General features: G+C 71.9%; 793 protein-coding genes, 7 tRNA genes, 3 rRNA genes, 1 other RNA gene, 17 pseudogenes and 4 riboswitches (2 of these 825 cut by a window edge). Of the genes and pseudogenes, 360 read left to right on the plus strand and 461 right to left on the minus strand.

Annotated elements, in window-relative coordinates:
• From B7C62_05635 to B7C62_05645, 3 genes are all read right to left on the minus strand, one after another.
• On the minus strand, nt 1–1001 hold the start of the coding sequence (locus tag B7C62_05635) for a hypothetical protein (GenBank protein ARF71794.1). It extends 1144 nt beyond the left edge of the window; only the first 1001 of its 2145 coding nucleotides appear in the window; it begins with the start codon at nt 999–1001; its stop codon lies beyond the left edge, outside the window.
• A 203-nt stretch (nt 1002–1204) separates the two neighbouring features.
• The gene (locus B7C62_05640) at nt 1205–1831 is read right to left on the minus strand and encodes an ADP-ribose pyrophosphatase (GenBank protein ID ARF71795.1); all 627 of its coding nucleotides are present in this window, start codon (nt 1829–1831) and stop codon (nt 1205–1207) included.
• 85 nt (nt 1832–1916) lie between these two features.
• Nucleotides 1917–3572, minus strand: coding sequence for a CTP synthetase (locus B7C62_05645; GenBank protein ARF71796.1), 1656 nt, complete (start codon nt 3570–3572; stop codon nt 1917–1919).
• A 451-nt stretch (nt 3573–4023) separates the two neighbouring features.
• Between B7C62_05645 and B7C62_05650 the strand changes: the two genes are divergently transcribed.
• Nucleotides 4024–5826, plus strand: coding sequence for a glucoamylase (locus B7C62_05650; GenBank protein ARF71797.1), 1803 nt, complete (start codon nt 4024–4026; stop codon nt 5824–5826).
• A gap of 63 nt (nt 5827–5889) precedes the next feature.
• Here B7C62_05650 and B7C62_05655 read toward each other — a convergent pair whose 3' ends face one another.
• Nucleotides 5890–6696 (minus strand): branched-chain amino acid aminotransferase, encoded by an 807-nt coding sequence (locus B7C62_05655; GenBank protein ARF71798.1) that lies wholly within the window; start codon nt 6694–6696, stop codon nt 5890–5892.
• 59 nt (nt 6697–6755) lie between these two features.
• On the opposite strand from B7C62_05655, the gene B7C62_05660 reads away from it, so the two are divergent.
• Nucleotides 6756–7103, plus strand: coding sequence for a MerR family transcriptional regulator (locus tag B7C62_05660; GenBank protein ID ARF71799.1), 348 nt, complete (start codon nt 6756–6758; stop codon nt 7101–7103).
• A gap of 45 nt (nt 7104–7148) precedes the next feature.
• Here B7C62_05660 and B7C62_05665 read toward each other — a convergent pair whose 3' ends face one another.
• From B7C62_05665 to B7C62_05700, 8 genes are all read right to left on the minus strand, one after another.
• Nucleotides 7149–9467 (minus strand): arylsulfatase, encoded by a 2319-nt coding sequence (locus B7C62_05665; protein ARF71800.1) that lies wholly within the window; start codon nt 9465–9467, stop codon nt 7149–7151.
• Complete coding sequence (locus B7C62_05670; protein ID ARF71801.1) at nt 9464–11296, minus strand: sulfatase; 1833 nt, start codon at nt 11294–11296, stop codon at nt 9464–9466. Before B7C62_05670 ends, B7C62_05665 begins: the two co-directional genes overlap by 4 nt.
• Nucleotides 11293–12126 (minus strand): serine/threonine protein phosphatase, encoded by an 834-nt coding sequence (locus B7C62_05675; protein ARF71802.1) that lies wholly within the window; start codon nt 12124–12126, stop codon nt 11293–11295. The genes B7C62_05670 and B7C62_05675 overlap by 4 nt, the downstream gene beginning before the upstream one ends.
• 101 nt (nt 12127–12227) lie before the next feature.
• The gene (locus B7C62_05680) at nt 12228–14078 is read right to left on the minus strand and encodes a peptide ABC transporter ATP-binding protein (protein ARF77009.1); all 1851 of its coding nucleotides are present in this window, start codon (nt 14076–14078) and stop codon (nt 12228–12230) included.
• Nucleotides 14079–14182: 104 nt separating this feature from the next.
• Nucleotides 14183–15136, minus strand: a complete 954-nt coding sequence (locus B7C62_05685; protein ID ARF71803.1) for a peptide ABC transporter permease — start codon at nt 15134–15136, stop codon at nt 14183–14185.
• A 7-nt stretch (nt 15137–15143) separates the two neighbouring features.
• On the minus strand, nt 15144–16088 hold the full coding sequence (locus B7C62_05690; protein ARF71804.1) for a peptide ABC transporter permease: 945 nt from the start codon (nt 16086–16088) through the stop codon (nt 15144–15146).
• 1 nt (nt 16089) lies between these two features.
• On the minus strand, nt 16090–17694 hold the full coding sequence (locus B7C62_05695; protein ARF71805.1) for a peptide ABC transporter substrate-binding protein: 1605 nt from the start codon (nt 17692–17694) through the stop codon (nt 16090–16092).
• Nucleotides 17695–18170: 476 nt separating this feature from the next.
• The gene (locus tag B7C62_05700; protein ID ARF71806.1) at nt 18171–19481 is read right to left on the minus strand and encodes a NagC family transcriptional regulator; all 1311 of its coding nucleotides are present in this window, start codon (nt 19479–19481) and stop codon (nt 18171–18173) included.
• Nucleotides 19482–20065: 584 nt separating this feature from the next.
• On the opposite strand from B7C62_05700, the gene B7C62_05705 reads away from it, so the two are divergent.
• Together B7C62_05705 and B7C62_05710 are read left to right on the plus strand one after the other, a co-directional pair.
• On the plus strand, nt 20066–21019 hold the full coding sequence (locus tag B7C62_05705; GenBank protein ID ARF71807.1) for a taurine dioxygenase: 954 nt from the start codon (nt 20066–20068) through the stop codon (nt 21017–21019).
• Between the two features lie 119 nt (nt 21020–21138).
• Entirely contained in the window at nt 21139–22764 is a 1626-nt protein-coding gene (locus B7C62_05710) for a transcriptional regulator (protein ID ARF71808.1), read from the plus strand.
• 68 nt (nt 22765–22832) lie between these two features.
• Here the strand turns inward: B7C62_05710 and B7C62_05715 are convergent, their stop codons facing one another.
• From B7C62_05715 to B7C62_05735, 5 genes are all read right to left on the minus strand, one after another.
• Nucleotides 22833–23924, minus strand: a complete 1092-nt coding sequence (locus B7C62_05715) for a glycosyltransferase (GenBank protein ID ARF71809.1) — start codon at nt 23922–23924, stop codon at nt 22833–22835.
• Nucleotides 23925–24266: 342 nt separating this feature from the next.
• Nucleotides 24267–26012, minus strand: coding sequence for a DNA repair protein RecN (locus B7C62_05720; protein ID ARF71810.1), 1746 nt, complete (start codon nt 26010–26012; stop codon nt 24267–24269).
• A gap of 95 nt (nt 26013–26107) precedes the next feature.
• The gene (locus B7C62_05725) at nt 26108–27013 is read right to left on the minus strand and encodes an NAD kinase (GenBank protein ARF77010.1); all 906 of its coding nucleotides are present in this window, start codon (nt 27011–27013) and stop codon (nt 26108–26110) included.
• Nucleotides 27014–27045: 32 nt separating this feature from the next.
• Nucleotides 27046–27861, minus strand: a complete 816-nt coding sequence (locus B7C62_05730; protein ARF71811.1) for a 16S/23S rRNA (cytidine-2'-O)-methyltransferase — start codon at nt 27859–27861, stop codon at nt 27046–27048.
• 77 nt (nt 27862–27938) lie between these two features.
• On the minus strand, nt 27939–28268 hold the full coding sequence (locus tag B7C62_05735; protein ID ARF71812.1) for a hypothetical protein: 330 nt from the start codon (nt 28266–28268) through the stop codon (nt 27939–27941).
• Between the two features lie 42 nt (nt 28269–28310).
• Between B7C62_05735 and B7C62_05740 the strand changes: the two genes are divergently transcribed.
• Entirely contained in the window at nt 28311–28658 is a 348-nt protein-coding gene (locus B7C62_05740) for a sterol-binding protein (GenBank protein ARF71813.1), read from the plus strand.
• 72 nt (nt 28659–28730) lie between these two features.
• Here B7C62_05740 and B7C62_05745 read toward each other — a convergent pair whose 3' ends face one another.
• Together B7C62_05745 and B7C62_05750 are read right to left on the minus strand one after the other, a co-directional pair.
• On the minus strand, nt 28731–29531 hold the full coding sequence (locus B7C62_05745; GenBank protein ID ARF71814.1) for an ABC transporter: 801 nt from the start codon (nt 29529–29531) through the stop codon (nt 28731–28733).
• Between the two features lie 120 nt (nt 29532–29651).
• A complete protein-coding gene (locus B7C62_05750) occupies nt 29652–30686 on the minus strand; it encodes an HAD family hydrolase (GenBank protein ID ARF71815.1) in 1035 nt (344 codons plus the stop codon).
• A gap of 71 nt (nt 30687–30757) precedes the next feature.
• On the opposite strand from B7C62_05750, the gene B7C62_05755 reads away from it, so the two are divergent.
• Nucleotides 30758–32035 carry a chromosome partitioning protein ParA gene (locus B7C62_05755; GenBank protein ARF71816.1) on the plus strand — a complete coding sequence of 426 codons (1278 nt, stop codon included), beginning with the start codon at nt 30758–30760 and terminating at the stop codon, nt 32033–32035.
• 273 nt (nt 32036–32308) lie between these two features.
• Here B7C62_05755 and B7C62_05760 read toward each other — a convergent pair whose 3' ends face one another.
• The 4 genes from B7C62_05760 to B7C62_05775 form a co-directional block, all read right to left on the minus strand.
• Entirely contained in the window at nt 32309–34351 is a 2043-nt protein-coding gene (locus B7C62_05760; protein ARF71817.1) for a hypothetical protein, read from the minus strand.
• Nucleotides 34352–34479: 128 nt separating this feature from the next.
• Nucleotides 34480–34596: ribosomal RNA gene (gene rrf / locus B7C62_05765) — 5S ribosomal RNA — on the minus strand.
• 106 nt (nt 34597–34702) lie between these two features.
• Nucleotides 34703–37852, minus strand: a 23S ribosomal RNA gene (locus B7C62_05770).
• A gap of 278 nt (nt 37853–38130) precedes the next feature.
• Nucleotides 38131–39664: ribosomal RNA gene (locus B7C62_05775) — 16S ribosomal RNA — on the minus strand.
• The 16S, 23S and 5S rRNA genes sit together here, the layout of an rRNA operon.
• 151 nt (nt 39665–39815) lie before the next feature.
• Here B7C62_05775 and B7C62_05780 point away from each other — a divergent pair.
• Nucleotides 39816–40155, plus strand: a pseudogene (locus tag B7C62_05780) (hypothetical protein).
• 212 nt (nt 40156–40367) lie between these two features.
• Here the strand turns inward: B7C62_05780 and B7C62_05785 are convergent.
• The gene (locus tag B7C62_05785; protein ARF71818.1) at nt 40368–41012 is read right to left on the minus strand and encodes a 3-methyladenine DNA glycosylase; all 645 of its coding nucleotides are present in this window, start codon (nt 41010–41012) and stop codon (nt 40368–40370) included.
• 97 nt (nt 41013–41109) lie between these two features.
• Between B7C62_05785 and B7C62_05790 the strand changes: the two genes are divergently transcribed.
• The 3 genes from B7C62_05790 (at nt 41110) to B7C62_05800 (ending at nt 43197) form a co-directional block, all read left to right on the plus strand.
• Nucleotides 41110–41892, plus strand: a complete 783-nt coding sequence (locus B7C62_05790) for a sporulation protein (protein ID ARF71819.1) — start codon at nt 41110–41112, stop codon at nt 41890–41892.
• Between the two features lie 108 nt (nt 41893–42000).
• Nucleotides 42001–42546, plus strand: coding sequence for a hypothetical protein (locus B7C62_05795; protein ID ARF71820.1), 546 nt, complete (start codon nt 42001–42003; stop codon nt 42544–42546).
• A gap of 138 nt (nt 42547–42684) precedes the next feature.
• Complete coding sequence (locus B7C62_05800) at nt 42685–43197, plus strand: HNH endonuclease (GenBank protein ID ARF71821.1); 513 nt, start codon at nt 42685–42687, stop codon at nt 43195–43197.
• Between the two features lie 132 nt (nt 43198–43329).
• On the opposite strand, the gene B7C62_05805 is transcribed toward B7C62_05800, so the two are convergent.
• From B7C62_05805 to B7C62_05820, 4 genes are all read right to left on the minus strand, one after another.
• A complete protein-coding gene (locus B7C62_05805; GenBank protein ARF71822.1) occupies nt 43330–44097 on the minus strand; it encodes a hypothetical protein in 768 nt (255 codons plus the stop codon).
• Between the two features lie 84 nt (nt 44098–44181).
• The gene (locus tag B7C62_05810; GenBank protein ID ARF71823.1) at nt 44182–45210 is read right to left on the minus strand and encodes a hypothetical protein; all 1029 of its coding nucleotides are present in this window, start codon (nt 45208–45210) and stop codon (nt 44182–44184) included.
• Nucleotides 45211–45325: 115 nt separating this feature from the next.
• Nucleotides 45326–45754, minus strand: coding sequence for a hypothetical protein (locus B7C62_05815; protein ARF71824.1), 429 nt, complete (start codon nt 45752–45754; stop codon nt 45326–45328).
• A 160-nt stretch (nt 45755–45914) separates the two neighbouring features.
• Nucleotides 45915–46712: an iron ABC transporter ATP-binding protein gene (locus B7C62_05820; protein ARF71825.1), complete on the minus strand. Its 798-nt coding sequence runs from the start codon at nt 46710–46712 to the stop codon at nt 45915–45917.
• A 159-nt stretch (nt 46713–46871) separates the two neighbouring features.
• On the opposite strand from B7C62_05820, the gene B7C62_05825 reads away from it, so the two are divergent.
• Entirely contained in the window at nt 46872–47663 is a 792-nt protein-coding gene (locus tag B7C62_05825; protein ID ARF71826.1) for a hypothetical protein, read from the plus strand.
• A 405-nt stretch (nt 47664–48068) separates the two neighbouring features.
• Here B7C62_05825 and B7C62_05830 read toward each other — a convergent pair whose 3' ends face one another.
• The 3 genes from B7C62_05830 to B7C62_05840 form a co-directional block, all read right to left on the minus strand.
• Complete coding sequence (locus tag B7C62_05830; GenBank protein ID ARF71827.1) at nt 48069–48320, minus strand: chaplin; 252 nt, start codon at nt 48318–48320, stop codon at nt 48069–48071.
• 134 nt (nt 48321–48454) lie between these two features.
• Nucleotides 48455–49099: a DNA-binding response regulator gene (locus B7C62_05835; GenBank protein ID ARF71828.1), complete on the minus strand. Its 645-nt coding sequence runs from the start codon at nt 49097–49099 to the stop codon at nt 48455–48457.
• Nucleotides 49092–50237: a diguanylate cyclase gene (locus B7C62_05840; protein ID ARF71829.1), complete on the minus strand. Its 1146-nt coding sequence runs from the start codon at nt 50235–50237 to the stop codon at nt 49092–49094. Before B7C62_05840 ends, B7C62_05835 begins: the two co-directional genes overlap by 8 nt.
• 242 nt (nt 50238–50479) lie before the next feature.
• Between B7C62_05840 and B7C62_05845 the strand changes: the two genes are divergently transcribed.
• The 3 genes from B7C62_05845 to B7C62_05855 all read left to right on the plus strand — a co-directional run bounded on the left by B7C62_05845 (nt 50480) and on the right by B7C62_05855 (nt 53564).
• Nucleotides 50480–51202 carry a short-chain dehydrogenase gene (locus B7C62_05845; protein ARF71830.1) on the plus strand — a complete coding sequence of 241 codons (723 nt, stop codon included), beginning with the start codon at nt 50480–50482 and terminating at the stop codon, nt 51200–51202.
• Between the two features lie 263 nt (nt 51203–51465).
• A complete protein-coding gene (locus B7C62_05850; protein ID ARF71831.1) occupies nt 51466–52527 on the plus strand; it encodes a queuosine biosynthesis protein in 1062 nt (353 codons plus the stop codon).
• 272 nt (nt 52528–52799) lie between these two features.
• Nucleotides 52800–53564: a lytic transglycosylase gene (locus B7C62_05855; protein ID ARF71832.1), complete on the plus strand. Its 765-nt coding sequence runs from the start codon at nt 52800–52802 to the stop codon at nt 53562–53564.
• Between the two features lie 131 nt (nt 53565–53695).
• On the opposite strand, the gene B7C62_05860 is transcribed toward B7C62_05855, so the two are convergent.
• Nucleotides 53696–56344 carry an ABC transporter ATP-binding protein gene (locus tag B7C62_05860; protein ARF71833.1) on the minus strand — a complete coding sequence of 883 codons (2649 nt, stop codon included), beginning with the start codon at nt 56342–56344 and terminating at the stop codon, nt 53696–53698.
• A 277-nt stretch (nt 56345–56621) separates the two neighbouring features.
• Here B7C62_05860 and B7C62_05865 point away from each other — a divergent pair, with 277 nt between their 5' ends.
• Complete coding sequence (locus tag B7C62_05865) at nt 56622–57908, plus strand: phosphoserine phosphatase SerB (protein ARF71834.1); 1287 nt, start codon at nt 56622–56624, stop codon at nt 57906–57908.
• 246 nt (nt 57909–58154) lie between these two features.
• On the opposite strand, the gene B7C62_05870 is transcribed toward B7C62_05865, so the two are convergent.
• The 3 genes from B7C62_05870 to B7C62_05880 all read right to left on the minus strand — a co-directional run bounded on the left by B7C62_05870 (nt 58155) and on the right by B7C62_05880 (nt 60763).
• Nucleotides 58155–58673 carry a phosphohistidine phosphatase gene (locus tag B7C62_05870; protein ARF71835.1) on the minus strand — a complete coding sequence of 173 codons (519 nt, stop codon included), beginning with the start codon at nt 58671–58673 and terminating at the stop codon, nt 58155–58157.
• Between the two features lie 116 nt (nt 58674–58789).
• Nucleotides 58790–59011, minus strand: a complete 222-nt coding sequence (locus B7C62_05875; protein ARF71836.1) for a hypothetical protein — start codon at nt 59009–59011, stop codon at nt 58790–58792.
• A 294-nt stretch (nt 59012–59305) separates the two neighbouring features.
• Entirely contained in the window at nt 59306–60763 is a 1458-nt protein-coding gene (locus B7C62_05880) for an MFS transporter (protein ARF71837.1), read from the minus strand.
• A 131-nt stretch (nt 60764–60894) separates the two neighbouring features.
• On the opposite strand from B7C62_05880, the gene B7C62_05885 reads away from it, so the two are divergent.
• Nucleotides 60895–61569 (plus strand): GntR family transcriptional regulator, encoded by a 675-nt coding sequence (locus B7C62_05885; protein ARF71838.1) that lies wholly within the window; start codon nt 60895–60897, stop codon nt 61567–61569.
• Between the two features lie 37 nt (nt 61570–61606).
• Here the strand turns inward: B7C62_05885 and B7C62_05890 are convergent, their stop codons facing one another.
• From B7C62_05890 to B7C62_05900, 3 genes are all read right to left on the minus strand, one after another.
• Nucleotides 61607–61978, minus strand: coding sequence for a hypothetical protein (locus B7C62_05890; protein ARF71839.1), 372 nt, complete (start codon nt 61976–61978; stop codon nt 61607–61609).
• A gap of 169 nt (nt 61979–62147) precedes the next feature.
• Nucleotides 62148–62915: an enoyl-[acyl-carrier-protein] reductase gene (locus tag B7C62_05895; protein ARF71840.1), complete on the minus strand. Its 768-nt coding sequence runs from the start codon at nt 62913–62915 to the stop codon at nt 62148–62150.
• A gap of 5 nt (nt 62916–62920) precedes the next feature.
• On the minus strand, nt 62921–63640 hold the full coding sequence (locus B7C62_05900; GenBank protein ARF71841.1) for a 3-oxoacyl-[acyl-carrier-protein] reductase: 720 nt from the start codon (nt 63638–63640) through the stop codon (nt 62921–62923).
• Nucleotides 63641–63877: 237 nt separating this feature from the next.
• On the opposite strand from B7C62_05900, the gene B7C62_05905 reads away from it, so the two are divergent.
• The 3 genes from B7C62_05905 to B7C62_05915 all read left to right on the plus strand — a co-directional run bounded on the left by B7C62_05905 (nt 63878) and on the right by B7C62_05915 (nt 68226).
• Nucleotides 63878–65401 (plus strand): peptidase C69, encoded by a 1524-nt coding sequence (locus tag B7C62_05905; GenBank protein ID ARF71842.1) that lies wholly within the window; start codon nt 63878–63880, stop codon nt 65399–65401.
• Nucleotides 65402–65507: 106 nt separating this feature from the next.
• Nucleotides 65508–66902, plus strand: coding sequence for a peptidase (locus B7C62_05910; GenBank protein ARF71843.1), 1395 nt, complete (start codon nt 65508–65510; stop codon nt 66900–66902).
• Between the two features lie 52 nt (nt 66903–66954).
• On the plus strand, nt 66955–68226 hold the full coding sequence (locus B7C62_05915) for a tyrosine--tRNA ligase (GenBank protein ARF71844.1): 1272 nt from the start codon (nt 66955–66957) through the stop codon (nt 68224–68226).
• A gap of 98 nt (nt 68227–68324) precedes the next feature.
• Here the strand turns inward: B7C62_05915 and B7C62_05920 are convergent, their stop codons facing one another.
• Nucleotides 68325–68600 (minus strand): signal peptidase, encoded by a 276-nt coding sequence (locus tag B7C62_05920; protein ARF71845.1) that lies wholly within the window; start codon nt 68598–68600, stop codon nt 68325–68327.
• 212 nt (nt 68601–68812) lie between these two features.
• Between B7C62_05920 and B7C62_05925 the strand changes: the two genes are divergently transcribed.
• Nucleotides 68813–69181: a hypothetical protein gene (locus B7C62_05925; GenBank protein ID ARF77011.1), complete on the plus strand. Its 369-nt coding sequence runs from the start codon at nt 68813–68815 to the stop codon at nt 69179–69181.
• 196 nt (nt 69182–69377) lie between these two features.
• Nucleotides 69378–69623, plus strand: a complete 246-nt coding sequence (locus tag B7C62_05930; GenBank protein ID ARF77012.1) for a hypothetical protein — start codon at nt 69378–69380, stop codon at nt 69621–69623.
• Between the two features lie 44 nt (nt 69624–69667).
• On the opposite strand, the gene B7C62_05935 is transcribed toward B7C62_05930, so the two are convergent.
• The 3 genes from B7C62_05935 to B7C62_05945 all read right to left on the minus strand — a co-directional run bounded on the left by B7C62_05935 (nt 69668) and on the right by B7C62_05945 (nt 72860).
• Complete coding sequence (locus tag B7C62_05935; GenBank protein ID ARF71846.1) at nt 69668–70657, minus strand: GTP 3',8-cyclase MoaA; 990 nt, start codon at nt 70655–70657, stop codon at nt 69668–69670.
• Nucleotides 70658–70857: 200 nt separating this feature from the next.
• Complete coding sequence (locus B7C62_05940; GenBank protein ARF71847.1) at nt 70858–72498, minus strand: cation acetate symporter; 1641 nt, start codon at nt 72496–72498, stop codon at nt 70858–70860.
• Nucleotides 72495–72860: a hypothetical protein gene (locus tag B7C62_05945; GenBank protein ID ARF71848.1), complete on the minus strand. Its 366-nt coding sequence runs from the start codon at nt 72858–72860 to the stop codon at nt 72495–72497. Before B7C62_05945 ends, B7C62_05940 begins: the two co-directional genes overlap by 4 nt.
• Before the next feature lie 344 nt (nt 72861–73204).
• Between B7C62_05945 and B7C62_05950 the strand changes: the two genes are divergently transcribed.
• Both B7C62_05950 and B7C62_05955 read left to right on the plus strand, forming a co-directional pair.
• Nucleotides 73205–74773, plus strand: a complete 1569-nt coding sequence (locus tag B7C62_05950) for a peptidase S8 (protein ID ARF71849.1) — start codon at nt 73205–73207, stop codon at nt 74771–74773.
• A 170-nt stretch (nt 74774–74943) separates the two neighbouring features.
• Nucleotides 74944–76392 carry a hypothetical protein gene (locus B7C62_05955; GenBank protein ARF71850.1) on the plus strand — a complete coding sequence of 483 codons (1449 nt, stop codon included), beginning with the start codon at nt 74944–74946 and terminating at the stop codon, nt 76390–76392.
• On the opposite strand, the gene B7C62_05960 is transcribed toward B7C62_05955, so the two are convergent.
• Nucleotides 76382–77104 carry a lysoplasmalogenase gene (locus B7C62_05960; GenBank protein ID ARF71851.1) on the minus strand — a complete coding sequence of 241 codons (723 nt, stop codon included), beginning with the start codon at nt 77102–77104 and terminating at the stop codon, nt 76382–76384. The two genes, B7C62_05955 and B7C62_05960, sit on opposite strands and share 11 nt — an antisense overlap.
• Nucleotides 77101–78063, minus strand: coding sequence for a C-5 sterol desaturase (locus B7C62_05965; GenBank protein ID ARF71852.1), 963 nt, complete (start codon nt 78061–78063; stop codon nt 77101–77103). Before B7C62_05965 ends, B7C62_05960 begins: the two co-directional genes overlap by 4 nt.
• Nucleotides 78064–78213: 150 nt before the next feature.
• Here B7C62_05965 and B7C62_05970 point away from each other — a divergent pair, with 150 nt between their 5' ends.
• The 6 genes from B7C62_05970 (at nt 78214) to B7C62_05995 (ending at nt 86228) form a co-directional block, all read left to right on the plus strand.
• Nucleotides 78214–81291 (plus strand): ATP-binding protein, encoded by a 3078-nt coding sequence (locus tag B7C62_05970; protein ARF71853.1) that lies wholly within the window; start codon nt 78214–78216, stop codon nt 81289–81291.
• A 53-nt stretch (nt 81292–81344) separates the two neighbouring features.
• Nucleotides 81345–82376: a DNA polymerase III subunit epsilon gene (locus B7C62_05975; protein ID ARF71854.1), complete on the plus strand. Its 1032-nt coding sequence runs from the start codon at nt 81345–81347 to the stop codon at nt 82374–82376.
• A 78-nt stretch (nt 82377–82454) separates the two neighbouring features.
• Entirely contained in the window at nt 82455–82688 is a 234-nt protein-coding gene (locus tag B7C62_05980; protein ARF71855.1) for a hypothetical protein, read from the plus strand.
• Nucleotides 82689–82769: 81 nt separating this feature from the next.
• A complete protein-coding gene (locus B7C62_05985; protein ID ARF71856.1) occupies nt 82770–83576 on the plus strand; it encodes a hypothetical protein in 807 nt (268 codons plus the stop codon).
• Nucleotides 83577–83668: 92 nt separating this feature from the next.
• Nucleotides 83669–85468: a glucoamylase gene (locus B7C62_05990; protein ARF71857.1), complete on the plus strand. Its 1800-nt coding sequence runs from the start codon at nt 83669–83671 to the stop codon at nt 85466–85468.
• A 4-nt stretch (nt 85469–85472) separates the two neighbouring features.
• The gene (locus B7C62_05995; GenBank protein ARF71858.1) at nt 85473–86228 is read left to right on the plus strand and encodes an oxidoreductase; all 756 of its coding nucleotides are present in this window, start codon (nt 85473–85475) and stop codon (nt 86226–86228) included.
• A 36-nt stretch (nt 86229–86264) separates the two neighbouring features.
• Here B7C62_05995 and B7C62_06000 read toward each other — a convergent pair whose 3' ends face one another.
• The 5 genes from B7C62_06000 to B7C62_06020 are packed head-to-tail and all read right to left on the minus strand — an operon-like array spanning nt 86265 to nt 88598.
• Nucleotides 86265–86852 (minus strand): hypothetical protein, encoded by a 588-nt coding sequence (locus B7C62_06000; GenBank protein ID ARF71859.1) that lies wholly within the window; start codon nt 86850–86852, stop codon nt 86265–86267.
• Nucleotides 86849–87541 carry a hypothetical protein gene (locus tag B7C62_06005; GenBank protein ARF71860.1) on the minus strand — a complete coding sequence of 231 codons (693 nt, stop codon included), beginning with the start codon at nt 87539–87541 and terminating at the stop codon, nt 86849–86851. The genes B7C62_06000 and B7C62_06005 overlap by 4 nt, the downstream gene beginning before the upstream one ends.
• Nucleotides 87538–87885, minus strand: a complete 348-nt coding sequence (locus B7C62_06010; protein ID ARF71861.1) for a hypothetical protein — start codon at nt 87883–87885, stop codon at nt 87538–87540. The genes B7C62_06005 and B7C62_06010 overlap by 4 nt, the downstream gene beginning before the upstream one ends.
• The gene (locus B7C62_06015; GenBank protein ID ARF71862.1) at nt 87882–88073 is read right to left on the minus strand and encodes a hypothetical protein; all 192 of its coding nucleotides are present in this window, start codon (nt 88071–88073) and stop codon (nt 87882–87884) included. Before B7C62_06015 ends, B7C62_06010 begins: the two co-directional genes overlap by 4 nt.
• Nucleotides 88074–88115: 42 nt before the next feature.
• Nucleotides 88116–88598 carry a stress protein gene (locus B7C62_06020; protein ID ARF71863.1) on the minus strand — a complete coding sequence of 161 codons (483 nt, stop codon included), beginning with the start codon at nt 88596–88598 and terminating at the stop codon, nt 88116–88118.
• Between the two features lie 94 nt (nt 88599–88692).
• On the opposite strand from B7C62_06020, the gene B7C62_06025 reads away from it, so the two are divergent.
• Nucleotides 88693–89688, plus strand: coding sequence for a hypothetical protein (locus B7C62_06025; GenBank protein ARF71864.1), 996 nt, complete (start codon nt 88693–88695; stop codon nt 89686–89688).
• Between the two features lie 85 nt (nt 89689–89773).
• On the opposite strand, the gene B7C62_06030 is transcribed toward B7C62_06025, so the two are convergent.
• From B7C62_06030 to B7C62_06040, 3 genes are all read right to left on the minus strand, one after another.
• A complete protein-coding gene (locus B7C62_06030; protein ID ARF71865.1) occupies nt 89774–90565 on the minus strand; it encodes an enoyl-CoA hydratase in 792 nt (263 codons plus the stop codon).
• A gap of 139 nt (nt 90566–90704) precedes the next feature.
• The gene (locus tag B7C62_06035) at nt 90705–90965 is read right to left on the minus strand and encodes a hypothetical protein (protein ID ARF77013.1); all 261 of its coding nucleotides are present in this window, start codon (nt 90963–90965) and stop codon (nt 90705–90707) included.
• 343 nt (nt 90966–91308) lie between these two features.
• On the minus strand, nt 91309–92907 hold the full coding sequence (locus tag B7C62_06040; GenBank protein ID ARF71866.1) for an ABC transporter: 1599 nt from the start codon (nt 92905–92907) through the stop codon (nt 91309–91311).
• A 203-nt stretch (nt 92908–93110) separates the two neighbouring features.
• Between B7C62_06040 and B7C62_06045 the strand changes: the two genes are divergently transcribed.
• On the plus strand, nt 93111–94001 hold the full coding sequence (locus tag B7C62_06045; protein ID ARF71867.1) for a hypothetical protein: 891 nt from the start codon (nt 93111–93113) through the stop codon (nt 93999–94001).
• A gap of 105 nt (nt 94002–94106) precedes the next feature.
• Here the strand turns inward: B7C62_06045 and B7C62_06050 are convergent, their stop codons facing one another.
• The 3 genes from B7C62_06050 to B7C62_06060 form a co-directional block, all read right to left on the minus strand.
• On the minus strand, nt 94107–95432 hold the full coding sequence (locus B7C62_06050) for a hypothetical protein (GenBank protein ID ARF71868.1): 1326 nt from the start codon (nt 95430–95432) through the stop codon (nt 94107–94109).
• Nucleotides 95433–95617: 185 nt separating this feature from the next.
• Nucleotides 95618–96745, minus strand: coding sequence for a hypothetical protein (locus tag B7C62_06055; protein ARF71869.1), 1128 nt, complete (start codon nt 96743–96745; stop codon nt 95618–95620).
• Between the two features lie 172 nt (nt 96746–96917).
• Nucleotides 96918–97577: a fuculose phosphate aldolase gene (locus tag B7C62_06060; protein ID ARF71870.1), complete on the minus strand. Its 660-nt coding sequence runs from the start codon at nt 97575–97577 to the stop codon at nt 96918–96920.
• A gap of 277 nt (nt 97578–97854) precedes the next feature.
• On the opposite strand from B7C62_06060, the gene B7C62_06065 reads away from it, so the two are divergent.
• The 7 genes from B7C62_06065 to B7C62_06095 all read left to right on the plus strand — a co-directional run bounded on the left by B7C62_06065 (nt 97855) and on the right by B7C62_06095 (nt 106494).
• On the plus strand, nt 97855–99123 hold the full coding sequence (locus B7C62_06065; GenBank protein ID ARF71871.1) for a phosphate transporter: 1269 nt from the start codon (nt 97855–97857) through the stop codon (nt 99121–99123).
• A gap of 12 nt (nt 99124–99135) precedes the next feature.
• The gene (locus B7C62_06070; GenBank protein ID ARF71872.1) at nt 99136–99369 is read left to right on the plus strand and encodes a hypothetical protein; all 234 of its coding nucleotides are present in this window, start codon (nt 99136–99138) and stop codon (nt 99367–99369) included.
• A 160-nt stretch (nt 99370–99529) separates the two neighbouring features.
• Nucleotides 99530–99662, plus strand: a riboswitch (cobalamin riboswitch).
• 168 nt (nt 99663–99830) lie between these two features.
• Nucleotides 99831–100796: a cobalamin biosynthesis protein gene (locus B7C62_06075; protein ARF77014.1), complete on the plus strand. Its 966-nt coding sequence runs from the start codon at nt 99831–99833 to the stop codon at nt 100794–100796.
• A gap of 58 nt (nt 100797–100854) precedes the next feature.
• The gene (locus B7C62_06080; GenBank protein ID ARF71873.1) at nt 100855–102522 is read left to right on the plus strand and encodes a cobyric acid synthase CobQ; all 1668 of its coding nucleotides are present in this window, start codon (nt 100855–100857) and stop codon (nt 102520–102522) included.
• On the plus strand, nt 102519–104552 hold the full coding sequence (locus B7C62_06085) for a magnesium chelatase (protein ARF71874.1): 2034 nt from the start codon (nt 102519–102521) through the stop codon (nt 104550–104552). Before B7C62_06080 ends, B7C62_06085 begins: the two co-directional genes overlap by 4 nt.
• A complete protein-coding gene (locus tag B7C62_06090; GenBank protein ID ARF71875.1) occupies nt 104552–105151 on the plus strand; it encodes a cob(I)yrinic acid a,c-diamide adenosyltransferase in 600 nt (199 codons plus the stop codon). Before B7C62_06085 ends, B7C62_06090 begins: the two co-directional genes overlap by 1 nt.
• On the plus strand, nt 105145–106494 hold the full coding sequence (locus B7C62_06095; GenBank protein ID ARF71876.1) for a cobyrinic acid a,c-diamide synthase: 1350 nt from the start codon (nt 105145–105147) through the stop codon (nt 106492–106494). The genes B7C62_06090 and B7C62_06095 overlap by 7 nt, the downstream gene beginning before the upstream one ends.
• A 34-nt stretch (nt 106495–106528) precedes the next feature.
• Here the strand turns inward: B7C62_06095 and B7C62_06100 are convergent, their stop codons facing one another.
• Nucleotides 106529–107251, minus strand: coding sequence for a permease (locus tag B7C62_06100; GenBank protein ARF71877.1), 723 nt, complete (start codon nt 107249–107251; stop codon nt 106529–106531).
• 202 nt (nt 107252–107453) lie between these two features.
• On the opposite strand from B7C62_06100, the gene B7C62_06105 reads away from it, so the two are divergent.
• Nucleotides 107454–109055, plus strand: coding sequence for an L-threonine-O-3-phosphate decarboxylase (locus B7C62_06105; protein ID ARF71878.1), 1602 nt, complete (start codon nt 107454–107456; stop codon nt 109053–109055).
• A gap of 187 nt (nt 109056–109242) precedes the next feature.
• On the opposite strand, the gene B7C62_06110 is transcribed toward B7C62_06105, so the two are convergent.
• Nucleotides 109243–110295 carry a hypothetical protein gene (locus B7C62_06110; protein ID ARF71879.1) on the minus strand — a complete coding sequence of 351 codons (1053 nt, stop codon included), beginning with the start codon at nt 110293–110295 and terminating at the stop codon, nt 109243–109245.
• A gap of 312 nt (nt 110296–110607) precedes the next feature.
• The gene (locus B7C62_06115) at nt 110608–111720 is read right to left on the minus strand and encodes an amidohydrolase (GenBank protein ID ARF71880.1); all 1113 of its coding nucleotides are present in this window, start codon (nt 111718–111720) and stop codon (nt 110608–110610) included.
• A 111-nt stretch (nt 111721–111831) separates the two neighbouring features.
• Here B7C62_06115 and B7C62_06120 point away from each other — a divergent pair, with 111 nt between their 5' ends.
• The 6 genes from B7C62_06120 (at nt 111832) to B7C62_06145 (ending at nt 117797) form a co-directional block, all read left to right on the plus strand.
• Nucleotides 111832–112938, plus strand: a complete 1107-nt coding sequence (locus B7C62_06120) for an aspartate aminotransferase (GenBank protein ID ARF71881.1) — start codon at nt 111832–111834, stop codon at nt 112936–112938.
• A 308-nt stretch (nt 112939–113246) separates the two neighbouring features.
• A complete protein-coding gene (locus tag B7C62_06125) occupies nt 113247–113780 on the plus strand; it encodes a diaminobutyrate acetyltransferase (GenBank protein ID ARF71882.1) in 534 nt (177 codons plus the stop codon).
• 227 nt (nt 113781–114007) lie between these two features.
• Nucleotides 114008–115273, plus strand: coding sequence for a diaminobutyrate--2-oxoglutarate transaminase (locus B7C62_06130; GenBank protein ARF71883.1), 1266 nt, complete (start codon nt 114008–114010; stop codon nt 115271–115273).
• 88 nt (nt 115274–115361) lie between these two features.
• On the plus strand, nt 115362–115760 hold the full coding sequence (ectC, locus tag B7C62_06135) for an L-ectoine synthase (protein ID ARF71884.1): 399 nt from the start codon (nt 115362–115364) through the stop codon (nt 115758–115760).
• 5 nt (nt 115761–115765) lie between these two features.
• The gene (locus B7C62_06140) at nt 115766–116659 is read left to right on the plus strand and encodes an ectoine hydroxylase (GenBank protein ARF71885.1); all 894 of its coding nucleotides are present in this window, start codon (nt 115766–115768) and stop codon (nt 116657–116659) included.
• 103 nt (nt 116660–116762) lie between these two features.
• The gene (locus tag B7C62_06145) at nt 116763–117797 is read left to right on the plus strand and encodes a glyoxalase (GenBank protein ARF71886.1); all 1035 of its coding nucleotides are present in this window, start codon (nt 116763–116765) and stop codon (nt 117795–117797) included.
• Here the strand turns inward: B7C62_06145 and B7C62_06150 are convergent.
• The gene (locus tag B7C62_06150; GenBank protein ARF71887.1) at nt 117773–118843 is read right to left on the minus strand and encodes an alkene reductase; all 1071 of its coding nucleotides are present in this window, start codon (nt 118841–118843) and stop codon (nt 117773–117775) included. The two genes, B7C62_06145 and B7C62_06150, sit on opposite strands and share 25 nt — an antisense overlap.
• Nucleotides 118844–119144: 301 nt before the next feature.
• Here B7C62_06150 and B7C62_06155 point away from each other — a divergent pair, with 301 nt between their 5' ends.
• Nucleotides 119145–119603: a MarR family transcriptional regulator gene (locus B7C62_06155; GenBank protein ID ARF77015.1), complete on the plus strand. Its 459-nt coding sequence runs from the start codon at nt 119145–119147 to the stop codon at nt 119601–119603.
• 8 nt (nt 119604–119611) lie between these two features.
• On the opposite strand, the gene B7C62_06160 is transcribed toward B7C62_06155, so the two are convergent.
• Together B7C62_06160 and B7C62_06165 are read right to left on the minus strand one after the other, a co-directional pair.
• Nucleotides 119612–120670: a class V aminotransferase gene (locus B7C62_06160; protein ID ARF71888.1), complete on the minus strand. Its 1059-nt coding sequence runs from the start codon at nt 120668–120670 to the stop codon at nt 119612–119614.
• Between the two features lie 86 nt (nt 120671–120756).
• Nucleotides 120757–121473, minus strand: a complete 717-nt coding sequence (locus tag B7C62_06165; protein ID ARF71889.1) for a protein-disulfide isomerase — start codon at nt 121471–121473, stop codon at nt 120757–120759.
• Nucleotides 121474–121706: 233 nt separating this feature from the next.
• Between B7C62_06165 and B7C62_06170 the strand changes: the two genes are divergently transcribed.
• The 7 genes from B7C62_06170 (at nt 121707) to B7C62_06200 (ending at nt 129782) form a co-directional block, all read left to right on the plus strand.
• Nucleotides 121707–122960, plus strand: coding sequence for a cytochrome (locus tag B7C62_06170; GenBank protein ARF71890.1), 1254 nt, complete (start codon nt 121707–121709; stop codon nt 122958–122960).
• A 132-nt stretch (nt 122961–123092) separates the two neighbouring features.
• Nucleotides 123093–123485, plus strand: coding sequence for a hypothetical protein (locus tag B7C62_06175; protein ARF71891.1), 393 nt, complete (start codon nt 123093–123095; stop codon nt 123483–123485).
• 37 nt (nt 123486–123522) lie between these two features.
• Complete coding sequence (locus B7C62_06180; GenBank protein ID ARF71892.1) at nt 123523–125526, plus strand: ATP-binding protein; 2004 nt, start codon at nt 123523–123525, stop codon at nt 125524–125526.
• A 75-nt stretch (nt 125527–125601) separates the two neighbouring features.
• The gene (locus B7C62_06185) at nt 125602–127254 is read left to right on the plus strand and encodes an MFS transporter (GenBank protein ID ARF71893.1); all 1653 of its coding nucleotides are present in this window, start codon (nt 125602–125604) and stop codon (nt 127252–127254) included.
• Nucleotides 127203–127643 (plus strand): hypothetical protein, encoded by a 441-nt coding sequence (locus B7C62_06190; GenBank protein ID ARF71894.1) that lies wholly within the window; start codon nt 127203–127205, stop codon nt 127641–127643. Before B7C62_06185 ends, B7C62_06190 begins: the two co-directional genes overlap by 52 nt.
• Before the next feature lie 73 nt (nt 127644–127716).
• Nucleotides 127717–129078, plus strand: a complete 1362-nt coding sequence (locus tag B7C62_06195) for a dioxygenase (GenBank protein ID ARF71895.1) — start codon at nt 127717–127719, stop codon at nt 129076–129078.
• An 86-nt stretch (nt 129079–129164) separates the two neighbouring features.
• On the plus strand, nt 129165–129782 hold the full coding sequence (locus B7C62_06200; GenBank protein ARF71896.1) for an ABC transporter permease: 618 nt from the start codon (nt 129165–129167) through the stop codon (nt 129780–129782).
• A gap of 10 nt (nt 129783–129792) precedes the next feature.
• Here B7C62_06200 and B7C62_06205 read toward each other — a convergent pair whose 3' ends face one another.
• Entirely contained in the window at nt 129793–131301 is a 1509-nt protein-coding gene (locus B7C62_06205; GenBank protein ID ARF71897.1) for an aldehyde dehydrogenase (NADP(+)), read from the minus strand.
• A gap of 431 nt (nt 131302–131732) precedes the next feature.
• Here B7C62_06205 and B7C62_06210 point away from each other — a divergent pair, with 431 nt between their 5' ends.
• From B7C62_06210 to B7C62_06220, 3 genes are all read left to right on the plus strand, one after another.
• On the plus strand, nt 131733–132338 hold the full coding sequence (locus B7C62_06210; GenBank protein ARF71898.1) for a type I restriction endonuclease subunit M: 606 nt from the start codon (nt 131733–131735) through the stop codon (nt 132336–132338).
• Nucleotides 132339–132416: 78 nt separating this feature from the next.
• Entirely contained in the window at nt 132417–133868 is a 1452-nt protein-coding gene (locus B7C62_06215; GenBank protein ID ARF71899.1) for a penicillin-binding protein, read from the plus strand.
• 101 nt (nt 133869–133969) lie between these two features.
• Complete coding sequence (locus B7C62_06220; protein ID ARF71900.1) at nt 133970–134872, plus strand: alpha/beta hydrolase; 903 nt, start codon at nt 133970–133972, stop codon at nt 134870–134872.
• 229 nt (nt 134873–135101) lie between these two features.
• Here B7C62_06220 and B7C62_06225 read toward each other — a convergent pair whose 3' ends face one another.
• The 5 genes from B7C62_06225 to B7C62_06245 all read right to left on the minus strand — a co-directional run bounded on the left by B7C62_06225 (nt 135102) and on the right by B7C62_06245 (nt 140546).
• Nucleotides 135102–136256, minus strand: a complete 1155-nt coding sequence (locus B7C62_06225) for an alkanesulfonate monooxygenase (protein ID ARF71901.1) — start codon at nt 136254–136256, stop codon at nt 135102–135104.
• 24 nt (nt 136257–136280) lie between these two features.
• Nucleotides 136281–137456 carry an SfnB family sulfur acquisition oxidoreductase gene (locus tag B7C62_06230; GenBank protein ARF71902.1) on the minus strand — a complete coding sequence of 392 codons (1176 nt, stop codon included), beginning with the start codon at nt 137454–137456 and terminating at the stop codon, nt 136281–136283.
• An 85-nt stretch (nt 137457–137541) separates the two neighbouring features.
• Complete coding sequence (locus B7C62_06235) at nt 137542–138147, minus strand: FMN reductase (NADPH) (GenBank protein ID ARF71903.1); 606 nt, start codon at nt 138145–138147, stop codon at nt 137542–137544.
• A gap of 60 nt (nt 138148–138207) precedes the next feature.
• Nucleotides 138208–139425, minus strand: a complete 1218-nt coding sequence (locus B7C62_06240; protein ID ARF71904.1) for a monooxygenase — start codon at nt 139423–139425, stop codon at nt 138208–138210.
• Nucleotides 139422–140546, minus strand: a complete 1125-nt coding sequence (locus tag B7C62_06245) for a dimethyl sulfone monooxygenase SfnG (protein ID ARF71905.1) — start codon at nt 140544–140546, stop codon at nt 139422–139424. Before B7C62_06245 ends, B7C62_06240 begins: the two co-directional genes overlap by 4 nt.
• A 498-nt stretch (nt 140547–141044) precedes the next feature.
• Here B7C62_06245 and B7C62_06250 point away from each other — a divergent pair, with 498 nt between their 5' ends.
• From B7C62_06250 to B7C62_06270, 5 genes are all read left to right on the plus strand, one after another.
• Nucleotides 141045–141956, plus strand: coding sequence for a LysR family transcriptional regulator (locus B7C62_06250; protein ID ARF71906.1), 912 nt, complete (start codon nt 141045–141047; stop codon nt 141954–141956).
• 120 nt (nt 141957–142076) lie between these two features.
• Nucleotides 142077–143030 carry an IS481 family transposase gene (locus B7C62_06255; protein ID ARF71907.1) on the plus strand — a complete coding sequence of 318 codons (954 nt, stop codon included), beginning with the start codon at nt 142077–142079 and terminating at the stop codon, nt 143028–143030.
• A 96-nt stretch (nt 143031–143126) separates the two neighbouring features.
• Nucleotides 143127–144341 carry a hypothetical protein gene (locus B7C62_06260; GenBank protein ID ARF71908.1) on the plus strand — a complete coding sequence of 405 codons (1215 nt, stop codon included), beginning with the start codon at nt 143127–143129 and terminating at the stop codon, nt 144339–144341.
• Nucleotides 144342–144383: 42 nt separating this feature from the next.
• The gene (locus B7C62_06265) at nt 144384–144605 is read left to right on the plus strand and encodes a hypothetical protein (GenBank protein ARF71909.1); all 222 of its coding nucleotides are present in this window, start codon (nt 144384–144386) and stop codon (nt 144603–144605) included.
• 143 nt (nt 144606–144748) lie between these two features.
• Nucleotides 144749–145951, plus strand: a complete 1203-nt coding sequence (locus B7C62_06270; GenBank protein ARF71910.1) for a stress-induced protein — start codon at nt 144749–144751, stop codon at nt 145949–145951.
• Nucleotides 145952–146397: 446 nt separating this feature from the next.
• Here the strand turns inward: B7C62_06270 and B7C62_06275 are convergent, their stop codons facing one another.
• From B7C62_06275 to B7C62_06285, 3 genes are all read right to left on the minus strand, one after another.
• On the minus strand, nt 146398–147987 hold the full coding sequence (locus B7C62_06275; protein ID ARF71911.1) for an RNA-binding protein: 1590 nt from the start codon (nt 147985–147987) through the stop codon (nt 146398–146400).
• A gap of 486 nt (nt 147988–148473) precedes the next feature.
• Complete coding sequence (locus tag B7C62_06280) at nt 148474–149973, minus strand: hypothetical protein (GenBank protein ARF71912.1); 1500 nt, start codon at nt 149971–149973, stop codon at nt 148474–148476.
• Nucleotides 149974–150154: 181 nt separating this feature from the next.
• Entirely contained in the window at nt 150155–150859 is a 705-nt protein-coding gene (locus B7C62_06285; GenBank protein ID ARF71913.1) for an antibiotic biosynthesis monooxygenase, read from the minus strand.
• A gap of 216 nt (nt 150860–151075) precedes the next feature.
• On the opposite strand from B7C62_06285, the gene B7C62_06290 reads away from it, so the two are divergent.
• On the plus strand, nt 151076–151957 hold the full coding sequence (locus B7C62_06290) for a 4-hydroxy-tetrahydrodipicolinate synthase (GenBank protein ID ARF71914.1): 882 nt from the start codon (nt 151076–151078) through the stop codon (nt 151955–151957).
• A gap of 3 nt (nt 151958–151960) precedes the next feature.
• Here the strand turns inward: B7C62_06290 and B7C62_06295 are convergent, their stop codons facing one another.
• The 3 genes from B7C62_06295 to B7C62_06305 form a co-directional block, all read right to left on the minus strand.
• A complete protein-coding gene (locus B7C62_06295; GenBank protein ARF71915.1) occupies nt 151961–152959 on the minus strand; it encodes a 2,3,4,5-tetrahydropyridine-2,6-dicarboxylate N-succinyltransferase in 999 nt (332 codons plus the stop codon).
• Nucleotides 152960–153061: 102 nt separating this feature from the next.
• Nucleotides 153062–153634, minus strand: a complete 573-nt coding sequence (locus B7C62_06300; GenBank protein ID ARF71916.1) for a TetR family transcriptional regulator — start codon at nt 153632–153634, stop codon at nt 153062–153064.
• Nucleotides 153634–153960, minus strand: a complete 327-nt coding sequence (locus tag B7C62_06305) for a QacE family quaternary ammonium compound efflux SMR transporter (protein ID ARF71917.1) — start codon at nt 153958–153960, stop codon at nt 153634–153636. Before B7C62_06305 ends, B7C62_06300 begins: the two co-directional genes overlap by 1 nt.
• A gap of 288 nt (nt 153961–154248) precedes the next feature.
• Between B7C62_06305 and B7C62_06310 the strand changes: the two genes are divergently transcribed.
• A complete protein-coding gene (locus tag B7C62_06310; protein ARF77016.1) occupies nt 154249–155235 on the plus strand; it encodes a hypothetical protein in 987 nt (328 codons plus the stop codon).
• Between the two features lie 89 nt (nt 155236–155324).
• Here the strand turns inward: B7C62_06310 and B7C62_06315 are convergent, their stop codons facing one another.
• The 8 genes from B7C62_06315 to B7C62_06350 all read right to left on the minus strand — a co-directional run bounded on the left by B7C62_06315 (nt 155325) and on the right by B7C62_06350 (nt 161925).
• Nucleotides 155325–155663, minus strand: a complete 339-nt coding sequence (locus tag B7C62_06315; GenBank protein ARF71918.1) for a metal-sulfur cluster biosynthetic enzyme — start codon at nt 155661–155663, stop codon at nt 155325–155327.
• The gene (locus B7C62_06320; protein ARF71919.1) at nt 155660–156115 is read right to left on the minus strand and encodes an SUF system NifU family Fe-S cluster assembly protein; all 456 of its coding nucleotides are present in this window, start codon (nt 156113–156115) and stop codon (nt 155660–155662) included. Before B7C62_06320 ends, B7C62_06315 begins: the two co-directional genes overlap by 4 nt.
• Before the next feature lie 10 nt (nt 156116–156125).
• Entirely contained in the window at nt 156126–157394 is a 1269-nt protein-coding gene (locus B7C62_06325) for a cysteine desulfurase (protein ID ARF71920.1), read from the minus strand.
• Nucleotides 157391–158155, minus strand: a complete 765-nt coding sequence (locus B7C62_06330) for a Fe-S cluster assembly ATPase SufC (protein ARF71921.1) — start codon at nt 158153–158155, stop codon at nt 157391–157393. Before B7C62_06330 ends, B7C62_06325 begins: the two co-directional genes overlap by 4 nt.
• A 7-nt stretch (nt 158156–158162) precedes the next feature.
• Nucleotides 158163–158480, minus strand: coding sequence for a bifunctional 3-phenylpropionate/cinnamic acid dioxygenase ferredoxin subunit (locus B7C62_06335; GenBank protein ARF71922.1), 318 nt, complete (start codon nt 158478–158480; stop codon nt 158163–158165).
• Nucleotides 158480–159661: a Fe-S cluster assembly protein SufD gene (locus B7C62_06340; GenBank protein ARF71923.1), complete on the minus strand. Its 1182-nt coding sequence runs from the start codon at nt 159659–159661 to the stop codon at nt 158480–158482. The genes B7C62_06335 and B7C62_06340 overlap by 1 nt, the downstream gene beginning before the upstream one ends.
• Nucleotides 159662–159763: 102 nt before the next feature.
• A complete protein-coding gene (locus B7C62_06345) occupies nt 159764–161185 on the minus strand; it encodes a Fe-S cluster assembly protein SufB (GenBank protein ID ARF71924.1) in 1422 nt (473 codons plus the stop codon).
• A complete protein-coding gene (locus B7C62_06350) occupies nt 161182–161925 on the minus strand; it encodes a transcriptional regulator (protein ARF71925.1) in 744 nt (247 codons plus the stop codon). The genes B7C62_06345 and B7C62_06350 overlap by 4 nt, the downstream gene beginning before the upstream one ends.
• 136 nt (nt 161926–162061) lie before the next feature.
• On the opposite strand from B7C62_06350, the gene B7C62_06355 reads away from it, so the two are divergent.
• The 3 genes from B7C62_06355 (at nt 162062) to B7C62_06365 (ending at nt 164826) form a co-directional block, all read left to right on the plus strand.
• On the plus strand, nt 162062–162988 hold the full coding sequence (locus B7C62_06355; GenBank protein ARF71926.1) for an ABC transporter: 927 nt from the start codon (nt 162062–162064) through the stop codon (nt 162986–162988).
• On the plus strand, nt 162985–163752 hold the full coding sequence (locus tag B7C62_06360) for an ABC transporter (GenBank protein ARF71927.1): 768 nt from the start codon (nt 162985–162987) through the stop codon (nt 163750–163752). The genes B7C62_06355 and B7C62_06360 overlap by 4 nt, the downstream gene beginning before the upstream one ends.
• Before the next feature lie 87 nt (nt 163753–163839).
• On the plus strand, nt 163840–164826 hold the full coding sequence (locus tag B7C62_06365; GenBank protein ARF71928.1) for a cytochrome B: 987 nt from the start codon (nt 163840–163842) through the stop codon (nt 164824–164826).
• Between the two features lie 60 nt (nt 164827–164886).
• On the opposite strand, the gene B7C62_06370 is transcribed toward B7C62_06365, so the two are convergent.
• Together B7C62_06370 and B7C62_06375 are read right to left on the minus strand one after the other, a co-directional pair.
• Nucleotides 164887–165267 carry a hypothetical protein gene (locus B7C62_06370; GenBank protein ID ARF77017.1) on the minus strand — a complete coding sequence of 127 codons (381 nt, stop codon included), beginning with the start codon at nt 165265–165267 and terminating at the stop codon, nt 164887–164889.
• Nucleotides 165268–165362: 95 nt separating this feature from the next.
• The gene (locus B7C62_06375; GenBank protein ARF71929.1) at nt 165363–166316 is read right to left on the minus strand and encodes a protoheme IX farnesyltransferase; all 954 of its coding nucleotides are present in this window, start codon (nt 166314–166316) and stop codon (nt 165363–165365) included.
• Nucleotides 166317–166605: 289 nt separating this feature from the next.
• Between B7C62_06375 and B7C62_06380 the strand changes: the two genes are divergently transcribed.
• From B7C62_06380 to B7C62_06405, 6 genes are all read left to right on the plus strand, one after another.
• Nucleotides 166606–168693, plus strand: a complete 2088-nt coding sequence (locus B7C62_06380) for a transketolase (GenBank protein ARF71930.1) — start codon at nt 166606–166608, stop codon at nt 168691–168693.
• Nucleotides 168694–168727: 34 nt separating this feature from the next.
• On the plus strand, nt 168728–169846 hold the full coding sequence (locus tag B7C62_06385; protein ARF71931.1) for a transaldolase: 1119 nt from the start codon (nt 168728–168730) through the stop codon (nt 169844–169846).
• A gap of 5 nt (nt 169847–169851) precedes the next feature.
• Nucleotides 169852–171384: a glucose-6-phosphate dehydrogenase gene (locus tag B7C62_06390; GenBank protein ID ARF71932.1), complete on the plus strand. Its 1533-nt coding sequence runs from the start codon at nt 169852–169854 to the stop codon at nt 171382–171384.
• Nucleotides 171381–172421 carry a glucose-6-phosphate dehydrogenase assembly protein OpcA gene (locus B7C62_06395; GenBank protein ARF71933.1) on the plus strand — a complete coding sequence of 347 codons (1041 nt, stop codon included), beginning with the start codon at nt 171381–171383 and terminating at the stop codon, nt 172419–172421. Before B7C62_06390 ends, B7C62_06395 begins: the two co-directional genes overlap by 4 nt.
• Nucleotides 172418–173200, plus strand: a complete 783-nt coding sequence (locus B7C62_06400) for a 6-phosphogluconolactonase (GenBank protein ID ARF71934.1) — start codon at nt 172418–172420, stop codon at nt 173198–173200. Before B7C62_06395 ends, B7C62_06400 begins: the two co-directional genes overlap by 4 nt.
• Nucleotides 173201–173271: 71 nt before the next feature.
• Nucleotides 173272–173634, plus strand: a complete 363-nt coding sequence (locus B7C62_06405; GenBank protein ID ARF71935.1) for a glyoxalase — start codon at nt 173272–173274, stop codon at nt 173632–173634.
• A 12-nt stretch (nt 173635–173646) separates the two neighbouring features.
• On the opposite strand, the gene B7C62_06410 is transcribed toward B7C62_06405, so the two are convergent.
• The 15 genes from B7C62_06410 to B7C62_06480 all read right to left on the minus strand — a co-directional run bounded on the left by B7C62_06410 (nt 173647) and on the right by B7C62_06480 (nt 189597).
• Nucleotides 173647–174486 carry a phage replication protein gene (locus B7C62_06410; GenBank protein ID ARF71936.1) on the minus strand — a complete coding sequence of 280 codons (840 nt, stop codon included), beginning with the start codon at nt 174484–174486 and terminating at the stop codon, nt 173647–173649.
• 57 nt (nt 174487–174543) lie between these two features.
• Entirely contained in the window at nt 174544–176100 is a 1557-nt protein-coding gene (locus B7C62_06415; GenBank protein ARF71937.1) for a hypothetical protein, read from the minus strand.
• A complete protein-coding gene (locus B7C62_06420; GenBank protein ARF71938.1) occupies nt 176097–176603 on the minus strand; it encodes a hypothetical protein in 507 nt (168 codons plus the stop codon). The genes B7C62_06415 and B7C62_06420 overlap by 4 nt, the downstream gene beginning before the upstream one ends.
• Before the next feature lie 3 nt (nt 176604–176606).
• Nucleotides 176607–178259 (minus strand): glucose-6-phosphate isomerase, encoded by a 1653-nt coding sequence (locus tag B7C62_06425; GenBank protein ARF71939.1) that lies wholly within the window; start codon nt 178257–178259, stop codon nt 176607–176609.
• Nucleotides 178260–178443: 184 nt separating this feature from the next.
• Entirely contained in the window at nt 178444–178779 is a 336-nt protein-coding gene (locus B7C62_06430) for an electron transporter (protein ID ARF71940.1), read from the minus strand.
• 108 nt (nt 178780–178887) lie between these two features.
• On the minus strand, nt 178888–179124 hold the full coding sequence (locus tag B7C62_06435) for a preprotein translocase subunit SecG (protein ARF71941.1): 237 nt from the start codon (nt 179122–179124) through the stop codon (nt 178888–178890).
• A gap of 116 nt (nt 179125–179240) precedes the next feature.
• Nucleotides 179241–180017, minus strand: coding sequence for a triose-phosphate isomerase (locus B7C62_06440; GenBank protein ARF71942.1), 777 nt, complete (start codon nt 180015–180017; stop codon nt 179241–179243).
• Nucleotides 180018–180023: 6 nt separating this feature from the next.
• On the minus strand, nt 180024–181235 hold the full coding sequence (locus B7C62_06445) for a phosphoglycerate kinase (GenBank protein ID ARF71943.1): 1212 nt from the start codon (nt 181233–181235) through the stop codon (nt 180024–180026).
• A gap of 112 nt (nt 181236–181347) precedes the next feature.
• Nucleotides 181348–182358: a type I glyceraldehyde-3-phosphate dehydrogenase gene (locus B7C62_06450; GenBank protein ARF71944.1), complete on the minus strand. Its 1011-nt coding sequence runs from the start codon at nt 182356–182358 to the stop codon at nt 181348–181350.
• A gap of 447 nt (nt 182359–182805) precedes the next feature.
• Nucleotides 182806–183795 (minus strand): DNA-binding protein WhiA, encoded by a 990-nt coding sequence (locus B7C62_06455; GenBank protein ID ARF71945.1) that lies wholly within the window; start codon nt 183793–183795, stop codon nt 182806–182808.
• Complete coding sequence (locus B7C62_06460) at nt 183786–184820, minus strand: hypothetical protein (protein ARF71946.1); 1035 nt, start codon at nt 184818–184820, stop codon at nt 183786–183788. The genes B7C62_06455 and B7C62_06460 overlap by 10 nt, the downstream gene beginning before the upstream one ends.
• A complete protein-coding gene (locus tag B7C62_06465) occupies nt 184817–185722 on the minus strand; it encodes an RNase adaptor protein RapZ (protein ARF77018.1) in 906 nt (301 codons plus the stop codon). Before B7C62_06465 ends, B7C62_06460 begins: the two co-directional genes overlap by 4 nt.
• A gap of 101 nt (nt 185723–185823) precedes the next feature.
• Complete coding sequence (locus B7C62_06470; GenBank protein ID ARF71947.1) at nt 185824–187950, minus strand: excinuclease ABC subunit C; 2127 nt, start codon at nt 187948–187950, stop codon at nt 185824–185826.
• Nucleotides 187951–188081: 131 nt separating this feature from the next.
• Complete coding sequence (locus B7C62_06475) at nt 188082–188975, minus strand: hypothetical protein (protein ARF71948.1); 894 nt, start codon at nt 188973–188975, stop codon at nt 188082–188084.
• Between the two features lie 4 nt (nt 188976–188979).
• A complete protein-coding gene (locus B7C62_06480) occupies nt 188980–189597 on the minus strand; it encodes a hypothetical protein (protein ARF71949.1) in 618 nt (205 codons plus the stop codon).
• Between the two features lie 227 nt (nt 189598–189824).
• Here B7C62_06480 and B7C62_06485 point away from each other — a divergent pair, with 227 nt between their 5' ends.
• A complete protein-coding gene (locus tag B7C62_06485; protein ARF71950.1) occupies nt 189825–190751 on the plus strand; it encodes a hypothetical protein in 927 nt (308 codons plus the stop codon).
• Nucleotides 190752–190809: 58 nt separating this feature from the next.
• Here B7C62_06485 and B7C62_06490 read toward each other — a convergent pair whose 3' ends face one another.
• Both B7C62_06490 and B7C62_06495 read right to left on the minus strand, forming a co-directional pair.
• Nucleotides 190810–191238, minus strand: a complete 429-nt coding sequence (locus B7C62_06490; GenBank protein ID ARF71951.1) for a FeS-binding protein — start codon at nt 191236–191238, stop codon at nt 190810–190812.
• A gap of 220 nt (nt 191239–191458) precedes the next feature.
• Nucleotides 191459–194536: an excinuclease ABC subunit A gene (locus B7C62_06495; GenBank protein ID ARF77019.1), complete on the minus strand. Its 3078-nt coding sequence runs from the start codon at nt 194534–194536 to the stop codon at nt 191459–191461.
• Between the two features lie 177 nt (nt 194537–194713).
• On the opposite strand from B7C62_06495, the gene B7C62_06500 reads away from it, so the two are divergent.
• From B7C62_06500 to B7C62_06510, 3 genes are all read left to right on the plus strand, one after another.
• Nucleotides 194714–195403, plus strand: coding sequence for a mycothiol maleylpyruvate isomerase (locus B7C62_06500; GenBank protein ID ARF71952.1), 690 nt, complete (start codon nt 194714–194716; stop codon nt 195401–195403).
• Between the two features lie 54 nt (nt 195404–195457).
• Nucleotides 195458–196114, plus strand: coding sequence for a Zn-dependent hydrolase (locus tag B7C62_06505; protein ID ARF71953.1), 657 nt, complete (start codon nt 195458–195460; stop codon nt 196112–196114).
• 103 nt (nt 196115–196217) lie between these two features.
• The gene (locus tag B7C62_06510; protein ID ARF71954.1) at nt 196218–197000 is read left to right on the plus strand and encodes an alpha/beta hydrolase; all 783 of its coding nucleotides are present in this window, start codon (nt 196218–196220) and stop codon (nt 196998–197000) included.
• A 129-nt stretch (nt 197001–197129) separates the two neighbouring features.
• On the opposite strand, the gene B7C62_06515 is transcribed toward B7C62_06510, so the two are convergent.
• From B7C62_06515 to B7C62_06535, 5 genes are all read right to left on the minus strand, one after another.
• Nucleotides 197130–198149 (minus strand): tellurium resistance protein TerC, encoded by a 1020-nt coding sequence (locus B7C62_06515; GenBank protein ARF71955.1) that lies wholly within the window; start codon nt 198147–198149, stop codon nt 197130–197132.
• Nucleotides 198150–198391: 242 nt separating this feature from the next.
• Nucleotides 198392–200545: an export associated protein gene (locus B7C62_06520; protein ID ARF71956.1), complete on the minus strand. Its 2154-nt coding sequence runs from the start codon at nt 200543–200545 to the stop codon at nt 198392–198394.
• Between the two features lie 116 nt (nt 200546–200661).
• Entirely contained in the window at nt 200662–201240 is a 579-nt protein-coding gene (locus tag B7C62_06525) for a Tellurium resistance protein terZ (protein ARF71957.1), read from the minus strand.
• Between the two features lie 156 nt (nt 201241–201396).
• On the minus strand, nt 201397–203526 hold the full coding sequence (locus B7C62_06530; GenBank protein ID ARF71958.1) for an excinuclease ABC subunit B: 2130 nt from the start codon (nt 203524–203526) through the stop codon (nt 201397–201399).
• A gap of 139 nt (nt 203527–203665) precedes the next feature.
• Complete coding sequence (locus B7C62_06535; GenBank protein ID ARF71959.1) at nt 203666–204313, minus strand: hypothetical protein; 648 nt, start codon at nt 204311–204313, stop codon at nt 203666–203668.
• Between the two features lie 247 nt (nt 204314–204560).
• Between B7C62_06535 and B7C62_06540 the strand changes: the two genes are divergently transcribed.
• From B7C62_06540 to B7C62_06550, 3 genes are all read left to right on the plus strand, one after another.
• Nucleotides 204561–205451, plus strand: coding sequence for a glycerophosphodiester phosphodiesterase (locus B7C62_06540; GenBank protein ARF71960.1), 891 nt, complete (start codon nt 204561–204563; stop codon nt 205449–205451).
• Between the two features lie 122 nt (nt 205452–205573).
• Nucleotides 205574–206131: a cysteine methyltransferase gene (locus tag B7C62_06545; GenBank protein ARF71961.1), complete on the plus strand. Its 558-nt coding sequence runs from the start codon at nt 205574–205576 to the stop codon at nt 206129–206131.
• A gap of 338 nt (nt 206132–206469) precedes the next feature.
• A complete protein-coding gene (locus tag B7C62_06550; GenBank protein ARF77020.1) occupies nt 206470–207672 on the plus strand; it encodes an MFS transporter in 1203 nt (400 codons plus the stop codon).
• Nucleotides 207673–207821: 149 nt separating this feature from the next.
• Here B7C62_06550 and B7C62_06555 read toward each other — a convergent pair whose 3' ends face one another.
• On the minus strand, nt 207822–208184 hold the full coding sequence (locus B7C62_06555; protein ID ARF71962.1) for a hypothetical protein: 363 nt from the start codon (nt 208182–208184) through the stop codon (nt 207822–207824).
• Nucleotides 208185–208313: 129 nt separating this feature from the next.
• Between B7C62_06555 and B7C62_06560 the strand changes: the two genes are divergently transcribed.
• Together B7C62_06560 and B7C62_06565 are read left to right on the plus strand one after the other, a co-directional pair.
• Nucleotides 208314–209246: a pseudouridine-5-phosphate glycosidase gene (locus B7C62_06560; protein ID ARF71963.1), complete on the plus strand. Its 933-nt coding sequence runs from the start codon at nt 208314–208316 to the stop codon at nt 209244–209246.
• A 68-nt stretch (nt 209247–209314) separates the two neighbouring features.
• The gene (locus B7C62_06565) at nt 209315–210223 is read left to right on the plus strand and encodes a sugar kinase (protein ID ARF77021.1); all 909 of its coding nucleotides are present in this window, start codon (nt 209315–209317) and stop codon (nt 210221–210223) included.
• A gap of 69 nt (nt 210224–210292) precedes the next feature.
• Here B7C62_06565 and B7C62_06570 read toward each other — a convergent pair whose 3' ends face one another.
• Together B7C62_06570 and B7C62_06575 are read right to left on the minus strand one after the other, a co-directional pair.
• Entirely contained in the window at nt 210293–210931 is a 639-nt protein-coding gene (locus B7C62_06570; GenBank protein ARF71964.1) for a uridine kinase, read from the minus strand.
• 47 nt (nt 210932–210978) lie between these two features.
• A complete protein-coding gene (locus tag B7C62_06575) occupies nt 210979–211674 on the minus strand; it encodes a transcriptional regulator (GenBank protein ARF71965.1) in 696 nt (231 codons plus the stop codon).
• A gap of 68 nt (nt 211675–211742) precedes the next feature.
• On the opposite strand from B7C62_06575, the gene B7C62_06580 reads away from it, so the two are divergent.
• On the plus strand, nt 211743–212954 hold the full coding sequence (locus B7C62_06580; protein ID ARF71966.1) for an aminotransferase: 1212 nt from the start codon (nt 211743–211745) through the stop codon (nt 212952–212954).
• Nucleotides 212951–213559 carry a peptidase gene (locus tag B7C62_06585; protein ID ARF71967.1) on the plus strand — a complete coding sequence of 203 codons (609 nt, stop codon included), beginning with the start codon at nt 212951–212953 and terminating at the stop codon, nt 213557–213559. Before B7C62_06580 ends, B7C62_06585 begins: the two co-directional genes overlap by 4 nt.
• 478 nt (nt 213560–214037) lie before the next feature.
• Here B7C62_06585 and B7C62_06590 read toward each other — a convergent pair whose 3' ends face one another.
• From B7C62_06590 to B7C62_06605, 4 genes and pseudogenes are all read right to left on the minus strand, one after another.
• On the minus strand, nt 214038–214769 hold the full coding sequence (locus B7C62_06590; GenBank protein ID ARF71968.1) for a hypothetical protein: 732 nt from the start codon (nt 214767–214769) through the stop codon (nt 214038–214040).
• A gap of 60 nt (nt 214770–214829) precedes the next feature.
• On the minus strand, nt 214830–216236 hold the full coding sequence (locus tag B7C62_06595) for a hypothetical protein (protein ARF71969.1): 1407 nt from the start codon (nt 216234–216236) through the stop codon (nt 214830–214832).
• On the minus strand, nt 216233–219259 hold the full coding sequence (locus B7C62_06600) for an ATP-dependent helicase (GenBank protein ARF71970.1): 3027 nt from the start codon (nt 219257–219259) through the stop codon (nt 216233–216235). The genes B7C62_06595 and B7C62_06600 overlap by 4 nt, the downstream gene beginning before the upstream one ends.
• Before the next feature lie 334 nt (nt 219260–219593).
• A pseudogene (locus B7C62_06605) lies at nt 219594–220352 on the minus strand (hypothetical protein).
• 262 nt (nt 220353–220614) lie between these two features.
• Between B7C62_06605 and B7C62_06610 the strand changes: the two are divergent.
• Complete coding sequence (locus B7C62_06610; GenBank protein ARF71971.1) at nt 220615–220971, plus strand: hypothetical protein; 357 nt, start codon at nt 220615–220617, stop codon at nt 220969–220971.
• Between the two features lie 100 nt (nt 220972–221071).
• A complete protein-coding gene (locus B7C62_06615; protein ID ARF71972.1) occupies nt 221072–221401 on the plus strand; it encodes a hypothetical protein in 330 nt (109 codons plus the stop codon).
• Between the two features lie 25 nt (nt 221402–221426).
• Here B7C62_06615 and B7C62_06620 read toward each other — a convergent pair whose 3' ends face one another.
• From B7C62_06620 to B7C62_06630, 3 genes are all read right to left on the minus strand, one after another.
• Nucleotides 221427–221795, minus strand: a complete 369-nt coding sequence (locus tag B7C62_06620) for a hypothetical protein (protein ARF71973.1) — start codon at nt 221793–221795, stop codon at nt 221427–221429.
• 66 nt (nt 221796–221861) lie between these two features.
• Nucleotides 221862–222470: a dephospho-CoA kinase gene (locus B7C62_06625; protein ARF71974.1), complete on the minus strand. Its 609-nt coding sequence runs from the start codon at nt 222468–222470 to the stop codon at nt 221862–221864.
• A 100-nt stretch (nt 222471–222570) separates the two neighbouring features.
• Nucleotides 222571–223509 carry a proteasome protein gene (locus B7C62_06630; protein ARF71975.1) on the minus strand — a complete coding sequence of 313 codons (939 nt, stop codon included), beginning with the start codon at nt 223507–223509 and terminating at the stop codon, nt 222571–222573.
• Between the two features lie 296 nt (nt 223510–223805).
• Here B7C62_06630 and B7C62_06635 point away from each other — a divergent pair, with 296 nt between their 5' ends.
• Nucleotides 223806–224771, plus strand: a complete 966-nt coding sequence (locus B7C62_06635) for a sheath polysaccharide-degrading enzyme (protein ID ARF71976.1) — start codon at nt 223806–223808, stop codon at nt 224769–224771.
• Nucleotides 224772–224883: 112 nt separating this feature from the next.
• On the opposite strand, the gene B7C62_06640 is transcribed toward B7C62_06635, so the two are convergent.
• Entirely contained in the window at nt 224884–226395 is a 1512-nt protein-coding gene (locus B7C62_06640; GenBank protein ARF71977.1) for a 30S ribosomal protein S1, read from the minus strand.
• Between the two features lie 435 nt (nt 226396–226830).
• Between B7C62_06640 and B7C62_06645 the strand changes: the two genes are divergently transcribed.
• Nucleotides 226831–227661 carry an SAM-dependent methyltransferase gene (locus B7C62_06645; GenBank protein ID ARF71978.1) on the plus strand — a complete coding sequence of 277 codons (831 nt, stop codon included), beginning with the start codon at nt 226831–226833 and terminating at the stop codon, nt 227659–227661.
• A gap of 38 nt (nt 227662–227699) precedes the next feature.
• Nucleotides 227700–230255 carry an ATP-dependent helicase HrpB gene (locus tag B7C62_06650; protein ID ARF71979.1) on the plus strand — a complete coding sequence of 852 codons (2556 nt, stop codon included), beginning with the start codon at nt 227700–227702 and terminating at the stop codon, nt 230253–230255.
• On the opposite strand, the gene B7C62_06655 is transcribed toward B7C62_06650, so the two are convergent.
• Both B7C62_06655 and B7C62_06660 read right to left on the minus strand, forming a co-directional pair.
• Entirely contained in the window at nt 230242–231207 is a 966-nt protein-coding gene (locus tag B7C62_06655) for a hypothetical protein (GenBank protein ARF71980.1), read from the minus strand. The two genes, B7C62_06650 and B7C62_06655, sit on opposite strands and share 14 nt — an antisense overlap.
• A gap of 414 nt (nt 231208–231621) precedes the next feature.
• Complete coding sequence (locus tag B7C62_06660) at nt 231622–233361, minus strand: lytic transglycosylase (protein ARF71981.1); 1740 nt, start codon at nt 233359–233361, stop codon at nt 231622–231624.
• Between the two features lie 212 nt (nt 233362–233573).
• Between B7C62_06660 and B7C62_06665 the strand changes: the two genes are divergently transcribed.
• Nucleotides 233574–234446 carry a hypothetical protein gene (locus B7C62_06665; GenBank protein ID ARF71982.1) on the plus strand — a complete coding sequence of 291 codons (873 nt, stop codon included), beginning with the start codon at nt 233574–233576 and terminating at the stop codon, nt 234444–234446.
• A 58-nt stretch (nt 234447–234504) separates the two neighbouring features.
• Here B7C62_06665 and B7C62_06670 read toward each other — a convergent pair whose 3' ends face one another.
• Entirely contained in the window at nt 234505–237216 is a 2712-nt protein-coding gene (locus B7C62_06670; GenBank protein ID ARF71983.1) for a DNA polymerase I, read from the minus strand.
• A 168-nt stretch (nt 237217–237384) separates the two neighbouring features.
• Here B7C62_06670 and B7C62_06675 point away from each other — a divergent pair, with 168 nt between their 5' ends.
• The 7 genes from B7C62_06675 to B7C62_06705 all read left to right on the plus strand — a co-directional run bounded on the left by B7C62_06675 (nt 237385) and on the right by B7C62_06705 (nt 246724).
• On the plus strand, nt 237385–239703 hold the full coding sequence (locus tag B7C62_06675; GenBank protein ID ARF71984.1) for a hypothetical protein: 2319 nt from the start codon (nt 237385–237387) through the stop codon (nt 239701–239703).
• An 89-nt stretch (nt 239704–239792) separates the two neighbouring features.
• A complete protein-coding gene (locus B7C62_06680; GenBank protein ARF71985.1) occupies nt 239793–240263 on the plus strand; it encodes a thioesterase in 471 nt (156 codons plus the stop codon).
• A gap of 655 nt (nt 240264–240918) precedes the next feature.
• Complete coding sequence (locus B7C62_06685) at nt 240919–242151, plus strand: branched chain amino acid ABC transporter substrate-binding protein (protein ID ARF71986.1); 1233 nt, start codon at nt 240919–240921, stop codon at nt 242149–242151.
• Nucleotides 242152–242245: 94 nt separating this feature from the next.
• A complete protein-coding gene (locus B7C62_06690; protein ARF71987.1) occupies nt 242246–243175 on the plus strand; it encodes a branched-chain amino acid ABC transporter permease in 930 nt (309 codons plus the stop codon).
• Between the two features lie 5 nt (nt 243176–243180).
• Nucleotides 243181–245010, plus strand: a complete 1830-nt coding sequence (locus tag B7C62_06695) for a branched-chain amino acid ABC transporter permease (GenBank protein ARF77022.1) — start codon at nt 243181–243183, stop codon at nt 245008–245010.
• Between the two features lie 2 nt (nt 245011–245012).
• The gene (locus B7C62_06700; protein ARF71988.1) at nt 245013–246011 is read left to right on the plus strand and encodes an ABC transporter ATP-binding protein; all 999 of its coding nucleotides are present in this window, start codon (nt 245013–245015) and stop codon (nt 246009–246011) included.
• Nucleotides 246008–246724: an ABC transporter ATP-binding protein gene (locus tag B7C62_06705; GenBank protein ARF71989.1), complete on the plus strand. Its 717-nt coding sequence runs from the start codon at nt 246008–246010 to the stop codon at nt 246722–246724. Before B7C62_06700 ends, B7C62_06705 begins: the two co-directional genes overlap by 4 nt.
• Before the next feature lie 87 nt (nt 246725–246811).
• Here B7C62_06705 and B7C62_06710 read toward each other — a convergent pair whose 3' ends face one another.
• Nucleotides 246812–247468, minus strand: a complete 657-nt coding sequence (locus B7C62_06710) for a response regulator (protein ID ARF71990.1) — start codon at nt 247466–247468, stop codon at nt 246812–246814.
• Nucleotides 247469–247566: 98 nt separating this feature from the next.
• Here B7C62_06710 and B7C62_06715 point away from each other — a divergent pair.
• Nucleotides 247567–247641: transfer RNA gene (locus B7C62_06715), tRNA-Leu, on the plus strand.
• 108 nt (nt 247642–247749) lie between these two features.
• Nucleotides 247750–248526, plus strand: coding sequence for a transcriptional regulator (locus B7C62_06720; protein ARF71991.1), 777 nt, complete (start codon nt 247750–247752; stop codon nt 248524–248526).
• A 6-nt stretch (nt 248527–248532) separates the two neighbouring features.
• On the opposite strand, the gene B7C62_06725 is transcribed toward B7C62_06720, so the two are convergent.
• From B7C62_06725 to B7C62_06740, 4 genes are all read right to left on the minus strand, one after another.
• The gene (locus tag B7C62_06725) at nt 248533–249972 is read right to left on the minus strand and encodes a pyruvate kinase (protein ARF71992.1); all 1440 of its coding nucleotides are present in this window, start codon (nt 249970–249972) and stop codon (nt 248533–248535) included.
• A gap of 120 nt (nt 249973–250092) precedes the next feature.
• A complete protein-coding gene (locus tag B7C62_06730; GenBank protein ARF71993.1) occupies nt 250093–250815 on the minus strand; it encodes a hypothetical protein in 723 nt (240 codons plus the stop codon).
• Between the two features lie 123 nt (nt 250816–250938).
• On the minus strand, nt 250939–252438 hold the full coding sequence (locus tag B7C62_06735) for a lysine 6-monooxygenase (protein ARF71994.1): 1500 nt from the start codon (nt 252436–252438) through the stop codon (nt 250939–250941).
• Nucleotides 252435–253862 carry an aspartate aminotransferase family protein gene (locus B7C62_06740; GenBank protein ARF71995.1) on the minus strand — a complete coding sequence of 476 codons (1428 nt, stop codon included), beginning with the start codon at nt 253860–253862 and terminating at the stop codon, nt 252435–252437. Before B7C62_06740 ends, B7C62_06735 begins: the two co-directional genes overlap by 4 nt.
• Before the next feature lie 393 nt (nt 253863–254255).
• Between B7C62_06740 and B7C62_06745 the strand changes: the two genes are divergently transcribed.
• From B7C62_06745 to B7C62_06760, 4 genes are all read left to right on the plus strand, one after another.
• Nucleotides 254256–256046, plus strand: a complete 1791-nt coding sequence (locus tag B7C62_06745; protein ARF71996.1) for a sodium-independent anion transporter — start codon at nt 254256–254258, stop codon at nt 256044–256046.
• Nucleotides 256043–256516, plus strand: a complete 474-nt coding sequence (locus B7C62_06750) for an ATP-binding protein (protein ID ARF71997.1) — start codon at nt 256043–256045, stop codon at nt 256514–256516. Before B7C62_06745 ends, B7C62_06750 begins: the two co-directional genes overlap by 4 nt.
• A gap of 55 nt (nt 256517–256571) precedes the next feature.
• Entirely contained in the window at nt 256572–256793 is a 222-nt protein-coding gene (locus B7C62_06755; protein ID ARF71998.1) for a PhnA protein, read from the plus strand.
• A gap of 116 nt (nt 256794–256909) precedes the next feature.
• The gene (locus B7C62_06760; GenBank protein ARF71999.1) at nt 256910–257263 is read left to right on the plus strand and encodes a transcriptional regulator; all 354 of its coding nucleotides are present in this window, start codon (nt 256910–256912) and stop codon (nt 257261–257263) included.
• A gap of 108 nt (nt 257264–257371) precedes the next feature.
• Here the strand turns inward: B7C62_06760 and B7C62_06765 are convergent, their stop codons facing one another.
• The gene (locus tag B7C62_06765; GenBank protein ARF72000.1) at nt 257372–259936 is read right to left on the minus strand and encodes an aminopeptidase N; all 2565 of its coding nucleotides are present in this window, start codon (nt 259934–259936) and stop codon (nt 257372–257374) included.
• Nucleotides 259937–260215: 279 nt separating this feature from the next.
• On the opposite strand from B7C62_06765, the gene B7C62_06770 reads away from it, so the two are divergent.
• Nucleotides 260216–261211: a hypothetical protein gene (locus B7C62_06770; GenBank protein ARF72001.1), complete on the plus strand. Its 996-nt coding sequence runs from the start codon at nt 260216–260218 to the stop codon at nt 261209–261211.
• 20 nt (nt 261212–261231) lie between these two features.
• Here B7C62_06770 and B7C62_06775 read toward each other — a convergent pair whose 3' ends face one another.
• Complete coding sequence (locus B7C62_06775) at nt 261232–261630, minus strand: chorismate mutase (protein ID ARF72002.1); 399 nt, start codon at nt 261628–261630, stop codon at nt 261232–261234.
• A gap of 89 nt (nt 261631–261719) precedes the next feature.
• Nucleotides 261720–262604, minus strand: a complete 885-nt coding sequence (locus B7C62_06780) for an AraC family transcriptional regulator (GenBank protein ID ARF72003.1) — start codon at nt 262602–262604, stop codon at nt 261720–261722.
• A 150-nt stretch (nt 262605–262754) separates the two neighbouring features.
• Here B7C62_06780 and B7C62_06785 point away from each other — a divergent pair, with 150 nt between their 5' ends.
• Entirely contained in the window at nt 262755–264545 is a 1791-nt protein-coding gene (locus B7C62_06785; GenBank protein ID ARF72004.1) for a beta-galactosidase, read from the plus strand.
• 136 nt (nt 264546–264681) lie between these two features.
• Here the strand turns inward: B7C62_06785 and B7C62_06790 are convergent, their stop codons facing one another.
• The gene (locus B7C62_06790; protein ID ARF72005.1) at nt 264682–265461 is read right to left on the minus strand and encodes a trypsin; all 780 of its coding nucleotides are present in this window, start codon (nt 265459–265461) and stop codon (nt 264682–264684) included.
• 308 nt (nt 265462–265769) lie between these two features.
• Between B7C62_06790 and B7C62_06795 the strand changes: the two genes are divergently transcribed.
• A complete protein-coding gene (locus B7C62_06795; protein ARF72006.1) occupies nt 265770–266672 on the plus strand; it encodes a hypothetical protein in 903 nt (300 codons plus the stop codon).
• Between the two features lie 30 nt (nt 266673–266702).
• Nucleotides 266703–267491 (plus strand): hypothetical protein, encoded by a 789-nt coding sequence (locus B7C62_06800; protein ID ARF72007.1) that lies wholly within the window; start codon nt 266703–266705, stop codon nt 267489–267491.
• Here the strand turns inward: B7C62_06800 and B7C62_06805 are convergent.
• The 3 genes from B7C62_06805 to B7C62_06815 all read right to left on the minus strand — a co-directional run bounded on the left by B7C62_06805 (nt 267457) and on the right by B7C62_06815 (nt 269944).
• Nucleotides 267457–268020: a GNAT family N-acetyltransferase gene (locus B7C62_06805; GenBank protein ID ARF72008.1), complete on the minus strand. Its 564-nt coding sequence runs from the start codon at nt 268018–268020 to the stop codon at nt 267457–267459. The two genes, B7C62_06800 and B7C62_06805, sit on opposite strands and share 35 nt — an antisense overlap.
• Before the next feature lie 53 nt (nt 268021–268073).
• A complete protein-coding gene (locus B7C62_06810; protein ARF72009.1) occupies nt 268074–268811 on the minus strand; it encodes a glyoxalase in 738 nt (245 codons plus the stop codon).
• Nucleotides 268812–269017: 206 nt separating this feature from the next.
• Nucleotides 269018–269944 (minus strand): short-chain dehydrogenase, encoded by a 927-nt coding sequence (locus B7C62_06815; protein ID ARF72010.1) that lies wholly within the window; start codon nt 269942–269944, stop codon nt 269018–269020.
• A 96-nt stretch (nt 269945–270040) separates the two neighbouring features.
• Here B7C62_06815 and B7C62_06820 point away from each other — a divergent pair, with 96 nt between their 5' ends.
• The 4 genes and pseudogenes from B7C62_06820 (at nt 270041) to B7C62_06835 (ending at nt 273440) form a co-directional block, all read left to right on the plus strand.
• A complete protein-coding gene (locus B7C62_06820; GenBank protein ID ARF72011.1) occupies nt 270041–270784 on the plus strand; it encodes an enoyl-CoA hydratase in 744 nt (247 codons plus the stop codon).
• Nucleotides 270785–270787: 3 nt separating this feature from the next.
• Nucleotides 270788–271678 carry an acyl CoA--acetate/3-ketoacid CoA transferase subunit alpha gene (locus B7C62_06825; protein ID ARF72012.1) on the plus strand — a complete coding sequence of 297 codons (891 nt, stop codon included), beginning with the start codon at nt 270788–270790 and terminating at the stop codon, nt 271676–271678.
• Nucleotides 271675–272424 (plus strand): CoA-transferase, encoded by a 750-nt coding sequence (locus B7C62_06830; GenBank protein ARF72013.1) that lies wholly within the window; start codon nt 271675–271677, stop codon nt 272422–272424. Before B7C62_06825 ends, B7C62_06830 begins: the two co-directional genes overlap by 4 nt.
• Nucleotides 272424–273440 (plus strand): annotated as a pseudogene (locus tag B7C62_06835) (2-nitropropane dioxygenase). Before B7C62_06830 ends, B7C62_06835 begins: the two are co-directional and overlap by 1 nt.
• A gap of 370 nt (nt 273441–273810) precedes the next feature.
• On the opposite strand, the gene B7C62_06840 reads toward B7C62_06835, so the two are convergent.
• From B7C62_06840 to B7C62_06860, 5 genes are all read right to left on the minus strand, one after another.
• Entirely contained in the window at nt 273811–275433 is a 1623-nt protein-coding gene (locus tag B7C62_06840; GenBank protein ID ARF72014.1) for a DEAD/DEAH box helicase, read from the minus strand.
• A 196-nt stretch (nt 275434–275629) separates the two neighbouring features.
• On the minus strand, nt 275630–275833 hold the full coding sequence (locus B7C62_06845; GenBank protein ARF72015.1) for a cold shock domain protein CspD: 204 nt from the start codon (nt 275831–275833) through the stop codon (nt 275630–275632).
• A 306-nt stretch (nt 275834–276139) separates the two neighbouring features.
• Nucleotides 276140–277297, minus strand: a complete 1158-nt coding sequence (locus B7C62_06850) for an acetyl-CoA acetyltransferase (protein ID ARF72016.1) — start codon at nt 277295–277297, stop codon at nt 276140–276142.
• A gap of 19 nt (nt 277298–277316) precedes the next feature.
• Nucleotides 277317–277940: a TetR family transcriptional regulator gene (locus tag B7C62_06855; protein ARF72017.1), complete on the minus strand. Its 624-nt coding sequence runs from the start codon at nt 277938–277940 to the stop codon at nt 277317–277319.
• A gap of 30 nt (nt 277941–277970) precedes the next feature.
• The gene (locus tag B7C62_06860; GenBank protein ARF72018.1) at nt 277971–278753 is read right to left on the minus strand and encodes a short chain dehydrogenase; all 783 of its coding nucleotides are present in this window, start codon (nt 278751–278753) and stop codon (nt 277971–277973) included.
• A 122-nt stretch (nt 278754–278875) separates the two neighbouring features.
• On the opposite strand from B7C62_06860, the gene B7C62_06865 reads away from it, so the two are divergent.
• Both B7C62_06865 and B7C62_06870 read left to right on the plus strand, forming a co-directional pair.
• On the plus strand, nt 278876–280021 hold the full coding sequence (locus tag B7C62_06865; protein ID ARF72019.1) for an acyl-CoA dehydrogenase: 1146 nt from the start codon (nt 278876–278878) through the stop codon (nt 280019–280021).
• A complete protein-coding gene (locus B7C62_06870) occupies nt 280021–281007 on the plus strand; it encodes an acyl-CoA dehydrogenase (GenBank protein ARF72020.1) in 987 nt (328 codons plus the stop codon). The genes B7C62_06865 and B7C62_06870 overlap by 1 nt, the downstream gene beginning before the upstream one ends.
• Nucleotides 281008–281049: 42 nt before the next feature.
• On the opposite strand, the gene B7C62_06875 is transcribed toward B7C62_06870, so the two are convergent.
• From B7C62_06875 to B7C62_06885, 3 genes are all read right to left on the minus strand, one after another.
• A complete protein-coding gene (locus B7C62_06875) occupies nt 281050–281541 on the minus strand; it encodes a pyridoxamine 5'-phosphate oxidase (GenBank protein ARF72021.1) in 492 nt (163 codons plus the stop codon).
• Between the two features lie 64 nt (nt 281542–281605).
• A complete protein-coding gene (locus B7C62_06880; protein ARF72022.1) occupies nt 281606–282163 on the minus strand; it encodes a HutD-family protein in 558 nt (185 codons plus the stop codon).
• On the minus strand, nt 282160–282909 hold the full coding sequence (locus B7C62_06885; protein ARF72023.1) for a toxic cation resistance protein: 750 nt from the start codon (nt 282907–282909) through the stop codon (nt 282160–282162). The genes B7C62_06880 and B7C62_06885 overlap by 4 nt, the downstream gene beginning before the upstream one ends.
• 152 nt (nt 282910–283061) lie before the next feature.
• On the opposite strand from B7C62_06885, the gene B7C62_06890 reads away from it, so the two are divergent.
• On the plus strand, nt 283062–283973 hold the full coding sequence (locus B7C62_06890; protein ARF72024.1) for a rhomboid family intramembrane serine protease: 912 nt from the start codon (nt 283062–283064) through the stop codon (nt 283971–283973).
• Between the two features lie 165 nt (nt 283974–284138).
• Here B7C62_06890 and gltD read toward each other — a convergent pair whose 3' ends face one another.
• From gltD to B7C62_06905, 3 genes are all read right to left on the minus strand, one after another.
• Nucleotides 284139–285599, minus strand: coding sequence for a glutamate synthase (gltD, locus tag B7C62_06895; GenBank protein ARF72025.1), 1461 nt, complete (start codon nt 285597–285599; stop codon nt 284139–284141).
• On the minus strand, nt 285592–290151 hold the full coding sequence (locus B7C62_06900) for a glutamate synthase large subunit (protein ARF72026.1): 4560 nt from the start codon (nt 290149–290151) through the stop codon (nt 285592–285594). Before B7C62_06900 ends, gltD begins: the two co-directional genes overlap by 8 nt.
• 449 nt (nt 290152–290600) lie before the next feature.
• On the minus strand, nt 290601–291332 hold the full coding sequence (locus B7C62_06905) for a hypothetical protein (GenBank protein ARF72027.1): 732 nt from the start codon (nt 291330–291332) through the stop codon (nt 290601–290603).
• A gap of 288 nt (nt 291333–291620) precedes the next feature.
• Here B7C62_06905 and B7C62_06910 point away from each other — a divergent pair, with 288 nt between their 5' ends.
• The 7 genes from B7C62_06910 to B7C62_06940 all read left to right on the plus strand — a co-directional run bounded on the left by B7C62_06910 (nt 291621) and on the right by B7C62_06940 (nt 300204).
• Nucleotides 291621–292706, plus strand: a complete 1086-nt coding sequence (locus B7C62_06910; GenBank protein ARF72028.1) for a hypothetical protein — start codon at nt 291621–291623, stop codon at nt 292704–292706.
• A gap of 400 nt (nt 292707–293106) precedes the next feature.
• The gene (locus B7C62_06915) at nt 293107–294384 is read left to right on the plus strand and encodes a hypothetical protein (GenBank protein ARF72029.1); all 1278 of its coding nucleotides are present in this window, start codon (nt 293107–293109) and stop codon (nt 294382–294384) included.
• Nucleotides 294311–295504 (plus strand): hypothetical protein, encoded by a 1194-nt coding sequence (locus tag B7C62_06920; GenBank protein ARF72030.1) that lies wholly within the window; start codon nt 294311–294313, stop codon nt 295502–295504. The genes B7C62_06915 and B7C62_06920 overlap by 74 nt, the downstream gene beginning before the upstream one ends.
• A 146-nt stretch (nt 295505–295650) precedes the next feature.
• Entirely contained in the window at nt 295651–297270 is a 1620-nt protein-coding gene (locus B7C62_06925) for a hypothetical protein (GenBank protein ARF77023.1), read from the plus strand.
• Nucleotides 297267–298157, plus strand: coding sequence for a ribokinase (locus B7C62_06930; GenBank protein ARF72031.1), 891 nt, complete (start codon nt 297267–297269; stop codon nt 298155–298157). The genes B7C62_06925 and B7C62_06930 overlap by 4 nt, the downstream gene beginning before the upstream one ends.
• Entirely contained in the window at nt 298154–299353 is a 1200-nt protein-coding gene (locus B7C62_06935) for an acyl-CoA transferase (GenBank protein ID ARF72032.1), read from the plus strand. Before B7C62_06930 ends, B7C62_06935 begins: the two co-directional genes overlap by 4 nt.
• The gene (locus B7C62_06940; GenBank protein ARF72033.1) at nt 299350–300204 is read left to right on the plus strand and encodes a CoA ester lyase; all 855 of its coding nucleotides are present in this window, start codon (nt 299350–299352) and stop codon (nt 300202–300204) included. The genes B7C62_06935 and B7C62_06940 overlap by 4 nt, the downstream gene beginning before the upstream one ends.
• A 49-nt stretch (nt 300205–300253) precedes the next feature.
• On the opposite strand, the gene B7C62_06945 is transcribed toward B7C62_06940, so the two are convergent.
• From B7C62_06945 to B7C62_06995, 11 genes are all read right to left on the minus strand, one after another.
• The gene (locus B7C62_06945; GenBank protein ID ARF72034.1) at nt 300254–301240 is read right to left on the minus strand and encodes a prolipoprotein diacylglyceryl transferase; all 987 of its coding nucleotides are present in this window, start codon (nt 301238–301240) and stop codon (nt 300254–300256) included.
• A gap of 108 nt (nt 301241–301348) precedes the next feature.
• Nucleotides 301349–302176, minus strand: a complete 828-nt coding sequence (locus tag B7C62_06950) for a hypothetical protein (protein ARF72035.1) — start codon at nt 302174–302176, stop codon at nt 301349–301351.
• Nucleotides 302177–302294: 118 nt separating this feature from the next.
• Nucleotides 302295–303107 (minus strand): tryptophan synthase subunit alpha, encoded by an 813-nt coding sequence (locus B7C62_06955; protein ID ARF72036.1) that lies wholly within the window; start codon nt 303105–303107, stop codon nt 302295–302297.
• Nucleotides 303104–304390: a tryptophan synthase subunit beta gene (locus tag B7C62_06960; GenBank protein ID ARF72037.1), complete on the minus strand. Its 1287-nt coding sequence runs from the start codon at nt 304388–304390 to the stop codon at nt 303104–303106. Before B7C62_06960 ends, B7C62_06955 begins: the two co-directional genes overlap by 4 nt.
• A 147-nt stretch (nt 304391–304537) precedes the next feature.
• Nucleotides 304538–304753 (minus strand): tryptophan synthase subunit(beta), encoded by a 216-nt coding sequence (locus B7C62_06965; protein ID ARF72038.1) that lies wholly within the window; start codon nt 304751–304753, stop codon nt 304538–304540.
• A gap of 18 nt (nt 304754–304771) precedes the next feature.
• Nucleotides 304772–305581 (minus strand): indole-3-glycerol phosphate synthase, encoded by an 810-nt coding sequence (locus B7C62_06970; protein ID ARF72039.1) that lies wholly within the window; start codon nt 305579–305581, stop codon nt 304772–304774.
• A 115-nt stretch (nt 305582–305696) separates the two neighbouring features.
• Nucleotides 305697–306254 (minus strand): hypothetical protein, encoded by a 558-nt coding sequence (locus B7C62_06975; protein ID ARF72040.1) that lies wholly within the window; start codon nt 306252–306254, stop codon nt 305697–305699.
• Nucleotides 306255–306774: 520 nt separating this feature from the next.
• Complete coding sequence (locus tag B7C62_06980) at nt 306775–307026, minus strand: hypothetical protein (protein ID ARF72041.1); 252 nt, start codon at nt 307024–307026, stop codon at nt 306775–306777.
• A 118-nt stretch (nt 307027–307144) separates the two neighbouring features.
• Nucleotides 307145–307777, minus strand: coding sequence for a hypothetical protein (locus B7C62_06985; protein ID ARF77024.1), 633 nt, complete (start codon nt 307775–307777; stop codon nt 307145–307147).
• Nucleotides 307778–307980: 203 nt separating this feature from the next.
• Entirely contained in the window at nt 307981–309474 is a 1494-nt protein-coding gene (locus B7C62_06990; GenBank protein ID ARF72042.1) for an anthranilate synthase component I, read from the minus strand.
• Nucleotides 309475–309483: 9 nt separating this feature from the next.
• Nucleotides 309484–309864 carry a phosphoribosyl-AMP cyclohydrolase gene (locus B7C62_06995; protein ID ARF72043.1) on the minus strand — a complete coding sequence of 127 codons (381 nt, stop codon included), beginning with the start codon at nt 309862–309864 and terminating at the stop codon, nt 309484–309486.
• Between the two features lie 84 nt (nt 309865–309948).
• Here B7C62_06995 and B7C62_07000 point away from each other — a divergent pair, with 84 nt between their 5' ends.
• The gene (locus B7C62_07000; GenBank protein ID ARF72044.1) at nt 309949–310581 is read left to right on the plus strand and encodes a TIGR03085 family protein; all 633 of its coding nucleotides are present in this window, start codon (nt 309949–309951) and stop codon (nt 310579–310581) included.
• An 18-nt stretch (nt 310582–310599) separates the two neighbouring features.
• Here B7C62_07000 and B7C62_07005 read toward each other — a convergent pair.
• The 9 genes and pseudogenes from B7C62_07005 to B7C62_07045 all read right to left on the minus strand — a co-directional run bounded on the left by B7C62_07005 (nt 310600) and on the right by B7C62_07045 (nt 318392).
• Nucleotides 310600–311139: pseudogene (locus tag B7C62_07005) on the minus strand (PucR family transcriptional regulator).
• Between the two features lie 378 nt (nt 311140–311517).
• Nucleotides 311518–312258, minus strand: a pseudogene (locus B7C62_07010) (PucR family transcriptional regulator).
• Nucleotides 312259–312625: 367 nt separating this feature from the next.
• The gene (locus tag B7C62_07015; GenBank protein ARF72045.1) at nt 312626–313381 is read right to left on the minus strand and encodes an imidazole glycerol phosphate synthase subunit HisF; all 756 of its coding nucleotides are present in this window, start codon (nt 313379–313381) and stop codon (nt 312626–312628) included.
• A complete protein-coding gene (locus B7C62_07020) occupies nt 313378–313785 on the minus strand; it encodes a hypothetical protein (protein ID ARF72046.1) in 408 nt (135 codons plus the stop codon). The genes B7C62_07015 and B7C62_07020 overlap by 4 nt, the downstream gene beginning before the upstream one ends.
• Nucleotides 313782–314507 (minus strand): bifunctional 1-(5-phosphoribosyl)-5-((5-phosphoribosylamino)methylideneamino)imidazole-4-carboxamide isomerase/phosphoribosylanthranilate isomerase PriA, encoded by a 726-nt coding sequence (locus B7C62_07025; protein ARF72047.1) that lies wholly within the window; start codon nt 314505–314507, stop codon nt 313782–313784. Before B7C62_07025 ends, B7C62_07020 begins: the two co-directional genes overlap by 4 nt.
• Nucleotides 314507–315148: an imidazole glycerol phosphate synthase subunit HisH gene (locus B7C62_07030; GenBank protein ARF72048.1), complete on the minus strand. Its 642-nt coding sequence runs from the start codon at nt 315146–315148 to the stop codon at nt 314507–314509. Before B7C62_07030 ends, B7C62_07025 begins: the two co-directional genes overlap by 1 nt.
• Nucleotides 315149–315322: 174 nt before the next feature.
• Nucleotides 315323–315919, minus strand: a complete 597-nt coding sequence (locus tag B7C62_07035) for an imidazoleglycerol-phosphate dehydratase (protein ID ARF72049.1) — start codon at nt 315917–315919, stop codon at nt 315323–315325.
• Complete coding sequence (locus tag B7C62_07040; GenBank protein ARF72050.1) at nt 315916–317073, minus strand: histidinol-phosphate transaminase; 1158 nt, start codon at nt 317071–317073, stop codon at nt 315916–315918. Before B7C62_07040 ends, B7C62_07035 begins: the two co-directional genes overlap by 4 nt.
• Nucleotides 317070–318392, minus strand: a complete 1323-nt coding sequence (locus B7C62_07045; GenBank protein ID ARF72051.1) for a histidinol dehydrogenase — start codon at nt 318390–318392, stop codon at nt 317070–317072. Before B7C62_07045 ends, B7C62_07040 begins: the two co-directional genes overlap by 4 nt.
• Before the next feature lie 196 nt (nt 318393–318588).
• Between B7C62_07045 and B7C62_07050 the strand changes: the two genes are divergently transcribed.
• The 4 genes from B7C62_07050 (at nt 318589) to B7C62_07065 (ending at nt 322733) form a co-directional block, all read left to right on the plus strand.
• The gene (locus B7C62_07050) at nt 318589–320190 is read left to right on the plus strand and encodes an oxidoreductase (protein ARF72052.1); all 1602 of its coding nucleotides are present in this window, start codon (nt 318589–318591) and stop codon (nt 320188–320190) included.
• A 221-nt stretch (nt 320191–320411) separates the two neighbouring features.
• Nucleotides 320412–321452, plus strand: a complete 1041-nt coding sequence (locus B7C62_07055; GenBank protein ARF72053.1) for a hypothetical protein — start codon at nt 320412–320414, stop codon at nt 321450–321452.
• Between the two features lie 5 nt (nt 321453–321457).
• Nucleotides 321458–322222, plus strand: coding sequence for an ATP-dependent protease (locus B7C62_07060; protein ID ARF72054.1), 765 nt, complete (start codon nt 321458–321460; stop codon nt 322220–322222).
• Between the two features lie 13 nt (nt 322223–322235).
• On the plus strand, nt 322236–322733 hold the full coding sequence (locus B7C62_07065; protein ARF72055.1) for an aminoacyl-tRNA deacylase: 498 nt from the start codon (nt 322236–322238) through the stop codon (nt 322731–322733).
• Between the two features lie 212 nt (nt 322734–322945).
• Here the strand turns inward: B7C62_07065 and B7C62_07070 are convergent, their stop codons facing one another.
• From B7C62_07070 to B7C62_07085, 4 genes are all read right to left on the minus strand, one after another.
• Nucleotides 322946–323716 carry an ABC transporter permease gene (locus B7C62_07070; protein ID ARF72056.1) on the minus strand — a complete coding sequence of 257 codons (771 nt, stop codon included), beginning with the start codon at nt 323714–323716 and terminating at the stop codon, nt 322946–322948.
• Between the two features lie 79 nt (nt 323717–323795).
• Nucleotides 323796–324641, minus strand: a complete 846-nt coding sequence (locus B7C62_07075) for a transporter (protein ID ARF72057.1) — start codon at nt 324639–324641, stop codon at nt 323796–323798.
• A 169-nt stretch (nt 324642–324810) separates the two neighbouring features.
• Nucleotides 324811–325794, minus strand: coding sequence for an export ABC transporter ATP-binding protein (locus tag B7C62_07080; GenBank protein ID ARF77025.1), 984 nt, complete (start codon nt 325792–325794; stop codon nt 324811–324813).
• 154 nt (nt 325795–325948) lie between these two features.
• The gene (locus tag B7C62_07085; protein ARF77026.1) at nt 325949–327217 is read right to left on the minus strand and encodes an NYN domain-containing protein; all 1269 of its coding nucleotides are present in this window, start codon (nt 327215–327217) and stop codon (nt 325949–325951) included.
• 300 nt (nt 327218–327517) lie between these two features.
• Between B7C62_07085 and B7C62_07090 the strand changes: the two genes are divergently transcribed.
• Nucleotides 327518–327697, plus strand: coding sequence for a hypothetical protein (locus tag B7C62_07090; protein ARF72058.1), 180 nt, complete (start codon nt 327518–327520; stop codon nt 327695–327697).
• Between the two features lie 126 nt (nt 327698–327823).
• Here B7C62_07090 and B7C62_07095 read toward each other — a convergent pair whose 3' ends face one another.
• Nucleotides 327824–331363 carry a DNA polymerase III subunit alpha gene (locus B7C62_07095; protein ID ARF72059.1) on the minus strand — a complete coding sequence of 1180 codons (3540 nt, stop codon included), beginning with the start codon at nt 331361–331363 and terminating at the stop codon, nt 327824–327826.
• 214 nt (nt 331364–331577) lie between these two features.
• Here B7C62_07095 and B7C62_07100 point away from each other — a divergent pair, with 214 nt between their 5' ends.
• The 4 genes from B7C62_07100 to B7C62_07115 all read left to right on the plus strand — a co-directional run bounded on the left by B7C62_07100 (nt 331578) and on the right by B7C62_07115 (nt 336482).
• Entirely contained in the window at nt 331578–332903 is a 1326-nt protein-coding gene (locus B7C62_07100; protein ARF77027.1) for a hypothetical protein, read from the plus strand.
• A 93-nt stretch (nt 332904–332996) separates the two neighbouring features.
• Complete coding sequence (locus B7C62_07105; GenBank protein ID ARF72060.1) at nt 332997–333692, plus strand: hypothetical protein; 696 nt, start codon at nt 332997–332999, stop codon at nt 333690–333692.
• A gap of 64 nt (nt 333693–333756) precedes the next feature.
• Nucleotides 333757–334572, plus strand: a complete 816-nt coding sequence (locus B7C62_07110; protein ARF72061.1) for a disulfide bond formation protein DsbA — start codon at nt 333757–333759, stop codon at nt 334570–334572.
• Between the two features lie 209 nt (nt 334573–334781).
• Nucleotides 334782–336482 carry an alkaline phosphatase gene (locus B7C62_07115; GenBank protein ARF72062.1) on the plus strand — a complete coding sequence of 567 codons (1701 nt, stop codon included), beginning with the start codon at nt 334782–334784 and terminating at the stop codon, nt 336480–336482.
• Nucleotides 336483–336489: 7 nt separating this feature from the next.
• On the opposite strand, the gene B7C62_07120 is transcribed toward B7C62_07115, so the two are convergent.
• Entirely contained in the window at nt 336490–337068 is a 579-nt protein-coding gene (locus tag B7C62_07120) for a dienelactone hydrolase (protein ARF77028.1), read from the minus strand.
• A gap of 37 nt (nt 337069–337105) precedes the next feature.
• Here B7C62_07120 and B7C62_07125 point away from each other — a divergent pair, with 37 nt between their 5' ends.
• Nucleotides 337106–338257 carry a mechanosensitive ion channel protein gene (locus B7C62_07125; GenBank protein ID ARF72063.1) on the plus strand — a complete coding sequence of 384 codons (1152 nt, stop codon included), beginning with the start codon at nt 337106–337108 and terminating at the stop codon, nt 338255–338257.
• Nucleotides 338258–338288: 31 nt separating this feature from the next.
• Here B7C62_07125 and B7C62_07130 read toward each other — a convergent pair whose 3' ends face one another.
• The 5 genes from B7C62_07130 to B7C62_07150 form a co-directional block, all read right to left on the minus strand.
• Nucleotides 338289–339875 carry a Na+/H+ antiporter gene (locus B7C62_07130; protein ARF72064.1) on the minus strand — a complete coding sequence of 529 codons (1587 nt, stop codon included), beginning with the start codon at nt 339873–339875 and terminating at the stop codon, nt 338289–338291.
• Between the two features lie 191 nt (nt 339876–340066).
• A complete protein-coding gene (locus tag B7C62_07135) occupies nt 340067–340552 on the minus strand; it encodes a GNAT family N-acetyltransferase (protein ARF72065.1) in 486 nt (161 codons plus the stop codon).
• Nucleotides 340549–341490: an RNA pseudouridine synthase gene (locus tag B7C62_07140; protein ID ARF72066.1), complete on the minus strand. Its 942-nt coding sequence runs from the start codon at nt 341488–341490 to the stop codon at nt 340549–340551. Before B7C62_07140 ends, B7C62_07135 begins: the two co-directional genes overlap by 4 nt.
• A 94-nt stretch (nt 341491–341584) precedes the next feature.
• Entirely contained in the window at nt 341585–342175 is a 591-nt protein-coding gene (locus B7C62_07145) for a signal peptidase II (protein ID ARF72067.1), read from the minus strand.
• Between the two features lie 57 nt (nt 342176–342232).
• Complete coding sequence (locus tag B7C62_07150; protein ID ARF72068.1) at nt 342233–343060, minus strand: DNA-binding protein; 828 nt, start codon at nt 343058–343060, stop codon at nt 342233–342235.
• Nucleotides 343061–343636: 576 nt separating this feature from the next.
• Here B7C62_07150 and B7C62_07155 point away from each other — a divergent pair.
• Nucleotides 343637–346780: an isoleucine--tRNA ligase gene (locus B7C62_07155; GenBank protein ARF72069.1), complete on the plus strand. Its 3144-nt coding sequence runs from the start codon at nt 343637–343639 to the stop codon at nt 346778–346780.
• Nucleotides 346781–347235: 455 nt separating this feature from the next.
• Here the strand turns inward: B7C62_07155 and B7C62_07160 are convergent, their stop codons facing one another.
• The 6 genes from B7C62_07160 to B7C62_07185 form a co-directional block, all read right to left on the minus strand.
• Nucleotides 347236–348378 carry a cell division protein DivIVA gene (locus B7C62_07160; protein ID ARF72070.1) on the minus strand — a complete coding sequence of 381 codons (1143 nt, stop codon included), beginning with the start codon at nt 348376–348378 and terminating at the stop codon, nt 347236–347238.
• Nucleotides 348379–348427: 49 nt separating this feature from the next.
• Nucleotides 348428–348712 carry a YggT family protein gene (locus B7C62_07165; GenBank protein ID ARF72071.1) on the minus strand — a complete coding sequence of 95 codons (285 nt, stop codon included), beginning with the start codon at nt 348710–348712 and terminating at the stop codon, nt 348428–348430.
• 90 nt (nt 348713–348802) lie between these two features.
• Complete coding sequence (locus tag B7C62_07170) at nt 348803–349426, minus strand: cell division protein SepF (GenBank protein ID ARF72072.1); 624 nt, start codon at nt 349424–349426, stop codon at nt 348803–348805.
• Between the two features lie 125 nt (nt 349427–349551).
• The gene (locus B7C62_07175) at nt 349552–350271 is read right to left on the minus strand and encodes a YggS family pyridoxal phosphate enzyme (GenBank protein ID ARF72073.1); all 720 of its coding nucleotides are present in this window, start codon (nt 350269–350271) and stop codon (nt 349552–349554) included.
• A 6-nt stretch (nt 350272–350277) separates the two neighbouring features.
• A complete protein-coding gene (locus B7C62_07180; GenBank protein ID ARF72074.1) occupies nt 350278–351018 on the minus strand; it encodes a laccase in 741 nt (246 codons plus the stop codon).
• The gene (locus B7C62_07185; protein ARF72075.1) at nt 351015–352235 is read right to left on the minus strand and encodes a cell division protein FtsZ; all 1221 of its coding nucleotides are present in this window, start codon (nt 352233–352235) and stop codon (nt 351015–351017) included. Before B7C62_07185 ends, B7C62_07180 begins: the two co-directional genes overlap by 4 nt.
• A gap of 137 nt (nt 352236–352372) precedes the next feature.
• On the opposite strand from B7C62_07185, the pseudogene B7C62_07190 reads away from it, so the two are divergent.
• Nucleotides 352373–352594, plus strand: a pseudogene (locus tag B7C62_07190) (hypothetical protein).
• On the opposite strand, the gene B7C62_07195 reads toward B7C62_07190, so the two are convergent.
• The 10 genes from B7C62_07195 to B7C62_07240 all read right to left on the minus strand — a co-directional run bounded on the left by B7C62_07195 (nt 352512) and on the right by B7C62_07240 (nt 365102).
• Entirely contained in the window at nt 352512–353306 is a 795-nt protein-coding gene (locus B7C62_07195; GenBank protein ARF72076.1) for a cell division protein FtsQ, read from the minus strand. The pseudogene B7C62_07190 and the gene B7C62_07195 overlap by 83 nt on opposite strands.
• A gap of 49 nt (nt 353307–353355) precedes the next feature.
• A complete protein-coding gene (locus tag B7C62_07200) occupies nt 353356–354450 on the minus strand; it encodes an undecaprenyldiphospho-muramoylpentapeptide beta-N- acetylglucosaminyltransferase (protein ID ARF72077.1) in 1095 nt (364 codons plus the stop codon).
• Between the two features lie 6 nt (nt 354451–354456).
• Entirely contained in the window at nt 354457–355788 is a 1332-nt protein-coding gene (locus B7C62_07205) for a putative lipid II flippase FtsW (GenBank protein ARF72078.1), read from the minus strand.
• A gap of 61 nt (nt 355789–355849) precedes the next feature.
• On the minus strand, nt 355850–357277 hold the full coding sequence (locus tag B7C62_07210) for a UDP-N-acetylmuramoyl-L-alanine--D-glutamate ligase (GenBank protein ID ARF72079.1): 1428 nt from the start codon (nt 357275–357277) through the stop codon (nt 355850–355852).
• Nucleotides 357274–358344, minus strand: a complete 1071-nt coding sequence (locus B7C62_07215; GenBank protein ID ARF72080.1) for a phospho-N-acetylmuramoyl-pentapeptide-transferase — start codon at nt 358342–358344, stop codon at nt 357274–357276. The genes B7C62_07210 and B7C62_07215 overlap by 4 nt, the downstream gene beginning before the upstream one ends.
• Nucleotides 358341–359762 (minus strand): UDP-N-acetylmuramoyl-tripeptide--D-alanyl-D-alanine ligase, encoded by a 1422-nt coding sequence (locus B7C62_07220; GenBank protein ARF72081.1) that lies wholly within the window; start codon nt 359760–359762, stop codon nt 358341–358343. The genes B7C62_07215 and B7C62_07220 overlap by 4 nt, the downstream gene beginning before the upstream one ends.
• Before the next feature lie 4 nt (nt 359763–359766).
• Nucleotides 359767–361470 (minus strand): UDP-N-acetylmuramoyl-L-alanyl-D-glutamate--2,6-diaminopimelate ligase, encoded by a 1704-nt coding sequence (locus B7C62_07225; GenBank protein ID ARF72082.1) that lies wholly within the window; start codon nt 361468–361470, stop codon nt 359767–359769.
• A 39-nt stretch (nt 361471–361509) separates the two neighbouring features.
• On the minus strand, nt 361510–363492 hold the full coding sequence (locus B7C62_07230) for a cell division protein (protein ARF72083.1): 1983 nt from the start codon (nt 363490–363492) through the stop codon (nt 361510–361512).
• 4 nt (nt 363493–363496) lie between these two features.
• Complete coding sequence (locus B7C62_07235) at nt 363497–364117, minus strand: septum formation initiator (GenBank protein ARF72084.1); 621 nt, start codon at nt 364115–364117, stop codon at nt 363497–363499.
• 19 nt (nt 364118–364136) lie between these two features.
• Nucleotides 364137–365102 carry a 16S rRNA (cytosine(1402)-N(4))-methyltransferase gene (locus tag B7C62_07240; GenBank protein ARF72085.1) on the minus strand — a complete coding sequence of 322 codons (966 nt, stop codon included), beginning with the start codon at nt 365100–365102 and terminating at the stop codon, nt 364137–364139.
• 491 nt (nt 365103–365593) lie between these two features.
• Here B7C62_07240 and B7C62_07245 point away from each other — a divergent pair, with 491 nt between their 5' ends.
• The 4 genes from B7C62_07245 (at nt 365594) to B7C62_07260 (ending at nt 371258) form a co-directional block, all read left to right on the plus strand.
• Complete coding sequence (locus B7C62_07245) at nt 365594–366157, plus strand: carbonic anhydrase (protein ID ARF72086.1); 564 nt, start codon at nt 365594–365596, stop codon at nt 366155–366157.
• Between the two features lie 255 nt (nt 366158–366412).
• Nucleotides 366413–367474, plus strand: coding sequence for an ATPase (locus tag B7C62_07250; protein ARF72087.1), 1062 nt, complete (start codon nt 366413–366415; stop codon nt 367472–367474).
• Entirely contained in the window at nt 367474–368844 is a 1371-nt protein-coding gene (locus B7C62_07255; GenBank protein ARF72088.1) for a DUF58 domain-containing protein, read from the plus strand. The genes B7C62_07250 and B7C62_07255 overlap by 1 nt, the downstream gene beginning before the upstream one ends.
• On the plus strand, nt 368841–371258 hold the full coding sequence (locus B7C62_07260) for a transglutaminase (protein ID ARF77029.1): 2418 nt from the start codon (nt 368841–368843) through the stop codon (nt 371256–371258). Before B7C62_07255 ends, B7C62_07260 begins: the two co-directional genes overlap by 4 nt.
• A 291-nt stretch (nt 371259–371549) precedes the next feature.
• On the opposite strand, the gene B7C62_07265 is transcribed toward B7C62_07260, so the two are convergent.
• From B7C62_07265 to B7C62_07275, 3 genes are all read right to left on the minus strand, one after another.
• Nucleotides 371550–371954, minus strand: a complete 405-nt coding sequence (locus tag B7C62_07265; protein ID ARF72089.1) for a hypothetical protein — start codon at nt 371952–371954, stop codon at nt 371550–371552.
• Nucleotides 371955–372256: 302 nt separating this feature from the next.
• Nucleotides 372257–373015: an SAM-dependent methyltransferase gene (locus B7C62_07270; protein ID ARF72090.1), complete on the minus strand. Its 759-nt coding sequence runs from the start codon at nt 373013–373015 to the stop codon at nt 372257–372259.
• Between the two features lie 125 nt (nt 373016–373140).
• Nucleotides 373141–373668 carry a hypothetical protein gene (locus B7C62_07275; protein ID ARF72091.1) on the minus strand — a complete coding sequence of 176 codons (528 nt, stop codon included), beginning with the start codon at nt 373666–373668 and terminating at the stop codon, nt 373141–373143.
• A gap of 196 nt (nt 373669–373864) precedes the next feature.
• Here B7C62_07275 and B7C62_07280 point away from each other — a divergent pair, with 196 nt between their 5' ends.
• From B7C62_07280 to B7C62_07300, 5 genes are all read left to right on the plus strand, one after another.
• A complete protein-coding gene (locus tag B7C62_07280; protein ARF72092.1) occupies nt 373865–374662 on the plus strand; it encodes an ABC transporter ATP-binding protein in 798 nt (265 codons plus the stop codon).
• Nucleotides 374634–376730, plus strand: coding sequence for a hypothetical protein (locus B7C62_07285; GenBank protein ARF72093.1), 2097 nt, complete (start codon nt 374634–374636; stop codon nt 376728–376730). The genes B7C62_07280 and B7C62_07285 overlap by 29 nt, the downstream gene beginning before the upstream one ends.
• 29 nt (nt 376731–376759) lie before the next feature.
• Complete coding sequence (locus tag B7C62_07290) at nt 376760–377371, plus strand: TetR family transcriptional regulator (protein ID ARF72094.1); 612 nt, start codon at nt 376760–376762, stop codon at nt 377369–377371.
• Between the two features lie 467 nt (nt 377372–377838).
• On the plus strand, nt 377839–378456 hold the full coding sequence (locus tag B7C62_07295; GenBank protein ID ARF72095.1) for a hypothetical protein: 618 nt from the start codon (nt 377839–377841) through the stop codon (nt 378454–378456).
• 31 nt (nt 378457–378487) lie between these two features.
• Nucleotides 378488–379990, plus strand: a complete 1503-nt coding sequence (locus B7C62_07300) for a phytoene dehydrogenase (GenBank protein ID ARF72096.1) — start codon at nt 378488–378490, stop codon at nt 379988–379990.
• Nucleotides 379991–380272: 282 nt separating this feature from the next.
• On the opposite strand, the gene B7C62_07305 is transcribed toward B7C62_07300, so the two are convergent.
• The 6 genes from B7C62_07305 to B7C62_07330 all read right to left on the minus strand — a co-directional run bounded on the left by B7C62_07305 (nt 380273) and on the right by B7C62_07330 (nt 385163).
• Complete coding sequence (locus B7C62_07305; GenBank protein ID ARF72097.1) at nt 380273–381289, minus strand: hypothetical protein; 1017 nt, start codon at nt 381287–381289, stop codon at nt 380273–380275.
• Between the two features lie 48 nt (nt 381290–381337).
• Nucleotides 381338–382255, minus strand: a complete 918-nt coding sequence (locus B7C62_07310) for a methylenetetrahydrofolate reductase [NAD(P)H] (GenBank protein ARF72098.1) — start codon at nt 382253–382255, stop codon at nt 381338–381340.
• A gap of 125 nt (nt 382256–382380) precedes the next feature.
• Nucleotides 382381–383031, minus strand: a complete 651-nt coding sequence (locus B7C62_07315; GenBank protein ID ARF72099.1) for a thiamine-phosphate diphosphorylase — start codon at nt 383029–383031, stop codon at nt 382381–382383.
• An 82-nt stretch (nt 383032–383113) separates the two neighbouring features.
• On the minus strand, nt 383114–383479 hold the full coding sequence (locus B7C62_07320; protein ARF72100.1) for a DNA-binding protein: 366 nt from the start codon (nt 383477–383479) through the stop codon (nt 383114–383116).
• A 70-nt stretch (nt 383480–383549) separates the two neighbouring features.
• Nucleotides 383550–384794, minus strand: coding sequence for an oxidoreductase (locus B7C62_07325; protein ARF77030.1), 1245 nt, complete (start codon nt 384792–384794; stop codon nt 383550–383552).
• Between the two features lie 9 nt (nt 384795–384803).
• Nucleotides 384804–385163 carry a hypothetical protein gene (locus B7C62_07330; protein ID ARF72101.1) on the minus strand — a complete coding sequence of 120 codons (360 nt, stop codon included), beginning with the start codon at nt 385161–385163 and terminating at the stop codon, nt 384804–384806.
• A gap of 51 nt (nt 385164–385214) precedes the next feature.
• A riboswitch (TPP riboswitch) is annotated at nt 385215–385327 on the plus strand.
• Between B7C62_07330 and B7C62_07335 the strand changes: the two genes are divergently transcribed.
• The 5 genes from B7C62_07335 to B7C62_07355 all read left to right on the plus strand — a co-directional run bounded on the left by B7C62_07335 (nt 385325) and on the right by B7C62_07355 (nt 390502).
• Nucleotides 385325–386545, plus strand: a complete 1221-nt coding sequence (locus tag B7C62_07335; GenBank protein ID ARF72102.1) for a glycine oxidase ThiO — start codon at nt 385325–385327, stop codon at nt 386543–386545. (Overlaps the previous riboswitch by 3 nt.)
• Nucleotides 386542–386754: a thiamine biosynthesis protein ThiS gene (locus B7C62_07340; GenBank protein ARF72103.1), complete on the plus strand. Its 213-nt coding sequence runs from the start codon at nt 386542–386544 to the stop codon at nt 386752–386754. The genes B7C62_07335 and B7C62_07340 overlap by 4 nt, the downstream gene beginning before the upstream one ends.
• 2 nt (nt 386755–386756) lie before the next feature.
• Nucleotides 386757–387551, plus strand: coding sequence for a thiazole synthase (locus B7C62_07345; GenBank protein ARF72104.1), 795 nt, complete (start codon nt 386757–386759; stop codon nt 387549–387551).
• Between the two features lie 142 nt (nt 387552–387693).
• On the plus strand, nt 387694–389622 hold the full coding sequence (locus B7C62_07350; protein ARF72105.1) for a serine/threonine protein kinase: 1929 nt from the start codon (nt 387694–387696) through the stop codon (nt 389620–389622).
• A gap of 28 nt (nt 389623–389650) precedes the next feature.
• A complete protein-coding gene (locus B7C62_07355; GenBank protein ARF72106.1) occupies nt 389651–390502 on the plus strand; it encodes an endonuclease IV in 852 nt (283 codons plus the stop codon).
• A 164-nt stretch (nt 390503–390666) separates the two neighbouring features.
• On the opposite strand, the gene B7C62_07360 is transcribed toward B7C62_07355, so the two are convergent.
• Nucleotides 390667–391299 (minus strand): sulfite oxidase-like oxidoreductase, encoded by a 633-nt coding sequence (locus B7C62_07360; GenBank protein ID ARF72107.1) that lies wholly within the window; start codon nt 391297–391299, stop codon nt 390667–390669.
• A 164-nt stretch (nt 391300–391463) separates the two neighbouring features.
• On the opposite strand from B7C62_07360, the gene B7C62_07365 reads away from it, so the two are divergent.
• Nucleotides 391464–391943 (plus strand): bacterioferritin, encoded by a 480-nt coding sequence (locus tag B7C62_07365; protein ID ARF72108.1) that lies wholly within the window; start codon nt 391464–391466, stop codon nt 391941–391943.
• Between the two features lie 55 nt (nt 391944–391998).
• On the opposite strand, the gene B7C62_07370 is transcribed toward B7C62_07365, so the two are convergent.
• Together B7C62_07370 and B7C62_07375 are read right to left on the minus strand one after the other, a co-directional pair.
• On the minus strand, nt 391999–392268 hold the full coding sequence (locus tag B7C62_07370) for a (2Fe-2S)-binding protein (GenBank protein ARF72109.1): 270 nt from the start codon (nt 392266–392268) through the stop codon (nt 391999–392001).
• A 163-nt stretch (nt 392269–392431) separates the two neighbouring features.
• Complete coding sequence (locus tag B7C62_07375) at nt 392432–393778, minus strand: 3-deoxy-7-phosphoheptulonate synthase class II (GenBank protein ARF77031.1); 1347 nt, start codon at nt 393776–393778, stop codon at nt 392432–392434.
• 301 nt (nt 393779–394079) lie between these two features.
• Between B7C62_07375 and B7C62_07380 the strand changes: the two genes are divergently transcribed.
• Nucleotides 394080–395978: a phenazine-specific anthranilate synthase component I gene (locus B7C62_07380; protein ARF72110.1), complete on the plus strand. Its 1899-nt coding sequence runs from the start codon at nt 394080–394082 to the stop codon at nt 395976–395978.
• 10 nt (nt 395979–395988) lie between these two features.
• Here B7C62_07380 and B7C62_07385 read toward each other — a convergent pair whose 3' ends face one another.
• From B7C62_07385 to B7C62_07400, 4 genes are all read right to left on the minus strand, one after another.
• Complete coding sequence (locus B7C62_07385; GenBank protein ARF72111.1) at nt 395989–396984, minus strand: hydroxyacid dehydrogenase; 996 nt, start codon at nt 396982–396984, stop codon at nt 395989–395991.
• A 165-nt stretch (nt 396985–397149) separates the two neighbouring features.
• The gene (locus B7C62_07390) at nt 397150–397869 is read right to left on the minus strand and encodes a DNA-binding response regulator (protein ID ARF72112.1); all 720 of its coding nucleotides are present in this window, start codon (nt 397867–397869) and stop codon (nt 397150–397152) included.
• Complete coding sequence (locus tag B7C62_07395; protein ID ARF72113.1) at nt 397866–399104, minus strand: sensor histidine kinase; 1239 nt, start codon at nt 399102–399104, stop codon at nt 397866–397868. Before B7C62_07395 ends, B7C62_07390 begins: the two co-directional genes overlap by 4 nt.
• A 29-nt stretch (nt 399105–399133) precedes the next feature.
• Nucleotides 399134–399907 (minus strand): 1-acyl-sn-glycerol-3-phosphate acyltransferase, encoded by a 774-nt coding sequence (locus tag B7C62_07400; GenBank protein ARF72114.1) that lies wholly within the window; start codon nt 399905–399907, stop codon nt 399134–399136.
• A 227-nt stretch (nt 399908–400134) separates the two neighbouring features.
• Between B7C62_07400 and B7C62_07405 the strand changes: the two genes are divergently transcribed.
• Nucleotides 400135–400914, plus strand: a complete 780-nt coding sequence (locus tag B7C62_07405; GenBank protein ID ARF72115.1) for an esterase — start codon at nt 400135–400137, stop codon at nt 400912–400914.
• Nucleotides 400907–401644 (plus strand): hypothetical protein, encoded by a 738-nt coding sequence (locus B7C62_07410; protein ARF72116.1) that lies wholly within the window; start codon nt 400907–400909, stop codon nt 401642–401644. Before B7C62_07405 ends, B7C62_07410 begins: the two co-directional genes overlap by 8 nt.
• Before the next feature lie 69 nt (nt 401645–401713).
• Here B7C62_07410 and B7C62_07415 read toward each other — a convergent pair whose 3' ends face one another.
• From B7C62_07415 to B7C62_07440, 6 genes are all read right to left on the minus strand, one after another.
• A complete protein-coding gene (locus B7C62_07415) occupies nt 401714–402466 on the minus strand; it encodes an endonuclease (GenBank protein ARF72117.1) in 753 nt (250 codons plus the stop codon).
• Between the two features lie 79 nt (nt 402467–402545).
• Nucleotides 402546–403487: a glucokinase gene (locus tag B7C62_07420; GenBank protein ARF72118.1), complete on the minus strand. Its 942-nt coding sequence runs from the start codon at nt 403485–403487 to the stop codon at nt 402546–402548.
• A gap of 75 nt (nt 403488–403562) precedes the next feature.
• Nucleotides 403563–404039: a hypothetical protein gene (locus B7C62_07425; protein ARF72119.1), complete on the minus strand. Its 477-nt coding sequence runs from the start codon at nt 404037–404039 to the stop codon at nt 403563–403565.
• 91 nt (nt 404040–404130) lie between these two features.
• Entirely contained in the window at nt 404131–405324 is a 1194-nt protein-coding gene (locus B7C62_07430) for a hypothetical protein (protein ARF72120.1), read from the minus strand.
• A gap of 5 nt (nt 405325–405329) precedes the next feature.
• The gene (locus B7C62_07435; protein ID ARF72121.1) at nt 405330–405779 is read right to left on the minus strand and encodes a cyclase; all 450 of its coding nucleotides are present in this window, start codon (nt 405777–405779) and stop codon (nt 405330–405332) included.
• A gap of 109 nt (nt 405780–405888) precedes the next feature.
• Complete coding sequence (locus tag B7C62_07440) at nt 405889–406698, minus strand: metallophosphoesterase (protein ID ARF72122.1); 810 nt, start codon at nt 406696–406698, stop codon at nt 405889–405891.
• 279 nt (nt 406699–406977) lie between these two features.
• On the opposite strand from B7C62_07440, the gene B7C62_07445 reads away from it, so the two are divergent.
• Nucleotides 406978–408774 (plus strand): long-chain fatty acid--CoA ligase, encoded by a 1797-nt coding sequence (locus B7C62_07445; protein ARF72123.1) that lies wholly within the window; start codon nt 406978–406980, stop codon nt 408772–408774.
• 82 nt (nt 408775–408856) lie between these two features.
• Here B7C62_07445 and B7C62_07450 read toward each other — a convergent pair whose 3' ends face one another.
• Nucleotides 408857–409999 carry an alpha-(1-2)-phosphatidylinositol mannosyltransferase gene (locus B7C62_07450; protein ID ARF72124.1) on the minus strand — a complete coding sequence of 381 codons (1143 nt, stop codon included), beginning with the start codon at nt 409997–409999 and terminating at the stop codon, nt 408857–408859.
• Between the two features lie 151 nt (nt 410000–410150).
• Between B7C62_07450 and B7C62_07455 the strand changes: the two genes are divergently transcribed.
• The gene (locus tag B7C62_07455; protein ID ARF77032.1) at nt 410151–411389 is read left to right on the plus strand and encodes a hypothetical protein; all 1239 of its coding nucleotides are present in this window, start codon (nt 410151–410153) and stop codon (nt 411387–411389) included.
• Here B7C62_07455 and B7C62_07460 read toward each other — a convergent pair.
• The 5 genes from B7C62_07460 to B7C62_07480 form a co-directional block, all read right to left on the minus strand.
• Nucleotides 411365–412630 carry a hypothetical protein gene (locus B7C62_07460; protein ARF72125.1) on the minus strand — a complete coding sequence of 422 codons (1266 nt, stop codon included), beginning with the start codon at nt 412628–412630 and terminating at the stop codon, nt 411365–411367. The genes B7C62_07455 and B7C62_07460 overlap by 25 nt on opposite strands.
• Before the next feature lie 56 nt (nt 412631–412686).
• Nucleotides 412687–413715 (minus strand): hypothetical protein, encoded by a 1029-nt coding sequence (locus B7C62_07465; GenBank protein ARF72126.1) that lies wholly within the window; start codon nt 413713–413715, stop codon nt 412687–412689.
• 320 nt (nt 413716–414035) lie between these two features.
• Nucleotides 414036–415070: a hypothetical protein gene (locus B7C62_07470; protein ARF72127.1), complete on the minus strand. Its 1035-nt coding sequence runs from the start codon at nt 415068–415070 to the stop codon at nt 414036–414038.
• Nucleotides 415071–415361: 291 nt separating this feature from the next.
• Entirely contained in the window at nt 415362–416723 is a 1362-nt protein-coding gene (locus B7C62_07475; protein ARF72128.1) for an RNA-binding protein, read from the minus strand.
• 39 nt (nt 416724–416762) lie between these two features.
• On the minus strand, nt 416763–417005 hold the full coding sequence (locus tag B7C62_07480) for a hypothetical protein (GenBank protein ARF72129.1): 243 nt from the start codon (nt 417003–417005) through the stop codon (nt 416763–416765).
• A gap of 194 nt (nt 417006–417199) precedes the next feature.
• Between B7C62_07480 and B7C62_07485 the strand changes: the two genes are divergently transcribed.
• Nucleotides 417200–417949 (plus strand): rhomboid family intramembrane serine protease, encoded by a 750-nt coding sequence (locus tag B7C62_07485; GenBank protein ID ARF72130.1) that lies wholly within the window; start codon nt 417200–417202, stop codon nt 417947–417949.
• Nucleotides 417946–418227: an AsnC family transcriptional regulator gene (locus tag B7C62_07490; GenBank protein ID ARF72131.1), complete on the plus strand. Its 282-nt coding sequence runs from the start codon at nt 417946–417948 to the stop codon at nt 418225–418227. The genes B7C62_07485 and B7C62_07490 overlap by 4 nt, the downstream gene beginning before the upstream one ends.
• A gap of 56 nt (nt 418228–418283) precedes the next feature.
• On the opposite strand, the gene B7C62_07495 is transcribed toward B7C62_07490, so the two are convergent.
• The 6 genes from B7C62_07495 to B7C62_07520 form a co-directional block, all read right to left on the minus strand.
• A complete protein-coding gene (locus B7C62_07495) occupies nt 418284–419666 on the minus strand; it encodes a cysteine desulfurase (GenBank protein ARF72132.1) in 1383 nt (460 codons plus the stop codon).
• 208 nt (nt 419667–419874) lie between these two features.
• Nucleotides 419875–419992, minus strand: a riboswitch (SAM riboswitch).
• 75 nt (nt 419993–420067) lie between these two features.
• The gene (locus tag B7C62_07500) at nt 420068–421132 is read right to left on the minus strand and encodes an anthranilate phosphoribosyltransferase (GenBank protein ID ARF77033.1); all 1065 of its coding nucleotides are present in this window, start codon (nt 421130–421132) and stop codon (nt 420068–420070) included.
• Between the two features lie 123 nt (nt 421133–421255).
• Nucleotides 421256–422902, minus strand: coding sequence for a ubiquinol-cytochrome c reductase cytochrome b subunit (locus tag B7C62_07505; protein ARF72133.1), 1647 nt, complete (start codon nt 422900–422902; stop codon nt 421256–421258).
• Nucleotides 422899–423951 carry a ubiquinol-cytochrome C reductase gene (locus B7C62_07510; protein ID ARF72134.1) on the minus strand — a complete coding sequence of 351 codons (1053 nt, stop codon included), beginning with the start codon at nt 423949–423951 and terminating at the stop codon, nt 422899–422901. Before B7C62_07510 ends, B7C62_07505 begins: the two co-directional genes overlap by 4 nt.
• On the minus strand, nt 423948–424757 hold the full coding sequence (locus B7C62_07515) for a cystathionine beta-lyase (protein ID ARF72135.1): 810 nt from the start codon (nt 424755–424757) through the stop codon (nt 423948–423950). Before B7C62_07515 ends, B7C62_07510 begins: the two co-directional genes overlap by 4 nt.
• Before the next feature lie 55 nt (nt 424758–424812).
• Nucleotides 424813–425433 carry a cytochrome B gene (locus B7C62_07520; protein ARF72136.1) on the minus strand — a complete coding sequence of 207 codons (621 nt, stop codon included), beginning with the start codon at nt 425431–425433 and terminating at the stop codon, nt 424813–424815.
• Between the two features lie 187 nt (nt 425434–425620).
• Between B7C62_07520 and B7C62_07525 the strand changes: the two genes are divergently transcribed.
• On the plus strand, nt 425621–426022 hold the full coding sequence (locus B7C62_07525; protein ARF72137.1) for a hypothetical protein: 402 nt from the start codon (nt 425621–425623) through the stop codon (nt 426020–426022).
• A gap of 60 nt (nt 426023–426082) precedes the next feature.
• Here B7C62_07525 and B7C62_07530 read toward each other — a convergent pair whose 3' ends face one another.
• From B7C62_07530 to B7C62_07545, 4 genes are all read right to left on the minus strand, one after another.
• Complete coding sequence (locus B7C62_07530; protein ARF72138.1) at nt 426083–427336, minus strand: hypothetical protein; 1254 nt, start codon at nt 427334–427336, stop codon at nt 426083–426085.
• Nucleotides 427337–427462: 126 nt separating this feature from the next.
• A complete protein-coding gene (locus B7C62_07535; protein ARF72139.1) occupies nt 427463–427861 on the minus strand; it encodes a cytochrome C oxidase subunit IV in 399 nt (132 codons plus the stop codon).
• Nucleotides 427858–429594 (minus strand): cytochrome c oxidase subunit I, encoded by a 1737-nt coding sequence (locus tag B7C62_07540; GenBank protein ARF72140.1) that lies wholly within the window; start codon nt 429592–429594, stop codon nt 427858–427860. Before B7C62_07540 ends, B7C62_07535 begins: the two co-directional genes overlap by 4 nt.
• Nucleotides 429591–430562: a cytochrome c oxidase subunit II gene (locus B7C62_07545; protein ARF72141.1), complete on the minus strand. Its 972-nt coding sequence runs from the start codon at nt 430560–430562 to the stop codon at nt 429591–429593. The genes B7C62_07540 and B7C62_07545 overlap by 4 nt, the downstream gene beginning before the upstream one ends.
• 274 nt (nt 430563–430836) lie before the next feature.
• Here B7C62_07545 and B7C62_07550 point away from each other — a divergent pair, with 274 nt between their 5' ends.
• On the plus strand, nt 430837–432219 hold the full coding sequence (locus tag B7C62_07550) for a cysteine desulfurase (protein ARF72142.1): 1383 nt from the start codon (nt 430837–430839) through the stop codon (nt 432217–432219).
• Here the strand turns inward: B7C62_07550 and B7C62_07555 are convergent, their stop codons facing one another.
• The gene (locus B7C62_07555) at nt 432220–433194 is read right to left on the minus strand and encodes a carbohydrate kinase family protein (GenBank protein ARF72143.1); all 975 of its coding nucleotides are present in this window, start codon (nt 433192–433194) and stop codon (nt 432220–432222) included.
• A 156-nt stretch (nt 433195–433350) separates the two neighbouring features.
• On the opposite strand from B7C62_07555, the gene B7C62_07560 reads away from it, so the two are divergent.
• Both B7C62_07560 and B7C62_07565 read left to right on the plus strand, forming a co-directional pair.
• Complete coding sequence (locus tag B7C62_07560; GenBank protein ID ARF72144.1) at nt 433351–433548, plus strand: hypothetical protein; 198 nt, start codon at nt 433351–433353, stop codon at nt 433546–433548.
• 168 nt (nt 433549–433716) lie between these two features.
• Nucleotides 433717–435153 carry a hypothetical protein gene (locus B7C62_07565; protein ID ARF72145.1) on the plus strand — a complete coding sequence of 479 codons (1437 nt, stop codon included), beginning with the start codon at nt 433717–433719 and terminating at the stop codon, nt 435151–435153.
• Nucleotides 435154–435233: 80 nt separating this feature from the next.
• Here the strand turns inward: B7C62_07565 and B7C62_07570 are convergent, their stop codons facing one another.
• Nucleotides 435234–435590 carry an iron-sulfur cluster assembly accessory protein gene (locus tag B7C62_07570; GenBank protein ARF72146.1) on the minus strand — a complete coding sequence of 119 codons (357 nt, stop codon included), beginning with the start codon at nt 435588–435590 and terminating at the stop codon, nt 435234–435236.
• Nucleotides 435591–435841: 251 nt separating this feature from the next.
• On the opposite strand from B7C62_07570, the gene B7C62_07575 reads away from it, so the two are divergent.
• The 3 genes from B7C62_07575 to B7C62_07585 all read left to right on the plus strand — a co-directional run bounded on the left by B7C62_07575 (nt 435842) and on the right by B7C62_07585 (nt 440130).
• Nucleotides 435842–437020, plus strand: a complete 1179-nt coding sequence (locus B7C62_07575; protein ARF72147.1) for a quinolinate synthetase — start codon at nt 435842–435844, stop codon at nt 437018–437020.
• Nucleotides 437021–437285: 265 nt separating this feature from the next.
• The gene (locus tag B7C62_07580) at nt 437286–439676 is read left to right on the plus strand and encodes a hypothetical protein (protein ID ARF77034.1); all 2391 of its coding nucleotides are present in this window, start codon (nt 437286–437288) and stop codon (nt 439674–439676) included.
• Nucleotides 439677–439737: 61 nt separating this feature from the next.
• On the plus strand, nt 439738–440130 hold the full coding sequence (locus tag B7C62_07585; GenBank protein ARF72148.1) for a hypothetical protein: 393 nt from the start codon (nt 439738–439740) through the stop codon (nt 440128–440130).
• 93 nt (nt 440131–440223) lie between these two features.
• Here the strand turns inward: B7C62_07585 and B7C62_07590 are convergent, their stop codons facing one another.
• From B7C62_07590 to B7C62_07605, 4 genes are all read right to left on the minus strand, one after another.
• Nucleotides 440224–440952, minus strand: a complete 729-nt coding sequence (locus B7C62_07590) for a DNA-binding response regulator (protein ID ARF72149.1) — start codon at nt 440950–440952, stop codon at nt 440224–440226.
• Nucleotides 440949–442226: a two-component sensor histidine kinase gene (locus B7C62_07595; GenBank protein ARF77035.1), complete on the minus strand. Its 1278-nt coding sequence runs from the start codon at nt 442224–442226 to the stop codon at nt 440949–440951. Before B7C62_07595 ends, B7C62_07590 begins: the two co-directional genes overlap by 4 nt.
• Before the next feature lie 208 nt (nt 442227–442434).
• Nucleotides 442435–442713 carry a hypothetical protein gene (locus B7C62_07600; protein ARF72150.1) on the minus strand — a complete coding sequence of 93 codons (279 nt, stop codon included), beginning with the start codon at nt 442711–442713 and terminating at the stop codon, nt 442435–442437.
• 10 nt (nt 442714–442723) lie between these two features.
• Complete coding sequence (locus B7C62_07605; protein ARF72151.1) at nt 442724–443506, minus strand: phage shock protein A; 783 nt, start codon at nt 443504–443506, stop codon at nt 442724–442726.
• A gap of 297 nt (nt 443507–443803) precedes the next feature.
• Here B7C62_07605 and B7C62_07610 point away from each other — a divergent pair, with 297 nt between their 5' ends.
• The 3 genes from B7C62_07610 (at nt 443804) to B7C62_07620 (ending at nt 446445) form a co-directional block, all read left to right on the plus strand.
• Nucleotides 443804–444403, plus strand: coding sequence for a hypothetical protein (locus B7C62_07610; GenBank protein ID ARF72152.1), 600 nt, complete (start codon nt 443804–443806; stop codon nt 444401–444403).
• A gap of 143 nt (nt 444404–444546) precedes the next feature.
• Nucleotides 444547–445239 carry an SAM-dependent methyltransferase gene (locus tag B7C62_07615; protein ID ARF77036.1) on the plus strand — a complete coding sequence of 231 codons (693 nt, stop codon included), beginning with the start codon at nt 444547–444549 and terminating at the stop codon, nt 445237–445239.
• Between the two features lie 108 nt (nt 445240–445347).
• Entirely contained in the window at nt 445348–446445 is a 1098-nt protein-coding gene (locus B7C62_07620; GenBank protein ARF72153.1) for a signal protein PDZ, read from the plus strand.
• Nucleotides 446446–446520: 75 nt separating this feature from the next.
• Here B7C62_07620 and B7C62_07625 read toward each other — a convergent pair whose 3' ends face one another.
• A complete protein-coding gene (locus B7C62_07625) occupies nt 446521–446730 on the minus strand; it encodes a hypothetical protein (protein ID ARF72154.1) in 210 nt (69 codons plus the stop codon).
• Between the two features lie 78 nt (nt 446731–446808).
• On the opposite strand from B7C62_07625, the gene B7C62_07630 reads away from it, so the two are divergent.
• The 3 genes from B7C62_07630 (at nt 446809) to B7C62_07640 (ending at nt 451217) form a co-directional block, all read left to right on the plus strand.
• On the plus strand, nt 446809–448011 hold the full coding sequence (locus tag B7C62_07630) for an adenosylcobinamide kinase/adenosylcobinamide phosphate guanyltransferase (GenBank protein ID ARF72155.1): 1203 nt from the start codon (nt 446809–446811) through the stop codon (nt 448009–448011).
• Between the two features lie 191 nt (nt 448012–448202).
• The gene (locus B7C62_07635; protein ID ARF72156.1) at nt 448203–449321 is read left to right on the plus strand and encodes a nicotinate-nucleotide--dimethylbenzimidazole phosphoribosyltransferase; all 1119 of its coding nucleotides are present in this window, start codon (nt 448203–448205) and stop codon (nt 449319–449321) included.
• A gap of 111 nt (nt 449322–449432) precedes the next feature.
• Nucleotides 449433–451217 (plus strand): hypothetical protein, encoded by a 1785-nt coding sequence (locus B7C62_07640; GenBank protein ID ARF72157.1) that lies wholly within the window; start codon nt 449433–449435, stop codon nt 451215–451217.
• Nucleotides 451218–451425: 208 nt separating this feature from the next.
• On the opposite strand, the gene B7C62_07645 is transcribed toward B7C62_07640, so the two are convergent.
• Together B7C62_07645 and B7C62_07650 are read right to left on the minus strand one after the other, a co-directional pair.
• Nucleotides 451426–451866: a hypothetical protein gene (locus B7C62_07645; GenBank protein ARF72158.1), complete on the minus strand. Its 441-nt coding sequence runs from the start codon at nt 451864–451866 to the stop codon at nt 451426–451428.
• Between the two features lie 57 nt (nt 451867–451923).
• Nucleotides 451924–452688: a hypothetical protein gene (locus B7C62_07650; protein ARF72159.1), complete on the minus strand. Its 765-nt coding sequence runs from the start codon at nt 452686–452688 to the stop codon at nt 451924–451926.
• An 88-nt stretch (nt 452689–452776) separates the two neighbouring features.
• On the opposite strand from B7C62_07650, the gene B7C62_07655 reads away from it, so the two are divergent.
• The 8 genes from B7C62_07655 to B7C62_07690 all read left to right on the plus strand — a co-directional run bounded on the left by B7C62_07655 (nt 452777) and on the right by B7C62_07690 (nt 464466).
• A complete protein-coding gene (locus B7C62_07655) occupies nt 452777–453562 on the plus strand; it encodes an adenosylcobinamide-GDP ribazoletransferase (GenBank protein ARF72160.1) in 786 nt (261 codons plus the stop codon).
• Nucleotides 453563–453848: 286 nt separating this feature from the next.
• Entirely contained in the window at nt 453849–455408 is a 1560-nt protein-coding gene (locus B7C62_07660) for a leucyl aminopeptidase (protein ID ARF72161.1), read from the plus strand.
• Nucleotides 455409–455789: 381 nt separating this feature from the next.
• Nucleotides 455790–457178, plus strand: coding sequence for a dihydrolipoyl dehydrogenase (locus B7C62_07665; protein ARF72162.1), 1389 nt, complete (start codon nt 455790–455792; stop codon nt 457176–457178).
• A gap of 60 nt (nt 457179–457238) precedes the next feature.
• A complete protein-coding gene (locus B7C62_07670) occupies nt 457239–459041 on the plus strand; it encodes a 2-oxoglutarate dehydrogenase, E2 component, dihydrolipoamide succinyltransferase (protein ID ARF72163.1) in 1803 nt (600 codons plus the stop codon).
• 151 nt (nt 459042–459192) lie between these two features.
• A complete protein-coding gene (locus tag B7C62_07675) occupies nt 459193–459816 on the plus strand; it encodes a GntR family transcriptional regulator (GenBank protein ARF72164.1) in 624 nt (207 codons plus the stop codon).
• 267 nt (nt 459817–460083) lie between these two features.
• Nucleotides 460084–462756: a pyruvate dehydrogenase (acetyl-transferring), homodimeric type gene (locus B7C62_07680; protein ARF72165.1), complete on the plus strand. Its 2673-nt coding sequence runs from the start codon at nt 460084–460086 to the stop codon at nt 462754–462756.
• A gap of 136 nt (nt 462757–462892) precedes the next feature.
• Nucleotides 462893–463882: a transcriptional regulator gene (locus B7C62_07685; GenBank protein ARF72166.1), complete on the plus strand. Its 990-nt coding sequence runs from the start codon at nt 462893–462895 to the stop codon at nt 463880–463882.
• Between the two features lie 62 nt (nt 463883–463944).
• Nucleotides 463945–464466 (plus strand): polymerase, encoded by a 522-nt coding sequence (locus tag B7C62_07690; GenBank protein ARF72167.1) that lies wholly within the window; start codon nt 463945–463947, stop codon nt 464464–464466.
• 129 nt (nt 464467–464595) lie between these two features.
• Here B7C62_07690 and B7C62_07695 read toward each other — a convergent pair whose 3' ends face one another.
• Nucleotides 464596–465216: a GNAT family N-acetyltransferase gene (locus B7C62_07695; GenBank protein ARF72168.1), complete on the minus strand. Its 621-nt coding sequence runs from the start codon at nt 465214–465216 to the stop codon at nt 464596–464598.
• 96 nt (nt 465217–465312) lie between these two features.
• Between B7C62_07695 and B7C62_07700 the strand changes: the two genes are divergently transcribed.
• Together B7C62_07700 and B7C62_07705 are read left to right on the plus strand one after the other, a co-directional pair.
• Nucleotides 465313–466212: a TIGR01777 family protein gene (locus tag B7C62_07700; protein ID ARF72169.1), complete on the plus strand. Its 900-nt coding sequence runs from the start codon at nt 465313–465315 to the stop codon at nt 466210–466212.
• Nucleotides 466213–466430: 218 nt separating this feature from the next.
• Entirely contained in the window at nt 466431–467882 is a 1452-nt protein-coding gene (locus tag B7C62_07705) for an oxidoreductase (GenBank protein ARF72170.1), read from the plus strand.
• 154 nt (nt 467883–468036) lie between these two features.
• On the opposite strand, the gene B7C62_07710 is transcribed toward B7C62_07705, so the two are convergent.
• Nucleotides 468037–469782 carry a regulator gene (locus B7C62_07710; GenBank protein ID ARF72171.1) on the minus strand — a complete coding sequence of 582 codons (1746 nt, stop codon included), beginning with the start codon at nt 469780–469782 and terminating at the stop codon, nt 468037–468039.
• 288 nt (nt 469783–470070) lie between these two features.
• Between B7C62_07710 and B7C62_07715 the strand changes: the two genes are divergently transcribed.
• From B7C62_07715 to B7C62_07730, 4 genes are all read left to right on the plus strand, one after another.
• Nucleotides 470071–470952 carry a lipoate-protein ligase B gene (locus B7C62_07715; GenBank protein ARF72172.1) on the plus strand — a complete coding sequence of 294 codons (882 nt, stop codon included), beginning with the start codon at nt 470071–470073 and terminating at the stop codon, nt 470950–470952.
• A 201-nt stretch (nt 470953–471153) separates the two neighbouring features.
• The gene (locus B7C62_07720; protein ARF72173.1) at nt 471154–472131 is read left to right on the plus strand and encodes a lipoyl synthase; all 978 of its coding nucleotides are present in this window, start codon (nt 471154–471156) and stop codon (nt 472129–472131) included.
• Nucleotides 472132–472478: 347 nt separating this feature from the next.
• Nucleotides 472479–472679, plus strand: a complete 201-nt coding sequence (locus tag B7C62_07725; GenBank protein ARF72174.1) for a hypothetical protein — start codon at nt 472479–472481, stop codon at nt 472677–472679.
• A gap of 30 nt (nt 472680–472709) precedes the next feature.
• On the plus strand, nt 472710–473417 hold the full coding sequence (locus tag B7C62_07730) for a hypothetical protein (GenBank protein ARF72175.1): 708 nt from the start codon (nt 472710–472712) through the stop codon (nt 473415–473417).
• 137 nt (nt 473418–473554) lie between these two features.
• Here the strand turns inward: B7C62_07730 and B7C62_07735 are convergent, their stop codons facing one another.
• A complete protein-coding gene (locus B7C62_07735) occupies nt 473555–473962 on the minus strand; it encodes an RDD family protein (GenBank protein ID ARF72176.1) in 408 nt (135 codons plus the stop codon).
• Nucleotides 473963–474257: 295 nt separating this feature from the next.
• Between B7C62_07735 and B7C62_07740 the strand changes: the two genes are divergently transcribed.
• Nucleotides 474258–475667: a type I glutamate--ammonia ligase gene (locus tag B7C62_07740; GenBank protein ID ARF72177.1), complete on the plus strand. Its 1410-nt coding sequence runs from the start codon at nt 474258–474260 to the stop codon at nt 475665–475667.
• Between the two features lie 88 nt (nt 475668–475755).
• Here the strand turns inward: B7C62_07740 and B7C62_07745 are convergent, their stop codons facing one another.
• The 3 genes from B7C62_07745 to B7C62_07755 all read right to left on the minus strand — a co-directional run bounded on the left by B7C62_07745 (nt 475756) and on the right by B7C62_07755 (nt 477689).
• Nucleotides 475756–476367 carry a DNA-binding protein gene (locus tag B7C62_07745; GenBank protein ARF72178.1) on the minus strand — a complete coding sequence of 204 codons (612 nt, stop codon included), beginning with the start codon at nt 476365–476367 and terminating at the stop codon, nt 475756–475758.
• A gap of 328 nt (nt 476368–476695) precedes the next feature.
• Nucleotides 476696–477262: a GNAT family N-acetyltransferase gene (locus B7C62_07750; GenBank protein ID ARF72179.1), complete on the minus strand. Its 567-nt coding sequence runs from the start codon at nt 477260–477262 to the stop codon at nt 476696–476698.
• A gap of 67 nt (nt 477263–477329) precedes the next feature.
• Nucleotides 477330–477689: a hypothetical protein gene (locus tag B7C62_07755; GenBank protein ID ARF72180.1), complete on the minus strand. Its 360-nt coding sequence runs from the start codon at nt 477687–477689 to the stop codon at nt 477330–477332.
• Between the two features lie 94 nt (nt 477690–477783).
• On the opposite strand from B7C62_07755, the gene B7C62_07760 reads away from it, so the two are divergent.
• Nucleotides 477784–478278, plus strand: coding sequence for a MarR family transcriptional regulator (locus tag B7C62_07760; protein ARF72181.1), 495 nt, complete (start codon nt 477784–477786; stop codon nt 478276–478278).
• A 165-nt stretch (nt 478279–478443) separates the two neighbouring features.
• Here B7C62_07760 and B7C62_07765 read toward each other — a convergent pair whose 3' ends face one another.
• Nucleotides 478444–478749 carry a hypothetical protein gene (locus tag B7C62_07765; GenBank protein ID ARF72182.1) on the minus strand — a complete coding sequence of 102 codons (306 nt, stop codon included), beginning with the start codon at nt 478747–478749 and terminating at the stop codon, nt 478444–478446.
• A gap of 120 nt (nt 478750–478869) precedes the next feature.
• On the opposite strand from B7C62_07765, the gene B7C62_07770 reads away from it, so the two are divergent.
• A complete protein-coding gene (locus tag B7C62_07770; GenBank protein ARF72183.1) occupies nt 478870–479235 on the plus strand; it encodes an arsenate reductase in 366 nt (121 codons plus the stop codon).
• Between the two features lie 114 nt (nt 479236–479349).
• Here the strand turns inward: B7C62_07770 and B7C62_07775 are convergent, their stop codons facing one another.
• A complete protein-coding gene (locus B7C62_07775; GenBank protein ID ARF72184.1) occupies nt 479350–479874 on the minus strand; it encodes a 4-carboxymuconolactone decarboxylase in 525 nt (174 codons plus the stop codon).
• Nucleotides 479875–479921: 47 nt separating this feature from the next.
• Here B7C62_07775 and B7C62_07780 point away from each other — a divergent pair.
• A pseudogene (locus tag B7C62_07780) lies at nt 479922–481214 on the plus strand (GntR family transcriptional regulator).
• Nucleotides 481215–481734: 520 nt separating this feature from the next.
• On the opposite strand, the gene B7C62_07785 reads toward B7C62_07780, so the two are convergent.
• Complete coding sequence (locus tag B7C62_07785; protein ID ARF72185.1) at nt 481735–482661, minus strand: oxidoreductase; 927 nt, start codon at nt 482659–482661, stop codon at nt 481735–481737.
• A gap of 413 nt (nt 482662–483074) precedes the next feature.
• Here B7C62_07785 and B7C62_07790 point away from each other — a divergent pair, with 413 nt between their 5' ends.
• The 7 genes from B7C62_07790 to B7C62_07820 all read left to right on the plus strand — a co-directional run bounded on the left by B7C62_07790 (nt 483075) and on the right by B7C62_07820 (nt 491856).
• The gene (locus tag B7C62_07790; GenBank protein ARF72186.1) at nt 483075–484616 is read left to right on the plus strand and encodes a hypothetical protein; all 1542 of its coding nucleotides are present in this window, start codon (nt 483075–483077) and stop codon (nt 484614–484616) included.
• The gene (locus tag B7C62_07795) at nt 484613–485752 is read left to right on the plus strand and encodes a hypothetical protein (protein ARF72187.1); all 1140 of its coding nucleotides are present in this window, start codon (nt 484613–484615) and stop codon (nt 485750–485752) included. The genes B7C62_07790 and B7C62_07795 overlap by 4 nt, the downstream gene beginning before the upstream one ends.
• A gap of 160 nt (nt 485753–485912) precedes the next feature.
• Nucleotides 485913–486947, plus strand: a complete 1035-nt coding sequence (locus tag B7C62_07800) for a glutamine synthetase (GenBank protein ID ARF72188.1) — start codon at nt 485913–485915, stop codon at nt 486945–486947.
• A 402-nt stretch (nt 486948–487349) separates the two neighbouring features.
• Complete coding sequence (locus B7C62_07805; protein ID ARF72189.1) at nt 487350–488012, plus strand: transcriptional regulator; 663 nt, start codon at nt 487350–487352, stop codon at nt 488010–488012.
• A gap of 238 nt (nt 488013–488250) precedes the next feature.
• Nucleotides 488251–489522, plus strand: coding sequence for a sensor histidine kinase (locus B7C62_07810; protein ARF72190.1), 1272 nt, complete (start codon nt 488251–488253; stop codon nt 489520–489522).
• Entirely contained in the window at nt 489507–490154 is a 648-nt protein-coding gene (locus B7C62_07815) for a DNA-binding response regulator (GenBank protein ARF72191.1), read from the plus strand. Before B7C62_07810 ends, B7C62_07815 begins: the two co-directional genes overlap by 16 nt.
• A 154-nt stretch (nt 490155–490308) precedes the next feature.
• A complete protein-coding gene (locus tag B7C62_07820; protein ARF72192.1) occupies nt 490309–491856 on the plus strand; it encodes a hypothetical protein in 1548 nt (515 codons plus the stop codon).
• A 93-nt stretch (nt 491857–491949) separates the two neighbouring features.
• On the opposite strand, the gene B7C62_07825 is transcribed toward B7C62_07820, so the two are convergent.
• Both B7C62_07825 and B7C62_07830 read right to left on the minus strand, forming a co-directional pair.
• Nucleotides 491950–492447, minus strand: coding sequence for a hypothetical protein (locus B7C62_07825; protein ARF72193.1), 498 nt, complete (start codon nt 492445–492447; stop codon nt 491950–491952).
• Nucleotides 492448–492474: 27 nt separating this feature from the next.
• Nucleotides 492475–493227 (minus strand): SAM-dependent methyltransferase, encoded by a 753-nt coding sequence (locus tag B7C62_07830; GenBank protein ARF72194.1) that lies wholly within the window; start codon nt 493225–493227, stop codon nt 492475–492477.
• Between the two features lie 93 nt (nt 493228–493320).
• On the opposite strand from B7C62_07830, the gene B7C62_07835 reads away from it, so the two are divergent.
• From B7C62_07835 to B7C62_07845, 3 genes are read left to right on the plus strand one after another with little or no spacing between them, the layout of a single operon-like run.
• Nucleotides 493321–494226, plus strand: coding sequence for a metal-dependent hydrolase (locus B7C62_07835; protein ID ARF77037.1), 906 nt, complete (start codon nt 493321–493323; stop codon nt 494224–494226).
• A gap of 3 nt (nt 494227–494229) precedes the next feature.
• Nucleotides 494230–495306, plus strand: coding sequence for an oxidoreductase (locus B7C62_07840; GenBank protein ARF72195.1), 1077 nt, complete (start codon nt 494230–494232; stop codon nt 495304–495306).
• 60 nt (nt 495307–495366) lie between these two features.
• On the plus strand, nt 495367–496101 hold the full coding sequence (locus tag B7C62_07845; GenBank protein ID ARF72196.1) for a TetR family transcriptional regulator: 735 nt from the start codon (nt 495367–495369) through the stop codon (nt 496099–496101).
• Here B7C62_07845 and B7C62_07850 read toward each other — a convergent pair.
• The 9 genes and pseudogenes from B7C62_07850 to B7C62_07890 form a co-directional block, all read right to left on the minus strand.
• Complete coding sequence (locus B7C62_07850; GenBank protein ID ARF72197.1) at nt 496098–496802, minus strand: DUF2470 domain-containing protein; 705 nt, start codon at nt 496800–496802, stop codon at nt 496098–496100. The two genes, B7C62_07845 and B7C62_07850, sit on opposite strands and share 4 nt — an antisense overlap.
• 105 nt (nt 496803–496907) lie before the next feature.
• Nucleotides 496908–499306: pseudogene (locus B7C62_07855) on the minus strand (regulator).
• Nucleotides 499307–499495: 189 nt separating this feature from the next.
• Entirely contained in the window at nt 499496–504814 is a 5319-nt protein-coding gene (locus B7C62_07860; GenBank protein ID ARF72198.1) for a sulfonate ABC transporter ATP-binding protein, read from the minus strand.
• Nucleotides 504815–504899: 85 nt separating this feature from the next.
• Nucleotides 504900–506633 (minus strand): glycosidase, encoded by a 1734-nt coding sequence (locus tag B7C62_07865; protein ARF72199.1) that lies wholly within the window; start codon nt 506631–506633, stop codon nt 504900–504902.
• Between the two features lie 447 nt (nt 506634–507080).
• Nucleotides 507081–508130 (minus strand): LacI family transcriptional regulator, encoded by a 1050-nt coding sequence (locus B7C62_07870; GenBank protein ID ARF77038.1) that lies wholly within the window; start codon nt 508128–508130, stop codon nt 507081–507083.
• Entirely contained in the window at nt 508127–509803 is a 1677-nt protein-coding gene (locus B7C62_07875) for an alpha-glucosidase (protein ARF72200.1), read from the minus strand. The genes B7C62_07870 and B7C62_07875 overlap by 4 nt, the downstream gene beginning before the upstream one ends.
• 112 nt (nt 509804–509915) lie before the next feature.
• Nucleotides 509916–510794 carry an ABC transporter permease gene (locus tag B7C62_07880; GenBank protein ID ARF72201.1) on the minus strand — a complete coding sequence of 293 codons (879 nt, stop codon included), beginning with the start codon at nt 510792–510794 and terminating at the stop codon, nt 509916–509918.
• Nucleotides 510791–511810 carry an ABC transporter permease gene (locus tag B7C62_07885; protein ID ARF72202.1) on the minus strand — a complete coding sequence of 340 codons (1020 nt, stop codon included), beginning with the start codon at nt 511808–511810 and terminating at the stop codon, nt 510791–510793. Before B7C62_07885 ends, B7C62_07880 begins: the two co-directional genes overlap by 4 nt.
• Nucleotides 511811–511829: 19 nt before the next feature.
• Nucleotides 511830–513101 (minus strand): sugar ABC transporter substrate-binding protein, encoded by a 1272-nt coding sequence (locus tag B7C62_07890; GenBank protein ID ARF72203.1) that lies wholly within the window; start codon nt 513099–513101, stop codon nt 511830–511832.
• Nucleotides 513102–513472: 371 nt separating this feature from the next.
• Between B7C62_07890 and B7C62_07895 the strand changes: the two genes are divergently transcribed.
• Complete coding sequence (locus tag B7C62_07895) at nt 513473–514516, plus strand: LacI family transcriptional regulator (protein ARF72204.1); 1044 nt, start codon at nt 513473–513475, stop codon at nt 514514–514516.
• Between the two features lie 58 nt (nt 514517–514574).
• Nucleotides 514575–515561 (plus strand): hypothetical protein, encoded by a 987-nt coding sequence (locus tag B7C62_07900; GenBank protein ID ARF72205.1) that lies wholly within the window; start codon nt 514575–514577, stop codon nt 515559–515561.
• A 154-nt stretch (nt 515562–515715) separates the two neighbouring features.
• On the opposite strand, the gene B7C62_07905 is transcribed toward B7C62_07900, so the two are convergent.
• Nucleotides 515716–518709 carry a bifunctional glutamine-synthetase adenylyltransferase/deadenyltransferase gene (locus B7C62_07905; protein ARF72206.1) on the minus strand — a complete coding sequence of 998 codons (2994 nt, stop codon included), beginning with the start codon at nt 518707–518709 and terminating at the stop codon, nt 515716–515718.
• A 39-nt stretch (nt 518710–518748) separates the two neighbouring features.
• Nucleotides 518749–519574 (minus strand): annotated as a pseudogene (locus B7C62_07910) (SAM-dependent methyltransferase).
• 450 nt (nt 519575–520024) lie between these two features.
• On the opposite strand from B7C62_07910, the pseudogene B7C62_07915 reads away from it, so the two are divergent.
• From B7C62_07915 to B7C62_07935, 5 genes and pseudogenes are all read left to right on the plus strand, one after another.
• A pseudogene (locus B7C62_07915) lies at nt 520025–520432 on the plus strand (transposase).
• A gap of 1167 nt (nt 520433–521599) precedes the next feature.
• Nucleotides 521600–522172, plus strand: coding sequence for a hypothetical protein (locus tag B7C62_07920; GenBank protein ID ARF72207.1), 573 nt, complete (start codon nt 521600–521602; stop codon nt 522170–522172).
• Nucleotides 522153–522497, plus strand: a complete 345-nt coding sequence (locus B7C62_07925) for a hypothetical protein (GenBank protein ARF72208.1) — start codon at nt 522153–522155, stop codon at nt 522495–522497. The genes B7C62_07920 and B7C62_07925 overlap by 20 nt, the downstream gene beginning before the upstream one ends.
• Nucleotides 522494–522943, plus strand: a complete 450-nt coding sequence (locus B7C62_07930) for a DNA mismatch repair protein MutT (GenBank protein ID ARF72209.1) — start codon at nt 522494–522496, stop codon at nt 522941–522943. Before B7C62_07925 ends, B7C62_07930 begins: the two co-directional genes overlap by 4 nt.
• A gap of 279 nt (nt 522944–523222) precedes the next feature.
• Entirely contained in the window at nt 523223–525211 is a 1989-nt protein-coding gene (locus B7C62_07935) for an ABC transporter (protein ARF72210.1), read from the plus strand.
• Nucleotides 525212–525791: 580 nt separating this feature from the next.
• Here B7C62_07935 and B7C62_07940 read toward each other — a convergent pair.
• Nucleotides 525792–526547, minus strand: a complete 756-nt coding sequence (locus B7C62_07940; GenBank protein ID ARF72211.1) for a GntR family transcriptional regulator — start codon at nt 526545–526547, stop codon at nt 525792–525794.
• Nucleotides 526548–526703: 156 nt separating this feature from the next.
• Here B7C62_07940 and B7C62_07945 point away from each other — a divergent pair, with 156 nt between their 5' ends.
• Complete coding sequence (locus B7C62_07945) at nt 526704–527042, plus strand: hypothetical protein (GenBank protein ARF72212.1); 339 nt, start codon at nt 526704–526706, stop codon at nt 527040–527042.
• A 105-nt stretch (nt 527043–527147) separates the two neighbouring features.
• A complete protein-coding gene (locus tag B7C62_07950; protein ARF72213.1) occupies nt 527148–527444 on the plus strand; it encodes a hypothetical protein in 297 nt (98 codons plus the stop codon).
• A 132-nt stretch (nt 527445–527576) separates the two neighbouring features.
• Here B7C62_07950 and B7C62_07955 read toward each other — a convergent pair whose 3' ends face one another.
• From B7C62_07955 to B7C62_07975, 5 genes are all read right to left on the minus strand, one after another.
• The gene (locus B7C62_07955) at nt 527577–528554 is read right to left on the minus strand and encodes a hypothetical protein (protein ID ARF72214.1); all 978 of its coding nucleotides are present in this window, start codon (nt 528552–528554) and stop codon (nt 527577–527579) included.
• Nucleotides 528551–529840 carry a hypothetical protein gene (locus B7C62_07960; protein ID ARF72215.1) on the minus strand — a complete coding sequence of 430 codons (1290 nt, stop codon included), beginning with the start codon at nt 529838–529840 and terminating at the stop codon, nt 528551–528553. Before B7C62_07960 ends, B7C62_07955 begins: the two co-directional genes overlap by 4 nt.
• A gap of 901 nt (nt 529841–530741) precedes the next feature.
• Nucleotides 530742–531131, minus strand: coding sequence for a hypothetical protein (locus B7C62_07965; GenBank protein ID ARF72216.1), 390 nt, complete (start codon nt 531129–531131; stop codon nt 530742–530744).
• A 620-nt stretch (nt 531132–531751) separates the two neighbouring features.
• Nucleotides 531752–532987, minus strand: coding sequence for a transcriptional regulator (locus tag B7C62_07970; protein ID ARF72217.1), 1236 nt, complete (start codon nt 532985–532987; stop codon nt 531752–531754).
• Complete coding sequence (locus B7C62_07975) at nt 532984–533301, minus strand: antibiotic biosynthesis monooxygenase (GenBank protein ARF72218.1); 318 nt, start codon at nt 533299–533301, stop codon at nt 532984–532986. Before B7C62_07975 ends, B7C62_07970 begins: the two co-directional genes overlap by 4 nt.
• 152 nt (nt 533302–533453) lie before the next feature.
• Here B7C62_07975 and B7C62_07980 point away from each other — a divergent pair.
• The 5 genes and pseudogenes from B7C62_07980 to B7C62_08000 all read left to right on the plus strand — a co-directional run bounded on the left by B7C62_07980 (nt 533454) and on the right by B7C62_08000 (nt 536496).
• Nucleotides 533454–533663, plus strand: a pseudogene (locus tag B7C62_07980) (hypothetical protein).
• 77 nt (nt 533664–533740) lie between these two features.
• On the plus strand, nt 533741–534070 hold the full coding sequence (locus B7C62_07985; GenBank protein ID ARF72219.1) for a hypothetical protein: 330 nt from the start codon (nt 533741–533743) through the stop codon (nt 534068–534070).
• Complete coding sequence (locus B7C62_07990; protein ARF72220.1) at nt 534058–534270, plus strand: hypothetical protein; 213 nt, start codon at nt 534058–534060, stop codon at nt 534268–534270. Before B7C62_07985 ends, B7C62_07990 begins: the two co-directional genes overlap by 13 nt.
• Nucleotides 534255–535379, plus strand: a complete 1125-nt coding sequence (locus B7C62_07995; protein ARF72221.1) for a radical SAM protein — start codon at nt 534255–534257, stop codon at nt 535377–535379. The genes B7C62_07990 and B7C62_07995 overlap by 16 nt, the downstream gene beginning before the upstream one ends.
• 250 nt (nt 535380–535629) lie before the next feature.
• Nucleotides 535630–536496, plus strand: a complete 867-nt coding sequence (locus tag B7C62_08000) for a GNAT family N-acetyltransferase (protein ARF72222.1) — start codon at nt 535630–535632, stop codon at nt 536494–536496.
• 225 nt (nt 536497–536721) lie between these two features.
• Here B7C62_08000 and B7C62_08005 read toward each other — a convergent pair whose 3' ends face one another.
• The gene (locus tag B7C62_08005; GenBank protein ID ARF72223.1) at nt 536722–538083 is read right to left on the minus strand and encodes a type I glutamate--ammonia ligase; all 1362 of its coding nucleotides are present in this window, start codon (nt 538081–538083) and stop codon (nt 536722–536724) included.
• A 301-nt stretch (nt 538084–538384) separates the two neighbouring features.
• Between B7C62_08005 and B7C62_08010 the strand changes: the two genes are divergently transcribed.
• The 4 genes from B7C62_08010 (at nt 538385) to B7C62_08025 (ending at nt 542854) form a co-directional block, all read left to right on the plus strand.
• Nucleotides 538385–538810, plus strand: coding sequence for a CBS domain-containing protein (locus B7C62_08010; protein ARF72224.1), 426 nt, complete (start codon nt 538385–538387; stop codon nt 538808–538810).
• Between the two features lie 96 nt (nt 538811–538906).
• The gene (locus B7C62_08015; protein ID ARF72225.1) at nt 538907–539338 is read left to right on the plus strand and encodes a hypothetical protein; all 432 of its coding nucleotides are present in this window, start codon (nt 538907–538909) and stop codon (nt 539336–539338) included.
• Nucleotides 539339–539404: 66 nt separating this feature from the next.
• Nucleotides 539405–540988 (plus strand): copper oxidase, encoded by a 1584-nt coding sequence (locus B7C62_08020; protein ID ARF72226.1) that lies wholly within the window; start codon nt 539405–539407, stop codon nt 540986–540988.
• 111 nt (nt 540989–541099) lie between these two features.
• Entirely contained in the window at nt 541100–542854 is a 1755-nt protein-coding gene (locus B7C62_08025) for an NAD+ synthase (protein ID ARF72227.1), read from the plus strand.
• Between the two features lie 165 nt (nt 542855–543019).
• Here B7C62_08025 and B7C62_08030 read toward each other — a convergent pair.
• The 4 genes and pseudogenes from B7C62_08030 to B7C62_08045 all read right to left on the minus strand — a co-directional run bounded on the left by B7C62_08030 (nt 543020) and on the right by B7C62_08045 (nt 548153).
• Nucleotides 543020–544156: pseudogene (locus tag B7C62_08030) on the minus strand (MFS transporter).
• 203 nt (nt 544157–544359) lie between these two features.
• Complete coding sequence (locus B7C62_08035; GenBank protein ARF72228.1) at nt 544360–545385, minus strand: hypothetical protein; 1026 nt, start codon at nt 545383–545385, stop codon at nt 544360–544362.
• Nucleotides 545386–545667: 282 nt separating this feature from the next.
• On the minus strand, nt 545668–546369 hold the full coding sequence (locus B7C62_08040; GenBank protein ARF72229.1) for a TetR family transcriptional regulator: 702 nt from the start codon (nt 546367–546369) through the stop codon (nt 545668–545670).
• 128 nt (nt 546370–546497) lie between these two features.
• On the minus strand, nt 546498–548153 hold the full coding sequence (locus B7C62_08045; GenBank protein ID ARF72230.1) for an MFS transporter: 1656 nt from the start codon (nt 548151–548153) through the stop codon (nt 546498–546500).
• 203 nt (nt 548154–548356) lie between these two features.
• Between B7C62_08045 and B7C62_08050 the strand changes: the two genes are divergently transcribed.
• The 3 genes from B7C62_08050 (at nt 548357) to B7C62_08060 (ending at nt 551319) form a co-directional block, all read left to right on the plus strand.
• Nucleotides 548357–549238, plus strand: coding sequence for a 3-methyl-2-oxobutanoate hydroxymethyltransferase (locus B7C62_08050; GenBank protein ID ARF72231.1), 882 nt, complete (start codon nt 548357–548359; stop codon nt 549236–549238).
• 195 nt (nt 549239–549433) lie between these two features.
• Nucleotides 549434–550456 (plus strand): daunorubicin/doxorubicin resistance ABC transporter ATP-binding protein DrrA, encoded by a 1023-nt coding sequence (locus tag B7C62_08055; protein ARF72232.1) that lies wholly within the window; start codon nt 549434–549436, stop codon nt 550454–550456.
• Nucleotides 550453–551319, plus strand: a complete 867-nt coding sequence (locus B7C62_08060) for an ABC transporter (protein ARF72233.1) — start codon at nt 550453–550455, stop codon at nt 551317–551319. Before B7C62_08055 ends, B7C62_08060 begins: the two co-directional genes overlap by 4 nt.
• Before the next feature lie 11 nt (nt 551320–551330).
• Here the strand turns inward: B7C62_08060 and B7C62_08065 are convergent, their stop codons facing one another.
• Nucleotides 551331–554813, minus strand: a complete 3483-nt coding sequence (locus B7C62_08065) for an AfsR family transcriptional regulator (protein ARF72234.1) — start codon at nt 554811–554813, stop codon at nt 551331–551333.
• 164 nt (nt 554814–554977) lie between these two features.
• On the opposite strand from B7C62_08065, the gene B7C62_08070 reads away from it, so the two are divergent.
• The gene (locus B7C62_08070) at nt 554978–555787 is read left to right on the plus strand and encodes a hypothetical protein (protein ARF72235.1); all 810 of its coding nucleotides are present in this window, start codon (nt 554978–554980) and stop codon (nt 555785–555787) included.
• A gap of 19 nt (nt 555788–555806) precedes the next feature.
• On the opposite strand, the gene B7C62_08075 is transcribed toward B7C62_08070, so the two are convergent.
• The 3 genes from B7C62_08075 to B7C62_08085 form a co-directional block, all read right to left on the minus strand.
• Nucleotides 555807–556826 (minus strand): DUF3533 domain-containing protein, encoded by a 1020-nt coding sequence (locus tag B7C62_08075; protein ID ARF77039.1) that lies wholly within the window; start codon nt 556824–556826, stop codon nt 555807–555809.
• Nucleotides 556827–557115: 289 nt separating this feature from the next.
• Nucleotides 557116–557301: a hypothetical protein gene (locus tag B7C62_08080; protein ID ARF72236.1), complete on the minus strand. Its 186-nt coding sequence runs from the start codon at nt 557299–557301 to the stop codon at nt 557116–557118.
• 116 nt (nt 557302–557417) lie between these two features.
• Complete coding sequence (locus B7C62_08085) at nt 557418–558134, minus strand: NADPH-dependent F420 reductase (GenBank protein ID ARF72237.1); 717 nt, start codon at nt 558132–558134, stop codon at nt 557418–557420.
• Nucleotides 558135–558295: 161 nt separating this feature from the next.
• Between B7C62_08085 and B7C62_08090 the strand changes: the two genes are divergently transcribed.
• Complete coding sequence (locus B7C62_08090; protein ID ARF72238.1) at nt 558296–558916, plus strand: hypothetical protein; 621 nt, start codon at nt 558296–558298, stop codon at nt 558914–558916.
• Between the two features lie 107 nt (nt 558917–559023).
• Entirely contained in the window at nt 559024–560322 is a 1299-nt protein-coding gene (locus tag B7C62_08095; protein ID ARF72239.1) for an MFS transporter, read from the plus strand.
• 145 nt (nt 560323–560467) lie between these two features.
• On the opposite strand, the gene B7C62_08100 is transcribed toward B7C62_08095, so the two are convergent.
• Nucleotides 560468–560704: a hypothetical protein gene (locus tag B7C62_08100; GenBank protein ARF72240.1), complete on the minus strand. Its 237-nt coding sequence runs from the start codon at nt 560702–560704 to the stop codon at nt 560468–560470.
• A gap of 58 nt (nt 560705–560762) precedes the next feature.
• On the opposite strand from B7C62_08100, the gene B7C62_08105 reads away from it, so the two are divergent.
• Together B7C62_08105 and B7C62_08110 are read left to right on the plus strand one after the other, a co-directional pair.
• On the plus strand, nt 560763–561620 hold the full coding sequence (locus tag B7C62_08105; protein ARF72241.1) for a type I methionyl aminopeptidase: 858 nt from the start codon (nt 560763–560765) through the stop codon (nt 561618–561620).
• Between the two features lie 207 nt (nt 561621–561827).
• Nucleotides 561828–562499, plus strand: a complete 672-nt coding sequence (locus tag B7C62_08110) for a biliverdin-producing heme oxygenase (GenBank protein ARF72242.1) — start codon at nt 561828–561830, stop codon at nt 562497–562499.
• A 12-nt stretch (nt 562500–562511) separates the two neighbouring features.
• Here B7C62_08110 and B7C62_08115 read toward each other — a convergent pair whose 3' ends face one another.
• The 3 genes from B7C62_08115 to B7C62_08125 form a co-directional block, all read right to left on the minus strand.
• Nucleotides 562512–563210, minus strand: coding sequence for a phenazine biosynthesis protein PhzC/PhzF (locus B7C62_08115; GenBank protein ID ARF77040.1), 699 nt, complete (start codon nt 563208–563210; stop codon nt 562512–562514).
• A 181-nt stretch (nt 563211–563391) separates the two neighbouring features.
• Nucleotides 563392–565032, minus strand: a complete 1641-nt coding sequence (locus B7C62_08120) for a hypothetical protein (GenBank protein ARF72243.1) — start codon at nt 565030–565032, stop codon at nt 563392–563394.
• Nucleotides 565033–565120: 88 nt separating this feature from the next.
• Nucleotides 565121–566608 (minus strand): Htaa domain protein, encoded by a 1488-nt coding sequence (locus B7C62_08125; protein ARF72244.1) that lies wholly within the window; start codon nt 566606–566608, stop codon nt 565121–565123.
• A 163-nt stretch (nt 566609–566771) separates the two neighbouring features.
• On the opposite strand from B7C62_08125, the gene B7C62_08130 reads away from it, so the two are divergent.
• The 4 genes from B7C62_08130 to B7C62_08145 all read left to right on the plus strand — a co-directional run bounded on the left by B7C62_08130 (nt 566772) and on the right by B7C62_08145 (nt 571068).
• Nucleotides 566772–567857 (plus strand): ABC transporter substrate-binding protein, encoded by a 1086-nt coding sequence (locus tag B7C62_08130; protein ARF72245.1) that lies wholly within the window; start codon nt 566772–566774, stop codon nt 567855–567857.
• Nucleotides 567854–569062, plus strand: coding sequence for a heme ABC transporter permease (locus B7C62_08135; protein ARF72246.1), 1209 nt, complete (start codon nt 567854–567856; stop codon nt 569060–569062). Before B7C62_08130 ends, B7C62_08135 begins: the two co-directional genes overlap by 4 nt.
• Complete coding sequence (locus tag B7C62_08140) at nt 569059–569901, plus strand: heme ABC transporter ATP-binding protein (protein ID ARF72247.1); 843 nt, start codon at nt 569059–569061, stop codon at nt 569899–569901. Before B7C62_08135 ends, B7C62_08140 begins: the two co-directional genes overlap by 4 nt.
• 162 nt (nt 569902–570063) lie before the next feature.
• The gene (locus B7C62_08145) at nt 570064–571068 is read left to right on the plus strand and encodes a hypothetical protein (protein ID ARF77041.1); all 1005 of its coding nucleotides are present in this window, start codon (nt 570064–570066) and stop codon (nt 571066–571068) included.
• Nucleotides 571069–571131: 63 nt separating this feature from the next.
• Here B7C62_08145 and B7C62_08150 read toward each other — a convergent pair whose 3' ends face one another.
• The gene (locus tag B7C62_08150) at nt 571132–571878 is read right to left on the minus strand and encodes a DNA primase (GenBank protein ARF72248.1); all 747 of its coding nucleotides are present in this window, start codon (nt 571876–571878) and stop codon (nt 571132–571134) included.
• Between the two features lie 176 nt (nt 571879–572054).
• A complete protein-coding gene (locus tag B7C62_08155; GenBank protein ARF72249.1) occupies nt 572055–572684 on the minus strand; it encodes a TetR family transcriptional regulator in 630 nt (209 codons plus the stop codon).
• 299 nt (nt 572685–572983) lie between these two features.
• Here B7C62_08155 and B7C62_08160 point away from each other — a divergent pair, with 299 nt between their 5' ends.
• Both B7C62_08160 and B7C62_08165 read left to right on the plus strand, forming a co-directional pair.
• Entirely contained in the window at nt 572984–573766 is a 783-nt protein-coding gene (locus tag B7C62_08160; protein ID ARF72250.1) for an amidinotransferase, read from the plus strand.
• Nucleotides 573767–573932: 166 nt separating this feature from the next.
• Nucleotides 573933–574577, plus strand: coding sequence for a hypothetical protein (locus tag B7C62_08165; protein ID ARF72251.1), 645 nt, complete (start codon nt 573933–573935; stop codon nt 574575–574577).
• Nucleotides 574578–574592: 15 nt separating this feature from the next.
• Here the strand turns inward: B7C62_08165 and B7C62_08170 are convergent, their stop codons facing one another.
• A complete protein-coding gene (locus tag B7C62_08170; protein ID ARF77042.1) occupies nt 574593–575588 on the minus strand; it encodes an rRNA methyltransferase in 996 nt (331 codons plus the stop codon).
• A gap of 188 nt (nt 575589–575776) precedes the next feature.
• Here B7C62_08170 and B7C62_08175 point away from each other — a divergent pair, with 188 nt between their 5' ends.
• A complete protein-coding gene (locus tag B7C62_08175; GenBank protein ARF72252.1) occupies nt 575777–577111 on the plus strand; it encodes a hypothetical protein in 1335 nt (444 codons plus the stop codon).
• A 253-nt stretch (nt 577112–577364) separates the two neighbouring features.
• Here the strand turns inward: B7C62_08175 and B7C62_08180 are convergent, their stop codons facing one another.
• On the minus strand, nt 577365–578885 hold the full coding sequence (locus tag B7C62_08180) for a Bcr/CflA family drug resistance efflux transporter (protein ARF72253.1): 1521 nt from the start codon (nt 578883–578885) through the stop codon (nt 577365–577367).
• 90 nt (nt 578886–578975) lie between these two features.
• Between B7C62_08180 and B7C62_08185 the strand changes: the two genes are divergently transcribed.
• On the plus strand, nt 578976–579992 hold the full coding sequence (locus tag B7C62_08185) for an oxidoreductase (protein ARF72254.1): 1017 nt from the start codon (nt 578976–578978) through the stop codon (nt 579990–579992).
• A 6-nt stretch (nt 579993–579998) separates the two neighbouring features.
• Here B7C62_08185 and B7C62_08190 read toward each other — a convergent pair whose 3' ends face one another.
• Entirely contained in the window at nt 579999–581690 is a 1692-nt protein-coding gene (locus B7C62_08190) for an alkaline phosphatase (protein ID ARF72255.1), read from the minus strand.
• Nucleotides 581691–581967: 277 nt separating this feature from the next.
• On the opposite strand from B7C62_08190, the gene B7C62_08195 reads away from it, so the two are divergent.
• The 3 genes from B7C62_08195 to B7C62_08205 all read left to right on the plus strand — a co-directional run bounded on the left by B7C62_08195 (nt 581968) and on the right by B7C62_08205 (nt 584344).
• On the plus strand, nt 581968–582723 hold the full coding sequence (locus B7C62_08195) for a 3-oxoacyl-ACP reductase (GenBank protein ARF72256.1): 756 nt from the start codon (nt 581968–581970) through the stop codon (nt 582721–582723).
• A 163-nt stretch (nt 582724–582886) separates the two neighbouring features.
• Nucleotides 582887–583366, plus strand: a complete 480-nt coding sequence (locus tag B7C62_08200) for a hypothetical protein (protein ID ARF72257.1) — start codon at nt 582887–582889, stop codon at nt 583364–583366.
• A 123-nt stretch (nt 583367–583489) separates the two neighbouring features.
• A complete protein-coding gene (locus tag B7C62_08205; protein ID ARF72258.1) occupies nt 583490–584344 on the plus strand; it encodes a phenazine biosynthesis protein PhzF in 855 nt (284 codons plus the stop codon).
• A 67-nt stretch (nt 584345–584411) separates the two neighbouring features.
• On the opposite strand, the gene B7C62_08210 is transcribed toward B7C62_08205, so the two are convergent.
• Nucleotides 584412–585437: a hypothetical protein gene (locus tag B7C62_08210; GenBank protein ARF72259.1), complete on the minus strand. Its 1026-nt coding sequence runs from the start codon at nt 585435–585437 to the stop codon at nt 584412–584414.
• A gap of 358 nt (nt 585438–585795) precedes the next feature.
• On the opposite strand from B7C62_08210, the gene B7C62_08215 reads away from it, so the two are divergent.
• The 3 genes from B7C62_08215 to B7C62_08225 all read left to right on the plus strand — a co-directional run bounded on the left by B7C62_08215 (nt 585796) and on the right by B7C62_08225 (nt 588284).
• A complete protein-coding gene (locus B7C62_08215) occupies nt 585796–586350 on the plus strand; it encodes a GNAT family N-acetyltransferase (GenBank protein ID ARF77043.1) in 555 nt (184 codons plus the stop codon).
• A gap of 76 nt (nt 586351–586426) precedes the next feature.
• A complete protein-coding gene (locus tag B7C62_08220; protein ARF72260.1) occupies nt 586427–587329 on the plus strand; it encodes a glycosyl transferase in 903 nt (300 codons plus the stop codon).
• A 262-nt stretch (nt 587330–587591) separates the two neighbouring features.
• Nucleotides 587592–588284 carry a hypothetical protein gene (locus B7C62_08225; protein ARF72261.1) on the plus strand — a complete coding sequence of 231 codons (693 nt, stop codon included), beginning with the start codon at nt 587592–587594 and terminating at the stop codon, nt 588282–588284.
• A gap of 4 nt (nt 588285–588288) precedes the next feature.
• Here B7C62_08225 and rnpB read toward each other — a convergent pair.
• Nucleotides 588289–588698: RNase P RNA component class A (gene rnpB / locus B7C62_08230), an RNA gene on the minus strand.
• Between the two features lie 50 nt (nt 588699–588748).
• On the minus strand, nt 588749–589318 hold the full coding sequence (locus B7C62_08235) for a hypothetical protein (protein ARF72262.1): 570 nt from the start codon (nt 589316–589318) through the stop codon (nt 588749–588751).
• Between the two features lie 187 nt (nt 589319–589505).
• On the opposite strand from B7C62_08235, the gene B7C62_08240 reads away from it, so the two are divergent.
• Nucleotides 589506–590261 carry a MerR family transcriptional regulator gene (locus B7C62_08240; protein ID ARF72263.1) on the plus strand — a complete coding sequence of 252 codons (756 nt, stop codon included), beginning with the start codon at nt 589506–589508 and terminating at the stop codon, nt 590259–590261.
• Nucleotides 590249–590953, plus strand: coding sequence for a hypothetical protein (locus B7C62_08245; GenBank protein ID ARF72264.1), 705 nt, complete (start codon nt 590249–590251; stop codon nt 590951–590953). The genes B7C62_08240 and B7C62_08245 overlap by 13 nt, the downstream gene beginning before the upstream one ends.
• On the opposite strand, the gene B7C62_08250 is transcribed toward B7C62_08245, so the two are convergent.
• The gene (locus B7C62_08250) at nt 590904–592331 is read right to left on the minus strand and encodes a ribonuclease II (GenBank protein ID ARF77044.1); all 1428 of its coding nucleotides are present in this window, start codon (nt 592329–592331) and stop codon (nt 590904–590906) included. The genes B7C62_08245 and B7C62_08250 overlap by 50 nt on opposite strands.
• 342 nt (nt 592332–592673) lie before the next feature.
• On the opposite strand from B7C62_08250, the gene B7C62_08255 reads away from it, so the two are divergent.
• A complete protein-coding gene (locus B7C62_08255) occupies nt 592674–593474 on the plus strand; it encodes a hypothetical protein (protein ARF72265.1) in 801 nt (266 codons plus the stop codon).
• A gap of 63 nt (nt 593475–593537) precedes the next feature.
• A complete protein-coding gene (locus tag B7C62_08260; protein ARF72266.1) occupies nt 593538–594188 on the plus strand; it encodes a keto-deoxy-phosphogluconate aldolase in 651 nt (216 codons plus the stop codon).
• Between the two features lie 22 nt (nt 594189–594210).
• Here the strand turns inward: B7C62_08260 and B7C62_08265 are convergent, their stop codons facing one another.
• The 5 genes from B7C62_08265 to B7C62_08285 all read right to left on the minus strand — a co-directional run bounded on the left by B7C62_08265 (nt 594211) and on the right by B7C62_08285 (nt 599093).
• Nucleotides 594211–594999 (minus strand): hypothetical protein, encoded by a 789-nt coding sequence (locus B7C62_08265; protein ID ARF72267.1) that lies wholly within the window; start codon nt 594997–594999, stop codon nt 594211–594213.
• Between the two features lie 16 nt (nt 595000–595015).
• Nucleotides 595016–596329, minus strand: a complete 1314-nt coding sequence (locus tag B7C62_08270; GenBank protein ID ARF72268.1) for a bifunctional RNase H/acid phosphatase — start codon at nt 596327–596329, stop codon at nt 595016–595018.
• Entirely contained in the window at nt 596329–597147 is an 819-nt protein-coding gene (locus B7C62_08275) for a hypothetical protein (GenBank protein ARF72269.1), read from the minus strand. Before B7C62_08275 ends, B7C62_08270 begins: the two co-directional genes overlap by 1 nt.
• Nucleotides 597069–597905, minus strand: a complete 837-nt coding sequence (locus B7C62_08280; GenBank protein ARF72270.1) for a Nif3-like dinuclear metal center hexameric protein — start codon at nt 597903–597905, stop codon at nt 597069–597071. Before B7C62_08280 ends, B7C62_08275 begins: the two co-directional genes overlap by 79 nt.
• Before the next feature lie 159 nt (nt 597906–598064).
• Entirely contained in the window at nt 598065–599093 is a 1029-nt protein-coding gene (locus tag B7C62_08285) for an ABC transporter substrate-binding protein (GenBank protein ARF72271.1), read from the minus strand.
• A gap of 260 nt (nt 599094–599353) precedes the next feature.
• Here B7C62_08285 and B7C62_08290 point away from each other — a divergent pair, with 260 nt between their 5' ends.
• Both B7C62_08290 and B7C62_08295 read left to right on the plus strand, forming a co-directional pair.
• Nucleotides 599354–600706, plus strand: a complete 1353-nt coding sequence (locus B7C62_08290; protein ARF72272.1) for a hypothetical protein — start codon at nt 599354–599356, stop codon at nt 600704–600706.
• Between the two features lie 126 nt (nt 600707–600832).
• Nucleotides 600833–601015 carry a hypothetical protein gene (locus B7C62_08295; protein ID ARF72273.1) on the plus strand — a complete coding sequence of 61 codons (183 nt, stop codon included), beginning with the start codon at nt 600833–600835 and terminating at the stop codon, nt 601013–601015.
• 72 nt (nt 601016–601087) lie between these two features.
• On the opposite strand, the gene B7C62_08300 is transcribed toward B7C62_08295, so the two are convergent.
• From B7C62_08300 to B7C62_08335, 8 genes are all read right to left on the minus strand, one after another.
• Entirely contained in the window at nt 601088–602035 is a 948-nt protein-coding gene (locus B7C62_08300; protein ARF72274.1) for a 3-oxoacyl-ACP reductase, read from the minus strand.
• 34 nt (nt 602036–602069) lie between these two features.
• Nucleotides 602070–603146 carry a Zn-dependent alcohol dehydrogenase gene (locus B7C62_08305; protein ARF72275.1) on the minus strand — a complete coding sequence of 359 codons (1077 nt, stop codon included), beginning with the start codon at nt 603144–603146 and terminating at the stop codon, nt 602070–602072.
• 48 nt (nt 603147–603194) lie between these two features.
• A complete protein-coding gene (locus B7C62_08310; GenBank protein ARF72276.1) occupies nt 603195–604052 on the minus strand; it encodes a 3-alpha,7-alpha,12-alpha-trihydroxy-5-beta-cholest-24-enoyl-CoA hydratase in 858 nt (285 codons plus the stop codon).
• A 188-nt stretch (nt 604053–604240) separates the two neighbouring features.
• A complete protein-coding gene (locus B7C62_08315) occupies nt 604241–605746 on the minus strand; it encodes an MFS transporter (protein ARF72277.1) in 1506 nt (501 codons plus the stop codon).
• Between the two features lie 127 nt (nt 605747–605873).
• Nucleotides 605874–607070: a Nonspecific lipid-transfer protein gene (locus tag B7C62_08320; protein ARF72278.1), complete on the minus strand. Its 1197-nt coding sequence runs from the start codon at nt 607068–607070 to the stop codon at nt 605874–605876.
• Nucleotides 607071–607097: 27 nt separating this feature from the next.
• A complete protein-coding gene (locus B7C62_08325; protein ID ARF77045.1) occupies nt 607098–609356 on the minus strand; it encodes an acyl-CoA dehydrogenase in 2259 nt (752 codons plus the stop codon).
• Between the two features lie 95 nt (nt 609357–609451).
• Complete coding sequence (locus tag B7C62_08330) at nt 609452–610654, minus strand: MFS transporter (GenBank protein ID ARF72279.1); 1203 nt, start codon at nt 610652–610654, stop codon at nt 609452–609454.
• 136 nt (nt 610655–610790) lie between these two features.
• Nucleotides 610791–611216, minus strand: coding sequence for a 4-carboxymuconolactone decarboxylase (locus B7C62_08335; protein ARF72280.1), 426 nt, complete (start codon nt 611214–611216; stop codon nt 610791–610793).
• Between the two features lie 220 nt (nt 611217–611436).
• On the opposite strand from B7C62_08335, the gene B7C62_08340 reads away from it, so the two are divergent.
• The 4 genes from B7C62_08340 (at nt 611437) to B7C62_08355 (ending at nt 615333) form a co-directional block, all read left to right on the plus strand.
• Nucleotides 611437–612090, plus strand: a complete 654-nt coding sequence (locus tag B7C62_08340) for a hypothetical protein (protein ARF72281.1) — start codon at nt 611437–611439, stop codon at nt 612088–612090.
• Nucleotides 612091–612160: 70 nt separating this feature from the next.
• The gene (locus B7C62_08345) at nt 612161–613093 is read left to right on the plus strand and encodes an N-acetylmuramoyl-L-alanine amidase (GenBank protein ARF72282.1); all 933 of its coding nucleotides are present in this window, start codon (nt 612161–612163) and stop codon (nt 613091–613093) included.
• Nucleotides 613094–613353: 260 nt separating this feature from the next.
• Nucleotides 613354–614205, plus strand: coding sequence for a hypothetical protein (locus B7C62_08350; protein ID ARF72283.1), 852 nt, complete (start codon nt 613354–613356; stop codon nt 614203–614205).
• 117 nt (nt 614206–614322) lie between these two features.
• A complete protein-coding gene (locus B7C62_08355) occupies nt 614323–615333 on the plus strand; it encodes an LLM class F420-dependent oxidoreductase (protein ID ARF72284.1) in 1011 nt (336 codons plus the stop codon).
• 5 nt (nt 615334–615338) lie between these two features.
• Here B7C62_08355 and B7C62_08360 read toward each other — a convergent pair whose 3' ends face one another.
• Complete coding sequence (locus B7C62_08360) at nt 615339–616121, minus strand: hypothetical protein (protein ARF72285.1); 783 nt, start codon at nt 616119–616121, stop codon at nt 615339–615341.
• A gap of 110 nt (nt 616122–616231) precedes the next feature.
• Here B7C62_08360 and B7C62_08365 point away from each other — a divergent pair, with 110 nt between their 5' ends.
• Nucleotides 616232–616525, plus strand: coding sequence for a hypothetical protein (locus tag B7C62_08365; protein ID ARF72286.1), 294 nt, complete (start codon nt 616232–616234; stop codon nt 616523–616525).
• Between the two features lie 31 nt (nt 616526–616556).
• Here B7C62_08365 and B7C62_08370 read toward each other — a convergent pair whose 3' ends face one another.
• From B7C62_08370 to B7C62_08380, 3 genes are all read right to left on the minus strand, one after another.
• Nucleotides 616557–617630: a prenyltransferase gene (locus B7C62_08370; GenBank protein ID ARF72287.1), complete on the minus strand. Its 1074-nt coding sequence runs from the start codon at nt 617628–617630 to the stop codon at nt 616557–616559.
• Nucleotides 617627–618358: an SAM-dependent methyltransferase gene (locus B7C62_08375; protein ARF72288.1), complete on the minus strand. Its 732-nt coding sequence runs from the start codon at nt 618356–618358 to the stop codon at nt 617627–617629. Before B7C62_08375 ends, B7C62_08370 begins: the two co-directional genes overlap by 4 nt.
• A gap of 139 nt (nt 618359–618497) precedes the next feature.
• Nucleotides 618498–619820 carry a glycosyl transferase family 1 gene (locus B7C62_08380; protein ARF72289.1) on the minus strand — a complete coding sequence of 441 codons (1323 nt, stop codon included), beginning with the start codon at nt 619818–619820 and terminating at the stop codon, nt 618498–618500.
• 329 nt (nt 619821–620149) lie between these two features.
• On the opposite strand from B7C62_08380, the gene B7C62_08385 reads away from it, so the two are divergent.
• Nucleotides 620150–620791 carry a TetR family transcriptional regulator gene (locus B7C62_08385; protein ARF72290.1) on the plus strand — a complete coding sequence of 214 codons (642 nt, stop codon included), beginning with the start codon at nt 620150–620152 and terminating at the stop codon, nt 620789–620791.
• A 77-nt stretch (nt 620792–620868) separates the two neighbouring features.
• Here B7C62_08385 and B7C62_08390 read toward each other — a convergent pair whose 3' ends face one another.
• From B7C62_08390 to B7C62_08400, 3 genes are all read right to left on the minus strand, one after another.
• Nucleotides 620869–621420: a 4-phosphopantetheinyl transferase gene (locus tag B7C62_08390; protein ID ARF77046.1), complete on the minus strand. Its 552-nt coding sequence runs from the start codon at nt 621418–621420 to the stop codon at nt 620869–620871.
• Between the two features lie 116 nt (nt 621421–621536).
• Nucleotides 621537–621788 (minus strand): acetyl xylan esterase, encoded by a 252-nt coding sequence (locus B7C62_08395; GenBank protein ID ARF72291.1) that lies wholly within the window; start codon nt 621786–621788, stop codon nt 621537–621539.
• Between the two features lie 78 nt (nt 621789–621866).
• Entirely contained in the window at nt 621867–622733 is an 867-nt protein-coding gene (locus B7C62_08400) for a hypothetical protein (GenBank protein ID ARF72292.1), read from the minus strand.
• Between the two features lie 434 nt (nt 622734–623167).
• Here B7C62_08400 and B7C62_08405 point away from each other — a divergent pair, with 434 nt between their 5' ends.
• Genes B7C62_08405 through B7C62_08420 form a run of 4 tightly spaced genes read left to right on the plus strand, consistent with a single transcriptional unit; the run spans nt 623168 to nt 628717 of the window.
• Complete coding sequence (locus B7C62_08405) at nt 623168–624256, plus strand: phytanoyl-CoA dioxygenase (GenBank protein ARF72293.1); 1089 nt, start codon at nt 623168–623170, stop codon at nt 624254–624256.
• Nucleotides 624238–625548 carry a hypothetical protein gene (locus tag B7C62_08410; protein ID ARF72294.1) on the plus strand — a complete coding sequence of 437 codons (1311 nt, stop codon included), beginning with the start codon at nt 624238–624240 and terminating at the stop codon, nt 625546–625548. The genes B7C62_08405 and B7C62_08410 overlap by 19 nt, the downstream gene beginning before the upstream one ends.
• 42 nt (nt 625549–625590) lie before the next feature.
• The gene (locus B7C62_08415) at nt 625591–627438 is read left to right on the plus strand and encodes a condensation protein (GenBank protein ID ARF77047.1); all 1848 of its coding nucleotides are present in this window, start codon (nt 625591–625593) and stop codon (nt 627436–627438) included.
• Nucleotide 627439: 1 nt separating this feature from the next.
• The gene (locus B7C62_08420; protein ID ARF72295.1) at nt 627440–628717 is read left to right on the plus strand and encodes an MFS transporter; all 1278 of its coding nucleotides are present in this window, start codon (nt 627440–627442) and stop codon (nt 628715–628717) included.
• A 19-nt stretch (nt 628718–628736) separates the two neighbouring features.
• Here the strand turns inward: B7C62_08420 and B7C62_08425 are convergent, their stop codons facing one another.
• Both B7C62_08425 and B7C62_08430 read right to left on the minus strand, forming a co-directional pair.
• A complete protein-coding gene (locus B7C62_08425) occupies nt 628737–629660 on the minus strand; it encodes a hypothetical protein (GenBank protein ARF72296.1) in 924 nt (307 codons plus the stop codon).
• A complete protein-coding gene (locus tag B7C62_08430; GenBank protein ARF72297.1) occupies nt 629639–630601 on the minus strand; it encodes a hypothetical protein in 963 nt (320 codons plus the stop codon). Before B7C62_08430 ends, B7C62_08425 begins: the two co-directional genes overlap by 22 nt.
• Before the next feature lie 412 nt (nt 630602–631013).
• On the opposite strand from B7C62_08430, the gene B7C62_08435 reads away from it, so the two are divergent.
• From B7C62_08435 to B7C62_08460, 6 genes are all read left to right on the plus strand, one after another.
• Nucleotides 631014–631631, plus strand: a complete 618-nt coding sequence (locus B7C62_08435; GenBank protein ARF72298.1) for a hypothetical protein — start codon at nt 631014–631016, stop codon at nt 631629–631631.
• 359 nt (nt 631632–631990) lie between these two features.
• A complete protein-coding gene (locus tag B7C62_08440; GenBank protein ID ARF77048.1) occupies nt 631991–632350 on the plus strand; it encodes a hypothetical protein in 360 nt (119 codons plus the stop codon).
• A complete protein-coding gene (locus tag B7C62_08445) occupies nt 632347–632994 on the plus strand; it encodes a hypothetical protein (protein ID ARF72299.1) in 648 nt (215 codons plus the stop codon). Before B7C62_08440 ends, B7C62_08445 begins: the two co-directional genes overlap by 4 nt.
• The gene (locus tag B7C62_08450) at nt 632994–637646 is read left to right on the plus strand and encodes a type IV secretion protein Rhs (protein ARF72300.1); all 4653 of its coding nucleotides are present in this window, start codon (nt 632994–632996) and stop codon (nt 637644–637646) included. Before B7C62_08445 ends, B7C62_08450 begins: the two co-directional genes overlap by 1 nt.
• Nucleotides 637627–638130 (plus strand): hypothetical protein, encoded by a 504-nt coding sequence (locus B7C62_08455; GenBank protein ARF72301.1) that lies wholly within the window; start codon nt 637627–637629, stop codon nt 638128–638130. The genes B7C62_08450 and B7C62_08455 overlap by 20 nt, the downstream gene beginning before the upstream one ends.
• The gene (locus tag B7C62_08460; protein ID ARF72302.1) at nt 638117–638524 is read left to right on the plus strand and encodes a hypothetical protein; all 408 of its coding nucleotides are present in this window, start codon (nt 638117–638119) and stop codon (nt 638522–638524) included. Before B7C62_08455 ends, B7C62_08460 begins: the two co-directional genes overlap by 14 nt.
• Before the next feature lie 8 nt (nt 638525–638532).
• Here the strand turns inward: B7C62_08460 and B7C62_08465 are convergent, their stop codons facing one another.
• Together B7C62_08465 and B7C62_08470 are read right to left on the minus strand one after the other, a co-directional pair.
• Entirely contained in the window at nt 638533–638766 is a 234-nt protein-coding gene (locus B7C62_08465; GenBank protein ARF72303.1) for a ferredoxin, read from the minus strand.
• Entirely contained in the window at nt 638766–640226 is a 1461-nt protein-coding gene (locus B7C62_08470; protein ARF72304.1) for an aldehyde dehydrogenase, read from the minus strand. The genes B7C62_08465 and B7C62_08470 overlap by 1 nt, the downstream gene beginning before the upstream one ends.
• 190 nt (nt 640227–640416) lie before the next feature.
• Between B7C62_08470 and B7C62_08475 the strand changes: the two genes are divergently transcribed.
• The 6 genes from B7C62_08475 (at nt 640417) to B7C62_08500 (ending at nt 647636) form a co-directional block, all read left to right on the plus strand.
• Nucleotides 640417–641454: a hydrolase gene (locus tag B7C62_08475; protein ARF72305.1), complete on the plus strand. Its 1038-nt coding sequence runs from the start codon at nt 640417–640419 to the stop codon at nt 641452–641454.
• Between the two features lie 160 nt (nt 641455–641614).
• Nucleotides 641615–641687, plus strand: a riboswitch (cobalamin riboswitch).
• 160 nt (nt 641688–641847) lie between these two features.
• On the plus strand, nt 641848–643113 hold the full coding sequence (locus B7C62_08480; protein ID ARF72306.1) for a hypothetical protein: 1266 nt from the start codon (nt 641848–641850) through the stop codon (nt 643111–643113).
• 47 nt (nt 643114–643160) lie between these two features.
• Nucleotides 643161–643889, plus strand: coding sequence for a hypothetical protein (locus B7C62_08485; GenBank protein ID ARF77049.1), 729 nt, complete (start codon nt 643161–643163; stop codon nt 643887–643889).
• Nucleotides 643886–645091 (plus strand): cobalt ABC transporter permease, encoded by a 1206-nt coding sequence (locus B7C62_08490; protein ARF72307.1) that lies wholly within the window; start codon nt 643886–643888, stop codon nt 645089–645091. The genes B7C62_08485 and B7C62_08490 overlap by 4 nt, the downstream gene beginning before the upstream one ends.
• Nucleotides 645088–646797, plus strand: a complete 1710-nt coding sequence (locus tag B7C62_08495) for a cobalt ABC transporter ATP-binding protein (protein ID ARF72308.1) — start codon at nt 645088–645090, stop codon at nt 646795–646797. Before B7C62_08490 ends, B7C62_08495 begins: the two co-directional genes overlap by 4 nt.
• Nucleotides 646794–647636: an ECF transporter S component gene (locus tag B7C62_08500; protein ID ARF72309.1), complete on the plus strand. Its 843-nt coding sequence runs from the start codon at nt 646794–646796 to the stop codon at nt 647634–647636. Before B7C62_08495 ends, B7C62_08500 begins: the two co-directional genes overlap by 4 nt.
• A gap of 90 nt (nt 647637–647726) precedes the next feature.
• On the opposite strand, the gene B7C62_08505 is transcribed toward B7C62_08500, so the two are convergent.
• The gene (locus tag B7C62_08505; GenBank protein ID ARF72310.1) at nt 647727–648905 is read right to left on the minus strand and encodes an acetyl-CoA acetyltransferase; all 1179 of its coding nucleotides are present in this window, start codon (nt 648903–648905) and stop codon (nt 647727–647729) included.
• Between the two features lie 327 nt (nt 648906–649232).
• Between B7C62_08505 and B7C62_08510 the strand changes: the two genes are divergently transcribed.
• Complete coding sequence (locus B7C62_08510; protein ID ARF72311.1) at nt 649233–650489, plus strand: steroid C27-monooxygenase; 1257 nt, start codon at nt 649233–649235, stop codon at nt 650487–650489.
• A gap of 182 nt (nt 650490–650671) precedes the next feature.
• Here B7C62_08510 and B7C62_08515 read toward each other — a convergent pair whose 3' ends face one another.
• Complete coding sequence (locus B7C62_08515) at nt 650672–652813, minus strand: hypothetical protein (GenBank protein ARF77050.1); 2142 nt, start codon at nt 652811–652813, stop codon at nt 650672–650674.
• Nucleotides 652814–653037: 224 nt separating this feature from the next.
• The gene (locus B7C62_08520; GenBank protein ARF77051.1) at nt 653038–654144 is read right to left on the minus strand and encodes a serine protease; all 1107 of its coding nucleotides are present in this window, start codon (nt 654142–654144) and stop codon (nt 653038–653040) included.
• A 106-nt stretch (nt 654145–654250) separates the two neighbouring features.
• Between B7C62_08520 and B7C62_08525 the strand changes: the two genes are divergently transcribed.
• Entirely contained in the window at nt 654251–654739 is a 489-nt protein-coding gene (locus B7C62_08525) for a GNAT family N-acetyltransferase (GenBank protein ARF72312.1), read from the plus strand.
• Nucleotides 654740–654754: 15 nt separating this feature from the next.
• Here B7C62_08525 and B7C62_08530 read toward each other — a convergent pair whose 3' ends face one another.
• The gene (locus tag B7C62_08530; GenBank protein ID ARF72313.1) at nt 654755–656893 is read right to left on the minus strand and encodes an EmrB/QacA family drug resistance transporter; all 2139 of its coding nucleotides are present in this window, start codon (nt 656891–656893) and stop codon (nt 654755–654757) included.
• A gap of 165 nt (nt 656894–657058) precedes the next feature.
• On the opposite strand from B7C62_08530, the gene B7C62_08535 reads away from it, so the two are divergent.
• Together B7C62_08535 and B7C62_08540 are read left to right on the plus strand one after the other, a co-directional pair.
• Nucleotides 657059–658267 carry a peptidoglycan-binding protein gene (locus tag B7C62_08535; GenBank protein ID ARF72314.1) on the plus strand — a complete coding sequence of 403 codons (1209 nt, stop codon included), beginning with the start codon at nt 657059–657061 and terminating at the stop codon, nt 658265–658267.
• A 265-nt stretch (nt 658268–658532) separates the two neighbouring features.
• A complete protein-coding gene (locus tag B7C62_08540) occupies nt 658533–659195 on the plus strand; it encodes an HAD family hydrolase (protein ID ARF72315.1) in 663 nt (220 codons plus the stop codon).
• 93 nt (nt 659196–659288) lie between these two features.
• On the opposite strand, the gene B7C62_08545 is transcribed toward B7C62_08540, so the two are convergent.
• Nucleotides 659289–660023: an ABC transporter permease gene (locus B7C62_08545; protein ARF77052.1), complete on the minus strand. Its 735-nt coding sequence runs from the start codon at nt 660021–660023 to the stop codon at nt 659289–659291.
• 297 nt (nt 660024–660320) lie between these two features.
• Between B7C62_08545 and B7C62_08550 the strand changes: the two genes are divergently transcribed.
• The 3 genes from B7C62_08550 (at nt 660321) to B7C62_08560 (ending at nt 663344) form a co-directional block, all read left to right on the plus strand.
• Nucleotides 660321–660965 (plus strand): hypothetical protein, encoded by a 645-nt coding sequence (locus B7C62_08550; GenBank protein ID ARF72316.1) that lies wholly within the window; start codon nt 660321–660323, stop codon nt 660963–660965.
• Nucleotides 660966–661109: 144 nt separating this feature from the next.
• On the plus strand, nt 661110–662780 hold the full coding sequence (locus tag B7C62_08555) for an alkaline phosphatase (protein ARF72317.1): 1671 nt from the start codon (nt 661110–661112) through the stop codon (nt 662778–662780).
• 114 nt (nt 662781–662894) lie between these two features.
• Nucleotides 662895–663344: a DoxX family protein gene (locus B7C62_08560; GenBank protein ARF72318.1), complete on the plus strand. Its 450-nt coding sequence runs from the start codon at nt 662895–662897 to the stop codon at nt 663342–663344.
• 126 nt (nt 663345–663470) lie between these two features.
• Here B7C62_08560 and B7C62_08565 read toward each other — a convergent pair whose 3' ends face one another.
• Entirely contained in the window at nt 663471–664160 is a 690-nt protein-coding gene (locus tag B7C62_08565; GenBank protein ARF77053.1) for a superoxide dismutase, read from the minus strand.
• A 350-nt stretch (nt 664161–664510) separates the two neighbouring features.
• On the opposite strand from B7C62_08565, the gene B7C62_08570 reads away from it, so the two are divergent.
• Nucleotides 664511–665302 carry a hypothetical protein gene (locus tag B7C62_08570; GenBank protein ARF72319.1) on the plus strand — a complete coding sequence of 264 codons (792 nt, stop codon included), beginning with the start codon at nt 664511–664513 and terminating at the stop codon, nt 665300–665302.
• Nucleotides 665303–665339: 37 nt separating this feature from the next.
• Here B7C62_08570 and B7C62_08575 read toward each other — a convergent pair whose 3' ends face one another.
• The 5 genes from B7C62_08575 to B7C62_08595 all read right to left on the minus strand — a co-directional run bounded on the left by B7C62_08575 (nt 665340) and on the right by B7C62_08595 (nt 667379).
• Complete coding sequence (locus B7C62_08575; protein ARF72320.1) at nt 665340–665585, minus strand: hypothetical protein; 246 nt, start codon at nt 665583–665585, stop codon at nt 665340–665342.
• Nucleotides 665586–665745: 160 nt separating this feature from the next.
• On the minus strand, nt 665746–666198 hold the full coding sequence (locus B7C62_08580; GenBank protein ID ARF72321.1) for a hypothetical protein: 453 nt from the start codon (nt 666196–666198) through the stop codon (nt 665746–665748).
• Between the two features lie 276 nt (nt 666199–666474).
• Nucleotides 666475–666708, minus strand: a complete 234-nt coding sequence (locus B7C62_08585) for a hypothetical protein (protein ID ARF72322.1) — start codon at nt 666706–666708, stop codon at nt 666475–666477.
• An 83-nt stretch (nt 666709–666791) separates the two neighbouring features.
• Nucleotides 666792–667337 carry a TraR/DksA family transcriptional regulator gene (locus B7C62_08590; GenBank protein ID ARF72323.1) on the minus strand — a complete coding sequence of 182 codons (546 nt, stop codon included), beginning with the start codon at nt 667335–667337 and terminating at the stop codon, nt 666792–666794.
• Nucleotides 667305–667379, minus strand: a tRNA-Val gene (locus B7C62_08595). The genes B7C62_08590 and B7C62_08595 overlap by 33 nt, the downstream gene beginning before the upstream one ends.
• 260 nt (nt 667380–667639) lie before the next feature.
• Here B7C62_08595 and B7C62_08600 point away from each other — a divergent pair.
• The 3 genes from B7C62_08600 to B7C62_08610 all read left to right on the plus strand — a co-directional run bounded on the left by B7C62_08600 (nt 667640) and on the right by B7C62_08610 (nt 670339).
• Nucleotides 667640–668440 carry a hypothetical protein gene (locus tag B7C62_08600; protein ID ARF72324.1) on the plus strand — a complete coding sequence of 267 codons (801 nt, stop codon included), beginning with the start codon at nt 667640–667642 and terminating at the stop codon, nt 668438–668440.
• 327 nt (nt 668441–668767) lie between these two features.
• Nucleotides 668768–670063 carry a hypothetical protein gene (locus B7C62_08605; protein ID ARF72325.1) on the plus strand — a complete coding sequence of 432 codons (1296 nt, stop codon included), beginning with the start codon at nt 668768–668770 and terminating at the stop codon, nt 670061–670063.
• A 57-nt stretch (nt 670064–670120) separates the two neighbouring features.
• Nucleotides 670121–670339, plus strand: coding sequence for an FmdB family transcriptional regulator (locus B7C62_08610; GenBank protein ID ARF72326.1), 219 nt, complete (start codon nt 670121–670123; stop codon nt 670337–670339).
• A gap of 74 nt (nt 670340–670413) precedes the next feature.
• Here B7C62_08610 and B7C62_08615 read toward each other — a convergent pair whose 3' ends face one another.
• Genes B7C62_08615 through B7C62_08630 form a run of 4 tightly spaced genes read right to left on the minus strand, consistent with a single transcriptional unit; the run spans nt 670414 to nt 675686 of the window.
• Nucleotides 670414–671073, minus strand: coding sequence for an SAM-dependent methyltransferase (locus B7C62_08615; protein ID ARF72327.1), 660 nt, complete (start codon nt 671071–671073; stop codon nt 670414–670416).
• Nucleotides 671074–671129: 56 nt separating this feature from the next.
• Complete coding sequence (locus tag B7C62_08620) at nt 671130–671954, minus strand: HAD family hydrolase (protein ARF72328.1); 825 nt, start codon at nt 671952–671954, stop codon at nt 671130–671132.
• The gene (locus B7C62_08625; GenBank protein ID ARF72329.1) at nt 671951–674503 is read right to left on the minus strand and encodes a phosphoribosyltransferase; all 2553 of its coding nucleotides are present in this window, start codon (nt 674501–674503) and stop codon (nt 671951–671953) included. Before B7C62_08625 ends, B7C62_08620 begins: the two co-directional genes overlap by 4 nt.
• A gap of 10 nt (nt 674504–674513) precedes the next feature.
• Nucleotides 674514–675686, minus strand: coding sequence for an ATP/GTP-binding protein (locus B7C62_08630; protein ID ARF72330.1), 1173 nt, complete (start codon nt 675684–675686; stop codon nt 674514–674516).
• Nucleotides 675687–675962: 276 nt separating this feature from the next.
• Here B7C62_08630 and B7C62_08635 point away from each other — a divergent pair, with 276 nt between their 5' ends.
• Nucleotides 675963–676859 (plus strand): TetR family transcriptional regulator, encoded by an 897-nt coding sequence (locus tag B7C62_08635; protein ID ARF72331.1) that lies wholly within the window; start codon nt 675963–675965, stop codon nt 676857–676859.
• 55 nt (nt 676860–676914) lie between these two features.
• On the opposite strand, the gene B7C62_08640 is transcribed toward B7C62_08635, so the two are convergent.
• The 6 genes from B7C62_08640 to B7C62_08665 all read right to left on the minus strand — a co-directional run bounded on the left by B7C62_08640 (nt 676915) and on the right by B7C62_08665 (nt 681626).
• Entirely contained in the window at nt 676915–677649 is a 735-nt protein-coding gene (locus B7C62_08640; protein ARF72332.1) for a Tellurium resistance, read from the minus strand.
• Nucleotides 677650–677823: 174 nt separating this feature from the next.
• Complete coding sequence (locus B7C62_08645) at nt 677824–678984, minus strand: hypothetical protein (protein ARF72333.1); 1161 nt, start codon at nt 678982–678984, stop codon at nt 677824–677826.
• A gap of 97 nt (nt 678985–679081) precedes the next feature.
• Complete coding sequence (locus B7C62_08650) at nt 679082–679657, minus strand: chemical-damaging agent resistance protein C (GenBank protein ID ARF72334.1); 576 nt, start codon at nt 679655–679657, stop codon at nt 679082–679084.
• Between the two features lie 176 nt (nt 679658–679833).
• Nucleotides 679834–680409: a chemical-damaging agent resistance protein C gene (locus B7C62_08655; GenBank protein ARF72335.1), complete on the minus strand. Its 576-nt coding sequence runs from the start codon at nt 680407–680409 to the stop codon at nt 679834–679836.
• 138 nt (nt 680410–680547) lie between these two features.
• Complete coding sequence (locus B7C62_08660; GenBank protein ID ARF72336.1) at nt 680548–681006, minus strand: peroxiredoxin; 459 nt, start codon at nt 681004–681006, stop codon at nt 680548–680550.
• Between the two features lie 182 nt (nt 681007–681188).
• Nucleotides 681189–681626: a hypothetical protein gene (locus B7C62_08665; protein ARF72337.1), complete on the minus strand. Its 438-nt coding sequence runs from the start codon at nt 681624–681626 to the stop codon at nt 681189–681191.
• Between the two features lie 503 nt (nt 681627–682129).
• On the opposite strand from B7C62_08665, the gene B7C62_08670 reads away from it, so the two are divergent.
• Entirely contained in the window at nt 682130–684862 is a 2733-nt protein-coding gene (locus B7C62_08670; protein ARF72338.1) for a pyruvate dehydrogenase (acetyl-transferring), homodimeric type, read from the plus strand.
• A 116-nt stretch (nt 684863–684978) separates the two neighbouring features.
• On the opposite strand, the gene B7C62_08675 is transcribed toward B7C62_08670, so the two are convergent.
• Both B7C62_08675 and B7C62_08680 read right to left on the minus strand, forming a co-directional pair.
• Nucleotides 684979–685377 carry a proteinase inhibitor I36 SMPI gene (locus B7C62_08675; protein ARF72339.1) on the minus strand — a complete coding sequence of 133 codons (399 nt, stop codon included), beginning with the start codon at nt 685375–685377 and terminating at the stop codon, nt 684979–684981.
• Nucleotides 685378–685607: 230 nt separating this feature from the next.
• The gene (locus B7C62_08680) at nt 685608–687227 is read right to left on the minus strand and encodes an MFS transporter (GenBank protein ARF72340.1); all 1620 of its coding nucleotides are present in this window, start codon (nt 687225–687227) and stop codon (nt 685608–685610) included.
• Nucleotides 687228–687341: 114 nt separating this feature from the next.
• On the opposite strand from B7C62_08680, the gene B7C62_08685 reads away from it, so the two are divergent.
• The 7 genes from B7C62_08685 to B7C62_08715 all read left to right on the plus strand — a co-directional run bounded on the left by B7C62_08685 (nt 687342) and on the right by B7C62_08715 (nt 694968).
• On the plus strand, nt 687342–688034 hold the full coding sequence (locus B7C62_08685; GenBank protein ARF72341.1) for a TetR family transcriptional regulator: 693 nt from the start codon (nt 687342–687344) through the stop codon (nt 688032–688034).
• Nucleotides 688035–688156: 122 nt separating this feature from the next.
• Nucleotides 688157–689374 (plus strand): hypothetical protein, encoded by a 1218-nt coding sequence (locus B7C62_08690; protein ID ARF72342.1) that lies wholly within the window; start codon nt 688157–688159, stop codon nt 689372–689374.
• A 77-nt stretch (nt 689375–689451) separates the two neighbouring features.
• The gene (locus B7C62_08695; protein ARF72343.1) at nt 689452–690318 is read left to right on the plus strand and encodes a hypothetical protein; all 867 of its coding nucleotides are present in this window, start codon (nt 689452–689454) and stop codon (nt 690316–690318) included.
• Nucleotides 690319–690495: 177 nt separating this feature from the next.
• Nucleotides 690496–691830 carry a two-component sensor histidine kinase gene (locus B7C62_08700; protein ID ARF72344.1) on the plus strand — a complete coding sequence of 445 codons (1335 nt, stop codon included), beginning with the start codon at nt 690496–690498 and terminating at the stop codon, nt 691828–691830.
• The gene (locus B7C62_08705) at nt 691827–692516 is read left to right on the plus strand and encodes a DNA-binding response regulator (GenBank protein ARF72345.1); all 690 of its coding nucleotides are present in this window, start codon (nt 691827–691829) and stop codon (nt 692514–692516) included. Before B7C62_08700 ends, B7C62_08705 begins: the two co-directional genes overlap by 4 nt.
• Nucleotides 692517–692653: 137 nt before the next feature.
• Nucleotides 692654–693718: a hypothetical protein gene (locus B7C62_08710; protein ID ARF72346.1), complete on the plus strand. Its 1065-nt coding sequence runs from the start codon at nt 692654–692656 to the stop codon at nt 693716–693718.
• Between the two features lie 38 nt (nt 693719–693756).
• Entirely contained in the window at nt 693757–694968 is a 1212-nt protein-coding gene (locus tag B7C62_08715) for a hypothetical protein (protein ID ARF72347.1), read from the plus strand.
• 32 nt (nt 694969–695000) lie between these two features.
• Here B7C62_08715 and B7C62_08720 read toward each other — a convergent pair whose 3' ends face one another.
• The 3 genes from B7C62_08720 to B7C62_08730 form a co-directional block, all read right to left on the minus strand.
• A complete protein-coding gene (locus B7C62_08720; GenBank protein ID ARF72348.1) occupies nt 695001–696068 on the minus strand; it encodes an aldo/keto reductase in 1068 nt (355 codons plus the stop codon).
• Nucleotides 696068–696571: a MerR family transcriptional regulator gene (locus B7C62_08725; protein ARF77054.1), complete on the minus strand. Its 504-nt coding sequence runs from the start codon at nt 696569–696571 to the stop codon at nt 696068–696070. The genes B7C62_08720 and B7C62_08725 overlap by 1 nt, the downstream gene beginning before the upstream one ends.
• Before the next feature lie 113 nt (nt 696572–696684).
• Nucleotides 696685–696900, minus strand: a complete 216-nt coding sequence (locus tag B7C62_08730) for a hypothetical protein (protein ID ARF72349.1) — start codon at nt 696898–696900, stop codon at nt 696685–696687.
• Between the two features lie 167 nt (nt 696901–697067).
• On the opposite strand from B7C62_08730, the gene B7C62_08735 reads away from it, so the two are divergent.
• Both B7C62_08735 and B7C62_08740 read left to right on the plus strand, forming a co-directional pair.
• Nucleotides 697068–697472, plus strand: a complete 405-nt coding sequence (locus B7C62_08735; protein ID ARF72350.1) for a hypothetical protein — start codon at nt 697068–697070, stop codon at nt 697470–697472.
• A gap of 130 nt (nt 697473–697602) precedes the next feature.
• Nucleotides 697603–698418: a serine hydrolase gene (locus B7C62_08740; GenBank protein ARF72351.1), complete on the plus strand. Its 816-nt coding sequence runs from the start codon at nt 697603–697605 to the stop codon at nt 698416–698418.
• On the opposite strand, the gene B7C62_08745 is transcribed toward B7C62_08740, so the two are convergent.
• On the minus strand, nt 698384–698866 hold the full coding sequence (locus tag B7C62_08745; protein ID ARF72352.1) for a hypothetical protein: 483 nt from the start codon (nt 698864–698866) through the stop codon (nt 698384–698386). The genes B7C62_08740 and B7C62_08745 overlap by 35 nt on opposite strands.
• An 82-nt stretch (nt 698867–698948) precedes the next feature.
• On the opposite strand from B7C62_08745, the gene B7C62_08750 reads away from it, so the two are divergent.
• Together B7C62_08750 and B7C62_08755 are read left to right on the plus strand one after the other, a co-directional pair.
• Complete coding sequence (locus B7C62_08750; protein ARF72353.1) at nt 698949–699773, plus strand: transcriptional regulator; 825 nt, start codon at nt 698949–698951, stop codon at nt 699771–699773.
• Nucleotides 699757–700023 (plus strand): DUF397 domain-containing protein, encoded by a 267-nt coding sequence (locus B7C62_08755; GenBank protein ARF72354.1) that lies wholly within the window; start codon nt 699757–699759, stop codon nt 700021–700023. The genes B7C62_08750 and B7C62_08755 overlap by 17 nt, the downstream gene beginning before the upstream one ends.
• A gap of 82 nt (nt 700024–700105) precedes the next feature.
• Here the strand turns inward: B7C62_08755 and B7C62_08760 are convergent, their stop codons facing one another.
• Nucleotides 700106–700303, minus strand: coding sequence for a hypothetical protein (locus tag B7C62_08760; protein ARF72355.1), 198 nt, complete (start codon nt 700301–700303; stop codon nt 700106–700108).
• 147 nt (nt 700304–700450) lie between these two features.
• On the opposite strand from B7C62_08760, the gene B7C62_08765 reads away from it, so the two are divergent.
• Entirely contained in the window at nt 700451–701863 is a 1413-nt protein-coding gene (locus B7C62_08765) for an MFS transporter (GenBank protein ID ARF72356.1), read from the plus strand.
• Between the two features lie 27 nt (nt 701864–701890).
• Here the strand turns inward: B7C62_08765 and B7C62_08770 are convergent, their stop codons facing one another.
• Nucleotides 701891–702079 carry a hypothetical protein gene (locus B7C62_08770; protein ID ARF72357.1) on the minus strand — a complete coding sequence of 63 codons (189 nt, stop codon included), beginning with the start codon at nt 702077–702079 and terminating at the stop codon, nt 701891–701893.
• A 142-nt stretch (nt 702080–702221) separates the two neighbouring features.
• Here B7C62_08770 and B7C62_08775 point away from each other — a divergent pair, with 142 nt between their 5' ends.
• Nucleotides 702222–702632 (plus strand): hypothetical protein, encoded by a 411-nt coding sequence (locus B7C62_08775; GenBank protein ID ARF72358.1) that lies wholly within the window; start codon nt 702222–702224, stop codon nt 702630–702632.
• Nucleotides 702633–702698: 66 nt separating this feature from the next.
• Here the strand turns inward: B7C62_08775 and B7C62_08780 are convergent, their stop codons facing one another.
• Nucleotides 702699–703967, minus strand: coding sequence for an aminotransferase (locus B7C62_08780; protein ARF77055.1), 1269 nt, complete (start codon nt 703965–703967; stop codon nt 702699–702701).
• A gap of 183 nt (nt 703968–704150) precedes the next feature.
• On the minus strand, nt 704151–704819 hold the full coding sequence (locus B7C62_08785) for a pirin family protein (protein ID ARF72359.1): 669 nt from the start codon (nt 704817–704819) through the stop codon (nt 704151–704153).
• Between the two features lie 259 nt (nt 704820–705078).
• Here B7C62_08785 and B7C62_08790 point away from each other — a divergent pair, with 259 nt between their 5' ends.
• From B7C62_08790 to B7C62_08820, 7 genes are all read left to right on the plus strand, one after another.
• Nucleotides 705079–711312 carry a sugar-binding protein gene (locus tag B7C62_08790; protein ARF77056.1) on the plus strand — a complete coding sequence of 2078 codons (6234 nt, stop codon included), beginning with the start codon at nt 705079–705081 and terminating at the stop codon, nt 711310–711312.
• Complete coding sequence (locus B7C62_08795; protein ID ARF72360.1) at nt 711300–711848, plus strand: hypothetical protein; 549 nt, start codon at nt 711300–711302, stop codon at nt 711846–711848. The genes B7C62_08790 and B7C62_08795 overlap by 13 nt, the downstream gene beginning before the upstream one ends.
• A gap of 210 nt (nt 711849–712058) precedes the next feature.
• On the plus strand, nt 712059–713258 hold the full coding sequence (locus B7C62_08800) for a PucR family transcriptional regulator (GenBank protein ID ARF72361.1): 1200 nt from the start codon (nt 712059–712061) through the stop codon (nt 713256–713258).
• An 89-nt stretch (nt 713259–713347) separates the two neighbouring features.
• A complete protein-coding gene (locus B7C62_08805; protein ID ARF72362.1) occupies nt 713348–714265 on the plus strand; it encodes an ACP S-malonyltransferase in 918 nt (305 codons plus the stop codon).
• Between the two features lie 13 nt (nt 714266–714278).
• Nucleotides 714279–715310: a 3-oxoacyl-ACP synthase gene (locus B7C62_08810; GenBank protein ARF72363.1), complete on the plus strand. Its 1032-nt coding sequence runs from the start codon at nt 714279–714281 to the stop codon at nt 715308–715310.
• A 65-nt stretch (nt 715311–715375) separates the two neighbouring features.
• Nucleotides 715376–715624, plus strand: coding sequence for an acyl carrier protein (locus B7C62_08815; GenBank protein ARF72364.1), 249 nt, complete (start codon nt 715376–715378; stop codon nt 715622–715624).
• A gap of 76 nt (nt 715625–715700) precedes the next feature.
• Nucleotides 715701–716963, plus strand: a complete 1263-nt coding sequence (locus tag B7C62_08820; GenBank protein ID ARF72365.1) for a beta-ketoacyl-[acyl-carrier-protein] synthase II — start codon at nt 715701–715703, stop codon at nt 716961–716963.
• 79 nt (nt 716964–717042) lie between these two features.
• Here the strand turns inward: B7C62_08820 and B7C62_08825 are convergent, their stop codons facing one another.
• On the minus strand, nt 717043–717537 hold the full coding sequence (locus B7C62_08825) for a hypothetical protein (protein ARF72366.1): 495 nt from the start codon (nt 717535–717537) through the stop codon (nt 717043–717045).
• 403 nt (nt 717538–717940) lie between these two features.
• Between B7C62_08825 and B7C62_08830 the strand changes: the two genes are divergently transcribed.
• Nucleotides 717941–718888 (plus strand): hypothetical protein, encoded by a 948-nt coding sequence (locus B7C62_08830; protein ARF72367.1) that lies wholly within the window; start codon nt 717941–717943, stop codon nt 718886–718888.
• A gap of 112 nt (nt 718889–719000) precedes the next feature.
• Nucleotides 719001–720134: an amidinotransferase gene (locus tag B7C62_08835; protein ARF72368.1), complete on the plus strand. Its 1134-nt coding sequence runs from the start codon at nt 719001–719003 to the stop codon at nt 720132–720134.
• Here the strand turns inward: B7C62_08835 and B7C62_08840 are convergent.
• Complete coding sequence (locus tag B7C62_08840) at nt 720122–722662, minus strand: glycosyl hydrolase (protein ID ARF72369.1); 2541 nt, start codon at nt 722660–722662, stop codon at nt 720122–720124. The genes B7C62_08835 and B7C62_08840 overlap by 13 nt on opposite strands.
• A gap of 185 nt (nt 722663–722847) precedes the next feature.
• Between B7C62_08840 and B7C62_08845 the strand changes: the two genes are divergently transcribed.
• The 4 genes from B7C62_08845 (at nt 722848) to B7C62_08860 (ending at nt 725247) form a co-directional block, all read left to right on the plus strand.
• A complete protein-coding gene (locus B7C62_08845; protein ARF72370.1) occupies nt 722848–723438 on the plus strand; it encodes a TetR family transcriptional regulator in 591 nt (196 codons plus the stop codon).
• 93 nt (nt 723439–723531) lie between these two features.
• Complete coding sequence (locus B7C62_08850; GenBank protein ARF72371.1) at nt 723532–724008, plus strand: hypothetical protein; 477 nt, start codon at nt 723532–723534, stop codon at nt 724006–724008.
• Between the two features lie 124 nt (nt 724009–724132).
• A complete protein-coding gene (locus B7C62_08855; protein ID ARF72372.1) occupies nt 724133–725002 on the plus strand; it encodes a hypothetical protein in 870 nt (289 codons plus the stop codon).
• Nucleotides 724993–725247: a hypothetical protein gene (locus B7C62_08860; protein ID ARF77057.1), complete on the plus strand. Its 255-nt coding sequence runs from the start codon at nt 724993–724995 to the stop codon at nt 725245–725247. Before B7C62_08855 ends, B7C62_08860 begins: the two co-directional genes overlap by 10 nt.
• A gap of 90 nt (nt 725248–725337) precedes the next feature.
• On the opposite strand, the gene B7C62_08865 is transcribed toward B7C62_08860, so the two are convergent.
• From B7C62_08865 to B7C62_08875, 3 genes are all read right to left on the minus strand, one after another.
• Nucleotides 725338–726150 (minus strand): hypothetical protein, encoded by an 813-nt coding sequence (locus B7C62_08865; protein ARF77058.1) that lies wholly within the window; start codon nt 726148–726150, stop codon nt 725338–725340.
• A gap of 81 nt (nt 726151–726231) precedes the next feature.
• Nucleotides 726232–726660, minus strand: coding sequence for an organic hydroperoxide resistance protein (locus B7C62_08870; GenBank protein ID ARF72373.1), 429 nt, complete (start codon nt 726658–726660; stop codon nt 726232–726234).
• Nucleotides 726661–726792: 132 nt separating this feature from the next.
• Nucleotides 726793–727812, minus strand: coding sequence for an NADP-dependent oxidoreductase (locus tag B7C62_08875; protein ID ARF72374.1), 1020 nt, complete (start codon nt 727810–727812; stop codon nt 726793–726795).
• Between the two features lie 120 nt (nt 727813–727932).
• Between B7C62_08875 and B7C62_08880 the strand changes: the two genes are divergently transcribed.
• Nucleotides 727933–728358, plus strand: coding sequence for a MarR family transcriptional regulator (locus B7C62_08880; GenBank protein ARF72375.1), 426 nt, complete (start codon nt 727933–727935; stop codon nt 728356–728358).
• 36 nt (nt 728359–728394) lie between these two features.
• On the opposite strand, the gene B7C62_08885 is transcribed toward B7C62_08880, so the two are convergent.
• Nucleotides 728395–729129: a hypothetical protein gene (locus B7C62_08885; GenBank protein ID ARF72376.1), complete on the minus strand. Its 735-nt coding sequence runs from the start codon at nt 729127–729129 to the stop codon at nt 728395–728397.
• A gap of 115 nt (nt 729130–729244) precedes the next feature.
• On the opposite strand from B7C62_08885, the gene B7C62_08890 reads away from it, so the two are divergent.
• From B7C62_08890 to B7C62_08900, 3 genes are all read left to right on the plus strand, one after another.
• Entirely contained in the window at nt 729245–729820 is a 576-nt protein-coding gene (locus tag B7C62_08890) for a hypothetical protein (GenBank protein ID ARF72377.1), read from the plus strand.
• 213 nt (nt 729821–730033) lie between these two features.
• Nucleotides 730034–731071: a rod shape-determining protein gene (locus B7C62_08895; GenBank protein ID ARF72378.1), complete on the plus strand. Its 1038-nt coding sequence runs from the start codon at nt 730034–730036 to the stop codon at nt 731069–731071.
• A gap of 40 nt (nt 731072–731111) precedes the next feature.
• Nucleotides 731112–732728, plus strand: a complete 1617-nt coding sequence (locus B7C62_08900; GenBank protein ID ARF72379.1) for a histidine kinase — start codon at nt 731112–731114, stop codon at nt 732726–732728.
• A 68-nt stretch (nt 732729–732796) separates the two neighbouring features.
• Here the strand turns inward: B7C62_08900 and B7C62_08905 are convergent, their stop codons facing one another.
• Nucleotides 732797–733228, minus strand: a complete 432-nt coding sequence (locus tag B7C62_08905; GenBank protein ID ARF72380.1) for an AsnC family transcriptional regulator — start codon at nt 733226–733228, stop codon at nt 732797–732799.
• A 127-nt stretch (nt 733229–733355) separates the two neighbouring features.
• Here B7C62_08905 and B7C62_08910 point away from each other — a divergent pair, with 127 nt between their 5' ends.
• Nucleotides 733356–734588 carry an MFS transporter gene (locus B7C62_08910; GenBank protein ARF72381.1) on the plus strand — a complete coding sequence of 411 codons (1233 nt, stop codon included), beginning with the start codon at nt 733356–733358 and terminating at the stop codon, nt 734586–734588.
• Nucleotides 734589–734623: 35 nt separating this feature from the next.
• Here B7C62_08910 and B7C62_08915 read toward each other — a convergent pair whose 3' ends face one another.
• A complete protein-coding gene (locus tag B7C62_08915) occupies nt 734624–735499 on the minus strand; it encodes a 6-phosphogluconate dehydrogenase (protein ID ARF72382.1) in 876 nt (291 codons plus the stop codon).
• Between the two features lie 147 nt (nt 735500–735646).
• On the opposite strand from B7C62_08915, the gene B7C62_08920 reads away from it, so the two are divergent.
• The 3 genes from B7C62_08920 to B7C62_08930 all read left to right on the plus strand — a co-directional run bounded on the left by B7C62_08920 (nt 735647) and on the right by B7C62_08930 (nt 739196).
• Nucleotides 735647–736018, plus strand: coding sequence for a transcriptional regulator (locus B7C62_08920; protein ARF72383.1), 372 nt, complete (start codon nt 735647–735649; stop codon nt 736016–736018).
• A gap of 183 nt (nt 736019–736201) precedes the next feature.
• Nucleotides 736202–737713: an acyl-CoA synthetase gene (locus B7C62_08925; GenBank protein ID ARF72384.1), complete on the plus strand. Its 1512-nt coding sequence runs from the start codon at nt 736202–736204 to the stop codon at nt 737711–737713.
• A gap of 22 nt (nt 737714–737735) precedes the next feature.
• Nucleotides 737736–739196, plus strand: coding sequence for an acetyl-CoA carboxylase (locus B7C62_08930; GenBank protein ARF72385.1), 1461 nt, complete (start codon nt 737736–737738; stop codon nt 739194–739196).
• A gap of 4 nt (nt 739197–739200) precedes the next feature.
• Here the strand turns inward: B7C62_08930 and B7C62_08935 are convergent, their stop codons facing one another.
• The 5 genes and pseudogenes from B7C62_08935 to B7C62_08955 form a co-directional block, all read right to left on the minus strand.
• The gene (locus B7C62_08935) at nt 739201–740409 is read right to left on the minus strand and encodes an MFS transporter (GenBank protein ARF77059.1); all 1209 of its coding nucleotides are present in this window, start codon (nt 740407–740409) and stop codon (nt 739201–739203) included.
• Between the two features lie 235 nt (nt 740410–740644).
• Complete coding sequence (locus tag B7C62_08940; GenBank protein ID ARF77060.1) at nt 740645–741847, minus strand: alpha-(1-2)-phosphatidylinositol mannosyltransferase; 1203 nt, start codon at nt 741845–741847, stop codon at nt 740645–740647.
• Nucleotides 741847–743424 (minus strand): annotated as a pseudogene (locus tag B7C62_08945) (hypothetical protein). The gene B7C62_08940 and the pseudogene B7C62_08945 overlap by 1 nt, the downstream one beginning before the upstream one ends.
• Before the next feature lie 531 nt (nt 743425–743955).
• Nucleotides 743956–746007 carry an ABC transporter permease gene (locus B7C62_08950; GenBank protein ID ARF72386.1) on the minus strand — a complete coding sequence of 684 codons (2052 nt, stop codon included), beginning with the start codon at nt 746005–746007 and terminating at the stop codon, nt 743956–743958.
• A complete protein-coding gene (locus B7C62_08955; protein ID ARF72387.1) occupies nt 746007–746747 on the minus strand; it encodes an ABC transporter in 741 nt (246 codons plus the stop codon). The genes B7C62_08950 and B7C62_08955 overlap by 1 nt, the downstream gene beginning before the upstream one ends.
• Nucleotides 746748–746984: 237 nt before the next feature.
• On the opposite strand from B7C62_08955, the gene B7C62_08960 reads away from it, so the two are divergent.
• Both B7C62_08960 and B7C62_08965 read left to right on the plus strand, forming a co-directional pair.
• The gene (locus B7C62_08960; GenBank protein ARF72388.1) at nt 746985–748334 is read left to right on the plus strand and encodes a sensor histidine kinase; all 1350 of its coding nucleotides are present in this window, start codon (nt 746985–746987) and stop codon (nt 748332–748334) included.
• Complete coding sequence (locus tag B7C62_08965; protein ARF72389.1) at nt 748322–748984, plus strand: DNA-binding response regulator; 663 nt, start codon at nt 748322–748324, stop codon at nt 748982–748984. Before B7C62_08960 ends, B7C62_08965 begins: the two co-directional genes overlap by 13 nt.
• Before the next feature lie 72 nt (nt 748985–749056).
• Here the strand turns inward: B7C62_08965 and B7C62_08970 are convergent, their stop codons facing one another.
• Complete coding sequence (locus B7C62_08970) at nt 749057–750262, minus strand: MFS transporter (GenBank protein ARF72390.1); 1206 nt, start codon at nt 750260–750262, stop codon at nt 749057–749059.
• Between the two features lie 109 nt (nt 750263–750371).
• Here B7C62_08970 and B7C62_08975 point away from each other — a divergent pair, with 109 nt between their 5' ends.
• Nucleotides 750372–751301: a LysR family transcriptional regulator gene (locus B7C62_08975; protein ID ARF72391.1), complete on the plus strand. Its 930-nt coding sequence runs from the start codon at nt 750372–750374 to the stop codon at nt 751299–751301.
• 106 nt (nt 751302–751407) lie between these two features.
• Here B7C62_08975 and B7C62_08980 read toward each other — a convergent pair.
• The 3 genes from B7C62_08980 to B7C62_08990 all read right to left on the minus strand — a co-directional run bounded on the left by B7C62_08980 (nt 751408) and on the right by B7C62_08990 (nt 751870).
• Nucleotides 751408–751484 (minus strand) — tRNA-Met (locus B7C62_08980).
• 235 nt (nt 751485–751719) lie between these two features.
• Nucleotides 751720–751792: transfer RNA gene (locus tag B7C62_08985), tRNA-Asn, on the minus strand.
• A 5-nt stretch (nt 751793–751797) separates the two neighbouring features.
• Nucleotides 751798–751870: transfer RNA gene (locus tag B7C62_08990), tRNA-Asn, on the minus strand.
• Between the two features lie 181 nt (nt 751871–752051).
• Here B7C62_08990 and B7C62_08995 point away from each other — a divergent pair.
• The 4 genes from B7C62_08995 to B7C62_09010 all read left to right on the plus strand — a co-directional run bounded on the left by B7C62_08995 (nt 752052) and on the right by B7C62_09010 (nt 757652).
• Complete coding sequence (locus tag B7C62_08995) at nt 752052–752360, plus strand: hypothetical protein (protein ID ARF72392.1); 309 nt, start codon at nt 752052–752054, stop codon at nt 752358–752360.
• Between the two features lie 46 nt (nt 752361–752406).
• Nucleotides 752407–753852 carry a sugar kinase gene (locus B7C62_09000; protein ID ARF72393.1) on the plus strand — a complete coding sequence of 482 codons (1446 nt, stop codon included), beginning with the start codon at nt 752407–752409 and terminating at the stop codon, nt 753850–753852.
• A gap of 138 nt (nt 753853–753990) precedes the next feature.
• Nucleotides 753991–755724 carry a multidrug ABC transporter ATP-binding protein gene (locus B7C62_09005; protein ID ARF72394.1) on the plus strand — a complete coding sequence of 578 codons (1734 nt, stop codon included), beginning with the start codon at nt 753991–753993 and terminating at the stop codon, nt 755722–755724.
• Complete coding sequence (locus B7C62_09010; GenBank protein ID ARF72395.1) at nt 755724–757652, plus strand: multidrug ABC transporter ATP-binding protein; 1929 nt, start codon at nt 755724–755726, stop codon at nt 757650–757652. Before B7C62_09005 ends, B7C62_09010 begins: the two co-directional genes overlap by 1 nt.
• A 21-nt stretch (nt 757653–757673) precedes the next feature.
• Here the strand turns inward: B7C62_09010 and B7C62_09015 are convergent, their stop codons facing one another.
• On the minus strand, nt 757674–758927 hold the full coding sequence (locus B7C62_09015) for an RNA polymerase subunit sigma-70 (GenBank protein ARF72396.1): 1254 nt from the start codon (nt 758925–758927) through the stop codon (nt 757674–757676).
• Nucleotides 758928–759149: 222 nt separating this feature from the next.
• On the opposite strand from B7C62_09015, the gene B7C62_09020 reads away from it, so the two are divergent.
• Nucleotides 759150–759821, plus strand: a complete 672-nt coding sequence (locus tag B7C62_09020) for a transcriptional regulator (protein ID ARF72397.1) — start codon at nt 759150–759152, stop codon at nt 759819–759821.
• Nucleotides 759822–759841: 20 nt separating this feature from the next.
• On the opposite strand, the gene B7C62_09025 is transcribed toward B7C62_09020, so the two are convergent.
• From B7C62_09025 to B7C62_09035, 3 genes are all read right to left on the minus strand, one after another.
• Entirely contained in the window at nt 759842–761758 is a 1917-nt protein-coding gene (locus B7C62_09025) for a DNA primase (GenBank protein ARF72398.1), read from the minus strand.
• Between the two features lie 69 nt (nt 761759–761827).
• Nucleotides 761828–762715, minus strand: a complete 888-nt coding sequence (locus B7C62_09030) for an SAM-dependent methyltransferase (GenBank protein ID ARF72399.1) — start codon at nt 762713–762715, stop codon at nt 761828–761830.
• A gap of 114 nt (nt 762716–762829) precedes the next feature.
• The gene (locus tag B7C62_09035) at nt 762830–763447 is read right to left on the minus strand and encodes an XRE family transcriptional regulator (GenBank protein ARF72400.1); all 618 of its coding nucleotides are present in this window, start codon (nt 763445–763447) and stop codon (nt 762830–762832) included.
• Nucleotides 763448–763529: 82 nt separating this feature from the next.
• Here B7C62_09035 and B7C62_09040 point away from each other — a divergent pair, with 82 nt between their 5' ends.
• On the plus strand, nt 763530–765227 hold the full coding sequence (locus B7C62_09040) for an MFS transporter (GenBank protein ID ARF72401.1): 1698 nt from the start codon (nt 763530–763532) through the stop codon (nt 765225–765227).
• Here the strand turns inward: B7C62_09040 and B7C62_09045 are convergent.
• From B7C62_09045 to B7C62_09055, 3 genes are all read right to left on the minus strand, one after another.
• Entirely contained in the window at nt 765118–766377 is a 1260-nt protein-coding gene (locus tag B7C62_09045; GenBank protein ARF72402.1) for an FAD-dependent oxidoreductase, read from the minus strand. The two genes, B7C62_09040 and B7C62_09045, sit on opposite strands and share 110 nt — an antisense overlap.
• A 125-nt stretch (nt 766378–766502) precedes the next feature.
• Entirely contained in the window at nt 766503–767879 is a 1377-nt protein-coding gene (locus B7C62_09050) for a deoxyguanosinetriphosphate triphosphohydrolase (protein ARF72403.1), read from the minus strand.
• A 53-nt stretch (nt 767880–767932) separates the two neighbouring features.
• Entirely contained in the window at nt 767933–768745 is an 813-nt protein-coding gene (locus B7C62_09055; GenBank protein ID ARF72404.1) for a hypothetical protein, read from the minus strand.
• A gap of 154 nt (nt 768746–768899) precedes the next feature.
• On the opposite strand from B7C62_09055, the gene B7C62_09060 reads away from it, so the two are divergent.
• Together B7C62_09060 and B7C62_09065 are read left to right on the plus strand one after the other, a co-directional pair.
• On the plus strand, nt 768900–769709 hold the full coding sequence (locus tag B7C62_09060) for a hypothetical protein (GenBank protein ARF77061.1): 810 nt from the start codon (nt 768900–768902) through the stop codon (nt 769707–769709).
• A 205-nt stretch (nt 769710–769914) separates the two neighbouring features.
• Nucleotides 769915–772005, plus strand: coding sequence for a nitrite reductase (locus B7C62_09065; protein ARF72405.1), 2091 nt, complete (start codon nt 769915–769917; stop codon nt 772003–772005).
• Here B7C62_09065 and B7C62_09070 read toward each other — a convergent pair.
• The 3 genes from B7C62_09070 to B7C62_09080 form a co-directional block, all read right to left on the minus strand.
• Nucleotides 771968–772468: a hypothetical protein gene (locus tag B7C62_09070; protein ID ARF72406.1), complete on the minus strand. Its 501-nt coding sequence runs from the start codon at nt 772466–772468 to the stop codon at nt 771968–771970. The two genes, B7C62_09065 and B7C62_09070, sit on opposite strands and share 38 nt — an antisense overlap.
• On the minus strand, nt 772465–772806 hold the full coding sequence (locus tag B7C62_09075; protein ID ARF72407.1) for a divalent-cation tolerance protein CutA: 342 nt from the start codon (nt 772804–772806) through the stop codon (nt 772465–772467). Before B7C62_09075 ends, B7C62_09070 begins: the two co-directional genes overlap by 4 nt.
• Nucleotides 772807–772868: 62 nt before the next feature.
• On the minus strand, nt 772869–773477 hold the full coding sequence (locus B7C62_09080) for an NADPH-dependent FMN reductase (GenBank protein ID ARF77062.1): 609 nt from the start codon (nt 773475–773477) through the stop codon (nt 772869–772871).
• Nucleotides 773478–773639: 162 nt separating this feature from the next.
• Between B7C62_09080 and B7C62_09085 the strand changes: the two genes are divergently transcribed.
• The 5 genes from B7C62_09085 to B7C62_09105 all read left to right on the plus strand — a co-directional run bounded on the left by B7C62_09085 (nt 773640) and on the right by B7C62_09105 (nt 777278).
• A complete protein-coding gene (locus B7C62_09085) occupies nt 773640–774185 on the plus strand; it encodes a hypothetical protein (protein ID ARF72408.1) in 546 nt (181 codons plus the stop codon).
• Between the two features lie 109 nt (nt 774186–774294).
• A complete protein-coding gene (locus B7C62_09090) occupies nt 774295–775104 on the plus strand; it encodes a class IV aminotransferase (GenBank protein ARF72409.1) in 810 nt (269 codons plus the stop codon).
• Nucleotides 775105–775156: 52 nt separating this feature from the next.
• Nucleotides 775157–775618 carry a monooxygenase gene (locus B7C62_09095; GenBank protein ARF72410.1) on the plus strand — a complete coding sequence of 154 codons (462 nt, stop codon included), beginning with the start codon at nt 775157–775159 and terminating at the stop codon, nt 775616–775618.
• A gap of 366 nt (nt 775619–775984) precedes the next feature.
• A complete protein-coding gene (locus B7C62_09100; protein ARF72411.1) occupies nt 775985–776524 on the plus strand; it encodes a hypothetical protein in 540 nt (179 codons plus the stop codon).
• 121 nt (nt 776525–776645) lie between these two features.
• Nucleotides 776646–777278, plus strand: coding sequence for a class F sortase (locus B7C62_09105; GenBank protein ID ARF72412.1), 633 nt, complete (start codon nt 776646–776648; stop codon nt 777276–777278).
• A gap of 15 nt (nt 777279–777293) precedes the next feature.
• Here B7C62_09105 and B7C62_09110 read toward each other — a convergent pair whose 3' ends face one another.
• Nucleotides 777294–778085: a hypothetical protein gene (locus tag B7C62_09110; protein ARF72413.1), complete on the minus strand. Its 792-nt coding sequence runs from the start codon at nt 778083–778085 to the stop codon at nt 777294–777296.
• A gap of 129 nt (nt 778086–778214) precedes the next feature.
• Here B7C62_09110 and B7C62_09115 point away from each other — a divergent pair, with 129 nt between their 5' ends.
• The 4 genes from B7C62_09115 (at nt 778215) to B7C62_09130 (ending at nt 783780) form a co-directional block, all read left to right on the plus strand.
• A complete protein-coding gene (locus tag B7C62_09115; GenBank protein ARF72414.1) occupies nt 778215–779471 on the plus strand; it encodes an FAD-dependent oxidoreductase in 1257 nt (418 codons plus the stop codon).
• A gap of 1 nt (nt 779472) precedes the next feature.
• Entirely contained in the window at nt 779473–782088 is a 2616-nt protein-coding gene (locus tag B7C62_09120; GenBank protein ID ARF72415.1) for a nitrite reductase (NAD(P)H), read from the plus strand.
• A complete protein-coding gene (locus tag B7C62_09125) occupies nt 782088–782453 on the plus strand; it encodes a nitrite reductase (NAD(P)H) small subunit (protein ID ARF72416.1) in 366 nt (121 codons plus the stop codon). Before B7C62_09120 ends, B7C62_09125 begins: the two co-directional genes overlap by 1 nt.
• A 160-nt stretch (nt 782454–782613) precedes the next feature.
• Nucleotides 782614–783780, plus strand: a complete 1167-nt coding sequence (locus B7C62_09130; GenBank protein ID ARF72417.1) for a translocation protein TolB — start codon at nt 782614–782616, stop codon at nt 783778–783780.
• A 94-nt stretch (nt 783781–783874) separates the two neighbouring features.
• Here the strand turns inward: B7C62_09130 and B7C62_09135 are convergent, their stop codons facing one another.
• The 8 genes from B7C62_09135 to B7C62_09170 form a co-directional block, all read right to left on the minus strand.
• The gene (locus B7C62_09135) at nt 783875–784285 is read right to left on the minus strand and encodes a glyoxalase (GenBank protein ARF72418.1); all 411 of its coding nucleotides are present in this window, start codon (nt 784283–784285) and stop codon (nt 783875–783877) included.
• 155 nt (nt 784286–784440) lie between these two features.
• Complete coding sequence (locus tag B7C62_09140) at nt 784441–785478, minus strand: transcriptional regulator (GenBank protein ARF72419.1); 1038 nt, start codon at nt 785476–785478, stop codon at nt 784441–784443.
• Nucleotides 785479–786103: 625 nt separating this feature from the next.
• On the minus strand, nt 786104–788815 hold the full coding sequence (locus tag B7C62_09145; GenBank protein ARF72420.1) for a pyruvate, phosphate dikinase: 2712 nt from the start codon (nt 788813–788815) through the stop codon (nt 786104–786106).
• 340 nt (nt 788816–789155) lie between these two features.
• Nucleotides 789156–789854 carry a hydrolase gene (locus B7C62_09150; protein ARF77063.1) on the minus strand — a complete coding sequence of 233 codons (699 nt, stop codon included), beginning with the start codon at nt 789852–789854 and terminating at the stop codon, nt 789156–789158.
• Between the two features lie 35 nt (nt 789855–789889).
• Nucleotides 789890–790969: a spermidine/putrescine ABC transporter ATP-binding protein gene (locus B7C62_09155; GenBank protein ARF77064.1), complete on the minus strand. Its 1080-nt coding sequence runs from the start codon at nt 790967–790969 to the stop codon at nt 789890–789892.
• 90 nt (nt 790970–791059) lie between these two features.
• Nucleotides 791060–792022: an ABC transporter permease gene (locus B7C62_09160; GenBank protein ID ARF77065.1), complete on the minus strand. Its 963-nt coding sequence runs from the start codon at nt 792020–792022 to the stop codon at nt 791060–791062.
• 32 nt (nt 792023–792054) lie between these two features.
• Nucleotides 792055–792924 (minus strand): ABC transporter permease, encoded by an 870-nt coding sequence (locus tag B7C62_09165; GenBank protein ID ARF72421.1) that lies wholly within the window; start codon nt 792922–792924, stop codon nt 792055–792057.
• A 47-nt stretch (nt 792925–792971) separates the two neighbouring features.
• Nucleotides 792972–794150, minus strand: coding sequence for an ABC transporter substrate-binding protein (locus tag B7C62_09170; GenBank protein ARF72422.1), 1179 nt, complete (start codon nt 794148–794150; stop codon nt 792972–792974).
• A gap of 310 nt (nt 794151–794460) precedes the next feature.
• On the opposite strand from B7C62_09170, the gene B7C62_09175 reads away from it, so the two are divergent.
• A complete protein-coding gene (locus B7C62_09175) occupies nt 794461–795216 on the plus strand; it encodes a GntR family transcriptional regulator (GenBank protein ID ARF72423.1) in 756 nt (251 codons plus the stop codon).
• Nucleotides 795217–795320: 104 nt separating this feature from the next.
• Here B7C62_09175 and B7C62_09180 read toward each other — a convergent pair whose 3' ends face one another.
• Together B7C62_09180 and B7C62_09185 are read right to left on the minus strand one after the other, a co-directional pair.
• Complete coding sequence (locus B7C62_09180; protein ID ARF72424.1) at nt 795321–796469, minus strand: tRNA dihydrouridine synthase DusB; 1149 nt, start codon at nt 796467–796469, stop codon at nt 795321–795323.
• A gap of 138 nt (nt 796470–796607) precedes the next feature.
• Nucleotides 796608–796970 (minus strand): hypothetical protein, encoded by a 363-nt coding sequence (locus B7C62_09185; GenBank protein ID ARF72425.1) that lies wholly within the window; start codon nt 796968–796970, stop codon nt 796608–796610.
• A 514-nt stretch (nt 796971–797484) separates the two neighbouring features.
• Between B7C62_09185 and B7C62_09190 the strand changes: the two genes are divergently transcribed.
• The 3 genes from B7C62_09190 (at nt 797485) to B7C62_09200 (ending at nt 800143) form a co-directional block, all read left to right on the plus strand.
• Entirely contained in the window at nt 797485–798273 is a 789-nt protein-coding gene (locus B7C62_09190; GenBank protein ARF72426.1) for a serine protease, read from the plus strand.
• 147 nt (nt 798274–798420) lie between these two features.
• Entirely contained in the window at nt 798421–799332 is a 912-nt protein-coding gene (locus tag B7C62_09195) for a LysR family transcriptional regulator (GenBank protein ARF72427.1), read from the plus strand.
• Between the two features lie 229 nt (nt 799333–799561).
• Nucleotides 799562–800143, plus strand: a complete 582-nt coding sequence (locus tag B7C62_09200) for a metalloprotease (protein ARF72428.1) — start codon at nt 799562–799564, stop codon at nt 800141–800143.
• A 132-nt stretch (nt 800144–800275) separates the two neighbouring features.
• Here the strand turns inward: B7C62_09200 and B7C62_09205 are convergent, their stop codons facing one another.
• The 3 genes from B7C62_09205 to B7C62_09215 form a co-directional block, all read right to left on the minus strand.
• Nucleotides 800276–801244, minus strand: a complete 969-nt coding sequence (locus B7C62_09205; protein ID ARF72429.1) for a glutaminase — start codon at nt 801242–801244, stop codon at nt 800276–800278.
• 146 nt (nt 801245–801390) lie between these two features.
• Nucleotides 801391–801600, minus strand: coding sequence for a DUF397 domain-containing protein (locus tag B7C62_09210; GenBank protein ID ARF72430.1), 210 nt, complete (start codon nt 801598–801600; stop codon nt 801391–801393).
• On the minus strand, nt 801597–802424 hold the full coding sequence (locus tag B7C62_09215; protein ARF72431.1) for a transcriptional regulator: 828 nt from the start codon (nt 802422–802424) through the stop codon (nt 801597–801599). The genes B7C62_09210 and B7C62_09215 overlap by 4 nt, the downstream gene beginning before the upstream one ends.
• A 107-nt stretch (nt 802425–802531) precedes the next feature.
• On the opposite strand from B7C62_09215, the gene B7C62_09220 reads away from it, so the two are divergent.
• The 3 genes from B7C62_09220 to B7C62_09230 are packed head-to-tail and all read left to right on the plus strand — an operon-like array spanning nt 802532 to nt 803678.
• On the plus strand, nt 802532–802795 hold the full coding sequence (locus B7C62_09220) for a hypothetical protein (GenBank protein ID ARF72432.1): 264 nt from the start codon (nt 802532–802534) through the stop codon (nt 802793–802795).
• A 28-nt stretch (nt 802796–802823) separates the two neighbouring features.
• Entirely contained in the window at nt 802824–803198 is a 375-nt protein-coding gene (locus B7C62_09225) for a hypothetical protein (protein ID ARF72433.1), read from the plus strand.
• Nucleotides 803199–803228: 30 nt separating this feature from the next.
• Nucleotides 803229–803678, plus strand: coding sequence for a hypothetical protein (locus B7C62_09230; GenBank protein ARF72434.1), 450 nt, complete (start codon nt 803229–803231; stop codon nt 803676–803678).
• 43 nt (nt 803679–803721) lie between these two features.
• On the opposite strand, the gene B7C62_09235 is transcribed toward B7C62_09230, so the two are convergent.
• From B7C62_09235 to B7C62_09245, 3 genes and pseudogenes are all read right to left on the minus strand, one after another.
• Nucleotides 803722–803958 carry a hypothetical protein gene (locus B7C62_09235; GenBank protein ARF72435.1) on the minus strand — a complete coding sequence of 79 codons (237 nt, stop codon included), beginning with the start codon at nt 803956–803958 and terminating at the stop codon, nt 803722–803724.
• Nucleotides 803959–804261: 303 nt separating this feature from the next.
• Nucleotides 804262–804741: pseudogene (locus B7C62_09240) on the minus strand (hypothetical protein).
• Between the two features lie 485 nt (nt 804742–805226).
• Nucleotides 805227–806252 carry a DNA-binding transcriptional regulator gene (locus B7C62_09245; protein ARF72436.1) on the minus strand — a complete coding sequence of 342 codons (1026 nt, stop codon included), beginning with the start codon at nt 806250–806252 and terminating at the stop codon, nt 805227–805229.
• Between the two features lie 120 nt (nt 806253–806372).
• On the opposite strand from B7C62_09245, the gene B7C62_09250 reads away from it, so the two are divergent.
• Together B7C62_09250 and B7C62_09255 are read left to right on the plus strand one after the other, a co-directional pair.
• Nucleotides 806373–806783, plus strand: coding sequence for a hypothetical protein (locus tag B7C62_09250; GenBank protein ARF72437.1), 411 nt, complete (start codon nt 806373–806375; stop codon nt 806781–806783).
• Nucleotides 806784–806905: 122 nt separating this feature from the next.
• Nucleotides 806906–807154, plus strand: a pseudogene (locus tag B7C62_09255) (alpha/beta hydrolase).
• A gap of 76 nt (nt 807155–807230) precedes the next feature.
• On the opposite strand, the gene B7C62_09260 reads toward B7C62_09255, so the two are convergent.
• The 3 genes from B7C62_09260 to B7C62_09270 form a co-directional block, all read right to left on the minus strand.
• Nucleotides 807231–807449, minus strand: a complete 219-nt coding sequence (locus B7C62_09260; protein ID ARF72438.1) for a hypothetical protein — start codon at nt 807447–807449, stop codon at nt 807231–807233.
• A gap of 210 nt (nt 807450–807659) precedes the next feature.
• The gene (locus B7C62_09265) at nt 807660–807863 is read right to left on the minus strand and encodes a hypothetical protein (protein ARF72439.1); all 204 of its coding nucleotides are present in this window, start codon (nt 807861–807863) and stop codon (nt 807660–807662) included.
• Nucleotides 807864–807975: 112 nt separating this feature from the next.
• On the minus strand, nt 807976–809358 hold the full coding sequence (locus B7C62_09270) for a glycine--tRNA ligase (protein ARF72440.1): 1383 nt from the start codon (nt 809356–809358) through the stop codon (nt 807976–807978).
• 177 nt (nt 809359–809535) lie between these two features.
• Here B7C62_09270 and B7C62_09275 point away from each other — a divergent pair, with 177 nt between their 5' ends.
• The 4 genes from B7C62_09275 (at nt 809536) to B7C62_09290 (ending at nt 812823) form a co-directional block, all read left to right on the plus strand.
• Nucleotides 809536–810585, plus strand: coding sequence for a zinc ABC transporter substrate-binding protein (locus B7C62_09275; GenBank protein ID ARF72441.1), 1050 nt, complete (start codon nt 809536–809538; stop codon nt 810583–810585).
• 36 nt (nt 810586–810621) lie between these two features.
• The gene (locus B7C62_09280; GenBank protein ID ARF77066.1) at nt 810622–811407 is read left to right on the plus strand and encodes an ABC transporter; all 786 of its coding nucleotides are present in this window, start codon (nt 810622–810624) and stop codon (nt 811405–811407) included.
• Entirely contained in the window at nt 811407–812306 is a 900-nt protein-coding gene (locus B7C62_09285) for an ABC transporter (GenBank protein ARF72442.1), read from the plus strand. Before B7C62_09280 ends, B7C62_09285 begins: the two co-directional genes overlap by 1 nt.
• Nucleotides 812307–812388: 82 nt before the next feature.
• Nucleotides 812389–812823: a transcriptional repressor gene (locus B7C62_09290; protein ID ARF72443.1), complete on the plus strand. Its 435-nt coding sequence runs from the start codon at nt 812389–812391 to the stop codon at nt 812821–812823.
• Between the two features lie 133 nt (nt 812824–812956).
• Here B7C62_09290 and B7C62_09295 read toward each other — a convergent pair whose 3' ends face one another.
• From B7C62_09295 to B7C62_09310, 4 genes are all read right to left on the minus strand, one after another.
• Nucleotides 812957–813802 (minus strand): isoprenyl transferase, encoded by an 846-nt coding sequence (locus tag B7C62_09295; GenBank protein ID ARF72444.1) that lies wholly within the window; start codon nt 813800–813802, stop codon nt 812957–812959.
• A gap of 89 nt (nt 813803–813891) precedes the next feature.
• A complete protein-coding gene (locus tag B7C62_09300; GenBank protein ID ARF72445.1) occupies nt 813892–814638 on the minus strand; it encodes a DNA repair protein RecO in 747 nt (248 codons plus the stop codon).
• A gap of 59 nt (nt 814639–814697) precedes the next feature.
• Nucleotides 814698–815375 (minus strand): hypothetical protein, encoded by a 678-nt coding sequence (locus B7C62_09305; protein ARF77067.1) that lies wholly within the window; start codon nt 815373–815375, stop codon nt 814698–814700.
• Between the two features lie 256 nt (nt 815376–815631).
• On the minus strand, nt 815632–817428 hold the full coding sequence (locus B7C62_09310; GenBank protein ID ARF77068.1) for a 2-isopropylmalate synthase: 1797 nt from the start codon (nt 817426–817428) through the stop codon (nt 815632–815634).
• Between the two features lie 291 nt (nt 817429–817719).
• On the opposite strand from B7C62_09310, the gene B7C62_09315 reads away from it, so the two are divergent.
• A complete protein-coding gene (locus B7C62_09315; GenBank protein ARF72446.1) occupies nt 817720–818802 on the plus strand; it encodes a peptidase M4 family protein in 1083 nt (360 codons plus the stop codon).
• Nucleotides 818803–818908: 106 nt separating this feature from the next.
• Entirely contained in the window at nt 818909–819175 is a 267-nt protein-coding gene (locus B7C62_09320; GenBank protein ID ARF72447.1) for a hypothetical protein, read from the plus strand.
• A 153-nt stretch (nt 819176–819328) separates the two neighbouring features.
• Here B7C62_09320 and B7C62_09325 read toward each other — a convergent pair whose 3' ends face one another.
• From B7C62_09325 to B7C62_09360, 8 genes are all read right to left on the minus strand, one after another.
• Nucleotides 819329–820294, minus strand: coding sequence for a GTPase Era (locus B7C62_09325; GenBank protein ARF77069.1), 966 nt, complete (start codon nt 820292–820294; stop codon nt 819329–819331).
• A 94-nt stretch (nt 820295–820388) separates the two neighbouring features.
• Nucleotides 820389–820751: a cytidine deaminase gene (locus B7C62_09330; GenBank protein ID ARF72448.1), complete on the minus strand. Its 363-nt coding sequence runs from the start codon at nt 820749–820751 to the stop codon at nt 820389–820391.
• Nucleotides 820752–820812: 61 nt separating this feature from the next.
• A complete protein-coding gene (locus B7C62_09335; GenBank protein ID ARF77070.1) occupies nt 820813–821604 on the minus strand; it encodes a nucleotidyltransferase in 792 nt (263 codons plus the stop codon).
• 167 nt (nt 821605–821771) lie between these two features.
• On the minus strand, nt 821772–822128 hold the full coding sequence (locus tag B7C62_09340; protein ID ARF72449.1) for a DNA-binding protein: 357 nt from the start codon (nt 822126–822128) through the stop codon (nt 821772–821774).
• Nucleotides 822125–823420 (minus strand): hypothetical protein, encoded by a 1296-nt coding sequence (locus tag B7C62_09345; protein ARF72450.1) that lies wholly within the window; start codon nt 823418–823420, stop codon nt 822125–822127. The genes B7C62_09340 and B7C62_09345 overlap by 4 nt, the downstream gene beginning before the upstream one ends.
• Nucleotides 823417–823914 (minus strand): rRNA maturation RNase YbeY, encoded by a 498-nt coding sequence (locus tag B7C62_09350; protein ARF72451.1) that lies wholly within the window; start codon nt 823912–823914, stop codon nt 823417–823419. Before B7C62_09350 ends, B7C62_09345 begins: the two co-directional genes overlap by 4 nt.
• Before the next feature lie 12 nt (nt 823915–823926).
• Entirely contained in the window at nt 823927–826071 is a 2145-nt protein-coding gene (locus B7C62_09355; protein ID ARF72452.1) for a phosphate starvation-inducible protein PhoH, read from the minus strand.
• 153 nt (nt 826072–826224) lie between these two features.
• On the minus strand, nt 826225–827412 hold the full coding sequence (locus B7C62_09360; GenBank protein ARF72453.1) for a sugar kinase: 1188 nt from the start codon (nt 827410–827412) through the stop codon (nt 826225–826227).
• A gap of 430 nt (nt 827413–827842) precedes the next feature.
• Here B7C62_09360 and B7C62_09365 point away from each other — a divergent pair, with 430 nt between their 5' ends.
• Nucleotides 827843–829195 carry an MFS transporter gene (locus B7C62_09365; protein ID ARF72454.1) on the plus strand — a complete coding sequence of 451 codons (1353 nt, stop codon included), beginning with the start codon at nt 827843–827845 and terminating at the stop codon, nt 829193–829195.
• Here the strand turns inward: B7C62_09365 and B7C62_09370 are convergent.
• From B7C62_09370 to B7C62_09400, 7 genes are all read right to left on the minus strand, one after another.
• Complete coding sequence (locus B7C62_09370) at nt 829159–830151, minus strand: adenosine deaminase (GenBank protein ARF72455.1); 993 nt, start codon at nt 830149–830151, stop codon at nt 829159–829161. The genes B7C62_09365 and B7C62_09370 overlap by 37 nt on opposite strands.
• 30 nt (nt 830152–830181) lie before the next feature.
• Nucleotides 830182–831093: a ribonuclease Z gene (locus B7C62_09375; protein ID ARF72456.1), complete on the minus strand. Its 912-nt coding sequence runs from the start codon at nt 831091–831093 to the stop codon at nt 830182–830184.
• Nucleotides 831094–831119: 26 nt separating this feature from the next.
• Complete coding sequence (locus B7C62_09380) at nt 831120–831479, minus strand: histidine triad nucleotide-binding protein (GenBank protein ID ARF72457.1); 360 nt, start codon at nt 831477–831479, stop codon at nt 831120–831122.
• A 134-nt stretch (nt 831480–831613) separates the two neighbouring features.
• Nucleotides 831614–832357 (minus strand): 16S rRNA (uracil(1498)-N(3))-methyltransferase, encoded by a 744-nt coding sequence (locus B7C62_09385; GenBank protein ARF72458.1) that lies wholly within the window; start codon nt 832355–832357, stop codon nt 831614–831616.
• Nucleotides 832354–833427, minus strand: coding sequence for a 2-nitropropane dioxygenase (locus B7C62_09390; GenBank protein ID ARF72459.1), 1074 nt, complete (start codon nt 833425–833427; stop codon nt 832354–832356). The genes B7C62_09385 and B7C62_09390 overlap by 4 nt, the downstream gene beginning before the upstream one ends.
• Before the next feature lie 154 nt (nt 833428–833581).
• Nucleotides 833582–834721: a molecular chaperone DnaJ gene (locus B7C62_09395; protein ARF72460.1), complete on the minus strand. Its 1140-nt coding sequence runs from the start codon at nt 834719–834721 to the stop codon at nt 833582–833584.
• Complete coding sequence (locus B7C62_09400; protein ARF72461.1) at nt 834722–835738, minus strand: heat-inducible transcriptional repressor HrcA; 1017 nt, start codon at nt 835736–835738, stop codon at nt 834722–834724.
• A gap of 163 nt (nt 835739–835901) precedes the next feature.
• Here B7C62_09400 and B7C62_09405 point away from each other — a divergent pair, with 163 nt between their 5' ends.
• On the plus strand, nt 835902–836633 hold the full coding sequence (locus B7C62_09405; GenBank protein ARF72462.1) for an MBL fold metallo-hydrolase: 732 nt from the start codon (nt 835902–835904) through the stop codon (nt 836631–836633).
• Nucleotides 836634–836796: 163 nt separating this feature from the next.
• The gene (locus B7C62_09410; protein ARF72463.1) at nt 836797–837618 is read left to right on the plus strand and encodes a hypothetical protein; all 822 of its coding nucleotides are present in this window, start codon (nt 836797–836799) and stop codon (nt 837616–837618) included.
• Nucleotides 837619–837636: 18 nt separating this feature from the next.
• Here the strand turns inward: B7C62_09410 and B7C62_09415 are convergent, their stop codons facing one another.
• The 4 genes from B7C62_09415 to B7C62_09430 all read right to left on the minus strand — a co-directional run bounded on the left by B7C62_09415 (nt 837637) and on the right by B7C62_09430 (nt 845386).
• A complete protein-coding gene (locus B7C62_09415; protein ARF72464.1) occupies nt 837637–838878 on the minus strand; it encodes a coproporphyrinogen III oxidase in 1242 nt (413 codons plus the stop codon).
• A gap of 58 nt (nt 838879–838936) precedes the next feature.
• Complete coding sequence (locus B7C62_09420) at nt 838937–840901, minus strand: protein phosphatase (GenBank protein ARF72465.1); 1965 nt, start codon at nt 840899–840901, stop codon at nt 838937–838939.
• A 414-nt stretch (nt 840902–841315) separates the two neighbouring features.
• Nucleotides 841316–843205, minus strand: a complete 1890-nt coding sequence (locus tag B7C62_09425; protein ARF72466.1) for a long-chain fatty acid--CoA ligase — start codon at nt 843203–843205, stop codon at nt 841316–841318.
• A 306-nt stretch (nt 843206–843511) separates the two neighbouring features.
• Nucleotides 843512–845386, minus strand: coding sequence for an elongation factor 4 (locus tag B7C62_09430; GenBank protein ID ARF72467.1), 1875 nt, complete (start codon nt 845384–845386; stop codon nt 843512–843514).
• A gap of 228 nt (nt 845387–845614) precedes the next feature.
• Between B7C62_09430 and B7C62_09435 the strand changes: the two genes are divergently transcribed.
• Entirely contained in the window at nt 845615–845881 is a 267-nt protein-coding gene (locus tag B7C62_09435; GenBank protein ID ARF72468.1) for a 30S ribosomal protein S20, read from the plus strand.
• Between the two features lie 414 nt (nt 845882–846295).
• Here the strand turns inward: B7C62_09435 and B7C62_09440 are convergent, their stop codons facing one another.
• Complete coding sequence (locus B7C62_09440; GenBank protein ARF77071.1) at nt 846296–847285, minus strand: DNA polymerase III subunit delta; 990 nt, start codon at nt 847283–847285, stop codon at nt 846296–846298.
• Between the two features lie 157 nt (nt 847286–847442).
• Here B7C62_09440 and B7C62_09445 point away from each other — a divergent pair, with 157 nt between their 5' ends.
• Nucleotides 847443–847664, plus strand: coding sequence for a hypothetical protein (locus tag B7C62_09445; GenBank protein ID ARF77072.1), 222 nt, complete (start codon nt 847443–847445; stop codon nt 847662–847664).
• A 14-nt stretch (nt 847665–847678) separates the two neighbouring features.
• Here the strand turns inward: B7C62_09445 and B7C62_09450 are convergent, their stop codons facing one another.
• From B7C62_09450 to B7C62_09465, 4 genes and pseudogenes are all read right to left on the minus strand, one after another.
• Nucleotides 847679–848563, minus strand: a complete 885-nt coding sequence (locus tag B7C62_09450; protein ARF72469.1) for a hypothetical protein — start codon at nt 848561–848563, stop codon at nt 847679–847681.
• Nucleotides 848564–848917: 354 nt separating this feature from the next.
• On the minus strand, nt 848918–849232 hold the full coding sequence (locus B7C62_09455; GenBank protein ARF72470.1) for a hypothetical protein: 315 nt from the start codon (nt 849230–849232) through the stop codon (nt 848918–848920).
• Nucleotides 849229–849695, minus strand: a pseudogene (locus B7C62_09460) (transposase). Before B7C62_09460 ends, B7C62_09455 begins: the two are co-directional and overlap by 4 nt.
• 236 nt (nt 849696–849931) lie before the next feature.
• Nucleotides 849932–851449, minus strand: coding sequence for an MFS transporter (locus B7C62_09465; protein ARF72471.1), 1518 nt, complete (start codon nt 851447–851449; stop codon nt 849932–849934).
• Here B7C62_09465 and B7C62_09470 point away from each other — a divergent pair.
• The gene (locus B7C62_09470) at nt 851444–851908 is read left to right on the plus strand and encodes a hypothetical protein (GenBank protein ID ARF72472.1); all 465 of its coding nucleotides are present in this window, start codon (nt 851444–851446) and stop codon (nt 851906–851908) included. The genes B7C62_09465 and B7C62_09470 overlap by 6 nt on opposite strands.
• Before the next feature lie 18 nt (nt 851909–851926).
• A pseudogene (locus B7C62_09475) lies at nt 851927–852136 on the plus strand (hypothetical protein).
• Between the two features lie 43 nt (nt 852137–852179).
• Here B7C62_09475 and B7C62_09480 read toward each other — a convergent pair.
• The 5 genes from B7C62_09480 to B7C62_09500 form a co-directional block, all read right to left on the minus strand.
• The gene (locus B7C62_09480) at nt 852180–854441 is read right to left on the minus strand and encodes a hypothetical protein (GenBank protein ARF72473.1); all 2262 of its coding nucleotides are present in this window, start codon (nt 854439–854441) and stop codon (nt 852180–852182) included.
• Nucleotides 854442–854923: 482 nt separating this feature from the next.
• Nucleotides 854924–855616: a DNA-binding protein gene (locus tag B7C62_09485; GenBank protein ARF77073.1), complete on the minus strand. Its 693-nt coding sequence runs from the start codon at nt 855614–855616 to the stop codon at nt 854924–854926.
• A 767-nt stretch (nt 855617–856383) separates the two neighbouring features.
• Nucleotides 856384–857229, minus strand: coding sequence for a fatty acid-binding protein DegV (locus B7C62_09490; GenBank protein ID ARF72474.1), 846 nt, complete (start codon nt 857227–857229; stop codon nt 856384–856386).
• A 211-nt stretch (nt 857230–857440) separates the two neighbouring features.
• Nucleotides 857441–858241 (minus strand): hypothetical protein, encoded by an 801-nt coding sequence (locus B7C62_09495; protein ID ARF72475.1) that lies wholly within the window; start codon nt 858239–858241, stop codon nt 857441–857443.
• A gap of 163 nt (nt 858242–858404) precedes the next feature.
• Nucleotides 858405–861278, minus strand: a complete 2874-nt coding sequence (locus B7C62_09500; protein ARF72476.1) for a leucine--tRNA ligase — start codon at nt 861276–861278, stop codon at nt 858405–858407.
• A 554-nt stretch (nt 861279–861832) separates the two neighbouring features.
• Between B7C62_09500 and B7C62_09505 the strand changes: the two genes are divergently transcribed.
• Both B7C62_09505 and B7C62_09510 read left to right on the plus strand, forming a co-directional pair.
• On the plus strand, nt 861833–863401 hold the full coding sequence (locus tag B7C62_09505; protein ARF72477.1) for a hypothetical protein: 1569 nt from the start codon (nt 861833–861835) through the stop codon (nt 863399–863401).
• On the plus strand, nt 863398–864975 hold the full coding sequence (locus B7C62_09510) for an oxidoreductase (protein ARF72478.1): 1578 nt from the start codon (nt 863398–863400) through the stop codon (nt 864973–864975). Before B7C62_09505 ends, B7C62_09510 begins: the two co-directional genes overlap by 4 nt.
• Before the next feature lie 97 nt (nt 864976–865072).
• On the opposite strand, the gene B7C62_09515 is transcribed toward B7C62_09510, so the two are convergent.
• The 8 genes from B7C62_09515 to B7C62_09550 all read right to left on the minus strand — a co-directional run bounded on the left by B7C62_09515 (nt 865073) and on the right by B7C62_09550 (nt 869794).
• Nucleotides 865073–865148 (minus strand) — tRNA-Ala (locus tag B7C62_09515).
• Nucleotides 865149–865313: 165 nt separating this feature from the next.
• Entirely contained in the window at nt 865314–865547 is a 234-nt protein-coding gene (locus B7C62_09520; GenBank protein ID ARF72479.1) for a hypothetical protein, read from the minus strand.
• A 3-nt stretch (nt 865548–865550) separates the two neighbouring features.
• Entirely contained in the window at nt 865551–865754 is a 204-nt protein-coding gene (locus B7C62_09525; GenBank protein ARF72480.1) for a hypothetical protein, read from the minus strand.
• Between the two features lie 129 nt (nt 865755–865883).
• Nucleotides 865884–865959: transfer RNA gene (locus B7C62_09530), tRNA-Ala, on the minus strand.
• Between the two features lie 130 nt (nt 865960–866089).
• Nucleotides 866090–866740: a histidine phosphatase family protein gene (locus tag B7C62_09535; protein ID ARF72481.1), complete on the minus strand. Its 651-nt coding sequence runs from the start codon at nt 866738–866740 to the stop codon at nt 866090–866092.
• Nucleotides 866737–867168 (minus strand): ribosome silencing factor, encoded by a 432-nt coding sequence (locus B7C62_09540; protein ID ARF72482.1) that lies wholly within the window; start codon nt 867166–867168, stop codon nt 866737–866739. Before B7C62_09540 ends, B7C62_09535 begins: the two co-directional genes overlap by 4 nt.
• 171 nt (nt 867169–867339) lie before the next feature.
• On the minus strand, nt 867340–869157 hold the full coding sequence (locus B7C62_09545; protein ARF72483.1) for a hypothetical protein: 1818 nt from the start codon (nt 869155–869157) through the stop codon (nt 867340–867342).
• Between the two features lie 19 nt (nt 869158–869176).
• Entirely contained in the window at nt 869177–869794 is a 618-nt protein-coding gene (locus B7C62_09550; protein ARF72484.1) for a nicotinic acid mononucleotide adenylyltransferase, read from the minus strand.
• A gap of 548 nt (nt 869795–870342) precedes the next feature.
• Here B7C62_09550 and B7C62_09555 point away from each other — a divergent pair.
• The gene (locus B7C62_09555) at nt 870343–871473 is read left to right on the plus strand and encodes a peptidase M48 (protein ARF72485.1); all 1131 of its coding nucleotides are present in this window, start codon (nt 870343–870345) and stop codon (nt 871471–871473) included.
• On the opposite strand, the gene B7C62_09560 is transcribed toward B7C62_09555, so the two are convergent.
• The 12 genes from B7C62_09560 to B7C62_09615 form a co-directional block, all read right to left on the minus strand.
• The gene (locus tag B7C62_09560; protein ARF72486.1) at nt 871400–872536 is read right to left on the minus strand and encodes a hypothetical protein; all 1137 of its coding nucleotides are present in this window, start codon (nt 872534–872536) and stop codon (nt 871400–871402) included. The genes B7C62_09555 and B7C62_09560 overlap by 74 nt on opposite strands.
• A 245-nt stretch (nt 872537–872781) precedes the next feature.
• A complete protein-coding gene (locus B7C62_09565) occupies nt 872782–873357 on the minus strand; it encodes a hypothetical protein (GenBank protein ARF72487.1) in 576 nt (191 codons plus the stop codon).
• Between the two features lie 254 nt (nt 873358–873611).
• Complete coding sequence (locus B7C62_09570) at nt 873612–874895, minus strand: glutamate-5-semialdehyde dehydrogenase (GenBank protein ARF72488.1); 1284 nt, start codon at nt 874893–874895, stop codon at nt 873612–873614.
• Between the two features lie 89 nt (nt 874896–874984).
• Complete coding sequence (locus B7C62_09575) at nt 874985–875476, minus strand: hypothetical protein (protein ARF72489.1); 492 nt, start codon at nt 875474–875476, stop codon at nt 874985–874987.
• A 127-nt stretch (nt 875477–875603) separates the two neighbouring features.
• Nucleotides 875604–876722, minus strand: a complete 1119-nt coding sequence (locus B7C62_09580; GenBank protein ID ARF72490.1) for a glutamate 5-kinase — start codon at nt 876720–876722, stop codon at nt 875604–875606.
• Nucleotides 876723–876958: 236 nt separating this feature from the next.
• Nucleotides 876959–879727: a glycosyl transferase gene (locus B7C62_09585; GenBank protein ID ARF72491.1), complete on the minus strand. Its 2769-nt coding sequence runs from the start codon at nt 879725–879727 to the stop codon at nt 876959–876961.
• Nucleotides 879728–880035: 308 nt separating this feature from the next.
• On the minus strand, nt 880036–881271 hold the full coding sequence (locus tag B7C62_09590; protein ARF72492.1) for a glycosyl transferase: 1236 nt from the start codon (nt 881269–881271) through the stop codon (nt 880036–880038).
• A gap of 262 nt (nt 881272–881533) precedes the next feature.
• Nucleotides 881534–883720, minus strand: coding sequence for a hypothetical protein (locus B7C62_09595; GenBank protein ARF72493.1), 2187 nt, complete (start codon nt 883718–883720; stop codon nt 881534–881536).
• A gap of 136 nt (nt 883721–883856) precedes the next feature.
• Nucleotides 883857–885353 (minus strand): 2-C-methyl-D-erythritol 4-phosphate cytidylyltransferase, encoded by a 1497-nt coding sequence (locus tag B7C62_09600; protein ID ARF72494.1) that lies wholly within the window; start codon nt 885351–885353, stop codon nt 883857–883859.
• Nucleotides 885354–885663: 310 nt separating this feature from the next.
• Nucleotides 885664–887100, minus strand: coding sequence for a GTPase ObgE (gene obgE / locus B7C62_09605; GenBank protein ID ARF72495.1), 1437 nt, complete (start codon nt 887098–887100; stop codon nt 885664–885666).
• A 159-nt stretch (nt 887101–887259) separates the two neighbouring features.
• Complete coding sequence (locus B7C62_09610) at nt 887260–887517, minus strand: 50S ribosomal protein L27 (GenBank protein ID ARF72496.1); 258 nt, start codon at nt 887515–887517, stop codon at nt 887260–887262.
• 14 nt (nt 887518–887531) lie between these two features.
• Nucleotides 887532–887852, minus strand: coding sequence for a 50S ribosomal protein L21 (locus tag B7C62_09615; GenBank protein ID ARF72497.1), 321 nt, complete (start codon nt 887850–887852; stop codon nt 887532–887534).
• A 1102-nt stretch (nt 887853–888954) separates the two neighbouring features.
• Here B7C62_09615 and B7C62_09620 point away from each other — a divergent pair.
• The 3 genes from B7C62_09620 to B7C62_09630 all read left to right on the plus strand — a co-directional run bounded on the left by B7C62_09620 (nt 888955) and on the right by B7C62_09630 (nt 891980).
• Entirely contained in the window at nt 888955–889557 is a 603-nt protein-coding gene (locus tag B7C62_09620; protein ARF72498.1) for an N-acetyltransferase, read from the plus strand.
• Nucleotides 889558–889662: 105 nt separating this feature from the next.
• Nucleotides 889663–890889 (plus strand): acyltransferase, encoded by a 1227-nt coding sequence (locus B7C62_09625; GenBank protein ID ARF72499.1) that lies wholly within the window; start codon nt 889663–889665, stop codon nt 890887–890889.
• A complete protein-coding gene (locus B7C62_09630; protein ARF72500.1) occupies nt 890886–891980 on the plus strand; it encodes a UDP-N-acetylglucosamine 2-epimerase (non-hydrolyzing) in 1095 nt (364 codons plus the stop codon). The genes B7C62_09625 and B7C62_09630 overlap by 4 nt, the downstream gene beginning before the upstream one ends.
• A 100-nt stretch (nt 891981–892080) precedes the next feature.
• Here the strand turns inward: B7C62_09630 and B7C62_09635 are convergent, their stop codons facing one another.
• The 19 genes from B7C62_09635 to B7C62_09725 form a co-directional block, all read right to left on the minus strand.
• Entirely contained in the window at nt 892081–893637 is a 1557-nt protein-coding gene (locus B7C62_09635) for a hypothetical protein (protein ID ARF72501.1), read from the minus strand.
• 28 nt (nt 893638–893665) lie between these two features.
• The gene (locus B7C62_09640; GenBank protein ID ARF72502.1) at nt 893666–894949 is read right to left on the minus strand and encodes a nucleotide sugar dehydrogenase; all 1284 of its coding nucleotides are present in this window, start codon (nt 894947–894949) and stop codon (nt 893666–893668) included.
• Nucleotides 894950–894958: 9 nt separating this feature from the next.
• Nucleotides 894959–896575 carry a glycosyl transferase gene (locus B7C62_09645; GenBank protein ID ARF72503.1) on the minus strand — a complete coding sequence of 539 codons (1617 nt, stop codon included), beginning with the start codon at nt 896573–896575 and terminating at the stop codon, nt 894959–894961.
• Nucleotides 896572–897597, minus strand: coding sequence for a dehydrogenase (locus B7C62_09650; GenBank protein ARF72504.1), 1026 nt, complete (start codon nt 897595–897597; stop codon nt 896572–896574). The genes B7C62_09645 and B7C62_09650 overlap by 4 nt, the downstream gene beginning before the upstream one ends.
• Complete coding sequence (locus B7C62_09655; protein ARF72505.1) at nt 897594–898712, minus strand: aminotransferase DegT; 1119 nt, start codon at nt 898710–898712, stop codon at nt 897594–897596. The genes B7C62_09650 and B7C62_09655 overlap by 4 nt, the downstream gene beginning before the upstream one ends.
• Nucleotides 898713–899044: 332 nt before the next feature.
• Nucleotides 899045–903274 (minus strand): ribonuclease E/G, encoded by a 4230-nt coding sequence (locus B7C62_09660; protein ARF72506.1) that lies wholly within the window; start codon nt 903272–903274, stop codon nt 899045–899047.
• A gap of 232 nt (nt 903275–903506) precedes the next feature.
• A complete protein-coding gene (locus B7C62_09665) occupies nt 903507–904286 on the minus strand; it encodes a radical SAM protein (protein ID ARF72507.1) in 780 nt (259 codons plus the stop codon).
• 124 nt (nt 904287–904410) lie between these two features.
• Entirely contained in the window at nt 904411–905472 is a 1062-nt protein-coding gene (locus tag B7C62_09670) for a hypothetical protein (GenBank protein ID ARF72508.1), read from the minus strand.
• Between the two features lie 74 nt (nt 905473–905546).
• Nucleotides 905547–907475 carry a B12-binding domain-containing radical SAM protein gene (locus B7C62_09675; GenBank protein ID ARF72509.1) on the minus strand — a complete coding sequence of 643 codons (1929 nt, stop codon included), beginning with the start codon at nt 907473–907475 and terminating at the stop codon, nt 905547–905549.
• Nucleotides 907476–907527: 52 nt separating this feature from the next.
• Nucleotides 907528–909054 carry a metal-binding protein gene (locus tag B7C62_09680; protein ARF72510.1) on the minus strand — a complete coding sequence of 509 codons (1527 nt, stop codon included), beginning with the start codon at nt 909052–909054 and terminating at the stop codon, nt 907528–907530.
• 51 nt (nt 909055–909105) lie between these two features.
• Nucleotides 909106–910299: a rod shape-determining protein RodA gene (locus B7C62_09685; GenBank protein ARF72511.1), complete on the minus strand. Its 1194-nt coding sequence runs from the start codon at nt 910297–910299 to the stop codon at nt 909106–909108.
• On the minus strand, nt 910299–912518 hold the full coding sequence (locus tag B7C62_09690) for a penicillin-binding protein 2 (GenBank protein ID ARF72512.1): 2220 nt from the start codon (nt 912516–912518) through the stop codon (nt 910299–910301). Before B7C62_09690 ends, B7C62_09685 begins: the two co-directional genes overlap by 1 nt.
• A 37-nt stretch (nt 912519–912555) precedes the next feature.
• A complete protein-coding gene (locus B7C62_09695) occupies nt 912556–913221 on the minus strand; it encodes a rod shape-determining protein MreD (protein ARF72513.1) in 666 nt (221 codons plus the stop codon).
• A gap of 11 nt (nt 913222–913232) precedes the next feature.
• On the minus strand, nt 913233–914291 hold the full coding sequence (locus B7C62_09700) for a rod shape-determining protein MreC (protein ARF72514.1): 1059 nt from the start codon (nt 914289–914291) through the stop codon (nt 913233–913235).
• A 152-nt stretch (nt 914292–914443) separates the two neighbouring features.
• Nucleotides 914444–915463 carry a rod shape-determining protein gene (locus B7C62_09705; protein ARF72515.1) on the minus strand — a complete coding sequence of 340 codons (1020 nt, stop codon included), beginning with the start codon at nt 915461–915463 and terminating at the stop codon, nt 914444–914446.
• A 288-nt stretch (nt 915464–915751) separates the two neighbouring features.
• A complete protein-coding gene (locus B7C62_09710) occupies nt 915752–916165 on the minus strand; it encodes a nucleoside-diphosphate kinase (GenBank protein ARF72516.1) in 414 nt (137 codons plus the stop codon).
• A gap of 116 nt (nt 916166–916281) precedes the next feature.
• Nucleotides 916282–916653, minus strand: a complete 372-nt coding sequence (locus B7C62_09715; protein ID ARF72517.1) for a hypothetical protein — start codon at nt 916651–916653, stop codon at nt 916282–916284.
• Between the two features lie 8 nt (nt 916654–916661).
• Nucleotides 916662–918185, minus strand: coding sequence for a dihydrofolate synthase (locus B7C62_09720; protein ARF72518.1), 1524 nt, complete (start codon nt 918183–918185; stop codon nt 916662–916664).
• A gap of 125 nt (nt 918186–918310) precedes the next feature.
• Complete coding sequence (locus B7C62_09725) at nt 918311–920932, minus strand: valine--tRNA ligase (GenBank protein ID ARF72519.1); 2622 nt, start codon at nt 920930–920932, stop codon at nt 918311–918313.
• A 138-nt stretch (nt 920933–921070) separates the two neighbouring features.
• Here B7C62_09725 and B7C62_09730 point away from each other — a divergent pair, with 138 nt between their 5' ends.
• Nucleotides 921071–922054, plus strand: coding sequence for a hypothetical protein (locus B7C62_09730; protein ARF72520.1), 984 nt, complete (start codon nt 921071–921073; stop codon nt 922052–922054).
• An 85-nt stretch (nt 922055–922139) separates the two neighbouring features.
• On the opposite strand, the gene B7C62_09735 is transcribed toward B7C62_09730, so the two are convergent.
• Nucleotides 922140–922746 carry the 3' end of an ATP-dependent Clp protease ATP-binding subunit ClpX gene (locus tag B7C62_09735; GenBank protein ARF72521.1) on the minus strand. It continues 692 nt past the right edge of the window, so 607 of the gene's 1299 nt are visible here — the last part of the coding sequence; the start codon falls outside the window, past its right edge; it ends in the stop codon at nt 922140–922142.

The following is a 922746-nucleotide window of genomic DNA, read 5'->3' on the forward strand; positions in this document are numbered from 1 at the left end:
GCCAGCGCGGAGGCCGTGTGGGCGTCGGCGAGCCCGGCGGGGGCGAGGGCGAGCAGGCGCAGTATCCGGGCGGCGGTCTGCGGCAGCGAGTCGTGGACGAGGCGGAAGGCGCGGGCGAGCGGACGGGCGCCGGTGGGCTGGGGGTCGCCGGAGTCGGGGAGGTCGTGGAGCTGCTTGGTGACGTCGGCGACGGAGGCCATGGGGCGGGTGGCCAGCCAGCCGCCGATCAGGGCGAGCGCGGCGGGCTGCCCCCCGCACTCCTCGGCCAGGCTCTCGGCGGTGCGCGGGTCGACGGTGATACGGACCTGGCCGATGAGGCGGGCGAGGAGCCGGACGGCCGCGCCCGCCTCCAGGCCGCCGATGGTGCAGGGCCGGACGTCGGGGATGCCGGTCAGCGGGCCGGTGGCGACGGCGACGACCAGGCAGTCCGGGTTCTCCGGGAGCAGCGGGTCGACCTGTTCGGCGTCGGCCGCGTCGTCGAGGACCAGGACGAGACGGCGTACGGCGAGGGCCTCGCGGACCATCTCGGAGAGCTCGTCCTGATCGGCGCCGGGCGGGACGTCGAGGCCGAGCAGGGAGAGGATCTCGGCCGCGGTGCGTTCGGTGGGGACCCGTTCGCCGCCGGGTTCGGTGAGGCCGACCCGGAGCACCCCGTCGGGGTAGTCGCCGGAGCCCGTACCGGCAACGGCCCACGGCAGCGCGCCCGTTCCGGTCTCCGGTCCGCAGGCGTCGGCCGGGGCCGTGCCCGTACCGGTGAGGTCGCCCGCGAGGGCGGCGGCGAGGGCGCTGCGGCCGGAGCCGGGGCGGCCCGCGATGAGCAGGACCCGGGCGCGGGGGGTCTTGCGCCCGGCCAGGGTGTCCAGACCGGCGCGTTCGATGTCCGCCCGCAGGGCCTTCAACTCGCGCTCCCGGCCGAAGAACCGGGGCGGGGCGGCGCCGGGCGGCTCCTGCATCCCCGCAGCTTCGGCCGGGCCGCTGGTGTCCACCGCCTGATCGGTCACGAGCCACGCTCCACTTCGCTGCACGCGGTGCCCGCCGGAGCTCCGGTCGGGACCTTTCGAGCGTAGTTCAGCGGCGGAGTGGATCACCGCGGTGCGGGGCGCAGCGGAGCAGAACATCCCCCGATCGGATCAGCATTTCTTACGATCGTCCGACCGGGGAACGGCGGAAGGAGCGGGAGGAACCGGGAGGACCGGACGGGCCGTCAGGACGCGAACGGCCGGGCGGGCCAGGGCGCCTCGGCGGGCCGCAGCGATGCGACGCCGTCGCCCGCGAGGACGGCGGTGAGGGCGAGGACCCCGACGACCAGGCAGTTGTTGTGCAGGTCCCCCGCGAGCACCGAGCGCACCAGCTCGGGCAGCGGGACGCGGGCCTGCTCCATGTCGGCCTCCTCCTCGGAGACCGCGAACCGCTCGCCCTCCACGTCGGAGAGGCCCCGGGCGAGGAAGATCCGTACGGCCTCGTCGCAGCCGCCGGGCGTGGTGTAGACGTCGGTCAGCACCCGCCACTCCTCGGCCTTGACGTGCGCCTCCTCGTACAGCTCGCGCTGGGCGGCGTGCAGGGGGTTCTCGCCGGGCACGTCGAGCAGCCCGGCGGGGATCTCCCAGAGCCGCTGGCGGACCGGGTGGCGGTACTGGCGTACGACGATGACCCGGCCGTCCTCGTCGACCGCGAGGATCGCGACGGAGCCGGGGTGGACCTGGTAGTCACGGCCGTGGACCGAGCCGTCGGGCATCACCACCTGGTCGGTGCGGACGCTGGTCTTGTTGCCGGTGAAGGGGGTGACGGTCGCCGTGACCTGCCACTCCTCGGGCGTGTCCTGGATACCCATGTGCGTCCTCCCACGTACAAAAACGAGAAACCGGGGTGCGCGCCCGTGCGGGACGCGTACCCCGGTCAACCGTAGTGCCTCGGCGTTACCCGGCCGCACCGACCTTGCGCGCGACGGCCGCCTTCACCAGGCCCGCGAAGAGCGGGTGCGGGCGGGTCGGGCGGGAGCGGAGCTCGGGGTGGGCCTGGGTGGCGACCAGGTAGGGGTGGACCTCGCGCGGGTACTCGACGTACTCGACGAGCTTGTTGTCCGGGGAGGTGCCGGAGAAGACGAGTCCGGCCTTCTTCTCCAGCTCGCCGCGGTAGGCGTTGTTGACCTCGTAGCGGTGGCGGTGGCGCTCCTCGACGTAGGGCTCACCGGCGTACGCCTCGCGGACCACGGAGCCCTCGGCGAGCTTGGCCGGGTAGAGGCCGAGCCGCATGGTGCCGCCCAGGTCGCCCGCGCCCTCGACGTAGGCGAGCTGCTCCTCCATGGTCGAGATGACCGGGTGGGAGGTGGCGGCGTCGAACTCGGTGGAGTTGGCGTCGGGGATCTCGGCCAGGTTCCGCGCGGCCTCGATCACGATGCACTGGAGGCCCAGGCAGAGGCCGAGGAGCGGGACCTTGTTCTCGCGGGCGTAGCGGATGGCGCCGACCTTGCCGTCGACACCGCGCTCGCCGAAGCCGCCGGGGATGAGGATGCCGTCCACGTCGCCGAGGTGCTCGGCGGCACCGGCCGCGGTGCGGCAGTCGTCGGAGGTGACCCACTTGACCTTGACCCGGGCCTTGTTGGCGAAGCCGCCGGCGCGGATGGCCTCGGTGACCGAGAGGTAGGCGTCGGGCAGGTCGATGTACTTGCCGACCAGGGCGACGGTGACCTCGTGGTCGGGGTTGTGGACCCGGTCCAGCAGGTCGTCCCAGGTGGTCCAGTCGACGTCCCGGAAGGGCAGGTCGAGCTTGCGGACGACATAGGCGTCCAGGCCCTCGGTGTGGAGCACCTTGGGGATGTCGTAGATCGACTTGGCGTCGATCGCGGCGACCACCGCGGCCTCGTCCACGTCGCACATCAGCGAGATCTTGCGCTTGATGGAGGTCGGGACCTCGCGGTCGGCGCGGAGCACGATGGCGTCCGGCTGGATACCGATGTTGCGCAGGGCGGCGACCGAGTGCTGGGTCGGCTTGGTCTTCAGCTCGCCGGAGGGGCCGATGTAGGGCAGCAGCGAGATGTGCACGACGAAGACGTTGTCGCGGCCGACCTCGTGGCGGACCTGGCGGACGGTCTCCAGGAAGGGCAGCGACTCGATGTCGCCGACCGTGCCGCCGACCTCGGTGATGACGACGTCCACGTCGTCGGTGGCCATGCGGCGGATGCGGTGCTTGATCTCGTTGGTGATGTGCGGGATGACCTGGACGGTGTCGCCCAGATACTCGCCGCGCCGCTCCTTGGCGATGACCTGGGAGTAGACCTGGCCGGTCGTCACGTTGGCGGAGCCGTCGAGGTCGACGTCGAGGAAGCGCTCGTAGTGGCCGATGTCCAGGTCGGTCTCGGCGCCGTCGTTGGTGACGAACACCTCACCGTGCTGGAAGGGGTTCATCGTGCCGGGGTCGACGTTGAGGTAGGGGTCGAGCTTCTGCATGGTGACCCGCAGGCCACGTGCCTTGAGCAGGGCACCCAGGCTGGAGGCAGTCAGACCCTTGCCGAGGGAGGAGGCGACACCCCCGGTGACGAAGATGTGCTTGGTCGTCGTGGATGTGGGCTGCATAGCCAAAGGGGGCTCCCGTGGTCGCGGTTGTGAGGTGCGTACCGGCCGCCCGACCGGGGATTCCGGGGGCGCCGTCGCTGCGGTTCGGGGGCCTCGTCCGCTGTCGGGGACGACCACCGGTCCACGGGCTACCAGGGTAACAGCGACGGGGGGAGGCTGCTTCCGGCCACACCCTGCACAGGGGCGTCACACCATCACCCCAGCCGTTTCACGTCCCACCCGATCAGCTCAGTAATCTTGTCAAGACCGTCGCGCGGATCTTCGTACCGCGTCGTATCCTGCTCGGACACTCGCTGCCGAGACGGCCGGACGGCGGCACCACCGAGGCCCGCTGCCGGTACACAGGAACTCGTCGGTTCCTCCAGGGTGAAGACCCTACGACCCCTTGACCCCTGAACCCCCAGCAAGAGCCCCGGTACGGGGCGACATGGCCGTTCGACTGGAGACGCACGTGGCCGGGCGCATCGAGGATTACGCACTCATCGGAGACATGCAGACCGCCGCCCTGGTCTGCCGGGACGGCACAGCGGACTGGCTGTGCCTGCCCCGCTTCGATTCGCACGCCGTCTTCGCGGGACTGCTGGGCACCGAGGAGCACGGCTTCTGGCGTCTGAGTCCCGCGAGGCCGGAAGGGACCGAGCCGCTGCCCGCGGACCGGCGCCGCTACCGCGGTGACTCCCTCGTCCTGGAATCGGAGTGGGACACGCCCCGCGGCACCGTACGGGTGACCGATTTCATGCCCCCGCGCGACGGGGCGCCGCAGCTCATCCGGATCGTGGAGGGCGTCAGCGGCCGGGTGCCGATGCGCTCGGAGCTGCGCATGCGGTTCAGCTACGGCCGGGTGACGCCGTGGGTGCACAAGGTCGACGGCCGTACGGTCGCGGTCGCCGGGCCGGACTCGGTCTGGCTGGACACCCAGGCCGACACCTACGGCGAGAACCTGACCACCTACTCCGACTTCACCGTGGCCCCCGGCGACCGGGTGGCCTTCACGATCAGCTGGCAGCCCTCGCACCACGAGCCGCCCGCGCTTCCCGACCCGGAGGGGTCGCTGGAGGCGACGGAGCTGTTCTGGCGCGAATGGGTCGAGCAGTGCACGTACCACGGGCCCTACCGGGAGGCGGTCGTCCGCTCCCTGATCACCCTGAAGGCCCTGACGTACGCCCCCACCGGCGGCATCGTCGCCGCGCCGACCACCTCGCTCCCCGAGGAGATCGGGGGCGTACGGAACTGGGACTACCGCTACACCTGGCTGCGGGACGCCGCGATCACCCTCTCCTCCCTGCTGCGCACCGGCTACCGGGAAGAGGCCCGGGCGTGGCGCGAGTGGCTGCTGCGGGCGGTGGCGGGCGACCCGGAGAACCTCCAGATCATGTACGGCATCGCCGGTGAGCGCGAGCTCGGCGAGGCGGAGCTCGACTGGCTGCCCGGCTACGAGAACTCCGCCCCGGTCCGCGTCGGCAACGGCGCCGCCAACCAGCTCCAGCTGGACGTCTACGGCGAGGTCACCGAGGCGCTCCACCTGGCGCACATGACCGGGCTGACCCGCAACGACTACGCGATGGGCCTCCAGCTCCGGCTGATCGAGTACCTGGAGAAGCACTGGGAGGAGCCCGACGAGGGCATCTGGGAGGTGCGCGGCCCGCGCCGCCACTTCGTGCACTCCAAGGTGATGGCGTGGGTCGCCGTCGACCGGACGATCAAACTGATCGAGGCGGGGGACGTCCAGGGCCCGCTGGAGCGGTGGTACGAGCTCCGCGACGACATCCACCGGGACGTCTGCGAGCGGGGCTACGACAAGGAGCGCAACACCTTCACCCAGTCCTACGGGTCGAAGGAGCTGGACGCCTCCCTGCTGCTCATCCCGCAGATGGGCTTCCTGCCGCCGGACGACAAGCGGGTCATCGGCACGATCGAGGCGATCCAGCGGGAGCTGTCCACGGAGGACGGCTTCATCCTGCGCTACCCCACCGAGGGCGAGGACGCGGGCGTCGACGGTCTGGAGGGCGACGAGGGCGCGTTCCTGGCCTGCTCGTTCTGGATGGCGGACGACCTCGCGATGATCGGCCGGGTCGACGAGGCGCGCCAGCTGTTCGAGAGGCTGCTGTCGCTCCGCAACGACCTGGGCCTGCTGGCCGAGGAGTGGGACTCGAACCTCCAGCGCCAGGTGGGCAACTTCCCGCAGGCGTTCAGCCACGTTCCCCTCATCGACACCGCCCTGCGGCTGACGGCGAGCGGGGCGTACGTGGGCTGAGGCCGCGCTCCGTCCGGTCGGTGGCCGCCCCCGTTCTCCTCGGGGGCGGCCACCGCACGTTCCTCACGGCGCGGTGAGCGGCTCGGCCTCGTACGCCCGGTGCAGCGCCTCCAGGAAGCGGGGCGCGGCGGGCAGTTCGGTGGCGCCGATCCGGTGGACGGGGATGCCGGGGGTCCAGGAGTTCATGACGGCCGCGCCGGAGAGGGCGGGCAGGTCGGCGGGGGTGACCGGGGCGACCCGCTGGCCGATGCCGAGCGCGTCCAGCTGTCGGCGGACGATGCCCAGCGTCGTACCGGTCAGGACCCGGGCCTCGGGCCACACCACCGACGCGCCGTCCCAGAACACCAGGTTCCAGATCGTCGCCTCGCTGAACCGGCCCTCCCGGTCCAGGAAGGCGGCGTCGTCGAAGCCCTCGGCGACGGCCCGGCGGAGCAGATGGGTTTTTGCCACCTCGCCGACGTGCTTGACGTGCGGCAGGAACCGTTCGTGTTCCACGGCCGCCAGGGCGAGCGGGCCACCGGGTCCGGAGGACGGCGGTCCGGTCCGGATCAGGAGACCGAGGTCGGCGTCGGCCGCGGTGAACTCTCCGGCCGGGGAGTACACCGTGGCCGTCAGCGAGAGGTCGGCCGGTCCGTCGCGCAGTGCCGTACGGAGGTGGGTGCGGACCACGTCGTCGGGCAGGGCCCGGCCGAACAGCTCCACCGACGCGGACCGCAGCCGCTCCAGGTGGAGGTCCAGGCCGCGGGCCCGGCCGCCGCGGATCTGCATCGCGGTGAAGTGGGCGTGGCCCGCGAAGGCGAGGGGTATGAGGTCGCCGGAGGTCGCCGGGCGGCCGTTCACGTGGACGAGGTTCGGGGAATCTTCGCTCATGGGTGGGACGTTAAGGCTTGACACCGGTGACAAGGTCAAGCGCGGAGGGACGGGGAACATTGCTGATCGGGGAGTTGTCCCGGCGGACGGGCGTCAGCGCGCGGTCGTTGCGGTACTACGAGGCGCAGGGGCTGCTGGAGGCGCGGCGCGGGACGAACGGGTACCGCGCCTACGACGAGGACGTGGTCTCCACGGTGCGGAAGATCCGCGCGCTGCTGCGGGCCGGGCTCTCCACCGAGGTGATCCGTCAGGTGCTGCCGTGCGCCCGCGGCGAGCAGCCGGGGTTCGACTGGTGTGCGGATCTGCGGGCGATCCTGGACGGGGAGCTGACGGACCTGGACGAGCAGATCGAGGCGCTGCGGCGGAGCCGGGGGGCGCTGGTGGGTCTGCTGGAGGCGCGGGGGTGAGGGTACGGCCCCGGGGGCGGCTGCCCCGGGGCCGTACGGGCCGGTCTATTCGAAGGCCGCTGCCGCCTGCTTGAGTGCGGCGGCCACCGCTTCCGGTGCGTCGGGGCCGGGTGCGCCGGGGGTGTAGGTGACCGAGCGCAGGACGCCGCCGTAGCGGAACGAGCGGTGGCGTTCGAACAGCGGCCAGGAGACCGGGGACTTGCGGTCGATGCCGACGCTGATCCCCTGGAACGGGGCCATCCCGATGAGCTGGTGGACGCTGGGCGGGGTGGCCCGTACCTCGCCGTCCACGCTGACCGTGAACGACCAGCGCAGCCCCTTCTCCGCCTCGGCGGCGAGCACGATGACATGTTCCCCGGGGGCGAGGGGGCCCGCGTCGGTCTCGTGCAGGACGCCGTACTCGTTGTACGCGAGGTGGAGCCGCCCGTCCTCCACGTACAGGCTGTAGCCGCCGCCCTGGTCGCCGTGGGAGACGAGCACCCCCTCCCCCGTCGCGTCGATGACGACGGTGATCTCGAAGGAGCGCAGGGAGACCAGCCGGGAGGAGCGGTAGCGCTCCAGCTCCGGGGTGCCGGGCAGCAGGGTGAGGGGGCGGGCGAGGCGCTGTTCGGCGGGGTTGCGGCGGGCGAGGGCGCCGGTGCCGTCGGGGAGCGGGAAGACGCCGTTGCGCCAGGCGGCGGCCTCCCACGCCTCGGACAACTCCTTGACCAGATCCGGGCGTTCGGCGGCGAGGTCGTGGATCTCGGTGGGGTCGGTGCGGATGTCGTACAGCGCCCACTCGGAGTCGTCGTAGGGGGTGCCGGGGCGGTGGAGGGTGACGAGTTTGTGGCCGTCGCGGTAGTAGCTGCGGTTGCCGGTCATCTCGCAGTACTGCTCGGGGTGGGTGGAGGCGTGGTCCGGGTCGGCCAGGACGGGGGTGAAGCTGATGCCGTCCGGTTCCTGGAGGGTGGTCCCGCGCCGCTGGGCCGGGCGCTCCAGACCGGCGAGGCGGAGGAGGGTGGGGGCGATGTCGGTGACGTACTGGTACTGGGTCCGGACGCCCGGGGCGAGCAGGCCCTCGCGGGCGCCCCGGGGCCAGGAGAGGACGAAGGGGACGCGGACCCCACCGGCGTAGGTGTGGCCCTTGTAGAGCCGGAAAGGGGTGTTGGAGGCCATGCCCCAGCCGCGCGGGTAGTGCACCAGACTGCGCGGCCCGCCGATGAGCTCGGGGTCGCGGTCGACGTCGGGGGTCCAGTCGCCGGGCAGGGCCGGGTGGTGGACGAAGCGGCTGAAGTAGGAGCGGGTGCCTTCGAGGCCGCCTTCGCCGGTGCCGCCGTTGTCGGAGGTGAAGACGATGATGGTGTTGTCGAGTTCGCCGAGCGCTTCGAGGGTGTCGGTGAGCCGGGCCAGGTTCTGGTCGATGTTGTCGACGAGCGCCGCGTACACCTCCATGTACCGGGCGTAGAGCCGCTGTTGCTCCTCGGTGAGGCTGTCCCAGGCGGGGACGTCGAACCCGGCCTCGCTGTTGCGGTCGGGCAGCTCGGTGCCGGGCGGGAGGAGTCCGGCGGCGAGCTGGGCGGCGAAGCGGCGTGTCCGCAGGACGTCCCAGCCCTCGTCGTACCGGCCCCGGTGGCGGGCGATGTCCTCGGCCTTGGCCTGCAACGGGCCGTGGACGGCGTTGTGGGCGAGGTAGAGGAAGAACGGCTTGTCGGGGTCGTGGGCGCGGAGCGACTTCACCATGGAGATCGCCTGGTCGGTGATGTCGTCGGTGTAGTAGTAGTCGTCCGGGAACTCGTCGATGTCCAAGGGGCTGTTGTCCCGGACCAGTTGGTGCGGGTGGAAGAGGCTGGTGAGCCCTTCGAGGACGCCGTAGTACTGGTCGAAGCCCTTGTTCAGCGGCCAGTTCTCCCGGTCGTCGGCCGCGTTGGAGGCCGAGTCCCGGACCAGGTGCCACTTGCCGACCGCATAGGTGGCGTAGCCGGTGTCGTGGAGCAGTTCGGCGAGGGTGGGGATGTCGTCGGCGATCTCCATACCGTAACCGGGGAAGCCCGGGTCGGAGTTGGCGACCATGGAGTAGCCGACGCGGTGCGGGTTGAGGCCGGTGAGCAGGGCGGCGCGGGCCGGGGAGCAGAGCGGCATGGTGTGGTAGTTGGAGAGCCGGACGCCCTCCTCGGCCAGGGTGTCGAGCGTGGGCGTGGCGATCTCGGAGCCGAACGGGCCGATGTCGCTGTACCCCATGTCGTCGACGAGGACGACCACGATGTTGGGGGCCTTCTCCCCGGGTGCCGTGCGCGGCGGCCAGGACGGCTCGGAGTCGGCGAAGGTGCGGCCGATCCGGCCGGGGAAGCCCGCGTAGGGGTCGCGGCGGGTGGGGTCGGTGGTCATCGGCGGGGCTCTCCGTCGTGGCTGGGGTGGTGGTCGGGTATGTCTGGTACGGGGAAGAGGCGGGCCAGTTCGTCGGCCACCGCGGCGAGTTGCGCGCGTCCGGGGTGGCCGGTGAAGGCGGCGATCTGGAGCAGGGTGGAGCCGCCCCGGACGGTGAGCAGCTCGGTGTCGAGCAGGCCGGGGACGATCCGGCGGACGGCGTCGGCGGCCGCGGGTTCGGCCAGGAGTTCGGCGAGCGGCGTACGGAGGTTGAGCGCGCCCTCGGTGAACTCGTCGGACCGTGCGGCCGGTTGGCGTCCCGCCTCGGCCCGCTCGCGCTGGGCGTGGACCAGCAGGTGGGCCTCCGTGACGTCCTCGGGGTCGTACGGGAGGCCGAGGCGGGTGTACTGGTCGGCGGGGGCGTCGTTGGCGCGGAGCCGTTCCACCAGCAGCCGGGCCAGCCGTAGTTCGGCGGCCGCGTCGCTGATCGGCTTCTCCTGGAGCGGGTCGGCCGCCAGGTCGAAGAGGAGGGTGCCGAAGCGCTGCGGGCCGAGGAGCGGTGAGGGGTGGGCGGGGATACGGAGGGTGGGGACGCCCTTGGTGAAGGGGAACGGGTCGGCCAGGGTGAGCCCGGTCAGCTCCTCGGGGGTGAAGCGGCCCCGGATGCGGGTGGGCATCAGCGTGTGCTCGTACAGCGGCTGGTTGGTGTCGTCGTGGCAGGCCCGCATGTAGACGTACCGGCCGTCGGTGATGTTGACGTGCCCGCCGAACATGCCGAACAAGGCAGATTCGCGGGGTTGTTGTGCCTCGTCCGTCTCCCGTAGCGGGCGGCCCTGCATGTCCGGTGGGAGCGGGGCGCCGAAGAAGTCCAGCAGGGTCGGGGCGAGGTCTATGGTCTGGACGAGGGCCGTGTCCCGGGTCCCGGCGCGGTCGGGGCGGCGTGGGTCGTGGACGAAGAGGGGGGTGTGGACCAGCTCGTTGTACCAGGGCGTGACGACCTTGGCCCACCATCCCTTCTCCCCCAGCAGATAGCCGTGGTCGGTGCAGACGATGAGCAGCGTGTCGTCCCAGAGCCCGAGTTCGTCCATGGCGTCCAGGACCCGGCCGAGCGAGTGGTCGCACATGGAGAGCAGCGCCGCGTACTCGTAACGGGCGTGCTGCTCCTGCGCCTTGGTCTCGGTGACCCGGTTGTAGTCGGGCCAGTCGAAGTGCGGTCCGTCGTAGTCGTGCGGGTAGAGGTCCTTGTAGTGGTCCTGGGTGAAGAAGGGTTCGTGAGGGTCGAACGTCTCGATCTGGACGAACCAGTTGTCCTCGGTGTGGTTCGTCCGCAGGAACTCCAGACCCGCGTCGAAGGTGAGGGTCTGCGGCTGCTTCGCCTCGGTGTCCAGGTACTGCCGGTTGACCCAGTCCTGGCGCCAGAGGTCGTTGCGGGTGGCGCGCGGCGACTCGGGGATCTCCGGGTCCGCGACCTGCCCCTTCCAGGCGTCGCCCTCCTGCCCCCGGAAGAACTCCCAGGAGTTGTACCGCCCGTGGTAGGTCGCCCCGCCGTCCTCCCAGTAGTGCTGGTGGTCGCTGACGAGGTGGGTGTAGACGCCCTGCCGTTTCAGGATCTCGGGCATCGAGTCGTCGAAGGGCTCCAGCGGGCCCCAGCCCCGGTGCAGGAAGTTGTGGCGCCCGGTGTGGAGTTCGCGGCGGGCAGGCATGCAGGGCATGGAGCCCGCATAGCAGGTGTCGTAGGTGACCGTACGGTCCGCGAGGCGGCGGAAGTTGGGGGCGTGCGTCCAGTCGGCGCCGTACGGGGGCAGCAGGTGCCGGTTGAGGCTGTCGAACATCACCATGACGGCCTTCACGCGGTGTTCCGTCCTTCCGCAGGGTCAAGGGGGGTCAGGTCGCGGGCGCGGCGGAAGCCGCCGTGGCCGGTCGAGGAGTCGGGGGTGTTGTGGGAGCGGGCGGCGACCCGGTAGCGGTTGCAGTACGAGGCGTGGCAGAGGTAGGAGCCGCCCCGGATGACGCGTTCACCGAGCCCGAAGGCGTCGGCGCACCACTCCCAGACGTTGCCGGAGGTGTTGTGGAGGCCGTGGCCGTTGGGTTCGTACGCGGTCACGGGCACGGTGCCCGTACGGCCGCCGGGCCGGTCCGAACGGTGCGGGAAGCGGCCGAGCCAGATGTTGCACATCTCCCGTCCGCCGGGGGTGAGTTCGTCGCCCCACGGGTAGCGGGCGCCGTCCAGGCCGCCGCGTGCCGCGTACTCCCACTCGGCCTCGGTGGGCAGCCGGGTGCCGGTCCAGTCGCAGTAGGCGAGGGCGTCACCGTACGAGATGTGGACGACCGGGTGGTCCGCGCGGTCCGCCAGGTCCGAGCCCGGCCCTTCCGGCGCGGCCCAGGACGCCCCGGTGACGCCGAGCCACCAGGGCGCGCCGGGCACCCGTCCGATGACGTGGCGCTCGGCGGCCTTGGGGTGGAGGAGCAGGTGGAAGACGTAACTGCTGCCGTAGCGTTCGGCGTCGGTGCGGTAGCCGGTGGCCTCCGCGAAGGCGGCCCACTCCGCATTGGTGACGGCGGTGGTGTCGATGGCGAAGGGCGCCACGGTGACCTCGCGCACCGGCCCCTCCCGGTCGGCGAGGTAGCCCTCGCCGAAGGCGTCGCCCATCCGGAAGGTGCCGCCGGGGAGTTCGGCCATCCGCCCGGCTTCCCCGGTGACCGGTCGGCGTACCGCCGGAAGCGGCAGGACGGCCGCGGACGCTCCTCCCGTACAGGCACGTCCCGGGGTGCAGCACGCGCTCATGCGAGCACCTCCGTCTTCCGGAGTACGGGAGTTACGGGTACGGGCTCGGGGGCCGCCGCCAACAGGGCCCGGGTGTACGGGTCCTGGGGGTTCTCGCACACGTCGTCGGCGCTGCCGGTCTCCACGATCCGGCCCCGGTGCATGACGGCGATGCGGTGGCTGACCTGCCGGACCACGGCGAGGTCATGGGCGATGAAGACCAGGGCCAGGCCCAGATCGCGCTGGAGGTCGGTGAGCAGGCCGACGATCTGGGCCTGGACCGAGACGTCGAGCGCGGAGACGGGTTCGTCGCAGATCAGGACGGACGGGCCGGGGGCGAGCGCGCGGGCGATCCCGATGCGCTGGCGCTGGCCGCCGGAGAAGGAGCGCGGGTGCCGGTCCGCCACGGCCGGGTCGAGCCCGGCGAGGGTGAGCAGCTCCGCGACCCGGGCCTCCCGCTCCTCCCGGTCGCCCAGCCCGAAGGCGGTGAGCGGTTCCGCGACGATCTGGCCGACGGTCATCCGGGGGTTGAGCGAGGCGTAGGGGTCCTGGAACACCATCTGGATCTGCCGGCGCACCGCGTGCAGCTCGCGCCGGGCGGGCCGGGTGATGTCCTGGCCGCGCAGCGTCACCGTGCCGCCGTCGGAGGGGTGGGCGTGGGCCAGGACCCGGGCGAGGGTGGACTTGCCCGAGCCGGACTCCCCCACGATGCCCAGGGTCTCGCCCTCGGCCAGCGTCAGGGAGACCCCGTCGAGGGCGGTGAAGCCGCGCCCGCGCACCCCACGCCGCCTGTACGTCTTGCGCAGCCCGTCCGCCGCCAGGACCACGGCCCCGGGTGCGGGCCGGTCGATCCGGGCGGGCGGGGCGGGTGCGGGCAGGGGTTCGGTGCGCCCGGCGGCGGGGAGGCAGGCCGCCCGTACGCCGTCGGTGAGCCCGACCAGCGGGGGCACCCCCGTACGGCAGCGGTCCTCCACCAGGGTGCAGCGGGCGGCGAAGGCGCAGCCGTCCCCGAGGAGGGTGAGGTCGGGCGGGGAGCCGGGGATGCCGGTGAGGCGGGTGCCGGAGGGGGCGGAGAGGCGCGGGACGGCGGCCAGGAGTCCGGCGGTGTACGGGTGGCGGGGGCGGGTGAGGACTTCGGCGGTCGGGCCGTCCTCGACGACCGTGCCGCCGTACATGACGAGGACGCGAGCGCAGGAGCGGGCGACGACGCCCATGTTGTGGGTGATGAGGACGAGTGCGGTGCCGGTCTCGCGGTTGAGGTCGGCGAGGAGGGTGAGGATCTGCTCCTGGACGGTGGCGTCGAGCGCGGTCGTCGGTTCGTCGGCGAGCAGGATGTCGGGCTCCCCGGCGAGGGCCATGGCGATCAGGATGCGCTGGCGCTGGCCGCCGGAGAACTGGTGCGGGTGGTCGTCGATACGGCGGTGGGGCTCGGGGATGCCGACCCGGTCGAGGAGTTCGACGGCGCGGGCCCGGCGTGCGGCCCGGTCGCGTCGGCCGTGCTCTTCCCGGGGTCCGTTGGCTCTCAGCACCTCGTCCAGGTGGCGGCCGACGGTGAGGACCGGGTTCAGGGCCGTCATCGGGTCCTGGAAGATCATGCCGATCCGGGCGCCGCGCACCGCCCGCAGCTCCTGGTCGCTCGCGGTGGCGAGGTCCTGGCCGTCCAGCAGCACCGAGCCGGTGGTCACGCGCCCGGTGCCGGGCAGCATCCGGGTCAGCGCGAGGGCGGTGGTGGACTTGCCGGAGCCGGACTCGCCGACGACGGCGAGCGTCTCGCCCCGGCGCAGGGTGAAGGAGACCCCGCGCACGGCACGCAGGGCCGAGCCGTCGGGGGCGGTGAACTCGACGCCCAGGTCCCGGACTTCGAGCAGGGCGCGGGTGGTCTCCCCCGGTGTGGCGTCCTGGGGCTGGGCGGCAGGCGGCGGGGCGGCGTGCGGCCGGGGGACGTGCGGCGGGGCGTCCTGGGGCTGGGCGGTCATCGGCGTACCTCCCGGTTGAGCGCCTCGGCGATGAGCGAGAGCCCGAGGACGAGCGCGGTCACGGTGATCAGCGGCCCGGCGGCGAAGTGCGGGGCCTGGGCGAGATAGGGCATGGACTGGCTCAGGACCGAGCCGAGCGTGGGTTCCGGCGGGCGGACGCCGACGCCGAGGAAGCTCATCGCGCCCTCGATGAAGACGGCGACGGTCAGCGAGACGGCGACCTGCACGATGAGCGGGTCGGCGGCGTTGGGCAGGATGTGCCGGACCAGCACCCGGGGGCCCGAACTGCCCCCGACCCGGGCGGCGGTGACGTACTCCCGCTCCCGCTGGACGAGGATGCCGCCGCGCAGCAGCCGCCCGAAGGCGGGGATCTCCGCGAGCGCGATGACCAGGACGACGGGGAGCCGGCCGGGGCCGAGGATCGCGGTCACGGCGAGCGCCAGGATCAGCCCGGGGAAGGCCAGGATGAGGTCGAAGATCCGCTGGACGATCGTGTCGGCCACCGGGTGCGTGGCCGCCGCGAGGGCGAACAGGCAGCCGAGGGCCGCGCCGACGGGGACGGCGATCGCGATGATCCCGAGGTCGGCGCGGATGCCGTACAGCACCCGGCTGAGCAGGTCGCGGCCGAGGTCGTCGGTGCCGAGCGGGTGCCCGGGGGTGCCGACGGCCGCGAGGCTCAGGGCGCTCTGGTCGGTGGGACCGTGCCCGGCGAGGAGCGGGGCCAGCAGCCCGGCGAGGACAACCGCGCCGACCAGGACGAGACCGGTGCGGGCGCGGGCGGTGGAGAGGGCGGTGAGGTAGGGGTGGCGGGAGGTCTTCCCGGGGGTCTTCCGGGGGCTGCCGCCGGGGAGCTTGCCCGGGGTCTTCTGCGGGCCGGTGCCGCGCGGGGCCCGTACGGGTTTCCGCAGGGCCGCCGGGGAGGCCGGGCCGAGGTCGGGGGTCGAGGTCATGGCGGTGTCACTCCCACCTGATCCGGGGGTCGAGCCAGGCGTAGACGAGGTCGGTGAGCAGCTGGACGACGACGAAGACGGCGACCAGGAGGAGCAGCAGGTCCTGGACCACCGGGTAGTCGCGGCGGCTGAGGCCCTGTTCGGCGAGCTGGCCGAGGCCCGGCCAGGCGAAGATCGCCTCGACCAGGACGGCCCCGCCGAGCAGGTGGCCGGTCTGCATGCCGAGCAGGGTGACGACGGGCGGGAGGGCGTTGGGCAGGGCGTGCCGCCACAGCAGCCGGCGGGGTGCGACTCCGGCGGCGGTGGCGGTACGGATGTAGTCCTCGGCCAGCGCGCGTTCGATGCCGTCCTTGAGGTAGCGGCCGAGGACGGCGGCGCTCGGGAGGGCGAGGCAGAGCGCGGGCAGCAGCAGGTACTGCGCGGCGAGGTCGGGGGCGCCGAGGAACGGCACCCGTCCGCCCGGCGGCAGCACCCCGAGGAGCACGGCGAACAGCATCACGAGCAGGACGCCGCTGACGAAGGGCGGTACGGCGAGGGCGGCGGTCGTCGTCACCCGGATCGCGCTGCGGACCCAGCCGCTGCGGGAGGTGGCGCCGAGGATGCCGAAGGCGCCGCCGAGCACGATGACGAACAGCAGGGCGGCCGCGGTGAGTTCGGCGGTGGCGCCGAGCCCGTCCCCGATCAGGTCGGCGACCTGGCCGCCGATCGCGTACGAGGGTCCGAGGTCGCCGGTGACCAGGGAGCCGATCCAGTGTGCGTACTGGGAGAGCAACGGCGCGTCCAGGCCGAGCCGTTCACGGATCGCGGCGACGGTCGCCGCGTCCGCGTCGGGCCCGGCCAGCGAGGTCGCCGGGTCGCCGGGGACGAGCCGGAGGATGGTGAAGATGAGGAAGGAGGCCCCGAGCAGGACGAGGAGGGCGGAGGGCAGCCGCCTCAGCAGGTAGCCGCGCATGTCACGCCAAGTAGGCGTTGTCGAGGTTGAGATACGAGAACTTGTTCAGGGCGACGCCGTGCAGCCGGTCGGCGTTGACCTGGACCTGGCCGCGTACGACGAGGTCGATGATGAACGCCTCGTCGAGGAGGATGCCGGAGATCTTCTCGTGCAGGGCGTTGGCCCCGGCCGCGCTCGTCCCGGGCTTCGTCCACGCCTCCTGGACGACCTTCGTGTACGCGGCGGAGCGGTACTTGGAGGTGTTCTTGGCCTCGTTGAACGGGTACGCGCTCACCGCGAGCGTGGAGGGCTGGACCTGGGCGAAGCCGTGCCCCATGGTCCACAGCGCGGGCATCTCCTGCGAGATCAGCTTCTTCTGCGCGGTGGCCCCGTCGGTCGGCTCCAGGGTGACATGGACGCCGATCTGCTTGAGGTCGTACTGGATGGACTCGGCGATGGCCGTGTCACCGGGCAACGCGATGTGCAGCAGCGGGAGTTCGAGCTTGCTGTGCCCGGCGGACCGCAGCAGCTCGCGGGCCTTGCCGGGGTTGTGGGTGTAGTGGGTGCGGTGGGCCTCGCTGAAGGCGGGCGAGGACTTGGGCCACGGAGCGGCGGAGGCGAGACCGTAACCGCCGAGGGTCTGGGCGAGGAGCCGGTCGCGGTCGATGGCCCAGGCGAGGGCCTGCCGGACGGTCTTGTCGTTCAGCGGGGCGACGGTGGTGTTGACGCCGAGGTAGATGGCGCCCGCGCCCGTGTCGTAGTTGGTGATCTTCAGCTTGGGGTCGCTCTTGATGACGCTCAGGCTCTTGCCCGGTACGCCGAAGGAGAGCTGGGACTGGCCGGAGCGCAGGGACGAGATCAGCGCGTCGGCCTGGGGTATCACCCGCAGTTCGACACCGTCGAGGTAGGGGCGGTCCGGCAGCCAGTAGCTGTCGTTGCGGGTCAGGCTCAGCCCGGAGCCGGGGCTCCACTTCTTCAGCCTGAACGGTCCGGTGCCGATGAGCTTCTTGCCGGTGACGGCGTCCTCGACGGTCTTCTCATCCGTGATGATCATGAACTCGAAGAGGTCGAAGAGGTTGTTCACCGGGTGGGCGAGCTTGAGCACCAGCTCGTGGTCGCCGCGCTTCTCGAACCCGTTGATTGTGGCGGCCGTACTGCGCAACTGGGCGGCGCGGACCGGGTTCTGGAGGTTCTTCACCGCGAAGATCACGTCGTCCGCGGTGAAGGGGCGGCCGTCGTGGAAGGTGACGTCGTCGCGCAGCTTCAGCGTGATGCTGCGCCCGTCCTTCGCGTACGTCCAGGAGGTGGCCAGCTCCGGCTTGGGCGTGAGGCTGTCGTCGTACCGGGTCAGGGTGTTGTAGATCAGCCGCTGCTGGAGGGACTGGCCGCTCTGCGCGAAGAGCAGGGCGGGGGTGAAGTCGGCGTTGATGGCGAGGTTGAGGATGCCGCCGCGCTTGGGTGCGGCGCCGGTCTCCTGCGGAGCGGAGGCGCTCTCGGAGACCGCCGAGCGGCAGCCCGTCAGGCCCAGTCCGAGCAGCAGGGCGCTGCCGCCACCGGCGAGCAGGGTGGAGCGCCGGGAGAGTCCCGAGGAGGGGGACGGGGACGGGGAGGGATACAGCTCGGTCATCGAAGCCTGCCTGTGACAGTGAGGGAGGGACGGTGGGTGGGGCGGGGGGTGACACTTATTCGTTCCGCAATTGATTCCGCTGCGGGAGCAATTGAACGGAGACGCGTGTACAGGTGTCACCGACGTGCGGAACGCGGTGGAGTTGAGGAGTCAGCCCGTACGGGTCGGGGGCGGTCGGCCGGGAAAAGGTCCGGGCCCACCGGCGTACGGGAAGGAAGGGGCGCTCAGGGCGCCGGATCAGCGCAGGACCGGGTCCGGGGAAGGGCTCCGCGGAGGGAACCCGTGGAACGCGGAGGGGTCCGGGTCAGCCGCGGACGGCACAGACCGCGCTGGCCTGTCGACAGAGGTCGACGTGCCTGCGGGAGATGAGGCGCATGTCCGGGTTCACGGGAGCAATATGACAGTGGCTTCGCCGGACGGTCAACCTGGTCTGTCCGGATCTTGGTACGAATTCACCTCCTGCCCCATACGCGCGGCTACCGCTGGGTGGCCGCCAGAGGGCTCCTGAACAGGGGATTCAGCGCGATCGTGCCGCCCGCGACGGGCAGTACGGTCATTCCGGCATGTGGACTGACGATGCGTTCGGGGTCCCCGCAGACATGCGAGAGGTCGACCGCGGCCCCCCTGATCTCCTCCAGGTACTCCGGATTGAGCAGGCTGGAGTGCTCGGTGACCACGACCAGGTCGGGGTTGAGGACGTCGAGCAGGAGCGCCGTCGCCCGGCCGACCGCGCGGGCCCGCTCGCGCAGCAGCCGGTCCGCCCGCCGGTCCCCGGCCGCCGCCGCGTCCACCAGCAGGAACACATCGGCATCGGGCACGATCCCGCGCCGCACGGCGGTCCGGGCGACCGCCATGTTGGAGGCCGTCGCCTCCAGGCAGCCGGTCCGCCCGCACGGGCAGGTGACCGTGGAGTCCGGTACGGGCAGGTGGGCGACGTCCCCCGCGCCGGAGCCCGGCCCCTGGTGGACCACCCCGGCGATGCCGAGGGCCGCGTCGACCACGTTGCCGATGAAGAGGTGGACCAGGCTGCGGCGGGCGGCGGGCCTGCCGAAGAGGATCTCGGACTGGGCGATGGCGCGGGCGTGGTTGTCGATGCGTACGTCGATCCCGCCGAGGCCCCGGGAGAGTTCGGCGGCGAGGGGCCGCTGGTGCCAGCCGAGGGTGTCGTGCCGTACGGCCGTCCCGAGCGCGGGGTCCACCCACCCGCCGAGCGCGGCGCCGACCCCGAGGAGGCGGTGGTCCCCGGTGGTCTCGGCGAGGAAGGCTCGGAGCCCGGCGACGACCTCGCGCGAGAGGTCGTCGGGGGCGATGCCGTCGTGCGGGAAGGTGCGGCGGGCCAGCAGCCGGCCCCGTAGGTCCAGCAGGCCGAACGTCGAACCGGGCACCCCGATGTGGACCCCGCCCGCCACCGGGCCGTCGCTCTCCCCGGTGTGCAGGTCGACCGGGATCTGGGGCCTGCCGACCCCGCTGCTCTCCACCCGTTCGGGCAGCTCACGGACGAGGCCGAGGCGGACGAGGTCGACGCACTGGCGCGATACGGCGGCGGGGCTGAGGCCGGAGAGCTGGGCGATCGACCTGCGGGCGACGGGCCCGTGGTCGAGCACCGCGCGCAGGACCGTGGCGGCGTTGGCCTCACGCCGGCCGTCACCGGTCGCCCGGGGGAGCCGGTCGGCGGGCCGGGGGGACGGGGCGGCAGGCGGGGCGGGCTGTCCGGCGGACGGGGCGGGCTGTCCGGTGGTCCTGGCAGGTTGTCCGGTCGTCCGGGGGAGCTGGGGGGCGGCAGTCATGGGGCCTTCCTTCGGTCCTGCGCCACGGGGGCACGCGCAACGTTACGGCGGCATGAAATTGCGCCGGGCCCCCTGCCCCGATGCCGGGCGAGGTGGCCGACCTGTCCAGGATCGCCGGGATAACCGCTGCTCAGAGGCGGTTTGACGGTACGTTGCCGGACAGCGGCCGGGCCGTGCGCAAGCGCCGATTCAACCACCGTCGGAGACCTGCCGGGGCCCGGACCGGTGCTTGACGTACGCCGAGGGGCGCTGGAATTCTCCGGGGCATGTTCGCGACGGCCGATTCCGACGCGCGGCCCGCCCACACCGGCCGCACCGCGACAGCGCCCGGGTGTCCCCGGCGCTGTACCGCCGCCTGACCGGCCGCTTCTCCGGGCCGGACGGGCTCGTTTCCTCCTCCTCACCGGATTCCTCTCTCCGGTCCTCCCATCGGTTTCCTCCTCTCCGGCTCCCGCTTCACCCCTGGCTCTCCAGCGGGGGCCGTTCTCCGCCCGAATTAATTTCTCTCCAAGATTAATCAATGGAGTGGGCTGCTGCCCGGACGTTCCGGACCCGCCCCGCACCTCCCCGAAAGGAACCACGCCATGTCCTCCGCAACCACCACCGCTCCCGCCGACACCTCCGCCCTCACCGTCCAGAAGGTCGGCGGCCGCATCGGCGCCGTCATCTCCGGCGTACGGCTCGGCGGGGACCTCTCCCCCGAGACCGTCGCGCAGATCCGCGCCGCGCTCCTCGCCAACAAGGTCGTCTTCTTCCGCGGCCAGGACCACCTGGACGAGGACAGCCACGAGGCGTTCGGCAAGCTGCTCGGCACCCCCGTCGCCCACCCCACCGTGCCGTCCGCCGACGGCCGTTACTCCCTGGGCATCGACTCCGACCACGGCGCCCGGGCCAACCAGTGGCACACCGACGTCACCTTCGTCCCCGCCTACCCGGCCTTCTCCGTCCTGCGCGCGGTCGTCATCCCCCCGTACGGCGGCAACACCCTGTGGGCCAACACCGCCACCGCGTACGAGGGGCTGCCCGAGCCGCTCCGGGTCCTGGCCGACTCGCTGCGCGCGGTCCACTCCAACGACTACGACTACGCGGCGCTGCGCCCGCAGGCCGTGCCGGAGGCGCTGAAGCAGTACAAGGAGGTGTTCACCTCGACCAAGTTCCTCACCGAGCACCCGGTGGTGCGCGTCCACCCGGAGACCGGTGAGCGCACCCTGCTGCTGGGCAACTTCGTGCAGCGGATCGCCGGGCTGACCGGCAGGGACTCCCGTACGCTCCTGGACCTCTTCCAGTCGCACATCGAGCGCCCGGAGAACACCGTGCGCTGGCAGTGGCAGGTCGGCGACGTGGCGATCTGGGACAACCGGGCCACCCAGCACTACGGGGTGGACGACTCCGACGCCCATGAGCGCAAGCTCCGCCGCGTCACCATCGACGGGGACGTTCCGGTGGGCGTGGACGGCCGCTCCTCGACCCTGATCTCGCCGGAGGAGGTGCCGGACCCGTCCTTCGGCATCGCGTCCGGGGCCTCCACCGCCGCCTGATCCCGCGCTCCGCACGCCTCCCCTGCCATGCGCGCCCCGTACCCCGGGCGGTAGCGTCCTGAACAGGACGGACGCCCGGGGTACGGGCGGCGGGAACAAGGGGAAAGCGGGCCGGGTACGTGGAGAGCCACAGCGGAATCACCGTGCAGCGGGCCCTGGAGCTGCCGGGGCTGCGCGCCGGGCTCCCGGAGGTGGTGGCCGGCGCCGACCGGCTGAACCGTACGGTGCGCTGGGTGCACGCGGGCGAGGTCCCGAACATCGCCTCCCTCCTCAAGGGCGGCGAGCTGCTCCTCACCACCGGTCTGGGCCTCGGCACCCGCCCCGCCGAGCAGCGCGCGTTCGTCCGCCGCCTCGCCGACCGGGGGATCGCCGCCCTGGTGGTGGAGCTGGGCCCGCGCTTCAGCAGGCTGCCCGCCTCCATCGTGGACGCGGCCCGGGCGGCGGGTCTTCCGCTGGTGCAGCTCCACCGCGAGGTGCCGTTCGTCGCGGTGACCGAGGAGGTGCACACCGAGATCGTCAACGGGCACTACGCCCTGCTCCAGCAGGCGGAGGAGGTGCACCGGCGTGCCACCCGGGCGCTGCTCGACGGGGGCGGGGTACCGCAGGTGCTCGGCATCCTGGCCGACTTCACCGCCAACCCGGTCTTCCTGGAGACGCCGGACGGCCAGCTCCTGTACGCGGCGTCCACGGGCACGGGTCCGGTGGGCGCGGACCCGCTCCAGGTCTGGGAGGGGATGCGCGGGGACCGGGCGGCCCGGGAGTCCCCTCCGGCGGGTGCGCTCCTGGTGGACGTGCCGGGCGGCGGTCCGGACACCGGTGCCGTACGGGCCCGGCTGGTGCTGCTCGCCGTCGCGGGCCCGTTGGCCACCGTGCACCGGATGGCGGCCGAGCGGGCGGCGGGGCTGCTCGCGGTGGTCCTGATGCAGGCCCGGCAGGAGGAGGAGCTGGCGGCCCGGGGCCGGGGCGACTTCCTCACCGACCTCGCGGAGGGCCGGATCACCCCGGAGGACGCCCCCGCCCAGGCCCGGGTGCTCGGCTTCCGCCCCGGGGACACCCCGCTGCTCCCGGTCGTGATGCGGCTGGCGCCCGAGCTGTCCCCCTCGGGCAACTGGGCGCTGCTGGCCCGCGCGGTCCTGGAGGAGCTGGCCTCGGTCGGCGTCCCCGTACTCCTGGGCGTACGGCCGGTGGAGGGGCGGGTTCCGCTGCTGCTCGGGCTGCGCTCGGAGGGTGAGCGGACGGCGGTCGCGGACCGGGTGGCGGCGGCGCTGCGGGCGGGCGTGGCGCGTGCGGGGCTGGACCGCGCCGGATCGCAGCCCCCGGTGGTCGTGGTCGGCGTGGCGGGGAGCTGGGCCGGGGCGGGCGCCGGGCTGCGGCACGCCTCGGAGACGGCGACGGCGGCGCAGGGGCTGGACGACCGGCCCTGGTACGACGCCCGGCGGCTCGACATCGACCTGCTGCTGTGGCGGCTGCGGGACCACCCGGACCTGGCCGCGTTCGTGAACCGGGCGATCGGTCCGCTGCGCGAGCACGACCGCACCTCGCGCCCGCCGCTGCTGCCGACGCTCCAGGCGTATCTGGCGCACGCGGGCCGCAAGGCGGAGACCGCGCGCGAACTGCACCTCAACCGCCAGACGCTCTACAACCGGCTCGCCCGGATCGGTGAGCTGCTGGGCACGGACCTGGACGACCCGCAGACGGTGCTGGCCCTCAGCCTGGCACTACGGGCCCGCCGCCACACGACGTAGGTCTCTCTTCAGCGCCCGTACGCGAGTCCAGCGGCCGTACGCGAGCCCATCGGCCCCCACCCCACAGGTCAGCGACCGCGCGGGGACGGCTGCGCCAACTCGTCGTACACGCTGAGGACATGGGCGATGGTGTCGTCCTCGGTGGGCCACCCCGCCGCCTGCTCCCGCCCCGCCTCGGCCAGCCACGCGCGCCGCTCCGGGTCCCCCAGCAGCCGGACCACCGTGCGGGCGAGCGCCTCCGCGTTGCCGTACGGCACCAGTTCGGCGGCCTCGCCCACGAGTTCGGCCACACCTCCGACGTCGCTCGCGACCAGCGGCACGCCCAGCCGCAGCGCCTCCTGCGCCAGCAGGGAGCGCCCTTCCCAGCGGCTGGGCAGCACGGCCAGGTCGGCGGCGGCGATCAGCTCGCCGACATCGTCCCGGCACCCGAGCAGCCGTACGGGCAACTCCTCGTCCCTGATGCGCTGTTGCAGGGCGTTCCGGTCGCGCCCCTCCCCCGCGATGACGAGCAGGGGTACGGGGTCGAGCTCGCGCCACACGCGGGCGGCGTCCAGCAGGGTCCCGAAGCCGTGGTGCGGGACGAGGCTGCCGACCGCCATCAGCAACGGCCGTTCCACCGCGCCCAGTTCGGCCCGGGCCTTGCCGTCGTGCAGGCTGCCCGCCCGGCGCGGGGCCGGGGCGGCGGCCGGGGCGAGCCGCGCGTCCCGGGCCCCCCGGACCCGCGCCCGGTCCACCAGGTCGGAGGAGGGGGCGAGGACAACGGCCGCCGCCCGTACGGCCCTTCGCTCCAGCAGGTGCAGGATCTGGCGGCGGGCCCCTTCGGCGTACCGGCGGGTGTGCCAGGTCATCACCAGCGGCACGGTGCGCCCGCTGAGGGCGAGCGCGGTGCGGGCGGCGGCGTGCAGCCCGTGGGCGTGGACCACGTCGGCCCCCGTACAGGCGGCGCGCAGCGCGGCGACGGCGGCCGGGTCGCTGCGCCGGGGCACCGGCAGGAACCGGGCCCCGGTCGCCGTGAAGTCGTAGGCGTGGTCCACCGCGGGCGGAGCGCAGACGGTGACCTGCACCCCGCGCGCCACCAGTCCGGCGGCCAGCGAACTGACGTGCGCGCTGCTGCCCGCACTGCCGCCGCCCAGGACTTGGACCGTACGCAGTTGTGACACGTTGATTGGCTCCCCGGGGTCCCCGAGTCGGCGGTAGATACAGCGCCAAGGATGCCAGTCCGTACGCGCGTTCCGGGACTGCCTGAACGTTGCTGCCCGCCCCGCAGCGACAACCGGCCACACGGCACCACTCTCACGGGTGAATCCATAGGCGCAAAGTTGCCACCGCTTCCCGCGCGGGAAGCGAGGACACCCACCAGAAGCGGCGACACTCGCAGGAAACGGGAACACCCGCAGGCAGCGGGGACACCCACAGGCAGGCATGGAGAGCCGCACGCACACCCCCACACCTGCGGGGCCGGACAGGAAGCCCCCGTCCGGCCCCGCGGAGCTCCCGCCCTCCTACCCGTCCTTGCGCGCCGAGGCGAGCAGCTCCTCCGCATGGGCGCGGGCCGTCTCGGAGTCCTCCTGGCCCGCCAGCATCCGGGACAGCTCCCGGACCCGGTCCTCGCCCTCCAGGACTGTGACGCCACTGCGGGTCACCGAGCCGTCCACGGTCTTCTCGACCAGCAGCTGCCGGTCGGCGAAGGCCGCCACCTGCGGCAGGTGCGTCACGACGACGACCTGCGCGGACCGGGCGAGCTTGGCCAGCCGCCGCCCGACCTCCACCGCGGCCTTGCCGCCGACCCCCGCGTCGACCTCGTCGAAGAGGTACGTGGGCACCGGGTCGGAGCCCGCGAAGACGACCTCCACCGCGAGCATCACCCGGGACAGCTCACCGCCCGAGGCGCCCTTGGCGATCGGCCGGGGCTGGGCACCCGGGTGCGGGGCGAGCAGCAGTTCGACCTCGTCGGCGCCCGAAGGGCCGTAGACGACGCTCCGCCCGCCGATGTCGATGCCGGACGCCTCGTCCGCCGCCTCGGTCTGCCGGATGGCGAACGAGACCCGGGCGTGCGGCATGGCGAGCGAGGCCAGCTCCTCGGTCACCGCCTCCGCGAACCGGGCGGCGGCCTCCGTACGCGCATCGGTCAACGCCTGGCCCAGCACGGAGAGTTCGGCGCGCAACGTGTCCCGCTCGGCCGTCAGCTCGCCGATCCGCTCGTCGTCGCCCTCCAGCTCGGTGAGTCGGCCCGCGCCCTCCTGCGCCCAGGCGAGCACGGCCGCGATGTCCTCGCCGTACTTCCGGGTCAGGGTGGTGAGGGCGGCCCGGCGCTCCTCCACGGCGGCCAGCCGCAGCGGGTCGGCCTCCAGCTGGTCGGCGTACCCGGCCAGTTCGCCGGAGACGTCCGCGATCAGGATGGAGATCTCCCCGATCCGGTCCGCCAGCGCGGCCAGCGCCGGGTCATGGGCCCGGACCCCGTCCAGCGCCTGCCCGGCGGCGGCGACCACGGTCGTGGCGTCGACGCTCTCCGGGTCCTCCGGGTTCCCCGCCAGCGCGGTGTGCGCGAGGGAGGCGGCGGAGGCGAGGGCCTCGGCGTGCCCGAGCCGCTCTGCCTCGGCGGCCAGTTCGGCGTCCTCCCCCGGCAACGGCTCCACGGCGGCGACCTCGCCCAGCCCGAACCGCAGCAGATCCGCCTCCTGGGCCCGCTCCCGGGCCCGGGTGGTCAGCTCCTCCAGCTCGGCGGCGACGGCCCGCAGCCGCCGGTAGGCCGCCGCGTACTTCGCGTGCGGGACCTCCACGCCGTCCCCGGCGTACCGGTCCAGCGCCTGCCGCTGCCGCGCGGGCTTCAGCAGCCCCTGCTGGTCGGTCTGGCCGTGCACGGCGACCAGCTCGTCCGCCAGCTCGGTGAGGACCCCGACCGGCACGGATCTGCCGCCGAGATGGGCCCGGGAGCGTCCCTCCGCCGAAACGGTACGGCTGATGAGCAGCGCACCGTCGTCCAGCTCCGCCCCGGCCTCCTCGGCCCGCGCCACCGCCGCGTCGCCCTCGGACACCGTGATCCTGCCCTCGACGACGGCGGCCTTGGCCCCGACCCGTACGAGGGCGGGGTCCGCGCGCCCGCCGAGCAGCAGCCCGAGGCTCGTGACGACCATCGTCTTGCCCGCGCCGGTCTCACCCGTCACCGCGGTGAAACCGGGTGACAGCTCCACCACCGCGTCGTCGATGACTCCGAGCGACCGTATCCGCATCTCCTCCAACACGGACATGACCTTACGAGGTTCCGAGGCGGACGCGCGACGGCCCCCGCTCCCGGATTCACTCTCCCGGGTAGGCCGGGGGCCGTCGGGCCCCTCGGCGGCCGTCAGTGCGGGGCGCCGCGCCACCCCGACACCGGCAGCGCGAACTTCGCCACCAGCCGGTCCGTGAACGAAGCCTGGTGCAGCCGCGCCAGCCGTACGGGCACCGCCCCGCGCCGCACCTCGACCCGGGCCCCGGCGGGCAGCTCCACGGTCCGCCGCCCGTCGCACCAGAGCACCCCGTGCGGGGTGTGCGGCTGGACCTCGACGGCGAGCACCGAGGTCGGGGCGGTCACCAGCGGCTTGGCGAACAGGGCGTGGGCGCTGATCGGGACCATCAGCAGCGCCTCCACCTCGGGCCAGACGACGGGCCCGCCCGCCGAGAAGGCGTACGCGGTGGAACCGGTCGGGGTCGCGCAGACGATCCCGTCGCAGCCGAACCCGGTGACCGGACGGCCGTCGATCTCCAGGACCACTTCGAGCATCCGCTCGGGCGAGACCTTCTGCACGGCCGCCTCGTTGAGCGCCCAGTCGGTGTGGACGATGTCACCGTTGCTGTGCACGAGGACGTCGATCGTCATGCGCTCCTCGACGTCGTAGTCACGGGTGACGACCCGCGAGACCACCTTGTCGAGGTCGTCGCGCTCGGCCTCCGCGAGGAAGCCGACCCGCCCGAGGTTGACGCCGAGCATCGGCACCCCGGAGGCGCGGGAGAACTCCGCGCCGCGCAGCAGGGTCCCGTCACCGCCCAGCACGATCAGCAGCTCGCAGCCGTCCACGGCGGCGGGGCTGGTGTCGGTCACCGTCTCCACGGCGTCCGGGAGCGGCAGATCGGCCGCCTCGGTCGCCAGGACCCGTACGCCGAGCCCGTTGCGCAGCAGCCCCTGCACGACGAGCTCCGCGCTGCGGATCGCCGCCGGGCGGCCGGTGTGCGCCAGGAGAAAGACTGTTCGTGCCGCATTCGTCGTCACGTTCGCCGCCACATTCGTCGCCACATTCGTCGTCAACGAGGCCCCTCCGCCACTGCACGGTCGACATCCGCGGGAACCAGCTCGGGTGCGCCGGCCCGCAGCCACAGAAAGTACTCGACGTTCCCCGAAGGACCGGGCAGCGGACTGGCCGTCACCCCGCGCACCCCGAGCCCGAGTTCCCAGGCCCGGCGCGCCACTTCGCGTACCGCCTCGGCGCGCAGCTCCGTACTCCGCACCACCCCGCCGCTGCCGAGCCGCTCCTTGCCCACCTCGAACTGCGGCTTGACCATGAGAACCAGGTCGGCGTCGGGCGCCGCGCACCGGGCGAGGGCGGGCAGCACGAGCCCGAGCGGAATGAAGGACAGATCCCCCACCACCAGGTCGACCGCCTCCCCGTCGATGTCCTCCAACGTCAACTCCCGTACGTTGGTACGGTCCTTGACGACGACGCGTTCATCCGACTGGAGCGACCAGGCGAGCTGCCCGTACCCGACGTCGACGGCGACGACCTGCCGGGCCCCGGCCCGCAGCAGGACATCGGTGAACCCTCCGGTCGACGCCCCCGCGTCCAGCGCCCGCCGCCCCTCGACGGCAAGACCCAGCGGTACGAAGGCGGCGAGCGCCCCGGCCAGCTTGTGGCCGCCGCGCGAGACGTAGTCGGGGTCGTCGTCGTCCTGGGTCACGACGATCGCGGCGGCCGTCTCGACCTGGGTGGCGGGTTTGGTCGCGGTGGTCCGGCCGACGGTGACCCGCCCCGCGGCGATCAGCTGGCTCGCGTGCTCGCGCGAGCGGGCGAGCTTGCGGCGTACCAGCTCGGCGTCGAGGCGGCGACGTGCCACTCCTGCCACGTTCGGTTCAGCTCCTGTGGTCGTGCGTGTTGTCGTACGCGGATGGGGTTGACGGGTGTTGTCGTACGCGGACGGGTTTACGGGTGCGGTGCGGGCCGGGGCGGTCCGGGTGCGGCGGCCGGACGGGCGTCCAGCGAGGTCAGCGCGTCCTTCAGTCCCCGGTGTACATCCTCGTACACCTCGGTGTGCCCGTCCGCCGGGAGGTGGTCCGCGTCCGCCAGCCGCTCCAGCAGGGCGTCGACCTCGGCCCGGCCGGTGGGGGTGCGCCCGACGCCCAGGGGCGCGGGCCCGGCGGGTTCGTGGGAGGGCGCCACGGCCCCGGGCCCGGCTCCGGGCCCCGTCGGGCCGTCCGGCTCCCCGGGCGGGCTCACGGGCGGTGTCCCCGCCTCCGGCATCCAGTCGCTCATGCCGAAACGCTACCGCGACGGGCCGGTGTACCGTCGAGCACGATGGCGACCATGGCGGAGTGCCGCAGCGCACTGAGAAGACTTTCCGACAACCTCGCGACGGCCGACGGCGACGTACGCAGCGCCGCCGCGCTCGACCGCTCGCTGAGCTGTCACATCAAGGATCTCGACATCACGTTCACCGGCCGGCTGGCCGATGGCCGGATCACGGTGCGGGACACGGTCGAGGGCCCGCCCCGCGAGAAGGCGGAGATCCGGCTCGCGATGACGGGCGACGACCTGGTCTCCCTGGTGGACGGCGACCTGAACTTCGCGAAGGCGTGGGCATCGGGGCGCGTACGGCTGGAGGCGGGGTTCAGGGACCTGCTGAAGCTGAGATCACTGCTGTAGCACCCCGAGCCCGTCCGGCAAGGGAGGACGAAGCGCCCGGCAAGGGCTCCACCCGCACCCTCTCGACCGCCCTCAGGCGGCGACCTTCCGCGCCTTCCGCGCCGCCGGCACCACCAACGGAGTCCCGGTCTCCGGATCGTCGATCACCTGGCACCGCATCCCGAACACCCGCTCCACCAGCTCCGCGTCGACCACGTCCGACGGCGCCCCCTCCGCGATGATCTCGCCGTCCCGCATCGCGATGAGGTGGGTGGCGTACCGCGCGGCATGGTTCAGATCGTGGAGTACGGCGACGAGCGTGCGCCCCTGCGTCTCGTGCAGCTCCGCGCACAGGTCGAGGACGTCGATCTGGTGCTGGATGTCGAGGTACGTCGTCGGCTCGTCCAGCAGGAGCAGCGGGGTCTGCTGGGCCAGGGCCATGGCGATCCAGACCCGCTGCCGCTGGCCGCCGGAGAGCTCGTCGACATAGCGGTCGGCCAGCGCGTCCACCCCGGTCGACTCCATGGACTCCTGGACCACCCGCTCGTCCTCCGGCGACCACTGCCGCAGCAGCCCCTGGTGGGGGTAGCGGCCACGGGCGACGAGGTCGGCGACGGTGATGCCGTCGGGGGCGATGGAGGACTGCGGCAGCAGCCCCAGGGTCCGGGCCACCTTCTTCGCGGGCAGCTGGTGGATGATCTGCCCGTCGAGCAGCACCTGCCCCCGGCTGGGCTTCAGCATCCGGGCGAGCGAGCGCAGCAGGGTGGACTTGCCGCAGGCGTTGGGCCCGACGATCACGGTGAAGGAGTTGTCGGGTATCTCGACCGAGAGATCCTCGGCGATGATCCGCTGGTCGTAGCCGAGGGTCACCGATTCCGCGGTGAGGCGCTGCATGGTCGTACTCCCGGAGTCAGAGGGTGTCCGGCGGATCAGGGCCGGGCAGACCTCCGACCAACACCAAGTTAGGTTAGCCTATCTTCCTTCTGGCGCCCCTGGCCCCGACTCCTTGGGCAGCTACAGCCCGAGCGCGGCGACGGCCTTCCGCGGGTCCGGCGCGAACGCCCCGTCCCCGGCGAAGGTCCACGCGGCACCGCAGAGCGCCCGCAGCCCGTCGAGCGGATCGCCTTCGCCCTCCAGGACCAGCTCCTCCCCGTCCCGTACGAGCGCGGTCCACCCCCCGCACCGGAAGACGCCGCCCGTCTCCGTCACCTCGGGCTGCCCGGTCAGCAGCCCCCGCAGGTCCCGGTCCACATAGGTCGGCCGGTGCCGCGGCGGGGCGGCGAGCAGCTGGGCCGCGTCCGTCACCCCGGTCAGCACGAGCAGCGAGTCCACGCCTCCGTTGAACGCGCCCTCGATGTCCGTGTCCAGCCGGTCCCCGACGACCAGCGGCCGCTTCGCCCCGGTCCGCAGCACGGTCTCGCGGTGCATCGGCGGCAACGGCTTCCCGGCGACCTGCGGCTCGGCCCCGGTGGCGATCCGTACGACCTCCACGGCGGCGCCGTTGCCGGGCGCGATGCCCCGGGCGCCCGGAATGGTCAGGTCGGTGTTGGACGCGTACCACGGCAGCCCGCGCGCGACGGCGTAACTCGCCTCGGCGAACCGCCCCCACGCCAGATCCGGCCCCCCGTACCCCTGGACCACGGCCACCGGCCCGTCGTCCGCCGACTCCACCGGCACGAGACCGCGCTCCCGCAGGGCGACCCGCAGCCCCTCGCCGCCGACGACCAGCACCCGGGACCCGGCGGGCAGCTGATCCGCCATCAGCCGGGCGACCGCCTGGGCCGAGGTGATCACATCGGCGGCCTCGGCGGGCACGCCCAGCTCGGTCAGGTGCTCCGCGACCGCGTCCGGTGTGCGCAGGGCGTTGTTGGTGACGTACGCGAGGTGCATCCCGCCGTCCCGCGCGGCGCCCAGGGACGCCACGGCGTGCACGATCGCCTCGCCGCCCGCGTACACCACCCCGTCCAGGTCGAGGAGAGCCGTGTCGTAGGCCGCACTCAGCGCCGTGCTGCTCCCCGAGGGACGGTACCTGTCCTGCTGCTGGCTCATTGACCTCTGCTCCTCATCCGTGGATCTCCCCCGATCATCGCGCATGCCCGGTGCACACATACGATGCTCAAATGAACACTTCAGGTCCCGACGAGCAGGGGCTGCGGCTGATCCCGTTCCGCGGACTGCGTTACGTCCCCGAGCGGGTCGGCAGTCTCGCCGCCGTGACCTCGCCCCCGTACGACGTGGTCGTCCGGCCCGACGGCCTGCACCACCTGGAATCGGCGGACCCGCACAACATCGTGCGCCTCATCCTCCCCCAGGCGGACACCGCGGGGGACCGGCACCGGCAGGCGGCGAGGACGCTGGAGCGCTGGCTGGCCGAAGGCGTCATCGCCCCGGACCCGGAGCCCGCGCTCTACGTCTACGAGCAGCGCAACGACGAGATCCTCCAGCGCGGCCTGATCGGCGCCCTGGCCCTCTCGCCCGCCGCCGACGGGATCGTCCTGCCGCACGAGGACGTCATGGACGACGTCGTGGCGGACCGCGCGGAGCTGATGCGCACCATGCAGGCCCACCTGGAGCCGCTGCTGCTGACCTACCGCGGCGACGGCTCCCCCACGGGCGCCGCGGCGGTCATCGAGCGGACGGCCGAGCGGCCCCCGCTGCTCTCCACGACGACGGAGGACGGGTTCCACCACCGCCTCTGGGCGGTGACGGACCCGGCCGAGCGGGGCGAGATCGAGACGGATCTCGCCCACCACCAGGCCCTGATCGCCGACGGCCACCACCGCTGGGCCACCTACCTCCGGCTCCAGCGGGAGCAGACCGCCCCCGGCCCCTGGGACTTCGGCCTGGTCCTGCTCGTCGACACCACCCGCCACCCGCTCCAGGTCCGCGCGATCCACCGGCTCCTGCGCGGCCTGCCGGTGGCCCGGGCGCTCGAAGGACTCGCGGGCCTCTTCCGGGTCCGTACGGTGGAGGGTCCGCTCCCCCGCGCGCTGGACGCCCTGGCCGGTGCGGCGGCGGAGGGCAACGCGTTCCTCCTCACCGGCGACGGCCGCTTCCACCTGGTGGACCGCCCGGACCCGGCCCTGCTGGCCCGTACGATCCGGACGGACCGCCCCGAGGCATGGCGCACCCTGGACGCGACGGTGCTCCACTCCGCGCTGCTCGATGAGGTCTGGCGCATCCCCGACGGCCCCGAGCACATCGGCTACATCCACGACACCGGGGCGGCGGTCGAACAGGCCGAACGGCTCGGCGCCACGGCGGTGCTCATGCACCCGGCACGCGAAGAGGTCGTCCGGGACCTGGCCCGGCAGGGCGTCACCATGCCCCGCAAGTCGACGTCGTTCGGCCCGAAACCGGCGACGGGGCTGGTCATGCGGAGCCTGACGCTGGACTGAGGGCAGGGGAAAGGGGCGGTACTCCTTCGGGGAGTACCGCCCCTTTCCCACGTCGGCTGTCAGCTGCGACTAGGGCGTGTCCGGCGGGTCAGGACCGGACAGGCCGCGGCGTCTGGTGCGGTGCATCGCAAGGCGCTGGAACGTCCTCATCGCGGAGCGATTCGGGCGTTTCGGCAACGCCGCGAGGGATGGGGCCTCCCCTGCTCGAGCGAAGCCGAGAGCTTGGGGAAGTGCCAGGCGTCGCGGACCCGGTCAAGATCCGCCGGACACACCCTAGCCCTTGGCGGCCCCGTCGCCGCGCTCGTCATCGCCCTCGGGGGCGTTGTCGGAGACGTCGTCGGCGGAGAGGCCGGATGATCCGTCGACCTCGGTGATCTCCACGCCCTCGTCGTCACCCAGGGCGTCGACGAACTCCACCCCGTCCAGCTCGGCGAGCCGGTCCGACGCATCGGTCGAGCCGTCCTTGTCGGCCTCCAGAGCCTTGCCGAACCACTCACGGGCCTCGTCCTCACGCCCCGCCTCCAGCAGCGCGTCCGCGTACGCGTAGCGGAGACGCGGCGTCCACGGCTGCACGGAGTTGGAGGCGAGCTCGGGGCCCTGGAGCGTGACGATGGCGGCGTCGATCTGCCCCATGTCCCGACGGGCCCCGGCGGCCACCAGCCGCATCTCGACCTGGCCGGCCTTGTCCAGCTTCCGCACCTCGGGCTCACCGGCCATGGCCATCGCCCGCTCGGGCCGGCCGAGACCGCGCTCGCAGTCCGCCATGACGGGCCACAGCTCCACGGACCCGGTCATCCGCCGGGAGGCCCGGAACTCGGCGAGCGCCTCCGCGTACTTCTGCGTCGCGTAGGCCGCGAACCCGGCCGCTTCCCGCACGGCGGCGACCCGCGAGGCGAGCCGCAGAGCGATACGGGAGTACGCGTACGCCTCCTCCGGGTCCTCGTCGATCAGCCGGGCCACCATGACGAGGTTGCGCGCGACATCCTCGGCAAGGGTCTTCGGCAGGCTCATGAGCTCCTGGCGTACGTCCTTGTCGATCTCGTCCCCGGTGACGTCCTCGGGGATCGGCAGCCGCTTGATCGGCTCACGGTCCCGGTCCCGGTCGTCCCGCCCACGGAACCCGCCACGGTCGCGGTCGTCGCGCTGGCCGCCTCGGTAGCCGCCACGGTCGCGGTCGTCGCGGCGGAAGCCGCCGCCACGGTTGTCATCGCGACGGAAACCGCCACCGCTGTTGGGGCGGTCGTCGTCGCGACGCGGCCCACGCGGCCGGTCATCACGCCGGTCGAACCCACCACCGCTGGGACGGCCACCGCGGTCGCGGTCCCGGTCGTCGCGCTGCGGACCACCGCGGTAACCACCACGGTCGTCATCACGACGAGGCCCACGGTCCCGGTCCCGGTCGTCACGGCGGAACCCGCCGCCGGAGCCACCACGGTCCCGGTCGCGGTCGTCGCGACGGAAGCCGCCACCCCGGTTGTCGTCACGGCGGAACCCACCACCGCTGTTGGCGCGGTCGTCGTCGCGACGCGGCCCACGCGGCCGATCGTCACGCCGGTCGAACCCACCACGGTCCCGGTCCCGGTCGTCACGGCGGAAGCCACCGCCGGAGCCGCCGCCCCGGTTGTCGTCCCGACGGAAACCGCCACCGTTGCTGGGGCGGTCGTCGTCGCGACGCGGCCCACGCGGCCGGTCATCACGCCGGTCGAACCCACCACCGCTCGGACGAGCACCACGGTCCCGGTCGTCACGGCGGAAGCCACCACCGGAGCCGCCGCCACGGCTGTCATCGCGACGGAACCCACCACCGGCTTTGCCCCCACGGTCGTCACGGGGGAAGGTGCCACCGCCGCCACGCGGCCGATCGTCGCGGCGCTCGAACCCACCGCCAGCGGGTCGGCCACCACGGTCGCGGTCGCGGTCCCGGTCGTCCCGCCGGAAGCCACCGCCGGAGCCGCCACCCCGGTTGTCGTCCCTGCGGAAGCCACCACCCCGGTTGTCATCGCGGCGGAAGCCACCCCCGGAGTTACCTCCACGGTTGTCGTCGCGACGGAAACCGCCGCCGAAACCACCGCCACGGTTGTCGTCACGACGAGGCCCACGGTCCCGATCGCGGTCCCGGTCGTCACGGCGGAAACCGCCGCCGGTGCCACCACCGGCCGGCCGGCTGTCGTCACGACGGGGGCCACGGTCGTTGTCGCGGCGCGGTGCTGCGGAACCGGACCGGTCGTCACGACCACCGCGGTAACCGCCCCGGTCACCACCGTCCCGGCGACGCGGCTCGCGCTCCGGACGATCGTCGGGAGAGTTGGTGGACATGGGTGTGACTCCTGTCTTCGGGTACCACAGACATTCTCGCGCAGCCGACCCTCGGACGCGCTTCGACAAAACAAAAAGGACCCCTGGTCCCAGCGTTGAACGCTGGGACCAGGGGTCCTTGAAAGATTGTTCGGCGGCGTCCTACTCTCCCACAGGGTCCCCCCTGCAGTACCATCGGCGCTGAAAGGCTTAGCTTCCGGGTTCGGAATGTAACCGGGCGTTTCCCTAACGCAATGACCACCGAAACCCTATCGGGTTCTAGCGAACAAGCACACTCTTCAATTAAGTAGTGAAGCTGTTCAACCGGCGCGATAACTGTTCGCAACCCGGGAACAACACAGTGGACGCGAGCAACTGAGGACAAGCCCTCGGCCTATTAGTACCAGTCAGCTCCACCCGTTACCGGGCTTCCACATCTGGCCTATCAACCCAGTCGTCTACTGGGAGCCTTAACCAATCTAGTTGGTGGGAATACTCATCTCGAAGCAGGCTTCCCGCTTAGATGCTTTCAGCGGTTATCCTTTCCGAACGTAGCCAACCAGCCATGCCCTTGGCAGAACAACTGGCACACCAGAGGTTCGTCCGTCCCGGTCCTCTCGTACTAGGGACAGCCCTTCTCAATATTCCTACGCGCACAGCGGATAGGGACCGAACTGTCTCACGACGTTCTAAACCCAGCTCGCGTACCGCTTTAATGGGCGAACAGCCCAACCCTTGGGACCGACTCCAGCCCCAGGATGCGACGAGCCGACATCGAGGTGCCAAACCATCCCGTCGATATGGACTCTTGGGGAAGATCAGCCTGTTATCCCCGGGGTACCTTTTATCCGTTGAGCGACAGCGCTTCCACAAGCCACTGCCGGATCACTAGTCCCGACTTTCGTCCCTGCTCGACCCGTCGGTCTCACAGTCAAGCTCCCTTGTGCACTTACACTCAACACCTGATTGCCAACCAGGCTGAGGGAACCTTTGGGCGCCTCCGTTACTCTTTAGGAGGCAACCGCCCCAGTTAAACTACCCATCAGACACTGTCCCTGATCCGGATCACGGACCCAGGTTAGACATCCAGCACGACCAGAGTGGTATTTCAACGACGACTCCACAACCACTGGCGTGGCCGCTTCACAGTCTCCCACCTATCCTACACAAGCCGAACCGAACACCAATATCAAACTATAGTAAAGGTCCCGGGGTCTTTCCGTCCTGCTGCGCGAAACGAGCATCTTTACTCGTAGTGCAATTTCACCGGGCCTATGGTTGAGACAGTCGAGAAGTCGTTACGCCATTCGTGCAGGTCGGAACTTACCCGACAAGGAATTTCGCTACCTTAGGATGGTTATAGTTACCACCGCCGTTTACTGGCGCTTAAGTTCTCAGCTTCGCCACCCCGAAGAGCAGCTAACCGGTCCCCTTAACGTTCCAGCACCGGGCAGGCGTCAGTCCGTATACATCGCCTTACGGCTTCGCACGGACCTGTGTTTTTAGTAAACAGTCGCTTCTCGCTGGTCTCTGCGGCCACCCCCAGCTCACGGAGCAAGTCCGATCACCGGTGATGGCCCCCCTTCTCCCGAAGTTACGGGGGCATTTTGCCGAGTTCCTTAACCATAGTTCACCCGAACGCCTCGGTATTCTCTACCTGACCACCTGAGTCGGTTTAGGGTACGGGCCGCCATGAAACTCGCTAGAGGCTTTTCTCGACAGCATAGGATCATCCACTTCACCACAATCGGCTCGGCATCAGGTCTCAGACTTCATGTTGTGCGGATTTGCCTACACAACGTCCTACACCCTTACCCCGGGACAACCACCGCCCGGGCTGGACTACCTTCCTGCGTCACCCCATCGCTTACCTACTACAAGTCTGGTTCATCGGCTCCACCACTACCCTCAACTCCGAAGAGATCGGGCCGGCTTCACGGACTTAGCATCGCCTGATTCAGTACTGGGCGTTTCAAAGCGGGTACCGGAATATCAACCGGTTGTCCATCGACTACGCCTGTCGGCCTCGCCTTAGGTCCCGACTTACCCTGGGCAGATCAGCTTGACCCAGGAACCCTTAGTCAATCGGCGCACACGTTTCTCACGTGTGTATCGCTACTCATGCCTGCATTCTCACTCGTGAACCGTCCACAACTCGCTTCCACGGCTGCTTCACCCGGCACACGACGCTCCCCTACCCAACCCAACAGGCGTTGGCCCTATTGTTGGATTGACACGACTTCGGCGGTACGCTTGAGCCCCGCTACATTGTCGGCGCGGAATCACTTGACCAGTGAGCTATTACGCACTCTTTCAAGGGTGGCTGCTTCTAAGCCAACCTCCTGGTTGTCTCTGCGACTCCACATCCTTTCCCACTTAGCGTACGCTTAGGGGCCTTAGTCGATGCTCTGGGCTGTTTCCCTCTCGACCATGGAGCTTATCCCCCACAGTCTCACTGCCGCGCTCTCACTTACCGGCATTCGGAGTTTGGCTAAGGTCAGTAACCCGGTAGGGCCCATCGCCTATCCAGTGCTCTACCTCCGGCAAGAAACACACGACGCTGCACCTAAATGCATTTCGGGGAGAACCAGCTATCACGGAGTTTGATTGGCCTTTCACCCCTAACCACAGGTCATCCCCCAGGTTTTCAACCCTGGTGGGTTCGGTCCTCCACGAAGTCTTACCTCCGCTTCAACCTGCCCATGGCTAGATCACTCCGCTTCGGGTCTAGAGCGTGCAACTCAAACGCCCTGTTCGGACTCGCTTTCGCTACGGCTTCCCCACACGGGTTAACCTCGCTACACACCGCTAACTCGCAGGCTCATTCTTCAAAAGGCACGCAGTCACGACACACCGAGCAAGCTCGATGTGCGACGCTCCCACGGCTTGTAGGCACACGGTTTCAGGTACTATTTCACTCCGCTCCCGCGGTACTTTTCACCATTCCCTCACGGTACTATCCGCTATCGGTCACCAGGGAATATTTAGGCTTAGCGGGTGGTCCCGCCAGATTCACACGGGATTTCTCGGGCCCCGTGCTACTTGGGTGGTTCTCAAACGAGCCGTCAATGTTTCAGCTACGGGGGTCTTACCCTCTACGCCGGACCTTTCGCATGTCCTTCGCCTACATCAACGGTTTCTGACTCGCCTCACAGCCGGCAGACTGTGAAAGAGAACTCCCACAACCCCGCATACGCAACCCCTGCCGGGTATCACACGCATACGGTTTGGCCTCATCCAGTTTCGCTCGCCACTACTCCCGGAATCACGGTTGTTTTCTCTTCCTGAGGGTACTGAGATGTTTCACTTCCCCTCGTTCCCTCCACACTGCCTATGTGTTCAGCAGCGGGTGACAGCCCATGACGACTGCCGGGTTTCCCCATTCGGAAACCCCCGGATCAAAGCTTGGTTGACAGCTCCCCGGGGACTATCGTGGCCTCCCACGTCCTTCATCGGTTCCTGGTGCCAAGGCATCCACCGTGCGCCCTTAAAAACTTGGCCACAGATGCTCGCGTCCACTGTGCAGTTCTCAAACAACGACCAGCCACCCACCACCCCACCCCATTACGGGACGAGTTCACTGGGGCCGGAACGAAGGAACAACCTTACGGCCGCACCCTCAGACACCCAACAACGTGCCCGACACGATCCCTCTTCTCCTGTGTTCCACGCCGAAGCAGTACTAGCAGAAACCGATTGATCGTGCCGAATAGTCAACGTTCCACCCATGAGCAACCAGCACCGGACATTCGCCGGTGTTCTGGCCTCTGACCAAACCGAAGCCTGGTAAGAAGTGCTCCTTAGAAAGGAGGTGATCCAGCCGCACCTTCCGGTACGGCTACCTTGTTACGACTTCGTCCCAATCGCCAGTCCCACCTTCGACAGCTCCCTCCCCACAAGGGGGTTGGGCCACCGGCTTCGGGTGTTACCGACTTTCGTGACGTGACGGGCGGTGTGTACAAGGCCCGGGAACGTATTCACCGCAGCAATGCTGATCTGCGATTACTAGCAACTCCGACTTCATGGGGTCGAGTTGCAGACCCCAATCCGAACTGAGACCGGCTTTTTGAGATTCGCTCCGCCTTACGACATCGCAGCTCATTGTACCGGCCATTGTAGCACGTGTGCAGCCCAAGACATAAGGGGCATGATGACTTGACGTCGTCCCCACCTTCCTCCGAGTTGACCCCGGCAGTCTCCTGTGAGTCCCCATCACCCCGAAGGGCATGCTGGCAACACAGAACAAGGGTTGCGCTCGTTGCGGGACTTAACCCAACATCTCACGACACGAGCTGACGACAGCCATGCACCACCTGTATACCGACCACAAGGGGGGCACCATCTCTGATGCTTTCCGGTATATGTCAAGCCTTGGTAAGGTTCTTCGCGTTGCGTCGAATTAAGCCACATGCTCCGCTGCTTGTGCGGGCCCCCGTCAATTCCTTTGAGTTTTAGCCTTGCGGCCGTACTCCCCAGGCGGGGAACTTAATGCGTTAGCTGCGGCACCGACGACGTGGAATGTCGCCAACACCTAGTTCCCAACGTTTACGGCGTGGACTACCAGGGTATCTAATCCTGTTCGCTCCCCACGCTTTCGCTCCTCAGCGTCAGTAATGGCCCAGAGATCCGCCTTCGCCACCGGTGTTCCTCCTGATATCTGCGCATTTCACCGCTACACCAGGAATTCCGATCTCCCCTACCACACTCTAGCTAGCCCGTATCGAATGCAGACCCGGGGTTAAGCCCCGGGCTTTCACATCCGACGTGACAAGCCGCCTACGAGCTCTTTACGCCCAATAATTCCGGACAACGCTTGCGCCCTACGTATTACCGCGGCTGCTGGCACGTAGTTAGCCGGCGCTTCTTCTGCAGGTACCGTCACTTGCGCTTCTTCCCTGCTGAAAGAGGTTTACAACCCGAAGGCCGTCATCCCTCACGCGGCGTCGCTGCATCAGGCTTTCGCCCATTGTGCAATATTCCCCACTGCTGCCTCCCGTAGGAGTCTGGGCCGTGTCTCAGTCCCAGTGTGGCCGGTCGCCCTCTCAGGCCGGCTACCCGTCGTCGCCTTGGTAGGCCATTACCCCACCAACAAGCTGATAGGCCGCGGGCTCATCCTTCACCGCCGGAGCTTTCAACCCCCACCCATGCAGGCAGGAGTATTATCCGGTATTAGACCCCGTTTCCAGGGCTTGTCCCAGAGTGAAGGGCAGATTGCCCACGTGTTACTCACCCGTTCGCCACTAATCCACCCCGAAAGGCTTCATCGTTCGACTTGCATGTGTTAAGCACGCCGCCAGCGTTCGTCCTGAGCCAGGATCAAACTCTCCGTGAATGTTTACCCGTAATCGGGTGCACACACACGAGAGCGGAACAACCGGTCGGAATAAGACCCGTTGTTCACAGCGTCCTCGCTGTGTTCATTGCCTACCGTCACCGTGAACCGGGCCGGTAGGACTTTTCAAAGGAACCACCAACCCCCACGAGTGTGGAGGCCGGGGTATCAACATATCTGGCGTTGACTTTTGGCACGCTGTTGAGTTCTCAAGGAACGGACGCTTCCTTCGGTCCCGTATCACCGGGCCCCTCCGGGCGCTTCCCTTCAGTTTTTTCTTTGTCCTGCTGTCTTGCGTTTCCGACTCTATCAGACCCTTTTCAGTGCCTGACCCCCGGTCGAAGCGGGGCGCTTTCCAGGTTCTTCGCTTTCGCGTTTTCCCTTTCCGGCGGTTCCAACTTTACCAGACTCTTTTTCGTTCCGTTTCCGGTCCGAATTCGATTTCCGGTGGCCTGTGGAGTGGCCTTGCCTTTCGGCGTGTTCACTACGGTAGCCCATTCCCTTGGCAGCTCATAATCGAGCCTGTCGAGCGAATTACGGGCATACCGAATTCGCACCCGCCAGGGTGAGTCGTAGGTAGTGGTTTGGCCTCTTCGGGCTTTGCCGGGGCCGGTCCGATGGACCGTACCGACAGCTGTACCCGTGTCAAGTGGCTCGGACTACATTAGGCGTCCGCCCAAGGCTCGTCAAGTCGCTCATGGTCCGTCACTTCGGCCTGCGGCGGCGGGGAGCGTGGGCGCGGTACGGGCTCACCGTGGGGTCGTTCTCGATCCAGAAGCGCCAGGGCTGGTGTGCGCCGTCGCCGCCGACTCCGGTGCGGGGGCCGCTGCGTACCTGGTCACGCGGGGGCGGGGTGCCGTGGAGTACGGACAGTGCGGGGGTCGGGCCGGTGAAGAGGTCGCTGCCGTTCAGTGTCCGGTCGACGTCGAGGGCGGTGGCCAGGCGGGCGGGGCCTTTGGCCAGTTCCTTGTCATTGCGGGCCGAGACACGTCGGTCGCGGGCCAGGGCTGCGCCGACGTTGATCTCACCGGCCCGGAGCAGTACCCCGCTCGCATGGCCTTCCGGGCCGCAGACCAGGTTGAGGCAGTGCCACATCCCGTACGTGAAGTAGACGTACGTGTGACCGGGCGGGCCGAACATCACGCTGTTGCGGGCGGTGCGGCCCCGGAAGGCGTGGGAGCCGGGGTCGGCCTCGCCCGCATACGCCTCCACCTCCGTGAGGCGCATCTCGATCGTGCCCTCGTCACTGCGGCGGACGAGCGTGCGGCCCAGGAGGTCGGGGGCGACCTCCAGTACGGATCGGTCGAAGAAGTCGCGGGTGAGCGGTGTGCGGTCGGGGCCCTTGGTCATGGCGTCCGAGGGTACTGGGAGGGGACGGAAGGACGGGAGCGGGAACCGGCTACGGTCATGGCGCGTATCTAGGGGTCAGGACCAAGAAGGAGTGAACATGGGCTTCAAGCGGCTGCTCGCGAGTCTGGGTGCCGGGGGTGCCTCGGTGGAGACCGAGCTCACCGAGGTGAACGTCGTCCCCGGTGGGGTCGTGCAGGGTGAGGTGCGGATCGAGGGCGGGTCGGTGCCCCAGCAGATCGAGGGGCTCTCCGTCGGTCTGCGGGCGCGGGTCGAGGTCGAGAGCGGTGACCAGGAGACCAAGCAGAACATCGAGTTCGCCAAGGTGCGGCTCGGCGGGGCCTTCGAGGTGCAGGCGGGGGCGGTGCACGTGGTGCCGTTCGGTCTGGAGATCCCCTGGGAGACGCCGGTCACGATGTTCGCCGGTCAGCACCTGCGCGGTATGGACATCGGGGTGACCACCGAGCTGGAGATCGCCCGCGCGCTGGACTCCGGGGACCTGGACCCGATCAACGTGCACCCGCTGCCGGCGCAGCAGGCCATCCTCGACGCGTTCGGGCAGCTGGGCTTCCGCTTCCGCAGCGCGGACATGGAGCGCGGTCACATCCGGGGCTCGCGTCAGCGTCTGCCCTTCTACCAGGAGATCGAGTTCGTACCGCCGTCGCAGTACCGCGGTCTCCACCAGGTGGAGCTGACGTTCGTCGCGGACGACCGCGAGATGGACGTCGTCCTGGAGATGGACAAGAAGCCGGGGCTGTTCAGCGAGGGCAGCGACTCGTACCGCGCGTTCAAGGTCGGTCTGAACGACTTCCAGCAGACCGACTGGGCCGCGTACCTCAACCAGTGGCTCGCCCAGGTCGGCGGGCAGCGCAACTGGCTCTAGGGGCCGGGTCGGCGGAGGCTTCCCGGGGCAGGTATCGAAATGCGTCCATGATCTGTTGAGGTCTGTGGAAGACCTGGCCAAGAGCTGTCGATCAGGAAAGGTGCTGACGTGACCGAGCCGAAGAGGGCCCCTCTCCCGCACGACTTCCATCCGGAGGTGCCCGCGTTCACCGTGACGAGCAAGGATCTCGCCCCGGGGGCAGTGCTGGGGGACGCCCAGGTGCTTGCGTCCGGGAACACTTCGCCGCATCTGCGGTGGGAGGGGTTCCCGGCGGAGGCCAAGAGCTTCGCCGTGACGTGTTTCGACCCGGACGCCCCGACGGGGAGCGGGTTCTGGCACTGGGTGGTCTTCGACATCCCGGCGTCGGTGACCGAGCTGCCGGCCGGTGCGGGCAGCGGTTCGTTCGAGGGGCTGCCCGAGGGTGCCGTCCAGGCCCGTAACGACTACGGGTCGAAGGACTTCGGCGGGGCCGCGCCGCCCGCCGGGGAGAACCACCGCTATGTGTTCACCGTGTACGCGGTGGACACCGACACGCTCGGTATCGACAGTGACTCCTCGCCCGCGGTGGTCGGTTTCAACCTCCGGTTCCACACGCTGGGGCGTGCTCAGCTGATCGGTGAGTACGAGGCTCCCGCCGCCGGTTCCGCCGATTAGTTCGCCTGTTGTTTGCCCTGCTCTGGTCTTGGAGAGACCAGAGCAGGGCATTTTTTATTGCGTTGTCCATCGCGGCCTGCCCAGCCAGAGTTGATCCGGGCCTGCCAGGGGGCGGGCGGCACACGGGAGGTGGGCAGGATGCGTGACACGCTGGTTCTCAACGCGAGCTTCGAGCCGCTGTCGACAGTGACGCTCAACCGTGCGGTGGTCCTGATCCTGACGGACAAGGCCGTCGTCGAGCAGTCGCATCCCGAGCTCCGTATGCGTGGTGCCGCCGTGGACATTCCGGTGCCCCGGGTGATCAGGCTCTGCCGGTATGTACGGGTGCCGTTCCGAAGACAGGCTCCGTGGTCACGGAGGGGTGTGCTCGTACGGGACCAGTACCGGTGCGTGTACTGCGGGAAGCGGGCGTCCACCGTCGACCATGTGGTGCCGCGTGCCCAGGGCGGTCAGGACACCTGGCTGAATACGGTGGCCTCCTGCGCCGAGGACAACCACCGCAAGGCGGCCCGGACGCCGGAGCAGGCGGGGATGCCGCTGCTGAAGCAGCCGTTCGTCCCCTCCCCCGCCGAGGCGATGCTGCTGGCGATGGGGGCCGGTGACCGGGCGGAGCTGCCCGAGTGGCTGGACCGGGCGGCGGCTGCCGCGTAGGGGCGATTGCCGCTAAAGGCGCGTTGCCCTGTAGGGGCGGGGTGCCCTGTAGGGGTGGGGGGCCTCGTCGGCGTACGTACGTCTGTTGCTGTAGGCGTGGGCCCGTCCCTCTGCGGGGCGGGCCCACGTGTGTCAGCGGAGCACCAGTTGGACGATGGCCGCCGTGCCGACGGCGACGATCAGGGCGCGCAGGAAGGTGGGGCTGAGGCGGCGGCCGACCTTGGCGCCTATCTGGCCGCCGATGGCCGAGCCGACCGCGATGAGGACGACCGCCGTCCAGTCGAAGTCCGCGACGAAGAGGAAGAACAGCGCGGCGATGGTGTTGACCACGGCGGCGAGGACGTTCTTGACGGCGTTGAGGCGCTGGATCGTGTCGTCGACCAGCATGCCCATCAGGGAGAGGTAGATGATCCCCTGTGCGGCGGTGAAGTAGCCCCCGTAGACGCTGGCGAGGGTCAGTCCGGTGAAGAGGAGCGGGCCGCCGTCGGGGCGGGCGGGGGCGCCGGTGCGCTCGCGGCGGCGCCGGACGGCTTTGCTGATGCGTGGTTGCAGGATCACCAGGACGAGGGCCATGGCGACCAGGACCGGGACGATCGTCTCGAACGCCGTGGAGGGCAGGGCGAGGAGGAGGGTGGCTCCGGCGAGGCCGCCGACGGCGGCTCCGGCGCTCAGTCTGAGGATGCGGCGGCGCTGGCCTGCCAGTTCCTTGCGGTAGCCGATGGCTCCGCTGATGGAGCCGGGGATGAGTCCCAGGGCGTTGGAGACGGTGGCAGTGACCGGGGGGAGGCCGGTGGCGAGCAGGACGGGGAAGGTGATCAGGGTGCCCGAGCCGACGATGGTGTTGATCGTGCCCGCGCCGACGCCCGCCGCGAAGACGGCGAGTATTTCCCAGATGGACAAGGCCATCTCCTTCGATGGTCAGTGATGCCTCCCCGCCATGAAGGTCGAGGGGCCTCACTGATCATGCACGAAGGGGGTGAGGGGTCAGTAGACCGGGGGTTCCTCGCGTCGTTCGACGGCCTGGCCACGGGGGTTGACCACACCGGCGCCGCCTCCGTTGCCGCCGTTGCCCCCATTTCCGCCGTTCCCACCGTTCCCGCCGTTGCCCCCGTTGCCGCTGGTGTCGAAGCCGGGGACTCCGCCGCCGAGGTTGCCGAAGGCTCCGCTGAGGCCCTTGAGGGCGTCGCCGATCTCGCTGGGCACGATCCAGAGCTTGTTGGCGTCGCCCTCGGCGATCTTCGGGAGCATCTGGAGGTACTGGTACGACAGCAGCTTCTGGTCCGGGTCCCCGGCGTGGATGGACTCGAACACCGTACGGATGGCCTGGGCTTCACCTTCGGCGCGCAGGGCGGACGCCTTGGCCTCGCCCTCGGCACGCAGGATCGCGGACTGCTTCTCGCCCTCGGCGGTGAGGATCTGGGACTGCCGGATGCCTTCGGCGGTGAGGATCGCGGCGCGCTTGTCGCGGTCGGCGCGCATCTGCTTCTCCATCGAGTCCTGGATGGAGGTGGGCGGTTCGATCGCCTTGAGCTCGACGCGGTTGACGCGGATGCCCCACTTGCCGGTGGCCTCGTCGAGGACGCCGCGCAGGGCCGCGTTGATCTCCTCGCGGGAGGTGAGGGTGCGCTCCAGGTCCATGCCGCCGATGATGTTGCGGAGGGTGGTGACGGTGAGCTGTTCGATCGCCTGGATGTAGGAGGCGACTTCGTAGGTCGCGGCGCGGGCGTCGGTCACCTGGTAGTAGATGACGGTGTCGATGTTGACGACCAGGTTGTCCTGGGTGATGACCGGCTGCGGGGGGAAGGGCACGACCTGTTCACGGAGGTCGATCCGGTTGCGGATCGAGTCGATGAACGGGACGACGATGTTCAGGCCCGCGTTCAGGGTGCGCGTGTAGCGGCCGAAGCGCTCCACGATGGCGGCGCTGGCCTGCGGGATGACCTGGATCGTCTTGATCAGGGCGATGAAGACGAGCACCACCAGAATGATCAGGACGATGATGATCGGTTGCATCGTGTCTCTCGTGCCCTTCGGTTGCCGACGGATCTCATGGTGATCGACTCACACGGTGATCGACATGATCGACTTCGAGTCTCGCAGAACTGCGGCCGCGTCGTGCGCCGTTCGCTCACATGACGACGGCCGTCGCTCCGTCGATGTCCACGACATCGACCTGTCGGCCGGGTTCGAAGACCTGGTCGTCGTCGAGCGAGCGGGCCGACCAGACCTCCCCGGCCAGCTTGATGCGGCCGCCGGCGGCGCTGACCCGTTCCAGGACGACCGCCTGACGGCCTTTCAGGGCATCGATGCCGCTGGCGTGCCCCGTCTGTCCGGCCCGGTGTCTGGCGGCGATCGGGCGGACGACGGCGAGCAGCGCCACCGACACCACCACGAAGACCAGCACTTGGGCGACGATGCCGCCGCCGAGCGCGGCGGTGACGGACCCGGCCAGCGCCCCGACCGCGAACATTGCCAACTCGGGCATCGCCGTCAGGACGAGGGGGATGCCCAGCCCCGCCGCGACGATCAGCCACCACACCCACGCGTCGATGTCCACATGGTCATCGTAGGACTGTCGGTGCGTCACCGACAGGGCGCAGGGGTGGGCAACTGCGGACAACTGCGGTACGTGCCCCGTGGATTGGCCCCGTGGATCGCGCCAGGGCTGTTGAGGCTGTTGCCCCGTGGGGGGGGGCGGCGGCCGGTGGGCCTGCCGCTCAGGAGAGCGGCAGGCCGTGGGCGGTGTAGCGCTCCCCGGTGTGCTCGACGATCAGCGGCAGGCCGAAGCAGAGCGAGAGGTTACGGGAGGTGAGCTCGGTCTCCATGGGCCCGGCCGCGAGGATCTTGCCCTGCCGGATCATCAGGACGTGGGTGAAGCCGGGCGGGATCTCCTCGACATGGTGGGTGACCATGATCATGGAGGGGGCGTACGGGTCGCGGGCGAGCCGGCCGAGGCGGCGGACCAGGTCCTCACGGCCGCCGAGGTCGAGCCCGGCGGCGGGCTCGTCGAGGAGCAGCAGCTCGGGGTCGGTCATCATCGCGCGGGCGATCAGGGTGCGCTTGCGCTCTCCCTCGGAGAGCGTGCCGAACTTGCGGTCCAGGTACTCGGTCATGCCGAGGCGGTCCAGGAAGGCGCGGGCGCGCTCCTCGTCGACGGCCTCGTAGTTCTCGTTCCAGGTGGCGGTCATGCCGTACGCGGCGGTGAGCACCGTCTGGAGCACGGTCTGCCGCTTGGGCAGCTTGTCGGCCATCGCCACACCGGCCATGCCGATGCGGGGGCGCAGTTCGAAGACGTCGGTGCCGACGCCGCCGAGCTTCTCGCCGAGGACGGCGGCCGTTCCCCTGCTCGGGAAGAGGTAGCTGGACGCCAGGTTGAGGAGCGTCGTCTTGCCTGCGCCGTTGGGGCCCAGGATGACCCAGCGCTCCCCCTCCTTGACCGACCAGGAGACGTCGTCCACCAGAGCGCGTCCGTCGCGGACCACGGATACGTCCACCAGCTCCAGTACATCGCTCATGAGCGCGTTGTCTCCCCATGCAGTCTCGTCGAGATCGTCGCGTGCCTGTGGGCACAGTCCCAGGAGAAAACCTACGCCACCGCGCGAGCGCTCCGGCCGTGAGGTCCGTTCCCGGTCCGTTCCCGGTGACGTTCCCGGTCCGTTCCCTAGGCTGTCCCCATGCTTGAGGAACCACGTTCAGGGTTGTTGGCCGCCTGGGGGAACGCGCTTCTGGCGGGACTTGTCTCGCCGGACGACGCGGCTCTCGCGATTGTCGGGGAGGACGCGGTGCACCGCGTCGAGGGGCTGCCGGGTGAGGCGGGGCCGGTCGGGCTCACGCTGGCGCTCGGCCGGCTGCGGGGGCTGGGGGCGACGGGTTTCCGGGTCGCGCTGCCGGTGCCGGGGCATCCGCTGGGGCTGAGCGGTCCGGCCGACTTCAACGCGCGGGCGCTGGAGGCGGAGGAGGCCGTGATCGCGTACGGGGTGCCGTACGGGCTGGTGCCGGAGGTGAGCGAGGTGGGGCCCGAGGGGGATCTGCACGTCGAGGTGGTGTGGCGGGTGCTTCCGGTACGGGAGGCTCCGCCTGCGGACGTGCCGTCGCTGGGCGAGGCGGAACGGGAGCTGGCGGAGGCGTTGCGCGATGCGACGGCGGCGCTGTCCCGGCTGGATGTGGCCGGTTCGGGTCCGGTGGCGGAGGCGGCGGTGGACGCGTACCGGGCGCGGGCGGAGGGGGGCCGGGGGCGGGATGTGCTGGCGCCCGGGTATCCGCCGCGGGCGGTGCGGGTGCTGGAGCTGGCGCAGCGGGTGGGGCTGCTGATCTCGGTGGCGTACGAGAACGGGCACGGGGGTGCGGTGAGCGCGTCGGAGATCGCGGCGCGGGGGGCCGCGTTGCGGCCGGTGGAGCGGGTGGCCCGGCGGGCGTTGGTGGCGGCGTACAACGCGTATGTGGAGGGCGGGGAGGTTCGGCGGTAGGCCCGCGGGCCTTTGTCCTCAGGCGCCGGACGGGCTGTTGGGGGTGCCCCCCTGGGCGGGGGCCTGTTTCTGCCCGGGGTTCCCGTGGCGGGGGTTCCGTCCTCAAGCGCCGGACGGGCTGGGGGTGGCCGGGTCCGCCGAGTGTGGGTCCTCCCTCGCCAGGGTTCCGTCCTCAAACGCCGGACGGGCTGGGGTGGGGCGGACGGGGTGGGATTCGCCGGGGTGGGAGGTCTGTTGGTCCCGGGAGCACCGGCCGCGGGGGTCCGTCCTCAAACGCCGGACAGGCGGGGGTGGGGCGGACGGGCTCGGGTGGGGGTGGCCTTGGGCTGGGGGACGAGAGGGGGAACGGGAAAGCCGGACGCGCCCGCGAACATGGGGGGGCGTCCGGCTTCGTGGAGCCTGGGGTCAGTGGTTCAGGCCGAGGTTGCCGAAGGCCGGGTTGAGCAGGCCGATCACGTTGACCGTGTTGCCGACCGCGTTCACCGGGACGTGGACCGGGACCTGGGCCAGGTTGCCGCTGGCGACGCCCGGGGAGCCGACGGCCACGCCGTGGGCGTCGGCGCCGCTGTGGCCGGTGGCGGAGGCGGCACCGGCACCGGCGGCGATGAGCCCACCCGCGATCATCGTGACGGCGGCGGCCTTCTTCAGGTTCTTCACTTCAGGTTCCTCCTAGAGAGGCTGCGGCAAGCCGCCGCAGCATGCTCTGGAGAACGCCGTACAGCCCGGAAAGATGCGCCGTTCGGGTGACATCCACCCGACAGTATGAATCTCAGCCCGCGTCGGTGGGGGCCTCAGCCCGCAGCCCCGTTCCGTACCGCCCACAGCGCCGCCTGCGTACGGTCCGCCAGGTCGAGCTTCATCAGGATGTTCGACACATGGGTCTTGACCGTCTTCTCGGAGAGGACGAGGGCGCGGGCGATCTCCCGGTTCGACCGTCCGTCGGCGATCAGGCCGAGCACCTCGCGCTCGCGCTCGGTCAGGGTGCTCCCCCGGCCCGTACCGCCGCCCCCGTCGTCGTGGGCGAGGAGCGCCCCGGCCACCTCCGGCTGGAGCAGGACGTGTCCGGCGTGGACGGAGCGGATGGCTCCGGCCAGGGCGTCCGGGTCGACGTCCTTGTAGACGTAACCGGAGGCTCCGGCACGCAGGGCCGGGACCACCGTGCGCTGTTCGGTGAAGCTGGTGACGATGAGGACCTTCGCCGGGTTGTCCAGCTGGCGGAGCCTGCGCAGGGCCTCGATGCCGTCGGTGCCGGGCATCTTGACGTCCATGAGTACGACGTCGGGCCGGAGCTCCTCGGTGCGGGCCACGCCCTCCGCGCCGTCGGACGCCTCGCCGACGACCTCTATGTCCTCCTGGATCTCCAGGAACGTACGGAGCCCCCGGCGGACCACCTGGTGGTCGTCGACCAGCAGCACCCTGATGATCTTGTCAGCCACCGGGGACCTCCATCTCGATCGTGGCGCCCTTTCCGGGCTCCGAATCAACGCTGAGTCTGCCGCCGACACTCTTGGCCCGGTGGCGCATGGAGACGAGTCCCAGATGGCGGCCCGCCCGCCGGACGGCGGTGGGGTCGAAGCCGGTGCCGTCGTCGGTGATGCGCAGGAGGGTCGCGCTCGCGCGCCGGACCAGGGCGACATGCACATGCTCCGCGCCGGAGTGGCGCAGGGCGTTGTGCAGGGCCTCCTGGGCGACCCGGAGCAGCGCCTCCTCCTGGGCGGCGGGCAGCGCGCGCACCCCGCTGCTCTCGAAGGTGACCGCGGCTCCGTGGGCCCGGTCCAGGACCTGGATCTGGGTGCGGAGGGTGGCGATCAGACCGTCCTCGTCGAGCGCGGCCGGGCGCAGCTCCACGACGGCGGCCCGCAGTTCGTCGACCGCTTCGGCCGCGAGGACGGCGACCTGCTGGAGCTCCCCCTTGGCACGGGCCGGGTCGCGGTCGACCAGGGCGGCGGCGGCCTGGGCGGTGAGCCGGAGCGAGAACAGCTTCTGGCTGACCGCGTCGTGCAGCTCGTGGGCGAGGCGGGAGCGTTCCTCGGCGATGGTCAGCTCGCGGCTGCGCTCGTAGAGGCGGGCGTTGGTGAGGGCGATCGCCGCGTGCTGGCCGAGGATCGAGAGCAGTTCCTCGTCCTCGGCGGTGAAGCCGCAGCCGCCCTCGGGCTTGGGGCACATCTTGTTGGCGAGGAAGAGCGCGCCGATGATCTCGTCGCCGTCCGTGATGGGCAGGCCGAGGAAGTCGGACATGTCGGGGTGCGCTTCGGGCCAGCCGCCGAAGCGGGGGTCCGCGCGGACGTCCGCGAGCCGTTCGGGCTTCGCCTGGTGCAGCATCGCGGCGAGGATGCCGTGCTGCCGGGGCAGCGGGCCGATGGCCTTCCACTGTTCGTCGCTGACGCCGTCGACCACGAACTGGGCGAAGCCGCCGTGGTCGTCCGGGACGCCGAGGGCCGCGTACTGGGCGTCGAGCAGCTCACGGGCGGAGGCGACGATCGTCTTGAGGACGTCCCCTACTTCCAGGTGCCGGCTCATGGCGAGGAGCGCGGCACTCACCGCGGCGAGGCCCGACGGGGGGCGATGACTCATGGGATCACCGTACCGGCGGGGGTACGGGGCCGTATCGGGCCGAGGACCGCGGTCGGGCGGCCCTGGGCCTAGGCCGGGCGCGGTCTCTCCTCGGTCCCCGGACCTAGGTCCTTCCCGGTCCTAGGACGAAGTGCCGGGTACGGGTTGCGGCTCCTGGGCGAGGCGCGGTGCGAGCGGGGCTTCCTACGTTGGAGGCGCCGGGGTCGCCCGGTGGACGCCGAGGGTGCGAGGAGACGGTCACGATGCCGGTTGCGTTGATCACGGGTGGTTCGAAGGGGCTGGGGCGCGCGCTCGCCGAGGCGCTGGCCCGGCAGGGGTGGGATCTGGTGCTGGACGCCCGGACCTCCGGGGTGCTGGAGGCGACGGCGGAGGCGGTACGGGGGCGGTACGGGACGCGGGTGGTGGCCGTGCCGGGGGATGTCACGGACGCGGCGCACCGGGCGGAGCTGGTCGCGGCGGCCGGGGAGCTGGGCGGGCTCGACCTGCTGGTGAGCAATGCGAGCGTGCTGGGCGCCGAGCCGCTGGTCCGGCTGGAGGCGCAACCGCTGGAGGGGCTGCGGCGGGCGCTGGAGACCAACGTGGTGGCCGCGCTCGGCCTCGTACAGGAAGCACTGCCGCTGTTGCGTGGGTCCGCCGAGGGGGCGGTGGTGCTGGTCAGCTCGGACGCGGCGGCGGAGCCGTACGAGACGTGGGGCGGTTACGGGGCGTCCAAGGCGGCGCTGGACCAGCTGGCGGCGGTGCTGGGCGTGGAGGAGCCGGGGCTGCGGGTGTGGGCGGTCGATCCGGGGGACATGGCGACGGATCTGTACGCCGCCGCGGTCCCGGACGACGGGGACGCCCGGCCGTCGCCGCGGAGCGTGGCCCCCGCGTTCCTGCGGCTGGTGCGGGAGCGGCCGGCCAGTGGACGGTTCGCCGCTCCGGCCCTGCTGGAGGAGTCGGCGGGGGCGGCCGGGGGTGCGCGGTGAGCGGCAGGGTGGGGACGACGCGGCGGGGTGGGGGCGGTGGGGCTCCGGCGGAGGGGTGTGAGGTTCCGGCCGGAGGTGGTGGGGTCCTGGAGGAGGGGCGGGGAGCGCCGGAGGAAGGCCGGGAAGCCCCGGAGGAAGGCCGTAACACCCCGCTGGACGGCCATGGCGCTTCAGCAGAGGGCGACAACGGCGCCCCGGCGCGGAGCCGTGGGGTCCGGGAGCCGGACGGCGGCGCAGGGGCGTCGCCTCTGGAGGTTCTGCGCGTGCCTCCCGAGCTCTCGGCTCGGGTGCCCGCCGAGCAGCGGGGGGCCGGGCGTGATGACGTACGGCTGCTGGTGACCAGGGGGACAGCCGTCTCGCACCATGCGTTCCGGGAGCTGGCCGGGCAGCTGCGGGCCGGGGACGTGCTGGTGGTGAACACGTCCGCGACCCTGGCTGCGGCGGTGAACGGGCGGCTGGGCGGTGAGCGGGTCGTCGTGCACTTCTCCACGCGGGGCGACGACGGGCGGTGGGCCGTGGAGCTGCGGGCTCCCGGCGCGTCGGGGGCCACCGTGCCGCGTCCCGGTGGGCCCGCCGGTGGGCTGGTGCGGCTGCCGGGCGGGCGGGAGCTGGTGCTGGAGGAGCCGCTGGGTCCCGTGGTGGGGGCGCGGCTGTGGTGGGCGCGGGTGGGCCGGGACGTGCCGGAGCTGCTGCGGCGGTACGGGCGGCCGATCCGGTACGGGTACACGGAGCGGGACCAGCCGCTCTCCGCCTATCAGACCGTGTTCGCGGTCCAGGCACCGGACGGGGGCGGTTCGGCGGAGATGCCGAGTGCGGCGCGCCCCTTCACGGCCGCGCTGGTGGCGGAGCTGGTCAGCCGCGGGGTGCAGTTCGCCCCGCTGTCGCTGGATACGGGGGTGGCGTCGGCGGAGGCGCACGAGCCGCCGTACCCGGAGCGGTTCGCGGTACCGGCCACCACGGCGTGGCTGGTGAACGCGGCGCGGGCGGCGGGCGGCCGGGTGGTCGCGGTCGGTACGACGGCGGTGCGGGCGCTGGAGTCGGCGGTGGACGCGGACGGGGCGGTGCGGCCGGTCGCGGGCTGGACGGACCTGGTGGTGACGCCGCGCCGGGGGGTGCGGGTGGTGGACGGGCTGCTGACCGGGCTGCACGAGCCCGCGGCCTCGCATCTGCTGATGCTGGAGGCGGTGGCGGGCCGTGAGGCGCTGCGCCGGGGGTACGAGGCGGCGGTGGAGCGGCGCTACCTCTGGCACGAGTTCGGGGACGTCCACCTCATCCTGCCGGATGAGGAACGTAACACTCCGGATTGCTCAAGCAACGAACGGTGAGCCTGTTACGTCACCGATGTGAGCCCGGGCATAGGGCCCACATCACTTACGAACGCACCTAGTGGACCCAAAAGGGCGATTTGGGCAGGCATGACCAGGGCTCATTTCGGACGAACAGGACCCTGTTCCACTACCCGGCTTCGTACGTCACACCTTTGCCACGGCATTTTGCTGCCGCTAAGAATTGCTCTCGTCCCCGACGGAGGTGCGTATCGCCGCCTCCGGTCTCGTCCTCCGTGAGGACACCTGAGCATTCGAAGAGGTAGCCCTACATGTCTGCGATTCGCATTCCCAGCCGTCTCCGTCGTCTGAACAAGGTCCAGAAGATCTCCGTGGCCGGTGTGTCGGCCCTGGCCGTCGCCTCCCTGACCTTCTCGCTCGTCCCGTCGAACGACAAGGCCGAGGTCTCCCCGCAGGCAGCGGGCGCGGCCGCACCCGTGGCGTTCACCGGAGCGGGCGCGGCGCAGGCCAAGACCGCGCAGACCAAGGCCGTGCAGGACAGCCTCATCGAGAAGCACTCCACCGCCGAGCAGCTGGTGAAGGCCGCCGACGCCGCCAAGGCGAAGGCAGCCGCCGAGGCGAAGGCGAAGGCCGCGAAGGCCAAGGCCGCCGCCGACGCGAAGGACAAGGCCGAGAAGGCCGCCAAGGCCAAGGCCGACGCGAAGAAGCGCGAGTCCGAGGCCGCCAGCCGCTCCACCGCGCGCAAGCCCGTCTACGCCAACAACCTGGACGGCTGGATTCGCGAGGCGATGTCGATCATGAAGAAGGAAGGCATCCCCGGCTCCTACGAGGGCATCCACCGCAACATCATCCGGGAGTCCAGCGGCAACCGCTGGGCGATCAACAACTGGGACATCAACGCCCGCAACGGCGTCCCCTCCAAGGGCCTGCTCCAGGTGATCCAGCCGACCTTCGACCGGTACCACGTCAAGGGCACCAAGAAGGACCTGTACGACCCGGTCGCCAACATCGTCGCCGCCTGCAACTACGCGGCCGACCGCTACGGCTCGATGGACAACGTCAACAGCGCGTACTGAGCCCAGCCGTACCGGGGCCGATCCCAGCCGTACGCATGCCGGAGGCCGGCACCCCGCGGGGTGCCGGCCTCGGCGTCGTTCCGTACGCGATCCCCGTGCGTGACCGTTCCGTATGTGCTTCCCGTACGGCCCTACTTGCGCATGACCTCGGGCTCGTGGCGGCGCAGCAGCCGGGCGACCACGAACGCGCAGGCCAGGCCGAGCGCCAGCAGGACGAAGATGTTGATCCCCCACTGGGTCGCCGTGGCCTCCCAGAGCGGGTCCAGGTCGGTCGGGTTCTTCGGGTCCCACGGCGGCATCAGGTTGGCCAGGTCCAGCGTGGTGCCGGCCGCGGCCACGCCCCAGCGCGACGGCATCAGCCAGGTGAACTGTTCCAGGCCGGGCGTCCCGTACACCTGGAAGAGGACTCCGGTGAACACCAGCTGAACGATCGCGAACATGACCAGGAGGGGCATGGTCATCTCGGAGGTCTTGACCAGCGCGGAGATCATCAGGCCGAACATCATCGAGGTCAGGCCGAGCGCCACGATGGAGATGCAGATCTCGACGGCCGGAGGCAGGAACAGGCCCTCGGCCGGCAGGTCACGGGCGGCGAAGCAGATCCCGCAGAGGATGACACTCTGGAAGGCGGTGATCACGCCGAGCACGATCACCTTGGAGACCAGATAGGCCGAGCGGGAGAGGCCGGTGGCCCGTTCCCGTTCGTAGATGACGCGTTCCTTGATCAGTTCTCGTACGGAGCTGGCCGAGCCCGCCAGGCAGATGCCGACCGCGAGGATCAGCAGGATCATTCCGGCTTTCCCGTTGAACTGGACCGGCGGGGTGGGCGCGGCCAGTCCGAAGTCCGCCGGGATGACCGCGGCCAGCACACCGATCACCGCGGGCAGCGCCACCATCAGGCCGAGGAACGCCTTGTCGGAGGCGATGACGGAGGTGTACCTGCGCACCAGCGTCCACAGCTGCGTGCCCCAGCTCTGCTGCTTGGGCGGCCGCATCTGCTGGGGCGGCGGCATGTGGACGGACTGCGCGGCGACGGCGTCGATGTCGGCGGCGTACATCTGGTAGTGCTGCGAACCGCGCCAGCGGCCCGCCCAGTCGTAGTCGCGGTAGTTCTCGAAGGCGGAGAAGACGTCGGCCCAGGTGCTGTAGCCGAAGAAGTTCAGCGCCTCCTCCGGCGGACCGAAGTACGCGACGGCGCCGCCGGGCGCCATCACGAGCAGTTTGTCGCAGATGGCCAGCTCGGCCACGGAGTGCGTGACGACGAGCACGGTACGGCCGTCGTCGGCGAGGTCGCGCAGCAGCTTCATGACATCGCGGTCCATGCCCGGGTCGAGGCCGGAGGTCGGCTCGTCCAGGAAGATCAGCGACGGCTTGGTCAGCAGCTCCAGGGCGACCGAGACCCGCTTGCGCTGGCCGCCGGAGAGCGAGGTGATCCTCTTGTCCTTGTGGATGTCGAGCTTGAGCTCGGCGAGGACCTCGGTGATCCGGGCCTGGCGCTCGGCCTCGGTGGTGTCGGCGGGGAAGCGGAGCCTGGCCGCGTACTTGAGCGCCTTGGTGATGGTCAGTTCCTTGTGCAGGATGTCGTCCTGCGGGACCAGACCGATGCGCTGGCGCAGCTCGGCGAACTGCTTGTACAGGTTCCGGTTGTCGTAGAGGACGTCACCCTCGTCGGCGGGCCGGTAGCCGGTGAGCGCCTTGAGGAGGGTGGACTTTCCGGAGCCGGAGGGGCCGATGACCGCGACCAGCGACTTCTCCGGGACGCCGAAGGAGACGTCCTTGAGGATCTGCTTCCCGCCGTCGACCGTGACCGTGAGGTGGCGGGCCGAGAAGGAGACCTGGCCGGTGTCGACGAACTCTTCCAGCCGGTCGCCGACCAGGCGGAACGTGGAGTGGCCGACGCCGACGATGTCGTTCGGGCCGATGAGCGCCGTACCGGACTTCTGGAGCGGCAGACCGTTGACGTACGTGCCGTTGTGCGAGCCGAGGTCACGGATCTCGAACCGGCCGTCGGGCGTCGCGTGGAACTCGGCGTGGTTGCGGGAGACCTGGAGGTCGGAGACGACCAGCTCGTTCTCCAGCGCACGGCCGATGCGCATGACCCGGCCGAGCGAGAGCTGGTGGAACGTGGTCGGGCTGCGGTCGCCGTAGACCGGCGGCGCCCCCGCCGCGCCGCCGTGGACCGGGGCGGCGGGCTGTGCCGGACCCTGCTGATGCGGAACCTGCTGGTACGGGGCCTGCTGCTGGGGCTCCTGTGCCTGCTGCGGCCACGCCTGCTGGGGCGGGGCCTGGTGCTGCTGGGCCTGGTGCTGGTGCTGGGGCGGGGCCTGGTGCGCGAGCGGCTGGTGCTGGGCGGGCGCCTGCTGTCCGGGCCAGGCGCCACCGGCCTGCGCGTGCTGCTGGTGCGGCTGCGGCTGGTGGTGCGGCTGCGCGGGGGCCTGGTGGGCGGCGGGCTGGCCGCCGTGGGCGCCCGCACCGGCAGCAGCGACGAAATTCAGCCGCGGTCCGTCGGTGGCGTTGCCCAGGTGCACGGCGGCGCCGGGCCCGACCTCCACCCGCTGAATCCGACGGCCCTGGACATAGGTGCCGTTGGTGGAGCCGTGGTCCTCGATGGACCAACTCCGGCCGTCCCAGCTGATCGTGGCGTGCCGCCACGAGACCCTGGCGTCGTCGATCGTCAGGTCCCCCTGCGGATCACGTCCGAGGGTGTACGGCCTGGACGGATCGAGCGTCCAGGTGCTGCCATTCAATTCCAGTACGAGTTCCGGCACTCCGCGCCCCACTAGTTGTCCCCCGAGTTACCCCCGTCGCAGGGAGTCTAGGGATGCTGAACATCGTGGGGAACTATTCCAGGACCAGTCCCTTATCCGAAAGTCGGGCCGGTGAAGACGGGCCCCGAAGCGGACAAGGAGACAGGAAGAGAACTTAGCGCTCCTGACCCGGTCAATCCGGGTGATCCCGTTGCAGAGAGGACTCCTGGCGGAAAGCCCCGTACCTTTCCGTCCGGCACTCGGGACGGACGGCCGGAGCGGGGCCGGTGACCGATACGGTGGGAACACCATGAGCGCATCTCAGCCACCTCGGCCTCCCTCCTCCCCCGAGCTCCAGGGGAACCCCGTGGACCTTCCCGTGAACCCTCCCCCGGACCTTGTGGACAGCACCCCCACCCTGCTCGTCAAGATCTTCGGCAAGGACCGCCCCGGTATCACCGCCGGGCTGTTCGACACCCTCGCCGCGTACTCCGTCGACGTCGTGGACATCGAGCAGGTCGTCACGCGGGGGCGCATCGTGCTGTGCGCCCTGGTCACCTCGCCCACGGCGGGCGGGACGACCGAGGGCGACCTGCGGGCGACCGTGCACAGCTGGGCCGACTCCCTGAAGCTCCAGGCCGAGATCATCTCGGGTACCGGTGACAACCGGCCCCGGGGCGACGGCCGTTCCCATGTGACCGTGCTGGGGCACCCGCTCACCGCGGAGTCGACCGCCGCCATAGCGGCCAGGATCACCTCGACCGGCGGGAACATCGACCGGATCTTCCGGCTGGCGAAGTACCCGGTCACCGCCGTCGAGTTCGCGGTGTCGGGGACCGGGACCGAGGAGCTGCGGACCGCGCTGGCGACCGGGGCCGCGGAGATCGGCGTGGACGTCGCGGTGGTCTCGGCCGGGCTGAGCCGCCGGGCCCAGCGCCTGGTCGTCATGGACGTGGACTCCACGCTCATCCAGGACGAGGTGATCGAGCTCTTCGCGGCCCACGCGGGCTGTGAGGACAAGGTCGCCGAGGTCACCGAGCAGGCGATGCGCGGCGAGCTGGACTTCGAGCAGTCGCTGCACGCCCGGGTCGCGCTGCTGGCGGGGCTGGACGCCTCGGTGGTGGACAAGGTCCGCACCGAGGTGCGGCTCACGCCGGGTGCCCGCACCCTGATCCGTACGCTGAAGCGCCTCGGGTACCAGGTGGGCGTCGTCTCGGGCGGCTTCACCCAGGTCACGGACGATCTGAAGGAGCGCCTCGGCCTCGATTTCGCCTCCGCCAACACGCTGGAGGTGGTGGACGGCAAGTTCACCGGACGGGTCGTCGGCGATGTCGTGGACCGGGCGGGGAAGGCTCGGCTGCTGCGGAGCTTCGCCGAACAGGCGGGGGTGCCGCTCGCGCAGACGGTGGCCATCGGGGACGGGGCGAACGACCTCGACATGCTGAACACGGCGGGACTCGGCGTCGCCTTCAACGCCAAGCCCGTGGTCCGCGAGGCGGCGCACACGGCGGTGAACGTGCCGTTCCTGGACACCGTGCTCTATCTGCTCGGCATCACCCGTGAAGAGGTCGAGGCGGCGGACGGCCTCGTCGACTGACGGCGGGGCGCGAGTCGCCGCCGTCAGCCCCGGGAGCGTACGGGCTCGGGGTTCGGGAGCGTACGGAAGCGGCGGCCCTGGAGCGTACGGAGCCGTCGGTCCCGGGAACGTACGGGGAAGCGGCGGTTCCGTGGAGCGTACGGAGCCATCGGTCCCGGGAGCGTACGGAGTCGTACGGAAGCGGGCCCCGGCACGGGTGATGTGCCGGGGCCCTGCGCGTTCATGGGTTCAGCGGGAGCTGGGCGCTCAGTCGTTCGGCGTCCAGTACTCGACGAGTCGGCCCGCTCCGTGCTCCACGCTCTTCCAGGAGCCGGGGAACTCCACCACGGCGTACGAGGCCGTCGGGAAGCCGTCCCGGGTCATCCTGGCCAGGGTGTCGCCCTCGGCCGAGCCGGAGAGGGCGTCGGCGGCCCCGTGCATCCCCGGATTGTGGCCGATGACCAGAAGGTTGCGGACCTCGTCCGGGGTCTCGTTGAAGAGGGCGATCAGTTCGCCGAGGGATGCCTCGTACAGCCTCTCCTCGTAGACGGTCCTGGGGCGCTGGGCGAATTCGTGGACCGCCAGCTTCCAGGTCTCCCGCGTCCTGACGGCGCTGGAGCACAGGGCCAGGTCGAAGTCGATGCCGGAGTCGGCGAGCCTGCGGCCGGCCACGGGCGCGTCCTTGCGACCGCGCTCGGCCAGCGGGCGCTCATGGTCGGAGGACTGCGACCATTCCGCCTTGGCATGCCTGAGAAGGACGATCCTGCGAGGTGTCTCGACGCTCATACACCTCAGCTTCGCATGAAACGCGGCCTCTGGCGCAGGGTGTTGACGGGCTCATCCGGAAGGTTGACGTGCTGGTCCGGGGTGTGTTCGGCGGTCTGTTCGGCGCGGTGCGGGCCTCAGCGGGCGAGCAGGTGGAGCGTGTGCTCGATCAGGCGTCCGAGCGCGGGGTCGGCGGTGGCCGCCTGCGCCTGCCCCGGACTCATGACCATGAGCAGCAGGGCGGCGAACGCGACCGCCGGGAGCGTCACGGCCCACCAGGACAGCCGTATCTCCGCACGGTCGGCGGCGGGCCGGGAGGCGGCCTTGACCTGGGGCCTGGGGTGCGCGGGGACCGGCATGTCCGCCTCCGTGGGATGTTCGGTTCGTTACCGAAGAACCTACGGAAGGAGCCGGGCCGGGCCCATCCGGTGATCCACCCACTTCACCCTGACGCCTGCCCCCTAGGGGACGGTGGGGCAAACCCCAGCACGGGCGGCGGAGGGGCGGAGTCGCCGGGCGTCAGGGTGAGGCGATCGAGGCGATCACCCCGATGACCACCGTGACGAGAAGCATCCCCCCGAAGACGAGGAGGAGCTTCTTCTGACCGTTCTTGGGCTGCGGATCGAGCACTGGCATGGGTCCAGTCTCGCATCTCAGCACTCGTCCTCGATCGTCCGGTCCCGCCCGGCCAGCACCCCGGCCACCATCTGCGGGATCATCAGCCCCGCCATCAGGGCGATCGGCAGCCCCCAGCCGCCGCTGTGCTGGTAGAGCACGCCGACGAGCAGCGGGCCCGGGATCGAGAGCAGATAGCCGGTGGACTGGGCGAAGGCGGAGAGCCGGACCACGCCCGCCCCGGTCCGCGAGCGCATCCCGATCATGGTGAGGGCGAGCGGGAAGGCGCAGTTGGCGATGCCGAGCAGCAGCGCCCAGGCCCACGCACCGGCGGCCGGGGCCAGGTAGAGGCCCCCGTAACCGATCAGGCCGCAGAGGCCGAGGACGACGACGATGGGGCCCTGCTGCTTGAGCCGGCCGGCGACCCGGGGGATGACGAAGGCGAGCGGTACACCCATCGCCATGGTGACCGCGAGCAGGACGCCCGCCGTACCTGCCGGGACCCCCGCGTCCCGGAAGATCTGCGGCATCCAGCCCATGGTGATGTACGCGGCGGTCGCCTGGAGCCCGAAGAAGCAGGCGAGCCCCCACGCGGTCCGGCTGCGGGTGATCCGGAGCCCCGGCGCGTCGGCGGGACGGGCAGCAGCGGCGACCGTACCGGAAGCGGTCCGGCCGGAGTCCGTGCCCTTACCGGTCGCGGCTGACTGCCCGGGGCCTGCCTGTCCGGAGGCCGACTGCCCGGAGCTCGCCCGTCCGGAGGCCGACTGTCCGGAGGCCGCCTGCCCGGGCGCCGGGGTCCGGTCCCGTACGAGGATGATCCAGGGCAGCACCGCGAGCGCGGCCAGTCCGGCCCAGATCGCCAGCCCGGACTGCCAGTTCCCGCCCATCGCGCCGGTCAGCGGGACGGTGACGGCGGCGGCGAGGGCGGTGCCGAGGGCCAGGGCCATGGAGTAGAGGCCGGTCATGGTGCCGACGCGGTCGGGGAACCAGCGCTTGACGATCACCGGCATCAGGATGTTGCTGACGGCGATGCCCATCAGGGCCAGGGCGCTGGCGGCCAGGAACCCGGCGGTGGAGCCGATGTACGGGCGGATCACCAGGCCGACCGCGATGGCCGCCATGCCCGCGCAGACGACGGAGCCCGCGCCGAAGCGGCGGGCGAGGCGGGGCGCCATGACCCCGAAGAGCGCGAAGCAGAGCGGCGGTACGGAGGTCAGTACGCCCGCCACGCTCCCGCTCATGTGCAGCCCCTCGCGAACCTCTTCGAGGAGGGCGCCGAGGCTGGTGATGGCGGGGCGGAGGTTGAGGGCGGCCAGGACGAGCCCGACGGCGATCAGACGCAGCAGCCAGGGGGCCGGGGCCTCGGCGGCTCCGGGGAGCAGCGGGGCCGCCGAACGGGCGGCGGGGGTGCGCACGGTGGCGCCACGGCTCGCTGCGCCACGGTCCAAGGTCTGAATCTGGGCTTGGGTCTGGGTCTGGGTTTCGTCGTCCGGCATGATGCCATCATAGAATCATGGGATGATTGATTGTCCAATCGTCCGGAGCCGCCGGAACCACCGGTTCCCCTGAGAGAATTCGCCCGGACACTTTTCCCGCTTCACAGCCCCGCTCACGAGCAAGGAGCACCATGGCGCTGACGTCTCCACGGCGTTCGGCACTCGCCGACCAGGTGATCGCACAGCTGCGCAACCAGATCACCTCGGGCGAGTGGCCGGTCGGCTCACGGATTCCGACCGAGCCGGAGCTGGTCGAGCAGCTCGGCGTGGCCCGTAACACCGTGCGCGAGGCGGTGCGGGCCCTGGCGCACAACGGGCTGCTGGACATCCGGCAGGGCTCGGGCACCTATGTGATCGCCACGAGCGAGCTGGCCGGGGTGATGCACCGCCGCTTCGCCGCCGCCGATCCGCGCCATATCGCGGAGCTGCGCTCGACGCTGGAGTCGTCGGCCGCGCGGCTCGCCGCCGTACGCCGTACCGAGCGTGATCTGCGGCAGCTCGACACGCTGATGGCGCGCCGGGAGGAGGCGTGGGCCTCGGGGGACGCGGAGGCGTTCGTCGCGGCCGACGCGACGCTGCACCTGGCGGTCGTCGCGGCCTCGCACAACGACGTCCTGACCGAGCTCTACGCGGACCTGGGGGATCTGCTGCGCGAGTATCTGCGCGGTGACGTGGGTCCCGAGCTGCGCCCCGAGAACCATATGGATCACGCGCGGCTGGTGGAGGCGATCCGGGCGGGGGACGCGGAGACGGCGGCGGCCGAGGCGGCGAGCCATGCGCTGAACTGCCTGGTGGACCAGGTGTAGCCCTCAGGCCGCTCACAGCAGGGCTCCTCGATGTCACTCACACCGGCGCCGGGCGGTGGCTGACCCAGGCGGTCGCGATCTCCTTCCAGCAGCGGTCCTCCAGCCGTACGGTCCGCCCCGGCGCCACCTCGACGGCCGCGCCGTCCGCGTCCACGTCCCACCAGCGGACGCACTCGGTGTGGAGCTGGACCAGGTCGGTGGAGGGGTAGGGGTTGTGGCAGTACGCGACGACCCGGGAGCCCTCGATCGTCGTACGGCACTCGGAGCCGGCCGGTTCAGGTCTCGGCGGCTCCGCCCGCGTACCGGAGTCGGCGCCGCTGGCGACATGGACTCCCAGGGGTACGGCGAGTGCGGCGACGACCACCGACGCGGCCAGCAGGAGACGGGTCCGGCGACGCGTGGGGCGCACAGCGATCTCCCTCCCGCAGCCTGACAAGAAGTCCGGTTCCTCCACATTCTGCGGTGGATCGGCCGACTTTTCGACCGGAGCGACCACGCACGGCGACGGCCCCCGGTCACGCCACCTCCGGAACGGGGGTGACGCGGCCGGGGGCCGTTCAGCGGGGGGCGGTGCGCGGTCAGGCGCCCATCATGTGCACGCCGCTGTCGACGTGGATGATCTCGCCCGTCGTCCGCGGGAAGAAGTCGGAGAGCAGGGCGACGATGCTGCGGCCGGCCGGCTCCGGGTCGTTCATGTCCCAGGCCAGCGGGGCGCGGGTGTTCCAGACGTCGGCCAGTTCCTCGAAGCCCGGGATGGACTTGGCGGCCATGGAGCGGAGCGGACCGGCGGAGATGAGGTTGCAGCGCAGCCCGTCCTTGCCCAGGTCACGGGCGAGGTAGCGGGAGGTGGCCTCCAGGGCGGCCTTGGCCGGGCCCATCCAGTCGTACTGCGGCCAGGCGTACTGGGCGTCGAAGGTGAGGCCGACGATCGAGCCGCCCTCGCTCATGAGCGGCTTGCACGCCATGGCCAGCGACTTCAGCGAGAACGCGGAGACGTGCATCGCGGTGGCGACGGACTCGAACGGCGTGTTCAGGAAGTTGCCGCCGAGCGCGTCCTGCGGCGCGAAGCCGATGGAGTGGACGACACCGTCGAGCGAGCCGAGCTCCTCGCGGACCAGGCCCTCCAGCCGGTCCAGGTGCTCCTGGTTGGTCACGTCCAGCTCGATGACCTTGGCCGGCTTCGGCAGCTTCTTGGCGATGCGCTCGGTCAGGGTGGGGCGGGGGAAGGCCGTGAGGATGACCTCGGCCCCCTGCTCCTGGGCCACCTTCGCGGCGTGGAACGCGATGGACGACTCCATCAGCACCCCGGTGATGAGGATGCGCTTGCCGTCGAGAATTCCGCTCATGGTGATCAGTGACCCATGCCCAATCCGCCGTCAACGGGGATGACGGCTCCAGTGATGTACGACGCGTCGTCGGAGGCGAGGAAACGCACGGCGGCGGCGATCTCCTCGGGCCGCGCGTAGCGGCCCAGCGGCACCTTGGACACGATGCTCTCGCGCTGCTCCTCGGTGAGCACCTGGGTCATGTCGGTGTCGACAAAACCGGGGGCGACGACGTTGAAGGTGATGTTCCGCGAGCCGAGCTCACGGGCCAGCGACCGGGCGAACCCGACGAGTCCGGCCTTGGAGGCGGCGTAGTTCGCCTGGCCCGCCGAGCCGAGGAGGCCGACGACGGAGGAGATCAGGACGACGCGGCCCTTCTTGGCGCGCAGCATGCCGCGGTTGGCGCGCTTGACGACCCGGAAGGTGCCGTTGAGGTTGGTGTCGACGACGGAGGTGAAGTCCTCCTCGGACATCCGCATCAGCAACTGGTCCTTGGTGATACCGGCGTTGGCGACCAGCACCTCCACGGGACCGTGCTTCTCCTCGATCTCCTTGTAGCCCTGCTCCACCTGCTCGGCGTCGGTGATGTCGCAGCGGACCGCGAGGACACCCGCGTCGGTGAGCTCCCGGGGAGGCTCGCCGGAGCGGTAGGTGATCGCGACCTGGTCGCCGTTGTCGGCGAAGGCGCGGGCGATGGCGAGGCCGATGCCCCGGTTTCCTCCGGTGACGAGAACCGAGCGGCTCAACGGATCACTCTTTCCTTGGCGATGTGGGGCACGGTGCCTGGCGGTCTGGTACGTCGAAAACCTATCGGTACCGTGCGCCGATCGGGGAATCGGGCCCTGACAGTGGCTTGTCCGGGGTGCTGTGGGGTTCCTACAGTCCGCACGGTTGCGTGCCGGGCACACGTGCCCGCGATATCCCCGGCTGTCCGCACCTTCCGCATGGTTCACTGCCGTCGTGTATCGAGAAGGGAACTCCCTGTGCCCCACGAGGTAGATCAGTCATTCCTGGCCCTGCCCCTGCGCGCGCTGGCCGACGCGGCGCTCGCCCGGGCCCGGGCGCTCGGCGCCACGCACGCCGACTTCCGGCTGGAGCGGGTGCGCAGCGCGTCCTGGCGGCTGCGGGACGCGCGGCCCGCCGGTGCGTCGGACAGTACGGACCTGGGGTACGCGGTGCGGGTGGTGCACGGCGGGGCCTGGGGGTTCGCCTCGGGTGTCGACCTGACGATGGACGCGGCGGCGAAGGTGGCCTCGCAGGCCGTGGCGATGGCCAAGCTGTCGGCGAAGGTGATCGCGGCGGCGGGCTCCGACGAGCGGGTGGAGCTGGCGGACGAGCCGGTGCACGGTGAGCGGACCTGGGTCTCGGCGTACGACGTCGACCCGTTCTCTGTACCGGACGAGGAGAAGGCGGCGCTGCTCGCGGAGTGGAGCGGGCGGCTGCTGGGCGCGGACGGGGTGGCGCATGTGGACGCGTCCCTGATGACCGTGCACGAGAACAAGTTCTACGCGGACACGGCGGGCACGGTCACCACGCAGCAGCGGGTGCGTATCCAGCCGCAGTTCACGGCCGTGGCGGTGGACGGCGCGACCGGCGAGTTCGACTCGATGCGCACGATCGCACCGCCGGTCGGGCGCGGCTGGGAGTACCTGACCGGCACCGGCTGGGACTGGGACGCCGAGCTGGAGCAGATCCCCGTGCTGCTCGCGGAGAAAATGCGGGCGCCGAGCGTCGAGGCGGGGACGTACGACCTGGTGGTCGACCCCTCCAACCTCTGGCTGACCATCCACGAGTCGATCGGCCACGCCACCGAGCTGGACCGGGCGCTCGGTTACGAGGCGGCGTACGCGGGCACGTCGTTCGCCACCTTCGACCAGCTCGGCAAGCTGACGTACGGCTCCCCCGTCATGAACGTGACCGGTGACCGCACCGCCGAACACGGCCTCGCGACCATCGGGTACGACGACGAGGGCGTCGAGGCGCAGTCCTGGGACCTGATCAAGGACGGCACCCTCGTCGGCTACCAGCTGGACCGCCGGATCGCGAAGCTCACGGGTCTGGGCCGCTCCAACGGGTGCGCGTTCGCGGACTCGCCGGGCCATGTCCCCGTCCAGCGCATGGCGAACGTGTCGTTGCGGCCGGACCCGGGCGGGCTGTCGACGGAGGACCTGATCGGCGGGGTCGAGCGCGGGATCTACGTGGTCGGTGACCGGTCCTGGTCGATCGACATGCAGCGGTACAACTTCCAGTTCACCGGGCAGCGGTTCTTCCGCATCGAGAACGGCCGCCTGGCCGGGCAGCTGCGCGATGTGGCGTACCAGGCGACGACGACGGACTTCTGGGGCTCGATGGAGAAGGTCGGCGGCCCGCAGACGTACGTGCTCGGCGGCGCGTTCAACTGCGGCAAGGCCCAGCCGGGCCAGGTCGCGGCGGTCTCCCACGGCTGCCCCTCCGCCCTCTTCCGGGGCGTGAACATCCTCAACACGACGCAGGAGGCCGGACGATGAGCGGCGACCACGGAATCTGCTGGGGGTCCGGCCCGCGGCGCAGCCGCAATCGGACGCAGTGGCACCCGGGCAGGCACAGTCTCAACACGACGCAGGAGGCCGGACGATGAGCCGCGTCAGCAAGCCGTACGAGATCGTCGAGCGGGCTCTGGAGCTGTCCACCACGGACGGTCTGGTGGTCATCGCCGACGAGCACTCCTCCGCCAACCTGCGCTGGGCGGGCAACGCGCTCACCACGAACGGGGTGACCCGGGGGCGGACCCTCACCGTCATCGCGACCGTGGACGGGGCGAAGGGCACGGCGTCCGGTGTCGTGTCCCGGTCCGCCGTGACCGCCGACGACCTGGAGCCGCTGGTGCGGGCCGCCGAGGCCGCCGCCCGGGGTGCCGGTCCCGCCGAGGACGCGCAGCCCCTGGTGAGCGGGGTGCCCGCCTCCCCCGACTTCACGGACGCGCCCGCCGAGACCGGCTCGGAGGTCTTCGCCGACTTCGCCCCGGCCCTCGGTGACGCCTTCGCCCGGGCCCGCTCCGGCGGCCGTGAGCTGTACGGGTTCGCCAACCACGAGCTGACCTCCACCTACCTGGGTACGTCGACGGGGCTGCGGCTGCGCCACGACCAGCCGACCGGGACGCTGGAGCTGAACGCCAAGTCGCCGGACCGGACCCGTTCCGCGTGGGCGGGGAGGGCGACCCGGGACTTCAAGGACGTCGACCCGGCGGCGCTGGACGCGGAGCTGGCGCGGCGGCTGGGATGGGCGGAGCGGCGGATCGAGCTGCCCGCCGGGCGGTACGAGACGCTGCTGCCGCCGACCGCCGTCGCGGACCTGCTGATCTACCAGCTGTGGTCGTCCGCCGCGCGGGACGCCGTGGAGGGCCGGACGGTCTTCTCCGAGCCGGGCGGCGGAACCCGGCTGGGCGAGACGCTGGCGCCGCTGCCGCTGACCCTGCGCAGCGACCCGCACGCGCCGGGTCTGGAGTCGGCGCCGTTCGTGATCGCCCACGCCTCCGACGACAGCGCTTCGGTCTTCGACAACGGGCTGCCGCTGGCCCCGACGGACTGGGTGCGGGACGGAAAGCTGGAGCGGCTGACGACGACCCGGCACACGGCCGCCCTCACCGGGCTGCCCCTCGCCCCGTCCATCGACAACCTGGTGCTGGACGGGGGCGGTGAGCGGTCGCTGGAGGAGATGGTGGCCGCGACGACCGGGCGGGCGCTGCTGCTGACCTGCCTCTGGTACATCCGGGAGGTGGACCCGGCGACGCTGCTGCTGACCGGGCTGACCCGGGACGGCGTCTATCTGGTGGAGGACGGCGAGGTGGTCGGTGAGGTGAACAACTTCCGGTTCAACGAATCGCCGGTGGACCTGCTGTCCCGGGCCTCGGAGGCGGGGCGTACGGAGAAGACGCTGCCGCGCGAGTGGGGCGACTGGTTCACCCGGGCCGCGATGCCCGCGCTGCGCGTCCCAGACTTCAACATGAGCTCGGTGAGCCAGGGCGTGTGACCCGCCTAGACTGACCCGTACATCCCTACGTAACGCAAGGAGCACCGGAACCGTGACGGACATCGTCGACGAGCTGAAGTGGCGCGGGCTGTTCGCCCAGTCCACTGACGAGGACGCATTGCGCAAGGCTCTCGCGGACGGTCCCGTCACCTTCTATTGCGGCTTCGACCCGACGGCGGCGAGCCTGCACGTGGGGCACCTGGTGCAGGTCCTCACCGTGCGGCGGCTCCAGCTGGCGGGGCACCGCCCGCTCGCCCTGGTCGGCGGGGCCACCGGTCAGATCGGTGACCCGCGCCCGACCGCCGAGCGCACGCTGAACGACCCGGAGACCGTTGCCGCCTGGGTGCAGCGGCTGCGGCAGCAGATCGAGCCGTTCCTCACCTTCGAGGGGCCGAACGCGGCGACGATGGTCAACAACCTGGACTGGACCGCGGGCATGTCCGCGATCGAGTTCCTGCGGGACATCGGGAAGCACTTCCGGGTCAACAAGATGCTGACCAAGGACTCGGTCGCGCGCCGGCTGGAGTCGCAGGAGGGCATCAGCTACACGGAGTTCAGCTACCAGCTGCTCCAGGGGATGGACTTCCTGGAGCTGTACCGCCGCTACGGCTGTGTCCTCCAGCAGGGCGGCAGCGACCAGTGGGGCAATCTCACCGCGGGCATCGACCTGATCCACCGGCTGGAGCCGGGTGCCACCGTGCACGCGCTGGCGACGCCGCTGATGGTGAAGGCGGACGGGACCAAGTTCGGCAAGTCCGAGAGCGGTGCCGTCTGGCTGGACCCGGAGATGACCACGCCGTACGCGTTCTACCAGTTCTGGCTGAACGTGGACGACCGGGACATCTCGCGGTACATGCGCATCCTCAGCTTCAGGAGCCGTGCCGAGCTGGAGGAGCTGGAGCGGCTGACCGAGGAGCGGCCGCAGGCCCGTTCGGCGCAGCGCGCGCTGGCCGAGGAGCTGACCACGCTGGTGCACGGCGGGGAGCAGTGCGCGGCGGTCATCGCGGCGTCGAAGGCGCTGTTCGGCCAGGGTGATCTGGCCGAGCTGGACGAGGCGACGCTGAGCGCGGCCCTCTCCGAGGTGCCGCACGCCCGGGTTCCCGAGCTGGGTCCGCTGGTGGACCTCCTGGTCGAGGTCGGTCTCGCGCCGAGCAAGTCGGGGGCCCGGCGCACGGTCAAGGAGGGCGGCGCGTACGTGAACAACGTGAAGGTCGCCGACGGCGAGGCCGCGCCGGACGCCGGGGAGCTGCTGCACGGGCGCTGGCTGGTGCTGCGCCGGGGCAAGAAGAACCTGGCGGCCGTGGAGGTCGTCCCGGCGGGCTGATCCGCGCCGCCGTATCCCGTACGGCATGACAGCGCCGCGGCCGGAACACACTCTTCCTCGTGTGTTCCGGCCGCGGCGCTGTTCCGTGCTGTCCGGGGTCAGGTTCTGCGTTTGTTGCCCCGGACGGACTGCCAGACCATGTCTCCGACACCGACGACGGCCACGGCACCGATCAGCTGGAGCAGATGGCGAATCCAGTCGATGCCCTTGGTGTCCTCGACGCCGATCCAGCCGGCCACGGCGTTACCGAGGATGGAGCCGAGAATGCCGAACACGACGGTCAGCCAGAGCGGGATGTCCTGCTTGCCCGGCAGGATCGCCCGCGCGAGCACACCGAGCACCAGGCCCACGATGATTGCCCACAACCAGCCCATTTTTCGCCTCCTCGTACGGCGCGGAGTGCGCGTCAGCCCAGTGTCGGGCGGCGGCCGGCGGGCCGCACTCCGGACGGGGCCGTACGGGTGGGGGCCCGCTCCGGCGGCGGGTGGGGCCCGCCCCGGTCTTCGGTCCGGCGCGGGCCCGGCGTACCGTGGATGCGGCCCGGTCCCGGAGCGTCCGGCACAGAGATCTGGTGGTGGAACACATGCTGCGGAAGAACGACGAGGTCTTCCGGATCACGGGGGCCCGGCAGGGGCTGGCCGATGACGTGCGGGGCAGACAGCGGCGCTATGTGATCTCGATGTCCGTGCGTACGGTGTCGGTGGTGCTGGCCGCGGTGCTGTGGAACGTGGAGCGGCACGTCGCGATCGTGGCGCTCGTGCTGGGGGTGCTGCTGCCGTACGTGGCGGTGGTCATCGCCAACGCGGGCCGGGAGAACGTCCCTTCGCTGCCGTCGACGTATCTCACGACGCCGATGCGGCCCGCCGTGGAGGCGGCTCCGGCCGCCGGTCCGGCGGAACCGGCGGGGGCCGAGGGGCGGTCCGGGCGGACGCCACCGCCCCAGCAGCACACCTGAGCCCGGGTGTCCCGCACGGCCCGGGAAAAGCTCAGGAAAAGCTCAGATCAATCATGACGTTCCGGTGCACCGCACCCCGGTGCCCATGACATACTTCGAGTGCGCTCCGCATCCCCCGTCGGAGCGACGGACCGACGCCGGGCAGCTCCCCCCGTGGCTGCTCGGCGTCGCCTTTTTCTGGCTTAGGCTGGGTGCCGTGATCTTCCCCGAGACATCCGCCGAGAGTCCCGCCGGTGCCCCCCTCTGTTCCGCCAAGGGCTGCCGGGCCGACGCGGTGTGGGTGCTCGCCTGGAACAACCCCAAGCTGCACACGCCCGAGCGCCGCAAGACGTGGCTCGCCTGTGAGGAACACCGGGAGCACCTGTCGCAGTTCCTGGGCGTACGGGGGTTCCTCAAGGATGTCGTGGCGCTCAAGGACTGGGAGTCCGGGAGCGGCGCCTAGGGTGTGTCCGGTCCTGATCCGCCGGACACACCCTAGGCCCTGCCTCAGCCGCCGATCGCCGACATCGGGCGGTCGGGCTGGAGGAAGGACGGGTCGTCCAGTCCGGAGCCCGCCTTCTTGCCCCACATGGCGGCCTTCCAGAGCCGGGCGATCTCGGCGTCCGGCGCGTCCGAGCGCAGGGCGGAGCGCAGATCGGTCTCCTCGCGGGCGAAGAGGCAGGTGCGGACCTGGCCGTCGGCGGTGAGCCGGGTGCGGTCGCAGGCGCGGCAGAACGGGCGGGTGACCGAGGCGATCACGCCGACGCGGTGCGGGCCGCCGTCGACGGTCCAGCACTCGGCGGGGGCGGAGCCGCGGGCCTCGTCGTCCTCGGGGGTGAGGGTGAAGCGGGTGCGCAGCGAGGCGAGGATGTCGCCCGCGGTGATCATGCCGTCGCGCTTCCAGCCGTGCTGGGCGTCCAGGGGCATCTGCTCGATGAAGCGGAGCTCGTACGCGTTGGCGACGGCCCAGGCCAGCAGCTCGGGGGCCTCGTCGTCGTTGAGTCCCGGCATCAGGACGGAGTTGACCTTCACCGGGGTGAGGCCGGCCTCGCGGGCGGCTTCGAGCCCTTCCAGCACGTCCCGGTGGCGGTCGCGGCGGGTGAGGGTCTTGAAGACGTCGGGGCGCAGGGTGTCCAGCGAGACGTTGACCCGGTCGAGCCCCGCGGCCTTGAGGGCGGTGGCGGTCCGCTTGAGGCCGATGCCGTTGGTCGTGAGGGACATGCGGGGGCGCGGGGTGAGCGCCGCGCACTGCTCGACGATGGAGACGAGGCCGGGGCGGAGCAGGGGCTCACCGCCGGTGAAGCGGACCTCGGTGATACCGAGGGAGGTGACCGCGATACGGATCAGGCGCACGATCTCGTCGTCGGAGAGGAGCTCGCTCTTGCCGAGCCACTGGAGACCCTCTTCCGGCATGCAGTAGGTGCACCGCAGATTGCACTTGTCGGTCAGTGACACGCGCAGGTCGGTGGCGACCCTGTCAAAGGTGTCGATGAGCACGGTGGCTCTCCTCCCCCGGTGGTGTCGGTGCGGTCGGTGTGGTGTCGGTACGGTCGATCTCTTCCGAGCCTACGTGAGACCTGTGACATCGCAGGGGCCCGTTTGCCACGAGGTGCGGCCGGGCCGCGTCGTAGGACTCTACGACGCGGCCCGGCCGCGGGGGTGGGTGATGAACCGAACGGCTCCGTGAATTCCTTCTCTCAGTGCGCTCCGGTGCCGGTGAGGGACTTGACCTCCAGCTCGGCGTACTTGTCCGTGTCGGCCTTCTCCTTGCCGATGACCGAGCCGAGCCAGCCGAGCAGGAAGCCCAGGGGGATCGAGATCAGGCCGGGGTTCTCCAGCGGGAACCAGGCGAAGTCGACGCCCGGGAACATCGACGTCGGCTTGGAGGAGACGACCGGCGAGAAGAGCACCAGCAGGACGGAGGAGGAGAGACCGCCGTAGATGGACCAGAGGGCCCCCTGGGTGGTGAACCGCTTCCAGAAGAGGCTGTAGAGGATCGTCGGCAGGTTGGCGGAGGCCGCGACCGCGAAGGCGAGGGCCACCAGACCGGCCACGTTCAGGTCGCGGGCGAGGGCTCCCAGCGCGATGGAGACGACGCCGATGGCGACGGTGGCCCACCGTGCGGCGCGGACCTCCTCCTTCTCGGTGGCCTGTCCCTTGCGGATCACGTTGGCGTAGATGTCGTGCGCGAAGGACGAGGAGGAGGCGAGGGTGAGTCCGGCGACGACGGCCAGGATGGTGGCGAAGGCGACGGCGGAGATCACCGCGAGGAGGATGGCGCCTCCGGCCGATCCGGAGCCGCCGCCGATCTCCAGGGCGGCGAGGGGCGCCGCCGTGTTGCCCGCCTTGTTCGAGGCGATGATGTCGTCGGGGTTGAGGATCGCCGCGGCACCGAAGCCGAGCACGATCGTCATCAGGTAGAAGGCGCCGATGATGCCGATCGCCCAGTTCACGGACTTACGGGCGGCCTTGGCGGTGGGCACGGTGTAGAAGCGGATCAGGATGTGCGGCAGGCCCGCGGTGCCGAGGACCAGGGCGAGGCCGAGCGAGATGAAGTCCAGCTTCGAGATGCCGGAGACGCCGTACTTCAGGCCGGGCTCCAGGAAGGCGGCGCCCTTGCCGCTGTTGCTGGCGGCGGTGCCGAGCAGGTCGGAGATGTTGAAGTTGAACTTCAGCAGGATGAGGAAGGTGATGAGCAGGGTGCCCGCGATGAGCAGGACGGCCTTGACCATCTGCACCCAGGTGGTGCCCTTCATGCCGCCGATGGTGACGTACAGGATCATCAGCACGCCGACCAGGGCGACGATGACGATCTTCCCGAAGTCGCTGGTGATGCCGAGCAGCAGCGAGACGAGGACACCGGCACCGGCCATCTGGGCCAGCAGGTAGAAGATCGAGACGACGATGGTGGACGTACCGGCGGCGGTGCGCACGGGGCGCTGGCGCATCCGGTAGGCGAGGACGTCGCCCATCGTGTAGCGGCCGGAGTTGCGCAGCGGTTCGGCGACCAGGAGCAGGGCGACGAGCCAGGCGACGAGGAAGCCGATGGAGTAGAGGAAGCCGTCGTAGCCGAAGAGGGCGATGGCGCCCGCGATGCCGAGGAAGGACGCGGCGGACATGTAGTCGCCGGAGACCGCCAGCCCGTTCTGGAAGCCGGTGAACTGACGGCCGCCCGCGTAGAAGTCGGCGGCGCTCTTGGTCTGGCGGCCCGCCCACACGGTGATGAAGAGGGTCGCCACGACGAAGGCGGCGAACAGGGTGATGATCAGCGGCCGGTGCTCGCCCGCGCTGTCGGCGGCCAGCTGGACGGTCGGGTAGAGGGTGTGGGCGGCGCTCATGCGTCGGCCTCCATACGGGACTTGATCGCTTCAGCCTTCGGGTCGAGCTTGGTGGCGGCGTGCCGGGAGTAGAGCCAGGCGATGAGGAAGGTGGTGGCGAACTGGGCGAGGCCGAGGACGAGCGCCATGTTGATGTTGCCGAGGATCTTGGTGCTCATGAAGTCGCCCGCGTAACTGCAGAGCAGGACGTAGAGCAGGTACCAGGCGACGAAGGCGACGGTGAGCGGGAAGGCGAAGGAGCGGAACGAGCGGCGCAGGTCGGCGAACTCGGCACTCGCCTGCACCGCGTTGTACGCCTCGGTGGTGGGCTGGGCAGGGCTGGTGCCGACCGGGCCCTCGGGCGGCGGTGCATCGGTAGCCACGGAATCTCCTCGCAACGCGGGTGCGGTGGTCTGGGGGACGGGGGGTGTCATGGGAGACCTCGTTACCGGGGGGACGGTGTTGTGCCTCCTGGACAACGGCACGGAGGGCGCGACGAAGCGGTTCACGCGATCTTTCGCCTTCTCGGCCGCATCCCCGGTGACCGGAAGCCGGTGCCGGTGGCCTGAAGTCACCCGTATGCATTCGGCCGCACAGGTGCACTCTTCGAACTCACTTGCCCCAAATCGTTGATGCGCCGGGAAGATCGGCGATAGCTTCACTCGTCATGTACGCGACCGAACACGCCAGGTGTCCGGTCGACCGGCACGGATGATGTGGAGACCCCATGGCTCATCTGGCACCGAGGCGGACCCGCGAGGCCCATCCGGTATCGAGACGGACCCGCGCGCTCGCGCTGCCCGTCGGACTCGCGCTCGTCGCCTCGCTCGGCTTCCTGCCCGCGGCGACGGCCACGGCCGCGCCCACCGGCGCCCCGGCCGCCGCGACCCCGCGGACCGACGGCCCGAAGCTGAGTTACGTCGTCAACACCGGCACCGGCCGCGCGGCCGTCCAGCGGGTGGAGAAGGCCGTCGAGCAGGCCGGTGGCACGGTCGTCATCTCGTACGACCGGATCGGCGTGATCGTCGCCCACTCGCAGAACCCGGCCTTCGCGGAGACGATCCGGGGCGTACGGGGTGTGGCGTCGGCCGGTGCGACCCGGACCAACCCGATCGTGCCGCAGGCCACCAAGGACGTCGGTGCCATAGCGCAGCCGTTGACCGAGGCCCAGGCAGCCGCGGCGGCGGCAGCGGCCACGGCGGACGAGGACCCGCTGGAGCCGCTCCAGTGGTCGCTGCCCGCGATCAAGGCGGACAAGGCGCACCAGAAGTCGCTGGGCTCGAAGAAGGTGACGGTCGCCGTCATCGACACGGGCGTCGACGACACCCACCCGGACCTGGCGCCCAACTTCGACCGCCAGGCGTCCGCCAACTGCGTCTCGGGCGCTCCGGACACCACCGCCGGTTCCTGGCGCCCGGCGGCGGGCGAGAGCGACCACGGCACCCATGTGGCGGGCACCATCGCCGCCGCGAAGAACGACTTCGGGGTCACCGGTGTGGCGCCGGGCGTGAAGGTCTCCGGCATCAAGGTCTCCACGCCGGACGGCTACTTCTACACCGAGGCCGTCGTCTGCGGCTTCCTCTGGGCGGCCGAGAACGGCGTCGACGTGACGAACAACAGCTACTACACCGACCCGTGGCTGTTCGCCTGCAAGAACGACCCGGACCAGGGCGCCCTGGTCGAGTCGCTCACCCGCGCCGTCACGTACGCCGAGCGCAGGGGCACGGTCAACGTGGCCGCCGCGGGCAACGCGCGCCACGACCTGTCGTCCCGCTCGATCGTGGACCGGACCAGCCCGAACGACTCCGAGACGGTCACCCGGACCATCGACCCGCGCGTCTGCCCCGACATCCCGACCATGCTGCCGGGCGTCGTGACGGTCTCCGCGACGGGCGCCAAGGGCCTGAAGTCCTCGTACTCCAACTACGGCAAGGGCGTCATCGACGTGGCCGCCCCGGGCGGTGACTCGACGGTCTACCAGACCCCCGAGCCCCCAGCCGTCAACGGGCTGATCCTCTCGACGCTGCCCGGCGGCCGGTTCGGCTACAAGGCCGGTACGTCGATGGCCTCCCCGCACGTCGCGGGCGTCGTGGCCCTGATCAAGTCCCGCCACCCCTACGCCTCACCGGCCGCGGTGAAGGTGCTGCTGGGCCTCCAGGCGGACGCGAAGGCGTGCGGTGCGCCGTACGACATCGACGGCGACGGGACCGTCGATGCGGTCTGCGAGGGCACCAAGGTCTACAACGGCTTCTACGGGGCCGGAGTGGTGGACGCGCTGGACGCGGTCCGCTGGTAGGCGTAGGCATAGGCGTCTGAGCGAGCAGAGGGTGAGGGCCCGGGGAGTCTGTTCTCCCCGGGCCCTCACCATGAGCACTCCCCGGGCCCTCACCATGAACAGCCCCCGGGCCCTCCCTGAGCGGCCGGGCCCTCGCCGCGAACCCGGGTTCCGGATGCCATAGTTCCTCGATGACCCACGCACCGAATCCGGACCCGGCGACTCCCTGGGCGGCGCTCGGCGGCGATCCGGCCCTGCTGGAACGTGTGGCCCCGCCGGGGCAGGCGGAGAGCGCGGGCGCGGACAGGGCCGACGGACCGACAGGGCTGCTGGGCGCGCGGCTGCCCGTCCTGGAGCTGGCCCGTTCCACCGTCGCGGTCTGCGCGCTGGCGGCGGCGGAGCTGGCCGCGCTGCGGACCGGCGGCCCGGTCCCCCGGGTCCGCGTGGACAACGGTGCGGTGGCAACGGCCTTCGTCAGCGAGCGGCACCTGCGGATCGACGGGCGGCCCCCGGTCTCCTTCGCCCCGCTCTCCCGCTTCTGGCGCACGTCCGACGGCTGGGTGCGCACCCACGCCAACTACCCGCACCACCGCGCGCGCCTGCTCACCGCCCTGGGGCTGCCCGGGGACACCGGGCCGGAGGCCGTGGCGGAGGCGTTCGCGCGGTGGCGGGCGGTGGAGGCCGAGGAGGCGGTGTACGCGGCGGGCGGTCTCGCTGTCGCGCTCAGGTCCCCGGCGGAGTGGGCCGCGCACCCCCAGGGCGCCGCTGTCGCCGCCCGCCCGCTGCTGACCCTGGACCGGACGGGCGCCCCCCGCGCACCGCGCCGGTTCACCGCACCGGACGCCCCGCCCGGTGCACCCGCCGCCGGTCTGCGGGTCCTGGACCTCACCCGGGTCATCGCCGGTCCGGTCGCCACGCGCACCCTCGCGCTGCTGGGCGCGGACGTGCTGCGGGTGGACGCGCCGCAGCTGCCGGAGAGCCAGGACGCGCACAGCGACACGGGGTTCGGCAAGCGGTCGGCCCTGCTGGACCTGCGGGCACGGGCGGACCGGGCGGCCTTCGAGGAGCTGCTCGGCTCGGCCGACGTCCTGGTCACCGGCTACCGCCCGGGGGCGCTGGACGCGTACGGGCTGGGTGCCGACGCGCTGGCCGGGCGCCACCCCGGTCTGGTGGTCGCCCAGCTGTCGGCCTGGGGCACCGGGGGGCCGTGGCGGGGGCGGCGCGGCTTCGACAGCCTCGTCCAGGTGGCCACCGGCATCGCGGCGGTGGAGGGCGGCCAGCGGGAGCCCGGCGCCCTGCCCGCCCAGGCGCTCGACCACGGAACCGGCTACCTGCTGGCGGCGGGGGTCCTGCGGGCGGTGACGGAACAGACCCGGGAAGGCGGTGCCCGGCTGCTGCGGGCCTCGCTCGCCGGAACCGCTCACTGGCTGCTGAGCGGCCCCCGCAGAGCCGTAGCGCCCGCCGCCCCCGCCTCGTACGACCCTGCCGTCCACCTCACCACCTCGGACAGCCCGCTGGGCGAACTCCGCCACGCCCGGTGCCCCGTGACACCCCCGGGCGGCGGCCCCGCCGACTGGCCGAGCCCGCCGGGACGCCTCGGCACGGACGCTCCCCGGTGGCGTACGGCCGCTACGGCGTGAGGGCCGGGGAGGCGGCCCGTGCCCTCGCCCCCGCCCCGAGCACACCGAGGGCCAGCAGGAGCTGGGCGGCGATGTAGGTGAGCATCACCCAGAAGTCGGGGGCGGGCAGCCGGGGCCACTCGGCGATACCGGTGGCGATGAGGGCGTCGGAGAGCAGGAAGAGCGCCCCGCCGGCCGCCGCGTACCGGCCGAGGACACCGGCCCGCCACGCCATCGCGGTGAGCAGCACGCTGTATCCGGCCACCGGAACGCGCAGCTCCGCCGGGAGGTCGGACCAGATCAGCACGAGGAAGACGGCGAGCACGAGGACGTATCCGATCGCCGTCACCAGGGACGCGCGCGCCCGGCCCCCGTCCCGGTCCCGGTCTCGGCCGAAGAGCGTCAGATAGCAGACATGGCCGAGGGCGAAGGAGCCCATCCCGAGGAGGAACGCCAGGTCGTTGTCGGCGAGCAGGAACACATCCCCGCCCCACCCGAACAACAGGGCGACGACCAGCAGCCGGGGCCCGCCCCGGACGGCGGCGTACCCGGCGAGCAGCGGCATCAGCAGCGGTTTGGCGACCAGATGGACGGTGTCGAGCCCGGCGAGGAGCCCGGCCAGGTCGACGGCGGCGGCGAGGAGGAAGGCGAGGAGCAGGGGCCGGGCGAACCGCTCGGCCCCCCGTGCGGTGGCGCCCTCCGAACGGCCGGGACGGGACGCCGTGGCGCTCATCGGGTGTGCTCCGGGGCGGGGACGGTGGTGGAGGCGACGGCGGGTACGGGGGTGGGCGCGGGTGCCTCGACAGGTACGGCAGCGGATGCGGGAGCTTCGCCGGACACAGGCGCGGCCTCCGGTTTCGGCGCGGGCTGCCACCCCGGCCCCCGGAAGACCCGCCCGGCGCGCTCGCTCCAGCTCCGCGCGGCCCGGACGTCCCGGGCGATGGCCGCGTACTCATGGGTGGCGACGCGCAGTGGGTTGTGGGTGGAGATGTTCTTGGTGAGCCCGTAGACGGGCCGCTCGGTCTCGGCCGCGAAGGAGCCGAACATCCGGTCCCAGATGATCAGGATGCCGCCGTAGTTGCGGTCCAGGTAGCTGCCCTGCGAGGCGTGGTGGACGCGGTGGTGGGAGGGCGTGTTGAGGACGTACTCGAAGGGGCGCGGGAGCTTGCCGACCCGCTCGGTGTGGACCCAGAACTGGTAGACGAGGTTGGCCGACTGGCAGAACGCGAGCGCCGCCGGGTGCACCCCGCAGGCGATCAGCGGCAGGTAGAAGGGCCAGACGGTGGCGGAGGTCCAGGGCTGGCGGAGCGCGGTGGTGAGGTTGAACTTGCGGCTGGAGTGGTGGACCACATGGCAGGCCCACAGGATGCGGATGACGTGGTGGCCGCGGTGGGACCAGTAGTAGAAGAAGTCCTGGGCGAGGAGCATCAGCAGGACGGTCCACCACAGCACGGGCACCCGCAGCGGCGTCAGCTCGTAGACGCCCATGTAGATGGCGAGGACGGGGATCTTCCACAGCAGGTCGAACCCGAGGCTGCCGAGCCCCATGGTGACGCTGGTGGCGGCGTCCTTGGTGTCGTATCCGGCGGCGTCCTCGTCCGGATGGAAGCGGTAGCTGACCATCTCGATCACGGTGAGCAGCACGAAGGCCGGTATTGACCACAGCACGACATCGGGCAGGTTCGGCTCCATGCGAGCACCGTAGGGCCGCCGGTCGGTGAGGGCTAGAGGTTGTTACCCACAAGTATGCGAGACCTGCTGTCAGCAGTCTTTGGCACCTTCTGCCAAGGCGCCGGGCCGTAGGATTTCCGGAACGCGTGTCGCCGAGGGGGAGGAACGCACGTGTCCGGTACGGAAGTTGCGCTGATTCGGCTGGCCACGACGGTGGCCGGAGCGGCGGCGAAGGCCCTGCTGACCCCGAGGCCGGGCGCGGGCCTGGTGACGGACCCGGTCCGTCCGCTCCCCCGCCCGCCGAAGCCGGACCGGCTGGCGAAGGTGCTGGCGGCCCGTATGGCGGAGTCGTACGCGGACCTCCCCGAGCACGAACGGCTGGCCGCGCTCACCTCCGTACAGGACACGTTCGCGGCCGACGTCCTGGATACCGACCGGCTGTTCGCGGCGGAGCTGGCCCCGGGGAGGCTGCGCGCCGAGCTGTCGTCCCCCGCCTCCGGACTCTCGGCCCGCGCCTGCGACCTGTACGAGGACCTCCTCGGCCGCTGCTGTACGCACCTGGTGGAGCAGCTGACCGCCCACCCGTCGTTCGCGGCGCGGGCGGCGGTGGAGCAGGTCCGGGCGGAGGGGCGGACGCGGGAGCTGGTGGAGGACGTACGGGACCGGGTCGGCCCGCGCCCGGACGCGGCGGACCTGGAGTTCGAGGAGCGGTACGCGGAGTTCGTGGCGACGGCCAACAGCCGGGTGGAGCTGTTCGGGCTGACACTGGGGCGGTCGGCGGGCGGGTGGCCGCTGGAGACGGCGTACATCGGTCTGGAGGTCAGCGGGGAGTACGGGACTGCGGATTTGCTGGGTCTGGATCACCCGGTCCGGACCACGGTCAGGGTCGAACAGGCCCTCGGTGAGCGGAACCGGCTCCTGCTGCGCGGACCGGCCGGTTCCGGCAAGAGCACGCTGGTGCAGTGGCTGGCGCTGAACGCGGCCCGGCAGTCGTTCGGGGACGAGCTGGCGGGCTGGAACCGGTGCGTCCCCTTCGTCCTGCGGCTCCGCGCCTTCACGGCCCTCGATGTGCTGCCCGCCCCGGCGGACTTCCTGCGCGCCACCGGTGTACCGCTGCACGGATCGGCCCCGGCGGGCTGGGCGGACCGGCTGATGCGGCAGGGCCGGGCGCTGGTGCTGGTGGACGGGGTCGACGAGGTGCCGGACCGGCTGCGCAAGCGCACGGAACGCTGGCTGAAGGACCTGCTCGCCGCCTACCCCCGGCCCAAGTACGTGGTGACGACCCGCCCCTCCGCCGTCCCCGAGACCTGGCTCTCCGCCTCCGGCTTCGAGCCGCACACCCTGCTGGCGATGCGCCAGGAGGACGTACGCGCGTTCATCGGCCACTGGCACCGGGCGGCGAGGTCGGAGTGCGGGTCCGAGGAGGAGCGCGCCGAGCTGGACCGTTACGAGAACGCGCTCCGCCGGGCCGTCGGCACCCGCCGGGACCTGGGCCTCCTGGCGACGAACCCGCTGATGTGCGCCCTGCTCTGCGCGCTGAACCGGGACCGCCGGATGCAGCTGCCCCGGGCCCGTAAGGAGCTGTACGACGCGGCGCTGGACATGCTGCTGGTGCGGCGCGACACGGAGCGCGAGATCGCCGGGGTGGAGGGCGTCGACCTGACCCGCGAGGAGCAGACGGCGCTGCTCCAGCGGCTGGCGTACTGGCTGATCCGCAACGGTCTGGTCGAGGCGCGGCAGGACGAGGCGGTGGGCCTGCTCACCGACTGGCTGCGGTCCATGTCCCAGGTGCGGGGCACGCCTGACCAGGTCTTCGCCCATCTCCTCAACCGCAGCGGCCTCCTCCGCGAACCGGCCCCGGGCTCGGTGGGGTTCGTCCACCGGACGTTCCAGGACTACCTGGGCGCGAAGGCCGCGGTGGAGGCCCGCGACTTCGGCGTCCTGGTCCGCCACGCCCATGAGGACCAGTGGGACGACGTGGTCCAGATGGCGGTGGGGCACGCCCGGCCGGACGAACGGGCGGTGCTGTTGCGGGGGCTGCTGGAGCGGGCGGACCGGGAGCCGGAGCACGGGCACCGGCTGGTGCTGCTGGCGGCGGGGAGCCTGGCCCATGCGCCGGAGCTCGATCCTGGGGTGCGGGAGGAGGTGGAGGAGCGGACGGCGGGGCTGTTGCCGCCGGATGGGGAGGAGAGCATTCGCGAACTGGCCAAGGTGGGCGATCTGGCGGTGGAGCTGCTGGCGTCGATGGTGGACGGCTTGACCCAGCGAGAATCGGTCGCGGTCCTACGGACAGCCTCAGCGGTGGGCAACGAATCGGCGTACGAACTCGTCAAGCAGTTCCGGGACGACACCCGCTATCAGGTTGCTCAGGAAATCTCCGTCTCGTGGCAGCACTTCGACGCGGACCTCTTCGCGCGGGAGGTCATGGTCGCCCAGAGATGGGACAACGCCTACGTCATGGTCACGACGTCCGCACAGCTCTCCGCACTCCGGTACATCCCGTATGCCCAGAACGTGCAGGTGCTGGGCGACCACCCCGATCTCTCCGCGCTGTGGTCCCGGACGGAGACGAAACGGGTGTCCGTCTTCCGTAACGATGAACTCATCGACCTCCAGCCGTTGTCCCGGATGCCTCAGGTCACCCACATCTACCTGTATCGCTGCGCGACAGTTCAGGACATCGCTCCCCTGGTGCGGCCAGGGCTGAAGCGGCTCTCCTTCGTCGGCCTTCACGCGGCACTCGATCTCGCGCCGCTGAGCGATATGCCAGACCTCGATTGGCTGACGCTCGGCCATGCCACGGAGGAGCTACCTGTCTGCGAGCAGGTGACCTACCTCTGTCTGCTGCGCGAATCCGCATGCCTGCCGCTGACAGACCTCGGCAGTCGCTGCCCGCGCCTCGAACGCGTGGAGCTCTACGCCCCGGCCCACATGGAACAGCTCGACTCCGCAGCATCACTGTTCGGACTGGCCCAGCTGAACCTCAGCGCCATGAACCGCGTCGACCTGCTCCGACTGGCACCCCTCAGTCGGCTGAACAGGCTGGTCCTGAACAACTGCGACCCGACCGATCTCGCTCCGCTGGCCGTCCTCCCCGCTCTCACCACCCTTGCCATCCACGGAAACCAGGGCACTCACGACCTCACCCCCCTCGCCGCCTGCGAGAACCTGACGATCCGCCTGGCCCACGACACCCACGCCACCGGCACCCACCTCTTCCCGCCCGAGCGCATCATCCGCCTCCCCTGACCCACCCCAGGGCGCACCGAATAGGGGACTGTCAGTCATGGCCCGTATTCTCTGTGACCATGCTCGACGACCGCCAGACAGCCGCACCGTGGCCGACCGCCTACCCCCAGGGGTACGCGGTCGTCGACGTGGAGACCACCGGCCTCGCCCGGGACGACCGGATCGTGTCCGCCGCCGTCTACCGGCTGGACGCCCTGGGCAATGTCGAGGACCACTGGTACACGCTGGTGAATCCGCAGCGGGACCCCGGTCCCGTCTGGATTCACGGGCTGACGACCGACGTGCTGGAAGGCGCGCCGCTCTTCCCCGACGTGGCCGCCGAGCTGTCGGCGCGGCTCTCCGACCGGGTGCTCGTCGCGCACAACGCGGCGTTCGACTGGTCGATGATCGCCCGGGAGTACGCGCGCGCCTCGGTGATCGCCCCCGTCGAGCAGCGGCTCTGCACGATCGCGCTCGCCAAGGAGCTGCGGCTGCCGCTGCCCAACCACAAGCTGGCCTCGCTCGCCGCCCACTTCGGCGTCGTCCAGCAGAACGCCCACCACGCCCTGGACGACGCCCGGGTGCTGGCCGAGGCGTTCCGGCCGAGTCTGCACGCGGCGGCCCGGGACGGGGTGCGGCTGCCGTTGCTGGAGTGCCGGCCGCTGACCGAGTGGTCCGACTCCCCCGTCACCCCGCGCGTCGGGTATCAGCCCGCGCGGCAGCCGAACAGCTGGCGGCCCTCGCGGAAGCGGCCGGCCTGCCCGTATCCCAATCCGGGGCGGTACGAGAAGGAGAAGCCGCTCAAGCAGGGGATGCGGGTGGCGTTCTCCGGGGACACCTCGGTCGACCGGGAGCTGCTGGAGGACCGGGCGGTGGAGGCGGGTCTGCATGTGGCGACCAGCGTGTCGCGGCTGACCAGTCTGCTGGTGACCAACGACCCGGACTCGGCGACGTCCAAGACGCAGAAGGCGAAGTCGTTCGGGACGCCGATCGTGGACGAGAGCGCCTTCACCCATCTGCTGCGCGATGTGGCCCCCGCCGACGGGGCCGCGCTGCCCCGGCAGGCCACCCCGCCGCCGTCGGAGGCCACCCCGTCATCGGAGTGAACCGGCCGCGACTCGCCCGCCGCCCGCTCGCCCGCCGCCCGCTCGCCCGCCGTCGCCGGGCGTCCCACCCTGTGGCGCATGGCACGTTGTGAGGTTTGCGGAAACGACTACGGCATGTCCTTCGAGGTGCACGCACAGGGTGCGGTGCACGTCTTCGACTGCTTCTCCTGCGCCATCCACCGCATGGCGCCGATCTGCGAGCACTGCCGGGTCCAGGTGATCGGGCAGGGCGTCGAGGCCGACGGGCACTGGTACTGCGGCGCCCACTGCGCCCGCGCCGAGGGGAAGGCGGGCATCGTGGACAAAGTGTGACGCAACCTCTCGCCGCCGGGCGGCAGCCCCGGCGCCACCCCTGAGTGCCGCACCCCATGGCCCCGGTTGTACGGTCATGGGGTGTACCGCTTCCTGTTGACCCGGCAGTGGGTTCTCCTCACCCTCCTGGCTTTCGTCCTGATGCCGACGATGGTCGAGCTGGGTTTCTGGCAGTTCCACCGGCATCAGCACCGGGTCGCGCAGAACGAGCTGATCTCACGGAACCTCAAGGCCGATCCGGCCCCGGTCACCGATCTGACCTCCCCGGGGCACACCGTCCCGCGGTCCGACTACTGGCGTGCGGTGACCGCGACGGGCACGTTCGACACCGAGCACGAGGTGGTGGTCCGGCGGCGGACGTCGGCGGACGACAAGATCGGCGTGCATGTGCTGACCCCGCTGGACCTCAAGGACGGCGGTACCGTCCTCGTCAACCGGGGCTGGGTCCCCGCCGCGCCCCACCAGACAGCGTTCCCGGATGTACCGCCCGCTCCCCGGGGCGAAGTGACCGTCACCGGGCGGCTCAAGGCGGACGAGACGACCGGCAGCAGCGGGATCAAGGATCTGGCGGGGCTGCCGGACCGGCAGGTGATGCTGATCAACAGCGAGCAGCAGGCGCATCTGCTCTCCCGCGAGGTCCTCGGCGGGTACATCGAGCAGACCGCCCCGGAGCCCTCGGGGGGCCTGCCCGAGCAGATCCCCTCCCCCGACGACAGCTCGATCGGCGCGCACATGGCGTACGCCGTCCAGTGGTGGCTGTTCGTCGCCGCCGTTCCGGTCGGCTGGATCATCCTCGTACGGCGGGAGAAGCGCGACCGCGAGGAGGCCGCCGCCAAGGGTGAGCCGGCCGCCGGTGCCGCCGAGCAGCCGGAACCCGCGAGCGCCTGAAAGCCCCCCGGCCCTGGAAGTCCCCGGCCCTGAGAGTTCCGGCACACCGGTTGGCTGGTTGACGAGGGTCCGGTTCGGGAAAACGCCAGAGCGTGACCCCACGTATCGAGGACTACGCTCTGATCGGCGATCTCCAGACCGCCGCGCTCGTCGGCAGGAACGGTTCGATCGACTGGCTCTGCCTGCCCCGCTTCGACTCCGGCGCCTGCTTCGCCGCCCTGCTCGGCGACGAGGAGAACGGCCACTGGCGCATCGCCCCGCAGGGCACCGGGCCCGCGGACACCTGCACCCGGCGCGGCTACGCGGGTGATTCGCTGGTGCTGGAGACGTACTGGGAGACCCGGACCGGCACGGTCAAGGTCATCGACTTCATGCCGCAGCGCGACAAGTCGCCCGATGTGATGCGGATCGTGGAGGGCGTCAGCGGCAGCGTCGCCATGAGCTCCGTGCTGCGGCTGCGCTTCGACTTCGGCTCCGTCGTGCCCTGGGTGCGCAAGGCGCACGGCCACCGGGTCGCGGTCGCGGGCCCCGACTCCGTATGGCTGCGCAGCGAACCGCCGGTCAAGACGTGGGGCCAGCAGTTCAGCACCTGCTCGTCGTTCACCGTCGCCGAGGGCGAGAGCGTGGCGTTCGTGCTGACCTGGCACCCCTCGCACTCCCCGCGCCCGAAGCTGATCGACCCGCACAAGGCGCTCAAGCACACGCTGCACGACTGGGCGAAGTGGACCGGGCGGTGTACGTACGAGGGGCCGTACCGCGAGGCCGTGCTGCGTTCGCTGATCACGCTGAAGGCGCTGACGTACGCCCCGACCGGGGGCATCGTGGCGGCCCCGACCACCTCGTTGCCGGAGGAGATCGGCGGCGTACGGAACTGGGACTACCGCTTCTGCTGGCTGCGGGACGCCACGCTGACCCTCGGGGCGATGGTCTCGGCCGGGTATCTGGAAGAGGCGGAGGCGTGGCGGGACTGGCTGCTGCGGGCCGTCGCCGGGGACCCGGCGGACCTCCAGATCATGTACGGGCTCGCGGGCGAGCGCCGGCTCCCCGAGACGGAGCTGCCCTGGCTCGGCGGGTACGAGAACTCCCGCCCGGTACGGATCGGCAACGCGGCGGTCCGCCAGCGTCAGCTCGATGTGTACGGGGAGGTCATCGACGCGCTCCGGCTCGCCAAGGTCGCCGGGCTGGACGACAAACCGCACGCCTGGAACCTCCAGCTCAGCCTGCTCGGCTTCCTGGAGTCGTCGTGGCGCGAGCCGGACGAGGGGCTGTGGGAGATCCGCGGCGCGCGGCGCCACTTCGTGCACTCCAAGGTGATGGCCTGGGTCGCCGCCGACCGGGCGGTGCGCTCGCTGGAGGAGAACCCGGAGCTGCCCGGGGACGCGGACCGCTGGCGGGCGATGCGGGACGCCGTGCACGCCGAGGTCTGCGAGAAGGGGTACGACCCCGAGCGGAACACCTTCACCCAGTCGTACGGGTCGCGGGAGCTGGACGCCTCGACGCTGCTGATCGTGCGGACCGGGTTCCTGCCGCCGGACGACCCCCGGGTCATCGGCACGGTCGACGCGGTCCGCGCCGAGCTGGGCAGCGACGGGCTGGTCCGCCGCTACAGCACCGAGGGCGCCTCCGTCGACGGACTGCCCGGCGACGAGGGGGCGTTCCTGGCCTGCTCGTTCTGGCTGGTGGACGCGTTGCAGCGGATCGGCAGGCCGGAGGAGGCGCGGGAGCTGTTCGAGCATCTGCTGGAGCTCCGCAACGACCTGGGGCTGCTGGCCGAGGAGTACGACGTCACGGCCGGGCGGCAGCTGGGCAACTACCCCCAGGCGTTCAGCCACATCGGCCTGGTCAACTCCGCGGTCGACCTGGCCGGTGGGCAGGCGGAGACGGCAGGATAGGGCCATGGATCTTGGACTGAAGGACCGCGTGTACATCGTCACGGGCGCGACCCGGGGCCTCGGCAACGCCACGGCTCGGGCGCTGGCCGCCGACGGGGCGAAGGTGATCGTCACCGGCCGGGACGCGAAGGGTGCCGAGGAGGCCGCCGCCGAGCTGGGCCCGGACGCGGTCGGTGTCGCCGCCGACAACGCCGACCCGAGCGCCGCCCAGCGGCTGGTGGACACGGCACGGGAGCGGTTCGGGCGGCTCGACGGCGTCCTCATCAGCGTCGGCGGTCCCGCGCCCGGCTTTGTCGCCGACAACACCGACGACCAGTGGCAGACGGCCTTCGAGACGGTGTTCCTCGGCGCGGTCCGGCTGGCCAGGACGGCGGCCGCCGCGCTGGGCGAGGGCGGGGTCATCGGCTTCGTGCTCTCCGGGTCGGTGCACGAGCCGATCGCCGGACTGACCATCTCCAACGGGCTGCGCCCCGGTCTCGCCGGTTTCGCCAAGTCGCTCGCGGACGAGCTGGGGCCGCGCGGCATCCGGGTCGTCGGGGTGCTGCCCGCCCGGATCGACACGGACCGGGTCCGCGAACTGGACGCGCTCTCGGGCGACGCGGAGGCCGCCCGTACGGCCAACGAGGCCCGCATCCCGCTGCGGCGCTACGGGACGCCGGAGGAGTTCGGGAAGACCGCGGCCTTCCTGCTCTCCCCCGCCGCCTCGTATCTGACGGGGATCATGGTGCCGGTCGACGGCGGGTCACGGCGCGGGTTCTGAACCGCTGCCCTCCGGCCCGTACACGCCCACCGGCCGTCAGGACACCCGCTCCGCGCGGTGCTTGACGGCCCGCAGCCGCACCTCGGCGGGGAGCTCGTCCAGACCGGCCGACTCGCGGGCGTGGGCCAGCGCTCCGTCGGCCACCGCGTTCAGGGCCTGCTCGGGGGCCGCGTGCGGCTCCATCAGCAGCCGGATACGGGCCTGCGGGGCGGTCCGGCGGCCGGTCAGGGCCGCCTGGGCGCGGGCCACTCCGGACACCTGGCCCGCCTCGTCGGCGAGGACGCCCTCCAGCGCCCGGCCGCGCACCTGGGCGCCCTCGCCGTCACCGCTGTCGACCAGCACCTCGGCCAGACGGCCGCGCCGGAGCTGGGCGAGGAGCCACCACAGGGCGAGGACGACGAGCACGGCGAGGACCGCGATCACGGTCGGCCACCACCAGCCCTCGTCGCGCCAGCGGCCCCGGTCGGCGGCGCTGAGCAGCACATCGCCCTTGCCGTCCCAGGGCCACCAGGACGGCACGGAGGCGCCGAGACCGACGGCGAGCACCGCTCCGCCCACGGCGATCAGCACGAGTCCGGCCAGGGCCAGCAGGACCCGGTTGACGGTGGAGCGCATACCGCTCATCCCTTCTTCGCGGGTCGGTGCACCTGGACGGAGAGGCCGGGCGGCTTCGCGAGGCCCAGTTCCCGGACGGCGGTGGCCAGCACGGTGTCCAGGTCGTTCCGTACGTCGTCGAGCTCCCGGAAATGGGAGACCGCGCGCACCTTCGCCCGGTTCCGGCCCATCCGGACCCGGACGGACTGCACTCCGGGCACCTCCACGGCCCGGTCCCGCAGGACCAGCGCGGCGGCGGTGCGGTCGAGCCCGGCGCGTACACCGGCGCGGTCGCGGCGCATCGGCAGGAGGTCGCGGAGGCCCGGGGTGAGGGCGAGCAGGAGCAGCCAGAGGCCGATCGCCGCCGCGACCCCCGCCCCGACGAGCACCCAGACGTCGTCGAGCCGCCGCTCCGCGAGGCCGTCGGCGAGGGAGCGCCGCCACTGCATGGCCGACTGCCCGGTCCGTACGGCCGCGATGTCGTAGAGCAGCAGCCCCGCCGCGCCCAGGAGCACCAGGGCCAGCAGGGCGGCCGGGACCCGGCGGGCGGACCAGAAGCGGCCCGCCCGGCCGCCGCCCTGCTCCAGGGTGGGGACCGGTGTGTGGGCGGCCGGGCCCGCGCCGGGGCCCGGGGGGTGCGGGGCGCCGTCGGCCGGGTCCACCGTGGGCATGCGGCGGGTCGAGCCGTTGGGCCCGTCGGGTCCGTCGGGTGCGGTCATCGAATCCTCCCCTGTGCTCCGCTCGTCGCCGGGTGCAGCCGCTCGACCTGGACGGCCACCTCGGGCACCTCCATGCCCGCCAGGGTCTTCACCCGTTGGGCGACCCGGCTCCGTACGGCACCGCACTGGCGGCCGATGTCACAGGGGTAGCCGAGCTCCAGGCTGACCCGCACGCGGGCGGCGTCGTTGTGCACGGTGACCGTGGCGCGCGGGGAGGCCCCGTTCTCGGGCGGATCGTCGACGGCTTCCTTCGCCGCCTGCGCGGCGATCTTGGCGACGACCCGGTCGGCGATCCGGGTCTCGCCCCGTTCGGCGGCGGCGACCCGCCCGGTCACCGCGGTCACCGTCGTCGGTCGCCGCGCTCGCGACTCCGGAAGAAGTCGCCGGGTTCCAGGTCACCGTCCAGGAAGCGGCCGGCGATGAAGCCGACCGCGCCCAGCGCGGCCACCAGTACGAATGCTCCGAACCCGCCGAAATACCCGGCGAAGCCGAGCGCCATGCCGGCCAGCAGACCGACCGCAGCCATGCTCATCGTCTCTCTCCTCCAACTGCCTTTCGGCGGGGAACCCGGGACCTACTGGACGCGCTGCTGGTCATCGTCGTCATCGTCGTCGTCCTCGTCGGGCAGCTTGACGTCGCTGACCGCGATGTTGACCTCGACGACCTCGAGGCCGGTCATGCGCTCGACCGCCGTGACGACGTTCTCGCGTACGTCGCGGGCGACGTCGGAGATGGCCACGCCGTAGTCGACGACGATCTCCAGGTCGAGGGCCGCCTGGGACTCGCCGACCTCGGCCTTCACCCCCCGGGTGACGGACTTGCCGCCGCCGGGGACCCGGTCGCGGACCGCGCCGAAGGTCCGGGACAGGCCGCTGCCCATCGCGTGGACGCCGACCACGTCGCGTGCGGCCATTCCGGCGATCTTCTCGACGACGCCGTCGGCGATGGTGGTGCGGCCCCGGGTACCGGGATCGCCGCCGCCTCGCTTGTTCAGGGACTTGCCCCGGCCGTCGCCGGAACCACTGTCGGGGCTGTTGCGCTGGGAGTTCTCAGTCATCGCCGCTCTTCCCTTCGGGACAGGGTTGGGACTTCCTTGCCCACGTTAAGTGCGCTTGCCCGGTACCGCGCCGTGGATACGGCAGGCTGGGGTGATGACGACGGAGCGGGGCCCGCGGAGGGCCGACGGATGGACAGCTGCGGTACGGCAACGGCTGGGCCTCGGCAGGCTGCTCCCCATGGGCGGTCCCGGGGAAGGCACCTGGATCGCGGAGACGGCGGCGGCCTCGGTGCTGCGCGGGGCGGCGACCGGGCCGGGCGCGGTGGTGGGGACGCTGCGGATCGGCCCGGCGCGGGAGGCCACGGGGACATGGCCGCAGGAAGCGGCGGGGGCGGGGCATGCGGTGGGCGTGGATGCGGGTTCCGCCGGGGGCCGTACGACGGGCCCTGCGGCGGGCGTGGCCGCGGAATCTGCCGGGGGCCGTACGGCGGGCTCCGCCGGGGAGCGCGTGACGGGCCCCGCCGTGTCTCCGGAGCCCTCGGAGTCTCCGGGGGCGTCGGTGTCTGCGGGGGCGTCGGTGTCTCGGGAGGCTCCGGTTTCGTCGCAGCCCCTGGTGTCGTCGCAGCCGCCGGGGGCCTCCGTGGCTCCGGTGCCGCCGAGCGCCCTGCCGCCCGGGCCGCTGCGGATCGAGGCGGAGTTCCGGGCCGCCGGTGACCGCCCGCTGCCCGACGCGGCGGCGGCCCTGCGGACGGTGCTCGTCACGGCGGCGGCCGCCCGGCTCGGCCTGGAGGTCGCCGAGGTGGACCTGCGGGTGACGGCATTGCTCGACGCCGATGCGCCCGAACAGGTGACGGCCCCGCCCGCACCGGCCGCCCCGGTCCCGGCCGCGCAGGCCGACGGACCCGCGGGAGAGGCGGCCGCGGCGGTCCCGGGGGTCGTCTCGCTGACCCGGGTCCTCGGCAGCGCCGTACACACCGCCGAGGACCATATCCGGGTCGAGGTGGCGACGGCCGGGGACCGCCGGGCGCTCGATGTGGCCCGGTCGGTACGCACGGCGGTGTCGGCGGCGACGGCTGACCGGCTGCCGGTGTCGGTGCTGGTCACCGAGGTCGTGGAGCGGGACGGGGGCGGCCGGTCCGACAGCCGGTGAGAGCCCGCGACCGGCCCGGCCCCCGCAGCCGCCAGCCGGTGACGGCCCGGCCCCGGTCCGGCAGCCGACCGGCCCCCGTGGAGCGTCAGTCGGTGATGCCCGCCAGGTCCCGCAGCCTGCGGCCCTGGGCGGCGCGCTCGGCGGTGCGCTGTTCCTCGTACGTACGGGAGACCGCGCCGCTCAGCAGGGCCTTGGTCTCCACGACGGCGTCGCGCGGGGCGGCGAGGAGTGCGGCGGCCAGGTCGCGGGCGGCGCCGTCGAGCTGGTCGGCGGGGACCACGAGGTTGGCGAGGCCCGTGCGCTCGGCCTCCTCGGCGTGCACGAAGCGGCCGGTGGCGCAGATCTCGAGCGCGCGGGCGTACCCCACGAGGTTCACCAGGGGGTGGGTGCCCGTGAGGTCGGGGACGAGACCGAGGCTGGTCTCGCGCATGGCGAACTGCACGTCCTCGGCGACGATCCGCAGGTCGCAGGCGAGGGCGAGCTGGAAACCGGCGCCGATGGCGTGGCCCTGGACGGTCGCGATCGACACGAGGTCGTTGCGGCGCCACCAGGTGAACGCCTCCTGGTACTCCGCGATGGTCGCGTCGAGCTCGGCCTCCGGGCCGCGCGCCATGTCGAGGAAGGACGGCTCGCCGTCGAAGCCCTCGGGGGTGAACGCCTGCCGGTCCAGACCCGCGGAGAAGGACTTGCCCTCGCCGCGGAGCACCACGACCCGGACATCGCCGGGCAGCACCCGTCCGGCCTCGGTCAACGCCCGCCAGAGAGCGGGAGACTGGGCGTTGCGCTTGGCCGGGTTGGTGAGCGTCACCGTGGCGACCGCGTCTTCGACGGTGAGCCGTACGCCGTCCTGGTCGAGCACAGGGTCGAGCGAGGTCATGGGGCGCCTCCGGATCGGGTGCAGTCAGCACTCAGAAACTAAGTGACTGAACAGTAACCACCCGGACGACCTCACGGTCAGCCGGGTGGCCACCCCGAATTCCGATGAGTCCCTGGGCCCCGTCCCAGTAGTGAGGCACTCAGGCCGAAGCGGCCTTCTTGCCTCGCGTGGCTCCGCCGCGTCCCCGCAGCGTCACTCCGGACTCGCTGAGCATCCGGTGGACGAACCCGTAGGAGCGGCCGGTTTCCTCGGCCAGCGCCCTGATGCTCGCACCGGAGTCGTACTTCTTCTTCAGGTCTGCCGCGAGCTTGTCACGCGCGGCGCCGGTCACCCGGCTGCCCTTCTTCAGAGTCTCGGCCACCCGTGCCTCCTCAATGGGAAGTGCGCTCTGGACTCTCATGATCACCCCTCCCGCGCTTCCTGGCCACCCATTCGGCAAGGTCGATGCGACCGGTTTCCGTACCGGGAAGCGCTTCGACACGAACGGAATCCCGTATTCCGAGGGGTTGTGAGGGCATACGGCGCCGACCGGCGAAAGAACCGGCAGGTCAGGGCCGTACGAGGAAGGGGGCGTCCGGAAGGGGTGCGGGGCGGGTGAGCGCCCGGCGCACCACCGGGGTACGAGACGCCCTCACACAGATGATGGATCACGCGTAGGCCGAATGATCTATCCGGAGCCGAATCGATCTGTTCGGAGGGGGGCCGGGCCCGCCCGGAGGGGCCGGGACACCCTCCGGGACGGCTCAGGCGAGCGCGACGAGGTCCCGGTAGTCGGCACCCCAGAGGTCCTCGACACCGTCCGGGAGCAGGATGATCCGCTCCGGCTGGAGCGCGTCGACCGCGCCCTCGTCGTGGGTGACGAGGACGACCGCGCCCTTGTAGGTACGCAGCGCGCCGAGGATCTCCTCGCGGCTGGCGGGGTCGAGGTTGTTCGTCGGCTCGTCGAGCAGGAGCACGTTGGCCGAGGAGACGACCAGGGTCGCGAGCGCGAGCCGGGTCTTCTCGCCGCCGGAGAGCACCCCGGCGGGCTTGTCGACATCGTCGCCGGAGAAGAGGAACGAGCCCAGCGTCTTGCGGACCTCGACCAGATCGAGGTCGGGGGCGGCGGAGCGCATGTTCTCCAGGACCGTGCGGTCCGGGTCCAGGGTCTCGTGCTCCTGGGCGTAGTAACCGAGCTTGAGGCCGTGGCCCTGGATGACCTGGCCGGTGTCGGGCTTCTCCGCGCCGCCGAGCAGCCGCAGGAGCGTCGTCTTGCCCGCGCCGTTGAGCCCGAGGATGACGACGCGGGAGCCCTTGTCGATGGCCAGGTCGACGTCGGTGAAGATCTCCAGCGACCCGTACGACTTGGAGAGGCCCTCCGCCATCAGCGGGGTCTTGCCGCACGGCGAGGGGTCGGGGAAGCGCAGCTTGGCGACCTTGTCGGAGACCCGTACGGCCTCCAGGCCCGAGAGCAGCCGGTCGGCGCGCTTGGCCATGTTCTGCGCGGCGACGGTCTTGGTGGCCTTGGCCCGCATCTTGTCGGCCTGCGCGTTGAGGGTCGCGGCCTTCTTCTCGGCGTTCTGCCGCTCGCGCTTGCGGCGCTTCTCGTCGGCCTCGCGCTGCTGCTGGTAGAGCTTCCAGCCCATGTTGTAGACGTCGATCTGCGAACGGTTGGCGTCCAGGTAGAAGACCTTGTTGACGACGGTCTCGACGAGGTCGACATCGTGGGAGATCACGACGAAGCCGCCGCGGTAGGTCTTGAGGTACTCGCGCAGCCAGACGATCGAGTCCGCGTCCAGGTGGTTCGTGGGCTCGTCGAGGAGCAGGGTGTCGGCGTCCGAGAAGAGGATGCGGGCCAGCTCGACGCGGCGGCGCTGACCGCCGGAGAGCGTATGGAGGGGCTGGCCGAGCACCCGGTCGGGCAGGCTGAGCGCGGCGGCGATGGTGGCGGCCTCGGCCTCGGCGGCGTACCCGCCCTTGGTGAGGAACTCCGTCTCCAGGCGCTCGTACTTCTTCATCGCCTTCTCGCGGGTGGCGCCCTTGCCGTTCGCCATCCGCTCCTCGTTCTCCCGCATCCTGCGCAGGATCTCGTCGAGGCCCCGGGCGGAGAGGATGCGGTCGCGGGCGAGGATCTCGAGGTCGCCGGTGCGCGGGTCCTGCGGGAGGTAGCCGACCTCGCCCGAGCGGGTGATGGTGCCGCCCGCGGGGGTGCCCTCGCCCGCGAGGCACTTGGTGAGGGTGGTCTTGCCCGCGCCGTTGCGGCCGACCAGGCCGATGCGGTCGCCCTTGGCGATACGGAAGGAGGCGGACTCGATGAGGATGCGGGCGCCGGCGCGCAGCTCGATGCCGGTGGCGGTGATCACGGAAAAACTCCAGGGCAGTGTGGACGGCGGAGGGACGAGGGCGGAGGTCTCTCGACGCCGCTAATGCACAAGGAGAAGGGCCATGGGCCCCATTCTACTGGCGGTGTGCAACTGCTTTTCCGCGTGCCCACCGGGACGAACCGTCCGATACTCGGCGCAGGGCGGCACGGCGCCGCCCGCCCCGAGCCGAGGGTGGTGCGCCCGTGCAGTTCGACGACGACGCCGGTCTGGACACGTCCGAGGTCCAGGACGTGCGCGGCAGCCGCATCCCCGGCGGGCGGGCCACGGTGGGGGGCGGCGTCGTGGGGGTGATCGCCCTGATCCTGGGGCTGCTGTTCGGCGTCGGCCCCGACCAGCTGGGCCTCTCATCGGACGATACGGAGCCCGAGGCGGTCTCCTCGTCGGCGGCGCAGGTGCAGGAGAGCTGCCGGACGGGCCGGGACGCCAACAGCCGGGACGACTGCCGGACGGTGGCGGTGGTCAACAGCGTCCAGGACTTCTGGCGCCAGGAGTTCCGGCGGCGGGGCGGCGGTTACGGGGCCGCGCCGACGGTCCTGTTCAGCCAGCGGGTCTCCACCGCGTGCGGGGCGGCGACCTCGGCGGTGGGGCCGTTCTACTGCCCCGGTGACCGGAAGGTCTATCTGGACCTGGGTTTCTTCGACGAGCTGCGGACGAAGTTCGGCTCCAGCGGCGGGCCGTTCGCGCAGGCGTACGTGGTGGCCCATGAGTACGGCCACCATGTGCAGAACCAGCTGGGCACGCTGGGCCGCTCGCAGGACGGGCGGCAGGGCGCCGACAGCAACGCGGTGAAGGTGGAGCTCCAGGCCGACTGCTACGCCGGGGTCTGGGCGCACCACGCGACGACGACACCGGACGGGTCGACGGGCCGCCCGCTGATCACGGAGCTGACCCGGGCGGACATCCGGGACGGGCTGGACGCGACGGCGGCGGTCGGGGACGACCGCATCCAGGAGCGGTTCCAGGGCCGGGTCACCCCGGAGTCCTGGACGCACGGTTCGTCGGCGCAGCGGCAGCAGTGGTTCTCCACCGGGTTCCGCAGCGGCGACATGGGGCAGTGCGACACCTTCGCCTGAGCCGGGCCGTGCCGACGCCGCTCTGCGGGGACGCGTTCCAGGAGGGCGTACGCCCCGGGGGCCGCCCGTCGGCCGAGCGGCGGGCGGGCCCCGGGGCGTACGGTCTCAGGCTCCGCCGGTGTGGACCTGGAACGCGGCCCGGCGGACCGCCTTGGCCAGGGCCGGGTCGGGGTGGGCGGCGGCCAGCGCGACCAGAACCTGCACGGTGCGCGGGTGGCCGACGGCCCGGACCTCGTCGAGCAGGGCCGGGACGGTGCCCTGGACGGCGGAGTCGAGATGGCGGACCAGGAGCCCGGTCTCCCCGTGGTCGGCGACGGCGGCGGCGGTGTCGACCCAGAGCCAGGTGGCCTCCTCACGGCTGAGGATCTCCTGCGCGTCGTCCGGGTCGGCGCCCTCGTACTCGGCGAGCCACAGCAGGGCGTAGGGGCGCAGCGAGGGGTGGGTGACCACGGCGCGGACCTCGGGCTCGGCGGGGGCGCCGACGACCCGCAGCGCCTCGAAGGCCAGTCCCCGCAGCAGCGCGTCCTCGCCCCGGGCGACGGCGAGCAGTTCGGTGACGGCGCTGCCGACCGTACGGGCGGCGAGCCAGGCCCGGTACTCGTCGCGGGCCGGTCCGGGGGTGAGCCGGGCGCAGCCGAGGAGCATGTCGGCGGCGGACTGCTCGATGTTCCCGGCCGGGCTCTGGGCGGCTACGCAGATCTGTTCCAGCTTGACCCAGACCGCCCAGTTGCCGAGGGGGGTGAGGGTGGCGTGTCCGTTGCCGAGGGTCAGCGCGCCGACGGCGGCGAGGCCCTCCAGGGCCCAGTCGAGCAGCAGCGCGTCGAGGTCGGCGCTGCGGACCGGGGCCGGGCATCCGGTGGCCGGCGCGTTCTCACCGGCTGCCCGGCCCGCCCCGTACGGGACCTCGCACCGCTCCTCCTGGAGTTCGGCGATGCGCTGGGCGAGGAGGTCGAGGAGGGCGGGTACGGGAACGGGGCCCGCGGAGAGCTGGAGGAGGGAGAGCACCTGGGGCACGGCCTCGACGGCTTCGGCCACCGCACCGGCCTCGATGTCCTCGGGCGCCGCGTGGACGAGCGACCAGGCGTCGAAGAGCGCCACCCAGCCGCGCAGCACGGCCGAGTCGTCCCGGTCCCAGGCCCGCAGCCGCCAGCCGGGGCGGGCGGTGTCGCCGTGCAGCTCGATCAGACCGGCCAGCCTGGCCCGGTCCCAGCCCGCCCGCACCTGGGCCGGGGAGAGCTCCAGGGCCGTCGCGGCCCGTTCCAGGGCCTGGGCGGCGAGCGGGGCGGAGCTGCCGGGGGCGGGGGCACCGGCCGCCCAGTGGGCGATGCGCACGGCGTCGGCGAGGACCGCCCTGGCCTGGCGGGCCAGTTCGGGGCGGGGCGGGGTGCCCTCGGGGGGCCTGGGGGCCGGCCTGGTGCGCCGGGTGGACACGGCCCTGCGGGCGGTGGCGAGGGGTCGCGGGCGGACAAGTCGCAGCCTGGAGTCGCGCGGGGTACGGGACGTCACGGGAGCAGTCTTGCCTCTGACGGCCCGAAAGCCCAAACGGAAGGCGTTTCACCGGTACGCGGGGGGTTACCGGTGGTGCGGCGACCAAAGGGACCGATCCCCGCAACACCTCACATCAGGGGCGTGAGGAAGCGCCGGAGGGTCTCTTCGTAGCGGCCGGGAGCGGCGTTCCACATCGACGCATGCGGAGCCCGCGGTACGGCGTGGAGGCTGACCAGGTCCGGTCGGCGGGCGGCGAGCTCCCGGGAGGGGCCCCAGGGGGCGATCGTGTCGTCCGGCCCGTGCAGGATCAGGGCGGGGGCGGGCAGCGCGTCGGGCAGGGAGGGGTCCAGGAGCGGGGCCCCGGCCATCCCGGTCCTGCCCTGGGCGGCGCGGACGGCGAGCGGCAGCAGGGCGGCGGGGACGCCCCGGGCGGCGGCCAGGGCGCGCAGGGTCGTCTGCCAGTCCAGGACCGGGGAGTCCAGGACGAGGCCGCCGACGCGCTCGCGGAGCGGGGAGTTGACGGCGGCGTACAGGGCCATGGAGGCGCCGGTGGACCAGCCGTACAGGACGATTCTCCGGGCGCCGTAGCGGACGGCGAAGCGCATCGCGGCGTCCAGGTCGCGCCACTCGGACGCGCCGAGGTGGCCGAGGCCGTCGGCGGGGCGGGGGGCTCCGGCGTCACCCCGGTAGGCGATGTCCAGCACGGGGAGCTGCTGGCCGTGCAGGAAGCCCATCAGGTTCATGGGGTGTTCCCGGGTGGTGCCGAGGCCGTGGGCAGTGATGACCCAGGTGTCGCGCTTGCCGGGCACCCACCAGGCGGGCAGTCCGCCGAGCTCGCCGGGGATCTCGACCTCCCGGTACTCCAGGCCGAGGGCGCCGCCCGGGTCGCCGCGGTGGACCTCGGGGGTGAGGCGGACCTTGACGCCGGGTTCGAGGGTGCCTCGGGTGACCCGCTCCAGCCTGCGGACGACGGTGTCGGCGGTGGCCCCGGCCCCTTCGACGACGGGCCCGACCACGGCGTGGATGCCGTGGCCCTCGATCCCGTACGTACCGGGGCGGAGCACGGTGAGGGAGCGGGTCAGGGTGATCCGCCCGATCGCCGTGGCGTGCACGGTGAGTCTGCGGTCGGCGGGCAGGGGCCGCCCGGGAGCCGCCCTGAGGGCGGCGTCGCTGGCGTACCGGCCGGCCGCGACCGCTGCCGCACCGGCGCCGAGGATCGTGGTGACGGCCGTTGCCGTCGCAGTTGCCGGGCGCACCGTTTCAGTCTCGTGGGCCGGGCGGCGCGGTGCCAGCGGGCGGGGGCCGTCCGGTGCGGCGCCCGCTCCCCCGGTCGGCCGGGGCTGGGCGGGCCGGGACGCGGAGGGCCGGGGGCACGGACGGCCGGGGACCCGCACGGCCAGGCCCCCAGGCGGCCGGGAAGCCCTCGGGTCACCCCTTCTGTCCGTACCCCTTCAGCGCTTCCGTCACCTCGTCCAGCTGGGCGTGGCTGAGCAGGGACGGGTTCAGGCCCGGTACGGAGCTCGCGGTGAGCCAGAGGCGGCAGAGCCACTCCAGCTGGGCGGTGCGCTCGTAGGCCCGGTCGAGGGTGGAGCCGTAGGTGACGGTTCCGTGGTTGGCGAGCAGGCAGCCGGTGCGGTCGCGGAGGGCGGTGAGCATGGCGTCGGCCAGCTCCGGGGTGCCGTAGCGGGCGTAGGCGGCGGTGCGGACGGGGCCGCCGAGGAGGGCGGCGGCGTAGTGGACGAGCGGCACCTCGGCGACGAGGGTGGAGACGGCCGTCGCGTGCACCGCGTGGGTGTGGACCACGGCGGCGGCCCCGGTCTCCCGGTAGACCGCGAGGTGGAGGGGGAGTTCGCTGGTCGGCTTCAGCTCCCCGATGACCTGCCGCCCGGTGAGGTCGACCCCGACCGCGTCCCCCGGTCCGAGCCGGTCGTAGGGCACCCCGCTGGGGGTCACCAGGACCAGGTCCCCGACCCGGGCGGAGACGTTGCCGGAGGTGCCGACGACCAGCCCGTCGGCGGCGCTGCGGCGGGCGGTGGCGACCACCTCCCGCCAGGTCCGGACGATGGGTTCCGGCTGCTGCTCGCTCATGGGGCGAGCGTAGGGGTGACGGCCCGGAAGCGGAACGTGATCCCCCACGTGACGGGGATCTCTTCCGGGCCCCGAACCGCCCGTCAAAGTCTTCGCCAATGAGGGGTAAAGGGCAGCCCAGCCGGTGCCCCACCGGCCTTCCGCAGCCCCTCCTGCACACAAGCGGAACCATCCGACTCCAGTTGGGGTCACCACAGCGACCCGCCCAGTTCATCTTCCGTTCACCCAGGTTGCCTACGGTCCACGAGCCACTGACGTCGAACGATTGCCTGGGTAAATGGAACACATCACGCTGCTGCTTGCGATTGTGGTCGTAACAGCTCTCGTGTTCGATTTCACGAACGGTTTCCACGACACCGCCAACGCGATGGCGACCACCATCTCGACCGGCGCGATGAAGCCCAAGACAGCGGTGGCCATGTCCGCCGTTCTCAACCTGATCGGCGCGTTCCTGTCGGTGGAGGTCGCCAAGACGATCTCCGGCGGGATCGTCAACGAAGACGGCATCAGAACAGAGGTCATCTTCGCGGCGCTCGTCGGCGCCATCCTGTGGAATCTCTTCACCTGGCTGCTGGGGCTCCCCTCCAGCTCCTCCCACGCCCTGTTCGGCGGTCTGATCGGCGCCGCCGTGATGTCGGCCGGCTGGTCCTCGATCAACGGCGGCACCGTCGTCACCAAGGTGCTGCTGCCCGCGATCGCCGCCCCGCTGGTCGCCGGTATCGCCGCGATGCTGGCCACCCGGCTGACGTACCGGATCAACCGGAACGTCACCGACCCGAACCAGCAGAAGTCGACCGCCAAGGGCTACCGGGCCGGGCAGATCGCCTCCGCCGGTCTCGTCTCGCTCGCCCACGGCACCAACGACGCCCAGAAGACGATGGGCATCATCACCCTGGCCCTGGTCACCAGCGGTGTCCTGGCCCCCGGCTCCAACCCGCCCATGTGGGTCATCGTCTCCGCCGGTGTCGCCATCGCGCTCGGCACCTACCTCGGCGGCTGGCGCATCATCCGCACCATGGGCAAGGGCCTGACCGACCTCCAGCCGCCGCAGGGCTTCGCCGCCCAGACCAGCGCGGCCACGGTCATCCTGGCCTCCTCGCACCTCGGCTTCTCGCTCTCCACCACCCAGTCCTGCTCGGGTGCCGTGATGGGCGCGGGCCTCGGCCGCAAGGGCGGCGTGGTCCGCTGGTCCACCGCCACCCGGATGTTCGTCGCCTGGGGCCTCACGCTCCCGGCCGCCGCCCTGGTCGGCGCGGGCGCCGAGTTCCTCACCAAGCAGGGCCCCTGGGGCATCGCCGTCACCGCGGTCATCCTGGTCGGTGGCTCCTTCGCCATCTGGCTGGCCTCGCGCCGCGAGCCGGTCGACCACACCAACGTCAACGACACGGACGGTACGACGGCCGACGAGCCGCAGGGCGTCGTCACCACCGCCATGGCCGCGGTCGCGCCGCCGCCCACCGCCGGTGCGGTCCCCGAGCTCTCGACCACCATCCCGGCCCCGTCCGCGGCGCCCGACGACACGCCCCGCTCCACGGCCACGGTGTAAGGACAGATCCGTATGAAAATCGACTGGGCAGCTCTCGCCTCCGTCTTCGGTGTCAGTCTCGTGGTCACCGTCGCTCTGGTCGGCGTCTTCACCCTGGGCATCGTCGCCCTCTCCAAGCTGTCGGCCCCGGCCGGCGGCACCGGAGCCTCCGGCGGTGCGGCCGTGCTGGCGCGCACCGGCGCGTACGCCGCCTTCGCGGCGTGCGTGGCGGCGGTCGCGTACGGCATCTATCTGATCGTCGCCTGACACGCCCCCACCGCGCTCCCGCGCACTCCTTCGGGCCGGACACACCACCGTGTGTCCGGCCCGATGTGCGTCTGCGCACACTGGAGCTCCGCAGGTCAACAGCAAGTTGACGGCCGTTCTCGCAGCGTGGTGGACTGCCGGGGCCATGTACGGCGACAGCAGAGGAAGCCGGTGCGAATCCGGCGCGGTCCCGCCACTGTCACCGGGGAGCACTCCCCCACAACGGATGTCACGGCCCTCGATCCACGGGCTGGAAGGCCGGGGGAACTGCCGATCCGGAAGCCAGGAGACTCTCGTCGCCGGTCACGTCGAACCAGGGCGCGGACCCTGAGTTAAGGACTTAACGCCATGCCTGGCCGCCGAGCGCCGCATCCCGTGCCCCCTCACGCCGGAACGCCCCGACCCACGACGGCCTGAGCCCCGTGCGTGTCGATGCGCGCGCCGACGCGCGCGCCGGCGGAGTGGGTGCCGGTCGCGTCTTCGCGTACGGCGCCACCGCCGGACTGATCGCCGACGCCCTGCTGGGCGACCCGCGCCGGGGGCACCCCGTCGCCGGTTTCGGGCGGGTGGCCGCGCGGGTGGAGTCGCTGCTGTGGCGGGACGACCGGGGCCGGGGCGCGCTGCACACCCTGCTCTGCGCCGGAGGCGCCGTGGGGGCCGCCGCGCTGACCGCCCGTGCCGTACGGGACCGTCCCGCGCTCGCCGTCGCGCTGACCGCCGCCACCACCTGGTCGGTCGTCGGCGGTACGTCGCTGGGCCGGGAGGCCCGCGCCATCGGGGGCGCGCTGGCCGCCGGGGACCTGGAGGTGGCCCGGGAGCGGCTGCCGCACCTGTGCGGGCGCGATCCGCACGCCCTGGACGGGCCGGGAATCGCCCGCGCGGTCGTGGAGTCGGTCGCGGAGAACACCTCGGACGCCGTCGTCGGCGCGCTGGTGTGGGGCGCGATCGGCGGGGTGCCGGGGCTCGTCGGGTTCCGGGCCGTGAACACGCTGGACGCGATGGTCGGCCACAAGTCGCCCCGTTACCGCCGCTACGGCTGGGCCTCGGCCCGGCTGGACGACGCGGTGGGGTGGCCGGGCGCCCGGCTGACCGCCGCGCTGGCCGTGGTGGGCGGCGGACGGCCCTCGGAGGCCGTACGCGCCTGGAAGGCGGACGCGCACCGCCACCCGAGCCCGAACGCCGGACCGGTGGAGGCCGCGTTCGCGGGGGCGCTCGGCGTACGGCTGGGCGGGACGCTGGCGTACGCGGGGCGCGTGGAGCACCGGCCGGTCCTGAACGGGGAGTCCGGGCGGGAGGTCCGGTCCGCCGACATCGAACGGGCCGTGCGGCTGTCGCGCCGGGTGGGAACGCTGGCCCTCGGGGTGTGCGTGGCGGGCCGGCTGGTGGCGGGGCACCTCGTCGCGGGGCGGAATCAGGGGCGGGCATGACAGGCGTAGGTGTGAGCGGTACGGCACCGAGCGGTGCGGTACGGGAACGGGGGCGGGCATGAGCGGCGGCGGGCTGCTGGTCGCGGGGACGACCTCCGACGCGGGCAAGAGCGTCGTCACGGCGGGCATCTGCCGCTGGCTGGTGCGCCGGGGCGTGAAGGTCGCGCCGTTCAAGGCGCAGAACATGTCCCTCAACTCCTTCGTCACCCGCGAGGGCGCGGAGATCGGCCGCGCCCAGGCCATGCAGGCGCAGGCCGCCCGGGTCGAGCCGACGGCGCTCATGAACCCGGTGCTGCTCAAGCCCGGCAGCGACCGCTCCAGCCAGGTCGTCCTGATGGGCAAGCCGGTCGGCGAGATGAGCGCCCGGGGGTACCACGGGGGCCGCCAGGAGGCGCTGCTCGGGACGGTCACGGACTGCCTGGAGCAGCTGCGGTCGACGTACGACGCGGTGATCTGCGAGGGCGCCGGGTCACCGGCCGAGATCAACCTCCGCCGCACCGACATCGTGAACATGGGCATCGCACGGGCGGCCCGCTTCCCCGTGCTGGTGGTCGGGGACATCGACCGGGGCGGGGTCTTCGCCTCGTTCTTCGGCACCACGGCCCTGCTGAGCGCGGAGGACCAGTCGCTGGTCGCGGGGTACCTGGTGAACAAGTTCCGGGGTGATGTCTCGCTGCTGGAGCCGGGGCTCGACATGCTGTACGGGCTGACCGGGCGGCGGACGTACGGAGTCCTGCCGTACGCCCACGGGCTCGGCATCGACGAGGAGGACGGCCTGCGGGTCTCGCTGCGGGGTGCGGTGCGCGAGTCGGTCGTGGCGCCGCCCCATGGGGAGGACGTGCTGCGGGTGGCGGTCTGCGCGGTGCCGTTGATGTCCAACTTCACGGATGTGGACGCGCTGGCCGCCGAACCGGGTGTCGTCGTGCGGTTCGTGGACCGGGCGGAGGAGCTGGCCGACGCGGATCTCGTCATCGTGCCGGGGACGCGCGGCACGGTGAAGGCGCTCGCCTGGCTGCGGGAGCGGGGGCTCGCGGACGCCCTGGTGCGGCGGGCGGCCGAGGGGCGGCCGGTGCTGGGGATCTGCGGCGGTTTCCAGGTGCTCGGTGAGCGCATCGAGGACGAGGTGGAGTCGCGGGCGGGGGTCGTGGACGGGCTCGGGGTTCTTCCCGTACGCGTCCGCTTCGACCGGGCCAAGACGCTGGCGCGGCCGGTGGGTTCGGCGCTGGGCGAGGTGGTGGAGGGGTACGAGATCCATCACGGGGTGGCCGATGTACGGGGCGGGGAACCGTTCCTGGACGGCTGCCGGGTCGGGGCGGTGTGGGGGACGCACTGGCACGGGTCGCTGGAGAGCGACGCGTTCCGGCGGCGGTTCCTGGTGGAGGTGGCCCGGGCCGCCGGGCGGCGGTTCGTGCCCGCGCCGGACACGCGTTTCGGGGTGCTGCGGGAGGAGCAGCTCGACCGGCTGGGGGATCTGGTGGAGGAGCACGCGGACACGGAGGCGTTGTGGCGGCTGATCGAGGGGGGTGCGCCGAAGGGGCTGCCGTTCGTGCCGCCCGGGGCCCCTTCGGTGCCGGGTGACGTGGGTGCGGATGCTCCGGAGAGCCGGGGCGCTGCCCCGGACCCCGCTCCTCAATCGCCGGAGGGGCTTGATTTTGCCGGGTCCGCTGGGTCAAGGGGCCAGGGGCTTGATGGTGCTGATGTTGACGTCGACGAGGAGGCCACGTGAATACGCCCTATCCCTTCACCGCGATCGTCGGGCAGGACGACCTGCGGCTCGGGCTGTTGCTGAACGCGGTCAGTCCGGCCGTCGGCGGAGTGCTCGTGCGGGGCGAGAAGGGGACCGCCAAGTCCACCGCCGTACGGGCGCTGGCCGCGCTGATGCCCGAGGTCTCCGTCGTACCGGGGTGCCGGTTCTCCTGTGACCCGGCCTCCCCCGATCCGGCGTGTCCCGACGGGCCGCACGGGGAGGCGGCCGGTGTGTCGCGGGCCGCGCGGACCGTGGAGCTGCCCGTGGGCGCGTCCGAGGACCGGCTCGTGGGGGCGCTGGACATCGAGCGGGCGCTCTCGGAGGGCGTGAAGGCGTTCGAGCCGGGGCTGCTGGCGGACGCGCACCGCGGGATTCTGTACGTCGACGAGGTCAACCTCCTCCATGACCACCTGGTGGACCTGCTGCTGGACGCGGCGGCCATGGGTGCCTCGTACGTCGAGCGCGAAGGCGTCTCCGTACGGCATGCGGCACGGTTCCTGCTGGTCGGGACCATGAATCCGGAAGAGGGCGAGCTGCGACCGCAGTTGCTGGACCGGTTCGGGCTGACCGTGGAGGTCTCCGCGTCCCGGGACACCGACGAGCGGGTGGAGGTCGTACGGCGCCGGCTCGCGTACGACGACGACCCCGCCGGGTTCGCCGCGCGCTGGGCCGGGGAGGAGACGGCTCTGCGGGAGCGCATCGCCTCCGCGCGCGCCCTGCTGCCCCGGGTCGTGCTCGGTGACGGCGTGCTGCGGCAGATTGCCGCGACCTGCGCCGCGTTCGAGGTCGACGGGATGCGGGCCGACATCGTGATGGCCCGGACCGCGACCGCGCTCGCCGCCTGGGCCGGGCGCGAGGAGGTGACCGCCGACGACGTGCGGCAGGCCGCCCTGCTGGCCCTCCCCCACCGGCGGCGCCGCAACCCGTTCGACGCTCCGGGACTCGACGAGGACAAGCTCGATCAGACCCTGGACGAGGCCGGCCCGCCGGAGAACGGCGACGACGATCCCGATCCCGGGCCCGATGGCGGCGGTGACGGCGGCGGTGGAGGCGGAGGCGTGCCGCCTCAGGCCGACGGGGACCGTACGCCGCCTCGAGCGGACGGCGACGACACGCCGTCGCAGACCCCCGAAGGCACCCCCGACGCGCCCGGACGGTCCTCCTCCGGCGCCGAGCAGCAGCCCGTGGCGGCCGCCGAGCCCTTCCGTACGAAGATGCTCAGCGTTCCGGGGCTCGGGGAAGGCGCTGCGGGGCGGCGCTCCCGGGCCCGTACCGAGCACGGGCGTACGACCGGCGCACACCGTCCCCAGGGGGCGCTGACCAAGCTTCATCTCGCCGCCACCGTGCAGGCGGCCGCCCCGCACCAGCGTGCGCGCGGGCGTGCGGGGCGCGGGCTCGTGGTGCGGCGGGACGATCTGCGGCAGGCGACCCGGGAGGGGCGGGAGGGCAACCTCGTGCTGTTCGTCGTGGACGCGTCCGGGTCGATGGCGGCCCGGCAGCGGATGAGCGCGGTCAAGGGGGCCGTGCTGTCGCTGCTGCTGGACGCCTACCAGCGGCGGGACAAGGTCGGTCTGGTGACCTTCCGGGGCAAGGAGGCCGAGGTGGCGCTGCCGCCGACCTCGTCCGTGGACGCGGCCGCCGCCCGGCTGGAGTCGCTGCCGACCGGGGGGCGCACTCCGCTGGCCGCCGGGCTGCTGAAGGCCCATGACGTGCTGCGGGTGGAGCGGCTGCGCGATCCGTCGCGGCGGCCCCTGCTCGTCGTCGTCACGGACGGCCGGGCGACCGGCGGTCCGGAGCCGGTGGCGCTCGCCGGGCGGGCGGCGCGGCTGCACCGCGCCGAGGGGGCGGCCTCGGTCGTCGTGGACTGCGAGTCGGGGTACGTACGCCTCGGTCTCGCCGGGGAGCTGGCCCGGGAGCTGGGAGGCACCGCCGTCACGCTGGACGAGCTGCGGGCCGACTCGATCGCCGGGCTCGTCAAGGACGTCACCGCAGCCGGGAGGGCCGCTTAATGCCGCAGGGACAGCCGATATCGGTGCCGGACGACGGGCTCACCACCCGTCAGCGCCGCAACCGCCCGCTCCTGTTCGTCCACACGGGCATCGGGAAGGGCAAGTCGACCGCCGCCTTCGGGCTCGCGCTGCGGGCCTGGAACCAGGGGTGGCCGATCGGGGTGTTCCAGTTCGTGAAGTCGGCGAAGTGGAAGGTCGGCGAGGAGAACGCGCTGAAGGTGCTCGGCGCGAGCGGCGAGGGCGGCACGGTCGACTGGCACAAGATGGGCGAGGGCTGGTCCTGGGTCCAGCGGGACGGCCAGCTCGACAACGAGGAGAAGGCCCGCGAGGGCTGGGAGCAGGTCAAGCGGGACCTGGCGGCGGAGACGTACAAGCTGTACGTGCTCGACGAGTTCGCCTATCCGCTGCACTGGGGCTGGATCGACACCGACGAGGTCGTCGAGGTGATGCGGAACCGGCCCGGCACCCAGCATGTGGTGATCACCGGCCGCAACGCGCCGGACGCGCTGATCGAGGCCGCCGACCTGGTGACCGACATGTCGAAGGTCAAGCACCCGATGGACGCGGGGCAGAAGGGCCAGAGGGGCATCGAGTGGTGAGTGTCCCCCGTCTGGTCATCGCCGCTCCGGCCTCCAACAGCGGCAAGACCACCGTCGCCACCGGTCTGATGGCCGCCTTCGCCGCGCGCGGGCTCGCCGTCTCGCCGCACAAGGTGGGCCCGGACTACATCGATCCGGGCTACCACTCCCTGGCGACGGGCCGCCCCGGCCGGAATCTCGACGCGTACATGTGCGGGCCGGAGCTGGTCGCCCCGCTCTTCGCGCACGGGTCGGCGGGGTGCGACCTCGCCGTGGTCGAGGGCGTGATGGGGCTGTACGACGGTGCCTCGGGCCAGGGGGAGCTGGCGTCGACCGCGCAGGTGGCGAAGCTGCTGAAGGCACCGGTGGTGCTGGTGGTGGACGCCTCCTCGCAGTCGCGGTCGGTGGCGGCCCTGGTGCACGGGTTCGCCTCCTGGGACCCGGAGGTGCGGATCGGCGGGGTGATCCTGAACAAGGTGGCCTCGGACCGGCACGAGGCGCTGTTGCGGGACGCGTTGGACGAGTCCGGCCTGCCGGTGCTGGGCGTGATCCGGCGGGCCCCGCAGGTCGCGACGCCCTCGCGCCATCTGGGTCTGGTCCCGGTGGCCGAGCGGCAGGGCGATGCGGTGGACGCCGTACGGGCCATGGGTGAGCGGGTGCGCGCCGGGTGCGACCTGGACGCACTGATGGCGCTGGCGCGGACGGCGCCCGCGCTGCCGGACGAGCCGTGGACACCGGCGTACGCCCCTGCGGAAGGTCCCCGGCCCGTCGTCGCCGTGGCGGGCGGGGCCGCGTTCACCTTCGCGTACGCGGAACACGCCGAGCTGCTGACGGCGGCCGGTGCGGAGGTCGTGGTCTTCGACCCGCTGCGGGACGAGAAGCTCCCGGCGGGAACGGCGGGGCTCGTGATCGGCGGCGGGTTCCCGGAGGTGTACGCCCCCGAGCTGTCCGCCAACGAGCCGCTGCGGCGGGCGGTGACCGAGCTGGCCCTGAGCGGCGCCCCGGTGGCGGCCGAGTGCGCGGGGCTGCTGTATCTGGCGCGGGAGCTGGACGGGAAGCCGATGTGCGGGGTGCTGGACGCGGAGGCCCGGATGTCGGAGCGGCTCACGCTCGGCTACCGGCAGGCGGTGGCGGTCTCGGACAGCCCGCTGGCGGCGGCCGGGACCCGGCTGCGGGGGCACGAGTTCCACCGGACGGTGCTGGAGCCCGGGGCGGGTCCGGTGCCCGCCTGGGGGATGCACCAGCCGGAGCGGCGGGTCGAGGGGTACGTCCAGCGGGGCGTGCACGCGAGCTATCTGCACACCCACTGGGCGGCGTCGCCGGAGGTGGCCCGCCGGTTCCTGGAGCACTGCCGGGCGCGGTGAGGCGTACAAGGGCGTGCAGAGGCGCACGTGCGGCTCACTCCGCGATGCCGACCACCAGCCAGATGAAGCCCACGCCCCCGATGGTGCAGAGAAGGGTGGAGCGGGCGGGATGGGTGTGGTGTGCCTCGGGAAGAATCTCGGCGGCGGCCAGGTAGAGCAGCGCTCCGCCGAAGAAACCGAGATAGCCGCCGAGCAGTTCCTCCGGAAGGGTGAACAGCAGGGTGGACGCGGCGCCCACGACCGGTGCCAGGGCGGCCGCGAACAGCATCAGGAGCGCCTTGCGGCGGGCGTTCCCGTAAAGACTGGTGAGGGTGTACGTGTTGAATCCGTCGGCGAAGTCATGACTGATCACCGCCAGCGCGACGGCCACGCCCATGGAGCCGCTGATCTGGAAGGCGGCGCCGAGCGCGATGCCGTCCATCAGGCTGTGGCCGACCATCGCGGCGGCCGCCGCCAGCCCCACCTGCGGCACCCGCTGCCCGTCCGCCCCGTGTGCCACCTGGCGGGCGGCGAGCAGCCGCTCGACCAGATGGGCCACCAGGAAGCCGCCGACGAACAGCAGCAGCGCCGCGGGCACCCCGAACACCGGGGTCCCCGCCGCCTCCAGGGCCTCCGGCAGGAGGTCCAGGCCGACCACTCCGAGCATCAGCCCGCCCGCGAGGCCGAGCACCAGATGGCGGCGGTCGGTGACGCGTTGCGCGACCCAGCCGCCGGCCAGAGTCATCAGGAACGCGCCGAGCGCGACGAACACCGCCATGGGGTCTTGCTAGTCGATCGACCCCGTCGGCCGCATCTCAGGGTGTCCTTACCGGGGTCGCCCGCACCCACCCGTACGCCCGGGTCCGTGAGCCGTACGGCCGCCGGGTCCGTGACCGTATACGGCACAGCTCCACCCCCCACCGCTTGATGTGAAAGGCAGGCTCCGCCATGACGAGCACCCCGCCCCCAGGAACCCGCCCATGACCGGAGCCGCCGACCGCCCCGCCCCGGCCGCCCCCGGGCCCGGTGCGCGGAACCTGGTCGTCGGGGTCGGCGCCCGCCGGGGCGCGCCGCCCGACGAGGTGTTCGGCCTGATCGAGGAGACCCTGCGCGGGGCGGGGCTGCGTACCGCCGATGTGGCGGAGGTGGCGACGGTCGACGCGAAGGCGGACGAGCCGGGGATCGTGGGGGCCGCCGCCCGGCTCGGGGTGCCGGTGCGGACGTATCCGGCGGCCGCGCTGGCGGAGGTGCGGGTGCCGAATCCGTCGGGTGCGCCGGGCGGGGCGGTGGGCACGCCGTCGGTGGCGGAGGCGGCGGCGCTGATCGGCGCGGACGAGCTGGTGGTGGAGAAGTCCGTCGGAGCGGGGCGCGCGACCTGCGCGGTGGCACGCCGGTTTCCGGCCGTCCTTGCGCCTTTCCCTGTTTCCGGCGAGAAAACTTCCACCCCACCCGTGACGGAAGGCCCCCGGCCGTTCACCATGACAGCCATGAATCCCCCCACACATCCCCCCACGCGGGACATCGAGAGCGCCGGGCCCGACCTGCGCCACCACGGAGACGCGGAGGTGCGCGGCGAGAATCTGACCGATCTCGCGGTGAACGTCCGCACCCACACACCACCGGAGTGGCTGCGCCAGCGGATAGCCGCGTCCCTGGTCTCGCTGGCCGCCTACCCCGACGGCACGGCGGCCCGGGAGGCGGTCGCCGAGCGGCACGGACTGCCGGTGGAGCGCGTTCTGCTGACGGCGGGCGCGGCCGAGGCGTTCGTCCTGATCGCCCGGGCGCTGCCGGCCCGCTGTCCGGTGGTCGTGCATCCGCAGTTCACCGAGCCGGAGGCGGCGCTGCGGGCGGCCGGGCACCGGGTGGGGCGGGTGCTGCTGCGGGCGGAGGACGGTTTCCGGCTCGATCCGGCGGCGGTGCCGGAGGAGGCGGACCTGGTGGTGGTCGGCAACCCGACCAACCCGACGTCGGTGCTGCACTCGGCGGCCCTGCTGGAGCGGCTGGCCAGACCGGGGCGGACGCTGGTGGTCGACGAGGCGTTCATGGACGTCGTGCCGGGCGAGCGTGAGGCGCTGTGCGGGCGTACGGACATCCCGGGGCTCGTGGTGCTGCGCAGCCTCACCAAGACCTGGGGGCTGGCCGGGCTGCGGATCGGTTACGTCCTGGCCGCCCCGGAGACGGTAGCGCTGCTCGCCGACGCGCAGCCGCTGTGGCCGGTGTCGTCCCCGGCGCTGGCGGCGGCCCAGGCGTGCATGGAGCCGAGGGCGCTGGTGGAGGCTGCGGAGGCGGCGGACCGGATCACGGTGGACCGGGCCCATCTGCTGGCCGGGCTCGCGGAGTTCAGCGAGGTGCGGGTGGTGGAGGCGGCCCGGGGGCCGTTCGTCCTGGTCCGGCTGGAGCGGGCGGCGGAGATCCGGGAGCGGCTGCGGCTGCTGGGCTTCGCGGCCCGGCGCGGGGACACGTTCCCGGGGCTGGGGCCGCAGTGGCTGCGGCTCGCCGTCCGTGACCGGGCGACGACGAACCGCTTCCTCCAGGCCCTGGACCAGGCGGTGCAGGCGCTGCCCGCACGGACGGGGCGCTGAGGGAGGGACCGGAGGGGCGGCGTCCCGTCGTACGGACGCCGCTCCCGGTCCCGTCCGGGAGTCGGGGTCAGGCGGGCCGCCGCCCCGGTTCCGTACGGGAGTCGGGTCCAACCCGACCGCCGCCCCCGGTTCCGTACAGGATCAGGGGCGGCCGGACCGCCGCCCCCGCCCCGTGCGAGGCTCCGGATCAGCTCTGGGCGCCGCCGCTGCGCCTGCGGGCGATCACCGTGGCGCCCGCGCCGACCGCCAGCAGCAGGGCCGCGCCGCCCGCGAGGTACGGGGTGGTGGAGCTGCCGCCGGTCTCGGCGAGGTTGGCCGTGGTGGGGGCGGTGCCCGCGTCGGAGCCGGTCTGCGGCTTCACGTCGCCGCCACCGCTCTTGCCGTCGTCGCCCTTGTCGCCGGTGGCGCCACCGTCCGTGGAACCACCTGTCGTACCGCCGTCCGTGGAACCGCCCGTGTCGCCGCCCGTGGAGCCGCCGTCCGTTGCACCGCCGTCGCTCCCGCCCGGCTTCTCGGGCGTCTTGGGCTCCTTCGGCGTCTCGCAGGTCGCCCCGGCGAGGGTGACCTCTCCGTTCACCTCGGCCACGTTGAGGTTGAGCGGGTTGACCGCGACCTTGAGCTGGAGCGCCGTCGCGGCGGCCGTACGGGAGGTGGTCTCCGTCTTCGACAGGTCGAGGCTGACCTCGCCGACGCCCGGCACCGCCACCCGGGTCGGGCCGCCCGCGCTGAGCGTCACCTTCTTGCCGAGCACCTTCACATGACCGAGCACGTTCGACTCGGCGACGGGCTCCTTGCCGACCTCGCAGAGCGCCTTGGAGGTCACCTTCTCGACCTCGATGAGCGAGAGAGCCGGCAGACCGGGGACATGGACCCGGGCCTTCGCGAGGTTGGTGTACCCCTTGGCCCGGTGCTCGTCGGCCGTGGCCTCCGCCGTGGCCACGTCGGCGCGCAGGATGCTGACCGGCTCCCCGCCCTCCACGCCGTCCAGGTTCACGGTGAGCGCGGTCTTCTCGGCGCTGGCCGGGGCCTGCACCTCGTTGAGCGTGACCTTCAGGGGCACCTGGACGGACTTGTTGAGGAGCGAGACGTCGAGCCCGGTACGGAGCACGACCGCGCTCGCCCTGCCCTCGCCGCCGGTCGCGGGCGTCGCCGGGGCCGCCTGCGCGGGGACGGCGGCGGACAGGGCGACGGCGGCGGTGGTGACCGCCAGGGCGGCGAGACGGAAGGTGTTGCTGTTCAAGATGGTGGAACCCCCACAAGAGACATGGAGCCACCGGCACAGCCCAATGGGGGACATCGCCCGTGCCGGTGGCCTCGACTCCGTGAATCTTTACGCACTGTGGGTGAACTGGCGGACACCTGGCGTGAGTTCACCCCAAAGGGGGGTTTCCGCGCGCATATTCGAATCTTTCGGCACGTGCGTTCCCTCCCGCCCCTCCCCGTCACCCGTTTCACACCGTGTCGGCCGGGGCGCATCCGCGAGCGGAGAGAGCTCAACGAGCCGGAGCCCGTATCCGTCACTGCCCGTCAACCCGGCGCACCATCCGGCCTGTCAGCCGACCACACGCCCGTTCAGCACGATGTGGCGCGGGGCGGCCAGCACCCGGACATCGGCGCGCGGGTCCTCGTCGTACACGACCAGGTCCGCCGGAGCGCCCTCCTCCAGCGCCGGCCGCCCCAGCCACCGCCTCGCCCCCCACGCGGTGGCGGAGAGGGCCTCCAGGGGCGGGATGCCCGCCTTCACCAGCTCGGCGACCTCCCCCGCGACCAGGCCGTGCGCCAGCGAGCCGCCCGCGTCGGTGCCGACGTAGACCGGGATGCCCGCGTCGTACGCGGCCCGGACGGTGTCGTACCGCCGCTCGTACAGCTGCCGCATATGCGCCGACCAGCGCGGGAACTTGGCCTCGCCGCCCGCCGCGAGGTCGGGGAACGTGGCGATGTTGACCAGCGTCGGGACGATCGCGACCCCGCGCTCCGCGAAGAGCGGGATGGTCTCCTCGGTGAGGCCGGTGGCGTGCTCGACGCAGTCGATGCCCGCCTCCACCAGATCGCGCAGCGCGGCCTCGGCGAAGCAGTGCGCGGTGACGCGGGCGCCCAGCCGGTGCGCCTCGGCGATGGCCGCCTCGACCTCGCCGCGCGGCCAGCAGGCGGTCAGGTCGCCCGCGTCCCGGTCGATCCAGTCCCCCACCAGCTTGACCCAGCCGTCGCCGCGCCGGGCCTCCCGGGCGACGTACGCGACGAGGTCGCCGGGCTCGATCTCATGGGCGTAGTTACGGATGTAGCGGCGGGTCCTGGCGATATGGCGGCCCGCCCGGATGATCTTCGGCAGGTCCTCGCGGTCGTCGGTCCACCGGGTGTCGGAGGGCGATCCGGCGTCCCGGATGAGCAGGGTCCCGGCGCCCCGGTCGGTGAGCGCCTGCTTCTCCGCCGTGGCCGCGTCGACCGGGCCGTGCGCGTCCAGCCCCACATGGCAGTGCGCGTCGACGAGTCCGGGCAGCGCCCAGCCCGTCACGGTCTGCGCGTCCTCCGCGCCCGGGGGCCGCTCGTAGGTGATCCGCCCGCCGACGGCCCACAGTTCGTCGCGCACCTCGTCCGGGCCGACGAGGACCCGACCCTTCACCCGCAGCACCGGCAGCCGCTCCCGATCCCTCACCTGATCACTCATAGGCGGCACTGTACGAGGCCGTCGGTAGGCTGCTGGAGCCTTTCGACCACCGAGCCGACCGCCCGACCAACGCCGCTTCGGCCGCCGAACGAATCCGGAGAGAGCCTCACCGTGACGCACCCCTTCCTCGACCTTCCCCCGCTGACCGCCGCGCGCTTCGCGGCCATCGAGCGCCGGGTGGCCGCCCTCCTCGCCACCGGGCAGGACGTCGTCATCACGCAAGGGGAGGCGCTGCTGCCCCTGGAGGGGTGCATCCGCAGCGGTGCCCGGCCCGGCTCGACCGCGCTGAACGTGGTCACCGGACCGTACGGGCAGACCTTCGGCAACTGGCTGCGCGACTGCGGCGCCCAGGTCGTCGACCTCACCGTGCCCTTCCACACGGCGGTCACCGCCGACCAGGTCGCCGAGGCGCTCGCCGAGCACCCGGAGATCGACTTCGTCTCGCTGGTGCACGCGGAGGCGGCCACCGGCAACACCAACCCGGTCGCGGAGATCGGTGAGGTGGTCCGGGCGCACGGGGCGCTGTTCATGCTGGACGCGGTCGCCTCGGTGGGCGCCGAGCCGCTGCTGCCGGACGCCTGGGGCGTGGACCTGTGCGTGATCGGCGCGCAGAAGGCGATGGGCGGTCCGGCCGGGGTGTCGGCGGTCTCGGTGAGCGGGCGGGCCTGGGAGCGGTTCGCCGCCAACCCGGCCGCCCCGCGCCGCTCGTACCTCTCGTTGCTGGACTGGAAGGAGCGCTGGATCGACGCGGGCCGCACGGCGCTGCCGCACGCCCCGGCGCAGCTGGAGATGCTGGGGCTCGAAGCGTGCCTGGAGCGGATCGAGGAGGACGGCGCGGACACCGTGATGGCCCGCCACGCGGCGGCCGCCGCGGCGACCCGGGCGGGTGCGGTGGCGCTCGGCGGCGGTCTGGAGCCGTACGTCCACGAGGCCCGGGACGCCGCTCCGGTGGCCACGACGCTGCGCGCCCCGGCGGGGACCGACGCAGCCGCGCTGGTCGCGCGGGCGCTGGAGATCGAGCCCTCGCTGCCGCTCGTCGCAGGCGGCGGGGCGCTGGCCAAGGAGATGATCCGGGTCAATCACTACGGGGCGGACGCGACGCGGCACGCGGTGCTGACCTCGCTCGCGGCTGTGGGGGCGGCGCTGAACGGTGCGGGCCGACGGGTCGACTTCGATGCTGCCCGTCACGCGGTGGCGGAAACCTCGCCGGGCCTCTGATACGCATAATGCGGGGAGCTGCTTTATCGAAAGCAGCTCCCCGCATTCTTTTGCCCGCTTTCCCACCGTGTAAACACAGAAGTTTTCGCGGGGCTCGAACTTCATGATTCGGACACGTTCCACAGGAGTTACCAGCTTGTGACCGACTCCACAAGCAGGACGTTATGCCCGAAAAATTCTGGACAAAGAGCGGGAAACCACCCCTGGCTTCAGGGCGATCTCACGCACGCCTGATAACACATACCGACGCCCAGCCCAACCCTTTGCCTCGATGCAATTTAGAAATTTGCTGGGTAAATTCAATTCACATGACCGCCGCACCAGCAGATTTTGCCCGTGCCCGAAGCGAATTCCTCAGTATCGACACACCACGAGTGGAGGACGGAGCCGCGATCTGGCGCATCGCCCGCGACTCCGAGGTCCTGGACCTGAACTCCTCGTACAGCTACCTGCTGTGGTGCCGCGACTTCGCCGCGACGTCCGCCGTCGCCCGTGGCGAGGACGGCGAGCCGATCGCCTTCGTCACCGGCTACATCAGGCCCGACCGCCCCGAGACCCTCGTCGTCTGGCAGGTGGCCGTCGACCGGGCCCATCGCGGCAAGGGACTGGCCGCCACTCTGCTGGACGCGCTGACCGCCCGGGTCGCCGCCGAGCGGGGGCTCTCCTGCGTCGAGACGACGATCACCCCGGACAACACCGCTTCCGACCGGCTGTTCACGTCCTACGCCCAGCGGCACGATGTCGCGCTGGAGCAGGAGGTGCTCTTCGACGGCGGGCTGTTCCCCGAGGGGACGACGCACCTGCCGGAGGTCCTCTACCGGATCGGCCCGTTCGCCACCTGAGCAGGACAAGCACTCCGCCCGAGCAGGACAGGGCCTCCGCCCGAGCAGTGCCGGTTCCCGTCCGCGCGGGACCGGTCCCGTTCACGGGCCGGCGTACCCGACCCGTACGCCCGGTCCCCCACGACTTTTCGCGCCGGCCGACCATCCGGCGCGGTCCCGGCCGTCCCCGTACGGCAGGGAGCACCGACCACACCGCCCGTCACACCCCCTCACGCAGGAGATCCGCTGTGACCATCACCCCGCCCGCACTGAGCGTCTTCGAGACCCTGGAGTCGGAGGTCCGGAGCTACTGCCGCGGCTGGCCCGCCGTGTTCGACCGCGCGCAGGGCGCCCGGCTGACCGACGAGGACGGCCACTCCTACCTGGACTTCTTCGCCGGGGCCGGCTCGCTCAACTACGGCCACAACAACCCCGTGCTGAAACGAGCGCTGATCGACTACATCGAGCGCGACGGCATCACCCACGGCCTGGACATGGCGACCACCGCCAAGCGCGCCTTCCTGGAGACGTTCCAGAACGTGATCCTGCGCCCGCGCGACCTTCCTTACAAGGTGATGTTCCCCGGCCCGACCGGCACCAACGCCGTCGAGTCCGCGCTGAAGCTGGCCCGCAAGGTCAAGGGCCGCGAGTCCGTCGTCTCGTTCACCAACGCCTTCCACGGCATGTCGCTGGGCTCGCTCGCCGTCACCGGCAACGCGTTCAAGCGGGCGGGCGCGGGCATCCCGCTGGTGCACGGCACCCCGATGCCGTTCGACAACTACTTCGACGGTACGGTCCCCGACTTCCTCTGGTTCGAGCGGCTGCTCGAGGACCAGGGCTCCGGGCTCAACAAGCCCGCCGCCGTGATCGTGGAGACCGTCCAGGGCGAGGGCGGCATCAACGTGGCCCGCGCCGAGTGGCTGCGCGCGCTCCAGGGGCTGTGCGAGCGCCAGGACATGCTGCTGATCGTCGACGACATCCAGATGGGCTGCGGCCGGACCGGCGGCTTCTTCTCCTTCGAGGAGGCCGGGATCGTCCCGGACATCGTCACGCTGTCGAAGTCCATCAGCGGTTACGGCCTGCCGATGTCGCTCTGCCTGTTCAAGCCGGAGCTGGACATCTGGGAGCCGGGCGAGCACAACGGCACCTTCCGCGGCAACAACCCGGCCTTCGTCACGGCCGCCGCCGCGCTGGACGCCTACTGGGCCGACGGCCGGGTGGAACAGCAGACCAAGGAGCGCGGCCTCCAGGTCGAGCAGGCGCTGCTGGCGATCTGCGCCGAGGAGCCGACCGCGCAGTTCCGCGGCCGGGGCCTGGTCTGGGGCATGGAGTTCGAGGACCCGGCGCGCGCCTCGGCGGTCTGCGCCCGCGCCTTCGAGCTGGGGCTCCTGCTGGAGACCTCCGGCCCGCAGAGCGAGGTCGTCAAGCTGCTGCCGCCGCTGACCATCACCACCGAGGAGCTGGACGAGGGCCTGCGCACGCTGGCCCGCTGCGTCCGCGAGACGGCCGCCTGACCCGGCACGACCGGGGAAGGCGGAGAGAAGAGAAGCCCCGGGCCCCCGGCGGCCCGGGGCGGAGCACGAGAGAAAGGCACCGCTCACCGTGATCGTCCGATCGTTCAAGGACATCGAGAACACCGACCGGCATGTGAAGGCCGCGTCCGGCACCTGGGAGAGCAAGCGCATCGTGCTCGCCAAGGAGAAGGTCGGCTTCTCCCTCCACGAGACCGTGCTCTACGCGGGTACGGAGACCTCCATGTGGTACGCGAACCACATCGAGGCGGTCCTGTGCACCGAGGGCGAGGCCGAGCTCACCAACGACGAGACCGGCGAGACCCACTGGATCTCCCCCGGCACGATGTACCTGCTGGACGGGCATGAGCGGCACACCCTGCGGCCCAAGACCGACTTCCGCTGCGTGTGCGTCTTCAACCCTCCCGTCACCGGACGGGAGGACCACGACGAGAACGGTGTCTACCCACTGCTGACCGAGGAGGCATGAACCGTATGACCACCGAAGTACGCGCCGATCTCTACCCTTCGCGCGGCGCCGCCGAGATGACCACTCCCCGCCAGGACCCGGTCATCTGGTCCGCGCCGGGCGCACCGGGCCCGATCTCCGCCAAGGACCTCCAGGGGTACGAGCACGACGGCTTCCTCACCGTCGACCAGCTCATCACCCCGGACGAGGTCGCCGTCTACCGGGCGGAGCTGGACCGGCTGGTCGCCGACCCGCTGATCCGTGCCGACGAGCGCTCGATCGTGGAGAAGCAGTCGCAGAACGTACGGTCCGTCTTCGAGGTCCACCGGATCAGCGAGGTCTTCGCCGGGCTGGTCCGCGACGAGCGGGTGGTGGGCCGGGCCCGCCAGATCCTCGGCTCGGACGTGTACGTCCACCAGTCCCGGATCAACGTGAAGCCGGGCTTCGGGGCCTCGGGCTTCTACTGGCACTCGGACTTCGAGACCTGGCACGCGGAGGACGGTCTGCCGAACATGCGGACCGTGTCCGTGTCGATCGCGCTGACGGAGAACTTCGACACCAACGGCGGGCTGATGATCATGCCCGGTTCGCACAAGTCGTTCCTCGGCTGTGCGGGCGAGACGCCGAAGGACAACTACAAGAAGTCGCTCCAGATGCAGGACGCGGGCACCCCGTCCGACGAGGCGCTGACGAAGATGGCCGACCGGCACGGCATCAGGCTCTTCACGGGCAAGGCCGGTTCGGCGACCTGGTTCGACTGCAACGCCATGCACGGCTCGGGCGACAACATCACCCCGTACGCCCGCTCCAACGTCTTCATCGTCTTCAACAGCGTGGAGAACACGGCACAGGAGCCCTTCGCGGCTCCGATCCGCCGCCCGGAGTTCATCGGGGCCCGGGACTTCACCCCGGTGAAGTAGCGGGAGACGCGGGCGCACGGGGGCCCGGGACGGTACGCCGTCCCGGGCCCCCGCCGCGTGAACCCGCTGGACCCGCCGCCGGTCACCGGAGAGGGTGGCGGCCATGACTTCTCACGTACGGCACATCACGATCGACTGCGCCGATCCCTACGCGCTCGGCACCTTCTGGTCCCGGGTGCTCGGCGCGCCGCTCGCCGACGACGACTTCCCCGGCGATCCGGAGGCCCTGCTCGAGACCCCCGGCGCGGCAATCCTCTTCGTCCGGAACGACGACCCGAAGGCCGTCAAGAACCGCGTCCACCTGGATGTCCAGCCGCAGGACCGCAGCCGGGACGAGGAGGTCGAGCGGCTGCTCGCGCTCGGCGCCACGCTCGTGGGCGACCATCGCAGGCCGAACGGGCGGGGGTGGGCGACCCTGGCGGACCCCGAGGGCAACGAGTTCTGCGTGGAGTGCTCGGCCGCCGAGCGGGCCGCGCTGACCGGGACCCGGCTGCCGGTCACCGCCGACGATGTGACGACAGCCGTCCGGCTCGCGGTGGATGCGCTGGCCGGGGCCCCGGCGGACCGCTGGGAGGCCCCCGCCGGAGGGCTCACGTGGACCTGCTGGGAGACGGCGGAGCACCTGAGCGACGACCTCTTCGCGTACGCCGTCCAGCTGGGCCCGCGCACGCCCCCGCTCGACGGTGAGGTGCCCTACCGGTGGGCGCCCGAGCGGCAGGGCGGGCCGTACAACGCCGTCTTCGCGGACCGGGCGGCCGGGCCCGCCGGTCTGCTGGCGACCCTGGAGGCGAGCGGGGCGCTGCTGGCCTCGATGGTGCGGACGACCCCGCCGGAGGTGCGCTCGTACCACGGGTTCGGGATCTCCGACCCGGAGGGCTTCGCCGCGATGGGGGTGGTGGAGACCCTGGTGCACACGCATGACCTGGCCGAGGGCCTCGGGCTCGCCTGGGCGCCGCCCGCCGCGCTCTGCGACCGGGTGCTGGCCCGGCTCTTCCCCGGGGCCCCGGCGGGCGGCGACCGGTGGACCGTCCTGCTGTGGGCCACCGGTCGCGCCGGACTGCCGGACCACCCGCGCCGCACCGTGTGGCGGTGGGACGGGCGGCCCCTGGCGGATCAGACGGCGTCGAGCGCCGGGTAGTCGGTGTAGCCCTTGGCGTCGCCGCCGAAGAAGGTCGACGGGTCGGGGGTGTTGAAGGGGCCACCGGCCTTGAGCCGGGCGGGCAGGTCCGGGTTGGCGAGGAAGAGCGCGCCGTACGAGATGAGGTCGGCGATCCCGTCCTCGATCACGGTGAGGTGGTCCGGCCCGGTCGGCCCGTCGGAGTGCACGTTGATCAGGACGGGGCCAGTGAACACCTTGCGCAGGGCGAGGGTCAGTTCGCGGATCGGGGCGCCTTCCAGGATGTGCAGGTAGGCGAGGCCGAGGGGTTCGATCTCCTGGGCCAGGGCGGTGTAGACGGCGTCCGGGGCGGGCTCGTCGATGTCGTTGTAGCCGTTCGAGGGCGAGATGCGCAGAGCGGTGCGGGCGGCGCCGATCTCGGCCGCGACCGCCTTGACGACCTCCACGGCGAACCGGATGCGCGCGGTCTCCGAGCCGCCCCACTCATCGGTGCGCAGGTTGGTGTTGGGCGCGAGGAACTGGTGGATGAGGTAGCCGTTGGCGCCGTGCAGCTCCACACCGTCGAACCCGGCTTCGACGGCGTTGCGGGAGGCGGTGACGAAGTCGGCGACGGTCTGCCGGATCTCGGCGTCGGTCAGCTCGTGCGGCTCGACGAAGTCCTTGGCGCCCTCGGCGGTGTAGACCTGACCGGCGGCCTTGACCGGGGAGGGGCCGACCGGGACGAGGCCGTCGGGGAGCAGGCTGGGGTGGCCGATGCGGCCGGAGTGCATGATCTGGGCGAAGATCCGGCCGCCCTCGGCGTGCACGGCGTCGGTGACCTTGCGCCAGGAGGCGACCTGCTCGGCGCTGTGGAGCCCCGGGGTGAAGGGGTAGCCCTGGCCGACGGCGGAGGGCTGGATGCCCTCGGTGATGACGAGGCCGGCCGAGGCGCGCTGGGCGTAGTAGGCGGCGGTCAGCTCGGTGGCCGTACCGCCCTCGCCTGCCCGGCTCCGGGTCATCGGGGCCATCACGATGCGGTTGGCCAGCGGGGTGCCGGACAGGTCGATCGGGTCGAAAGCGGTGGTCATCAAGGCTCCCAGAAGAGTATGTGGTCGGCCGGTCGATGAATTAGGTGGTCGGCCAACCATCGGCACTGGGGTCACTGTAGCTCATTAATTGGCCGACCAAGGTAAAGTGTGGGGAAGAGCCGCCGGGCATCATCGAAGCCCCACCGGAGCAGCACCGAGGAGCCCCGCCATGAACACCGGCCACGCCCCCGCCGAGGAAGCCGCCTGTACCGACGCGTCACCGGAAGCGGGCTGTACCGGCGCGCCGCCGGAAACGGCCCGCGCCGATGACGCGCCGACGGAGTCCGCCTGCACCGGCACGCTGCCCGGAGCGGCGCTCGGCGGGCCCGTGAGCCACGCCGTCTCCCGGGTGGCCCGGCTGCACCGGATCGCGGCGGGGAAGCTGCTCAAGGGGCTCGGGCTCTACCCCGGGCAGGAGCTCCTGATGATGCACCTGTGGGACGCGGGCCCGGTCCGCCAGGCCGAGCTGATCAGGGCCCTGGAGCTGGACCCGTCCACGATCACCAAGATGCTCCAGCGCCTCGAACAGACCGGGCACGTGCGCCGCCGCCCCGACCCGGACGACCGGCGGGCCGTGCTGGTGGAGGCGACGGACGAGAGCTGCGCGCTGCACGCGGCGGTGCGGGACGCCTGGGGCAGCCTGGAGGAGCACACGCTCGCGGGCCTGGAGAGCGCCGAGCGTACGGAGCTGACGCGGCTGCTGGCGAAGGTGGAGGCGAACCTCTGCCAGGAGACGGCGGGGTGCCCGGAGCGGGGCTGACGGCCCGGTCAGCCCAGCACCTCCAGCACCCGGTCCACATCGGCCTCCGTGTTGTAGAGGTGGCAGGAGATCCGCAGGTTCCCGGCGGGCGTCGAGACCGCGATCCCGGCCTTCGCGAGCTCCGGCTCGCGGTGGTCGAGCCCCGGCACGGAGACGATCGCGGACTCCCCCGGGACCACCTCGTGCCCCCGCTCCACCAGCCCCGCGCGCAGCCGGGCGGCGAGCCCGGTGGCGTGCGCGTACAGCGCCTCGGTCCCGATCTCCGCGAGCAGCGCGAGGGAGTGCTCGGCCCCGTGGTAGGAGAGGAAGGCGGGCGGCTCGTCGAACCCCCGGGCCCCGGGCGCGACCCGCTCCAGCGGACCGTAGTTGCCGGTCCAGGGCGCCCCGGCGGCGACCCAGCCCGCGAAGAGGTTCGGCAGGGTGGCCTGCGCCTCCTCGGTGACGGTGAGGAACGACGTACCGCGTGGGCAGAGCAGGTACTTGAAGCCGCCGGTGACGGTGTAGTCGTACGCCCCCGCATCCAGCGGGAACCAGCCCGCCGACTGGGTGGCGTCCAGCAGGGTTCGGGCCCCGTGGGCGGCGGCGGCAGCGCGGACGGCGGCGAGGCCGGCGACCCGGCCGTCGGCGGACTGGACCGAGGAGAAGGCGACGAGCGCGGTGGTGGGCCGTACGGCGTCGGCGAGGTCCGCGAGGGGCACGTACCGCATCCGCAGATCGCCCCGGAGCGCGAACGGGCTGACGACGGAGGTGAACTCCCCCTCGGGCGCCAGGACTTCCGCCCCCGCCGGGAGCGAGGCGGCGATCAGCCCGACATGGACGGTGACCGAGCTGCCGGTGGCGACCCGGTCCGGGTGCACCCCGGCGAGCCGGGCGAAGCCGACGCGGGCCGCCTCCACCGCGTCGAAGCTGCCCGCGCCGGTCCGGCGGCCGACGGCGTTCTCGTCGGCGAGGGCCTTGACGGCGGCGATGGTCCGGCGGGGCAGCAGCCCCCAGCTGGAGGTGTTGAGGTACGTGACCTCGGGCGCGAACTCGGCGGCGGCCACCCGGCTGAGCGGAGAGATCGTCATGGGCCCAGCCTGGAGCCCCCGCACCTCCTGGTCAATTGCCGAAATGTACGGGGCGAACCCAAGGCATCCTTATGGCCGGGCGGGTCTCACCCCTTCGGGACCTCACAGGCCCCGTCCGTGTCGCAGGCCGCCGCTTCGCCGCCGACGGTGGTCAGCGCGGTGGCCGGGCGGTCCTTCCACGCCTGCTCCAGCGCCTGGACGAAGACCTCCGACGGCTGGCCGCCGGAGATCCCGTACCGCCGGTCGAGCACGAAGAACGGCACCGCGTTGGCGCCCAGTTCGGACGCCTCGCGCTCATCGGCCCGGACATCGTCCGCGTACGCCTCGGGGTCGGCGAGCACCGCCCGCGCCTCGTCGGCGTCGAGCCCGGCCTCCACGGCGAGGGCGAGCAGCACGTCGTCGTCGAAGACGGACCGCTCCTCGGCGAAGTTGGCCCGGTAGGCGAGGGTCAGCAGCTCGTCCTGGAGCCCGCGGGCCTTGGCCAGGTGCAGCAGCCGGTGGATGTCGAAGGTGGAGCCGTGGTCCCGGCCCTCGGTCCGGTAACCGAGCCCCTCGGCCCGCGCGTTGGCCGCGACGTTGGCCTCCATACCGGCGGCCTCCTCCCGGGTCCGCCCGTACTTGGCGGCCAGCATGTCGACGACCTGCTCCCGCTCGCCCCTGGCCCGGCCGGGGTCGAGCTCGAAGGAGCGGTGCACGATCTCGACCTCGTCCCGGTGGGCGAACCCGGCGAGGGCCTTCTCGAAGCGGGCCTTGCCGATGTAGCACCAGGGACAGGCGATGTCGGACCAGATCTCGACGCGCATGACTCTTCTTCTCTCCAGGGGTCGGGGGCGGGTGCGGAGCTCTCTCCGCGGCTCGGGGCCTCCGGTGCGAACACCGCGGCGGACCAGGTCATTCCCGGGACGGCCGCCCCGGGGCGGGGCACCTCCCGGGGCCGGGCCGCCTCCGGCGCGTACCGCACGGTTGTTACCCTGTGGCCGGTCCGGCGCGGGGGCGGAGCGGCCCGGCTGCCGTGCACTGTGGAGAGGCCCCGCCCATGCCCCTGGTACGTCCCGGCTTCAGCGTTCTGTCGGACGCGTTCGCCGCCGATCCCTACCGCCACTTCGCCCGGCTGCGGGAGCAGGCTCCGGTGCACTACGAGCCCGCCGTCGACAGCTACTTCCTCTCCCGCCACCAGGACGTCGGACGGGTGCTGACCGACCACCGGGCGTTCACCACCGAGACGCTGCAAGCACGCGCCGAACCGGTGATGCGCGGGCCGGTCCTCGCCCAGATGACCGGGGCGGAGCACACCGCCAAGCGCGGGATCGTCGTCCGTGGGCTGACCGGCGAGGCCCTGCGCGAGCAGACGCGGGGCGTGCGCGCCCGGGCCGCCGAGTTGCTCGCGCCCCTGCTCGCCCGGGGGCGGATGGACCTGGTCGGCGACTTCGGCAAGCCCTTCGCCGTACAGGTGACGCTGGACCTCCTCGGGCTGGACCGCGGGGACTGGCGGCGGGTGGCCGCCTGGCACAGCGGGGTCGCCGAGTTCATCACCGGCCTGACCCTCACCCCCGAGCGCCGCCGGCACTGCATGGAGTGCGCCGAGCAGCTGGAGAGCTACCTCGTCCCCGTCATCGAGCGACGCCGCCGCGAACCGGGCCCGGACCTGATATCGAAGCTGTGCGCCGCGGAGTTCGAGGGCACCGCCCTGAGCGTCCGGGACATCACAGCGCTGATCATCAATGTGCTCGCCGCCGCCACCGAGCCCGCCGACAAGACCCTCGCCCTGCTCGTCAGGCATCTGATCGACCGTCCCGGGCAGCTGGCGCGGGTGCGCCGGGACCCGGCCCTGCTGCCCGCCGCGATCGCCGAGACCCTGCGGTACACCCCGCCGGTCCAGCTGGTCCCCCGCCGGGCGGAGCGGGCGGCGGTGATCGCCGGGACCACCGTCCCGGCCGGTGCCACGGTGTTCTGCATGATCGGCGCGGCCAACCGCGACCCCGCCGTCTTCGCCGACCCGGACACCTTCGACATCGACCGCGCCGACCTCGGCACCGCCCGCTCCTTCACGGCGGCGGCCCAGCACCTGGCCTTCGGCACCGGGCTCCACCAGTGCGTGGGCGCGGCCTTCGCCCGGGCCGAGATCGAGACCGTCGCCGCGATGCTCCTGCCGCTGCTCGACGAGGTCCGCTACCGCCCCGGCTTCCGCTACCGGGAGACCGGCCTCTACACCCGGGGCCCCGTCTCGCTGCCGCTGGTCTTCACTCCCGTACGCACTCCGCTCCCCGAGGACGCAACCCCGGGCGGCTGACCGGCGTCTTGCACGACGGCTCCGGCCGGGCGCCCCTGCCCTGCCGGAGCGAGCCGGAGCCCGTATCCGTATCCCCGTACCCACGCCCGTACCCAGCAGTTCCCCCGACTCCCCCAGGCGACCGAGACGACGATGACGACGACCGACATCACCAGAGCCCTCAACGACCTGCTGTTCACGCCGGGCGGCGACCTCGCCGCAGCCGTCGAACGGCACTTCGCCCCCGACTACCGCCAGCGCACCAACGGCGTGTGGAGCGACCGGGAAGGGTTCGTCCAGCACATGACGCGTCTGCGTTCCCTGATCAGCGACGGGCGGGTGGAGGTCCACGACGAGCTCCGCGACGGGCCGCGCTACGCCGACCGGCACACCGTCACCCTCACCCACCACGACGGCCGCGTCTCCGTCACCGAGGTCTACCTCTTCGCCGAGCTGGCCGCCGACGGGCGCTTCCTGCGGGTCGAGGAGACCACCCTGCTGGTCTCCGGCCACACCGACCACCGCGACCTCGGAAGCGTCAAGTAGAAGAGGACACAGGGTAGTTCGGGATTCGGGAGTCGGGATGGCATCGGTCGGGGAGCGGCTGAGCAGAGCGCGCGTACAGGCGTTCGTCGGGCGGGGCGGGGAGCTGGAGCGCTTCGCGGAGGCTCTGGCCGGGGGGCCGCACACCCCGTTCGCGTTCTTCGTGTGCGGGCCGGGAGGCATCGGGAAGTCGACGCTGCTGCGGCGCATGGCGGACCACGCCCGTACGGCGGACCGGCACCTCGTCGAGCTCGACGGGCGGTTCGTCAGCCGGGACCCGGCCGACTTCGAGCGGGCCGCCGGAGCCTTCCTGGACGTGCCGGGGACCGTCCTGCTGGTGGACTCCTTCGAGCACTGCCAGTGGCTGGAGAGCTGGCTGCGGCACCGCTTCCTGCCCCGCGCCGCCGACGACACCCTGATCGTGCTGGCAGGCCGGCGCCCGCCGGAGCCGGAGTGGACCGCCGACCCCGCCTGGTCCCGGCTTCTGCACGTCACCGAACTGGGGCCGTTCACCGAGGAACAGGCCCGCTCCCTGCTGGCCTCGGCGCACATCCGGCCCGAACTGCGCGACCGGGTCCTGCGGTTCGCCGGGGGCAACCCGCTGGCCCTGTCCCTCGCGGCGGCGGCGGGATCGAAGGGCTGCGGCCACGAGGAGATCTGGACCCCGTCGGCGGACGTCCTGCGCACCCTGCTGGCGGGGCTGATCGGCGAGGTGCCCACGGCCGCCCACCGCCGTGCCCTGGAAGTGGCGGCGCAGGCGCACTCGACGTCCGAGGAGCTGCTCGCCTCGGTGCTCCCCGAGGAGGACGCCCATCCGCTCTTCTCCTGGCTGCGGGACCTGCCCTTCATGGAGTCCACCCACCGGGGTCTCCACCCGCACGACGCGGCCCGCGAGACGCTCGCCGCCGATCTGCGCTGGCGGGCGCCCAACGCCTACGAGGCGATGCGCCGACGGCTGGCGGACGAGTATCTGCGTCTCCTGCGCGAGGCTCCGGAGGAACGGGTCTGGACCGTCACCGACGACCTCTTCCACCTCTTCCGGGAGAGCAGGATTCTCGCCCGGCTGCGCACCTGGTCCCGTGAGGACGAGGTGCACGACCGCCCCCTCCACCCGGGCGACCTCGACGCGGTGCTCGCCATGGCCGAGGAGACCGAGGGCCCGGCTTCGGCGGCGCTGGTCCGCCACTGGGCCGGGCGCCAGCCGCAGGCGTTCAGCGTCTACCGGCTGGTGAGCACGGGCCGGATGGTGGCGTTCACCGCCCGCCTGGCGCTGTCCGCCCCGCCCGGTCCCGAGGACCTGGCCGCCGATCCCGTGGTCGCCGCCGCCTGGCGGTACGCGGAGGCCACCGCGCCCGTGAGCCCGGGCGAGCACATCGGCGTCAGCCGTTTCTCGGTCTACCCCGAGCGGTACCAGGTGCCCTCGCGCGTCATCGACCTGAGCAGCTCCCGGGCCCAGGCGGAGGCCGCCCGCGCCCGGGGACGCGCCTACGGGTTCGCCGTCTACCGGGACGCCGAAGCCTGGGCCGAGCGGGTGCGGGGCACGCTCGCCGACACCGGGGAGCGCCCGCGGGTCGGTGAGCACACCTACGGGCTGTTCGCCGTCGACTGGCGCCGCACCCCGGTGGAGACCTGGCTCGGCCGCTTCATCTCCGCCACCACCGACGAGCCGCTCTCGCCGGGGCCCTCGCCCCTTCCCCGTACGGCGTTCGACCAGGCGGTACGGGAGGCGCTGACGCACTGGGGCGACGCCTCGGCCTTCGCCGCCTGCGCGCTGCTGCGCAGCCGCCTCGCGGCCGACTCCGCGGAACCCGTCCCGCACCTGCGCGAGCTGCTGCGCCGGGCCGTCGACGAGCTGGCCCGGGACCCGCGCGGGGTGCGCGCCCGGGAGGCGCTGACGGCGGGCTACTTCTCCCGCGTACCGACCCAGGAGGCCGCCGCCCGTCGGCTCGGCCTGCCGTACGGCACCTACCGGCGCCATGTGCGCCAGGGCCTCGACCTGCTCTGCGACGCCCTGTGGCAGCGGGAGTTGCACGGCGAGCGGTAGCCGGGCCCCACCCGGTCCCGCCGGGTGGACAGGCGCGGACAGCGGTGGACAGTCCCGGCCCCCGGCGGCCATGGAATGTGGACAGCGGCCAGCCCGAGGCTGTGCGTCATGAACCTTGGACGTACGAAGGACGGGCCGGCCGCCGCGCCCCGCCCGGGAGCCGCGCTCGCGGCGCTGGCCGCGGCGCAGTTCACCGTCATGCTCGCCACCTCGATCGTGAACGTGGCCCTCCCGCAGATCCGCCTCGGGGCGGGCCTGTCGGACGGGGGCATGACGTGGGTGGTCAACGCCTACAGCCTGGCGTTCGGGGCGCTGCTCCTGGCCGGGGGCCGGGCGGGCGACCTGCTCGGCCGCCGCCGGGTGCTGGTCGCGGGGCTCGTGCTCTTCGCGGGGGCCTCGGCGGCGGCGGGCCTGACGGCCTCGCCGGGCGTGCTGATCGCCGCCCGTACCGTGCAGGGCCTCGGCGCCGCCGCCATCGCCCCCGCCGCCCTGGCCCTGACGATCGGACTGTTCCCGCCGGGCCCCGGCCGGGCCCGGGCCCTGGGGGTGTGGGGTGCCGTCTCGGGCGCGGGAGGGGCGGCCGGGGTGCTCCTGGGCGGCATCCTCACGCAGGCGTGGGGCTGGCCGTGGATCTTCCACGCCGTCGCGATCGGAACGGTGCTGGTGCTCGTCGCCGTGGTGGCGCTGGTGCCCCGGGGCGGCGGGCGTGTGCCCGGCCGGTTCGACCTGCCGGGTACGGTCACCGTCACCCTGGCCCTGACCGGTCTGGTGTGGGCGCTGACCCGGGCGCGGGAGGCGGGCTGGACGGACCCCGGGGTGGTCGGCGGGCTGCTCGGCTCCCTGGTGCTGTTCGCGGCCTTCGCGGTCATCGAGCGGCGACGGCCGGACGCCCTGGTGCCGCCCCGGCTGTTCGCCACCGGCCGCGTCGCCCCGGGCAACCTGCTGATGGCGCTGCTGGGTTCCGTGTGGATCGCGCTGTTCTTCTTCCTGCCGCTCTCCATGCAGCAGGTGCTGGGCATGAGCGCCCTGGCCACCGGCGTGGGCCAACTCCCGCTCGCCGCCGCCAACATGCTGGGCGCACTGGCGGCACCGCGGCTGGCCCGCCGTACCGGCGCCACCGCGACACTCACCGCCGGTCTGCTCCTCGAAGGGGCGGGGCTGCTCTGGCTGTCCCGTATCGACTCCGGCGGAAGCTACGCCGCCGATGTCCTCGGCCCGACCGTCCTCATCGGCCTGGGCCTGGGCCTCGCCTTCGTCCAGCTCACCGCGCTCGCCGTGGACGGCGTCCCGGGGCGGGACGCGGGGCTGGCCGGCGGGCTGGTGAACACCACCCGCCAGATCGGCGGGGTGATCGGCCTGGCCTGCCTCGCCACGCTGGCCGGGTCCGTGACGGCCGGGGTCTCGGTCCACACGCCGGGCCCGGAGGCCCTGACCGCCGGGTACCGGGCCGCCTTCGCGGTCTCCGCCGGAGTCCTGGCTGCCACGGCGCTGCTCGCTCCGCTGCTGACCTGCCGGAGCCGCCGTACGGGCACGGCCGACGGGACCGCTGACACCGGAACCCCGCCTCACGCGCCGAGTGCCACGGCACCGCACCGCACCTCCCGGGACAGGAACCGCGCATCTGCCGCCCGGCCTTTCCCCTCTCCGCCCTCACCACCGACCGACAGGGACACCGCATGCACACCGTCGACTCCACCGCTCCCGTCGTCGTCAGCCTGGCCGCGCTGATCGACGCCCCCACCGCCGCCGTCTGGGCGCTGCACACCGGCATCGACAACTGGCCCGCCTGGAACACCGGGATCGACCGGGCGCGGCTCGACGGTCCGTTGAAGGCGGGCACCGGCTTCCGCTGGCTCACCCACGGGATGGACATCACCTCCACGGTCGTCGAGCTGGTCCCCGGGCGGCGGATCGTCTGGGAGGGGACCGTCCAGGGGATCACCGGCATCCATGTGTGGACGTTCGACCAGGCCGACGCCGGGACCGTCGTCCACACCGAGGAGTCCTGGAGCGGCGAGCCCGTCGACGCGGCCGCCGACGACCTCACGACGGCCCTCAGGACCTCCTTGCAGAGCTGGCTCGACTGCCTCAAGGCCCGCGCCGAGCGGCCCGCCTGACCTCAGGCCCCGTACCACCGCCCTCTACCACTCCCGCACGACACCACGACAGACAGGAACCGAGGAACCGACCATGACGACTCCGCCCTACCTGACCGGCCACTACACCCCCGTCGCCGACGAGATCACCGCCACCGGCCTCACCGTCGAGGGCAGCCTGCCCCCCGAGCTGACCGGGCGGCTGATCCGCAACAGCCACAACCCCAAGCCCGGCGTCACCCCCGCCCACTGGTTCAAGGGCAGCGGCATGGTGCACGGCATCCGGCTGCGCGAGGGCCGCGCCGAGTGGTACCGCAACCGCTGGGTCCACACCCCCGCCCTGGACGGCGCCCCCTACATGACCGACCGGGGCCCCGACCTCACCGCCAGCACCGCCGGTACCCATGTCATCGAGCACGCCGGACGCCTCCTCGCCCTCTGCGAGGCCAACCTCCCCTTCGAGCTCACCCCCGACCTGGAGACCGTGGGCGCCCACGACTTCGACGGCAAGCTGCGCACCGCCATGACCGCCCACCCCAAGGAGGACCCGGTCACCGGAGAGCTCCACTTCTTCGGCTCCTCCCCGTTCCCGCCCTTCCTGACCCACCACGTCTGCGACGCCAAGGGCGAGCTGATCCACAGCGCCGAGATTCCCGGGGCGACCGCCTCCCTCAAGCACGACTTCGCCCTGACCCGCCGTCATGTCGTCTTCGTCGAGGGCAACGTCACCTTCGACCCGGCCGAGCACTCCGGCATTCCGTACGGCTGGAGCGACGCCCAGCCCTCCCGCATCGGTGTCATGCCGCGCGGGGAGGGCGGGGCCCGGCACGTCCGGTGGTTCTCCATCGAACCCGGCAACATGCTGCACGTCGGCAACGCCTACGAGGACGGCCAGGGCCGGATCGTCCTGGAGGGGCCGACCGTCGACCGCGAGGGGTTCCGGCTCTCCTGGAACTGGTGGATCGGCGCGCCGGGGCGCGGCGCCGAGCCCAACGCCCGCTCCTACACCCGCCGCTGGGTGATCGACCTGGCGGCCGGTTCGGTGGACGAGCAGATCATCGACGACCTCGCGGTGGAGTTCCCCACCCTCAACGAGGAGTACCTGGGCGCCGAGCACCGCTACCAGTACGCGGTGTCCTTCCCCGACCAGGAGGGGTTCGGCGGCTACGGCGTGGTCAAGTACGACCGTGTCACGGGCGCCCGCCGCATCCACCGGGTCGGTGACGCCCGGCTGCCCAGCGAGGCCGTCTTCGTCCCGGCGGCCGGTGCGGTGAACGAGGACGACGGCTACCTCCTGACGGTCGTCTCCGACCTCAAGCAGGACGCCTCGCAGCTCCTGGTGCTGGACGCCTCGGGGCTCGACCGGGTCGCCGCCGTCCATCTGCCCCGCCGTGTCACCGCGGGCATCCACGGCTCCTGGGTCCCCGACGAGGCCCTGGACGGTGTCCGGCCCTGACGCACCCGGGTCCGGGTGGGCGGCGGGACCGGGTCCCGCCGCCCGCCCCCTCCACACCTCCAACTCCAACCCCGAAGGAACCCGCCATGACCAGTACCGTCATCGCCCCGCCGCCCCTCGCCCCGGCCCTTGCGGCACCCCGGGCCCGGGCCCACGAGGTCGACAACCGCGCGGCCTACGTGAGTTTCGGGCTCGCCTACCTGCTCGGCCACGGCGCCGCCGCGGTCTCCGGGGGCGACTCCCCCTGGATCGCCCTGCCCGGCTGGCTGCCCGTGACCCTGCTCGGTACGGGGCTGGTGACCGGCATCGTCCTGGCCACCCGCGCCGCCCTGCGGGCCCAGCGCGGGGCCGCCGCCCCGGACGTGCTGTCCGGCAAACTGCTCGGCGCCGCCTGGGTCGTCGCGTTCACGGCCCTGTTCCTCGCCATCACGGGCCTCACGTCCGTCCTCGGCGATCCAGAACTCCGGAGCGTCCTCTGGCCCGCGGGGTCCGGCCTGGTCGTCGGGCTGCTCTACCTCGCCGAGGGCTCCGTACGCCGCAATCTGCTGCACTACGGTCTCGGCGGCTGGCTCGCCCTGGTCTCCACGGCGGCGCTGCTGTTCGCGTCCCCCGGCCTCTTCTGGGTGCTCGCCGTGGCGGGCGGCGGTGCCTACGCCCTCGCCGCGCCGCTCGAACACCGCCGCCTCCGCGCCCTGGCGCCGTAGACGGGAACCATCAGCCCACGCGGCGGGGCAGGCCCAGCGGGTTGGCCTCGCGCAGCTCCGGCGGGAGGAGCGCGTCGGGGGTGTTCTGGTACGTCACCGGGCGCAGCCAGCGCTCGATGGCCGTCGCGCCGACCGAGGTGGTGGGCGAGGTGGTGGCCGGATACGGGCCGCCGTGGTGCTGGGCGGGGGCGACGGCGACGCCGGTCGGCCAGCCGTTGACCAGGATGCGCCCGGCGAGCGGGGTGAGGGCGGCGAGGAGCCCGGCGGCCTCCGGGTCCTCGCCCTCCGTCGCGGTCTGGACGGTGGCGGTGAGGTTGCCGGGGAGCCGGGCGAGGACGGCGGCGGCCTCGTCCCCGGAGCCGTACCGGGCGATCACGGTGACCGGGCCGAAGCACTCCTCCAGGAGCGCGTCGTGCGGGCCGTCGGCGGTCAGCCGGCTCGCCGGGACGGTCAGGAATCCGGCGGAGACGGTGTGGTCGCTGCCCGCGCCGGGAGTGACCGGGGCCTCGACGTCCGGGAGTTCGGCCCGTTCCCGTACGCCGGTGAGGAACGCGTCCCGCATCCGGTGGTCCAGCATCACGCCGGAGCCGGTGGAACTGACCGTCTCGGTGAGGGCCTTGACCAGCCGGTCGCCCGCGTCGCCGACCGGGGCGAGGACGAACCCCGGCTTCGTGCAGAACTGGCCGACGCCCAGGGTCATCGAGGCGCCGAGCCCCGCGCCGATCTCGCCCGCGCGCCCGGCCGCGGCGGCCCGGGTGACCACGACCGGGTTGAGCGAGCCGAGTTCGCCGTGGAAGGGGATGGGCACGGGGCGGGCCGCCGCCGCGTCGAACAGGGCGCGTCCGCCGCGTACCGAGCCGGTGAATCCCGCCGCGCTCACCAGCGGATGGCGGATCAGCCCGACGCCCGCGTCGAACCCGTGGACCAGGGTGACCACGTCCTCGGGCAGCCCGGTGCGGGCGGCGGCGCGGCGGAGGACCGAGGCGCAGAGTTCGGAGGTGGCGGGGTGGCCGGGGTGGGCCTTGACGACGACCGGGCAGCCCGCGGCCAGCGCGCTGGCGGTGTCGCCGCCGGGGACGGAGAAGGCGAGCGGGAAGTTGCTCGCCGCGTAGACGGCGACGGTCCCGAGCGGGATCTTCCAGCGGCGCAGATCGGGCCGGGGCGGGGTGCGGGAGCCGTCCTCGTGGTCGATGCGGATGTCGAGGTAGGCGCCCTCCTCGACGGCCTCCGCGAAGTCCCGCAACTGGGCGGCCGTGCGCGCGAGTTCCCCGGTGAGCCGGGCCGGTCCGAGGGCGGTCTCCGCGTCGGCGGCCTCGATGATGTGCGGCCCGGACTCCTCCAGCAGCTCCGCCGCCGTACGCAGGAACGCGGCGCGCGCCGTCCGGTCGGCCAGCGCCCCGCGTACGGAGTGGGCCGCCCGGACCGCCCGGTCGACCTCCTCGGCGGTGGCCTCCACCGCGACCTGCTCGCGAGGGTTCCCGCTGCGGGGGTCGACGCTCCAGACGGGTGCTGCGCTCACCGTGGGTTCCCCTCGGGTCCTGGAACACCGGCCAGAAACATCGTCATTCTGAACAGAGTTCCCGATCGTGCATGTGTCCGGACTCTATTTCCGGGCCTTCCGTGTTGGCAATGGCCCCGGAGTGGGCCAGTCGCGCAGCGGTGCCCGCACGAATCGCCTGATCAGGTCCAGTGCTCTGACCGGGAAGGTTCGCCGGGTTGCAGGCCCGGCAGACGAGACGCCTCCGTGCGAAGAGGCCCTGGCCGTGAACCCCGGACGGGTCCGGTGCCGTACCGACGTCCGGTGCCGTACCGACGTCCGGTGCCGTACCGACGTCCGGTGCCGTACCGACGTCCGGTGCCGTACCGACGTCCGGTGCCGTACCGACGTACGCGGTCCTTCCGCAGGGACCGGTATGCAAGCCACGTGCCCGAGTGGCAGGCTCGTGCGGCATGATCGATGAGTTCGCGAAGGACAACCTGCACAAGAGGCTGCGGCGGGACCGTGAGGCGCTGCTCTGGAAGCTGGACGGCCTGTCCCCGTACGACGCGCGCCGGCCTCTGACGGCGACCGGGACCAACCTCCTCGGCCTGGTCAAACACGTGGCCACGGTCGAGGCCCGATACTTCGGCGAGGTCTTCGGCCGCCCTTCCCCGGAGCCGCTGTGCCGGTGGCAGGACTCCGACGGCAGCGATCACTGGGCGGCCGGGGACGAGACGCACGATCAGATCGTCGGGTTCTACCGGCGTACGTGGGAGCACGCGGACGCGACGATCGACGAGCTTGCCCTCGATGCCCCCGGCCATGTGCCCTGGTGGCCGGAGCCTTATGCGGACACGAACCTGTTCGCCGTCCTGGTCCATGTCATCGGCGAGACCAACCGGCATGCCGGGCAGTCCGACATCCTGCGCGAGGGCGTCGACGGCCGGACCGGGATGCGCGCCGAGAACGAGCAGCCGGTGGACGAGGAAGCCCGTGCGGCCCGCTTCGCGACGATCGAGCAGGCCGCCGGGGCAGCCGCGTCGGCCGGGGCTCGAGAAGGCCGGTCCACCATGTGACATCGGGCCGGGTGAGAAATCGGTGAGAAGCGGCACAACCGGGAACGCCCCCGGCTCCCCCGCTCGTCCTCCAGCGGGATGAACAAGACAATCAGGCGCGCTTCGGCCTTCTGTCTGCTCATGGTGCTCGCCCTGCTGGTGCGGGCGACCTGGGTGCAGGGCTACGAGGCCAAGGCGCTCGCGGACAACGAGCACAACCGGCGGAACACCATCGCGCAGTACGCGCATCCGCTCGGGGACATCATCGTGGCCGGTTCACCGGTCACCGGATCGAAGGGGACCAGTGGCGGCGACCTCCGGTACAAGAGGACCTACACACAGGGCGAGCTCTACGCGGCCGTCACGGGCTACAGCTCGCAGGCGTACGGGGCGACCCAGCTCGAAGGCATCTACAGCGGCGTCCTGGACGGCACGGACGACCGCCTGAAGAACCCGGCCGACCTGATCACCGGCAGGCAGGCCGTCCCGGGCAACGTCCTGACCACCATCGACCCCGGCGTCCAGAAGGCGGCGTACGAGGCGCTCGGCGGTGACAAGGGCGCGGCGGTGGCCATCGACCCGAAGACCGGCCGCATCCTCGGCATGGTCTCCACACCTTCGTACGACCCGTCGGAGATCAGCGGTACGGGGGACGGCGACGCCTGGCGGAAGCTGCTGGACGACAAGGACAAGCCGCTGGTGAACCGGGCGCTGCGGCAGCCGCTGGCGCCGGGCTCCACGTTCAAGCTGGTGGTCGCGGCGGCGGCGCTGGAAAACGGTCTGTACGGGTCGGTCGACGAGGCCACCGACAGCCCCGACCCGTACACCCTGCCCGGCACCCGCACGATCCTCCGCAACGAGAACGCCTCCGCCCCCTGCGAGAACGCGACCCTGCGCACCGCCCTCCAGTACTCCTGCAACAACGTCTTCGCCAAGGCGGCGGCCGACCTCGGCCAGGACAAGGTGAAGGAGATGGCGGACGCGTTCGGGTTCGACACCGAGAAGCTGGACGTCCCGGTGCGGGCCTCGAAGAGCGTCTACCCGACCGGTATGGACAAGGCGCAGACGGCGCTGACGGGTATCGGCCAGTTCGAGGTCACCGCGACCCCGCTCCAGATGGCGATGGTCACCGCGGCCCTCGCCAACGGCGGTGAGCTGGCCGCGCCGCACATGGTGTCGTCGGTGACGGACGGGGACGGGTCGGCACTGGAGAAGACCGAGGACGGCGACACGAAGCGGGTGGTGGACGAGAAGACCGCCGAGCAGCTGCGGAGCGCGATGGTGACCGTGGTCGAGGAGGGCACCGGCACCAACGCGAGGATCGCCGGGGCCGAGGTCGGCGGGAAGACGGGGACCGCGCAGAACGGCGTGGACAACAGCAACACCCCGTACGCCTGGTTCACCTCGTACGCGAAGGACGACAGCAGCGGCAAGGAGGTCGCCGTCGCGGTGATCGTCGAGGACTCCGGCTCGGCCCGCTCCGAGGTCAGCGGCAACGGCCTGGCGGCGCCGATCGCGCAGAAGATGATGAAGGCGGCGCTGGAGCGGTGAGCCGCACACCCAGGAGCCTCCGGCTTAGGTTACCCTTGCCTTACTTGGCGCCCCGGACGGTCCCGGGGCGCCAACGTGACGATGCGCGGGAGGCGTGGGGGATGGGTCCGGCTGAGCACGGTACGGGTCCCGGCGCCGATGCCCCCGTACACAGCCAGGGCGAGCCGGGCCGGGCCCGCACCCGCGACGGGCGGGAGCTGTACTACCAGCGGCGGGCAGGCCCCGAGGGCCGCCCCACCGTGGTCTTCGAGGGCGGGCTCGCCGCGGGCCGCTCGTACTGGGCGGGGGTCCAGACCGCGCTGGCCGATGTCGCGCCGACCGTGGTGTACGACCGCAGCGGGCTGGGCCGCAGCCCCGCCGCCCCGCCCGGGGCCTCCCGTCGGCTCCACGCGCTCGCCGACGACCTGGGCGATCTGCTGGACCACCTGGGCCCAGGCGGCCCCTTCCTCCTGGTGGGCCACAGCTGGGGCGGGCCCCTGGTGCGGCTGGCCGCCGCAGCCCGGCCCGCGCGGGTGGCCGGGCTGGTGCTCGTCGACCCCTCCGACGAGGCGTGCGACCTGCTGTTCGAGCCCTCGATGCGGCGGGCCGAGCGGGCCGGACAGCTGGCGACGGTGTGGCTGGCCCGGCTGGGGCTCCTGGGCCGTGTCTACCGCTCGCTCACCGCCGCCCTGCCGCCCGACGCCGCCGCCGACCTGCGGGCCGAGGGGTTCACGGTCGCCATGACCCGCGCCCGGGGCCGCGAACTGGAGGACGCGGCGGGCGATCTGCGGGCCCTGCTGAAGAACCCGCCGGGGCTCGCGGGGCTGCCGGTGACCGTGGTGTCCGCGGGGCGGACATCGGCGGGCATGCCGGAGTCCGTACGCCGACGGGCGACGGTCTCGCACGCGTACCGGGCCCGGCAGTCGCCGCACGGCCGGCACGTGGTGCTGCCGGAGGCGGACCACATGGTGGTCACCACCTCGGCGGCGGAACTGGCGGAGGAGATACGGCGGCTGGCGACCTGAGCCGTGGGGCCGGGACGCACGGGTGACCGCGCGCCCCGCCCTCGTACGCCGATGGTTTCGGGGCCTGCGGCCTCGGGCGCGGGCCTGCGGCCGACCGCGCGCCCGCCCTCGTACGCCGATGGCCTCGGAGCCCGCGACCACGGGCCCGGGCCTGCGGCCGACCGCACACCCACCCCCGTACGACCGACCCCGCCCCCTCCGCTCTCCGCCCCGCCCCGCCCCGCCCCGCCTACCGTGCCCCGCCCGCGAACGGGATCTCCGTGGCGGGTGCCGGGCGGAGCGGGCCCGCCGGGTGTGTCCAGAGGCCCGCGTCCGCCAGCCGGGGCAGGACGCCCTCGCCGAACCAGTACGCCTCCTCCAGGTGCGGGTAGCCGGAGAGCACGAACTCGTCGATGCCCAGGGCGTGGTACTCTCTGATCCGGTCCGCGACCTCCGCGTGGCTGCCGACCAGGGCCGTACCCGCGCCGCCCCGGACCAGGCCGATGCCCGCCCACAGGTTCGGGTGGATCTCCAGACCGTCCCGGCCGCCGCCGTGCAGATCCAGCATCCGCCGCTGGCCCTCCGACTCGCTGCGCCGCAGCCCCTCCTGGACCGAGCGGACGGTCTCCGGGTCGAAGCCTGCCAGCAGCCGGTCCGCCTCGGCCCAGGCCGCCTCGGACGTGTCCCGGGTGATCACGTGCAGCCGGATGCCGAACCGTACGGTACGGCCCTGTTCGGCGGCGAGCTTCCGTATCCAGGCGATCTTCTCCGCGACCTGGGCGGGCGGTTCGCCCCAGGTGAGGTAGACGTCCGCGTGGCGGGCGGCGACGCGTCCGGCGGCCGGGGAGGAGCCGCCGAAGTAGACCTCGGGGACGGGGTCGGGGAGCTGGGTGAGCCGGGCCTGCTCGACGTGCAGGTGGTCGCCGTCCAGGTCGACGGTCTTGCCGTCCCACAACTGCCGGACGATCTCCAGGAATTCGCCGGTGCGGGCGTAGCGGGCGTCCTTGTCGAGGAAGTCCCCGTAGGCGCGCTGCTCATGGCTCTCGCCGCCCGTGACGACGTTGAGCAGCAGCCGGCCGCCGGTCTGCCGCTGGTAGGTGGAGGCCATCTGGGCGGCCAGCGTCGGTGAGACGAAGCCGGGGCGGAAGGCGACCAGGAACTTCAGCCGCTCGGTGTGCTGGCTGACCATCGCGGTGGTGAGCCAGGCGTCCTCGCACCAGGCCCCGGTGGGGGTGAGCACCCCGGTGAAGCCGACGTCCTCGGCGGCGCGGGCGATCTGGGCGAGGTAGCGGACGGTCGGCGGGCGGTCGCCGCCCGCCGCCGTGACCGGGGTTCCGTGGCCGCCGCCGACGACATGGCGGCTGTCGCCGTTGGTGGGCAGGAACCAGTGGAAGGTCAGGGACATCGTCTCTCCGAAGGGGGTGGTGAGTCAGAGCAGGCCGTGGCGGGGCGGGCGGGTGCCGTTGAGGACGTACCGGCCGATGTGCTGGATCTTCCAGCGCGCGGGGTCGTGCAGGGTGTGGGTGCGGGCGTCGCGCCAGTGCCGGTGCAGGTTGAGGCTGTCGAGCGCGGCCCGGGTGCCGGACACCTCGAAGAGCGCGTCCGCGATCTCCAGGGCCGCGCTCCCGGCGTACGCCTTCGCCGCCGCGACCGCGACCGACGCCTCGGCCGCGCTGTCGTCGTCCAGGTCGGCGCGGGCCGCGTCCACGGCGTGCGCGGCGGTGGCGAGCAGGGCGTCGGCGGCCCTGCGGCGGAGGTCGAGTTCACCGAAGCGCTGGATGAGGAGGGGGTCCTCGGCGGCGGTGTCGTACCCGCTCTCGAACCAGGGCCGACTCCGCGTCCGCACGAAATCCACCGCCTCGGCCAGCGCGCCCGCCGCGATCCCGGCGTCGATGGCCGTGTGCAGCAACTGGGCGATGGCGCCGTGAAGTTGGGGGCCGGTGAAGGTGAGGTGGTGGGGGACGACGTGGGCTTCCGGGACCCGGACGGACTCCAGGCGCACCGTGCCGCTCGCCGTCGTCCGCTGGCCCATGCCGTCCCAGTCGTCGGTGACGGTGAGGCCGGGGGCATCGGCGGGGACGTACGCGACATGGAGCAGGTCGTCGTCCCCGGTGCGGGCGAGGACGGGAATCCAGTCGGCGAAGAGGGCCCCGGTGGAGTAGTTCTTCACGCCGGTCAGGAGGTACGAGCCGTCCCCGGCCGCGGTGAGCCGGGTGCGGATGTCCTGGAGGTGCCTGGTCCCGGCCTCGGACTGGGCGTTGCCGAAGCGGCGGCCGGCCAGCACCTCGCCGAAGAAGAAGGCCCGCTGCTCGTCACTGCCCTGCTGACGGAGGACGTTGACGTACGCGAAGTGGCTCTGCGGGATCTGCGCCAGGCTGGCGTCGGCGGAGGCGAGCAGCCGGAAGACCTCCGCGAGGGTGGCGGCCGGGACATCGGCCCCGCCGTACTCGGCCGGGACAGTGATGGCGAGGAGGCCGGTGGCGGTGAGCCGGTCCAGCTCGGCGCGGGGCAGCTCGCGCCGGGCGTCCCGGCCGGAGGCGCCCGGGCGGAACTCCTCGGCGAGTCCGGCGGCGGTGCGCAGCGCCTCGGCGTCGTCGCGGATCACCCGCGCGGTGAGGGGTGGTCGTCGTCGGGTCGGCGCGGTCACGGGCCTGCCTCCAGAAGGGGTGCGTACGGGGCGGGGGTCGGGGTCAACGGGTGGCGGGGACGGGCACGGTGGCGGTGGCGGTCCCCGTGCCCGTGGTGGGCGCGGTGGCGGTGGGCACGGTCCGGTCCAGGGCGGCAGCGAACTGGGCGACCACCTGGTCGAGCGGGGCGGCGGATGCGGGGTCGAGCACCACTCCCCCGTCGTCGCCCGTCGTGATGTGCCGGTCCAGGACGAACCAGCCCGGGACAATGTGCGCGGCGCCCATCGACGAGAGCACCGGTCGCAGGGCGTAGTCGAGCGCCAGGACGTGGGCGGTGGTGCCGCCGGTCGCCAGCGGGAGGACGGTCTTCCCGGTCAGGGCGTACTGGGGCAGCAGGTCCAGGAGCGTCTTGAGGAGCCCGGAGTAGGCGGCCTTGTAGACGGGGGTGCCGATGACGATGCCGTCGGCGCGGGCGAACAGCTCGGTGGCGCGGACTATCTCGGGGTGCGCGAAATCGGCGCCGAGGAGGGCCTCGGCGGGCAGCGTACGGACATCAAGGGGTATCACCTCGTGGCCCTGGGCGATCAGGTCGGCGTCGAGGTGGCGCAGCAGCCGGGCGGTGCGGGAGGTGGCGGAGGGGCTGCCGGAGACCGACAGGACGGTGGCCATGGGATCTCGTTTCTGGGCCGGGGGCGGTGGGAGGACCGCCCCCGGCCCGGCGGGGGCGGGTCAGGAGTACCAGGTGGGTTCGGGGAGTTCGCCGGTCAGGACGTGGCGGCCGACCTCGCGGCGCTTGTAGGCGACCGGGTCGTGCAGGGTGTGGGTGCGGACGTTGCGCCAGAAGCGGTCGAGCCCCTCGGCGGAGGCGGTGGAGCGGGCTCCGGTCACCTCGAAGATGCGGCTGGTGACCTCCAGGGCCACCTCGGTGGCGCGGGCCTTGGCCGCGGCGACCCGGACCTCGAACGCGGCGCGGGACTGCTCGGTCACCTCGTCGGGGGCGTCGTGCAGTTTCTGCCCCTCGGCGGCCACGGCGTCGGCCAGGGCCTCGACGGCCCAGAGCTTGGCGGTGAGATCGCCGTACGTGTCGATGACGTACGGCTCGTCGACGGCCCGGTCGTACCCGCCGTGCAGCCAGGAGCGGGTCTTGGTGCGGGTGTAGGTGGCGGCGGTCTCCAGGGCCCCGGCGGCGATGCCGAGGTAGAAGCTGATGAACACCAGCTGGATCGTGGGCACGTTGAGGGTGTTGTAGACGCGCGGCCGGAACTCCTTGTCCACGTAACCGGCGGCCGAGGCCCACGGGGTGCGGACGCCGTCGATGGTGACGCCGCCGCTCTCGGTGAGGCGCTGGCCGATGTTGTCCCAGTCGTCGTGGAAGACCAGCCCCTCGCTGTCGGAGGGCACGATGGCGAAGATGTGCTGGTCGGTGCCTTCCAGGACGCCTTCGAGGACGGTGACGTCGGAGACCTTGCTGCCGGTGGAGAAGGTCTTGGCCCCGGTGAAGACGAGGTCGTCGCCGTCCTCCGTGACCACCACGTCGGTGTCGCGCGGGTTGACGGCACCGCCGAAGAACCAGGTCTGCCGGACCGCCTCGGCCTCGACGTGCTCCCACTGCTCGCGGGTGCCGACGAGGCGGGCGGCCCAGTTCCAGAGGTAGTGGTAGCCGAGGAGCTGCCCGATGGAGCCGTCGGCCTTGGCGACCTCGCGGATCACCCGGTACGCGGTCGTCCAGTCCTGGCCCCCGCCGCCGTGTTCGGCCGGGCCGAGCAGGGTGACGAGCCCGGAGTCCTTGAGCAGCTGGACCTCGGTGTACGGGGTGGCGCCCGCCTTGTCACGGGCGGCGGCGTCGGTGGCGAGGATCGCGGCGACCTCGGCCGCGCGCTCGATCCAGCTCCGGGGGCTGTCGGGGGCCGGGAGGGTCTTCCACTGGGTGGGCGCTGCGGTGCTCATGAGAGACCTTTCGGGGAGAGGGGGGCGGGGTGTTCTTCCAACTCCCGTACGAGGGGGAGGACGTTCTTGCCGAAGTACTCGACCTCCTCGTGGTAGTGGAGGAAGCCGAGGAGGAGCAGGTCCACGCCGAGGCGCTTGTAGGCGACGATGCGCTCCGCGATCTGTTCCGGGGTGCCGATCAGCCCCGTACGGAATCCGTCGTTGTACTGGACGAGGTCCTCGAAGGAGGAGTCCTGCCACATGCCCTTGCCGTCGGCGGTGGAGCGTCCTGCCTGCTTGACGGCCGAACCGAAGCCGTGGACGGCCTCCGTGTCGGCCTTGGCGACGATCTCGCGGAGGGTGTCGCGGGCCTCGGCCTCGGTGTCGCGGGCGATGAGGAAGCCGTTGAGGCCGAAGCGGGGCGGGGTGCGTCCGGCGCTGTCGGCGGAGGCGCGGACGTCCCTGATCTGTTCGGTGACGCCGTCGAAGTCCTTGCCGTTGGAGAAGTACCAGTCGGAGACACGTCCGGCCATCTTCCGGGCGGCGGTGGAGTTGCCGCCCTGGAAGATCTCCGGGTGCGGGCGCTCCGGTGAGACGAGCGGCTTGGGCTTCAGGGTGAAGTCCCGGACGCGGTAGAAGTCCCCGGCGAGTTCGGCGTGGTCCTCGGTCCAGATGGCGCGCAGGGCCCGGATGAACTCCTCGGAGCGGCGGTAGCGTTCGTCGTGCTCCAGCCAGGGTTCGCCGAGCGCGGTGAACTCGTCCTTGAACCAGCCGCTGACCACGTTGACGGCGAACCGCCCGTTGCTCAGGTGGTCGGCGGTGGCGCCCAGTTTGGCGAGCACGCCGGGGTGCCAGAGGCCCGGGTGGACGGCGGCGATGACCTTCAGCCGCTGGGTGGCGAGCAGCAGGGCGAGGCTGAAGGAGGTGGACTCGTGCTGGTACTCGGCGCCGTAGCTGGCCATGTAGCGGACCTGGCTGAGCGCGTAGTCGAAGCCGTTGTTCTCGGCGAGGACGGCGAGTTCGCGGTTGTAGTCGTACCCCCAGTCGGTGCGCTGCTCGATGGTGGAGGTGACGAGACCGCCGCTGACGTTGGGCACCCAGTACGCGAAGCGGACCGGGTCGGCGGAGGGCGGAGTGGGCATGCGGTTCTCCCGTGGACAGGACAGGAAGGCGGGGCGCGCGCCGGGTGACCGGGCGCGGCGGACCGGCCCCGGTGATCGAGAAACCCGATCAGGGGCGAGGGCAAGGGCGAGGGGCGCGGGAAGAGAGCGCGAGGACGTACGCGGACGTCCTGGGCAGGCGCGGACACGCACAGCCGTACGCCGCCGCAGACAGCCGTACGTCGCCGCACACAGTCGTACGCGGTCGTACGCGGGAGAGCGAAGGAGGAGTCAGCCCCTCGGACTTCGCGTCAGCGGTGACAACAGAAGGCGCTGGAAACGCGGCCGAGGTCGATGTGGCGGCGACGGGTCAAGCGGCGCACATCCCTCTCCTTTCGCGTTCCGCGGCGGGCACCCGGGGGACCCCGGGGTGCCTTCGGGTTCCAGAGTAGGGCGCCGGAACGCTCCAGGTCGAGAAGGCATCGGCGAGGGAGCGATAGGGTTCCCCTTCCACCGCCTCCGGGTCGAGAGGGAAAGACGATGCGGATCGAACAGCTGGAGTACATCGAGGCCGTCACCCGGCTCGGGTCCCTGCGCCGGGCGGCGGAGGAACTGCACCTGTCCCAGCCCGCGTTGAGCGAGACCGTACGGAACCTGGAGCGCGAGCTCGGGGTGACCGTGCTGGACCGCAAACGGTCGGGGGCGACGATCAGCGACGCCGGGCGCGAGCTGCTGCCGCACATCATCGGGGTGCTGGACGCGGTCGACCGGCTGCGCCGGGCCGCCGACGAGCAGCACCGCACGAGCCGTACGGTCCGGCTCGGCACGGTGTTCGCGGCGACGGTCCCCCTGCTCGTACCGGCGATCCGGGAGTTCCACGCGCTGCACTCGGCCACCGAGGTGGAGGTGATCGCGGCCCAGCAGTCGGTGATCCACCGCTCGCTGCTGGAGGGCGGTGTGGACCTCGGCCTGGTCAACTACCTGGAGGGCGACGACCTGGCCCCCGACCTGCACACCACGGAGCTGCTCCGCGGCCGCCCGGTCGTCTGCCTGCGCCCCGACAGCCCGCTGGCGGCGCTGGAGTCGGTCGGGGTGGACGACCTGCTGAGCGAGCCGCTGATCGTGATGCGCTCCGGCTATCTGATGCACCGCTTCACCCACCGGCTGCTGAAGGGCCGGGTGCCCTCGTTCTCGTACTCCGCCGACGGCGCGGAGATGGGCAAGCTGATGGTGGCGGAGGGGCTGGGGGTGACTGTGCTCCCGGACTACAGCGTCCTCGGGGACCCGCTGGAGCGCACGGGCGCGATCACCGCACGCCCGCTGCGGGACGACACGACCACGGTGCTCCTGGTGGTGCAGCGCAGCCGCTCGGGCTCGGTCACCCGGGCGGCCCGCGATCTGCACCGGATCTTCGTGGAGCGCGCGGAGGCGCACCGTACGCAGGACTCCTAGGTGTTCTGTCCCGGGAGGTTGTGGACGGTGAGGTACATCTCGGCTGAGGGATCTTGAAATGGGTGAGGGCCTGCCGGTTCGGTGTGGATTGCGACGTCTACACCTGACCGAAAGGCCCTCGTGCCCCACCGTAATGCACCTCTGACCGAGACCGGCCGCCTGCGTCTGGCCCGCTGCGTGGTCGAGGATGGCTGGCCTCTTCGACGCGCGGCAGAACGCTTCCAGGTCTCGCCCACCACGGCCCAGCGGTGGGCCACCCGCTACCGGGCCACGGGCGAGGCCGGCATGAGCGACCGCTCCTCCCGCCCGCACCACAGCCCGCGCCGGACCGCGACCCGAACCGAACGCCGGATCATCAAGGTCAGAGTCCTGCGGCGCTGGGGACCAGCCCGCATCGCGCACCTGCTGAACCTGGCCCCCTCGACCGTGCACCGGGTCCTGACCCGCTTCGGCCTGGCCCGCCTGAAGCATCTGGACCGGGCCACCGGCCGCGTCATACGCCGCTACGAACACGACCGCCCCGGCGAGCTGGTACACGTGGACATCAAGAAACTCGGGAACATCCCCGACGGCGGCGGCCACAAAGTCCTGGGCCGCCCGGCGGGCCGCAGGACCAGGTCCGGTGTCGGCTACCAGTACATCCACACCGCCGTCGACGACCACTCCCGCCTGGCCTACAGCGAGATACTCACCGACGAGAAGAAGGAAACCGCCACCGCCTTCTGGCAGCGGGCCCACGCCTACTTCACCGGCGTCGGAATCACCGTCGAACGCGTCCTGACCGACAACGGCGCCTGCTACAAGTCCCACACCTGGCGCGACACCCTGGCAGCAGCCGGGATCGCCCACAAGCGAACCCGGCCCTACCGGCCCCAGACCAACGGCAAGGTCGAACGCCTCAACCGCACCCTGCTGGACGAATGGGCCTACGCCCGTCCCTACCGCTCAGAACAGGAACGACGCGACGCCTTCCCCGCCTGGCTGCACACCTACAATCACCACCGCGGACACACCGCGCTCGCAGGCAAACCACCCGCCACCCGCGTCCCCAACCTCACAGGGCAATACACCTAGGGCATCCGCCCGATGCCGCCGGACGGCCTTACTCCTCACCATGAACCGCACACCGCACAGGTGCGGAGCGCGAGGCGGAGGGGGGACGGCGGCGGCATGAACGGGTCCGCGGTGGTACGGGTCCTGCGGGACCGGACGGCCGGGCGGTGTCTGGCGGGGGTGGTCGTCTCCGGGTTCGGTACGTCGGCGATGTGGCTGACGGCCGGGATCTGGGTCAAGTCACTGACCGGCTCGAACAGTCTGGCGGCGCTGACCGTGTTCGCGATGTGGGCCCCGGTGCTGGCAGGCCCCGCGCTCGGCGCCCTCGCGGACCGGCTCCCCCGCAAGGCCCTGCTGGTCCGGGTCAACCTGGCGCTGGCCTGCCTGCTGGCCGCGCTGGTGCTGGTGGACTCGGAGCGCACGGTCTGGCTGCTCTTCGTGGTGCTGGTGCTCTACGGGACGGCCGGCGTCCTGCTCGACGCGGCGGAGTCGGCGCTCGTGGCGCGGGCGGTGGAGCCGCGGCTGCTGGCCGACTTCAACGGTCTGCGGATGACGGCGAACGAGGGCATGAAGCTGGTCGCCCCGCTGGCGGGCGCGGGGCTGTACGCCCGGTTCGGCGGCCCGGCGGTGGCCCTGCTGGACGCGGCGACGTGCGCGCTGGCCGCCCTGCTCTTCGCCCGGCTGCCGGTACGCGAACCTCCCCGCGCCCCGGCGGGTCCGTGGCGCGGTGAACTCGGCGCCGGGCTGCGGCGGATCGGCGGATCGGCGGTGCTGCGCCCGCTGGTGACGGCCGGTGCGGTGACGATGCTGGTGGCGGGGGTGAACGGGGCGGTGACGTACGCGTACGTGGACGATGTGCTCGGGCGGGCGCCGGCGTACGCGGGGGTGCTGTACGCGGTGCAGGGCGCCGGTTCGGTGGCGGTGGGGCTGCTGGCGGGGCCGCTGCTGCGCCGGGTTCCGGGGCGGGTGTTCGCGGCGGGCGGGATGGCGTTGTTCGGGCTGGCGGTGGGGGCGCGCGTGGTGCCGCAGGACGCGGTGGCCCTGGCGGCGAGCGCGGCGATCGGGTTCGGGCTGCCGTGTGTGCTGGTGGCGGCGGTGACGGCGGTGCAGCGGGAGACCCCGGACGCGGTGCTGGGCCGGACGGCGGCGACGGCGGGCTCCCTGATGACGGCCCCCAACGCGGTGGCCCTGGCGCTGGGGGCGGGGCTCGTGGCGGTGGTGGACGTGCGGGTGCTGTCGGCGGTGGGCGGGGCGGTGGGGGTGGTGGCCGCGGGGGTGCTGCTGGTGGGGGCGGCGGGGTGGCGGCGCGCCGGGGGCGGCGGACGGTCGTAAATCCAGGCGACAGGGGGGCGGCCGGGCAGGCAGGATGCGGGCATGCCGAGACCTTCAGGATTCCAGTACGAACAGCATGGCGACCAGAGCGTCACCATCACCCACCACAACCGCCCGGCGGGCACCCTGCGCGGCGGCCGGGCGGAGAAGTTCCTGGCCGAGGTGGTGTCGGGCGATGCCCAGCTGGTGATGGCGCGCTGGACCGGCGCGTACAAGCACGGCAACGAGCGCGCCGCCCGCAACCACCCGCGCAACCGCCGCTGAGAGCCGGGCCGGACGGCACGGGACGGCCCGCGGTCCGGCCGCGAGACTCCGCCGACCGGCCGCGAGGACGGCTGTGAAGGTGGCCGCGAAGGTGGCCGCGAAGGTAAGGGAACGGCAAAGCGGGGTCGTTCGTTACTCCGTGCATGACCGCAATGACCCCCGGCTCGAACATTCCTCTCTCCGCCGTCCGTGTGGCGGTGGACGTCGCCGCTCCGGTGCGGCTCGACGTCTCGGGCCTGCTGCTCACCGCCGACGGCAAGGTGCGCTCCGACGACGACTTCATCTTCTACAACCAGCCCTCGGGCCCCGGTGTGGCCTACCGCTCCGGCGGCGGCTCCGCGCCCGACGCCATCGTGGTGGACACCGGCGCGGTCCCGCCGGGCATCGAGAAGATCGTCGTCACCGCGAGCCCGGACGCGGCGGGCCAGACCTTCCAGGGCATCGAGCCCACCGCCACCGTGCGCAACGCCGACGACGGCAGCGCGCTCGCCACGTTCACCCCGCCCCGGCTGGGCGGCGAGACGGCGCTCGTGGTCATCGAGATCTACCGGCGCAACGGCGCCTGGAAGGCCCGCGCGGTCGGCCAGGGGTATGCGAACGGGCTGGCCGGGATCGCCACGGACTTCGGTGTCTCGGTGGAGGAGCCCGCCGCCCCGCCGGTCCCGGCGGCCGCCCCCGTGGCCCCCGCAGCCCCCGTGGACCCGCGGATCGCGCCGCCGGCGCCCGCCGCGCCCCCGGCACCGCCCGCCGCCCCGCCCGCAGGCGCCGGGAAGATCAACCTCGACAAGGGCCGGGTCAGCCTCCAGAAGAACCAGACCGTGTCCCTGGTCAAGGGCGGCGCCCCGCTGCTCTCACAGGTCAAGATGGGCCTCGGCTGGGAGCCCGCGTTCCGGGGCAAGGACATCGACCTGGACGCCTCGGTCATCGCGTACGGCCCCAACCGCAACCACCTGGACAGCTGCTACTTCGGCAAGCTCACCATCCTGAACGGGGCGATCAAGCACTCCGGCGACAACCTCACGGGGGAGGGCGCGGGGGACGACGAGGTGATCGTCGTGGACCTGGGCCGCATCCCGGCCGAGGCGACGGGCCTGGTCTTCACGGTGAACTCGTTCACCGGCCAGAAGTTCAACGAGGTCGCCAAGGCTTACTGCCGGCTGATCGACGCGCGCACCGACGAGGAGCTGGTCCGGTTCGACCTGACCGGCGCGGAGCCGCAGACCGGCGTCATCATGGCCAAGCTCATCAAGCAGTTCAGCGGTGAGTGGGAGATGACGGCCATGGGCGAGTTCGTGAAGTCACGCACCGTACGGGGCATGGTGAAGCCCGCCGCCCAGGCCCTCTGACCCCGCTGCCCCGGTCTCCGGGCCCGGAGGCCGGGCCGCCCGTGGCCCGGAACGGCATCCGGGGCACCCGAATCACTTCGGGTGCCCCGGATACGAGAAGGCTGGTCGCCGCTCGTGCTCGTGCGGTGTCTCAGAGCTTGGTCAGCTTGGAGTACGGGCTCAGGATTCTCCCCTGGCGCCCCGAGAAGTCGATGAGGACCGCGTCGTTGTCGCCCTCGACAGCAAGGATTCTGCCGAGCCCGAACTGGTCGTGCGACACCCTGTCGCCCACATCGAAGCATTCGACCGGTGGGGCCTCCTGGGCCGGGCGGTTGAAGGGACTGGAAGGCAGGTGACGCCGGGAACCGGCTGACTGTTTCATTAAGTCGAGTATGCGCCCTGTGAAGGCCCGGCGCCATGCCCGTCTGCCGCCCGGGCCCCAGAAGTACCGGATTCGTGACCCGCGCTCACCAGGGCCAGTCAGCGCTTGCTCCCGCCTCCAGCAGCGGAATCATGCGGAACGCGGCGTCGGAAAGCCCCCCGAACGTGTGGCGGTTTCCCCGGCCGGACGGGGCGTGGCCGAGCCGGTATCCGGCCAGGTTCCAGGTGTAGACGGGCACCGTGTCCGGGACGCTCCGGGTGACATCGCCACGGTGGGTGTACGCGGCCTGCTCGTCGGTGACGACGATGACCCGGTCGTGGCCCCGGTAGTGGCGCTCCACGGCCCGCGCGGTCGCGGTGCCGCCCAGGTTGCCGAAGCGCTCCAGGACCCTGAGCACCGATTCACCCGTGCGGTACGGGACCGGCGCGCTGGTCGTGCCGAACTCCACCAGGTCCGCGTCGGCGGCGCGCAGCGCGAGGGCGGCGCCGAAGACGGCGGCGGCGTCCGCCCGGTTCAGCTGGGAGCGTGCGGAGAGCGGCGACCACATGGAGCCCGAGCGGTCGACCAGGACCAGGGTGCGCCCGGGCAGCGCCGGAACCTGGCGCAGCGAGTGGCCGAGCGCCCGCTCCAGCGGGTGGGCCCAGCGCAGCGAGGGCGCGTGGCGGTAGGCGGCGAGGTAGCGGAAGGGGAACTGCCGGGACGCGGCGACGGCCTCCGGGTCGCTGATGCGTGCTGCGGCCCGGGCCGCCGCCTCGTCGCTCACCCCGGCCTCGTCGAAGTTCCGGAGGTTGCGGACGAGCGCCATCGTCCCCATGGCCGGGATGACCGCCTCCCAGGCCGCCGCGTCCATCGGCCCCTGCAACCAGCCGGCCAGCGCTTCCCAGGTCATCCCGGCCTCGGCCAGCCGCTCGGCGCCGCCGTCCCCGGTGACGACCGCGCGCCGCTCGGCGACCGGCAGCTCCATGAGCGCCCGGTGAGCGGTCAGGGTGCGGTCCCCGGCGGGCGGCACGGCGCTGTCCGGCCGGTGCCTGCGGTCCAGCGCGTACCGGAACAGCTCGCCCTGCCCGGGCTTGCCCGGGTCGGGCGCGGCGTGCACCAGATTGAGGACGTCCCCGAAGCGGAAGCCCTTGGACGCGGTGTCGTACTTCAGCAATGCCCGCCCGGTGTAGAGACGCCGTACGGCATCGGCGACGCCCCGCTTGACGGGCTGGGGCAGGGCACGGCCGTACCGGGACGTCCAGTAGCCGAGCAGCTCGCCCGGCTCGTCGGCACGCAGCAGTACGGAGCCGATGACCTGCCGGTTCGCGGGCCCCTCGGCGCACCCCGCGTCCAGCCGCGCCTTCACGTACTCCGCACCGCCGACCAGCGAGGCGGTCCGTAGCTGCCCGTCCCGCCGCAGCCAGTGCAGGAGCCCCGCGGTCCAGACCGGGTCCTCGACGGCGAGGCGCCGCACGAGGGCGGCGAACCGCATGTCGCGCTCCTGGCCACCTTCGTAAAAGGTCTCCTGCGCCACGAAGTTGGCGACGGCGAGAAGAAAGAGCTCGGACCGGGCATCACGCAGATACCCGGTCCCGCCCTGGCGGTTGACCGCGAGCGCCCCGGTCGTGGCGACGGGCGAGGCGGGCAGGGAGCGGGCCGGACGGAGCCGGATGCCGCGCCGGTTGAAGCGAGCCATGGAAATTCCCCCGAACTCCTGATTCCTGAGGGAGGCGCGCGACGGCGCAACGGGGTGCCCGAGATCCGGGCAGCGAATGCCCTGGGTCGACGACGGAGGACAGTCCGATGCTCTACCCACTTGAGCTACCGGCCGAAGCCGGGCGGGACTCGAACCCGCAACCGTCAGATCCAGAAGTATCCGTCATCTGCGCACCGGACACCCCGGCGCTCGCGCCTCCCGAGATCACCCGTGGCTGCGGCATATTTCAGGGAAAGAAGGAGCCGCCGCCCTCGCACCGGGAGGTGCATGTCCATGACCTTAGGGAACAACCTCCGCGAGCGCGAAGGGATTTCGGGGCACAGCCGTACGGCGGCACGCGGGGCACCGCCCGGAGGGGCCGGGTGGAATCGCCCCCTCCGAACCGCCGACGTCTGCTTGGTAAGAGCAGCGCTCCCCTCAAGAGCTACGCTCGCCCCTCAAGAGCTACGCTCGCCCCCCCAACAGCTACGCCCGCTCCTCCTCGGCCCCCGCGCGCGACCGGGCCTTGAACGCGGCCTTGCGGGCGTCCTTCGCGGCCTTCTTGTCGCTGTGCAGGCGGCCCATGGCCTCCAGGACGTCGGCGGTGGCCGGGTGGTCGACGCGCCAGACCTCATCGAAGAAGCCGCTGTGCTGGGCGGAGAGGCCCTCGATGAGGCCCTGGAGCTCGTCGAGTTCGCCGTCCGCGTCCAGTTGGGCGGCGATGGTGTCGATGGCCAGCCAGAAGATCATCGTCTCCGTCGGGGCCGGGACGTCGGACGCGCCGTGCTCCGCGAGCCAGACGCGGGCCAGGCCGCCGAGTTCCTGGTCGCCGAGGACGGCGCGTACGGCAGGTTCGGCCTCCGCACCGGCCAGCGCGAGCGCCTGCTGGCAGTGGAGGCGGCGCAGCGGTGCGCCCTCGTCCGTGCCGCGGGCGGCGGCCAGCAGTTCGGCGGCGGCCGGGACCGTGCCTTCGGCGCCGCGCCCGGCGAGCCAGAGCTGGATCTCGGCGCGGGCGGCGGCCTCCGGGTAGTGCGCGATGCCGTCGAGGAGGGCGTCGGCGCCCTTGCCTGCCAGATCGCCGACGGCGGGAGCGTCCACCCCGGCCTCCAGCATCCGGGCCCGGACGCCGTACAGGCCGAGGGGGGTCAGCCTGACCATCCCGTAGCGGGTGACGTCCTCCTCGTCGGCCCCGGCGGAGGCGTCCGCCGTCTCGCCCTCCTCCACCATCAACGCCTCGTCCACCGGCTGGTACTCGACGATCCCGATGGGTTCGAGGAGCCGGAACTGGTCGTCGAGGCGCATCATCGCCTCCGACACCTGCTCCAGGATGTCGTCGGTCGGCTCGCCCATGTCGTCGGGGACGATCATCGACGCGGCGAGGGCGGGCAGCGGCACCGGGCCGTCGCCCGCGCCGTTGTCCGCGAGGGTGAGCAGGTAGAGGTTGCCGAGCACTCCGTCGAGGAACTCCGCCTCGGCCTCCGGGTCCCAGTCCAGGGCGTCGAAGTCGATGGAGCCGTCCTCACCGACGAGGTCGGCGAAGTCGTCCAGGACGGGTGCGGTGGCGTCGGCGTGCACGGCGTCCAGGCCGTCGAGCCAGATGGAGAGGACGTCCTGCGGGGAGCCGGAGGTGAGCAGCGCCAGGTTCTCGCCCGCGGTGACGGTGCCCTCGGCCTCGTCCTCCGTACCGTCCGGGTGCTCGCCGTCCTCCGGGTCGGTGACGTCGAGGAGCCCGGTGTCCACGGCGAGCCGCCATGCCTCGCTGGCGTACGCCGCGCCGTCCTCGTCGGCGGAGAGGCCGAGGTGCTCGGCCGCTGCCGGGAGTTGCGCCTCCACCAGCTCGCCGCCGGCACCGACCCGCGCGTCGGGCCCCGCCCAGCGGGCGAGCTTCACGGCCCGCACGAACAGCGGTGCGGCGAGCGCCTCCCGCGCCAGTTCGGCCTCGGCGGGCAGCCGCACCGGCGGCAGGATGGGGCGCTCTGCGGACATCGGGGGTTCTCCTCGGTGCGTGCTCGGGGGCGTACGGGGTGCGGACGCGGTTCAGCCGCCCAAGCCTAGACGCAATTCGCCGCCCGCCGTCCGGGGCGGGCAACCCACCGTCACCGTTCACCCCGGGTAGCGGGCAATCCCCCTGCGCAGGAGACGCGTTGCCGCAGACCGCCCCCTGCCGTCACCCCGCCCGCATGCTGAGGGCGGGCGTGTAGCGGTTCACGCCCCCGCCGGTCATCCCCGGGTACTTCTGGACGCGTTCCCACAGCGGCGACGGGGAGCCGATCCCCTCACCGGGTCCGGCGAGGGCCGCGATGTGGTGCTCGGCGCTCTCCCACTCGGCGTAGTTGAGGACCCGGGTGCCGTCGGTGCTGGTGTGGAAGTGCGCGGAGATGCCTCCCTCGGGTGTCCGGATGTCGTTGCCGAGGGCCTCGAACACGGCGTCGATCCAGTCCCGTTGCCGGGCCGGGTCGGGCCCGTCGAACTCCGCGTCGACGATCACGACGCATCCGGGCTCACGGGTGTCGCCCTCGGTCCGGAGCCCGGAGCGGTACAGCTCGTACGTGTGGAGCCCGCGGCGTTCGATACCGGGCACGGCGGCGTCGATGTCGGCGTTGCGGGCGTCCCGGCCCTCCCGGACGAAGTCCTGGTGGGCCCGCTCGCCGGACCACTGGGAGTAGTGGAGCAGGGTCGCGCCGTCCTCACCCGCGTAGACGCTGTACGAGAGGAGCCCGGGGTGCGGCCACGCCCGGCTCCCCCATGCCTTCCGGATGGCCTCGACGGCGTCCCGCTGCCGGTCCGGCGTACCGACGTGCCAGGTACTGGCCCTGACGATCCCCGCGTCGGTACGGGCCGGGTCCGGGCGGTCGGTGAAGTGCACGGTCATGGCGGTGTCCCCTCCTCACGCGCGCCGCTCGGCGCGCCGTGACCATCACCCTCACACCTCAAGTCAACTTGAGGTCAAGCCTGATCGACGGCCTTCCCTCTCACCACTCCGGCGGGCACCCTCAGTGGCCGGGCCGCATATCGTTCAGCAGTCCTTCGCGGTCCGCGCAAGCAGATCTAAGTGGACCTTCACAGTTCCGGAGCCGAGACTGCGACCATGACTCCCACCGCGCCCCGCCCTTTCGGCCGCACGCTCTGCGCCATGATCACCCCGTTCACCGCCACCGGCGCCCTGGACCTCGGCGCCGCCCGCGCCCATGCCGCACACCTGGTGGCCGAGGGCTGCGACGGGCTGGTGCTCAGCGGGACCACCGGCGAGTCGCCGACCACCTCGGACGCGGAGAAGGCGGAGCTGCTGCGGGCCGTGCGGGCGGAGGTCGGGGACGGGGTGCCGCTGCTCTCCGGCGTCGGCAGCGCGGACACCGCACACGCGGTGCGCCTCGCGCGGGAGGCGGAGGAGGCGGGCGCGGACGGGCTGCTGGTGGTCTCCCCGTACTACAGCCGCCCGCAGCAGACCGCCGTCGAGGCGTACTTCCTGCGGATCGCGGAGGCCACCGCCATACCCCTGATGCTGTACGACATCCCCGGCCGCACCGGCACCCGTATCGAGCCGGAGACCCTGCTGCGGCTGGCGGACCACCCGCGGATCGTGGCGGTCAAGGACTGCGCGTACGACCTGCTCGGCTCGACGAAGGTGCTGGCGCGGACCTCGCTGGCGTACTACTCGGGGTGCGAGGAGCTGAACCTCCCGCTGTACGCGGTCGGCGGCGCGGGCTATGTGAGCACCGTCGCCAACGTGACCCCGCGCCGGATGCGGGCGCCGCTGGACGCGTTCGACGCGGGGCGCACCGACGAGGCGGCCCGGCTCAACGGGCTGACCGTCCGCCTCACCGAGCTGATGATGGCGGGCGGGCTGCCCGGCGCCGTCACCGTGAAGGCCCTGCTGGACGCGGGCCCGGTCCGGGAACCGCTGCAGCCCGCCGGCCGCGAGGCGGTCGACGGGCTGCGTGCGGCGTACGAGGAGCTCCTCGCGAGCTGAGGGTCAGTTGTGGGCGTGCAGGACCTCGTTCAGGCCGCCCCACACCGCGTTGTTCGGGCGGGCCTCGACGGTGCCGGTGACCGAGTTGCGGCGGAAGAGGATGTTGGAGGCGCCGGAGAGCTCGCGGGCCTTGACGACCTGACCGTCCGGCAGCGTGACGCGGGTGCCGGCCGTGACGTACAGCCCGGCCTCCACCACGCACTCGTCGCCCAGGGCGATCCCGACACCGGCCTCGGCGCCGACGAGGCAGCGCTCGCCGATGACGATACGGACGTTGCCGCCGCCGGAGAGCGTGCCCATGGTGGAGGCGCCGCCGCCGATGTCGGAGCCGTCACCGACGACGACACCCGCCGAGATACGGCCCTCGACCATGGAGGTGCCGAGCGTGCCCGCGTTGAAGTTGACGAAGCCCTCGTGCATGACGGTGGTCCCGGCGGCGAGGTGCGCGCCGAGGCGGACCCGGTCGGCGTCCGCGATGCGTACGCCCTTGGGTGCCACGTAGTCCGTCATACGCGGGAACTTGTCGACCGAGGTCACCTGGAGGTGCAGCCCCTCGGCACGGGCGTTGAGGCGGACCCGCTCCAGGTCGTCGACGGCGACCGGGCCGAGCGAGGTCCAGGCGACGTTGGCGAGGAGGCCGAAGAGACCGTCGAGGTTCTGGCCGTGCGGCTGGACGAGCCGGTGCGAGAGGAGGTGCAGGCGCAGGTACGCGTCGTGCGCGTCGAGCGGCTTGTCCTCCAGCGAGGAGATGACCGTGGAGACGGCGACGACCTCGACCCCGCGCCGGGCGTCCACGCCGATGGCCTTGGCGGCGCCCTCACCGAGGCGGTTGACGGCCTCGTCCGGGGTGAGCCGCGTCGTACCGGCCGGGCCGGGCTCGGGCGTGAGCTCGGGAGCGGGGAACCAGGTGTCGAGGACGGTGCCGTCACCGGCGACGGTGGCGAGGCCGGCGGCGACGGCGCCGGTGGTACGGGAAGGGGCCTGGGAAGTCGTGTCGGTCATGGACAGAAACCTAACCGGCCGGGGCCCGCTCGGGCGAACCGGTCTCAGCCTCCGGCCCGTTCCCCCTGGGCCGCGCCCGTCCACCCCCTCGGACACGCCCCCTCATCCCCGCCCCTCCACCACCCGCGCCAGCATCTCGCGGGTGTAGTCGGCGTCGAAGGCGGAGCCGGTCAGCAGCACCTGGAGACAGACGCCGTCCAGCAGCGCGACGAGGGCCCGCGCGGTGGCCGGATCGGTGCGGGTGGACAGCAGCTCGACCGCCGCCTCGGTCCACTCGGCGGCGACGGGGCGCAGGGCCGGGCGGCGCAGGGCCGCGAGGTAGAGCTCGTACTCCAGCTCGATCGCGCCCCGCTCGCCCGCGAACCACTCCTCCAGCACCCGGGTCAGCTCATCGGCGAGCCCGGCGCCTGAGGACGCGCCCTTGGCCTCCGGCGCGCCCCCGGCGCACACCTCACTGTCCCGCAGCGCCCGGGCGAAGTTCTCGTTGGACCGGCGCAGGGCGGCCGTCAGCAGCTCGTCCAGCGAGCCGAAGTGGTACGTGGTCGAGCCCAGCGGCACATCGGCCTCGGCGGCCACCGTGCGGTGGCTCAGCCCGGCTATCCCGTCGGCCACGATCACCCGCAGCGCCGCGTCGATGATCCGCGTACGCCGTTCGGGGTCGTACCGGCGGGCCATCAGTGCGCCCCTCCCAGGTTGAGCACGACGACCCCGACGACGATCAGACCGACCCCCACGATCTTGACCAGGCTGCTGGACTCCCCCATGAACAGGATGCCGATGAGGGCGACGGCCGCGGTGCCGACACCGGCCCAGATCGCGTACGCGGTGCCCACGGACAGGGTCTTGAGGGTCTGCGCGAGCAGGGTGAAGGCGATCAGGTAGCCCACCGCCGTGCCGATCGAGGGCCAGAGCCGGGTGAAGCCCTCGCTGTACTTCATGGCCGTCGTCCCGGCCACCTCCGCCGCGATCGCCGCGGCCAGCAGTCCGTATGCGTATCCCATGTGTACGAGTGTACGCATCGTTGCGTACAGCCGTACATATCATCGGCCCACGTCAAGGGCGCTACGGTGTCCCGACCGACGACGGAACGGCCCGGCAGCACGGGCGGACGACAGACCGGAGAGACAGTGGCGCAGGATGCAGGGTGGGGCGGTGGCCCGCACGGAGGCGCTCCCCACGGCGGGGGGCCTTTTCCCGGGGGCGCGCAGTGGCCCGGTGGCGGCTGGCACGGCGGCTGGGCGCCGCCGAAGCCGGGGGTGATACCCCTGGCGCCGCTGGGGCTCTCGGAGATACTCGGCGGCGCCTTCTCGACGATCGGGCGCTACTGGAAACCGCTGGTCGGGCTGGCCCTGGCGCTCTTCGGCGCGGTGACGGCCCTGATGGTCGCCGGGCTGGCCGTCGTCCTCTCCGCCCTCGCGGCCGGCTGGGACGAACTGACGGCGCCCGGCACCCCGGACGCTGAGGAACTGGTGCCGCTGGCCGTCGCGTTCGGCGCCCTGGTGATCATCGGCGGCATCGCCTACCTGCTGGCCTGGGCCGTCGTCCAGGCGGCGGTCCCGGTGGTGCTCCAGGAGGCCGTCCTGGGCCGCCCGATCCGCTTCGGCGCCCTCTGGCGCCGGGCCTGGTCACGGGTCTGGTCCATGGTCGGCACGACGATCCTGCTGGGGCTGATCTTCGCCGTCCCCTTCCTGCTCTTCATGGTCACCCTCCTCGCGACGCTGGTCACCGCCGCCCCGGGCGGCGACTCGGACGGCGTCGTACCGCTGATCTGGCTGAGCGCCCTCGGCTGGCTGGCCGCCGTCCCGGTGGCGATCTGGCTCTGGGTGAAGTTCTCCCTGGCCCCGACGGTCGTGGTCTTCGAGAAGCAGGGCCCGGTCGCGGCCCTGCGCCGCTCGGCCCAGCTGGTGCGCACCGACTGGTGGCGGGTCTTCGGCATCTCGCTGCTCGCCTATGTGATGGCGACCGTGGCGGGCTACCTCATCCAGATGCCGTTCCAGATACTCGGCCTGTTCCCGAGCATGATGAGCACCCCCAGCACGGGCTCCGAGCCCAGCGGCGCGGAGATCCTCGCCCTGGTCGGCAGCTTCATCGGCCTGTCGCTGATCAGCCAGCTGGTGGCCCAGCTGTTCTCGGCGGTCTTCCCGCCGCTGGTGGTCGGCCTGCTGTACGTGGACCGCCGGATGCGCACGGAGAACCTGGGCCCGGTCCTGGCCGCCGCCGCGGCGGAACAGCCCCTGCCCGAGCAGTACGGGCCACCACCGGGCGCGCCCGCGTAAGGCGTACGGAAACGCAAATGGGCTGTGCCCGCCACCGGTCGGACCGGTGGCGGGCACAGCCCGTTCGGCACACTGCTCGGGGCAGCGGATCAGACGTTGAACCCCAGCGCGCGCAGCTGCTCGCGGCCGTCGTCCGTGATCTTGTCCGGGCCCCACGGCGGCATCCAGACCCAGTTGATCCGGAGCTCGTTGACGATGCCGTCCGTGGCGGACTTCGCCTGGTCCTCGATCACGTCGGTCAGCGGGCAGGCCGCGGACGTGAGGGTCATGTCGAGGGTGGCGATGTTGGCGTCGTCGACGTGGATGCCGTAGATCAGGCCCAGGTTGACGACGTCGATGCCCAGCTCGGGGTCGACGACGTCGTACAGCGCCTCGCGGACCTCCTCCTCGGAGGCCGGCTTCATGGTCGCGGTCTCGTTCTCGCTCATGCGGTCTTCCCTTCGGACAGCGCCTTGGCCGTCGCGTCCTTCCACGCCATCCAGCTCAGCAGCGCGCACTTGACCCGGGCGGGGTACTTGGAGACCCCGGCGAACGCGACCGCGTCCTCCAGGATCTCCTCCATCGCGTCGTCCGGCTCCAGCTGGCCCTTGGACTGCATCAGCTCCAGGAAGGCGTCCTGGATCTTCTGCGCCTGGGACAGCTCCTTGCCGACGAGCAGCTCGTTCAGCACGGAGGCGCTGGCCTGGCTGATGGAGCAGCCCTGGCCCTCGTAGCTGACGTCGGCAACGGTCTGGCCGTCGTACTTCACCCGGAGGGTGATCTCGTCGCCGCACGTCGGGTTGACGTGGTGCACCTCGGCGTCGCCGTCCCGCAGGCCGCGCCCGTGGGGGTGCTTGTAGTGGTCCAGGATCACTTCCTGGTACATGGAATCAAGCTTCACCAGTCAGCCCTCAGCCGAAGAAGTTCCGGACGTGCTCCAGCCCGTCCACCAGGGCGTCGACCTCGGAGGGCGTGGAGTACAGATAGAACGACGCTCGCGTCGTCGCGGGAATTCCGTACCGCAGGCAGACCGGGCGCGCGCAGTGGTGGCCGACCCGGACGCAGATGCCCATCTCGTCGAGGACCTGGCCCACGTCGTGCGGGTGGATGTCCCCGAGCGTGAAGGAGATCGTGGCGCCCCGGTCCTCGGCCGTCGCCGGGCCGATGATCCGCAGGTCCGGGACCTCCAGGAGGCGCTTCACCGCGTACTCGGTGATCGCCTTCTCGTGCTGGTGGATCTTCTCCATGCCGATCGAGGAGAGGTAGTCCACGGCCGCGCCGAGGCCGACGGCCTGGGCGATCGGGGGCGTACCGGCCTCGAACTTGTGCGGCGCCGGGGCGTAGGTGGAGGAGTGCATCGAGACGGTCTCGATCATCTCGCCGCCGCCGAGGAACGGCGGCAGGTCCTCCAGGAGCTCCTGCCGTCCCCAGAGCACGCCGATGCCGGTCGGGCCGACCATCTTGTGGCCGGTGAAGGCCACGAAGTCGGCCTGGAGCGCCTGCACGTCCAGCACCATGTGCGGGGCCGCCTGCGAGGCGTCGATGCAGACCAGGGCGCCGACCTGCTGGGCGCGGCGGATGATCTGCTCGACCGGGTTGACGGTGCCCAGGATGTTGGAGACCAGCGTGAAGGAGACGATCTTCGTCTTCTCGGTGATGATCTCGTCGATGTTCGACAGGTCGAGCCGGCCGTCGTCGGTGATGCCGAACCACTTCAGCTTCGCGCCCGTGCGCTGCGAGAGCAGCTGCCACGGCACGATGTTGGAGTGGTGCTCCATCTCCGTGGTGACGATCTCGGTGTCGCGGTCCACCCGGTAGGGCTCGTCCGCCCAGCCGAGCATGTTGGCCACGAGGTTGAGCGACTCCGAGGCGTTCTTGGTGAAGATCACCTCGTCGCGGCTGGGTGCGTTGATGAAGGCCGCGACCTTGTCACGGGCGCCCTCGTACAGCGCGGTGGCCTCCTCGGCGATCGTGTAGACGCCTCGGTGCACGTTCGCGTTGTGGCGCTCGTAGTACGTGTTGAGCGCGTCGAGGACCTGGCGCGGCTTCTGCGAGGTCGCCGCGGAGTCCAGGTAAAGGATCTTCTTGCCGTCGTGGACCGTGCGGTCCAGGATCGGGAAGTCCTTGCGGATCGCCTCGGTGTCGAGGAGGCCGGTGAGCCCCTGTCGGGCGTCAGTCACGCGGAAGCGCCACCCTTCGTGTATGCCTCGTAGCCCTCGTTCTCCAGCTGGTCGGCCAGCTCGGCACCGCCGGAGGCGGCGATCCGGCCGTTGGCGAACACGTGCACGAAGTCGGGCTGGATGTACTTCAGGATGCGGGTGTAGTGCGTGATCAGCAGGGTGCCGACCTCGCCGGTCGCCCGGACCCGGTTGACGCCCTCGGAGACGGTCTTGAGCGCGTCGACGTCCAGGCCGGAGTCGGTCTCGTCCAGGACGGCGATCTTCGGCTTGAGCAGCTCCAGCTGGAGGATCTCGTGGCGCTTCTTCTCACCGCCGGAGAAGCCCTCGTTGACGTTGCGCTCGGCGAAGGACGGGTCCATCTGGAGCCCGGCCATCGTCTCCTTGACCTCCTTGACCCATGTACGCAGCTTGGGGGCCTCGCCGCGGACGGCGGTGGCGGAAGTGCGCAGGAAGTTGGAGACGGAGACACCGGGGATCTCGACCGGGTACTGCATGGCCAGGAAGAGACCGGCGCGGGCGCGCTCGTCGACGGACATCTCCAGGACGTCCTCGCCGTCCAGGGTGACCGTACCGCCGGTGATCGTGTACTTGGGGTGGCCCGCGAGCGAGTACGCGAGGGTGGACTTGCCGGACCCGTTGGGGCCCATGATGGCGTGGGTCTCGCCCTGCTTCACGGTCAGGTCGACGCCCTTGAGGATCGCCTTCGTGGCGTTGTCGGCCTCGACGGAGACGTGCAGGTCGCGGATTTCAAGCGTTGCCATGGGTGACTCAGGACTCCTGGGTGACGGAGACGAGCACATCGTCCCCTTCGATCTTGACGGGGTATACGGGGACGGGGCGCGTCGCGGGAAGACCGGACGGCTTTCCGGTGCGGAGGTCGAACGCCGATCCGTGCAGCCAGCACTCGATCGCGCAGTCCTCCACCTCGCCCTCCGAGAGGGACACGTTCGCGTGCGAGCAGATGTCGTTGATCGCGAACACCTCGCCCTCGGTGCGGACGACGGAGACCGGTGTGCCGTCGAGCTCGACCCGTTTCGGGGTGTCGTCCTCCAGCTCACTCAGCGCACACGCCTTGACGAAGGACATCAGACGGACGCCTTCAGCTCGGCCTCGATCTTGTCGATGAGCCGCTCCTCGACGTCCGGCAGGCCGATCTGCTGGACCAGCTCGGCGAAGAAGCCGCGCACGACCAGGCGGCGGGCCTCCTCGGCCGGGATACCGCGGGACTGGAGGTAGAAGAGCTGCTCGTCGTCGAAGCGGCCGGTCGCCGAGGCGTGGCCGGCGCCGACGATCTCGCCGGTCTCGATCTCCAGGTTGGGTACGGAGTCGACCCGGGCGCCGTCGGTGAGGACGAGGTTCCGGTTCATCTCGTAGGTGTCGGTGCCCTCGGCCGCGGCCTGGATGAGGACGTCCCCGATCCAGACGGCGTGGGCGCCGTCGCCCTGGAGCGCGCCCTTGTACACCGCGTTGGACTTGCAGTGCGGGGTGTTGTGGTCGACCAGGAGGCGGTGCTCCTGGTGCTGGCCCTGGTCGGTGAAGTACAGGCCGAACAGCTCGGCCTCGCCGCCGGGCGCCGCGTAGGCGACCCGCGGGTGGAGGCGGACCAGGTCGCCGCCGAAGGTGACGACGATCGACTTGAAGGAGGCGTCCCGGCCGACCAGCGCGTTGTGCTGGCCGACGTGGACGGCGGTGTCGTCCCAGTCCTGGACGGAGACGACGGTCAGCTTGGCGCCGTCGCCCAGTACGTAGTCGACGTTGGCGGCGAGCACCGCGTCACCGGTGTGGTCGATGACGACGACGGCCTCGGCGAAGGCGCCCAGCTCGATGAGCTGGTGGCCGAAGGCGACCCCGCCCTCGCCGTGCACGGCGATCCGGATCGGCTCGGAGAGCACGGCCTCCTTGGCGACGGTGACGACCGATGCCTGCTCGAAGGAGCTGTACGCCTGGGCGGCGACCCGGTCCACCGGCGTACCGGCCCTGCCGAGCCGGGCGTCGTCACGGCCGACGGTCTCGACGGTGACGCCCTCGGGCGCCTCGATCGCGACCTTCACACCGCTGCCCGTGGCGACGGCGGTGCCGTCGTGCAGCCCGCGCAGCCGCTCCAGCGGGGTGAAGCGCCACTCCTCCTCGCGACCGTGCGGGACGGGGAAGTCCGCGACGTCGAAGGACGGGGGTGCGCTCATGCGCGTGGCGACGGTCGACTCGGCGGCCACCGCGATGGAGCCGGCGGTGGTGGAGCCCACCGGAGTGTTCTGAGCCTCAGCCATGGCTGTCGTAGTGCTCGCTTTCTCAGTCAAGAAGGGGGGTGGTTCGGTGGGGGCGGGGGACGGCCGGGGAGCGGCCGTCCCACAGGGTCCTCGGGTGAGGACCTAGCCGACCGAACCCTCCATCTGCAGCTCGATCAGCCGGTTGAGCTCCAGGGCGTACTCCATGGGCAGCTCCTTCGCGATCGGCTCGACGAAGCCGCGCACGATCATCGCCATGGCCTCGAACTCGGTGAGTCCGCGGCTCATCAGGTAGAAGAGCTGGTCCTCGGAGACCTTGGAGACGGTCGCCTCGTGGCCCATCGACACGTCGTCCTCGCGGACGTCCACGTACGGGTAGGTGTCGGAGCGCGAGATCGTGTCGACGAGCAGAGCGTCGCAGAGGACGTTGGACTTCGCGCCCGGCGCGCCCTCGCCGATCTCGATCAGACCGCGGTAGGAGGTACGGCCGCCGCCTCGCGCCACCGACTTGGAGACGATGTTCGAGGAGGTGTTCGGCGCCATGTGGACCATCTTGGCGCCGGCGTCCTGGTGCTGGCCCTCGCCCGCGAAGGCAATGGAGAGGGTCTCGCCCTTGGCGTGCTCGCCCATCAGGTAGATGGCCGGGTACTTCATGGTCACCTTGGAGCCGATGTTGCCGTCGACCCACTCCATGGTCGCGCCCTCGTAGGCCACGGCCCGCTTGGTGACCAGGTTGTAGACGTTGTTCGACCAGTTCTGGATGGTCGTGTAGCGGCAGCGGCCGCCCTTCTTCACGATGATCTCGACCACGGCGCTGTGCAGCGAGTCCGAGGAGTAGATCGGGGCGGTGCAGCCCTCGACGTAGTGGACGTAGGCGTCCTCGTCGACGATGATCAGCGTCCGCTCGAACTGGCCCATGTTCTCCGTGTTGATACGGAAGTACGCCTGGAGCGGGATGTCCACGTGGACGCCCTTGGGCACGTAGATGAACGAGCCGCCGGACCACACGGCCGTGTTCAGCGAGGCGAACTTGTTGTCACCGACGGGGATGACGGTGCCGAAGTACTCCTTGAAGAGCTCCGGGTGCTCCTTCAGCGCGGTGTCGGTGTCCAGGAAGATGACGCCCTGCTCCTCCAGGTCCTCGCGGATCTGGTGGTAGACGACCTCGGACTCGTACTGCGCGGCGACACCGGCGACCAGGCGCTGCTTCTCCGCCTCCGGGATGCCCAGCTTGTCGTACGTGTTCTTGATGTCCTCGGGCAGCTCCTCCCAGGAGGCCGCCTGCTTCTCCGTGGAGCGCACGAAGTACTTGATGTTGTCGAAGTCGATGCCCGACAGGTCCGAGCCCCAGCTGGGCATGGGCTTCTTGTCGAAGAGCCTGAGGCCCTTGAGCCGCAGCTTCAGCATCCACTCGGGCTCGTTCTTCTTCTCCGAGATGTCGCGGACGACAGCCTCGGAGAGGCCGCGCTTCGCCGCCGCGCCTGCCGCGTCGGAGTCGGCCCAGCCGAATTCGTACGTACCCAGACCCTCGAGCTCAGGGTGGGCAGTCTCCGTGGGGAGCGTCATGCGGGGTTCCTCCCGGCCGTGCTTGCAGATGCTGATGGGGTGGTCTGTGGGGGTGCTGCGTGGCCGCTGCGCGGCACGTATGTCGTGCACACGCCGTCGCCGTGGGCGAGGGTGGCCAGACGCTGCACATGGGTCCCGAGGAGGCTGGAGAAGAATTCCGTCTCCGCCTCGCACAGCTGTGGGAACTGCTCGGCGACATGCGCCACCGGGCAGTGGTGCTGGCACAGCTGCTCTCCCTGCTGCGGGCCCGGCGCGCTTCGCGCCGTAGCAGCGTACCCGTCGGCGCTCAGGGCCCTGGCGAGGGCCTCCGTGCGCCGCTCGGGCTCCGCGGCCTCGACCGCCGCGCGGTACGCCTCGCCCATCGCGGCCATCCGGGCGCGGGCGAAGGCGGTGACCGCCTCGTCCCCGCCGGATGCGGCGATGAAGCGCAGGGCGTCGGCGGCCAGCTTGTCGTAGGACTGGTCGAAGGCGTCCCGGCCGCAGTCCGTCAGGGCGAACACCTTGGCGGGCCTGCCCCGGGTCCGCGCCCCGTAGACCCGCTGTTCACGGGCTTCGACCACATCGTCGGAGACGAGGGCGTCCAGGTGGCGGCGGACGGCGGCCTGAGTGAGGCCGAGGCGCCCCGCGAGGTCTGCGACGGTGGAGGGCCCGTGGTCCAGGATGGAGCGCGCGACCCGGTTGCGCGTCGAGCGCTCACCGGTCGCGAGTTCCTCCTGAGGAGCCCCTCCGTCGTATTTCACAACACCATTGTTGCGTAATTCATTCGGCCCTGACAACCACGGTCCGGAACGATCTACGGTGTGGTTCGTCACTTAGGGTTACCTAATCTGGCCCCGGGACGGGGCCTCCGGAAGCCCCTGCCTAGACTTCCCTGCCATGGAGAACGAGCCCGTCGTACAGGTCACCGGCCTGGTGAAGCGGTACGGCACGAAGACCGCGGTGGACGGCCTCGATCTGGCGGTCCCGGCGGGCGCGGTGACGGCCGTCCTCGGCCCGAACGGCGCCGGGAAGACCACCACCGTCGAGACCTGCGAGGGCTACCGCCGCCCCGACGCCGGAACCGTACGTGTCCTCGGACTCGACCCGGTCGCCGACGCGGAGCGGCTGCGCCCCCGGATCGGGGTCATGCTCCAGTCCGGCGGTGTCTACTCCGGCGCCCGCGCCGAGGAGATGCTCCGCCACATGGCGAAGCTCCACGCCCACCCGCTGGACGTGGACGCCCTGATCGAGCGCCTCGGCCTCGGCTCCTGCGGGCGCACCACCTACCGGCGGCTCTCCGGCGGCCAGCAGCAGCGGCTCGCCCTGGCCCTCGCGGTCGTGGGGCGGCCCGAGCTGGTCTTCCTGGACGAGCCGACCGCCGGGCTCGACCCGCAGGCCCGCCGCTCCACCTGGGACCTGGTCCGCGAGCTCCGCGCCGACGGGGTCTCCGTGGTGCTGACCACCCACTTCATGGACGAGGCCGAGGCGCTCGCCGACCACGTGGCGATCATCGACGCGGGCCGGGTCATCGCCCAGGGCTCCCCCGAGCAGCTCTGCCGGGGCGGCGCCGAGAACACCCTGCGCTTCACCGGACGGCCCGGGCTCGACCTCGGCTCCCTGGTCAAGGCGCTGCCCGACGGCTCCGGGGCCGCCGAGCCGCTCCCGGGCACGTACCGCATCACCGGGAGCGTCGGCCCGCAGCTGCTCGCCACCGTCACCTCCTGGTGCGCCCAGCACGGTGTGATGCCCGAGGGCATCTCCGTGGAGCGGCACACCCTGGAGGACGTCTTCCTCGAACTGACCGGCAAGGAGCTGCGCGCATGAGCGCCGGTACGTACACCCCGCGCCCCGGCGCCGCCCCGCTCCCCCGGATGATCGCCGCGCAGACCGCGCTGGAGACCCGGATGCTGCTGCGCAACGGCGAGCAGCTGCTGCTGACGGTGATCATCCCGACGCTGCTGCTGGTGCTGTTCAGCGCGGTCGACATCGTGGACACCGGCCCGGGCGCGTCGGTCGACTTCCTGGCGCCGGGCGTCCTCGCGCTCGCCGTGATGTCCACCGCGTTCACCGGCCAGGCCATCGCCACCGGCTTCGAACGGCGTTACGGAGTCCTCAAGCGGCTCGGGGCCTCCCCGCTGCCGCGCTGGGCGCTGATGACGGCGAAGACCCTGTCGGTGCTGGTCACCGAGGTGCTCCAGATCCTCCTGCTGACGGCGATCGCCCTCGGGCTCGGCTGGTCGCCGCAGGGCAGCCCGCTCTCCGTGCTGCTGCTCCTGGTGCTGGGTACCGCCGCGTTCTCCGGGCTCGGGCTGCTGATGGCCGGGACGCTGAAGGCCGAGGCGACGCTCGCCGCCGCCAACCTGGTCTTCCTGCTGCTGCTGGTCGGCGGCGGGGTCATCGTGCCGCTGGACAAGTTCCCGGACGCGGTGCAGTCGGTGCTGGGGCTGCTGCCCGTCTCGGCGCTCTCGGAGGGGCTGCGGGACGTCCTCCAGCACGGCGCGTCGATGCCGTGGGCCCAGGCCGGAATCCTGGCCGTCTGGGCGGTGCTGGGGCTGGGCGCGGCGGCGAAGTTCTTCCGCTGGGAGTAGCGGGGGGGTAGCGGGGAGCAGCGGACCACTCGGGGCGATCCCGTACGAACACCCCCTCGTGAAAACGTGCACAAGCCACCTCCTACGATGGTCCGCGTGGAAACCCCCATCTCTGCCATCGCCAAGCGCTGGACGCCGTCCACCAAGGTGGTGAAGCGTGCCGCGCTCTCCGCCGTCATGATGAGCGTCTTCATCATCGTGACCGGCGGTGCCGTCCGGCTGACCGGTTCGGGCCTCGGCTGCGACACCTGGCCCAAGTGCACCGACGACAGCCTCTTCGCGACGCCCGCGCAGGGCATGCACGGTGCGATCGAGTTCGGCAACCGGCTGCTGACGTACGTCCTGTCGGCCGCCGTGGGCTGGGCGATCATCGCGACCCGCTCGATGAAGCCGCGCCGCCGCAAGGTGACCCGGCTGGCCTGGTCGCAGTTCTGGATCGTGCTGGGCAACGCCGTCCTCGGCGGCATCACCGTCTGGGCCGGGCTCAACCCGTGGACGGTGGCCGGGCATTTCCTGCTCGCCAACGCGCTGCTCGCGGTCACCGTGATCACCTGGGTCCGGATCGGCGAGGGCGACGGCCCCGCGCGCCCCCGCGCGCCCCTTCCGGTGCGCCGACTCGCCTGGGCGATCCTGGCGACCACCGTGGTCCTCATCGTGCTCGGCACCTCGGTGACCGGTTCCGGCAAGCACGCGGGCGACAGCAGCGACGTACCGCGCATGCCGTGGGACTGGGCCGCCGCCGCCCATGTGCACGCCATCTCGGCCTGGGTGGTCTGCGCGCTGGCCATCGCGATGTGGCTGGCCCTGCGGGTGGTCGACGCCCCCGCCGACACCCGGGCCCGCGCCCGTGACCTGCTGGTCGTGCTGCTGGCCCAGGGCGCCATCGGGTACGTGCAGTACTTCACCGGCGTCCCGGAGATCCTCGTCGGCGTCCACATGTTCGGCTCGGCCATCATGTGGATCGCCGTGATCCGCCTCGTGATGAGCATGCGCGAGCGCGGCGACGCCGAGCCGGCGCCGCTGCCGGGCCCGTCCGCCTCGGCCGACCGGCGGGAGTCGGCGCAGGCCGTCTGAGCACACGTACGGCGAAGGGGGCGGCGGGCAGATGCCCGCCGCCCCCTTCGCCGTAGGCGCTCAGCTGTCGTTGGAGGGGCCGCCGACCTGGATGCCCGCCATCCGCGACCACTCGTACGGGCCCGTACGGACCTTGAGGGCGAAGTCGCCGTCGAACTCCTCGTGCACCGTGATCCCGGCCTTCTCCACCGCGTTCTCGGCCACGGCGTACGTCGGGGCCACCAGGTCGCCCCAGGCGCCGTCCTGGCCGACCAGGACGATGCGGGCGCCCGCCTCACCGATGTAGGCGAGCTGCCCCTCGGCGCCGCCGTGCTCCTTGGCGAAGGCCCCGATCTCGCGGGCCAGCTTCGCCGCCCTGCGCTCCGCGCGGGCCGCCTTCCTGGCGTCCGTCCGCGAGGTCTGCGCGGTGTCTGCTGCGTCTGCTGCTGCCGTCTCTCCCATGAACAGGATGCTACCGACGAGTAGTTCGAACGGCGACGGGCGGGTCACGTGGCTTGTGCCACGTGACCCGCCCGTGAAGAGCCGAACGAGAGGCCCTAGCGGAGGAAGGGGTCCACCGCGACGGCCAGGAAAAGCAGGGAGACGTAGGTGATGGACCAGTGGAAGAGCCGCATCTCCTTGAGCTTGGCGCCGCTCACCCCGGCCCTGGCCCGGTTCTGGAGCCCGTGGGCCTCCCAGAGCCAGAAGCCGCCCGCGAGCAGCGCCACCGCCGTGTAGAACCAGCCGGTGTAGCCCAGCGGAGTGAGGAGGAGCGAGACGCCGACCATCACCCAGCTGTAGATGACGATCTGCCGGGCGACCACCCGGTTGGAGGCGATGACCGGGAGCATCGGGACGCCGACCCGGGCGTAGTCGTCCTTCACCTTCATGGAGAGCGGCCAGTAGTGCGGCGGCGTCCAGAAGAAGATGACGGCGAAGAGGATGACGGCGGCCCAGGAGAGGGAGTTCGTCACGGAGGACCAGCCGATGAGCACCGGCAGGCAGCCGGCGATGCCGCCCCAGATGATGTTCTGCGAGGTGCGGCGCTTCAGCAGCATCGTGTAGACGACGACGTAGAAGAGGAGCGCGCCGAGCGCGAGGGCGGCGGACAGCCAGTTGACGAGCAGTCCGAACCAGAGGGTGGACACCACCCCGAGGGAGATGCCGAAGACCAGGCACTCGCGGGGGCTGACCATGCCGGTGACCAGCGGGCGCTGCGACGTGCGGTCCATCAGCGCGTCGATGTCCCGGTCGATGTACATGTTCAGCGCGTTGGCACCACCGGCCGAGAGGTATCCCCCGAAGGTGGTGGCGAACACGAGCCACAGGTCGGGTACGCCCTGGGCCGCGAGGAACATCACCGGAATCGTGGTGATGAGCAACAGCTCGATGATCCGTGGCTTGGTAAGCGCCACGAATGCCTTGACACGGGCCCCGTACGGGCGATGGCCCCCTGGGCTGGGAGTCAAGGCGACCCCGGCGGGTCGGGACTCGACGGCCGTCACGCACACCCCTGACAGAGAAATCCCAGCAAGCTCCGGGCCGAAGGGCCCTTGTGAAGACTTGCGCGAACCCGACCACTGTAGACGTTGGGCACACACCGTCCTTCGCGGGGGTGGGGTCGTGTTGGGGGTGACTGTGGGACGGACGGGGGCGGTCCGCCGGGAGGCGAAGCGCGCGGGTCGCCCGCACCCTGGAAAGTGGCCGGGAAGTGTGCCCCGCGGCGGGGGTAGGCTCGGCAGCGCCCGGTGCGGCAACAGTCACCGGTTTACGAACAGTGGAGAGGAGCCCTGACTCAGGGTGAGCAACAAGCCGACCACCACAGACCTCCAGTGGACCGATGTGGACCAGCGGGCCGTGGACACCGCCCGCGTCCTCGCCGCGGACGCCGTACAGAAAGTCGGAAACGGCCACCCGGGTACGGCCATGAGCCTGGCTCCCGCCGCGTACACCCTGTTCCAGAAAGTCATGCGGCACGACCCGGCCGACGCGGAGTGGACCGGCCGTGACCGGTTCGTCCTCTCGGCGGGCCACTCCAGCCTGACCCTGTACATCCAGCTCTACCTGGCCGGTTACGGACTGGAGCTGGACGACCTGAAGGCGTTCCGGACCTGGGGCTCCAAGACGCCGGGCCACCCGGAGTACGGGCACACCACGGGTGTCGAGACGACGACGGGCCCGCTGGGCCAGGGTGTCGCCAACGCGGTGGGCATGGCGATGGCCGCCCGCTACGAGCGCGGCCTCTTCGACCCCGAGGCGGCCCCCGGCACCTCCCCGTTCGACCACACGGTCTGGGTCATCGCCGGTGACGGCTGCCTCCAGGAGGGCATCGCGGCCGAGGCGTCCTCGCTGGCCGGGCACCAGAAGCTGGGCAACCTGGTCCTGCTCTGGGACGACAACCACATCTCCATCGAGGGCGACACGGAGACCGCGGTCTCCGAGGACACCCTCAAGCGGTACGAGGCGTACGGCTGGCACGTCCAGCGCGTCGAGCAGCTCCCGAACGGCGACCTGGACCCGGCGGGTCTGTACGCGGCGCTCCAGGCGGCCAAGGCCGAGACCGGGCGCCCCTCGTTCATCGCGGCCCGCTCGATCATCGCCTGGCCCGCCCCGAACGCCCAGAACACCGAGGCCGCGCACGGCTCGGCGCTCGGCGACGAGGAGATCGCGGCCACCAAGCGGGTCCTCGGCTTCGACCCGGAGCAGACCTTCGAGGTCTCCGACGAGGTCATCGGCCACACCCGCCAGGCCCTGGACCGCGGCCGTGAGGCCCGTGCCGAGTGGGACAAGGCGTTCGCCGCGTGGCGCACCGCCAACCCGGAGCGCGCCGCCGACTTCGACCGGATCGCGGCGGGCGAGCTGCCCGCGGGCTGGGAGGAGAAGCTCCCGGTCTTCGAGCCCGGCACGTCCCTGGCCACCCGGGCCGCCTCCGGCAAGGTGCTCCAGGCGCTGGGCGAGATCGTGCCCGAGCTGTGGGGCGGCTCCGCCGACCTCGCGGGCTCGAACAACACCACGATCGACAAGACGTCGTCGTTCCTCCCGGTGGGCAACCCGCTGCCGGAGGCCGACCCGTACGGCCGCACGATCCACTTCGGCATCCGCGAGCACGCGATGGCCGCCGCGATGAACGGCATCGCGCTGCACGGCAACACCCGCATCTACGGCGGCACCTTCCTGGTGTTCTCCGACTACATGCGCAACGCGGTGCGGCTCTCGGCGCTGATGCACCTGCCGGTGACGTACGTGTGGACGCACGACTCGATCGGTCTCGGCGAGGACGGCCCGACCCACCAGCCGGTGGAGCACCTGGCCTCGCTGCGCGCCATCCCGGGCCTGAACATCGTCCGTCCGGCCGACGCCAACGAGACCGCCATCGCCTGGCGCGAGATCCTGCGCCGCTACACCAAGGTGTTCGGCGAGGGCACCCCGCACGGCCTGGCGCTGACCCGCCAGGGCGTGCCGACGTACGAGCCCAACGAGGACGCGGCCAAGGGCGGTTACGTCCTGTTCGAGGCCGAAGGTGGCAAGCCGCAGGTGCTGCTCATCGCGACCGGCTCCGAGGTCCACGTGGCGGTCGAGGCGCGCGAGCAGCTCCAGGCGGCCGGGGTGCCGACCCGGGTCGTCTCGATGCCGTCCGTCGAGTGGTTCGAGGAGCAGGATCAGGGTTACAAGGAGAGCGTGCTTCCGCCGTCGGTGAAGGCGCGGGTCGCCGTGGAGGCGGGCATCGGCTTGACCTGGCACCGGTACGTGGGCGACGCGGGCCGGATCGTCTCGCTGGAGCACTTCGGCGCCTCGGCCGACGCGAAGGTCCTCTTCCGCGAGTTCGGCTTCACCGCCGAGAACGTGGCCGCCGTCGCGCGGGAATCCCTCGAAGCCGCAGCGCGCTGACGCCGGTAGACACCACTAGTAGGAGATGCAACTCATGACAGACGCACTCAAGCGCCTCTCCGACGAGGGCGTGGCGATCTGGCTCGACGACCTGTCGCGCAAGCGGATCACCTCGGGCAACCTCGCCGAGCTGATCGACCAGAGCCATGTCGTCGGCGTCACCACCAACCCGTCGATCTTCCAGAAGGCGATCTCCTCGGGCGACGGTTACGAGCAGCAGCTCACCGACCTCGCCGCCCGCAAGGTCACCGTCGAGGAAGCCCTGCGCATGATCACGACGGCGGACGTCCGCGACGCCGCCGACATCCTGCGCCCGGTCTTCGACGCGACCGGCGGCCAGGACGGCCGGGTCTCCATCGAGGTCGACCCGCGCCTGGCGCACAACACCGTGGCCACCGTCGCCGAGGCCAAGCAGCTGGCGTGGCTGGTCGACCGGCCGAACACGCTCATCAAGATCCCGGCGACCAAGGCCGGTCTCCCGGCGATCACCGAGGTCATCGGCCGGGGCATCAGCGTCAATGTGACGCTGATCTTCTCGCTGGAGCGCTACCGCGCGGTCATGGACGCCTACCTGGCGGGTCTGGAGAAGGCGAAGGCCGCGGGCCTGGACCTCTCCAAGATCCACTCGGTGGCGTCCTTCTTCGTGTCCCGCGTGGACACCGAGATCGACAAGCGCCTGGACGCCATCGGCTCCGACGAGGCGAAGGCCGCCAAGGGCAAGTCCGCCCTGGCCAACGCGCGGCTGGCCTACGAGGCGTACGAGGAGGTCTTCTCCTCCGACCGCTGGGCCGCGCTGGACAAGGAGCGGGCCAACAAGCAGCGTCCGCTCTGGGCCTCGACCGGCGTCAAGGACCCGGCGCTGAAGGACACCCTGTACGTGGACGAGCTGGTCGCCCCCAACACGGTCAACACCATGCCGGAGGCGACCCTGGACGCCGTGGCCGACCACGGCGAGATCACCGGCGACACCGTCACCGGCGGCTACGACCGGGCCCGCGCCGACCTCGACGCGGTCAAGAAGCTCGGCATCTCGTACGACGACGTCGTGCAGGTGCTGGAGGACGAGGGCGTCGAGAAGTTCGAGGCGTCCTGGAACGACCTGCTCAAGTCGACCGAGGCGGAGCTCTCGCGCCTCGCCCCCTCGGAGGGCTGACCACTTTGTCTGCTGTTCCCGGAGCCAACCCGCTCCGTGACGCACAGGACCGACGGCTCCCGCGTATCGCGGGGCCGTCGGGCCTGGTCATCTTTGGCGTCACGGGCGATTTGTCCCGTAAAAAGCTGATGCCTGCTGTCTACGACCTGGCCAACCGCGGCCTGCTGCCACCGGGCTTCTCGCTCATCGGCTTCGCGCGCCGCGACTGGGAGGACGAGGACTTCGCGCAGGTCGTCCACGACGCCGTCAAGGAGCACGCCCGTACGCCGTTCCGCGAGGAGGTCTGGCAGCAGCTCATCCAGGGGATGCGCTTCGTCCAGGGCAACTTCGACGACGACGAGGCGTTCGAGACGCTGAAGGCGACCATCCAGGAGCTCGACAAGGCGCAGGGCACCGGAGGCAACTTCGCCTTCTACCTCTCCGTGCCGCCGAAGTTCTTCCCCAAGGTCGTCCAGCAGCTCAAGAAGCACGGGCTGGCCGACCAGACCGAGGGCTCCTGGCGACGGGCCGTCATCGAGAAGCCGTTCGGCCACGACCTGGCCAGCGCGCAGGAGCTCAACCAGCTCGTGCACGACGTCTTCCCGCCCAACGAGGTCTTCCGGATCGACCACTACCTGGGCAAGGAGACGGTCCAGAACATCCTGGCGCTGCGGTTCGCCAACACGATGTGGGAGCCGATCTGGAACCGGTCCTACGTCGACCACGTACAGATCACGATGGCCGAGGACATCGGCATCGGCGGCCGCGCCGGGTACTACGACGGCATCGGCGCCGCCCGTGACGTCATCCAGAACCACCTGCTCCAGCTGCTGGCGCTGACCGCGATGGAGGAGCCCGGCTCCTTCCACCCCAAGGCCCTGGTCGCCGAGAAGCTCAAGGTGCTCACCGCCGTCGAGCTGCCCGAGGACCTCGGTCTGCACACCGTGCGCGCCCAGTACGAGCACGCCTGGCAGGGCGGTCAGGAGGTCCTCGGCTACTGCGAGGAGGAGGGCATCGACCCGAAGTCGACGACCGACACCTATGCGGCGATCAAGCTGACGATCAACAACCGCCGCTGGGCGGGCGTGCCGTTCTACCTCCGGACCGGAAAGCGGCTCGGCCGCCGGGTCACGGAGATCGCGGTCGTCTTCAAGCGCGCTCCCTATCTGCCGTTCGAGTCCGGCGCCACGGAGGAGCTCGGCGGCAACGCCCTGGTCATCCGGGTGCAGCCGGACGAGGGCGTCACCGTGCGCTTCGGCTCCAAGGTGCCCGGCACCTCGATGGAGGTCCGGGACGTCACGATGGACTTCGCGTACGGCGAGTCCTTCACGGAGTCCAGCCCGGAGGCGTACGAGCGGCTCCTGCTGGACGTGCTGCTCGGCGACGCCAACCTCTTCCCGCGCCACCAGGAGGTCGAGCTCTCCTGGACCATCCTCGACCCGATCGAGGAGTACTGGGACAAGCACGGCAAGCCCGCGAAGTACGAGGCAGGCACCTGGGGGCCGGTCGAGGCCGACGAGATGCTCGCACGGGACGGACGGAGCTGGAGGCGGCCATGAAGATCGATCTCACGGAGACCACATCCAGCAAGATCAACCAGGCGCTGGTCTCGGCCCGCCGGGCGATCGGCACCCCCGCCATCGGCATGGTGCTCACCCTGGTCGTCGTCACCGACGAGGAGAACGCGTACGACGCGCTCAAGTCGGCCGGTGACGCCTCCCGCGAGCACCCCTCGCGGATCATCGCGGTGATCAAGCGGGTCAGCCGCTCGCCGCGCGCCCGGCGCGACGCCCGCCTCGACGCCGAGGTCCGGGTCGGCTCCGACGCCGGGACCGGCGAGACGGTCGTCCTGCGCCTCCACGGCGAGCTGGCCAACCACGCCCAGTCGGTGGTGCTCCCGCTGCTGCTGCCGGACGCCCCGGTCGTGGTGTGGTGGCCCGAGGGCGCCCCCGCCGACCCGGCGAAGGACCCGCTGGGCGCGCTGGCCCAGCGCCGGATCACCGACACCTATGCCGCCGAGCTCCCGCTCGACGAGCTGGCGGTGCGCGCGGCGACGTACAGCCCGGGCGACACCGATCTGGCGTGGACCCGGATCACGCCGTGGCGCTCCATGCTGGCCGCCGCGCTGGACCAGCAGCCCGCGCAGGTCATCGGCGCCACCGTCGAGGGCGAGAGCGACAACCCGAGCTGCGAGCTGCTCGCGATGTGGCTCGCGGACCGGCTCGGCGTCCCGGTGGAGCGCACGCTCTCCGAGGGCCCGGGGCTGACCGCCGTCCGGATGGAGACGAAGAACGGCGTCATCGTCCTGGACCGGGCCGACGGCTCGCTGGCCACGCTCTCCATGCAGGGCCAGCCCGACCGCGCGGTGGCGCTCAAGCGCCGTGACACCGCCGAGCTGCTCGCGGAGGAGCTGCGGCGGCTCGACCCGGACAACACCTACGAGTCCGCGGTGAAGTTCGGGGTGGAGAAGCTGCACTCCGGCGGTGCGGTCAAGGCCGCCCCGGTGGCGGAGAGGGCGGCGGAGAAGAGCGCCGGGGACGAGCCGAAGGCGCCCGCCGCGAAGAAGGCCCCGGCCAAGAAGGCGGCCGCCAAGTGACGCCTCCCCAGCTGGTCGTGCACCGGGACAAGGAGCTGATGGCGCAGGCCGCGGCGGCCCGGCTGATCACGCGGATCGTGGACGCCCAGGCCGCCCGGGGCCACGCCTCGGTGGTGCTGACCGGCGGGCGCAACGGCAACGGCCTGCTGGCCGCGCTCGCCGCCGCGCCCGCCCGGGACGCCGTCGACTGGGCGCGCCTCGACCTGTGGTGGGGCGACGAGCGGTTCCTGCCCGAGGGCGACCCCGAGCGGAACGTCACCCAGGCCCGGGAGGCGCTGCTCGACGCGGTGGAGCTGGACCCGGCCCGGGTGCACGCGATGCCCGCGTCCGACGGCCCGTACGGCAAGGACGTGGACGACGCGGCGGCGGCGTACGCGGCCGAACTCGCCGCGGCGGCGGGGCCGGAGGACCACGGCCGGGTGCCCTCGTTCGACGTGCTGATGCTGGGCGTCGGCCCGGACACCCATGTGGCCTCGCTCTTCCCGGAGCTGCCCGCGGTACGGGAGACCGAGCGGACCGTCGTCGGTGTGCACGGGGCCCCCAAGCCGCCGCCGGTCCGGATCTCGCTCACGCTCCCCGCGATCCGCGCGGCGCGTGAGGTGTGGCTGCTGGCGGCGGGCGAGGACAAGGCGGAGGCGGCGGCCATCGCGCTGTCGGGCGCCGGGGAGATCCAGGCCCCGGCGGCGGGCGCGTACGGGCGCAGCCGGACGCTCTGGCTGCTGGACGCGGCGGCGGCCTCGCAGCTGCCGCGCGCGCTGTATCCACCGGCGTCCGCCTGACCGTACGAACGTCCAGGCCCGGCCCGCTTTTTGTCAGCGGGCCGGGCCTGCGGCGTGAAAGGCTCGGCTCCATGGTGCATATCGGAACCGTGGTGATGGGCGCGAGCGACGTACAACGGGCCGCCGCCTTCTGGAAGGCGGCGCTCACGTACACCGAGCGCGAGCCGGGGACGGACGACTGGGTGGTCCTGGTCCCGGTCGAGGGGCCCGGTGTCGGCGTGGCGCTGGGCCGTTCCACCTCCCCCGTGCAGGAGGTCCCCCGGGTCCACCTGGACCTCTACTCGGACGAGCAGGAGGCCGAGGTGGCGCGGCTGATCGGTCTCGGCGCCGAGCGGGTGGCCTGGGAGCTCTACCCGCCGGACCCGGACTTCGTGGTCCTCGCCGACCCCGAGGGCAACCGCTTCTGCGTCATCGACACGACGCACCACGCCTGAGGTCTCCGTACCTCAGAGGATGACCTGGTCGGCGCCCTGCTCCAGCTTGGTGATCGCGGCCCGGCAGGCGCCGACGAAGCGGTCGAAGACCGGGGTCGTGGAGCCGGCCCGGCCCGCGCGGGTGTTGTTGGTGAACATGGCGGCGCGCAGCTCGGTGGTGAGCTCCAGCTGACCGCCCTTGGACAGCATGGTGCGGTTCACCGGGTTGTCGGGGTTGACCCCGGCCAGGTCGGGCGTCTCGTTCCCGTCCCGCCAGGCGATGCCCACCGCGTCGAACTCCGCCTTGAGCAGCGTCTTGAACCGGGTGTTGAGGCCGCCGACCACCACGGCCTGCGGGACGGTGCCCGCCTGCGCCGACGTACAGCCGTGCAGGCTCAGGACGTTGAGGCTGCTCGCCGCCATGGAGATCGCCACGTGGTCGTCGCAGTTCTTGGACGTGACGTGCAGATCGCGGTTGCCCGAGGTGCGCAGCCCCTCGAACATCCAGTAGTCGTGCGCCCCGTGGCCGTCCTGGAGCGGGGCGAGCGTGGCGGGGTGGTAACCGGCTATGGCGAGGCAGAGTTCGGAGGTGCCGGTCTCGATGCCGCCGCCGTGCAGGGCCATGACGGTGGTCCGGTTGTACGGGTACTTCTGCGGGAGCGAGTGGTCGGCGTACTCGTGTCTCTTGTAGCGGCGGGCGAACTCGACGCCCTCCTTTCCCGCGAGCTTCCTGTAGAGGTCGGTGTTGGAGGTGTAGATGTCCAGGTCGCCGGTGGCGTGGGCGGGGGCCGCGGTGAGCGAGCCGAGCAGCGGGCCGCTGACGGCGGCGGTGGCCAGGGCGGTGAGAACCGTACGGCGGTGGGTGAAGGTCATGATCGATATCGTCGCCGACAGCGGTCCCGCTGCCCAGCGGGCCGGTTGTGCCGTCGGTCACGGGCCGGAGGGTTCGTCCGCCGCGTGGGCCGAGGGGCGCTCGTCACGCTCCAGGAAGGGGTCCAGCAGCCCGGGGACGGCCTCGGCGGCGAAGGTGAGGCCCTCGGCCGCGTCGGTGTCGTACGCGGTGTAGGCGCCCCCTCCGGCGGCCGTGGTGGCCGTGACGCTGAGCAGCCCGGACCGCCGCTGGAAGTACGACTGCTTGACGGTCCAGCCGATCACTCCCGCCCGCTCCAGCGCGGCGGTGGAGCGGCGGAGCGAGCCGGAGCGGGTGACCAGGTAGCGGCCGGAGAGCGTGTGGCCGAGCCCCCGGTACGCGTCCAGCGCGAGCGCCACCGCGAGCGGCAGGAACACCGCCGCGCAGCCGAGCGCGATCCACAGGAGTACGGGGGTGAGCAGCGTCCCGAGGAGGGTGAGGAGCAGGAGCGGGGCGAGGGCGGTGGCCAGCGACCAGCGCAGCCTGCGGCCCCGGGCGGCGCGCGGGTGGCGGGTCAGCGTCGCGCCGGTCGGGGTGACGGCCTCGCGGAGCACGTCGGCGGCGACGGCATCGGCCCGCTCGCGCGGGGCGGCGGGGAGGACCGTGTTGTGGTCGGCGTTCCTGGATGCGTGGTCCTGGGCCAGCCCGGTGGTGATGGCGTCCAGCCGGGCGGCGCCGACCAGCCGTACGCCGAGGGGTTCGACCAGGTCGACACCGCGCAGCCGGGCCTCCTCGACGGAGATGGAGCGGGAGGTGAGCAGCCCGCGCCGGACCCTGAGGGTGCCGCCCGGTTCACGCTCCAGGCGGTAGTTCCACCACATCTCGATCCAGAGGCCGAGCGCCCCGACGACCCCCGCGACCAGGGCGGCCACGACCAGGACGATGACCGTCCACAGGAGCGGGGTCTCCCGGAAGCGTTCGCCGACCCAGGCGATGACCTGGCCCTGGGCCCCCACCCAGTCGCTGATCTGCATCACGGCCCCGACCGCGGCGCCGCCGAGCATGGGGGCGACGAAGGAGACCGGTGCGTACCGTATCCAGCGGGGGTCGAGGACGGCCAGTTCGCCGTCGCGGTGGACGCCGGGCGGTGCGGTGGCGGCCCGTTCCAGCAGCAGGCGGCGGAGCCGCTCGCCCTCGGCGCGGGTGACCGGGTCCAGGGTGAGGGTGGAGTCGGAGCCCTGTTCCCCGGTGCCGATCCTGACGGTGACCAGGCCCAGGAGGCGGCGCAGCAGGTTGGCGGTGAGGTCGACCGTGCGGATGCGCTCGCGGGCCAGGGAGCGGCGCTTGACGAGGAGGAGGCCGGTGTGGAGGTCGACGCGCTCCTCGCCGATGCGGTAGCGGGTGCGGTGCCAGCGGACGCGGTCGGTGCCGGCCGCCGCCGCGATGACCAGGACGGCTCCGGTGAACGCCCAGAGCACGGCGGCCGGGAGCCCGAGCCAGCGGGCGAGCCCGAGGGTGGCGGGCAGGGCGACACCCGCGACGACGCCCGCCACGACGAGGGCGGTGACCACGACCGTACGGGGGTCGAGCCGGCGCCAGCCGTCCTCGGGGGCGTACGGGGTGGCGGTGGTGCTCATGTGGCGTCGCCGGGGGTGCCGCGGGTGATGCGGGTCAGCCGCTCGGCCAGTTCGGCGGCGACCTCGTGGTCGAGGCCCGCGATGCGCACCGCGCCCTTGGCGGATGCGGTGGTGACGGTGACGGTGGCGAGCCGGTGGAGCTGTTCCAGCGGGCCGCGCACGGTGTCCACGGTCTGGATGCGGGACATCGGCGCGATCCGCCACTCCTGCCAGAAGTACCCCGTGCGGACGTACACCGCGTCCTCGGTCACCTCCCAGCGATGGGTACGGAACCACCAGAGGGGGAAGAGGACGGCGGCGGCCACGCCCGCCGCGGCGAGGACCGCGGCGGACAGCAGCAGCCAGAAGCGGGCGGGCCCGATCAGCGCGCCCAGCACGGCCAGTGGCACGACGTGCAGGGCGGTCAGCAGCAGCCACTGGACCCGCCACCAGCCGACGGCCCGCTCGTTCAGCGTGTTGCGCGGCGGTCTCAGCCGTACCGCCGTCCCCTCCCCCGGTGGCACGGTTCAGCGCCCCCGCAGCGTGCGGTAGGCGGTGACGAGGGCGGCGGTGGAGCTGTCGAGCTCCCCGGTACCGGCGTCGCCGGTCAGGACGGGTTCGATCCTCTTGGCGAGGACCTTGCCGAGTTCGACGCCCCACTGGTCGAAGGAATCGATGTCCCAGACGGCGCCCTGGACGAAGACCTTGTGCTCGTAGAGCGCGATGAGCTGGCCGAGGACCGAGGGGGTCAGCCGGTCGGCGAGGATCGTGGTCGTCGGGTGGTTGCCCCGGAACGTCTTGTGCGGGACGAGCTCCTCGGGCACGCCCTCCGCGCGGACCTCGTCGGGCGTCTTGCCGAAGGCCAGCGCCTGGGTCTGGGCGAAGAAGTTGGCCATCAGCAGGTCGTGCTGGGCGATCAGTCCGGGCAGCAGGTCGTGGACGGGGGCGGCGAAGCCGATGAAGTCCGCCGGGATCATCTTCGTGCCCTGGTGGATCAACTGGTAGTACGCGTGCTGCCCGTTGGTGCCGGGGGTGCCCCAGACGACGGGTCCGGTCTGCCAGTCCACCGGGTCGCCCTGGCGGTCCACGGACTTGCCGTTGGACTCCATGTCGAGCTGCTGGAGGTAGGCGGTGAACTTGGACAGGTAGTGGCTGTAGGGCAGCACCGCGTGCGACTGGGCGTCGAAGAAGTTGCCGTACCAGACGCCGAGGAGGCCGAGCAGGAGCGGGGCGTTCTCCTCGGCGGGGGCGGTGCGGAAGTGCTCGTCGACGAGGTGGAAGCCGTCGAGCATCTCGCGGAACCGGTCCGGGCCGATGGCGATCATCAGCGAGAGGCCGATCGCGGAGTCGTAGGAGTACCGGCCGCCGACCCAGTCCCAGAACTCGAACATGTTGGCCGTGTCGATGCCGAACTCCTCGACCTTCTCCGCGTTGGTCGAGAGCGCCACGAAGTGCTTCGCGACGGCGTCCTGACCGGCCCGCAGCTCGGTGAGGAGCCAGTCGCGGGCGGAGGTGGCGTTGGTGATCGTCTCGATGGTGGTGAACGTCTTCGAGGCGACGATGAACAGCGTCTCGGCGGGGTCCAGGTCGCGGACGGCCTCGTGAAGGTCGGCGCCGTCGACGTTGGAGACGAACCGGACGGTGAGCGAGCGGTCCGTGAAGGAGCGCAGCACCTCGTACGCCATGGCAGGACCGAGGTCCGAGCCGCCGATGCCGATGTTGACGACGTTCTTGATGGGCTTGCCGGTGTGGCCGGTCCACTCCCCCGCCCGGACCTTGTCGGCGAAGGCGGCCATCCTGTCCAGGACAGCGTGGACGGCGGGCACGACGTTCTCGCCGTCGACCTCGATCACCGCTCCGCGCGGGGCCCGGAGCGCGGTGTGCAGGACGGCCCGGTCCTCGGTGGTGTTGATCTTCTCGCCGCGGAACATGGCGTCCCGCAGCTCCGCGACCCCGGTGGCGGCGGCGAGTTCGCGCAGCAGGCGCAGCGTCTCGTCGGTGACCAGGTGCTTGGAGTAGTCGAGGTGGAGGTCGCCGACCCTGAGGGTGTAGTCGGTGCCCCGGTCCGGCGTCCGCGCGAACAGCTCGCGCAGCCGGGTGGCGCCGAACTCCTCACGGTGCTTGGCGAGAGCCGTCCACTCGGGGGTCTGGTTGAGCTTGGCTCGGCTTGCTGCGTTCATCCCGGATATCAGCCCACTTCTTCTTGTCCGTCAGCTTCCCCGCTGCCCCTCCAACCTAATTGATCGAGGAGGCGGGTGGCGCGGACGCGGGCCGCGGCGCGGGAAGCGGTCCGGCCGGACACCCGTGGGGTGCCCGGCCGGTGAACGACAGAGGTGGTACGTGGAGCTGTGTGCCCCGGAGGGGCTAGATCTCGCCGCGGAGTTTGGCCAGCGCCTCGGCGAGGATCGCCTCGCCGTCCTCGTCGCTGCGCCGCTCGCGTACGTACGCGAGGTGCGTCTTGTACGGCTCGGTGCGGGGCGGGTCCGGGGGGCTGTCCTTGTCCTGGCCGGCCGGGAAGCCGCAGCGCGGGCAGTCCCAGGTGTCCGGCACCTGCGCGTCATGGGCGAAGCTCGGCTGCGTCTCGTGCCCGTTCGAGCACCAGAAGGAGATGCGCAGGCGCGGCGCGGACTCGCCGCGCTCGGCCTCGCCCATCGGCCCCGCTCCGACCCGGCTTCCCCGGATCGCGTTGCCACTTGCCACGGTCGTAACTCCCTGCCTGACGGTGCTCGACGAAGCCTCAGTCTACGTAAGGCCCAACGCACGTCCAGTGAAAGGAGTTACACCCTCACCGGGAATCTCCGGGCGGGGTCAGTCGCCCAGCTTGATGAGCAGGCCGAGGACGACAACCAGCGCGAACCAAATCAGACCGACCACGACGGTGATGCGGTCGAGGTTGCGCTCGGCGACGGAGGAACCGCCGACGGACGACTGCATTCCGCCACCGAACATGTCGGAGAGGCCGCCGCCCTTGCCCTTGTGCATGAGCACCAGCAGCATCAGCAGCAGGCTGAAGACGATCAGGGCGATCTCGAACGCCAAAACCACGGCTGGTCCCTACTTTCCGGAATTCTTGACTACTGCCTGTGCGTACAGCGGGGGCCGGAGGGTGGCAGACCCTCTCGGCCCCCGCAAGGGTACGACGGATCGCCGCTACCGCATACTCACTGGTCGCGGAAGCGGACGATCTTGACGAACTCGTCGGCGTCCAGCGCAGCACCGCCGATGAGGGCGCCGTCCACGTCGGGCTGCGCCATGATGGCCGCCACATTGCCGGACTTCACCGAGCCGCCGTACTGGATGCGGACGGCGTCGGCCAGCTCCTGCGAGTACAGCTCGGCCAGCCTGCGGCGGATCGCCCCGCAGACCTCCTGGGCGTCCTCGGGGGTGGCGACCTCGCCGGTCCCGATGGCCCAGACCGGCTCGTAGGCGATGACGATGGACTCGGCCTGCTCGGCCGGGAGGTCCTTCAGGGCGCCGTCGAGCTGAGCGAGCGTGTAGGAGACCTGGTCACCGGCCTTGCGGATGTCCAGGCCCTCGCCGACGCAGAGGATCGGGGTGAGGCCGTGCTGGTAGGCGGCCTTGACCTTGGCGTTGCAGATCTCGTCGGTCTCGCCGTGGTACTGGCGGCGCTCGCTGTGGCCGACGGCCACGTACGTGCAGCGCAGCTTGGCGAGCATCGCGCCGGAGATCTCACCGGTGTACGCGCCGGAGTCGTGCGCCGAGATGTCCTGGGCGCCGTACTTGATCTTCAGCTTGTCGCCGTCGACCAGGGTCTGCACGGAGCGCAGGTCGGTGAAGGGCGGCAGGACGGCGACCTCTACGGCCTCGTAGTCCTTGTCGGCCAGGGCGAAGGAGAGCTTCTGGACGTGGGCGATGGCCTCGAGGTGGTTGAGGTTCATCTTCCAGTTGCCCGCCATCAGCGGGGTACGGGTGGTCATGAGGGGTCAGTCCTCCAGTGCGGCGAGGCCGGGAAGCGTCTTGCCCTCGAGGTACTCGAGGCTGGCGCCGCCACCGGTCGAAATGTGTCCGAAAGCGTTCTCGTCGAAGCCCAGGATGCGCACGGCCGCGGCGGAGTCTCCGCCGCCGACGACGGTGAACGCCGGGGAGTCGATGAGCGCCTGGGCGACCGCGCGGGTGCCCTCGGCGTAGTCGGGGTGCTCGAAGACGCCCATGGGGCCGTTCCAGAAGACGGTGGCCGTGTCGGCGAGCTTCGAGGCGTAGAGCTTGCGGGACTCGGGGCCGATGTCCAGGCCCATCTGTCCGGCGGGGATGGCGTCGGCGGCCACCGTCGCGGGGTTGGCCGGGGCCTTGGTCTTCATGTCCGGGAACTCACCGGCGACCAGCACGTCGACGGGGAGCACGAACTCCACGCCGCGCTCCTTCGCCCGCTCGATGTACTCCTTGACGACCGGGATCTGGTCCTCCTGGAGCAGCGAGGAGCCGACCTCGTGGCCCTGGGCGGCGAGGAAGGTGAAGACCATGCCGCCGCCGATCAGGATGCGGTCGGCCCTCTCCAGCAGGTGGTCGATGACGCCGAGCTTGTCGGAGACCTTGGCCCCGCCGAGGACGACGGCGTAGGGCCGCTGAACGTCGGTGGTGAGCTTCTTCAGGACGCCGACCTCGGTGGCGATGAGGTAGCCCGCGTAGTGCGGCAGCCGGGCCGGGAGGTCGAAGACGGAGGCGTGCTTGCGGTGTACGGCCCCGAAGCCGTCGCCCACGTACACGTCCGCGAGCTCGGCCAGCCGGTCGGCGAAGGCGCCGCGCTCGGCGTCGTCCTTGGAGGTCTCACCGGCGTTGAAGCGGAGGTTCTCGATGACGGCGACCTGGCCGTCGGTGAGGCCCGCGACGGTGGCGCGGGCGGAGTCGCCGACGGTGTCGGTCGCGAAGGCGACGTCGGCACCGAGGAGTTCACCGAGGCGCGCGGCGGCGGGCGCCAGCGAGAACGCCGGGTCCGGGGCGCCCTTGGGGCGGCCCAGGTGCGAGGCGACGACGACGCGCGCGCCGGCCTCGGCGAGCTTGGCGACCGTCGGGACGACGGCGCGGATACGGCCGTCGTCGGTGATGGTGGTGCCGTCCAGCGGCACGTTGAGGTCGGCGCGGACGAATACCCGCCTGCCGGCGACCCCTTCGGTGAGAAGTTCGTCGATCGTCTTCATCTGTTCCGTTTACTCCTTGGAGGGACCGATGAGCATGCTAAGGGGCCCGACCGGCGCGTCGTTGCGCCGGTCGGGCCCCTTGCTCACATCGATGTACCTGCTGACCCGAGGATCAGAGCTGGTTGCCGACGAAGACCGTGAGGTCGACGAGGCGGTTGGAGTAGCCCCACTCGTTGTCGTACCAGCCGAGGATCTTCACCGTGTTCCCCTCCTGGACCATGGTCAGGGAGGAGTCGAAGGTGCAGGACGAGGGGTCGCCGACGATGTCCGAGGAGACGATCGGGTCCTCGGTGTACGTCAGGAAGCCCTTGAGGGCGCCGTCGTCGGACGCCTTCTTGAACGCGGCGTTGACCTCGTCCTTGGTGACCTCGCGGTCCAGGGTGACGACGAGGTCGGTGGCGGAGCCGGTCGGGACCGGGACGCGCATCGCGATGCCGTCGAGCTTGCCCTTGAGCTGCGGGAGGACCAGGGCGGTGGCCTTGGCGGCACCGGTCGTGGTCGGGATGATGTTCTCGGCGGCGGCGCGGGCGCGGCGCAGGTCCGAGTGCGGGAAGTCCAGGATGCGCTGGTCGTTGGTGTACGCGTGGACCGTCGTCATCAGGCCCTTGACGATGCCGAAGTTCTCGTCGAGGACCTTGGCCATCGGCGCCACACAGTTGGTGGTGCAGGAGGCGTTGGAGATGACGTGGTGGCTGGCCGCGTCGTACTTGTCCTGGTTGACGCCCATCACGATGGTGATGTCCTCGTCCTTGGCCGGAGCCGAGATGAGGACCTTCTTGGCGCCGCCGGCGATGTGCTTCTCGGCGTCGGCCTTCTTGGTGAAGATGCCGGTCGACTCGATGACGATGTCGACGCCCAGCTCACCCCAGGGGATGTCGGCCGGGTTGCGCTCGGAGAGCACCTTGATCGTGTGACCATCGACGGTGATGGTGTCGGCGGTGTGGCTGACCTCTGCCTTGAGACGACCCAGGATGGTGTCGTACTTCAGCAGGTGGGCCGTGGTCGCAGTGTCACCCAGGTCGTTGACAGCCACGATCTCGATGTCCGCACCCTGCTCGAGCAGCGCGCGGAAGTAGTTGCGACCGATGCGGCCGAAGCCGTTGATGCCTACGCGGATCGTCACGAACCGATCTCCTCGTATAAGTACGCCGGTTTCTGAAGCCGACGAGGTGTATAGGGATGTCCCCGACCGCTATCGACCCTACCTCTCCGAGGGCCCCGGGGTGACATCGACAGGGGCCGTACGCGCCACCGGAATACGGCGGGAGGCCCGTACTCCCCAGTAGGGGTCACGGGCCTCCGTTGACGCTCCGGGACGTTGGTCCCGAGGGCCGGGGACCAACGTCCCGGGTCCGCGGCCGAGTCGGCCGGGCAACCGTGGCCGGGCCCGGCCTGGGCGGTCGCGGTCGAGGCAGCGGGCCCGGCCGGGGCGGTCGTGATCGAGCCGGGCGGGCCGGTCGTGGTCACGTCGGCCGGGCCGTTCGCGGTCACGTCGGCCGGGCCGTTCGTGTCGCGCCGACCGGACTGCGGGCCGCTCGCGGTCGGCCGGGCTGTCCTGTCCCCGGTCGTGTCAGCCGACCAGTCCGTCCGCCAGCTCCTCGCTGAGGGTGGCCTCCGTGCCGGGGATGCCGAGATCCTGGGCGCGTTTGTCGGCCATGGCCAGCAGACGGCGGATGCGTCCGGCGACCGCGTCCTTGGTCAGCGGCGGGTCGGCGAGCGCGCCCAGCTCCTCCAGGGATGCCTGCTTGTGCTCCATGCGCAGCCGGCCGGCCGCCGCGAGGTGCTCGGGGACCTCCTCGCCGAGGATCTCCAGCGCGCGCCCCACCCGGGCCCCGGCGGCGACGGCCGCGCGGGCCGAGCGGCGCAGGTTGGCGTCGTCGAAGTTGGCGAGCCGGTTGGCCGTGGCGCGGACCTCGCGCCGCATCCGGCGCTCCTCCCAGGCCAGCACCGACTCATGGGCGCCGAGCCGGGTGAGCAGGGCGCCGATCGCGTCGCCGTCGCGGACGACGACCCGGTCCACCCCGCGCACCTCACGGGCCTTGGCGGCGATGGAGAGCCTGCGGGCCGCGCCGACCAGGGCGAGGGCCGCCTCCGGGCCGGGGCAGGTGACCTCCAGCGAGGAGGAGCGGCCGGGCTCGGTGAGGGAGCCGTGCGCGAGGAACGCCCCGCGCCAGGCGGCCTCGGCGTCGCAGGTGGCCCCCGAGACCACCTGCGGGGGCAGCCCGCGGATGGGGCGGCCGCGGCCGTCCACCAGACCGGTCTGCCGGGCCAGCTGGTCGCCGCCCGCCACCACTCGTACGACATAGCGCGAGCCGCGCCGCAGCCCGCCGGGGGCCATCACGATCAGCTCCGAGCTGTGCCCGAAGATTTCGAGGATGTCGCGCTTGAGCCGGCGCGCCGCCATCGCGGTGTCCAGCTCCGCCTCGATCACAATGCGGCCGCTCACCAGGTGCAGCCCGCCCGCGAACCGAAGAATCGCCGAGACCTCTGCCTTCCTGCAGCAGGTCCGGGTGACGGGAAGCCGAGAGATTTCGTCCTTCACCGCTGGCGTCATCGCCATGGGCCGATCCTTCCATGCATCCGAAAAATACGGTCGTACGCGGCGGCCAACAGCTCCTGATCATGGACCGGAACGCCGTCGGGCGATGCCACCGGCGCCAGCTCGACCGCGGCTCCGAGCCGCCTGGCGGCGTCGTCGAGCGCTTCGCGGTCGGGCACGGCTGCCTCGTCGGCCAGCACCACGTCCAAGGCGAGTTTAGGGGCGTGTCGTCCCAAAACCTCCAAATGACGCTGCGGTGAGAACCCCTCGGTTTCACCGGGCTGTGGTGCGAGATTCAACGACAGGACCTTGCGGGCCTTCGTGGTGACCAGTGCGTCGAGCAGCTCCGGCACCAGCAGGTGCGGGATCACCGAGGAGAACCAGGAGCCGGGACCGAGCACCACCCAGTCCGCGTCGAGGACCGCCTCGACGGCCTCCGGGACGGCCGGCGGGTCGGGCGGGACGACATGCACGGACTGCACCTCGCCCGGGGTGAGCGCGACGGTGGCCTGGCCGCGCACAGTGACGATCGCGTCGGGCAGCTCGGGGTCGTGGCCCTTGACCAGCGCCTGGAGCTCCAGCGGCACGGCGGACATGGGCAGCACCCGGCCGTGCGCGCCCAGCAGCTTGCCGACCAGGTCGAGGGCCTGGACATGGTCGCCGAGCTGCTCCCACAGGGCCACGATCAGCAGGTTGCCGACGGCGTGCTCGTGAAGGTCCCCCTTGGACTCGAAGCGGTGCTGGATGACCCGGGACCAGGTGCGGCCCCAGTCGTCGTCGCCGCAGAGCGCGGCGAGCGCCTTGCGCAGGTCCCCGGGCGGCAGGACGCCCAGCTCCTCGCGCAGCCGGCCACTGGAGCCGCCGTCGTCGGCGACGGTGACCACGGCCGTGAGGTCGCCGGTGATCCGGCGCAGCGCCGCCAGGGACGCCGAGAGGCCCATGCCGCCGCCGAGTGCGACGACCTTGGGCTGTCCACCGCGTTTGCGGCCGGGGAGCGCCGCGCCGGCCCGGCTCAGCCGGCGCATCCGCAGATTGCGACCGGTCACTCTCGCCCCATGTCCCGGTGGACGAGGACGGTCTCGATGCCTTCGGCGGCGAGGCGGGCCGAGAGCTTCTCCGACATGGCGACGGAGCGGTGCTTGCCGCCCGTGCAGCCGACGGCGATGGTCACGTACCGCTTGCCTTCGCGGCGGTAGCCGGTGGCGATCAGCTGGAGCAGCTCCGTGTACTGGTTGAGGAACTCCTTGGCGCCCGGCTGGTTGAAGACGTAGTCGGACACCTCCTCGTTGACTCCGGTGAAGGGGCGCAGCTCCGGGACCCAGTGCGGGTTGGGCAGGAAGCGGCAGTCCACGACGAGGTCGGCGTCGACGGGCAGGCCGTACTTGTAGCCGAAGGACATCACCGTGGCCCGCAGCTCCGGCTCGGACTCGCCCGCGAACTGGGCGTCCATCTTGGCCCGCAGCTCGTGCACGTTGAGGCTGGAGGTGTCGATGACCAGGTCGGCGTCGCCGCGCAGCTCGCGCAGCAGGTCGCGCTCGGCCGCGATGCCGTCGACGATGCGGCCGTCGCCCTGGAGGGGGTGCGGGCGGCGGACGGACTCGAAGCGGCGCACCAGGGCGTCGTCGGAGGACTCCAGGAAAACGATCCGCCGGGTGACGTGCTTGGCCTCCAGGTCCGCGAGGGATTCGCGGAGGTTGTCGAAGAAGCGGCGGCCTCGTACGTCGACGACGACGGCGATGCGCGCCACGTTGCCCTGCGAGCGGGCGCCGAGCTCCACCATGGTGGGGATCAGCGCGGGCGGCAGGTTGTCGACGACGAACCAGCCGAGGTCCTCCAGACACTTGGCGGCGGTGCTGCGGCCGGCGCCGGACATGCCGGAGATGATCACCAGCTCGGGGATGGCCGGCACCACTGCCTCGCCCGTCTCGTTCGTGGTGTTCGTACTCACGTCTGCTGCTCCGTCTGCTCGGTCTGTTCGTTCGTCCTGCTGGTCGCCGGGGCGCTCGCCGCCGTCGCCCGCCCGGTCGGCGGCCCGGCGGGTGGGCTCGGTCATGACGTGCCCCCGTCGTCGTCTTCCATGATCTCTCCTGTGGCCGTGTTCACGGCAGGGGCCGCCGGAGCGGCCGAGGCGAGGGCGGCGGCCACCGATTCGGCTGTCCTGCGCCCTATGCCGGGGACCTCGCAGATCTCTTCGATTGTCGCCTGCCGGAGCTTCTTCACGGAGCCGAAATGCTTGATCAGCGCCTGCTTGCGGGTCTCGCCGAGGCCCGCCACGTCGTCCAGGGGGCTGGAGCGGACGCGCTTGGCGCGTTTGGAGCGCTGGTAGGTGATGGCGAAGCGGTGGGCCTCGTCGCGGATGCGCTGAAGGAGGTAGAGGCCCTCGCTGGAGCGGGGCAGGACGACGGGGTCGTCGTCATCGGGCAGCCAGACCTCCTCCAGGCGCTTGGCCAGCCCGCAGACGGCGATGTCATCGATGCCCAGCTCGTCCAGGGCGCGCCGGGCGGCGGCGACCTGGGGCCGGCCGCCGTCGACCACGACGAGCTGCGGCGGGTAGGCGAACCGCTTGGGGCGGCCGTCGTCGTCCCGGGGCCCGGTCCCGTCGGCCGGGGAGGCTGCGGTGAGGGCGGGGGCCGGGACGGGGCCGGTGGGGGCGGGGGCGCCGGGGAGCGCCCCGGGGACGGTGGGGGCAGGGGCCCTGGGCGCGAAGTCCCCGGGCGCGGCGGGTGCCGTGCCCCCGGGTGCCGCCTCCGGTGTCTGCTCCCACTCCCCCGTGCGCTCCTTGTCCTGGAGGTAGCGCCGGAAGCGGCGGCCGATCACCTCGTGCATCGAGCGGACGTCGTCCTGCCCCTCGAAGCCCTTGATCTGGAAGCGGCGGTACTCGCTCTTGCGGGCGAGGCCGTCCTCGAAGACCACCATGGAGGCCACCACGTCGTCGCCCTGGAGGTGGGAGATGTCGTAGCACTCGATGCGCAGCGGGGCGGTGTCCAGACCGAGCGCCTCCGCGATCTCCTCCAGGGCGCGGGAGCGGGTGGTCAGGTCGGAGGCGCGCTTGGTCTTGTGCAGGCCGAGCGCCTGCTGGGCGTTGCGCTGGACCGTCGCCATGAGGTCCTTCTTGTCGCCGCGCTGCGGGATGCGCAGGCTGACCTGGGAGCCCCGGCGCTCGGCGAGCCACTGGGAGACCGCTTCGGTGTCCTCGGGCAGGGCGGGGACGAGGACCTCCTTGGGGACAGCGTCGCCGCGCTCCTCCCCGTACAGCTGCTGGAGGGCGTGTTCGACGAGGCCGGAGGTGTCGACCGCCTCGACCTTGTCGGTGACCCAGCCGCGCTGGCCGCGCACCCGGCCGCCGCGCACGTGGAAGATCTGGAGAGCGGCCTCCAGCTCGTCCTCGGCAACGGCGATCAGGTCGGCGTCGGTGGCGTCGGCGAGGACGACGGCGCTCTTCTCCATGGCCCGCCGGAGGGCCCCGGCGTCGTCCCGGAGGCGGGCGGCGCGCTCGTACTCCATCTCCTCGGCCGCCTGCGCCATGTCCTTCTCCAGGCGGCGGATGTAGGTGCCGGTGCGCCCGGCCATGAAGTCGCAGAAGTCCTCGGCCAGCTCCCGGTGTTCCTCGGGGGTGACCCGGCCGACGCAGGGGGCCGAGCACTTGTCGATGTAGCCGAGGAGGCAGGGGCGGCCGGTGCGGGCGGCGTTCTTGAAGACCCCGGCGGAGCAGGTGCGGACGGGGAAGACGCGGAGCATCAGGTCGACGGTCTCGCGGATCGCCCACGCGTGCCCGTACGGACCGAAGTAGCGCACGCCCTTCTTCTTGGCGCCGCGCATCACCTGGACGCGGGGGAACTCCTCGTTCAGCGTGACGGCGAGATAGGGATAGCTCTTGTCGTCCCGGTACTTGACGTTGAACCGGGGGTCGAACTCCTTGATCCAGGTGTACTCCAGCTGGAGCGCTTCGACCTCGGTGGAGACGACCGTCCACTCGACGGAGGCGGCGGTCGTGACCATCGTGCGCGTACGCGGGTGGAGATGGGCCAGGTCCTGGAAGTAGTTGGCGACGCGCTGGCGGAGGTTCTTGGCCTTCCCGACGTAGATCACCCGGCGGTGCTCGTCGCGGAACTTGTAGACCCCCGGGGAGTCGGGGATCTGCCCCGGGCTGGGGCGGTAGCTGGAGGGGTCTGCCATGTCTCACACCCTACTTGCGGGGTGTGACAGTGCGTCGTCGTCAGGGTGACCGGTGCGCTCCGGGGTGCCGGACCCCGGAGCGCGGCTTCACGGGCGGCCGCTCCGGGGTGTACGGCCCCGGAGCGCCCCGCTCAGGCGTCCGGCGCGGCGCCCTGCCGGGTGCGGTTCCGGTGGCGTACGGCGGCGGCGCCGCAGAGGGCGAGGGCGAGCAGAGCCCCGGCACCGGCCACCGCGGAAACGGCGGTCAGGGCGGTGTCGGGGGTGCCCGTGCCCGTACCCGCCGCGTTCGCGAGGGCGGGGGCGTTCTCCGGGGCCGGGGCGGGTGCCCCGGCCGTGTCCGCCGCCGCCCCGGGGCCGTAGCCTCCCGCCTTGCCGGACTTCGCGTATCCGGAGCCGGGCAGCTTGTCGCCGTACGCCTCCTGAACCCGGGCCCGGTAGGCGGTCAGGGTCGTGCCCTTCGCGCCCACGGCGGCTCTCGCGTCCTCGTCCAGCGGGAGCACCCGGGAGGCGTCGTGGACGTACCAGGCGTCGATCTGCGGTTCGCGGAAGACCGTGCCGCCGGGGAGCGCGCGGGCCCCCTGCGCGGTGTAGCGGGCCTCGTCGTCGCCGGTGGCGATGTTCACGACCTGCCACTCCCCGCTCCCGGCGGCCCCGGGGACGGTCCACAGGGACGCCTTCTGTCCGTCCGGGGAGACGGCGGTGGCGGCGAGGTAGTCCAGGGTGCTGGGGGCCGCTCCCGGCTTCCCGGCGACGAACGCGGCGGAGAGGGTCCGTACGGGGACGGTCCTCGCCTCGATGCGCGGTGCGGCGGCCGTACGCGCGACCGCTCCCTCCCGGGCGAAGAACCGGGACAGGGTGTCCAGGGTCGCCGGTGCGGAGGCGGCCTCGTGGGCGGCTTCGAGCGTGGCGGCGGTCAGCTTCGGCGGGGCGGGCGTCCCGTCGGCGGAGGCCACGGGTGCGGCGGCGAGCAGGGCGGTGGCGGCGAGTGCGGTGGCGACGGCGAGGCGCCGGGTGGTCGCGGTCATGTCCTCACGCCCCGATCCGGTAGAGCGAGTGGGTCCAGGAGAACTGGTTGTTGTTGACGTACCAGGAGTGGGAGGCCCAGTTGTAGCGGTCGCTGGAGGGCCACGGGTCGCCCCAGTAGACCCAGCTGTTGGCGTCGTCGTACCCGTAGATGACGTGCATGTGCCCGCCGCCGGAGGACCACTGGATACGGGTCTCGATGGGCCGCCGGGCCGATATCTCGCTCTGCACGGTCGGGTAGCGGAGCCAGCCGGTGACGTAACTGCCGGGCCGGACGCCGGTCCAGGACAGTCCGGTCTGGACGTTGCCGAGGGTGGCCTGCGAGTTGGGGCACTCGGTGTTCTGGTTCCGGTTGAAGGAGGCGTTGCAGAACTGGTTCTGGGAGTAGTTGCGGCCGAACCAGGCGGCGATGGTGTTGCCGCCGGCCGCCCAGCACCAGTTGCTCTTCTGCTGGGCCTGCATGGTGATGTTGAGGCGCTGGGCGGCGGCGATGGCGACCCCGCCGTCCCGGGCGGCGGGCTCTGCCGCCGTGGCGGTGGCGGTGGCCGCGGGGACGGCGAGGAGGGCAGCGGCGAGAAGGGCGGTGAACGACAGCCTTCGGGGGCGGATTCTTCGGTTGCGCATGGCGTTCCTCCCAAGGCGGGGGGCGGGGATCGGAGGAGCGCGTCCGGACGCTGACGATCAGGATCGATCGTTGTCCGGAACAGGTCAACACGCTTCAATACGGAGTGACATCACGGTGTGAACGGCGCGACGCCCGTGTGAACGGCGCAGCCCGGTCACCTGCTCCCCCGCATCCCCCGGGGGCGGTGTCGCCCCTCCCCCACGTGAACGTTCACCGGAGGCCCGCCATGCGGCAGACCGAGACCGAACTGACGCACATCCTGCACACCGGCCCCTTCCATCTCGCCCTGCGCACCGCCCTCTCGGTGCGCGGGCTGCCGCTCCACCGGGTGCAGCACCATCTGGCGCACCGGGGCGTCAAGCTCGGGGTGACCAGCCTGAGTTACTGGCAGCAGGGCGTACGCCGCCCCCGCCGCCCCGAGTCGCTGCGGGCCGTCCGGGCCCTGGAGGACGTGCTCGCGCTGCCGGACGACTCGCTGCTGCGGCTGCTGCGGGAGGACGGGGCCGGTGCGGACGGGGAGCGCCCGGCCGCCCGCTCGTACCGCTCGCTGCTGGAGTCCTCGGGGGCGGTGGAACGGCTGCTGGCGGCGATGGAGTCACCGGTGGACGGCGGGCTCCACACGGTGGACCACCAGGAGCGGGTACGGATCGGGGCGCGGCGCGAGCTGGCGGCCCGCACCTCGCTCCAGGTCGTCCGCGCGCACCGGGACGGGGTCGACCGCTATCTGGCCATCCACCGCGGCGACGCGGGGTGCGACCCGTCGCGGATCTCCGTACGGGCCGGGGAGAACTGCCGGACCGGGCGGGTCCGCTGGGACGCGGAGGCGGGGGTGCTGGTGGCGGAGCTGCTCTTCGACACCCGGCTGCGGTCGGGCGAGACGTACCTCTTCGGCTACGGCTTCGAGGACGGTACGGGCGGGGCCGGAGGCGAGTACGTGCGCGGCTTCACCTTCGGCGGCGGGCACTACGTGCTCCAGGTCGGCTTCGACGAGGCCGCGCTGCCGGTCCGCTGCCGCCGCTTCGAGCAGTCCTCGGCGGGGGCGGCGCGCGCGGCCCGCCGGGACCTCACCCTGACCGGCCGCCACCGGACGGTGCATGTGGTGGAGGAGGGGGTGCGGCCGGGGCTCGTGGGCATCGACTGGGACTGGGAGTGACCGCCCCGGGGGTGGAGTGGGGTGGCGTGGGCCAGGGATGGGCCGGGGTGGGCCGGGCTCAGGCTCCCGGGCCCGCGACGAGCTTTCCGCCCTCGGCCGTGACCGGGACGGCGGGCAGCGGCACGGTGGCCGGGCCCTGGACGACCTTGCCGGTGGTCGTGTCGAAGCGGCTGCCGTGGCAGGCGCAGTGGCCCTCGGTGCCCTCGATCTTGGTCAGGACGCAGCCGCCATGGGTGCACTGGGCGCTGAACGCCTTGTACTCGCCCTTCGCCGGGCAGCTGACGACGAGACGCTGCTCACGGTAGAGCTTGGCGCCGCCGACGGGCACCTCGGAGGCTTCGCCGAGGTCGACGGGGGCGGTGGGGGTGGGCTGCTTGGCGTGGCCGAGCTTGGACTCGGTCGAGCAGGCGGCCGCTCCCAGCCCGGCGGCACCGGCGAGCGCGGCGCCCTTCAGCACGGTACGGCGGGCGGCGGGCAGGCCGGACATGCGGACTCCACGGGTCGTTGTTCGGGGTGGTTCGGGCGTCGCCGGGCAGGCGGGGAGAAGGGACGAGGGCCGTGGCCGCTCGTTTCCCCACTCGTTCCCCCCGGTGACGGAACCGACGATACCGGCGGGGAACGGACGGCCCGCGGGCGGGCCCGTCACCGCCGACGGCTGCCTCTCCCGTGCGGGGAGGGGCAGCCGTCGGCGGCTCTGGGCCGTCGGCTCACGCCTTGCGGGCGCGGGTCGCCTTCTTCGCGGCGGCGGCCTTGGTGGCGGTCGCCTTGGTGGTGCTCGCCTTCTTGGCCGTGGCCTTGGTGGCCGTGGCCTTCTTGGCAGCCGCCGCCGTGGCCTTCTTCGGTGCCGCCGTCTTCTTCGCCGCGGTGGTCTTCCGGGCGGCGGTGCTCTTACGGGCCGTCCCCGTCCCCCGCCCCGACGGCACCGCGGCCTCGCTGATCCGGTCCGCGTCCAGGATGCCCTGGAGGAACTTCCCGGTGTGGCTGGCGGGGACCGAGGCGACCTGCTCCGGGGTGCCTTCCGCCACGACCAGACCGCCGCCGTTGCCGCCCTCGGGGCCCATGTCGATGACCCAGTCGGCGGTCTTGATGACGTCCAGGTTGTGCTCGATGACGATCACCGAGTTGCCCTTGTCGACCAGGCCGGAGAGGACCGTGATCAGCTTGCTGATGTCCTCGAAGTGGAGACCGGTGGTCGGCTCGTCCAGGACGTAGACCGTGCGGCCGGTGGAGCGCTTCTGGAGCTCGCTGGCCAGCTTGACGCGCTGCGCCTCACCGCCGGAGAGGGTCGGCGCGGACTGCCCGAGCCGGACGTACCCGAGGCCCACGTCGTTGAGCGTACGGAGGTGGCGGGCGATGGCCGGGACGGCCTCGAAGAACTCCAGGCCCTCCTCGATCGGCATGTCCAGCACCTCGGCGATGGACTTGCCCTTGTAGTGGACCTCCAGGGTCTCCCGGTTGTAGCGCGCACCGTGGCAGACCTCGCACGGGACGTACACGTCGGGCAGGAAGTTCATCTCGATCTTGATCGTGCCGTCGCCGGAGCAGTTCTCGCAGCGGCCGCCCTTGACGTTGAAGGAGAAGCGGCCCGGCAGATAGCCGCGCACCTTCGCCTCCATCGTCTCCGCGAAGAGCCTGCGGACGTGGTCGAAGACCCCGGTGTACGTCGCCGGGTTGGACCGGGGCGTCCGGCCGATCGGCGACTGGTCGACATGGACCACCTTGTCGACCAGGTCGTCGCCGTCGACCCGGGTGTGGCGGCCGGGGACCGACTTGGCGCCGTTGAGCTCGCGGGCCAGGTGGGTGTAGAGGATGTCGTTGACCAGGGTCGACTTCCCGGAGCCGGAGACTCCGGTGACGGCGGTGAGCACGCCGAGCGGGAAGGAGACGTCGATGTCGTGGAGGTTGTTCTCCCGGGCACCGTGCACGGTGAGGCTGCGGGCCGGGTCGACCGGGCGGCGGACGTCCGGCGTCGGGATGGACCGCTTGCCGGACAGATACTGCCCGGTGACCGACTCCTTGTTGGAGAGCAGCTCCTTGAGCGAGCCGGAGTGGACGACCTTGCCGCCGTGCTCACCGGCGCCGGGGCCGATGTCGACGACCCAGTCCGCGACCTTGATGGTGTCCTCGTCGTGCTCGACGACGATGAGCGTGTTGCCCATGTCCCGGAGCCGGACCAGTGTCTCGATCAGCCGGTGGTTGTCGCGCTGGTGCAGCCCGATGGACGGCTCGTCCAGGACGTACAGCACGCCGACCAGACCGGAGCCGATCTGCGTGGCCAGCCGGATGCGCTGGGCCTCGCCGCCGGAGAGCGTACCGGCCGCCCGGTTGAGCGAGAGGTAGTCCAGGCCGACGTCGACCAGGAACCTCAGCCGCTCGTTGACCTCCTTGAGGACCCGTTCGGCGATCTTCTTGTCACGGGCGTTCAGCTTGAGGCGGCCGAGGAACTCGGCGCACTCGCTGATCGACATCGCGGAGACCTCGGCGATGGACTTCTCCATCACCGTCACCGCGAGGACGATCGGCTTGAGCCGGGTGCCCTCACAGGTGGGGCAGGGCACCTCGCGCATATAGCCCTCGAAGCGCTCCCGGCTGGAGTCGCTCTCGGCCTCGGTGTGGCGCCGCTTGACGAACTGGACCGCGCCTTCGAAGGCGGGGGTGGTGTAGGCGCGCTCGCGCCCGTAACGGTTGCGGTAGCGGACCTCGGTCTGGATCTTGTGGCCGTACAGCAGGGCCTTCTTGGCGCGCTGCGGCAGTCCGGCCCAGGGGATGTCCGTACGGAAGCCGAGGGCCTTGGAGAGCGCGCCGATCAGCCGACCGAAGTACTCCTTGGTGTGGCCGTGCGACCAGGGGTGGATGGCTCCCTCGTCGAGCGACTTCTCCTCGTCCGGAACGATCAGCTCCGGGTCGACCTCCATCCGCGTACCGATGCCCGTGCAGTCCGGGCAGGCGCCGAAGGGCGAGTTGAAGGAGAAGGAGCGCGGCTCCAGCTCCTCGAAGGAGAGGTCGTCGTACGCGCAGTAGAGGTGCTCGGAGTACATCCGCTCGCGCTCGGGGTCGTCCTCGGGGAGGTCGACGAAGTCCAGGACGACCATGCCGCCGGAGAGGCCGAGCGCGGTCTCGACCGAGTCGGTGAGCCGGCGCTTGGCGCTGTCCTTGACGGTGAGGCGGTCGATGACCACCTCGATGGTGTGCTTCTCCTGCTTCTTGAGCGTGGGCGGCTCGGAGAGCTGGATGGTGGTGCCGTCGACCCTGGCTCGGCTGTACCCCTTGATCTGGAGGTCGGCGAAGAGGTCGACGAACTCGCCCTTGCGCTCGCGCACCAGCGGCGAGAGCACCTGGAAGCGGCTGCCCTCGGGCAGGCCGAGGACCTTGTCCACGATGGCCTGCGGCGACTGGCGGGCGATGGGCCGCCCGCACTCGGGGCAGTGCGGCTTGCCGATCCGGGCGAAGAGCAGCCGGAGGTAGTCGTAGACCTCCGTGATGGTGCCGACCGTCGAGCGCGGGTTGCGCGAGGTCGACTTCTGGTCGATGGAGACGGCAGGGGAGAGACCCTCGATGAAATCGACGTCCGGCTTGTCCATCTGGCCGAGGAACTGCCGGGCGTACGAGGAGAGGGACTCCACATAGCGCCGCTGGCCCTCGGCGAAGATCGTGTCGAACGCGAGGGACGACTTGCCCGACCCGGAGAGCCCGGTGAAGACGATGAGGGAGTCACGGGGGAGATCGAGCGAGACGTTCTTCAGGTTGTGCTCGCGCGCGCCACGGACGATGAGACGGTCGGCCACGCCGGTCCGCACCTTTCTGGAGAGAGACGGGGGAACTGAGCCCCCGTTCCAGGTTATGGGGGGCGCCACAGCGATGGGGGAAGCTTTGTCTCCTCCGAGCGTATAGCACGCACATTCGATTAACGGTCGCCCTCGGACACCTTCACCCGAACGAGTGGCGGAGCTAGGCTCGGCCGCATGATGGATCATGCGCATGACCTGCAAGCCGTACGCGAAGCGACCGATCGACTGCTCAGTGCAGCGGGTAAGTGGGACAACGCCGCACTGGCCGAGCCGTCACGGCTGCCCGGATGGAGCCGGGGCCATGTCCTGACCCACTTGTCACGTAACGCCGACGCGCTCGGAAATGTTCTCCGGGGGCTGCCGATGTACGCGAGCAGCGAAACCCGGGAGGTCGACATCGAGGCGGGTGCCCCGCGCCCCCTGGCCGAGCAGCTGGCCGACTTCGAGGAGAGCACGGGGCGCCTCGCGGCGGTGGCGGCGGAACCGGCCGACTGGTCCCGTACCGTCGCCCTCCGCAACGGAGTGACGGACTCCGCGTCCCGGGTCCCCTTCCGCCGGCTGATCGAGCTGGAGATCCACCACGTGGACCTGGACGTCGGCTACGAGCTGGAGGACCTCTCGGCCGACTTCACCGAGCGGGAGATCGCCTTCCTCGCCGACCGCTTCACCGGCCACCCGGCCGTCCCCGCCACCACCGTGACCGCCGAGGACGGCCGGACCTGGACCACGGGCGGTGGGGCGGACGGCCCGGCCGTGTCGGTACGGGGCACGGCGGCCGATCTCCTCGGCTGGCTGGCCGGCCGCCGCGACGGCTCCGCCCTGACCGTGACCGGGGGCGCGCTGCCTTCCCTGCCTCCGCTGTAGGCACTGGCCTGATCCCGTCCCCGCCCCGGCGGGGACGGGATTAGGCTGAGCCGTATGACGTACAGCGGAGCGGTGAAGGTCGGCGGACCGGCGAGCGTGCACGAACTGGCGGATCTGATGATCTCCAAGGTCGCCGTCGGCGCGATGGACAACAACGCCTATCTGCTGCGCTGCCGGGCCACCGGAGAGCAGCTCCTGATCGACGCGGCGGCCGAGACCGCGACCCTGCTCTCCCTGATCGGTGACGACGGGATCGCGTCCGTCGTCACCACCCACCGCCACGGCGACCACTGGCAGGCCCTGGCCGAGGTGGTGGCGGCCACCGGCGCCCGTACGTACGCGGGCCGGTACGACGCCGAGGGCATCCCGGTCGCCACGGACGTGCTCGTGGAGGACGGCGACACGATCACCGTCGGCCGGGTGGAGCTGACCGCCCGCCATCTGACCGGCCACACGCCCGGCTCCATCGCCCTGGTCTACGACGACCCGCACGGGGCCCCGCACCTGTTCACCGGGGACTGCCTCTTCCCCGGCGGGGTCGGCAACACGCACGACGACCCCGAGGCGTTCGCAAGCCTTCTCCACGACGTGGAGACGAAGCTGTTCGACCGGCTGCCCGACGAGACCTGGGTCTACCCGGGCCACGGCGACGACACGACCCTCGGCGCCGAGCGCCCGCACCTGCCCGAGTGGCGGGCGCGGGGCTGGTAGCGGGACGGTCGGCCCAGGGGGTGTCAGACCCGGGCACTCCCGGGAGGGTGTCAGACCCGGGCACTCCCGGGAGGGTGTCAGACCCGGGCACTAGGGTCGCGGCATGACCTTCACCGTGCCGGAGGCGACCCGCGTCGATCTCGATCTCGACGGGCGCCGGCTGTCCTGCCTCGACTTCGGCGGGCCCGGCAGGCCCCTGCTGGCTCTGCACGGCCACTTCTCGGAAGGCCGGACCTTCGCCCCGCTGGCCCGGGCGCTGGCCCCCGACTGGCGAGTCATCGCCCCGGACCAGCGGGGGCACGGGGAGTCGGACCGCCCGGCGGACTACCACCGCCGGGGCTATCTCGCGGACGCCGTCGCCGTCCTCGACCGCCTCGGCCCCGGCCCGGTCGTCGTCCTCGGCCATTCGCTGGGCGGCGTCAACGCCTATCAGCTCGCCGCACGCCATCCGGACCGGGTCCGCGCCCTGGTCGTCGAGGACGTCGGGGCCGTCGTCGAGGGCGATCTGTCCTTCTGCCTCTCCTGGCCCCAACGGGCACCGGACCGCGCGGCCCTGATCGAGGGGCTGGGCGGGTCCGCCCCCTATCTGGCCGAGGCGATACGCGCGTACGACGACGGCTGGGGGCTGGCCTTCCACCCGGAGGACATGGTCGCCTCGCAGCGCCTGCTCCGGGGCGATCACTGGGACGACTGGCTGGCCACGGACTGTCCGGCCCTGCTCGTCCACGGGGCCCGCAGCGGCACTCTCTCCACCGGGCACGCCGAGGCCATGGCGGAGCGCCGCCCGCACACCCGCCTGGTGCACCTGCCCACCGGGCACACGGTCCACGAGACCGATCCCGAGGGCTTCGCCACCGCTGTCCGCGCGTTCCTCGCCGACCTTTGACGGTTCCCCCCTCGCGGGGCTCTGGCGGGAGCACGTACGCCTATACGCACAGCGGCCGGGACGGGCGGCTCTCGCCGTTCCGTCCCGGCCGCTGCCGGTGGGTCCCTGTGCCGCCCGGGCGGCCCGGGATCAGCTGCTGACGCTCTCCGGCTGCTCGTCGGCCGCGTCGACGCTCTTGGCCTTCGCCGCCGCCTCGGCCTCGGCCGCCTCCTGCTTCTTGTTGGCGATCAGGCTGGTGATCGTGGTGACCACCAGGACGCCGCAGATGACGGTGAGGGAGAACGGGATGGAGATCTCCGGGACGTGCACCCCGGACTCGTGCAGGGCGTGCAGCACGAGCTTGACGCCGATGAAGCCGAGGATCACCGACAGGCCGTAGCTGAGGTGGACCAGCTTCTTCAGCAGACCGCCGATGAGGAAGTACAGCTGGCGCAGGCCCATCAGCGCGAACGCGTTGGCGGTGAAGACGATGTACGGGTCCTGGGTCAGGCCGAAGATCGCCGGGATCGAGTCCAGCGCGAACAGCACGTCGGTGGTGCCGATGGCGAGCATGACCACCATCAGCGGGGTCATGACGCGCTTGCCGTGCTTCTGGATGAAGAGCTTCGTGCCGTGGTACTGGTCGGCGACCCCGAAGCGCTTCTCGATCGACTTGAGGAGACGGTTCTCCTCGAACTCCTCTTCCTCCTCACCGGCCCGCGCCTCCTGGATGAGCTTCCAGGCGGTGTAGATCAGGAACGCGCCGAAGATGTAGAACACCCACGAGAAGTTCGCGATCACGGCGGCACCGGCGGCAATGAAGACCGCCCGGAGCACCAGGGCGATCAGCACACCGATGAGCAGCACCCGCTGCTGGAGGTGCGAGGGCACCGAGAACTTCGCCATGATGAGGACGAAGACGAAGAGGTTGTCGACGCTCAGCGACTTCTCGGTGATGAAGCCCGCGAAGAACTCTCCGGACGCCTGGCTGTTGCCGAACACCAGCAGGCCGAGGCCGAAGATGATGGCCAGCGCGATCCAGACGACCGTCCAGATACCGGCTTCCTTGGTCGACACGTCATGGGGCTTGCGCCCGATGAAGAAGTCGACGGCGATCAGGGCTGACAGACCAATGATGGTCACAGCCCAAAGGGTCCATGAAACGTCCACTGCGCCTCCGGCAGTTCGCTACGGCTACTGATCAGCGTCGTCGCTGCCGGAGGTCTCTTCCACCCTGGCACGCGGGGTGCGCGCCGGGCCGACGCCCCGGGACCGGTCACGGTCCGTACTGACGGGAACGTCGCGTAAGGAGTACTCCCCTCCGTGGACCGAACAGTACAGGCCCCGCCAAGCCCCGGTAAAGAAAATAGTAAACAGATGGCAAAATCGGCAGGTCAGGCTGGTAATTCCGGTCAGCGTCCGGCAGCCCGGCGGGCGGCCACGACCGCCGCGAGGACCTGTTCCAGGACACGGCTGCCCGAGGGGACCGTGAGCGGCTCATATGTCCAGGCGTGACCGACCCAGGGGTCGGCGAGGTGGTTGTCGGCGACGGGGGTGATCCGCAGCAGCGAACGCCACAGCGGGTCGAGCACCGGCCCGTACGCACGTGCGTCCTCCCGGTCCGCGACCATCAGCAGATGCACGCCGACCGAGGGCCCCTCGTCGGCGAGGTAGCGGAGCTGGGTGACGGCCCGGTCGTCGAAGCCGTGCGGGAAGTCGTTGACCACGAGGAGCTGTTCGCCGGTGTCCAGGTCGGGCGGGAGCGAGTCGGCCGCCCGGGCCCTCACCGCCATCTGCACCAGGTCCACGCGCCGGGTGAGGCGGTCGAGGACCTGGGCCACTCCCCCGGGTCCGGCGGCGGGCGGACCGGCGAGGACGCCCGCGTCGACCAGCGGCGCCAGCGGTCCGGCCGCCGCGCCCGCGGGGTCGATGACGTGCACCGAGAACTCGCCGGGCGGATACACCGCGAGCAGCCGGGCCGCGTGCAGGACGGCGGTCTCCATCGCGAGGCGGCGCAGCCGGTCGGTGTCCAGGAGGGCGGCGGCCTCGGAGGCCGTACGCCCGCTGTCCACCCACATGCCCCGCTCCAGCGGCAGCCGGACCAGCAGCGGGATGCGCAGGTCGGTGCGTTCGGGCAGATGGAGGTCACCGATGCGCAGGGCCATCGGCATCTCCATGGGGATGCGGTGGGCGTGCCAGACGGGGTTGTCCCAGCCCGCGTACGCGGCGGGGAGCGCGGGCTCGACGACGGCCGCTTCGGCAGCCAGCTGGGCGAGCTCGCGGTCGAGGACCTCCCGGGCCCGGGCGGTCAGCTCGTCGCACTTGGCGCGGGCCTCCTCGCGGGCGCGGTCGCCCGCGCCGCCGATCCGGTTGCGCGGGTCGGAGAGGGCCCGGTCGAGCTCCTGGCCCATCCGGGACTCGGCGAAGTCCACGGCGCTGCGGTAGGCCGCCGCGGCGCGTGCCAGGTCCTCGAACATGCCCCAGATCTGGTTGTAGAGCCGCTCGTCCATCGACCAGCCGGTCGCGTCCCCGGCGACCGGCTGCGCGGGCTCTCCGGGCTGGGCGGGGGGCGCGGCGGGCGGGGGCGAGGGCGGGGCGGCGTGCTGTCTGCGGGGGTGCGCGTAGTTGATGGGGCCGCCGGTCGCGGGGGCGGAGGCCGCGGCGGGGTCGGCCGACGGGGGCGCGGGGGCGGAGGCCGGGTTGGACAGCGGCTCGGAGGGAGCCCCGGGACCGGTCGGTGCGGGTTCAGAGGGGCCCCTGCCACCGGTCGGCGGCTCGGAGGAACGGCCGGCCTGGGGCGAGGCGGCCTGGGGTGTGGCGGGCTGGGGCGCGGCGGGCGAAGGCGCGGCGGGCTGGGGCGCGACCGGCGGGTGTGTGGTCGGCGGGTGCGTGGCTGCCGACGGCTGTGTGGTCGACGGGTGTGTGGTCGGCGCGTGGTGGCCGGGCGGGGCGGAGGCGTGCCGTACGCGGTCGCCTTCGGGGGTGCGGGGCGGTGGCGGGGCCACCGAGCGGGCCAGGGACCGGGCGACGGCCTCCTGGATGGACGCGGCCAGCTCGGCCGCCCCGGCGAAGCCCTGGTCGGCGAGCATCCCGGCCAGTCCGGTCGCGTACCCCTGGCCGACGGCCCGGACCTTCCAGGCGCCCTGGCGGCGGTAGAGCTCCAGGGCGTTGACCGCCGACTCGGCGTCGAGGCCGGTGAGGGTGAAGGTGGCTATCTCGGTGCCGTCGAGGCCGGTGACGGCGACGAAGGGCGCGGCGGTCGCGCCGAACCGGGCCGGGCCGCCGACACCCACCGGGAGGGCGAGGAGCACGGTGACCCGGTGCACCTCCTCGGGGAGGGCTTCCAGGTCGACGGCGAGGCGGTGGGCGGCCGCGGCCTGCCGGGAGACCTCCAGGCCGGGGAGCCGGTGCGAGCCGGGGTGGGCGATCCACTCGGCGCGGCGCACCGTGCCGTGCTCATCGCCGAGGGTCGCCCCGGCCACGACGGGCGAGCCCGCCGACACCCGGATCTCCAGACGGGTCCGGGGCAGGGTGTGGTTCTGCCCCCGGACCAGTTCGGCCGTCATTGCGCTGTCCCCCTCGACGATGTGTGCTGCGGTCGGCCCCGCGCGGTGCGGCTCCCGGGAGCGGGTGCCCCCGGGAGCCGCACGTGCCGGTGCCGGCCTGATCCGGTCCGGTCCGCCTACAGGTGGGGCAGGATGGACGGCATCAGGTCCTGGAACGTGCGGCCGTTGGCCGGGTTTCCGAGGGCGGTCATCTTCCATCCGCTCCCCGCGCGGTGGACCTTCGCCATGATCTGGGCGGTGTACTGGCCGCCGCCGTCCAGCGTGTACCGGGCGAGCTCCTGGCCGTTGGTCTCGTCGACGATGCGGCAGAAGGCGTTCTGGACCTCCTGGAACGTCTGCCCGGTGAAGGAGTTCACCGTGAAGACGATCTGGTCGATGTGGACCGGGACGCGCTGGAGGTCCACGAGGATCGCCTCGTCGTCGCCGCCGGAGCCCGCGCCGCCGACCAGGTTGTCCCCGGTGTGCTTGACCGAGCCGTCGTCACTGACGAGGTGGCGGAAGAAGACGACGTCGACCGGCTGCTTGTCGGCGAAGAGCACCGCCGAGGCGTCCAGGTCGATCTCCCGGGTGCGCGAGCCGAACAGACCGCGGCGCGGAGCCGCCTGCCAGCCGAGCCCCATCCGTACCGCCGTCAGGGTCCCCCCGTCGCTCTTCTGCAGGTTGATGGCCTGACCCTTGGTCATATTGACCGTCACGCGCTGTCCCCTCTCGGCATTGCCCCGCAACCGTCCGTGTGCGGTTTACCCGAACCCTACGCATTCCCCCCGGGACGGCAGGAGGTTCGGTCCGTTTTTGTGTCGGTCTTGCAACACACCGGGCGGCGGTCGCCCCGCCGCCCGGTGGGCCGGGCCTCAGGCGAGGCCCGCCTCCTTCATCTGGCGCAGCTCCTTCTTCAGCTCGCCGACCTCGTCGCGGAGCCGGGCGGCCACCTCGAACTGCAGGTCGGCGGCGGCGGCCCGCATCCGGTCGGTCATCTCCTCGATGATTCCGGCCAGTTCGGCCGCGGGACGGTCGCCGACCACGGCACCGGCCGACGCGCCCTTGGTCTTCGCGCCGCCCTTGGCCGCCTTGGCGCCGAGCGTCGGCACCGGGGTCTTGGCCTCCTTGCCCTGCCGGTAGCCGGTGCCGAGGAGCTGCTCGGTGTCGACCTCCTCGCGGTGGATGGTCGCGACGATGTCGTTGATCTTCTTGCGCAGCGGCTGCGGGTCGATGCCGCGCTCGGTGTTGTACGCGATCTGCTTCTCGCGGCGGCGGTTGGTCTCGTCGATGGCCTGCTCCATCGCCGGGGTGACCTTGTCCGCGTACATATGGACCTGGCCGGACACGTTACGGGCGGCGCGTCCGATGGTCTGGATGAGCGAGGTGCCGGAGCGCAGGAAGCCCTGTTTGTCGGCGTCGAGGATGGCCACGAGGGAGACCTCGGGCAGGTCGAGACCCTCACGCAGCAGGTTGATGCCGACCAGGACGTCGTACTCGCCGGAGCGCAGCTCGCGCAGCAGCTCGATACGGCGCAGGGTGTCGACGTCGCTGTGCAGATACCTGACCTGGATGCCGAGCTCCAGGAAGTAGTCGGTGAGGTCCTCCGCCATCTTCTTGGTGAGGGTGGTGACCAGGACCCGCTCGTCGCGCTCGGTGCGGGTGCGGATCTCGTGCACCAGGTCGTCGATCTGCCCCTCGGTGGGCTTGACGACGATCTCGGGGTCGACGAGGCCGGTGGGACGGATGATCTGCTCCACGAAGCCGTCGCCGCGCGAGAGCTCGTACTTCCCCGGGGTGGCGGAGAGGTACACCGTCTGGCCGATCCGCTTCAGGAACTCCTCCCATTTCAGCGGGCGGTTGTCCATCGCGGACGGCAGCCGGAAGCCGTGGTCGACCAGCGTGCGCTTGCGGGAGGCGTCGCCCTCGTACATCGCGCCGATCTGCGGCACCGTGACGTGCGACTCGTCGAGGACGAGCAGGAAGTCCTCGGGGAAGTAGTCGAGGAGGGTGTTGGGGGCGGTGCCCGGGGCCCGCTCGTCGAAGTGCATCGAGTAGTTCTCGATGCCGGAGCAGCTGCCGATCTGGTGGAGCATCTCGATGTCGTACGTGGTGCGCATGCGCAGCCGCTGGGCCTCCAGCATCTTGCCCTGCTTCTCCAGCTCGGCCAGGCGCTCCTGGAGCTCCTCCTCGATGCCCCGGACGGCCTTCTGCAGCCGCTCGGGTCCGGCCACGTAGTGGCTGGCGGGGAAGACGTGGACCACGGGGTCCTCGCTGATGACCTCGCCGGTCAGCGGGTGCAGGGTGGAGAGGGCCTCGATCTCGTCCCCGAACATCTCGATGCGGACGGCGAGCTCCTCGTAGACCGGGAAGATCTCGATGGTGTCGCCCCGGACCCGGAAGGTGCCGCGGGTGAACGCGAGGTCGTTGCGCGCGTACTGCATCTCGACGAAGCGGCGTAGCAGCTGGTCGCGGTCGATCTCCTCGCCGACCGTGAGCTGGACCATGCGGTCCACGTACTCCTGGGGCGTACCGAGGCCGTAGATGCAGGAGACGGAGGCGACCACGACGACGTCGCGCCGGGTGAGCAGCGAGTTCGTCGCCGAGTGGCGCAGCCGCTCGACCTCCTCGTTGATGGAGGAGTCCTTCTCGATGTAGGTGTCCGACTGCGGGACGTACGCCTCGGGCTGGTAGTAGTCGTAGTACGAGACGAAATACTCCACCGCGTTGTTCGGCAGGAGCTCGCGGAACTCGTTGGCCAGCTGGGCGGCGAGCGTCTTGTTCGGCGCCATCACGAGCGTGGGGCGCTGCAGCTTCTCGATCATCCAGGCGGTGGTCGCCGACTTTCCGGTGCCGGTCGCGCCGAGCAGGACGACATCCTTCTCACCTGCGCGGATGCGCCGCTCCAGCTCGGCGATGGCCGCCGGCTGGTCGCCGCTGGGCTGGTAGGGACTGACGACCTCGAAGGGCGCCACCGTACGTTCGATCTTGGAAACGGGCCGCATGCAACCACCGTACGGCCCCCCACTGACAACGGCCTCGGATCTACGCCGCCGGACCGCCCGGCGCCCCTCGCGCGGGTGCGCGGAAGCGGCGGGAGGCAGCCCGTGGAAGCAGTGCGTGGGAGCAGTGCGGCGGAAGCGGTCAGTCCGGTGGGAGACCGGCGGTGGCGGCACCGGGCGCGGCGGGGTGCAGGTGCACGTCGAGCGCGGCCATGCCGGTGTAGTGCATCCCGGTCACCGCGACGGCCATCATGACGCCCGCGCCCAGCCCGGAGAGGAGGACCCGGGCGGAGAGGGCCGCCCGGAGCGCGGCCGTGGCGGCGGTCGTGGCGATCAGGACCGAGAGGACGACGAGGGGCGTCTCGTACGTGAAGTGCCCCGGGAAGCGGATGCCCGCCATGCCGAGGTAGTGCGTGGAGGCGATGCCGAGGCCGGTGAGGGTGCCGCCCGTGATCAACGCCATGCGGGTCACGCCCCGGTACCCGACAATGAAGAGGCCGATGCCGGCCATCACGACGGCCACGGCGAGACCACCGAGGATGAAGGGCTTGTCGTGGGAGAGCGGTGCCTCCGCGACGGTGAAGCCCGTCATCGCCACGTAATGCATGGTCCAGATGCCGGAGCCGATGGACAGCGCACCGAGTGCCAGGGGGCCGGCCCTGAAGGAGCGTGCCGTGCGCAGGGACCTGATGGAGCAGCGGAGTCCGAGAGCGGCCCCCAGACCGGCCGCGAGGAACGCCAGGACCGGGATCGCCGGGCCATGGGTGAATCCGTCGACCGTTCCCTGCACGCTGGCACGCCCTTCATGGAAGCCCGGGTTCGAGGGGGGTCCCCAAGGGGCGGGTCCCGGCAGGCGGATGGAGATGTAGGAAGCACATTTTATCGGCACGGGACCGTGGCACGGTCCCGTGGCACCTTCCTTCTGCCGCTCCGGTAGCGAAGATTCCGTTCATTCCGCGGCCACCGCGCTCCCGTCCCGCGTTGGTGGGCCGCTGCCAGTCTCGTCGTGTCCGCACACTCCGATACGAGGAGTCCACGTGTTCGTACGCACCGCAACCGCCTCCACCACCGCGGCGGCCGTACTCGGCGCCGGCGCCCTGCTGCTGCCCGCCGCCCAGCCGCAGGACGCGGACGCCCGCACCCCGGACCGGCAGGCGAGCCCCGTCGTCGTGGCCCACCGGGGCGCCTCGGGCTACGCACCGGAGAACACGCTCGCCGCGGCGGACGCCGCGAAGGCGCTCGGCATCGACTGGGTGGAGAACGATGTCCACCGCACCAAGGACGGTGTGCTGGTCGTGCTGCACGACAGCAGCCTGAAGCGCACGACGAACGTCGAGGAGGTCTTCCCCGGCCGTGCCCCGTGGGCGGTCAAGGACTTCACCGCCGCGGAGATCGCGAAGCTGGACGCGGGGAGCTGGTTCGGGTCCCAGTTCGCGGGGGTGCGGGTGCCGACGCTGACCCAGTTCGTGAACCGCCTGGAGCGCAACCGCCAGAAGCTGCTCCTGGAGATCAAGAGCCCGGCGTCCTACCCGGGCATCGAGCGGGACATCCTGAAGGTGCTGCGCAAGGAGGGGTGGCTGAACCCCTTGCACGTACGGGACCGGCTGGTCATCCAGAGCTTCGGCGCCGCCAGCATCAAGGAGGTGCACACCCTGCGCCCCGACATCACCACCGGCTTCCTGGGCACCCCGGCGGTGGCCGACCTCCCCGCGTACGCGGCGTTCACCGACCAGATCAACCCCTCGCACACGACGATCGGCGCCGACTACGTGGCAGCCGTGCAGCGGCTCAAGGGCCCGCACGGCAAGCGGCTGAGGGTGAACACCTGGACGGTCAACGACGCGGCGAACGCGGTGAAGGTCCGTGCGTACGGTGTCGACGGCATCATCACCAACTACCCCGACGTGGTGCGCGACGCCACGCGCTGACCCGGCCCCGGCCGTGCGGGGCGGGCGCTGTCATGGACGCCGTGCGGGGCGGGCGCTGTCACGGACGTGGTCCCGGCGGCAGCGGGCGGCCGTTGTCAGTGGCCGGTCGTACGGTGGTCGGCATGAACAGTCACGGGCTCGATGGGGAGCCGGTCGTCGAATGGTCCGTCGTGGGCAGCGCCATCGGGCCGCTGCTGCTCGCCGCGACCTCCACCGGTCTGGTGAGCGTGGTCTTCCACGCCCGCCCCGGCGTACGGGACGCGGCGCTCGCGCAGCTGCGGACCCGGCTGGGCGCGGAGCCGGTGGAGGCCCCCGGCTCCGCACGGCTGGCCGAGCCGATACGTCGGCTCGCGGCGTACTTCGCGGGCGAGCGGCAGGACTTCGGCCTCGGTCTGGACTGGTCGCTGACGTCCGGGTTCCACCGCGAGGTGCTCCGCGAGCTGGAGTCCACGGTGCCCTACGGGACGGTCGTCGGGTACGGGGAGCTGGCCGCGCGGGTCGGCCGGCCGGAGGGCGCGCAGGCGGTGGGGGCCGCCATGGGGTCCAACCCGCTGCCGGTGGTGGTGCCCTGCCACCGGGTGGTGGAGAGCGACGGCGGACTTGGAGGGTTCGGGGGCGGGCTGGAGACGAAGCGGCAGCTGCTGGCGTTGGAGGGGGTGCTTCCGCAGCCGCTGTTCTAGGGCGGGCGCGGGGGCGGCGACCGGCGGGGAGGCAGGCGACGGGCGCCGCGTGGCGGGAACGAGAGGCAGGCGCCGGGTGGCTGGTGGCTGGTGGCTGGTGGCTGGTGGCAGTTTGGCTACGGGGCCTGGGGCACGGGGAGGGCGCTTGCTCCCGGGCGCGAGGGCGGAGGTGCGTTCCCGCAGCCCCGCAGCCGGGGTCGGAGGTTGGCCGAAGAATCCGGTGCGCCTCCGGGGGCCTCTGATGGCACACTGCGCCGGTGACGCCACCCCTCCCGCTCTCCGCCGCCCCCACGGTCACCGCCGCCGGGCTGCCCGCTCTCCAGCGCCGGATATCGGCCGTGCTCGTCGTCAGCCAGATACTCGGCGGCCTCGGCGTGGCCATCGGTATCGCCCTGGCGCCGATGCTGGCCACCGAGGTGACCGGCTCCGAGGCGCTGTCCGGGCTGGCCCCGACCGCGTCCGTCGCCGGTACGGCGCTGCTGTCGCTGCCGCTGGCCGCCCTGATGACCTCGCGCGGCCGACGCCCCGGCCTGGTGCTCGCCTATCTGGTCGGTGCCCTCGGCGGCGGCCTGGTGGTCCTCGGCACGGTGGTGCGCAGCTTCCCGTTGCTGCTGCTCGGGATGGCCGCGTTCGGCGCCGGGTCCTCCGCCAATCTCCAGGCCCGGTTCGCGGCGGCCGACCTGGTCGGGCCGGAGCGGCGGGGCCGGGCGATCTCCACCGTCATCTGGGCCACCACGATCGGCTCGGTGCTGGGCCCCAACATCGCCGCCCCGGCGGGCCGCCTGTTCCACGGGACGCCGGTGCCCGAGACCGCGGGCCCCTACCTCTGGTCCGCCGCCGCCTTCCTCCTCGCCGGAGCGGTCGTGGCCGTCCTGCTGCGCCCGGACCCGCTGCTCACGGCGCGCGCCCTGGCCCCGCGGAGCACCCAGGGCGAGCAGAAGCGGTCCCTGCGCGCCGGGATCGCGGCCGTCCGGGAGTCACCGATGGCCAAGCTGGCCATGGTGACCGTCGCCGTGTCGCACACCGCGATGGTGTCGATCATGGTGATGACCCCGGTCCATCTGGGTCGGCACGGGGCGGACCTCCAGCTGATCGGGCTGGTCATCAGCGGGCACATCGCGGGCATGTACGCGTTCTCGCCGGTAATGGGGTGGCTGGCCGACCGGTTCGGCCGACTCTCCGTGATCGGCCTGACGGTCGGCCTGCTGAGCGGCGCGGCGCTGCTCGCGGGCACGGCGGGGCCCCGGCACGGGCAGACCGCCCTGGGCCTGTTCGTGCTCGGCCTCGGCTGGTCGGCGGGGATGATCGCCGGTTCGGCGCTGCTCACCGACTCCGTACCGCAGGCCGCCCGGGCGGCCGTGCAGGGCCTGTCCGACCTGACCATGAACGCGGCGGCGGGCATCGGCGGAGCGGCGGCCGGACTGATCGTCGCCCAGTGGGGGTACGGCCCGCTGAACGCCATCGGGGCCGCGCTGCTGCTGCCGGTGGCCGCGCTCGCGCTGCGCCGGAGCCTGAAGGGGGCGGGCGGCGCCGGGGCATGAAACCGTACGGCGCTGGGGCCGCCGGACCCCGGTGACCCCGGCCCCCGCTGGCCCGGAACCCGACGCCCTCAGCCAGGAGCCCTCAGCCCCACACCCGACGCCCCGTCGGCCCCCGGCGCCCGACGCCGGGCGTCCGGCGTCCGGCGTCCTCAGAGGCTGATGTGGTACGCCTTGCGGAGCGTCTCGTGCACCGTCCAGGTCGTCCGGTCGCCCTCGCGCAGTACGCAGGCGTCCCCCGGCCCGATCTCCAGCGTCGCGCCGCCCTCGACCGCCACGGTCGCCCGCCCGCTGACCACCACGAACAGCTCGTTCACCTCGGTGTCGGTGACCACGCCCGGGGTGATCTGCCAGATCCCGCGCACCTGCTTGCCGTCGGCGGACTCCCACAGCACCTTGCCCGTCACCACGGGCTCGCCCGAGACGATCTGGGCCGGATCGAGGGGCTCCGGTTCCAGCTCGGCGTCCGGGATGTGTACGGCGAAGGAGGCGGGGGCCTGGTCGTTTGTCGTCATGGCCGGTCACCTTAGCGACCACTTCCGGCCGGGCCGCCACCAGGACCGGCCGGAACCCGTCTCCCGGGGTTCGGCCGGAACTCGTCCCCCGTGGTTTGCGCCCCTTCCGCCCGCGACAGGGATGGGGACATGCCACAGAACACCGACACCTCCTACGAGCCGGTCCTCTCCGCCGAAGTACGCGCGGCCCTGGCCGACGGGCTGCCCGTCGTGGCCCTGGAGTCGACGATCATCGCGCATGGGCTGCCGCGCCCCCGCAACCTCCGGGTGGCACGCGAACTGGAAGGGACCGTCCGGTCCGCCGGGGCGGTCCCGGCCACCATCGCCGTCCTGGACGGGCGGGCCCATGTGGGTCTGGAGAAGGACCAGTTGGAGCGGGTCGCCGCGGACCCGGCGGTCCGGAAGCTGGGCCACCGCGATCTCGCCCCCGCACTGGCGCTCGGGGCGAGCGGGGCGACGACGGTCTCCGCGACAGCGTTCCTGGCGGCGCGGGCGGGGCTGCGCGTCTTCGCGACCGGAGGGCTCGGGGGCGTCCACCGGGAATGGGCCGAGAACCAGGACGAGTCGGCCGATCTGCGGCTGCTCGCCCGTACCGGAATCACCGTGGTCTGCGCGGGCGTGAAGTCGATCCTCGACGTCCCGGCGACGCTCCAGCGGCTGGAGACCCTCGGGGTGGGCATCGTCGGTTACGGCACCGGGCACTTCCCCGGCTTCTATCTGAGCAGCTGCGGCCTGCCGGTCGACTGGACCGTGCACAGCCCCGAGGAGGTGGTGGAGGTGATCCGGGCGAAGGAGGCGCTGGGCGGCCCGGAGGCCGCGCTGATCGTCGCCAACCCCGTACCGGAACAGGACCAGTTGGACCCCGCCCTGCACGACCGGGTGCTCGCGGAGGCGCTCGACGCGTGCCGGGAGCGCGGGATCACGGGGCAGGGCGTGACCCCGTTCCTGCTGGACCAGCTGATGCGGCGGACCGAGGGCGCGTCGCTGGAGGCGAACCTGGCGGCGGTACGCGGGAACGTGCGGCTCGCGGCGGAGATCGCCGCAGCGGCAGCCGTACAGTGAGCCCCGGCGACGGCCGTACGGTGAGCCACGGCGGCGCCCGTACGGTGAGCCCCGGCGACGCCCGTACGGTGAGCCCTGCCGGGGCGGGCCGGGGGCTCCTGGTGGTGGGGGACGTGGTGACGGACGTGGTGGCGCTCCACGGCTCCGGGCTCGTCCACGGTACGGACAACGCGGCCCGCATCCGGTCCCTGCCGGGCGGCGCGGGGGCCAACGTCGCCTGCTGGGCGGTGCGTTCGGGATGCCGGGACGTGGCGCTGCTGGCCAGGGCCGGGGCGGAGTCCGCCGACTGGCACCGGGAGGCGCTGGAGCGGGCGGGGGTGCGGGCGCTGCTGGCGGTGGACGCGGAGGTGGCGACCGCGACCGTCATCGCGCTGGTGGACGCCGCCGCCGAGCGGACGTTCCTCACCGACAGCGGGGCCGTACTGAGGCTCGCCACCGAAGACTTCGCGCCCTCGATGCTCGACGGCACGGGGTGGCTGCACCTCTCCGGCTACCTCCTGTTCGTCGCCACCAGCCGCGCCGCCGCCCGGCTCGCCCTGCGGACCGCCCTGGAACGTGGGATTCCGGTGAGCGTGGACCCGGCGTCGGCGGGGTTCCTGGCGGAGCTGGGCCCGAAGCGGTTCCTGGAGTACGCCGAGGGGGCCGAGCTGCTGCTGCCGAACGCGGACGAGGCCCGGCTGCTCACCGGCCTGCCCGAACCGGCCGACGCGGCGGCCGAGTTGAGCCGTACGTTCCCCCGGGTCGCCGTCACCCTGGGCGCCGGGGGCGCGGTCCTGGCCGCCGGGGGCGCGGTGACGGGACGGGTCCGCGCCGGGCCGGTCCGCGAACCGGTCGACTCGACGGGCGCGGGTGACGCGTTCACCGGCGGGTTCCTCGCGGCGCTGCTGGCCGGGGCGGACGACAGGGCTGCGGCGGAGGCGGGCTGCCGGGCCGGGGCCGAGGCGGTCGCCACGGTGGGCGGCCGCCCCTCCACGTAAAGCCGTCACGTGAACGCCCACCCGCGCACGCAACGCCCGCCTGTGAACGCCCACCCACGCAACGCCCGCCTAGGCCAACCCCGACCACGCCGGATGGAGCGGGTCGTCCGCCCGCACCACCACGTCCGCGCGTTCGGCGGGCGCCACCTCCTCCTCGTACCGGGCGAAAGCAGGAAGCGTCCACCGCTCCGCCTCCCGCGTGCGCCGCCGCAACGCGCCCTCCGAGAGCCGCACATGAACGCTCAGCGCGAACGGGAACCAGTGGCCGAGCAGCAGCGGCCCGTGCACGATCACCACCCCGCCCTCCGGCACCTCCCGGTACGGCGCCCGCGTGGCCCGGTCCGTCACCGGGTCCCACAGGTCGGGCAGCACCCGCCCGGAGCCGCCCGCCTCCAGCGGCCCGAACACCTCGCGCCAGAGCGCGCCCGTGTCGAACCAGCTGTCCGCGTACGCGTCCGGGTCCTCCTTCCCGTACTCGAACCGCAGGCTCGCCGGGCGCAGAAACCCCTCGGTGGGGACCACGAGCACCGACCGGCCGCGCAGCCGCAGCTCATCGGCGAGGCGTTCGGCCAGGTCAGCGGTGCGGGCGGCCGGGGCGCCGTCGATGCCGAGGGCGAGCCGGGGTGATCCGTCGGCGGCGGTCAGGCCGTCCGCGTGCCGGGCCAGCCCACCGGCCAGCCGTTCCCAGGTGATCGCTTCGAGTCGCACGCCTCCATCATCCATCCCCGGCGCCGGGGCACACGGCCCCGCACGCCTCACCCGCCCCGCAGCTCGGCGGCGAGCGGCCCCTCCCCCATCACCTCGATCCGGCCGTCCTTGACCGCCGCCGCGAGGGTGACCTCGCCGCGCCCCAGCTCCAGGCAGAGTTCGGCGGCGAGGGTGATACGGGCGTCGGGCCGGGGCGCCGGGCCGAACCCGTACAGCTCGCTCCCGGGCTCGATCGCCGCGCCCCTCCCCGTACGGACATGGAACTCGCCCTCGTCCAGCCGGACTTCGAGGACGCCCTCCTGGGCGAGACCGGTCAGCGCGCGCAGCAGGGGCAGGGCGAACCAGTGGGCGCGCACGGCGTCGGTGGGGCGGCGTTCGGTGAGGGCGGGGGCGCCCCACTCGGCGAGGGCGGTGAGAACGGGGAGGAGGCCGTGGCCGCGCTCGGTCAGTTCGTAGACCGAGGCCGCGGCGGGCGGCGGGAGCTTGCGGCGGACGGCGAGGCCGCCCTGCTCCATGTCCTTGAGGCGGGAGGCCAGCACGTCGGTGGAGACGCCGGGCAGATCGGCGTGGAGGTCGGTGTAGCGGCGGGGTCCGGCGAGCAGTTCGCGGACGATCAGCAGCGTCCACCGGTCGCCCACGGAGTCGAGGGCGCGGGCGGTGGCGCAGAACTGGTCGTAGCTCCGGCGTCTGACGGGGCGTTGGGCGGCGGGCTGCTGACGTGGCATACGACGCAGTCTAGACATGTTGTTGGACTTTCCAAGCTCTCACTTGGTAAAACCAAGTATCGCAGTTCGGCTCGGGGAGGCACCGCATGGAGTTCCGGCAGTCCAGCAAGCTCAACGAGGTCTGTTACGAGATCCGGGGCCCGGTCATCGAGCATGCCAACGCCCTGGAGGAGGCGGGCCACAGCGTGCTCCGGCTCAACACGGGCAACCCGGCGCTCTTCGGCTTCGAGGCGCCGGAGGAGATCGTCCAGGACATGATCCGGATGCTGCCCCAGGCCCACGGCTACACCGATTCGCGCGGCATCCTCTCCGCGCGGCGGGCGGTGGCCCAGCGCTACCAGGCCATGGGGCTCACCGAGGTCGGCGTGGACGACATCTTCCTCGGCAACGGGGTCTCCGAGCTGATCTCGATGGCCGTGCAGGCGCTGCTGGAGGACGGCGACGAAGTGCTGATCCCGGCCCCGGACTTCCCGCTCTGGACGGCGGTGACCACGCTCGCGGGCGGCAAGGCCGTGCACTACATCTGCGACGAGGGCTCCGACTGGAACCCGGACCTCGCCGACATGGCGTCGAAGATCACCGACCGGACCAAGGCCGTCGTGATCATCAACCCGAACAACCCGACGGGCGCGGTCTATCCGCGCGAGATCCTGGAAGGCATCCTGGATCTGGCCCGTCGGCACCACCTGATGGTCTTCGCGGACGAGATCTACGACCAGATCCTGTACGACGGGGCCGAGCACCACAGCGCGGCCGTCCTCGCCCCGGACCTGGTCTGCCTCACCTTCAGCGGGCTCTCGAAGACGTACCGGGTGGCCGGGTTCCGCTCCGGCTGGATGGTGGTCTCCGGTCCGCAGCAGCACGCCCGCAACTATCTGGAGGGCCTGACCATGCTGGCCTCCATGCGGCTGTGCCCCAACGCGCCCGCGCAGTACGCCATTCAGGCCGCGCTCGGCGGTCGGCAGTCCATCCGGGAGCTGGTCGCGCCGGGCGGCAGACTGCACGAGCAGCGCGACCGGGCCTGGGAGCGGCTGAACGAGATCCCCGGCGTCTCGTGCGTGAAGCCGAAGGGCGCGCTGTACGCGTTCCCGCGCATCGATCCGAAGGTCCACCCCATCGTCGACGACGAGAAGTTCGTCCTGGACCTGCTGCTGCGCGAGAAGATCCAGGTGGTGCAGGGCACGGGCTTCAGCTGGCCGCGCCCGGACCACTTCCGCATCCTGACCCTCCCGTACGCCGACGACCTCGACGCGGCCATCAGCCGCATCGGCCGCTTCCTGAACGGATACCGCCAGTGACCTGTGCCCTCTGCCCCGTCCCCGTCCACACCCAGTTCGCCACGGCCGCGCTGGTGGGGGCGATCGTGGAGGGCGGGCTCGACCCGGCCGAGGACCCGGGCTGGGCGGAGTCGGGAGCGTCGTCGCCCGCCGAGTACGCGCGCTGGGCAGGTCATCTGTGCGGTATGACCTGCCTGCGCATGGCGCTCGGCGCCGACGCCCCCTCGCTGTTCGAACTGCGGGACGGGGCGCTGAAGTACGGGGCGTACACGGAGGACGCGGACGGAACGATCCGGGGCCTGGTCTACGCCCCCTTCGCGGAGTACGTCAGTGAGGTGTACGGGCGCGAGGCCACGGTCCACCGGCACCTGGAGGTGACCGAGATCGCCGCGCTGCTGGACGCGGGCCGGACCGTGCTGGCCTCGGTCCACTACGGCATCCGGCATCCGGAGCGGCCGGCTCCGGGGCGGGGCGGGCATCTGGTGCTGGTGACCGCACGGACGGCCGACGGGTCCGGTCTGCACTTCCACAACCCGTCGGGGACGGATGCCGGGACGCGGGCGGCCGTGCTGCCGGTGGCGGAGTTCGAGCGGTTCTTCGCGGGGCGGGGTGTGTCACTGGCGTGAGGGGCCGCCCTCGGAATCGGAGCCACCGGACGCAGCAGGCCGGAAACAGGAAACAGGAGCGGCCCCGGCGGACCGGAAACGGGAGCGGGCCCGGAGGCGTAGCCGGCCTCCGGGCCCTGAGTGTGCCGCCCATCGGGCACGCCGGCACGTTTAAGGGCCCGGGTCAGTCATGATGTCGTCGCGTCCTGCCTTTGGACCACCGCAGATCGGAGCTCTGCGGGCCGGACTTGAACCGGCATCTCGACGCGCGCGGGCCCGGGCCCGTTCGATCCGGCGATCGGCGGCGAATGCTGAGTCTGGAGCAAGAGTCTGAGATTGACGGCGGTCTGCCTCTGCCTGCTTGGGCTACTCCGGCCCGTGCCGGAGGGAGGAGTCGAACCTCCACTGGAACCGCGCCTTCACGACAAGCTTCAGTTTCAGCTTGCGCTCCTCGCGCACCCCGGTCACCGTCATCGGCGGCCGGGGAATCCATGGTCGGTCACCCGAAGAGGTAACCGAATACCGCATCACCCACCCGCTGGTCGGTGACCTCGACGCCGTTGGCCTCCTCGCGGGCGAACTTCACGGCCTGCTGGAGCTTCTCGACCCGGTCCAGCAGTTCGTTGACGCGCCGCGCGGGCAGTGCGCCGGAGAACTTGACGGTGGTCCAGTACCCGATCGGGATGTCCTCGTAGTACACCTCGACCTGCGCCGGGTGCTTCTCGGTGGCCTCCGCCTTGACGTGGTTGCGGGGCACCTTCTTCGTACGGACCGTGCGGACCGGCTCGGTCTTCCAGGAGTCGGTCGAGGGGTCCTGCACCCATGCCTCGGCGGCGTCCAGCACGGGCAGCTTGCGGATGAAGGTGTTGAGGTCGGTCAGCTGCTTCTCCAGGAAGAGCAGATACGACACCGGCACCTCGGCCACCAGCACCCGGCCGTCGACCTTCACGTCCGCCCTGGCCGAGCAGTTCGCCCAGTCCTTCGTGGCGGTCACATCGAAGAGCCGGGTCAGGGTCGTCGCGGTGTCCCGCAGCACGTCCTCGGCCCTGACCTGGACCAGCGTCGACTCGGGCGGAAGCTGCTCGCCCTCCTCGTCCTTGGGCTGGTAGGTCCGGGAGATCCCGGCCAGCAGTCCGGCCTTCTGGAGGCCGTGATGTGCCGCCGTCAGGTCCTGGTGTGCCTTGGACTTGACGCCCTTCTCCACTGCGATGATCTGATTGAGTTTCGCCACGCCGAGGACGCTAACAGTGCCAACTCCGCCGTGGCCAGCAGTTTTTGCCGCACGCACGCCCTACCGCACATACGGAGGGTCGTCCTCCGGGTCCGGCACCGGGTCACCGGTCAGCAGGGCTTCGAGGACGGTGACCGGGTCGGGGTCCGGGGCGGCGCGGGGCCACCAGTCGTCGGCGCCGGGGTCGGACTCGTAGCCGTACCAGCGGGCGTCGTGGCCGAAGCGGAGCTGGAGCGAACCGTCCGGGTGGGTGAGGTGGTTGCGCCAGGGCGTCAGGCGCGGGAACTCGGCCGCCGCCAGCAGGGGCCGCGCCCGGTCGAAGGGGCCGGCCGGGGGGTCCCAGGGCGTCTCCAGGACCGTGAGGCCCTCGGCCCCGCCCTGCCGCCAGGCGGCCACGGCGCGGGCCAGGTCGGTGGTGTTGCGGCCGGTGGCATGGGCGAGCTCCCGGTAGAGCGCGCGGGTGGTGGCGGTGAGCCCGGCGGTCGGGCGGGAGGCGGCGATCCGGACCGCGTCCTGCCAGGGGGTGAGCCCGGCGAGCGGGTCGCGGCCCGTCGTCAGGAGGGCGTGGGCGCGGGCGGCGGCGTCGGTGGCGAGGTGGTCCAGGCCCAACGGGTCGCGCGCGCCGGGCAGGTCCGGGTAGGACGGCGGCCGGCCCGGATACGGGGATACGGGCAGGGGCGCCGGGAGCGGCGGCAGGAAACGGTCCGCGAGGGCTTCCGCCGCCGCGACCGACGGGACGGCCGGAACGGCGGGGCGCTCGCGGGCGGAGTGCTCGGCGTTGCGGCGGCCCAGCTCGTCCAGCAGCTCGCGCTCGCCCCGGCCCCGCATCAGCAGCAGGACGAACGGGTCGCTGTCGAGCAGCCGTGCGGCCTGGTAGCAGAGGGCGGCGACATGCTTGCAGGGGCGGCCGTGGTCGGGGCACGTACAGCTGGGGTCCAGGTCGTTGCCGCCGGGGAGCAGCCGGACGTCGGCCTCCCGCGCGGTGTCGGCCAGGGAGTGCGGCATCTCCTTCGCCAGCAGCGCGGAGAGGTGGCCGGGGTGGGCGGCGACCGCGTCGAGCAGGGTGTCCCAGCCGGTGTCGGTGAAGGTGCGCAGGCGGAGCTCCGCGCGGTAGGGACGGGCGCGGCTGCCGTGCACATAGGCGACGACGCGGCCGGGGGTGACGGTGATCGCGGCGACCTTGCCCTCGTCGGCGTAGGCCCGGCCCCGGGCGAGGCGGGCCGCGTCCATCGACAGCGCCTCCAGCGCGGCCACCCAGGCGCGGCCCCACCAGCTGTCCGCGAAGGGCCCGTCCTCCGGGGAGGTCCGGGCGGGCACCGCCTCGAAGGTGCGCCGCAGATCGTCGGGGCCGGGGCGGGAGCGGGGCGCCGAGCGAGGAGCGGGGCCGGAAGCGGGGCGCGATGCCGTACGCGGGGTGGGGCCGGGTGTCGTACGGGATGCCGGGCCGGACGCCGGGCGCGGGCTCATGCGGGCCTCCGCAGCGAGACGAGGTCGGCGAGATCGCGGTCGCTGAGCTCGGTGAGGGCGCTCTCGCCGGTGGAGAGGACCGCGTCCGCGAGGGCCCGCTTGGACTCCAGCAGCTCGGCGATCCGGTCCTCCACCGTGCCCTCCGCGATGAGGCGGTGGACCTGCACGGGCTGGGTCTGCCCGATGCGGTACGCCCGGTCGGTGGCCTGCTCCTCCACGGCCGGGTTCCACCAGCGGTCGTAGTGGATGACATGGGCGGCGCGGGTCAGGTTCAGCCCGGTCCCGGCGGCCTTGAGGGAGAGCAGGAAGACGGGGACCTCGGCGGACTGGAAGCGGTCCACCATCCGTTCCCGCGCGGGCACCGGCGTACCGCCGTGCAGGAGCTGGGACGGGATCGCCCGGGAGGCGAGGTGCGCGGAGAGGAGCTCGGCCATCGTCACGTACTGGGTGAAGATCAGGACCGAGCCGCCCTCGGAGAGGATCGTGTCGAGCAGTTCGTCGAGCAGGGCGAGCTTGCCGGAGCGGCCGGTGAGCCGGGTGGGCTCCTCCTTCAGATACTGCGCCGGGTGGTTGCAGACCTGCTTGAGCGAGGTCAGCAGCTTCATGACGAGACCGCGGCGGGCGATGCCCTCGGCGCCCTCGATCTGCGCCATCGTCTCGCGCACCGCCGCCTCGTAGAGCGTGGCCTGCTCCCGGGTGAGGGAGACGGGGTGGTCGGTCTCCGTCTTGGGCGGCAGCTCGGGGGCGATGCCGGGGTCGGACTTCTTGCGGCGGAGCAGGAAGGGGCGGACCAGCCGGGCGAGCCGTTCGACCGCCTCCTCGTTGCCGAGGCCCGCGGCCGTGTCCGTGCTCTCCACGATCCGGGCGTGCCGGGCCCGGAACGCCTTGAGCGGGCCGAGCAGTCCGGGGGTCGTCCAGTCGAGCAGGGCCCAGAGCTCGGAGAGGTTGTTCTCCACGGGGGTGCCGGTGAGGGCGACCCTGGCCGGGGCGGGGATGGTGCGCAGGGCCTTCGCGGTGGAGGAGTGCGGGTTCTTGACGTGCTGGGCCTCGTCGGCGACGACCAGGCCCCAGGTGTGCGCGGCGAGCTGGGGTGCGCTGGAGCGCATCGTGCCGTACGTGGTGAGGACGAAGCCGCCGTCCTGCCCGCCCAGGGTCCGGTCGGTGCCGTGGAAGCGGCGGACCGGGACACCGGGGGCGAAGCGGTGGATCTCCCGGTGCCAGTTGCCGAGGAGGGAGGCGGGGCAGACGACCAGGGTGGGGGCCCGGCGCGCGCGGTGCAGATGGAGGGCGATGAGGGTGATCGTCTTGCCGAGGCCCATGTCGTCGGCGAGGCAGCCGCCGAGCCCGAGCGAGGTCATCCGGTCCAGCCAGGCCAGTCCGCGCAGCTGGTAGTCGCGCAGGGTCGCGTCGAGTCCGGGCGGCGGGGCGATCGCCGTGTCGTCGGCGAGGATGCGCGTACGGAGCGCGGCGAGGGCGCCGGTCGGCACGGCCTCGACCTGCTCCCCGTCCACCTCGGCGCTCCCGGTGAGGGCGACGGCCAGCGCCTCCACCGGGTCCAGCAGGCCGAGCTCCCGCTTGCGTGCCTTGCGTACGAGCGCGGGGTCGACGATCACCCACTGGTCGCGCAGCCGCACCACCGGGCGGTGGGCCTCGGCGAGGGTGTCCATCTCCGCCTCGGTCAGCCGCTCGTCCCCCAGGGAGAGCTGCCAGTCGAAGGCGAAGAGCTGCTCGGCGTCGAAGAAGGAGGTGCCGTCGGTGGCCGATCCGGGCGCGGGCCGCACGACGGCGGCGGCCGTGAGCGAACGGGCCAGCTCGCGCGGCCAGTGGACATGGACCCCCGCCGCCGCCAGCCGGGCGCCCGCGTCGCTCAGCAGCTCGTACAGCTCGTCCTCGGTGATCGCGAGGACATCGGGGACGGGCTGGTCCAGCAGCCGTTCCAGCGGTCCCCAGACCCGGGCGGCCCGGCGCAGCGCCAGCACCGCGTCGACCCGGGCGCGCGGCCCGAACGGCTCGCCCGCCGTGCCGTTCCACAGGGCCGCCGCGTCGACCACGTACGTCGGGTCGGCGAGGCTGTGCACCTGGACGACGGCCGCAGCGGCATGGCGGACCGCCGGGTCGTCGGGACGCACCACGTGCTCCGCGTACTCCGGGGCGGCCTCCCCGGAGGCCGTGACGGCGTAGGTGTCGGCGGTGTCGAACAGCTCGTACGCGGAGAGGTCCAGCCGGAGCGAGACCCGTACGCCCGCGTCCAGGCCGGAGGCCACCTCGACGGCCCAGGCGGTGGCGTGGGGCAGGTGCTGGGGCTCACGCGCGGCGAAGGGGGCGCCCATCGCGGAGGCGGCGGCCGGGGTGCGCGGGAGCGTGTCGGCGACGGCGTCCAGGAAGGAGCCGAGCAGCGCCTCCGGATCGGGGAGCCGGGGCGGATCGAGGTCCGGGAGCGGCACCGCGTACCCCTCGGGCGGCAGCGCCGCGGTGACCGCCCGCAGGTGCGCGATGTCCTCGGCGTCCCTCGGCCCGGCCCGCCAGGCGTCGTGGCCGTCCGTCGTGAGGCCGGGCAGCAGTCTGCCGCGCGCGACCAGGTGGAGGGCGTGCAGCGCGGCGGCGCCCCAGCAGCGGGTGGCGGGGTGGGCGGACGCCTGGTGCCGGGCGCGGACGAGCACGGGCAGCGCGTCGGCCACGGAGAGCAGCGCGGCGGGCACGTCGGCGCTCCGGACACCAGGGGGTGGTGTGGTCCCGTCCCGCCGGACGACCGTGAGCTCACCCGCGCGGTACGGCACGGAGTCGGCCGGGGTCCGGCCGTCCGCGTAACCGTCGTCCGGGTAGGCGAAGGAGGACCCGTCACGCGCGGGCGGATCGCCGGGGGCCCGGGGGTCCCAGAAAGCGATCAGCCCGTCTCTCGGGACGGGGGCGGGCAGAAAGACCGCCGCACAGCGCAGCAGGCGGCCGACGTCCGCGCTCAGCGGCTCGCCGCCGCCCGGGTCGCGCGCTTCCCGCACCGCGTCACGTGCCCCGTGTGCCGCCATTCCGGCCCCCCTCCCATCTGATCCGCCGAGTCCGCCAGCACGGTCCGTACTGACTCTCCGCGAGTCTAGGCGGGAGGTCTGACAACGCCGCCCACGGCCGCATCACCGCAGCTCGGGGCAGGACTGAACCGGGCGGGGCCGCTCGCCGTCGGCTCGGTGCCGGTACAGCGGCGACCACGCCCAGTGATGCTCGGCCCCCTCGGGAGCCGACTCCTCAGGGCGTCGACTCCTCGGGAATCCGCACGTCCGGCGCCGCCGCCGTCGGCCCCGACGGCAGACCGTTCGGCGACGGCGCCTCCCGTACGGAACGGTCGCCCGCCGCCTCCGGCACGCTCTGCTGCGCCCGCTCCAGGAACCGGAGGAGCTCCACCGGGAAGGGCAGCACCAGCGTGGAGTTCTTCTCCGCCGCGACGGCCACCACGGTCTGCAACAGCCGCAGCTGCAACGCCGCGGGCTGCGCGGACATCTCGCCCGCCGCCTGCGCCAGCTTCTTCGAAGCCTGGAGCTCCGCGTCGGCGTTGATCACCCGGGCGCGGCGCTCCCGGTCCGCCTCGGCCTGACGGGCCATGGAACGTTTCATCGTCTCCGGCAGCGAGACGTCCTTGATCTCGACCCGGTCGATCTGGACGCCCCAGTCGACCGCCGGGCTGTCGATCATCAACTCGAGCCCCTGGTTGAGCTTCTCCCGGTTGGAGAGCAGGTCGTCCAGGTCGCTCTTGCCGATGATCGACCGGAGCGAGGTCTGGGCCATCTGCGAGACGGCGAACCGGTAGTCCTCCACCGCGATGACGGCCGTGGTCGGGTCGACCACCTTGAAGTAGATGACGGCGTCCACCCGGACCGTGACGTTGTCCCGGGTGATGCCGTCCTGGGCGGGCACGGGCATGGTCACGATCTGCAGGTTGACCTTACGGAGGCGGTCGACCACCGGCACGACCAGGGTGAAGCCCGGCGGCCGTGTCCCCTCGCGCAGTCTGCCGAGCCGGAGCACGACGCCCCGCTCGTACTGCCGGACCACCCGCGCCGCAGCGGCCACGTACAGGGCACCGGCGCAGACCAGTGCCACCGCCGCGATGACCAGCTCCTGGACCATGACAGCCCCCTGACAGACATCGAAGACGACCCCTTTACACCGTTTATCCCCCATATGGGTGCACGGTGAACCTCCGGCGTCCCCTCCTCGCCCGGTCGGCCGCGCACCGGATGCCGGGGCGGTGGGGAGCGGGCAGGGTGGCCAGCGCCGGTATGTCTCCGCCGCACACCGAACCCGCGTACCGAACCCGCCGACCCCCTGCCGATGAACCCGCGTACCGATGATCCGGACGAACACCGGACGAGCAGACGAGGACCCGCCCATGTCCGTGACCGCGCCCGACCCCCGCCGCCGACGCCGTCTCGGCGCCGTCGCCGCAGCCTCGCTCCTCACCCTCACCGTCGCGGGCTGCTCCGGCCTCGGCCGTACAGCGGTCGGCCCGGTGACGTACACCACCGACCGCGAGGCGGTCGTCGAGGTGAACAGCCCTTCGGTACGCGGCTGCCACCGGCTGGCGCCCACCGGGGCCCGTGAGGTCGAGAACGGCACGCTGGTCGACATCGTCCTCTACCCGACCCGTGACTGCACCGGGGGCGGAACGACCTACCTGGCCACCACGTTCACCGATGTGGCGGCCGAGAGCGGTCCGCCGTGGCACAGCTACACCTTCGTGCACTGAGCGGATCGGCGCACTGAGCGGAGCCCGGCGATCCGGGCGCCGAGCCGCCCCCGTGCGATCCCGTCCGGCTCCTCACCCCCGCCGCGCACCTCACGGGTCCATGCTGGAGGGTGAGGTGATCGTCATGCGTACCGGCAGTGAGCCCGCGACCGCCCGCAGTCCGCTGCGGATGCGGCTCTGGCTGAGCCTGTGGGGGACGTTCTGGGCGCTCTTCGGCCTGCTGGCCTTCTCCCTGACCGGGCGGCCGGGCTGGGCCGTCGCCTGTGCGGTGCTCCTGGCCCTCACGCTCCTGGACCTCTGCGTGGTCACGTACCGCATGCGCCAGGGGGCGCACTTCCAGCCGGGCAGGGATGTGCCGCCGTACGAACCCGACCGGGGCGGACGCCCCCGGTGGCGGCCGGACCCGCGCGACGGGACGAAACCGCCGTGACACCGGCCCGGCAGCCCCCGGCCGCTCACTCCCCGGCGTCGAACCTGGCCGCCCGCAGGTACTCCGGCTTCGGGTCGAGCGCCGCCGCGAGCCGGAAGTGCCGCATCGCCTGCTCCGGGCGGCCCGCCCGCTCGAAGGTGCGGGCCAGCGCGTAGTGGGCGAAGGCGTTGTCCGGTTCGCGCTCCAGCACCAGCTCGAACTCCAGCTCGGCCGGGCGGAGTTGGGCGGCGGCGAAGAAGGCGCGGGCCCGCAGCAGCCGGGCGGCGGTGTTCTCCGGGTGGGCGGCGATCACCGAGTCGAGGAGTTTGACCGCGCCCCGGGGGTCCCGGGCGTCGAGCAGTTGCTCGGCCGCGCGGAAGTCGATGACATGGGTTTCCGGGTTGCTCTCGGGCACGGTCGCATCCTTCCCTTCGCTCCCGCGTTTGCAACATCCGTCCCGGTACGGCTATTCCGGTACGGGTCAGCGGGCGGTGGCGGCGGCCCTGCGCAGCAGTTCCTCCCAGACCCCGCGCACCTGCGGTTCCAGCGCCTCCAGCGGCCCGTCGTTGTCCACGGTCAGATCGGCGACGGCGAGGCGTTCCTCACGGGTCGCCTGGGCGGCCATCCTGGCGCGGGCGTCGGACTCGGTCATTCCGCGTACGTTCACCAGCCGGTCGAGCTGGGTCTCCGGGGACGCGTCCACCACGATGACCAGGTCGTAGAGGGGGGCGAGGCCGTTCTCCGCCAGCAGCGGTACGTCATGGACGACGACGGCGTCCGCCGCCGCCTCCCGTTCCAGCTCGGCCGCGCGGGCGCCGACCAGGGGGTGCACGATCGCGTTCAGCGCGGCGCGGCGGTCCGGGTCGGCGAAGACCAGCGCACCGAGCGCCGGGCGGTCCAGGGTGCCGTCGGCGGCCAGGATGTCCGGCCCGAACTCCTCGACCACGGCCGCGAGCCCGGGGGTTCCGGGCTCGACGACCTCACGCGCGATGCGGTCGGAGTCGATCAGGACGGCACCGTACTCGACGAGTCGCCGCGACACTTCGCTCTTGCCGGCGCCGATCCCGCCGGTCAGGCCCACTTTCAGCATGGGCCGCAGCCTACGGGGCCGACCGGCCCGCCCGGCCGCCGCCCTCCCCGGGCCGCTGCTCTCCCCCGGCCGTCGGCCTCGCGGTCGGCGGCTCCGCCGCTCAGCCGTCGCCCTCCCGCTCGGCGAGGAAGCGCTCGAACTCGCGGCCGATCTCGTCGGCGGACGGCAGGTCGACGGGTTCGGCGACGAGGTTGCCGCGGGTCTCGGACCCGGCGACCGCGTCGTACTGGTGCTCCAGGCCCTCGACCAGGGAGACGAGCTCCTCGTCGCCCTGGCCGATCTGCCGGTCGATCTCGGTCTGGGTGCGGTGCGCCTCGGTGCGCAGGGAGTGCGCGAGAGCGGGCAGGACCAGGCCGGTCGCGGCGGTGATCGCCTCCAGCGCGGTCAGGGCCGCGTCCGGGTAGGCGGACCGGGCCACGTAGTGCGGGACGTGGGTGGCGACCCCGAGGACGTCGTGGCCGGACTCCATCAGCCGGTACTCGACAAGGGACTCCGCCGAGCCGGGGACCTGGGCCTCGTCGAAGGGGCTGCGGTGGCCGGGCATCAGGTCGGTGCGGTTGCCGTGCGGGGTGATGCCGACGGGCCGGGTGTGCGGGACGCCCATGGGGATGCCGTGGAAGTTCACCGTGAGACGGACGCCGAGGCGCTCGACGATCTGCTCGACGGCGGCGGCGAACCGCTCCCACTCGACGTCCGGCTCGGGGCCCGACAGCAGCAGGAAGGGCGCTCCGGTGGCGTCCTGGACGACCCGGACCTCCAGGGTCGGGGCCTCGAAGGAGGTCCAGCGGTCGCGCCGGAAGGTCAGCAGGGGACGCCGTGCGCGGTAGTCCACGAGCCGGTCGTGGTCGAACCGGGCCACGACCTGGTGGGGCAGCGTTTCGAGCAGGCCGTCGACGATCTGCTCGCCGGTCTCGCCCGCGTCGATGTATCCGTCGAAGTGGTAGAGCATGACCAGGCCGGCCGACTCCTGGGCCAGCGCCATGTCGACGACGGCCAGGCCCTTCGGCTCCCATTCGTACAAACTCTGCGGATCAGGCACGGTTACCGCTCCTCCTCGTGTTCCCTGGGAAGAACGCGGCCGGCTCCATGAGCATTCCCCGCGGCCGCACTTTCCGGCAACGGAGCTTCACGGCCCGTCAGTTGATGACCCAGTCGGCTAATGGTCCAGACCTTGACGGACCCCGGGGCCCGTCCCTACCGTCACCGGGCGACCTATTCAGGGACGCGCTCCCCTTTCACGTACAGGAATGTGCGGGAATGTACGGGGACGCCCCTGTCCCCTGTCCCCCACTGCCCCCACGCCCCCTCCACCCCCTCCGACGGGAAGGCTCCCCCATGCGCCCCCGCACCCCCCTCACCGCCCTGCTCGCCGCCGCCGGTCTGGCCCTGACCGCCGCCGGGCCCACGACCGCCGCCCCCGTGAACGCGGCGGCCGTGATCGACGTGTCCACCGCGTCCCAGCTCAAGGCCGCGCTCACCGCCGTCTCCCCCGGCGACACGATCCGCCTCGCCGACGGCACGTACACGGGCAACTTCAAGGCCACCCGCCCCGGCACCCCCGGCGCCCGCATCACCCTCACCGGCTCCAGCAGGGCCGTCCTGACGGCGGGCGGCGGCTACGGGCTCCATCTGAACGGCGCCTCGTACTGGACGGTCCACGGGGTCACGATCCGGGGCGGGCAGAAGGGGATCATGGCCGACGCGGCGAACGGCGTCGTCATCGACTCTGTCACCGTCCATGACCTCGCCATGGAGGGCGTCCACTTCCGCAAGTCCAGCCGCGACGGCGTACTGAAGAACTCCCGCATCCACGACACCGGGAAAAACGGGCGTGGCATGGGCGAGGGCGTGTACGTCGGGACGGCGAACGACCTCACCGACCGGAGCGACAACGCGCAGATCCTGAACAACACCATCGGGCCGGGCGTCGGCGGCGAGAACATCGACATCAAGGAAGGCACCACCGGCGCCCGGATCATCGGCAACACCTTCGACGGCAGCGGACTCACCGGGGCCAACTACGACGACTCCTGGGTCGACGTGAAGGGCAACGACGTCCTGGTGGAGGGCAACCGGGGCACCCGTACCACCAACAACGGCTACGAGACCCACACCCAGCGGCCTGGCTGGGGCTGCGGCACCGTCTTCCGGGGCAACATCTCGGACCTGACCGGCGCCACCGGGGACCGGCAGCTCGCCGTCAACGTCACCAACAACAGCGCCACCTGCCGCACCACGGTCCACGCGAGCAACACGGTCACCGGCGGCAAGGGGCTGACCAACATCACTGTCACCCCGTGACGACCGCCTGAATACCTCAATACGCGAGTGAGGCCCGCCCCCCGAAGGGAACGGGCCTCACTCAGTGCTCCACAGCTTTACCGCAGCCGATGAGCCACCGGGGGTCGGAGCGTCAGCTCTGGCCGCCCGCCAGCTTCTCGCGCAGGGCGGCAAGGGCCTCGTCCGACGCCAGGGCGCCGGAGTTGTCCGCCGACTCCGAGGAGTACGAACCGCCACCGGAGCCGCCCGAGGCGGCCGGAGCGGCGCCGGCCGGGGCGGCAGCGCCCTCGGCAGCGGCGGCCTCGTCGGCCTCGCGGCTCTTGATGACCTGGGCCTGGTGCTGCTCGAAGCGCTGCTGCGCCTCGGCGTACTGGGTCTCCCAGACCTCGCGCTGCGCCTCGAAGCCCTCGAGCCAGTCGTTGGTCTCGGGGTCGAAGCCCTCGGGGTAGATGTAGTTGCCCTGGTCGTCGTACGACGCGGCCATGCCGTACAGCGTCGGGTCGAACTCGACCGAGGCCGGGTCGCCACCGAAGGACTCGTTGGCCTGCTTCAGCGAGAGGCTGATGCGGCGGCGCTCGAGGTCGATGTCGATGACCTTGACGAAGATCTCGTCGTTGACCTGGACGACCTGCTCCGGGATCTCCACGTGACGCTCGGCCAGCTCGGAGATGTGGACCAGACCCTCGATGCCCTCGTCGACGCGGACGAACGCACCGAACGGAACGAGCTTGGTGACCTTACCCGGGACGACCTGACCGATCTGGTGCGTCCGGGCGAACTGCTGCCACGGGTCTTCCTGCGTCGCCTTGAGCGACAGGGAGACGCGCTCGCGGTCCATGTCGACGTCGAGGACCTCGACGGTGACTTCCTGACCGACCTCGACAACCTCGGAGGGGTGGTCGATGTGCTTCCAGGAGAGCTCGGAGACGTGCACGAGACCGTCGACGCCGCCCAGGTCCACGAAGGCACCGAAGTTGACGATCGAGGAGACGACGCCGGAGCGGACCTGACCCTTCTGGAGGGTGGTGAGGAACGTCTGGCGCACCTCGGACTGGGTCTGCTCGAGCCAGGCGCGGCGGGACAGGACCACGTTGTTGCGGTTCTTGTCCAGCTCGATGATCTTCGCCTCGAGCTCCTTGCCCACGTAGGGCTGGAGGTCGCGGACACGACGCATCTCGACGAGCGACGCCGGGAGGAAGCCGCGGAGGCCGATGTCGAGGATGAGACCACCCTTGACGACCTCGATGACGGTACCGGTGACGATGCCGTCCTCTTCCTTGATCTTCTCGATGGTGCCCCAGGCACGCTCGTACTGAGCGCGCTTCTTCGAGAGGATCAGGCGGCCTTCCTTGTCCTCCTTCTGGAGAACCAGGGCCTCGATCTCGTCGCCGACCTTGACGACCTCGTTCGGGTCGACGTCGTGCTTGATCGAGAGCTCGCGGCTCGGGATGACACCTTCGGTCTTGTAACCGATGTCGAGGAGAACCTCGTCCCGGTCAACCTTGACGATGACACCGTCAACGATGTCGCCGTCGTTGAAGTACTTGATCGTCTCGTCGATCGCCGCGAGGAACGCGTCCGCGTCGCCGATGTCGTTGACCGCAACCTGCGGAGTGGTGGCGGTGGTCTCGGTGCTGCTCGTCATGTGGGAAAGGGCTCCGGTACGGACAGAGAGTCGTAGGTACTGCTACGCCGAAAGCCCGTATCGCCTCTGCAGAAGCCGGACAGCCTGGAAAGCGCGCAATCCGTTTCCGGAGAGACGCCTCGACAACCGAGGGGACATGCAACAGACGCGAGCGCGGCCTGCTAGGTCTGAGGCGCGCAGGCTCGCAGCGCAACTTGTAGCATACGGGGGCAGCCGGACAGGGTCAATGCGCGCAGGCGCGAACCGAGGGGCACCACGGCCCCGTACCGGCCCTGTACCGGAGCAACTCCTGTTCTCCGAGGCGTGTTCGGGCCGATCGACCCGTACACAATACGGCAGTGCGGCAAGGCGTCGCGCACACGCGTCTCTCTCCCGGTACCACCTCTGGTCCGTACCGCGTGCGGCGAGTGAAGGCAAACTACAACGACGGGCACGATGAGCCAAGAGATCCACGGGACCTACACAGAGGAACCCGACGAACCCGAAGCGACCCGGCGGGTGGCGGACGAGGCCGAGAGCAGCCGGGCCAGCCGGGGGTGGTGGGACCGCAACGCCGACGAATACCAGAGCGATCACGGCTCCTTCCTCGGGGACGACCGCTTCGTCTGGGGCCCGGAAGGGCTGGACGAGGCCGAGGCCGGCCTCCTGGGGCCCGCCGCTTCCCTCAAGGGCCTCGACGTCCTGGAGATCGGCGCCGGGGCCGCCCAGTGCTCGCGCTGGCTGGCCGGGCAGGGCGCCCGCCCGGTGGCGCTCGACCTCTCCCACCGCCAGCTCCAGCACGCCCTGCGCATCGGCGGGGACCTCCCGCTGGTGGAGGCGGACGCGGGCCGGCTCCCCTTCCGGGACGGCTCCTTCGACCTGGCCTGTTCCGCGTACGGGGCGGTGCCCTTCGTCGCCGACCCCGTCCAGGTCTTCCGCGAGGTCCACCGCGTGCTGCGGCCCGGCGGGCGCTGGGTCTTCTCCGTGACGCACCCGATCCGCTGGGCGTTCCCCGACGAACCGGGACCCGAGGGCCTCTCCGTCGCCGCCTCCTACTTCGACCGCGTCCCCTACGTCGAGCAGGACGAGGACGGCAACGCGGTCTATGTGGAACACCACCGCACGCTCGGTGACCGGGTGCGGGACGTGGTGGCGGGCGGGTTCCGGCTGGTCGACCTCGTCGAACCGGAATGGCCGGAATGGAACAACCAGGAGTGGGGAGGCTGGTCCCCGCTGCGGGGCAACCTGATCCCGGGCACGGCGATCTTCGTGTGCGAGCGGGACTGACGTCTCTCCGAGGAACGACCGCGTACGACACTGGGACCGTGATCCGCACCGAAGCCCTGGACCGCCTCCCCGTCCGCACCGCCGTCCCCGCCCTCCGGCGCGCGCTCGACGAGCGGGGCGTCGCCGTCCTGTGCGCCCCGCCCGGCACCGGCAAGACGACCCTCGTGCCGCTGGTCCTGGCCGGGCTGACCGGGGACGGACCGGTGCGCCGGGTCGTGGTCGCCGAGCCGCGCCGGATCGCCGCGCGGGCGGCGGCGCGGCGGATGGCCTGGCTGCTCGGGGAGCGGCCCGGCGGCCGGGTCGGCTTCACCGTGCGCGGCGAGCGCGTGGTGGGCCCGGACACCGTGGTGGAGGTCGTGACCACCGGGGTGCTGCTCCAGCGGCTCCAGCGCGACCAGGAGCTGGCCGGGGTGGACGCGGTGATCATCGACGAGTGCCACGAACGCCATCTGGACGCGGACACGGTGGCCGCCTTCCTCCTGGACGTACGGGAGGCGATCCGGCCCGATCTGCGGCTGGTGGCGGCATCGGCGACGACGGACGCGGAGGGGTGGGCGCGGCTGCTGGGCGACGCCCCGGTGGTCGAGGCCGAGGGGGTCTCGTACCCGGTGGAGGTGGTCTGGGCGCCGCCCGCGCGGCCGGTGAAGCCTCCGCACGGGATGCGGGTCGATCCGGCGCTGCTGACGCATGTGGCCGCCACCGTGCGCCGGGCGCTCGCGGAGCGGGACGGGGACGTGCTCTGCTTCCTGCCGGGTGTCGGGGAGATCGCGCGGGTGGCCGGGCAGCTGGCCGGGGTGGACGCGGAGGTGCTCCAGGTGCACGGGCGCGCCCCGGCCGCCGTGCAGGACGCGGTGCTGGCCGGGTCGTCCGGCGTACGGCGGGTGGTGCTGGCGACCTCGGTGGCGGAGTCGTCGCTGACGGTTCCCGGTGTGCGGGTCGTCGTCGACTCGGGGCTGGCCCGGGAGCCCCGTACCGACCATGCCCGGGGGCTGAGCGCCCTGACCACCGTACGGGCCTCGCGGGCGGCCGGTCGGCAGCGTGCGGGGCGGGCCGGGCGGGAGGCGGCCGGGGCGGTGTACCGGTGCTGGGAGCAGGCCGAGGACGGGCGGCTCGCGCGCTTCCCCTCCCCCGAGATCAAGGTGGCCGACCTCGCCGCGTTCGCGCTCCAGGCGGCGTGCTGGGGCGATCCGGAGGCTTCCTCGCTGGCCCTGCTGGACCCGCCGCCCGCCGGGGCGATGGCCGCCGCCCGCGAGGTGCTGGGCGCGATCGGGGCGGTCGACGGGACGGGCCGGGTCACGGAACGCGGCGTACGGATGTCCCGGCTCGGGCTGCACCCCCGGCTGGCGCGTGCGCTGCTGGACGGGGCGGCGGAGGTCGGGGCGCGGCGGGCCGCCGAGGTGGTGGCGCTGCTGAGCGAGGAGCCGCCGAGGGAGTACGGGGACGATCTCGCGGCGGCGCTGCGGACCGCCCGCCGGGGCCAGGACGGGTACGCGGGGCGCTGGAAGCAGGAGGTGCGGCGGCTGTCGAACCAGGTGGACGGCGCGGGGTCCGGATCTGGCTCCGGGTCCGGGTCCGGGTCCGGGTCCGGGTCCGGGTCCGGGTCCGGCGGACATCGTTCCGATGACGCCGTCGTCGGGCTCGTCGCCGCCCTGGCCTTCCCCGAGCGGGTGGCGCGGGCCCGGGGCGAGGGGGCGTTCCTCATGGTGTCGGGGACGGGCGCGGAGCTGCGGGAGGGGTCGCGGCTGCGCAGCGCGCCCTGGCTGGCCGTCGCGGTCGCGGACCGGCCCGCCCACGCGGCCTCGGCGCGCGTACGGCTGGCGGCGGTGGTCGACGAGGGGACCGCGCTCCTGGCCGCCGGGCAGCTGCGGGTGCGGGGCGAGGAGGTCCGCTGGGCGGACGGTGACATGGTGGCCCGGTCGGTGGACCGGGTGGGGGCGGTGGAGCTGGCGGTACGGCCGCTGAAGCAGCCCGGTCCGGAGCTGGTGCGCGGCGCCCTGGTGGAGGGGCTGGAGCGGGAAGGGCTCGGGCTGCTGCGGTGGAGCCGGGACAGTGAGCAGTTGCGGCTGCGGCTGGCGTTCCTGCACCGGGTGGCGGGGGCGCCCTGGCCGGACGTGTCGGACGCGGCGCTCCTCGCGAACCCGGGTGCGTGGCTGGAGCCGGAGCTGTCGCGGGCCCGCCGCCGGGCGGACCTGGGGCGGATCGACGCGGGGCAGGCGCTGCGCCGGCTGCTGCCGTGGGCGACGGGCGAGGCGGTACGGCTGGACGAGCTGGCGCCGGAGCGGATCGAGGTGCCGAGCGGCTCCCGTATCCGTATCGAGTACGGCGGCGAGCAGCCCGTACTGGCGGTGAAGCTCCAGGAGTTGTTCGGGCTGGCCGAGACGCCCCGGGTGGCGGGGGTGCCGGTCCTGGTGCACCTGCTCTCTCCCGCCGGGCGGCCCGCGGCCGTGACGGCGGACCTGGCGTCGTTCTGGCGGGACGGCTACAAGGCCGTACGGGCGGAGCTGCGCGGCCGGTACCCGAAGCATCCGTGGCCGGAGGACCCCGCGACCGTACCGGCGACGCGGTACACCTCCGCGCGCCTCAAGCGGTCGTAGCACCGTCGGGCCGCCGCGAGCGCGCCTCCAGCCACAGCGCGAGCGCGAGCAGTCCGATGCCCAGGCCGAGGAAGCCCCAGGGCAGGTACGAGGTGAGGAGGAGGACCAGGACGCGCTGGGACTTCACCAGCTCGACGGTGTCGGCGATGTAGTCCTCGCGCATCTTCACATGGCCGTCGAACGCGGTGACGGTGTCCTCGGACATGCCCATCTTCCTGGCGTCGCGCAGCTCCTCGGTGTGGATCTCCTCGCCGTTGACCGGGGCTCCGGTCACGGGTTCGACCCAGAACATGCGCTTGGTGGTGTACCAGCGGGTCATGCCGGTCTGCGCGATCTGCTCGGCGGTGACGCCTTCGATGGGCATCTTCTTCGGCATCGGGACCTTCGTCCACGGGATGGTCTGCTCGAAGTAGTAGACCTCCAGGCCCCGGAAGGTGCGGGTGCCCTTGTAGTGGATGGGGGCGGTCGTACGGGTCTGGGCGTCGAAGTACGCGTAGTCCCGTTTCTCGGTGAGGAAGGGCCACTTGAACTCGATGCCCTCGCGGCGGACGGGGTCGCCGTCGACCATCTCACCCGTGGCGTTGACGGGGGCCTGGGTGTGGGCGTCGAAGATGTAGCGCTCGGGGATGGCGGAGACCATTTTCCCGTCGGGGCCCTCGATGTAGGAGAGCGCGTCCCAGACGACGACGTCCCGCCCGGCGCTGCGTTCGATCTTCTCGGACTCCTCCACATTGCCCTTGAGCGTCTGGACGATGGTGACCTTCTCGACCTCCTTCGCCTGGAGGGTCGTGTAGTCGAGGAGGGTGGCGGGCTTCGCCTCCAGGACGACTTCCTGGTACTGGTTCGGCGGGACCTTGGCCAGGCGGGGGAAGGCGTACCAGCGCAGCAGCGGCGACAGGGCGGCGAAGAACACGGCGAGGGCCAGGAGTACGAGACCGGCTCGGCGGCGCATGGGGTGACCTCTTCCTCCGGGTGTTACCTCTTGGGCCCGGGGACCGTGGTGAGCAGGGGCTTCGGCGAGGTCTCACCGGTCGGGGAGCCGACGGCGGAGATGGCGGACACGAGCGCGAGGGCGGCGGCCAGTCCGATGGCGGCGGCGATGAGGGCACGCATGCCCGACCTCCCGGGACGGTGGTCCGAGAACGGCTGACGGTTACCTGACGGTTCGTCAGGGTGGGGCACCGTAGCAACCGGGGCGCGAGATGAGAACAGCCGGGAGCGACCCGGGCGCCCGGGGAAAACCTCGGGAGCGACCCGGGCGCCGCGGGAACAGCCGGGACGGGAACAACGGGGACAGCCGGGCCGAGAACGACGGGGACAGCCCCCGCGCCGGGTGGGCGCGGGGGCTGTCGGGAGAGCGGGTGGGTCAGCCCTCGGGGGTCTCCGTCTCCTCGGCCGCTTCGACGGTGAGCTCGATGACGGCCGTGGCGCCGCCCTCGGTGGTGAGGAGCAGCTGGTACGTGCCCGGGTTCGCGTCGGCGAAGAGGGCCGGGAGCCGGAGCAGCCCGTCGGCGTCCGTCGTGAGGGCCAGGGTGCGCAGCGGCTTGCCCGCGGCGTCCTTGAAGTACGGGCCCTTGTCGTTCTCGGCGGGCCGGTCGGCGTCCGCGACCAGGGTGGCGGTGACGGCCACCCCGGCGGCGGCAGCGCCCTTGTACGTGGCCTTGAGGGTGACGGCCTCCGCGAACTGCTGCTCCGGCGCGGCGACGAGCGCCTTGCCGTCGGTCCGTACGATCGCGTCGGCCTGGCGGGCGGTGACGCTCGCCGCGTAGGTCAGGGTGCGCGGCCTGCCGGTTCCGGCGGTGGCGGTCACGGTGAACTCGCCGGCCTTCTCGCCCGCGTGGAGCGCGGGCGCGGTGGCGGTGCCGTCGGCCCGGCTGACCACCATGACCGTCTTCTTGCCGCCCTCGAAGGCCGTGCCGGTGGTCCCGGTGACGGTGAAGGTGACCGCCACCTTGGCCATCGGGGCGCCGAGGGCGTTCCTGGCACGCACGGAGACCCGCTCGTCGAACGTCCCGCCCGCGGGGGCGGTGAGGGGGCCGGTGCCCGCGTTCTCCAGGGAGGCGAAGGTCTCGGCCGGGGACGGGGTCGGCTTCGGGGGCTTCGGCGTGGGAGGCGGCGTCGGCGTGGGGGACGGGGGCGGTGTGGGCGTGGGGCTGGTGGAGCCGTCGCCGGGCTCGGTGGGGCTCGGGCTCGGCTTGGTGGTGCCGGGCTTCGAGGGGGACGGCGTCGGGCTCGGCGTACCGGCCGGGGTGGGGGTGGGGCTCGGCGTGGGAGTGCTGGGCGCGGTGGGGAGGACTCCGCTGCCGTCGGGCACCTCGTGCGTGCCGCGCTGGTAGTACGCGAACCAGGACCGGACCGTACGCAGGTACTCCGTCGACTGGTTGTAGCTCAGCACCGCCCGGTCGAGATCGGCGGCGACGGCGAGGTTCCGGCCGCCCGCGCAGAGGTAGCGCCCGGCGGCGAGCGCCGCGTCGTAGATGTTGTTGGGGTCCTTGCGGCCGTCACCGTTCGCGTCCTGGCCCCAGATCGCCCAGGTCGACGGGATGAACTGCATCGGGCCGACCGCGCGGTCGTGGACGGCGTCGCCGTCGTACGCCCCGCCGTCGGTGTCCTTGATCAGCGCGAAGCCCTGGCCGTTGAGGGCCGGGCCGAGGATCGGGGTGGGGGTGGTGCCGTTCGCGTCGACCTGGCCGCCGCGGGCCTGGCCCGACTCGACCTTGCCGATCGCCGCGAGGAGCTGCCAGGGCAGCCGACAGGCCGGGTCGGTGGTCGCGACGGACCGCTCGGCCTGCTTGTACGCGGCCAGGACCGTCGCCGGAATGCCCGCTTCCGCGGTGCCGGTGGCGACCGGGAGGTTACTGGACGAACCGGGCCTGTCGGGCGTGACGAGCGGCGGAAGGTCCGTGTAGTACGGGGAGTTGCCGGTGGCCGCACCGCCATCGGAGCCGCCCGCCTCACCGCCGGCCGTCTGCTGGTCCCCGCCCGCCGATCCCTCGGCCAGTGGAGCCGCGGGCGCCTGGGAAGCCGCCAGCGCCGCCACGGCGGCCGCCGCCACCGCGGTGGTCGTGGCTCCCTTGCGCAGACGTCGGCGAATGTGCGCTGCCATACGTTCCGGTCCCTCCCCCTCGACGGCTGCTCGCGCTCCCCAGCACGAGGACTCCAGCGACCCTACGGCAACTTGTGACGCCCGGGCACCGCACCCTGACCGCTTCTTACTGTTTTTTCACGTTCCCGTAGGCACGTTGTCGGCATGTTGTCCGGGAGGGCAGCCGAGGGTGCCCCGGCGTGCGGTGGGCGGGTTCCCGCATACTTGCCGCCATGCCGTTCACGCTCAGCCATGCCGCCGCCGTGCTCCCGGCGATCCGCCGCGACGGGAGCGCCCGTGCGGGACTGATCCCCTCCGCGCTAGTCGCCGGTTCGTTCGCCCCCGACATCACCTACTTCGTGGACTCGGTGCTCCCCGGGGCGATGAGGTTCGGCGGCTTCACCCACACCTTCCTCGGCGTGGTCACCGTGAACGTGCTGATCGCCGCCGGGCTCGTGGCGGTCTGGGCGGCGCTGCGCGAACCGCTGGTGGCGCTGCTGCCGGTACGGGTCCGGGGCCGCGTCCACTCCTATGTACGGGGGCAGCGGTGGACCCGGGAGACCTTCGGGCCGACCGGTCTGCTCCGGTTCGCGGGGTGCGCCGCACTCGGCGCGGCCACGCATGTGGTGTGGGACGCGTTCACCCACCACAGCCGGTGGGGGACGGAGTTGCTGCCGTTCCTGAACCGGAGCGTCGGCGGTTTCCCGCTCTACCAGTTCGCGCAGTACGGCAGCTCGGCGGTGGCGCTCGTGGTGCTCGGCTGGTTCGTCGTCACCGGGCTGCGGCGGACGGCCGCGGTGCCGGTGCCGGAAGCGCTCCCGGAGCTCGGCCGGGGCGAACGGCGGGGCGCGCTCGGCCTGCTGGCCCTGTGCGTGCTGCTCGGCGCCGTCCACCGGTGCGTGCGCTGGTACGCCCACTTCGGCCAGGCGGAGAACCTGCTCGATCTGATCCCGACCGCCTGCTTCGGCGCGGGCGCCGGGCTGGCGGCGGGGCTGCTGCTGTACGGGGTGTGGATGCGGCTGCCGCGCCGACGCCTCCCGGAGGACCCGGAGCAGGCGCCCATGGCGGAGGGGTCCCGCGCGGAGGCGTCCGCGGGCCGGAAGTAGCCGCACGGGGAAGGGCCCGGAACCATGGCGCGGTTCCGGGCCCCTCGTGTCCGTGGCCTCAGTGCGCGGCCGACTCCCAGTCCTTGCCCACGCCGACCGAGACGTCCAGCGGGGCGCGCAGCTCGACCGCGCCCGCCATCTCGTGGCGCAGGATCTCCTCGACCTGCTTCCGCTCCCCCTTCGCGATCTCCAGCACGATTTCGTCGTGGACCTGGAGCAGCATCCGTGAGGTCAGCTCCGCCTCGCGCAGCGCCTTGTCGACCCGCAGCATGGCCACCTTCACGATGTCGGCGGCGGTGCCCTGGATCGGGGCGTTGAGCGCCATGCGCTCGGCGGCCTCGCGGCGCTGGCGGTTGTCGCTGTTCAGGTCGGGGAGATAGCGGCGGCGGCCGAGGATCGTCTCCGTGTACCCCGTGGCCCTGGCCTCCTCGACGACCCGGTGGAGATAGTCCCGTACGCCGCCGAACCGCTCGAAGTAGGTGTCCATCAGCACCCGCGCCTCGGCCGGGTCGATGTTCAGCTGCTGGGAGAGGCCGAACGCGGAGAGACCGTAGGCAAGGCCGTAGGACATGGCCTTGATCTTGCGGCGCATCTCCGGGTCGACGGCGCTCTTGTCGACGCCGAAGACCTGCGAGGCGACCGTGGTGTGCAGGTCCTCGCCGGAGGCGAACGCCTCGATGAGACCGGCGTCCTCGGAGAGGTGCGCCATGACCCGCAGCTCGATCTGGCTGTAGTCCGCCGTCATGAGCGTCTCGAAGCCCTCGCCGACGACGAAGCCCCGGCGGATCGCCCGCCCCTCGTCCGTGCGGACGGGGATGTTCTGGAGGTTGGGGTCGGTGGAGGAGAGCCGGCCGGTCGCCGCGACCGTCTGGTTGAACGTGGTGTGGATACGGCCGTCGGCGGCGATCGTCTTGATCAGGCCCTCGACGGTGACCCGCAGCTTCGCCTGCTCGCGGTGGCGCAGCATCAGGACCGGCAGCTCGTGCTCGGTCTGCGCGGCCAGCCACGCCAGCGCGTCCGCGTCCGTCGTGTACCCCGTCTTGGTCTTCTTCGTCTTCGGCAGGCCCAGCTCGCCGAAGAGGATCTCCTGGAGCTGCTTGGGCGAACCGAGGTTGAACTCCCGGCCGACCGCCGCGTGCGCCTCCTTCACCGCCTGCTGCACGGTCCCGGCGAACTGCTGCTCCATGGACTCCAGATGCGCCCGGTCGGCGGCGATGCCGTGCCGCTCCAGGCGGGCCAGGAGGATCGAGGTCGGCAGCTCCATGTCGTACAGCAGCCCGGTGGCGTTGACCTCCTCCAGGCGGGTCGTGAACGCCTCGCCCAGGTCCAGCACCGCACGGGCCTGCGCCATCAGGGCGTCCTGCTCGGCCCGGTCGTCCGCGCCGAAGGCCAGCTGCCCGTCGGAGGAGGCGGCCGGGGCCAGCTCACGGCCCAGATACTCCACGGCCAGCGCGTCCAGGGCGAACGAGCGGCGGCCCGGCTTCACCAGATACGCGGCCAGCGCGGTGTCCATGGTGACGCCTTCGAGCTGCCAGCCGTGCTCGGGGAAGACCCGCATCACGTTCTTCGCGTTGTGCAGGACCTTGGGGCGGGCCGGGTCCGCGACCCAGGCGGCGAACGCCTTCTCGTCGGCCTCGTCGAGCTGGGTCGGGTCCAGCCAGGCGGCGGCCCCGTCGGCGGCGGCGAGCGCGACCTCGGTGACCGTACCGGCGCCCAGGGACCAGGTGTCGACCGTCATCACGCCGAGCGGCTGCGCGCCGTGCGCCTCCAGCCACGGGCCGACCTCGCCCGAGCCGAGCACCGCCCCGTCCAGCTCGATCCCGGCGGCGGGCGCGGGCGGCTCGGCCTCCGCCGCACCCGGGTCGACGGCGAGGAGCCGCTCGCGCAGGCTCGGGTTGCGGATCTCCAGTATGTCCAGGATGCCCGTGACCGCCGAGCGGTCGTACGGGGCGCGCTCCAGCTCGGCCGGGGACTTCGGCAGCTCCACGTCCCGGACCATCTCGGTCAGGACCCGGTTCATCTTCACCGCGTCCAGGTGGTCCCTCAGGTTCTGCCCGGCCACGCCCTTGACCTCGTCGGCCCGCGCGATCAGCTCGTCGAACGAACCGAACTGGTTGATCCACTTCGCGGCCGTCTTCTCCCCGACCTTGGGGATGCTCGGGAGGTTGTCCGACGGGTCGCCGCGCAGGGCCGCGAAGTCCGGATACTGCCGGGGGGTCAGCCCGTACTTCTCGAAGACCTTCTCCGGGGTGAACCGGGTCAGCTCGGAGACCCCCTTGGTGGGGTACAGCACGGTCACGTTCTCCGTGATCAGCTGGAAGGAGTCCCGGTCGCCCGTGACGATCAGCACCTCGAACCCGGCCGCCTCGGCCTGGGTCGCCAGCGTCGCGATGACGTCGTCCGCCTCGAACCCGTCCACCGCGAACCGGTCCGCGTGCATCGCGTCCAGCAGCTCGCCGATCAGCTCGACCTGCCCCTTGAACTCGTCGGGGGTCTTGGAGCGGTTCGCCTTGTACTCCGGGAACTCCTGCGCACGCCAGGTCTTGCGGGACACGTCGAACGCCACCGCGAAGTGCGTGGGCGCCTCATCACGCAGGGTGTTCGCCAGCATCGACATGAAGCCGTACACGGCGTTCGTCGGCTGCCCCACCGCCGTCGTGAAATTCTCCGCGGGCAGGGCGAAGAACGCCCGGTACGCCAGGGAGTGCCCGTCCATGAGGAGCAGGCGCGGTCGGTTGTCTGCCGTCTTCTTCGATGCCGTCTCAGCCACGTCCCCGATCCTGCCACGGCCCACTGACAATCCGGACCGGCACCGGCCGGAAAGCCCCCCACGCGCCGTGCCGCGACGGCCCGGCCGGGTGCGATGTCAGTGAGCCGTGACAGGATCGATACCGAGGCAGAACGCCCGCGGAAGCAGCGCTCGAAGGGGAGCAGCATCATGGCCAGCAAGCCGCCCACCGGTGACCCGGTCCAGGACGCCCCGCAGGTCGGGCCCGCCCCGCACGCCGCCGCCGGGCTGCCCGCCGTCGCCCACTCCCTGCGCATCGCCCAGCAGCAGATGGGCGTGCGCCGCACCGCGCAGACCCTCCTCAAGGTCAACCAGAAGGACGGCTTCGACTGCCCCGGCTGCGCCTGGCCCGAGGGCGAGAAGCGGCACACCGCCGAATTCTGCGAGAACGGGGCGAAGGCCGTCGCCGAAGAGGCGACACTGCGCCGCGTCACCCCCGGCTTCTTCGCCGCCCACCCCGTCGCCGACCTCGCCGGGCGCAGCGGGTACTGGCTGGGCCAGCAGGGCCGGATCACCCAGCCGGTATACCTCTCCGAGGGCGCCGACCGGTACGAGGCGATCACCTGGGAACGCGCCTTCGCGATCATCGCCGAGGAGCTGACCGCACTCGGCTCGCCCGACGAGGCCCTCTTCTACACCTCGGGCCGCACGAGCAACGAGGCCGCGTTCCTCCTCCAGCTCTTCGCCCGCGAGTTCGGCACCAACAACCTCCCCGACTGCTCCAACATGTGCCACGAGTCGTCCGGCTCGGCGCTCAACGAGACGATCGGCATCGGCAAGGGCAGCGTCTCCCTGGAGGACATCCACCAGGCCGACCTGATCATCGTCGCCGGACAGAACCCCGGCACCAACCACCCCCGGATGCTCTCCGCCCTGGAGAAGGCCAAGACCTCCGGAGCGAGGATCATCTCGGTGAACCCGCTGCCCGAAGCGGGCATGGAGCGGTTCAAGAACCCCCAGACCCCGCACGGCATGCTCAAGGGCACAGCACTCAACGACCTCTTCCTCCAGATCCGCATCGGCGGCGACCAGGCCCTCTTCCGCCTCCTCAACAAGCTGATCCTCGCCACCGAGGGCGCCGTCGACACCGCCTTCGTCACCGAACACACCCACGGTTACGAAGCGTTCGCCAAGGCCGCCGAAGACGCCGACTGGGACGAGACCCTGAAGGCCACCGGCCTCACCCGCGCCGAGATCGAACAGGCCCTCGCCCTGGTCCTCGCCTCAAAGCGCACCATCGTCTGCTGGGCCATGGGCCTCACCCAGCACAAGCACTCCGTTCCCACGATCCGCGAAGTCGTCAACTTCCTCCTCCTGCGCGGAAACATCGGCCGCCCCGGCGCCGGGGTCTGCCCCGTGCGCGGCCACTCCAACGTCCAGGGCGACCGCACCATGGGCATCTTCGAACGGCCCGCACCGGCCTTCCTCGACGCCCTCGACAAGGAGTTCGGCATCACCTCGCCCCGCCACCACGGCTACGACGTGGTGCGCTCCATCCAGGCCCTGCGCGACGGCGAGGCCAAGGTCTTCTTCGCCATGGGCGGCAACTTCGTCGCCGCCACCCCCGACACCGCCGTCACCGAGGCCGCCATGCGCCGCGCCCGCCTCACCGTCCACGTGTCGACCAAGCTCAACCGCTCCCACGCCGTCACCGGCACCCGCGCGCTGATCCTGCCGACCCTCGGCCGCACCGACAAGGACGTCCAGGCGAGCGGAAAACAGTTCGTCACCGTCGAGGACTCCATGGGCATGGTCCACGCCTCCCGCGGCAACCTCACCCCCGCGAGCCCCCACCTGCTCTCCGAGCCGGCCATCGTCGCCCGCCTCGCCCGCGCGGTCCTCGGCGCCGATTCCCGTACGCCGTGGGAGGAGTTCGAGCGGGACTACGCCGCCATCCGCGACCGCATCGCCCGCGTCGTCCCCGGCTTCGAGGACTTCAACACCCGTATCGCCCGCCCCGGCGGCTTCACCCTCCCCCACGCCCCCCGCGACGAACGCCGCTTCCCCACCGCCACCGGCCGAGCCAACTTCACCGCCGCCCCCGTCGAGTTCCCCGAACTCCCCGAAGGCCGCCTCCTGTTGCAGACCCTGCGCTCCCACGACCAGTACAACACCACCATCTACGGCCTGGACGACCGCTACCGGGGCATCAGGAACGGCCGCCGCATCGTCATGGTCAACCCCGAGGACGCGGAAACCCTCGGCCTCCCCGACGGCTCCTACACCGACCTCGTCAGCGAGTGGAAGGACGGCGTCGAGCGCCGCGCGGAGGGCTTCCGCGTCGTCCACTACCCCACCGCCCGGGGCTGCGCCGCCGCCTACTACCCGGAGACCAACGTCCTGGTCCCGCTCGGCTCCACCGCCGACACCAGCAACACCCCGGCCAGCAAGTCCGTCGTCGTCCGGTTCGAGACCCCCCGGGCCGACGGGAGCCCCCGGGCCACGGAGACCCCTGGGGCCGCCGACTGAAAACCGCCACTCCCTAAGCGTTTGCTCAGCCGTCTGATAAGAACAGTGCAGACAGCAATGAACCAGCGCAGACGATCGGAGCCGGACCCATGGGCGAGCACACCGCACCCCTCTTCCCCCAGGAAGTCATCGACGAGTACGCGGCCCTCGGCGTCGACCTCCCCGCCCTCTTCTCCGCCGGCCACCTCGGCGAGCGCATGGGCGTGACCATCGTCGAGGCCGCCGCCGACCGCGTCGTCGGCACCATGCCCGTCGAGGGCAACACCCAGCCCTACGGCCTCCTGCACGGCGGCGCCTCCGCCGTCCTCGCCGAGACCCTCGGCTCCGTCGGCTCCATGCTCCACGGCGGCGCGGGCAAGATCGCCGTCGGCGTCGACCTGAACTGCACCCACCACCGGGGCGCCCGCAGCGGCCTCGTCACCGGCGTCGCCACCCCCGTGCACCGGGGCCGCTCGACCGCCACGTACGAGATCGTCATCACCGACGAACAGGACAAGCGGGTCTGCACCGCCCGCCTCACCTGCCTCCTCCGCGACGCCCCCCGCCCCGACGCCGGCTGACACCCGCAACCCCCGGCGGCACCCCGCGTCACCCCCGTACCACCCCGTAAAGACCCCCCACCACCCCCGCACCACCACCCCTGCCCGGCCGGAATCGCACCGCGCATTCCGGCCGGGCAGCGTCATATCCCCACCAAACCCAAGGTCGTTGATCGGCACACTCGGTCAACACCCTTGACGCCGAGCGACGTTCCGTGAGCCACTCAGCAGCCACATTGGCCTCAGCGAACCCGAACGCACCCTCACCGTTGTAACACTCCGTAACAACCACGAAATGCGAAAACCAGCCGCCCACCCCGGCCCGAGGCCCCCGGGGCACTCCGGCGCGCCCGACGCCGCCCCCACCCCGCGTCAGCACCATGATCACCCCAAGCCCCTTAGCAGAGCTGCGCGTTCTCAGCATGTGGTCACTCCGCACTCCGTGCCAAAGCCACCCATCTACGCCCAGGAACCTCAAGCCTTGCTCAAGGGCATAACAAGAGAGTCACATCCGTCGCCGACCCATCCCGGACGCCCCCAGCTGCGCTTAGAGTCACCGCCAGTCACCGCGCCGCCGGGCGTGTCTGCTGCACGGCCCCCTGTACCACCCCAGTACGGCCCGGCGATCGACACGGCACCTCATGCAGAGGAGGCCGCGCCAGGGAAAGGACCCATCGTGCGACACCGTTCTTTGCTCATACTCACCGCCGTGCTCACCACAGGAGCACTCACCCTCACCGCCTGCGGTTCGCGCGACGACAGCAACAACAGCAGCGGCGACAGCGGCACCACCACCGTCGTCATCGGCCTCGACGCCCCGCTCACCGGCGACCTCTCCGCCCTCGGCCTCGGCATCAAGAACTCCGCCGACCTCGCCGTCAAGCAGGCCAACGAGAAGAAGTACGTCGAAGGCGTCACCTTCAAGATCCAGGCCCTCGACGACCAGGCCCAGCCGTCCTCCGGCCAGCAGAACGCCAGCAAGCTCGTCGCCAACAAGGACGTCCTCGGCGTCGTCGGCCCCCTGAACTCCTCCGTCGGCGAATCCATGCAGAAGGTCCTCGCCGACGCCAAGCTCGTCCAGGTCTCCCCCGCCAACACCTCGCCCTCCCTCACCCAGGGCCAGAAGTGGAACGAGGGCACCAAGGAGCGCCCCTTCGCCTCCTACTTCCGCACCTCCACCACCGACGCGGTCCAGGGCCCCTTCGCGGCGCAGTACCTCTTCAACGACGCCAAGAAGAAGAACGTCTTCGTCATCGACGACAAGAAGACCTACGGCGCCGGCCTCGCCGGCACCTTCAAGGCCGAGTTCCAGAAGCTCGGCGGCAAGATCGCCGGCACCCAGCACATCGACCCCGAGACCAAGGACTTCTCCTCGGTCGCCACCCAGGTCAAGAGCTCCGGCGCCGACGTCGTCTACTACGGCGGCGAGTACCCCGCGGCCGGCCCGCTCAGCAAGCAGATCAAGAAGGCCGGAGCCAAGATCCCCGTCGTCGGCGGCGACGGCATCTACAGCGGCGAGTACATCAAGCTCTCCGGCGCCGAAGGCGTCGGCGACCTCGCCACCTCCGTCGGCGCACCGATCGACACCCTGCCGTCCGCCAAGGAGTTCGTCGCGAACTACGAGAAGGCCGGCTACAAGGAGCCCTTCGAGGCGTACGGCGGCTACTCCTACGACGCCGCCTGGTCGATCATCGAGGCCGTGAAGGCGGTCGTCGAGGGCAACGACGGCAAGCTCCCGAGCGACGCCCGCGCCCAGGTCGCCGAGGCCGTCGGCAAGGTCGACTTCGAGGGCGTCACCGGCAAGGTCTCCTTCGACGAGTTCGGCGACACCACCAACAAGCAGCTCACTGTCTACGAGTACAAGGACGGCGACTGGGTGGCGGTCAAGTCCGGCGAACTCACCAGCTGACCCACCAGCCCGACCCACCACCGGCAGCGCGGGGCACCGCACACCAGGCGCCCCGCGCTGCGCTATATCCGGCGAAAGACACGGAGGACCCGCGGTGAACGAACTGCCGCAACAGCTGGTCAACGGCCTGCTACTCGGATCGATGTACGGGCTCGTCGCCATTGGCTACACGATGGTCTACGGCATTGTCCAGCTCATCAACTTCGCCCACGGCGAGATCTTCATGACCGGTGGCTTCGGGGCCCTCACGGTCTGGCTCATACTCCCCAGCGGCACCGGCGTGCTGCTCGCACTCCCCCTCATGCTCATCGGCGCGATCATCGTCGCCACCACCATCGCCATCGGGGCGGAACGATTCGCCTACCGGCCGCTCCGCGGCGGCCCACGCCTGGCACCCCTCATCACCGCCATCGGCCTCTCGCTCGCACTCCAGCAAGCCGTATGGGCCTGGTACCCCGGCGCCAAGTCCGCCCGCACCTTCCCCGAGATCCCCGGCGGCCCCTTCGAGCTCGGACCCGTCACCATCCAGACCGGTGACGTCTTCCTCCTCATCGCCGCCCCCGTCTCCATGGGCATCCTCGGCTACTTCGTCATGAAGACCCGCACCGGCCGCGGCATGCAGGCCACCGCCCAGGACCCCGACACCGCCAAGCTCATGGGCATCAACACCGACCGCATCATCGTGGTCGCCTTCGCCCTCGGCGCCACCTTCGCCGCCATCGGAGCCGTCGCCTACGGCCTCAAGTACGGCGAAGTCCAGTTCCGCATGGGCTTCCTCCTCGGCCTCAAAGCCTTCACCGCAGCCGTCCTCGGCGGCATCGGCAACATCTACGGCGCCATGATCGGCGGCCTCACCCTCGGCGTCGCCGAAACCATGGCCGCCGCCTACGTCTCCGAAATCCCCGGCCTCGAACAGCTCGGCGGCCAGTCCTGGGCCAACGCCTGGGCCTTCGTACTCCTCATCCTCGTGCTCCTCTTCCGGCCCCAAGGCATCATGGGCGAGCGCGTCACGGACAGGGCGTGAGCACCATGACCACCACACAGACCACCACCAAGGTCACCGCACCCGCACCGGCCGAACCCGCCACCAGCGGCATCCTCGCCCTCCCCCCGCACATCGCACGGGCGACCGCCACCGCAGGCGGCGCGCTCACCGTCATATCCGCCTTCCTCGCCTGGACCTGGACCTCCGCCTTCCCCGGCGACCTCACGGTCTACGGCTACCCCGGCGGCCTCCAGTGGCTCGTCCTCGTCAGCGGCGCCCTCCTCGCCCTCTTCGGCCTCTCCTCCTACGGGATCAAGGGCCTCACCTGGCTCACCCCCCAGGGCGCCGACCCCGCGATCCGGCTCGCCGCCTACGCCGCCCTCGCCACCGCCTGGTTCTCCATGGGCGCCATCGCCACCACCCTCGGCGGCGTCGTCAACCTCGAACCCGGCGCCTACGTCGCCCTCGCCGGCACCCTCATCGGCTGGATCGGCGCCCGCTCCCTCCCCTACGAGCGGCCCGAAACCACCCCCGCCGACCCCGAGGACACCGGCTTCGGCCAGTTCAAGCACAACCTCGGCAACCGCTGGGAGACCTACAAGGGCGCCTTCGCCACCGGCACCGCCGCCCCTGCCAAGACCCTCCCCTCGTACATCGAGATCCTCATCGTCGCCGTCGTCCTCGCCCTCGGCCTGGTCGTCTTCACCTACGGCATCACCACCGAGTACGACGAACTCTTCATCGGCTTCCTCATCACCGCGGGCTTCGGCTTCGCGGCGATCCAGAAAGCCGGCCTCATCCAGCGCGTCTCCGCCCTCACGGCACGCCACCGCAACGTAACCCTCGTCGGCGCCTTCGCCGCCGCCGCGGCCTTCCCGTTCACCCAGTCCGACGACCAGTACGCGACCATCGGCGTCAACATCCTGATCTTCGCCACCGTCGCCCTCGGCCTCAACATCGTCGTCGGCCTCGCCGGACTCCTCGACCTCGGCTACGTCGCCTTCCTCGGCGTCGGCGCCTACGCCGCGGCCCTCGTCTCCGGCTCCCCCACCTCGCCCTTCGGCATCCACCTGCCCTTCTGGCAGGCGATCCTCGTCGGCGCCGTCGCCTCCATGATCTTCGGCGTCCTCATCGGCGCCCCCACCCTGCGACTGCGCGGCGACTACCTCGCCATCGTCACCCTCGGCTTCGGAGAGATCTTCCGCATCGCCGTCCTCAACCTCGACGGCACCTCCGGACCCGACGTCACCAACGGCTCCAACGGCATCTCCTCGATCCCGAACCTCAACCTGTTCGGCTTCGACTTCGGCGCCACCCACACCATCGCCGGATTCACCATCGGCCGCTTCGCCAACTACTTCTTCCTCATGCTGCTGGTCACCCTCATCGTGGTCGTGGTCTTCCGCCGCAGCGCGGAATCCCGCATCGGCCGAGCCTGGGTCGCCATCCGCGAGGACGAGACCGCCGCCGAAGCCATGGGCATCAACGGTTTCCGCACCAAGCTCATCGCCTTCGCCCTCGGCGCCACCCTCGCCGGCCTCGCCGGAGCCGTACAGGCACACGTCACCTACACCGTGACCCCCGAGCAGTACCAGTTCGCCCACGCCGTCCCGCCCAACTCGGCCTTCCTCCTCGCGGCGGTCGTCCTCGGCGGCATGGGCACCATCAGCGGACCCCTCGTCGGCGGCGCCCTCCTCTTCCTCATCCCGGCCAAGCTCCAGTTCATGAGCGACTACCAGCTCTTCGCCTTCGGGCTCGCCCTGGTCCTCCTCATGCGCTTCCGCCCCGAGGGCCTCATCGCCAACCGCCGCCAGCAACTCGAGTTCCACGAGAAGGACGAAGCGCCCGCCACCCTCACCAAGGCAGGGGCCTGACGATGACCACCGACACCACCACCGCCGAGACGACAGCCGTCACCACCGGCGAAACCGTCCTCGACGCCCGCGGCGTCACGATGCGATTCGGCGGCCTCACCGCCGTCCGCTCCGTCGACCTCACCGTCAACTCCGGAGAGATCGTCGGACTCATCGGCCCCAACGGCGCCGGCAAAACCACCTTCTTCAACTGCCTCACCGGCCTCTACGTCCCCACCGAGGGCGAAGTCCGCTACAAGGGCACCGTCCTCCCGCCCAAGTCCTTCAAGGTCACCGCGGCAGGCATCGCCCGCACCTTCCAGAACATCCGCCTCTTCTCCAACATGACCGTCCTGGAGAACGTCCTCGTCGGACGCCACACCCGCACCCGGGAAGGGCTCTGGTCCGCCCTCCTCCGCGGCCCCGGCTTCCACCGCGCCGAAGCCGAATCCAAGGCCCGCGCCATGGAACTGCTGGAGTTCATCGGCCTCGACCACAAGGCCGAACACCTCTCCCGCAACCTCCCCTACGGCGAACAGCGCAAGCTCGAGATCGCCCGCGCACTCGCCAGCGAGCCCGGCCTCCTCCTGCTCGACGAGCCCACCGCGGGCATGAACCCGCAGGAGACCCGCGCGGCCGAAGAACTCATCTTCGCCATCCGCGACAAGGGCATCGCCATCCTCGTCATCGAGCACGACATGCGGTTCATCTTCAACCTCTGCGACCGCGTCGCCTGCCTCGTCCAGGGCGAGAAGCTCGTCGAAGGCACCGCCGCCGAGGTCCAGGGCGACGAACGCGTCGTCGCCGCCTACCTCGGCGAACCCTTCGAAGGCGACCCGGGCGCCGCCGAAGTCGCCGAAGTCGAAGCCGCCGAGGCCCACGCCGCCGCGGCATCGGAAATCACCGAGGCCACCGACCCGGCACCCACCGCCCCGGAGCCCACCGCCCCGGAGACGGAGGCCACGCCCGAAGCCGCCCCCAAGGCAACCGGCGAGAGCACCAGCAAGGAGAACGACCGATGACCGCACTACTCGAAGTCGAGGACCTGCGCGTCGCCTACGGCAAGATCGAGGCCGTCAAGGGAATCTCGTTCAAGGTCGAGGAAGGCGAAGTCGTCACCCTCATCGGCACCAACGGCGCCGGCAAGACGACAACGCTGCGCACCCTCTCCGGACTGATCAAGCCGCTCGCCGGCCAGATCAAGTTCAACGGCAAGTCCCTCCGCAAGATCCCGGCCCACCAGGTCGTCTCGCTCGGACTCGCCCACTCCCCCGAGGGCCGCCACATCTTCCCCCGCATGTCCATCGAGGACAACCTGCGCCTCGGCGCCTTCCTCCGCAAGGACAGCGACGGGATCGCCAAGGACATCCAGCGCGCCTACGACCTCTTCCCCATCCTGGGAGAGCGCCGCAAGCAGGCCGCCGGAACCCTGTCCGGCGGCGAGCAGCAGATGCTCGCCATGGGCCGGGCACTGATGTCCCAGCCGAAGCTGCTCATGCTCGACGAGCCCTCCATGGGCCTCTCCCCGATCATGATGCAGAAGATCATGGCGACCATCACCGAACTGCGCGAGCAGGGCACCACCATCCTGCTCGTCGAGCAGAACGCCCAGGCGGCGCTCTCGCTCGCCAACCACGCGCACGTGATGGAGGTCGGCAGCATCGTCCTCTCCGGCACCGGAGAGAACCTGCTGCACGACGACTCGGTCCGCAAGGCGTACCTCGGCGAGGACTGAGGTCCCCTCCCGTACGCGAAGAGGCCCACACCCGGTTCACCCCGGGTGCGGGCCTCTTTCCTTTACGCGTACGTCGGCGGTACGGGGCTACTCGGCCGCCTTCTTCTTCTCCTCGGCGTCCGCGATCAGCGCCTCCGCCAGCTGCTGCATCGACATCCGGCGGTCCATCGACGTCTTCTGAATCCACCGGAACGCGGCCGGCTCGGAGAGCCCGTAATCCGTCTGAAGAATGCTCTTCGCCCGGTCCACCAGCTTCCGGGTCTCCAGCCGCTGCGACAGGTCCGCGATCTCGCTCTCCAGCGCCTTCAGCTCCGCGAACCGGGAGACGGCCATCTCGATGGCCGGCACCACGTCGCTCTTGCTGAACGGCTTCACCAGGTACGCCATCGCCCCGGCGTCCCGGGCCCGCTCGACGAGGTCGCGCTGCGAGAAGGCGGTGAGCATGAGGACGGGCGCGATGGACTCCTCGGCGATCTTCTCGGCGGCGGAGATCCCGTCGAGGACCGGCATCTTCACGTCCAGGATGACGAGGTCCGGCTTGTGCTCCCGGGCCAGCTCGACGGCCTGCTGCCCGTCGCCCGCCTCCCCGACGACGGAGTAGCCCTCCTCCTCCAGCATCTCCTTGAGGTCGAGGCGGATGAGGGCCTCGTCCTCGGCGATGACGACGCGGGTCGTCAGCGGCGGGACGTGCGACTTGTCGTCGTCGACGGCGTCTACGGGCTGGGGCGACTCGGGGGTGGTCACGGGGCTCCTCGGTAAGGACAGGGATGCAGCTCCCAAGAGCCTACCTAGCTCCTGTAAGGTAGTGACGCGCAGGGCAGCAATAGCCCTTCCTTTCTAAGGCCCCAGTACTCCAACTGGTTAGAGAGGCCGCTCTCAAACAGCGGACAGTGTGGGTTCGAATCCCACCTGGGGCACTTTTCCTTGGATTCCAAGGCGCGGGGCGAATAGCCGAAGTTCACTTGATCTGAGTATGGCGGCCCATTTCACTCCGGCCCGCTGCCCACGCGACAAGACTCGTCCGTATGTACGACGTGAAAACGCGCGAGCGGGCCCTGGCGCTCGTCTCACAAGGGCGCAGCCTCAACTCCGTCAGCAAGCAGACCGGCATATCGCGCGCCGCGATCCGTTCCTGGCAGACACGCCTGGAACCGCTCGACCGCAACCGGGGCGCTCCCTGCCCGAGGTGCGCCGACGTCCCCACGGCGATCGAGAACCCCTCCTCGTACGCGTACCTGCTGGGGCTCTACCTCGGAGACGGCTGCATCAGTGCGGCGAAACGAGGTGTGTACTCGTTACGCATCGCGTGCGCCGACGCATGGCCGGGGCTCATCGACGCCTGCGCCGAGGCTGTGAGCATCGCGCGGCCGCACAACAAGGTGTGCCGGGTGGCCAGTGTCGGCTGCCAGTACGTCACCAGTTTCAGCAAGCACTGGCCATGCCTTTTCCCTCAGCACGGCCCCGGCAAGAAGCACGACCGCCGGATCGCTCTCGAACCCTGGCAGCAGGAGATCGTCGACGCCCACCCCTGGGAATTCATCCGCGGTCTTATCCACTCCGACGGCTGTCGCATCATCAACTGGGCCACGCGCATGGTCCGTGGCGAACGCAAGCGCTACGAATACCCCCGGTACTTCTTCACCAACAAGTCCGACGACATCCGCAAGCTCTTCAGCGACGCCCTCACCGCCGTAGGTGTCGAATGGACGACTCTCGCACGCGGCAGCAAGCCGCTCAACATCTCCGTAGCCCGACGGGCATCCGTCGCCCTCATGGATGCGCACGTCGGGCCGAAATACTGAGCCGCCCTACTTCGGGCTGTCGTCCTCGCCGATGTGGTGGACGCGGACCAGGTTGGTGGAGCCTGCCACGCCGGGCGGGGAGCCGGCGGTGATGACCACGATGTCGCCCTTCGCGCAGCGGCCGATGCGGAGGAGTTCCTCGTCGACCTGGGCCACCATCGCGTCCGTGGAGTCGACCTTCGGGCCGAGGAAGGTCTCGACGCCCCAGGTGAGGTTGAGCTGGGCGCGGGTCGCTTCGTCGGGGGTGAAGGCGAGGAGCGGGATGGGTGAGCGGTAGCGGGAGAGGCGCTTCACCGTGTCGCCGCTCTGGGTGAAGGCGACGAGGAACTTGGCGCCGAGGAAGTCGCCCATCTCGGCGGCGGCCCTCGCGACCGCTCCGCCCTGGGTGCGGGGCTTGTTGCGTTCGGTGAGGGGCGGGAGGCCCTTGGCGAGGATGTCCTCTTCGGCCGCTTCGACGATGCGGGACATGGTGCGGACGGTTTCGACGGGGTATTTGCCGACGCTGGTCTCGCCGGAGAGCATCACCGCGTCGGTGCCGTCGATGATCGCGTTGGCGACGTCGGAGGCTTCGGCGCGGGTGGGGCGGGAGTTGTCGATCATCGAGTCGAGCATCTGGGTGGCGACGATGACCGGTTTGGCGTTGCGCTTGGCGAGTTTGATGGCGCGCTTCTGGACGATGGGGACTTGTTCGAGGGGCATTTCGACGCCGAGGTCGCCGCGGGCGACCATGATGCCGTCGAAGGCGGCGACGATGTCGTCGATGTTCTCGACGGCTTGGGGTTTTTCGACTTTGGCGATGACGGGGAGGCGGCGGCCTTCTTCGTCCATGATGCGGTGGACGTCGTGGATGTCGTGTCCGGTGCGGACGAAGGAGAGGGCGATGAGGTCGGCGCCGGTGCGCAGGGCCCAGCGGAGGTCGTCGATGTCCTTTTCGGAGAGGGCGGGGACGGAGACGGCGACGCCGGGGAGGTTGAGTCCTTTGTTGTCGGAGACCATGCCTCCTTCGATGACGGTGGTGTGGACGCGGGGGCCGTCGACGTCGGTGACTTCGAGGGTGACGCGGCCGTCGTCGACGAGGATGCGTTCGCCGGTGGTGACGTCGGCGGCGAGTCCGTCGTAGGTGGTGGAGCAGATGTCGCCGTTGCCTTCGTTCTCGAGGGGCTCGACGGTGATGGTGAAGGTGTCGCCGCGTTCAAGGAGTACGGGGCCTTCGCGGAAGCGTCCGAGGCGGATCTTCGGGCCTTGAAGGTCGGCGAGGATGCCGACGCTGCGGCCGGTCTCTTCGGACGCTTTGCGTACGTGGTGGTATCGCTCTTCGTGTTCGGCGTAGGAGCCGTGGCTGAGGTTGAAGCGGGCGATGTCCATTCCCGCTTCGACCAAGGCTTTGATCTGGTCGTATGTGTCGGTTGCCGGTCCCAGGGTGCAAACGATTTTCGCTCGGCGCATGGTTCGAGCCTAGACCTTACCTACGGGTAGGTATTTGGCTCCTCATGACACCTCAACAACCTTTGGGTGAAGGGTTATTGACAAGTGTTGAATTGTGCGGCGGTCCGCTCCGATGAGCGTTTATCCGAGGGCCGGTGGGATGAGGGTGAAGGACGCTTCGACCTGGGCGTCGATGGTCTGGCGTACGGGTTCGAGGTTGATCGGGGCGACGTCGGCGGTGTCGGCTCCTCTGGCTGCTGCGGCGTAGGGCATGGATTCGGCGAAGGCGGCGCGGCCGAGGGGGGTGTGGTGGGTGCCGGTGTCGTTGAGTTCGAGGAGGGCGCCGAGTCGGGTGTCGAGGGCTTCGGCGTATTCGCGGGCGCGTTGGAGGGCTTCGCGGACGGCTTGGCGGCGGGCGGCGGCGTGGTGGGGTGAGGTGGGGCGGAGGGCCCACCAGGGGCCGTCGACGCGGGTGAGGTCGTGGTCGGCGAGGCGGGTGACGAGGTCGCCGAGGGTGGTGAAGTCGTTGATGGTGGCGGTGAGTTGGATGCGTCCGTGGTAGGCGCGGATGCGTTCGGCGCGGCCGTGGCGGGTGAGTTCGGGGTTGATGGTGAGGGTGCCGGTTTCGAGTTTCTCGATGGCGTCGCCGTAGCTCTTGATGAGGTCGAGGGTGGTGGTGTTGCGGTGGGTGAGGCCGTCGAGGGTGGTGCGGCGGTCGGTGCCTCGTGCGGTGAGGGTGATGGTGATGTGGGCGATTTCGGGGTCGACTTCGAGGTGGGCTTCGCCGCGGACGGTGACGTGGGGGGTGTCGGGGGTGCCGTAGGGGTGGTGGGTGGCGGTGGTGGGCGTGGGGGTTTCGGTCATGCGTTCACTGTGGCATGGCGTGGGGGTGGTGTGGGGTGGTGCGGGTGGCCCGGGTCTCTGTCGGTGGGAGTCCCGGGCCGTTGGGTGTGTCGTGGGGGGCGCTGTGGTGGGGGGGTGTTCGGGTCAGACGGACTGGCTGAGGGGGATGAGGGCGGGGGCCTGGGCGGGGACTCTCGGGGGGTGGGGGGTGAGGCCGAAGGTGGTGAAGGCGGTGCGTTCGGGGAGGGGGTAGGGGGTGGTGCCAGTGAGGTTGTTGAGGATGGTGGCGCTGCGCCAGGCGGCGAGGCCGAGGTCGGGGGCGCCGACTCCGTGGGTGTGGCGTTCGGCGTTCTGTACGTAGACGTGTCCGGTGACCGCGCGGTCGAGGATCAGGCGGTACTGGTCGTCGATGCGGGGGCGGTGGGAGGCGTCGCGGCTGAGGTAGGGGTCGAGGCCGCCGAGGACTGCGTCGAGGGGGCGTTCGCGGTAGCCGGTGGCGAGGATGACGGCGTCGGTGGTGAGGCGGGAGCGGGTGCCTTGCTGGGTGTGTTCGAGGTGGAGTTCGACGCGGGTGTTGGCGAGGCGGCCAGCGGTGCGGACGTGGACGCCGGGGGTGAGGGTGGTGTCGGGCCAGCCGCCGTGGAGGGTGCGGCGGTAGAGCTCGTCGTGGATGGCGGCGATGGTGTCGGCGTCGATGCCTTTGTGGAGTTGCCATTGGCGGGGGACGAGTTCGTCGCGGGCGGTTTCGGGGAGGGCGTGGAAGTAGCGGCTGTAGTCGGGGGTGAAGTGTTCGAGGCCGAGTTTGGAATATTCCATGGGGGCGAACGCCTGGGTGCGGGCGAGCCAGTGGATCTTCTCGGCGCCTTCGGGGCGGGCGCGGAGGAGGTCGAGGAAGATCTCGGCGCCGGACTGGCCCGATCCGATGACGGTGATGTGGTCGGCGGCGAGGAGGCGTTCGCGGTGGCGGAGGTAGTCGGCGGAGTGGAGTACGGGGACGGATTCGGCTTCGGCGAGGGGGCGCAGGGGTTCGGGGACGAAGGGTTCGGTGCCGATGCCGAGGGCGATGTGGCGGGTGTAGGCGCGGCCGAGGGCTTCGGCTTCGCCGTCGGGGTCGAGTTGGGTGAAGTCGACTTCGAAGAGGGCGCGTTCGGTGTTCCAGCGGACGGCGTCGACCTGGTGTCCGAAGTGGAGTCCGGGGAGTTGTTCGCTGACCCAGCGGCAGTAGGCGTCGTATTCGGCGCGTTGGATGTGGAAGCGCTCGGCGAAGTAGAAGGGGAAGAGGCGGTCGCGGGTGCGGAGGTAGTTGAGGAAGCTCCAGGGGCTGGCGGGGTCGGCGAGGGTGACGAGGTCGGCGAGGAAGGGGACTTGGAGGCTGGCGCCGTCGAGGAGGAGGCCGGGGTGCCAGTGGAAGGCGGGGCGTTGTTCGTAGAAGGTGGCGGCGAGGGGGCGGGGGTCGTCGGGGGCGGCGGGGATGTTGTGGGCGAGGGCGGCGAGGGAGAGGTTGAAGGGGCCGATGCCGATGCCGACGAGGTCGTGGGGCCGGTCGGGGGCGGGGTGGCCGGGTTCGGTGGCGGGGCGGCCGGTGGTGGGGTGGCCGGTGGCCGGGGTGGGGGTGGGCCGGTCGGGGGCGGGCCGGTCGGTCATCGCGGGGTGTCGCCTTCCGTGCGGGGGGTGGTGGGGGTGGTGGTGCGGGCCAGGTCTTCGGTGGTGGTGGTGACGAGGTCGATGAGGGCCTGGAGGTCTTCGGGGGTGGTGTGGGGGTTGAGGAGGGTGGCCTTGAGCCAGAGGCGGCCTTCGGCGTGGGCGCGGCCGAGGACGGCGTGACCCCGGTTGAGGAGGGTGCGGCGGAGGGTGGCGACGGTGTGGTCGTCGGCGCCGGTGGGCCGGAAGAGGACGGTGCTGATGGTGGGGCGGTCGTGGAGGTCGAGGGTGGGGGTTTTGGTGATGAGGTCGGCGAGGTGGTGGGCGGTGGCGAGGGTGCGGTCGATGAGGTCGGCGAGTCCGGTGCGGCCGAGGGCCTGGAGGGTGACGGCGATCTTGAGTGCGTCGGGGCGGCGGGTGGTGCGCAGGGAGCGGCCGAGGAGGTCGGGGAGGCCGGCTTCGGTGTCGTCGTCGGCGTTGAGGTAGGGGGCGTGGTGGTGGAGGGGGGTGAGGTGGTGGCGTTCGGGGACGGCGAAGAGGCCGGCGGATGCGGGTTGCCAGCCGAGTTTGTGGAGGTCGAGGGTGACGCTGTGGGCGCGGTGGAGGCCGTGGAGGAGGGTGCGGTGGGTGGGGCTGAAGAGGAGGGGTCCGCCGTAGGCGGCGTCGATGTGGAGTTCGGCGCCGTGGGTGGTGCAGAGGTCGGCGATGGCGTCGAGGGGGTCGATGGCGCCGGTGTCGGTGGTGCCCGCGGTGGCGATGACGAGGTGGGGGCGGTGGAGGGTGGTGAGGGCTTCGTCGAGGGCAGCGAGGTCCATGGTGCCGCCCGGGGCGGGTACGGCGACGGGTTCGGGGAGGCCGAGGAGCCAGGCGGCGCGGGCGATGCTGTGGTGGGTGGTGGTGGCGCAGACGGTTTGGACGGGGCCGTGGCGTTCGCGGGCGAGGAGGAGGGCGAGTTGGTTGGCTTCGGTGCCGCCGGTGGTGATGACGGCGTCGGGTGAGGGGGCGTGGGGGTAGATCTCGGTGGCGAGTGCGGTGGTGAGGTCGGCTTCGAGGGCGGTGGCGGCGGGGGCCTGGTCCCAGGAGTCCATGGAGGGGTTGAGGGCGCTGGCGGCGAGGTCGGCGGCGGCCGCGAGGGCGAGGGGCGGGGTGTGGAGGTGGGCGGCGCAGTGGGGGTGGGCGGGGTCGGCGGCGCCTTCGGTGAGGGCGGTGACGAGGGCGCGGAGGGCGTGGTGGGGGCCGGTGCCGTGGCCGGGGATGAGGGGGTGGGTGGCGGTGCGGGTGCGGGGGGTGACGGTGTCGGGTCCGCCGGCGGGGAGGGGGCCGTCCCGGAGGGCCGCGCCGTCGTGGAGTGCGGTGAGCACGGTGTCGATGAGGGGGCGCAGTGCGGCGGGCCCTGCGGTGCCTCCGGCGAGGGGTGGGGTGGGCATGGGTGGGGTGGTCCTTCGGGAGGGCGGGGGTGGACATGCCAGCTTGTCCCGGGTTTCGGGCGGCGCGGCCGAAGAGGTCAACGATCTGAACTCGAAAGGGGTACTGGTGGCCGGTGTGGGGTGTTTGCCGGGGGTTCGGGTGGTATAGGCGTGCGATCACGGGACGGGTGTGCGGGGCCTGTTCTCGCGGGGTGCGGGGGGCCGCCTCCGGCGGGGTCGACCGATCCCGGTGGAGTTGACTGATCCCGGTGGAGTTAACTGATCAATGAATTGCATAATTCTGCAATTCGCTACATGCTGTGGGGGCCGTTCCGCCGTCACCCCCGCGGCACGGCCCCCGCCCGGCTCCCCCGTCGGCGGTGGTGGCGCACTGCTGAGGAGAGGCCCGGAGCGATGGCGGTCCCCCTGTACCAGGCGAAGGCCGGCCGGGTGCGGGCGCTGCTGCCCGTACGTGCGGACTTCGTGGCCATGACCCGTAACCCCCGGCGGGATCTGCTCGCCGGGCTCACCGTGGCGGTCGTGGCGCTGCCGCTCGCGCTGGGCTTCGGGGTCTCCTCGGGGCTGGGCGCGGAGGCGGGGCTCGCGACGGCGGTGGTGGCGGGGGCGCTGGCCGCGGTGTTCGGCGGGTCGAACCTCCAGGTGTCGGGGCCGACCGGGGCGATGACGGTGGTCCTCGTGCCGATCGTCGCCGCGCACGGTCCGGGCGGGGTGCTGACCGTGGGGCTGATGGCGGGGGTCCTGCTGATCGGGCTGGCGCTGCTGCGGGCGGGGCGGGCCATGCGCTATGTGCCCGCTCCGGTGGTGGAGGGGTTCACGTTCGGTATCGCGGGGGTCATCGCCCTTCAGCAGGTTCCGAGCACGCTGGGCGTGGCCGTGCCCGAGGGCGACAAGGTGCTGGTGGTGGCGTGGCGGGCGGTACGGGGGTTCGCCGCGCACCCGGATCTGACGGCCGTGTCGATCGCCGCCGGGGTGGCCGGGCTGATGCTGCTGGGGGCGCGGCGCTTCCCGGCCGTGCCGTTCTCCGTGGTCGGGGTGGTGCTGGCGACGGTGGCGGTGGGGGTGTTCGGTCTGGATGCCGAGCCGATCGGGGCGCTGCCCGCCGGGCTGCCCGCGCCTTCGCTGGGGTTCGTGGAGGTGTCGGCGCTGGGTTCGCTGGTGGCCCCGGCGGTCGCGGTGGCGGCCCTGGCGGCGCTGGAGTCGTTGCTGTCGGCGACGGTGGCGGACGGGATGACCGTGGGCCAGAAGCACGACCCGGACCGGGAGTTGTTCGGTCAGGGGGTGGCGAATCTGGCGGCGCCGCTGTTCGGCGGCGTGCCCGCCACGGCGGCCATCGCCCGTACGGCGGTCAATGTCCGTACGGGCGCCTCGTCCCGGCTGGCGGCGTTGACGCATGCGGCGGTGCTGGCGGTGATCGTGTTCGCGGCGGCCCCGCTGGTCTCCCGTATCCCGCTCGCCGCGCTGGCCGGGGTGCTGCTGGCGACGGCGGTGCGGATGGTGGAGGTGGGGGCGTTGCGGGCGATGGCCCGGGCGACGCGTTCGGACGCGGTGGTGCTGGTGCTGACGGCCGTGGCGACCCTGGTGCTGGATCTGGTGCTGGCGGTGGTGATCGGGCTGGTGGTGGCGGGGGCGCTGGCGTTGCGGGCGGTGGCGGGCGAGGCGCGGATCGACCGGGTGGATCTGCGGGAGGGTGAGGGTACGGAGGCGGGGCCGCCGGGTGCGCACAGCGAGGAGGAGCACGCGCTGCTGGCCGAGCACATCGTGGCGTACCGGATCGAGGGCCCGCTGTTCTTCGCGGGGGCGCACCGTTTCCTGCTGACGCTCTCGGAGGTCGCGGACGTGCGGGTGGTAATCCTGCGGATGTCGCGGGTGACGACGGTGGACGCCTCGGGGGCGCTGGTGCTGAAGGACGCGGTGCACCGGCTGAACCGGCGGGGCATCACGGTGCTGGCCTCGGGCATCCGCCCCGGTCAGCGGCGCGCGCTGGAGTCGGTGGGGGTGCTGGAGCTGTTGGGGCGGGAGGGCCGGGAGTACGCGACCACGCCGGAGGCGATCGCGGGGGCGCGGGAGCGGTTGCGGGAGGCGGGGGTGCTGGTGCCGGGGGCGGCGGAGGCCGGGGCCGAGGCGTCCGTTCCGGTGCCGGGGGTCGCCGGGCGTGGTGCCGGGGCCGAGGAGGCCGGCGCGTGATCAAGCCCCATGATGCGTTGCCGTACCGCCATGTGCTGACGCTGCCCGCGACGGGCCCGGCGGTGCGGGTGGCGCGGGAGACGACGGAACAGGTGCTGGCGGAGTGGGGCGTGGGCCCGCAGGAGCCGTGCGCGGGGCCCGCGCTGCTGATCCTGAGCGAGCTGGTGGCCAACAGCGTGCGGCACGCCGCCGTGCTCTCCCCGCAGGTGACGGTCCTCTTCGCGGGCGGCCCGGACACGTTCGCGTTCGGTGTCCACGACCGCCACCCCTACCGTCCGGCGCTCTACACCTCGGCGGTGGCCGGGTCGGGGCGGGGTCTGGCCACGGTGGTGGAACTGACCCTGGAGCTGGGCGGCAGCGCGGTGGTGCGGGGCGACGCGGACGAGGGCGGGAAGAGCATCTGGATCACGCTGCCGCTCCGGCGGACCGCGGGGCCCCATGACCGGTCGTGGGCGGCCGGCCGCCCGTGAGATCAGGATTCCCGCTGCAAAAGCTGCGCGGGTGTGGGAAAGGCAGGAACGCACCATGAGCGACATCGTCGTGAAGGACAGCAACGGGAACGTACTGGCGGACGGTGACTCCGTGACCACGGTCAAGGACCTGAAGGTGAAGGGCACGTCGGAGACGCTCAAGCGCGGCACGCTCGTGAAGAACATCCGGCTCACCGGGCGGGCGGGTGAGGTCGAGTGCAACACGAAGAAGGTGAAGGGGCTCGTGCTGAGGACCGAGTTCCTCAAGAAGGCATGAACCGGCGGGCCCCGGTTCATCCTCGCGCCGTGAAGACGCGAGGATGAACCCATGGAGAAGAGAGTTCGCACAGCGCGCCACCGCGGCCTTCCGGTGTACGGAACGGGGACCCGTCGGTGAGTACACCGCTGTACCGGCTGAAGGCCGAGTTCTTCAAGACGCTGGGGCATCCGGTCAGGATCAGGGTGCTCGAACTGCTCAGTGAGCGTGAGCACGCGGTCTCGGAGATGCTGGCCGAGGTGGGGGTCGAGGCCGCCCATCTCTCGCAGCAGTTGGCGGTGTTGCGCCGCGCGGGTCTGGTCACGGCGCGGCGGGAGGGGTCCGCCGTGTACTACACGCTGGCCAACCCGGAGGTGGCGGAGCTGCTGAGGGTGGCGCGGACCATCCTGACCGAGGTGCTGACGGGCCAGGCCGAGCTGCTGGCGGACCTGCGGGCGACGGCCCCGGGGAGCGAGAGCCCGGGGAAGTAGGGGGCCCGGGAGGTAGAGGGGCCGGGGAGCGGAAGGCCGGGAAGCGGGAGGACCGGGGAAGGGGAGGGGCCGTGTGCCGGGCGGCCCCTCCCCTGTCGGCCCGGCGGTCTACTCGTTCGCCGTCCGTACGGCCAGGGCCCGGCGCAGGTCGTCGAGCTGGTCGACCAGTTTGCGGCGCAGGGCCGGGGTGAGGGCCGGGTCCTTGAGGGCCCGGGTGCCGGTGGCGAGGCTCTCGGTGTCGATGGCGTACGCGGGGAAGGCGTACCGTCCCGCCGCCTCGGCGATGGCCGGGCCCCGGCGGGCGGCGAGTGCGGTGGCGTCCGGGTAGAAGCGGTCCACGTACGGGGCGAGCAGCTCCTCCTGGCCGGGCTGCCAGAAGCCCTGGGCGGTGGCGCTGAACAGGTAGTTGGACAGGGTGTCGTCGCTGAACATCGCCTGCCAGGCGGTGGCCTTGGCTTCGGCGGTGGGCAGCGCGGCCCGGCAGCGGGCGGCGCCCTCGCGGCCGGTGGCGCTGGGGTCGGCGGCGAGTTCGGCGTCGATGGCGGCCCCGTCGATGGCGCCGAGGACGGCGAGGCGGGTGAGGATGCGCCAGCGCAGCTCGGGGTCGAGTTCGGGGCCGCCGTGGACGGTGCCTTCGGTGAGCCAGCTCTGGAGGGTGTCGGGCTGGGTGGCGGCGTCGATGAAGTGGCGTACGGCGATGAGGCGCAGGCCCGGCTGGGAGCCGTCCTCCGTACGGCGGATCAGGTCGCGGCAGAGGCTGGTGAGGGTGGCGAGGGCGGCGGGGCGGGCGGCGGGGGTGGTGTACCGGTCGGCGATCTGGCCGCCGGCGAAGGCCAGGACGCCCTGGACGAGGGCGAGGTCGCTCTCGTACGGGAGGTGGGTGCGGGCGGCGGTGAGGTGGCGCGCGGGGTCCAGCTCGCCGTCGCGGACCATGTCCCGGGCGGCGTTCCAGACGACGGCCCGGGTCAGGGCGTCGGGGATCGCGGAGAGGTGGCCGAGGGCGGTCTCCCAGGAGGCGGGGTCGAGCCGGATCTTGGCGTAGGTGAGGTCGCCGTCGTTGAGGACGACGAGGGCGGGGCGGCGGCCGGGGCGGACGAGGGGGGTGCCGTCGCCGGGGATGTCGGTCTCGAAGCGGTCGCGGGGGGCGAGGTGGCCGGGGCCCGCCTGGGTGTTGAGGGCGTGGTCGAAGGCGGAGACGGTGACGCGGTGGGGGCGGGTGCCGTCGCGGTCGACGGCCAGGGCCCAGGACTGCGCGGCTCCGGTGGGCGCGGTGGGTTCGTGGACGTGGGCGGTGAGGGTGTCGACGCCGGTGGTGCGGAGCCACTGTGCGGCCCAGGCGTGGACGTCGCGGTCGGTGGCGGAGGCGAGGTTGTCGAGGAAGTCGGCGAGGGTCGCGTTGCCGAACCTGTGGCGGGCGAAGTGGGTGTTGATCCCGGCGAGGAAGTCCTTCTCGCCGAGCCAGGCGACGAGCTGGCGGAGCGCGGAGGCGCCCTTGGCGTAGCTGATGCCGTCGAAGTTGAGGAGGGCGGAGGCGGTGTCGGGTACGGCGTCGGGGTCGGGGGCGACCGGGTGGGTGGAGGGGCGCTGGTCGGCGTCGTAGCCCCAGCCCTTGCGGGCGACGCCGAAGTCGACCCAGGTGTCGGGGAAGGGGGTCTCCCCTGCCCGGACGGAGTTGAGAGCTCGGGGAACGGTGGCTTCGGCGAGGGTCTGGTAGCCCATGTACTCGGCGAAGGACTCGTTGAGCCAGATGTCGTCCCACCAGCTGAGGGTGACGAGGTCGCCGAACCACATGTGGGCCATCTCGTGGGCGATGGTGACGGCGCGGCTCTGGCGTTCGGTGTCGGTGACGGCGGAGCGGAAGACGTATTCGTCGCGGAAGGTGACGAGTCCGGGGTTCTCCATGGCGCCCGCGTTGAACTCGGGGACGAACGCCTGGTCGTAGGAGTCGAACGGGTAGGGCTCGTCGAACTTTTCGTGGAAGCGGTCGTAGCAGGCGCGGGTGACGGAGAGGATCTCGTCGGCGTCGGCGTCGAGGTGGGGGGCGAGGGAGCGCCGGCAGTGGAGGCCGAAGGGGAGTCCGGCGTGCCGGGTGGTGACCGAGTGCCAGGGGCCGGCGGCGACGGCGGTGAGGTAGGTGGAGATGAGGGGGGTGGGGGCGATGGTCCAGCGCCCGTCCCCGGTGCGTGAGGCGATGCCGTTGCCGAGGACGGTCCAGCCTTCGGGGGCGGTGACGTCGATGGCGAAGACGGACTTGAGGTCGGGCTGGTCGAAGGCGGCGAAGACGCGCTGGACGTCGTCCAGGAACATCTGGGTGTAGACGTAGGTCTCGCCGTCGGCGGGGTCGGTGAAGCGGTGCATGCCCTCGCCGGTGCGCGAGTAGCTCATGGCGGCGTCCACGTGGAGTTCGTGGGTGCCGGGGGTGAGGCCGGTGAGGGGGTAGCGGTTCCCGTCCAGGAGGGCGGGGTCCAGGGGCTGTCCGTCCAGGGTGACCGAGCGCAGGGTGGCGGGCTTGACCTCGACGAAGGTGTCACCGGCGGTGCGGGCGGTGAACCGGACGGTGGTCCGGGAGTCGAAGGTCTCCTCGCCGGTGGTGAGGTCGAGGGCGATCGTGTACCGCTCCACGTCGAGGAACTGGGCTCGGGTCTGCGCTTCGTCGCGCGTCAGTACGGACATGGGGCCATGCTGCCGTACGGCTCCGGGGCTGTGCAGGGGCGTTCTCACAGGGCTGAGAGGTGCCGGGCCCGGGGGTCCGGGGCGGCCGAACCCAGGCCCGGACGTCTCGATCTTGATGCCTGTCAGCCCGAAATGCACCTAACGAACCATCACTTGGGGCACTTTCATCCATTTTTGGATGGTTCTCGCCAGCGAAATTTGGACACGAGGTAGGACGACCTTAAAGTCACATCGCACACTCCTCCTTCACACCTTCCACACGCCAGGAGCGGCCGGCTCATGCAAGGCACCATCGACGGTTTCAACTACGGTGCGGTGACCCCCGTGGTGGCGTACGTGATGGCCTGCCTGGGCAGCGCGCTGGGGCTGCGCTGCACCATCCGTTCGCTGCGCAACGACAGCTCCTGGAAGCCCGGCTGGCTCGCGCTCGGCGCGGCCGCCATCGGCTCGGGCATCTGGACGATGCACTTCATCGCCATGATGGGCTTCCGGGTGGCGGAGACGCCGGTCACCTACGACCTCCAGCAGACGGTCCTGAGCCTCGTGGTCGCGATCGTGGTGGTCGGCGTGGGGGTCTTCATCGTGGGGTACCGGGGGGCGACCCGTACGGCGCTGCTGTCGGCGGGCCTGGTCACCGGCCTCGGTGTCGCGGCGATGCACTACATCGGCATGGCGAGCATGCGGATGAACGGCCGGCTGGAGTACGACCCGGTGGCCGTCACCCTCTCCGTGGTGATCGCCGTCGCCGCCGCGACCGCCGCCCTGTGGGCCGCCGTGTCGGTCAAGGGCTTCCTGCCGAGCCTGGGCGCCAGCCTGGTGATGGGGGTCGCCGTCACCGGCATGCACTACACGGGGATGAGCGGCCTCTCCGTGCGGCTGCACGAGATCCACAACTCCCAGGCGCTGACCGGTGACCCGGCGGTCTCGATCGTGCTGCCGATGATGATCGGCCCTCTGACGTTCCTGCTGCTGGCGGGCGTGGTCGTGATGTTCGACCCGCTCCTCGTGCTCGGCGAGGGCGAATGGTCCGCCCCGGCCTCCGGGGGCGCCGGACAGCAGCCCTCGGGCGGGAGCCGGACCGCTCCGGCGGCCCCGGTCGCCCCGACGCCTCCCGACGTACCGGCCTACGACCGCCCGGAGGCCGCCCCGGCCTACGGCCGCCCGGAGGGATACGGGTCGGCGTACCCGCAGTCCTACGACCGGCCCGCCGACCCCGGGCCGGGGTACCCGCCGCAGTCCGGTCCGCGTCCCCCGTCCACCCCGCCGTCCTGGTGACACGGGCGGGGGCGCCTGCCTCAGGCCCCTGTCAAAGCCCCGTTCCCGGAGCCCGAGCCGGAGCCTGAACCGGTCCCGGAGCCTGCCCCGTTCCCCGCTTCCTCCGCGATCCGCTCGTGGTGGCGGATGACCTCCGCGATAATGAAGTTCAGCAGCTTCTCCGCGAACGCCGGGTCCAGGTTGGCGCTCTGCGCCAGCTGCCGCAGCCGGGCGATCTGACGGTTCTCGCGGGCCGGGTCGGCGGGCGGCAGCTGGTGGTCGGCCTTGAGCCGGCCGACCTGCTGCGTGGCTTTGAACCGCTCGGCGAGCATATGGACGACCGCGGCGTCGATGTTGTCGATGGACTCGCGCAGCCGGTCCAGTTCCGCCCGGACGGACGCGTCGATGTGCCGGGCCGCGTCGTTCTCGCTCGTACTCATGGTCAGCGAGCTTAGACGTCCGCCGCCACGGCCCGGTCATCGGCGGGTCGTCCGCCGCCACCGCCCGGTCATCGGCGGGTAGTCCGCCCTCAGGGCCCGATCATCGGCGGGTCGTCCGGGTCCGGCACCCGGTCGCTCCAGCCGCCGGGCACCGTACGCCCCTGCTGTTCCCGGAAGCGTACGGGGGCGGTGCCCACGCGGCGGGCGAAGAGGCGGGAGAAGTAGGCGGGGTCGTCGTAGCCGACGCGGCGGGCGACGGCGGCCACCGGGAGGTCGGTGGCGGCGAGGAGTTCCTTGGCCCGGCCGAGGCGGATGGTGAGCAGGTAGTCCTTGGGGCTGCACCCGGCGCCGCGCCGTACGGCGGTGCGCAGTTCGGCGGGGGTCATGCCGTGCTTCGCGGCGTGCTCGGCGACGGAGAGCGGCTGGTAGGCGTCGCGGGCCAGCGCCTGGAGGACCGGGTCCCCGTCGGGCCCGAGGTCGGCGCGGGCGCGGCGCAGCGAGACCAGGAGCTCGTGGACGGCGGCCCCGGTCTCCACCTCCAGGAGGGGGTTGCCCCGGCGGGCGGCGCGCACGATGCGGCCGACGGCGGCGCGGGGGGCGGCGGTGTCGGAGAGCGGGACCAGGGGGCGGTCGGGCTCGATGCAGCCGAGCTCGGTGTACGTGGCGGTGGCGGGGCCGGTGAAGTCGACGAAGCTCTCGTCCCAGCCGGTGCCGGGGTCGGCGCCGTAGTGGTGCGGGGTGCCGGGGGTCAGCCAGATGAGGGCGGGTGCGGTGACGGGGGTGCGGCGCCCGTCGGGGCCGCTGAACCAGCCGGTGCCGGAGTGGACGATCACGGCCACGTGGTGGTCCAGGGTGCGGGGGCCGACGGTGGGCAGCGCGCCGTGCTGGAGGCCGACGCCGAGGCAGACGAGGCCCAGGCGGTGGTGGAGCGGGCTGGGGGTGAAGAAGCGCATCCAGGTGTGGTACGTCGGCATGGCGCCGCTCCTCCCCAGGTCCCGCGTCCGTTGCGTCCAATCAGCAGCGATCTTTGTCCATGGACCGGGCGTGCGCCAGGGGTGAAAGTGGTCGGACCAATCCGCCCGGGGGCCGCCGGGCGGGGCCGAGCTCAGGAGCGTACGTACACGATGTCCGACTTCACCGTGGGGACCGACCACTTCCGGCTCGACGGGAGGCCCGTACGGCTGCTGTCGGGTGCCCTGCACTACTTCCGGGTGCACGAGGAGCAGTGGGAGCACCGGCTGTCGATGCTGGCGGCGATGGGGCTGAACTGCGTCGAGACGTACGTGCCGTGGAATCTGCACGAGCCGCGGGAGGGGACCTACCGGGAGGTGGGGGCGCTCGGCCGGTTCCTGGACGCGGTGGAGCGGGCCGGGCTGTGGGCGATCGTGCGCCCGGGTCCGTACATCTGTGCCGAGTGGGAGAACGGGGGGCTGCCGGTCTGGGTGACGGGCCGGTTCGGGCGGCGGGTGCGGACGCGGGACACGGGGTACCGGGCGGCGGTGGAGCGGTGGTTCCGGGTGCTGCTGCCGCAGGTGGTGGAGCGGGAGATCGGCCGGGGCGGTCCGGTGGTCCTGGTCCAGGCGGAGAACGAGTACGGGAGTTACGGCTCGGACGCGGTGTATCTGGAGTGGCTGGCGGGGCTGTTGCGGGAGTGCGGGGTGGGCGTTCCGCTGTTCACGTCGGACGGGCCGGAGGACCACATGCTGACGGGCGGGTCCGTGCCCGGTCTGCCTGCGACGGCGAACTTCGGGTCCGGTGCCCGGGAGGGGTTCGAGGTGCTGCGCCGCCATCAGCCGGAGGGGCCGCTGATGTGCATGGAGTTCTGGTGCGGCTGGTTCGACCACTGGGGGTCCGAGCCGGTCGTACGCGACGCGGAGCAGGCGGCCGGGGCGCTGCGGGAGATCCTGGAGTGCGGGGCGTCGGTGAACATCTACATGGCGCACGGCGGGACGAACTTCGCCGGGTGGGCGGGGGCGAACCGTTCCGGCCCGGTGCAGGACGGGGAGCTCCGGCCGACGGTGACGTCGTACGACTATGACGCGCCGGTCGACGAGTACGGGCGGGCCACGGAGAAGTTCCACCTGTTCCGGAAGGTGCTGGCGGAGTACGCGGAGGGCCCGCTGCCCGCGCTGCCGCCGGAGCCGAGGGGCCTGGCCGGGCCGGTGCGGGTGGAGCTGGACGGGTGGGCCGGGCTCGACGGCGTACTGGAGGCGCTGGGTGATCCGGAGGGGCCGGAGCAGGGGGTGGCGCCGACCTTCGAGGAGCTGGGCGTGGACCGGGGGCTGGTGCGCTACCGGGTGGCGGTGCCGGGGCCGCGCATCCCGTATCCGCTGCGTGCGGCGGGGTTGCGGGACCGGGCGGTGGTGTACGTGGACGGGGTGCGGGCGGGGGTGCTGACCGAGGAGGACGCCACGCTGCCGGAGCCGGTGGCGGGTCCGGCGGAGGTGGAGCTGTGGGTGGAGTCGCTGGGCCGGGTCAACTACGGGCCGCGGCTGGGTGAGCCGAAGGGGATCACGGGCGGGGTGCTGCACGAGCGGCAGTATCTGCACGGGGTACGGGCCCGGGGGCTGCGGCTGGACGCCTTCGAGGAGGCGGGCGCGGTGGCGGCGGTTCCGTTCGGGCCGGTGCCCTCGCCGGTGGGGGCGGCCGGGGTGACGGGGCTGTTCCGGGGGACGGTCAGCGTCGCGGGGACGGAGGGCCTCGGCCACGCGGGGCTGCGGCTGCCCGGCTGGACGCGGGGCTTCGTCTGGGTGAACGGTTTCTGCCTGGGCCGGTACTGGTCGGCGGGCCCGCAGGAGACCTTGTACGTGCCGGGTCCCGTGCTCCGTGAGGGCGTCAACGAGGTGTGGGTGCTGGAGCTGGAGGGCGCGGGCGGGGCGGGGGTGGAGCTGGGACCGGGAGCACCCGTCCGGTGATCGGGCGCTCCCGGGTGGTTCAGCCGTGATCATCCACGGGGTGGTTCAGCCGTGATCATCCGCCGGGTGGTTCAGCGGTGACCGTCCCTCACGGGTGGCGGCACAGGGGCCGTCCGGCCGTGACGGATCGCGGGTGTCAGAGCGTGCGGGCCGCCGAGGCGATGGCGGAGGCGAAGGTGGAGACCTCGGCGTAGACACCCGGGTAGCCGGGCCGGGCGCAGCCGTAACCCCAGCTGACGATGCCGACCTGGACCCACTCGCCCGCGTTGTCCCTGCGGAACATCGGGCCGCCGGAGTCGCCCTGGCAGGTGTCGATGCCGCCGGTGTCGGGGTACCCGGCGCAGATCTCCTCGGACGGGACGAAGCTGCTGCCGTAGGCGGAGCGGCAGGCCGCGTCGGAGACGAACGGGACGTTGGCCTTGAGCAGGTAGCGCTGCTGGCTGCCACCCTCGCGGTTGGCGCCCCAGCCGGCGACGGTGAAGGTGCCCTGGTTGTACGCGGTGGTGGTGGCGATCTTGAGGGTGGGCTGGTTGATGGGCTGGGCGAGCTTGATCAGCGCCCAGTCCTTGCCGGTGCCGTTGTAGCCGGGGGCGCGCAGGACCTTGGTGGACCGGACCTTGACGGCGTTCGGCGACTGGAGGTCGACGACGCCTCCGGTGACGGTGATCGAGGTGTTGTTGCCCGATCCGTTCACGCAGTGGGCGGCGGTGAGGACGATGTCCTGGGCGTAGAGGGCGCCGCCGCAGCCCATGGAGAGCCGGACCATGAAGGGGAACTCGCCCTGGGCGGCGCGGGTTCCGCCGACGACGGGGTTGGGGGCGGCGGTGGCGGTGAGGGGCTGGAGGCCGACGGCCGCGACGGCGACGGTGGCGACGACGACGGAACATCTCTTCAGCGCACGCAGGAGCTGCTTCACGGATGTGCCTTCTTTCGTGGGGGGTTGCGGTGGGAACCGTGACGGACACACCAAAGTTCGTCATGCACCCGTCAAGGCGATCCGATTATCGGGAGCCGGTGACCGCCGCCACAAGGCACACTTTTCGGCCAGACCCACGGGCGGCCGCCTCCCCCTCCGCGCGGCGCCCCGGCCTACAGTGGAGGTCCGTCGAGGGCGGGGGGCTCCTCCGCCGGACGGATCTGGAACGGGTCTGGAGCTGGTCCGGACGGATCTGGGGCGGATCTGGAGCGGGCCTGTACGGGTCTGGAACGGATGGGGGTACGGGCGTGAGCAACGGCAGTCCGGGCGCACCGGTCGTCCACGGCTTTCCGCATCTGGACACGGTCCGGTCCGCGATCACCGCGCTGTACCGGCGGCTCTCCCCGGACGGCGTCCACTCCTACGGCGCCAGCCTGGTCCCCGCCGACGCGGCCTTCTCCGACGCCGACGACCTCCATCTCGGCGCCCAGCGGGTGGCCCGCGCCCTGGTCCAGCACCTGCGGCTGCCCGACGCCCGCATGATCGTCGGCTTCCGCGCGATGGAGCACGCGGCGAGCGTGGAACTGGCCGCCGGACCCGAGTACTTCATCGAGCTCAACGACCGCTTCCGCACCCACCGCAGGGACATCGGCGCGGCGCTCGCCCACGAGGTCACCCATGTCCTGCTGCACCGGCTCGGCCTGGAGTTCCCCGGCACGCGGAGCAACGAGATCCTCACCGACACGGTGACCACCTATCTCGGTGCGGGCTGGCTGCTGCTGGACGCCTTCCGGGAGGACGCCACCTCCCGGCAGAAGCTCGGCTATCTGACGCCGGAGGAGTTCGGATACGTCCTGGCCAAGCGGGCGCTGGTGTTCGACGAGGACCCCTCGCCGTGGTTCACCAGCCCGCAGGCGTACACGGCGTACACCAAGGGGCGGGCCCAGGCCCTGCACGATCTGCGCAGGCCCCCGCTGACGGCGGCCGGCTGGGCGGGGCGGCGGCGCTACGCCAAGGACCGGCGGTACGCCCGGGACCACCCCGGCACGGGCGCGGACCCGGGCGTTCCGTACACCTTCGAGTCCGGCGCCGAGGGGCTGCGGGTCTCCTTCCCCTGCCCCACCTGCCACCAGCGCATCCGGCTCCCGGTCCGGGGCCGGGTCGCCGCCCGGTGCGGACTGTGTCGTACACGACTGGAGTGCGACACGTAGGCATGGTTTCGGCCACCGTAGGGTCGAAGCATGATGAACGAGCCGATCAGGGACGAACCAAGCCTGTTCGATGCGCTGTACGAGGACGAGGACGAGAACGCTGTCGTGCAGGCACTGCGCGCGGGTGCGCAGGCCGAGTCGACCGACGAGGAAGGCACGACGGCGCTCTATCTGGCGGCGGTCCACGACCGGCCGGAAGCGGTGAGGCTGCTGCTCACGGCGGGCGCCGACCCGAACCGGGCGAGCGGCCCCGAGGCGGGTGACCTGCCGCTGTGCGGGGCCGCGTGCGGCGGGCACACCGAGGTGGTGGCGGCGCTGCTGGCCGCCGGGGCGCGGCCGGATCTGCGTGAGGAGTTCGGGTTCACGGCGCTGCGCTGGGCGGTGGGTCTCGGCCACGCCTCCACGGTGGAGGTGCTGCTCGCCGGGGGCGCGGACCCGTTGCTGCCCGGTCCGCAAGGGGAGGCGATGCTGGTCCTGGCGGCGCGGCGCGGCTCACCTCGGACGGTGCGGGCGCTGCTGGAGTACGGGGCCGGGGCGGCGGGTCAGGAAGCGGTGGTGGACGCGGCCCTGGCCGAGGCCCGGCGGCTGGCCGGGGTGGACCTGGAGCGGGAGCTGCTGGGGCGGTTGGAGGAGACGGGCGTCTCCGGGCTCGACGCGATGGTCCGGCGGGATCTGGTCGAGGGCGAGGAGAGGGTGACCGTGGAGCTGCTGCGGGACGGGGTGGCGGAGGCGGGGACGGACCTGCACACGGGGCACGCGGAGATCGCGGCGCTGCTGGAGGCGGTCAGGGCCGGGGCGCCTTCCACTCCGCCCGGGTGAGGACGTACTCCACCTCGCCGTGCTCCGAGCCCTCGATGGCGTCCGGCCACTCCTCGGTGTAGGCGCGGAGGAAGGTCAGCCCCGCCTTCTCCATCACCCGCCGGGACCCCGTGTTGACGGCCATGGTGTTGGCGGTGACGCGCTCCGCCCCGAGGTCGGTGAACCCCTTGTCGATCAGGGCCCTGGCCCCCTCGGTGGCGTAACCCCGGCCCCAGGCGGCCCGGTTGAGCCGGTAGCCGAGCTCGACGGCGGTGGGGTCGTGGTCGGTGAGGGGCCGCAGCTCGAACCAGCCGAGGAAGGCGCCGGTGGTCTTCTCCTCCGCCGCCCAGAACCCCCGGGTCCCGGTGCACGGGTGGTCGTGGAGGAGCCGGGGCAGGGTCCGCTCCCGGATGGTGTCGGCGCTGACGGGCCGGCCGCCGTTGATGTACCGCATGACCTCGGGGTCGTTGTCGAGGGCGAGCAGGTGGGGGGCGTCGGCGGCCGTGAACGGGCGCAGCACGAGCCGGGCGGTCTCCAGGAAGACGGGCATGCGGTGATCCTCTCCGTACGCGGCCGGGTCCCGCCACCGGACGGGCGCGGGACTCACGGACCCAGCGGGTGGATGCGGAAGGTCAGCCCCTCCGGGCTCCTCAGCCGGGCGCGGGGCCTGCCGCACTCCCGGGACAGGGTGACGAGCTCGCACGCGTGCTCGCAGGCCCGGGTGACGACGCCTTCCACGTCGCGCACGCCGATGGCCAGCTCCCACTGCGGTGCGGAGGCTGCTCCGTAGGGGCCCTGGCGGAAGGTGACGCGGGCGAGAGGGGCGCCCGCCACCTCGGTGTAGAAGTCCCGGGCCCGCTGCGGGTCTTCGTGGACCAGGACCATATGGTGAGGGGCGGCCTCGATACGGGACGCGCCCTCGTCGTCCTCCGGGGGTTGCGGCGGCCACCCCGCGTACCCGGACGGCCGCCACAGGGAGAAGGCCGCGCCCATCGGGTCGATGAGGGTGGCGATCCGGCCCTGGTCGCCCGCGTCGAAGGGCGGTACGAGGATCTGCGCCCCGGTCTCCGCCGCCACGGCCGTACGGTGGTCCACGTCGTCGACCGCCAGGTAGAAGGCGATATGGGCGGGGGTCCCCGGCGGGTAGACCGGTTGCGCGAGGTCGCTGACCCCGCCGATGCGGTGGCCTCCGGCGGAGAACTTCACGGCCCGGCGCCAGTCCTCCTCGTCCACGGCGAAGTCCCACCCCAGCACCGAGGAGAAGAAGGCGGCGGTGCCGGAGGGGTCGTGGGTCTTGAGGTCCATCCAGCAGAACTCGTTCAGGGGGCCGTGCCGGGTCATCGTGCGCTCCTCGCTGTCCCCCACTGGGTACCGGGCGCGCGCACGCCTCCGCAAACGAATAACTTCCCCGCGCTGTACGGGATCGAGCGGTACGGGATCGCGCGGTACGAGATCGGCGTACGGGTTGGGCTTACGGGATCAGCGTACGAGACGGCCGTACGGGATCGCCGTACGGGACGGCCGTACCGGATCACGTACGGAATCGCCTACGACGCCCCGTACACCCCCTGCGGCACCTCCGCGTCCGCCAGCAGCCTGCGTACCGTCTCCCCCGCCTCGGCCGGGGATCTGCGGGCGCCCCGGTCGTCGGTGGGGCCGGGGCGCCAGCCCTCCATGACGGTGATGCGGCCCGCCTCGGCCTCGAAGACGCGGCCGGTCACCCCGTCGCTGGCCGCCGAGCCGAGCCAGACGACGAGGGGCGAGACGTTCTCGGGGGCCATCGCGTCGAACTCCCCCTCCCCCGGGGCCGCCATCGCCTCGGCGAAGGTCCGCTCGGTCATCCGGGTCCGGGCGGCCGGGGCGAGGGCGTTGACGTGGACTCCGTACCGGCCCAGTTCGGCCGCCGCGACCAGGGTGAGGGCGACGATCCCGGCCTTGGCCGCCGCGTAGTTGCCCTGGCCGACGCTGCCGAGGAGTCCGGCGCCGGAGCTGGTGTTGATCACCCGGGCGACGGGCGTGCGGCCCGCCTTGGCCTCGGCCCGCCAGTGGGCCGCCGCATGCTTCAACGGCAGGAAGTGGCCCTTGAGATGGACGCGCATCACCGCGTCCCAGTCGTCCTCGTCCAGGTTGACCAGCATCCGGTCGCGGAGGAAGCCCGCGTTGTTGACCAGGGTGTCGAGGCGGCCGAAGGCGTCCAGGGCGGTGGTGACGAGGGAGGCGGAGCCCTCGGCGGTGGCGATGTCGCCGTCGTGGCCGACCGCTTCGCCGCCCGCCGCCGCGATCTCCTCGACGACCCGGCGGGCGGGGCCGCCCGAACCGCCGTCGCCGCCGGGTCCGACGCCGAGATCGTTGACGACGACCCGGGCGCCTTCGGCGGCGAAGGCGAGGGCGTGGGCCCGGCCGAGGCCGCGCCCGGCGCCCGTGACGGCGACGACCCGGCCCGCGCAGAGCCGTCCGGTGAGGGGTGTGGTCATCGCATCTCCCGTTCGTGTGGGCCCGGTTGGCGGGCGGGGGTGTGACTGCTACCGTCCACCTAACAAATGTTTGGTGGAAAGGTAGCTGATCCTCCGATGACTGTCTCCACCGCGTCTCCCGCCGACGGCGTCCGCGTCGTCACCGTCGACCATCCGCCCGTCAACGCGCTTCCCGTGCGGGGCTGGTACGAGCTGGCCGACGCCGTCCGGGCGGCGGGCCGCGACCCGGAGGCGCGCTGCGTCGTCCTGGCCGCCGCCGGGCGCGGTTTCAACGCGGGGGTCGACATCAAGGAGTTGCAGCGCGATCCGGGGAACGCGGCGCTGATCGGCGTCAACCGGGGCTGCGCGGAGGCGTTCGAGGCGGTGTACGCGTGCGAGGTCCCGGTCGTCGCCGCCGTGCACGGGTTCTGTCTCGGCGGCGGCATCGGCCTCGCCGGGAACGCGGACGCGATCGTGGCGGGCGAGGACGCGGTCTTCGGCCTGCCGGAGCTGGACCGGGGCGCGCTCGGGGCGGCGACCCATCTGGCCCGGCTGGTCCCGCAGCATCTGATGCGGACGCTGTACTACACCGCGCGCACGGTGACGGCGGCGGAACTGCTCGCCCACGGGTCGGTCTGGCGGGTCGTCCCGGTGGATGAACTGCTGGACGCGGCGGTGGAGTTGGCGGCGGAGATCGCCCGTAAGGACGGAGGGCTGCTGCGGCTGGCGAAGGCCGCGCTCAACGGCATCGACCCCGTCGACGTACGGCGCAGCTACCGCTTCGAGCAGGGGTTCACCTTCGAGGCGGGCCTGTCCGGGACCGCCGGCCGGGTCCGTGACACCTTCGGCAAGGAGGCGTGAGCGATGACCGACCGGCCCGCCGCCCGCGACAAGACCATGACGCCGGAGGAGGTCGTCGCCCGGCTGGAGAGCGGCATGACGATCGGCATCGGCGGCTGGGGATCGCGCCGCAAACCGATGGCGCTGGTCAGGGCGTTGCTCCGGTCGCCCGTCACCGATCTGACGGTGATCTCCTACGGCGGCCCGGACATCGGCCTGCTCGCCGCCGGGGGCCGGATCGCCCGCCTGGTCACGGCGTTCGTGACGCTGGACTCCATCCCGCTGGAGCCGCACTACCGGGCCGCCCGGCAGCGGGGGGCGTTCACGCTGACGGAGATCGACGAGGCGATGTTCATGTGGGGGCTGCACGCGGCGGCGAACCGGCTGCCGTTCCTGCCGGTGCGGGCGGGGCTCGGCTCCGATGTGATGCGGGTCAACCCCGGCCTGCGCACGGTGACTTCGCCGTACGAGGACGGTGAGGAGCTCGTCGCGATGCCGGCCCTGCGGATGGACGCGGCGCTGGTCCACCTGAACCGGGCGGACCGGCTGGGCAACGGGCAGTACCTGGGCCCCGACCCGTACTTCGACGATCTGTTCTGCGAGGCGGCGGAGACGGCGTACGTCTCCTGCGAACGCCTGGTGGAGACAGCGGAGTTGACGAAGGGCGGTACGGCCCCGCAGACCCTCCTGGTCCAGCGGCACTCCGTCACCGGGGTCGTGGAGACGCCCGGCGGGGCGCACTTCACCTCGTGCGTGCCCGACCACCCCCGCGACGAGCCGTTCCAGAAGGCGTACGCGGCAGCGGCGGCGGACCCGGCGGCCTGGGCGGAGTTCAGCGCGCGCTTCCTGCCCCCGGACGGCGACGAGAAGAGCTACCGGCAGGCCGTCCGCACCTGGCACGAGGAGCAGAAGTGACCGCGTCCGCCACGGGGAGCGCCACCCGCGCCGAGTACTGCGTGATCGCCTGCGCGGAGGTCTGGCGCGGGAACGGAGAGGTGCTGGCCGCCCCGATGGGCGCGGTCCCGTCCGTCGGCGCGCGGCTGGCCCGGCTGACCTTCGCCCCCGAACTGCTGCTCACCGACGGCGAGGCGACGATCGTCGGCCCGGACGGCGAGGCGGAGGGCTGGCTCCCCTACCGCAGACACCTCACCCTGGTCACCGGCGGGCGGCGGCACGTGATGATGGGCGCGAGCCAGCTCGACCGGTTCGGCAACCAGAACATCTCCTGCATCGGTGACTGGGAGCAGCCCGCCCGCCAGCTGCTGGGCGTCCGGGGCGCACCCGTCAACACCCTGAACAACGCGGTGAGTTACTGGGTCCCCCGGCACTCGCCCCGGGTCTTCGTGGAGCGGGTCGACATGGTCTGCGGGGTCGGTCACGACAACGCGCGGGCGGCGGGCCCGTCCGCGACCCGCTTCCACCGCATCCCCCAAGTCGTCAGTGATCTGGGGGTGTTCGACTTCGGCACCCCGGACCGTTCGATGCGGCTGGTCTCGGTCCACCCCGGCGTCACGGTGGACCGGGTCCGCGAGGCGACGGGCTTCGCCCTCACCGTACCGGCCGACATCCCGTACACCCGGACCCCGACCCCGGCCGAACTGCGCCTGATCCGCGAGGTCATCGACCCCTCGGCCACCCGCGACCGCGAGGTGCGGCCCTGATGCGTACGGCGCTGACCGACCTCGTCGGCGTCCGCCACCCGATCGTGCAGACGGGCATGGGCTGGGTCTCCGGCCCCCGCCTGGTCACCGCGACGGCACGCGCGGGCGCGCTCGGCATCCTGGCCTCCGCGACCATGGCCCCGGACCAACTGCGGTCCGCCGTACGGGAGGTGAGGTCGCGGACGGACGCCCCGTTCGGCGTGAACCTCCGCGCGGACGCCGGGGACGCTCGGGAGCGGGTGCGGATCATCGTCGAGGAGGGCGTCCGGGTGGCGTCGTTCGCGCTCGCCCCGTCGAAGGAGCTCATCGCGGAGCTGAAGGACGCGGGGGTGGTGGTCGTCCCGTCGGTGGGGGCCCGGCGCCATGCGGAGAAGGTCGCGGCGTGGGGCGCGGACGCGGTGATCGTGCAGGGCGGCGAGGGCGGCGGCCACACGGGGAGCGTGGCGACGACGGTGCTGCTGCCCCAGGTGGTCGACGCGGTGGACATCCCGGTGGTCGCGGCGGGCGGCTTCCATGACGGGCGGGGGCTGGTGGCGGCGCTGGCGTACGGGGCGGCGGGCGTCGCGATGGGCACCCGGTTCCTGCTGACCTCGGACTCGACGGTGCCGGACGCGGTGAAGGCCCGTTATCTAGCGGCCACGGTCGAGGACATCACCCTGACGAGGGCCGTGGACGGGCTCCCGCACCGGATGCTCCGTACGGAGATGGTGGCGGAGCTGGAGGGTGCGGGGCGGGTGCGCGCCCTGTCCCGGGCGGTGCGGCACGCCGCCCGCTTCCGCCGGATCGCCGGGCTGACCTGGCCGCGCATGGTGCGGGACGGGCTGGCACTGCGGCACGGCAAGTCCCTGACCTGGAGCCAGGTGCTGCTGGCGGCGAACACCCCGATGCTGCTGAGGGCAGCCATGGTGGACGGCCGCACGGACCTGGGCATCATGGCGTCGGGCCAGGTGGCGGCCCTGATCGAGGACCTGCCGAGCGTGGCGGAGCTGGTGGCCCGGATCATGACGGAGGCGGACGGGACCTGCGCGGCCCTGCCCCCACCCGAGCACCACGGCCCGCCCGCGCGTCCGGCGGTTGAGGGCACCCCCGTCGGCCCCTCGCCGGACGACCGGGGCACCCTTTCGAGCCCACCCGGCGCTTGAGGACACCCGCGCCGAACGACCGGGCCACTGCTTCAAGCCTGTCCGGCGCTTGAGGACACCCCCGTCGCCCCCACGCGCCGGACGACCGGGGCCGCCTTTCAAGCCCGTCCGGCTTGAGGACACCCCCGTCGCCCCCGCGCCGGACGACCGGAACACCCTTTCTAGCCCGTCCGGCGATTGAGGACCGGGGTCCGGGGCGGAGCCCCGAAAGGCCCCGCCCCGGAACGCCTACGGCCGGATGAACCTACGCGGCCCGGCGCCGCCGCGCCGGAGCGCCGGAGCGGCCCGTGCTCCGGGGCTCGGCGCCGGACCGCGCCCCGCCGGAGCGGCCCGCGCCACCACCGGCCCCGGCGCCGCCCCCGGCACCCGCACCGGACCCGCGCCGCCCGCGCCCTCGGCTCCCGGAGCGCACCGCGCCCCCGCCGGAGCCGGCCGGGCCCGAACCGCCCGAGCGCGTCCGCTGCTTCGGCGGAGTCGGCTGCGGCACCTCGATGACGACCGCGATCCCGGAGGGCTCACGGGCCCCCGTGATCCGGCTGAGCTCCTCGTCGCCGGAGGTGACCCGCGTGGTGCGGGGCGCGATGCCCGCGTCCTGCATCAGCCGGGTCATCTCGCGCTTCTCGTCGGGCAGGACGAGCGTGACGACGCTGCCGGACTCCCCGGCGCGGGCCGTACGGCCGCCCCGGTGGAGGTAGTCCTTGTGGTCGGTGGGCGGGTCCACGTTGACGACCAGGTCCAGGTCGTCGACGTGGATGCCACGGGCCGCCACGTTCGTCGCGACGAGCGCGGTGACCTGGCCGTTCTTGAACTGGTCCAGGGTCCGGTTGCGCTGCGGCTGGGAGCGCCCGCCGTGCAGGGCGGCGGCCCGTACCCCGCTGGCCAGCAGCCGCTTGGCGAACCGGTCCGCGGCGCGCTTGGTGTCCACGAACATGATCACGCGGCCGTCGCGGGCGGCGATCTTCGTGGCGACGGCCTTCTTGTCCGTCTCGTCCAGGACGTGGAGCACGTGGTGCTCCATGGTGGTGACCGCACCGGCGGAGGGGTCGACGGAGTGGACGACCGGGTCGGTGAGGAACATCTTGACGAGGCGGTCGATGTTCTTGTCCAGGGTCGCGGAGAACAGCATCCGCTGCCCGTCCGCCTCGACCTGCTTGAGCAGGGCGACGACCTGCGGCATGAAGCCCATGTCGGCCATCTGGTCGGCCTCGTCGAGGACGGTGATGGCGACCTCGTCCAGGCGGCAGTCGCCGCGCTCGATGAGGTCCTTGAGCCGGCCCGGGGTGGCGACGAGGACTTCGGCGCCGCGCCGCAGGGTGGCGGACTGCTTGGTGATGGACATGCCGCCGACGACGGTGGCGAGCCGCAGGTTCACGGCGGTGGCGTACGGGGTGAGCGCGTCGGTGACCTGCTGGGCCAGCTCACGGGTGGGCACGAGGACCATGGCGAGCGGGGCACGCGGCTCGCTGCGGCGCCCGGCGGTGCGGGCGAGCAGGGCCAGACCGAAGGCGAGGGTCTTGCCGGAGCCGGTGCGGCCCCGGCCGAGGATGTCCCGGCCCGCCAGCGAGTTCGGCAGGGTCGCGCCCTGGATCGGGAACGGCTCGGTGACGCCCTGCGCGGCGAGGGTCTTCAGCAGCGCGGCAGGCATGTCCAGGTCGGCGAAGGCGCCGACGGAGGGCAGTGCGGGGGTCACCGTCTCCGGCAGGGTGAACTCCGCGGGCGGTGCGGCGGCGGGCTTGCGGCGGGCCGGGCCCTTGGAGCGGGCGGCGCCGCCCCGGGGGTTCGACGGGCTCTGCGCGCCCGCGCCCTGGCCACGGCCACGGGCCGGACGGGAGCGGGGGGTGCGGTCCTGGCGTTCGAAGCGAGTCATACGGAATTGCCCTTCCGAGGATTCCTGGGGGATTCCTGGGCAACTGCGGATGCGGATGACTGCGATGTGCTTGTCCTACCGCTGATCGTGCGCCCCCAGGATGTGCGCACAAAGCGGGTTGCTGCTCGGACAGCACAAACCGGGGCCCGCACCGTCACGGTGCGGGCCCCGGTCAGAGAGGTACGCGTCGCGGCAATCAGGCCGGGACGATGTTCTCCGCCTGCGGGCCCTTCTGGCCCTGCGTGACGTCGAAGGAGACCTTCTGGCCCTCCTGGAGCTCACGGAAGCCCGAGGTGGCGATGTTGGAGTAGTGGGCGAAGACGTCGGCGCCGCCGCCGTCCTGCTCGATGAAGCCGAAGCCCTTTTCCGAGTTGAACCACTTCACGGTACCGGTGGCCATGTCATTCTCCTAAAACAGGTGCAGTGCCGAGAATCCGCACTTTACGGATTCCAAGTCGCCGCATTGAGCCCCATCCGGAGAAAGCCGGAAAACAATAAAGCGCCTGAGGAAGCATTCCCGTCAGGCGCACATAAAGTTCATGGGTACCAAAACTGCAACGGGAACACCGTAGCACGTCCTCTCCTCGCACGGCGTGACGCGCCACACCACGGGAGGGAAAACTTGGCTGACCAGAAGGGGTACGGCCGGTGTCGCCCGAGTGGTCCGCCCCAGGCGCCCGTGGCCCGCCCCAGGCGCCCGCACGGCTCAGAGGCGTTCGACGATGGTCACATTGGCCTGTCCGCCGCCCTCGCACATGGTCTGGAGCCCGTAGCGGCCCCCGGTGCGTTCCAGTTCGTGCAGGAGTGTCGTCATCAGCTTGGCGCCGGTCGCGCCGAGCGGGTGGCCGAGCGCGATGGCTCCGCCGTTGACGTTGACGCGTTCGGGGTCCGCGCCGGTCTCCTTCAGCCAGGCGAGGACGACCGGTGCGAAAGCCTCGTTGATCTCGACGAGGTCGACGGCGTCGATGGTGAGCCCGGTCTTCTTCAGGGCGTGCGCGGTGGCGGGGATCGGGGCGGAGAGCATCCGGATCGGGTCCTCGCCGCGTACGGAGAGGTGGTGGACGCGGGCGCGCGGGGTGAGGCCGTGGTCGGCGACGGCCCGCTCCGAGGCGATGAGCAGGGCGGCGGCCCCGTCGGAGACCTGGGAGGAGCAGGCGGCGGTGATCGTGCCGCCGGGCAGGACGGGGGCGAGGGCGGCCATCTTCTCCAGGGTGGTGTCCCGGCGCGGCCCCTCGTCGGCGGTGACGTCCCCGTACGCGACGGTCTCGCGGGCGAAGCGGCCCTCGTCGATGGCGCGGACGGCCCGGCGGTGGGAGGTGAGGGCGAACTCCTCCATGTCCCGGCGGCCGATCCCCCACTTCTCGGCGATGAGCTGGGCGCCGTGGAACTGGTTGACGGGCGCGTCGCCGTACCGGGCGCGCCAGCCCTCGCTGCCCGCGTACGGGCCCTCGGTGAGGCCGAGGGGTTCGGCGGCCTGCCGGGAGGCGAAGGCGATCGGGATCTGGGTCATGCTCTGGACCCCGCCCGCCACCACCAGGTCCTGGGTGCCGGACAGCACGCCCTGGGCGGCGAAGTGCAGGGCCTGCTGGGAGGAGCCGCACTGCCGGTCGACGGTGACGCCGGGGACCTCCTCGGGGAGCCCGGCCGCCAGCCATGCCGTACGGGCGATGTCCCCGGCCTGCGGCCCCACGGTGTCCAGGCAGCCGAAGACCACGTCCTCCACGGCCGCCGGGTCGACGCCCGCGCGGGCGATGAGCTCCTTCAGGACGTGGGCGCCGAGGTCGGCGGGGTGGACGGCCCCGAGGCCGCCCTTGCGCCGTCCGACGGGGGTCCGTACCGCTTCGACAATGTAGGCATCGGCCATGGCTGCTGCTCCTCGGTCCTCAGGAGGGGGGCTGGGTACTCAGGGCGATCCCGTCCAGCACCATCGAGAGGTACTGGCGGGCGATCTCCTCGGGGCTGTGGTACCCGCCGGGCCGGTACCAGGAGGCCGCGACCCAGACGGTGTCGCGGACGAAGCGGTAGGTGAGGCGGATGTCCAGGTCGTCGCGGAAGGTGCCCTCGGCGACGCCGCGTTCCAGGGTGGAGAGCCACGCCTTCTCGAACTTCACCTGTGAGTCGGCGAGGTAGGCGAAGCGCGGCTGGGTGGCGAGGTGCCGGGACTCCTTCTGGTAGATCGCGACGGCGGGGCGGTGCCGGTCGATCTCCCGGAAGGACTCGGTGACCAGTGCCTCGATGGTCTCGCGGGGGCCGAGCCCGGCCGCCAGGACGGCGTCGTACCCCCGCCAGAGCTCGTCGAGGAAGGCGGAGAGGATCTCGTCGACCATCGATTCCTTGGAATCGAAGTGGTAGTAGAGGCTGCCGGCGAGCATCCCCGCCTCGTCCGCGATACGGCGGACGGTGGTGGCGTTGTATCCCTGGGCGGCGAAGACCTCGGCGGCGGTGGCGAGGAGTTCGCGGCGCCGTTCGGGGGTGGGGGTCACCTGGGGCTTCTTCTTGGTAGGCACCCCGCCATTGTCCGCCCACGGCCTGTGCGTTCACGCATGCTGGCTGCTGACGGCGACGACCTCGCCGGTCATGTAGGAGGAGTAGCCGCTCGCCAGGAAGACGATCACGTTGGCGATCTCCCAGGGTTCGGCGTACCGGCCGAACGCCTCCCTCTCCGTGAGTTCGGCGAGGAGTTCGGCGGAGGTGACCTTGGCCAGGTGGGGGTGCATGGCGAGGCTGGGGGCGACGGCGTTGACACGTACGCCGTAGTCGGCGGCCTCGAGCGCGGCGCAGCGGGTGAGGGCCATGACGCCCGCCTTGGCGGCGGCGTAGTGGGCCTGGCCGCGCTGGGCGCGCCAGCCGACGACGGAGGCGTTGTTGACGAGCACGCCTCCGGTGCCGGTGGCCCTGAAGGAGCGCAGGGCGGCGCGGGTGCAGCGGAAGGTGCCGTTCAGGGTGACATCGAGGACCCTGGTCCACTGCTCGTCGGTCATCCCGGTGAGCTCGGCGGTGCCGCCGAGGCCCGCGTTGTTGACGACGATGTCCAGGCGGCCGTGGGTGCGTTCGGCGTGGGCGAAGAGGGCCCGTACCTGCTCCTCGTCGGTGACATCGCAGGTCAGGCCGGTGACACGGTCGGCACCGAACTCCTCGGCGAGGGCGTGGGCGCTCTCCTTCAGCCGCCGGGCATGGGCGTCGCCGATCACGACGCGCGCGCCCTCCTCCAGGAAGCGGCGGGCGGTGGCGCCGCCGATCCCGGCTCCGGCGGCGGCGGTGACGACGGCGGTGCGACCGGCCAGCAGCCCGTGCCCCGGCAGGTAGTTCGGTGCGCTCATCGGCCCATCCCCACTGCTCCTCGACGGTGCTTGGGCCGTACGTTAACCTACCAAACACTTGTTAGGGAACAGCCTCACCGGACGACAGCCTCGCGGAAGACAGCCCACGGAAGGCAGGCCCCATGGATCTGGCGCGGACAGCACGGACCGAGGCACTGCGCGCCGAGGCGAGGGAGTGGCTGCGCGCCCATGTGCCCGCCCGGCCGCTCCCGTCCCTGGAGACGGCGGAGGGGTTCGCCGCGCACCGGGAGTGGGAGGCGGAGCTGTACGGGGGCGGGTGGTCGGCGGTCTCCTGGCCGGAGGAGTACGGGGGCCGGGGCGCGGATCTCTTCGGGTGGCTGGCGTTCGAGGAGGAGTACTGGGCGGCGGGCGCCCCCGGCCGGGTCTCCCAGAACGGGATCAGCCTCCTCGCCCCGACCCTCTTCGACCACGGCACCGCCGGGCAGCGGGCCCGGCTGCTGCCGCCGATGGCGGGCGGCGAGGTGATCTGGGCGCAGGCGTGGTCGGAGCCGGAGGCCGGTTCGGACCTGGCGGCGCTGCGGTCCCGGGCGGTGCGCACGGAGGGCGGCTGGCTGCTGTCGGGGCAGAAGACGTGGTCCTCGCGGGCGGCGTTCGCGGACCGGGCGTTCGGGATCTTCCGTACGGACCCGGGGGCGGCCAGACCCCACCAGGGGCTCACGTACCTGATGTTCGGCCTGCGCGACCCCAGGGTCACGGTCCGGCCGGTCGGGCGGCTGGACGGGAAGCCCGCGTTCGCCGAGGTCTTCCTCGACGAGGTCTTCGTACCGGACGAGGACGTCATCGGGGAGCCGGGGCAGGGCTGGCGCATCGCCATGTCGGCCACCGGTGCCGAGCGCGGCCTCACCCTCCGCTCCCCCGGCCGCTTCCTGGCCGCCGCCGACCGGCTGACGGAGCTGTGGCGGGAGGCGGGCGACCCGGCGGACACGGCGCTGCGGGACCGGGTGGCGGACGCGGTGATCGGGGCACGGGCCTACCAGCTGTTCACGGCCGCCTCCGCCTCCCGGTTCGCGGCGGGGGCGGCGCTCGGCGCGGAGTCCAGCCTGAACAAGGTGTTCTGGTCGCAGTACGACATCGCGCTGCACGAGACCGCGCTCGACCTGCTCGGCCCGGACGCGGAGGCGGCGGACGGGCCGTGGGCGGAGGGGTACGTCTTCGCGCTGGCGGGTCCGGTCTACGCGGGGACGAACGAGATCCAGCGCGACATCATCGCCGAGCGGCTGCTCGGCCTGCCGAAGGGACGGCGCTGATGCGTTTCCTGCTCACCGACGAGCAGCGGGAGTTCGCCCGCTCCCTGGACGCGCTGCTGACGGCGGCGGACACCCCCGCCGCCGTACGGGCGTGGGCCGCCGGAGACCGCGCGCCCGGGCTGGCCCTATGGCGGCGGCTCGCGGAGGCGGGGGTGTTCGCGCTGGCGGTCCCGGAGGCGTACGGGGGTGTGGGCCCGCTCCCGGTGGAGACGGCCGTCGCCTGCGGGGAGCTGGGCCGCCACGGGGTGCCGGGGCCGGTGGTGGAGAGCGTGGCGGCGGGGGTGCTGCTGGCGGAGGCGGGCGGTCAGGCGGCCCGGGAGTGGCTGCCGGGGATCGCGGACGGTACGGCGGTGGTGTCGCTGGCCCTGGAGGCGTACGGGCCGTACGCGCTGGACGCGGACGCGGCGGACGCGGTGCTGGTCGTGGCCGGGGACGAGCTGCGGCTCACGGCGGGGGCCGGGGAGCCGACGCGTTCGATGGACCCGGCGCGGCGGCTCTTCCGGCCCGGGGCGGGCGGCGAGGTGCTGGCCGCCGGTCCACGGGTGCGCGAGGCGGCGCGGGCGGCGGGCACCTGGGCCACCTTCGCGACGGCGGCCCAGGCACTCGGCTGCGGCGAGGAGTTGCTGCGGGCGACGGTGGCGTACGTGAAGCAGCGCACCCAGTTCGGTGTGCCCGTCGGCTCCTTCCAGGCGGTCAAGCACCGCCTCGCGGACACCCTGCTCGGCCTGGAGTTCGCGCGCCCGCTGCTGTACGGGGCGGCGGTGGAGCTGGCCCAGGGGGCGCCGGGGGCCGGGGCGGCGGTCGCGGCGGCGAAGGTGGCGGCGGGCGAGGCGGGGTACGCGGCGGCCCGCACCGCGCTGCAGCTGCACGGCGCGGTGGGGTACACCGAGGAGCTGGACCTCGCGTGGTGGCTGCGCCGGGCCCGGCCGCTGCGGGACGCGTGGGGGACGCCGTCGGCGTGCCGGGCGCGGGTGCTGGCGGGGTGACTGTACGCCGGGTTCAGTCCGCCTCCGGCCTCCGGATCGGCGTCACTTCCGGCGTACCGTACGCAGCGCCTGCCCCGGCCGCCATGAATCGATGACCAGGAAGTCGCCGTCCAGCCCGATGCGGACCACCTCGGTCAGCTCCGCCCGGAAGAGGTGGAAGGGCTGGGGCGGGTCGGCGTCCTCGATGACCCGGGCGAGGAACTCCGGGTCGGTGACCTCCACGGCCCGGCCGCTGACCCGGACGTCCCCGTCGTTCATCTCGGCGTCGGGCCCCGGGTTGGCGTGGAACGCGAAGCGGGGGTCGCGGCGCAGGTCCAGGGCCTTGCGGGAGTCCGGCATCATGCCGAGCAGCAGTTCACCGAAGCGGAAGTCGGCCTCCAGGCCGGTGACGCGGGGCGAGCCGTCCGCGCGCAGGGTGGCGAGGACATGGTGCTTGTAGAGCTGGAAGCGCCGGCGCACGGTGTCGGCGAAGACGGGCTCGGCGGCGGCGAAGGCGTCCCAGGAGACGGGGGAAGAGGGGGAGGAAGACGTCATGGGCGCCATGGAACACCCGATACCCGACACCTTCTGTCCGGTATCCCGGTCCGGCCCCGGTCTCTCACACGTCCGAGAACGTGATCACCACCGCCTGGCCCATCGTCCGCAGCACCCCGGGCGACGCGTCCTCGGCGAGCACCGCGTCGTAGCGGTCGAGCCGGAGGTCCGTACCGTCGAGCACGGCCCCGTCGTCCAGGGAGAGGGCGAGGACCGCGCCGCCCGGGGGCGCCATGAGGCGTACGGTGCCGCAGACGACGGCGGTCTCCGCCCGCGTACGCCCCCTGCGGTACATCACGTTGAGGTTGACGACCGGTCCGGCCAGCAGGAAGCCCTCGGTCGGGCGGTCGCCGGGGAAGTCGTGGGGCCACAGCGGCTCATCCACGATGTGGTGCTCGCCGCCGACGATCAGGTCCATGCCCGCGCCCTCGACGACGGTCAGGGTGCGGTCGATGCCCGGGAAGAGGGAGAAGGGACCGTCGGCGGTGACGTCCGCGAGGCTCACCCGCCAGGCGAACGGGTCGGCCCCGCCGGGAGCGGCCGCCACCTCGCGGGTGAGCCCGCCGCCGTTCTTCCAGGGGACGGGCGTACGGTCGGCGGCGCGCAGAATCCGCGTACTCATCGGACGATCCCCTGGGCCTCGGCGGCGGCCAGCCAGTGCGGGAACTCCGCGATCAGCCGGTCGTACAGTTCGGCGTCCGGGACCTTCCGGGGGTCGGGTCCGGCGTGGAAGTACCCGGCGTTGTCGACCGCCCGCTTGGCGGGGACGGCCAGCTCGTCGAGCTTGCGCAGGAAGTCGAACTGGGTGCTGCGGGTGTCGCCGAAGCCGATGAACTGCCAGAACAGCGGCAGCTTCGCGGCCTTGCAGAGATAGCGCTCGGCGGCGAGCTTGCTGGTGGGCCCGCCGTCCGTCTGGAAGACGACCAGGGCGGGCGCGGTGGAACCGCTGTCGAGGTAGTGGTCGATGACCGCGTCCATGGCGAGGTGGTAGTTCGTGCGGCCCATGTGCCCGAGGTTCGCCACGATCTTGTCGATGATCCCGTGGTGGTCGCTCAGCCCGGCCTCCCCGAACCCGTCGATGCCGGTGGAGAAGAACACCACGGGGACGCGTCCGTCGTCGTCGAGGTGGGCCGAGAGGCCCAGCACCTGGTCGGCCAGGGCCTGGACGCTGCCGTCCTTGTAGTACTCCCGCATCGAGCCCGAGTAGTCGAGGACCAGGTAGACGGCCGCCCGCCGGCCGCCCAGTCCGTGCTTGGCCAGCGAGACCCCGGCGCTCTTGTAGAGGCTGACGAGCCCGGGAGCCGTTTCCCGTACCTTCTCCAGGCTGATGGCCGGGCCGGTGCCCACGGCCGTGGTCGAACCGTGCATGACGGCGCCCCCGTTCTCCGTACTGCGGACTGCGGACCTCGAGGGTAGGCCACCGCCCGGCCCCCGGTCCGTGGGTCCTGACAACGCGTTCGCTATCTTGATCGCCGCCGACACCGGCCCCCGTTACGCACCCCCGAGTGAAGGAGCCGGCCATGGAGGCCGCCGCCACCACGTGTTACCGCCATCCGTCGTACGAGACGTATGTGCGCTGCACCCGCTGCGAGCGCAGCATCTGCCCGGAGTGCATGTGCGAGGCCGCCGTGGGTCACCACTGCCCGGAGTGTGTGAAGGAGGGGCGGCGCTCGGTGCGGCAGGCCCGGACCGTGTTCGGCGGGGCCGTGCCGGGGGCGGTGGCCCCGGTGGTGACGTACGTCCTGATGGCGCTCAACGTGCTGGCGTACGCCGTCGAGGTGGTCCGGCCCGAGACCGTGGACCGGTTCGCGGTGCTGGGCGCCGCGCTGACCGGGCCGGACGGGGAGCGGTACTACTACCGGGGCGAGGAGTACGCCGGGTACACGCTGACGGGGATCGCGGACGGCGAGTGGTACCGCCTGGTGACCGGGGCGTTCCTGCATCTGCCGCCGGACACCTCGTTCGGGGTGATGCACCTGCTGTTCAACATGTTCGCGCTGTGGAACATCGGGCGGGCGGTGGAGGGGCAGCTCGGCCGGGCCCGCTATCTGGCGCTGTACCTGCTGGCGGCGGTAGGCGGTTCGGTCGCCGTGTATCTGCTGGCCCCGGACACCACGACGGTCGGCGCCTCCGGTGCGGTGTTCGGGCTGGCCGCCGCGTACTGGGTCATCAACCGGCGGCTGGGCCGTGACATGGCGGCGGTCAACCGGTTCATGACGGGGTTCCTGCTCTGGATGGTGCTCTCGGCCCTGTTCACCTCGTGGCAGGGGCACCTGGGCGGGCTGCTGACCGGGGCGCTGGTGACGTACGGGCTCGCCTACGCCCCGGCGAGGCTGCGGACCGGGCCGCTCCAGGCGGCGGGCGGGGCGGTGCTGCTGGGGGTGTTCGCCGTGGCGGTGGTGGTGAGGACCTCGGCGCTGACGGGCGGCTGAGGGGCCCGGCGGGAAACCGGGCGGACCGGCCCCGGACGCGCCACGGCGCCCACTGAGTCCGGTCGGGGACAGGCGGGCGCCGCGTTCAGTTCCGCACGCCGTTGTACGGGACGATCGAAGGGGGCTCCCCCGGGCCGCGTGGCCCAGGGGGAACCCGGGTGGTGCTCAGACCAGCAGGGCGCGGTCCGTCGGGCGGACCGGGGCCGGCAGGGCGCTGGTCCCGGTCAGGAAGCGGTCCACTCCGCGGGCGGCGGAGCGGCCCTCGGCGATCGCCCAGACGATCAGCGACTGGCCGCGGCCCGCGTCACCGGCGACGAAGACGCCGTCGACGTTGGTCGCGTAGTGCTCGTCGCGGGCGACGTTGCCGCGCTGGTCGAGCTCCAGGCCGAACTGCTGGACCAGGCCGTTGGACTGGTCGGTTCCGGTGAAGCCCATGGCGAGGGTGACGAGCTGCGCGGGCAGGCGCCGCTCGGTGCCGGGCTTCTGCTCCAGCTTACCGTCCTTGAACTCCACCTCGACCAGGTGGAGGGCAGCCACGTTTCCGTCCTCGTCGCCCTCGAAGTGGGTGGTGGAGACGGAGTAGACCCGCTCGCCGCCCTCCTCGTGCGCGGAGGTGACCTTGTAGAGCATCGGGAAGGTCGGCCAGGGCTGGTTGGCGTTCCGCTCCTCGCCCGGCTTCGGCATGATCTCCAGCTGGGTGACGGAGGCGGCGCCCTGGCGGTGGGCGGTGCCCACGCAGTCGGCGCCGGTGTCGCCGCCGCCGATGACGACGACGTGCTTGCCGCCCGCGTGGATCGGGGCGACGGTCAGGTCGCCCTCCTGCACCTTGTTGGCGAGCGGGAGGTACTCCATGGCGAAGTGGACGCCGTTCAGCTCGCGGCCGGGGACCGGCAGGTCGCGGGAGACGGTGGCACCGGCCGCGATGACGACCGCGTCGTAGCGGCGGCGGAGCTTGGCGGCGTCGATGTCCTGGCCGATCTCCACCCCCGTACGGAACTTGGTGCCCTCCAGGCGCATCTGCTCGATGCGGCGGTTGATGTGCGACTTCTCCATCTTGAACTCGGGGATGCCGTAGCGGAGGAGGCCCCCGATGCGGTCCGCGCGCTCGTAGACGACGACGGTGTGACCGGCCCGGGTCAGCTGCTGGGCGGCGGCGAGTCCGGCCGGGCCCGAGCCGATGACGGCGACGGTCTTGCCGGAGAGGCGCTCGGGCGGCTGCGGGGTGACGTCGCCGCTGTCCCACGCCTTGTCGATGATGGAGACCTCGACGTTCTTGATGGTGACGGCGGGCTGGTTGATGCCGAGGACGCACGCCGACTCGCAGGGCGCCGGGCAGAGCCGCCCGGTGAACTCCGGGAAGTTGTTCGTGGCGTGCAGCCGCTCGGAGGCGGCCGTCCAGTCCTCGCGGTAGGCGTAGTCGTTCCACTCGGGGATGAGGTTTCCGAGCGGGCAGCCGTTGTGGCAGAACGGGATGCCGCAGTCCATGCAGCGGCCGGCCTGCTTGCTGATGATCGGGAGCAGCGAGCCCGGAACGTAGACCTCGTTCCAGTCCTTGACGCGCTCGGCCACAGGGCGGGTCTTGGCGACCTCGCGCCCGGTGGTCAGGAAGCCCTTGGGGTCAGCCATTGGTCGCCGCCTCCATCATCTTCTCGGTGGTCTCCTGCTCGGAGAGACCGGCGAGCTCAGCGGCGTCCTTGGCGGCGAGCACTGCCTTGTACGTGGACGGGATGATCTTGCTGAAGCGGGTCACGGCGGTGTCCCACTCGGCGAGGAGCTTCTCCGCGACGGTGGAGCCGGTCTCCTCGTGGTGGCGGCGCACGACGTCGTGCAGCCACTGCCGGTCGGTGTCGTCCAGCTCCTCGACCGCGCCGAGGTTGCCGACGTTGACGTGGTCCCGGTTGAGGTCGATGACGTACGCGATACCGCCCGACATCCCGGCGGCGAAGTTGCGGCCGGTCTCGCCGAGGACGACGGCGTGGCCGCCGGTCATGTACTCGCAGCCGTGGTCGCCCACGCCCTCGGAGACGACGAGGGCGCCGGAGTTGCGGACGCAGAAGCGCTCACCGGTACGGCCCCGGAGGAACAGCTCGCCGCCGGTCGCGCCGTAGCCGATGGTGTTGCCGGCGATGGTGGAGTACTCGGCGAGGTGGTCGGCGCCCCGGTCGGGGCGGACGACGACCCGGCCGCCGGAGAGGCCCTTGCCGACGTAGTCGTTGGCGTCGCCCTCCAGGCGCAGGGTGACCCCGCGCGGGAGGAAGGCGCCGAAGGACTGTCCGGCCGAGCCGGTGAAGGTGATGTCGATGGTGTTCTCGGGCAGGCCCGCACCGCCGAACTTCTTGGTCACCTCGTGGCCGAGCATGGTGCCGACCGTGCGGTTGATGTTGCGGATGGCGACCTGGGCCCGGACCGGCTGGGCGGCCTCGGGGCTGTCGGCGCCGAGCGCGTCGGCGGCCAGCTTGATCAGCTCGTTGTCGAGCGCCTTGGTCAGCCCGTGGTCCTGCTCGACGATCCGGTGGCGGACCGCGCCCTCGGGCAGCTCGGGCACGTGGAAGAGCGGGGCGAGGTCGAGGCCCTGCGCCTTCCAGTGGGTGATCGCCCGGTCGGTGTCGAGGAGCTCGGCGTGGCCGACGGCCTCCTCGATGGAGCGGAAGCCGAGCTCGGCGAGGATCTCGCGGACCTCTTCGGCGATGAACTCGAAGAAGTTGACGACGTACTCGGCCTTGCCGGAGAACCGGTCGCGCAGGACCGGGTTCTGGGTGGCGATGCCGACCGGGCAGGTGTCCAGGTGGCAGACGCGCATCATGACGCAGCCGGAGACGACGAGCGGCGCGGTCGCGAAACCGAACTCCTCGGCGCCGAGCAGCGCGGCGATGACGACGTCACGGCCGGTCTTGAGCTGGCCGTCGGTCTGCACGACGATGCGGTCGCGCAGCCCGTTGAGGAGCAGGGTCTGCTGGGTCTCGGCGAGGCCGAGCTCCCAGGGGCCGCCCGCGTGCTTGAGGGAGGTGAGCGGGGAGGCGCCCGTTCCGCCGTCGTGGCCGGAGATGAGGACGACGTCCGCGTGGGCCTTGGAGACACCGGCGGCGACCGTGCCGACGCCGACCTCGGAGACCAGCTTCACGTGGATGCGGGCCACGGGGTTGGCGTTCTTGAGGTCGTGGATCAGCTGCGCGAGGTCTTCGATGGAGTAGATGTCGTGGTGCGGCGGCGGCGAGATGAGGCCGACGCCGGGGGTGGAGTGCCGGGTCTTGGCGACCCACGGGTAGACCTTGTGGCCGGGCAGCTGGCCGCCCTCGCCGGGCTTGGCGCCCTGGGCCATCTTGATCTGGATGTCGTCCGCGTTGACCAGGTATTCGCTGGTCACACCGAAGCGGCCGGAGGCGACCTGCTTGATGGAGGAGCGGCGCGCCGGGTCGTAGAGGCGCTCGGGGTCCTCGCCGCCCTCGCCGGTGTTGGACTTGCCGCCGAGCTGGTTCATCGCGATGGCGAGGGTCTCGTGGGCCTCGCGGGAGATGGAGCCGTACGACATGGCGCCCGTGGAGAACCGCTTGACGATCTCGGAGGCGGGCTCGACCTCGTCGACGGGGATCGGGGCCCGGTCGGAGGTGAAGCCGAAGAGGCCGCGGAGCGTCATGAGGCGCTCGGACTGCTCGTTCACCCGGTCCGTGTACTGCTTGAAGATGTCGTAGCGCCGGTTGCGGGTGGCGTGCTGGAGGCGGAAGACCGTCTCCGGGTCGAAGAGGTGCGGCTCGCCCTCGCGGCGCCACTGGTACTCGCCGCCGATCTCCAGCGCGCGGTGGGAGGCCGCGATGCCGGAGGCGGGGTACGCCTTGGTGTGCCGGGCGGCGACCTCCTTGGCGATGACCTCCAGGCCGGCGCCGCCGATCTTGGTGGCGGTGCCGTTGAAGTACGTGGCGACGAACTCCTCGTCCAGGCCGACGGCCTCGAAGACCTGGGCGCCCCGGTAGGAGGCGACGGTGGAGATGCCCATCTTGGACATGACCTTCAGGACGCCCTTGCCGAGGGCGTAGATCAGGTTCCGGATGGCCTGCTCGGCCTCGGTGTTCTGGATGAACGTACCGGCGCGGACCAGGTCCTCGACGGACTCCATGGCGAGGTACGGGTTGACGGCGGCGGCGCCGTAGCCGATGAGCAGGGCGACGTGGTGGACCTCGCGGACGTCCCCGGCCTCGACCAGCAGCCCCACCTGGGTGCGCTGCTTGGTGCGGATGAGGTGGTGGTGGACGGCGGAGGTGAGCAGCAGCGAGGGGATCGGGGCGTGCTCGGCGTCGGAGTGCCGGTCGGAGAGGACGATGAGGCGGGCGCCGTCCTCGATGGCGGCGTCGACCTCGGCGCAGATGGCCTCGATCCGGGCGGCGAGCGCGTCGCCGCCGCCGCTGACCCGGTAGAGCCCGGCGAGGGTGGCGGCCTTCATGCCCGGCATGTCGCCGTCGGCGTTGATGTGTATCAGCTTGGCGAGCTCGTCGTTGTCGATCACCGGGAACGGCAGCGTGACGCTGCGGCAGGTGGCCGCGTTCGGCTCCAGGATGTTGCCCTGGGGGCCGAGCGAGGAGCGCAGCGAGGTGACGAGCTCCTCGCGGATGGCGTCCAGCGGCGGGTTGGTGACCTGGGCGAAGAGCTGGGTGAAGTAGTCGAAGAGGAGCCGGGGGCGCTCGGAGAGCGCGGCGATGGGCGAGTCGGTGCCCATGGAGCCGAGCGGCTCTCCGGCGGTGCGGGCCATCGGGGCGAGGATGACGCGCAGCTCTTCCTCGGTGTAGCCGAAGGTCTGCTGGCGGCGGGTGACCGAGGCGTGGGTGTGCACGATGTGCTCGCGCTCGGGCAGGTCGCTCAGCTCGATCTCGCCGGTCTCCAGCCACTCCTGGTAGGGCTGCTCGGCGGCGAGGGACGCCTTGATCTCGTCGTCCTCGATGATGCGGTGCTCGGCGGTGTCGACGAGGAACATCTTGCCGGGCTGGAGGCGGCCCTTGCGGACGACCTTGGCCGGGTCGATGTCGAGGACGCCGACCTCGGAGGAGAGGACCACGAGGCCGTCGTCGGTGACCCAGTAGCGGCCGGGGCGCAGACCGTTGCGGTCGAGGACCGCGCCGACCTGCACGCCGTCGGTGAAGGTGACACAGGCCGGGCCGTCCCAGGGCTCCATCATCGTGGAGTGGTACTGGTAGAAGGCGCGCCGGGCCGGGTCCATCGAGTCGTGGTTCTCCCACGCCTCGGGGACCATCATCAGCACCGCGTGCGGCAGCGAGCGCCCGCCGAGGTGGAGCAGCTCCAGGACCTCGTCGAAGGAGGCGGAGTCGGAGGCGTCCGGGGTGCAGACGGGGAAGATCCGGTCGAGCTGGGCCGGTCCGAAGAGGGAGGACGCGAGCTGGGACTCTCGGGCCTTCATCCAGTTGCGGTTGCCCTTGACCGTGTTGATCTCGCCGTTGTGGGCGACGAAGCGGTACGGGTGGGCCAGCGGCCAGCTCGGGAAGGTGTTGGTCGAGAAGCGGGAGTGGACCAGCGCGACCGTGGAGGCGAAGCGGCGGTCGGAGAGGTCGGGGAAGAACGGCTCCAGCTGCCCGGTGGTGAGCATGCCCTTGTAGACGATGGTGCGGGCGGAGAGCGAGGGGAAGTACACCCCGGCCTCCCGCTCGGCACGCTTGCGCAGGACGAACGCCTTGCGGTCCAGGACGATGCCGGTGGACTCGCCGTCGGCGACGAAGAGCTGGCGGAACTCGGGCATGGTGGCGCGGGCGCCGTTGCCGAGGAGTGCGGGGGTGACCGGGACATCGCGCCAGCCGAGGACGGTGAGGCCCTCCTGGGTGGCGATCTCCTCGATCGCGCGGACGGCCTCGGTGGAGCCGTCGGCGGGGAGGAAGGCGATGCCGACGGCGTACGAACCCGCCTCGGGCAGCTCAAAAGGGGTCTCGGCGCGCAGGAAGGCGTCGGGGACCTGGCACAGGATGCCGGCGCCGTCGCCGGAGTCGGGCTCGGAGCCGGTGGCGCCGCGGTGTTCGAGGTTGCGCAGTACGGTCAGCGCCTGCTCGACCAGCTCATGGCTGGCCACACCGGTCAGAGTGGCCACGAACCCGACGCCACAGGCGTCGTGCTCGTTACGGGGGTCGTACATCCCCTGCTGGGCGGGGCGACCGTCCATGGGCGACCAGGCGTCGATACGCATCGGCTCTCCCGTCGTCGTCGTGGCATTTGCGGTGCCGAGGGACGACGTTGGCCCTCTGCGAAATTTCGTGCAGGTTACATGATGGGGCGCTTCTCAAGAAGCGGAAGGTCTGTTCCAACATGCGGACACTGTGGTGACCGGACGTCACTGGATGACCAGGGATGAACCGGCTTGACCAGGGGGTGTGGGCCGCTGCCGGAAGGATCGGCGCCCAGGAGTCGCAGAGAGCAGGCGTCGTTGCCTGCGGTGCCTACGGCTCATGCCCGGCGGCAAAGGAAACGAAACCACCGAGTAACGGCTACTTATGTGTAGCCCTGCATAGAGTCCCATTTTACGGCCGTGGGGCCCGGCCCGCCCAGGGGGCGGCGCCAAGACGTACGTCACACGGGTCACCGGGCGGTTGGGCCGTTCGGGCGAGGCCGTTACTCCCCTTGCGCACCCCCCTGACCTCACCCGACCGCGACACCGAACAGGGTGCCGAGTCCGTACGTCAGCGCCGCGGCCGCACCGCCGAGGGCGAGCTGCCGCAGCCCGCTGAACCACCAGCTGCGGGCCGTCACCCGGGCCACCACCGCGCCGCAGGCGAAGAGACCGGCCAGCGCGAGGAGCACCGAGGGCCACAGGGCGCTCGCCCCGAGGAGATAGGGCAGGACGGGCAGCAGGGCGCCGAGGGCGAAGGCGCCGAAGGAGGAGACGGCGGCCACGAGCGGGGAGGGCAGGTCGTTCGGGTCGATGCCGAGCTCCTCGCGGGCGTGGATCTCCAGCGCCTGCTCCGGGTCGCGCGAGAGCTGCCGGGCGACCTCACCGGCCAGCGGGGCGTCCACGCCCCGGGCCTCGTAGAGGGCGGCGAGCTCGGCCATCTCGTCCTTGGGGTGCTTACGGAGCTCCCGGCGCTCGACGGCCAGCTCGGCTTCCACCAGCTCCCGCTGCGAGGCCACGGAGGTGTACTCACCGGCCGCCATGGAGAAGGCCCCGGCCGCGAGCCCCGCGAGTCCGGTGATGACGATGGTCTGCTGGGAGACCGCACCGCCCGCGACACCGGTCATCAGGGCGAGGTTGGAGACCAGGCCGTCCATGGCGCCGAAGACGGCGGGGCGCAGCCAGCCGCCGTTCACATCCCGGTGGGTGTGGTTGTCCCGGTGCGCCTCGTGCAGGACGGCGTCGGTCTCGATGATGGCCACTGCTCACTTCTCCCTATGCGGTACAACTTTCGACAAAGTCCAAACTACGCCTGCCCCGCGATCTTCGCCAGGAAGGCAGCCCTGCCTTACCACCGCTCTGACCTGCGAAGAAAGGCCAGGCTCGCCTTTCCTGCGGTCATCCGAACGGCCCCTTTCGGCGGCAGTCCGGCCGTCGGCGGTCCTCCGCGTGGGAGGGATGGCAGGAAAGCGCGGGTCAGGGATGCGGAGACGACGGACAGGGCCCGGTTCGGGGGCCCGGGCCCCGCCGGAGGGACGGAGGGCGACGCGATGGACACGGCCGTCGGCAAGGAACGGGCCAGGGGTGCGCTGCTGGGGCTGGCGGTCGGCGACGCGCTCGGTGCCCCGGCGGAGAATCTGCGGCCCTCCGAGATCCGCCGCCGCTGGGGGCGGATCGAGGGGTTCGTGAGCGAGGACCCGGCGGGGACCGACGACACGGAGTACGCGATCTTCTCCGGGCTGCTGCTCGCCCGGCACGGCTCCGCGCTCACCGTCTCCCATGTGGAGCGGGCCTGGCACCACTGGATCGCCGATCTGGACGAGGGCCCGTTCCGGGGCGCCGGGTTCAGTGAGCGCGGCACGCTGGAGAACCTGCGCCGGGGCCTCGCCGCCCCGATCTCCGCCCAGCACCGGCACGCCTGGAGCGACGGGCTGGCGATGCGGGCGGCCCCCTTCGGGGTCTTCGCGGCCGGGCGCCCCGCCGAGGCGGCGCGGCTGGTGGCGGTGGACGGCCGGGTGAGCCACGAGGGCGAGGGGATCTACGGGGGCCAGGCGGTGGCGGCCGGGGTGGCGGCGGCGATGGTCGGCGCGGGTCTCGCCTCGGTGATCGCGGCGGCGCTGTCGGTGGTCCCGATGGACTCCTGGACGGCCCGCTCGCTGCGCCGCGCGGTGGCGGCGGCCCAGCGCCCGTACCCGGACCGGCTGACGATGGAGCGGGCGGTGCGGTCGGCGGTGGTGATCGGCGGCTACCCGTGGACGGACCTCGCGCCGGAGGCGGTGGGCCTGGCGTTCGGCGCGTTCACGGCGGCCCGGGGCGACTTCCGTACGGCGGTGCTGACCGCCGTCAACATGGGGCGCGACGCGGATACGACGGCGGCGGTGGCGGGGTCCCTGGCCGGGGCGCTGCACGGGGCGGGCGCGATCCCGCCGGAGTGGGCGTCGGCGATCGGCCCGGTGCGCGGGAGCTGCCTGCCCTCGATGCGGGGCTACCACGTGCTGGACATCGCGGACCTGCTGACACCGGAGGGCCCGGAAGGCGTTCAGGGGCAGGTCGGCGGTGGGCGCGAGCCTTCCGTCGTACGGGACATGGCGTCCGTGTCCGCGTCCTTCGAGCCCGTACGGGAGGACGGGCGATGACGACCGGACGGGAGGCGGCCCCCCGGGACCCCGCGCCGCGCCCCGCACACACGGCGGCCACCTGGCGGCACGGACGGCGACCACGGAAGGCGGGACGATGACCACCGCACGCGAGACGGCTGTCGGGGGCCCCACGGTGGCAGGGGGAACGGGAGGCCCGGAGGTGACGACCGTACGCGAGACGACTGCGGGAAACCCGACGGTCACAGGGGGCACGGAAGGCCCGGGCGTGGCCGCCGGAGGGGCTGATCGACCGCGTACGGAAACGGGAGGAGACGGCACCGGAGGCCGGGCAGGGACCGCCGGAGGAGCTGATCAACCACGTACGGGAACGGGAGAAAGCGGCACCGGAGGCCCGGCAGGAGGCACCGCACCCGGGACGGCCTCAAGAGGCCCGGCGGTGACCACCGCCCACGGACGGGCCGACGCGCCGCCCGCATGCGAAGCCGCCCCCGCCCCCGTCACCCCCACCCGCCGCGCCCGGATCGAGGGCATGCTCCTCGGGCTGGCCTCCGGGGACGCCGCCGGGTGGCCCGCCGCCCGGCACCGGGCCGCCCGGATGCCCGAGTGGACCCGGCGGCTCACCCGGGAGCTGGACACCTTCGCCGAGCAGAACGCCACCACCACGCTCCCCGTGCCCATCGCCCTCAACCAGCCGCCCGAGCCCCTGCGGCTCGGCCCCTCCGACGACGCCGAGTGGGCCGCGTTCGCCGGGCGTACGGTGCTGGCGGCGGCGGCCGACGAGGCGTACGGGCTCTCCCCCGGCCGCCGGATGCGGGACGCGGTGGACCGGGCCTGGAACGCGCTGGCCGCCACCGTCGCCGAGGCCGGCGCCCGGGCCCCCGAGGTGGAGGCGGCCGTGCTCCCGCTGCGCGCCCGGATCTCGGTACGGGCCGGGCTCGGCAACCTGGCCGCCGGGCTCCGGCCGCCCGCCACCGGGCACGACAACCCGCACTACTTCGACGACGCCGCCTGTGTCCGGGCCGCCGTCCTCGCCGTGGTCCACCCCGGCGCCCCGGAGGAGGCGGCGGCGCTCGCGGAGTTCGACGCCCGCTACACCCAGGACGGCGACGGGGTGCACGGGGCGCGGGCGGTGGCCGCCGCGATCGCCGTGGCGCTGGCCGGGGCGGACGTCGACACGGTGGTGAACGCCGCCCTCGCCGAGCTCCCGGAGGGCACCGAGATCGCCCGCAACGCCACGCACACGGTCCGCCTGGCCCGGGAGTTCGCCGACGAGCCCGCCGGGGCGTTCGCCCTGGTCCCGGTCCTGGAACACCAGATCGTGGACCACGTCTACAGCTACGGGATCGCGGCGGCGGAGACCGTACCGGTCGCGCTCGCCCTCACCACCGCAGCCCGGGGCGAGATCGCCCAGGCGATCCCGGCCGCCGCCTGCCTCTCCCGGGTCGCGGACTCCGCGCCCGCCCTGGCCGGGGCGCTGACCGGGGCGATCGGCTCGGTCAGCGCCGTACCGGCGGGGTGGCGCGAGGCGTGCCGGACGCTCGCGGGGTGTGCGCTGCCCCGGCTCGCGGGCACGGACCTGATCGAACTCGCCGGGCTGCTGGCAGCCACGGAACCGGCCACCCCGGGTGGACAATTCCGGCATGACGCCCACAACGGCCACAGCTCCCGCCGCTTCGACCCCGCAGACCTCCCCGGCCACGCCCACACTCGATGACCGCATCACCCGCGCCCTCGTCGGCGCGGCCGTGGGGGACGCCCTCGGCGGCCCGGTCGAGGGCTGGACCCCCGAGCAGATCGCCGAACGCCACGGCGGCCGGGTGACCGGGATCGTCGGCCCCTGGCACGGCGAGAACTGGCGCACCGCCCGCCCCATCGCCCCGTACCACAAGGGCGACGGGCATGTCACCGACGACACCCTGATGACCCACGCCCTGGTCCGGGTCTACGGCCGGGTCCGCGACCACCTCGACGCGTACGCCGTAGCCGACCACCTCGTACCGGACCTCCTCTCCCCCCGCTGGATTCCCGAGCTGGAGGCCGAGGCGCTGCCGCTCCAGCGGATCTTCCTCGCGGAGAAGTGGCTCGTGGCCCGGCTGCACTACGGGCACGTCGACCCGCGCGAGGCCGGTGCGGGCAACATCGTCAACTGCGGGGCCGCGATGTACATGGCCCCGGTGGGCCTGGTCAACGCCGGTCACCCGGAGGCCGCGTACACCGAGGCGCTGGAGGTCGCCGCGCCCCACCAGTCCTCGTACGGGCGGGAGGCCGCCGGGGTCTTCGCGGCGGCCGTCGCCGCCGCCTGCCGACCGGGCGCGACCCCGGGCACGGTGATCGAGGCCGCCCTCGCGCTCGCCAAGGACGGCACCCGGTCCGCGATCGAGGCCGTCTGCGAAGTGGCCTCGCACCACGAGGAGTTCGAGTCCGCGCTCGCCCCGCTGCGGGCGGCGGTGGAGCCGTTCGACACGGTCGGCCCCGACTACCGCTCCCCCTCCCTCGGCGCCCGCCGCCCCTCCCGGCTGCACGCCATCGAGGAACTGCCCATCGCGCTGGGCCTGTTGCTGGTAGGGGGCGGTGACTACCGGCGTACGGTGCTCGGTTCGGTCAACTACGGCCGGGACTGCGACTCCATCGCCACGATGAGCGGCGCCATCGCGGGGGCGCTGGGCGCCGAAGTCCCCGCCGAGTGGGCGGACACGGTCGCGGAGGCGAGCCGCCTGGACCTGGAGGCCCCGGCCCGGACGCTGGCGGAGGTCGCCCGGGAGGTCTTCACCCGGGACCTGGAGCGCCGCCGGGCCCACGAGGAGGCGTTCACCGCACTGGCCGGTGAGCGGTGAGCGTCCACCCGGCACGGGAGCGTCCGGAGGACCGGCGCCTCCGCCCGGCACGGGGGCGACCGGACCCGCCGCAGGACCAGGGCGCCCACTCGCTACAGGGCCCGGGCGCCCGCCCGCCCCGGGACCGGCCTGTCCGCCTCACCTGGGTGCAGCCCGAGGACCTGGTCGGGCACGAGCTGCGGCAGGCCGCGCTGGACGGGCGGGACGCCGGGGAGATCGAGAGGCGGTGGTACGCGGCCGGGGGCGCCCCCGCCCCGGACCGCGCGGGCGCCTCCGAGCCACCCGCACCGGCGCGGCTGCGCGCCCTGGCCGGGCAGCTCCTCGACGAACTCGCCCAGCTGGATTCACCGTTGGCCACCGACGAGCCGACCCGGCTGGACCAGATCATCGCCGCCTGCCCGCAGTGGCCGGGCCCGGCGGAGACTGGTCCGGCGGAGACCGGACAGGCCGCCACGAGCCGGGACGGGACAGCCACCGCAGACCGGAACGGGCCAACCGTCACGGACCCGGGCAGCCCGACCGTCACGGGCCAGGACAGAACGGCCGCCGCAGACCGGGACGGGACGACCGCCGTCGCCCCGGCTCGGACACCCGCCGACCCGCACCGGACAGACACCACCCACCAGGGCGGAACGCCCGGTCCCGGCCCGTCCCGGCTGCCCGCCGCCGTCCGGGCTCGGCCACCCCTCGCCCGGGACCCGGCGCCCACCACCCCCGCCCGTCTCCACGCCGCCTGGCTGGGCCGGGCGGTGGGCTGTCTGCTCGGGAAGCCGGTGGAGAAGCTGCCCCTGGCCGGTATCCGCGCCCTCGCCCGCGCCACCGGCAACTGGCCCCTGGCCACCTGGTTCACCGCCCGTGGTGTGCCCGCCGAGCTGCTCGCCGCCTACCCGTGGAACCGTCGTTCGGCCCCGACCTCCCTCGCCGAGAACATCGACGGCATGCCGGAGGACGACGACCTCAACTACCCGCTCCTCACCCTGCTGTTGCTCCAGCGGCACGGGCGTGCCTTCACCACCGCCGACCTGGCCCGCCTCTGGCTGGACGAGCTCCCGGCCGGCCGGACCTTCACCGCCGAGCGGATCGCGTACGGGAATCTCCTCGCGGGCGTCGAGCCCCCGGAGACGGCCCGCCTCCGCAACCCGTTCCGTGAGTGGATCGGCGCCCAGATCCGGGCCGACGTGCACGGCTGGACCCACCCCGGCGACCCGGCCGGGGCCGCCGCCCAGGCCCACCGGGACGCGGTCCTCACCCACACCGGCAACGGCGTGTACGGGGCGATGTTCACCGCGGCCGCGCTCGCCGTCGCGGCGGGCGGGGAGAGCGATGTGCACGGCTGCCTGGCCGCCGGGCTGCGGGTCGTGCCGCCGCGGTCGCGGTACGCCCACGCAATCCGGTTCGGCATCGAAACCGCCCGTACGGAAGGGGAGTTCGACGCGGTCGTGGACCGGCTGCACGCCGCGTACGGCGCCACCCACCACTGGGTGCACGTACTCCCCAACGCCGCCCTGCTCGCCGCCGCCCTCACCCACGCCGACGGCGACTTCACCCGGTCCATCGGCAACGCGGTCTCCGGCGGCTGGGACACCGACTCCAACGGGGCCACCGCCGGATCGCTCGCCGGGCTCCTCGCGGGCACCCCGGCCGCCCTGCCCGACCACTGGACCGCCCCGCTCAAGAACCGCCTCGCCACCTCCGTACCCGGCTACGACCAGGCCGGGTTCGACACCCTCGCCGCACTGACCCACCAGGAGGCTCTGCGCCCATGACCCGTATCGCGGTGCTCGGCAGCACCAACATGGACCTCGTCGCCTACACCGCCCGCGCCCCGGAACGCGGGGAGACCGTCACCGGGCGGGAGTTCCGGACGGTCCCCGGCGGCAAGGGCGCCAACCAGGCCGTCGCCGCCGCCCGCGCGGGCGGGGAGGTGACGATGATCGGCGCGGTCGGCGACGACGCGTACGGCGCGCAGTTGCGCGACGGCCTCGAACACGCGGGAGTCGACACGGACTTGCTGCACACCGCCGAGGGCCCCAGCGGCACCGCGCACATCGTGGTGGACGACTCCGGGTCCAACGCGATCGTGGTGATCCCCGGCGCCAACGGCGTCGTCACCGCGCTCGGCCCCGGCGAGATCGCGGCGATCGCCGCCGCCGAGCTGCTGCTGATGCAGCTCGAACTCCCGCTCTCCGCCGTCGTGGAGGGCGCCCGGGCGGCCCGGTCCCAGGGCGTACGGACCATCCTGACCCCCTCCCCCGTACAGCCGCTGCCCGATGAACTCCTGGACCACATCGACCTGTTGGTCCCCAACGAGTACGAGGCCGCCGAACTCTCCGGGCAGGCCGAACCGCACGCCGCAGCCCAGATCCTGCTGCGGCAGGTGCCCGAGGTCATCATCACGCTCGGTGCGAAGGGGTGCCTGTACGCAGCCCGGGGCGGCGAGCCGGTGCTGTTCGCGGCGCCCGAGGTGAGCGCCGTCGACACGACCGGGGCCGGGGACACGTTCGTCGGGGCGCTGGCGGTGGCGCTCGGGGAGGGGCGGCCGGTGGCGAAGGCGCTGGCGTTCGCCTCCTCGGCCGCCGCGCTCTGCGTGCAGAAACCGGGCGCGTCCACGTCCATGCCATACCGGAGCGAGATCGAGGCCGATGCCGTATGAGTACGACAGCAGCGGGGCCCCTGACCGGGCTGAAGGTCATCGACCTCGCCACCCTCTTCGCCGGACCGCTCGCCGCCACCATGCTCGGGGACTTCGGCGCCGATGTGATCAAGGTCGAGCACCCCCGTAAACCGGACCCCTCGCGCGGCCACGGGCCCGCCAAGGACGGCGTCGGCCTCTGGTGGAAGCTGCTCGGCCGCAACAAGCGCACGCTCACGCTCGACCTCTCCGCCCCCGGCGGCCGGGACGTGCTGCTGCGACTGGCCGCCGAGACCGATGTGATCGTGGAGAACTTCCGGCCGGGGACGCTGGAGCGCTGGGGGCTCGGTCCCGAGGAGCTGCACGCGGTCAACCCGCGGCTGGTGCTGGCCCGGGTCACCGGCTTCGGCCAGTTCGGGCCGTACGCGCACCGGCCCGGGTTCGGCACGCTGGCGGAGGCGATGAGCGGGTTCGCGGCGATCACCGGGGAGCCGGACGGGCCGCCGACGCTGCCGCCGTTCGGGCTGGCGGACTCGATCGCGGCGCTGGCGACGGCGTACGCGGTGATGGCCGCGCTCGCCGGACGGGAGAGGACGGGCGAGGGGCAGGTGGTGGACCTGGCGATCATCGAGCCGATCCTGACCGTGCTGGGCCCGCAGCCGCTCTGGTACGACCAGCTCGGTTACGTCCAGCCGCGCACCGGCAACCGCTCCCGCAACAACGCCCCACGCAACACCTACCGCACCGCCGACGGCCACTGGGTCGCGGTCTCCACCTCCGCCCAGTCGGTGGCGGAGCGGGTGATGCGGCTGGTCGGCCGCCCGGAGCTGATCGAGGAGCCGTGGTTCGGCTCGGGCACCGGCCGGGCCGAGCACACCGAGGAGCTCGACGCGGCGGTCGGCCACTGGATCTCCCGGCACAGCCGCGAGGAGGTGCTCAACGGCTTCGAGAAGGCGGAGGCCGCCGTGGCGCCGATCCATGACGTACGGGAGGTGATGGAGGACCCGCAGTACCGGGCGCTGGGCACGATCGCCGAGGTCGACGACCCGGAGCTGGGACCGCTGCGGATGCAGAACGTCCTCTTCCGGCTCTCGGAGACCCCGGGCGCCATCCGCTGGGCGGGCCGCCCGCACGGCGCGGACACCGAGGAGATCCTGCACGGGCTCGGCCTCTCCGCCACCCGGATCGCGGCGCTGCGGGACCAGGGGGCGCTGTGAGCGACTGCCCGGCCCCCGCCGCTCCCCCGCTGCCGGAGGACATCCCGCCGGTCGGCCGCCCCCCGCTGACCTGGCTGTACGTCCCCGGGGACCGGCCGGAGACGGTGGCCAAGGCGCTCGGCTGCGGGGCGGACGTGGTCATCGTGGATCTGGAGGACGCGGTCGCCCCCGACCGCAAGGAGTACGCGCGCGCCGCCACCGCCGAGCTCCTCGCGGACCCGGTGACCGCCGTACCCCTTCATGTCCGGGTGCACGGCGAGGACGACATCCGGGCGCTGACGGGGCTGCCGGGTCTGTCCGGGTTCCGGCTGCCCAAGATCACGCACGCGGTCTCCGTGCACCATGTGGCGGCGGTGGCCCCCGGCGTACCGCTGTATCCGCTGCTGGAGTCGGCGCTCGCCCTGGAGCACGCGTACTCGATCGCCTCGGCCGGCCCCGCCGTCCGGGGCATCGCGCTGGGCGAGGCGGATCTCCGTGCCGATCTGGGCGTACGGGAGGACAGCGGGCTGGACTGGTCGCGCAGCCGACTCGTGGTGGCGGCCCGGGCGGCCGCGCTGCCGCCGCCCGCGCAGTCGGTCTTCCCGGACGTGCGGGACCTGGACGGGCTGTGGGCCTCGTGCGTACGGGGACGGGGGCTCGGGCTGCTGGGGCGGGCGGCGATCCATCCGCGTCAGCTGGAGGTGATCGAGCGGGCGTTCCGGCCGACGGCCCGGGAGATCGAGGAGGCCGAGGAGATCGTCGCGGCGTCGGCGGTGGAGGCGGGGGCGCTGGCGCTGCCGGACGGGCGGTTCGTGGACGCGGCGGTGGTGGCGTCGGCGCGCCGCACACTGGCGATCGCCGGGCGGTCCTGAGGTTTTCCCAGGTCCGCCCGGCGATCGGGGGTGGTTCGCGCGCGGGAGGTCAGCTCTTGTCGGCTGCCTCGGGGGCGTTCTTCTTCAGCGGGTCGCTGTCGGCGCTGTCGGTGTCCGGCGCGTCCTTCTTCAGCGGGTCGCCGTCCGTGCTGTCGGCCTCGGGAGCGTCCGTGCCGTCCGCGTCGTCGTCCTTCTTCTCGGCGGCTGCGGCGGCCCCGGCGGCCTTGTCCGGCTCGACGATCTCCTCGCGGCCCGGGCGGAGCCTGGCGGAGATCACGATGTACGCGACGGCGAGGGCGAAGACGATGATCGCGGTCCACACGTTCAGCCGCAGGCCGAGGATGTGGTGGGCCTCGTCGACCCGCATGTACTCGATCCAGGCGCGTCCGGCGCAGTAGGCCGCGACGTACAGCGCGAAGGCCCGTCCGTGGCCGAGCTTGAAGCGGCGGTCGGCCCAGATGACGAGGAGGGCGACGCCGATGCACCACAGCGACTCGTACAGGAAGGTCGGGTGGTACGTCCCGGCGACCCGGTTCGGGCCCTCGCTGATCTCCAGCGCCCAGGGGAGGTCGGTCGGCTTTCCGTACAGCTCCTGGTTGAACCAGTTGCCCCAGCGGCCGATGGCCTGGGCGACGGCGATACCGGGGGCCAGCGCGTCCGCCCAGGCGGGCAGCGGGATGCCCCGGCGGCGGCAGCCGATCCAGGCGCCGACCGCGCCGAGGGCGATGGCGCCCCAGATGCCGAGACCGCCCTCCCAGATCTTGAAGGCGTCGACCCAGTTCTGGCCTTCGCTGAAGTAGAGCTGGTAGTCGGTGATCACGTGGTAGAGCCGGCCGCCGACGAGGCCGAAGGGCACGGCCCAGACGGCGATGTCGGCGACGGTGCCCGCTTTGCCGCCACGGGCGACCCAGCGCTTGTTGCCGATCCAGACGGCGACGAAGACACCGATGATGATGCAGAACGCGTAGCCGCGCAGCGGGATCGGGCCGAGCTCGATCACGCCGGTCGACGGGCTGGGAATGGAGGCAAGGTTCATGACGGGGTCGACGCTACCCTGCCGGGCGGTGGGTACGGCAAGCCGCCCGGCAACTTCTGGGTAACGGGGCCACGCTCACGGGCCCCCGGGTCCCTTTCCCCGGACCCCTCAGGAAGCGGGCGCGGACGGGGTGGCGGTGCCGGGCTTCTTGCCCTTGTTGGCCTCCATGACCCACTTCTTCAGGTTCTCCACGGAGATCTGCTCGTCGCCCTTCTTCGGGAAGATCGACTCGCCGTTGAGGAGCGCGGTCGGGGTGCCCTGGAAGCCGCCCTCGCGGAACGCGGTGTCGGACTTCTGGACCCAGCTGTCGTGGGTGCCCTCCTCCACACAGCTGCGGAACTCCGGCGTGTCGAGCCCCTTCACCTCACCGGCCAGCTCGATCAGCCGGCTGTTCTTGGCGAAGGCGTCGTCGGGCTCGGGCGGCTGGTTGCGGAAGAGGACGTCGTGGTACGGGGCGAACTTGCCGACGTCCTGGGCGCAGGCGGCGGCGTTGGCGGCGCGCAGCGAGCCCTTGCCGCCGAGGTTGCCGTCGATGATCGTCGCCAGGTGGTAGTCCACCTTGAGCTGCCCCGCCTCGACCAGCTCCGTGATGGTCTCCCGGAAGGCGTTCTCGAACTGGGCGCAGACCGGGCAGCGGAAGTCCTCCCAGATCGTGAGCGTGGACGGGGCGTCGGACGCGCCGACCGGCAGGGTCAGGGCGTCCTCGCCGGTCGCCCCCGACGGGGTGATGGCGGGGCCGGAGGCGCTGTCGCCGCCGCTGTCCTTGCCCACGTTGGCCGCGATCAGGCCGACCACTCCGGCCAGCGCCAGCACCCCGACCACGGCCGAGGCGACGATCAGCGTACGGCGGCGCTTCTCGCGCCCCTTGTCCTGCTCGCGCTGCTGGGCCAGGCGCTCACGCGCGCTTCTTTTTCCCTGAGGAATGTTGTCGCTCACACCCGCAGCAACGAACCGGGGAGGCACGTACGCGCCTCCCCGGTCCACAATCCACCCATTCGGGTGATTCGGGCGTCAGCCCTTTCGAACACCCTGCGCACCGGTCTCCGAGCGCCAGTCAGCGCTTTCGGACGCCCTGCGCCAGTTCGCCCGCGAGCGAGCGGACGGCGTCGAGACCGGCGGCCTCGTCGGGGGCGTCCAGGATCGCCTTGACGAAGGCCGAGCCGACGATCACGCCGTCGGCGAAGCCCGCGACCTCGGTGGCCTGGGCGGCGTTGGAGACGCCGAGGCCGACGCAGACCGGCAGGTCGGTGGTGGCGCGGGTGCGCCCCACCAGTTCCTTGGCCTGGGCGCCGACGGAGGCGCGGGTTCCGGTGACGCCCATCAGGGAGGCCGCGTACACGAAGCCGGAACCGGCCTCGGTGATGGTGGCCAGACGGGCGTCCTTGCTGCTGGGAGCGACGACGAACACGGTGGCGAGGCCGTGCTTGTCGGCGTGCTCGCGCCACAGCGCGGACTCCTGGACCGGCAGGTCGGGCAGGATGCACCCGGCGCCGCCCGCCTCGGCCAGCTCGGCGGTGAAGCGCTCGACGCCGTACCGGTCGATGGGGTTCCAGTACGTCATGACCAGGATCGGCACCCCGGTGGCCTCGTACGCCTCGCGGACCGTACGCATCACGTCCGCGATCCGGACCCCGCCGCGCAGGGCGATGTCGTCGGCGGTCTGGATGACCGGACCGTCGAGGACCGGGTCGCTGTGCGGCAGCCCGACCTCGACGACGTCCGCGCCGCCCGCGACGACGGCCTTGACCGCCTCGATGCCGCCGTCCACGGTCGGGAAACCGGCCGGGAGGTAGGCGATGAGCGCGGCCCGGTCCTCGGCCTTCGCGGCGGCGAGGGTGGCGCTCAACAGCTCGATGTTGCCGCTCACTTGGCGTCTCCCTCGATCTCGGCGCGGTCGCTGTCGGCGTCCGCCTCGACGGCGGCGTCGGTGTCGTACAGGCCGAAGTAGCGGGCGGCCGTGTCCATGTCCTTGTCGCCCCGGCCGGACAGGTTGACGAGGATCAGCCCGTCCCTGCCCAGCTCCTTGCCCAGGTCCAGCGCACCGGCCAGCGCGTGCGCGCTCTCGATCGCCGGGATGATGCCCTCGGTACGGGAGAGGAGGCGCAGGGCCTGCATGGCGGCGTCGTCGGTGACGGCCCGGTACTCGCCGCGCCCGATGTCCTTGAGGTAGGAGTGCTCGGGGCCGATGCCCGGGTAGTCCAGGCCCGCCGAGATGGAGTACGGCTCGGTGATCTGGCCCTCGTCGTCCTGGAGGACGTAACTGCGCGAGCCGTGCAGGATGCCCGGCTCCCCCGCCGTCAGGGTCGCCGCGTGCTCGCCGGTCTCCACACCGTGCCCGGCGGGCTCGCAGCCCACCAGGCGGACATCGGTGTCGGGGATGAAGGCGTGGAAGAGGCCGATGGCGTTGGAGCCGCCGCCGACACAGGCGACCGCCGCGTCGGGGAGGCGGCCGGCGCGCTCCAGGAGCTGGCGGCGGGCCTCGACGCCGATGACCCGGTGGAAGTCGCGGACCATCGCCGGGAAGGGGTGCGGACCCGCGACCGTACCGAAGAGGTAGTGCGTACGGTCCACATTGGCGACCCAGTCGCGGAACGCCTCGTTGATGGCGTCCTTCAGGGTGCGCGAGCCGGACTTCACGGCGACGACCTCGGCGCCGAGCATGCGCATCCGGGCCACGTTGAGCGCCTGGCGCTCGGTGTCGATCTCGCCCATGTAGATGGTGCAGTCGAGACCGAAGAGGGCGCAGGCCGTGGCGGTGGCGACACCGTGCTGACCGGCGCCGGTCTCTGCGATGACCCGGGTCTTGCCCATGCGCTTGGTGAGCAGCGCCTGGCCCAGCACGTTGTTGATCTTGTGCGAGCCGGTGTGGTTCAGGTCCTCCCGCTTGAGGAAGATCCTCGCCCCGCCCGCGTGTTCGGCGAAGCGCGGGACCTCGGTCAGCGCGCTGGGGCGGCCGGTGTAGTTGACCATCAGCTCGTTGAGCTCGGCGGCGAACGCCGGGTCGGACTTGGCCTTGTCGTACTCGACGGCGACCTCGTCCACGGCGGCGACGAGCGCCTCCGGGATGAACTTGCCGCCGTAGGCGCCGAAGTAGCCCTCGGCGCTGGGGATCAGACCTTCGGGGTCCGGAATGAAGAACTCGGACGTCATGCGACATGCTCCTCGACGTGCATGGCAACGGGTGGGTTCACCGTATGCGCGGAGCGGCGAGCGCCACCGGGACCGGCATGCGGTCGCGGCGGTGCGGTCGTACGTACGAGGGGATGGGGGTGGTGCGGTACGTCGGCCGGGGCTCGCCTACAGCGCGGACCCCGGGCGCCATCGCATCCCGTTCACCTGGCCGGGCTCGTCCCCGATGACGTACCGCACACGCCGTCCGTGCACGCGCCGGGCGGGGGCGCGGCAGCCGCGCGGCCTGCACCCGCGCGCCAGCGGGGCGTGCGGGTCCCGCGCCGGGGCCCCGGCGGGGCGCAGGCCCGGCCGGGTGCGGAGCGCGGGGCGACGGTCGGTCATGGGTCGTGGGGCTCCCGGTCAGCCGCGGCCGTGGCGGAGCGCCGGGTGGGCGCCCGCGGCGACCAGGTCGGCGACGGCGGCGCGCGGGTCGCGGCCGGTGACCAGGGACTCGCCGACCAGGACGGCGTCGGCGCCCGCGTTGGCGTACGCGATCAGGTCGTGCGGGCCCCGGACGCCGGACTCGGCGACCTTGACGATGTGGTCGGGGATCTCGGGGGCGACGCGCTCGAAGGTGGAGCGGTCGACCTTGAGGTCCTTCAGGTTGCGCGCGTTGACGCCGATGATCTTCGCTCCGGCGTCCACAGCGCGCTCCGCCTCCTCCTCGTCGTGCGCCTCGACGAGCGGGGTGAGCCCGATGGACTCGGCGCGCTCGATGAGGGAGACCAGGGCCTCCTGGTCGAGGGCGGCGACGATCAGCAGGGCGAGGTCGGCGCCGTACGCCCGGGCCTCCCACAGCTGGTACGAGGTGACGATGAAGTCCTTGCGCAGGATCGGGGTGTCGACCTTGGCGCGGACGGCCTCCAGGTCGGCGAGCGAACCGCCGAAGCGGCGCTCCTCGGTGAGGACCGAGATGACGGACGCGCCGCCCGCCTCGTAGTCCGCGGCGAGCGCGGCGGGGTCCGCGATGGCGGCCAGGGCCCCCTTGGACGGGGACGAGCGCTTGACCTCGCAGATGACGGTGACGCCCTCGCCGCGCAGGGCGGCGACTCCGTCCTTGGCCTGGGGGGCGCGGGCCGCGCGCTCCTTCAGCTCGTCGAGGCTGACGCGCGCCTGCCGCTCCGCGAGGTCGGCGCGAACGCCGTCGATGATCTCGTCGAGCACACTCACGCGAGCGGCCCCCTTCCGGAACGGTTGACGGTGAACAGGATCAGCCGTACCGATGGTATCCGCAGGAGGCCCCGGGGCCCGCATCAGGCCACGCCGCGTCCCACTACCTGGGCATTCAGGGCGCCAGCGCCGCCCCGAACGGCAGATTCCGGACCACGGTGAAGACCAGGAGGACGGCTCCCAGGGCCCACCACCAGACGGGTGCCAGAGCGATCCGCAGGGGCTGCCCGCGCCAGGAGCGGACCAGCCAGAGGACCCAGACCGCGGCGAAGAGGACGTAGCCGACGACGGCGACCGCGTTGGCGGAGAGCGCGGCGCCGAGGTCGCCGTGAACGAACGCGTGGGCACTGCGGAGCCCGCCGCAGCCGGGGCAGAACGCGCCGGTGACCCTGAGCAGCGGGCAGACGGGGTAGTGCCCGGGCTCGTTGGGGTCGACGGCCCCGACGTACGCGAAGGCACCGGCTACGGCGGCGAGGGTGCCGAGGGGGGCGGCCAGCCGTCGCATGCGTCCGGGGCCGCCCCGGTCCGCCCGGGGCCCTTCCGGGCCCGTCCGGCTTCCTTCCGGAGCTGTGGCGCTTCCGCTCCGGGCCGTCCGGCTTCCTCCCGGACCTGTGGCACTTCCGCTCCGGCCCGTCCGGTCTTCGGGGCCGGAACCGGGGTGGTTGGTGCCCAACCAGCCTGTCCCGCCTTCGGGGGCGGAACCGGGGTGGGCGGTGCCCAACCAGCCCGTCCGGCGTTTGAGGACGGAACCGTGGCTGTGGGGGGCGGACACCTGCGAGGGGCTCTCGCCCGAGGGGCCTGTGAGCTGCGGGCTCTCCCCGGCGAGGGTTCCGTCCTCAAACGCCGGACGGGCTTGGTGGGGGCCCTGGCCGGCTTGGTGGGGCCCCGGGCCGACTGGATGGGGACCCGGGCCGACCTGGCGGGGGCCCGGATCGGCTGGGGTGGGTGCGGCCATGTCCGGCGTCGGGCAGACCGTCAGCGGCATGTTCCAGGGGCCGACGCCCTGGGGCTCGGCCTGCGGGTCCGGGTCCGGGGGCCGGGCGGCGGAGGGGGGAGGAGAGGCGTCCACCCGGTGATTGTCGCCGTTCATACGGAAAGGCGCAGCCCACCGGGGGCTGCGCCTTGCTGCGTGTCGGCCGCGCGGCCGGGCCGGGGCGCCCTCCGCACGGCGTGCGGCCGGGGCCGGCTCCGGGTCAGCGCGAGACCTGGGCCTCTCCGGCGCGCGCCCGGGCCGCCGCCATCTCGGCGGACTCCTTCGGCATGCCGAGACCGGCGAGCTTCATGGCGTACCCGACGATGCCGCCGGCGAAGATCACGACGATACCGGCCCAGAAACCGAGGTGGTTGTTGGCCACCATGAAGACGCCTGCGACGCAGAAACCGATGAAGGCGATGATGACACCGGTCCAGGCGGCCGGGGTGTGTCCGTGGCTGCTGCCCGCCATGAGTTGCTCCCTGTTGGTGTTGCGCGTGGGTACCGCTGTAGCTGTCGCTCGACGGCTCGCTTCCATTGTCCCGTACGGGACGGCGGGACGTGAGCGGGGGGTCACCCCTCGGGAGTGTCTAGGGCCTCTCGCCCGTCGGGTCCTCGCCCCGGTCCAGGGCCTTCCACAGCTCCTCGGGCCGGTCCGGGTCGGGGGCGGTGCGGGGCGCCTTGCGGGGGCGCGGGGTGCCGTCGCGCTCGTAGCGGCCCGACATCGTGGGCCAGCGGCTGCCGTAGCGCAGGGCCAGCAGCCCGGCGAGCAGGATCAGCAGGCCCCCGGCGGCGGTGACGTACGGCCAGGCGGTGTGGGTGAGGGCGTCGATGGTGGCCGCCGCGTCCCCGGTGGCGCGGGCGGCCTCCGCGTCGAGGGCCGTCCGGTCGGAGGCGCCCGCCCAGGCGCTGATCGCGGCCCCGAGGCCGCTGAGCGCGAGCAGGACGGCGACGGTGCGGCGGCCCGCGCCCCGGACGGCGAAGACCGCGACGAGGGCGGCCAGGCCGACGATCGCCAGGGCGGCCGGGACGCCGGTGACGTCCTGGCCGTCGGCGGTCAGCGGCAGGGCGCCCCCGCCGGTGGCCGCCCGGCCCTCGGCCCAGGTCCGGCCGGAGGCCAGGAGGACGACGGTCGAACCGGCCGCCCCCAGGAGCAGCCCGGCCGCGAGGGACCGGCGGCTGCCCGTGGAGTCGGGCGCGGAACCGGGGGCCGGGTCGGCCACGGAACCGGGGCCCGACGCGGACTCGGGACCGGAGTCCGAGGCGGACTCGGGACCGGAGTCCGAGGCGGACTCGGGACCCGGGGCCGGGTCCGCTGCGGAACCGGAGTCGGACGCGGAACCGGGGGTGGCGGCGGGCTCGGTGGTTCGGGCACGGGGCGGGGGTACGGGGACAGCACTCACGCGTTCCACTATCCCCTACCGCCTCAGCGGTCGTGGAGCCGGTTGGCGGTATGGACGGCGCGCAGGACGGCGGCGGCCTTGTTGCGGCACTCGGTGTCCTCCGCGACCGGGTCCGAGTCGGCGACGACACCGGCACCCGCCTGCACGTACGCCGTACCGTCACGCAGCAGCGCGGTGCGGATGGCGATCGCGGTGTCGGAGTCCCCGGCGAAGTCGAGATAGCCGACGCAGCCTCCGTACAGCCCCCGGCGGCTCGGTTCCAGCTCCTCGATGATCTGCATCGCGCGGGGCTTGGGGGCGCCGGAGAGGGTGCCCGCGGGGAAGCAGGCGGTGAGGACGTCGAAGGCGGTGCGGTCCTCGGTGACGCGGCCGGTGACGGTGGAGACGATGTGCATGACGTGGGAGTACCGCTCGATCGACATGAAGTCGACGACCTCCACGCTGCCCGGTTCGCAGACCCGCCCCAGGTCGTTGCGGCCGAGGTCGACGAGCATCAGGTGCTCGGCGCGCTCCTTGGGGTCGGCGAGCAGTTCCTCGGCGAGCGCCTGGTCCTCCTGCGGGGTGGCGCCCCGGTGCCGGGTCCCGGCGATCGGGTGGACCATCGCGCGGCCGTCCTCGACCTTGACGAGGGCCTCGGGGCTGGAGCCGACGACGTCGAACCCGTCGAAGCGGAAGAGATACATGTACGGCGACGGGTTGGTGGCCCGCAGCACCCGGTAGACGTCCAGGGCGCTCGCCGTGCACGGGGTCTCGAAGCGCTGGGAGGGCACGACCTGGAACGCCTCGCCCGCCCGGATGCGCTCCTTGATGTCCTCCACGGCCTCCTGGTACGCCTCGCCGCCCCAGAGCGCGGTGTACGGCGGCAGCTCGGACGGGGGCAGGACGGCCGGGGCGTTCTCCACCGGGCGGCGCAGGTCCTGTTCCATCGCGTCGAGGCGGGCGACGGCGTCCGCGTACGCCTCGTCGACGCCGGTGGAGAGGTCGTTGTGGTTGATCGCGTTGGCGATCAGCAGGACCGTGCCGTTCTGGTGGTCGAGGACGGCGAGGTCCGAGGTGAGGAGCATGGTCAGCTCGGGGAGCTTCAGGTCGTCGCCGCCGTGCTCGCCGATCTTCTCCAGGCGGCGGACGACGTCGTAGCCGAGGTAGCCGACCATGCCGCCGGTGAACGGGGGGAGGCCCGCGTCGCCCACCAGGTCGCGGGGGGTGTGCAGGGTCTCGACGGTGGCGCGCAGGGCCTCCAGCGGGTCGCCGTCGACCGGGACGCCGACGGGCGGGGTGCCGAGCCAGTGGGCCGCGCCGTCGCGGGCGGTGAGGGTGGCGTCGCTGCGGACGCCGATGAAGGAGTAGCGCGACCAGGTGCGGCCGTTCTCCGCGGACTCCAGCAGGAAGGTGCCGGGGCGCTCGGCGGCGAGCTTGCGGTACAGCCCGACCGGGGTGTCGCCGTCCGCGAGGAGGCGGCGGCTGACGGGGACGACACGGCGGTCGACGGCCAGCTTGCGGAAGGTGTCGAGATCCATGGCCGGACCTTAGCTGTCGAGGAGGGTGAGGACGTCGGCGTCGAAACAGGTGCGGTCGCCCGTGTGGCAGGCGACGCCCGTCTGGTCGACCTTGACGAGCACGGTGTCGGCGTCGCAGTCCAGGGCGACGGACTTCACCCGCTGGATGTGGCCGGAGGTGTCGCCCTTGACCCAGTACTCCTGGCGGCTGCGCGACCAGTAGGTGCAGCGGCCCGTGGTGAGGGTGCGGTGCAGCGCCTCGTCGTCCATCCAGCCGAGCATCAGCACCTCGCCCGTGTCGTACTGCTGGGCGATGGCCGGGACCAGTCCGTCGGCGCCGCGCCTGAGGCGGGCGGCGATGGCGGGGTCGAGGCTGCTGGCGGGCGGCGTGGGGCCGGGCGTGCTGGTCATGGCCCCATTGTGCCGTGGCGGCGCGGGCTTCCCGGGCGGACGTCCACTGGGCGGACCGGGGGTGACCGCCGTACGCTGGCGGGCATGTCGACCCATGCGAAGCGTGAACGTCTTCTGCTCGCCGACCTGTTGGAGGCGGCGGGACCCGAGGCCCTGACCCTGTGCGACGGTTGGAAGACCCGCGACCTGGCCGCCCATGTGGTGGTCCGTGAGCGCCGCGCCGACGCGGCGGGCGGGCTGGTGATCGGCGCCCTGAAGGGCCGGCTGGAGCGGGTGCAGGCGGAGTTCACGGCGAAGCCGTACGAGGAACTGATCCAGCTCATCCGTACGGGCCCGCCCCGGTTCTCGCCGATGTCCCTGAAGCAGATCGACGAGGCGGCGAACACGGTGGAGTTCTTCATCCACGCGGAGGACGTGCGCCGGGCCCAGCCGGACTGGTCGCGGCGCGAGCTGGACCCGGTCTTCGCCGACGCGCTCTGGGCACGGACCGAGAAGACCGCCCGGCTGCTGGGGCGCAAGTCCCCGGTGGGCCTGGTGCTGCGCCGCCCGGACGGCCGTACGGCGGTGGCGCACAAGGGCGCCCCGGTGGTGACGGTGACCGGGGAGCCCTCGGAGCTGCTGCTGTTCGCGTTCGGGCGGCAGGACGCGGCGGACGTGCAGGTGGAGGGCGAGAAGGACGCGGTGGACCGGCTGCACCGGGCCGCGCTGGGGATGTAGCGGGCCTGGGGAGGGGCGCTACGTCCCCAGCAGCCGCCGGGCCGCCAGGGCGAGGGAGACCTCCACGGCGTCCCGGGGGCGGGTCAGACAGCGGCCCGTGAGCTGTTCGAAGCGGCGGAGCCGGTTGAGGACGGTGTTCCGGTGGCAGTAGAGCCGCGCGCCCGCCCGCTGTGCCGAGCCGTCCGCGTCCAGCCAGGCCGTCAGCGTCTCCACGATGACGTCCCGGTCGGAGGGGTCGAGCCGGTCCAGCGGGCCGAGCACCCGGTCGGCGAGGGCGGAGCCGAGGGCCGGGGAGGAGACGACGAGGGCGTCCGGGAGGTGCTCGTCGAGCAGGACGGTGCCCCCGGTGGCCGGGCAGGCCCGCAGCGCGGTCTCCGCCAGCCGCCGGGCGTCCCCGAGCGCGGCCAGCCCGTCGACGGCGGAGCCGATGCCCGCCCGGGTGCCGGTGGCGGCGGAGGCATCGAGCGCGGCGGCGATGGCGTGCAGCTCGCCGAGGTCGCCCGCCTCGCCGGTGAGCGGGAGGATCGCGAACTCGGCGTCGGGGCCGGAGTGCCAGAGGGGGGCGGCGGGGCGGTACGGGGGCGCGTGCGGGGCGGTGTGCGGCGCGATGTGCGGTCCGGTGTGCGACCTCGCGTGGGGTCCGGCGTACGGCTCCGTGTCCGAGGGGCGGTCCGGGGGCGCGTGCGGTCCGGCGTGCGGTCCGGCGTACGGCTCCGTGTCCGAGGGGCGGTCCGGGGGCGCGTGCGGTCCGGCGTACGGCTCCGCTTCCGAGGGGCGGTCGGGGCCGGGCCGCGTGCGCGGGAGCTGGGCCGTGTCGGGGCCCGTCCGCCCGTACGGGGTGGTCGTCGCGGTCGCCGGGGCCGTGGAAGCCATCGGAGCCGTGGGAGCCGTCAGGGCCGGGTCCGGCGAGGACACCGCCGACAGGGACGCGACCGGCAGGCTCAGGGGCGGCCGGGCGGCGGCCCCCGGCTGTCGCGGTCCGCGCGGGGCGGAGGCGACCGCGAGTACGGCGTACCGCCCCTGTTCCGGCAGGCCCAGCATGGCCGCCGCCTCGCCGAGGTCCGCGATCCGGGCGGTCCCGTCGAGCAGCGCCGCGATCATCAGCCGCTGCTGGTTCTCGCGCCGCCAGGACAGCCGCCGCTCGGCCTGCCGGTAGGCGTCCGCGACGATCCCGCAGTGCTCGTCGACGAAGTTCCACACATCGGCGGCGACATGGACGAGCAGCCGTACGTCGTCGGGGTCGCGGCGGGCCGTCTCGTCCACCAGGTCCTGCCAGACCATCGCCCCGCCCATCCGGAAGGCGTGCAGGACGGCGTCGAGCGGGACGCCCTGTCCGGCGCGGATCTCGCCGATCCAGCGGGAGGTGCGGTGGGCGGCGTCGCGGTACTCCCGGGGCTGGATCAGGGAGCCGACGTTGTGCCGCAGGGAGTGGTGGACCTCCTGCCAGACCTCGGCCCGGTCGGAGTCGATCGCCGCCCGGTAGCCGGGCTCCTGCTCGTACAGGGCCTCGACAAGCCGGTCGGTGAGGGCCGGGAGCGAGGCGACGAGGGTCCGGGCGGCCCGGTGCAGCACCTCCACGGACGCGCGGTCGGCCAGGGAACGGAAGCGCTGGGGCAAGGGCGCCGCGGTGTGGGTGCCGTGCGGCACCGCGATCCGCGGACGTACGACCTGGGGCATGGCGGCCTCCACCGGGAATCGGCCGGCTGTGCGTACGGCCGGCCCGGAGCGCCCGGCCCGGCGGGGCAGGGCACAGCCGAATGATCCTGACGCCCGCAGAATGGCATACCGCCCGGTCGGTACCTAGGGGTCTGCGCGGAACTTGTCATCACGGTCTCGCAACCACCCGTCCGTCACGGGCCCGGCGGGCTCCGCGAGCCGGACGGCCGGGACCAGCTACCCCCACCGCCCGTACACACCGGAACCAGCTCCCCCCGCCGCCCATACACACCGGAACCAACTCCCCCGCCACCCATTACATACGCGTCGGCGGCATCACCCGTCCCGGCGGACCGGACCGGTGATGCCGCCTCGGCTCCGTACGGACTCAGCGGACCGGGTGTCCCGCCTCCCGCAGCGCGTTCTTGACCTCGGAGATCCGCAGGTCGCCGAAGTGGAACACCGACGCAGCCAGCACCGCGTCCGCGCCCGCCTCGATCGCCGGGGCGAAGTCCGCGAGGCGGCCCGCGCCGCCGGAGGCGATGACGGGGACGGTGACGTGCTTGCGTACCGCCTCGATCATCTCCGTGTCGTACCCGTCCTTCGTGCCGTCCGCGTCCATCGAGTTGAGCAGGATCTCGCCCGCGCCCAGCTCGGCGGCCCGGTGGGCCCACTCGACGGCGTCGATGCCGGTGCCCTTGCGGCCGCCGTGGGTGGTGACCTCGAAGGTGCCCTCCGGGGTGCGGCGGGCGTCGACCGAGAGCACCAGGACCTGGCGGCCGAAGCGTTCGGCGATCTCGCGGATGAGGTCGGGGCGGGCGATGGCGGCGGTGTTGACGCCGACCTTGTCCGCCCCGGCGCGCAGCAGCTTGTCCACGTCGTCGGGGGTGCGGACGCCGCCGCCCACCGTGAGCGGGATGAAGACCTGCTCGGCGGTGCGGCGGACCACGTCGTACGTGGTCTCGCGGTCGCCGCTGGAGGCGGTGATGTCGAGGAAGGTCAGCTCGTCGGCGCCCTCGGCGTCGTACAGCTTGGCCATCTCGACGGGGTCGCCCGCATCGCGCAGGTTCTGGAAGTTGACGCCCTTGACGACCCGGCCGTTGTCGACGTCGAGGCAGGGGATGACCCGTACGGCGAGGCTCACTTCGCGCCTCCCCGGTACGCCTCGACCTCGACCTCGACGACCAGGCTCGGGTCGACGAACCCGGACACGATGATCATGGAGGCGGCGGGGCGGACGGCGTCGAACAGCTCCTTGTGGGCGCGGCCGATCTCGTCCACGTCCCGGGCGTGCGTGATGTACATCCGGGTGCGGACGACGTCCTCGCGGCCCAGGCCCACCTGTTCCAGCGCCGCGAACGCGACGTCGAAGGAGGTGATGGCCTGCTCGTACGGGGAGCCCGCGGCGATCTGGCCGTTGACCACGGAGGTGCATCCGGCGACCAGGACGAGGCCGCCCGGGAGTTCGACGGCGCGCGAGTAGCCGAACTTCTCCTCCCAGGGGGCGCCGGTGGAGATCCGGCGCACAGCGGAAGCGGCGTCCGTCATACGGCGACCGCCTTCAGCGCCTCTTCCAGCGTGAACGCCTTCGCGTACAGCGCCTTGCCGACGATCGCGCCCTCGACGCCTTCGGGGACGAGGAGGGAGATCGCGCGGAGGTCGTCCAGGGAGGAGACCCCGCCGGAGGCGACGACCGGGCGGTCGGTGACCGCGCAGACGTCCCGCAGGAGGCCCAGGTTCGGGCCCTGGAGCGTGCCGTCCTTGGCGATGTCGGTGACCACGTACCGCGCGCAGCCCTCGGCGTCGAGGCGGGCGAGGGTCTCGTAGAGGTCGCCGCCGTCGCGGGTCCAGCCCCGGCCGCGCAGGGTGGTGCCCCGGACGTCGAGGCCGACGGCGATCTTGTCGCCGTGCTCGGCGATGACCTTGGCGACCCACTCCGGGGTCTCCAGGGCGGCCGTGCCGAGGTTGACGCGGCGGCAGCCGGTGGCGAGGGCGGCGGCGAGCGAGGCGTCGTCGCGGATGCCGCCGGAGAGCTCGACCTTGATGTCCATGGCCCCGGCGACCTCGGCGATCAGCTCCCGGTTGTCCCCGGTGCCGAAGGCGGCGTCCAGGTCGACGAGGTGCAGCCACTCGGCACCGGCGCTCTGCCAGGCGAGGGCGGCCTCCAGCGGGGAGCCGTAGGAGGTCTCGGAGCCGGACTCGCCGTGGACGAGGCGGACGGCCTGGCCGTCACGGACGTCGACGGCGGGGAGCAGTTCAAGCTTCGGCATTACAGCGTCTCGATCCAGTTGGTCAGCAGCTGGGCGCCGGCATCGCCGGACTTCTCGGGGTGGAACTGGGTGGCCCACAGCGCGCCGTTCTCCACGGCGGCCACGAACCGTTCGCCGTGCGTGGCCCAAGTGACCTTGGGGGCACGGATCTTGGCGTTGGTCACTTCGAGGGACCAGTCGTGCGCCGCGTAGGAGTGCACGAAGTAGAAGCGGGCCTCGGGGTCCAGGCCCGCGAAGAGCCGGGAGCCCTCGGGGGCCTCGACGGTGTTCCAGCCCATGTGCGGGACGACGTCGGCCTTCAGGGGGCCGACCGTGCCGGGCCACTCGTCCAGGCCCTCGGTCTCCACACCGTGCTCGATCCCCTTCTCGAAGAGGATCTGCATCCCGACGCAGATGCCCATGACGGGGCGTCCGCCGGAGAGCCTGCGGCCGATGATCCAGTCGCCGCGGGCCCGCTTCAGCCCGTCCATGCAGGCGGAGAACGCGCCGACGCCGGGGACGAGGAGCCCGTCGGCGTTCATCGCGCGGTCGTAGTCGCGGGTGATCTCGACGTCCGCGCCGACGTGGGCGAGGGCCCGCTCGGCGGAGCGGACGTTGCCAAAGCCGTAGTCGAAGACGACGACCTTCTTGGTGTCAGTCATGGTCCGCCCCTCAGTCCCACAGGCCCTGAATCCGCAGGATGCCCGCCACCAGGCACATCACGGAGCCGATCGACAGCAGGACGATGACGCCCTTGGGCATCCCCTGCTTCACGAAGGAGTAGACGCCGCCGGCCAGGAAGAGGCCGACGACGATCAGGATGGTGTTGAGGCCGGTCACAGGGCGCCCTTCGTGGAGGGCAGGATGCCGGCGGCGCGCGGGTCGTGCTCGGAGGCGTACCGCAGGGCGCGGGCGAGCGCCTTGAACTGGCACTCCACGATGTGGTGGGCGTTGCGCCCGTACGGGACGTGGATGTGCAGGGCGATCTGGGCCTGGGCGACGAAGGACTCGAAGATGTGGCGGGTCATCGTCGTGTCGTACGTGCCGATCATCGGGGCCATGTTCTCCGGCTCGGTGTGTACCAGATAGGGGCGGCCGGAGAGGTCGACGGTGACCTGGGCGAGCGACTCGTCCAGGGGCACGGTGCAGTTGCCGAAGCGGTAGATGCCGACCTTGTCGCCGAGGGCCTGCTTGAAGGCGGCGCCGAGCGCGAGGGCGGTGTCCTCGATGGTGTGGTGGGTGTCGATGTGCAGGTCGCCCTCGGTCTTGACCGTGAGGTCGAAGAGGCCGTGGCGGCCGAGCTGGTCGAGCATGTGGTCGTAGAAGCCGACCCCGGTGGCGACATCGACCTTTCCGCTGCCGTCGAGGTTGATCTCGACCAGCACGGATGTTTCCTTGGTGGTGCGTTCCACGCGGCCTACGCGGGGGCTCATGCGTCGTGCTCCTTCTTGAGTTCGCGTACCGCATCGAGGAACGCGTCGTTCTCGGCCGGGGTTCCTGCGGTGACCCGCAGCCATCCCGGTACGCCGTTGTCCCGGACCAGGACGCCCCGGTCGAGGATCTGCTGCCAGGCGGTGTGGCTGTCGTCGAAGCGGCCGAACTGGACGAAGTTGGCGTCCGACTCGGTGACCTCGTAGCCGATGGCGCGCAGCTCGGCCACCAGCCGGTCGCGCTCGCTCTTGAGCTGCGCGACGTACCCCAGCAGCGTATCGGTGTGCTCCAGGGCGGCGAGCGCGGTGGCCTGGGTGATCGAGGAGAGGTGGTACGGCAGCCGCACCAGCTGGACCGCGTCGACCACGGCCGGGTCGGCGGCGAGGTAGCCCAGGCGCAGCCCGGCCGCGCCGAACGCCTTGGACATGGTCCGCGAGACGATCAGGTTACGGCGGCCCGCGATGAGCGGGAGCAGCGAGGGGTGGTGGCTGAACTCGCCGTACGCCTCGTCCACGACGACGATCGAAGGACCGGCGGCCTGGGCGGCGTCGTAGAGGGCGAGGACGGTGTCGGCGTCGACGGCGGTGCCGGTGGGGTTGTTGGGCGAGGTGATGAAGACGACCTCGGGGCGGTGCTCGGCGATGGCGGCGCGGGCGGCCGCCACGTCGATGGTGAAGTCCTCGCCTCGCGGGCCGGAGATCCAGCCGGTGCCGGTGCCGCGCGAGATGAGGGCGTGCATCGAGTACGAGGGTTCGAAGCCGATCGCGGTGCGGCCGGGCCCGCCGAAGGTCTGGAGCAGCTGCTGAAGGACCTCGTTGGAGCCGTTGGCCGCCCATACGTGGGCTGCCGTGACCTCGTGCCCGGCGGTGCGGGTGAGGTAGCGGGCCAGCTCGGTGCGGAGCTCGACGGCGTCCCGGTCGGGGTAGCGGTTGAGGTCGCGGGCGGCCTCGCGGACCCGCTCCGCGATGCGGTCGACCAGGGCGTCGGGGAGCGGATACGGGTTCTCGTTGGTGTTGAGGCGTACGGGGACGTCGAGTTGCGGCGCTCCGTACGGGGACTGGCCGCGCAGCTCGTCGCGGATGGGGAGCTCGTCCCAGGGGTTGCGGGGCTCGTTCCCGGCCTCGGCGTTACGAGGGGTGGTGCTGCCGTTCGTCACTGCTGGGGGACCTTCCATCCGAACCTTGCCTTGAGCGCGGCGCCGTGGGCGGGGAGGTCCTCCGCCTCGGCGAGGGTCACGACATGGTGGGTGACCTCCGCGAGGGCGTCGCGGCTGTAGTCGACGATGTGGATGCCGCGCAGGAAGGACTGCACGGAGAGGCCCGAGGAGTGGCAGGCGCAGCCGCCGGTGGGCAGGACGTGGTTGGAGCCCGCGCAGTAGTCGCCCAGCGAGACGGGTGCCCAGGGGCCGACGAAGATCGCTCCGGCGTTGCGGACCCGGTCGGCGACGGCGGCGGCGTCGGCGGTCTGGATCTCCAGGTGCTCGGCCCCGTAGGCGTCGACGACCTTGAGGCCGTCCTCGACGGAGGAGACCAGGACGATCGCGGACTGGCGCCCGGCGAGCGCGGGCTCGATGCGGTCGGTGACGTGCTTGGTGGCGGCGACCTGGGGGATCAGCTCCGCCTCGGTGGCGGCGGCCAGCTCCTCGGAGTCGGTGACCAGGACGGCGGCGGCCATCGGGTCGTGCTCGGCCTGGCTGATCAGGTCGGCGGCGACGTGCACCGGGTCGGCGGTGTGGTCGGCGAGGATCGCGATCTCGGTGGGCCCGGCCTCGGCGTCGATGCCGATGCGGCCCTTGAGGAGGCGCTTGGCGGCGGCGACGTAGATGTTGCCGGGGCCGGTGACCAGGTTGACCGGGGCGCAGTCCTCGGTGCCGTACGCGAACATCGCGACGGCCTGGGCGCCGCCCGCCGCGTACACCTCGTCCACGCCGAGCAGGGCGCAGGCGGCGAGGATCGTGGGGTGCGGGAGGCCGTCGAACTCCTTCTGCGGCGGGGAGGCCACGGCGATGCCCTCGACGCCCGCCTCCTGGGCCGGGACGACGTTCATCACGACGGAGGAGGGGTAGACCGAGCGGCCGCCGGGGACGTAGAGCCCGACGCGCTCGACGGGGACCCACTTCTCGGTGACGGTGCCGCCGGGGACGACCTGGGTGGTGTGCGGGGTGCGGCGCTGCTCGCGGTGGACGAGGCGGGCGCGGCGGATCGACTCCTCCAGCGCGGCGCGGACGGCCGGGTCCAGCTCCGCCAGGGCCTTCGTCAGCGCCTCGGCGGGCACCCGGACCGACGAGATCCGGACACCGTCGAACTTCTCCCCCCACTCGATCACTGCCGCGGAGCCACGATGGCGTACGTCCTCGCAGATGGGCCGCACCGTCTCCAGGGCGGCTTCCACGTCGAACTCGGCACGGGGCAGCAGGTCGCGCAGGGCCGCACCCTCGGGGAGGGTGTCGCCGCGCAGATCGATTCGAGAGATCACACCGCAATTCTCGCAGACCGCTCCGGACGCCCGGTCGCCCGTATCACTGGCTGATACATGGGTCGCGCGCATCAGTGGCTGCTACGTGTCTCGGCCAACTCGGGCCGCACCTGTTGTCACTGCTGACCGATAGCTTTCACGCCGTCACGCAGAGGGAAAGACACGACTACAGCATGTGTGCACGGAGGGAGCGGCCGTGACCGAGCCGCACGAAGGCGATATCCCGGACGGCCTCAGCGCGGCGGAGCTGGGCATGTGGCAGTCCTTCCGCAACGGGACCACCTACGACTTACGGACCTACGACCCCACCCGCAACGATCCGTTCGCCCCGCATGTGTGGGGGCCCGAGCGCAGTGTCGGGGCGCGCACGGTGGCGCGGCTGCTGCTGAGCGGGCCGCCCGCGAGACCCGGCCGGGTGGCGGCGCTCAAGCTCCGGGGGGTGCGGATCACCGGGAAGCTGGACCTGGCGGGCGGCCGGGTCTCGCCGTACGTGGAGCTGACCGGGTGCCGCTTCGAGCAGGAGGTGGTGCTGCCGGAGTGCCACTTCACGACGTTACGGATGGTGGGCTGTCTGCTGCCCCGGCTGGAGGCGGCCCGGCTGCACACGGAGGGCGATCTGCATCTGCCGCGCTGCCGGATCGACCGGGGCATCCGGCTCACCGACGCGCAGATCGGCACGGATCTGCTGATCAACCAGCTCAGTGTGGGGCCCGACCGGCACGGCCGGGCGTTCGTCGGGGACGGTATGGCGGTCGCCCAGGACCTCCAGGCCGAGATGATCGAGACGCACGGGGAGCTGAGCCTGCGCGGGGCGAAGGTGGGCGGTTCGCTGAGTCTGCGCGGCAGCCACTTGCGGGCGGCGGAGGACCGGCGGGCGCTGAACGCGCCGCAGCTGACGGTGGAGCGCACGCTCTACATGTCCGAGGCGTGGGTGAGCGTCGAGACGGGGAACCAGGGCACGACTCCCCCGTACGGCGTGGTCTACGCCCCGACCCCGGCGCGCGGGACCCGGTCGCAGATCGTGGAGTGCAAGGGCGGGGTGCGGCTGGACGACGGGCGGTTCGGGGACGCGGTGGACCTGCACAAGGCCCGGTTCACGCTGACCCGGCAGGAGGAGCTGTCGCTGCGCCGGATCGTCACGCCGGAGCTGCGGTTCAACGCGGAGCGCCCGGAGGAGGGGCGGGTCGTGCTGAACGGCGCGCGGGTGGTGACCCTGATCGACCTGTCCACCAGCTGGCCGGGGCCCGGGGGGCTGGCGATGGGCGGTTTCGTCTACGAGAACCTCGTCCCCTATGGCCATTTCCCGCTCTCGCGGCGGCTGGAGTGGGTGCTGGCGGCGACTCCGGAGTACGTCCCCGAGCCGTACGAGCGCCTCGCGACGGTGATGCGCAGCTGCGGCGAGGACGCGGACGCGCGGGAGGTGCTGCTGGCCAAGCAGCGGCGGCGCCGCGAGACGCTGCCGCCCGCCGCGAAGGCGTGGGGGTTCCTCCAGGACTGGACGGTGGCGTACGGGTACCGGCCGGGGCGGGCGCTGGTGTGGATGGCGGTGCTGTGGGCGGCGGGGACGGCGGCGTTCTCGCGGTACGACCCGGCGCCGATCAAGGACGACGAGTCGCCGCTGTGGAACCCGGCGCTCTATGCGCTGGACCTCCTCATCCCGGTGATCAACCTCGGCCAGGACGGATATTGGCGGATGGAGGGCGGCTGGCAGTGGGCGGCGGCCTGTCTGGTGCTCGTGGGGTGGATTCTGGCCACGACGGTGGCCGCCGGAGCCTCCCGGCTGCTGCGCAGGGGGTGACGGAAAGGGCAGCTGGAACCAGGTGAGGGGACCCCGGACCGGCGGGTCCGGGGTCGCCCCGGGGCGGGTACGGCACCGGCAGCACCCCACCCGCAGAGTCGCTTTCAAGCCACCGGCGGACATTTCCTTTGCCCGTTCTTGACCCGCCCCTGTACAACCCATTCACTCGGCACAGAAGCTTCACAGCGCACCCCTGGCGCCGCCCTCACCAGCGCTTTTCAATGGTCTGCACCATGGCCTTCCTTCGTGCTCTGCTCAGCACCGCGCGCATGATCCGGCACAGCCCCCCGCTGTCCGCCGGACTGCCCGCGGACGACGCCGTGCTGCTCGACGCCCCCGACGAGCGGCTCTCCCCGGCGCTGGTGGCCGCTGCCCTGGGCGACCACGGACCGGCCGCCGGACTGCTCGCCGCCACCCGGTCGGACGCCGACTGGGAGATGCGCGACCGCTATCTCGGCCGGCTCGTCACCTTCGCCCGCCACCGGGACGGCTGGCTCACCGACTGGCTGGCCGCCGCCCCGCGCGACCCCGACGCCCTGCTGGTCAAGGCGGAGCTCGCGGTCCGGCGGGCCTGGGAGTCGCCCGCCCGCGCGGAGCGGCTCCACGAGGTGGGCCCGATGATCACCGCGGCCGCCGAGGCCGACCCGCGCGACCCGGTGCCGTGGCGCCTGGCCCTGGACCACGCCCGGGGCACCCACGCCACGCACACGGCCTTCGAATCGCTGTGGGAGCAGGCGGTACGGCGCTCCGCGCACCACTACGGCTGCCATGTGGCGGCCCTGCGCTACCTCTCCGCCGCCTGGTACGGCTCGCACCGCGAGTGCTTCGACTTCGCCGAGCGGGCCGCCGAGGACGCCGTGCCCGACTCCCTGGTGCAGGCCCTCCCGGTCCGGGCGGCCTTCGCTCTGCTCCTGGACACCCAGGCGGCGGGCCGGACCACCTCCGTACTGGAGGAGCGGATCGACGCGGCGGCCGACGCGGCCATCCGGCTGTCGGCCGCGCACCGGCCCGGCGACCCGTGGCCCGCCGAGGTCCGCAACCTCCTCGCGTACGTGCTCCTCGCCCGGGGCCGCTGGGCCGAGGCGCTGGACCAGTTCACGCTGATCGGGCGGCACGCGACCTCGTTCCCGTGGTCCTCGCTCTCCGACGACGCGCTGGGCCGGTTCCTCGACGCCCGGGACGGCGCGCGGCTCCAGGTGGCCTCCATGACCCCCTTGCGCAACCGGGCCGACCGCGGCCGTCCGCGCGGCCATTACGCTTGAGCGTTGTGACCACCGCCCGTCTTCCCCTGTTCCCGCTCAACGTGGTGCTGTTCCCCGGCCTCGTGCTGCCGCTCAACGTCTTCGAGGAGCGGTATCGCGCCATGATGCGGGAGCTGCTCAAGAGCGACGAGGACGAGCCCCGCCGCTTCGTCGTGGTCGCGATCCGCGACGGCCGCGAGACCGCGGTGACGGGCACCGGCATGCCGGACCCCGTCGCCTCCGCGCCCCCGGCCGAACGCGCCCCCGCCGAGGGCTTCGGCCCCGACCCGATCCAGACCTTCCACCGCGTCGGCTGCGTGGCCGACGCGGCGACCATCCGCGAGCGCCCGGACGGCAGCTTCGAGGTCCTGGCCACCGGCACCACCCGGGTCAGGCTGCTCTCCGTCGACGCGAGCGGCCCGTATCTGAGCGCCGAGGTCGAGGAGGTGACCGAGGAGCCCCCGGCCGAGGACGAGGCGGACGAGGCCGGAGCCCTGGCCGAAGGCGTCCTGCGGGCCTTCCGCGCCTACCAGAAGCGGCTGGCCGGGGCGAACGAACGCTCCCTCGCCACCAGCTCCGAGCTCCCCGACGACCCCTCCGTCATCTCCTACCTGGTCGCGGCGGCCACGGTCCTGGACACCCCCACCAAACAGCGCCTGCTCCAGGCCCCGGACACCGCGACCCGCCTGCGCGAGGAGCTGACGCTGCTGCGCCGGGAGACGGCGGTCATCCGCCACCTGCCCTCGCTCCCCGCCCCCGACCTGACCCGCGCCCCCACCCACCCCAACTGAACGAGGCCCTCCGGTGGCGAAGAAGCCGAAGAAGCAGTCGGGCGGCACCCCCGCCACGGTCGCCCTGACCGCGGCGGGCACCGCCTTCACCGTCCACGCCTACGAGCACGACCCGGCCTCCCCCTCCTACGGCGAGGAGGCCGCCGAGGCCCTGGGCGTCTCCCCCGACCGGGTCTTCAAGACTCTGGTCGCGGACGTGGACGGCGAACTGACGGTCGCGGTCGTCCCGGTGGCCGGCTCCCTGGACCTCAAGGCCCTGGCGGCGGCGGTGGGCGGCAAACGCGCCACGATGGCGGACCCGGCAGCCGCGGAACGCACCACGGGCTACGTACGCGGCGGCATCTCCCCCCTGGGCCAGCGCAAACGCCTGCGTACGGTGCTGGACGCGTCGGCCCGGTCGCACGCGACGGTGTGCGTGTCGGCGGGGCGAAGGGGCCTGGAGGTGGAGCTGTCGGCGGAGGACCTGGCGGAGCTGACGGGGGCGGTGTTCGCGGAGATCGGCCGGGTCTGAAGGATCTCCTCAAGCGCCGGAGGGGCTGGATTTTCCAGCCCCTGCGGCTTCCCTTCCAGCCCCTGCGGCTTCTCTTTCAGCCCCTTCGCCTTCTCTTTCAGCCCCTCCGGCGTTTGAGGAGCGGGGTCCGGGGCGGAGCCCCGGTTTCGGGAAGGGGCGGGTAGGGGAACAAGCCCGCCGCAGGCGCCGCACCCGCACCGCCGGACCACCCGCTAGGACGCCCCCGACCCCCCACCCACCACAGGCGGCTTCGGCGGCACACCGGCCCCAGGAGCCCCGGACCCAGGAGCCCCAGGCCCCCCGGGCGCCCCCTCCCCCGGCCCCCCGTAATACGCGGACCACCCCGCCCCACCCCACTCCGGCTCGGGGTCCCGAGGCCCGAACACCCCGGTCAACGCCAGATGCGCGGCCATCGCCACGATCGACCACACGAGTACGGCCACCGCCGCCGCGTGCAGTTCCAGCGGCGCGTCGAACGCCACCCCCTTGCCGACCTCCCGGGCCCGGGACACCACGTCGGAGGACGGCCCCAGCCAGACCCCGACCCGCCAGGCCACCAGCGAGCCGAGCACCCCGCCCAGCGCGAGCCCCAGCACCACGTAGACGCCACCGCGCCGCAGCCGCCAGAAGACGGCCGCCGCCGACACCAGGCCGAACGCCACGGCCAGCAGGACAAACGTTCCGTCCGCCCCGATCGCCTCCTCGCCCTCGCTGTTCTCCAGGAAGACGGCGCTGCCGTCGGAGACCAGGGGCACCCGGGGCGCGAGCCACAGCCACAGCAGCCCGAGGGCGATACCGGAGAGCGTCAGCAGCGCGACGACCGCGGCGGCCTGACGGAGCTCCGTCGCCGTGTCCGGGTCGTCCGGCGAGCCGTACGCGGGCGCGAGATGGGAGCCCGAGGGCGGGGCCTGCCACGGATCGTGGGGGTTCGGCTGGTGAGGCGGCGTCAGAGGTGCGGTCACCGTGCCATCGTGCCAGGCCACCCTGTGCGGCGCCTCACCGGCCGCCGCACGCGTGAAGGGCGGGCCACCGACGTACGAACCGCCCCCGTCGAACCCGCCCCTACCGAACGGCCGCCCGCCGGTACGCCCACGTGGCCACGGCCAGCGACAGCACCCCCACCACCGCGCAGATCGCGAGGAAGAAGCCGATCATGCCCCAGTCCGGAGAGGCGTCGAAGGAGCGGGCCAGCGCCTCGACCCCGTACGTCGAGGGCAGCAGATCGCGCGCCCAGCCCACCGGCCCCGGCAGCCGGTCGGCAGGCAGGACGCCGAGGAGCAGGGCGGCGGACATGCCCAGCTGCCCCAGCAGCGTGGCCAGCTCCTGGCGCGGGGCGAGCAGCCCCAGGGCGGCCCCCAGTCCGGCCAGGGCCGCGCCGGAGAGCGGGATGACGGCGACCAGGACCCACAGATGGGTCAGCGGGAGCTGGAACAGCACGCTCCCGGCGACCGCCGTGAAGACCGTGCCGGGCACGGTGAACGAGGCGTACGCCGCCGCCGCACCCAGCACCACGGCGGCGGGCGGCACCGGCAGGGTGGCGTAGTGGTCGAGCCCGCCGCCCGCCCGCAGCTGGCCGAAGTACTGGGCGAGCAGGTTGAGCGCGACGAACGCCACGACCAGCACGCTGGAACCGGCGACCACCGCGCGGGCCTCGGCCCCGCCGTCGACGACGCCCCGCATCAGGACCATGATCCCGACGGACTGGAAGGTGGCCACGAAGAGCAGCGGGATACGGGCGACCCGCGCCCGGGAGAGCTGGGCGCGGTAGACGGCGGCCAGCGAGGGCAGCAGCCGGGCGCGCGGCGCGAGGGGGGCGGGCACGGTCCGCGCGGCGGAGCCGGGACCGGAGGGGCCGGGCAGGGGCCGGACACGCGCGGGTGCGGTCCGGGCCGGAATGATGCTCGTCACCTGAGGCCGCTCCCCTTACACCCGCCCGGCGCATGCGCCGCGCCCACCACTGCGTACCGCATCACGTCTCCGTACCGCATGACGTCCCGCGCCCGCGCGGCGTTCAGCGCCCGCGTCCCGCGTTCGTGCGACGCGGCGTTCAGCGCCCGCGTCCCGCGTCCGTGCGTCCTCACGCCTTCACCAGCCCTTTGCTCGCATTGGCCGCGTCCCCGCCGAGCGCCAGGTACACATCTTCCAGGCTGGGTGTGGCCAGGGTGAAATCGTCCAGCGCGGCGAAGGCCGCGCCGCCCGTCACCGCGGCGACCGCGGCCCGCGCCTCGTCGGGGCCGAGCCGCAGCACCCAGCGCCGCCCGGACTCCTGGGCGGACGGGCGCAGCGCGGCGACCTCCGGGACGTCCAGCGGGGCCCGCTCGCGCCACATGAGCTCGACGCGGACCTCCCCGGCGACCTTCTCCTTGAGTCCGGAGGGGGTGTCGCAGGCGATGACCCGGCCGCGCTCCAGGACGGCGACCCGGTCGAGGACGGTCTCGGCCTCGATGACGTTGTGGGTGACCAGCAGCACCGTGGCCCCGCGCTCGGCCCGGCGGCGGTCGACGGCGGCCCAGACGGCCCGCCGGGCCACCGGGTCCATTCCGGTCGTGGGCTCGTCCAGGACCAGCACGGGCCGGTCCCCGACGAGCGTGGCGGCGAAGCAGGCGAGCCTGCGCTGACCGCCGGAGAGCTTCTTCAGGGGCCGCCCGGCCAGTTCGGTGAGGCCGAGCTCCTCCAGTACGGCGTCGCGTTCGGCACGCGCCTCGCGGACGTGGAGCCCGCGCAGCCGCCCGGTGGTCTCGGCCGCCAGGGAGACGGTCAGCTCGTCCAGGGCGGTGGATTCCTGCCCGAGGTAGCCGATCAGCCGGGAGGCCCGCTCGGGGTGGCGTACGAGGTCGTGGCCGAGGACCTCGACGGAGCCGGAGTCGGGCCGCATCAGCCCGGTGAGCTGGCGCACCAGCGTGGACTTCCCGGCGCCGTTGGGGCCGAGCAGCCCGAAGATCTCGCCGCGCTCGACGTCGAGGCTGATCCCGTCGGTGGCGCGGACCTCGGGGGTGGCGGGTGCGCCTCGGCGGCCCCGGACGGCGGGGTAGGTCTTGACGAGGTCACGCACCGCGCACACGGTGCCGTTGTCGCGCTGCGCCTGTGCTGTGCCCGTACTCACGAGGTACGAGGGTACGGGGTCACATGCCCCGGTTCGCGCCCGGGGCCGCCACGCGTCGCGGAACCCCGGCACGACCTGCGGGAGGCACCCGCCCCGGTCCGCGGGAAAGGCCCTACTCCGCGGCGGGCACGTGTTCGGCCGCCGCGCGCACGTCGATCTCGCGCCAGAACCCGGCCCGGATCGCGTAGCGGTCGTGCTCGTCGATCTGGTCGTCCTTGTGGGCGAGGAGGCCGAAGCGGGCCGCGTACCGCAGGAGTTCGCCGTCGATGCGGTGCGGGATGCGGGGGTACATGGTGGAGAGCTTCTGGAGGTGGACGGTCTCCGGGAGGCGTTCCATCCAGCGCCGGGCGAAGACCTGGCCCACCTCGAAGGGGTCGCCGCCGACGGTGGTGATGTCCTCCTCCCGGTCGGCCCAGCGCTGTTCGGCGCTGGTGAGCTGGGCGAGGGTGGGCAGGGACGCGGTCTCGGCCGGTTCGCCGAGGGGGCCGCCGCGTTCGACCCAGCCCTTGTCGGAGGACCAGCGCAGGGTGGCGTTGGCCGGGGTGGCGTGCTGGGCGGCGCTGCGGTCGGGGTGGGTGGAGTGGGCGCGGAGGGCGGCGAGGTCCTTGGGGGTGGGGACGGTCTTGTGGCCGGAGGCGGGCGGGGCCTCGGAGCGGCCGGTCCCGGCGGGCTCGGCGGGGCCGTCGGGGGCGGCGGCCGCCCGGGCGGCCTGGGCCGCCGCTTCGGAGGCCCGTTCGGCGGAGGCGGCGAGGGCGGCCTCCGGGAGGGGCGCGGAGAGGATGGCGGCGATCTCGGGGCGCGGGGCGGGCGGCGGGGGGAAGTTGCCGCCGGTGTCCTTGGCGCGGACGGCCTTGGTGATCCAGGCCCGGTCGAGGACCCGCCGCTCGTCGGCCTCCGCGACCAGGTCCTCGGACTGGTTGTAGTCGCCGTCGGCGGCCTGGACGGCCCAGAGGTGGACGGCGACGCCGTGCTCCTTGGCGGACATGAGGCCGGGCAGCAGATCGCCGTCGCCGGTCACCAGGACCACATCGGAACAGGCCCGGTTCCTGGCCAGCTCGGTCAGCTCGGCGTGCATGGCGGCGTCCACGCCCTTCTGCGCCCAGCGTCCGTCGCTGCGGGTCAGGGCTCCCAGCCGTACGGTCACCCGGGGCATCACGCGGAGCCTGCGGTGCTCCGGCTGGGGCACCCGGTCGGGGGCGCCGTCGAACCAGTAGATCCGCAGCAGCGGCTGCTGGGTGTCGGCCTCGGCCCGCTCGCGCAGCCCCTGGATGAGGGCGGCGTGGTCGACGGTGATGCGGGACCGGGCGGGCTCTCCGGCCAGCAGGCTCGCGGCTGCGCCCAGCAAGTAGCCTGCGTCCACCAGGACGACGCAACGGTCCACGCGTTCCACCCTCTTCCAGGAATTCGGGAACGGTTCAGCGGCCCGCCCCTCGATGCACGGGTCCGCTTACCCAGGGTTTCCTTCGAGTCTGCCCGACCGCGCAAGGGTTGACGGCCGGAACTCGATCATCGGCGTGGCGAATCGGGAAAGAGCTGGAAAAGGTTCCGGGGCGGGCGGTGGGAAGGGGCCCACTGCGGATACCGCTACGCACGGTAATGATCCAACATGCACGGTTTGTGTGGCCATGTGAGTCTGACAACGGTCCTGGACCCCCAGGATTCCCCACAGGAGGCATACACCATGGCCAAGAACAAGAACCGCAAGCAGGGCAGCCAGCACGACCGCGCGTCCGCGTCGGAGCGCAGCGCCGAGCAGGCCAAGTCGACGGCGTACGAGTCGCAGACCCAGCCGCAGACGCAGGCCCAGGGCAGCCCGTCCGACGTGGCGCGCAAGCACCAGCGGCGCTTCGGTCACAACTGAAGCGCGCATATGACGCGCATGTCCGACGCGCGCCACTGACGCGTCGGCCGCTCGCGGTCGAGACACGAGAGGGGCGTCCCGCACGGTGCGGGACGCCCCTCTCGTCGTTTCCGTACCGCCCGGAACTCAGCCGGCCAGGCAGGCGGGCCCGAGCAGCACCTTCAGATCGCCGAAGAGGGCCGAGTCGGCCTTGACCCGGTGCCGGTCGAGCCGCAGGACGGTCGTGGTGCGGGGGCCCTGGAGCCTGATCCGTACCTCGGTGTCGCCCCGGTGGTGGCTGAGCACCTCGCCGAGCCGGGTGACCATCGGCGGGGTGATCTTCACGGTGGGGATGGTGAGGATGACGGGCGCGTTGGTCCCGGCGTTGGAGATGTCGGGGACCTGCATCTCCATGGCGACCAGCCGGGGCACGTCCTCGCGCTTGTCGAGCCGTCCCTTGACGAAGACGACGGTGTCCTCGACGAGCTGGGTGGAGACCAGCTGGTAGGTGGCGGGGAAGAACATGCACTCGATGGAGCCCGCCAGGTCCTCCACGGTGGCGATGGCCCAGGCGTTGCCCTGCTTGGTCATCTTGCGCTGGAGGCCGGAGATGATGCCGCCGACGGTGACGACCGAGCCGTCGGAGTAGTCCCCGCCGGTGAGCTGGGAGATCGAGGCGTCGGCCTTGTCGGAGAGGACGTGCTCCAGGCCGAAGAGCGGGTGGTCGGAGACGTACAGGCCGAGCATCTCCCGCTCCTGGGCGAGCAGGTAGGACTTCTCCCACTCGATGTCGGAGAACTCCACGTCGAGCCCGAAGCCCGGCTCGTCGCTCTCCTCCTCGCCCATGCCGCCGAAGAGGTCGAACTGGCCCTCGGCCTCCTTGCGCTTGACCTGGACCACGTTGTCGATCATCGGTTCGTGGTGGGCGACGAGCCCCTTGCGGGTGTGGCCCATCTCGTCGAAGGCACCGGCCTTGATCAGCGATTCGACGGTGCGCTTGTTGCAGACGATCGCCTCGACCTTGTCGAGGAAGTCGGGGAAGGAGCTGTACTTCCCCTTGGCCTTGCGGGAGCGGATGATCGAGTCCACGACGTTCTGGCCGACGTTGCGGATGGCGGTCAGGCCGAACAGGATCACGTCGTCGCCCTGGGCCGCGAAGTTGGACAGCGACTCGTTGACGTTGGGCGGCAGCACCTTGATGCCCATGCGGCGGCACTCGTTGAGGTAGACCGCGGACTTGTCCTTGTCGTCCTTGACCGAGGTCAGCAGGGCCGCCATGTACTCGGCGGGGTAGTTCGCCTTCAGGTAGGCGGTCCAGTAGGTGACCAGGCCGTACGCCGAGGAGTGCGCCTTGTTGAACGCGTACCCGGCGAACGGCACCAGGACGTCCCAGAGCGCCTTGATCGCCTCGTCGGAGAAGCCCTTGTCGCGGGCGCCCTTCTCGAAGAGGACGAAGTTCTTCGCCAGCTCCTCGGGCTTCTTCTTGCCCATCACGCGGCGCAGGATGTCGGCCTCGCCGAGCGAGTACCCGGCGACGATCTGGGCGGCCTTCTGGACCTGCTCCTGGTAGACGATCAGGCCGTAGGTGAGGCCGAGGACCTCCTTGAGGGGCTCCTCCAGCTCCGGGTGGATCGGGGTGATCTCCTGGCGGCCGTTCTTGCGCTCCGCGTAGTTCGTGTGCGAGTTCATGCCCATCGGGCCCGGCCGGTAGAGGGCCGAGACGGCGGAGATGTCCTCGAAGTTGTCGGGCTGCATCTGGCGGAGCAGGGAGCGCATCGGCCCGCCGTCGAACTGGAAGACGCCGAGCGTGTCACCGCGGCAGAGCAGTTCGTACGTCTTGGGGTCGTCCAGCGGCAGGGAGAGCATCTCCAGGTCGATGCCCTTGTTGGACTTCACCATCTTGATGGCGTCGTCCATGATCGTCAGGTTGCGCAGGCCGAGGAAGTCCATCTTCAGCAGGCCGAGCGACTCGCACTGCGGGTAGTCCCACTGCGTGATGGTGACGCCGTCGGTGTGCCGGACCCAGACCGGGGCGTGGTCGACGATCGGCTCGCTGGACATGATGACGCCGGCGGCGTGCACGCCCATCTGCCGGACCAGGCCCTCGACGCCCCTCGCGGTGTCGATGACCTTCTTGACGTCCGGCTCGTTCTCGTACATCCCCCGGATCTCGCCCGCCTCGCTGTAGCGCGGGTGCTTGGGGTTGGTGATGCCGTCGAGGTCGATGCCCTTGCCGAGGACGTCGGCGGGCATCGCCTTGGTGAGGCGGTCGCCCATGGCGTAGGGGTAGCCCAGCACACGGGCCGAGTCCTTGATGGCGTTCTTCGCCTTGATCTTGCCGTACGTGCCGATCATGGCGACCTTGTCGGCGCCGTACTTCTCGGTCACGTACCGGATCACCTCGACGCGCCGACGCTCGTCGAAGTCGATGTCGACATCGGGCATCGAGACGCGCTCGGGGTTGAGGAACCGCTCGAAGATCAGCCCGTGCTCGATCGGGTCGAGGTCGGTGATGCCCATCGCGTACGCCACGATCGAACCGGCCGCCGAACCACGGCCGGGTCCCACCGCGATGCCGTTGTTCTTGGCCCACATGATGAAGTCGGCGACAACCAGGAAGTACCCCGGGAACCCCATCTGGATGATGATGTCCATCTCGTACTCGACCTGCTTCTGCCGGTCCTCGGGGACGCCGTTCGGGAAGCGGCGCTTCATCCCGTTGCGGACCTCCTCCTGGAACCAGGTGACCTCCGTGAAGCCGTCCGGGATGTCGAACTTCGGCATGAGGTTCTTCGCCTCGAACATGCCGGAGGTGTCGATCTGCTGGGCGACCAGGAGGGTGTTGGCGCACCCCTCCTGCCAGGCGTCGGAGGAGTCGACGGCGTACATCTCGTCCGTCGTCTTCAGGTAGTAGCCGGTGCCGTCGAAGCGGAAGCGGTCCGGGTCGGAGAGGTTCTTGCCGGTCTGGATGCAGAGCAGGGCGTCGTGGGCGGTGGCCTCGTGCGCGTACGTGTAGTGGGAGTCGTTGGTGACCAGCGGCGGGATGCCCAGCTTCTTGCCGATCTCCAGCAGCCCGTCGCGGACCCGGCGCTCGATCTCGATGCCGTGGTCCATCAGCTCCAGGAAGTACCTGCCCTCGCCGAAGATGTCCTTGTAGTCCGAGGCCGCCTGGACCGCCTCGTCGAACTGGCCGAGCCGCAGCCGGGTCTGCACCTCTCCGGAGGGGCAGCCGGTGGAGGCGATGAGCCCCTCGGACCACTGGGAGATGGTCTCCTTGTCCATCCGGGGCCACTTCTGGAGCCAGCCCTCGGCGTACGCGTCCGAGGAGAGCCGGAAGAGGTTGTGCAGCCCGGTCTTGTTCGCCGCCCAGATCGTCTTGTGGGTGTAACCACCGGAACCGGACACGTCGTCACGCTTCTGGTGCGGCTGCCCCCACTGCACCTTGCGCTTGTGCTTGCGCGACTCGGGGGCCACGTACGCCTCGATGCCGATGATCGGCGTGACCTCTGCCTTCTTCGCCGAGTGGAAGAAGTCGTAGGCCCCGTGCAGGTTGCCGTGGTCGGTCATCGCGATGTGCGTCATGCCCATCTCGTTGGCCGCCTCGAACATGTCCTTGAGCCGCGCCGCACCGTCCAGCAGCGAGTACTGGGTATGAACGTGCAGGTGCGTGAAGGGCGGCTTGGTCACGGCGTCGGGCCTCCGGGAAGTCGGGCGATGACGGACGGGGGGACAGCGTGGAAGTCTACGACGTGATGGCGCCGGACGACGGGCACTCCCGGCTTCCGCCGAGCGTTGGAGAGGGCAGGACACGTGTCCGTTTTGTCATGCACTCCATCACGCTCGCAGTCGAGCGGTCACGGGTCCGGCCAGGCACGCCAGCTACAGCGGGAGGCAGCAAGAAATGTCGGAAACGCAGACCGGCGCGGCGCGGCGCGGGGAGCAGATTCTCGCCGTTTTCGACACCGCCTTCGGAGAGCTGCTGGCCGCCGATCCGGCCGCCTTCCGGGTCAAGTTCCGCAAGATGGCGGGCTCGGCCTTCGCCTTCTACCGGGGCACGGCCTGCCTGTTCTACACCGACCTGGAGCGCGAGCAGCGCGGCGGGCCGTATCTGGACGAGCGCACCGGCCGGGTCTGGATTCACGGTGATCTCCACGCGGAGAACTTCGGCACCTACATGGACGCCAACGGCCGCCTCGTCTTCAACGTCAACGACTTCGACGAGGCGTACGTGGGCCCCTTCACCTGGGACCTGAAGCGGTTCGCCGCCTCCGTGGCGCTGATCGGGTACGCCAAGGCGCTGTCCGACGAGCAGATCACCGACCTGGTCCGGATCTTCGCCGGGGCCTACCGGGAGCGCATCCACGCGCTGGCGACGGGCGCGAAGAACGACGAGGTGCCGCCCTTCACGCTGGACACGGCTCAGGGGCCGCTGCTGGACGCGCTGCGGGCCGCCCGTTCGCTGACCCGGTTCTCGCTGCTGGACTCGATGACGGTGATCCGGGACTTCGAGCGCCGGTTCGCGGACGGCGGCGGGGCGATCGACCTGGACGCCGCCACGCGGTACAAGGTGCTGGCCGCGTTCGACGGCTATCTGGAGACGCTGCCGGAGTCGAGCCTGACCCGCCCCGACTCCTACCGGGTCAAGGACGTGGTGGGCCGCCGGGGCATCGGCATCGGATCGGCCGGGCTGCCCTCGTACAACATCCTCCTGGAGGGCAACAGCGACGCCCTGGAGAACGATGTGGTGATCTACCTCAAGCAGGCGCAGACCCCGGCGGTCTCCCGGCACATCACGGACGCCGCCGTGCGGGACTACTTCCAGCACGAGGGCCACCGCACGGTGATCTCGCAGCGGGCGCTCCAGGCGCACGCGGACCCGTGGCTGGGCTGGACCGAGCTGGACGGGGCGGGCCAGCTGGTCGCCGAGGTCTCGCCGTACGCGGTCGACCTGGACTGGTCCGAGATCGACGAGGTGGACGAGATCGCGGCGGTGGTCGCCGATCTGGGCCGGGCGACGGCCACCATGCACGCGGCGGCGGACGACGAGAGCGGCCACTCGCTGGTGCCGTTCTCCACGGAGCGGGCGATCGACGCGGCCATCGCGGCCGACGAGGAGGGGTTCGGCGAGCTGCTGGTGGACTTCGCCCACAGCTACGGCGCACGGGCCCGTGCGGACCACCAGATCTTCGTGGACCTCTTCCGCAACGGCCGCATCCCGGGCCTGTAGGCCGCACCGGGCCGTCACACCCGGTCGGGGAGCGGGCGACTCTCAGCCTCTTTTAAGGTCCGCTTACCTCACGACATGACACACTTTCCGGCGATGGACATCTCAGGTACGCAGCTCAGGGTGGCGCGCGCGGCGCTTTTCGCCGCGCTCGTCGTCACCCTGTCCACCGCGTCCCACGTCCTGCTCTCCGGGGTCCCGCTGCCGCTGACCGCGGTGGGGCTGCTCGCCGTAGCCGTCTTCGCCGTGGCCTACGCGCTGGCCGGGCGGGAGCGCGGTTTCGGTGCGATCGCGGGGCTGCTCGTCCCGCTGGAGCTGGCGGCCGACACCTTCTTCACCGCGGGCCAGCACCTCTGTTACGGGGCGGCAGGCGGGCCCATCGCGGGTCCGCTGCGCTCGGTGGGCTTCGACGTGCTGTGCGGCGGCGAGGCGGGCGCGGTGGGCACCCCGCTCGCCGGGGTGACGGGCGCGGGCGACCGCGCGGCGGCCCTGCTGGCCCAGCCCGGTCCGGCCGTGCCGTGGCTGCTGCTCACCGCCCATGTGGCCGTCGGCCTGCTCGCCGCCGCCTGGCTGCGGCGCGGGGAGGCGGCGCTGGCGGGGCTGCTGCGGGCGGCGGCGCTGGTGGCGTTCCGGCCGCTGCTCGTCGCGGTCGCGGTGGTGCGCGGTGGCCTGCGGTCCGCGGCCGGTCTCCGCCGGGCCGCCGGGCGGGCGCACCCGATCGCCCCGGCCCGTCTCCTCGTGCACTCCGTGGCCCGGAGGGGACCGCCGCTCACGGCGTACGCCTCTGCCTGAGGGCAGGGCGCCGACACCGGGCAGCACCCCTTCCACTCCCCACGTATTCACGGAGAAACGAACCATGAGCAAGCGCAACACCCAGGAGAACAAGGCAGCGGCCCGTGAGCGGCTGCGCGCCGAGCGCGAGCGCCAGGCCAAGAAGGACCGGACGCGCAAGCAGGTCGTCGTCGGGGTCTCGGTCGTCGCCGCCCTCGCCGTCGTCGGCGGGATCAGCTACGGCGTGATGCAGCTGAACAAGCCCAGCGCCTGGGAGGCCGCCGCCGACGCGAAGAACGTCAGCGTCCCGAAGAACGCCTCGGGCGAGAACGGCACCACCGTGGTGATCGGCAAGTCCGACGCCAAGAAGACCCTGGAGCTGTACGAGGACTCGCGCTGCCCGGTCTGCGCCACCTTCGAGCAGGGCGTCGGCGAGACGCTCGCGAAGGACGTCGAGGACGGGAAGTACAAGGTCCAGTACGTCGGCGCGACCTTCATCGACAACATCGACAACGGTGAGGGCTCCAAGAACGCCCTGAGCGCGCTCGGCGCGGCGCTGAACGTGAGCCCCGAGGCGTTCATGGACTACAAGGCCGCGCTGTACTCCGCAAAGTTCCACCCCGAGGAGCGCGACGACAAGTTCGCCAAGGACAGCTATCTGATCGAGATCGCGGACTCGGTGGACGCCCTGAAGGGCAACAAGGACTTCCGGAAGGACGTCGAGGACGGTACGTACGACGCCTGGGCGATGAAGATGTCCGCGGCGTTCGGCAAGAGCGATGTGCAGGGCACGCCGACGCTGAAGATGGACGGCAAGAAGGTCACGGTCGAGGGCACCGACAACGCCCCGATGACGGCGGCCGACTTCAGGGCGGCGGTCGACAAGGCGCTGAAGGCGTAACGGCTCCGGCTCCCGGCCTCCGGGCCCCGTAACTCCGGACGGCTCGGACTCCGGACGGCTCGGACTCCGGCCCCGGGCCCGGTGCTTGCGGCCTCCGGCCCCGTACTCCGGACGGCTCGGCGGCCTCCCGGGGACCATCAGCTGACGGGCGGGCGAACTTCCTCTGTTCGCCCGCCCGTTCGCTGTACGCGCCAGTAGGGTGATGGGCCGTGACCAGTCGACACGTTTCCTCACCGAGCCGCCGCACGGTCGTCCGGGCCGCCGCCGCGACCGCCGCAGCCGTCCCCGTACTCTCCGCCACCGCGGACGCCGACGCCAGTGCTCCGGCTTCCGCCTCCGCCCCGTCGGAGGCAGCGGCCCCGGCACCCGCCTTCCTGCACGGCGTCGCCTCCGGTGATCCGCTGCCCGACGGTGTCCTGCTGTGGAGCCGGGTCACCCCCGAGCCCGGCGCGGAGCCCGGTTCGGGGCGCGGGGCCGATACGCCGGTGCGCTGGGAGGTGGCGGAGGACCGGGAGTTCACCGCGACAGCCGCGAGCGGGGCGACGCTCGCCTCGGCCCTCTCCGACCACACGGTGAAGGCCGACGTCCGCGGACTGCGGCCGGCCACGACGTACTACTTCCGCTTCACGGCGGGCGGCCAGGGCCCCGGGGGCGGCGAGGTCCACTCCCCCACCGGCCGCACCCGCACCGCGCCCGCCGTCGGGGCGGACGTGGCGGGGCTCCGCTTCGGGGTGGTGTCCTGCGCCAACTGGGAGGCCGGCTGGTTCTCCGCGTACCGGCATCTCGCCGCCCGCCCCGACCTGGACGCGGTGCTGCACCTGGGCGACTACCTGTACGAGTACGCGACCGGCGGCTACCCGACCCAGGGCGCGGCCCTGCGCGAGCACCGGCCCGCCCACGAGATCCTGGACCTCGCCGACTACCGGGCCCGGCACGGCAACTACAAGACCGACGCCGACCTCCAGTCGCTGCACGCGGCCCACCCGGTCATCGCGATCTGGGACGACCACGAGTTCGCCAACGACGCCTGGTCGGGCGGGGCGCAGAACCACACCCCGGGTACGGAGGGGGTGTGGGAGCAGCGGGTGGCGGCGGCCAAGCAGGCGTACTTCGAGTGGATGCCGGTCCGCGCCTCCACCGAGGGGACGGTCTACCGGCGGCTGCGGTTCGGGCGGCTGGCCGATCTGCACCTGCTGGACCTGCGGAGCTTCCGGTCGCGGCAGGCGTCCATCGGCAGCGGCGCGGTGGACGACCCGGAGCGTACGATCACGGGCCGGGCGCAGCTGGACTGGCTGAAGGCGGGGCTGGCCGGGTCGGACGCGGTGTGGAAGCTGGTCGGTACGTCGGTGATGATCTCGCCGGTCGCCTTCGGCGCGCTCCCCGCGCATCTGCTGGAGCCGCTCGCCGGGCTGCTGGGGCTGCCGAAGGAGGGGCTCGCGGTCAACGTGGACCAGTGGGACGGGTACACCGACGACCGCCGGGAGCTGATCGGGCATCTGCGGGAGCGGGGGATCACCGACACGGTGTTCCTGACCGGCGATGTCCACATGGCCTGGGCCAACGATGTGCCGGTGCGGGCCGCCACATATCCGCTGTCGCCCTCGGCCGCGACGGAGTTCGTCGTCACGTCGGTGACCTCGGGCAACCTGGACGACATCCTGAGGGTCGCGCCGCACACCGTGTCGCTCGTCGCGGCGGCGGCCGTGCGGGGGGCCAACCGCCATGTGAAGTGGGTGGACATGGACTCGCACGGCTACGGCGTCCTGGACGTCACCGCCGGGCACGCGCAGATGGACTACTACGTGCTCTCCGACCGGACGGCCAGGGACGCCACGTCCTCCTGGGCGCGCTCCTACCGGACGCGGCGGGGCACCCAGAAGGCCGAGCGGGCGGACCGGCCGGTCCGCTGAGGGCCGCCTACAGGGTGGCCAGGAAGCCGAGGGCGACCTTCCAGGTCTGCTCGGCGGCGGCCCGGTCGTAGTCGTGGAGGTCGGGGTCGGTGAAGAGGTGGCCGGCCCCGGGGTAGCGGTAGATCTCCACGTCGGCGCCCGTGCGCTGCATCTGGAGGTACCAGCTGTTGAGCCAGTCATGGGACTCGAAGGGGTCCGGGTCCGCCACATGCAGCTGGACCGGCAGCTCCTCCACCGTCGCGTTCTCCGCGATGTCCGAGGTGCCGTGGAAGAGCAGCAGCCCGCGCGCCTTCGCGTCCCCGAGCGCCAGGGTCTGGGCGGTCGCCGCGCCGAGGGAGAACCCGGCGTAGACGAGTCCCAGGTCCGAGTAGGGGGCGGCGGCCAGCACCGCGCGCTTCAGCAGCTCCTCCTTGCCGACCTCCTCCTTGAAGGCCAGGCCCTCCTCCACCGTGCCGAAGGTGTGGCCCTCGAAGAGATCGGGCACGCGCACCTCGTGGCCGGCGTCCCTCAGGCGCGCGGCCGCCGCGTGCACCGCGGGCGTGAGCCCGTAGGTCGAGTGGAAAAGCATGATGTCCATGAGGCCCATGGTGCCAGTTGTGCCCCCCAGCTTGGAGGACGAGGCGATGGAGACCGTGCTGCGCCCGCTGATCGTGATCGGCGGTTCCGTGGTGATCACCCTGCTGGTCGGCTGGCTGGTCGACCGGCTGCTGCGCAGGGCCGACAGCCGCCACCACGAGACCCCGCTCTGGGGTCTGCTGCGGCGCTGCCGGCCACCGCTGCAAGTCGTGATCATCACCGCGCTGCTGCGGGGCAGCTACCGCCAGTCGGGCATCGCCTGGGTGTGGGAGCACCGGGTCGGGATCGGCCAGGCCCTCACGCTCGTCCTGATCGGCGCCTCCGCCTGGCTGGTGGTCCGGATCGCGGTGACGGTCGTGGAGGCCACCTACGCCCGGTACGCGACGGCCACCCGCGATCCGGCCCGGGTGCGCCGGGTCCGTACGCAGGTCACGCTGATCCAGCGGGTCGTCATCGCGGTCGTGACGGTGGTCGCGATCGCCGCGATGCTGCTGACGTTCCCGGCGATGCGCGCGGTCGGCACCTCGATGCTGGCCTCGGCCGGGGTGCTCGGCATCGTCGCCGGTGTCGCGGCGCAGTCGACGCTCGGCAACCTCTTCGCCGGGCTCCAGATCGCCTTCGGCGACATGGTCCGGATCGGCGACACCGTGGTGGTGGACGGCGAGTGGGGGACCATCGAGGAGATCACGCTGACGTTCCTGGCGGTACGGACCTGGGACGAGCGGCGGATCACGATGCCGGTCTCGTACTTCACGAGCAAGCCGTTCGAGAACTGGTCGCGCGGCGGGGTCCAGATGACCGGCACGGTCTTCTTCCACCTCGACCACGCGGCGCCGGTGGCCGCGATGCGCCGGAAGCTGCGGGACATCCTGGGCGACATCGCCGCCTGGGACGGCCGGGACTGGTCGCTGGCCGTCACCGACACGACCCCGACCACGATCCAGGTGCGGGCGGTGGTCACGGCGAAGGACGCGGACGACATCTGGACGGTGCGGTGCGCGGTGCGCGAGCAGCTGATCGGCTGGCTGCGCGACCACCACCCGTACGCGCTGCCGCGCGTCGCCGCCTCCCCCGCCGCGCTGCCGCCGGGCGAGCAGTGGGCGGAGCTGACGGGCGCGGAGCCCCGGCCTTCCCGCAACGGCACGGGCCCCGACCGCGACCCGGACGACTCCAAGGCGCCCCGGACGGGCCGCGGCTGAGATCCCTCCCGTACGCTCCGGGGCCCCGGCGTCAGCGCAGTGAGCGGAAGTCCAGCTGGCGCAGCACCCGGTCCACGACCTCCGGGTCGGAACCGGCCTCGTTGCGGGCGGAGAGCACCTCGTGGCGGGCGGCCGACATCATCTCGCGCTGGACGCGGCTGACCGCCTTGAACCGCTCGACGCGCTGGGCGTACGCCTCGCGCCGCTCCTCGTCGACGATCTCCGGGTTGATCCGGGCCCCGATGTCGTACGCGGCCTTCTGGAGCCGCTCCACGACCTCTTCCGGGAACTCCTCGACCTCCTGGATCTCCTTGAGGCGGTGCTTGGCGGCCTTGGCCGCGCGCAGGGCGAGGTCCCGCTCCAGGGCCTCCTCGGCGGCGGCGTCGGCGCGCACCCGGAGCTTGCGGACCAGCCAGGGCAGGGTGAGGCCCTGGAAGACGAGGGTGACCATGATCACGCAGAAGGCGATGAAGATAATCTCGTCGCGGCCGGGGAAGGGCTGTCCGTCGTCGGTCTCCAGCGGGATGGCGAGCGCCAGCGCGACGGAGGCCACCCCGCGCATCCCGGCCCACCACATGACGACGGTCTCCCGCCAGCCGGTGGGGATCTCCTCGCTGACGTCCCGCCGGGTGTGCAGCTTCTTGGCGAGCCAGGTGGCGGGGAGCAGCCAGGCCAGCCGGACCCCGATGACGACCGCGACGACGACGAGCCCCCAGCCGAGCATCTGGAACTCGCGCCCGTCGGAGGTGCCGAACACACTGTGCAGCTCCAGGCCGATCAGCCCGAAGGCCACACCGGTGACCAGGGTGTCGACGATCTCCCAGAAGGTACGTCCGGTGAGCCTGCCCAGCACGTCGTCGGCGTCGGCGGTGTGCTCGGCGAGGTAGAGCGCGATGGTCAGGACGGCGAGCACGCCGGAGCCCATCAGCTCCTCCGACAGGACGTAGGCCACGAAGGGCACGAGCAGGCTCAGCCCGACCTGGAGGGTGGCGTCGCCGAGCATCCCCATCAGCTTGATGGTGAGCCAGCCGAGCGCGAGGCCGACGGCGACCGCGACCACGGCGGAGAGGATCAGCTGCCCGAACGCCTCGGGCACCGAGAAGGTCCCGCTCACCGCCGCGGCGATGGCCACGTGGTAGAGCACGATGGCGGTGACGTCGTTGAAGAGGCCCTCGCCCTCCAGGATCGAGACGAGCCGCCGCGGCAGTCCGACCGAGCCCGCGACGGCGGTCGCGGCGACCGGGTCGGGCGGGGCGACGAGCGCGCCCAGCGCCACGGCGGCGGCGATCGGCAGCCCGGGCACGATGGAGTTGGCGACGGCGGCGACGGCGGCCGTGGTGACGAAGACCAGGGCGACGGCCAGCAGGAAGATCGGGCGTTTGTTGGCGGCGAACTGGCGCCAGGAGGTGCGCTGCACGGAGGCGTAGAGCAGCGGCGGCAGCAGGGCCGGGAGGATGATCTCGGGCGGGATGTCGACGTTCGGGACGAAGGGCGCGAACGCCATCGCGACCCCGGCGAGCGTCATCAGGACCGGTGCGGGCAGCCCGAGCCGGGCGCCGAGGGGCACCGTGACCACAGCTCCGAGCAGCAACAGGAGCAGCAGGGCCATCTGATCCACGGGAGGGGCCTTCCGGAGCGTGCGGTTCCGGGCCGGTCACCGGGCCGACGCACAGGTCACGGCCGCGCCGCGCCCAGGGGGGCCGACCGGGGTGAGCGGCCGTCGGGGCCCGGCCGGGTCGGCGGCCGAGCGGGAACTCCACCCTGCCACGCACGGCCCGCGGGAGGGCCGGGACCCCCCGGCGGCGGACGTCAGTCCTGGTGCAGTTCGCGCCGCATCGCCCGGTGCGGAATGCCCGCGTCCGGGAACTCGGGGCCGTACACGACGTAACCGAGCCGCTCGTAGAAGCCGAGGGCGTGCGTCTGGGCGTGCAGGTCCACGGCGGTCAGGCCGAGTCCGGCCGCCTCGTCCTCGATGGCGCGCACCAGGGCGGCGCCGACACCGAGGCCGCGCGCCCGCCGGGTCACGGCGAGCCGCCCGAGCGAGCCGACGGCGGGGTCGCCGCCGGTCTTCCCGGCCGCGGCGTCCCCGTAGAGCAGCCGCCCGGTGCCGAGCGCGGTGCCGTCCGCCGCGACCGCCAGGACGTGCACGGCGGTGGCGTCGTAGGCGTCGTACTCGATCTCCTCGGGCACGTCCTGCTCACCGACGAAGACGTCCTTGCGCACCTGGAAGCAGGCGGCGAGGTCGCCCTCCCCGACGGCCCTGCGGGTGGTGTACGGGGGTGGGGCGGCGGTCACTGGCTCTCCGCGGAGATGGTGTCCAGGGCGTGCTGGAGGTCGGCCGGGTAGGTGCTGGAGAACTCCACCCAGCTGCCGTCGCTCGGGTGCTCGAAGCCCAGGCGCACCGCGTGCAGCCACTGCCGGGTCAGCCCGAGCCGCTTGGCCAGGGTCGGGTCGGCGCCGTACGTCAGGTCGCCGACGCAGGGGTGGCGGTGGGCGGACATGTGGACCCGGATCTGGTGGGTGCGGCCGGTCTCCAGCTTGATGTCCAGGAGGCTGGCGGCGCGGTACGCCTCGATGAGGTCGTAGTGGGTCACCGACGGCTTGCCCTCGGCGGTGACGGCCCACTTGTAGTCGTGGTTGGGGTGGCGCCCGATGGGGGCGTCGATGGTGCCGCTCATCGGGTCCGGGTGGCCCTGGACGAGGGCGTGGTACTTCTTGTCGACGACCCGGTCGCGGAACTGGGCCTTGAGCAGGGTGTACGCGCGCTCGGACTTGGCGACGACCATCAGGCCGGAGGTGCCGACGTCGAGGCGGTGCACGATGCCCTGGCGCTCGGCGGCGCCGGAGGTCGAGATCCGGTACCCGGCGGCGGCGAGGCCGCCGATGACGGTGGTGCCGGTCCAGCCGGGGCTGGGGTGGGCCGCGACACCGACCGGCTTCATGATGACCACGATGTCGTCGTCGTCATGGACGATCTCCATGCCCTCGACGGGCTCGGCGACGATCTGGACGGGGGCGGGCGCCCCCGGCATCTCGACCTCCAGCCAGGCACCGCCGTGCACGCGCTCGGACTTGCCGGCCACCGAACCGTCCACCTGGACCTTCCCGGCGGCGGCCAGCTCGGCGGCCTTGGTGCGGGAGAAACCGAACATACGGGCGATGGCGGCGTCGACACGCTCGCCTTCCAGGCCGTCCGGTACGGGCAGGGTGCGGATCTCGGGGTGCGTACTCACCAGTCGAGTATGCCTTGCGCGCCACGCTCCCCGCGCAGCCCGGTCGGCCCCTGTGGACAGTCGGCCCCTGTGGACAGTCAGTCCTTGTGGACAGTCAGTCCTTGTGGACGGTCCCGTCGGGGTCCAGCCCCTTGAAGGAGAGGATCACGATGAGGATGCCGCCGCAGACGATGGCGGAGTCGGCGAGGTTGAAGACGGCGAAGTGCTTGGGGGCGATGAAGTCGACCACCGCCCCTTCGAAGACACCGGGCGCCCGGAAGATCCGGTCGGTGAGGTTGCCGAGCGCACCGCCCAGGAGCAGTCCCAGGGCGATGGCCCACGGCAGGCTGTAGAGCTTGCGGGCCAGCCGGATGACGACCACGATCACCCCGGCCGCGATGATCGTGAAGATCACCGTGAACGCCTCGCCGAACCCGAACGCGGCGCCCGGATTGCGCAGCGCCCGGAACTGGAGCCAGTCGCCGATGATGTCGATCGGCGGCTGGTGCTCCAGCTTGGCGACCACGATCAGCTTGGAGACCAGGTCCAGCAGGTAGGCGACGATCGCGACGCCGACGAGCACCAGGATCTTGCGCTTGCCCGTGCCCGCGTTCACGGCGGCGTCGGCGGCCGTGGAGCCGCTTCCGTCCGTGTGCTCGGTCTCGGGATCTTCCGGCGTACCGATGATGCGCTCCGCCTCTGCCACGTGAGTCCCTCAACCTAGGTGCCTGACTGAGGAGAGGGTACGACACACCTGTACGGGTCAGCCGCGCCGCTCCTGCTTCTGTTTGTCCTCGACACAGAGGGTGGCGCGGGGAAATGCCTGCATCCGTGCCTTGCCGATCGGTTTGCCGCAGATCTCGCAGAGCCCGTAGGTCCCCGCTTCGAGCCGGGCAAGGGCCCGCTCGGTCTGTTCCAGCATCTCCTGGGCGTTGGCGGCGAGCGCCAGCTCGTGTTCGCGCGTGATGTTCTTGGTGCCCGTGTCGGCCTCGTCGTCACCGGCCCCGTCGCCGGAGTCCCGCATCAGCCCGGCGAGCGCCGCGCCCGAGGTCTCCAGCTCGTCGCGGAGCCGCGTGATCTCACCGGTCAGCAGCGTCCGGGCCTCGGTCACCTCCTCGGGCGTCCAGGGGTCCTCCCCGGGCCGTACCGCCAGTTCGCCGGGGGCGGCGGCCGCGACGGCTCCCCGGGCCGACGGCACGGCCGCTGCCTCGTCCGGACCGGCTGCGGGACTCGCGCTCTTCTTGGCTACCACCGTGTGGGCTCCCGTCTCCTCGGCGGCCTGGGCCGCCCCCGTGGCCGTCTGTGCGGCCGTCTTCGAAGCCTTCTTGGCCGCGCTCTTCTTCGCGGGGCTCTTCTTGGCGCTCGCGGTGCTCTTCTTGGCGGCGGTCTTCTTCGCCGCCGCCTTCTTTGCAGGCGCTTTCTTCGCAGCTGTCTTCTTGGCGGCCGCCTTCTTGGCAGCCGCCTTCTTGGAGGGCGCCTTCCCGGGCGCCTGCTCGGTATCCGCCCCGTCCGGGGACGTGACGTCGGCCGGTGGCTTCCCGTCGGCCTTCTGCCCGGCCGCGGTCTCTTCCGCCGTCTTCTTCGCCACCATGGCCGCGGCCCCTTCACATATTGTGATCTTGCTCGCGAATCGTGCTGGGACGATAAATCGACCCCAGCCCCGCGGCAACGGGGCACGCCGCCCTTTCGCCCCTCCCCGTACCCGCTCGTGGCGCGCCTGCATCCGTTGTTCCCAGCTCCCCGCCCGGTAATCCGCCCCAGGACGCCCCCGCACCCCCGCGGAGAACTCCGTACGCCCCCGACTGGCCATTCGGGTCACGCCCGGGGCCCCGGTTAAACCGGTCGGCCGACGGCCGTACGGGCCCGTACACTGGGCCCAGCGAGAGGCATGGATGGGACGAGTAGCGCCGTACGCAGCCAGCAGCGACCCGGGGACGGTGGGAGCCCGGGGGTGAGCGCGTCGTGAAGATCACCCCGGAGCCGCCGGAAGAAAGCCTTGGACGTGTGGGTTCCGCCCACCGGCCCCCAGGCCGCTAGACCCGGCATCGCGACCCCAATGAGGGGGCCACGGGCGCACGCCCGGGGCCAAGGAGGGTGGTACCGCGGGAGCCGATGCGCTCTCGTCCCTCCGACGGAAGTGGAAGACGTCCGCCGGAGGAAGCCGCACATGACATCGCCGCAGTACCGCCAGGTACCCGCCCAGGTCGACCTGCCCGCGCTGGAGCACGCCGTTCTCGACTTCTGGCGAGAGAACAAGGTGTTCGCCAAGAGCCTGGACCAGTCCGAGGGCCGCCCGGAGTGGGTCTTCTACGAGGGCCCTCCGACCGCCAACGGCATGCCCGGCGCCCACCACATCGAGGCCCGCGTCTTCAAGGACGTCTTCCCCCGCTTCCGCACCATGCAGGGCTACCACGTGGGCCGCAAGGCAGGCTGGGACTGCCACGGCCTGCCGGTCGAGCTGGCCGTGGAGAAGGAGCTGGGCTTCAACGGCAAGAAGGACATCGAGGCGTTCGGCATCGCCGAGTTCAACGCCAAGTGCCGTGAGTCGGTGACCCGGCACACCGACGCCTTCGCCGAGCTCACGACCCGTATGGGGTACTGGGTCGACCTGGACGACGCGTACCGCACGATGGACCCGGAGTACGTCGACTCCGTCTGGTGGTCGCTGAAGGAGATCTTCAACAAGGACCTGCTCGTCCAGGACCACCGCGTCGCCCCCTGGTGTCCGCGCTGCGGCACGGGCCTCTCCGACCACGAGCTGGCCCAGGGGTACGAGACGGTCGTCGACCCCTCCGTCTTCGTCCGCTTCCCCCTCACCAGCGGCCCGCTGGCAGGCGAGGCGGCCCTCCTGGTCTGGACGACGACCCCCTGGACCCTGGTCTCCAACACGGCGGTCGCCGCGCACCCCGAGGTCCGGTACGTCGTCGCGACCAACGGCGAGGAGAAGCTCGTCGTCGCCGAACCTCTGGTGGAAAAGGCCCTCGGCGAGGGCTGGGAGGTGACCGGCCAGTCGTTCACCGGCGCCGAGATGGAGCGCTGGAGCTACGAGCGCCCCTTCACCCTGGTCGACTTCCCGGCCGAGGCCCACTACGTGGTCAACGCCGAGTACGTCACGACCGAGGACGGTACGGGTCTGGTCCACCAGTCCCCCGCGTTCGGCGCCGACGACCTCCTGGTCTGCCGCTCCTACGGCCTCCCGGTGGTCAACCCGGTCCGCCCCGACGGCACGTTCGAGGAAGACCTCCCCCTGGTCGGCGGCGTCTTCTTCAAGAAGGCCGACGAAGCGCTCACCGCGGACCTGGACACGCGCGGCAAGCTCTTCCGCCATGTCCCGTACGAGCACAGCTACCCGCACTGCTGGCGCTGCCACACGGCGCTGCTCTACTACGCGCAGCCGTCCTGGTACATCAGGACGACGGCCATCAAGGACCGTCTCCTTCAGGAGAACGAAAAGACCAACTGGTTCCCGGACTCGGTCAAGAACGGTCGTTTCGGCGACTGGCTGAACAACAACGTGGACTGGGCGCTCTCCCGCAACCGCTACTGGGGCACGCCGCTGCCGATCTGGCGCTGCGAGGACAACCACCTGACGTGCGTGGGCTCGCGCGCCGAACTGACGGAACTCACAGGCACCGACCAGTCATCGCTCGACCCCCACCGCCCGTTCATCGACGAGATCACCTTCACCTGCACGCACGAGAACTGCCAGCTGGAGGCGTACCGCGTCCCGGAGGTCATCGACGCCTGGTACGACTCGGGTTCGATGCCGTTCGCGCAGTGGGGCTACCCGTACAAGAACAAGGAGGTCTTCGAGAGCCGCTACCCCGCGCAGTTCATCTCGGAGGCCATCGACCAGACCCGCGGCTGGTTCTACACGCTGATGGCGGTGGGAACGCTGGTCTTCGACAAGTCCTCGTACGAGAACGTGGTCTGCCTGGGCCACATCCTCGCCGAGGACGGCCGCAAGATGTCCAAGCACCTGGGCAACATCCTCCAGCCGATCCCGCTGATGGACCAGCACGGCGCGGACGCGGTCCGCTGGTTCATGGCGGCCGGCGGCTCCCCCTGGGCGGCGCGCCGGGTGGGTCACGGAACGATCCAGGAGGTGGTCCGCAAGACGCTCCTGACGTACTGGAACACGGTGGCGTTCCAGGCCCTGTACGCCCGCACGTCCGGCTGGGCCCCCTCCGAGGCCGACCCGGCCCCGGCGGACCGCACGGTCCTGGACCGCTGGCTGCTGAGCGAACTCAACGTCCTGGTCGACCAGATGACGGTCGCGATGGAGGGCTACGACACCCAGCGCGCCGGCAAGCTGCTCTCGGCGTTCGTGGACGACCTCTCCAACTGGTACGTACGCCGCTCGCGCCGCCGCTTCTGGCAGGGCGACAAGGCGGCCCTGCGCACGCTGCACGAGGTGGTCGAGACGGTGACGCGGCTGATGGCCCCGCTGGTCCCGTTCATCACGGAGCGGGTCTGGCAGGACCTGATCGCGCCGGTCACGCCGGAGGCCCCGGAGTCGGTGCACCTCTCCTCCTGGCCGAAGCCGGACACGACGGCGATCGACCCGACCCTGTCGACCCAGATGGCGCTGGTGCGCCGCCTGGTGGAGCTGGGCCGGGCGACGCGGGCGGAGTCGGGCGTCAAGACGCGCCAGCCCCTGTCCCGTGCCCTCGTCGCGGCGAACGGCTTCGAGTCCCTCGCTCCGGACCTGCGTGCGCAGATCACGGAAGAGCTGAACGTCACATCGCTCGCCTCGCTCTCGGAGGTCGGCGGCTCGCTGGTCGACACGACGGCGAAGGCGAACTTCCGGGCGCTGGGCAAGCGGTTCGGCAAGGGCGTCCAGGCGGTGGCCAAGGCGGTGGCCGAGGCGGACGCGGCGGCGCTCTCCCTGGCCCTGCGCGAGGGCACGGCGACAGTCGAGGTGGAGGGCGAGCGGATCACCCTCGCCCCGGATGAGGTGATCATCACGGAGACCCCGCGCGAGGGCTGGTCGGTCGCCTCGGACTCGGGCGCGACGGTCGCCCTGGACCTGGAGATCACCCCGGAACTGCGCCGCGCGGGCCTGGCCCGTGACGCGATCCGCCTGATCCAGGAGGCCCGCAAGAACAGCGGCCTGGACGTGGCGGACCGCATCGCCGTCCGCTGGACGACGACGTCCGAGGCCACACGGGAGGCCCTCACGGAGCACACCCCCCTGATCTCGGACGAGGTCCTGGCCGTGGACTACGCGGAGGGTGTGGCGGACGACACGTACGGCGAGCCGTTCGAGGACGAGGGCCTGGCCCTCACGTTCCGCCTGCGGAAGCGGTAGCCGGTACGTCTACGAGGGGCCCGGCCGGACACGTTCCGGCCGGGCCCTTCCGCGTACCCCCTCAGGGGCTCCGCCCCGAACCCCCGCGCCTCAAACGCCGGCGAGGCTGTCTATGCCGCTCCGCCCCCACCCAGCCCGTCCGCCTTCTCTTCCAGCCCCTCCGGCGTTTGAGGAGCGGGGTCCGGGGCGGAGCCCCGAAAACCCCAGCCCGTCCGGCGCTTGAGAACAAGGGGTCCGGGGCAGCGCCCCGGTTTCGGGAAGGGGCGGGTAGGGGAACAAGCCCGCCGCAGGCGCCCCCACCCGCGCCCCACCCCGCTCCTCAGCCCACCCACCCCCACCCCACTTCCCCCAGCAACAACGGCGACGCCCACGCCAAAGGGCCGGGCCCCGGGGAAAACCCCGGGGCCCGGCCCTGACTGCCGACGACGGCTACGCGCTCACCGAGCGCGAACCGATCAGTTGTCGTCCTCGTCGATCAAGAACCCCCGCATCGGCGACGGCGCCTGCTGCATCGGCTGCGGCGCCTGCGGCCGAACCGGTGCCATCGGCTGCGTCATCGCGGGCGACATCTGCTGCTGGCCACCGTAGGACGGCGCACCGCCCATGGACTGGCCGCCACCCATCTGCTGGCCGCCGTGGCCACCGTGGTTGGAGCTGCCCATGGAGTGACCCATCGCACCCGCACCGGCCGGAGCCAGCGAGGGGGACGGCGGCAGCGAAGCGGTCGCCGGAGTCCGCGGCGGGGCGAGCGAGTCGTCCGACTGGGTCTCCAGCTGACGCAGCTGGCTCTCCAGGTAGGACTTCAGCCGCGTGCGGTACTCGCGCTCGAAGCCGCGCAGGTCCTCGACCTTGCGCTCCAGCGTCGCGCGGGCCGACTCCAGCGAGCCCATCGCCACGCGGTGCTTCTCCTGCGCGTCCCGCTCCAGGGCGTCGGCCTTGGCGCGCGCGTCGCGCTCCAGACCCTCGGCACGGCTCCGCGCCTCGCCGACGATCTTGTTGGCCTCGGAACGGGCCTCCGCGATCGCCTGGTCGGCGGTCTGCTGCGCGAGCGAGAGGACACGGGCGGCGCTGTCGCCACCGGGGCCCTGCCCCTGCTGCTGCATCTGCGGCTGCTGCATCTGCTGCATCTGCTGCTGGGGGTGCTGACCCATGGGGCCGCCCATCGGGCCACCCATGGGACCGCCCTGCATCGGGCCGGGGCCGTGCGGACCCTGCGGGCCGCCGTGGCCGCCCTGGGGGCCGTGACCGCTGGGACCGGCAGGCAGCTGCGGGGCGCCACCGGGCAGCTGGGGCGGACCCATCTGCGGGGGCTGCTGCTGCTGCGGCGGTCCTGATATGGCGGCGGGAACGGGCGCGCCCGGGCGGTCCTGCTGCTCCGGGGGCTTGCGCATACCCTGCTGCTGTTGCTGCTGGTTCTGCGCGGCGGCACGCGTCGCGGCGGCCAGCTTGGCGCGCAGGTCCTCGTTCTCACGGAGCAGACGGGTCAGCTCCGCTTCGACCTCGTCGAGAAAGGCATCGACCTCGTCCTCGTCATAGCCTTCTCGGAGGCGGACGGTCGTGAACTGCTTGTTCCGCACGTCCTCGGGGGTCAACGGCATCTCTTCTTCACCTCTACGTAGTCGTCGGCAGTCGGCAAGACCGTATCGCTCACAACCGGATCACAACGCTGATCAGGATGTAGACGATGATCATCAGAACGAAGAAGGACAGGTCGAGTGCCACGCCCCCGAGACGCAGCGGCGGAATGAACCGCCGCAGAAGCTTGAGCGGTGGATCGGTGACAGTGTAGGTGGCCTCAAGTACGACCACCATCGCCTTGCCGGGTTGCCATGAACGTGCGAACTGGAAGACGTAGTCCATGACCAGCCGGAAGATCAGCACGATGAGGAAACACATCAGCGCGATATAGACCACATCCAGTGCGACGCCCATGTCTCGCGCTTCCCTCTCCCCTGGCTCTCGTTGCTCCGGCCTCGTGGCCGGTACCGGCCTCGCGGCCGGGTCGTTCCCGGTGTCGTGTTCTCAGCTCTGGTTGAAGAATCCGCCCTCTGCGATGCGGGCCTTGTCCTCCGCCGTGACATCGACGTTAGCAGGCGACAACAGGAACACCTTCTGCGTCACGCGTTCAATGCTGCCATGGAGCCCGAAGACGAGTCCTGCGGCAAAGTCGACAAGTCGCTTCGCGTCCGTATCGTCCATCTCCGTGAGATTCATGATCACCGGAGTGCCCTCACGGAAGTGTTCCCCGATGGTACGGGCCTCGTTGTAGGTCCTGGGGTGCAGCGTGGTGATGCGGTACGGCTCCCGCTCGGACACGACCTTGGGCATGATCACCGGTGCGTTCTTCTCCATGTTCGGACGTTCGGGTGTGATGGATGCCACGGGGGCGATCCGGGCGGGTCGCGCGCTTTCCGCGGGGAGCTGAACCGGCTCGCGCTGGGCGGGCGGTTGCACTACTCGTACCGGTTCGTCCCTTTCGCGCTCGCGCTCACGCTCGCGTTCCACCTGGTGCGGCGGCTGGTGCCGACGCCGCTCGGGCTCCGGCTCGGGCTCGAAGTCGTCATCGGGGTCGAAGCCCCGGCCGTCGTACCCATCGTCCTCCACGAGGCCGAGGTAGACCGCCATCTTGCGCATAGCGCCGGCCATTTCCTGAGTCCTCCGCTCTGTGGTGGATCGGCATTCGTCACCAAGTGCCAGCGATCCACGGTGGTCTGCCCGTTCAGCTGGGGAATGACCATATTTTCTGCTGTGGTCCGACTTGCTTCGCGACGTTACCCGAGCCCGGGTCGGACTCCGAGTACCGCCGTACCGACGCGTACATGTGTCGCTCCGGCCGCCACCGCGTCCTCCAGGTCCGCACTCATGCCTGCGGAGACCATCGTGGCAGCCGGATGACCGGTGCGCAGGCCGGATGCGAATTCCATCAGCCGGTCGAACGCGGCGCGTTGCCGTCCGGCAAACGGTCCGGCGAGCGGCGCCACGGTCATCAGGCCGTCGAGCCGCAGCCCCTCGGCCGCGTCGACCGCCGCGGCCAACTCCTCGATCCCGTCCGGCGCAACCCCGCCGCGCTCCCCGCGCTCGCCGCTCTCCGCGTCCAGGGCGACCTGGATCAGACAGCCGAGCTCGCGCCCGGCGCGGACCGCGGCGGCCGAGAGGGCGGTGACGAGCTTGATCCGGTCCACCGACTGCACGACATCGGCATAACTCGTCACAGATCGAACCTTGTTCGTCTGCAATTGTCCGACAAAGTGCCATGTCAGGGAAAGATCCGCACAAGCGGTGGCTTTCGGTGCCGCGTCCTGGTCACGATTCTCGGCGACATGGCGCACACCGAGTTCATGCAGCATCCGCACGTCGCTCGCGGGGTAGGTCTTGGTGACCACGATCAGGGTCACCTCCTCGCGCTTGCGCCCGGCCGCCGCGCAGGCGGAGGTGATCCTTTCCTCCACCCGTGCGAGGTTCGCCGCGAGTTCAGCCTTACGGTCCGTCATGCCCTATCAGTCCAACCAGACATATCCGGCGAGCCGCCCGGTGGTGCGGTCGCGTCGGTACGAGAAGTGGTCGCCCGATTCACGGGTGCAGACCGGCGAACGGTGCCGCTCGCCCACGCCGAACAGGGCCAGCTGGGAGTGGACTCCGCCGGTGATGTCCACCGCCGGGGTCCCCCAGCTGGTCTCGGCCCAGGTGTCGGGGATGACCGCGGTGATCTCGGCCCGCATCTCCTCCGGCACTTCGTAGCACCGCCCGCAGACGGCCGGTCCGGTGTACGCGGTCATCCGGGAGGGGCGTGCGCCCAGCTCGGTCATGACCCGGATCACCGCCGGCACGACTCCGGCGAGCAGTCCCGGCCGCCCGGCGTGCGCCGCCCCGACGATTCCGGCGACCGGGTCGGCGAGGAGGATGGGGGTGCAGTCGGCGGTGAGGACCGCGAGCGGCAGTCCGCGCCGCGTGGTCACCACCCCGTCCACCGCCGGAATCTCCGCGTCCGCGCCCCAGGGGCCGTCGACGACCGCCACGTCCCGGCCGTGCACCTGGTTCATCCAGACGACGGTGGCCGGGTCGAGGCCGAGCTCGCGGGCCGCGCGCTCCCGGTTCGCGCCGACGGCGGCGGGGTCGTCACCGACCGCGCCGCCGAGGTTGAGCTCACCGAACGGAGCGGCGCTCACCCCGCCCCACCGGTCGGTGAAGGCGAAATGAGCGCTGCCCGTGGCGGATTCCGCCCGATGCCGGACTATCACTTCAGGAAGTCCGGTACGTCCAGCTCCTCGGCCTGGGTGTCCTGGTAGGGACGGGCCGGCGGGACGTGCGGCGGGGAGACCGGCGAGAGCGGGCTCTCGTTCGCGGCCGACGCGGGGGCGGGCTCGGCCGGGGCCGGGCTCTCCTCGCGCGGCGGTACGGACCCGAGTCCGCCCGAGGGGCGCGCGGGCTCGGCGGGCCTGGCCGGGGCGGCCGGCTCCTCCCGCTTGTTCGTGTTCGCGCCGAGGGCGCTCTCGCGCCGGGCGGGCGGCTGTCCGCCGTCGAAGCCCGCCGCGATCACCGTGACACGGACCTCGTCGCCCAGGGCGTCGTCGATGACGGCGCCGAAGATGATGTTGGCCTCGGGGTGCGCCGCCTCGCTCACCAGCTGGGCGGCCTCGTTGATCTCGAAGAGACCGAGGTCGCTGCCGCCGGAGATGGAGAGCAGGACACCGCGGGCGCCGTCGATGGACGCCTCCAGGAGCGGTGAGGAGATCGCCATCTCCGCCGCCGCCACCGCGCGGTCGTCGCCGCGGGCGGAGCCGATGCCCATGAGCGCCGATCCGGCCTCGGACATGACCGACTTGACGTCGGCGAAGTCGAGGTTGATCAGACCCGGGGTGGTGATGAGGTCGGTGATGCCCTGGACGCCCGAGAGCAGCACCTGGTCGGCCGACTTGAAGGCGTCGAGCACGCTGACCTGGCGGTCCGAGATGGACAGCAGGCGGTCGTTGGGGATGACGATGAGGGTGTCGACCTCTTCGCGGAGCTCGGCGATGCCGTCCTCCGCCTGGTTGGCGCGCCGTCGGCCCTCGAAGGTGAACGGGCGGGTGACCACACCGATCGTCAGGGCGCCGAGCGAGCGCGCGATGTTGGCGACGACGGGTGCGCCGCCGGTGCCGGTGCCGCCGCCCTCTCCGGCGGTGACGAAGACCATGTCGGCCCCCTTGAGGACCTCCTCGATCTCCTCACGGTGGTCCTCTGCCGCCTTACGACCGACGGCCGGGTTCGCCCCGGCGCCGAGGCCCCGGGTGAGTTCGCGGCCGACGTCGAGCTTGACGTCGGCGTCGCTCATCAACAGGGCCTGTGCGTCCGTGTTGATCGCGATGAACTCGACGCCCTTGAGACCGACCTCGATCATTCGGTTGATGGCATTGACACCACCGCCGCCGACACCGATGACCTTGATGACTGCGAGGTAGTTCTGCGGTGCTGCCACGTCGAAGGCCTCTCGCCTCGAGTTACGTGTCGTCGCTCTGCGGGGGACCCGCGGCGACGACTGATGTCGATGGGGACGGTCCGAACGCCGACCCAAACCCTAACGTTCAACTTTAGGGTTACCAGTGTGTCTGCTTCCTGGACTCTTCCGAACAGGACACTAAGTCGACAAGTGGCGCCCGTTCAACGAACACGCCGAACCTCCCGTTTTTCTTTTCACCCTATGTGATCACCCGTAGCGATGACCAACCAGGGTGCTGGCCAGCACAAATGCACGTCAACTCCCTGATACCGCCGGGGCGGTGGGGGCACTTACGTCGAAGTGTCCCCCTCGGGGAGCCGCTTTCATCAGAGCCGCGAGCACGCGCGCCTTCACGGCCCCGTCCTCACCACTGCCCCAGGTCACCACACGATCACGCGTCAGCCGCAAGGAGATCGCGTCGTACGAGGTGACCCGTACGGCCACGGTGTCCTCGGCGACCCCCTGGGGCAGGTCGCCCGCGACCCGTACGGCTTCCCGCAACAGACGGTCACTGCCGAACCGGCGCAGACTGGCCGACCGGTCGGGGGCGAGCTCCAGCAGGGGTACCCCCTTGGGCGCCTTGTCCACCGTGGCGAACCGGACGCCCTTGGCGTCCACTTCGACGAACTTCGCACCCTTTTCGACCAGCAGGACCGGCTTGCGTTCGGTCACCTTAAGGCCGATGCCGTGCGGCCAGGACCGTACGACATCCACCGAGTCGATACGAGGCAGCTTCTGGCGCAACCTGGCCTCGATCCCGTCGGTGTCGACGGAGGCCAGGGGGGCTCCGACCGGCACCGCGGCGACCGCTTCCACTTCCTGACGGGTCAGCACCTCGACCCCGGTGGTGGAGACGCGTTCGACGCGGAGCCAGGAGGACCCGTAGAGCGCCCAGACGGCGAACGCGGTGAGCAGGGCCACCGCGACGCCGATCAGGATCAGGAGCGCGCGGCGGCCGATCCGGCGCTCCCCGGGGCCGATGTGCGGCGGGCGGGCGGCGGCGTCCGTACGCCCCGCTGCGCCGCGCTGGGCGGTCGTCGGTCCGGCCACGCTCGCTCCTTCGCCGGACCCGGGGCGAGCGCCCCGGGTCCGCACCGCCTCACGCCTGGCGGCGGGAGGCAATCGCTTCGTACACCATGCCGACGAGCAGGTCGTCGGCGTCGCGCCGGCCGAACTCGGCGGCGGCACGGGACATTTCGTACAGCCGGTGGGGGTCCGACAGCACCGGCAGGACGTTGCCCTGGACCCACTCGGGGGTCAGCGCCGCGTCGTCCACCAGCAGTCCGCCGCCCGCGTTGACCACCGGCTGGGCGTTCAGCCGCTGTTCGCCGTTGCCGATGGGCAGCGGGACGTAGGCGGCGGGGAGCCCGACGGCGGAGAGTTCGGCGACGGTCATCGCGCCCGCGCGGCAGAGCATCATGTCGGCCGCGGCGTACGCGAGGTCCATCCGGTCCACGTACGGTACCGGGATATAGGGCGGCATCCCGGGCATGTTGTCGATCCGCGGCAATTCGTTCTTCGGGCCGACCACATGGAGGATCTGGATTCCGGAGCGCTGGAGCAGCGGCGCGACCCGCTGGACCACCTCGTTGAGGTGGCGGGCGCCCTGCGAGCCGCCGGAGACCAGCAGCGTGGGCAGGTTGGGGTCGAGGCCGAAGGAGGCGCGGGCCTCCGGGCGGACCCGGGCCCGGTCCAGGGTGGCGATGGTGCGGCGCAGCGGGATGCCGATGTAGCGGGCGCCGCGCAGCTTGCTGTCCGGCGTGGAGACGGCGACCCCGTGGGCGTACCGCGAGCCGATCTTGTTGGCGAGGCCGGGGCGGGCGTTGGCCTCGTGGACCACGATGGGGACGCCGACGCGCTTGGCGGCGAGGTAGCCGGGCAGCGCGACGTAACCGCCGAAGCCGACCACGCAGTCCGCCTTGGTGCGCTCCAGGACCTGCTCGGCGGCCTTGATGGTGCCGCGCAGCCGGCCCGGGACGGTGATCAGCTCGGGGGTGGGCTTACGGGGCAGGGGTACGGCCGGGATGAGGGCGAGCTCGTACCCCCGCTCGGGTACGAGCCTGGTCTCCAGGCCGCGTTCCGTGCCGAGGGCGGTGATGCCCACGGTCGGGTCCTGCCTGCGCAGGGCGTCTGCGAGGGCAAGCGCGGGCTCGATGTGCCCGGCGGTCCCCCCGCCGGCGAGTACGACATGCACCGAAATTCACCGCTCTCCGGACGGACGCTTCGTGACGCGCCGTCTCATCGTCTTCCAACTCACCCCGGGCCTCCGCATGGCCAGGGCCGCCTTCGCGGCGGGATCGTTCCGCGCGAAGGCGATCATGAGCCCGACCGCGAACATCGTCGGCAGCAGGGCGGACCCTCCGTAGGAGAACAGCGGGAGCGGGACACCGGCGATCGGCAACAGGCCGAGCACCGCACCGATGTTGATCACGGCCTGGGCCATGATCCAGGTGGTCACGCCTCCCGCGGCATACCTGACGAAGGGGTCCTCCGTGCGTCCGGCCACGCGGATACCCGCATAGCCTAGAGCCGCGAACAGGGCGAGCACGGACAGCGTCCCCGCCAGACCCAGCTCCTCACCGGTGATCGCGAAGATGAAGTCGGTGTGAGCTTCCGGGAGTTGACCCCATTTTTCCACACTCGCGCCCAGCCCGGAACCGAACCATCCGCCGGAGGCCAGGGCGTAGATTCCGTGGGCGGCCTGCCAGCAGCCGTCATCCGGATCGGGTTCGCCGATGATGCCCATGCAGGAGAGCCGGGACATCCGGTTGGGGCTGGTCCAGATCAGCAGGAAGGCGAGGACGGCGGCGAAGGCGAGCACCCCGGCGAAGAGCCGGGTGGGGGCACCGGCCAGCCAGAGCAGGCCGAAGAGGATCGCCGTGAGGATGATCGCGGTCCCCATGTCACCGCCGAGCATGATCAGCCCGAGCAGCATGAAGGCGACCGGGACCAACGGAACGAGCATGTGCTTCCACTGCGTCAGCAGCCGTTTGTCCTGCTTGCGGGCGAGCAGGTCGGCGCCCCAGAGGATGAGCGCGAGCTTGCCGAACTCACTGGGCTGGAGCTGGAACGGGCCCGCGATATAGATCCAGTTCTGGTTGCCGCCGCGGGAGAGCCCGATCCCCGGCACCTGGACCAGGACCATCAGGAAGACCGTCACCATGAGCATCGGGTAGGCCAGTCCGCGGTGGAGCTTCACCGGCATCCTGGAGGCAATCAGCATCAGCGCGCCCCCGATGACGGCGGCGACGAACTGCTTGCCGAAGAAGTACGTCGACGACTTGTCGATGGTCAACGCCTTGATCATCGAGGCGGAGTAGACCATCACGAGGCCGAGCACGGTGATCAGGAGGCTGGCGCCGAGGATCACGTAGTAGGCGGTCAGGGGCCGGTCCCAGGCCCGGCGTGCCTGCTCGTAGAGGCGCCGTACGCCGCCGCCGCGCGGGGTGCGGGGGGCCGGGGAGCCACGTCCGGCGCCACGGGGGGGCGCCGGACGGCGGCCGCGTACGGCGGAGCTCTTCTCGGCCGGCATTGTCGCTGTCCCCTCCACTGCTCGTGCCCGGGGGCGCGGCCCCGGCGCGGAGCCCGGTCGGTCAGGCGCTCGTCTCGGCACGTGCGCGGACCGCGTCCGCGAACGCCTCGCCCCGCTTGTTGTAGTTGGTGAACATGTCCATCGAGGCGCAGGCCGGGGCCAGCAGCACCGTGTCGCCCGGGCGCGCGAGCCGGGCGGCGTGCTCGACGGCCTCGGACATCGCCCCAGTGTCGGTCCGGTCGAGGTCGACCACCGGTACTTCGGGGGCGTGTCGCGTCAGGGCTTCACGGATCAGCGCGCGGTCGGCGCCCATCAGCACGACCCCGCGCAGCCGCTTCGCCGCACCGGTGACCAGCTCGTCGAAGGTGGCGCCCTTGGCCAGTCCCCCGGCGATCCAGACGATGGAGTCGTAGGCGGCGAGGGATGCCTCGGTGGCGTGGGTGTTGGTGGCCTTGGAGTCATCTACGTAGGCCACGTCCCCGATGTCCGCGACGTGTTCGATGCGGTGGGCGTCGGGGCGGAAGTTACGCAGCCCGTCCCGTACGGCGGCCGGTTCCACGCCGAAGGCGCGGGCGAGGGCGGCGGCGGCGAGCGCGTTGGCGATGTTGTGCGGGGCCGGCGGGTTGACGTCGGAGACCTCGGCGAGCTCCTGGGCCTGCTTCTGCCGGTTGGCCACGAAGGCCCGGTCGACGAGGATGCCGTCGACCACGCCGAGCTGCGAGGGGCCGGGGGTGCCGAGGGTGAAGCCGATGGCGCGGCAGCCCTCCTCGACGTCGGCCTCGCGGACCAGGTCCTCGGTGGCGGGGTCGGCCGCGTTGTAGACGCAGGCGACCGTGTTGCCCTCGTAGACCCGGCCCTTGTCGGCGGCGTATGCCTCCATCGAGCCGTGCCAGTCGAGGTGGTCCGGGGCGAGGTTGAGGACGGCGGCGGAGTGGGCGCGCAGGGAGGGTGCCCAGTGCAGCTGGTAGCTGGAGAGTTCGACGGCGAGGACGTCGTACTCCTGCTCGCCGAGCACGGCGTCGAGCAGCGAGACGCCGATGTTGCCGACCGCCGCGGTGCGCAGCCCGGCCGCTTCGAGGATCGAGGCCAGCATCCGTACGGTGGTGGTCTTGCCGTTGGTGCCGGTGACGGCGAGCCAGGGGGCGGCCTTGCGGCCGTTGGTGCCGCGCAGCCGCCAGGCCAGCTCGACATCGCCCCAGATGTCGACGCCCGCCTCGGCGGCGGCCAGGAAGAGCGGCTTGTCCGGCTGCCAGCCGGGGGCGGTGACGACGAGTTCCGTGGACGGCGGCAGGGTGGCGCCGTCGCCGAGGCGCACGGTGATGCCGAGCGCCTCCAGTTCGGCCGCCTGCGCGCGGGCGCGCTCGTCCTCGCCGTCGTTGACGACGGTGACGACCGCGCCGCGCTCGTGCAGGGCGCGGGCCGCGGGGATGCCGCTGACGCCGAGTCCGGCGACGGTGAGGTGCTTGCCCTGCCAGTCCACGGTGCTCACTTCTTGGCTGCCCATCCCGCGTAGAAGATGCCGAGGCCGACGATCACGCACATGCCCTGGATGATCCAGAAGCGGACCACGACAAGGACTTCGGACCACCCCTTGAGTTCGAAGTGGTGCTGGAGCGGTGCCATCCGGAAGACCCGCTTGCCGGTCATCTTGAACGAACCGACCTGGATGACCACGGACATGGTGATCATCACGAAGAGGCCGCCGAGGATGGCGAGCAGGAACTCGGTGCGGGAGAGGATCGCGAGGCCCGCGAGGGCGCCGCCCAGGGCGAGCGAGCCGGTGTCGCCCATGAAGATCTTGGCGGGCGAGGTGTTCCACCACAGGAAGCCGAAGCAGGCGCCCATCAGGGCGGCGGCGACGACGGCGAGGTCGAGCGGGTCGCGTACCTCGAAACAGGCGCTGGGGTTGGTCAGGTTGGCGGCGTTGGCGCAGGACTCCTGGAACTGCCAGAGACCGATGAAGGTGTAGGCGCCGAAGACCATCACCGAGGCGCCGGTGGCCAGTCCGTCGAGGCCGTCCGTGAGGTTCACGCCGTTGGACATGGCGAGGATCATGAACAGCGCCCAGACGCAGAACAGCACCGGGCCGATCGACCAGCCGAAGTCCTCCACGAAGGAGAGCCGGGTGGAGGCGGGGGTGTTGCCCCGGGAGTCCGCGAACTGGAGCGAGAGCACCGCGAAGGCGATGCCGACGATCAGCTGGCCGGCCATCTTCGCCTTGGCCCGCAGGCCCAGCGAACGCTGCTTGACGATCTTGATGTAGTCGTCGAGGAAGCCGACGAGGCCCATCCCGGCCATCAGGAACAGCACGAGGATGCCGGAGTACCGCATGTCCTCGCCAGTGATGACCTTCGCGAGGACGTACGCGATGATCGTCGCCAGGATGAAGGCGATGCCGCCCATCGTGGGCGTGCCCTTCTTGCTGCCGTGGGTGCGCGGGCCGTCGTCCCGGATGAACTGCCCGTATCCCTTGCGGGCCAGCAGCTTGATCAGCAGGGGGGTACCGACCAGGGTCAGGAAGAGCCCGATGGCCCCCGCGAAGAGGATCTGCCTCATCGGCCGGCGACCTCGCCCTCGGTCGCGTTCTCCAGCAGTGCCTGGGCGACCTTCTCCAGGCCGACCGACCGGGACGCCTTCACCAGCACGACGTCTCCCGGGCGCAGTTCACTGCGCAACAGGTCGACGGCCGCCTGCGCGTCGGACACGTGCACCGACTCCTCACCCCACGAACCCTCGTTGTATGCGCCCAGTTGCAGCCAGGAGGCTTCTCTCCCCCCGACAGCGACGAGCTTGCTGACGTTGAGCCGGACGGCGAGCCGTCCGACCGCGTCGTGCTCGGCGAGCGACGCGTCACCGAGCTCGGCCATCTGACCGAGCACCGCCCAGGTGCGCCCCCCGTCGGCCGCTCGGGCCTGGCCCATGGCGGCCAGCGCACGCAGTGCGGCTCTCATGGATTCGGGGTTCGCGTTGTAGGCGTCGTTGACGACCGTCACACCATCCGGACGCTCGGTGACCTCCATGCGCCAGCGGGAGAGGGTGCCCGCCTCCGAGAGCGCCTCGGCGATCTCGGTCACGGACATGCCCAACTCATGGGCGACGGCGGCCGCGGCGAGCGCGTTCGACACGTGGTGCTCACCGTACAGGCGCAAGGTCACGTCGCTGCACCCGGTGGGTGTGTGGAGCTCGAACGCGGGCCGCCCGTCGGGGGTCATCCGGACCTTCTCGCCCCGTACGTCCGCTTCCGGGGCTTCTCCGAAGAGCAGGACGCGGGCCTTGGTGCGCGAAGCCATCGCGCGTACGAGGCGGTCGTCGGCGTTGAGCACGGCGCAGCCGTCCTCGGGGAGCGCCTCGACCAGCTCGCCCTTGGCCTGGGCGATCGCCTCGCGGCTGCCGAACTCCCCGAGGTGGGCGGAGCCGACGTTGAGGACCAGGCCGATGCGGGGCGGGGTCAGCTCGGCGAGGTAGTGGATGTGCCCGATGCCCCGGGCGCCCATCTCCAGGACCAGGTGCTGGGTCTCGGAGGTGGCGGTGAGGGCGGTGAGGGGCAGGCCGATCTCGTTGTTGAGGGAGCCGGGCGTCCAGACCGTGGGGGCCTTGCGCTCCAGGAGCTGGGCGATCAGGTCCTTGGTGGACGTCTTGCCCGCGGAGCCGGTGAGCGCGACGACGGTGGTGCCGAGGCGTTCGACGACGGTACGGGCGAGCGCGCCGAGCGCGCCGACGACGTCGTTCACGACGATCGCCGGGACGCCGACGGGGCGGGCGGCCAGGACGGCTGCCGCGCCCGCCTCGACGGCGCGCTGCGCGTAGTCGTGGCCGTCCACGTGCTCACCGGCGAACGCGGCGAACAGGCTGCCGGGACCGGCCTCGCGGGAGTCGATGACGACGGGGCCGGTGACGGTGACTGCCGGGTCCGGTATGTCGTGCGGCTGCCCGCCGACGATGTCCGCGATCTCGGCGAGGGAAAGGGTGATCACTTGGTCATCCCTGACTGTTGTTCTCGTGGTGAGGGGCACGGTCCCCCAGGGACCGCTCGATGGCGTCGTGCAGGACCTTGCGGTCGTCGAAGGGGCGTACGACCCCGTGGATGTCCTGGCCCTGCTCGTGGCCCTTGCCCGCGACGAGGACGGTGTCGCCGGGTTCGGCGCGGGCGACGGCGGCGGCGACGGCCGAGGCCCGGTCGGCGTCGACCAGGACGTCACCGCGTTCGTGGACGGGGACCTCGGCGGCGCCGGAGAGCATCGCGGCGAGGATCGCGAGGGGGTCCTCGGAGCGGGGGTTGTCGGAGGTCAGTACGGCGGTGTCGGCGAGGCGGGCGGCGGCGGCGCCCATCGGGCCGCGCTTGGTGGTGTCGCGGTCGCCGCCGCAGCCGAGGACGATGTGCACCTTGCCCTCGGTGACCTTGCGCAGGGAGCGCAGGACGGACTCGACGGCGTCGGTCTTGTGGGCGTAGTCGACGACGGCGAGGTACGGCTGTCCGGCGTCCACCCGCTCCAGGCGGCCGGGGACCCCGGGGACGGCAGCGATGCCGTCGGCGGCGGTCTGCGGGTCGACGCCCGCGACGGCCAGGGTGACGATCGCGGCGAGGGTGTTGGCCACGTTGAACGGGCCGGGCAGCGGGGCGCGGGCGGTGATCCGCTCGCCCCCCGGGCCGATGGCGGTGAAGGTGCTGTCCTGGGGGCCGACCTTGACGTCCTCGGCGTGCCAGTCGGCGTCCGGGTGGCCCTCGGCGGAGAAGGTGGTGACGGGGACGCCGGACTCGGTGATGAGCCTGCGGCCGTACGCGTCGTCGAAGTTCACCACGCCCCGGTGGGAGCGCTCGGGGGTGAAGAGCTGGGCCTTGGCCTGGAAGTAGTCCTCCATGCCGGAGTGGAACTCCATGTGCTCCGGGCTGAGGTTGTTGAAGACGGCGACGTCGAAGACGCAGCCGTCGACCCGGCCGAGCACGAGGGCGTGGCTGGAGACCTCCATCGCGACGGCCTCGACGCCGCGTTCGCGCATGACGGCGAACAGGGCCTGGAGGTCGGTGGCTTCGGGGGTGGTGCGCTCGGACTTGATGCGCTCGTCGCCGATGCGCATCTCGACGGTGCCGATGAGCCCGGTGGCCCGGCCTGCGGCGCGCAGTCCGCCCTCGACGAGGTACGCGGTGGTGGTCTTGCCGGAGGTTCCGGTGATGCCGAGCTGGAGGAGGCCGATGCCGGGCCGCCCGTAGATGTCGGCGGCCAGCTCGCCCATGACGGCGCGCGGGTCCTCGGCGACCAGGACCGGCAGGCCGGTGGCGGCGGCGCGGTCGGCGCCCGTCGGGTCGGTGAGGACGGCGACGGCGCCGAGGCCCGCGGCCTGGGCGGCGAAGTCGGCGCCGTGGAGGCGGGCGCCGGGCAGGGCCGCGTACACGTCTCCGGGGCGTACGGCCCGCGAGTCGTGGGTGATGCCGGTGACGTCACCGGCGCCGGCCGCTTCGACGCCGAGCCGGTCGGCCAGCTCGGCGAGGGGGGTGGGCCGGAGCCGGTCCGGTCGGGGCGCTCCCGGGTAGGTCACAGGCGCGTCCTTCTGAGAGGTTTGGGACTGATCAGCGTGGGGCACGGCGGTGAGCGTACCGGGCCGGTGCGGGCTCTCGCGAAGCGAGGGACCGGGTCCCGGGAAGTTCTCGTTCCGGTTCCCGGGATCGGGGGTGATGGTTGTCACTGAGGGTTCCCTTGGGGGGATGCTCGCGCATCCCCCTGTTCACTCGCCGGGTTTGAAGGACACCGGCAGCCGGGGCGGCTTGCTGCCGGACGGTGGGACCTGGAGCGTCTTGAGCGCGAACTCCATGACCTGCTTGTGGATCGGGCCGCAGATCTGGCCGCCGAAGTAGCTTCCCTTGGTGGGGTTCTGGATCGCGCAGTAGACGGTGATCTGCGGATCGTCGGCCGGGGCGAAACCGGCGAAGGAGGACGTGTAGCCCTTGTAGACGCCGCGCACCGGGTCGACCCGGTTGGCGGTACCGGTCTTGCCCGCGCCCCGGTAGCCGGGGATGGCGGCCTTGGTGCCGGTGCCCTCCTCGTCGCCGACGACGGATTCCAGCATGGCCGCCAGGGTCCTGGCGGTCTTCTCGCTGACCACCCGGGTCTCCTCGGGCGCGTCGGCGGGGGTGAAGCGGCCGTCGGCGCCCTTGGTGCCCCGTACGAGGGTGGGGGCGATCCGGACCCCTCCGTTGGCGATGGTGGAGTAGACCGAGGCGGCCTGGACGGCGTTGACCGAGAGGCCCTGGCCGAAGGGGATCGTGTACTGCTGCGAGGTCGACCACTTCTTGGGGTGGGCCAGGAGGCCGGGCGACTCGCCGGGGTAGCCGAGCCCGGTCGTCGCGCCGAGGCCGAACTTGCGCAGGTAGTCGTAGAGCACCTGGTTGGCCTCGGCCTGGGTTTCGCCGAGCTGACCGGTCGCCAGGATGGTGCCGATGTTGCTGGACTTGGCGAGGACCCCGTTGAGCGTGAGGTACCAGGTGGGGTGGTCGACGTCGTCCCGGAAGAGCCGGTCGCCCCGGTGCAGCCGGTTGGGGACGGTGACATGGGTGCCGGGCGTGGCGGCCCCCTCCTCCAGCACAGCGGCAATCGACATGACCTTGCTGGTGGAGCCGGGCTCGTACACGTCCTGGAGGGCCGCGTTACCGAGCGAGGCGGCGGTGGCCTGGGAGAGGTCGTTGGGGTCGTAGCCGGGCGCGTTGGCCATGGCCAGCAGCTCGCCGGTCCGGGTGTTCTGGACGATGACGTAACCCCGGTCGGCCTTGGACTTGGCGACCTGGTCGCTGATGGCCTTCTGGGCGGCCCACTGGATGTCGCGGTCGATGGTCAGCTCGACGTCGGAGCCGGGCACGGCCGGGACCTCGCTGCCGCCCGCCGTGGGCACGCGACGGCCGCCGGACTGGGCGTAACGGATCTTGCCGTCCTCGCCCGCGAGCTCCTTGTCCAGCAGCGATTCGATACCGCCGCCGCCCTTGCCGTCGGCGGTGACGAACCCCAGTATCCCGGCGGCGAGATCCCCGTTGGGATAGACCCGCTTGGTGGTCGGCTCCTGGAGGACCCCGGCCAGGACGTTGGCGCCCGTGCCGCCGTTGCGCTTGTCCTCCAGGGCCTTCTCGGCGAAGACGGCCTTGAGGTCCTTGATCTGCTTCCAGACCTGGGGGGTCTGGCGGTACGCCAGCACGGTGTAGCGGCTCTTGGGGGTGGAGAGCTTCTTGACGAGCTCGTCGACGTCCTTGCCGAGGATCGGAGCGAGGAGGGCGGCGGCCTGCTGGGGCGCGTCGGGGGCCTTGCTGTCCTCGGGCGTGAACATCTTCGGGTCGGCCGTGATGTTGTGCGCGTCCACGCTGGTGGCCAGCGCGACGCCCCTGCGGTCGGTGATCTCCCCGCGCTCGGCGGCGACCGTGTACTCGAGATAGCGGTTCTTCTCGGCCTTGGCCGCGTACGCGCTGGCGTCGACGGCCTGCACCTGGAGGAGCCGGGCCACGAAGAGCAGCATGATCAGCGTCAGCCCGAGGCTGACGAGCCGCAGCCGGGGGCGCGGGCTGCCCAGGCGCAGGGAGCGGGGCGCGCGCCCGCGTGCGGTGGTGCGCCCCGGGGCGGGGCGGGGGCGGCGGGCCGGGGGGCGCGCGCCGGAGCGGCCGTTCGCCCCGCTGCGGGGGCGTGCCGGGCCGGGTACGCGGCGGCGCGGTGGTTCCTTGGGCGGCACTGTGTCACCTGCCGGGGGTGGTCGGGGACGCGGACGGCGGGGCGTTCTGTACGGCGGGGCCGGGTTCGGGGGTGGGGGTGGCTTCGGGGGCGGCGTCGGGGGCGTTCTCCGGTGCGGCACCCGGTTCGGCCGCCGGGGCGGAGGGGGTCGCGGATGCGGCGGGGTCGGCTCCGGCGGCGGCGTCCTCGTTCCCGGCCTCCTCGTCGGCCTCTTCTTCGGCGCCGGGGCTCGGGCTGGGGCTGGGCGACGGTGGCGCGGTGGCCTTCGTGGGGACGCCCCGGACCGTGCCGTCGGGGTTGAGGAAGGCGGGGCTGCCGCCGGGGACCATGCCCAGTTCCCGGGCGCGGCGCTCCAGGGCGTCGGGCTGGGAGTAGCTGTCGACGTCGCGCTGGAGGGCCTGCTGCTCGTCGGTGAGTTCGGTGGTCTCCCGTTTGAGCTCGCTGAGCCTGAACGACCCTTCGTTGAGCGCGGAGTTGAGCAGGAGCAGGGTGATGAGCCCGCCGCCCAGGAGGAGCACGACCAGCAGGACGAAGGGGGTGCGGGCCGCGCTGCTGGGTCCCGTGGACGGCATCAGCCGGGCGAGCCGTCCGGCGCGCCCTTTCAGCCCCGCGGCCGGCCTGCTCACCGCGCGCCCCCCGGGGTGTTCATCGCTCGTCCTCACGGATGCGCTGGGCGCCGCGCAGCCGGGCGGGGGCGGCGCGCCGGTTCTCGGCGACCTCCTCCTCGGTGGGCAGCTCGGCGCCCCGGGTGAGGAGCTTGAGGCGGGGCTGGTAGCGCTCGGGGACGACGGGCAGTCCGGGGGGCGCGGTGTTGGCGGCGCCGGCCGCGAAGACCTGCTTGACCAGCCGGTCCTCCAGCGAGTGGTAGGACAGGACCGCGATCCGGCCGCCGACCGCGAGGCTCTCCACGGCCGCCGGGATGGCCCGCTCCAGCACGCTCAGCTCGCCGTTGACCTCGATGCGCAGGGCCTGGAAGGTGCGCTTGGCCGGGTTGCCGCCGGTGCGCTTGGCGGCCTGCGGCAGGGCGTCGCGGATCAGCTCGACGAGCCGGGCGCTGTTGCTGAACGGCTCCTTCTCGCGCTCGCGCACGACGGCGGAGACGATCCGCTTGGCCTGCTTCTCCTCGCCGTACGCCCGCAGAATCCGTACGAGTTCACCGGGCGGGTAGGTGTTGAGCACCTCGGCGGCGCCGATGCCGGTGGACTGGTCCATGCGCATGTCGAGCGGGGCGTCCTGGGCGTACGCGAAGCCCCGGTCGGCCTCGTCGAGCTGCATGGAGGAGACGCCGAGGTCGAAGAGGACGCCCTGCACCCTGGGGACGCCGAGCCGGGCGAGGACGTCGGGGAGTTCGTCGTAGACGGCGTGGACGAGGGTGGCGCGGTCGCCGTAGGGGGCGAGCCGCTCGCCGGAGAGCCGCAGGGCCTCCTTGTCGCGGTCCAGGGCGATCAGCCGGGCGGTGGGGAAGGTCTCCAGCAGCGCCTCGCTGTGGCCGCCGAGGCCGAGGGTGCAGTCGACGACCACGGGCTCCGGGTGGGCCTGGTCCCGCAGAGCCGGGGCCAACAGGTCCAGGCACCGCTGGAGCATCACCGGGACGTGTCGGGTCTGGCTCAATGCGCCCTCTCAGGCTCTGTTCCCGCGCGGCCGGTACGTACGTCCTGGTCCCCGCCCGCTCCGAAGGGGAGGTCCGCCGGCGCCGGGGAAGGGGCGTCGGCCGACCGGGAGCGGGAGAGGGCCGGGCCGCACGTACGCCGCACATCACGGGGGAAAAACGGAATATGCAGGAGGTGCGGGGGGGGGTGCGGAGTGGGGGTTCCGGGGTTCTTCTTCAGTATGCGTACGGGGTGCGTGCTCAGTATGAGTACGGGGTTTCGGGCGGGGCTTCGGGATGGTGACTTCGCGTTACTTTAGTCCACCCTGCCATTCGATCGATTCGCGATCAACGAACCGGGCAGCGAGTCGCTCCACCCGCCCGGAAGCGGCGGCCTCACCCGAACGGGCGCGTTTCGTGGTGCCTGTGGGTTAGCTCACAACAAGGTGCGTTGACGTTCTTTGTCCGCTCTCACAGCCCGTCCGGACCAGGGGGGAAGGCTAACGTCGTAGCCATGTCGACTTCCGCTCACTCCCCCGCCCCGACCGCGCCCTCCCCCGCCGCCGCGCTCCGCGAGGGGGGCCAGGTCACCGACCAGCTGGTCGAGGCGAACTCCCGGTACGCCAAGGGCTTCCGCGACCCCGGCATGGACGCCAGGCCGGTGCTCCAGGTCGCCATCGTCGCCTGCATGGACGCCCGCCTCGACCTCCACGCCGCGCTGGGTCTCGAACTCGGCGACTGCCACACCATCCGCAACGCAGGCGGGGTCGTCACCGACGACGTCATCCGCTCGCTCACCATCAGCCAGCGGGCGCTCGGCACCCGCAGCATCGTCCTCATCCACCACACCGGCTGCGGCCTGGAGTCCATCACCGAGGAGTTCCGGCAGGACCTGGAGCGCGAGGTCGGCCAGCGGCCGGTCTGGGCGGTGGAGGCGTACACGGACGCCGACCAGGACGTACGCCAGTCCATGCAGCGGGTGCGGACCTCGCCGTTCCTCCTCCACAACGACGACATCCGCGGTTTCGTCTTCGACGTGACGACCGGCCTGCTCCGCGAGATCGAGCCCACGCCCTGACCCTCCGCGCCTTCCGCCCGCCCCGCCCCACCCGGCCCTCATCCCGCCCGTTTCCGTAGCTCACCGTGTGCGAAACGTGACAGAAACTGACATATCGCACCCACTTATCCACAGGCGAGTGACACGAAGCGGTAACGGCAACAAGAATGCGGGTGTGACCTCCCCCGGGACCTTCCGGAGGAGTGTCCGAATTTCGGGGTGGGCCGGGCGGGTACGCGCACCGGCCCGTGCGCAAAAAGGGCCGAGGAGGGCCGGGTGACGACCTATGACGACCGATCGAGCCTCACAGATCTGACCACCACAGCGGAGCGGGTGCGCAGGTCGGTGGAGGGTGTGATCGAGGGCAAGCCCGAGGTCGTACGGCTTTCGCTGACCGTGCTGCTCGCGGAGGGGCATCTCCTCATCGAGGATGTCCCCGGGGTCGGCAAGACCATGCTGGCCAAGGCCCTGGCGCGGTCCATCGACTGTTCGGTGCGGCGCATCCAGTTCACGCCGGACCTGCTGCCGTCCGACATCACCGGGGTGTCGATCTTCGACCAGCAGCGCCGCGACTTCGAGTTCAAGCCCGGCGCCATCTTCGCCCAGATCGTGATCGGCGACGAGATCAACCGCGCCTCGCCGAAGACGCAGTCGGCGCTGCTGGAGTCGATGGAGGAGCGCCAGGTCACCATCGACGGGCAGACGTACGAGCTGCCCGACCCCTTCATGGTGGTGGCCACCCAGAACCCGGTGGAGATGGAGGGCACCTATCCGCTGCCCGAGGCCCAGCGCGACCGTTTCATGGCCCGGGTCTCCATCGGCTACCCCAGCCCGGAGGCCGAGCTGCAGATGCTCGATGTGCACGGGGGCCTCTCCCCGCTGGACGACCTCCAGCCGGTGGCGCACGCCCACGACATCGTGAAGCTGATCGACGCGGTCCGCGCGGTGCACGTCGCCGAGGCCGTCCGGCGGTACGCGGTGGATCTCGTCGCCGCCACCCGCAGCCACCCGGACCTCAGACTCGGCGCCTCGCCGCGCGCGACGCTGCACCTGCTGCGCGCCGCGAAGGCGTCGGCGGCCCTCGGCGGCCGGGACTACGCCCTGCCGGACGACGTCCAGGCGCTGGCCGCCCCCGTGCTCGCCCACCGGCTGCTGCCCACCGCACAGGCCCAGCTGAACCGCCGCACGGCGGAGCAGGTGGTGCAGGAGATCATCCAGCGCACTCCGGTCCCGGCCGAGCCCGGCGCCGTGCGCGGCGGCCCCGTGCCCCCGCCGGGCGCACACGGGCCGGGCGGCCCGCTGTACGGCCAGCAGCAGCCCGGCGCCCGGCGGCTGTGATGACGGCCGGCGAGCCCGGCGCCGTGCAGGACGGCTCCAGCAAGGGCGGCCTCCGCGCGTCCCTGGGCGGCCTCACCACCCGGGGGCGCTCGTTCCTCGCCGCCGGGGTGGCCGCCGCCGTCTGCGCCTACGTCCTGGGCCAGGCGGACCTGCTGCGCGTCGGCCTGCTGCTGGCCGTGCTGCCGCTGGTCTGCGTGACCGTGCTCTACCGCACCCGCTACCGGGTGACGGGGACCCGGTGGCTCTCCCCCTCCCGGGTGCCCGCGGGCTCGGAGGCCCGGGTGCACCTGCGGATGGACAATGTGTCCCGGCTCCCCACGGGGCTGCTGATGCTCCAGGACCGTGTGCCGTACGTGCTGGGGCCCCGGCCCCGGTTCGTGCTGGACCGGGTGGAGGCGGGCGGCCGGCGCGAGGTGTCCTACCGGGTCCGCTCGGACCTGCGCGGCCGCTATCCGCTGGGCCCGTTGCAGCTGCGGCTCAGCGACCCGTTCGGGATGTGCGAGCTGACGCGTTCCTTCAGCGCGTACGACACCCTCGTCGTCATCCCGCGTACGGTTCCGCTGCCCGCCCTGGGGCTCGCGGGCGAGGCATCGGGGTACGGCGACGGGCGTCAGCGCTCGCTCGCCCTCGCCGGGGAGGACGACATCATCCCGCGCGGCTACCGGCACGGCGACGATCTGCGGCGGGTCCACTGGCGCTCCACCGCGCGCTACGGCGAGCTGATGGTGCGCCGCGAGGAGCAGCCGCAGCGGGCCAGGTGCACGGTGCTGCTGGACACCCGGCAGATCGCCTACGCGGGGGCCGGGCCGGATTCGGCGTTCGAGTGGGCGGTCTCGGGGGCGGCCTCCGCGCTGGTGCACATGCTGGAGCGCGGCTTCGCCGTACGGCTCCTCACCGATGACGGGAACGCGGTGCCCGGCGAGGGCTCCGACGGCTTCGCGGGCTCGACCCAGGAGTCCGCGGACTCGGCGGGGCTGATGCTCGACACCCTCGCGGTCGTCGACCACTCGGACGGCGGCGGGCTCTCGCGCGCCCACGACGTGCTGCGCGGCGGCAACGAGGGGCTGCTGATCGCCTTCTTCGGCGATCTCGACGAGGAGCAGACCTCGGTCGTGACCCGGATGCGGCAGCGCACGGGCGCGGCGGTCGCCTTCGTCCTGGACAGCGCGCGCTGGACGGGCGGTGGCGCGGGTCCGGCGGGTCCGGCCGAGGAGCGGCTGCGGCAGCTGCGGGAGGCCGGCTGGGTCGTGGTGCCCGTGCCTCCGGGGGCCGATCTGCCCGCGCTGTGGCAGCAGGCGGCCCGGATGCGCGCCGACACGCAGTCCGCCGGAAGCGGCGGTTCGACAGGTTTCGCGGGGGGATGGTCATGAGCGGGCGGGCCCGGCTGGCGCTGTGCGCCTTTGCGGCGACACTCCTGGCTGCGGGGGCCCTGCTGCCGCTGGTGGAGGGGGCGGGCTGGGTCCTCCAGGCGGCGTTGCTGCTCGGGGTCCAGAGCGGGGTGGGCGCGCTCGCCCGGCGGGTGCCGCTGGCCCGGTCGCTGACCATCGCCTGCCAGACGCTGGTGACCCTGCTGCTGCTGACCGTGGTCTTCGCCCGGGACCAGGCCCTCTTCGGTGTGCTGCCGGGCCCGGACGCCTTCGTACGGCTCGGTGAGCTGCTGGTGGCGGGCGGCGAGGACGTCGGTACGTACGCCACCCCGGCCCCGATGACGGACGGCATCCGGCTGCTGGTGGTCGGCGGGGTGGTGCTGATCGGGCTCGCGGTGGACGCCCTCGCGGTGACCTTCCGCAGCGCGGCCCCGGCCGGGCTGCCGCTGCTCGCGCTGTACTCGGTCGCCGCCGGGCTCGGCGACGGCGGGACGGGCTGGCTCTGGTTCCTGCTCGCCGCCTCCGGCTATCTGCTGCTCCTGCTGGCCGAGGGCCGCGACCGGCTCTGCCAGTGGGGGCGCGTCTTCAGCGGCGCCGGCCGGTCCGCCGGGGGGCTGGCGGACGGCCTGTCCGGCCGGGGCGGCACGTACGCACCGGTCCGTACCGGGCGGCGCATCGGCGTCCTGGCGCTGGGCATCGCCCTGGCCGTCCCCCTGGCCCTGCCCGCCCTGGACAGCGGTCTGCTGGGCGGACAGGGCCGGGGCAGCGGCAAGGGCAGCGGGGGCGGCACCATCTCCGCGGTGAACCCGCTGGTGTCGCTGAAGGACAACCTCAACCAGCCGGACAACCGGGAGGTGATGACCTACCGCACCAACGCCAAGGACCCCCGGGAGCTCTATCTGCGGATTCTGTCCCTGGACGCGTTCAACGGCAGCGAGTGGCGCTCCTCCACCCGCCGTCTGACCGATGTGCCCGGCCGCCTCCCGCTCCCCACCGGGCTGAGCGCGGACGTCGCCACCACGGAGATCCGGACGAACATCTCCGCGTCGCCCTCGTACCAGCAGAACTATCTGCCGCTCCCCTACCCGGCGAGCGAGGTGTCGATCGACGGCCGCTGGCGGTACGAGCCGGAGGGCCGGACGCTCATCGGCGACAACGGGCAGAACACCGGCGGAGCGCAGTACGAGGTCAGCAGCCTGGTCGTCGAGCCGACGGCGGAGCAGCTGGCCGCCGCCGGGGCGCCGCCGCAGAAGCTGCGGGAGGAGTACACCCAGGTCCCCGACTCGCTGCCGGACGTGGTCGCCGCGACCGCCGAGCAGATCACCGAGGGCTCGGCCAACGCCTACGAACGGGCCGTGAAGCTCCAGGACTGGTTCACGTCGGAGGGCGGCTTCACGTACAACACGTCGGTCAGTTCGGGGACGGGCTCGACGGCCATAGCGCGGTTCCTCCGGGACAAGGAGGGGTTCTGCGTCCACTTCTCCTTCACGATGGCGGCGATGGCCCGGACGCTGGACATCCCCGCCCGGGTCGCGGTGGGCTTCACCCCGGGGACCCTCCAGGCGGACGGCTCGACCTCGGTCGGGCTGCGGGACGCCCACGCCTGGCCCGAGCTGTACTTCGAAGGCGTCGGGTGGACCCGGTTCGAGCCCACCCCCAGCCGGGGGAGCGCGCCGCCGTACACGCAGCCGGAAACCCCCACGGGCGGTGCGAGCGATCCGGCCGAGCCGTCGGCCGACACCTCCGACGCCCCGTCGCAGGCTCCCACCGCCCCGGAAAGCTGCTCGCCGCAGCTGCGCCAACAGGGTGAGTGCGGCCTCTCGGCGGCGCCCGCTCCGATGTCCGAGGGCGACGGGGGCACTCCGGCCGGCACCGTGCTGCTGACGGTCCTCGGGGCGCTGCTGGTCCTGCTGCTGCCCCTGCTGCCGCTGCTCTGGCGGACCAGGGCGAGAAACCGGCGGCTCGGTTCCGGAGGGCGTACACCCGCGGACGCGGCGGCCCGGGCCCTGGCGGCCTGGCAGGAGATCACCGACAGCGCCTGGGACTACGGCATCGCGCCGGACGAGTCCCTGACGCCCCGGGGGGCCGCGGCCCGGATCGTGCGGCTCGGCGGGCTGGACACCATGGCGGCCGAGGCCGTGCACCGGATCTCGGGCGCGGTGGAACAGGTGCTGTACGCCCCCGAACCGCGCCCCGCGGCCGGTCTGACCGAGGACGTGCTGACGGTACGGGCGGGGCTGGACGCCTCGGCCGGCCGAGGCGCACGGCTGCGGGCGAAGCTGGCACCCCGCTCGGCCGTCCGGGTGGCGTGGGCGGTCTCGGACCGCTGGACGACGCTCGCGCAGCGGTGGACGGAGCGTCCGGGGCGCGGCCGCTGGACGGCCCGGCTGCGCCGCCTCTCCCGCCAGCACGGCTGAGGGGGAGGCGGCGGGGCACCCCGCGCCCATTCGTCCACACGGGCGCGGGGTGCTCGTCGCCCACGGTCGCGGACCGGCGGACCGGCAGGCCGCCCGTTCGTCCACACGGGCGCGGGTGCCCCGCCGCCACCTCACAGGCACGGGCGTGGGTACGCCCCGCGTCGCACAGGTACACAGGTATGGGTGAGGGGCGGCCGCGGAAATGCGGCCGCCCCTCACCCATCAGGGTCCTGCGTCGTACCGGGCACGGGCCCGCCCCGCCATGAGCGCCGGAGCCGGGCCGGTGATCTTCTACTGGCCCTGTTCGTCGCGGCGGCGCTGCCACCGCTGCTCGATACGGTTCATCACGGACCGGCGCTGTCTTGGCCGACGGCGCGAGCCGCTGTCCCCGGCGTCCCCGACGGCCTGCTGCTGTTCACCGGGTTTGGGCGCCTTGCGCCATCCGGTGACCGCGAGCACGGCACAGCCGAGCATGACGAGGAAGCCCACCACGCTGATCCAGATCTGCTGGGCGACCATTCCGGCCATGAGGAGCGCGATACCCACCAGGAAGCCAGCGACCGCCTGGTAGACCCTTTTCCGGGTGTACGTACGCAGCCCGCTTCCCTCGAGCGCTGTCGCGAACTTGGGATCTTCGGCGTACAGCGCTCGCTCCATCTGCTCGAGCATGCGCTGCTCGTGCTCCGAGAGCGGCACGGAGTCCTCCTCGTCGTCGGCCGCGGGGGCGACCGGTATGCGGCCCTTCCAGGATAGGCAGGGATTCGCCCCCGTGAAACCCGCCCTCTAGCGTTCAGCCAGTCCGGACCGCTATGTCGGTTCGGCTGCTGAGGCGTAGATTCCCCGACGACCGATCCGTCATGCCGGATGGTGTCACCCGATCATACGGGGCTCCTGCCCGCTACGGGGCTCCCGAGTCCCACTCCGTTGGCAGCTTCGTTGCTGATCAGCCCCGCTCCGGCCGTCGCGGGGTCCGTCACGGGCCGGTCCGCGCGTCCGGTTCAGGGGCGCTTCTCGCCGAGAACGTGCAGCTGGGTCGCGACGGAGTGGAAGGCGGGCAGCTCCGCGACGGCGGCTTCGAGCTTGAGGAGCGCGTCCATGGCGCCGGGCTCGGTATCCACCAGGGCGCCCGGTACGAGGTCGGCGAAGACCCGCACGCCGTGCACCGCGCCGACCCGCAGACCGGCCCCGGAGACGAGCTCCGAGAGCTGCTCGGCGGTGAAGCGGCGGGGCACCGGGTCGCCCTCGCCCCAGCGGCCCGCCGGGTCCTCCAGCGCCTGCCGGGCCTCGGTGAAGTGACCGGCGAGCGCACGGCCCAGGACGGCCCCGCCCAGGCCCGCGGCCAGCAGGCTGAGGGCGCCGGAGGGGCGCAGGGCCGCCACCGCGTTCCGTACGCCCTCGGCGGGCTCGTCGACGTACTCCAGGACGCCGTGGCAGAGCACCGCGTCGAAGCCGTCGCGCTCCACGACGTCGAAGAGGCCGAGGATGTCGCCCTGGACGCCCCGGACGCGGTCGGCGACCCCGGCCTCGGCGGCGCGGCGCTCCAGCGCGAAGAGCGCGTTGGGGCTGGGGTCGACGACGGTGACCCGGTGGCCGAGCAGGGCGGCGGGCACCGCGAAGTTCCCGGTGCCGCCACCGGTGTCCAGAACATCCAGGGCGTCCCGGCCGGCCGCCTCGGCCTGACGGTCCAGAGCGTCCTTGAGGACCTCCCAGACCACGGCGGTACGGAGGGAGGCGCGGGGGCGCGGCTGGTCCGACACGGCAGATGACTCCTCGGCACGGTGCCGCCTGGGACGGCGGAGCGTGAACAGTGCAGGTGGTGTGGTGAGCGTCCACCACCCTATTGCCTCGCGCCGCCGTCCCGGTCATCCGGCACCGGACCGGCTCACGGGGTGCCGGACCTCCCCGCCCTCGGCTGCGGGAGCACCGGCTGGAGCACCAGCAGCCGCTCCACCAGGCGCAGGAACTGGGCGGCGTCGCGCAGCAGGTCGTCCGCGTCGCGGCTGCTGGCGGCCCCGGGCATGCCCGCCTCCGCGCGGGCCCGGCGCGGTGCGCCGGAGGCGAAGAGGTCGCTCCATTCGGTGAGCTCGGGAGCTATCTCCGGGAGGACCTCCCAGGCGCTCCGGATGCGGTCGCGGTGGCGCTTGTTCGTCTCGGGGCGGCCACGGGCGGCCAGCACGGCCGCCGCCGTGCGCAGGGCCGCGAGGTGGGCGGTGGCGTAGCGCTCGTTCGGTTCGTGGAGCACGGCGGCCTCGTCCAGGCCGCTGCGGGCCTTGGCGAGGAGGTCGAGGGCGGCGGGCGGCGCGGTGGTGCGGCGCAGCACGGGGTGCACATCGTCGGCGGGACCGGTCAGTGAGGGGGCAGGGCTGCCTGCGCGGCGCCGCGGGGCGGCGGCTGCGGACGAGCTGGCCATGACGAACCTCCTGTCGTCGTGTGACGGCTCCGTGGCCGTATGTGTCCATGGTGGCGGCCCCCACTGACAATCGGTCAGAACCCTTCCCTGACCTGCCGTTTTGCTTCGAGCGAGAGTTCGGGCTAACTTTTTGCACTGACCGGTCAGTTCAAAGAATGTCGCAGCAGAATCACGGACACGATCCAGGGGAGGGTCTGTGGAGAGCCCGCACGGCGCATCGGTAGGCGCCGAGGACTTCGGACTCAAGGGGCCGCGCGGCTGGGCCTTTCGCCATGTGGGGTTCAGCGCTCCTCCGGGGTCGCTCGTCGGCATCGAGGGGCCGTCCGGCTCCGGACGTACCTGCCTTCTGCTCGCCCTGACCGGCCGCATGCGCGCCACCGAGGGCAGCGCGCGGGTCGGCGGGCTGGAGCTGCCCCGCAAGGCGGCCCCCGTCCGCAGGATCGCCGCGCTGGGCCCGGTCCCCGGTGTCAGCGAGCTGGACCCCGCCTTCACCGTCGCCGAGCACCTGCGCGAACGGGCCCTGCTCCAGGGCCGCTACGGGGCCTCCCTGCGCTCCCTGCTGCGTCCGCGCGCCGAGCGCCGGGCCACCGCCCGGGCCCGGATCGACGCGGCGCTGGAAGCCGCGGGGCTGGACACCGCCGCCCTGCCGAAGGCCGAACGGACCTCCGTACGGGATCTGGAGCGGATCGAGGCGCTGCGGCTCTCGGTCGCCCTGGCGCTGATCGGCACCCCCCGGCTGCTCGCCCTGGACGACGCCGACCTCAAGCTCTCCCCCGCCGAACGCGCCGACGCCTGGGCGCTGCTGCGCTCCGTCGCCGAGGCCGGCACCACCGTGCTCGCCGTGTGCAGCGAGGCCCCCGAGGGCGTCCGGGTCGTCCGTACCTCGCCTGCCGCCGAAGACGCCCTCACCAAGTCCGCCTCCGAGGACGCCCCCACCGCACCCACCACCGAAGAGGAGACGGCCGATGCGTTCGCCGAAACTGGCCGCGCTTGAGCTGAGGCGGTTCCGCAGGGGGAAGCTGCCGGCCGCCGCGCTGGTCGCCCTGCTGCTCCTGCCGCTGCTCTACGGCGCCCTGTACCTGTTCTCGTTCTGGGACCCGTACGGGAACCTCGACAAGCTGCCCGTCGCGCTGGTCAACAACGACAAGGGCGCCACCAGCGACGGCAAGCGCGTCAACGCGGGCGACGAGATCAGTGAGAAGCTGCTCGACTCCAACGTCTTCGCGTGGCACGAGGTGAGTTCCGCCGAGGCCGACAAAGGCGTCGAGGACGGGACGTACTACCTCTCGCTGACGATGCCGTCCGACTTCAGCAAGAAGATCGCGTCCAGCGGCGGGGACTCCCCCGAGACGGGCGCGCTCCAGGTGCGGACGAACGACGCCAACAACTACATCGTCGGGCAGATCTCCAAGACGGTCTTCGGAGAGGTGCGCAACGCCGCCTCCACCAACGCCTCGCGGGGCTTCCTGGACCGGATCTTCATCAACTTCTCCGATCTGCACGACAAGACCGCCGACGCGGCCAAGGGCGCCGACGACCTCAAGGGCGGCATATCAAAGGCGAAGAAGGGCTCCAAGGAGCTCGCGGACGGTCTCAAGGACTCCAAGGCGGGCACCGAGCGGCTCTCCGACGGGATCGTCAAGCTGAACACCGGTGCGGGCGAAGTCGCCTCCGGCGCCCGTCAGGTGGCCGGCGGCACCCAGGCCCTGGCCGACAAGGTCAACGGCGCCGCCGGTGAGGCCCGCCCCTTCTTCACGTACTTCAAGGAGAACGGGAAGAGCATCGGGGAGGCCGCCCGGCTGGCCGCCGACGGGGCGAAGACCACGCGTGAGGACCTCGGCAAGCTGGTGGCCGCCGCCCCGAAGGCGGCAGCCGACGCCCGCACCGCCGCCGACGAGCTCGGCGAGGTCCACCGCGCCCGGTGCGAGGAAGCGGAGGAGCCCGACGAGGCGTCCTGCCCCGCGCTGAAGAAGGCCAGCGACGCGGCGTCCGACGTCGCCACGACGGCGGCCGAGGTGAGCAGTCTGGTCACCAGCCAGAACGGCGAACTGAAGACGCTCAGCAGCCACCTGGCCGCCTTCCAGAAGCAGGCCGAGAACCTGGCGAAGCGCGCGCCGACCCTGGAGTCCGACCTGGAGAGGGCCGTCAAGGACATCAACGCCCTCAACACCGGCGCCCAGAAGGTCGCCAAGGGCGCGGTGGCGCTGCACACCGGCCTCGGCAACGCCCGTACCGGCTCGGCCGACCTCAACACCGGCGTCGGCAAGCTCAAGACGGGTGCCGAGAACCTGGACGGCGGGCTGTTCCGGCTCGGCGACGGCTCGGCCGAGCTCGCCCAGGGTCTGCACGACGGCGCGGAGAAGATCCCGGACTACGAGAAGAAGGACCGCGACGCGCGGACCGACGTCATGGCCGACCCGGTGAAGCTGGCCTCCAAGTCCCTTCACGCGGCACCCAATTACGGCACCGGTTTCGCCCCGTACTTCATCCCGCTCTCCCTCTGGGTCGGCGCGATGGTCGCTTATATGATCATCCAGCCGCTGAACAAGCGGGCGCTCTCCACCGGGGCCTCCGCCTGGCGGATCGCCCTCGCCGGATGGCTCCCGGTCGCCGCCATCGGCGTCCTCCAGGTCGGCGCCCTGATCGCCGTCCTGCACTGGGGCCTCGGGCTGGAGATGGAGCGCTCCGCCGGAACGGTCGCCTTCCTGGCCCTGGTGACCTGCTGCTTCGCCTCGATCGTGCAGTGGCTGAACGCCTGCTTCGGCGCGGCGGGACGCATCCTGGTGCTGGTCGTGCTGATGCTCCAGCTGACCTCGGCCGGAGGCACGTACCCCGTCCAGACCAGCCCCGGCTTCTTCGGCGCGATCCACCCGTACCTGCCCATGACGTACGTCGTGGAGGGGCTGCGCAGGCTCATCACCGGCGGCCCGCTCGGCCCGGTCTGGCTGGGCTGCGCGGTGCTGGGCGCCTTCACCCTCGGCGCGCTCGCCCTGACCGCGTGGACCGCGCGCCGCAAGCAGGTGTGGAGCCTGAGCCGGCTGCACCCGGAGCTGAGCCTGTGAGCGCGCCGGAAGCTGGGAGAATCAGCGGCATGGAAAGCAGTGGCACCACGCGCCGCCAGGCCACCCGGCAGAGGCTCTACGAGGCGGCGGTGACCCTCATCGCCGAGCAGGGGTTCTCGGCGACCACCGTGGACGAGATCGCCGAACGGGCCGGGGTCGCCAAGGGCACGGTCTATTACAACTTCAAGAGCAAGACCGAGCTGTTCGAGGAGCTGCTCCGGCACGGCGTCGGGCTCCTCACCGCCTCGCTGCGGGCCGCTGCCGAGGAGTCCGAGGAGCGCGGCGGCACCCGGGTCGAGGCGCTGGACGCGATGATCCGGGCCGGTCTCGCCTTCATCGACCGCTACCCGGCCTTCACCCAGCTGTACGTGGCCGAGCTCTGGCGCACCAACCGCGCCTGGCAGTCCACGCTGCTGGTGGTGCGGCAGGAGGCCGTCGCGGTGGTGGAGAGCGTGCTGCGCGAGGCGGTGAAGAGCGGTGAGCTCAGCGAGGAGATCGACATCCCGCTGACGGCCGCGGCCCTGGTCGGGATGGTGCTGGTGGCGGCGCTGGACTGGCAGGCGTTCCAGCCGGAGCGCTCGATCGACGAGGTCCACTCGGCGCTGTCGCTGCTGCTGCACGGGCGGGTCAGCGGGCACTGAGACCCGGGGACTCCGAGGCACGGCCCCGGAGCAACACGGTCCCTGAGACGCACGCTCCCGGAGGCGCATGTCCGGGGAGACGCACGGTCCCGGACATGCGCGGTCACCGAGGCACACGGTCGCCGGAGAAACACGAAGACGCCGGCCGCTGGAGTTCGCATCCCCCGCGAACTCCACCGGACCGGCGTCTTCCGTGCAGCCGTCGGACCCGTTCCCCGTGACCCCGTATGTCCCCCGTGGTCCCCGGGTCCTCCGTCGTGCACCCCCGTTCCGTCAGGGGCCGCGCCCGGACCGCCGCCCCGTGCCGGCGGTCCGGGCGCCGCGCCCCTTCCGTGGTCATCACTCTTCCGTCCGCGCAGGTCCGGGCCCATCCGCTCGCCTACTCATCTCGTCTCCTGAGTACGGGTACTCAGAAGTGCGCACCCGGCCCCACCCGGCCGCCGGGACCGGTCGTTACGATCTCCCCCGTGTCCGTAATCCCTCTGGTGTTCACAAGTGGCTGGGCGAGCGGGATCAACGCCTACGCGGTGGTCCTGCTGCTCGGTCTGTTCGGCGCGACCGGCGTCTCCGACGAGGTGCCCGCCGCGTTGCAGCGCACCGATGTGCTGATCGTGGCCGGTGTGCTCTTCCTGTGCGAGGTGGTGGCTGACAAGATCCCGTACGTGGACTCCGTCTGGGACACCGCGCACACGGTGATCCGCCCGGTGACGGGCGCGGTGATCGCGGCCCTGCTCGCCGGGGAGAGCGGTTCGCTGCCGGAGCTGGCGGCCGGGGCGATCGGCGGTTCGACGGCGCTGATGAGCCATCTGGTGAAGGCCGGTACGCGGATGGCGGTCAACACCTCCCCCGAACCCTTCAGCAACATCGGGATGAGCATCGCCGAGGACCTCGGTGTGGCCGGGGTCGTCACGTTCGCCATATTCAACCCGGTGGCGGCGGCCGTGATCGCCGGGGTGCTGCTGGTCCTCGGGATCGTCCTCGTGGTCTTCCTGACCTCCCGGATTCGCCGCTTCCTGCGCCGCCGGGCCCAGCGCCGCGAGGAGAAACGCCTGGCCGGAGCGGACGGCCCCTGGCCTCCCGGCTGAGTTGTCAGTGGCGGTCGCTAAAGTCACCGGCATGGCACGAATTGCGGTGATCGGCGCCGGGACGGGCGCCATGGCGGCGGCCGCCCGGCTCGCCGTCGCGGGCAACAAGGTGACGGTGTACGAGCGCTCCGCGAGCTACGGCGGCTCGCTCGGCCGCCATGAGCACGAGGGCTTCGTCTTCGACACCGGCCCCGGTCTGCTGCATCTGCCCGCCGTCCAGCGGGACCTTTTCGTGAAGACCGGCAAGGAGTCCCTGGAGCAGTGCGTGACGCTGACCCAGGTCGACCCGGCGAGCCGCCATCTCTTCGCGGACGGCACGGCGGTGTCCCTGCCCAACGCCTCCCGGGCCGGGGTAGCCTCCGCCCTGGACGCGGCACTCGGCGGCGGTGCCGGGGAGCGGTGGACCGGGTTCCTGGAGCGGGCCCGGGACGCCTGGGACCGCTCGCGCCGCCCGCTGCTGGAGGAGCCGCTGCGGGCGGACCACCAGGTGCTGGGGCGCGACCCGTATCCGGCGCTGAGGCAGCGGCGGCTGCTGCGCACCCGGCAGGCGTCGACCGTGGCGGAGATCGGCGCCTGGGAGCTGGGGGACGCCCGGCTCGCCGCCCTGCTCGACGGCTACGCCCTCTCCTACGGCCTGGACCCGCGCACCGCGCCCGCGAGCGCCGCGCTGCTGCCGTACATGGAGCAGTCTTTCGGCAGCTGGTACGTGATGGGCGGGATGCGGGAGCTGGCCCGGGCGGTGTACGAGCGGTGCGTGGCCCGGCGGGTGGCCTTCGTCTTCGGGGCCGAGGTGGTCCGGGTCGTCGAGAAGGACGGCCGGGCGGCGGGCGTGGAGCTGGCGGGCGGTGCGGTGGCCGAGGCCGACCGGGTGGTGCTGGGGGTCCGGCCGCACGCCGGTCTGGTGCCGGGTCAGCAGGTGTGGGGCGCGGGCGATGTGACGGTCCGGGAAGGCTCCGTGCCGGGGCGGTTCACGGTGCTGCTGTCGCTGCGCGGGGGCCGGGAGGCGGACGCGGTGCACCGGACGGTGGTGCACAGCGCCGACGGGGCGGCGGAGCAGGAGGCGGTGTTCGGGGGGCGGGTCGCCGCGCACCCCACGGTGACGGTGCTGCGCCCCGACGACCCGGCGACCCGCCCGGACGCGGCGCACGAGGCGGTGACGCTGACAGCGGTGGTGGCCCCCCGGGGTCCGGTGGAGTGGACGGACCCGGCGGTGCGGCAGCGGTTCGCGGAGCTGCTGGTGGAGCGGGCGGAGGCGGCCGTTCCGGGGCTGCGGGAGCGCGTCCTGCACACGGAGGTCCGTACGCCTGCGGAGACCGAGGCCGAGACGGGGGCGGCGGGCGGTGCGGTGCCGCCGCCCGCTCTGGCCGGGGCGGCGGGCGCCCATCTGCACCCGGGGAACCTCACCCGGCTGCCGGGGCTGTATCTGGCGGGCGGCTGGTCGCACCCGGGCGGCGGGCTCGCGCACGCCGGGATGTCGGGAACGCTGGTGGCCGGACTCGTGGTGGAGGGCGACGACTTCCGGGGCTCGCAGTGAGGAGACGGGGCGGCGGTCGGCCTCGCCGAGAGGTGGAGTGGAGCGCCGGTCGCCCGCGCTGCTGATGCGAGAGCGGAACGCCGGTCACACACTCCGCTGATCCGGGAGCGGAACGCAGCTCGCCCGCGCCGCTGGTCCGGGAGCGAGGCGCCGGTCGCCCGCCTCCGCCGGAGCGACCCGACCGCCCCCGTCCCCGCCGCTGCGCCCCGACCGCCCCCGCAGCCTGCCCGTCGGCGTCGAGCTCCGTCGGCACCGCCCGCCGTCAGTAGCGGTACTGCCCGTTCAGTAGCGGTACTGCTCGTTCTGGCCGGTGTCGTAGCCGTTGTTGCCATACGGAGTGGGCTGGGCGGGCTGCTCCGGAGGCATCGGGGGGTACTGCTCGGCGTCCCGCTGCTGCGGGACCCAGACGCCCCCGGGCGGGGTGTCGGTGCCGTACGCGTCCGTGCCGTAGCTCTGGGCGTAGGGGTCGGCGTAGCTCTGGCGGCCGCCCTGGCTGTCGTAGCCGTTGCCGCTGCCATTGCCGTAGGCGTCGTAACCGCCGTAGGAGGCCGACCCGTTGGTGGTGCCGATGTACGGGTCGGAGTAGGCGGCGTAGCTCTGCTGGCCGTTCCCGTAGTCGTACGGCCCCGTGTAGGTGTCCTGGGCCTGCTGCTGGTCGTAGCCGGAGTACGGGTCGTACGCGGCGAACTGCGGCTGCGACCGGTCCGAGGGGTCCGCCTCGTACGGCTGCTGGTCCGGGCCGGGGCCGGAGTCGGTGCCGCGGCCGTCCGCCGGGTAACCGGAATCGCTGTATACGCCGTACTGGCCGGTGTCGTCGGGCAGCGGCAGCGGCTCGTACACGGAGGTGGCGGGGTCGGACGCGGCGGCCTGAGCCCCCGTACGGTCGAAGTCGGAGTCGAAACCCGAGTCGAAACCGGAATCGAAGTCGGAGCCGGTCCCTGGGGTGGTGGCAGGGGCCGAGACCTCCAGGTCGGAGACCTCCAGCGTGGGCTCCTTGGCGGCCGCGCGCTCGCCGCCGCCCTTGCGCCGGCGGCTCTCCCCCGGGCTGCCGCCTATGGCCCAGCCGGTGGAGAAGCCGCGCCGGAAGGAGAGCGTCACGAAGGTCTGGCCGGTGGCGAAGGCGAGCGTGCCGACGACGATGACCGCACGGGAGCCGAGCAGCACCCCGATGACCACGGTGAGGAACCCGGCGAAGGCGAGCAGCCGCCAGCGCAGCCGCGCCTTGTACTGCAGCAGTACCTCACCCAGCAGCCACAGTGCCACCAAGCCGAATGCGATGTAGAGGACCGTCCAGCCCACGCCCGCCCCCTCCTGCGGCCGCAGCCGCGCGGGGGCGGGTACGGCCGGTCACGACTGCTTGTGCAGTCCGAGATTCTCGTAGATTTCGAGCGTTGCCGTCGAGTTGTTGAGCGTGATGAAGTGGAGCCCGGGCACACCCTCGGACAGCAGCTTCGCGCAGAACTCCGTTGCGAACTCGATACCAAGGGAGCGTACAGCGGCCGGATCGTCCTTGACCGCGAGGATGCGCTCTTTCAGCGGCGTCGGCACGGTCGCGTTGCTGAGCTGCGAGAATCTTTCCAGTTGCTTCACACTGGTGAGCGGCATGACCTCGGGGATCACGGGCGTTTCGCAACCGGCGGCGACCACGCGGTCACGCATCCGCAGGTAGTCCTCCGGGCGGAAGAACATCTGGGTGATCGCGTAGTCGGCCCCGGCGCGGCACTTGTCCACGAAGTGGCCGATGTCCGTCTCCCAGTCGGTGGAGCGCGGGTGCATCTCGGGAAACGCGGCGACGCCGACGCAGAAGTCGCCGGACTCCTTGATGAGGCGGACGAGGTCGGCCGCGTACTTCACGCCCTGCGGGTGCTCGACCCACTCGCCCATCGGGTCGCCGGGCGGGTCGCCGCGGACCGCGAGGATGTTCCTGATCCCGGCGTCGGCGTACTGGCCGATCATGTTGCGCAGCTCGGCGATCGAGTGGCTGACGGCGGTGAGGTGGGCGACCGGGGTGAGCGTGGAGTCGGCGGCGATCTGCTGGGTCGCCCGCACCGTCCCGGCGCGGGTGGAGCCACCGGCCCCGTACGTCACCGAGACGAAGCTCGGGCGGACCGCCTCGACCCGGCGCAGCGCGTTCCAGAGGTTGCGCTCGCCCTTCTCGGTCTTGGGCGCCCAGAACTCGAAGGAGTACGAGGTCTTGCCGGTCGCGAGCAGGTCACGCACCGTGCGTGCGTGGTCCGTCCTGGTGGAAGCTGTCCCAAGGGCCATAGGGGGAGGTTAACCAGGGGGTGGACACTCCCCCAACCAGAGCAAGGGATTTCGTCTCATTTCGCCGGTTTGTTGTCCACCCCTTGGACAGCTGCGGTAAAACCGCGCCCGATGAAGGCGGCTGCTCAGAGCGCGTGCGCCCGGACCCTCTTCGCCAGCTCCGCGGTGGCCGCCGCCGGGTCGGTGGCCTCGGTGATCGCGCGGACGACCACGATCCGGCGGGCCCCGGCCGCCAGCACCTCGTCCAGGTTGCCCGCGTCGATGCCGCCGATGGCGAACCAGGGGCGCGGCTGGTCCAGGGAGGCGGCGTACCGCACGAGGCCGAGGCCGGGGGCGTGACGGCCGGGCTTGGTGGGGGTGGGCCAGCAGGGGCCGGTGCAGAAGTAGTCCACGCCCTCCTGGGCGACGGCGGCGTCGACCTCGGACTCGGCGTGCGTGGAGCGGCCGATCACCCGGTCCTGCCCGATGATCGCGCGGGCGGCGGACACGGGCAGGTCGCCCTGGCCCAGGTGCAGGACGTCGGCGCCGATGGCGTGGGCGACGTCGGCCCGGTCGTTGACGGCGAGGAGCTTGCCGTGGCGGCGGCAGGCGTCGGCGAGGACCGCGAGGTGTTCCAGCTCCTCGGCGGCCTCCATGCCCTTGTCACGGAGCTGGACGATGTCGACGCCACTGGAGAGCACCGCGTCCAGGAAGGCCGGGAGGTCGCCCTGCCTCTTACGGGCGTCCGTGCAGAGGTAGAGCCGGGCGTCGGACAGCTGCTCGCGAGGCGTGGGCATGGTGGAGTCCCCCCGTGGTCGTGGCGGGGCACGGGCCCCACGCGCTGCGCGGGGCCCGTACGCCGCTTCCTGATCGTGTCGGTCAGACGGCGAGCGCCTGGGCGCGGCGCTTCACCTCCGTACCGCGATTCTCGCTCAGCGCCTGGGCGGGGGTGCCGGGCAGGGTCGGGTCGGGAGTGAAGAGCCACTCCAGCATCTCTTCGTCGGAGAAGCCGTCGTCCCTCAGGAGGGTCAGGGTGCCGGAGAGGCCCTTGACCACCTTGCTGCCGTCGATGAAGGCGGCAGGCACCTGAAGTGTCCGGTTCTCACCACGGCGTACGGCGATGAGCTGGCCCTCCTTGACCAGCTGCCGGACGCGCGTCACCTCGACATCGAGCTTTTCCGCGATGTCGGGGAGGTGGAGCCAGGCGGGGACGAGAGCATCGGTCTTTGCGTCAATCTCGGTCACAGGGACAAGCGTGCCATCCGGGACTGACAGCCGGTAGCCGGGCCGACCGTACGGGGGTCGGCCCGGGGGCTCACAGGGCGGTCGACTTCAGCGGTACGGCGGGGTCGGCGACCCGCTCCGGATCGAGGACGGCCCCGGACTCGATGAGCCTGCGGCCCTGGGCGAGGTCGCGCGGGCGGCCCACCGCGAGCACGGCGACCAGGGCCCCGGCCTTCAGCCAGCACACCGACCAGGCCGCCCCGGCGCCGTCGCCGCGCCACACCAGGGTGTCGGCGTGGGCGTGGTGTCCGGCGTACTGCACGAAGCGGCCGAACTGCTCGGACCAGAAGTACGGGACGGGGTCGTGGACGGGGAGCGGATCGCCGGACTCCGCCGCCAGGATCGCGGCGGCGACGGTCCGGGGGCCCTGGAGGGCGTTGTCCCAGTGGTGGATCAGCAGGCGTTCGCCGTAGCGGGCGGAGGGGAAGGAGGCGCAGTCCCCGACGGCGTACACATCGGGCAGGGAGGTGCGCAGGGAGGCGTCGGCGGTGATCGAGCCGTCCGGGCCGCGTTCGATCCCGGAGCCGGTGAGCCAGCCGGTGGCGGGGCGGGCGCCGATGCCGACGACGACGGCCCCGGCGGGCAGCGTCCGGCCGTCGTCGAGGACGACCGTGCCCTCCTCGACGCGGTCGACCCGGGCGTCGGTGAGGAGTTCGGCGCCGCTCTCCGCGTACCAGTCGGCCATCGGGGCGGCGACCTCGGCGGGCAGGGTTCCGGCCAGCGGGCGGGCGGCGGCCTCCACGACGGTGACCGCGCAGCCCGCGGCGCGGGCGGCGGTGGCGAACTCGGCGCCGATCCACCCCGCGCCGACGACCACCACGTCGTGCCGCCGCTCCAGGACGGGGCGCAGCCGGGCGGCGTCGTCCAGGGTGCGCAGCAGGTGGACGCCCCGGACACCTTCGGTGCCGGGCAGGGTGATGGGCTCCGCGCCGGTCGCCAGGACCAGGACGTCATAGGGGACGGGCCCCTCGGCGGTCTCCAGCAGGTGGCCGTCGGCGCGCAGGGCGGTGACGTCCAGGCCGAGCCGGAGCGTGATGTCCAGCGCCTCGAAGTCGATGTCGAAGGCGGAGTCCTCGGCGGCCCCGAGCAGCACCGCCTTGGAGAGCGGCGGCCGGTCGTAGGGCTGGTGGGGCTCGGCGCCGATCAGGGTGACCGGGCCGGTGAAGCCTGCTTCCCGCAGGGCGACGGCGGTCTGCACGCCCGCCATGCCCGCTCCGACGACCACGACGTTCCGTGCCGTCCGCCCCGTCGCGTGGTGTTCCGTCTGCTCGCTCACGCGCACAGTCTATTCATCTGACAGGCCGTCAGATGGCAGCTCCTCCACCACACTCGTCCCGCTGCCCTCCTGGGACTCCCACTCCCAGCGCTCCTCCAGCCGCACCCGGCCGTCCGCGAGGTCGGTGACGGTGGAGCGGCAGTGGCCGGACGAGGTCGTTCCGTCCCGCTTGAGCTGGACGTAACGGAAGTCGAGCGCGTCCCCTGCGCGGGTGCCGACGAGATGGCCGCGGACCACGTCACCGCCCGCGTACTCGGCCCAGACCGTGCCGTCCTGCTCGTGGTACGTGAAGCGGGTACGGGTGCCGACCTGGCCGGGGGCCTGGTCGGCGACGGGCGAGAGGACGAGTCCGTCGAGCGAACGGGCCACGGTCGCTGCTCCCTACTCGGCGTCGAGGTACTGGGGTTAGTCTGGCCACGGTAGAACACTCGCGGGAGCCCGGGCGCACCGGGCTGAGAGGGAGGCTGGACGGCCTCCGACCGTACGAACCTGATCCGGGTCATGCCGGCGAAGGGAGGGGCTGGACACCCATGCGCGTCTCGGGGAAGACCTCCGGTAACCCGGGGGAAGGCTCAGGAACCGATGTCCTCGTCATCGGGGGCGGCATCATCGGCCTGGTCACCGCTTGGCGGGCGGCCCAGCGCGGGCTGGCCGTCACCGTGGCCGATCCCGATCCGGGCGGCGGGGCCGCCCGGGTCGCGGCGGGCATGCTGGCCGCCGTCACCGAACTGCACTACGGCGAGGAGATGCTGCTCGGCCTCAACCTCGCCTCCGCCGCCCGCTATCCGGAGTTCGTCGCGGAGCTGGAGGCGGCGAGCGGCCGGGAGACCGGCTTCCGCACCTGCGGGACGCTGGCCGTCGCGCTGGACTCCGACGACCGGGCGCATCTGCGGGAGCTGCACGCCCTCCAGGAGCGCTCGGGTCTGGAGTCGGTCTGGCTGAGCGGCCGGGAGTGCCGCCGTCTGGAGCCGATGCTCGCGCCGGGCGTACGGGGCGGGCTGCGGGTCGACGGCGACCACCAGGTGGACCCGCGCCGGCTCGCCGCCGCGCTGCTGGCCGCCTGCGAGCGGGCGGGGGTGGATTTCCGGCGGGCCCCGGCGGAGCGGCTCACCGTCGCCGGGGGCCGGGCGGCGGGAGCGGTGCTCGGTGACGGTACGGGGATCGAGGCCGACCGGGTCGTCCTGGCGGCGGGCAGCCTCAGCGGGCGGCTCGCGGGGCTCCCGGAGGAGCTCGTGCCGCCGGTCCGCCCGGTCAAGGGCCAGGTCCTGCGGCTCACCGTGCCCCCGGCGTACGCCCCCTTCCTCAGCCGGACCGTGCGCGCCGTCGTCCGGGGCGGCCACATCTATCTCGTACCGCGCGAGAACGGGGAGCTGGTCGTCGGCGCCACCAGCGAGGAGATGGGCTGGGACACCACCGTCACCGCGGGCGGGGTCTACGAGCTGCTGCGCGACGCCCATGAGCTGGTGCCCGGCATCACCGAGCTGCCGCTCACCGAGACCCGGGCCGGACTGCGCCCCGCCTCCCCCGACAACGCCCCGCTGCTCGGCCCGACCGCCCTGCCCGGCCTCCTCCTCGCCACCGGCCACCACCGCAACGGCGTGCTGCTGACGCCCGTCACGGGCGACGCGATGGCCGAGGCGCTGACCACCGGCGAACTGCCCGAGGTGGCCCGCCCGTTCGCCCCGGGCCGGTTCGCGTCCGCCGGAGCCGCCCCCGTACCCGCCCCCGTACTCCAGGAGCAGTCCGTATGAGTCCTCAGGTATCCGTCTCGGTCAACGGGGAACCGCGCACCCTCGACGCGGGCACCGCGCTGGACCGTCTCGTCGCCACCCTGACCGCCGCGCCCTCCGGGGTCGCCGCCGCCGTCAACGAGTGCGTGGTGCCGCGCGGCCGGTGGGCCGCCACCACGCTCGGCGAGGGCGACCGCGTCGAAGTCCTGACCGCCGTACAGGGAGGCTGACCGTGTCCGACGACGTCTTCACCCTGGGACCGGCCGCCTTCGGCTCCCGGCTGATCATGGGGACCGGCGGGGCGCCGAGCCTGGAGGTGCTGGAGCGGTCCCTGATCGCGTCCGGGACGGAGATGACCACCGTCGCCATGCGCCGGCTCGACCCGACCGTGCGGGGCTCGGTCCTCTCCGTGCTGGAGCGGCTCTCCATCCAGGTGCTGCCGAACACGGCGGGCTGCTACACGGCGGGCGAGGCCGTCCTCACCGCCCGGCTGGCCCGGGAGGCGCTCGGCACCGACTGGATCAAGCTGGAGGTCATCGCCGACGAGCGGACCCTGCTGCCCGACCCGGTCGAGCTGCTGGACGCGGCCGAGATCCTGGTCGACGACGGGTTCACCGTGCTGCCGTACACCAACGACGACCCGGTCCTCGCGCGGAAGCTGGAGGACGTGGGGTGTTCGGCGATCATGCCGCTGGGCTCCCCCATCGGCTCCGGTCTCGGCATCCGCAACCCGCACAACTTCGAGCTGATCGTGGAGCGGGCCGGGGTGCCGGTGATCCTGGACGCGGGGGCCGGGACCGCGTCGGACGCGGCGCAGGCGATGGAGCTGGGGTGCGCGGCGGTGATGCTCGCCTCGGCGGTGACCCGGGCCCAGGAGCCGGAGCTGATGGCGGCGGCGATGCGGCACGCGGTGGACGGCGGGCGGCTGGCGTACCGGGCGGGCCGCATCCCCCGCCGCCACTTCGCCGAGGCGTCGTCCCCGGCGGACGGGCGGGCGGTGCTCGACCCGGAGCGGCCGGCGTTCTGAGCCGCCGGTACGGGGGCGGGGGCCGGGCGCCCGCGCAAGGCCGGTCACCTGGGGCGTGTCCCTGTCACAGGTCCGTAAGGGAACGGCCCCGGGAGAGCCCCGGTCCGTCCGGGGTACCGGCGGCGCCTCGTAGACTCTCGGGGTGGACACGACCCTCCAGGACCCCCTCGTCGGGCAGCTGCTCGACGGCCGGTATCGCATTGAGGCGCGCATCGCCGTCGGCGGGATGGCCACGGTCTACCGGGCCGTGGACACCCGCCTGGACCGGGTGCTCGCCCTCAAGGTGATGCACCCGGCGCTCGCGACCGACGCCGCCTTCGTCGAGCGGTTCATCCGCGAGGCCAAGTCGGTGGCGCGGCTGGCCCACCCCAACGTCGTCGCGGTCTTCGACCAGGGCGCCCAGGGCGCGTACGTCTACCTCGCGATGGAGTACGTGGCGGGCTGCACCCTGCGTGACGTCCTGCGCGAGCGCGGCGCCCTCCAGCCCCGGGCGGCCCTGGACATCCTGGAGCCGGTCCTCGCCGCGCTCGGCGCCGCGCACCGGGCCGGGTTCGTGCACCGCGACATGAAGCCGGAGAACGTCCTGATAGGGGACGACGGCCGGGTGAAGGTCGCCGACTTCGGCCTGGTCAGGGCGGTCGGCACGGCCACCGACACCACCGGTTCGCTGCTGGGCACGGTCTCGTATCTGGCCCCCGAGCAGATCGAGCACGGCACGGCCGACACCCGCAGTGACGTGTACGCCTGCGGGGTCGTGCTGTACGAGATGCTGACCGGCGCCAAGCCGCACACCGGCGAGAACGCCGCCCAGGTCATCTACCAGCACCTCAACACCGATGTCCCGGCCCCCTCCGCCGCCGTGCCGGGGCTCCCCGTCGCGCTGGACTCCCTGGTGGCGAGCGCCACCGCCCGGAACCCCGAGGTGCGCCCGCACGACGCGGTGCTGCTCCTCGCCGAGGCCCGGGAGGCCCGCGCCCAGCTGAGCGACGCCGAGCTGGACGCCGTACCGCCGCAGGCGCTGTCGGACACCCACGACGGCGCGCAGGACCGTACGAGCGTGATCCCGCGGGCCCTTCCGGCGGACGGGTCCGGGGACGGCGTGCACCGCACGAGCCGGCTGGAGATGCCGCCGCCGGTCGCCCCGCCCCGGCGCCGGGCGGGCCCGCGCGGCCCGTTCGGCGGCCCGCACCGCAAGCTGATCACCGTCATCGCCGCCGTCCTGCTGACGCTGGGCGTCGGGGCGGGCGTCTGGTACATCAACTCCGGGCAGTTCACCCAGGTCCCCTCGCTCCTCGGCCAGACCCAGAAGGCGGCGGAGCAGCGGCTCGCGGCCGAGGGGCTCGGGCTGAAGGGCGTCGAGCGGGTCTTCAGCGACACGGTCGAGCGGGGCTCGGTGGTCGGCAGCGACCCCGCCTCGGGCGACCGGATCAGGGGCAACGGCTCGGTGACGCTCGTCGTCTCGCGCGGCCCCGAGATCGTCCGGGTCCCCGATGTCTCGGGCTCCTCCCTCGCGGACGCCCGGCGCGCCCTGAAGAAGGTGGGCCTGCTCCCCGGGATGGTGACCAAGGAGTTCAGCGAAGACGTGGCCCGCGGCGAGGTGATCCGTACGGAGCCCCGCGCGGGCACCGACCGGACCCCGGACACGGCCGTGGCCCTGGTCGTCAGCAAGGGCAGCCCCATCGGCGTACCGGACCTCACCGGCCTCTCGGTCGAGGCCGCCACCGCGAAGCTCGAAGGGGAGGGGCTGAAGGCCGAGGTGCTGCCCGGCCGGGTCCACTCCTCCGAGGCCGAGGGGAACATCGCCCGGCAGTCCCCGGGCGAGGGCACCGAAGCGGCGGAGGGCGACACCATCGAGCTGACCGTCTCCAAGGGCCCCCGGATGCTGGACGTCCCCGACGTCACCGGCCGGGACGTCGACGAGGCCAGGGCCACCCTGGAGGAGGCGGGCTTCGAGGTCAAGGTCGACCGGCCGTTCCTCTCGTTCAGCGACACGATCGCGCGCCAGTCCGTGCGGGGCGGCGAACAGGCCCCCGAGGGCTCCACCATCACCATCAGGACCAAGGGGTTCTAGCCCGCCATGAGAAAGCCGGAAGCCATCCATGCGTAACCCTGTGGGCGGACACGTCCCCGTGGCAGGCGGTCTCGCCAAGGTCGGTCTCTCCTACGCGCGGGAGCTGGGGGCCGAGTCCGTGCAGGTCTTCGTCGCCAACCCGCGCGGCTGGGCGACGCCCGCCGGGAACCCGGCGCAGGACGAGCTGTTCCGCTCGGAGTGCGCGGCGGCCTCGATACCGGCGTACGTCCACGCCCCGTATCTGATCAACTTCGGCTCGCACACCGGGGCGACCGTCGAGAAGTCCGTGGAGTCGCTGCGCCACTCACTGCGCCGGGCCCGGCAGATCGGGGCGCTGGGCGTGGTGGTGCACACCGGCTCCGCGACCGGCGGGCGGCCCCGCTCCGAGGCGCTGGCCCAGGTGCGCGAGCACATGCTGCCGCTGCTGGACGAGCTGACCCATGACGACGACCCGTATCTGCTGCTGGAGTCCACGGCGGGCCAGGGCTCCTCGCTCTGCTCCCGTACATGGGACTTCGGGCCGTACTTCGAGGCGCTGGACGCCCACCCGAAGCTGGGGATCTGCCTGGACACCTGCCACATCTACGCGGCGGGCCACGATCTGACCGGCCCCTCGGGGATGCGGCAGACGCTCGATCTGCTGGTGGAGACGGTCGGCGAGGGGCGGCTGAAGCTGATCCACGCCAATGACTCCAAGGATGTCGTGGGCGCCCACAAGGACCGGCACGAGAACATCGGCGCGGGCCACATCGGCGCGGAGCCCTTCCGGGAGCTGTTCGCGCACCCGGCGACCGAGGGCGTACCGCTGATCATCGAGACGCCCGGCGGCAAGGAGGGGCACGCGGCGGACGTGGCCCGGCTGAAGGAGCTGCGGGGCTAGGGCCTCTCGTTTGGATCATGCCGGGCTCGCGGGCCCCGGCACGCACATCTGCGGCGTTGTCGTCGGTCGCCGACGCTCCGCGTCGACTCCCTCCTCCGCCTTGCAGCTGCACGCACCAGACCCCGCTCCCTGATCCGGCCTGATCCAAACGAAAGACCCTAGAGCTACAGCTCGGGGCCCTCGCCCGGCTCCTCCTGGTACGAATAGCGCTGCTCGCGCCAGGGGTCACCGATGTTGTGGTAGCCCCGCTCCTCCCAGAACCCGCGCCGGTCGGCCGTCATGTACTCGACGCCCCGGACCCACTTCGGGCCCTTCCAGGCGTACAGGTGCGGGACGACGAGGCGCAGCGGGAAGCCGTGCTCGGCGGTGAGGAGTTCGCCGTCCTTGTGGGTGGCGAAAAGCGTGCGCTCGGAGGCGAAGTCGGCCAGACGCAGGTTCGAGGAGAAGCCGTACTCGGCCCACACCATCACATGGGTGACATCGGGGCCGGGCGGGGCCAGATCGAGCACCGTACGGGCGAGGACTCCGCCCCATTCGGCGCCGATCATGCTGAATTTCGTCACGCAGTGCAGATCGGCGACGACCGAGGAGAACGGCAGCGCCGAGAAGTCCTGATGGTTCCAGCAGTGCTTGTCGCCGTCGGCGGTGGCCCCGAAGACCCGGAACTCCCAGCGCTCGGGCTTGAACTTGGGAACGGGCCCGTAGTGGGTGACCGGCCATCCGCGTTGCAGTCGCTGTCCTGGGGGAAGCTCCGACTGCTCCGCTCCGCTTCTCTCCCGGTTTTCCGGCTGACCCATGTCTCCATGGTGACAGACAGGCAGGGGTGGTCATGACCAGGGCAGACCCCCGTGGCGGTCCCGGGGGGTCAACTCGTACTAAGCGTGCACTTACTGGACGGCCGGTGGACGCGGTGCGAGGATGCGGCCATCTTGTCGATCACGTTTTGGAAGGAGCCTCTGCGATGCAGGGCGACCCCGAGGTCCTTGAGTTCCTCAATGAGCAGCTGACCGCCGAACTGACCGCTATCAACCAGTACTTCCTGCATGCGAAAATGCAGGACAACTTCGGCTGGACCAAGCTCGCCAAGTACACCCGGGCCGAGTCCTTCGACGAGATGAAGCACGCCGAGATCCTCACCGACCGGATTCTCTTCCTGGACGGGCTGCCCAACTACCAGCGGCTCTTCCACGTCCGGGTGGGCCAGACGGTCACCGAGATGTTCCAGGCGGACCGCCAGGTCGAGGTGGAGGCGATCGACCGCCTCAAGCGCGGGATCGAGCTGATGCGCGCCAAGGGGGACATCACCTCGGCGAACATCTTCGAGTCCATCCTGGCGGACGAGGAGCACCACATCGACTACCTCGACACCCAGCTGGAGCTGGTGGAGAAGCTCGGTGAGCCGCTCTACATCGCGCAGCTGATCGAGCAGCCGGAGAGCTGACGGTCCCGCTGCACGGAAGACGTCGTACGGAAGGGCTCCCCGCCGTACGGACAGGTCAGGCCGCGTCGGGGAGACGGATGTCCTGGGCCGCCACCGGCATGCCCACCGGGCCGCCGACCGCCGCCGTCACGGGCTCCCGCTGCTGACCCACGAGGTCGCGGCGCGAGCAGTCGCGCCCCAGCAGGGCCTGGATGCGTCGGACACAGCCGCCGCAGTCCGTGCCCGCCTTGCAGGCCGAAGCGATCTGGCGGGGGGTGCAGGCACCGGCGTCCGCATGCTTCTTGACCTGCGCCTCGGTGATGCCGAAGCAGGAACAGACGTACATGCGGTTCACCTCCCTGCGGGCCGGTCGCTGGTGCCGTCCCCGTCTTCGTCGGTGAGGCTAACCTAACCTTACCCGTCCGGCGAGCCGCGCAAAAGCCCGGGAACGGACTGTGGGGCACGGATCACATCGATCCGTGCCCCACAGGTGCGACTGGCGGGAATACCTACTGGTCGCGGTACATCTCGGCGACGAGGAAGGCCAGGTCGAGCGACTGGCTGCGGTTGAGCCGGGGGTCGCAGGCCGTCTCGTAGCGCTGGTGCAGATCGTCCACGAAGATCTCGTGGCCGCCGCCCACGCACTCGGTGACATCGTCGCCGGTCAGCTCCACGTGGATGCCGCCCGGGTGGGTGCCGAGGCCCTTGTGGACCTCGAAGAAGCCCTTGACCTCGTCCAGGACGTCGTCGAAGCGGCGCGTCTTGTGGCCGGAGGCGGCCTCGAAGGTGTTGCCGTGCATCGGGTCGGTCACCCAGGCCACGGTGGCGCCGGAGGCGGTGACCTTCTCGACCAGCTCGGGCAGCTTGTCGCGGACCTTGTCGGCGCCCATGCGGACGATGAAGGTCAGCCGGCCGGGCTCGCGCTCGGGGTCCAGGCGGTCGATGTAGCCGAGTGCCTCGTCGACGGTGGTCGTCGGGCCGAGCTTGATGCCGATCGGGTTGCGGACCTTCGAGGCGAACTCGATGTGCGCGCCGTCCATCTGGCGGGTGCGCTCACCGATCCAGACCATGTGGCCGGAGGTGTCGTACAGCTCGCCGGTGCGGGAGTCCGTGCGGGTCAGCGCCGACTCGTAGTCCAGCAGCAGCGCCTCGTGCGAGGCGTAGAACTCGACCGCCTTGAACTCGGCCGGGTCGGTGCCGCACGCCTTCATGAAGTTCAGCGCGTTGTCGATCTCGCGGGCCAGGGCCTCGTAGCGCTGGCCGGAGGGGGACGACTTCACGAAGTCCTGGTTCCAGGCGTGCACCTGGCGCAGGTCGGCGTAGCCGCCGGTGGTGAAGGCGCGGACCAGGTTCAGCGTGGAGGAGGACGCGTGGTACATCTGCTTCAGCCGCGCGGGGTCCGGGACGCGGGCCTCCTCGGTGAAGGCGAAGCCGTTCACCGAGTCGCCCCGGTACGTCGGCAGGGTCACGCCGTCGCGGGTCTCGGTCGACTTGGAGCGCGGCTTGGAGTACTGGCCCGCGATCCGGCCGACCTTCACGACGGGCACGGAGGCGGCGTAGGTCAGGACAGCGCTCATCTGGAGCAGCGTCTTCAGCTTGGCCCGGATGTGCTCGGCGGACACGGCGTCGAAAGCCTCGGCGCAGTCGCCGCCCTGGAGCAGGAACGCCTCGCCCTTGGCGACGGCTCCCAGGCGGGCGCGCAGCTGGTCGCACTCGCCCGCGAAGACGAGCGGCGGATACGACGCGAGGTCCGCGAGTACATCGCGCAGCGCCTCGGAGTCGGGGTACTCGGGCTGCTGCGCCGCGGGAAGGTCTCGCCAGGTGTTGCCACCGGCGGCGGAGGTATTGGCGTTCACGGTCACGTGGACAACACTACGGGGTCGCGGGGGCCGTCCATTCGAGCGCTCAATAGTTGAGACAGGCGCTCGGCTGCCGGGGATGTCCGCTAGGGTCGCACCATGTCGACGCAACAGTTCCCGCTCTCGATCCAGGACTGGTGGTGGACCGCTCATCCGGCGGCCCGCTGATTCATCGCGCTGACACACTTCGCGAAGGCCGCCCGAGGGGCGGCCTTTCCTGCGTTTCCCGGAGCCGTTCCTCTCCCCTGTGAGTCCCGTACGCGACGCCGTACGGGCCGTCCGGAAGGAACCCGCTCCCATGTCCCGTACGTCTTCCCGCCCCGCCCCCGATGTCGTCCGCCTGCTGCTGGCCGAGGACGCCCCGCCGTTCGCCCTGCTGCGCCGGCGTACGCCCGGCCGTGACCACGATCACGTGGAGGTGCTGACCGGCGGGGTCCGGGAGGTGGCGCGGCTGGCCGATCTGCCGGTGGGCGCGTCGCCCGCGCTGGCCCTGGTGCCGTTCCGGCAGATCGCCGAGCGCGGCTTCGACGTCCGCGACGACGGGACCCCGCTGAGCGTGCTGGTGGCGGAGGAGCGCCATGAGCTGGAGCTGTCGGAGGTGCTGGCGGCGCTGCCCGCGCATGACGTGACGGTGGAGGACCGCGGCTTCGACGTGCCGGACGGGGAGTACGCGGAGATCGTCCGGCGGGTGATCCGGGACGAGATCGGGCAGGGCGAGGGCGCGAACTTCGTGATCCGGCGGACGTTCCGGGGCGGGATCGCGGGGTTCGGGCGGGCGGACGCGCTGGCGCTGTTCCGGCGGCTGCTGGCGGGCGAGCGGGGCGCGTACTGGACGTTCGTCGTACACACCGGGGACAGGACGCTGGTCGGGGCCAGCCCCGAGGTGCATGTGCGGATGTCCGGCGGGACGGTCGTGATGAACCCGATCAGCGGGACCTACCGCTACCCGGACGGGGGGCCGACCGCCGAGAGCCTGCTCGCGTTCCTCGGGGACCGCAAGGAGAGCGAGGAGCTGTCCATGGTGGTGGACGAGGAGCTGAAGATGATGTGCACGGTGGGCGACAGGGGCGGGGTGGTGGTCGGGCCCCGGCTGAAGGAGATGGCGCACCTCGCCCACACGGAGTACGAGCTGCGGGGGCGGTCCTCGCTGGATGTCCGGGACGTCCTGCGCGAGACCATGTTCGCGGCCACCGTCACCGGCTCCCCGGTGCAGAACGCCTGCCGGGTGATCGAGCGGTACGAGCGGGGCGGGCGCGGCTACTACGCGGGCGCGCTGGCCCTGCTGGGGCAGGACGGCAACGGGGCGCAGACGCTGGACTCCCCGATCCTGATCCGTACGGCCGACATCGCCCCGGACGGTTCGCTGGAGGTGCCCGTCGGCGCCACCCTCGTACGCCACTCGGACCCGGAGAGCGAGGTCGCGGAGACGCATGCCAAGGCGGCCGGGGTGCTGGCGGCGCTCGGGGTGCGGCCGGGGCGGCCGGAGGCGGAGGCGGACCGGCCGCGGCTGGCCGCCGATCCCCGGGTGCGGGCGGCGCTGGACGACCGGCGCGGCTTGTTGGCCCCGTTCTGGCTGCGGATGCAGGAGCGCACCCGGGATCTGGCGGGGCACGCGCTGGTGGTGGACGGCGAGGACACGTTCACCGCGATGCTGGCGCACCTGCTGCGCTCTTCCGGCCTCGATGTGTCGGTGCGCCGGTACGACGAGCCGGGGCTGCGCGAGGCGGTACGGGCGCACACGGGGCCGGTCGTGCTGGGCCCCGGCCCCGGGAACCCGGGCGACCTGGCCGACCCGAAGATGCGGCTGCTGCGGGAGCTGGCGGCGGAGCTGGTACGGGAGCACCGGTACGGGCTGCTCGGTGTCTGCCTCGGCCATGAGCTGATCGCGGCGGAACTGGGGCTGGAGATCGTGCGCAAGGCGGTGCCGTACCAGGGGGCGCAGACCAGGATCGAGCTGTTCGGGCGGCCGGAGACGGTCGGCTTCTACAACAGCTTCACCGCCCGCTGCGACGCCCCGGCCGCCGTCGAGCTGGCCGCGCACGGCATCGAGGTGAGCCGGGACGGGGAGAGCGGTGAGCTGCACGCGCTGCGCGGGCCCGGCTTCGCCTCGGTGCAGTTCCACCCGGAGTCGGTGCTGACCGTGCGCGGGGCGGCGATCGTGACGGAGCTGCTGGCGGGGCTGCCGGTGCCGGGCTGAGCCCTCCGGTTCAGATACGCGGCACGAGCACGTTCTCGCTGGGGCGGCGGGCCAGGTAGTCGGTGACGTTCTGGACGGTCGCGTCGATGATCTGGCCCACCGCGTCCTCGGTGTAGTACGCCTGGTGCGAGGTGACGATCACGTTGGGGAAGGTGACGAGACGGGCCAGGGTGTCGTCATCGACGCCCTCCAGGGACTTGTCCAGGAAGAAGAGCCCGGCCTCCGCCTCGTACACGTCGAGTCCGACCCCGAGGAAGCGCCCGGCGCGCAACTCGGTGACCAGGGCGGCGGTGTCGATGAGGCCGCCGCGGCTGGAGTTGACGAGGATCGCGTCGTCCTTCATCGACTTCAGGGCGGCCTCGTTGATGATGTGGTGGGTGGCGGGCAGCAGCGGGACGTGCAGGCTGACCAGGTCGGCCTCGGCGAAGAGGCGCTCCTTCTCGACGTACTCCATGCCGAGCTCCAGGCAGGCCGGGTTCTCCACGACGTCCCAGCCGAGCAGCTTCATCCCGAAGCCGTGGGCGATCCGGGTGAACGCCTCACCGATCTTGCCGGTGCCGACGACGCCGACGGTCCGGCCGTGCATGTCCCGGCCGAGCAGCCCGTCGAGGCGGAAGTCGAAGTCGCGGGTGCGGCTCGCGGCCCGGATGACGCGCCGGTTGACCGCCATGGCCAGGGTCCAGGCGAATTCGGCGACCGAGTACGGCGAGTAGTACGAGACCCGGGCGACGCGCAGGGCCAGCCGCTCGGCCACCTCCAGGTCGATGTTGTTGAAGCCGGTGGAGCGCTGGGCGATCATCTGGGTGCCGCCGGCGGCCAGGGTCTGGAGGACCTTGGCGTCGAGGTCGGCGTTGACGCTGGTGGAGATGATCTCGTACCCCGCCGCGATGGGGGCGGTGTCCCGGTTCAGGAAGACGTCCAGGCAGCGGACCTCGTGCAGCCCCCGGAAAGCCTTCTCGATCAGGGGCTTCTCGTCGGACTGCACACCGAAGGCCAGGATTTCCACGGGGTCTCCCGATCTGTGTCGGTACGCGGGGCCGGGCGGGGCCGCCGCATACGCGCGAAGGGTCCGGACATCGCGAATATACGGCTCCGCCCCCTGGCCCGCCCGGTGCCGGACGGCCCCCGCCGAGGGCCCGGAGGTCCCGGCCGGGCCCGCCCGGGCGCCGGATCAGACGTCGTCGAGGCCGCGCTCGATCGCGTACCGCACGAGCTCCACCCGGTTGTGCAGCTGGAGCTTTCCGAGGGTGTTCTGCACATGGTTCTGCACGGTGCGGTGCGAGATGACCAGGCGTTCGGCGATCTGCTTGTACGAGAGCCCCTTGGCGACCAGCCGCAGCACCTCGGTCTCCCGGTCGGTGAGCTGCGGGGCCTTGGGCTCGTCGGAGGCGGCGGGCGCGGGGTCGGAGGCGAGCCTGCGGTACTCGCCGAGGACCAGTCCCGCGAGGCCCGGGGTGAAGACCGGGTCGCCGTTCGCGGTGGAGCGGACGGCCTCGGTCAGCTCCTGGGTGGAGGCGGACTTCAGCAGATAGCCGGTGGCCCCGGACTTCACCGCCTCCAGGACGTCGGCGTGCTCGCCGCTCGCGGAGAGGACCAGGACGCGCAGGCCCGGGTGGGAGCCGACGAGCTCCTTGCAGACCTGGACGCCGGGCATACCGGGGAGGTTCAGATCGAGGACCAGGACGTCGGGCCGGGCCGCCCCGGCCCGGCGGACCGCCTGCGGGCCGTCCCCGGCGGTCGCGACGACGTCGAAGCCGGACTCGGCGAGGTCGCGGGCGACGGCGTCACGCCACATCGGGTGGTCGTCGACCACCATGACCCTGATGGGCCGGGCGGCGGCCTCCGCGCCGTCCTGCTCCGGTGCGTCCTGTGGTGCGTTCTGCGTACTCATCGGGCCGATCCTGCCTTCCCCCGGGAAACCTTCGGTGCTTTCGGAACTTTCAACTCGACCTCGGTGCCCTGTCCCGGCACCGAGATCACCTCGGCCGTGCCGCCGAGATCGCGCAGCCGGCCGCGGATGGAGAGCGCGACCCCCATCCGTCCCTCCCCCTCCGCCTGGGCGAGGCGCCCCTCCGGGATGCCGGGGCCGTCGTCCCGGACGGTCACGATCACCTCGCCGGGCTCGTCCTCGACCAGAATCCACGCCTGGGCCCCGTCCCCGGCGTGCACCCGCACATTGTCCAGGGCGGCACTGACGGCGGCGGCCAGCTCGCGGGCGGCCGCAGCGGGCAGGAGCACCGGAGCGCCGGGCTCCGCGAAGCTGGTACGGGAACCGGCGTGCGGGGCGAGCAGGGCGCGCAGGTCGCAGGGGGCCCCGTCGTCGCCGGGGCTCTCCTCGTCCACGTCGACCGTGCGGACGACCGCGCCCTCGGCGGCGTCCTCGGAAACCCGGGTCGGCGGCAGCAGACCGCTGGAGACCAGGGTGCGCAGGGCGACCTCCTGCTCCCCGGCCATCCGGCCCAGCTCGGCCGCCTCGCCGCCGATCGCGGTGCCCCGGCGCTGCACCATCGCGAGGACCTGGAGCACGCTGTCGTGGATGTCTCGGGCGAGCCGTTCGCGCTCGCGGGTGGCGGCCTCGATCTCCAGGGCGCGGGCCAGGGTGCGTTCACTGGCGCGGGCGACCTCGACGACGTACCCGATGGCTATGGAGGCGACCCAGACCAGCAGGACGTTGTGGTAGGTGTCCCGGCTGGGTTCGCCGCGCTGGACGATGTTGGCGACGGCGACAAAGGTGGAGGCGAAGGCCGCCCACCGCCAGCCGCCCTTGATGGCGAAGGCGAGGACCGCTCCGGCCGTCCAGATCGAGGGGAGCGTCGGGCCGTCGAAGGTCTGGGAGTGGAGGTCGGCGAGCGGGGTCAGCAGGATGCCGGTCAGCGCGACGACGAGATCGGCCCCGAGGAAGCGCTTGGTGCAGCTCGCCGCCGAGCGGACCTTGGGCAGGGTGGCGAGCGTCCACACGAAGAGGAACGCGAGATACGCGAAGGCCACCCAGGGCCGCTCGAACTTCTCCCGGCCGAAGACGGCCAGCAGCACCGCGTAGAGCATGGTCAGGACGCGGTAGCCCGTCAGCGCCCGCCACAGCGGCTGCTCGACCGACATCCGTACGACCCGCTCGCGCCTGGCCATGAACCCACCCCCCGGACGGTGCGACGCGGTTACGCGCCGGACCGTTCCGTTCCGTTCTCGTCGCCCGTCCGTGCCTGCTGCTTCCGGTCGCGCCTGGCCTCCTCCGCCTTCGCCTTCGCCTCGTCGGCGATCTGGCGCTTGGCGGCGGTGGCGTAGATGTCCACGTACTCCTGGCCGGAAAGCTTCATGATCTCGTACATGACCTCGTCGGTCACCGAGCGCAGGATGAAGCGGTCGCCGTCCATGCCCTGGTAGCGGCTGAAGTCCAGCGGCTTGCCGATCCTGATGCCGGGACGCATCAGCTTGGGCACCACCTGGCCGGGCGGCTGGATCTTCTCGGTGTCGATCATCGCGACCGGGATGACGGGGGCGCCGGTGGCCAGCGCCACCCGGGCCAGACCGCCGGGCTTGCCCCGGTAGAGGCGGCCGTCGGGCGAGCGGGTGCCCTCCGGGTAGATGCCGAAGAGGCCGCCGCTCTCGACGACCTGGATGCCCGCCCTGATGGCGGCCTCACCGGCGCCGCGCGCTCCGGAGCGGTCCACGGGGAGCTGGCCGACGCCCTTGAAGAAGGCGGCGGTGAGCCTGCCCTTCACGCCGGGGGCCGTGAAGTACTCGGCCTTGGCGATGAACGTGACCTTGCGGTCCAGGACAGCGGGGAGGAAGAAGGAGTCGGAGAAGGAGAGGTGGTTGCTCGCGAGGATCGCCGGCCCCTGCTCGGGGATGTTCTCCAGACCCTCCACCCACGGCCGGAAGGCGAGCTTCAGGGACCCGCCGATGGAGAACTTCATTGCGCCGTAGATCAACTGTGGTGCCTCCTGTGTGCTGTCGGTCAGACCTTAACCTGTGCGCTCCCGGCGCCCGGGGCCCGGCACGGGCCGTGGGCGGGCGCCCACGGCCCGTGCCGGGCGGGCGGCGGGGGCCGTGACGGCCCTGGTCGGTGTCGGTCCGGTCGCGTACGGTGAAGTCATCCGTCGAGCACTCCCCCGGTGCGCGCCCCTCCCCCGCCCCGCCTCACGAACAGGAGACCCCGGTGCCGGTCCTCCCTGGAGCCGAGCCGTTCCGCCACGAGGGCGGAGAGGACGGCGTCCTCCTCTGTCATGGCTTCACCGGCTCGCCGCAGTCGCTGCGCCCCTGGGCCGACTTCCTCGCCGAGCGCGGGCTGACCGTCTCGCTGCCGCTGCTGCCGGGCCACGGCACCCGCTGGGAGGACATGGCGGTCACCGGCTGGCAGGACTGGTACGCGGAGGTGGACCGCGAGCTGCGGGTGCTGCGCGAGAAGTGCGAGCGGGTCTTCGTCTTCGGGCTCTCCATGGGCGGTGCGCTCTCCCTGCGGCTGGCGGCCCGGCACGGGGACGCGATCAGCGGGCTGGTGCTGGTCAACCCGGCCAACAAGGTGCACGGCCTCTCCGCGTACGCGCTGCCGGTCGCCCGCCATCTGGTGCGTACGACGAAGGGGCTGGCCGACGACATCGCGCTCCCCGGTTCGCACGAGGTGGGCTACGACCGGGTGCCGCTGCACGCGGCCCACTCGGTGCGGAAGTTCTTCCGGCTGGTCGACGGGGAGCTGCCCCAGGTGACCCAGCCGGTGGTGCTGCTGCACAGCCCGCAGGACCATGTCGTGCCCCCGGCGGACAGCGCCCGCATCCTCAGCAGGATCTCCTCCACGGACGTCACGGAAATCCTGCTGGAACAGAGCTACCACGTCGCGACGTTGGACCATGATGCGGAGCGGATCTTCGATGAGAGCTACCGGTTCATCGGCCGTCTCGCACCGAACGTCGGGAAGAAGGGGAGCACGTCCGGTGGCTGAGCACGACGCTGAACGCACAGGCGGCGACGAGGGGCGCGAACCGCGCCCCGCGGAGAGCGCGGCCGTCCCCGAGGGGACGAAGGCCGCTGTTCCGGAGGGCGCTGTCCCGGAAGGGGCGGGGCCGGAGAAGCTGGAGAAGCGGGCCGACGAGGAGCCCGTGATCGACGAGGAGGCGGCCTGGGCCGCGATCGTCGCGGGGTACGGGGAGGAGCCGCCGGACCCGCCGGGCGCCAAGCCCTTCAAGTCGGTCGAGGACCTCGCCCTGCTGGAGGACGACCAGCGCAATGTGCTGGGGCCGGACAGCGGCCGGGGCGGCGACCCGGCGGACAAGGGGTCGGGGAAGAAGCCCCCGAAGCCGCCGGAGAAGAAGCCGCTCGGCAGCTCCGTCGTCTTCGCGCCCGGCGTCGCGGGCCCCCGCGACTACGAGCTGGCCGAGTCCAAGGACGACGGCATCGACCTCCCGGACGACGGCGAGGAGGGCCACTTCGTGCCCCCGGAGCCGCCGCCGCTGCCGGAGGCCGACACCACGGCGAAGTTCGCCTGGCTCGCGGTGATCGGCGGTCCGGTCCTGATGCTGCTGGCGGTGCTGTTCCAGTGGGACATGACGTGGTGGCTCACCACGCTCTGCATCGGCGGTTTCCTCGGCGGCTTCGTCACCCTGGTGGCCCGGATGCCGCACGACGACGATGACGACCCGTACGGGGACCCGGGGCGCGGCGCGGTGGTGTAGCCGCCCGGGCGGCCGGGGTGCGGCGCGGTCGTGCGGACACCGGCCGGCCGGGGCGCGGGACTGTGCCCGTCATCCGGCCGGGACCCTGAGGGCGGCCAGCACCGGCAGATGGTCGGTGGCCGCTCTCAGGTCCGCCCCGCTCACCCCGGGGAGCCCGTCCGGGACCCCGCAGCCGAGCACCTCGATGCCCGGGGTCGCGAACACCGCGTCGATGCGCTTACGGGGCTCGTCCGGCGGGAACGTCAGCTCCCCGCCCCAGGGGGCGACGGCCCGGCAGTCCTGGAGGTGCCCGGCCAGCTGCCGGAACGCCTTCCCGGTCGGTACGTCGTTGAGGTCGCCGCCCGCCACGGCGTGCTCCACGCCCATCGCCGCCAGCCGCTCCAGCACCATCCCCGCCTGGGCGAGGCGCTCCTCGCGCTGGAGGCTCAGATGGCAGCTCAGCACCCCGAGCCGGACCCCGCCGATGCGGACGACGGCGGTGGCGAGGCCCCGGCGGTGCAGGCCCGGGGTGAGCGGCAGCAGGACGTCCTCGGTGCGCTCGACGGCGGCCCGCAGCGAGCAGAGCAGCAGCGGCCCGGCGGCCGTGGCACCGCCGCTGAGGACCACCAGATCGCTGCTCCGGGCCAGCCGGGCGGCGGCCTTGCGCCAGCGGAAGAAGCGCGGCGCCTCCTGGACGAGGACGAGATCGGGGGCGCAGGCGCGGATGACCCGGGCCAGGGCCGCCGTGTCGTCGTGCATCGACCGGACGTTGTAGCTCAGCACCCGGATCACGGCTGAACCGTCCGGCTCGGTACGGGAGTCGGGCAGTGGCGTCAGGACCATGCGGGCCACGATACGACGGACGCCCGCCGCTGCCCCGGAGGGCGGCGACGGGCGTCCGCTGCGTCGTACCGCAGGGAACTCAGCCCTGGCGGGCGAGGTCGGCCGCGCCCACCAGCCCTGCCTTGCCGCCGAGTTGGGCGGCGAGCACCTGGGCGTGCGGGCGCCACTGGCCGCCGATCAGCCAGCGCCGGAACGACTTGCGGATCGGGTCGAGGACGAGCTCGCCCTCGTCCGATACGCCGCCGCCGACGATGAACGCGGACGGGTCGAACAGCGAGGCGAGGTCGGCCAGTCCGGCCCCGGCCCAGCGGGCCAGCTCGCGGAACGAGTCGACCGCGACCGGGTCGCCCCGGCGGGCGGCCTCGCTGATGTGCTTGCCCTCGATGCCGTCCACCGTGCCGTCGCCGAGGCCCAGCAGGACGGCGGCGTTCTCCGGGGTGGCGTTGGCGCGCTGCTTCGCGTACCGCACGAGGGCGCGGCCGGAGGCGTACTGCTCCCAGCAGCCCTGGCTGCCGCAGCCGCAGAGCAGACCGTCCGGGACGACCCGGATGTGGCCGAACTCGGCGGCCACACCGAAGCGTCCGCGCCGCAGCTTGTTGCCGATGATGATGCCACCGCCGAGGCCGGTGCCGAGCGTGATGCAGATGACGTCGTCGTGGCCCTGGCCGGCTCCGAAGCGGTACTCGCCCCAGGCCGCCGCGTTGGCGTCGTTCTCGACGACGACGGGCAGGCCGACGCGCTGCTCGACCTTGTCCTTGAGCGGCTCGTGGCGCCAGTCGATGTTGGGCGCGAACAGGACGGTGGCGCGCTTGTCGTCGACATAACCGGCGGCGCCGATGCCGACGGCCTCCACGTCGTGTCCCTCGCTCGCCCCGGCCACCGCCGAGCAGATCGCGTCGACGATGCCTTCGGCCGTCGGGGGCGTCGCCACCTTGAACGTCGAGAGGATGCGACCCTCTTCGTCGACCACTCCAGCCGCGATCTTCGTGCCGCCGATATCGACGCCGATGGTGAGTCCCATGAATCCCTCAGTTCCGGTCGAGCCCCGCTAAGGGCAACCGTACCCGAGGCGGGGCACCGGCCCGGCCCGGACCGATCAGTCCAGGTCGATGCGTTCGGTGCCGGAGGGGCCTTCGTCGCGCGGGTCGGAGGGGTCGTCGGCGGCCTTTCCGGCGGGCTTCTCCGAGGGGCCGGAGGCCGGGTCGGCGGCGGTGCGGGTCCAGCGGCTCTCCTGGCCCTCCACCGCCGAGCGGTAGGCGGCCAGCAGCTCGTTGCCCGCGGCGGCGAGGTGGTCGAAGACCTGCGGGTTGCGTTCGATGACCGGCTCCACGGCGGACTTCGCCTGCCGGATGGCCTGCTGGACCGCGCCCTGGGCGGCGGCGCCGAACAGCGGGGTCTGGAGCGAGGAGACCTTGTCGGCGACCGCGTCGACGAGCTTGCGCAGCTCCTCGGCGGCGGAGCCGGGCTGCGGGCCGTACTGCGCGCGGCGGCGGGCCTTCTCGGCGGCGAGGTCCTCGGCGCAGGCGTCGGCCCACGCGTCGCCGTCGAAGGGACGATCGGTGGCTTCACTCATGACGGGCTCCTGCGACACGGGGTACCGGCCACCGGCGGCCTGCGCCGGCGGGACTCGTACCACCGACGTTACCCGAACGGCCGCACACCGTTCAGGGCGTACGGGGCCAGAGCCCGGGGTCGGGGGTGAAGCGGACGCGCAGGACGCCGTCGGTCAGGGCCGCGCCGGAGACCGTGCAGCGGCGCAGGGCCGAGGCGACCTTGATGATCCGGTGGAACGGGCCCACGGTCAGGAGGAGTTCCTCACCCCGGCGGACCAGCCGCAAGTCCTCCTTGACCGCGCCGGGCAGCGGCAGGCACCAGGTCAGCTCGGCCGGAGTGCCGCTCTCCCCCGGCTCTCCCTCGATCCACCACGGGTCCTCCGCCCTCCCCGCCTCGCGCCCGTCCGGCGCGGGGACGGCGAGCGCGGCCAGGTCGTCGCTGGTGCGGGGGTCGCGGCCGAGGTGGGCGGCCTCATGGACGGGGACCTCCGGGGCCCACTCCTCGTGCCAGTGGCCCAGGCACTTCTCCTGCCGGGCGGCGAGATCGGCGAACCAGGGGTCGGACGAGTGGCGGGGCAGGACGCGGTTGGCGACCAGGAGGTCGGCGCGGAGCCCGTGCAGGGCGAGGCCGGTGCGGGCGGCGCGCAGGGCGTCCCCGGCGGCGGACCCGGGTTCGGCGACCAGGCGGAGCGTGGTGGCGCGGTCCTCGACCAGGGCCTGGACGGCGGCCAGCTCGGCGTCCTTGCGGGCGGCGGCCTCGTACAGCCACTGGGCGGGCATCGGGACCCCGGCGAGCTGGGCGAGGACGGGGCGCAGGGCGCGGGCGGCCTGGCGTTCGGCGGGCAGGAGGCGGCGCAGATAGCGGCGGAGCTGCTCGGGCAGGGCCAGCAGGGCGAGGGCCTGGTCGAGCGGCGGGAGGTCCACGACGAGGGTGCCGTAACCGGCGGTGGACCAGTCCCCGGCGGCGGCCCGGTGCAGGGTGTGCAGGAGGGCGAGCTGCGGGGAGCCGGGGAGTTCGGTGAGCTCCTCGCCGTCCAGCCGCCCGGCGCCGACGAGATCCAGGACGCCGGAGGCGCGCTGCTGGAGCTCGGTGAGCTCGGCGCGGAAGTGGGCGCCGGAGTCGATGCGGGCGTGGTCGAGCCGGTCGGTGACCCGGGTGGGTTCCGTACCGGCCGGGAGGCCGGGTATGGGCGCGGCGGAGACCAGGAGGGTGCGGCTGCCGTGCGCGGCGGCGGCCAGGGCGGTCGCCGCCGCGAGGGTGGTACGGCCCGCGCCGCCGGGGCCGGTGACCAGGACCGTACGCATCGGGCTCAGCCCTGCGGGATGGACTCGACGCGCTTCTTCAGACCGGCGAGCGCGCGGTCGATGATGACCTTCTCGGCCTTGCGCTTGATCATGCCGAGGAGCGGGATCTTGACGTCGACGGCGAGCTTGTAGGTGACCTCGGTCCGCACCCCGCCGGCCATCGGCGCGAGGGCGTACGTGCCGTCCAGGGAGCGCAGCATCTGGGACTTGACCAGGGTCCAGCTGACTTCCTTGTCGCCGAGCCAGGTGTACTCCAGGACGTGGTCGTCCTTGATCGCTCCGGCGTCCAGGACGAGGCGGACCTGTTCGGCGCGGCCCTGGTCGTTCACGGCCAGCACCTCGGCCTCCTTCACCTCGCCGGTCCACTCCGGGTAGCGGGCGAAGTCGGCGATCACGCTCATGACGTCGGCCGGTGCCGCCTCGATCGTGATGCTCGAGCTGGTGTGTTCAGCCATCGCCGTGGCCCTCCAGTGCGGTGTAACCGGTCGCGTTCGGCAGAAGCCTGCCGCTGTGCAGGCTATCGCGTGCCCGCCGCGCCCCGGTCCACGGCCCGGGACCTTCCGGTCACCAGGTCAGCGCCCAGGGTGTGCCGGTGGAGGCGAAGTGGCCGACGTTGACGCACTCGGTGGTGCCGATCCGCATCCGGCGGACCAGCGGCTGGTGAACATGGCCGAAAAGCGCGTACCGGGGGCGGGTGGTGCGGATGGCCTCCAGCAGGGCGGTGCTGCCGCGTTCGAAGCGGCGGGCGACGGTGTCGTATGTCAGCTCGGGAACCTCGGGCGGGATGTGCGAGCAGAGCACGTCGACCGGGCCGAGCGCCTCGACCTTGGCCGCGTACTCCTCGTCGCTGATCTCGTACGGGGTGTTCATCGGGGTCCTGAGGCCGCCGCCGACGAAGCCGAAGACCCGGCCGCCGATCTCGACCCGCTCGCCGTCCAGCACGGTGGTGCCGGGGCGGGCGTACTCGGGCCACAGACGGGGGACGTCGACGTTGCCGTAGGTGGCGTACGTCGGGGTGGGGAAGGCGGCGAAGAGTTCGGCGTACTGCCGGCGCACCGCGCCGATGATCTCGGTGTTGCGGTCGCGGCCCGCCCACAGCTCGCGGCCGAAGGCGCGGGCCTCCTCGTAGCGGCGGGCGGTGCGCAGCGCAACGATGCGGCTGGCGTTCTCCTTGCCGAACAGGGCGGGGAAGATGCCGCGCGAGTGGTCGGCGTAGTCGAGGAAGAGCACCAGGTCACCGAGGCAGATCAGGGCGTCGGCACCGTCCCCGGCACGGGCCAGGGCCTCGGTGTTGCCGTGGACGTCGCTGACCACGTGAATCCGGGTGGAGCGCCGTGCGCCCGCCACCGGCCCGGCCGGTTCGCTGCCTCGCATGCGGATCAGCCTAGGACCCCTGCCCCTTACCCGGTAGACCGGCCGGACCTGCGGTTACTTCCGAGTCGTCGCGGCGGTGGACTACTGTGCGCGAAAGGGCCATTTATCTGTGTGATGCATAAGACATCTGGCCGGAACCCCCTATCGGGAACCAGGTACCGATGGGTAACGTCCGGGCAGTCCAGTCGTGCTCACCCCCCTGAGCACCCGCCATTCTTGGACCGCAGCCGGTGCGTCACACAGAGCCGTGGCACCGGAGCCCGATGAGGAGCAGCAGTCTTGCGCGAGTTCAGCCTTCCGGCCCTGTACGAGGTCCCGACGGACGGCAATCTGACGGATCTGATCCGCCGCAACGCCGCTCAGCATCCCGATGTCGCGGTGATGAGCCGCAAGGTGGCCGGTGCCTGGACCGATGTCAGCGCCACCCAGTTCCTGGCCGAGGTGAGAGCCGCCGCCAAAGGGCTGATCGCCTCGGGCGTGGGGCCCGGCGACCGGGTCGCCCTGATGTCGCGCACCCGGTTCGAGTGGGTGCTGCTGGACTTCGCGATCTGGAGCGCGGGCGCGGTGACCGTGCCGGTGTACGAGACCAGCTCCGCCGAGCAGGTGCAGTGGATTCTCGGTGACTCCGGGGCGGTGGCGGTGGTCGTGGAGAGCGACGCGCACGCGGCCGCGGTGGAGTCCGTACGGGAGGGGCTGCCGGAGCTCGCGCACGTCTGGCAGATCGAGGCGGGCGCGGTGAAGGCCCTGGGCGAGGCGGGCGCCGAGGTCCCGGACGAGACCATGGACGCGCGGATGGTCAGCGCCAAGGCGGACGACCCGGCCACCATCGTCTACACCTCCGGCACCACGGGCCGCCCCAAGGGCTGTGTGCTCACCCACCGCAGCTTCTTCGCGGAGTGCGGCAACGTGGTGGAGCGGCTGAAGCCCCTGTTCCGTACAGGCGAGTGCTCGGTGCTGCTGTTCCTGCCCGCCGCGCACGTCTTCGGCCGGATGGTCGAGGTGGCCTCGGTGATGGCCCCGATCCGGCTCGGCTGCGTCCCCGACATCAAGAACCTCACCGATGAGCTGGCCACGTTCCGGCCGACCCTGATCCTCGGGGTGCCCCGGGTCTTCGAGAAGGTCTACAACGCGGCGCGCGCCAAGGCGCAGGCCGACGGCAAGGGCAAGATCTTCGACCGGGCCGCCGACACGGCGATCGCCTACAGCCGGGCGCTCTCCACCCCGCAGGGCCCCTCGCTGGGGCTGAAGCTGAAGCACAAGCTGTTCGACAAGCTGGTCTTCGGCAAGCTGCGCGCGGTCCTCGGCGGCAAGGGCGAGTTCGCGATCTCCGGCGGGGCCCCGCTCGGTGAGCGGCTCGGCCACTTCTACCGGGGCATCGGCTTCACGGTCCTGGAGGGCTACGGCCTGACCGAGAGCTGCGCGGCCACCGCGTTCAACCCGTGGGACCGGCAGAAGATCGGTACGGTCGGCCAGCCGCTGCCCGGCTCGGTGGTGCGGATCGCGGACGACGGCGAGGTGCTGCTCCACGGCGAGCACCTGTTCACCGGGTACTGGAAGAACGAGTCGGCGTCCGCCGAGGCGCTGGCCGACGGCTGGTTCCACACCGGGGACATCGGCACGCTCGACGAGGACGGCTATCTGGCGATCACCGGCCGCAAGAAGGAGATCATCGTCACGGCGGGCGGCAAGAACGTGGCCCCCGCGGTGATCGAGGACCGCATCCGCGCCCACGCCCTGGTCGCCGAGTGCATGGTGGTCGGCGACGGCCGCCCGTTCGTGGGCGCGCTGGTCACCCTGGACGAGGAGTTCCTGAGCCGCTGGGCCGAGGAGCACGGCAAGCCGGCCGGTTCGACGGCCCTGTCGCTGCGGGAGGACCCGGAGCTGCTGGCGGAGGTGCAGCGGGCGGTGGACAACGGCAACGCGGCGGTCTCCAAGGCCGAGTCCGTACGCAAGTTCCGTATCCTGCCCGCCCAGTTCACCGAGGAGGCGGGCCACATCACACCGTCGCTGAAGCTGAAGCGGAACGTGGTGGCGAAGGACTTCGCGGACGAGGTGGAGTCGATCTACCGCGCCTGAGTGTTACGCGTACGGAGAGGGGGCCCGCGCCTTTCGAGGCGCGGGCCCCCTCTCCGTACGCACAGCAAAGGCCCTCAGGGAGTCACAGCAGGGTCTTCAGCTTCTCCGCCAGCAGGTCCCAGCGCCACTTCTCCTCGACCCAGGCGCGTCCGCGCTCCCCCATCCGCCGCCGCAGCTCCGCGTCCCCGAGCAGCGTCACGATCCGGTCCGCCGCCTCCTCCGGGCTGCCCCCGCGCACCACCCACCCGGTCTCGCCGTCGAGCACCGCGTCCGGCGCGCCGCCCGAGTCCCCGGCCACCACCGGCAGCCCGGTCGCGGACGCCTCCAGGTAGACGATGCCGAGCCCCTCCACGTCCAGCCCCCGCCGCCGGGTCCGGCACGGCATGGCGAAGACGTCCCCGGCCCCGTAGTGCGCGGGCAGCTCCTCCCACGGCACGGGCCCGGTGAACCGCACCGAGTCCGCCACCCCGGTCTCCGCCGCGAGCCGCTTCAGCTCCTTGGCGTACGGGCCGCCGCCGACGATCAGCAGCACCGCGTCCGGGAGCTGCGCGAGGATCGCGGGCATGGCCAGGATCAGCGTGTCCTGGCCCTTGCGCGGCACCAGGCGCGAGACGCAGACGACCACGGGCCGGTCGGAGAGGCCGAGGCGGGCGCGGACCCGGTCGCCGCCGGAGGCCGGGTGGAAGGTCTTCTCGTCGACGCCCGGCGGCAGCTGCACCATGCGGGCGGCGGCCTCCGGGGTAAGGGCGGCGGCGATGCGGGAGCGGGTGTACTCACCCAGATAGGTGATCGTGTCCGTGCCCTCCCCGACCCTGCGCAGCAGCTGCCGGGAGGCGGGCAGCTGGGCCCAGCCCGCCTCGTGGCCGTGGGTGGTGGCCACCAGCCGCCTCGCGCCCGCGCGGCGCAGCGCGGGGGCCATCAGGCCGAGCGGGGCGGCGGCGCCGAACCAGACGGAGGTGCAGCCGTGTTCGCGCAGCAGGGCGGTGGCCCGCCGGGTGACGCGCGGGGTCGGCAGCAGCATCGTCGTCCGGTCGCGGACCACGGTGAACGGCTGCTCGGCGTCGAAGGCGGCGGTGGCCGCCGTCCCTTCCTCGCCGCGCTTCCAGGTGGAGGCGTAGACGACGACCCGGTCGGGGTCCAGGCGCAGCGCCATGTTGTGCAGGAACGCCTGGATGCCACCGGGGCGGGGCGGGAAGTCATTGGTCACGATCAAGGTCTTGTCCATCGCGGCCGACAGTACCGAACGGCCGCGCTTCCCGGCCGACGCCCTCGCTCCCCGGCATCATGGGCCGCCGGACGAGAGCCGGAGACGATCCAGGGCGGCGGCGATGACGGGGCGACCATCCAGGGGCACGGAACTCCTGCCGTACGGACTCCTGTCCCGCGCATACCTGCCGTACGGGCTGCTGCCGTTCACGGCCTGGGTGCTGACCCGGGCCGCGCTGCTGCTCTGGGTGTCCGGGGTGCTCACCCTGGGCACCCTCGATGTCACCGTGGACGTCTCGGTGATCTACCGGGGCTGGTACGAGACGCTGCTCACCGGCACCTATCCGCTGGACGACGTCACCTGGCAGTACCCGCCCGGCGCGGCCCTCGCGATCCTCTCCCCCGCCCTGCTGCCCTTCCTCGCGTACGCGAGCGCCTTCTACGTTCTCGTCCTGCTCTGCGACGCCCTGGTGCTGGGGCTGCTGCTGTACGCGGGGCGGCGGCCGGGGATAAGGGTGGCGGGTGCCTGGGTGTGGGTCGTGGGGGTGCCGCTGCTGGGGCCGACCGTGTACGCCCGCTACGACCTGATGGTGACGGCGGTGGCGGTGGCGGCGCTGCTGGCGGGGGTGCGGCACCCGAAGGTGCTGGGGGCGCTGGCCGCGTTCGGGGCGCTGCTAAAGGTGTGGCCGACGCTGGTGCTGGTGGGGGTGGAGCGGGGGCGGCGGACCCGGGCGGCCTGGTCGGCGGCGGCGCTGACGGGGGCCGGTCTCGCGGTGGGCTTCGCGCTGTGGATGCCGGGGGCGTTCGCGTTCCTGGCCTTCCAGCGGGACCGGGGCACGGAGATCGAGTCGCTGGGGGCGCTGTACTTCCACCTGGCGCGGCACATGGGCTGGGAGGGGCGGGTGGAGCTGCGCTACGGCTCGATGGAGTTCCTCGGCCCGGGGGTGGAGCTGGTCTCCGCGCTGGCGCTGGGGCTCGCCGCGCTCGCTCTGGGCTGGCTGCTGGTGTGGCGGCTGCGGGCCCGTGCGTTCGCCGCCCACACCCCGGCGCAGGCCGCGTTCACGGCGGTGCTGCTGTTCACCACGACGAGCCGGGTGATCAGCCCGCAGTACGTGGTGTGGCTGGTCGGTCTCGCGGCGGTCTGCCTGGCGTTCCGGGGCGGCGGGATGGTGCGGCCCGCCGTGCTGGTGCTGGTGGCGGCCGGGGTGACGGTGCTGGAGTTCCCGGTGTACTTCGCCGAGGTGGTGGCGAGCGACGCGTGGGGCGTGGCGCTGCTGTTCGTACGGAACGGGCTGCTGGTGGCGGCCTCGCTGATCGCCGCGCGGCGGCTGTGGCGGGAGACGGTGCCGGGGGCGGCGGCCGGGGTCTCCGCGGTGCCCGGGGATCAGCCGAGCCGGGTGCTCAGGTAGTCGCGCCAGTCGGCGGTGAACTGCTCCGGCGTCGTGTCGAGCACCGCGCCCATCGCCTGCTCGACCGACCCGTCCCGCCCGGAGTGGGCCCCCACGGCCGCGTAGAAGGCGGTCAGCTTCTCCTTGCCCCACCGCTCCGCGATGAGCTCGCAGGCCATCCAGGCGCTCTCGTAGGCCCGGGCCAGCTTGTCGGGGTCGCCGTCGAAGCCGAAGTCCTCGTCCACGGGGAACGCGTCGGGCACGTCACCGGCCCGGACGGCCTTGGTCAGCGCGGGGGCGATGAGGTCGGGGGCGCGGTCCTCGGCCCGGTAGGCGGCCCAGTCGGCGAAGCCCTCGGAGAGCCAGACCGGGGTGGCCGTGGAGGTGCTGGTCCGGGTGGCGACATGGACCGTCTCATGGGTCAGGACGACCCGCTGGCCGAAGCTGCCGAGGGTGGCGTACGCCTGCGGGTTGACGATCACCCGGTCCGCGATGGCCGGGCGCTCCCCGGTGGTGCCCGCCTCGCCGGTGGTGACGGCGGCGATACCCCGGTAGCTGGTCTCCGGGGAGCCGAGGAGCTCCGCCATGGACGCCACGGAGTCCGGGACGAGGACGACCACCCGGCGCGCCCACTCCCCCGGCCAGGCGTCGGAGACGGCCGGTACGGCGAGGTCCACGGTGTCGGCGACCCGGCGCAGCTCCTCCTCGGGCCGTCCGACGCCCAGGACGAGGCTGTGGGCGCCCCGGACGACCGCCACCTCCCCCTGGTGCCAGAGCTGGTCGGAGGCGCCCTCGGCGGGCCGGTCGGCGGTGACGTACCAGCGCCCGCCGTCCCGCATCAGCTCCAGGGTGCGGCGGGTGGTGACGGGCGCGGTGTCGTACCCGTCGATCCGGTAGCTCAGCTCCACCTCGGCGGTGGCCCAGTCGCCGTCCTGCTCGGGGGTGCCCTGTACCTCGTACGTCCAGGACTCCAGCGGTACGTCGGCGAGGTTGGCGAACTCCGTGCGCTGGGCGGCCCGCAGCTTCCGGGCGTCGGGGGCGATCGGCTCCAGGTAGCCCGCGGAGTCCTTGGCGAGGACGGCGGCGGCGCGGCGCTCCAGGGTGGCGTCGATCTCGCGGACGGTGAGGGAGGTGCCGGCGCCCTGCCGGTCCGCCGTGGCCGTACAGGCGGTGGCGGTCAGCAGAACGGCGAGCACGAGGCCCGCCGCACGCCGGGGGAACCGGGGGCGTCCCCCGCGCGCACCACGTCCTCGTCCGGCCACCCTGCCGATCGTACGGTCACCTCCGGGCGGCGGCCCGGCCCGGTGGCCGGGAAGCGTCAGATCCGGGTGACCGAGGAGACGGGCATCATGCCGACCGGGTCGTAGCGGATCGCGGCGCCCGGGTAGGGGGCGTGGATGACCTGGCCGTTGCCCACGTACATGCCGATATGGCTGGCGTCGGCCCGGTAGGCGACCAGGTCACCGGGCTGGGCCTGGGAGAGCGGGACCATGCGGCCCGCGTACCGCTGGGCCTGCGAGGTGCGGGGCAGGCTCACCCCGGCCTGGGCGTAGGCCCACTGCATGAGGCCGGAACAGTCGAAGCCGGAGGGCCCGTTGGCGCCCCACACGTACGGCTTGCCGAGCGCCCGGTGAACGGCGGAGACGGCGGACGCCGCCCGGCCGGAGCCGGGGGCGACGCCGGTGAGGTCGGGGGCGGCGTCGCGGCCGGAGCGGGAGGCCCGGTCGAAGGAGGCGCGGTCCTCGGCGGGCAGCGAGTCGAGGAGCTGCCGGGCCTGGCGGAGCTTGGCCTCGACGGCGCGTTTGTGGCGGGTGACGGCGGCCCGGTTCCGCTCCAGCTCGGTGAGGGCGCGGGTGGCCTCGGCCCGGGTCTGGGCCACCCCGCGCTGGACGTGCCGGAGCTTGTCCAGGGTCAGCGCCTGGCGGGCACCGGCCCGGTCGAGGGCGGCGGCCCGCTCCAGATAGGTGTCCGGGTCGGAGGAGAGCAGCAGGGCGAGGGCCGGGTCGATGGAGCCGGTGCGGTACTGGGCGCCCGCCATCGCGCCCAGGGAGTTACGCATCCGGTTGATGGTCTCCTGGCCCCGGGCCGCCGCGTCCTGGGCGCGGTCCGCCTCGCCGCGCAGCCGCGCGACGCGCTCCCCGGCCTCGTTGTACCGCTCGGTGGCCTGCTCCGCCTCGGCGTAGAGCCGGTCGACGGCCGCCTTGGCGCTCTCGCGCGTGTCCTTCGGGTCGGCGCTCGCCGGGGCCCCGGTCAGGGTCGCGGCGGCGGTGGCGGCCGCGGCCGAGACGACCGTGACGCGGACGCTCCGGTTGAGGCCGGACTGTGTGGGACGGCGATGGGACACCACAGGAAGCCGCACTCCCTTCCGCTGACGCAGTAACGCGCGGCCCCTGCCGCCCGGGACGGGCGGACCGACGAGCGGGAGCCGCACAGCAGCCAGACAGTAATCGGACGACTACGCGCGGGCCAAAGACCTCGCCGGTGGCGGAAGGGGCGTCGAACACCGCTGCCCCGCCGGTGACCTCGGTCTCCGGCGGGGCAGGGCGTCAGCGTGGGGTGCGGCGATTCCCTCGTTCGGGCGTCGTCCTCGGTGGCCGTGGCGTCATCTGAGGGCACCGCGGCGGCGAACTGAAGGCGCCGTGGCGCCGGGCTGAAGGCGCCGTGGCGTCAGATACGGACGCCGAACTGGAAGGTGCCCATGTAGTTCATCGACTCGTAGCGGACGACGGTGCCCGGCTTCGGGGAGTGCAGGACCTGGTTGTTGCCCGCGTAGAAGCCGACGTGCGCCAGTCCGTTGAAGAAGACCAGGTCGCCCGGCTTGAGCTGGCTGCGGCCGATCTTCACCCCGTCGTTCTGCTGGGTGAACGTGGTCCGGCTGATGGAGACACCGGCCTGGGCGAAGGCCCACTGGGTCAGCCCGGAGCAGTCGTAGGAGTTGGGGCCCGAGCCGCCGGAGACGTACGGCTTGCCGAGCTGGGTGGCGGCGGCGGCGAGGGCGGCGGCGCCACGGCCGGAGGCGGGGGCCTCGTTGCCGAGCTGGACCCGCTCGCTGGTGGCGCGGCTGGCGCGCTCCTTCTTCGCCTCCTCCTCCTGGATCTTCGCCCGCTCGGCGGCGGTGAGGCTGTTGAGGAGCCGCTGCGCTTCGGCCAGCTTGCCCTGGTACTTCTTCTTGTTCTCGCCGAGGGCCTTGCGGACGTCGGCGAGGTCGCCGAGCTTGTCCTGGGCCTCCTTGCGCTGCTGCGCGAGGGTCCGCTGCTTGGCCTGGATCTTCTGGAGGGACTCCGTCTGCTTGACCGTCAGCTGGTCGAGCGCGGACGCCTGGTCGAGGAAGCTGTCCGGGTCCGAGGCGAGGAAGAGGGCGACCGAGGGGTCGATGCCACCGGAGCGGTACTGCGCGGTGGCGATGGAACCCAGCTCGCCGCGCAGGTCGTTCAGCTCGTCCTGGCCGCGGGCGACCTTGTCCTGGAGCGCGTCGACCTGCTTCTTGAGCTTGTCCTGCTGCTCCTTGGCCCCGTTGTACTTCTCGGTGGCCGCCTCGGCCTCGTGGTAGAGCTTGTCGACCTCGGCCTTGACCTCGTTCTTGGTCGGCTTGGGGTCGGCCTGGGCGGTCTGCGAGGACAGGGCGACGGCCGCGGCGGCGGTCGCGGTGAGCACGGTCACACGGGCGCGGCTCGGCTGCTTGGGACGACGGTGGGACGCCACGAAGGCGAGCTCCTTCTTCCTCAGAGCCGCCTACCGGGCTGTGGGGAGGCAAATCCCCGGCTCCGTGGACTCACGGACTCGGCGGTTCCTTCGCCGCCACCCCCCATGGGTGATCAACCGTGCGAAGGTTCGAGCCCTGACCCTAGTGACCCTCTTGTGATCAGTTCAAATCCTCACAGGATTTTTCTTGTCACATCAGGCACTTCTTTACTCTCACCGCACCACGTGTAGCGGCGACTTGACGGTACGTTCCCAGAAAACCGGCATGCCACACATGCCACGCATCTGAAACTAGACGCGCGAAAGCCGCTTCAGGAGCAAGACGGACGCGACCGGCCGGGCCCCGGCCTTGGCCACCCCGTCCGCCACCTCCCGGTCGGTGGAGACGACCACCACGGGCCGCCCCGGCGGTTCCGCGCGGGCCAGTTGACGGATCAGCTCGTCCGCGGTGACCCCCGCCTTGCTGAAGAGCACCCGCACCCCGCGCGGCGGGGCGAGCAGCACCGGGGCGGCCAGCTCGGCGCCGTCGAAGACACAGGTCATCTCGGCGCCGGTCTGCGCGGCGAGCACCGAGAGGCCGCCCAGCAGCCGCAACCGCTGCTTCTCCAGCGGCATCTGGGGATAGCCGGTCTTGGTGACGTTGTAGCCGTCCACGATGAGGTGCGCCTGCGGCAGCGCCAGCAGCTGGTCGAGCAGCGCCGGGTCCGTCTCGGAAAGCGCCCTGGCGGCAATGTCCTTGGGCGACATCCGGCCCGGCTCCACCGCGTCCACGCTGTCGGCCGGGCGGGCCGTCACCGGGGGCAGGGCCAGCTCGCGCCGGAGCCCCGAGGCCGCGTCCAGCACGGTGTCCAGGAGCAGCCGCAGCCGCATGTCCTCCACCGAACGCCCCTCGCGGGAGGCCCTGCGGCCCGCCTCCAGGGCCGCTTCCGCCTCGCCGAGCCGGTGCTTGAGCCGGCGCGACTCGCTCTCGGCGGCGGAGAGCTGGGCCGCCGCCTCGGCCCGCTGGGCGTCCGCGTCGGCGGCGGCGCGCCGCAGGGCGGCCTCACCGCGCTTCACCTCGCTCAGCGCGCTGCGGAGCTTGCGGTGGAGCGAGTCGGACTCCTTGCGGGCCGCGTCCAGCTCGGCGCGGAGCCGCTCGGTCTCGCTGCGGGTGTGGGCGCGCGCCCGCTCCAGCTCCTCGCGGAGCTGGGCCAGTTCACGCCGGGCCTCCTCGTCCACCCGCTCCGCGTCGGCCCGCTGGACCTCCTCACCGGCCGCCTCGACCAGCTTGACCCAGCCGACCGGGCGCAGCACATAGGCGGCGGCGGCCACATCGACGGGGTCGGCGGCGGCGGGCGGCGAGCCCGCCTCCAGCGCACCGGCCAGCTCCGGCTGGGCCTGGCTCAGCCGCTCACCGATGCGCTGCCGGAAGAGCGGGTCGCTCTCCAGGGCCGCGGCCATCGCGTTCCCGGCGAACTTGGCCCGCCGGGTCGGGGTGAACCGGGCATACTGCCGCAACTGGGCGGGCAGTTCGGCGACGGTCAGCCCGCCGAAGGCGTCCGCGACCAGGGCGATGACCCGCCGCCGTACGCCTTCGGGCAGCGGACGGTCGAGCGCCTCTGCACCGCCGTCGGCCGCATCGGCCGGTCCGGCGCCGCTGGTCGGCTGGTCCACCGTCCGTCACCCCATTGATATGTCTGTCGGTGCGCTCCCTCAGGAGGCGGCACCCGGCCTGTCCACCAGTTCGATCTGGTCCACCGCGTTGCACCAACGACAGCGGACCGACTCGATGGTCTCACTGACCACCTCCCGCTCCTCGACACTGGACTCACCGGCCAGGTCGAGGTGCACGTACTCCACGACCTTGGAGGACCGCGTCACGTCGAAGCGCGTGAGATTGCCGCACAGGGTGCAGCGCCAGCGGGTCGAGTCCGTCGGCAGGGGAACCGTCGTCATCGTTTGCGTCCTCTTTCGTCGTCTCCAGGAGCCCGCGCCGGGCGCGCCGCCGCGACTCCACCTGTCTACGTCAAGGATCTCGCGGTGCGCCGTCGAACTGCGGAAGTCCTGGCGTAACCCTACGGCCTCGCGTATAAGCATCGGCACGGCGAGGCGCTCCGTCCCGTTCTCCCCCAGTACGTCATGCTCTGTACATGATCGACGTACGGCGGTTCGCCCGGTGGACCACGGCCGGAGGGGCCCGGGAGCGGACGGCGGGCGGGGCGCCGGTGACGTACGGGCTGATCGCCCTGTGCTGCGCGATCTTCCTGATCAGCCCGTTGGCCGGATTCGGCGCCTCCTACGGGAGCCAGGACGCGCTGCTGGCCGCGCAGGCCGGGTACTTCGAGCGGTGGGGGGTGATCCCGGCCGAGCTGTGGGAGGGCTCGGCGCGCGCCCTGCTCACCCCGTTCACCGCGCTGTTCGTGCACGGCAGCTGGCTGCACCTGCTGGGCAACCTGCTCTTCCTGTACGTGTTCGGGGCGATGGCCGAGGAACGCATGGGCCGGGCACACTTCGCCCTCTTCTACGTGGGGTGCGGCTATCTGGCCCTCGTCTGCTACGCGGCGGTGCACGCGGACTCGGAACAGACGCTGGTCGGCGCCTCGGGGGCGATCTCGGCCGTACTCGGCGCCTTCCTTTACCTCTTTCCCCGGGCCAGGGTGACCAGCCTGTTCCCGTTCCTCTTCTTTCTGCCGCTGCGTTTCCCCGCCTGGATCGTGCTGGTCTTCTGGTTCGGGCTCCAGTGGGCGGCGGCCCAGGCGGCGGACGCGGGGCCGGGGGTGGCGTATCTGGCGCATGTGGCGGGGTTCGCGGCGGGGTTCCTCTACGCCTGGGGGCGTTATCGGGGACGGTCTAGAGTGAAGGCTCCAGCCACGGCCACCGAGGGAGACAGCCAGCCGTGATCACCGCGATCGTGCTCATCAAGACCAGCGTGGACCGGATTCCGGAGATCGCCGAGGCCATCGCCGCGCTGGACAGTGTCAGCGAGGTCTTCTCCGTCACCGGCACCTACGACCTGATCGCCATGGTCCGGGTCGCCCGCCACGACGACCTCGCCGATGTCATCCCCGGCCGGATCAGCAAGATCCCTGGCGTCGAGGGCACCGACACCCACGTGGCGTTCCGTACGTACTCCCAGCACGACCTGGAAGCGGCGTTCGCCATCGGCCTGGACGCGTAGGACCGTACGCGTGCCGGCCGGGGACGGGCAGCGCGCCCGCCCCCGGCCGAGGCGTTTCAGACCGTACGGGCGGCCTCGCCCCGGTCCGGGACGCAGCGGCCGTCCTCGGTGCGGTACTTCCACTGGGCGCCCTCGCGGACCAGCTCGGAGACCGCGCGCAGGAAGCGCTCGATGTGCTCGTCCGGCGTACCGGCCCCGAAGCTGACGCGGATGGCGTTGAGCGACCGCTCGCCCGGCTCGGCCTCGGGGGCGCCGCACTCGCCCGGGTCCTGCGGGTCGCTGCCCAGGAGGGTGCGGACCAGCGGGTGGGCGCAGAAGAGGCCGTCGCGGACGCCGATGCCGTACTCCGCGGAGAGGGCGGCGGCGAAGTGCGAGCTGTTCCAGCCGCGCACCACGAAGGAGATGACCCCGACCCGGGGCGCGTCGTCCCCGAAGAGCGAGAGCACCTGGACCTCGGGGACCTCGGCGAGCCCCTCGCGGACCCGGCGCACCAGCTCCTGCTCCCGGGCCACCAGGGTGTCGAACCCCGCCTCGGTGAGGGCCTTGCAGGCGGAGGCGATGGAGTAGACGCCGATCACGTTGGGCGAACCGGCCTCGTGGCGGGCGGCCGTGGTGTGCCAGTCGACGTCCACGCCGCCGTCCGCGCGCCGGGCGACCTTGCGGGAGGCGCCGCCCCCGGCGAGGTACGGCTCGGCCTCCCGGAGCCAGTCGGCGCGGCCCGCGAGGACCCCCGAGCCGAAGGGCGCGTACAGCTTGTGGCCGGAGAACGCGACCCAGTCGACGTCCAGTCCGGCGATGTCCACCGGGTGGTGCGGGGCGAGCTGGGCGGCGTCCAGGACGATCCGGGCACCGTGCGCGTGGGCGGCGGCGGCCAGCTCCTTCACCGGCCACAGCTCGCCGGTCACATTGGAGGCACCGGTCACGCAGACCAGCGCCGGGCCGTAGGGGTCCCGGTCGGCGAGCGCCCGCTCCAGGGTCTCCACCGCCTGGCCCGGGGTGCGGGGCGCGTTGAGGTAGGTGACGCGGGCGTCGCGCCAGGGCAGCAGGGAGGCGTGGTGCTCGGTCTCGTACACGAACACCTGGCAGTCGGCGGGGAGCGCGGCGGCCAGCAGGTTGAGGGAGTCGGTCGTCGAGCGGGTGAAGACGACCTGGTCGTCGGCGCGGCAGCCGAGGAACTCCGCGACCGTGCGGCGGCTGTTCTCGAAGAGGTCGGTGGAGAGCTGCGAGAGGTATCCGGCCCCGCGGTGGACGCTGCCGTAGTACGGGGCGTACGCGGCCACGTCGTCCCAGACCCGCTGGAGGGCCGGGGCGCTGGCGGCGTAGTCGAGCGCGGCGTAGGTGACTTCACCGCCGGTGACGAGCGGAACGGTGACATCATGCCCCAGAACGGGCAGCGGGGCACAAACCGACGAGTCGAGGGCAGCGGTGGAGACAGACATGGCGAACTCCCGTAACAGGCAGGCGAAATCAACGCGCCTGCGGATACGCGGCGGCGCGGAGAAGGAAAGGAAAAGAGGGTGCGCTGAAGAAGGGCAGTCAGCTCAGGGCGTGGAGAAGCCCTGGGACGAGCCCTAACGCATTCGCTTGCTCACAGAAGGCTCCCTAGGGACCAGGACCCCGGGGGCTGGCATCCGCTGGATGCCGAGGGGCCCGCGCTTGCCGCAGACCTCGCTGCCTACGGCCTGGTCTTCACCCGGGGCACCCCGCCACGGACGGAGGGTTGCCGGACAGCGGGCCGGGGCCGTAGTCGCTGTCACTCATGACCTGCGCAGCATCTTGCCATATGTATGCGTACGCGCAAGGGCGCAGTCCGGCATCCGGACTGCGCCCCTGGCCGATTTCAGGCGTTGCTGGCCGCCACCCACCGCTCCAGCGCGCGCTTGGCCGCACCGGAGTCGATGGCCTCGGCCGCGACGAGGATCTTCGCCGCGATCTGCTCGGTCAGCGTGCCCGTCCCCGGGTCGAGCGCGACCAGCGCCGCCGCCGAGTTGAGCAGCACCGCCTCGCGCACCGCACCGGTCTCGCCGTCCAGGAGGCGGCGGGCGACATCGGCGTTGTACGAGGCGTCGGCGCCGCGCAGCGCCTCGACGGGCACCAGGGTGAGGCCGACGTCGCGCGGGTCGAAGGGCTCCTCGCGCACCGCTCCGTCGCGGACCACCCAGACCCGCGAGGTGGCGGTGGTGGTCAGCTCGTCGAGCCCGTCGTCGCCGCGGAAGACCAGCGCCGAGTTGCCCCGCTCGGCGAGGACGCCCGCGACGATGGGCGCCATCCGGGCGTCGGCCACCCCGACGGCCTGGGCGCGCACCTGGGCCGGGTTGGTGAGGGGGCCCAGGATGTTGAACGTGGTCTGCGCGCCGAGCTCCCGCCGGGCCTTGGCGGCGTACCGCAGGGCGGGGTGGAACTTCACGGCGAAGCAGAAGGTGATGCCCGCCGCCTCGGCGACCTCCACCACCCGCTGCGGCGTCAGCTCCAGGTTGACGCCGAGCTTCTCCAGTACGTCGGAGGAGCCGCTCGCCGAGGAGGCGGCCCGGTTGCCGTGCTTGACGACCTTGGCGCCGGTCCCGGCGATGACGATCGCGGACATGGTGGAGATGTTGACCGTCTTGGCGAGGTCGCCGCCGGTGCCGACGATGTCGACGGTGCGGCCGGGCACCTGGATGGTGTTGGCGTGCGCGTACATCGCGCGGACCAGACCGGTGACCTCATCGACGGTCTCGCCCTTGGCCCGCAGCGCGACCGCGAAGCCGGCGATCTGCGCGTCGGTCGCCTCGCCGCTCATGATGCGGTCCATCGCCCAGGCGGTGTCCTCCACGGAGAGGTTCTCGCCGCGCAGCAGGGGGTTCAGCAGGCCGGGCCAGGAGCGGTCCGCCACGCTGTCGCCGCCGCTCGGGGTCACAACGTTCATGGTCCGCTCCAGGGGGTCCACAGCCGGAAGAGATACGGCTCCACCCTATCCAGCCACCGGGACAGCGAAGAGCCCCGTCCATCGAATGGACGGGGCTCCCGCTGTGGCGATCAGGTCAGGTGATCAGTGGTGGCCGTGGCCGTCGGTGATCTCCTTGTACTCCTCCGCGGTGGGCTTGGCGATCTGGTTCTTCTCGCCGAAGTAGCCCTTGCTGAGCTTGGCGCGCACCCGCTGGACCGGGGAGATCTTGCGCTTGACGCCGTTCTCGTCGACCTCGGGGCCGAGTTCGAGCGGCTTGTACTGCTCGTGCGCGGTGAGCGTGTGCAGCTTCTCCTGGGAGAGCGGCTCGTGGATCTCCACGAACTCACCGTGCGGCAGGCGCTTGATGATGCCGGTCTCGCGACCGTGCAGCACCTTCTCCTTGTCCCGGCGCTGGAGGCCGAGGCAGATCCGCTTCGTGACGATGAACGCGATGACCGGTCCGGCGAAGAAGAAGATCCGGACGAACCAGGTGATGGCGTTGATCGACAGGTCGAAGTGGGTGGCCCACAGGTCGTTTCCACCGCCGACGAGGCCGATGAAGTACGCCGTGATCCAGGCGACACCGAGGCCCGTACGGGTCGGGGCGTTGCGCGGGCGGTCCAGGATGTGGTGCTCGCGCTTGTCCCCGGTGATCCAGGACTCGATGAACGGGTAGAGCGCGATGGCACCGAGCACCCCGCCGAAGGCGACCAGCGGGATGAACACGCCCAGGTTGAGCGTGTAGCCCCAGAAGACGATCTCCCAGCCCGGCATGACACGGACCAGACCCTCGGCGAAGCCCATGTACCAGTCGGGCTGGGCGCCGGTGGACACCTGGTCCGGGCGGTACGGTCCGAGCGCCCAGATCGGGTTGATCGTGGCGACGGCCGAGATGATCGCGATGATGCCGAAGACCAGGAAGAAGAAGCCTCCGGCCTTCGCCATGTAGACCGGCAGCAGCGGCATGCCGACGACGTTCTTGTTGGTCTTGCCGGGGCCCGCGAACTGCGTGTGCTTGTGGACGAACACGAGGATCAGGTGGGCCACCAGCAGACCGAGCATGATGCCCGGCAGCAGCAGGATGTGGATCGAGTAGAACCGGGCCACGAAGTCGTGGCCGGGGAACTCGCCGCCGAACAGGAACATCGAGATGTACGTACCGACGATCGGCACGGACAGGATCGCGCCCTGCGTGAAGCGGACACCCGTACCGGAGAGCAGGTCGTCCGGGAGGGAGTAGCCGGTGAAGCCGGTGAACATGCCCAGCACGAAGAGCAGGAAGCCGAACAGCCAGTTGACCTCGCGCGGCTTGCGGAAGGCGCCCGTGAAGAAGACGCGCATCATGTGCACGAACATGCCGGCCAGGAAGATCAGCGCGGCCCAGTGGTGGATCTGCCGGACGAGCAGACCGCCGCGGATCTCGAAGCTGATCTTCAGGGTGGAGGCGTACGCCTCCGACATGCGGATGCCCTGCATGGGCTCGTACGGGCCGTGGTAGACGACCTCGTTCATGCTCGGCTGGAAGAACAGCGTCAGATACACACCCGTGAGGATGATGATGATGAAGCTGTAGAGCGCGACCTCACCGAGCATGAAGGACCAGTGGTCCGGGAAGATCTTGCGCATGTTGGCCTTGGCCAGGCCGTAGATGCCGAGCCGGCCGTCCGCCCAGTCGGCGACCCGCTCGCCCGCGGGTGCCTTGCGCTGTCCCGCCTGGTCGGCGGGCGGGTTCGTTGTCGCAGTACTCATCCGCGCTCCCAGAAGGAAGGGCCGACGGGCTCGTCGAAGTCACCGAGCGCCTCGAGGTTGCCCTCGCTGTTCACGCCGATCCGCAGCTGCGGAAGGGCGTGGCCGGCCGGACCGAAGATGACGCGGGCGCCGTCGGAGAGGTCGAAGGTGGACTGGTGGCACGGGCAGAGCACGTGGTGTGTCTGCTGCTCGTACAGGCTGATCGGGCAGCCGACGTGGGTGCAGATCTTGGAGAAGGCGACGATGCCGTCGTGCGCCCAGTCGCGCTGGCGCTTGTCCTTGATGTCGTCCGGCTCGATGCGGACGATCATCAGGGCGGCCTTGGCGATCTGCTGGAGGAAGTCGTGCGAGTCCTCCTCCAGGCCCTCGGGCTTGGCGAAGGTCAGCGACCCCACGGAGACGTGCTCCGGGCGCAGCGGCTGTCCCGTGTTCATGTTGACCAGGGTCTTGCCCTTGGCCCACATGGTGGTGCGGAGCTTCTTCTCCGGGAGCGGACCGAGGTCGCGCAGCAGCACCACACCGGAGAGCGGCACCAGGGCCAGCGCGCCGAAGAGGGTGGTGCGGATGAGCTTGCGGCGGCCGATCGCGGACTCCTCGGCACCGGCCTTGAAGTCGGCGAGGACCTGGGCCTTGACCTCGGGGGTCGCCTCGATCGGGTGACGGTCGTCCGCCACCTCGACGTCGGACATCAGGGTGCGCGCCCAGTGGACGGCGCCCGCTCCGATGAAGAAGAGCGCGAAGCCGAGCGTCAGTCCCAGGGAGAAGTTGAGCGGACTCACATGGCCGAAGGGCCAGATGTAGACGATCTTGTCCACCGGGAAGATGACGTAGGAGGCGATGAAGCCCACCGTCGACAGCATCGAGAGGACGAACATGAACGCGACGGCCCGCTCGGAGCGGTTCGCGGCGCGTTCGTCGAGGTCCTGGATGCGCGGCTTGTGGGCCGGCAGCCCCGGGTCGGCGAACGGGTCGTCCGTACCCTCCACCGCGCCGTGCGCGGTCTCCTGCACTACGGGCAGGTTGTCTTCTGGAATCTGTTGGCTACTCATGACTTCTTGGCCTTAGCGGTGTGGGCCGCGACCCAGACGGCAGTTGCGACGAGTGCGCCGAGTCCGAAGATCCAGGCGAAGAGACCTTCACTGACCGGCCCGAGACCGCCGAGGGAGAGGCCACCGGGGCTCGCCGTCTCCGAACCGTTCACGGACTGGATGTACGCGATGATGTCCTTCTTCTCCTGCTCCGGCATGATCGTGTCGGGGAAGGAGGGCATGCTCTGCGGGCCGGTCTGCATGGCCTCGTAGATGTGCTTCGGGCTCACGCCTTCGAGGTCCGGGGCGTACTTGCCGTGTGTCAGCGCGCCGCCCTTGCCCGTGAAGTTGTGGCACTGGGCGCAGTTGTTGCGGAACAGTTCGCCACCCTTGGCGATGTCCGCGCCGGCCGGGTCGACCTGCTTCTCTGTCGGCGTGATCGGACCGGCGCCGAGCGACGCGACGTACGCCGCGAGCTGGTCGATCTCCGCCTGGGTGTAGATGACCTTCTTCTTCGGTACCTGGGCGCCCGGCTGCTGCGCGGGCATACGGCCCGTACCGACCTGGAAGTCGACGGCGGCGGAGCCCACGCCCACGAGGGACGGTCCGTCGGTGGTGCCCTGACCGCCGGTTCCGTGGCAGCTTGCGCAGCCCACGGTGTAGAGCTTCTTGCCCTCTTCGATGGCGAGGGACTGGGCGGTTTCATCGGCCTGCGCCTTGCCCGCAGGCGCAAACGCGGCGTACAGCCCCCCGGTGGCCGCCAGCGCGAGGAGTAGTACGACGACCGCCGCCAGCGGATGGCGTCGTCGTGCGGAGAGCTTTTTCACGGATTACCCCGGTGTCAGGATCTTCTGCGTCGATGGTGGGTGGGTGCGAGCCCGGTTACTTGATCATGTAGATCGTTGCGAACAGACCGATCCACACCACGTCCACGAAGTGCCAGTAGTAGGACACGACGATGGCCGCGGTGGCCTGGTCATGGGTGAACCTCTTGGCTGCGTACGTCCTGCCGAGAACGAGCAGGAAGGCGATGAGACCGCCCACCACGTGCAGACCGTGGAAGCCGGTGGTCAGGTAGAACACCGAGCCGTACGGGTCGGACGACAGGGAGAGCCCCGCCTCCTTGACCAGCTCGACGTACTCCAGGACCTGGCCGCCGATGAAGATCGATCCCATCACGAACGTCACGATGAACCAGGTGCGGAGCTTCTTCACGTCGCCCCGCTCGGCGGCGAAGACGCCGAGCTGGCAGGTGAGTGAGGAGAGCACCAGGATCGTGGTGTTCGAGGCCGCGAACGGGAAGTTCAGATGACCGGCCATCTCCTTCCAGTATTCGGGTCCCATCACCGATCGAAGGGTGAAGTACATCGCGAAGAGGGCCGCGAAGAACATCAGCTCGGAAGCCAACCAGATGATGGTTCCGACGCTGGTGAGGTTCGGCCGATTGACCGACGGGTGCGCGTGCCCGGTTTCTACTGTCGTTGCTGTCGCCACGACCGACATTATGTCGGTCGCTTATCCCGCCCTCACTCCGGGGGGTGCCGTTCGGTGTGTCAGTCCCGTGTGTCCTGCCCGAACGGCCCATCGAATCGGTGTCCTTACCGGTGCTGACGGCCGGTCGGGCGGAGTACGATCCGCGCATCGGTTCATGCCCCGAGAGCCCCGAAGACACAGATGTCACGGAGGAACAATGCAGGCGACCGCCACGGTCCTGGTCTACAGCGACGACGCCAACATCCGCGAGCAGGTGAAGCTGGCAGCCGGGCGGCGGCCCGCGGCGGACGTGCCACCGGTGCGGTTCCTGGAGTGCGCGACGCTTCCGGCCGTCCTGGCGGCGCTGGACGGCGGCGGGATCGACGTCTGCGTGCTGGACGGCGAGACGGCCCCCATCGGCGGTATGGGCGTCTGCCGGCAGATCAAGGACGAGATCTTCGACTGCCCGCCGGTCCTCCTGCTGATCGGCCGCCCGCAGGACGCGTGGCTGGCCACCTGGAGCCGGGCGGAGGCCGCGGTGACGCTGCCGGTGGACCCGGTGGAGTTCGCCGACGCGCTGGCCTCGCTGCTGCGCCGACGGCTCTCCGTGGAGGCGTGAGCGGGCCCCGCGGACACATGAGGAGCGCCCCGCGGTGCGGGGCGCTCCTTCCGCGCGTGATCAGACATGGGGGCGCAGCCGGGCCGCGTGGAGCGTCTGGGGGCTGTCCGGCACCCCTTCGTTGAGGGCGCTGCCCTTCTGCCACTTCTCCCAGGAGAGGTTCCAGTCCCCGAACCCGTTGCCGAACGGGGCCATGGTCTCCCCCGCGCTGCCGACGACCTTGACGATGTCACCCTGGCGCACGGTGCCGAAGAACCACTCGGCGTTGCCCGTGCTCATCCCGGTACAGCCGTGGCTGACGTTGGCGCTGCCCTGGGAGCCGACGGACCAGGGAGCGGCGTGGACGTACTCGCCGCTCCAGGTCACCCGGGTGGCCCAGTAGACCGGCAGGTCGTACGACTCCGCCGAGCCGGCCGCGATGCCGATGCTCTCCCCGCGCATCCGTACGAACTGCTCCTTGGCGAGGATCACCTTGACGCCGTTGCGGGTGGAGAAGCCGGGCTTGCCGGTGGTGACCGGAATGGTGTTGATCACTTCTCCGTTGCGCAGGACCGTCATGGTGTGGGTCGAGGCGTCGGTGAGGGCCTCGATGCGGTCGCCGGTGGTGATCTTCAGGGGCTTGGCCTCGGCCCCGTACAGGGCGTTGGTCACCTTGATGCCCGTGAGGTTGGAGCGGACCTCGATGGTGGCGTTGGCGGGCCAGTACTCCTGGGGGCGGTAGTGCAGCTTCTTGTCGTCGACCCAGTACCAGGAGCCGGTGACGGCCGGGGTGGAGCGGACCTTGAGGGCGCGCTCGACGGTGGCCCTGGCCGCCTTGCCGGTGACCGGAGCGCTGAGTTCCGCCGTGATGGGCTGTCCGACGCCGTAGGTGCCCGTCTGCGGGCCGAAGGCGACCTTCAGCAGCTTCTTGGGCGACGCGGTGTCGAAGGAGAGCGTACGGGTGCCGGGAGCGCCGTCCCCGTTCTCGGTGGAGACCCTGACGGTGTATCCGGTTCCGGCCGCCAGGGGGGCGGTGGAGCGCCAGCGTCTGCCGTCGGCGGAGAGCTCGCCCGCCAGGTGGCGGCCCCCCGTGTCGACGGCGCTCACGTCGGTGATGCGGCCGTCGTCCCCCTTGACAGTGACTTCGAGCGGCTTGTCGGGGTCGGCCTTCTCGTTCTTGGAGGGGCCGTTGAAGGAGACCTGGTCCCCGGCGTCGTACGGCTTGGTCGACAGTGGGTGGGAGTCGGGTTCGCCACAGGCGGTCGCACCTGCGACCAGGGTCACGACCAGCAGAGTGCAGCTCACTACGGTGCGGATGCGCGGCGTGTGGTTCATGACCTCACGCTAAGAAGATTCATCCGATCCAGCGCGTTCTGTGACTCCGAACGAGCGAGGGGCCCGTGTCGCTTCCTGCGACGCGGGCCCCTCGTGGGGTAGTGCGGTGTCACCCCCGGGAGGGTGTCACTGGGTGCGGTTCTCGCCCCGGTAGTACTCGAAGACCCAGCCCATGAGGCCGAACAGGAGCAGCGGAGCCGAGAAGTACATCAGCCACCAGCCGAAGACGACGCCCATGAAGGCGAAGGCACCGCCGAGCGCCAGGGAGAGCGGCTGCCAGCTGTGCGGGGAGAAGAACCCCAGCTCGCCCGCCTCGTCGGCGACGTCCGCCTCCTTGTTGTCCTGGGCCATGGCGTCCACCCGGTTGGCCGTGAAGGCCAGGTAGAAGCCGATCATGATCGAGAGGCCGAAGGCGAGGAAGAGCGCCGTGGTGCCGACCGGCTCCTTCGACCAGACGCCGTAGACGCCGGCCATGATGAGGATGAAGACGCTCAGCCAGATGAACATCTGTCCCTGGATCTTCACTTGCCTGCCTCCTTGCCGCCGGCGAGGGCCTTGTCCGACTCGGAGTGGTGCTCAAGCTGTTCGAGCGCCGCGATCTCCGGGTGGTGCAGGTCGAACGCCGGGGATTCGGAGCGAATCCGCGGCAGGGTGAGGAAGTTGTGCCGCGGGGGCGGGCAGGAGGTCGCCCACTCCAGCGAACGGCCGTAGCCCCAGGGGTCGTCGACCTCGATCTTCTTGCCGTACTTGGCGGTCTTCCAGACGTTGTAGAAGAACGGCAGCATCGACAGGCCGAGCACGAAGGACGCGATCGTGGAGATCGTGTTCAGCGCGGTGAAGCCGTCGGCGGCGAGGTAGTCCGCGTAGCGACGCGGCATTCCCTCGGCACCGAGCCAGTGCTGCACCAGGAACGTGCCGTGGAAGCCCACGAACAGCGTCCAGAAGGTGATCTTCCCGAGCCGCTCGTCCAGCATCTTGCCGGTGAACTTCGGCCACCAGAAGTGGAAGCCGGAGAACATCGCGAAGACCACGGTGCCGAAGATGACGTAGTGGAAGTGCGCGACGACGAAGTACGAGTCGGAGACGTGGAAGTCCATCGGGGGCGAGGCCAGGATGACGCCGGTCAGACCACCGAAGGTGAAGGTGATGAGGAAGCCGACGGCCCAGAGCATCGGGGTCTCGAAGGACAGTGACCCCTTCCACATCGTGCCGATCCAGTTGAAGAACTTCACACCGGTTGGCACCGCGATGAGGAAGGTCATGAAGGAGAAGAACGGCAACAGCACGCCGCCCGTCACATACATGTGGTGCGCCCACACCGTCACCGAAAGACCGGCGATGGCGATTGTCGCGGCGATCAGGCCGATGTAGCCGAACATCGGCTTGCGGCTGAATACCGGAATGACCTCGGAAATGATGCCGAAGAACGGCAGGGCGATGATGTACACCTCTGGGTGTCCGAAGAACCAGAAGAGGTGCTGCCACAGCAGCGCGCCGCCATTGGCGGAATCGAAGATATGCGCACCGAATTTACGGTCCGCCTCCAGCGCGAAGAGCGCGGCGGCGAGAACCGGGAAGGCCAGCAGGACCAGAACACCGGTCAGCAGGACGTTCCAGGTGAAGATCGGCATGCGGAACATCGTCATGCCGGGGGCGCGCATGCAGATGATCGTGGTGATGAAGTTGACCGAGCCGAGGATCGTGCCGAAGCCGGAGAAGGCCAGACCCATGATCCACATGTCGGCGCCGATGCCCGGCGAGCGGACCGCGTCGTTCAGCGGGGCGTAGGCGAACCAGCCGAAGTCGGCGGCGCCCTGCGGGGTGAGGAACCCGGCCACCGCGATGAGCGAGCCGAAGAGGTACAGCCAGTACGCGAACATGTTCAGCCGCGGGAACGCCACGTCGGGCGCGCCGATCTGGAGCGGCATGATCCAGTTCGCGAAGCCCGCGAAGAGCGGCGTCGCGAACATCAGCAGCATGATCGTGCCGTGCATCGTGAACGCCTGGTTGAACTGCTCGTTCGACATGATCTGCGTGCCGGGACGAGCGAGCTCGGCGCGCATGAAGAGCGCCATGAGTCCGCCGATGATGAAGAAGGCGAACGACGTGATCAGGTAGAGCGAGCCGATCGTCTTGTGGTCGGTGGTGGTCAACCACTTGACGACGACGCTCCCCGGCTGCTTGCGCCGTACGGGCAGCTCGTCCTCGTACGAGTCGTCTGCCGGTGCGGCACCCTGAGGTTCGTTGAGGATGCTCACAGTTGCTTCTTCTCCGAATTCCTGGCCGGGTCGGTCTGCTCGATGCCTGCCGGCATGTAGCCCGTCTGACCCTTCTCAGCCAGCTCCTTGAGGTGCTGCTGGTACCGCTCGGGGGAGACGACCTTGACGTTGAAGAGCATCCGGGAGTGGTCGACACCACAGAGTTCGGCGCACTTGCCCATGAAGGTGCCCTCCCGGTTGGGAGTGACCTCGAAGACGTTGGTGTGGCCCGGGATGACGTCCTGCTTCATGAGGAACGGCACCACCCAGAAGGAGTGGATGACGTCACGCGAGGTGAGGACGAAGCGGACCTTCTCCCCCTTCGGCAGCCACAGGGTCGGACCCGGGTTGCCGTTCTGGGGGTTGCGCGTCCCGGGGATGCCCGCGTCGTAGACGCCGGTGGCGTCCGCGGGGAAGTCCTTCTGGAACTTGTCGGGGATGGCGTCGAGCTCCTTGGGGACCTCGTTGCCCGCGGGGGCGGGCTGGCCTTCCACCTTCTCGATGTAGTTGAAGCCCCAGCTCCACTGGTAGCCGACCACGTTGATGGTGTGGGCAGGCTTGTCGGAGAGCTCGAGGAGCTTCGACTCATCACGCGCGGTGAAGTAGAAGAGCACCGAGACGATGATGAGGGGAACCACTGTGTACAACGCCTCGATGGGCATGTTGTACCTGGTCTGCGGAGGTACCTCCACCTTGGTCCGGCTACGCCGGTGGAAGAAGACGCTCCAGAGGATCAGCCCCCAGACAAGGACACCCGTGACGAGCGCTGCCGCCCACGAGCCTTGCCAGAGGGAGAGAATCCGAGGAGCCTCTTCCGTCACCGGGGTGGGCATACCGAGGCGGGGAAAATCCTCCCAGTTGTATGAACAACCGGAGGCCGTCGCCAGGACCAGGCCCGCAGTCAGCACCTGCGGCAGCTTCCGCCGCATCGGGCGCCGCGACGAGCGGTCGGAGCCGTTGGGACTCACGTAGCGCCTTCCCGAGAGTCTCGCCCGCACGGTCGGCGCGCGCCCGTCTCGCTGGTCGGTCGCCGTCCCTGTCGCGGGCAGGGGTTTGGATGTTTATGCGGACCAAACCCTACTGGACGCTATTTGGGGTCGCGCGGGGAGGGTGCCCAACGCGCCGCCCGACTCCCCGAAGGGGTGGAATCCGGGCCTCCGGCCGTCATCTGACACCCCGGGAGGTGTCCTGTCGGTCAGGCCGGATCAGGGAGCGGGAGGCGGTGCGGGCTAGCGTGGCGGCGTGCCCTACTTCGACGCCGCCTCCGCCGCCCCCCTGCACCCCGTCGCACGCCAGGCGCTGCTTGCCGCGCTGGACGAGGGCTGGGCCGATCCCGCCCGTCTGTACCGTGAGGGGCGGCGCGCCCGGCTGCTGCTGGACGCCGCCCGGGAGGCCGCCGCGGACGCCGTCGGCTGCCGTCCGGACGAGCTGGTCTTCACCTCTTCGGGGACGACCGCGGTGCACACGGGAATGGCCGGGGCTCTTTCGGGGCGTCGGCGTGTCGGCCGCCATCTGGCCCTCTCGGCGGTCGAGCACTCCTCCGTACTCCATTCGGCGGCGGCCCACGAGGCGGCGGGCGGGTCGTTCACCGAGGTGCCGGTGGGGCGGTCGGGGGCGGTGGACCCGGCGGCGTACGCCTCGGCGCTCCGGCCCGACACCGCGCTGGCCTGCCTCCAGTCGGCCAACCACGAGGTGGGGACCGAACAGCCGGTGGCGGAGGTGGCCGCGCTCTGCGCCGAGGCCGGGGTGCCGCTGCTGGTGGACGCCGCGCAGTCGCTGGGGTGGGGTCCGGTGGCGGGCGGCTGGTCGCTGCTGACGGCGAGCGCGCACAAGTGGGGCGGGCCCGCCGGGGTGGGGCTGCTCGCGGTACGGAAGGGGGTGCGGTTCGCGCCGCAAGGCCCGGCCGGGGAGCGGGAGTCGGGCCGGGCGCCGGGATTCGAGAACCTGCCCGCGATCGTGGCGGCGGCGGCCTCGCTCCGCGCCGTACGGGACGAGGCGGCGGCCGAGGCGGTGCGGCTGCGGGCGCTGGTGGACCGGGTCCGGACCGTGGTGGCCGAGCGGGTGGGCGATGTGGAAGTGGTGGGCGATCCGGAGCGGCGGCTGCCGCATCTGGTCACCTTCTCCTGTCTCTATGTCGACGGGGAGACCCTGCTGCACGAGCTGGACCGGCACGGGTTCTCCGTATCGTCCGGTTCGTCCTGTACGAGCAGCACGCTGGAGCCGAGCCATGTGCTGAAGGCGATGGGGGTGCTGTCGGAGGGGAACGTCCGGGTCTCGCTGCCGCCGGGCACGGCGGAGGCGGACGTGGACCGCTTCCTGGAGGTGCTGCCCGGGGTGGTCGCGGAGGTACGGGAGCGGCTCGGCGCCCCGGTCTCCACACCCCCGTCCCCCTCCCCCGCCGCCTCGCTGGTGGTCGACGCGCTGGGCCGCCGCTGCCCGATCCCGGTGATCGAGCTCGCAAAGGTGATCGGGGAGGTACCGGTGGGCGCCACGGTGACGGTGCTCGCCGACGACGAGGCGGCCCGGCTCGACATCCCCGCCTGGTGCGAGATGCGGGAGCAGGAGTACGTGGGCGAGGAGCCGGCGGACCGGGGCTCGGCCTATGTGGTCCGCCGGCTCAGCTGATCACGCCAGGTGCTGCTGGACCTCGGCGGCGGCCTCGTGCCCGTACGCCTTGGTGAAGCGGTCCATGAAGTGGGTGCGGCGCAGGGTGTACTCCTGGGTGCCGACCGTCTCGATGACCAGGGTGGCGAGCATGCAGCCGACCTGGGCGGCGCGCTCCAGGCCGACGCCCCAGGCGAGACCGGAGAGGAACCCGGCCCGGAAGGCGTCGCCGACGCCGGTCGGGTCGGCCTTGGTCTCCTCCTCGGGGACGCCCACCTCGATGACCGGCTCACCGGCCTTCTCGATGCGCACACCGCGGGAGCCGAGCGTGGTGACCCGGTGGCCGACCTTGGAGAGGATCTCCTCGTCGCTCCAGCCGGTCTTGGACTCGATGAGCCCCTTCTCGTACTCGTTGGAGAAGAGGTACGTGGCGCCGTCCAGCAGGATGCGGATCTCCTCGCCGTCCATCCGCGCGATCTGCTGGGAGAAGTCGGCGGCGAACGGGATGTTCCGCGAGCGGCACTCCTCGGTGTGGCGGAGCATCGCCTCCGGGTCGTCCGCGCCGATCGAGACGAGGTCGAGGCCGCCGACGCGGTCCGCGACGCTCTTCAGCTCGATCAGCCGGGCCTCGCTCATCGCGCCCGTGTAGAAGGAGCCGATCTGGTTGTGGTCGGCGTCGGTGGTGCAGACGAAGCGGGCGGTGTGCAGGACCTCGGAGATCCGGACCGAGCTCGTCTCCACGCCGTGCCGGTCGAGCCAGGCGCGGTACTCGTCGAAGTCGGAGCCCGCGGCGCCCACGAGGATCGGCTTCGTGCCGAGCAGCCCCATGCCGAAGCAGATGTTGGCGGCGACACCGCCCCGGCGCACATCGAGGTTGTCGACCAGGAAGGAGAGGGAGACCGTGTGCAGCTGATCCGCGACCAGCTGGTCGGCGAAGCGGCCGGGGAAGGTCATGAGGTGGTCGGTGGCGATGGAGCCGGTGACTGCGATACGCACGGGGAGGCTTCTCCTGCGGAAGGCGAAGGGCCGAGGTGCGCCCTCCGGGACGGCGTGACAGTTCACGCTACCGGGTGACCCCTCCGGCCGGGAAAAGGGAAAACTACCCGATAGTAGGGCTTTCTACCTGAGCGTGACCGTGGTTACGGTGCGGATATGTCGAAGCACACCGCATCGCGAGAGTCCGAAGTGAGCCTGGCCGAGCTGCGCGGGGACTGCGCGCTGATGGCCCCGCACTGGGCCGCGCCCAAGAAGACCGTGGTCACGCCGGTGAAGCCGTCGCTGATCCACGGGGTCACGGTGCCGCCCGCCTCCGCGCGGCTGATCGACGCGATGTCCGAGTACGGGGACTGAGCCCGCCGGGCGTATTTCGGCGCGTTTTTCGGCGTGAACCGTACGGGTTCCGCGCCCGGTTCGCCGGTGCGCGGGAACCGGGTGCTCCTCCGCTCCGTCCCACCGGTGTCCCCGTCCGGGGGCACGCGGTAGTGAACGCGACGGCAACGCAGTCGAAGGAGCGAACCGGTGAGCACCGAGCGACCCGACAACGACGTGACCGGCCCCCGGCGGCGGCGTCCGCCGCTCGCGGTGGCCTCGGTGGCAGCGGCGGTGCTGCTGGCCGGGGGCGGCGGGGCCTACTGGGCCGCCACCGCTTCCGGCGGGGGCGGTACGGCGGACGGCGGGGGAAGCGCCTCCCGCGACACGGCCCCCGTGCTGGCCCTGGACGCCGCCGAGGCCGCCCCCGCCGCGCCCGGCGACCCGAGCACCCCGCCCCCCGGCATCGCCCCGGGTGAACCGGACCCGGGCGGTCCGCCCGTGGTCTACCGGGCGGAGGGCCAGCTCCCGGACGGTCCGGACGAGGCGGCGGTGCACCGTGCCACGGGGACGGTCGCGGCGGCGGAGGTCGCCCGGCTGGCGGAGGCGCTCGGCATTCCGGGGACCCCGCGGACCGTGGACGCGTCCTGGGTGGTCGGTGACGAGGACGGGCCGGGTGCGCTCCTGAAGGTCACCAAGCAGGCCCCGGGCACCTGGACGTTCGCCCGCACCACGCCCGTGGAGCCGTGTGAGCCGGGGAAGATGTGCGCGAACCAGAGCCCGCCGGAGGCGGACGGGCAGCCGGTGAGCGAGAAGGCCGCGAAGGCCGCCGCGGTGCCCGTCCTCAAGGCCGTCGGCCAGGACGACGCGGCGCTGGACGCGGGCCAGCTCATGGGGGACGTACGTGTGGTGAACGCCGATCCGAAGGTGGATGGGCTGCCCACGTACGGCTGGTCGACCGGAGTGCAGGTCGGCCCGGACGGCAAGGTGTCCGGGGGCAGCGGGCAGCTGAAGGCGCTGGAGAAGGGGGCGACCTACCCGGCGATCGGGGCGGACGAGGCGCTGAAGCAGCTCAACGAGGCCGGTAAGGCCCGGGGGGACGGGGGCAAGGACATCGGCGGCTGCGCCACTCCCGTACCGCTGGAGGGCGAGCCGATCCCCACGGACATGCAGTGCGTGCCGTCGAACGGCAAGCGGGCCCCGGTGCAGCACACGGTCGAGGACGCGGTGTTCGGGCTGGCCCCGCACTACGTCGACGGCCGGCAGACCCTCGTACCGTCGTGGCTGTTCCAGGTCCGGCAGGGTTCGGGCGGACCGGAGAGCACGGTCACGCAGATCGCGGTGGCGCCGGAGTTCATCGAGAAGCCCGCGGAGCCGACGCCCTCGGGCGACCGGAAGGCGACCTCGTACGCGGCCGACGGCCGGACGCTGGAGGTGACCTTCTGGGGCGGGGTGTGCAGCACGTACACGGCGAGCGCCGAGGAGAGCGCGGGCCAGGTGCGGATCTCCATCAAGGAGGAGAAGCAGAAGGACGGCGCCTGCATCATGATCGCCAAGGAGCTGAAGCGGACGGTGACGCTGGATGAGCCGCTGGGCGACCGTACGGTCATCGACGCGGCGAGCGGGGCGACGGTGCCGCGCAGCTGACCCGTCTCACGCTATATGTACGAGGGCGGCCCCGGGAGAAGATCCCGGGGCCGCCCTCGTAGGTTCGCGTTCCCGCAGCTTTAGCTGAAGGAGTCGCCGCAGGCGCAGGAGCCGGTGGCGTTCGGGTTGTCGATCGTGAAGCCCTGCTTCTCGATGGTGTCGACGAAGTCGATGGAGGCGCCGCCCAGGTACGGGGCGCTCATGCGGTCGGTGACGACCTTGACACCGTCGAAGTCCTTGACGACGTCACCGTCGAGCGAACGCTCGTCGAAGAAGAGCTGGTAGCGCAGGCCGGAGCAGCCGCCGGGCTGGACGGCGACGCGCAGCGCCAGGTCCTCGCGGCCTTCCTGCTCCAGCAGGCCCTTGACCTTGGCTGCGGCGGCGTCGGACAGGAGGATGCCGTCGCTCACGGTGGTGGTCTCGTCCGATACGGACATCTGCTTCTCTCCCGGGTTGTACGGACTGCTTGCCGACGGTTCAACGGCCTGCGCCGCGGATTCATTCCGGGCCAAGCGCTTGTCTGTTCCTTTTCATGCTCGCACACCCGGCCGCCCGGGGGATGCGTCACATCGACGCTATCGGCATCGTCAAAGTGACACGAAGAAGCTATGATAGATAGCGTCAAATAGACGAAAAGGCGCGTTCGCAGAAGCGCAGAGCAGAACGCAGAGAAGAAAGGGTGCGTGACGTGACCACGGCCCAGCCCCTGGACGTACAGCCGACACCCCTCGCGCTGCTGCTGCTCGGCCGGGAGGCCGACCCGAGGAGCGAGCGGGGCGTCGAGTGCCCCGGCGACCTCCCCTCCCCCTCCGACCCGGACCTGGTCGCACGGGCGCGGGCGGCGAAGGAGAAGCTCGGGGACCGGGTCTTCGTCCTCGGCCACCACTACCAGCGCGACGAGGTCATCCAGTTCGCGGACGTCACCGGCGACTCGTTCAAGCTCGCCCGTGACGCGGCGGCCCGCCCGGAGGCGGAGTACATCGTCTTCTGCGGTGTGCACTTCATGGCCGAGTCCGCCGACATCCTGACCACGGACGCCCAGGCGGTCGTGCTGCCGGACCTGGCGGCGGGCTGCTCGATGGCCGACATGGCCACCGCCGAGCAGGTCGCGGAGTGCTGGGACGTCCTGACGGAGGCCGGGGTCGCCGACCGGGTGGTGCCCGTCTCGTACATGAACTCCTCCGCCGACATCAAGGCGTTCACCGGGAAGCACGGCGGCACGATCTGCACGTCGTCCAACGCGAAACGGGCCCTGGAGTGGGCCTTCGAGCAGGGCGAGAAGATCCTCTTCCTCCCCGACCAGCACCTGGGCCGCAACACGGCGGTACGGGACATGGGGATGAGCCTGGACGACTGCGTCCTCTACAACCCGCACAAGCCGAACGGCGGCCTCACCGCCGAGCAGCTGCGCGACGCGAAGATGATCCTGTGGCGCGGCCACTGCTCGGTGCACGGGCGCTTCTCAGTCGAGTCGGTCGAGGACGTCCGGGCACGGATGCCCGGGGTCAACGTGCTGGTGCACCCGGAGTGCAAGTACGAGGTCGTGGCGGCGGCGGACTACGTCGGCTCGACGGAGTACATCATCAAGGCCCTGGAGGCGGCACCGCGCGGCTCGAAGTGGGCCATCGGCACGGAACTGAACCTGGTCCGCCGCCTGGCGAACCGTTTCGCCGCGGAGGACAAGGAGATCGTCTTCCTCGACAAGACGGTCTGCTTCTGCTCGACGATGAACCGCATCGACCTGCCGCACCTGGTCTGGACGCTGGAGTCGCTGGCCGAGGGCAAGCTGGTCAACCGGATCGAGGTCGACCCGGAGACGGAGAAGTACGCGAAGCTCGCGCTGGAACGGATGCTGGCGCTGCCGTAGCGGGAGCGGTGCGGACGCAGTCGCGTCCGCCGCCGGAGCCCCGGTACGCCGTGAACCGGCGTACCGGGGCTTTTCGCTGCCGGGAGGACCATGGCCGCCACTCCGGGGCATTGCTCGCGACCAGGACATTCCCGCAGGCTGAATCTCCCCCATACGCCCACCGGGCCATCCTCCCCGTAACTACGCTGCTACTCACCGCAGCGACCTGTGCGCGGGCGGTACGGGCAAGGCTGACCGGATGTACGGCGAGGACGGTGGGGCGGGCATGAGTTACGAGGACCGTGGGACGGGCGTGGGCGATGAGGCACGCGGTACGGGGGTGGGGCACGGGGAGGCCGCAGCCGACCGGGCCCTGCCTCAGGCGGAGGAAGAGGTGGGGAACCGGCGGAGCGCCGCCGAACGCGACCCCGCCACCGGCCTGCCCGGCCTGGCCGCCGCGCTGAGCGGCCTCTCCGCCCTCCGCGCCGGGGCCGGGGACCGGGAAGGGGCCCTGGCGGCGGCCGAGGAAGCGGTGGAGCTCTACCGGACGCTCGGCGACGAGCGTCCGGACGGCTTCCTGCCCGAGCTGGCCGGGGCCCTGCACCAGCTGTCGGACCGGCTCTCCGCCACCGGGAACCACGACGGCGCCCTGCCCCCGGCGAAGGAGGCCGCGCGGATGTACGCGGAGCTCGGCGGGAAGCGCCCGGGGCACTTCCAGGCGGAGCTGGCGCTGACCATGGGCGCCCTGGGCGACCGGCTCGCCGACACCGGGGACCGGGTGACGGCGGTGCCGTTCGCGCAGCAGTCCGTACGGCTCCAGCGGGAGCTGGTCGAGGAGGAGCAGCCGGGCGCGTCCGTCCCGGCGCTCGCGGCGTACCTCCTGCGGTACGCCGCCCATCTGACGGCTGCCGGACAGCCGGTCGAGGCCGTGCCCCGGGCCGAGGAGGCGGTCGGCTTCCTCCGCGAGCTCACCGGCCGGGAACCGGACACCTTCCGCCCCCGGCTCGCCGCCGCTCTCCACGCCCTCGGGAACCACCGCGCGGCGGTGAGCGACACCTCGGGGGCGGTCGAGGCGACCCGGGAAGCGCTCACCCTCCTCCGCGAGCTGACCGCACTGCACCCGGATGCCTTCCGCCCGGAGCTGGCCACGGCCCTCAACGCCCTGGCCGGTCACCTCGACCGGTCCGACGACCGGGCGGCGGCGCTCGGGGCGGCGGAGGAAGCCGTGGCCCTGCACCGCGAGCTGGCCGCCGAGAACCCCGGGGCCTTCCGCCCCGGGCTCGCCACCGCGCTGGCCGCCCTCGCCCGGAGCCTGGCCTCCACCGGCGGCCCGGAGGAGGGGCTGCCCCCGGCGCGGGAGGCCGTCGAGCTCCTGCGCGAACAGGGGGACGCGTTCCTGCCCGAGCTGGCCGACGCCCTCCAGACGCTCGGCACGCGCCTGGAGCTGACCGGCGATACGGAAGGGGCGGTGGAGGCATTCTGGGAAGCGGTGGCGCTGCACCGGTCGCTGGCACTGGAGGCGCTGGAGACACCGGGCGCCTCAGCCGCCTCTGTCCTCTCCGCTCTCTCCGCCGCCTCGGGCTCCGCTGCCTCCCCGGCCGCCTCCCTGGTCTCCGCTCTCGACAACCTGGCCCGGGTGCTCGCCCGTACCGGTGAACACGCGGCGGCGATCGAGGAGTTCGAGGAGACCGCGAAGGAGTTCGCCACGGCCCACCCGGCGACCGCCCGGCGCCTGCGCGTCGAGCGGAGCGCCTTCCTGCTGCGCTGCCCCGACCCCTGGCCCACGACGGGGCTGAGCGAGCTGGTGACGTTCCTGGACGAGGAGGGCGAGGGGGCAGGCGCGGACACCGTGACCGTACGGGCCCGGCAGGCGCTGCGCGGGTACGGCGACCTCGCGGCGGTGCACGCGGCCTGGGAGGACGAGACCTTCACGCCCGTACCGGCGTGGCTCGCCCTGACGCCGGAGACCCTGGAGCTGGTCAGCGCCTGGATGTTCGCGCCGAACTGGCCCCGGTCCCGGGACTTCTGGTCGGAGAACGCCGAGGTGCTGGGCGGCGAGGAGGCGTCGGCGGCCCTGGACGAGCTGGCGATCCTGGACCCGCGCGGCGCGCAGCGGCACGCCATGCTCCGGGACGCCGTACTCGTCCACGGGGTGACCGCCGCCTACGATCCCCTGATCCTGTCGGAGCAGCTGGCGGAGTGGCTGGAGTACGCGGACTGGGCGGAGTCCCGGGCCTACCTGGAGGAGCACCCGCGCCTCCTGACCGTACAGCCGCCCCAGGACACCCCTCTGGCCCATGTCGCCCTGCTCGACATCGGCCGCACCGAGGGCCTGGACGCCGCGTACCGCCTGGTGGAGGACCGGGGCGCCCTCCAGGCGTACGTGGACCGGTCGTTGGCGGCCGGGGACGGCACCGCGCTGATGCACGGCGGCGGCATCGAGGGCCAGGTCTTCCGCGACCGGCTCTCCTCGCTCACCCACGCCCAGGTGGCCCTGGTGCTCTCGGGCGAGAGCGAGGGCTTCGACCCGGACGATCTGACCGCCCTTCTCCACAAGGCCGACGAGGAGACCCGCACCCGGCTGGTGCGGGAGACCGTCGCCCTGAGCCTCCGCTACCCGGAACCGCATGGGGAGACCTGGCGTCGGATCATCGAGGCACTGGGCGGGGAGAGCTGAGGCCGACGGGCCTTCGGCGACTGCCGTCCCGTGGGCGTCGAGCCGGGCAAGGAGCACACTCATGAGCTGGTCCCGACGATCTGCGGGCGCACTGCTGACGGCGGCCGCAGCGATCACCGTGTCCGGGTGCACCGTCAGCAGCGGCGGTGAGGGGGAGGCTGTCTGCGCGTTCGAGGTGAGCTACGAGGGGCGGAGCTACCGGGACGTCGCGAACGTGGACTTCACGGTCACCGACAAGCTGGGCACCGCCAAGCTGCCGCCGTGCAACGACACCGGCGGGGACGAGGAGGCCGAAGCGGAGGAAACCGAGGAGGCCGCCGCTTACGGAGTGAGGGGCCTGCCCCCTGAGACAGCCATCGCCGTGGGCAGTTCACCGGAGGACGCCGTGTTCGTCGTCTCCTCCTCCGGCTCGACGCTCCCGCCCGAGGTGCAGGAGCTGCTGGACAAGCCATGATCATCGCCGCCTCCAGCTCGTCGGCCATCCGGGAGACACGGCCTTTGACGGGGAGCTGACGGGGAACCCGAAGGGGGGCCCGTCAGCTCCCCGTCACTCCGCCCGGGGGCGTACCAGGCCCGATTCGTACGCGATGACCACCAGTTGGGCCCGGTCCCGGGCCGCCACCTTCGCCATCGCCCGGTTCACATGGGTCTTGACCGTGAGCGGGCTGACCGCCAGCCGCTCGGCGATCCGGTCGTTGGAGAGGCCGCCCGCCACCAGGACGAGCACCTCCCGCTCGCGCACGGTGAGCGCGGCCAGGCGTTCCGCGTACTCCGCGCTGTCCGGTCCCTCGCCCTCTCCCGAACTGCCGCCCTGGGCCAGGAAGGTGGCGATGAGCCCCTTGGTGGCCGTCGGGGAGAGCAGCGCCTCGCCCGCGTGGGCGACCCGGATCGCGTTGAGCAGTTCGTCGGGCTCGGCGCCCTTGCCGAGGAAGCCGGAGGCTCCGGCGCGCAGGGCCTGGACCACGTACTCGTCGACCTCGAAGGTGGTGAGCATGACCACCCGTACGGCCGCGAGCGCCGGGTCGGCGCTGATCATGCGGGTGGCGGCGAGCCCGTCCGTGCCCGGCATCCGGATGTCCATCAGGACCACGTCGGGGGCGGTCGCCCGGGCCAGCTCGACCGCCTCGGCCCCGTCGGCCGCCTCGCCGACGACCTCCATGTCGGGTTCGGAGTCCACCAGCACCCGGAACGCGCTGCGCAGCAGGGCCTGGTCGTCGACGAGCAGCACCTTGATCGGTGCCTCAGGTGTCCCCAGGGTTTCTTCAGGCTTGGTCATCGGCGCTCCCCCGTCGTGACCGCCGCCGGGCCGGGCGGTTCCGGTTCGCCCGTGCGGGCCTCGAAGGGCAGGATCGCATGGACCCGGAACCCGCCTCCGTAGCGCGGTCCCGCCGTGAGGGCGCCGCCGAGGGCGGTGACGCGTTCGCGCATGCCGAGCAGGCCGTGGCCGCCGCCGTCGGGGGCGGCTTCGCTCTCGTGGCCCGCGCTCCCCCGGCCGTTGTCCAGCACCGTGATCTCGGCGGTGGTGCCGACCCGTACGACGCTGACCTCGGCCCTCGCTCCGGCGCCCGCGTGTTTGCGTACGTTGGTCAGGGCCTCCTGGATGACCCGGTACGCGGCCAGGTCGACGGCGGCGGGGAGGCGGGGGGCCTGTTCGGCGCCCACCACCTCGACGGGGAGCCCGGCGTTGCGGAAGGTGGCCACCAGTTCGTCAAGGACCTCCAGGCCGGGGGCCGGTTCGGTGGGGGCCTCGGGGTCGCCGGACTGGCGGAGGAGGCCGACGGTGACCCTCAGCTCGTTGAGCGCGGAGCGGCTGGCCTCCCGGACGTGGGCGAGCGCCTCCTTGGCCTGGTCGGGGCGCTTGTCCATGACGTGGGCGGCGACCCCGGCCTGGACGTTGACCAGGGCGATGTGGTGGGCGACGACGTCGTGGAGGTCCCGGGCGATCCGCAGCCGCTCCTCGGCGACCCGGCGGCGGGCCTCCTCCTCGCGGGTGCGTTCGGCCCGCTCCGCGCGCTCGCGGATCGCGTCGACGAAGGCACGGCGGCTGCGTACGGCGTCCCCGGCGGCCGAGGCCATCCCGGTCCAGGCGAAGACGCCCAGGTTCTCCTGGCTGTACCAGGGCGTCGAGCCGAAGGCCATCGCGACCATCGTCAGCAGCCCCATGGTCAGCAGGCCGACCCGCCAGGTGGTGGGGCGGTCGGTGCGCGAGGCGACGGTGTAGAGCGCGATGACGGTGCTCATCACGACCGGGGCCGGAGGGTCGATGAAGATGTGCTCGGTGGCCGCTAGGGCACCGGTCACCGCGAGGACCGCCATGGGGTGGCGCCTGCGCAGGACGAGGGCCGAGGCGGCGAGCACCATCAGCAGCACGCTGAAGACCGCAGGGGTGCGGGTCCCGAACGTCGGGCCGCCGTGGCCCTTGCCCGGGTCCGCGAACGAACCGCAGATCATCGCGATCAGGACGCAGAGCGCCAGGGCCGCGTCGAACGCGAGGGGGTGGTCCCGAAGCCAGCGGCGGGCCCGCGCGAACCCGGAGGGGAGGGTGGTCACATCCAGCAACGGTACGGCGTGTCGCGTACGGAACCGTCTCCGCGCTGTGCCGGTACGGCCCCGATGCGCCTACGGACCGTACGTACGGGCCGGGGCAGGGGCAGGAGCGGGCACCGCGTCCGGACAAGCGCCGTGCCCCGCGGCGGCGGGCCGGCGCGGGGCACTGGCGGGCGTACGAGTGCTGGTGGAGGCAGCGCCTCCGGGTTGTTCAGTTCGGAATGAGTCCGTCGTCGCTGAGCATGGCGCGCACCTCTTCGAGGGTCGCGTCGGGCGCGGGCAGGATCAGCTCCGACGGCTCCAGGGAGTCGTCCGGCAGCGGAGTGCCGAGCTCGCGCACCTTGTCCAGGAGCGCGTGGAGCGTGGTCCGGAAGCCGGGGCTGTCGCCGCTGTCCATCTCCTTCAGCAGGAGATCGTCCAGCTCGTTCAGTTCGGCGAAGTGACTGTCGGCCAGCTTGACCTGGCCCTCCCCCATGATCCGTACGATCATGACGCCGCCCTCACTGCTTGTCGAACTTGTGCGGGGACTGCTGCGACTGCGGTGTGCTGTCCTGCACACCGCCCTCGATCGCCTGCTGCGAGGACGAGGAGCCGCCGGCCAGCTCGGCCTTCATGCGCTGGAGCTCCAGCTCCACGTCCGAACCGCCGGAGATCCGGTCCAGCTCGGCGGCGATGTCGTCCTTCGCCGTGCCGGTCGGGTCGTCCAGGGCACCGGAGGCGAGCAGCTCGTCGATGGCACCGGCCCGTGCCTGGAGCTGCTGCGTCTTGTCCTCGGCCCGCTGGATCGCCAGGCCGACGTCGCCCATCTCCTCGGAGATGCCGGAGAACGCCTCGCCGATCCGGGTCTGTGCCTGGGCCGCCGTGTAGGTCGCCTTGATGGTCTCCTTCTTGGTGCGGAAGGCATCGACCTTGGCCTGCAGCCGCTGGGCCGCGAGGGTGAGCTTCTCCTCCTCGCCCTGCAGCGTGGTGTGCTGCGTCTCCAGGTCGGTGACCTGCTGCTGGAGGGCGGCGCGCCGGGACAGCGCTTCGCGCGCCAGGTCCTCGCGGCCCAGCGCCAGCGCCTTGCGGCCCTGGTCCTCCAGCTTGGACGACTGGCCCTGCAACTGGTTCAGCTGCAGCTCCAGGCGCTTGCGGGACGTCGCCACGTCGGCGACGCCGCGACGCACCTTCTGAAGCAGCTCCAACTGCTTCTGGTACGAGTAATCCAGGGTCTCGCGCGGATCTTCGGCCCGGTCCAGGGCCTTGTTTGCCTTCGCGCGGAAAAGCATCCCCATACGCTTCATGACACCGCTCATGGGCTTCGCGCGCCCCCTTCTGACGGACTGAGCTCCAGCACTCCCGATAGAACCCACAGTACGGGCCCTGCCTCTATTACCGCACTGTTCGGGACCTGATGTGCTCCTCCCCAAGGACGAGTGCACCCCGTGACGGCTCCCGCCCAGGGTGTAGGTGGCGGTCAGGGAAACCCGTGGTTAAGGCATGTTCTGCCCCTGTCGGGTGGTTACGGGGACGCCGTCCGTTGCCGGATCGTTCCCGCCCGGTCCACATGTCCGCACCCCGACCCCGTACCCTTGGGTTTTGTGTTCCGTAGCCGTGCCAAGACAGAGAAGGCCCCCACCGACCAGGTGACGGCGGACCTCTCCAAGCAGCCCCGCGACCCGCAGGCTCCCAAGGGTCGCCCCACCCCCAAGCGCAGCGAGGCCCAGACGCAGCGCCGGCGGGCCAATTCCGGCGTGCCGACCGACCGCAAGGCGGCCATGAAGCGCCAGCGCGAAGCGCGCCGCGCCGATCTGGCCAGGCAGCGCGAGGCGCTCGCCTCGGGCGACGAGCGCTATCTCCCGGTCCGCGACAAGGGCCCGGTGCGGCGCTTCGTCCGCGACTTCGTGGACTCGCGCTTCTGCGTCGCCGAGTGGTTCCTGCCGCTCGCCGTGATCATCCTGATCCTCAGCGTGATCCAGGTGCAGAACATCCAGACCATCTCGCTGCTGCTCTGGATGGGTGTGATCATCCTGATCGTGATCGACTCGATCGGTCTGTCGATCCGCCTGAAGAAGCAGCTGCGGGAGCGTTTCCCGGACACCCCCAAGCGCGGGGCCGTCGCCTACGGCCTGATGCGCACGCTCCAGATGCGTCGTCTGCGGCTCCCGAAGCCGCAGGTCAAGCGCGGAGAGCGGCCCTGAGCACGGATACCTCCGGCGCCACCGGGCTCCGTCCGGCGGGCCCCGGCTCCGTACAGGAAACAGACCTCGTTCGTGACGCGGACCCCGTGCGTGACACGGTCCACGTTCGTGACGCGGTCCGCCAGGAGCTCGTCGCCCGGCAGCTGGACGAGCAGATAGCCGGGCGGTTCCCGGTCGGGCAGCGGCTGCGGGTCCTGGACGTCGGCATGGGCCGGGGCACCCAGGCGCTCCGCCTCGCGCGGGCCGGTCACTCGGTGACCGGTCTGGAGTCGGACGCCGAACTCCTCGGCGCGGCCCGCGAGGCCCTGGCGACCGAGCCCGAGGGCATCCGGGAGCGGGTCCGGCTGATCGAGGGCGACGGCCGGGAGACCGGTGTGCACTTCCTGCCGGGCAGCTTCGACGTGGTGCTCTGCCACGGCGTCCTGATGTACGTCGAGGAGCCCGACCCGATGCTGGCCGGGCTGGCCCGGATGCTCGCGCCGGGCGGTCTGCTCTCGCTGCTCGTCCGGAACGCGGACGCGCTCGCGATGCGCCCCGGGCTCACCGGGGACTTCGGCGCGGCCCTGGCGGCCTTCGACACGGCCACGTACACGAACCGGCACGGCCTCACCGTGCGCGCCGACCGGCTCGACGCGCTGCGGGCCACCCTGGCCGGGATCGCCGCCCCGCTGCACGCCTGGTACGGGGTGCGGGTCTTCACGGACAACGTGGCCGACGGGACCGAGCTGCCCGCCGGGGAGCTGGAACGGGTGCTGGCCCTGGAGGACCGGGCGGGCCGGACCGACCCGTACCGGGGCATCGCGGCGCTGCTGCATCTGTGCGGAGTGCGCGGCTAGGAACCCGTACAGTTCCCGCCCCTGTACGGTCGCCACCTCCGTACAGGGGCCCCTCGTTCGGCCCATCAGCACAGGCACCCGAAAGGGTGGGGACACCAGACTCCGGATATGGACGCATCCCCCTCCCGCCGCTCCGTCCGGCGTCTGCTGCTCCCCCTGTCCGCGGGTGTCTGCGCGCTCGCCCTGGCGGCGACGGCCGGCTGTTCCGGCGGGACCCCGGCGGCCTCCCCCGCCCCACAGGCCAGCCCTTCCGGTACGGCCCAGGGCTCGGCGGCCCGCGCCACCAACGACCTGGAGAGCGCCTACCAGGCCGTCATCAACGACGTCCTGCCCTCGGTGGTCCAGATCGACGCGTCGAACAGCCTCGGTTCCGGGGTCGTCTACGACGACAAGGGCCATATCGTCACCAACGCGCATGTGATCGGCGACGAGAAGAAGTTCAAGGTCACCGCCGCCACCGGGGAGGCGGTGCTGAACGCCTCGCTGGTCTCCTCCTACCCCGAGCAGGACCTGGCCGTCATCAAGCTGGACGAGGTGCCCGAGGCGCTGAAGCCCGCGGAGTTCGGCAACGCGGAGGAGGTCGAGGTGGGGCAGATCGTGATGGCGATGGGCTCACCGCTCGGCCTCTCCAGCAGCGTCACCCAGGGCATCGTCTCGGCGCTCGGCCGGACGGTGAGCGAGAGCCGGTCGGGCGGGGGCACGGGCGCGACGATCGCCAACATGGTGCAGACCTCGGCCGCCATCAACCCGGGCAACAGCGGCGGGGCCCTGGTCAACCTGGACAGCCAGGTGATCGGCATCCCGACCCTCGCGGCGACGGACCCCCAGATGGGCGACAGCGCGGCGCCGGGCATCGGCTTCGCGATCCCCGTCTCGATGGTGCGGACGGTCGCCGACCAGATCATCAAGGACGGCCGGGTCACCGACTCGGGCCGGGCGGCCCTGAACATCACCGCCCGTACGGTCGTGGACGACTCCTACCGGCCGGCCGGGGTGGCGCTGGTGAGCGTGGACCGGGGCGGCGCGGCCGACGAGGCGGGGCTGCGGGCCGGGGACATCATCACGAAGATCGACGACTCCGAGGTCACCACCATCACCTCGCTCTCCGAGGCCCTGGCGGGCGACAAACCGGGCGACAAGGTGACCGTAACGTACACGCGGGGCGACGACAGCAGGACCGCCGAGGTCACGCTCGGGGAGATCTGAGGACGGTGAGTGCGGGAAGGGGCGGTACGGAATCTCCCGTACCGCCCCTTCCCTCGCCCAGCCGCTGCCCGGGCCTCAGGCGCCGTCGGCCTGGAGGCTCATCGGGCCGTAGATCTTGGTCGAGTCCTCGAAGAGCGTCACCTGGGCGGCGCCGCCCTCCAGGAGCTCCTTCCAGTACTCGCCGATCCAGGACTCCGCGTCGCCCTGGGTGGTGAACTCCTCCGGCTGCAAGGCCGGCTCCGTCTCCGTACCGTCGGACTTCTCGAACCGCCACGTCCACGCCATGTGCGCCTCCCGGGTCACGTTGCTGCCCGAAGCCTAGCCGGGCGCGCACCCGGCGTGGGGACACGGGAGGATCAAGGTGTGGAACTGACTCTGCTCGGCACCGGAGCCCCCGAGGGGCTGCCGCGCCCCTCCTGCCCCTGTGCGGCCTGTGCGACGGCCCGCGGTCCGTGGGCGCGCGCCGCGACCGCCCTGCTGGTCGACGACGCGCTGCTGCTCGATCTGACCCCGGGGGCCGTGTTCGCGGCGGCCCGCGCGGGGCGCTCGCTGGGCGCGGTACGCCAGGTGCTGCTGACCCATCCGCACGACGGGCCCGCCGTCGAGCTGCCCGCCACGCTGCCTCCGGCCGGGCGGGTGCCGGACGGCCAGGTGCTGACGCTGATCAGCGGGCACCGGGTGCGGGCGGTGCCGATGGACGCGCCGGGGACCGGTTACGAGGTGAGCTCCCCGGAGGGCGAACGGCTGCTGTACCTGCCGCCGGGGGGTGCCCCCGCCGGTCTCGACGGGCGCGCCGAGCGGCCGTACGACCTGGTCGTCTGCGATGTGGTCGGACGCCCCGACGCCGTGGCGCGGCTGCGGTCGGTGGGCGGGGTGGGCCCGGCCACCGAGGTGATCGCGGTTCATCTGGACCATGACGCCCCGCCGGGTGCGGCGCTGGAGCGGCTGCTCGCGGCGGCCGGGGCGCGGGCGGTGCCGGACGGGACGACGCTGGTGGTGGGCGAGTACCCGGTGGTGCCGGACGTGCCGCGCCGGGTGCTGGTGACGGGCGGCGCCCGGTCGGGGAAGTCGCTGGAGGCGGAGCGGCGTCTTGAGACGTTCCCCGAGGTGGTGTACGTGGCGACCGGCGGGCGCCGCGAGGGGGACCCGGAGTGGGCGGCGCGGGTGGGGCTGCACCGGGAGCGCAGGCCGGGCGCGTGGCGGACCGAGGAGACCTGTGAGGTGGCGGAGCTGCTGGGGGCGGACGGGCCGCCGCTGCTGGTGGACTGCCTGTCGCTGTGGCTGACCGACGCGATGGACCGGGTGGACGCCTGGGAGGACGTGCGGTGGCGGGAGGGCGGTGAGGCGGCGCTGCGGACGCGGGTCGCGGAGCTGGTGGCGGCGGTGCGCGCGACCCGGCGCCAGGTGGTGCTGGTGACGAACGAGGTGGGTGCGGGGGTGGTCCCGGCGACCCCGGCGGGGCGGCGGTTCCGGGACGAGCTGGGGCGGCTGAACGCGGCGGTGGCGGCGGAGTGCGAGGAGGTGCTGCTGGTGGTGGCGGGGCAGGTGGTGGTGTTGCGGGGGTGAGGGGGCCTCGCGCGGAGGTGTGCGGAGGTGTTACGTCGGTGAGAGAGCGTCGCGCGCAGGCACCGCGTCGGTGAAGGGGCGTCACCGGTACCGGCCGGGCCGTCCGGGCCGACCGGTACTGTTCCCGGCAGGGGCCCGCCGCCGGGTTCCCGGACCGGAAACCGACGTGACGACCCGCGAGGCAGACCTCCGTGAATCTGGACGACTTCTCCGACCTGATCGAACGCCCCGACGGGGGTGTCCGGCGCGACGCCGAGGAACGGCGGGAACGGCTGATCGTCCCGCCGGGGGCGCTGGGCCGGCTCGACGAGCTGGGCGAGTGGCTCAGCGCCGCCCAGCAGTCCGTACCGGTCCGGGCCGTCGAGCAGCCGCGCGTGGTGCTCTTCGCCGGTGACCACGGGGTGGCGGAGCTGGGCGTCTCCGGGCGGGCGGCGGGCACCACCCACGAGCTGGTGCGGGCGGCCCTCGACGGGGCGAGCCCGGTGGCAGTGCTGGCCCGGCGGTTCGCGGTGCCGCTGCGGATCGTGGACGCCGGGATCGACTGCGATCCGGAGCTGCTGCCCGAGTCCGTCGTACGGCACCGGGTGCGGCGGGGTTCGGGGCGCATCGACGTCGAGGACGCGCTGAGCGCCGAGGAGGCCGAGCGGGCCGTCCGCCTGGGCATGGCGATCGCCGACGAGGAGGCCGACTCCGGTACCGATCTGGTGGTGCTCGGCGACCTGAGCGTGGGCGGGACCACGGCCGCCGCCACCCTCATCGCCGCCCTCTGCGGTACGGACGCCTCGGTGGTGACCGGGCGCGGCGGTGCGGGCATCGACGATCTGGCCTGGATGCGCAAGTGCGCCGCGATCCGGGACGCGCTGCGCCGGGCCCGGCCGGTGCTGGGCGACCAGCTGGAGCTGCTGGCCACGGTGGGCGGGGCGGATCTGGCCGCGATGACGGGGTTCCTGCTCCAGTCGGCGGTGCGGCGGATGCCGGTGATCCTGGACGGGGTCGTCGCGTCGGCCTGTGCGCTGGTGGCGCAGCGGGCGGCGTTCCGGGCGCCGGACTGGTGGCTGGCCGGGCAGGTCAGCGGGGAGCCCGCGCAGTCGAAGGCGCTGGACCGGATGGCGCTGACCCCGCTGCTGGACCACGGGGTGACGGTGGGCGAGGGTACGGGGGCGCTGCTGGCCCTGCCGCTGGTGCAGGCCGCCGCCGCGCTCGCCGCCGAGCTGCCGGAGCGTACGCCGGAGGCGGCTGATGAGGAGGACGAGGCGGAGGAGTCAGCCAAGGACGCCGAGGACGGGACGAAGATCCTCGACGCGACCTGAGCGGCCGGGGCGGGCGGGCCGCCTCCTGCGGGACGCCCGCCGCCCCACCCTCATACATCCGCATATGCCTGCACATCCATATGTCCGCAATGCGCCATATGATCACTTCTCATGGGAGAGGTTCGATCGGCCGAAGAGACAGCCCGGCGCAGTACCGTCCGGTCCCGGCGCAGTGCGGCGTTCGCCATCTGGTACCTGCGCGTCGTCTCGTTCATCAATTTCCTGAGCGCCGTCTGGGTCACCCTCGGGCAGGACCTGCGGCGCCACAACACCGAGAACTACTTCACGCCGTACCTGCTCACCGCGGGGTTCTCCTCCGGGGTGATCGCCCTGTTCCTGGCGGTCACGATGCGGCGGCGCAAACGGGCCGCCTGGATCGTGAACCTGGTCCTGGGCGGGCTGGTGCTCCTGGCCCTGATCCTCGCGTTCTTCTTCGCGGAGATCCGGCAGCACGCCCAGAACTGGGTGTCCCTGGCGCTGACGGCCGCCTTCGTCGTGGCGCTGCTGCTGGGGCGGCGGGAGTTCTACGCCAAGGGCGACCGCTCCAACCCGAAGCTGGCGGCCCTGGTCGCCGCGGTGGGGCTGCTGGTCACCTCGCTCATCGCGACGGCCCTGGTCACCGTCACCAACACCGCCCATGACGAGCACCGCTCCACCTTCCTGGACCGCTGGCGCTACGGGGCGCTGCGGCTGGTCTCGGTGGCCGCCGACGACGCGCGCTTCCCCGGGATCACCACCCCCGGCTGGGTCAATGTCGTCATCAACGTCCTCTCGACGCTGCTGCTGATCGCCGTCGTGTACGCCGCGTTCCGCTCCCGCCGGGCGGTCGACCCGCTCTCCCCCGAGGACGAGGCGAAGCTGCGGGCCCTGCTGGACAAGCACGGCGAGAGGGACTCGCTCGGCTACTTCGCGCTGCGCCGGGAGAAGAGCGCCGTATGGTCGCCGACCGGGAAGGCCGCCGTGGTCCACCGGGTGGTCGGCGGGGTCTCCCTGGCCTCCGGCGACCCGATCGGCGACCCCGAGGCATGGCCGGGCGCGATCGAGCCGTGGCTCGCCGAGGCCCGCGAGCACGGCTGGATTCCGGCCGTGATGGGCGCGAGCGAGGAGGCGGGCACGGTCTACGCCCGGCACGGCCTGGACGCGCTGGAGCTGGGCGACGAGGCGATCGTGGAGACGGCGGAGTTCACGCTCGACGGACGGGCGATGCGCGGGGTGCGGCAGGCGTACAACCGGGTCAAGCGGGCCGGTTACGAGGTGACGATCCGGCGGCACGCGGACATCCCGGAGGCGGAGATGGCCGAGCTGGTCCGGCGCGCGGACGAGTGGCGCGACGGGGAGACCGAGCGCGGCTTCTCCATGGCGCTCGGCCGCCTCGGCGACCCGGCGGACGGACAGTGCGTGATGCTGGAGTGCCGGGACGCGGGCGAGGGGGACGGGAAGGGCGGCGAACTGCGGGCGCTCCTCAGCTTCGTCCCCTGGGGTCCCCACGGTCTCTCCCTGGACCTGATGCGCCGTGACCGCGAGGCGGAGAACGGCCTCATGGAGTTCATGGTCATCCAGCTCCTCCAACGCTCCGGCGAGATCGGGATCACTCAGGTCTCGCTCAACTTCGCCATGTTCCGGTCCGTCTTCGAGAGGGGATCGCGGCTCGGCGCGGGACCGGTGCTGAGACTGTGGCGTGCGCTGCTGAGCTTCTTCTCGCGCTGGTGGCAGATCGAGTCGCTCTACCGGGCCAACGCCAAGTACCGACCGATCTGGGAGCCACGTTTCATGCTGTTCGAGAAGAGCGCCGACCTGGCGCGCATCTCCATCGCGGCGGGCCGCGCCGAAGGGTTCCTGGAAGCGCCGGGGCTGCCGAAGTGGCTGCACCGCGCGCGTCCCGGCGCCCACAGATGAGCCGCTCCCGGATGAGCAGCCCGGAGACGAACGGCTCCCGGACGAGCCGTTTCCCGGCGCTGCGCCGGGCCGCGCGGCGGGAGTGGGGCCCGCTCCTCACCACCGTACGGACGGGGCTGTCCGAACACGGGGTGCGGGCGCTCGCGCTGACCCTGACGGCGGTGACGCTGACCGCGGCCGTGCAGGTGATCCAGAACCAGTCGTGGGGCTACGGCCCCGTGCAGGCCCTGGGAGCAGTGCGGGCCGAGGACCCGCTGTGGCTGGCTCTGCTGCGTACGCCGCTGTCGTTGTTCGTGCCCGCGCTCGATCTGCCGGTGTGGGGTGCGCTGGCGCAGATCCTGCTGGTGTTCGGCATCGCGGAGGTGTGCCTGGGGCGGTGGCGCACCCTCGCGGTGGCGTACGGGGCGACGCTGGCGGGGACGCTGTACGCCCGGGTCGGCATCGCGCTCGGCCCGGACGCGTTCCTGGGGCTTCCGGCCTCGGACGCGCAGGTGGTGGACACCGGGCCGTCGGCCGCGGTGGTGGGGCTCGCGGTGTACGTCTGCCACGCCCACCGGGCCTGGTTCACCGGGTCACTGGTGGTGATCGCGATGGTGGTGGAGGTCCTGGTCAAGGACAACCTGGCGGGCCGGGAACATCTGGCCGCCATCGCCGCCGTCCTGGTGGTCTGTACCGTACGGGAGTGGCGCGGGCGGCGGGCCGACGGTCAGGGCTTGCGGGCGGGCGGCGGCGGGACGCGGTCCGGGGCGCCGCCGATGAGGTCCTGAAACTTCCGGCGGGGGCCCGCCCAGCGCACATCGTGGTGGTAGGCGCGCAGCACCGCCCGGGAGCGGGCCCGGTGGCGGTCGCGGTAGAACCGTTTCGCCCAGGGCGAGGTGGGGCGGGCGAGGCGGAGCGCGGCGATCAGCGCGACGAACGGGACGAGGGTGCCGACCAGTGCCATCCGGGTCTTGCCCTTGAACAGCGCGATCAGGACGAAGCAGAAGTTGATCGCGTACGTGGTGATGACGCCGAGCCTGCCCTGCTGCTCCTCGTCGGTCACGTCGTCCACCCCGAGCGGTGAGAACCCCGCCAGGACCAGCAGCACCAGCGAGGCCGTCAGCACGACGACCTCGACGCTCTGGCGGCCCTCCTCAGTCCAGTACACGTCGTCCAGGTGCAGGATCAGCGCAAACTCGTCCAGCACCAGACCGGCCCCCACCCCGAAGATCACCGCGCACACCCCGGCGGCCACCCCGTGCCGTCCGGCCGCCACCGCGCCGAAGCCGCCGATCACCGTGAGCACGACCCCGGGCACCACATGGTGGATGTGGATGCCGCCCGGGGTGATGTTGCGGAACGGGCCCTTCCCCGCGCGGATCATCCGCGTGATCGTGCGGGTGATCGCGAAGGTCAGGACGAAGGCGGCCAGCGCGAGGAGCAGGGGGAGCTTGCCCGGCTCGGCGATGTTGGTGTGCCACCAGTTACCCATGCCACCCGCTCCCGATGTGGTCAGTTCTGCGGCTTTTCCGACGCTTCGGCCAATCTATCCGTGCGCGGGAGCGGCTAACCTGCCCGCGGTGACCTCCCTGAACAGCCATGGCCTGCGCTTCGCCTTCGGCACCCTCACCGCGCTGCCCGTCCGCGTGACCCGCTGGGACCGCGCGACCGCCCGGACCGGCATGCTCTGCGCCCCGCTCGCCGGGCTCGTCGTCGGCCTGCTCGCCGCCGCGCTCGGCGCGCTGTCGCTGCTGGCCGGATCGGGTCCGCTGCTCGCGGCGGTCGTCTCCGTCGCGGTGCCCGCCGCGCTCACCCGAGGGCTGCACCTGGACGGCCTCGCGGACACGGCGGACGGGCTGGGCAGCGGGAAACCGGCCGAGGACGCGCTGCGGATCATGAAGCAGTCCGACATTGGGCCGTTCGGTGTCATCACCCTGCTCCTGGTCCTGCTGGCCCAGGTCGCGGTCCTCTTCCAGCTGTACGGGGAGGGGGGCTGGGCACAGGGCGCGCTCGGGGCCGTCGTCGCGGCCGTCGCCGCCCGGCTCGCGCTCACCCTGGCGTCCCGTCAGGGGGTCCCGGCGGCCCGGCCGGAGGGGCTCGGCGCGGTGGTGGCGGGCACGGTCCCGGTGGGGCGGGCGGTGCTCGTGGCGGCGGTGACGGTGGCGGTGTGCGGGGCGGCGGGCGCGGTGTCCGGCCCGTACGGGGCACTGCACCACGCGCTCGCGGTGCTCGGCGCCCTGGCCGCCGCCGAACTCCTGCTGCGCCACTGCGTGCGGCGGTTCGGCGGGGTGACCGGGGACGTGTTCGGCGGGGTGGCGGAGACGGCGGCGACGGCGGCCCTGGTGGTGCTGGCGCTCGGGCCCTGACGCCGCGAAGGGTCGCGGGCCCGGCGCCGTGAAAACCTGCGGGCACCGTCCCGGTCCTGACGCCGTGAAGGCTCGCGGGCCCACCGACGTACCGGCGGAAAACGGTTGTCCGTGCGGCCGGAACCGACCGCCTTACCGGTCGGGAACGGCCCGCCGCCGTAACTCCGGGCGAATGGCGCGCGTAGGCTCGTTCACGGCACGTCGCACAGACGTCTACGATGCGCCGGGCACGGTCGCCCCACCCCTCGGCCGAACAGGAACTCAACGGAAGCGAGATTTCACCACCGTGACTGCTCTCACTCTCAGCACTGCCGGTGCGGCGACGCTGCGCGCCGACGCACTCGTCGTCGGCGTCGCGAAGGCCGCCGCGTCCAAGGCCGGGAACCTGGTTCTCGCGCCGGGCGCCGAGGCCGTGGACAAGGCGTTCGACGGAAAGCTCGCCTCCGTTCTCGCGACCCTGGGGGCCGTGGGTGCCGAGGGCGAAGTGACCAAGCTGCCCGCGCCGTCCGGGCTCAAGGTCCCGGTCGTCATCGCGGTCGGGCTCGGTCCGGTCCCGGACAAGGAGGACGCGTACGACGCCGAGGTGCTGCGCCGCGCCGCGGGCACCGCCGCCCGTGCGCTGACCGGTACGAAGAAGGCCGGTTTCGCGCTGCCCGCCGGTTCCGTCGAGGACGCCGCCGCCGTCGCGGAGGGCGCCCTGCTCGGCGCCTACGCCTTCACCGCCTACCAGGGCGGCGAGAACAAGCTCGCGCCCAAGGACGCCAAGTCCAAGGACAGCGGCCCCAAGCTGCCGCTCGCCGAGGTGGCCGTCGTCGGCGCCAAGCCCCGCGACAAGGCGTACAAGGCGGCCGTCGAGCGCGCCCTCGCGCTGGCCGAGGAGATCAACCGCGCCCGCGACCTGATCAACACCCCGCCGAACGACCTCTACCCCGAGTCCTTCGCCGCCGTGGCCACCGCCGCGGGCAAGGAGCACGGCATCAAGGTGCAGGTGCTCGACGAGAAGGCCCTCGTCAAGGGCGGCTTCGGCGGCATCCTCGGCGTCGGCCAGGGCTCCGCGAACGGCCCGCGCCTGGTGAAGCTCGCCTACACCCACCCGAAGGCGGAGAAGACCCTCGCCCTCGTCGGCAAGGGCATCACCTACGACTCGGGCGGCATCTCGCTCAAGCCGGCCGGCCACAACGAGACGATGAAGTGCGACATGAGCGGCGCCGCCGCCGTGTTCGCCGCCGTCGTCACCGCGGCCCGCCTCGGCCTGAAGGTCAACGTCACCGGCTGGCTGGCGCTCGCCGAGAACATGCCGTCCGGCAACGCCACCCGCCCCGGTGACGTACTGCGCATGTACAGCGGCAAGACCGTCGAGGTCCTCAACACCGACGCCGAGGGGCGGCTCGTCCTCGGCGACGCGCTGACCCGCGCCTCGGAGGAGAAGCCGGACGCGATCGTCGACGTGGCGACCCTGACCGGTGCGATGGTGCTGGCGCTCGGCAACCGCACCTTCGGGATCATGGCCAACGACGACGCCTTCCGTACGTCGATCCACGAGATCGCCGAGGAGGTCGGCGAGGCGTCCTGGCCGATGCCGCTCCCCGCCGACCTGCGCAAGGGCATGGACTCCCCCACCGCCGACATCGCCAACATGGGCGAGCGGATGGGCGGCGGTCTGGTGGCCGGTCTCTTCCTGAAGGAGTTCGTGGGCGAGGGCATCGCCTGGGCGCACCTGGACATCGCGGGCCCGGCCTTCCACGAGGGCGCCCCGTACGGCTACACGCCCAAGGGCGGCACCGGCTCCGCCGTCCGCACCCTGGTCCGGCTGGCCGAGCGCACCGCCGCCGGCGACCTGGGCTGAGTGAGCGATCCGTACGGCCCCGGGCATAGGTCCGGGGCCGTACGTGTTGTCCGGGCTGAACGGGAGAGAAGAGAGAGATTCCGCCCGAGACCCGGTTTCGCCGGAGACCAGGTTTCGCCGGAGACAGGGTTTCGCTCTCGACGAACACCGGTCGAATCCATAGGAAACTACGCAGCAGTAACCCTCCGGTACGGACGATGATCCGTCCCGGACCCGGGCCCCGCGTCCCGCCCGCCGTCGACAAGTGCGAAGATGGGTTCTCGGCAGGACAGGGCCCCCACCACAGGGCCGAAGACAAAAGCGGCCGAACACCAGCCGACCGGCCGGTCACACCCCAGCGACGGGGCCCGGCGTACGGCGCACATGCATGGAGGACGTGACGTGGCGAACGACGCCAGCACCGTTTTCGACCTAGTGATCCTCGGCGGTGGCAGTGGCGGGTACGCCGCGGCCCTGCGCGGAGCGCAGCTGGGCCTGGACGTCGCCCTGATCGAGAAGGGCAAGGTCGGCGGCACCTGCCTGCACAACGGCTGCATCCCCACGAAGGCTCTGCTGCACGCGGGCGAGATCGCGGACCAGGCCCGCGAGTCGGCCCAGTTCGGCGTGAAGGCCACCTTCGAGGGCATCGACATGGAGGCCGTCAACAAGTACAAGGACGACGTGATCGCGGGCCTGTACAAGGGTCTCCAGGGTCTCGTCGCCTCGCGCAAGGTCCACTACATCGAGGGTGAGGGCAAGCTCTCCTCCCCCACCTCGGTGGACGTGAACGGCCAGCGCATCCAGGGCCGCCACGTGCTGCTGGCGACCGGCTCCGTGCCGAAGTCGCTGCCGGGCCTGGAGATCGACGGCAACCGGATCATCTCCTCGGACCACGCGCTGAAGCTGGACCGCGTCCCGAAGTCGGCCATCGTGCTCGGCGGCGGCGTCATCGGCGTCGAGTTCGCCTCGGCGTGGAAGTCCTTCGGCACCGAGGTCACGGTCGTCGAGGGCCTGAAGCACCTCGTCCCGGTCGAGGACGAGAACAGCTCGAAGCTTCTTGAGCGCGCGTTCCGCAAGCGCGGCATCAAGTTCAACCTCGGTACGTTCTTCGAGAAGGCCGAGTACACGCAGGACGGCGTCCGCGTGACCCTGGCCGACGGCAAGACCTTCGAGGCGGAGATCCTCCTCGTCGCGATCGGCCGCGGCCCGGTCTCGCAGGGCCTGGGCTACGAGGAGCAGGGCGTCGCGATGGACCGCGGCTATGTCCTGGTCGACGAGTACATGCAGACCAACGTGCCGACGATCTCGGCCGTGGGCGACCTCGTCCCGACCCTCCAGCTGGCCCACGTCGGCTTCGCCGAGGGCATCCTCGTGGCGGAGCGGCTCGCCGGCCTCAAGACCGTCCCGATCGACTACGACGGTGTGCCCCGGGTGACGTACTGCCACCCCGAGGTCGCCTCCGTCGGCATCACCGAGGCCAAGGCCAAGGAGATCTACGGTGCGGACAAGGTCGTCGCCCTCAAGTACAACCTCGCGGGCAACGGCAAGAGCAGGATCCTGAAGACCGCGGGCGAGATCAAGCTCGTCCAGGTCAAGGACGGTGCCGTGGTCGGCGTCCACATGGTGGGCGACCGCATGGGCGAGCAGGTCGGCGAAGCCCAGCTGATCTACAACTGGGAGGCGCTGCCCTCCGAGGTCGCGCAGCTCCTCCACGCCCACCCGACGCAGAACGAGGCGATGGGCGAGGCGCACCTGGCGCTGGCGGGCAAGCCCCTCCACTCCCACGACTGATCCCCGTTCCGGGCGCGACGACCGACCACTTCCGCATTTTCGTAAGGAGCAACTGAAACCATGTCGGTTTCCGTAACCCTTCCGGCGCTCGGCGAGAGCGTCACCGAGGGCACTGTCACCCGTTGGCTGAAGGCCGAGGGCGAGCGCGTCGAGGCCGACGAGCCGCTGCTCGAGGTCTCGACCGACAAGGTCGACACCGAGATCCCGGCCCCCGCGTCCGGTGTTCTGGCCTCCATCAAGGTCGCCGAGGACGAGACCGTCGAGGTCGGCGCCGAGCTGGCCGTCATCGACGACGGCTCCGGCGCTCCGGCCGAGGCCGCGGCTCCGGCCGCCGAGGCGCCTGCCGCCCCGGCCGAGGAGGCTCCGGCTCCGGCCGCCGAGGCTCCCGCCGCCCCGGCGCAGGAGGCCCCGAAGGCCGAGGCCCCGGCTGCCTCCGGCGGTTCCGCCGAGGGCACCGACGTCACCCTTCCGGCGCTCGGCGAGAGCGTCACCGAGGGCACCGTCACCCGCTGGCTGAAGGAGGTCGGCGAGGAGGTCGCGGAGGACGAGCCCCTCCTCGAGGTCTCCACGGACAAGGTCGACACCGAGATCCCCGCCCCGGTCGCCGGTGTGCTGCTGGAGATCGTGGTCGGCGAGGACGAGACCGCCGAGGTCGGCGCCAAGCTCGCCGTCATCGGTGCTCCGGGCGCGGCCCCGGCCGCCGCTCCGGCGCAGCCCGCCGCCCCGGCGCAGGAGGCCCCGAAGGCTGAGGCCCCCAAGGCCGAGGCGCCGAAGCAGGAGGCCCCCGCGGCTCCCGCCCCGGCACCGGCCGCCCCCGCTCCGGCTCCGGTCCAGGCCCCGTCGGCTCCCGCCGCCCCGGCTCCGGCGCAGCCCGCCCCCGCCGCCCCGGCACCGGCCGCTCCGGCCGCGCCCTCGGGTGACGACGGCGCCTACGTCACGCCGCTGGTCCGCAAGCTCGCGTCCGAGAACAACGTGGACCTGGGCTCGGTCAAGGGCACCGGCGTCGGCGGCCGTATCCGCAAGCAGGACGTCGTCGCCGCCGCGGAGGCCGCCAAGGCCGCCGCCGCTGCCCCGGCGCCCGCCGCTGTGACTGCCGGAGGCCATGCCGCCGCCAAGGCGCCGAAGCTGGAGGCGTCCCCGCTGCGCGGTCAGACGGTCAAGATGACCCGCATGCGCAAGGTCATCGGCGACAACATGATGAAGGCGCTGCACTCGCAGGCCCAGCTGACCTCGGTCCTCGAGGTCGACATCACCAAGCTGATGAAGCTGCGCAACCAGGCGAAGGCCGCGTTCGCCGCCCGTGAGGGCGTCAAGCTGTCCCCGATGCCGTTCTTCGTGAAGGCGGCGGCCCAGGCGCTGAAGGCCCACCCGGTCATCAACGCCCGGATCAACGAGGACGAGGGCACCATCACGTACTTCGACTCGGAGAACATCGGCATCGCCGTGGACGCCGAGAAGGGTCTGATGACCCCGGTCATCAAGGGTGCGGGCGACCTGAACATCGCCGGTATCTCCAAGAAGACCGCCGAGCTGGCGGGCAAGGCGCGCGGTGGCGGGCTGACGCCGGACGACATGTCCGGTGCCACCTTCACCATCAGCAACACCGGTTCGCGCGGTGCGCTGTTCGACACCGTCATCGTGCCGCCGAACCAGGCCGCCATCCTGGGCATCGGTGCCACGGTCCGCCGCCCGGTGGTCATCGACCACCCGGACCTCGGCGAGACCATCGCGGTGCGCGACATGACGTACCTCTCGCTCTCCTACGACCACCGCCTGGTGGACGGCGCGGACGCCGCCCGTTACCTGACGTCGGTCAAGGCGATCCTGGAGGCCGGTGAGTTCGAGGTCGAGCTCGGCCTCTGAACGCTCCGGCTGTAACCAGCCTCACCAGCGGCGCCCCCGTCCGGAACACCTTCCGGGCGGGGGCGCCGCCGTATTGTCTAAACACCACCGGCCGCCGCCCGTACGGCCGTGATGATGTAGGCAGCACAGGTCTGCCCTGAAGGAGCTCTCCATGACCCCGCCCGTCGTCCACTCGCTGCGCGAACAGATCCGCGAGCACATCGTGGAGGGGATCGTCAGCGGGCGCTGGAAGCCGGGCGAGCGGATCGTGGAGCGCCGGATCGCCACGGAGCTGGAGGTCAGCCAGACGCCCGTGCGCGAGGCGCTGCGCGAGCTGGAGACGCTCCGGCTGATCGAGTCGGCCCCGAACAAGGGCGTCCGGGTCCGCAACCTGACCGCCGCCGACCTGGAGGAGAGCTACCCCGTACGGGCCGGACTGGAGCAGATCGCGGCGGAGCTGGCGGCCCCGCTGCTCGGCGAGGACTGCTCGGCGCTGGCCCCGCATGTGGCGGCGCTGTACGAGGCGGACCGGCTGGCGGACGGCGAGGCCCAGGTGCGGCACACGGTGGGCTTCCACCGGGAGATGGTCCGGGCCGCCGGGAACGCGGTGCTGCTGCACACCTGGGAGGGGCTCGGCATCGAGGTGTTCACGGCCCTGTCGATCCGCTGGCTGGGCACGGTGCAGAAGTCGTACGCGGAGGAGCACCAGGCGCTCGTCGACGCGTTCCTCGCCCATGACCCACAGATCGGCGCCTTGGTGAAGGCGCACGTACTGGGCTGCGCACCACGCGCCTGACCTGACCGGCAAGCTCCGATCATCTGGCGCGCGACCTGCTCTTCCGTGCAGGTCAGCGCCCTTTTTGCGCGCTATTTCGCGTCACTCCGTGCCCCGTTTCGAGGCACCGCATGCCACTTTTCTTCGTATCGAGAAGTTTTGCCTTCAATCCTTTGATCGATCATCGATCAGCGCCTTACAGTTCACTTCGCGGGCCCACCGGCCCCATCGCTCTGTCCTGCCAGATAGGGCCTTCTCCACCCCCCTCCTCTCCGGAAGGCGGCGATCATGACCGACCCCGTAGGAAAGCTTCCGAGCGAGCTCGACCAGCTCCCGGACCGCGACCCCGAGGAGACCGCCGAATGGGCGGCCTCCCTGGACGCCGTCACCCGGGCCGCCGGCCCGCACCGTGCCGCGTACCTGATGCGCCGCTCGCTGCAGCACGCCGAGGGCGCCGGTCTCGCGCTGCCCAAGCTGCTGGAGACCGATTACGTCAACTCCATCCCGACCTCCGCCGAGCCCGCGTTCGACGGCGATCTGGAGATGGAGTCGAGGATCACCGCGTGGAACCGCTGGAACGCGGCCGCGATGGTGACCCGTGGCGCCCGGTACGGGGTGGGCGGCCACATCGCCACCTTCGCCTCGGCGGCCTGGCTCTACGAGACCGGCTTCAACCACTTCTTCCGCGGCAAGGAGGGGGACGGCTCCGGCGACCAGCTCTACATCCAGGGCCACGCCTCCCCCGGCATCTACGCCCGCGCCTTCCTCGACGGCCGGATCAGCGAGCAGCAGCTCGACCACTTCCGCCAGGAGTCCGGTGGCCAGGGCCTGCCCTCCTACCCGCACCCCCGGCGGCTGCCCTGGCTGTGGGAGTTCCCCACCGTGTCGATGGGCCTCGGCCCGCTCTCGGCCATCTACCAGGCGCGCTTCAACCGCTATCTGGCCAACCGCAACATCAAGGACACCTCCCACTCGCACGTCTGGGCCTTCCTCGGCGACGGCGAGATGGACGAGCCCGAGTCGACCGCCGCCCTGGCGCTGGCGGCCCGTGAGCAGCTCGACAACCTGACCTTCGTCATCAACTGCAACCTCCAGCGGCTCGACGGCCCGGTCCGCGCCAACTTCCGCGTGGTCCAGGAGCTGGAGGCGCAGTTCCGCGGGGCAGGCTGGAACGTCGTCAAGACGCTCTGGGGCAGCGCCTGGGACGAGCTGTTCCAGCTGGACACCCAGGGGGCGCTGCTGCGCCGCCTGCGCGAGGTCCCGGACGCGCAGTTCCAGACGTACGCCACCCGTGACGTCGCCTACATCCGTGAGCACTTCTTCGGCGCCGAGCCCGCCCTCGCCGAGCTGGCGAAGCTGCTCACCGACGCGAAGATCGCCGAGTGTTTCTACACCTCGCGCGGCGGCCACGAGGCCCGCAAGGTGTACGCGGCGTACAGGGCGGCCGTGGAGCACAAGGGCGCGCCGACGGTGATCCTGGCCCAGACGGTCAAGGGCTACACGCTCGGCAAGGGCTTCGAGTCCAAGAACGCCAACCACCAGATGAAGAAGCTGTCGATCGACGAGTTCAAGGGCATGCGCGAGCTGCTCGGCCTCCCGATCCCCGACAGCGCCTTCCAGGACGGGCTGGTCCCCTACGGCCACCCGGGCGCCGACTCCCCCGAGGTCCGCTACCTCCAGGAGCGCCGCGCCGCTCTCGGCGGTCCCGCCCCGGCCCGCCGGATGCACGCCTCGGCGCCGCTGCCGCAGCCCGAGGAGCGCGCGTTCAAGGCGCTGTACAAGGGGTCCGGCAAGCAGGAGATGGCCACCACCATGGCGTTCGTCCGCCTGGTGAAGGACCTGATGCGGGACAAGGAGACCGGGAAGCGCTGGGTGCCGATCGTCCCGGACGAGGCCCGTACCTTCGGTATGGAGTCGCTCTTCCCGTCGGCCGGTATCTACTCGCCGCTGGGCCAGACGTACGAGCCGGTCGACCGCGACCAGCTGATGTACTACAAGGAGGCCAAGGACGGCCAGATCCTCAACGAGGGGATCACCGAGGCCGGGGCCATGGCCGACTTCATCGCCGCCGCCACGTCGTACGCGACGCACGGCGAGACGATGATCCCGTTCTACATCTTCTACTCGATGTTCGGCTGGCAGCGGACCGGCGACCAGATGTGGCAGCTCGCCGACCAGCTCGGCAAGGGCTTCATCGTCGGCGCCACCGCCGGTCGTACGACCCTGACGGGTGAGGGCCTCCAGCACGCGGACGGCCACTCGCACCTGATCGCGGCCACCAACCCGGCCTCGCTCAACTACGACCCGGCGTTCGCGTACGAGGTGGCGGTGATCGTCAAGGACGGTCTGCGCCGGATGTACGGACCCGACGCCGAGGACGTCTTCTACTACCTGACGGTCTACAACGAGCCGAAGCCCCAGCCCGCGATGCCCGAGGGCGTCGAGGAGGGCATCGTCAAGGGCCTGTACCGCTTCAAGGAGGGCACGCCCGCCACGGCGGACGCGCCGCGCCTCCAGCTGCTGGCCTCCGGCACGGCGATCCACTGGGCCCTGGAGGCCCAGGAGCTGCTGGCCGCCGACTGGGGTGTCACGGCCGACGTCTGGTCCGCCACCTCGTGGGGCGAGCTGCGCCGCGACGCGCTGGAGGCGGACGAGGCGCTGCTCCGCGGTGAGCAGCGGGTGCCGTACGTGACCCAGGCGCTCTCCGGTGCGCCGGGCCCGGTGCTCGCGGTCAGCGACTGGATGCGCCAGGTCCCGGACCAGATCAGCCAGTGGGTGGAGCAGGACTGGTCCTCGCTCGGCACGGACGGCTTCGGCCTCTCCGACACCCGTGAGGCGGCCCGCCGCCACTTCGGTGTCGACGCGCAGTCGATCGTCGTCGCCTCGCTGGCCCAGCTCGCCAAGCGCGGCGAGCTCCCGGCCTCGGCGGTCAAGGAGGCCCGGGAGCGCTACGGCCTCTGAGCCCCCGCTCCCACGCCGGTCCCTGCCGGCCCTGCCCCCGGTCACCGGGGCGAACGCGTCCGACAACGCGCCCGCCCCGGCGGCCGGGGGTTCGGCATCGGCGGCCGTGTGCTGCCGCTGCCACCACAATGGGCCCATGCGTGCTGCCCGGCTGATCAAGATGGTCCTCCTTCTTCAGTCCCGACCCGCCATGACCGCCGCCGAGCTGGCGGCCGAGCTGGAGGTGTCGGAGCGTACGGTCACCCGGGACGCGCAGGCGCTCTCCGAGGCGGGTGTCCCGGTCTACGCGGAGCGCGGCCGGGCGGGCGGTTACCGGCTCATCGGCGGCTACCGCACCCGGCTGACCGGCCTCGCCCGGGACGAGGCGGAGGCCCTGTTCCTCTCCGGGCTGCCCTCGGCGCTGCGCGAGATGGGCCTGGAGGACGCGGCGTCGGCCGCCCGGCTCAAGGTCTCGGCCGCCCTGCTGCCCTCCCTGCGCGACGCCTCCTCCTCCGCCGCCCGGCGCTTCCACCTGGACGCCCCGTCCTGGTACTCCGAGCCGGAGACCCCCGACTTCCTGCCCGCCGTCGCCGACGCCGTCTGGGACGACCGCCTGGTCCGGGCCCGCTACCGCAGAGGCGGGGGCCGCGACCACGGCCGTGAGGGTACGGAGGTGGCGCGGGAGCTCGCTCCGTACGGCCTCGTCCTCAAGGCCGGGGTCTGGTACCTCTGTGCCCGGGCGGGCGAGGACTTCCGCGTCTACCGCGTCGACCGGTTCACCTCGGTGGAACCGGCCGACGCCCGCTTCGAGCGGGACAAGACCTTCGATCTGCCCGCGTTCTGGGAGACACGGGCCGCCGAGTTCGCCCGGTCCCTCCTGCGGACCGAGGTAACCGTACGGGTGTCCGATAGCGGTGCGCGGCAGCTCGCGTACTCCGGCGACCGGGCGGCTGCCGCGGAGGCTCTCGCGAAGGCCCCTCCCGCCGGTCCGGACGGGTGGCGCACGGTCGTCCTGCCCGTGGAGTCACTGGACGTGGCATACAGCCAGCTCCTTTCGCTGGGTCCCGAGTTGGAGGTCGTGGCACCGGAGTCCCTCCGGAGCCGGTTCGCCGAGGCGGCCGAACGCCTGCGCGAGCTGTATCGCTGAAAGGCTTCTTTTCGCCGTCTGGGCGTGCGGGTGGTCCCGGCAGGCTGGATGCTGTACCCGTGATGGACGAGACGGAGTTCTGGGAGATCATCGACACCACCCGCGAGGCCGCCGAGGGCGACCCCGAGGAGCAGGCCGATCTGCTCGTGGAACGGCTGGTGCAGCTCGACCCCGATTCCGTGCTGGACTTCGCCCGGCACTTCGAGGCCCGCTACAACCGCGCCTACCGCTGGGACCTGTGGGGCGCGGCGGCCGTCCTGCTCGGCGGGGCGAGCGACGACGCCTTCGACTACTTCCGGTGCTGGCTGATCGGCCAGGGCCGGGAGGTCTTCGAGGGGGCGCTGCACGACCCGGACGGTCTGGCGGAGCTGCTGGAGGAGTTCGACGAGGAGATCGACGGGGACGGCGAGGAGCTGGGCTACGCGGCCGACGAGGCGTACGAGCAGCTCACGGGCCTGATCGCACCCGATCTGGGACTTCCGCCGCAGCCCACCGAGCCGCTGGGCTCCCCGGTCGACTTCGAGGACGACGAGGCGCTGTCCGCCCGCTACCCGGAGCTGTGGGACCGCTTCGCGCCCCGCTGACCCGCCCCGCGGCCGGGCGCAGTGCCACCGGACGCAGGGTCACCGAACGCAGTGCTACCGGGCACAGGGTCACCGAGTGCAGCGCTACGGGCGCACTGCTCACGGCGCACTGTGTTCAGAGCACCGTGCTCAGGGCGTGAGCGAGCGCCCCATCAGAACGTCGTCGGCATAGCGGCCCTGCAGGAAGAACTCCCCGCTCAGCACCCCTTCCACGGCGAACCCCTCGGAGGCGTACAGCGCCCGGGCGGGGGTGTTGTGCCCGAGCACGCGCAGCGTGATCCGGTTGGCCCCCTGGCGCCGCGCCTCGGCACACGCGGCCCGCAGCAGGGTCCGCCCGACCCCGGCCCCGCGCGCCCAGGGGGCCACGGCGAGGCCCTGTATCTGGCGCACATGGGCGTTGCTGGCGAGCGGGGTGGGCGGGACCAGGCGTATGTACCCGGCGATGCGCGCCCCGCCGGACCCGGTCACGGCACCGGACCCGGACCCGGACCGGGTTATGGCCCCCGTCCCGAACCCGGCCTCGGATTCGGCCTCGGACTCGGCCTCGGTCTCGGTCTCGGTCTCGACCTCGGCCACCAGGAAGTCCCCGGGCCGGTGCCGCTCGTCGAAGAACGGCTCGTACGGCGGCTGCGGCCGGGGCACCACCGCGTGCAGCGTCGACCAGGTGGACCGGTCGAGCTCCCCGAGCGCCTCCTCGTCGGCGGGCCGGGCGGGTCGTACGGATACGGAACGAAGGACGGTTGCGGACATGACGTCACTGTCCCACGCCGGGTTCTTCGCGATCCATGGTGTTTTCCCCCGTATCCACTGCCGTGTTTCCCGTAATCCGTGGGGCAGGATGGCACCATGCCGACCTCCCGTATCGCCGTCACTGGATCGTCCGGACTCATCGGAGCGGCGCTCGTGCGCTCGCTGCGCGCCGACGGGCACAAGGTGGCCCGCCTGGTGCGGCGGCCCGCCCGGTCCGGGGACGAGGTGGAGTGGGACCCCAAGCGGGGTTACGTGGACGTGGCCGGGCTCGTGGGCTGCGACGCGGTCGTCCACCTCGCCGGGGCCGGGGTCGGCGACCGGCGCTGGACCGACGCCTACAAGCGGGAGATCCGCGACAGCCGGGTGCTGGGCACGGCCGCGATCGCCGAGGCCGTCGCCTCGCTCGACACCCCGCCGCAGGTGCTGCTCTCCGGTTCGGCCATCGGCTTCTACGGCGATACGGGAGACCGCGCCGTGGACGAGACCGCACCGCCCGGGGCCGGTTTCCTGCCCTCCGTCTGCGAGGAGTGGGAGGCCGCGACCGCCGCCGCCGAGGAGCGGGGCATCCGCACGGTGCACGCCCGCACCGGCCTGGTGGTGGCCCGTGAGGGCGGGGCGTGGGGGCGTCTGTTCCCCCTGTTCAAGGCGGGGCTCGGGGGGCGGATGGGCAACGGCCGCCAGTACTGGAGCTTCATCGCCCTGCACGACCATGTCGCGGCCCTGCGCCACATCCTGGACACCGAGTCGCTGACCGGACCGGTGAACCTGACCGGGCCCGACCCCGTCACCAACGCCGAGGTGACCGCCGCGATGGGCCGCGTCCTGCGCCGCCCGACCCTGTTCACGGCCCCCGCGCCCGCGCTGCGGATCGCGCTCGGGGAGTTCGCGGGCGATGTGCTGGGCAGTCAGCGGGTGATCCCGGGGCAGCTGCTGGACTCCGGCTTCTCGTTCGCCTTCCCCGGCATCGACGCGGCGATCCGCGCGGCCCTGCGCTGAGCCGTACCCCTACCCGTATCCGTAGCCGTACCGGCCTTGCCGGAGCGCCTTTGCCCGTACGCGGCGGCCCGTGTGCGACCCCGTGCCCCGGTGCCCCCGGCCACGCGCGTCTGACTCACTATCAGCCATCCTCCTAACCTCGATGCGAACTCCGGCATTCCGGGGACCTGTTGGGGGCAAGAGCCCCCCACCAGTCGCACCGACTCGGGGAGGGGCTTGTGCGCAGCACGGCACACCACGCGGACGTGATCATCATCGGGGCCGGGATCGCCGGCCTGTCAGCGGCCCATCTGCTGACCCGGGCAGGGGTCGGCGTCAGTGTTCTGGAGGCGGCCCCCACCGTGGGCGGCCGGCTGGCCACCCGTGAGGTGGACGGCTTCCGCCTCGACCTGCTCGGCCCCCTGCTCTGCGCCTCCTGGCCGGAGCTGACCGGCACCCCGGGGCTCGGCACCCCGGAACTCCGGGAGTTCGCCCCCGGGGTGCTGGTGCACAGTGAGGGCCGCCGCCATCGCACCGCCGACCTACGGAGCGCGAGGGGCGCACTCAGAGCCGTACGCACCCGGTCGAGCGCCCCCCACCTCGCGCCGGGCGGGTCCGGGAGCGATCTGCGGCTCGTCTCGCGGGCGGGCCTCGGCGGCAGAGGCGCCGAGCCCGGCACCACAGGAGTCAAGAGCACCGGACTCAGGAGCGCGGGACTCAGAAGCACCGGGCTCAGGAACAGCCGTACGGTCTCCGACGCGATCGACCGGGCCCGGCTCGGCGCGGCGCTCTCCCGGCTGGCCGCCACTCCGACGGCCCGGCTGCTGGCCCGCCCCGAGCGGACGGCGCTGGCCGCGCTGGCGGCGGGCCAGATGCCCGCCCGTACGGTGGACGGCGTCCTGCGCCCGCTGCTCTCCGCGCTGCTCGGCGATCCCGGCCTCACCACGTCGAGCCGGTGCGCGGATCTGGCGCTGCGCGACTATGCGCGGGGCGGACTGTGTGTACCGGCGGGCGGTTCGGGAACGCTGCCCGATCTGCTGGCCGCCGCGCTGCCGCCCGGCACGGTACGGACCGGGGTGCATGTCACGGCCGCAGGCATCACCACCGTACGGACCAAGGAGCACGGCGAGCTGGGGTGCCGTTCCCTGCTGCTGGCGACCGGTGCGGGGGCCGCGGCCGAGCTGCTGCCGGGGTTGCGGGTACCGGCCTTCCGTCCGGTGACGGTCCTCCACCACACCGCGCCCGTACCGCCGCCGACCGGCAGGTCGCTGGTGCTGGACGGCGACCGGTCGGGTCCGGTGGCGTACACGGCGGTGATGAGCGAGGTCGACCCCTCGCGCGCCCCCGAGGGCCGGACGCTGGTCACCTCGACGGTGCTCGGGACCCCGCCGCCGGACCTGGACCGTTCCGTACGTACGCATCTGGCGAGGCTGTACGGGACGCCGACGGACGACTGGGAGCTGCTGGCCGCCCACCACGACCCGGAGGCGGTCCCCGCGATGGAGGCCCCGCACGACCCGCACCGGCCCGTACGGGTGCTGGCCGGGCTGTATGTGTGCGGCGACCACCGCGACACGAGCACGGTCCAGGGGGCGCTGCACTCGGGGCGCCGGGCGGCCGAGGCGATCCTCACCGACCTGGGCGTACGCCCGGCGCACGGGGAGGGCACAGGACTGCGGGAGGCGGCGTAAGGGCCGCAGGACGCGTAGGACGTGCAGGCCCCGTAGGACGTGGGGGCGTGGGGCGTACGGGCTCCGCCTGCGCGCGCCGTACGCCGCCCCGGGCGCCTCCCCGCGCGGGTTTCACCAGGGCGTGGAACCCGCGCGGGCAGGTGCCCGGCCACGGTCAGCCCAGCGCGGCGACCCGGTCCCGGTAGCCGCGTACGGCCGCGGCGTCCCGGTACGGCTCCAGGCTGCGTTCGAAGGCGCGTACGTACTCGGCGGCCCGGACCGAGCGCATCTCCGACGCCTGCTGGGCCGCCTCCGCCCCCAGCTGGCACGCCTGGTCCAGCTCGCCGAGGCCCAGCCGGGCGGAGGCGAGCACCACCCGGCAGAACAGTCGGCTGCGGGCGTACGCCGGAGCACGCAGCTGGAGCGAGCGCTCCGCGTGCTGGGCGGCGGCCCGGTACTGCTGGAGATCCCGGTGGCAGTGGCCGAGCTCATGGGCGAGCTGGGCCTCGTCGAAGAGGCGGGCCCAGTGCGGGACCTCGTCCCCGGGGCGGGCCACCTCCAGGGCGTGTTCGGCCCGGGTCAGCGCGGCGGTGCAGGCCCGCGCCTCACCGAGGATGCCGTGGCCGCGGGCCTCGACCGAGTGCAGCAGGGCCTGGACGAGGGGCGGGGCGGCGGAGCCGATGCCCTGCTGGGCGACGCGGGCGAGCTGGACGGCCTCCCTGCCGTGGCCGAGGTAGACGGCCTGACGGCTCATGGTGATCAGGACGTACGCCCCGTAGCCCCGGTCCCCGGCGGCCTGGGCGAGCCGCAGCGCCTGGACGAAGTACCGCTGGGCCAGGCCGTGGGCGGCGATGTCGAACGAGGTCCAGCCGGCCAGCCGGGTCAGATCGGCGACCGCGGCGAAGAGGCGGCGTCCGGTGGTCTCGCCGTAGCTCCCCCGGAGCATCGGCTCGGCCTCGTGCTCCAGATACCGCACGAGCGCCTGGCGGGCGTGGCCGCCGCCGTAGGTGTGGTCGAGGGTGCGGAAGAGCTCACCGACCGAGCGCAGCGCGGAGACGTCCCCGCCGCTGACCCGCTGGCCGGGGCCGCGCTCGGTCTGCCGCTGGCGCGGGACGACGGGCAGCGCGCCCGTACCCGTACTCGCACCGGATACGGCTCCGGGGCCGGTCCGGTCCGCGCCGGACGGTTCCCCCGGGGCGGGCGGCGCGGCGCCCGGGGCGGGGCGTCCGGCCGGGCGCAGGGGGCCGCCGGGGCCGCCGGGACGGGGCGCGCCCCGGAGGTCGGTGCGCAGGGCGCCGTCCGTACGGCCTGGTTCGGTACGGAAAGGTTCTGTACGGCCTTGTTCCGTACGGCCTGGTTCGGTGCGCCCCGGTTCCATACGGAACGGTTCCGTACGTCCCGGAGCGCCGCCGACCGTGCCGACGCCCGGCCTGCGGTGCGGGGCCGGCGGCCGGTCCGCACCGCCGTCGCGTGCCACCCACTCGTCGGCGCGGCCGATCAGCCAGTCCCGGCTGGGGACGACGAGACCGGCGGGGGTGAACGCGATCTTGCGCAGCTCGGTGTGGGTGCCGGAGTCCTTGCGCCACAGGCCGCTGACGATGTCGACGGCCTCGGCGGGGGTGGCCGCGAACTCCAGCCCCGCGTAGACGGGGGCACAGGCGTCCAGGCCCAGGTCCTGCGCGGAGAGCCGCCGCCCGAGCCGCCGGGTGAAGACCTCGGCGATCAGGGCGGGGGTGGTGCCGCGCGGCTGCTGCCCCCGGAGCCAGCGGGTGACCGAGGTCTTGTCGTACCGCAGGTCCAGTCCGTGTTCGAGGCCGAGCTGATCGACCCGGCGGGCGAGGCCCGCGTGGGAGAACCCGGCTTCCGCGATGAGTGAGGCGAGGCGGCGGTTGGGCGTGCGCTGCGGGGGTCGTTCCGACATCAGCTGTACGGTCTCCTGCCTTCGGGGGCCCGGGCAGCCCCTGGGGAACGGCGCGAATTTAGCGTCCGCCGGGGCGGTCGGAGACACCCTTTGCTCCACGTTCATCCGATCGTGTGAGGATTGCGAACCGAGCTGACGGCGGCGCCCCGGTGGTGATCCGCTCTCCACCTGCCGATGGGCCGGCCGGGTGACGGTCGTACAGTGGTTGCGGGCGCGATCAGTGCGGGGCGCCGCCATCCCGGGGACACCCCCCGGGCACACGGCGCCCGACGTAGGGAGGCATCTGTCGTGAGCGAGCTGCGGTTCGTCCGTCTCGGCTTCGGCGACGAGGCGGTCGAGTACCAGGAGGCATGGCAGAAGCAGCGCGAGGTGCACGCGGCCCGGTTCGAGGACCTGGTGCCGGACACCTGCCTGCTCCTGGAACACCCGCCCGTCTACACGGCGGGCCGCCGTACCGCCGACAGCGAACGCCCGCTGGACGGCACTCCGGTCATCGATGTGGACCGGGGCGGGAAGATCACCTGGCACGGCCCGGGGCAGCTCGTCGGCTACCCCATCCAGAAGCTGCCGCGCCCGGTCGACGTGGTCGCCCATGTGCGCCGCCTGGAGGACGCGCTGATCCGTACGGCCGCCGACTTCGGGGTGGAGACCTCGCGGGTCGAGGGCCGCAGCGGGGTCTGGGTGCTCGGCGACCCGGTCGAGCAGCGCCAGGCGCTCGGCGGGCTCTCGCTGGACTTCGACCCCAGGCTCCAGGACGAGGAGTTCGACCCGCGGCTGAACGGCCCCGAGTACGCCCCGTCCAACGCGGGCCAGCGCCGCGAGGACCGCAAGCTGGCCGCGATCGGCATCCGGGTCGCCAAGGGCGTGACGATGCACGGCTTCGCGCTGAACGTGAACCCGGACAACACCTGGTTCGACCGGATCGTGCCGTGCGGCATCCGGGACGCGGGGGTCACGTCCCTCTCGAACGAGCTGGGCCGGGACATCACCATCGAGGAGGTGCTGCCGGTCGCCGAGAAGCACCTGCGGGACATCCTGGAGAACGCGGAGCTCGCGCCCCGCGTGATCGAACGGCCGGCCGGGCAGTCGGCCGAGCGAGCGACCGAGGAGCCGGTCGAGCAGCCCGCCGGGCAGCCGGTCGGGCAGCCGAAGGCCGCGGCCCCGGCGTGAGGGCCCCGGCTGTACCGGTCAGTAGCCCAGCCTGGGAATAGGCCCCGTCAGCCACAGGTTGGCCAGACGTAAGGCCGTTCGATGTGGGGGCGTACCCTGGGGTTGGCCGAAGAATCCAAAGCGAATCCCTCGCGCATCGCTCGCGCATCCCACGCGAACCCGACGCGAATCCAACGCAGCAGAGAGCAAAGGGGAGCCGGAGTGTCCGCTGTCGCACCCGACGGGCGCAAGATGCTGCGCCTGGAGGTCCGAAACAGCCAGACCCCCATCGAGCGCAAGCCCGAGTGGATCAAAACGCGGGCGAAGATGGGCCCCGAGTACAAGCAGCTGCAGACGCTCGTGAAGGGCGAGGGACTGCACACGGTCTGCCAGGAGGCGGGCTGCCCCAACATCTTCGAGTGCTGGGAGGACCGCGAGGCCACCTTCCTCATCGGCGGCGACCAGTGCACGCGGCGCTGCGACTTCTGCCAGATCGACACAGGCAAGCCGCAGGCGCTGGACCGTGACGAGCCCCGCCGGGTCGGCGAGTCCGTCGTCACGATGGACCTGAACTACGCCACCATCACCGGCGTCGCCCGTGACGACCTGGAGGACGGCGGTGCCTGGCTGTACGCGGAGACCGTGCGCCAGATCCACACGCTGACCGCCGAGCGGGAGGCGGGCGCGACCAAGGTCGAGCTGCTGATCCCCGACTTCAACGCGGACCCCGAGCAGCTCGCCGAGGTCTTCTCCTCGCGCCCCGAGGTGCTCGCGCACAACGTGGAGACGGTGCCGCGGATCTTCAAGCGCATCCGCCCCGGTTTCCGCTACGAGCGGTCCCTGGAGGTCATCACGCGGGCCCGCGAGGCCGGTCTGATCACCAAGTCGAACCTGATCCTCGGCATGGGCGAGACCCGCGAGGAAGTCAGCGAGGCGCTCCAGGACCTGTACGACGCGGGTTGCGAGCTCATCACGATTACGCAGTACCTGCGCCCCTCCGTACGGCACCACCCGGTCGAGCGCTGGGTGAAGCCGATGGAGTTCGTCGAGCTGAAGGACGAGGCCGACGCGATCGGCTACTCCGGCGTGATGTCGGGGCCGCTGGTGCGGTCCTCGTACCGCGCGGGCCGGCTCTTCCAGCAGGCGATGGAGGCGCGCGGCGCGGTCGCCGGAAGCGTGCCGGCCGCCCAGGCGGTGTGAGCCCGCAGCCCGGTCGCCGGGCCCCGCAGCCAGGCCGCTGCGCCCGGTCGCTGGGCCCCACCGCACGGCTCCGCTGTGTGAGTCCGCTCACCTGGCGGTACCCATCAGTAACCGCATGACCGAGGCGGCTCGTACGCTCACCGCAGGTGAGGGACGCGTACGGGCCGCTTCGGCGTGCGAGGGGCCGGAATGAAGGGTTCATTGGTGTTTGACCGGCCGGTCACGCACTGGTAACACCGAACAGTGACCCTAGGTACACGCGCGGCGGCAGCTTCCGCGGCCGCCGCCGTCACCGCTTCCCGTACTCAGTCCGCGCCCCGGGCGCATCCACTCCGAGGGGGAACACCATGCAGGCCGCACCGGTCCGCGCCCACGCCCTTCCGTCCGTCACCACCGCCCTGCGCGCCGTCGAGTCGCTGCTGCTGAGCAGCGGCCAGCGCACCGCCCGCCGCAACGCCTGGACGGCCGTCCTGGAGGACCGCCGCCGCGCCAAGGACCGGGTGGAGACCCAGTACGCGCTGGATGCGGTGGCCGACCACCGTTCCTAGGTCGCTTCCTCGCCACGTAAACTTCTGTACATGGCGAGGAAGGCAAAAACCGAAGGCGCGAACAGCGCCGAGAACGCAGGGCGGCTCAAGCAGATCGCCCTGACCTACAAGATGACCAGGCGGTCCGACAGCAAGATCGGACTCATCGTCGCGGGCGTGGGAATCGCCACGTTCGGTGTCCTCCTCGGCATCGGCTTCGTGATCGGCCACCCGATCTACCTGGGCATCCTGGGCTTCGTCCTGGCCGTCCTCGCGATGGCGATCGTCTTCGGACGACGGGCCGAGCGAGCGGCCTTCGGTCAGATGGAGGGCCAGCCCGGCGCGGCTGCCGCCGTCCTGGACCGGATCGGACGCGGCTGGACCACGACCCCCGCGGTGGCGATGAACCGCAGCCAGGACGTCGTGCACCGGTCCGTCGGCAAGGCCGGCATCGTCCTGGTCGCCGAGGGCAACCCGAACCGGGTGAAGGGCCTGCTGGCGGCCGAGAAGAAGAAGATGGCCCGCATCGTGGTGGACGTCCCGGTCCACGACATCATCGTCGGCAACGGCGAGGGCCAGGTGCCCCTGAAGAAGGTCCGCACCAAGATGCTGAAGCTGCCCCGCGTCCTGACCGGCCCGCAGGTGACCAGCACCAACGACCGGCTGCGCGCGATGGGCGACCTCATGAGCAACATGCCGCTGCCGAAGGGTCCGATGCCCAAGGGCATGCGGATGCCGCGCGGCGGAAAGATGCGCTGACCCGGCAGACGCATGACGCGCCCCGCAGGCGCACCAGGCGTGCACGGCGTATCGAGACGTACGTACGCGGGCGGCCCCGGACCGATGAACGGTCCGGGGCCGCCGTGTTCCACGCCGCGGCGTGGGGGCCCCTCTGTCTAGATCCGGACCTGTACGGCGCGGCCGAGCCGGTCGTGGAGGCCGCGCCCGTCGCGGTCCCAGACGAGGGCCGGGATGACGAGGAGGAGCAGGACGGTCCGGACGAGGACGCGTACGAAGCCGAGGCGGCCTCCGTCCTCGGAGACCACGCGCAGCCCCAGGAGGCGCTTGCCGGGGGTGCAGCCGATGGTGCCGACGGTGAGGGCGCTCATGAGGAAGAAGATGCCGAGCGCCCAGTTCCCCGCCGCCTGCTGGTCACCGCGGGCGAGCAGCCCGTATGCGATCACCATGCAGAGCGACCAGTCGATGAAGATCGCCCCGAACCGGCGGCCGAGCGGCGCGATGGCCCCCGGCCCCTCCTCGGGCAGCCCGAGCCTCTCGCCGCGGTAGCCGAAGTCGGCGCCCATCTGCTCGGCCGCCGCGCGGGGTCCCGAGAGCCACGATCCGATTGCTTGCCTGTTGTCCACCCGTCCACGGTACTGCGCCCACGTTTGCCTCCGGCCGGGCGGGGCACGGAAACAGCCGCGCGGAGACAGCCGCTGAGATGCCGCCCACCCCCGCCCCGGTTAACTTGGGCGAAACAAATGGGTCATGCTTGAGAAATCACGCCTGCCTATGGTCGGGTCCAGCGTGCGCCACCGCACTGGCCGCACCACGAGCTGCAACCCCGTCCCTCCTCGGGCCGGGAGTAGGAGGAGTTGGATGTTCCAGAACGCCGACGAAGTGCAGGCTTACGTCCGTGACAAGGACGTCAAGTTCATCGATGTCCGGTTCTGCGACCTGCCCGGGGTGATGCAGCACTTCACGATCCCGGCAGCGAGCTTCGACCCGGCCGAGGAACTGGCCTTCGACGGTTCGTCGATCCGCGGCTTCCAGGCCATCCACGAGTCCGACATGGCGCTGCGCGCCGACCTGTCGACGGCTCGGGTGGACCCGTTCCGCCGCGACAAGACGCTCAACATCAACTTCTTCATCCACGACCCGATCACGGGCGAGCAGTACAGCCGTGACCCGCGCAACATCGCCAAGAAGGCCGAGGCGTACCTCGCCTCGACCGGCATCGCGGACACCGCGTACTTCGGCCCGGAGGCCGAGTTCTACGTCTTCGACAACGTCCGCTTCCAGACGTCGGCGAACGAGAGCTTCTACCACATCGACTCCGAGGCCGGCGCCTGGAACACGGGTGCGCTGGAGAACAACCGGGGCTACAAGGTCCGCTACAAGGGCGGCTACTTCCCGGTCCCGCCGGTCGACCACTTCGCCGACCTGCGGGCCGAGATCTCCCTGGAGCTGGACAAGAACGGCCTCCAGGTCGAGCGCCAGCACCACGAGGTCGGCACCGCCGGGCAGGCGGAGATCAACTACAAGTTCAACACGCTGCTCGCCGCGGCCGACGACCTGATGCTCTTCAAGTACATCGTGAAGAACGTCGCCTGGCGCAACGGCAAGACCGCGACCTTCATGCCGAAGCCGATCTTCGGTGACAACGGCTCGGGCATGCACGTCCACCAGTCGCTGTGGCAGGGCGGCCAGCCCCTCTTCTACGACGAGCAGGGTTACGCCGGTCTGTCGGACACCGCGCGCTACTACATCGGCGGCATCCTCAAGCACGCCCCGTCGCTGCTGGCCTTCACCAACCCGACGGTGAACTCCTACCACCGCCTGGTGCCCGGCTTCGAGGCCCCGGTCAACATGGTGTACTCGCAGCGGAACCGTTCCGCCGCGATGCGCATCCCGATCACCGGCTCGAACCCGAAGGCCAAGCGCGTCGAGTTCCGCGCCCCGGACCCGTCCTCCAACCCGTACCTCGCCTTCTCGGCGCTGCTGATGGCGGGCCTGGACGGCGTGAAGAACAAGATCGAGCCCGCCGAGCCGATCGACAAGGACCTCTACGAGCTGGCTCCCGAGGAGCACGCCAACGTCCAGCAGGTCCCGACGTCCCTCCCGGCCGTGCTCGAGGCCCTGGAGGCGGACAACGAGTACCTCCAGGCGGGCGGCGTCTTCACGTCGGACCTGATCGAGACGTGGATCGACTACAAGCGCACGCACGAGATCGCCCCGATCCAGCTGCGCCCGCACCCGCACGAGTTCGAGCTGTACTTCGACATCTAAACCACGGCGTCGACACCGAGGGCCCCACCTCCTCCCGGAGGTGGGGCCCTCGGCCGTTCCGTGCCCGTTCCGTGCCCGAACCGTGCCGTCAGCCGTGCCGGTCCCCGCTCCAGAAGGACCGGGCCTTGCGCAGGAGTTCCTCGGCCCCGTCGCCGTACAGAGCCGCGTCGCTCAGGCGGCTGAACGCCTTGCGGTAGAGGTCGAGTTCGGCGGGGTCGGTGACGGTCACGCCCGAGGAGACCAGTTCGACGTGGACCTCGTCCCCGTGCAGGCTGAAGGCATGGACGGGGAGCATGTCCACGGGCGCTGAGGCGGGGATGATGCCGAGGGTGAGGGAGGGCAGGGCGAGGTCGCGGAGGATGCGGTCGATCTGCTCCCGCATGACCTCGGGTCCGCCGATGTTCGTGTAGAGGGCCTGCTCGCCGAGGACGACGTCGTAGCGGTGCTCGCCGTCGTACAGGACCTGCTGCCGCCGTATCCGCTTGGCCACGCCTGCGGGCACGTCGTCCGGAATCCCGAGGAAGTCGACGACCTGCCCCAGGATCACGGTGGCGTACGCCTCCGTCTGGAGGGTGCCCCAGATCATGGTCGGAATGTACGCCCGGCCCTCGGGCGTCCGCCGGTACCAGCGGATCACTTCGTCCTGGACCGCTTCGGTGCCTTCGGACAAGCTCTCCTGCCACGGGACTGAGCTGGTCACTGGGTCTCCCTTGTCCCGAATCGACCGGACAGCCGCACCTGGGTGTACGGCCGGGTCCGGCTACCGCTTCTTGGTCTTCCTCTTCTGCGGGGGCGTCCACGCGCCCCGGTGCAGCTGGCACCGGGAGTATCCGATCATCGCCGGATTCCGGCACGGCTTGCCGGTCTTCGTCCGCCGAGATCCGCACATGACTTGCTTGCCCACGAAGCCTCCCGAGCCGTCGTCCGGTGCGCTCAAGGCATCGTCGCGGGCGTACCCGGCCCGTGTCCGCCGGACCGGGCGTTCCGGCTGATTCCAGGCGGCCGGGCGGCCGGAAGCCGACTCGTCCTCAGCGCAGCGAAGGCCGCGTCCGGCCCGCCCAGTACTCGTCCGCCGTGATGCCCAGCAGGACCACGTCGTGGTAGGTGCCCGCGAAGAACTCGTGCTGGCGCAGGCGGCCCTCCTCCACGAAGCCGAGGCTGCGGTAGAGGGCGAGGGAGGCGTCGTTGAAGGCGTAGACCTCCACCTCGCACTTGTGGCTGCGCTGTTCGGCGAACATGTAGGTGAGGACCAGTTCGGTGGCCTCGGCCGCGTAGCCCTGGCGGCGGTGTTCGCGGGTGACCTCGATGCCCGTACGGAAGCGGCCCGCGCGGGCGTCCGTCTCGCCGACCGATACCGCGCCGACGAAGGCGTGCTCGAAGCGGGTCTCGATGACCAGTTGGTACGCGGAGGGGTTCGGCGTGCGGGCCGCGCGCTCGGCGGCCCAGGCGCGGAAGCTCTCGTCCGAGCGCGGGGGCTCGACCACGTCGGCGTTGCGGGCGTCCACGGTGTGCAGGGCCAGGGCGCGGAAGCCCTCCCAGTCCGCCGGTTCGATGCCCCGCAGGCGTACCTTCTCCCCGGTCCACAGGTCGCTCATCGTGCTCCCCCAGCCCCGGGGCGACGGACGGCGCCGGGGCCGTCCTTCAGCATGATCGCCTCGGTCGTCATCCGGTCACAGTAGAGGCAACCGGTACGGCGTTCGATGCCTTTTCGGGGGCGCGTCCGCTCCGGCCCGCCAGGCGGCAGCCCAGGCAGTCCGGGTGGCCCCGGCGGGCGGCGCGGTCGCGGACCCGCCAGGGCCATTCGCTCTCGGGGCGGGGGCCGCTCGGCTTGCCCCAGCCCGCCAGGTGGAGCAGCCAGGTCAGCAGCGCGGCGCCGACGGTGATGCCGATGCCCGCCAGGGCCGTGGGGGCGGAGACCGCCACCACCGCGATGCCCGTGACCGTGCAGCCCAGCACCGCCGTTGCCGTGCCCGCCCAGCCTGCGACGGTGTGGCCCAAGTCGACATGGCCGTGTGCACTCATGACTCTCCCTGGGGGCCGGTGCCCGGACAGTAGGCTGAACGGGACGAGCTTTATCTCACGAACTAAGTTACTTAGATGCTAAGGGATTCTCTGCGTGGACGGCAAGCCGCGGGCGAAAGCCACCCCGGAACAGGCGCACGCCCAGATGGACCGGCTGATGGCGCTGGGCATCGTCGCCCAGCACGACATCGCGGGACGGCTCGGGCTCAACATCACCGACCTGACCTGTCTGGGCTTCGTCCTGGAGGCCCAGGGCACCGGGACGGCCGCCACGGCGGGTGAGCTGGCCCAGCGCGCCAACCTCACCACCGGGGCCATCACCGGCGTCATCACCCGGCTCGAACGGGCCGGGTACGCCCGTCGGCAGAGCGACCCCGCCGACCGCAGGCGGGTCAGGGTCGTCGCCGACGAGACCGCCGCCGCCCGGCTCTTCGAGGTCTACGGGCCCAACTACCAGCGGTTCGCCGCTCTGTTCGCCGATTACTCCCCCGACGAGATCGCCGTGCTCTCCGACTGGTTCGGCCGCGCCACCGAGATCATGCGCACCTCACTGGACGAGGTGCGGGGCGGGGGTACGGAGGGGCGGTAGCCGACTCCTCCTTCATCCGTCTGTCAGGAGGCAGCGCGGGGCCTGCCGTGGACGGGGGCGTTCGCCGTCGCCACGTGCAGTGGGTTCCGGGTCCGGAACATGCCGGTGCCCCGGCGAGACGGTTCGCGGTCCGGCCGGGGCACAGCACGGGAAGTGGGTCGGGGGTCAGCGGCCGTAGCGGATCAGGGCGCGGACCATGCGGCAGGTCGTGTCGGACGGCGGGTGCATGCCCAGGCGCTCGGCGGTGGTCCGTATCCGGTGGTTCCCCGCGCTGGCGGGCTGGTAGACCCCGCTGTCGAGCAGGGCGATCGCCAGGCGCATGGCCTTGAGGCGGCGGTTGTGCGAGACGTACCACTCGCGGGGCCGGCCCGCGGGCAGTCGCTTCTTCGCCGGAGGGGCGGGAAGCGGTGGGTGGAAGGGCATCGGGAGCTGTCGGTCGAGCGGCTCGGTCGTGGCTGCGGCAACGGCCATTCGGCATCCTCCTGGCAGGGTGGTGGAACCCTCACGAACTCCCTCCATTTTACTGCCCCCCACTGACAATCGCCCCTGGCCAGAGGGGTTTTCGGCGGTCCCTCGCGTAACCTTGGCCCCATGGAGATCTGGATCAATCCGGCCTGTTCCAAGTGCCGTGGCGCCGTCAGTCTGCTGGACGCCGAAGGGGCCGACTACACCGTCCGGCGCTATCTGGAGGACGTGCCCTCGCCCGAGGAGATCCGGGATGTCCTGGAGCGGCTCGGGCTCGAGCCGTGGGACATCGCCCGGACCCAGGAGGCCGTGGCCAAGGAGCTGGGCCTCAAGGAGTGGGCGCGGGACTCCGGTTCGCGGGAGCGGTGGATCGCCGCCCTGTCCGAGCACCCCAAGCTGATCCAGCGGCCGATCATCACCGCCGATGACGGTACGGCCGTGGTGGCACGGAGCGAGGAAGCCGTACGGGACGCGCTCGGGCGCGGGGCCTGACCCCGCGCGCGGGGCCTGACCCCGCGGCCGGAGCCTGATCCCGTGGCCAGTGTGCCGCGAACCCCGGCGCGCGGCCCCGGGGTTCGCGGGCCGGGGCGGAAGCGGCGTACGGGGTCAGTGTTCGTGCGGGCCCGCGCGTTTGGCCGTGGCGAGGGCGATGCGGTTCCAGGTGTTGGCAGTGAGGATCAGGGCCAGCAGCCGGGCCAGCTCCTGCTCCTCGAAGTGGGCCGCCGCCCGGCCGTGCACCGCGTCCGGGACCCCGGCCTCCGCGATCAGCGTGACCGCGTCGGTCAGGGCCAGGGCCGCCTGCTCCTTCTCCGTGAAGAAGTGGGGCGCCTCGTGCCACACCCCCACCGCGTGCAGCCGCTCCTCGCTCTCCCCCGCCCGGCGCGCGTCCGTCGTGTGCATGTGGAGGCAGTGCGCGCAGTGGTTCAGGTACGAGGACCGGATCTGGACCAGGTCGGCCAGCGCCGGGTCCAGCCCCTCGCGGGCCGCCGCGTCCAGGCCGATCACCGCCCGGAAGACCTCCGGGGCGGCCTTCGCGAAGTCGAGCCGAGCGGTACCGGAGCGCGCCTTGGGCCGGACGGTGGGGGCGGCGGCGGTCGCGCGGTCGTTCGACTTGCTCTCGGGCCTCGTCATGGGTACGAATCTAGGAGGACAGGCGACCGGTTACGGGGTGCACTCGCATGACGGATTCATGGGTCAATTCAGCGGAGATCCTGGGCAGCGATCTGCCGTTGGAGCTCTCCGGGACGGGCAACCGCAGGGCCGTCCTGATGACCGCCCTCCGCGAGGCCATCCGCAGCGGGCGGCTCACCCCCGGCACCCGGCTGCCGCCCTACCGCTCCCTCGCCGCCGACCTCGGACTGGCCCGCAACACCGTGGCCGACGCCTACGCGGAGCTGGTCGCGGAAGGGTGGCTCGCCGCCCGCCAGGGCTCGGGCACCCGGGTCGCCGAGCGGGCCGCGCCCATCACCCCCGCCCACCGCCCGCGCACCCCGCAACGCCCCTCCCGCCCGGTCCACGACCTGGTCCAGGGGCAGCCGGACCCCGCCGCCTTCCCCCGGTCCGCCTGGCTGGCCTCCGCGCGCCGGGCGCTCTCCGCCGCCCCCAACGACGCGTTCGGGCCCGGTGATCCGCACGGCCGGCCCGAACTGCGGCAGGCGCTCGCCGAGTATCTGGCCCGGGTGCGCGGGGTGCGGACCTCGCCCGAACGCATCGTGCTCTGCTCGGGGGCCGCGCACGGGCTGCGGCTGCTGGCGGACACGGTGGGCGGGCCCTGGGCGGCGGAGGCGTACGGGCTGCCGTTCCACCGCGGGCTGCTCTCCTCGCACGGCGTCGGCACCCGGCCGGTGGGCGTGGACGAGGACGGCGCCCGGGTCGACGAACTGACCCGCCGGGACCGGGCGGTGCTGCTCACGCCCGCCCACCAGTTCCCGACCGGCGGACCCCTGCACCCCGCGCGGCGGGCGGCGGTGGTCGACTGGGCGCGCTCCACGGGCGGGCTCGTCGTGGAGGACGACTACGACGGGGAGTTCCGCTACGACCGGCAGCCGGTGGGGGCCGTCCAGGGGCTCGATCCGGAGCATGTGGTGCTGCTGGGGTCCGTCAGCAAGAGCCTCTCCCCCACCCTGCGCATCGGCTGGATGGTGCTGCCCGAGCGGCTGGTGGCGCCGGTCGTCGCGGCGAAGGGCGAGCGCGAGCAGTTCTCCAGCGCCACCGAGCAGCTGACGCTGGCGGACTTCATCGGCTCGGGGGCGTACGACCGGCACGTACGCCGGATGCGGCAGCACCACCGGCGGCGCCGGGACCAGCTGGTGGCGGCCCTGGAGCAGCGCGCTCCGCACGTCCGGGTCACCGGGATCGCGGCGGGGCTGCACGCGGTGGTGGAGCTGCCGCCGGGCACGGAGCGTTCGGTGGTACGGGCGGCGGCCTGGCAGGGGCTGGCCGTGGAGGGGCTCGCCGACTACCTGCATCCGGGGCTGGGCGTGCTGGGGGCGGACGTACCGCCGTCGTACGGGGGCGGCTCCGGCGGGCAGGGGGATGTGTTCCCGTACGGGGACGGCTCCGGGGAGCGGCCGGACGCGCTCCCGTACGGGGATGGCTCCGGCGGGCAACCGGGCGTGGCTCCGTACGCGGGCGGCTCCGGCGGGCGGCCGGATGTGCTCCCGTACGGGGGCGGCTCCCGCGCTCGTACGCGTCAGGAACCGGCGGCGGGCGCGAGGGGGGAAGGCAGCCCCGATCCCGATCCCGCCGCCCGGGACGGGCTCGTCGTGGGGTACGCGACCCCCTCCGAACACGCCTACCCGGAGGCGCTGGAGGCCCTGTGCCGGGCGCTGCCGCCGGGGTGAACGGGGTTTGCTCGCGCGGGGGTTGCTCGCGTGGCCTCGACCGTGTGGGTGTGGCCCGCGTGGGTGTGGCCGTGGCCCGTGTGGGCGTGGCTTGTGCGGGGCCGCCGCCAGGTGGCGGGTGCCTCGCCGGTCACCCGCCCCGAGCCGATCAGCCCGCCTGGGCCTCCGCCTCCGCCAGCAGTTCCGTCAGGCGGAGGCCGAAGCGGGCGTCGCAGGGGTGCGGCACCCCCGTGCGTACCGACTCCGCCAGCGCGTCCACCGCTCCCCGGAACGCCGTCTCCGCGCCGTCCCAGCCCGGGATCGCGACCGTGCCGTGCTCGCCCCGCAGTTCGATGTCCAGGCCCGCCGCCGCCGGAGGGGCGGACAGGCCGAGGGTCACCGTGCTGGACGCGCCGGAGGTGTGGCGCAGGATCAGGTGGGTGGTGTCGGCGGGGCCGCGCGCGGCGGTCAGCTCCGTGACCTCGCCGAGCACCGGGATCAGCACCGAGAGCGCGTGCGGGCCGACATCCCAGAGGCCGCCCTTCTCGCGCCGCCACGGCGAGTCGGCGTACTCGCTGGCCGTACCCGCCGCGTAGAGCGAGCCCAGCCACTGCGCGCGGGCGGTGAACCAGCCGTCCACCGCCGCCTGTTCCGCGATCCACGCCACGGTCTCGGGCGCGAAGCGGAGCGTGCAGAAGACCACCGAGGCGACGCCCGCCCCCGCCGCCGCCTCCGCGACCGCCCGCGCCCCCTCGACCGTGGTGGCCACCGGCTTGTCCATCAGGAGGTGGCAGCCCGCCTCCGCCGCCCGGACCGCGAGCGGCGCCTGGATGTCCGGCGGCAGCGCGAAGGCCACCGCGTCGCTCGCCTCCAGCAGCGCGTCGATCCCCGCCTCCCCGGTGTACGCCCGGGTCCCGTGGGCGGCGGCGAGGGCGTCCGCCGCCTCGGTGCGGCGGCCCCACACCCCGGTCAGCTCGACACCGGGGTGGGCGGCGAGCGCGGGTGCCTGGGTGTTGCGCGCCCAGGGGCCGGTGCCGAGGAGGCCGATGCGCAGGGGGGCGGTGGGGGTGGTGGTGCGGGCGGCGGGTGTCGTCATGGGGGTCAGTGTGCCCGGTGGCGGTGGCAGCGGTGGTGGTGAGGGCGGTGCGCCCGGTGACCGGCGGTGCCGGTGGGGGCGGTGTGCCCGGTCAACGGCCGTGCCGGTGGAGGCGGTGTGCCCGGTGACCTGCCGTGCCGGTGAGGGCGATGCCGCCCGGTGACCGACCGTGCCGGTGAAGGCGATGCGCCCGGTCTTGTCCCCGTCCCCGGGCGCCGCCGAAGCGCGGTGTGACCGAATCCGCCCTCGGGTGCCGTCTGCTAATGCGGTGGCAGAGAAGGAGCCCGTCCGGATACCTTCTCCGAGCCGGCCGCGGGACTTCGGCTGCGACTTCCGGGACTTGCCTGTCAAGCGATGATTTCGTTGTTCGCGCCTCCATTCCCCGGTCGGCGTCTGCGTCCACCGGGGGAATCATGAACACGCCCGAAAGCCCTGCCGATCTCGTCGCCGCCGAAGACCTCCTGCTCTTCGTGAATGCGGCGATCACCGCGACCGGACAGCGCGAGTTCCGTTCCGGGGCCATCAGCCAGCATCTGTCACTGGACTTCCTGCACACGTACGTACGGGTCAATTACCGCCGTGTGTACGCCGCTTGCCTGGCTCTCGACATCAACGACCACAACGCCGCCCGGATCGTGCTCGGGCTGCTGGAGACCGCGGGCGAGGCGAGTACCGAGGAGCGGCGGGCCGAGGGGCGGCTGATCGCCGCCCGGCTGGCGCTGCTGCCGCCGCAGCGGGTCTACCGCCTCTTCGGCGAGGTGCGCCGGGCCGGGATCAACAACCGGCGTACCCGGGCGATCCTGCGCGACTGGCTGGCGGCCCGGCCCGATCTGGGGCACGACGCGGTGAAGTACCGGAGCGGGGTGAAGACGGCCGCCCGCCATGTCCATCTGCGCTGTCCCGAGGGACCGGCGCGGATGGCCGAGGTGGGGGCGTTCCTGTTCCGGCCGGGGAAGCTGCCGCGCTACGGGCACCCGCTGCTGGACGCCTGGCGGCGCGCCCACTACGAGCAGGGGGCGGTGGCCGAGCTGCCGTTCAGCGTCGCGGAGGGGTTCGCGGCGCGGCACGGGATGAAGCGGGCCGTCTTCCTGGAGCGGGCGGCGCCCCGGATGACCCGGCTGGAGCGGCTGCGCACCCAGGAGCAGCGGGCGGTGGGCGACCGGCGGCCGGATGTCGATCTGGCCGTGATGCCACTGACCCGGCTGGCGCTGTACGTCCTCGCGCTGCCCTTCGCGCAGCGCGCCGCCCGCCGCGCCGAGCTGACCGGTGCCCTGCGCACGGCGGCGCGCCGGGCCGCCGGCGGGCATGCCGGGAGCTGGGGGCGGGTGCACGCGGTGCTGGACGACAGCTTCTCCTCGTCCGGGTCGGGGCAGAAGCGGCGGCGGCCCCTCGCCGTGGCCCTGGCCTGCCACTATCTGCTGGAGGCGCTCGCCGCGCCGGGTGCGTACCGGGCGGTGTGGACCTCGGGGCGGGGCGACGCCCTGCTCGTACGTCCGTGGGGGCCGACCCCGCTCGGGATGCGGGTCCTGGACGCGCTGGAGCCCGGTCCGGGTGGCGCGGTGCCGGACCGGCTGGTGATCGTCTCGGACGGCTGGGACAACGCCCCGGCGGGGCTCGCGGGCGAGGTGCTGCGGGTGTGGCGCCGACGGCTGGACCCGGGGCGGCGGACGGCCGTGGTGCACGTCAACCCCGTATACGACAGCGAGGGGTTTGACGTGCGGCGGCTGGCGGCGGGGGTGCCGACGGCCGGGATCAGGGATGCGGAGGATCTGCCCGCGCTGGTGGAGATCGCCCGGTTCGCGGAGGGGCGGGCCGGGGCGGCAGAGCTGCACGCGTATCTGGACCGGCGGGTGGCGCGGTTCCTGGGAGCGGGAGTGGGAGCAGGAGTGGGAGCAGAGGTGGGAGATCGAGGGGCCGTCGGAGACGGGCGGCCCGGACGGGAGGCGGTGTCGTGAACCGGCTGGAGCTGACCGGGCTCACCACCCGGCCCTCGCAGGTCTGGGGCGGGGTCCGGCTCGTGCCCCTCGTGCGGGAGGAGCCGGTCGCCGGGCTCCGGCTGCACCGGGAGGTGTACGAGGGGCTCGGTGCGGGGATCGTCGAGCTCGACGACCGTACGCACTACGTCTCGTACATCCCTCACGGGCTCGTCGCCGACTGGTCCGGCGAGGGCTCCGACGCGCGGGACGGGGGCGGGCAGTCGGCCGCGTACGGGACCCAGTTCAGCGGGCTGGAGGCCGCGCGCACCGTCCGGCTGCCCCGGCTCGCCCACCACCGCACGGCCAAGCGGCGCCCCGGCGACCGGCTGCGGTTCCTGCCGCTCCACCTGGCCCTGGAGGGCTACCTCGCGCTGCACTTCGGCGGGCCGTCGACCGCCTGGGAGGAGTGGTCGCGCCGGGCGCTGCAAGCAGGGCTCTCGCCGCGCGCGGAGGACACGTACCTCGGGTGGTCGGTGCGCGGGCTCGGGGACGCGCTGCGGGTCTTCGAGATCCACCCGGACCAGTGCGGGGTGATGGTGTACGTCTCCGACGCGCTCGCCGCCGCGTTCGTGGTGCCGCACCCGGAGGACTACCGGCTGCTGCACGCCTCGCTGGTGGAGGACCTATACGGGGAGCTGGTGCACCAGTACGGGCTGTACGGGGCGCCCGTGCCGGAGTTCGGGGCGCGTATCGGGGGCGAGGAGCACATCCGTACGCTCGCCGGTCTGCGGGCGGCGGCGCTGGGGCAGGAGCGGGCGTGGGCGGAGGCGCACGACGGGCTGTTCGCGCGGGAGCTGCTGGATTCCTCGTACGGGTTCGAGCGGGTGTACCGGATGGGGTCGTTCACCCTGTGGCGGTTCCTGCCGCCGTTCGTCCGGGACGGGAGCGGGCAGCACATCGGGGAGACGATCACCGACCACAAGGGGCGGGTCGCCTATCTGAAGACGTTCCGGCTCTCCGACCCCCAGATCCGGCGCGGCCACCTGCTGCACACCCTGGCGGGCGCGGACTGGGAGCTGTCCCGGGCGGCCGAGGCGCTGGGGGCGACCCGGGAGGAGCTGGTGCGGCGCATCCGGGCCGCCGGGTTCTCCGCACTCCTCAAGGGGAACGTGTGACGAGACTCCTCAAGGGCAACGTGTGACGAGTCCCCACAAGGCGCCCTTTTTAACGCAGGGAACCTCGGTAACACGGGGTTCACACTCGGGCAACGGACGGGAAATCGCGTCTTGCCAAGCTGCGCGGCATAGACCGCTGCACCCGCAAAGGATGGCGTCCGTGACGTTCAAGGCTGAGTACATCTGGATAGACGGCACCGAGCCGACCGCCAAGCTTCGCTCCAAGACGAAGATCATGGACGGCACGCCGTCGGGCGACGTGGCGGATCTGCCGATCTGGGGCTTCGACGGTTCCAGCACCAACCAGGCGGAGGGCCACGCCTCCGACCGGGTGCTGAAGCCGGTCTTCACCTGTCCGGACCCGATCCGCGGCGGTGACGACGTCCTCGTCCTGTGCGAGGTCTTCAACATCGACATGACCCCGCACGAGTCCAACACCCGGGCCGTGCTCCGTCCGGTCGCCGAGCGGTTCGCGGGCCAGGCCCCGATCTTCGGCATCGAGCAGGAGTACACCTTCTTCGACGGCCACCGGCCGCTCGGCTTCCCCGAGGGCGGCTTCCCGGCCGCGCAGGGCGGCTACTACTGCGGGGTGGGCGCGGACGAGATCTTCGGCCGCGAGATCGTGGAGAAGCACCTCGACAACTGCCTGGCGGCGGGGCTCGGGATCTCCGGGATCAACGCCGAGGTCATGCCGGGCCAGTGGGAGTTCCAGGTGGGCCCGCTCTCCCCGCTGGACGTCTCCGACCAGCTGTGGGTGGCCCGTTGGCTGCTCTACCGCACCGCCGAGGACTTCAATGTCTCCGCGACGCTGGACCCGAAGCCGGTCAAGGGCGACTGGAACGGCGCGGGCGCGCACACCAACTTCTCCACCAAGGCGATGCGCGAGGGGTACGACGCGATCATCACCGCGTGCGAGTCGCTGGGCGAGGGCTCCAAGCCGATGGACCACGTGAAGAACTACGGCGCGGGCATCGACGACCGGCTGACCGGTCTGCACGAGACCGCCCCGTGGAACGAGTACAGCTACGGCGTCTCCAACCGCGGCGCCTCGGTCCGTATCCCCTGGCAGGTCGAGCAGGACCGGAAGGGGTACATCGAGGACCGCCGTCCCAACGCCAACGTCGACCCGTACGTCGTCACGCGGCTGATCGTCGACACGTGCTGCACCGCGCTGGAGAAGGCCGACCAGGTCTGATCCCGACGCCACGCGTCTGTGAGGGGCCCGCCGGTCATCGGACCGGCGGGCCCTTCACGTACGTTTTCGCGCTCGTTCGAGGCGTACGGAATCAAAAGTGAGCGCGATAAAGCGCAGCGTGAGGAAGGTAACGCCGGGCGGGCGTATCGACGGGTGAGAGAAGTCTGATGCACAGCCGCAATGTCTGCTTCAATGGAGCCATGGCCAGCTTCCAGTACATCGCGTCGGGTCGCAGCGACCTCGAGCCGTTCTGGCCTTCCCGTCAGCACCATGATTTCGACCGGGTGTGTTGCCGCGCGTGGAACGCGCAGGCCCTCTAAAGCCGCTCACCCCGGCCTTCGGTCCGCGCGCACGACGCAAGTCCGTCCTCGACGACTCCTCGCGCGAAAGAGCTGACCCTCCATGGCGAACACCCGTACTTTCTCCGCCGCCTCCGCTGCCACCGCGGCCTCCCCGGCGCCCGCTGCGGCCAACCCCACCGCCCGCTCCCTCTCCCCCAACCGCCACCGGCTGCGGGCCGTCGACCGGGACGAGGTCGCCCGGCTCTCGGACGTGGCCGACTTCCTGCCGCCGGGCGCGACCTGGCTGCCCGCCCCCCAGCACACGCTTCCCGCCCTGCCGGGGCAGCCGCCGATGATCGGCTACCTGGTGCTCGTACCGGCCGACCAGCAGCCGGCGCTCGCCGGGGCGGTCGCCGCCTCCCAGCACGGCCGCCCGGTCGACCGGCAGGGCCGCGCGCCCTTCGTCCAGCAGCCGGTGCCGGAGCCCGTCGAGGAGGCGGCACCCGGTCCGGTCCGGATCGACTCGACCCGGCGCACGGCCTCCGTCGACGGGGTCACCCTCGACCTCACGTACCTGGAGTTCGAGCTGCTGGCCCATCTGGTGGCGCACCCCCACCGGGTGCACACCCGCGACCAGTTGGTGACGACGGTGTGGGGTTACGGGCATGTGGGCGACGGGCGCACCGTCGACGTCCACGTGGCCCGGCTGCGCCGCAAGCTCGGTGCGGAGCACCGCCGTTCGATCCAGACGGTCCGCCGGGTGGGGTACAAGTACACGCCCTGACCGGCCACTTGCGCACCCCGGCCTCCCGCGCATCCGGCGGCCCCGGACCACGGTCTCGTTTCCCGTGGTCCGGGGCCGCCGCCGTGCGGCCCCGGCCGTCGGCCGGGGCTCCTGAGGGGGGTGGTGCCAGGTACACCATCGGGTGGGTGTCGGACCGGCTGCCCGGGCGGGAGCGGTGTGGGCCAGACTGACTGCGGAACGGGGCCCGTTCGGGTCCGGTCAGGGGAGAGGGACGACGATGAACGCACTCGTGACACGGATTCGGCCGCCGATGCTGGCGGCGGGGCGGGGGCTCTTCCTGTCGGTCTACGGGCTGGCCGTCTCGATCGTCCTGTTCGTCCTCGCGGTGGTGTCGATCAGCCTCATCCTGCTGGGCATCGGTGTGTTCACCACCCCGGTGGTGCTGGCGGCGGTGCGCCGCCACGCGAACCAGCGACGGCTGTGGGCGGAAGCCTGGTGCGACGTGCGCATCGCGGCCCCGTACCGCCCGTTCCCGAAGGATCTGCGCGGCGGGGTCACCGGGCAGGTGGAGCGCACCACGCTGCTGCTGAAGGACCCGGCGACCTGGCGGGACCTCCAGTGGCTGCTGGTCGACATGACGGCCGGGACCGTGCTGGCCGTGCTGGCCGCGGCGCTGATGCTCTACCCGGTCGAGTCGGTGGTGCTGGCGGCGGGGCTGTGGCGGGTGTTCCAGGACGGCGACCCGTACTGGTACGGGTTCGTGCCGGTGGACAGCCAGCTCACGGGGCTGGCCGCCCTGGCGCTCGGCGCGGCGCTCTTCACCCTCGGCCTGCGGGCCGCCGAGCCGGTCCTGCGGGCGCACTTCCTGCTGGCCCGTACGCTGCTGGCGCCCACCCCGGAGCAGACCCTGGCGCAGCGCGTGGACCGGCTGACCGAGACGCGGCACGAGGCGGTGGACACCGCCGCCTCCGAACTACGGCGCATCGAGCGGGATCTGCACGACGGGGCGCAGGCGCGGCTGGTCGCGATGGGGATGAACCTGGGCACGATCGAGGCGCTCATCGAGAAGGACCCGGCGCAGGCGAAGAAGATGCTGGCCATGGCCCGGGAGTCGTCGGCGGAGGCCCTGACCGAGCTGCGCGACCTGGTCCGGGGCATCCACCCGCCGGTCCTCGCCGAACGCGGCCTCGGCGACGCGGTCAAGGCGCTGGCCCTGCGGCTGCCGGTCACCACGGAGGTGGCGGTGGATCTGCCGGGGCGGGCGGAGGCGTCCGTGGAGTCGGCGGCGTACTTCGCGGTGAGCGAGCTCCTGACCAACGCGGTGAAGCACTCCGGGGGCGACTGCGTCTGGGTGGACCTGCACCACACCGAGGGGATGCTCCGGATCTCCGTGACGGACAACGGCGGCGGCGGTGCCCGGATCGGATCGGGCTCGGGCCTGAGCGGGGTCGAACGGCGACTCGGTACATTCGACGGTGTCCTGGCCGTCAGCAGCCCCGCCGGCGGCCCCACCATGGTGACCATGGAGCTTCCTTGCGTGTTGTCCTAGCCGAAGACCTCTTCCTGCTGCGCGACGGACTGGTGCGCATGCTGGAGGCGTACGGGTTCGAGATCGCCGCAGCCGTGGAGACCGGGCCCGAACTGACCAAGGCGCTCGCCGAGTTGGAGCCGGACGTCGCGGTCGTCGACGTCCGGCTCCCGCCGTCGCACACGGACGAGGGCCTCCAGTGCGCCCTGGCCGCCCGGCGGGCCCGGCCGGGGCTGCCGGTGCTGGTGCTCTCGCAGCACGTGGAGCAGCTGTACGCACGGGAGTTGCTCGCCGACGGCAACGGGGCCATCGGCTACCTCCTGAAGGACCGGGTCTTCGACGCCGACCAGTTCATCGACGCCGTACGACGGGTGGCGGCGGGCGGCACGGCGATGGACCCGCAGGTCATCTCCCAGCTCCTGTCGCGCCGTTCGCAGGACAAGCCGATGGGCGGCCTCACCCCGCGCGAACGGGAGGTGATGGAGCTGATGGCCCAGGGCCGGTCCAACGCGGCCATCGCCGGTCAACTGGTGGTCACAGAGCGGGCGATCGCCAAGCACACCTCGAACATCTTCGGAAAGCTCGGCCTGCCGCCCTCGGACGACGACAACCGCCGCGTGCTCGCGGTGCTCGCCTATCTGGACCACGGCTGACCGGTCCGGCCGGGGGCCGCCCCCGTGGCCGGCCGGCTCCCGGCCCGGCCGCCCGGTCGGCCGGAACTTCCCACGAATCGGCCGGGGGACTGAACGGGCCGCCGGGCCCGCCCGTATGAGACGTCACGCTTCTCCCTCGAAGCAGAGGAGTCCCATGCGACGCACAGCACGTACCCCCCGCACGTCCCGCAGGAAACGCTCCAGCCTGGCCAACCGGGCCATAGCCGCCTCCGCCGCCCTGATCCTGGGCGGCGGCGGGCTGGTGGCGGTCAATGTCTACGCCTCGGCGGGGGAAGGGCCGTCCGGCTCACCGCCCACCCGGGCCCAGAACACGGCCCGCCAGATGTCCACCATCGACTGTCCCGATGCCGGTAACGAACTGTCCGACGTACCCGAGCAGGCACGCCCCGAGGTCGACCGTGAACTCGCGGCGATGGATACCCAGATCACCGATGCCTACCGGCAGTTCGCCGACCGCAAGGAGCAGATATCCCAGGACCCCGGCCTGGCCGAGAACGCCGTGCTCGGCCCGTTGCGGAGCAAGCGGTCGGCGAGCCTCGACCGTATCGGCATCGCGATCGGACGCGTCGGGGAGCGCCCCGCGGGGATCGAAGGTCTCGCCGGATGCAGCCTGCGCGCCGACGACAGCGCCCCCGGCAACGGCAATAGCAACGGCAAGGACGGCGGCAATGGCGGCACCGGAGGCCAGGACGACGGCCAGGGCCAGGACCAAGGCCAGAATCAGGGCCAGGGCGACAACCAGGGCCAGGGCGATGACCAGGGCAACGGTCAAGGCCAGGGCAACGGCCAGGGCGGCAACGGCCCCGTGGCCTCCGATTTTGTCGACATCCAGTCCGTCCAGCCCAACGTCGACCGCCCCCGCCAGCGCCGGGGCGCCTCCCGGGGCACCTTCACCACCGACTGCGGCCGCAACGAGAACGGGAAGTTCAACCCGGACAACGTGATCGTCGCGCCCGGCGTGAGCAACGGCGCGCACCACATGCACGATTACGTCGGCAACCAGGCCAACGACGCCTTCGCCAGCGACGACGATCTGGCGAACGGTGTCACCACCTGCCGCAACCAGGGTGACCGGTCGTCCTACTTCTGGCCCGTGCTGCGCCTCCAGAACGGGCAGGACGAGGCCGATGCGAACGCCGACGGAGGAGGAAAGGACCAGAACGTCGGCCAGATCCAGACACCGTCCCGGGTGACGCTGAAGTTCGTCGGCTCCCCCGTCGGCAGGGTCACCGCGATGCCGCGCTTCCTGCGGATCATCACCGGGGACGCGAAGGCGTTCACCAACGGCGACGCCAACGCCAACGCCTCCTGGAGCTGCACCGGGTTCGAGAACCGCCAGCTGAAGGACAAGTACCCGATCTGCCCCGAGGGCAGCCAGGTGGTGCGTACGTTCGCCTTCCAGAACTGCTGGGACGGGCGGAACACCGACAGCGCCAACCACCGCACCCATGTGGCCTTCGCCCAGCCGAACGGGCGCTGCCCGAAAGGATTCCGGGCGGTGCCGCAGCTGGTCCAGCGGATCGTGTACGACGTGCCGCCGGGGCCCGGCTTCGCCGTCGACTCCTTCCCCGAGCAGCTGCACAAACCGATCACCGACCACGGCGACTTCATCAACGTCTTCGACCAGCGGCTGATGAAGAAGATGGTGCGGTGCATCAACGACGGGCGCCGGTGCCGCTGATACGCCACCGAGGGCGCCCCTGCCGGTGCCGGTTCCGGTAGTACGACACCGGAACCGGCACCCGTAGCGCCCGTCCCCCCTGAACCTGCGCGGTCAGCTCCCGTGGTGACCGGAGTGCCCTTCCTCGCTCCCCCCATCCCCGCTCTCCCCCGAGTGGTGCGGCGAGGCGGTCTCCACCGTCCCCCCGAGCCGGCCGCGCAGCGCCGCGACCACCTTCGCCTCACCGACGGCGACCCACCGCCGGCCGACGAGGTACGAACCGCCGTAGTCCTTGGCCTCGTTGATCCACTCGCGCTGGCCGCGGTCGGTGGCGAAGGTGGTCAGCACGTAACGCCCGCCCGTAGTGGTGCAGTTGGCCTGCCGCAGCTCCTGGGCGTCGGTCTGTACGTTGGGTTCGCAGCCCGCCTTCTCGGCCAGCTGCTCCAGGGTTCCCGTCGCGGTCGGCGGCGCCGAGGGACGGTCCTTCCCGGCGCCGTCGGCCGCTTCCTGTTCGCCGCCCGCGCTGCACCCGGTCAGGAGCAGCAGCGCTGCCAGGAGGGTGCCCGCGGCCCGGGGGCCGACTCCGACTCGCCATTCCGGTTCTGTCGCCATCGCCCCATCCTGCACCCGGGACCGGGCTCAGGGATGGACTACGGCAAGACTCACGACATAGGTCTCCTCCACCTCTCCGGCCGGGAACTGAGCGGCCAGCAGGGCGCGTTCGCGGTCCAGACAGTCGCGTACCGCCGCCGGGTCCGCGATCAGGAAGTCGGAGTAGGTGGCGATGTTGGCGAGGTGCGTGGCGATCGGTACGCGGCGGCTCCAGGTCACCAGCCGGGTGCGGAAGTCGAGCCCCTCGGGCAGTACGGCGCGGAAGCGGGCCCGGTTGTCGTACACGGTCGGGACATCGGCCCCGAAGAAGGTCCGCAGCCGCCGGTCCTGGTCGCCGATCCACTCCACGGTGGTGTCGGAGTCGTTCCACCACAGGGCGAGCGCCCCGCCGGACCGCAGCACCCGGCGCGCCTCGGGGACCGAGCGGGCGGGGTCGGTCCAGTGCCAGGACTGGGCGTACGTGATCAGGTCCATGGAGCCGGTCCGCAGCGGCAGCCGGTTGCCGTCGCCCCGGACCACGGGCACATCCGGCAGGCTCCGGCGGAACTGCTCGGCCATTCCGTCGCCCGGCTCCACCGCGGTGACCCGGGCGCCCCGCTCACGCAGCCGTGCGGTGCCGAGTCCGGTGCCCGCGCCGACGTCCGCGACCCGGGCTCCGGCCAGGGGCAGTCCGGCGAGCTCCTCGACGGCGTCGAACAGGGCGGGCGGGTAGGAGGGGCGGTTGGCGGCGTAGGCGGCGGCCGCCGCGTCGAAGGAACGCGCCTGCACAGGTTTCGTCATACAACCATCATGGCCCGGCGCTCCGTCGCCCGGCCACGGGAAAATCCGTGCACGCCCCTGTTCCCGCCGGGTACCCGTCAGTACATTGACACCATGTCTAACACGCAGCCAGCGGCGGTCGCGTCGGAGCGGACGCCGCTCAAGGCCCGCAAGGTCTCCTTCGCCTGGGAGCAGACCCCCCTCCACTGGGTGCCGGGCGACCCGTTCACCACGCACACCATCAACGTGCTCCACCTGCTGCTCCCGGCCGGGGAGCGCTGGTTCATCCATGTGTACCGGCAGGTCCTCCCGTACATCCATGACGAGCAACTCCGCGAGGACGTCATCGGGTTCATCGGGCAGGAGGCCGTGCACTCGCAGGCGCACGACGATGTGCTGCCGCATCTGCGGGAGTTGGGGCTCGACCCGACCCCGTACACCGCGCAGGTGGACTGGTTCTTCGAGAAGCTGCTCGGGGACCGGACGCTGCCGCCGGGGCGGCCCTCGCACTGGTGGCTGATGGAGCGGGTGGCGATGATCGCGGCCATCGAGCACTACACCGCCTTCCTCGGCGACTGGATTCTCAACGCCGAGGCGCTGGACCGCAAGGGCGCCGATCCGACCATGCTGGACCTGCTGCGCTGGCACGGCGCGGAGGAGGTCGAGCACCGGTCGGTGGCCTTCGAGGTGTTCATGCATGTCGACGGCGGCTACCGCAGGCGGGTGCGGACCTGGGCGGCGGCCTTCTCGGCGCTCGTCTTCCTCTGGCAGCGCGGCACCCGGTTCTTCATGGAGAACGATCCGAGCCTGCTGGACGGCAAGGCCACGTTCAAGGCGTTCCACGCCAGCGGGAAGGAAGGGACGCTGCCCGGCACCGGCGCGATCCTGCGGTCCATCCCCAGCTACCTCAGCCGGTCCTACCACCCCTCCCAGGAGGGCAGCACCGCCCAGGCCGTCGACTACCTCGCCCACTCGCCCGCGGCGCGCGCCGCCGAGGCCCGTACGACGGGAGGGTCCTGACCCATGGCCCTGCCCCGTCTGCGCACCGTGGCCGTCGTCGCCGGTGCCGCCCTGCTCACCCGGCGGGCGCTGCGCCGCCGGATCTCCCGGTCACCGCTGTGGCCGATGCCCGCCCTGCCCGAGCCGATATCCGGGTACTCCCGGCGGCGGGCGACCACCGTCCGGCGGCTGCTGATCACCGAGCGGACCGCCGTCGCCGACGGGGTCGTACAACTCCGTCTGGAGGGTGCCCAGTTGCCGCGCTGGCAGCCCGGGGCCCATCTGGATCTGGTACTGCCGTCCGGGCTCGTGCGGCAGTACTCGCTCTGCGGCGATCCGGACGACCCCGGTACGTACACGGTCGCCACCCGGCTGGTGGCGGACGGGCGGGGCGGCTCGCGGGAGGTGCACGAGCAGCTCCAGGAGGGCGCGGAGATCGAGGTGCGCGGGCCGCGCAACCGGTTCCCGCTGGTGGCGGCGGATGCGTACGTCCTCGTCGCGGGCGGCATCGGGATCACCCCGATCCTGCCGATGCTGCGTGCGCTGGCCGCTTCGGGGGCCGACTGGCGGCTGGTGTACGGGGGCCGCTCCCGGGGGTCGATGCCGTTCCTGGACGAGATCGAGAAGCTCGGCGCCGAGGACGGGCGGGTGACCGTGGTCGCGCAGGACGAGGCGGGACACCCGGACGCCACCGCCGTACTGGCGGACATCGCCCCGGGCACGGCCGTCTACTGCTGCGGACCCGAACCCCTGATGGCCGCCGTCACCGCCGCGCTCCCCGAGGGCTGCACCCTGCACCTGGAGCGGTTCTCCGCGGCGGGCGCCGACGGGGCGGACTCCGGGGCCTTCGAGGTGGAGCTGCACCGCACCGGGCGTACGGTCCGGGTGGCGGCCGGGCAGTCGGTGCTGGCGGCGGTCCGTGAGGAGCTGCCCCATGTCCCGTACTCCTGCGAGCAGGGCTTCTGCGGTACCTGCCAACAGCGCGTCCTGGAGGGCGAGATCGACCACCGGGACGAGCTGCTGACCGACGACGAGCGCGCCGACTCGATGCTGATCTGCGTCTCGCGCTGCCGGGGCGGGCGGCTCGTCCTGGACCTGTGACGGGTGCCGGTCCCTGAACCTGTGGAAGCCACGCGGCCGTACCCCGGTTAGGCTGTCCGGATGACGACCGGGGTACGGCGCAGGATGGGCGTCGATGAGCGCAGGCAGCAACTGATCGGCGTCGCGCTGGACTTGTTCAGCCGGCGCTCGCCCGAGGATGTGTCGATCGACGAGATCGCCGCCGCCGCCGGGATCTCACGGCCGCTGGTCTACCACTACTTCCCGGGGAAACAGAGCCTGTACGAGGCGGCCCTGCGGCGGGCGGCCGACGAGCTGGCCGACCGCTTCCTGGAGCCGCCTGAAGGGCCGCTGGGGGCACGGCTGTTGCGGGTGATGGGGCGGTTCTTCGACTTCGTCGACGAGCACGGCCCGGGCTTCTCGGCGCTGATGCGCGGCGGCCCCGCCGTCGGCTCCTCGACGGCGAACGCCATGATCGACGGGGTGCGGCAGGCCGCGTACGAGCAGATCATCGCCCACCTGGGGGTGGAAGACCCGCCCGCCCGGCTGGAGTTGGTGGTCCGCTCCTGGGTCTCGCTCGCCGAGTCGACCGCGCTGATCTGGCTGGACGGGCGGCGCATCCCGCGCGAGGAGCTGGAGATCCAGCTCGTGCACGACTTCGCGGCGCTGGCCGCCGTCAGCGCCGCCTACGACGAGGAGATGGCGGGCATCGTGCTGCGGGTGCTCACCCAGGAGCCGGAGGAGGGCCCGTTCGGGGACCTGCTGGCCCGGCTCTCCGCGCTCGCGCCCGCCGCACCGGCCGTACCGGCGCAGCGGCTGCCGCACGAAAGTCCCTAGGTCAGAAGGCCGTTGCGGTGGGAGACCCGGCGGGCGGCGGCCAGGAGGGCGTGGATCTGCGGGCCCGCCTGGTCGATCTCGGTGACCGGCTTCGGGAACGGGAGCCGTACGTCGCGGTGGCTGCGCGGGTACTCCAGGCGCAGGGTCACGCCGTAGCGGTCCATCGCCAGGGGCACGGCCCGCACCATCCCCCGGTCCGGGTGGGGGCGGACGAGGCGCAGCAGCAGCGGGACGAGCTCGCTGTGGTCGTCGACCAGATGCGTCAGCATCCCCGCCTCGCACGCGGCGACCGGGTCGGTCTCCGTCCGCTCCAGCTCCTCGAGCGTGATGAACGAGCGGCCCTCGGCGTCCTCCAGGACCGCCTGGCCGAACTCCATGCAGGTGGAGCTCTCGGTGTCGGTGCTGTACGGGGCCGCCAGCAGCCCGGTCACCGTGACCCGGGCGCGGAGCCGGTCCCGTACGGGAGTGGGGGCGATGTCCGTGAACTCCAGGCGGGCCGGGACCCGCTCCCCGGCCGGGGCGTGGCCGCCCTCGGTGGGGGCGTGCAGGTGGATGTGGCCCATCGCCCCCGTGCCGTCGAGGCGGCGGACTTCGGTCTGCACCCCGTCGCTCACCACCGTCATCGAATGGGCGACGACGAGGATCGAGCGGACGCGCTCGGCGCGGGTCGGCTGCGTGGCACGGGCGCTGAAAGGACGCATCCGAGTTCTCCAGAGGCGGTCAGGAAACCCAAGCGGTTACTTAGGCATGCCTAACCTAACCCAGGATGGTGTGACAGGGGTAGTCCGCCGTCCGGAACGGCCCCCTCAAAAGTGGAGCTCGCTGGTGAGCGCGGCCGCGAGGCCGACCTCCGCGTTGTCCGACTGACCCCGTTCGAAGGCGCGCTGATACGCCTCGTCGCCCACGGCGGCCCGGGCCTGGAGCTCGCAGGTCTCACGGACCGGACCCAGCTCGGGGGTGCCGCGCTGAGGGTGGCCGACCATCCGCCAGTACGCGTGCCCGGTGCCGTAGACCCTGGCGGCCTGGGCCCCCGCGCCCTGGGCGGCGATGGCGGCGGCCAGGAGGTCCAGGCCCAGCGCGATGCCGAAGCTGTCGCGGAGCCGGTGCTTGCCCGCGAGCATCGCGCGGGCGTGGGCGGCGGAGTCCGCCGGGCGGCCCTGGAGGAGGGTGATCAGGGCGAGCTGGTAGTCGGCGTAGGAGCGGGTCCAGTACTCACCGCCCCGCTCGCAGGACCGGCGCAGGGCGGCGGCGGCCCGGGAGGACTCGCCGAGCCGGCCGAGCGCGGTGAGCGCGAAGACGGTGATGAGGCGGCAGCGCAGGCGGTGGGCGGACTCGACGGGGGCGGGGGCGGGGGCGGGGTCGGGGTCCGCATCGGTTCCGGGGGTGGGGTCCGCATCGGCTTCGGGGGCGGGGGCGGGGGCGGTTCCGGGGGCGGGGTCGGGGTCCGCATCGGATTCGGGGGCGGGGGCGGTTCCGGTTCCGGGGGCGGGGTCCCCATCGGTTCCGTGCACAGGGTCCGCGCCGGTTCCAGCGGCGGACTCCCCCGGTTTTCCAGCCCCCGGCCCTCCGGGCTCTCCCGGTTCTCCGGCCCCCCGGCTCCCCGGACTCCTCCGGCCCCCCGGCCACCCCCTCCCCCCGGCGCCCCATCCGGCCGCCCCGGCTCCGTCATGCGCAGTACCCGTTCGGCCGCCTCCAGCGCCGCGGCGGGCCTGCCGGTCATCAGCTGGGTGAGGCCCGAGAGGTAGGTGGCGCCGAGCATCCCCTCGTCGTCCCGGTCGTACAGTGCGATGGCCGTGCAGAGCGCCCCGTACTTCTCGGCAGTCGCGAAGTCCCCCTGGAGCAGGGCCGCGACGCCCAGCACCCACTGGAGCCGCGTCCGGTGCGGGCCGTCCACCGGGCCCGCGTCCAGGGCCCGTTGGGCGTAGCCGCGCGCCTCCGACAGATGGCCGCAGCAGGCCCAGAAGAAGCCGACCCGGCCCGCCATCTCCTGGGCTGCCGCCACATCGTGGGTGAGCAGGTGGTCCAGGGCGGCGCACAAGTCCAGGTGGGTGTCGGCGACCGTGTGGTACCAGGAGATCTGGTCGGGGCCGGTCCAGCCGTCGTGGGCGCGGCGGGCGAGGCCGAGGAAGCTTCTCGCGTGCCGGTCGGCGGCGGCCCGCTCCTCGCCGAGTTCGGTGAGCCACATGCGGCCGTACTCGCGCAGGGTGTCGAGCATCCGGTAGCGGGTGCCGTCCCACTGGACGACGGACTGGGCGACGAGCCCCTGGAGCGCCCGGTCCACCTCGGGCGGGGTGAGCGGCCCCCCGGTGCAGACCTCGCGGGCGGTCTCCTCGTCGAAGTCCGTGCGGAGCAGGGTGAGCCGGGCCCACAGGAGCCGTTCCAGCGGGGTGCAGAGCTCGTGGCTCCAGCCGATCGTGGTGCGCAGGGTGCGGTGGCGGCGGGGCCAGAGGGAGTCGTCGGCGAGGAGGTCGAGGCGGGAGGCGGTGAGGTCCTCGGCGACGGCCGGGGCGTCGAAACGGGTCCCGATGCGGGTGGCGAGCTGGGCCACGGTGTGGCGGCCGATGCCCGCGGCGGCCAGTTCGATGGCGAGCGGGATGCCTTCGAGGCGACGGCAGATGTCGGCGGCGGCGGCCCGGTCGCCCGGGGCGTCCAGCCCCGCCCGGGGGTCGCCCGCGCGCAGCCGGTCCTCGAAGAGCCGGAGCGCGTCGGGGGCGCCGTCGACGGGCAGCGGCGGGACCCGTACGACGTGCTCGCCCCGGGTGTCGAGCGGCTGCCTGCTGGTGACCAGCACGGTCAGGCCGGGCGAGGTGGTGAGCAGCTCGGCCAGCAGGTGGGAGCAGGGGGTGCGCAGGTGTTCGGCGGAGTCCAGGACGAGCAGGAGGCGTTTGTCGCTGAGCCATTCGCAGAGCGCCTCGACGGGCATCCGCAGGGTGTGGTCGGCGAGCCCGACCGCGTCCGAGACGGTGGGGAGCAGCAGGGCGTCGTCGTAGAGCGGGGAGAGGTCGGCCCACCAGGCGCCGTCCGGGTAACGGTCGGCGGCGGCGCGGGCGGCCCGGACGGCGAGCCGGGTCTTGCCGACACCGCCGGAGCCGATCAGGGTGGTCATCCGCCGCGTGGCCAACGCGGTGTCCAGCCGAGCCAGTTCGGCCCGCCTCCCGACGAAGCTGCTCGTCTCGTCGGGCAGGAATCCCACGTTGGTCATCATCACACCGTCCGGCACGCTGGAGCTGGGGGCGCCGGTGAGCCGACCGCCCCGAACGGGGCTCCCGCCGCGCGAACCGGGCCGGTCCCGCCTCCCCGACGAGAGGGGGAGGCGGGACCGGCCCGGTGGACCGCAGGACGGCTGTCGCGGCTCCTTCGCCGACGTCTGCCGTCACCGTAGTGCCGGTGGGTGTCAGCGCAGGACGAAGACGGCCACCGTGCGTCCCGGTACGGTGAAACTGGCTGATTTCCCGTCGTACCTGGCTCGTTTGACCGTAAGATCCGCGCCCTTGGCCTGCACCGGGTGCAGCGCGTACGTCTTCCCTGCCGGGGCGGCGAGCTTCTGTGTCGCGGTCTGCGGGGTGGCGTTGAGGACCACGGCCAGCTTGCCGAGGCGCATGGTGATCACGCCGGGGGTCTCGGCCGGTCCGGAGAGCGGGAAGGACAGGGCGGACTGCACCTGCCCGGTGGTGGCAAGGGAGAACTCCTTCTCGGTGGTGCGGATGGTGAGCAGGTCGCGGTAGGCGGCCGAAGCGCCTTCGATCTGGGCACAGTTGGGGGCGATCGTGGCGGAGGCCGTCAACAGCGGCTTCGCGTACGACCACTTGTCCTGGTTGTCGGCGGCGGGCGGCAGCCCCCGGCCGAAGCCGTTGCCGTCCCGGCAGTCCCAGTGCAGGGCGTTGAACCAGTCGCCGCTGTCGTAGGAGTTGCGGTCCAGCGACTTGGAGCGCAGCAGGTCCGTGCCCGCCTGGGAGAGCGAGGGGCCCTGGGAGAGGACGGAGGCGCCCATGGCCACCACGTGGGCCCTGGCCCGTTCGGCGGCCGTGGTGTCGGCCGGGAGCTTGAAGGCGAGGGTGTCGAAGAGCGTCTCGTTGTCGTGGGCGTCGGAGTAGGCCAGCGCGTCGCCGGGGACGGCCGCGTATCCGGCGGGCGACCCGTTGTAGTCGACGTCCGAGCCCTTGACCGTACGGCCGGAGGTGTCGGTGAAGGTGTAGTCGGCGAGGTTGCCGGAGAGCCCGACCTTGATCAGGTCCTGGTAGTGCAGCAGCCGGGCCTTCTGCTCGGCGCGGGTGCCGTTGGCGGGCGAGGAGTTGGGGTCGGTGTAGAGGCCGGAGGCGAAGCCCTGGACGCCGGGGTCCTCGTCGAAGGGGCCGCCGCCGCGCACGGCGTCACGGGCCCGGTCGGAGAAGGTCGCGATGCCGGTGCCGGCCATGTTCTTCTGGGTGGCCTGGACGAAGCGGGCGTCGTCGGCGATCTCGCCGAAGTTCCAGCCCTCCCCGTACAGGATGATCTTCTTGCCGTCCACGCCGTCCTTGGCGAGGGTCAGCCCGTCGAGCGCCTTGCGGACCTCCAGGATGTTGTCCTTGGGGTGGTGGCCCATCAGGTCGAAGCGGAAGCCGTCGACCTTGTACTCCTTGGCCCAGGTGACGACCGAGTCCACGACGAGCTTGCCCATCATGGTGTTCTCGGGCGCGGTGTTGGCGCAGCAGGTGGAGGTGGCGACGGTGCCGTCCTCCAGGAGCCGCTGGTAGTAGCCGGGCACGATGCGGTCGAGGACCGACTTGTCGTCCTGGCCGGAGGCGACGGTGTGGTTGTAGACCACGTCCATGACCGTGCGCAGCCCGGCCCCGTTCAGCCCCTGGACCATCTGCCGGAACTCGACCGTGCGCCGGGTGCCGTCGGGGTCGGAGGCGTACGAGCCCTCGGGAACGGTGTAGTGGAACGGGTCGTAGCCCCAGTTGAAGCCGTCCTTGGCCGCCGCCTTGCTCACGCACGCCTGCTGCTCCTCGGAGTCGGGGGCGTGGGCGGGCAGGTCGCAGGCGGGCTTCTGCTGGTCCTTCTTCTTCTCCGGGATGGTCCCGATGTCGAAGACGGGCAGCAGGTGGACGTAGTTGGTGCCGGAGTCCGCGAGCTTCTTCAGGTGCTTCATGCCCTTGGACCGGGTGTCGGTGAAGGCGAGGTACTCACCGGGGTGCTTCGACGTGCGGTCCGTGATCGAGAAGTCCCGGACGTGCAGCTCCTGGATCTGGGCGTCCCGCAGCGGGGCGGCGGCGGGCTTCTTCAGGGCGGACCAGCCGCGCGGGGCCAGCTTCGGGTCGGTGAGGTCGACGACGAGGCTGCGGGCGGAGTCGGCGGTCAGGGCGGTGGAGTAGGGGTCGGTGACCTTGTTGGTGACCAGCTTCTGGACGGTGGGCGCCCAGACGGTGACCACGTACCGGTAGGGCTTGCCCTGCCAGTTCTTCTTTCCGGTGACCGACCAGACGCCGGTGCGGTCGTCGCGCTTCATCGGGTGCGTACGGCCGTCGAGTTCGAGGGCGACGGTCGCGGCGGTCGGGGCCCACACGGAGAGCGTGGGGGCCGACTTCCGGAAGACCGGGCCGAGTTCGGCCGAGGCCGCGTGCTTCCCGTACAGGTCGTCCAGGATGCCCGCCGTCTGTACGCCGGTCGCCGCGAGGAGCGCCCCGTTGGCGGCCCGCTGGGTGGCGATGAGCTGGCCGCGCAGGGACTCGCGGACACGGTCGCGGTCGCGCGGGTCGACGGTGAAGGCCGGATACTCCTTCAGGTGCGGGAACTTGGCCTTCTGGGCGTCGCTCAGCTCGCCCTGCCGGAGCCGCAGCCACTGGCCCTCGTCGGAGAGCGCCCCGTCCGCGACGGAGATGCCGCCCTTCTTCGCGTACACGAGCTGCTGGCTGGTGGCGTCGGTGGCCTTCACCTTCCAGACCACGGTGCTCGCGTCGATCCACTGCGCCTCGGCCTTCGAGAGGTCCGGGGCCGCGCCGCCGCCCACCTGCGGAAGCAGATAGCCCGGCTTGCCCCCGAGCAGCCAGACCTCGTGGCCGTACGTGGCGAGGTCGAGGGACTGGTCGCTGGGCAGGTCCTTCTCGTCGCCCTTGTGCAGGATGTAGCTGAGCGAGGTGGCCCCGTCGGTGAGCGGCACCTCGAAGGTGACCCCGTAGGCGTCCCGCTTCACCGGCATCAGCGGCTTGGCCCAGTCGGTGGGCTCCTTGGCGCCGGTCCAGGTGTGGATGCCCCAGCCGTCGTAGTTCCCGTCGGCCCGGTGGTAGTTGAGCACGGCCTTCGTGGTGTCCTGCGGCGGCGCCTCGGGGGCTTCGACCGCCTGTCCGTCCTTGCCCTGCTCGATCCAGACCTGCCCGGTCACCCCGAGGTCAATGGTCCGCTGCGGGCCGTCCGCCGTGCCGTTCTTCTCGACGGTGTACGGGACGGAGTCCGTGCCCTTCTCCAGGTCGAGCCAGGCGAACGCGCCGTACGCGCTCCGCCCGATGAACTCGGCGGTCTTCTCGCCGGACTTGAGCTGCCAGCCGTCGTAGTCGCCGTCGGGGCGCTGGTAGTGGACGACGGCCCGGTCCCGCTCGATTGCGACGGGCTTCGGCTTCGGCGGGGCCTGTCCGGCGGTGGTCGCGGCGAGGGCGCTGGAGGTGCGGCCCGTCCGGTCGACGGCAACGGCCTTGTAGCGCAGCGGAGTTCCCGCCTTCACGGTCTCGTCAAGATACTGCGTGACCTTGTACGGGGCGTGGTCGGCCGAACCGAGCGTCTGCCACTTCCCGTTGCCCACCTGCGCCGCGAAGACGACCCGGTTGAGCTGGCCGCCGTCCACGTCGGCGCTGATCTCGACGGTGCCGGTGGCTCCGGCGGCCGGGGCCTCCAGGGTGATCGCGGGCTTGGCGGCGGGGGTGGTCAGCGGCTTGTCCGCGCGCAGCACGACGCTGGAGAGGGCGGGCACGGTGACGGTGACCTTCTTGTCGGCACCGCTGCGGACCGCGCCGGAACCCCCGTAGATCGTACGGAAGTTCATCCCGGCCGACTCGGTGGCGAGCTGGACCGTCTTCGGGGTGGTCGCGTTGTTGGAGGCGACGAGGTACTCGTACGGCCGCTTCGTCTCGATGCGCGAGGTGGCGTACACGGAACCTTCGGCGAACCGCTCGCTCTGGACGCCGTCCCGCAGCGCCGGGTGGTCCTTGGTGAGCTTCGAGAGCCCTGCGATGGAGCGGTAGATGGGGTGCGTGGGGTCGTACGCGTCCGAGGCGTGGGTGCGGTCGGTGCCGAGCTGGTCGTCGTCCAGGTAGTCGGCGGTCTTCGAGGCGAAGAGGGTCTGGCGGGAGTCCTTGTCGCCGCCCGCTCCGGTGAAGCCCTGCTCGTCGCCGTAGTAGATCACCGGGTTGCCGCGGCCGAGGAACATCAGCTCGTTGGCGAGGCGGGCCCGCTTCAGCAGCTCGGCGTCGTCGGCGTTCGGGTTGTCCTGCTTGAGGAAGGTCCCGATGCGGCCCATGTCGTGGTTGCCGAGGAAGGTGACCTGCTCGTAGGCGTTGGCCTTGTCCGTGGTGTAGCGGTAGTCCTGGCCGTACACCGAGGCGAGCCGGTCGGCCGGGGCGCCCTGGGAGGCGAACTGGCGGGCGGCCTCCTGGAAGGGGAAGTCCAGCGTCGAGTCGAGGCGGCCCCGGGTGACGTACGGCGAGGTGATCGCCGGGTCGGCGGAGTAGACCTCGCCGAACATGAAGAAGTTCTTCCGGCCCTGCTTGGCCGCGTACGCGTCGAGCGCGGTGGCCCACTGGGTCCAGAAGTCCAGGTCGACGTGTTTGACCGTGTCGATGCGGAACCCGTCGATACGGAAGTCGCGGACCCACTTCTCGTAGATCTTCTGCATCCCCTTCACGACCTCGGGACGCTCGGTCCACAGGTCGTCCAGGCCGGAGAAGTCGCCGTACTCGTTGGACTCGCCCGCCCACGTCGAGTCGCCCCGGTTGTGGTACATCGTCGGGTCGTTGAGCCAGGACGGGACCTTCCTGCCGGTGTTCGGCGTCTGCACCGGGGTGTACGGGAAGGAGTTCTCGTCCACCTTCTTGACGCCGTCCCGGTCGTCGAAGGGGCGGCCGTCCCTGTCCAGGTACGGGAAGGCGCCCTTCGGCTTGTAGCCGTAGGTCTTCTCCGCGTAGTCGACGGTGTCGGCGGTGTGGTTGGTGATGACGTCGAAGAAGACCTTCATGCCCTTGGCGTGGGCCTTGTCGATCAGCTTCTCCAGGTCGGCGTTGGTGCCGAAGTGCGGGTCGACCTGGGTGAAGTCGGTGATCCAGTAGCCGTGGTAGCCCGCCGAGGCGTCCTTGCCGGTGCCCTGGACGGGCCGGTTCTTGAAGATCGGGGCGAGCCAGATCGCGGTGGTGCCGAGGCCCTTGATGTAGTCCAGCTTCTGGGTCAGGCCCTTGAGGTCGCCGCCCTGGTAGAACCCCTTATCCGTCGGGTCGAAGCCGTGCTCCAGGCGCGAACCCTTCAGCCCGCCGCGGTCGTTGGCGGTGGAGCCGTTGGCGAACCGGTCCGGCAGCACGAAGTAGAACTGCTCACGTGTGAGGTCGTGCCGGGCCGCCTCCTTCGCCAGTTTCGCGTCGGAGGGCGGGGCGGGCGGTCGGGGCGCTGCGGCGGCGGTGGCCGCCGGGACGACGGGCAGCAGCGCCACGCAGAGCGCGGCGATCACCCCTCGTCTGAGGGTGGTTCGGGACACGAGAGGGTCGCTCCTCGGCTGGTGTGGCAGGAGGGTTGGCGGTGGGCCGGAGGCAGCACGCCTCCGGCCCACCGGGGATGCGGGGTCAGCTGCGCCACACGTCGGCGGTGAGCGTGACCTTTCCGGAGGACGGGACGGTGGCGGTGCGGTTGGCGCCGCTCTCCCAGGTGACGTTGCCCGCTCCGTCCCTGCGGACGTACTTGTACGCGAACGTGGTCCCGGCGGGCAGGTTCACGTCCAGCTTCCAGACGGGGTACGTGGCCGGGTCGAGCTTGGGCGCGTTGGCCGGGTTCCAGTTGCCGAGGGCCGCCTGGTCGCCGGTGACGTGGATGTTCTGGCCGAGCTGGGTGGTGGCGTGGACACCGAAGGAGGCGCCGGACTGGCCGTTGCCCGGGCCCGGGTCGGGGTTGGAGCCGCCGCCCCCGCACGTACGGGCGCCTGTGTGCAGGGCCACCGCCGTACCGGCGCCGAGGGTGGCGGTGAACTGGCCGGAGCCGTTCACCGTGACGCCCCGCCCGGACTGCACGTCGCAGTAGTCACCGGCGGGCAGCGAGGTCTGGAAGGTCCGGTTCAGCGAGGAGGACTCGTGGTTGATGGCCACGTACGCCTTGCTCCCCCGGCCGAAGGCGATCTGGTCGCCGCCGTTGTCCCACCAGTTGGTGACGGCCTGGCCGCGCGCCTCGTTGCGGAAGCCGACCATGGAGGAAATCTCACGCCAGTCGTGCTGGCACTTCCAGCCGTCGGTGTAACAGGCGTTCACCTGACCGTCGTTGGGAGGTCCGGCGTCGTGGTTGCTGAACTCGTAGCCGGAGTGGACGTCCGGGGAGCCGTAGGGCCAGGCCAGCATGAAGACGTTGGCCAGGGTGTAGGCGGAGCCGTTCTTGTAGTTGAGGGTGTCGCCGCCGCGCTCGGTGTCGTGGTTGTCGACGAAGACGCCGGACTTCCCGGACTCCATGAAGCCCCAGCCCTCGCCGAAGTTCTTCAGGTGGGCCAGGTTCTCGTTGAGGAAGACCTGCTTGAGGCTCCGCCCGTAACGGAACTCCTGGACGTCTCCGCTGCCCAGGTACTCCGAGGGCGAGACCGCCTCGCCCGCCCCGTAGATCGCCTCGTGCTTCCAGTAGACGTTCGGGTTGGTGAGCCGGGACTTGATGTTGGCCAGGTCGGCGGCGGGCATGTGCTTGGCCGCGTCGATGCGGAAGCCGTCGACGCCGAGGGAGAGCAGGTCGTTGAGGTATCCGGCGATCCGGCCGCGTACGTACTCCTCGCCCGTGTCCAGGTCGGCGAGGCCGACGAGTTCGCAGTTCTGGACGTTGGCGCGGTCCCGGTAGTTGGTGATCTCCGCCCGGCAGTCGTCCATGTCGCTGCCGGAGTAGATGCCCGGGTAGTTGTACTTGGTGTACGACGAGCCGCCGGTGCCGGTGCCGTTGCCCGCCGCCATGTGGTTGATGACGGAGTCCGCGATGACCTTGACCCCGGCCGAGTGACACGTGTTGACCATGGCGGAGAAGGCGGCCCGGTCACCGAGCCGACCGGCGATCCGGTAGCTGACGGGCTGGTAGGAGGTCCACCACTGACTGCCCTGGATGTGCTCCTGGGGCGGCGAGACCTGGACGTAGCCGTAGCCTGCCGGACCCAGGGTGTCCGTGCAGGCTCTGGCTATGGAGGCGAACTTCCACTCGAACAGCACGGCCGTGACGTCCTTGTCGCCCGGAGCGGCGGCCTGCGCGGGGGACGCGGTGCCGAATCCGGTGGGGATGACCAGGGCGGCGGCTGCGGCTGCCACGAGGGCGAGCGCGGCAGACAGGGGTCTGCGTGCCATGTCTTTCCTCCTGCGGGTGGGGGAAACGCGGGTGACGGTGCAGCCTCAGCCGGCAACGCGCCATGCCCTCAAGGCTCCTGAAGGTTCTTGCTGCAAGACTGCAAACCTTGCTGCGGACCAGACCGTACGAGGCCGCCAGGCACCGGTCAACCCTTTGGACATCCCCCGCTCACATCCATGAAACAAGCCATTTTTCTTCGCGGTTTCTTGCTGCAAGGTCTTTCGCAAGATATTGCGGGCCTGTTACGTTTCATCCGACTCCGGTCCGGTCGGCCGAGGGTTCCGGGTACCGCCTCGCGGTGCCCTGACTCCACGCGCCCGGCCGGCCGGGCCGGTCACGACAAGGAGAGGCACCCGGAGTCGCTGAAACTCCCCGCCGGCCCTTCCTGGGCCGACTCCTGGTGCCTCTCCTGTACGTGTCCCCTGTTCCCGTTTCCCCGGGGCCCGTCAGCCTTCCGTGCGTACCGCCGCCGTCGAGCCCCGTACCACCAGCTCCGGCTGGAAGACGTACTCGGTGCGCTGCACCGGACTCCCGCCGATCTCCTCCAGCAGCGCCCCCACGGCCGCCGCCGCCATCGCCTGCACGGGCTGGCGCACGGTGGTCAGCGGCGGGTCGGTGAAGGCGATGAGCTGCGAGTCGTCGAAGCCGACGACCGAGACGTCCCGGGGCACGTCGAGCCCCCTCCCCCGGGCCGCGCGGACCACGCCCAGCGCCATCAGGTCGCTGCCGCAGACGATGCCGGTGCACCCGGCGTCCAGCAGGGCGCCCGCCGCCACCTGGCCGCCCTCGACGCTGAACAGGGTGGAGCAGACGAGCCCTTCGGCCTCCGCCCGGTCCATGCCCAGCAGCGAGATCGCCGCCTCCACGAACCCGTCCCGCTTGCGGCGCGAGGGGACGTACCGCTGCGGGCCGATCGCCAGCCCGATCCGGCGGTGGCCGAGGTCGGCGAGGTGGCCGACGGCCATCCGTACGGCAGCGTTGTCATCGGGCGAGACGAACGGGGCGCTGATCCGCTCGTTGTAGCCGTTGATCAGGACGAACGGCACCCCGCGCTCGGTGAGCGCGGCGTACCGGGCCGGGTCGGCGGAGGTGTCGGCGTGCAGCCCGGAGAGGAAGACGATGCCGCCGACCCCGCGCTCCACGAGCTGTTCGACCAGCTCGTCCTCCGTCGCCCCGCCCGGGAGCTGGGTGCAGAGCACGGGGGTGTAGCCGTGCCCGGCCAGCACCTGTTCGACGGACTGGGCGAAGGCCGGGAAGATCGGGTTGGTGAGTTCGGGCGTCACCAGTCCGATCAGCCCGGCGCTGCGCTGCCGCAGCCGTACGGGGCGTTCGTAGCCCAGGATGTCGAGCGCCGCGAGCACCCGCTGACGCGTGGTGTCCGCGACGCCCTGCTTCCCGTTCAGGACCCGGCTGACCGTCGCCTCGCTGACCGCCGCCTGTCCGGCGATGTCGGAGAGGCGGGGCGCCGCCGCGGTCCTGGGTGCGGGCAGTGTCACACCGTCCACCACACCGTGGTGTCGGCGGGGAGCACGGCCTCGGCGCCATCCACGGTGACCGGGGAGCTGGCGAGCAGCACCCGGCCGCGGGCGGTGATGCGGACGGGGGCGCCGGTGGTGTTGACGGTGCAGACGAAGCCGGGGCGGGCGAGGACGAGGACGCCCTCGGGGCCGTCCAGCCACTCGACGTCGGTGCCCGCGCCGAGGCCCGGGTGGTCGCGGCGGGCGGCGATGGCGGCCCGGTACAGCTCCAGGGTGGAGCCCTCCACGCCGGTCTGCGCCTCCACGGAGAGCTCGCCCCAGCCGGTGGGCTGCGGGAGCCAGCTGCCGCCCGCGCCGAACCCGTACGAGCTGCCCTCACGGGTCCACGGGATCGGGACGCGGCAGCCGTCACGGAAGCCGTCCTGGCCCTCGGCGCGGAAGAACGAGGGGTCCTGGCGGGCCTCGTCGGGCAGGTCGGTGACGTCGGGCAGGCCGAGCTCCTCACCCTGGTAGACGTAGGCGGAGCCGGGCAGGGCGAGCATCAGGAGGGTGGCGGCGCGGGCCCGGCGCAGGCCGAGTTCGCGGTCGCCGGGGGTACGGATCTGGGTGCCGAGGCCCGCCGGGTTGGCGAAGCGGGTGGCGTGCCGGGTGACGTCGTGGTTGGAGAGCACCCAGGTGGTGGGGGCGCCGACCGGGCGCATCGCGTCGAGGGAGGTGTCGATGACCTTCCGGAGCTCGGCGGCGTCCCAGGCGGTCGCCAGGTACTGGAAGTTGAACGCCTGGTGCATCTCGTCGGGGCGCACGTAGTTGGCGGTGCGCTCGACGGTCGGGGTCCACGCCTCGGCCACGGCGATGCGGTCGCCGGGGTACTCGTCCAGGATCGTGCGCCAGCTCCGGTAGATCTCGTGGACGCCGTCCTGGTCGAAGAAGGGCATGACGTCGTTGCCGAGCAGCTTGAGCTGGTCGTGGGTGCCGAGGTCGGGCAGCCCCTCTGCCTTGACGAGGCCGTGGGCGACGTCGACCCGGAAGCCGTCGACGCCCATGTCGAGCCAGAAGCGCAGGATGGAGCGGAACTCGTCGGCGACGGCCGGGTGCTCCCAGTTGAAGTCGGGCTGCTCGGGGGCGAAGAGGTGGAGGTACCAGTCGCCGGGGGTGCCGTCCGGGTCGACCGTACGGGTCCAGGCGGGGCCGCCGAAGATGGACTCCCAGTCGTTGGGCGGGAGTTCGCCGTCGGTGCCCTTGCCGGGGCGGAAGTGGTAGCGCTCGCGCAGGGCGGAGCCGGGGCCCTCGGCCAGGGCGCGCTTGAACCACTCGTGCTGGTCGGAGGAGTGGTTGGGGACCAGGTCGACGATGATGCGCAGGCCCAGGCCGTGTGCCTCGCGGATCAGCGCGTCGGCGTCCAGCAGGGTGCCGAACATCGGGTCGATGGCCCGGTAGTCGGCGACGTCGTACCCGGCGTCGGCCTGCGGGGAGGCGTAGAAGGGGGAGAGCCAGACCGCGTCGACACCGAGGTCCCGCAGGTAGGGCAGACGGGCGGTGACGCCGGGGAGGTCGCCCATGCCGTCGCCGTTGCCGTCGGCGAAGCTCCGTGGATAGACCTGGTAGATCACCGCGTCCTGCCACCAGCCGGTGCGGTGGCCCGGGGCGTCGTCGGACGTGCCGGTGGAGGGGGCAGCGAGGTGCTGGGTCATGTCGTCCCTGGGGTGTCTGGGTGGGGAGCGGCGCCGGTGACCGGGTCGGGGTGTCCGGCGCCGCCGTGACAAATGCGGTGGTGCGTGCGGGTGCTGGCGTCCAGGAGGTTCCTCAGCCCTTGACGGCTCCGGCGGACATGCCGGTGACCAGGTGCTTCTGCGCGAACAGGAAGACCAGGGCGGCCGGGATGGCGATGAGCACGGAGGCCGCGGTCATCGGGCCCCACTGGGCGCCGTACTGGTTGACGAACTTCTGGAGCCCGCCGGCCAGCGTCAGGTTCTCGTCCCCGACCAGGAAGGCGGAGGCGTACGCCACCTCGCCCCAGGCGGTGATGAAGGAGTAGAACGCGGTGACCGCGAGGCCCGGCTTGGCCAGCGGCAGGATCAGGCGCCAGAAGGTGCCGAACGGGGTGAGGCCGTCGACCTCGCCCGACTCGTCGATCTCGCGCGGGATGGTGTCGAAGAAGCCCTTCATCATCCAGGCGCAGAACGGCACCGAGATGGTGAGGTAGGTAATGACGAGACCCGCGGACTTGTTGAGCAGTCCGAGGCTGGACATGATGTTGTAGATCGGCACGATGAGGACGGCGACCGGGAACATCTGGGTGATCAGCAGCGTCCACATCAGCCCGCGCTTGCCGGGGAAGCGGAAGCGGCTCACCGCGTAGCCGGTGGTGGCGGCGACGAAGACACCGATGACGGTGGAGAGCCCGGCGATGATCGCGGAGTTGGCGAACCAGGTGAGGAACTCGGTGTCGCGGATCAGGTCCGTGTAGTTGACGAGGGTGGTCTCGCGGAAGAAGTCCGTGGTGGTCGCGTACTTGGCGGGCTTGAGCGAGGTCAGCAGGACCCACAGCACCGGGAAGACCGCGATCACCGAGGTGATGATCAGGGTGAGGTGCAGCGCGACCGAGGCGAGCGGGGAGCGCTCGCCGCGCAGCCGGACCTTGGGCACGGCGTGCCGCGCGGGGGTGTTGGTCACGGTGGTCACCAGTTCTCTCCCTGGGTGCGCAGGACTCGCCGGTAGATCACGGCGAAGAGCATCAGGAGTACGAGGATCAGCACGCCCCACGTGGAGGACTGCGCGAAGTCGCGCGGGTTGATCTCGAAGGAGAACTTGTACGCCTGGGTGACGAGGATCTGGGTGGCCTCACCGGGTCCGCCGCGGGTGAGCAGGAAGATCACCGGGAACATGTTGAAGGTCCAGATGGTGGAGAGCAGGATCACCGTGGTGGAGACCGGGCGCAGTCCGGGGAGCGTGATGTGGCGGAACCGCTGCCAGGCGGTGGCCCCGTCCATCTCGGCGGCCTCGTACTGCTCCGAGGGGATGGACTGGAGCCCGCCGAGCAGGGCGACCATCATGAAGGGGACGCCGAGCCAGACGTTGACGGCGATGACGGCGAACTTGGCCCAGGTCGGGTCGTTCAGCCACGGGATGCCGTCGACGCCCACACCGCCGAGCAGGGAGTTGAGCAGGCCGCGCTCCTCGTTGTAGAGGAAGCGCCAGGCGAAGACCGAGACGAAGCCGGGGATGGCCCAGGGCAGGATGAGGGCCATGCGGTAGGCGGAGCGTCCGGCGATCCTGCGGTTGAGGATGTTGGCGAGGCCCATGCCGAGGGCGAACGTGATGCTCACGCAGGAGACCGTCCACACCAGCGTCCAGCCGAGCGTGCCGAGGAACTGCGAACCGGTCAGCGCCTCGATGTAGTTGTCCGCGCCGACGAATTTGTACGTGGCGGGCATCTCGTTGACGCCGATGGTGCGGGCGACGTTGCGCTCGGTGGCGTCGGTCATCGACAGGTAGATCCCGCGCACCAGCGGGTAGCCGATGATCACGCCGATCACGACGACGACCGGGGCGACCATGGTCCAGGCGTACCAGTGGGTCGACAGGCCGCGCCGGATACGGCCGGGGGCCGGTGGTGGGGTGCCAGTACCGCGGCTCCGGCCGCGGGCGGTGTTCCCGCCCGCGGCCTTCACCACCGACTGGCTGGTGTGGACAGCCATCAGTCGGCCAACCTTCCTGTTACTTCCAGCCGTCGAGGAGCTTGCGGTACGCGTCGCCGGTCGCCTTGGCGGCCTTCTCCGGCGTGGTCTGGCCGGTGAGGACCTTGGTGTACTCGATGCCGAGCGGGGCGAAGAGGCTGCCGCCCTCGGGAATCCAGGGGCGCTCGACGGCGGTCTCGACGACCGGCTTGAAGAAGCCGACGATCTCGCTGTTGACGGCTTCCTTCTTGGCGTACGCGGAGGTGCGGGTCGGCAGGAGGTTCAGCTCACCGGCGGTGGTGGCCTGGGACTCCACGGACGTCATGTACTCGACGAAGGCGTAGGAGGCTTCCAGGTTCTTCGAACCGGCGTAGACGGCGAGGTTGTGGCCGCCCTGCGGGGCGCCGTGGGCGGCGGAGCCGGCCGGGACCGTGGCGATGCCCAGGTTGTCCTTGTCCGTGAACTCCTTGCCGGTCAGCGTGTCGGCGACGGCCCAGGGGCCGTTGATCATCATCGCGACGTCGCCGTTCTTGAACGCCTGCATCATGTTCTCCCAGCCGTCCGAGGCGTCCGTCTTCGCGGTGCCGTCGTCGACCAGGTCCTTGACCGCCTTGAACGCCTTGACGCCCTCGGGCCTGTCCACGGTGACGGTCTTGGTCTTGGCGTCGACCAGGTCGCCGCCCTCGCCGTACAGGAAGGAGAGGAAGAAGTACGGGTCGTCGCCGCGCAGGTAGAGGCCGGTCTTGCCGGTCTTGTCCTTGATCTTCTTGGCGGAGCTCTTCAGCTCGTCCAGGTTGGTGGGCGGCTCGACGCCCGCCTTCTCCATCAGCTTCTTGTTGTAGAAGATGCCCATGGAGTCGATGACCTGCGGGACGGCGAAGGTCTTGTCCTCGTACTTGGTGGACGCGACGGCCTGGGGCAGGAAGTCGTCCTGGTTCTTCAGGGCGGCGGTGCCGTCCAGCGGGGCCAGGTAGCCGAGCGAGGCGAAGTCGGGGGTCCAGGCGACCTCGGAGCGGATCACGTCGGGCGCGGAGCTGCCCGCCTGCGCGGCGTTCTTGAACTTGTTCTGCGCGTCGCCGAAGGGGACGCTGACGTACTTGACCTTGACCTTCGGGTGCTTCTTCTCGAAGCCGGCGGCCAGCTTCTTGAAGACCTTGTCCTCGCTGCCGACGCTCGAGGTGTCCCACCAGGTGACGGTGCCGGAGAGCTCACCCGAGCTCGAACCGCCGTCGGACTTGCCGTCACTGCCGCAGGCGGTCGCCGCGAGCGCCAGGGCCGCGACCAGGGCGGTGGCCGTTATGCCACGTCGCATCTGAACTCCTTCAACTGCCGTACCGCTCCGTCGCGGCGCCGGGTCGACGTGAACGTAACAAGGATGAAAGACGACCGAAAGACCTTGCGGAAGATTTCTGCAAGCCCTGTTGATCGTTACATTCGCGTGTCCTCAAGGTTGCCGTCAAGCCCCTTGACGGGAGCGCCGGACCCCTGGCAGAGGCAGGCCACGTACGGCATATCCGCAGTGCGACGATCCGACCGCAGACCGCATCGGGGCCCGCAAGAGCTTGCAAGAACTTTCCGGGGCGCCCGCCGCAAGGGCCTGCGGCACAGGCCCCCGGAACGGTCGCGCTCCCCCGCCCGCCGCACAGTGGGCAATCCGACACCGGCCCGGTACAGTCCACTCACATGACCGCACGGCTTGCCGATATCGCAACTCAGGCGGGGGTCAGCGAAGCGACGGTCAGCCGCGTACTGAACGGCAAGCCCGGGGTCGCGGCGACCACCCGCGAATCCGTCCTCGCGGCGCTCGACGTCCTGGGCTACGAACGCCCCGTACGGCTGCGCCGCCGCAGCGCGGGCCTGGTCGGACTGATCACCCCCGAGCTGGAGAACCCGATCTTCCCGGCGCTGGCCCAGGTCATCGGCCAGGCGCTGACCCGGCAGGGGTACACACCGGTCCTGGCCACCCAGACCCCCGGCGGCTCCACCGAGGACGAACTCACCGAAATGCTGGTGGACCGGGGCGTATCGGGCATCATCTTCGTCTCCGGGCTGCACGCCGACACCTCGGCCGATATGCAGCGCTACGAGCAACTGCGCGCCAAGGGCGTCCCCTTCGTCCTGGTGAACGGCTTCTCCGCCAAGGTGCAGGCGCCGTTCATCTCCCCCGACGACCGGGCGGCGATGCGGCTCGCGGTGACGCATCTGGTGGCGCTGGGCCACACCCGTATCGGACTGGCGGTCGGCCCCAAGCGGTTCGTGCCGGTGCTCCGCAAGATCGAGGGCTTCCACGCCACGATGCGCGAGCAGCTGGGGCTGGCCCCGGAGGAGATCGAGGAGCTGGTCCAGCACTCCCTGTACACGCTGGAGGGCGGCCAGGCCGCCGCCTCCGCCCTGATGGAGCGCGGCTGCACGGCGGTCGTCTGCGCGAGCGACATGATGGCGCTCGGGGCGATCCGGGCGGCCCGCAGGCTCTCCAGGGAAGTCCCCCGGGACCTCTCCGTGGTGGGCTACGACGACTCGCCCCTCATAGCGTTCACCGACCCGCCGCTGACCACCATCCGGCAGCCGGTGACGGCGATGGGCCAGGCCGCGGTGCGCACGCTGCTGGAGGAGATCGGCGGAACCCCGGCACCCCACAGCGAGTTCGTCTTCATGCCCGAGCTGGTGGTCCGCGGGACGACGGCCTCCGGCCCCGGAACGGCCTCAGGGTCGCACACTCATCCTTGAGACGCAGAATGTGCGACCGGAACCCGACCGGAGGATGATCGAGGGCAGGGGAATCTCTATGGAAGACTCTCTGCCTATGGGTGAAACGGACGTGACAGCACAGGAAGGCCGGTCGACGGCCGGTCCTTCACCCATCGTGGGCGAGGCGGCCCCCGAGCCGCCCGCCACCTCCCACGCCGCCGGGACATCCGGCTGGCAGGCCAGGCTCCGCTCCCTGCGGTCGCCCGGCCGCCCCCGGATCTGGTTCGAGATCCTGCTCATCGCGGTCAGTTACTGGCTGTACTCGCTCGTGCGCAACGCCGTACCCGAGCAGAAGGCCCAGGCGCTGGCCAACGCGGACTGGATCTGGTCGGCGGAGAAGTCCCTGGGCCTCGCCTTCGAGGAAACGGTCAATCACGCGGTCAATTCCGTGACGTGGCTGATCGTGTCGATGAACTACTACTACGCGACGCTGCACTTCGTCGTGACCATCGGCGTCCTCGTCTGGCTGTTCCGCCGCCACCCGGGCCGTTACGCGGCGACCCGCCTCGTCCTCTTCGCGACGACGGCCGTGGCGCTGCTCGGCTACTACCTCTACCCGCTGGCCCCGCCCCGGCTGATGAACGGCGCGAACTTCATCGACACCGTGCTCGTGCACGAGACCTGGGGCTCGATGGCCTCGGGCAACTTCAAGAACATGTCGAACCAGTACGCGGCGATGCCGTCGATGCACATCGGCTGGTCCCTCTGGTGCGGCCTGACGATCTTCGCCCTGGCCTCGGCGCCCTGGGCCCGCATCCTGGGCCTGCTCTACCCGACGCTCACCCTGGTGGTCATCGTGGCCACCGCCAACCACTTCTGGCTGGACGCGGTGGGCGGCATGATCTGCCTGGCGTTCGGTTACGCGGTCTCCCGCACCTGGTACGGCTCGCTGCCGCACCACCTGCCGAAGTGGGTGCCTTCGCGGCAGGGCGGCAGACTGACGGGGGTGCGCTCGGCCCGGCTGCCCCGCCCGAGCCCGGAACCCGCCCCGGAGCCGGAGACGGCGGGGGCGCGGAGGTCGTAGGCGGGGCGGCTGATTCCCGGACCGGGTCCGGCCCCACCGGCCGCCGGGGCCGGGTCCGACCGCCCGGGCCGCTTGCCGCCCCCCGGCTCCGCCCGCAGAACCTGGCCACACCCCCCGGCCGCACACAGCTCCGCAGAAGCTGGAAGGACCGCCCTCACCCCGCCCCGTAGAACCGCTCCTCCACCACCGCCCGGGCCCTCCGCGTGATCCGCCGGTAGTCGTCCAGCATGTCCCCGACGTGCCCCGGCTCGTACCCCAGGTACCGCCCCACGGCGGCCAGCTCCCGAGGGTCCGACGGGAACGTGTCACTGGACCGCCCCCGTACCAGCATCACCGCGTTCCGCACCCGGGTGGCCAGCACCCACGCCTCGTCCAGCATTTCCGCGTCCTCTGCCGGGATCAGCCCCGCCGCGCACGCCGCCGCGAGGGCCTCCCGCGTACGCGTCGTCCGCAGCCCCGGCTCCGCCCACCCGTGCTGCATCTGCATCAGCTGTACGGTCCACTCGACGTCGCTCAGCCCGCCGCGCCCCAGCTTCGCGTGGAGCGTGGGGTCCGCGCCGCGCGGCATTCGCTCGGACTCCATCCGGGCCTTGAGCCGCCGGATCTCGCGTACGGCGTCCTCGCCGAGCCCCTCCGCCGGATACCGCAGCGGGTCGACAAGGCCGATGAAGTCGCGCCCCAGCTCCTCGTCGCCCGCCATCGGTTCGGCCCGCAGCAGCGCCTGGCTCTCCCAGACCAGCGACCAGCGCCGGTAGTACGCCTCGTACGACTTCAGGGTGCGGACCAGCGGCCCGGTCTTGCCCTCGGGCCGCAGGTCGGCGTCGATGAGCAGCGGCGGATCGGCGGTCGGCAGTTGCAGCAGCCGCCGCATCTCCCCCACGACGGCGTTGGCCGCTCTGCTCGCCTCCTCGTCGCTCACGCCCTCGCGCGGCCGGTGCACGAAGAGGACGTCGGCGTCGGAGCCGTAACTCAGCTCCTGCCCCCCGAAGCGGCCCATGCCGATGACCGCGAACCGGGTCGGCAGGGTGTCGCCCCACCGCTCACGTACGGCGGCCCGCAGCGCGCCCGCGATGGTGACGGCGTTGAGGTCGGTGACGGCGGAGCCGACACGGTCGACGAGGGCCCCGTGGTCCTGCTCGGCCGGGCTGTCCTCGGTGCCGTACGAGCCGATGATGTCGGCGGCGGCCGTACGGAACAGCTCCCGCCGCCGCACCCCGCGCACCACCGCGACCGCCTGCTCCGCGCCGTCCGCGCGCCCCACGGCCGCGATCACCTCCTGCTCCAGGTGCTCCCGGGTGCGGGGCCTCAGCCCCTCCGGGTCGCCGAGGATCGCCACCGCCTCCGGGGCGCGCAGCAGCAGGTCGGGGGCGAGGCGGCCGGCGGAGAGGACCCGGGCGAGGTTCTCCGCCGCCGCCCCCTCGTCGCGCAGGAGCCGCAGGTACCACGGGGTCTTGCCGAGCGCGTCGGACACCTTGCGGAAGCCGAGGAGCCCGGCGTCCGGGTCGGCGGAGTCCGCGAACCAGCCGAGCAGCACCGGCAGCAGCGTCCGCTGGATCGCCGCCTTGCGGGAGACCCCGGAGGAGAGGGCCTCCAGGTGGCGCAGGGCGGCGGCCGGGTCCGCGTACCCGAGGGCCTCCAGCCGGATCGCGGCGGCCTTGGCGCTGAGCCGGGACTCGGCGGGGGCCAGCTGGGCGACGGCGTCCAGCAGCGGCCGGTAGAAGATCTTCTCGTGCAGCCGCCGTACGACGGAGGCGTGCCGCCGCCACGCCTTGTTCAGCTCGGCGACCGGGTCGGTCCGCATCCCGAGCGACCGCCCGAGCCGCCGCAGGTCCGCCTCGTCCTCGGGGACCAGGTGGGTGCGGCGCAGCCGGTAGAGCTGGATGCGGTGCTCCATGGAGCGCAGGAAGCGGTACGCCTCGTCCAGCTGGGCGGCGTCCGCGCGCCCCACGTACCCGCCGTCGGCGAGCGCCCGCAGGGCCTCCAGCGTGGTCCCGCTGCGCAGCGAACCGTCGCTGCGCCCGTGCACCAACTGGAGCAGCTGCACGGCGAACTCGACGTCCCGCAGCCCGCCGGGCCCGAGCTTGAGCTCCCGCTCGATCCGGTCGGCGGGGATGTTGTCGACGACGCGGCGGCGCATCTTCTGCACGTCGGGGACGAAGTTCTCCCGGTCGGCGGCCTGCCAGACGAGCGGGGAGACGGCGTCGACGTACTCGGCGCCGAGCTCCGGGTCCCCGGCGACCGCGCGCGCCTTCAACAGCGCCTGGAACTCCCAGGTCTTGGCCCACCGCTGGTAGTAGGCGAGGTGGGAGCTGAGCGTGCGGACGAGCGGCCCGTTGCGGCCCTCGGGCCGGAGGTTGGCGTCGACCTCCCAGATCGTGCCCTCGACGGTGGTCTCGGAGCAGATCCGCATCATGTGGGCGGCCAGCCGGGTGGCGGCCTGCATGGCCTTGTGCTCCTCGGCCCCGTCGCGCGCCTCCGCCACGAAGATGACGTCGACGTCGGAGACGTAGTTCAGCTCCTGGCCGCCGCACTTGCCCATCGCGACGACGGCGAGCCGGCACTGCGCCGCGTCCTCGGGGGCCGCCGTCCGGGCGATGGCGAGGGCGGCGCGGAGGGTGGCGGTGGCGAGGTCGGCCAGTTCGGCGGCGGTCTGGGCGAGGCCGGTGGTCCCGCAGACGTCCCGGGCGGCCAGGGTGAGCAGGCAGCGGCGGTAGGCGACGCGCAGCGAGTCCGGGTCGACGGCCTCGGCGAGCCCGCGCTCGAACTCGGCGACCCCCGGGTGCAGGTCGACCGCCTCGTACGTGACGAGCGCCCGCCAGTCGCGCGGGTACCGGGCCAGATGGTCCCCCAGCGCCTCGGACGCGCCGAGCACCCCGAGGAGCCGGTCGCGCAGGGGCTTGGCGGTGACGAGGGTGTCGAGCAGCACCTGCCGCTCGCCCTCCTCCTCGGCCTCCACGAGGCGGACGAGGCCGCGCAGCGCCAGATCGGGGTCGGCGGTGGCGCCGAGCGCCTCCAGGAGGACGGGATCGGACCGTACGGAGGCGAGGTCGTCCAGCTCCAGCAGCCGTTCGGCGGCGGACGGGTCGATGAATCCGTGCCGCAGCAGCCTGGTGAACGTACTGCTTCTACGCCCCGGCACCGTCGTCATCGCACCCTCTCCCGCCGCCCGATCCGATCTCCACCGAGCCTAGTCCCGCCCGGCCGGATTCGGGACGCGGCCATGGCCCGCCCGGGGCCCGCGCCCCCGCCGTACCGATGACGACGGTGGCGTACAGCTCCTCGCACACCACGACCCGCGGGCTCAGCCCGGCGCCCCGCAGGACCTCCACCGCCGCGCCCCGCTGCCGCTCACTCGCCTCCACGAGCAGGCTGCCGCCGGGCGCGAGCCACCGGGGCGCGTCCGCGGCGACGCGCCGCATGACATCGAGCCCGTCCCCGCCCCCGTCCAGGGCGACGCGCGGCTCATGGACCCGGGCCTCGGCGGGGAGCAGTTCCACATCGGCGCTCGGCACGTACGGCACATTGGCGAGCAGCACATCGACCCGCCCGAGCAGCCGCTCCGGCAGAGGCGCGAAGAGATCGCCCTCGTGGACCTGCCCGAGGCCACCGACGTTCCGCCGGGCACACCGTACGGCGGCGGGTTCGACGTCACAGGCGTGCAGCTCGACCCGGTCCAGCGCGGCGGCGAGGGCGAGACCGAGAGCACCCGAACCGCAGCAGAGGTCGACGACGACAGCCGGTTCCGGGGCGAGCGCGACGGCCTGCCGCACGAGGAACTCCGTACGCCGACGCGGCACGAAGACCCCGGCATCCACGGCGAGCCGCCGCCCGCAGAACTCGGCCCAGCCCAGGACGTGTTCGAGCGGCAGCCCGGCGGCGCGGCGCCCGACGAGCAGGGAGAGCTGATCCGGGGAGGCGGCGGCTTCGTGGAGCAGCGCGGCCTCGTCCTCGGCGAAGACGCACCCGGCGCGGCGCAGGATGTCAGCGGTGCGGGAAAGGGAGTGAACCGACATACGGGGAGAAGCCTTTCGGGAATTCCGATGGGCGCTCCGCGATCCGCTCGCTACCGGTGACCTCGGCGGTACACCGGTCGTCCGACGCGACCGTACGGGGTGAGCACCCAGCCTGATCCAGCGGTAATGGGTCTCACCTCCTCGGTCGGGCCCCATGCCGGGGCGGTCCCGCTTGCGGGGGTGGTAACAGTACAACAGGGCGGGGTGCGGCACTGGGCGGCCGAGCCCGCTGGGAGCAGCCGAGCCGACACGCCGAACGCACCCGACGGGACGGAAAGCCGCTTGAGCGGGCCGGGTCAACGCGTGCGTCTCAGTGGGTGCCGGTCAACGCGTGCGTCTCAGTCATGAAGAACTACCCGTCACAGTTCAAGGCGGACGCGTCCGTGAGCTGGAGGAGGAACGCGAGATCCTGCGCAGAGCGGCGAGGTATTTCGCCGGGGAGACACGCCGGTGAACCGCTTCCGGTGTGTCGCCGACCTTCAGCGCCGCTACGGCGTGAAGCGGCTCTGCAGCATCCTCGGCGTCAGCCGCCCGAGCTTCTCCTACCGGCGCCGGACGGCTGCCGACCGGGCCGCCCGGCAGGTGGCCGACGCCTGCCTGGCCGTCCGGATACGGGCGGTGCACCAGGAATCGGACGCCACCTACGGGGCCCCGAGGATCACCGCCGAGCTCCGCGAGGAGAACGGTGAGGCGGTCAACCACGAGCGGGGCGCCAGGATCATGCGAGCGGCGGGGATCGAAGGAGTCCGGTTGCGTCGCCGGCACCGCACCACCGTCTCCGACCCGGCCGTGGCCAAGGCCCCGGACCTGATCGGCCGCGACCTCACCGCCACGGCCCCCAACACGAAGTACGTCGGCGACAACACCTACCTGCCCATCGAGGGCGGGAAGTTCTGCTGCCTGGCGACCGTTGTCGACCTCGCCTCGCGCCGTCTGGTCGGCTGGGCCATCGCCGACCACATGCGCACGGACCTCGTCACCGACGCACTGAACACGGTGCCCGGGGTCCTGATCCCCGAAAGCAAGCTCATCATCCTCAGCGACGGCGTGGACGACACCGTCCCGGAAGAGCGGATTCAGGAGCTGGCGATCGCTCACGCCGACGATCCGCAGCGCCTGGCCGACGAGGTGGCGGCAGCTGCCGGGCTCAACGAGGCCGAATACCGCGACGATGCGACCGTTGCCGTCGTGCTGCGCCTCACGGCCCGCACCGCTCTGTTCCCGAGCGAAAGCGAAGAGGCTGACTGGTCCAGCTCTTCCTGACACCTCGCACCGGCTCTCGGATGCCCCCTCGGCCGTGCTGCCCCCGACCGGACCGACAACGAGAACGAGAACGAACGAAGTCGTCACGCGTTCGAGCAGCCAACCACACTGATCTCAGCCACATCCCGGAGAGGAGCACCTTCATGTCCCCGTAAATTCATCGCGTTGGAGTGCGAAAAGGCGCAGGGTTACATCACGGCCGGTGGCGCCTTTAAGTTGGCGTACCCGAAATCAGGAACCGGCACTCAATACGGCGTGTTCGCGTGACGGCCGAATATCAGTGCCCCGTCGCGTGAACCCGTTGACCCCAGATGAACAACGGTCTACCGTCCTCTCCGTCACAAGGGTCAGACGGTCCCAAGCCTCATTCCCGGAGCACTGTAAGCATTGCGAGAAGGCCACGGTCCCAGCGCGGGCGAGGTCGCGGAGCGCCACCTGATGAACCCCTCGGCCCTGGGTCTGCGTAGCGCCGGCGACCCGATCGCCCTGCGGACCTGTGGGTGGCCGTTGCCGCCGCAGCCCGCGAGCGGCTCGCCCGTCCCGGTATCCCTCATCACCCAGGCCGGATACCACCTGCCGGTCCTCTGGCCCTGGGCTGCTGCCCGGCCGCACTGAAAGGGAATGGAATCCATGGACGAACTCTCAGATCCAGCTCTGCAGACAGGGCTGGAACGTCAACTCGGGCATGCTGCTCCCTTCAGCGAGAAGGAACTGAGCAGGGTAGAGGACCTGCATGTCCGGCATGCCCGGAGCCTCTTCGGATTGGACCGGTGCAGCAATCTGCAGGTGCTCACCGCAGTGGGGTGCGACGCCGCCATTGACCTGGCCGATGTGATCAGGATCGAAAGTTTGAGAAGTCTGAACGTGAGGGACAGCGGCCTCAACACCCTCGACGCCCTGGCTGACAGGCCCTGGACCACGGCTCTCAGCTGCTACACACCCAGGAACCGCATCACCGACGTTGCGTCTCTGACCCGGGTCCCCCGGCTGCAGAACGTGGACCTGACAGGCAACCCCCTGTCCGAGCACTCGTACAGGACCGTCGTCCCGGCTCTCCGGGAGCAGGGCACGCGCGTCCTGCTGTCCGGCGAGCTCGAATGGAAGGTCACACGCCACCTTCACGAGCAAGGCATTCCGGTCTCCTGCTACAGGAAGAAGGAGACATTTACTCTATGCCTCCCGGGGCTGGAACTCACCGAATTCCCCGATTTCGGGCACGTGAAGATCCCGGAGAAGGAGGTGGAATCGCTTCTTAGCGGAAACCCTGAGAGGGCATTTCACTTCTTTCCCGACGTATTCGAGTCAGGTCCAGGAAGTGCACACAAAGGCCCGTGACCTGCTTTATCAGGCCCATGCGCTGGTCCATGCAGGGCCGGGCCCTGGCCTTCGCCGCGGACCGGCCGCCGATACGGTCCTGCGCCGGCTCGCCCACCGCGGCACCCGCCACCGGTTCGAGACCGACCCTGCCAGCACCCAGCGGGAGATCGACCTCTACCAGGAGGCGCCCCCTCACCCGGAGGCCCTCGGCTACCGCATCCTGGCCGTCGACGCCACCGGTCTCACCCCTTCGGAGGTCGCTGCCACGATCGCCGACGCCCTGCCCTCCCGACCCGCTACCGTCATCGACCCCACCGCCCCCGCACGATCAGAGAGCACATGAGCCTCCCCGTGAAACCGATCATCGACGGCCACGTCATCGTCCGCGACGGGCAGAAGCTGCGGCTGTCCCAGCGCGGCGGTCCCTACGGACACGGGCAGTGGCACGCCCCCTCGGGGAAGCTCGACCCGCAGGAGAAGCCCGCCGTCGGAGCCGCGCGCGAACTCAAGGAGGAGACCGCCCTCGACGTCGATCCGGACTCACTCACCCTGCTCCACACCGTCATCCACCACCAGGGCGACGGCACCCCCGACCGGATCGGCTTCTTCTACGAGGCCACCGAGTTCTCAGGCGACCCGGTGACCCGGGAGCCGGACAAGTGCCTGGCCCTGGAGTGGTTCGCCGAGCACGACCTCCCCGACGAGCTCATCCCGTACCCGGCCGCCGGGCTCCACGGCAGCCTCACCGGCCCCGGCGGCCTGACCTACCACAACTGGCCCACCGGCTGAGGGCTTCACCCGGCCCCGCCCCACCGGCCTCCAGCACGATCCGCCCTCGTGCCCTTCAAGCCGAGCGATCGTGCAGACCCGCCGGTCACCGCCGTGCGCGCAGAGCGACACGGCGGTGCGCGTCATGCCCCAGCACATCCGCGCCTGTGCGCCGCTGCGCGCGGCCGAACGGAGGCTGCCCATGCCAAGCACCACCACCGCCCGCTCCGAGGAGGGTTCCCTCGGTGTCCGAGCCCGCACCCACTCCCCCACCCGGCCCGCACCGCTGACGAGGCGCCCATGATCGGGGGCGGCGGGAAGACACCCGCACTGACGTCTCCGTCTGCCAGCGAGGAGTTGCTCTTCGGTGGCGAGCTCGCTTACGACGTGTTCGACAAGCACGACGGGGCGTTCCTGAAGCTGGGGCTGTGGCAGATGGCCCGGCAGTTCCCGAAGCTGATCGCGATCGGCGTGCGCCTGGCCCACATGGCCGACCCAGGCCGGTTACGGACCGTCGGGCTGGCAGAGCTGGGCCGCGGAATCACCCAGGCGCTCGGCCTGGTCGCGGTCAACGGTGTGCTGGGTCACCTCCTCGCAGGCGGGAGCACCAACGAGCGGCTCCAGGCCGCGCTGCCCGCCCTGACGGTGGTCGCGGTGACGGCGCTGGCCGGTTCGCTGCTTCGGTCGGCGTCAACGGCGGCGGCCGGGACGCTGGAGCCCAAGGTGCAGCGGGTGGCGACCGAGCGGTACCTCGCTCTGGTGCACCGGGTGGAGCTGTCGGCGATCGAGGACGACGAGTTCCACCGGCTCCTGGACGGGGCCCGGTTCGGGGCCGACTCCGCCCGCCGGATGATCGGCTACTGCACCAGCGCGTTGAACAGCCTGATCTCCCTGGTCGCGGCCGCCGGTGTCCTGGCCGTCCTGCACCCCGTGCTGCTGCCGTTGCTGGTGCTGATGACCGTGCCCAGCGCCTGGGGGTCTCTGACCGTCTCCAAGCAGCGCTACATCAGCTTCCACGCCTTCGTCCAGCATCACCGGGCCAGTCACCTGCTGGCACAGATGCTCATCCAGCAGGAGGCGGCCGCCGAGGTCCGCGTCCACGAAGTCGGCGGCTTCCTGCTCACGCACTACCGGAGCATGTCCCAGACCAGCGAGCGGGAGCAGACCCGCCTGGCCCGCAACGCCGCCCGCACCGGGCTGGTCTCCGACGCCGGCGGCGGGGCAGCCACCCTGCTCACCTACGGGGCGCTCGGGCTGCTGCTGTGGAGCGGGTCGATGGACCTCGCCGTGGCGGGCACCGCGGTCCTGGCGATCCGTACGGGATCTTCCAGTCTCGAATCGATGGTCGGGCAGGTCACCGAGCTCTACGGGGAGAGTCTGTTCGTCGCCGACTACGAGCGCCTCTGTACCGAGGCCGCCGTACGGGCCATCCCCTCCGGCGGAGAGAACCTCCCCGAACAACTGGACGAAGTGCGCTTCGAGAACGTGACGTTCACCTACCCCGCGAGCAAGGGCGAGTCGCCCGGGCCGACGCTCCGTGACGTCAGTCTCACCTTCCCCATGGGCAAGATCATCGCCCTGGTGGGAGAGAACGGGTCGGGCAAGTCCACCCTCATCAAGCTCCTCTCGGGCCTCTACCTCCCCGACGAGGGCAAGGGCACCATCTGGTGGAACACGGTCGATGCCGCCCGGGCAGACCGGGCGCAGATCTTCAGCCGCGTCGCGCTGATGTCCCAGGCTTTCTACCAGTGGCCCTTCACCTTCCGCGTCAACGTCGGTATCGGCCGCCCCGGACAACCCATCGACGACGACGCTGTGCGCACCGCCGCCGCGGATTCCGGGGCCGACACCGTGCTGGCGAAGCTGCCCCACGGGCTGCGCACCCTGCTCGCCCGAGGCTACCGGCGCGGCCACCAGATCTCCGGCGGGCAGTGGCAGCGCGTCGGGATCGCCCGGGCCCGCTACCGGCAGGGCGAGATCCTCATCGTCGACGAGCCGACCAGCGCACTCGACGCGGTCGCCGAGCAGCGGGCCTTCGACCAGATCCAGGCCCTGGCCGCGACCGGCCAGACCGTCGTCCTGATCACCCACCGCCTGCACTCCGTACGGCACGCCGACCTGATCCACGTCCTGAAAGACGGCCAGGTCGCCGAGTCCGGAACGTTCGACGAGCTCATGCACCCGGACACCGGCAACGGCACCTTCCGCAAGCCGTACCTGCTGCAGTCCCATGCCTACGGCCTGCCCGCCCAACGCGACACCGACGCCGCCGCTCCCGAGACCGCTTGAGCACCGGCTCCTCCCCACCCACCTCTCTTCGAGCTCGCAGAACGAAGCACCCATAAGCCAAACCTCTGCCGCCCGCCCGAACCCCGGGGCCGCGAACACCACGGTCCTCAACGTCGTCGGGGTCCATGTCGTCGGGGTCCATCTCTTGTATTGCCCCGGGCGACGGCCCGTACGGCGAGGTGTCCGCCGAACTCCAGGGTGAAGGAGCGAACCAGGGATTCGGTCCCGGCCTTGGCCGCGTCGTAGCCGACGAGGTAGCGGTGGGCCCTCCTCGCGCCGACGGAGCGGAGCAGTACGGCGGCCGCAGACACTCCGCCCGACGGGTGGCCAGGGCGAAGGCGCGCAGCACGGTAAACACCTGAGCGATGCGCCGGACCGCGTGGCCGGCCTTCAGGTCGGGGCCGTGGCGGGAGGTGGGGACGGGCACCAGAAGGACCCGGCCGCCTCCGCGTTCGGCCTCGCACACTGCGTCGATGAGGCGGGGTGGGTGGCCAGGGGGCCGGGGTGGGTCCGGGCCGCGCCCGCCCCGGCCTGCCCCGGTCAGGCCCGGATGACCAGGCCCTCACGCGAGGCCCCGGGCTCAGAAGCGATGCGGGTCGACCTCGATCTCGTACGCGATCTCCCAGCGGATGTCCGGGATGATGATGTCGGCGGTCTCCACCGGGCGGCCCTCGGCGTCGAAGTACGTACGCTCCAGCAGGGTGACCGGGTCGCCCACGGAGATGCCGAGGAAGTGGGCCTGCTCGCGGGTGGCGCGGGCCGGGCGTGGCGTCTCGATGGCGGTGGAGATGTGCACGTCGATGGAGCGCATCCGCTCGACGACGCCGATCTTGCCCCGCGGCCCCATCTCGGGAAGCAGGATGGGCGTGCCGCCGGTGACGGCCATCGGTTCCCAGCTCCGGGCGAGCTGGACGGGCTGCCCGTCGGCGAGGAACTCGTAGTCGGTCATGACGCAGAGGTCGCCGGGCTCGATCGCCAGGCGTTCGGCGATGTCCTCGGTGGCCGGGACCCGCGCCCGGCTGTTGCACTCCCAGGTGCCCTCGGAGCCCTGGTCCCGCATCTTGGAGCGGAACGGGGAGCCTTCGCGGAGGCGTGAGCGGACCATCCTGCGGCGCTCGCGGGGCTTGCGGACGTACGTGCCCGATCCGGCGCGGCCTTCGAGGAGGCCCTCGACGATCAGGCACTCCACCGCCCGCTGGGCCACGGACGGGCCGACGTCGTACTCCTCGGCGAACCGGGCGCGGGACGGCAGCTTGTCGCCGACTGCCCATTCACCCGCCTGAACCCGGGCGCGGATCTTGGCGGCCACCTGCAAGTACGGGGTATCGCGAGGCATTTCGGCGGCTCCGTGAGGGTGCGGCGTTCAGGGCTCGATATTGACAAAGCTAACCCATCAGGTTGAAGCTGAATATTCAGCATTACATGGAGTGACATCCGTTCACAGGGGAGAACTGTGCACTCAGCACAAGCGCGGGCAGCCGCACTGACCGGCATGCTCGCCGCCGCCATCGGCACCGAACCGCGCATCGCCGACACAGCGTCCGGCATCCGGATCGAGGCGGACCTCCCCACCGAACTCACCGAGACCGCCCACACGGCGGTCCTCGCCGCCCTGGCCACCGCCGACCACTTCGGCCACACCCTCACCCGCACCTCCGAATTCGTCTGGGCCGAGATCAGCAGAGAGGCGACCGTGACCACGACCGACTCACCCGACGCGGCCTACCGCGATCTGCTCGCCCATACGTCGACCTGCGGCGCGTGCCGGGAAGGCACGGTCTGCCCCACCGCGACGAAGCTCGTCCGCGCGTGGCGCGAGACCCGCGCGTAGGGGCCCTCCCGGAGCGGGAGAGCCCCTGCACACCACCCGAGAGAGATGGAGGCACCTCATGCGTCCCACCCGTCACGTCTTACCGGCACCGCCCCGGAGGCGCCGATGATCACCCTGTCCGCGACGGACGTCCGTACCTGCGAGGCATGCTGGAACACCCCGGCCACCGCCGCCCGGCACACGCCCGCCGGCCGTGATCTGCTCTGCGAGGGGTGCGCGACGGCCGAATACCCGCGCCGCGTCGACCTCTTCCCTCCGTTCGGCGTCTACGGACTGACCACCCGCAAGGTCCTGAACGACGGCAAGCACGGCAGCGGCCCGCCGAAGCTGCCGCCGGACCCGGGGCCTGCGCCGCCGTATCCGCCTCGGCCGCCGTCACCGCCGGGAACACCGCCGGTGTAGCAGGGGAGTTCGGGCCCTCGTGCCCGCGGGGACGCGCGGGCACGGGACCTCCGCCAAGGGGGACACCCCCGTGAGGACGTGGTGCTGAGCGCGGTGAGCAGCACCAGGACCGGCGCCCCTCCGCCCGTGGCGCTACCGAGGTCCGGGGCGTTCGTCCATACGGTGGCTGATGTACTGGACGAGGGCCTCGGCGACCGTCTTCCTGGCCGAGGGAGGCAGGTCCTCATAGGCGGCCGAGACCGTCATCCACTCGTTGAACGAGAAGCTTTCCCCGCTGATCAGCCAGTCCACGCAGAGGTAGTCGGAGTGCAGGCTCCGCGCCAGGCGTTCGCTGAGGTCCGCGATCTCCGCGGGGGCCTCGTATCCGGATACGTTGCCGCCCTGGCTGGCGTTCGCCAGGTATGCCCGGCCGGCGGGCTCGCGGAGCAGCGCGGCGATCACCTTGCCCTCGTGCACGTAGACACGGACATCGCCGCTGTCGGGTACGTACGGCTGCACCAGGCAGCCGAGCCCGCCGGGTGTCAGCAGATCGATCGAGGCTCCGAGGTGCTGGACCGTGTCGGCTTTCAGAACCCCGTAACCCATCGCCATGGAGCGCGGCTTGAGCACGTAGGGGCCGGGCGGCAGCTGCGTTCGTACGGCGTCGAGGGCGCGTCGGGCGTATCGGCCGAAGGGCACCGAGACGGTGGGCAGGACCGGCGCCCCCAGTGCTGCCGCGTGGTGGTACATGGCGAGCTTGTCGAGGCCGAAGACCTCCGGGTCCAGGGTTCCGTCCGTCAGCAGGACGCAGTCGGAGGCGCGGACGGTCCGGGTGATGGCCTCGATGTGCCGTTCGATGGCCGGGTCCCAGGTCCAGGAGGTGACCAGGAACCCCGCGAACCGGGCGAGCAGGTCCTCATCGCCGTGCAGGAGGCGCGGGCGGCCGTTCCAGACGGGGACCACGTCGCAGGAGTGGACGACGCGGACGTCGAAGCCCGCGGCTGTCAGCATGTCGAGGCGCTCGGACCCTCCGCGCTTCAGCTGCTTCTGCACCTCGGGGTCGTAGTTGTCCGGCGTGGTGATCCACACGATTCTCGGGCGTGCGGGGGAATCGGCTGCGGTGTTCTTCACAGGGTTTCCTTCTCGACGGGCGGTTCGGGGGCGGGCAGGACGCGCATGCCGCGCAGCGGGGAGAGCAGGAGCCAGAGAGCGGCGAGAGCCGTTCCCGCGGCCCCGGCCCACACGGCGGAACGCACGTCGTAGAACTCGGCGACGGCACCGCCCAGGAGGGCTCCCAGCGGCCTTGCGCCCCAGGCGAAGAACCTGACCGTCGCGTTCACGCGTCCCAGCAGTTCCGGCGGTACGGACCGCTGCCGGTAGCTGACCTGGGCGACGTTGTAGATGACGAGCCCCGCCGCGAACGCGAACTGGGCGCAGGCGACGAGCGCGAGCCGGGGACCGGTCTCCGCCAGACCCGCCAGCAGGGTGCACGGCGCCGCCAGGGTCACGCTCAGCACGATGACCCGGCCGTCACCGAGCCGTTCCACCAGCCGCCCCACGACGGCCGTCGCGGCGAGGCCGCCCACGCCCCCCGCGGTGAACAGCAGCCCGATCGTGAGGGCGGACGCCTCCAGTTCCTGGGCCAGCAGGACGAGGAGCATGCCGTACCCCATGCTCCAGCAGAACGTCATGGTCGTGGAGCAGGCCACGAGGGGGCGGAGCACGGTATGGCCCAGTACGTAGACGATTCCCTGGCGGATCGACCGGTCGAGGCGCTCGCGCGGCCCCCGGACGGCCTTCTCCGGTGGGCCGTCTATCCGGGCGACGGCGAGGGCGGACGCGACGTAGGAGACGCACGACACCACGATCGCCAGCGGTGCTGTGACGGCCTGGACGATCATGCCCGCCATGCCCGGTCCCGCCACCGAAGCCGTCTGGTCGACGGCGACGAGCCGGGCGTTGGCCCTGACCAGTCCGTCGCGTCCGACCAGGTGCGGCAGGTAACTCTGTTCGGAGACGTCGAAGAAGACGGTGGCCATACCCACGACGAACGCGGCCGCGCAGAGATGGACGACCGAGAGCATGTCGAGCATCCACAGCACGGGCACCGGGGCCAGAGCCGCTGCCCGGACGAGGTCGGCCACGATCATGACGGGACGCCTGCGCATCCGGTCCACCCAGACCCCGACCGGCAGTCCGATGAGGAGGAAGGCGACCGTCTGGGAGGCCGAGACCATACTGACCTGGAACGGGCTGGCCTGCAGAGTCGTCGCGGCGAGAAGCGGCATGGCGAGGTTGAGCACCACGAAGCCGGTCTGGCTCAGGGCCTGCGCGACCAGGAGCCGGCGAATGCCTGATTCCCGTCCGCTCCGACCCGCCTTGCCTGCCGCGCCCCTACGGAACTTGCTGATCTGCATAGCACCGCCAGTACTCCCCCGGCGAACCGGGCCCCGCGGACGGGGACGCTTCTGGACGCACAGAAGCTATAGGGCAACGATGGCCCCCGCAATGCTCCGGAAAGCAACCCGGAACAGACCGGGACGGCGTTGTCGCAGGTCAGCGCTGCGGAGTGAGTTCGGGGCGGTTCCGGGGCAGGGCTGCGGCGAGAGTCGGCGGAGAGTCTGCCGAGAGAATCGGCCGACGGGGCGGGCTGTTGTGCCGCATCCCGCCCCCGGGACGACCGCCGCCTTGGTGTGGGCAGACTGCGGGCGGGTCACTCCGGTTGAGCCGGGTGACCCGCCCGCTTTGCGTTCTTCGATGCGGCGAACCGCTGCTACAGCACCGGCAGCAGGTTCTTCAGCTCGAACGCCGTCACCTCGCTGCGGTACTCCTCCCACTCCTGCTTCTTGTTGCGCAGGAAGTGAATCGCTAGTTCTTCGACTTGCCACCATCTACTTGGATAACGCTGTGACCTGCGGTTGAGCTGTCAGCTGTTGTCAGTGCTGGTCATCCCTGAGTGCCCTTCCACGGCCCCGGGGCGGCCCGGGGAGGGCACGTAGCGCGCCGAGGCGTTCGAATGTGCTGATCACGAACCAACGTAGCTTCCACCACCAACCCCGTCGCTTCCGACGTATGTTGCGAACTGGTCTCTCGGACGGGGCTGGTGCTGCACGCAGGCGAGAAACTGGAAGGCTCCGTCCTCCGCCATGCAAATGGCAATATCCGTTCGGCCCCGCCACATTTCTGCAGGGCCGCTGCTGGCGTGTGACACCGGCGCACTGGTTCATAGACGGAGTCTCGCAGTTTGCAACCCCCAACACCCGCCACTCTCCTTGGCCTCCATCTGAAAGCCTCGTGGTGGCTGCTCTGCCGTGAGGCTCACCGCTCCTCGCATCCGCCTGGAGCATCCCCCGCGCTCATCGTCGTGTTGGCGCTGGCTTCGGCGTCCGAGTCGAAGTTACGGATAAGCACAACGCTTCGTTCGGGGAGGCGTCCAAGAGCGAACTTGCACAACACTGCGAGGTCCCCCTCCGTCACATGCGCCTCGAACTGAGCCTCTTTGGCGGAGGAAATGCCCTTCTCTTCCCAGTACTCGACGGCATCAGCGGCATCAGCGTCGGGGCCCAGCTCAGTGAGCGCGTCGCCCAGCTCGTCAGCCGAGGCATCGTGATACTCGCTGTAGCTGACGTACGTAAGCCCAGGGAAGGTACGGCTCGTGACCCAGGCGGGCAGGTCGGCATTTCCTTCGATCTTCTCAACGGACTTCATTTCGGCGGCAGGCACCACCGGTTCCTTCGCTGGCTCGGTGGCTTCCGAGCACGCGCCCAGTAGACCAACCAGGCCAGTTGCTAGCACTGCTACAAGCACCCGTCTCATGCCAACCCCCACTGTGCAGTTAGTTCGAGGATCGTATCGAAGCCGGGCGATCGACGAGGTGCTGCGGAGACTCCCCTCAACCCACCACTCACCCCGGCTCCCATCCCGTCCACCTTCGCCCCACACACCGTGGAGCGGTCGTAGTTCAGGGCGTCAAAGCGGAGCGCGCCACTGTACGAACGACCTTGACGCCCTGGGCCGCGACTGCTCGGCTCTGCCTGGGTCGAAGGTGGTCGGGATGGGAACCCCTCGACGCTCGCCCCGCTCCGGCCGGCACTCGCGAACGGCGCCCCGTCCCATCCCGGAGTCTGAGCGCCCCCGCCGGAGGCATCCTCGTGAAGCCGCGGGCTTGGTTCTCGTCTCATGCCCCACGGGCCTACACAACGGGCGCGCGTCGGCGGCGGCAGCGCCGAGCGGGCCGAAGGCAGGAGCGCGGGCGCAGCCAGAGCCGGGAAGCACGCCCGGCGGAGCGCAGCCGGGTGCCTTGATGAGGTAGAGAAACCTGTAACAGCTCAGGGTCGTGCGTCTGCTCGGTCGGCAAGCTCCTTCAGTTCCGGGGGCGCTGTGCGCCCGGCGAGAAGGAGGAGTTCCCGGATTGTGTCCCTGGCGGCGACATGAGTGTGGACCAAGTCGGGAGACAGTTCCTCAGCGGCCAGCAACGATCCCAGGGCTTCACCGACTTGGCGTCGCTGTGCATAGGCTCGACCGAGGTCCATGTTGAGTCGGGCTCGGCGCTCCAAGGAGAGAGCGGATGTATCCAGCTCAGTACCGACCTCGATGGCTTCGCCGGCGTCTCCCAGCTCGACTGCGATGGAGACGGTTTGAATCTCCACGTTGGTCGGGCCGAACTCCAAGTTGAAATCGTTTCGGTCCTCCCCAAGCCTTCCTGCGACCTCGCGCGCTCTCTCCATCTCCTCTCGCGCCCGGGGCCGGTCGCCCGCTCGCGCATGGATGAGGGCCAGCGCCAAGTGCAGCGCACCCATGACTGACAGTGCTTCGGGAGCGACTGCAGTTTGTGTGTAGTGCCGTTCCAGAGCGTTCAGAGCCGTGGTCGCGGAGTGTTCAGCCTGGTCGAGGTGCTTGAGACGCACGAACGCCTGGGACAGACGAAAGACGCTGGCGAAGACATCCAGCGTGTTGCCTGATTGCTCCGCCGCGCGAATGGCACGATCTGCCGCCACCCACGCAGCGTCCGCCTCACCCTGCCGAACGAAGGCCGAGGAGAGAGCTTGGTAGGTGCGGCTGAGCAGACCCCAGGCCGTTCCTCGCTCACTCGGCGGAGCCGTTCGCGCCGCGCGCTCGATCCGGGGCACCAGTGGGCCCAACAAGGCGCTGAGCTCAGCGAACTCGTTGGCGTGGGTCAACTCCCATACTCGGTCTACCGCACGTTGGATTTCCTCCAGGCTGGCGGGGCTGGGTTCGGCTGCGTCGAGAAGGACCTCCGGGACGGCGTGCCCCGAGATGACCAATCGGGCCTGGTCGAGATCGTTGGAAAGTTCGACGGCTGGGCCTTCGGCTGGCCCCTGCGCCGGTGCGTCGGCACGCAGCTCTTGGACCGAGACACCAAGTCCGTCTGCCAGCAGGCGTAGTACGTCCAGGCGGTTGACGGGCTGAATGCCCCGCTCAACCTGAGAGAGCCAGCTCGCGGTGCGTCCGATCTCAGCCGCCAACTGCTTCTGCGTCAAACCGCGCGCCTCGCGAAGGCCGGCGACCCGGGCACCGAAAGCGCGGCGTTCCTCTGATGTCACTTCCACACCCCGGCAACGCCCTGGCTCTGTACGAAGGTGACCTCGAAGTCGGTCACATACTTCTCCCGCTCCGCCAGGAAAAGACGGGTGTGCGCCTGCTGCTCGTGCTGATCGAACGCCGCACGGTCGGCGTACAGCTCGTAGAAGATCCGGGAGTTGGGCTCATCCGCCACGGTGTGGACGACGTACGAGAGAGTGCCGGGCTCGTGGGCCCGGATGCCCTGCAGCGTCTCCTCCACCAGAGAGTCGAAGGCTTCCGCCGCCTCCGCGTCGCGCAGGTTGAACCGGACGATCAGGCCGAATCCGCTGGTCATGTGGTCCTCCTCAGGTTGTCGCCCCAGAGTCGCAGAGATGCAGCAACACTACTACTCGCAGCATTCCTTGACTCGCAGTTTTTCTGCGCCTACCTTCATGGAGAAGTTGCGGTCCAGCGAACGTCGCTGGACCTGACTCAAGGAGTTCCGCCATGCCGTTCTTAAAGATCGACACTTCGTCCGCTGTCGTGTTCGTGGCGACGCCTCCGACGCCGAAGCTCGTGAGCAAGCAGATCGGTGAGATCGCGGTGGACCGGGAGCCCGGTGCCCGACTCTCGTCGGTGGGCCTGCTGCCCACCAACCAGGGGGTGAGCAGCCTCCAGCAGGTCACCGTGCCGAGCACGGGCGTCCCGACGAGCCTGTGCCACCCGCTGCACGACTGCCCCCGGTGCGTGAACCAGAGGCAGAGCACCGTCGGGTCCTTGCGGGCGGTGTCGTGATGCGGTGCGTGCACTGGCGCCGGGTGCCCCTCGAACTGGCAGGGGAGACGCGGGAGAAAACGGCCGCTCCGTACGTCGACGGGGCGGTGCGGTGTCGGCTGTCCGCTCACAACGACAGTGAGCACTTTGGTCTCCTCGCCGACGCCGACGCGTACGGGACCGCACTGTGGCTCCGCTGGCACGGACCGGACCAGGTGGCGCTCGTCGTACTGCCGGACTGCCCGGTGGTCGCCCCGGGACATGACGGTGACGGCTGCCGTCTGTTCGCGGACCACACCGCGCAGCACACCTGGGAAAGCGCCCTGGAGGAGGTCCCGTGCGCCGGCTGATCGCGAGCCCGTACAAGGCCCGGCGTCCTCGCTCGCCTCGCAACGAGCAGTGTGGGGACTGCGGTGGGAGTGGCACCGACTCGTCCAGCAGAACCTGTAACGGACTGGGCGAGATTCACTGCCTCGTCGGCCGCCAGGAGTTCCGTCCGCTGTCCCGCTCCGTGATCCGAAAAGAGTGTCACCGATGGCCCACGCGCTGATCGCCTCCCCATTCCTCGACGGACACCTTCTCTTGAAGCCCGGAGCAAGGGCCGGTGCCCGCATCTCCGCCGACCACTTCGATGGCCTGCGCCAGGCTGCCGTCGACGGCGAAGCGCTTCCCGCCTGGGCGGTGCAGACCGCCGCCGATATGTGGGGCCTGGATCTGGGCGGCCGGACCGCGCGGAGCTCCGTGCTGGTGCGCGAGCCGTCCCCGTACGGCTACTGCCGGGCCTCATGGGAGATCAACCTCGGCTGCAACTTCGGCTGCAAGCACTGCTACCTCGGCGAGCGGCCCTTCTCCGGCCTCGGCTGGGAGGACAAGGTGCGGCTGCTGGACATCATGCGCGAGGCCGGCGTCCTCTGGCTCCAGATCACCGGCGGCGAGCCCACCATGGACCCCCACTTCCAGGGCGCCTACCGGTACGCCTGGCAGGCCGGGATGATGCTCACCATCTCCACCAACGGCTCGCTGCTCTGGCGGCCTGACCTCCTCAAGCTCTTCCGCGACTGCCCGCCCTACCGGCTGGTCGTCAGCATGTACGGGGCGAGCGAGGAGTCCTTCGACGCGCTCACCCAGCGCCGCGGGGCCTGGAAGGCGTTCCGCCGCGGCATGGACGCAGCACGCGAGGCGCGGTTACCACTGCGGATCAACGTCGTGGTGACCGAGGACAACGCCTCCGAGGCCGACGAGATGGCCGCCCTCGCCGACGAGTGGAACGTCGAGAACCACGCGTACACCAACATGACTCCTACGATCTACGGCGGCGGCGAGCCGCTCCTCGCCCAGTCCGCCGACCATCTGCGGCAGCGCAAGCCGTTCACCGGCTGCAACGCGGGACACACCTTCTTCCACGCCGACCCGCACGCCAGGGTCTCGATCTGCAAGGTCGGCCGCGACGACCAGATCGACCTGATGACCGAAGGCGTCGACGGGCTCACCCGGCTCGGGGCCATCGCCGACCGCCTCATGCTTCGCACCGGAGGGTGCGAGGGCTGCGCCCTGTCCGGCACCTGCCGGGTCTGCCGCCCTCTGGCCAAGCACTACCAGGAGGCGAAGGCGCCACTGCACAGCTACTGCCAGCACGGAGACAAGGAGAACCCCTCATGACCCCGCCCGTACCGGTGACCATCCTCCCCGGCCCGCCGACCTCGGCCCGCCGCGCGGCCCCGCCCGTCGCGACCGCGTCGATCACCGCCGTCCAGGACCTCGACGTGATCGTGGAGAGCGCGGAGTGCTCCTGCGACGCCGGGGACGACAACCCCCACTGACCGACACGATCCGGTCAACTCCGTTCAGGCCCCGGCGTGCTCGCGTCGGGGACCTGAGCCCTGCCCGGCCCACCGCTAGGGTGCCGCTCATGTTCTTCCGCTGGGACTGGCTCCGGGCCCGACTGACCGCGCCGATCGTGCCGACCCTCGGCCCCGTCCACCCCGACGCCCTGAGCATCGACCTCTTCGAGGACGTCCTGCGAGCGGCCGACACCGGTGGCTTCCTCCCCTACGACAAGGACCGGCGCTGGGGCGGCGAGAAGGACGAGCAGGTCCTCCGTGAGGATGTGGTGCACCAGCCCCAGTACACCCTCGTCCCCACCCTGAACCTGCGCGGACGCGGCACCGTCAAGGTCTTCGCCTACGGAGCCCCTGACAGCGTCGTGGCGGAGGCCGCCGAGCTGGCCGCGAAGCTCGCGGCCGTACACGACGTGGCGGGCGCCCGGGTCGTACGTCCGCTTGGTCCCGGGACCGACGCCCCGCGCGGCACCCGCATCCAACTGAAGGACTTCACCGTCGGCCTCTGCCCTGCCCCCGGCGGTCCGGTCCGCCCTGTCACCGACTGGCCGACCGACGTGCGGAAGACCTTCGCCCCGTTCGCCGAGGCCATGGCGGCCGACGGCCTGGCGTTCCTCCACACCCGGATGCAGACCGGCCGATGCGGCCCGGTCCTCGCCGCCGCCGTCGAGGGGCGGATCGTGGGCGCGATCGGCCCCATGGAAGTACGCCCCGACGCGATCGCACGGCCCCAGCTCATGCCCCAGTACTTCGCCGTCCTGCCCGAGAGCCGAGGCCACGGCACGGGCCGCCTCCTCTGGCGGGCCGCCATGCACTGGGGCCAACGTCACGGCGCCGCCTACCAACTCCTCCAGACCGAGGTCGGCGGCCCCTCCGACAAGCTGTGCCAGTCCGAAGGGCTGGTCTCCCTCGGTTTCCGCCACACGACCCACGTGTAGCCGCGGACAAAGTTGCTGCACTTCGCCGCTGGTCGCTCAAATGCCCACCCCGCACCACGCTCGATCACCACGTGCGCTGTGCCCGACGGCAACACGCGTCCATCACTCTCGGCCCCGGCGCCCGTCCGGGCCTCACGGCCCGGAGCTGATCATGGCTGCGGGCGGGTCGCCCGGTTGAACCGGGGGACCCGCCCGCTCTGCGTTCTCCGAGTCGGTGAACCGCTGCTACAGCACCGGCAGCAGGTTCTTCAGCTCGAACGCCGTGACCTCGCTGCGGTACTCCTCCCACTCCTGCTTCTTGTTGCGCAGGAAGAAGTCGAAGACGTGCTCGCCCAGGGTTTCGGCGACCAACTCGCTCTTCTCCATCAGGGAGATCGCCTCGCCCAGGTTCTGCGGGAGCGGTTCGATGCCCATCGCGCGGCGTTCCGCGTCGGAGAGGGCCCAGACGTCGTCGTCGGCGCCGGCCGGGAGTTCGTAGCCCTCCTCGATGCCCTTGAGGCCGGCGGCGAGGAGGACCGCGTACGTCAGGTACGGGTTGGCGCCGGAGTCGATGGAGCGGACCTCGACGCGGGCCGAGCCGGTCTTGCCGGGCTTGTACATCGGGACGCGGATGAGGGCGGAGCGGTTGTTGTGGCCCCAGCAGATGTACGAGGGGGCCTCGCCGCCCGCGCCTGCCGCGCGGGAGGAGCCGCCCCAGATGCGCTTGTAGGAGTTGACCCACTGGTTGGTGACGGCCGAGATCTCCGCCGCGTGGGTCAGCAGGCCCGCGATGAACGAGCGGCCCACCTTGGAGAGCTGGTACTCCGCGCCCGACTCGTAGAAGGCGTTGCGGTCGCCCTCGAAGAGGGAGAGGTGGGTGTGCATGCCCGAACCCGGGTACTCCGAGAAGGGCTTCGGCATGAACGTGGCCTGGACGCCCTGTTCCAGCGCCACCTGCTTCATCACCAGACGGAACGTCATGATGTTGTCCGCCGTGGAGAGTGCGTCCGCGTACCGCAGGTCGATCTCCTGCTGGCCGGGGGCGCCCTCGTGGTGGCTGAACTCGACGGAGATGCCCATGGATTCGAGCATGGTGATCGCCTGGCGGCGGAAGTCCATGCCGACGTTCTGCGGGGTGTGGTCGAAGTAGCCGGAGCTGTCCGCCGGGGTCGGGCGGGTGCCGTCCACCGGCTTGTTCTTCAGCAGGAAGAACTCGATCTCGGGGTGGGTGTAGAAGGTGAAGCCCAGGTCGGACGTCTTCGCCAGGATGCGCTTCAGTACGTAACGCGGGTCCGCGAAGGACGGCGAGCCGTCCGGCATCAGGATGTCGCAGAACATGCGCGCGGTGCCGGGGGCCTCCGCGCGCCAGGGCAGGATCTGGAAGGTGCCCGGGTCCGGCTTGGCGATCATGTCCGATTCGTACACCCGGGCGAAGCCCTCGATGGCCGAGCCGTCGAAGCCGATGCCCTCGTCGAATGCCTGCTCCAGTTCGGCCGGGGCCACGGCGACGGACTTGAGGAACCCCAGGACGTCGGTGAACCACAGCCGCACGAAGCGGATGTCGCGCTCCTCAAGGGTCCTGAGGACGAATTCCTGCTGCTTGTCCATTGCCACATCCTTGCAGTTCAGACGGTCCGTGCACCACCGCCCGGGGTAGGGGGACACTTCAGTATCGCGACCCGGGATTTCCCCCAGATTACGCACACGGTGTGAGAGGGAGCACCCGGCCACCCGATACGGTCGGCGGCCCTGTCGCGCGGGAGCCTCGGCGGGCCGTGCGGCGGCCCCCGCCCCCGTACCCACCGCACCTGAACGGGTGATTGCGGTCGCGCGCTCCGGGCGGGGCGATGACGATGGGTGCGCTCGGGGCCGTACGGCAGTGCCATCGGCACGCAGGAGGAAATCCCCCATGACGACCGCCAAAGACATCATGCACAGCGGGGCCCGCTGGATTCCCGCCCACGAGACGCTCGACCGTGCGGCGCAGCTGATGCGTGAGCACAACGTGGGCGCGCTGCCCGTCTCCGCCAACGGTGACTCGGACCGGATGGTCGGCATCATCACCGACCGCGACATCGTCGTCGGCTGTGTGGCCAAGGGCCATGACCCCGCGAAGGTGACCGCCGGTGACCTCGCCCAGGGCACGCCCCGCTGGATCGAGGCGGACGCGGACGTGAACGCGGTCCTGGAGGAGATGCAGAACCACCGCATCCGACGGCTCCCCGTCGTCGAGAACAAGAAGCTCGTCGGCATGATCAGTGAGGCCGATCTCGCCCAGCACCTCACCGAGGAGCAGATCGCGGCCTGGGCGGAGAAGGTGTACTCGCGCAGCTGACCCGTTCCCGGAGTCCCGTGGGGGTGGCGGGCCGCTGCCGCCCGTTGGCCCCTGCCCCTTCCCTCTTCGCATACCCTCCCGGGGTAAGCTGCCCCCATGGTGCGTACGGTCGGCGGAGCCCGGAGCGGGAGCGTGATGTGCGGGCAGCTGCTGCTGTTCGCCGCGCTGCTCTTCGGCATCTTCACCATGCACACCGTCGGGCACCCGGCCGAGCATGGCACCCCGTCCGCCCCATCCGCCCCGTCTGCCGTGTCCACGGCCGGGGTTGACGGTGTCTCCGTCGGCACCGGGCACCATTCCTCCCATGAGTCCCACGACTCCCCCATGAGCGGCATGGACCCGCTCTCCGTCTGTCTCGCCGTCCTCGGCGCCTGGGGGCTCGCCCTCGTCGGGCTCTGGCTGTTCGGGGTGCGCGTGGGCGGGCGGAGGCTCGGTACGCCGGTGGGGGCGGGGCTCCTGCGGGTGCTGCGGGCGAATCCGCCGCCCCCGATATCGGTGCTCGCCACCGTCTCGGTGCTGCGTATTTAGGAGTGGGCGTTCACCTCCGCCCTTCCCGACCTCAAGCAACCAGCAGTTCCCAGAGGTGTTTTCAGCATGTCCACACAGCCCACTCGACGCGCCGTGCTCGGTGCCGCTCTCGCCGTCGCCGGTACGGGAGCCCTCGCCGCCTGTTCCGACGGCGGCGGCCACGGCGGCTCCCACTCCCCCGGCGGCGCCCAGGACCCCGGTACGTACGTCTCGCCCGACGGCAAGGAGGTCGCGGCGGCCGAGAAGGCGCGCGGCTCCGGCCCCGTACGGAAGGTCTCCCTCACCGCCACCCGTGCCCGGCTCGATCTGGGCGGCGGCACCACCGTCGCCTCCTGGGCGTACGGGGACCGGCTCCCCGGGCGTGAGGTGCGGGTGACCGCCGGGGAGACCCTCGACCTCACCCTCGCCAACCACCTCCCGCAGCCCACCTCGATGCACTGGCACGGCCTCGCCCTGCGCAACGACATGGACGGGGTCCCCGGGCTCACCCAGCGGGCGATCGCGCCGGGGGCCGACTTCCGCTACCGGTTCGCCGTGCCGCACCCGGGCACGTACTGGTTCCACCCGCACTCCGGCGTCCAGCAGGACCGGGGGCTCTACGCGCCGCTGATCGTGGAGGACCCGAAGGAGCCGTTGGCGTACGACAAGGAGTGGGTCGTCGTCCTGGACGACTGGGTCGACGGGGTGGCGGGCTCCACCCCGGACGCCGTGCTCAAGGAGCTGTCCGGCGGCATGGGCGGCGGGCACGACGGGATGGATCACGGGGCGCACACCATGTCCGGTGAGGACGATCCCGGTGAAGGCGGGCCCGACGGTCCCTCGCGGATGATGATGGGGGCGCGCAGTGAGCTGCTCGGGGGCGATGCCGGTGATGTGGCCTATCCGTACTACCTCGTCAACGGGCGCGTGGCCGATGATCCCGGGACGTTCCGGGCGCGGCCCGGTGACCGTATCCGGCTGCGGATCATCAACGCCGGGGGCGACACCGCCTTCCGGGTCGCGCTCGGCGGCCACCGGCTGACCGTCACCCACACCGACGGGTTCCCCGTCCGGCACACCACGGGGGACGCGCTGCTGCTGGGGATGGGCGAGCGGTACGACGTCCTCGTCACCGCCGGGGACGGGGTCTTCCCGCTCACCGCCCTGGCCGAGGGGAAGAAGGCGTCCGCGCTCGCGGTGCTGCGGACCGGGAGCGGGGCCGCGCCCGACGCCTCCGTACGGCCGAAGGAGCTGGCGGGGAAGCTCGTCGAGGCGGGGCGGCTGGTGCCGGACCCGGCCGTGGCGCTGGAGCGGCGCGCGCCGGACCGGACCGTGCGGATGCGGCTCACGGGCGGGATGGAGAAGTACGACTGGGCCTTCGACGGGCAGCCCTACAGCGCGGAGCGGCGGCGGCCGGTGGTGGCCGGGGAGCGGGTGCGGGCCGTCTTCGAGAACGGGACGGCCATGTGGCACCCCATCCATCTGCACGGGCACACCTTCGCGCTGGCGGGGAACGGCGCCGGGGCCCGTAAGGACACCGCGATCGTGCTGCCGCACCGGTCGCTGACCGTGGAGTTCGACGCCGACAACCCGGGGCTGTGGATGGTCCACTGCCACAACGTCTACCACGCGGAGGCCGGGATGATGACCGTCATCGGGTACCGGGGCTGAGGGTGTGACGCGGCACCGATAACCGCTCCGGCCTGCGGTTCCGTGCGGCCCGGGCAGATTTTGCCCGGGCCGCCGGGACATCGCGTCAGAAAGACGATTACACTGGCCGACGTGCCTCAACTACGTCTCGCACTGAATCAGATCGACTCGACCGTCGGCGACCTCGCCGGCAACTCCGAGGCGATCGTCCACTGGACCCGGCACGCCGCCGAGCAGGGCGCCCACCTCGTGGCGTTCCCCGAGATGGTGCTGACCGGATACCCCGTCGAGGACCTGGCCCTGCGGTCGTCCTTCGTCGAGGCTTCCCGGCAGGCGCTGCGCGCGCTGGCCGCCCGGCTCGACGCGGAGGGCTTCGGCGAACTGCCGGTCGTCGTCGGCTACCTGGACCGCTCCGAGCACGCCGCCGCGCGGTACGGGCAGCCCGCCGGTTCCCCGCGCAACGCGGCGGCCGTGCTGCACCGCGGCGGGATCGCGCTCAACTTCGCCAAGCACCACCTGCCGAACTACGGGGTGTTCGACGAGTTCCGGTACTTCGTGCCGGGCGACACGATGCCCGTCGTACGGGTCCACGGCATCGATGTGGCCCTCGCGATCTGCGAGGACCTCTGGCAGGACGGCGGGCGCGTCCCGGCCGCCCGGTCGGCCGGTGCCGGGCTGCTGCTGTCGATCAACGCCTCGCCGTACGAGCGGGACAAGGACGACACCCGGCTCGACCTGGTCCGCAAGCGGGCCCAGGAGGCCGGCTGCACGACCGCCTACCTGGCGATGATCGGCGGGCAGGACGAGCTGGTCTTCGACGGCGACTCGATCGTCGTCGACAAGGAGGGCGAGGTCATCGCCCGCGCCCCGCAGTTCTCCGAGGGCAGCGTGATCCTCGATCTGGAGCTGCCCGCCGCCGCGCCCGTGGCGCCCTCGGGCGTGGTGGACGACGGGCTGCGCATCGAGCACGTGGTGCTCTCCGACCGGCCCGTGGCCCCGTACGAGCCGGAGCTCGCGGGCGGGTACGCGGACCGGCTGGGCGACGAGGAGGAGGTCTACTCGGCGCTGGTCGTCGGGCTCCGCGCGTACGCGGCGAAGAACGGTTTCAGCAGTGCGCTGCTCGGGCTCTCCGGCGGGATCGACTCGGCGCTCTGCGCGGCCATCGCGTGCGATGCGCTGGGCGCGCGGAACGTGTACGGCGTCTCGATGCCGTCGAAGTACTCCTCGGACCACTCGAAGAGCGACGCGGCGGAGCTGGCGCGGCGGACCGGGCTGAACTTCCGCACCGTACCGATCGAGCCGATGTTCGACGCGTACATGGAGTCGCTGGGGCTCAGCGGTCTGGCGGAGGAGAACCTCCAGGCGCGGCTGCGCGGTACGACGCTGATGGCGCTCTCCAACCAGGAGGGCCCGATCGTGCTGGCGCCGGGCAACAAGTCCGAGCTGGCGGTGGGGTATTCCACGCTGTACGGGGACGCGGTCGGCGCCTACGGGCCGATCAAGGACGTGTACAAGTCCTGGGTCTTCCGGCTGGCGAAGTGGCGCAACCGGGCCGCCGAGGAGCGGGGGCAGACCCCGCCGATCCCGGAGGCGTCCATCACCAAGCCGCCGAGCGCCGAGCTGCGGCCGGGGCAGGTCGACACGGACTCGCTGCCGGACTACGACGTCCTGGACGTGATCCTGGAGATGTACGTGGACCGGGACCAGGGTCTCGACGCCATCGTGGCGGCCGGGTTCGACGCGGAGCTGGTCGCGAAGACGCTGCGGATGGTGGACACCGCCGAGTACAAGCGGCGGCAGTATCCGCCGGGGACGAAGATCTCGCCGAAGGGGTTCGGGAAGGACCGGCGGCTGCCGATCACGAACCGGTGGCGCGAGTCGTCGTAGCGGGGGTGGCGGTCACCGGGGGCGTCCGGTGGCCGCCCTGTCCTCAAGCGGTCCGGTGGCCGCCCTTTCCTCAAACGCCGGACGGGCTTGAGGTGCGAGCCCGGTCGTGGGTGCCGGGCCGCCCCCGCGCAACGGTTCCGTCGTCGAGCGGCGGACGGGCGTGATGCGGTCCAGGTAGCCCGCCGTCAGTGCTATCGCCAGGCCCGCCACCGCCAGCACCGCGCCGACGAACGCCGGGGACGTCCAGCCCCAGCCCGCCGCGATGGCCACCCCGCCCAGCCAGGCGCCGCCCGCGTTGGCCAGGTTGAAGGCCGAGTGGTTGGAGGCCGAGGCCAGGGTCGGGGCGTCCTTCGCCTTGTTCATCACCAGCATCTGGAGCGGGGTCGTCGTCATGAACCCGACACCGCCCAGCAGCACCACCATCACCAGCGCCGCCCACGGCACGTGCACCGTGAACGGGAACACCACCAGCACCACCGCCAGCGCGCCGAGCGATCCGTACAGGGTCGGGCGCAGGGCCCGGTCCGTGAGCGGACCCGCGGCCAGGGCGCCCAGGGTCATCCCGATGCCGAAGAGGGCGAGGACGACGGTGACCGAGGATTCGCCGAAGCCCATCGCCTCCGTGGTCATCGCCGAGAGGTACGAGTACACCGCGAAGACCCCCGCGAAGCCGAAGACCGCCGTGAGCAGGCCGAGGAGCACCTGACGGTGGCCGAGGGCGCGGAGTTCGCTCCGTACGTCCTGGTGGGCCTCGACCGGGATACGGGGCACCAGACGGGCCAGGGCCGCCATCGCCGCCAGGCCGATCGCCGCGACGACGAGGAACGTGGCGCGCCAGCCGAGGTGCTGGCCGAGCAGGGTCGCGGCGGGTACGCCGACGATGTTGGCGACCGTCAGGCCGAGGAACATCGTCGCCACCGCCCGCGCCCGGCGGCCCTCGGCGACCAGCCGGGCGGCGACGACCGCGCCGACGCCGAAGAAGGCGCCGTGCGGGAGCCCGGCGAGGAAGCGGCCCGCGACGAGCCAGCCGAAGCCGGGGGCGAGCGCCGAGGCCAGGTTGCCGACGGTGAACAGCGCCATCAGGAGCAGCAGCATCCGCTTGCGCGGCACACGGGAGCCGAGGCCGGTGAGCAGGGGTGCGCCCACGACGACCCCGATCGCGTACGCCGACACGAGGTATCCGGCGGTCGGCACGGAGGTTCCGAGGTCGTCCGCCACATTGGGCAGCAGGCCCATCATGACGAACTCGGTCGTGCCTATGCCGAAGGCGCTCACGGCCAGGGCGAGCAGGGCCAGAGGCATGGGGAACCTTCGCAATCTCGGAGCGGGGCGGGGCGGGGCAGGACGGCGCGGGACGGGACAGGACGGAGGGCAGAACAGAGAGCCGTCGCCCCGGAGCTGGCTCCGGGCGACGGCTGGTCCCGCTTATGTGCGGTCCTGCTTATGTAAGTGACGAGAACAAATTGTCGCAGACGCCTCGCGGGGCGGTCACCACCGCACGGCGGTCACAGCTGCACGCGGGCCGCCAGCGGCAGGTGGTCGCTGTCGGTCGCGGCGAGCGTCCACGAGGACTTCGGCTCGACGCCCTTGACCATGATCTGGTCGATCCGGGCCATCGGGAACGAGGCGGGCCAGCTGAAGCCGAAGCCGTCGCCCACCGCGCCCTGAGTGGAGCGCATCTGGGAGGTGACCGCCTTCAGCGCGCGGTCGTTCATCGTGCCGTTGAGGTCGCCGAGCAGGACGACGCGCTCGACCGGTTCGTCGGCGATGGCCTCGCCGAGGGCGTCGGCGCTGTCGTCGCGCTGGTTGGCGGTGAAGCCCGCGTGCAGCTTCACCCGGACCGACGGCAGGTGGGCCACGTACACCGCGACCTCGCCCTGCGGCGCCTTGACCGTGGAGCGCATGGCCCGGGTCCAGCCCATCTTGATGTCGACCGGCCTGGTGTTGCTGAGCGGGTACTTGCTCCACAGCCCGACCGTGCCCTGGACCGAGTGGTACGGGTAGCGGGCGGCCAGCGACTTCTCGTACGTCGGCACCTGCCCGCCCGGCAGCTCCTGGAGGGCCACGACGTCGGCCCCGGAGCCCGCGACCTGCTGGGCGGTGCCGGCGGGGTCGGGGTTGCCCGCGTTGACGTTGTGGGTGGCGACGGTCAGGTCACCGCCGGTGCCGGACTTGTCGGTGATCAGGCCGCCGAAGATGTTGAGCCAGACCACGGCGGGGAGCAGCAGGGCGATCAGCGCGGTGGCGGAGCGCCGCAGCAGGGCCAGGACCAGCAGCACCGGGATGAACAGCGCGATCCACGGCAGGAACGTCTCGATGAGGCTGCCGAGGTTGCCGACCCGGTTGGGGATCTGCGCGTGGACGATCATCACCAGGGTCACCACGACGGAGCAGAGGGCCAGCACGATCCCGCGCCGCCAGATGCCCCGGTCCCGGGTCGCTCTGTTCCACAGGCTCCGGTAGCGGGTTCCGTCGGGCTGCGGGCGCTCCGCGCTGCCGTTGCCCGTGTCCGCTCCGTACGCCTGCACCATCGCGCTCGTCCTCACTGCCTTGCCGTACACATCTCCGCGCCCCTCGACCCTAGGTGATGGGCGGCGCCTTTCCCGTCGCCGACTTCCCGCGGCCCACGACGGTCCTTCGTGAGCAGGACGAGCGGAGCGGGACGGGAGGTTCCGGGCCGGGGCGGGAGGGCGGGGCTTGTGACAGAACGATCACACTCGCCGGGGAGGGAGGTACGGGGGGCGTCCCGTTCCCCGGCGCGTCAGCCGTACGTCTCTCCCCGTCCGCCTCAGCCGTACGTCCCCTCGTCCACATCAGCCGTGCGTCCCGGCCCCTGTTTCTGTTGTCGCCGGGGCCAGTCCCTGGAGCAGTGCCGTGATGATGCGGTCGGCGAGGTCGTCGGGGAGCGGTGCGTCGGGGCGGTGGACGGTACGGACCAGCATCGGGCCGACGAAGAGGTCGTCGATCAGCTCCACGTCGAGGTCGTCGCGGAGCTCCCCCGCCGCGACGGCCCGCCGGACCGCCGCCAGCATCGCCACGCGCCGGGGGGCGATCACCGTGCCGAAGTACTCGTCCCAGAGCTTCGGGTGGCTTTTCATCTGGGCGAAGATGTTGTGCAGCAGCACCGAGGAGCGCTGGGCCAGGCCCCGGGTGCGCAGGGATTCCAGCATGACGCGCAGGTCGGCGAGGCCGGCGGTGCCGGAGACCGGCGGGTCGACGGGTTCCATGTCCCGTACGACGTCGACGAAGAGCTCCTCCTTTCCCGTCCAGCGGCGGTAGATCGTGGCCTTGCCGACACCCGCCGTACGCGCGATGCGTTCGATGGAGAGGCCGGCCAGGGGTTCGCCCGCCTCCAGGAGGGTGATGACGGCGTCCAGGATGGCCCGTTCGGCGGCGGCGGAGCGGGGGCGGCCGCGGCGGGGCTCCTGGCCGTCGGGGGGCGGGGGGCAGCCGGGCCGCTCACCGTCCCGCCGCTCTTCCCGTGCCCCGTCCCGTCCGCCGTCCTGGTCCCGCACCTGAAGCCGCCTCTCGCCGTGCTCGTACGACCGTCGCCGTACGACCGTCGCGCCCGCCCCGATTCTCGCCGACCGGGGCGGGGCGGGAGGCCGGGGCCCCAGCTCGGAAGCCGCGCCCCAGCCGCCCGTCAGCTGCCCGTCAGCTCCTTCGCCGGGCGCGGGGCGGGGTCCTCCTGTACGGGTTCCTCCGTGGCCGCCGCCCGGGTCCGGCCCGGCAGGTACAGGCCGACGACCAGGGCGCCGATCAGGGCGACGGCCGCCGAGCCGAGCGCGGTCACGTGCATCGCGCCGATGAAGGCGTCGTTGGCGGCGGCGACCAGAGGCTTTCCGGCCACCGGACCGAGCTGCGCGGCGGCGCCGAGCGTGGCCTCGATGGACTCCCCCGCCACCTCCCGCACCCCGGCCGGGACCGCGCCGAGGTGGCCCTCGATGTCACCCCGGTAGACGGTGGAGAGCACCGACCCGAGGACCGCGATCCCGAGGGCTCCGCCGACCTGGCGGAAGGTGTTGTTGATGGCGGAACCGGAACCGGCCTTCTCCCGGGGCAGCGCCTGCATCACGGCCACGGTGACGGGCGGCATGATGTGCGCCATCCCGGTGCCCTGGACGAAGAAGACGAGGCACATCACCCACACCGGTGTACCGGCGTCGAACAGGGCGAACGACGCGAGCCCGGCCGCCACCAGCAGCATGCCCGCCGTGCAGACCGCACGGGCCCCGAAGCGGTCCACGACCAGCCGGGCCCGGGGCGCGAAGACCATCTGGGCGGCGGCGAGCGGAACGATCAGCAGGCCCGCCTGGAGGGCGCTGTAGCCGCGCACGCTCTGGAGGTAGAAGGCGGAGAAGAAGGTCACGCCCATGAGGGCGAAGAAGACCAGCGCTATCGCGGCGACGGCGGCGGAGAACGCGGGCTTCCGGAAGTACGTGATGTCCATCGCCGGGTGGCTGCTGCGCTTCTCGTGCCAGACGAATCCGGCCAGTACCAGCACACCGCCCGCGATGGAGAGCAGCACGGTGGTGTCGGTGAAGTCGGCCAGCTCGCCGCCCCGGATGATCCCGTACACCAGCAGGACCAGGCCGACGATGGAGAGCGCGACACCCACCGGGTCGACCCTGCCGGGCTTCGGGTCGCGGGAGTCCGGGACCAGGACCGCCATGGCGACCAGGGCGAGGACGACCACGGGGACGTTCACCAGGAAGATCGAGCCCCACCAGAAGTGCTCCAGGAGCAGCCCTCCGGTGATCGGGCCGATCGCGATGCCGAGGCCGACGCTGCCCGCCCAGATGCCGATGGCCTTGGGCTGCTCGTCGCGCTCGAAGACGTTCATCAGGACGGCGAGGGTGGCGGGCATCACGAAGGCCGCGCCGAAGCCCATCAGGGCGCGCCAGGTGATGAGTTCACCGGGCGAGGCGGAGAACGCGGCCAGCGCGGAGCCGATGCCGAAGACCAGGGTGCCGAAGAGGAGGACCTTCTTGCGGCCGACGCGGTCGCCGAGCAGACCGGCGGTGAAGAGGAGCCCGGCGAAGACGAGCGTGTAGGAGTTGATCGCCCACTCCAGCTCGCTCTGGGTGGCGCCGATGCCGGTGGGGGCGGGGCTCGCGATCGTCTTGACCGCGACGTTCAGGATCGAGTTGTCCAGCACCACGATGAGCAGGCTGAACATGAGGACGGTGAGAATCCACCAGCGGCGGCGGTGGACCGCCTCGGGTATGCGGGGCTCGGCGGCGGGCGCGGAAGCGGAGGAAGAGGGCGAGGAGGAGGAAGAGGGCGACGGTAGGGACATGGGGCGAGCCTAACCCCGTTTCGATACGAGACCGTCTCGTATTGTAAAAACTTTGCCCAACGGTCACGGCAGCCCGGGCTGTCCGGGCCGTTCGGACGGCCCGGTGCGGGCCCACTTCCCGTTTGCCCGGACGGGATGCCACCATGGAAGAGATCCGGGGACGCCGTCAGGGCGCCTCGAGATGACGAAGGAGTTCACCAGCCATGTCACTTTCGGCTGCACAGAATCCGTCCTCCCCCGCGGGTGCGTCCTCCGACAGCAGCAAGGCGCTGTACGGCGGCACGTCCACCCGCCGCATCACCGTCCACGACATCGCCGCCGCCACCGCGCGCGGCGAGAAGTGGCCCATGCTCACGGCCTACGACGCCATGACCGCGTCCGTCTTCGACGAGGCGGGCATCCCGGTCATGCTCGTCGGGGACTCGATGGGCAACTGTCACCTCGGCTACGAGACCACCGTGCCCGTCACCATGGACGAGATGGCCGTGCTCTCCGCCGCCGTCGTACGGGGCACCAGGCGCGCCCTCATCGTGGCGGACCTGCCCTTCGGTTCGTACCAGGAAGGGCCCGTCCAGGCGCTGCGCAACGCCACCCGGCTGATCAAGGAGTCCGGTGTCGGCGCGGTCAAGCTGGAGGGCGGCGAGCGGTCCCATGAGCAGATCCGGCTGCTGGTCGAGGCGGGCATCCCGGTCATGGCCCACATCGGTCTGACCCCGCAGTCCGTCAACGCCATGGGCTACCGGGTCCAGGGCCGCGGCGAGGAGGCGGCCCACCAGCTGCTGCGCGACGCCAAGGCGGTCCAGGACGCGGGCGCGTTCGCCGTCGTGCTGGAGCTCGTACCGGAGGAGCTGGCCGCCGAGGTCACCCGTACGCTGCACATCCCGACCGTCGGCATCGGCGCGGGCGCGGCGACCGACGCGCAGGTGCTCGTCTACACCGACATGGTCGGGCTGACCGGCGGCAGGGTGCCGCGCTTCACCAAGCAGTACGCGAACATGCGCCAGGTGCTCGGCGACGCGGCGAAGGAGTTCGCCGAGGAGGTCGTGGGCGGCACGTTCCCCGCGCCGGAGCACACGTTCCACTGATCCATCGGCCCACCCGGACCATTTCCCGCACCACCGACAGCCCGCCGACATCCCCCATCGGCGGGCTGTCGCGCGTCCGGGAGCGGGTGCGGGGCCGTGCGGGGCCGTGCCGTGCGAGGCCGTGCGGGCTGTGTCGGCCGGATGTCGGCGCGCTGTAGGCGGGCTGTCGGTGCGCTGTCGGTCGGCGCTGGTCCCATGGTGGGCATGGAACGCATCGGCAAGAACCCCAGGAGCGGCACGAACGCCGTCGAGGTACGGGGACTGGTCAAGCACTACGGCGAGACCAGGGCACTGGACGGCGTGGACCTCGATGTCCGCGAAGGCACCGTCCTCGGCGTGCTCGGCCCCAACGGAGCGGGCAAGACCACCCTCGTACGCTGCCTCTCGACCCTGATCACCCCGGACGCCGGGCGCGCGGTCGTCGCGGGCTTCGACGTGGTGAAGCAGCCCCGCGAGCTGCGCCGCAGGATCGGCCTGACCGGGCAGTACGCCTCGGTCGACGAGAAGCTCTCCGGCTGGGAGAACCTCTACATGATCGGGCGGCTGCTCGATCTGCCCCGCAAGCAGGCGCGGGCCCGCGCGGACGAACTTCTGGAGCGGTTCTCGCTCACCGACGCGGCCAGGCGCGCCGCCATGGAGTACAGCGGCGGCATGCGGCGCCGGCTCGACCTGGCGGCCTCGATGATCGGCAGCCCCTCCGTGCTGTACCTGGACGAGCCGACGACCGGTCTCGACCCCCGTACACGCAACGAGGTCTGGGACGAGGTGCAGCGGATGGTCGCCGAGGGCGCGACCGTGCTGCTGACCACCCAGTACATGGAGGAGGCCGAGCAGCTCGCCACGGAGCTGACGGTCATCGACCAGGGGAAGATCATCGCCCGGGGCGGGGTCGACGAGCTGAAGGCCAGGGTCGGCGGACGCACCCTGCACATCCGGCCCTCGGACCCGGCGGAGCTGCCCGCGATGGCCCAGGCGCTCCGGGAGGCCGGGCTCGACGGGGTCGCCGGGGCGCAGGCCGTACCGGACGAGGGGCTGCTGTACGTGCCCATCCTCAGCGACGAGCAGCTGACGTCCGTCATCGGGCTGCTGGGCGTACGGGGCTTCTCCCTCGCCCATGTCTCCACCGACCTGCCCAGCCTGGACGAGGTGTTCCTCGCGATCACCGGCGACAAGGCATCCCCCCTCTCCGACGCCGCTCCCCAGGAGGTCGCCGTATGAGCAGCACCACCACGACCCTGACCCCCGCCCCCGCCGGGTCCGCGGGCCCCGTACCGGCGAAGGCACCGGGGGCCGGGGAGGGCCGGATCGGGCCGCGGGCCAACCTGCGGCACATCGGGGCCCTGGCCCGGCGCAATCTGCTCCAGATCAAGAAGGACCCGGAGTCGATGTTCGACGTCCTTCTGATGCCGGTCATCTTCATCCTGCTCTTCGTGTACGTCTTCGGCGGCTCGATCGGCGCCAGCCTCGGCGGGAGTCGGCAGGACTACCTGAACTACCTCGTTCCGGGGCTGCTCGCGATGATGGGCATGAACATCTCCATGGCTGTCGGCACCGGGGTCAACGACGACTTCCGCAAGGGGGTCATGGACCGGTTCCGGACGATGCCGATCGCCCGTTCCTCGGTGCTCATCGCCAAGATCGTGGTGGAGCTGGGGCGGCTGATGGTCGCCACGGCCATCCTGCTGGCCATGGGCTTCCTTCTCGGCATGGAGCTGAAGGGCTCGGTGCTCGGGCTCCTCGGGGCCGTCGCGCTGGCCGCCGTGTTCGGCGCCGCCATCATGTGGATCTTCATCCTGCTCGGGCTGGCCATGCCGACGGCCCAGGCGGTCCAGGGGACGGCGATGATCGTGCTGATGCCGTTGCAGTTCGGCTCGTCCATCTTCGCCCCGACCCAGACCATGCCGGGCTGGCTCCAGACGTTCACCGACTACAACCCGCTCTCCAACCTCGCGGACGCGGTGCGCGGGCTCATGATGGGCGGCCCGGTCGCCGGTTCGGTCTGGGCGACGCTCGCCTGGGCCACCGGGATCACGGTGGTGATGGCGCCGCTGGCGGTCGCCAAGTTCCGCAAGAAGACCTGAACCACGGGTCGTTACGCCGACGGGTCCCGCCGGTACGTCTCCACCAGGGCGGTGGCCTCATCGAGCGTGAGGCCACCGCCCTCCTCGTACGCCGTCGTGTACGCCTCCTCGTCGAGCCGGGCCCGCACCGCCCGCTCCGCCTCGGCGAGGTTCCGGCCGTCCATGGCGCTCACCACGTACCCGGGAGGCAGCAGCGCCGCCTGGAGGCCGAGCAGCCGGGCGGCGGTCTCCGGAGCCCCCGGGGCGTCGAACCCGGCGAGCGCACGGGCCATCGTGATCAGCTGCATGGAGGCCGCGTGCGGGGCCATCAGCGCCGAGAGCCGGTCCCGGGAACTGTTCAGCGCGGTCAGCGCGGTGTCGAGCGCGGAGGCGTACGCGCCGTCCAGATTGTCCAGCCAGGCGAGCGCCCCGATCACGAACCCGTCGAAGACGGCGACCATGTTGGACTCGTAGTCCTTGCGCAGCAGGACCAGCTGCTCACGCGCCTCGGCCACCCGCCCCTGGTGTCCGAGCAGGAAACCCCAGTACAGCCGGGCGACCGTCACCGCCTCCGGGCTGTCGAACCGCCCGTCCTCCACGATGTCGCGCAGGATGGCCTCGGCCTCCTCGAAGCGGCCGAGTTCGGTGAGGGCCCCGGCGTACCGCGCCCGCAACACCGCCACCTGGGCCAGGGCGCCGAGCGCCCGCGCGTGGCCGACCGCGGCGAGGTAGCTCTCGGCCGCCGCGGCGAAGTCGCCCGCCCGCTCCTGCGCCTCGCCCCGGGAGGAGTGCGCCTCGGCGGCCCCCCAGTCGTCGCCGAGGCGGACGAAGATCTCCAGGGACTCGTCGGTGTCGGCCAGCGCCTCCCCCGCCCAGTCGGGGCGGTTGGCCAGAATCCTGGCGCGCATCTCCAGCGCCGCGCCGAGCTCCCACTCGTAACCGAACTCCCGGGAGGCCCGGACCGTCGTGTCCAGCAGTTCGCGCAGCTCTTCGACCTCGCCGGTGAGCAGGAACGCGAACAGCCAGTACGAGACGGGGGCCCGGCAGGTCTGCGGCTGCCCGGGCCGGTAGGTGCGGGTGATGGTCCGCAGCCGCTCCTGACCGGCCTGGCCCTGCCACTCGTCCAACAGCCGGTCCGAGCTGATCAGCCGGATCAGCGCCACTCCGCGCCGCGCCTCCTCCACCTGTTCCGGGACCCAGGGCGGCGGCCGGTCGGTGGTCCGCTCCAGCAGGGAGGGGGCCTGGACGCCGGGCGGGGCGAAGGGGTCGGGGCCGAGGCCGGCCACCGCCGCGGACCACTGGCGGGCCTCGGCGTTCAGATCGCGCATCAGCCAGTACCAGGACAGCGAGAGCACCAGGCAGAGCCCCTCCTGCTCCTCCCGGGCGGCGACGGCGTGGCGCAGCGCGGTGCGCAGGTTCTCGTACTCGCGGCGGAAGAGCTCGATGGCCGCCCGCTGTCCGGCGCCGCGCAGCATCGGCCCCGTGGTGCGGGCCAGTTCGCGGTAGTGGACCAGGTGGCGCCGCTCGACGGCCGCCCGCTCGCCCGCCTCCACCAGCCGCTCGGCGGCGTACTCCCCGACGGTCTCCAGCAGCCGGTAGCGCATCTCCGCGTCCTCGCCGGGCGCGGCGACGACGAGGGACTTGTCGACCAGGGAGCCGAGCAGGGCGGCGACTTCGAGGGAGTCGACGGCGACCCCGTCGGCCGGGGCGGGCAGGGCGCACACCTCCTCGGCGGCGGCGAGGGAGCAGCCGCCCGCGAAGACGGCGAGGCGGCGCAGGACGGCCCGTTCGGCCCCGTCCAGCAGCTCCCAGGACCAGTCGACGACCGCGCGCAGGGTCTGCTGGCGGGGCAGCACGGTCCGGCTGCCGCTGGTGAGGAGGCGGAAACGGTCGTCCAGCCGGTCGGCGATCTGGCGGGGGGTGAGCATCCGCAGCCGGGCGGCGGCCAGTTCGATGGCGAGCGGCAGCCCGTCGAGGCGGCGGCAGATCTCGGCGCAGGCGGCAGCGGTCTCCTCGTCGGCGTCGGTACGGAACCCGGGCCGGGCGGCGGCCCCGCGCTCGGCGAGGAGGCGGAGCGCCATCGGGTCGGGGAGCGGTTCGACGGGGCGCACGAACTCGCCCGGCACGCCGAGGGGTTCGCGGCTCGTCGCGAGGACGGTGAGCTGCGGGCAGTGGGTGAGGAGGTGGTCGGCGAGGGCGGCGGCCGCCTCGATCACATGCTCGCAGTTGTCCAGGAGGAGAAGCATGCGGCGCCGGGAGCAGTGCTCGGTGAGCCGTACGAGGGGGTCGCCGGTGTCGTGGTCGGCGGCGGCCCGCAGCTCCTCGGCCCCGGCGCCCCGGAGCACGGTCTCCCGGGCGCCGAGCGCGCTGAGGACGGCCTCGGGCACGGCGTCCGGATCGTCCACGGGGGCCAGCTCCGCCAGCCAGACCCCGTCGGGCCAGGCACCGGCGGCGGCCTCGGCGGTCTCCTGCGACAGCCGCGTCTTCCCCGCGCCACCGGGACCGAGGAGGGTGACGAGCCGGGTCCGGGTGAGGTCCTCCCGCAGCGCGGCCATGTCGGGCCCGCGCCCGACGAAGCTGGTGAGCCGCGCGCGGAGGTTGCCGGGCGGGGGCGGGGGGTCTGTGGGGGCGGAGGCCGGTGGCGGGCTTGTGGAGGTGGGGACCGCGGAGGCCGGTGGGGGGCCGGCGGCCAGGGCAGGTCGGGGTTCCTGGCGGTGCGCGCTTCCGTACGCGGCGGACCCGGGCCCGGACGCCTCGCGGCCGGGACCTCCGTACCCCGCCGGGGCGGGCCCGGTCTCCTGGTGGAGGAGTTCTCCGTACAGGCCGCGCAGTTCGGGCCCCGGGTCGGTGCCGAGGCGTTCGGAGAGTACGGTGCGGACCTCCTCGTACGCCGCCAGCGCCTCGGCCGTGCGGCCCGCGTCCCGCAGGGCCCTGACGCGCAGGGCCTGGAGCGGTTCGTCGAGCGGGTGGGCGGCGCAGAGCGCGGTCAGCTCCCACAGCGCCTCGTCCGCCCGGCCGAGGACGCGCAGTGCCTCCAGCCTGGCCCGCCGGGCGCCGAGCCTGCGGGACTCCAGGCGGGACGCGGGCGCCGTACGGTCGGGGAGGTCGGCGAGCGGGGCCCCGCCCCAGAGTGCGAGGGCCTCGTCAAGGACGGTGAGGGCCCTGTCCGCCTCCCCCTGCTCCAGGGCCCGGCTCCCCTCCCCCGCCAGCCGCTCGAAGCGGTGCAGGTCCACGGCGTCCGGTGCGGCGGCGAGCCGGTAGCCGCCCTCCACCGACTCGACGGCGCTCCGGCCCAGGGCCCGCCGCAGCCGCCCGACCAGGGCCTGGAGCGCGCCGGGGGCGTCGGCTGGCGGGTCGCCGTCCCACACCTCGTCCACGAGGGCCCCGGCCGGTACGGTCCGTCCGGGGCGCAGCGCGAGAACGGTGAGCAGGGCGCGCAGCCGCGCCCCGCCGAGGGCGACGGCCGTACCGTCGTCGCGGAGTGCCCGGGTGGTGCCGAGGATGCAGTAGCGCACGGGCCCATTGTCGTGGACGGCGGCGGGCGCCGTGTTGACCGGGTGGAACTCCTGCCCGGGTCCGCGTCGTTCCCGCCGTGTCGGCGTACGTGTCGGCGTACGTGTCGGCTCGGCGTACGTACGATGTCGCCGCCGTTCCCCACAGCCCCAGGAGTCGTGTGCCGATGACCACCACCGCAGCCACCCGCGGCGACCGGAGAATCAGCCCGGTCTTCCTCGGGATCGCCGCCGTCACCGCAGTCGCGGGCTGGGCCGTGTGGACGGGGACCGGCGGCGCCACCGGCTTCGCGGTCTTCCTCTTCGTCACCGGGGCGTGGATCGTCTCGCTCTGCCTCCACGAGTACGCCCACGCCCGCACGGCCCTGCACAGCGGGGACCTCTCGGTCGGGGCGAAGGGCTATCTGACGCTCAACCCGCTGAAGTACACGCACGCCCTGCTCAGCATCGTGCTGCCGGTCCTCTTCGTGGTCATGGGCGGGATCGGCCTGCCCGGCGGCGCGGTCTACATCGAGCGGGCCCGTATCCACGGCCGCTGGAAGCACAGCCTGATCTCGGCGGCGGGCCCGCTGACGAACGTGGCGTTCGCGATCGTGTGCACGGCCCCGTTCTGGCTGGACGCGCTCGACGGGGTGCCGCTCGCCTTCCGGTACGCGCTGGCGTTCCTGGCGATGCTCCAGGTGACGGCGGCGATCCTGAACTCCCTGCCGATCCCGGGGCTCGACGGCTACGGGGTGATCGAGCCCTGGCTGTCGTACAAGATCCGCCGCCAGGTGGAGCCGATCGCGCCGTTCGGGCTGATCGCCGTGTTCGCGATCCTGTGGATTCCCGGCGTGAACATGGTCTTCTTCGACGGGATCGACGCGCTGCTGGGCCTCCTGGGCGTCGACGACCTCCAGCGGTACTGCGGCTACGACCTCTACCGCTTCTGGCGGGCGTTCTTCGACGAGCAGAACCCGGTCTGCGCGGCGGGGTGACCGCGCAGACCCGTCCCCCTCACACGGCGGCAGCAGCAGCCGGTTCCGTACGGGAGCCTCGCCGTCGGCCCTCGCGCAGGGCGGCGGCGAGGATCGCCACGGCCACACCGCCGAACGCCCACGCGCCGAGAATCCACAGCGCCCCGGTGGTGGCGCTGCCGTCGAAGTAGACGGTGTTGCGCACCACGGTCGTCCCGGCCCCCGGCGGCAGGGCCTGGCCGATCGCGGCCCAGAACGGAGGCAGCAGCGAGGACGGGTACACCCCGCCGGAGCTGGGGTTGCCCAGGATCGTGAAGATCAGGATGGTGAGGCCCAGGCCGACCGTGCCCGCCACCGACTGGAGGGCGACGCCCACGGCCCCGGAGGCGAACACCACCAGGGTGCCGATGCCGACCAGCTCCCAGAACGCGCCCGGCAGGCAGTGCAGCACCGGACCCACGATGATCGCGCCGCCGATGCCCGAGGCGAAGCCGTACGGGAGCATCGCGGCCAGCCGGACCAGGGTGCGGCGCAGGGTGGGCTTCTTGGAACCGGCCGCCATGTTCAGGGCCGATGCGGCGAGGTAGCCGCCGATCGTCCAGCTGAGGACGAGGTAGAAGGACGACAGGCCGCGCGAGTCGCCCTCGGCGGGCGGGCGGATGTCCCGTACGACGATCGTACGGTTCTGGGCGCGGGCGACCTCCTGGAGGATCTCCGTGGCCGCCGTGGTGGCCGACGGCCCGCCCGCCGAGGCGACGAGCAGGGTGTCGGTGCGCCCGGCCGGGTCCACCACGTAGGCCGCGTCGGTGCTCCGGTCCAGCAGCCGCGCCCGGGCCTCGGCGCGGCTCGCGGCGGGGGTGACCTGGAGGGGGTCGCCGGGCAGGGCGTCCAGCCGGGCCACCAGGTCCCGTTCCACGGCGGGCGGCGCGACCAGGGTGATGGGCACCTTGTGCGGCTCGGGTGCGTGGAAGGCGCCCATGTAGGAGAGGGCGAAGCCCAGTTGCAGGAGGAGCACCCCGAGCATGACGAGCGCGGACCGGGTGGAGACGGCGTCGCGCACCTCCCCGAGGAAGCCCCGGGCCGGGGTGTCCGTGCCGGGCCCTGTCCGTACGGTCGATCCGGACCCGAAGCCCCGGCCGACGTCCCTGCCGCCTCCGGCGTCCCCGCCGCCCCTGTCGTCCCTCGCGTCTGCCACGCGGTCCTCCCTCGTCGTGCTCGCCACGGCCGTGGCGAGGCCGTCACATGGTCGGCCCCGGGCGGCGCCCGGTCCCGGGGGCACGCCCACGGGGAGGGGCGCTCGACCCGATCGGCGGAGAGGTGAGGAGGGGGAGGAGGGGGTGAGGGGCCCGTCAGGCGGCGTCGGCGGACGACGCCGTCATGCGGTGCCTGCGTACGTAGTACCAGACCATGTTCGACGAGAGCCCCGCGATCAGCACCCAGACGATCCCGAGCAGGCTGCCCTGGACGAAGGAGACCACGGCCGCCGTGACGGCGAGGACGCAGACGATGAGGGCGTAGAGGGCGAGGCGGGGCATGGGGGGCGGCTCCTGTCGGGAACGGTCGCGGTCCCGTCCAGTGTCCCCCATGCCCCGTTGTGCCCCGCCCCTGCCCTGCCCCGGCCCCCACCGCCGTACCGGGATCGCCCCGCGGGTCAGACGTCGGTGGTGCGCAGGCCCGCGTGGGCCTTGTAGCGGCGGTTGACCGAGATCAGGTTGGCCACCAGCGACTCGACCTGGTGGGCGTTGCGGAGCCGTCCCGCGAAGATGCCGCGCATCCCGGGGATACGGCCCGCCAGCGCCTGCACGATGTCGGTGTCGGCCCGTACCTCGCCCAGGACCAGGACGTCGGTGTCGATCTCCTCGATGGACTCGTCCTGGAGCAGCACCGCCGAGAGGTGGTGGAAGGCGGCCGTGACCCGGGAGTCCGGCAGCAGGGCGGCGGCCTGCTCGGCGGCGCTGCCCTCCTCCGGCTTGAGGGCGTAGGCGCCCTTCTTGTCGAAGCCGAGCGGGTTGACGCAGTCGATGACGAGCTTGCCCGCGAGCTCCTCGCGCAGGGACTCCAGGGTCTTGGCGTGGCCGTCCCACGGCACGGCGACGATCACGATGTCGCTGCGCCGGGCGCACTCCGCGTTGTCCGTGCCCTCGATGCCGTGGCCGAGCTCCGCCGCCGCCCCGGCGGCCCGTCCGGCGTCCCGGGAGCCGAGGGTGACCCGCTGTCCGGCGCGGGCGAGCCGGTAGGCGAGGCCGCGCCCCTGCGGGCCGGTCCCGCCGAGTACGCCGACGCTCAGGCCGGAGACGTCAGGGAGGTCCCAGGGGTCCTTGGCGGGGGGCTTGGGCGCGCCGCCGCCACTGCTGTCCTGTGTAGTCATGGGCCGACCCTACTGCCAGGTAGGGCCCGGAATCCCGCCCCGGGACCCGGCGGCATCCCGCCGGTGCGGCCCCCGCACCAGCCCTCCCCCGGTCCTCCGTTCGGGTGACGGGGAGGCGTGCGGGCGCCGCCGGGCGGAGGGCGGGGGCAGGATGCCGGGCCATGGATGCCGTACGTGTCGCCCTGCTCCGTGACGTCCTGGCCGGGACCAGGTGGCCGGCCGCCGCCCGCCGGTTCGGGCTGGCACTGCGCTCGTCCGTCGTCCCGCGGGGCGGCGGGCTTCTGCTGGTGGGGACCGAGGCGTACGAGCCCTGGCACCTGGCGGCCCACCTGACCGACGAGTCGGCCTGGTCCGGGCTGCCGGAGCTGGCGCCCACGCTGGTACGGCACCGGGTGGCGCCGGACGACCCGGCCCACCTGGCGGCCGGGCTCGGCCGGATCGAGGCGGCGGGGCGCGGGGCGACCGTGCTGCTCGTCGCGCCGGAGCGGCCGGACGGCGGGCTGCTGGAGCGGGTGCACGACGCGCGGCGGGCCGGGGCGCGGGTGCTGGCCCTGGACGGCGGTGACCCGGAGGTCGGCGGGCTGGCCCACGAGACGCTGGTGGTCCCGGAGGGCGACGCGGTGGACCTGGACATCGTGCAGCACCTGGTGAGCGCGGCGGCCGGGGAGAACGGCGGGGCGGCGGCGCGCGGTGGCCCGGGGGCGCGCGGCGGCCGCGCCTTCCGGGACCGGCTCTCCCGCCTCGCCGACCGGCTGACGGAGCCACCGCCGACGCGGTGGTGAGGGGCGGGGCGTGGCGGTGGCGCGGGGCGCGTATCCGGCCATCGGGAAAGCCGCCCGCGCGAAATCGGTTTGCCCGGAGTGCCCGGCAGTACCGATCATGGCCCTTCGTGACCGAAGCTCCCCCTGCCTCCCCGCGCCCGGCCCGGCTCCGTGCCCTGCTGCCGGACCTCTCCCCGTGGCACTCCTCGCGCGACTTCCGGCTGCTGTGGCTCCAGGGGCTGATCACGTACTTCGGCAGCTTCATGGCCCTCATCGCGCTGCCGCTCCAGATCAAGCACCTCACCGGCTCGCCGCTCGCGGTCGGGGCGATGGGGGCGGTGGAGCTGGTGCCGCTGGTGGTCTTCGGGCTGTACGGCGGGGCGCTCGCCGATGCCGTGGACCGGCGCCGGGTCATCCTGCTCACCGAGGCGGGGCTCGGCGTGCTCGCCGCGATCCTGCTGGTGAACGCGTTGCTTCCGGAGCCGCTGCTGTGGCCGCTGTACGTGGTGGCAGGCGGGGTCGCCGCGCTGGCCGGGCTCCAGCGGCCCGCGCTGGACTCCCTGATGGCCCGGATCGTGCCGCACGCCCAGCAGACGGCGGCGGCCGCGCTGAACTCGCTGCGCTGGCAGGTCGGGGCGATCGCGGGCCCGGCGCTGGCCGGTCTGGTGGTGGCGTACGCCGGTCACGGCACGGCGTACGCGGTGACGGTGTGCACGTTCGCCGTCTCCGTCGTGCTCTGTCTGCGCCTCACCCCGGCGCCGCCCGCCGAGGAGGCGCAGAAGCCGTCGCTGCGCGGGATCGTCGAGGGGGCCCGGTACGCCTGGAGCCGACCGGTGCTGCTGGGGACGTACGCGATCGACCTGGCGGCGATGTTCTTCGCCTTCCCGAACACCATCTTCCCGTTCCTGGCGGACGAGCTGGACGCCCAGTGGTCGCTGGGGCTGATGTACTCGGCGGGCGCGGTGGGCTCGCTGGCGCTGGGGCTGACCAGCGGCTGGACGTCCCGGGTGCGCAGGCACGGGCTGTTCGTGGTGTTCGGCGCGGCGGTGTGGGGGCTGGCCATCGCGGCGGCGGGCTGGTTCTCCAGCGTGTGGGTGGTGCTGCTCTGCCTGGGCGTGGCGGGGGCGGGCGACATGCTGAGCGGGCTGGGGCGGGCGACCATCTGGAACCAGACCATCCCGGACGAGCTGCGCGGGCGGCTGGCGGGCATCGAGGTGCTCTCGTACAGCGTGGGGCCGCAGCTGGGTCAGGTGCGGGCCGGGGCGATGGCGGGGTGGACGGGGACCCGGTCGGCGATCTGGACGGGCGGGGTGGCGTGCGTGGCGTCGGTGGCGCTGCTGACGGCCGCGCTGCCGAAGCTGGTGCGGTACGACTCGGAGACGGACGAGGACGCGGTGCGGAGGCGGGAGACCCGGGCGGAGGGGTGACCCGGGCCCGGCCGGGCGGCCGGACTCCCGGGGCTCCGCCCCGTACCCCGCTCCTCGAACGCCGGAGGGGCTGAAAAAGACGTCCTGAATCGCCGGACGGGCTGGAAAGTGCGGTCTCAACCTCCGGAGGGGCGAGGGGGCGGTCTCAATCGCCGGACGGGCCGGACTTGCCCTTGTCCTCGTCGTGCCACTTGGGGTCCGTCTCCCACTCCAGGTTCCGTTCGCGGGCCGTGTCCATCGCGTGCTCGGCGGCCTCGCGGGAGGTGTAGGGGCCGAACCGGTTCTGGGCGGGGCACTCCGGGCCCTCCTCGACCTTCTTGTGCTGGAGGCAGTAGTACCACTCGCCCGGTTTGCCGACCGTGCGCTTCTTGAACAGGGCCATCGACAGCTCCTTTCCTTATCGCCATGGTGCCCCGCGGTCGCTGGTTAGACTCGCTGGCATGTCTGGCCAGTCGCTTCTCGTACCAGGGGAGATCACTCCCGTCCGTTCCGTACCCGGAAACATCCGGCGCCCCGAGTACGTGGGGAAGCCGGCTCCGAAGCCGTACACCGGCCCGGAGATCCAGGACGCCGACACCATCGAGCGGATGCGGATCGCGGGCCGCATCGCCGCTCGGGCGATGGAGGAGGCCGCCAAGCACATCGCCCCGGGCGTCACCACGGACGAGCTCGACCGGGTCGCGCACGAGTTCATGATCGACCACGGCGCGTACCCCTCCACCCTCGGCTACCGGGGCTTCCCGAAGTCGCTGTGCAGCTCGCTCAACGAGGTCATCTGCCACGGCATCCCCGACTCCACCGTGCTGCGCGACGGGGACATCGTGAACCTCGACGTCACCGCGTACATCAACGGGGTGCACGGCGACAACAACGCCACCTACCTCTGCGGTGAGGTGGACGAGGAGTCGCGGCTGCTCGTCGAGCGCACCCGGGAGTCGCTGAACCGGGCCATCAAGGCGGTCAGGCCGGGGCGGCAGATCAACGTCATCGGCCGGGTCATCGAGTCGTACGCGAAGCGGTTCGGCTACGGGGTCGTGCGCGACTTCACCGGGCACGGGATCAACTCCTCGTTCCACTCCGGTCTGATCATCCCGCACTACGACAGTCCGCAGGCGACGACCGTGATGCAGCCGGGGATGACGTTCACCATCGAGCCGATGCTGACGCTGGGCACCCACGAGTACGACATGTGGGAGGACGGCTGGACCGTGGTGACGAAGGACCGGAAGCGGACCGCGCAGTTCGAGCACACGCTGGTGGTCACGGAGACCGGTGCGGAGATCCTGACCCTGCCGTAATCGGGACAAAAAGTCCTCAGGGGGGCCGCCCCCTGTTTTGTCGCGTATTTTTTTACCGACAAGCAGTCGGGAACCAGTTGACTTAGGTAAACCTAAGTAGGAGGATCGGGCATACCGGCACGCGCCGCCGCAGCGTTGCGGCGGTCGCCTGCCGATATTTCCGTCTCTTTCTGGACTTCCCGTCCCCCTCGGCCCCGGAGGCCCACCTTGGACGCAACCGCAACCGCCACCGTCACTCCCTTCTCGACGCTCATCCGCACCGCGTCGCACGAGCAGCACACCGAGGCCGAGACCTCGACCTTCATGGGTGACCTGCTCGGCGGGCGGCTGGGCGTGGACGCGTACACGCGCTACACCGAGCAGCTGTGGTTCGTCTACCGGGCGCTGGAGGAAGGCGCGGAGGCCCTGCGGAACGACCCGGTCGCGGGCCCCTTCATACAGCCCGAGCTGATGCGCTCCACCGAGCTGGAGCGCGACCTCGCCCACCTGCGCGGGGAGAACTGGCGCGAGGGCCTGGAGCCGCTGCCCGCCACCGCCGCGTACGCCGCCCGGGTCACCGAGTGCGCCCGCACCTGGCCCGCCGGATACATCGCGCACCACTACACCCGTTACCTCGGCGACCTCTCGGGCGGCCAGATCATCCGCGACAAGGCGGAGAAGACCTGGGGCTTCGAGCGCAAGGGCGACGGCGTGCGGTTCTACGTCTTCGAGGAGATCGGCAACCCCGCCGCCTTCAAGCGGAACTACCGCGAGCTGCTGGACGGCGTGAACGCGGACGACCTGGAGAAGCAGCGGATCATCGAGGAGTGCAAGCGCGCCTTCGCGCTGAACACCGCGGTCTTCCGGGAGCTGGGCGAGGTGTTCCCGCTCAGCGCGTAACCCCCGTACCGGTCATAGCGCTTGCGGCCGCCCGGGTTCAGCCCGGGCGGCCATCAGGACGCGGCCCCCTACCTCCACCGTGCCGTCCGGCGCGGGAGCTGTGAGGATCTGGGAGCCGCGTCCTTGTGTGATGTTCAGGGCCCGGCCCAGGTGCGCGCTCAGCAGCATGGCCGCCGCGCCCGTCGCCTCGTCCTCGACGATGTCCTCCCCGCGCCGGGGGAAGGCCCGCGCGCGGACCCGCCCCGCCGCCTCGTCCTCCCAGGCCCAGACGTAGAGCCAGCCCTCCCCCGGTGGCGGCCCCGGCAGCGCCTCCACCTCCTCCGCCGTCGCGTACTGCTGGAACGTGCGCGGCGGGGCCCATTCGGGGCGCGCGGTGATCCAGGTGAACTCCCCGTCCTGGCGGGCGAACACGTCCCCGACGGCCAGCTCCAGGATCTCCAGGTCCAGCAGCCAGGCCGCGCCGACGAGCGGGTGCCCGGCGAACGGCAGCCGCAGCCCGGGGGCGTGGATGTCCACCCTGCCCCGCTCCGGGTCGTCGACGAACACGGTCTCGCTGAAGCCCAGTTGCCGGGCCAGCCGCTGCCGGGACGCCTCGTCGGGGTGGCTGCGCCCGTCGCGTACGACGCCCAGCGCGTTGCCGTGGCGCCCGTCGGGTCCGCAGAACACCCGCAGGACGTCGATGCCCCGGGGTACGTTGTCGTGGTCGTTCACCTGGTTCACGTGCGCATTCAAGCATCACCCCGTGACGGGGCGGGGGTTGAGGGGAGCCGGGGGGCGGTCGGCGGCCCGGGAGCCGGGAACGGCCTCAGGGCCGTACCGGTGAGCTTGCTGCTGCCGGTACGGCCCTGAGGGTGGTGCGGGTGGTTCAGGTGATGCGGGTCGTTCTGTTCGGTCAGGCGGTTTCGTTACGGCGACGGCGCGCCGCGATCACGAACCCGGCACCGGCCACCACGACGACGCCGGAAGCGGCGAGCAGGGCGCCGGTCGGAACGTCGGCGCCGGTCGCGGCGAGGGCGCCGGAGCCGCCGACCGAACCACCGGTGGAGCCACCGGCCGTACCGCCGCCGACGGTGCCGCCACCGACCGTGCCGCCACCGGTGGTGGAACCGCCCGCGGTGGAGCCACCCGTGGAGCCCGAGCCGCCGGTGGAGCCGGAGCCACCGTTCGAACCGGAGCCGCCGTTCGAACCGCCCGGGGGCAGCGTGGCGTCCTTGTCGAGCGAGACGGCGACCGTCAGGGCGTCGAGCTCATCGCCCTTCGAGTAACTGCGGCTGAACGCCTCCTCGGAGCCCTCCTCGGTGAGGATCGCCTGGACGTTCGCGAGGTGCACGATGCCGTCCTTGGCGGTGAGCGCGCCTGCGGGCACCTTCAGGTCGGCGATGGGCAGGCCGGAGACCTCGTTGAGCTCGCCGGTGTTCCGGTTCTTGGAGGAGACGTCGGCGACGAGCTTGCCGGTGGTGCCCTGGATGTCGACCTTCAGGTTGCTGAGGGAGAGGTCGAGCTGGAAGTCACCCTTGGACTCGTGGCCCAGGAAGCGCACCTTGCCCTGGAACTCGGCGGTGAGCGTGTTCTTCTCGGCGTCGAGGTTGCCGGTGGCCTTGCCGAAGCGGTAGCCGTCGCCGTTGGCGGTGGCGCCGTCGCTCGTCTCGATCTTGCCGTGGGCGATCGGGCCGACGACGTACGAGCGCCAGGACTTCTTGACGCCCCAGTCCAGGGTGCCGTCGACGACCGGGCCGCTGGTGGGCTTGGCGGTCTCCGTGGGGGTCGGGTCGACGGGGGCCGGAGGGTCGACGACCGGGGGCTTCACCGGCGGGTCCACGGGAGGCTTGACCGGCGGGTCGACCGGGGGCTTCACCGGCGGGTCCACGGGGGGCTTGACCGGCGCGGCCGGCTTCACCGTCAGCGTGGCCGGGTCGACCGGGTCGCCCTCCTTGTAGTAACCGGCGAAGGCCGCCGCGCCCTTCTCGGTGAGGACGCCCGGGATGTCCGCGTAGGTCATGCCCTCGGGGCCGTCGGAGGCGGTGATGCCGTCCAGGTCGAGCGTGGAGAACTCCACGTCGTCGGCGACGACCGGGTCCTTGCCGGGGGACTTGCTGGTGATGTCGACGGTGATGTGGCCGCTCTTGCCGACCGTGACGACCTTGACGTCGGACAGCTTGATGTCCAGGAGGCCGCCGCGCGCCACGTAGTGCACGCTGCCCTTGAACGAGGACGTGACTCCGTGGTTGCCGAGGTTGTACTCCCCCTTGTCCAGGGGGAACTTGTACGTGCCGTCCGCGTTCTGCGTGACGCCGTCCGCAAGGGTGGTGGTGCCCTTGGCACCCTCGATCATCGTCCGGAAGGACTTCTTGAAGCCCCAGTCCAGGGCCCCCGACTCCAGCTGGAAGACCGGCGCGGCCGGGGCGCCGGCCGCGGGCTTCCCCTCGGCGGGGGCGCCGTCGGCGGCGAAGGCGGGGAGGGCGAAGGTCGCGCCCAGGGCGGCGGCCGTGGCGACGGCCGCAGCGAGGGCTATGGGGCGGCGAGTTGCTGCCATGTCGGTGGTTCTCCTAAGGGAACGGGGGGAGGAAGCGAGGCGTGGGGGGAGGGGGCGAGGAACCATAAAGCGTGCATCGGTGCCGTCGTCAGGAGGTCTGGGGGGCGTCGGAGCCCGTGGCGGTGGCGTCGGTACCGGCGGCGGCCTTGCGGCGACGCAGGACGAAGAACGTCCCGGCCGCGGCGAGCAGGAGCACCCCGCCGCCGATCGCGGCGTACGTTCCGGCGCCCGGGCCGGAGTCCGAGGCGGCGGCGACCGGTTCGGTGGAGGGCTCGGCCGAGGGCTTCTGCGAGGGCTCGGCAGCGGCCGTCGGCTCACTGCCGAGGTCGGGCAGCGCGGGCAGTTCGGCCTTCTTGTCCACGGCCACGGCGAGCGAGACGGGGTCCATCTCGGTGCCCGCCTTGTACATGGAGCCGAACGCTTCGGCGCCTTCGGCGGTGAGGGTGGCCGGGACCTCCGTCAGGACCGCGAGGCCGTCCTTCGGCGCGAAGTCCTTGGCCTCGAAGGTGATCAGGGGGACGTCCTTGCGGGTGGTGCCCGCGCTCGTGACGTCCGCCGACAGGGTGCCCTCGCCCTTGGCCACGGCGACCGTGACGGCGGCGAACTTCAGGTCGAGGTCGTGGGCGCCGGTGAAGTGGACGCTGCCGTCGAAGCCCGCGTCCAGCTTCTGCTTCTTCGCGTCGTACGTGCCCTTGCCCGCCGGGAAGCGGAAGAGTGCCCCGCCGTCCTGGGCGCCGTCGGCCAGCGTCCACTTGCCCTGGCCGATGGAGCCGGTGACGTACTCGCGGAAGGTGCGGCGGACGCCCCAGTCGACGGCGGCGTTCTCGACGCGGCCCGCCTTCTCCTTCTCGGCCTTCTCCTCGTCCTTCTCCTTGGCCTTGTCGGCGTCCTTCTCCGCGTCCTTGTCGTCCGCGTCCTTCTTCTCGGACGGGGCGGGCTTCGGCTCGGCCGGGGCCTTGGTGTCGACGGAGAGGCTGATCGGGTCGAGCGGCGTACCGGCGGTGTAGTAACCGGCGAAGGCGGAGGCGCCTTCCGCGGTCAGCGTCGTGGGGACGTTGCTGAGGGCGATGGGGGTGGAGCCGCCCTTCATGTTGATGCCGCCGAGGCCGAGCTTGGCCAGCGGCACCTGGGAGCGGTTGCTGACCTTGCCGGTCCCCCGCTCCTTGCTGACCATGTCGGCGAAGAGCGTGCCGCTGCCGCCGCTGATCCTGATGGTGGGGCGGCTGATGGTGAGATCCAGCTCATTGCTTCCGTCGGCCTTCGTGTGGCCGGTGAAGTGCACCCCGCCGGAGAAGCCGGAGCTGAAGGCGCCGGTCGCCGGGTCGTAGGAACCGTTCGCGGAGTGGAAGCGGAACTGGCTGCCGCCGACCGTGGCGGCGCCGCCGGTCAGGCTCCAACTGCCCTGGGCGATGGGCCCGGTGACGTAACTCTGGAAGGAGGACTTGATGCCCCAGTCCAGCCGCCCGCCCTGCACCGTACGGCTGGCCGCTTGCGCGGTGGCGGCGGGGAGCAGGGCTCCCACCAGCACCGCGAGGAGCGCGACGGCGAGCGCGCGGGCGGATCTGGACGACAGCATGAGGGACCCCTCCGAGGGCTAGATGTGCAGGTAAGGCTAACCTAAGGTATTCCCAGCCTGTGCCGGAACCCCTCCGGGCCCCCACGGACCCGACACATTCGTCACACCTACAGAGCCCCTCGAACCACCCACCGCATGACGCAGAACGACAGGACGGTGCCCCGTGCGCATCACGCAGGACTTCGCCCCGAACGGCCCTGAGGGCCCGGACACCGGGCGAGCCTTCGGCCGTCGCCCGGCCCGTCGCCGGACGGGCGCCGCCCTCACCGCCGCGCTGGCCTTCGCCCTGCTCCTGACGGGCTGCGGCGGAGGCAACGATTCCGCATCGAAGCCCGCCAAGAGCTCGGCCGACGCGGACCGGGTCGAGCCGCTGGCCGCCGCGCCCGCCCCGAAGCTGCCGGTGACGGTGGACTCGGCGGACGGCAAGAAGGTCACGATCGACTCCACCGACCGGATCGTGCCGCTGACCGGATCGCTGAGCGAGATCGTCTTCACCCTCGGCTTCGGCAAGCAGGTCGTCGCCCGCGACATCACCGCCACCTTCGAACAGGCCGAGAAGCTCCCGGTGGTGACCCGCGCCCATGACGTCTCGGCGGAGAGCGTGCTCTCGCTGAAGCCGACCGTCGTCCTCGCGGACACCACGACCGGTCCGCGCGAGGCGATCGACCAGATCCGCGAAGCGGGCATCCCGCTCCTCGTGGTCGAGCCCGCCAAGGGGCTCGACGACGTCGGCCGCCGGATCGACACGGTCGCCGAGGCGCTGGGCGTACCGGCGGCCGGCACCGAGCTGAAGGAGCGCACCGAGTCCCGTATCGCGGCCGTGCAGAAGACCATCCCGGACCACGCCGACGGCAAGAAGCCCCGGGTGGCCTTCCTCTATCTGCGCGGTTCGGCCTCCGTCTATCTGCTGGGCGGCGCGGAGTCGGGGGCGAGTTCGCTGCTGGAGGCGGCGGGCGCGGTCGACGCGGGCAAGACGTCCGGGCTGAAGAAGGACTTCACCGCCATCACCAGCGAGGCGCTCGCCAAGGCCGCGCCCGACGCGATCCTGCTGATGACCAAGGGGTTCGACTCGGTGGGCGGGATGGACGGTCTGGTGAAGATCCCCGGCATCGCGGAGACGCCCGCCGGAATGGACCGCCGGGTCGTCACGATCGACGACGGCGTGCTGCTGAACTACGGCCCGCGCACCGACCGCGTGCTCGCCGACATCGTCGAGCAGCTGTACGCGAAGGGCGGCAAGGGCCAGTGACGACGTCGTACGAGGAACGGGCGGACAAGGCCCGCTCCGACCGGGGCCCGTCGCCGCTCTCCAAAGAGCAGGACGCCGAAGCGCCCTCGCCCGGCACCGGGCCGACGGACGCAGGCGAGGCGGCCAAGGCTGCCGCCACGGGCGAGGCCGCCGAGGCGCCCCCCGCCCCCAAGTCCCCGCGCGGCAAGGCGTTCGTGCTCACGGTCGGGCTCTCGCTCGCCCTGCTCGCCGGGTGTCTGCTCTCCGCCGCGATCGGCGCGTACTCCATCCCCATCGGGGACCTCCTCGGCTCGCTCCAGCACCGGATCGGGCTCGGCGGGCAGCCGCTGGACCGGGTCGGGGAGAGCGTCCTGTGGAACGTGCGGCTCCCCCGGGTCGCCCTGGCGCTGCTCGTCGGCGCCTCGCTCGGCTGCGCGGGTGCCCTGATGCAGGGCGTGTTCGGCAACCCGCTGGCCGAGCCCGGTGTCATCGGGATCTCGGCGGGCGCGGCGGTCGGCGCGGTCGCCTCCATCGCGCTCGGGCTGACCTTCTTCGGCAACTGGACCATCACGGTCTTCGCGTTCATCGCCGGTCTCGGCACGGTGCTGCTCGTCTATACGCTCTCGCGCTCCGGCGGCCGGACCGAGGTCGTGACGCTGATCCTCACCGGTATCGCCGTCAACGCCTTCGCGGGCGCGCTGATCGGGCTGTTCGTCTTCTTCGCGGACAACGCGCAGATCACCCAGATCACCTTCTGGCAGCTCGGTTCGCTCTCGCAGGCGACCTGGCCCAAGGTGCTCGCCGTGCTGCCGTGCGCGCTGGCCGGGCTGCTCATCGCGCCTTTCTACGCCCGCAAGCTGGATCTGCTGGCCCTCGGGGAGCGGCCCGCCCGCCATCTGGGCGTGGACGTGGAGCGGCTGCGGATCACGCTGGTCCTGGTGGTGGCGCTGCTGACGGCCGCCGCCGTGGCCGTGGCCGGGATCATCGCGTTCGTCGGGCTGCTCGTCCCGCATCTGCTGCGGATGGCGAACGGCCCCGGCCACCGTTTCCTGGTCCCCGGGAGCGCCCTGGGCGGTGCGCTGGTGCTGGTGGCGGGCGACCTCGCGGCCCGGACCGTGGCCGCCCCCGCCGAGCTGCCGCTCGGGGTGCTGACCGCGCTCTTCGGCAGCCCGTTCTTCTTCTGGCTGCTGCGCAGGACCCGTCGTAAGCAAGGTGGTTGGGCATGAGGACGCTGAGAGACCTGTTCGCGGTACGGAGCCGGGAGCTGCCCTCGCCCGTCGCGCCCGGCTCCCCTGCCGTCGAGGCCACCGGGCTCTCGGTCCGCCTCGGCGGGCGGCAGGTGCTGGACGCCGTCGACATCACCGCGCACACGGGCGAGGTGGTGGCGCTGGTCGGCCCCAACGGGGCGGGCAAGTCCACGCTCCTGGCCGCGCTCGCCGCCGATCTGGCCCCGGGCGACGGTCACGTGGTCATCGGCGGCCGCCCCGCCACCGAGTGGACCCCGCCCGAACTGGCCCTGCGCCGCTCGGTGCTGCCGCAGTCCGCCGTGCTCTCCTTCCCGTTCCCGGTGGAGGACGTCGTACGGATGGGGCGGGCGCCCTGGGCCGGTACGGAGCGGGAGGACGAGGACGACGCGGCGGTGGCGGCGGCGATGGCGGCCACCGAGGTGACGCGGTTCGCCGGGCGTCCGTTCTCCGCGCTGTCGGGCGGGGAGAAGGCCCGGGTGGCGCTGGCCCGGGTGCTGGCGCAGCGGGCCCCGCTGATGCTGCTGGACGAGCCGACGGCCGCCCTGGACCTGCGCCACCAGGAGCTGGTGCTGCGGATCTGCCGGGAGCGGGCGGCCGCGGGGGACGCGGTGGTGGTGGTCCTGCACGATCTGGGGCTTGCCGCCGCGTACGCGGACCGGGTGGCCGTGCTGCACCAGGGGCGGATCGCGGAGGTGGGCCCGCCCCGGGAGATCTTCAGCAGCGAGCTGCTCGGTGAGGTGTACCGGCAGCCGGTGGAGGTGTTCCCGCATCCGCGTACGGGGGCCCCGCTGGTCGTCCCCGTACGCGACCCGGCCTGAACACCGGCTTCCCCGGGGCGCTTTCCGGCGCTTTCCGGGGGGCCAGGTCACGGTGTGGGCGCTGTATCCGGTCCGCGCCCGCATGCCGTTCGCCGCCCCGGTAGGGTTTCGACGGTCAGTGCGGGCGACGGATGACGGATGCAGAAGGCGCAGAAGCAACGGATGACGAGAGTCCCTGGGGTGGGTCGGCTGACGGCGGCGCTCGCGACGGCGACGGTGCTGTGTCTGACGGCGAGCGGCTGTGTGACGGTGCACGGTGAGCTGGAAGTGCTGCCGGGGGCGACGGAGGCCGAGGCCGCGCAGGCCCTGAAGGACTTCACCGACGCCTACAACGCGGCGGACAAGGCGTACGATCCGGCGCTGGACGCGGACCGGGTGACGGGGTCGCTCGGGGCGATCAACCAGGCCGGGCTGAAGGCGCGGCAGACGTACAGCCCCGACGGCAACAAGGCGCACAAGCCGCTGGAGCTGACCGACGCCACCTACATCATCCCGAAGAAGGCGGGCTGGCCGCGCTGGTTCCTGGCCGACACCGACTCCAACCGGGACGAGGACGGCGGGAAGCTGGACAACCGCTGGCTGGTGACGTTCGTACGGAGCGGTCCCGACGCGCTGTGGAAGGCGTCCTATCTCGCGGTCGTCCCGCCGTCCCAGGTACCGGAGTTCACCCTGGACAAGGACGGGCTGGCCACTCCGGTGGAGCCGCGGAGCAAGGAACTGGTCGTCTCTCCGGCCGACTTGAGCACCGCGTACACGGAGTACCTCCAGAAGGGCACCCCGGACGTGTTCGCCCCCGGCACCGCGACCTCGGCGTGGCGCGACACGCGCCGTACGACCCGGCGGGCCGGGTTCTCCTACCAGTACGTCGACCAGCCGCTGACCGGCGGCACGTTCGGCCCGCTCGGGCTGCGCACCGAGGACGGCGGGGCGCTGGTCTTCTTCAGCAGCAAGCACTTCGAGCGGCAGGTCACGGCCCAGGGGCTGAAGCCGGAGGTCAACGCGGACGTCAAGGCGCTGATGACCGGCGAGGTCACCAACAGTCTCACCAAGGAGCGGGTCTCCAGCCAGCTGGTGTATGTGCCCGGGCGCGAGCAGGCGTCGGGCTCCGGCGGCAGGGTGCGGGTGCTGAACCGGCTGCCGGGGCTGATCGCGGCGAAGGGCGAGTAGACGTGTGTACGGGGGTGGTGTCCGGTCCCGGGTCCCGGGACCGGACACCACCCCCGTGAATCCTCAGCGGCTCAGGGGCCAGGCGATCGAGTCGTGGTCCAGCTCGCTCTGCTCGGCGCTCCCCGCGTACCGCGCGCAGGCGTCGGTGAGGGTCTCCAGCAGGGTCAGCGGGTCGGGCAGCTCGTGCTCGGGGCCGCGCACCCAGTGGACGTCGAGCTCACCGGGGAGCCGGGCAGGCGGCAGGAGTACGTAGCTGCCGCGGCAGTGCCAGCGCAGGCCCGGGTGGGCGTCCATGGTCTCGGGGTGGCAGTCCAGCTCGCAGGGCCACCACTCGTCCTCGTCCTCGGGGGTGCCGCGGGTGGCGGTGAAGAAGAGCATCCGGTCCTCGCCGGACTGGGCGACCGGGCCGACGTCGATGCCCGCTTCGAGAAGGCGCTCCAGGGCGCTGCGGCCGGCGGTGAGCGGGACGTCCAGCACGTCGTGGATCATGCCGGTCGCGGTGATGAAGTTGGCGAGCGGCTGGCTGCGGGCCCAGCGCTCGATCTGGGCGCGGTCGGTGGTCGACTGCGTCTGCCAGGCGAAGGAGACGGGGTGCCGGGCGGGGGTGGGACAGCCGATGCGCTCGCACGAACATCGGTATCCGAGGGGGTGGGCGGCGGGGGCGATGGGCATGCCCGCGTCGGCGACCGCCAGGAGCAGCGCCACTCTGGCCGTCTCCCCGGCTTCGGCCCCCGGTGATTTGGGACGTCGCCGCAGCCACTGGGAGATCCTGCTCTCTGTGCCGCGGAAACGGCCGGAATCGGCGCCCATCTATCCCCTCACCTCAGCAGTTCACCTCAGCGTTGCCTCTCCATCGTCGCACCATCCTGCGGTTCGGGTGGCCAGAGTTCACCAGCGGGGCCGTGTACCACTGCACCGAGTGAGCACCATCACGCCCGATGTCACCACATAACGGATAAGGATCAAGGTCGCTCACCCGAGGGGGATCAAGGTCGCGGGGTCAGCCCGCCGAGGGCGTAGTCCACGATCGCGTCGGCGTACGCATGGGTGAGCGGGAGGGTCCTGAGCAGCCAGCGGTGGGTCAGTGGCGCGATGAGGAGCTCCAGGGCGATCCGCGGATCGGCGTCGGCGCGGACCTGTCCGGCCTCCTGTGCGGCCCGCAGCCGTGTGACATACAACGCGAGCGACGGGTCGAGCAGTTTTTCGATGAACTCGGCGCCCAGCTTCGCGTCGACGATGCCCTCGGCGGTCAGCGCCCGGGTAGGGGCCTCCAACAGCGGATCGTTCAGCTCGTCGACGGTGGCGCGGAGGACGAACTTGAGGTCGGCGGCCAGGTCCCCGGTGTCGGGGATGCCGTGCTCGGTGCCGCCCGCCCGGGGCCCCGCCTGCTCGGCCGCGCGGGCGGCCAGATCGAGGAACGCCTCCATCAGGACGGCCGCCTTGGAGGGCCACCAGCGGTAGATCGTCTGCTTGCCGACCCCGGCGCGGGCGGCGATGCCCTCGATCGTCGTACGCCGGTAGCCGCTCTCGCCGACGAGGGCGAGGGCCGCGTCGTAGATGGCCCGGCGGGAGCGGTCGCTGCGGCGGCTGGCGTCGGGGGCCTTGTGGGGTGCCATGCGGCCAATCTAGTACCCGTCCGAGCCGATACGTATCGTCTTGCCCGCATCCGGCTGCCTGCGGTTGCGTATCCGGTGACCTGCGGCTGCGGTCCGCATCCGGTCGCCTGTCGAGCGACCGGCCGGTGACCACGGTCGGACGGTCGGATGAATCACCCGATCGGTCCACTGCGGATCGGGCCCGCACAGCGCACCATGGGCTGACGCGCAGACCGTGCGTATCCCACCGTTCCGCGGCTCCGGCCGCCGATCGCGAGGAGCCCGAGTTGAACCGTGACGCCACCCCTCGTCGCTACCTGATGTGCGCGCCGACGCACTTCCGGGTCACCTACTCCATCAACCCGTGGATGGACCCGTCCAAGCCCGTCGACCTGCCACTGGCCCAGACCCAGTGGGAGGACCTGCGCGACCGCTACCGCTCCCTCGGCCACACCGTCGAGCTGCTCACCCCCCGCCCGGACCTGCCGGACATGGTCTTCGCGGCCAACGGCGCCACGGTGATCGGCGGGCGGGTCCTCGGCGCCCTCTTCGCCTACCGGGAGCGGTACGAGGAGGCCGAGGCCCACCGCGCCTGGTTCCGGGAGAACGGTTTCACCGAGATCCGGGAGCCGGACCACGTCAACGAGGGCGAGGGGGACTTCGCGGTCACCTCCTCCTATCTGCTGGCCGGGCGCGGCTTCCGCTCCAGCCCGCTCTCGCACGACGAGGCGCAGGAGTTCTTCGGGATGCCGGTCATCGGCCTCGAGCTGGTGGACCCGCGCTACTACCACCTGGACACCGCGCTCTGTGTGCTGGACGCGGAGGCCGACGAGATCATGTACTACCCGGACGCGTTCTCCCCCGGCAGCCGGGCGGTCCTGCGCCGGCTCTTCCCGGACGCGCTGCTGGCCCGGGAGGCGGACGCGGCGGCGTTCGGGCTCAACTCGGTCAGCGACGGCCGCCACGTCCTGCTGCCCCAGGCGGCGACGGGCCTGCTCGACCCGCTGCGCGACCGGGGCTTCGAGCCGGTCCCGATGGACCTGGGCGAACTGCTCAAGGGCGGCGGCAGCGTGAAGTGCTGCACACAGGAGCTGCGGGCCTAGGCGGCAGCGCCCCGGGGCGCCTCGCGGCCGCGCACGGACGCCGTAATCCGGTGGGGAAACGGCGTCCGTTCGACGAGTATGCGAGGAAACACCGGCATGTGTCCGGTGATGTCCTACGAGGGGGAGCCGATGATGTGCGCACCGCCGGGCTGTCGAGGCGCCGGTCATGGCTGATGGATTCATCCAGTGGTACCGGGAAGACGTGACCGACGCGGTCTTCGCCGAACAGGTACAGATTTTCTCGGAGTTCGGGATCAAGCTCATCCACCCGGTCAAGAACGCGGCCCTGGTGATCGACGTCGAAGGTGACGACGTGCCCATGAGCCAGGAGGAGTTGGGCGGCCTGATCGGGCGGCGCTTCGCCACACTCACGTTCAACTGGTGGCTGACGGCGGACATCAATGTGGTCGACACGTACGATGCCGTGCCGGTCGGCCGTGAGACGCAGACGCTGTGGCTGGACGGCCTCTGCCCCGACCAGGCCCAGCGCGTCGAGTCGGCCGTCATCGCCGCCGCGACGCGTCTGCCCGTGCCGACGCGGGCCGTCATCGTCGACCGGCGCGGAGTCTCCGACCCCGAGGACTGGGATTCGATCGCGCTGTACGACGGAACGCACGTTCCGGCAGCCCCCGACAGAGTGCTCGCGCCGGAGCCGATCGCCGAGCTGATCCGGCGCGCCGCCCCGGGGCTGGCGAAGGAGGACACAGGAGGCGGCGGTCCGATCCTTCTCGGTCCGCGTCACGACCCGGCTCAGGGCCTCTCGTTTGGATCATGCCGGGCTCGCGGGCCCCGGCACCCTGATCCGGCCTGATCCAAACGAAAGACCCTAGGCGCTGTCCTCCGGCGGCCAGGGATCGCCCCAGGCGATGTTCCTGGCCGCCCGGTACAGCTCGCCGTGGCGTTTGGTGACCGTGGAGCGGTCCAGGCCCTCGTCCCGTGTGCACAGCTCCAGCAGGACCTGGCCCTTGCGGATCTGCGGCCTGCGGGTGACGCGGGCGGGCGCCGGGGTGGTGGGGAAGCGGGTGGCGACGACGTAACTGAACTTCTCGTCCTCGTGGCTGAGCGAGCCGCCCTTGACCTGCCGGTGCAGCGAGGATCGGCTGACCCGGGCCGAGAAGTGGCACCAGTCGGTGCCGGGGGCGATCGGGCAGGCGCCGCTGTGCGGGCAGGGGGCGGCGATGCTCAGCCCGGCGGCGATGAGCCGGTCCCGGGCCTCGATGATCCGCGCGTACCCGTCGGGCGTGCCCGGCTCCACGATCACCACGGCCTGCCCGGCCCCGGCCACCGCGTCGACCAGTTCGGTCCTGGCCTGGGCGGTCAGCTCCTTGAGTACGTAGCTGACGGTGACCAGGTCCGCCGGGGCCAGCTCCAGCGCCGCCCCGATCCGGGCCCGCTCCCACCGGGCCTCACGCAGCCCCGGCACCCCGGACGCCCCGGCCAGTTCCCGGCCCAGCGCGAGGGCGGGCTCGGCCCAGTCCAGGACGGTGGTCGCCGCCCCCTCCCAGGCCCCGGCCACCGCCCAGCTCGCCGCGCCCGTACCGCCGCCGACGTCGGTGTGGGTGGCGGGCGCCCAGTCCGGCGCGACCTCGACGAGGGCGTCGAGGGCGGACCGTACGGCCTCGAAGGTGGCGGGCATCCGGTAGGCGGCGTACGCGACGACGTCGGAGCGGTCCCGCAGGATCGGCGCGTCGGTCGGGGTCTCCCCGCGATAGCTGGCGATCAGCCGGTCGACGGCCTGCGCGGCCTGCTTGGGCGGCAGCCCGTCGAGCAGCCCGGCCAGGGCCGCGCGCAGGGACTGGGCGGTGGGGAGGGTGACGTTCACCGCCGAATTGTAGGCGGAGGGGGGCGGGCGGGCGCATTCCGTGGAGAGCCCGCCGCAGGCCCCGCAGAACCGGTGCGTCACCCCTGCGGAACGGGATGTCCGCGAACTCCTCGCCGCCGGAAGCCTGTTGCTACGCTGGCCCGCGCGGGATCGGGCACGGGACGGCCGGGTGGGCCCGCGGGAGAGCCATGAGACAGAAGATCGTGCGGCTGGCCCTGGTCGGCGGGGTGGTCCTCCTCGCCCTGCTCCTCCTCCTGGCGGCCTGCGGCGGCGGCCCGGACAGCCCGGAGGGCAGGGATGCCACCGGGGGCGGGGCCTCCCCGGGGCCGGTGGAGCGGACGGTGCCGGGCGCCGGTGCGGTCACCCGGCTCACCGTCCCGCCGCAGTACTCGACCGCGCGGGGCTGGGAGATCATCGGCTCCTCCCCCGACATCGCCGTCTCCCACGCCACGGGCCTGCTCGCCTATCTGGAGCGGTCCGCCGGGAACCGCTACCGGCTGCGCACCGTCGACACGGCCACCGGGAAGCCGGGCTGGCGGGGCCGGGCCTGGCGGCCGCCGGACCCGGCGCACTACCCGAAGCTCGCCACGGTCACCGCCGGGGCCCGGCAGTACTTCGTGACCTGGTCGTACGGGAAGGTCGGCGACGGGATGACGCCCGGCGCCACCCTCGTATCGCTCGATCTGTACGACGTGACGAACGGCTCCCAGCAACGTGTCGAGGTGCCGTGGTCCGGGGCTCCGGGCGTCAGCACCAGCGGCCCGGAGATCGTCATCAGCGACGGGCAGGCCAACAGCGCGCTGATCGACCCGGTCACGGGCCTGGTCTCCGAGCTGGGCGCGGACGAGCTGAAGTACCCGAAGGGCTGCCCGGCCTGCAAGCAGCTCACCGAGGTGCACGGGCAGACCCCGGCGGGGCTGCTGGTCGGCGGGGCACGGGAGTTCTGGGTGCGCGGCGGCTGGTTCAGCCGGAACGTGGCGCCCAAGGGCGTCGACCGGGGCAGCGGTGTGGTGACGTCGGTGGCCCCGGGCCGGGTGCTGGCGAAGTGGGCCCTGGCGAGGAAGGCGGAGCGGGCGGCCACCCATGAGCTGTGGGCGGTGCACGACGCGGCGACCGGCAGGCCGCTGGTCTCGGTGGAGTGCCACCGGCCCGCCATAGAGCCGGGGCGCCACCCGCAGGCGGTGCTCTCCCCGTCGGGCGGCTATCTGATCGCCGGAAACCTGGCCTTCGACCTGGCGGCGCGGCGGGGCCACTGCTTCGAGGGGCCGGACGGCGTCGGCCATCTGGCCCTGGCCACGGTGACGGACGACGGCATCGCGTACGGGGCCGAGAACGCGCGCGACGCCTCGGAGGCGCTCTCCGGGGGCGGGCTGCCGGTCGCGGTGGACCTCGCGACCTGGACCACGGACCCGCTGTCACGGAACGCGCGGCTGCCGGGGACGGAGACGACCGGGGTCGGGGTGTTCCGCTGGACGGACCGGCAGGACCGTACGCGGCTGATCGGCTATCCGCGTACGGACTGAGCGGCGCGCACCTCCCCGGCGCCGCACTCCGGCTCTGGCGGGGGGGGCGACCGGCGTTCGGGCCCCGCCCCCGCGCCCCGGTCCTCGCGGGTGCGACCGGCCTCCGGCGCCCCGGCCCCGCAGGGACAACCGGCCTGCAACCCCCGCCCCCGGTCCTCGCGGAGACGACCGGCGTTCGGGGCCCGGCCCCGCGCCCCCGGTCCTCACGGAGACGACCGGCCCCCAGGCCCCGCCCCCGCGCCCCGGCCCCCGCCTACAGCCCCCCGGCCTCGCGCCCCGCCCGCTGCCACGGGCGGCACAGGATCAGGAAGCAGCCGACCGCCGCCACCGCGCACACCAGTTGCACGACCGCCATCGGGACGGCCGTGTCCTCCCCCGCGATGCCGACCAGCGGCGAGGCGATCGCCCCGATCAGGAACGAGGACGTGCCGAGCAGCGCGGAGGCCGAGCCCGCCGCGTGCTTGGTGCGCATCAGCGCCTGGGCGTTGGTGTTGGGCATCGCGAGGCCCATCGCCGACATCAGCACGAACAGCCCGGCCGCGACGGGTACGAGGCCGACCTCGCCGAACACGCCCAGCGTCATGAGCAGCAGGGCGAGCGCCGCGAGCACGATGACCGCGAGGCCGAAGGCCAGCACCTTGTCCAGGCTGAACCGGCCCACCAGCAGCTTGCCGTTGATCTGGCCGACGGCGATCAGCCCAATGGAGTTGAGGCCGAACAGCAGGCTGAAGGTCTGCGGCGAGGCCCCGTAGATCTCCTGCATGACGAACGGGGAGGCGGCGATGTACGCGAACAGGACGGCGAAGGCGAGGCCGCCCGCGATCATGTAGCCGGTGAAGACCCGGTCGGCCAGCAGCCCGCGCATGGTGCGCAGCGCCTCGCCGACCCCTCCGGTGTGGCGGTCGCCGGGCGGCAGGGTCTCGTGCAGCCACTTCCAGACGACCAGGGTGAGCACGACCCCGACCCCGGTCAGGACGACGAAGATGCCGCGCCAGTCGGTGAAGCGCATCACCTGTCCGCCGATCAGCGGGGCGATGATCGGGGCGGCGCCGGAGATCAGCATCAGGGTGGAGAAGAACCGGGCCATCTCCACGCCGTCGTAGAGGTCGCGCACCACCGCCCGGGCGATCACGATGCCCGCCGCGCCCGCGAGGCCCTGGAGGAGGCGGAAGGCGATGAGGAGTTCGGCGGTGGGGGCGAGCGCGCAGATCGCGGTGGCGATGACGTAGACGACCATGCCCAGCAGCAGCGGCCTGCGGCGGCCCCAGCGGTCGCTCATCGGTCCGACGACGAGCTGCCCGAGCGCCATCCCGGCCAGGCAGGCGGTCAGCGTGAGCTGGATCGTGGCGGCGGGGGCGCTGAGGGAGTCGGTGACGGCGGGGAGCGCCGGGAGGTACATGTCCATGGAGAGCGGCGGCAGGGCGGTGAGCCCGCCGAGGACCATGGTGACCAGGAACCCGGTCCGCCGCGCCGCCTTGAGGGCGGGAGCCGCCTTGGCCGCGGGGGCTGCCTCGGCCGTGAGGGCTGCCTCGGGGGCTGCCTTGACCCCGGAGGCCGGGAGGCCGGAAGCGGCCCGGTGGCCGGGGGTTCCCGGGAGGCCGGGCGGGGCGGTGACCTGCGGGGTCGCCGGGTCGGCGGAGAGGGCGCCCGCGTCCCCGTGCGGGGTGGGCAGAGCGCCGTCGGCTTCGGCTCGGGCTCCGGGAGCGGCGCCAGGGCCCGTCCCGGAGGTGGGTATGTGTTCGCGCTGGGCCCGGCTGCCGCCACTGTCCGGCATTCTCATCTCCGCATCGTTGAATCCGCATCTATGCTCTCAGCTCGGCCGGAGTGGTCGATACCTTTTCGGGGTGGATGGGGTGGGGCGGGCATGGGCGGGACCGACGGAACGGGCGGGACGGCGGTGCGCTGGGGCGTTCTGGCGACGGGCGGCATAGCGGCGACCTTCACGGCGGACGTCCAGGCGCTGCCGGACGCCGAGGTGGTGGCGGTCGCCTCGCGTACGGAGACCTCGGCGCGGGCCTTCGCCGAGCGCCACGGGATCGCGCGGGCCCACGGGAGCTGGGCGGAGCTGGTCGCCGACGACACGGTGGACGTGGTGTACGTGGCCACCCCGCACTCGGCGCACCACGCGGCGGCCTCGCTCGCGCTGAAGGCCGGGAAGCATGTGCTGTGCGAGAAGGCGTTCACGCTCAACAGCCGGGAGGCGAAGGAGCTGGTGGCGCTCGCCCGGGACCGGGGCCTCTTCCTGATGGAGGCCATGTGGACCTACCTCAACCCGGTGGTCCGCCGGCTGACCGAGCTGGTGCGGGACGGGGCGATCGGCGAGATCCGTACCGTACAGGCGGACTTCGGCTTCGCGGGCGACTTCGCCCCCGGCCACCGGCTGCGCGACCCGGACCTGGGCGGCGGGGCGCTGCTGGACCTCGGGGTCTACCCGGTCGCCTTCGCCCACCTGCTGCTGGGCGAGCCGGACCGGGTGCGGGCCGACGCGCTGCTCTCGCCCGAGGGTGTCGACCTGAACACGGGGATGCTGCTGGGCTGGGAGTCGGGCGCCACCGCGCTGCTCTCCTGCTCGATCGTCGGCCACCACCCGACGGCGGCCACCGTCATCGGCACGGAGGGCCGGATCGACCTCCCGCGCGACTTCTTCCACCCGGACCACTTCGTGCTGCACCGGCCGGGCAGGGAGCCGGAGACGGTCACCTCGGGGCCCGGGCCGCAGGGCCTGTCCGGAATGCAGTACGAGGCCGTCGAGGTGGCGCGGGCGATCCGGGCGGGCGAGAACGAGTCCCCGCTCGTCCCGCTGGAGGGCACGCTCGCGGTGATGCGGACGCTCGACGCGGTACGGGACCGTATCGGCGTCCGCTACCCGGCGGACCGCTGAGCTCTCCTAGGCGGGGCTGAGCCCCGGGTTCCCCGCCTCGGTGACGAAGGAGGCGGCCGTGGAGACAGGGGCGCCGGGGGTGGTGACCGCGGGCACCGTACGGAAGTCGGCGCGGGCCGCCGTCTCCGTCAGCGTGACCAGCGCATAGCCGCGCCGCCCGTCGTAGAACTTCATGTGCGGGTTGGCGCGGGTCCGGTTCTCCCAGTTGGCGGGCCGCTCCGTGCCGTCCTTGCCGCTGGAGACGGAGGTGGTGACGATCTCGGTGCCGACGGTCCGGGAGGCGGGGTCGTCGAAGTCCTTCTTGAGGTCGAAGGCGTGCGCGACGTGGACGTCCCCGGTGAGGACCATCAGGTTCGCCACCCCGGCCGACTCCGCCCCGTCCAGCACGCGTTGCCGGGAGGCCGGATAGCCGTCCCAGGCGTCCATGGAGAGCTTGTAGGCGGCGGTGGGCACATCGCGCCGCTGGGCGAAGGTGACCTGCTGGGGCACGACGTTCCAGGTGGCGTCCGAGGCGCGCCAGCCGTCGATCAGCCAGCGTTCCTGGGCGGCCCCGGTCATGGTCCGCGCCGGGTCCTCGGACTCCGGGCCCGGGACGCGCCAGCCGTCCCCGTACGCCTGGTCGCTGCGGTACTGGCGGGTGTCCAGGATGTCGAACTGGGCGAGTCGGCCGAAGGTGAGGCGGCGGTAGAGCCGCATGTCGGGGCCGGTGGGCCGCTGCGGGGTGCGCAGGGGCTGGTTCTCCCAGTACGCGCGGTACGCGGAGGCCCGGCGCAGCAGGAACTCCTCGGGCGGTACGCCGTTCTCGGGGATCTCGCCCGCGTAGTTGTTCTCGGTCTCGTGGTCGTCCCAGGTGACGACGAAGGGGTGGGCGGCGTGGGCGGCGCGCAGGTCGGGGTCGGACTTGTAGAGGGCGTACCGCAGCCGGTAGTCCTCCAGGGTCATGGTCTCGCGGTTGTAGTGGGCGGGGAGGCGGCGGTCGGTGTAGTTGCGGGCGCCTCCGGTGGCGGTGACGGCGTACTCGTAGAGGTAGTCCCCGAGGTGGAAGACCACGTCGACGTCCTCGGCGGCGAGGTGGCGGTGGGCGGTGAAGTACCCGTCGTGGTACGCCTGGCAGGAGACGGCGGCCAGCGTGAGGGAGCTGTTACGGGTCCCGGCGGCGGGGGCGGTGCGGGTGCGGCCGGTCGGGCTGGTCCAGCTGCCGGTGCGGAAGCGGTAGTAGTAGGCGCGGCCGGAGGCGAGGCCCTGGACGTCGGCGCGGACGCTGTGGGCGAACTCCGCGTGGGCGGTGGCCGATCCGCGCCGGGCGATGCGGCGGAAGCCCTCGTCGTGGGCCAGCTCCCAGCGCACCTCGACGCGGGAGGCGGGGAGGCCGCCGCCGGGCTCGTACGGGCGGGGGGCCAGCCGGGTCCACAGGAGTACGGAGTCGGGGAGCGGGTCGCCGGAGGCCACGCCGAGGGTGAAGGGGTCCTCGGTGATCCTGCGGGCGTCCAGTTCGGCGGCGCTCGCCGTACCGGCGGCGGGCAGGTTCATGGTGAAGGCGAGCGCGGCGACGGCACCGGCCCCGGTGAGCAGGCGGCGGCGGCCCAGGCCGCCCGGCCGGGGTAACCGGGCAGTGGTGGTGGGGAGTTCGGCGGACCGGGGACGCCGGTCCGATGGGACACCCTGACCGGGCGTCATGAACGTCTGTGCGGCTGTCATATGCCCCTCGCTTGCCGGATGGTGCCGGATGCTGCCGGACTCCAGAGCAGCCCCGGCGCGCGACGCGCCGTTGTCGCGTGCACAACATCCGCATGGCGGGTCGATGAGCACCCCGTGCCCTGTGCACCGGCCTCCGCGGCCGTACGCGGATGGGCCGCTCCCGTCCGCCGCCGCCAGCCATGCCAAGCCGTCCCCCGCCCGCCACCGCCGGGCCGCTCCCGTCCGCCGCCGGGGCGCTCCGGCGCCCGGCCGGGGCCCTCCCGTACGCTCCCGGGCCATGAGCACTGATCAGAAAGTCGCCGTCGTCACGGGTGCCGGTTCGGGGATCGGGCGGGCCGTCGCGCTCGCCCTCGCGCAGGCCGGGTGGTCGCTCGCGCTGGCGGGGCGGCGGGCGGAGCCGCTGGCGGAGACCGCCGCGGCGGCCGGGGCCCCGGAGGCGCTGTGCGTCACCACGGACGTGACCGACGAGGACGCGGTGGGCGCGCTCTTCACCGCCGTACGGGAGCGGTTCGGCCGGCTGGACCTGCTGTTCAACAACGCGGGCACGTTCGGGCCCGGGGGCGTGCCGGTGGAGGAGCTCGGCGCGGCGGACTGGCGGGCGGTGGTGGACGTGAACCTGACGGGGGCGTTCCTCTGCGCGCAGGCGGCGTACCGGCTGATGAAGGAGCAGGACCCGCAGGGCGGCCGGATCATCAACAACGGCTCGATCTCCGCCCACGCGCCGCGCCCGCACTCGGTCGCGTACACCGCGACCAAGCACGCGGTCACCGGGCTGACGAAGGCGCTGGCGCTGGACGGGCGGCCGTACCGGATCGCCTGCGGCCAGATCGACATCGGCAACGCGGCGACCGAGATGACCGAGCGGATGCGGACCGGCATCCTCCAGGCCAACGGGGAGCTGGCGGTCGAGCCCGTGATGGCGGCGGCCGATGTGGCACGGACGGTGGTGCACATGGCGGAGCTGCCCCTGGAGGCGAACATCCCGTTCCTGACGGTCATGGCGACGAACATGCCGTACGTGGGGCGGGGTTGAGCGATCCCCGAGTACCGGTGCCAGAAAGTGATCGCTCACGTCGGAACATGCCACCGGATGGCCGATTTTGCGGATTTCTTCACTCCTGGGTGAGCAAGCGCGTACTGACCGTATGATCGCATCCCGTAAGACCTTCACCAGTACGACACAGAAGGAACACCGCATGCGCATACGCACCGCTGCGCCGATCGCCCTGGCCGCCGCCACCGCACTGGCGGGCTCGCTCCTCGCCACGGCGGCACCGGCCACGGCGGCCGCCCATCAGGGCGGGCTGCACTTCGGGACCGTCCAGTACGACGGCCCCGGCAAGGACGACCGGTCGAACAAGTCCCTGAACGCCGAGTGGGTCAACATCCACAACAACGGCAAGAAGAAGGTCCAGCTCAAGGGCTTCAAGGTGAAGGACAACACCGGTTACACCTACACCTTCGGCAGCTACACCATCGGCGCGGGCAAGACCGTCAAGCTCCGTACCGGCAAGGGCAAGAACGTGGCGGGCACCGTGTACTGGAACCGGGGCTCGTACGTCTGGAACAACACCGGCGACAAGGCCCGGCTGATCAAGCCGAACGGGAAGCTCCAGGACTCCTGCTCCTGGAAGAAGTCGACCCCGGCGAACCAGGGCAAGAAGAACTGCCACTGACCGGTCGCCGTACCGATGGGGCTGCCGCGGTTCGGGGGGACTGCGGCAGCCGTACGCGGACCGGCCGGAAGGGCCGGGACAGTGTGCGCGGCGCGGGGGCGGGGCACAGGGTTAGGGTGCCGCATGACACATGATCATGAGCCCGAGATCCTGCGCTACACCGCCTTCTCCGCCGACCCCGGGGGCGGAAACCCCGCAGGCGTCGTCCTGGACGCGTCGGGTCTTGACGAGGAGCGGATGCTCGCCGTCGCGGCGGAGGTGGGGTACAGCGAGTCGGCGTTCCTGACGGAGCGGACCGGCGAAGACGCGTACACCATCCGCTACTTCAGCCCCAAGGCCGAGGTGCCGTTCTGCGGCCACGCCACGGTCGCCACCGCCATCGCCCTGGCCGAGCGGGACGGGCCGGGCGCGCTGGAGTTCGCCACGGCCGCGGGCCGGGTGCCGGTCACCGTCGTCCGGGAGGGCGACGAACTGCGGGCCACCCTGACCAGCGTGGTGCCGCACATCACGGAGATCGGCGCGGCGGACCTCGCGGAGGCGCTGGCGGCCCTGGACTGGCCGGCCGCCGACCTCGACCCCGCTCTGCCGCCCCGGATCGCCTACGCGGGCGCCCGCCACCTGGTGCTGGCCGCCGCCACCCGCGAGCGGCTGGCCGACCTGGCCTACGACTTCGCGCGGCTCGAGGCGCTGATGCACCGGCTCGACCTGACGACCCTGCAACTGGTGTGGCGCGAGGGGCCGGAGGTCTTCCACGTCCGGGACCCGTTCCCGGTGGGCGGGGTGGTCGAGGACCCGGCGACCGGGGCCGCGGCAGCCGCCTTCGGCGCGTACGTACGCGAGCTGGGGCTCGTACCGGAGGCCGCCGTGCTGACGCTGCACCAGGGCACGGACATGGGCCGCCCCGGCACCCTCACGGTCGAGCTGCACGCCGGGGAGGAGCGGGTCCGGGTCAGCGGGACGGGGGCCCGGATCGGCTGAGGGGGGTTGGTGGGTCGGCCGTACGGCCCCTGCGGGGTCAGCCGACAGGCCCCCGGGGGCCGAGGGGTCAGCCCGTGACCTCCTTGGCCGGGGAGACCCGGGCGAACCAGCGCTCCGTCTCCTCCGGTTCGAGGGCGCGTTCCAGGATGAGGTCGCCACGCATGCCGGGGAAGAAGCGGCCCGCGGGCCAGGAGCGCCGGTAGGACGGCTCGTCGAGCACCAGCAGGCGTACGCCGTCGACCACGGGGATGTCGAAGGGGCTCCCCTCGTTCCACAGCCGGCCGCCGTCCGGGGCGGTCAGGTCGAAGGAGCCCACCGTGTCGACCTGCCCCGGGGTCTCGCGGCAGACGGCGACCTCCTGCGGCGAGGGCGCGTGACCCGCCACATGGCCGCCGCCGATGAGCGCGTCGGCGAGCAGGGTGTGCAGCTGGAAGGTGTCGCCGATGCCGGAGAACCGCAGGGCGTAGCCGGTGCCGCTCGTCCGGTGGAGCGCGACGAGAGGTTCGTCGTCCAGCACCAGGAGCGCGTAGGCCAGGCACTTGAACGGTTCGCCGGACGCCTGCTCCACGGCGGTGAGCAGGTGCAGCAGCCCGCCCCGGAGGTCGTCGGCCCCCGCCCGTACCGCCCGGTGGTTGAGCATCGCGACGGCCGCCATCTCCCACTGGCGCAGCGTCCACCAGCCGACGGCCGCGTCGAACCCGGTCCGCTCGACGATCTCCTCGCCCGGCTCGCCCTCGCCCGGTACGGGAAAGGCCCCGCCGCCGGTCGCCTCCCACGCCTCGGCGAACGCCACGGCGTCCTCAAGGGCCACGCGCAGCCCGGTCAGGACGTCGGGGGCGCAGCGCTCGGCGTCGGCGCCGCGTTCGACGCAGGCCCCGACAAGTACGGCGACGACGGCACGGGGACCAGCCGGAACGTGCTCCAGCACGGCGGCGAGGCGCGGCCCACCGTCCAGCAGCTCCGCCTCCTTGGCCTGCCCGAAGGTCTCCTGCAACCGGACGAACGCCTTGCCGGACCGTTTGGTGTCCCGGGCCACCACCGCGGACTCGAAGTCCGCGACCGCTCCCCCGAACCCGGCCTTGCTGAATATCATTCCAGCACTTTATCGACGGGGTGCGGGGCGCTGCGAAGCCGGTCGGGGGGACGGTCTCCAGCCGGGAGCCGGAACGGTGTCGACGGGCGGAGCCAGGTAGGGGACGCCGACGGGCGGGACGTCGGCGGAAGCAGGCCGACGGGCGGGACCGGGGCGGGCGCGGGAAGATACGGACATGGCTGACCCCGAGCCTGCCGCCAGGCCCGCCCCCGACACCAACGCCGATCCCGCCCCCGGCCCTCGCTCCGGCTCCGGCTCCGGCTCCGGCTCCAACAAGGGTCCCGGCACCGACACCGGGGCAGGCTCCGACGCCGAGTCCGGCCCCCCGTCCGGCCCCGGGCCGCTGACCGTGCCGAGCATGTCCGCGGGCCCGGACTTCGTCCTGCGCCCCTGGGAGATGAGCGACCTCCCGCTGATCCGCGAGGCCGCGCGGGACCCGTACATCCCGCTCATCACGACGGTCCCGGCCCCCTACTCGGACGGGGCCGCCGAGGCGTTCGTCCGCGAGCAGTGGGAACGGGCAGCCACCGGCACCGGCTACCCGTTCGCCATCGTCCGCTCCCGGGACCGGCGCCCGGTGGGGGCCATCGGGCTCTGGCTGCGGGACCTGCCGGAGGGCCGGGCCTCGATCGGGTACTGGATGGTCGCCTCCGGCCGGGGCCAGGGCGTCGCCCGCGCCGCCCTGCGTACGGTGACGGGGTGGGCCCTGCGTGACCTCGGCATCCCCCGCCTCCAGCTCTTCGTCGAACCCTGGAACGCCGCGTCCGCCCGGATCGCCGAGGACGTCGGGTACCGGCGCGAGGGGCTGCTGCGCGGCTGGCAGCAGGTGGGCGACGAGCGCCGGGACATGGCCGTGTACGCGCTGCTGAACAGCGACGGGCCCGGGGATGGCCGGGCGGTAGCCACGGACTGAACACCGAGGCGTTACGATCGCGGGCACCGCCGCCGACCGGCAACCACACGGCAGCCGAGCCCCAGGAGTACCGAACTTGTCCGCACCACGCATCGGCGTATCCATCGTCACCATGGGGGACCGCCCGCAGGCGGTCGAGGCGCTGCTGGCGTCGGTCGCGATGCAGGACGTCCGGCCCACCCGGCTCGTGATCATCGGCAACGGGACGGCCCTCCCGGACTACACGTCCACCCCCGGCCTGGAGGACCTCGACGGCGGGGTGACCACCATCGAGCTGCCGGAGAACCTGGGCTGCCCGGGCGGCCGGAACGAGGGGCTGCGCAGGCTCGCCGAGATCGGTGACGTGGACGTGGTGGTCGAGCTGGACGACGACGGGCTCCTGGTCGACAAGGACGTCTTCCGCCGGGTACGGGACCACTTCGCCGCCGACGACCGGCTCGGCATCGTCGGCTTCCGGATCGCGGACGAGCACGGCGAGACGCAGCGTCGGCACGTGCCCCGGCTGCGGGCGGGCGACCCGATGCGCGGCGGCCCGGTGACGGCCTTCCTCGGCGGCGGCCACGCGTTCTCCATGAAGATGCTGGCGGAGACGGGGCTCTGGCCCGCGGAGTTCTTCTTCACCCACGAGGAGACGGACCTCGCCTGGCGGGCGCTCGACGCGGGCTGGCGGGTGGAGTACGACCCCGAGCTGCTGCTCCAGCACCCGAAGACGTCCCCGGCCCGGCACGCGGTCTACTACCGGATGACGGCCCGCAACCGCGTCTGGCTCGCCCGCCGCAACCTCCCCCTCCCCCTGGTCCCGGCCTACCTCTCCACCTGGACCCTGCTCACCCTGGCCCGCACCCGCGACGCGAAGGGCCTGCGCGCCTGGGCGGGCGGCTTCGCGGAGGGCGTCCGCACTCCTTGCGGGGAGCGGCGCCCGATGCGCTGGTCGACGGTGTGGCGGATGACACGGCTGGGACGGCCGCCGGTCATCTGAGGCCGCCGGTGCGCCCTGCATGCGGACGCCGTGAATTCCGCTGCCGTAAACCCGGACGCCATCGGCCCGGCGGACCATTCGGGAGTCGGACTTCGTCCACCGAGTCCCGAAAGGCGCGCTCTCCGATGCGGCACTCCATCACTCCACTCGGCGGCGCCCTGGTGCGCCGAGCCCCGATGCACGGAACCCTGATGCACGGAGAGTCCACCGGCCGCCGCTGACGCCCGCCGCGGCCGTACGACACCGACCGAGGAGGACGGCCATGGGGCCGGAGCTGAGCGCGATGCCGGTGGAGTCCTTATGGGTCTATCCGGCGCTCGCCCTCGTCATGGCCCTGCCCCTCGTCCCCAACGCCGCTGTTCTGGCCACCGCCGGGGCGCTCGCCGCCACGGGCAGGCTGAGCGTGCCGCTCGTTCTCACCGCGCCGTTCGTGGGCGCGGTCCTCGGTGACCTGGCCGTCTTCGCCGCCGGGTCCCTGCTGGCCTCACGCGCCCGGGGCCGGTTCGTACGGCGGGGAGCCGGGCCCGAGGTGCGTACGCGGATCACGCGGCACCTTCGCGTCTACGGGACACCCGGAGTGATCGGCGTCCGCTTCGTGCCGGGCGGCCGGTTCGTGGGAGGGCTCGTGGCCGCCCCCGCGGGCTTCACCGTCGGCCGCTTCCTGGGGGCCGCGTGCCTGGCCGAGCTCGTCTTCGTCTCGTACGCCGTCGGCCTGGGCTACCTCGGCGGCGCAGCCGGTGCGACCGGCTACGCGGCCGTTCTCGTCGGCCTCGCGGTCTCCGCCCTGTCCGCGCTGGTCATGGCCGTCAGGCAGCGCGGCGGCACGCTCGGAGGAGGGCGTCGGCCGGGCCGGTTCGCCGGTCTCTCGTCACGGCGGCTTCACCGACGCCGCCGCGCACTGCGAGAAGGGGCCTCCGAGCGGACGATCCGTCCGGCCGGAGGCCCCTCTCGCTGATGCGCAGCCAAGCCAGGCTGTACGCCGGGTTCTGTCTCCCGGTCGCCTCGCGGCGGCCGGGGAGACGGCCATCCATCTAGGACCGGCATTGCTGCCGGCCTCGTGCGGTCTACCCGTGAACTCGGGCGAGCAGCCCTCGAACGTTCACGCAGGGCCGCTCCCTGACGGGGACGGCCCCTCTTGACCTTGCTCCGGGTGGGGTTTACCTAGCCGCCTGAGTCACCTCAGGCGCTGGTGGTCTCTTACACCACCGTTTCACCCTTACCCGGGACCGAGGTCCCGGGCGGTCTGTTCTCTGTGGCACTGTCCCGCGGGTCACCCCGGGTGGCCGTTAGCCACCACCCTGCCCTGTGGAGCCCGGACGTTCCTCGGGAGGGTCCCGAAAGATCCTCACGCGGCCGTCCGCCTGACGTGACTGCTCCGCCCATCCTAACGGGCCGCGGATGCGGCCCGACCGGGGTCCCTCAGCCGAAGTCCGCCGTCTCCAGGTCGAAGCCGAAGGGCTCGGGGAGCGGGAGCGGCTTTCCGTACGGGATGGTGAGGTGCTGGCGGTAGTCGTCGCCCTCCGGGTCGCTGAACAGCGTCACCGAGGCGGCGTCCCGGTCGATGAGGAGGTGGAGCGGGATGCCTCCGCGCGCGTAGCAGCGGCGCTTGGCCTCGCGGTCGGACTGGGGCTTGGTGGAGGTCACCTCGACGACGAGGGCGACGCCTTCGCAGGGCATCCAGGGGTCGGCGCCACGGAAAAGCCTCAGCTCAAGGGGGGCGAACGTACCGTCGGGGATGGCGTGGTTCTTCGGGCAGCCACCGCCGCTGCGGAGCTTGAGGCCCTTGTTCCCGGAGAACTGCATCCGCGTACGGGCACGCCTGGCCACTTGGTCCACGATCAGCCCGATGTAGTCCTCGTGGTCCCCGTCCGGCGGCGGCGTCACGACAATCTCCCCCTCGATCAGTTCCGCCCGGAAGCCTTCCGGCGTGTCCAGGGCCAGGAAGCCCTCCAGAAGGACTTCCGCCTGCGTGAGCGGCTCGTGCGCCATGGCAGTCATGTCACGCTCCTTCCTCGGTCGCTTGCCAGACTGGGACATCGGGGGACCAGCCGTCCGTGAGAGGGGAGTTCTTCCCCCGATCGTGGCACAGCTCCATGCCACGTGGAGGAAGGCTCCGGGCCCCTCGGCCGAAGCCGGTGCTTGACCTTGCCGCGACGTCATGGTTTCTCCTGGCCTCATGCGTATCGGAGAGATCGCCGCGCTCGTCGGAGTCACCTCCCGGGCCATCCGGCACTACCACCACATCGGGCTGCTGCCCGAACCCGCCCGGCGGGCCAACGGCTACCGGGCGTACACCGTACGCGATGCCGTACTGCTGGCCCGCATCCGGCGGCTGACCGAGATCGGGCTCTCCCTGGACGAGGTACGGGACGTGCTCGCGGACGACGCGGGGCGGGAGCTGGCCGAGGTCCTGAGCGAGCTCGACGCGGACCTGGCCCGGCAGGAGCGGGAGATCCACGAGCGGCGGCAGGTGCTGGCCGCGCTGCTGGAGGCGCCGCCCGCCTCGGACGGGCCGCTCTCCCCCGCCCTGGCCGCCCTGCTGGAACGGGCGCCCGCCACCGGGTCCCCCGCCGCGGCGAAGGACCGCGAGCATCTGCTGTTGCTGGACGCGGCGGGCGACGGGGCAGGGGCCGAGCTGTACGCGGCGCTGCGGCCGCTGGCCGACGACCCCGGGGTGGCGGTGCTGTACGAGCGGCTCGACGAACTGGCCGGGGCCCCGGCGGACGACCCCCGTGTCCCCGCGCTGGCGGCCGACCTCGCCGCCGCCGTACCGGACGAGGTCCTGGCGGTGATCCCGGAGGGCGAGCCGTCGGCGGCGGGGTGGGGCCGGGTAGTGCTCGACGACTATCCGCCCGCGCAGCGCGAGGTGGTGCGCCGGGTGATGGAGACGCTGGCCGCACGGATGCGAAGGAGGACGTCATGGGAGCAGTGAGGGAGGGGCGCGTGCGTACGCGGGTGGCCTCGGCCGTGGACCGGGGGGTGCCCGTCGTGGTGCGGCGGCTGGTGGCGCACGAGTTCCGGGCGCTGCACAGCCTCGGACTCTGGACCGTACGCCGTCGGCACCGGCTTCCGGAGGGGGCGCGGCCCTTCCCGTACACCGAACCGCAGACCGGGACCATGTGGGTGTTCTTCTTCGTCTCCGTCCTGGAGACCGTGGTGCTGGCCCTGGTGATCCCCTGGCCGCTGGTCCACCAGATCCTGCTGGTGACAGGCGTGTACGGGGTGCTGTTCGTCATCGCCCTGCACGCGAGCTGCGTGACCCGGCCGCATCTGGTGGAGCGCGACGGTTCGCTGCGGCTGCGCTACGGCGCGCTGTTCGATCTGCGGGTGCCCGCCACCGTCATCGCCTCCGTCCGGGTCGAGCGGTGCTACTCGGGCAGCGGGATCGTGCGGGTCGGCGAGGACGGGAGCCTCGATCTGGTGGTCGCCGGGCAGACCACGGTGGTGGTGGAGCTGACGGAAGGGGTGGAGTACGTACGGCCGCTGGGGCGGCGCGGGACCGCCCGGACGCTCCGGTTCCACGCGGACGACCCGCGGGCGATGGTGGCGGCGCTCATGGAGAGCGCCGCACCGCTCACGCCGGAGCGAACAGCACCGACCTCGCCGCCGGGCCCGCCCGCGTGAGCCGGACCCGTAGCCGCTCCCCCAGCGGGAGCGGGGCCGTCCCGCCCTCGATCCGGCCGACGACCGCCGGGTCCCGGAGGTGGACCGTGCCGGTGGCCGGGTTCCGGTCCCCGACATCGACCACGTACGCGTCGAAGAGTTCGCCCACCCTCCCCTCCAGCAGCGCCGCCTCCACCAGGTCGACGCAGGCCCGCTCCACGGTGTTCGCCCGGCGCGTCCCCTCGGCCATCTCCTTCGGGAGGGCGGGGAGGGCCTCCCGTACCCACTCCGGGGGCTCCTTCCCCGCGGTCGCGGCGAGGCAGAGTTCGGAGGCGTACCGGTCGACCAGGCGGCGCAGCGGGGCCGTGCAGTGCGTGTAGAGGTCGGCCACAGCCGCGTGCACGGCGGGGTCGGGCAGGTCGCCGTGGTCGAAGGCGGTGTAACCGGCGCCGCGCAGCAGGGTGGTGCACTCCTGGAGGAACGCCGCGTGGTGGGGCAGTTCCGGGTTCAGGGAGCGGACGACCCGCGCGTACGGGACGTGGTGCGGCCAGTCGACGCGCAGGGCGCGGGCGGACCGCCGCAGCCGGGCCACCGCCCCGTCCGGGGCGGTCGGCAGGGTGCGCAGGATGCCGGTGCCCGCCTCGGCCATGAGGTGGGCGGCGGCGGTCCCGGTGAGGAGCGAGATCTGCGCGTTCCACGCCTCGGCGGGGAGCGGGGCGCGGTAGGCGAGGCCGTAGGCGCCGTCGTGGCCGGTGATCTGCTGCTCGGGGACGTCGAGCGAGATGCCGCCCCGGGCCAGCTCCTGTTCCTCGCGCAGCCGTCCGATCTCCCGGAGCAGGGCGAGGGGTTCCTCGGCGGTACGGGCGTCGATCCGCCGCTGCACGCCCGCGTAGTCGAGCTTGGCGCGGCTGCGGACCAGGGCACGGCGTACGTCGGTGGCGGTGGCCCGCCCGTCGCTGTCCAGGTCGATCCGCCAGAGCGCGGCCGGGCGGACCTCCCCGGGGAGCAGGCTGGCCGCGCCCTCGGAGAGGACGGTGGGGTGGAGGGCGACGCGGTCGTCGGGGAAGTAGAGGGTGGTGACCCGGCGGTGGGCCTCCGCGTCGAGCGCCCCGCCCGGCCGGACGAAGGCGGCGACGTCCGCGATGGCGTAGTGCACCCGGTAGCCGCGCCCGTCCCGGCGGCGCTCCAGGTGCATCGCCTGGTCCAGGTCCGTGGACGCGGGTGGGTCGATGGTGAGGAAGGGGAGGTCTGTGGCGTCCTCGTGGGCCGACAGGTCCGGGTCCCGTACGGCCGCCTCCGCCTCGGCCATCGCCTCGGCGGGGAAGGCGGCGGGCAGGTCGAGTTCGGTCCGCAGGTCGCGCAGGGCGGCCCCGAGCGAACAGTCGGCCGCTCCGGTCATACGCAGGTGGCGGCGGGGCATGGACCGAGCGTAGGCCGGAGGGCGGGAGGCGGCATCCGGGGCGCGTCCGTGCCCGTACGGCGCCGGGGGCGGGGGCAGCTGATGCTGTGCGGCACCGGGGGCCGAGCGGGGGCAGGGGCCGAACCGGGGAGCACGGCAGCCCGACGCCGTGGAGGCACCGGGACCCGTCCCCGTACGCCGTCCGGAAGCGGTCATCGCGAGGCCCGCACGCTCCGGGACCGTACCGGTGGCCCCGCCCCGTCCCCGTACCCTTGCCGGGGGACCCGGGAAGCCCGCACGCGGACCGGGCCCCGCTTGTCGTGCGTACGAAGGAGAACCGCCGTGCTCGTGCTGTTGCCGCCCTCCGAAGGAAAGGCCGCCTCGGGGCGCGGGGCTCCCCTGAAGCCGGAGGCGCTGTCGCTGCCGGGGCTCGCCGAGGGGCGGGCGGCGGTCCTGGACGAGCTGGTCGAGCTGTGCCAGGCGGACGAGGAGAAGGCCCGCGAGGTGCTCGGGCTGAGTGTGGGGCTGCGGGGCGAGGTGGGGAAGAACGCGGAGCTGCGGACCGCCGGGACCCGGCCGGCCGGGGAGCTGTACACCGGGGTGCTGTACGACGCCCTCGGTCTGGCCTCCCTCGACGCGGACGCCCGGCGCCGCGCGGCGAAGTCGCTGCTGGTCTTCTCCGGGCTCTGGGGCGCGGTCCGGATCGGGGACCGGATTCCGCACTACCGCTGCTCGATGGGCGTGAAGCTCCCCGGTCTCGGCGCGCTCGGCGCGTACTGGCGCACGCCCATGGAGACGGTCCTGCCCGAGGCCGCCGGGGACGGGCTCGTCCTGGATCTGCGGTCCGCCGCGTACGCGTCCGCGTGGAAGCCCAAGGGTGAGGTCGCCGCGCGGACCGCGAGCGTGCGGGTGCTCCAGTCGCAGATCGTGGACGGGGTGGAGAAGCGGTCCGTCGTCAGCCACTTCAACAAGGCGACCAAGGGGCGGCTGGTCCGCGATCTGCTGTCGGCGGGAGCCCGGCCGAAGAACCCGGCGGAGCTGGTGGATGCGCTGCGCGATCTCGGGTACGTGGTGGAGGCCGAGGCCCCCGCGCGCGCCGGGCGGCCCTGGTCGCTCGATGTGGTGGTGACGGAGATCCACTGAGGGCGTGTTGCACCTGACGCAACGGGCGTTGCAGCAGGTGCCCCGGGGCGGCAGGATGGGCCCATGACCTCCTCCCTGCCGCCCGCCGCCCCCTCCGACACCTCCGTACTGGATCTCGCCCCCGTCGTCCCGGTCGTCGTCCTGCACGACGTGGCCGACGCGGTGCCGCTGGCGCGGGCGCTGGTGGCGGGCGGGCTTCCGGCGATCGAGGTGACCCTGCGGACGCCCGCCGCGCTCGACTCCATCCGGGCCATCGCCGCCGAGGTGCCGGGGGCGGTCGTCGGGGCCGGTACGGTCATCTCGCCGCAGCACGTACGGGACACCGTCGACGCGGGCGCCCGGTTCCTGGTCAGCCCGGGGTGGACGGACGCGCTGCTGGAGGCGATGCGGGAGGCCGGGGTGCCGTTCCTGCCCGGTGTCTCGACCACCTCCGAGGTGGTGGCCCTGCTGGAGCGCGGGGTGAGCGACATGAAGTTCTTCCCGGCCGAGGCGGCGGGCGGCACCGCCTATCTCAAGGCGCTCTCCGCCCCGCTCCCCCAGGCCCGGTTCTGCCCGACCGGCGGGATCTCCCTCGCCTCCGCGCCCTCCTACCTCGCCCTGCCGAACGTCGCCTGTGTGGGCGGGAGTTGGATGATTCCGGGCGACGCGGTGGCGGCGAAGGACTGGGACCGGGTGGCCCGGCTCGCGGCGGAGGCGGCGGCGCTGGGGGCCTGAGCCCGCGAGAAGCCGGCGCGCCTCAGCCCAGGATCTGCACCGCGTACAGCCCGCCGATCCCCAGCGCCAGCACCCCCAGCAGCAGCCGCAACGCGGTCTCCGGCAGCCGGGGCTGGAGGTGCGCGCCCAGGTATCCCCCGCAGAGTCCGCCCAGACCGCAGGCCAGGCCGAGTGTCCAGTACGGGGCGATGTCCCCGGTCACCGTCAGGGCGAGCAGCGCGTACGTCCCCGCGCCCACGACCGAGGTCACGAAGGTGGCGGCCAGCGCGGCCGGGGCCACCTTCGCGACCGGCATCCCGCGCCCGACGAGGATCGGGCCGAGGAGCGAGCCGCCGCCGATCCCGTAGATCCCGCCCGCCACCCCGACGGCCAGGGCGAGGCGGGTGATGCTCCGGGGCGAGGGTTCCGGGCCCGGGGCCCTCGTGCGTGCGGCGCGGTGCAGCGTACGGAGGCAGAGCCAGCCGCCCAGCGGGAGCAGCAGCACCGCGATCAGCAGCCGGAACACCGACGGGCCCGGCACCGCGAAGACCCGGATCACCGCGCCGACGACGACCCCGGGGACCGTGCCCAGGACCAGCAGCCGGGTCAGGGGGCCGCGGAGGCCGCCGTTCCGGTGGTGGCGCAGCAGGGCGCCGGGGCCCGCCACCACGTTGTAGAGCAGGTTGGTGGGGGTGACCGCCGGGCTGGGCACCCCGAGCACGCTGACCTGGACCGGCAGCAGGAACACCGCCCCGGACACCCCGACCGGGGCGGTCACCACCGAGATCAGCAGCCCGGCGGCGAAGCCGAGCAGCCCCGTCCCCCAGTCCATCGAAGCCCCGTGGCCGTCAGCGCAGGTGCGAGGTGTCGTTGAGGAGGCGTACGGAGGCGTTGCCGTCCCCGTAGTACGCGACCGTGGAGATCGAGGCCGCCGACAGCTCCATCCGGAACATCGCCTGCGCCGGGGCCTCCAGCGCCAGCCGGACCAGCGTCTTGATCGGGGTGACGTGGGTGACGAGCAGGACCGTGCGGCCCGCGTACCGGGCGGTCAGCCGGTCCCGGGCGGTCGCGACCCGGGCCGCGACCTCCGTGAAGCTCTCGCCGCCGCCCGTCGGCGCGGTGTCCGGCGAGGCGAGCCAGGCGGTCAGGTCGTCCCCGTACCGCTCACGTACCTCCCCGAACGTCAGCCCCTCCCACGCGCCGAAGTCCGTCTCGCGCAGGCCGTCCTCGATGCGGACGTCCAGGCCGAGGCGGTCCGCGACGGCGGCGGCGGTCTCGCGGCAGCGGCGCAGCGGTGAGCTGACGATCTCCTGGACCGTGCCGAGGGCCGCGAAGTGCGCGGCGGCCCGGGCGGCCTGGTCGCGGCCGGTGGCGGAGAGTTCGGGGTCGGTGCCGCCGCTGCCGGAGAACCGCTTCTCGGGGGTGAGCGCCGTCTCGCCGTGCCGGAGCAGGACGAAGGTGGCGGGCGCTCCGAGGTCGGGGGCGGCGGCCCAGCCGACCTGCGGGGCCGGGGTGGCGGCCACAGCGGTCACGTCGGCGGGCGCGGGTTCTTCCGGAGCGTCGACCTCGAACAGCGTCCCGGTATCAGCCCCGCCCCGCGCCGCCGCCGGCGCCGCACGGGCCCTCGCCGCTCCCGCCGCCGCGTCACCGGGCGGGCCCCGGTCAGGGAGCGGGGTGCGCGCGGGGGCGTCGAGCTCGGCCGTGGAGGCGGACGCCTCCCACTGCCTGCCCTCGCGCCCCGCGTCCATCGCCTCGTTGGCGAGCCGGTCGGCGTGCTTGTTCTGGGCGCGCGGAATCCACTCGTACGTGACCGAGGACGGCGGCAGCAGAGCGGCGGCCCGGGCCGCCAGCGGCTTCATGTCGGGGTGCTTGATCTTCCAGCGCCCCGACATCTGCTCGACCACCAGCTTGGAGTCCATCCGGACGTGGACCCTGAGGTCCGTGGGGTCCGTCTCCGGGAACAGCGCCTTCGCGGCCGTCAGACCGGCGATCAGGCCCCGGTACTCGGCGACGTTGTTCGTCGCGACACCGATGTACTCGGCGGCCTCGGCGAGGGTCTCGCCGGTCGCCGCGTCGAGGACGACCGCGCCGTAACCGGCGGGCCCCGGGTTGCCCCGGGAGCCGCCGTCGGCCTCGACCACCAGCCGGCGGACAGCGCTCATTACAGGCCCGACTCCGAGGTGCGGACCAGGATGCGGTGGCAGTTCTCGCAGCGCAGCACCGTCTCGGGGGACGCGGACTTCACGTCGTTGACCTCGGCCATGTTCAGCTCCAGGCGGCAGCCCTCGCAGCGGCGCTGGTAGAGCCGGGCGGCGCCGACCCCGCCCTGCTGGGCGCGGAGCTTGTCGTACAGCTTCAGCAGGTCGGCGGGGATGACCTCGACGACGACCTGGCGGTCCTTGGCCACCGTGGCGGCCTCGGCGTCCAGTTCGGCGGTGGCCGCGTCACGGCGGGCGGTGGCGTCGTCGACCTTGGCCTGGACGGCGGAGACCCGCTCGGTCAGCTCGGCGACCCGCTCCTGGGCGGACTCGCGGCGCTCCATGATCTCCAGGACGATGTCCTCCAGGTCGGCCTGGCGCTTGGCGAGCGAGGCGATCTCGCGCTGGAGGCTCTCCAGGTCCTTGGGCGAGGAGACCGCGCCGGAGTCCAGACGCTGCTGGTCACGGACGGCACGCTGGCGCACCTGGTCGACGTCCTGCTCGGCCTTGGTCTGCTCGCGGCTGGTGTCGCTCTCCTCGGTGGTGGAGGCGACCAGCAGGTCACGGAGCTGGGCGAGGTCGCTGCTGAGCTGCTCGATCTCGGCGTGCTCCGGCAGCGATGCGCGCTTGTGGGCGAGCTGGGCGAGGCGGGTGTCGAGGGCCTGGACGTCGAGAAGTCGGATCTGGTCGGCGGGCGCGGCGTTCAGTTGGGGGCTCCAGAGGAATGGTGGGTGGTCCAGGGGTCGGTGACCTGCTTCGAGACATGGACCCGCAGGTCCCATCCGTGGCGGTCGGAAAGCGCGTCGAGCTGCGCGGCCGCCTGCTCGCACCAGGGCCACTCGGTGGCCCAGTGCGCGGCGTCGACCAGGCCGAGCGGCGAGTGCTGCACGGCCTCGGACGCCGGGTGGTGGCGCAGGTCCGCGGTGAGGAAGGCGTCGACCCCGGCGGCGCGCACGGCGTCGAAGAGGCTGTCGCCGGAGCCGCCGCTGACGGCGGCGGTGCGTACGAGCGCCTCCGGGTCACCGGCCAGCCGGATGCCCTGCGCGGTGGCGGGGAGCCGGGCGGCGGCCCGGGCGGCGAAGTCGGCCAGGGTCTCGGGGTGGTCCAGTTCGCAGATCCGGCCGAGTCCGCGGCGGCCCTCGGGGTCGGTGGGGTCCGGTACGAGGGGGCCGGTGATCCGCAGGTCCAGGGCTCCGGCGAGGGCGTCGGAGACGCCGGGGTCGGCGGTGTCGGCGTTGGTGTGCGCGACGTGGAGCGCGATGTCGTGCTTGATGAGCGTGTGGACGACCTTGCCCTTGAAGGTGTCGGCGGCGACCGTCGTCGTCCCGCGCAGATAGAGCGGGTGGTGGGTGACGATCAGCTGGGCGCCGAGCTTCAGGGCCTCGTCGGCGATCTCGTGGACGGGGTCGACGGCGAACAGCACCCGGTCGACCTCGGCGTCCGGGTCGCCGCAGACCGTCCCGACCGCGTCCCACCCCTCGGCCCGCTCGGGGGGCCAGAGGGCGTCGAGGGCGGCGATGACTTCAGACAGACGGGGCACGGGGGAAAGGCTACCTGTCCGGCACGGCCCGCCGCCCCTGGCCGCCGGACCTGTACGCCGGGACCGGCGGCCGGGCACGAATCGTTACTTCACCTGCGCGCTTCGTCACTCCCAGGCCCGCACGGAAGGGGCTCCTCACCGGGTTCGCGCGGAACCGGGCTACTTCACCAGGTTCGCGCGGAGGTCGTCCAGGACCAGCCCGGCGGAGGTGACCCCGAGGCCCAGGTACCAGGTCTCGTCGGAGACGTCCTTCGCCCGGCCCTCCCTGACCGCGTCGAGCTTCTTCCACAGCGGGCTGGACCGGGCGGTGTCGCGCTGGGTCGCCTTCGGGTCGCCGTAGACGCCAGTGAAGATCCAGTCGGCGTCCGCCTCGTCGATCCGCTCCGGGCTGATCTCGGTGGCGAGGTCGTCGATCTGCTGGTTCTCCGGGCGGGGCAGACCGACGTCCTCCAGGATCGTGCCGATGAACGACGCCCGGGCGTAGAGCCGGAGGCGGTCGGGCAGGTAGCGGACCATGGAGACGGTCGGCTTGTCGGCGCCGATGTCCTTCCCGAGCTTCTCCGCCTTCGCCTGGTACGCGGCCAGCGCCGAGTGGGCCCGCTCGGTGCGGTCCAGGGCCTGGGCGTTGAGGAGGAAGTTCTCCTTCCAGGTGAAGCCCGGGCGGATGGAGAAGACGGTCGGGGCGATCTTGGACAGCTCGTCGTACTTGTCCGCCGCGCGCAGCTGGCTGCCGAGGATCAGGTCCGGCTTCAGACCCGCGATCGCTTCGAGGTTGAGGCTGTTGATCGTGCCGACGCTCTTCGGGTTCCCCGCCTCCTTCTTCAGGTACGAGGGGATGGCCGCGTCACCTTCGCCGGGCGCGTAGCCGACCGGCTTCAGGCCGAGGGACACCACGTTGTCGAACTCGCCGACGTCCAGGACGACCACGCGCCGGGGTGGGGCCTTGAGCTCGCTCTTCCCCATGGCGTGGGTGATGGTCCGGGGGAACGCGCCGGGCTCAACCTCGGTGCCGTACGCCGCCGTCTTCCGCGCCGCGTCCGCGAAGTCCTTGCCCCCGGTGGCGACGGCCGCCTTCCGGTCACCTCCCCCGTCCCCGTCCGCCGTGTCCCCGCTCCCGCAGGCCGGGAGGGAAAGGGCGGCGGCGACCGCCAGGGTGACTGCGGCGGTACCGCGGGACCGAGGGGACATCGCTTGCTCCTGCTGGTGCGCGTACGTGCGCGGGGCACGCCTGCTCGATGGGGGCCGCCTCACCCTAGGGCCTCTCGTTTGGATCATGCCGGGCTCGATCCAAACGAAAGACCCTAGGCACCGGCACCCCCGCCAGCACACTCACCCCCTCCCGCTCAGGAGAATCCGGGCATTGCCACCCTTATGTGTGAAGTGAGGTGGCTCGTGTTGTTCGGCTGGAAGTGCGAAAACTAGCTTTCGTAGCCGGAGGTGACGAGCCCATGACTGCCTGTGCCATCGAGGGCGGAACCGCCGGGGCCGCCACGACGGCGGAACCCGGTCCCGAAGAGTCCGGCGAGCCGGAGGAACCCGTCGGCGCGGCCCCGGCCGATCCGGCCATCCCCTGGAGCGAGGTGTCCCACGCCGATCCGGCCATCCCCTGGAGCGCGGCGTCGCACGCCCCCGGGGCCTTCACGCTCACCGCGGACGGTGCCTACGGGGCCCGGCTGACGGCGGCGCCCGGGCCGCCGGGCGAGCGCGCCTGGTACCCGGAGCGGTGGACGCTGGACGGGCCTGAGCCCTACGCGGTGCCGCTGCCGCTCCACCAGCCCGAGGAGCCGGATGCCCAGGTGGTGCCGCTCGCCGACGGGCGGGTGCTGATCCGGCGGCGGGTGGCGGACCGGCAGATGTTCTCGCTGCTCTACCCGACCGGGCCCGGCACCGGTGAGCTGGCCCTCGGCGCGGTCGAGTGCGAGGGGATGACGCTGCTGCCGCCCGCGCCGGACGGCTCCAGCGTGTACGCCCTCTCCCCCGGCGAGCACTCCTCGCTGCTGTGGCTGGTGGCCGGTGGCGCCTTCGGGCCGGAGCTGGTCGCGGAGATCCCCGGGCACTGCTCCGGCGGGGCCTGGCTGGACGGGGCGGGCCGGATGCTGGCCCTGGACCGGCGGCTGCCGGGCGGCGGGCCGGTCAAGGCGGTCGCCGTGGACCTGGAGCGGAACGGCGAGGTGACGCCGCTGCTCCAGATCACGCCGGAGAGCAACGACCGGCTGCTGCTGGCCGACGCGGACAGCGGGCTGCTGCTCCTGCGCTCGGACGCGCCGGGCCACGACCGGCTCGGCTGGGGCGTGCTCGGCAGCTGTCTGCCCGTGCGCTTCCCGGAGTGTCTGCGTCCGGCGGATGTGGCGGTGACGCCGTTCGCCGTGCAGCCCGGTCAGATGCTGATGCCGGAGAGCTGCGCGGTCGCCCTGCGGATCGACGGGGCGGCCGGGAGCTGGGTGGGGGTCTGGCGTCCGCAGGGGCGGCGGCTGCACCAGTTCGCGGCGCCGGAGGGGTGGGCGGCGGGGGCCGGGTACTGGAGCGGCGACGGGGTGCTGCACCTCCCGTACGCGAACACGGGGACGCCCTGCGGTGTGGCCCTGCTCGACGCCCCGGCCGACGACGGACCGCTCCCGGGGACCGGCGGTCACGGCGGTGCGGACGGTATGACGAACGGCGGTACGGACGGCAGTACGGGCGGAACGGAACCGTCCGCCGCGATCGCCCCTCCTGCCGTGTGCAAGCCCGTTCCGCTGGGGCAGGCGCCTCTGCACCGAACGGCCTCACCGGCCGGACACCGCACGGCGTCACCTGGATAAACTCGGTCCCGGCTACGCGGCCGTACCGGCGGGGCGCCGACGGTGACCGCGTCGGAGGACGGCGGCGGGGCTTGCGAACACGTACGTGCGACACAGGTAAGCGATCACAACGGGGTGACTTCCCACATGTCTGAAACCCGAACCGACACGACCACACCGCGCACGCCGGGGGGCGACGCGGAGGGGGCCGGGACCGGCGGTTCCGGAAAGCACCGAGGGGGTGCGTCGATGGAGAGCACGTCGGCGCAGCCGCACGGCCGCCACCGCAGGCCCGCCCAGTCCGCCCAGGAGGAGTCCAGGGCGGCCTGAGGTGTGAGCAACAGCGGTTGAGAGGGGTCCGGTACGGCAGAACCTGCCGTACCGGGCCCCTCTCATCGCTCCCTACTCCCTTTTGAGGCCCAGCACTTCGGCCGCCGCGAAGGTCTCGCCGCGCGGCCGGTCCGCGTAGTACGGGGTGATCAGCTCGTCCAGCTCGGCGAAGGTGAACGTCTCCTTCGCCGCATCGAACGTGGCCGCCACCCTGGGCCGTTCGACGATCGCGATCATGCCCCCGTGGACGACGAGCAGCTGCCCGTTGACCCCGGCGGCGGCGGGTGAGGCGAGGTACCCGACGAGCGGGGAGACATGCTCGGGGGCCAGCGCGTCGAGGGTGCCGTCGGCCGGTTCCTGGAAGCCCGCGAAGACGTCCTCGGTCATCCGGGTCCGGGCGCGCGGGCAGATGGCGTTGGCCGTGACGCCGTACTTGGCCAGCGCCAGGGCGGTGGAGGTGGTGAGCCCGACGATGCCGCCCTTGGCCGCCGCGTAGTTGGGCTGCCCCGCCGAGCCCGCGAGGAACGCCTCGGACGAGGTGTTGACGATCCGCCCGTGGACCGGGCCGCCGGTCTCCTTGGAGCGGGCGCGCCAGTGGGCGGCGGCGAAGTGGGTGGTGTTGTAGTGGCCCTTGAGGTGGACCCGGATCACCGTGTCCCACTCGTCCTCGGTCATGGAGAAGATCATCCGGTCGCGCAGGATGCCCGCGTTGTTGACCAGGATGTCCAGCTTGCCGTACGTACGGATCGCCGACTCGACCAGTTCCCGGGCCTGTTCGTGGTCGGCCACGTCTCCGACGTGGGCGGTCGCCCGGCCGCCCGCCGCGCGGATCTCGGCGGCGACCTCCTCGGCGGGCGCGGCGGACGCCTCGCCCGAGCCGTCGCGGCCCGGCTGTCCGAAGTCGTTGACGACGACGGCCGCGCCGAGCCGGGCCAGTTCGAGGGCCTCGGCGCGGCCGAGGCCGCGGCCGGCGCCGGTGACGATCGCGGAGAGCCCGTCCAGCGGGCGGGGAAGTGACATCGCGGTCCTCGGCTTCCTTTCTTGCGGGCGGGGTTCAGAGTTCGATGCAGGTACGCAGCGACTCTCCGGTGCGCATCTGGTCCAGGGCGTCGTTGATCTCCTCCAGCCGGACCCGGTGGGTGATCATCGACTCCAGGTCGATCCGGCCCGCCCGCCAGAGCGCGATGGCCCGTTCGTAGGAGCGCAGCACGTCCCCGCCGCCGTACATCGAGGGCAGGATGCGCTTCTCGTCGAAGAACAGCTCGAACATGTTGACCTGGAAGTGGTCGTCCATGGCCCCGGCGCCGACGACGCAGAGGGTGCCGCCGCGCCGGGTGTGCTCGTAGGCGGTGCGGGCGGTGGCGGACTTGCCGACGACCTCGAAGACGTAGTCGAAGCCCTCGCCGCCGGTGACGCGCTGCTTGGCGTCGGCCAGTCCGCCGGGGTCGACGGCCTCGGTGGCGCCGAAGCGGAGGGCGGCCTCGCGGCGGGAGGCGACCGGGTCGACGGCGACGATCTGGGCGGCGCCCCGGACCCGGGCGCCCTGGATCGTGGAGATGCCGACGCCGCCGCAGCCGATGACGGCGACCGACGAACCCGCCTCCACCTGGGCCGTGTTGATGGCCGCGCCGAGGCCGGTGGTGACCCCGCAGCCGATCAGGGCGGCGATGTCGAACGGTACGTCGTCGGGGATCGGCACCGCGCAGCCCGCGCCGACGACGACCTCCTCGGTGAAGGTGCCGGTGCCCGCGAAGCCGAAGACATCGCCGCCGGGGCGCTTGAAGTTGGGGGTGCCCGCGTTCATGAAGCCCGCCAGGCAGAGCTGGGTCTGGCCCCGCCTGCAGGACGGACAGCTCCCGCAGGCGGGCAGCCAGCAGACGAGGACCCGGTCCCCGGCGCTGAGGCCGCTCACCCCGTCACCGACGTCCACGACCTCGCCCGCGCCCTCGTGGCCGGGGATGAAGGGGGCGGGCTGCGGGAGGATGCCGCTCATCGCGGAAACGTCGGAGTGGCAGAGCCCGGTGGCCCGGATGCGGAGCCTGACCTTTCCGGGGCCGAACCCCACCGCCTCGACGTCGTCGAGGACCTCCAGTTTCTCCTGGCCTATTTCGTGCAGGACGGCTGCGCGCATGGGTGGGGCTCCCCTCGGATCGGCTGCGAAGAAAGGGTGTTGCCGGGTTCAGGAGTGTTCGACGAGCGTGTCGGCGAGGACGGGTGCGTCGTCCCGTTCGGCGGCGGTGACCGTCACCTGGACGCGGCCGTCCCCGGCCGCCCACATCCGGATACGGAGGGTCTCGCCGGGGAGGACCACTCCGGCGAAACGGGTGCGGCAGGCGGCGATACGGGACACGTCACCGTCCAGCAGGGTGTCGGTGACGGCCTTCAGGGTCATGCCGTACGTGCACAGCCCGTGCAGGATCGGCCGGTCGAAACCGGCGAGCTTGGCGAAGGCGGGGTCCGCGTGGAGCGGGTTCCAGTCGCCGGAGAGCCGGTACAGCAGCGCCTGGTCCTCGCGGATCGGGCGCTCGACGGTGCGGTCCGGCGCCCGGTCGGGCACGGCGAGCCGGTCGGAGGGCCCGCGCTCGCCGCCGAACCCGCCCTCTCCCCGTACGAAGATCTGGGCGTCGTTGGTCCAGAGCGGCCCCTCGTCGTCGTACGCCTCGGTACGCAGCACGATGACGGCGGCCTTGCCCTTGTCGTACACCGCCGCGACCTTCGAGGTCTGCACGGCCCGGCCGGTGACGGGGATCGGGCGGTGGACGCGGACGGACTGGCCGCCGTGCAGGACGGCGGCGAGGTCCACGTCGATGCCGTCCGCGCCCATGCCCCCGAAGGCGGCCGTCCCGGCGCCCGCGACCGTGGCGAAGCTCGGCAGCACCTGGAGCCGGGACTCCAGGGTGTAGCGCAGCTCGTCCGGGTCGGTGGCGGGGATGCCCGCGCCGAGGCCCAGGTGGTAGAGCTGGACGTCCTTGTGGTTCCAGGCGATCTCGGCTCGGCGGGGGTCGGCGGCGAGGGCCGCTCGGGCATCGATGGGCATGGCGAAGCCGCTCCTTGAGGACGGGAGACCTCGGTGCGGCTGTCCGCACCACCGACCGCACCGAGGCCGTGCGGGACCGGCAGGGCGCGACCTTCTAGAACGCGTTCTAGCCGATGGCCCATGTATAACGCAGCGCCCGGAAGTTGGGAAGACTGCTGACGCCACGTCAGATGCGGTGGTTCAGGCCCTCAGACCCGTTCCTGCGTCTGCGCCTCCTCCTTCGCGGCCGTCACCGGTTCCGCCGCCCGCTCCTCCCGTACGCGGAGTGTCCGGTGGTTCGGCAGCCACGCCAGCATGACGATCACCCCGAACAGCAGCACCCCGCACGCCGTACGGAACGCCGACGCGTACCCGGCGGTGACCTCGGCCGGGTCGGCCGAGCCCGCCGTACGGGCGGCGGCGACCGTGGAGAGCACCGCGAGGCCGAGCGCGCCGCCCATGGTGCGGGAGGTGTTGACCAGCCCGGAGACGAGTCCGGCGTCGGCCGGGGCCGCGCCGGAGGTGGCGAGGGTGGCCAGCGGGGTGGAGGCGAGCCCGGCCCCGGCCATCATCAGGACCCCGGGCAGGCAGATCGCGGTGAGGTAGGAGCCGTCGACGCCCATGGTGGACTGCCAGCCGAACCCGGCGGCGGTGATCAGCACCCCGGCGACGGCCAGGCTCTTGGCCCCCGTACGCACCATGATCCGGGGCGCGGCCTTGGAGCCGATGACGACGGCGACCGAGGTGGGGAGCAGGGCGAGGCCGGCCTGCAACGGGGTGTAGCCCAGCACGTTCTGGGCGTAGACGGTCATGAAGTACCACATGGAGAAGGTCGCCGACCCCATGAGGAACATCGCCACGTTGGCGGAGGAGACCGCCCGTACGCCGAAGACGCGCAGCGGGATCAGCGGGACCGCCGTCCGCGCCTCGACCAGGACGAACGCGGCCAGCAGCACCGCTCCGGACACCAGCGGTACGAGGGTGGCGGCGGCCGTCCAGCCCACGGCCTCGGTCTGCACGATGCCGTACGCGACGGTGGCGAGGCCCGCGGTGACCAGGACGGCCCCCAGCAGATCGATCCGGCGGCGGTCGCCCGCCCGGCCCTCCTTGATCCACAGGGCGGCGGCGACCAGGACGAGGGCGCCGATGGGCACGTTGATGAGGAGGACCCAGCGCCAGGAGAAGGCGTCGGTGAGGACCCCGCCGATGAGCCCGCCGGCCGCGCCGCCGCCCGCGCCGACCGCCATCCAGGTCGCTATCGCCCGGGTCCGGGCGGGCCCCTCGGGCACGGCGGCCGTGAGGATGGTCAGGGTGGCGGGGGCCAGGACGGCGGCCCCGAGCCCCTGCGCGGCGCGGGCCGCGAGGAGGTGCCAGCCCTCCTGGGCGAGACCGCCCGCGAGGGAGGCGGCGGTGAAGACGCCCAGCCCGACGAGGAACATCCGTTTACGCCCGTAGATGTCGGCGGCCCGCCCGCCCAGCAGCATGAACCCGGCGAACGCGATCGAGTAGGCGTTGACGACCCACTGGAGCGCGCCATGGCTCAGCCCCAGGTCGGCCCGCATGGACGGCAGCGCCACATTGACCACGGACACGTCGAGGACGACGAGGAACTGCCCCGTACAGGCGGCGAGCACGACGGCCCACGCGCCGGTGGGTATCCGGGAGCGGGAGGTACGGGGGGACGCGGGTGCGGGGACATCTGCCATGCCGGTCATGCTCGCAGGTAGTACGTGCCCGGTACATCGGGTATCGGGAGGAGATCCCGGGGCCGGAGCGTCCTAGGCCCGAAGTCCCGGCCCTCGCGGTCCCGGCCCCCGCAGCCCCGGCCTCCTCCTCCCCCTCTCACCGCCGCAGCAGCGTCACCACCGCCGCCCCGCCCAGCCCGATGTTGTGGGCGAGGCCGGTGCGGGCGCCCGGGACCTGGCGCGGGCCCGCCTCGCCGCGCAGCTGCCAGGTCAGCTCGGCGGCCTGGGCGATCCCGGTCGCGCCCAGCGGGTGCCCCTTGGAGATCAGCCCGCCCGACGGGTTCACCACCCACCGCCCGCCGTACGTCGTCGCCCCCGACTCCACGAGCTTGCCGGACTCCCCCTCGCCGCAGAGGCCGAGCGCCTCGTAGGTGAGCAGCTCGTTGATGGAGAAGCAGTCGTGCAGCTCGATCACGTCGAGGTCGCCGGGGCCGAGGCCGGAGGCGGCGTACACCTGCCGGGCCGCCGCCTTCGACATCGGGGCGCCGACCGCGTCGATACAGGTGCCGGAGGCGAAGGAGGCGTCGGTGTCGGTGGTCATGGCCTGGGCGGCGATCTCCACGGCCCGCTCCCCCAGGTCATGGGCCTCCACGAACCGCTCCGAGACCACGACGGCCGCCGCCGCGCCGTCGGAGGTGGGTGAGCACTGGAGCTTGGTGAGGGGCGCGTGGACGGTACGGGCGGCGAGGACCTCCTCCACCGTGTACGGGTCCTGGAACTGGGCGTACGGGTTGTGCGCCGAGTGCCGGTGGTTCTTGGCCCCGACCGCCGCGAGCTGCGCGGGCGTGGTCCCGTACCGCTCCATGTGCTCGCGGGCCGCGTTGCCGAAGATCTGCGCGGTGGGCGGGGCGTTCACGAAGCCGTGGGCGGCGGCCATGATCCCGTAGTGCCGGGCGACGGGCGAGGCCGCGAAGTCGCCCCCGCCGGAGCCGCCGCCCGAGCCGCCCAGCGATCCGCGCGCCATCTTCTCGAAGCCGACCGCCAGGACGCAGTCGCTGGTGCCGCCCTGCACGAACTGCCGGGCCAGCATGAGCGCGGTGGAGCCGGTGGCACAGTTGTTGTTGACGTTGTAGACGGGGACGCCGGTGAGCCCCAGCTCGTAGACGGCCCGCTGTCCGGCGGTGGACGGCTGGAAGCAGTATCCGACGGGGACCTGTTCGACCTGCTCGTACCGCACCCCCGCGTCCGCCAGCGCGGCGGTGCCCGCCTCGCGGACCATGTCCCCGTAACTCCAGTCGCGGGTCTCGGGCTTCTCGAACTTCGTCATGCCGACGCCGACGATGTACGCCTTCATCCTCCGGCTCCTTCCGTTCGTACGGGCTCAGTCCCGGGGCAGGCCGAGCATCCGCTCGGCGACGACGTTCAGCTGGATCTGTGTGGTGCCGCCCGCGATGGTCAGACAGCGGGACATCAGGAAGCCGTGCAGGGCCCGCTCCCCCGCCTCCGGCTCGTCCACCGCGCCTGCCGGGCCGAGGAGTTCGAGGGTGAGCTCGGCGACCTTCTGCTGGTGGAGGGTCTGGACGAGTTTGCGGACGGAGGCCCCGGCGCCCGGTTCGAGGCCGGAGACCTGCTGGAGGGTGGTGCGCAGCCCGATGCAGGCGAGCGCGTGGGCCTCGGCGGCGAGGGCGCCGATCCGGGTACGGGTCGTCTCATCGGTCTCCGCCGAGCGGGCGATCAGCGCTTCGAGCCCGCCGTCGAAGGCCACCTGGTCGGCCATGTGGACGCGTTCGTTGCCCAGGGTGTTGCGGGCGACGCGCCAGCCGCCGCCGACCTCACCCACGACGGCGTCGGCGGGGAGGAGCGCGTCGTCGAAGTACACCTCGTTGAAGAGGGCGTCCCCGGTGATCTCCTTCAGCGGGCGGATGCCGATGCCTTCGGTGTTCTTCATGTCGACCAGGAAGTAGGTGAGCCCCCGGTGCTTGGGGGCGTCCGGGTCGGTGCGGGCCAGCAGGATGCCGTGGTCGGCGGTGCGGGCGGCGCTCGTCCAGACCTTCTGCCCGGTGATCCGCCAGCCCTCCGCGGTCCGTACGGCACGGGTGCGCAGGGCGGCGAGGTCGGAGCCCGCTTCGGGTTCGGAGAAGAGCTGGCACCACTGGAGGTCGCCGCGCAGGGTGACGGGGAGATAGCGCTCCCGCTGCGCCTCGGTTCCGTACGCGATGAGGGACGGCACCACCCAGGTGGCGATGGACAGTTCACTGATCCGGACCCCCTGCTCCCTCGACTCCTGCTGGATCGCCAGCTGTTGTACGGGGCCGGCGCCCAGGCCGTACGGGGGTGGCAGGTGCGGGGCCGCGTAGCCGGTGGCGGCCAGCGCGCGGCGGGCCTCGCGGGGGGCCAGACCCCGGGCGGCGGCGAGGTGGGGTCGGGCCTCGGCGCGGTGGCGGGCGGCCTCGGGCGGGAGTTCCAGGGCGAGTTCGCGGCGGGCGCCCGCTGCGGCCAGGCGGGCGGCGCGCAGCCGGTGGGTGTCGGCGGCCCCGAGGAGCTGGCGGGCGAGGACGGCCCGGCGCAGCTGGAGATGGGCGTCGTGCTCCCAGGTGAAGCCGGTGCCGCCGAGGATCTGGATGGTGTCCTTGGCGCAGGAGTACGCGGCCTCCGGCGCGGTGGCGGCGGCCAACGCGGCGGTGAGCGACCGCACTTCGGGTTCCTGACCGACCTCGTCGACCGCACGGGCCGCGTCCCAGGTCAGGGCGCGGGCCTGTTCGAGGCGGACGAGCATGTCGGCGCAGAGGTGCTTGACCGCCTGGAACGCCCCGATGGGACGCCCGAACTGCTCGCGTACGCGGGCGTGTTCGACGGCTGTGTCCAGGCTCCGGGCGGCGGTCCCGCAGGCGTCGGCGGCGAGGAGGACGGCGGCCAGGTCGCGGACGAGCGCGGAGTCGAGGGGCAGGGCGTGGTGCGCCGGTACGTGGACGGCGTCGGCCCGCACCTGTGCCGTGGGCCGGGTCGGGTCGACGCTGCGGTGCGGGCGCACGGCGAGCCCCTCGGCCCCGACCTCCACCAGGAACCAGCGCTCACCGGTGGCCGTGGCGGCGGGCAGGAGCAGCAGGTCGGCCGCCTCGGCGGAGAGGACGGGCGGGGCGGTCCCGTCGAGACGGTGGCCGCCGCCCTCGGCGGGGGCGGGGGTGGCGGTGAGGGTGCCGGGGGTGAGGGCGAGGGCGGCGGTACGGGTCCCGGCGGCGATGGCCCGGAGCAGCTCGCCGACCCCCGGGGCAGCCGCCCGCTCCAGCACCGCGCCCGTCAGCGCCGTCGCGAGGTACGGCCCCGGCAGCGAGCCGTACGCCGCCGCCTCCAGGACCACGGCGAGGTCGAGGAGACCGCCGCCCCCGCCCCCGTACTTCTCGGGCAGATGCACCCCCGTCAGCCCCTGCCCGGCGAGCGCCTCCCAGTGCGCGGGGCGGACCCCGGCGGCGGCCGGGCCCTCCGTGTCGAGGAGCTTGCGCACCTCGGCCGGTGGCACGGCCCGCGCCAGCCATCCCCGTACGGAGTCCGCCAGCGCACGGTGCTCCTCGGTGATCCCGATGCCGGTGCCGGTGCCCGTACGCGCACCCGTACCCATCCCCGTACTCGTACCGATGCCCATGCGCACCCCGCCGGTCGCAGCCACTGGAACGGGCGCAAGAGTAGAACACGTTCCACTAGGACGGAAGGCCGAAACCGGCGAGAGCTGACAGCGCGTCAGGACGCGTGCCCGACCCTGGAGTTGCGGGTGCCGCCCACCACGAACAGCGCCAGGAAGGCCAGGGCCGCGCCGATCCACAGCACGCTGGTGGCGCCGATCCCGTCGACGGCGAAGCCGCCGAAGAGCGCGCCGAGCGCGATGGAGAGGTTGAAGGCGGAGACATACAGCGAGGTGGCCGCCTCGGTGGCCTCCGGTGCCGCGTCCATGATCCAGCTCTGGAAGGTGACCGGCACGGCCCCGTAGCCCAGGCCCCACAGGACCAGGATGGCGCCCGCGGTGAAGGCGTTGGTGTCGACGAGCGCCAGGATGACCATGGCGGCGGTGAGGACCACCGAGATGCCCATGACGGTGTTCCTGAGGCTCCTGGTGATGAGCGCACCGGCGATGAAGTTGCCGCAGATCCCGGCGACGCCGAAGGTCAGCAGCAGCGCGCCGATCGCACCGGCCCTGATCCCGTCCTCCTGGAGGATCGGCCGCACGAAGGTGTAGGCCAGGAAGTGGCCGGTGATGACCAGGAAGGTCAGGGCGATACCGATCCGGAGACCGACGTTGGTCCGGAAGACCTTCGGCAGGGCCGAGAACGAGATGCTCTGCTCGGCCGGGACCTTCGGCATGAGGAAGAGGAGACAGACCAGGGAGACCAGTCCGAGGACGCCCACCGCGCCGAACGCCGTACGCCAGCCGCTGAGGTCGCCGATGAACGTGCCCAGCGGCACACCCAGGACGGAGGCGGTCTCCACCCCGCCGAAGATGACGGCGGTGGCGCGGGCGACATGCCTGGCGGGTACCAGGCGCAGGGCGATGCCCCCGGCGATGGACCAGAAGCCGCCGACGCTGACGCCGATCAGGAACCGGGCGATCAGGACGACGGTGAAGCTGGTGGCGAAGGCGGAGGCCAGGTTGGCCACGCCCATCAGGCCGATCAGGACCACCAGGACGATCCGGCGGTCGATGCGCCCGGTGGCCACGGTGACCAGGGGCGCCGAGACGGCGGCGACCAGGCCGGGCACGGTCACCATCAGCCCCGCGGTGCCCTCGGAGACGTCCAGGGCGGTACCGACGGGGGTGAGCAGCCCCACGGGGAGCAGCTCGGAGGTCATCAGGGAGAAGATGCCCAGGGTCACCGCCAGGACGGCGAGCCAGCCTTTGACGGAGGAGCGGCCGGTGTCGGCTGGGGCCCCGGTCTCGACGGTGGTCATGGCGTGGTCAGCCCTTCATGAGTGAGGACACGGAGAGGAGTGCGAAGAAAGAACGGGAAAAGGCCGCGGGCATGGAAAGGGCGGTGGCCGTCAAGGGGAGTGAGGCGGCCACCGCCCGGCTTGAGGGGACTCCCGGCTACTCGGTGCCGGGCGTCTTGCGTGTGGCGACGTTCATGCGGTTCCAGGCGTTGACGGTGAAGATGAGCGCGATGAGCTGCGCGAGCTCCTTCTCCTCGAAGTGCTCCGCGGCCTCCGCGTACACCTCGTCCGACACGCCCTGGGGCAGCAGGGTGACGGCCTCGGTCAGCGCCAGGGCGGCCCGCTCCTTCTCGGTGAACAGGCTCGACTCCTCCCACGCGGAGAGCTGGTAGATCCGCTCCTCCGTCTCCCCGGCCTTGCGGGCGTCGGAGGTGTGGTAGTCGATGCAGTACGCACAGCGGTTGACCTGTGAGGCACGGATCTGCACCAGCTCCAGCAGAACGGGGTCGATCCCTTCGCGGGCGGCGGCGTCGAGGGCGAGCACGGCCTTGAAGACCTTGGGAGCGACGGTGGTGAAGTTCATGCGCTGAGGCACCTGGTAAGTGGTCATGCATTGACCGTAGACGCGGAAGCGACCCGGGAGATGGTGCATTCTTCCGGCAAAATCATGGGTCAATCGCGGGCCGGTGGCGGGTCACCGATGAGGTCCGGGCCGGGGGCGGCCCCCACCGGGAGGGGCGGCCGGTGCGTGCGGCACGATGGAGCGCCGTCGTCAGCCGACCCGTCCCACCTGGAGGAACCCCGTGACCGCCGCCGCTCCCGCCCCGTCCCCGGACGTACTCGCCGCGTTCGGGGCCGCCAAGGGCTTCATGCCCGCCCACGAGGGGCTCGCCCTCCACGCGGCGGCCACGGAGGCCGGTGCGCTGGGGCTGCCCCTGCTGGAGGTGGGCACGTACTGCGGGCGCTCCACGATCCTGCTGGCCGACGCGGCCCGGACCGCCGGGGTGAGCGCGCTGACCGTGGACCACCACCGGGGCAGCGAGGAGCAGCAGCCGGGCTGGGAGTACCACGACCCGACGGTGGTGGACCCCGAGGTCGGGCTGATGGACACCCTGCCGACGTTCCGCCGCACCCTGCACCGGGCGGGTCTGGAGGAGCACGTGGTGGCGCTCGTCGGCCGCTCCCCGCAGGTCGCCGCCGTCTGGGCCGGGCCGCTGGGCCTGGTCTTCATCGACGGCGGGCACACCGACGAGCACGCGACGGCCGACTACGAGGGCTGGGCCCCGCACATCGCCGAAGGCGGGCTCCTGGTGATCCACGACGTCTTCCCCGACCCGGCCGACGGCGGACAGGCCCCGTACCGGGTGTACCTGCGGGCGCTGACCTCGGGGGCGTTCGCCGAGGTGTCGGTGACGGACTCGCTGCGCGTGCTGCGGCGCACGGGGCCGGGGATCTGAGGCGTACCCGGGCGGGGGTCCGAGGCGTACCCGGGGACGTCATCCCCGTACGGATCGATAGCATCGCCGCGTGCCGTACGACGACGACAGCGTTCCCCTCGCCCGCCGCGCCCGGCGACCCCTCCTGGTGGCCGCCGCGCTGGCCGCGCTCTGCCTGACGGCCGTCACCGGATGCGGCGGCGGCCCGGACGGCGCCGAGACCGGTGCGGCCTCCCCCCGCCCGGGCGGGGACGCCGCCTCGCCCTCCGCCGCACCGACGCCCTCCGCGTCGCCCTCCGCACCGACGACGCCGACCCCCTCCGCACCGTCCTCCGAGCCGCTGCCCCGGGGCCCGCTGACCGGCCGGACCGTCGTGATCGACCCGGGCCACAACCCGCGCAACCGCGAGCACACCAAGGAAATCAACCAGCAGGTCGACATCGGCACCGGGCGCAAGGAGTGCGATACGACCGGTACGTCCACCAACGCCGGTTACGCGGAGGCCCGGTTCACCCTCGATGTGTCCCACCGGCTGCGGGAGCTGCTCCGGGCGCAGGGGGCCCGGGTCCTGCTGACGCAGGACGACGACCGGCCGTTCGGGCCCTGCATCGACGAGCGGGCCCGGATCGGCAACGAGGCGAAGGCCGACGCGGTGGTCTCGGTGCACGCGGACGGGTCGGCGGTCGGCAACCGGGGCTTCCATGTGATCCTGCCCGCGGCGGTGAAGGGCGGCGGGGCGGACACCACGAAGATCGTGGAGAGCTCGGCCGATCTCGGGGCCCGGATCGCGGGGCACTTCGTCCGCGTCACCGGAAGCGCACCCTCCAACTACATCGGGGGCGGCACCGGGCTGGACACCCGTGACGATCTCGGCGGACTGAACCTGTCGACCGTGCCCAAGGTCTTCGTGGAGTGCGGCAACATGCGTGATCCGCAGGACGCGGCCCTGCTCAGCCGGGCGAGCTGGCGCCAGAAAGCGGCCCAGGGAATGGCGGACGGCATCGCCGACTACCTGAAGGGGTAGGTCTGCCGACCACCTGAAGGCGCGGGCCTGCCGACTGCCCGAAGGCGTGGGTCCGCCGACTGCCCGAAGGGGTGGGTCTGGGGGGTCTGCGGGGATATTTGGAGGGGATAACGGTTCAAGCCACGGACAGGGGCGCAACCCGCCCGGGCAGACGATAGATTCATCCGTACGATGGGGAGCCCCTCGAGCTCCGTGCCGTGCCCGCCGCACAGGCGGCAGCGACGACCGCCCCGACGAGACGACCGACTAAGGACCTTCACGTGAATATCCGCTCCCTCACTCGAGGCGACGGCGTGGTGATCGGAGCAGCGGTCGTGCTGTTCATCGCCTCCTTCCTCAACCTTGCCAACTTCGACTGCCCGTCCGGTGTGGACTGCTCCCGCTTCAACACGAACGCCTGGGACCGCCTCGGTCTCCTGATGAGCCTCTACCTCGCCGGGATCATCGGCGCGGCTCTGCTGGTCGTCGGCCGGCTGATGCCCGGCCGCAAGGTCGCGGGACTCGACCTGGGCCAGTTCGGGGCCGCGTTCACCGTCTTCGCGCTGTGGACCGCCTTCTGGACGATCATCGACGTCGACAACGCCGGTGCCGGGCTGATCCTCGGCCTGCTGGCGGCCATCGTGCTCGCCGCCGGTGCCGTCGCGGGCCCGCTGGTGCCCGCGCTCAAGGCCCCGCTGGTCGGCGCCCCCAAGCCGCAGGCCGTACAGCCGCCGTACGGTGCCCAGCCCGGCCAGGGCTACGGGTACCCGGGTGCCCAGCAGGCGCCCTACGGCGCCCAGCCGAGCCAGGGCTACGGCTACCCCGGCGCCCCCGGTCAGCCGGGTCAGGGCGACCCGGCCCAGACGCACGCCGCCGCCCAGCCCCAGCAGGCCGCACCGCAGGCCGCCTCGCCGGGCGGCGCGGCTCCGGCGGGCGACTTCACCCCGTTCTGGTTCGCCGTGCCGGTGGCCCGTCCGCTGTACGGCGAGGACGGCGCGCCGAACCCGATCGCCGAGCTGGCGCCGGGCACCTGGTACCTCGCGGTCGAGCAGCGCGGCCAGGGCCTCATCGCCCAGACGCAGGACGGCCGTCGCGGTGTGCTCCAGGACACCACAGGCATCCAGCGCGGCTGATCCCGTACGCGTCACGCCCGCGGCCCCTCGCCCTTCCGGGCGGGGGGCCGTTGTCGTACAGTCCGTCCCGCGGCGCCACCATCTGACGGAGTGTCATTTACGGCCGGAGGCAACGGAATGCGGCTCGGACTCGCACTCGGATACTGGGGCCGGGGCCCGGACCCCGGCCATCTCGCCCTCGCCCAGGAGGCGGAGCGGCTCGGCTACGGTTCGGTGTGGACGGCGGAGGCGTGGGGCTCGGACGCCTTCACCCCGCTGACCTGGATCGCCGCGCACACCTCCCGTATCCGGCTGGGTACGGGCATCGCGCAGATGGCGGCCCGTACGCCGACCGCGACGGCCATGCACGCGCTGACCCTGGACCACCTCTCGGGCGGCCGGCTGCTGCTCGGCCTCGGGCTGTCCGGGCCGCAGGTGGTGGAGGGGTGGTACGGCCGCCCGTTCCCGAAGAGCCCCCTCACGGCGACCCGCGAGTACGTCGAGGTGATCCGCCAGGTGCTGGCCCGGCAGGCGCCGGTGGAGGTGGCGGGGCGCTTCCACTCCCACCCGTACACCGGCCCGGACGCCACCGGCCTCGGCAAGCCGCTGAAGCCGATCACGCACCCGCTGCGGTCCTCGCTCCCCGTCCTGCTGGGGGCGGAGGGCCCGAAGAACATCGCCCAGACGGTCGAGATCGCGGACGGCTGGCTGCCGCTGTACTGGTCCCCGTACCGCACGGACGTCTACGCGGCCTCCCTCACCGGCCTGCGCGAGGGCTTCATGATCGCGCCGATGGCCCGGGCCCAGGTCTGCGACGACGTGGCGGAGGGGCTGCTGCCGGTGAAGGCGATGCTCGGTTTCTACATCGGCGGCATGGGCCACGCGGCCCGCAACTTCCACGCGGACCTGATGGCGCGGATGGGGTTCGAGGAGGAGGCCCGGCGCATCCAGGAGCTGTTCCTCCAGGGCCGCAAGGAGGAGGCGATCGGGGTCGTACCGGACGCCTTCGCGGACGAGATCTCCCTGATCGGCCCGCGTGCCCGGATCGCGGAGAGGCTGGCGGAGTGGCGCAAGGGCCCGGTGACGGACTTGCTGGTCACCGCCCCGGACCCGCACACGCTACGGGTCCTGGCGGAGCTCAGCACGTAAAGTGCTCACCCGAACGACGACCGGTCCAGCCAGAAGTCCAGCAGCTCCGCGTCGCCCAGCACCTCGACCCGTTCGCTGCCCGGCTCCAGACGGCGGTTGAAGACGAGCATCAGATCGGTGAGCGGCCCGCGCAGGGCGACCGTCGCCTTCTCGTGCGCGTGCCGCCAGGTGAAGCGGTCCTCACCCAGCTCGATCAGCCATTCCGCGCCGGGTACGTCGGTGGCGTGCAGGTGCAACGAGCGCCCGCCGCCCCGCAGTTCGTTCGCCTCCGGGTCCTCGCCCCCCTCCTGGACGAAGGAGACGATCCGCAGCCACTCCTCGATGGTGTCGGCGGCCACCTCGGGGGCGACCGTGTACGGAACCCGGGCGGCGAGCGCCGCGTCCGCGCGGTGCACCACCGTCTCGTGCGTCATGCGCCGCGCCCAGAACGCCGTACGCCGCTCCCACGCCCAGGTCCACACCTCGGTGTCCGGCCCGGCCTCCCGCAGCGCGGCGACGGCGGCCTCCGCCCCCTCGGCCAGCCAGGCGTCCAGCGCGGCGGGGTCCTCGCTCCCGGGCCCCTCGAACCCCGGCACCTTCTCCTCCGGAACGTCCTCGGCGGCCCGCCCGCGCACGATCTCCCCGACCCAGCGGTGCGCGCCGCCGACATGCACGGCGAGCTGCCGCAGGTTCCAGTCGGGGCAGGTGGGGACGGTCGCGGTCAGATCCGCGCCGCGCAGCACCGCGCGCAGGGCGTCGGTCTGGGCGAGGACCTCGTCGCAGTAACGGCCGTAAGAGAGAAGCGTCATGGCGGGGACCCTAGCCGCGCCGCCGGAGGGGATCACCTCATTTCCCCACCGGCCGCCGCCCGGTGACGCCGTCCGGGTTTCACTCTGGGTAAAGCGGTAACCCGGACTCCATGTCCTACAGAACCCGTACAGGCAGCAGCGGTTCAGTGGCCCGGATCATCGCCGCCGTGGCCGACGTCCTGGCCTTCATCATCATTCTCTGGATTCTGATGTACCTGCTGGACGCCAACCGGGGCAACGACTTCGTGCAGTGGGTGCACGACGCCGCCACCTGGCTGGCCGGCTGGTCCTACGACCTGTTCACCTTCGACGCTGCGTGGGCCCGGGTCGTGGCCGGTTACGGTCTGGCGGCCGTGGTCTACCTGTTCATCGGGCACGCGGTGGCGGGCCGGCTCCGCCGCTGACGGCGGGCCGGCCGCGCCGGAGCCCAGGGGTTCAGCGGCAGCAGTCCGGCTCCAGACCGACCGGCAGCCGCTCCCCCCCGAAGACCGCGGTGGTCGCCTCGTCCCCCCCGAGCGCGGCCACCGCCAGCAGCAGGGAGCCCGCCGTCCAGGTGGTCAGCTCCTCCGGCCAGAAAGCCTTGTTGCCCTCGAAGACGTACCCCGTCCAGTACAACCCGCCCTCGGCGCGCAGGTGCTGGATGGACTGGAGGATCTCCAGGGCCCGGTCCGACTCCCCCGTCGCCCAGAGGGCCAGGGCGAGTTCGCAGCTCTCGCCGCCGGTCACCCAGGGGTTGGGCAGCACGCACCGCACTCCGAGGCCGGGGACGACGAAGCGGTCCCAGCCCTCCTGGATGCGGGCGGTGGCCTCGGCCCCGGTGATCGCGCCGCCGAGGACCGGGTAGTACCAGTCCATCGAGTAGCGGTTCTTGTCGAGGAAGCGCTCGGGGTGGTTGCGGATCGCGTGGGCCAGCGCCCCGGTCGCCAGCTCCCAGTCGGGCTGCGGCTCCTCGCGCCGCTCCGCGATGGCCAGCGCACAGCGCAGCGCCTGGTGGATCGAGGAGGAGCCGGTCAGCAGCGCGTCGTCCACGGGGGTGCCGTCGGCCTCCCGCTTCCAGCCGATCTGCCCGCCGGGCCGCTGGAGCCGCAGGACGAACTCGATCGCGGCGAAGACCGTGGGCCACATCCGGTCGACAAACGCGTCGTCCCCGGTGGCGAGGTAGTGGTGCCAGACGCCGACGGCCACGTACGCGCAGAAGTTGGTCTCCCGGCTGCGGTCGGTGGGCTGCCCCGGATCGCCGTCGTGGTAGGCGGCGTACCAGGAACCGTCCCCGTTCTGGTGGCGGGCCAGCCAGTCGTACGCGCGCTCCGCCGCCCCGTGCTCGCCCGCCGCGTCCAGCGCCATCGCGGCCTCGGTGTGGTCCCACGGGTCGAGGTGGTGGCCCCGGAACCAGGGCAGCGCCCCGTCCTCGCGCTGCACGGCGAGGAGCGCGGCGACCGTCTCGGCGGCCTCGGCGGCGGTCAGGACCCCGGGGAGGACGAGGTGCTCGGTCTGTTCGGGAGTGCTCACGCCTCGGCCTTCGGAAGGTGCGGCTTGGTGGCGTAGGCGACGAAGCTCTTGCCGACGACGGGGTTGAGCAGCTGCTCGGCGACCCGGGTGGCGAGCGGCTTCTTCATGATGTCCCAGACCAGCAGCTTGTGGTACGCCCGCACCGGCAGGGCCTTGTCGTTGTCCACGCCGAAGGCGCACTTCAGCCACCAGTACGGCGAGTGCAGGGCGTGGGCGTGGTGGGTGCCGTACGGCTTGAGCCCGGCCTCGCGGATGCGGGCGAGGAGCTGGTCGGCCTTGTAGATGCGGATGTGGCCGCCCTCGACCTCGTGGTAGGCGTCGGAGAGGGTCCAGCAGATCTTCTCGGGGCCGTAGCGCGGGACGGTGACGGCGATCCGGCCGCCCGGCTTGAGGACCCGGACCATCTCGGCGAGGACGCCCTTGTCGTCCGGGATGTGCTCCATGACCTCGGAGATGATCACGACGTCGAAGGAGTCGTCGGGGAACGGCAGGTTGAGGGCGTCGCCCTCCATCGCGGTGGCGGTGGCGCCCTCGGGGGCCTCACCGGCCTCCTTCATCGCGGCGAACCACTTGGCGACCTCGCGGATCTCCTCGGCGTTCCGGTCGAGGGCCACCACCTGCGCACCGCGCCGGTAACACTCGAAGGCATGCCGGCCGGCACCGCAGCCCAGGTCGAGCACTCGGTCGCCTGCGGCGAGCGGGAAGCGGGTGAAGTCGACGGTCAGCACGAGGGCCTGCCTTCGAGGTCGGAGGTACGGGTTCAGGAAAGCGGGTTACGGGTTACGAGGTCCGCGTTACGGGGTCCGGGTTCCGGGTCACGGATTCCGGTGAACAGGATCGCCGTCGCCTGCGGGGACGGGGCAGTCGTCACCTGCGGGCTCCGGCTCCGCGGACGGCGATCGCCTGACGGTACAGCTCGGCCGTTCCGGCGGCGGCCCGGGCCCAGGTGAAGTTGGCGAGCACCCGCGCCCGGCCCGCCGCGCCGAGCCGGGCGCGCAGCTCGGGGTCGGCCAGCAGCCGGGCCAGCGCCCCGGCCAGCGCGTCCGCGTTGCCGGGCTCCACCGCGAGGCAGGTCTCCCCGTCGCGGCCGGAGACCTCGGGGATCGCGCCGCCGGTGGTGGCGACCAGGGGGGTGCCGGTGGCCATGGCCTCGGCGGCGGGCAGCGAGAACCCCTCGTACAGCGAGGGCACGCAGGAGACCTGGGCGCCGCGCACGAGGTCGACCAGCTCGGCGTCGCTGATGCCCTTGACGAACTCGACGGCGTCGGCCAGCCCGTACCGCTCGATGGCCCGGGCGACCGGCCCGTCCTCGGCACGCTTGCCGACGACGACGAGGTGGGCGGCGGGGTTCTCCGTACGGAGCTTGGCGAGCGCCTCGACGAGGTGGACCAGGCCCTTGAGCGGGACGTCGGCGCTGGAGGTGGTGACGATACGGCCCGGCACCTCGGCGACGGAGGGGTCGGGCGACCACAGGTCGGTGTCGGCGCCGATGTGGACGACGCTGATCCGGTCCTTGCGTACGCCGAGGTCCTCGACTATCTCGTCGCGGGAGGAGCCGGAGACGGTGAGGACGGTGTCCAGCTTGCGGGCGACCCGCTTCTGCATCCGGGTGAAGGCGTACCAGCGGCGTACGGAGGCGCGTCGGCGGCGGCTGGTGGCGGCGGCCAGGTCGAGCCTGCGGTCCACGGTGATGGGGTGGTGGATCGTCGTCACGAGCGGGGCCCCGAGGTCGCCGAGGAGCCCGTAACCGAGGGTCTGGTTGTCGTGGACGACGTCGAACTCGCCGCGCCGGGCCAGGAGATGGCGGCGGGCGCGGAGGCTGAAGGTGAGCGGTTCGGGGAAGCCGCCGGTCCACATGGTGGCGACCTCGGCGAGGTCGATCCAGTCCCGGTACTCGCCCCGCTTCGGCGTACGGAACGGGTCCGGCTGCCGGTAGAGGTCCAGGCTGGGGAGCTCGGTGAGCGGGACGCCCTCGTCGAGCACGGGGTAGGGCTGCGCGCCGATGACCTCGACGCTGTGCCCGAGACGGGCCAGCTCCCGCCCGAGGTGGCGTACGTAGACGCCCTGACCGCCGCAGAACGGGTTGCCCTTGTACGTGAGGAGCGCGATGCGCAGGGGCCGGTCGCCCGCCCCGGCGAAGGAGCTGCCGTCGCCCGTGCGGGGGCCCGTCTCTATGGCCTCAGCGGTCACACTCGGCCCCCTTCTGACTGCGTGTTCGCCGGAGCGTAACCGGTAGCGCTAATCTAGAACAAGTTGCAGACTTGATCGTTCGACGTGCATCGAATCTACCGGCAGGTAGCGGCGGTGTGACGTCCGGATCAGGTGATTCGCGCCACGACGGACGCCCTGGCATGCTGTGCGCGCCCGGCCGCGTTCGCTTCGTCCGTACGGGCGCGGAACCGGCTCGTCCGCACGGACGCGGAACATGGGCGCGGGAGCAACTCCATGGTCGCGGATCGCGGATCATGGATCGTGAACGGGGACAGCATGACCACGCACGGATCGCGGATGGGGACAGCATGACCGCGGACGCCAGACCGGCAGTGCCCGCGCCGACGGAACGTACGGCGCCTCCGCTGACCGAGCGGCAGGAGGCCCGCCGCCGCCGCATCCTGCACGCCAGCGCCCAGCTCGCCAGCCGGGGCGGTTTCGAGGCGGTGCAGATGCGCGAGGTGGCCGAGGCGGCCGGGGTCGCGCTGGGCACGCTCTACCGCTACTTCCCCTCCAAGATCCATCTGCTGGTCGCCACCATGCAGGACCAGCTCCAGCATCTGCACACCACGCTCCGCAAACGCCCCCCGGCCGGTGACGACGCGGCCCAGCGGGTCGCCGAGACCCTGATGCGCGCCTTCCGCGCCCTCCAGCGCGAACCGCACCTCGCCGACGCCATGGTCCGCGCTCTGACCTTCGCGGACCGTAGTGTGAGCCCCGAGGTGGACACGGTCTCCCGGCTGACGACGGCGATCATCCTGGACGCGATGGGGCTGGAGCACCCGACCCCGGAGCAGCTCTCGGCGGTCCGGGTGATCGAGCACACCTGGCACTCGGCGCTGATCACCTGGCTGTCGGGCCGGGCGTCGATCGCCCAGGTCAAGATCGACATCGAGACGGTCTGCCGCCTGATCGGCCTGACGGCGGAGCCGGGGGCGGCACGGGGCTGAGGCCCGGGGCGGCCGGGGCGGGGCTGAGGCCCTGGGCAGGCCGGGACGAGGCTGGGGCCCTGGGCGCCCCGGGATGCTCAGGACCGTCCGGACGCCCCGGCGGCCAGGGCCACCACCGCCCCGCGGCCGTGGTCCGTCCACTCCGTCAGCGCCAGGTCCGCCCCCGGTGCCTCTCCACGGCCCGCCGCCCCGAAGTCCTCCCGGCCCGCTTTGAAGAGGGCCTCCTCGCGCACCCACAGCCGCAGCAGCGCCGGGCCGGGCTCGGGACCGGACCGGGCGGACTCCACCTCGGCCTCGGGCAGCACCCGGCGGAGTACGGAGAGGGGGCCGGGGCGGCGGGTCAGGGGCTCCACGTCGATACCGACCGGGCCGGGCGCGACGGCGGCGGCGGCCAGCCCGTCGGCGTGGCTGTAACTGGCGCCCACGCCCGGATGCCCGGGCAGATACGGGCGCCCGTGGCCCTCGCCCCCGCAGGCGGGGCAGCGCTGCCCCGGCCGGATCTCGCGCGGCGGCCGCCCGGTGAAGCGGGCGGCGCAGAGCCGCAGCAGCAACCGGGCCGCCACCACGTCGTCGCGGCGGCCCGGCACCCTGATCCCCGCCAGCCGCCGCCGCTCCCAGGGGGCGAGCATGGACGGGTGGAGGTCCGGGCGGGCCAGCACCTCGGCGGTGGTGGCCACCAGCACCACGCGCTGCGGCCCGGGCCCCGGGAGGGCACGGGCCGCAGGAGTGATCACCGGCCCCACGCTCACCCGGCCGGAGCCTCCGCCGGGCTGGCGGAGCTCAGGAAGCGCTCCTGGACGCGGGCGAGGGTGCGGAAGTCGTCGATGGTGACCTCCTGGAGATCGATGGTGCTGCCCGAGATCTCCTCCAGCAGGTCGACGAACTCCAGGAAGTCCATCGAGTCGATGAGGCGCGCCTCGATGACGTCCTCGTCGAAGCCGATCGTGCCTTCGAGTCCGGGATTCTTCTCGTGGAGCCACGCTACGACACGTTCCATGAGCGGGATCGTTCCTCTGCTGTTCGTTCGGGCCGGGAAACTGTACGAAGGGTCAGGAGGGGAAACCGTGAAAAAGGGTCAGGAGAAGGAGTCGGCGGCGGAGCGGAGCCGGTCCAGCGCGCTTTCGGCGGTGCCGTGGGCGAGGATCATCGCGTGCACCCAGCGCTCGACGCCGAAGGCGACACAGGAGCTGTAGGCGGGCCCGAGGGAGCCCGCGCGGATGTCGAGCCGCTCCCCGAAGAAGTTGCGGTGCCGGTTGACGGAGGCAATGGCCGTGCCGTCGGGGGCGCTGTACTCGAACTTCACCGGGTCCAGCGCCATCAGGCGGGCCCGCGATCCCCCGTTGTCGTAGAACGGGTCGTCGGCCGCCGCCCGGGTCAGGGTCAGCCCCAGCCGTCCCGCGACCTCCTGGACGAACTCCCCGCCGCGCTCCTGGTGTTCGCTCGCCCCGTCCTTGGTGCCGAGGTAGAGCACCTCGCGCATATGGAAGCCCCACAGGCGGCGCAGGCCGTCGTAGTGCGTCTCATTGCGGAAGCAGCGGCCGACCGACGAGACGCGCAGGCCGTCCTCGCCGACGTCCTGGCCCTCCAACGAGAGCAGCAGCCCGTAGCAGGTGGCGGAGGGCAGCAGATGGCCGGTGGGCGCCAGCGGGAGATCCTGCGGGGCGCCGCCCGTGGCCAGTCCGTCGAGGGCCTCGGGCCCGAACCGTCCGGCCGAGACCCCGAGGTGCGGGAAGTTCCGGAAGAAGTCCAGCCGGGCCAGTCCGTCGACGGAGAGCAGGGGCGGGCCCAGGATCTCGGGGGCGGCCAGCCGTGCGGCCAGGGCGGACAGCAGGCCGTCCAGCCCTCTCAGCAGTGCGGTGTGGACCGGGTCCAGCGTGATCAGCCCGGCACCGGGGCTCTTCAGCTCGACACCCGGGAGGGCCGTAATGCTGGATGTGTTCATCGAACCGTGTCTCTCTCGGGGTGGGCCTGCGCCCGGGTGGTCCGCCGGGCCCCGCGGACAGCGTTGTCCGGCCGACAGCGCCGCCGGGCCCGTCCGTCACCGGCTTGCGGGCAGGCGCGAGACGGTGTGACGACCCGTCACGGAACCGCCCGCTCCCCTTGACACTAGGCCCGCCGACGAGCCGTTGTCTAGACCAAAGCAGGCGAACAACGAGCGTCACCTCCATGACGGTCAGAGGCGGAAAGACACCCCATATCCGCATAGTGGAGCGGCACTTGACAGTGACAGCGGTCTGGACCAATCCTGCTGACTCGACGTGGCCCATCCCCCGTTCCGCCACGCCGCAGCCATCCGTCCGTGCCGTTCGCGACCGCCCGCGCCCGAGCGGGGAACCGCACCGGACGGGCCGAGGAGAAGGACCTGCCATCAACCCCATGACGACCCCGGCCCCCCGGCGGCGGCCCTTCCTGCACCGCGCCGCGTCCGACCTCCCGTACTTCAGCTCGGACGGCGAGTCCTATCTGGCCCAGACCACCCTGCGGGAGCTGAAGAAGTCGCGACCGCTCCGGGTGCTCTCCGAGGAGGACTTCGCCCACTGGCAGACCTACGGCTATGTCATCGTGCGGGAGGCGATTCCCGCCGCCGACGCACGTCGGCTGCTGGACTTCACCTGGGACTTCCAGGGCCTGGACCCCGAGCGGCCGGAGAGCTGGTACGAGGAGCGGCCGCTCCGCTCCGAGCTGGACCAGCAGCTGCTGATCTACGGCTTCGTGGAGGCGTACCACCACCAGCTCCTCTGGGACAACCGGCAGTCGCAGCGGGTGTACGACGCCTTCGTGGACGTCTGGGACTGCGAGGAGCTGTGGGTCACGCTGGACCGGCTCAACCTCAACCCGCCCAACCGGGGCATCCGGGACCGCGCGCTGATCGAACCCACCGACCGGGGCTTCGACATCGAGCTGCACTGGGACATCGACACCACGCTCGGCGTGCCGCCGCAGCGGGTGCAGGGCATCATCGCGCTCAACGACACCAGCCCGGAGACCGGCGGCTTCCAGTGCTGCCCGGAGCTGTTCCGGCAGTTCGAGACGTGGAAGACCGCCCAGCCCGAGGACCGCGATCCGCTGCGCCCGGACATCGACCGGGACGAACTCCCCGTCGTACGGCCGGATCTGCGCCCCGGCGACCTGCTCATCTGGAACGGGCTGCTGGCCCACGGCGTGGCGCGCAACCTCTCGGAGAGCGGGGTGCGGGCCGTGCAGTACCTCTCGATGATGCCCGCCCTGGAGGAGCACGAGCGGCTGCGGAAGTCGCGGGTGGAGTCCTGGCGCCATCTGCGCACCCCGCGCTGGAACCGCACCCTGGTCGGTGACCCGGTCCTGCACGAGTCCAAGCGCTACCCCACGGCCGAGCTGAACCCCCTGGGCCGCAGGCTGCTGGGGCTCGCCTCCTGGCAGGACACGGTCGAGGAGGCCGCGCCCGCCGCGCGGAGCGGGGAGCCCTCGTGCGCCGCGTCTGCCTGACCCTGCCCACCCACCGGGCCTGCCCGGCCACCATCGCGGCGGTGGGCGGTGAAGCGGCTTACGCGGCACGGGAGTTCGGCGTCGAGGTGGCGCTGCTCGTGCTGGACTCCTCCCCCGCCCCGGTGCTCGCCGGGCACCGGGAGGCGCTCGCCGCACTGCCCCCGGCCCCGGGGGTGAGCGTCCACCACTTCGACGAGGACCGGCAACGGGCGTTCCTGCGCGAGGTGACCGGCCGGTCCGGGGCCGCCGAAGCGGACCGGCTGCTGGAGCTCATGCTGCCCTCCCGGGTCTCCTACGGAGCCTGCACCAACCGGGCGTTCCTGGTCGCCGAGGCCCTCGGCTGCACCTCCGTGCACCGCCGGGACTCCGACAGCAGCTTCCAGTCCTTCGGCGGCGAACCCGTCTTCCCCGTCCACCAGGAGCTGGCCTTCCTGGGCCGACGCGCCGAGGACGTACGCGCGTCGGCGACCCGCAGCCGGATCGCGCCGGGGACCGGGGACCGCCCGGTGGCGCTGGCCGGTGGCTCCTTCGTGGGCGAGATGTCGGTGGACATCGCGGAGATCCGCCGCCGCGATGCGGACATCTACCGCGAGCTGGTCGGCCTGTCGATCCCCGACGACTGCCCCGAGATCTGGCGCGGCCATCTGGTCGAGGAGTCGTTCCGGGGGGCGGGGGACGCCGCGTTCGACGGCGACCGCACCACCCTCGCCCCCGTCAGCCCGACGCGCGTGGACATGTGCAACATCGCGCTGGACCACGAGGTCTACCGCCGGGTGCCGCTGCCGCCCGCCACCGACACCATCGGCAGCGACTACTTCCTGCTCCACCTCGTCCACGACGCCCGGCTGCCCGGCCTCCAGCACAACCGGCACATCGTCAACTTCCATACGGAGGAACGGCGTACGGACTCCGGCTTCCTCGCCTACCAGCTGCGCTTCGCCAAGTTCCTGCTGGCGAAGCCGTACCTGAACGCCGTGCACACCCGGACGGCGGCTGCCGGTGACACGCTCCTCGACGACCGGGGCCATCTGCGCGCCCCCGCCGTCGCGGAGTTCGTCCGGGACAGCCTCGCGCGGGCCCCGGAGGAGAACGCCGACCGCTTCGCCACCATCGAACGTGCCTACCGGCGCCTGGGCGACCGTTACACCGAGGTGGCGGACGCCCTCGCCGACCGCCGCGCCTCCCTCCTGGCCGAAGTCCGGGACGACATGGCCGACTTCGCGCTCCTCATGGAGCACTGGGAGGCGCTGACCCGCGCGAGCGCCGAAGCGGGCCTGGCCGTGAGCCGATGACCGTGAACCGATGGCCATGAACCGATGGCCGGCCGTGAACCGATGAACTCCGCGAGATCCGCGAACCCCGCTGCCGACGAGGACGCCGTGCCCCCGAACCCCCCGCGTGACGAGGACACCGTGCCCTCGCCCCTTCCCCGTACCCTCACCGTCTCCTACGCGGGCGGCGAGGCGCGCCGAGGCCCCCTCACCATGGGCCAGGCCAACATGATCCGCTGCATCCTGCGGGACGACCCCACCCACATCAACATCCACGATGTGTGGCCCGTCCCCGAGGGCACCGCCCCGGAGGCCGTGATCGACGCCCTGCGCACGCTGACCCTGCGGTACGAGGGGCTGCGCACCACGTTCCCGCACACCCCGGGGACCGCGCCCGTGGAGCAGGTCGTGGCGGCGGAGGGCACGTTCACGATGACCGTCCTCGACCACGACGAACTCCCCGGCGAACCGGCGCGGTACGCGGAGTCGGTGGCGCGGGCGGCCCGGGCCGGACGCTTCGCCCTGGAGCGGGAGTTCCCGTTGCGGATCTCGCTGCTCACGGTGGGCGGTCTGCCCGCGTACGCGGCCCTGGCGTGCAGCCACGCGGTGGCGGACGGCAGCGCGATGGCCGTCCTGCGGGAGGAGTTCCTCGATCTGCTGGCGGGCAAGGAGCTTCCGGAGCCGGCCGCCTCGTCCCCGATCGACCTGGCCGCCGAGGAGAACTCCCCGGCCGGGCTGCGGAAGTCGGCGGCGTCCCTGCGGTACTGGGAGCGGATCATCGGCTCCGGGCCGCAGGAGATGTTCGCCGAACCGCGCGGCGCGGGCGCGGACGGCCGGGCCCGGCAGCTGACGCTCCGCTCCCGACGGGGGGCGCGGGCGCTCGCCGAGGCGTCCCGGCGCACCGGGAACCCGGAGGCCACCGTGCTGCTGGCGGCCTGGTGCGCGCTGGTGGCCCACCGGACGGGCCAGGACGCGTGCGTCACCGCCGTACCGACGTCCAACCGGTTCCACCCCCGGATCGCCCGCTCGGTGACCACCGCCGCCCAGGACGCGCTGCTCTGCCTGGACGTACGGGTGCCGTCCTTCGACGCCCTGGTGGCCAGGACGTGGGGCGCGGTGCTCAACGCCTACCGGCACAGCCAGTTCGACTCCGTACGCCTGTGGGAGATGATCGGCCGGGTCACCGCCGAGCGCGGCAGCCACTTCGGGCGGGACGTGGTCTTCAACGACGTGAGCGCCCTGCCCGCCGCGCTGCTGGGCACCGCCACGGAGGCCCGCGACGACGCCGAGCTGGAGCTCTCCTGGGGCCCGGCCCAGGCGCTGCCGACCCGGCTGCTCGCCTTCACGTACCAGACCGCGCCCCAGCTCCACATCTCCCTGTGGGCCGACCCCGCGCTCTTCACCCCCGAGGAGGCGGAGGGGTTCCTCTCCGGCCTCGTTCTGCTGCTGGAGGCGGCCGCCGCCGGGGACGTACCGATGGACGCGCTGACCGGGGTGACGGGGGTCCGCACCGCCGAACGCGGCCCCGACTGGCTCCGGCTGGACGGCTGCTGGGTCTCGCCCGCCGCCGTACGGGACGCCCTGGGCCGGGCGGTCGGCGGGCTGCCGGTCCATGTCGAGGTGACCGGGGTGGCCGAGGAGCCGGAACGGGACGGCGCAACAGAGGCCGAGGACACCGCAGACACCCCACCACCGGGCCTCACGGCGTACATCGCCTGCGGTGACACCCCGTTGACGCCCGCCGAGGCCCACCGGGCACTGACGGCCCTGATCCCCACCGCCGGTTCGGGCGTCCTCGCGCCCCGCCGCTATGTGCTCGTCACGGACCCGCCGGCCGACCCGGACCGGAGCGACGCCTGGCGTCGGCTGAAGACCATCGAGGAAGGGACCGGCCGCAGCCGGCAGGTGTGACATGAGCGTTGACGACACGACCCTCCAGCAGAAGCCCGAACCGCTGCCCAGCCCCTGGCGGTCGGGCAGGTTCCAGCTCTTCTTCACGGCCCGCAGCGCGTCGCTGCTGGCCGACGGCATGCTGATGGTCTCCCTCACCACCGCCGTGCTGGGAGCGGGCCACGGGGCGAGCGGCGTCGGGTACGCGCTGGCCGCGTGGATGACCCCGATCGTGCTGCTGGTGCTGTTCGGCGGGGTGCTGGCCGACCGGTTCACCCCGCAGCTGATGATGATCTGCGCCGACGTGGTGCGGATGCTGGCCATGCTCACGCTCGCCGCGCTGCTCTTCTCCTCCGCCCGCGTCCCGCTCTGGCAGATCATGGCGCTGATGGCGCTCAGCGGGGCCGCGACCGCGATGTTCCAGCCGGGGATGGCGAGCATGGTCCCCCGGGTGGCGGAGGACATCCAGAAGGCCAACGCGCTGCTGCGCATATCCGAGGCCCTGAGCACGCTGCTGGGCCCCGGCCTGGCGGGGATTCTCGTCGCGTACTGGCAGGTGTCGGGCTCGTACCTGGTCATCGCGGCGGCCTACGCGCTCAGCGCGGCGGTCCTGCTGCCCCTGCGGAAGCTGCACACCGTCCGCGACGAGGGCGACGCGCCGATGTGGCGCAGGCTCGCGACGGGCTGGCACGAGTTCCGGGCCCGGCAGTGGCTGTGGGGCGTCATCGCGGTCTGGTCCGTCTACGGCCTGTTCGTGTTCGGCCCCGCGCTGCCGCTGGGTGCGGCGCTGATGATCGAGCAGCACGGGGCGAGCGGGTACGGCTGGATCGCCTCCGCCGACGGGGCGGGCACGATCATCGGCGGCCTGATCGGGATGCGGGTACGCCCCCGGCGCCCCCTGGTCGCGGGCGCCCTGGCCATGCTGTGCTTCGCGCTCAACCCGCTGGCCCCGGCGCTGGAATGGTCCTTCGCCGCCACCGCCGTGGCCCATGTGATCGCGGGGTACGGCTTCGCGTTCTGGGGGGTGATGTGGGCGACCAGCGTCCAGTCGCACATCCCGCTCACCGTCCTGAGCCGGGTCTCCGCGTACGACGTCGCCGGCTCCATCATGGTCATCCCGCTCGGCCGCGCGCTGGCGGGCCCGGCCGCCGACGCGTTCGGCGCGAACGAGGTGCTGATCTTCTCCTCGGTCATGTCGTGCGCCCTGCTGGCCGTCATGCTCAGCGTCCCGGCGATCCGCGCGCTGCGGCGGGCCCCGGAGGGCCTGCTCCGGAAGACGGAGGGCGAACCGGCGGTCTGACCCGTACCGTACGGACGGTTCAGGAGGGCCCCGGAGCGGGGGTGTAGCACTCCCGGTGGCCGTCCGGACCGAGCCGGGCGCAGACCCGCAGGGTCTCGGGGCGGTCCGTGGCGACCATGGGCGTGTGGAGGCGCCGCCCGGTCGCGTACGTGTCGGGTACGTCCACGGTCTGCGGCTCGCCACCCGCCACGGAGACGGTGAAGACGTCCCCGACCCGCTGCCCCCAGACCCGCGCCCAGCCCGCGCCGCACCCGGCTTCGTACCGCAGGTCGATACGGATGCCGGGCTCGGGCCGGTGGGTGCTGACCGTTTCGGGGTGCATGCCGCAGCGGGTGGCGATGACGTCCTGCCCGGTGCACCGCTGCCCGTGACAGGCGAACTCGGGCTCGGCGGCCGGAACACCGGAACTCTCCGACCGCCAGGCACCGGCCATGACCAGCCAGACGGCACCGAGGAGGGCGACGGCGAGAACGGCACCGACGCGCACGTGACGGACGGAGGGGCGCCGGTGCCGCCGCTCGGGGGGCGGGGACTGCTCGCGTACGGGTACGGGCGCAGGTACAGGCGCAGGCGCAGGCTCGGGTACGGGCGCAGGCGCGGGTACTTGTGCGGGTACGGGTACTTGTGCAGATGCGGGTCCGGCTTTCCGCTCGCCCCCGCGCGGGGGCCGGTTCCTGGCCGTCTCGGCGCGCTCCCACAGGGCGAGCGGGTGCGCGGGGGGCTGGCGGGCGAGCCGGCACAGGGCGACGACCGCCGCACGCGGCGGATGGGTCTTCCCGTTGAGGTAACGCTCCCAGGACGACTTGCTGTACGGGGTCCGGTCCGCGAGCTCCTTCAGCGACAGCCCGCTGCGCAGCCGGAGGACACGCAGGGCCTCGACGCAGGCGCTCTCCTCGGCGGTCCGCTCCGGGGGCGGCAGGCTCATCCTCGTAACACCTTCCATGTGTCGGGCCCGACCAGCCCGTCGTCCTCGATCCCCGCCCGCGCCTGCAACCGTTTGACGGCCTGCTCGGTGTTGGGCCCGTAGACCCCGTCCACGGCCCCGGGGTCGAGCCCGGCGGCCCGCAGCAGGCACTGGGCCTCGACCACGTCCCAGCTGGTCGTGTTGTGCGCGAGGACGGTCTCGTGCGTACCGCTGTGCCCGGCGTAGGTGCGTCCGCCGTGCTGCTGGATGCGGCAGGGGTAGGAGGTCTCGCGCCCCCAGACGTACGGCCCCTCGTGGGCGCTGGTGAACGGGGACCGCGGGGCGGCGGCCTCGCTCCCGCCCTGCCAGGGCTCGGCGACCAGCACCCCTCCGACGACGGCGGCCCCGGCCCCCAGGACGGCGGCCACGGACCACCTCCGCCGCCACCACGGCCCGGGGGCGGTACGGTGCGCGGGCACGGCATCAGCGGCACCGGACACGGGAACGGGCACGCCGTCGACGGCACCGGACACGGGGACGGCATCAGCGGTACGGGGCACGGCACCGGCGGTACGGGGCACGGCACCGGCGGTACGGGGCGCGGGCACCAGCCCCTGCGCGTCCTCCGCCGCAGGGCTTCCCGAACGCTCGCCCTCCGCACGCTCAACGGCGACCCCGGCACGCTCCCCCCGCTCCCCCCGCTCCTTCCGCGCGGCGGCATCCGCAGCCGCGGCCACGTCCCGCAGGGCGAGCAACGGCACCGGGTCGCACCCGGCCACGGTGCACAGCGCCCGGACCGCGTCCGCCGAGGGAAGGGTGCGGCCGTTCAGATACCGCTCCCAGGAGGACTTGCTGTACGCCGTCTTCCTGGCCAGCGCCACCAGGGTCAGCCCGCTGCGGCTCTTCACCGTCCGCAACTCCCCGACCAGCTCGGCGGCCTGATCGCTCAACGACTCCGGCAGCTCCCGCCCGCGCGGCATAACGCTTCCCCCTCTTCTCACCCTGTGACGTCGGCAGGCCCGGCGACCAGCCCCGCGTCAGCCGCACCTCCGCACCGCCCGCTCCCCCAGGAGAACTGCTCAAAATATTTCACTGCCACACTCAGTCACGCAAAGAAGGCTGATAATTGGGCCTATACGGCGTTATGCATACGAAGACGTTCACAGCCCCGCCCCGCAGCGCTCAGGGACGTCCCGTCCCGCGTCCGGGGCGTCCCTCCAGGGCCCGACGGAAGAACCGTAACAGCAGGTCAGACGGGTCGACGTCCCACGTATTCCCGTCCCGCCGTTCTCTGTGGACGCCGGACCGGCGGGACGGGCAAGGTCGGGCCCAGCGGGTGACGGGACCGAGACTCCGCCGCCCACCGGTCAGAACAGAACGGGGACTTGATCCATGATCAGCCAGACATTCCGCACGCGCTTCGCACCGGCCGCACTGACGGTCGCGCTCCTGAGCACGGGCATGTCGGCGGCGGCCGTCCAGCCCGCCGCCGCCCAGCCGGCCGAAGCGGCGGCGACGTTCGCGGCGGCGGGCAAGAAGCCGGGGAAGCCGCAGCAGTACCTCAAGTTCGTCAAGAACAAGAAGAACCCGAGCAACTCCAGGCTCCACCTGATGATGAAGGGCAAGAAGAAGGCCGTCGCCTCCTGGCGGGCCGGTTCGGGCAACGGCTCGACGAACGCCTGCAAGCCGAACGCCGGGTGGCTCCCCAACGGCTCGTACAAGATCGAGTTCCACCAGAAGGACTTCAACGGGAGCGCCATCAAGGGCTATGTCATCAAGCTGCAGGACAAGAAGTGCAGCAACGGCACCAAGCGCACCGAACTCTTCATCCACAGCGAGATGCAGAAGAACGGCAAGCAGGGCCCCAAGAAGGGCAAGGACTCCCCGTGGCGCTGGGAGGGCGACCACGACTACAAGTCCCTGGCCTGCATCAAGCTGAAGCCCGCCCACATCAAGAGCCTGTTCACCAAGTCGGCCAAGGGCTGGCCCAAGACCCTCAAGGTCGTCTGACACTCCACCACCACTGACCGAACAGCCCCTGCCCCCACCCTGCCCTCCTCCGGCGAACCGCCTCGCCGGAGGAGGGCAGCTCTCGTCCCACCGGACGCCCCCCCACCCGGAGATCAGGAGAAGCAACGGCCGCCGCCCTCCCCGCCCTTACCGGATCAGAACACGCTGGCCGCTTTCGAGATTGCTCACGAAAAGCGCGCCATGACAGCATCCCGTACATGACCGATCACGGGGACGACATACCTGAGCCCGGCCGCAGGTCCAGGCTCGCCGAGCTGGCCGACTGGACGGTGTCCGGGGCTCCGGCGAAGACCACGCCGGACCCCGCACCGATGCCTTCGCAGAAGCCGGTGGACGCACTGGCGTCCGCCCGGCGGGAGTTCGCGGTACTGCTGGGTGAGTTCCGGCGTACGGCGGTGCTGGTGCCGTTCGATCCGTACGGGAGTCTGTGGACGGCGGACCAGAACGGGGTGCGCTGGATCTGTGCCTTCTCGGACGAGGAGGCTCTCGCCCGGTTCGCGCGGGCGCAGGGGGACGGCGCGCGGGAATGGAGCTACCGCACCGTCCTCGGCGCGCGCCTCCTGGACGTGATGGTGCCGATGCTGCCGGGTCCGGCAGGCGTGGCCCTGGACGCGGGGAGCACGGACGGTGTGCTGTTCCCGCCGGTCGCGGGCATCGTGCCCGACCGTGCGGTGGTCGATCCGGGGAAGACGGGATGAGCGGGGAGAACGCGGATCTGAACGTGCCTCCGGCGGTTCTGGCGCAGATCGCGGAGGGCATCGACCTGGCACACGCCGAGTTGAAGGATCTCGGCATGCTCGGGCGGGCGGCGGCGGGGCGGGGCTTCTCGGATCTCGCCCTGTCGGGGCTGGAGTTGGGGCACGGCGGTCTGACCTCTCAGTTCGAGACGTTCTGCAAGCGGTGGGAGTGGGGGGTACGGGCACTGTCCCAGCGGGGCAACCTCCTCGCGGCCGGACTGGGCCTGTCCGCGGGCTCGTTCGCCGAGGAGGAGCAGTACGTCAAGGACTCGATCAAGATCGCGGTGAACTCCGTCAACGGAAACCCCCACCTGTCCGAGGACGAGGTCAAGGGCATGAGCTGGGACACGATCAGCAAGCAGCGCGCCTATGACGATCCGGACTGGAGCGCGGAGTCCTTCACCGAGGCGCACGGCGAGGTGAAGCAGCAGTGGAAGGACACCGTGTACGACGTCGAGGACGCGTTGCTCGACCAGGGCGAGCGGGTCGGCTACATCGACCCGGCGGTCCGTGAGGCCGTGGACGAGCAGCTCAAGGAGCGGCTGAACCCGTCGCCGGAGATCATCGCGCAGGCCGAGCAGCCGCGCTGGCCGGAGAAGGGCTGATGACGGACTGGGGTGGGACGTTCGACAAGTTCGTCGACGGGGCCGCTCGGGGCATCGACCGGGGCAAGGAGCTCCTGGGCGAGGGCATCGACGCGACGACGGACAAGATCGGCGCGGGGCTGGAGAGGGTCGGCGCGCACGACTGGGCCGACAAGGTCGAGGACTGGGGCGACGGGACCGCGTCGTCGCTGGGTGCGGAGGTCGGGGAGAAGCAGCTCGGGCAGAGCGAGGAAGCGGACGAGCTGCTGCACGGGAAGCCGGAGAAGATCACCGCGGCGGTGAAGAACCTGCGGGACTTCCAGAAGGCGTTCGACCTCGTCGGCGGCGGATTGAGGAAGCTGGACTCCGGCCGCTGGCGCGGCGAGGCGGCCGACGCCTTCCGGAGGAAGTTCGAGACCCTGCCCACGGACTGGCTGCGCGCGGCCGACGCGTTCGAGGACGCGGCGAAGGCGCTGGAGACGTACGCGTCGGCCGTCACGAGCGCCCAGGGAAAGGCGCGTGCGGCGATCGCGCTGTACAGGGAGGGCAGGCAGGACTCCGAGAAGGCGGTCGCGGCGTTCAACAAGAAGGTCGACGCCTACAACGCGGCCCGCACCGGCGACCAGCCGCTCCCTCACCCGGGTACGTTCTCCGACCCGGGGGTGCCCAAGCAGAAGCGGGCCCAGGAGGACCTGGAGGACGCCCGGAGGTCACGGAACGAGGCGGGCGAACGGGCCAGGAGCGCGGTCGCCGCGGCGATGGCGCACGCACCCGACATACCCACCGGCAGGGACCGGTTCAGGGACGAGCTCATCGACCGGGGGATGACCTACGGGGTCGAACTCACCCATGTCGGCGGGGGCGTGGTGAAGGGCGTGGCCGGCCTGGCGGGCTTCCTGCGGCAGGTGAACCCGCTCGACGCCTACAACCTGACGCACCCGGCCGAGTACTACAAGGGCGTCAACATGACGCTGTCCGCCCTCACTTCGACCGCCGCCAACCCCGACCGGGCCCTCCAGGGCGCCTGGGAGGCGATGAAGAGCGACCCCTCGGAATTCGGCGGGCGCCTCCTCCCGGAGCTGGTCGGTACGAAGGGGGCCGGAGCCGTACGGAGCCTCGCACGCTCCGGGCTCCACAAGGGCGCGAAGGCCGATGGGCCATCGCGGCCGGGCTCCGCCAGGGAAGGACATGAGAGAGCTCCGGATTCCAACGGGAAGCAGTGCGACAAGGTCAAGTGCGCCGGCGACCCGATCGACGTCGCGACCGGACGCATGCTTCTGCCTCAGACGGACATCGCCCTTCCCGGGTCCCTCCCTCTTGTCTTCTCACGCGTGTTCGACTCCTCATACCGGTCGGGCCACTGGTTCGGTACGGGTTGGTCGAGCACGGTCGACCAACGGCTGGAGATCGACGCGGAGGGCGTGGTGTTCGCCTGCGATCAAGGCAGCCTACTGGCCTATCCGCATCCCGCTCCCGGCGTTCCTGTCATGCCCACGCACGGTCGGCGCTGGCCGCTCGACCGGGTCGATGACGGCTATACCATCACCGACCCGGAGACCGGCCAGGTCCGGCGCTTCGTCGACCAGAACGCCGACCTGGCGCTGCTGGTGCAGATCGATGACCGCAACGGCCGTTGGATCACTTTCGAGTACGACGAAGCGGGTGCACCGACGTCCATCGTCCATCACGGTGGCTACCACTTGAAGCTCACTACAGCCGAAGAACGGGTCACCGCCCTGCACTTGGCAGGCGCCGCACCGGACGGAACCGACCAGGAAATCCTGCGCTACGGCTACACGGACGGCCACCTCACAGCAGTCACCAACTCCTCGGGGCGGCCTCTGCGCTTCGACTGCGACGAGCTCGGCCGCATTACCGCGTGGACGGACACCAACGACAGCCGCTACGAGTACGTATACGACGACCTCGACCGCTGCATCCACCAGTCCGGCACGAACGGCCATCTAGAAGCCCACTTCACCTGGGATGGTACGGACCCTGAAACGGGACTTCGCATGACGTCCATGACCGATGGCCTTGGCCACATCAGGCAATACGTGATCAACGAACGGGCCCAGGTAGTCGCCGAGACCGACGCGGTGGGAGCAGTCACTCGCTTCGAGTACGACCGCTACCACCAATTGCTCTCCGTCACAGATCCTCTCGGACACGTCAGCCGCTCCGTCTACAACGATCACGGCTTGCTGACCAGGGTAGTACGACCTGACGGTCGAGAAATGACTGCAGAGTACAACAGTCTGGGCCTTGCCGTGCGCATCAGACATGCGGACGGAAAAGTCACCCATCAGACGTATGACGACCGGGGCAACCGAACATCGGTCACGGATTCTTCAGGAGCAACGACGACCTTCTCCTATGACAATCTAGGGAACTTCATTTCCGTCGAAAATTCTCTTGGTGAGCGATGCACCATCCGGCGGGATGCCGCCGGCCTCCCCCTGGAAATTACCGATCCGATGGGAGGAATATTCCGTTATAAACGTGATACATTCGGCCGATTGGTTATCCTCACCGACCCCATCGGGAGAGAAACTTCATTCCGCTGGACAACCGAGGGCCGATTGTCCAGCCGAACGAATGCCGACGGCACCATTCAATCGTGGAAATATGATGGGGAAGGAAACTGCACCGCTTACACGGATGCCATGGGAGGAATCTCCAGTTTCCAGTACACTCATTTCGATCTGATGGAGGCCAGAACCGGCCCAGACGGAGTTCGTTACGAGTTCGACCACGACACCAACCTGCAGCTGATTCAGGTCAGAAACCCGCTTGGTTCAACCTGGAATTACGAATACGACCCAACGGGCCACCTTGCCTCGGAGACCGACTTCGACAACCGAAAACTCACATACGAATTCGACGCTTCCGGCCGTTTGGTAAAGCGCACCAACGGCCTCGGTGAGACCATTCGTTACAGGTACAACGAACTCGGTCAAATCCTTGGTAAGGATGCCGCTGGAACCATCACGACCTACGAGTACGATATCTTCGATCAGCTCGCCCGAGCGACCAGTCCTGACGTCACGCTCACTCGCCTACGTGACCAACACGGCCGCCTCAGGTCCGAAACAGTGAACGGCAGAACGCTCACATATGGGCATGACATACTTGGCCGCCGCATCTCGCGCACAACTCCCACCGGCACGGCAAGCACGTGGACTTATGATGCCGGGGGGCAGCCCGCCACGCTCGACGTGTCCGGCCGGAAAGTGACGTTCGAGCGCGACATTGCGGGCCGTGAAGTAAGCCGCCGCATTGGGGACGCGACGAGACTGACACACGAGTTCGATGCATCAGACCGCCTAACAGGCCAGCAGATCTCTGCGCACGGCCGCACGGTTCGCAGCCGCGCTTACACATACCGCGCTGACGGTAATCTTGTCGGCGTCAATGACTCACTTGGAGAAAGCCGCACCTTCGACGTTGACGCTTCGGGCCGCGTTACAGGAGTTCATGCTCCGAGCTGGACCGAGAGCTACGCTTACGATCAAACAGGAAGTCAGACCGAGGCAAGCTGGCCCGCGTCCCACCCCGGCCAGGAATCGACAGGCACACGCATCTACACCGGCACAAGAATATCTCGCGCTGGCCGGACCCGATACGAGCACGACGCTCAGGGCCGGATCGTTCAGCGTCAGAAAATCAGACTCTCCCGCAAGCCGGAAACCTGGCGATATTCCTGGGACGCCGAAGATCGACTCACCTCGGTGGTCACTCCGGACGGAAAGCAGTGGAACTACCTCTATGACCCGCTGGGTCGACGCATCGCAAAACACTGCCTGGCCGCAGATGGGGAATCCGTAGCCGAGCAAGTCTGGTTCACCTGGGATGGAACCACTCTGTGCGAACAAGTCATACCCGACCAGAACCTTGAAACCTCGATCGCCCTGACCTGGGAGCACGACGGTTTTCGCCCGATCACCCAGACCGAACGCATTCTTACCTCCCCGTTCTCCCAGACGTCGGTCAACGAACGCTTTTTCGCCATGATTACCGATCTGGTTGGCAATCCGACGGAGCTTATCGGCGAGTCAGGGGATTTGGCATGGCACTCCCGCAGCACACTCTGGGGCACAACGAGCTGGTCCACAAACAGCACAACCTACACTCCGCTTCGATTCCCCGGTCAATACTTTGACCCCGAAACCGGACTTCACTATAATTTCCACCGATACTACGATCCCGAAATTTCCCGATACCTTTCAGTAGATCTTCTGGGTCTGACACCGGCCTTCAACCCGGTTTCCTATGTGGGGAATCCTCACACGTGGGCAGACCCACTCGGGCTGGGACCGTGCCCGCCGCCATCACTCGCGGACGCCAAAAATAGGGCGCTCAGGGAAGCCGGCGTTCCCGCAGGGGCAGAGCCTCTGGATGTCAATAATTACGTACCCGCCACCGCACCTGCCTGGCAAGGCGGAAAGCAGCTTATGGATGGAAATCACCAACCCATCTACTATACTGAGGAGTGGTATGAAACAGCATCCGGGGATATTGTCGTCTTCCAGGATCATTACTTTGGGCATCAAAAACCTGGAGAACCCGGATATCAGCCGGCACACATACATGTAAGACCTTTTGACAATACACGAAACGGACACATCCCAGGCACCGAGGAGCATTACTATTATGACAAAACATTGGACTGACCTAGCGAACAACACAAGCGGACTGAAATCTCTTTACTCCTCCGTGCCATCCCTGAATCTCGTACGCCTGAGATCCATCCATCTCAATTGGCAGGGGCCTACAGTTACGGCAAGAATCGATCTCCCTGAGTATCCAGACAACGCGCCACCCGAATGGATCGATCGCGGCCACGATACCCTGCAAATCCATCTACAGTTCGTGGCCGTAGAGAACTTGTCGGCACACGGGTGGATTCCTTCCAGCCCGGTATCCATCGAATTTATGCCGCAGGAAGAAAGAAGACTCCAGGCATGCATCACCGGAGACGGCCTGGAGCTCTCTCTAGCATGCAGCGATTCGTTCACTGTGGGCCATGTAAGCTCCTTCCGATCAACCGACTCCTCAATGAAAGACGAGACATACAGTTTCCTCCAACCTCTTGACGCACGCAGATTCACCACCCTCCCCGACACGCATGAAAGCACTTTCTATGAGCGAATCTGATTGGGCTCATTTTCTGGAAAATCCAGAATCCATTCACGCGCTGTATGACAAGGAGCCACGCCTTGAGCAAAGTGATCTTTTCCATGTGCTGGCGGACGAGCGATCAGACAGCATCACACTCGGGTTCCGAACCTACGAAATCCCGACGCGCACCAGACCCGAGCGGGAAGGAGCGAAATACAATTCTTTCTCCTTCCATCTAATTTTCGATGGAGTTCAAGAGCTGTTCATCCGTGGGTGGACAGCCCCGGCGCACAAACGGGTTTCTATCCGACGTGATCCCGATGAAAATTTGACGGTCACCATCACTTCGGACGGAAGTTCCGTTGCCTTTCGCGCACACTCTCTCTCACTCAGTGCAGCACGCGTGGGCTTGGTGTCGCGGTTCGAGTAACGGCCTCCCTACTCCTCCGGCGGAAAAACCACCTCCCCCGACCCCGCCAGCGTCAGCGTGATCGCCTCCACCGGGCAGCCCTCCGCCGCCGCGAGGATCTGTTCGGCCGCGTCGTGGTCCTCCTCCGACGGGTGGGACTGGCGGGCGGTGTCCAGGTGGAAGGCGGCCGGGGCGTGGTTGACGCACATGCCGGAGCCGATGCAGACCGAGCGGTCGACCTCCACGTGCCAGCGGTCGCCCATCAGGCGCTCCGGTAGCCGGCGGGGAGGTGGATCATCTTGTGCTCGAAGAACTCGCCGTAGCCCTCGGGGCCGAACTCGCGGCCCAGGCCGGAGTTCTTGTAGCCGCCGAACGGGCCGAGCATGTCGAGGCTGAAGGTGTTCACGCTGTACGTGCCCGTGCGGATGCAGCGGGCGATGTCGATGCCGCGTTCCGTGTCCGCCGTCCAGACGCTGCCGCTGAGGCCGTACGGGGAGTCGTCGGCGATGCGGACGGCCTCGGCCTCGTCGGCGTACGGGATCAGGCAGATCACCGGGCCGAAGATCTCCTCGCGGGCGATGCGCATGGAGTTGTCGACCGAGCCGAAGAGGGTGGGTTCGACGTACCAGCCGCGCTCCTGGGAGGCGGGGCGGCTGCCGCCGGTGAGGATCTTGGCGCCTTCCTCCTGGCCCAGACGGATGTAGTCCAGGGAGCGTTGCTGCTGGCGTCGGGCCACCAGCGGGCCCAGTTCGGTGGTCGGGTCCAGGGGGTCGCCCACGCGCAGGGCTCCCGCCGCCGCCGCGAACGCCTCCGCCATTTCGTCGTAGCGGGAGCGCGGGGCCAGGATGCGGGTCTGGGCCACGCACGCCTGGCCGTTGATCATCCAGGCGAAGGGGACGATGCCCGCGACCGCCGCCTCCAGGTCCGCGTCCGGCAGGATCACCGCCGCCGACTTGCCGCCCAGCTCCAGCGTGACGCGGGTGAGGTTGCGGGAGGCGACCTCCATCACGCGGCGGCCGGCGGCCACCGAGCCCGTGAAGGAGACCTTGTCCACGCCCGGGTGGCCCACCAGGTACTCGCTGACCTCGCGGTCGGCCGGGAGGATGGAGAGGACCCCGGGGGGCAGGCCCGCCTCCGCCGTGATCTCCGCCAGGAGGTAGGCGTCCAGGGGGGTTTCCGGGGAGACCTTCAGGACCGCGGTGCAGCCCGCCAGGAGCGCCGGGGCCAGCTTGGCGGCGGCCGTGAACTGGGGGACGTTCCACGGGACGACCGCCGCCACCACCCCGACCGGCTCCCGGCGGACCAGGAGCGGGCCGAGGACTCCGTCGCGGCGTTCCTCGTACGGGAACGTGCGCGCCACCGTGATCGCCGAGTCCCAGACCATCATCGCGGCCAGCGCCTGCACCATCACGCTCGCGCTGTACGGGGTCCCGTTCTGCGCGCTGATCAGGCGCGCGAACTCCTCGTGGCGTACGGCGAACGCGTCCTTGATCCGCGTGATCACCGCGATCCGCTCGTCCAGCGACATCCGGGGCCAGGGGCCTTCGTCAAAGGCTCGGCGGGCCCCGGCGACCGCTCGGTCCACATCGGCCTCGGAAGCGTGCGGGACGCGGCCGATGACCTGTTCGGTGTGCGGGGAGATCACCTCGATGACGTCGGTGCCGAGCGGATCGGTGAACTCCCCGCCGATGAACAGGTGTCCGTGTTCCACAAGCTCTGTCATGGCCCCTGCCTCCCGTGAACCCCGCACACGCACCCACTCAACTGACTGTTCGTCAGAACTGATACCAGTTCCTGTTCCAGGAGTCCACGGGCGGGAGTCGAAGCATTGGTAGACCTGGGCTACCAATGGAACGAGTTCTCGTTACAGTGGGGGCAGTTCGCGCCGTCCGCCGAGCAGAGATGGGGAGCCCATGACACAGGTGACCGACCACGGTGGAGGCGTCCACAGCATCAGGGTCCCCATCCCGGACAACCCCCTGGGCCACACCCTGGTCCACCTCGTCGACACCGACCGGGGGCCCGTCCTCATCGATACGGGGTGGGACGACCCGGCCTCCTGGGACACCCTGGTCGCCGGGCTCACCGCACTCTCCACCTCCGTCACCGACGTACACGGCATCGTCATCACCCACCACCACCCCGACCACCACGGACTCTCCGGCCAGGTCCGCGAGGCGTCCGGGGCCTGGATCGCGATGCACGAGGCGGACACCGCGATTGTCCGGCGTACGCGCGAATCCGAGCCCGCCACCTGGCTCGACTACCTCACCCGCAAGCTCGCCGCCGCAGGCGCCCCCGACGACCACCTCGCCCCGCTGCTCGCCGCCCGCACCAGTGGCCGGCTGCGGACCTTGCCGGGGCTCAGCGCCGCCCTGCCGGACCGGGAGATCGTGCCCGGCGAGCTGCTCGGCCTCGCCGGGCGGCGGCTGCGGGCGATCTGGACCCCCGGCCACACCCCGGGCCATGTCTGCCTCCATTTGGAAGAGCGGCATCCGGGGAATCTGCCGGGGCACGGGCGGCTGTTCTCCGGGGACCACCTGCTGCCCGGGATCAGCCCGCACATCGGGCTGTACGAGGACCCCGACGAGGCCGAGGTGACCGATCCGCTCGGGGACTACCTCGCCTCGCTGGAGCGGATCGGGCGGCTCGGGGTGGCGGAGGTGCTGCCCGCGCACCAGCACGCGTTCGCCGATGCGGGCGGGCGCGTACGGGAGCTGCTGGACCACCACGAGGAGCGGCTCACCGGGCTGCTCGCCCTGCTCTCCACCCCGCTGACCCCGTGGCAGCTGGCCGAGCGGATGGAGTGGAACCGGCCCTGGAGGCAGATTCCGCACGGTTCGCGGTCGATCGCCGTGTCGGAGGCCGAGTCCCATCTGCGGCGGCTGGTGAAGCTCGGGCGGGCGGAGGCCGTGGGCGGCAGCGACCCGGTCACGTACATCGCGGTGTGACGAGCGCCGGGCACCGGTATCGCGTGTACCCGGTGTGACGAGTCCGGGCGCTGCTCCCTTCGGACGATACCGGCGGTCCGCCACCCCGAGGAGCGGTCCGCCGCCCTCAGGAGCGGAGCTACGGCCCGGTAGAGTGAGCAGGTCGTCATCATGCCCGTACAGGGGGAAGCCGGTGCGAACCCGGCACTGGACCCCAGCCGTGAACCGTCCGCCCGACGGCAGCCGGAACGCCCTGTCCACGGAGCGTGAGCGGCCGGGGGCCGTGTGACCACAAGGCCCCCAGGGCCACCGGGACCCCGGTGGCCGGCACCGTCGAGGCATACGGGGCCGGAGCCCGGTGGCCTCGTGCGCCGACCGGGAGGACCGGCCCCCGCAGGAGAGGCCCACCCCGTCATGACCGTACGCCGCAGCGCAGCCGCGCTCGCGACCACCGCCGTTCTGCTGGGCGCGGCCGCACCCGTCGCGGTCGCGCCCGTCGCGGTCGCCGCGCCGAGCCCTTCCCCCTCGGCCGAGCTGCCGCCCGGGCTCTACGGCACCACGGACCCCACGTACGACGGGGTGTGGCGGCAGTCGCTGGCCTTCCTCGCCCAGAAGATCGAGTACGTCACGCCGTCGGCCCAGGCCGTGGACTGGCTGGTGGGGCAGCAGTGCGACAGCGGCGCGTTCACCTCGTACCGCGACGCCGCCAAGCCGTGCGACGCGTCGACCGTGATGGACACCAACGCCACCGCCGCCGCCGTCCAGGCGCTCGTGGAGCTGAACCAGCACCGCGAGGCGGCGGACAACGGGGCCGACTGGCTGAAGTCCGTCCAGAACGAGGACGGCGGCTGGGGGTACAACCCGGGCAGCCCCAGCGACGCCAACTCCACGGCCGTCGTGATCGGCGCCCTCGCCCGTACGAGCGTCCCGATCAGCGAGATCACCACCGCCGACGGCAAGACCCCGTACACCGCGCTCCAGTCCCTGGCCATCCCGTGCGGGGAGAAGGACGGCGGCGCCTTCGCCTACCAGCCCGGCAAGAAGGGCGAGCTCGTCGCCAACGCCGACGCCTCGGCCGCCGCCGTGCTCGGGCTGATGGGCCGGGGCATGGCCGTCGGGGACGCCAACGCGGTGAAGGACCCCGTCTGCCGCAAGGGCGACGACCTCACCGCCGAGGAGAGCGCGCAGAACGGCGCCCACTACCTCGCCGAGACCCTGGCCGCCTCCCCCTACCTCAACCAGCCGCCGATGCCGGGCGCCGAAGACAGCGCGCCGCAGCCCGACTTCGGCAACACGGCGGACGCGGTCGTCGCCCTCGCCGCCTCCGGGCACAAGGACAAGGCCGCCGCCTCGGTGGAGTGGCTGGAGAAGAACTCCAAGGACTGGGCCCAGCAGGGCGGGCCCGCCGCCACCGCGCAGCTGATCTTCGCCGCGCACGCGACGGGCGCCGACGCCCGCAGTTTCGGCGGGGTCGACCTCGTCAAGCAGCTGAACGCGACCGGCCCCTCCCCCGCCGCGACCGCCGCCCCCTCGCCGACGCCGACCGGTCCGCAGCCCAGCAGCGGCACCAGCAGCGACGACAGCGGGCTCGGCCTGTGGTGGCTGGTCGGGCTCGGCCTGGCGTTCGGCGCGGGCATCGGCTTCCTGCTCAGCATGCGCCGGAAGAAGCAGCAGCCGTGACGCCGCCCGCCGGGTCCGCCGGTGAGCGGCGCACCCGGTCCGGAGCAGTGCTCCGGTCGCCGAGCACCGCTCCCCTCACCACCCCCCTCAGGGCTCTCCTCGTCACCCTGCTCGCGGCCCTCCTCGCCGCCTCGGCGGTCCTCCTCGGGGCGGGCGGCGCCGAGGCCGCCGGGTACCGCTACTGGTCCTTCTGGGAGGGCAACGGCAAGAACTGGGAGTACGCCACCCAGGGCCCCGCCCTCCTGCTCCCCGACGACGGTACGGTCCAGGGCTTCCGGTTCTCCGTCAGCGAGGACTCCGCCGACGCCGACCAGCCGCGCCGCGCCCCCGACTTCGGGGCCATCTGCGCCTCCACCCCGGCGAAGGACGGCTCCAAGCGGGTTGCCCTGGTGATCGACCCCGGTACGCCGGAGGACGCCCCGGCCGGGGAGGAGCCGCCCGCCCTGCGTACCGCCTGCGCCCAGGTCGCGCCGGACGCCAGCAGCGCGGAGGCGCTCGCCTCGGTGGCGAAGCCGCTGCGGTACGACAGCAGCGCGATGATCTGCGCGATCTCCGGCTATCCGAAGACGGGCTGCGGTGAGCAGGTGTCGGGCGACGGGGACGGCGGCAAGAAAGACAGCAGCGAGAAGCCGTCCGCCCCGTCGAGTGCGTCGAGCGCGGACGGTGACGGCGGCAGCAGCGGTGGCGGCGGGCCCTCCGTCGGGCTCCTCGTCGGTATCGGGGCCGTCCTCCTGCTGGGTGTCGCCGCCGTGTTCCAGGCCCGCCGGCGCCGATGACGCACGCCCCGGGGACGGCCCGGCTGCTCCGGCGTGCCCTGCACGCGCCCGAGGCGGGCCGTTCCAACGCGCTGCCCGCCGGGGCGTGGTGGCTCTGGGCGCTGGGGCTCGCGACCGCCGCCTCCCGGACCACCAACCCGCTGCTGCTCGGCCTGCTGGTCGGGGTGGCCGGGTATGTGGTGGCGGCCCGGCGCACGGACGCGCCCTGGGCCCGCTCCTACGGGGCGTTCATCAAGCTCGGGCTCTTCGTCATCGCGCTGCGGCTGCTCTTCTCCGTCTTCCTCGGCTCGCAGATCCCGGGCTCGCACACCGTGTTCACGCTCCCCGAACTGCCCCTGCCCGACTGGGCGCAGGGGGTGCGGATCGGTGGCCGGGTCACGGCGGAGCAGCTGGTCTTCTCGCTCTACGACGGGATGAAGCTGGCCGCCCTGCTGATCTGCGTCGGCGCGGCGAACTCGCTCGCCAACCCGGCCCGGCTGCTGAAGTCGCTGCCCGGGGCGCTGTACGAGGCCGGGGTCGCCGTCGTCGTCGCGATGACGTTCGCCCCGAACATGGTCGCCGATGTGGTCCGGCTGCGGACCGCGCGGCGGCTGCGGGGGCGGCCGACCGGTGGGGTGAAGGCCGTCGCGCAGATCGGACTGCCGGTGCTGGAGGGGGCGTTGGAGCGGTCGGTGGCGGTGGCCGCGTCGATGGACGCGCGGGGGTACGGGCGTACCGCCGACGTTCCGCCCGCCGTCCGGCACACCACCAACGTCCTCACGCTCGGCGGGCTGCTCGGGGTGTGCGCGGGGACGTACGGGCTGCTGGCCGCGCAGGGCGCCGGGTACGGGCTGCCCGTGCTGCTGGCGGGGCTCGTCGCGGCGATGGCGGGGCTGCGGCTGGGCGGGCGGCGCTCGGTGCGGACCCGCTACCGCCCGGACCGGTGGGGCGTACGGGCCTGGCTGGTGGCGGGGTCGGGGGCGGTGGTGGCCGCCGCGATGATCTGGGCGGGCTCGGTCGATCCGGAGGCGCTGCACCCCGGTGTCGTACCGCTGACCGCGCCGGAGCTGCCGCTGTGGCCGGCGGTGGCCGTGCTGGTGGGGCTGCTGCCCGCGCTGGTCGCCCCCGTGCCGCCGACGGCCCGGGGCGCCGCCTCCGTACCACCGACACCACGCGGCCGGGGCTTCGAAGAACACGACCGTAGCGGCAAGGAGCAGGCGTGATCAGGTTCGAGCAGGTCTCCGTGCGGTACGACGGGACGGACCGGCCCACCCTGTCCGGCGTCGATCTCGCGGTGCCGGAAGGGGAGTTGGTGCTGCTGGTCGGCCCGTCGGGGGTCGGCAAGTCGACGCTGCTGGGGACGGTCTCGGGGCTCGTCCCGCACTTCACGGGCGGGGTGCTGAGCGGGCGGGTCACGGTGGACGGGCGGGACACCCGCGCCCACAAGCCGCGTGAACTGGCCGATCTGGTGGGCACGGTGGGGCAGGACCCGCTGGCCCATTTCGTCACGGACACGGTCGAGGACGAACTCGCGTACGGCATGGAGTCGTTGGGACTGGCGCCCGATGTCATGCGGCGGCGCGTGGAGGAGACGCTCGATCTGCTGGGGCTGGCCGAGCTGCGCGACCGGCCGATCGCGACCCTCTCGGGCGGGCAGCAGCAGCGGGTGGCGATCGGTTCGGTGCTGACCCCGCACCCCAAGGTGCTGGTGCTCGACGAGCCGACGTCCGCGCTGGACCCGGCGGCGGCCGAGGAGGTCCTCGCCGTACTGCAACGGCTGGTCCACGACCTCGGAACGACCGTGCTGATGGCCGAACACCGGCTGGAGCGGGTCGTGCAGTACGCGGACCAGGTCGTCCTGCTGCCCGCGCCGGGGGCCGCCCCGGTGATGGGCGCGCCCGCCGGGATCATGAAGGTGTCGCCGGTCCGGCCGCCGGTCGCGGAGTTGGGGCTGCTGGCGGGCTGGGACCCGCTGCCGCTGTCGGTACGCGATGCCCGGCGCGGGGCCGGTGAGCTGCGGGCCCGGCTGGCGTCGGCCGAGGTGCCCGCGCCGCCGGAGCCGTCCGGGAGTGTGCCGGTCGCGCCGGTGTCGAGCGGCCCCCGGCCGGGGCGGATCGCCCGGCTGCTGGGCCGTACGAAGGCCGTGGCGGCGCCCGCGCCCGCCGCCGATCCCGTCACCCGGGTCGATGCGCTGAGTGTGCGGCGCGGCCGGATCGAGGCGCTGCGGCGGGTGACGCTCACCGTGGCGCCGGGCGAGACCGTGGCGCTGATGGGCCGTAACGGGGCCGGGAAGTCCACGCTGCTCGGCGCGCTGGTCGGCATGGTCGAGCCCACGTCCGGTTCCGTACGCGTGGGAGGTCTGGCCCCGGCCCGTACCGATCCGCGCGCCATGATCCGCCGGGTCGGCCTGGTCCCGCAGGAGCCGCGCGATCTGCTGTACGCGGACACGGTGGCCGCCGAGTGCGCCGCCGCCGACCGGGACGCGGGCGCGGCGGAGGGCACCTGCCGGGCCCTGGTCTCCGAGCTGCTCCCGGGGGTCGGGGACGCCACGCACCCCCGTGACCTCTCCGAGGGGCAGCGGCTCGCCCTGGCCCTCGCCCTGGTGCTGACGGCCCGCCCGCCGCTGTTGCTGCTGGACGAGCCGACCCGGGGCCTGGACTACGCGGCGAAAGGGCGGCTCGTCGGCGTCCTGCGCGCGCTCGCGGCCGAGGGCCACGCCATCGTCCTGGCCACGCACGATGTGGAGCTGGCGGCGGAGCTGGCCCACCGGGTGGTGATCCTCGCCGACGGGGAGGTCGTCGCGGACGGCCCGACCGGCCGGGTGGTGGTCTCCTCCCCCGCCTTCGCCCCGCAGACCGCGAAGATCCTCGCCCCGCAGGAGTGGCTGACCGTCTCCCAGGTGCGCGGCGCGCTGGAGGCGGGCGCGTGAGCGGTAACGGAGTCGACGTACGGGTGCGGGCCCCCCGGCCCGTGCGGCTCGGGCCGAAGTCGGTGGCCGCGCTGGTGCTCGTCAGCGCGGTCGGGGTGGTCGCCTTCGGGTGGCCGCTGCTGGCCGGTGCCGACTCCGGGCTGGCCCACGCGCAGGACGCGCCGTGGCTGTTCGCCGCGCTGCTGCCACTGCTGGTCGCGGTGGTGGTGGCGACGATCGCGGAGTCCGGCATGGACGCCAAGGCCGTCGCGATGCTCGGTGTCCTGGCGGCGGTCGGGGCCGCGCTGCGCCCGCTGGGGGCGGGCACGGCGGGCCTGGAGCCGATGTTCTTCCTGATGGTCCTGAGCGGCCGGGTGCTGGGGCCGGGCTTCGGCTTCGTCCTCGGCTCGGTGACCATGTTCGCCTCCGCCCTGCTCACGGGCGGGGTGGGGCCGTGGATGCCGTTCCAGATGCTGGCGATGGGCTGGTTCACGATGGGCGCGGGGCTGCTGCCGGGCCCGGACCGGCTGCGCGGCCGGGCCGAGCTGGCGATGCTCGCGGTCTACGGGTCGGTGGCGGCGTTCGCGTACGGCACGATCATGAATCTGTACGGCTGGACGATCATCCCGGGGCTGGCCTCGGGCATCTCGTTCGTGGCGGGCGACCCGCTCCACGAGAACCTGGTGCGCTTCCTCGCCTACTGCGCGGCAACCTCGCTGGGGTGGGACCTGGGGCGGGCGGTGCTCACGGTCGTCCTGACGCTCACGGTCGGCCCGACCCTGCTGAAGGCGCTGCGCCGGGCGACACGGCGGGCGGCGTTCGACGCGCGGGCGGGGTTCGAGGAGCCCCGGGGGTCCTGACCTGCCAGGGGTCTTGACCTGCCGGGGCTCCGGGCCGTCCACAGCCGCTGGGGGATCGTCCTCGTCACAGCCGCTGGGTGACCGTCCCCGTTACAGCCGCTGGATGATCGTCCCCGTGGCCAGCGCCCCGCCCGCGCACATCGTGATGAGCGCGAACTCCTTGTCGCGGCGTTCCAGTTCGTGCAGGGCCGTGGTGATCAGACGGGCTCCCGTCGCGCCGACCGGGTGGCCCAGCGCGATCGCGCCGCCGTTGACGTTGACCTTCTCCAGACCGTCGAGGTCCGCCTCGAACTCCTGGGCCCAGCTGAGCACCACCGACGCGAACGCCTCGTTGATCTCGACGAGGTCGATGTCCTTGAGCGACATGCCCGCCTTGCCGAGCACCGCCCGGGTGGCGTCCACGGGTCCGTCCAGGTGGAAGTGCGGGTCGGAGCCGACGAGGGCCTGGGCCACGATCCGGGCCCGGGGCCTGAGCCTGAGGGCGCGGGCCATGCGCTTGGAGGACCAGAGGAGGGCGGCGGCCCCGTCGGATATCTGCGAGGAGTTCCCGGCGGTGTGGACGGCGGTCGGCATGACCGCCTTCAGCCCGGCGAGCGCCTCCATCGAGGTGTCCCGCAGCCCCTCGTCCCGGTCGACGAGCCGCCACATGCCCTGGCCGGCCGCCTGCTCCTCCTCGGTGGTGGGGACCTGGACGGCGTACGTCTCACGCTTGAAGCGTTCCTCGGCCCAGGCTTCGGCCGCCCGCTGCTGGGAGAGGAGGCCGAGCGCGTCGACCTTCTCGCGGGTGAGGCCGCGTTTGCGGGCGATGCGCTCGGCGGCCTCGAACTGGTTGGGCAGGTCGATGTTCCACTCGTCGGGCCAGGGCTTGCCCGGCCCGTGTTTGGAGCCGCTGCCCAGCGGGACCCGGGACATCGCCTCGACGCCGCAGCTGATGCCCACGTCGATGACCCCGGCGGCCACCATGTTGGCGACCATGTGCGCGGCCTGCTGGGAGGAGCCGCACTGGCAGTCGACGGTGGTCGCGGCGGTCTCGTACGGCAGGCCGACGGCCAGCCAGGCGTTGCGGGCCGGGTTCATGGACTGCTCCCCGGCGTGGGTGACGGTGCCGCCGACGATCTGCTCGACGCAGTCGGCCTGGATACCGGTGCGGCCGAGCAGTTCACGGTAGGTCTCGCCCAGCAGATAGGCCGGGTGCAGATTGGCGAGCGCGCCTCCGCGCCTGCCGATCGGGGTGCGTACGGCTTCGACGATGACGGGTTCCGCGGCCATGAGCTCGTCCTCTCCTCGCCCTTCCGCCGGTGGCGTCCCGGCGCCTACGGAAGGAACTAGTACGCGTTCTAGTTATGCAAGCAGTCTCGTGACGCGGGACCGGCTGCGCAAGGGGCGTGCAGGCACCGCGTACGCGCCCTGCGCGCGCCCCGCACCGGGGCGGGCCTACCGTGCGCGGGGTCGACCGGGGAACGGATCGGGCCGGGAGTCTTGCGACTTGTAGAACTCGTTACTACCTTGCGGGCAGATTCTGATGGAGCGTCAGGAACGCCAGGCGAGGGCGGCTGTCGGACGGTTCGCCGCCAGATCCGGAGTGGAGAGGTGCCCATGCGCTGCCCCCATCTGCCCGACGGGTTCGACTTCACCGACCCCGACCTCCTCCAAGCCCGCGTCCCGCACCCGGAGTTCGCCCTGATGCGGCAGACCGCCCCGGTGTGGTGGTGCGCCCAGCCCGCCAACATCTCGGGCTTCGGCGACGAGGGGTACTGGGCCGTCACCCGGCACGCGGACGTCAAGTACGTCTCCACGCACCCGGAGTTGTTCTCCTCGAACACCAACACCGCCGTCATCCGCTTCAACGAGACGATCAGCCGCGACCAGATCGAGGTCCAGAAACTGATCATGCTGAACATGGACCCGCCGGAGCACACCCGGGTCCGTCAGATCGTCCAGCGCGGCTTCACCCCGCGCGCGGTGCGCTCGCTGGAGCAGGCCCTGCGGGCACGGGCCCGTTCCATCGTGGAGACCGCGCACACGGGGGCAGCGGCCGGGGCCGACGGCTCGTTCGACTTCGTCACGGACATCGCGGTGGAGCTGCCGCTCCAGGCGATCGCCGAACTCATCGGCGTACCGCAGGAGGACCGGTCCAAGATCTTCGACTGGTCGAACAAGATGGCCGCGTACGACGATCCCGAGTACGCGATCACCGAGGAGGTCGGCGCCGAGGCGGCGATGGAGATCGTGGCGTACGCGATGAACCTGGCGGCGGCCCGCAAGGAGTGCCCGGCCCAGGACATCGTGAGCCAGTTGGTCGCGGCGGAGGGCGAGGGGAACCTGTCCTCCGACGAGTTCGGGTTCTTCGTGATCCTGCTCGCGGTGGCGGGCAACGAGACGACCCGTAACGCCATCAGCCACGGCATGCACGCCTTCCTCACCCACCCCGAGCAGTGGGAGCTCTACAAACGGGAGCGCCCGGGGACGACGGCCGAAGAGATCGTCCGCTGGGCGACCCCCGTGGTCTCCTTCCAGCGGACCGCCACCCAGGATCTGGAGCTGGGCGGTCAGCGGATCAGGAAGGGCGAGCGGGTCGGGCTGTTCTACTCCTCCGCCAACAACGACCCCGAGGTGTTCGACGCCCCGGAGGTCTTCGACATCACCCGCGACCCCAATCCGCACCTCGGGTTCGGGGGCGGCGGGCCGCACTTCTGCCTGGGCAAGTCGCTGGCCGTGATGGAGATCGACCTGATCTTCAACGCCATCGCCGACGTACTGCCCGATCTGCGGCTCCTGGAGGACCCGCGACGGCTGCGCTCGGCCTGGCTCAACGGGATCAAGCAGCTTCAGGTGAGCACGCCCCTCGGCTGACGCCGGGCCACGAGTGGCGGGGCGGGCGCGGTGGGCGGACCATGGGGAGACGCGGCGATCCATGCCGAAGGGGTGCCGGGACGCGTTCACCACCGTCCCGGCACCCCTTCGGCCTGTGCGCTCTGCTGACCGCCTGGGCTGCCGACCGTCTGCGCTGCCGGCCGCCTGCGCTGTGCCGACCGCTACGTGCCTCCGCCGACCTTCTCCGCGACCTCGGCGGGAATGGGTGTGGGGACGGCCTCGGGCGCGGGGAGGGATTCGGCCGCCGGGGCGGGCGCGGGGGCAGGTACGGGCACGGGAACGGGCACGGTGGACCGTGGTTCCCGCTTCTGCTTCTGGTCGGTCGCCAGCCTGCGCGGGCCGGACAGCAGGTACGTCAGCCCGAAGCCCAGCGCGACGACCAGCCCCCCGCCGACCGCGTCCAGCACCCAGTGGTTCGCCGTCGCCACGATCGCGGCGACGGTGAAGAGCGGGTGGAGCAGGCCGAGCGCCTTCATCCACAGCTTCGGGGCGAGGATCACGATGACCACCCCGCACCACAGCGACCAGCCGAAGTGCAGCGACGGCATCGCCGCGTACTGGTTGGTGACCCCCGTCAGCGTCCCGTAGTCGGGTTTCGCGAAGTCCTGGACCCCGTGGAGGGTGTCGATGAAGCCGAGGCCGGGCATGAGCCGGGGCGGGGCCAGCGGGTAGAGCCAGAAGCCGACGAGCGCCAGCACGGTGGCGAAGCCGATGGAGGTGCGGGCCCAGCGGTAGTCGGCGGGGCGGCGCGCGTACAGCACACCGAGGATCGCCAGCGGGACGAGGAAGTGGAAGGTCGAATAGTAGTAGTCGAAGAACTCCCGCAGCCAGGCGATCTCGACGACCGTGTGGTTGACCCACAGCTCGATGTCGATGTGCAGCCACTGCTCGATGGCGTGGATCTGCCGGCCGTGCTCCTCGGCGACGGGGCGGCCTGCGGTGGCGGCGAGGCGGACCTGGGAGTACGCGGAGTAGACGGCGCGGATGAGCAGGAGTTCCAGCAGGAGGTTGGGGCGGTGGAGCACCCGGCGCCAGAACGGCAGGAGCGGCACACGTCTCCAGCGCGCGGCGACCGGTTTCGCGTGGTCGGTGGGGATCGGCCGCTGCCAGTACGGCGAGGTGCGCGCCAGGAACGGGACGAGGCAGGCCGCGCCGAGCGCCGCGAGGAACAGCCCGTTGTCCCGTACGGAGGTGATCGGGCCGACGTTCGGGAGCAGCATCTTGCCGGGAAGCGTGAGGACGAGCACCACGACGGCGGGCCAGACCAGCCGGTCGGAGGCGCGCTTGCCGACCTTGCCGACGACGGCGAGGAGCACCCACAGCAGCTGGTGCTGCCAGGCGGTCGGCGAGACCACCACCACGACGCACCCGGTCACGGCCACGGCGAGGAGCGGCTGCCCGTCCTGGGCGTACCGGACCGCGCGGCGCACACCGATGACGGTGACCGCCGCCGCGAGCACCAGGAACAGGGCGATCTCGGCCGGTCCCGCCAGGCCGAGCCGGAGCAGCACGCCGTGCAGGGACTGGTTGGCGAGGCCGTCCGCCCGCTCGCCCAGCCCGGCGCCCGCCGCATGGTGCACCCAGTACGTCCACGAGTCCTTCGGCACCGCGGCCCAGGCGGCGGCCGTGCAGAAGGCGAAGGCGGCCCCCGCGGTCACCGAGGCCCGCCGCTTCCCGGTCAGCCAGAGCAGCGCCGCGAAGAGCAGGAGCACCGGCTGAAGGGCGGCGGCGAGGCCGACGAGAACGCCCCGCAACCGGTGGTCCCGGACCACGAACCAGGCCAGCAGCACCAGCAGGACCGGCAGAAGACCGGTCTGGCCGAGGTGGAAGGTGTTGCGGACCGGCAGCGACAGCAGGAGCAGGGCGATCGCGGCCGGGACCGCGAGCAGCGCCGTACGCCGGCCGACCGGCTCGGGCAGGGCCCGGGCCGCGACGACGCCGAGGGCGGCCACCAGGAGGAGGGCCCCGAGGGTCCACACGACGGCGGAGGGCGCCGCGGCCGACAAGGTGAAGGGCTTCAGCAGCAGACCGGCGAAGGGGGTCCCGGTGAACCGGCCGTCGTCGTAGAGCGAGCCCGTCACCCGCAGGACGCCGGTCTCCCCGATCCAGCTCTCCAGATCGGTGAGCCGTTCACCGGGGGGCTGCCGCAGCACCACCGCCGTCTGCCGTACCGCCAGGGCGGCCACGACCAGCCAGAGCAGGGCACGGGTCAGCCCGGTCCTCGTCCTGACGTCCACCACCGCGTCACCGCGCACACTGTGATCCGCATTTACCACGCTGCGCCGACCCTCCCACCATTCCATGCCCCGCCCCTTCGACTCGGGGCAGTGCCGGATGAAGCCTCGCATTGCCCTATGAGGTAGACACAATCAACCCCCTCTTTGCCTGACTGTCATCACGCTCTTCGTCCGGAAGGAGGGAAGAATTCCTGTCCGGACGAAGAGACGAAGACGACGAAGAGACGACGAAGAGACGACGAGCGGTCGGACGAAGAGCGGTCAGGTGCGCGCGGCGGCTGCGGGAAGGCTCAGGCCGGGTCGGCGGGCGTCCCGGCCTGCCAGGCGGTGAAGAGCGGGACCTCGCCGTCGGCGGGCAGCACGACGATGCCGAACGGGCGGTCGAAGGCGAGCTCCAGGACCCGCCGGGGCTGCGGGGGCGCGCTCCCGAACCGCATGGCGACCGCCGTCACCGCCACGGCCTCCACGCCCTCCTCGGCGACCTTCAGCACGGCCTCCTGAACCACGGCGGAGACGGCGAGCGGGACGGGCGAGAGGCCGGAGAAGTCCGCCGCGTCGGAGGTGGCCAGCAGGACGCCGAGCGCGGGCAGCTGGCCGGTGACGTCGATGCGCGTACGCAGGGTGAGGCGCGGCAGCGCGATGCTCACCCGGTCCGCCTCCGGCGGGGTGCCCGCCGCCCGGTCCGCCCATCCGGCGGGCAGGACCCGGTCGGGGCCCGCGCCCGGCTCGCCCAGGACGAACCTGACCCGGGCCCCGGCGCCGCCCGGACCGGCGGCACAGCGCAGCTCGACGACGTACGTGCCGTCCACCGCCCACACATCGGCGGGCGCCACGTCCCTGGCCATCGTCGGCACCGGGCGGGTGGTCCCGGACGCGTCCGTGAACGGCAGGTCCCGGGTCCGCCGGGCGTCGAACGGCTTCTCCCAGCGGGCCTTCAGCGCCAGGACGTTGACCAGGGCGAGGAGGGTCCTGTCGGTGATCCTCAGGGGCAGCCGTTCGATCAGCCCGCCCGTCGCCTCGCGCACCCAGGCGTCGGCCGCCGCCGCGTCCATCGCGTCGAAGCGGACGTCGGGCAGCGCCTCGCGGTACGCGCGCTCCACCGGAACCCGGCTCCACACCCGGGTCGCCACCCCCAGCGCCCCGGTCTGCGCCAGCTCCCGGGCCACCTCCGTCACGGCGGGCGCCGCCTCCCGGTCCGCCGTACCGAGCAGCGCCCGCAGCTCCCGGGCGGTCCCGCCGCGCGCCCCGGCGGCCACGGCGGCGAGCGCCAGCCACAGCCCGGCGGGCGAGCAGACGAAACCGGCGCCGTCCTCCGCCGGGTTCCCGGGGGCCAGGGCGTCCCGTATCCAGCGGTCGGCGAGGTGCTGGACGCTGCGGGCCCTCGTCGCGGCGTCCATGGCGGTGTCGCCACCCGTGCCGGTGTCGGTGGTGGATCGGTTCACTGGTGCCCCCTGCGCATCAAACACGTCGTCCTTCGGCTGTGCGGGAGCAAGAATGCCCCACATGGCCTGGACCGTGACCCCCGAACGATTCGACTCCCCCGACGCGACCGCGCTGCGCCGCGACTACTACGACGAGGTGGCGAGCCGCTACTGGCGGCGGCCCGCCACCGACGCGGAGATCACCGAGGGGCTCACCGACGACGGCGCCGACCTGCTGCTGCCGCCGACCGGCCTCTTCGTCGTCGGCCGCCACGAGGGGAAGGCCGCGAGCTGCGCCGGGCTGGTGCTGACGGAGGAGGCCCTGCCGGGTTCGGCGGAGCTGACGCGGGTGTACGTACGCCCCGAGTACCGGGGCACGGGCGGCGGCGGGCTGCTGCTGGCCGCGATCGAGGAGGAGGCGCGGGCGCTCGGGGTGCGGCTGCTCCGGCTGGACACCCGCCTCGACCTGGTGGAGGCGCGCGGGCTGTACGCGAAGCACGGTTACGGGGAGGTCCCGGCCTTCCACCGGCGCAACCCGTACGCGGAGGTCTGGTTCGCGAAGGAGCTGTGAAGCCCGGAAGGGCTGTCAGGGCAGCTGGTCCGGGCGGTCCTCCTGATCCCGGCCTCTGCGCCCCCGGTCCTGGTGCCCCCGGTGGTCCGGGTGGTCGATGTCGTGGTGCCAGTCCGCCGCATGGTCGCGCGGCGGCGCCGGCATGTGCGGGCGCTCCTTGCTCGACCCGCTGACCTCCGCCGTCAGCTCGGCCACGAGCTTGACCAGGTCCGTCGGACGCTCCGGCCCCCACCAGTCGCCCAGCAGCTCCGCGAGGGAGTCCTCCCGGGCCTGCGAGAGCCGTACGACCGCCTCGCCGCCCGCGTCGGTCAGGATCATCTGGAGCCCCTCGCGGCGGGCCAGCCCGCGCTCCTCCACCTGGCGGGCCGCCTCGGTGATCACCCGCAGCGGTACGGGGGCGACCTCGGCGAGCCGCGCGGGCTCGACCGTGCCGTGGCGCTTGATCCGCAGCAGCAGCCAGCTCGCGGCGGGCAGCAGGTCGTACCCGGCGCGCGCGGTGATCTTCTCGTAGATCTCCCGGCGCCCCTCCCGGGTCGCGAGCACCGAGAGTGCGCGGGCGCACTCGTCGTACGAGGAACGCTCCACCGGGTTCGAGGCGAGCGTCTGGCTGGTGTCGGGGGCGGTCACCGAGCCCCGGAGCTTGTCCTCCCGCAGGAACCAGGCCAGCACGAAGGCGACGAGGACGACGGGGGCCGCGTACAGGAAGACGTCCGTGATGGAGGTGGAGTACGCCTCCAGGATCGAGGGGCGCAGGTCGGCGGGGAGCATCTGGATGGCCCGGGGGTCGGCCGCCAGCCGGTCGGCGTCGACGCCCGGTGGCAGGGACCGGCCCGCGAGGGCGCTGTCGAGCTGGCCGGTGAGCCGGTTGGTGAAGACGGTGCCGAAGATGGCCACACCGAAGGAGGCGCCGATGGAGCGGAAGAAGGTCGCGCCGGACGTGGCGACGCCCAGGTCCCGGTAGGAGACCGCGTTCTGCACGACGAGGACGAGGACCTGCATGACGAGGCCGAGCCCGGCGCCGAAGACGAAGAAGGAGAGGCTCATCTCCCAGGTGGAGCTGGCCGGGGTGAGGCGGTGGAGCAGGAGCAGTCCGGCGGCGGTGAGGGCGGTGCCCGCGAGGGGGAAGACCTTCCAGCGGCCGGTGCGGCTGACGAGCTGGCCGGAGCCGGTCGAGGTGAGCAGCATGCCGAGGACCATCGGCAGCATGTGCACGCCGGACATGGTCGGCGTGATGTCGTGGACCACCTGGAGGAAGGTGGGCAGGTAGGTCATCGCGCCGAACATCGCGAAGCCGACGACGAAGCTGATCACGGCGACGAGGCTGAAGGTCCTGATCCGGAAGAGCTTCAGCGGCAGCACCGGCTCCACGGCCCGCCGCTCGACGGCGACGAACGCGACCAGCAGCACCACGGCGAGCACCGCCAGCGCGATGATCTGCGCCGATCCCCAGGCCCAGGTCGTCCCGCCGAGGGAGGCGACGAGGATCAGGCAGGTGGCGACGGAGGCGATGAGGAAGGTGCCGAGGTAGTCGATGGTGTGCTTCTCGCGGTGGACCGGGATGTGCAGCACGGCCGCGATGACGAGCAGCGCGACGACGCCGATCGGCAGGTTGATGTAGAAGACCCAGCGCCAGCTGAGGGTCTCGGTGAAGAACCCGCCGAGCAGCGGCCCGAGCACGCTCGTCACCCCGAAGACGGCACCGAACAGGCCCTGGTACTTTCCGCGTTCGCGCGGGGTGACGAGGTCGCCGACGATCGCCATCGAGAGCACCATGAGCCCGCCGCCGCCGAGCCCCTGGAGAGCCCGGAAGCCGATGAGCTGGGGCATGTTCTGGGCCATGCCGCAGAGCGCGGAGCCGATCAGGAAGATGACGATCGCGGTCTGGAAGAGCTTCTTGCGGCCGTACTGGTCGCCGAGCTTGCCCCAGAGCGGGGTCGCGGCCGTCGCCGCCAGGAGATAGGCGGTGACCACCCAGGAGAGGTGGTCCATGCCGCCGAGTTCGCTGACGATCGTGGGCAGCGCGGTGGAGACGATGGTCTGATCGAGTGCCGCGAGCAGCATGCCGAGGAGCAGCGCGCCGATCGCCACCAGGACGGTCCGGCGGGACTGTCCCTCGCCGGGGGCCATGGGCGGCGGGCTCAGCTGCTGGGCCATGGACATCTCCTAGATCCGCTGATCCACTACACCCCCATCCTGGACGTTCTGCCCTGTTATGGCCTGCCGAGTGCCGTTTGTGGTCTGCCGGGCAGTACCGGGGGGCATTGGGCTTCGCCGGAGCGGGCTGCATAATCGCAGGCAGTTCAAGGGAGGGGACCCACGATGACCGGACACGCATGCCCGGAGTGCGGCAGACGGACGGCGAGCGAGCCCGGTACGGAACACCGGGTGCCCTGCCGGTGCGGTGCGGACACGGGTACGGCCCAGCTCACGGGGGACGAACTGCGCGCCGCCCGCTCGGCGGAGATGGCGGCGGCGGAGGACTTCGACCCGCTGCGGATCAGGCCGTACGTGACGCTGGGGGACGCGCCCGCGGGTGACACCGGGGGCGCGGGGGTCGGCGAGACCCAGAAGATCGACGTGCCGGGGGCCGGGACCGGGGCTGGTGCCGGGTCCGGTGCCGGTGGTCCGGTGCAGGACGCTTCCGGTGACGCGGCCAGCACCATGCCGCTCTACCTGGGCGGCACCCCGGGCTCCCCCGCAGGCCCGGGCATGGGCTCCCGTACGGACATGGGCGCGGACTCTCGTACGTACATGGGTGCGGATTCCCGTACGGGCATGGGTACGGATTCCCATACGGGCATGGACGCAGACTCTCGTACGGGCATGGGCGCGGGCCCCGGTTTCGGTGCCGACTCCGCCTTCGGGGCGGGCGCCCAGGGCGCCGACCCCGTGCAGCCGCGCCGGAGGCGCCCCTTCGCAGCCCTGGCCGTGGGGGCGGCCGTGGCGGCGGTGGTCGGCACGGCGGCCTTCGCCGGGGGGCTCTTCGGCGGGGACGGGACCCAGGACGAGGCCCTGCCGGAGGCGACCACGAGCGCCCCGGACGCGACGGACGAGCCGGCGGCCTCCGTCGCCCCGTCTCCGTCCCCCTCGGGCGCCCCGTCTCGTACCGCGTCCGCCTCACCCACCCCTTCCGCGTCCGCCTCCCCGTCCGCCTCGGCCTCCCCTTCGGAGAGCGCCTCGCCCAGCCCGACCGCCTCCGCCACGGCGACGCCGAGCACGGGCGCCCCGTCGGCGCCGGAGACCGGCAGCCCGGACCCGGAACCGCCGTCCGCCGCCCCGCCCGCGGAGCTGGCCCCTTCCTCGCTGCGCCACGGCGACCAGGGCCCACAGGTGGCCGAATTGCAGAACCGGCTCATGGAGGTGTGGCTGTACGGCGGCCCGGTGGACGGAAACTTCAACCACCAGGTGATGAACGGCGTAAGGATCTACCAGTCGTATCAGGCGATCCAGGGCGACCCACCCGGCGTGTACGGGCCGAACACCCGGCGTGTACTGGAGGCCGAGACGACCGGCCGGGGGCGCGGCTGACCTGGGCGGGACGGCTGACCTGGGTGAGCGGGGAGGCAGCCTCAGCAGGCACGGCCGACCGGGAAAGGCTCTCCCCACCGACCGGCCGCGCGAGCCCTTCGAACAAAGGCGGAGCTGCGGGATTGGCTTTCCGGCCCAGGTTTTTGTATCTTCGTGGAACAAAGTAGCTCCCGCCCGCACTCCCTGACCGGCGGGCGGGGCTGCTCTTGTACCGAGCACCCCCGCGTCACCGCACCACCATCCCCCCGCGTTCTGGAGCCAGCCGATGTCGGCCACCGTCCTCACCGCAAGCGCCCTCCTGCTGGACATGGACGGCACCCTCGTGAACTCCGACGCGGTCGTGGAGCGCTGCTGGCGCCGCTGGGCCCTCAAGCACGGGCTGGACCCCGAGGCGGCGCTCAAGGTGGTCCACGGCCGCCAGGGGTACGCCACGATGGCCGTCCTGCTCCCGGACCGCCCCGTCGAGGAGAACTACGCGGACAACCGGGCGATGCTCGCCGAGGAGACCGCCGACGTCGACGGCGTGGTCCCGATCGGCGGCGCCCCCGCCTTCATGGCCGCGATCGCCGACCTCCCGCACGCCCTGGTGACCTCGGCCGACAGCGCCCTCGCGGCGGCCAGGATGGGTGCGGCCGAGCTGCCGATGCCCGCCGTCCGCGTCACCGCCGAGCAGGTCGGCGCCAGCAAGCCGGACCCCGAGGGCTTCCTCAAGGGCGCGGCGGAGCTGGGGTTCGACCCGGCGGACTGCATCGTGTTCGAGGACTCCGAGGCGGGCATCGCGGCGGGCCGGGCGGCCGGTATGCGGGTCGTGGGGGTCGGCCCGCGCGCCGCGGCACTGGCGCCGGACGTACACGTCGAGGATCTGACGCGGGTACGGGTGGAGGCGGCCGGAGACGGCTCGATCCGCCTGCACATCACGACGGCGTAAGAACCCCCAGGGCCCGCCCCTGAAGCCCACCCCCGGGAAGCGACCCCAGGACCCTCCCCCGGGACCCCAGGAACCCCCGACTCACCCCCGGGCTCACTCCCGGTGCAGCAGCCCCCGCGCGACCAGCTCCAGCACCGCCGCGACGGCCACCACCTGCACCGCCATCAGCGCCACCAGGACGAAGAGCTGCACGGCGCCCGCCTCCACCGGTGAGGCGCCGCCCAGCAGCATGCCCACGAACGCCCCCGGCAACGTGACGAGCCCCACCGTCCGCGTCTGGTCGAGCCCCGGCAGCAGCGCGTCCGCGGTCGCGGGCCGTACGATCTCCAGCCGGGCGTCCCGGTCGAGCAGCCCGAGCGCCATCCCCGCCTCCACCTCCCCGTAACGGGTGGCGAGTTCGTCCAGCGCGCGCCGCCCGCCGAGCACGGTCGCGGTGAGCGCCCCTCCGATGAGGATGCCCGCCACCGGGATGAGCGCCAGTCCCCGGACCGGCACGAGCCCCGTGACCAGCAGCAGCCCGACCACCGGGAGCGCCCCCGCCGCGATCGGCACGGCCGCCCACCACCAGGTGCGGTTGCGGGTGATGCGGCGCCCCGCCGTCCAGGCCGCCACGGCGAACATCAGCGCCACGAAGCCGAGCAGCGGCGCCAGATGGCGAGCCACCCAGCCGATGAGCAGGGAGACGGCGGCGAGTTGGGCCGCCGCCCGCACCCCGGCCACGAGGATCTCGCGCGAACGGCCCAGCCGGGCGCGCGCGGCGACGGCGGCAGCGAAGACGAGCAGGACGGCGAGGACGACCCCGAGGGCCGGGGAGACCGGAAGCAGCACGCGGCAACGATAGAGCCGCCCGAACGGCACGCCCTCGCACCTCTCCCCGCACCTCCTCTCACACCCCCCACTCCTCTCCCCGCGTCCCACTCACGCCCTCACATCCCTCCTGGCACCTTCCCTCGCGCCTCCCCTGACGGCGGGTTCACTTCCGTACGACCTGTCACACCCCTTGATGTGACGTGCACATGTCGTCACGCTGTCATCTGGTGCCCATCCTCAGGAAACCTGGCGCCGCCACGCTGGACGGGCTCCACATGCCGCCCACCAACGCACCCCCACATCAAGGGAGTTCGCATGTTCGGTATCTACGCGCGTCGCTCAGCGGTCGTCGCCGCGACCACGGCCCTCGCCGCCACCTCCGTACTGCTCACCGCCCCGACCGCCCAGGCCGCCATGCCCACCCCGGTCAGCGCGGCGACCGCACGCACCTACCTCGGCCAGCTCACCGTCGCCGCCGAGGGCTCCTCCAGCGGCTACAGCCGCGACAAGTTCCCGCACTGGATCACCCAGTCGGGCACCTGCAACACCCGCGAGGTCGTCCTCAAGCGCGACGGCACGAACGTCCAGCAGAACGCCTCCTGTGCGGCGGTCAGCGGCAGTTGGTACTCACCGTACGACGGTGCCACCTGGAGCGCCGCGTCCGATGTCGACATCGACCACATGGTCCCGCTCGCCGAGGCATGGCGCTCCGGCGCGAGCAGCTGGACCAACGCCCAGCGGCAGTCCTTCGCCAACGACCTGACCCGCCCCCAGCTCATCGCGGTCACCGACAACGTCAACCAGTCCAAGGGCGACAAGGACCCGGCCAAGTGGCTGCCGCCGCGCGCCGCGTACAAGTGCACGTACGTCCGCGCATGGGTGCACGTGAAGCACTACTACGGCCTCAAGGTGGACTCGGCCGAGAAGAGCGCGCTGCAAACAGCACTCAACGGCTGCTGACACCGGCCGCCGCCACCCGCCGACAACGCCCACCGGCCACCGGCCACCGACACCAGCCACTCGCCGACGGAACGCGTGCACCCTCCCCCGCCGTTCTGTACGTTACGGAGCCCGTCCGTGACGCAGGCGCGAGGAGGGCACGACATGGCCGGACTGCGGCTGGGACCACTGCTGCGGCACGTCGACTGGGAGTCGGGTGCCACCGCGACCGTCTGGGCCGAGGCGAGCCGTCCGTGCACCGTGGAGGTCCGGTGCGCGGACGGCGCGTCGGGGGCGTCCCCGACCTTCGCGGTGGCCGGACACCACTACGCGCTGGTGGTCGTGGAGGGGCTGACGCCCGGTTCGACCACGGCGTACGAGGTGTGGATCGGGAGCAGGCGCGTCTGGCCGCCCGAGGGCTCCCGCCTTCCGCCGAGCACCATCACCACGCCCCCGCCGGCCGGGCAACCGCACGGCGTCCGGGTCTCGTTCGGCTCGTGCCGCTGGGCCGCCTCCCCCGGCGGCGGCCACGACCCGGCGGGACCGGACGCCCTGGTCACCCTGGCCGCCCGCCTCACCGCCGACCCGGCCGCCGAACGCCCCGACGTACTCCTCCTGCTCGGCGACCAGGTGTACGCGGACGAGACGTCGGCGGCGACGCGGCGCAGGCTCGCGGCCCGGCGGGACCTGCGCGAGCCGCCGGGCACGGAGGTCGCGGACTACGAGGAGTACACCTGCCTCTACGACGAATCGTGGCGCGACCCCGAGGTGCGCTGGCTGCTCTCCACCGTGCCGAGCTGCATGGTCTTCGACGACCACGATGTGACCGATGACTGGAACACCAGCGCGGCCTGGCAGGAGCGGATGCGCGCCACCCCGTGGTGGCACGAACGGATCGTCAGCGGGCTGATGTCGTACTGGGTCTACCAGCACCTGGGCAACCTCTCCCCCGCCGAACTGGCCGCCGACCCCGTGTACGCGGCGGTCCGGGCGACCCCCGACGGCACCGAGACGCTGCGCCGGTTCGCCGCGGAGACCGACGCCGATCCGGGCCGGACGCGCTGGAGCTACCAACGCATTTTCGGCCGAGTACAGCTGCTGATGGTCGACACCCGGGCGGCCCGCGTCCTGACCGAGGAGCGGCGGGCGATGCTGGACGACGGCGAGGCCGCCTGGCTCCGCGAGAAGGTGCTGTCGGCCCCCTCCGCGTACGACCACATCCTGATCGGCAGCTCGCTGCCGTGGCTGCTGCCGCCGCTCGCCCATGACATGGAGACCTGGAACGCGGCCCTGTGCGCGGGCTCCCGGGGCGGCCGCTGGGCCCGCTTCGGCGAGAGGCTGCGCCGTGCGGCCGATCTGGAGCACTGGGCCGCGTTCCCGGATTCCTTCGGGCGGTTCACCGAACTGCTCCGCCGGGCGGGGAGCGGTCCGGACGCCCCGGCGACGGTATGTGTGCTGTCCGGGGACGTGCACCACGCCTACATCGCCGAACCCCGCTGGCCCGCCGCCACCCCCGGCGGCGCTCCGGAGGCCCGCGTCCTCCAGCTGACGTGCTCACCCCTGCACAACGCGGTGCCCCGGTCGATCCGGCTGGGTTTCCGCTTCGGCTGGAGCCGGACGGGCCGGTGGATCGGGCGGCTGCTGACGCGCCACGGACGCACGGAGCGCTCGCCGGTGACCTGGAGCAGGACGGGCGGCCCCTGGTTCGGCAATCAGCTGATGACGTTGACGTTACGTGGCCGGAACTCTGCGCTGACATTGGTCCAGGCCAAGTCGACCAGAGGGGAAGACCAGCTGAGGGGCGTTCTTGAGCGTTCGCTCACCAGCGAGGGTTAGTCGCTTTTCAGCCACTCGACAGGATGTTGAAGTTGCAAGTACTAGTGAGGTGTCCCTAACCTGAGGCGCTCAGTCGGTTCACGTCCCCACCCAGACCGAAGGAGCCACCCCCACATGCTCATCCGCCTGAACGCGGCCCAGCCCTATGCGCTCGGCCTCTTCCGCTTCGTCATCGGCCTGATCTTCGCGATCCACGGCGCCTCGTCCCTCTTCGGGGTGTTCAACGGCCGGGACACGGAGGTCGGAGCCTGGCCGGGCTGGTACGCCGCCCTGATCCAGCTGGTCTGCGGCACCTTCGTGGCCCTCGGCCTCGGCACCCGCATCGCCGCCTTCCTGGCCTCGGGCTCGATGGCCTACGCGTACTTCGTGGTCCACCAGCCCGAGGCGCTCACCCCGGTGGAGAACGGCGGCGAGACATCGGCCATCTTCTGCTGGGCGTTCCTGCTGCTGGTCTTCACCGGCCCGGGCGCGCTGGCCCTGGACCGGCTGTTCAAGGCAGGGACGACCGCACAGGCCCCCGCCGACGAGACCCGGCGGGAGCAGTCCCCGGCCGTATCGGTCTGACGCTCCGGTACGGCTCCGGTACGGCTCCGGTGCGTACGGGTGCCCCGTCCCCGCGCGAACGTTGCGCGGGGACGGGGCACCGCCCGTATCGCCCGCCTGCGCCTGTGCCTTTGCCTGCGCCTGCGCCTACGCCGAGAACGGCACCGTGAAGCAGGCCACCCGCTTCCCCGCGCCGCCCTGCACATCGTGGACGATCACCGACCGGGCGCCGCCGTCACGGAACCCCCAGTCGTGCCGCGCCTCCGCCGTACCGTCGCCGTTCCCGTCGGTACGGAAGTCCAGCCACACCTCGTTGACCGGGTCCGCGGTGGCCGAGGTCCGGTGCTGGTAGTGCGGCCCCGCCGACGCGGGATCGGCCGCACAGGGCGAGGTGTGGACGTGCATCCCGTACGCACGGTCGGGGACGAGGCCCCGCAGCCGGGTGGAGACACGGGTGGTGGTCCGGTCCGCGTACTGCGTGACCTCGATCCGCGCGGCGGCCGGTACGAGACGGGTGTCGTACGTCAGGGCATCGGACGGGACAAAGGAGCCGGGCGGGGAGAAGACCCCGTCGACCCGCATCCAGAGGCCACCACTGCGCGAGGCACCCCCGACCATCCCCGCTTCCCCGGCCGCTCCGCTCGCGTCTCCGGCCGTCCCACTCCCTTCCCCGGCCGCTCCGCTCCCTTCCCCGGGGGCGCTTGCCTTCCCCGGACTGTGGGCCGCGTGGCCCGCGTGCCCGGCGCCGTCCGGGCCGGGCGTGCCGTCCGAACCGTCCGCCGTGCCGTGGGCCATGCCGACGCCGCCGGTGAGCATGAGCAGGGCAGCCGCCCCCACCAGCACCCTCCGCCGCCTCCGCGCTCCGAGCACCCCGCGTCCCCCGCGTACTCCGCCTCCCGCTCCCGCTCCTGCCTCGGCTTCGCCTGCCGGTCCTGCGAGTCCTGCCGGTCCTGCCGTTCCCGCTGCCTGGCCCGCCCCTGCTGTCATACGCTGCTGCTCCTCGCTCGTACCGGTCGCTTCGCCTGCCTAACGCGCGTACCGCCCGTGAGGTGTACGTGACCGGCGGAACATCACCCGACCCTGAGCGATCTGCGCGGAACCCTCACGCGTACGCTGTACAGCTGAACCTGCCGCCCATGCCGCTCCCCTGCGACGTCGCGGCGTTGACACGATCGGGGAGTCGACGGGTGCTCGAGAGTCTGGCCGCGCTGACCAGCAGTCCATGGATCTACGTCGTGGTCGCTGTGTCGGTGCTCCTGGACGTCTTCCTCCCCCTGCTGCCCAGCGGCGTCCTCGTGATCACCGCCGCCACCGCCGCAGCCGCGGGCTCGACCGGTGTCAACGGCTCCGGCAACGCGACCGGTGAGGTGCCCTCGCTCGTCGTCCTCATCCTCTGCGCGACCACCGCTTCGGTGCTCGGCGACCTCGTCGCGTACCGCCTCGCCTGGCGCGGGGGCGACCGGCTGGACCGGGCGATCGCCCGCTCACGCCGTCTCACCAGGGCGCAGGAACGTCTCGGCGTGGCCCTGAGCCGGGGCGGCGGCGCGCTCGTCGTCATCGCCCGGTTCGCCCCCGCCGGGCGGTCCGTGGTCTCCCTCGGGGCGGGCGCCGCCCACCGCAGGGTGCGGGACTTCCTGCCGTGGTCGGCCCTGGCGGGCCTGGCCTGGGCGGGCTACAGCGTGGGGCTCGGCTACTTCGGGGGCCGGTGGCTCGGTTCGACCTGGTTCGGGACGGCCGTCTCGGTGCTGGCCCTGTTCATGGCGGGTGCGCTGGCCGCGTTCGTCGTGAAGCGCCCGGCCGGCCGACGGGCGGCGATGGCCGAGGCGACGTCACAGACCCAAGCCCAGGTACGGGCCCAGGCACAGGCCCTCCAGGGCTCCTCCGCAGCGGCCTCCGCGCCCCGGACCGTCCCGGGCACGGTCCCCGGTCAGGCGGGCGGCCCGGCCCCGGTCACGGCCCCGGCGCCGGTCTCCCCCTGAGCCTGCTCGGCCCCCTCGGTCTCTCCCCCTGGCGGGCTCAACGTCCGACGGTGGCGCTCCGAGCGGCGGCGCCGCCCCCGCGTATCTCCAGGCCGTCCAGCAGCTTCATCGTGGCTGCGGTGATCTCGTCGACGGCACGGTCGAACACCTCCCGGTTGTGCGCGGCGGGTGCGCGGAAACCGGACACCTTGCGCACGTACTGAAGGGCTGCGGCCCGCATGTCCTCCTCGGTGGCCTCTTCGGGGAGGGCGGGCGGTCGAAGGGTCTTGATGCTGCGGCACATGACTCCAGTGTGGACCGCACCACTGACAACGGCCCGGCACGAGCACCGGCCCTCTCCCACCCGGCCCCCTCACCCGACCCGCTCGATGGCGGGGATCTCGTAACTCCCGTCGAGGACGGCAGCCCCCGTGCTGCCTGCCCTCTCGGTGCCGCTGGCCGCCTCAGAACACCGGCTTGGAGCGGTCGGTGCACAGGGCCCAGATGATGAAGACGTCGATGGCGATGGTGACGATGGCCCAGATCGGCGTGTACGGGAGCCACATGAAGTTGGCGATCAGGTTGAGGGAGACGAGGGCGATGCCCACGGCCCGGGCCCAGGTCGCGCCCTTGAGGATGCCCCAGCCGACGAAGATCAGGACCACGCCGAGGATGAGGTGAATCCATCCCCATGTGGTGACGTTGAACTTGAAGACGTAGTCGTTGACCGCCGCGTACACGTCGTTGGTGGCGATCCCCGCGATGCCCTTGATCACTCCGAGGACACCGTCCACGAGGAGCAGGAAACCGGCGAACAGCGTTCCGCCACCGGCCCACGGGTTGCCGGAGTCCTCGTCGGAGGCGGGTCCGGCGGGGCGGGAGGCGCTGCCGGGCGTCGGTGCGGTGGGCTGGGACATGAGGACTCCTCGGCCGGGGCAGACGACGGCTCGCCTGCGCTCCTGACCTGCGCTGATGGTGTGCGCAGATCAACTCCGACGTTCCCTGCGGGCCGTCCGCCCAGCCACTTGGACGCACCCGTTCGGGTGACGGCTCACGGGTGCGCGTACAGGTGCTTCCGCGCACAGGTGCTTCACAGGCTCACGAACCACGGGCTCCCGGACCACGGACTCACAGCTGCTTTACGGGCTCACGGCCGGTCACGGGCTCACGGCTGCTTCACGGGCCTACAGCGGTCACGGGTTCACGGCCGGGCTCCAGGTGTCGAGGTCGCCGCCACGCCATTCGATCAGCCCCGGCCGGTCCAGCTCGATGACCTCGTCCGGTCCCGGCGCGAACCCGGCGGCCCGCAGCAGGGCGGCCACATCCCCCCGCCCGTGCGCCAGCCCCACGATCTGCCCGTGCACAGTGACCCGCCGCCCTCCGGTCGCGGAGGGCGGGTGGACGATCACAGGCGGATGCGCGGCCATGTCTCCACGGTGCCTTGGGCGCTGCGGGACCGCATCCCGGGAGGGAACTCCCGGTCGCTGCGCGGAGCAGGTACGGGGCACCCTCAACGGCGACGGCCCGCGCGTCCGTCGGCGCAGCCGACGCAGGTGGTAGCCGCCGGGCGCACCTCCAGCCGCGCGGCCGGAATGGGCCTGCCGCACTGCTCGCAGAGCCCGTAGTCGCCGGTCTCCAGCCGTTCCGCGGCGAGGTCCAGCTCGGCCAGGTGCTCGCGCGCCCGCGCCAGCAGGGCGGCGACATGGGCCCGCTCGAAAGCGGTGCTCGACCCCTCGGGGTCATGCTCGTCGTCGACCGCCACCAGGGCGTTCGCCTCGACGATGGCCTCGAAGTCCCGGCTCAGCGCGGCCATCTGCTCGGCCGTACCGGCACGTTCGGCCGCGATCCGCTCCCGTACCGCTTCACGCTCGGCCGGGGTGTACGGGGAGCCACCGGTGCTGTCGGTCACCCACTCCACAACACCGGGCCGGGGGCGCCCATTCCGGCCACAGGGCCCGGCTGCCTTCGCGATCCATCGGCAAACGCCCCCGCAACGGCTCGTTGCGGGGGCGTTTGCCGACACTGGTGGGCGCGGACGGTTTCGAACCGCCGACATCTGCTTTGTAAGAGCAGCGCTCTACCCCTGAGCTACGCACCCGTGGATGAGGCAACAGCGTACATGGACCGGTGCCCCTGCTCATAAACCGGCCGGAGCGGCCCGACCCGCGGAGCCGGTACGGGATTCCGGGACGGGGAGCGGGGAGGGGAAAGCCAGGCCCGGAGTGGGGGGATAACCCCACCCTGGAGACGGTAGCCGTCCGGATGCCCTCGCAGGGGTGCCAGTACATACGGTTCGGATACATCGGCAGCGACGGCCGATGGCACCGTCCGGCTGCACCTCCTGGGGGACCGATCACCATGGACATCCGTACCGACGCACCGGCCCGCGAGCGACGCGGGACTCCCGGCCGGGCCCTCGCCGTGGCGAGCGGGGCCGTGCTGCTCGCGCTGGCCCTCACCGGGTGCGGGAGCACCGATGCCGATGACGCGCCCGTGGAGCGCAAGTCGTTCGCGTTGAAGGGGAAGACGCTGACCATCGACGCCGAGGACTCGACCGTGACGCTCGTGCCGGCCGATGTCGAGGAGGTCGAGGTGGAGCGGCGGGCCGACGGGTGGGTCTTCCTGGGCAGTGGACCCGATCCCGTCTGGCGGATGGAGAACGACACCCTGACGCTCCGGGTGAAGTGCAGCGGCATGATCAGCGACTGCGCCGCCCGGCACGAGGTGAAGGTGCCCCGCGGGGTGACCGTGCGGGCCGAAGCGGACAACGGCAGGGTCACCGCGAGCGGGTTCGACACCGAGCTGCGGCTCTCCGCCGACAACGGGGACATCGTCGTACGGGATTCGGGCGGGCCGCTCGACCTCAAGAGCGACAACGGGTCGGTCCTCGCCGAGCGGATAGGCACCAAGTCCGTGGTCGCCCGGTCGGACAACGGGGAGGTCCGGCTGGAGTTCAGCGGCGTCCCCGATCTGGTGGACGCCGTGAGCGACAACGGGAGCGTCGTCATCGACCTTCCGCGGGGCGGACAGAAGTACGCCGTGAACGCGAGCGCCGACAACGGGGAGGTCGATATTGCGGTGCCGCGCAGCGACCGCAGCACCCATGTGGTGAAGGTCCGCAGCGACAACGGGGAAGTCAAGGTCAGAAGCGCGAACTAACCGACCCGTGTGTTCGTCCTTACCTGGTGGGACAATGTACCGGGCAGGGGCGGAACAGCACGGGAGAGGGATGTGACGGCGACACACACGCGGCCAGAGGCAGGAGCGGGTGGAAGTTCCGCCGTCAAGAGCGTCGAGAGCGTTGTCGAGCCCGTCCCGGATGCCCGGGGCGAGCGCGAGCAGGGCCTGCGCAGGCACAGGGGGACCCACAGCGGCGGACAGGGGCTCCGGGACGTCGGAGGCGGACAGGCCGTCCGGGATGCCCGCGGCGGACAGCGGGTCCCGGACGGCGGAGGCAGCCGGGGGCTCCGGGATGTTCTGGGGCTTGTGCTGCTGCCCGTGCCCCTTCTCGTCGCCGCGCTGCCCGCCGCCTTCGCCGGGGGCGGTACGCGACGGTGGTTCGGCGGGCGGGGGGAGAGCCAGCGGGCCGAGGCCCAGGCGGCCCGGGACGCGGCGGCCGAGGCTTTCTACGAGCTGGACACCGCCCAGCGCGACCTCCAGATCTCCATCGAGACCATCAACGCCGTGGACAACTCCCCGCGGGGCCGCAAGGCGGCGGAGGACTTCGCCGCGCTGGGGCGGCGCATCGACGAGGTCAGCCACGCCTACATCACCGCCGTCGACGCCCACGATCTGGACCGGGACGATCTGGAGCCCTCCGTCGCCTCCCGTGCCCGCACCGAGCTGACCCGGGCCAAGGACGATCTCGTACGGGTCAAGGGTGAGCTGGACCGGTTCGGGCAGGGGCTCGGGACCCTGCTGGGCAGTGCGGAGACCCAGCTCGCCCGGCTGGCCCCCGCCGTGGAGCGGGCCCGGCAGGCGCTGCTCGGGGCGAGCAACGCGCTCGATGCCGTACGGGCGGCGGGGCTGCGCGCCGATGAGCTCGCGGCCCGGCTCGCCGCCCTCGCCCCCGAGCTGACCAAGCTCAACCAGGGCGCGGGGAAGCACGGTGTCGCCGAGACGCTCCAGCGGGCCGATGTGGTCCTGCGCGATGCGGAGTCGCTTCGGGCCGAGGCGGAGCGGCTGCCGGAGCGGGCCGCCGAGATCGACCGGCGTCTGGTGTCGCTGCGGACCCGCGCCCAGGCCCTGACCACGCGGGCGGGCTCCGTGGAGCCGGTGCTCAGCGAGCTGCGGCGGCGCTTCTCGGCCGCCTGCTGGCAGGACCTCCAGCCGGTGCCGGAGCAGGCCGCCGTCAACGTACGGCAGGCCGAGGAGAAGCTCGCGGAGGCGGCGAAGGCGCGGGAGGAGCAGCGCTGGGCGGATGCCACCTCCCGGCTCTCCACGGTCCGCGCCTTGCTGAACGCGGTCGACGAAGCGGTCTCCGCTGCCGGGGACCGGTTGCAGCGGCTGGACGCCGTGGCGAAGGACCCGCAGCAGGAGATCGAGCGGACGCGGTTCGCCGTACGGGACGCGCAGCGCCTCGCCATGGCCGGCCGCCATACGCCCGATCCCCGGCACGCCCGGCCGCTCGACGACTCCGTGGCACGGCTGGACCGGGCCATCGCCGGTCTTGAGGGCCGTCACCCCGACTACTGGCACTTCCTGACCGAGACCGAGGCCGTTCGGCAGACCGCTGCCCGGGTCGTCTCCGACATCCGTGAGGAGCGTGGCGGCGGGGCCTGAGCAAGCCCGTCGTCGGGGGCCGTAGCCGTCGGCCCCCGATGGCTCTAGCCTGAGGTCATGCCTCGCTATGAATTCCGCTGCCGCACCTGCGGCGACACGTTCGAGCTCAGCCGCCCCATGGCCCAGTCCTCGGACCCGGCCTCCTGCCCCGCGGGCCACGACGACACCGTGAAGCTGCTCTCCGCCGTGGCCGTGGGCGGCGCCGCCGCGTCCGCGCCCGCGCCGTCCGGTGGCGGCGGGGGCGGTGGCTGCTGCGGCGGCGGGTGCTGCGGCTGAGTCCGGCCGCGTAGAAGCGGGAAAGCCTCGCGCGCTACTTCTCGCGTGAGAGCGTCACTTCTCGGGTGAGAGCGTCACTTCTTACGCGCGAGCGTCAGACCGTCCGCGACCGTGAGCAGCACGCTGTCCATCCGGGCGTCGGCGGTCACATGCTCGTTGAACTCCTTGATCGCCGCCGTCGGACCGGTCGCCTCCGGATCGGTGACCCCGCCGTGGAAGAGCACGTTGTCCACCGCGATGAGCCCGCCCTGCCGCATCCGGGGCACCAGCTCCTCCCAGTACGCGATGTATCCGCCCTTGTCCGCGTCCAGGTAGGCGAAGTCGATGTGCGGCTCGGCGGGCATCGCGCGCAGGGTGTCCAGGGCCGGGGCGATACGCAGGTCGATCCGGTCCGCGACGCCCGCCTTCGCCCATGCCTCGCGGCCGTACGCCGTCCACTCCTCCGAGATGTCGCAGGCGATCAGCGTGCCGTCGGCGGGCAGCGCCTGGGCCATCGCCAGGGCGCTGAACCCGGTGAACGTACCGACCTCCACCACATGCCGGGCGCCCACCAGCCGGACGAGGAAGGCCAGCAGCGGGGCCTGTTCCTCGGCCGACACCATGCCCGCGTGGTCGGGGAACCGGGCGTACGTGGTCTCCACCAGCTCCCGCTGGACCGGGTCCAGCGGCGGGTTGTGGGCCAGCATGTAGGCGTACAGCTCGTCGGTGATCGTGGTCTCGTTGCCCTTGGTCATGCCCCCAGCCTTCCCCAAGCCTCGCCCTCGCGCAGCCGAACCCGCCGGAGAGGTGATCACGCCGCCGAGGCCGCCAGGAACCGGCGCAGGATCTCCTCCCCCGCCGCCCCGCCCCGCTCCTCCAGCGCCACGACGTGCGGGGCCTGCCAGTCGTCCTCGGCCAGTTCGCCGTGGCCGGGGCGCCAGCCGAGGTCGGCGGCCAGGAGCAGGTCCGCGTCGAGGAGGGAGTCCCCGGCGGCGAGCGTGCGGGTGGCGCCGGAGCGGCGGGCGACCTCGTTCATCGCGGCGCTCTTGGTGAGCGGGGCCGGGACCGCGTAGATCTTGCGGCCCTGGAGCGAGACCGTCCAGCCGCGCTCCTGCGCCCAGACCGCCAGCTCCTTCACCCACTCCTCGGGGAGGAGGGAACGCTCCACGACCAGATAGGCGAAGAGGTCCTCGGCCACCCGGTCCTTGAGGAGCCAGGCCGGGTCGGCGGTGGTGGCGAGGTGGGCGCGGATCTCGGTGAGGGGTGCGCACTCCTCGGCGATGCGTGTCTCCACCTGCCGCTGCCAGTCCCGGTCGGAGACCCCGTCGACCAGGATGTGGCCGCCGTTGGCGCAGATCGCGTACCGGGGGGCGGGGCCGGGGAGGTGGATGCGGTGGTACTGCTCACGGGTGCGGGTGGTGGTCGGCACGAAGACCGTGGAACCGGCCACCTCGGTGAGGAGGGCGGCGGCCGTCTCCGTCATGTACGACAGGGGCTTGTGGCCGTACACCTCGACGCAGAGGAGCCGGGGGGCCTCCGCGTCCGGCATCGCCAGGCCGAGCGCTGCCGCCGAGTAGATCAGCGTACGGTCGAGGTCGCTCGCGACCAGCGTGGCCGGTGATGAAGTCACGCTCATGCGCCCTGCACCGCCTTGCCGTCCGCGCCCGTCGCACCGCGCGTGAAGCGGGGGTGGATCAGACCGACACAGCTGTACGGGAGGCCGTCGACCTCCTCGACCGGGACGCCGCGCTGCTCGGCCAGCAGCCGGATGTGCGTCAGGTCCGCGCCCGCGCCGCGCTTGGCGAGGATCTTCCAGGGGACCCGGCGCAGCAGGACCCGGGTGGTCTCGCCGACGCCCGGCTTGACCAGGTTGACGTCGTGGATGCCGTACTCCTCGCTGATCCGCTCGACGGCCGCCCAGCCCTCCCAGGTCGGGGCCCGGTCGGCGGCGAGCAGCTCCTTGGCCGCCGCGTCGACTTCGTCCGCCACCTCGTCGAAGCGCGCGGCAACGGTGTCGAGGAAGTGGCCCGAGACGTCGGACTCCGCCAGCTCCCGGTAGAACTTCCCGCCGTGGAAGTCGTCGGGCCCGACCAGGTCGGCGCGGAGCACCGTACGGGAGATGAGGCCGGAGACCGTGGAGTTGAGGCAGGCCGAGGGGATCAGGAAGTCCTCGCGGGTGCCGTACGTACGGACGCAGCCGCCCGGGTCCGCGAGCACCGCGATCTCCGGGTCGAAGCCGGTGATTCCGCTCGACGCCTCGAACGCGCTGATCGCCGCCGCCAGTTCGCGGGTGATCGCGCCCTTCCCCGTCCAGCCGTCGACAAACACCACGTCGGCCGGGTCGTGGTGCGCGGCCAGCCAGCGCAGGGCGGTGGCGTCGATGCCCCGGCCCCGGACGATGGAGATCGCGTAGTGCGGCAGGTCCAGGCCGTGCCGGTGGCGGGCCCAGTGGCGCATCAGGACCCCGACGGGCGTTCCGGCGCGGGCGAGCGAGACGAGGACCGGGCGCGGGCCGCGTTCGGCGAGGACCGTCTCGGTGACGGTGCCCACCGCGCGGGCCATGCGCGCGGCGGAGGCGTCCAGGGCGGCGGTGAACAGGGCCTGGTACTCGGCGCTCGGCTGGTACTCGACGGGCAGCGACTCGGCGTAGTGCGCGCCGCCGCTCTGGATCGCCTCCTCGCGCTCCTCGGTGGGCGCCTCCAGCTCGGTGTCCGAGAGGTCCTGGAGCAGCCAGCCGACGTCCTCCGGCGCGTAACTGGAGAAGTCGGGGCCTCGGAGGGGCTCGGGCAGCACGGCGGGCTCCTGAACAGATGGGGGGGTGTACGAGGGGACCACCGCGAGAAGCACCTGGCCGGTGTGGGCCGCCAGGCGGGCGGGCAGTCCGTCGGGGGCGTGCAGTCCGGGGGTGTCGGCGGTGGAGTCGACGACGGCGACCACCGCGTCGAAGCCCGCTCCGGCCACGTTGTACGCGTACCGGTCGCCGGGGCCGTCCGCCGGGTCGTCGTGGGCCGGGAAGACGAGGCGGGTGCGTATCGCGTAGCCGGGGTCGTCGACGGCGAGGACGGGTGAGCGGGTGGTGGTGGAGTACCGGACCTCTGCGTCCGCCCCCAGCAGCGCTTCCAGGGCGGTGCCCAGGCGCAGCGGCGCGTACATCAGCTCCTCGAAGCCGAGGACGAGCACCCGGCGGGCGCCACTGTCCAGCGCGGCGGCGATCCGCTCCGCCATCCCCGGGAGCGCCGCTTCGAGCGCCGCCCGGTGTGCCGGGGTGAAGCCGTGCCGGCCGCCGTCGGGGACGCCCGCGGGCCAGCCGAGGTCGACGCGGGTGACGGGGGCGGGGCCCTCCGGGGCCTCCCCGGACCGGCCCGTAGCGACTCCCGCACCGGCTCCCCCGGCCCGGGTCTCCATCCGGGTCCCCGCCCGGGCACCCGTCTGCTGCGCCTCCTGCTCCTTCTCCTGCGCCGCGACCAGCGCCCGGCCGCGTTCCAGTACGCCGTCCGGCAGCGACACCGTTCCGGCGGCGCGGGTCACCAGGTCGACGCGGGCGCCGATCTCGGCGGCGAAGGCGGTCAGCCGGTCGCGGTCCCCCGCCGAGCGCATGTCGACCAGGGCGACGATCACGTACCGCTCGCGCGGGTGCAGCGCGTGCAGGGCACGGATGGTGTTCAGGACCGTGTTGCCGGTGGAGAACTCGTCGTCGACCAGCACCAGGGCGGAGGCGCCCCCCGCGAACAGCTCGGGGTCCTCCGGCAGCAGCAGGTGCGAGGTGGCGTGCGAGTGGGACTCCTCGAAGCCGCCCGCCGGGGCGACGCCCGCGACCGGGCGCCGGGTGGAATGGAGGTACGGGGCGTCCCGCAGGCCGTCCGCGACGGCGTGGCCGAGGCCGGTGGCCGTTTCCGCGTACCCGAGGACGACCGCGCGGCGGGCCTCCTCATCGCCGAGGAGGGCCCGTACGCGCTCGCCGAGCCCGTACCCGGCCCCGTACACGACCGAGGGCTTCTGGGGTACGTGTTTGCCCAGCACGTTGGAGACCAGCAGGTGGGCCCGCTTGGGGTTGCGGCGCAGGGCGAGGCCCAGCAGCCCCTGGAGCTCCCCGTCGCCCTCCAGGGCCACGCCCAGCCGCTCGGCCACCCAGTCGCCCGACCACACCACGTCCACGGCCTCTTCTCTCCTCGCGCGCTCGCTCATCGACGCGCGCTCACTTCGCCAGTCCGGCGGCCAGCAGGTCGACGAAGCCGACGTCCTCGCCCGCCACCCCGAAGACCTCGGCCCGCTGGAGCGTGCGTTCGGCCCAGGCCCGGTGGGGCTTCACTTCGTTCATCTTGTTCGTATACGCGGAGCGCAGCACTCCGCCGCCCCCGCGCTCCGGCCGCAGGATGTCCTGCGCGTCGGTGAACTCCTCGTGGCTGACCACGGACAGTGCGTGGACGGGTGCCACGTGCGACGGGTGGATGCAGGTCTTGCCGAGCAGTCCGTTGGCCCGGTCGAGCTCGATCTCCCGCAGCAGGCCGTCGAGGTCGTGCTCGATGAGTGCCGTACGCAGCTCCTCGGCGCTGCCCTCCAGGAAGGGGCTGCGGCGCAGCTGGGGCTTGAACATGCGCTCCTGGCGGCGGAAGTACTCCCAGACCGGCCCGGTGATCGTGAAGCCGGTGCCGTCCGCCCGGCCCAGCACGTTGACCACGTCGGCGATGACGGAGCCGACGATCTGGACGTCGTACGCCGTCATGTCGGGTGCACGGCGCAGTCCGTATGCCGAGCAGAAGTCGGTGACGCCGAGCCGCAGGGCCAGGACCCGGTCCCGGTACTTGTCGACGGAGCGCGCGATTCCCTGGAGGACCTCGCCGCGCGTCTCCAGGTGGAGCAGCTCGGGCGATTCGAGGACGGGCATGGCGAACAGCCGCCGCCCGCAGGCCGCTTCGGCTTCCGCCAGGGCTTCCAGGAAGAGGGTTCCGCGCTCCTCGGTGAATTTGGGAAGTACAAAACCGGACAATGTCCGGACCGAGGGGCCGAGCCGCCGCACCAGGTCAGTGATCTGGCCCGGCTCGCGGACCCGGACGAAGAGCAGCGGCAGTCCGGCGCCCGTCGCGTCCCGCGCCGCGAGCTCCGTGAACTGCCGGACCAGGTTGGCCTCGGCCCCGACGACCTCGGCGTCGTCGATCGAGTCCTCCAGGCACAGGACCATGGAGACGACTCCGCGCCCGGCCTGCTTCATCACGTCGTCGGCCAGGGTGGGCCGGGTGGCCGGGGAGTAGAGCGTGGCACCCAGGGCGACGGAGAGCAGGCTCGCGGGCGAGTCGGCGCTGAACTCGCACGGCTCGCGGAAGAACAGCCCCTCTCGGGCAGCGGGCGATATGTACCCGAAGTGACGCATGAGATTCCCCCGACCTGCCTGGCCTGCCGAACAACGCATGGCCGGTAATAGTACGTACGGACGAGTGTCAACAGTTCCCGATGTACATGAATTTCCGGTTGCCCAGCCTTCGCCCGGCCTCTCCTCGCGGTACCGTTCGGTCTTCCTTCCACCCTCGCTCCGATACCCGTTCGACCCCCGCTCCGATCCTCTTCCGCCCGGCACCGGCACCTCGGGACCCGGCCGTTGCGGCCCCCGCGTTGTCCGCACGTGCCGCCAGCAGGCAGGATGACGCCCATGACGCACACGATGCTGAAGGGCTCGAACGTCCAGGTCGACGCCACGGCCGTACGGGCCGTGCTGCGCTGGACACCGGGCGCCGACGTCCCCGACGTGGACGCCTCCGCCCTGCTCCTCGGCGCGTCGGGTCGTGTGCGGTCCGACGAGGACTTCGTCTTCTACAACCAGCCGCGCCACCCCTCCGGCCTGGTCCGGCGGCTGCCGAAGCGCAGTGTCGCCGAGGGGCTCACGGACACGATCGAGGCGGATCTGGGCGGGCTCGACGCCTCGGTGGACCAGGTGGTCATCGCCGCCTCGTCCGACGGTGCCGCCTTCGCGAGCGTGCCGGACCTGCGGATACTCATCTTCGACGCGGCATCCGCCGACGGGGAGCCACTGGCGCTCTTCGATGTGCGGCCGGAGACCGGGGAAGAGACCGCGATCATCTGCGGGGAGCTCTACCGGCGCGGCGAGGGGTGGAAGTTCCGGGCGGTCGGCCAGGGCTATCCGACCGGGCTGATCGGGCTGGCCACCGCCTTCGGGATCTCCGTCGACGACTCGGAGACCGGGGACGGGGCGGCCGAACCGGCTCCCGCGCCCGCTCAGCAGGCGCCCGGTGCCCCGCACACGGCCCCCGCCCCGACGCCCGACTCCCAGGCCACGGTCCAGCACCGGCAGCCCGCCTACGGCTATCCGCCGCCCGTCGCACCGCCTGCCGTACCCCCCGTCGCACCGCCCGCCGCGCCTCCGGTGCCCGCGCCGCCGCCCGCCGCCCCGCAACCGGCGTACGGCTACCCGCAGGGGGCGGGCGCGCCGCCCGCGTACGGCTATCCGCAGCCCGCGGCAGCCGCCGCGCACGCACCCGACCCGCATTTCGTCCTGCCTCCGCAAGGTCCGCAGTTCATCCGCTCCTGATCCCGGCAGACCGGTCGGTCCCGCTCCGCGTGCGGACCGGGGAGCGGCGGGGCGCTCAGGTGCGTGACTTGTAGCCGCGCCCCCACTGCATGCCGTAGCCGTAGAGTCGGTCCAGCTCGGACTGGAAGCCGTAGACGAACTTCACCTCGCGCCGCACGATCAGTTCGCCCTTGACGTTCTCCATGGTGAACACCGCGCAGGAACGGGCCTGCGGCGCGCGTTCGTCCAGTTCGATCTCGATCCGGGGGCCGTTGCCCGGGTAGAGCGTGATCTTGGCGTGCGTACGGTCGAACGCGGGTGTCCGGTCGTAGATGTAGACGAAGAACAGCAGCCGCTTGAACTGGTCGCGCTGATCGAGATTGACGTAGACCGTCTCCCCGGAGGGGGCTCCGAAGCGGTCGTCGCCGCTGAGCCGGATGTAGGGCGGGCTGTTCAGGTCGCCGAGCAGGTTGCCCAGGGGCTGCACGACCCCCTTGGTGCCGTCCGTCAGCTCGTACATGCAGCCGAGGTCCAGGTCGACGTTGACGACGCCCTGGGTGTGTGCCTGGACCACCTCGGGCTGGAAGAGCTGGAGGGGGCGCCGCAGCCGGCCGCTCTGGCGCGAGCGGCCCTCGATGTCCGAGGTGCGCATCCGCCAGGACAGGTTGACCCTCAGGTTGCCCGAGAGGGCACCCTGCTTGCTGAGGGAGACCGTGGCGTTGCGTTTCGAGAGCACGACGGCGCTCGATGTGCCGTTGCCCGAGTCGAACTGTGCCGCGCGCGCCGGCCACAGGCCGTCGAAGAACCCCATCCCAACCCCCACCTGTTCTCTCGCCCTGTCGCCTGCTGCGGCGCCTTGTCGCCTGCTGTCCGCCGGTCCCGTACATCGCTGCGGGGCGGCCACCGGGCCGGGTCCGGGTGGTCCCGGAGAGCCGTCGCCGTGTGGGCCGCCCCGCAGAGAGAGCGTTCCTCAATCCCTACCGGGTCACACCCCGGAGTGGACGTGGGCCTTGGAACCCGCGCCTCCGCCTGCGTCCCCGCGGCCGCCGCCCGCCGCCGCGATGGCCTTGTTGCGGCGGAGCGAGGACCAGAAGGAGAGGCCGATGAGGACGACGCCGATCAGGCCGGTGATGATCTCGTTGATCTCGTACCGGATGGTGACCAGCAGGATGACGGAGAGCGCGCCGATCGCGTAGTGCGCGCCGTGCTCCAGGTAGACGTAGTCGTCCAGCGTGCCCTGGCGGACCAGGTAGACGGTGAGCGAACGGACGTACATGGCGCCGATACCGAGGCCGAGGGCCATCAGCACGATCTCGTTGGTGATGGCGAAGGCCCCGATGACGCCGTCGAAGGAGAAGGAGGCGTCCAGGACTTCCAGGTAGAGGAAGAGGAAGAACGCGGCCTTTCCGGCGAGGGCGACCCCGGTGACGGGCTTGCCCGCCTTCCTGGCCTTCTCCTCGGCCTCGTGCTCGCGCTCCTCCTCCTCTTCGAGCTTGCCCTCGAAGTAGCTGGAGAGCCCGCCCACGACGAGGTAGGTGATCAGGCCCGCGACACCCGAGAGCAGGACGGTCGACGTCTTGTCCACGTGCCCGCCGCCGTGCTGGTGGGCCTGGGTCGCGAAGGTCATCGCGCTGACCAGCAGCACGATCAGCGCGACGCAGACCGACAGCATGTCGACCTTGCCGAGCTTGGCGAGCGGACGCTCGATCCAGCGGAGCCACTGGATGTCACGGTCCTCGAAAATGAAGTCCAGGAAGATCATCAACAGGAACATGCCACCGAAGGCGGCGATCGCCGGGTGGGCGTCCGTGACCAGTTCCTTGTACCTGTCGGGGTCGTTGAAGGAGAGGTCGATGGCCTCGATCGGGCCGAGCTGCGCGCTCACGGCCACGATCACGACGGGGAACACCAGCCGCATACCGAAGACGGCGATGAGAATGCCGATGGTGAGGAAGATCTTCTGCCAGAAGGCATTCATCTTCTTCAGGATTCCGGCGTTGATCACCGCGTTGTCGAAGGAGAGCGAGATCTCCAGGATCGTCAGGATCGCGACGATGCCGAAAGCCTGCCACCCCCCGTAGAAGAAGGCTGCGACCAGGCCGAGCGCGGTCACCGCGAACGACCAGCCGAAGGTTTTCAGAACCACTGGTACCTCATCGTGTTGGGTAAGGGTCTCCCCTGGTGCGACCGGGGTTCCCCCGCGCCATGCGTGGCGTTATGAAACGTTCGCGCCGTGCGTGGCGTTATGAAACGTTGACGCCGAAGTCTAGAGCGATGCCGCGCAGCCCCGACGCGTACCCCTGGCCGACCGCACGGAATTTCCACTCGCCCTGGTAGCGGTAGAGCTCGCCGAAGATCATGGCGGTCTCCGTGGAGGCGTCCTCGCTGAGGTCGTACCGCGCCAGCTCCTGGCCGTCCGCCTGGTTCACCACGCGGATGAAGGCGTTGCTCACCTGGCCGAACGCCTGGCCCCGGTTGTCGGCGTCATGGATGGAGACCGGAAAGACGATCTTGTCGCAGTGTGCGGGGACCTGGTCGAGCCGGACGATGACCGACTCGTCGTCGCCGTCGCCCTCACCCGTCAGGTTGTCACCGGTGTGCTCGACGGAACCGTCGGGGCTGGTGAGGTTGTTGTAGAAGACGAACCACTCGTCACCGAGCACCCGGCCCGACTGGCACAGCAGCGCGCTGGCGTCGAGGTCGAAATCGGCTCCGGTGGTGGAGCGTGCGTCCCAGCCGAGCCCGACCAGCACCTGGGTGAGGTTGGGTGCGACCTTGGAGAGGGAGACATTGCCTCCCTTGGCGAGCGTGACGCCCATGTGTGTCCTCCCCGAGTCGTGGAAACGCGGACGGGCGCTTTCGGGCGCCCGTGCTCGGGCGTCGAAAGCGCCCGGTTGAGCGCGTCCGGCGCCGCAGCAGGTGCGACGCCGGACGGGGTGGTGCGTGAGCGCTGTGCGCCCGGTACTGCTCGGTGCTGCCGGAGTGAGCGCCGTCCTCAGACGTTGACGCCGAAGTCCTGCGCGATGCCGCGCAGGCCCGAGGCGTAGCCCTGGCCGATGGCGCGGAACTTCCACTCGGCACCGTTGCGGTAGAGCTCGCCGAAGACCATCGCGGTCTCCGTCGAGGCGTCCTCGCTCAGGTCGTAGCGGGCGAGCTCGGTGTTGTCGGCCTGGTTCACCACGCGGATGTACGCGTTGCGGACCTGGCCGAAGCTCTGCTGGCGGCTCTCGGCCTCGTAGATCGAGACCGGGAAGACGATCTTGTCGACGTCGGCCGGGACACCGGCGAGGTTCACCTTGATGACCTCGTCGTCGCCCTCGCCCTCACCGGTGAGGTTGTCACCGGTGTGCTCGACGGAGCCGTCGGGGCTCTTGAGGTTGTTGAAGAAGACGAAATTGCCGTCGGCCGCGACCTTGCCCTCGGCGTTCGCCAGCAGCGCACTGGCGTCGAGGTCGAAGTCACCACCGGTGGTGGTGCGGGCGTCCCAGCCCAGACCGACGATGACCGCGGTCAGGTTGGGCGCGGCCTTGGTCAGCGAGACGTTGCCGCCCTTGCTGAGGCTGACTCCCACGAGTCCTCCAGATAGTTTCTCAGGGGCCGGCAGACACCAGCGTCCCCGTCGTTCGTTGGCATCGGATCAACGATTGGATACTAGTGACCGGTTCCCGGCCAAAACAGGCTTTTGGCCGGGGGTCGCCAGAAGATCGGCTCAGAGCGCTTCGAGCGCCTTGACGTAGTCGTTCAGGTCACGCGCGTCCGGCAGGCCGTTGACGACGCTCCAGCGGACGGTGCCCGCCTTGTCGATGATGAAGGTGCCGCGCACCGCGCAGCCCTTGTCCTCGTCGAAGACGCCGTAGGCCCGCGAGGTCTCGCCGTGCGGCCAGAAGTCGGAGAGCAGCGGGTACTCCAGGCCCTCCTGCTCGGCGAAGACGCGCAGGGTGTGGATGGAGTCGTTGGAGACGGCGAGCAGCTGGGTGTCGTCGTTCTCGAAACGCGGCAGCTCGTCGCGGAGCGCGCACAGCTCGCCCGTGCAGACCCCGGTGAAGGCGAACGGGTAGAAGAGCAGGACCACGTTCTTCTCGCCGCGGAACTGCGAGAGCTTCACGGTCCGGCCGTGGTTGTCCTTGAGCTCAAAGTCCGGGGCCTCGGTGCCGACCTCGATCGCCATGGAACGCGTATCCCTTCGCCGTTTCCCTCTTCCCGGACTCCATCGGTCCGTCCGGGTTCCCGGAGCCCATCCGTCCATCCGGGTGACGCTCCCACCCTACGCACGGCCGGTGGGAGCGCGTACGAAGGCCCCCGGCAGCGCCTGAGCGCCGTCCGGGGGCCCCGGTGGGTCCTGCGAGTGGTTCAGCGCTTGGCCTTGGCCGCCCTGGGGGTGACCAGGCGGCTGCCCGACCAGTCCTTGCCCACGCTGATGCTCTTGGTCTGGGCGAGACCGGCCGTCTGGGCGGCCTCGTTGATGTCGCTCGGCTCGACGTATCCGTCACGGCCGGTCTTCGGCGTCATCAGCCAGACCGTACCGCCGTCCTCGAGCAGACCGATGGCATCCACCAGCGCGTCCGTAAGGTCGCCGTCCTCGTCGCGGAACCAGAGCAGGACGACGTCTGCGACATCGTCGTACTCCTCGTCGACGAGTTCCTGGCCGGTAGTGGCCTCAATGCCCTCACGGAGCTCCAGCTCGACGTCTTCGTCGTAGCCGATCTCCTGGACCACCTGTCCGGGCTCGAACCCCAGGCGTGCTGCCGGGTTGGTCCGCTCCTCCGCGTGGTCCGCGGTCGCGCTCACGGGATGCCTCCTGATCATGTCTTCGGAAAATGCTGCCACGCGCGTGCGCGGGGCGTAGGCCGTAGTCCACACGGGCCCGGCGAATCGCGCAAGTACCCGGCGGCCGAGACCGCCTAAACGGTGACGTTCCCTGCCACGTCACCGCAAGTTCCGGCATGTCTCGCCGGGACCTGGGGCTGCCCCTCCGGGGCTCCGCGAGGTCGCCCCGTCCGTTTACGTCCTTCCTCAGCTTATGCCGTTTCGCTCCGCCAATCGGAGCCGAACAGCCTTTGGGAACACTTGGACGCCTTGGGCGTAAGGTTGCGGTTTGCCCGTACCCAGCCGTGCACTGCCCATACTCGTGCCCCGCAGAAGAAATTTCGGAACCTCGGGGTTACCCCACGGTAGAGATGACGTCCGGGGCTTCGCGGTAGCACGATGGAGGCGGCGCGCACACAGTTGTCCCGGGGGTACGTTCCCGTAACAAGACCCCGCAGAGCACCACCGAACAGCGAAGGAACAGTGTGGCTTCCGGATCCGATCGCAACCCGATCATCATTGGCGGCCTTCCGAGCCAGGTCCCGGATTTCGATCCCGAGGAGACCCGGGAATGGCTCGACTCCCTCGACGCCGCCGTCGACGAGCGAGGCCGTGAGCGGGCCCGCTACCTGATGCTCCGCCTCATCGAGCGCGCGCGTGAGAAGCGTGTCGCCGTGCCGGAGATGCGCAGCACGGACTACGTGAACACGATCGCCACGAAGGACGAGCCGTTCTTCCCCGGCGACGAGGAGATCGAGCGCAAGGTCCTCAACGCGACCCGCTGGAACGCGGCCGTGATGGTCTCGCGGGCGCAGCGCCCCGGGATCGGTGTCGGCGGCCACATCGCCACCTTCGCCTCCTCCGCCTCGCTCTACGACGTGGGCTTCAACCACTTCTTCCGGGGCAAGGACCAGGGCGACGGCGGCGACCAGATCTTCTTCCAGGGACACGCGTCCCCGGGGATCTACGCCCGCGCGTTCCTGCTGGACCGGCTGAGCGAGGCCCAGCTCGACGCCTTCCGCCAGGAGAAGTCGAAGGCGCCGAACGGGCTGTCCAGCTACCCGCACCCGCGGCTGATGCCGGACTTCTGGGAGTTCCCGACGGTCTCGATGGGCCTCGGCCCGCTCGGCGCGATCTACCAGGCGCGGATGAACCGTTACATGGAGGCGCGCGGTATCGCCGACACCTCCAAGTCGCACGTCTGGGCCTATCTGGGCGACGGCGAGATGGACGAGCCCGAGTCGCTGGGCCAGCTGTCCATCGCCGCCCGTGAGGGCCTGGACAACCTGACCTTCGTCGTCAACTGCAACCTCCAGCGGCTCGACGGCCCGGTGCGCGGCAACGGCAAGATCATCCAGGAGCTGGAGTCGCAGTTCCGGGGCGCCGGCTGGAACGTCATCAAGCTGGTCTGGGACCGTTCCTGGGACCCGCTGCTGGCGCAGGACCGCACGGGCATCCTGGTCAACAAGCTGAACACCACGCCGGACGGGCAGTTCCAGACGTACGCCACCGAGACCGGCGCGTACATCCGCGAGCACTTCTTCGGTGACGACCCGCGGCTGCGGGACATGGTCAAGGACATGACCGACCAGCAGATCCTGCACCTGGGGCGCGGCGGTCACGACCACCGCAAGGTGTACGCGGCCTACGCGGCGGCCAAGGCGCACAAGGGCCAGCCGACCGTGATCCTCGCGCAGACGGTCAAGGGCTGGACGCTGGGGCCGAACTTCGAGGGCCGTAACGCGACCCACCAGATGAAGAAGCTCACGGTCGAGGACCTCAAGCGGTTCCGCGACCGGCTGCACATCCCGATCACCGACAAGCAGCTGGACGAGGGCTACCCGCCCTACTACCACCCGGGCCGCGACTCGGAGGAGATCCAGTACATGCACGACCGCCGCAACAGTCTGGGCGGCTATGTGCCGACCCGGGTGGTGCGTGCAAAGCCCCTGCCGCAGCCCGAGGAGAAGACGTACGCGGCTGCGAAGAAGGGTTCGGGTTCGCAGTCGATCGCCACCACCATGGCGTTCGTCCGCATCCTGAAGGACCTCATGCGGGACAAGGAGATCGGCAAGCGGTTCGTGCTGATCGCCCCCGATGAGTACCGCACGTTCGGCATGGACGCGTTCTTCCCGAGCGCGAAGATCTACAACCCGCTGGGTCAGCAGTACGAGGCGGTGGACCGCGATCTGCTGCTCGCGTACAAGGAGTCGCCGACGGGTCAGATGCTGCACGACGGCATCTCCGAGGCGGGCTGCACGGCCTCGCTGATCGCCGCCGGTTCGGCGTACGCGACGCACGGCGAGCCGCTGATCCCGGTGTACGTCTTCTACTCGATGTTCGGGTTCCAGCGCACCGGTGACCAGTTCTGGCAGATGGCCGACCAGCTCTCGCGCGGTTTCGTGCTGGGTGCGACCGCCGGGCGTACGACCCTGACCGGCGAGGGTCTCCAGCACGCGGACGGCCACTCGCAGCTGCTCGCCTCGACGAACCCGGGCTGTGTCTCCTACGACCCGGCCTTCGGGTACGAGATCGCGCACATCATGCAGGACGGGCTGCGCCGGATGTACGGCGAGGCGAACGAGGACGTCTTCTACTACCTCACCGTCTACAACGAGCCGATCCAGCACCCGGCCGAGCCGGAGAATGTGGACGTGGACGGCATCCTCAAGGGTGTCTACCGCTTCAAGCAGGGCGAGGCGGGCGAGATCCCGGCGCAGATCCTGGCGTCCGGTGTGGCGGTCCCCTGGGCCGTCGAGGCGCAGAAGATCCTCGCCGAGGAGTGGAACGTCAAGGCGGACGTCTGGTCGGCGACCTCCTGGAACGAGCTGCGGCGCGAGGCCGTGGACGTGGAGCGGTACAACCTGCTCCACCCGGAGGAGGAGCAGCGCGTCCCGTACGTGACGCGGAAGCTGGACGGGGCCGAGGGCCCGTTCGTGGCGGTCTCGGACTGGATGCGTTCGGTGCCGGACCAGATCGCGCGCTGGGTGCCCGGCACCTATCAGTCGCTGGGCGCGGACGGCTTCGGTTTCGCGGACACGCGTGGTGCGGCGCGCCGGTTCTTCCACATCGACGCGCAGTCGATCGTCCTCGCGGTGCTCACCGAGCTCGCGAAGGAGGGGAAGATCGACCGGTCGGCCCTGAAGACGGCGCTGGACCGCTACGACCTCCTGGATGTGGCAGCGGCCGATCCGGGCGCGGCGGGCGGCGACGCGTAGCCGGAGAGCTGCTGTACGGGCCCGAGGGGCGGTGGCGCGGGTGCGCCGCCGCCCCTCGGCGTGTCCGGAGGCCCCGGCGTGTCCGGGGAGCTCGCGCGTCCGGAGAGGGCGCGGGATCAGTTCTCCCAGATCTTGAACGCCCGCACCTGGTACGGGGAGTGGGGCAGCCAGGTCCCGCCGCCCGGGTAGGTCTCGAACTCGCCCGTCTCCCGGCACTCGGCCGACTGGTAGGTGGTGACGGGCCGCCCGGTGCGGTTGGCGAGGGACTGGGCGTCGCCGCCCTTGGGGAGCGGGGTGCAGCTCTCGATGTCGACGGTGGAGAGCTCGTAGGTCCGGCGGGCGCCCGCGAAGTCGGGCTTCTTCCAGAGACAGAGCCGGCCCGCCTCGCAGGTGCCGAGCCGGGCGTCCGATGCCGGGTGCGCGTCCGCCCGGGAACGGTCCTGGGCGAGGGCCTGCGGGACGAGCGCGGTCAGTGCGGTGACGGCCAGGCCCGCGGCGAGAAAGGTCGTACGCATGGTGGATCAACCCCCGTGGTCGTGTGCGCGGCGCCGACATGGCGCCCCGCTGTAGCGACCACCCTGACCGGCGCGGCGGTGCTCGGGGAAGAGGTGAAGGGCCCGGGCCACCCTGATAGGCGACAGCCCCGCCGAAAGGATTCGGCGGGGCTGTGGTGTGCGCCGTGTTGACGGCGTACGGGGGTTGGCCCCCCGGTTGTACGGGGGCAGGCCCCCGGTGCGCGCGCTTCCTAGATGTGGCCGACTCCGGCGCCCGCGTCCGCGTTCGCGCCCCGCTTGGTCAAGGTGGCGACCAGGGCCGCGACGACGGCGACGCAGCCCGCGACGGTGAAGGCCAGGCCCATGCCGGACATGAACGTGTCCCGGATGACGCCGCCGATACCGGCGATGATCTCCGGCGTCATACCGGGCGCCTGGGAGAGGGCGTCGACCGGGACCATGCCGAACTCGGCGGACTTCTCCAGCCCCGGGGCGGGCTCGCCGGGCAGCCCCGCGGCCGTCCAGTTGTCCGCGAAGTCGGCGCTGACCTTGGAGGACATGACCGCGCCGAGGACGGCGGTGCCGAGCGCGCCGCCGACCTGCATGGCGGCCTGCTGGAGGCCGCCGGCCACGCCGGAGAGCTCCAGGGGCGCGTTGCCGACGATGACCTCGGTGGCGCCGACCATGACCGGGGCGAGGCCGCAGCCGAGCAGGGCGAACCAGAGGGACATGGTGAAGGTGCCGGTGGACTCGCTGAGCGTCGTCATGCCGAACATCGCGACGGCCGTGCAGACCATGCCGCCGACCAGCGGGACGCGGGGGCCGAACTTGGTGATCAGCACACCGGCGACCGGCGAGGAGACGATCATCATGGCGGTCAGCGGCAGCAGGTGCAGTCCGCTGTCGACGGGGCTCAGTCCGTGGACGCCCTGAAGGAAGAACGTCACGAAGAAGAGGCCGCCCATGAAGGCGAACGCCATCAGCACCATGAGGATGGTTCCGGCCGTCAACGGGACGGAGCGGAACATCGCCAGCGGGACGAGCGGTTCGCGCACCTGCGTCTGCCAGACGCCGAAGGCGAGGAAGAGCGCGAGCGCGAGGCCGAGGAAGACCCAGGTCCAGGTGCCGCCCCAGCCCCAGGACTCACCGGCCTTGATGATGCCCCAGATGAGGGAGAACATCGCGCCGGAGAGCAGCAGGATGCCGAAGATGTCGAAGGAGCGCGGCGCGTTGGCGGCGCGGTGGTCCTTGAGGATCACCAGGCCGAAGACGAGCGCGATGATGCCGACCGGCACGTTGATGAAGAAGACCGACTGCCAGCTGACGTGCTCGACGAGCAGACCGCCGACGATGGGACCGCCCGCGGTGGACGCGCCGATGACCATGCCCCAGATCCCGATGGCCATGTTCAGCTTCTCGGCGGGGAAGGTGGCCCGCAGCAGACCGAGCGCGGCGGGCATCAGCAGGGCGCCGAAGAGGCCCTGGAGCACCCGGAAGAGGACGACCAGGCCGATCTCGCTGGAGAGGCCGATCGCGGCGGAGGCGGCGGCGAAGCCCGCGATGCCGATCAGGAAGGTCTGCCGGTGGCCGAAGCGGTCACCGAGTTTGCCCGCGGTGATCAGGGCGACGGCGAGCGCCAGGAGGTAGCCGTTGGTGATCCACTGGACGTCGGCGAGCGAGGCGTCCAGGTCTTCCTTGATCGCCGGGTTCGCGATGGCGACGATCGTGCCGTCGAGCGCGACCATCATCACACCGATGGCGACGGCGAACAGGGTCAGCCAGGGGTGGCCGCGAAGTCCCTTGGCAGCGGCGGGTACGGGGCCGTTCCCGGGCTCCCGCGGCGCCTTGTCAAGGGTGGTCTGACTAGTCATACGGGGAGACTAGTGACAGTCGCTGACAGTTGACAAACGCATTCATGAGTCAGTGGCTGTCGCATCGCTCACAGGTAAGCTGACCTGGACAAACAAGCGGAAAGAGGCGGGTACGTGACCCACGGGCAGAGAGCCGGAAACCGGCCCGGACTGCGTGAGCGCAAGAAGCAGCGCACCCGTGACGACCTGTTGCGCGCCGCACTCGAACTCTTCACCACCCAGGGGTACGAGCAGACCACCGTCGACGAGATCGTCGAGGCGGTCGACGTCTCCCAGCGCACCTTCTTCCGCTACTTCGCGAACAAGGAGGACACCACCTTCGCCGTACAGGAGATGGTGGAGTCCCGCTTCATCGCGGAGCTGCGCGCCCGTCCGGCCGACGAGGCCCCGTTCGAGGCCATGCGCCGGGCGGTGCTCAGCGCCTGGAACAGCATCGGCGAGGCGATCGAGGAGGTCATCACGGTCGACCTCCACATGCGGACGTACCGGATGATCGAATCGACCCCCTCCCTGCTCGCCGCCCATATGCGGCGCGGGGTCGCCCTGGAGAACCAGATCGCCCGGCTGATCGCGGAGCGCGAGGGCCTCGACGTGGACCGGGACCCCCGGCCCCGGGTGGCCGTCGCCGCGTTCTCCGGAGTGATGCGGGTGACGGGCCAGCTGTGGGGCCAGGGCCAGGACTCGAGCGTGGAGGCGCTGCGCGACCTCACGGAGGAGTACCTGGACCAGCTCGTCCCGGCCCTGGCGAGCGACTGGCGGCAACCGGCCCAAGAGGCGGCCGGAGAGTCAGCTCAAGGGGTGAGCTGACTCAAGGGTGAGCCGAGGGCGAGCTGACCCTCCGTGAAGATTTCCGGTTGAATCCTCGCAGCCGGGTGATGTCCCTCACGTGGATCACGGGTGTCCGCGCACGTCTCCTAGGGTGTGACGCAGTGACTTCCTTCGACACCTCCCCCACGGTGACCGCATGGCGCGCGCTGCTCGCCCTCGCGGTCGTGTTCGTGATGCTGGCGACCACGGGCTGGTCCGCCGCCCACCACCGTCCCGCCGACGGGCCCCGCGAGATCGCCCTCGCCGCCTGGGCCCGGGACCGAGCAGCGGGCCACCCGCTCCCCGATGCCGGGGCGCCGGCCCAGCGGCTGGCCCGCTTCTTCGCCGCGCTCACCGCGGGGCAGCGGATCGCGCTCGCGGACAAGTACCCCTCGATCGTGGGGAATCTGAACGGTGCCCCGGTCACCCTGCGCTACCGCGCCAACCGGCTGGCCCTGAAACAGGCGGCGGCCGTGGAGAAGCGGCGGACGTACGACGAGGCGCTCTCGGCGAACGGCCGGAGCGAGGCGACCCGCCGGATGCACCGCTTCCGGTCCCTGCTCGGGGAGGGCCGGCAGATCCTGGCCTTCGACCCCTCCGGGAGAGGCCGCGCCGCCGAGGTGTTCGGAGACCTCGACCGGGCCGACCGGGTCTCCGTGGTCGTCCCCGGCGTCGACACCGACCTCCTGACCCTGGAGCGGAGCAACCGCGTCAACTCCGCGCCCGTCGGCATGGCGAAGTCCCTGTACGGGGCGGAGCGCGCGGCCGCACCCGCCACCCGTACCGCCGTCATCGCCTGGGCCGACTACACCGCCCCGGCCGGTCTCGGCATGGACGCGGCGCTCGGCGTGCTCGCGGCGCAGGGTGCCGTACGGCTGAACGCGCTGGTCGGGGCGTTGCCCGGCGCATCGGACGTCTCGCTGGTCTGCCACAGTTACGGCTCCGTGGTGTGCGGGGTGGCCGCCGACGACGCCCCCGCCCGGGTGACCGACATCGCGGTGGCGGGCAGCCCCGGCATGCGGGCCGAGAGCGCCGCGCGGCTGAGGACGGACGCCCGGATCTGGGCGATGCGGGACGAGGACGACTGGATCGGGGACGTACCGCACATGGAGTTCGGCGGTATCGGCCACGGCGCCGATCCCGTGGACCCGGCCTTCGGCGCCCGGCTCGTCTCGGCGGCCGGGGCGGCCGGGCACAGCGGGTACTTCGAACCCGGCACCGAGAGCCTCGGCAACCTCGCCGCGATCGGTGTCGGCGCGTACGGATCGGTCAGCTGCGCAACGGCCGATGGCGCTTGCCGCCGTGGTATTTCCGGTGAACGGGAGGGCCGACGCGCGTAGAGAGGCGTGACAGGCCGATTAATTGCGACTTACGCCGAGGGGGGACGTGCGCGCCTCAGCCGCATACGATGAGGCACATGGGTGATGTGCTGGCCGGAATTCATACCACCTGGGAGTTCGACACCGACTCCGTGCTCATCCGCTTCGAACGGGGTATCCGCACGCCGAAGCTCCTGCAGAGCCTGCGGGAGCGCCGCATACCGCATGCTGCGCTGTCGTCGGTGACGCTGACCCCGGGCAAGCGGGACACGGTGGTGCTGCGTGCCGTGCCCAGACCGGGTGCCGACCCGCTCCTGGAGGCTGCCGCGGGGCAGCTCAAGGAGGGGTGCGACCCCTACCGCCTCGTGCTTCCGGCCGAGCGGGAGCTGCTCGCGGAGTACTACGCGGACGAGCTGCGGTCCTGTCTGGGCCCCGCGTCCGACGAGCCCGCCGACCGCTTCATGGTCACGGCCCCCGAGGCTCCGTTGCAGTTCAAGGCGTACGACGGGCGGGCCGCCTTCGACGGGGAGCGGGTCTCGTTCCGGTGGTTCTGGACGGGGGCCTCCAGCGCCAAGTGGAAGGCCGGTGACCAGACGTACCGGGTGGGCGAGCTGGCCGGAATCGAGTGGCGCTCCCCCGAGGCCCTGGACGGCTACCTCCGTCTGGTGCCCCGCGCGGCCGAGGCCGGGCACGTGGCGGCGGACCAGGACCCGGCGGCCGTCGTGTTCGGCCTGGGCTACGGGCCGGTGCACGAGTCGCTGCCCTTCGCCGCCGCCGTACTGGAATCCGTCCGCCGGAGCCAGAACGCGCCGGTGGTTCCGGCGCCGGTCCTGGTGAACGCCGGGCGGCGCGATCCGGCGGACATCGCCGAGCGGATACATCACCTCGGGGAGCTGCACCAGGCGGGGCTGGTCACGGACGACGAGTACAGCGCGAAGAAGGCGGAGCTGCTCGCGGAGCTGTAGACCCCGGCGAGGCAGGTGGGGCAGGCGCGACAGACGGGGCAGGCGGGGCAGGCGGGGCAGGCGAGGTACGGGGCAACGGCGACCCCACCCCGTACTCCGGTATGAGGTGGGCCGGACGCGGTTCACGTCCCCGGTATGACGCCCCGGCGGGGCCCGCCCTTCTAGGCTGACCCGGTCATGTCCACTTCCCCCGCCGGGCCCCCGGCGCCCGCCGACGGCCTGCTGAGCGCCGCCCGCCGCAATCTGCGCGAGCTCGCCCACGCGCTGTCCCACGCCTCCCATCCGTCCACGCCGTTGCTGGCCCACGCCCCGAAACGGTGGCAGCGGCTCCTCCCGTACGTCGTGGTCCTCGCGCTGGCCTCGACCTTCATCCCGGTCACCATCACCAACCTGACCGAGGAGTACGGCGTCCCCGGCGCACTGGCGGGGGCGCTCGGCGTGGCCCAGGCGGCACCGCTGCTGATGCTGGCCCACCGGCCCCTCCAGGCGTGGTGGATCATCCTGCCCGCCGACATCCTGGGCGCGGTGGTGCTGCTGGCGCGGCCCGCCGAGCCGCACCATGTCTGGCCGTGGACCCCGCCGGTGATCGTCGCCTACCTCTTCCTGCTGCTGGCGCTCGGGCTGCGGGAGACCCGGCGGACGGTGATAGCCGTCTGGGCGGTGACGGGCGCCGCCGGAGCCGTCCTGCACCTGGTCGCACCGGACCGCAGCAGCGGCAGCGCCCTGCTCCTGACAATCCTGGGCGCGGTGGTGCTGGTGATCGGCGGGGCGGTACGGGAGCGGGGCGTGGCACAGCGTCGGCTCGCCGAGCAGGAGACGATCAGCGAGGCCGAGCGGGCCCAGCGCACGCTGCTGGAGGAGCGGACCCGGATCGCGCGCGAGCTGCACGACGTGGTGGCGCACCACATGTCGGTGATCACCGTGCAGGCCGACTCCGCCCCGTACCGGATCAGCGGACTGCCAAAGGCCGCCGAGGAGGAGTTCACGGCTATCGCGGCGGCGGCGCGGGAGTCGCTGGGCGAGATGCGGCGGCTGCTGTCGGTGCTGCGCAGCGAGGGGGCGGAGGGCGACCGGGCGCCGCAGCCGGGGCTGGACCGGCTCCAGCAGCTGGTGGAGGCGACGGTCCGGGCGGGGCTGCCGGTGGAGCTGTCGCTCGCCAGGGAGTTGGGCGAGGTGCCGCCGGCCGTGGATCTGTCGGCGTACCGGATCGTGCAGGAGGCGCTGGCCAATGTGGTGCGGCACGCGCCGGGGGCCCGCACCCGCATCCTCGTCGCGGCGGCCCAGGGCCATCTCATCGTGCTCGTCGTCAACGGGCCCGCCGCCGCGCCCGGTTCGCCGCTGGAGACGAGCGGGACCGGGCACGGGCTGGTCGGGATGCGGGAGCGCGTACGGTTGACCGGCGGCACGCTGGACACCGGTCCGCTGCCCGACGGCGGGTTCCGGGTCGCCGCCCGGATACCGCTGCCCCCGGCCGCCGAGCCGTCCGCCCATCTGCCTCCGGAGGCCCCATGACCATCCGCGTGATCATCGTCGACGACCAGGCCATGGTGCGGGCGGGGTTCGCGGCGCTGCTGGCGGCGCAGAGCGACATCGACGTGGTGGGCGAGGCGGCGGACGGCAAGCAGGGGGTGGAGGTCAGCCGCCATCAGCATCCGGATGTGGTCCTGATGGACGTGCGGATGCCGGAGATGGACGGACTGGCCGCCGCCCGCGAGCTGTTGAACCCTCCGATCGGGGTGGTGCACCGGCCGAAGGTGCTGATGCTGACCACGTTCGACGTGGACGACTATGTGTACGAGGCGCTCCGCGCCGGGGCCTCCGGGTTCCTGCTGAAGGACGCCCCGCCCGCCGATCTGATCGCGGCAGTACGGGTGGTGGCGGCGGGCGACGCGCTGCTGGCGCCCTCGGTGACGCGGCGGCTGATCGCGGACTTCGCGGCACAGCGCCCCTCGGGGGCGAAGCGCGGCGGCCAGGCACTGCGGCTGAACGGCCTGACCCCGCGTGAGACGGAGGTGCTGGAGCTGATCGCCCGGGGGCTGTCGAACCAGGAGATCGCGGGGCGGCTGGTGCTGGCCGAGCAGACCGTGAAGACGCACATCGGGCGGGTGCTGGCCAAGCTGGATCTGCGGGACCGGGCGCAGGCGGTGATCTTCGCGTACGAGTCGGGTCTGGTGACGCCGGGGGACGCGGGATCGTAGAGCTCCACGGCTTCCCCCACCCCCTACCCCAGTAGTACTTCGCAGTTGGCCCCCCGGTGTGACGCCCCCTCACCCACCTTGTTCCTACCTTCCTGATCGTCGCACCGGTCGGTGCGGCAGCGGAGAGGGAGGGCACGATGCTCCGATATGCGAGGGGCGTGGTCGCGGCGGCGCTGGCCACTGCCGTGGTGACAGGAACGGCAGGCTGGGTCACGGGGGACGCGCAGCCGGTGCTGGCCGGGCCGCCGCCGGGCAGTGCGTCCTGGCGGGCGGACCCGGTGCTGGGCGAGGAGCTGCCCGATCCGGCGCGGTCCACGCCCGCCGAAGTCGCCGCGTTCTTCTCCGGTCTGAGCGCCGCGGAGCGGCAACTCCTTCTCCTGCGCCACCCGTCCGTCGTCGGGAATCTCGACGGGGCGCCCGTGGAGCTCCGTTACCGCGCCAACGCGCTGGCCCTCGCTACCGAGGACGACCCGCGCTACCACTCGCTCGCCGCCCCCGGGCGCCAGATCCTCGCGTTCGACCCGCGCGGGCGCGGCCAGGTCGCGGAGGTCTTCGGGGACCTGCGCTCGGCCCGCCGGGTCTCCGTGGTGGTGCCCGGCTCGGACACCGACGCCGGGACCTTCGACCGGGAGGGCGATGTGTACGGGACACCGGCGGGCATGGCCAGATCCCTGCACGCGGAGGCCGGTCCGGGGACCGCCGTCATCGCCTGGGCCGGGTACACCACCCCCGTGGGCGTCGGGGTCGATGCCGCGACCGGGCGCCTCGCGGAGGCGGGCGCCGGGCGGCTGACCCGGTTCGCGGAGGGCCTGACCGCCGACGGGCTGCCCGAGCCGGCCGTCTTCTGCCACAGTTACGGCTCTGTCGTCTGCGGCCTCGCCGCCCCTCGCCTGCTCGCCACCGACCTGGTGGTCCTGGGCTCCCCCGGGATGCGGGCCGACGATGTGGACGCGCTGCGGACCCGGGCCCGGGTCTGGGCGGCGAAGGACCCGACCGACTGGATCGACGACGTGCCGAGCGTGCGGTTCGCGGGGCTCGGCCACGGCACGGACCCCACGGACCCGGCATTCGGGGCCCGCCGCGTCCCAGCGGACGACGCCCAGGGCCACACCGGCTACTTCGCCCCGGGCACGGACTCGCTCCGGGCCTTCGCGGCCATCGCCCGGGGGACGGCTGTGGACACGGAAGGGGCACTCCGATGACAGCCCGCACCAGCACACCGGCCCACGTATGCGCGCGCATGCGGCGCCTCGCCGACCGTGTCGATGCCGCCACCCCGGCCCACCGCGACCGCGCCATCGACGGGCTGCGCGCCCTGGCCCTGCTCGCCGTGCCTGCCGGTCACTGGATGCTCGGCGGCTTCCGGCTCGACGCGGACGGCCTGCACAACGCGAGCCCGCTCTCGGCGTTCGGCGCCCTCGCCCCGTTCAGCTGGGTGCTCCAGATGCTGGGGATCTTCTTCCTGGTCGGCGGGTACGCCTCCGTCCTCTCCTACCGCCGACGCCCCTCGACCACGGCCGCCTGGCTGCGCGGCCGACTGGTCCGGCTCGGCAGGCCCGTCCTCGGGGTGACCGCCGTGTGGGCGGTGCTGCTGGCGGCGCTCTCCTGGCTCGGCGTGCCCGGCGACACCCTGCGTACGGGGTCGACGCTGGTGATCCAGCCGCTGTGGTTCGTCGGGGTGTACACCGTGGTCACCGCGCTCACCCCGCTCTGCATCCGCCTCGCGGGAAAGCTCGGCGGGTGGGCGGCGCTGCCGTTGCTGGGGTCGGTCGCGGTGGTGGACTTCCTGCGGTACGGGCCGTTCGCCGATGCGGTGCCGTCCTGGCTGAGCGTGCTCAACATCCTGCCCGGTTGGCTCTTCGCCTATCAGCTCGGCGTGTCGTGGGGCGAGGGGCGGATAGGGAGGCGGGGCGCCCGGCTGCTGCTCGTCGGGGGCGCGGTGCTCTTCGCCGTACTGCTGCTGGCCTTCCACTACCCGGCGTCGATGGTCGGCGTGCCCGGCGAGGTGCGGACCAACTCCCACCCGCCGTCGCTGCTGGTGGTGGCCCTGGCGGCGGCCCAGAGCGGGGCGGCGATCCTGGTGCGGGACCGGCTGGGTCGGCTGCTGCGCAGGCCGGTGCTGTGGGCGCCGGTCGTCGTGGTCAACCTCTCCGCGATGACGATCCTGTGCTGGCACCAGAGCGCGATGCTGGCCGCCGCCGTACCGGCCTCGTTGCTGGGGGACGGTACGGCGACGGTGGCGGGGCTGACGACCGGCCCGGACACGGTGGGCTGGGTGCTGGCCCGGATCGTGTGGCTACCGGTGTTCGCGGGGCTGCTGGTGCTGATAGCCCGGTACGCACGCCGGTTCGACGCCCCCTGGAAGGCGGGCACCCGCGCGGCGAACGCCCGCCGCGCGGTGGCGGGGGTGCTGGCGGCGGGGTTCGCGGTGTTCGCGCTGGGGCTGGCGTGAGGGGGGCGGGGCGGCCGGTGGCCGAGTGCCCGCTATTCCCGGGCCGCCGAGGTGTTGCTCATGTCTGGGTAGCGGTCGCCCGCGACCCGGCTCGCGATCGGCTCCAGCAGGGTCAGGTCCTCCGGTGTCAGGGTCAGGTGGGTCGCCGCCACGTTTTCCTGGAGGCGGCTGCGCTTGCGGGTGCCGGGGATGGGGACCACCGTCAGGCCGTGCACCTCCGCGCGCTGGTGGACCCAGGCGAGGGCCACCTGTGCGGCCGTTGCCCCGTGAGCGGCGGCGATCTTGTGGACCGGTTCCAACAGGGCCGCGTTCGTGCGGGCGTTGTCTCCGGTGAAGCGGGGCTGGCGCTTGCGGAAGTCGCCCTCGGAGAGGTCCCTGCCCGCATCGGTGAAGGAGCCGGTGAGGAAGCCCCGGCCGAGCGGCGAGTACGGGACGAGCGTGACGCCCAGCTCCGCCGCCGCGCCGACCGCGCTCCGCTCGACGTCCCGGCTGAAGAGGGACCACTCCGACTGGAGGGCGGCGATCGGGTGCACGGCATGCGCCTCGCGGAGTTCGGGGCCGGTCACCTCGCTCAGCCCGAGCTGCTTGACCTTGCCCTGCTGGACCAGTTCCGCCATCGCGCCGACCGATTCGGCGAAGGGGACGGCCGGGTCGTGGCGGTGCATGTAGTAGAGGTCGATGACGTCGGTGTTCAGGCGGCGGAGGCTCGCCTCGACGGAGGTGCGGATGTAGGCGGGGTCGTTGCGCACCACCCGGTGGTGCGGGTCGTCGGTCCGCTCGATGGCGAACTTGGTGGCGAGGGTGATCTCGTCGCGGTGGGCTCCGACGAACGGGGCGAGGAACTCCTCGTTGGCCCCGCGCCCGTAGATGTCGGCGGTGTCGAAGAGCGTGACGCCCGCCTCCAGCGCCGCGTCGAGGGTGTCCCGGGCGGAGAGCTCGTCGGTGTCGCCGTAGAACTCGCTGATGCCCATGCAGCCGAAGCCCTGGACGCCGATTCGCGGTCCGCCGGGGCCGCCCAGCTCGACCGTGGCGATGGGGGCGGAGGAGGCGGGGGCGGGGGTGGCGGAAGCAGCGGTCGTGTTCGTGTCGTTGTCCGTCATCAGGCGCTGTGCCTTTCCGGCGCCCGGCGGGCGCCCGCGTAGAACTCGATCTTGTGGTCGAGGACGGCCAGGGTGTCGTGGAGCTCCGCGATCCGCGTGATCACATCGCGGCGGGTCGACTCCAGCAGTTCCTGCCGCTCCTCGAAGGTGGACTCGCCCGCGCGCAGCAGTTCCGCGTACCGCACCATGTCGGCGACGGGCATCCCGGTCAGCCGGAGCTTGCCGACAAAGGTGAGCCAGTCCAGGTCGCGGTTGGAGAAGCGGCGCTGGCCGGTGTGCGAGCGGTCGACGTGCGGCATCAGCCCGATCCGCTCGTACCAGCGCAGGGTGTGCGCGGTGAGCCCGGTGAAGGCGACGACCTCGCTGATGGTGTAGCTGTCCTGACCGGCCGGACGGGGGTGCGGTCTGGGCGGGGCCGTACAGGCGTTCAGCCCGGTGAAGAGCTGCGGGGGTGGAGTGGTGGTGGCGGGGGTGGTCCGGGACGTTCCGTCGATCACCGTCATGCGCTCCACGCTAAATCCTTGGAGTGCACTCGAAGCAAGCCGAATCGTCTTGGGCGTGGGCAGCCGACACCCCGGGCCCCGTACTCCGGGTCCCGGGTCCCGGGTCCCGGGTCTCAGGGCTGCCCGGTCTTCCCCCTCTGGACGAAGAAGTACGCGACGGCGCACATGGAGGCGATCATCACGAGCAGGGCCCATCCGCCGGAGTTCCCCGACACGATGAGGAACACCGACAGGACCACCCCCACGGCGACGAAGGCCCCCATGAACTGGAGGTACCTCTTCACGACCGCCCTCTGCTCCAGAGACCATCCAACACGCGGCATGTCCATCTCCCCTCCGTCTGCTCCGTCGAAGCGAAAAGAGAGTGCCCCCGGACTCCCGGTCGAACCACCGGTCGAGGCATCCGAGCCGCCCGAGCCGCCCGAGCCACTGGTGCCGCAGCGGCGGGCTCCGCTTGGATGACCGTATGACTGATGTGTCCCTCATGGTTGCTGACGTGCACCTCGCTGCCGCCATCTCGGCCTACTTCCTGCCGCATGCCCTGCTGGCGCTGGGTGTCTCCGCCGTGCTGGCCCTCGTCGCCCGGCGGATGTTCGTCCTGCGCCTCAGGGGCGTCCGGGTCAGCGGGGTCTGCGTCCGGCACACCTATGCCAGGGACGGTGTGGCCGAGGTTGCGAAGTTCCAGGCGGCGTCGGGCGAGACGTTCCGGTGTCTGGCCGCGCCGAAGGCCGCCGCTTCCGCGCGGGTGGGGGACCCGATGGAGGTGGTCTACGACCCGCGCAACCCGAAGAACGCCAAGGTTCTGCCGGTCAGTTACGGAGGGGCGTACGCGTTGTCGGTCATCTCGCTCATCGTCGCCGTCCCGGGAATCTGGTTGCTGATCCGGATCTTCGGTACGTAGCCTCGCCGCCCATCAGCACCGCACGCCGCGCCACCCCCGAAGACGCCGAGCCGCTGTACGCCTCGCTCGGCTTCGTCCGCACCCCGGACCCGGCGATGCGCCTCCGCCTCTGAACGTTAGGCTCGGGTCCATGGAGAGCCTGCGGATCATCGACACCTGGCCGGTCCCGACGGCGGCAGCCGCCGTCGTACGGGCGGACGGCACCGTCCTCGGCGCCCACGGGCCGACCGCCCACCGCTTCCCCCTCGCCTCGGTCACCAAGCCGCTCGCGGCCTACGCGGCGCTCGTGGCGTACGAGGAGGGGGCGATCGAGCTGGACGAGCCGGCCGGGCCCGAAGGGTCGACCGTACGCCACCTCCTCGCCCACACCAGCGGCCTCGCCTTCGACGAGCACCGGGTGACGGCCCCGCCCGGCAACCGCCGCCTCTACTCCAACGCGGGCTTCGAGGTGCTGGGCGACCACATCGCGAAGGCGTCCGGCATCCCGTTCGCGGAGTACCTGCGCCAGGCCGTCCTGGAGCCGCTGGCCATGACGGCGACCTCGCTGGACGGCTCCCCCGCCCGCGACGGCGTCTCCACCGTGGACGACCTGGTCCGCTTCGCCGCCGAGGTCCAGGCCCCCCGCCTGCTCGACCCCCGTACGGTCCTCGAAGCCCAGACGGTCGTCCACCCGGGCCTCAAGGGCGTCCTCCCCGGTTACGGCCACCAGAGCCCGAACGACTGGGGCCTCGGCTTCGAGATCCGCGACTCCAAGTCCCCGCACTGGACGGGCGCTTCCTCCTCCCCGGCGGCCTTCGGCCACTTCGGCCAGTCGGGCACCTTCCTGTGGATCGACCCGGCGGCCGGAGTCGCCTGCGTCGCCCTGACCGACCGCGCCTTCGGGCCGTGGGCAGCCGAGGCGTGGACCCCGTTCACGGACGCGGTCCTGGCTGAGGTCGCGGGCTGAACCTGGCACGGACGCCTGTGGACTTCTTCCGGTCCACGCACTCGAACCAGACGGTCTTGCCCTTGCCGTCCCACCGCTTCACCACCCCCCAGTCGTCGGTGACGGCGTTGACCAGAATCAGCCCTCGCCCGCCCTCGTCGAACTCGTCACCCCTGATCGCGAGCGGTACGACCGGGCTGTTGTCCGCCACCTCCACCCGTACACCGTCACCCGTCGGCAGCCGGAAGATGAAGGTCTGGCAGCGGCGGCCCGGCACATGCCGCACCACGTTGGCGATCAGTTCGGTGAGCGCGAGCTCGGCCGCCGGGGCGAGTTCGAGCAGGTCCCACGTGGTCAGGTAGAGCCGGATGATGCGGCGCAGATGCCCGGCCGAGTGCTCACCCATGGCGAGGTCGGCGTGGTACACGGGCTCCCCCGGATCAATTCGGGGGATGGATACACGATTCATGCCTCCAGCGTGCGAGCGGATAGCTACGCTCGGCTACACCGTGAAACGAACGCCGCAAGGCGTTGCACCGGAGGTCCGCGCTGTGCCCAACATCCAGACGCTCGACCCGAGCGCTTCCCCTCTCAGTTACTTCGGCGCGGAGCTACGGCGCGTGCGCGAGGCACAGGGCCTGAAACAGGCCGAGTTGGGCGAGAAGCTCTTCTGCTCGGGGTCGCTGATCGGCCAGATCGAGACGACGAAGAAGGTCCCCACCCGCGAGTTCGCCGAAGCCCTGGACAGAGCGCTCCGCACGGACGGGCTGTTCTCCCGGCTCATCGGCCTGGTTCTGCGAAGCCAACTGCCGAGCTGGTTTCGTCCGTACGCGGACATGGAGGAGAAGGCCGCGTTCATCTCCACCTTCCAGTCGCAGGTGGTTTACGGCCTGTTGCAGACGGAGGAGTACGCGCGGGCCGTTCTGGCCACCGGTATGCCGGACGATCTGGAGACCCTCGTGGCCGCTCGCATGGAGCGGCAGCTCATCCTGGAGCGGGAGCAGCCGCCGCTGGCCTGGGCAATTCTGGACGAGGCCGTCCTGCACCGGCCGATCGGCGGCCATAAGGTGATGCGAGCCCAACTGGGCAGGCTGTTGGAGTTCGCCACGAACCGCTGGATGCGTATCCAGGTGCTGCCCTTCGAGGCAGGTGAACACGCCAGCTTGGCTGGCTCGTTCAACCTCCTGCGCTTCGACAACGACCCGGACATCGTCTACACCGAGGACCTCATCTCCGGCCATATGACGGCCAACCCCGACACGATCAGGGAGGCTTCGCTCCGATACGCTCACCTCCAGGCCACCGCACTCTCCGTCGAGGAATCGGTGGCGCGGATCAGCCGCGTGATGAAGGAGCGTTATGGAGACCGGCCCTGACCTGAAGAGCGTGGAGTGGCGCAAGTCCAGCTACAGCGGCAACACCGGCGGCGACTGTGTCGAGTGCACCGTGACCGGTGGCGCCGCCTGGCAGAAGTCCTCGTACAGCGGCCCCACCGGCGGCGAGTGCGTCGAGATGGCCCCCGCTCCCTGCGGCTCCGTTCCCGTCCGGGACAGCAAGAACCCCACCGGCCCCGTCATCACCATCGGCGCCCCCGCCTGGCGGGTGTTCGTGGACGGGCTGCGCTGAGGAAACGAAGCCCCCTGAGCGACAGCGGCGGTACGGAGGTGAGTCACCCCGTGCCGCCGCTGCCTTCTTTTGCCGCTGCTTTTCAGGGACCGGCAGCCGTCCGCTTTCGGCGCCGCCTGACGAGTTCGGCGAGCAGGAATCCCGCGCACAGCGTTCCCAGCGCCCCTCCGGACACCCGGGTGTAAAGCGGATAACCCGAACTCGCCGCGCCCCAGATACCGGAGATACCCCACAGCACGATAAAAGCGGGCGTCTCGGTGAAATCCCGTTTCCTGGCCATGACCGCTCCCCGCCCCTTTGTCTTTCCCGCCGTCGCGTGCGCATCATAATTCGGTTGCCTGAGGTCGGAGCAGGCCGTAGCTTCTCCGCTGGCCCCGGATGGTCTGGACCAAGCCCGGGGTGTCGAGCTACCGCCACGGGGGCGCAGATGACAGCGAAGCAGGCCGTTCAACCACCGAAGGACACCGAGCCGGGGATCTTCTCCCGGCGGTACGCGGCGGCCTCGCTGACGTTCGCCGCGGTGATGTTCCTGACCGGGTTCGCCGCGCTGGCCGTGGTGCCCACCCTGCCGACGGCGGCCCAGGACCTGGACGGGGTGTCCCTGTTCCCCCTGGTGGCGGGCAGTTTTGTGGCTGCCAGTCTGCTCGGGGGCGTACTGGGCGGGCATTGGGCCGACCGTTCCGGGGCCCGGCGTCCGCTGGCGCTGGGGATGGTGCTCTCCGTGCTGACGCTGCTGGTGTCGGCGTCCAGTGTGTCCATCTGGCAGTTGGTGATCGGGCGCTTCGTGGACGGGCTGTCGGCCGGGATGGTCGCGGTGTCGGTGACGACCGCCATCGGCCAGTCGTATCCGGAGTCCCTGCGGCCCCGGATGCTCGCGATGCTGAGTACGTGCTGGATCATTCCGTCGCTGATCGGCCCGCCGATCGCCGGGGTGGTCGCCGAGGCGTGGTCCTGGCGGGCGGTGTTCTACGGGCTGGCCGCGCTCACCGCGCTGCCCGCGCTCGCTCTGGTGGCGGTGTTGCGCAGGGCTCCGGCGGGGGACGGGGACGGCGGCCCGGTGGTGCCCGATCTGCCGCCTGCGGAGGAACGCGCCTCCCGGCCGCCGCTGTTCGTCGCGGCGATGCTCAGCCTGGGGGCGGCGCTCGGTCAGTACGGCGTCTCCGGGTGGGACGTACGGCATCTGCTGTTCGTGGTCGCGGGGGTGGTGCTCCTGGTGGTGTTCGCGCCGCGTCTGCTGCCGAAGGGCACCTGGAGCAGTGCTCGCGGGCTGCCCACGGCGGTGCTGATGCGGGGGCTGACCTCGGGTACGTACTTCACCGTCGAGGCGCTGGTGCCGCTGATGCTGATCACGGAGCGGCGGGTGGCCGCCGTGACGGTCGGGGTGGCGTTCACCGCGTCCGCCGTGCTGTGGGCGGGGGCGTCATGGGTGCAGGGGAAGCTCCTCCAGCATGTCGCCCGGCACCGGCTCGTCGTGGTGGGGGCACTGGTCATGGCGGCGTCGGTCGTGTTCGCCGTGGTGGGCAGCTTCTCGGGGGTGTCCCCGCTGGTCGCCATGGTGGCCATGCCGCTGGCGGCGGTCGGGATGGGGCTGCTCGACCCCTGCGTGACGGTGCTCTCGCTCTCCCACAGCGCGCCGGACCGGCTGGGCCACACCACCAGCGCCATGCAGACGAACATGAACCTGGGGCAGGTCGTCGTCCTGGGGGTCGCCACCGCCGCGCTCAACGTCGGCCTGGCGGCCGGGGCCGGCCAGCTCGGCGGCTATGCGGTCACCTTCTCGATCCTGCTGGTGCCGCCCCTGCTGGTCGCCGTCCTGGCCGTCCGGGCGCGCAACGACTGAGGGGCCCGGACCCGGGCCCCTGCCGTCTTACCTCCATCCCCCGCTGTTACGCCGCTTCCGCCGCTCCTTGATCCTCGAACCGACGATCACGGCGACTATTCCGACGAGGAACGGGCCGACGGCCATGCCCGCCCAGCCGTCCCCAAGAAGGACGGACAGCCCTGCCGCCGCGAATATCGCGGCGACCATGATCAGTACATCGGACAGCTTCACCATAGGTTTCGTTCCCCCCTCGCGCGCCCGGGCAACCGGACCGCCACCTGTCGTGGCGGTCACCCGGGATATGAGGGCATTGTGCACCATCCCCATCTTTGCCCACCTCAGTGGGGCGCGTACGGGCTTGATAGGTTCCTGCGCCATGCGATCACTGGCGTACGACCTCGAATTCCGGGAGCAGTCCACCCGCATACGCGACTGGGGAGCCGGTCTCCTGCTCCTGGCGGCCCTGCTGTGGGGCTGGTGCGGGTTTCTGCTCCTGACGGACTACTCTGCCGAAACCTCCGGCGGCCGCACGGTCGCGTGCTCATCGCGGTTGTTCACGGAAGGCAGCACGGCCAACGAAGGCCGGGCACGTGGCGATTACTGCGCGGCCGAACGCGACTGGCCCGAGGTGCTGGCCGTGCTGTGGCTCTCCGTACCGGTGTCGATCGTGGGAACGGCGCTGTTCACGACCGGTCTGGTGAGCAAGCGGATGAGCGCCCACGCCCAGGCGGTACGTGAGCTGGACCGGCTGGCGGAGAGGCCGGCGCGGGGCCCCGACCCCTCCTGAACCGGCCCCTCCTGGTCCGGCCCTTCCTGATCCGGCCCGCGCTCGCCGACGCCCCGCCCGCTTCGGCTACTTCGCCGCCAGCAGCTTCTCGTAGCCGACGAGCCGTACGCAGGCCGTGACGCCCGCGATGGCCTTCTCCAGCTCGTCGGGGGCGGGGAAGCTGGGCGCGATCCGGATCACCGCATCGTCCGGGTCCTGGCCGTGCGGGTGGGTGGCGCCCGCGGGCGTGAGGACGATCCCGGCCTCGGCGGCGCGGCGCACCACCTCGCGGGCGCAGCCGTCGAGCACCTTGAGCGTGATGAAGTACCCGCCCTTGGGGTCGGTCCAGGTGGCGAGACCCGTACCGCCCAGCTCGGCTTCGAGGATGCGCAGGACGGCGTCGAACTTGGGGCGGAGCTCGGCGCGGTGGAGATCCATGTGGGCGTACACGCCTGCCTCGTCCTTGAGGAAGAGCGCGTGGCGCAGCTGGTTGATCTTGTCCGGGCCGATGGTGCGCTTGGCCATGTTGCCCAGCAGCCAGGTGACGTTGGCCGGTGAGGCGCCGAAGAAGCCGACGCCGCTTCCGGCGAAAGTGATCTTGGAGGTGGAGCCGAAGACGAAGGCGCGGTCCGGGTTGCCGTGGTCGGCGCAGGCGGCGAGCAGGTCGGCGATCTCCACGCGCTCGTCGGTCAGGTGGTGGACCGCGTAGGCGTTGTCCCAGAAGATCCGGAAGTCCGGGGCGGCGGTGGGCATGGCGGCGAGCCGGGTGACGGTCTCGTCGCTGTAGCTGATCCCGTCCGGGTTGCTGTACTTCGGGACGCACCAGACGCCCTTGACGGAGGCGTCCTCGGCGACGAGCCGCTCGACGGTCTCCATGTCCGGGCCCTCGTCGGTCATCGGGACCGGGATCATCTCGATGCCGAGGCGTTCGCACACACCGAAGTGGCGGTCGTATCCGGGAACGGGACAGAGGAAGGCGATGCGCTCCTCGTCCACCCACCGGGAGGTGGCCCCCGGCAGGACGCTGAGCAGCGCGTGGACCAGGCTGTCGTGCATCAGCTCCAGGCTGGAGTTGCCCGCCGCCACGAGCTGCTCGACGGGCACCTGGAGGGGGCCGCTGAATATCTCCCGCAGCTCCCGCAGGCCGTGGAGACCGCCGTAGTTGCGGGTGTCCAGGCCCTCGGCGGCCTTGTACGTGTCGCCGGGCAGGGCGAGCAGCGGGGCGGAGAGGTCGAGCTGGTTCGCGGCGGGCTTCCCGCGCGTGAGGTCGAGGGAGAGGCGCCGCGTGACCAGCTCGGCGTAGTCCTGCTGCGCGCGGTCGCGGTGGGCGGTCAGGGCATCGGTGCTGGACTCGATGGGATTGATGAGGATCTCCTTCGAACACGCGGCGTCCGGAATGTGGCGCCGCCAGCAGAAATGTGGCGTCGCCAGCACCCTACAAAGGCGTGCGCGGGAGGTTCTTCCCGGTGCCGGGGTCGGTGCTCGGGGCGGTGCCGGGGCCGGTGCCGGGGGCGGTGCCGGGTCGGCGTGCTGCGGCCGTCAATCCGCCAGCTCCCACACCACCAGCTCCGCACCCTCCCCCTCCCCCACCGCGGCGACCGCCTCCAGGCCCTCCGCCCCGGTGATCCGGGCCGCGTCGCCGGGGCCCAGCTCCTCCCCGGCCACCTCGACCCGTCCCCGTACGACATGCACGTACAGGCGCGCCGCGTCCGGCAGAGCTGTGCGCCCGCCCCCGGCCAGGCGCCGCACGTGGAGCACCGCACCGGCCTCCGGCAGGGCGTACGGGGTCGTGTCCGCGAAACCGGGGACGACCCGGTACGAGGGGTCGCCGCCGGACTCCTGAGGGGCCAGCCACATCTGGAGGAAAGTCAACGGGGCGTCCCCGTCGTTGCGTTCGACGTGGCGGACTCCGGCGGCGGCGCTGAGGTGGGCCAGGTCTCCGGCCCGTACGACGGTGGAGTGGCCGGCCGAGTCGCGGTGGGTCAGCTCCCCCTCGACCACCCAGGTGACGATCTCCGTATGGCTGTGCGGATGCTCGTCGAAGCCTGCGCCGGGGGCGAGCCGCTCCTCATTGCAGGCCAGGACCGGGCCGAAGCGGAGGTTGTCGGGGTCGTAGAAGGGGCCGAAGGAGAGGGCGTGCCGGGTCTCGATACCGGCGTCGGGCTCGCCGCCCCGGTAGCGGTCCTCGGAGCGGTGTACGGAGATCACGGGGCCACGGTAGCCGGTTGCGGGGCGGGGGCGACGGGACGGCCGGACCGGGCGGCACACCCGCGACCCAACTCCGCCCGGAACCAACCGTGTTCGAGCCGACACACGATCGATTGACATGTGATGCACATCACATGAGCAAATTTCCAGTTGCTATCCCTCCTGCACGACCTTGCCCGCTCTGCACCATTTCGATCTTCGCTATCTTCACACCGTCGCCATATGTGTGGCGAAACTGAGCACAAGAGACCGAGGAATGATGACGGCTCATATACCTGCGCCACACGAGCGCAGGCGGCTCAGGTCCGGGGGAAGTTCTCGCACTGTCGTGGGGATACTTTCGCTGGCCCTGGCCGCCGGACTGATTCAGGGCGTCGCGGTCGCGGCGCCTGTGCCCGAGACAGTCGGCGAGAAGCCCGCGGCACCGCCCCGCGCGGTCACCGAAGCCGCCGACCTCCCGTCCGCCCAGGTGGCGGCGCGGTTGTCCGGCAAGCGGGTCGAGGCCCTGTCGGAGCGTACGGAGTCCTCGACGACCTGGGCGAACCCGGACGGGTCGGTGACGCTGGACGCCGCGTCCGGGCCGGTGCGCTTCCGGGACGGGGAGACGGACAAGTGGCGGGACATCGACATCGACCTGGTGAAGAAGCCGGGCGGTGAAGTGGCGGCCGAAGCACACCCGTTGGGGCTGAAGCTGGCGGGGCGGACGCCCGCGGCCAAGGCGGCGAAGGTGCGGGCATCGGGCCCGGCCGGGGAGACACAGACCCTCCCGGTCCCCTTGGTCACGCTGGAAGCGGGCGACGACCGGGCGATGACCCTGTCGTGGCGGGGTGCCCTGCCCGAGCCCACGGTGTCGGGCACGAAGGCCCGGTACGCGAACGCCCTGCCGTCGACGGACCTGATCATCGAGTCGACCCGTACGGGGTTCGAGCAGTTCCTTGAGCTGAAGGACCGCTCCGCCGTCGACGCGAACGGGTCCACAACGCTGACCCTCGACGCCAAGGGCATCAAGGCCCGCGCCAACGCGGACCGTTCGGTGACCTTCCTCGACGCGGAGTCCGGCAAGCAGGTGGGCGTGCTGCCCGCGCCGGTGATGTGGGACGCGACGGTCGACCCCGGCTCCGGGGAGCACACCCGCCGGGCCGATGTCGGGCTGAAGGTGGTCCAGCGCGGTGACGCCGTCGACCTCACCTTCACCCCGGACGCCGAGTTCCTTGCCGATCCGGCAACGAAGTTCCCCGTGACGGTCGACCCGGCCGTCAACATCGGCGTCGGCTTCGACACGTTCGTCCAGCAGGGGTACGCCACCGATGTGTCGGCCCAGACGGAACTGAAGCTGGGCAACAACGGGTCGGGTCAGGTGGCCCGTTCGTTCCTGGCCTTCCCGATGGCGAAGATCAAGAACAAGCAGATCCTGGGCGCGAAGCTCAATCTGTGGAACTTCCACTCCTGGTCCTGCTCGGCACGGAGCTGGGAGGTGTGGACCACCAACTCGGCCTCCACCGCCACCCGGTGGACCGCGCAGCCGAGCTGGAACAAGAAGTGGGCCACCTCCACCGCCACGAAGGGTTTCTCGTCCTCGTGCGCGGACGGCTGGGTCAACCAGGACGTCACCGCGATGGCGGCGCACTGGGCGTCCAACGGGAACAACACCAACACCCTGGGCATCCGGGCGACGAACGAGAGCGACTCGTACGGCTGGAAGCGGTTCAACTCCGGCAACGCGGCCTCCAACACCCCGTACCTGTCGGTGACGTACAACACCAAGCCCGGTGCGGCGACCCCCGTCTCCCCGCTGTCGGGCACGGCGACCAGCAACACCCGGCCCACCATCACGGGCAAGGCCACCGACGCCGACGGCAACACCGTCCAGCTGACGTACGAGATCTGGACCTCCACCGGCACGTCGGCGCTCCAGACCGGCAAGTCGGCCTTCGTGGCGTCCGGGGCGAACGCCCCGTGGACCCCGCCGACCGCGCTGCCCCAGGGCGCGTACAAGTGGCGGGCCTCGGTCCACGACGGGCAGGCGGCGAACGGGTCCTGGTCGGCCTGGCAGAACTTCACCGTCGACACCACCGCCCCGGCGAGGACCACCGTCTCCTCCACCGACTTCCCGGCCAGCACCTGGTCGGGTGAGCCGGACGCGAACGGCGGTTTCTCCGGCTCCTTCACCTTCACCCCGCCGACGAGCGACGTGAAGACGATCGAATACAAGCTGGACAACGGCGCGTGGACCTCCGCCGCCACGACCGGCGCCGCCGTCACCCGCACACTGAACTTCCCGGCGGGCAAGCACACGGTGGCCACCCGCACCCGGGACGCGGCGGGCAACCTCTCCGCCGAGAACGCGTACGTGTTCTACGCCGGTTCCGGCGCCGCGCTGGTCTCCCCCGGACAGGGCGACCGCCCGGCGCGCCGGGTGAGCCTGGCGGCCGAGGGGCAGGCGTCCTACACCGGGGTGACCTACCAGTACCGCCGGGGTGAGACGGACACCTGGAAGAACGTCCCGCTCGCCGATGTGCGCCGGGCCTCGGGCGGTGCGGCCGTACCGTCCTGGCCGGTCGCGACGGTGAGCGGCCGTCCCGCCGAGCTGACCTGGAACATCACGGACACGCTGGCCGAGGACGGCCCGATCGACGTCCGCGCCGCGTTCACCGACGGCTCCACCTCCGCGTACTCGCCGGTCGCCACGGTCACCGTGGACCGCAACGCGGGCACGGCCCCCTCGCAGGACGCCGGGCCGGGCTCGGTCAACCTGCTGACCGGTGACTACTCCCTGTCGGCGACCGACGCGTCGCTGTTCAGCCTGTCCGTCACGCGTACGGCGTCCTCGCGCCGCCCCGGGGCGGGGGCCGAACAGGAGGGCCAGGCACCGATCTTCGGTCCGCAGTGGACCTCCGGGACCACGGCCGAGATCACCGAGTCCGACTGGTCCTATCTGAAGAAGACCTCCGCCACCTCCGTGGCCCTGGTCGACGTGGACGGTGAGGGGACCGGCTTCACCGCGACCAGCGGCGGCGGCTGGAAGCCGGAGCCGGGGTCCGAGGACCTGACCCTGACCGGTTCGCTGACCGGCTCGTTCACCCTCAAGGACACCGAAGGCACCCTGACCGTCTTCACCAAGCCGGACGCGGCGGCCACCGCCTGGCAGGTGGCCACCACGAGCGAGGAGGGCATGGCGCAGTCGACGACCACGGTGATCTCCGAGACCGTGACCGTCGGCGGGAAGAAGCTCGCCCGCCCGAAGCGGATCATCGCGCCGACCTCGGCCGTCTCCGCGGCCACCTGCGCGGCCTCGCTGACCGCGAAGGGCTGCCGGGCGCTGGAGTTCGTCTACGCCACCGCCACCACGGCCACCGGCACGGACCTCGGCGACTTCGCCGGGCAGGTCAGCTCGATCCGGGGCTGGTCCACCGAACCCGGCGCGGCGGTCGCCGAGTACAAGACCCTCCAGGTCTTCCGCTACGACACCTCCGGCCGCCTGCGCGAGGCGTGGAACCCCCGCATCACCCCCTCCCTCAAGACCCAGTACACCTACGACAGCGCGGGCCGCATCACCTCCCTGACCCCGCCGGGCGAGCTGCCCTGGTCGTTCACCTACGGCAAGGCGGGCAACGCCGCCACCGCCGGTGACGGCATGCTGCTGAAGGCCAACCGCAGCGGCCTCCAGCAGGGTTCCAAGGACATCGTGTCCGGGACCGCGTCGACGAGCATCGTCTACGACGTACCGCTGACCGGCGCCAAGTCCCCGTACCAGCTGGGCGCTTCGGACGTGGCGGCGTGGGGCCAGAGCGACGCCCCGACCGACGCGACCGCCGTCCTCCCGGCCGACGCGGTCCCCTCCGCGCACTCCGGCGACCAGCTGGGCGTGAGCGACTACCGCCGTGCCTCGATCACCTACACCAACGCCTCCGGGCGCCAGGTGAACGCGGCCGAGCCGGGCGGGAACATCACCACGACCGAGTACGACCGCTTCGGCAACACCGTGCGTGAGCTGACGGCGGGCAACCGGGCGCTCGCGCTCGGCGCCACGGCCGCCGACCGGGACACCCTGACCGACCTGGACATCATCGGCCTGTCCACCCAGGACCGCGCCGACCTGCTCGCCACGGTCTCCGTGTACGACGCCAAGGGGATGCGGGAACAGCAGGAGCTGGGCCCGCTGCGCCGGATCGCGGTGAACGGGAGCGGCGGTTCGGCCGTGGCCCGCGCCTGGACGGTCAACGAGTACGACGCCGGGCGTCCCACCGACGGCACGGCGACCGTGGAACACCAGGTCACCAAGGCGACCACCGGCGCCCAGATCCTCGGCACCACCACGATGACCGAGGGCCGCACCACCCAGACCGTGTACGACTGGGTCAAGGGCCTGCCGGTCAGGACCGTCAAGGACCCGGGCGGCCTGGCCATCACGGACACCACCGAGTACGACGCCCAGGGCCGCGTCACCAAGCAGTTGCTGCCCGGGGCCACCGGCACCGACGCCGGAACCCGGGTCACCACCTACTGGTCCGCCACCGGCACCGGCGCCTGCCAGGGCCGCCCCGAATGGGCCGACCAGGTCTGCACGACCGGACCGGCCGGGGCCGTCACCGGCGGCGGCTCCCATCCGTCGCAGCTCCCCGTCACCACCACCGAGTACGACTGGTGGGGCAGCCCGGCCAAGGTCACCGAGACCGCCAACGGGGTCACCCGCACCACGGTGACCACGTACGACAACGCGGGCCGCTCGGTCCGGAGCGCCACGACCGGCGGGCTCGGCCAGGCGGTCCCGGAGTCCACGACCGCGTACGACCCGGCCACCGGCCAGACGGTGCAGACCGTCTCGCCGACCGGTGGGACGATCACGAAGGAGCTCGACAAGCTCGGCCGCCAGATCTCCTACACCGACGCCGACGGCGGGGTGACCCGGACCGAGTACGACCTGCTGAACCGGCCGGTCAAGACCACCGACTCGGTGCCGTCCACGGTGACGCACACCTATGACACGGCCGTGGAACCCCGCGGTCTGGTCACCCGGACGACGGACTCGGTCGCCGGCACCTTCGAGGCGCGCTACGACGCCGACGGGTCCGTCGCCACCGAGAAGCTGCCCGGCGGCTACACCCTCACCATCGAGGAGGACACCGCGGGAGCGGCCGTCTCCCGCGTCTACACCCGCGACAGCGACGGCCTGGTCGTCACCGCCGACACGGTCGACCGTTCGGTCCACGGCCAGGTCACGGCACACTCCGGCTGGTCCTCCCAGGAGTACGCCTACGACGCCACGGGCCGTCTGACCACCGTCGCCGACACCGACGGCGAGGTCTGCACCCGCCGTGCCTACGCGTTCGACAAGCGCACCAACCGCACCTCCCTGACCACCGCGGAAGGCGCCGAGGGCGCCGACTGCCCGACCACCGGAGGGACCTCCACCACCTACACCTACGACAGCGCCGACCGGCTGCTCGGCACCGGATACGTCTACGACGCCTTCGGCCGCACCACCGCTCTGCCCGGGGTCCAGATCGGCTACTACGCCAACGACCTGGTCCACCAGGAGACCGCGGGCGACCGGCGCCAGACCTGGCAGCTCGACGCGGACCTGCGCCTGCGCTCGTGGACCGTCGACGAGCGGACCGACGGCACCTGGAACCGTACGGCCGCCAAGGTCAACCACTACGGCGGCGAGGGGGACAACCCCCGCTGGATCACCGAGAACGCCACCGAGGGCACCGTCAGCCGCAACGTGACCTCGGCGGGCGGCGATCTCGCCGCCACCACGGGCGGGACGGGCGACACCGTCCTCCAGCTGACCAACATCCACGGCGACGTCGCCCTCCAGCTCCCGCTGGACCCGGCCGACGCCCCGCTGGTCCTGGACAACGACGAGTACGGCAACCCGCGCGCCGACCAGCCCGCCGTCCGCTACAACTGGCTCGGCGGCAAGCAGCGTTCCACCGAGACCCTCACCGGCCTCACGCTCATGGGCGTCCGCCTCTACAACCCGGTCACCGGACGCTTCCTCTCCATCGACCCGGTGTACGGCGGCGGTGACAACCGCTACGGCTACCCGGGCGACCCCGTCAACCAGTTCGACCTGGACGGCAAGGCGTGGTGGACGAAGCGCGCCAAGAGGAAGGCCAGCTGGTGGGGCGGCCGGATCTACCGCGCGTACAACCGCTACCAGGCCCGCGGGGCCGGCGTCGTCACCGCCGGATTCAGCCGGAACCTGGGATACCGGTGCACCTACCGGCACGGAATGCGGCACTGCTCCGGCGGGATGCTGCTCCACAACCGCAAGGGGACGACCGTGGGAACGACCTTCCTCTCCAGGGGCTCCAGACACGCGTCCCCGGAGTTCATGAGGCACGAGAAGCGCCACCGCAGCCAGTGGAAGCGCTACGGGCTGAGATTCGGCTACATGTACTTCCGAGCGGGCGTCGACCCGTGCCACAACAAGTGGGAGCGGCGCGCCGGATACCAGGACGGGGGCTATAAGCAGTGCATCCGCTAGAAGCACGGAGGAGACGCGAACGCACGGTCCTCATCTCCGTGTTCGCGTCCCTCGGTGTGGTGGTGCTGGCCGCTGTCGGGTTCTTCGTGTACCTGATCCACATCATGTCCGATCCGATCAGCCCCGCTCTCCTGGGAATGCGGATCGACGGCGACAGAGTCACGGTCAAGGCCGGTCAGTGCCCGGAGGAACGGGTGCGACGGGTCGAGGTCTGGGACTCGGACACGGAGCGCCTTCTGTGGCGCGGCGGCAAGCCGGTCACCGACGAGGGCAAGCGTGGTCTGCTCACCCTCTGGGACGGGGAGGCGTACCGGACGTCCAGCCCGGCGGCCCAACCGTCCGAGCTGCCCGAGGCGCTCGACGTCCTCGTCGAATCCGATCCCTACGGCGGGCCGGACGGAGTGTTCAGCATCACCGAGGTACGGGCCGCCGACCTGGGTCCCGGGTCGTACTGGACCCGTGACGGCGTCAGGACGGCCGCGGAGCTCGACGCCGTCCAGGACTGCGGAGGTACGGACGAGTCACCGGAGCCGTAACACCGGGCCCTGGTGACGGAAACACGGTTCGGCGCGGCACCTGCATCGGCAGGTGCCGCGCCGAACGCGTTCCACCGTCGGGAGCCGTGCCGTCAGGTCCTGCCGGTCGGGCCCCGCCCCTTCGGGCAGGAGTGCGGGCAGCCCCGATATCGGATGCCCGGGTCCACCCGCCCCACCGATCCCCCGGCCCGATAAGGCAGTCTTGTCCTCGTGCCCCGACCCGATCCTGAGCAGCCCCCCGCCCACGACGCCCACCTGCATGCCGCGACCCTGAAACGGCTGGAGCAGTCCTCCGGCCGACTGGCCGCGAACGCGATTGCCCGTATGGACGAATCGCTGCCGTGGTACCGGGCGATGCCCCCGGAGAACCGGTCCTGGATCGGCCTGGTCGCCCAGGCCGGTATCGCGGCGTTCACCGAGTGGTTCCGGCATCCGGAGACCCCGCAGGCGATCTCGACCGATGTGTTCGGCACCGCCCCGCGCGAGCTGACCCGGGCGATCACCCTGCGGCAGACCGTCGAGATGGTGCGGACGACGATCGAGGTCATGGAGGCCGCGATCGAGGAGGTGGCGGCGCCGGGCGACGAGTCGGTGCTGCGGGAGGCCCTGCTCGTCTACGCGCGGGAGATCGCCTTCGCCACCGCCCAGGTCTACGCCCAGGCCGCCGAGGCCCGGGGCGCCTGGGACGCGCGGCTGGAGTCGCTCGTGGTGAACGCGGTGCTCTCCGGCGAGGCCGACGAGGGGGCTGTGTCCCGGGCCGCCGCGCTCGGCTGGAACTCGCCCGAGCACGTCTGCGTCATCCTCGGCACCGCGCCCGACGGGGACAGCGAGCTGACCGTGGAGGCGATCCGGCGGGCCGCCCGGCACGCCAAGCTCCAGGTCCTCACCGGGGTGCTCGGCAACCGGCTCGTCGTCATCGCGGGCGGCAGCGACAACCCGCTCCAGGTGGCGAAGGGCCTGATCGGGCCGTACGCGGCCGGGCCGGTGGTCGCCGGACCCGTGGTGCCGGACCTGCTGGCCGCCACCCGGTCCGCGCAGGCGGCGGCGGCCGGGCTGAAGGCGTGCCTGGCGTGGCAGGACGCGCCGCGCCCGGTCCTGGCGGACGATCTCCTGCCGGAGCGGGCGATGGCCGGGGACCCTGCCGCGCGGGACCAGTTGGTGGAGGAGATCTACAGACCGCTGGAGGAAGCCGGTTCGGCGCTCCTGGAGACGCTGAGTGTCTATCTGGAGCAGGCGAGCAGTCTGGAGGGAGCGGCACGGATGCTTTTCGTGCATCCCAACACCGTGCGCTACCGGCTGCGACGTGTGACCGACGTCACCGGGTGGTCACCCTCCGATGTCCGATCGGCGTTCACCCTGCGGATCGCCCTGATTCTGGGGCGCTTGGCCGCGGCGGATCAGCAGTCCTAGACTTTTGTTGAACTTCAACAATTCCCCTGACGGTTCTTCGTCCCTGTCCCCACGGGCGTACCGAGCCGTCCACAAGAGAGAGTGTGAGGGTGCTCGTACTCGTCGCTCCCGGCCAAGGCGCTCAGACGCCCGGCTTCCTGACTCCCTGGCTCGACCTCCCCGGTGCCTCCGACCGCATCGCGGCCTGGTCCGACGCCATCGGGCTCGACCTTGCCCACTACGGCACGCAGGCCGACGCGGACGAGATCCGCGACACGGCCGTGGCCCAGCCGCTCCTGGTCGCCGCCGGACTGCTCTCGGCCGCCGCCCTGGACGCCGTCTCCCCCGATGTCGTCGCGGGTCACAGCGTCGGTGAGATCACCGCCGCCGCGATCGCGGGCGTCATCGACGACGAGGCGGCGCTCCGCTTCGTCCGTACCCGGGGGCTCGGCATGGCCGAGGCCGCCGCGGTCACCGAGACCGGGATGGCGGCCCTGCTCGGCGGCGACCCCGCCGTGACGGTCCCGCACCTGGAGAAGCTCGGCCTGACCCCCGCCAACGTCAACGGGGCCGGCCAGATCGTCGCCGCCGGTACCGCGGCCCAGCTCGCCGCCCTGGAGGCCGACAAGCCCGAGGGCGTACGCCGGGTCGTCGCGCTGAAGGTGGCGGGCGCGTTCCACACGCACCACATGGCCCCGGCCGTGGAGAAGCTCCGCGCGGCCGTCGGGGACCTCACGGTCACCGACCCGACCCTGCGGTACGTGTCCAACGCCGACGGCCACACCGTCGCCACCGGTACCGAGGTCATCGCCCGGCTGGTCGGCCAGGTCGCCAACCCGGTCCGCTGGGACCTGTGCATGGAGACGTTCCAGGAGCTCGGCGTCACCGCGCTGGTGGAGCTGAGCCCCGGCGGCACCCTGACCGGACTCGCCAAGCGCGCGCTGCCCGGTGTGAAGACTCTCGCGCTCAAGACCCCCGACGACCTCGATGCCGCCCGCGCGCTCATCTCCGAGCACGCGGGCGCCTAAGGAGCCCGAGAGCATGTCGAAGATCAAGCCCAGCAAGGGCGCCCCGTACGCGCGCATCCTGGGAGTCGGCGGCTACCGCCCGACCCGGGTCGTGCCGAACGAGGTGATCCTCGAAACGATCGACTCCTCCGACGAGTGGATTCGCTCCCGCTCCGGCATCGTCAGCCGCCACTGGGCCTCCGAGGAGGAGACCGTGGCCGCGATGTCGATCGAGGCGTCCGGCAAGGCCGTCGCCGACGCGGGCATCACGCCCGAGCAGATCGGCGCGGTCGTCGTCTCGACCGTCTCGCACTTCAAGCAGACCCCGGCCGTCGCCACGGAGATCGCGCACCGGATCGGCGCGGGCAAGCCCGCCGCCTTCGACATCTCGGCCGGCTGCGCGGGGTTCGGCTACGGCCTGACCCTCGCCAAGGGCATGGTCGTCGAGGGCTCGGCGGAGTACGTGCTCGTGATCGGCGTGGAGCGGCTCAGCGACCTGACCGACCTGGAGGACCGCGCGACGGCCTTCCTGTTCGGTGACGGCGCGGGCGCGGTCGTCGTCGGCCCCTCCCAGGAACCGGCCATCGGCCCGACCGTGTGGGGCTCCGAGGGCGACAAGTCCGAGACGATCAAGCAGACGGTCGGGTGGAACGAGTTCCGCCTCGGCGATGTCTCGCAGCTGCCGCTCGACTCGAAGGGCGAGGTCAAGTTCCCGGCCATCACGCAGGAGGGCCAGGCGGTCTTCCGCTGGGCCGTCTACGAGATGGCGAAGGTCGCCCAGCAGGCGCTGGACGCGGCCGGGATCGCCCCGGAGGACCTGGACGTCTTCATCCCGCACCAGGCCAACATGCGGATCATCGACTCGATGGTGAAGACCCTGAAGCTGCCGGAGCACGTCACGGTCGCCCGTGACATCGAGACCACCGGCAACACGTCCGCCGCCTCGATTCCGCTCGCGATGGAGCGGCTCCTGGCGACCGGTCAGGCGAAGAGCGGCGACACCGCGCTCGTCATCGGCTTCGGGGCGGGTCTCGTCTACGCCGCGACGGTCGTTACCCTCCCCTAGGCAACACCGGACCTTTCGGGTCCGTACGCACAACCCCTGAAGAAACCCACCGAAGGAGCGCCAAGATGGCCGCCACGCAGGAAGAGATCGTTTCCGGTCTCGCCGAGATCGTCAACGAGATCGCCGGTATCCCGGTCGAGGACGTCCAGCTGGACAAGTCCTTCACCGACGACCTGGACGTCGACTCGCTGTCCATGGTCGAGGTCGTCGTCGCCGCCGAGGAGCGCTTCGACGTCAAGATCCCCGACGAGGACGTCAAGAACCTCAAGACGGTCGGCGACGCCGCCGACTACATCCTGAAGCACCAGGGCTGATCCCAGCCCGGCTGTGTCGCCACCCGGCGGTGGCGCCGCTGATTCACGACCCTCTACACGTGGAGAAGATTTTCCAGTGAACTCGACCAATCGCACCGTGGTCGTCACCGGTATCGGCGCAACCACTCCGCTGGGTGGCGACTCCGCATCGACCTGGGAAGGTCTGATGGCCGGCCGGTCCGGCGTCAAGCCTCTCGAAGGCGAGCGCTTCGCCGAACTGCCCGTCCGGATCGCCGCCCTCGCGGCTGTCGACCCGGGCGACGTCCTGCCCCGCCCGCTCGCCCGCAAGCTGGACCGCTCGGCGCAGTTCGCGCTGATCGCGGCCCGCGAAGCCTGGGCGGACGCGGGCTTCACCGCCAAGGCCGGTGAGGACGAGCAGATCGCCCCCGAGCGCCTCGGCTCGGTCATCGCCTCCGGCATCGGCGGCGTGATCACCCTGCTCGACCAGTACGACGTGCTGAAGGAGAAGGGCGTACGCCGCGTCTCCCCGCACACCGTTCCCATGCTCATGCCCAACGGCCCGGCGGCCAACGTCGGTCTTGAGGTCAACGCCCAGGCCGGTGTCCACACGCCGGTCTCCGCCTGCGCGTCCGGCGCGGAGGCGATCGGGTACGCCGTCGAGATGATCCGCACCGGCCGGGCCGATGTGGTCGTGGCGGGCGGCACCGAGGCGGCGATCCACCCGCTGCCGATCGCGGCCTTCGCCAACATGATGGCGATGTCCAAGAACAACGACGAGCCGGAGAGGGCCTCGCGCCCGTACGACACCGGCCGGGACGGCTTCGTCCTCGGTGAGGGCGCGGGCGTCGTCATCCTGGAGTCGGCCGAGCACGCCGCCAGGCGCGGTGCCAAGGTCTACTGCGAGGTGCTGGGCCAGGGTCTGTCGGCCGACGCCCACCACATCGCGCAGCCCGAGCCGACCGGGCGCGGTATCGCCGCCGCCATGCAGAACCTGCTGGACTCCAGCGACCTCAAGCCGTCCGAGGTGGTTCACCTCAACGCGCACGCCACGTCGACGCCGCAGGGTGACATCGCGGAGATCAAGGCGCTGCGGAAGGTGCTGGGCGACGACCTGGACCATGTCGCGATCTCGGCGACGAAGTCGATGACGGGGCACCTGCTGGGCGGTGCGGGCGGCATCGAGACGGTGGCCACCGTGCTCGCGCTGCACCACCGGATCGCCCCGCCGACCATCAACGTCGACGACCTGGACGAGGCGATCGACGCGGACGTCGTACGCGGGGAGCCCCGGGTGCTGCCCGAGGGTCCGATCGCGGCGATCAACAACTCGTTCGGGTTCGGCGGGCACAACGTGGTGCTGGCCTTCCGGTCGGTGTAACCCCTGCTCTTACGGGTGAAGCCCGCTTCCCGGTTGCCGGGGAGCGGGCTTCGTCGTTCAGGGGGTCCGCCCTGGGGGGCTACACCACCTGGTGCAGCCAGCGGACGGGCGCGCCCTCGCCCGCGTGGCGGAAGGACTCCAGCTCGTCGTCCCACGGCTTGCCGAGCAGGGAGGCGATCTCCGCCTCCAGGTCGCTCTCGCCGCGCGTCGAGCGGGCCAGCGCGGCGCGCAGGCGGTCCTCGGGGATCAGGATGTCACCGTGCATGCCGGTGACGGCGTGGAAGATGCCCAGGCCGGGGGTGGAGCTGTAGCGCTCGCCCTCGGCGGTGGGGCACGGCTCGGCGGTCACCTCGAAGCGCAGCAGATCCCAGCCGCGCAGGGCGGAGGCGAGCTGCGATGCGGTACCGGCCCGTCCCTTCCAGGAGAATTCGGACCGCCAGGTGCCGGGCGCGGCCGGCTGTCTGATCCAGTCCAGCTGGACCCGCACACCGAGGACGCCCGCCACTGCCCATTCGACATGTGGGCACAGCGCGCGCGGTGCGGAGTGAACGTACAGGACTCCACGTGTCGTCACCGGAACCTCCCGTGTGGGACGAGGTACGCCTTCCCCAGCGGCCTCGCGTCCGTACCGTCTCTTTCCGGACCGACTTCTTCCGGACCGTCTCTTTCCGGCCAGGGCCCGAGGTTGTCATCAGTAAACAGCATCGGGAGTTAATCTCCTGAAAAGGGACAGTGTGTGACGTGACGTAATGTACCGGAGCCACCCGTCGTGGCGAGGGTCGCGGCGGCACCACTGGTTCGACGGGGAAAAGCTACCGTGCGCGGGGGCCGTCCGTGTGACGTACCGTCGGTCCGGGCCCCCTGATTCGCCGGCTTTCACCCGGCAGGGCGCGCACGCCCACGACCTGGGGATCGTGGGCTTGCCGGGGGCATGACCAGAGGCATAAACCAGGGGTTGACCGGAGGGGATCGGCGAGATGGCGGAGCGTGCGACACGCCCTCGGATGCGTACGGCCACGGCGGCGCTGACGGCGCTCTCGTTCGTGGGCGTGGCCGCGCTGGCGGGATGCGGCAGCGGGAGTTCGGGTGACGGCGTGTCACGGAACGCGTCCGCCTCCTCCGCCCCGCCCTCCGCGTCCCCGTCCCCCTCCCGCTCCCCCGCCTCCGCCTCCGGCTGGGACCCGCGCCCGGGGTCGGTCGCGGCCGTCGGGGACTCCATCACCCGGGGCTTCGACGCCTGCTCGGTGCTGGCGGACTGCCCCGAGGTGTCCTGGGCGACCGGGAGCGACGCCGGGGTGCGGAGCCTCGCCGTCCGGCTGCTCGGCGCGTCGAAGGCGGCGGAGCGGAGCTGGAACCACGCGGTGTCGGGGGCCCGGATGGTGCAGCTGCCGGAGCAGATGGCGCTGGCGGCGAAGGAGCGGCCGGATCTGGTCACGGTGATGATGGGCGCGAACGACGCCTGCCGGGGCTCGGTGCGGCTGATGACGCCCGTGGCGGACTTCCGGGCGTCGTTCGAGGCGTCGATGCGGCAGCTGCGGGCCGGGGCGCCGAAGGCTCAGGTGTACGTGGCCAGCGTGCCGGACCTGAAGCGGCTCTGGTCGGAGGGGCGGCAGGACGAGAGCATCCGGAAGGTCTGGAGCCTCGGCATCTGCCCCTCCATGCTGGCCGACGCGGACGACCTGGGCCCGGCCGCCGTGGCGCGGCGGGACGCGGTGCGGGACCGGGTGGTGGCGTACAACGAGGTGCTGCGGGACGTCTGCGCGAAGGACCGGTACTGCCGGTACGACGGCGGGGCGGTCTTCGGCTTCCGCTTCACCGGGGCGCAGCTCAGCCCGTGGGACTGGTTCCACCCGAGCCGTGACGGCCAGGCCCGGCTGGCGGAGATCGCGTACCGTACCGTCACGGCCGCCGAACCACCGGCGTAACGCCTTCGTGGTGCCCCGGCGCCGCACGGCGGGCGACGGGTGGCGCGAACTCTGTTCCGCCGTTCACCATGGGTAGCGTGACGTGCCCGTCGGCGACCGAGGGTGGTTGATCATGACGACAGTGGAGCAGAGGCCGGGTGTCCCCGAGTCCGAGGACACCGCCCCACTCCTCTCCCCGGTCAGCTCCCACAACGAGTGGGACCCGCTGGAGGAGATCATCGTCGGGCGGCTCGACGATGCCACGATCCCCTCCAGCCATCCGGTGGTCTCCTGCAACATCCCGCCGTGGGCGGCCCGCTTCCAGGGGCTCGCGGCCGGTCACAAGTACCCGCGTCGGCTGATCGAGCCCGCGCAGGAGGAGCTGGACGGGTTCGTCTCGCTGCTGAATTCCCTCGGGATCACCGTCACCCGTCCGGACGCCGTCGACCACCGGCAGCGGTTCGCCACCCCCGACTGGTCCTCGCGCGGCTTCTGCAACACCTGTCCGCGCGACAGCATGCTGGTGATCGGTGACGAGATCATCGAGACCCCGATGGCATGGCCGTGCCGGTACTTCGAGACGCACTCCTACCGCCGCCTCCTCAAGGACTACTTCCGGCGCGGGGCCCGCTGGACGGCCGCGCCGAAACCGCAGCTGACGGACGAGCTGTTCGAGCAGGAGTTCCGGACGCCGAAGAAGGATGAGCCCATGCGGTACATCCTCACCGAGTTCGAGCCGGTGTTCGACGCCGCCGACTTCGTCCGGGCCGGGCGCGACCTCTTCGTCACGCGCTCCAACGTCACCAACGCGATGGGCATCGAGTGGCTGCGCCGCCACCTCGGCCCCGGCTACCGCATCCACGAGATCGAGAGCCGCTGCCGTACGCCCATGCACATCGACACGACGTTCCTGGTGCTGGCGCCCGGCAAGGCGCTGGTCAACCCCGAGTACATCGACGTCGACCGGCTGCCGTCCGTCCTGGACTCCTGGGACATCCTGGTCGCCCCCGAGCCCGAGCCCGTCAAGGACCTGGTGCTCCGGACGACCTCGATGTGCGGGAAGTGGCTCAGCATGAACATCCTCATGGTCGACGAGAAGCGGGTCATCGCCGAGCGCCACCACACGGGGATGCTGCGCGCGCTCGAAGGGTGGGGCTTCGAGCCGATCCCGTGCGATCTGATGCACTACGCGCCGTTCGGCGGCTCCTTCCACTGCGCGACGCTCGACGTGCGGCGGCGCGGGACGCTGGAGTCCTACTTCGGCTGATCCGCCGTGACCGTGACCGTCGTGGTGGCCCGGACGTCGGCCAGGGAGCGGGCCGCCTGGACGGTGTAGGTGCCGGGGACCGTCGTCCAGCCGTACGCCTCCTCGTCCCAGACCTGGTACGCGCGCGGCTCGACGGGGACCGTGACCTCCACGCTCTCGCCGGGGGCGGCGGTGACCCGGGCGAATCCGGCCAGCCAGCGGGCCGGGCGCTCGGGGGTTCCCGGGGCCGGTGCGGGCGCCAGATAGACCTGGACGGTGTCACCGCCGGGGCGGGGGCCGGTGTTGCGGACGCGCACGGTGACCGTGTCGGGGGTGGCCGTGACGGTGTCGTACGCCCAGGTGGTGTAGCCGAGGCCGTGCCCGAAGGCGTACGCGGGGACGGTGCCCGCCTTCTCCCAGGCGCGGTAGCCGATGAAGACGCCTTCGGTGTAGGGGAGTTCGCCGTTCGTGGGGGTGGTGGCGGTGACCGGGGCGTCGGCGAGGACGGCGGGCCAGGTGGTGGGGAGCCGGCCGCCGGGCTCGTACGCCCCGGTGAGCACGTCGGCGAGCGCGTGGCCCGCCTCCTGGCCGGGGAACCAGGCGAGGAGGACCGCGGCGACCTCGTCGCGCCAGGGCAGCTCCACCGGGGAGCCGGAGTTGACGACGACGACCGTACGGGGGTTGACGGCGGCGACCGCGTGGACCAGGGCGTCCTGGTGGCCGGGGAGGCGCAGGTCGGTGCGGTCGAACCCTTCGGACTCGACGCGTTCGGTGGTGCCGACGACCACGATCGCGGTGTCCGCGCGGCGGGCCGCCTCGACGGCCTCGGCGATCAGCTCCTCCGGGTCGCGGAGCGGGGCGAGGTGGACGAGCGAGAAGGCGATGCCCTTGAGCGGGTGGCCGGTGGCGGGGCCGGGGCGGTGGTTCAGGGAGACCCGGACGGGGGCGCCTTCGGTGAGAGAGAGGCTGCCGCGGGCGACCGGCTCGTTGAAGAAGGCGCCGAGCGGGTCGGTGCCGGGGGCGCGGTCCTGGGTGCCGTCGAAGAGGGGGCGGCCGTCGACGGTGAGGGCGAAGGAGCCGGTGCCCCGGGTGCCGAAGGTGTGCTCGCCGCTCTCGCGCGGGGTGAAGGTGCCGGTGATCTCGACGGTGTCCAGGGTGGTGTGGGTGACGCCGTCGGGCAGGTCGGCGCCGATCCACTGGATCTGGCCGCTGGGCAGCGGGACGGTGGCGAGGACGGCCCCCTCGGCGTCGCGGCAGACGGCGGTGAGGTCGAACCCGGCATCGGCGGTGGCCAGTTCGTCGCTGGGGTCGGCGCCGACCTCGTACGACAGGGTGCCCTCGGGGAGGGCGGCGGTGAGCCCGTCGAGCGGGGAGACCACATGGTCGGGGAAGACCAGGGCCGAACCGCCGCCGAGCACCCGGGCGTCCCGGGCCAGCGCGCCGGAGAGGGCGACGGTGGGGCCGGGGGCGAGGGGCAGGACGGCGGCCTCGCGACGTACGTCGCTGTCTGCCCCCTCGCGTACCTCGCTGCTTGCCCCTTCTCGTACCTCGTTGCGTACGAGCACGAAGGAGCGGCGGGCGATCTCGCGGGCCAGCGCCTCGCCGTCCACGGGCGCGGGGAGGTCGGCGGAGGCCACGGCGGGCGGGGCGGACTCCAGGGCTCCGGTGCGGGCGGCCAGCAGCAGGATGTTCCGTACGGCGAGGTCGACGAGCTTCTCGTCCACCTCCCCGGCCCGGACGGCGTCGGCCAGCGCCTGGCCGTAGACCGTGCGCGGGCCGGGCATCGCGGCGTCCAGGCCGCCGGTGACGGCGCCGACGGTGGAGCGGGCGGCGAGCCAGTCGGAGACGATGAAGCCGTCGAAGCCCCATTCGCCGCGCAGGACGGCGTTCTGGAGGTAGCGGTGCTCGGTCATCGTCGAGCCGTTGACCTGGTTGTAGGCGGCCATGATGCCCCAGGGGCGGGCGTTCTTGACGATCCGCTCGAAGGGGGCGAGGTAGAGCTCGCGCAGGGGGCGCGGGGCGACGACGTTGTTGACGGTGAAGCGGTCGGTCTCGGCGTCGTTGGCCACGAAGTGCTTGACGGTGGTGCCCACCCCGCCGTCCTGGACGCCCTGGACATAGCCGGTGCCGATCTCCCCGGTGAGGTACGGGTCCTCGCTGTACGCCTCGAAGTGGCGGCCGCCGAGCGGGGTGCGGTGCAGGTTGACGGTCGGGGCGAGCAGCACGTGGACGCCCTTGCGGCGGGCCTCCTGGGCGAGGAGGTGTCCGGCGCGGCGGGCGAGCGCGGGGTCCCAGGTGGCGGCGAGGGCGGTGGGCGAGGGCAGGGCGACCGAGGGGTCGGCGGCGGTCCAGCGGACGCCCCGGACGCCGATCGGGCCGTCCGACAGCACCAGGGAGCGCAGGCCGATCGCGGGGAGGGCGGGCAGCGACCACAGGTCCTGACCGGCCAGGAGGCGTGCCTTGTCGTCGAGGCCGAGGGCGGCGAGGGCCGCGTCGACGGCGGTCCGGCGGAGGGCCTCGGAGTTGCTGGTGCTGGATGCGGCTGCCACGGCCGTACCTCCTGGTCGAGTCCGGTGGATGTCCCCGGTGGATGTCTCCATGGTGTCGCGGTGGCAGGTAGATCGGTAGGTTTTGTTATGTTTTCGTTATGATGGTGGGGTGCGGGCCGGACAATGACGTACGGTCCTGCTGAGAGCCGTCCGCGTGGGGCCGGGCGGTACGGAAGGCGGCGGCGATGGCACGGGCCAGGAGCGAGGAGCGGCGGGCCGAGATCCTGCGGGCCGCCCTCGAAGTGATCGCCGAACGCGGCTACCGGGGCGCGACGCTGGGCGCGGTGGCCGAGCGGGTGGGGCTGAGCCAGCAGGGGCTGCTGCACTACTTCCCGACGAAGGAAGCGCTGCTGGTGGCGGTGCTGGAGGACCGGGACCGGTGGGACACCGGCGGCGGCCGGGGCGGAGCCGGGGGCGAGGACGGGGCCTGGCGGCTGGAGCTGCTGGGCTCGCTGGTGGAGTACAACGCGATGCGGCCCGGAATCGTGCAGACCTTTTCGGCGCTGCTCGGCGAGAGCGTGACGGAGGAGCACCCGGCGCGGGAGTTCTTCACCCACCGCTACACCCAGGTCCGGGCCGCGATGGCGGCCACCCTGCGCGCCGAGTACGGCGACGCGCTGCCGGGCGGGCTGAGCCCGGAGCGGGCGGCGGTGCTGCTGGTGGCGGTGATGGACGGGCTCCAGTACCAGTGGCTGCTGGACCCGGAGGCCGTGGACATGCCGGAGGCGTTCGGTGACTTCCTCGGGCTGCTGAAGGGGGCTGCCGAGAAAGGCTGAGAGGCCGTGAGCCTAGGCTGTCGGAAGATCAGAACGTTGTACGACGGGCCGCATCCGTCACACGGTCGCCCGTCACGATCGCCAGGGGGATACATGTCTTTCGAAGAGGAGTGGGCCGGACTCAAGGCGGATGCCGCCGCCCGGATGCAGCTCAACAGCGCGCCGGGGAGGGACCCGGACGCCTCACCGACCGGCGCGGACCTCGTCGCCTACGACGACGAGCTGGGAAGGATCGGCCACCTCGCCTATCTGCTGCACAACAACCTCAAGGCCGACGGCAAGCACGCCGGGTCCACCACCGAGGCCGCGGGCACGAGCCTGAACTCGGACGGGTTCGAGACGGGCAAGGCGCTGACCTCCGCGGGCACGGCCTGGACGAAGCAGGTCGGGGCGCTGCTCTCCGCCTGCGCGCACATCTCCAACCACCTCGACTACACGAAGGCGTCGAAGAAGAAGGACGACGACTGGGTCGTCGCCCAGCTCAGCGTCTCCAAGATCTCCGGCTACTACGACGTCCCCGGCAGGGACGAAGGACGTGCGGTGCCGAGGCCACAGGGCCCGGTCATATGATCCGCTCCGCTTCCCCTTCGTGTCCTTCCTCTTCACTCAGGCGAGGTGCCCTGTGCCAACGTTTCAGCAGCTTCTGAATCTCAGGACGAAGCCACTCGACTCGGCGATCGAGGACTGGGTGGCCATGACCAAGAAGCTCAAGGAGCTCGCCAAGGACGCGGAGGACATGCGTACGTATACGCAGGGAACGTCCTGGAAGGGCGAGAACGCCGCCGTCACCAAGCCGTTCGTCACGAGGACGGCGTCCCAGTTCCAGAACGCCGCGATCCAGGCCGGGAGCATCACCACGCTGCTCAAGGGCGTCCAGAGCGAGTTGACGGCGGCCAAGGCCGAACTCGTGGCGATCTACGAGACCCCGCCCTACGGCGTCAAGATCTCCCCGGTCGGCGTCATCACCTACGTGGAGAGCGCCGATCCCGGCCGGAGCGACATCGACGCGCTCGTCACCCGTATCGAAGCCATACTCCAGCGCGCGGCCGACGCGGACGCGCGCTGCGCCGGGGGGCTGGCGGCCCTCACGAAGGACCCGCACCGGTTCAGCTCCGAGCACTACGACTCCTTGAAGGACGCGGAGACGGTCAAGGAGCAGGAGACCCGGGCGAAGCTGAACGCGGTCGACTTCACGCCTCCCGAGAAGTGGGGCAGCGGCACCATCAAGCCCGCCGCCGAATTCCTCGGTTACCGCTCCTGGATAAGCGGCGGCCAGGCGTACCTGCGCGGAGACTGGAAGGGCGCGTGGGAGGGGTTCCACGGCGGCGAGCCGGCCGCCGCGGCGGGCAAGGGAGCCGATTTTCTCGAGAAGGCCACGGCTCCTGCGGCGGGGGCTCGCCCCGGGGTCCTCAACATGGTGAGCAAGTTCGCGGGCAAGGTGCTCGGTACGCCCGTCGCCATCGGCGCGACGGCCGTCGACCACTACTACACCCCGGAGGACGAGAGACTGAACGAGACCCGGGTGGACGCTCCCAGGGCGCCGGGGAAGGTGCGATACCAGTGACGCCCCCCGCGGGCCCACCGCCGCTGTCCGGCCGTCGCCGCACGGGCCCGGGGGGCCTGCTGCGGCCCCGGAGTTCGCGGACGTTCGTCCTCGGTCTGTGCATGTCCGTCGGCGGGCTCGGCGGCGGGGTGCGCGCCGCGATGGACGGCGAGGGGATCTGGCGGGCCCTCGGCACCTTCGGCGTCGGGCTTCTCGGGCTGGCGCTCACCGTCGCGTGGGTCATGACGTACGCGCGGGAGCGCTGAGGCTCGCGAAGTGTCGTGACGTACGCGCCGGAGCGCCGAGGCTCACGAAGTCGTGAGGTCACGAAGCCGCGAGGTCACGGGGTCACGCGGTCACGAGCCGGGCGCTGTCCACTCCTTGGCGGCCACCGCCGTGTCACCGGTGCCGGTGCCGGGGGTGTTGCCCTCGCCCGGCTCCACCAGGTCGCGGGCGAGGAGGGTGGCCCCGGCGACCGCGCCCGGCATCAGGAACACCGCGACGAACGGGACCAGGAACGACAGGGCGAGCGGAACGCCGAAGCCGAGCACCAGCAGCCGACGGCGGCGCAGCAGGCCGAGCCGCTTCTTCAGGACCAGGCCCCGGCGCTGGAGGGCCACCCCGGTCAGCTCCTCGGCCAGGAAGAAACCGGAGACGCAGACACCGATCGCGGGTACGACGGTCTGGCCGACCACCGGGATGAAACCGCAGGCGAAGAGGATGATCCCGAAGAACGCGACGCGCAGCAGGATGCGTACGGAGTCACGGGCGGAGATCCACAGTTCGCGCCAGAGCGGCAGCCCCGACTCATGGACCTCGCCGCCCTCGCTGCGCTCGACCTCCTCGGAGAGCGAGTCGTAGAACGGCTGGCCGACCAGGAGGGTGACGGCGGTGAAGGTGACGACCGCGAGGAACAGGCCGAAGAGGAAGACGAGCGCGGTCAGCGTGGTGCGGAGCAGCCCGAGCCACGGCGAGGACCAGTCGTCGGCGAACGGGGTGGCCCAGGCGACGAAGTCGTCGGCGCCGTAAGCGAGTCCGACCAGGGCGCCCGCGTACACGACGAGGGTGATGAGCCCGGGGAGCAGCCCGAAGCCGAACCACCGTCCGTGCCCGGCGACCCAGCGCTGCCCCTTCACCAAGTAGCCGAAGCCTGCCCCGAGATCGTTCATGGACGTCAGCGTACTGGCGTACGGAAGCGGCGAGGACCGCACCCCGGTGCGGGGTGCGGTCCTCGGACGGCGGTGCGGTGATCAGGCCACGGACAGCTCGACCTTGATGTTGCCGCGGGTCGCGTTCGAGTACGGGCAGACCTGGTGGGCCTTCTCGATGAGCGACTGGGCGGTGGCGGCGTCGACGTTCGGGATGGTCGCGCTGATGGCGACCTCCAGGCCGAAGCCGCCGGCCTCGGTCTTGCCGATGGAGACCGATGCGGTGACCGTCGAGCCGGAGATGTCGGCCTTCTCCTGGCGGGCGACGACACCCAGCGCGCCCTGGAAGCAGGCGCTGTAGCCCGCGGCGAAGAGCTGCTCCGGGTTGGTGCCCGCGCCGCTGCCGCCGAGCGCCTTCGGCGGGTTGACGACGACGTCGAGCTGACCGTCGTCCGAGGAGACGCGGCCGTCACGGCCGTTCTCGGCGGTGGCGACGGCGGTGTAGGCGACGTCGATCTTCTGGATGGTCATGATGTGAGGATTCCTCCTGTTGGTGCGCCGCGACTCGCGCCCACGACCGCGACGGCCTGGGATGAGCCTAACGCGTGACCGGAGCGGGCCGGGGGCGGGTCACACACAGTTCACGCATGGCTCAGGCATGGCTCAGGCGAGGGAAACGATCATCTTTCCGGTGTTCTCGCCGCGCAGGAGGCCGACGAACGCGTCGTAGCCGTTCTCGATGCCCTCGACCGTCGTCTCCCGGTACTTCAGCTCGCCGGAGGCCAGCCAGCCCGCGACCTCCTCGACGAACTTCGGCTGGAGGTCGGCGTGGTCGCCGACGAGCATGCCCTGGAGGCGCAGCCGCTTGCCGATGATCAGCGCCATGTTGCGCGGGCCGGGGGTCGGCTCGGTGGCGTTGTACTGGGCGATCATGCCGCAGATAGTGGCGCGGCCGTGCACGTTGAGCGCGCCGATGGCGGCTTCGAGGTGGTCGCCGCCGACGTTGTCGAAGTAGACGTCGATGCCGTCCGGGGCGGCTTCCCTGAGCTGGTCGCGGACGGGCCCGTTCTTGTAGTTGAACGCGGCGTCGAAGCCGTACTCCTCGACGAGGAGCTTGACCTTCTCGTCGGAGCCGGCCGAGCCGATGACCCGGGAGGCACCCCTGAGCTTGGCGAGCTGGCCGACCTGGCTGCCCACGGCCCCGGCGGCGCCGGAGACGAAGACCGCGTCGCCCTCCTTGAAGGAGGCCACGTCGAACAGGCCCGCGTAGGCGGTGAGTCCGGTCATGCCGAGCACGCCGAGGTAGGCGGAGAGCGGGGCGAGGCCGGGGTCGACCTTCACCGCGTGCTTGGCGGGCACGTCGGCGATCTCGCGCCAGCCGAGGCCGTGCAGGACGTGGTCACCGACGGCGAACCCCTCGGCGTTCGAGGCGATGACCTCGCCGACCGCGCCGCCGTCCATGGGGTGGTCCAGCTTGAACGGCGGGGTGTACGACTTCACGTCGTTCATCCGGCCGCGCATGTACGGGTCGACGGAGAAGTACTTGTTGCGGACGAGGATGCGGCCTTCGGCCGGAGCGGCCACTGCGGCCTCACGCAGGGCGAAGTCCTCGGCCTTGGGCCAGCCGTGGGGGCGGGCGACGAGGTGCCATTCGCGGCTGGACGCGGGAAGTGCTGCAGACATGGGCTCGGGTTCTCCTCAATGTCCTACGGGGGGGGAAGCCTCAGGAAAAAGCTTCATTACATGAAACAACCCTGCGCCTTAATATTTCATATTGTCAAGTAAATCGGTACGCTGGTCCCCATGACCACCCGCACAGACCCCCTGACCCTCGAGGTCGTCGAGCTCATCGGCACCGTCGTGGCGCGCTACCACGAGGAGTACGACCGCGCCGCCGCCGAGCACTCCCTGACCGGGGCGCAGGCGCGGGTCCTCGGGCTGCTCGCGCTGGAGCCCACGCCGATGCGGAAGATCGCCGTCAAGCTGAAGTGCGAGCCGTCGAACGTGACCGGCATCGTCGACCGCCTGGAGACCCGGGGCCTGGTCGAACGCCGGCCGGACCCGGCCGACCGCCGCGTGAAGCTGGCCGCCGCCACGGAGACGGGCGCGCGGACGGCCCGGGAGCTGCGGGACTCCCTGAACTTCGCCCGGGAGCCGCTGGCCGGGCTGTCCGACGGCGAGCGGACGGTGCTGCGGGATCTGCTGCGGCGGATGCTGGGCGAGGCGTAGCCGGGGGCCTGCGCGCCCGAGGCACAACCCGGGGCCCTACGCGCACCACCACAGGAAGCGGGTGCAGGTCGGGGACGGTGTCGGGGTGGGCGCCGGGGCCTGCGTCGGCTCGTCCGGCGGCGGGGGTGCCGGGGCGGTCGGGGGCGCTGCCGGACCGTCCGGGTCGGGCGGGTCGGCGGGCGCGGTACCGGGGTCACCGGAGGGACCCGCGCCGTCGGGGTCCGGGCCCGGGTCCGGGGACTCGGCGGGCGGGGCCGTGGCCGGGGAGGCTTCGGGGCCCGGGGCGTCCGAGGCGCCGCCCGAGGGCTCACCCGTGGGGGCGTCACGCGTCGGCGCCGCGTCCGGTGAGGGGCCCGGTGCCACGCCCGTACGGGAAGGGAGCGGGCCCGGGTCCCTCGGCGCCTCCCCGGACGAGGAGTCCGGCGCGGAGTCCTCGGGAGCCCGCGGCGCCTCCCGTACGAAGTCGGCGGCGACCCCGCCCCGGTCCGGCTCCGCGGCCAGCTCCGCCAGGCTCAGCCCACCCGCCGCGAGGACCAGCCCGCCCGCCGCGAGCAGCGCCGTACGGCCGCGTCTGCGGTGGCCGCCCCGCGCACGGCGGCGGGAGCGGGCGGCGGGCACCGGCGCGGCGGCCTCGTCCGGCGCGCCCGGCGCACGCCCGGCAGGCGTCGGCGCGGGCACCGTGAAGGGGCTCAGCGCCTCGGCGGGAGTTCCGCACCCGGCGCAGGCCAGAGCTCCGTTGAGATGCCGTCGGCACGGGTCGCAGTAATCCATGGCGCCCGCAGATTAGACGTGGACAGATCAACGGAGGAAGCGGACCAGGTGAGGGTTCTGTGAGGAACACCGGATTCCGCGAACAGCCGGTCCGATACGCCTGACCTGCGGGAAGATGGGCAACATGACCGCTCCCACCCCCTTCGGCCCCCGCGAGTTCCAGCTCGTCCTGCTCCGCCGGATGGCCGACCACCAGCCCGGACTGGCCGAGGAGGCACGGCAGGAGCTGAGCGCCTCGCTCGCCGACCTGAGGGAGGCCAACCGGCGCTGGCAGGCCATGGTCCGCGCGCCCCGGGGCCGGGGCGCGCTGCGCCGCTACCGCTCGGTGCTCGGCGAGCCGGAGCTGACGCTGAAGCGCCGCCTGGGCGACCTGGAGTGCGAGGCGCTGCTCTGGCCGGTGCCGCTCTGGCCGGACCTCCGGTTCGAGGTGACGGCCGCGCCGGGCGGGGCGGTGTGGAACGAGTGGCTCGTCCGGGCCCCGGGGGCGGCGGGCCCCGAGCTCACCTCCGTACCGGCTCTGCGCCCCTGGTCGTGCACGGTGGACGAGGTGGCCCGCGCCTTTCCCCCGGCGCGGCCGATGGAGGGCAGCGCACCGACCCGGTGGGCCCTGGCCGTCACGGACCCGGGCAGCGGGGAGCGGTACGTCGCCGAGTTCACGTGGGGGCTGTTCCAGCGGCTGCTGCCGGGGTGAGGGCCGGGGGTACAGCCCGATGCGCGTCCGAGGAGAGACCTGGCGTACGGCCCGATGCGCCTCCGAGGAGGCACCTGGAGACCTGGCGGGCCGTCAGCTTCCGGCCCCACGTACGGCGCATCCCAGCGCGCGCCGCCCGGCCGGGAACGCGACGATGCGAGGAGAGGCCGGCTGCCGCCGGTACCACCGTCCGCGCTCTCGGGAGAGCCTGCCGTGACCGTCAGCCTTGAGCAGTTGCAGCGTTGCCACATCGCCGTCGATCTCGGGGCCGCGAGGACCCGTGTGTACGTCAAGGGGCTCGGGCTCGTCGTGGACGAACCGAGCGTCGCCGCCGTCAACACCCGTACCGGCTCGCTCATCGCGGTCGGTGTGCTCGCCGAGCAGATGACCGGCCGCACCCCCGAGTACATCCGGGTCGTCCGCCCGGTCTCCGGCGGCACCGTCGTCGACATCGAGATGGCCCAGCGGATGCTGCGCCACCTCCTCGGCGACAAGCTGCGCCGCCAGCTCCGCCGCAAGCCCCGGCTGCGCGCCGCCGCCTGCACCCCGCACGAGGCCGATCCGCTGGCCCAGCGCGCCACCGTGGAGACCCTCGTCGGGCTGGGCGCCCGGCGGGTCGAGCTGGTCGACACCCTGATCGCGGCGGCCGTGGGCTGCGGGCTGCCGGTCGAGCAGCCGACCGCCACCATGATCATGGTCTGCGGTGCGGCCACCACGCAGATCGCGGTGCTCTCGCTCGGCTCGATCGTGACGGCCGTCCGTATCCCGGTGGGCGGCAATGCCATCGACGAGGCGGTCATCCAGCACCTGCGCCAGCACCACGAGCTGATGCTCCCGAGCCAGTCCGTGCGCCCGCTGCAACTGGCGCTGCACGGCAACGGCCTCCAGCTCACCGGCCCCGCCCTGACCGAGATCCACGGCCGGGACGTGGCGACCGGTCTGGCCCGCTCGGTGCAGGTCGACACCGCCGCCGTACGGCAGGCCATCCACACTCCGCTCACCGCCGTCCTCGACGGGGTGGGCAAGGTGCTGCGCGCGTGCCCGCCCGATCTGGTGGCCGACCTCGCGGACCGGGGGATCATGATGGTGGGCGGGAGCGCGCTGCTGCCGGGGCTCGACCAGATGCTCCGGGACGCGACCGGTATGCCGGTGCTCATCGCCGAGCGCCCCGACGTCTGCTCGGTGCTCGGCCTCGGCGCGATGCTGGACGGCAAGATCCAGCCGATGGTCCTCAACCCGCTGGCGGGTTAGGGCTTCCTCGTTGTCACCGTCATCCGAGGACCGGCTGCCGATGCTCCTGGAGGCCGTCCTCAGCATCGGCAGCGAGCTCGGGCTCCGGGCCACCCTCCAGCAGATCGTGGACACCGCGACCGCCCTGACCGGGGCCCGGCACGGGACGCTCCACGTCCTGGAGCCCGACCACGACCGGACCGAGGCGCTCTACGCCACCGGGATGACCCGGGCGGAGCGGGAGCGCATCGACCGCCTCCTCCCGGAGAGCCGCGCGGGGCTCCCGCGCACGGGCAGCGGGGTCGGCGGGGTCGGCGACCGGGCGACGGGCGGACCGCCCGCGCGGACCTCCCTCACGGCCCCGGTCCTCACCGCCCCGATCCAGGTGCACACCGAACTCTTCGGCCACCTCTGCCTGACGGAGAAGAGTCCGGGTCCCTTCACCGAGACGGACCGGGCCCTGCTGTACGTCCTCGCCTCCCAGGCGGGCATCGCGATCGGCAACGCCCGGCTCTACGAGAGCGCCCGCCAGCGCGAGCGCTGGATCGAGGGGGCGGCGGCCGTCACCACGGCCCTGCTGACCGGGACGGACGCGGCCGACGCCCTGATGACCGTGGCCGAGAGCGCCCGGGTGCTCGCCGGGGCCTCGGCCGGGGTGATCCTCCAGCCGACGGAGGCGGGCGGGATGGAGATCGTGACGGCCTCCACGCTCGACGACCCGGCGGGCATCGTCGGTACGACGATCGCCCCCGGCTCCCCCGTCCTGGTCCAGCTCCTGGGCGGCGAACCGGTCTTCATCGACGACTCCGCCACCGATCCCCGGATGACCACCGACGTACGGTCCCGGTTCGGGCCCAGCATGATGCTGCCGTTGCAGAGCGGCGGCCGGCTCATCGGCACCCTCGCCCTGCCCCGGCGGCGCGGCGCGCCCCCGTACACGGCGGTCGACCGGCTGCTGGCGACCCAGTTCGCCTCGCAGGCCGCCCTCGCGCTGGTGCTGGCGGACGCGCAGGCGGACCGGGAGCAGCTCGCGGTGTACGAGGACCGCGACCGGATCGCCCGTGACCTGCACGATCTGGTGGTGCAGCGGCTCTTCGCGACGGAGATGATGCTGGAGTCGACGCGCAGGCGGGCGGTGGGCGAGGACACGGGCGGCGCCTCGGGCGCGGGCGGGCGTACGGGCGGTCCCTCGGGCGCGGGCGGGCGTACGGGCGGTCCCTCGGCCGAGGACGGGCTCCGGGAGCGGCCGGGCCGGGAAGGGGCCGGTGAGCTGCTCGGGCGGGCCGTGGACGAGCTGGACTCCACCATCCAGGAGGTCCGCACCGCGATCTTCGCCCTCCAGCAGCCGCCCGCCGAGGCCCCGAGCACGTTCCGGGGCCGGGTGCTGAGGGAGACCGGGGGCGCGTCGGCGCTGCTGGGTTTTCCGCCGTCGGTGCACTTCACGGGGCCGGTGGACGCGCTGGTGGGCGACGAGGCGGGCCGGGAGCTGCTGGCCGCGCTGCGCGGGGCGCTGGCCGCCGCGCACCGCAGGCCGGGGGTGTCGGCCATCGATGTGGAGGTGGACGCGACGGGGCGGCTGCCGGACGGGCGGAGCGCGGTGCGTCTGGTGGTGGCGGACGACGGGCAGGGCGAGGAGGGCGGCCGGCCGACGACGGTGACCTGGCAGGCGCCGCTGTGACCTGGGAGGGGGGAGCGGCGCTGCGACCTGACGGACGCCACCTGCCCCGGCACGGGGCACGCCCGTGGTCAGTGCTTCGGAGCCGCCCGCAGCGCGATCCGGGTGTTGGAGTGGGCCACGCCCGCCTCGCGCTTGAGCCGCCGCAGCAGCGTGTCCAGCGAGACCGGGTCGGCCGCCGTGGCGCGGATCAGGTAGTCGTGGCCGCCCGTCACGTGCACCACCTCCGTGATCCCGGGCAGCATCAGCACCGAGCGCTCGAACTCCTCGTTCGTCGTGTCGAGCCGCAGCGTCACATCGATGAAGACGACCAGGCCCGAACGGGTGTCGGCGGCCGGGTCGACGATGACCGTGAAGCCGCGGATCACCCCGTCCCGGCGCATGCGGCGGACCCGGTCGCCCGCCGCGTTGGCGCTGAGCCCCACGCGTACGCCCAGATCCCGGTACGAGATCCGGGCGTCCTCCTGGAGAATGCCGAGGATTTCCCTGTCCAGCCGATCCATACGGCGATTGTCCCAGCTTGCGGCGATATCGGCTGAGGGAAGCGTGCAGGGGCCGCAGGCAGCGGGCTGTCGCCCGGTCGGCGCAGTCCGGCGGGCCGTGCGCTCCCCCGCGCCCTTGACTTGCGGTGTGGATACCGCCGTCAAGCAGTCCCCCGAGCCCCCGGACACCCCCGCCCCGGCGGGGGCCGCGCCCTCCCCCGCCGCGTACCGCAATCTCGTCATGGCCACGATCGGCTTCGCCCTCACCTTCTGGGCGTGGAACCTGATCGCGCCGATGTCCGGCGACTACAAGGACCGGCTCGGGCTCAGCTCGTTCCAGCAGTCGTTCCTGGTGGCCGTGCCGGTGCTCGTCGGGTCGCTCGGCCGTATCCCGGTGGGCGCTCTGACGGACAAGTACGGCGCGAAGCTGATGTTCCCGCTGGTGTCGGCGCTGACCATCGTGCCGGTGCTGCTGCTGATCCCGGCGAAGAACTCGTACGGGGCGATGATCGCGGTCGGCTTCCTGCTGGGGCTCGGCGGGACGACGTTCGCGATCGGCGTCCCGCTGGTCAACTCGTGGTTCCCGCCCGCCAAGCGGGGGTTCGCGCTCGGCGTGTTCGGCATGGGCATGGGCGGGGTGGCGCTCTCCGGCTACTTCACCCCGCGCATCGCGGGCCACGGCGACAACCTCCCCTTCCTCGTGGTCGCCGGGGCCCTGCTGGTGTACGCGCTGCTCGCCGCCGTACTCGTCAGCGACCGGCCCGACCGGAAGATCCCCACGGACACGTTGGTGCACCGCCTCGGCGAGGCCGGGAAGCTGCGGGTGACCTGGGAGCTGTCGGCGCTGTACGCGATCGGGTTCGGCGGCATCGTGGCGTTCGGGGTCTATCTGCCGACGTACCTGAAGACCTGGTACGAGATGTCACCGACCGAGGCGGGCACCAAGGCGGCCGGGTTCGCGCTGGTCACGGTCGTCTTCCGGCCGATCGGCGGCTGGCTCTCGGACCGTGTCCACCCCGCGCTGGTGACGGCGGGCGCGCTGCTGGCGGCGGCTCTGATGGCGGTCGTCCAGGCTTTCGAGCCGCCGCTGAACCCGATCGGCACGATCGCGCTGCTGGCCATGGCGGCCGGGCTCGGTACGGCGAGCGGCAGCGTCTTCGCGCTGGTCTCGCAGGTGACCCCGCAGCCGAAGGTGGGCAGTGTGACGGGCATCGTCGGCGCGATGGGCGGGCTCGGCGGCTTCGTACCGCCGCTGGTGATGGGCGCGATCTACAGCGCCAAGGACTCGTACGCGATCGGCTTCATGCTCCTGTCCGATCTGGCGCTGGCGGGATGCGTGTACGCGTACGGGCGGATGCGGACCCTCCAGCGCGACGGCTGAGGCCCGGTCCGGCCTGCTCCCGTGCTGCGCGGGGATCAGCCCGGCTGCCTGATGCTCTCGATGATCCGGGCGAAGCCCTCCTCTCCGTGGCCCGCCTCGATCTGGCGCTGGATGAGCGCCTCGACCATGCCGATCACCTCGGTGCCGATGCCCTGGTCGGAACTGGCGTCCACGAGGTCACCGAGCTGGGAGAAGAAGAGGCTCTGCTGCCCTTCGACGGTGTAGTCCCCGCCGTCGACGACCTCGGCGAACCCTTCGAAGCCGCCGGTCATGGCGGCCAGGAAAGGTGTGGCCAGAGCCGCGAACTGCCTCGCCGTCACCCCGGCGGGGGTGACCATGGCGACACCGTGCAGGAACCCGGCGAACATGACGTACATGCCCGAGAGCAGCGCGAGGTCGTACAGGCACGCCAGTCCGGCGTCCTCGCCGAAGTAGACGCTGGTCCCCCACAGGTCGAGCAGTTCCCGGTACGTGTCGAAGACCTCGCCGGAGCCGCTGTAGAGGATCGACGCCCCGGGCCCGCCGATCATCTGCGGCCTCGCCATGATCCCGCCGTCCAGATACGCGATCCCGGCCCGGGCGGCCCACTCGGCGGACTCCCGTGCCTGGGCCGGGGAGGTGGTGGTGAGGTTGATCAGTGTCCGCCCGGCCAGCTCCCCGACGACCGGGTCGAGCACCTCATGGACCGACGCGTGGTCCAGCAGGCAGACGATCACCAGGTCCCCCGCCCGGACCGCTTCGCCGACCGTGCCGACGGCGTGGGCGCCCTGGGCGACGAGGCCGTCCGCCCGGCCCGGTGTGCGGTTCCAGACCGTCGTCCCGTGCCCGGCCTTCACCAGGGCCTCCGCGAGGGCCCTGCCCATCTCCCCCAGTCCGAGAACACTGACCTGGACGCTGATGTCGACTGCCATTTCCGGCACTCCTCCTCGTGTCTTTCCTTCGGCTTTTCCCTCTGCTTTTCCTTCGGTTCGATCCTCTCCGCAGCCAGTAGGGTTGACCAGTACGGACTAATTAGTCAGGTACTAACTCGTAGGTAAGTGCGTCTTGGGGGAGGGCGGATGGCACCGTCGGCACGGAACGGGCCCTACTTCTGCGGCATCGACGCGGCCATGGATGTGGTGACCGGAAAGTGGAAGCCGCTGATCCTCTGGGAGCTGGACCACTACGGGACCCGCCGGTTCGCCGAACTGCGGCGCGGGCTGCCGGGCGTCAGCGAGAAGATGCTGATCCAGCATCTGCGGGAGATGGAGGAGGACGGGCTCGTACACCGCGAGGTGTACCGCCAGATGCCTCCGAAGGTCGAGTACTCCCTGACGGAGCACGGCGTCTCGCTCAACGCGGCCCTGGCCTCCCTGGGGCGGTGGGGCACCGAGCGCATACGGCGGACCGGGGCCGAGAAGGTCAAGGTCCCCTCCGCCTCCGCCTCCTGAGACCGGCTCACCGGACCCGCCCTGCCCGCCCTGCCGGGCAGAGGCTCACCGAACTGCCCCCGGGCCCACCCCGGGCCCTTGCCAGCAGGCGATACCGTCGGCCGCCGCCGTCCCGGAGTGACGCTGCCCTCATCGGTGTCCGGCTCCCGGCGAGCTCCGGGCCGAAGCCCTAGGCTTCCCGGCGTGACCCTCCTTCTCCCCGCGCTCCAGTCCCCCACCGGCCCGGCAGCCTCCCGGGAGGCCGTCCGCTTCGGTGCCCTCTCCCTGACCTACGGCGAGCTGGCCGCCGCCACCGCCCTCGCCGCCCGGATCGCGGACGCGGGCCGGGTCGCCGTCTGGGCCACCCCGACGCCGGAGACGGTGATCGCGGTGGTCGCGGCGTTGCGGGCCGGGGTGCCGGCCGTGCCGCTCAACCCCCGTACCGGCGAACGCGAGTTGGCGCACATCCTGGCCGACAGCGAGCCCACGGCCGTACTGGCGGGGCCGGACGACGCGCTGCCCGCCGCGCTGGAGGAGCTGCGGCGGGTGACGGTCGACGCGCGGGCGGAGACCGGACGGCCTGAGGGACCGGCGGCTTCGGCGTCGGGGCCTTCGGTGACGTCGGCTTCGGCGGGCGAGGCGGACCCCGAGTCCCCCGCCCTGATCGTCTACACCTCCGGCACCACCGGCCCGCCCAAGGGTGCCGTACTGCCGCGACGGGCCATCGCCGCGTCGCTGGACGCGCTGGAGGACGCCTGGGGGTGGACCGGTGACGACGTCCTGGTCCACGCGCTGCCGCTGTTCCATGTGCACGGGCTGATCCTGGGTGTCCTCGGCCCGCTGCGGCGCGGCGGTGCCCTGCGCCACCTGGGGAAGTTCTCCGCCGACGGCGTGGCCCGGGAGCTGGGGTCCGGGGGCACGATGCTGTTCGGCGTACCGACGATGTACCACCGGCTGGCCGAGGTGCTGGACGCCCCGGCGGGCGGCACCGAACGGGACGCGCTGGCAAGGGCGTTGGCCGGGGCGCGGCTGCTGGTCTCCGGTTCGGCGGCGCTCCCCGCGCACGACCACGAACGCATCGCGGCGGCGACCGGGCGGCGGGTGATCGAGCGGTACGGGATGACGGAGACCCTGATGAACACGGGCATCCGGGCGGACGGTGCCCCGCGCCCCGGCACGGTCGGCCCGCCGCTCGCCGGGGTGGAGCTGCGCCTGGTGGAGGAGGACGGCACGGTGCTGGAGGGGCCGGAGGCGATCGGGGAGATCCAGGTCCGGGGCCCGAACCTCTTCACCGGCTATCTGAACCGGTCCGACGCCACGGCCGCCGCGCACACGGCGGACGGCTGGTTCCGTACGGGCGATGTCGGCACGGTGGACGCGGACGGGTACGTCACGATCGTCGGGCGCAAGGCCACCGACCTGATCAAGAGCGGCGGTTACAAGATCGGCGCGGGCGAGATCGAGAACGTGCTGCTCGGCCACCCCGGCGTCCGGGAGGCGGCCGTGACCGGCGAGGAGGACCCGGACCTGGGCGAGCGGGTCGTGGCGTGGGTGGTGGCGGCCGACCCCGGCTCTCCCCCTCCTTCGGAAGAGCTGGCGGACCATGTGGCGGCCCAACTGGCCCCGCACAAGCGCCCCCGTACGGTGCACTATCTGGACGCCCTGCCCCGCAACGACCTGGGCAAGATCATGAAGAGGTCGCTCCATGTCCGCTGACCCCTCACCCCGCTCCCCCCGTATGACGGCCCGGGAGACGATCACGCTCCTCACCGGCCCGGCGGGCTTCACCGAGCACCGCCCGCCGCCGCGCACCCTGCCGCCGGACGGGCCGCTGGGCTGGGCGGGGTACGACGCGGCGCGGGAGCGGGCGGCGGAACGCACAGGCGAGGACGAGTCCGTGGTGTACGGGACGGGGGTCGTGGGCGACCGGGAATGTGTCCTCCTCGCCTTCGAATTCGGCTTCCTGGGCGGCTCGTTGGGCCAGCTGACAGGTGACCGTCTGGAGGCGGCGTACGGACTCGCCCTGGCCCGGCGCCTCCCGCTGCTCGCGCTCGTCGCCACGGGCGGCAGCCGGATGCAGGAGGGCATGGTCGCGCTCACCCAGCTCCAGCGGGTGGCGGCCGCCGCCACCCGGCTGCGCGCGGCGGGGCTCCCGCAGATCGCCGTGGTCCGCGACCCCACGACCGGCGGCGGCTGGGCCACGGTGGGGGCGGGCGCGGATGTGGTGCTGGCCCTGCCGGGCGCCCAGGTCGGCTTCGCGGGGTCCCGGGTACGGCCGCCGGACGCGGACCCGTACGCGTACAGCGCCGAGGGGCAGTCGGCGGCGGGCCAGGTCGACGCGGTGGTCCCGGCCGGGGAGCTGCCGCGCACGGTGGGACTGTGGCTGCGGGCGCTGGGGGCGGGCGGACCGCCCGGCCGGACGGAGGCCGACGGCACGTCAGGCGGGCCCGGGACAACCGGCACTCCCGAGGCCGACGGCCCCTCCGGCGTACCCCCGCAGGAGGCGTCCGGGAGCCCGGGCCCGCAGGAAACATCCGGGCCCGCCGCCGCCCCGCTCCCCCGGGCCCGGGCGGCATCCGCTGCCGGGCTGCCCGCGAGCGGGCGGGAAGCGGTGGAGCGCGCCCGGGCCGCTGAACGGCCGCGTGCGGAGGCGTACTTGGACGACTACTTCACCATACGCCTGCCCCTCCACGGAGACAGGTGCGGCGGCAGCGATCCGGGGCTGCTGAGCGGGTTCGGGCTGCGTGCGGACGGGCAGGCCGTCGCGTACGTCGCCCAGTGCGGGACCGCGACCCGCCCGGCCGGGTACCGCGCGGCGGCCCGCACGATCCGGCTCGCGGACCGGCTCGGCGTCCCCGTCCTCACCCTGGTCGACACCCCCGGCGCCGCCAACGACGCCGAGGCCGAACGGGCGGGCGCGGGCGCGGCCATCGCGGACGCCTTCGCGGCGATCGCGGCGGCCCGGGTCCCGGTGACGACGCTGGTGATCGGCGAGGGCGGCTCGGGCGGGGCGCTGGCCCTCGCCGCGCCGGGCAACACCCATGTCACGGCGGACAGTTACTTCTCCGTCATCGCCCCCGAACTGGCGGCGGCGATCCTCAAGCGCCCGCCGGAGGAGACGGGCGCCACCGCCGACCAGCTCCGCCTGCGTCCCCAGGACCTGGTGGAGCTGGGGGTCGCCCGCTCGATCGTCCGGTAGGCGGCTACGGCAGCGGGTCCCGGGCGTCGTAGCGGGCGAAGCCCCGCCACTTCAGGGCGAGCAGACCGACCGCGACGACACAGGCGGCGCCTCCTCCGACGACGGCGACGCCCGGCGAGGTGAGGTCGGCCACCGAACCGGCCAGGAAGTCCCCGAGCCGGGGCCCGCCCGCCACGACGACGATGAAGACGCCCTGGAGCCGGCCCCGCATCTCGTCCGGGACGGCCGCCTGGAGCATGGTGTTGCGGAAGACCATGGACACGGTGTCGGCGCATCCGGCGAGCGCCAGGAGGAGCAGCCCGAGCCAGAGGTGGCGGGTGAGCCCGAAGACGGCGATGGCGGCCCCCCAGCTGCCGACGGCCAGCAGGACGGCGAGGCCGTGGCGGCGGACGCGGCCGAGCCAGCCGGAGAACACCCCGCCGAGGAGCGCCCCGAGCGCCGGGGCGGCAACGAGCATGCCGGTGGTCCGGGCGTCACCTCCGTACCAGACGACGGCGACCACCGGGAAGAGCGCCCGGGGGTGGGCGAGCACCATGGCGCACAGGTCGGTGAAGAAGGTCATACGGAGGTTGGGCCGGGTCCCGAGGAACCGCAGCCCGTCCAGCACGGAGGCCCGCTTGCGGACCTCGCCCTCCGCCTTCCGGCCGGGCAGCATCGAGGGCAGCCGCCACATCGCGTAGAGGGAGGCGGTGAAGGTGACGGCGTCGACGGTGTACGCGGCGCGGTACCCCCACCAGCCGACGATCAGCCCGCCCAGCATCGGCCCGACGAGCGCGCCCGTCGTACTGGTCATGGAGCTCAGCGCGTTGGCGGCGGGCAGCTGTTCGGGCGGCAGCAGCCGGGCGACCATCGAGGAGCGGGCCGGGGCGTTGAGCGCGAAGCAGACGGCCTGGAGGGCGACGACCGTGTACAGGAGGCCGACGTTCTCGATGCCCGCGAAGGTGGCGGCCATCAGGACGAGCGCCAGGGAGAACGACCCCGCCGCACTGAACAGACCGAGCTTGCGCCGGTCGACGGTGTCGGCGACGGCTCCGCCGTAGAGCCCGAACACGACGAGCGGCACGAGCGAGCAGAGCCCGATGAGCCCCACGGAGAACGCGGACCCGGTGATGTCGTAGACCTGGAGCGAGACGGCGAGGGCCGTCATCCCCTGCCCGATCCAGGACACGGTGTTCCCGAACCAGAGCCGCCGGTAGTCGGGGGAGGTCCGCAGCGGGGTGAGGTCGGCGAAGACGCGGGGGCGGCGGGCAGTCTGCTCGGTCGCTTCGGCTGTTGCGGCTGTTGGGCCTGTTCCGTTCGTCGCGGTCGTCGCGGTCGCCTTGGTCGTCTCGGTCACAGGGGATGGTAGCCAGGCCGGGGGCGAGCGCCCCGTTCGGGTGGGCGAAGCGCTGGAGGACGGTCAGGCGCAGGAGCTCATCGACCAGCGCAGTGCCCCGGATTCACCGGATTCAGCGGCGCCGTGACGCCCCGGGGTGAGGGCCTGCCGCGCCCCGGTGGTGACCGGCGGATCGTCCGGGCCGGTCCGGTTCCGGGGTCAGCAGTCGCGTGAGGTGCCGGGCCGATCCCTCCCAGGACCACTCCCGCTCCACCCAGCTCCGCCCGGCGGCCCCCATGGCCGCGCGGTCCGGCGACAGCAGCAGGCGGGTGATCGTCCCGGCCACGTCGGCCACGTCCCGCCCGTCGACGACGGCGCCGCCCGTACCGTCCAGCACGGCGTCCGGGGCGCCGCCGGAGTTCCCGGCGACCACCGGCAGCCCCGCGGCGGCGGCCTCCAGGAACACGATGCCCAGCCCCTCGGCCTCCAGCCCCGCCCTGCGGGTGCGGCACGGCATCGCGAACACGTCAGCGGCCCTGTAGTACGCGGCCGTCGCGGCATGGCTGACACCCCCGGCGAAGACCACCGAACCCTCGGCGTGCCGGTGGGCGAGCCTACGGAGCCGCCGCTCGTCCGGGCCCTTGCCGACCACGAGCAGCGCCGCGTCGGGAACGGCGCGCCGGATCAGGGGGAGGGCGCGTATGAGGGTGTCCTGCCCCTTGCGGGGAACCAGCCGCGCCACGCAGAGGATGACCTTCCTGTCCCCCAGTCCGTACCGGGCGCGCAGCTCATCGGCGCCGCTCGCGGGGTGGTCCGGCCGGTAGGCACCGGCGTCCACCCCGGGGACCAGCCTGCTCAGCCGTGCCCGTGGGCCCAGCGCCGGGGCGATGCGGACGCGGGTGTACTCCCCCAGGTAGGTCACGACGTCGACGCTGTCGCCCACCCGGCGGAGAAGCCGACGGGCACCGGGGGTGCGGGCCCACCAGATCTCGTGGCCGTGTGTCGTGGCGACGACGCGCCGGACGCCTCCGCGGCGGAGAGCCGGCGACATGGCCGCGAGCGGGGCGGCGGCACCGAACCACACCCGGTCGCAACCGTGTTCCCTGGCCAGGCTCAGTGCCCGCGCGGTGACCCGCCGGGTGGGCAGCAGCGTCCCGGCGGAATCCCGGACCACGGGGAACGGCAGCCCGGCGTCGTACTCGGCCGCGCCGGGCTCGGAGGACGTGTAGACGACGACGTCGTTGCCCGGCACCCGGGTCGCCATGGCGTGGACGAAGGTCTCGATGCCTCCGAGCCGGGGCGGGAAGTCGTTGGTGATGATCAGCGTGGTGCTCATGAGGAACGTGGCTGCTTTCGTCTCGATGCCTCGGCGGGCCGGTGGCTCCGGGGCCCAGGCGCCGCACTGCTCGTACTCGGTGGTCGGGTGGGGGCCGCGCCCCGGTGGGCGGGCGCGGGTGCGGGGCGAGCGGCTGCCGGGTTCGGGGCGGGTCTCGGGACCCGGCGGGCCGATCCCGGGTCCCAGGAGCCGCCGGAGCGGCGGTCGTCGGCCTGCGTACCGACAGTCGGCGTGCCGACAGCGGCCGACATGCCGACGGCCGGCGTCCCAGCGGCCCGAGCGGGGTGGTCGACGCTCCGGTCTGCGCCGGTCGTGGAGGCGGGGACCGGACACGTCGGCTGCTCCGCGCCCCGTCGGCGCCGCTCCACCGCCTTGCGGAGGACGGGCGTGCTCTCGGCGTGGCGGCCGGACTCCAGCCGGGCCCACACGACGAGCGTGAGAGGAAGCGCGAGATAGCCGAACCGGCCTGCGGGGGCCAGCAGAAAGGCGATGCTCATCCCGACGGCGAGCCGGTCGGCGGTGGCCACCAGGGTGCCGGGCGGCCGCACGACCAGGGAAACGGCGACGGCGGCTCCGCCGCAGACGAGCAGAGCGACCGCCGTGTACCAGCCGAACTGCCCGGTGTCGGCGAGCAGACGGCCGGGCAGTGGGCTGGCGGCCGGGGTGGCCACCTCGCCCCGGCCGGTGGGAAAGGCCAGCACCTGCTGGACCATCGGGCCGGGTGCGAGCAGGGCGCTCGGCAGCACCAGGACGAGGGTCCCGGCCACCGCCGTGGCCACGAGGCGTACCGCCGCCCGCATGCCGTACGCGCCGCCGAGCGCCGAAGCGGCGACCGCGACGGCGGGCCACGCCGTCCACTTGAGGGAGCACGCGGCGGCCAGCACCAGTCCGGCGGCCACCGGGCGGTTACGGAGGACGAGGGCGAGCGCGAGGCAGCACAGCCCGGTCAACGGGAGGTCGACGCCGCTGACGCACAGGGAGAGCGCCACGGGAGGGGAGGCCACCAGCACCACTACAGCGGTCCGGTACGCCCGGTGGCCGCCCGGGGAGGAGCCCCCGGGGGCAGGACGGAGAACGGTCCGGCCCGCCCGGAGCGAGAGAAGGAGCGCGGCGGCGAACCAGACCCGTGCGTCTCCCAGGAGACGGACCGCCCACCCGCCGTCCCCCAGCAGAGCCCGGGGCATACCGAAGAACGCCATGCCCGGCAGGTACGGCGTGTACTCGGAGAGCTCCTGAGGGTCGGTCAGGTAGGGCGTGGCCTGCTGGATCAGCAGCTCGGCGGAGCGCTCGACCACCCTCACCTCCAGCTGTGCCCGGCCGGTCAGAACCAGGTACAGGAAGGGCAGGACCACGGCGCCCAGCACAGCCGACGCCAGAGCGGCGGTACGGGCCCGGGGGCTGGGCAGCCGGCACGCGGCCAGGGCCGCGCCCGCGTATCCGGCCGCGGCGAAGACCCCCCACGAACGATGGGTGCCCACGGTGGAGACGAGCGGGAACATCGCGGCCCATCCCCCGGCGAGAAGCCAGCCGCAGACCCACAGCTTCCGGCGGTCGGCCCTCCGTATCCGTCCCGTCATCGCGGTGACCGGCGCAGTGAAACCCCGTTGATTCGGCATGCCACCCATTGCAGCCGGGGCCGCCCGCACCGTCGTGACAGGTAGGTCGAGACCTGTCGGTCGGGTTTTCCCTACCATCGAGGCCCCACGGGAAGACGACCTGTCAGGGGATGTCGAGGACGGGGCTGTAGGCGCGGACAGGGCTGTAAGTGCGGGCAGGGCTGTAAGAGCGGGCAGGGCTGTAAGAGCGGGCAGAGCTCAGGTGCGGACCGGGCCCCGGGCCCGGGCTTGACCCCGGCGAACGCCAGGAAGCGGCCGGGTCATTCCCGGAGTCGGGCGTCCTCGCGGCCAGGGCGTGTCCGGCGGATCAGGACCGGACAGGCCGCGGCGTCTGGTGCGGTGCATCGCAAGGCGCTGGAACGTCCTCATCGCGGAGCGATTCGGGCGTTTCGGCAACGCCGCGAGAGATGGGGCCTCCCCTGCTCGAGCGAAGCCGAGAGCTTGGGGAAGTGCCAGGCGTCGCAGACCCGGTCAAGATCCGCCGGACACGCCCTAGGCATCCGTAAGACTTTCCGCCCGCCGAGGGGCCGACCGAGGAGCTGTGGGCGTCACGGCGATGTCGGAGTCGGACCGGATGTCGGAGCGTCTGATGAGCCGCCGGACCGCGCCCAGACTCACCGTCAGGGAAACGGCGAGGCAGGCGGCGAACAGCCCGAGCAGCGCTCCCCACGGAACGCCGAGCGGAACCACCTCGTACGTCGCCCTCAGCGCCGACCGGTAGGAGAGCAGGCCCGCCGCGACGACCAGGGCGGCGACAAGCGCCGCCACGGACGTCGTGGCCGCCGTCTCCCACAGCGCCATCCGGCGCACCTGCTCCTGGCTGACGCCGAGCAGTCTCATGGTGGCGATCTCACGGCGGCGACGGCTGTAGGACATGACCAGCGTGCTGCCGACGGCGATCAGCGCGTAGGCGGAGGCGGGTCCGGCCAGGACCAGCAGCACCATGTCGTCGAGCCGGTCCTTCTCCTTCGCGGACCGGTCGAACCACTGGTCGGTCCGCGTCACCCGCACCCGGTCCCCACCGAACCGTTCGGTCAGCTCCCGGGCCACCTCGGAAGCCGACCCCACCGCCGCCCCGTGGAGCAGCACCACCGCCCGGCCGGGCCCGGGGGCCCCTGCCCGGGTGGCCGGGAGAACCAGGTGCGGTACGGCGGAGCCACCGTCCAGGACGGCCACCACCCGGGCGCCGACCGCCTCGCCACCGTAGAGGCCGTACGTCAGACGGCTCCCCGGGTGGTAGCCGTACCACTCGGAGAACTCCTCGGAGATGGCGACCTCACCGGCCCCGAGCTCTCCGATGTCCCCCTCGATCAGGTCCACGCGGTGCGTGCGGGCCAGCGTCGGCAGGTCGGCCACCAGACCCTCGCCCTGCCAGATCTCATGGTGCCGGGCCGCCGCGAGGTCGACGGACGCCCCTGCGGAGACGGCGCTGACCCGGGGGTCCTCGCGGAGCCCGTCCAAAATGTCCTCGCCCAGTGTGTCCCCGGCCGTCGGCTCGACTACCAGCTGGCCGATCGTTCGGCTCCGGCCGTCCGCCTCGGCCGCCGCGCCCGTCGTGGCCAGCACGGAACTGAAGATGCCCACGACCGCCAGCACGGCGAGGACCGGCCGCACGAGGGAAGCGGTCCTGAGCCGGGCGGTGATGACCGCCTCGGCGGCCAGCCTGCCCGGGACGGAGCGTGTGCGCTCCAGGGGCCGGGCCGACATCCGCACGAGCCACGGCAGATACAGCGGTGCCAGTGAGGACGCGGCGAGCGTCAGTGCCAGCGAGCCGAACAGCGCCAGCGGAATGGCGTCTTCCTCCTGCGAACCCGAGGCCAGACAGACCATGACCACTCCGGTGAGGAGCAGCAGGAGGCTCATCACCCCGCGCCCGACGGTCATGACCCGGCTGTCGAGTTCCGCCTCGCGCAGCGCTTCGGCCGGCCTGACCCGCGCGGCCGGCCGCGAGGCGGCGGCCGCGCCCAGTACGGCGATGACGAGCCCGCAGCCGACGGCGAAGAGCAGCGGCCCGGCGAGCGGCCCGGCGAGCGGCCCGGCCCGCAGCTCGGCGGGGGACAGCCCCGTGCCGTTGAGCCCGCTCACCGCCCAGGGCGTGACCGCCGCCGCGGCGAGGCAGCCCACGGCGGCGGCGGGCACCGCCACCGCCAGGCACTCCCCGATCACCATCCGGCGCACCTGCGGCCCGCCCGCCCCGACCAGCCTCAGCAGCCCCATGTCCTGGCGCCGCAGGGCGACACCGAACGCACAGGTACCGGCGATGACGAAGACCGTGACGAACGCGGAGATGACCCCGGCCATCACCAGGACGGTCTGCACACCGCCCATGTCGAGGTCACCGCCGAAGACGGTGTGGCTGGTTCCCGTGGCGTCCTCGAGGACCACGGAGGGCCGGCCTTCGCGCGGGGGCCGGGTCACGTCCCAGGTCGCCACCAGAGCGGCCGCGGAGACGGCGATCAGGGCCACTCCGAGCGCCAGGGAGATGAAGGTCCCCAGGAACAGCGGTAAGTGGTGACGCACCGAGCGCAGCGACAGACGCCACATCAGCTCTCCCACCGGCTGAGCCGGGCAGTGATCCGCTCGACGGTGGGCGCCTCCACCGTACCGGCCACCCGGCCGTCCACCAGGTGGATCACCCGGTCCGCGCAGGCCGCGGCGGCCGGGTCGTGCGTGACCATCACGACGGTTCCCCCCCGGCGGTCGACGAGGTCCCGCAGCAGGCCCATGACCTGGCGGCCGGCTGCCCGGTCGAGGGAGCCGGTGGGCTCGTCGGCGAAAACGATCTCCGGTTCGGTCACCAGCGTCCGCGCGATGGCGACACGCTGCTGCTGGCCACCGGACAGCTGCGCGGGACGCCGTTCCGCCTCCCCCTCCAGTCCCACCTGCCGCAACGCCTCCAGCACGACCTGCCGCTTCGGCCGTCGTCCGTTCAGGCGCAGGGGCAGTGCCACATTCTCGTAAGCCGTCAGCATGGGAAGCAGATTGAACTGCTGGAAGACGAAGCCCACCCGGCTGCGCCGGATCTCGGTCAGCTTCTTCTCGTCGCAGACCGTCAGATCCGTATCCCCCAGGAGCACCTGACCTTCGGTCGGCCGGTCCAGGCCCGCGGCGCAGTGGAGCAGGGTCGTCTTGCCCGACCCCGACGGGCCCATGACCCCTGTCATGGCGCGCGCGGCGAAATCGGCGGAGACCTCGTGCAGCACCGGCCCCGCCGCCCCCGGATAGCTCTTGGAGATCGAGACCAGCCGCGCGGCCGGAGCTCTCGTTTCGGTGAGTGATGGCATGTCGTTGGTCCTTTGCCGGAGCGATGGAGCCGACTCCCAGTCCACCGTGAAAGAGCGCTCGGCACAGTAGGGCTGGGAGGAGTTCTCAAGGGAGGGTTTTCCCTAGCGCCGGTCCGTTGGCCGGACACTAAGGTGTCCGGAGATCGCGAAGGTGTCCGGAGATCGCGAAGGTGTCCGGAGATCGCGCTGTGCCACGTGACCGGGAGGGCTGCACCCATGGCAGAGGAACCGGGACCCATGGCGGAGGGCCCGGAAGGAGAACGGGGCGTGCTCGACTGGCGGGCGCCGCGGCCCCCGCTGCCGACGGAGCGGAGCGTCGCCGTCTGGGAGGCGATGCGGCAGCGCCCCACGCGGTTCCTGTTCTCCAGCTGGCCCCTGCGCTGCTGGGCCCACCTCTTCAGCGGGATGCTGTTCGGGCTGGTCGTCCTGCTGGGTCTCGTACTGATGGTTTCCGCCGGTGTGCTGCTGTCCGTGGTCGGGGTGGGCGTGCTGCTCCTCGCGGCTGCCGCGATGGCCGGTGTGCCGGTCGCCGCCGTGGAGCGCCGACGGCTCCGGCTGGTCGAGCCGGCCCCTCTGCAGAACCCGCACGGCCCGACGCTCACGACCGGCGGCATGTCCTGGATGCGCTCCCGGCTCGCCGAGCGGGCGACCTGGCGGGAGCTGGGCTACACCGCCGCCCTGACGGTCGTGTTCACCTGGACGGGGTTCGGCGTCACCGCCCTGCTGGCCTTCTCCGCGACCATCACGGTGTCCCCTCTCATCGTCTGGCTGCTCGCGCCGGAGACCGTGATGATCATTCCCGGTCGGGCGGTGCCCCATCCACTGGCCGCGCTGCCGTTCAGCGCGGGAGGCGTCCTCGGTCTGGCGGTCTGCGCCTATCTGGCGGGCCTGTTGACGGGCGCGCAGGTGAAGCTCGCCGACCTGCTGCTGACGCCCCGCGCGGACCGGTCCCAGCGCCGTGTGATCGAACTGACCCGGTCGCGTGCCCGGCTGGCCGACGCCTTCGAAGCGGAGCGGCGCCGGATCGAGCGTGATCTGCACGACGGCGCGCAACAGCAACTGATAGCGCTCAGCATGACGTTGGGCCTGGCACAGATGGAACTCAAGGACGGGAACCCCGCAGTGGCCGAACTCATCACCCGCGGGCGGGCCGAGGCCCGTCGTGCGCAGGACCAGCTGCGGGATCTCGTGCGGGGCATCCATCCCCAGGTGCTCACCGACCACGGTCTGGCCGCCGCGGTGGCGGAGGTCGCCCTGCGCAACCCCCTTCCCGTCACCGTCGACATCGACCTGCCGCGGAGGCTGCCGGGGGCGGTGGAGACGACGGCCTACTTCACGGTGACCGAGGCGCTGGCCAACGCGGCCAAACACAGCGGGGCCTCACGGGCCACCGTGGTGGGCAGGCTGGAGAGCGAACGTCTCGTCCTGACGGTCACCGATGACGGGCGCGGCGGAGCGGACCCCGACGCGGGTACCGGACTGTCCGGGCTGGCGGACCGTATGGCGATCCTCCGGGGCAGACTCCTGGTGTCCAGCCCGGTCGGCGGTCCGACCCAGCTCCGGGTGGAGGTCCCGTGCTCCGCGTAGTGCTCGCCGAGGACGCCGTACTGCTGCGTGCGGGACTGGTCGAGCTCCTCACCCGCAGCGGCCACGAGGTGGTCGCCGCCGTGGGTGACGCGGAGCAGCTGGTCCTCGCGGTGGACGCGTCGTGCCCCGACATCGTGATCACCGATGTCCGGATGCCCCCGGGTCTCCGGGACGAGGGCCTCAAGGCCGCCCTGGAGCTGCGCGCCCGCCATCAGCGGCTTCCCGTGCTCGTCCTCTCCCAGTACGTCGCCACGGCGTACGCGACTCAGTTGCTGAGCCGCGACAGCGCGGGCCGCGGCGGGCTCGGCTATCTGCTGAAGGAACGGGTCGGTGAGGTCTCGCAGTTCATGGACACCCTGCGCCAGGTGGCCGAGGGGCAGACCGTCATCGACCCGGAGGTGGTGCGGGTGCTGCTGGCCCAGCAGACGGACAGCCGCCCGCTGAACCGTCTCACCCCCCGCGAGCGGGAGGTGCTGGCGCTGATGGCCGAGGGGCTCAACAACCAGACCATCGCGCAGCGGCTCACCGTCACCGAGGCATCGGTGGTCAAGCACTCCGGCAACATCTTCATGAAACTGGACCTCGACCCGGCGGAGGGCAACCGGCGGGTGCTGGCCGTGCTCGCCCATCTGCGGGGCGATCCGGCCTGACGGCCGCCGCCGCTGCCCGTACGGGAGGCCGGGCCACACCCCGCCGGTCCCGGAGGAGCCCCCAAGGCCCCCTCACAGCCGCCCCGACGAAGGAGCCCTGCCCAGCGCCGTCACCGCGAGGGCCGTGACGGCAAGCGCGCCGCCCAGCCACATCACCGCGGTGACCCCGGCGCCGTCCGCGGCCAGTCCCCCGACCAGCGCGCCCAGGGCGATCGCCCCGTTGAAGACGCCGACGAAGAGCGAGGAGGCGGCCTCCCGGGCCTCGGGCGCCGAGGCCAGCAGCCAGGTCTGGGTGCTGACCGACACACCGCCGTAGGACAGGCCCCAGACGGCGAGGAGCACACCGGCCGTCAGGACGGAGCCGCCGAGCACCGGTACCAGCGCGACCGTGGCCGCCAGCACCGCGCTGATCACCAGCAGGGTGGAGCGCGGTGACCGCCCGGCGCCCGCGCCCGCCACGAAGTTGCCCGCCACGCCCGCGACCCCGTACACCAGCAGGAGCGTGCCGATCATCCCGGCGCCCGCTCCCGAGACCTCCTCCAGCACGGGGCGTACGTAGGTGTAGGCGGCGAAGTGACCGGTGACCAGCAGCGCCACCACGGCCAGCCCGGTCCGCACCCGTGGCTCGCCGGACAGTCGCAGCACCCCGCCGAGCCGTACGCCGTGCTCGGCGGGCAGCCTCGGCAGCAGGGCCGCCAGGGCGATCAGCACCACCAGTGCCAGCACGCCCACCGTCACGAACGCCGCCCGCCAGTCGGCCAGTTCACCGATGTACGCGCCCGCCGGGACGCCGAGCACCGACGCCACCGCGATTCCGCTGAAGATCAACGAGGTCGCGGAGCCGACCGACCTCGGCGGTACGAGGCGTACCGCCAGGCTCGCCGCGATCGCCCAGACGCCGCCCATGCCGATGCCGACCAGCACCCGGGCGGCCACCATCACCGCGAACCCCGGCGACCACGCCGCGAGCAGGTTGCCCACCGCCAGGACCGCCATCAGCGCACACAGCACCGTCCGCCGGTCGAACCGGCCCAGCAAGGGCGTCAGCAGCGGCGCCGACACCGCTCCGACCAGGCCGGTGATGGTCAGGGTCAGTCCGGCGGTGCCCCCGCTCACCCCCAACGCGTCCCCGATGGGCGTCAGCAGGCCCACGGGCAGCATCTCGGACGTCACCACCGTGAACGTCGCGCCCGCGACCGCCGCGACGGCCGGCCAGCCACGGGGCGCGGACCGCTCCGGCGCCGTCGTGATATCTGCGTTCTCCTCGGTCTGTGCCATGCGGCCAGCCAATCCGCCCCGCCCGGCGGGAACAACGGCCGATCCCTCATCCTTCGATGAGCAGGGCTACTGGATCGGCCGCACGGAGCGGCCGTGGGGAGAGAAAGCTATGAGCGGTGTCGAGATACGCGAGCTGGAGACGTTCCTCGTGCTCGCCCAGGAGCTGCACTTCGGACGGACCGGCGAGCGGCTGTACGTGTCCCAGAGCCGGGTCAGCCAGCTGCTGCGCTCCCTGGAGAGCCGTATCGGCGCCCCGCTCGTCGAACGCACCAGCCGCCGGGTGCGCCTGACCCCGCTCGGCGAGAGCTTCCTCGCGGACCTGCGTCCGGCGTACGACACCCTGCGCGCCGCGGTGGAGGGGGCGCGGGCCGCCGCGCGGGGCCTGGGCGGGGAGTTGCGCGTCGGCTTCCAGGGCACCGTCGACGGCTGCCTCGGCCGGGCGATCGCCCTGTTCACGGACCGGCACCCCGACTGCGCGGTCACCATCGTGGAGATCCCGCTCTCCGACCCCTTCGGGGCGCTGCGCCGCCATGAGGTGGACTGTGCGGTGGTGCTGCTCCCGGTGGCCGAGGACGACCTCACCCTCGGCCCGGCCTTCTCCCGGCAGCCGCAGACCCTCGCCGTCTCCGCCCGGCACCCCTTCGCCGCCCGGGAGTCGCTCTCCGCCGAGGAGCTCGCCTGCTGCCGGCTCATCGGCATCGACGGCGGCGCCCCCGAGTACTGGCGCCGGGCCCAGGCCCCCGCCCTGACCCCGGGCGGCCTCCCCGTACCGGCCGGACCCACCGTCAACACGCTCCAGGAAGGGCTGAGCCTGGCGGCGGCCGACCGCGGCGCGATGCTGCTGTGCCGGTCCACGGCCGACTACCACGGCCGCCGCGGCTCCCTCGCCTTCGTCGCCGTACGGGACCTGCCCGCGTCCGAACTGGGCCTCGTCCGCCACCGCACCCGGCCCTCGCCCCGGGCGGAAGCCTTCGCACGGGCGGTCACGGAAATCACGGGAACTACAGGGATTACGGAGATCACGGGTCCGGCGTCCTGACCCGGTACGGTCCGGCCCGATACGATCCCGGTCCCGGTCCCCTAGGCCGGAGAACGGTCCCGGAAAGCGCGAACCCCAGGTCAGAACGATTCTGCCTGGGGTCGCTCGGTGGGGCGGGTGGGACTCGAACCCACGGCCGACGGATTATGAGTCCGCTGCTCTAACCGGCTGAGCTACCGCCCCGTCTCGGCGTGGCGCGTACAAGTGTGCGCACCGTCTGCCGCAGCATAGCCGGTCATACGATCTCTCGCTCCGGATGGCCGACTTCGCCTGATCTTGAGGACGGCGCTGCGTGCTGCCCGGTTGCGGGGAAGATCGAGAAGACCCGAAAGTGTCACTCCCGGGGGTCTCGGGCACCCCGGGAGAGTGGTGGGCCGGACACACGAAAGAGGACCCCGAAGGGCCCTCTTCCGAACCGCTCCCCCGACTGGACTCGAACCAGTAACCCTCCGGTTAACAGCCGAATGCTCTGCCAATTGAGCTACAGGGGATCGCGCTCCCCCGACTGGACTCGAACCAGTAACCTGCCGGTTAACAGCCGGCTGCTCTGCCAATTGAGCTACAGGGGATTGCTGCGTTGCCTCGAATCGTACCTGCCTGGCGGCTGCCGGGCGGCGCGCGTTCGCTGCGACACATACATTAGCGCAAGCAGGGGGGTGCTCCGCCAATCGGTATCGCCCGGGGTGATCTCGGGTGCTCGCGGGTAGGCGGGCTGCACACGTCGCACCAAGCGTAGGAAGGGTGGCAGCCATGCGGTACCGGCTCACGTTCATCGCCGGAGTGGCCCTCGGTTACGTGCTCGGCACGCGAGCCGGGCGCGAGCGTTACGAGCAGCTGAAGAAGTCGGCCCGGCAGTTCACGGAGAACCCCGCCGTGCGCAACGCCGCCGAGAGTGCCGCGCACAGCGGCCGGGACATCGCCGGGAAGGCGTACCACTCGGTCAGCGACAAGGTCGGGGACAAGGTGCCCGCCTCCGTCGCCGAGCGCGTGCGGTCGCTGAAGGAGCGCAGCAGCCAGAACGGCGGCGCCGAGGACGACTGGGGGACCACCAACACCTGAGGCCCGACGGTTACCGGAAAGTACGGCGGTGCGGCAGAATCTGCGTATGGGCATAGTCGCGGGGCTGGACAGTTCTTCCGCCTTCACTCACATCGTCGTCTGCGACACGGATTCGGGCGCCGTGCTCCGGGAGGGGTACGCCGCCCATCCGGTCGAGGCCAAGGCCGCCGAGGTCGATCCGCAGGCATGGCTGCTCTCCCTCGGTGAGGCGGCCTCCGGCGGGCTGCTCGAGGGGGTGCAGGCCATCGGTGTCTCGGCCCAGCAGCACGGGCTCGTACCGCTGGACCGGCAGGGCAACCTCGTGCGTCCCGCCCTCCTCGGCAACGACCGGCGGGCGCAGGTGGCCGCGGCCGATCTCGTCGACGCGCTGGGCGGGCGGCAGCCCTGGGCCGAGGCCGTCGGGGCCGTACCGCAGGCCGCGCAGCCCGTGGCGAAGCTGCGGTGGCTGGCCCGGACCGAGCCGGAGAACGCCCAGCGGGTGGCCGCCGTGCTCCAGCCGCACGACTGGCTCGTGTGGCAGCTGCTCGGCCGGCCCGCCCGGCGGACCACGGACCGGGGTGCCGCGTCGGGCACCGGGTACTGGTCGGCCGGGTCCGCCGCCTACCGGCCCGATCTGGTGGAGCTGGCCCTCGGCCACCCCGCCGCCCTGCCCGAGGTGCTCGGCCCCGCCGAATCCGCCGGGACCACGCCCGAGGGGCTGCTGATCTCCGCGGGGACCGGCGAGACCATGGCCGCCGCCTTCGGGCTCGGGGTCGCGGTGGGCGACGCGGTGGTCTCGCTCGGGGCCTCCGGGTCCGTGATGGCCGTCCACCACGAGGCGCTCGCCGATCCGAGCGGGATGATCACCTCCTTCGCCGACGCCACCGGGATGCACCTGCCGGTGGTGCATGTCTCCAATGCCGTACGGGCCCTGCGCGGCACCGCCGAGATGCTCGGCGTGGACGGGCTGGAGGAGCTGTCCGCCCTCGCGCTCAAGTCCACCCCCGGCTCCTCCGGGCTGGTGCTGCTGCCGTACCTGGAAGGTGAGCGCACCCCGCAGCTCCCGCACACCGCCGGCACCCTGAGCGGGCTGCGGCGCGAGTCGATGAAGCCGGAGCACCTGGCGCGGGCTTCCTTCGAGGGCATGCTCTGCTCGCTGGCCGACGCCCTGGACGTCCTGCGCGGGCGGGGCGTGGAGGTGCGGCGGGTCTTCCTGCTGGGGGCCGCCGCCGAGCTCCCCGCCGTACAGGCCCTGGCGCCCGCGGTGTTCGGCACACAGGTCGTCGTCCCGCAGCCCGCCCAGTACGCGGCGCTCGGCGCGGCCCGGCAGGCGGCGTGGGCGCTCGGCGTCTCGCAGGGCACCCTCGACCCGCGCACTCCCCCGGCCTGGCAGGGCGCCGCCGCCCAGGTGCTGGAGCCGGGCGAGGAGCTCGCGGTCGGGCGGGCGGTGCGCCAGCAGTACGGGGCGACGCGGGACCAGATCCACCCGGGCGCCTTCGGCGGGGCGCAGTAGAAGGAGCACCGCACCGGCCCCGGTCTTGACCTGAGTTTGGGGAAAACGGTTCGCCGTTCGAGTACGGCGTACGCGAAACTTGGTCGGCCTCTGCCCTCCGCCGACTCAGAGAGACACGGCCGACTCCGAGAGACACGCGTGCTCATAAAACTCCTGCGGGCCCATCTGGGCCCGTACAAGAAACCCATCGCGCTGCTGGTCCTCCTCCAGCTGCTCCAGACCTGCGCCACCCTGTATCTGCCCAGCCTGAACGCGGACATCATTGACAACGGTGTCGTCAAGGGCGACACCGGCCACATCCTGGAGTTCGGCGGCATCATGATCGCCGTCAGCGTGCTCCAGGTGCTCTGCAACGTGGGGGCCGTCTTCTACGGGGCCCGGACCGCGTCGGCGCTGGGGCGGGACGTGCGGGCGGCGGTGTTCGACCGGGTGCAGTCGTTCTCGGCCCGGGAGCTGGGGCGGTTCGGGGCGCCCTCGCTGATCACGCGGACCACCAATGACGTCCAGCAGGTCCAGATGCTGGTGCTGATGGCGTTCACGCTGATGGTGTCGGCGCCGATCATGTGTATCGGCGGCATCATCATGGCACTCGGCCAGGACGTCCCGCTCTCGGCCGTGCTGCTGGCGGTGGTGCCGGTGCTGGGCATCTCGGTGAGCCTCATCGTGAAGAGGATGCGGCCGCTGTTCCGGACGATGCAGGAGCGGCTGGACACGGTGAACCGGGTGCTGCGCGAGCAGATCACCGGCAACCGGGTGATCCGGGCGTTCGTCCGCGACGGGTACGAGGAGCAGCGGTTCCGGGGGGCCAACACCGAGCTGACCGATGTGTCGGTGGCGACCGGGCGGCTGATGGCGCTGATGTTCCCGACCGTGATGACGGTGGTCAACCTGTCGTCCGTCGCGGTGGTGTGGTTCGGCGCGCACCGCATCGACAGCGGCGGGATGCAGATCGGTGCGCTGACCGCGTTCCTCGCGTATCTGATGCAGATCGTGATGGCGGTGATGATGGCCACCTTCATGTTCATGATGGTGCCGCGCGCCGAGGTGTGCGCCGAGCGCATCGAGGAGGTGCTCGGTACGGAGTCGAGCGTCGTGCCGCCCGTCTCTCCCGTCACGGAGCTGCGGCGGCACGGGCATCTGGAGGTACGGGGTGCGGAGTTCCGGTACCCGGGTGCCGAGGAGCCGGTGCTGCGGGCCGTGGACCTGGTGGCCCGGCCCGGGGAGACCACCGCGATCATCGGGTCGACGGGGAGCGGGAAGTCCACGCTGCTCGGTCTCGTACCCCGGCTGTTCGATGTGACGGACGGCGCGGTGCTGGTCGACGGCGAGGACGTGCGGACGCTCGATCCGGTGCTGCTGGCGAAGACGGTGTCCCTGGTGCCGCAGAAGCCGTACCTCTTCTCGGGGACGGTCGCGACGAACCTGCGGTACGGGAATCCGGACGCCACCGACGAGGAGCTGTGGCACGCGCTGGAGGTCGCCCAGGCCAAGGAGTTCGTCGAGGCGCTGGAACACGGGTTGGAGGCGCCGATCGCGCAGGGCGGCACCAATGTGTCGGGCGGTCAGCGGCAGCGGCTCGCCATCGCGCGGACGCTGGTGCAGCGGCCGGAGATCTATCTCTTCGACGACTCGTTCTCGGCGCTGGACTACGCGACCGACGCGGCGCTGCGGGGAGCGCTGGCCCGGGAGACGGCCGGGGCGACCGTGGTGATCGTCGCGCAGCGGGTCTCCACCATCCGCGACGCCGACCGGATTCTGGTGCTGGACGAGGGGCGGGTCGTGGGCAGCGGCACCCATCACGAGCTGATGGACGGCAATGAGACATACCGGGAGATCGTGCTCTCCCAGCTGACGGAAGCGGAGGCCGCGTGATGGCCGGTCCTGGCGGACGGATGATGGCCGGGGGCGCGCCCACCGAGCGGTCGATGGACTTCAAGGGGTCGGGCAAGCGGCTGCTGAAGCGGTTCGGCCGGGAGAAGACCCCGCTGTATCTGATGCTGGGCGCGGTGACGGCCAGCGTGGCGCTGGCGGTGGCCGGGCCGAAGATCCTGGGCAGGGCGACCGACCTGATCTTCGCGGGGGTGGTCGGCCGGCAGATGCCGGAGGGCACCACGAAGGCGGAGGCGGTCGAGGGGCTGCGCGCGGAGGGCAGCGGTTCGCTGGCCGACATGCTCTCGGGGGTGGGCTTCACCCCGGGCGAGGGCATCGACTTCGGCGCGGTGGGCGGCGTGCTGCTGATGGCGCTCGCGGTCTATGTCGCCGCCGGACTGCTGATGCTGGTCGCCACGCGGCTGTCGATCCGGGTGATCAACCGGATCGTCTTCCAGCTGCGCGAGGACCTCCAGACGAAGCTGGCGCGGCTGCCGCTGTCGTACTTCGACCGGGCCAAGCGCGGTGAGGTGCTCAGCCGGGCGACCAACGACATCGACAACATCTCGCAGACGCTCCAGCAGACGATGGGCCAGCTCATCAACTCCCTGCTGACCATCGTCGGCGTACTGATCATGATGTTCTGGATCTCCCCGCTGCTGGCGCTGGTCGCGCTGGTGACGATCCCGCTGTCGGTGGTCGTGGCGACGCGGGTCGGCAAGCGGTCGCAGCCGCAGTTCGTGAAGCAGTGGCAGGTGACGGGGCGGCTCAACGCCCATATCGAGGAGATGTACACCGGGCACACCCTGGTGAAGGTGTTCGGGCGGCAGGAGGAGTCCGCGCGGGACTTCGCCGAGCAGAACGAGGCGCTGTACGAGGCCGGGTTCAAGGCGCAGTTCGCCAGCGGGCTGATGCAGCCGCTGATGTTCTTCATCTCGAACATCAACTATGTGCTGGTGGCCGTCGTGGGCGGGCTGCGGGTCGCCTCGGGCACCTTGTCGATCGGTGACGTCCAGGCGTTCATCCAGTACTCCCGGCAGTTCTCGATGCCGCTGACGCAGGTCGCTTCGATGGCCAACCTGGTGCAGTCCGGGGTGGCTTCGGCCGAGCGGGTCTTCGAGCTGCTGGACGCGGAGGAGCAGGGCCCGGACCCGGAGCGCGGCGCACTGCCGGAGGAGCTGACGGGGCGGGTCTCGCTGGAGAAGGTGTCGTTCCGCTACGAGCCGGAGAAGCCGCTCATCGAGGGGCTCTCGCTGAGCGTGGAGCCGGGGCAGACGGTCGCGATCGTCGGCCCGACCGGGGCGGGCAAGACCACGCTGGTCAATCTGCTGATGCGGTTCTACGAGGTGACCGGCGGGCGGATCACGCTCGACGGGGTCGATGTGGCGCAGGTGCCCCGGGACGACCTGCGGTCGCGGATCGGCATGGTGCTCCAGGACACCTGGCTGTTCGGCGGTTCCATCGCGGAGAACATCGCGTACGGCGCCGCGCGCGCGGTCACCCGGGAGGAGATCGAGGAGGCGGCCCGGGCGGCGCACGCGGACCGGTTCATCCGGACGCTGCCCGACGGGTACGACTCGGTGATCGACGACGAGGGCTCCGGGGTCAGCGCGGGCGAGAAGCAGCTGATCACCATCGCGCGGGCGTTCCTCTCCGACCCGGTGATCCTGGTCCTGGACGAGGCCACCAGCTCGGTGGACACCCGGACCGAGGTGCTGATCCAGAAGGCGATGGCGCGCCTGGCCCACGGGCGTACGTCGTTCGTGATCGCGCACCGGCTCTCCACGATCCGGGACGCGGACGTGATCCTGGTGATGGAGAGCGGGTCGATCGTGGAACAGGGCACGCACGAGGAGCTGTTGGCGGCGGGCGGTGCCTATGCCCGGTTGTACGCGGCCCAGTTCGCGGAGGCGCTGGCGGAGGTGGACTGATCCCGGGGCGGCCCCCGGGGGTCAGTCCAGGTAGCCGCGGAGCTGGTCCGCGAAGGCGTGGTCCCGCAGCCTGCTGAGGGTCTTGGACTCGATCTGGCGGATGCGTTCGCGCGTCACGCCGAAGATCCGGCCGATCTCCTCCAGGGTGCGGGGCCGCCCGTCGTCCAGGCCGTAACGGAGCTGGACGACCTTGCGTTCGCGCTCCCCGAGGGTGGAGAGGACCGCCTCCAGGTGTTCGCGCAGCAGCAGGAAGGCGGCGGACTCGACGGGTGAGGCGGCGTCGCCGTCCTCGATGAGGTCGCCGAAGGAGACGTCGTCCTCCTCGCCGACGGGGGCGTGCAGGGAGACCGGCTCCTGGGCCAGGCGCAGGATTTCGGTGACCCGCTCCGGGGTCAGGTCGAGCTGGGCGCCCACCTCGTCGGCGGTGGGCTCGTACCCGCGCTCCTGGAGCAGCCTGCGCTGGACGCGGACCACCCGGTTGATCAGCTCCACGACATGGACGGGGACGCGGATCGTACGGGCCTGATCGGCCAGGGCGCGGGACATGGCCTGGCGAATCCACCAGGTCGCGTACGTGGAGAACTTGTAGCCCCGGGCGTAGTCGAACTTCTCCACCGCCCGGATCAGCCCGAGGTTCCCCTCCTGAACCAGGTCGAGCATGGTCAGCCCGCGCCCGACGTACCGCTTGGCGACGGAGACGACCAGACGGAGGTTGGCCTCGATGAGCCGGCGCTTGGCGGTGCGGCCCATGACGACGAGCCGGTCCAGGTCGCCCGCGAGCCGGGAGTCCAGGTCCGGGGTGCCCGCGAGCCGCTCCTCCGCGAAGAGCCCGGCCTCCACGCGGCGGGCCAGCTCGACCTCCTCGGCGGCGGTGAGCAGCGGGATGCGGCCGATCTCGCGCAGATACTGCCGGAAGAGGTCGGAGGTGGGGCCGCCGTTCTCCGCCCGGCTCCGCGCCTCGCGGGGTTCGGGGACGTGCTCCGCTTCCTCCATGACGGCCTCGGTTGCGCTCATGACCGCCTCGGGGGCCCGCGGCACGGGCGGACCGGCCGCGGTCTCCGGGTGGCTCTCCCGGGGGCTTCCCGGCGGGTTCTCCCCAGGGCCCTCCGGAAGGTCCTGCGGGTGGCTCTCCGGGTGGCTCTCCGGGTGGTGGACAGCCCGGTTCTGCGCGGGAATCACCGACATGTGCTCGGTCGTGGTCGTCACGGTCCGCGTCTGCACGAGGGCGACCTCCAGGTGATCACTGCCTGATGACGGGACGGAGGTCCGCGCCAGGGCCCTGGGTCGAGATCAGGCCCGCGCACTCCGATGACTCTGGCAGCCCCAGTGTGGGGCACGGCACAGGGTTGCCACGAGGGGCGTGCGGGGACTTTTTGGTTCCGGTCGGTCACCGGCCGGTTACTGCTCCCGGTCCGTCGGGCGGACGCCGGTGCCGCACCGGCCCGCTGTCCGTCCGGTCCGGCGGATCGCCCGGCCGGCCGGTGGGAGAGTGCGGACATGACGATTACTGGACGCACGCTGACAACGGACGTGATCGCGGCCCTGACCTACTGGCCCCAGGTCCTCCACGGAGGCGGCAAGTACCCTCCGGACCCGGTGGACCTCACCGTTCTGCCCCCGTTCCTCAACGGGCTGCTGGCGGATCTTCCCTGGTGGAACCGCGACTGGAAGGTCAGCCGTGTCGAGCCGGGGCTGCCCCTGGAGATCGGGAGTGATCACCGCGGTCACCCCGCGAGGTTCACCGAGGTGTACGTGCCGGGCACAGTCGGTCCAGGTGATGGCGATGGCGATGGCGATGGCGATGGCGATGGCGAGAGTCTGCCCTTTGTCGCGACGATCGGATTCGCGGGCGACCGGCTGATCCGGTTCCAGGCCAAGATCGACGACATGGTCGTCGGTCCTGCCGTCGCCCCTGCCGGACAGCCGGAGCCGCACCCGTTCGCGCGGGTGCTCACCGGGCTGATGGACCTGCGCGGGATTCCGGTCAGGAACATGGCGTGGGAGACCGGGCGTTCGAGGTCCACCATCCAGATGCTGCGCAGCGGACGGCACAACCCTGAGCCGCTTCTCGTCCAGGAGATCGCCGGGGCTCTGGGTATGTCCGAGGCAGATGTCAGCATCATCGCCGGGCTCGACACCGACAGCCCCCGGGAGGACACCCCGCGCTGAGGGGTGCGCGGGAGGGGCCCTCAGAGCGCGTCGGCGCCCCGTGCCCGCAGGGACTGCGCGTACTGCTGGAGCACCCAGACCTCGTTCTGCGCGGCGGCCAGGTCGTCGGGGGCCACATGGCTGCCGAGGCGGGCGAGACTGCTCTGTACGTCGTTGATGCGGCGGTCCACGGCGCGCAGCCGGACGTGGACGAGCTGCATTCCGGCGTAGGTCTCGTCGATCGTCTTGCCGTGGAAGACCTCGACGGCGAGCTCGGTGACGAGGTTGCGCACGGAGTCGTCGGGGGCCGCGTCCATGACGGCGACCAGATACTCGCGGCTGTCGCCGAGGCCGCGCTCGGCGCCGCCCGCCTCCTCGATGCACCGTCGCACGGCCGCGTAGGGCGCGGCGGTGAACTCGTCCACGCCGTACGCGTCGAAGGCCGGGCAGACCAGGGCGGGCTTCTGGAGGGCCAGCTTCAGGAGCTCGCGCTCGGTGCGGTGGGCGGGGCTGCGGAGGTGGAGCGCGGGGCCGGAGAAACCGGCGGGGGCCGGGGCGCTCTGCTGCGGGGCGCCGGGGCGCGGGCCCCGGGGGCCGCCGCGCTCCCCCTTGGTGTCGCCGCCCTTGCTCCGGGCCCAGTGGGCGAGCTGGGCGACGCGGCGGACGACGAATTCCTGGTCGAGGATGCCGACGAGCCCGGCGAGCTGGACCGCCACCTCGCGCTGCACGCTGCTGGTCTTGATTTTGGAGACGACGGTGGCGGCCTCGTCGAGCGCGGCAGCACGGCCCGCCGGGGTCTCCAGGTCGTACCGGCCGACGATCTGGCGCAGCGCGAACTCGAAGAGCGGGGTGCGCGGCTCGACCAGGTCGCGTACGGAGTCGTCGCCCTTGGCCAGCCGCAGGTCGCACGGGTCCATGCCGTCCGGGGCGATGGCGATGTACGTCTCGGCGGCGAACTTCTGGTCGTCCTCGAAGGCGCGCAGGGCGGCCTTCTGACCGGCCGCGTCACCGTCGAAGGTGAAGATCACGCGGGCACTGCCGTTGTCCATGAGGAGGCGGCGCAGGATCTTGATGTGGTCGTTGCCGAAGGCGGTGCCGCAGGTGGCGATGGCGGTGGTGACCCCGGCGAGATGGCAGGCCATGACGTCGGTGTAGCCCTCGACCACGACGGCGCGGCTGGACTTGGCGATGTCCTTCTTGGCCAGGTCGATGCCGTACAGCACCTGGGACTTCTTGTAGACGGGGGTCTCGGGGGTGTTCAGGTACTTCGGGCCGTTGTCGTCGTCGCGGAGCTTGCGGGCGCCGAAGCCGACGATGTCCCCGGCGGTGTCGCTGATCGGCCACATCAGCCGCCCGCGGAAGCGGTCGATGGGGCCCCGGCGGCCGTCCTGGGAGAGGCCGGAGGTGATGAGCTCCTTGTCGCTGAAGCCCTTGCCGCGCAGATAGCGGGTGAGGTGGTCCCAGCCGGCCGGGCTGTAGCCGACGCGGAAGTGGGTGGCGGCCTCCTGGTCGAAGCCGCGCTCGGCGAGGAACTTCCGGCCGATCTCGGCCTCGGGGCTCTCCAGCGCTCGGACGTAGAACTCGGCGGCGGCCTGGTGGGCCTCGATCAGCCGGATGCGTTCGCCGCGCTGGTGGGAGGGGTTGTAGCCGCCCTCCTCGTACCGCAGAGTGATGCCCGCCTTGGCGGCGAGGCGCTCGACCGTCTCCGAGAAGGAGAGGTGGTCGATCTTCATCACGAACGCGATGGTGTCGCCGCCCTCCTGGCAGCCGAAGCAGTGGAACAGACCCTTGGAGGGGCTGACCTGGAAGGAGGGGGACTTCTCGTCGTGGAAGGGGCAGAGTCCCTTGAGGTTTCCGCCGCCCGCGCTGCGCAGTTGGAGGTACTCGGACACGACGGCGTCGATCGGGACCGCGTCCCGTACCGCCTTCACGTCGTCGTCGTTGATCCTGCCCGCCACGTGTGAAGTCTACGGGTGGGCTCGGACAACCCGACGCCGCCGGGCCCCCGCCCAGCTCCGGCACGGGGGTCAGGCCGGGCGGCGGGCGGCCCAGGCGGTGCGTTCGGTCCGTACGGTGAGGTCGTCGCGGCGCAGGAGGGAGCCGGGGCCCCCGGTGTCGAGCAGCCGGTCGAGCGCGGCCAGGTCCTCGGGGGCGAGCCCGTCGGCCACACTGCGGCGCAGCCGCCGGAGGCTGCTCAGGGCGTAGGCGCGGACCGCCTCGGCGCGAGCGCCCTCCGTCCGGTCCGCACGGACTCCCTCCGCCCCGTCCGTCCGGCCGGTGTCCACCGTGATCACGTGCTCGTCCTCGACCGTGAATCCGGCCCCGGTCAGCACGGGGCCCCAGTCGGCGCCCCGGTGCGGCACGTGTTCGGCGTGGAAGCGGGCGCTCACCTCGTGGCAGCGGTCCTCCAGACCGGGCCGGTCCTCAGGGGCGTCGGCGGGCAGGAAGCGGGGGAAGCCGGACAGCTCCACCACGGCGAGGAGCCCGCCGGGGGCGAGCAGGCCGTGGACGGTGCGCAGGGCCCGGCCGGGGTCAGCCATGTGGTGCATCGAGGCCGACGCCCACACCAGGTCGGGCGTGCCGAGGTCGGGCCAGTCGGCGGCGTCGAGGTCGGCCTGCACGGTCCGTACGCGCCCCTCGTCGCCCCGGGCGCACGCCTTCTCCCGCACCCGCTGGAGGTGCGCGGCCGAGGTGTCGACGGCGGTGACGTGGGCTTCGGGGAAGCGGTCGAGGAGGGCGAAGGTGCCCGCTCCGGTACCGCACCCGAGGTCGACGATCCGGCGGGGCGGGGCGTGGAGCGGGAGCCGGTCGATGAGGGCGGCGGTGTGCTCGCCGAGGACCTGGGCGTCCAGATCCAGGATCTCCGCCTCGCCGTGGTGGTCCGGAACATGGGTGTGGGTGTGTGTCCGTGTCATGGGGCCCACGCTAGGACGGTCATGCGCTTACGGCACGGCCTCTCCCGATACTGGCAAGGAGTCGGCCGTTCCGGATGCGGGGCGCGCAAGCGGAGCCCGTACGCGCCCCGGGCGTCATGTCGTGTTCGGCAGGTCCGGCGCGCAGTCCTTCGCGGCTCCCCGGCCCTCGCGCAGATGGCCGCGGCGGGCGTCGCGGTCGAAGATCCCGAGGATCTCGCACGGGCCGCCCTCGGCCCCGATGGCGTGCGGCAGCATCGTGGGGAACTCGGCCGCCTGGTTGGTCTCCACGCGGAAGCGGCGGTGGCCCAGCAGGAGGGTCGCGGTGCCGGAGAGGACGACGAGCCACTCCCGGCCGGGGTGGGCGCGCATCCGGGCCGGGTTGTCCGGCGGCGGCTCGGTCATCCGCTGCCGTACGACGGTCATACCGGGATCGCCCTTGACGGGCCAGCGCATCAGCCCGTGGGCGCCGTCGATCATCGGGCTGGTGATGACGTCGTCCGAGGCGGTCTCCACGAGCTGGTCCAGGGTGGTGTCCAGGGCCCGGGCCAGCGTGACGAGCTGGTCCAGGGCGAGGCGGCGCTGCCCGTTCTCGATGCGGCTGAGCGAGGACTGACTGAGGTTCGCCCGCCCGGCCAGCTCCTCCAGGGACCAGCCCTGGGCCACCCGCAGGGCACGGATGCGTTTGCGTACGAGGCTGTCCAGATCACCATCATCTTGCTCCATGCGCAACATCGTATGCCCTGAACGCAAAGCGCGCTTAGCGTCGTGGCGCGGGTCCGGAACAGCCGGGCCCCGTACGACGTGAGAGGCACCCATGAGAACGCATCCGCCCGCGCCGGGCGCGCCGTCCGGTCCCGGACCTCAGGCTCCGGCCGCCGCCGAACTGGACCCGCCCGGTCCGCGTCAGCTCCGCATGATCCTGATCGCCGTCTCGGTCGCGCTGATGGCGGTCATCGCGTCGGTCTCCGGGCTGAACGTGGCCCAGACCGATCTGGCCGTCGAGTTCGGCGCCTCCCAGTCCACGGTCCTGTGGATGATCAACATCTACACCCTGACCCTGGCGGCCCTGCTGCTGCCGCTCGGCGCGATCGGTGACCGGATCGGCCGGAAACCGATGCTGGTGGCCGGACTGACCGTCTTCGGCGCCGCGAGCGTGCTGGCGGGGCTGGCGCCGACAGCGGAGGTCATGCTCGGCGCCCGGGTCCTGAGCGGGACCGGGGCCGCGATGATCATGCCGATCACCCTGGCCGTGATCACCTCCACCTTCCCCGAGGAGGAGCGCGGCAGGGCGATCGGCGTCTGGACCGGGGTCGCCGGGGGCGGCGGGATCATCGGCATGTTCCTCTCCGCGCTGCTCGTGGACGTGGCGAGCTGGCGGTGGCTGTTCGTCCTGCCGGTCGTGCTGATCGTGCTGGCGCTCGCGATGACCCTGCGCTCGGTGCCCGACTCCCATGAGCGGACCGGGCACTCCTTCGACACCGTCGGCGCCCTGACCTCGGTCGCCGCCGTGACCGGCCTCATCTTCGCCCTCCAGGAGGGCCCGGAGAAGGGGTGGAGCGCCCCGGTCACCCTCTCCACCCTCGCCCTCGGCGCCCTCGGCACCGCCGCCTTCGTGGCCCGGGAGCTGCGCCGCCGGGAGAGCGCCCTGCTGGACGTACGGCTCTTCCGCGAGCGGCGGCTCGCCAGTGGTTCGGTCACGCTGCTGGTGGTCTTCGGGGTGCAGGCGGGGATCGCCGTGGTGCTCTTCCCGTTCCTCCAGGCGGTGCTGGGCTGGTCCGGGCTGCTGTCCACCCTGGCGCTGATGCCGATGGCCGTCCTGATGATGCTGACGTCCGGGCTCGCCCCGCGACTGGCCGCGCGGGTCGGGGCCCGTACGACCATGGCCACGGGCATCGCGCTGGGCGGGACCGGACTCGCGCTGATGGCCCTCTTTGTCTCCGTGGGCGGCGGCTACCTCTCCGTCCTTCCCGGGATGCTCGCGATGGGCCTCGGCATGGGGCTGGCGATGACCCCCTCCACCGAGGCCATCACCGCCTCCCTGCCGCGTGAGCGGCAGGGCGTGGCGTCCGCGCTCAACGACGTGACCCGTGAGTTCGGCACCGCGCTCGGGGTGGCCCTGCTCGGTGCGCTGCTGTCGGCCGGTTACCGCGGTGCCGTCGACGGCCGGCTGGACGGCATCCCCGAGGGCGCGGCGGACACCGCGCGCGAGGGCGTCGCCAACGCGGTCGAGGCGGCGGGCGGCGCCGGGCCGCACCGGGAAGCGCTCCTGGACGCCGCCCAGCGGTCCTTCGTCGACGGCTGGCAGCAGGCCATGTGGGCGGGGGTCGCCGTGATGGCCGCCCTGTTCCTCCTCGTACTCCTCCGTGGCCCGAAGAACCCGGCCCCGGCCCCCGCGCAGGTGGTCAGAGCAGGGACTCCAACGGCACCGACGGATCGGCCAGCGCTTCCGGATCGTGCTGCTGACCGGCTCGGATCAGCTCCTGGATCGTCTCCGTCACGTCCCACACGTTGACGTTCATCCCGGCCAGGACGCGGCGGTCCTTGAGCCAGAACGCGATGAACTCCCGCTTCCCCGCGTCACCCCGGATGATCACTTCGTCGTAACTGCCGGGCGGCGCCCAGCCGGAGTACTCCAGACCCAGGTCGTACTGGTCGGAGAAGAAGTACGGCACCCGGTCGTACGTCACCTCCTGGCCGAGCATCGCGCGGGCGGCGGCCGGTCCGCTGTTGAGGGCGTTGGCCCAGTGCTCGACGCGCAGCCGGACGCCGAGCAGCGGGTGAGCGACGGCGGCGACGTCCCCGGCGGCGTAGATGTGCGGGTCGGAGGTGCGCAGCGAGGCGTCCACGGCGATGCCGCCGCCGTGCGCCCGCTCGGCCATCTCCAGTCCGGCGGCCTCGGCGAGGGCGGAGCGCGGGGCGGCGCCGATCGCGGCGAGCACGTCGTGGGCGGGGTGCTCCTCGCCGTCGTCGGTACGGGCGGCCAGCACCATGCCGTCCTGGCCGGTGATCTCGGTGAGGCGGGCGCCGAAGTGGAAGCGGACGCCGTGCGAACTGTGCAGCTCGGTGAAGATCTGGCCCAGTTCGGGGCCGACGACCTGGTGCAGCGGGGTGGCCTCCGACTCGACGACGGTGACCTCGGCCCCGTACCCCCGGGCGGCGGCGGCGACCTCCAGGCCGATCCAGCCGCCCCCGGCGATCACCAGGTGGCCGTTGTCGCGGCCGAGGGCGGCCAGCACGTTGCGCAGCCGGTCGGCGTGGGCGAGGCGGCGCAGATGGTGGACGCCCGCCAGCTCGGTGCCCGGGACGTCGAGACGGCGGGGTTCGGAGCCGGTGGCGAGCAGCAGCTTGTCGTAGTGGATGACCGTGTTGTCGCCGAGCTGCACGGTCTTCGCGTACCGGTCGAGCGCGGTGACGGGCTGGCCGAGGTGGAGCTCGATGTCGGCGCCCGCGTACCAGGGGCGCTCGTGCACGAAGACGCTGTCGCGCTCCTCCTTGCCGCCGAGGTAGCCCTTGGAGAGCGGCGGGCGCTCATAGGGGTGGTCGCGCTCGTCCCCGATGAGGATCACCCGGCCGGTGAACCCCTCCGCGCGCAGTGTTTCGGCCGCCTTCGCCCCTGCGAGTCCCGCTCCGACGATGACGAACGTCCGATGTGCGTCGACCACTTGATGCCTCCTCAGTACTGTGCTGCGCGGCGCCCCCGGCTGCGAGCGTCCCGCACGCAGCGTGATGACGAAAGAGGGTGTGCCCCGGACAGGTCACCCCCAGTGGTCAGGTTCCAGTCTGCCTCTCAGCCCCGGCGGGCGGTGAGCGCGGCGTGCAGGGATCGTGCGGAGGCGTCGGTGAGGGCGGCGATCTGGTCGACCAGGACGCGCTTACGGGTACGGTCGTCGGCCGCCTGGTCGAACAGGGCCCGGAAGTGCGGCTCCAGGCCCTCGGGGGCGCGGGCGGTGAGGGCGGCGGCCAGCTCGGCGATGACAATGCGCTGGTCGGCGCGGAGGGTCTCCTGCTCGGCGCGCTGCATCACATAGCGGTCGGCGACCGCCTTGAGGACCGCGCACTCGTTGCGGACGGCACGCGGAACGACCAGCTCCGCCCCGTACCGGGTGAGACGGCCGGGCCCGTACACCTGGCGGGTGGCGATCTCGGCCTCGGTACAGAAGCGGCCGATGAGCTGGCTGGTGGCGTCCTTCAGGCGGGCCTGGGCCACGGCGGAGCCGTCGTAGCCGTGCGGCCACCACTCCTGGTCGATCAGCCGGTCCAGGGCCTCGGCCAGCTCCTGGGGGTCGGTGTCGGCGGGGACGTACCGGCCGATGGCGACGGCGAAGATCTCCTCGCGCTCCGGCTCGGCGTAGAGGCAGTTGGGGTCGATGTGACCGGCGTGCAGCCCGTCCTCGACATCGTGCACCGAATACGCCACGTCGTCGGACCAGTCCATCACCTGGGCCTCGAAGCAGGTGCGGTCCTCGGGCGCCCCCTTGCGCGCCCACGCGAAGACCGGGATGTCGTCCGCGTACACCCCGAACTTCACCGAGTGCGGGTCGGTGGGGTGCTCGCCGCGCGGCCAGGGGTACTTGGTGGCGGCGTCCAGGGCGGCCCGGGTCAGGTTGAGGCCGACGCTGACCAGCTCGCCGGAGCGCGGGTCGCGGACGAACCGCTTGGGCTCCAGCCGGGTCAGCAGCCGCAGCGACTGGGCGTTGCCCTCGAAACCGCCGCAGTCGGAGGCGAAGTCGTTGAGCGCCTGCTCACCGTTGTGGCCGAACGGGGGGTGGCCCATGTCGTGGGCGAGGCACGCCGTCTCCACCAGGTCCGGGTCGCAGCCGAGGACCGCGCCCAGCTCGCGGCCGACCTGGGCGCACTCCAGGGAGTGGGTGAGCCGGGTGCGGGGGCTGGCGTCCCAGGCCGGGGAACGTGTGCCGGGCGTGACCACCTGGGTCTTCCCGGCGAGCCTGCGCAGCGCGGCGGAGTGCAGCACCCGGGCCCGGTCGCGCTGGAAGGCGGTGCGGCCGGGGCGCTTGTCCTCCTCGGTGTCGAAGCGCTCGGTGTCGGCCGGCCCGTAACCGCTCCCGGCGCCCCGCTCACTGTGCGCTCGCGCCCCGTGCGCCGCCTGTGTGCCGTGTGTGCCGTGTGTCTGATCTGCCCCGCGTACGCCCTGTGTGCCGTCCATGGCTCCGACAGTAGCGACCGGGACCGACAACGTGCCGTGAGCGGGCCCGGGAGTCAGGCGGAAGCGAGCAACCTCACTGTCCCGGAAGGGGCGGTGGCGGACAGTGCCTGGTCGTAGCGGTGCAGGAGCAGCCGGGCCATCGCGGGGTGCGCGCCGAGCGGAACGGCGGCGGTACGGGGCGCGGCCCCGGCGGCGGCGCTCGCGAAGCGGCCGGGCGCGGTGAAGTACGAGGCGGTGAACGTACGGTGACGGCCCCGGGCGGCCAGCGCGCGCAGCGCGGCGGGGACGGTGGGGGTGGCGGCGGAGGCGTAGGCGGGGACGACGGGCACCCCGCCGAGCCGTTCGGCGAGCATCCGGGCCGTACGCCGGGTGTCCTGGGCGGAGTCGGGGTCGCGGGACCCGGCGGCGGCGAGGACCACGGCGGCGCGGCGGCTCCCCTCGTCGGCGGGGTCCCAGCCCGCCTCCACGAGCCGCCCGTACAGCGCCTCCACCAGCAGGGGGTGCGGCCCGAGGGGGGCGGCGATCCGGGTCCGTACGCCGGGGGCGCCGGCCGCCGCCGCGGGCAGGTCGTGCTTGACGTGGTGGCCGCGCCCCAGGAGCAGCGGTACGAGGACGGCGTCGGCCCCGCGGAGCCCGTCCAGGGTGTCCGGGAGCAGCGGCCGGTTCAGCTCGATGTGGCCGAGCCGGACGTCGAGCCCGGGGCGCAGGTCACGGACCCGGTCCAGGAGCGCGAGAACGGTGCGCAGGGCCTGCGGGTCGCGGCTGCCGTGGGCGACGACGAGGAGGGTGGGCGGGGCGGTTGGGTCGTGCGGGGTGGCTGGGGCGGTGGGGAGCCGGGGTGCGGTGGAGGGCCGGGTGCGGTGCATGGGCCGATCGTGCCGGGCGGAGGTTGCCGGGCCGTTGCGCGAGGGTCACGGAGGTTTTCCGTCGGCTCACGGCGGGGGGTCAGCCGGTGTGCGGGGCGGGGGCCTGCACCCGTTTCTGCCGATCGGCGAACCTTTCGGGCGTTTCGCTCGTCAGGTGGGGTGGGACCGAACGACGGTACGAACGACGACATGGACAACGAGGGGGGCTCCCGTGCGGGGGATGCGAGGGACGGGACGGGCGCGGGGGACGCAGGAGGCGTCGGAGACCGGCGCGAAGGGGCAGGGGCAGGGGCGGTGGCTGCGGCTGCCGCGCTCCCGCCGGGGTCAGCGGCTCGCCGTACAGGGCCTGATGGCGCTCTGTGTGCTGGCGCTGCTGCCCGCGACCTGGATGCGGGTGGGCGCCGAATCGCGGGTGGGGACCACGGCGGACGCCCCGGTGCGGGAGGTCGCCATGGTGTTCGGCGCCGGGCTGTGGAAGGGCCGGCCGACCCCGTATCTGGCGCACCGCCTTGACGCGGCGGCCGAGCTGTACCGGGCGGGGAAGGTGCGGGTCGTCCTGGTCACCGGGGACAACAGCCGGGAGGAGTACGACGAGCCGGACGCGATGCGCACGTATCTCACCGAGCGCGGGGTGCCGGACGACCGGATCGTCAGCGACTACGCCGGGTTCGACAGCTGGGACTCCTGCGTGCGGGCCAAGAAGATATTCGGGGTCGACCGGGCGGTGCTGGTGAGCCAGGGCTTCCACATCCACCGGGCGACCACACTGTGCCGCTCCGCGGGGATCGACGCGTACGGGGTCGGGGTCGAGGAGCCGAGGGACTCCACCTGGTTCTACGGCGGGGCCCGGGAGCTGGCCGCGTCGGGGAAGGCGGCCCTGGACGCCGTGCTCCGGCCCGACCCGCACTTCCTGGGCCCCCAGGAGGCGGGCGTGGCGGAGGCGCTGGCCGCGGCGACACCGTGAGCCCGGCTCCACCCCGGCCTGCGGGGAGCGGGCGCGGCGGCTACGAGGAGCGTCCGGCGGCTACGAGGAGCGGTCCGCCGCCTGCGGGAGCGGGGAGCAGGCACCCGGGCCTCACAGGGGTGCGGGTGGTGGGCTGAGGTGGGCGTTCCGGTGGCGTAACCGGGTGCCCCCGTCCCCGTAATACCGCTCTCGCAGGCTGGGCCCCATGACCGGTACCGATACGCCCGCCCTCACCCCCACCCACTGCCCCTACTGCGCCCTCCAGTGCGGGATGGCCCTGCGTCCGGTGGCGGGCCCGGAGGTGGCCGAGGTGGTGGAGCGCACCGGGTTCCCGGTCAACCGGGGCGCGTTGTGCGGCAAGGGAAGGACCGCCCCCGCCGTGCTGCGCCGGGGGGTCCGGCTGACGGCCCCGCTGGTACGGCGGCGGCCCGGCGGTGAGCTGGAGGAGGCGGGCTGGGACGAGGCGCTCGGGCGGATCGCCGAGGGGCTGGGCGGGGTGCGGGCGGTCCACGGGGCGGACGCGGTGGGGGTGTTCGGCGGAGGGGGGCTGACCAACGAGAAGGCGTACGCGCTGGGTAAGTTCGCCCGGGTCGTCCTCGCCACCTCGCAGATCGACTACAACGGCCGGTTCTGCATGTCCTCGGCGTCGGCGGCGCATCAGCGGGCGTTCGGGCTCGACCGGGGGCTGCCGTTCCCGCTGGAGGACATCCCGCGTACCGGGTGCGTGATCCTGGTCGGGTCGAACCTGGCCGAGACGATGCCGCCCGCGCTGCGGTATCTGACGGAGCTGCGGGCGAACGGGGGCCGGCTGATCGTGATCGACCCGCGCCGCACCCGCACCGCCGAGCAGGCGGACCTGCATCTGGCGCCCCGCCCCGGCACCGATCTGGCCCTGGCGCTCGGGATGCTGCATCTGGTGGTGGCGGAGGGGCGGGTGGACGAGGAGTTCGTACGGACCCGTACGCGGGGGTGGGAGGAGGCGCGGGCCGGGGCGATGGCGCACTGGCCGGAGCTGGTGGAGCGGATCTGCGGGGTGGAGGTGGCGCGGCTGCGGAAGGCGGTGGAGCTGTTCTGCGGGGCGGAGAGCGGGATGGTGCTGACGGCACGCGGGCCCGAGCAGCAGGCCAAGGGCACGGACACGGTGGGCGCGTGGATCAACTTCTGCCTGGCCACCGGGCGGGCGGGGCGACCGCTCTCCGGGTACGGGTGCCTGACCGGGCAGGGCAACGGGCAGGGCGGCCGGGAGCACGGCCAGAAGGCCGACCAGCTGCCCGGCTACCGCAAGCTGACCGACCCGGCGGCCCGCCGCCATGTCGCGGAGGTGTGGGGCGTGGACCCGGACGGTCTGCCGGGGCCGGGGCGGAGCGCGTACGAGCTGCTGGACGCGCTGGGCCGGGACGTGCGGGCGCTGCTGGTGATGGGCTCCAACCCGGTGGTCTCCGCCCCGCACGCCTCGCACATCGAACGCCGCCTGGCCTCCCTGGACTTCCTGGCGGTGGCGGATGTCGTCCTCTCCGAGACGGCGGCCCTGGCGGATGTGGTGCTGCCGGTGACCCAGTGGGCGGAGGAGAGCGGGACGACCACCAGTCTGGAGGGCCGGGTGCTGCTGCGGCGGCGGGCGCTCGACCCGCCGGGGGGGGTGCGCAGCGACCTGGAGGTGCTGCACGCCCTGGCCGGGCTGCTGGGCCACGGCAAGGGGTTCCCGGCCGACCCGGCGGAGGTCTTCGACGAGTTGCGGCGCGCCTCGGCGGGCGGTGCGGCGGACTACGCGGGCATCACCTACGAGCGGATCGCGGCGGAGGACGGGGTGTTCTGGCCCTGCCCGGACCCGGACCACCCAGGGACGCCCCGGCTCTTCCTGGACCGGTTCGCGACGGCGGACGGCCGGGCCTCCTTCGTACCGGTGGTGCACCGGGCGGCGGCCGAGGAGACGGACCGGGAGTACCCGGTGGTGCTGACGACGGGACGGGTGGTGGCGCAGTACCAGTCGGGGGCCCAGACCCGCCGGGTGGACGAGCTGAACGCGGCGGCCCCGGACCCCTTCGTGGAGCTGCACCCACGCCTGGCGGAGCGGATCGGGGTGGCGGAGGGCGACCTCGTCGCCGTGACGTCCCGGCGCGGGCGGGCGGTGGCACCCGCCCGGATCACCGGGGTGATCCGGGCGGACACGGTGTTCATGCCGTTCCACTGGCCGGGTGAGGGGAGGGCCAACACGCTGACCAACCCGGCGCTTGACCCGGTGTCGCGGATGCCGGAGTTCAAGGTGTGCGCGGTCCGCCTGGAGGCCGCCGGGTGATCCACCGCCCCTCGGCGATGACGCTGCCGCCGGTGCGGAGGGAGCGGGTGACGGCGGCAGCGGCGAGATAGACCCAGGCGCGGGTCACCGGAGGCTCCTCCCCCGGAGGCTCCTCCCCCGGCAGCTCGACCTCCCGGACGACGCGCTCGTACAGATTGCGCGGGTGGCCGGGCCCGAGGTACTCCTCCAGATGGTCCAGGAGCCCGAGCAGTTCCCCGTACACCCCGGGCGCGGCGGTGAGCAGGGTGCCGTGGACCCGGCCGTGGCCGTCGATGGCGTACGGGTAGCCGGGGCCGTCGTACAGCAGGGCCCGGGGCAGGACGGCGGCCCGCTCCCCCGCCGTACGCCCCCGGAGGAACAGGTCGTGGTTGGGTTCGCCGGGGAGCAGCGTCCCGTAGACGAAGAACGGCAGCTCGTCGGTGGGCGGGGAGCCGGGGTCCAGGGTGCTCATGGCCGCCGTCACAGGGCGGCTGCGGGGGCCGTCTCCGCCGAGACCCAGCCGAGGTAGCGGGCGCTGCCCCGGACGACGGGGACGGCGATGATCTCCGGGGTGTCGTAGTCGTGCGCCTCGTGGAGGTACTCCTCCAGTTCGTCGTACCGCTCGGCCGCCGTCTTGAAGAGCACCTGCCACTCCTGGGAGGACTCGATGGCGTTCTGCCACCGGTAGACCGAGGTGACGGGTGCGGAGATCTGCGCGCAGGCCGCCAGCCGGGCCTCCACCGCCCCCTGCGCCAGTTCGTGGGCCTTCTCCTCGCTGTCGGTCGTGGTCAGTACGGTCAGCCATGCCGGCGGCGCTGTCATCGTCGGTCTCCTCGGGTACGGCGGGCACCCTGCCCGTGCTCCGATTGTCGGCCCGGAGAGGGTCAGGCGCCGTACGGATGCCGGTTTCGCGCGTCGCGGAGGGCGTGGCCCCACCAGACCAGCTGGTCCAGGAGCGCCTTGGCCGCCCCCTCGGCCTCCGCCGGGTCGCGGTGCTTCCCCTCGTCGTCGAAGAGGCCGCCCGCGTTGGGGAAGGAGACGGTGTCGCGGACGGAGACGGTGTGCAGTTCGGCGAAGACCTGCCGGAGCTGCTCGACGGCCCGCAGCCCGCCGGACCGGCCGCCGTAGGAGACGAAGGCGACGGGTTTGGCCTGCCACTCGGCGTGGTGCCAGTCGATGAGGTTCTTCAGCGGGGCGGGGAAGGAGTGGTTGTACTCGGGCGTGACGACGACGAAGGCGTCGGCCGCCGCCAGCCGCGCCGAGACCGCCTCGACCCGGGCCGCGTCCTCGGGCGCGGGGCGGAAGGAGAGGGCGGTGGGGAGGTCGGCGGCGGCGACATCGACGAGCTCGGTCTCGATCCCGTCGTACCGGGCGGCCCGGCCGAGGAACCAGTCGGCGACGACCGGCCCGAAGCGGCCTTCCCGGTTGCTGCCGAGGATGACGGCGACCTTGAGGGGGACGGGGGGCGTGGTGGGTGCGGATGCGGTGTCCATGGCGCCGAGCATTGAGCCTCAAGCTTGGTTGAGGTCAAGTCGCCCGGGAAAGTCGCGGAAGGGGCCTGTAGCGTGATGCCCTCGTGGCGTCTTCGGGGGAGGGCTTGCATGGTGTCGTCGGCGAGCAGGACAACGAGCCCTGCGGTCTCGTCCTACGCAGCGATGGCGCTGCTCACCGCCGTTTTCGCCTGGCTGGCCTTCTTCTGGTGGTTCTCGCTGGAGGCCCTCCTCGCCGATGGCCTGTGCGGGGCGCGGTACGGCGGTCCGGGGTGCGCGCCCGGGACGGGCTGGAGAATCGCCGTCCTCGTCTTCGCCACACCGCTCCTCATGGTGGCGACCAGTGTCTGCAACTCCGAGGTGTACCGTCCCGAGCGGCGAGGCCACGAGTGGTTCAGGGTCGTGCTGTTCAGCGTGCCGGTCGTCGCACTGTTCCACGTGCTGCGAGGTGCGGACCTCGGGTTCCGGAGCCTGACCGGAGCGGCCCTGTGCGGGGCGGCGGCCGTCGCCGTCGTGGTCTGGACAGCCCGGACGACCGGCGTGAGGGGAGCGTTCTGGCTCATGCGCCCCGAGCGGCTGTCGGCCCTGGGCGTCGATCCGTCCTCCCGGAGCCTGTCCCTCCCGCAGAACATCGCGTTCCTCGTGGTGAACATCGCGGGCGGGCTGGCCGGCTTCTGGGCCGCTCATGCCGCGCATGGCTTCCTGGCCTGAGGCCATGGCTTCCTGACCTGGGGTCGGAGCAGGCGGCCGACGGCGCGGCACAACGGTGCGAGGGGCGGGCGGACCTCCACCGGCCGCCGCCCCTGCCTACGGTGGCCGTATGACGAATCCTCCGCCCCTCCCCCATGTCCATGTCGAGATGGACGGCCGCCCCGCCACCGCCGACGACCTCCGCGTCCCCGCCCTCTTCGGGTTCGGGCACTTCACCGCCATGCAGGTGAGGGACCGGCGGGTGCGGGGGCTCGGGCTGCATCTCGACCGGCTGGCGGAGGCGAACCAGGAGCTGTTCCAGCTGCCCCTGGGCGGGGGGCGGGTGAGGGAGCTGATCCGGCACGCGCTGGACGGGGCCGGGCTGCGGGACGCCTCCGTGCGGGTGCAGGGGTTTCTGCCGCCCGGGGAGGGGCGTACGCGGGTCATGGTCACCGTGCGCGAGGCCGCCACCATGGCGCCGGGGGCCCGGAGCCTGATGTCGGTGCCGTACGCCCGTGCCGTGGCGCACATCAAGCGGCCGGGCGAGTTCGGGCAGACGTACTACGGGATGCTGGCCGCGCGAGCCGGGTTCGACGAGGCCCTGCTGACCGCGCCGGGCGGGGTGGTGACCGAGGGGGCCGTCACCAACATCGGTTTCTGGGACGGGACTTCGGTCGTGTGGCCGGACGCCCCCGCCCTCGTCGGCGTCACCATGGCGCTGCTGGGGCGCGGTCTCGCGGCGGCCGGGGTGCCGTCGGTGCGGCGGGCGGTGACGCTGGACGGGGTGGGGCAGTACCGGAGCGCGTTCATCTGCAACTCCCAGGGCATGGCGCCCGTGCGGCGGATCGATGATGTCGAGTTCGCGGTCGACGGGGAGGCGGAGGCGCTGATGGGGCGGCTGGAGTCGGCTTACGGGAACGTGGCGGCGGACAGCATCTGAGGGGGGAGCCCGGGCGCCCCTGCCCGGCTCCGCCGTGGCGGACCATGGGGGCATGCAGATCCATATCGAGGCATCAGCGCTTCCCGGCCGCGCCTGCGGGCCGGACTCCGACTTTCCCGGGTTCGAGAACATCCATGTCGGCGTCCAGCGCAAGGACCGGCCCGGCGAACTGCTCGGCCTGCACCCCGGGGACGCCCCTTCCGCGTCCTGGACCCTGGAGTGCGCGGCCAGGGCGACCGAGGACGGGGTCGTCGTCTCGGGGCCGTACATCCAGAACCGACTGGGCGGTCGGTTCGTCTATCTGTCGTGGGGCACGGTGGACGGCTCCGGCCTCTTCTCCATGTTCCGGCGCGCCAAGCTGATGTTCAGCGATATCGACCCCGAAGTGCTCGAAGCCTCCGCGCGCTCCGGGCATCTCACCGGACGGCTGGAACTGACCGATGCCAAGGGGCAGCCACTGTGCGGGCGGGTGCGTCCGCCGCTGATCTCGTGGAGCGCCACGGGCGGTGAGTGACCCCGGAGAGCCGACACCGCCCCCACCGGGCCCAGGGGGGACAGGCCGGGTGGGGGCGGGTGCCGTGGGGGGCGGTGAATCCGTCCCGTGGGGGGTGTCTTGCGTGTGCCCGGGACCCGGGAGCGCATGCATGTGACGTAGGTCACACCCGCCGCGAACCCCTCACCCGATCGGCACCCGGGGCGGCAGCACGGACCGAACGGCCCAGCCGCACCGCCGTGACCTGCGGCGATCTCCGTCGGCAAGGGTGCCGCGCCGGTCCGTACGGGTGAAAGCTGACCTGGCGTCAGAAGGCAGGGGGCCGCGGGCGGCCGTTAGGTCAGGGACAGGACACCACCGCTCGCGCCGTCTGCCCGGAGGAACCCCATGCGCAGTCCTGCCCGCCTCATGACCGGTACCGCCTCTGCCGCGGTCGCCGTCATAGCGCTCGGTCTCACCGCCGCCCCGTCCGCGTACGCGGACAGCTTCGGCCGGCTGGAGATCACCCCGGCGACCGCTCCCCCCGGCGCCAAGGTCACCGTGAACACCACCGCCTGCGGCCCCAAGGGCTCGGGCGTCGGTGACGCGAACTCCCTGGACGCCGGGGACTTCGAGGTCCGGCGTGGTACGCACAAGGAAGTGCTGGTCGGCCAGTTCACCGTGCCGCACGACACCCGGCCCGGCGTCTACGAGGTCATCGTCTCCTGCGACAACGGCAAGGACGCCGTCGGCGACCTCAAGGTGATCGGCGGCGGCAAGCACAAGCCCGACCACGACCGCCCGTCCGGCCACGTCCGGACCGGGGTCGGCGGCAGCGTCGAGCCGAACTCCACACAGGTCGCCCTCGGCGTCGGCGTGATCGGCATGGCGGCCGTCGGCGGTCTGTGGCTGCTGCGCCGCCGGACCGAATCCCCCGAGGGCAGCTGAGGCCCGGGGCCGGAAGGACCGGGCCCCAAGGGCCCCGGCCACGGCCCCGCACCGACCGGGCCGGACACGTCCCCGAGCGTGTCCGGCCCGTCCCCGACCCACGGCTTACGAGGACGACGACGTGTCCCAGAGCGCGCAGAAGGCCAGGGGCTGGCTGGTGGGCATCGCCGTACTGTGCGGCATCTGGCTCATCCAGAACGGCTCCGGCGAGCAGCTGATCCCGCCGCAGCCCTCCAGCGCCCAGGCATTCGCCGCCGGGCCCCAGCTCCAGCCGGGCTCCCCGGTCGCCGAGCCGCTGCACCCCTCCGACCCCGTACGCATCCGCATCCCGAGCATCGACGTCGACGCGCCGATGATGCGGCTGGGGCTCGGGGCCGACGGCAGCCTCGACGTACCGCCGGACGAGGACCGCAACCTCGCGGGCTGGTACGCCGACGGGGTGCCGCCCGGCGCCAAGGGCACCGCTATCGTCGCCGGGCATGTCGACAACGCCGAGGGGCCCTCCGTCTTCTACGCCCTCGGCGCCCTCACCAAGGGAACCCGGGTCGAAGTCGTCCGCGAGGACGGGCGTACCGCGATCTTCTCGATCGACGCCATCGAGGTGTACGACAACAAGGACTTCCCCGACCAGCGCGTCTACGGCGACTCCCCGCACGCGTCACTGCGCCTGATCACCTGCGGCGGCGGGTTCTCCAAGGAGACCGGCTACCAGGGCAATGTGGTGGCCTACGCCCATCTCACCGATGTGCGCTGAGCCTCCCCCGGTCCCCTACGCCGTCCACTGGTCGTAGCCCAGCTTCGCCACCAGCGAGAACACCACCGTCAGCAGCACCGCCCGGACGAAACCGCTCCCCCGGCTCAGCGCCATCCGGGCCCCCGCCATCGCGCCCGCCAGGTTGAAGACGGCCATCAGGGCGGCCAGTTGCCACAGGACCGTGCCCTGGTACGCGAACATGGCCAGCGCCCCCGCGTTCGTACACACGTTGACGATCTTCGCGGTGGCGGAGGCCGTCACCAGGTCCAGGTGGAGCACGGCGGTCAGGGCCAGCACGAGGAAGGTGCCGGTGCCCGGGCCGAACAGGCCGTCGTAGAAGCCGATCCCGCCGCCGACCAGCACGACCGCCGTGACGATCCGGGCCCGGGTCACCGGCCGGGCGTCGGCGTCGCCCGCCACCGCCGTGCCGAACGACGGGCGCAGCAGCACGAAGGCCGCGACCCCGAGCAGCGCCACCATGATCACCGGGCGCAGCACCTCGCTGCTGATCCCAGCGGCAAAGAACGCCCCGGCCATCGACCCGGCGAGCGCCATCAGCCCCACCCGTACCGCCAGCCCCACCCGTACCGGGGCTCTCCGTACATAGGTGATCGCGGCGCCCGAGGTGCCGACGATCGCGACGGCCTTGTTGGTACCGAGGACATGGGCCGCCGGTACGTTCGGCAGGCCGAGCAGCAGCGCGGGCAGGAGCAGCAGCCCGCCGCCGCCCACCACCGCGTCGATCCAGCCCGCGGCGGCCGCGGCCAGGCAGAGGAGGATCAGGGTGGTGAGGGTGATGTCGGGCATGGCGTCGACACTAAGGGGGCCCTCGGGGCGGGAACTCACAGGGGGCACCGGCCCGCGCTGAGCGCACGGTTCCGTCCGGGAAACCGGCGGGATGCGGCCGGGTAACACCCGCCGTCCACGCTCTTCCCCATGAGGAAGACGAGGGAGAGCGCCGACGCGCCCGTCGTGGTGATCGGCGCCGGGATGGCCGGGGCCCGGCTTGCCACGCGGGTCCCCGGGGCCACCGTCGTCGGCGAGGAACGGCACGCCCCCTACAACCGGGTGCTGCTGGCCGATGTGCTGGCCGGGCGGTACGCCCCGGACGTCATCGCCCTGCCGTCCGCCGAGGTGCGGCGCGGGGTGCGGGCCGTCCGGATCGACCGGGCCGACCGGCTCGTCCACTGCGACGACGGCGGCGTCCTGCGCTACGGGCGCCTCGTCCTGGCCACCGGCTCGAACCCGGTGCTCCCGCCGCTGCGCGGGCTCGGCCCCACCCTGCCGGAGGGGGTGCACCCCTTCCGTACGCTCGACGACGCCCTCGCCCTGCGTGCCGCCGTACGGCCGGGGGTGCGGGCGGTCGTCATCGGCGGCGGGCTCCTCGGGGTGTCGGCGGCGCGGGCGCTCGCGGAGTGCGGCGCGCAGGTGGTGCTGGCCCAGCAGGGCGAGCACCTCATGGAGCGCCAGCTCGACCCGGAGGCCGCCGCCCTGCTCCGCGGCCACCTCGAAGCGCTCGGGGTGGAGGTGCACACCGAGTGCCGGGTGCGGGGGCTGCGCCGCACGACCCTGGCGACCGGAGAGTCCGTACGGGCCGTCCAGCTCGCCGACGGCTATGAACTCGCCGCCGACCTCACCGTGCTGGCCTGCGGCGTACGGCCCCGGACCGGGCTGGCCCGGGCCGCCGGTCTGGAGGTCCGCAAGGGGATCGTGGTCGACGACGAGCTGCGCACCTCCGACCCGTACATCCACGCCCTCGGCGACTGCGCCGAGCACCGCTCCACGCTCTACGGGCTCGCCGGGCCCGCGCTGGAACAGGCCGACGTGCTGGCCGAGGTACTGGCCGGGCGGCCCGGACGGTACGAGGGGACCCGGGCCCTGACCCGGCTCTCCCTGCGCGCCGGAAAAGCCGAAGGCACCAAGGGCACCACGGGCACCAAGGGCCCCGAAGCGCTCGACCTCGCCGCCTTCGGTGAGCCCCGTCCGCTCCCCGGTGACGACGTGGTCCGGCTGGCCGATGCCACCCGGGGCGCGTACCGCACGGTCGTCGTCCGCGACGGGCGGCTGGCCGGCGGGGTGCTCCTGGGCGACCTCGGCGCGGTCGGCGGCCTCGCCCGCACCTGGCAGGACGACGAACCGCTGCCGCCCGCCATGTCCCTGCTCCACCTGCTCACCGACGACGGAGGCCACTGAGATGCCGGAACCCACCATCCCGAACGCCACGGCGGACGGCGTGCCCGCTCCCGCCGTGGCCGACGGCTCCGTACCCACCGTCGTCCTCGTCGGGCACGGCATGGTCGGCCAGCGGTTCCTGGAGTCCCTGGCCGCGCGCGGGCTGACCCCGGCCGCCGGGCGCGCCCGGGTCGTCGTGCTCTGCGAGGAGCCCCGGCCCGCCTACGACCGGGTGCGGCTCACCTCGTACTTCGCCGGGCGCTCCCCCGGGGAACTCTCCCTCGTGGAGCCGGGGTTCATGGAGCAGCACGGCTTCGAGCTGTGCGTCGGCGATCCGGCCGGGAGCGTCGACCGCGAGGCCCGGACGGTGACCGCGCGGTCCGGGGCGGTGTTCCCGTACGACACGCTGGTGCTGGCGACGGGCTCGTACCCCTTCGTTCCGCCCGTGCCGGGGAAGGACTCCCGGGGCTGTTTCGTGTACCGGACGATCGAGGACCTGCTCGCGATCGAGGAGTACGCGAAGGGGGCGGAGACCGGGGCCGTGGTCGGGGGCGGGCTGCTCGGGCTGGAGGCGGCGGGGGCGCTCAAGGGGCTCGGACTGCGCACCCATGTCGTGGAGTTCGCGCCCCGGCTGATGCCGGTGCAGGTGGACGAGGGCGGGGGCGCGGCGCTGCTGCGGACGATCGAGGGGATGGGACTGACCGTCCATACGGGGGTGGGGACGCGGGAGGTCACCGCCGGGGCGGACGGGGCGGTGAACGGGATGGCCCTCTCGGACGGGTCGTCCCTGGCCACGGATCTGGTGGTGTTCTCGGCGGGTGTCCGGCCGCGCGACCAACTGGCCCGTGACTGCGGGCTGGTGGTCGGGGAGCGCGGCGGGATCGCCGTCGACGCGGAGTGCCGGACCTCCGACCCGGCCGTGTTCGCGATCGGCGAGTGCGCGCTCGCCTCCGACGGGCGGGTCTACGGGCTGGTGGCGCCCGGCTACGAGATGGCGGAGACCGTGGCCGAGGTGCTCGGCGGCGGGGCGGCCGGGTTCACCGGGGCCGACATGTCGACCAAGCTGAAGCTGCTCGGTGTGGACGTGGCCTCGTTCGGGGACGCGCACGGGGCGGCGGAAGGCGCGCTGGACGTCGTGTACGCCGACTCCCGCTCCGGGGTCTACAAGAAGCTGGTGATCGGCGCGGACGGCACCCTGCTGGGCGGGGTGCTGGTCGGGGACGCGGAGAGCTACGGCACCCTGCGGCCGATGACGGGGAGCGTCCTGCCCGTCGCGCCCGAGCAGTTGGTGCTGCCCGCCGGGGCGGGCGGGCCGGTGGCGCTGGGGCCGTCCGCGCTGCCGGACGACGCCGTCGTCTGCTCCTGCCACAACGTGACCAAGGGCGCGATCTGCGAGCACACCACCCTGCCCGAGGTGAAGAAGTGCACCCGGGCGGGGACGGGCTGCGGCAGTTGCGTGAAGGTGATCGGGCAGCTGCTGCCGCAGAGCCAGGACACCGGGCTGTGCGGCTGCTTCCCCTACAGCCGCAGCGAGTTGTACGAGATCGTCCGGACCCTGGGCACCACCTCGTTCACCGCCCTCCTCGACTCGCACGGCCGCGAGGAGGCGCGCGGCGGGAACGGCTGCGAGGTCTGCAAGCCGGCCATCGGCTCGGTCATCGCCTCGCTCGCCCCGACCGTCGGCGCCAGCGGTTACGTCCTGGACGGGGAACAGGCCGCCCTCCAGGACACCAACGACCACTTCCTCGCCAACCTCCAGCGCAACGGCTCCTATTCGGTCGTGCCCCGCATCCCCGGCGGCGAGATCACACCGGACAAGCTCATCGTGATCGGCGAGGTGGCCCGCGACTTCGGCCTCTACACGAAGATCACCGGCGGTCAGCGCATCGATCTCTTCGGCGCCCGCGTCGACCAACTTCCGCTCATCTGGACCCGGCTGGTCGACGCGGGGTTCGAGTCCGGGCACGCGTACGGGAAGTCGCTCCGTACGGTCAAGTCCTGTGTGGGGCAGACCTGGTGCCGCTACGGCGTGCAGGACTCCGTACGGATGGCGATCGACCTGGAGCTGCGCTACCGGGGGCTGCGCGCCCCGCACAAGCTGAAGTCGGCGGTCTCCGGCTGCGCCCGGGAGTGCGCGGAGGCCCGGGGCAAGGACTTCGGGATCATCGCCACCGCCCAGGGCTGGAACCTGTACGTGGGCGGCAACGGCGGGGCCACCCCGCGCCACGCGGACCTGCTGGCGCAGGACCTCTCGGACGACGGACTGGTGCGGCTCGTCGACCGGTTCCTGATGTTCTACATCCGTACGGCGGACCGCCTGGAGCGCACCTCCGCCTGGCTGGAGCGGATCGACGGCGGCCTGGAGCACGTACGGGATGTCGTCGTCCATGACTCGCTGGGGCTCTGCGAGGAGCTGGAGAGGCTGATGGCCGACCATGTGACCGGCTACCGCGACGAGTGGGCCGAGACCATCAACGACCCCGAGCGGCTGCGGCGGTTCGTGACCTTCGTGAACGCCCCCGATGTGCCCGACCCCTCGGTGCGGTTCGTCCCCGAGCGAGATCAGATCAAGCCCGATCTGGAGCTGCTCGCCGGACCCGTGCTCGCCGTCCGCACCCTCGAAGGGACCGTGTCCTGATGGCCACCGTTGATACCGCGCGGACATCCCGGGACGCCCGCACGGTGGTGCGGATCGCCCATACGGAAGGCCGGTTCACGGTCTGCGACCCGGCCCTGCTGACCCCCGGGCGCGGGGTCGCGGTGCTGCTGCCGGACGGCGGGCAGGCCGCCCTGTTCATGGACCGGTCCGGGGCGGTGCACGCGATCGGCAACCGGGACCCGTTCACCGGGGCGTACGTCCTCTCGCGCGGGCTGCTCGGCTCGGCGGGCGGGCGGCCGTTCGTGGCCTCGCCGCTGCTGAAACAGCGCTTCGACCTGGCCACGGGGGTCTGCCTGGACGACGAGGAGGTCTCGGTGCCGGTCTATCCCGTGCGGGTGGAGTGACGCCCGGACCGGCCCGTACGGGCGAAGCGAACGCCCGGACCCGGTCCTCCCCCGTTCACCGCTTGTTGGGAGCACGTCAACCAGTTGCCCTTACAGTCCTGACGCGCGACCCGCCGGTCCGTCCGGAGCGGCGGGCCCTCACTCATCCGTGGAGTGAATCGTGGAACGTCGGACCTTCTTGCGCACGGCGGTGGTCGGCACCTCGGCGGCGGCCTTCGGCGGCACCCTGTGGCGGGGCGCCGCCTCCGCCGCACCCGCCCAGCCGGCCCCCGGCCCGTACGGCCCGCTCCAGGCGGCCAACGGCAACGGCATCCAGCTGCCCAGCGGCTTCACCAGCCGCGTCATCGCCCGGTCGGGGCAGACCGTGGCGGGCACCTCCTACCGGTGGCACAGCGCCCCCGACGGCGGGGCGACCTACGCCGACGGCTCGGGCTGGATCTACGTCTCCAACGCCGAGGTCTCCTCCGGCAGCGGCGGCGGGGCGAGCGCGGTGCGGTTCAACTCCTCGGGGACGGTGACCTCCGCGTACCGCGTCCTGTCCGGCACGAACAACAACTGCGCGGGCGGCTCGACCCCGTGGAACACCTGGCTCTCCTGCGAGGAGGTCACCCGGGGGTACGTCTACGAGACCGACCCGTGGGGCGTGAACGCGTCCGTGCGGCGGCCCGCGCTCGGCCGGTTCAAGCACGAGGCGGCGGCGGCCGACCCCGACCACGGGTACATCTACCTCACCGAGGACGAGAGCGACGGCCGCTTCTACCGCTTCCGGCCCGCCACCTGGGGCAACCTGTCGAGCGGCACGCTCCAGGTGCTGGTCGCGGGTACGGGCACCTCGGGGCCGGTGACCTGGGCCGACGTCCCGGACCCGGCCGCCTCCTCCACCCAGACCCGCCACCAGGTCTCCAGCGCCAAGGTCTTCAACGGCGGCGAGGGCTGCTTCTACGCGGCGGGCACCTGCTGGTTCACCACCAAGGGCGACAACCGGGTGTGGGCGTACGACGCGACCACCTCGTCGATCTCGCTGACGTACGACGACTCGCTGGTGACGGGCGGGGCGGCCCCGCTGACCGGCGTCGACAACGTCACCCGGGCCGGCTCCGGCGACCTCTACGTGGCGGAGGACGGCGGGAACATGGAGATCTGCCTGATCACGCCGAACGACACGGTGGCCCCGTTCCTGCGGATCACCGGCCAGTCGGGCTCGGAGATCACCGGGCCCGCGTTCTCGCCGGACGGCAAGCGGCTGTACTTCTCCTCGCAGCGCGGCACCAGCGGGAGTTCGTCCGGCGGCATCACGTACGAGGTGACGGGGCCGTTCCGCAGCTGACGCCCCGCGTACGGGATGAGGCGGCGGCGGCAGCCGTGCCGCACCCGCGTGCGCCGGGGCCGTCCTCGCGAGGCCCCGGCGCACAGCCCGCAGCTCAGCTCTCGCCCATGGTGGCGGCCGGGTCCATCCAGATGACCTCCCAGATGTGGTGGTCGGGGTCCTGGAACGAGCGGCCGTACATGAAGCCCAGGTCCTGCGGCTCGTTCGCCGGGGACCCGCCTGCCGCCAGCGCCGCGTCGGCGAGTTCGTCGACCTTCTCGCGGCTGTCGGCGCTCAGGGCGAGGATGACCTCGGTCGTCCCCGACGCGTCCGCGATGTCCTTCTTGGTGAAGTCCTTGAAGCGCGGCTCCGTGAGCAGCATGGCGAAGATCGTGTCGCTGATGACCACACACGCGGCCTTGTCGTCGGTGAACTGCGGGTTGATGGAGTAGCCGAGCTTCTCGAAGAAGCCCTTCGAGACCTCCAGGTCCTTCACCGGCAGGTTCACGAAGATCATCTGAGCCATGGTCGTTGCCTCTTCCGCGTTCCGTCGTGCGCCTCGGTGGGTCCGTCCGGCGCTGTCGAAGGGGTAGACGGCGGGGCCGCCCGGAACTCATCGGCGTACGGCGAACGGATTTCACGGGTTCTCCGGGGCCCGCTCACGGCCTTCCCGGCGCCCGCTCAGGACAGCGCCATCGGTGCCCCGCCCCGGAGCAGGGAGCCGCCCAGCGGGGTCAGCGTGTGGAGCACCGAGCTGCCGTGGCGCAGGGTGAGGACGAGGCCCGCCTCGCGCAGGACGGAGGCGTGCTGGCTCGCCGAGGCGAGGGAGACCCCGGCCCGGCGGGCCAGTTCGCTCGTCGTGCAGCCGTCGCCTATGGACTGGAGGACGGCGGAGCGGGTGTGGCCGACGAGCCGGCCGAGCCAGGGGCCGGGCTCCGCGAACTCCGGGGCGCCGGGGTGGGTCACCGGGTAGACGAGCACGGGCGGGAGCGCCGGGTCGCGGTAGACGACGGGGGTGCCCCGGCAGAAGAACGAGGGCTGGAGCAGCAGCCCGCGCCCGTCGAGATACAGATCGCGGTCGACGGGGTAGTCCGCCTCCAGCACGGGCTCGCGCCACCGGATCATCGGCGGCAGCGCCGCCAGCAGCCCCTCGGCCCCGCCGTCCAGGAGCGCGCGGCCCCGGACGGCCCGGTCGGCCTCGATGGCGGCCCGGATGTGCGGCCAGTACGGCTCGACGGCGGCGTCGTGGTAGCCGCGCAGGGCGCTGATCAGCCGGCCGAGGGGTTCGGCGCGGCCCTCGGAGAGCGCGGCGGGCAGCGCGGCCGTGATCCGCCCGGCGCCCGCGTCGGACCGTGCGGAGGGCCGCCCGCCCCGCTGCCGCCGCCGTCCCGCCTCCATCAGGTTCAGCTCGCGGCGGATGCGGTCGGCGGGGGTGTCGCGCAGGGCCTCCATCCCGACGTCCAGCCCGAAAGGCTCGGCGCCTTCCTGCGAGGGCGTCAGGAAATCCGGGAAATAGCCGCGGGGCGGGACGACCGCCGCCAGCAGTTGTGCTTCACCATTCAACCGAGCCCGCGTTTCTGTCCGCCATTTCCCGAAGACCGTGGAAGCCCGCCGGTCCCTCAGCCGGTGAAAGCTGAGAATCGTTTCCCACATCGCGTCCGGCCTCGTGGCCATCCGCACCCGCGAAAGGTCCAGCCTGGACACATGAATCCGCAGCACCGCTCCCCCACCTGTTGCATCCGCAATTGCCCCCACCAAAGGGTATGCGGGCCGTCACAGGAGGTCACCACGGGGTTTCGGCCAGAAGTGAAACGTCTCGCCCCGTTCCGCTTCACCCGAAAAGCTGTACGGCGTCGGGTACGCATCCGGTGCCCACCGGATGAGCACGTGAAGGCCGTGGGGGGCTTTGTGTGTTCGGCGGCGGTGGGCGACGGTGCGGCTCCGTACCCGACGGGGGTAAGCCGGGTGCGGTCCATGGGTGGGGATCCATGGACCGCACCCCGGTCCCCGCTCCGGTCCACCGGAAGGCCACCCGCATTTCTTTGCGCATTAAACGAAGCAATGTGCGCTACGACACATCCGTTGTCCGCATTCCGCACACCGGAACAGACCGGTAGCGCTGATTCCGCCGCCCGAAGTGACGGGCGACACATCGGGCCGATGCGCGGCGCATATCCCGCAGGCAGGACGAAGCGGCGGCACCCCCGCACAGGGTGCCGCCGCTTCTCGGTTTCCGGGGTTCGGAACAGGGTGCGGGACCGATGAGGGACTCGGCCCAATTCCCTTATGAATCCCCGGAGTTGGTCAATCGGACTCGGGTCGGCGGCTGTCGGCCGGACCGGGGTCAGCGGCTGTCGCTGGCCCGCGCTCCGGCCGCCGCCCGGCCCGCCTCCAGACGCGCCACCGGGATACGGAACGGCGAGCAGGAGACGTAGTCGAGGCCCACCTCGTGGAAGAAGTGCACCGACTCCGGGTCACCGCCGTGCTCGCCGCAGACGCCGAGCTTGAGGTCCGGGCGGGTGGCCCGGCCGGCCTCGGCGGCGCTGCGCACCAGCGATCCGACGCCGTCCTTGTCGATCGTCTCGAACGGGGAGACCCCGAAGATGCCCTTCTCCAGGTACGCGGTGAAGAACGACGCCTCCACGTCGTCGCGGGAGAAGCCCCACACCGTCTGGGTCAGGTCGTTGGTGCCGAACGAGAAGAACTGGGCGGCCTCGGCGATCTGAGCCGCCGTGAGCGCGGCGCGCGGCAGCTCGATCATGGTGCCGATGGTGAGCTTGAGGTCGGTGCCGGTGGCCGCCTGGACCTCGGCGATGACCTGGTCGGCCTCCTCGCGGACGATCTCCAGCTCCTGGACCGTGCCGACGAGCGGGATCATGATCTCGGCGCGCGGGTCGCCCTTGGCGTTCTTGCGGTGGGCGGCGGCCTCAGCGATGGCCCGTACCTGCATGGCGAAGAGACCGGGGATGACGAGCCCGAGGCGCACCCCGCGCAGACCCAGCATCGGGTTCTGCTCGTGCAGCTTGTGCACGGCCTGGAGGAGGCGCAGGTCGTTCTCGTTGGCGTCCTTGCGGGACTCCGCGAGCGCGACGCGCACCGAGAGCTCGGTGATGTCGGGCAGGAACTCGTGGAGCGGCGGGTCGAGCAGCCGTACGGTGACGGGCAGCCCGTCCATCGACTCGAACAGCTCGATGAAGTCGGCCTTCTGGAGCGGCAGGAGGGCGGCCAGCGCGCTCTCGCGCTCGTCGTCGGTGTCCGCCAGGATCAGCTTCTCGACCATCTCGCGGCGCTCACCGAGGAACATGTGCTCGGTGCGGCACAGCCCGATGCCCTGGGCGCCGAAGCGGCGGGCCCGCAGGGCGTCCTCGGCGTTGTCCGCGTTGGCCCGCACCCGCAGTCGGCGGACCCGGTCCGCGTACGCCATGATCCGGTGCACGGCGGCGACCAGCTCGTCGGCGTCGTCGGCGCCCGCGTGCATCCGGCCCTCGAAGTACTCGACGACCGGGGAGGGTACGACGGGTACCTCGCCCAGGTAGACCTTGCCGGTGGAGCCGTCGATGGAGACGAGGTCGCCCTCCTCGATCACCTTGCCGCCGACCGTCATCCGGCGGCGCTTGGTGTCGACCTCCAGGTCCTCGGCGCCGCAGACACAGGTCTTGCCCATGCCGCGCGCCACGACCGCCGCGTGCGAGGTCTTGCCGCCGCGCGAGGTCAGGATGCCCTCGGCGGCGATCATGCCTTCGAGGTCGTCGGGGTTGGTCTCGCGGCGGATGAGGATGACCTTCTCGCCGGAGCGGGACCACTTGATCGCGGTGTACGAGTCGAAGACGGCCTTGCCGACGGCGGCACCCGGCGATGCGGCGATGCCCCGGCCGAGCAGCTCGGTCTTCGCCTCGTCGTCGAAGCGCGGGAACATCAGCTGCGCGAGCTGGGCGCCGTTGACGCGCTGGAGGGCCTCGGCCTCGTCGATCAGCCCCTGGTCCACGAGCTGGGTGGCGATCCGGAAGGCGGCACCGGCGGTGCGCTTGCCGACCCGGGTCTGGAGCATCCAGAGCTGGCCGCGCTCGATGGTGAACTCGATGTCGCAGAGATCCTTGTAGTGGTTCTCCAGCGTCTCCATGATGCCCATGAGCTGGTCGTACGACTTCTTGTCGATCGACTCCAGATCGGCGAGCGGCACCGTGTTGCGGATACCGGCGACGACGTCCTCGCCCTGCGCGTTCTGGAGGTAGTCGCCGTAGACGCCCTGGTGGCCGCTGGCCGGGTCGCGGGTGAAGGCGACGCCCGTACCGGAGTCGGGGCCGAGGTTGCCGAAGACCATGGAACAGACGTTGACCGCTGTGCCGAGGTCGCCGGGGATGCGCTCCTGGCGGCGGTAGAGCTTGGCGCGGTCGGTGTTCCACGAGTCGAAGACCGCGTTTATGGCCAGGTCCATCTGCTCCCGCGCGTCCTGCGGGAACTCGCGTCCGGCCTGGTCCTGGACGATCTTCTTGAACTGCTTGACGAGCTTCTTCAGGTCGGCCGCGGCCAGGTCGGTGTCGACCGTGACCTTCTTGGCCGCCTTGGCGTCCTCCAGGGCCTCTTCGAAGAGGTCGCCGTCGACGCCCAGCACGGTCTTGCCGAACATCTGGATGAGGCGCCGGTAGGAGTCCCAGGCGAAGCGCTCGTCGCCGGACTGGGTGGCGAGGCCGGCCACCGAGGCGTCGGAGAGGCCGATGTTGAGGACCGTGTCCATCATGCCGGGCATGGAGAACTTGGCGCCGGAGCGGACGGAGACCAGCAGCGGGTCGTCCGCCTGGCCGAGCTTCTTGCCCATCCGCTCCTCCAGCGCGGCGAGGTGCGCACTCACCTCGTCGCGGAGGGCCTTCGGCGCCTGCCCGCTCTCCAGGTAGACCTTGCACGCCTCGGTGGTGATCGTGAAGCCCGGAGGGACGGGAAGACCGAGGTTGGTCATCTCGGCGAGGTTGGCACCCTTGCCGCCCAGAAGATCCTTCAGATCCTTGTTGCCCTCGGTGAAGTCGTAGACGAACTTCTGAGGATCTTTGTTTTCCGACACGGGTCTCGACTCCTCGAGGACGCGGTGGCTGCCCTGACGGCGAGGAACATACCCAGATCGAAGGCGTATGGGTACGTCCACTTGATCGTCATACGGCCGCAACCACCCGTCCGCCAGCAGATCTAAAGATTCGCTCCGGCACCCGGAGTGCGATCTTCCGTTCAGCTCTTGAAGGCAGCATGGCCATTTCTTGACCCTGGGCTCTCATCTGAGCAGACCCCTTCGCACCTGAGTGCACTTCTCGAAGGCTGTTACGTGGCACTGAGTGCCAGGTCTTCCAGAAGTGCAGCCACCGCCAATCCGCTCATCTGAGCGGACCCCCGATCAAGGGTGGCGTGAATCACGCTGGTTTCGGACCCTGGATTTCAGGATTCGGACGCCTCAGGCAGTCGCTCAGCACCCCGAGGTCCACCTCTTCCAGGCTACGGGCGAACGTCCGCCCCCGCCCGGGGGCCACCGGCAGCAGCGACGGGACCACCAGCACCGCGCACCCCGCCGCGTCGGCGGAGGCGGTGCCGTCCGGGGAGTCCTCCACCGCCACGCACGCCGAGGGCTCCGCCGCGAACCGCTCGGCCGCCGCCCGGTAGGGGTCCGGATGCGGCTTGGTCCGTACGGTGTCGTCGGCCGACAGCGTGAAGGCGAAGTCCACCCCGGCCAGCGATCCGGCCACCACCGCGTCCACCACACTGCGCGGCGAGGCGCTGACCAGGGCGAACGGCACTCCGGCGCCCTCCAGCGAGGCCAGCAGGGCGGCAGCGCCGGGGCGCAGCGGGGCGCCCGCGTCGACCTTCCGGAAGAAGGAGTCGGTCAGCTCGGCGGCGGTGCGCGCCAGCGCGGCGGCCCGGTCGTCGGCGGCGGTGCCGGGAAGGGCCGAGGAGTCGCCGCCCGTGACCTCGATCAGATGAGCGGCGGTGTCGGCGACGGCCCGGCCGACGACCTCGGGAGCGTCCGCGTCGGTCAGCCGGTGGCCGAGCCCGGCCGCGACCTCGCGGGCCGTCTCCCACCAGAGCACCTCGGTGTCGACGAGGGTGCCGTCCATGTCGAAGAGGACGGCGGCGGGGGCTGCGGGGGTCTTCACGCGTCCACCTTCTCGTCGGAGGCCGCCGCTTCCGGCGCCGTCGTCTCCCGTACGGGCACGACGAGCACCGGACGGCGGACCGGGGTGACCCGGGCCCGTACGCCGGGAGCCAGCTCGGTGGCGTCCCGGGAGGCGAGGTCGGCCTTGACCGCGACGCCGTCCGGAAGGTCGAGCAGGACCCGGGTGACCGAGCCGAGGAAGGAGGCGGAGACGACCGTGGCGGTGCCCTCCGGGTCGGCGGTGACGCCGATGCTCTCGGGCCGGATGAGGACGTCGACCGCGCCCCGGCCCGCGGGAACGTCACCGTCGACCGGCAGCGAGGCGCCCGCGACGGCCACCGAACCGTCGCCGGTCAGCTGCCCGGGCACCCGGTTCATGGTGCCGACGAACTCCGCGACGAACGGGGTGGCGGGGCGCTCGTACAGCTCGGCCGGGGGCGCACACTGCTCCAGACGGCCCGCGTTGAGGACGGCGACCCGGTCGGCCATGGAGAGCGCCTCCTCCTGGTCGTGGGTGACGAAGATCGTGGTGATCCCCAGCGCCAGCTGGAGGCGGCGGATCTCCTCGCGGAGGGTGAGCCGGACCTTGGCATCGAGTGCCGAGAGCGGCTCGTCCAGGAGCAGGACCCGGGGGCGCAGGGCGAGGGCGCGGGCCAGGGCGACGCGCTGCTGCTGGCCGCCGGACATCTGGTGCGGGAAGCGGTCGCCGTGGGCGGGCAGCCCGACGAGTTCCAGCAGCTCGTTGGCGGAGGCGTGCCGTTCGGCGGTGGCGACGCCGCGCATCCGGGGGCCGAAGGCCACGTTGTCGCGGGCGTTGAGGTGCGGGAAGAGGCTGTAGGACTGGAAGACCATGCCCGCGTCGCGCCGGTTGGCGGGGACGGGGGTGATGTCCTCGCCGTCGACCAGGACCTCGCCGGAGTCGGGCTGCTCGAACCCGGCAAGGACCCGCAGCGCGGTGGTCTTGCCGCAGCCGGAGGGGCCGAGGAGGGCGAGGAGCTCGCCGGGTTCGGCGGTGAGGTCGAGGCCGTCGAGGGCGACGGTGGGGCCGAACGCCCGGCGCAGGGAGCGGAACTCCACCCGGGCTCCGGTGACGTCCCGTCCCCCTGGCGCGGCGGCTTCGGCCGGCTCGGGACGTGGGGCGGCGGTGGGCAGGGCTGACATGGGTGGCTACTCCTTGCCGGGTACGGGGATGGGGGCGGCGGCCGGGGTGGTGGCGGCCGGAAGCGCGGAGGCTCCGACGGCCGGGGTCGCGGAGGCTGCGGCGGGAATCGCGGCGGCTCCAGCGGCTCCGGCGGGAATCGCTCCTGCGGAGGCCGGGGCGGAGGGCCCGGTTCCGGCGCGCGAGAGGATGAGCAGCAGGGCCCAGGTGATGAGGAGCGAGAGCAGCGAGACCGCGACCGACATCCGGGCCTCGGCGCCGGAGACGGAGACGATCCACACCGCGAAGGGCCGGAAGCCCAACAGCGAGGCGACGGTGTACTCACCGAGCACCAGCGCCAGGGTGAGGAAGGAGGCCCCGGCGAGCGAGGAGCGCAGGTTGGGCAGGATGACGCTCACGATCACCTGCAACCGGCTCGCCCCGCAGTTCCGGGCCGCCTCCACCAGCGTGGGCACGTCGACGGCGCGCAGCCCCGCGTCCAGCGAGCGGTGCACGAACGGCAGCGCCAGCACGGTGTAGGCGAGGACCAGCACCACCGGGAACGACTCGTTCTGCACGGCCAGGAAGGTCTGGTAGAGCGGGGTGCGCGAGAAGTGGTCGGGCCCCCAGCGCAGCACGGTGGCGATCCCGGTGACCAGGGCGATCGGCGGCACCACCAGCGGCATCATGCAGACGATCTCCACGACGGCCCGCAGCCGGGGCGGCCCGAGCCGCACCGCGACGAGCGCGGGGACGACGAGCAGCAGGGCGAGCGCGATGGTGGCGGCGGCGAGGGAGAGCGAGAGAAAGAGGCTCTCGGTGAAGCCGTCGGCCGACAGGATGCCGCTGTACGCCTCGAAGGTGAGGCCCTGGTTCGGTACGTGGACCGTGAAGACGAACGAGGAGAGCAGCGGGGTGATGAAGTAGAGCCCGGCGACGGCCAGGACGGCCCCGCGCCAGTAGCGCGGGCGCGTGCGGCGGGGCGCCTTCACCGGGGCGGCGGCCTCAGGGCGCGCAGTGGTCGTCAGTGCAGCCATCGGGAGCTCCGTCGCTGGAGGGGCAGATAGACCGCCATCACCAGTCCGGCGATCACGATCATGTCGAGGCTCAGCGCCAGGGCCACGTTCTCCTGGCCGACCAGGACGTTCCCGGAGAGGGCGTCGGCGATCTTCAGGGTGACCAGCGGGACGGAGCCGCCGACGAGGGCGGCGGCCGTGGCGTGCGCGGCGAAGGCGCTGCCGAAGAGGAGGACGAACCCGCCGAGCAGCGAGGGCGCGAGCACCGGCAGTCCGACGTGGCGCCAGTACTGCCAGGCGGTGGCGCCGTTGTTGCGGGCGGCCTCGCGCCACTGGGGGCGCAGTCCGTCCAGCGCGGGGACGACGACGATCACCATGAGCGGGATGAGGAAGTAGAGGTAGATGACGGTGAGTCCGGTGAAGGAGTAGAGGTTCCAGCCGAGCGCGTCCAGGTGGCCGATCTGCGTGACCACACCGGAGATACCGAGGGTGGCGACGAAGGCGAAGGCCAGCGGGATGCCGCCGAAGTTGGCGAGCACCCCGGAGGCGGTGAGCACGGCCCCGCGCAGCGCGCCGCGCCGGGAGGTGACGACGGCCTGGGCGATCAGCACGCCGAACACGGTGGCGATGGCGGCGGTCAGCGCGGAGAGCTCGACGCTCCCGGTGAGGGAGGTGAGGTAGGGGCCCTGGAGCGAGCGCTGGAGGTGTTCGCCGGTGAGCTCGGTGGTGCCGGAGGCCGGGTCGGTACGGGTGACGGCCCCGTACAGCAGGGCACCGGCGGGCAGTCCGAAGCAGAGCCCGGCGAAGACGAGCAGCGGGAGCGCGCCGAGCCAGGCGCGGGGCGGCCGGCGGCGGCGCGTGCGGCCGCCGGCCTTCACAGGCGCCGCCCCGGGTCCCGGGGCGGCGGTCGGGTGGGAAGGGGTCATCAGGAGACGGCCTTGTCCCAGTTCTCGGAGAGCGTGGTGTTGGCCTTGTCGAGCTCCTCGGAGGAGGGGAACGTCGGCGTGCCCTCGACGGCGGGGAGCTTGGCGACGAAGGTCTTGTCGACCGTCCCGTCCTCGGTCATGGCGGGCAGCAGCACCGGGCGGGCGTACCCCTTGAGCCAGAGGTTCTGGCCCTCGGTGCTGTACAGGTACTCCATCCACAGCCGGGCGGCGGCCGGGTGCGGGGCGTCCTTGTTGATGGCCTGCGAGTAGAACTGGGCGTAGACGCCGTCCTTCGGTACGGAGACCTTCCAGTCGACGCCCTTGCCCTTGAACTGGTCGGCGTACCCGGCGTTCAGGTAGTCCCAGTCGATGCTGATGGGCGTCTCGCCCTTCTCGACGGTCGCCGGGGTGGACTCGACGGGGATGAAGTTGCCGCTCTTCTTCAGCTTGCCGAAGAAGTCGATGCCGGGCTGGATGTCCCCGAAGGAGCCCTTGTTGGCGAGGGCCGCCGCGTAGACGCCGCCGAAGGCCGAGCCGGACTTGGTCGGGTTGCCGTTGAGGGCGACCTTGCCCTTGTACTCGGGCTTCAGCAGGTCGGCGAAGGTCTCGGGGCAGTTCTTGATACGGGCGGCGTCGCAGCCGATGGAGACGTACCCGCCGTAGTCGTTGTACCAGCGGCCGTCCGCGTCCTTCTGGCTGTCGGGGATCTTGTCCCAGGCGGTGACCTTGTACGGGGCGAAGAGGTTCTCGGCGGCACCGCTGCGGGCGAAGGCGATGCCGAGGTCGAGGACGTCGGGGGCGCGCTTCTGGCCCTTGCGGGACTTGACGGCGGCTATCTCGTCGGAGCTGGAGGCGTCGGGGGTCTCGCTCTTGATCTTGATCTTGTACTTGGCCTGGAAGCTCTTGATGATCTCGCCGTAGTTCGCCCAGTCCGGCGGCAGGGCGATCACGTTGAGCTCGCCCTCCTTCTCGGCGGCGGCGACCAGCTCGTCGAACCCGCCGAAGTCGGCGGCCGAGGTGGCCTCGGTGAACTTCACGCCCTTCGCCCCGGTCTCGGCCTTCTCCTCGGGCGCGGCACCACAGGCGGTGAGGGCGGTGAGGGCCGCGGTGGAGAGGGCGAGGGCGGCGACGGCACGGCTGTTGGCGCGGATACGGGGGCGGGGTCGGGCTCTGCGCACGGTAGGTCTCCCAGAAGCGAAGCGTGAGGGCCACTTGTTCATACAAGCTGGCACCAGTTCGCCCGGGCCAGGTGTCGGGAAAGTTAACGTCCCATGTCCAGTGCCACAAGAGGGCAGGAAGAGGAAAGCCCACTATTCAGGGGTTGTGGTAGATAACGACCTTGCATCGAAACGTGTCACGCCGACGCTAGAGTGAGCGGCAGGACCGTCACCGACGAGCGGACCTGTACACAACGCACGGTTCACATGGGTCGCGGTCCGCCGGACGGCCGGGCCTGGGCACCGAGCATGAACGCCGAGGGGGAGACGCGTGGGCGCTACGCGCTACCGGGAGATCGCCGAGTCGCTGCGGCACGCCATCCGCACCGGCACCTACCCGCTCGGCTCCCGCCTCCCGTCCGAGAGCGACCTCGCCACCCGCTGGGAGGTCTCACGCGGCACGGTCCGCCAGGCGGTGGCGCTGCTGGCCTCCGAGGGCCTGATCGGCTCCCGGCAAGGGGCGCGCAGGGTGGTCCTCCGCCAGGAGCGCCGCCAGAGCTTCCAGCAGCTCAACAGCTTCGCGCAGTGGGCGCAGGCGATGGGGTGCGAGGTCACCAGCCGCATCCTGACCCGCACCCTGCGCCCGGCGACCGACGAGGAGGCGGAGCGCCTGGACACCGACCCGGGCACCGAGATCCTTTACGTCCTGCGCCTGCGCCACCTGGACGGCGAGCCGGTGATGGTCGAGCGGACGGTGTACGCGGACTGGGTGGCCCCGGCGGTCCTGGAGCTGCCGGAGGACTGCGTCTCGATCATGGACAGCATCGCGGAGCGGGCGGACATCGTCGCGCACTACGGCGAGCACCTGATCGACGCGGTCGCGGCCGGGAGCGAGGACGCCCGCCTCCTCCAGATCCGCCGCGCCAGCCCGCTGCTGCGCCAGCGCCATCTGTCGTACACGGCGGCGGGCCGGGCCATCGAGTGGACGGACGACCGCTACCGGGCGGGCAGCGTGGTCTTCAACGTGATGAACTCCGCGGCGGCGGCCCCACTGGAACGGCGGGCGGGGCCGGACGTGACGGGCTGAGCGGTAGCGGTACGGGGGCGGGGTTTCTCCGGCCTGTACGTGTGCGGAGGCGGAGCTCCCCGGTCCCGTACGCGTACGGAACCGGCCCCCGTTCCCGTACGGCATCACCCGCCGGAGGTGTCCAGCTCCGCGTCGGCGCTGACGCCCGCGCAGTCGTACGGGTCCTTCAGCCAGCCGTCCGGCAGGACAACCCGGTTGTTGCCGGAGGTCCGCCCGCGCGGCCCGTCGGCGCCGTCGGGCCAGGGCTGGTCGAGGTCCAGCTCGTGCAGCTGGCCGGCCAGCTCCTCCAGCGAGGAGGTGATGGCCAGCTTCTTGCGCATCTCGGAGCCGACCGCGAAGCCCTTCAGATACCAGGCCACGTGCTTACGGAAGTCGATGACGCCCCGGGCCTCGTCGCCGATCCACTCCCCCAGCAGCGTCGCGTGGCGCACCATGACGTCCGCGACCTCGCGCAGGGCGGGCGCGTGCCGTTCCGTACGCCCCTCCATGGCACTGACCAGATCGGCGAAGAGCCAGGGCCGCCCGAGGCACCCGCGCCCGACCACCACTCCGTCGCACCCGGTCTCCCGCATCATCCGCAGGGCGTCGTCGGCACACCAGATGTCCCCGTTGCCGAGCACGGGAATCTCGGGGACGTGCTCCTTGAGCCGGGCGATGGCGTCCCAGTCGGCGGTGCCGCCGTAGTGCTGGGCCGTGGTCCTGCCATGCAGGGCAACGGCGGTCACTCCCTCCTCGACGGCGATGCGCCCCGCGTCGAGGAAGGTGAGGTGGTCGTCGTCGATGCCCTTGCGCATCTTGATGGTGACGGGCAGGTCCCCGGCCCCGGAGACGGCCTCCCGGAGGATGGCCCGCAGCAGGGGCCGCTTGTACGGGAGCGCGGAGCCGCCGCCCTTGCGGGTGACCTTGGGGACGGGGCAGCCGAAGTTCAGGTCGATGTGGTCGGCGAGATCCTCGTCCACGATCATGCGGACGGCCTTGCCGACGGTGACCGGGTCGACCCCGTACAGCTGGATCGAGCGCGGGGTCTCGGCCGCGTCGAAGTGGATCAGCTGCATGGTCTTCTCGTTGCGCTCGACCAGCGCCCGCGTGGTGATCATCTCGCTGACGAACAGCCCCTTGCCCCCGGAGAACTCCCGGCACAGCGTCCGGAACGGGGCGTTGGTGATACCGGCCATGGGCGCGAGCACCACGGGCGGCTGCACGGTGTGCGGGCCGATGCGGAGCTGCGGGAGGGCGGGGGCGAGCGTGGTCATTGCTCCATTGTCGCGTACGCCGGAGGGGTGACGGCCTCGGCCGTCGCGCACCCGGAGGGAGCGGCGGTCTCGTGCGGTGGCGTACGCGGGAGGGGACGGCGGTCCCGCGCGGGGAGCGGCCGTCCCGCGCGATGGTGGTCACGCGGCGCGGCCGTAGTCCTCGGCACCGCCGCCGTCGGGTGAGTCGCCGCAGCGGTCGGCGCAGTCGGGCCCGTCGTCGTAACAGGGGCCGTCGTCGGCGCGGTCGGGTCCGTCGACCTGCCGGAGGAGGCGTTTCTGGGCGATGCGCAGGAGAACCCAGGCGGCCAGGAGTACGCCGGTCAGCACCCAGGAGGCGATCCGGGCGGTGGACCACCAGGCGGCTGACGGCCGGAGCAGGATCTCGGTGGCGGTGAGGGCCAGGGCGAGCGCGTGCGCCCAGCACAGCAGGGCGCCGGCCCAGCGGGTGGCGCGGTTGGTCCGGCGGAACCCGGGTCTCGCCCTCGGCTTGTTCTGCTCCATCTCCGTGCCCCCGTTTCGTCATGCATGCGTTCCTCTGCCCGACCTTGGCTGTTCATGCGTTCGAGTGCGAGGAATGATCGTTCGGAGGGGGCGTTTTTCGGACTCATTTCGTTGACGCCAAAACAGTTGCCACAGGGAAATAGACCCGTGGCGAGGCCCCTTTCCGGGGCGAACCGGACGAACAAGTCGGCTTGATCTGGCTCGTCGCGCGCTCCCGGCGGAGGACTTGTCCGCGTCACGTGAAGGACCTGTGGAGGCACACACCGCAGGTTCCTTAGCCGCCCGGCCACGGGAACCCCGCCCGGCCGCAGGGAACAGGGGCCCGCCCCGGCGGGAACTACCCCCCGGTACTCCCGGATGTTATGGGCCGCTGGCATTGGTGGACCGGCACGGGCCCCTCACATACTCCTGTGGACGGCAGATTGACGGGTCACGAACAATCCGGGACCACTCGTGGGACCGGGCCGCCCGCCCCTCTCCGTGCCTCCCCCACCTCCCACGCGAAGGACCCCCCATGGCTCTCCCCCGCACCCTGCGCACCATGGCCGCCGCAGGCATCGCCCTCGGCATCGCCATCGCCGCACCGGCCTTCACCGGGACCGCGAACGCCGCCCCGAACCCCATCGTCGGCGGCGAACAGGCCACCTCCACCTACTCGTTCATGGGCTCCATCCAGGTCAACGGCAGCCACTACTGCGGCGCCTCGCTCATCTCGCCCGGCTGGATGGTCACGGCCCTGCACTGTACGTACGGCAACGGCGCCCTCCCCGCGTCCGCCCTGCGGGTCCGCATCGGCTCCAACGACCACCTCAGCGGCGGCACCCTCGCCGGTGTCTCGCAGATCGTCCGCCCCTCCAGCAGCCCGAGCATGGCCGGCCAGGACATAGCCCTGCTCCGCCTCAGCAGCCAGGTGGCGCACACCCCCGTCCCGATCACCTCCGCCACCCCGGCCGACAACTCCGCCACCCGGCTGCTCGGCTGGGGCCAGACCTGCCCGCAGCGCGGCTGCTCCTCCGGCGCGCCCCGCTACCTCAAGCAGCTCGACACCAAGGTGCTGCCCGACAGCTCCTGCACCGGCATGGTGAACAGCCGTGAGCTGTGCATCGCGGGCACCACCTCCAACACCGCCTGCTACGGCGACTCCGGCGGGCCCGCCCTGGTCAACCGGAACGGCCGCCTCGAACTGGCCGGTGCCACCAGCCGCAGCGGCTCCACCAGCAGCACCTGCGGGGTCGGCGGCGCCGTCTACACCGACCTGGCCGCCTGGAAGTCCTGGATACAGCAGTACACCGGCGCGCTCTGAGCCCTGACCTCCTGAGGCGCCCGGCCGCTCCCCGTCACGCCGAACGGCCGCCGGGGAGCGGCCGGACACCCCGTCCGGCACGGGCGCCCCTCACCCCCCACCGCACCCATGGACATGACATACGCGGTGAACTAGCCTCATTCAGCCATGGACCTGGAACTGCGGCACTTCCGCATTCTGCTGGCGATCGCCGAAGCGGGCAGCCTGACCAAGGCCGCCGCCGCGCTGATGCTCTCCCAGCCGGCCATGACGACCCAACTCCGTCGGATCGAGGCGTCGTTCGGTCAGCCCCTCTTCGAGCGTTCGGTCCGCGGAGTGGCACCCACGCGCGCGGGTGAGCTGGTGATCTCGCACGCCCGGGACGCGGTGACCAGCGCCGACCGCATCCGCAGCTACCGCCTCCGGCCGACCGCCGACCTGGAGCCGGTGACGGTGGGCGGCTGTTCCGGTCCGCTCATGGGCCATCTGACACTGCATCTGCCCGCCGCGCTGAGCAACCCCGTGAGCTTCGTGCAGTTCGTCTCCACGGGAGAGCTCCTGGGCCGGGTCGGTGACGGGACGATCGACGCGGGGTGCCTGGTCGACCTGGACGGTTTCGGCGCGGCCCCCGCCGAGGACGTCCTCGTCGACGTCATCGGGCTCGAACCCGTCGCGGTCATCCTCCCGGCCGGGCACCCGCTCGCCGGGAAGGAGCGGATCGCCCTCGCGAGCCTCGCCGAGGAGACCTGGCTCCTGCCGCCGAACGATCCCGGCTGCGACGACTACGGGGCGCTGGCCGACGCCTGCGGAACGGCCGGGTTCACGCCACGGATCTCGCCGCACCGGATCGGGGATCTGAGCATCCTGTGCGACCTGGTCGCCCAGGGCATCGGCCTCACGCTGGCGCAGGGTTCGGCCAGAGCCCGTGAGGGGGTGGTCATGCGAAGACTCGCAGGCGATCCCCTGCTGGGGAGACATCTGCTGGCCCTGCACCGGGCGTCGCCCCTCATCGGCGCCCGGCCGCTCCTGCTCGATCTCGCCCGGGACGCCTTCGCGGCCCGGTGCGCCAAGCGGGACTGACACCCGCACCGGCGCATCCGGCGAGAAGCGGCCCCATTCACGGGCGTTATGGCCGACCGGCATGGGCCGCGGACCGGCCCACCACCGGGATACTCCTGAACAGAACGACTTGACAGTACGCCGACAACTTCACCTCTCCAGGCGCCCGCTCCTCCCCGGAAGCCCGGGCGCCCGCGCCACCGCACCCGGTCCTCCCCTCCTGGAGACCGGCCCAGCGAAAGGACCCCCCATGCCCCGCTCCAAGTGGCTCGCGGCAGTCGGCACCGCCGCGGCCGTCACCCTGCTCCTGGCCCCCGCGTCGCACGCCGCCGCCACACCCGAAACGGCCGCGCCGATCAGCGCCTCGGCCGTCACGACCCTCTACTACGACGACACCCGGGCCCGTGGCTGGGAAGCCGCCGTCACGGCCGGGGTCGCCTCCTGGAACGCGAACAGCACCAACGTGAAGCTGGCGAAGGTCCGGCCCGGCACCCGCGCCGAGATCCAGATCATCGCCACCAACGGCTGGCCCCAGGCCACCCTGGGCCCGGTCCGTCCGGGCGGCCAGGCCCGGGTCGAACTCGGCAGCCAGGCGGTCGCCGAGGGCCACGACAAGACCCGCATCGCCGCCCACGAGATCGGCCACAACCTCGGCCTGCCGGACACCAAGCCCGGCCCGTGCTCCCAGCTGATGTCGGGCTCCAGCGCGGGCATCAGCTGCAAGAACTCCGTCCCCAACGCCACCGAACGGTCACGCGTCGAGTCCTACTACGCCGGCCGCGCCGCCACCCGCACCCCGGCCGACGGCCGCATCCTCGTCGACGCGCCCTGACCACGGCAACCGGTCATCCGGTTCCCGGTGGGCGGACCGGCGCTGTTGTGGGGCAGCGCCGGTCCGCCGGTCCCCATGAGGCGGGATCGGATTCCCCGTGAGGAGGGATCAACGGAGGCATCAAAGGCGGGATCAGAAGACGGACAGCCCGGTGAGCGTGGTGAAGCGGTCGAGGGCCGACACCCCCGCCACCGAGTTGCCGCGCCGGTCGAGACCCGGGCTCCAGACGCACAGGGTGCACACCCCCGGCACGATGGCGATGATCCCCCCGCCCACACCGCTCTTGCCCGGCAGCCCCACCCGGTAGGCGAACTCCCCGGCCGCGTCGTACGTCCCGCAGGTGAGCATGACCGCGTTGACCTGCTTCGCCTGGCTGCGGGTCAGCAGCGCGGACCCGTCGGCCCGGACACCGTGCCGGGCCAGGAACCCCGCGGAGAGGGCCAGATCCGCGCAGGACGCCTCGATCGAGCACTGGCGGAAGTAGGCGGAGAGCAGTTCGGGGACCGGGAGCGTGATGTTGCCGTAGGAGGCCATGAAGTGGGCCAGCGCGGCGTTGCGGTCACCGAAGGCCGCCTCGGACGCGGCGACTTCCGGTACGAAGTCGATGGCGGCATTGCCGCTCTCGGTACGCAGCAGCTCCCGCACCCGCCCGGCCGCGTCCCCGGTCAGGGCCTGCAACCGGTCGGTGACCACCAGGGCCCCGGCGTTGATGAACGGGTTACGGGGCACCCCGTCCTCGTACTCCAGCTGCACCAGGGAGTTGAAGGGGTTGCCCGACGGCTCACGGCCCACGCCCCGCCAGAGCCGCTCACCGTCCAGAGAGAGCGCCAGGGCCAGGGCGAACACCTTGGAGATGGACTGCGTCGAGAACGGCTGCCGCCAGTCGCCGACCCCGTAGACGGTCCCGTCCGGCTCCGCGACGGCCATACCGAACCGCCGGGGGTCGGCACCGGCGAGAACCGGGATGTAGTCGGCGGGGGCACCGTGGTCGGCGAGCGCGGCCATCTCCTCGGCTATGCGGCTGAGCACCGCGCCGAAGCGGTGGGAGCCGGTGCGCGGAGCCGGGCTGTCGGCCCGAGGGGCGGCGGAGCTGTGGGACACGGCGATTCCTGACGGGGAGGGGAGCGGGAAGGCCCCGCTCCGAGGTGCCACCGACCGTACCTTCCGGCGCATGGACGACTCCCCTCTCCGGACAGCAGAACCGCCCCACCCTGCACGGCACGGTGGGGCGGTCCTCGCTCGGCTTGTCAGGCGGCGTCGAACGTCCCGGCCCGCACGCCCGCGACGAACGCGGAGAACGCGGCGGTACGGACGTCGACCACCGGGCCCTCCGCGACCTTGGAGTCGCGTACGGGGACAATGCCGCGCGTGGCAGTGAGGTTGGCGGCGACCTCAACGCAGTTGCCGCCGTTGTTGCTGTACGAGGACTTGAACCATCGGGGGGATTCGGTCGTCACAGTGTGCCCTTTCGCAACTGGCTGATCTTGGCCACCGACGCCGTCTGCGACAGCGACGCAGCCTGAAGTTGATGGTAGTCCGTCAGGATGGGCAGGACGAAGGAGCTTTCCCGGTCCAGATGCCCCAGCGTCTGCGACTCTGCGTAGCAGATCACGGACCGGTCCGGCAGCGTCAGGATGTTGACCGGAAGGTCGAACGTCCGCTCTTCCCCGATCTCGTACGGAGCCACCTGAAGCAAGGTGTTGGGCATCTCGGCGAACTCCATCAGCCGGTCCAACTGGGCGTTCATGACGGCGGGCCCGCCGACCGGACGGCGGATGCAGCTTTCGTCCATGGTCACGAAGAGCATGGGCGGCTGCGGCCGCACCAACGCCTCCTGGCGCTTCGCCAGGAAGGCCACGCGTTCGTCGGCCTGCTCCGGCGTGATCGCCCCGCGCCGTACCGCACTGTCGGCCAGGACCCGTGCGTACTCCGGCGTCTGCAACAGCCCCGGGATGATCCCGACTTCGTACAGCCGGATCTCCACCGCCCGGCCCTCGTAGCCCACGTACTCCGGGAAGCCCTCCAGCATGGTCAGGTCCTTCATGGCCTGCACCATGCGGCTGAACTTGTCGCCGGTCCCGAGCGCCCTGTCAGCGCTCCTCGCGAAGGGCGGAGTTGGAGGGCGTCGACCAGTTTCCACGGCCGAGACATGCGTCCCTGAGCACCCCATGCGCGCGGCCAGTTCGTCCTGCGTCCAGCCACGGGCATCTCTGGCCTGCCTCAGCTGGAAGCCGAACGAGATGTCCGGGTTCTCGGGGTCGAGCTGCTTGCGATTCACCATGGCGAAGCCCCAACTCCTCAAGCAATGAACGCAGGTTGAAGACGGATCGACCCTAGGCCAGTCTGAATCGCCCCGGTAGCCGTTCAGCTACAGAGAGGACCCATTCGGTGTACGGAGTGAACGTTTGCGCGAACCCCGAGGAACCGCCCCCTGACCTCCCCGCCCCCGGAACCCTCCTGGCGGACACCAGCCGCAACAACCGCGTGGGCGAGTTCCGAGGGGTCGCCGGCTGCTACTGGTCACTGCGGCCCGTGGGCGGCGGGCGGGAGTGGGAGACCGAACCCCGCCACGTACGCCCCGTACTGCCCATGGAGCAACTCCGGTCCCACACCTCGAGGATGAACGCCCTCAGGCGGGATGAGGCCCTGTGATCCGTACCGTCGGCGACGAGCGTGCCGCATGACGCGCGCGAGCTACGCCGCCGAGGTCACCCTCTCCCACGGCCACCGCTCCGCCTCGCTCGGAGGCGTCACCGTACGGAACCGGCGACTCGTCCTCCTCTGGCTCCGCAGGCAGGCGCTCCGCCTGGCCGACGGGCACGGATGCGGGGGCACCGCACGGGACACGGCACCCCACGACGTACGCCCCGTACTCTTCCACGGCTCCGACGCCCCCGAAGAATTGCGGTCCTGGGCCACCGACGGCGGGCACCAGGACGACGCGATACGCACCCTCGAAGCGGGCTTCCCCCTCCAGTTCACCGTCCTCGACCCCGCCGTCGGACTGAGCCTCACCCTCGCCGGGTGGCGCGGCTTCCCCGCCGCACACCCATAGACCCCCTCCCCACAGACAAGGCCCCTGACCGTGCTCCAGTGCACCGCCGTGACCCCGGCCCCCCTCAACGACGTACTCCTCGCCCTCACCACCATGGAAACCGGCCCCGACAACCCCCTCACCGCACTCCCCCCGGCCCACTACGTCCTGTGCGAACTCGGCGAACACGACACCCACACCGAGCACGCCGCCCTCCTCTGCCCCGGCGGAACACCCCACCGTCCCGCACTCTGGCTCCTGTGGACCGGCACCGACACCGACCGCACCCACCGCATCACCACCATCCCCTGGTGCCCCACCGTCCTGCGCATCCTCGACACCGACTCCGCACTGCCCTGCTCACTCCTCAACCACCACACCGGAGACCACTCCTGGAACGTCACCGACCCCCTCAGCGACCTCCTCGCCGGACCCGTCACCACCAACAGCACCCACACCCCCGGCGACACACCCGACACCCCCACCGACCACCCGAGATGACGGGGACCCCCACCACCCTCTAGGACGAAGAGGAAGACGGGAGTCAAGAAGTCGTCTCCCCCTGTCGTCGTATGTCGACCGCCTGCGTCCGCGCCGCGTCTGCCTCTGCTCTCGCTCTGATCCGGTCTTCCTCGAAAGGAAGCACGCGCGCCAAGGCGTCCAGGGCATCTGCGACCCTCTCCCGCCAGTCAGCGAACTTTCCGGGCTCCGGATCGGTGGGCCGCTGCGACTTCACCGCACGAAGGCGGTCCAGGCCGGCCTTGAGCACGGGGTCAACCACGAGAACCTCTTCTGATCAGCACACGGCCGGCCCTCCTGCGCCGCTTCCCCGACACGGTCTGCTGCGGGCGCTGTCGGCGAACTGCCGTCGTGCCCGACCGTACGCCGCCGACTGCCCCCGTGAACCGAGGGGCCTCTCCCTTCCCCGCCCGGCAGAGAGAGGCCCCCGCTCACACGGTCAGCGGCGCAAGCGGTAGCTGTTGCCCCAGTCGTTCGGTGCGCAGACGTTCAGCCGTCGCTCGGTCAGGTCGTAGGTGAAGCCGCTGGGCACCGTACAGGCCCAGAGGTTGTTCGCCGGGGTGCGCAGACGGTAGCTGAGGTCGTAGTCGTTCGCTCTGCAGACGTTCAGCCGCCGCTCCGCCCGGTCGTAGGTGAAGCCGCTGGGCAGACCGCAGGCCCAGAGGTTGTCGCTGGGCACCCGAAGGCGGTAACTGATGTCCCAGCCCGTGGCGTTGCAGACATTCAGCCGTCTCTCCGCCAGGTCATGGGTGAAACCACTGGGCAGGGTGCAGGCCCAGAGGTTGTCCGCGGGGGTGGTGACGTAGTAACTGATGGCCCAGCCGCTCGGGTTGCAGACGTTCAGTCGGCGTTCGGCCTTGGTGAAGGTCATGCCGGCCGGGACAGAACAGGCCCAGTAGGCGGAGGCGGCTGCCGTGGCGGGCGCCCCGGAGGAAAGCCGGGGTGCGGGCTCGGCGCTCGCGGGAGCGGAGACCAGCAGTCCGAGGCAGAGAGCCACGGCGCTGAACATGGATATGAGTGCTGTGCGTAGCCGAAGACGTGGCATGGGAGACAACTCCTGGTGGGTGCGGGTGCGCAGACATGGCAGGGCCCGGGCAGGGCATCGGCGGCGCGAGAGCGACCGCCGGGACCTTCCCCGGTGAGCCGCCGTCATGCTGGCAGCGGCAGGAGCCCCGGGCAATTGCCCCCATCTCGGCGCAACTCAGATCCGGCCACTCGGCGATCTCCACATCATGTGACGGGAGTGACTGATGAGGCGCGCGGGGCGTTCACACTCTGTCCACACCAGCCTCGGCTGCCTCGTCGTGGCCGATATGCCGACCGGCGAAGCCGAATCGCGCCACCCCGGTGTCGCTCTCGGCAACCATGCTCCCGATGACCACCCGTGGCCTGAACGCGTCCACGAGGTTCCGGAGCATCCGGCCGCTCGCACCTCGTGACCATGCGCTGACCTCCGGCACCCTCCTGGCGGCCTTCGCCCAGGAATCCGTCACGCTGTTCGACCCGTCTGTGCGATTCGTCCGAAAACGATCATCCGGAGAGCGGTTCGGGCGGCGCTTCGTAGCGGGTGGCGACCGCGGCGGCCCGGTCGCGCAGGGTGGTGCGCAGCCACTCCGGGGCGAGGACCTCCGCGTCCGTGGCGAGCTGCCACAGCGCCCATACGGCGTGCCGCGCGTCCTGGAAGGTCACCTCCAGCCGCAGCGTGCCGCCCGCGTCGGCGCCCTCGGCGCTCTCAGCGCCCTCGGTCTCCTCGGCTTCTTCGGAGAGGACCGCCAGCGCGGTGCCCACCAGGTCCTGCCGTCGCTCCGGGGCCACCCGTACCAGCGCGGTGACCAGGTCGCCGCCGGTCCGGAACCGGGTACTGCGGTCCTGCCAGGCCCGGTCCAGGTCGACCCGGTCCGGTCGTTGCGCGGGTTCGGGGAGTTCCTCGGCGGCCATGATCCGGGACAGCCGGTACGTACGGTCGGCGCCGGACCTCGTGGCCAGCAGGTAGCCCTGGTCCCGCACGGTGACCAGGCCGACCGGGTCCACCGTGCGCCACCGGGGGGCCTGGTCCACGGCCGCGTAACGGATGCGTAGCTTGCGGCCGGCGAGCACCGCGCGCCGGACCTCGGCCGCGACGGGGCCGGGGACCTCGTCCACGGCCTGCCGACGCGCGAGGAGGTCGGTCTCGGGGTCGATGAGCAGCCGCTCGGCCACCCCCGCCGCCGTGTCCCGATGGCTCTCGGGCAGCGCGTCGACCACCTTGAGCATGGCCGAGGCGAGCGCCGAGCCGAGGCCGAACGCCTGCGCTCCGCGCCGCGATCCGGCGACCAGCAGGGCGAGGGCCTCGTCGTGGTTCAGCCCGGTCAGCTCGGTCCGGAACCCGGGCAGCAACGCGAACCCGCCGTGGCGGCCGCGCTCGGCATGGACCGGGACACCGGCTGCGGACAGCGCCTCGATATCGCGCAGCACCGTACGGGTGGACACCTCCAGCTCGCGGGCGAGCGCGGGCGCGGAGAGCCGGCCGCGCTGGCGCAGCAGCAGAACCAGGGAGACCAGCCGATCGGCGCGCATCCGAAAACCCTAGAGGAATACGTGACATGAGGTGTCGTGATGGGCTGCGAGGCTCATGGCCGTGCCTCTCGGAGAACTCGAGCGGACACTCACTCACTCACTCATGCGAAGGATCATCAGATGGGCTCTCACCTCAACCCGTACATCAGCTTCAACGGCAACGCCCGGCAGGCGATGGAGTTCTACCAAGAGGTGTTCGGCGGCAAGCTGGAGCTGGGCACGGCCGCCGACTTCGGCTCACCGGACCCGGCCGACGCCGACAAGGTCATGCACGCCCGGCTCGACACCCCGGGCGGATACACGCTGATGGCCTGGGACGTGCCGGAAGGGGTGCCCTACCGGCCGGGCAACGATGTCGCGGTCTACCTCGGCGGCGACGGCGGTGATCTCCGCGACCATTTCGAGAAGTTGACGGTCGGCGGCACCGTGACCATGCCTCTGGAGAAGCAGCCCTGGGGTGACGAGGCGGGCTCCCTCGTGGACCGGTTCGGGATCAGCTGGATGGTCAACATCACCCGGCAGCGGAGCTGACCGGCCCGAGCCGGACGCGAGGGCCGCCCGCGCGATGAACTGGCGTGCGGCTGCGTGAGGTTGGGTCCGACGAGCGTACGCATCCGGGGGGGTCGGGACTCATGACGGCCGCAGGGTCCCCCGAGGCGGTGGATGCCACCATCCGCTCCGGCTACGCCTTCCACACTCTGCCGACCGCCTGGGGCGAGGTGCTGGGCCGCTTCGACGCGGAGGCGATGCGTCATGTGGCGGCCCCCGTACCCATCCTGAACGGCGAGAAGGACAGCACCTTCCGGTCCGGGGAGCGGGGTTCACCCGCGCGCACCCGCAGGCCCGCATCGAGCTGATCCCCCCGGGCGAAGCACCTCGCGAACGTCGACGACCCGGTAGCCGCGTGGCCGCGCACCGGCGTACGCGAAGGGGCCCGTTCCGTACGTTGTACGGAACGGGCCCCGGTGCGTGCGGGTGTCAGCTCTGCGCGGACGGCGTGCCCTGCTCGCCCGGCTCGGCGGTGGTGGCCGCCTGGGCCTCGGCGCGCTCGCGCATCTTGCGTACCAGCTCCTGCTTCTTGTCCTCGGCGGCCTTGCGGTCGGCGCCTCGCGCGGAACCCGCGCCCTGCTGCTCGGCGCGGGACAGCTTCTTGCGCTGTCCGCCGACGCCGAGGAGGTTGTTGCGGCTCTTGGCCATGACGTTCTCCCGTTCGGGGTGAGAAGTGAGGAAGGAAGTGATCGGGTGATCGAGATCGATCCGGTGGGCGGCGGGTGGTTCGGGCCCCCGCCGCGCTCTCACTCGTAGATCTGGAAGAACGAAGACATACGGGAACGGTACCCCGCTTCCGGAACGCCCCGCACCAGGTTTTCCGGCCGTCGGGACCCAGACCGCCGGAAGCCGGAAGGTTCAGGCCGTCGGGTCGACCGTCGCCTGGTGGGCCTCGGTCAGGTGCTCCTGGGCCTTCAGCCAGGGCAGGAACTGCGCCGAGCGGCGCCAGCCGCAGGTGGAGCACGTGAGCTCGCGCGCCATGCGGGACTTCGTCACCCGTACGACGTGTTCACGGCCGTGCTGGTCCCATCTGGTGACCTTGCTGGTGGTGATGGACGGCATCGCGTACCTCCCGGGGCGGCGGCGGAGAGGCTCCGGTGGACCGTACGACGAAGCCCCCGGTTCCGTACCCGGAACCGGGGGCCTCACGCGCGTACGCGGCCGTACGGAAGCGTCAGCAGCCGAGCAGACGGGCGCCGAGGTACGCCTGGATCTGGTCCAGGGAGACGCGCTCCTGCTTCATGGTGTCGCGCTCGCGCACGGTCACCGCGTTGTCGTCGAGGGTGTCGAAGTCGACGGTGACGCAGAACGGGGTGCCGATCTCGTCCTGGCGGCGGTAGCGGCGGCCGATGGCACCGGCGTCGTCGAACTCGATGTTCCAGTTCTTGCGCAGGTCCGCCGCCAGCCCCTTGGCCTTCGGCGAGAGCTGCGCGTTGCGGGACAGCGGCAGGACCGCGGCCTTGACCGGGGCGAGGCGGTGGTCGAGACGCATCACGGTGCGCTTCTCCATGACGCCCTTGGCGTTGGGGGCCTCGTCCTCGACGTAGGCGTCGAGGAGGAACGCCAGCATCGCGCGGCCGACACCGGCCGCGGGCTCGATGACGTACGGCGTCCAGCGCTCCTGGGCCTCCTGGTCGTGGTAGTGGAGGTCGGTGCCGGACGCCTCGGAGTGCGCCTTGAGGTCGTAGTCCGTGCGGTTGGCGACGCCCTCCAGCTCGCCCCACTCGCTGCCGCCGAAGCGGAAGCGGTACTCGATGTCCGCGGTGCGCTTGGAGTAGTGGGAGAGCTTCTCCTTGGGGTGCTCGAACCAGCGCATGTTCTCCTCGCGCATACCGAGGTCCGTGTACCAGTTCCAGCGCTGGTCCATCCAGTACTGCTGCCACTCCTCGTCCTCGCCCGGCTTGACGAAGAACTCCATCTCCATCTGCTCGAACTCACGGGTCCGGAAGATGAAGTTGCCCGGAGTGATCTCGTTCCGGAAGGACTTGCCCATCTGCGCGATACCGAACGGCGGCTTCTTGCGCGAGGTCTGGAGCACCTGGCCGAAGTTGGTGAAGATGCCCTGGGCGGTCTCGGGGCGCAGGTAGGCGACCGAGCCGGAGTCCTGGGTCGGGCCGAGGTGGGTGGAGAGCAGACCCGAGAACTGCTTGGGCTCGGTGAAGGTGCCCTTGTTGCCGCAGTTGGGGCAGTTGAGGTCGGCGAGGCCGTTGACCGGCGGCTTGCCGTGCTTCTCCTCGTACGCCTCCTCCAGGTGGTCGGCGCGGTAGCGCTTGTGACAGGAGGTGCACTCGGTCAGCGGGTCCGAGAAGGTGGCGACGTGACCCGAGGCGACCCAGACGTCCGGGGCCAGGATGACCGACGAGTCGATACCGACCACGTCCTCGCGCGAGGTGACCATGTAGCGCCACCACTGGCGCTTCAGGTTCTCCTTCATCTCGACGCCCAGCGGCCCGTAGTCCCAGGCGGCCTTCTGGCCGCCGTAGATCTCACTGCAGGGGTAGACGAAGCCACGGCGCTTGCTCAGGCTGACGATGGTGTCGATCTTGTCGGCGGCCACGGTGCTCTCTTCATACGACGATGACGAACGGGCGAAGGGGCCAGATTACCGGCGCGCGCACCCCTCGTATCAAATCGGCGGGGGGCGTACGGAGTCCCGCACCGCCGTCTCGTGATCTTCCGGGCATCTCATCAGCCTTGTTGACAATCGTTTCCACTTTTGTTGAAAATGACTGTCATGAACGTACGTCGCCGCCTCATACCCACCACCGCCGTCGCCGGAGCAGTCGTCCTCGGCCTGACCGCTCTCTCGGCCTGCTCCACCTCCGAAGCAGCGGACGGGAGCAACGGCGACAAGCTGAAGGTGACGGCGTCCTTCTACCCGATGCAGTTCCTGGCCGAGCGGATCGGCGGCGAGCACGTCGCCGTCACCAGCCTCACCAAGCCGGGCGTCGAGCCGCACGACCTGGAGCTCACCCCCCGCCAGATCGGCTCCATCAGCGAGTCCGACTACGTGCTCTACCTCAAGGGCATCCAGCCCGCCGTGGACGATGCGATCAAGCAGTCCGGTGTGAAGAACACCGTCGACGCCGCGACCCTCACCACGCTGGAGAACCACGGAGCCGAGGTCAGCGGCCACGACCACGGTCACGAGGACGAAGAGGAGCACGAGGGCGAGGAGCACGGGGATGAGCACGGCCACGAAGGCGAGGAGGCCCACGAGGAGCACTCCGAGGGCGACGGCCACAACCACGGCGAGGACGGCGGCGCCGACCCGCACATCTGGCTGGACCCGGTGAAGTACGCCGAGGTCGCCAAGGGTGTCGGCAAGTCCCTGGAGAAGGCCGACCCCGACCACGCCGCCGACTACAAGAAGAACACCGAGGCCCTCGTCGCCGAGCTGGACAAGCTGAACACGGCGTACGAGACCGGGCTGAAGAACACCGCCACCAAGACCTTCATCACCACCCACTCCGCCTTCGGCTACCTCGCCGAGCGCTACGGGCTCACCCAGCAGGGCATCGCGGGCATCGACCCCGAGGCCGAGCCGAGCCCCGCCCGCATCCAGCAGATCCACACCATCGCGGAGAAGGACAAGGCCACCACGGTCTTCTTCGAGACGCTCGCCAGCGACCGGACCGCGAAGACCCTCGCGAAGGACACCGGGCTGAGGACGGACGTCCTGGACCCGCTGGAGGGAATCACGGAGAAGTCCAAGGGCGCTGACTACATCGAGGTCATGGAGTCCAACCTCACCGCGCTGAAGAAGGCACTCGGCGCGAAGTGACCCGTACCACCTGTGACGTTCGGATCGGAGGCGCTCATGCCGGAGCGTGAGAGCACCACCAACCGCGAGGCCGTCGTCAGTCTGCGCGGCGCCACGGCCACCCTCGGCGCGCGCCCCGTCCTGCGCGGGGTGGACCTCACCGTGCGCCGGGGCGAGGTCGTCGCCCTGCTGGGCGCCAACGGGTCCGGCAAGTCCACCGCCGTACGGTCCGTCATCGGCCAGGTCCCGCTGACCGGCGGCACCGTCGAGCTGTTCGGCACCGAGCTGCGGCGCTTCCGCCAGTGGGGCCGCGTCGGTTACGTACCGCAGCGCACCACGGCCGCCGGCGGGGTCCCCGCCACGATCCGCGAGGTCGTCGCCTCCGGGCGGCTCGCCCGGACGAGGCTGAGGTGGCCCGGGAAGGCCGACCGCAGGGCCGTGGACCGGGCCATCGAGCTGGTGGGCCTCGCCGACCGCGCCAAGGACTCCGTGAGCGCCCTGTCGGGCGGCCAGCACCAGCGGGTCCTGATAGCCCGCGCCCTGGCCGCCGAGCCGGAGCTGCTGATCATGGACGAGCCGATGGCCGGGGTGGACCTGGCGAGCCAGGAGATCCTGGCGGCGACCCTGCGCGAGCAGGTGGCCCTGAACACCTCCGTGCTCCTCGTCCTGCACGAGCTGGGCCCTCTGGAGCCGCTGATCGACCGGGCCGTGGTCCTGCGCGACGGCTGCGTCACGCACGACGGCCCGCCGCCGGAGGCGCTCGGCCAGCACGCCCTGCCCGGCCACGACCACGTACACCCCCACGCGGCCGTCGAGCCCGTACGGACGGGACTGCTGACCTGATGCTGCTCGAATTCCTCAACCCTCCCTTCATGCAGCGGGCGCTCATCGCGGCCGTCCTGGTCGGCATCACCGCGCCCGCCATCGGCATCTACCTGGTCCAGCGCCGCCAGGCCCTGATGGGCGACGGCATCGGGCACATCGCGATGACCGGTGTCGGCCTCGGCTTTCTGCTCTCCACCAGCCCCGTCTGGATGGCCACCGCCGTCGCCGTGGCCGGTGCGGTCACCATGGAGCTGATCCGCTGGTACGGGCACACGCGCGGCGATCTCGCCCTGGCGATGCTCTTCTACGGGGGCATGGCGGGCGGCGTCATGCTGATCAACCTCTCCGACACGGGCTCCAACGCCAACCTGACCTCGTACCTCTTCGGCTCGCTCTCGACGGTCTCCGAGTCCGACGTCATCGCGATCTGCGTGCTGGCGGCCTTCGTGGTGCTGGTCACCGTGGGGCTGCGGCGGCAGATGTTCGCCGTCAGCCAGGACGAGGAGTTCGCCCGGGTGACCGGGCTGCCGGTGCGGGTGCTGAACCTGCTGATCGCGGTGACGGCCGCCGTGACGGTGACCGTCGCGATGCGGGTCGTCGGGCTGCTGCTGGTCAGCGCGCTGATGGTGGTGCCGGTGGCGGCGGCCCAGCAGATCACCAAGTCCTTCAAGGTGACCTTCGTGCTCTCCGTGGTGATCGGTACGGGGGTGACCCTGGCCGGCACCGTGACCTCGTACTACCAGGACGTTCCGCCCGGCGCGACCATCGTGCTGCTGGCCATCGCGGTGTTCGTCGTCCTGACCGCGCTCGCCGCTCCGCTCGCGAAACGGCGGGCCCGGGCGAGCGAGGCGAAGGGGTCGGAGTGCACCCTGGAGGTACCGGGGGCCCGCCGGGGCACGGACGACGTACACGTGTGAGCGGGGTGCGCGTTTGAGTGCGGCGCCCGCGCGGGCTGGCACAATGGCCCGACACATGTACGGGCGACACGAGGAGGCACCTGTGGCCACGGCGCCGATCAGTGGCACGAACGCAGCGCCGGTACGCGGCCGGTCCACCCGGCAGCGGGCGGCAGTGGCGGCGGCCCTCGACGAGGTCGACGAGTTCCGCAGCGCCCAGGAGCTGCACGACGTCCTCAAGCACCGCGGCGACTCCGTGGGCCTGACCACGGTCTACCGGACGCTTCAGTCCCTCGCCGACGCCGGTGAGGTCGATGTCCTGCGCACCACCGAGGGCGAGGCCGTCTACCGGCGGTGCTCGACCGGCGACCATCACCACCACCTGGTCTGCCGGCTCTGCGGCAAGGCGGTGGAGGTCGAAGGCCCCGCCGTCGAACAGTGGGCCGAGACGATCGCCGCCCAGCACGGCTATGTGAACGTCGCGCACACCGTCGAGATCTTCGGCACGTGCGCGGAGTGCGCCGCGAGCAAGAAGTAGGCGCGGACCACAGCGGCCCCACAGAAGCCGCGTACGCGGAAGGCGCGAGTACGTACAGCGCGAGCACGTAAAAGAAGGGCCCGGTACGCTACCGGGCCCTTCTTTTACGTCATCTTTTACGTCATCTATGACGTCACTTCCCGGCGGTCTCCGCGGACCCCGCGCCCCCTGCGGCCTCCATCGCCTCCGCCCCGCCGAAGCGGCGGTCGCGCTGGGCGTACTCCAGGCAGGCCCGCCACAGGTCCCGGCGGTCGAAATCCGGCCACAGAACGTCCTGGAAGACCATCTCCGCGTACGCGCTCTGCCAGATCAGGTAGTTCGAGGTGCGCTGCTCGCCGCTGGGGCGCACGAAGAGGTCCACGTCCGGCATGTCCGGGTAGTAGATGTACTTCTGGAACGTCTTCTCGTTGACCTTCGACGGGTCGAGCCTCCCGGCCGCCACGTCCTGGGCGATGCGCTGCGCGGCGTCCGCGATCTCGGCGCGGCCGCCGTAGTTGACGCAGAAGTACAGCGTCATCCTGTCGTTGTCCTTCGTCTGCTCCTGGGCGACCTGGAGCTCCTGGACGACGGACTTCCACAGCTTGGGCATCCGGCCCACCCAGCGGATACGGATGCCGAGCTCGTCCATCTCGTCGCGGCGGCGGCGGATCACGTCGCGGTTGAAGTTCATCAGGAACTTCACCTCGTCCGGCGAGCGCTTCCAGTTCTCGGTGGAGAAGGCGTAGAGCGAGAGGTTCTTGACGCCCATCTCGATACACCCCTTGAGCACGTCCATGACGACGCCCTCGCCGACCTTGTGGCCCTCGGTGCGGGGCAGTCCCCGCTCCTTGGCCCAGCGGCCGTTGCCGTCCATCACGACGGCGACGTGCCGGGGCACCAGCTCGCCGGGGATCTTCGGCGGGGTCGCGCCCGAGGGGTGCGGCTCGGGGGTCTTGTACGTGCGCCGGTTGCGGCCGCCGAGTATCCCGCGTACTGCCATGAGCTTCTCAGTCTCCCTGTGTCACTTCTTCACGCAACGCGTGACTCTCTTGAGGACCCGCCTCTTGACCCGCCTCTTGAGGGCCCGCGTCACTTCTCCACGTACCGCAGCGAGCGCAGACCGCGCTCCAGGTGCCAGTGCAGATAGGCGGACACCAGCCCGCTGCCCTCCCTGACATGACGTGCCTCGCACGCGTCCGCCGTCGCCCAGTCGCCGCTGAGCAGCGCGCTCAGGAGCCCCAGGGCCTGTGCCGAGGGTACGACGCTGCCGGGGACCCGGCAGTCACCGCATATGACGCCCCCCGCCGCGACGGAGAAGAACCGGTTCGGACCCGGCATCCCGCACTTGGCGCAGTCCTCGAAGCTGGGCGCGTACCCGTTGACCGCGAGCGAGCGCAGCAGGAACGCGTCCAGGATGAGGTGGGGCGCGTGCTCGCCCCGGGCGAGGGTGCGCAGGCCGCCGACGAGCAGCAGGTACTGCTGGACCGCCGGTTCGCCCTCGTGGTCGGTGAACCGCTCGGCGGTCTCCAGCATGGCGGTACCGGCCGTGTAGCGGGCGTAGTCGGCGACGATCCCGCCGCCGTACGGGGCGATCGTCTCGCTCTGGGTGCAGAGCGGCAGACCGCGGCCGACCAGCTCGCTGCCCCGGGCGAAGAACTGCACGTCGACGTGGGAGAAGGGCTCCAGGCGGGCGCCGAACTTGGACTTGGTGCGGCGCACCCCCCGGGCGACAGCGCGGACCCGGCCGTGGCCCCGGGTCAGGATCGTGATGATCCGGTCGGCCTCGCCCAGTTTCTGCGTACGCAGCACGACACCGTCGTCCCGGAACAAGCTCATGGGGCCATTGTCGCGCACGCCCGGACGGCCGTACGCCCCCAGGAGGGCTCTGGAGGAGCCTAGGAGGGCGTACGGGCGGCGGCGGCCAGCAGGCGGGCGGTGTCCTCGGCCGGGAGGTCCAGGGCGCTGCCGACGACGGTCAGCACCTCGCGCTCGGCGTGGCCGTAGGGTCCGTCGGCGAGCGCGATCCTGGCCCCCTGGAGGAGGACCGACTCACGGCCCGGGACGGCCAGGTGCGGGGCGAGCGGGGCCAGCACCTCGTGCAGCTCGATGGCGAGGGTCGCGCCGCACGCCTCGGCCGCCGGGTCGGCCCCGGAGCCGTACCCCGTGTCGGCGGCGAGCACCTCCACCACGGTGTACAGCTGCTCCTGGGTGCAGTCGTCGAGCCCGGCGTCGCGGACGACCCCGACGGCGGTGTCCAGGACCGTACGGGAGGTGGTCCCGCCGGCCGCGAGGACGGCCAGGGTGACGGTGTGGACGGCCTCCCGGAGCATCGAGGAGAACCGGGTGGTGGTGGGGTGGTCCAGGGCGTCGGGGGCGAAGCGGGCGCGGCAGGCGGCACACTCCACGACGGGCCCGGTCTCGCCCCGGCGGGCCAGCGGAATGCCGAGGACGGTGAGCCGGCGGCGGCCGGTGAGGCGGCGGTAGTTGCGGTCACCGCCGCAGCCGGGGCAGAAGAAGGCCCCGTCGCCGACGGTGTCCCAGACCGTACGGATGCCGCAGAAGACCGGCTTCAGAGCGCGTTGTCCTTTGACTGGCCGCACGTCGCACACCTCCGTAACGCTCCGGCAACACTGCCGTGTGTTGGACGTGATGTTAGCCACATGCGTGATGTGGCGTCAGTAGCCCGGAGGTCACAACCCCGGGATATGGCCGAACCCCGACCGCCCGGAGCGGGCGATCGGGGTTCCTGGACTGCCCTTTACAGGGTCAAAGCGGACGTCCGTACGAAGGGGCGTCCGGCAGCGCCCAAAAGAAGGGGGCCGGAAGCGGTCAGCGGGAGGAGCGGTTGACCGCGGAGACGACCGCCTTGAGCGAGGCGCGGGTGGTGTTGGCGTCGATGCCGATGCCCCACAGGACCTTGCCGTCGATCGCGCACTCGATGTAGGAGGCGGCCTGGGCGGAGGCTCCCTCGCTCATCGTGTGCTCGGTGTAGTCCAGCAGCCGGGCGTCGATACCGATGGCCTGCAGCGCTTCGAAGAACGCGGAGATCGGGCCGTTGCCCGTGCCGGTCAGCACGGTGTCGGTGCCGTCCACGGTGGCCTCGACGGTCAGGGTGTCCCGGCCGTCGGTGTCGGTGGTGGTCTGGCCGGAACGGAGCTGGATGCGACCCCAGGCATTCTCGGCGTTGGGCAGGTACTCGTCCTGGAAGACGGACCAGATCGCGGCCGGGGTGACCTCGCCGCCCTCGGCGTCGGTCTTGGCCTGGATGATCCGGGAGAACTCGATCTGCATCCGGCGCGGCAGGTCCAGCTTGTGGTCGTTCTTCAGGACGTACGCGATACCGCCCTTGCCGGACTGCGAGTTGACGCGGATGACGGCCTCGTAGGAGCGGCCGACGTCCTTCGGGTCGATCGGCAGGTACGGCACGGCCCACTCGATGTCGTCGACGCTCTTCCCCTGGGCGGCCGCGTCGGCCTCCATGGCGTCGAAGCCCTTCTTGATGGCGTCCTGGTGGGAGCCGGAGAAGGCGGTGTAGACCAGGTCGCCCGCGTACGGGTGGCGGGGGTGGATCTCCATCTGGTTGCAGTACTCGCTGGTACGGCGGATCTCGTCGATCTGCGAGAAGTCGATCTGCGGGTCCACGCCCTGCGAGAACAGGTTCATCCCCAGGGTGACCAGGTCGACGTTGCCGGTGCGCTCGCCCTGGCCGAACAGGCAGCCCTCGATGCGGTCGGCCCCGGCCATGATGGCCAGTTCGGCCGCCGCCACCGCCGTACCCCGGTCGTTGTGCGGGTGGACGGAGAGGCAGATGTGCTCGCGGCGGGTCAGGTTGCGGGACATCCACTCGAAGCGGTCCGCGTGGGTGGAGGGCGTGGAGCGCTCCACGGTGGCGGGCAGGTTCAGGATGATCTCGCGGCCCTCCTCGGGCTGCCAGACGTCACAGACCGCCTCGCAGACCTCCAGGGCGAAGTCCAGCTCGGTGTCGGTGAAGATCTCCGGGCTGTACTGGTAGCCGAAGATCGTCTCGGGACCGAGGATCTTCTCCGCGTACTCCATGACCAGCCGGGTGCCGTCCACCGCGATCTGCTTGACCTGCTCCTTCGAGCCCCGGAAGACCACGCGGCGGAAGGTGGGGGCGGTGGCGTTGTACAGGTGGACGGTGGCCCGGCGGGCGCCGACCAGCGACTCGACGGTCCGCTCGATCAGCTCCTCGCGGGCCTGGGTCAGGACGGAGATCGTCACGTCCTCGGGGATCGCGCCCTCCTCGATGATGGAGCGCACGAAGGCGAAGTCGGTCTCGCCGGAGGACGGGAAGCCGACCTCGATCTCCTTGTAGCCCATGCGTACGAGCAGGTCGAACATCTCACGCTTGCGGGCCGGGGACATCGGGTCGATCAGCGCCTGGTTGCCGTCGCGCAGATCGGTGGACAGCCAGCGGGGCGCGACGGTGATCCGGTTGTCGGGCCAGGTGCGGTCGGCGATGTCCACGGCCTCGTAACCGCGGTACTTGTGGACCGGCATCCCGGACGGCTTCTGGAGCTGCGTGGCGTTGGTGATCGGGGTGGGGCGGCCGACAGCGTTGCTCGCGGGGTTCACAGCACCGGCAGGGTTCACGGGCGTCGTCATGACGTAGGGCTCCTCGGGGTCCGACATGGGGTCGGCCGACGGTGTCGCTGCAGCACCAGACTCCGCGGGGAGGGGGTCGGCCTACGACTACAGGCCCTCGCCGCGGCAGCTAAGGAGAAGCAGCCCGAAACGCATGATGCGACGAGCGTAGCCGAGGGTGGCCCGGGGTGTCGGTCCGTATCAGTATGCGGGACCGGTCATCAATGAGGGAAAACCGTGACTCATCACTCCTTCTCGTCAATCATCGTCGCAACCAGTGACAGGTCAGTGACGGAGTGCCACAGTCGGATCATGCAGCCTCGAACCCATGACGACGGGCTGAACCCCGTCTTCTGCACCATCGTGCCGCCCCACGTCCTCGACAAGCTGTCGCACTCCGGCGACGCCCGGCTGGCCGACCCGGCCCGCCGCACCCTGGAGGCCGACGGCCTCCGCCGGAACCACCGCCGTATGACGGCCCTGGCCGCCGCGCCCGCCACCCCCACGGCGGGCGCGGTCCCCGCGAAGCCCCACCGCACCCTGTACGACTGCGAGAACGGCACGTCGCTGCCGGGCACCAAGGTCCGCGACGAGGGCGACAAGCCCACCTCGGACGCCAGCGTCAACCGCGCGTACGCCGGGCTCGGCGCCACCTTCGACCTGCTGCTCTCCGCCTACGGGCGCAGCTCGATCGACGGCAAGGGCCTGCCGCTCATCGGCTCCGTGCACTACGGCCGCGAGTACAACAACGCGTTCTTCGACGGCGAGCAGATGGTCTTCGGGGACGGCGACGGGGAGATCTTCCTCGACTTCACGTACGCCATCGACGTCATCGCCCACGAACTGGCCCACGGCCTCACCCAGTACACCGCCAACCTGCGCTACGAGGGCCAGTCGGGCGCGCTCAACGAGTCGGTCTCCGACGTCTTCGGCTCGCTGGTCAAGCAGTACTCGCTGGGCCAGAGCGCGGAGCAGGCCGACTGGCTGATCGGCGCCGGACTGCTGGCCCCCCGGGTCAGCGGGGAGGCCCTGCGCTCGATGAAGGCTCCCGGTACGGCGTACGACGACGATGTGCTCGGCAAGGACCCGCAGCCCGCCTCCATGGAGGAGTACGTCGAGACGGAGGAGGACAACGGCGGGGTCCACATCAACTCCGGCATCCCCAACCGCGCCTTCTACCTCCTGGCCACGGCCCTGGGCGGCAACGCCTGGGAGCGGGCCGGGCAGATCTGGTTCGACGTGCTGACCGGCGGCGAGCTGACGGCCACCGCGGACTTCGCGGAGTTCGCCCGACTGACGGTCGCGGCGGCGGGGAGCCGGTTCGGGGAGCGCGGCGAGAAGGAGGCGGTCCTGAAGGCATGGTCCGAGGTGGGCGTACCGACGGCGGCGGAGTGAGACCCGTGAGGCGGGGGTGAACGTCCGGTCCGGGCACCCCGCGTCCCGCCCCGGCCCCCGTGAGGCGGGGTTGAGGCCCTGCCCCGGCCCGGCTAGACAGGACCCCATGCGTATTCAGGTCACCCGCACCGGCGGCTTCGCCGGCATCTCCCGTACTCAGGCGATCGACACCGAGGGCCGTGAGGACGCGGCGGAGTGGGAGTCGCTCGCCGAGGAGGTCCTCGCCACCACCCCGGACGCGCCGCCGTCCGGGGTGCCGGACGGATTCCGGTACGCGGTCACGGTCGGGGACCGCACCGTGTACTGCGCTGACCCCGATCTGACCGGGGCGCAGCGCACGCTGGTCTCACGCGTTCTCAAGGAGGGCGCGTGAGACCGGCACCTGTTCTGCGAAGACCCTAGAAGCCCAGCTTCCGCAGCTGCTTGGGGACCCATCTCCACGGCCGCACTCGCGCCCTTCGGCCCCAGGGGGCCTCAGCGGCTTCGCGCGGCTGCGGCGTCCTCCGGCCGCCGGTCCCGGCCCGGCTCAGAACCCGAGCTTCCGCAGCTGCTTCGGGTCGCGCTGCCAGTCCTTGGCGACCTTCACATGCAGGTCGAGGAAGACCGGCGTGCCGAGCAGCGCCTCGATGTGCTTCCGCGACTTCGTGCCGACTTCCTTCAGCCGCTTGCCCTTCGGGCCGATGATGATGCCCTTCTGGCTGGGGCGCTCGATGTAGACGTTGGCGTGGATGTCCAGCAGCGGCTTGTCCGCCGGGCGGTCCGTGCGCGGCAGCATCTCCTCGACCACGACGGCGATGGAGTGCGGCAGCTCGTCCCGTACGCCCTCCAGCGCGGCTTCGCGGATCAGCTCCGCGACCATGACCATCTCGGGCTCGTCGGTGAGGTCGCCCTCCGGGTAGAGCGGCGGGCTCTCCGGGAGCAGCGGGGCGATGAGGTCGGCGAGCAGGTCGACCTGCTTGTCCCCGACCGCCGATACGGGCACGATCTCGGCCCACTCGAAGCCCAGCTCGTCCGCGAGCGCGGAGACGGCGAGGAGCTGTTCGGCCAGCGCCTTGGAGTCGACCAGGTCGGTCTTGGTGATGATGGCGATCTTGGGGGTCTTCTTGATCCCCGCGAGCTCCTTGACGATGTACTTGTCACCCGGGCCGAGCTTCTGGTCGGCGGGCAGGCAGAAGCCGATGACGTCGACCTCGGCCCACGTCGTGCGCACCACGTCGTTCAGCCGCTCGCCCAGCAGCGTGCGCGGCTTGTGGAGGCCGGGGGTGTCGACCAGGATCAGCTGCGCGTCGTCGCGGTGGACGATGCCGCGCACGGTGTGCCGGGTGGTCTGGGGCCGGTTGGAGGTGATCGCCACCTTCTGGCCGACCAGAGCGTTCGTCAGGGTGGACTTGCCCGCGTTGGGGCGGCCCACGAAGCAGGCGAAACCGGCCCGGTGGGGGGCGTCGTTCTCCGCCCGCTGGGCAGCGGCTTCTTGGTTCGGTCGAGCGCTCATGGCGACCATTCTCCCCGATCGCGGCGGCGCTCCCGTACAGCGGTCCGCACGGACGCGCCGGAAGGGCGCCGCCGGTCCCGGCGGGCCGGGTCCGTCAGCCCGCGGTGACCCGCAGCCGGAGGGCGCCGTCCGGGCCCGCGAGCAGCACCGGGGTCTCGGGTCCGCCCAGGTCCCGTACGGCGGCGCGGTCCGCGTCGGCGGGGGTGTCGGCGGTCGAGACGACGGCGGCGGCCTCCAGCGAGGTGGCGCCGCTGGCCACCGCCATGGCGACGGCGGTCTGGAGGGCGCTCAGCTTCAGCGACTCCAGCGCCACGGTGCCCGCCACATACGTACGCCCGGTCTCGTCGCGTACGGCGGCGCCCTCGGCCACTCCGTTGCGGGCGCGGGCGCTGCGCGCCAGGGTGACGATCTTGCGGTCCTCGGCGTCGAGGTCGGTGGTGCCGGTGGTGTCGGTCATAGCACGAGCATACGAAGGGGCCGGGAGCGGCGGATCATGCGCCCCGGCGCGGGCCGCGCGGCTACCCGGGAGCGGGTGCGGGCCCGCCGTCGGCCCCGGCGCGGAGACGGTCGATCCGGGCGAGCACCTCGCGCGCGTGCGGGCGGACCCGGGCGGTCAGCGCGGGGCTCCAGCGCTCGTCCGCGTAGGGGGTGGTGCGGTACAGATCCCGGGCGTGCTCCAGGACGGGGCGGTGTTCGGCGGGGAGCCGGGCGAGGGCCCAGTCCGCGGCGGTGTCCTTCGGCAGGATCTCCCCGGTGGCGAGGGTCGCCCAGACCCGGGCCAGGGTGAGCAGGACGTTACGGGTGTCGTCGGCGAGTTCGTCGAGGAGTTCCGGGAGGCCCGCGACGCTCGCCCGGACCAGGTCGGCGTGGGGCACGGGGTCGATGAGCCGGGCGGGCGGCTGCCCGGTGAGGGGGCGGCCGCCGGTCCGGGCGGTGGTGAGGAGCAGGGCCAGGTCCGGCAGGGACGCGGGGAGCGGCGGTCCGCCCGTGGTGAACTCCGCGCGCAGCCACTCGCCGTAGAGGAAGTCCGCGGTCGGCGGGTAGCGCCAGGGGCGGATCTCGGCGTGGACGACGACGGTGAGCTCCACCGGCCGGACCCCGGCGCTGAGTCCGGAGATCTCCAGCAGGCCCGCCAGCAGCGCCCGCCGCCGGGCCGGGTCCAGGCTCCGCCGGGTGATCGCCAGGATGTCGAGGTCGCTGGCCGGCCGCAGCCCGCCGAGGACGGCGGAGCCGTGGAGACAGGCGCCGATGAGGTCCGGCCCCAGCACGTCCCGGAGCAGGCCGGTGGTGCGGTCGAGCTGTTCCGTCATACCGCTGCTCCGGGGTCGGTCCATGCCGCTGTTCCCGGGGCGGTCCATGCCGGTGCTCCGGGGTCGGTCCACCATGCCGCTGTTCCGGGGCCGGTCCCTACCGCTGCTCCGGGGGCGTCCGCCGTCGGTGGTCCGGACGTGGTGGCCCGTGCTCCGCCGGACACGTCCTACGGCCGGTCCAGCCGGAGCCGGTCCGCTCGCGGGAGACCGGCGACCACCAGGTCGTAGGAGTCCTCGATCAGCTCGCGCAGCAGCCGGTCCGGGACGCCGGAGACGGTCACCGTGTTCCAGTGGCGCTTGTTCATGTGCCAGCCGGGCACGATCGCCGCCGGGTGCTCCTCGCGGAGGCGGACCGCCTCGTCCGGGTCGCACTTGAGGTTGACCGTCAGCGGGTCCTCGTCCAGCGTGGCGAGGGCGAACATCTTGCCGAGCACCTTGAAGACCGAGATCTCCGGCCCGAACGGGAACTCCTCCACGCTCGCGTTGAACTCCAGGCAGAAGGCGCGCAGCCGCTCGGGGGTCATACCGTCTCCGTCTCCGCTTCCTTCTCCTCGGGCTCCACCAGCACCGTGACGATCTTGTTGCGGCGGCCGGCCGGGGACTCGGCGGTGAGCCGGAGCTTACGGCCGTCGGGCAGCTCGATCGCGGCCGACGCACCGGCGATCGGGACCCGGCCGAGCGCCTTGGCGAGCAGTCCGCCGACGGTCTCCACGTCCTCGTCGTCGTACTCGTCGAGCCCGAACAGATCGCCGAGGTCCCCGATGTCGAGGCGGGCGGTCACCCGGTAGCAGCCGTTCTCCAGCTCCTGGACGGGCGGCAGTTCGCGGTCGTACTCGTCGGTGATCTCGCCGACGATCTCCTCCAGGATGTCCTCGATCGTGACGATGCCCGCCGTGCCGCCGTACTCGTCGATGACGACGGCGACATGGCTGCGGTCCCGCTGCATCTCGCGCAGCAGGTCCCCGGCGTTCTTGGTGTCGGGAACGAAGGCGGCGGGGCGCATCGCGGTGGCGACGGGGTCGGCCTCGGATTCGCGGTTGATGTGGGTCTTGCGGACCAGGTCCTTCAGATAGACGATCCCGACGATGTCGTCCTCGTTCTCCCCGGTGACCGGTATCCGGGAGAAGCCGGAGCGCAGGGCGAGGGTGAGGGCCTGGCGGACCGTCTTGAAGCGCTCGATGGAGACCAGGTCGGTGCGGGGCACCATCACCTCGCGCACCAGGGTGTCGCCCAGCTCGAAGACGGAGTGCACCATGCGGCGCTCGTCGTCCTCGATCAGCGACTCCGCCTCCGCGAGGTCGACCATGGCCCGCAGCTCCGCCTCACTGGCGAACGGGCCCTTGCGGAAGCCCTTGCCCGGGGTGAGCGCGTTGCCGATGAGGATCAGCAGCTGCGGGATCGGGCCCATGATCCGGGCCAGCGGCAGCAGGACGTACGCCGAGGCCGTCGCCGTGTTCAGCGGGTGCTGGCGGCCGATGGTGCGCGGGGAGACCCCGATGGCGACATAGCTGACGAGGACCATCACGGCCATCGCGAAGGCCAGCGCCTCCCAGGTCTCGGGGAACTTCTGGAGGCAGACGTAGGTGACGAGCACCCCGGCCGACATCTCGCAGGCGACCCGCACCAGCAGCGCCACGTTGAGATAGCGGGTCGGGTCGGCGGCGATCTGCGCGAGCTTCGCACTGCCGCGCCGCCCGGACCGGACGGCTTCGTCGGCCCGGAAGCTCGACGTACGGGCGATGCCCGCCTCGGCGCAGGCGGCCAGCCAGCCGATGACGACCAGCAGCACGGCACCGCTGATCAGGGAGGCGATCACGAGACGGTGGGGGCGGGGGATGCACCGGTGAGCCCCTGCTCACCGCGCCAGCCATCCACGATCGCGGCCTGGAGGCCGAACATCTCGGCCTTCTCGTCCGGCTCCTCGTGGTCGTACCCCAGCAGGTGCAGCACTCCGTGGACGGTCAGGAGCTGGAGCTCCTCGTCCATGGAGTGCTGCGTCGGCGCCTCTTCGCCCTGCTTCTTCGCGACCTCCGGGCAGAGCACGATGTCACCGAGGAGTCCCTGCGGGGGCTCCTCCTCGTCCTTGGCCGGAGGACGGAGCTCGTCCATCGGGAAGGACATGACATCGGTCGGACCGGGGAGGTCCATCCACTGGATGTGCAGCTGCTCCATGGCGTCGGTGTCGACCACGATCACCGAGAGCTCGGAGAGCGGGTGGATACGCATCCGGGCCAGTGCGTAGCGGGCGATGTCGAGGATCGCCTGCTCATCGACCTCGGTTCCGGACTCGTTGTTGACGTCGATCGACATGGTGCGCTGCGACTACTTCCCTTGACGCCGGTCGCGTCGGCCGTCTTCCCGGCCGTCCGCCTGACCGTCTCGTTGACCGTTTCGGCTGTCGTACTTCTCGTACGCGTCGACGATACGGCCGACGAGCTTGTGCCGGACGACATCCTGCGAGGTGAGACGGGAGAAGTGCACGTCCTCCACACCGTCCAGGATCTCCTGGACCTGCCGCAGCCCGCTCTTGGTGCCGCTCGGCAGGTCGACCTGGGTGATGTCACCGGTGATGACGATCTTGGAGTCGAAGCCGAGGCGGGTGAGGAACATCTTCATCTGCTCGGCGCTGGTGTTCTGCGCCTCGTCGAGGATGATGAACGCGTCATTCAGGGTGTTGTGCGTCAGCAGGTAGTCCTGGGTGACGTACAGCGAGTCCTCCGCCGCCACCTGGATGCAGACCGCCTCTTCGCGTCCGGCCGGCTCGATGCTGTCGATGAACCGCATCGGGCGGCCACCGCCGCCTGCCCCGTGATACTTCTCGGCCTTGCGGGCGAGCCGGAAGGGCTCGATGCCCTCGGGGAGACGGATGTCGACGACGTGGGCGTCGTAACGGTGGTGGACAGGCCGGCCCTTGGCGAGCCCGGGCACCCGGCCCGCCGCCGGACGTCGGCGCGTGTAAGCCACTCCGCCGAGCGACTGGACCAGGGCGATCACATCGTCGCGGAGGGCGATCGAAGCGGTCGTGTACTGGATGCGGCAGGTACGGTCCGGCTGTGTGACCGGACCGCCGTCGGCGTCCAGGAGCCCCTGGAGCACCCCGAGGCGGACCTCGGCGGAATTGTGCAGATAGTCGTCCGGGACGAACTTCGAGTGGGACCGGGTCCCAAGAAGCTCCAGCTGCCGCAGGATCGCGGTGACCGGGTTCTCCAGGGTCACCACATCGCCCAGTGCCCTGGTCCGGTTCAGCACGTAGTCCGGCCCGCCCCGGTGACGCAGGGTGACGCCCGTGAGCGCTCCTTGCAGGGCCTCGGCCAGCTCGGAGTCGGCCGTGGCGAACGACGGTGTTGTGGAGCCGGTGAGGCAGCCGTCACCGAGCAGCAGACCCAGTGCGTACGGGTCCATCGGGACCTCGCGCTCGGGAAAGCTGACGGGCGCGGTCAGCATCGGCAGCTCGTAACGGCGTGCGTGCGCCGCTCGGAGGTTGCCGATCATCTCCTTGGTCTCCAGGACCCGCCACGGCTTGTCCCGGCGGCGGTCGGCGGCGGTCCGGACCGTCCACAGGTGCTCGCCGCAGCACAGGGTCCAGGAGCCGTCCTGGGCGCTGACCCGGTAGATGTCCTTCTCGCCCTGGGGGTAGACGCCGAGGACGGGAGTCGGCTCGCCGTTGGAGCCGATGACAAGGTCACCCACCTCAAGGCTGCCGATGGGACGCCAGCCGTCGGGGGTGAGCACGTTGGTGAAGACCGGTTGCGCGCGGCCCCGCATATAGGCGAGCGGCGCCACCTCGATCGTGCCCGCCGCCATCAGGCGCGGGATCGAGTCGGGGTCGAGCATGTCGTGCAGGGCGTCGTAGAGCGGGCGCAGATACGGGTCGATCTTGTCGAAGAGCGTGCCCGGCAGGAAGCCGAGCCGCTCCCCCGCCTCGACGGCGGGGCGGGTCAGGATGATGCGGCTGACCTGCTTGGACTGGAGCGCCTGGACCGCCTTGGCCATGGCGAGGTAGGTCTTGCCGGTGCCCGCCGGGCCGATGCCGAAGACGATCGTGTGCTCGTCGATGGCGTCCACGTACCGCTTCTGGTTGAGCGTCTTGGGGCGGATGGTGCGGCCGCGGTTGGAGAGGATGTTCTGGGTGAGCACCTCGGCGGGTGTCTCGCCCTGGGGGTCCCCTTCGCCGGTGCCGGCCGCCCTGAGCATGGCGATCGACCGTTCCACTGCGTCCTCCGTCATCGGCGCTCCGGTGCGGAGCACGAGCATCATCTCGTCGAACAGGCGCTGGATGAGGGCGACGTCGGCCGCCTCGCCCGTGGCGCTGATCTCATTGCCCCGGACATGGATGTCGGCCGCCGGGAAAGCCTCTTCGATCACGCGCAACAGCGAGTCGCCCGATCCGAGGAGCATCACCATGGGGTGTGCGGCCGGGATGCGGATCTGGGCACGCGCCTGCGGCTGTGTGGATGACTGAGTCATGGGCCGGCCCTCGGGCCTGCGCATACCTCCCGTTGCAGGGTTCTCGCCGTTCGACAACCTCTGGGTCACCAAGCCTACGACTTGGCGGTGACAACACGGAGTTCTTTTACCGGCCGTGTGTGCGAGGGGTGTGTGGAGGCCGTCGGTGCCCGCTCACTGGCGGAAGCCGATCGTGGGCACCGCCCGCCGCAGCGGCCAGGCGCGGGCCGTGGTGGGCAGCAGCTCCTCCAGGAACGCGTACCGCTCCAGGGCGGCCGGGTCCTGGTCGTCGAGGGTGCGGATGCGCTGCCACCAGGCGGCGATCTCGGCCCAGCCGGGGGCGGAGAGGGAGCCGCCGAACTCCTGGACCGAGAGGGCGGCCGTCAGTCCGGCGAAGGCCAGGCGGTCCGCGAGCGGCCAGTCGGCCAGGGTGCCCGTGACGAACCCCGCCACGAAGACGTCCCCCGCCCCCGTCGGGTCGAGCGCCTCCACCTCGATGGCGGGCACCTGGGCGGCGGCCCCGGTCCGCCCGTCGACGGCGTACGCGCCCTCGGCGCCCAGGGTGACCACGGCGAGCGGGACCCGTTCGGCGAGGGCGTGGGCGGCGGCGCGCGGACAGTCGGTACGGGTGTAGCGCATCGCCTCCTGGGCGTTGGGCAGGAACGCCTCGCAGTGCGCCAGGTCGGGCAGCGCGTCCAGGTCCCAGCGGCCGGTCTCGTCCCAGCCGACGTCGGCGAAGATCCGCGCGCCCTGCCGGGCGGCCGCGGCGACCCAGGGTTCGCTGCGGCCGGGCACGAGCGAGGCGATGGCGGCCCGGGCGCGCGGCGGACACTGCGGGAAGACGGGGACGGACGCGGTGGGGGTGGAAGCGGGAGTGGAGGGGGCGTGGGCCGTGGAAGCGGACGGGGCGGCTTCCGCACCGCCCGGTTCCGCCCGGCCCGGGAGTGCTGTCGGCGCCGGGGCCTCGTGGCCGTGGGAGACCATCGTGCGCTCGCCCTCGTACGCCATCGAGACGGTCACCGGGGAGTGCCAGCCGGGGACGGTGTGCGACATCGACAGGTCGATGCCCTCGCCCTGTTCGAGCGCGTCCCAGCAGTACTCCCCGTAGTGGTCGTCGCCGAAGGCGGCGGCGAGGGACGTGCGCAGGCCGAGGCGGGCGAGCGCGGTGGCCATGTTGGCGACGCCGCCGGGGCTGGAGCCCATGCCCCGGGCCCAGGACTCGGTGCCGCGCACGGGGGCGCTGTCGAGGCCGGTGAAGATGATGTCGAGGAAGACCGTGCCCGTGAGGAAGACGTCGCAGGCGGGGTCCTGCGGGGCGCGCAGCGCCAGCAGCGGGTCGATCCCTGGAGTGTCAGTGCTCACCGTGCGCTCCCGGCCGTGCGGCAGATGCAGTTCTGGACAGTGTGAGATCCGGCCAGTGTGCCCGATAAGGGTGCCGGGGCGGAGTCCCCCCGCCGATGCGGAGGGCGTCGGCGCGTCCACCCTGACCTGCATAAACATGCGCCGCTACCCGGCTTCCGGGCGCATAAACGCATAAGTGGCCCAGATCACAGCGAGGCGGCTTTCGGTCGGCTGGTAGCGCTTGATACAAATTGCCCCGCGAGCACCTTCGGGGACGTTGCCCGACGAGAGCCGCACTTCTCGCATCTCCCCGTATTTCACTGTATTCCCCCTGCATTGCCCTTCCCTTTTCCCGCGTGCTCGGCACGGCTCCGCTCCGCCCTGCCCCGCGCGCGTCGCTCCACCCCCCTCCCCTCCCCCTGCCTGCTCAGGCATGTCTTCAGGAACGCCCATGTCCTCGCGCCCGCGCGCCGCGTGGCCTCTGGTCGCCGTCTTCACCGCCGGTTACCTCGCCTCCTATCTGCTCCCCACCGTCGTCGGCCGCCTCAGCGTCCATCTCGGGCTGAGTTCCGCGCAGGCGGGCCTGGTCGGCAGTGCCCTGCTGCTCAGTTCGGCGAGTGCCGGGTTCACGCTGGCGGGCCGGGTCGAGCGGTACGGGTCCCGCACCCCGGCCCGGATCGGTCTGGTGCTGGCCGCCGTGGGGTACGGCTGCGCCGCGCTGGCCGGGTCCGTACCGCTGGTGGTCCTCGGTGTGATGGTCGGCGGTTTCGGCTCGGGCACGGCCACGGCGGTCGCGGCGGCCGGGATCGCCGCGCAGCGCGACCCGCACCGGACGTCCTCGCTCGGGCTGCTCACCGTCTCCGCCACGGCGGGCGCCCTCTATCTGACGATCCCGCACCTCGGCGGCGGCCACCGGGTGCCGTTCGTCGCGATCGCCCTGGCCGCCCTGCTCGTCTGGCCCGCCACCGCACGGCTGAACGGGCCCACGGCCCCCGAGGAGTCCGCCGCGCAGATCACCGGGCGGCTGCCGCACCGCCGCTCCGGTCTCGTCCTGGCGGGCGGCATGCTGGTCTGGTCCATGGCGCAGAACGCGCTGTGGGGCGTCAGCAGCCGCATCGGCATCACCCAGGCGGGGCTGACCGAGGTCACCGTCGGAGTCGTCTTCGCCGCCGCCCTCGGCGCGGGGCTGCTGGGCGTCATGGGCGCTGGGGTGCTCGGCGCGCGGGTGGGCCGGGCGGTGCCGATCGGGCTGGGGACCGTGGTCATCGCGGGGAGCATCGTGCTCAGCTCCTCGGCCCGGGACCTCACCTCGTTCGCGACCGGCGAGATCCTCTGGAACACCGTCTACCCGGTGGTCCTCTCCTATCTGATCGGCCTGGCCGCCTCCCTGGACGTACGGGGCCGCTGGGCGGTCCTGGCGGGCTCGGCCTCCTCCGTGGGCGTGGCCTGCGGGCCGCTCCTGGGCAGCGTGCTCTCCGAGGAGGCCGGCTATCCGGTGATGGGGCTGATCCTCGGCGCGGCCACCCTCCTGGTCGCCGCGCCCGTCACCGCCGTGGCCCTGCACACCGGTGGCCGCCCGCTGGTGCCCGGCTCGGTCCGCCGTCGCGGTGGCGCCCCGGCCGCGCTGCTGGCCGCCACCACCGGCAGCCTCTCCGGCGCGGTGCCGAAGCTCGGCTCACCGGAGCAGCCCGTCACCGAGCTCCGCGTACGGCGCAGGCGGCTGGTGCGCAGCGCGATCCGGACAGCCGGGCCGGACGGCGGGCCCGGTCAGTCGAACGCGTACGCCTCGACCTCGGACAGATAGCGCGCCCGGCGCTCCTCGTCGTGGTCGAGGAAGGCCGCCTGGAAGGAGTTGCGGGCCAGGGTGCGCAGTTGTTCCGGCTCCAGGGCGAGGGCGTCCCGTACGGCGTCGAAGTTGTCCCCCGCGTACCCGCCGAAGTAGGCGGGGTCGTCGGAGTTGACCGTGCAGAGGAGGCCCGCCGCCATCATCTCCGGCAGCGGGTGGTCCTTCAGCGTGTCGACCGTGCGCAGCCGGACGTTGGAGAGCGGGCAGAGCGTCAGCGGCACCCGGTCCGCGACCAGCCGGGCCACCAGCTCCGGGTCCTCCATGCAGCGCAGCCCGTGGTCGATCCGCTCGACGCCGAGGATGTCCAGGGCCTCCCGGATGTAGGACGGCGGCCCCTCCTCCCCCGCGTGGGCCACCTTGCGCAGCCCGAGGGCGGTGGCCGCCTCGTACACCGCGCGGAACTTGGCGGGCGGGTGGCCGACCTCGGCGGAGTCCAGGCCGATCGCGCTGATCCGGTGGAGGTAGGGGCGGGCGGCGTCCAGGGTGCCGAGGGCGGCCTCGGCGGAGAGGTCGCGGAGGAAACACAGGATGAGCTGGGTGGAGACGCCGTGGGTCTCCTCGCTGCGCTCCAGGGCCCGGCTCAGCCCCTCGATGACCGTGCCGATGGGGACGCCCCGGGCGGTGTGGGCCTGCGGGTCGAAGAAGATCTCGGCGTGCCGGACGCCCTGGGCGGCGGCGCGGGCGAGGTAGGCGTCGGCGAGTTCGGTGAAGTCCTCCTCCGTCCGCAGCACGGCCATGAGCGCGTAGTAGAGGTCCAGGAAGGACTGGAGGTCCTCGAACCGGTAGGCCCGGCGCAGTTCGTCGGTGGTGGCGTACGGCAGGGTCACCCCGTTGCGCTCCGCGAGGGCGAAGGCGAGTTCGGGCTCGAGGGTGCCTTCGATGTGGAGGTGGAGTTCGGCCTTGGGGAGGTGCACGGTGTCTCGCAAACGGTGGTGCTGGTGGGGTCAGTGGTGGCGAGGGGGCAGCGGGACCCGGATCAGATCCTGGGCCACGGTGAGCTCGCCGTCGAACCCGGCCGCGCGGGCCTGGGCCTCAAAGAGTTCGGGGTCGCTGTAGCGCTGCGAGAAGTGGGTCAGCACCAGATGGCGTACGTCCGACTCCTTCGCGACCCGGGCGGCCTGGCCCGCGGTCAGATGGCCGTGGTCGGTGGCGAGCTTCTCGTCCTCGTCGAGGAAGGTCGACTCGATGACGAGCATGTCGCACCCCTCGGCGAGCGCGTACACCCCGTCGCAGAGCCGGGTGTCCATGACGAACGCGAACCGCTGCCCGCGCCGGTGCTCGGAGACCTGCTCCAGCGTGACGCCGCCGAGTGCGCCCTCGCGCTGGAGACGGCCGACATCCGGTCCGGCGATCCCGTGCTCCTTGAGGAGGGCGGGCAGCATCCGGCGGGTGTCGGGCTCGGTGAGGCGGTAGCCGTACGACTCGACGGGGTGCGAGAGCCGGTGGCTGTCCAGGGTGTACGAGGACGTGGTGGCGAGGACCCCGCCGGTCCCGGTGACCGGGGTCTCGGTCAGCCGGACGGTCTCGCGGTAGGCGGTGGCGTACCGCAGCCGGTCGAAGAAGTGCTGCCCGCTCGCCGGGTAGTGGGCGGTGACGGGGTGGGGCACCTGGTCCAGGTTGATGCGCTGGATCACCCCGGCGAGCCCGAGGGAGTGGTCGCCGTGGAAGTGGGTGACGCAGATCCGGTCGATGTCGTGCGCGGCGACCCCGGCCCGCAGCATCTGGCGCTGGGTGCCCTCGCCGGGGTCGAAGAGGAGGCCCTCGCCGTCCCAGCGCAGCAGATAGCCGTTGTGGTTGCGGTGCCGGGTCGGGACCTGGCTGGCGGTGCCGAGCACCACCAGCTCGCGTACGGACATGGGGAAACGCTCCTGCGGTGCGGGGGTTATCCGGGGGGCCACTGGAGGCCGCGGCCCCCGAGGACGTGGGCGTGCGCGTGGAAGACGGTCTGGCCGGCGCCGGAGCCGGTGTTGAAGATGACCCGGTAGCCGGTGGAGTCGATCTTCTCGTCGGCGGCGACCGCCCCGGCCTCGGTCAGCACGTCGGCGGCGACCTGCGGTTCGGCGGCGGCCAGCGAGGCGGCGTCCGGGTAGTGGACCTTGGGGATGACCAGGACGTGGGTCGGAGCCTGCGGATTGATGTCGCGGAAGGCGACGGTGGTGTCGCTCTCCCGGACGATGGTCGCCGGGATGTCTCCCGAGACGATCTTGCAGAACAGGCAGTCGGTCTGCGGCTCTCCCGCCATGGCTCCGGGCCTCCTCGCTCGCTGATGATCAGTACGGCTCATGCTAAGCCTTCGTGCCGGGCGGCCGGGTGGCGTTCGGCCCGGACCCCGGCCTCGGTCCAGCCCGTGTGCCCCGTACGCCCGCCGGGCTGTGTTCAGCCCCAGCGCCCCGTGCGCCCCAGCAGCAGCGCCGTCGCCGCCGTCCCCGCCGTGGACGTACGGAGCACGCTGCGGCCCAGCCGGTACGGGCGGGCGCCCGCCTCGGCGAAGGCGGCCAGCTCCTGCGGGGAGACCCCGCCCTCGGGGCCGACCACGAGCACGATCGTGCCGGTGGCGGGAAGTTCGGCGGTGGCGAGGGGGGTGCTGTCGTGGTCGCGGTCCTCGTGCAGCACCCCGGCGAAGTCGGCACCGGCCAGCAGGGCCACGACCTGCTTGGTCGTCATGGCCTCGGCCACCTCGGGGAAGCGCACCCGGCGGGACTGCTTGCCCGCCTCCCGGGCCGTACCGCGCCACTTCGCCAGGGACTTGGCGCCCCGGTCGCCCTTCCACTGGGTGATGCAGCGGGCGGCCTGCCACGGCACGATCGCGTCGACCCCGGTCTCGGTCATCGTCTCGACGGCCAGTTCGCCCCGGTCGCCCTTGGGGAGCGCCTGGACGACGGTGATCCGGGGCGCGGGCTCCGGCTCCTCCCGGACGGCGTGGACCGTGACGGTCAGCCGGTCCTTGCCCTCGGCGGCCCGGACGGTGCCCTCCGCCCAGTGGCCGAGCCCGTCGGTGAGGACGACGTCCTCCCCGGGCTCCAGCCGCCGGACCGACACGGCGTGCCGCCCCTCGGGGCCGTCGAGGACGAACTCCCCTCCGGCCGGCATCCGTTCGACGACGAAGACCGGTGCGGTCACCGGGGGCTCCTCATGCTCAGGGCCGCCCTGGCGGCCTCCAGTTCGGCGGCGAGCAGCTCGATCAGCTCGGCGGCGGGCAGTTCGCGGGCCATCCGGTGGCCCTGCCCCGCCCACAGCGCCATGCCCTGGGCGTCCCCGGCCTTGGCGGCGGCCTGGCGCAGCCCGGTGGTCAGGTAGTGGACCTGGGGGTAGGCGGCGGGGGCGTACGGGCCGTGTTCCCGGACGAAGCGGTTGACCAGGCCGCGCGCGGGCCGCCCGGAGAAGGCGCGGGTCAGCTCGGTGCGGACGAAGAGCGGGTTGGTCAGGGCCTGCTTGTGCAGCAGGTGCGCCCCGGACTCGGGGCAGATGAGGAAGGCGGTGCCGAGCTGGGCGGCGTCCGCGCCCGCCGCGAGGACGGCGGCGATCTGGGAGCCGCGCATCAGGCCGCCGGTGGCGATGACCGGGATCTGCACGGTCTCGCGGACCTGGGTGACCAGGGTGAGCAGCCCGGTGCCGGTGTGGTCGGCCTGCGGGTCGTCGCGGTGGGTGGACTGGTGGCCGCCCGCCTCGACGCCCTGGACGCAGACGGCGTCGGCGCCCGCCCACTGGGCGCCCTGGGCCTCCTCGGCGGAGGTGACCGTCACGATGGTGTACGTCCCCGCCTTGGCGAAGGCGTCGAGCGTGTCGCGGGTGGGACAGCCGAAGGTGAAGGAGACCACCGGAACGGGGTCCTCCAGCAGGATGGCGACCTTCGCCTCGTACCCGTCGTCGCCGCTGCTGTCGGGGTCGCCGAGCGGGGTCTCGTACCAGGCGGCCTCTCCGGCCAGCTGGTGGCGGTAGACCTCGACGGCGCTGGGGTCGGCCAGCGCGGGCTGCGGCATGAAGAGGTTGACGCCGAACGGCCCGCCGGTGAGCCTGCGCAGCTGTTTGATCTCGTTGTACATGCCGTCCGCCGTCTTGTACCCGGCGGCGAGGAAGCCGAGCCCGCCCGCCTCGGCGACGGCGGCGGCGAGCTGGGGTCCGGAAGCGCCGCCCGCCATGGGGGCCTGCACGATCGGATACCGGCAGAGATCGGTCAACGCGGAGGACATGACCGCATCGTGCCACGTCCGCCGCACAGGGCCGAATCAGCCAGCGTCCGGCGTGACCGGTTCTCCCGCCGAACGCCGCACCGCCCTCCGGTACGGGGCCGAAGGGCGGTGCGGTGAAAGGCGGAAGCGGTGCGGTGAGAGGCGTGACAAGGGCTCAGCGGCCGTTGAAGGCGTCCTTCAGCCGGGAGAAGAGGCCCTGCTGACCTGGCTGGAACTGACCCAGGGGCCGCTCCTCGCCGCGCAGCTTGGCGAGCTCCCGCAGCAGCCGCTCCTGCTCCGCGTCGAGCTTGCTCGGCGTGATCACCTCGACGTGCACGATCAGGTCGCCCCGGCCGCCGCCGCGCAGGTGCGTGATGCCCCGCCCGTGCAGGGGCACGGACTGGCCGGACTGGGTGCCGGGCCGGATGTCGATCTCCTCGACGCCGTCCAGGGTCTCCAGCGGGCACTTGGTGCCGAGGGCCGCGGCCGTCATCGGGATGGTGACCGTGCAGTGCAGGTCGTCGCCGCGCCGCTGGAAGACGGAGTGCGGCAGCTCGTGGATCTCGACGTACAGATCGCCGGGCGGGCCGCCGCCGGGGCCGACCTCGCCCTCACCGGCGAGCTGGATGCGGGTGCCGTTGTCGACGCCCGCGGGGATCTTCACGGTGAGCGTGCGGCGCGAGCGGATACGGCCGTCACCGGCGCACTCCGGGCACGGCGTCGGCACGACCGTACCGAAGCCCTGGCACTGCGGGCAGGGGCGCGAGGTCATGACCTGGCCCAGGAAGGACCGGGTGACCTGCGAGACCTCGCCCCGGCCGCGGCACATGTCGCAGGTCTGGGCGGAGGTGCCGGGGGCCGCGCCCTCGCCGCTGCAGGTGTTGCAGACGACCGCCGTGTCGACCTGGATGTCCTTGGTGGTGCCGAAGGCCGCCTCGGCGAGGTCGATCTCCAGGCGGATCATGGCGTCCTGGCCGCGCCGGGTGCGCGAGCGGGGCCCGCGCTGCGAGGCCGTGCCGAAGAACGCGTCCATGATGTCGGAGAAGTTGCCGAAGCCGCCGGCTCCGAAACCGCCCGCGCCGCCGCCTCCGCCGTTGGCGGAGAGGGGGTCGCCGCCGAGGTCGTAGACCTGCTTCTTCTGCGGGTCCGAGAGCACCTCGTAAGCGGCGTTGATCTCCTTGAACCGCTCCTGGGTCTTCGGGTCCGGGTTGACATCCGGGTGCAGCTCGCGGGCGAGCCGACGGAATGCCTTCTTGATCTCGTCCTGCGATGCGTCGCGGCGTACGCCGAGTACGGCGTAGTAGTCCGTGGCCACTTACGACTCCGCCAGGATCTGTCCGACGTAACGTGCCACTGCGCGTACCGCTCCCATCGTTCCGGGGTAGTCCATGCGGGTCGGTCCGACCACGCCGAGTTTGGCGACTGCCTCGTCGCCCGAACCGTAGCCGACCGCGACGACGGACGTGGAGGTGAGCCCCTCGTGGGCGTTCTCGTGCCCGATCCGCACGGTCATGGCTGAGTCCGTGGCCTCACCGAGCAGCTTCAGCAGGACGACCTGCTCCTCCAGTGCTTCCAGCACCGGCCGGATCATCACAGGGAAGTCGTGCCCGAAGCGGGTGAGGTTGGAGGTGCCGCCGATCATCAGCCGCTCCTCCGTCTCCTCGACCAGGGTCTCGAGGAGGGTGGAAAGGACCGTGGAAACCGTTCCCCGGTCCTCGCTGTCGAAGGATTCCGGCAGCTCCCGCACCAGCCGCGGGACATCCGCGAAGCGGCGTCCGACGACCCGGCTGTTGAGCCGGGCCCGCAGATCCGCGAGCGATGCCTCGCCGAAGGGCGCGGGGCAGTCGATCATACGCTGTTCGACCCGGCCGGTGTCCGTGATCAGGACCAGCATCAGCCGGGCGGGGGCGAGCGAGAGCAGCTCCACGTGCCGCACCGTCGAACGGGTCAGCGAAGGGTACTGCACGACCGCGACCTGCCGGGTCAGCTGCGCGAGCAGCCGTACGGTCCGGCCGACCACGTCGTCGAGGTCGACCGCGCCGTCGAGGAAGTTCTGGATGGCCCGGCGCTCGGCCGAGGAGAGCGGCTTGACCCCGGCCAGCCTGTCGACGAAGAGGCGGTACCCCTTGTCGGTGGGGATGCGCCCCGCGCTCGTGTGCGGCTGCGCGATGAAGCCCTCGTCCTCCAGCACCGCCATGTCGTTGCGGACGGTCGCCGGGGAGACCCCCAGCTGGTGCCGCTCGGTGAGCGCCTTGGAGCCGACGGGCTCCTCGGTGCCGACATAGTCCTGGACGATGGCGCGCAGCACTTCGAGTCTGCGTTCACTGAGCATCGCGCACACCTCCAGCTGTGTTCTCCCGGTGCCTGTCTGGCACTCGGTGCGTACGAGTGCCAGCTACTCACCGGTCAGTGTACGGGGGTGGGGTGGGGCCGGGGCAAGGGTGACCGGCCACGCCGCCGCCGGTGGGTGCGGGCCGTCCCGATAGCGTCGTCCCATGGACGCTTCTTGGGAAGACTTCGGCTGGGAGCGGTTGGGCCACGGTATCGGGCGGCGGCGCCTGCCGGGCTGGGACGCCACGGTGGCGCTGGTGGCCGGGGCCGACGGGGTGCTGCTGTACGACACGGGCTCAACCCTGCGCGAGGGCGTCGAGCTGCGGAGGCAGGCCGAGGCGCTGCTCGGCCGGAGGGTGACGCATATCGCACTGAGCCACCCCCACTTCGATCATGTGCTGGGTACGGCGGCGTTCGCGGGCGCACAGGTGTACGGGGCCGTGGGCATCGCCGCCCTGCTGCGGCGCTCGGCGGACGAGCTGGGCGCCTCGGCGGTCCGCCACGGGCTCACCGAGGAGGAGGCCCACCTGGCGGTGGACACGCTGGTGGTGCCGCACCACGAGGTGACCGGCGAGTGGACGCTCGACCTGGGCGGCGGCCGTCAGGTCCTGCTGGCCAACGTGGGCCCGGGGCACAGCGGCCACGACCTCGTGGTGCTGGTCCCGGGTGCGGACGGGGAGCCTCCGGTGGTGTTCTGCGGGGACCTGGTGGAGGAGTCCGGCGAGCCGCAGGCGGGCGGGGACGCGGTCACCTCGCGCTGGCCCGCGGCGCTGGACCGGCTGCTGGAGCTGGGCGGCGAGGGCGCGCTGTACGTACCGGGGCACGGGGCGGTGGTGGACGCGGCGTTCGTCCGGGCGCAGCGGGGGGCGCTGGCGGAGCGGTTAGGGGCGGGGTGAGGGTGCGCGGGGCTGGGGTGGGGTGAGGTGAGGTGAGGCGAGGCGGGGGGCTTCGGGGTGAAGTGACGGTCTTCGGGGCGGGACGAGGGTTCGCGGGGGCGGCGTGACGTTCCTCGGGGTGAAGTGTCGATCTTCGGGGTGGCGCGCGGATTATCGTCGGCGCATGCGCAGCTACCAGCCGGACCTGACCCCGCCGTGGAAGAGGTCCGCCCCCGTGCCCGAGGTCCCCGCCGAACCCGATCTGGTCGTGGAGGAGGTCGCCAGCGGCTTCTGCGGGGCGGTGATCCGCTGCGAGAAGACGGCCCAGGGGCCCACGGTGACCCTGGAGGACCGGTTCGGCAAGCACCGGGTCTTCCCGATGGAGCCGCGCGGCTTCCTGCTGGAGGGCAAGGTGGTCACCCTGGTCCGCCCGGCCCCCGGCGGTCCGGTGCGTCCGGCCCGTACGGCCTCCGGTTCGGTGGCGGTGCCCGGGGCGCGGGCCCGGGTGGCGCGGGCGGGGCGGATCTATGTGGAGGGCCGGCACGACGCGGAGCTGGTCGAGCGGGTGTGGGGCGACGACCTGCGGATCGAGGGCGTGGTCGTGGAGTACCTGGAGGGCATCGACGACCTCCCGGCGATCGTCGGGGAGTTCGGACCCGGGCCGGACGCGCGGCTCGGGGTGCTGGTGGACCACCTGGTGGCCGGTTCCAAGGAGTCCCGGATCGCGGCGCGGGTCTCGGACCCGCATGTGCTGGTGGTGGGCCACCCGTACATCGACGTGTGGGAGGCGGTGAAGCCGTCGTCGGTGGGGATCGGCGCGTGGCCGGTGGTGCCCCGGGGCCAGGACTGGAAGACGGGGGTGTGCCGGGCGCTGGGGTGGCCGGAGAACACCGGGGCGGCCTGGCAGCACATCCTGTCCAAGGTGCACAGCTACAAGGACCTGGAGCCGCAGCTGCTCGGCAGGGTCGAAGAGCTGATCGACTTCGTGACCGCCGTACCGGACTGAGTCAGCGGGGGCCGGGGCTCAGTCCACCAGGTCCCGCACCACGGCGTCGGCCAGGAGGCGCCCGCGCAGGGTGAGGACCGCGCGGCCCTCCTCGTACGGTCCGCTCTCCAGCAGTCCGTCGGCCAGGGCGCGGCGGGAGGCGGCGAGGCCGTCGGGTTTGAGGAGGGTGAGCGGGCAGCCCTCACGGAGGCGGAGCTCCAGCAGGATGCGCTCGACCCGGCGGTCCTCCTCGGCGAGGATCTCCCGCCCGGCGCCCGGTGAGCGGCCCTCGGCCAGCGCCTGGGCGTACGCGCCCGGGTGCTTCACGTTCCACCAGCGGACGCCGCCGACGTGGCTGTGGGCGCCGGGGCCCGCGCCCCACCAGTCGGCGCCGCGCCAGTACAGCTCGTTGTGGAGGCAGCGGCCGGCCTCGGTGGTGGCCCAGTTGGAGACCTCGTACCAGTCGAACCCGGCGGCGGCGAAAGCCTCGTCCGCGATCAGATAGCGGTCGGCGTGCGCGTCGTCGTCGGTCATGGGGATCTCGCCGCGCCGGATGCGGCGGGCGAGCTGGGTGCCCTCCTCCACGATGAGCGCGTACGCGGAGACATGGTCGGGGCCCGCGCCGATCGCCGCGTCCAGGGTGGCCCGCCAGTCGTCGTCGGACTCGCCGGGGGTGCCGTAGATCAGGTCGAGGTTGACGTGGTCGAAGCCCGCCGCCCGGGCCTCCGCCACACATGCCTCGGGGCGGCCGGGGGTGTGCGTACGGTCCAGGATCTTCAGGACGTGCTGCTTGGCGCTCTGCATCCCGAAGGAGACCCGGTTGAAGCCGCCCTCGCGCAGGGCGGAGAGATAGGCCGGGCCGACGGACTCCGGGTTGGCCTCGGTGGTGATCTCCGCGTCCTCCGCGAGCCCGAACTCCTCCTTGATCGACGCCAGCATCCGTACGAGATCGGCGGCGGGGAGCAGCGTGGGGGTGCCGCCGCCGACGAAGACCGTACGGACGGGGCGCGGGTCGTCGCCGAGGACCTTGCGGGCCTGGCGGACCTCCTCGATCAGGTGGGCGGCGTAGTTGTCGCGGGAGGCGAGGGCGCCGCCGGAGCCGCGCAGCTCGGTGGCGGTGTAGGTGTTGAAGTCGCAGTAGCCGCAGCGGGTGGCGCAGTACGGGACGTGCAGGTAGAAGCCGAGCGGGCGGTCGGCTGCGCCTTCCAGGGCGTGGCGGGGCAGCGCCCCGTCGTCGGGCACGGGCTCACCATCGGGCAGTACGGAAGGCATACCGACCATTGTCGCTCGCCCCGGAGACGTTTCGGTCCGCGTGCCGGTGCGGGCGTCGGTCCGGGCGTCAGTCCGCGTGCAGGACCAGCAGCGCCACGTCGTCGTCCGGGGGCCGCTCGGCGAACTCGTGGACCGCCCGCCGGATGCGGTCCGCCGTGGCGTCGGCGGGCAGCCCGGCGCATCCGGCGAGGACCCGGGCCAGCCCGTCCCCGTCGTCGAACATCAGCGGGCCCGACCGCCGCTCGGTCACCCCGTCGGTGACGCAGAGCAGGGTGTCCCCGGGCGCCAGGTCGAAGGTCTGGCTCTCGTACGCCACGTCCTCCACCACTCCGAGGAGCACCTGCGGCTCGGCGGCCGGGCGTACGGAGCCGTCGGGGCACAGCAGCAGCGGCAGCGGGTGGCCCGCGCTGGCCACCGTGCAGCGGACGCCCCCGCCGGGGAGCGGCACGACCTCCCCGTACAGCAGGGAGAGGAACCGCGACTGCGAGCCGTCGTGCAGCTGCTGGCCCCCGGCGGCGGCGACCATCAGGGCGGCGGCCTCGGCGGCCTCCATGGCGTCGTCGAGCAGCAGCCGGTTGAGCCGGTCCAGCACCTCGCCGACGCCGAAGCCCTCGCGGGAGAGCAGCCGGAGCCAGGGGCGGGCGAGGCCGGTGACGACGGCGGCCTCGGGGCCGGAGCCCTGGACGTCACCGAGGACGAAGCACCAGCGGTCGCCGGGGCAGGGGAAGATGTCGTAGAAGTCGCCGCCGACCACGCCGTCGTCGCTCGGTTCGTAGACGAGGGAGCTGGTGACGCCGGGGATCTCCGCGACCTTGCTGGGGAGCAGGCCGCGCTGGAGGATGCGGCTGATGGTGGCCTGCCGGGTGTAGGCGCGGGCGGCGCCGACGGCGAGGCCGAGGCGGCGGACGAAGTCCTCGATGAGCGAGGCGACGGCTTCCGGGACCCGGGCGACGCCCTCCCGGCCGACGAGCACGGTCCCGAGCGCCCGGCCCGCCGCCGTGATCCGGAAGGCGAGGGCGGCGCCGTCGCGGCCGCCGGGGTGCGGAGCCTCCCCGGCGGGGTGCGCGGGCCACGGCACGGGGACGGGTACGGGACCGGAGCCGACGCCCGCCGGGAGGCGGAGCGGCTCCCGCTCCAGGGCCGTGCGCAGGGGCTCCGTACCGGTCTCGTCGCTGTGCCAGACCCGGGCGAGCCGGGGTTCGGCGCCCGGTCCGCCGCCCTCGGCCTCCAGCCAGATCGCGCACCAGTCGGCGAGGCGGGGCACCAGCAGCTGGCCCGCTATGGCGGCCACCAGGTCCTCGTCCAGCTGCCCGGCGAGCAGGTCGGACGCCTCGGCGAGGAAGGCCGGAGCACCCCGGCTGTCCCAGACGGTGTCGTCGCGCTCGGTGCGCCGGGCGGCGGGGGCGAGGATCTCGGCGGCGCGCAGGCCGCGCCGGAGGGCGTCCCGGTCGGGCGGGGCGGGCGGGTCGCTCCAGTCGTCGACGGGGAGGCGGGCCCAGACGGTCTTGAGGCCGGTGCGGTAGGTGATGCCCCAGGACTCGGCGAGGGTGGCGACGAGCTGGAGGCCCCGGCCGTACTCGGCGGGGTCGGGGAGACCGACGGGTGCCTCGGTCTCCGTACGGGCCGGGTCCCCGGCCGCCGCCCCGGGCTCGTCGGCGCCCACCGGGCGGGCCGGGTGGTGGTCGGTGACCTCCAGGACGAGGGCGGCGGACGGCTCGTCGCCGCCCTCCTCCTCCAGCCTCAGGACCAGGTCGACCGTGGTCCCGGCGTGCACGACGGCGTTGGTGACCAGCTCGTTGGTGACGGTCACGGCGTCGTCGGCGAGCCGGTCGCTGAAGCCCACGGCGGCGGGCACCCCGAGCCCGGTCCACTCCGCGAGCGCGGCCCGTACGAACCGGCGGGCGGCGGACGGGGCGAGCGGTATCCCGGGCAGGCTGGTGCGGCTGGCCGGGCGCGGGCCGGGCGAGCGCCCGGCACCGGTGGCGGTGCCGGGACGCTGCACGGTGTCCCGCTGCAAGGGAATGGGCCCCACGGTGCGGCTCCTACGGGTCCGACGACACCGACAGAGTGACAGACCGGACGCGCTCATAAGCGCCGAGTTACCGAAGTGGGCAGAAAATCGAGCAGATTCGAACGCAACGCATCGGGAAGCGCGTCGGGAAGAACGCCCGGAATCGCCGGGGGAAACACCCATCGCCGGGTGGCGTCCATCGCCGGGTGGCCCCATCGCCAGGTGGCACCAGGGGAGGCGTCCCCCGGAGCTACGGCTGCCTCGGAGCTACGGTGCCTCGGAGGCGCGGTCGCCCGGAGGCGGCACGGCTGCCCCAGAGGCGCGGCCGCCTGGAGCCCGGCCGCCCGGAGGGGCGCGACGACGGGCGGGGCGCCCGGACACCGATGTGTCCGGGCGCCCCGCCCGCGTACGCCGGTTCTCCCGACGCTGCTCGTGCTACGCCTCGCGCGAGCCCGCGTACATCTCGTCGATCAGCCCCTGGTACTCCCGCTCGACGACCGGCCGCTTCAGCTTGAGGCTCGGGGTCAGCTCACCGTGCTCGACGTCCAGGTCGCGCGGCAGGAGGCGGAACTTCTTGATGGTCTGCCAGCGCTGGAGCCCCTCGTTGAGGCGCTGTACGTACCCGTCGATGAGCTCGACGGTCTGCGGGGCGGCGACCACCTCCGCGTACTCCTTGCCCTCGAGGCCGTTTTCGGCGGCCCAGTTCAGGATGGTGGGGCCGTCAAGGGCGATGAGGGCGGTGCAGAAGTTACGGTCCGCGCCGTGCACCAGGATGTTGGAGACGAACGGGCAGACCGCCTTGAACTGGCCCTCGACCTCGGCCGGGGCGACGTACTTGCCGCCCGACGTCTTGATCAGGTCCTTCTTGCGGTCGGTGATGCGGAGATAGCCGTCGGCCGACAGCTCGCCGATGTCCCCGGTGTGGAACCAGCCGTCCGACTCCAGGACCTCCTCGGTCTTGTCGGGCAGCTTGTGGTAGCCCTCCATGATGCCGGGGCCGCGCAGCAGGATCTCGCCGTCGTCCGCGATGCGCACCTCGGTGCCGGGGAGCGGCTTGCCGACGGTGCCGGTGCGGTATGCCTCGCCCGGGTTGACGAAGGAGGCGGCGCTGCTCTCGGTGAGGCCGTAGCCCTCCAGGATGTGGACGCCGGCGCCCGCGAAGAAGTAGCCGATGTCGGGGGCGAGGGCGGCGGAGCCGGAGATGCAGGCGCGCAGCCGGCCGCCGAAGGCGTCGCGGATCTTGGAGAAGACGAGGGTGTCGGCGACCTTGTGCTTGGCGCCGAGCGCGAAGGGCACGGACGCCTTGCCGGTGCGCCGGAAGTTGTCCTGGGAGACCTTGGCGTACTCACGGCCGACCTCGGCCGCCCACTGGAAGATCTTGTACTTGGCACCGCCGCCCGCGCGGGCCTTGGAGGCGACCCCGTTGTAGACCTTCTCGAAGATCCGGGGGACGGCCGCCATGTAGGTCGGCTGGACGACCGGCAGGTTCTCGATGATCTTGTCGATGCGGCCGTCGATCGCGGTGACGTGGCCGACCTCGATCTGGCCCGAGGTGAGGACCTTGCCGAAGACGTGGGCGAGCGGCAGCCAGAGGTACTGCACGTCCTCGGCGGTGATCAGGCCGGTCGCCACGGTGGCCTTGGCCATGTACGACCAGTTGTCGTGCGGCAGCCGTACGCCCTTGGGGCGGCCGGTGGTGCCCGAGGTGTAGATGAGGGTGGCGAGCTGGTCGGCGGTGATGGCGGAGACCCGCTCGGTGACCGCGTCCGGGGTCTTGGCCAGGAGCTCGTTGCCCCGGGCCTCCAGGTCGGCGAGGGAGATGATCCAGCCCTCGGGGTCGCCCTCGGCGGGCTCGACGCCGGTCGGGTCGATCACGACGACATGGGCGAGGTCCGGCAGCTCGGTGCGGCGCTCACGGGCCTTGGCCAGCTGCTCGGCGTCCTCCGCGATGAGGACGCGGCTCTCGGAGTCGGCGAGGATGAACGCGGACTCCTCGGCGTTCGTCGAGGGGTAGACCGTGGTGGTCGCGGCGCCCGCGCACATCACGCCGAGGTCGATGAGAATCCACTCCACCCGGGTGGCGGAGGAGAGGGCGACCCGTTCCTCCGGCTGCACGCCGAGCGCGATCAGCCCGGCGGCGATCGCGTAGACCCGCTCCGCGGCCTGGCCCCAGCTCAGGGACTTCCAGTCGTCGGGACCCGTACCCGAGGCCGACGGGACCGGATAGCGGTACGCCTCCCCGTCGGGGGTCGCCGCCACGCGGTCGATGAAGAGGGCCGCCACGGAGGGCGGCCGGTTATCGATCAAGGTCTGTGTGTCGCTCACGACGTCCTCCGGGCCTGCGGCATTGCTACGACCGGCTTCTTTGATCCTGCGACTGCTGCTGCTGTGCTGTGCTGTCCTGCTGCGCAACCTGCTTGTTCGGGTTGTTTAACTGGCGAGTAACCATCAGGTGGTGATCAGAGTAGAGCGCACTCGGCCACCACGTAAGAGGCAACGGGCCGCCGCTTTCATAACGAAAGGGCCCTCACACCGCACGTTACTGCGGTGTGAGGGCCCTCGCGCCGACCGTCGCCGGGGGGCGGACGGGACGGGGCTGCTTCCTGCCCTTGCCCTCCCCACGGGACGGGCCTACTTCTTGCCCTTGCCCTCCCCGGCGGACTCGTCGGTCGACAGCACCGAGATGAAGGCGTCCTGCGGGACCTCCACGTTGCCGACCATCTTCATCCGCTTCTTGCCCTCCTTCTGCTTCTCCAGCAGCTTCCGCTTACGGGAGATGTCACCGCCGTAGCACTTGGCGAGGACGTCCTTGCGGATGGCGCGGACCGTCTCGCGGGCGATGACCCGGGCACCGATGGCCGCCTGGATCGGCACCTCGAAGTTCTGCCGGGGGATGAGCTTCTGCAGCTTGGCGACGAGCCGGACGCCGTACGCGTACGCCTTGTCCTTGTGGGTGACGGCGGAGAACGCGTCCACCTTGTCGCCGTGGAGCAGGATGTCGACCTTGACGAGGTTGGCCGTCTGCTCACCGGTGGGCTCGTAGTCGAGGGAGGCGTACCCCCGGGTCTTGGACTTCAGCTGGTCGAAGAAGTCGAAGACGATCTCGGCGAGCGGCAGGGTGTAGCGGATCTCGACCCGGTCCTCGGAGAGGTAGTCCATGCCGAGCAGGGTGCCGCGCCGGCCCTGGCAGAGCTCCATGATCGCGCCGATGAACTCGCTGGGGGCCAGCACCGTGGCGCGGACGACCGGCTCGTGCACCTTGTCGATCTTGCCCTCGGGGAACTCGCTCGGGTTGGTGACGACGTGCTCGGTGCCGTCCTCCATCTCGACCCGGTAGACCACGTTGGGCGCGGTCGCGATCAGGTCGAGGCCGAACTCGCGCTCCAGCCGCTCGCGGACCACGTCCAGGTGGAGCAGGCCGAGGAAGCCGACGCGGAAACCGAAGCCGAGCGCGGCGGAGGTCTCCGGCTCGTAGACCAGGGCGGCGTCGTTGAGCTGGAGCTTGTCGAGCGCCTCGCGCAGGTCCGGGTAGTCCGAGCCGTCCAGCGGGTAGAGCCCCGAGAACACCATCGGCTTCGGGTCCTTGTAGCCGCCGAGCGCCTCGGTCGCCCCGTTCTGGAGGGAGGTGATCGTGTCACCGACCTTGGACTGCCGGACGTCCTTCACACCGGTGATGATGTAGCCGACCTCGCCCACGCCGATGCCGTCGGCCGGGGTCATCTCCGGGGAGGAGACCCCGATCTCCAGCAGCTCGTGGGTGGCGCCGGTCGACATCATCCTGATGCGCTCGCGCTTGTTGAGCTGGCCGTCGACGACACGGACGTAGGTGACGACACCCCGGTACGAGTCGTAGACCGAGTCGAAGATCATCGCGCGGGCGGGGGCGTCCGCGACACCGACCGGGGCGGGCACGTCCCGTACGACCCGGTCGAGCAGCGCGTCCACGCCGACACCGGTCTTGGCGGAGACCTTCAGCACGTCCTCGGGCTGGCAGCCGATGAGGTTGGCCAGCTCCTCGGAGAACTTCTCCGGCTGTGCGGCGGGCAGGTCGATCTTGTTGAGCACCGGGACGATGGTGAGGTCGTTCTCCATCGCCAGGTAGAGGTTGGCCAGCGTCTGGGCCTCGATGCCCTGCGCGGCGTCGACCAGCAGGATGGTGCCCTCGCAGGCGGCGAGCGAACGCGAGACCTCGTAGGTGAAGTCCACGTGGCCCGGGGTGTCGATCATGTTGAGGATGTGGGTGGTCCCCGTGTCCTCGCCCGTGGTGGGCGCCCAGGGCAGCCGGACCGCCTGGGACTTGATGGTGATGCCGCGCTCGCGCTCGATGTCCATCCGGTCGAGGTACTGAGCGCGCATCTGCCGCTGGTCGACCACTCCCGTCAGCTGGAGCATCCGGTCGGCAAGGGTCGACTTGCCGTGGTCGATGTGCGCGATGATGCAGAAATTGCGGATCAGCGCCGGGTCGGTACGGCTCGGCTCGGGCACGTTGGAAGGAGTCGCGGGCACGCAGGGTCCTGATTCTTGAGACGCCGAACGCCGTGTCTCGGGTCGATGTCGGGTCGGTCGGATCGTCGGTCGGATCGATACGTAGGCTCCATCGTCCCACGCCTGCGGGACAGCGACCGGTTTGGGCCGGTCGGAGGGTGACTGCTACCGTGGACAGCTGTGCCTCGTGGCTCTCACGAGCGGCGCGGCTCACCTAGTAGATCCAATCGAACCTGAAAAGGCTCTTTCGTGGCGAACATCAAGTCCCAGATCAAGCGGAACAAGACCAACGAGAAGGCGCGCCTGCGCAACAAGGCCGTCAAGTCGTCGCTCAAGACCGCGATCCGCAAGGCCCGCGAGGCCGTCGTTGCCGGTGACGTCGAGAAGGCCACCACGGCCGTCCGCGACGCTTCCCGTCAGCTCGACAAGGCTGTCTCGAAGGGTGTCATCCACAAGAACGCCGCCGCCAACAAGAAGTCGGCGCTGGCGTCCAAGGTTGCCTCCCTGCAGGGCTGAGCTTCCTCCCGAAGCTCACTGATGTGACTTCGCCGGAACGGACCAGCGGGCCCTCTCTCCCGCCCCTGCCCGGCACCCCGCGCCGCACACCGAACCTGCGTTCGCCACGCGGGTGCGGCGCACCAAGAGTGTGACCCGAGGCCCCGGGCCCCGATCTCCCCAGGTCGGAGCCCGGGGTTTCGGCATTCCCGGGGCATGTCCAGCCCGTCCGGGCTTGTCCCGGGGCATGTCCAGCCCGTCCGGCGTTTGAGGACGGAACCGGCGCTCGGACGGGACCCCGCGCGGTGCGGTGCACGCGCACGGCCAGTCCCAGCCCCAGCCCGTCCGGCGATCGCGGACGGAACCGGTGACCGTGACGGTGACCGCAGGGCCCCCAGGGCGGCGGGCCCCACCGCCGCGCACCTCCGCGAGGGGCTACCGCCCCCCGGCCCTCGCGGCCCGCGCCACAGCGACGACGGCCTTCTCCAGGGCGTACTCAGGGTCGTCCCCCCCGCCCTTCACCCCCGCGTCCGCCGCCGCCACGGCCCGCAGGGCCACGGCGACCCCGTCCGGCGTCCACCCCCGCATCTGCTGCCGCACCCGGTCGATCTTCCACGGCGGCATCCCCAGCTCCCGCGCCAGATCGGCCGGCCGGCCGCCCCGCGCGGAGGACAGCTTCCCGATGGCCCGGACCCCCTGTGCCAGCGCGCTGGTGATCAGGACGGGCGCGACCCCGGTCGACAGCGACCACCGCAGCGCCTCCAGTGCCTCCGCGGCACGCCCCTCGACCGCGCGGTCGGCGACGGTGAACGAGGATGCCTCGGCACGCCCCGTGTAGTACCGCCCGACGACCGCCTCGTCGATCGTCCCCTCGACGTCCGCGATCAGCTGGGACACCGCACTGGCCAGCTCCCGCAGGTCGCTGCCGATGGAGTCGACCAGCGCCTGGCACGCCTCCGGCGTCGCGGACCGGCCGTGGGTCCGGAACTCCGACCGTACGAAGGTGAGCCGCTCGGCCGGCTTGGTGGTCTTCGGGCAGGCGACCTCCCGGGCACCGGCCTTGCGCGCCGCGTCCAGGAGCCCCTTGCCCTTGGCCCCGCCCGCGTGCAGCAGGACGAGGGTGATCTCCTCGACCGGAGCACCGAGATACGCCTTGACGTCCTTGACCGTGTCGGCCGCGAGGTCCTGCGCGTTGCGCACGATCACGACCTTGCGCTCGGCGAAGAGCGAGGGGCTGGTCAGCTCGGCGAGCGTGCCGGGCTGCAACTGGTCGGGCGTCAGATCACGGACGTCCGTATCGGCGTCGGCGGCACGGGCCGCCGCCACCACCTGCTGCACCGCGCGGTCCAGGAGGAGGTCCTCCTGACCCACGGCGAGCGTGAGAGGGGCGAGCGGATCGTCGGTGGAATTCTTCCTGGTGGCCATCGCGATCCAGCATCCCATGCCCCACTGACAGCCCGGGCCCGGCCGACGGTCCGGGCGGCGCGGCCCGCCCGGACCGCCCGGGGCATGGGGCACCGGCCCCGTACCGGAGAATGACCGGGTGAGCGATGTGAGCCATGCGGACGTGAGACATGTACTGGTGCTGCCGGACCGCGACGCCGCCGAGGAGGTGGCGGAGGAGCTGGCGGACCGCTTCGGGGTCGCCGAGGAACCCCAGCTCGTACGGGACGCCCTGGCCGGTGAGGACGACGCCGAGGACGCCCAGTGGCTGGTGGTCGTGGAGGACCCGGCCGGGCGGCTGGACCCGGCGGCGCTGGACGAGTTCGCCGCCGAGTACGAAGGCTGGCTGGAGAAGCCGTAGCGCCGGCCGGTCCCTCAGCCCTTGGGGACGATCTGGATGTCCAGGTCGATGGCGATGCTGGAGCCCACCGCGGCGATGCCCCGGGCCAGCATGGTCTGCCAGGTGAGGGTGAAGTCCTCGCGGTGCAGCTCGGTGGTGGCCCGGCAGGCGGCGCGGGTCTCGCCCTGGAGGCCGTTGCCGAGGCCGAGGTACTGGGTGTCCAGCGTCACCGTACGGCTGACCCCGTGCAGGGTCAGCGCACCCGTGACGCCCCAGCGGGAGCCGCCCCGGTGGACGAAGCGCTCGCTGTAGAACTCCAGCGTCGGGAAGCGTCCGACGTCGAGGAAGTCACCGGAGCGCAGATGGTCGTCGCGCATCTGCACGTTGGTGTCGATGGACGCCGCGTCGATGATCACGTGCATGGCCGAGTCCTCCATGCGGTCGGCGATCCGCACCGCCCCGGCGAAGGTGTTGAACCGGCCGTGGATACGGGCCAGGCCGATATGGCGGGCCGTGAACCCGATCTGCGAGTGGTTCGGCTCGACCTCCCAGTCCCCCGGTTCCGGCAGCTGCGGAGGGGCCGCGACCTGGAGCGTCACATCGCCGAGCGTCGCGTGACCGCCCTCGGTCACCGTCGCCGCGCCATGGAACGGCGTGAAGCCCTCGGCCGTCACCGCCAGCCGGTAGTCACCCGCCGGAACCGTGGCGAGCACCGACCCGAAGGGGTCCGTCTCACCGCCCACGATCTTGCGGCCCGCCCCGTCCGTGATGACGAACTCGGCCTGCCTCACCGGTTCGTTGACCGGGTCCAGCACCCGGCAGCTGAGGACGCCCGCGGAACGGTGCACCGGGAATCCGGCCAGGGCCCCACCCCGCCCCGCACCCGCCCGACTCCTGTTTCCCAGCCAACGGCCGAACATGTTCTCCGTACCCCCAGGGGCGCTTCGTACCTCGGGGCCTCTGACAGGTGGACGTCATTGTCGGATACAGCGGCCCGCCGACGAGCATGCATTCGATCACCCTTGGGGCGTTCGAGGCAAACGGTGGGTCTGGGCAGACCTTGTACGGAGCTGGGACGAGCCGTACTGAGGTGTGCGCGAAGGTCCCCTTTGAGTGTTTGCGCGCCAGGCCCGGACCCGGGGCCGCGCCCGATGCTCCGGTACGGATCGCGCCTTCCGGGCAGGGGTGCGGACACCGGCGCGGGAGTGGGTGTGGGTGCGGGCACGAGTGCGGGCGCGGACGGGGGGCGCGGGGCGCGGATACCGTCGGAGGACCTATTGATCTTTTCGTGAGTTCGGCGGGTGGTGGGGGATGGTCAGGCCGGTGTGGGTGAGGAACGACCACGGCAGTTGAGGCTTGGTGTCGATGCAGTGGATGCCTTGTTCGGTGGCGTCGGCGACGTCCGCGAGGTGGTCACCGGCGAGGTCGCGCTTCTTGAGGGAGGAGGCCCCGGCCATCGACGCGCGCTTCCAGTTCAGGCAGTGCCGCAACAGCGGGGTGCGGTCCCGGGGTGCGTAGGTGCGGCGGATCTGCGGGAGGAGCGAGACACCTGATTCGTCGAAAAACACGATCCAGGCACCTGTGTTCACGGCCCCCTTTTGATGCGCGGCCACTCATGCGCGATCAGGCGGGCGATCTCGGACTCGCCCCGCTCGACCGCCCGCCGCCCGGGCCGTTGCAGGCTCCATCCGAGCCGGCCGGTCAGCAGTCGCCACACCGAGGCCCGCGAGAGGGACACCCCGTAACACGCTCGACCACCGCACCGACCCGCTCCAACGTCCACAGACCGGCCTCGAAGCCGTGGGCCTGGGCACCCCGCTCCAGCGCGGCCCGTACCTCTTCCACCGGGGCATCGCCCACCTCCGGCGGGCGACCGGATGCCGACCGTCGCCGCGTCGTCTCAGCTCCGCCGCTCTCCCATGCGCGTCTCCACCGCCGCACACTCTCGGCATGGACCCCTACCGTCCCCGCGACCTCGGCGTTCGAGCGGCCCTGCCCGAACAACTCGGCCGCACGAACTCGCCGAGCCTCCGCCAACTGCAACCTCGACAACGGAGGAACAGACCCCCAGAAACCGTGGACGACGATTGAGACGACACAACAGAAGGCCCTCACCCATCCACCCACCCGACACACCGAACTTACGAAAATCGACCGACATCAGCCACTCGACGTCGTCCGCCGCGTCCGCCTTTGATGGCGCGTTTATGGTCGGTGGCTCGGCGAGCAGAACCTCTGTGACGCCGTTGCCGGGCACCATGGGCCCGGCAAAGGTTCCTGAGGCAGGGTCAGCAGCTGGCGCCCTGGGGGGCACGGGTGTGCGATCGCAGCACGAGAGCGATCACGATGGCGATCGCAGAGCATATGGCCAGCCCCAGGAAGCCGTTGCCGACGCCTGCGGTGGTCGCGTCCACGAGCGAACCGCCGCCGTTGAGACGGCTGTCGACCGAGGTCGCGAGGATGGTGCCGACGACGGCCATACCAAGGGCGGCGCCGGTCTCGTTGAAGGTGTTCAGCAGACCGGATCCGACGCCGGATTCCTCCAGCTTGACGTGCGAGGTACCGATGCCGAACAGCGGGACGAAGCAGGCGGGCAGACCGGCGCCGATGACGGCCAGCGCGACGATGGCCAGCGGGACGCTGTCGGTGCCGGTCGCCAGGACGCCCGCGCCGACCAGTTGCAGCGCGGCCCCGACTACGTACATGCCGCCCAGGCCCAGGTTGTCGGCCAGCGACGGGGCGACCAGGGCGACGACGAGGGCGGCCAGGCCCATGGGGAGCAGCGAGAGACCGGTGGCGAAGGCGCTCATCTCGTGGACCCGCTGGAAGTACATGCTGGCCAGGAAGGAGCTGCTGATCATCACGCTGGCCACGAGGAGCAGGCCGACGCTCGACAGCCAGTAGGTGGGCTTGCGCAGCAGGTGCAGTGGAAGCAGAGGGTCAGCCTGGCCGATCTCCATGAAGGTCACCGCCGCAAGCAGCACCATGGCGGCGCCGATGCTGATCCAGGCGTTCCGGTCGCCGAATCCCTCGTGGAGGCGAATCAGGCCGAAGGACAGGGCGGCGATTCCGGCGGTGGACACGATCGCTGACGGCAGTCGCAGCTTGCGACCGCTGTTCGTCCTGAGGGCGGGCATGCTGCGCAGGGCGCCGATGAAGGCGGCGATGCAGACAGGGATGTTGATCAGGAAGGCCCAGCGCCAGCTGATCGCCGTGACGATCAGACCACCGAGCACCACGCCGATGGTCGCGCCGATCACGCCGAGACCGCTCCAGGCGGTCAGCGCGATCTTGCGTTGCTCCTCGTCCTGGTAGACCGCCAGGACGATGGACAAGGCGGCTGCGGAGAGCAGCGCGGCCCCGGCCCCCTGGATGGCGCGGCCTGCGACGAGCAACTCCTGGTTGCCCGCGATACCGCAGAGCACAGAGGAGACGGCGAAGACGGAGAGGCCGCCGAGAAAGGTACGGCGGCGGCCGAAGACGTCGGAGACGCGGCCGCCGAAGAGCAGCAGGCCGCCGAGCATCAGGACGTACGCGCTGATGGTCCACTGAAGGGCTGTCTGATCGGCGGGCAACTGGGTCCCGATCGAGGGGAGCGCCACGTTCACGACCGTCGAGTCCAGCATGACCATCAGCTGGGCCACGCCGACCACCACCAGGGTGGCCCAGGGGGCCTGTGTGGGCGATTGCTCCGCGCCCCGCTCGGCAGGTTGGGGGGCCAGCGTCTGCTCGGTCACCGCGTCTCCTCTACATCTCAGCAAAAAGATCCATGCGAATGCATTGATTGACGAGCACGGTACATGCATGCGAATGGATCGACAAGTACACGCATCGAACCTACGATGAGAGGTGTGACAGAAACAGTTCTGACCGAACGATGGGTGACCGTGTCCCGCGCCTGTGCGCAGATCAATCAGGCCGCTGAACGCGCGCTGGCCGAACGCCACGGCCTCTGCGTCAGCGCCTTCGAGATCATGGACGTGATGGCGCGCACGGATGACTGGATCCGGGCGGGTGAACTCAGCTCTCGCGCGACCCGCAGCCAGCCGCAGGTCTCACGCCTGCTGGCGCAGATGGTCAGCGCCGGCTATGTCGAGCGCAAGCCGTGCCCCAACGATCGGAGGGGCTTCGACGTTCAGCTCACCCCGCCCGGCCGGCAGCTCTTCGCGCAGTCCGTCGCCACGATGGAAACGGTGCTGCGAGAAATGACCGAAAGCAGCGAAGAAGTGCGGGACGCGATGGGCGTAACCGCCGCCCACCAGTAGAGCTATCCGCTGGTGTTAGGAGCGGACCTGCCCGCCGCCGACGGTGACGCGTTCGCGGCGAAGCTCGCGTGGGACCCGCGGAAGCACTCCCCGTGGGTGTACCTGCGCATCACCCCGCACACCGTTCGGGCCTGGCGGGAGGTGAACGAGCTGGCCGACCGCGACCTGATGCTCTCCGGCACCTGGCTGACCCGGCCCGCCCCGACCCCGGCAGGCCACCCGGCCTGAACGTCCACCCCTTCCGCGGCGCGCCCACCCCCTCCGCGCCCCTTCACGAACGCCCCACCGCCCGCAGCTCCCTGCCCGCGCCCGTCACCGCGATGGCACCGTCGGTGTCCGTACGCAGGACCCGCGCACCGGCGGCCCTGAGTGCGTCGACGGTCCGGGGCGCCGGGTGGCCGTACGGGTTGTTCGCGCCGCAGGAGATCAGCGCCAGCCTCGGCCGCGCGCTGTGCAGCAGCCCCCTGTCCTGGAAGGCGGAGCCGTGGTGGGCCACCTTGAGGACGTCCACCCGGGGCAGCCCGGCGGGGCTGTGCAGCAACCGCAGCTGGGCCGGCGGTTCCAGGTCGCCGAGGAGCAGCAGCGTCAGGCCGCCCGCGGCCCGTACGTGGAGAGTCACGCTGGAGTTGTTGGGCCCCTGAACCGCGCCTCCCCGCGCTCCCGGCCGGTCGCTCGGCCACACGACCCGCCAGTCGAGCGGACCGGCCCTGCGCCGCTCGCCGGGTACCGCCCGCACCGTCGGGACCCGCGCCGAGGCCGCCGTACGCCGGACGAACTCAGCCTGCTCGGGCGGCTCGTCGAGGCTCGTCGTCTGGACGGCGCCCACGGATCTGCCCCGCAGCACCCCGGGCAGTCCCCGCACGTGGTCGGCGTGGAAGTGGGTGAGGATCACGAGCGGAACACGGGTGACACCGAGATCGCGGAGGCAGCGGTCGACGGCACGGGGATCGGGTCCGGCGTCCACGACCACCCCCGTCCCCTCCCCGGCCGCGAGCACCATCGCATCGCCCTGTCCGACGTCGCACAGCGCGAACGCCCAGCCCGGCGGCGGCCATCCGGTCACGATGCGGGTCAGCGGGACCGGCCGCAGCACCACGAGGACGAGGAGCAGCGCGACGGCCGAGCAGACCCAGGGGTGGCGCACCAGCCGAGGGGCGAGGAGCACCGCCAGGACGGTGAAGGCCGCGAGCAGGGCGGCACCGGCCCACCCCCCGGGCCAGGGGAACTCCGCACCGGGAAGGTCCGCCCCCGTGCGGGCCACCCCGGCGATCCACCCGACGGGCCAGCCCGCGACCCGGGCCAGCAGTTCGGCCACCGGCGGGGCGACCGGCGCGACGGCGAGGGCCAGGAACCCGAGCACCGTCGCGGGCGCCACCGCGAACTCCGCCAGCAGGTTGCACGGGATCGCCACCAGACTCACCCGTGAGGCCAGGACCACCACGACGGGTGCGCAGACCGCCTGCGCGGCTGCTGCTGCCGCCAGCACCTCCGCGAGCCGGGGAGGTACCCGGCGCCGTTGCAGCGCCGCGCTCCACCTCGGCGCGAGGGTCAGCAGCGCGCCCGTGGCGAGGACCGAGAGCAGGAACCCGTAGCTCCGGGCCAGCCAGGGGTCGTACAGCACGAGCAGCACAACGGCCGCCGCCAGAGCGGGGATCAGGGATCTGCGACGGCCGGTTCCGATCGCGAGGAGGGTGATGAGGCCGCAGGCCGCCGCGCGCAGGACGCTCGGCTCCGGGCGGCAGACGACGATGAACACGAGCGTCAACGCTCCGCCGATCAACGCGGTCCCCCGCAGGGAGATGCCCAGCTTCGGTGCCAGCCCGCGCCGTTCACTGGTGAGCGCCGAGCCGGGCGGGCCGATGAGGAGGAACAGCAAGATTGACAGGTTCGCCCCGGAAACGGCCAACAAGTGCGTCAGATCGGTGGCCTTGAAGGCGTCGTGCAGGTCCGGCGGGACCCTGGACGTGTCGCCGACCACCAGCCCCGGCAGCAGCGCCCGCGCGTCCGCGTCGAGCCCGTCCGTCGCCTCCCGCAGCCCGGAGCGCAGTTCCCCGGCCGCCTGTTGGACCCGCGTCGGAGGCCCTGTGATCCGGGGCGGCCCCCCGGTGTCCACCCGCAGGACGGCGGCCAGGCGTTCGCCCGCGTGGGCAGGGGGTGAGAGACGGCCGCCGACGCGGAGCCGGGTGGACGGCAGCAGCCGCTGCCACTCGGCCCGGTCGTCCCCGGGCGAGACCATGAGGAGCACGGGCGTACGGACCCGGGTGCGGTGGCCACCCGGTTCAACCACCTCGATGATGTCGGCGCCGATGAGGAGGGAGGGCGGGGTGCTGTGGCTTCCCCGGACGCCGGGGCGGGTCGGCCGGGGGTCCGATGTCACCCGTACCTCGGCGTCGACCCGCGCATGCTCCTGCGCCAGCCCGGGAACGGGCCCGCGCCGCACGTCGGCACCGTGCAGCCCGGCCGTGGCTCCGCCCGCCGCCGCACAGAGCAGCACGGCTCCCACCGCGACGGCCCGCCTGCCTCCCGGGGACACGACACCCCACCTTTCCCCCGCCGGTACGGCACCCCGACGCCCCCCTACGGGCGCGGCACCCTGTTCGCCTCCCACAGGGGCAGCGGCCCGTCCGTCCCCCCTGGGCGCAGCGGCCCGTCCGTCCCCCATGGGCGCGGCGACCCGTCCGCCTCTCACGGGTGCGGCGGCCCGTCCGCCTCCCATAGGCGCGGCGACCCGTCCGCCTTCCGCAGGCCCGGTGGCCCGCCTGCCTCCGGTGGTCGCGGTGGCCAGCAGTACGAGCGCCACCACGGCGCAGACCACCGACCCCGCTGCCACCCAGGGGCCCGGCAGCCCCAGCGCGAGGGCGGCAGCCGCCCAGACCGCCAGCGCCGGCGGAACGAGCCGGAGGTCCGTCGGTCCTTCCTCCCGCGCTCGGGAGGAGGGGGCCGGCGCTCCGCTCGTGACGGCGGCGGTGTCGCGGTCGGCCGCCACGCCCGTCCCAGGGCCCGCCTCGCGGCTGCTCATGGCTGCACGAGCGGTTGAAGGTCGGCGAACCGGCGGTCGCCGATGCCCTTGACCTGCCGGAGCTCGTCGACGGACCGGAATCCGCCGCTCTCCGTGCGGTGGTCGATGATGTGCTGCGCCAGCACCGGACCGACCCCCGGCAGGGTTTCGAGCTGCTCCTTAGTGGCCGCGCTCAGGCTCAGCGGTGCCGCCGGGCCGGGCGGCCCCGGTGCACCCGCTGCCCCGCCGGTCGTCCCGGCGGCGGCCTGGGCCTGAGGGAGCCCCACCACGACCTGTTCACCGTCCATGAGGACACGCGCCCGGTTGAGCCCCGTGACATCGGTCCCGGGGCGCACACCGCCCGCCTCCCGGAGCGCGTCCGCCACCCTCGAACCGGCGGGAAGACGCTGGACCCCCGGCCGGTGCACCTTGCCGCTGACGTCCACGACGATCTGCCCGGCCGCTTCGGGCGGAGGGGAGGGCGGTACACCGGCAGCAGGCCGGGGCAGCGGTCCCGCGCCTCCGGGCCGTAACGCGTCCTCGACCGCCGCGGACGCCCCCGGCTCCACCGCTTCGGGCGCACGCACGGCCTGCGGACGCACGGACCAGAAGTGGAACACGGCGAGGCAGACAGCGGCCAGCAGCACCAGGGCCAGCGCCGCGAGCGCCCGGGGCGTCGGCCCGCACCTGAGCCGTACCCACAACGGCATCCGGTCCCAGAGCCCCGACGCCGCGTGCCGCACTCCGACGGACCCACGCGCCCGCACCCGTACGTCCTCTTCCGCGCCCTCCCCTGCCCCCGCGCTGCCGTCGGGGAGAGGAAATGGTCTCGGGGGCGGGGGCGGGGGCAGGGGCAGGGTCGAGGTCGAGGTCGGCGGTGAAGTCGGGCTCAGGGCCGGAGGCGAGCTCGAGGCTGGAGCCGGATTCAGAGATGGGTTCAAAGGCGGGCTCGGGTCAAGAACCGCACCCGGGCCCGGGTCGCCCGCCATCAGCGCGTCCGCCCGGCGCCGCGCGGACGCCGCCGCCAGGGCGGCACGGCCCCGTGCGGACCCCTGCCTGCCGGGGCGGGCACCGGGGCGGAGCCCCGCCCTGCCGCTCGGGCGGCTGCCGGGACCCCTTCGCACCCGACGCCCAGGCACCGGAGCACGTTCGACAGCGGCCGCCGCTCCCGCCGCCGCACCATCGGAGGCCGAGGGCGGTGCGGGAGGCACCGTCGAAGGCGGGGAAGCAGCGGGCGGGACGGCGGCGGAGAGATGATCAGGGGCAGCGGAGAGGTGGTCGGGAGTGGCGGGCAGGGGATCGGGAGCGGTAGGCAGGTGGTCGGGGGTCGATACCCGAGGCAGTCGAAGGGCCATGCCTCACGACGTTAGGCACAACCGCCCGAACCCGCTGAGCAGCCCCGATTCCTGTGGATAACTGGCCAGTTGTGGATATCTCAGTCACTCGTCCGAGGGTGACGACTCGTCCGAGGGCGGCATCACCGCGGCGAGATCACCGCGCCGAGCAGCCCCGGCCCCGTGTGCGCCCCGATGACCGCGCCCACCTCGCTGACGTGCAGGTCGGCCAGGCCCGGGACACGTTCCCGCAGCCGCTCGGCCAGGCGCTCCGCGCGGTCCGGGGCGGCGAGGTGGTGGACGGCGATGTCCACCGTCGCCTCACCGGCCCGCTCGGCGACGATCTCCTCCAGGCGGGCGATGGCCTTGGACGCCGTCCGTACCTTCTCCAGCATCTCGATCCGGCCGCCGTCGAGCTGGAGGATCGGCTTCACCGCGAGCGCGGAGCCCAGCAGCGCCTGGGCGGTGCCGATACGGCCTCCCCGGCGGAGGTACTCCAGAGTGTCGACATAGAAATAAGCGGACGTTCCGGCGGCCCGCTTCTCCGCCGCCGCCACGGCCTCGTCCAGTCCGCCGCCCGCCTCCGCGGCCTCCGCCGCCGCGAGGGCACAGAAGCCCAGGGCCATCGCGACCATGCCGGTGTCCACCACGCGTACCGGAATCGGGGCGTCCTTCGCCGCGAGCAGCGCGGCGTCGTACGTGCCCGAGAACTCCGCCGACAGGTGCAGCGAGACCACCGCGTCGGCCCCGCCCTCGGCCGCCGCCCGGTATGTCTCGGCGAAGACCTCGGGGCTGGGGCGGGAGGTGGTCACGGAGTGGCGTTTCTGCAGGGCCAGGGCGAGCGAGCGGGCCGAAATCTCCGTACCCTCCTCCAACGCCTGATCGCCCAGGACGACGGTCAGCGGCACCGCGGTGATGCCGTGCCGCTCCATCGTCTGGGGCGGCAGATAGGCCGTTGAATCGGTGACGACAGCGACATGGCGGGACATGAGGCGGAGGTTACCTGCCCAGGTGGGAGTGCGGGAGTCCGGCCCCGGCCCTCTGATCATTCGTGGTCACTTCGGAACACATCCTGCTCACCCGCGACAAGGAGCTCTCAGACAGCGGTCGGGCAGTCCTCAGCCGACCGCCCTCAGCCGACCCCTGAGAAAAGCGATCGGAAAGCGACCGGGAAGCAGTCGGGAAGTGGTCAGGCAGTGGTCAGTTGGTCGTCTCCGGCCGGGCCGACTTCTGCCACGGGTACCGCGTCCGCAGACGCGGGTCCGGAGCGGTGATCGCCTGCGGGGCCTCCGGTCCGGCAGGGCCGCCCCAGGACTCGTCCGCCGTCGCGCTGCTCCCGGTCCCGGCGACCGGCTCGGGCCAGTCGACCCCGGTGCCGGACGTCCGCGTGGCTCCGGCGCCCGGGCCCTGGGAGGCGGCCCCCGGGCCCGAGGCGCGCGGCGGCTGCTCCTCCGCCGTCCAGTGGCGCAGGGCCCCCGCCTCGATGTCGATCTGGGCGTTCAGCGCGTCCAGGTCGTCGGCGGCGAACTGCCGCGCCCGGTCCCGTGCCGCCCAGCGCAGCGAGTCCGCCGAGTGCGTGATCCGCTGGGTGCGCTCCCTGAGCTGCGGCAGCAGCGAGGCGACCGTCGCCCGGTCCGGCTCGCGCTCCAGCCGCTTCAGCTCGTCGTCCAGCTCCAGGCCGTGTGCGCTGAGCCGCCGGAAGAGGTCCACCGACTCGGCGAGCGAGGCGTCCTCGGCGACACCGGCGTGCAGGGCGTCCTGGGTGGCGCGCATCGAGGTGCGCAGGCCGAGCCGGAGCTGGGCCAGCTCGCCCGCGACGCCCGGCTGGCCGAAGCTCTTGGCCCGGAGCGTGGTGTCCTCCACGCTCCGGCGGGCCTGGGTGATCGTGCGGTCCACGCCCCTCTTGGCCGCGCCGACCACCTTCACCGTCGCGTAGACCCCCAGTGCGACGAACGCGAAGAAGAGCAACGCCACCACCGCGATCACGGCTTCGACTTCCATGGACGCCCCTCGGTGTCTCGATGCGGCCGCCGGTACCGGTCGCCCCCTCCACCGTAAACGGAACGGGCAGGCCGAGGGTTCCTTCGGAACCCCCAACCTGCCCGTAGGGGATGGCCCTGATCACGTACCGAGACCCGTGACCGGGGCCGTCACACCTCTGCCGTCACGCGGGAACGATGTTCACCAGCTTCGGCGCGCGCACGATGACCTTGCGGATACCGGCCCCGCCCAGCGCCGCGACGACCGCCTCGTCCGCCAGGGCCAGCGCCTCCAGCTCCTCGTCCGTGATGGAGGGCGCGATCTCCAGGCGGGCCCGGACCTTGCCCTTGATCTGGACGACGCAGGTGACGGTCTCGTCCACGACGTACGCCGGGTCGGCCACCGGGAAGTCCTGGTGGACGACGGACTCGGTGTGGCCCAGTCGGCGCCACAGCTCCTCCGCGATGTGCGGGGCCAGCGGGGCGATCAGCAGGACCAGCCGCTCGGCCACGGACCGCGGCAGCGGGCCGCCCGCCTTCGTCAGGTGGTTGTTCAGCTCGGTGATCTTGGCGATGGCGGTGTTGAACCGCATCCCCGCCAGGTCCTGGCCGACCCCGTCGATGGCCTTGTGCAGGGCCCGCAGGGTGTCCTCACCGGGCTCCGTGTCGACGACGGTGACCTCACCGCTGTCCTCGTCGACCACATTGCGCCACAGCCGCTGGAGCAGCCGGTACTGGCCGACCACGGCACGCGTGTCCCAGGGGCGCGACACGTCCAGGGGGCCCATCGCCATCTCGTACAGGCGCAGGGTGTCCGCCCCGTACTCGGCGCAGATCTCGTCCGGCGTGACCGCGTTCTTCAGGGACTTGCCCATCTTGCCGAGGACCCGGCTGACCTTCTCGCCCTCGTAGAAGAAGGCGCCGTCGCGCTCCTCCACCTCGGCGGCGGGGACGGCGATGCCCCGGCTGTCGCGGTAGACGAATGCCTGGATCATGCCCTGGTTGTACAGCTTGTGGAACGGCTCGGCGGACGAGATGTGGCCCAGGTCGTGCAGCACCTTCGACCAGAAGCGCGCGTACAGCAGGTGCAGCACGGCGTGCTCGGCGCCGCCGACGTACAGGTCGACGCCGCCGGTGGGCTGGCCCTCGCGCGGGCCCATCCAGTACTGCTCGATCGACGGGTCGACCAGCTGCCGGTCGTTGGTCGGGTCCAGGTAGCGCAGCTCGTACCAGCAGGAACCGGCCCAGTTGGGCATCGTGTTGGTCTCGCGGCGGTACTTGCGCGGTCCGGCGCCGTCGCCCAGGTCCAGCGTGACGTTGACCCAGTCGGCGTTGCGCGACAGCGGGGTCTCGGGCTGGGCGGACGCGTCCTCCGGGTCGAAGGTGCGCGGCGAGTAGTCCTCGACCTCGGGCAGCTCCAGCGGCAGCATCGACTCGGGCAGCGGGTGGGCGATGCCGTCCTCGTCGTACACGATCGGGAAGGGCTCGCCCCAGTAGCGCTGGCGGCTGAACAGCCAGTCGCGCAGCCGGAAGTTGACGGTGCCCTCGCCGACGCCGCGTTCCTTCAGCCAGTCGGTGATCCTCGCCTTGGCCTCGACGACGCCCAGGCCGTCCAGCGAGATCTCGTCGTTGGCGGAGTTGACCAGCTTCGCTTCGTACGAGGCGAAGGCGTCGTCCCAGGTGGAGGGGTCGGTGCCGCGGTCGTCCGAGGGCTGGACGACACAGCGCATCGGCAGCTCGAAGGCGCGCGCGAAGGCGAAGTCGCGCGCGTCGTGCGCCGGTACGGCCATGATCGCGCCGGTGCCGTAGCCCATCAGGACGTAGTCCGCGATGAAGACGGGGATCTTCTCGCCGCTGGCGGGGTTGGTCGCGTACGCGCCGGTGAAGACACCGGTCTTGTCCTTGGCTTCGGCCTGCCGCTCGACGTCGGACTTGGCGGCGGCCTGCTTGCGGTACGCGGTGACGGCCTCGGCCGGGCTCGCGTGGCCGCCGGTCCACACCGGGTGGGTGCCCTCGGGCCAGGCGGCCGGAATGATCCGCTCGACCAGCTCGTGCTCGGGCGCCAGGACCATGTAGGTGGCGCCGAACAGGGTGTCCTGGCGGGTGGTGAAGACGGTGATGCCCCCGGCGGTGTCGACCGGGAACTCGACGCGGGCGCCCTCGGAGCGGCCGATCCAGTTGCGCTGCTGCAGCTTGATGGCCTCGGGCCAGTCCAGCCCGTCCAGGTCGTTCAGCAGCCGGTCGGCGTAGGCGGTGATGCGCATGTTCCACTGGCGCAGCTTGGCCTTGAAGACGGGGAAGTTGCCGCGCTCGGAGCGGCCGTCGGCGGTGACCTCCTCGTTGGCCAGGACGGTGCCCAGCCCCGGCGACCAGTTGACGGGGGCGTCGGAGGCGTACGCCAGGCGGTACTCGCCCAGCAGGTCGGCGCGTTCGGCGGCGCTCAGCGCGCTCCACTCACGGCCGTCGGGGGTCGCCCGCGTGCCGTTCTCGAACTGCTCGACCAGTTCGGCGATCGGGCGGGCCCGGTCGGCCTCGGTGTCGTACCAGGAGTTGAAGATCTGCAGGAAGATCCACTGCGTCCACTTGTAGTAGTCGGAGTCGATCGTCGCGAAGGAGCGGCGCTTGTCGTGGCCCAGACCCAGCCGGCGCAGCTGGACCTTCATGTTCTCCATGTTGGCCTCGGTGGAGACCCGGGGGTGGGTGCCCGTCTGGACCGCGTACTGCTCGGCGGGCAGGCCGAACGCGTCGAAGCCCAGGGTGTGCAGCACGTTGTGGCCGGTCATCCGCTGGTGGCGGGCGTAGACATCGGTGGCGATGTAGCCCAGCGGGTGTCCGACGTGCAGCCCCGCACCCGAGGGGTACGGGAACATGTCCATGATGAACTTCTTGGGCCTGGCGGCCAGCTCCGGGTCGCCCGCCAGGTCGCCGGTGGGGTTCGGCGCCTCGTACGTCCCCTCGGCGTCCCAGAAGTCCTGCCAGCGTGCCTCGATGTCGGCGGCCATCGCCGCCGTGTAGCGGTGCGGCGCGGCCGTCTCGGCAGCGGAATTCGTCTCGCTCATGATCCTCAAAGCTCCATCGATCGTCATCTGCCGGGAAACGAAAAATCCCCTCGCACAGGAGGGGACGCCGCGCTGACTCCGACCAGGCGTTCTCACCGGTCGGAACTGTTCAGCGCGGCTCGCTAAGCAGAAGGCGTACGGCACGCATGGCGTCAGGGTACCGCACGAGCCCGGACGGGAGCGGGGAGTAACCGGAGAGCGGACGCGGGGCGGATCTCATGCGCGCGGGGCGGAAACCCTCTCGCCCACTCGTCACCCTCAGTAGCTGACGCGTGACCTTCCTGTGGGTGCACGGTGTGCATTCGGCGGGCTTCCGGTGATCGTCCGATGGGTTTTCGGCGGAGTCCTGGGGCACCTCCCGGGGCGGCGGGAACTCCGGGGAAGCGGCGGTTACTCCGCGTACCGACTTCTATCGGGGCAACCGAGCAAAGCCCGTACTGGCTGGTATGGGGCGTCCTAGCATGCGGCAACGGGACCGCTTTGCCGAACTATTCGGAGTCGCCCCCATGAACCCTCATCGCAAGATCCGCGTATCCCCCACCATGAGCCCCGGAATGAGTCGGCCTGTACAGGGCGGCCTGACTGTCACCGCCCTGGTTTTCGTCCCCCTGCTCGCCGTCGCGGGGAGCGACGGCTTCCGCGCCACCCTCGATTTCACCACCGGCGTCCTGTCGCTGGTGTCGCTCACCGCGGCCGTCGCCTGGGGTCTGCTGGCCACCGACCGGCTGTTCCTCTCCACCCGTCAGCGGATCATCTGCCAGGGCATCCACCGGGCCACCGCCGTGGCGGCGCTCGGCTTCCTGCTGCTGCACGGGACCGTGAAGGTCGCCCTCGGGCATGTGAGCCTGCTCGGCGCCCTCATACCCTTCGGTCTAGGCGTCACGGGCACGGCGGGGCTGATCGGTTTCGGTTCGCTGGCCGGACTGCTGATGGTGGTCACGGCCGCGACCGGCGCCCTGCGCAGCGCGTTCGCCCAGCCCTCCGCCACGGCCACCCGGCTCGGGCAGTCGCTGGGCTCCCCCCGGGAGGCGGGCGGGATCGCGGGCCGGTGGCGCGCCCTGCACGCCCTGGCCTATCCGGCCTGGTGCGCCGCGCTGATCCACGGCCTGTACGCGGGCCGGGCGCCCGCCACCTGGGTCGTCGTGATGTACGGGCTGTGCCTCGTCGCCGTCGCCGGTGCCCTGTGCCTGCGGCTGCTGCCCCGCCCGACGAAGCGCCGGATCACCGACCGGATCGCCGCGCTGCTGAGCCCCGACGCGGACTTCGACGTGCCGGACCCGGTCCTGCGGGCCGCCGCCCCGCCGGGCTCCGGGCGCGGGCCCGGCGCGGACCGCGAGCCGGCCCCCGGGGAGCCCGCCGGGTGGAGCGAGCCCGGCCGGGGGAGCCGGGGCACTCCGGTGCGCCCGCGCACCCTGTCGGCGCCGGTACCCCCGCCGATACCGCCGCCCGCGCCCCCGTCCGTACCGCTGTCCGGCTCGCTGCACGAAGCGCCGACGGAGCTGCTGTACGGGGTCCAGCCCCCGCCGCACGAACCGTCCCCGCTGTACGAGCCGTCCCAGTCCTACGAGCCGCCTCCTCCGTACGAGCCGTCCCCGCCGCCGTACGAACCGCCTCCGCGCAGCTCCGACCGGCTCGCGGACGGTCCGGCGGGCGGGCCGGGTATCTCGGCCGGATACCGCGCCGTCTCCCAGGCCGGCGGCCCCTCCCGCCCGCCGGGCGCCCGCTGGCCCGCCCCGTCCCCCGCTCCCCCCGCGCAGGCCCACCACCGCCCCGCCGGAGCCGAGCACACCTACGAGCACACCTACGCGCCCCCGCAGGAACCGCCGCTGTACGCGTCACCGCTCAACACGACACCCCCGTACGGCACACCGGCCCGCGGCACAGCTGACGCGACGCCTTCTTTTGGCAGCGATCCGGCCCACAGCTCCCCCACGCCTTCTTACGAAACGCCGTACGCGTCCCCGTACGAAGACCCTCACCGGGCGGCCCCGACGGCCGGGCCCCGCAACGCCGAACCTCACCCCACAGCCACCGCCGGTACCGGCACCGAACCGGCGGCCGGTCCGTTCTCCGCGCCCCCGGCCGGCGAACCCTGGCACGCACCCGCAGGAGACCGCCCGTGAACGACCCCCTCCCCGACGTTCCCGAGGTCCGCGTCGTCGGGCTGCCGCAACTGACCACCGGCTTCGACCTGGTGGAGCGGCTCGACCTCGCCATGCACCTGAAGGTGCACGGGCCCCTCGAACCGATGACCGGCGAGCGGCTGGCCGAGCTGGCCGAGGCGATCTCCCTGCGCGGGCGGGGCGGCGCAGGGTTCCCCTTCGGCAAGAAGCTGCGGGCGGTGGCCAAGGCGTCCATCCGGCGCGGAGTGCGCCCCGTGGTCGTGATCAACGGGAGCGAGGGGGAGCCCGCCTGCCGCAAGGACACCGTCCTGATCAACCGCGCCCCGCACCTGATCCTGGACGGTGCTCTGCTGGCCGCCGAGGCGCTCGGCGCGCGCACGCTGGTCGTCGCCGTCACCCGTAACTCCACCGAGGTCTCCGTACGCGCGGCCCTGGCCGAGCGCGGCCTCTCCGACCGGCGCGGCCAGCATCTGCGGGCCCGGGTGGTCCGCACCCCCGAGCGCATGGTCTCCGGCGAGGCGTCCTCGGTGATCCGGGCGGCGAACGGCGGTCCGGCCCTGCCCCCGGGCCGACGCGAGCGGGCGGCGGAGACCGGGGTGGGCGGTTCCCCGACCCTGCTGTCGAACGCGGAGACGTACGCCCAGCTCGCCGTCGCCGCCCGGATCGGCCCCCGCCGCTACGGGCACACCGGGCTGCCGAACGAACCGGGCACCGTTCTGCTCACCGTCTCCGGCGCCGTGGCCCGGCCCATGGTGGTCGAGGTGCCGACGGGCGTCCCGCTGCGGTACGTCCTCCAGCTGGCCGGGGCCCCGCCGCTGCCCCAGGGGGTGCTGACCGGCGGCTACCACGGCAACTGGATCGACGCGGTCGCCTCCCACAACGCGGTCATATCCCGGGAGTCCCTGGCCACCGTGGGCGGCGCCCTGGGCGCGGGCGCGATCCTGCCGATCGGTCCGGAGACCTGCCCGCTGGGCGAGTCCCTCCGGATCGCGAACTGGCTGGCCGCCGAGACCGCCGGGCAGTGCGGCCCGTGCAAGCTGGGGCTCCCGGCGGCGGCAGGCGGGCTCTCCGACGTACTGAACGGAGGCGGGCCCGCCGCGCTGGAGGCGCTGCGCGAGGTGGCCCAGGCCGTGAAGGGCCGGGGCGCGTGCAAGCATCCGGACGGTTCGGCGCGGTTCTTCATGTCGACGCTGTCGGCGTTCACGGACGACCTCGCCGCCCATGTCCTGGACGGCGGCTGCGGCCGGGAGACGCTCGGTGTGCTGCCGCTGCCCTTCTCCGGCCACCAGGACGTGGAGGAGTCGATTCCGAGCGGCGAGAAGCTGGCGGTGGACTGGACGCTCTGCCAGGGGCACGGCCTCTGCGCGGACATCGTGCCCGAGCTCATCAGGCTGGGCCCCGACGGCTATCCGGCACTGGCGGACGCCTCCGTACCGATGCATCTGCGCGGGCGCGCCCAGCGGGCCGTACGGCGCTGCCCCGCGCTGGCGCTCCGGATCGAGCAGCCGCCGGCCGAGGGGCGCCCCGCCCTGCCAGCGCCCAACCGGCGGGCCCTGGGCAGCGGACGGGGCTGAGCGGACCGCCGAGCCACGGGCGGACCGCCGGGCCACGGGCGAGGGATCAAAAGAAGCGGGCCACCCGATCCGGGTGGCCCGCTTCTTCATGTGGAACTTGTGGAGCTAAGGAGAATTGAACTCCTGACCTCCTGCATGCCATGCAGGCGCTCTACCAACTGAGCTATAGCCCCTTGCTGTTTGCCGCCCGGTTCCCCCTGGCGACATCGAGAACATTACACGGTCACCCCGGTGCTTCACCAAATCGTTTCCGGTTTGGATCGATATGCCCGAATCATCCTGGCTGTTGGACCTTCAGCCGCAGGTCAGAGGGTCGGGGCCACCGGGCCGCCGGACCGTCAGGCCGTCGCGAAGGAGTAGAACCGCTTGAGCGTGCAGTGCTCCTCCAGGAGGCGTCCGTAGATCGGCTCCCCCTCCAGCTCCCGGTACGTCTCGATGGGGTCGCCTTTTATGATCAGCGCCCGGGCGCATTCCTCGCACCAGTACTGGTATTCCGGGTTGATCGGGTCCATGTCCCTGACAATGGGCGTACCGCTGCCGCACCAGTCGCACTTACGCCTGTGTGCACCCATCAGTCAGCTCCAACTGTGGCCGCAGGCCGTGCACACGTAGGAGACCCCTCCGTTGTCGCCCAGGACCTGGGCCACGTGGGACGAACCGCAGGACGGACAGCCGAGACGGGATCGATCTTGGGACCTTGGATCTTCGGACCTCACGGAGCCGGGGGGCGGGGCGATGACAAGGGGCAGGTCGGGGACGTGCTCGCGGCTCGCAGGCATCGCGCTCCCTCCCGATCGGTCCGTCGCCCCCTCCGGCGCTCCGATTCTGCCATGGCCCCGCAAGAGGGTCAGCCCGCTGCACGCTCCCATGCAGAAGATCCCGCCCCCAGACCGGGGACGGGATCTTGATTGTGGAGCTAAGGAGAATTGAACTCCTGACCTCCTGCATGCCATGCAGGCGCTCTACCAACTGAGCTATAGCCCCGCTGTCCGCTGTGTTTCCCTGCGTTTCCGCCCTGCGAACAAGAAGAACTCTAGCCTGTGACCTGCCGGAAAGTGAAATCCGGCCGGGACGGCCCGATGACCGGCCCGGTGCCTGGTCCGAACGACCGGTCCTAGTCGTCGTCGCCGAGCACCGGCTCCGGCAGGGTGCCGGCGTTGTGCTCCAGCAGGCGCCAGCCGCGCGCGCCCTCGCCCAGGACGGACCAGCAGCAGTTCGACAGCCCGCCGAGCCCTTCCCAGTGGTGTGCCTCCAGGCCCAGCAGCCGCCCGATCGTCGTCCTGATCGTGCCGCCGTGGCTGACCACGACGAGCGTGCCGTCGACGGGCAGCTTCTCGGCGTGCTCCAGGACGACCGGAGCGGCCCGGTCGGCGACCTCGGTCTCCAGCTCGCCGCCGCCCCTGCGCACCGGCTCGCCGCGCTTCCACGCCGCGTACTCCTCGCCGTGGCGCTCGATGATCTCCCCGTGCGTCAGGCCCTGCCAGACGCCCGCGTACGTCTCCCGGAGCGCGGCGTCGTGGGCCACGGTGAGACCGGTCACGGCCGCCAGCTCGGCGGCCGTGGCCGCCGCGCGCCGGAGGTCGGAGGCGACCACGGCGTCGGGCTTCAGCGAGGCGAGCAGCCGGGCGGCCCTGCGGGCCTGCCCGACGCCCTCTTCGGTGAGCTCGATGTCCGTGGAGCCCTGAAAGCGGCGCTCCAGGTTCCACGCGGTCTGGCCGTGCCGCCAGAGGACGATCCTGCGGCCCCTGCCGCTGCGGGTGCTCAGCTCAGGTCACCTTCCGTGCCGCCGTTGAGCTGTGCGTGCTCCTCGGCCCTGCCACGGGTCTTGACCGCGTCCTCGGGGAGGGCGATCTCCGGGCAGTCCTTCCACAGGCGCTCCAGCGCGTAGAAGACGCGCTCCTCGCTGTGCTGGACGTGGACGACGATGTCGACGTAGTCGAGGAGAATCCAGCGGGCGTCGCGGTCGCCCTCACGGCGCACCGGCTTGGCGCCGAGCTGCTTCTGGAGCTGCTCCTCGATCTCGTCGACGATCGACTTGACCTGGCGGTCGTTGGGGGCCGAGGCCAGCAGGAAGGCGTCGGTGATCGACAGCACGTCACTGACGTCGTAGGCGATGATGTCGTGCGCGAGCCGGTCGGCGGCCGCCTGAGCGGCGGCGTTGATGAGCTCGATGGAGCGGTCCGTGGCGGTCACATGCAGGCTTTCGTCGGCGGTCGGATGCAACCTCTAGGGTCTCACGGACCGCCGACAGCCCTTCACTCCTCGGTGCGCACCGGCCGTGAGCTGCGGAAGCATCCGCTGTGAGCCGCGGAAAGGATCTCGCCGGACGGCGGTGGAGTGCCGTCCGGCGAGACCCTCGCGGAGTTACTTGATCTTGTAGTTCTGGCCGAGTACGGCGGACACGTCGGCGTTGGCGGCAGGCTCGCCCTTCTTCACGGCCCCGGCGGGCAGCCCCAGGGTCTTGGCGACCTCCGTGGCCTTCTCCTTGTCCTTGGCGCTCCGGTAGAGGACGACGGACTCGGCCTCGGTGTCGGCCTTGCCGCCGCTCACGAAGGCGTAGCCGCCGTTGACGAGGGCGATCCGGGCCGACTCCCCGGCGCGGTCGTCCCCGGTGGCGTTGCGGACGGCGACCCGGACGGGGGCGCCCGCCTCGGGGGCCTTCACCGTGCCGCCGAGGACGTCCTTGACGACGCTGCGGGTGGCCGCGTCGGTGAGAGTGCCGTCGTCCTGGACCGGCAGCATCGTCGTCTTGTAGTCACCGACCTTGGCGCGCGAGGCCAGCTTGGCGAGCGAGGCGCCGAGGTCCTTCTCCGGCAGCGAGGGGTCCAGGACCTGCGCCAGCGTCTCCACGGTGACGGTCGCGGCCTTGGGGTCCTCCGAGATCTTACGCAGCACCGCGCGCATGACCTCCCCGAACCGGTTCAGCTGCTTGGCCTCGGCCTCGCCGGGGGCCAGGTAGGTGGCGTACGCGACGGCCATCGGGCCGCTGAGCGTCTGCGCCTCCCCCTTCTTCACCAGCGGCGCGGCACCCTTCTTGGCGTCGGGCACATCGATGTCGGTGTCCATCTCGATGTTGCCGACCTGCTCGACGAGGATCTCCAGGTACGGGGTGTCCAGCCGCCAGGTTCCGCTGATCCTGGTGCCGAGGAGGGTTTCGATCGCCTCCCGGGTGCCGGTCCTGCCGTCGTCGTCCACGGACTTGCCCAGCGTGGTGCCGGCCCCGTCCTCGCCCGCGACGGCGAGCGTGTTCGGCAGCAGGACGGTGGTGCCCTGCTTGGTGGTGGCGTTGTCCACGAGGAGGGCGGTGGAGGTGCCGCCCTTCTTGGTGTTGTGCAGATGCACCACGATGACGTCACGCTGCTGCGCCCCGGCGGCGACGGCCTTCTTCTCCTCGCCGCCGGAGAGGCCGGGGAGCAGATCGGCGGACCACAGGTAGCCGACCCCGCCGACGACCACGAGCACGGCGGCGACGATGAGCGCGATCATCCGGTTGCGGCCCTTGCGCCGCGCCTCCTCGCGCCGCTCGCTGCGGCTCTCGGTGAACTTGAGCCAGTCGATGACGTCCTCGGAGTCCTCGTCGGGCTCCTCGATGAACGAGAACTGCTCGGTGCGGTAGTCCGGCGCGGGACCGCGCTGCCCGGGGACGGCGGGATCGAGCTCCGCCGCGGAGGGCTCACGCCCGGGCGCCTGCTCGCGGTCGGACGGCACCTGCTCGCGTGCGGGCGGCGCGGCCGGTGGCGGGGCCTGTTCCGGTGCGGGGGCGGCGGCCTGCTGCGGGATGTTCCACTGCTGCCCGGTGTCGACCGCGGCGGACTGCTGGGGCTGCTGCTGCCCGGTGGCGTAGCCGTAGTCGGTGTAGCCGCCGTACCCGTAACCCTGGTCCTGGGCCTGCCCCTGGCCGTACCCGTGGTCGGTGCTCCCGCCGCCCTGCTCCTGCTGGGGCTGCTGGCCCACGTAGGGGTCGTACGGCTGGGCCTGGGGCTGCTGGGAGTGGCCGTACGGGTCGTATCCGTACCCCGTGGCCTGGGCCTGGCCCTGCTGGGCGGCGTAGGGGTCGTACTGCTGCCCGCCCTGCTGTTGCCCCTGCTGCTGGTACACCGGCTGCCCGTACTCGTCGTAGCCGATGATCTGCGGCTGCTGGTAGTACGGGTCGTGGTCGTACGGGTTCTGTCGGTCGTTCACCGGTGCCCCTCTCCGTGGCTCAGTCGCCGCGGTACAGCTGGCGCTTGTCGATGTAGCGGACCACACCGTCCGGCACCAGGTACCAGACCGGCTCCCCCTGCGCGACCCTCTCACGGCAGTCCGTGGACGAGATCGCCAGCGCGGGCACCTCCACGAGGGAGACACCGCCCTCGGGGAGTCCGTCGTCCGTGAGCACGTGACCCGGCCGGGTCACACCGATGAAGTGGGAGAGCGAGAACAGCTCCTCCGCGTCGCGCCAGGTGAGGATCTGGGCGAGTGCGTCGGCGCCGGTGATGAAGAAGAGGTCCGCGTCGCCGTGGACCTCGCGCAGGTCCCGCAGCGTATCGATCGTGTACGTCGGTCCACCACGGTCGATGTCGCTGCGGCTGACCGAGAACTGCGGGTTGGACGCGGTGGCGATGACCGTCATCAGATAGCGGTCCTCGGCCGGGGAGACGTTCTTGTGGCTCTTCTGCCACGGCTGCCCGGTCGGGACGAACACGACCTCGTCGAGATGGAACTGGGCGGCCACTTCACTGGCCGCCACCAGGTGTCCATGATGAATCGGGTCAAACGTCCCGCCCATGACGCCGATGCGGCGTTTGCCGGGGCCGGTAGGCACTTCCTGCTCTCCCATGCGTGCAGAGCCTACTGGCACAGCTGTACGCCTCCGCCTCAGCGGTCGCGGTTGAAGCGGGTGGTCACCCAGAGCAGGAACATCAGCGCGAAGAAAGTCAGACCGCCGATGAGGTAGGGGTTGAGGCTTTCGTGGTTGCCACCGCCCTCGCCCCCGGAGGCGAGGGTGACCAGCTGGTGTGCGGTGCTCGTGAGGCTCATCTTCGGCAGGACCTATCGATCGTGAGGCGGAAGGAAGACGTCGGGCACATCGTATGCGGGGCCCCCGGGCACGCTCACGCCGACTCAGTCGTTGTCATCGGTGTTGCGGTAGCCGCGCAGCAGGAACCAGGCGAGCACCACCGCTCCGACGATCGAGACCAGCAGCACGATCCGGAGGGTGTCCCCCGGTCCCTGTTCCGCGGCAGCGGCAGCAAGGGTGACGGCGATGTGCGGCATTTCGGGCGCTCCTCAAAGTTATCCACAGCCCCCCGCACACCGTAGCGCCAGCGCATACGCTGGGTTTCGTCCGGGGGGCGAGCAACGTCTCGTACGAACAGGGGGCCATCCATGACCGACAGCAGTCACGAGAACGTGCCGAGCAGGGCGCGCAGGCGATTCCCCGGGATCTCGTCCCGGGCCTACGAGCACCCGGCGGACCGCTCGGCCCTGGTGGCCCTGCGCAGGCTCACCGGTTTCGACACCGTGTTCAAGGCGCTCAGCGGGCTGCTCCCCGAGCGCAGCCTGCGGCTGCTCTTCCTCTCCGACTCCGTGCGGGTGAGCGAGGCGCAGTTCGCGCACCTCCACGACATGCTGCGCGACGCGTGTTACATCCTGGACCTGGAGAAGGTCCCGCCGATGTACGTGAAGCAGGACCCGCAGCCCAACGCCATGTGCATCGGGCTCGACGAGCCGATCATCGTGGTGACCACCGGCCTGGTCGAGCTGCTCGACGAGGAGGAGATGCGGGCGGTGGTGGGCCACGAGGTGGGCCACGCGCTCTCCGGTCACTCGGTGTACCGGACGATACTGCTCTTCCTCACCAACCTGGCCGTGAAGGTCGCCTGGATTCCGCTGGGGAACGTGGCGATCATGGCGATAGTGACGGCGCTGCGCGAGTGGTTCCGCAAGTCGGAGCTCTCCGCCGACCGGGCCGGACTCCTGGTGGGCCAGGACATCCAGGCGTCGATGCGCGGTCTGATGAAGATCGCCGGTGGCAACCACCTCCACGAGATGAACGTGGACGCCTTCCTGGCCCAGGCCGACGAGTACGAGAAGGGCGGGGACCTGCGGGACTCGGTCCTCAAGATCCTCAATGTGCTGCCCCGGACGCATCCCTTCACCACGGTGCGGGCCGCCGAGCTGAAGAAGTGGTCGGAGACCCGGGACTACCAGCGGATCATGGACGGCCACTACCCCCGGCGCGACGAGGACAAGGACACCTCGGTGTCCGACTCATTCCGGGAGTCCGCCTCGCACTACGCCGACACCGTGCGCACGAGCAAGGACCCGCTGATGAAGCTGGTCGGGGACATCGCCGGGGGCGCCGGGGACCTGGGCGGCAAGCTGCGCGACAAGTTCACCGGTGGCGGTGGCGGGGGCGCGAAGGGCGGTGCGGGCGGTTCCGCTACGGACGGGGGCGGAACTCCCGGAGGGCCTGAGGGTCCTGAGGAGTCCGGGGAGGGGCCCCGGAAGGCGTAGCGCCCAGCGGTGCCAGGGTGCCGCAGAGTGCCGCCGCGGGCCGGCCCGAGGCGTACGGGTCGGTGGCCGCGGGACCCCGGTCGTCGGCCCGCTCCCCCGCCAGGAGCGGGCGCAGCGTCCCCGTGGCACCGGCCGAGCAGGACTGCGGTCCGGCCTGTACGTGGGCGGTGCGCAGCTCCAGCCGGTGCAGCCGCAGGTCCTCCCGGTCGAAGCGGAAGTGCAGCTCGCGGCGGACGGTGAAGAGGGACGCGCCGTCCTCCTTGCGGGGGCCGTCCGCCGGGCGCAGGGCGTAGGTGAAGGTGTGGTCCGAGACGACCTCCAGGGTGCCCGCGCCGTCCTCCGCGTACGAGAGGGTGCCCTGCACCCGGATCTGCGGGTCCGCGAGCTCGACCTGGGCCGGGTCGAAGCGGACCAGCCAGCCGGTGGCGGCGTGGAGCCCGTCGTCGGCGGGGCTGCTCAGGGACCGTTCGAACTGGCCCCGCTGGTCCGGGTCCAGGAGCTGTTCGACGGGGCGGCGGACCTGGCCGGTGAGGACGTCGGGGTTGAGCGAGGACTCCACCAGGTAGTCCTTGACGGTGGCGAGGGCGGTGGTGATCTGACTGTCGGAGAAGTTCTGTGTGCGCCGTACGGAGGGGAAGTTGATGCCCTCCGCACCGATCCGGAAGCCGGAGAGCGGGGCGGCCCGGTAGAGCCGCTCGGGTGATCCGGCGGGGACGGCCGCGCGGGGGGCGAGGGGCACCACGGTGGTCCGCAGCGGCTCGGCCCGCCGGGGCACGGGCTGCGGGTAGGGGTTGCGGAAGCCGATGTAGACGGCCGTGGCGAAGGCCAGGGCGATCAGGACGACCAGCACGATGGCGGCCCTGGAGCCGTGGCCCGCCGGGACCACCGGCTCCGGCAGGGTCCGTACGGCCCTGGCGTGCTCGCCCATCCGTTCCTGGGCCGAGAACTCCTGCATGCGGGCACTGCGAATGAACGATTCGTCGAAGACGAGCGAGCGGTACTCGTCCTCGCCGCCCTCGGGGTTCTCGGGCGGGCCGTTCGGGGGTTCTGAGCGGCCTGTCATGACGTCGTCTCCCGATCTCGCACCACCGGTCAGCGAGAAGCCCCCGGGAAGCGAGGGGGCACATCTTCAGAGTAGGTCGATCGGCGCGTACGTAAACGCGGAGAGCGGCGGCAAGTGGTCCGCGCGGGTCACCGCCGGACGGGTGACGCGCGAGTGCCGGGCGCGTGCCGGGCGGCCCGGGGAGGGGGTGCGTGGACGGCCGGGCCATGCGTGGACGGTCGGGGGCTGCGGGTGCGCGGGGCCGTTCAGGGGGTGCGGGGGGTGGCGGAGACCGCCGGGCGGGAGTGGTCGGCGGAGGCCGACGGGACCGCCCCGGGCTTGTCCACACCGCTGGTCACCGGCGGCGGCACCGAGTCCTGGCGGTGGGCCGAGGCGCCCCGGTAGACGGCGGTGAAGGCGAGGACGACCATCCCGACGCCCATCACCAGGGCCAGCAGCCAGGCGACCGGGCGGTGCCAGCGGGCGGCGCCCCGGTAGCGCCGGAGTCCCCCGCCCGGGCCGTAGGAGCCCTGGGCGGTCTCGTCGTCGCGGTCCGGTTCGTAGTCGAGGTCCTGGGGGTCGTGATAGCCCCGGGACCGCCCGTAGGAGCCGTACTCGCCGTCCGTGGGGCGCCTGCTGCGGCGGGCCCGGGCGGCGTCGGCCTGCGCGCGGGCCTCCGCCGCGGCGAGGAGACGCTCCACGGCGGTGGGTTCATGGACGGTGGCGGCCCGGACGAAGTCCTCGTCGAACACCACGGAGGCGAAGTCCTCGTCCGCGCCCCCGCGGTCGTCGTCGGGCTCCCAGCCGTCCGGAAACGGCTTGCCCCCCACGTCGTCCGGCACGGATTCAGCGTAGCCCCGCGGGGACCTTTTGGGCAGGTGCTCCGCCAATTCGCCCGGCGAACGGCTGGGGAACATGCGGCCGGTCCTTGCCCCGTGGGCGTAAACCCGGCCGTACGAGCCCGCAAGGCCCCGTAGGCGTAAGCCGACCTTCCCCCGTACGCACGCCGACCAGACCGCGTGCGTACGCCCAGCCCCCTGTGCGTACGCTCACCAGCCCCCGTACGTACGCACCGCCCCCGACCCGCCCGTCGGCGTTACCGGGTGTGGCCGTCGCCGGTCACGATGTACTTCGTGGAGGTCAGCTCCGGCAGGCCCATCGGGCCGCGCGCGTGCAGCTTCTGCGTGGAGATGCCGATCTCGGCGCCGAAGCCGAACTGGCCGCCATCTGTGAAGCGCGTGGAGGCGTTGACGGCGACCGTGGTCGAATCGACCAGCTGGGTGAACCGGCGGGCCGCCGCCTGCGAGGTCGTCACGATCGCCTCGGTGTGGCCGGAGGACCAGAGCCGGATGTGGGCCACCGCCGCGTCCAGCGAGTCCACGACCGCCGCCGCGATGTCGTACGAGAGGTACTCGGTCTCCCAGTCCTCCGTCGTCGCCGCGACCACGGTGGCCTTGGTCCCCCCGGCGTGCGCGAGGACGTGCTCGTCGCCGTGCACGGTGACCCCGGCCTCGGCCAGGGCGTCCAGGGCGAGCGGCAGGAAGGCGTCGGCGACGTCCTTGTGGACGAGGAGGGTCTCGGCGGCGTTGCAGACGCTGGGGCGCTGGGCCTTGGAGTTGATGAGGATGTCGACGGCCATGGACAGGTCCGTCTGCGCGTCGACGTAGACGTGGCAGTTGCCGGTGCCGGTCTCGATGACGGGGACCGTGGACTCCTCGACGACCGTGCGGATCAGCGAGGCGCCGCCGCGCGGGATGAGGACGTCGACCAGACCGCGGGCCCGCATCAGCTCCCGTACGGAGTCGCGGCTCTCGCCCGGGACGAGCTGGACCGCGTCGGCGGGGAGGCCCGAGCCGCCGACGGCGTCGCGCAGGACCCGTACGAGGGCGGTGTTGGAGGCGTACGCGGAGGAGGAGCCGCGCAGCAGGACCGCGTTGCCGGACTTCAGGCAGAGGGCGGCGGCGTCCACGGTGACGTTGGGGCGGGCCTCGTAGATGATGCCGACCACGCCGAGGGGGACGCGGACCTGGCGCAGGTCGATGCCGTTGGGCAGGGTCGAGCCGCGCACCACCTCGCCGACCGGATCGGGCAGCGCGGCCACGTCCCGTACATCGGCGGCGATGGCGCGGATGCGCTCCGGGGTGAGGGTGAGCCGGTCGATGATGCCCTCGCTCGTACCGGCCTCGCGGGCCCGCTCGACGTCCTGCGCGTTGGCCTCGACGATCTCGGCGGTCCGCACTTCGAGGGCGTCGGCGATGGCCAGCAGCGCGTCGTCCTTGGCGGCGCGCGGAAGTGGCGCGATATCTGCGGCGGCGGCACGGGCCCGGTAGGCGGCCTGCGCGACCGGGGAGAGGTTGTCGTAGGGCGAGAGCGTGGTCATGCCCGCAGAGTAATGCGCGCTCTGCGGGCATACGGCACGTATCCCGTGATGCGAGACGACCGGCCCGAGGGGCGGTCACCCCCCGGAGGTCAGTACGGATGCACGCCGACGGGGGCGGCGGGCGGCGGCCCGTACCCCTCGGCGATGCGCTGGTGGTACGTCTCGCGGTCGATGACCTCGAGGCCGACGATCTTCCACGGCGGGAGCTGGGCGGTGGAGCGGTGCTCGCCCCAGAGACGCAGCGCGACGGCGGCCGCGTCGTGCAGATCGCGGGCCTCTTCCCAGTAGCGGATCTCCGCGTGGTCGCCCGCGTAGCGGCTGGTCAGCAGGAAGGGATGGTCGTGCGCGAGCTGTTCCAGGCCGCGTCTGACCTCCCCCAGCGGGGTCTCGGCCCCGGACACGCTGAGGGTGATGTGCCACAGCTTCGACTGCGGCTGGTTCTCCTGCCGCTCCGTCACCGGCTCCTGTTCGGCGGTGCCTCCCAGGGGCGGGTTCCGGTCGAGATCAGCCCCCGCTCCGACGCTCGTCAGGGCGCGGCTGCCCGTGCCTCGGGGCGACGCCCCCGGGCGCGCTCGTCTCACCGGCGGCCTCCTGTGATGTGTTGCTGTGCGGACCCCTGATTCCCCGCTACAAAGTGGACCAGCCCGGAGCCGGGCATGGGGCGGTTTTGGTAAAGGTCACTGCCGGACAGCGGGACTTTCAGCCGTTTCAGGGGGTGAGGCGGGGCGTGAGAATGACCAGATCGTCCCTGTGTACGACCTCGCGCTCGTAGGCGGGGCCCAGTTCACGGGCCAGCTCGCGGGTGGAGCGGCCGAGCAGCTGGGGGATCTCCTTCGCGTCGAAGTTGACGAGCCCGCGGGCGACGGGGGTGCCGCGCAGATCGCGCAGCTCGACCGGGTCACCGGCGCTGAACTCGCCCTCGACGGCGGAGATCCCGGCGGGCAGCAGCGAGGTGCGGCGCTCCACCACGGCCCGTACGGCGCCGTCGTCCAGGGTGAGCGCGCCCTGCGGGGTGGAGGCGTGGGCGAGCCAGAGGAGCCGGTCGGCGGAGCGGCGGCCGGTGCGGTGGAAGAACGTACCGGTGTCGCGGCCCGCGAGGGCGTCGGCGGCCCGGCTGGCGGAGGTGAGGACGACCGGGACCCCGGCGGCGGTGGCGATGTTGGCGGCCTCGACCTTGGTGACCATGCCGCCGGTGCCCACGCCCGCCTTCCCGGCGCTGCCGATGGTGACGCCGGCCAGGTCGCCGGGGCCGGTGACCTCGGCGATGCGGGAGGCGCCGGGGGTGCCGGGCGGGCCGTCGTAGAGACCGTCCACGTCGGAGAGGAGGACGAGGAGGTCGGCGTGGACGAGGTGGGCGACGAGCGCGGCGAGCCGGTCGTTGTCGCCGAAGCGGATCTCGTCGGTGGCGACGGTGTCGTTCTCGTTGACGACGGGGACGGCGCCCATCTCCAGGAGCTGGTCCAGGGTGCTGTAGGCGTTGCGGTAGTGGGCGCGGCGGCTGGTGTCGTCGGCGGTGAGGAGCACCTGGCCGACGCGGACGCCGTAGCGCGCGAAGGAGGCGGTGTAGCGGGCCACCAGGAGGCCCTGGCCGACGCTGGCGGCGGCCTGCTGGCGGGCGAGGTCCTTGGGGCGGCGGACCAGGCCGAGCGGGGCGAGCCCGGCGGCGATGGCCCCGCTGGAGACGAGGACGACCTCGCGTTCGCCGCCGTCCCTGACCTTGGCGAGGACGTCGACGAGGGCGTCGACCCGGTCGGCGTCGAGGCCGCCTGAGGCCGTGGTGAGCGAGGAGGAGCCGACCTTGACGACGATCCTGCGGGCGCCGGTCACTTCCGGACGGTGCGTCGACGGCCCGTGCTCCGACGGCGTGTGCTCTGACACGTGCTTCCTCGCTCTGGATCGCCCCGGGCGTACCGGTGCCACGGCGACGGCGCCCCGGTCTTCCGGTGTTCCGGTCTTCGGTGAGGAGCGTTCGCACCGCCCCCGGCACAGCACAGTACGCGAGCGGCCGCCCCCGCCGCCCGCCGGTTCCGACCGGTGGACGGCTGCGGGGCGGCCGGGGTGGTTCAGTGCTGCTGCTCGTCCTTGATGGCGAGCATCCGGTCGACGACCCGGGCGGCGGCGCGCCCGTCGGAGGGCTCGCAGAAGTCGACCCGGAACTGGGCGTACTTCTCCTTGTACTCCTCGCTCACCGCGTCGATGTTCCGGATCGCGGAGACCAGGTCCTCGGAGGTCTTGATCAGCGGTCCGGGCGCGCGCGAGGTGAAGTCGAAGTAGAAGCCGCGCAGGGTGTCGCGGTAGTGCTCCAGGTCGTACGTGAAGAAGAGCATCGGCCGCCCGGAGTGGGCGAAGTCGAACAGCACCGAGGAGTAGTCCGTGATCAGCACGTCGGCGATCAGGTAGAGGTCGGCGATGTCCGGGTAGTACGTGACGTCGTAGACGAAGCCCTGTCCGGCGCCGGGGATGGAGTCGAGGACCTTGTGGTGCTTGCGGTAGAGCAGCACGTGGTCCTCGCCGAGCTCGCGCTGGGCGGCCTCGACGTCGATCCTGTTGTCCAGCTTGAACCGGCGCCCGCCGTAGCGCTGGTCGTCGCGCCAGGTGGGCGCGTACAGCACGACCTTCTTCCCGGCGGGGATGCCGAGCTTCTCCCGTACGGCCGTGGCGCGCTTGACGCGGTCGGGGGCGTGGAAGACGTCGTTGCGCGGGTAGCCCGCCTCCAGGACCTCGCACTGGAGGCGGAAGGAGTTGGTCATGATCGGGGTGGTGAAGGCGTTCGGCGTGATGAACAGGCTGTACTGGCGCGAGCGCTGCGGGAGGCTCGCGATGTAGGCCAGGTTCGCCTTCGGGGTGCCGAGCAGGTCGGCGCCGATGCGCTTGAGCGGGGTGCCGTGCCAGGTCTGGACGACGACCTGGCCCTCGCGGCGGACGAACCATTCGCGGATGCCGCCGTTGGTGACGACGTACCGGCTGCGGGCCAGCGCCTCGTACCACTCGGTGCTGCCCCACTCCACGCCGCGCACACCGGGCGGCAGGACGACCTGCTGGTCGTGGACCATCGCGATGTGCTCGACGTCGGTGCCGCGGCGCTTGAGCTCCTCGTAGACCGCGCGCGGGGAGTCGGAGAACTGCTTGCCGCCGAAGCTGTTGTAGAGCACGGCCTCGCGCAGCGGCAGCTTGCGCTGCTCGGGGGTGTAGACGTCCCGCATCAGGCGCTGGCGGTAGGCGCCGCGCAGCTCGGGGCCGAGGACCGGGCCGGACTCCACGAAGATCCGGTCGAAGTCGAGCCTCTCCACGGTGTACGTGCGGTGCTCGCCCCGGTGGGAGAGCGGCAGTACGGAGACGAGGTCGGGGCGGATCGTGACGGGGAGGTCGCGGGTGTGGTTCCACTCGGTGCGCAGGCGCAGGCGGGGCATCCAGCGGCCGGCGCGCAGCGACACGGTGCCCTCGTAGGTCTCCATGGTGTCCGGGCGCAGCCGGGCGGTGAAGCGGCCGTCCGCGAACTCGACGGGCAGCGGCCGGTCCTCGTTGCGGCCGGTGTGGCGCAGGACCATCTTCATCTGCTCGGCCGGGCCGGTGTAGGTGCCGGAGAGGACCAGCTCGCCGTCCGCGCTCCACTCGATGCTGTCGACGACCGGCTGGACGGTGCGCAGCTGCGGGGTGAAGTTCCCGGCGCCGTCGGTGACGATGGCCAGCTCACGGCCGTCGGGCAGGGGGTGGACCCCGGTGCGGAGGTTCTCGCCGTTGGTGGCGCGGCGGGTGGTGCCGTCGGCGAAGACGATGAGCGTGCGGTACTTGCGGGACTTGCCGGGGGCGATGCCGGTGACGGGGAGGTCGGCCAGCGGCAGCTTCGCGGTGTGGCGGAACCAGCCGTCGTCGCCGGTGCCGGTCTGCTCCAGGGGCAGGTCGGTGGTGAAGCCGCTCTGCTCGTGGTCGATACGGAGCGCCTTGGGGAACTTGCCCGCGGGGGCCGTGACGCGGGAGCGGAGGGTGACGGTGAGGGTGTCGCCGTCCGCTTCCTGGGCGTCGATCTCGGCGGGGACGACGTCCACGGTGAGCTTGAGGCGGTTGCGGTCGAAGCCCGCGACGAGCCGGACGCCGTCGTCCAGGACGCGGGTGAAGCTGTGTCCGGCCGCGCCCGCGTTGTTCTTGGTGATGCTGCCCACGGACATGCCGCCGGGGCGCGGGATGCCGATGCCCAGGCGCCAGGTGCCGGGCTGCCACTGGCCGCGCACGCGGAGGCGGCCCGGGTCGATGCCGATCTCGAAGCCCGACCAGTCGTAGTTGTGCAGGGCGCCCTTGGCCTCGGCGGTGGCGCGGGGCTCCTCGACCGTGCGCAGGCGCAGCGGGAGGGTGGAGCGGCTGCCCTGGCGGCGCAGCACGGCGACGCGCAGGGAGCGCTTGCCGGTGGCGGAGGGGACGTTCGGGATGTAGGCGTAGCCCTTGACGAGGAGCTTGCCGTCCTCCCAGGCGAGGTCCAGCAGCTTGCCGCGTACGGGGAGTTCGCTGCGGTTGAAGTTGCGGACCGAGGAGGGCAGCGAGGAGCTCTCGATGCCGGGCAGCTCGATCCGGGCCCGCCGCAGGCCCTTCACGGCGAAGGCTCCCGGGTTCTCCCGCTCGTAGTGGAGCAGCTCCGCCAGTTCCTCGCCGCGTCCGCTGGCCGCCAGGTGCCACTTGACCCGGGCCATCGGGGAGAACTGCCGGACGACCTTGGGGGCGGCGCGGTCCAGGAAGTCCTTGGCGGCGCTGTGGAAGGCGGGGCGCTCCTCGGCCGGAGTCTCCGGGAAGTACTTCATGAGCCGGCTGAGCTCTTCGGGAATCGCTTCGAGGGACGCCACGGGGGGAGGGCCTTTCCGGGGGGACGTGCAGATGATGAACCCCTGGAAGACGGGGCGTAAATGAGACGCCTACAACGGTCTCATGGTTGCACCCCAGTATGGCGTGAGGCCAATCACAGGATCGACCCGCCCCGGACTTCCGCCGGGACGGGGCTCCGGGCTCCTCGCCGCGTCCCGGGCCGTTCGGTCGGCCCTGGGAGGGGCCAGCGGACCCTGGGAGGGGTCGGCAGGCTCCGGGAAGGGAGCGGCGGGCCCGGGAAGGGGTCGGCGGGCTCCGGGAGCGTACGGTCGGTTCCTGGAGCGTTCAGTCAGACGCGGTGTGCGCGGGGGGCGCGCAGGGCGCTCAGCAGCGTACGGCGGGCCTTGCGGATCACACGCCGGGGGAAGGACGCCCGGGCCCCGGCCGCCGGGGCCTCGATCCGCCGGCCGCCGATCCACTCGGTGACGGTCACCTCGTAGGCCCGCTCGGGGAGTACGGAGGAACCCTCGCCGAAGTGCGGATACGCCAGGTGGAGGCGGTCGCCCCGGCGGACGGTCGCGGGCTCCTCCTTGTCACGCAGGAAGCGCACGATGTCGAGCAGCAGATCGAGCCGCCCCTCGGCCACGCAGGTCAGCCGCAGCCGCTCGTGGACCTTGAGCCGACGGCCCATCTCCGGGGTCCAGTAGGCCGCCATCAGGGGTGCGGCGAGCGCCATCTTCTTCTCACGCACGGCGTCGGACTGTTTCAGCAGTCCGGGTCCGAACTGGGGCAGCAGCGTGATGACGAACGGACGTACCATCAGCGCGTCCCGGCGCGGCCCGGGCGGCACCTGGTCGGCGATGAGCCCCATGAGGGCGCGGGCGGAGTCGAAGCGCCTGCGGTAGTTGCCCTTCTTGGTCATCTGGTTGCGGTCCTCGCGGCCCACCAGGTAGTAGCAGGTGTAGTCGGCGACGACGGAGACACCATTGCCCCGGAGGTACGCCTCCATGGTGAACAGCGCGTCCTCGCCCGTCTTCAGGGTCTCGTCGAAGGACATGCCGAGCCGTACAAGAAGGTCGCGGCGGAACAGCTTCTGTGCGCTCAGCGTGAACTTGATGTTGGAGGAGTACAGGTCAGCGCGCTCGACGGTCTCCTTCCACATCGACTTCGCCGCACCGCGGTTGACGCCGACGATCTTTCCGAGCACCACGTCCGTGCCCGCCCGGTCGCCCATGGCGACCATGCGCTCCAGGGCCTCGTCACCGAAGTAGTCGTCGGCGTCGAGGAAGAAGACGTACCGGCCGCGGGCGAGGCCCAGGCCGACGTTGCGGGGGCCGCTGGGGCCTCCGGAGTTGGCCTGCCGGACGACGCGCATCGGGACGGGCGTCCGGGCGGCGAACTCCTCCAGGTACTCCCCCGTGCCGTCCGTGGAACCGTCGTCGACCGCGACGATCTCCAGCCGTCCGGCGCCGATCGTCTGCGCCTCGACGGACTCCAGGCATCGGACCAGGTAGGGCATCGCGTCGTATGCCCCGATGATCACACTGACATCGGGCTCGTGGTTCTTCCTGGGCATGTCGGCCATGTGCACCTGTCGATTTGATCACGAAAGAAGGCAGATTGCCCGACTCTGCACTCTTTATGCATCAACATGCCGAACGACCCGTACATCCCTCCCTCAGGAGAGATGCACGGGTCGTCATTGGGGTTGCGTCGTTTTCGGACAGTTCGATCATCTGATCAGATGTGCGCTTTTCGGCCGCGCACGCTCGGTGCGTACGCCCCCAGGGCCACGCGCCCTTCAGCCGTACGCCCCCAGGCCGTACGCCCTTCGGGCCCTACGGCTTTCAGCGCACCGCCGAGGTCCCCTCGGAGACAGCGGCGTCCTCCTCCACCGTGTCCGGGTCGGCCGCGGCACCGACGTCGGCCGACGCCTCCGGCTCGCCCGTACCGACACCGACACCGGCGGCGTCGGCCTCCGGGTCCGGTACGGCCACGGCCTGGTCGCCGATCCGCTGGGCGACACCCGCGTTGCGGGCCTCGGCCTTGGCGGTGAGCGCCCGTACGGCGGCGTTGAACTGCTCCATGGAGGTCGGCTCGTCCGGGCCGAGGAGGTAGGTCTTCAGCTCCCGGCGGGCACCGGCCAGCACGTCCGCCGCCGGGTCGGCGACCGCGGCCAGCAGCTCGTCGAGCTCCTCGGCGCCGTTGGACAGGATGACCGCGGCCCGTACGGCGGTGTTCTGCCGCTTGAACTCCTCGGCACCCAGCGCGGCGGAGTCGGTGACGGCGTACGGCTTGCCGCTCGCGATGAAGTCGGAGACCACGCTGGAGATGTCCGAGACCATGGCGTCGGACTCGTTGAAGCAGTCGTACAGCTTGGGCTGCGCGCCCGTCACCGTACGGTGTTCCCACCAGCCGAAGGAGCGCCAGTAGGCGTCGTTCCACTCGGCCCGCAGCCGGGCCACCTCCGCCTCGCGGGCCGGGTCGGCGAGCGAGACCCGCGACTCCTCCGCGTCGTCCCCGCCGGAGTGGCCGAGGGCCGCGAGCTCCGCGAGGCGGGCGTCGATCCGTACCAGCTCGGCCTTGGCGGCGCTCCGGGCGGCGGCCGTCCGCTCGGCCTCCTTCGCCCAGCGGGGCTCGGCGGCGCGCTCGGTGGCGGCCTTCCCCAGCATCCCGCGGATACGGGCGTCGACCGCCTTGGCCCGGGCGCTGCGGATGCCGGTGAAGGGGTGCGGCTTGTAGATGATCCGGACCGGCTCGGCGGCGGTGATGAGGCGGCGCACGATGTTCTCGCCCGCGAGCAGCAGGGAGGTGTTGCCGGGGTTGTCGTCCCAGCCCTCCCAGGTGGGCGCGTACAGCACGGTCGGGATGGGGTTCTTGACCGTGCCCGTCCAGCTCTTGATGGGCTCCAGCTGCGGGCGGCCGACCTCGACGATGTCCTCGTCGCGGACGCCCACGTCGGCCAGCGCGTAGCGGTCGCGACCGGCCCGGCCCGCCGTCCAGACCTCGTCGTAGACCTTGGAGAACGGGTTGACGCTGGCGAGCTTGTCGCTGTCGCCGTGGCCGATGAAGACGTGCTTCATGGTCGGCACGCGCAGGATGTGGATGTTCTTGCCGACGTTGGCCGGATACAGGCAGACCCGGACGGTGGAGAGGTCCAGGTTCATCAGGTGCGTGCCCGCCGGGACGCAGATCACCGGGACGGAGGTCTCGGCCAGCTGCGGGACCAGACCGCGCTCCCGCATGATGATCAGCGGCCGGCCCTCGATCCGGGCCATGGTCTCCAGCCACATGTTGCCCTGGTAGGCGGACTCGTTGGAGCCGGAGAAGTACAGCACCACCGTCGGCTGGTACTCGCGCAGCCAGCTGTCGACGGCCTTGAGCACGGCGGGGGCCGAGGGCACCAGCCGGCTGCGGCGCGCGTACGGGGCGAGCGCGGCGATGTAGCCCAGGGCGAGCAGGAGGGTGAGCGCGGCGCCCGCGTAGCCGACGATGTCCTCACCGGTGCCCGCGGCGATCAGGATGCCGAGTATGGCCGGGATGTCGAGGTGCAGCATCTTCTCGGCGGAGCGGCGCAGCAGCACGGCCGGCGGGGCGTCGGGGATGCGGACGGCGTGCAGGTCCACGTTGCGGGTGACGACCGGCATGGTCCGCCGCAGCCGGACCAGGGTGGTCAGGGCGCCGTGCGGGGCCTGGAGCGCGTAGAAGAGGAGGAAGCAGGCGACCGCTGTGTAGAACAGCGGCTCCTCCGCGAGGTCCAGCCGGGCCAGCAGCAGGATGACCATCAGCTGGCGCAGCAGGAAGCGGATGGACAGCCCGGCCCGCACCTTGCCGAGCCGGTTGATCAGATAGCTCCCCCGCTGGTGCAGATACCAGTCCGCGGCATACGTGACCGTCATGGCCGCCACGAAGAACCAGGTGTGCGGGATGAGCGCGGCAAGCATGACGCAGGGATAGCCCAGCCCCATCAACAACGCTGCCGCCAGTTCTGACCTGCTGCCCACACGGGCCAGGCGAATGGCTGTCGAGATCACGAAGAACCTGCTCCAGGGGGTGCCGGTTTGATTCACGTATTGAGGGAAATGTGAAGCGGCGGCTTCACGCATTCGGGCCCCTGCGATCGCACAAAGCGACAACAGAGGCCCGGATAAGCACAATTGTCAAGAATTATTACACATCTTCTTGACGGTCCAGCACGGAGGCGAGCGCCTGCTCGAACCCGGACTCGGCGGCTCCGGCCGTCGGGTCCTGCTGCCGTACGTCGATGACGTGACCGGTCAGCGCGGAGAGCAGCACGTCCAGCGAGGTGCGCGCCACGGCCTCCGAGGAGAGCAGCGAGCCCTCCGGCTCCTGGCCGAACGCCTTGGTCCGCATCGGTGTCGCGGTGCGCTCCGGGTTGACGCAGTTGACCCGGATGCCCTCACCGGCCCACTCGTCGGCGAGCGCCTGGGTGAGGTTGACCATGGCGGCCTTGGTGGAGGAGTAGAGGCTGTACTCGGCGCGGCCCCGGGTGTAGCTGCTGGAGGTGTAGAGCAGCAGCTGGCCCTGGGTCTCGGCGAGGTACTTGTAGGAGGCGCGGGCGATCTGGACGGGGGCGAGGTAGTTGACGCTCAGTGCTTCCTCGATCGTCGCGTTGTCCGTCTCGGCCAGCTTGCCGATGCGCAGGACGCCCGCCGTGTTGATGACGTAGTCGATGCGGCCGGTCTCGCCGTACGCCTTCGAGAGCGCCTCCTCGACGTGGACCGGGTTCTCCACGTGAGTGCCGGTGGTGGAGCGGCCCAGGGCGTAGACGCTCGCGCCGTAGCTCTCGGCCAGGGTCGCGATGTCGGCGCCGATGCCGTACGAGCCGCCGAAGACGACGAGGGTCTTGCCGGAGAGCAGCTCGCGGTAGGCGGCCTCGTCGGCCTGGCGCGGGGCGGCGGTGGAGGCGAGCTGGAAGAGCTTGTCGGTGATGAAGACGTCGACCGGCTGGGTGACCTTCATGTTGTACTCGTCGCCCGCGACCACGTAGATCGGCACGTCGGGGAGGTACTTGAGGACCACCGAACAGTCGTCGGTCGCCTGGAAGTTGGGGTCTCCGGCCGCGATCCCGTACGCCTTGCGGATCGTGGAGAGCTTGAACGCCTGCGGGGTCTGGCCGCGGCGCAGCCGGGAGCGGTCGGGGACCTCGGTGATGAACTCCCCGTCCTCGCCGTGGGTGCGGGTCACGATGATCGTGTCGGCGGACGGGATCGCGACGTCGACGGCCTGGTAGCGGTCGAGGGCGTCGACACAGTCCTTGATCACACGCTGTGACAGCAGGGGGCGCACCGCGTCGTGGAAGAGGACGTTGCGGTCCTCACCCTCGGCCAGGCCCTCGCCGAGGGCCGCGATGGCGCGCTCGGTGGTCTCGTTGCGGGTGGAGCCGCCCTCGATGATCCGGGTGACCTTGGTCAGTCCGGCCTTGGCGACGATCTTCTCGACATCGGGCACGAACCCGGGCGCCATCAGCACGATGACGTCGTCGATGTCCTCGGCGTTCTCGAAGATGGTCAGCGTGTGCTCGATGACGGCCTTGCCGGCGATCTTCAGGAGCTGCTTGGGGATCGACAGTCCCACGCGCTGTCCGGTACCACCGGCGAGTACGACCGCTGTGGTCCGGGGCTTGGCTTCGTGCGGCACAGACACAGACGACCTACCTTGCTATGACGGAGGAACAGTGTGATGGTCGCACTCTCCGTGACCGTCTCGCAAGGTGGACTTCGTCCGTCGATCGCCCTTCGGAAACCCGCAGTTCACCGTCTGGCCAGGGAGGTTGGGCGGTGCGGCGCCGGTACGCGGGGTGACCGAATCCACAGAGACGTTGCGTAATCGGCACATCCGCAGCACGTGCACCCGGTGTGACCGGCCGGAACGGCCGCTGCCCGGCCCGAGGCTACCGGACGGCCGGCTCCATGTGGAGCCGGGCGGTCCGGTCCGGGCGCCCTCGGGCCCCTCCCTAGAAGGGGTCGAACTCGTCGTACGCCTTCTCCGCGTCGTCGCGCTGGGCGTCGCGTTCCCGGCGGCGCTGGGCGGCGGGGCGCGGCTCCTCCAGGCGGTGGTCCTCGCCGCGCCGGCCGAGCATCTCGGCACCGGCGCTGACGGTCGGCTCCCAGTCGAAGACGACCGCGTTGTCCTCGGGCCCGATGGCGACCCCGTCACCGGCCCGCGCACCGGCCTTGACCAGCTCGTCCTCGACGCCGAGGCGGTTGAGCCGGTCCGCGAGGTAGCCGACGGCCTCGTCGTTGTTGAAGTCGGTCTGGCGCACCCAGCGCTCGGGCTTCTCGCCCCGTACGCGGTAGAGGCCCTCGCCCTCCGCGGTGACCGTGAAGCCCGCGTCGTCCACGGCCTTGGGGCGGATGACGATCCGGGTCGCCTCCTCCTTCGGCTTGGTGGCGCGCGCCTCCGCGATGATCCCGGCGAGCGCGAAGCTCAGCTCCTTGAGGCCCTTGTGCGCGATGGCGGAGACCTCGAAGACCTGGTAGCCGCGGGCCTCCAGGTCGGGGCGGATCATGTCGGCGAGGTCCTGGCCGTCGGGGATGTCGACCTTGTTCAGGGCGACGATGCGGGGCCGGTCGTCCAGGCCGCCGTACTGGCGCAGCTCCTCCTCGATGATGTCGAGGTCGGAGACGGGGTCGCGGTCGGACTCCAGCGTCGCGGTGTCCAGGACGTGTACGAGCACCGAGCAGCGCTCGACGTGGCGCAGGAACTCCAGGCCGAGGCCCTTGCCCTGGCTGGCGCCGGGGATGAGGCCCGGGACGTCGGCGATGGTGTAGACGGTCGAGCCCGCGGTGACGACGCCGAGGTTCGGGACGAGCGTGGTGAAGGGGTAGTCCGCGATCTTCGGCTTGGCGGCGGAGAGGACCGAGATCAGCGAGGACTTGCCCGCGCTCGGGTATCCCACGAGGGCCACGTCGGCGACGGTCTTGAGCTCCAGGACGATGTCCCGGCTCTCCCCCGGCTCACCGAGCAGCGCGAACCCGGGGGCCTTGCGGCGGGCGGAGGCCAGCGCCGCGTTGCCGAGGCCGCCGCGACCGCCCTGACCGGCGACGAAGGTGGTGCCCTGGCCGACGAGGTCGGCGAGCACGTTCCCGGCCTTGTCGAGGACGACGGTGCCGTCGGGGACGGGCAGGACCAGGTCCTGGCCGTCCTTGCCGGAACGGTTGTCACCGGCGCCGGGCTGGCCGTTGGTGGCCTTGCGGTGGGGGCTGTGGTGGTAGTCCAGCAGCGTGGTCACGGACTGCTCGACGACGAGGATCACATCGCCGCCCCGTCCGCCGTTGCCCCCGTCGGGGCCGCCCAGCGGCTTGAACTTCTCACGGTGTACGGAGGCGCAGCCGTGGCCTCCGTTACCCGCGGCGGCATGCAGCTCGACGCGGTCCACGAAGGTGGTCATGGTGGGTGCCTCCAGATAACAGGTGCAGGTACAGCGGAAAAAGCGGAATTGTCTCTGTCGTAACACGCCGAGGGCGGACCCGCTTCCCCGTTCGCCGGGAAAGCTGAGATCCGCCCTCGGAAGGTGCTGTGTGCCGTTCTGCGCGCGCTGAGGAAGAACTCAGACGGCGAGCGGAACGATGTTCACGACCTTGCGGCCGCGGTGCGTACCGAACTCCACCGCACCGGCGGTCAGCGCGAACAGCGTGTCGTCGCCGCCACGGCCGACGCCCGTGCCCGGGTGGAAGTGGGTGCCGCGCTGGCGGACCAGGATCTCACCGGCGTTGACGGCCTGACCGCCGAAGCGCTTCACGCCGAGCCGCTGAGCATTGGAATCGCGCCCGTTCCGAGTGGACGATGCGCCCTTCTTGTGTGCCATGTGTTCTCAGTCCCTTACTTCGCAGCCGCGGGGATACCGGTGACCTTGATCGCCGTGTACTGCTGGCGGTGACCCTGGCGACGGCGGTAGCCGGTCTTGTTCTTGTAGCGAAGGATGTCGATCTTCGCGCCCTTGTGGTGGTCCACGACCTCGGCCGTGACCTTGATGCCGTCCAGCACCCACGGGTCGCTGGTGACCGAGTCACCGTCGACAACGAGCAGGGTCGAGAGCTCGACCGTGTCGCCAACCTTGGCAGTGGAAATCTTGTCAACCTCAACGATGTCGCCGACAGCAACCTTGTGCTGGCGACCACCGCTGCGCACGATGGCGTACACGCGGATCTCTCTCTCGCTCGGAACGGGTCCCCTGATGCCAGCCGCTCGCACGGGCCGGAGCCCGGGACGATCCGGAAGGATGAGCGGCCTCTCCTGGCGGACGGCGCGAACACCGACCGTGACCGGGAGGGATGTGCTCAGGGGCAGGTGTGCATGGAAAACACACCGAGGGTCAAGGTTACGGGGCGGGGGTGTGGGGGTCAAACCGGGGTGGAGTGCCGCCGCGACCGGGCCCTTCAGCTACCCGAAGGGGCCGCCGCGGAGGCGGCCGGGACTCCTCGGCCCGCCGACAACTACCCGGGAATCCAGTAATTGGCCATGAGGGTCTCACTGGGATTCTCATTCACGCCGTTCATGTAAAGCTCACCCCAGCCGTAATTATTTCCGACCTTGCCCGATGAGCTTTTCCCGTAGCAGGCGGTGAGCGCACCCGCCGAAAGGTTGCTGTCGTGGCAGTAGGCGAACGTGTTCGGGTTCCAGCCCGCATGCACACGCCCGTATATTTCAATGTCCACGCTGGCGTTGTTCCTCACCAGCATGACCGGCTGCATGTTCTTTCCGCTTCCACGGATGATGCAGGTCTGAAAGATGACGTTCTTCGACTTCCAGTGATTCGTCGTGGGGCCGCATGTGTAATCTGACGTGGGCACCCACTTCTGCCAGAAGGGCCATGCGGCGGCCGGAGTCACCGTCAACAGCGAGGCTGCTGCGACAACACCGGCTACAGTCGCGGCTCGGACCATTCGACGCGGAACCATTGATATCCCCCTGTGAAGTTCGCGGTCACTCGACCTGCCGGGATACTACACAGAAATCTCGAGGGCTCACCTGAATCAATCCCGCAAATGCCGCATAATCTACTTTTCTTGCGAGATAATCGACGTCGCTCTCCAGCCGATCGAAAAAACGGCAGGCCCGGTGGATGCTCTCCACAGCAGCGTCCGAGCACTGCGGAGGACAAAATAAGGCGCATACCGGGATCTGCACGGACCACGCCGCCGGCAGAAGTCCGGCCGTCTTGCGGAGTCGACCGGGGAACTGGCCCTTCACGTGGATGCCCTAGGATTTCCCAACGATCCGTTCCCCATGGAAGGCGCAGAGCGTGAACTACAGGGTCCAGCCCACCGCCCAGGTCGACGAGACCGCCGAGATCGGCGCGGGCAGCAGCGTCTGGGAGCTGGCGCAGATCCGTGAGGGGGCGAGGCTCGGCGAGGGCTGCGTCGTGGGCCGGGGCGCGTACGTCGGTACCGGGGTCCGCATCGGCAACAACGTCAAGCTGCAGAATTACGCCCTCGTCTACGAGCCCGCCGAGCTCGGCGACGGCGTCTTCGTCGGCCCCGCGGTCGTCCTCACCAACGACCACAACCCGCGCTCGGTGGACCCCGAGGGCAAGCAGAAGCGCGGCGGCGACTGGGAGGCCGTGGGCGTCCAGGTCGCCGAGGGCGCGTCGCTCGGCGCCCGGTCCGTCTGTGTGGCCCCGGTGCGGATCGGCCGGTGGGCGATGGTCGCGGCGGGCGCGGTGGTGACCAAGGATGTCCCCGACTTCGCCCTGGTCGTCGGCGTACCGGCCCGGCAGATCGGCTGGGTGGGCCACAGCGGCGTACGCCTGGTGGCCCGCGAGGGGGAGCCAGGCGGGTGGGAGTGCCCGCAGAGCGGTGCCGTGTACGAGGAGAAGGACGGCGCCCTCACCGAGCGGGCGGGCTGACGCCATGACCGTACGACGGGACTCCACCGCCACGCTCGTGACGCCGCTCCCCCCGAAGCTTCTGAGCCGACAGCTCATACGCCGGCTCAGAGAAGCCAGAGAAGGATGAGGACGACGCCGATGGCGAAGGGCCCCCTGCCGGAGGCCGGGCACTCGCGGCTGGACTCCCTTACCGGACTGCGTTTCTGGGCGGCGCTGGCCGTCGTGTTCTACCACCTGTCGCGGCAGGGCGGTGAGCTCCCCTGGATCAGCGATATCACCTGGTACGGGCGGAGCGGGGTGACCTTCTTCTTCATCCTCTCCGGGTTCGTGCTGGCGTGGACGTACGACGGCAAGTCCGTGCCGGTCGTCGTCTTCCTCTGGCGCCGGTTCGCCCGGATCTGGCCGCTGCTCGCCGTCTCGACGGTGGCCTCCATCGCCGTGTGGCGGGCCCTCGGCACCGACATATCGCTGCGGGGCACCGCCGCCACCCTGGCCCTGGTGAACGCCTGGGTGCCCGAACGCCCGTATCTCGTGGGCGGGAACCCCGCCGCCTGGTCCCTCAGCGACGAGGCATGGTTCTACCTGCTCTTCCCTCTTCTCATGGCGCTGCCGCTGATGCGGAGCTCCCGGGGCCGCGTGGGCATCGCCGTCTTCGTGTGCGTCGCCTCCGTGGGCGTCTGGCTGAGCAGCTCCCTGATCAGCGATTCGCTGGTGCGGCTGTGGGCCATGGACTACTTCCCGCCGACCCGGACGCTCCAGTTCGTCCTGGGCGTCGCCGCCGGGCTGGCCGTCAAGCGGGGCTGGCGACCGCCGGTCGGGCTGCGCGCCGCCGTCGTACTGGTCGTGGCCTGGCACCTGGTGCTGATCCCGTGGTCGGACGCCGTACCCGACACCCTCTGGTACAGCCCCTACACCGCTTCCCAGCTGCTCGCCGCACCGTTCTTCGCGCTCCTGGTCGCGGCGGCGGCGGCCGCCGATGTCGAACGGCGCCGGACCGGCCTCTCCGGGCCCGGCATGGTCAGGCTCGGCCAGTGGTCGTTCGCCTGGTACCTGTTCCACGAGATCGTGCTCAGGGCCCTGCTGGGCACCTTCGGCAAACCGGTGGGGCTGCTCGACACCGCCACCCTCTGGGGCGCCACGCTGGTGCTGAGTCTGGCGCTGGCCGCGATTGCTTACCATGGCGTGGAACATCCGCTCGAACGGCTGCTCCGTCGCCGTGGCCCTGGTGGGACCACTCCCGGCGCTCCTGCGGAACAGACCGGGGCGCAGGAGCCCGCGGTCCCGCAGCCGAGCATGCGAAGCCCCTACCCATCTCATCGTCGGACGACCCAGAAGAAGAGCGTGCAATGAAAGTCATCAGCATCGTCGGTGCCCGTCCCCAGCTGGTGAAGCTGGCCGCCGTGGCGGCGGCATTCGCCCAGACCGAGCACCAGCACGTGATCGTCCACACCGGGCAGCACTACGATGCGGACCTCTCGGACGTCTTCTTCTCCGGTCTCGGCATCCCCGACCCGGACGTGCACCTCGGTGTCGGTTCCGGGAGCCACGGGGTGCAGACCGGGTCGGTGCTCTCCGCGCTCGACCCCGTGCTCGACGCGGAGCAGCCCGACTGGGTCCTGGTCTACGGCGACACCAACTCCACGATCGCCGGGGCGCTCTCGGCCGTGAAGCAGCACCTTCCGGTCGCGCACCTCGAAGCGGGGCTGCGGTCGTTCAACCGGCGGATGCCCGAGGAGCACAACCGGGTGCTGACCGACCACTGCGCCGATCTGCTGCTGGCGCCGACCGAGGAGGCCATGCGCCACCTCGCCAACGAGGGGCTCGCCGAGCGGTCCGAGCTGGCCGGCGATGTGATGGTGGACATCTGCCTGCGGATCAGGGACGCCGTGCTGGCCGGGGAGCACCCCGCTCCGGCGCTGCCCGAGGGCATCGACCCCACCCAGCCGTTCCTGCTGGCGACCCTGCACCGCCCGGACAACACGGACGACCCGGAGCGGCTGTCCGCCATTATCGGGGCGCTGGCCGCGCTGCCGGTGCCGGTGGCGCTGCTGGCGCACCCCCGGCTCATCGCCCGGGCCCAGCAGCACGGCATCGAGCTGGCACAGGGCTCCGTCCACGTGGGCCGACCGCTGCCGTACGCCGGGCTCGTCGCCGCCGTCCTGGCCTCGTCCGGGGTGGTGACGGACTCCGGCGGGCTCCAGAAGGAGGCGTACCTGCTGGACCGGGTCTGCACGACGGTCCGGCCGGAGACCGAGTGGGTCGAGACCCTCGAGGACGGCTGGAACCACCTCGTCCCGGACCCGCACACGATGGCTCCCGCCGACTGGTCGGCGCTGGCCACCCGCCCCGCCCCCGAGGCCCCGCACGGGGCTCCGTACGGCGACGGCACGGCCGCCCAGCGCGTCGTGAAGCTCATGGAGCAGGCCATGCGCCGCGCCTGACGCCGTGAAACCGCCGAAGGGCTCATCCGCCGTCGCGGGTGAGCCCTTCGGTGTTCGGGGAAGTCCCCGGGCCGGCCGGGGAGACCGGCCGGCGCGGTGATCAGCCGAGGTGCTTCAGGAGTCGCTCGTACAGGGCGACGTACTTCTCCGCCTGCGCCTCCCAGCTCCACTCGTCGAGCATGCCGGGCTGGTCGTAGGCGGCGGTGTAGCGGTCCCGGTCGTTGAGGACCATCCCGACGGCCCGCGCCAGGTCCTTGCTGTCCTCGGAGCGGAAGACCTCGCCGTTGCCGACCCGGGTGACCTCGTCCGACATCGCCTTGACGTCGCTGACGACCACGGGGAGCCGCGCCTGCATGAACTCGAAGAACTTCGTGCTCAGCGCGACCTCGTGGTTGACCGGGCCCTTGCGCAGCGGGTGGATACCGACGTCCGCGGTGGACAGGAACCGCACCAGCACGTCGTACGGGACGTACGGCATGAGGTGAATCCGGTCCGTGACCCCGAGCTCTCCGGCGAGCGCCCGCAGGGAGTTGACGTAGTCGCCGTCCAGGTTGTTGATCATGAACGCGGCGTGCACGTCGGGCGTGTGCTGGAGCGACTCCACGATGGTGTGGAGGCACCGCTGGGGTGCCGCCCCGCCGCAGTAGACCACCAGGGGAACGTCCGGCGCCAGGCCGCACGCCTCACGGACGTCCCGCGCCCCCTCGGCCGTGGTCCAGTCCGCCCGCTCGCCCTCCTCGCCGGGCACCAGCTTGGGCGGCGCGTTGAGCGTCACCTCCGGCCGCTCGGCCAGGCCGTGCTCGGTCTCCAGCATCTCCGCGAGGGCGGGGGAGACCGTCACGATCGCGTCCACGAACCCGATGTGCTCACGCTCGTAGGCGACCTGCGAGGCCAGCCACTTCCGCGACCGCTTGGCCTGGGCCAGACCGGGCACGAACTCGTGCGCGTCGTAGATCACCTTGACGTCGCGGCCGGCCTGCCGGGCCCGGACCGCCGCACGCGCCGCGACACCGATCATCCGGAAGTCGTGGGCGTGGATCAGGTCGGGCTTGAGCTTCTCGATCTTCTCCCGGTAGCTGAGCTCGTAGCGGAGCGGCAGCGGGTCCAGGCGCCGCCAGGCGCGATCGCCCATGGCGGTGCTCCAGAAGCGGCGCTCCACCTCCTCCCAGGCCCCGTCCTGGTCGCCCCAGCTGCCCGTGCGCGCCGTCGTCTGGCGGGCGCGGACCTTGATCGTGGTGCGGCGGAGCTTCCCGGCGGCTCGCTGCGCGAGCATGGGCAGCTGCTTGGTCTGCGGCTCCTTGGAAATACCGGTGCGGGCACCGGAGGCGACCTTGTTCATCTCCAGCTCAGCCCAGATCACCTTGATGCTCTGGGTCTTGAGTATGGCCCGGTCCTGCGTCGGGTAGGACAGCGGGTAACGGAGCCGGGACAGGCGCCGCCGCAGGGTCTTGCGCGGGGGCAGCCGCCGCAGCGTCAGCCGGTGGATCTGCGCGTCGCCGATCTTGTACTTGTCGGGACCGGACGAGGGCGCCTTCCCGATGAGGTGGACCTCCCAGCCCGCCTCGGCCATGGCCCGGGCGCTCTTCTGAACGCGCGAATCACCGTCGATGGTGTTGTCGACGAGCATCACGACTCGTCCGGGTCGTCTCTCTTGCATGGTTTCCTTTTTCTCTGTAAGTGAGCGTTCAGCCACCGATGACCACGCGGCGTACGCCCGCCCACTTCGCCGGGTCCGTGGTGCGGCGGCCGTCGACCAGGACACGGACGTCCGGCAGGTCGGCGGCGGAGAGCTCGCGGTACTCGGCGTGGTCGGCCTGGAGGATCGCCGCGGTGACGGCCTGGCCCTCGTGCGGGACGAGGCCGTGGGCGGTCAGCTCCTCGGCGGTGTACATCGGGTCCGAGACGAACGGCACCGCGCCGCGCGCCTTGAGCGCCTCGACGGTCCCGAAGACACCGGAGAACGCGGTCTCCTTCACACCGCCCCGGTAGGCGGCGCCCAGCACCAGGACCCCGACGCCGTCCAGGTCGCCGTAGGCGGCGGCCAGCAGGTCGACGGCGTACGCGGGCATCGCGGCGTTGGCCTCGCGGGCCGAGCGCACGACGGTCGCCTCGGGGTCGTTCCACAGGTACATCCGCGGGTAGATCGGGATGCAGTGGCCGCCGACGGCGATGCCGGGCTGGTGGATGTGGCTGTAGGGCTGGCTGTTGCAGGCTTCGATGACCTTCTTGACGTCGATGCCGTTCTTGTCGGCGAACCGGGCGAACTGGTTGGCCAGCCCGATGTTGACGTCCCGGTAGGTGGTCTCGGCGAGCTTCGCCAGCTCGGACGCCTCCGCCGTGCCGAGGTCCCAGACCCCATTGGGGCGGGGCAGGTCGGCGCGCTCGTCGAAGTCGAGCACGGCCTCGTAGAAGGCGACACCGCGCGCGGAGGACGCCTCGTCGATGCCGCCGACGAGCTTGGGGTAGCGGCGCAGGTCGGCAAAGACCCGACCGGTGAGCACGCGCTCCGGGGAGAAGACCAGGTGGAAGTCCTCGCCCGGGGTGAGGCCGGAGCCCTCGGCCAGCATCGGCGCCCAGCGGTCACGGGTGGTGCCGACGGGCAGCGTGGTCTCGTAGCTGACCAGGGTGCCGGGCTTCAGGCCCGCCGCGATGGCCCGGGTCGCGGCGTCCATCCAGCCGAAGTCCGGGGTGCCCTCGGCGTCCACGAAGAGCGGGACGACGACCACGACGGCGTCGGACGCGGCGACCGCCGCAGTGGTGTCCGTCGTGGCGGAGAGCAGACCGGCGGCGACCGTCTCCTTGAGCTTGACATCGAGGTCGTGCTCGCCGGGGAACGGCTCCGTGGCCGCGTTGACGAGCTCGACGACCTTCTCGTTGACGTCCGCGCCGATGACCTTGTGGCCCTTGGCGGCGAACTGCACGGCGAGCGGAAGTCCGATCTTGCCGAGCGCGACTACACAGATGTTCATCGGGGTTACTTACTTCCTCTTCGACCTGGAAAGCGTTCGGCGCAGCCGTGCGCCCACGCCGGGCTTGGGTTCCCACAGGGGGGCCGTCGTGATCACGAGCCGCCCCTTGGTGTTCGGGGTCGCGGCGACCCGGTGGGGCGTGGTCCTCCCCCACCGGCGGGCCAGCGGCATCGGCAGACCTTCGGTGCGGACCGGGATCTCGTACGTGGAGCCGGCGACGTCGACGTACACGCGGACGCCGCGCTTGGCCCGGACGGCCTCGACCGGGACGCGGGCGTCCAGCAGGGTGCCGGTGCCGTCCCCGGCGGGTACGGCGGTGAACGTACCGAGCGCCTCCGGGCGCCGGGCGCCCTTGGACAGCTTGCGGGCGCCGGGCTTGTCGGCGGACTCCGGCATGGCGCCCTGGGCGAGGGCGACGTAGGCCGACGAGGTGTCACCGGCGATACCGAGGCGCAGCTTCAGGGCGAGCGTGAGCTCCTCCCCGTCCTGCTCCCACTCCGCCGACTCCAGCTTCGTACCGGCCGCGAGCCTGCCCGCGACCGTCTCGTGGGCCTCGTACCACCGCTCGTCGAGGCCGACCCCGGCGTCCCGGAAGCCCGGGTACAGCGCGAAGGCACGGTCCCCCTCCAGCAGGAAGGGCGGCGCCCCGTGCTCGGTCTCGTCCGCGATGGCGCGGGTGAGCTCCTCGACTGCGCCGCGCAGGGCGAGGCCGAAGCGCACCCGGCGCTTGACGCCCGTACCGTCGCGCAGCGCGTCCGTGAAGTACGCCTCCACCAGCGCGCCGATGCCCTCGCACACCTGGCGCCGGGTGTCGGGGTCGAGGGCGGTGAAGTCCTTCTTCAGAAGCTTGGAGAGCTCCCAGTCGAAGTGCCGCTTGAGCACGGCGTCGCGCTCGGGCCCGGCCGGGACGAGCCCCGCAGTGTGCTCCATGATGCGCGCGGTGCACCGGAGGCGGGCCAGGTGGTCCGCCCGGTAGGTGATGTTGCTCTCGTCGCCGCGCTTGACCGCGTAGTAGTACGTGTAGTCGGAGAGCACGGAGATCTTCCGGGCCCGGACGCACGCCTCGATGGTGAACGGCTGGTCGCTGCCGACGGGCAGGTCCTCGGGGAACCGCAGCCCGTGCTTCTCCACCAGTTCGCGGCGGAAGAGCTTGGTGTTGGCGAGCGTGTAGGGCAGCTCGGAGTCGTAGAGGCTGATGTCGGTCCGGTCGCCGCTGTACAGCTTCTGGTGGACGTAGCGCCCGTTGGTGCCGACCATCTTGCCGATGACCACGTCCGACTCGTTGGCGTCGGCGCAGGCGACCATCCGCTCCAGGGCCTCTTCGCCCAGGTAGTCGTCCGAGCCGATGAAGTAGACGAAACGGCCGGTCGCCAGATCGAGGGCCCGGTTGCTGGGCGCGGCGGGGCCACCGGAGTTCTCCTGGTGGATCACCGTGACCGTGCCGGGGTAGCGCTCGGCGAACCGGTCCAGCTCCCGGCCGCTGTCGTCGGTGGACCCGTCGTCCACGGCGATGACCTGGAGCCGTTCCGTACCGATGCTCTGTCCCACGAGTGAATTCAGGCACTCGGTGAGATACGGCATGGTGTTGTAAACGGCTACGACGACGGTGACATCGGGTTCGGTCAATTGGCCACCCCCTGGAGAGATTCGTCCGCGGTCCTGAGCGACACCGAGAGGCCGGTCGTCGCCGACTCGATGACGGCGGCTGCCACCTCCACCGTACGAAGGCCCTGGCGCAGGGTGCAGATATCGGCAGGCTTGCCCTGTACAGCGTCGCGGAAGAGCTCGTGCTCGACAAGCAGCGGCTCGCGCTTCGGGATCGCGTAACGGACCATGTCGCCCTCGGATACCCCGCGGAAGGCGCGCAACGCCTCCCATTCGGTGGTGACCGCGGCGTTGGAGTGGAAAGTGAGGTCGGCGGTGAGGGTGTCGGCGATGAAGCAGCCGCGCTCGCCGGTGACCGAGGTGAATCGTTCCTTGAGCGGGCTCAGCCAGTTGACCAGGTGGTTGACCATCGTGCCGTCGGAGAGCTGGCCGACGGCGGAGACCATGTCCTCGTGCGGGCGGCCGGACTTGGAGACGGTGTGCGCGGCGATCGAGGTGTACGTCTGGCCGGTGACCCAGCCCGTCAGGTCGATGTCGTGCGTGGCGAGGTCCTTGACCACGCCGACGTCCGCGATCCGGTGCGGGAAGGGCCCCTGGCGGCGGGTGACGACCTGGTAGACGTCGCCCAGCTCGCCGGCCTCCAGGCGGCTGCGCAGCGAGAGCAGGGCGGGGTTGCAGCGCTCGATGTGGCCGACGCCCGCGACCAGGTCGCGGGACTCGAACGCCTCGACGAGGCGGCGGGCGCCCTCGACGGTGTCCGCGAGCGGCTTCTCGATCAGGGCGCAGACACCGGCGTCGGCGAGCTGGAGGCCGACCTCCTCGTGCAGGCCGGTGGGGCAGGCCACTACGGCGTAGTCGATGCCGCGGGCGATGAGCTCCTCGACGGTGGAGAGGACCGGGGCGCCCTGCGCCCAGCCGTTCTTGTCGCCCATCGGGTCGACGACGCCGACCAGCTCGACGCCCTCCAGGCCCGCGAGGATACGGGCGTGGTGGCGGCCCATGGAGCCGAGGCCGATGAGCCCGGCCTTGAGTACGGCGCTCACAGGTTCTCCCCCAGCGCGTTCACGGCGGCGACGATGCGCTCCAGGTCGTTCCGGGTGAGCGAGGGGTGCACGGGCAGCGAGACGACCTCGGCCGCGGCCTTCTCGGTCTCGGGCAGCTCCCAGGTGCGGCCCGCCTTCTGGTCCGGCTCCCAGTAGGGCCTCAGCCGGTGGATCGGCGTCGGGTAGTAGACCGCGTTGCCGATGCCCGCCTCGGTGAGCTGGGCCATCGCGGCGTCCCGGTCGCCCCGGATGCGCACGGTGTACTGGTGGTAGATGTGCCGCGCGCCCTCGGCGACCGGCGGCGTGGTGACGGCCGGTGCGGTGATGTGGGCGTCGAAGTAGGCCGCGTTGGCCCGGCGCTGCTCGGTCCAGCCCTCCAGCTTGGCGAGCTGTACGCGGCCGACGGCGGCGGAGACGTCGGTCATCCGCATGTTGGCGCCGACGATCTCGTTGGCGTACCGCTGCTCCATGCCCTGGTTGCGCAGGAGGCGGAGCGTACGGGCCAGTTCGGCGTCGCCCGTGGAGACCATGCCGCCCTCGAGGGAGTGCATGTTCTTGGTCGGGTAGAAGCTGAAGGTGCCGCCCGCGCCGAACGCGCCGACCGGGGTGCCGTTCAGCGCCGCCGCGTGGGCCTGGCAGGCGTCCTCGACGATGGCCAGCCCGTGCTTCTCGGCGATCGGCACGATCCTGTCCATCGCCGCCGGGTGGCCGTAGAGGTGGACCGGCATGATCGCGGCGGTGCGCGGGGTGATCGCGGCCTCGACGGCCGCCGGGTCCAGGCCGAAGCTGCCCGGCTCGATGTCGGCGAAGACCGCGTCGGCGCCGACCAGGCGGACCGCGTTGGCGGAGGCGGCGAAGGAGAACGAGGGGACGATCACCTCGTCGCCGGGGCCGATCCCCAGCGCGAGGAGCAGCAGGTGGAGGGCCGAGGTGCCCGAGTTCACGGCGACGCAGTGCCGGCCGTCGACCAGCTGCGAGAAGCCCTCCTCGAAGGCCGCGACCTCGGGCCCCTGCACGACCCGGCCGCTGCGCAGTACGCGTACGGCGGCCTCGATCTCGTCTTCCCCGATGACCGGACGGGCAGCAGGAATCGGCTGCTCGTTGATGCTCGTCATGGACGTCCTCCTTGAACACCGCAAGAGCTCGTTACAGGGCAGAGCTCTGGGGTGCGGGACGTCTTACGAGGCCGCGCGTAACCCCACCGGCGCGATGCCGACGCCCTGCCGAGGAAACTGGTCCGGCTTCTTTGACTCACCGGGCCGGTCACCGGTTGTAGTTTCTGCGAAGAATCCTCACAGTCCAGCGACCGCCGTCACATTATCAGGGATTTCTCGTCCCATTTCGGGCCCGTTAACCGGTGCTTGCATCAGTTCAGAAACAAAGGGCGTGGCCCGCCCCGAAAGTATCGGAGCGGGCCACGGAAAATGAACGACCGATTACGGATTCGTCAGTTGCCCGACGAGTCCCCGTCGGTGGACTGCGTCGAAGCGGTTACGGAAGGCGACGACTGCTCGGCGGCGACGGTCTTCTTCGTCGCCTTCTTGGCGGCCGTCTTCGCCGTCGTCTTCTTCGCGGCGGTCTTCTTGGCGGCCGTCTTCTTGGCCACCGCCTTCTTCGCCGGAGCCTTCTTGGCGGCGGCCTTGCGGGCCGTCTTCTTCGCCGGGACCGCTTCGTCGGACGCACCAGCCTCCGGAGCCGTCGCCTGCGGGGCGTCGGCCTGCGGGGCGTCGGCCTGCGGGGCGTCGGCCTGCGGGGCGTCGGCCTCAGGTGCCTTCGCCTCGACCACGACGACCGCCGTGTCCTCCGCACCGGTGGGCGAACCCGCCGGAGCGGTGACCTTACGGGTCACCCGGCGCCGGGCACGCGGCGGAGCGGCCTCCTTGGGGGCCTCCGCCTCAGGCGCCTCGGGCGCCTCGGGCGTTTCAGGCACCTCAGGTGTCGCGGGCGTCTCCTGTACGGGAGCGGCCTCGACGACCGGGTCCTCGACGGCGACCGGCTCCGTGGCGGGCTCGGCGGGCTGCACCGGCACCGCGGGCTCGGCCTGCTTCGGCGAACCCGCCGGGGCGGACGCCTTCCGGGTGGCGCGACGGCGCGTACGGCCCTGGGGCGCGGCCTCGGGGACCTCGGCGGCCTCCTGGGCCACCGGAGCCTCAGCAGCAACCGGAACCTCCGGAGCCTGCGGCTCGGGCGTGTCGGCAACCGGCTCCGGCTCCGCCTCAACGACCGGAGCGGACGCCTCCGCCACCGGAGCCTCGGCCTTCGGCGCACCGGCCGGGGCCGACGCCTTGCGGGACGCCCTGCGGCGGCCACGGCGCGAGGCAGCCGCCTCGGCCTCGGCCGGGCTGCTGTAGAACTCCTCGTCGGCGGTGACCTCGGGCTCCACCGCCACCGGGGCGGCGACCTCGGCGGCCAGTTCGGCCTCCGTCTCCGCAGGCTCGACGGCCGTGTGGTCCTCGTGCTCGTGGTCCTGGCCCGCACCGCCCCGGCGCTTCTTGGACTTCTTGCCGCCACCGCCGCCACCGGCGGACGTCGGCTGCTCCATGTGGACGATCACACCGCGCCCGTTGCAGTGGACGCAGGTCTCGGAGAAGGACTCCAGCAGCCCCTGGCCCACCCGCTTGCGGGTCATCTGGACCAGGCCCAGCGAGGTGACCTCGGCCACCTGGTGCTTGGTGCGGTCGCGGCCCAGGCACTCCAGGAGGCGGCGCAGGACGAGGTCCCGGTTGGACTCCAGCACCATGTCGATGAAGTCGACCACGACGATGCCGCCGAGGTCGCGCAGCCGCAGCTGGCGCACGATCTCCTCGGCCGCCTCCAGGTTGTTCCTGGTGACGGTCTCCTCCAGGTTGCCGCCCTGGCCGGTGAACTTGCCGGTGTTGACGTCGACCACGACCATCGCCTCGGTCTTGTCGATCACCAGCGAACCGCCGCTGGGCAGGTAGACCTTGCGGTCCAGCGCCTTCATCAGCTGCTCGTCGATGCGGTACGTCGCGAAGACGTCGACCTCGGAGGTCCAGCGGGAGAGCCGCTCGGTGAGGTCGGGCGCGACGTGCGAGACGTAACCGTGGATGGTCTCCCAGGCGTCGTCACCGCTGACGATGACCTTGGAGAAGTCCTCGTTGAAGATGTCGCGGACGACCCGGACGGTCATGTCCGGCTCGCCGTAGAGCAGCGTCGGCGCGTTGGAGCCGCTGGTGCCCTTCGCCTTCTTCTGGATGTCCTCCCACTGCTGCTGGAGCCGCTCGACGTCACGGCGCAGCTCGTCCTCGCTGGCGCCCTCGGCGGCGGTGCGCACGATGACGCCCGCGTCCTCGGGGACGATCTTCTTGAGGATCGTCTTGAGGCGGGAGCGCTCGGTGTCGGGGAGCTTGCGGCTGATCCCGGTCATCGAGCCCTCGGGCACGTACACCAGGTAGCGGCCGGGCAGGGAGACCTGGCTCGTCAGACGGGCGCCCTTGTGGCCGATCGGGTCCTTGGTCACCTGGACCAGGACGGACTGGCCGGACTTGAGCGCGGTCTCGATGCGGCGCGGCCCGTGGGCCATGCCGAGCGCCTCGAAGTTGACCTCACCGGCGTACAGGACGGCGTTGCGGCCCTTGCCGATGTCGACGAAGGCGGCCTCCATGGAGGGCAGGACGTTCTGCACCTTGCCCAGGTAGACGTTGCCGACGTAGCTGGTGGCCTGCTCCTTGTTGACGTAGTGCTCGACGAGCACGTTGTCCTCGAGGACGCCGATCTGGGTGCGCTCGCCGCTCTGGCGGACGACCATCACGCGCTCGACGGCCTCGCGGCGGGCGAGGAACTCGGCCTCGGTGATGATCGGGACGCGGCGGCGGCCCTGCTCGCGGCCCTCGCGGCGGCGCTGCTTCTTGGCCTCCATACGGGTCGAGCCCTTGATGGACTGGACCTCGTCGAAGCCGGTGCCCGGCTCGCGCTCCTCCTTCTTGCGGGGCTCGCGGACCTTGACGACCGTACGCTCCGGGTCGTCCGTGCCGTTGTCGGTCTCGGCCGCACCCTCGCCGCTGCGGCGACGGCGACGGCGGCGACGACGGCTGCTGCTCGAACCGGAGGCGGCGGAGTCGTTGTCGCCGTCGTCCTCCTCGTCGGCCTCCTGGGCCGGAGCCTCGGCCTCGGCGCGGGACGGCACGGGCGCCTCGTCGGCGTGCTGCTGCTCGGCCTCGTCCGTGTCACTGGCCTCGCCACGGCGGCGACGGCGGCCACCGCGACGGCGGCGGCGCGAGGGGCGGTCGCCGTACTCGTCGGTGTCCTCGCCCTCGTGCTCGTCCGCCTCGGCCTCGGGGGCCTCATCGGCGGGCTCCTCCACCGGGGCGGCGGGCGCGGCGGTCTGCTCGGGCTCGGCGGCCTCACCACGGCGGCGGCGACGGCGGCGCGAGCCGCCCTGCGGCGCGGCCTCGGCGGGTGCGGTGCTCTGGGCGGCCTCGGCGGGCTGCTGCTCCTCGGCCTCCTCGACCTCGTCGTACGGGGAGGAGGAACCGGCCGCGGCAGCGGCGGCGGCCGCCGTCTCGGGGGTCTGGAACATCGGCTCGGCGAAGACCGGGGCCTGGAACACGGCGACGGCGGGGCGCGCGGCGCGGCGGCCCTTGCGGCTCGGCTCCTCGGCCCGGGCGGTGAACTCGGGGGTCCCGGCGGCAGCGGTGGCCCGGCGGCGCTGGCGTCCGCGCGGGGCGGCCTCCTCGACCTCCTCCACCTCGGCCGCGAGCTCCTCGGCGACGGCGGCGGGCAGGCTCTCACCGGCCCCGGCGGGCTCCTCCACGGCGGCCGGCTCGGTGACCTGCGGGGCACCGGCCGGGGCGCTGGCCTTACGGGAGGCACGGCGACGGCCGCGCGGGGCCGGGGCCTCCTCGGCGGGCTCGGAAGAAGGCTCCACCGCGGGCTCGTTCACAGCTTCCGTAGCAGCGGCCTGCGGGGCACCGGCCGGGGCGGAGGCACGACGGCGGGTACGGCCGCGCGGGGCTTCGGCGGCGGGCGCGGCGGCCTCGGGGATCTCGACCTTGACGACCGTCTCCTCGGGGTCGGCGGACGCGACCGGCTCGACGATCACAGCGGCCTCGGCGGCCTGCGGCGCACCGGCGGGCGCGGTGGCCTTACGGGAGACGCGGCGGCGGCGCGGGGCCGGGGGCTCGGGGGCGGCCTCGGGCTCGACGGCCTCGGCCACCGGCTCCTCGTCCTCCTCCGCCTCGGCGAGGGGCTCGGCCGGGGTCTCGACAACCGCCACGGCCTCGGCGGCCTGCGGGGCACCGGCCGGAGCCGTCGCCTTGCGGACCGCGCGGCGGCGGGTGCGGGGCGCCGGAGCCTCCTCGGCCGGGGCTTCCTCAGCGGCGGCCTCGGTCGCGGCGGCCACCGGAGCGGCGGCCTCGGCGACCACCTCGGCGCTCTCCGGAGCGCCTGCGGGCGCGGTCGCCTTGCGCACGGCGCGGCGGCGTGTACGGGCGGGCGGCGCGGTCTCCGCGACAGGCTCGGGCGCGGCGGCCGGGGTCTCCACGGCGGCGGTCCCGCCGGCCGGTGCGGCGGTGTCCTCGGCGGCGGGGGTCACAGCGCCCCCGGGCGGGCCCGCCGGGCGGGAGGCGGCGCGGCGCCTGCGGCGCGGCGGCAGCTTGTCCCCGGGGGTGTTCTCTTCGTTGTTCCCGTGCGGAACGGGCTCGTTCGACTGAGGCATGCGGGCGGTTCTCCCGTCGTGCTCCCGGGCGCCGCGTCTGTGTCCGGTCCGGCACGGTCCGCAGGGGTGCGGGACCGCTCGTCCGGGGCGCGGGCGCCGCACGGGAGCTGATGTCTGGCTCGCCGGTTCCGTACGCGGTGTTGCGGACGGCCTGGCGAAAGTCTTATTTGGGTCAGTGCGCGGCCCGACCCAGGTGGCTCCCGAGTCGGAGGGCTGCGCTACAACGACCGCCCTACGCGGAACCTGCACCTTCCGGCGCCGTCGCGACGGCTGCTGCGACCGCGGGATGTGCGGTCGGGGCGGCCTCGCGGTCGGGCGCGAGCGGGTCGGTCACCGTGCCGGACTCCTCGTCGAAGAGCCCCTGCGCCAGCCTCGTCACCGCGGCGGGGACGGGCGGCGCCAGGTCGGCCACAGCGCGGAGACCGGACAGGACGTCGTCGGGTCGCACGGCAGGTGTCACGTGCCGAACAACCAGCCGCAGTATCGCACAGGGCCTGTCCCCCGGCCTATCAGCCGGTGGATCAAGGGCCTCCAGACCGGCGACGGCGGCACGGGCGTCGAAGGTCCGGATGCCGTTCTTCGCCTTGCGCTGGACCTCGACGGCCTCGGCGGCGTTGAACGCGGCCACGGCCGTGCGGGCCTCGTCGGGGTCGACGCCGTCCAGGCGCAGCTCCCAGACGGAGGCGGTCAGCCGCTCGGCGAGGCCGGAGGTGCGGGCCTCCACCGCGTCGGTGATGTCGAGACCGTCCGGCAGCGAGTTGTCGAGCAGCTCGCGCAGGAGGTCGGGGTCGCGCGCCTCGGTGAGGGCGATCTCCAGGAACTCGGCCTCGCTGCCCGTGCCGGTGGGGGCGGCATTGGCGTAGGAGACCTTGGGGTGCGGGGTGAAGCCCGCCGAGTACGCCATCGGCACCTCGGAGCGGCGCAGTGCCCGCTCGAAGGCCCGCTGGAAGTCGCGGTGACTGGTGAACCGGAGGCGGCCGCGCTTGGTGTAGCGCAAACGGATGCGCTGCACTGCCGGTGCGGGCGGCGGGCCTTCGGGCTGTCGCTTGCCCAGTGGTTCTTCTCCTCGGTGCGGGGCGGGCGCCGGGGAGCGCCGCCCACGAAATACGGGGTGGTCCCCGGGGTGCCGCTCCGGCTCACGCCCGCTTGACGAGTTTCTCGCCAGGCAGGGAGGTCTCGGACGCCTGCGCCGCGCTGGGGACAGTCGTTGTACTACCCAGAGTACGCGCAGGCACCCCCCGCGGTTCCCCGGACCGCGCCCTGCCCGTCCCTCCGGTCAGGGCGTGCCAGGCGTCGCGGCGGGCCTGCCGCACGGTTTCCCGGGCGGTGGCGAGGGCTGAGCGGGCGGCCCGGCCCGCCTCGGCGGCGGCGCGTCGGGCCGGGGCCCACAGGGCGTCCCGGACGACGTGGCCGACCGGGACGCACACCGTGCGGTAGGCCCAGGCCGCCGGTACGCCGATCAGGTGCCGGAAGAGCCAGGCGATGCCCCGGCCCACCGCCCGCGAGAGGTATCCGGCGATCCGCCAGGCGACCTCGGCGGCCTCCGCGATCTCCCGGCCGACCGGGGCGAGGACGGCCCCGTACAGCCACACCAGCGGCACGACCACGCCGTACCGCACCGCCGGGACGAGGACGTACCGCCACAGGCCCACGACCGGGCGGACGAGCAGCATGGTGAAGAGCCAGGCCGGCCCGGCCACCAGAGCGAGGGCCGCCGGGACCAGGACGGCCGTGCCGAGCAGGCGCAGCGCGTGGCCCAGCGGGGTGAGGGCGGCCCCGTACAGCCACACCGCCGGGGCCGCGATGCCGTAGCGCGCCACCGGGACCAGCACGTACCGCCACAGGGCGGTGGCGAGCCAGAGGGCGGCACGGCCCAGCGGGGTGAGGACCGAGGTGTACAGCCACCTCAGGGGGATCAGCACCAGGGTGGCGATGAGCCACCCCACCGCCCGGCCGGTACCGCCGAACAGCCACTCCAGGCCCCGCCCCAGCGCACCGGCCGCCGCCGCCAGCGCCCGCCGGACCGGGGGCAGCACGGACCGGTCGAGGGCGTGCCATCCGGCGGCGAGCAGGTCCCAGACCATGCGGACCGGCAGGACCACGACCAGCACCACGACGCGCACCGGAATCCTGATCGCCCGGGTGAGGGCGGTCTCGGACGCGTACCGGTCCCGTGGCTGGTTCTCGCTGTCGTCCATGCCACGGAAGACGCGGCGGGCCCGGTCCGTGGTTGCCGGACCGGGCCCGCCGAAACGTCAGGAAGGGAACGTGACTACTTGTTCACCACGCTCAGCGGCAGCAGCTTCTTGCCGGTCGGGCCGATCTGGATGTCCAGGTCGAGCTGCGGGCAGACACCGCAGTCGAAGCAGGGGGTCCAGCGGCAGTCCTCGACCTCGGTCTCGTCCAGCGCGTCCTGCCAGTCCTCCCAGAGCCATTCCTTGTCCAGGCCGGAGTCCAGGTGGTCCCAGGGCAGGACCTCCTCGTAGGTGCGCTCGCGGGTGGTGTACCAGTCGACGTCGACGCCGTACTCGGGGAGCGTCTTGTCCGCGCAGGTCATCCAGAGGTCGTAACTGAAGTGCTCGCGCCAGCCGTCGAACCGGCCGCCCGACTCGTAGACCGCGCGGATGACGGAGCCGACGCGCCGGTCGCCGCGCGAGAGCAGGCCCTCGACCACACCGGGCTTGCCGTCGTGGTAGCGGAAGCCGATGGAGCGGCCGTACTTCTTGTCGCCGCGGATCTTGTCCCGGAGCTTCTTCAGCCGGGCGTCGGTCTCCTCGGCGCTCAGCTGCGGGGCCCACTGGAAGGGGGTGTGCGGCTTGGGCACGAAGCCGCCGATGGAGACCGTGCAGCGGATGTCGTTCTGGCCGGAGACCTCGCGGCCCTTGGCGATGACGTTGACCGCCATGTCACCGATCTGGAGGACGTCCTCGTCGGTCTCGGTGGGCAGGCCGCACATGAAGTACAGCTTCACCTGGCGCCAGCCGTTGCCGTACGCGGTGGCCACCGTCCGGATCAGGTCCTCCTCCGAGACCATCTTGTTGATGACCTTGCGCATCCGCTCGGAACCGCCTTCGGGGGCGAAGGTGAGGCCGGAGCGGCGGCCGTTGCGGGTGAGCTCGTTGGCCAGGTCCACGTTGAACGCGTCGACGCGGGTGGAGGGCAGCGAGAGGCCGACCTTGTCCTCGGTGTAGCGGTCCGCGAGCCCCTTGGCGATGTCACCGATCTCGCTGTGGTCGGCGGAGGAGAGCGAGAGCAGGCCGACCTCCTCGAAGCCGGTCGCCTTGAGCCCCTTGTCGACCATCTCGCCGATGCCGGTGATGCTTCGCTCCCGCACGGGGCGCGTGATCATGCCGGCCTGGCAGAAACGGCAGCCGCGGGTGCAGCCGCGGAAGATCTCCACGGACATCCGCTCGTGCACGGTCTCCGCGAGCGGGACGAGGGGCTGCTTGGGGTAGGGCCACTCGTCGAGGTCCATGACGGTGTGCTTGGAGACGCGCCACGGCACACCGGACCGGTTGGGCACGACACGCCCGATGCGGCCGTCGGGGAGGTACTCCACGTCGTAGAAGCGCGGGACATAGACGCCACCGGTCTTGGAGAGCCGGAACAGCACCTCGTCACGGCCGCCGGGGCGGCCCTCGGCCTTCCACGCGCGGATGATCTCGGTGATCTCCAGGACGGCCTGCTCGCCGTCGCCGATGACCGCGCAGTCGATGAAGTCCGCGATCGGCTCGGGGTTGAAGGCCGCGTGGCCGCCCGCGAGGACGATCGGGTGGTCCACCGTGCGGTCCTTGGACTCCAGCGGGATGCCCGCCAGGTCCAGGGCGGTGAGCATGTTGGTGTAGCCGAGCTCGGTGGAGAAGCTGAGCCCGAAGACGTCGAACGCGCCGACGGGGCGGTGGCTGTCCACGGTGAACTGCGGCACGTTGTGCTCGCGCATCAGCTCTTCGAGGTCCGGCCAGACGCTGTACGTGCGCTCCGCGAGGACGCCCTCGCGCTCGTTGAGTACCTCGTAGAGGATCATGACGCCCTGGTTGGGCAGCCCGACCTCGTAGGCGTCGGGGTACATCAGGGTCCAGCGGACGTCACAGCTGTCCCAGTCCTTGACGGTGGAGTTCAGCTCACCGCCGACGTACTGGATGGGCTTCTGCACATGCGGGAGCAGAGCTTCGAGCTGTGGGAAGACCGATGCGGCAGACATCTCGCGAACCTTCGTGAGCCGGCAGGGGTGACCATCCAGCGTACCCCGCGTCTCAGTGCTTCAGATCCGCCCGCAGTACGGGATCGGAGGCGCGCTCCCAGACCTCGGGCAGCTCGCGCTCCCGCCGGTCGGCCGTCGCCTCCTCGTGTCCGTACAGGAGTCCCCAGGTGAACGCGGTCTCCCCGGCCGCGTGGGACTGGACGGCGAGGGTGCGCAGGGCCTCGCGGGCGACCACGCTGTCCTGGTGGTCGCCCAGGAGGGACTGCACGGCCTTCACCCGCTTGGCGAACCGCTTGGCGGGCTTTCCGAGGGCGGGGCGGGCGGCCTCGCCCGCGTACCGGGTGCGCTTGGCGGCCTTGCGGGCCTCGTGCATCGCCTCGTCCCGCCCGGGTCCGGGCGGCTGCTCCAGGGCGTGGTCCATGCGGCGCGCGAGCTTCCTGTAGTCCTTGAGCACCGCGCGGGGCAGGGCCTTTCCGGGGGCGCGGGAGGCGGCGGAGCGCAGCGGCGGGTCGGCGCTCAGCGCGTCCAGGGTGTCCAGCAGATCGAGGTAGCGCTTCCCGTCCAGTACGTCGATGATCCGGCGGCGCGATCCGGTGCGGCGGGCGGCCGACCAGACCTGGAGCCGACCGCGTACGGGCCCGAGGACCAGGGTGCCGGGGAGCCCCTCGATCCGGGTGGACAGCCGCTCGTCCAGGACCTCCTGGTCACGGTCGACGCCCAGCTCACCGGCGAGCCACTTCAGCTCGCTGCCGACGGGGTCGGTGGCCCCGCGGTCCAGGATCGCGCGGTACGTCTTGAAGGCGCTGCGCAGCCGCCGGGTCGCCACGCGCATCTTGTGCACGGAGTCGGGCAGGTCGCGGCGGACGGCGGGGTCGAGGTCGACGATGGTGCGGATCTGCTTGCGTACGTAGGCGAGGACGTGGTCCCCGGCGGTCTGCGGGGCCTCCTTCCTCCGCCCCTTCTCCTCGCGTACGGGGGTGGTCTCCGCCAGCGCCCTGGCCAGCTTCGACCCGGACTCCGAGGGGCGCACCCCGGCCTTGCGCAGCCGTTTCCCGACCGCGTCCAGGAAGGCGGGGTCGCCGTCGTCGGCGAGCTCGACCTCGATCTCGGTCCAGGTGGCGGTGGTGCCGGTCCCCTCCCCCGCCAGCCGTTCGGCGCAGACCGTGTCGACGCTGACCTCGGCGAGGAGGGCGCCGTCGGGGTCCGTGAGGTGCTGGAGGGCACGGGAGGAGAGCAGCCGGACCACGGGGGCGGGCTCGTCGTGGCGGAGGCGGGAGCGGAGCAGGGCGGCGAAGGAGCGCGGGAGGGTGTCGCTCAGGGGTTCGTGGAGCTCGTCCCGGATGCCGGTGGCGACGGGGAACTTCAGGTGCCAGCCCTCGTCGTCCCCGCCGGTCCTGCGGCGGAGGGTGAGGGAGTCGGCGGCGAGGCGGAGGCCGGCGGTGTCGTAGTAGACGGCGTCCAGCTCCACCACGCCCCGGTCCTCGACCCGGCCGACCCCGGCCACCCGGCTCAGGTCGGGCAGCCGGGCGGCGTCGGTGGCCTCGTACTTCCGCTCGATCTCGCGCTTGGTGTCCGCCATGTACGGACACCTACCCGCGCGGGCCCGGTTCAGTACCCGCGCGGGTACGGCTCAGGCGGACATCGGGCGCTGCACCCTGATCGACTGGAGCAGTCCGATCGCCACCCAGACGGCGAACATCGATGACCCTCCGTAGGAGACGAAGGGCAGCGGCAGACCGGCCACCGGCATGATGCCGAGCGTCATGCCGATGTTCTCGAAGGACTGGAAGGCGAACCAGGCGATGATGCCCGCGGCGACGATCGTGCCGTAGAGCTCGGTCGTCTCGCGGGCGATGCGGCAGGCGCGCCAGAGGACGACCCCGAGCAGGACGATGATCAGTCCGGCGCCGAGGAAGCCCAGCTCCTCACCGGCGACGGTGAAGACGAAGTCGGTCTGCTGCTCGGGAACGAACTGGCCGGTGGTCTGGGTGCCCTGGAAGAGCCCGGTGCCGGTGAGTCCGCCGGAGCCGATCGCGATGCGGGCCTGGTTGGTGTTGTAGCCGACGCCCGCCGGGTCGAGCGCCGGGTTGGCGAAGGCGGCGAAGCGGGCGATCTGGTAGTCGTCGAGCAGGCCGAGCTGCCAGACGGCCACCGCCCCGGCGGCGCCCGTGCCGAGGAGGCCGAAGACCCAGCGGTTGGAGGCGCCGGAGGCCAGCAGGACGCCGAGCACGATCACGGCCATCACCATCACCGAGCCGAGGTCCGGCATCAGCATGACGACGCCCATGGGGATCGCGGCGAGGGCCAGCGCCTTGGCGACGGACCGGTGGTCGGGGTGGGCCTGGTCTCCCGCGTCGACCCGGGAGGCGAGGATCATCGCCATCCCGAGGATGATCGTGATCTTCGTGAACTCGGAGGGCTGGATCGAGAAGCCCGCCGGGAGCTTGATCCACGCGTGGGCACCATTGACGGTGGTGCCGAGCGGGGTGAGGACGGCGAGGACCAGCAGCACCGAGATGCCGTAGAGGACCGGGACGGCCCCGCGCAGGGTGCGGTGGCCGAGCCAGATCGTACCGATCATCAGGGCGATGCCGATGCCGGTGTTCAGGACGTGCCGGAAGAGGAAGAAGTACGGGTCGCCCTGGGTGAGGTGGTCGCGGTTGCGGGTCGCGGACCAGACGAGCAGCGAGCCGAGCAGGGAGAGCGCGAGCGCGGCTCCGAGCAGCGGCCAGTCCAGCCGCCGTACGAGGGAGTCGCGGGCGGTCAGCTTGGCCCAGGAGCCCTGCTCGGGGGCGTAACGGGAGACCGAGAAGCCACCTGCCATCAGGGCCGCCTCCCGGTGGTGGCCGGAGAGCCGGTGAGTCCGGGCTGGCCCGCGGGCTGCGGCACCAGGAACTCGGGGTCGGCCTGCTCGCCCTCCGGCTGGACCGGCCGGGGGTCGTACGGCTTGATCTTCGGGGCGTGGATCGAGCCGTCGGGCTGGATCTTCGGCAGCTTCGTCTGCGGCTTGGGCAGCAGGGCCCTCTTCAGGTCCTGGTTGCCCTGCTCGTCGAGGCCGTAGAGCGCGTCGTAGATCTTGCGGACGGCGGGCCCGGAGGCGCCGGAGCCGGTGCCGCCCTGGGAGATCGTCATGACGATCGTGTAGTCGTCGGTGTAGGTGGCGAACCACGAGGTGGTCTGCTTGCCGTAGACCTGGGCCGTACCGGTCTTGGCGCGCATCGGGATCTTGTCCTGCGGCCAGCCGCCGAACCGCCAGGCCGCCGTGCCGCCGGGCTCGACCACGGCACGCAGGCCCTTGTCGAGGTCCTTGACGGTCTTGGCGTCGACGGGCAGCTTGCCCTGGGCCTTGGGCTTGATCTCCTGGACCGTCCTGCCGTCGGGGCTCACCACGGCCTTGCCGATCGTGGGCGCGTGGAGGGTGCCGCCGTTGCTGATCGCGGCATAGGCGGTGGCCATCTGGATGGGGGTGACGAGGACGTCACCCTGGCCGATGGAGTAGTTGATGCTGTCGTACGCCTTGAGCTGGTTGCCCTCCAGGCAGTTCTCGTAGGCGATCTGCTGCACGTACGTACCGCCCTTCTTGCCCTCCTTGCACCAGGCGTCCTTGTTCGCGTTCCAGAAGTTCTGCTTCCAGTCCCGGTCCGGGATGCGGCCCTTGACCTCGTTCGGCAGGTCGATGCCGGTCTCGGAGCCGAGGCCGAAGTCCCGGGCGGTCGTGTAGAACCAGTTCTTGGCGTCCTTCCTCGGCTTTATGCCGCCGTCCCGCGACCACTCCTGGTGGCCGAGCCGGTAGAAGACGGTGTTGCAGGAGTACTTGAGCGCGTCGCCGAGGGTGATGGGGCCGTGCCCCTTGGACTCGAAGTTCGCGAAGGTCTGGCTGCCGAGGCTGTAGGAGCTGCTGCAGTCGTAGCGGCCGTCGAAGGGGTAACCGGCCCGCACGGCGGCGCTCGCCGAGACGATCTTGAAGACGGAGCCGGCCGGTGCCTGGCCCTGGATGCCCCGGTTGAGCAGCGGGTAGTTCGACTTCTTGCTGGTGAGCTTGGCGTACTGCTTGCCGGAGATCCCGCCGACCCAGTCGTTGGGGTCGTAGTCGGGCTGGGAGGCCATCGAGACGATGCGGCCCGTACGGGACTCCATGACGACGACGGCCCCGGAGTCGGCCTCGTACTTACGGCCGGTGATCTTGTCGGTCTCCTGGCGGACGGTCTTCATCGCCTGGGCGAGCTCGTACTCCGCGACCGCCTGGACCCGGGCGTCGAGGCTGGTGATCAGGTTGGAGCCGGGCACCGCGGGGTCGTTCTCCGCCTCGCCCATGACCCGGCCGAGGTTGTCGACCTCGTACCGGGTGACGCCCGCCTTGCCGCGCAGCTCCTTGTCGTACGTGCGCTCCAGGCCCGAGCGGCCGACCTGGTCGGAGCGCAGATAGGGCGAGGGGCCGTCCAGCGCCTTCTGGATCTCCTCGTCGGTGACGGGCGAGAGGTAGCCGAGGACCTGCGCGGTCTTCGCCTTGCCGGGTGCGGCGTAGCGGCGTACGGCGGTGGGTTCGGCGGTGATGCCGGGGAAGTCCTCGGCGCGCTCGCGGATCTGGAGGGCCTGCTGGGTGGTGGCCTCGTCGGTGACCGGGATCGGCTGGTAGGGCGAGCCGTTCCAGCAGGGCTGGGGGGTCTTGGAGTCGCAGAGGCGGACCTTGTCCCGGACGTCCTCGGGCTTCATGTCCAGGACCTCGGCGAGCCGGGTGAGGACGCCGACGCCGTCGTCCTTCATCTTCAGCAGCTCGGTACGGCTCGCGGAGACGACGAGCCGGGTCTCGTTGTCGGCGAGCGGAACGCCCCGCGCGTCGAGGATCGAGCCGCGCACGGCGGGCTGGACGACCTGCTGGACGCCGTTGCCCGCCGCCTTGGTGGTGTACTCCTCGCCGTTGCGGATCTGGAGGTACCAGAGGCGGCCGCCGAGGGTGAGGAGCAGGGAGAAGACGAGGACCTGGATGACGATGAGCCGGATCTGGACCCGCTGGGTCCGCCCGGTCTCGGGGATATTGCTCACGGGGCGCCCCCGGTGGTGGCCTTCGTCGCGTACGGCTTCACAGGCGCTTGACCCCCTTGATGCGGCCCGCGCGGGCGGCGCGGTTGCGGGCGGCCTTCATACGCAGGCCGCCGCGCTGGTTGCCGATCCGCAGGCCGGTGCCGGAGGCGAGCCAGCCCGCGGCGACGTCGTTGCCGCCACCGGCGGCCTCGGAGACCGGGTCGTTCTCGGTGCGTCTGGCCAGCGCCATGATCAGCGGCACGGTGAAGGGGGCCAGCAGCAGGTCGTAGATCGCGGCGGTGAACAGCAGGCTGCCCAGGCCCACATGGCGGGCGGCCGTGTCGTCGACGAGGGCGCCGACGCCCGCGTACAGCAGGGTCGAGCCGATCGCGGCGGCGACCACCACGGCCATCGGGGCGAAGGCCGACTTGAGCTGCCCGTTCTCCGGCCGGGCCAGGCCCGCGAGGTAGCCGATGAGGCAGAGGACCAGGGCGTAGCGCCCGGCGGCGTGGTCGGCGGGGGGCGCGAGGTCCGCGAGGAGGCCCGCGCCGAAGCCGATGAGCGAGCCGCTGAGGGGCCCGTACACGAAGGCGAGTCCGAGGACCGTGAGGAGCAGCAGGTCGGGGACGGCGCCGGGGAGCTGGAGGCGGGCGAGGACGGAGACCTGGACGACGAGGGCGACGACGACCAGGGCGGTGGAGAGCAGAGTCCGGTTGAGGCGCATGGGGATCAGCTCTACTCCTGGTCGTTTGCCGCGTTGTCGGGCTGCTGGTTGCCGGGCTGCTGGGCGTTGCCCTGCTGGTCGCCTGCCGCCGTGCCGTCGCCCTGGTTCTCGTTGATGTTGCCGACGACCTTGCCCGAGCCGTCGACCAGATCGCCGTTGGGCTGGACGGTGACGGTGACCGTGGGGGTCGGCTTCGGCTTCGTCCTGGCGGGCTGCTTCGGCAGGACCGCGTCGCGGGGGTCCGAGCGCGGGGCCTGGACGACGACGCCGACGATGTCGAGCTTGGTGAACCCGACGTACGGCTTCACATGGACCGTCCGGGTCAGCGCGCCGCCCGCGGGGTCGACACGGACGACCTCGCCGACCGGGACGCCGGGCACGAAGGGCTTGTCCTTGCTGGAGCCGAAGGTGACGAGCCGGTCGCCCGTCTTCACCTTGGCCTTGCCGTTGAGGAACTGGACCGAGAGCGGGCGCGAGCCCTGGCCGGTGGCGAAGCCGAGCTCGTCGGTCTTCTCCATCCGGGTGCCGACGGTGAAGCCCGGGTCGCTGGCGAGCAGGACCGTCGAGGTGCTCGGGCCGACGGTGGTGACCCGGCCGACCAGACCCTCCCCGTTGAGGACGGTCATGTCGCGGCGGATGCCGTCGTCGGAGCCCGCGTCGATGGTGATCGTCCAGGAGAAGCCCTGGGCCGCTCCTATGGCGATGACCTGGGCGCCCTTGATGGAGTACTGCCCGGCACCCGCGTTCTTCAGCATGGCGTCGAGCTGGCGGACGCGGCTGTTGTTGCGGTCGTCGCTGCCGAGCTTCGCCTTCAGCGCGGCGTTCTCCTGCTCCAGGGCGGAGATCCGGTCGTGCCGTCGGCCGGAGTCCCGGACCGCCCCTATGGCGTTGCCCACCGGGTCGACCACGGCCGCGACGCCGTTCTCCACCGGTCCGAAGACCGTGGCCGCGGCCTGCCGTGCGCCGTCGACCGGTGAGCCTTCGCCGCCTCGGATATCCACCGTGATCAGGGCGAATGCGATGGCGATCAGCAGCACCAGGAGCAGCCGGCTCTCTCGTGTGTCCCTCACGTGCGGCGGCCGTGCCTTCCTCGTCGGAATGTTCGTGCCTGTGTGTCCGTGTCCGTACGGCCGGGCCGGTGCGACCGCACCCGTACGACACGATCTATATCAACGATCCGACGGGCGGACCCGCAGGTTCCGCCCGTCGGATCGTCGCGTTCCTACCGTCGGGGCTGTGCGTCCAGCACCTGCTGGAGCGCCTCGAACTCCTCGACGCACTTGCCGGAGCCGAGCGCCACGGAGTCGAGCGGGTCCTCGGCGATATGGATCGGCATGCCCGTCTCGCGGCGCAGCCGCTCGTCCAGACCGCGCAGCATGGCGCCGCCGCCGGTGAGGACGATGCCCCGGTCCATGATGTCGCCGGAGAGCTCGGGCGGGCACTTGTCGAGCGTCGTCTTCACGGCGTCGACGATGGCGTTGACCGGCTCCTCGATGGCCTTGCGGACCTCGGCGGCCGAGATGACGACCGTCTTGGGCAGCCCGGAGACCAGGTCGCGGCCGCGGATCTCGGTGTGCTCGTCCTTGTCCATGTCGTACGCGGAACCGATCGTGATCTTGATCTGTTCGGCGGTCCGCTCACCGAGGAGGAGCGAGTACTCCTTCTTGATGTGCTGGATGATCGCGTTGTCCAGCTCGTCACCGGCGGTCCGGATCGACTGGGCGGTGACGATGCCGCCGAGCGAGATGACCGCGACCTCGGTGGTGCCGCCGCCGATGTCCACGACCATGTTGCCCGTGGCCTCGTGGACCGGCAGACCGGAGCCGATGGCCGCGGCCATGGGCTCCTCGATGATGTGCACCTGACGCGCCCCGGCCTGGGTCGATGCCTCGATGACGGCGCGGCGCTCGACCCCGGTGATACCGGAGGGCACGCAGACGACGACCCGGGGGCGGGCCAGATAGCGGCGCTTGTGGATCTTGAGGATGAAGTAGCGGAGCATCCGCTCCGTGATCTCGAAGTCGGCGATCACGCCGTCCTTCAGGGGCCGCACGGCGACGATGTTGCCCGGCGTGCGCCCGATCATCTTCTTGGCCTCGGAGCCGACCGCCAGAATGCCGCCGGTGTTGGTGTTGATGGCCACGACGGACGGCTCGTTCAGGACGATGCCGCGCCCCCTGACGTACACCAGCGTGTTGGCAGTCCCGAGGTCGATAGCCATGTCACGGCCGATGAACGACATTGAGTTCCCCTTGTTCCCCATGAGGATGCGTCGGGCCTTCCCAGGAAGCGATGATGGCTTGTTCTGGTAGGCGAGGTTGGCGCTGCGGGCGTGGAAGCTTCCATCGTAGTGCCGTATGCACGGACACAGCGCGAGGGTCCTTCGCCATTGTGAGCGGAACGGGTGCCCGTTCCACCCATGGTGACGTTACGTCGGAGGGATGCGTTCCCGCGAGAGGGAACCCTATGCCGAGGGGCGACCGAATTACTTCGGTCGCCCCCGCCAGGCAGCGCTGTTTGGCCGATCGGGTCAGGAAAGTCCCGGAAAGAAAAGCTTCAGTTCTCGCTCTGCGGACTCCTGCGAGTCCGAGGCGTGGATGAGGTTCTCCCGGGTGATCGTGCCGAAGTCACCGCGGATCGACCCGGGCGCGGCGGCGATCGGGTCGGTGGGGCCGGCCAGGGCGCGGACGCCCTCGATGACCCGCTCACCTTCGGCCACCAGAGCGACGACCGGGCCGGAGGCCATGAACTCCATGAGCGGCTCGTAGAACGGCCGGCCCTTGTGCTCGCCGTAGTGCTGCTCCAGCGTGTCGTGGTCCAGGGTGCGCAGCTCCAGCGCGGTGATCCGCCAGTCCGCCTTGCGCTCGATACGGCCGACGATCTCGCCGATCAGTCCGCGGCGGACCGCGTCGGGCTTGAGCAGGACGAGGGTGCGCTGAGTCATGTGCGGCTCCTTGCAGGCATACGGGTGCGGTGAGGCGAGATTACAGGGGTACGGAGACGGGTCTGCGCCCGGGTTCACTCAGGGTCACCTTCGCGCCCCGGGCACCTGCCGTCACGTCAGGCCGTGGCCTCGCCGGTCTCCTGCCGGGCCTGCTGCTCCTGCTGTTCCGCCCAGCGGGCCTTGGCCTCGTCGATCTTGCCGCCGTAGTGCACGGAGGCCCACCACAGTCCGCCGAAGACCAGGCCGAGGATGAACATCGTCGGCACCACGAAGCCGCTGAGGACCAGTGCGACCTGGAGCGCCCAGCCGAGCTGGATGCCGCCGGGCCGGGTGATCATCCCGCAGAGCAGCAGGGAGAGCGCCATGCCGACCCCGCAGACGGTCCAGACCGTGGCCATCGAGAGGTCGTCCAGCTTCATCGCGACCAGCCCGGCGAAGCCGATGACGAAGAACTCACCGAGCAGTGTCGAGGCGCAGAGCGTACGCATCCGGCTTCTCAGCCCCTTCCCAGAAGCAGCCGGGCCTCGCCGACCGTGATCACTGATCCGGTCACCAGGACCCCGGCGCCCGCGTACTCGTCGTCCTCCTCGGCCAGCGTGATCGCCGCCTCCAGCGCGTCGTCGAGACGCGGTTCGACCTGGACCCGGTCGTCGCCGAAGACCTCGACGGCGAGGGCGGCCAGCTCGTCCGCGTCCATCGCGCGGTCGGTGGAGTTCTGCGTGACGACGATCTCGGCGAAGATCGGCTCGAAGGCTTCGAGGAGCCCGCGCACGTCCTTGTCGCCGCTGGTGCCGACCACGCCGATCAGCCGGGAGAAGCTGAACGCCTCGGAGATCCCGTCCGCCGCCGCCCTGGCTCCCGCCGGGTTGTGCGCGGCGTCCAGGACGACGGTCGGGCTGGAGCGCACGACCTCCAGACGGCCGGGCGAGACCACCGAGGCGAACGCCTTGCGGATCGCCTCGATGTCGAGGGAGCGGGCCTGCTCGGCGCCGATCCCGAAGAACGCCTCCACGGCGGCGAGCGCGACGGCCGCGTTGTGCGCCTGGTGGGCCCCGTACAGCGGGAGGAAGATCTCTTCGTACTCGCCGCCGAGCCCGCGCAGGGTGAGCAGCTGGCCGCCGACCGCGACCTCGCGGGAGGTGACGCCGAACTCCATGCCCTCGCGGGCCACCGTGGCATCGACCTCGACGGCCTTCTTCAGCATCACCTGCGCCGCGTCCACCGGCTGCTGCGCCAGGATCACGGTCGCGCCCTGCTTGATGATCCCGGACTTCTCCCCCGCGATCTCGGCGGGCGTGCTGCCGAGCCGGTCGGTGTGGTCCAGCGAGATCGGGGTGACGACGGCGACCGTGGAGTCGATGACGTTGGTCGCGTCCCAGGTGCCGCCCATGCCGACCTCGACGACCGCCACATCGACGGGCGCGTCGGCGAAGGCCGCGTACGCCATGCCGGTGAGCACCTCGAAGAAGGAGAGCCGGTAGGGCTGCTGGGCGTCGACCATCTCGACGTACGGCTTGACGTCCCCGTACGTCTCGATGAAGCGCTCGGGTGCGATCGGGGAGCCGTCGAGGCTGATCCGCTCGATGATCGACTGGACGTGCGGCGAGGTGTACCGGCCGGTGCGCAGCTCGAAGGCGTTGAGCAGGGCCTCGATCATGCGGGCCGTGGAGGTCTTGCCGTTCGTGCCGGTGATGTGGATCGAGGGGTAGGCGCGCTGCGGCTCGCCGAGCACGTCCATCAGGGCGGCGATGCGGGTGACGGAGGGCTCGAGCTTGGTCTCGCCCCAGCGTCCGGCGAGCTCCTGCTCCACCGCGCGCAGCGCCCGGTCGGTCTCGGGATCGGCGGGCCGGGCGGGGACCGCGTCGGCCTGGGGGGCGCCCCCGTAGGTGCGCAGGGTGCGGCTCCCGGCCTCGATCACCGCCAGGTCGGGGTCGCGCTGGGTCTCTTCGCCGACGATCTCCGCGAAGGTGTCGTCGGGCTCGGACGCGTCGTGCCGGTCTGAAGGGCGGGGCTCACTCACGGGGCCCAGTCTACGGATGGGCCCCGGCATCGCGCGCAGCGCCCGCCACCGTACGGAGCGGTCGTACGGGGAAGCCCCCGCATCCCCGGTCGGCCGGGGGTGCGGGGGCTTCGCCGGTCAGCTGATCAGCTCTGCGGGAGGGCCGCCAGCTGGGCGGAGATCCGCTCGATGTCGGCCTCGGCCTTGGCGAGCCTGCCGCGGATCTTGTCGACCACGTTGTCCGGGGCCTTGGCGAGGAACGCCTCGTTGCCGAGCTTGCCCTCGGCCTGGGCCTTCTCCTTGCGCGCGGCCTCCAGGTCCTTGGTGAGGCGCTTGCGCTCGGCCGGGACGTCGATCGTGCCGGACAGGTCCAGGGCGACGGTGGCCCCGGCGACCGGGAGCGAGGCAGTGGCGGCGAAGCCGTCCCCGGCCGCCTCCAGGCGCAGCAGCTGGCGGATGGCCGGCTCGTGGGGCGCCAGGGCGGTGCCGGTCAGGGTCAGCTCGGCCGGGACCCGCTGGCCGGGCTTGAGCCCCTGGTCGCCCTTGAAGCGGCGGACCTCGGTGACGACCTGCTGGACCAGCTCGATCTCCTTCTCGGCCGCCTCGTCGCGGAAGCCGGAGTCCTTCGGCCACTCCGCGATGACGACGGACTCGCCGCCGGTCAGCGTGGTCCAGAGCGTCTCCGTGACGAACGGGACGATCGGGTGGAGCAGCCGCAGGGTGACGTCGAGGACCTCGCCCAGGACCCGGCCGGAGACCTTGGCCTGCTCGCCGCCCGCGAAGAACGTCGTCTTCGACAGCTCGACGTACCAGTCGAAGACCTCGTCCCACGCGAAGTGGTAGAGCGCGTCGGAGATCTTGGCGAACTGGAAGTCGTCGTAGTACCGGTCGACGTCGGCGACGGTCTCGTTGAGGCGGGAGAGAATCCACCGGTCGGTGGCGGTCATCGCCGACGGGTCCGGGAGGGGGCCCTCGACCGTCGCACCGTTCATCAGGGCGAAGCGGGTGGCGTTCCAGATCTTGTTGGCGAAGTTGCGGGACGCCTTGACCCAGTCCTCGCCGATCGGCACGTCGGCGCCGGGGTTGGCGCCGTTGGCCAGGGTGAAGCGGACGGCGTCGGAGCCGTACGCGTCCATCCAGTCGATCGGGTCGACGGCGTTCGGGTTGGACTTCGACATCTTCTTGCCGAACTCGTCGCGGACCAGACCGGTGAGGGCGACCGTCCTGAACGGGACCTCGCCGTCCATCGCGTACAGACCGAACATCATCATCCTCACGACCCAGAAGAAGATGATGTCGTGGCCGGTGACCAGGACGTCCGTGGAGTAGAACTTCTCCAGGTCCGGGGTCTGTTCGGGCCAGCCGAGCGTGGAGAACGGCCACAGGCCCGAGGAGAACCAGGTGTCGAGGACGTCCTCGTCCTGGACCCAGCCCTCGCCGGTCGGCGGCTCGTCGTCGGGGCCGAGGCAGACGACCTCGCCGTCCGGGCCGTACCAGACGGGGATGCGGTGGCCCCACCACAGCTGGCGCGAGATGCACCAGTCGTTGAGGTTGTCGACCCAGTCGAAGTACCGCTTCTCCATCTCCTTGGGGTGCAGGACGACCCGCTCGTCGCGGACCGCGTCACCGGCGGCCCGGGCGAGCGTCTCGACCTTGACCCACCACTGGAGCGAGAGCCGCGGCTCGATGGTGGTCCTGCAGCGGGAGCAGTGGCCGACGGAGTGGACGTACGGACGCTTCTCGGCGACGACCCGGCCCTGCTCGCGCAGCGCGGCGACGATGGCGGAGCGGGCCTCGAAGCGGTCCAGGCCCTGGAAGGGGCCGGGCACGGTGATGACCCCGCGCTCGTCCATGACCGTGAGGGACTCCAGATCGTGGCGCCGGCCGATCGCGAAGTCGTTCGGGTCGTGCGCCGGGGTCACCTTGACGGCGCCGGTGCCGAACTCCGGGTCGACGTGGGTGTCGGGGACCACCGGGATGGTGCGGTCGGTGAGCGGGAGCTTGATCCGCTTGCCGATGAGGTGGGCGTACCGCTCGTCGTCGGGGTGGACCGCGACGGCGGTGTCACCGAGCATCGTCTCGACCCGGGTGGTGGCGACGACCAGGGTCTCGTCGCCCTCGCCGTACTTCAGGGAGACGAGCTCGCCGTCGTCCTCCTGGTAGTCCACCTCGATGTCCGAGATGGCGGTGAGGCAGCGCGGGCACCAGTTGATGATCCGCTCGGCGCGGTAGATCAGGCCGTCGTCGTACAGGTCCTTGAAGATCTTCTGGACGGCACGGGAGAGGCCCTCGTCCATGGTGAACCGCTCGCGCGACCAGTCCAGGCCCGCGCCCAGGCGGCGCAGCTGGCCGAGGATGCGGCCGCCGTACTCTTCCTTCCACTGCCAGACGCGCTCGGTGAACGCCTCCCGGCCGATGTCGTGGCGGGACGTGCCCTCCTCGCCGAGCTGCTGCTCCACCTTGTTCTGGGTGGCGATACCGGCGTGGTCCATGCCGGGCAGCCACAGCGTCTCGAAGCCCTGCATCCGCTTGCGGCGGGTGAGGGCGTCCATCAGCGTCACCTGGAAGGCGTGGCCCAGGTGGAGGGCGCCGGTGACGTTGGGCGGCGGGATGACGATGGAGAACGGGGGCTTGTCGCTCTTGGCGTCGGCTTGGAAGTAACCGCGTTCTACCCAGCGCTCGTACAGCTTCCCCTCTACGTCGGCCGGCGCGTACTGGGTCGGCAGTTCGGGGGTGCTGGCTGGCTGCTGCTGAGTGTTCTCGGTCACGGGAGACAGTTTAGGGCCGTCACAGTCCCGTACTGAAACGGGATAGTTCGGTAACGGTGTACGGGCCGGTCCCCCACGTCAGGACGGCTTCCGTCAGGATGTTCGCGACGCACCAGGTTTTCGGGAGGGGACACCGCGATGAGCAACAACCAGCCGGGCCCGTACGGCGGACAGCCGCCGCAGGGCCAGCCGGGACCGTACGGACAGCAGCCGGGTCCGTACGGCGCTCCGCCGCAGGGCCCGCCCGGCTACGGCTACCCCCAGCAGCCCGGCCCGTACGGTGCCCAGCCCGGTCCGTACGGTGCCCCGCCGCAGGGCCCGCCCGGCTACGGCTATCCGCAGGCCCAGCAGCCGGGACCGTACGGGCAGCAGCCGCCCGCTCCCCCGTACGGGCAGCCGGGGTACGGGATGCCGCCGCAGCCGCCCAAGAAGAAAACGGGCCTGATCGTGGGCGCCGCCGTGGTGGCGCTGGCGGTCGTCGCGACCGGGGTGTACTTCCTGACCTCGGGCAGCGACGAGGCGAGCAACAAGAACGTCTCGGCGTCCACCAAGGGCTACCGGCTGACTCCCCCGGCGGCGGTGGACGAGTACAAGCGGTACGCGAACGCGAAGGGTGCCGCCGGTCCCCTGGTCGGGACCCAGAAGGCCGAGGCCGAGGCGCTGGGCATCAAGAACCCCAGCAAGACGGGCGCCAGTTACGCGATCGGCACGCCGGGCACCGCGAACAAGGTCCTGGACCTGGAGGGTTACTGGGGCGAGATCGCCGACCCGGCCGCGGTGCTCAACGGCTCCTTCGAGAACACCGCGCAGGAGATGCAGTCGGAGGACGACTCGGTGGAGGCCAAGTTCATCGGTCCCGCCGAGGTCGTCGAACCGGCCGGGCTGGAGGGCGCGGTGATGAAGTGCCGGGACCTCCAGGTGATCAACAAGAAGGCGGACGGCTCGCCCGAGAAGGGGCCCAGGGAACTGGTGGTCCCGATCTGCGTCTGGGCCGACCACAGCACGGTCGGCGTCGTGACCCACGGGGACCGGGCCCTGCTGCTGGCGGGGAAGAGCCCGTCCAAGGACGAGGTCGCCGCCCTCGCCACCAAGCTCTACAACAGCTCCCGCACCAAGCTCTGACGCGGGTCCGCCCGGAGCAACGCCGAAGGGGCGCCCACCGGTTGACCGGTCGGGCGCCCCTTCGGCGCGGGTGGTGCGACTGCCGCTACGCGGACTTCTCGTGGCGGCCGCCGTCGTTCTTGCCGATCGTGCGCGGCTCGCGCGGGACCAGCGTCGGGTTGACGTGGTCGCGGACGACGTCCGGGGTGATGACGACGCGGGCGACGTCCTTGCGGGACGGGACCTCGTACATCACGGACTGGAGGACTTCCTCCATGATGGCGCGCAGGCCGCGCGCGCCGGTCTGGCGCAGGATCGCCTGGTCAGCGATGGCCTCCAGCGCCTCGCGCTCGAACTCCAGCTCCACACCGTCGAGTTCGAAGAGGCGCTGGTACTGCTTGACCAGGGCGTTGCGCGGCTCGATGAGGATCTGGAGCAGCGCCTCGCGGTCCAGGTTGTGGACCGAGGTCAGCACGGGGAGACGGCCGATGAACTCGGGGATCATCCCGAACTTCACCAGGTCCTCCGGCATGACCTCCTGGAACTGGTCGCTCGCCTGGATCTCCAGCTTGGAGCGGATCGTGGCGCCGAACCCGATGCCCTTGGCACCGGCCCGGGACTCGATGATCTTCTCCAGTCCGGAGAAGGCGCCGCCCACGATGAACAGCACGTTCGTCGTGTCGATCTGGATGAACTCCTGGTGCGGATGTTTC

Source organism: Kitasatospora albolonga, assembly GCA_002082585.1.
Lineage (GTDB): Bacteria > Actinomycetota > Actinomycetes > Streptomycetales > Streptomycetaceae > Streptomyces > Streptomyces stephensoniae.

Coding starts and splice junctions, on each gene's coding strand:
- B7C62_07950 (ARF72213.1), top strand. CDS start 527,148: ATGATCACCCTGTCCGCGACGGACGTCCGTACCTGCGAGGCATGCTGG.
- B7C62_06315 (ARF71918.1), bottom strand. CDS start 155,663: ATGAGCGAGAACGAGACCGCGACCATGAAGCCGGCCTCCGAGGAGGAG.
- B7C62_06195 (ARF71895.1), top strand. CDS start 127,717: ATGACGACTCCGCCCTACCTGACCGGCCACTACACCCCCGTCGCCGAC.
- B7C62_06245 (ARF71905.1), bottom strand. CDS start 140,546: ATGCCCACTCCGCCCTCCGCCGACCCGGTCCGCTTCGCGTACTGGGTG.
- B7C62_07675 (ARF72164.1), top strand. CDS start 459,193: ATGACCCCGCCCGTCGTCCACTCGCTGCGCGAACAGATCCGCGAGCAC.
- B7C62_06145 (ARF71886.1), top strand. CDS start 116,763: ATGACTTCTCACGTACGGCACATCACGATCGACTGCGCCGATCCCTAC.
- B7C62_08530 (ARF72313.1), bottom strand. CDS start 656,893: ATGGCCCAGCAGCTGAGCCCGCCGCCCATGGCCCCCGGCGAGGGACAG.
- B7C62_07380 (ARF72110.1), top strand. CDS start 394,080: ATGTCCCGTACGTCTTCCCGCCCCGCCCCCGATGTCGTCCGCCTGCTG.
- B7C62_09035 (ARF72400.1), bottom strand. CDS start 763,447: ATGTTGCGCATGGAGCAAGATGATGGTGATCTGGACAGCCTCGTACGC.
- B7C62_08145 (ARF77041.1), top strand. CDS start 570,064: ATGACGAGAGTCCCTGGGGTGGGTCGGCTGACGGCGGCGCTCGCGACG.
- B7C62_06395 (ARF71933.1), top strand. CDS start 171,381: ATGAAGATCGATCTCACGGAGACCACATCCAGCAAGATCAACCAGGCG.
- B7C62_07845 (ARF72196.1), top strand. CDS start 495,367: ATGACGACCGGGGTACGGCGCAGGATGGGCGTCGATGAGCGCAGGCAG.
- B7C62_08420 (ARF72295.1), top strand. CDS start 627,440: ATGAGCGTTGACGACACGACCCTCCAGCAGAAGCCCGAACCGCTGCCC.
- B7C62_07160 (ARF72070.1), bottom strand. CDS start 348,378: ATGCCGTTGACCCCCGAGGACGTGCGGAACAAGCAGTTCACGACCGTC.
- B7C62_06270 (ARF71910.1), top strand. CDS start 144,749: ATGACCGCAATGACCCCCGGCTCGAACATTCCTCTCTCCGCCGTCCGT.
- B7C62_07300 (ARF72096.1), top strand. CDS start 378,488: ATGGCACGAATTGCGGTGATCGGCGCCGGGACGGGCGCCATGGCGGCG.
- B7C62_05845 (ARF71830.1), top strand. CDS start 50,480: ATGCCGGTTGCGTTGATCACGGGTGGTTCGAAGGGGCTGGGGCGCGCG.
- B7C62_07000 (ARF72044.1), top strand. CDS start 309,949: ATGTCGACCCATGCGAAGCGTGAACGTCTTCTGCTCGCCGACCTGTTG.
- B7C62_07730 (ARF72175.1), top strand. CDS start 472,710: ATGGCGAGGAAGGCAAAAACCGAAGGCGCGAACAGCGCCGAGAACGCA.
- B7C62_07875 (ARF72200.1), bottom strand. CDS start 509,803: ATGACCCAGCACCTCGCTGCCCCCTCCACCGGCACGTCCGACGACGCC.
- B7C62_08770 (ARF72357.1), bottom strand. CDS start 702,079: ATGGTGAAGCTGTCCGATGTACTGATCATGGTCGCCGCGATATTCGCG.
- B7C62_06755 (ARF71998.1), top strand. CDS start 256,572: ATGAGCGACATCGTCGTGAAGGACAGCAACGGGAACGTACTGGCGGAC.
- B7C62_06990 (ARF72042.1), bottom strand. CDS start 309,474: ATGGATCTCGACACCTTCCGCAAGCTGGCCGTCGACCGCCGTGTCGTC.
- B7C62_08830 (ARF72367.1), top strand. CDS start 717,941: ATGGCGGAGCGTGCGACACGCCCTCGGATGCGTACGGCCACGGCGGCG.
- B7C62_09390 (ARF72459.1), bottom strand. CDS start 833,427: ATGTCCTCCGCGTTGACCGATCTCTGCCGGTATCCGATCGTGCAGGCC.
- B7C62_08195 (ARF72256.1), top strand. CDS start 581,968: ATGAGCACTGATCAGAAAGTCGCCGTCGTCACGGGTGCCGGTTCGGGG.
- B7C62_08470 (ARF72304.1), bottom strand. CDS start 640,226: ATGACAGAGCTTGTGGAACACGGACACCTGTTCATCGGCGGGGAGTTC.
- B7C62_09685 (ARF72511.1), bottom strand. CDS start 910,299: ATGGCAGGTGGCTTCTCGGTCTCCCGTTACGCCCCCGAGCAGGGCTCC.
- B7C62_06980 (ARF72041.1), bottom strand. CDS start 307,026: ATGGCGGGCAGCAGCCACGGACACACCCCGGCCGCCTGGACCGGTGTC.
- B7C62_06615 (ARF71972.1), top strand. CDS start 221,072: ATGCTGGAGGGTGAGGTGATCGTCATGCGTACCGGCAGTGAGCCCGCG.
- B7C62_06200 (ARF71896.1), top strand. CDS start 129,165: ATGACCAGTACCGTCATCGCCCCGCCGCCCCTCGCCCCGGCCCTTGCG.
- B7C62_08920 (ARF72383.1), top strand. CDS start 735,647: ATGGCACCGTCGGCACGGAACGGGCCCTACTTCTGCGGCATCGACGCG.
- B7C62_06870 (ARF72020.1), top strand. CDS start 280,021: ATGCGTTTCCTGCTCACCGACGAGCAGCGGGAGTTCGCCCGCTCCCTG.
- B7C62_08055 (ARF72232.1), top strand. CDS start 549,434: ATGGTGGGCATGGAACGCATCGGCAAGAACCCCAGGAGCGGCACGAAC.
- B7C62_06165 (ARF71889.1), bottom strand. CDS start 121,473: ATGCGCGTCGAGATCTGGTCCGACATCGCCTGTCCCTGGTGCTACATC.
- B7C62_09730 (ARF72520.1), top strand. CDS start 921,071: ATGAGCAACAACCAGCCGGGCCCGTACGGCGGACAGCCGCCGCAGGGC.
- B7C62_08905 (ARF72380.1), bottom strand. CDS start 733,228: ATGGATCGGCTGGACAGGGAAATCCTCGGCATTCTCCAGGAGGACGCC.
- B7C62_06930 (ARF72031.1), top strand. CDS start 297,267: ATGACCCGTATCGCGGTGCTCGGCAGCACCAACATGGACCTCGTCGCC.
- B7C62_08585 (ARF72322.1), bottom strand. CDS start 666,708: ATGGCCGCGCATCCGCCTGTGATCGTCCACCCGCCCTCCGCGACCGGA.
- B7C62_08445 (ARF72299.1), top strand. CDS start 632,347: ATGAGCGGGGAGAACGCGGATCTGAACGTGCCTCCGGCGGTTCTGGCG.
- B7C62_06355 (ARF71926.1), top strand. CDS start 162,062: ATGGAGAACGAGCCCGTCGTACAGGTCACCGGCCTGGTGAAGCGGTAC.
- B7C62_09715 (ARF72517.1), bottom strand. CDS start 916,653: ATGCGTACGCTCTGCGCCTCGACACTGCTCGGTGAGTTCTTCGTCATC.
- B7C62_06100 (ARF71877.1), bottom strand. CDS start 107,251: ATGGCGGTGTTCGTCGCGCTCGGCGCGTTCCTGATGACTCTGGCCGGC.
- B7C62_05995 (ARF71858.1), top strand. CDS start 85,473: ATGGATCTTGGACTGAAGGACCGCGTGTACATCGTCACGGGCGCGACC.
- B7C62_07895 (ARF72204.1), top strand. CDS start 513,473: ATGACCGCACGGCTTGCCGATATCGCAACTCAGGCGGGGGTCAGCGAA.
- B7C62_09505 (ARF72477.1), top strand. CDS start 861,833: ATGAGTCGGCCTGTACAGGGCGGCCTGACTGTCACCGCCCTGGTTTTC.
- B7C62_08085 (ARF72237.1), bottom strand. CDS start 558,134: ATGACTACACAGGACAGCAGTGGCGGCGGCGCGCCCAAGCCCCCCGCC.
- B7C62_06655 (ARF71980.1), bottom strand. CDS start 231,207: ATGCGCCGCCGAGCCGGTCTCGTACTCCTGGCCCTCGCCGTGTTCTTC.
- B7C62_08165 (ARF72251.1), top strand. CDS start 573,933: ATGGCTGATGGATTCATCCAGTGGTACCGGGAAGACGTGACCGACGCG.
- B7C62_08630 (ARF72330.1), bottom strand. CDS start 675,686: ATGCGTCACTTCGGGTACATATCGCCCGCTGCCCGAGAGGGGCTGTTC.
- B7C62_09630 (ARF72500.1), top strand. CDS start 890,886: ATGAAAGTCATCAGCATCGTCGGTGCCCGTCCCCAGCTGGTGAAGCTG.
- B7C62_05840 (ARF71829.1), bottom strand. CDS start 50,237: ATGAGTCATCGCCCCCCGTCGGGCCTCGCCGCGGTGAGTGCCGCGCTC.
- B7C62_07620 (ARF72153.1), top strand. CDS start 445,348: ATGGACGCATCCCCCTCCCGCCGCTCCGTCCGGCGTCTGCTGCTCCCC.
- B7C62_06275 (ARF71911.1), bottom strand. CDS start 147,987: ATGGCTCGCTTCAACCGGCGCGGCATCCGGCTCCGTCCGGCCCGCTCC.
- B7C62_08385 (ARF72290.1), top strand. CDS start 620,150: ATGACCGCGGACGCCAGACCGGCAGTGCCCGCGCCGACGGAACGTACG.
- B7C62_05685 (ARF71803.1), bottom strand. CDS start 15,136: ATGACCTCGACCCCCGACCTCGGCCCGGCCTCCCCGGCGGCCCTGCGG.
- B7C62_08640 (ARF72332.1), bottom strand. CDS start 677,649: ATGGGGTTCTTCGACGGCCTGTGGCCGGCGCGCGCGGCACAGTTCGAC.
- B7C62_08390 (ARF77046.1), bottom strand. CDS start 621,420: ATGCTCGCCCCCTGGGAGCGGCGGCGGCTGGCGGGGATCAGGGTGCCG.
- B7C62_06210 (ARF71898.1), top strand. CDS start 131,733: ATGATCGATGAGTTCGCGAAGGACAACCTGCACAAGAGGCTGCGGCGG.
- B7C62_07850 (ARF72197.1), bottom strand. CDS start 496,802: ATGCGTCCTTTCAGCGCCCGTGCCACGCAGCCGACCCGCGCCGAGCGC.
- B7C62_08290 (ARF72272.1), top strand. CDS start 599,354: ATGACTGCCTGTGCCATCGAGGGCGGAACCGCCGGGGCCGCCACGACG.
- B7C62_06965 (ARF72038.1), bottom strand. CDS start 304,753: ATGACCGACCGTCGCCCCGCGCTCCGCACCCGGCCGGGCCTGCGCCCC.
- B7C62_08260 (ARF72266.1), top strand. CDS start 593,538: ATGACCTCCTCCCTGCCGCCCGCCGCCCCCTCCGACACCTCCGTACTG.
- B7C62_06125 (ARF71882.1), top strand. CDS start 113,247: ATGACCGCCGCACCAGCAGATTTTGCCCGTGCCCGAAGCGAATTCCTC.
- B7C62_08215 (ARF77043.1), top strand. CDS start 585,796: ATGTCCGCGGGCCCGGACTTCGTCCTGCGCCCCTGGGAGATGAGCGAC.
- B7C62_07525 (ARF72137.1), top strand. CDS start 425,621: ATGCAGGCGACCGCCACGGTCCTGGTCTACAGCGACGACGCCAACATC.
- B7C62_08465 (ARF72303.1), bottom strand. CDS start 638,766: ATGGGCGACCGCTGGCACGTGGAGGTCGACCGCTCGGTCTGCATCGGC.
- B7C62_05810 (ARF71823.1), bottom strand. CDS start 45,210: ATGCAACCGATCATCATCGTCCTGATCATTCTGGTGGTGCTCGTCTTC.
- B7C62_05855 (ARF71832.1), top strand. CDS start 52,800: ATGTCTGCGATTCGCATTCCCAGCCGTCTCCGTCGTCTGAACAAGGTC.
- B7C62_09590 (ARF72492.1), bottom strand. CDS start 881,271: ATGGCCGACATGCCCAGGAAGAACCACGAGCCCGATGTCAGTGTGATC.
- B7C62_07165 (ARF72071.1), bottom strand. CDS start 348,712: ATGGGCGTCGCACTGGATGTGGTCTATATCGCGCTGATGTGTTTCCTC.
- B7C62_07170 (ARF72072.1), bottom strand. CDS start 349,426: ATGGCCGGCGCTATGCGCAAGATGGCGGTCTACCTCGGCCTCGTGGAG.
- B7C62_09325 (ARF77069.1), bottom strand. CDS start 820,294: ATGAGCGCTCGACCGAACCAAGAAGCCGCTGCCCAGCGGGCGGAGAAC.
- B7C62_06250 (ARF71906.1), top strand. CDS start 141,045: ATGCGGATCGAACAGCTGGAGTACATCGAGGCCGTCACCCGGCTCGGG.
- B7C62_07510 (ARF72134.1), bottom strand. CDS start 423,951: ATGAGTAGCCAACAGATTCCAGAAGACAACCTGCCCGTAGTGCAGGAG.
- B7C62_08995 (ARF72392.1), top strand. CDS start 752,052: ATGCGGTACCGGCTCACGTTCATCGCCGGAGTGGCCCTCGGTTACGTG.
- B7C62_08060 (ARF72233.1), top strand. CDS start 550,453: ATGAGCAGCACCACCACGACCCTGACCCCCGCCCCCGCCGGGTCCGCG.
- B7C62_06875 (ARF72021.1), bottom strand. CDS start 281,541: ATGACGTCTTCCTCCCCCTCTTCCCCCGTCTCCTGGGACGCCTTCGCC.
- B7C62_08265 (ARF72267.1), bottom strand. CDS start 594,999: ATGGACTGGGGGACGGGGCTGCTCGGCTTCGCCGCCGGGCTGCTGATC.
- B7C62_08080 (ARF72236.1), bottom strand. CDS start 557,301: ATGCCCCGCCTCGCCCTCTACGCCCTCATCGTCTGCGTCCTCGCCGTC.
- B7C62_05865 (ARF71834.1), top strand. CDS start 56,622: ATGAGCGCATCTCAGCCACCTCGGCCTCCCTCCTCCCCCGAGCTCCAG.
- B7C62_05955 (ARF71850.1), top strand. CDS start 74,944: ATGACCCACGCACCGAATCCGGACCCGGCGACTCCCTGGGCGGCGCTC.
- B7C62_09340 (ARF72449.1), bottom strand. CDS start 822,128: ATGACCCCCGAGCGGCTGCGCGCCTTCTGCCTGGAGTTCAACGCGAGC.
- B7C62_07105 (ARF72060.1), top strand. CDS start 332,997: ATGGACATCTCAGGTACGCAGCTCAGGGTGGCGCGCGCGGCGCTTTTC.
- B7C62_07960 (ARF72215.1), bottom strand. CDS start 529,840: ATGCAGATCAGCAAGTTCCGTAGGGGCGCGGCAGGCAAGGCGGGTCGG.
- B7C62_06440 (ARF71942.1), bottom strand. CDS start 180,017: ATGACCACCCGTACCCCGCTGATGGCGGGCAACTGGAAGATGAACCTC.
- B7C62_06805 (ARF72008.1), bottom strand. CDS start 268,020: ATGCCCGTCTTCCTGGAGACCGCCCGGCTCGTGCTGCGCCCGTTCACG.
- B7C62_09050 (ARF72403.1), bottom strand. CDS start 767,879: ATGGACGGCACACAGGGCGTACGCGGGGCAGATCAGACACACGGCACA.
- B7C62_09520 (ARF72479.1), bottom strand. CDS start 865,547: ATGGGTGCACACAGGCGTAAGTGCGACTGGTGCGGCAGCGGTACGCCC.
- B7C62_07500 (ARF77033.1), bottom strand. CDS start 421,132: ATGAACGTTGTGACCCCGAGCGGCGGCGACAGCGTGGCGGACCGCTCC.
- B7C62_06220 (ARF71900.1), top strand. CDS start 133,970: ATGGGTCCGGCTGAGCACGGTACGGGTCCCGGCGCCGATGCCCCCGTA.
- B7C62_09525 (ARF72480.1), bottom strand. CDS start 865,754: ATGCCTGCGAGCCGCGAGCACGTCCCCGACCTGCCCCTTGTCATCGCC.
- B7C62_07600 (ARF72150.1), bottom strand. CDS start 442,713: ATGATCGTACGGATCATGGGGGAGGGCCAGGTCAAGCTGGCCGACAGT.
- B7C62_06425 (ARF71939.1), bottom strand. CDS start 178,259: ATGAACGCAGCAAGCCGAGCCAAGCTCAACCAGACCCCCGAGTGGACG.
- B7C62_06175 (ARF71891.1), top strand. CDS start 123,093: ATGACGACGACCGACATCACCAGAGCCCTCAACGACCTGCTGTTCACG.
- B7C62_09010 (ARF72395.1), top strand. CDS start 755,724: ATGGCCGGTCCTGGCGGACGGATGATGGCCGGGGGCGCGCCCACCGAG.
- B7C62_05655 (ARF71798.1), bottom strand. CDS start 6,696: ATGAGCGAAGATTCCCCGAACCTCGTCCACGTGAACGGCCGCCCGGCG.
- B7C62_08155 (ARF72249.1), bottom strand. CDS start 572,684: ATGGCACCCCACAAGGCCCCCGACGCCAGCCGCCGCAGCGACCGCTCC.
- B7C62_05750 (ARF71815.1), bottom strand. CDS start 30,686: ATGAGCCAGCAGCAGGACAGGTACCGTCCCTCGGGGAGCAGCACGGCG.
- B7C62_07125 (ARF72063.1), top strand. CDS start 337,106: ATGGAGACCGTGCTGCGCCCGCTGATCGTGATCGGCGGTTCCGTGGTG.
- B7C62_05740 (ARF71813.1), top strand. CDS start 28,311: ATGGCGACCATGGCGGAGTGCCGCAGCGCACTGAGAAGACTTTCCGAC.
- B7C62_08010 (ARF72224.1), top strand. CDS start 538,385: ATGACGACCGCCAAAGACATCATGCACAGCGGGGCCCGCTGGATTCCC.
- B7C62_05705 (ARF71807.1), top strand. CDS start 20,066: ATGTCCTCCGCAACCACCACCGCTCCCGCCGACACCTCCGCCCTCACC.
- B7C62_07790 (ARF72186.1), top strand. CDS start 483,075: ATGAACACGCCCGAAAGCCCTGCCGATCTCGTCGCCGCCGAAGACCTC.
- B7C62_06035 (ARF77013.1), bottom strand. CDS start 90,965: ATGAGAGTCCAGAGCGCACTTCCCATTGAGGAGGCACGGGTGGCCGAG.
- B7C62_08425 (ARF72296.1), bottom strand. CDS start 629,660: ATGGAAGGTGTTACGAGGATGAGCCTGCCGCCCCCGGAGCGGACCGCC.
- B7C62_08730 (ARF72349.1), bottom strand. CDS start 696,900: ATGGACATGCCGCGTGTTGGATGGTCTCTGGAGCAGAGGGCGGTCGTG.
- B7C62_09320 (ARF72447.1), top strand. CDS start 818,909: ATGCGTATTCAGGTCACCCGCACCGGCGGCTTCGCCGGCATCTCCCGT.
- B7C62_07155 (ARF72069.1), top strand. CDS start 343,637: ATGACATCGCCGCAGTACCGCCAGGTACCCGCCCAGGTCGACCTGCCC.
- B7C62_06860 (ARF72018.1), bottom strand. CDS start 278,753: ATGAGCGCACCGAACTACCTGCCGGGGCACGGGCTGCTGGCCGGTCGC.
- B7C62_06410 (ARF71936.1), bottom strand. CDS start 174,486: ATGACCTTCACCCACCGCCGTACGGTTCTCACCGCCCTGGCCACCGCC.
- B7C62_07695 (ARF72168.1), bottom strand. CDS start 465,216: ATGTCCGCAACCGTCCTTCGTTCCGTATCCGTACGACCCGCCCGGCCC.
- B7C62_08235 (ARF72262.1), bottom strand. CDS start 589,318: ATGGCGCACGAGCCGCTCACGCAGGCGGAAGTCCTTCTGGAGGGCTTC.
- B7C62_09465 (ARF72471.1), bottom strand. CDS start 851,449: ATGCATGTACCGTGCTCGTCAATCAATGCATTCGCATGGATCTTTTTG.
- B7C62_05825 (ARF71826.1), top strand. CDS start 46,872: ATGCTTGAGGAACCACGTTCAGGGTTGTTGGCCGCCTGGGGGAACGCG.
- B7C62_06505 (ARF71953.1), top strand. CDS start 195,458: ATGACGTACAGCGGAGCGGTGAAGGTCGGCGGACCGGCGAGCGTGCAC.
- B7C62_05760 (ARF71817.1), bottom strand. CDS start 34,351: ATGTCCACCAACTCTCCCGACGATCGTCCGGAGCGCGAGCCGCGTCGC.
- B7C62_08755 (ARF72354.1), top strand. CDS start 699,757: ATGGAGACCGGCCCTGACCTGAAGAGCGTGGAGTGGCGCAAGTCCAGC.
- B7C62_07685 (ARF72166.1), top strand. CDS start 462,893: ATGCGTGCTGCCCGGCTGATCAAGATGGTCCTCCTTCTTCAGTCCCGA.
- B7C62_08930 (ARF72385.1), top strand. CDS start 737,736: ATGACGGCCCGGGAGACGATCACGCTCCTCACCGGCCCGGCGGGCTTC.
- B7C62_09695 (ARF72513.1), bottom strand. CDS start 913,221: ATGCGCCTCAACCGGACTCTGCTCTCCACCGCCCTGGTCGTCGTCGCC.
- B7C62_09040 (ARF72401.1), top strand. CDS start 763,530: ATGAGAACGCATCCGCCCGCGCCGGGCGCGCCGTCCGGTCCCGGACCT.
- B7C62_06675 (ARF71984.1), top strand. CDS start 237,385: ATGGCCAGCAAGCCGCCCACCGGTGACCCGGTCCAGGACGCCCCGCAG.
- B7C62_07680 (ARF72165.1), top strand. CDS start 460,084: ATGACCGACCCCGTAGGAAAGCTTCCGAGCGAGCTCGACCAGCTCCCG.
- B7C62_08850 (ARF72371.1), top strand. CDS start 723,532: ATGTCTTTCGAAGAGGAGTGGGCCGGACTCAAGGCGGATGCCGCCGCC.
- B7C62_05735 (ARF71812.1), bottom strand. CDS start 28,268: ATGAGCGACTGGATGCCGGAGGCGGGGACACCGCCCGTGAGCCCGCCC.
- B7C62_06025 (ARF71864.1), top strand. CDS start 88,693: ATGACGACGGAGCGGGGCCCGCGGAGGGCCGACGGATGGACAGCTGCG.
- B7C62_06365 (ARF71928.1), top strand. CDS start 163,840: ATGGTCCGCGTGGAAACCCCCATCTCTGCCATCGCCAAGCGCTGGACG.
- B7C62_07290 (ARF72094.1), top strand. CDS start 376,760: ATGGAAAGCAGTGGCACCACGCGCCGCCAGGCCACCCGGCAGAGGCTC.
- B7C62_07590 (ARF72149.1), bottom strand. CDS start 440,952: ATGACCAAGCCTGAAGAAACCCTGGGGACACCTGAGGCACCGATCAAG.
- B7C62_07275 (ARF72091.1), bottom strand. CDS start 373,668: ATGGCCAGCTCGTCCGCAGCCGCCGCCCCGCGGCGCCGCGCAGGCAGC.
- B7C62_08000 (ARF72222.1), top strand. CDS start 535,630: ATGTTCTTCCGCTGGGACTGGCTCCGGGCCCGACTGACCGCGCCGATC.
- B7C62_08460 (ARF72302.1), top strand. CDS start 638,117: ATGAGCGAATCTGATTGGGCTCATTTTCTGGAAAATCCAGAATCCATT.
- B7C62_08200 (ARF72257.1), top strand. CDS start 582,887: ATGCGCATACGCACCGCTGCGCCGATCGCCCTGGCCGCCGCCACCGCA.
- B7C62_09675 (ARF72509.1), bottom strand. CDS start 907,475: ATGTCTGCCGCATCGGTCTTCCCACAGCTCGAAGCTCTGCTCCCGCAT.
- B7C62_06285 (ARF71913.1), bottom strand. CDS start 150,859: ATGACCGTGCACTTCACCGACCGCCCGGACCCGGCCCGTACCGACGCG.
- B7C62_09470 (ARF72472.1), top strand. CDS start 851,444: ATGCATGCGAATGGATCGACAAGTACACGCATCGAACCTACGATGAGA.
- B7C62_06140 (ARF71885.1), top strand. CDS start 115,766: ATGACCACCGAAGTACGCGCCGATCTCTACCCTTCGCGCGGCGCCGCC.
- B7C62_07570 (ARF72146.1), bottom strand. CDS start 435,590: ATGTCCGTATCGGACGAGACCACCACCGTGAGCGACGGCATCCTCCTG.
- B7C62_07820 (ARF72192.1), top strand. CDS start 490,309: ATGCGACGCACAGCACGTACCCCCCGCACGTCCCGCAGGAAACGCTCC.
- B7C62_08125 (ARF72244.1), bottom strand. CDS start 566,608: ATGCTGTCGTCCAGATCCGCCCGCGCGCTCGCCGTCGCGCTCCTCGCG.
- B7C62_08650 (ARF72334.1), bottom strand. CDS start 679,657: ATGGGCGTCACGCTCGCCAAGGGAGGCAATGTCTCCCTCTCCAAGGTC.
- B7C62_09330 (ARF72448.1), bottom strand. CDS start 820,751: ATGACCGACACCACCGGCACCACCGACCTCGACGCCGAGGACCGCAAG.
- B7C62_08700 (ARF72344.1), top strand. CDS start 690,496: ATGTCCACTTCCCCCGCCGGGCCCCCGGCGCCCGCCGACGGCCTGCTG.
- B7C62_06840 (ARF72014.1), bottom strand. CDS start 275,433: ATGACTCGCTTCGAACGCCAGGACCGCACCCCCCGCTCCCGTCCGGCC.
- B7C62_06610 (ARF71971.1), top strand. CDS start 220,615: ATGTCCGTGACCGCGCCCGACCCCCGCCGCCGACGCCGTCTCGGCGCC.
- B7C62_06575 (ARF71965.1), bottom strand. CDS start 211,674: ATGTCTAGACTGCGTCGTATGCCACGTCAGCAGCCCGCCGCCCAACGC.
- B7C62_08335 (ARF72280.1), bottom strand. CDS start 611,216: ATGAACTTCACCACCGTCGCTCCCAAGGTCTTCAAGGCCGTGCTCGCC.
- B7C62_08225 (ARF72261.1), top strand. CDS start 587,592: ATGGGGCCGGAGCTGAGCGCGATGCCGGTGGAGTCCTTATGGGTCTAT.
- B7C62_08325 (ARF77045.1), bottom strand. CDS start 609,356: ATGGGCATCGGTACGAGTACGGGGATGGGTACGGGTGCGCGTACGGGC.
- B7C62_08455 (ARF72301.1), top strand. CDS start 637,627: ATGACAAAACATTGGACTGACCTAGCGAACAACACAAGCGGACTGAAA.
- B7C62_07415 (ARF72117.1), bottom strand. CDS start 402,466: ATGGTCCTGACGCCACTGCCCGACTCCCGTACCGAGCCGGACGGTTCA.
- B7C62_06330 (ARF71921.1), bottom strand. CDS start 158,155: ATGGCAACGCTTGAAATCCGCGACCTGCACGTCTCCGTCGAGGCCGAC.
- B7C62_05790 (ARF71819.1), top strand. CDS start 41,110: ATGGGCTTCAAGCGGCTGCTCGCGAGTCTGGGTGCCGGGGGTGCCTCG.
- B7C62_07020 (ARF72046.1), bottom strand. CDS start 313,785: ATGACGGACGCCGCTTCCGCTGTGCGCCGGATCTCCACCGGCGCCCCC.
- B7C62_07035 (ARF72049.1), bottom strand. CDS start 315,919: ATGAGCCCCCGCGTAGGCCGCGTGGAACGCACCACCAAGGAAACATCC.
- B7C62_09550 (ARF72484.1), bottom strand. CDS start 869,794: ATGGGAGAGCAGGAAGTGCCTACCGGCCCCGGCAAACGCCGCATCGGC.
- B7C62_05720 (ARF71810.1), bottom strand. CDS start 26,012: ATGTCCGTGTTGGAGGAGATGCGGATACGGTCGCTCGGAGTCATCGAC.
- B7C62_08245 (ARF72264.1), top strand. CDS start 590,249: ATGGGAGCAGTGAGGGAGGGGCGCGTGCGTACGCGGGTGGCCTCGGCC.
- B7C62_07735 (ARF72176.1), bottom strand. CDS start 473,962: ATGGGCGCCGACTTCGGCTACCGCGGCGAGAGGCTCGGGCTGCCCGAG.
- B7C62_08610 (ARF72326.1), top strand. CDS start 670,121: ATGCCTCGCTATGAATTCCGCTGCCGCACCTGCGGCGACACGTTCGAG.
- B7C62_07670 (ARF72163.1), top strand. CDS start 457,239: ATGTCGGTTTCCGTAACCCTTCCGGCGCTCGGCGAGAGCGTCACCGAG.
- B7C62_06595 (ARF71969.1), bottom strand. CDS start 216,236: ATGAGCCCGCGCCCGGCGTCCGGCCCGGCATCCCGTACGACACCCGGC.
- B7C62_07785 (ARF72185.1), bottom strand. CDS start 482,661: ATGACGACACCCGCCGCCCGCACCACCACCCCCACCGCCCCCCTGCGC.
- B7C62_08105 (ARF72241.1), top strand. CDS start 560,763: ATGTCTGGCCAGTCGCTTCTCGTACCAGGGGAGATCACTCCCGTCCGT.
- B7C62_07640 (ARF72157.1), top strand. CDS start 449,433: ATGGGAGAGGTTCGATCGGCCGAAGAGACAGCCCGGCGCAGTACCGTC.
- B7C62_09150 (ARF77063.1), bottom strand. CDS start 789,854: ATGGACGGCACCCTCGTCGACACCGAGGTGCTCTGGTGGGAGACGGCC.
- B7C62_08315 (ARF72277.1), bottom strand. CDS start 605,746: ATGACCGGCATGGCAGATGTCCCCGCACCCGCGTCCCCCCGTACCTCC.
- B7C62_06260 (ARF71908.1), top strand. CDS start 143,127: ATGAACGGGTCCGCGGTGGTACGGGTCCTGCGGGACCGGACGGCCGGG.
- B7C62_07835 (ARF77037.1), top strand. CDS start 493,321: ATGTCTAACACGCAGCCAGCGGCGGTCGCGTCGGAGCGGACGCCGCTC.
- B7C62_05675 (ARF71802.1), bottom strand. CDS start 12,126: ATGGCCGAACTCCCCGGCGGCACCTTCCGGATGGGCGACGCCTTCGGC.
- B7C62_06600 (ARF71970.1), bottom strand. CDS start 219,259: ATGGCGGCACACGGGGCACGTGACGCGGTGCGGGAAGCGCGCGACCCG.
- B7C62_05745 (ARF71814.1), bottom strand. CDS start 29,531: ATGCAGCGCCTCACCGCGGAATCGGTGACCCTCGGCTACGACCAGCGG.
- B7C62_06815 (ARF72010.1), bottom strand. CDS start 269,944: ATGACCACACCCCTCACCGGACGGCTCTGCGCGGGCCGGGTCGTCGCC.
- B7C62_09660 (ARF72506.1), bottom strand. CDS start 903,274: ATGCCTCAGTCGAACGAGCCCGTTCCGCACGGGAACAACGAAGAGAAC.
- B7C62_08510 (ARF72311.1), top strand. CDS start 649,233: ATGCGCTGCCCCCATCTGCCCGACGGGTTCGACTTCACCGACCCCGAC.
- B7C62_08880 (ARF72375.1), top strand. CDS start 727,933: ATGACCACCCGCACAGACCCCCTGACCCTCGAGGTCGTCGAGCTCATC.
- B7C62_09280 (ARF77066.1), top strand. CDS start 810,622: ATGCCGGAGCGTGAGAGCACCACCAACCGCGAGGCCGTCGTCAGTCTG.
- B7C62_06290 (ARF71914.1), top strand. CDS start 151,076: ATGACTCCCACCGCGCCCCGCCCTTTCGGCCGCACGCTCTGCGCCATG.
- B7C62_07370 (ARF72109.1), bottom strand. CDS start 392,268: ATGTACGTCTGTTCCTGCTTCGGCATCACCGAGGCGCAGGTCAAGAAG.
- B7C62_07650 (ARF72159.1), bottom strand. CDS start 452,688: ATGGGTAACTGGTGGCACACCAACATCGCCGAGCCGGGCAAGCTCCCC.
- B7C62_08240 (ARF72263.1), top strand. CDS start 589,506: ATGCGTATCGGAGAGATCGCCGCGCTCGTCGGAGTCACCTCCCGGGCC.
- B7C62_07605 (ARF72151.1), bottom strand. CDS start 443,506: ATGAAGCGTATGGGGATGCTTTTCCGCGCGAAGGCAAACAAGGCCCTG.
- B7C62_06105 (ARF71878.1), top strand. CDS start 107,454: ATGACCGGAGCCGCCGACCGCCCCGCCCCGGCCGCCCCCGGGCCCGGT.
- B7C62_05980 (ARF71855.1), top strand. CDS start 82,455: ATGGCACGTTGTGAGGTTTGCGGAAACGACTACGGCATGTCCTTCGAG.
- B7C62_07905 (ARF72206.1), bottom strand. CDS start 518,709: ATGACGACGGTGCCGGGGCGTAGAAGCAGTACGTTCACCAGGCTGCTG.
- B7C62_09275 (ARF72441.1), top strand. CDS start 809,536: ATGAACGTACGTCGCCGCCTCATACCCACCACCGCCGTCGCCGGAGCA.
- B7C62_06995 (ARF72043.1), bottom strand. CDS start 309,864: ATGACCAGCACGCCCGGCCCCACGCCGCCCGCCAGCAGCCTCGACCCC.
- B7C62_07120 (ARF77028.1), bottom strand. CDS start 337,068: ATGGGCCTCATGGACATCATGCTTTTCCACTCGACCTACGGGCTCACG.
- B7C62_09020 (ARF72397.1), top strand. CDS start 759,150: ATGACGATTACTGGACGCACGCTGACAACGGACGTGATCGCGGCCCTG.
- B7C62_07580 (ARF77034.1), top strand. CDS start 437,286: ATGAGTTACGAGGACCGTGGGACGGGCGTGGGCGATGAGGCACGCGGT.
- B7C62_06060 (ARF71870.1), bottom strand. CDS start 97,577: ATGAGCGAGCAGCAGCCGGAACCCATCGTCCGGACCTGGCGGGAGGTG.
- B7C62_08525 (ARF72312.1), top strand. CDS start 654,251: ATGGCCTGGACCGTGACCCCCGAACGATTCGACTCCCCCGACGCGACC.
- B7C62_09365 (ARF72454.1), top strand. CDS start 827,843: ATGTCCTCGCGCCCGCGCGCCGCGTGGCCTCTGGTCGCCGTCTTCACC.
- B7C62_06660 (ARF71981.1), bottom strand. CDS start 233,361: ATGGCAGCGCACATTCGCCGACGTCTGCGCAAGGGAGCCACGACCACC.
- B7C62_08285 (ARF72271.1), bottom strand. CDS start 599,093: ATGTCCCCTCGGTCCCGCGGTACCGCCGCAGTCACCCTGGCGGTCGCC.
- B7C62_07495 (ARF72132.1), bottom strand. CDS start 419,666: ATGTCTGTCTCCACCGCTGCCCTCGACTCGTCGGTTTGTGCCCCGCTG.
- B7C62_05695 (ARF71805.1), bottom strand. CDS start 17,694: ATGACCGAGCTGTATCCCTCCCCGTCCCCGTCCCCCTCCTCGGGACTC.
- B7C62_06185 (ARF71893.1), top strand. CDS start 125,602: ATGTGGACAGCGGCCAGCCCGAGGCTGTGCGTCATGAACCTTGGACGT.
- B7C62_06360 (ARF71927.1), top strand. CDS start 162,985: ATGAGCGCCGGTACGTACACCCCGCGCCCCGGCGCCGCCCCGCTCCCC.
- B7C62_09680 (ARF72510.1), bottom strand. CDS start 909,054: ATGGCGGACACCAAGCGCGAGATCGAGCGGAAGTACGAGGCCACCGAC.
- B7C62_08535 (ARF72314.1), top strand. CDS start 657,059: ATGACCGGACACGCATGCCCGGAGTGCGGCAGACGGACGGCGAGCGAG.
- B7C62_08835 (ARF72368.1), top strand. CDS start 719,001: ATGACGACAGTGGAGCAGAGGCCGGGTGTCCCCGAGTCCGAGGACACC.
- B7C62_07090 (ARF72058.1), top strand. CDS start 327,518: ATGGCCAAGAACAAGAACCGCAAGCAGGGCAGCCAGCACGACCGCGCG.
- B7C62_06480 (ARF71949.1), bottom strand. CDS start 189,597: ATGCGCAACCGAAGAATCCGCCCCCGAAGGCTGTCGTTCACCGCCCTT.
- B7C62_07765 (ARF72182.1), bottom strand. CDS start 478,749: ATGGCCGTTGCCGCAGCCACGACCGAGCCGCTCGACCGACAGCTCCCG.
- B7C62_06005 (ARF71860.1), bottom strand. CDS start 87,541: ATGACCGCACCCGACGGACCCGACGGGCCCAACGGCTCGACCCGCCGC.
- B7C62_06865 (ARF72019.1), top strand. CDS start 278,876: ATGGATCTGGCGCGGACAGCACGGACCGAGGCACTGCGCGCCGAGGCG.
- B7C62_08580 (ARF72321.1), bottom strand. CDS start 666,198: ATGTCCCAGCCCACCGCACCGACGCCCGGCAGCGCCTCCCGCCCCGCC.
- B7C62_09490 (ARF72474.1), bottom strand. CDS start 857,229: ATGTCCCGCCATGTCGCTGTCGTCACCGATTCAACGGCCTATCTGCCG.
- B7C62_07885 (ARF72202.1), bottom strand. CDS start 511,810: ATGGCTGTCCACACCAGCCAGTCGGTGGTGAAGGCCGCGGGCGGGAAC.
- B7C62_09485 (ARF77073.1), bottom strand. CDS start 855,616: ATGCCGTTGTGGGTACGGCTCAGGTGCGGGCCGACGCCCCGGGCGCTC.
- B7C62_07030 (ARF72048.1), bottom strand. CDS start 315,148: ATGACTGACACCAAGAAGGTCGTCGTCTTCGACTACGGCTTTGGCAAC.
- B7C62_07430 (ARF72120.1), bottom strand. CDS start 405,324: ATGCGTACGGTCCTGGTCACCGGCCCCGGCGGCGCGGGCCGTACCACC.
- B7C62_09180 (ARF72424.1), bottom strand. CDS start 796,469: ATGACCACGCTCGCCCCCGCCCTCCCGCAGCTCCGCATCGGCCCGCAC.
- B7C62_07315 (ARF72099.1), bottom strand. CDS start 383,031: ATGCCCACGCCTCGCGAGCAGCTGTCCGACGCCCGGCTCTACCTCTGC.
- B7C62_08600 (ARF72324.1), top strand. CDS start 667,640: ATGGACATCCGTACCGACGCACCGGCCCGCGAGCGACGCGGGACTCCC.
- B7C62_07355 (ARF72106.1), top strand. CDS start 389,651: ATGCGTAACCCTGTGGGCGGACACGTCCCCGTGGCAGGCGGTCTCGCC.
- B7C62_06900 (ARF72026.1), bottom strand. CDS start 290,151: ATGCGTATCGACGCCTGGTCGCCCATGGACGGTCGCCCCGCCCAGCAG.
- B7C62_08090 (ARF72238.1), top strand. CDS start 558,296: ATGGATGCCGTACGTGTCGCCCTGCTCCGTGACGTCCTGGCCGGGACC.
- B7C62_07740 (ARF72177.1), top strand. CDS start 474,258: ATGTTCCAGAACGCCGACGAAGTGCAGGCTTACGTCCGTGACAAGGAC.
- B7C62_05870 (ARF71835.1), bottom strand. CDS start 58,673: ATGAGCGTCGAGACACCTCGCAGGATCGTCCTTCTCAGGCATGCCAAG.
- B7C62_06765 (ARF72000.1), bottom strand. CDS start 259,936: ATGTCCGTACTGACGCGCGACGAAGCGCAGACCCGAGCCCAGTTCCTC.
- B7C62_06665 (ARF71982.1), top strand. CDS start 233,574: ATGCCGTTCACGCTCAGCCATGCCGCCGCCGTGCTCCCGGCGATCCGC.
- B7C62_09355 (ARF72452.1), bottom strand. CDS start 826,071: ATGACTCAGTCATCCACACAGCCGCAGGCGCGTGCCCAGATCCGCATC.
- B7C62_07935 (ARF72210.1), top strand. CDS start 523,223: ATGATCGGGGGCGGCGGGAAGACACCCGCACTGACGTCTCCGTCTGCC.
- B7C62_06720 (ARF71991.1), top strand. CDS start 247,750: ATGTACGACGTGAAAACGCGCGAGCGGGCCCTGGCGCTCGTCTCACAA.
- B7C62_08720 (ARF72348.1), bottom strand. CDS start 696,068: ATGACGGACAACGACACGAACACGACCGCTGCTTCCGCCACCCCCGCC.
- B7C62_06160 (ARF71888.1), bottom strand. CDS start 120,670: ATGACGATCTCTCCGCTCAGCCGGGTGGCCGCCGCCGAGTTCGCGCCC.
- B7C62_06065 (ARF71871.1), top strand. CDS start 97,855: ATGGAACACATCACGCTGCTGCTTGCGATTGTGGTCGTAACAGCTCTC.
- B7C62_06170 (ARF71890.1), top strand. CDS start 121,707: ATGCCCCTGGTACGTCCCGGCTTCAGCGTTCTGTCGGACGCGTTCGCC.
- B7C62_06115 (ARF71880.1), bottom strand. CDS start 111,720: ATGAGTGATCAGGTGAGGGATCGGGAGCGGCTGCCGGTGCTGCGGGTG.
- B7C62_06190 (ARF71894.1), top strand. CDS start 127,203: ATGCACACCGTCGACTCCACCGCTCCCGTCGTCGTCAGCCTGGCCGCG.
- B7C62_08555 (ARF72317.1), top strand. CDS start 661,110: ATGGCCGGACTGCGGCTGGGACCACTGCTGCGGCACGTCGACTGGGAG.
- B7C62_08050 (ARF72231.1), top strand. CDS start 548,357: ATGTCACTTTCGGCTGCACAGAATCCGTCCTCCCCCGCGGGTGCGTCC.
- B7C62_08305 (ARF72275.1), bottom strand. CDS start 603,146: ATGCGCGCAGCCGTCCTGCACGAAATAGGCCAGGAGAAACTGGAGGTC.
- B7C62_08185 (ARF72254.1), top strand. CDS start 578,976: ATGGGCGGGACCGACGGAACGGGCGGGACGGCGGTGCGCTGGGGCGTT.
- B7C62_07625 (ARF72154.1), bottom strand. CDS start 446,730: ATGGCGTGGACGTGGCGGTTCGAGAAGTCCGACGGTACGGAGACGGAG.
- B7C62_06215 (ARF71899.1), top strand. CDS start 132,417: ATGAACAAGACAATCAGGCGCGCTTCGGCCTTCTGTCTGCTCATGGTG.
- B7C62_09100 (ARF72411.1), top strand. CDS start 775,985: ATGCGCAGTCCTGCCCGCCTCATGACCGGTACCGCCTCTGCCGCGGTC.
- B7C62_07725 (ARF72174.1), top strand. CDS start 472,479: ATGCAGGCCGCACCGGTCCGCGCCCACGCCCTTCCGTCCGTCACCACC.
- B7C62_09300 (ARF72445.1), bottom strand. CDS start 814,638: ATGAGCTTGTTCCGGGACGACGGTGTCGTGCTGCGTACGCAGAAACTG.
- B7C62_07335 (ARF72102.1), top strand. CDS start 385,325: ATGCGCGTCTCGGGGAAGACCTCCGGTAACCCGGGGGAAGGCTCAGGA.
- B7C62_08540 (ARF72315.1), top strand. CDS start 658,533: ATGTCGGCCACCGTCCTCACCGCAAGCGCCCTCCTGCTGGACATGGAC.
- B7C62_07900 (ARF72205.1), top strand. CDS start 514,575: ATGGAAGACTCTCTGCCTATGGGTGAAACGGACGTGACAGCACAGGAA.
- B7C62_08190 (ARF72255.1), bottom strand. CDS start 581,690: ATGACAGCCGCACAGACGTTCATGACGCCCGGTCAGGGTGTCCCATCG.
- B7C62_06265 (ARF71909.1), top strand. CDS start 144,384: ATGCCGAGACCTTCAGGATTCCAGTACGAACAGCATGGCGACCAGAGC.
- B7C62_07840 (ARF72195.1), top strand. CDS start 494,230: ATGGCCCTGCCCCGTCTGCGCACCGTGGCCGTCGTCGCCGGTGCCGCC.
- B7C62_08160 (ARF72250.1), top strand. CDS start 572,984: ATGTGCGCGCCGACGCACTTCCGGGTCACCTACTCCATCAACCCGTGG.
- B7C62_09625 (ARF72499.1), top strand. CDS start 889,663: ATGAGGACGACGCCGATGGCGAAGGGCCCCCTGCCGGAGGCCGGGCAC.
- B7C62_06030 (ARF71865.1), bottom strand. CDS start 90,565: ATGACCTCGCTCGACCCTGTGCTCGACCAGGACGGCGTACGGCTCACC.
- B7C62_08505 (ARF72310.1), bottom strand. CDS start 648,905: ATGGCCGCGGAACCCGTCATCGTCGAAGCCGTACGCACCCCGATCGGC.
- B7C62_07805 (ARF72189.1), top strand. CDS start 487,350: ATGGCGAACACCCGTACTTTCTCCGCCGCCTCCGCTGCCACCGCGGCC.
- B7C62_07360 (ARF72107.1), bottom strand. CDS start 391,299: ATGGGTCAGCCGGAAAACCGGGAGAGAAGCGGAGCGGAGCAGTCGGAG.
- B7C62_06880 (ARF72022.1), bottom strand. CDS start 282,163: ATGAGTACGCGGATTCTGCGCGCCGCCGACCGTACGCCCGTCCCCTGG.
- B7C62_08740 (ARF72351.1), top strand. CDS start 697,603: ATGGAGAGCCTGCGGATCATCGACACCTGGCCGGTCCCGACGGCGGCA.
- B7C62_09640 (ARF72502.1), bottom strand. CDS start 894,949: ATGAACATCTGTGTAGTCGCGCTCGGCAAGATCGGACTTCCGCTCGCC.
- B7C62_07390 (ARF72112.1), bottom strand. CDS start 397,869: ATGAGTACGCAGAACGCACCACAGGACGCACCGGAGCAGGACGGCGCG.
- B7C62_06730 (ARF71993.1), bottom strand. CDS start 250,815: ATGACCGAAACCCCCACGCCCACCACCGCCACCCACCACCCCTACGGC.
- B7C62_09030 (ARF72399.1), bottom strand. CDS start 762,715: ATGACACGGACACACACCCACACCCATGTTCCGGACCACCACGGCGAG.
- B7C62_07365 (ARF72108.1), top strand. CDS start 391,464: ATGCAGGGCGACCCCGAGGTCCTTGAGTTCCTCAATGAGCAGCTGACC.
- B7C62_09405 (ARF72462.1), top strand. CDS start 835,902: ATGGACGCTTCTTGGGAAGACTTCGGCTGGGAGCGGTTGGGCCACGGT.
- B7C62_08405 (ARF72293.1), top strand. CDS start 623,168: ATGACGACCCCGGCCCCCCGGCGGCGGCCCTTCCTGCACCGCGCCGCG.
- B7C62_08765 (ARF72356.1), top strand. CDS start 700,451: ATGACAGCGAAGCAGGCCGTTCAACCACCGAAGGACACCGAGCCGGGG.
- B7C62_05895 (ARF71840.1), bottom strand. CDS start 62,915: ATGAGCGGAATTCTCGACGGCAAGCGCATCCTCATCACCGGGGTGCTG.
- B7C62_07985 (ARF72219.1), top strand. CDS start 533,741: ATGCGGTGCGTGCACTGGCGCCGGGTGCCCCTCGAACTGGCAGGGGAG.
- B7C62_09215 (ARF72431.1), bottom strand. CDS start 802,424: ATGGTGAATCGCAAGCAGCTCGACCCCGAGAACCCGGACATCTCGTTC.
- B7C62_08695 (ARF72343.1), top strand. CDS start 689,452: ATGGGTGATGTGCTGGCCGGAATTCATACCACCTGGGAGTTCGACACC.
- B7C62_09195 (ARF72427.1), top strand. CDS start 798,421: ATGGACCTGGAACTGCGGCACTTCCGCATTCTGCTGGCGATCGCCGAA.
- B7C62_05875 (ARF71836.1), bottom strand. CDS start 59,011: ATGCCGGTCCCCGCGCACCCCAGGCCCCAGGTCAAGGCCGCCTCCCGG.
- B7C62_08710 (ARF72346.1), top strand. CDS start 692,654: ATGCTCCGATATGCGAGGGGCGTGGTCGCGGCGGCGCTGGCCACTGCC.
- B7C62_06725 (ARF71992.1), bottom strand. CDS start 249,972: ATGCGCCGAGCGAAAATCGTTTGCACCCTGGGACCGGCAACCGACACA.
- B7C62_08295 (ARF72273.1), top strand. CDS start 600,833: ATGTCTGAAACCCGAACCGACACGACCACACCGCGCACGCCGGGGGGC.
- B7C62_08625 (ARF72329.1), bottom strand. CDS start 674,503: ATGAGCGAGCGCGCGAGGAGAGAAGAGGCCGTGGACGTGGTGTGGTCG.
- B7C62_06300 (ARF71916.1), bottom strand. CDS start 153,634: ATGGCCCGCCGGTACGACCCCGAACGGCGTACGCGGATCATCGACGCG.
- B7C62_08705 (ARF72345.1), top strand. CDS start 691,827: ATGACCATCCGCGTGATCATCGTCGACGACCAGGCCATGGTGCGGGCG.
- B7C62_07425 (ARF72119.1), bottom strand. CDS start 404,039: ATGAGTGAAGCCACCGATCGTCCCTTCGACGGCGACGCGTGGGCCGAC.
- B7C62_06640 (ARF71977.1), bottom strand. CDS start 226,395: ATGACGAGCAGCACCGAGACCACCGCCACCACTCCGCAGGTTGCGGTC.
- B7C62_08175 (ARF72252.1), top strand. CDS start 575,777: ATGAGACAGAAGATCGTGCGGCTGGCCCTGGTCGGCGGGGTGGTCCTC.
- B7C62_06335 (ARF71922.1), bottom strand. CDS start 158,480: ATGTCCTTCGTCAAGGCGTGTGCGCTGAGTGAGCTGGAGGACGACACC.
- B7C62_09200 (ARF72428.1), top strand. CDS start 799,562: ATGCCCCGCTCCAAGTGGCTCGCGGCAGTCGGCACCGCCGCGGCCGTC.
- B7C62_06530 (ARF71958.1), bottom strand. CDS start 203,526: ATGCGGCCCGTTTCCAAGATCGAACGTACGGTGGCGCCCTTCGAGGTC.
- B7C62_08395 (ARF72291.1), bottom strand. CDS start 621,788: ATGGAACGTGTCGTAGCGTGGCTCCACGAGAAGAATCCCGGACTCGAA.
- B7C62_08300 (ARF72274.1), bottom strand. CDS start 602,035: ATGTCACTTCCCCGCCCGCTGGACGGGCTCTCCGCGATCGTCACCGGC.
- B7C62_07255 (ARF72088.1), top strand. CDS start 367,474: ATGACGGCCGGCGAGCCCGGCGCCGTGCAGGACGGCTCCAGCAAGGGC.
- B7C62_07830 (ARF72194.1), bottom strand. CDS start 493,227: ATGACGAAACCTGTGCAGGCGCGTTCCTTCGACGCGGCGGCCGCCGCC.
- B7C62_07150 (ARF72068.1), bottom strand. CDS start 343,060: ATGGTGGCGAAGAAGACGGCGGAAGAGACCGCGGCCGGGCAGAAGGCC.
- B7C62_09400 (ARF72461.1), bottom strand. CDS start 835,738: ATGCTCAGTGAACGCAGACTCGAAGTGCTGCGCGCCATCGTCCAGGAC.
- B7C62_07940 (ARF72211.1), bottom strand. CDS start 526,547: ATGCCTCGCGATACCCCGTACTTGCAGGTGGCCGCCAAGATCCGCGCC.
- B7C62_06020 (ARF71863.1), bottom strand. CDS start 88,598: ATGACTGAGAACTCCCAGCGCAACAGCCCCGACAGTGGTTCCGGCGAC.
- B7C62_06850 (ARF72016.1), bottom strand. CDS start 277,297: ATGGCCGATGCCTACATTGTCGAAGCGGTACGGACCCCCGTCGGACGG.
- B7C62_06695 (ARF77022.1), top strand. CDS start 243,181: ATGACCACCACACAGACCACCACCAAGGTCACCGCACCCGCACCGGCC.
- B7C62_06845 (ARF72015.1), bottom strand. CDS start 275,833: ATGGCCACCGGTACCGTGAAGTGGTTCAACTCGGAAAAGGGCTTCGGC.
- B7C62_06800 (ARF72007.1), top strand. CDS start 266,703: ATGATGAACGAGCCGATCAGGGACGAACCAAGCCTGTTCGATGCGCTG.
- B7C62_08450 (ARF72300.1), top strand. CDS start 632,994: ATGACGGACTGGGGTGGGACGTTCGACAAGTTCGTCGACGGGGCCGCT.
- B7C62_07025 (ARF72047.1), bottom strand. CDS start 314,507: ATGCCGAAGCTTGAACTGCTCCCCGCCGTCGACGTCCGTGACGGCCAG.
- B7C62_07995 (ARF72221.1), top strand. CDS start 534,255: ATGGCCCACGCGCTGATCGCCTCCCCATTCCTCGACGGACACCTTCTC.
- B7C62_08775 (ARF72358.1), top strand. CDS start 702,222: ATGCGATCACTGGCGTACGACCTCGAATTCCGGGAGCAGTCCACCCGC.
- B7C62_06785 (ARF72004.1), top strand. CDS start 262,755: ATGTCCGACTTCACCGTGGGGACCGACCACTTCCGGCTCGACGGGAGG.
- B7C62_08970 (ARF72390.1), bottom strand. CDS start 750,262: ATGGCACAGACCGAGGAGAACGCAGATATCACGACGGCGCCGGAGCGG.
- B7C62_09135 (ARF72418.1), bottom strand. CDS start 784,285: ATGGCTCAGATGATCTTCGTGAACCTGCCGGTGAAGGACCTGGAGGTC.
- B7C62_06510 (ARF71954.1), top strand. CDS start 196,218: ATGACCTTCACCGTGCCGGAGGCGACCCGCGTCGATCTCGATCTCGAC.
- B7C62_05920 (ARF71845.1), bottom strand. CDS start 68,600: ATGGGCTGGTTGTGGGCAATCATCGTGGGCCTGGTGCTCGGTGTGCTC.
- B7C62_08045 (ARF72230.1), bottom strand. CDS start 548,153: ATGTCCCTACCGTCGCCCTCTTCCTCCTCCTCGCCCTCTTCCTCCGCT.
- B7C62_08620 (ARF72328.1), bottom strand. CDS start 671,954: ATGAGCGTGACTTCATCACCGGCCACGCTGGTCGCGAGCGACCTCGAC.
- B7C62_07110 (ARF72061.1), top strand. CDS start 333,757: ATGAGCAAGCGCAACACCCAGGAGAACAAGGCAGCGGCCCGTGAGCGG.
- B7C62_07770 (ARF72183.1), top strand. CDS start 478,870: ATGGAGATCTGGATCAATCCGGCCTGTTCCAAGTGCCGTGGCGCCGTC.
- B7C62_08180 (ARF72253.1), bottom strand. CDS start 578,885: ATGCCGGACAGTGGCGGCAGCCGGGCCCAGCGCGAACACATACCCACC.
- B7C62_08960 (ARF72388.1), top strand. CDS start 746,985: ATGGCGGAGGGCCCGGAAGGAGAACGGGGCGTGCTCGACTGGCGGGCG.
- B7C62_06810 (ARF72009.1), bottom strand. CDS start 268,811: ATGACCCGGCACGGCCCCCTGAACGAGTTCTGCTGGATGGACCTCAAG.
- B7C62_08150 (ARF72248.1), bottom strand. CDS start 571,878: ATGGGCGCCGATTCCGGCCGTTTCCGCGGCACAGAGAGCAGGATCTCC.
- B7C62_05785 (ARF71818.1), bottom strand. CDS start 41,012: ATGACCAAGGGCCCCGACCGCACACCGCTCACCCGCGACTTCTTCGAC.
- B7C62_06015 (ARF71862.1), bottom strand. CDS start 88,073: ATGAGCATGGCTGCGGTCGGTCTGCTGGCCGGCATGGCGCTCGGCTTC.
- B7C62_08475 (ARF72305.1), top strand. CDS start 640,417: ATGACACAGGTGACCGACCACGGTGGAGGCGTCCACAGCATCAGGGTC.
- B7C62_07700 (ARF72169.1), top strand. CDS start 465,313: ATGCCGACCTCCCGTATCGCCGTCACTGGATCGTCCGGACTCATCGGA.
- B7C62_08870 (ARF72373.1), bottom strand. CDS start 726,660: ATGACCATCCAGAAGATCGACGTCGCCTACACCGCCGTCGCCACCGCC.
- B7C62_09450 (ARF72469.1), bottom strand. CDS start 848,563: ATGTTCGGCCGTTGGCTGGGAAACAGGAGTCGGGCGGGTGCGGGGCGG.
- B7C62_08675 (ARF72339.1), bottom strand. CDS start 685,377: ATGCGTACGACCTTTCTCGCCGCGGGCCTGGCCGTCACCGCACTGACC.
- B7C62_09080 (ARF77062.1), bottom strand. CDS start 773,477: ATGGACACCGCATCCGCACCCACCACGCCCCCCGTCCCCCTCAAGGTC.
- B7C62_06295 (ARF71915.1), bottom strand. CDS start 152,959: ATGACCGACACGACTTCCCAGGCCCCTTCCCGTACCACCGGCGCCGTC.
- B7C62_09125 (ARF72416.1), top strand. CDS start 782,088: ATGGCCACCGTTGATACCGCGCGGACATCCCGGGACGCCCGCACGGTG.
- B7C62_09260 (ARF72438.1), bottom strand. CDS start 807,449: ATGGCCAAGAGCCGCAACAACCTCCTCGGCGTCGGCGGACAGCGCAAG.
- B7C62_06825 (ARF72012.1), top strand. CDS start 270,788: ATGACCGACCGGCCCGCCGCCCGCGACAAGACCATGACGCCGGAGGAG.
- B7C62_06545 (ARF71961.1), top strand. CDS start 205,574: ATGAACAGTCACGGGCTCGATGGGGAGCCGGTCGTCGAATGGTCCGTC.
- B7C62_06945 (ARF72034.1), bottom strand. CDS start 301,240: ATGAACCTTGCCTCCATTCCCAGCCCGTCGACCGGCGTGATCGAGCTC.
- B7C62_09000 (ARF72393.1), top strand. CDS start 752,407: ATGGGCATAGTCGCGGGGCTGGACAGTTCTTCCGCCTTCACTCACATC.
- B7C62_06745 (ARF71996.1), top strand. CDS start 254,256: ATGGCGGTCCCCCTGTACCAGGCGAAGGCCGGCCGGGTGCGGGCGCTG.
- B7C62_06415 (ARF71937.1), bottom strand. CDS start 176,100: ATGAGCACCACCGCCACCCCGTACGCCCCCGAGGACGGCTGGCGCCGG.
- B7C62_09225 (ARF72433.1), top strand. CDS start 802,824: ATGACGCGCGCGAGCTACGCCGCCGAGGTCACCCTCTCCCACGGCCAC.
- B7C62_07865 (ARF72199.1), bottom strand. CDS start 506,633: ATGGCACGCAGACCCCTGTCTGCCGCGCTCGCCCTCGTGGCAGCCGCA.
- B7C62_09085 (ARF72408.1), top strand. CDS start 773,640: ATGGCGCTGCTCACCGCCGTTTTCGCCTGGCTGGCCTTCTTCTGGTGG.
- B7C62_07450 (ARF72124.1), bottom strand. CDS start 409,999: ATGGACAAGACCTTGATCGTGACCAATGACTTCCCGCCCCGCCCCGGT.
- B7C62_09315 (ARF72446.1), top strand. CDS start 817,720: ATGCAGCCTCGAACCCATGACGACGGGCTGAACCCCGTCTTCTGCACC.
- B7C62_08400 (ARF72292.1), bottom strand. CDS start 622,733: ATGAACACATCCAGCATTACGGCCCTCCCGGGTGTCGAGCTGAAGAGC.
- B7C62_08360 (ARF72285.1), bottom strand. CDS start 616,121: ATGACGCTTCTCTCTTACGGCCGTTACTGCGACGAGGTCCTCGCCCAG.
- B7C62_06770 (ARF72001.1), top strand. CDS start 260,216: ATGCAAGGCACCATCGACGGTTTCAACTACGGTGCGGTGACCCCCGTG.
- B7C62_07890 (ARF72203.1), bottom strand. CDS start 513,101: ATGCGACGTGGCATAACGGCCACCGCCCTGGTCGCGGCCCTGGCGCTC.
- B7C62_09655 (ARF72505.1), bottom strand. CDS start 898,712: ATGACGAGCATCAACGAGCAGCCGATTCCTGCTGCCCGTCCGGTCATC.
- B7C62_06500 (ARF71952.1), top strand. CDS start 194,714: ATGATGGATCATGCGCATGACCTGCAAGCCGTACGCGAAGCGACCGAT.
- B7C62_08015 (ARF72225.1), top strand. CDS start 538,907: ATGGTGCGTACGGTCGGCGGAGCCCGGAGCGGGAGCGTGATGTGCGGG.
- B7C62_07485 (ARF72130.1), top strand. CDS start 417,200: ATGATCGACGTACGGCGGTTCGCCCGGTGGACCACGGCCGGAGGGGCC.
- B7C62_09350 (ARF72451.1), bottom strand. CDS start 823,914: ATGTCGATCGACGTCAACAACGAGTCCGGAACCGAGGTCGATGAGCAG.
- B7C62_07930 (ARF72209.1), top strand. CDS start 522,494: ATGAGCCTCCCCGTGAAACCGATCATCGACGGCCACGTCATCGTCCGC.
- B7C62_08430 (ARF72297.1), bottom strand. CDS start 630,601: ATGCCGCGCGGGCGGGAGCTGCCGGAGTCGTTGAGCGATCAGGCCGCC.
- B7C62_08320 (ARF72278.1), bottom strand. CDS start 607,070: ATGAAGGCGTACATCGTCGGCGTCGGCATGACGAAGTTCGAGAAGCCC.
- B7C62_08275 (ARF72269.1), bottom strand. CDS start 597,147: ATGGGACCTGCGGGTCCATGTCTCGAAGCAGGTCACCGACCCCTGGAC.
- B7C62_08885 (ARF72376.1), bottom strand. CDS start 729,129: ATGGATTACTGCGACCCGTGCCGACGGCATCTCAACGGAGCTCTGGCC.
- B7C62_07420 (ARF72118.1), bottom strand. CDS start 403,487: ATGGGACTCACCATCGGCGTCGATATCGGCGGCACGAAGATCGCGGCT.
- B7C62_08550 (ARF72316.1), top strand. CDS start 660,321: ATGTTCGGTATCTACGCGCGTCGCTCAGCGGTCGTCGCCGCGACCACG.
- B7C62_06960 (ARF72037.1), bottom strand. CDS start 304,390: ATGACGTCCGAGTTCTTCATTCCGGACCCCGAAGGTCTGATCCCCAGC.
- B7C62_08270 (ARF72268.1), bottom strand. CDS start 596,329: ATGAGCGCTGTCCGCCGGCTGGTGGTCGAGGCCGACGGCGGCTCCCGG.
- B7C62_09265 (ARF72439.1), bottom strand. CDS start 807,863: ATGCCGTCCATCACCACCAGCAAGGTCACCAGATGGGACCAGCACGGC.
- B7C62_06180 (ARF71892.1), top strand. CDS start 123,523: ATGGCATCGGTCGGGGAGCGGCTGAGCAGAGCGCGCGTACAGGCGTTC.
- B7C62_06150 (ARF71887.1), bottom strand. CDS start 118,843: ATGACCACCGCTTTCGACCCGATCGACCTGTCCGGCACCCCGCTGGCC.
- B7C62_07710 (ARF72171.1), bottom strand. CDS start 469,782: ATGTCGGAACGACCCCCGCAGCGCACGCCCAACCGCCGCCTCGCCTCA.
- B7C62_06820 (ARF72011.1), top strand. CDS start 270,041: ATGACTGTCTCCACCGCGTCTCCCGCCGACGGCGTCCGCGTCGTCACC.
- B7C62_08210 (ARF72259.1), bottom strand. CDS start 585,437: ATGATATTCAGCAAGGCCGGGTTCGGGGGAGCGGTCGCGGACTTCGAG.
- B7C62_09190 (ARF72426.1), top strand. CDS start 797,485: ATGGCTCTCCCCCGCACCCTGCGCACCATGGCCGCCGCAGGCATCGCC.
- B7C62_08250 (ARF77044.1), bottom strand. CDS start 592,331: ATGACCGGAGCGGCCGACTGTTCGCTCGGGGCCGCCCTGCGCGACCTG.
- B7C62_08865 (ARF77058.1), bottom strand. CDS start 726,150: ATGAACGATCTCGGGGCAGGCTTCGGCTACTTGGTGAAGGGGCAGCGC.
- B7C62_05690 (ARF71804.1), bottom strand. CDS start 16,088: ATGCGCGGCTACCTGCTGAGGCGGCTGCCCTCCGCCCTCCTCGTCCTG.
- B7C62_08845 (ARF72370.1), top strand. CDS start 722,848: ATGGCACGGGCCAGGAGCGAGGAGCGGCGGGCCGAGATCCTGCGGGCC.
- B7C62_09410 (ARF72463.1), top strand. CDS start 836,797: ATGCGCAGCTACCAGCCGGACCTGACCCCGCCGTGGAAGAGGTCCGCC.
- B7C62_09375 (ARF72456.1), bottom strand. CDS start 831,093: ATGTCCGTACGCGAGCTGGTGGTGCTCGGCACCGCCAGCCAGGTCCCG.
- B7C62_07530 (ARF72138.1), bottom strand. CDS start 427,336: ATGAACCACACGCCGCGCATCCGCACCGTAGTGAGCTGCACTCTGCTG.
- B7C62_06555 (ARF71962.1), bottom strand. CDS start 208,184: ATGACGACAAACGACCAGGCCCCCGCCTCCTTCGCCGTACACATCCCG.
- B7C62_08900 (ARF72379.1), top strand. CDS start 731,112: ATGCTCCTGGAGGCCGTCCTCAGCATCGGCAGCGAGCTCGGGCTCCGG.
- B7C62_08635 (ARF72331.1), top strand. CDS start 675,963: ATGACGCACACGATGCTGAAGGGCTCGAACGTCCAGGTCGACGCCACG.
- B7C62_08490 (ARF72307.1), top strand. CDS start 643,886: ATGACGCACGCCCCGGGGACGGCCCGGCTGCTCCGGCGTGCCCTGCAC.
- B7C62_07215 (ARF72080.1), bottom strand. CDS start 358,344: ATGAGGCAGATCCTCTTCGCGGGGGCCATCGGGCTCTTCCTGACCCTG.
- B7C62_06910 (ARF72028.1), top strand. CDS start 291,621: ATGGACACGGCCGTCGGCAAGGAACGGGCCAGGGGTGCGCTGCTGGGG.
- B7C62_08660 (ARF72336.1), bottom strand. CDS start 681,006: ATGGCGATCGAGGTCGGCACCGAGGCCCCGGACTTTGAGCTCAAGGAC.
- B7C62_08590 (ARF72323.1), bottom strand. CDS start 667,337: ATGTCGGCGGTTCGAAACCGTCCGCGCCCACCAGTGTCGGCAAACGCC.
- B7C62_09415 (ARF72464.1), bottom strand. CDS start 838,878: ATGGTCGGTATGCCTTCCGTACTGCCCGATGGTGAGCCCGTGCCCGAC.
- gltD (ARF72025.1), bottom strand. CDS start 285,599: ATGGCTGACCCCAAGGGCTTCCTGACCACCGGGCGCGAGGTCGCCAAG.
- B7C62_06560 (ARF71963.1), top strand. CDS start 208,314: ATGCCACAGAACACCGACACCTCCTACGAGCCGGTCCTCTCCGCCGAA.
- B7C62_06090 (ARF71875.1), top strand. CDS start 104,552: ATGCCGCAGGGACAGCCGATATCGGTGCCGGACGACGGGCTCACCACC.
- B7C62_08875 (ARF72374.1), bottom strand. CDS start 727,812: ATGTCTGCAGCACTTCCCGCGTCCAGCCGCGAATGGCACCTCGTCGCC.
- B7C62_09555 (ARF72485.1), top strand. CDS start 870,343: ATGACCGACAGCAGTCACGAGAACGTGCCGAGCAGGGCGCGCAGGCGA.
- B7C62_08480 (ARF72306.1), top strand. CDS start 641,848: ATGACCGTACGCCGCAGCGCAGCCGCGCTCGCGACCACCGCCGTTCTG.
- B7C62_06305 (ARF71917.1), bottom strand. CDS start 153,960: ATGGGATACGCATACGGACTGCTGGCCGCGGCGATCGCGGCGGAGGTG.
- B7C62_08940 (ARF77060.1), bottom strand. CDS start 741,847: ATGAGCACCACGCTGATCATCACCAACGACTTCCCGCCCCGGCTCGGA.
- B7C62_06340 (ARF71923.1), bottom strand. CDS start 159,661: ATGGCTGAGGCTCAGAACACTCCGGTGGGCTCCACCACCGCCGGCTCC.
- B7C62_06890 (ARF72024.1), top strand. CDS start 283,062: ATGGAGGCCGCCGCCACCACGTGTTACCGCCATCCGTCGTACGAGACG.
- B7C62_07755 (ARF72180.1), bottom strand. CDS start 477,689: ATGAGTGCACACGGCCATGTCGACTTGGGCCACACCGTCGCAGGCTGG.
- B7C62_09495 (ARF72475.1), bottom strand. CDS start 858,241: ATGGAAGTCGAAGCCGTGATCGCGGTGGTGGCGTTGCTCTTCTTCGCG.
- B7C62_08955 (ARF72387.1), bottom strand. CDS start 746,747: ATGCCATCACTCACCGAAACGAGAGCTCCGGCCGCGCGGCTGGTCTCG.
- B7C62_05940 (ARF71847.1), bottom strand. CDS start 72,498: ATGAGCGCCGCCCACACCCTCTACCCGACCGTCCAGCTGGCCGCCGAC.
- B7C62_05965 (ARF71852.1), bottom strand. CDS start 78,063: ATGGAGCCGAACCTGCCCGATGTCGTGCTGTGGTCAATACCGGCCTTC.
- B7C62_06405 (ARF71935.1), top strand. CDS start 173,272: ATGGTGCATATCGGAACCGTGGTGATGGGCGCGAGCGACGTACAACGG.
- B7C62_08890 (ARF72377.1), top strand. CDS start 729,245: ATGGGCAACATGACCGCTCCCACCCCCTTCGGCCCCCGCGAGTTCCAG.
- B7C62_09055 (ARF72404.1), bottom strand. CDS start 768,745: ATGCACCGCACCCGGCCCTCCACCGCACCCCGGCTCCCCACCGCCCCA.
- B7C62_09245 (ARF72436.1), bottom strand. CDS start 806,252: ATGCGCGCCGATCGGCTGGTCTCCCTGGTTCTGCTGCTGCGCCAGCGC.
- B7C62_06070 (ARF71872.1), top strand. CDS start 99,136: ATGAAAATCGACTGGGCAGCTCTCGCCTCCGTCTTCGGTGTCAGTCTC.
- B7C62_08520 (ARF77051.1), bottom strand. CDS start 654,144: ATGGACGCCGCGACGAGGGCCCGCAGCGTCCAGCACCTCGCCGACCGC.
- B7C62_08310 (ARF72276.1), bottom strand. CDS start 604,052: ATGCCCATCGATGCCCGAGCGGCCCTCGCCGCCGACCCCCGCCGAGCC.
- B7C62_08035 (ARF72228.1), bottom strand. CDS start 545,385: ATGGTGCAGGCGTACGGAGCGGACACGGGCAACGGCAGCGCGGAGCGC.
- B7C62_07100 (ARF77027.1), top strand. CDS start 331,578: ATGTCGGAAACGCAGACCGGCGCGGCGCGGCGCGGGGAGCAGATTCTC.
- B7C62_06475 (ARF71948.1), bottom strand. CDS start 188,975: ATGACCGCGACCACCCGGCGCCTCGCCGTCGCCACCGCACTCGCCGCC.
- B7C62_06920 (ARF72030.1), top strand. CDS start 294,311: ATGACGCCCACAACGGCCACAGCTCCCGCCGCTTCGACCCCGCAGACC.
- B7C62_06490 (ARF71951.1), bottom strand. CDS start 191,238: ATGTCCGGCCTGCCCGCCGCCCGCCGTACCGTGCTGAAGGGCGCCGCG.
- B7C62_06520 (ARF71956.1), bottom strand. CDS start 200,545: ATGACGGCCGAACTGGTCCGGGGGCAGAACCACACCCTGCCCCGGACC.
- B7C62_07175 (ARF72073.1), bottom strand. CDS start 350,271: ATGACGGACCGTAAGGCTGAACTCGCGGCGAACCTCGCACGGGTGGAG.
- B7C62_07965 (ARF72216.1), bottom strand. CDS start 531,131: ATGAAGTCCGTTGAGAAGATCGAAGGAAATGCCGACCTGCCCGCCTGG.
- B7C62_07645 (ARF72158.1), bottom strand. CDS start 451,866: ATGGCGGCCAGATGTTCCCGGCCCGCCAGGTTGTCCTTGACCAGGACC.
- B7C62_06680 (ARF71985.1), top strand. CDS start 239,793: ATGGGCGAGCACACCGCACCCCTCTTCCCCCAGGAAGTCATCGACGAG.
- B7C62_08975 (ARF72391.1), top strand. CDS start 750,372: ATGAGCGGTGTCGAGATACGCGAGCTGGAGACGTTCCTCGTGCTCGCC.
- B7C62_08810 (ARF72363.1), top strand. CDS start 714,279: ATGTCGAAGATCAAGCCCAGCAAGGGCGCCCCGTACGCGCGCATCCTG.
- B7C62_08435 (ARF72298.1), top strand. CDS start 631,014: ATGATCAGCCAGACATTCCGCACGCGCTTCGCACCGGCCGCACTGACG.
- B7C62_07750 (ARF72179.1), bottom strand. CDS start 477,262: ATGAGCGACCTGTGGACCGGGGAGAAGGTACGCCTGCGGGGCATCGAA.
- B7C62_07285 (ARF72093.1), top strand. CDS start 374,634: ATGCGTTCGCCGAAACTGGCCGCGCTTGAGCTGAGGCGGTTCCGCAGG.
- B7C62_05910 (ARF71843.1), top strand. CDS start 65,508: ATGAGCCGCGTCAGCAAGCCGTACGAGATCGTCGAGCGGGCTCTGGAG.
- B7C62_09295 (ARF72444.1), bottom strand. CDS start 813,802: ATGGCAGTACGCGGGATACTCGGCGGCCGCAACCGGCGCACGTACAAG.
- B7C62_09065 (ARF72405.1), top strand. CDS start 769,915: ATGACCGGTACCGATACGCCCGCCCTCACCCCCACCCACTGCCCCTAC.
- B7C62_08140 (ARF72247.1), top strand. CDS start 569,059: ATGAGGACGCTGAGAGACCTGTTCGCGGTACGGAGCCGGGAGCTGCCC.
- B7C62_07825 (ARF72193.1), bottom strand. CDS start 492,447: ATGGCGACAGAACCGGAATGGCGAGTCGGAGTCGGCCCCCGGGCCGCG.
- B7C62_06345 (ARF71924.1), bottom strand. CDS start 161,185: ATGACGCTCCCCACGGAGACTGCCCACCCTGAGCTCGAGGGTCTGGGT.
- B7C62_07690 (ARF72167.1), top strand. CDS start 463,945: ATGGACGAGACGGAGTTCTGGGAGATCATCGACACCACCCGCGAGGCC.
- B7C62_05640 (ARF71795.1), bottom strand. CDS start 1,831: ATGGGTATCCAGGACACGCCCGAGGAGTGGCAGGTCACGGCGACCGTC.
- B7C62_09075 (ARF72407.1), bottom strand. CDS start 772,806: ATGACAGCGCCGCCGGCATGGCTGACCGTACTGACCACGACCGACAGC.
- B7C62_09095 (ARF72410.1), top strand. CDS start 775,157: ATGCAGATCCATATCGAGGCATCAGCGCTTCCCGGCCGCGCCTGCGGG.
- B7C62_09670 (ARF72508.1), bottom strand. CDS start 905,472: ATGGACGACAGCGAGAACCAGCCACGGGACCGGTACGCGTCCGAGACC.
- B7C62_05885 (ARF71838.1), top strand. CDS start 60,895: ATGGCGCTGACGTCTCCACGGCGTTCGGCACTCGCCGACCAGGTGATC.
- B7C62_09380 (ARF72457.1), bottom strand. CDS start 831,479: ATGGCGGGAGAGCCGCAGACCGACTGCCTGTTCTGCAAGATCGTCTCG.
- B7C62_09110 (ARF72413.1), bottom strand. CDS start 778,085: ATGCCCGACATCACCCTCACCACCCTGATCCTCCTCTGCCTGGCCGCG.
- B7C62_09115 (ARF72414.1), top strand. CDS start 778,215: ATGAGGAAGACGAGGGAGAGCGCCGACGCGCCCGTCGTGGTGATCGGC.
- B7C62_07310 (ARF72098.1), bottom strand. CDS start 382,255: ATGGCCCTTGGGACAGCTTCCACCAGGACGGACCACGCACGCACGGTG.
- B7C62_08365 (ARF72286.1), top strand. CDS start 616,232: ATGTCCTACAGAACCCGTACAGGCAGCAGCGGTTCAGTGGCCCGGATC.
- B7C62_05700 (ARF71806.1), bottom strand. CDS start 19,481: ATGACTGCCGCCCCCCAGCTCCCCCGGACGACCGGACAACCTGCCAGG.
- B7C62_06225 (ARF71901.1), bottom strand. CDS start 136,256: ATGTCCCTGACCTTCCACTGGTTCCTGCCCACCAACGGCGACAGCCGC.
- B7C62_08070 (ARF72235.1), top strand. CDS start 554,978: ATGACCACCACCGCAGCCACCCGCGGCGACCGGAGAATCAGCCCGGTC.
- B7C62_08415 (ARF77047.1), top strand. CDS start 625,591: ATGAACTCCGCGAGATCCGCGAACCCCGCTGCCGACGAGGACGCCGTG.
- B7C62_06240 (ARF71904.1), bottom strand. CDS start 139,425: ATGAGCACCGCAGCGCCCACCCAGTGGAAGACCCTCCCGGCCCCCGAC.
- B7C62_06385 (ARF71931.1), top strand. CDS start 168,728: ATGACAGACGCACTCAAGCGCCTCTCCGACGAGGGCGTGGCGATCTGG.
- B7C62_09500 (ARF72476.1), bottom strand. CDS start 861,278: ATGAGCGAGACGAATTCCGCTGCCGAGACGGCCGCGCCGCACCGCTAC.
- B7C62_06935 (ARF72032.1), top strand. CDS start 298,154: ATGAGTACGACAGCAGCGGGGCCCCTGACCGGGCTGAAGGTCATCGAC.
- B7C62_05950 (ARF71849.1), top strand. CDS start 73,205: ATGGCTCATCTGGCACCGAGGCGGACCCGCGAGGCCCATCCGGTATCG.
- B7C62_08330 (ARF72279.1), bottom strand. CDS start 610,654: ATGACCACCGTCGAGACCGGGGCCCCAGCCGACACCGGCCGCTCCTCC.
- B7C62_08515 (ARF77050.1), bottom strand. CDS start 652,813: ATGGAATGGTGGGAGGGTCGGCGCAGCGTGGTAAATGCGGATCACAGT.
- B7C62_09250 (ARF72437.1), top strand. CDS start 806,373: ATGGGCTCTCACCTCAACCCGTACATCAGCTTCAACGGCAACGCCCGG.
- B7C62_06445 (ARF71943.1), bottom strand. CDS start 181,235: ATGAAGACGATCGACGAACTTCTCACCGAAGGGGTCGCCGGCAGGCGG.
- B7C62_09610 (ARF72496.1), bottom strand. CDS start 887,517: ATGGCACACAAGAAGGGCGCATCGTCCACTCGGAACGGGCGCGATTCC.
- B7C62_07775 (ARF72184.1), bottom strand. CDS start 479,874: ATGACGAGGCCCGAGAGCAAGTCGAACGACCGCGCGACCGCCGCCGCC.
- B7C62_08615 (ARF72327.1), bottom strand. CDS start 671,073: ATGACCAAGGGCAACGAGACCACGATCACCGACGAGCTGTACGCCTAC.
- B7C62_05960 (ARF71851.1), bottom strand. CDS start 77,104: ATGAGCGCCACGGCGTCCCGTCCCGGCCGTTCGGAGGGCGCCACCGCA.
- B7C62_06470 (ARF71947.1), bottom strand. CDS start 187,950: ATGGCAGACCCCTCCAGCTACCGCCCCAGCCCGGGGCAGATCCCCGAC.
- B7C62_09710 (ARF72516.1), bottom strand. CDS start 916,165: ATGACTCAGCGCACCCTCGTCCTGCTCAAGCCCGACGCGGTCCGCCGC.
- B7C62_08680 (ARF72340.1), bottom strand. CDS start 687,227: ATGACTAGTCAGACCACCCTTGACAAGGCGCCGCGGGAGCCCGGGAAC.
- B7C62_09120 (ARF72415.1), top strand. CDS start 779,473: ATGCCGGAACCCACCATCCCGAACGCCACGGCGGACGGCGTGCCCGCT.
- B7C62_06625 (ARF71974.1), bottom strand. CDS start 222,470: ATGCTGAAAGTGGGCCTGACCGGCGGGATCGGCGCCGGCAAGAGCGAA.
- B7C62_08120 (ARF72243.1), bottom strand. CDS start 565,032: ATGGCAGCAACTCGCCGCCCCATAGCCCTCGCTGCGGCCGTCGCCACG.
- B7C62_08855 (ARF72372.1), top strand. CDS start 724,133: ATGACCAAGAAGCTCAAGGAGCTCGCCAAGGACGCGGAGGACATGCGT.
- B7C62_07395 (ARF72113.1), bottom strand. CDS start 399,104: ATGGCCAGGCGCGAGCGGGTCGTACGGATGTCGGTCGAGCAGCCGCTG.
- B7C62_06705 (ARF71989.1), top strand. CDS start 246,008: ATGACCGCACTACTCGAAGTCGAGGACCTGCGCGTCGCCTACGGCAAG.
- B7C62_05755 (ARF71816.1), top strand. CDS start 30,758: ATGAACACTTCAGGTCCCGACGAGCAGGGGCTGCGGCTGATCCCGTTC.
- B7C62_08915 (ARF72382.1), bottom strand. CDS start 735,499: ATGGCAGTCGACATCAGCGTCCAGGTCAGTGTTCTCGGACTGGGGGAG.
- B7C62_08745 (ARF72352.1), bottom strand. CDS start 698,866: ATGAATCGTGTATCCATCCCCCGAATTGATCCGGGGGAGCCCGTGTAC.
- B7C62_06235 (ARF71903.1), bottom strand. CDS start 138,147: ATGGCCACCGTCCTGTCGGTCTCCGGCAGCCCCTCCGCCACCTCCCGC.
- B7C62_08005 (ARF72223.1), bottom strand. CDS start 538,083: ATGGACAAGCAGCAGGAATTCGTCCTCAGGACCCTTGAGGAGCGCGAC.
- B7C62_07260 (ARF77029.1), top strand. CDS start 368,841: ATGAGCGGGCGGGCCCGGCTGGCGCTGTGCGCCTTTGCGGCGACACTC.
- B7C62_05880 (ARF71837.1), bottom strand. CDS start 60,763: ATGCCGGACGACGAAACCCAGACCCAGACCCAAGCCCAGATTCAGACC.
- B7C62_07205 (ARF72078.1), bottom strand. CDS start 355,788: ATGCCGGCCGAGAAGAGCTCCGCCGTACGCGGCCGCCGTCCGGCGCCC.
- B7C62_08725 (ARF77054.1), bottom strand. CDS start 696,571: ATGACGGTGATCGACGGAACGTCCCGGACCACCCCCGCCACCACCACT.
- B7C62_07560 (ARF72144.1), top strand. CDS start 433,351: ATGTCGAAGCACACCGCATCGCGAGAGTCCGAAGTGAGCCTGGCCGAG.
- B7C62_06740 (ARF71995.1), bottom strand. CDS start 253,862: ATGCCCACCCCACCCCTCGCCGGAGGCACCGCAGGGCCCGCCGCACTG.
- B7C62_08575 (ARF72320.1), bottom strand. CDS start 665,585: ATGTGCCGCAGCATCAAGACCCTTCGACCGCCCGCCCTCCCCGAAGAG.
- B7C62_07245 (ARF72086.1), top strand. CDS start 365,594: ATGTCGACTTCCGCTCACTCCCCCGCCCCGACCGCGCCCTCCCCCGCC.
- B7C62_09185 (ARF72425.1), bottom strand. CDS start 796,970: ATGGAGCAGAACAAGCCGAGGGCGAGACCCGGGTTCCGCCGGACCAAC.
- B7C62_07585 (ARF72148.1), top strand. CDS start 439,738: ATGAGCTGGTCCCGACGATCTGCGGGCGCACTGCTGACGGCGGCCGCA.
- B7C62_08355 (ARF72284.1), top strand. CDS start 614,323: ATGCGGCTCGGACTCGCACTCGGATACTGGGGCCGGGGCCCGGACCCC.
- B7C62_07055 (ARF72053.1), top strand. CDS start 320,412: ATGGTCTGCACCATGGCCTTCCTTCGTGCTCTGCTCAGCACCGCGCGC.
- B7C62_09570 (ARF72488.1), bottom strand. CDS start 874,895: ATGACCACGCTCTCGCCCTACGACAACCTCTCCCCGGTCGCGCAGGCC.
- B7C62_05665 (ARF71800.1), bottom strand. CDS start 9,467: ATGACCACCGACCCCACCCGCCGCGACCCCTACGCGGGCTTCCCCGGC.
- B7C62_06080 (ARF71873.1), top strand. CDS start 100,855: ATGAGCGGCGGCGGGCTGCTGGTCGCGGGGACGACCTCCGACGCGGGC.
- B7C62_07810 (ARF72190.1), top strand. CDS start 488,251: ATGAACGCACTCGTGACACGGATTCGGCCGCCGATGCTGGCGGCGGGG.
- B7C62_06580 (ARF71966.1), top strand. CDS start 211,743: ATGGAGTTCCGGCAGTCCAGCAAGCTCAACGAGGTCTGTTACGAGATC.
- B7C62_09310 (ARF77068.1), bottom strand. CDS start 817,428: ATGACGACGCCCGTGAACCCTGCCGGTGCTGTGAACCCCGCGAGCAAC.
- B7C62_05800 (ARF71821.1), top strand. CDS start 42,685: ATGCGTGACACGCTGGTTCTCAACGCGAGCTTCGAGCCGCTGTCGACA.
- B7C62_06455 (ARF71945.1), bottom strand. CDS start 183,795: ATGGCGATGACGCCAGCGGTGAAGGACGAAATCTCTCGGCTTCCCGTC.
- B7C62_09705 (ARF72515.1), bottom strand. CDS start 915,463: ATGTCGTTCATCGGCCGTGACATGGCTATCGACCTCGGGACTGCCAAC.
- B7C62_06885 (ARF72023.1), bottom strand. CDS start 282,909: ATGCACGGTTCGACCACGGCCGTGGGCACCGGCCCGGCCATCAGCCTG.
- B7C62_06700 (ARF71988.1), top strand. CDS start 245,013: ATGACCACCGACACCACCACCGCCGAGACGACAGCCGTCACCACCGGC.
- B7C62_07520 (ARF72136.1), bottom strand. CDS start 425,433: ATGTCGGTCGTGGCGACAGCAACGACAGTAGAAACCGGGCACGCGCAC.
- B7C62_07480 (ARF72129.1), bottom strand. CDS start 417,005: ATGACGACGGTTCCCCTGCCGACGGACTCGACCCGCTGGCGCTGCACC.
- B7C62_06780 (ARF72003.1), bottom strand. CDS start 262,604: ATGCCGACGTACCACACCTGGATGCGCTTCTTCACCCCCAGCCCGCTC.
- B7C62_09440 (ARF77071.1), bottom strand. CDS start 847,285: ATGGCCACCAGGAAGAATTCCACCGACGATCCGCTCGCCCCTCTCACG.
- B7C62_06635 (ARF71976.1), top strand. CDS start 223,806: ATGCGCCCCCGCACCCCCCTCACCGCCCTGCTCGCCGCCGCCGGTCTG.
- B7C62_05820 (ARF71825.1), bottom strand. CDS start 46,712: ATGAGCGATGTACTGGAGCTGGTGGACGTATCCGTGGTCCGCGACGGA.
- B7C62_08790 (ARF77056.1), top strand. CDS start 705,079: ATGACGGCTCATATACCTGCGCCACACGAGCGCAGGCGGCTCAGGTCC.
- B7C62_05645 (ARF71796.1), bottom strand. CDS start 3,572: ATGCAGCCCACATCCACGACGACCAAGCACATCTTCGTCACCGGGGGT.
- B7C62_08715 (ARF72347.1), top strand. CDS start 693,757: ATGCGGCGCCTCGCCGACCGTGTCGATGCCGCCACCCCGGCCCACCGC.
- B7C62_06735 (ARF71994.1), bottom strand. CDS start 252,438: ATGACCGACCGGCCCGCCCCCGACCGGCCCACCCCCACCCCGGCCACC.
- B7C62_06280 (ARF71912.1), bottom strand. CDS start 149,973: ATGTCCGCAGAGCGCCCCATCCTGCCGCCGGTGCGGCTGCCCGCCGAG.
- B7C62_09560 (ARF72486.1), bottom strand. CDS start 872,536: ATGACAGGCCGCTCAGAACCCCCGAACGGCCCGCCCGAGAACCCCGAG.
- B7C62_06485 (ARF71950.1), top strand. CDS start 189,825: ATGCGGCAGACCGAGACCGAACTGACGCACATCCTGCACACCGGCCCC.
- B7C62_07440 (ARF72122.1), bottom strand. CDS start 406,698: ATGCGAGGCAGCGAACCGGCCGGGCCGGTGGCGGGCGCACGGCGCTCC.
- B7C62_09090 (ARF72409.1), top strand. CDS start 774,295: ATGACGAATCCTCCGCCCCTCCCCCATGTCCATGTCGAGATGGACGGC.
- B7C62_07945 (ARF72212.1), top strand. CDS start 526,704: ATGCTCGCCGCCGCCATCGGCACCGAACCGCGCATCGCCGACACAGCG.
- obgE (ARF72495.1), bottom strand. CDS start 887,100: ATGACCACCTTCGTGGACCGCGTCGAGCTGCATGCCGCCGCGGGTAAC.
- B7C62_06370 (ARF77017.1), bottom strand. CDS start 165,267: ATGGGAGAGACGGCAGCAGCAGACGCAGCAGACACCGCGCAGACCTCG.
- B7C62_07975 (ARF72218.1), bottom strand. CDS start 533,301: ATGACCAGCGGATTCGGCCTGATCGTCCGGTTCAACCTGCGCGACGCG.
- B7C62_08815 (ARF72364.1), top strand. CDS start 715,376: ATGGCCGCCACGCAGGAAGAGATCGTTTCCGGTCTCGCCGAGATCGTC.
- B7C62_08100 (ARF72240.1), bottom strand. CDS start 560,704: ATGGCCCTGTTCAAGAAGCGCACGGTCGGCAAACCGGGCGAGTGGTAC.
- B7C62_07435 (ARF72121.1), bottom strand. CDS start 405,779: ATGGCTGAACACACCAGCTCGAGCATCACGATCGAGGCGGCACCGGCC.
- B7C62_08560 (ARF72318.1), top strand. CDS start 662,895: ATGCTCATCCGCCTGAACGCGGCCCAGCCCTATGCGCTCGGCCTCTTC.
- B7C62_09635 (ARF72501.1), bottom strand. CDS start 893,637: ATGCAAGAGAGACGACCCGGACGAGTCGTGATGCTCGTCGACAACACC.
- B7C62_07340 (ARF72103.1), top strand. CDS start 386,542: ATGAGTCCTCAGGTATCCGTCTCGGTCAACGGGGAACCGCGCACCCTC.
- B7C62_07505 (ARF72133.1), bottom strand. CDS start 422,902: ATGAGTACTGCGACAACGAACCCGCCCGCCGACCAGGCGGGACAGCGC.
- B7C62_09285 (ARF72442.1), top strand. CDS start 811,407: ATGCTGCTCGAATTCCTCAACCCTCCCTTCATGCAGCGGGCGCTCATC.
- B7C62_08020 (ARF72226.1), top strand. CDS start 539,405: ATGTCCACACAGCCCACTCGACGCGCCGTGCTCGGTGCCGCTCTCGCC.
- B7C62_06645 (ARF71978.1), top strand. CDS start 226,831: ATGAGCCAAGAGATCCACGGGACCTACACAGAGGAACCCGACGAACCC.
- B7C62_06775 (ARF72002.1), bottom strand. CDS start 261,630: ATGAGTACGAGCGAGAACGACGCGGCCCGGCACATCGACGCGTCCGTC.
- B7C62_08205 (ARF72258.1), top strand. CDS start 583,490: ATGACACATGATCATGAGCCCGAGATCCTGCGCTACACCGCCTTCTCC.
- B7C62_06000 (ARF71859.1), bottom strand. CDS start 86,852: ATGAGCGGTATGCGCTCCACCGTCAACCGGGTCCTGCTGGCCCTGGCC.
- B7C62_08760 (ARF72355.1), bottom strand. CDS start 700,303: ATGGCCAGGAAACGGGATTTCACCGAGACGCCCGCTTTTATCGTGCTG.
- B7C62_08950 (ARF72386.1), bottom strand. CDS start 746,007: ATGTGGCGTCTGTCGCTGCGCTCGGTGCGTCACCACTTACCGCTGTTC.
- B7C62_09335 (ARF77070.1), bottom strand. CDS start 821,604: ATGACGGAACAGCTCGACCGCACCACCGGCCTGCTCCGGGACGTGCTG.